The sequence below is a fragment of the Roseovarius sp. MS2 genome (genome assembly GCF_051447875.1).
GTDB classification, from domain to species: domain Bacteria; phylum Pseudomonadota; class Alphaproteobacteria; order Rhodobacterales; family Rhodobacteraceae; genus Roseovarius; species Roseovarius mucosus_A.
On the sequence record NZ_JBKHVF010000001.1, the window covers coordinates 1,010,837 to 1,916,491 of the forward strand.

At 60.3% G+C, this 905,655-nt stretch carries 861 protein-coding genes, 8 tRNA genes, 3 rRNA genes, 9 pseudogenes and 2 riboswitches (2 of these 883 only partly in view); of the genes and pseudogenes, 505 read left to right on the top strand and 376 right to left on the bottom strand.

From position 1 onward, the window contains the following. From ACLGGT_RS05055 to ACLGGT_RS05090, 8 genes are all read right to left on the bottom strand, one after another. Positions 1-559: the 5' portion of a 3-hydroxyacyl-CoA dehydrogenase NAD-binding domain-containing protein gene (locus tag ACLGGT_RS05055; protein ID WP_375554672.1), read on the bottom strand. It extends 1,640 nt beyond the left edge of the window; 559 of the gene's 2,199 nt are visible here — the first part of the coding sequence; it begins with the start codon at positions 557-559; the stop codon falls past the left edge of the window. Between the two features lie 15 nt (positions 560-574). After that, on the bottom strand, positions 575-1,786 hold the full coding sequence (locus tag ACLGGT_RS05060; protein WP_437195182.1) for an acetyl-CoA C-acetyltransferase: 1,212 nt from the start codon (positions 1,784-1,786) through the stop codon (positions 575-577). A 15-nt stretch (positions 1,787-1,801) separates the two neighbouring features. Then, positions 1,802-2,437, bottom strand: coding sequence for a glutathione S-transferase family protein (locus tag ACLGGT_RS05065; protein ID WP_375554671.1), 636 nt, complete (start codon positions 2,435-2,437; stop codon positions 1,802-1,804). Positions 2,438-2,600: 163 nt separating this feature from the next. Then, positions 2,601-3,734 (bottom strand): acyl-CoA dehydrogenase family protein, encoded by a 1,134-nt coding sequence (locus tag ACLGGT_RS05070; RefSeq protein WP_437195183.1) that lies wholly within the window; start codon positions 3,732-3,734, stop codon positions 2,601-2,603. A gap of 27 nt (positions 3,735-3,761) precedes the next feature. Then, positions 3,762-3,974 (bottom strand): hypothetical protein, encoded by a 213-nt coding sequence (locus tag ACLGGT_RS05075; protein WP_037270221.1) that lies wholly within the window; start codon positions 3,972-3,974, stop codon positions 3,762-3,764. Between the two features lie 28 nt (positions 3,975-4,002). After that, entirely contained in the window at positions 4,003-5,781 is a 1,779-nt protein-coding gene (locus ACLGGT_RS05080) for an acyl-CoA dehydrogenase C-terminal domain-containing protein (protein WP_008279614.1), read from the bottom strand. A gap of 34 nt (positions 5,782-5,815) precedes the next feature. After that, positions 5,816-6,217: a MerR family transcriptional regulator gene (locus ACLGGT_RS05085; RefSeq protein ID WP_037296838.1), complete on the bottom strand. Its 402-nt coding sequence runs from the start codon at positions 6,215-6,217 to the stop codon at positions 5,816-5,818. Between the two features lie 171 nt (positions 6,218-6,388). Then, on the bottom strand, positions 6,389-6,757 hold the full coding sequence (locus tag ACLGGT_RS05090) for a MerR family transcriptional regulator (RefSeq protein ID WP_008279617.1): 369 nt from the start codon (positions 6,755-6,757) through the stop codon (positions 6,389-6,391). A gap of 118 nt (positions 6,758-6,875) precedes the next feature. On the opposite strand from ACLGGT_RS05090, the gene ACLGGT_RS05095 reads away from it, so the two are divergent. The 6 genes and pseudogenes from ACLGGT_RS05095 to ACLGGT_RS05120 all read left to right on the top strand — a co-directional run bounded on the left by ACLGGT_RS05095 (position 6,876) and on the right by ACLGGT_RS05120 (position 11,426). Further along, on the top strand, positions 6,876-7,298 hold the full coding sequence (locus ACLGGT_RS05095) for a PaaI family thioesterase (RefSeq protein WP_008279618.1): 423 nt from the start codon (positions 6,876-6,878) through the stop codon (positions 7,296-7,298). Beyond that, a complete protein-coding gene (locus tag ACLGGT_RS05100; protein WP_037296845.1) occupies positions 7,298-7,807 on the top strand; it encodes a PaaI family thioesterase in 510 nt (169 codons plus the stop codon). The genes ACLGGT_RS05095 and ACLGGT_RS05100 overlap by 1 nt, the downstream gene beginning before the upstream one ends. Then, positions 7,800-9,152: an MATE family efflux transporter gene (locus tag ACLGGT_RS05105; RefSeq protein WP_219435769.1), complete on the top strand. Its 1,353-nt coding sequence runs from the start codon at positions 7,800-7,802 to the stop codon at positions 9,150-9,152. Before ACLGGT_RS05100 ends, ACLGGT_RS05105 begins: the two co-directional genes overlap by 8 nt. Positions 9,153-9,207: 55 nt before the next feature. After that, a pseudogene (gene arfB, locus ACLGGT_RS05110) lies at positions 9,208-9,629 on the top strand (alternative ribosome rescue aminoacyl-tRNA hydrolase ArfB). A gap of 105 nt (positions 9,630-9,734) precedes the next feature. Beyond that, a complete protein-coding gene (locus ACLGGT_RS05115; RefSeq protein WP_437195184.1) occupies positions 9,735-10,856 on the top strand; it encodes a beta-ketoacyl-ACP synthase III in 1,122 nt (373 codons plus the stop codon). A 111-nt stretch (positions 10,857-10,967) separates the two neighbouring features. Further along, entirely contained in the window at positions 10,968-11,426 is a 459-nt protein-coding gene (locus ACLGGT_RS05120) for a phage regulatory CII family protein (protein ID WP_008279623.1), read from the top strand. A gap of 16 nt (positions 11,427-11,442) precedes the next feature. Here the strand turns inward: ACLGGT_RS05120 and ACLGGT_RS05125 are convergent, their stop codons facing one another. Together ACLGGT_RS05125 and ACLGGT_RS05130 are read right to left on the bottom strand one after the other, a co-directional pair. After that, positions 11,443-12,018 (bottom strand): HupE/UreJ family protein, encoded by a 576-nt coding sequence (locus ACLGGT_RS05125; RefSeq protein WP_008279624.1) that lies wholly within the window; start codon positions 12,016-12,018, stop codon positions 11,443-11,445. 139 nt (positions 12,019-12,157) lie between these two features. Beyond that, positions 12,158-13,555, bottom strand: a complete 1,398-nt coding sequence (locus tag ACLGGT_RS05130; RefSeq protein ID WP_008279625.1) for an aminotransferase family protein — start codon at positions 13,553-13,555, stop codon at positions 12,158-12,160. 427 nt (positions 13,556-13,982) lie between these two features. Here ACLGGT_RS05130 and ACLGGT_RS05135 point away from each other — a divergent pair, with 427 nt between their 5' ends. From ACLGGT_RS05135 to ACLGGT_RS05145, 3 genes are all read left to right on the top strand, one after another. Next, positions 13,983-14,981, top strand: coding sequence for a taurine ABC transporter substrate-binding protein (locus ACLGGT_RS05135; RefSeq protein ID WP_037296853.1), 999 nt, complete (start codon positions 13,983-13,985; stop codon positions 14,979-14,981). Between the two features lie 88 nt (positions 14,982-15,069). Beyond that, positions 15,070-15,879, top strand: a complete 810-nt coding sequence (locus ACLGGT_RS05140) for a taurine ABC transporter ATP-binding protein (protein WP_008279627.1) — start codon at positions 15,070-15,072, stop codon at positions 15,877-15,879. Continuing rightward, positions 15,876-17,141, top strand: coding sequence for an ABC transporter permease (locus ACLGGT_RS05145; RefSeq protein WP_219435770.1), 1,266 nt, complete (start codon positions 15,876-15,878; stop codon positions 17,139-17,141). The genes ACLGGT_RS05140 and ACLGGT_RS05145 overlap by 4 nt, the downstream gene beginning before the upstream one ends. Before the next feature lie 42 nt (positions 17,142-17,183). On the opposite strand, the gene ACLGGT_RS05150 is transcribed toward ACLGGT_RS05145, so the two are convergent. From ACLGGT_RS05150 to ACLGGT_RS05160, 3 genes are read right to left on the bottom strand one after another with little or no spacing between them, the layout of a single operon-like run. Further along, positions 17,184-18,029 (bottom strand): urea carboxylase-associated family protein, encoded by an 846-nt coding sequence (locus ACLGGT_RS05150; RefSeq protein WP_437195185.1) that lies wholly within the window; start codon positions 18,027-18,029, stop codon positions 17,184-17,186. Position 18,030: 1 nt separating this feature from the next. Continuing rightward, positions 18,031-18,246: a hypothetical protein gene (locus ACLGGT_RS05155; protein ID WP_008279630.1), complete on the bottom strand. Its 216-nt coding sequence runs from the start codon at positions 18,244-18,246 to the stop codon at positions 18,031-18,033. Between the two features lie 4 nt (positions 18,247-18,250). Continuing rightward, on the bottom strand, positions 18,251-18,850 hold the full coding sequence (locus ACLGGT_RS05160) for a DNA-3-methyladenine glycosylase I (RefSeq protein ID WP_437195186.1): 600 nt from the start codon (positions 18,848-18,850) through the stop codon (positions 18,251-18,253). A gap of 108 nt (positions 18,851-18,958) precedes the next feature. On the opposite strand from ACLGGT_RS05160, the gene ACLGGT_RS05165 reads away from it, so the two are divergent. From ACLGGT_RS05165 to phbB, 3 genes are all read left to right on the top strand, one after another. Then, positions 18,959-19,795 carry an EAL domain-containing protein gene (locus ACLGGT_RS05165; protein ID WP_437195187.1) on the top strand — a complete coding sequence of 279 codons (837 nt, stop codon included), beginning with the start codon at positions 18,959-18,961 and terminating at the stop codon, positions 19,793-19,795. 141 nt (positions 19,796-19,936) lie between these two features. After that, entirely contained in the window at positions 19,937-21,112 is a 1,176-nt protein-coding gene (locus ACLGGT_RS05170; RefSeq protein WP_008279633.1) for an acetyl-CoA C-acetyltransferase, read from the top strand. 170 nt (positions 21,113-21,282) lie between these two features. Further along, positions 21,283-22,005, top strand: a complete 723-nt coding sequence (gene phbB / locus ACLGGT_RS05175; protein WP_008279634.1) for an acetoacetyl-CoA reductase — start codon at positions 21,283-21,285, stop codon at positions 22,003-22,005. Positions 22,006-22,057: 52 nt separating this feature from the next. Here the strand turns inward: phbB and ACLGGT_RS05180 are convergent, their stop codons facing one another. Further along, positions 22,058-23,095: a LacI family DNA-binding transcriptional regulator gene (locus tag ACLGGT_RS05180; RefSeq protein WP_437195188.1), complete on the bottom strand. Its 1,038-nt coding sequence runs from the start codon at positions 23,093-23,095 to the stop codon at positions 22,058-22,060. Positions 23,096-23,231: 136 nt separating this feature from the next. Here ACLGGT_RS05180 and ACLGGT_RS05185 point away from each other — a divergent pair, with 136 nt between their 5' ends. The 9 genes from ACLGGT_RS05185 to ACLGGT_RS05225 all read left to right on the top strand — a co-directional run bounded on the left by ACLGGT_RS05185 (position 23,232) and on the right by ACLGGT_RS05225 (position 31,127). Further along, the gene (locus ACLGGT_RS05185) at positions 23,232-23,411 is read left to right on the top strand and encodes a hypothetical protein (protein WP_008279636.1); all 180 of its coding nucleotides are present in this window, start codon (positions 23,232-23,234) and stop codon (positions 23,409-23,411) included. Between the two features lie 25 nt (positions 23,412-23,436). After that, complete coding sequence (locus tag ACLGGT_RS05190; RefSeq protein ID WP_437195189.1) at positions 23,437-24,585, top strand: TRAP transporter substrate-binding protein; 1,149 nt, start codon at positions 23,437-23,439, stop codon at positions 24,583-24,585. A gap of 108 nt (positions 24,586-24,693) precedes the next feature. Continuing rightward, a complete protein-coding gene (locus ACLGGT_RS05195; protein ID WP_375554663.1) occupies positions 24,694-25,200 on the top strand; it encodes a TRAP transporter small permease in 507 nt (168 codons plus the stop codon). 12 nt (positions 25,201-25,212) lie between these two features. Continuing rightward, positions 25,213-26,538 carry a TRAP transporter large permease gene (locus ACLGGT_RS05200; protein ID WP_008279639.1) on the top strand — a complete coding sequence of 442 codons (1,326 nt, stop codon included), beginning with the start codon at positions 25,213-25,215 and terminating at the stop codon, positions 26,536-26,538. 9 nt (positions 26,539-26,547) lie between these two features. Next, positions 26,548-27,855, top strand: a complete 1,308-nt coding sequence (gene hisD, locus ACLGGT_RS05205; RefSeq protein WP_081507417.1) for a histidinol dehydrogenase — start codon at positions 26,548-26,550, stop codon at positions 27,853-27,855. Next, positions 27,848-28,606 (top strand): SDR family NAD(P)-dependent oxidoreductase, encoded by a 759-nt coding sequence (locus tag ACLGGT_RS05210; RefSeq protein WP_437195190.1) that lies wholly within the window; start codon positions 27,848-27,850, stop codon positions 28,604-28,606. Before hisD ends, ACLGGT_RS05210 begins: the two co-directional genes overlap by 8 nt. After that, positions 28,603-29,586 (top strand): zinc-dependent alcohol dehydrogenase, encoded by a 984-nt coding sequence (locus ACLGGT_RS05215; protein ID WP_008279642.1) that lies wholly within the window; start codon positions 28,603-28,605, stop codon positions 29,584-29,586. Before ACLGGT_RS05210 ends, ACLGGT_RS05215 begins: the two co-directional genes overlap by 4 nt. Before the next feature lie 15 nt (positions 29,587-29,601). After that, positions 29,602-30,006, top strand: coding sequence for a universal stress protein (locus ACLGGT_RS05220; RefSeq protein ID WP_008279643.1), 405 nt, complete (start codon positions 29,602-29,604; stop codon positions 30,004-30,006). A gap of 8 nt (positions 30,007-30,014) precedes the next feature. Further along, entirely contained in the window at positions 30,015-31,127 is a 1,113-nt protein-coding gene (locus ACLGGT_RS05225) for an alpha-hydroxy acid oxidase (protein ID WP_421999606.1), read from the top strand. A 141-nt stretch (positions 31,128-31,268) separates the two neighbouring features. Here ACLGGT_RS05225 and ACLGGT_RS05230 read toward each other — a convergent pair whose 3' ends face one another. Then, the gene (locus tag ACLGGT_RS05230) at positions 31,269-32,393 is read right to left on the bottom strand and encodes a transporter (RefSeq protein ID WP_437195191.1); all 1,125 of its coding nucleotides are present in this window, start codon (positions 32,391-32,393) and stop codon (positions 31,269-31,271) included. A gap of 236 nt (positions 32,394-32,629) precedes the next feature. Beyond that, the gene (locus ACLGGT_RS05235; protein WP_437195192.1) at positions 32,630-33,058 is read right to left on the bottom strand and encodes a hypothetical protein; all 429 of its coding nucleotides are present in this window, start codon (positions 33,056-33,058) and stop codon (positions 32,630-32,632) included. A gap of 399 nt (positions 33,059-33,457) precedes the next feature. On the opposite strand from ACLGGT_RS05235, the gene ACLGGT_RS05240 reads away from it, so the two are divergent. Further along, positions 33,458-34,222, top strand: coding sequence for a Hint domain-containing protein (locus ACLGGT_RS05240; protein WP_437195193.1), 765 nt, complete (start codon positions 33,458-33,460; stop codon positions 34,220-34,222). Between the two features lie 2 nt (positions 34,223-34,224). On the opposite strand, the gene ACLGGT_RS05245 is transcribed toward ACLGGT_RS05240, so the two are convergent. Further along, positions 34,225-34,725 (bottom strand): Lrp/AsnC family transcriptional regulator, encoded by a 501-nt coding sequence (locus ACLGGT_RS05245; RefSeq protein WP_008279648.1) that lies wholly within the window; start codon positions 34,723-34,725, stop codon positions 34,225-34,227. A 197-nt stretch (positions 34,726-34,922) separates the two neighbouring features. On the opposite strand from ACLGGT_RS05245, the gene trxB reads away from it, so the two are divergent. Continuing rightward, complete coding sequence (trxB, locus tag ACLGGT_RS05250; RefSeq protein ID WP_219435782.1) at positions 34,923-35,867, top strand: thioredoxin-disulfide reductase; 945 nt, start codon at positions 34,923-34,925, stop codon at positions 35,865-35,867. A 60-nt stretch (positions 35,868-35,927) separates the two neighbouring features. Here the strand turns inward: trxB and yghU are convergent, their stop codons facing one another. Together yghU and ACLGGT_RS05260 are read right to left on the bottom strand one after the other, a co-directional pair. After that, a complete protein-coding gene (yghU, locus tag ACLGGT_RS05255) occupies positions 35,928-36,788 on the bottom strand; it encodes a glutathione-dependent disulfide-bond oxidoreductase (RefSeq protein ID WP_375554655.1) in 861 nt (286 codons plus the stop codon). A gap of 112 nt (positions 36,789-36,900) precedes the next feature. Continuing rightward, entirely contained in the window at positions 36,901-38,013 is a 1,113-nt protein-coding gene (locus ACLGGT_RS05260; protein ID WP_437195194.1) for an S-(hydroxymethyl)glutathione dehydrogenase/class III alcohol dehydrogenase, read from the bottom strand. A gap of 130 nt (positions 38,014-38,143) precedes the next feature. On the opposite strand from ACLGGT_RS05260, the gene ACLGGT_RS05265 reads away from it, so the two are divergent. The 3 genes from ACLGGT_RS05265 to ACLGGT_RS05275 all read left to right on the top strand — a co-directional run bounded on the left by ACLGGT_RS05265 (position 38,144) and on the right by ACLGGT_RS05275 (position 40,761). Continuing rightward, complete coding sequence (locus ACLGGT_RS05265) at positions 38,144-38,410, top strand: I78 family peptidase inhibitor (protein ID WP_219434995.1); 267 nt, start codon at positions 38,144-38,146, stop codon at positions 38,408-38,410. A 303-nt stretch (positions 38,411-38,713) separates the two neighbouring features. Further along, positions 38,714-40,360: a Y-family DNA polymerase gene (locus tag ACLGGT_RS05270; protein ID WP_437195195.1), complete on the top strand. Its 1,647-nt coding sequence runs from the start codon at positions 38,714-38,716 to the stop codon at positions 40,358-40,360. Positions 40,361-40,413: 53 nt separating this feature from the next. Beyond that, a complete protein-coding gene (locus ACLGGT_RS05275) occupies positions 40,414-40,761 on the top strand; it encodes a DUF2794 domain-containing protein (protein WP_008279654.1) in 348 nt (115 codons plus the stop codon). Between the two features lie 51 nt (positions 40,762-40,812). On the opposite strand, the gene ACLGGT_RS05280 is transcribed toward ACLGGT_RS05275, so the two are convergent. The 14 genes from ACLGGT_RS05280 to ACLGGT_RS05345 all read right to left on the bottom strand — a co-directional run bounded on the left by ACLGGT_RS05280 (position 40,813) and on the right by ACLGGT_RS05345 (position 49,531). Beyond that, positions 40,813-40,974 (bottom strand): hypothetical protein, encoded by a 162-nt coding sequence (locus ACLGGT_RS05280; protein WP_437195196.1) that lies wholly within the window; start codon positions 40,972-40,974, stop codon positions 40,813-40,815. A 103-nt stretch (positions 40,975-41,077) separates the two neighbouring features. Beyond that, a complete protein-coding gene (locus tag ACLGGT_RS05285; protein WP_081507407.1) occupies positions 41,078-41,791 on the bottom strand; it encodes a ZIP family metal transporter in 714 nt (237 codons plus the stop codon). A gap of 15 nt (positions 41,792-41,806) precedes the next feature. After that, on the bottom strand, positions 41,807-42,586 hold the full coding sequence (locus ACLGGT_RS05290) for a succinate dehydrogenase iron-sulfur subunit (RefSeq protein WP_008279657.1): 780 nt from the start codon (positions 42,584-42,586) through the stop codon (positions 41,807-41,809). Between the two features lie 14 nt (positions 42,587-42,600). Then, positions 42,601-42,924 (bottom strand): succinate dehydrogenase, encoded by a 324-nt coding sequence (locus ACLGGT_RS05295; RefSeq protein ID WP_437195197.1) that lies wholly within the window; start codon positions 42,922-42,924, stop codon positions 42,601-42,603. 4 nt (positions 42,925-42,928) lie between these two features. Continuing rightward, positions 42,929-43,342: a hypothetical protein gene (locus tag ACLGGT_RS05300; RefSeq protein WP_421999591.1), complete on the bottom strand. Its 414-nt coding sequence runs from the start codon at positions 43,340-43,342 to the stop codon at positions 42,929-42,931. An 11-nt stretch (positions 43,343-43,353) separates the two neighbouring features. Beyond that, the gene (gene sdhA / locus ACLGGT_RS05305; RefSeq protein ID WP_008279659.1) at positions 43,354-45,156 is read right to left on the bottom strand and encodes a succinate dehydrogenase flavoprotein subunit; all 1,803 of its coding nucleotides are present in this window, start codon (positions 45,154-45,156) and stop codon (positions 43,354-43,356) included. Between the two features lie 12 nt (positions 45,157-45,168). After that, on the bottom strand, positions 45,169-45,540 hold the full coding sequence (sdhD, locus tag ACLGGT_RS05310; RefSeq protein ID WP_008279660.1) for a succinate dehydrogenase, hydrophobic membrane anchor protein: 372 nt from the start codon (positions 45,538-45,540) through the stop codon (positions 45,169-45,171). 10 nt (positions 45,541-45,550) lie between these two features. Further along, positions 45,551-45,934, bottom strand: coding sequence for a succinate dehydrogenase, cytochrome b556 subunit (gene sdhC, locus ACLGGT_RS05315; RefSeq protein WP_008279661.1), 384 nt, complete (start codon positions 45,932-45,934; stop codon positions 45,551-45,553). Between the two features lie 348 nt (positions 45,935-46,282). Further along, complete coding sequence (locus tag ACLGGT_RS05320; RefSeq protein WP_421999586.1) at positions 46,283-46,843, bottom strand: F0F1 ATP synthase subunit B; 561 nt, start codon at positions 46,841-46,843, stop codon at positions 46,283-46,285. Positions 46,844-46,848: 5 nt separating this feature from the next. Next, positions 46,849-47,382 carry a F0F1 ATP synthase subunit B' gene (locus ACLGGT_RS05325; RefSeq protein ID WP_008279664.1) on the bottom strand — a complete coding sequence of 178 codons (534 nt, stop codon included), beginning with the start codon at positions 47,380-47,382 and terminating at the stop codon, positions 46,849-46,851. 85 nt (positions 47,383-47,467) lie between these two features. Beyond that, positions 47,468-47,704 carry a F0F1 ATP synthase subunit C gene (locus ACLGGT_RS05330; RefSeq protein WP_008279665.1) on the bottom strand — a complete coding sequence of 79 codons (237 nt, stop codon included), beginning with the start codon at positions 47,702-47,704 and terminating at the stop codon, positions 47,468-47,470. 100 nt (positions 47,705-47,804) lie between these two features. Continuing rightward, a complete protein-coding gene (locus ACLGGT_RS05335) occupies positions 47,805-48,587 on the bottom strand; it encodes a F0F1 ATP synthase subunit A (protein ID WP_037296858.1) in 783 nt (260 codons plus the stop codon). After that, the gene (locus tag ACLGGT_RS05340) at positions 48,577-48,918 is read right to left on the bottom strand and encodes an AtpZ/AtpI family protein (RefSeq protein WP_008279667.1); all 342 of its coding nucleotides are present in this window, start codon (positions 48,916-48,918) and stop codon (positions 48,577-48,579) included. The genes ACLGGT_RS05335 and ACLGGT_RS05340 overlap by 11 nt, the downstream gene beginning before the upstream one ends. Before the next feature lie 199 nt (positions 48,919-49,117). After that, positions 49,118-49,531: a universal stress protein gene (locus tag ACLGGT_RS05345; RefSeq protein WP_008279668.1), complete on the bottom strand. Its 414-nt coding sequence runs from the start codon at positions 49,529-49,531 to the stop codon at positions 49,118-49,120. Positions 49,532-49,669: 138 nt separating this feature from the next. On the opposite strand from ACLGGT_RS05345, the gene ACLGGT_RS05350 reads away from it, so the two are divergent. After that, entirely contained in the window at positions 49,670-50,014 is a 345-nt protein-coding gene (locus ACLGGT_RS05350; protein ID WP_375554773.1) for an ArsR/SmtB family transcription factor, read from the top strand. A 124-nt stretch (positions 50,015-50,138) separates the two neighbouring features. On the opposite strand, the gene ACLGGT_RS05355 is transcribed toward ACLGGT_RS05350, so the two are convergent. The 3 genes from ACLGGT_RS05355 to ACLGGT_RS05365 form a co-directional block, all read right to left on the bottom strand. Then, complete coding sequence (locus ACLGGT_RS05355; protein WP_375554650.1) at positions 50,139-50,777, bottom strand: hypothetical protein; 639 nt, start codon at positions 50,775-50,777, stop codon at positions 50,139-50,141. Positions 50,778-50,884: 107 nt separating this feature from the next. After that, positions 50,885-51,775, bottom strand: a complete 891-nt coding sequence (locus tag ACLGGT_RS05360; protein ID WP_437197397.1) for a DMT family transporter — start codon at positions 51,773-51,775, stop codon at positions 50,885-50,887. A gap of 8 nt (positions 51,776-51,783) precedes the next feature. Beyond that, positions 51,784-52,665, bottom strand: coding sequence for a LysR family transcriptional regulator (locus ACLGGT_RS05365; RefSeq protein ID WP_008279671.1), 882 nt, complete (start codon positions 52,663-52,665; stop codon positions 51,784-51,786). 121 nt (positions 52,666-52,786) lie between these two features. Between ACLGGT_RS05365 and ACLGGT_RS05370 the strand changes: the two genes are divergently transcribed. From ACLGGT_RS05370 to ACLGGT_RS05435, 14 genes are all read left to right on the top strand, one after another. Then, on the top strand, positions 52,787-53,335 hold the full coding sequence (locus ACLGGT_RS05370) for a hypothetical protein (protein WP_008279672.1): 549 nt from the start codon (positions 52,787-52,789) through the stop codon (positions 53,333-53,335). A gap of 154 nt (positions 53,336-53,489) precedes the next feature. Next, positions 53,490-54,995, top strand: coding sequence for a signal recognition particle protein (gene ffh / locus ACLGGT_RS05375; RefSeq protein ID WP_081507401.1), 1,506 nt, complete (start codon positions 53,490-53,492; stop codon positions 54,993-54,995). 73 nt (positions 54,996-55,068) lie between these two features. After that, entirely contained in the window at positions 55,069-55,632 is a 564-nt protein-coding gene (locus ACLGGT_RS05380; RefSeq protein ID WP_437195198.1) for a GNAT family N-acetyltransferase, read from the top strand. A 34-nt stretch (positions 55,633-55,666) separates the two neighbouring features. Beyond that, complete coding sequence (locus ACLGGT_RS05385; protein WP_008279676.1) at positions 55,667-55,963, top strand: chorismate mutase; 297 nt, start codon at positions 55,667-55,669, stop codon at positions 55,961-55,963. A gap of 49 nt (positions 55,964-56,012) precedes the next feature. Next, positions 56,013-56,390 (top strand): 30S ribosomal protein S16, encoded by a 378-nt coding sequence (rpsP, locus tag ACLGGT_RS05390; RefSeq protein WP_008279677.1) that lies wholly within the window; start codon positions 56,013-56,015, stop codon positions 56,388-56,390. A gap of 18 nt (positions 56,391-56,408) precedes the next feature. After that, positions 56,409-57,038 (top strand): 5,6-dimethylbenzimidazole synthase, encoded by a 630-nt coding sequence (gene bluB, locus ACLGGT_RS05395; protein WP_437195199.1) that lies wholly within the window; start codon positions 56,409-56,411, stop codon positions 57,036-57,038. 70 nt (positions 57,039-57,108) lie between these two features. Next, the gene (rimM, locus tag ACLGGT_RS05400) at positions 57,109-57,618 is read left to right on the top strand and encodes a ribosome maturation factor RimM (RefSeq protein ID WP_219434987.1); all 510 of its coding nucleotides are present in this window, start codon (positions 57,109-57,111) and stop codon (positions 57,616-57,618) included. Next, on the top strand, positions 57,615-58,418 hold the full coding sequence (gene trmD / locus ACLGGT_RS05405; protein ID WP_081507397.1) for a tRNA (guanosine(37)-N1)-methyltransferase TrmD: 804 nt from the start codon (positions 57,615-57,617) through the stop codon (positions 58,416-58,418). The genes rimM and trmD overlap by 4 nt, the downstream gene beginning before the upstream one ends. A 247-nt stretch (positions 58,419-58,665) precedes the next feature. Further along, complete coding sequence (gene rplS / locus ACLGGT_RS05410) at positions 58,666-59,049, top strand: 50S ribosomal protein L19 (RefSeq protein WP_008279681.1); 384 nt, start codon at positions 58,666-58,668, stop codon at positions 59,047-59,049. Between the two features lie 11 nt (positions 59,050-59,060). Further along, positions 59,061-59,282 (top strand): 50S ribosomal protein L31, encoded by a 222-nt coding sequence (gene rpmE / locus ACLGGT_RS05415; protein WP_008279682.1) that lies wholly within the window; start codon positions 59,061-59,063, stop codon positions 59,280-59,282. Positions 59,283-59,736: 454 nt separating this feature from the next. Next, the gene (glmU, locus tag ACLGGT_RS05420; RefSeq protein WP_437195200.1) at positions 59,737-61,092 is read left to right on the top strand and encodes a bifunctional UDP-N-acetylglucosamine diphosphorylase/glucosamine-1-phosphate N-acetyltransferase GlmU; all 1,356 of its coding nucleotides are present in this window, start codon (positions 59,737-59,739) and stop codon (positions 61,090-61,092) included. Further along, a complete protein-coding gene (gene glmS, locus ACLGGT_RS05425) occupies positions 61,092-62,915 on the top strand; it encodes a glutamine--fructose-6-phosphate transaminase (isomerizing) (RefSeq protein WP_437195201.1) in 1,824 nt (607 codons plus the stop codon). Before glmU ends, glmS begins: the two co-directional genes overlap by 1 nt. A gap of 103 nt (positions 62,916-63,018) precedes the next feature. After that, complete coding sequence (locus tag ACLGGT_RS05430) at positions 63,019-65,334, top strand: rhamnosyltransferase WsaF family glycosyltransferase (RefSeq protein ID WP_437195202.1); 2,316 nt, start codon at positions 63,019-63,021, stop codon at positions 65,332-65,334. Between the two features lie 11 nt (positions 65,335-65,345). After that, complete coding sequence (locus ACLGGT_RS05435; protein ID WP_008279687.1) at positions 65,346-66,185, top strand: hypothetical protein; 840 nt, start codon at positions 65,346-65,348, stop codon at positions 66,183-66,185. A 43-nt stretch (positions 66,186-66,228) separates the two neighbouring features. Here the strand turns inward: ACLGGT_RS05435 and ACLGGT_RS05440 are convergent, their stop codons facing one another. After that, positions 66,229-66,903, bottom strand: coding sequence for an ABC transporter ATP-binding protein (locus tag ACLGGT_RS05440; RefSeq protein WP_008279688.1), 675 nt, complete (start codon positions 66,901-66,903; stop codon positions 66,229-66,231). A 13-nt stretch (positions 66,904-66,916) separates the two neighbouring features. Next, positions 66,917-68,155, bottom strand: coding sequence for a sugar transporter (locus ACLGGT_RS05445; protein ID WP_375554642.1), 1,239 nt, complete (start codon positions 68,153-68,155; stop codon positions 66,917-66,919). Positions 68,156-68,243: 88 nt separating this feature from the next. Between ACLGGT_RS05445 and ACLGGT_RS05450 the strand changes: the two genes are divergently transcribed. Next, on the top strand, positions 68,244-69,044 hold the full coding sequence (locus tag ACLGGT_RS05450; RefSeq protein ID WP_437195203.1) for an ABC transporter permease: 801 nt from the start codon (positions 68,244-68,246) through the stop codon (positions 69,042-69,044). Here the strand turns inward: ACLGGT_RS05450 and ACLGGT_RS05455 are convergent. Continuing rightward, positions 69,034-70,086 (bottom strand): hypothetical protein, encoded by a 1,053-nt coding sequence (locus tag ACLGGT_RS05455; RefSeq protein ID WP_437195204.1) that lies wholly within the window; start codon positions 70,084-70,086, stop codon positions 69,034-69,036. The genes ACLGGT_RS05450 and ACLGGT_RS05455 overlap by 11 nt on opposite strands. 145 nt (positions 70,087-70,231) lie before the next feature. Here ACLGGT_RS05455 and ACLGGT_RS05460 point away from each other — a divergent pair, with 145 nt between their 5' ends. Beyond that, positions 70,232-71,065, top strand: a complete 834-nt coding sequence (locus ACLGGT_RS05460; protein ID WP_437195205.1) for a sulfotransferase family 2 domain-containing protein — start codon at positions 70,232-70,234, stop codon at positions 71,063-71,065. Here the strand turns inward: ACLGGT_RS05460 and ACLGGT_RS05465 are convergent. The 6 genes from ACLGGT_RS05465 to smc form a co-directional block, all read right to left on the bottom strand. Next, the gene (locus ACLGGT_RS05465; RefSeq protein WP_437195206.1) at positions 71,052-71,999 is read right to left on the bottom strand and encodes a calcium-binding protein; all 948 of its coding nucleotides are present in this window, start codon (positions 71,997-71,999) and stop codon (positions 71,052-71,054) included. The genes ACLGGT_RS05460 and ACLGGT_RS05465 overlap by 14 nt on opposite strands. After that, the gene (locus ACLGGT_RS05470; protein ID WP_437195207.1) at positions 71,972-73,438 is read right to left on the bottom strand and encodes a calcium-binding protein; all 1,467 of its coding nucleotides are present in this window, start codon (positions 73,436-73,438) and stop codon (positions 71,972-71,974) included. Before ACLGGT_RS05470 ends, ACLGGT_RS05465 begins: the two co-directional genes overlap by 28 nt. A gap of 143 nt (positions 73,439-73,581) precedes the next feature. Beyond that, a complete protein-coding gene (locus ACLGGT_RS05475; RefSeq protein ID WP_437195209.1) occupies positions 73,582-75,417 on the bottom strand; it encodes a matrixin family metalloprotease in 1,836 nt (611 codons plus the stop codon). A 237-nt stretch (positions 75,418-75,654) separates the two neighbouring features. Further along, a complete protein-coding gene (locus tag ACLGGT_RS05480) occupies positions 75,655-77,721 on the bottom strand; it encodes a calcium-binding protein (RefSeq protein ID WP_437195210.1) in 2,067 nt (688 codons plus the stop codon). Positions 77,722-77,934: 213 nt separating this feature from the next. After that, a complete protein-coding gene (locus tag ACLGGT_RS05485; protein ID WP_437195211.1) occupies positions 77,935-80,130 on the bottom strand; it encodes a mechanosensitive ion channel domain-containing protein in 2,196 nt (731 codons plus the stop codon). A gap of 192 nt (positions 80,131-80,322) precedes the next feature. After that, positions 80,323-83,778 carry a chromosome segregation protein SMC gene (smc, locus tag ACLGGT_RS05490; protein WP_437195212.1) on the bottom strand — a complete coding sequence of 1,152 codons (3,456 nt, stop codon included), beginning with the start codon at positions 83,776-83,778 and terminating at the stop codon, positions 80,323-80,325. A 213-nt stretch (positions 83,779-83,991) separates the two neighbouring features. Next, a riboswitch (cobalamin riboswitch) is annotated at positions 83,992-84,215 on the top strand. Positions 84,216-84,248: 33 nt separating this feature from the next. Here smc and ACLGGT_RS05495 point away from each other — a divergent pair. The 3 genes from ACLGGT_RS05495 to ACLGGT_RS05505 are packed head-to-tail and all read left to right on the top strand — an operon-like array spanning position 84,249 to position 85,644. After that, entirely contained in the window at positions 84,249-84,413 is a 165-nt protein-coding gene (locus ACLGGT_RS05495; RefSeq protein WP_437195213.1) for a CbtB domain-containing protein, read from the top strand. 3 nt (positions 84,414-84,416) lie between these two features. Continuing rightward, positions 84,417-85,097: a CbtA family protein gene (locus ACLGGT_RS05500; protein WP_008279702.1), complete on the top strand. Its 681-nt coding sequence runs from the start codon at positions 84,417-84,419 to the stop codon at positions 85,095-85,097. 55 nt (positions 85,098-85,152) lie between these two features. Continuing rightward, positions 85,153-85,644 carry a hypothetical protein gene (locus ACLGGT_RS05505; RefSeq protein ID WP_037297028.1) on the top strand — a complete coding sequence of 164 codons (492 nt, stop codon included), beginning with the start codon at positions 85,153-85,155 and terminating at the stop codon, positions 85,642-85,644. 4 nt (positions 85,645-85,648) lie between these two features. Here the strand turns inward: ACLGGT_RS05505 and ACLGGT_RS05510 are convergent, their stop codons facing one another. Beyond that, complete coding sequence (locus ACLGGT_RS05510) at positions 85,649-85,978, bottom strand: DUF1636 family protein (protein ID WP_008279704.1); 330 nt, start codon at positions 85,976-85,978, stop codon at positions 85,649-85,651. 71 nt (positions 85,979-86,049) lie between these two features. On the opposite strand from ACLGGT_RS05510, the gene cobW reads away from it, so the two are divergent. Together cobW and ACLGGT_RS05520 are read left to right on the top strand one after the other, a co-directional pair. Beyond that, positions 86,050-87,138: a cobalamin biosynthesis protein CobW gene (gene cobW, locus ACLGGT_RS05515; RefSeq protein ID WP_437195214.1), complete on the top strand. Its 1,089-nt coding sequence runs from the start codon at positions 86,050-86,052 to the stop codon at positions 87,136-87,138. Further along, positions 87,135-87,584 (top strand): GNAT family N-acetyltransferase, encoded by a 450-nt coding sequence (locus ACLGGT_RS05520; protein ID WP_437195216.1) that lies wholly within the window; start codon positions 87,135-87,137, stop codon positions 87,582-87,584. The genes cobW and ACLGGT_RS05520 overlap by 4 nt, the downstream gene beginning before the upstream one ends. 2 nt (positions 87,585-87,586) lie before the next feature. Here ACLGGT_RS05520 and ACLGGT_RS05525 read toward each other — a convergent pair whose 3' ends face one another. After that, on the bottom strand, positions 87,587-87,748 hold the full coding sequence (locus tag ACLGGT_RS05525) for a hypothetical protein (RefSeq protein ID WP_008279707.1): 162 nt from the start codon (positions 87,746-87,748) through the stop codon (positions 87,587-87,589). 92 nt (positions 87,749-87,840) lie between these two features. Here ACLGGT_RS05525 and cobN point away from each other — a divergent pair, with 92 nt between their 5' ends. Further along, positions 87,841-91,557: a cobaltochelatase subunit CobN gene (gene cobN, locus ACLGGT_RS05530; RefSeq protein WP_437195217.1), complete on the top strand. Its 3,717-nt coding sequence runs from the start codon at positions 87,841-87,843 to the stop codon at positions 91,555-91,557. A 175-nt stretch (positions 91,558-91,732) separates the two neighbouring features. On the opposite strand, the pseudogene ACLGGT_RS05535 reads toward cobN, so the two are convergent. Beyond that, a pseudogene (locus tag ACLGGT_RS05535) lies at positions 91,733-92,194 on the bottom strand (NYN domain-containing protein); the annotation flags it as partial. A 180-nt stretch (positions 92,195-92,374) separates the two neighbouring features. Here ACLGGT_RS05535 and ACLGGT_RS05540 point away from each other — a divergent pair. Continuing rightward, positions 92,375-94,165, top strand: a complete 1,791-nt coding sequence (locus ACLGGT_RS05540) for an ATP-dependent nuclease (protein ID WP_437195218.1) — start codon at positions 92,375-92,377, stop codon at positions 94,163-94,165. Positions 94,166-94,217: 52 nt separating this feature from the next. On the opposite strand, the gene hslU is transcribed toward ACLGGT_RS05540, so the two are convergent. Both hslU and hslV read right to left on the bottom strand, forming a co-directional pair. Then, positions 94,218-95,534, bottom strand: coding sequence for an ATP-dependent protease ATPase subunit HslU (gene hslU / locus ACLGGT_RS05545; protein WP_437195220.1), 1,317 nt, complete (start codon positions 95,532-95,534; stop codon positions 94,218-94,220). Then, the gene (hslV, locus tag ACLGGT_RS05550; protein ID WP_437195222.1) at positions 95,531-96,091 is read right to left on the bottom strand and encodes an ATP-dependent protease subunit HslV; all 561 of its coding nucleotides are present in this window, start codon (positions 96,089-96,091) and stop codon (positions 95,531-95,533) included. Before hslV ends, hslU begins: the two co-directional genes overlap by 4 nt. Before the next feature lie 114 nt (positions 96,092-96,205). Between hslV and ACLGGT_RS05555 the strand changes: the two genes are divergently transcribed. Then, complete coding sequence (locus ACLGGT_RS05555; protein WP_437195223.1) at positions 96,206-97,126, top strand: hypothetical protein; 921 nt, start codon at positions 96,206-96,208, stop codon at positions 97,124-97,126. Between the two features lie 90 nt (positions 97,127-97,216). Here the strand turns inward: ACLGGT_RS05555 and trxA are convergent, their stop codons facing one another. From trxA to regB, 8 genes are all read right to left on the bottom strand, one after another. Beyond that, a complete protein-coding gene (gene trxA, locus ACLGGT_RS05560; protein ID WP_008279716.1) occupies positions 97,217-97,537 on the bottom strand; it encodes a thioredoxin in 321 nt (106 codons plus the stop codon). Positions 97,538-97,596: 59 nt separating this feature from the next. Continuing rightward, on the bottom strand, positions 97,597-100,968 hold the full coding sequence (gene addA / locus ACLGGT_RS05565; protein ID WP_437195224.1) for a double-strand break repair helicase AddA: 3,372 nt from the start codon (positions 100,966-100,968) through the stop codon (positions 97,597-97,599). After that, entirely contained in the window at positions 100,965-103,904 is a 2,940-nt protein-coding gene (addB, locus tag ACLGGT_RS05570; RefSeq protein WP_437195226.1) for a double-strand break repair protein AddB, read from the bottom strand. Before addB ends, addA begins: the two co-directional genes overlap by 4 nt. After that, positions 103,897-104,580, bottom strand: coding sequence for a nucleotidyltransferase family protein (locus tag ACLGGT_RS05575; RefSeq protein WP_437195228.1), 684 nt, complete (start codon positions 104,578-104,580; stop codon positions 103,897-103,899). Before ACLGGT_RS05575 ends, addB begins: the two co-directional genes overlap by 8 nt. After that, a complete protein-coding gene (locus ACLGGT_RS05580) occupies positions 104,577-105,590 on the bottom strand; it encodes an aminoglycoside phosphotransferase family protein (RefSeq protein ID WP_437195229.1) in 1,014 nt (337 codons plus the stop codon). The genes ACLGGT_RS05575 and ACLGGT_RS05580 overlap by 4 nt, the downstream gene beginning before the upstream one ends. Then, on the bottom strand, positions 105,583-106,068 hold the full coding sequence (gene tsaE, locus ACLGGT_RS05585) for a tRNA (adenosine(37)-N6)-threonylcarbamoyltransferase complex ATPase subunit type 1 TsaE (protein WP_008279721.1): 486 nt from the start codon (positions 106,066-106,068) through the stop codon (positions 105,583-105,585). The genes ACLGGT_RS05580 and tsaE overlap by 8 nt, the downstream gene beginning before the upstream one ends. Positions 106,069-106,108: 40 nt before the next feature. Next, entirely contained in the window at positions 106,109-107,635 is a 1,527-nt protein-coding gene (locus ACLGGT_RS05590; RefSeq protein WP_437195231.1) for a PAS-domain containing protein, read from the bottom strand. 75 nt (positions 107,636-107,710) lie between these two features. Continuing rightward, complete coding sequence (gene regB, locus ACLGGT_RS05595) at positions 107,711-109,099, bottom strand: sensor histidine kinase RegB (protein WP_037297032.1); 1,389 nt, start codon at positions 109,097-109,099, stop codon at positions 107,711-107,713. A gap of 87 nt (positions 109,100-109,186) precedes the next feature. On the opposite strand from regB, the gene ACLGGT_RS05600 reads away from it, so the two are divergent. The 6 genes from ACLGGT_RS05600 (at position 109,187) to ACLGGT_RS05625 (ending at position 115,696) form a co-directional block, all read left to right on the top strand. Further along, a complete protein-coding gene (locus ACLGGT_RS05600; RefSeq protein ID WP_437195232.1) occupies positions 109,187-109,816 on the top strand; it encodes an SCO family protein in 630 nt (209 codons plus the stop codon). Positions 109,817-109,891: 75 nt separating this feature from the next. Next, positions 109,892-110,443 carry an ActR/PrrA/RegA family redox response regulator transcription factor gene (locus ACLGGT_RS05605; protein ID WP_008279725.1) on the top strand — a complete coding sequence of 184 codons (552 nt, stop codon included), beginning with the start codon at positions 109,892-109,894 and terminating at the stop codon, positions 110,441-110,443. Between the two features lie 165 nt (positions 110,444-110,608). After that, entirely contained in the window at positions 110,609-111,595 is a 987-nt protein-coding gene (locus ACLGGT_RS05610) for a glycosyltransferase family 2 protein (RefSeq protein WP_008279726.1), read from the top strand. Positions 111,596-111,620: 25 nt separating this feature from the next. Then, complete coding sequence (locus ACLGGT_RS05615) at positions 111,621-113,321, top strand: DUF5927 domain-containing protein (protein WP_008279727.1); 1,701 nt, start codon at positions 111,621-111,623, stop codon at positions 113,319-113,321. 6 nt (positions 113,322-113,327) lie between these two features. Continuing rightward, positions 113,328-114,755 (top strand): sulfotransferase family 2 domain-containing protein, encoded by a 1,428-nt coding sequence (locus tag ACLGGT_RS05620; RefSeq protein WP_437195235.1) that lies wholly within the window; start codon positions 113,328-113,330, stop codon positions 114,753-114,755. A gap of 98 nt (positions 114,756-114,853) precedes the next feature. Continuing rightward, positions 114,854-115,696 (top strand): alpha/beta hydrolase family esterase, encoded by an 843-nt coding sequence (locus ACLGGT_RS05625; RefSeq protein ID WP_437195237.1) that lies wholly within the window; start codon positions 114,854-114,856, stop codon positions 115,694-115,696. 7 nt (positions 115,697-115,703) lie between these two features. Here the strand turns inward: ACLGGT_RS05625 and mdoH are convergent, their stop codons facing one another. The 6 genes from mdoH to ACLGGT_RS05655 all read right to left on the bottom strand — a co-directional run bounded on the left by mdoH (position 115,704) and on the right by ACLGGT_RS05655 (position 124,937). Further along, positions 115,704-117,587: a glucans biosynthesis glucosyltransferase MdoH gene (gene mdoH, locus ACLGGT_RS05630; RefSeq protein WP_375554620.1), complete on the bottom strand. Its 1,884-nt coding sequence runs from the start codon at positions 117,585-117,587 to the stop codon at positions 115,704-115,706. After that, a complete protein-coding gene (locus ACLGGT_RS05635) occupies positions 117,575-119,080 on the bottom strand; it encodes a glucan biosynthesis protein (RefSeq protein ID WP_037296864.1) in 1,506 nt (501 codons plus the stop codon). Before ACLGGT_RS05635 ends, mdoH begins: the two co-directional genes overlap by 13 nt. Beyond that, a complete protein-coding gene (locus ACLGGT_RS05640; protein ID WP_037296867.1) occupies positions 119,077-120,309 on the bottom strand; it encodes an OpgC family protein in 1,233 nt (410 codons plus the stop codon). Before ACLGGT_RS05640 ends, ACLGGT_RS05635 begins: the two co-directional genes overlap by 4 nt. 36 nt (positions 120,310-120,345) lie before the next feature. After that, positions 120,346-121,722 (bottom strand): tetratricopeptide repeat protein, encoded by a 1,377-nt coding sequence (locus ACLGGT_RS05645; protein WP_375554617.1) that lies wholly within the window; start codon positions 121,720-121,722, stop codon positions 120,346-120,348. A gap of 406 nt (positions 121,723-122,128) precedes the next feature. Further along, complete coding sequence (locus tag ACLGGT_RS05650) at positions 122,129-123,304, bottom strand: CaiB/BaiF CoA transferase family protein (RefSeq protein ID WP_437195240.1); 1,176 nt, start codon at positions 123,302-123,304, stop codon at positions 122,129-122,131. Between the two features lie 10 nt (positions 123,305-123,314). Continuing rightward, positions 123,315-124,937, bottom strand: a complete 1,623-nt coding sequence (locus tag ACLGGT_RS05655) for a thiamine pyrophosphate-binding protein (protein WP_437195242.1) — start codon at positions 124,935-124,937, stop codon at positions 123,315-123,317. A gap of 208 nt (positions 124,938-125,145) precedes the next feature. Between ACLGGT_RS05655 and ACLGGT_RS05660 the strand changes: the two genes are divergently transcribed. The 6 genes from ACLGGT_RS05660 to ACLGGT_RS05685 all read left to right on the top strand — a co-directional run bounded on the left by ACLGGT_RS05660 (position 125,146) and on the right by ACLGGT_RS05685 (position 128,945). Then, complete coding sequence (locus ACLGGT_RS05660; protein WP_008279737.1) at positions 125,146-125,757, top strand: ribonuclease D; 612 nt, start codon at positions 125,146-125,148, stop codon at positions 125,755-125,757. A gap of 3 nt (positions 125,758-125,760) precedes the next feature. Beyond that, complete coding sequence (gene lptC, locus ACLGGT_RS05665) at positions 125,761-126,375, top strand: LPS export ABC transporter periplasmic protein LptC (RefSeq protein WP_437195244.1); 615 nt, start codon at positions 125,761-125,763, stop codon at positions 126,373-126,375. Then, on the top strand, positions 126,372-126,875 hold the full coding sequence (lptA, locus tag ACLGGT_RS05670; RefSeq protein WP_037296870.1) for a lipopolysaccharide transport periplasmic protein LptA: 504 nt from the start codon (positions 126,372-126,374) through the stop codon (positions 126,873-126,875). Before lptC ends, lptA begins: the two co-directional genes overlap by 4 nt. Next, positions 126,872-127,630: an LPS export ABC transporter ATP-binding protein gene (gene lptB, locus ACLGGT_RS05675; protein ID WP_008279740.1), complete on the top strand. Its 759-nt coding sequence runs from the start codon at positions 126,872-126,874 to the stop codon at positions 127,628-127,630. Before lptA ends, lptB begins: the two co-directional genes overlap by 4 nt. A gap of 240 nt (positions 127,631-127,870) precedes the next feature. Beyond that, positions 127,871-128,434: a ribosome hibernation-promoting factor, HPF/YfiA family gene (gene hpf / locus ACLGGT_RS05680; RefSeq protein WP_037297038.1), complete on the top strand. Its 564-nt coding sequence runs from the start codon at positions 127,871-127,873 to the stop codon at positions 128,432-128,434. A gap of 46 nt (positions 128,435-128,480) precedes the next feature. Next, positions 128,481-128,945: a PTS sugar transporter subunit IIA gene (locus tag ACLGGT_RS05685; protein ID WP_037296874.1), complete on the top strand. Its 465-nt coding sequence runs from the start codon at positions 128,481-128,483 to the stop codon at positions 128,943-128,945. Positions 128,946-128,969: 24 nt separating this feature from the next. Here the strand turns inward: ACLGGT_RS05685 and ACLGGT_RS05690 are convergent, their stop codons facing one another. From ACLGGT_RS05690 to ACLGGT_RS05715, 6 genes are all read right to left on the bottom strand, one after another. Further along, entirely contained in the window at positions 128,970-129,935 is a 966-nt protein-coding gene (locus ACLGGT_RS05690; protein ID WP_219434956.1) for a 2-hydroxyacid dehydrogenase, read from the bottom strand. A 1-nt stretch (position 129,936) separates the two neighbouring features. Continuing rightward, positions 129,937-130,095 (bottom strand): hypothetical protein, encoded by a 159-nt coding sequence (locus ACLGGT_RS05695; RefSeq protein WP_198385513.1) that lies wholly within the window; start codon positions 130,093-130,095, stop codon positions 129,937-129,939. A gap of 15 nt (positions 130,096-130,110) precedes the next feature. Continuing rightward, positions 130,111-131,454, bottom strand: a complete 1,344-nt coding sequence (locus ACLGGT_RS05700) for an amidase (RefSeq protein WP_421999503.1) — start codon at positions 131,452-131,454, stop codon at positions 130,111-130,113. Further along, on the bottom strand, positions 131,444-132,862 hold the full coding sequence (locus ACLGGT_RS05705) for a TRAP transporter large permease (protein ID WP_008279746.1): 1,419 nt from the start codon (positions 132,860-132,862) through the stop codon (positions 131,444-131,446). The genes ACLGGT_RS05700 and ACLGGT_RS05705 overlap by 11 nt, the downstream gene beginning before the upstream one ends. Then, positions 132,859-133,443 carry a TRAP transporter small permease subunit gene (locus ACLGGT_RS05710; protein WP_008279747.1) on the bottom strand — a complete coding sequence of 195 codons (585 nt, stop codon included), beginning with the start codon at positions 133,441-133,443 and terminating at the stop codon, positions 132,859-132,861. Before ACLGGT_RS05710 ends, ACLGGT_RS05705 begins: the two co-directional genes overlap by 4 nt. 79 nt (positions 133,444-133,522) lie before the next feature. Then, a complete protein-coding gene (locus ACLGGT_RS05715; RefSeq protein WP_008279748.1) occupies positions 133,523-134,653 on the bottom strand; it encodes a TRAP transporter substrate-binding protein in 1,131 nt (376 codons plus the stop codon). A 284-nt stretch (positions 134,654-134,937) separates the two neighbouring features. Between ACLGGT_RS05715 and pncB the strand changes: the two genes are divergently transcribed. From pncB to ACLGGT_RS05730, 3 genes are all read left to right on the top strand, one after another. Next, positions 134,938-136,230 (top strand): nicotinate phosphoribosyltransferase, encoded by a 1,293-nt coding sequence (gene pncB / locus ACLGGT_RS05720; RefSeq protein ID WP_375554612.1) that lies wholly within the window; start codon positions 134,938-134,940, stop codon positions 136,228-136,230. Positions 136,231-136,265: 35 nt separating this feature from the next. Then, positions 136,266-136,823 carry a lysozyme inhibitor LprI family protein gene (locus tag ACLGGT_RS05725; protein ID WP_437195250.1) on the top strand — a complete coding sequence of 186 codons (558 nt, stop codon included), beginning with the start codon at positions 136,266-136,268 and terminating at the stop codon, positions 136,821-136,823. Between the two features lie 224 nt (positions 136,824-137,047). Beyond that, the gene (locus ACLGGT_RS05730; protein ID WP_437195251.1) at positions 137,048-138,388 is read left to right on the top strand and encodes a flavin monoamine oxidase family protein; all 1,341 of its coding nucleotides are present in this window, start codon (positions 137,048-137,050) and stop codon (positions 138,386-138,388) included. 26 nt (positions 138,389-138,414) lie between these two features. Here ACLGGT_RS05730 and ugpC read toward each other — a convergent pair whose 3' ends face one another. From ugpC to bhcA, 8 genes are all read right to left on the bottom strand, one after another. Continuing rightward, positions 138,415-139,461 carry a sn-glycerol-3-phosphate ABC transporter ATP-binding protein UgpC gene (gene ugpC, locus ACLGGT_RS05735; RefSeq protein WP_437195252.1) on the bottom strand — a complete coding sequence of 349 codons (1,047 nt, stop codon included), beginning with the start codon at positions 139,459-139,461 and terminating at the stop codon, positions 138,415-138,417. A gap of 5 nt (positions 139,462-139,466) precedes the next feature. Continuing rightward, positions 139,467-140,303: a sn-glycerol-3-phosphate ABC transporter permease UgpE gene (gene ugpE, locus ACLGGT_RS05740; protein WP_437197398.1), complete on the bottom strand. Its 837-nt coding sequence runs from the start codon at positions 140,301-140,303 to the stop codon at positions 139,467-139,469. A 20-nt stretch (positions 140,304-140,323) separates the two neighbouring features. Further along, entirely contained in the window at positions 140,324-141,205 is an 882-nt protein-coding gene (gene ugpA, locus ACLGGT_RS05745; RefSeq protein WP_008279754.1) for a sn-glycerol-3-phosphate ABC transporter permease UgpA, read from the bottom strand. Positions 141,206-141,242: 37 nt separating this feature from the next. After that, the gene (gene ugpB, locus ACLGGT_RS05750; RefSeq protein ID WP_437195253.1) at positions 141,243-142,556 is read right to left on the bottom strand and encodes a sn-glycerol-3-phosphate ABC transporter substrate-binding protein UgpB; all 1,314 of its coding nucleotides are present in this window, start codon (positions 142,554-142,556) and stop codon (positions 141,243-141,245) included. 138 nt (positions 142,557-142,694) lie between these two features. Continuing rightward, positions 142,695-143,696: an iminosuccinate reductase BhcD gene (gene bhcD / locus ACLGGT_RS05755; RefSeq protein WP_375554608.1), complete on the bottom strand. Its 1,002-nt coding sequence runs from the start codon at positions 143,694-143,696 to the stop codon at positions 142,695-142,697. A gap of 11 nt (positions 143,697-143,707) precedes the next feature. Beyond that, positions 143,708-144,871: a 3-hydroxy-D-aspartate aldolase BhcC gene (gene bhcC, locus ACLGGT_RS05760; protein ID WP_008279757.1), complete on the bottom strand. Its 1,164-nt coding sequence runs from the start codon at positions 144,869-144,871 to the stop codon at positions 143,708-143,710. 68 nt (positions 144,872-144,939) lie between these two features. Then, positions 144,940-145,908 carry a beta-hydroxyaspartate dehydratase BhcB gene (gene bhcB, locus ACLGGT_RS05765; RefSeq protein WP_151977358.1) on the bottom strand — a complete coding sequence of 323 codons (969 nt, stop codon included), beginning with the start codon at positions 145,906-145,908 and terminating at the stop codon, positions 144,940-144,942. Between the two features lie 12 nt (positions 145,909-145,920). Then, positions 145,921-147,114 (bottom strand): L-aspartate--glyoxylate aminotransferase BhcA, encoded by a 1,194-nt coding sequence (gene bhcA, locus ACLGGT_RS05770; RefSeq protein ID WP_151977360.1) that lies wholly within the window; start codon positions 147,112-147,114, stop codon positions 145,921-145,923. Positions 147,115-147,328: 214 nt separating this feature from the next. Here bhcA and bhcR point away from each other — a divergent pair, with 214 nt between their 5' ends. After that, complete coding sequence (bhcR, locus tag ACLGGT_RS05775) at positions 147,329-148,171, top strand: HTH-type transcriptional regulator BhcR (RefSeq protein WP_008279761.1); 843 nt, start codon at positions 147,329-147,331, stop codon at positions 148,169-148,171. Here bhcR and ACLGGT_RS05780 read toward each other — a convergent pair. Further along, entirely contained in the window at positions 148,143-149,009 is an 867-nt protein-coding gene (locus ACLGGT_RS05780; protein ID WP_037296881.1) for a MurR/RpiR family transcriptional regulator, read from the bottom strand. The two genes, bhcR and ACLGGT_RS05780, sit on opposite strands and share 29 nt — an antisense overlap. A 128-nt stretch (positions 149,010-149,137) precedes the next feature. Between ACLGGT_RS05780 and ACLGGT_RS05785 the strand changes: the two genes are divergently transcribed. The 7 genes from ACLGGT_RS05785 to ACLGGT_RS05815 all read left to right on the top strand — a co-directional run bounded on the left by ACLGGT_RS05785 (position 149,138) and on the right by ACLGGT_RS05815 (position 156,974). Then, positions 149,138-149,929: an N-formylglutamate amidohydrolase gene (locus ACLGGT_RS05785; protein WP_437195257.1), complete on the top strand. Its 792-nt coding sequence runs from the start codon at positions 149,138-149,140 to the stop codon at positions 149,927-149,929. Further along, positions 149,922-150,518: a TRAP transporter small permease subunit gene (locus tag ACLGGT_RS05790; RefSeq protein ID WP_081507355.1), complete on the top strand. Its 597-nt coding sequence runs from the start codon at positions 149,922-149,924 to the stop codon at positions 150,516-150,518. The genes ACLGGT_RS05785 and ACLGGT_RS05790 overlap by 8 nt, the downstream gene beginning before the upstream one ends. Beyond that, the gene (locus tag ACLGGT_RS05795; RefSeq protein ID WP_008279765.1) at positions 150,518-151,840 is read left to right on the top strand and encodes a TRAP transporter large permease; all 1,323 of its coding nucleotides are present in this window, start codon (positions 150,518-150,520) and stop codon (positions 151,838-151,840) included. The genes ACLGGT_RS05790 and ACLGGT_RS05795 overlap by 1 nt, the downstream gene beginning before the upstream one ends. Before the next feature lie 53 nt (positions 151,841-151,893). Further along, positions 151,894-152,928, top strand: coding sequence for a TRAP transporter substrate-binding protein (locus tag ACLGGT_RS05800; RefSeq protein ID WP_008279766.1), 1,035 nt, complete (start codon positions 151,894-151,896; stop codon positions 152,926-152,928). Positions 152,929-153,020: 92 nt separating this feature from the next. After that, complete coding sequence (locus ACLGGT_RS05805; protein ID WP_437195259.1) at positions 153,021-154,376, top strand: glutamine synthetase family protein; 1,356 nt, start codon at positions 153,021-153,023, stop codon at positions 154,374-154,376. A gap of 52 nt (positions 154,377-154,428) precedes the next feature. Beyond that, positions 154,429-155,832 (top strand): aldehyde dehydrogenase family protein, encoded by a 1,404-nt coding sequence (locus ACLGGT_RS05810; protein ID WP_420541221.1) that lies wholly within the window; start codon positions 154,429-154,431, stop codon positions 155,830-155,832. After that, positions 155,829-156,974, top strand: coding sequence for an iron-containing alcohol dehydrogenase (locus ACLGGT_RS05815; RefSeq protein ID WP_151977370.1), 1,146 nt, complete (start codon positions 155,829-155,831; stop codon positions 156,972-156,974). The genes ACLGGT_RS05810 and ACLGGT_RS05815 overlap by 4 nt, the downstream gene beginning before the upstream one ends. Positions 156,975-157,012: 38 nt before the next feature. Here the strand turns inward: ACLGGT_RS05815 and ACLGGT_RS05820 are convergent, their stop codons facing one another. Next, the gene (locus tag ACLGGT_RS05820) at positions 157,013-158,173 is read right to left on the bottom strand and encodes a geranylgeranyl reductase family protein (protein ID WP_437195261.1); all 1,161 of its coding nucleotides are present in this window, start codon (positions 158,171-158,173) and stop codon (positions 157,013-157,015) included. Positions 158,174-158,176: 3 nt separating this feature from the next. Then, on the bottom strand, positions 158,177-158,632 hold the full coding sequence (locus tag ACLGGT_RS05825) for an Lrp/AsnC family transcriptional regulator (protein WP_437195263.1): 456 nt from the start codon (positions 158,630-158,632) through the stop codon (positions 158,177-158,179). A gap of 119 nt (positions 158,633-158,751) precedes the next feature. Here ACLGGT_RS05825 and ACLGGT_RS05830 point away from each other — a divergent pair, with 119 nt between their 5' ends. From ACLGGT_RS05830 to ACLGGT_RS05840, 3 genes are all read left to right on the top strand, one after another. Beyond that, positions 158,752-159,798 (top strand): Glu/Leu/Phe/Val family dehydrogenase, encoded by a 1,047-nt coding sequence (locus ACLGGT_RS05830; RefSeq protein ID WP_437195264.1) that lies wholly within the window; start codon positions 158,752-158,754, stop codon positions 159,796-159,798. 87 nt (positions 159,799-159,885) lie between these two features. Next, the gene (locus tag ACLGGT_RS05835; protein ID WP_437195265.1) at positions 159,886-160,809 is read left to right on the top strand and encodes an orotidine 5-phosphate decarboxylase; all 924 of its coding nucleotides are present in this window, start codon (positions 159,886-159,888) and stop codon (positions 160,807-160,809) included. 88 nt (positions 160,810-160,897) lie between these two features. After that, a tRNA-Gly gene (locus tag ACLGGT_RS05840) sits at positions 160,898-160,971 on the top strand. Positions 160,972-160,987: 16 nt separating this feature from the next. Here ACLGGT_RS05840 and pyrF read toward each other — a convergent pair. The 3 genes from pyrF to ACLGGT_RS05855 form a co-directional block, all read right to left on the bottom strand. Next, positions 160,988-161,680 carry an orotidine-5'-phosphate decarboxylase gene (pyrF, locus tag ACLGGT_RS05845; RefSeq protein WP_008279775.1) on the bottom strand — a complete coding sequence of 231 codons (693 nt, stop codon included), beginning with the start codon at positions 161,678-161,680 and terminating at the stop codon, positions 160,988-160,990. 56 nt (positions 161,681-161,736) lie between these two features. Continuing rightward, positions 161,737-161,991, bottom strand: coding sequence for a hypothetical protein (locus tag ACLGGT_RS05850; RefSeq protein WP_008279776.1), 255 nt, complete (start codon positions 161,989-161,991; stop codon positions 161,737-161,739). A 135-nt stretch (positions 161,992-162,126) separates the two neighbouring features. Then, positions 162,127-162,381 (bottom strand): hypothetical protein, encoded by a 255-nt coding sequence (locus ACLGGT_RS05855; protein WP_008279777.1) that lies wholly within the window; start codon positions 162,379-162,381, stop codon positions 162,127-162,129. Positions 162,382-162,616: 235 nt separating this feature from the next. Between ACLGGT_RS05855 and clpB the strand changes: the two genes are divergently transcribed. Next, a complete protein-coding gene (gene clpB / locus ACLGGT_RS05860) occupies positions 162,617-165,235 on the top strand; it encodes an ATP-dependent chaperone ClpB (protein WP_008279778.1) in 2,619 nt (872 codons plus the stop codon). Positions 165,236-165,289: 54 nt separating this feature from the next. Here the strand turns inward: clpB and sthA are convergent, their stop codons facing one another. The 4 genes and pseudogenes from sthA to mbfA all read right to left on the bottom strand — a co-directional run bounded on the left by sthA (position 165,290) and on the right by mbfA (position 169,581). Further along, a complete protein-coding gene (gene sthA / locus ACLGGT_RS05865; protein WP_008279779.1) occupies positions 165,290-166,726 on the bottom strand; it encodes a Si-specific NAD(P)(+) transhydrogenase in 1,437 nt (478 codons plus the stop codon). A 3-nt stretch (positions 166,727-166,729) separates the two neighbouring features. Then, on the bottom strand, positions 166,730-167,563 hold the full coding sequence (fghA, locus tag ACLGGT_RS05870; RefSeq protein ID WP_437195268.1) for an S-formylglutathione hydrolase: 834 nt from the start codon (positions 167,561-167,563) through the stop codon (positions 166,730-166,732). 30 nt (positions 167,564-167,593) lie between these two features. Then, positions 167,594-168,525, bottom strand: a pseudogene (locus tag ACLGGT_RS05875) (AEC family transporter). A 78-nt stretch (positions 168,526-168,603) separates the two neighbouring features. Beyond that, complete coding sequence (gene mbfA, locus ACLGGT_RS05880; protein WP_008279782.1) at positions 168,604-169,581, bottom strand: iron exporter MbfA; 978 nt, start codon at positions 169,579-169,581, stop codon at positions 168,604-168,606. Between the two features lie 168 nt (positions 169,582-169,749). On the opposite strand from mbfA, the gene ACLGGT_RS05885 reads away from it, so the two are divergent. Together ACLGGT_RS05885 and ACLGGT_RS05890 are read left to right on the top strand one after the other, a co-directional pair. Continuing rightward, a complete protein-coding gene (locus ACLGGT_RS05885; protein WP_162655199.1) occupies positions 169,750-169,908 on the top strand; it encodes a hypothetical protein in 159 nt (52 codons plus the stop codon). Between the two features lie 97 nt (positions 169,909-170,005). Next, a complete protein-coding gene (locus ACLGGT_RS05890; RefSeq protein WP_008279784.1) occupies positions 170,006-170,623 on the top strand; it encodes a TetR/AcrR family transcriptional regulator in 618 nt (205 codons plus the stop codon). Here the strand turns inward: ACLGGT_RS05890 and ACLGGT_RS05895 are convergent. The 10 genes from ACLGGT_RS05895 to eutB all read right to left on the bottom strand — a co-directional run bounded on the left by ACLGGT_RS05895 (position 170,620) and on the right by eutB (position 183,308). After that, positions 170,620-172,233, bottom strand: a complete 1,614-nt coding sequence (locus tag ACLGGT_RS05895) for a GMC family oxidoreductase (protein ID WP_437195271.1) — start codon at positions 172,231-172,233, stop codon at positions 170,620-170,622. The two genes, ACLGGT_RS05890 and ACLGGT_RS05895, sit on opposite strands and share 4 nt — an antisense overlap. A gap of 80 nt (positions 172,234-172,313) precedes the next feature. Next, positions 172,314-173,504: an ABC transporter permease gene (locus ACLGGT_RS05900; RefSeq protein ID WP_081507343.1), complete on the bottom strand. Its 1,191-nt coding sequence runs from the start codon at positions 173,502-173,504 to the stop codon at positions 172,314-172,316. A 5-nt stretch (positions 173,505-173,509) separates the two neighbouring features. Continuing rightward, positions 173,510-175,174 (bottom strand): ABC transporter permease, encoded by a 1,665-nt coding sequence (locus ACLGGT_RS05905; protein WP_375554595.1) that lies wholly within the window; start codon positions 175,172-175,174, stop codon positions 173,510-173,512. Positions 175,175-175,274: 100 nt separating this feature from the next. Next, on the bottom strand, positions 175,275-176,390 hold the full coding sequence (locus ACLGGT_RS05910; RefSeq protein ID WP_037298680.1) for an extracellular solute-binding protein: 1,116 nt from the start codon (positions 176,388-176,390) through the stop codon (positions 175,275-175,277). Positions 176,391-176,500: 110 nt separating this feature from the next. Beyond that, positions 176,501-177,610: an ABC transporter ATP-binding protein gene (locus ACLGGT_RS05915; protein ID WP_437195274.1), complete on the bottom strand. Its 1,110-nt coding sequence runs from the start codon at positions 177,608-177,610 to the stop codon at positions 176,501-176,503. 225 nt (positions 177,611-177,835) lie between these two features. After that, the gene (locus tag ACLGGT_RS05920; RefSeq protein WP_437195276.1) at positions 177,836-179,206 is read right to left on the bottom strand and encodes an aspartate aminotransferase family protein; all 1,371 of its coding nucleotides are present in this window, start codon (positions 179,204-179,206) and stop codon (positions 177,836-177,838) included. Positions 179,207-179,272: 66 nt separating this feature from the next. Further along, positions 179,273-180,748, bottom strand: a complete 1,476-nt coding sequence (locus ACLGGT_RS05925; RefSeq protein WP_437195277.1) for an NAD-dependent succinate-semialdehyde dehydrogenase — start codon at positions 180,746-180,748, stop codon at positions 179,273-179,275. Positions 180,749-180,857: 109 nt separating this feature from the next. Next, entirely contained in the window at positions 180,858-181,331 is a 474-nt protein-coding gene (locus ACLGGT_RS05930; protein WP_437195278.1) for an Lrp/AsnC family transcriptional regulator, read from the bottom strand. Further along, positions 181,328-182,317 carry a cyclodeaminase gene (locus tag ACLGGT_RS05935; protein ID WP_437195279.1) on the bottom strand — a complete coding sequence of 330 codons (990 nt, stop codon included), beginning with the start codon at positions 182,315-182,317 and terminating at the stop codon, positions 181,328-181,330. The genes ACLGGT_RS05930 and ACLGGT_RS05935 overlap by 4 nt, the downstream gene beginning before the upstream one ends. After that, complete coding sequence (gene eutB, locus ACLGGT_RS05940) at positions 182,307-183,308, bottom strand: hydroxyectoine utilization dehydratase EutB (protein ID WP_437195280.1); 1,002 nt, start codon at positions 183,306-183,308, stop codon at positions 182,307-182,309. The genes ACLGGT_RS05935 and eutB overlap by 11 nt, the downstream gene beginning before the upstream one ends. Before the next feature lie 167 nt (positions 183,309-183,475). Between eutB and doeA the strand changes: the two genes are divergently transcribed. Further along, positions 183,476-184,660, top strand: a complete 1,185-nt coding sequence (doeA, locus tag ACLGGT_RS05945; protein ID WP_008282601.1) for an ectoine hydrolase DoeA — start codon at positions 183,476-183,478, stop codon at positions 184,658-184,660. Between the two features lie 48 nt (positions 184,661-184,708). On the opposite strand, the gene ACLGGT_RS05950 is transcribed toward doeA, so the two are convergent. Beyond that, entirely contained in the window at positions 184,709-185,659 is a 951-nt protein-coding gene (locus ACLGGT_RS05950) for an MBL fold metallo-hydrolase (RefSeq protein WP_437195283.1), read from the bottom strand. A gap of 1 nt (position 185,660) precedes the next feature. Beyond that, positions 185,661-186,575 (bottom strand): MBL fold metallo-hydrolase, encoded by a 915-nt coding sequence (locus ACLGGT_RS05955; RefSeq protein ID WP_437195284.1) that lies wholly within the window; start codon positions 186,573-186,575, stop codon positions 185,661-185,663. 157 nt (positions 186,576-186,732) lie between these two features. On the opposite strand from ACLGGT_RS05955, the gene ACLGGT_RS05960 reads away from it, so the two are divergent. Further along, the gene (locus tag ACLGGT_RS05960; protein ID WP_437195285.1) at positions 186,733-187,602 is read left to right on the top strand and encodes a substrate-binding domain-containing protein; all 870 of its coding nucleotides are present in this window, start codon (positions 186,733-186,735) and stop codon (positions 187,600-187,602) included. 84 nt (positions 187,603-187,686) lie between these two features. Here ACLGGT_RS05960 and ACLGGT_RS05965 read toward each other — a convergent pair whose 3' ends face one another. The 5 genes from ACLGGT_RS05965 to ACLGGT_RS05985 all read right to left on the bottom strand — a co-directional run bounded on the left by ACLGGT_RS05965 (position 187,687) and on the right by ACLGGT_RS05985 (position 191,893). Next, complete coding sequence (locus ACLGGT_RS05965; RefSeq protein ID WP_437195286.1) at positions 187,687-188,514, bottom strand: substrate-binding domain-containing protein; 828 nt, start codon at positions 188,512-188,514, stop codon at positions 187,687-187,689. Positions 188,515-188,539: 25 nt separating this feature from the next. Then, complete coding sequence (locus ACLGGT_RS05970) at positions 188,540-189,289, bottom strand: ATP-binding cassette domain-containing protein (protein ID WP_437195288.1); 750 nt, start codon at positions 189,287-189,289, stop codon at positions 188,540-188,542. A gap of 13 nt (positions 189,290-189,302) precedes the next feature. Next, positions 189,303-190,010, bottom strand: coding sequence for an ABC transporter permease (locus ACLGGT_RS05975; protein ID WP_008282608.1), 708 nt, complete (start codon positions 190,008-190,010; stop codon positions 189,303-189,305). A 73-nt stretch (positions 190,011-190,083) separates the two neighbouring features. Further along, positions 190,084-190,773 carry a class I SAM-dependent methyltransferase gene (locus tag ACLGGT_RS05980; RefSeq protein ID WP_437195289.1) on the bottom strand — a complete coding sequence of 230 codons (690 nt, stop codon included), beginning with the start codon at positions 190,771-190,773 and terminating at the stop codon, positions 190,084-190,086. Beyond that, entirely contained in the window at positions 190,766-191,893 is a 1,128-nt protein-coding gene (locus tag ACLGGT_RS05985; protein WP_437195291.1) for a CaiB/BaiF CoA transferase family protein, read from the bottom strand. The genes ACLGGT_RS05980 and ACLGGT_RS05985 overlap by 8 nt, the downstream gene beginning before the upstream one ends. Before the next feature lie 153 nt (positions 191,894-192,046). Between ACLGGT_RS05985 and ACLGGT_RS05990 the strand changes: the two genes are divergently transcribed. From ACLGGT_RS05990 to ACLGGT_RS06045, 12 genes are all read left to right on the top strand, one after another. Further along, positions 192,047-192,982: a LysR family transcriptional regulator gene (locus ACLGGT_RS05990; protein WP_437195292.1), complete on the top strand. Its 936-nt coding sequence runs from the start codon at positions 192,047-192,049 to the stop codon at positions 192,980-192,982. A gap of 88 nt (positions 192,983-193,070) precedes the next feature. After that, a complete protein-coding gene (locus ACLGGT_RS05995) occupies positions 193,071-194,255 on the top strand; it encodes an acyl-CoA dehydrogenase family protein (RefSeq protein ID WP_437195294.1) in 1,185 nt (394 codons plus the stop codon). A 9-nt stretch (positions 194,256-194,264) separates the two neighbouring features. Beyond that, the gene (locus ACLGGT_RS06000) at positions 194,265-195,083 is read left to right on the top strand and encodes an FAS1-like dehydratase domain-containing protein (RefSeq protein WP_437195295.1); all 819 of its coding nucleotides are present in this window, start codon (positions 194,265-194,267) and stop codon (positions 195,081-195,083) included. Positions 195,084-195,123: 40 nt separating this feature from the next. Then, the gene (locus ACLGGT_RS06005) at positions 195,124-195,447 is read left to right on the top strand and encodes an ArsR/SmtB family transcription factor (protein WP_008282615.1); all 324 of its coding nucleotides are present in this window, start codon (positions 195,124-195,126) and stop codon (positions 195,445-195,447) included. Between the two features lie 47 nt (positions 195,448-195,494). Then, positions 195,495-196,544 carry a permease gene (locus tag ACLGGT_RS06010; RefSeq protein WP_437195296.1) on the top strand — a complete coding sequence of 350 codons (1,050 nt, stop codon included), beginning with the start codon at positions 195,495-195,497 and terminating at the stop codon, positions 196,542-196,544. Next, positions 196,541-197,374, top strand: coding sequence for a transglutaminase domain-containing protein (locus tag ACLGGT_RS06015; RefSeq protein WP_437195298.1), 834 nt, complete (start codon positions 196,541-196,543; stop codon positions 197,372-197,374). The genes ACLGGT_RS06010 and ACLGGT_RS06015 overlap by 4 nt, the downstream gene beginning before the upstream one ends. A gap of 161 nt (positions 197,375-197,535) precedes the next feature. Then, the gene (locus ACLGGT_RS06020) at positions 197,536-198,552 is read left to right on the top strand and encodes a BMP family protein (protein WP_437195300.1); all 1,017 of its coding nucleotides are present in this window, start codon (positions 197,536-197,538) and stop codon (positions 198,550-198,552) included. Between the two features lies 1 nt (position 198,553). Further along, positions 198,554-200,101, top strand: coding sequence for an ABC transporter ATP-binding protein (locus ACLGGT_RS06025; protein WP_437195302.1), 1,548 nt, complete (start codon positions 198,554-198,556; stop codon positions 200,099-200,101). Further along, positions 200,091-201,140 carry an ABC transporter permease gene (locus tag ACLGGT_RS06030; protein ID WP_437195304.1) on the top strand — a complete coding sequence of 350 codons (1,050 nt, stop codon included), beginning with the start codon at positions 200,091-200,093 and terminating at the stop codon, positions 201,138-201,140. The genes ACLGGT_RS06025 and ACLGGT_RS06030 overlap by 11 nt, the downstream gene beginning before the upstream one ends. Before the next feature lie 3 nt (positions 201,141-201,143). Next, positions 201,144-202,088 (top strand): ABC transporter permease, encoded by a 945-nt coding sequence (locus ACLGGT_RS06035; protein ID WP_081507322.1) that lies wholly within the window; start codon positions 201,144-201,146, stop codon positions 202,086-202,088. Then, positions 202,088-203,365: an amidohydrolase family protein gene (locus ACLGGT_RS06040; RefSeq protein WP_437195306.1), complete on the top strand. Its 1,278-nt coding sequence runs from the start codon at positions 202,088-202,090 to the stop codon at positions 203,363-203,365. The genes ACLGGT_RS06035 and ACLGGT_RS06040 overlap by 1 nt, the downstream gene beginning before the upstream one ends. 98 nt (positions 203,366-203,463) lie before the next feature. Then, positions 203,464-205,083 (top strand): DUF4139 domain-containing protein, encoded by a 1,620-nt coding sequence (locus ACLGGT_RS06045; protein ID WP_437195307.1) that lies wholly within the window; start codon positions 203,464-203,466, stop codon positions 205,081-205,083. An 8-nt stretch (positions 205,084-205,091) separates the two neighbouring features. On the opposite strand, the gene ACLGGT_RS06050 is transcribed toward ACLGGT_RS06045, so the two are convergent. Further along, positions 205,092-205,913 (bottom strand): ABC transporter permease, encoded by an 822-nt coding sequence (locus ACLGGT_RS06050; protein WP_008282624.1) that lies wholly within the window; start codon positions 205,911-205,913, stop codon positions 205,092-205,094. Positions 205,914-206,047: 134 nt separating this feature from the next. On the opposite strand from ACLGGT_RS06050, the gene cysQ reads away from it, so the two are divergent. The 5 genes from cysQ to ACLGGT_RS06075 all read left to right on the top strand — a co-directional run bounded on the left by cysQ (position 206,048) and on the right by ACLGGT_RS06075 (position 210,727). Next, positions 206,048-206,845 (top strand): 3'(2'),5'-bisphosphate nucleotidase CysQ, encoded by a 798-nt coding sequence (cysQ, locus tag ACLGGT_RS06055; RefSeq protein ID WP_437195309.1) that lies wholly within the window; start codon positions 206,048-206,050, stop codon positions 206,843-206,845. Between the two features lies 1 nt (position 206,846). Continuing rightward, positions 206,847-207,647: a 3-deoxy-manno-octulosonate cytidylyltransferase gene (locus tag ACLGGT_RS06060; RefSeq protein ID WP_437195311.1), complete on the top strand. Its 801-nt coding sequence runs from the start codon at positions 206,847-206,849 to the stop codon at positions 207,645-207,647. Positions 207,648-207,760: 113 nt separating this feature from the next. Then, positions 207,761-208,654, top strand: a complete 894-nt coding sequence (locus ACLGGT_RS06065; RefSeq protein WP_008282627.1) for a UTP--glucose-1-phosphate uridylyltransferase — start codon at positions 207,761-207,763, stop codon at positions 208,652-208,654. A 21-nt stretch (positions 208,655-208,675) separates the two neighbouring features. Then, the gene (gene galE, locus ACLGGT_RS06070; RefSeq protein WP_008282628.1) at positions 208,676-209,659 is read left to right on the top strand and encodes a UDP-glucose 4-epimerase GalE; all 984 of its coding nucleotides are present in this window, start codon (positions 208,676-208,678) and stop codon (positions 209,657-209,659) included. 36 nt (positions 209,660-209,695) lie between these two features. Next, a complete protein-coding gene (locus ACLGGT_RS06075) occupies positions 209,696-210,727 on the top strand; it encodes a glycosyltransferase family 2 protein (protein WP_437195313.1) in 1,032 nt (343 codons plus the stop codon). On the opposite strand, the gene ACLGGT_RS06080 is transcribed toward ACLGGT_RS06075, so the two are convergent. Both ACLGGT_RS06080 and ACLGGT_RS06085 read right to left on the bottom strand, forming a co-directional pair. After that, positions 210,724-211,317, bottom strand: a complete 594-nt coding sequence (locus tag ACLGGT_RS06080) for an HD domain-containing protein (RefSeq protein ID WP_375554573.1) — start codon at positions 211,315-211,317, stop codon at positions 210,724-210,726. The two genes, ACLGGT_RS06075 and ACLGGT_RS06080, sit on opposite strands and share 4 nt — an antisense overlap. A gap of 30 nt (positions 211,318-211,347) precedes the next feature. Beyond that, on the bottom strand, positions 211,348-212,205 hold the full coding sequence (locus tag ACLGGT_RS06085) for an FkbM family methyltransferase (protein ID WP_437195314.1): 858 nt from the start codon (positions 212,203-212,205) through the stop codon (positions 211,348-211,350). Positions 212,206-212,439: 234 nt separating this feature from the next. On the opposite strand from ACLGGT_RS06085, the gene ahcY reads away from it, so the two are divergent. The 3 genes from ahcY to ACLGGT_RS06100 all read left to right on the top strand — a co-directional run bounded on the left by ahcY (position 212,440) and on the right by ACLGGT_RS06100 (position 214,861). Next, entirely contained in the window at positions 212,440-213,828 is a 1,389-nt protein-coding gene (gene ahcY, locus ACLGGT_RS06090; RefSeq protein ID WP_008282632.1) for an adenosylhomocysteinase, read from the top strand. 30 nt (positions 213,829-213,858) lie between these two features. Further along, positions 213,859-214,350, top strand: a complete 492-nt coding sequence (locus tag ACLGGT_RS06095; protein ID WP_008282634.1) for a DUF922 domain-containing protein — start codon at positions 213,859-213,861, stop codon at positions 214,348-214,350. A gap of 169 nt (positions 214,351-214,519) precedes the next feature. After that, complete coding sequence (locus tag ACLGGT_RS06100; RefSeq protein ID WP_219434918.1) at positions 214,520-214,861, top strand: DUF2853 family protein; 342 nt, start codon at positions 214,520-214,522, stop codon at positions 214,859-214,861. 60 nt (positions 214,862-214,921) lie between these two features. On the opposite strand, the gene ACLGGT_RS06105 is transcribed toward ACLGGT_RS06100, so the two are convergent. Next, positions 214,922-215,458, bottom strand: coding sequence for a MarR family winged helix-turn-helix transcriptional regulator (locus ACLGGT_RS06105; RefSeq protein WP_008282636.1), 537 nt, complete (start codon positions 215,456-215,458; stop codon positions 214,922-214,924). Between the two features lie 186 nt (positions 215,459-215,644). Here ACLGGT_RS06105 and ectA point away from each other — a divergent pair, with 186 nt between their 5' ends. The 4 genes from ectA to ACLGGT_RS06125 are packed head-to-tail and all read left to right on the top strand — an operon-like array spanning position 215,645 to position 219,375. Further along, a complete protein-coding gene (gene ectA, locus ACLGGT_RS06110) occupies positions 215,645-216,163 on the top strand; it encodes a diaminobutyrate acetyltransferase (protein ID WP_008282637.1) in 519 nt (172 codons plus the stop codon). A 49-nt stretch (positions 216,164-216,212) separates the two neighbouring features. After that, complete coding sequence (gene ectB, locus ACLGGT_RS06115) at positions 216,213-217,505, top strand: diaminobutyrate--2-oxoglutarate transaminase (RefSeq protein ID WP_008282638.1); 1,293 nt, start codon at positions 216,213-216,215, stop codon at positions 217,503-217,505. 5 nt (positions 217,506-217,510) lie between these two features. Continuing rightward, complete coding sequence (locus ACLGGT_RS06120; RefSeq protein WP_008282639.1) at positions 217,511-217,903, top strand: ectoine synthase; 393 nt, start codon at positions 217,511-217,513, stop codon at positions 217,901-217,903. A 35-nt stretch (positions 217,904-217,938) separates the two neighbouring features. After that, entirely contained in the window at positions 217,939-219,375 is a 1,437-nt protein-coding gene (locus ACLGGT_RS06125; RefSeq protein WP_008282640.1) for an aspartate kinase, read from the top strand. Between the two features lie 212 nt (positions 219,376-219,587). On the opposite strand, the gene ACLGGT_RS06130 is transcribed toward ACLGGT_RS06125, so the two are convergent. Further along, positions 219,588-220,517 carry an ABC transporter ATP-binding protein gene (locus ACLGGT_RS06130; protein WP_037298623.1) on the bottom strand — a complete coding sequence of 310 codons (930 nt, stop codon included), beginning with the start codon at positions 220,515-220,517 and terminating at the stop codon, positions 219,588-219,590. Positions 220,518-220,591: 74 nt separating this feature from the next. On the opposite strand from ACLGGT_RS06130, the gene ACLGGT_RS06135 reads away from it, so the two are divergent. Beyond that, entirely contained in the window at positions 220,592-220,771 is a 180-nt protein-coding gene (locus tag ACLGGT_RS06135; protein WP_037276823.1) for a zinc-finger domain-containing protein, read from the top strand. Positions 220,772-220,850: 79 nt separating this feature from the next. Beyond that, a complete protein-coding gene (gene polA, locus ACLGGT_RS06140) occupies positions 220,851-223,655 on the top strand; it encodes a DNA polymerase I (RefSeq protein WP_437195319.1) in 2,805 nt (934 codons plus the stop codon). A gap of 62 nt (positions 223,656-223,717) precedes the next feature. Here the strand turns inward: polA and ACLGGT_RS06145 are convergent. After that, positions 223,718-223,803, bottom strand: a tRNA-Leu gene (locus ACLGGT_RS06145). A 146-nt stretch (positions 223,804-223,949) separates the two neighbouring features. Here ACLGGT_RS06145 and ACLGGT_RS06150 point away from each other — a divergent pair. Continuing rightward, the gene (locus ACLGGT_RS06150) at positions 223,950-224,933 is read left to right on the top strand and encodes a complex I NDUFA9 subunit family protein (protein ID WP_437195321.1); all 984 of its coding nucleotides are present in this window, start codon (positions 223,950-223,952) and stop codon (positions 224,931-224,933) included. A gap of 3 nt (positions 224,934-224,936) precedes the next feature. On the opposite strand, the gene ACLGGT_RS06155 is transcribed toward ACLGGT_RS06150, so the two are convergent. Next, on the bottom strand, positions 224,937-225,740 hold the full coding sequence (locus tag ACLGGT_RS06155) for an undecaprenyl-diphosphate phosphatase (RefSeq protein WP_437195323.1): 804 nt from the start codon (positions 225,738-225,740) through the stop codon (positions 224,937-224,939). 217 nt (positions 225,741-225,957) lie between these two features. Here ACLGGT_RS06155 and ACLGGT_RS06160 point away from each other — a divergent pair, with 217 nt between their 5' ends. The 8 genes from ACLGGT_RS06160 (at position 225,958) to tdh (ending at position 239,015) form a co-directional block, all read left to right on the top strand. Beyond that, positions 225,958-227,391: an NAD(P)-dependent oxidoreductase gene (locus ACLGGT_RS06160; protein ID WP_198133613.1), complete on the top strand. Its 1,434-nt coding sequence runs from the start codon at positions 225,958-225,960 to the stop codon at positions 227,389-227,391. Positions 227,392-227,489: 98 nt separating this feature from the next. Next, positions 227,490-232,022, top strand: a complete 4,533-nt coding sequence (gene gltB, locus ACLGGT_RS06165; protein WP_008282647.1) for a glutamate synthase large subunit — start codon at positions 227,490-227,492, stop codon at positions 232,020-232,022. 111 nt (positions 232,023-232,133) lie between these two features. Continuing rightward, positions 232,134-232,841, top strand: a complete 708-nt coding sequence (mtgA, locus tag ACLGGT_RS06170) for a monofunctional biosynthetic peptidoglycan transglycosylase (RefSeq protein WP_081507307.1) — start codon at positions 232,134-232,136, stop codon at positions 232,839-232,841. Between the two features lie 57 nt (positions 232,842-232,898). Continuing rightward, positions 232,899-233,564, top strand: a complete 666-nt coding sequence (gene fzlA / locus ACLGGT_RS06175) for an FtsZ-binding protein FzlA (protein WP_008282649.1) — start codon at positions 232,899-232,901, stop codon at positions 233,562-233,564. Between the two features lie 59 nt (positions 233,565-233,623). Beyond that, complete coding sequence (queG, locus tag ACLGGT_RS06180; RefSeq protein ID WP_437195324.1) at positions 233,624-234,676, top strand: tRNA epoxyqueuosine(34) reductase QueG; 1,053 nt, start codon at positions 233,624-233,626, stop codon at positions 234,674-234,676. A 50-nt stretch (positions 234,677-234,726) separates the two neighbouring features. Continuing rightward, complete coding sequence (locus ACLGGT_RS06185; protein WP_437195325.1) at positions 234,727-236,727, top strand: hydantoinase/oxoprolinase N-terminal domain-containing protein; 2,001 nt, start codon at positions 234,727-234,729, stop codon at positions 236,725-236,727. Positions 236,728-236,787: 60 nt separating this feature from the next. After that, entirely contained in the window at positions 236,788-237,981 is a 1,194-nt protein-coding gene (locus ACLGGT_RS06190) for a glycine C-acetyltransferase (RefSeq protein WP_437195326.1), read from the top strand. Between the two features lie 11 nt (positions 237,982-237,992). Beyond that, complete coding sequence (tdh, locus tag ACLGGT_RS06195; RefSeq protein WP_198133616.1) at positions 237,993-239,015, top strand: L-threonine 3-dehydrogenase; 1,023 nt, start codon at positions 237,993-237,995, stop codon at positions 239,013-239,015. Between the two features lie 4 nt (positions 239,016-239,019). Here the strand turns inward: tdh and ACLGGT_RS06200 are convergent, their stop codons facing one another. After that, positions 239,020-239,478: an Lrp/AsnC family transcriptional regulator gene (locus ACLGGT_RS06200; RefSeq protein ID WP_008282654.1), complete on the bottom strand. Its 459-nt coding sequence runs from the start codon at positions 239,476-239,478 to the stop codon at positions 239,020-239,022. Between the two features lie 139 nt (positions 239,479-239,617). On the opposite strand from ACLGGT_RS06200, the gene ald reads away from it, so the two are divergent. From ald to ACLGGT_RS06220, 4 genes are all read left to right on the top strand, one after another. Further along, on the top strand, positions 239,618-240,730 hold the full coding sequence (gene ald / locus ACLGGT_RS06205) for an alanine dehydrogenase (RefSeq protein WP_437195327.1): 1,113 nt from the start codon (positions 239,618-239,620) through the stop codon (positions 240,728-240,730). Between the two features lie 122 nt (positions 240,731-240,852). Further along, entirely contained in the window at positions 240,853-241,899 is a 1,047-nt protein-coding gene (locus ACLGGT_RS06210) for an ABC transporter permease (protein ID WP_008282656.1), read from the top strand. 14 nt (positions 241,900-241,913) lie between these two features. Next, entirely contained in the window at positions 241,914-243,098 is a 1,185-nt protein-coding gene (locus ACLGGT_RS06215; protein ID WP_437195328.1) for an ABC transporter permease, read from the top strand. Positions 243,099-243,160: 62 nt separating this feature from the next. Then, complete coding sequence (locus tag ACLGGT_RS06220; protein WP_037298692.1) at positions 243,161-245,248, top strand: dipeptide ABC transporter ATP-binding protein; 2,088 nt, start codon at positions 243,161-243,163, stop codon at positions 245,246-245,248. A 14-nt stretch (positions 245,249-245,262) separates the two neighbouring features. Here ACLGGT_RS06220 and ACLGGT_RS06225 read toward each other — a convergent pair whose 3' ends face one another. After that, positions 245,263-246,480, bottom strand: a complete 1,218-nt coding sequence (locus tag ACLGGT_RS06225) for an MFS transporter (RefSeq protein ID WP_437195329.1) — start codon at positions 246,478-246,480, stop codon at positions 245,263-245,265. Positions 246,481-246,612: 132 nt separating this feature from the next. On the opposite strand from ACLGGT_RS06225, the pseudogene gyrB reads away from it, so the two are divergent. Beyond that, a pseudogene (gyrB, locus tag ACLGGT_RS06230) lies at positions 246,613-249,029 on the top strand (DNA topoisomerase (ATP-hydrolyzing) subunit B). A gap of 30 nt (positions 249,030-249,059) precedes the next feature. On the opposite strand, the gene ACLGGT_RS06235 reads toward gyrB, so the two are convergent. The 5 genes from ACLGGT_RS06235 to dgcN form a co-directional block, all read right to left on the bottom strand. Further along, positions 249,060-249,923 (bottom strand): branched-chain amino acid aminotransferase, encoded by an 864-nt coding sequence (locus tag ACLGGT_RS06235; RefSeq protein ID WP_437195330.1) that lies wholly within the window; start codon positions 249,921-249,923, stop codon positions 249,060-249,062. Positions 249,924-249,978: 55 nt separating this feature from the next. After that, the gene (locus ACLGGT_RS06240; protein ID WP_081507297.1) at positions 249,979-250,470 is read right to left on the bottom strand and encodes a VOC family protein; all 492 of its coding nucleotides are present in this window, start codon (positions 250,468-250,470) and stop codon (positions 249,979-249,981) included. A gap of 96 nt (positions 250,471-250,566) precedes the next feature. Further along, on the bottom strand, positions 250,567-251,427 hold the full coding sequence (locus ACLGGT_RS06245; protein ID WP_437195331.1) for a D-amino-acid transaminase: 861 nt from the start codon (positions 251,425-251,427) through the stop codon (positions 250,567-250,569). A 4-nt stretch (positions 251,428-251,431) separates the two neighbouring features. Further along, positions 251,432-252,397 (bottom strand): N-acetyl-D-Glu racemase DgcA, encoded by a 966-nt coding sequence (gene dgcA, locus ACLGGT_RS06250; RefSeq protein ID WP_437195332.1) that lies wholly within the window; start codon positions 252,395-252,397, stop codon positions 251,432-251,434. Between the two features lie 30 nt (positions 252,398-252,427). After that, positions 252,428-253,429, bottom strand: a complete 1,002-nt coding sequence (gene dgcN, locus ACLGGT_RS06255) for an N-acetyltransferase DgcN (protein WP_219434906.1) — start codon at positions 253,427-253,429, stop codon at positions 252,428-252,430. Positions 253,430-253,681: 252 nt separating this feature from the next. On the opposite strand from dgcN, the gene ACLGGT_RS06260 reads away from it, so the two are divergent. After that, a complete protein-coding gene (locus ACLGGT_RS06260) occupies positions 253,682-254,641 on the top strand; it encodes an L-malyl-CoA/beta-methylmalyl-CoA lyase (RefSeq protein ID WP_008282666.1) in 960 nt (319 codons plus the stop codon). Positions 254,642-254,674: 33 nt separating this feature from the next. Here the strand turns inward: ACLGGT_RS06260 and ACLGGT_RS06265 are convergent, their stop codons facing one another. The 3 genes from ACLGGT_RS06265 to ACLGGT_RS06275 are packed head-to-tail and all read right to left on the bottom strand — an operon-like array spanning position 254,675 to position 256,964. Further along, positions 254,675-255,271 carry a Smr/MutS family protein gene (locus ACLGGT_RS06265; RefSeq protein WP_437195333.1) on the bottom strand — a complete coding sequence of 199 codons (597 nt, stop codon included), beginning with the start codon at positions 255,269-255,271 and terminating at the stop codon, positions 254,675-254,677. Next, complete coding sequence (gene mltA, locus ACLGGT_RS06270) at positions 255,268-256,308, bottom strand: murein transglycosylase A (protein WP_081507295.1); 1,041 nt, start codon at positions 256,306-256,308, stop codon at positions 255,268-255,270. Before mltA ends, ACLGGT_RS06265 begins: the two co-directional genes overlap by 4 nt. After that, complete coding sequence (locus ACLGGT_RS06275) at positions 256,305-256,964, bottom strand: Tim44/TimA family putative adaptor protein (RefSeq protein ID WP_081507294.1); 660 nt, start codon at positions 256,962-256,964, stop codon at positions 256,305-256,307. Before ACLGGT_RS06275 ends, mltA begins: the two co-directional genes overlap by 4 nt. Positions 256,965-257,073: 109 nt before the next feature. Between ACLGGT_RS06275 and ACLGGT_RS06280 the strand changes: the two genes are divergently transcribed. Further along, positions 257,074-257,538 carry an FxsA family protein gene (locus ACLGGT_RS06280; protein ID WP_437195334.1) on the top strand — a complete coding sequence of 155 codons (465 nt, stop codon included), beginning with the start codon at positions 257,074-257,076 and terminating at the stop codon, positions 257,536-257,538. A gap of 216 nt (positions 257,539-257,754) precedes the next feature. Continuing rightward, the gene (locus ACLGGT_RS06285; protein WP_437195335.1) at positions 257,755-258,870 is read left to right on the top strand and encodes an alpha/beta hydrolase; all 1,116 of its coding nucleotides are present in this window, start codon (positions 257,755-257,757) and stop codon (positions 258,868-258,870) included. A 134-nt stretch (positions 258,871-259,004) separates the two neighbouring features. On the opposite strand, the gene ACLGGT_RS06290 is transcribed toward ACLGGT_RS06285, so the two are convergent. After that, positions 259,005-259,904, bottom strand: coding sequence for a LysR substrate-binding domain-containing protein (locus ACLGGT_RS06290; RefSeq protein WP_081507291.1), 900 nt, complete (start codon positions 259,902-259,904; stop codon positions 259,005-259,007). A 107-nt stretch (positions 259,905-260,011) separates the two neighbouring features. Between ACLGGT_RS06290 and ACLGGT_RS06295 the strand changes: the two genes are divergently transcribed. Continuing rightward, positions 260,012-261,112 (top strand): D-cysteine desulfhydrase, encoded by a 1,101-nt coding sequence (locus ACLGGT_RS06295; RefSeq protein WP_437195337.1) that lies wholly within the window; start codon positions 260,012-260,014, stop codon positions 261,110-261,112. Between the two features lie 29 nt (positions 261,113-261,141). Further along, positions 261,142-261,813: an amino acid ABC transporter substrate-binding protein gene (locus tag ACLGGT_RS06300; RefSeq protein ID WP_437195339.1), complete on the top strand. Its 672-nt coding sequence runs from the start codon at positions 261,142-261,144 to the stop codon at positions 261,811-261,813. Here ACLGGT_RS06300 and ACLGGT_RS06305 read toward each other — a convergent pair. Then, positions 261,801-262,739: pseudogene (locus tag ACLGGT_RS06305) on the bottom strand (IS3 family transposase); the annotation flags it as partial. The gene ACLGGT_RS06300 and the pseudogene ACLGGT_RS06305 overlap by 13 nt on opposite strands. After that, on the bottom strand, positions 262,724-262,990 hold the full coding sequence (locus tag ACLGGT_RS06310; RefSeq protein WP_437195341.1) for a transposase: 267 nt from the start codon (positions 262,988-262,990) through the stop codon (positions 262,724-262,726). The pseudogene ACLGGT_RS06305 and the gene ACLGGT_RS06310, both read right to left, overlap by 16 nt. A gap of 15 nt (positions 262,991-263,005) precedes the next feature. Here ACLGGT_RS06310 and ACLGGT_RS06315 point away from each other — a divergent pair, with 15 nt between their 5' ends. Genes ACLGGT_RS06315 through ACLGGT_RS06330 form a run of 4 tightly spaced genes read left to right on the top strand, consistent with a single transcriptional unit; the run spans position 263,006 to position 265,457 of the window. Continuing rightward, positions 263,006-263,293, top strand: coding sequence for a hypothetical protein (locus tag ACLGGT_RS06315; protein ID WP_437195343.1), 288 nt, complete (start codon positions 263,006-263,008; stop codon positions 263,291-263,293). 58 nt (positions 263,294-263,351) lie between these two features. Then, positions 263,352-264,071 (top strand): amino acid ABC transporter permease, encoded by a 720-nt coding sequence (locus ACLGGT_RS06320; protein ID WP_437195345.1) that lies wholly within the window; start codon positions 263,352-263,354, stop codon positions 264,069-264,071. Position 264,072: 1 nt separating this feature from the next. Further along, complete coding sequence (locus ACLGGT_RS06325; protein WP_008282676.1) at positions 264,073-264,729, top strand: amino acid ABC transporter permease; 657 nt, start codon at positions 264,073-264,075, stop codon at positions 264,727-264,729. Continuing rightward, the gene (locus ACLGGT_RS06330; protein ID WP_437195347.1) at positions 264,726-265,457 is read left to right on the top strand and encodes an amino acid ABC transporter ATP-binding protein; all 732 of its coding nucleotides are present in this window, start codon (positions 264,726-264,728) and stop codon (positions 265,455-265,457) included. Before ACLGGT_RS06325 ends, ACLGGT_RS06330 begins: the two co-directional genes overlap by 4 nt. Positions 265,458-265,704: 247 nt before the next feature. Here the strand turns inward: ACLGGT_RS06330 and hpxZ are convergent, their stop codons facing one another. The 6 genes from hpxZ to ACLGGT_RS06360 form a co-directional block, all read right to left on the bottom strand. Continuing rightward, on the bottom strand, positions 265,705-266,106 hold the full coding sequence (hpxZ, locus tag ACLGGT_RS06335; protein ID WP_008282678.1) for an oxalurate catabolism protein HpxZ: 402 nt from the start codon (positions 266,104-266,106) through the stop codon (positions 265,705-265,707). Next, complete coding sequence (locus ACLGGT_RS06340; RefSeq protein WP_437195349.1) at positions 266,103-267,278, bottom strand: amidase; 1,176 nt, start codon at positions 267,276-267,278, stop codon at positions 266,103-266,105. Before ACLGGT_RS06340 ends, hpxZ begins: the two co-directional genes overlap by 4 nt. An 11-nt stretch (positions 267,279-267,289) precedes the next feature. After that, a complete protein-coding gene (locus ACLGGT_RS06345; RefSeq protein WP_375554555.1) occupies positions 267,290-268,582 on the bottom strand; it encodes a TRAP transporter large permease in 1,293 nt (430 codons plus the stop codon). A gap of 10 nt (positions 268,583-268,592) precedes the next feature. After that, positions 268,593-269,105, bottom strand: coding sequence for a TRAP transporter small permease (locus ACLGGT_RS06350; protein ID WP_081507288.1), 513 nt, complete (start codon positions 269,103-269,105; stop codon positions 268,593-268,595). A 129-nt stretch (positions 269,106-269,234) separates the two neighbouring features. Next, positions 269,235-270,236 carry a TRAP transporter substrate-binding protein gene (locus ACLGGT_RS06355; protein WP_237183430.1) on the bottom strand — a complete coding sequence of 334 codons (1,002 nt, stop codon included), beginning with the start codon at positions 270,234-270,236 and terminating at the stop codon, positions 269,235-269,237. A 165-nt stretch (positions 270,237-270,401) separates the two neighbouring features. After that, on the bottom strand, positions 270,402-271,988 hold the full coding sequence (locus ACLGGT_RS06360; protein ID WP_437195351.1) for a gamma-glutamyltransferase family protein: 1,587 nt from the start codon (positions 271,986-271,988) through the stop codon (positions 270,402-270,404). 129 nt (positions 271,989-272,117) lie between these two features. Here ACLGGT_RS06360 and ACLGGT_RS06365 point away from each other — a divergent pair, with 129 nt between their 5' ends. The 7 genes from ACLGGT_RS06365 (at position 272,118) to ACLGGT_RS06395 (ending at position 280,044) form a co-directional block, all read left to right on the top strand. Beyond that, positions 272,118-272,792 carry a TetR/AcrR family transcriptional regulator gene (locus ACLGGT_RS06365; protein ID WP_037298635.1) on the top strand — a complete coding sequence of 225 codons (675 nt, stop codon included), beginning with the start codon at positions 272,118-272,120 and terminating at the stop codon, positions 272,790-272,792. A gap of 394 nt (positions 272,793-273,186) precedes the next feature. Next, complete coding sequence (locus tag ACLGGT_RS06370; RefSeq protein WP_437195353.1) at positions 273,187-273,456, top strand: AtzH-like domain-containing protein; 270 nt, start codon at positions 273,187-273,189, stop codon at positions 273,454-273,456. A gap of 80 nt (positions 273,457-273,536) precedes the next feature. Then, positions 273,537-274,721: an ABC transporter substrate-binding protein gene (locus ACLGGT_RS06375; protein ID WP_008282686.1), complete on the top strand. Its 1,185-nt coding sequence runs from the start codon at positions 273,537-273,539 to the stop codon at positions 274,719-274,721. A 62-nt stretch (positions 274,722-274,783) separates the two neighbouring features. Beyond that, positions 274,784-275,653 (top strand): branched-chain amino acid ABC transporter permease, encoded by an 870-nt coding sequence (locus tag ACLGGT_RS06380; RefSeq protein WP_437195355.1) that lies wholly within the window; start codon positions 274,784-274,786, stop codon positions 275,651-275,653. A gap of 3 nt (positions 275,654-275,656) precedes the next feature. Then, positions 275,657-278,197 (top strand): branched-chain amino acid ABC transporter ATP-binding protein/permease, encoded by a 2,541-nt coding sequence (locus tag ACLGGT_RS06385; RefSeq protein ID WP_437195356.1) that lies wholly within the window; start codon positions 275,657-275,659, stop codon positions 278,195-278,197. A gap of 16 nt (positions 278,198-278,213) precedes the next feature. Next, a complete protein-coding gene (locus ACLGGT_RS06390; protein WP_437195357.1) occupies positions 278,214-279,446 on the top strand; it encodes an amidohydrolase family protein in 1,233 nt (410 codons plus the stop codon). Between the two features lie 181 nt (positions 279,447-279,627). Continuing rightward, positions 279,628-280,044: a nuclear transport factor 2 family protein gene (locus ACLGGT_RS06395; protein ID WP_081507282.1), complete on the top strand. Its 417-nt coding sequence runs from the start codon at positions 279,628-279,630 to the stop codon at positions 280,042-280,044. Positions 280,045-280,124: 80 nt separating this feature from the next. On the opposite strand, the gene ACLGGT_RS06400 is transcribed toward ACLGGT_RS06395, so the two are convergent. Beyond that, positions 280,125-280,200: transfer RNA gene (locus tag ACLGGT_RS06400), tRNA-Thr, on the bottom strand. Positions 280,201-280,861: 661 nt separating this feature from the next. Between ACLGGT_RS06400 and ACLGGT_RS06405 the strand changes: the two genes are divergently transcribed. The 10 genes from ACLGGT_RS06405 (at position 280,862) to ACLGGT_RS06450 (ending at position 301,310) form a co-directional block, all read left to right on the top strand. Next, positions 280,862-282,427 (top strand): radical SAM protein, encoded by a 1,566-nt coding sequence (locus ACLGGT_RS06405; protein WP_437195358.1) that lies wholly within the window; start codon positions 280,862-280,864, stop codon positions 282,425-282,427. A 1-nt stretch (position 282,428) separates the two neighbouring features. Then, positions 282,429-284,120, top strand: a complete 1,692-nt coding sequence (locus ACLGGT_RS06410) for an AMP-binding protein (RefSeq protein ID WP_437195359.1) — start codon at positions 282,429-282,431, stop codon at positions 284,118-284,120. Positions 284,121-284,125: 5 nt separating this feature from the next. Next, positions 284,126-286,279, top strand: a complete 2,154-nt coding sequence (locus ACLGGT_RS06415) for a hypothetical protein (protein WP_437195360.1) — start codon at positions 284,126-284,128, stop codon at positions 286,277-286,279. Between the two features lie 11 nt (positions 286,280-286,290). Further along, positions 286,291-286,542, top strand: a complete 252-nt coding sequence (locus ACLGGT_RS06420; RefSeq protein ID WP_008282696.1) for an acyl carrier protein — start codon at positions 286,291-286,293, stop codon at positions 286,540-286,542. Then, the gene (locus ACLGGT_RS06425; protein ID WP_437195361.1) at positions 286,542-288,218 is read left to right on the top strand and encodes a carbamoyltransferase family protein; all 1,677 of its coding nucleotides are present in this window, start codon (positions 286,542-286,544) and stop codon (positions 288,216-288,218) included. Before ACLGGT_RS06420 ends, ACLGGT_RS06425 begins: the two co-directional genes overlap by 1 nt. Positions 288,219-288,435: 217 nt before the next feature. Next, positions 288,436-289,215 carry a hypothetical protein gene (locus ACLGGT_RS06430; protein WP_219434892.1) on the top strand — a complete coding sequence of 260 codons (780 nt, stop codon included), beginning with the start codon at positions 288,436-288,438 and terminating at the stop codon, positions 289,213-289,215. 425 nt (positions 289,216-289,640) lie between these two features. After that, positions 289,641-297,734, top strand: a complete 8,094-nt coding sequence (locus ACLGGT_RS06435) for a hypothetical protein (RefSeq protein ID WP_437195362.1) — start codon at positions 289,641-289,643, stop codon at positions 297,732-297,734. Further along, the gene (locus ACLGGT_RS06440; protein WP_437195363.1) at positions 297,716-299,542 is read left to right on the top strand and encodes a hypothetical protein; all 1,827 of its coding nucleotides are present in this window, start codon (positions 297,716-297,718) and stop codon (positions 299,540-299,542) included. The genes ACLGGT_RS06435 and ACLGGT_RS06440 overlap by 19 nt, the downstream gene beginning before the upstream one ends. Beyond that, positions 299,539-300,090, top strand: coding sequence for an SCO family protein (locus ACLGGT_RS06445; protein WP_437195364.1), 552 nt, complete (start codon positions 299,539-299,541; stop codon positions 300,088-300,090). The genes ACLGGT_RS06440 and ACLGGT_RS06445 overlap by 4 nt, the downstream gene beginning before the upstream one ends. Continuing rightward, positions 300,087-301,310 carry a hypothetical protein gene (locus ACLGGT_RS06450; RefSeq protein ID WP_437195365.1) on the top strand — a complete coding sequence of 408 codons (1,224 nt, stop codon included), beginning with the start codon at positions 300,087-300,089 and terminating at the stop codon, positions 301,308-301,310. Before ACLGGT_RS06445 ends, ACLGGT_RS06450 begins: the two co-directional genes overlap by 4 nt. A gap of 75 nt (positions 301,311-301,385) precedes the next feature. Here the strand turns inward: ACLGGT_RS06450 and ACLGGT_RS06455 are convergent, their stop codons facing one another. The 4 genes from ACLGGT_RS06455 to ACLGGT_RS06470 all read right to left on the bottom strand — a co-directional run bounded on the left by ACLGGT_RS06455 (position 301,386) and on the right by ACLGGT_RS06470 (position 305,895). After that, the gene (locus ACLGGT_RS06455) at positions 301,386-302,324 is read right to left on the bottom strand and encodes a c-type cytochrome domain-containing protein (RefSeq protein ID WP_437195366.1); all 939 of its coding nucleotides are present in this window, start codon (positions 302,322-302,324) and stop codon (positions 301,386-301,388) included. Positions 302,325-302,429: 105 nt separating this feature from the next. Then, positions 302,430-303,902, bottom strand: coding sequence for a heme biosynthesis protein HemY (locus ACLGGT_RS06460; protein WP_437195367.1), 1,473 nt, complete (start codon positions 303,900-303,902; stop codon positions 302,430-302,432). Between the two features lie 19 nt (positions 303,903-303,921). Next, entirely contained in the window at positions 303,922-305,115 is a 1,194-nt protein-coding gene (locus tag ACLGGT_RS06465; protein WP_437195368.1) for a COG4223 family protein, read from the bottom strand. A 48-nt stretch (positions 305,116-305,163) separates the two neighbouring features. Beyond that, positions 305,164-305,895 (bottom strand): uroporphyrinogen-III synthase, encoded by a 732-nt coding sequence (locus tag ACLGGT_RS06470; protein WP_008282706.1) that lies wholly within the window; start codon positions 305,893-305,895, stop codon positions 305,164-305,166. Between the two features lie 73 nt (positions 305,896-305,968). On the opposite strand from ACLGGT_RS06470, the gene tsaD reads away from it, so the two are divergent. From tsaD to ACLGGT_RS06490, 4 genes are read left to right on the top strand one after another with little or no spacing between them, the layout of a single operon-like run. Then, a complete protein-coding gene (tsaD, locus tag ACLGGT_RS06475; protein ID WP_437197399.1) occupies positions 305,969-307,066 on the top strand; it encodes a tRNA (adenosine(37)-N6)-threonylcarbamoyltransferase complex transferase subunit TsaD in 1,098 nt (365 codons plus the stop codon). Next, positions 307,063-308,019 (top strand): NAD(P)H-dependent glycerol-3-phosphate dehydrogenase, encoded by a 957-nt coding sequence (locus tag ACLGGT_RS06480; protein WP_437195369.1) that lies wholly within the window; start codon positions 307,063-307,065, stop codon positions 308,017-308,019. Before tsaD ends, ACLGGT_RS06480 begins: the two co-directional genes overlap by 4 nt. After that, entirely contained in the window at positions 308,019-308,288 is a 270-nt protein-coding gene (locus ACLGGT_RS06485; protein WP_037298645.1) for a YciI family protein, read from the top strand. Before ACLGGT_RS06480 ends, ACLGGT_RS06485 begins: the two co-directional genes overlap by 1 nt. After that, the gene (locus ACLGGT_RS06490; RefSeq protein WP_081507268.1) at positions 308,288-308,707 is read left to right on the top strand and encodes an EVE domain-containing protein; all 420 of its coding nucleotides are present in this window, start codon (positions 308,288-308,290) and stop codon (positions 308,705-308,707) included. The genes ACLGGT_RS06485 and ACLGGT_RS06490 overlap by 1 nt, the downstream gene beginning before the upstream one ends. Before the next feature lie 108 nt (positions 308,708-308,815). Here ACLGGT_RS06490 and zapE read toward each other — a convergent pair whose 3' ends face one another. Beyond that, complete coding sequence (gene zapE / locus ACLGGT_RS06495; protein ID WP_081507267.1) at positions 308,816-309,877, bottom strand: cell division protein ZapE; 1,062 nt, start codon at positions 309,875-309,877, stop codon at positions 308,816-308,818. A gap of 4 nt (positions 309,878-309,881) precedes the next feature. Continuing rightward, complete coding sequence (gene pip, locus ACLGGT_RS06500) at positions 309,882-310,859, bottom strand: prolyl aminopeptidase (protein ID WP_437195371.1); 978 nt, start codon at positions 310,857-310,859, stop codon at positions 309,882-309,884. Positions 310,860-310,907: 48 nt separating this feature from the next. Between pip and ubiG the strand changes: the two genes are divergently transcribed. After that, complete coding sequence (ubiG, locus tag ACLGGT_RS06505) at positions 310,908-311,651, top strand: bifunctional 2-polyprenyl-6-hydroxyphenol methylase/3-demethylubiquinol 3-O-methyltransferase UbiG (protein WP_037298647.1); 744 nt, start codon at positions 310,908-310,910, stop codon at positions 311,649-311,651. Between the two features lie 179 nt (positions 311,652-311,830). On the opposite strand, the gene ACLGGT_RS06510 is transcribed toward ubiG, so the two are convergent. Genes ACLGGT_RS06510 through ACLGGT_RS06525 form a run of 4 tightly spaced genes read right to left on the bottom strand, consistent with a single transcriptional unit; the run spans position 311,831 to position 314,102 of the window. Beyond that, positions 311,831-312,277 carry a MarR family winged helix-turn-helix transcriptional regulator gene (locus tag ACLGGT_RS06510; RefSeq protein WP_008282714.1) on the bottom strand — a complete coding sequence of 149 codons (447 nt, stop codon included), beginning with the start codon at positions 312,275-312,277 and terminating at the stop codon, positions 311,831-311,833. Continuing rightward, positions 312,278-313,108 carry a carbon-nitrogen hydrolase family protein gene (locus ACLGGT_RS06515; protein WP_437195372.1) on the bottom strand — a complete coding sequence of 277 codons (831 nt, stop codon included), beginning with the start codon at positions 313,106-313,108 and terminating at the stop codon, positions 312,278-312,280. Positions 313,109-313,113: 5 nt separating this feature from the next. Continuing rightward, a complete protein-coding gene (gene grxC / locus ACLGGT_RS06520; RefSeq protein ID WP_008282716.1) occupies positions 313,114-313,371 on the bottom strand; it encodes a glutaredoxin 3 in 258 nt (85 codons plus the stop codon). Between the two features lie 32 nt (positions 313,372-313,403). Next, entirely contained in the window at positions 313,404-314,102 is a 699-nt protein-coding gene (locus tag ACLGGT_RS06525; protein WP_437195373.1) for a ComF family protein, read from the bottom strand. 47 nt (positions 314,103-314,149) lie between these two features. On the opposite strand from ACLGGT_RS06525, the gene ACLGGT_RS06530 reads away from it, so the two are divergent. The 4 genes from ACLGGT_RS06530 (at position 314,150) to ACLGGT_RS06545 (ending at position 318,388) form a co-directional block, all read left to right on the top strand. Then, the gene (locus tag ACLGGT_RS06530; RefSeq protein ID WP_437195374.1) at positions 314,150-314,968 is read left to right on the top strand and encodes a methyltransferase domain-containing protein; all 819 of its coding nucleotides are present in this window, start codon (positions 314,150-314,152) and stop codon (positions 314,966-314,968) included. Positions 314,969-315,027: 59 nt separating this feature from the next. Then, complete coding sequence (gene hemH, locus ACLGGT_RS06535; RefSeq protein ID WP_008282720.1) at positions 315,028-316,092, top strand: ferrochelatase; 1,065 nt, start codon at positions 315,028-315,030, stop codon at positions 316,090-316,092. 83 nt (positions 316,093-316,175) lie between these two features. Beyond that, entirely contained in the window at positions 316,176-317,411 is a 1,236-nt protein-coding gene (locus ACLGGT_RS06540; protein WP_437195375.1) for an FAD-dependent oxidoreductase, read from the top strand. Next, the gene (locus ACLGGT_RS06545) at positions 317,408-318,388 is read left to right on the top strand and encodes a glycosyltransferase family 2 protein (RefSeq protein WP_437195376.1); all 981 of its coding nucleotides are present in this window, start codon (positions 317,408-317,410) and stop codon (positions 318,386-318,388) included. The genes ACLGGT_RS06540 and ACLGGT_RS06545 overlap by 4 nt, the downstream gene beginning before the upstream one ends. Before the next feature lie 86 nt (positions 318,389-318,474). On the opposite strand, the gene ACLGGT_RS06550 is transcribed toward ACLGGT_RS06545, so the two are convergent. Then, on the bottom strand, positions 318,475-318,663 hold the full coding sequence (locus ACLGGT_RS06550; protein WP_008282723.1) for a hypothetical protein: 189 nt from the start codon (positions 318,661-318,663) through the stop codon (positions 318,475-318,477). Between the two features lie 144 nt (positions 318,664-318,807). After that, on the bottom strand, positions 318,808-319,413 hold the full coding sequence (locus ACLGGT_RS06555) for a L,D-transpeptidase (protein WP_008282724.1): 606 nt from the start codon (positions 319,411-319,413) through the stop codon (positions 318,808-318,810). A gap of 170 nt (positions 319,414-319,583) precedes the next feature. On the opposite strand from ACLGGT_RS06555, the gene ACLGGT_RS06560 reads away from it, so the two are divergent. After that, complete coding sequence (locus tag ACLGGT_RS06560) at positions 319,584-320,096, top strand: CAP domain-containing protein (RefSeq protein ID WP_008282725.1); 513 nt, start codon at positions 319,584-319,586, stop codon at positions 320,094-320,096. Here the strand turns inward: ACLGGT_RS06560 and ACLGGT_RS06565 are convergent, their stop codons facing one another. From ACLGGT_RS06565 to ACLGGT_RS06585, 5 genes are all read right to left on the bottom strand, one after another. Beyond that, a complete protein-coding gene (locus ACLGGT_RS06565; protein WP_421999323.1) occupies positions 320,097-320,600 on the bottom strand; it encodes a L,D-transpeptidase family protein in 504 nt (167 codons plus the stop codon). 73 nt (positions 320,601-320,673) lie between these two features. After that, positions 320,674-321,897 (bottom strand): class I SAM-dependent RNA methyltransferase, encoded by a 1,224-nt coding sequence (locus tag ACLGGT_RS06570; protein ID WP_437195377.1) that lies wholly within the window; start codon positions 321,895-321,897, stop codon positions 320,674-320,676. 42 nt (positions 321,898-321,939) lie between these two features. Continuing rightward, positions 321,940-323,085 (bottom strand): CCA tRNA nucleotidyltransferase, encoded by a 1,146-nt coding sequence (locus ACLGGT_RS06575; protein ID WP_437195378.1) that lies wholly within the window; start codon positions 323,083-323,085, stop codon positions 321,940-321,942. Continuing rightward, the gene (locus tag ACLGGT_RS06580; RefSeq protein ID WP_437195379.1) at positions 323,082-323,687 is read right to left on the bottom strand and encodes a CoA pyrophosphatase; all 606 of its coding nucleotides are present in this window, start codon (positions 323,685-323,687) and stop codon (positions 323,082-323,084) included. The genes ACLGGT_RS06575 and ACLGGT_RS06580 overlap by 4 nt, the downstream gene beginning before the upstream one ends. Next, positions 323,662-324,660, bottom strand: coding sequence for an Hsp33 family molecular chaperone HslO (locus ACLGGT_RS06585; protein WP_008282730.1), 999 nt, complete (start codon positions 324,658-324,660; stop codon positions 323,662-323,664). The genes ACLGGT_RS06580 and ACLGGT_RS06585 overlap by 26 nt, the downstream gene beginning before the upstream one ends. 76 nt (positions 324,661-324,736) lie before the next feature. Here ACLGGT_RS06585 and ACLGGT_RS06590 point away from each other — a divergent pair, with 76 nt between their 5' ends. Next, positions 324,737-325,180, top strand: a complete 444-nt coding sequence (locus tag ACLGGT_RS06590; RefSeq protein ID WP_037298651.1) for an NUDIX hydrolase — start codon at positions 324,737-324,739, stop codon at positions 325,178-325,180. On the opposite strand, the gene ACLGGT_RS06595 is transcribed toward ACLGGT_RS06590, so the two are convergent. Continuing rightward, a complete protein-coding gene (locus ACLGGT_RS06595) occupies positions 325,155-326,441 on the bottom strand; it encodes a PP2C family protein-serine/threonine phosphatase (protein WP_081507256.1) in 1,287 nt (428 codons plus the stop codon). The two genes, ACLGGT_RS06590 and ACLGGT_RS06595, sit on opposite strands and share 26 nt — an antisense overlap. Before the next feature lie 138 nt (positions 326,442-326,579). On the opposite strand from ACLGGT_RS06595, the gene ACLGGT_RS06600 reads away from it, so the two are divergent. Next, complete coding sequence (locus tag ACLGGT_RS06600; RefSeq protein ID WP_008282733.1) at positions 326,580-326,915, top strand: Hpt domain-containing protein; 336 nt, start codon at positions 326,580-326,582, stop codon at positions 326,913-326,915. A gap of 3 nt (positions 326,916-326,918) precedes the next feature. Here ACLGGT_RS06600 and ilvA read toward each other — a convergent pair whose 3' ends face one another. Both ilvA and ACLGGT_RS06610 read right to left on the bottom strand, forming a co-directional pair. After that, positions 326,919-328,157: a threonine ammonia-lyase IlvA gene (gene ilvA, locus ACLGGT_RS06605; protein WP_081507255.1), complete on the bottom strand. Its 1,239-nt coding sequence runs from the start codon at positions 328,155-328,157 to the stop codon at positions 326,919-326,921. A 39-nt stretch (positions 328,158-328,196) separates the two neighbouring features. Continuing rightward, complete coding sequence (locus ACLGGT_RS06610) at positions 328,197-328,934, bottom strand: threonine dehydratase (RefSeq protein ID WP_437195380.1); 738 nt, start codon at positions 328,932-328,934, stop codon at positions 328,197-328,199. A 125-nt stretch (positions 328,935-329,059) separates the two neighbouring features. Between ACLGGT_RS06610 and ACLGGT_RS06615 the strand changes: the two genes are divergently transcribed. The 3 genes from ACLGGT_RS06615 to msrA (ACLGGT_RS06625) all read left to right on the top strand — a co-directional run bounded on the left by ACLGGT_RS06615 (position 329,060) and on the right by msrA (ACLGGT_RS06625) (position 331,728). Beyond that, positions 329,060-330,286: an argininosuccinate synthase gene (locus ACLGGT_RS06615; RefSeq protein ID WP_151977530.1), complete on the top strand. Its 1,227-nt coding sequence runs from the start codon at positions 329,060-329,062 to the stop codon at positions 330,284-330,286. 5 nt (positions 330,287-330,291) lie between these two features. Further along, on the top strand, positions 330,292-330,930 hold the full coding sequence (gene tmpT / locus ACLGGT_RS06620) for a thiopurine S-methyltransferase (RefSeq protein WP_437195381.1): 639 nt from the start codon (positions 330,292-330,294) through the stop codon (positions 330,928-330,930). Between the two features lie 129 nt (positions 330,931-331,059). Then, on the top strand, positions 331,060-331,728 hold the full coding sequence (msrA, locus tag ACLGGT_RS06625) for a peptide-methionine (S)-S-oxide reductase MsrA (RefSeq protein ID WP_437195382.1): 669 nt from the start codon (positions 331,060-331,062) through the stop codon (positions 331,726-331,728). Here msrA (ACLGGT_RS06625) and ACLGGT_RS06630 read toward each other — a convergent pair. Continuing rightward, positions 331,719-332,582 (bottom strand): ribokinase, encoded by an 864-nt coding sequence (locus ACLGGT_RS06630; protein ID WP_437195383.1) that lies wholly within the window; start codon positions 332,580-332,582, stop codon positions 331,719-331,721. The two genes, msrA (ACLGGT_RS06625) and ACLGGT_RS06630, sit on opposite strands and share 10 nt — an antisense overlap. A 168-nt stretch (positions 332,583-332,750) precedes the next feature. On the opposite strand from ACLGGT_RS06630, the pseudogene mutS reads away from it, so the two are divergent. After that, positions 332,751-335,385 (top strand): annotated as a pseudogene (mutS, locus tag ACLGGT_RS06635) (DNA mismatch repair protein MutS). Between the two features lie 18 nt (positions 335,386-335,403). On the opposite strand, the gene ACLGGT_RS06640 reads toward mutS, so the two are convergent. Both ACLGGT_RS06640 and hrcA read right to left on the bottom strand, forming a co-directional pair. After that, complete coding sequence (locus ACLGGT_RS06640) at positions 335,404-335,964, bottom strand: nucleotide exchange factor GrpE (protein WP_008282741.1); 561 nt, start codon at positions 335,962-335,964, stop codon at positions 335,404-335,406. A 9-nt stretch (positions 335,965-335,973) separates the two neighbouring features. Further along, on the bottom strand, positions 335,974-337,038 hold the full coding sequence (hrcA, locus tag ACLGGT_RS06645) for a heat-inducible transcriptional repressor HrcA (RefSeq protein ID WP_008282742.1): 1,065 nt from the start codon (positions 337,036-337,038) through the stop codon (positions 335,974-335,976). A gap of 116 nt (positions 337,039-337,154) precedes the next feature. Here hrcA and rph point away from each other — a divergent pair, with 116 nt between their 5' ends. The 3 genes from rph to hemW are packed head-to-tail and all read left to right on the top strand — an operon-like array spanning position 337,155 to position 339,622. Next, positions 337,155-337,871, top strand: a complete 717-nt coding sequence (gene rph / locus ACLGGT_RS06650; protein ID WP_008282743.1) for a ribonuclease PH — start codon at positions 337,155-337,157, stop codon at positions 337,869-337,871. Beyond that, on the top strand, positions 337,864-338,472 hold the full coding sequence (rdgB, locus tag ACLGGT_RS06655; RefSeq protein WP_008282744.1) for an RdgB/HAM1 family non-canonical purine NTP pyrophosphatase: 609 nt from the start codon (positions 337,864-337,866) through the stop codon (positions 338,470-338,472). The genes rph and rdgB overlap by 8 nt, the downstream gene beginning before the upstream one ends. Beyond that, positions 338,435-339,622 carry a radical SAM family heme chaperone HemW gene (gene hemW / locus ACLGGT_RS06660; RefSeq protein ID WP_437195384.1) on the top strand — a complete coding sequence of 396 codons (1,188 nt, stop codon included), beginning with the start codon at positions 338,435-338,437 and terminating at the stop codon, positions 339,620-339,622. Before rdgB ends, hemW begins: the two co-directional genes overlap by 38 nt. Here hemW and ACLGGT_RS06665 read toward each other — a convergent pair. The 7 genes from ACLGGT_RS06665 to hemJ all read right to left on the bottom strand — a co-directional run bounded on the left by ACLGGT_RS06665 (position 339,619) and on the right by hemJ (position 346,977). Further along, positions 339,619-340,524: a ParB/RepB/Spo0J family partition protein gene (locus tag ACLGGT_RS06665; protein ID WP_081507247.1), complete on the bottom strand. Its 906-nt coding sequence runs from the start codon at positions 340,522-340,524 to the stop codon at positions 339,619-339,621. The genes hemW and ACLGGT_RS06665 overlap by 4 nt on opposite strands. Before the next feature lie 16 nt (positions 340,525-340,540). Continuing rightward, on the bottom strand, positions 340,541-341,350 hold the full coding sequence (locus ACLGGT_RS06670) for a ParA family protein (protein WP_151979674.1): 810 nt from the start codon (positions 341,348-341,350) through the stop codon (positions 340,541-340,543). Next, positions 341,343-341,948 carry a 16S rRNA (guanine(527)-N(7))-methyltransferase RsmG gene (gene rsmG, locus ACLGGT_RS06675; protein WP_421999294.1) on the bottom strand — a complete coding sequence of 202 codons (606 nt, stop codon included), beginning with the start codon at positions 341,946-341,948 and terminating at the stop codon, positions 341,343-341,345. Before rsmG ends, ACLGGT_RS06670 begins: the two co-directional genes overlap by 8 nt. Beyond that, positions 341,945-343,807 (bottom strand): tRNA uridine-5-carboxymethylaminomethyl(34) synthesis enzyme MnmG, encoded by a 1,863-nt coding sequence (gene mnmG / locus ACLGGT_RS06680; RefSeq protein WP_437195385.1) that lies wholly within the window; start codon positions 343,805-343,807, stop codon positions 341,945-341,947. The genes rsmG and mnmG overlap by 4 nt, the downstream gene beginning before the upstream one ends. Before the next feature lie 12 nt (positions 343,808-343,819). Continuing rightward, positions 343,820-345,106, bottom strand: a complete 1,287-nt coding sequence (gene mnmE, locus ACLGGT_RS06685) for a tRNA uridine-5-carboxymethylaminomethyl(34) synthesis GTPase MnmE (protein ID WP_437195386.1) — start codon at positions 345,104-345,106, stop codon at positions 343,820-343,822. 26 nt (positions 345,107-345,132) lie between these two features. Continuing rightward, the gene (rho, locus tag ACLGGT_RS06690) at positions 345,133-346,404 is read right to left on the bottom strand and encodes a transcription termination factor Rho (RefSeq protein ID WP_037298660.1); all 1,272 of its coding nucleotides are present in this window, start codon (positions 346,402-346,404) and stop codon (positions 345,133-345,135) included. A 123-nt stretch (positions 346,405-346,527) separates the two neighbouring features. After that, a complete protein-coding gene (gene hemJ / locus ACLGGT_RS06695; protein WP_437195387.1) occupies positions 346,528-346,977 on the bottom strand; it encodes a protoporphyrinogen oxidase HemJ in 450 nt (149 codons plus the stop codon). Between the two features lie 419 nt (positions 346,978-347,396). Here hemJ and ACLGGT_RS06700 point away from each other — a divergent pair, with 419 nt between their 5' ends. The 4 genes and pseudogenes from ACLGGT_RS06700 (at position 347,397) to dnaQ (ending at position 350,145) form a co-directional block, all read left to right on the top strand. Then, the gene (locus tag ACLGGT_RS06700; RefSeq protein ID WP_437195388.1) at positions 347,397-347,996 is read left to right on the top strand and encodes a Maf family protein; all 600 of its coding nucleotides are present in this window, start codon (positions 347,397-347,399) and stop codon (positions 347,994-347,996) included. Continuing rightward, on the top strand, positions 347,993-348,841 hold the full coding sequence (locus ACLGGT_RS06705) for a shikimate dehydrogenase (protein ID WP_437195389.1): 849 nt from the start codon (positions 347,993-347,995) through the stop codon (positions 348,839-348,841). Before ACLGGT_RS06700 ends, ACLGGT_RS06705 begins: the two co-directional genes overlap by 4 nt. Further along, a pseudogene (coaE, locus tag ACLGGT_RS06710) lies at positions 348,838-349,457 on the top strand (dephospho-CoA kinase). The gene ACLGGT_RS06705 and the pseudogene coaE overlap by 4 nt, the downstream one beginning before the upstream one ends. After that, positions 349,450-350,145 carry a DNA polymerase III subunit epsilon gene (gene dnaQ / locus ACLGGT_RS06715; RefSeq protein ID WP_437195390.1) on the top strand — a complete coding sequence of 232 codons (696 nt, stop codon included), beginning with the start codon at positions 349,450-349,452 and terminating at the stop codon, positions 350,143-350,145. Before coaE ends, dnaQ begins: the two are co-directional and overlap by 8 nt. Here dnaQ and secB read toward each other — a convergent pair. The 7 genes from secB to ACLGGT_RS06750 all read right to left on the bottom strand — a co-directional run bounded on the left by secB (position 350,142) and on the right by ACLGGT_RS06750 (position 356,053). Further along, positions 350,142-350,636 (bottom strand): protein-export chaperone SecB, encoded by a 495-nt coding sequence (gene secB, locus ACLGGT_RS06720; RefSeq protein ID WP_008282757.1) that lies wholly within the window; start codon positions 350,634-350,636, stop codon positions 350,142-350,144. The two genes, dnaQ and secB, sit on opposite strands and share 4 nt — an antisense overlap. Positions 350,637-350,692: 56 nt before the next feature. Continuing rightward, complete coding sequence (locus ACLGGT_RS06725) at positions 350,693-351,394, bottom strand: hypothetical protein (protein ID WP_237183429.1); 702 nt, start codon at positions 351,392-351,394, stop codon at positions 350,693-350,695. A 327-nt stretch (positions 351,395-351,721) separates the two neighbouring features. Further along, positions 351,722-352,630 carry a hypothetical protein gene (locus tag ACLGGT_RS06730; protein WP_437195391.1) on the bottom strand — a complete coding sequence of 303 codons (909 nt, stop codon included), beginning with the start codon at positions 352,628-352,630 and terminating at the stop codon, positions 351,722-351,724. A 38-nt stretch (positions 352,631-352,668) separates the two neighbouring features. After that, positions 352,669-353,109, bottom strand: a complete 441-nt coding sequence (locus tag ACLGGT_RS06735; RefSeq protein WP_008282760.1) for a winged helix DNA-binding protein — start codon at positions 353,107-353,109, stop codon at positions 352,669-352,671. A 56-nt stretch (positions 353,110-353,165) separates the two neighbouring features. Then, entirely contained in the window at positions 353,166-354,470 is a 1,305-nt protein-coding gene (locus ACLGGT_RS06740; protein WP_008282761.1) for a TRAP transporter large permease, read from the bottom strand. After that, entirely contained in the window at positions 354,460-355,020 is a 561-nt protein-coding gene (locus ACLGGT_RS06745; protein WP_437195393.1) for a TRAP transporter small permease, read from the bottom strand. Before ACLGGT_RS06745 ends, ACLGGT_RS06740 begins: the two co-directional genes overlap by 11 nt. Before the next feature lie 58 nt (positions 355,021-355,078). After that, the gene (locus ACLGGT_RS06750; protein WP_237183428.1) at positions 355,079-356,053 is read right to left on the bottom strand and encodes a TRAP transporter substrate-binding protein; all 975 of its coding nucleotides are present in this window, start codon (positions 356,051-356,053) and stop codon (positions 355,079-355,081) included. A gap of 116 nt (positions 356,054-356,169) precedes the next feature. Here ACLGGT_RS06750 and ACLGGT_RS06755 point away from each other — a divergent pair, with 116 nt between their 5' ends. Continuing rightward, positions 356,170-359,775 (top strand): hydantoinase B/oxoprolinase family protein, encoded by a 3,606-nt coding sequence (locus tag ACLGGT_RS06755; RefSeq protein WP_437195396.1) that lies wholly within the window; start codon positions 356,170-356,172, stop codon positions 359,773-359,775. 13 nt (positions 359,776-359,788) lie between these two features. On the opposite strand, the gene ACLGGT_RS06760 is transcribed toward ACLGGT_RS06755, so the two are convergent. The 4 genes from ACLGGT_RS06760 to ACLGGT_RS06775 are packed head-to-tail and all read right to left on the bottom strand — an operon-like array spanning position 359,789 to position 363,700. After that, on the bottom strand, positions 359,789-360,520 hold the full coding sequence (locus ACLGGT_RS06760) for a peptidase (protein WP_437195398.1): 732 nt from the start codon (positions 360,518-360,520) through the stop codon (positions 359,789-359,791). A 15-nt stretch (positions 360,521-360,535) separates the two neighbouring features. Then, a complete protein-coding gene (locus ACLGGT_RS06765; RefSeq protein ID WP_008282767.1) occupies positions 360,536-361,336 on the bottom strand; it encodes a transglutaminase family protein in 801 nt (266 codons plus the stop codon). A gap of 3 nt (positions 361,337-361,339) precedes the next feature. Next, entirely contained in the window at positions 361,340-362,281 is a 942-nt protein-coding gene (locus ACLGGT_RS06770; RefSeq protein WP_437195400.1) for an alpha-E domain-containing protein, read from the bottom strand. A 3-nt stretch (positions 362,282-362,284) separates the two neighbouring features. Next, entirely contained in the window at positions 362,285-363,700 is a 1,416-nt protein-coding gene (locus ACLGGT_RS06775) for a circularly permuted type 2 ATP-grasp protein (protein WP_008282769.1), read from the bottom strand. 280 nt (positions 363,701-363,980) lie between these two features. On the opposite strand from ACLGGT_RS06775, the gene ACLGGT_RS06780 reads away from it, so the two are divergent. Genes ACLGGT_RS06780 through ACLGGT_RS06805 form a run of 6 tightly spaced genes read left to right on the top strand, consistent with a single transcriptional unit; the run spans position 363,981 to position 368,738 of the window. Then, entirely contained in the window at positions 363,981-364,697 is a 717-nt protein-coding gene (locus ACLGGT_RS06780; RefSeq protein ID WP_437197400.1) for a succinate dehydrogenase/fumarate reductase iron-sulfur subunit, read from the top strand. Then, complete coding sequence (locus ACLGGT_RS06785) at positions 364,690-365,022, top strand: succinate dehydrogenase (RefSeq protein WP_151977574.1); 333 nt, start codon at positions 364,690-364,692, stop codon at positions 365,020-365,022. Before ACLGGT_RS06780 ends, ACLGGT_RS06785 begins: the two co-directional genes overlap by 8 nt. Next, positions 365,019-365,360, top strand: coding sequence for a succinate dehydrogenase, cytochrome b556 subunit (gene sdhC / locus ACLGGT_RS06790; RefSeq protein WP_437195402.1), 342 nt, complete (start codon positions 365,019-365,021; stop codon positions 365,358-365,360). Before ACLGGT_RS06785 ends, sdhC (ACLGGT_RS06790) begins: the two co-directional genes overlap by 4 nt. Then, the gene (locus tag ACLGGT_RS06795) at positions 365,360-367,114 is read left to right on the top strand and encodes an L-aspartate oxidase (protein ID WP_437195404.1); all 1,755 of its coding nucleotides are present in this window, start codon (positions 365,360-365,362) and stop codon (positions 367,112-367,114) included. The genes sdhC (ACLGGT_RS06790) and ACLGGT_RS06795 overlap by 1 nt, the downstream gene beginning before the upstream one ends. Then, positions 367,111-368,070 carry a fumarate hydratase gene (locus ACLGGT_RS06800; RefSeq protein WP_151977578.1) on the top strand — a complete coding sequence of 320 codons (960 nt, stop codon included), beginning with the start codon at positions 367,111-367,113 and terminating at the stop codon, positions 368,068-368,070. The genes ACLGGT_RS06795 and ACLGGT_RS06800 overlap by 4 nt, the downstream gene beginning before the upstream one ends. Beyond that, the gene (locus ACLGGT_RS06805) at positions 368,067-368,738 is read left to right on the top strand and encodes a fumarate hydratase C-terminal domain-containing protein (RefSeq protein WP_008282775.1); all 672 of its coding nucleotides are present in this window, start codon (positions 368,067-368,069) and stop codon (positions 368,736-368,738) included. The genes ACLGGT_RS06800 and ACLGGT_RS06805 overlap by 4 nt, the downstream gene beginning before the upstream one ends. Here ACLGGT_RS06805 and ACLGGT_RS06810 read toward each other — a convergent pair. Together ACLGGT_RS06810 and ACLGGT_RS06815 are read right to left on the bottom strand one after the other, a co-directional pair. Next, on the bottom strand, positions 368,735-369,478 hold the full coding sequence (locus ACLGGT_RS06810; RefSeq protein WP_437195406.1) for a sulfite exporter TauE/SafE family protein: 744 nt from the start codon (positions 369,476-369,478) through the stop codon (positions 368,735-368,737). The genes ACLGGT_RS06805 and ACLGGT_RS06810 overlap by 4 nt on opposite strands. Continuing rightward, positions 369,475-370,383 carry a LysR family transcriptional regulator gene (locus tag ACLGGT_RS06815; RefSeq protein WP_437195407.1) on the bottom strand — a complete coding sequence of 303 codons (909 nt, stop codon included), beginning with the start codon at positions 370,381-370,383 and terminating at the stop codon, positions 369,475-369,477. Before ACLGGT_RS06815 ends, ACLGGT_RS06810 begins: the two co-directional genes overlap by 4 nt. 148 nt (positions 370,384-370,531) lie before the next feature. Between ACLGGT_RS06815 and ACLGGT_RS06820 the strand changes: the two genes are divergently transcribed. From ACLGGT_RS06820 to ACLGGT_RS06845, 6 genes are all read left to right on the top strand, one after another. Further along, the gene (locus ACLGGT_RS06820; protein ID WP_437195409.1) at positions 370,532-371,509 is read left to right on the top strand and encodes a Bug family tripartite tricarboxylate transporter substrate binding protein; all 978 of its coding nucleotides are present in this window, start codon (positions 370,532-370,534) and stop codon (positions 371,507-371,509) included. A 76-nt stretch (positions 371,510-371,585) separates the two neighbouring features. Further along, positions 371,586-372,077: a tripartite tricarboxylate transporter TctB family protein gene (locus tag ACLGGT_RS06825; RefSeq protein WP_008282779.1), complete on the top strand. Its 492-nt coding sequence runs from the start codon at positions 371,586-371,588 to the stop codon at positions 372,075-372,077. Beyond that, complete coding sequence (locus tag ACLGGT_RS06830) at positions 372,074-373,564, top strand: tripartite tricarboxylate transporter permease (protein ID WP_437195410.1); 1,491 nt, start codon at positions 372,074-372,076, stop codon at positions 373,562-373,564. The genes ACLGGT_RS06825 and ACLGGT_RS06830 overlap by 4 nt, the downstream gene beginning before the upstream one ends. Positions 373,565-373,704: 140 nt before the next feature. Further along, positions 373,705-374,145, top strand: coding sequence for a YeeE/YedE family protein (locus ACLGGT_RS06835; RefSeq protein WP_219434854.1), 441 nt, complete (start codon positions 373,705-373,707; stop codon positions 374,143-374,145). Positions 374,146-374,148: 3 nt separating this feature from the next. Beyond that, the gene (locus ACLGGT_RS06840; protein WP_081507225.1) at positions 374,149-374,583 is read left to right on the top strand and encodes a DUF6691 family protein; all 435 of its coding nucleotides are present in this window, start codon (positions 374,149-374,151) and stop codon (positions 374,581-374,583) included. Beyond that, positions 374,580-375,464: an MBL fold metallo-hydrolase gene (locus ACLGGT_RS06845; protein WP_008282783.1), complete on the top strand. Its 885-nt coding sequence runs from the start codon at positions 374,580-374,582 to the stop codon at positions 375,462-375,464. Before ACLGGT_RS06840 ends, ACLGGT_RS06845 begins: the two co-directional genes overlap by 4 nt. Positions 375,465-375,629: 165 nt before the next feature. Here the strand turns inward: ACLGGT_RS06845 and ACLGGT_RS06850 are convergent, their stop codons facing one another. The 3 genes from ACLGGT_RS06850 to ACLGGT_RS06860 all read right to left on the bottom strand — a co-directional run bounded on the left by ACLGGT_RS06850 (position 375,630) and on the right by ACLGGT_RS06860 (position 377,434). Then, positions 375,630-376,676: a YeeE/YedE family protein gene (locus ACLGGT_RS06850; RefSeq protein ID WP_151977586.1), complete on the bottom strand. Its 1,047-nt coding sequence runs from the start codon at positions 376,674-376,676 to the stop codon at positions 375,630-375,632. A gap of 42 nt (positions 376,677-376,718) precedes the next feature. Further along, positions 376,719-377,003: an ArsR/SmtB family transcription factor gene (locus ACLGGT_RS06855; protein WP_375554764.1), complete on the bottom strand. Its 285-nt coding sequence runs from the start codon at positions 377,001-377,003 to the stop codon at positions 376,719-376,721. A gap of 62 nt (positions 377,004-377,065) precedes the next feature. Beyond that, a complete protein-coding gene (locus ACLGGT_RS06860; RefSeq protein ID WP_437195411.1) occupies positions 377,066-377,434 on the bottom strand; it encodes a hypothetical protein in 369 nt (122 codons plus the stop codon). Between the two features lie 79 nt (positions 377,435-377,513). Between ACLGGT_RS06860 and ACLGGT_RS06865 the strand changes: the two genes are divergently transcribed. From ACLGGT_RS06865 to ACLGGT_RS06925, 13 genes are all read left to right on the top strand, one after another. Further along, the gene (locus tag ACLGGT_RS06865; protein ID WP_437195412.1) at positions 377,514-378,251 is read left to right on the top strand and encodes a cytochrome c biogenesis CcdA family protein; all 738 of its coding nucleotides are present in this window, start codon (positions 377,514-377,516) and stop codon (positions 378,249-378,251) included. A gap of 15 nt (positions 378,252-378,266) precedes the next feature. After that, positions 378,267-378,845, top strand: coding sequence for a thioredoxin family protein (locus tag ACLGGT_RS06870; protein WP_151977590.1), 579 nt, complete (start codon positions 378,267-378,269; stop codon positions 378,843-378,845). A 107-nt stretch (positions 378,846-378,952) separates the two neighbouring features. Beyond that, on the top strand, positions 378,953-379,423 hold the full coding sequence (gene soxX, locus ACLGGT_RS06875) for a sulfur oxidation c-type cytochrome SoxX (RefSeq protein ID WP_037298674.1): 471 nt from the start codon (positions 378,953-378,955) through the stop codon (positions 379,421-379,423). A gap of 40 nt (positions 379,424-379,463) precedes the next feature. Then, positions 379,464-379,880 (top strand): thiosulfate oxidation carrier protein SoxY, encoded by a 417-nt coding sequence (gene soxY / locus ACLGGT_RS06880; RefSeq protein ID WP_008282790.1) that lies wholly within the window; start codon positions 379,464-379,466, stop codon positions 379,878-379,880. Between the two features lie 22 nt (positions 379,881-379,902). Then, the gene (soxZ, locus tag ACLGGT_RS06885; RefSeq protein WP_008282791.1) at positions 379,903-380,232 is read left to right on the top strand and encodes a thiosulfate oxidation carrier complex protein SoxZ; all 330 of its coding nucleotides are present in this window, start codon (positions 379,903-379,905) and stop codon (positions 380,230-380,232) included. 27 nt (positions 380,233-380,259) lie between these two features. Further along, positions 380,260-381,117, top strand: a complete 858-nt coding sequence (gene soxA / locus ACLGGT_RS06890; RefSeq protein WP_081507220.1) for a sulfur oxidation c-type cytochrome SoxA — start codon at positions 380,260-380,262, stop codon at positions 381,115-381,117. Between the two features lie 99 nt (positions 381,118-381,216). After that, the gene (gene soxB, locus ACLGGT_RS06895) at positions 381,217-382,914 is read left to right on the top strand and encodes a thiosulfohydrolase SoxB (protein ID WP_437195413.1); all 1,698 of its coding nucleotides are present in this window, start codon (positions 381,217-381,219) and stop codon (positions 382,912-382,914) included. Between the two features lie 26 nt (positions 382,915-382,940). Continuing rightward, positions 382,941-384,224: a sulfite dehydrogenase gene (soxC, locus tag ACLGGT_RS06900; protein WP_008282794.1), complete on the top strand. Its 1,284-nt coding sequence runs from the start codon at positions 382,941-382,943 to the stop codon at positions 384,222-384,224. Next, positions 384,208-385,266, top strand: coding sequence for a c-type cytochrome (locus ACLGGT_RS06905; protein WP_437195414.1), 1,059 nt, complete (start codon positions 384,208-384,210; stop codon positions 385,264-385,266). Before soxC ends, ACLGGT_RS06905 begins: the two co-directional genes overlap by 17 nt. 9 nt (positions 385,267-385,275) lie before the next feature. After that, entirely contained in the window at positions 385,276-385,980 is a 705-nt protein-coding gene (locus tag ACLGGT_RS06910; RefSeq protein WP_008282796.1) for a c-type cytochrome, read from the top strand. Positions 385,981-386,008: 28 nt separating this feature from the next. Further along, on the top strand, positions 386,009-387,277 hold the full coding sequence (locus ACLGGT_RS06915) for an FCSD flavin-binding domain-containing protein (protein WP_421999245.1): 1,269 nt from the start codon (positions 386,009-386,011) through the stop codon (positions 387,275-387,277). 37 nt (positions 387,278-387,314) lie between these two features. Beyond that, positions 387,315-387,746, top strand: a complete 432-nt coding sequence (locus tag ACLGGT_RS06920) for a DUF302 domain-containing protein (protein ID WP_437195416.1) — start codon at positions 387,315-387,317, stop codon at positions 387,744-387,746. 101 nt (positions 387,747-387,847) lie between these two features. Further along, on the top strand, positions 387,848-388,912 hold the full coding sequence (locus ACLGGT_RS06925) for a YeeE/YedE family protein (protein WP_437195417.1): 1,065 nt from the start codon (positions 387,848-387,850) through the stop codon (positions 388,910-388,912). A 7-nt stretch (positions 388,913-388,919) separates the two neighbouring features. Here the strand turns inward: ACLGGT_RS06925 and ACLGGT_RS06930 are convergent, their stop codons facing one another. Next, entirely contained in the window at positions 388,920-390,317 is a 1,398-nt protein-coding gene (locus ACLGGT_RS06930; RefSeq protein WP_008282800.1) for an aspartate aminotransferase family protein, read from the bottom strand. An 85-nt stretch (positions 390,318-390,402) separates the two neighbouring features. After that, positions 390,403-391,098 (bottom strand): GntR family transcriptional regulator, encoded by a 696-nt coding sequence (locus ACLGGT_RS06935; RefSeq protein WP_037298730.1) that lies wholly within the window; start codon positions 391,096-391,098, stop codon positions 390,403-390,405. 141 nt (positions 391,099-391,239) lie between these two features. On the opposite strand from ACLGGT_RS06935, the gene ACLGGT_RS06940 reads away from it, so the two are divergent. From ACLGGT_RS06940 to ACLGGT_RS06960, 5 genes are all read left to right on the top strand, one after another. Continuing rightward, complete coding sequence (locus tag ACLGGT_RS06940; RefSeq protein WP_008282802.1) at positions 391,240-392,328, top strand: polyamine ABC transporter substrate-binding protein; 1,089 nt, start codon at positions 391,240-391,242, stop codon at positions 392,326-392,328. Between the two features lie 69 nt (positions 392,329-392,397). Continuing rightward, a complete protein-coding gene (locus tag ACLGGT_RS06945; RefSeq protein WP_151977604.1) occupies positions 392,398-393,522 on the top strand; it encodes an ABC transporter ATP-binding protein in 1,125 nt (374 codons plus the stop codon). A gap of 4 nt (positions 393,523-393,526) precedes the next feature. Further along, the gene (locus ACLGGT_RS06950) at positions 393,527-394,417 is read left to right on the top strand and encodes an ABC transporter permease subunit (RefSeq protein WP_008282804.1); all 891 of its coding nucleotides are present in this window, start codon (positions 393,527-393,529) and stop codon (positions 394,415-394,417) included. Beyond that, complete coding sequence (locus ACLGGT_RS06955) at positions 394,414-395,229, top strand: ABC transporter permease (protein ID WP_008282805.1); 816 nt, start codon at positions 394,414-394,416, stop codon at positions 395,227-395,229. The genes ACLGGT_RS06950 and ACLGGT_RS06955 overlap by 4 nt, the downstream gene beginning before the upstream one ends. After that, positions 395,226-396,551 carry an NAD(P)/FAD-dependent oxidoreductase gene (locus ACLGGT_RS06960; RefSeq protein WP_437195418.1) on the top strand — a complete coding sequence of 442 codons (1,326 nt, stop codon included), beginning with the start codon at positions 395,226-395,228 and terminating at the stop codon, positions 396,549-396,551. Before ACLGGT_RS06955 ends, ACLGGT_RS06960 begins: the two co-directional genes overlap by 4 nt. 1 nt (position 396,552) lies before the next feature. Here ACLGGT_RS06960 and ACLGGT_RS06965 read toward each other — a convergent pair whose 3' ends face one another. The 3 genes from ACLGGT_RS06965 to msrB are packed head-to-tail and all read right to left on the bottom strand — an operon-like array spanning position 396,553 to position 398,462. Beyond that, positions 396,553-397,473 carry a DMT family transporter gene (locus ACLGGT_RS06965; protein ID WP_081507213.1) on the bottom strand — a complete coding sequence of 307 codons (921 nt, stop codon included), beginning with the start codon at positions 397,471-397,473 and terminating at the stop codon, positions 396,553-396,555. 30 nt (positions 397,474-397,503) lie between these two features. Further along, on the bottom strand, positions 397,504-398,016 hold the full coding sequence (gene msrA, locus ACLGGT_RS06970; RefSeq protein WP_008282808.1) for a peptide-methionine (S)-S-oxide reductase MsrA: 513 nt from the start codon (positions 398,014-398,016) through the stop codon (positions 397,504-397,506). Beyond that, entirely contained in the window at positions 398,013-398,462 is a 450-nt protein-coding gene (gene msrB / locus ACLGGT_RS06975; protein ID WP_008282809.1) for a peptide-methionine (R)-S-oxide reductase MsrB, read from the bottom strand. The genes msrA (ACLGGT_RS06970) and msrB overlap by 4 nt, the downstream gene beginning before the upstream one ends. Before the next feature lie 121 nt (positions 398,463-398,583). On the opposite strand from msrB, the gene ACLGGT_RS06980 reads away from it, so the two are divergent. Beyond that, complete coding sequence (locus tag ACLGGT_RS06980) at positions 398,584-399,102, top strand: glutathione peroxidase (protein ID WP_037298677.1); 519 nt, start codon at positions 398,584-398,586, stop codon at positions 399,100-399,102. 314 nt (positions 399,103-399,416) lie between these two features. Here ACLGGT_RS06980 and pnp read toward each other — a convergent pair whose 3' ends face one another. The 5 genes from pnp to ACLGGT_RS07005 form a co-directional block, all read right to left on the bottom strand. Next, positions 399,417-401,558, bottom strand: a complete 2,142-nt coding sequence (gene pnp, locus ACLGGT_RS06985; protein ID WP_008282811.1) for a polyribonucleotide nucleotidyltransferase — start codon at positions 401,556-401,558, stop codon at positions 399,417-399,419. A gap of 171 nt (positions 401,559-401,729) precedes the next feature. Then, positions 401,730-401,999: a 30S ribosomal protein S15 gene (gene rpsO, locus ACLGGT_RS06990; RefSeq protein WP_008282812.1), complete on the bottom strand. Its 270-nt coding sequence runs from the start codon at positions 401,997-401,999 to the stop codon at positions 401,730-401,732. A gap of 155 nt (positions 402,000-402,154) precedes the next feature. Beyond that, positions 402,155-403,147: a calcium-binding protein gene (locus tag ACLGGT_RS06995; protein WP_437195419.1), complete on the bottom strand. Its 993-nt coding sequence runs from the start codon at positions 403,145-403,147 to the stop codon at positions 402,155-402,157. A gap of 83 nt (positions 403,148-403,230) precedes the next feature. Then, positions 403,231-404,178 (bottom strand): NAD(P)-dependent oxidoreductase, encoded by a 948-nt coding sequence (locus ACLGGT_RS07000; RefSeq protein ID WP_008282814.1) that lies wholly within the window; start codon positions 404,176-404,178, stop codon positions 403,231-403,233. A 107-nt stretch (positions 404,179-404,285) separates the two neighbouring features. Continuing rightward, complete coding sequence (locus tag ACLGGT_RS07005; protein WP_008282815.1) at positions 404,286-405,311, bottom strand: LacI family DNA-binding transcriptional regulator; 1,026 nt, start codon at positions 405,309-405,311, stop codon at positions 404,286-404,288. A 147-nt stretch (positions 405,312-405,458) separates the two neighbouring features. On the opposite strand from ACLGGT_RS07005, the gene ACLGGT_RS07010 reads away from it, so the two are divergent. After that, a tRNA-Arg gene (locus ACLGGT_RS07010) sits at positions 405,459-405,535 on the top strand. Between the two features lie 82 nt (positions 405,536-405,617). On the opposite strand, the gene ACLGGT_RS07015 is transcribed toward ACLGGT_RS07010, so the two are convergent. Then, positions 405,618-406,622 carry a tyrosine-type recombinase/integrase gene (locus ACLGGT_RS07015; protein ID WP_437195420.1) on the bottom strand — a complete coding sequence of 335 codons (1,005 nt, stop codon included), beginning with the start codon at positions 406,620-406,622 and terminating at the stop codon, positions 405,618-405,620. 191 nt (positions 406,623-406,813) lie between these two features. Continuing rightward, complete coding sequence (locus tag ACLGGT_RS07020; protein WP_437195421.1) at positions 406,814-406,945, bottom strand: hypothetical protein; 132 nt, start codon at positions 406,943-406,945, stop codon at positions 406,814-406,816. A 472-nt stretch (positions 406,946-407,417) separates the two neighbouring features. Here ACLGGT_RS07020 and ACLGGT_RS07025 point away from each other — a divergent pair, with 472 nt between their 5' ends. Both ACLGGT_RS07025 and ACLGGT_RS07030 read left to right on the top strand, forming a co-directional pair. Further along, on the top strand, positions 407,418-408,299 hold the full coding sequence (locus ACLGGT_RS07025; protein ID WP_437195422.1) for an ArdC family protein: 882 nt from the start codon (positions 407,418-407,420) through the stop codon (positions 408,297-408,299). 28 nt (positions 408,300-408,327) lie between these two features. Beyond that, positions 408,328-408,774, top strand: coding sequence for a hypothetical protein (locus ACLGGT_RS07030; RefSeq protein WP_437195423.1), 447 nt, complete (start codon positions 408,328-408,330; stop codon positions 408,772-408,774). Positions 408,775-409,073: 299 nt separating this feature from the next. On the opposite strand, the gene ACLGGT_RS07035 is transcribed toward ACLGGT_RS07030, so the two are convergent. Both ACLGGT_RS07035 and ACLGGT_RS07040 read right to left on the bottom strand, forming a co-directional pair. Continuing rightward, positions 409,074-409,931, bottom strand: a complete 858-nt coding sequence (locus tag ACLGGT_RS07035) for a hypothetical protein (RefSeq protein ID WP_437195425.1) — start codon at positions 409,929-409,931, stop codon at positions 409,074-409,076. Then, positions 409,928-411,076, bottom strand: coding sequence for a DNA cytosine methyltransferase (locus tag ACLGGT_RS07040; protein WP_437195427.1), 1,149 nt, complete (start codon positions 411,074-411,076; stop codon positions 409,928-409,930). Before ACLGGT_RS07040 ends, ACLGGT_RS07035 begins: the two co-directional genes overlap by 4 nt. A gap of 891 nt (positions 411,077-411,967) precedes the next feature. On the opposite strand from ACLGGT_RS07040, the gene ACLGGT_RS07045 reads away from it, so the two are divergent. Genes ACLGGT_RS07045 through ACLGGT_RS07065 form a run of 5 tightly spaced genes read left to right on the top strand, consistent with a single transcriptional unit; the run spans position 411,968 to position 414,137 of the window. Further along, positions 411,968-412,279, top strand: a complete 312-nt coding sequence (locus ACLGGT_RS07045; protein WP_437195429.1) for a plasmid mobilization protein — start codon at positions 411,968-411,970, stop codon at positions 412,277-412,279. Positions 412,280-412,281: 2 nt separating this feature from the next. Further along, complete coding sequence (locus ACLGGT_RS07050; RefSeq protein WP_437195430.1) at positions 412,282-412,443, top strand: hypothetical protein; 162 nt, start codon at positions 412,282-412,284, stop codon at positions 412,441-412,443. Next, positions 412,440-413,336 (top strand): relaxase/mobilization nuclease domain-containing protein, encoded by an 897-nt coding sequence (locus tag ACLGGT_RS07055; protein WP_437195431.1) that lies wholly within the window; start codon positions 412,440-412,442, stop codon positions 413,334-413,336. Before ACLGGT_RS07050 ends, ACLGGT_RS07055 begins: the two co-directional genes overlap by 4 nt. A 12-nt stretch (positions 413,337-413,348) precedes the next feature. Beyond that, a complete protein-coding gene (locus ACLGGT_RS07060; RefSeq protein WP_437195432.1) occupies positions 413,349-413,747 on the top strand; it encodes a hypothetical protein in 399 nt (132 codons plus the stop codon). A gap of 12 nt (positions 413,748-413,759) precedes the next feature. Beyond that, positions 413,760-414,137 (top strand): hypothetical protein, encoded by a 378-nt coding sequence (locus ACLGGT_RS07065; protein ID WP_437195434.1) that lies wholly within the window; start codon positions 413,760-413,762, stop codon positions 414,135-414,137. Positions 414,138-414,398: 261 nt separating this feature from the next. Here ACLGGT_RS07065 and ACLGGT_RS07070 read toward each other — a convergent pair whose 3' ends face one another. The 5 genes from ACLGGT_RS07070 to ACLGGT_RS07090 form a co-directional block, all read right to left on the bottom strand. Then, complete coding sequence (locus tag ACLGGT_RS07070; RefSeq protein WP_437195435.1) at positions 414,399-414,893, bottom strand: hypothetical protein; 495 nt, start codon at positions 414,891-414,893, stop codon at positions 414,399-414,401. Between the two features lie 224 nt (positions 414,894-415,117). After that, a complete protein-coding gene (locus ACLGGT_RS07075; RefSeq protein ID WP_437195437.1) occupies positions 415,118-415,294 on the bottom strand; it encodes a hypothetical protein in 177 nt (58 codons plus the stop codon). A 54-nt stretch (positions 415,295-415,348) separates the two neighbouring features. Beyond that, complete coding sequence (locus ACLGGT_RS07080) at positions 415,349-417,682, bottom strand: DotA/TraY family protein (protein WP_437195438.1); 2,334 nt, start codon at positions 417,680-417,682, stop codon at positions 415,349-415,351. Between the two features lie 14 nt (positions 417,683-417,696). Continuing rightward, positions 417,697-418,947, bottom strand: coding sequence for a hypothetical protein (locus ACLGGT_RS07085; RefSeq protein WP_437195440.1), 1,251 nt, complete (start codon positions 418,945-418,947; stop codon positions 417,697-417,699). Beyond that, positions 418,908-419,168 (bottom strand): hypothetical protein, encoded by a 261-nt coding sequence (locus ACLGGT_RS07090; RefSeq protein WP_437195442.1) that lies wholly within the window; start codon positions 419,166-419,168, stop codon positions 418,908-418,910. The genes ACLGGT_RS07085 and ACLGGT_RS07090 overlap by 40 nt, the downstream gene beginning before the upstream one ends. Before the next feature lie 544 nt (positions 419,169-419,712). Here ACLGGT_RS07090 and ACLGGT_RS07095 point away from each other — a divergent pair. From ACLGGT_RS07095 to ACLGGT_RS07105, 3 genes are read left to right on the top strand one after another with little or no spacing between them, the layout of a single operon-like run. After that, a complete protein-coding gene (locus ACLGGT_RS07095; protein WP_437195444.1) occupies positions 419,713-420,636 on the top strand; it encodes an SGNH/GDSL hydrolase family protein in 924 nt (307 codons plus the stop codon). Then, a complete protein-coding gene (locus ACLGGT_RS07100) occupies positions 420,633-422,474 on the top strand; it encodes a carbamoyltransferase family protein (protein ID WP_437195445.1) in 1,842 nt (613 codons plus the stop codon). Before ACLGGT_RS07095 ends, ACLGGT_RS07100 begins: the two co-directional genes overlap by 4 nt. Beyond that, a complete protein-coding gene (locus ACLGGT_RS07105; protein ID WP_437195447.1) occupies positions 422,461-422,781 on the top strand; it encodes a hypothetical protein in 321 nt (106 codons plus the stop codon). The genes ACLGGT_RS07100 and ACLGGT_RS07105 overlap by 14 nt, the downstream gene beginning before the upstream one ends. 57 nt (positions 422,782-422,838) lie before the next feature. Here the strand turns inward: ACLGGT_RS07105 and ACLGGT_RS07110 are convergent, their stop codons facing one another. The 3 genes from ACLGGT_RS07110 to ACLGGT_RS07120 all read right to left on the bottom strand — a co-directional run bounded on the left by ACLGGT_RS07110 (position 422,839) and on the right by ACLGGT_RS07120 (position 424,851). Continuing rightward, entirely contained in the window at positions 422,839-423,465 is a 627-nt protein-coding gene (locus ACLGGT_RS07110; protein WP_437195449.1) for a phage tail protein, read from the bottom strand. A 57-nt stretch (positions 423,466-423,522) separates the two neighbouring features. After that, the gene (locus ACLGGT_RS07115) at positions 423,523-424,146 is read right to left on the bottom strand and encodes a phage tail protein (protein WP_151977616.1); all 624 of its coding nucleotides are present in this window, start codon (positions 424,144-424,146) and stop codon (positions 423,523-423,525) included. An 81-nt stretch (positions 424,147-424,227) separates the two neighbouring features. Beyond that, positions 424,228-424,851 (bottom strand): phage tail protein, encoded by a 624-nt coding sequence (locus ACLGGT_RS07120; protein WP_237183574.1) that lies wholly within the window; start codon positions 424,849-424,851, stop codon positions 424,228-424,230. A 165-nt stretch (positions 424,852-425,016) separates the two neighbouring features. Here ACLGGT_RS07120 and ACLGGT_RS07125 point away from each other — a divergent pair, with 165 nt between their 5' ends. Further along, entirely contained in the window at positions 425,017-425,940 is a 924-nt protein-coding gene (locus ACLGGT_RS07125; RefSeq protein ID WP_437195451.1) for a sulfotransferase family protein, read from the top strand. Between the two features lie 97 nt (positions 425,941-426,037). On the opposite strand, the gene ACLGGT_RS07130 is transcribed toward ACLGGT_RS07125, so the two are convergent. The 6 genes from ACLGGT_RS07130 to ACLGGT_RS07155 are packed head-to-tail and all read right to left on the bottom strand — an operon-like array spanning position 426,038 to position 431,960. Next, the gene (locus tag ACLGGT_RS07130) at positions 426,038-426,433 is read right to left on the bottom strand and encodes a Na+/H+ antiporter subunit G (RefSeq protein WP_008281175.1); all 396 of its coding nucleotides are present in this window, start codon (positions 426,431-426,433) and stop codon (positions 426,038-426,040) included. Between the two features lie 10 nt (positions 426,434-426,443). Next, positions 426,444-426,713, bottom strand: a complete 270-nt coding sequence (locus ACLGGT_RS07135) for a K+/H+ antiporter subunit F (protein ID WP_008281177.1) — start codon at positions 426,711-426,713, stop codon at positions 426,444-426,446. After that, positions 426,710-427,201: a Na+/H+ antiporter subunit E gene (locus tag ACLGGT_RS07140; protein ID WP_008281179.1), complete on the bottom strand. Its 492-nt coding sequence runs from the start codon at positions 427,199-427,201 to the stop codon at positions 426,710-426,712. The genes ACLGGT_RS07135 and ACLGGT_RS07140 overlap by 4 nt, the downstream gene beginning before the upstream one ends. A 13-nt stretch (positions 427,202-427,214) precedes the next feature. Beyond that, positions 427,215-428,726, bottom strand: a complete 1,512-nt coding sequence (locus ACLGGT_RS07145; RefSeq protein WP_437195454.1) for a monovalent cation/H+ antiporter subunit D — start codon at positions 428,724-428,726, stop codon at positions 427,215-427,217. Beyond that, complete coding sequence (locus ACLGGT_RS07150) at positions 428,723-429,085, bottom strand: Na+/H+ antiporter subunit C (RefSeq protein WP_008281181.1); 363 nt, start codon at positions 429,083-429,085, stop codon at positions 428,723-428,725. Before ACLGGT_RS07150 ends, ACLGGT_RS07145 begins: the two co-directional genes overlap by 4 nt. Before the next feature lies 1 nt (position 429,086). After that, a complete protein-coding gene (locus ACLGGT_RS07155; RefSeq protein ID WP_008281182.1) occupies positions 429,087-431,960 on the bottom strand; it encodes a monovalent cation/H+ antiporter subunit A in 2,874 nt (957 codons plus the stop codon). A 215-nt stretch (positions 431,961-432,175) separates the two neighbouring features. Here ACLGGT_RS07155 and ybgC point away from each other — a divergent pair, with 215 nt between their 5' ends. Continuing rightward, positions 432,176-432,571, top strand: coding sequence for a tol-pal system-associated acyl-CoA thioesterase (ybgC, locus tag ACLGGT_RS07160; RefSeq protein WP_081507203.1), 396 nt, complete (start codon positions 432,176-432,178; stop codon positions 432,569-432,571). 18 nt (positions 432,572-432,589) lie between these two features. On the opposite strand, the gene ACLGGT_RS07165 is transcribed toward ybgC, so the two are convergent. Then, positions 432,590-433,303: a redoxin domain-containing protein gene (locus tag ACLGGT_RS07165; protein ID WP_008281184.1), complete on the bottom strand. Its 714-nt coding sequence runs from the start codon at positions 433,301-433,303 to the stop codon at positions 432,590-432,592. Positions 433,304-433,602: 299 nt separating this feature from the next. Between ACLGGT_RS07165 and ACLGGT_RS07170 the strand changes: the two genes are divergently transcribed. The 13 genes from ACLGGT_RS07170 (at position 433,603) to folD (ending at position 447,085) form a co-directional block, all read left to right on the top strand. Next, positions 433,603-434,316 (top strand): response regulator transcription factor, encoded by a 714-nt coding sequence (locus tag ACLGGT_RS07170; RefSeq protein WP_151977624.1) that lies wholly within the window; start codon positions 433,603-433,605, stop codon positions 434,314-434,316. 159 nt (positions 434,317-434,475) lie between these two features. Beyond that, entirely contained in the window at positions 434,476-435,171 is a 696-nt protein-coding gene (tolQ, locus tag ACLGGT_RS07175) for a protein TolQ (protein ID WP_008281186.1), read from the top strand. 3 nt (positions 435,172-435,174) lie between these two features. Beyond that, on the top strand, positions 435,175-435,648 hold the full coding sequence (tolR, locus tag ACLGGT_RS07180) for a protein TolR (protein ID WP_008281187.1): 474 nt from the start codon (positions 435,175-435,177) through the stop codon (positions 435,646-435,648). A gap of 11 nt (positions 435,649-435,659) precedes the next feature. Beyond that, a complete protein-coding gene (locus tag ACLGGT_RS07185; RefSeq protein ID WP_437195458.1) occupies positions 435,660-436,799 on the top strand; it encodes an energy transducer TonB in 1,140 nt (379 codons plus the stop codon). Positions 436,800-436,807: 8 nt separating this feature from the next. Next, entirely contained in the window at positions 436,808-438,121 is a 1,314-nt protein-coding gene (gene tolB, locus ACLGGT_RS07190; RefSeq protein ID WP_420541231.1) for a Tol-Pal system beta propeller repeat protein TolB, read from the top strand. Between the two features lie 74 nt (positions 438,122-438,195). Beyond that, positions 438,196-438,714, top strand: a complete 519-nt coding sequence (gene pal, locus ACLGGT_RS07195; RefSeq protein ID WP_008281190.1) for a peptidoglycan-associated lipoprotein Pal — start codon at positions 438,196-438,198, stop codon at positions 438,712-438,714. A 20-nt stretch (positions 438,715-438,734) separates the two neighbouring features. Next, complete coding sequence (gene ybgF, locus ACLGGT_RS07200) at positions 438,735-439,577, top strand: tol-pal system protein YbgF (protein WP_151977630.1); 843 nt, start codon at positions 438,735-438,737, stop codon at positions 439,575-439,577. Then, complete coding sequence (gene tilS, locus ACLGGT_RS07205; protein WP_437195461.1) at positions 439,574-440,830, top strand: tRNA lysidine(34) synthetase TilS; 1,257 nt, start codon at positions 439,574-439,576, stop codon at positions 440,828-440,830. The genes ybgF and tilS overlap by 4 nt, the downstream gene beginning before the upstream one ends. A 79-nt stretch (positions 440,831-440,909) precedes the next feature. After that, positions 440,910-442,826 (top strand): ATP-dependent zinc metalloprotease FtsH, encoded by a 1,917-nt coding sequence (gene ftsH, locus ACLGGT_RS07210; protein WP_437195463.1) that lies wholly within the window; start codon positions 440,910-440,912, stop codon positions 442,824-442,826. 62 nt (positions 442,827-442,888) lie between these two features. Then, complete coding sequence (locus ACLGGT_RS07215; protein ID WP_232279207.1) at positions 442,889-443,605, top strand: methyltransferase domain-containing protein; 717 nt, start codon at positions 442,889-442,891, stop codon at positions 443,603-443,605. 65 nt (positions 443,606-443,670) lie between these two features. Further along, on the top strand, positions 443,671-444,276 hold the full coding sequence (locus tag ACLGGT_RS07220; protein WP_008281197.1) for an MOSC domain-containing protein: 606 nt from the start codon (positions 443,671-443,673) through the stop codon (positions 444,274-444,276). 150 nt (positions 444,277-444,426) lie between these two features. Further along, a complete protein-coding gene (locus ACLGGT_RS07225) occupies positions 444,427-446,103 on the top strand; it encodes a formate--tetrahydrofolate ligase (protein WP_008281198.1) in 1,677 nt (558 codons plus the stop codon). A gap of 91 nt (positions 446,104-446,194) precedes the next feature. Beyond that, positions 446,195-447,085, top strand: a complete 891-nt coding sequence (gene folD, locus ACLGGT_RS07230) for a bifunctional methylenetetrahydrofolate dehydrogenase/methenyltetrahydrofolate cyclohydrolase FolD (RefSeq protein WP_037297817.1) — start codon at positions 446,195-446,197, stop codon at positions 447,083-447,085. Between the two features lie 4 nt (positions 447,086-447,089). Here the strand turns inward: folD and ACLGGT_RS07235 are convergent, their stop codons facing one another. Beyond that, on the bottom strand, positions 447,090-447,812 hold the full coding sequence (locus ACLGGT_RS07235; protein ID WP_198385600.1) for a vWA domain-containing protein: 723 nt from the start codon (positions 447,810-447,812) through the stop codon (positions 447,090-447,092). Positions 447,813-447,923: 111 nt separating this feature from the next. Further along, the gene (locus ACLGGT_RS07240) at positions 447,924-448,562 is read right to left on the bottom strand and encodes a hypothetical protein (protein ID WP_437195467.1); all 639 of its coding nucleotides are present in this window, start codon (positions 448,560-448,562) and stop codon (positions 447,924-447,926) included. A gap of 379 nt (positions 448,563-448,941) precedes the next feature. On the opposite strand from ACLGGT_RS07240, the gene rplO reads away from it, so the two are divergent. The 13 genes from rplO to ACLGGT_RS07305 all read left to right on the top strand — a co-directional run bounded on the left by rplO (position 448,942) and on the right by ACLGGT_RS07305 (position 462,995). Beyond that, the gene (rplO, locus tag ACLGGT_RS07245) at positions 448,942-449,415 is read left to right on the top strand and encodes a 50S ribosomal protein L15 (protein WP_008281202.1); all 474 of its coding nucleotides are present in this window, start codon (positions 448,942-448,944) and stop codon (positions 449,413-449,415) included. A gap of 111 nt (positions 449,416-449,526) precedes the next feature. Further along, positions 449,527-450,891 carry a preprotein translocase subunit SecY gene (secY, locus tag ACLGGT_RS07250; protein WP_037297822.1) on the top strand — a complete coding sequence of 455 codons (1,365 nt, stop codon included), beginning with the start codon at positions 449,527-449,529 and terminating at the stop codon, positions 450,889-450,891. Further along, complete coding sequence (locus tag ACLGGT_RS07255) at positions 450,888-451,532, top strand: adenylate kinase (protein ID WP_081507195.1); 645 nt, start codon at positions 450,888-450,890, stop codon at positions 451,530-451,532. Before secY ends, ACLGGT_RS07255 begins: the two co-directional genes overlap by 4 nt. Before the next feature lie 211 nt (positions 451,533-451,743). Then, positions 451,744-452,112 carry a 30S ribosomal protein S13 gene (rpsM, locus tag ACLGGT_RS07260; protein ID WP_008281205.1) on the top strand — a complete coding sequence of 123 codons (369 nt, stop codon included), beginning with the start codon at positions 451,744-451,746 and terminating at the stop codon, positions 452,110-452,112. 15 nt (positions 452,113-452,127) lie between these two features. Further along, positions 452,128-452,517, top strand: coding sequence for a 30S ribosomal protein S11 (gene rpsK, locus ACLGGT_RS07265; RefSeq protein ID WP_008281206.1), 390 nt, complete (start codon positions 452,128-452,130; stop codon positions 452,515-452,517). Between the two features lie 114 nt (positions 452,518-452,631). Next, on the top strand, positions 452,632-453,648 hold the full coding sequence (locus ACLGGT_RS07270) for a DNA-directed RNA polymerase subunit alpha (protein WP_008281207.1): 1,017 nt from the start codon (positions 452,632-452,634) through the stop codon (positions 453,646-453,648). Between the two features lie 151 nt (positions 453,649-453,799). Next, a complete protein-coding gene (gene rplQ / locus ACLGGT_RS07275) occupies positions 453,800-454,222 on the top strand; it encodes a 50S ribosomal protein L17 (protein ID WP_008281208.1) in 423 nt (140 codons plus the stop codon). A gap of 166 nt (positions 454,223-454,388) precedes the next feature. Then, on the top strand, positions 454,389-455,765 hold the full coding sequence (locus ACLGGT_RS07280; protein WP_437195471.1) for a trypsin-like peptidase domain-containing protein: 1,377 nt from the start codon (positions 454,389-454,391) through the stop codon (positions 455,763-455,765). 3 nt (positions 455,766-455,768) lie between these two features. Beyond that, on the top strand, positions 455,769-457,076 hold the full coding sequence (locus ACLGGT_RS07285) for a replication-associated recombination protein A (protein ID WP_437195473.1): 1,308 nt from the start codon (positions 455,769-455,771) through the stop codon (positions 457,074-457,076). Positions 457,077-457,281: 205 nt separating this feature from the next. Continuing rightward, complete coding sequence (locus ACLGGT_RS07290; protein ID WP_437195475.1) at positions 457,282-458,892, top strand: ABC transporter substrate-binding protein; 1,611 nt, start codon at positions 457,282-457,284, stop codon at positions 458,890-458,892. Positions 458,893-459,091: 199 nt separating this feature from the next. After that, on the top strand, positions 459,092-460,048 hold the full coding sequence (locus ACLGGT_RS07295; RefSeq protein ID WP_008281212.1) for an ABC transporter permease: 957 nt from the start codon (positions 459,092-459,094) through the stop codon (positions 460,046-460,048). 12 nt (positions 460,049-460,060) lie between these two features. Further along, positions 460,061-461,299, top strand: a complete 1,239-nt coding sequence (locus tag ACLGGT_RS07300; protein WP_437195478.1) for an ABC transporter permease — start codon at positions 460,061-460,063, stop codon at positions 461,297-461,299. 4 nt (positions 461,300-461,303) lie between these two features. After that, the gene (locus ACLGGT_RS07305; protein WP_151977644.1) at positions 461,304-462,995 is read left to right on the top strand and encodes an ABC transporter ATP-binding protein; all 1,692 of its coding nucleotides are present in this window, start codon (positions 461,304-461,306) and stop codon (positions 462,993-462,995) included. A gap of 413 nt (positions 462,996-463,408) precedes the next feature. Here the strand turns inward: ACLGGT_RS07305 and ACLGGT_RS07310 are convergent, their stop codons facing one another. Beyond that, the gene (locus ACLGGT_RS07310) at positions 463,409-463,813 is read right to left on the bottom strand and encodes a hypothetical protein (protein WP_151977646.1); all 405 of its coding nucleotides are present in this window, start codon (positions 463,811-463,813) and stop codon (positions 463,409-463,411) included. Positions 463,814-463,866: 53 nt separating this feature from the next. Further along, complete coding sequence (locus ACLGGT_RS07315; protein WP_008281218.1) at positions 463,867-464,433, bottom strand: TlpA family protein disulfide reductase; 567 nt, start codon at positions 464,431-464,433, stop codon at positions 463,867-463,869. A 24-nt stretch (positions 464,434-464,457) separates the two neighbouring features. Between ACLGGT_RS07315 and argH the strand changes: the two genes are divergently transcribed. From argH to mscL, 6 genes are all read left to right on the top strand, one after another. Beyond that, positions 464,458-465,849: an argininosuccinate lyase gene (gene argH, locus ACLGGT_RS07320; RefSeq protein WP_437195481.1), complete on the top strand. Its 1,392-nt coding sequence runs from the start codon at positions 464,458-464,460 to the stop codon at positions 465,847-465,849. Next, positions 465,846-466,028, top strand: a complete 183-nt coding sequence (locus ACLGGT_RS07325; RefSeq protein ID WP_037297825.1) for a hypothetical protein — start codon at positions 465,846-465,848, stop codon at positions 466,026-466,028. The genes argH and ACLGGT_RS07325 overlap by 4 nt, the downstream gene beginning before the upstream one ends. After that, the gene (locus ACLGGT_RS07330) at positions 466,025-466,345 is read left to right on the top strand and encodes a DUF2834 domain-containing protein (protein WP_037297828.1); all 321 of its coding nucleotides are present in this window, start codon (positions 466,025-466,027) and stop codon (positions 466,343-466,345) included. Before ACLGGT_RS07325 ends, ACLGGT_RS07330 begins: the two co-directional genes overlap by 4 nt. A gap of 36 nt (positions 466,346-466,381) precedes the next feature. Further along, the gene (gene lysA, locus ACLGGT_RS07335; RefSeq protein ID WP_081507189.1) at positions 466,382-467,647 is read left to right on the top strand and encodes a diaminopimelate decarboxylase; all 1,266 of its coding nucleotides are present in this window, start codon (positions 466,382-466,384) and stop codon (positions 467,645-467,647) included. A 37-nt stretch (positions 467,648-467,684) separates the two neighbouring features. Next, positions 467,685-470,285, top strand: coding sequence for a TIGR02302 family protein (locus ACLGGT_RS07340; RefSeq protein WP_437195483.1), 2,601 nt, complete (start codon positions 467,685-467,687; stop codon positions 470,283-470,285). A gap of 158 nt (positions 470,286-470,443) precedes the next feature. Then, complete coding sequence (gene mscL, locus ACLGGT_RS07345; RefSeq protein ID WP_008281224.1) at positions 470,444-470,866, top strand: large conductance mechanosensitive channel protein MscL; 423 nt, start codon at positions 470,444-470,446, stop codon at positions 470,864-470,866. A gap of 39 nt (positions 470,867-470,905) precedes the next feature. Here mscL and rlmH read toward each other — a convergent pair whose 3' ends face one another. Together rlmH and rsfS are read right to left on the bottom strand one after the other, a co-directional pair. Further along, positions 470,906-471,376 carry a 23S rRNA (pseudouridine(1915)-N(3))-methyltransferase RlmH gene (rlmH, locus tag ACLGGT_RS07350; RefSeq protein WP_219434823.1) on the bottom strand — a complete coding sequence of 157 codons (471 nt, stop codon included), beginning with the start codon at positions 471,374-471,376 and terminating at the stop codon, positions 470,906-470,908. Then, positions 471,377-471,742, bottom strand: coding sequence for a ribosome silencing factor (gene rsfS, locus ACLGGT_RS07355; protein ID WP_008281226.1), 366 nt, complete (start codon positions 471,740-471,742; stop codon positions 471,377-471,379). Positions 471,743-472,012: 270 nt separating this feature from the next. On the opposite strand from rsfS, the gene ACLGGT_RS07360 reads away from it, so the two are divergent. The 3 genes from ACLGGT_RS07360 (at position 472,013) to ACLGGT_RS07370 (ending at position 475,235) form a co-directional block, all read left to right on the top strand. Further along, positions 472,013-472,942 carry a histone deacetylase family protein gene (locus ACLGGT_RS07360; RefSeq protein WP_008281227.1) on the top strand — a complete coding sequence of 310 codons (930 nt, stop codon included), beginning with the start codon at positions 472,013-472,015 and terminating at the stop codon, positions 472,940-472,942. A gap of 23 nt (positions 472,943-472,965) precedes the next feature. Beyond that, positions 472,966-474,138, top strand: coding sequence for an MFS transporter (locus ACLGGT_RS07365; protein ID WP_437195484.1), 1,173 nt, complete (start codon positions 472,966-472,968; stop codon positions 474,136-474,138). A gap of 74 nt (positions 474,139-474,212) precedes the next feature. Then, positions 474,213-475,235, top strand: a complete 1,023-nt coding sequence (locus tag ACLGGT_RS07370; RefSeq protein ID WP_008281229.1) for an aspartate-semialdehyde dehydrogenase — start codon at positions 474,213-474,215, stop codon at positions 475,233-475,235. Positions 475,236-475,299: 64 nt separating this feature from the next. On the opposite strand, the gene ACLGGT_RS07375 is transcribed toward ACLGGT_RS07370, so the two are convergent. The 9 genes from ACLGGT_RS07375 to ACLGGT_RS07415 form a co-directional block, all read right to left on the bottom strand. Next, a complete protein-coding gene (locus ACLGGT_RS07375) occupies positions 475,300-475,884 on the bottom strand; it encodes a c-type cytochrome (RefSeq protein WP_151977659.1) in 585 nt (194 codons plus the stop codon). Further along, a complete protein-coding gene (locus tag ACLGGT_RS07380; RefSeq protein WP_375554474.1) occupies positions 475,884-477,140 on the bottom strand; it encodes a PQQ-dependent sugar dehydrogenase in 1,257 nt (418 codons plus the stop codon). The genes ACLGGT_RS07375 and ACLGGT_RS07380 overlap by 1 nt, the downstream gene beginning before the upstream one ends. A 220-nt stretch (positions 477,141-477,360) precedes the next feature. After that, entirely contained in the window at positions 477,361-478,095 is a 735-nt protein-coding gene (locus ACLGGT_RS07385) for a 2-keto-4-pentenoate hydratase (protein WP_008281232.1), read from the bottom strand. Beyond that, positions 478,092-479,294, bottom strand: a complete 1,203-nt coding sequence (locus tag ACLGGT_RS07390) for a CaiB/BaiF CoA transferase family protein (RefSeq protein ID WP_219434820.1) — start codon at positions 479,292-479,294, stop codon at positions 478,092-478,094. The genes ACLGGT_RS07385 and ACLGGT_RS07390 overlap by 4 nt, the downstream gene beginning before the upstream one ends. Continuing rightward, entirely contained in the window at positions 479,291-480,064 is a 774-nt protein-coding gene (locus ACLGGT_RS07395; RefSeq protein ID WP_437195485.1) for an enoyl-CoA hydratase/isomerase family protein, read from the bottom strand. The genes ACLGGT_RS07390 and ACLGGT_RS07395 overlap by 4 nt, the downstream gene beginning before the upstream one ends. A 10-nt stretch (positions 480,065-480,074) precedes the next feature. Further along, a complete protein-coding gene (locus ACLGGT_RS07400; RefSeq protein ID WP_151977666.1) occupies positions 480,075-481,355 on the bottom strand; it encodes a TRAP transporter large permease in 1,281 nt (426 codons plus the stop codon). After that, positions 481,355-481,909 carry a TRAP transporter small permease gene (locus ACLGGT_RS07405; RefSeq protein ID WP_008281236.1) on the bottom strand — a complete coding sequence of 185 codons (555 nt, stop codon included), beginning with the start codon at positions 481,907-481,909 and terminating at the stop codon, positions 481,355-481,357. Before ACLGGT_RS07405 ends, ACLGGT_RS07400 begins: the two co-directional genes overlap by 1 nt. Before the next feature lie 118 nt (positions 481,910-482,027). Next, positions 482,028-483,002: a TRAP transporter substrate-binding protein gene (locus ACLGGT_RS07410; protein WP_037297832.1), complete on the bottom strand. Its 975-nt coding sequence runs from the start codon at positions 483,000-483,002 to the stop codon at positions 482,028-482,030. 118 nt (positions 483,003-483,120) lie between these two features. After that, positions 483,121-484,305, bottom strand: coding sequence for a pyridoxal-phosphate-dependent aminotransferase family protein (locus ACLGGT_RS07415; protein WP_437195487.1), 1,185 nt, complete (start codon positions 484,303-484,305; stop codon positions 483,121-483,123). Positions 484,306-484,445: 140 nt separating this feature from the next. On the opposite strand from ACLGGT_RS07415, the gene ACLGGT_RS07420 reads away from it, so the two are divergent. Both ACLGGT_RS07420 and ACLGGT_RS07425 read left to right on the top strand, forming a co-directional pair. Beyond that, positions 484,446-487,379, top strand: a complete 2,934-nt coding sequence (locus ACLGGT_RS07420; RefSeq protein WP_437195489.1) for an FAD-binding and (Fe-S)-binding domain-containing protein — start codon at positions 484,446-484,448, stop codon at positions 487,377-487,379. Positions 487,380-487,398: 19 nt separating this feature from the next. Next, positions 487,399-488,064, top strand: coding sequence for a GntR family transcriptional regulator (locus tag ACLGGT_RS07425; RefSeq protein ID WP_037297925.1), 666 nt, complete (start codon positions 487,399-487,401; stop codon positions 488,062-488,064). Between the two features lie 35 nt (positions 488,065-488,099). Here ACLGGT_RS07425 and ACLGGT_RS07430 read toward each other — a convergent pair whose 3' ends face one another. The 8 genes from ACLGGT_RS07430 to ACLGGT_RS07465 all read right to left on the bottom strand — a co-directional run bounded on the left by ACLGGT_RS07430 (position 488,100) and on the right by ACLGGT_RS07465 (position 496,091). Beyond that, positions 488,100-489,200: an NAD(P)/FAD-dependent oxidoreductase gene (locus tag ACLGGT_RS07430; RefSeq protein WP_151977673.1), complete on the bottom strand. Its 1,101-nt coding sequence runs from the start codon at positions 489,198-489,200 to the stop codon at positions 488,100-488,102. A 2-nt stretch (positions 489,201-489,202) separates the two neighbouring features. Further along, positions 489,203-490,225 carry a histone deacetylase family protein gene (locus ACLGGT_RS07435; RefSeq protein WP_151977675.1) on the bottom strand — a complete coding sequence of 341 codons (1,023 nt, stop codon included), beginning with the start codon at positions 490,223-490,225 and terminating at the stop codon, positions 489,203-489,205. Continuing rightward, positions 490,222-490,665: a GNAT family N-acetyltransferase gene (locus ACLGGT_RS07440; protein WP_254700041.1), complete on the bottom strand. Its 444-nt coding sequence runs from the start codon at positions 490,663-490,665 to the stop codon at positions 490,222-490,224. The genes ACLGGT_RS07435 and ACLGGT_RS07440 overlap by 4 nt, the downstream gene beginning before the upstream one ends. A gap of 39 nt (positions 490,666-490,704) precedes the next feature. After that, the gene (locus ACLGGT_RS07445; RefSeq protein ID WP_437195490.1) at positions 490,705-491,631 is read right to left on the bottom strand and encodes a 3-keto-5-aminohexanoate cleavage protein; all 927 of its coding nucleotides are present in this window, start codon (positions 491,629-491,631) and stop codon (positions 490,705-490,707) included. Continuing rightward, positions 491,631-492,983, bottom strand: coding sequence for an aminotransferase family protein (locus ACLGGT_RS07450; RefSeq protein WP_081507177.1), 1,353 nt, complete (start codon positions 492,981-492,983; stop codon positions 491,631-491,633). Before ACLGGT_RS07450 ends, ACLGGT_RS07445 begins: the two co-directional genes overlap by 1 nt. 4 nt (positions 492,984-492,987) lie before the next feature. Further along, positions 492,988-494,058: an ABC transporter ATP-binding protein gene (locus tag ACLGGT_RS07455; RefSeq protein WP_437195492.1), complete on the bottom strand. Its 1,071-nt coding sequence runs from the start codon at positions 494,056-494,058 to the stop codon at positions 492,988-492,990. 53 nt (positions 494,059-494,111) lie between these two features. Next, positions 494,112-494,900 carry an extracellular solute-binding protein gene (locus ACLGGT_RS07460; RefSeq protein WP_437197401.1) on the bottom strand — a complete coding sequence of 263 codons (789 nt, stop codon included), beginning with the start codon at positions 494,898-494,900 and terminating at the stop codon, positions 494,112-494,114. A 534-nt stretch (positions 494,901-495,434) separates the two neighbouring features. Continuing rightward, positions 495,435-496,091 carry a S24 family peptidase gene (locus ACLGGT_RS07465; RefSeq protein WP_081508162.1) on the bottom strand — a complete coding sequence of 219 codons (657 nt, stop codon included), beginning with the start codon at positions 496,089-496,091 and terminating at the stop codon, positions 495,435-495,437. A gap of 105 nt (positions 496,092-496,196) precedes the next feature. On the opposite strand from ACLGGT_RS07465, the gene ACLGGT_RS07470 reads away from it, so the two are divergent. The 55 genes from ACLGGT_RS07470 (at position 496,197) to ACLGGT_RS07740 (ending at position 533,442) form a co-directional block, all read left to right on the top strand. Then, the gene (locus ACLGGT_RS07470) at positions 496,197-496,442 is read left to right on the top strand and encodes a hypothetical protein (RefSeq protein WP_437195494.1); all 246 of its coding nucleotides are present in this window, start codon (positions 496,197-496,199) and stop codon (positions 496,440-496,442) included. Further along, the gene (locus ACLGGT_RS07475) at positions 496,439-497,263 is read left to right on the top strand and encodes a ParB N-terminal domain-containing protein (protein ID WP_437195496.1); all 825 of its coding nucleotides are present in this window, start codon (positions 496,439-496,441) and stop codon (positions 497,261-497,263) included. The genes ACLGGT_RS07470 and ACLGGT_RS07475 overlap by 4 nt, the downstream gene beginning before the upstream one ends. Further along, positions 497,260-497,430, top strand: a complete 171-nt coding sequence (locus ACLGGT_RS07480) for a hypothetical protein (protein ID WP_437195497.1) — start codon at positions 497,260-497,262, stop codon at positions 497,428-497,430. The genes ACLGGT_RS07475 and ACLGGT_RS07480 overlap by 4 nt, the downstream gene beginning before the upstream one ends. Next, on the top strand, positions 497,430-497,642 hold the full coding sequence (locus ACLGGT_RS07485) for a hypothetical protein (RefSeq protein WP_437195499.1): 213 nt from the start codon (positions 497,430-497,432) through the stop codon (positions 497,640-497,642). Before ACLGGT_RS07480 ends, ACLGGT_RS07485 begins: the two co-directional genes overlap by 1 nt. Then, the gene (locus ACLGGT_RS07490) at positions 497,639-497,827 is read left to right on the top strand and encodes a hypothetical protein (RefSeq protein ID WP_437195501.1); all 189 of its coding nucleotides are present in this window, start codon (positions 497,639-497,641) and stop codon (positions 497,825-497,827) included. Before ACLGGT_RS07485 ends, ACLGGT_RS07490 begins: the two co-directional genes overlap by 4 nt. A 5-nt stretch (positions 497,828-497,832) precedes the next feature. Continuing rightward, positions 497,833-498,093 carry a hypothetical protein gene (locus tag ACLGGT_RS07495; RefSeq protein ID WP_037268623.1) on the top strand — a complete coding sequence of 87 codons (261 nt, stop codon included), beginning with the start codon at positions 497,833-497,835 and terminating at the stop codon, positions 498,091-498,093. Further along, positions 498,093-498,317, top strand: coding sequence for a helix-turn-helix domain-containing protein (locus ACLGGT_RS07500; RefSeq protein WP_037268626.1), 225 nt, complete (start codon positions 498,093-498,095; stop codon positions 498,315-498,317). The genes ACLGGT_RS07495 and ACLGGT_RS07500 overlap by 1 nt, the downstream gene beginning before the upstream one ends. Next, positions 498,314-499,153, top strand: coding sequence for a ParB N-terminal domain-containing protein (locus ACLGGT_RS07505; RefSeq protein ID WP_437195502.1), 840 nt, complete (start codon positions 498,314-498,316; stop codon positions 499,151-499,153). The genes ACLGGT_RS07500 and ACLGGT_RS07505 overlap by 4 nt, the downstream gene beginning before the upstream one ends. After that, on the top strand, positions 499,150-501,276 hold the full coding sequence (locus ACLGGT_RS07510) for a transposase domain-containing protein (protein WP_437195504.1): 2,127 nt from the start codon (positions 499,150-499,152) through the stop codon (positions 501,274-501,276). Before ACLGGT_RS07505 ends, ACLGGT_RS07510 begins: the two co-directional genes overlap by 4 nt. 18 nt (positions 501,277-501,294) lie before the next feature. Continuing rightward, the gene (locus ACLGGT_RS07515; RefSeq protein WP_437195505.1) at positions 501,295-502,098 is read left to right on the top strand and encodes an AAA family ATPase; all 804 of its coding nucleotides are present in this window, start codon (positions 501,295-501,297) and stop codon (positions 502,096-502,098) included. Next, the gene (locus ACLGGT_RS07520; protein ID WP_437195507.1) at positions 502,095-502,643 is read left to right on the top strand and encodes a hypothetical protein; all 549 of its coding nucleotides are present in this window, start codon (positions 502,095-502,097) and stop codon (positions 502,641-502,643) included. The genes ACLGGT_RS07515 and ACLGGT_RS07520 overlap by 4 nt, the downstream gene beginning before the upstream one ends. After that, a complete protein-coding gene (locus ACLGGT_RS07525) occupies positions 502,640-503,014 on the top strand; it encodes a hypothetical protein (RefSeq protein WP_437195509.1) in 375 nt (124 codons plus the stop codon). Before ACLGGT_RS07520 ends, ACLGGT_RS07525 begins: the two co-directional genes overlap by 4 nt. Continuing rightward, positions 503,001-503,351, top strand: a complete 351-nt coding sequence (locus ACLGGT_RS07530) for a hypothetical protein (protein WP_437195511.1) — start codon at positions 503,001-503,003, stop codon at positions 503,349-503,351. The genes ACLGGT_RS07525 and ACLGGT_RS07530 overlap by 14 nt, the downstream gene beginning before the upstream one ends. After that, positions 503,348-503,548: a hypothetical protein gene (locus ACLGGT_RS07535; protein WP_437194774.1), complete on the top strand. Its 201-nt coding sequence runs from the start codon at positions 503,348-503,350 to the stop codon at positions 503,546-503,548. Before ACLGGT_RS07530 ends, ACLGGT_RS07535 begins: the two co-directional genes overlap by 4 nt. A gap of 2 nt (positions 503,549-503,550) precedes the next feature. Further along, a complete protein-coding gene (locus ACLGGT_RS07540; RefSeq protein ID WP_437194773.1) occupies positions 503,551-503,721 on the top strand; it encodes a hypothetical protein in 171 nt (56 codons plus the stop codon). Position 503,722: 1 nt separating this feature from the next. Next, positions 503,723-504,373, top strand: a complete 651-nt coding sequence (locus tag ACLGGT_RS07545; RefSeq protein WP_437195512.1) for a DUF3164 family protein — start codon at positions 503,723-503,725, stop codon at positions 504,371-504,373. 4 nt (positions 504,374-504,377) lie between these two features. Next, positions 504,378-504,617: a hypothetical protein gene (locus ACLGGT_RS07550; protein WP_437195513.1), complete on the top strand. Its 240-nt coding sequence runs from the start codon at positions 504,378-504,380 to the stop codon at positions 504,615-504,617. A 77-nt stretch (positions 504,618-504,694) separates the two neighbouring features. Continuing rightward, on the top strand, positions 504,695-504,934 hold the full coding sequence (locus ACLGGT_RS07555) for a hypothetical protein (RefSeq protein WP_437195514.1): 240 nt from the start codon (positions 504,695-504,697) through the stop codon (positions 504,932-504,934). 3 nt (positions 504,935-504,937) lie between these two features. Continuing rightward, positions 504,938-505,198: a DUF2312 domain-containing protein gene (locus ACLGGT_RS07560; RefSeq protein ID WP_437195516.1), complete on the top strand. Its 261-nt coding sequence runs from the start codon at positions 504,938-504,940 to the stop codon at positions 505,196-505,198. Continuing rightward, positions 505,195-505,647, top strand: a complete 453-nt coding sequence (locus tag ACLGGT_RS07565; protein ID WP_437195518.1) for a gp16 family protein — start codon at positions 505,195-505,197, stop codon at positions 505,645-505,647. The genes ACLGGT_RS07560 and ACLGGT_RS07565 overlap by 4 nt, the downstream gene beginning before the upstream one ends. Further along, on the top strand, positions 505,644-505,889 hold the full coding sequence (locus ACLGGT_RS07570) for a hypothetical protein (protein ID WP_437195520.1): 246 nt from the start codon (positions 505,644-505,646) through the stop codon (positions 505,887-505,889). The genes ACLGGT_RS07565 and ACLGGT_RS07570 overlap by 4 nt, the downstream gene beginning before the upstream one ends. Next, complete coding sequence (locus tag ACLGGT_RS07575) at positions 505,886-506,263, top strand: helix-turn-helix domain-containing protein (protein WP_437195522.1); 378 nt, start codon at positions 505,886-505,888, stop codon at positions 506,261-506,263. Before ACLGGT_RS07570 ends, ACLGGT_RS07575 begins: the two co-directional genes overlap by 4 nt. Before the next feature lie 86 nt (positions 506,264-506,349). Next, a complete protein-coding gene (locus tag ACLGGT_RS07580; RefSeq protein ID WP_437195523.1) occupies positions 506,350-507,228 on the top strand; it encodes an N-acetylmuramoyl-L-alanine amidase in 879 nt (292 codons plus the stop codon). Then, positions 507,225-507,752: a hypothetical protein gene (locus ACLGGT_RS07585; protein ID WP_437195525.1), complete on the top strand. Its 528-nt coding sequence runs from the start codon at positions 507,225-507,227 to the stop codon at positions 507,750-507,752. Before ACLGGT_RS07580 ends, ACLGGT_RS07585 begins: the two co-directional genes overlap by 4 nt. Further along, a complete protein-coding gene (locus ACLGGT_RS07590) occupies positions 507,749-508,039 on the top strand; it encodes a hypothetical protein (protein ID WP_437195526.1) in 291 nt (96 codons plus the stop codon). Before ACLGGT_RS07585 ends, ACLGGT_RS07590 begins: the two co-directional genes overlap by 4 nt. Continuing rightward, positions 508,036-508,383 (top strand): DUF2730 family protein, encoded by a 348-nt coding sequence (locus ACLGGT_RS07595; protein WP_437195527.1) that lies wholly within the window; start codon positions 508,036-508,038, stop codon positions 508,381-508,383. The genes ACLGGT_RS07590 and ACLGGT_RS07595 overlap by 4 nt, the downstream gene beginning before the upstream one ends. Continuing rightward, positions 508,380-508,682, top strand: a complete 303-nt coding sequence (locus tag ACLGGT_RS07600; RefSeq protein ID WP_437195529.1) for a VpaChn25_0724 family phage protein — start codon at positions 508,380-508,382, stop codon at positions 508,680-508,682. Before ACLGGT_RS07595 ends, ACLGGT_RS07600 begins: the two co-directional genes overlap by 4 nt. A 1-nt stretch (position 508,683) precedes the next feature. Then, on the top strand, positions 508,684-509,256 hold the full coding sequence (locus ACLGGT_RS07605; protein ID WP_437195531.1) for a phage protein Gp27 family protein: 573 nt from the start codon (positions 508,684-508,686) through the stop codon (positions 509,254-509,256). Next, positions 509,249-509,488 (top strand): hypothetical protein, encoded by a 240-nt coding sequence (locus tag ACLGGT_RS07610; RefSeq protein ID WP_437195533.1) that lies wholly within the window; start codon positions 509,249-509,251, stop codon positions 509,486-509,488. The genes ACLGGT_RS07605 and ACLGGT_RS07610 overlap by 8 nt, the downstream gene beginning before the upstream one ends. Beyond that, entirely contained in the window at positions 509,485-509,781 is a 297-nt protein-coding gene (locus tag ACLGGT_RS07615) for a DUF6527 family protein (RefSeq protein ID WP_437195534.1), read from the top strand. The genes ACLGGT_RS07610 and ACLGGT_RS07615 overlap by 4 nt, the downstream gene beginning before the upstream one ends. Then, on the top strand, positions 509,781-510,065 hold the full coding sequence (locus ACLGGT_RS07620; RefSeq protein WP_437195535.1) for a hypothetical protein: 285 nt from the start codon (positions 509,781-509,783) through the stop codon (positions 510,063-510,065). The genes ACLGGT_RS07615 and ACLGGT_RS07620 overlap by 1 nt, the downstream gene beginning before the upstream one ends. Beyond that, entirely contained in the window at positions 510,062-511,723 is a 1,662-nt protein-coding gene (locus tag ACLGGT_RS07625) for a hypothetical protein (RefSeq protein WP_437195537.1), read from the top strand. Before ACLGGT_RS07620 ends, ACLGGT_RS07625 begins: the two co-directional genes overlap by 4 nt. Further along, positions 511,723-512,001, top strand: a complete 279-nt coding sequence (locus tag ACLGGT_RS07630) for an Acb2/Tad1 domain-containing protein (RefSeq protein ID WP_437195539.1) — start codon at positions 511,723-511,725, stop codon at positions 511,999-512,001. Before ACLGGT_RS07625 ends, ACLGGT_RS07630 begins: the two co-directional genes overlap by 1 nt. Before the next feature lie 8 nt (positions 512,002-512,009). Further along, complete coding sequence (locus ACLGGT_RS07635) at positions 512,010-513,647, top strand: DUF935 domain-containing protein (protein WP_437195541.1); 1,638 nt, start codon at positions 512,010-512,012, stop codon at positions 513,645-513,647. After that, positions 513,640-514,899, top strand: coding sequence for a phage minor head protein (locus ACLGGT_RS07640; RefSeq protein ID WP_437195543.1), 1,260 nt, complete (start codon positions 513,640-513,642; stop codon positions 514,897-514,899). Before ACLGGT_RS07635 ends, ACLGGT_RS07640 begins: the two co-directional genes overlap by 8 nt. Positions 514,900-514,977: 78 nt before the next feature. Next, positions 514,978-515,493 carry a phage virion morphogenesis protein gene (locus ACLGGT_RS07645; RefSeq protein ID WP_437195544.1) on the top strand — a complete coding sequence of 172 codons (516 nt, stop codon included), beginning with the start codon at positions 514,978-514,980 and terminating at the stop codon, positions 515,491-515,493. A gap of 109 nt (positions 515,494-515,602) precedes the next feature. Continuing rightward, positions 515,603-516,904, top strand: coding sequence for a phage protease (locus ACLGGT_RS07650; protein ID WP_437195545.1), 1,302 nt, complete (start codon positions 515,603-515,605; stop codon positions 516,902-516,904). Next, positions 516,901-517,338: a hypothetical protein gene (locus ACLGGT_RS07655; protein ID WP_437195546.1), complete on the top strand. Its 438-nt coding sequence runs from the start codon at positions 516,901-516,903 to the stop codon at positions 517,336-517,338. The genes ACLGGT_RS07650 and ACLGGT_RS07655 overlap by 4 nt, the downstream gene beginning before the upstream one ends. 14 nt (positions 517,339-517,352) lie before the next feature. After that, the gene (locus ACLGGT_RS07660) at positions 517,353-518,246 is read left to right on the top strand and encodes a Mu-like prophage major head subunit gpT family protein (protein WP_437195547.1); all 894 of its coding nucleotides are present in this window, start codon (positions 517,353-517,355) and stop codon (positions 518,244-518,246) included. A gap of 12 nt (positions 518,247-518,258) precedes the next feature. Continuing rightward, positions 518,259-518,648, top strand: coding sequence for a hypothetical protein (locus tag ACLGGT_RS07665; protein ID WP_437195549.1), 390 nt, complete (start codon positions 518,259-518,261; stop codon positions 518,646-518,648). A gap of 81 nt (positions 518,649-518,729) precedes the next feature. Further along, positions 518,730-519,158: a gp436 family protein gene (locus ACLGGT_RS07670; protein WP_437195551.1), complete on the top strand. Its 429-nt coding sequence runs from the start codon at positions 518,730-518,732 to the stop codon at positions 519,156-519,158. Continuing rightward, positions 519,158-519,589: a phage tail terminator protein gene (locus ACLGGT_RS07675; protein WP_437195552.1), complete on the top strand. Its 432-nt coding sequence runs from the start codon at positions 519,158-519,160 to the stop codon at positions 519,587-519,589. The genes ACLGGT_RS07670 and ACLGGT_RS07675 overlap by 1 nt, the downstream gene beginning before the upstream one ends. 112 nt (positions 519,590-519,701) lie before the next feature. Continuing rightward, positions 519,702-520,637: a phage tail tube protein gene (locus ACLGGT_RS07680; RefSeq protein WP_437195553.1), complete on the top strand. Its 936-nt coding sequence runs from the start codon at positions 519,702-519,704 to the stop codon at positions 520,635-520,637. 49 nt (positions 520,638-520,686) lie between these two features. Continuing rightward, positions 520,687-521,016: a hypothetical protein gene (locus ACLGGT_RS07685; RefSeq protein WP_437195555.1), complete on the top strand. Its 330-nt coding sequence runs from the start codon at positions 520,687-520,689 to the stop codon at positions 521,014-521,016. 86 nt (positions 521,017-521,102) lie between these two features. Beyond that, positions 521,103-521,369: a DUF1799 domain-containing protein gene (locus ACLGGT_RS07690; protein ID WP_437197402.1), complete on the top strand. Its 267-nt coding sequence runs from the start codon at positions 521,103-521,105 to the stop codon at positions 521,367-521,369. A gap of 1 nt (position 521,370) precedes the next feature. Further along, entirely contained in the window at positions 521,371-523,974 is a 2,604-nt protein-coding gene (locus ACLGGT_RS07695; protein ID WP_437195557.1) for a phage tail length tape measure family protein, read from the top strand. Continuing rightward, a complete protein-coding gene (locus ACLGGT_RS07700; RefSeq protein ID WP_437195559.1) occupies positions 523,974-524,645 on the top strand; it encodes a hypothetical protein in 672 nt (223 codons plus the stop codon). The genes ACLGGT_RS07695 and ACLGGT_RS07700 overlap by 1 nt, the downstream gene beginning before the upstream one ends. Beyond that, positions 524,642-525,298 carry a hypothetical protein gene (locus tag ACLGGT_RS07705; RefSeq protein WP_437195561.1) on the top strand — a complete coding sequence of 219 codons (657 nt, stop codon included), beginning with the start codon at positions 524,642-524,644 and terminating at the stop codon, positions 525,296-525,298. Before ACLGGT_RS07700 ends, ACLGGT_RS07705 begins: the two co-directional genes overlap by 4 nt. Further along, complete coding sequence (locus tag ACLGGT_RS07710) at positions 525,295-525,696, top strand: DUF6950 family protein (protein ID WP_437195563.1); 402 nt, start codon at positions 525,295-525,297, stop codon at positions 525,694-525,696. The genes ACLGGT_RS07705 and ACLGGT_RS07710 overlap by 4 nt, the downstream gene beginning before the upstream one ends. After that, positions 525,693-531,071, top strand: coding sequence for a phage tail protein (locus ACLGGT_RS07715; protein WP_437195564.1), 5,379 nt, complete (start codon positions 525,693-525,695; stop codon positions 531,069-531,071). Before ACLGGT_RS07710 ends, ACLGGT_RS07715 begins: the two co-directional genes overlap by 4 nt. Positions 531,072-531,074: 3 nt before the next feature. Beyond that, positions 531,075-531,482 (top strand): hypothetical protein, encoded by a 408-nt coding sequence (locus ACLGGT_RS07720; protein ID WP_437195566.1) that lies wholly within the window; start codon positions 531,075-531,077, stop codon positions 531,480-531,482. Continuing rightward, the gene (locus tag ACLGGT_RS07725) at positions 531,475-531,834 is read left to right on the top strand and encodes a hypothetical protein (RefSeq protein WP_437195568.1); all 360 of its coding nucleotides are present in this window, start codon (positions 531,475-531,477) and stop codon (positions 531,832-531,834) included. Before ACLGGT_RS07720 ends, ACLGGT_RS07725 begins: the two co-directional genes overlap by 8 nt. 132 nt (positions 531,835-531,966) lie before the next feature. Further along, on the top strand, positions 531,967-532,185 hold the full coding sequence (locus tag ACLGGT_RS07730; RefSeq protein WP_437195570.1) for a Com family DNA-binding transcriptional regulator: 219 nt from the start codon (positions 531,967-531,969) through the stop codon (positions 532,183-532,185). Continuing rightward, complete coding sequence (locus tag ACLGGT_RS07735) at positions 532,154-532,336, top strand: hypothetical protein (RefSeq protein WP_081508111.1); 183 nt, start codon at positions 532,154-532,156, stop codon at positions 532,334-532,336. The genes ACLGGT_RS07730 and ACLGGT_RS07735 overlap by 32 nt, the downstream gene beginning before the upstream one ends. Next, positions 532,333-533,442, top strand: a complete 1,110-nt coding sequence (locus ACLGGT_RS07740) for an ABC transporter ATP-binding protein (protein WP_437195571.1) — start codon at positions 532,333-532,335, stop codon at positions 533,440-533,442. Before ACLGGT_RS07735 ends, ACLGGT_RS07740 begins: the two co-directional genes overlap by 4 nt. 110 nt (positions 533,443-533,552) lie before the next feature. On the opposite strand, the gene ACLGGT_RS07745 is transcribed toward ACLGGT_RS07740, so the two are convergent. Genes ACLGGT_RS07745 through ACLGGT_RS07755 form a run of 3 tightly spaced genes read right to left on the bottom strand, consistent with a single transcriptional unit; the run spans position 533,553 to position 535,844 of the window. Continuing rightward, the gene (locus ACLGGT_RS07745) at positions 533,553-534,143 is read right to left on the bottom strand and encodes a hypothetical protein (RefSeq protein ID WP_437195573.1); all 591 of its coding nucleotides are present in this window, start codon (positions 534,141-534,143) and stop codon (positions 533,553-533,555) included. 34 nt (positions 534,144-534,177) lie between these two features. After that, on the bottom strand, positions 534,178-534,963 hold the full coding sequence (locus ACLGGT_RS07750; RefSeq protein WP_151977685.1) for an ABC transporter permease: 786 nt from the start codon (positions 534,961-534,963) through the stop codon (positions 534,178-534,180). Further along, positions 534,963-535,844 (bottom strand): ABC transporter permease, encoded by an 882-nt coding sequence (locus tag ACLGGT_RS07755; RefSeq protein ID WP_232279201.1) that lies wholly within the window; start codon positions 535,842-535,844, stop codon positions 534,963-534,965. Before ACLGGT_RS07755 ends, ACLGGT_RS07750 begins: the two co-directional genes overlap by 1 nt. A 94-nt stretch (positions 535,845-535,938) precedes the next feature. Between ACLGGT_RS07755 and ACLGGT_RS07760 the strand changes: the two genes are divergently transcribed. The 4 genes from ACLGGT_RS07760 to ACLGGT_RS07775 all read left to right on the top strand — a co-directional run bounded on the left by ACLGGT_RS07760 (position 535,939) and on the right by ACLGGT_RS07775 (position 540,901). Continuing rightward, positions 535,939-536,898, top strand: coding sequence for a LysR family transcriptional regulator (locus ACLGGT_RS07760; protein WP_008281250.1), 960 nt, complete (start codon positions 535,939-535,941; stop codon positions 536,896-536,898). Between the two features lie 119 nt (positions 536,899-537,017). Beyond that, the gene (locus ACLGGT_RS07765) at positions 537,018-538,571 is read left to right on the top strand and encodes an NAD(P)-binding protein (protein ID WP_151977687.1); all 1,554 of its coding nucleotides are present in this window, start codon (positions 537,018-537,020) and stop codon (positions 538,569-538,571) included. Positions 538,572-538,594: 23 nt separating this feature from the next. Then, a complete protein-coding gene (locus ACLGGT_RS07770; protein ID WP_437195574.1) occupies positions 538,595-540,391 on the top strand; it encodes an adenylate/guanylate cyclase domain-containing protein in 1,797 nt (598 codons plus the stop codon). Between the two features lie 126 nt (positions 540,392-540,517). Further along, entirely contained in the window at positions 540,518-540,901 is a 384-nt protein-coding gene (locus ACLGGT_RS07775) for a DUF3307 domain-containing protein (RefSeq protein ID WP_375554461.1), read from the top strand. Positions 540,902-540,906: 5 nt separating this feature from the next. Here the strand turns inward: ACLGGT_RS07775 and tenA are convergent, their stop codons facing one another. Genes tenA through thiD form a run of 8 tightly spaced genes read right to left on the bottom strand, consistent with a single transcriptional unit; the run spans position 540,907 to position 546,822 of the window. Then, entirely contained in the window at positions 540,907-541,590 is a 684-nt protein-coding gene (tenA, locus tag ACLGGT_RS07780; RefSeq protein WP_008281254.1) for a thiaminase II, read from the bottom strand. Further along, on the bottom strand, positions 541,587-542,519 hold the full coding sequence (locus tag ACLGGT_RS07785; protein ID WP_081507172.1) for an ABC transporter substrate-binding protein: 933 nt from the start codon (positions 542,517-542,519) through the stop codon (positions 541,587-541,589). The genes tenA and ACLGGT_RS07785 overlap by 4 nt, the downstream gene beginning before the upstream one ends. Then, the gene (locus tag ACLGGT_RS07790) at positions 542,516-543,499 is read right to left on the bottom strand and encodes a ThiF family adenylyltransferase (RefSeq protein WP_437195577.1); all 984 of its coding nucleotides are present in this window, start codon (positions 543,497-543,499) and stop codon (positions 542,516-542,518) included. The genes ACLGGT_RS07785 and ACLGGT_RS07790 overlap by 4 nt, the downstream gene beginning before the upstream one ends. Further along, positions 543,496-544,092 carry a thiamine phosphate synthase gene (locus tag ACLGGT_RS07795; protein ID WP_437195579.1) on the bottom strand — a complete coding sequence of 199 codons (597 nt, stop codon included), beginning with the start codon at positions 544,090-544,092 and terminating at the stop codon, positions 543,496-543,498. Before ACLGGT_RS07795 ends, ACLGGT_RS07790 begins: the two co-directional genes overlap by 4 nt. Next, positions 544,092-544,862 (bottom strand): thiazole synthase, encoded by a 771-nt coding sequence (locus ACLGGT_RS07800; protein ID WP_008281258.1) that lies wholly within the window; start codon positions 544,860-544,862, stop codon positions 544,092-544,094. The genes ACLGGT_RS07795 and ACLGGT_RS07800 overlap by 1 nt, the downstream gene beginning before the upstream one ends. Before the next feature lies 1 nt (position 544,863). Beyond that, positions 544,864-545,061 (bottom strand): sulfur carrier protein ThiS, encoded by a 198-nt coding sequence (gene thiS, locus ACLGGT_RS07805; RefSeq protein WP_081507168.1) that lies wholly within the window; start codon positions 545,059-545,061, stop codon positions 544,864-544,866. After that, a complete protein-coding gene (locus ACLGGT_RS07810; RefSeq protein WP_375554458.1) occupies positions 545,045-546,031 on the bottom strand; it encodes an FAD-dependent oxidoreductase in 987 nt (328 codons plus the stop codon). Before ACLGGT_RS07810 ends, thiS begins: the two co-directional genes overlap by 17 nt. Next, on the bottom strand, positions 546,028-546,822 hold the full coding sequence (gene thiD, locus ACLGGT_RS07815) for a bifunctional hydroxymethylpyrimidine kinase/phosphomethylpyrimidine kinase (protein ID WP_375554457.1): 795 nt from the start codon (positions 546,820-546,822) through the stop codon (positions 546,028-546,030). Before thiD ends, ACLGGT_RS07810 begins: the two co-directional genes overlap by 4 nt. Before the next feature lie 46 nt (positions 546,823-546,868). Beyond that, positions 546,869-546,971, bottom strand: a riboswitch (TPP riboswitch). A gap of 129 nt (positions 546,972-547,100) precedes the next feature. Between thiD and ACLGGT_RS07820 the strand changes: the two genes are divergently transcribed. After that, positions 547,101-548,465 carry an MmgE/PrpD family protein gene (locus ACLGGT_RS07820; protein ID WP_375554456.1) on the top strand — a complete coding sequence of 455 codons (1,365 nt, stop codon included), beginning with the start codon at positions 547,101-547,103 and terminating at the stop codon, positions 548,463-548,465. Positions 548,466-548,548: 83 nt separating this feature from the next. Here the strand turns inward: ACLGGT_RS07820 and ACLGGT_RS07825 are convergent, their stop codons facing one another. From ACLGGT_RS07825 to ACLGGT_RS07840, 4 genes are all read right to left on the bottom strand, one after another. Beyond that, on the bottom strand, positions 548,549-549,661 hold the full coding sequence (locus tag ACLGGT_RS07825) for a site-specific DNA-methyltransferase (RefSeq protein ID WP_437195582.1): 1,113 nt from the start codon (positions 549,659-549,661) through the stop codon (positions 548,549-548,551). 96 nt (positions 549,662-549,757) lie between these two features. Then, a complete protein-coding gene (locus tag ACLGGT_RS07830; protein WP_437197403.1) occupies positions 549,758-550,381 on the bottom strand; it encodes a ribonuclease HII in 624 nt (207 codons plus the stop codon). Positions 550,382-550,457: 76 nt separating this feature from the next. Continuing rightward, entirely contained in the window at positions 550,458-550,958 is a 501-nt protein-coding gene (locus ACLGGT_RS07835) for a hypothetical protein (protein WP_437195584.1), read from the bottom strand. A gap of 27 nt (positions 550,959-550,985) precedes the next feature. Next, a complete protein-coding gene (locus tag ACLGGT_RS07840; RefSeq protein WP_437195586.1) occupies positions 550,986-551,387 on the bottom strand; it encodes a hypothetical protein in 402 nt (133 codons plus the stop codon). Between the two features lie 193 nt (positions 551,388-551,580). Between ACLGGT_RS07840 and ACLGGT_RS07845 the strand changes: the two genes are divergently transcribed. Continuing rightward, on the top strand, positions 551,581-551,814 hold the full coding sequence (locus ACLGGT_RS07845) for a hypothetical protein (RefSeq protein WP_037297840.1): 234 nt from the start codon (positions 551,581-551,583) through the stop codon (positions 551,812-551,814). 24 nt (positions 551,815-551,838) lie between these two features. Then, positions 551,839-552,543, top strand: a complete 705-nt coding sequence (locus ACLGGT_RS07850; RefSeq protein ID WP_437195588.1) for a winged helix-turn-helix domain-containing protein — start codon at positions 551,839-551,841, stop codon at positions 552,541-552,543. A gap of 6 nt (positions 552,544-552,549) precedes the next feature. On the opposite strand, the gene ACLGGT_RS07855 is transcribed toward ACLGGT_RS07850, so the two are convergent. Further along, entirely contained in the window at positions 552,550-553,422 is an 873-nt protein-coding gene (locus ACLGGT_RS07855; protein ID WP_081507161.1) for a LysR family transcriptional regulator, read from the bottom strand. Between the two features lie 97 nt (positions 553,423-553,519). On the opposite strand from ACLGGT_RS07855, the gene ACLGGT_RS07860 reads away from it, so the two are divergent. The 3 genes from ACLGGT_RS07860 (at position 553,520) to ACLGGT_RS07870 (ending at position 557,510) form a co-directional block, all read left to right on the top strand. Continuing rightward, entirely contained in the window at positions 553,520-554,536 is a 1,017-nt protein-coding gene (locus ACLGGT_RS07860; protein WP_008281270.1) for a D-cysteine desulfhydrase, read from the top strand. A 111-nt stretch (positions 554,537-554,647) separates the two neighbouring features. After that, on the top strand, positions 554,648-557,047 hold the full coding sequence (pheT, locus tag ACLGGT_RS07865) for a phenylalanine--tRNA ligase subunit beta (RefSeq protein WP_437195591.1): 2,400 nt from the start codon (positions 554,648-554,650) through the stop codon (positions 557,045-557,047). Between the two features lie 16 nt (positions 557,048-557,063). Continuing rightward, positions 557,064-557,510 carry a YtoQ family protein gene (locus ACLGGT_RS07870; protein WP_437195593.1) on the top strand — a complete coding sequence of 149 codons (447 nt, stop codon included), beginning with the start codon at positions 557,064-557,066 and terminating at the stop codon, positions 557,508-557,510. Positions 557,511-557,587: 77 nt separating this feature from the next. Here the strand turns inward: ACLGGT_RS07870 and ACLGGT_RS07875 are convergent, their stop codons facing one another. From ACLGGT_RS07875 to ACLGGT_RS07905, 7 genes are all read right to left on the bottom strand, one after another. Continuing rightward, positions 557,588-558,208 (bottom strand): LysE family translocator, encoded by a 621-nt coding sequence (locus ACLGGT_RS07875; RefSeq protein WP_081507158.1) that lies wholly within the window; start codon positions 558,206-558,208, stop codon positions 557,588-557,590. Beyond that, a complete protein-coding gene (locus ACLGGT_RS07880; RefSeq protein ID WP_437195594.1) occupies positions 558,205-558,636 on the bottom strand; it encodes a VOC family protein in 432 nt (143 codons plus the stop codon). The genes ACLGGT_RS07875 and ACLGGT_RS07880 overlap by 4 nt, the downstream gene beginning before the upstream one ends. Then, entirely contained in the window at positions 558,633-559,742 is a 1,110-nt protein-coding gene (recF, locus tag ACLGGT_RS07885) for a DNA replication/repair protein RecF (RefSeq protein WP_437195596.1), read from the bottom strand. The genes ACLGGT_RS07880 and recF overlap by 4 nt, the downstream gene beginning before the upstream one ends. 53 nt (positions 559,743-559,795) lie before the next feature. Continuing rightward, positions 559,796-560,914 (bottom strand): DNA polymerase III subunit beta, encoded by a 1,119-nt coding sequence (dnaN, locus tag ACLGGT_RS07890; protein ID WP_008281276.1) that lies wholly within the window; start codon positions 560,912-560,914, stop codon positions 559,796-559,798. Between the two features lie 124 nt (positions 560,915-561,038). Continuing rightward, a complete protein-coding gene (dnaA, locus tag ACLGGT_RS07895; RefSeq protein WP_008281277.1) occupies positions 561,039-562,385 on the bottom strand; it encodes a chromosomal replication initiator protein DnaA in 1,347 nt (448 codons plus the stop codon). A 482-nt stretch (positions 562,386-562,867) separates the two neighbouring features. Further along, the gene (gene rpsT, locus ACLGGT_RS07900) at positions 562,868-563,137 is read right to left on the bottom strand and encodes a 30S ribosomal protein S20 (RefSeq protein WP_008281278.1); all 270 of its coding nucleotides are present in this window, start codon (positions 563,135-563,137) and stop codon (positions 562,868-562,870) included. Positions 563,138-563,295: 158 nt separating this feature from the next. Next, entirely contained in the window at positions 563,296-564,114 is an 819-nt protein-coding gene (locus tag ACLGGT_RS07905; protein WP_037297933.1) for a sulfotransferase family protein, read from the bottom strand. 150 nt (positions 564,115-564,264) lie between these two features. Between ACLGGT_RS07905 and ACLGGT_RS07910 the strand changes: the two genes are divergently transcribed. The 6 genes from ACLGGT_RS07910 (at position 564,265) to ACLGGT_RS07935 (ending at position 569,516) form a co-directional block, all read left to right on the top strand. Further along, complete coding sequence (locus ACLGGT_RS07910; RefSeq protein WP_008281280.1) at positions 564,265-565,842, top strand: DUF5928 domain-containing protein; 1,578 nt, start codon at positions 564,265-564,267, stop codon at positions 565,840-565,842. A gap of 9 nt (positions 565,843-565,851) precedes the next feature. Next, positions 565,852-566,238 (top strand): HIT domain-containing protein, encoded by a 387-nt coding sequence (locus ACLGGT_RS07915; protein WP_008281281.1) that lies wholly within the window; start codon positions 565,852-565,854, stop codon positions 566,236-566,238. 79 nt (positions 566,239-566,317) lie between these two features. Next, positions 566,318-567,112 (top strand): ion transporter, encoded by a 795-nt coding sequence (locus ACLGGT_RS07920; protein WP_151977711.1) that lies wholly within the window; start codon positions 566,318-566,320, stop codon positions 567,110-567,112. Positions 567,113-567,193: 81 nt separating this feature from the next. Then, positions 567,194-567,658 carry a DUF1203 domain-containing protein gene (locus tag ACLGGT_RS07925; protein ID WP_437195598.1) on the top strand — a complete coding sequence of 155 codons (465 nt, stop codon included), beginning with the start codon at positions 567,194-567,196 and terminating at the stop codon, positions 567,656-567,658. Positions 567,659-567,727: 69 nt separating this feature from the next. Further along, the gene (gene pheS / locus ACLGGT_RS07930; protein ID WP_422003403.1) at positions 567,728-568,801 is read left to right on the top strand and encodes a phenylalanine--tRNA ligase subunit alpha; all 1,074 of its coding nucleotides are present in this window, start codon (positions 567,728-567,730) and stop codon (positions 568,799-568,801) included. Between the two features lie 301 nt (positions 568,802-569,102). Then, positions 569,103-569,516: a BLUF domain-containing protein gene (locus ACLGGT_RS07935; protein ID WP_008281285.1), complete on the top strand. Its 414-nt coding sequence runs from the start codon at positions 569,103-569,105 to the stop codon at positions 569,514-569,516. A 21-nt stretch (positions 569,517-569,537) separates the two neighbouring features. Here ACLGGT_RS07935 and ACLGGT_RS07940 read toward each other — a convergent pair whose 3' ends face one another. After that, positions 569,538-570,746 carry an aminopeptidase P family protein gene (locus ACLGGT_RS07940; protein WP_437195600.1) on the bottom strand — a complete coding sequence of 403 codons (1,209 nt, stop codon included), beginning with the start codon at positions 570,744-570,746 and terminating at the stop codon, positions 569,538-569,540. 156 nt (positions 570,747-570,902) lie between these two features. Here ACLGGT_RS07940 and ACLGGT_RS07945 point away from each other — a divergent pair, with 156 nt between their 5' ends. The 5 genes from ACLGGT_RS07945 to infB all read left to right on the top strand — a co-directional run bounded on the left by ACLGGT_RS07945 (position 570,903) and on the right by infB (position 577,380). After that, positions 570,903-571,889, top strand: coding sequence for a P1 family peptidase (locus ACLGGT_RS07945; RefSeq protein ID WP_437197404.1), 987 nt, complete (start codon positions 570,903-570,905; stop codon positions 571,887-571,889). Between the two features lie 130 nt (positions 571,890-572,019). Then, complete coding sequence (gene rimP / locus ACLGGT_RS07950) at positions 572,020-572,595, top strand: ribosome maturation factor RimP (RefSeq protein WP_008281288.1); 576 nt, start codon at positions 572,020-572,022, stop codon at positions 572,593-572,595. A gap of 4 nt (positions 572,596-572,599) precedes the next feature. Further along, positions 572,600-574,222 (top strand): transcription termination factor NusA, encoded by a 1,623-nt coding sequence (nusA, locus tag ACLGGT_RS07955; RefSeq protein ID WP_081507153.1) that lies wholly within the window; start codon positions 572,600-572,602, stop codon positions 574,220-574,222. Between the two features lie 23 nt (positions 574,223-574,245). After that, on the top strand, positions 574,246-574,869 hold the full coding sequence (locus ACLGGT_RS07960; protein WP_008281290.1) for an RNA-binding protein: 624 nt from the start codon (positions 574,246-574,248) through the stop codon (positions 574,867-574,869). Between the two features lie 6 nt (positions 574,870-574,875). Beyond that, the gene (infB, locus tag ACLGGT_RS07965; RefSeq protein ID WP_437195601.1) at positions 574,876-577,380 is read left to right on the top strand and encodes a translation initiation factor IF-2; all 2,505 of its coding nucleotides are present in this window, start codon (positions 574,876-574,878) and stop codon (positions 577,378-577,380) included. Positions 577,381-577,789: 409 nt separating this feature from the next. Here infB and mutT read toward each other — a convergent pair whose 3' ends face one another. Genes mutT through ACLGGT_RS07980 form a run of 3 tightly spaced genes read right to left on the bottom strand, consistent with a single transcriptional unit; the run spans position 577,790 to position 580,269 of the window. Beyond that, complete coding sequence (gene mutT, locus ACLGGT_RS07970; protein WP_081507152.1) at positions 577,790-578,188, bottom strand: 8-oxo-dGTP diphosphatase MutT; 399 nt, start codon at positions 578,186-578,188, stop codon at positions 577,790-577,792. After that, positions 578,185-579,414, bottom strand: coding sequence for a bifunctional glutamate N-acetyltransferase/amino-acid acetyltransferase ArgJ (gene argJ, locus ACLGGT_RS07975; RefSeq protein WP_437195603.1), 1,230 nt, complete (start codon positions 579,412-579,414; stop codon positions 578,185-578,187). The genes mutT and argJ overlap by 4 nt, the downstream gene beginning before the upstream one ends. Positions 579,415-579,417: 3 nt before the next feature. After that, positions 579,418-580,269 carry a peptidylprolyl isomerase gene (locus ACLGGT_RS07980; protein WP_151977719.1) on the bottom strand — a complete coding sequence of 284 codons (852 nt, stop codon included), beginning with the start codon at positions 580,267-580,269 and terminating at the stop codon, positions 579,418-579,420. 192 nt (positions 580,270-580,461) lie between these two features. Here ACLGGT_RS07980 and secA point away from each other — a divergent pair, with 192 nt between their 5' ends. From secA to ACLGGT_RS07995, 3 genes are all read left to right on the top strand, one after another. Next, a complete protein-coding gene (secA, locus tag ACLGGT_RS07985; RefSeq protein ID WP_008281295.1) occupies positions 580,462-583,158 on the top strand; it encodes a preprotein translocase subunit SecA in 2,697 nt (898 codons plus the stop codon). 95 nt (positions 583,159-583,253) lie between these two features. Then, positions 583,254-584,228 carry a hypothetical protein gene (locus ACLGGT_RS07990; protein ID WP_422003394.1) on the top strand — a complete coding sequence of 325 codons (975 nt, stop codon included), beginning with the start codon at positions 583,254-583,256 and terminating at the stop codon, positions 584,226-584,228. Positions 584,229-584,253: 25 nt separating this feature from the next. Next, a complete protein-coding gene (locus tag ACLGGT_RS07995; protein WP_081507147.1) occupies positions 584,254-585,810 on the top strand; it encodes a substrate-binding domain-containing protein in 1,557 nt (518 codons plus the stop codon). Positions 585,811-585,816: 6 nt separating this feature from the next. Here ACLGGT_RS07995 and radC read toward each other — a convergent pair whose 3' ends face one another. The 3 genes from radC to dnaK form a co-directional block, all read right to left on the bottom strand. Then, on the bottom strand, positions 585,817-586,572 hold the full coding sequence (gene radC, locus ACLGGT_RS08000) for a RadC family protein (protein ID WP_008281300.1): 756 nt from the start codon (positions 586,570-586,572) through the stop codon (positions 585,817-585,819). A gap of 87 nt (positions 586,573-586,659) precedes the next feature. Continuing rightward, positions 586,660-587,820 carry a molecular chaperone DnaJ gene (gene dnaJ, locus ACLGGT_RS08005; RefSeq protein ID WP_437195607.1) on the bottom strand — a complete coding sequence of 387 codons (1,161 nt, stop codon included), beginning with the start codon at positions 587,818-587,820 and terminating at the stop codon, positions 586,660-586,662. A gap of 78 nt (positions 587,821-587,898) precedes the next feature. Beyond that, positions 587,899-589,806 (bottom strand): molecular chaperone DnaK, encoded by a 1,908-nt coding sequence (gene dnaK / locus ACLGGT_RS08010; protein ID WP_081507145.1) that lies wholly within the window; start codon positions 589,804-589,806, stop codon positions 587,899-587,901. 210 nt (positions 589,807-590,016) lie between these two features. On the opposite strand from dnaK, the gene ACLGGT_RS08015 reads away from it, so the two are divergent. Next, entirely contained in the window at positions 590,017-590,625 is a 609-nt protein-coding gene (locus tag ACLGGT_RS08015; RefSeq protein ID WP_437195609.1) for an alpha-ketoglutarate-dependent dioxygenase AlkB family protein, read from the top strand. Positions 590,626-590,703: 78 nt separating this feature from the next. Here the strand turns inward: ACLGGT_RS08015 and ACLGGT_RS08020 are convergent, their stop codons facing one another. The 3 genes from ACLGGT_RS08020 to ACLGGT_RS08030 form a co-directional block, all read right to left on the bottom strand. After that, positions 590,704-590,874 carry a YdcH family protein gene (locus tag ACLGGT_RS08020; protein ID WP_008281304.1) on the bottom strand — a complete coding sequence of 57 codons (171 nt, stop codon included), beginning with the start codon at positions 590,872-590,874 and terminating at the stop codon, positions 590,704-590,706. A gap of 122 nt (positions 590,875-590,996) precedes the next feature. After that, positions 590,997-591,770, bottom strand: coding sequence for a tRNA1(Val) (adenine(37)-N6)-methyltransferase (locus tag ACLGGT_RS08025; RefSeq protein ID WP_437195612.1), 774 nt, complete (start codon positions 591,768-591,770; stop codon positions 590,997-590,999). After that, the gene (locus tag ACLGGT_RS08030; RefSeq protein WP_008281306.1) at positions 591,760-591,975 is read right to left on the bottom strand and encodes a putative signal transducing protein; all 216 of its coding nucleotides are present in this window, start codon (positions 591,973-591,975) and stop codon (positions 591,760-591,762) included. The genes ACLGGT_RS08025 and ACLGGT_RS08030 overlap by 11 nt, the downstream gene beginning before the upstream one ends. Before the next feature lie 56 nt (positions 591,976-592,031). On the opposite strand from ACLGGT_RS08030, the gene ACLGGT_RS08035 reads away from it, so the two are divergent. Beyond that, a complete protein-coding gene (locus ACLGGT_RS08035) occupies positions 592,032-593,033 on the top strand; it encodes a polyprenyl synthetase family protein (protein WP_437197405.1) in 1,002 nt (333 codons plus the stop codon). Here ACLGGT_RS08035 and ACLGGT_RS08040 read toward each other — a convergent pair. The 3 genes from ACLGGT_RS08040 to ACLGGT_RS08050 are packed head-to-tail and all read right to left on the bottom strand — an operon-like array spanning position 593,026 to position 597,312. Next, entirely contained in the window at positions 593,026-593,850 is an 825-nt protein-coding gene (locus tag ACLGGT_RS08040; RefSeq protein ID WP_437197406.1) for a 4-(cytidine 5'-diphospho)-2-C-methyl-D-erythritol kinase, read from the bottom strand. The genes ACLGGT_RS08035 and ACLGGT_RS08040 overlap by 8 nt on opposite strands. Then, on the bottom strand, positions 593,840-595,627 hold the full coding sequence (locus tag ACLGGT_RS08045) for a tetratricopeptide repeat protein (RefSeq protein WP_219434791.1): 1,788 nt from the start codon (positions 595,625-595,627) through the stop codon (positions 593,840-593,842). Before ACLGGT_RS08045 ends, ACLGGT_RS08040 begins: the two co-directional genes overlap by 11 nt. Before the next feature lie 35 nt (positions 595,628-595,662). Beyond that, positions 595,663-597,312: an electron transfer flavoprotein-ubiquinone oxidoreductase gene (locus ACLGGT_RS08050; protein WP_081507141.1), complete on the bottom strand. Its 1,650-nt coding sequence runs from the start codon at positions 597,310-597,312 to the stop codon at positions 595,663-595,665. Positions 597,313-597,589: 277 nt separating this feature from the next. On the opposite strand from ACLGGT_RS08050, the gene greA reads away from it, so the two are divergent. From greA to ACLGGT_RS08095, 9 genes are all read left to right on the top strand, one after another. Beyond that, positions 597,590-598,060, top strand: coding sequence for a transcription elongation factor GreA (greA, locus tag ACLGGT_RS08055; RefSeq protein ID WP_008281312.1), 471 nt, complete (start codon positions 597,590-597,592; stop codon positions 598,058-598,060). Between the two features lie 14 nt (positions 598,061-598,074). After that, positions 598,075-599,091: a hypothetical protein gene (locus tag ACLGGT_RS08060; protein WP_375554439.1), complete on the top strand. Its 1,017-nt coding sequence runs from the start codon at positions 598,075-598,077 to the stop codon at positions 599,089-599,091. Between the two features lie 121 nt (positions 599,092-599,212). Continuing rightward, positions 599,213-599,668 carry a universal stress protein gene (locus ACLGGT_RS08065; RefSeq protein ID WP_008281314.1) on the top strand — a complete coding sequence of 152 codons (456 nt, stop codon included), beginning with the start codon at positions 599,213-599,215 and terminating at the stop codon, positions 599,666-599,668. 88 nt (positions 599,669-599,756) lie between these two features. Next, on the top strand, positions 599,757-600,320 hold the full coding sequence (locus ACLGGT_RS08070) for a NifU family protein (RefSeq protein WP_008281315.1): 564 nt from the start codon (positions 599,757-599,759) through the stop codon (positions 600,318-600,320). Further along, positions 600,310-600,888 carry a tRNA (adenosine(37)-N6)-threonylcarbamoyltransferase complex dimerization subunit type 1 TsaB gene (gene tsaB, locus ACLGGT_RS08075; protein WP_437195614.1) on the top strand — a complete coding sequence of 193 codons (579 nt, stop codon included), beginning with the start codon at positions 600,310-600,312 and terminating at the stop codon, positions 600,886-600,888. Before ACLGGT_RS08070 ends, tsaB begins: the two co-directional genes overlap by 11 nt. Next, a complete protein-coding gene (locus ACLGGT_RS08080) occupies positions 600,878-601,294 on the top strand; it encodes a GNAT family N-acetyltransferase (protein WP_437195615.1) in 417 nt (138 codons plus the stop codon). Before tsaB ends, ACLGGT_RS08080 begins: the two co-directional genes overlap by 11 nt. 107 nt (positions 601,295-601,401) lie before the next feature. Further along, positions 601,402-602,316: a sulfite exporter TauE/SafE family protein gene (locus ACLGGT_RS08085; RefSeq protein WP_008281318.1), complete on the top strand. Its 915-nt coding sequence runs from the start codon at positions 601,402-601,404 to the stop codon at positions 602,314-602,316. Further along, entirely contained in the window at positions 602,316-603,074 is a 759-nt protein-coding gene (locus tag ACLGGT_RS08090) for a TIGR02186 family protein (protein WP_437195616.1), read from the top strand. Before ACLGGT_RS08085 ends, ACLGGT_RS08090 begins: the two co-directional genes overlap by 1 nt. 63 nt (positions 603,075-603,137) lie before the next feature. Beyond that, positions 603,138-603,914, top strand: coding sequence for a transglutaminase-like domain-containing protein (locus ACLGGT_RS08095; RefSeq protein WP_437195617.1), 777 nt, complete (start codon positions 603,138-603,140; stop codon positions 603,912-603,914). Between the two features lie 10 nt (positions 603,915-603,924). Here ACLGGT_RS08095 and ACLGGT_RS08100 read toward each other — a convergent pair whose 3' ends face one another. Continuing rightward, on the bottom strand, positions 603,925-604,644 hold the full coding sequence (locus tag ACLGGT_RS08100) for an SDR family oxidoreductase (RefSeq protein ID WP_081507137.1): 720 nt from the start codon (positions 604,642-604,644) through the stop codon (positions 603,925-603,927). Then, positions 604,641-606,170 (bottom strand): AAA family ATPase, encoded by a 1,530-nt coding sequence (locus tag ACLGGT_RS08105; RefSeq protein ID WP_081507136.1) that lies wholly within the window; start codon positions 606,168-606,170, stop codon positions 604,641-604,643. Before ACLGGT_RS08105 ends, ACLGGT_RS08100 begins: the two co-directional genes overlap by 4 nt. Positions 606,171-606,324: 154 nt before the next feature. On the opposite strand from ACLGGT_RS08105, the gene ACLGGT_RS08110 reads away from it, so the two are divergent. Beyond that, positions 606,325-607,134 carry a division plane positioning ATPase MipZ gene (locus tag ACLGGT_RS08110; protein ID WP_008281324.1) on the top strand — a complete coding sequence of 270 codons (810 nt, stop codon included), beginning with the start codon at positions 606,325-606,327 and terminating at the stop codon, positions 607,132-607,134. 15 nt (positions 607,135-607,149) lie between these two features. Here ACLGGT_RS08110 and serB read toward each other — a convergent pair whose 3' ends face one another. Next, on the bottom strand, positions 607,150-608,019 hold the full coding sequence (gene serB, locus ACLGGT_RS08115; protein ID WP_437195618.1) for a phosphoserine phosphatase SerB: 870 nt from the start codon (positions 608,017-608,019) through the stop codon (positions 607,150-607,152). Between the two features lie 158 nt (positions 608,020-608,177). Between serB and ACLGGT_RS08120 the strand changes: the two genes are divergently transcribed. From ACLGGT_RS08120 to ACLGGT_RS08145, 6 genes are all read left to right on the top strand, one after another. Next, positions 608,178-609,332, top strand: coding sequence for a phosphoserine transaminase (locus ACLGGT_RS08120; protein ID WP_437195619.1), 1,155 nt, complete (start codon positions 608,178-608,180; stop codon positions 609,330-609,332). An 86-nt stretch (positions 609,333-609,418) separates the two neighbouring features. Then, positions 609,419-611,014 (top strand): phosphoglycerate dehydrogenase, encoded by a 1,596-nt coding sequence (gene serA / locus ACLGGT_RS08125; protein WP_008281327.1) that lies wholly within the window; start codon positions 609,419-609,421, stop codon positions 611,012-611,014. A 233-nt stretch (positions 611,015-611,247) separates the two neighbouring features. Then, positions 611,248-612,108: a LysR family transcriptional regulator gene (locus tag ACLGGT_RS08130; protein WP_162655204.1), complete on the top strand. Its 861-nt coding sequence runs from the start codon at positions 611,248-611,250 to the stop codon at positions 612,106-612,108. Between the two features lie 51 nt (positions 612,109-612,159). After that, positions 612,160-612,873 carry a metallophosphoesterase family protein gene (locus tag ACLGGT_RS08135; protein WP_437195620.1) on the top strand — a complete coding sequence of 238 codons (714 nt, stop codon included), beginning with the start codon at positions 612,160-612,162 and terminating at the stop codon, positions 612,871-612,873. 97 nt (positions 612,874-612,970) lie between these two features. Then, entirely contained in the window at positions 612,971-614,146 is a 1,176-nt protein-coding gene (locus ACLGGT_RS08140) for an acetyl-CoA C-acyltransferase family protein (protein WP_437195621.1), read from the top strand. An 86-nt stretch (positions 614,147-614,232) separates the two neighbouring features. Further along, positions 614,233-616,395 (top strand): response regulator, encoded by a 2,163-nt coding sequence (locus ACLGGT_RS08145; RefSeq protein ID WP_151977748.1) that lies wholly within the window; start codon positions 614,233-614,235, stop codon positions 616,393-616,395. Here ACLGGT_RS08145 and yaaA read toward each other — a convergent pair. The 4 genes from yaaA to ACLGGT_RS08165 all read right to left on the bottom strand — a co-directional run bounded on the left by yaaA (position 616,380) and on the right by ACLGGT_RS08165 (position 620,600). After that, complete coding sequence (yaaA, locus tag ACLGGT_RS08150) at positions 616,380-617,144, bottom strand: peroxide stress protein YaaA (protein ID WP_219434784.1); 765 nt, start codon at positions 617,142-617,144, stop codon at positions 616,380-616,382. The two genes, ACLGGT_RS08145 and yaaA, sit on opposite strands and share 16 nt — an antisense overlap. A gap of 88 nt (positions 617,145-617,232) precedes the next feature. Further along, a complete protein-coding gene (locus ACLGGT_RS08155) occupies positions 617,233-618,099 on the bottom strand; it encodes a class I SAM-dependent methyltransferase (protein WP_437195622.1) in 867 nt (288 codons plus the stop codon). A gap of 97 nt (positions 618,100-618,196) precedes the next feature. Then, the gene (recQ, locus tag ACLGGT_RS08160; protein ID WP_437195624.1) at positions 618,197-620,233 is read right to left on the bottom strand and encodes a DNA helicase RecQ; all 2,037 of its coding nucleotides are present in this window, start codon (positions 620,231-620,233) and stop codon (positions 618,197-618,199) included. Between the two features lie 79 nt (positions 620,234-620,312). Beyond that, the gene (locus ACLGGT_RS08165) at positions 620,313-620,600 is read right to left on the bottom strand and encodes a YggT family protein (RefSeq protein WP_008281335.1); all 288 of its coding nucleotides are present in this window, start codon (positions 620,598-620,600) and stop codon (positions 620,313-620,315) included. Positions 620,601-620,729: 129 nt separating this feature from the next. Between ACLGGT_RS08165 and ACLGGT_RS08170 the strand changes: the two genes are divergently transcribed. The 3 genes from ACLGGT_RS08170 to mepA are packed head-to-tail and all read left to right on the top strand — an operon-like array spanning position 620,730 to position 623,619. Next, the gene (locus tag ACLGGT_RS08170; protein ID WP_151977754.1) at positions 620,730-621,275 is read left to right on the top strand and encodes an acyl-CoA thioesterase; all 546 of its coding nucleotides are present in this window, start codon (positions 620,730-620,732) and stop codon (positions 621,273-621,275) included. 56 nt (positions 621,276-621,331) lie between these two features. Continuing rightward, the gene (locus tag ACLGGT_RS08175) at positions 621,332-622,711 is read left to right on the top strand and encodes an MFS transporter (RefSeq protein WP_422003359.1); all 1,380 of its coding nucleotides are present in this window, start codon (positions 621,332-621,334) and stop codon (positions 622,709-622,711) included. Next, the gene (mepA, locus tag ACLGGT_RS08180) at positions 622,696-623,619 is read left to right on the top strand and encodes a penicillin-insensitive murein endopeptidase (RefSeq protein ID WP_081507125.1); all 924 of its coding nucleotides are present in this window, start codon (positions 622,696-622,698) and stop codon (positions 623,617-623,619) included. The genes ACLGGT_RS08175 and mepA overlap by 16 nt, the downstream gene beginning before the upstream one ends. A gap of 470 nt (positions 623,620-624,089) precedes the next feature. Here mepA and ACLGGT_RS08185 read toward each other — a convergent pair whose 3' ends face one another. The 3 genes from ACLGGT_RS08185 to ACLGGT_RS08195 all read right to left on the bottom strand — a co-directional run bounded on the left by ACLGGT_RS08185 (position 624,090) and on the right by ACLGGT_RS08195 (position 627,889). Continuing rightward, positions 624,090-625,352, bottom strand: a complete 1,263-nt coding sequence (locus ACLGGT_RS08185; RefSeq protein ID WP_437195626.1) for a sensor histidine kinase — start codon at positions 625,350-625,352, stop codon at positions 624,090-624,092. Positions 625,353-625,466: 114 nt separating this feature from the next. Next, positions 625,467-625,913, bottom strand: coding sequence for an N-acetyltransferase family protein (locus ACLGGT_RS08190; protein ID WP_437195628.1), 447 nt, complete (start codon positions 625,911-625,913; stop codon positions 625,467-625,469). Further along, positions 625,910-627,889 carry a methylmalonyl-CoA mutase family protein gene (locus tag ACLGGT_RS08195; protein WP_437195629.1) on the bottom strand — a complete coding sequence of 660 codons (1,980 nt, stop codon included), beginning with the start codon at positions 627,887-627,889 and terminating at the stop codon, positions 625,910-625,912. The genes ACLGGT_RS08190 and ACLGGT_RS08195 overlap by 4 nt, the downstream gene beginning before the upstream one ends. 187 nt (positions 627,890-628,076) lie before the next feature. On the opposite strand from ACLGGT_RS08195, the gene ACLGGT_RS08200 reads away from it, so the two are divergent. After that, entirely contained in the window at positions 628,077-629,450 is a 1,374-nt protein-coding gene (locus tag ACLGGT_RS08200) for a 1-acyl-sn-glycerol-3-phosphate acyltransferase (protein WP_219434778.1), read from the top strand. A 135-nt stretch (positions 629,451-629,585) separates the two neighbouring features. Further along, positions 629,586-630,872, top strand: coding sequence for a crotonyl-CoA carboxylase/reductase (gene ccrA / locus ACLGGT_RS08205; RefSeq protein ID WP_151977766.1), 1,287 nt, complete (start codon positions 629,586-629,588; stop codon positions 630,870-630,872). A gap of 134 nt (positions 630,873-631,006) precedes the next feature. Here ccrA and yihA read toward each other — a convergent pair whose 3' ends face one another. From yihA to ACLGGT_RS08235, 6 genes are all read right to left on the bottom strand, one after another. Continuing rightward, positions 631,007-631,657: a ribosome biogenesis GTP-binding protein YihA/YsxC gene (gene yihA, locus ACLGGT_RS08210; RefSeq protein ID WP_008281345.1), complete on the bottom strand. Its 651-nt coding sequence runs from the start codon at positions 631,655-631,657 to the stop codon at positions 631,007-631,009. Continuing rightward, positions 631,657-632,400, bottom strand: coding sequence for an MOSC domain-containing protein (locus tag ACLGGT_RS08215; RefSeq protein ID WP_437195633.1), 744 nt, complete (start codon positions 632,398-632,400; stop codon positions 631,657-631,659). The genes yihA and ACLGGT_RS08215 overlap by 1 nt, the downstream gene beginning before the upstream one ends. Continuing rightward, complete coding sequence (yidC, locus tag ACLGGT_RS08220) at positions 632,397-634,232, bottom strand: membrane protein insertase YidC (RefSeq protein ID WP_008281347.1); 1,836 nt, start codon at positions 634,230-634,232, stop codon at positions 632,397-632,399. Before yidC ends, ACLGGT_RS08215 begins: the two co-directional genes overlap by 4 nt. A gap of 112 nt (positions 634,233-634,344) precedes the next feature. After that, on the bottom strand, positions 634,345-635,862 hold the full coding sequence (locus ACLGGT_RS08225; protein ID WP_437195635.1) for a putative bifunctional diguanylate cyclase/phosphodiesterase: 1,518 nt from the start codon (positions 635,860-635,862) through the stop codon (positions 634,345-634,347). A gap of 45 nt (positions 635,863-635,907) precedes the next feature. Then, positions 635,908-636,777 carry a tRNA 2-thiocytidine(32) synthetase TtcA gene (gene ttcA / locus ACLGGT_RS08230; protein ID WP_437195637.1) on the bottom strand — a complete coding sequence of 290 codons (870 nt, stop codon included), beginning with the start codon at positions 636,775-636,777 and terminating at the stop codon, positions 635,908-635,910. A gap of 117 nt (positions 636,778-636,894) precedes the next feature. After that, positions 636,895-637,770 (bottom strand): LysR family transcriptional regulator, encoded by an 876-nt coding sequence (locus tag ACLGGT_RS08235; protein ID WP_437195639.1) that lies wholly within the window; start codon positions 637,768-637,770, stop codon positions 636,895-636,897. A 99-nt stretch (positions 637,771-637,869) separates the two neighbouring features. Between ACLGGT_RS08235 and ACLGGT_RS08240 the strand changes: the two genes are divergently transcribed. The 6 genes from ACLGGT_RS08240 to ACLGGT_RS08265 all read left to right on the top strand — a co-directional run bounded on the left by ACLGGT_RS08240 (position 637,870) and on the right by ACLGGT_RS08265 (position 645,420). Then, a complete protein-coding gene (locus ACLGGT_RS08240; RefSeq protein WP_437195641.1) occupies positions 637,870-639,456 on the top strand; it encodes an NADH-quinone oxidoreductase subunit L in 1,587 nt (528 codons plus the stop codon). Beyond that, complete coding sequence (locus ACLGGT_RS08245) at positions 639,453-641,858, top strand: YbcC family protein (RefSeq protein WP_437195642.1); 2,406 nt, start codon at positions 639,453-639,455, stop codon at positions 641,856-641,858. The genes ACLGGT_RS08240 and ACLGGT_RS08245 overlap by 4 nt, the downstream gene beginning before the upstream one ends. A 132-nt stretch (positions 641,859-641,990) precedes the next feature. Then, positions 641,991-642,506, top strand: coding sequence for a hypothetical protein (locus ACLGGT_RS08250; protein ID WP_437195643.1), 516 nt, complete (start codon positions 641,991-641,993; stop codon positions 642,504-642,506). Continuing rightward, entirely contained in the window at positions 642,470-643,294 is an 825-nt protein-coding gene (locus ACLGGT_RS08255; RefSeq protein ID WP_437195645.1) for a glycosyltransferase family 2 protein, read from the top strand. Before ACLGGT_RS08250 ends, ACLGGT_RS08255 begins: the two co-directional genes overlap by 37 nt. Further along, positions 643,291-643,506: a hypothetical protein gene (locus tag ACLGGT_RS08260; protein ID WP_437195647.1), complete on the top strand. Its 216-nt coding sequence runs from the start codon at positions 643,291-643,293 to the stop codon at positions 643,504-643,506. The genes ACLGGT_RS08255 and ACLGGT_RS08260 overlap by 4 nt, the downstream gene beginning before the upstream one ends. Positions 643,507-643,509: 3 nt before the next feature. Continuing rightward, positions 643,510-645,420 (top strand): glycosyltransferase family 2 protein, encoded by a 1,911-nt coding sequence (locus ACLGGT_RS08265; protein WP_437195648.1) that lies wholly within the window; start codon positions 643,510-643,512, stop codon positions 645,418-645,420. Positions 645,421-645,441: 21 nt separating this feature from the next. On the opposite strand, the gene ACLGGT_RS08270 is transcribed toward ACLGGT_RS08265, so the two are convergent. The 8 genes from ACLGGT_RS08270 to ACLGGT_RS08305 all read right to left on the bottom strand — a co-directional run bounded on the left by ACLGGT_RS08270 (position 645,442) and on the right by ACLGGT_RS08305 (position 654,960). Beyond that, entirely contained in the window at positions 645,442-647,976 is a 2,535-nt protein-coding gene (locus ACLGGT_RS08270) for a calcium-binding protein (protein WP_437195649.1), read from the bottom strand. Positions 647,977-648,133: 157 nt separating this feature from the next. Then, a complete protein-coding gene (locus ACLGGT_RS08275) occupies positions 648,134-651,085 on the bottom strand; it encodes a choice-of-anchor L domain-containing protein (protein ID WP_437195650.1) in 2,952 nt (983 codons plus the stop codon). A 196-nt stretch (positions 651,086-651,281) separates the two neighbouring features. Next, positions 651,282-651,644 carry a hypothetical protein gene (locus tag ACLGGT_RS08280; RefSeq protein WP_437195652.1) on the bottom strand — a complete coding sequence of 121 codons (363 nt, stop codon included), beginning with the start codon at positions 651,642-651,644 and terminating at the stop codon, positions 651,282-651,284. After that, positions 651,634-651,951, bottom strand: coding sequence for a hypothetical protein (locus ACLGGT_RS08285; protein ID WP_437195654.1), 318 nt, complete (start codon positions 651,949-651,951; stop codon positions 651,634-651,636). The genes ACLGGT_RS08280 and ACLGGT_RS08285 overlap by 11 nt, the downstream gene beginning before the upstream one ends. 11 nt (positions 651,952-651,962) lie before the next feature. Then, the gene (locus tag ACLGGT_RS08290; protein WP_081507110.1) at positions 651,963-653,027 is read right to left on the bottom strand and encodes a DUF2793 domain-containing protein; all 1,065 of its coding nucleotides are present in this window, start codon (positions 653,025-653,027) and stop codon (positions 651,963-651,965) included. Positions 653,028-653,312: 285 nt separating this feature from the next. Beyond that, complete coding sequence (locus tag ACLGGT_RS08295; protein WP_437195655.1) at positions 653,313-653,927, bottom strand: SCO family protein; 615 nt, start codon at positions 653,925-653,927, stop codon at positions 653,313-653,315. After that, entirely contained in the window at positions 653,924-654,496 is a 573-nt protein-coding gene (locus tag ACLGGT_RS08300; RefSeq protein ID WP_081507108.1) for a hypothetical protein, read from the bottom strand. Before ACLGGT_RS08300 ends, ACLGGT_RS08295 begins: the two co-directional genes overlap by 4 nt. Positions 654,497-654,507: 11 nt before the next feature. Then, a complete protein-coding gene (locus tag ACLGGT_RS08305; RefSeq protein WP_437195657.1) occupies positions 654,508-654,960 on the bottom strand; it encodes a hypothetical protein in 453 nt (150 codons plus the stop codon). Between the two features lie 422 nt (positions 654,961-655,382). Here ACLGGT_RS08305 and ACLGGT_RS08310 point away from each other — a divergent pair, with 422 nt between their 5' ends. The 5 genes from ACLGGT_RS08310 to ACLGGT_RS08330 all read left to right on the top strand — a co-directional run bounded on the left by ACLGGT_RS08310 (position 655,383) and on the right by ACLGGT_RS08330 (position 673,490). Further along, a complete protein-coding gene (locus tag ACLGGT_RS08310) occupies positions 655,383-655,694 on the top strand; it encodes a hypothetical protein (RefSeq protein WP_437195658.1) in 312 nt (103 codons plus the stop codon). After that, positions 655,694-656,473 (top strand): aspartate dehydrogenase, encoded by a 780-nt coding sequence (locus ACLGGT_RS08315; RefSeq protein ID WP_437195660.1) that lies wholly within the window; start codon positions 655,694-655,696, stop codon positions 656,471-656,473. The genes ACLGGT_RS08310 and ACLGGT_RS08315 overlap by 1 nt, the downstream gene beginning before the upstream one ends. Before the next feature lie 1,593 nt (positions 656,474-658,066). Continuing rightward, on the top strand, positions 658,067-665,710 hold the full coding sequence (locus ACLGGT_RS08320; protein ID WP_437195662.1) for a VCBS domain-containing protein: 7,644 nt from the start codon (positions 658,067-658,069) through the stop codon (positions 665,708-665,710). After that, positions 665,626-666,444, top strand: a complete 819-nt coding sequence (locus ACLGGT_RS08325; RefSeq protein WP_437195664.1) for a VCBS domain-containing protein — start codon at positions 665,626-665,628, stop codon at positions 666,442-666,444. Before ACLGGT_RS08320 ends, ACLGGT_RS08325 begins: the two co-directional genes overlap by 85 nt. Then, the gene (locus ACLGGT_RS08330) at positions 666,378-673,490 is read left to right on the top strand and encodes a beta strand repeat-containing protein (RefSeq protein ID WP_437195666.1); all 7,113 of its coding nucleotides are present in this window, start codon (positions 666,378-666,380) and stop codon (positions 673,488-673,490) included. The genes ACLGGT_RS08325 and ACLGGT_RS08330 overlap by 67 nt, the downstream gene beginning before the upstream one ends. A 167-nt stretch (positions 673,491-673,657) precedes the next feature. Here ACLGGT_RS08330 and ACLGGT_RS08335 read toward each other — a convergent pair whose 3' ends face one another. From ACLGGT_RS08335 to ACLGGT_RS08370, 8 genes are all read right to left on the bottom strand, one after another. Continuing rightward, positions 673,658-674,353 carry an ABC transporter ATP-binding protein gene (locus ACLGGT_RS08335; RefSeq protein ID WP_375554410.1) on the bottom strand — a complete coding sequence of 232 codons (696 nt, stop codon included), beginning with the start codon at positions 674,351-674,353 and terminating at the stop codon, positions 673,658-673,660. Further along, the gene (locus ACLGGT_RS08340; protein WP_437195667.1) at positions 674,337-675,059 is read right to left on the bottom strand and encodes an ABC transporter ATP-binding protein; all 723 of its coding nucleotides are present in this window, start codon (positions 675,057-675,059) and stop codon (positions 674,337-674,339) included. Before ACLGGT_RS08340 ends, ACLGGT_RS08335 begins: the two co-directional genes overlap by 17 nt. Further along, positions 675,059-675,991: a branched-chain amino acid ABC transporter permease gene (locus tag ACLGGT_RS08345; RefSeq protein WP_375554409.1), complete on the bottom strand. Its 933-nt coding sequence runs from the start codon at positions 675,989-675,991 to the stop codon at positions 675,059-675,061. The genes ACLGGT_RS08340 and ACLGGT_RS08345 overlap by 1 nt, the downstream gene beginning before the upstream one ends. Continuing rightward, positions 675,988-676,914, bottom strand: a complete 927-nt coding sequence (locus ACLGGT_RS08350) for a branched-chain amino acid ABC transporter permease (protein ID WP_437195669.1) — start codon at positions 676,912-676,914, stop codon at positions 675,988-675,990. Before ACLGGT_RS08350 ends, ACLGGT_RS08345 begins: the two co-directional genes overlap by 4 nt. A 24-nt stretch (positions 676,915-676,938) precedes the next feature. Beyond that, complete coding sequence (locus ACLGGT_RS08355; protein WP_437195671.1) at positions 676,939-677,550, bottom strand: hypothetical protein; 612 nt, start codon at positions 677,548-677,550, stop codon at positions 676,939-676,941. 27 nt (positions 677,551-677,577) lie between these two features. Then, positions 677,578-678,876 carry an ABC transporter substrate-binding protein gene (locus ACLGGT_RS08360; RefSeq protein WP_008281374.1) on the bottom strand — a complete coding sequence of 433 codons (1,299 nt, stop codon included), beginning with the start codon at positions 678,874-678,876 and terminating at the stop codon, positions 677,578-677,580. A 94-nt stretch (positions 678,877-678,970) separates the two neighbouring features. Then, positions 678,971-680,341 carry a hypothetical protein gene (locus tag ACLGGT_RS08365; RefSeq protein ID WP_437195674.1) on the bottom strand — a complete coding sequence of 457 codons (1,371 nt, stop codon included), beginning with the start codon at positions 680,339-680,341 and terminating at the stop codon, positions 678,971-678,973. Positions 680,342-680,479: 138 nt separating this feature from the next. After that, positions 680,480-682,504, bottom strand: a complete 2,025-nt coding sequence (locus ACLGGT_RS08370; protein WP_437195675.1) for a hypothetical protein — start codon at positions 682,502-682,504, stop codon at positions 680,480-680,482. Positions 682,505-682,652: 148 nt separating this feature from the next. On the opposite strand from ACLGGT_RS08370, the gene ACLGGT_RS08375 reads away from it, so the two are divergent. Both ACLGGT_RS08375 and ACLGGT_RS08380 read left to right on the top strand, forming a co-directional pair. Further along, the gene (locus tag ACLGGT_RS08375; RefSeq protein WP_437195676.1) at positions 682,653-683,348 is read left to right on the top strand and encodes a thiamine diphosphokinase; all 696 of its coding nucleotides are present in this window, start codon (positions 682,653-682,655) and stop codon (positions 683,346-683,348) included. Then, a complete protein-coding gene (locus ACLGGT_RS08380; protein WP_437195678.1) occupies positions 683,345-684,979 on the top strand; it encodes a hypothetical protein in 1,635 nt (544 codons plus the stop codon). The genes ACLGGT_RS08375 and ACLGGT_RS08380 overlap by 4 nt, the downstream gene beginning before the upstream one ends. Here ACLGGT_RS08380 and ACLGGT_RS08385 read toward each other — a convergent pair. Continuing rightward, on the bottom strand, positions 684,976-685,557 hold the full coding sequence (locus tag ACLGGT_RS08385) for a DUF1285 domain-containing protein (RefSeq protein WP_422003306.1): 582 nt from the start codon (positions 685,555-685,557) through the stop codon (positions 684,976-684,978). The genes ACLGGT_RS08380 and ACLGGT_RS08385 overlap by 4 nt on opposite strands. A gap of 69 nt (positions 685,558-685,626) precedes the next feature. Here ACLGGT_RS08385 and ACLGGT_RS08390 point away from each other — a divergent pair, with 69 nt between their 5' ends. From ACLGGT_RS08390 to ACLGGT_RS08405, 4 genes are read left to right on the top strand one after another with little or no spacing between them, the layout of a single operon-like run. Next, a complete protein-coding gene (locus ACLGGT_RS08390) occupies positions 685,627-686,634 on the top strand; it encodes an AAA family ATPase (protein ID WP_437195680.1) in 1,008 nt (335 codons plus the stop codon). A gap of 1 nt (position 686,635) precedes the next feature. After that, on the top strand, positions 686,636-687,520 hold the full coding sequence (locus ACLGGT_RS08395) for a DUF58 domain-containing protein (protein ID WP_008281381.1): 885 nt from the start codon (positions 686,636-686,638) through the stop codon (positions 687,518-687,520). Continuing rightward, entirely contained in the window at positions 687,517-690,273 is a 2,757-nt protein-coding gene (locus ACLGGT_RS08400; protein ID WP_437195682.1) for a DUF4159 domain-containing protein, read from the top strand. Before ACLGGT_RS08395 ends, ACLGGT_RS08400 begins: the two co-directional genes overlap by 4 nt. Further along, positions 690,270-692,318 (top strand): membrane protein, encoded by a 2,049-nt coding sequence (locus tag ACLGGT_RS08405; protein ID WP_008281383.1) that lies wholly within the window; start codon positions 690,270-690,272, stop codon positions 692,316-692,318. The genes ACLGGT_RS08400 and ACLGGT_RS08405 overlap by 4 nt, the downstream gene beginning before the upstream one ends. A gap of 9 nt (positions 692,319-692,327) precedes the next feature. On the opposite strand, the gene ACLGGT_RS08410 is transcribed toward ACLGGT_RS08405, so the two are convergent. Both ACLGGT_RS08410 and ACLGGT_RS08415 read right to left on the bottom strand, forming a co-directional pair. Continuing rightward, positions 692,328-692,681 (bottom strand): hypothetical protein, encoded by a 354-nt coding sequence (locus tag ACLGGT_RS08410; protein WP_437195685.1) that lies wholly within the window; start codon positions 692,679-692,681, stop codon positions 692,328-692,330. Positions 692,682-692,716: 35 nt separating this feature from the next. Then, complete coding sequence (locus ACLGGT_RS08415) at positions 692,717-693,436, bottom strand: DUF599 domain-containing protein (protein ID WP_008281385.1); 720 nt, start codon at positions 693,434-693,436, stop codon at positions 692,717-692,719. Positions 693,437-693,517: 81 nt separating this feature from the next. Here ACLGGT_RS08415 and ACLGGT_RS08420 point away from each other — a divergent pair, with 81 nt between their 5' ends. The 6 genes from ACLGGT_RS08420 to ACLGGT_RS08445 all read left to right on the top strand — a co-directional run bounded on the left by ACLGGT_RS08420 (position 693,518) and on the right by ACLGGT_RS08445 (position 699,793). Continuing rightward, a complete protein-coding gene (locus ACLGGT_RS08420; RefSeq protein ID WP_008281386.1) occupies positions 693,518-694,951 on the top strand; it encodes an FAD-linked oxidase C-terminal domain-containing protein in 1,434 nt (477 codons plus the stop codon). Positions 694,952-695,010: 59 nt separating this feature from the next. Continuing rightward, positions 695,011-696,156 carry a glycolate oxidase subunit GlcE gene (glcE, locus tag ACLGGT_RS08425; protein ID WP_437195687.1) on the top strand — a complete coding sequence of 382 codons (1,146 nt, stop codon included), beginning with the start codon at positions 695,011-695,013 and terminating at the stop codon, positions 696,154-696,156. A 21-nt stretch (positions 696,157-696,177) separates the two neighbouring features. After that, complete coding sequence (gene glcF, locus ACLGGT_RS08430; RefSeq protein ID WP_008281388.1) at positions 696,178-697,500, top strand: glycolate oxidase subunit GlcF; 1,323 nt, start codon at positions 696,178-696,180, stop codon at positions 697,498-697,500. 65 nt (positions 697,501-697,565) lie between these two features. Then, the gene (locus ACLGGT_RS08435; RefSeq protein WP_008281389.1) at positions 697,566-698,369 is read left to right on the top strand and encodes a trypsin-like serine peptidase; all 804 of its coding nucleotides are present in this window, start codon (positions 697,566-697,568) and stop codon (positions 698,367-698,369) included. Next, complete coding sequence (locus ACLGGT_RS08440; RefSeq protein WP_437195689.1) at positions 698,366-699,187, top strand: trypsin-like serine peptidase; 822 nt, start codon at positions 698,366-698,368, stop codon at positions 699,185-699,187. Before ACLGGT_RS08435 ends, ACLGGT_RS08440 begins: the two co-directional genes overlap by 4 nt. A 138-nt stretch (positions 699,188-699,325) precedes the next feature. Next, on the top strand, positions 699,326-699,793 hold the full coding sequence (locus ACLGGT_RS08445) for an Hsp20 family protein (RefSeq protein ID WP_008281391.1): 468 nt from the start codon (positions 699,326-699,328) through the stop codon (positions 699,791-699,793). A 52-nt stretch (positions 699,794-699,845) separates the two neighbouring features. On the opposite strand, the gene ACLGGT_RS08450 is transcribed toward ACLGGT_RS08445, so the two are convergent. Both ACLGGT_RS08450 and ACLGGT_RS08455 read right to left on the bottom strand, forming a co-directional pair. After that, positions 699,846-701,087, bottom strand: coding sequence for an META domain-containing protein (locus tag ACLGGT_RS08450; RefSeq protein WP_437195691.1), 1,242 nt, complete (start codon positions 701,085-701,087; stop codon positions 699,846-699,848). Positions 701,088-701,160: 73 nt separating this feature from the next. Next, on the bottom strand, positions 701,161-702,633 hold the full coding sequence (locus ACLGGT_RS08455) for an NAD-dependent succinate-semialdehyde dehydrogenase (protein ID WP_008281393.1): 1,473 nt from the start codon (positions 702,631-702,633) through the stop codon (positions 701,161-701,163). 89 nt (positions 702,634-702,722) lie between these two features. Here ACLGGT_RS08455 and ACLGGT_RS08460 point away from each other — a divergent pair, with 89 nt between their 5' ends. Further along, the gene (locus ACLGGT_RS08460) at positions 702,723-703,511 is read left to right on the top strand and encodes an alpha/beta hydrolase (RefSeq protein WP_437195693.1); all 789 of its coding nucleotides are present in this window, start codon (positions 702,723-702,725) and stop codon (positions 703,509-703,511) included. Between the two features lie 87 nt (positions 703,512-703,598). Continuing rightward, entirely contained in the window at positions 703,599-704,831 is a 1,233-nt protein-coding gene (locus tag ACLGGT_RS08465; RefSeq protein ID WP_008281395.1) for an MFS transporter, read from the top strand. Here ACLGGT_RS08465 and ACLGGT_RS08470 read toward each other — a convergent pair. The 5 genes from ACLGGT_RS08470 to ACLGGT_RS08490 are packed head-to-tail and all read right to left on the bottom strand — an operon-like array spanning position 704,828 to position 709,223. Beyond that, positions 704,828-705,751 (bottom strand): alpha/beta fold hydrolase, encoded by a 924-nt coding sequence (locus ACLGGT_RS08470; RefSeq protein WP_219435623.1) that lies wholly within the window; start codon positions 705,749-705,751, stop codon positions 704,828-704,830. The two genes, ACLGGT_RS08465 and ACLGGT_RS08470, sit on opposite strands and share 4 nt — an antisense overlap. Beyond that, entirely contained in the window at positions 705,748-706,665 is a 918-nt protein-coding gene (locus ACLGGT_RS08475; protein WP_437195695.1) for an ornithine cyclodeaminase family protein, read from the bottom strand. Before ACLGGT_RS08475 ends, ACLGGT_RS08470 begins: the two co-directional genes overlap by 4 nt. 15 nt (positions 706,666-706,680) lie before the next feature. After that, entirely contained in the window at positions 706,681-707,652 is a 972-nt protein-coding gene (locus tag ACLGGT_RS08480) for a DMT family transporter (protein WP_008281398.1), read from the bottom strand. Positions 707,653-707,662: 10 nt separating this feature from the next. Next, complete coding sequence (locus tag ACLGGT_RS08485; protein ID WP_008281399.1) at positions 707,663-708,115, bottom strand: YaiI/YqxD family protein; 453 nt, start codon at positions 708,113-708,115, stop codon at positions 707,663-707,665. A 22-nt stretch (positions 708,116-708,137) separates the two neighbouring features. Next, positions 708,138-709,223, bottom strand: a complete 1,086-nt coding sequence (locus ACLGGT_RS08490; protein ID WP_437195698.1) for a CaiB/BaiF CoA transferase family protein — start codon at positions 709,221-709,223, stop codon at positions 708,138-708,140. Between the two features lie 147 nt (positions 709,224-709,370). On the opposite strand from ACLGGT_RS08490, the gene ACLGGT_RS08495 reads away from it, so the two are divergent. Then, a complete protein-coding gene (locus ACLGGT_RS08495; RefSeq protein ID WP_008281401.1) occupies positions 709,371-709,874 on the top strand; it encodes a CoxG family protein in 504 nt (167 codons plus the stop codon). Positions 709,875-709,880: 6 nt separating this feature from the next. Here the strand turns inward: ACLGGT_RS08495 and ACLGGT_RS08500 are convergent, their stop codons facing one another. Further along, positions 709,881-710,597 carry an SGNH/GDSL hydrolase family protein gene (locus ACLGGT_RS08500; protein ID WP_437195700.1) on the bottom strand — a complete coding sequence of 239 codons (717 nt, stop codon included), beginning with the start codon at positions 710,595-710,597 and terminating at the stop codon, positions 709,881-709,883. Between the two features lie 200 nt (positions 710,598-710,797). Here ACLGGT_RS08500 and ACLGGT_RS08505 point away from each other — a divergent pair, with 200 nt between their 5' ends. The 14 genes from ACLGGT_RS08505 (at position 710,798) to ACLGGT_RS08570 (ending at position 722,063) form a co-directional block, all read left to right on the top strand. Beyond that, a complete protein-coding gene (locus tag ACLGGT_RS08505; protein WP_081507077.1) occupies positions 710,798-711,727 on the top strand; it encodes an ABC transporter ATP-binding protein in 930 nt (309 codons plus the stop codon). Continuing rightward, positions 711,724-712,485 (top strand): ABC transporter permease, encoded by a 762-nt coding sequence (locus tag ACLGGT_RS08510; protein ID WP_081507076.1) that lies wholly within the window; start codon positions 711,724-711,726, stop codon positions 712,483-712,485. The genes ACLGGT_RS08505 and ACLGGT_RS08510 overlap by 4 nt, the downstream gene beginning before the upstream one ends. Before the next feature lie 109 nt (positions 712,486-712,594). Further along, positions 712,595-713,392 (top strand): S49 family peptidase, encoded by a 798-nt coding sequence (locus tag ACLGGT_RS08515; protein ID WP_199861228.1) that lies wholly within the window; start codon positions 712,595-712,597, stop codon positions 713,390-713,392. Continuing rightward, complete coding sequence (locus ACLGGT_RS08520; RefSeq protein ID WP_008281406.1) at positions 713,373-713,564, top strand: hypothetical protein; 192 nt, start codon at positions 713,373-713,375, stop codon at positions 713,562-713,564. Before ACLGGT_RS08515 ends, ACLGGT_RS08520 begins: the two co-directional genes overlap by 20 nt. Further along, a complete protein-coding gene (locus ACLGGT_RS08525) occupies positions 713,561-714,526 on the top strand; it encodes a calcium/sodium antiporter (protein ID WP_199861229.1) in 966 nt (321 codons plus the stop codon). Before ACLGGT_RS08520 ends, ACLGGT_RS08525 begins: the two co-directional genes overlap by 4 nt. A gap of 13 nt (positions 714,527-714,539) precedes the next feature. Continuing rightward, a complete protein-coding gene (locus tag ACLGGT_RS08530; RefSeq protein WP_081507074.1) occupies positions 714,540-715,319 on the top strand; it encodes an SDR family oxidoreductase in 780 nt (259 codons plus the stop codon). 296 nt (positions 715,320-715,615) lie between these two features. Continuing rightward, positions 715,616-717,484, top strand: a complete 1,869-nt coding sequence (gene uvrC / locus ACLGGT_RS08535; protein WP_437195704.1) for an excinuclease ABC subunit UvrC — start codon at positions 715,616-715,618, stop codon at positions 717,482-717,484. A 75-nt stretch (positions 717,485-717,559) separates the two neighbouring features. Then, positions 717,560-718,216 carry a TetR/AcrR family transcriptional regulator gene (locus ACLGGT_RS08540; RefSeq protein WP_437195706.1) on the top strand — a complete coding sequence of 219 codons (657 nt, stop codon included), beginning with the start codon at positions 717,560-717,562 and terminating at the stop codon, positions 718,214-718,216. Then, positions 718,213-719,517: a phenylacetate--CoA ligase family protein gene (locus tag ACLGGT_RS08545; RefSeq protein ID WP_008281411.1), complete on the top strand. Its 1,305-nt coding sequence runs from the start codon at positions 718,213-718,215 to the stop codon at positions 719,515-719,517. Before ACLGGT_RS08540 ends, ACLGGT_RS08545 begins: the two co-directional genes overlap by 4 nt. Continuing rightward, positions 719,514-720,275 (top strand): enoyl-CoA hydratase/isomerase family protein, encoded by a 762-nt coding sequence (locus ACLGGT_RS08550; protein WP_437195708.1) that lies wholly within the window; start codon positions 719,514-719,516, stop codon positions 720,273-720,275. Before ACLGGT_RS08545 ends, ACLGGT_RS08550 begins: the two co-directional genes overlap by 4 nt. 49 nt (positions 720,276-720,324) lie before the next feature. Then, positions 720,325-720,990 carry a CDP-diacylglycerol--glycerol-3-phosphate 3-phosphatidyltransferase gene (gene pgsA / locus ACLGGT_RS08555; protein WP_008281413.1) on the top strand — a complete coding sequence of 222 codons (666 nt, stop codon included), beginning with the start codon at positions 720,325-720,327 and terminating at the stop codon, positions 720,988-720,990. After that, a complete protein-coding gene (gene moaD, locus ACLGGT_RS08560; protein ID WP_422003265.1) occupies positions 720,987-721,235 on the top strand; it encodes a molybdopterin converting factor subunit 1 in 249 nt (82 codons plus the stop codon). The genes pgsA and moaD overlap by 4 nt, the downstream gene beginning before the upstream one ends. 3 nt (positions 721,236-721,238) lie before the next feature. Continuing rightward, entirely contained in the window at positions 721,239-721,682 is a 444-nt protein-coding gene (locus tag ACLGGT_RS08565; RefSeq protein ID WP_008281415.1) for a molybdenum cofactor biosynthesis protein MoaE, read from the top strand. A gap of 84 nt (positions 721,683-721,766) precedes the next feature. Beyond that, positions 721,767-722,063 (top strand): SCP2 sterol-binding domain-containing protein, encoded by a 297-nt coding sequence (locus tag ACLGGT_RS08570; protein WP_437195711.1) that lies wholly within the window; start codon positions 721,767-721,769, stop codon positions 722,061-722,063. An 80-nt stretch (positions 722,064-722,143) separates the two neighbouring features. On the opposite strand, the gene ACLGGT_RS08575 is transcribed toward ACLGGT_RS08570, so the two are convergent. Then, positions 722,144-722,647, bottom strand: coding sequence for a hypothetical protein (locus tag ACLGGT_RS08575; RefSeq protein ID WP_008281417.1), 504 nt, complete (start codon positions 722,645-722,647; stop codon positions 722,144-722,146). Positions 722,648-722,861: 214 nt separating this feature from the next. Here ACLGGT_RS08575 and ACLGGT_RS08580 point away from each other — a divergent pair, with 214 nt between their 5' ends. From ACLGGT_RS08580 to ACLGGT_RS08590, 3 genes are all read left to right on the top strand, one after another. Further along, positions 722,862-723,857 carry an asparaginase gene (locus ACLGGT_RS08580; protein ID WP_437195713.1) on the top strand — a complete coding sequence of 332 codons (996 nt, stop codon included), beginning with the start codon at positions 722,862-722,864 and terminating at the stop codon, positions 723,855-723,857. A gap of 269 nt (positions 723,858-724,126) precedes the next feature. Continuing rightward, positions 724,127-724,378, top strand: coding sequence for a hypothetical protein (locus tag ACLGGT_RS08585; protein WP_008281419.1), 252 nt, complete (start codon positions 724,127-724,129; stop codon positions 724,376-724,378). 153 nt (positions 724,379-724,531) lie between these two features. Then, on the top strand, positions 724,532-725,242 hold the full coding sequence (locus ACLGGT_RS08590; RefSeq protein WP_437195715.1) for a GNAT family N-acetyltransferase: 711 nt from the start codon (positions 724,532-724,534) through the stop codon (positions 725,240-725,242). 3 nt (positions 725,243-725,245) lie between these two features. Here the strand turns inward: ACLGGT_RS08590 and ACLGGT_RS08595 are convergent, their stop codons facing one another. Next, positions 725,246-726,145 carry a DMT family transporter gene (locus ACLGGT_RS08595; protein WP_008281421.1) on the bottom strand — a complete coding sequence of 300 codons (900 nt, stop codon included), beginning with the start codon at positions 726,143-726,145 and terminating at the stop codon, positions 725,246-725,248. Between the two features lie 107 nt (positions 726,146-726,252). On the opposite strand from ACLGGT_RS08595, the gene ACLGGT_RS08600 reads away from it, so the two are divergent. The 5 genes from ACLGGT_RS08600 (at position 726,253) to parE (ending at position 730,651) form a co-directional block, all read left to right on the top strand. Continuing rightward, positions 726,253-727,023, top strand: a complete 771-nt coding sequence (locus tag ACLGGT_RS08600; RefSeq protein WP_437195716.1) for an aldolase/citrate lyase family protein — start codon at positions 726,253-726,255, stop codon at positions 727,021-727,023. Further along, entirely contained in the window at positions 727,016-727,948 is a 933-nt protein-coding gene (locus ACLGGT_RS08605; protein ID WP_437195717.1) for a glucokinase, read from the top strand. The genes ACLGGT_RS08600 and ACLGGT_RS08605 overlap by 8 nt, the downstream gene beginning before the upstream one ends. Before the next feature lie 46 nt (positions 727,949-727,994). Then, entirely contained in the window at positions 727,995-728,243 is a 249-nt protein-coding gene (locus ACLGGT_RS08610) for a hypothetical protein (RefSeq protein WP_008281424.1), read from the top strand. Beyond that, entirely contained in the window at positions 728,240-728,620 is a 381-nt protein-coding gene (locus ACLGGT_RS08615; protein WP_437195718.1) for a type II toxin-antitoxin system death-on-curing family toxin, read from the top strand. Before ACLGGT_RS08610 ends, ACLGGT_RS08615 begins: the two co-directional genes overlap by 4 nt. Before the next feature lie 75 nt (positions 728,621-728,695). Further along, the gene (gene parE / locus ACLGGT_RS08620) at positions 728,696-730,651 is read left to right on the top strand and encodes a DNA topoisomerase IV subunit B (protein WP_151978033.1); all 1,956 of its coding nucleotides are present in this window, start codon (positions 728,696-728,698) and stop codon (positions 730,649-730,651) included. On the opposite strand, the gene ACLGGT_RS08625 is transcribed toward parE, so the two are convergent. Further along, positions 730,652-731,287: a hypothetical protein gene (locus ACLGGT_RS08625; protein WP_422003249.1), complete on the bottom strand. Its 636-nt coding sequence runs from the start codon at positions 731,285-731,287 to the stop codon at positions 730,652-730,654. It abuts the gene before it with no gap. 8 nt (positions 731,288-731,295) lie between these two features. Then, positions 731,296-731,550 carry a DUF2188 domain-containing protein gene (locus ACLGGT_RS08630; RefSeq protein ID WP_437197407.1) on the bottom strand — a complete coding sequence of 85 codons (255 nt, stop codon included), beginning with the start codon at positions 731,548-731,550 and terminating at the stop codon, positions 731,296-731,298. A 538-nt stretch (positions 731,551-732,088) separates the two neighbouring features. Between ACLGGT_RS08630 and ACLGGT_RS08635 the strand changes: the two genes are divergently transcribed. After that, positions 732,089-732,220 carry a hypothetical protein gene (locus ACLGGT_RS08635; RefSeq protein WP_008281428.1) on the top strand — a complete coding sequence of 44 codons (132 nt, stop codon included), beginning with the start codon at positions 732,089-732,091 and terminating at the stop codon, positions 732,218-732,220. A gap of 46 nt (positions 732,221-732,266) precedes the next feature. Here ACLGGT_RS08635 and ACLGGT_RS08640 read toward each other — a convergent pair whose 3' ends face one another. After that, on the bottom strand, positions 732,267-732,752 hold the full coding sequence (locus ACLGGT_RS08640; protein WP_008281429.1) for a lytic transglycosylase domain-containing protein: 486 nt from the start codon (positions 732,750-732,752) through the stop codon (positions 732,267-732,269). Positions 732,753-732,877: 125 nt separating this feature from the next. On the opposite strand from ACLGGT_RS08640, the gene ACLGGT_RS08645 reads away from it, so the two are divergent. Then, positions 732,878-733,732, top strand: coding sequence for an SDR family oxidoreductase (locus ACLGGT_RS08645; protein ID WP_437195720.1), 855 nt, complete (start codon positions 732,878-732,880; stop codon positions 733,730-733,732). A gap of 74 nt (positions 733,733-733,806) precedes the next feature. Here ACLGGT_RS08645 and ACLGGT_RS08650 read toward each other — a convergent pair whose 3' ends face one another. Genes ACLGGT_RS08650 through ACLGGT_RS08660 form a run of 3 tightly spaced genes read right to left on the bottom strand, consistent with a single transcriptional unit; the run spans position 733,807 to position 735,632 of the window. Beyond that, on the bottom strand, positions 733,807-734,880 hold the full coding sequence (locus ACLGGT_RS08650) for a 5-(carboxyamino)imidazole ribonucleotide synthase (RefSeq protein WP_437195722.1): 1,074 nt from the start codon (positions 734,878-734,880) through the stop codon (positions 733,807-733,809). Beyond that, entirely contained in the window at positions 734,873-735,361 is a 489-nt protein-coding gene (purE, locus tag ACLGGT_RS08655; RefSeq protein WP_008281432.1) for a 5-(carboxyamino)imidazole ribonucleotide mutase, read from the bottom strand. Before purE ends, ACLGGT_RS08650 begins: the two co-directional genes overlap by 8 nt. Before the next feature lie 46 nt (positions 735,362-735,407). Further along, a complete protein-coding gene (locus ACLGGT_RS08660; protein WP_008281433.1) occupies positions 735,408-735,632 on the bottom strand; it encodes a YdcH family protein in 225 nt (74 codons plus the stop codon). A 159-nt stretch (positions 735,633-735,791) separates the two neighbouring features. Here ACLGGT_RS08660 and ACLGGT_RS08665 point away from each other — a divergent pair, with 159 nt between their 5' ends. Next, entirely contained in the window at positions 735,792-736,205 is a 414-nt protein-coding gene (locus ACLGGT_RS08665; RefSeq protein WP_037297884.1) for an Hsp20 family protein, read from the top strand. Positions 736,206-736,211: 6 nt separating this feature from the next. Then, positions 736,212-736,439 carry a DUF1150 family protein gene (locus tag ACLGGT_RS08670; RefSeq protein ID WP_008281435.1) on the top strand — a complete coding sequence of 76 codons (228 nt, stop codon included), beginning with the start codon at positions 736,212-736,214 and terminating at the stop codon, positions 736,437-736,439. 77 nt (positions 736,440-736,516) lie between these two features. Here the strand turns inward: ACLGGT_RS08670 and ACLGGT_RS08675 are convergent, their stop codons facing one another. Next, positions 736,517-738,223, bottom strand: a complete 1,707-nt coding sequence (locus ACLGGT_RS08675; protein WP_437195724.1) for a bifunctional sulfate adenylyltransferase/adenylylsulfate kinase — start codon at positions 738,221-738,223, stop codon at positions 736,517-736,519. Positions 738,224-738,512: 289 nt separating this feature from the next. On the opposite strand from ACLGGT_RS08675, the gene ACLGGT_RS08680 reads away from it, so the two are divergent. Beyond that, positions 738,513-739,559 carry a cytochrome-c peroxidase gene (locus ACLGGT_RS08680; RefSeq protein ID WP_037297886.1) on the top strand — a complete coding sequence of 349 codons (1,047 nt, stop codon included), beginning with the start codon at positions 738,513-738,515 and terminating at the stop codon, positions 739,557-739,559. A 49-nt stretch (positions 739,560-739,608) separates the two neighbouring features. Here the strand turns inward: ACLGGT_RS08680 and dapA are convergent, their stop codons facing one another. Next, a complete protein-coding gene (gene dapA / locus ACLGGT_RS08685) occupies positions 739,609-740,484 on the bottom strand; it encodes a 4-hydroxy-tetrahydrodipicolinate synthase (protein ID WP_037297888.1) in 876 nt (291 codons plus the stop codon). A gap of 149 nt (positions 740,485-740,633) precedes the next feature. Between dapA and ACLGGT_RS08690 the strand changes: the two genes are divergently transcribed. Beyond that, positions 740,634-742,586, top strand: coding sequence for a lytic transglycosylase domain-containing protein (locus tag ACLGGT_RS08690; protein WP_437195727.1), 1,953 nt, complete (start codon positions 740,634-740,636; stop codon positions 742,584-742,586). 36 nt (positions 742,587-742,622) lie between these two features. Here the strand turns inward: ACLGGT_RS08690 and ACLGGT_RS08695 are convergent. Both ACLGGT_RS08695 and ACLGGT_RS08700 read right to left on the bottom strand, forming a co-directional pair. Then, positions 742,623-744,826 (bottom strand): annotated as a pseudogene (locus ACLGGT_RS08695) (NADP-dependent isocitrate dehydrogenase). 136 nt (positions 744,827-744,962) lie between these two features. Further along, positions 744,963-746,186 (bottom strand): MFS transporter, encoded by a 1,224-nt coding sequence (locus tag ACLGGT_RS08700; RefSeq protein WP_199861230.1) that lies wholly within the window; start codon positions 746,184-746,186, stop codon positions 744,963-744,965. A 572-nt stretch (positions 746,187-746,758) separates the two neighbouring features. On the opposite strand from ACLGGT_RS08700, the gene ACLGGT_RS08705 reads away from it, so the two are divergent. The 8 genes from ACLGGT_RS08705 (at position 746,759) to ACLGGT_RS08740 (ending at position 755,852) form a co-directional block, all read left to right on the top strand. Next, positions 746,759-747,778: a C4-dicarboxylate TRAP transporter substrate-binding protein gene (locus tag ACLGGT_RS08705; RefSeq protein WP_008281443.1), complete on the top strand. Its 1,020-nt coding sequence runs from the start codon at positions 746,759-746,761 to the stop codon at positions 747,776-747,778. A 74-nt stretch (positions 747,779-747,852) separates the two neighbouring features. Next, positions 747,853-748,485, top strand: a complete 633-nt coding sequence (locus tag ACLGGT_RS08710) for a TRAP transporter small permease subunit (protein WP_008281444.1) — start codon at positions 747,853-747,855, stop codon at positions 748,483-748,485. A 12-nt stretch (positions 748,486-748,497) separates the two neighbouring features. Next, positions 748,498-749,898, top strand: coding sequence for a TRAP transporter large permease (locus ACLGGT_RS08715; protein WP_008281445.1), 1,401 nt, complete (start codon positions 748,498-748,500; stop codon positions 749,896-749,898). 91 nt (positions 749,899-749,989) lie between these two features. Further along, positions 749,990-750,853 carry an OmpA/MotB family protein gene (locus ACLGGT_RS08720; protein ID WP_437195729.1) on the top strand — a complete coding sequence of 288 codons (864 nt, stop codon included), beginning with the start codon at positions 749,990-749,992 and terminating at the stop codon, positions 750,851-750,853. Between the two features lie 87 nt (positions 750,854-750,940). Further along, positions 750,941-752,242 (top strand): flagellar hook protein FlgE, encoded by a 1,302-nt coding sequence (locus tag ACLGGT_RS08725; RefSeq protein ID WP_008281447.1) that lies wholly within the window; start codon positions 750,941-750,943, stop codon positions 752,240-752,242. A gap of 33 nt (positions 752,243-752,275) precedes the next feature. Further along, positions 752,276-753,724 carry a flagellar hook-associated protein FlgK gene (flgK, locus tag ACLGGT_RS08730; protein ID WP_437195732.1) on the top strand — a complete coding sequence of 483 codons (1,449 nt, stop codon included), beginning with the start codon at positions 752,276-752,278 and terminating at the stop codon, positions 753,722-753,724. A gap of 2 nt (positions 753,725-753,726) precedes the next feature. After that, positions 753,727-754,737 carry a flagellin gene (locus ACLGGT_RS08735; protein WP_437195733.1) on the top strand — a complete coding sequence of 337 codons (1,011 nt, stop codon included), beginning with the start codon at positions 753,727-753,729 and terminating at the stop codon, positions 754,735-754,737. Between the two features lie 29 nt (positions 754,738-754,766). Next, entirely contained in the window at positions 754,767-755,852 is a 1,086-nt protein-coding gene (locus tag ACLGGT_RS08740) for a flagellar basal body P-ring protein FlgI (protein ID WP_232279211.1), read from the top strand. A gap of 2 nt (positions 755,853-755,854) precedes the next feature. Here ACLGGT_RS08740 and ACLGGT_RS08745 read toward each other — a convergent pair whose 3' ends face one another. Together ACLGGT_RS08745 and ACLGGT_RS08750 are read right to left on the bottom strand one after the other, a co-directional pair. Beyond that, complete coding sequence (locus tag ACLGGT_RS08745; protein ID WP_437195734.1) at positions 755,855-756,214, bottom strand: hypothetical protein; 360 nt, start codon at positions 756,212-756,214, stop codon at positions 755,855-755,857. 17 nt (positions 756,215-756,231) lie between these two features. Then, a complete protein-coding gene (locus tag ACLGGT_RS08750) occupies positions 756,232-758,070 on the bottom strand; it encodes a hypothetical protein (protein WP_437195735.1) in 1,839 nt (612 codons plus the stop codon). A gap of 214 nt (positions 758,071-758,284) precedes the next feature. On the opposite strand from ACLGGT_RS08750, the gene ACLGGT_RS08755 reads away from it, so the two are divergent. Beyond that, a complete protein-coding gene (locus tag ACLGGT_RS08755; RefSeq protein WP_008281452.1) occupies positions 758,285-759,256 on the top strand; it encodes a glycosyltransferase family 2 protein in 972 nt (323 codons plus the stop codon). Here ACLGGT_RS08755 and ACLGGT_RS08760 read toward each other — a convergent pair. The 6 genes from ACLGGT_RS08760 to fliF all read right to left on the bottom strand — a co-directional run bounded on the left by ACLGGT_RS08760 (position 759,253) and on the right by fliF (position 765,938). Beyond that, on the bottom strand, positions 759,253-761,499 hold the full coding sequence (locus ACLGGT_RS08760; protein WP_437195737.1) for a glycosyltransferase family 2 protein: 2,247 nt from the start codon (positions 761,497-761,499) through the stop codon (positions 759,253-759,255). The two genes, ACLGGT_RS08755 and ACLGGT_RS08760, sit on opposite strands and share 4 nt — an antisense overlap. Then, the gene (locus ACLGGT_RS08765; protein WP_437195739.1) at positions 761,496-762,542 is read right to left on the bottom strand and encodes a glycosyltransferase family 2 protein; all 1,047 of its coding nucleotides are present in this window, start codon (positions 762,540-762,542) and stop codon (positions 761,496-761,498) included. The genes ACLGGT_RS08760 and ACLGGT_RS08765 overlap by 4 nt, the downstream gene beginning before the upstream one ends. 168 nt (positions 762,543-762,710) lie before the next feature. Beyond that, positions 762,711-763,448: a flagellar type III secretion system pore protein FliP gene (gene fliP, locus ACLGGT_RS08770; protein WP_008281455.1), complete on the bottom strand. Its 738-nt coding sequence runs from the start codon at positions 763,446-763,448 to the stop codon at positions 762,711-762,713. Further along, positions 763,448-763,744 (bottom strand): FliM/FliN family flagellar motor switch protein, encoded by a 297-nt coding sequence (locus ACLGGT_RS08775; RefSeq protein ID WP_008281456.1) that lies wholly within the window; start codon positions 763,742-763,744, stop codon positions 763,448-763,450. Before ACLGGT_RS08775 ends, fliP begins: the two co-directional genes overlap by 1 nt. Further along, positions 763,744-764,331: a flagellar biosynthesis protein gene (locus tag ACLGGT_RS08780; RefSeq protein ID WP_081507051.1), complete on the bottom strand. Its 588-nt coding sequence runs from the start codon at positions 764,329-764,331 to the stop codon at positions 763,744-763,746. Before ACLGGT_RS08780 ends, ACLGGT_RS08775 begins: the two co-directional genes overlap by 1 nt. Next, positions 764,331-765,938 carry a flagellar basal-body MS-ring/collar protein FliF gene (gene fliF / locus ACLGGT_RS08785; protein WP_437195740.1) on the bottom strand — a complete coding sequence of 536 codons (1,608 nt, stop codon included), beginning with the start codon at positions 765,936-765,938 and terminating at the stop codon, positions 764,331-764,333. The genes ACLGGT_RS08780 and fliF overlap by 1 nt, the downstream gene beginning before the upstream one ends. A 121-nt stretch (positions 765,939-766,059) precedes the next feature. Here fliF and ACLGGT_RS08790 point away from each other — a divergent pair, with 121 nt between their 5' ends. The 10 genes from ACLGGT_RS08790 (at position 766,060) to ACLGGT_RS08835 (ending at position 776,147) form a co-directional block, all read left to right on the top strand. Next, positions 766,060-766,563 (top strand): flagellar basal body-associated FliL family protein, encoded by a 504-nt coding sequence (locus ACLGGT_RS08790; RefSeq protein WP_437195741.1) that lies wholly within the window; start codon positions 766,060-766,062, stop codon positions 766,561-766,563. An 11-nt stretch (positions 766,564-766,574) separates the two neighbouring features. Continuing rightward, positions 766,575-766,970 carry a DUF6468 domain-containing protein gene (locus ACLGGT_RS08795; protein WP_008281460.1) on the top strand — a complete coding sequence of 132 codons (396 nt, stop codon included), beginning with the start codon at positions 766,575-766,577 and terminating at the stop codon, positions 766,968-766,970. Between the two features lie 56 nt (positions 766,971-767,026). Next, on the top strand, positions 767,027-767,569 hold the full coding sequence (locus ACLGGT_RS08800; RefSeq protein WP_422003207.1) for a MotE family protein: 543 nt from the start codon (positions 767,027-767,029) through the stop codon (positions 767,567-767,569). Between the two features lie 70 nt (positions 767,570-767,639). Next, positions 767,640-768,509, top strand: a complete 870-nt coding sequence (gene motA / locus ACLGGT_RS08805; RefSeq protein ID WP_008281462.1) for a flagellar motor stator protein MotA — start codon at positions 767,640-767,642, stop codon at positions 768,507-768,509. Then, positions 768,506-770,788 (top strand): hypothetical protein, encoded by a 2,283-nt coding sequence (locus tag ACLGGT_RS08810; RefSeq protein WP_437195742.1) that lies wholly within the window; start codon positions 768,506-768,508, stop codon positions 770,786-770,788. The genes motA and ACLGGT_RS08810 overlap by 4 nt, the downstream gene beginning before the upstream one ends. 133 nt (positions 770,789-770,921) lie before the next feature. Continuing rightward, positions 770,922-771,782: a transglycosylase SLT domain-containing protein gene (locus tag ACLGGT_RS08815; RefSeq protein WP_437195743.1), complete on the top strand. Its 861-nt coding sequence runs from the start codon at positions 770,922-770,924 to the stop codon at positions 771,780-771,782. A gap of 3 nt (positions 771,783-771,785) precedes the next feature. Beyond that, positions 771,786-773,870, top strand: coding sequence for a flagellar biosynthesis protein FlhA (gene flhA / locus ACLGGT_RS08820; protein ID WP_437195744.1), 2,085 nt, complete (start codon positions 771,786-771,788; stop codon positions 773,868-773,870). After that, positions 773,867-774,631, top strand: a complete 765-nt coding sequence (locus ACLGGT_RS08825; RefSeq protein WP_219435584.1) for a flagellar biosynthetic protein FliR — start codon at positions 773,867-773,869, stop codon at positions 774,629-774,631. Before flhA ends, ACLGGT_RS08825 begins: the two co-directional genes overlap by 4 nt. 2 nt (positions 774,632-774,633) lie before the next feature. Beyond that, positions 774,634-775,722, top strand: a complete 1,089-nt coding sequence (locus tag ACLGGT_RS08830) for an EscU/YscU/HrcU family type III secretion system export apparatus switch protein (protein WP_081507044.1) — start codon at positions 774,634-774,636, stop codon at positions 775,720-775,722. Continuing rightward, positions 775,719-776,147, top strand: coding sequence for a hypothetical protein (locus ACLGGT_RS08835; RefSeq protein WP_254700074.1), 429 nt, complete (start codon positions 775,719-775,721; stop codon positions 776,145-776,147). The genes ACLGGT_RS08830 and ACLGGT_RS08835 overlap by 4 nt, the downstream gene beginning before the upstream one ends. A gap of 10 nt (positions 776,148-776,157) precedes the next feature. Here the strand turns inward: ACLGGT_RS08835 and ACLGGT_RS08840 are convergent, their stop codons facing one another. From ACLGGT_RS08840 to ACLGGT_RS08880, 9 genes are read right to left on the bottom strand one after another with little or no spacing between them, the layout of a single operon-like run. Then, positions 776,158-776,640 carry a flagellar basal body-associated protein FliL gene (locus tag ACLGGT_RS08840; protein WP_437195745.1) on the bottom strand — a complete coding sequence of 161 codons (483 nt, stop codon included), beginning with the start codon at positions 776,638-776,640 and terminating at the stop codon, positions 776,158-776,160. Positions 776,641-776,664: 24 nt separating this feature from the next. Beyond that, positions 776,665-777,399, bottom strand: coding sequence for a flagellar basal body L-ring protein FlgH (gene flgH / locus ACLGGT_RS08845; protein ID WP_008281470.1), 735 nt, complete (start codon positions 777,397-777,399; stop codon positions 776,665-776,667). Between the two features lie 8 nt (positions 777,400-777,407). After that, positions 777,408-777,824, bottom strand: a complete 417-nt coding sequence (gene flgA / locus ACLGGT_RS08850) for a flagellar basal body P-ring formation chaperone FlgA (RefSeq protein WP_081507042.1) — start codon at positions 777,822-777,824, stop codon at positions 777,408-777,410. Beyond that, a complete protein-coding gene (gene flgG / locus ACLGGT_RS08855) occupies positions 777,824-778,609 on the bottom strand; it encodes a flagellar basal-body rod protein FlgG (RefSeq protein ID WP_008281472.1) in 786 nt (261 codons plus the stop codon). The genes flgA and flgG overlap by 1 nt, the downstream gene beginning before the upstream one ends. Positions 778,610-778,623: 14 nt before the next feature. Beyond that, positions 778,624-779,337: a flagellar hook-basal body complex protein gene (locus ACLGGT_RS08860; RefSeq protein WP_008281473.1), complete on the bottom strand. Its 714-nt coding sequence runs from the start codon at positions 779,335-779,337 to the stop codon at positions 778,624-778,626. 1 nt (position 779,338) lies between these two features. Beyond that, the gene (locus ACLGGT_RS08865) at positions 779,339-779,608 is read right to left on the bottom strand and encodes a flagellar biosynthetic protein FliQ (protein WP_437195748.1); all 270 of its coding nucleotides are present in this window, start codon (positions 779,606-779,608) and stop codon (positions 779,339-779,341) included. A gap of 4 nt (positions 779,609-779,612) precedes the next feature. Continuing rightward, positions 779,613-779,903, bottom strand: a complete 291-nt coding sequence (gene fliE / locus ACLGGT_RS08870) for a flagellar hook-basal body complex protein FliE (protein ID WP_437195750.1) — start codon at positions 779,901-779,903, stop codon at positions 779,613-779,615. Positions 779,904-779,915: 12 nt separating this feature from the next. Continuing rightward, positions 779,916-780,308, bottom strand: coding sequence for a flagellar basal body rod protein FlgC (gene flgC, locus ACLGGT_RS08875; RefSeq protein WP_437195751.1), 393 nt, complete (start codon positions 780,306-780,308; stop codon positions 779,916-779,918). 9 nt (positions 780,309-780,317) lie between these two features. Further along, positions 780,318-780,707, bottom strand: coding sequence for a FlgB family protein (locus tag ACLGGT_RS08880; protein WP_081507039.1), 390 nt, complete (start codon positions 780,705-780,707; stop codon positions 780,318-780,320). An 86-nt stretch (positions 780,708-780,793) separates the two neighbouring features. Here ACLGGT_RS08880 and ACLGGT_RS08885 point away from each other — a divergent pair, with 86 nt between their 5' ends. Then, on the top strand, positions 780,794-782,143 hold the full coding sequence (locus ACLGGT_RS08885; RefSeq protein ID WP_037297897.1) for a FliI/YscN family ATPase: 1,350 nt from the start codon (positions 780,794-780,796) through the stop codon (positions 782,141-782,143). A gap of 6 nt (positions 782,144-782,149) precedes the next feature. On the opposite strand, the gene ACLGGT_RS08890 is transcribed toward ACLGGT_RS08885, so the two are convergent. Next, on the bottom strand, positions 782,150-782,575 hold the full coding sequence (locus tag ACLGGT_RS08890) for a tellurite resistance TerB family protein (protein ID WP_008281479.1): 426 nt from the start codon (positions 782,573-782,575) through the stop codon (positions 782,150-782,152). 121 nt (positions 782,576-782,696) lie between these two features. Here ACLGGT_RS08890 and ACLGGT_RS08895 point away from each other — a divergent pair, with 121 nt between their 5' ends. Both ACLGGT_RS08895 and ACLGGT_RS08900 read left to right on the top strand, forming a co-directional pair. Continuing rightward, positions 782,697-784,271, top strand: coding sequence for a lysine--tRNA ligase (locus ACLGGT_RS08895; protein ID WP_375554354.1), 1,575 nt, complete (start codon positions 782,697-782,699; stop codon positions 784,269-784,271). A 61-nt stretch (positions 784,272-784,332) separates the two neighbouring features. Next, positions 784,333-784,731 carry a c-type cytochrome gene (locus ACLGGT_RS08900; RefSeq protein WP_219435579.1) on the top strand — a complete coding sequence of 133 codons (399 nt, stop codon included), beginning with the start codon at positions 784,333-784,335 and terminating at the stop codon, positions 784,729-784,731. Between the two features lie 52 nt (positions 784,732-784,783). On the opposite strand, the gene ACLGGT_RS08905 is transcribed toward ACLGGT_RS08900, so the two are convergent. After that, entirely contained in the window at positions 784,784-785,443 is a 660-nt protein-coding gene (locus ACLGGT_RS08905) for an OmpA family protein (protein ID WP_081507036.1), read from the bottom strand. A 123-nt stretch (positions 785,444-785,566) separates the two neighbouring features. Beyond that, positions 785,567-786,403 (bottom strand): methylated-DNA--[protein]-cysteine S-methyltransferase, encoded by an 837-nt coding sequence (locus ACLGGT_RS08910; protein WP_008281483.1) that lies wholly within the window; start codon positions 786,401-786,403, stop codon positions 785,567-785,569. Between the two features lie 98 nt (positions 786,404-786,501). On the opposite strand from ACLGGT_RS08910, the gene nth reads away from it, so the two are divergent. Beyond that, the gene (nth, locus tag ACLGGT_RS08915) at positions 786,502-787,146 is read left to right on the top strand and encodes an endonuclease III (protein ID WP_151978088.1); all 645 of its coding nucleotides are present in this window, start codon (positions 786,502-786,504) and stop codon (positions 787,144-787,146) included. Continuing rightward, positions 787,143-788,129, top strand: coding sequence for an adenosine kinase (locus tag ACLGGT_RS08920; protein WP_081507034.1), 987 nt, complete (start codon positions 787,143-787,145; stop codon positions 788,127-788,129). The genes nth and ACLGGT_RS08920 overlap by 4 nt, the downstream gene beginning before the upstream one ends. Positions 788,130-788,385: 256 nt before the next feature. Here the strand turns inward: ACLGGT_RS08920 and ACLGGT_RS08925 are convergent, their stop codons facing one another. Next, positions 788,386-789,162 carry an enoyl-CoA hydratase gene (locus ACLGGT_RS08925; protein WP_008281486.1) on the bottom strand — a complete coding sequence of 259 codons (777 nt, stop codon included), beginning with the start codon at positions 789,160-789,162 and terminating at the stop codon, positions 788,386-788,388. Between the two features lie 64 nt (positions 789,163-789,226). Continuing rightward, positions 789,227-790,078, bottom strand: a complete 852-nt coding sequence (mutM, locus tag ACLGGT_RS08930; protein WP_437195755.1) for a bifunctional DNA-formamidopyrimidine glycosylase/DNA-(apurinic or apyrimidinic site) lyase — start codon at positions 790,076-790,078, stop codon at positions 789,227-789,229. An 86-nt stretch (positions 790,079-790,164) separates the two neighbouring features. Here mutM and ubiE point away from each other — a divergent pair, with 86 nt between their 5' ends. From ubiE to ade, 10 genes are all read left to right on the top strand, one after another. Further along, the gene (gene ubiE / locus ACLGGT_RS08935) at positions 790,165-790,908 is read left to right on the top strand and encodes a bifunctional demethylmenaquinone methyltransferase/2-methoxy-6-polyprenyl-1,4-benzoquinol methylase UbiE (protein ID WP_008281490.1); all 744 of its coding nucleotides are present in this window, start codon (positions 790,165-790,167) and stop codon (positions 790,906-790,908) included. 3 nt (positions 790,909-790,911) lie between these two features. After that, on the top strand, positions 790,912-792,450 hold the full coding sequence (gene ubiB, locus ACLGGT_RS08940) for a 2-polyprenylphenol 6-hydroxylase (RefSeq protein WP_008281491.1): 1,539 nt from the start codon (positions 790,912-790,914) through the stop codon (positions 792,448-792,450). Positions 792,451-792,573: 123 nt separating this feature from the next. Next, on the top strand, positions 792,574-794,694 hold the full coding sequence (locus ACLGGT_RS08945; RefSeq protein WP_112303068.1) for a YjbH domain-containing protein: 2,121 nt from the start codon (positions 792,574-792,576) through the stop codon (positions 794,692-794,694). Continuing rightward, the gene (locus ACLGGT_RS08950; protein ID WP_437195757.1) at positions 794,691-795,374 is read left to right on the top strand and encodes a YjbF family lipoprotein; all 684 of its coding nucleotides are present in this window, start codon (positions 794,691-794,693) and stop codon (positions 795,372-795,374) included. Before ACLGGT_RS08945 ends, ACLGGT_RS08950 begins: the two co-directional genes overlap by 4 nt. 111 nt (positions 795,375-795,485) lie before the next feature. Continuing rightward, positions 795,486-796,010, top strand: coding sequence for a UTRA domain-containing protein (locus ACLGGT_RS08955; protein WP_437195759.1), 525 nt, complete (start codon positions 795,486-795,488; stop codon positions 796,008-796,010). Between the two features lie 80 nt (positions 796,011-796,090). Further along, positions 796,091-797,437 (top strand): 3-phosphoshikimate 1-carboxyvinyltransferase, encoded by a 1,347-nt coding sequence (gene aroA / locus ACLGGT_RS08960; protein WP_437195761.1) that lies wholly within the window; start codon positions 796,091-796,093, stop codon positions 797,435-797,437. 86 nt (positions 797,438-797,523) lie between these two features. After that, a complete protein-coding gene (locus ACLGGT_RS08965; protein WP_437195762.1) occupies positions 797,524-798,198 on the top strand; it encodes a hypothetical protein in 675 nt (224 codons plus the stop codon). A gap of 121 nt (positions 798,199-798,319) precedes the next feature. Then, complete coding sequence (locus ACLGGT_RS08970; RefSeq protein WP_037297904.1) at positions 798,320-800,362, top strand: ASKHA domain-containing protein; 2,043 nt, start codon at positions 798,320-798,322, stop codon at positions 800,360-800,362. 71 nt (positions 800,363-800,433) lie between these two features. Continuing rightward, entirely contained in the window at positions 800,434-800,829 is a 396-nt protein-coding gene (locus ACLGGT_RS08975) for a hypothetical protein (protein ID WP_232279205.1), read from the top strand. Positions 800,830-800,930: 101 nt separating this feature from the next. Then, positions 800,931-802,625: an adenine deaminase gene (gene ade, locus ACLGGT_RS08980; protein WP_437195764.1), complete on the top strand. Its 1,695-nt coding sequence runs from the start codon at positions 800,931-800,933 to the stop codon at positions 802,623-802,625. Here ade and ACLGGT_RS08985 read toward each other — a convergent pair. The 7 genes from ACLGGT_RS08985 to ACLGGT_RS09015 form a co-directional block, all read right to left on the bottom strand. Further along, positions 802,622-802,858, bottom strand: coding sequence for an Lrp/AsnC ligand binding domain-containing protein (locus ACLGGT_RS08985; RefSeq protein WP_008281500.1), 237 nt, complete (start codon positions 802,856-802,858; stop codon positions 802,622-802,624). The genes ade and ACLGGT_RS08985 overlap by 4 nt on opposite strands. A gap of 111 nt (positions 802,859-802,969) precedes the next feature. Then, positions 802,970-803,773, bottom strand: a complete 804-nt coding sequence (locus ACLGGT_RS08990) for a DUF1217 domain-containing protein (protein WP_008281501.1) — start codon at positions 803,771-803,773, stop codon at positions 802,970-802,972. Beyond that, the gene (flbT, locus tag ACLGGT_RS08995) at positions 803,770-804,174 is read right to left on the bottom strand and encodes a flagellar biosynthesis repressor FlbT (protein WP_008281502.1); all 405 of its coding nucleotides are present in this window, start codon (positions 804,172-804,174) and stop codon (positions 803,770-803,772) included. The genes ACLGGT_RS08990 and flbT overlap by 4 nt, the downstream gene beginning before the upstream one ends. Next, complete coding sequence (flaF, locus tag ACLGGT_RS09000) at positions 804,171-804,548, bottom strand: flagellar biosynthesis regulator FlaF (RefSeq protein ID WP_375554350.1); 378 nt, start codon at positions 804,546-804,548, stop codon at positions 804,171-804,173. The genes flbT and flaF overlap by 4 nt, the downstream gene beginning before the upstream one ends. Positions 804,549-804,620: 72 nt before the next feature. Beyond that, positions 804,621-805,451 carry a flagellin gene (locus ACLGGT_RS09005; protein WP_008281504.1) on the bottom strand — a complete coding sequence of 277 codons (831 nt, stop codon included), beginning with the start codon at positions 805,449-805,451 and terminating at the stop codon, positions 804,621-804,623. 209 nt (positions 805,452-805,660) lie between these two features. Then, entirely contained in the window at positions 805,661-806,020 is a 360-nt protein-coding gene (locus tag ACLGGT_RS09010; RefSeq protein WP_008281505.1) for a flagellar protein FlgN, read from the bottom strand. Next, entirely contained in the window at positions 806,010-806,294 is a 285-nt protein-coding gene (locus ACLGGT_RS09015) for a rod-binding protein (protein WP_257898209.1), read from the bottom strand. The genes ACLGGT_RS09010 and ACLGGT_RS09015 overlap by 11 nt, the downstream gene beginning before the upstream one ends. A 1,113-nt stretch (positions 806,295-807,407) precedes the next feature. Here ACLGGT_RS09015 and ACLGGT_RS09020 point away from each other — a divergent pair. Together ACLGGT_RS09020 and ACLGGT_RS09025 are read left to right on the top strand one after the other, a co-directional pair. After that, positions 807,408-807,905, top strand: a complete 498-nt coding sequence (locus tag ACLGGT_RS09020) for a flagellar hook-length control protein FliK (protein ID WP_217521288.1) — start codon at positions 807,408-807,410, stop codon at positions 807,903-807,905. Positions 807,906-807,921: 16 nt separating this feature from the next. Then, on the top strand, positions 807,922-808,608 hold the full coding sequence (locus ACLGGT_RS09025; RefSeq protein ID WP_437195768.1) for a flagellar hook capping FlgD N-terminal domain-containing protein: 687 nt from the start codon (positions 807,922-807,924) through the stop codon (positions 808,606-808,608). A gap of 52 nt (positions 808,609-808,660) precedes the next feature. Here the strand turns inward: ACLGGT_RS09025 and ACLGGT_RS09030 are convergent, their stop codons facing one another. The 4 genes and pseudogenes from ACLGGT_RS09030 to ACLGGT_RS09045 form a co-directional block, all read right to left on the bottom strand. Further along, positions 808,661-809,449 carry a heme ABC transporter ATP-binding protein gene (locus ACLGGT_RS09030; protein ID WP_437195770.1) on the bottom strand — a complete coding sequence of 263 codons (789 nt, stop codon included), beginning with the start codon at positions 809,447-809,449 and terminating at the stop codon, positions 808,661-808,663. Further along, positions 809,449-810,516: a FecCD family ABC transporter permease gene (locus ACLGGT_RS09035; protein WP_437195772.1), complete on the bottom strand. Its 1,068-nt coding sequence runs from the start codon at positions 810,514-810,516 to the stop codon at positions 809,449-809,451. Before ACLGGT_RS09035 ends, ACLGGT_RS09030 begins: the two co-directional genes overlap by 1 nt. Next, positions 810,497-811,392: pseudogene (locus tag ACLGGT_RS09040) on the bottom strand (heme/hemin ABC transporter substrate-binding protein). Before ACLGGT_RS09040 ends, ACLGGT_RS09035 begins: the two are co-directional and overlap by 20 nt. Continuing rightward, positions 811,389-812,453 carry a hemin-degrading factor gene (locus ACLGGT_RS09045; protein ID WP_037297912.1) on the bottom strand — a complete coding sequence of 355 codons (1,065 nt, stop codon included), beginning with the start codon at positions 812,451-812,453 and terminating at the stop codon, positions 811,389-811,391. Before ACLGGT_RS09045 ends, ACLGGT_RS09040 begins: the two are co-directional and overlap by 4 nt. Before the next feature lie 291 nt (positions 812,454-812,744). On the opposite strand from ACLGGT_RS09045, the gene ACLGGT_RS09050 reads away from it, so the two are divergent. From ACLGGT_RS09050 to ACLGGT_RS09080, 7 genes are all read left to right on the top strand, one after another. Beyond that, a complete protein-coding gene (locus tag ACLGGT_RS09050; RefSeq protein WP_437197408.1) occupies positions 812,745-814,721 on the top strand; it encodes a TonB-dependent receptor domain-containing protein in 1,977 nt (658 codons plus the stop codon). A gap of 212 nt (positions 814,722-814,933) precedes the next feature. Beyond that, positions 814,934-816,400 carry an aldehyde dehydrogenase family protein gene (locus ACLGGT_RS09055; RefSeq protein ID WP_151978109.1) on the top strand — a complete coding sequence of 489 codons (1,467 nt, stop codon included), beginning with the start codon at positions 814,934-814,936 and terminating at the stop codon, positions 816,398-816,400. A gap of 41 nt (positions 816,401-816,441) precedes the next feature. Beyond that, on the top strand, positions 816,442-817,191 hold the full coding sequence (locus ACLGGT_RS09060) for an SDR family oxidoreductase (RefSeq protein WP_437195774.1): 750 nt from the start codon (positions 816,442-816,444) through the stop codon (positions 817,189-817,191). Positions 817,192-817,312: 121 nt separating this feature from the next. Then, the gene (locus ACLGGT_RS09065) at positions 817,313-818,428 is read left to right on the top strand and encodes a metallophosphoesterase family protein (protein WP_437195776.1); all 1,116 of its coding nucleotides are present in this window, start codon (positions 817,313-817,315) and stop codon (positions 818,426-818,428) included. Beyond that, positions 818,425-821,055: an AAA family ATPase gene (locus ACLGGT_RS09070; RefSeq protein ID WP_437195778.1), complete on the top strand. Its 2,631-nt coding sequence runs from the start codon at positions 818,425-818,427 to the stop codon at positions 821,053-821,055. Before ACLGGT_RS09065 ends, ACLGGT_RS09070 begins: the two co-directional genes overlap by 4 nt. Positions 821,056-821,486: 431 nt before the next feature. Then, complete coding sequence (locus ACLGGT_RS09075; protein WP_151978115.1) at positions 821,487-821,927, top strand: hypothetical protein; 441 nt, start codon at positions 821,487-821,489, stop codon at positions 821,925-821,927. 70 nt (positions 821,928-821,997) lie between these two features. After that, the gene (locus tag ACLGGT_RS09080; RefSeq protein ID WP_199861233.1) at positions 821,998-822,150 is read left to right on the top strand and encodes a hypothetical protein; all 153 of its coding nucleotides are present in this window, start codon (positions 821,998-822,000) and stop codon (positions 822,148-822,150) included. A gap of 135 nt (positions 822,151-822,285) precedes the next feature. Here ACLGGT_RS09080 and ACLGGT_RS09085 read toward each other — a convergent pair. Both ACLGGT_RS09085 and ACLGGT_RS09090 read right to left on the bottom strand, forming a co-directional pair. After that, positions 822,286-822,360: transfer RNA gene (locus tag ACLGGT_RS09085), tRNA-Gln, on the bottom strand. A 128-nt stretch (positions 822,361-822,488) separates the two neighbouring features. Further along, a complete protein-coding gene (locus tag ACLGGT_RS09090; protein WP_219436556.1) occupies positions 822,489-822,992 on the bottom strand; it encodes an SH3 domain-containing protein in 504 nt (167 codons plus the stop codon). A gap of 102 nt (positions 822,993-823,094) precedes the next feature. Here ACLGGT_RS09090 and ACLGGT_RS09095 point away from each other — a divergent pair, with 102 nt between their 5' ends. The 3 genes from ACLGGT_RS09095 to ggt are packed head-to-tail and all read left to right on the top strand — an operon-like array spanning position 823,095 to position 827,015. Continuing rightward, entirely contained in the window at positions 823,095-824,081 is a 987-nt protein-coding gene (locus ACLGGT_RS09095) for a 2-hydroxyacid dehydrogenase (RefSeq protein WP_081507014.1), read from the top strand. Between the two features lie 39 nt (positions 824,082-824,120). Further along, complete coding sequence (locus tag ACLGGT_RS09100) at positions 824,121-825,233, top strand: THUMP domain-containing class I SAM-dependent RNA methyltransferase (RefSeq protein WP_437195781.1); 1,113 nt, start codon at positions 824,121-824,123, stop codon at positions 825,231-825,233. 9 nt (positions 825,234-825,242) lie between these two features. Continuing rightward, positions 825,243-827,015: a gamma-glutamyltransferase gene (gene ggt / locus ACLGGT_RS09105; protein WP_437195783.1), complete on the top strand. Its 1,773-nt coding sequence runs from the start codon at positions 825,243-825,245 to the stop codon at positions 827,013-827,015. 93 nt (positions 827,016-827,108) lie between these two features. On the opposite strand, the gene cueR is transcribed toward ggt, so the two are convergent. Both cueR and ACLGGT_RS09115 read right to left on the bottom strand, forming a co-directional pair. Next, positions 827,109-827,495, bottom strand: a complete 387-nt coding sequence (cueR, locus tag ACLGGT_RS09110; RefSeq protein WP_081507011.1) for a Cu(I)-responsive transcriptional regulator — start codon at positions 827,493-827,495, stop codon at positions 827,109-827,111. Further along, complete coding sequence (locus ACLGGT_RS09115; RefSeq protein ID WP_437195786.1) at positions 827,492-829,951, bottom strand: heavy metal translocating P-type ATPase; 2,460 nt, start codon at positions 829,949-829,951, stop codon at positions 827,492-827,494. Before ACLGGT_RS09115 ends, cueR begins: the two co-directional genes overlap by 4 nt. A gap of 637 nt (positions 829,952-830,588) precedes the next feature. Here ACLGGT_RS09115 and ACLGGT_RS09120 point away from each other — a divergent pair. From ACLGGT_RS09120 to ACLGGT_RS09145, 6 genes are all read left to right on the top strand, one after another. After that, a 16S ribosomal RNA gene (locus ACLGGT_RS09120) occupies positions 830,589-832,056 on the top strand. A gap of 140 nt (positions 832,057-832,196) precedes the next feature. Further along, positions 832,197-832,273, top strand: a tRNA-Ile gene (locus ACLGGT_RS09125). Positions 832,274-832,485: 212 nt separating this feature from the next. Beyond that, positions 832,486-832,561 (top strand) — tRNA-Ala (locus ACLGGT_RS09130). Between the two features lie 436 nt (positions 832,562-832,997). Then, positions 832,998-835,826, top strand: a 23S ribosomal RNA gene (locus ACLGGT_RS09135). A 199-nt stretch (positions 835,827-836,025) separates the two neighbouring features. Continuing rightward, positions 836,026-836,140, top strand: a 5S ribosomal RNA gene (gene rrf / locus ACLGGT_RS09140). Together the 16S, 23S and 5S rRNA genes with 3 tRNA genes alongside form the textbook arrangement of a ribosomal RNA operon. Before the next feature lie 140 nt (positions 836,141-836,280). Beyond that, a tRNA-Met gene (locus ACLGGT_RS09145) sits at positions 836,281-836,357 on the top strand. A gap of 7 nt (positions 836,358-836,364) precedes the next feature. Here ACLGGT_RS09145 and ACLGGT_RS09150 read toward each other — a convergent pair. Further along, positions 836,365-836,550, bottom strand: coding sequence for a hypothetical protein (locus tag ACLGGT_RS09150; protein ID WP_219435355.1), 186 nt, complete (start codon positions 836,548-836,550; stop codon positions 836,365-836,367). Positions 836,551-836,664: 114 nt separating this feature from the next. Here ACLGGT_RS09150 and ACLGGT_RS09155 point away from each other — a divergent pair, with 114 nt between their 5' ends. Continuing rightward, entirely contained in the window at positions 836,665-837,303 is a 639-nt protein-coding gene (locus ACLGGT_RS09155) for a hypothetical protein (RefSeq protein WP_437195788.1), read from the top strand. An 89-nt stretch (positions 837,304-837,392) separates the two neighbouring features. Here the strand turns inward: ACLGGT_RS09155 and ACLGGT_RS09160 are convergent, their stop codons facing one another. The 4 genes from ACLGGT_RS09160 to ACLGGT_RS09175 all read right to left on the bottom strand — a co-directional run bounded on the left by ACLGGT_RS09160 (position 837,393) and on the right by ACLGGT_RS09175 (position 842,362). Continuing rightward, positions 837,393-840,041 (bottom strand): hypothetical protein, encoded by a 2,649-nt coding sequence (locus ACLGGT_RS09160; protein WP_437195790.1) that lies wholly within the window; start codon positions 840,039-840,041, stop codon positions 837,393-837,395. A 63-nt stretch (positions 840,042-840,104) separates the two neighbouring features. After that, positions 840,105-841,277, bottom strand: coding sequence for a hypothetical protein (locus ACLGGT_RS09165; RefSeq protein WP_151976884.1), 1,173 nt, complete (start codon positions 841,275-841,277; stop codon positions 840,105-840,107). A 30-nt stretch (positions 841,278-841,307) separates the two neighbouring features. Beyond that, positions 841,308-842,144 carry a hypothetical protein gene (locus ACLGGT_RS09170; protein WP_081506996.1) on the bottom strand — a complete coding sequence of 279 codons (837 nt, stop codon included), beginning with the start codon at positions 842,142-842,144 and terminating at the stop codon, positions 841,308-841,310. A gap of 77 nt (positions 842,145-842,221) precedes the next feature. Continuing rightward, on the bottom strand, positions 842,222-842,362 hold the full coding sequence (locus ACLGGT_RS09175) for a hypothetical protein (protein ID WP_437195793.1): 141 nt from the start codon (positions 842,360-842,362) through the stop codon (positions 842,222-842,224). Between the two features lie 444 nt (positions 842,363-842,806). On the opposite strand from ACLGGT_RS09175, the gene ACLGGT_RS09180 reads away from it, so the two are divergent. From ACLGGT_RS09180 to ACLGGT_RS09210, 7 genes are all read left to right on the top strand, one after another. Beyond that, positions 842,807-844,192, top strand: a complete 1,386-nt coding sequence (locus ACLGGT_RS09180) for a DUF3179 domain-containing (seleno)protein (protein ID WP_437195795.1) — start codon at positions 842,807-842,809, stop codon at positions 844,190-844,192. A gap of 506 nt (positions 844,193-844,698) precedes the next feature. Beyond that, positions 844,699-845,376 carry a response regulator gene (locus ACLGGT_RS09185; RefSeq protein WP_422003048.1) on the top strand — a complete coding sequence of 226 codons (678 nt, stop codon included), beginning with the start codon at positions 844,699-844,701 and terminating at the stop codon, positions 845,374-845,376. Beyond that, positions 845,373-846,710, top strand: a complete 1,338-nt coding sequence (locus tag ACLGGT_RS09190; RefSeq protein ID WP_437195797.1) for a sensor histidine kinase — start codon at positions 845,373-845,375, stop codon at positions 846,708-846,710. Before ACLGGT_RS09185 ends, ACLGGT_RS09190 begins: the two co-directional genes overlap by 4 nt. An 84-nt stretch (positions 846,711-846,794) precedes the next feature. Further along, positions 846,795-846,941, top strand: coding sequence for a hypothetical protein (locus ACLGGT_RS09195; protein ID WP_437195799.1), 147 nt, complete (start codon positions 846,795-846,797; stop codon positions 846,939-846,941). Between the two features lie 37 nt (positions 846,942-846,978). Then, a complete protein-coding gene (locus ACLGGT_RS09200) occupies positions 846,979-847,317 on the top strand; it encodes a hypothetical protein (RefSeq protein ID WP_008283075.1) in 339 nt (112 codons plus the stop codon). A gap of 111 nt (positions 847,318-847,428) precedes the next feature. Next, entirely contained in the window at positions 847,429-848,055 is a 627-nt protein-coding gene (locus tag ACLGGT_RS09205) for an exopolysaccharide biosynthesis protein (protein ID WP_437195801.1), read from the top strand. A 161-nt stretch (positions 848,056-848,216) separates the two neighbouring features. Continuing rightward, positions 848,217-848,798 carry a rhomboid family intramembrane serine protease gene (locus ACLGGT_RS09210; protein ID WP_375554325.1) on the top strand — a complete coding sequence of 194 codons (582 nt, stop codon included), beginning with the start codon at positions 848,217-848,219 and terminating at the stop codon, positions 848,796-848,798. A 537-nt stretch (positions 848,799-849,335) separates the two neighbouring features. On the opposite strand, the gene ACLGGT_RS09215 is transcribed toward ACLGGT_RS09210, so the two are convergent. Genes ACLGGT_RS09215 through ACLGGT_RS09225 form a run of 3 tightly spaced genes read right to left on the bottom strand, consistent with a single transcriptional unit; the run spans position 849,336 to position 851,586 of the window. Next, positions 849,336-850,625, bottom strand: a complete 1,290-nt coding sequence (locus ACLGGT_RS09215; protein WP_437195802.1) for a sensor histidine kinase — start codon at positions 850,623-850,625, stop codon at positions 849,336-849,338. Further along, a complete protein-coding gene (locus ACLGGT_RS09220) occupies positions 850,622-851,290 on the bottom strand; it encodes a response regulator transcription factor (RefSeq protein WP_008283079.1) in 669 nt (222 codons plus the stop codon). The genes ACLGGT_RS09215 and ACLGGT_RS09220 overlap by 4 nt, the downstream gene beginning before the upstream one ends. Beyond that, entirely contained in the window at positions 851,287-851,586 is a 300-nt protein-coding gene (locus tag ACLGGT_RS09225) for a Cys/Met metabolism pyridoxal-phosphate-dependent enzyme (protein ID WP_437195803.1), read from the bottom strand. Before ACLGGT_RS09225 ends, ACLGGT_RS09220 begins: the two co-directional genes overlap by 4 nt. A 110-nt stretch (positions 851,587-851,696) precedes the next feature. On the opposite strand from ACLGGT_RS09225, the gene ACLGGT_RS09230 reads away from it, so the two are divergent. The 5 genes from ACLGGT_RS09230 (at position 851,697) to ACLGGT_RS09250 (ending at position 857,500) form a co-directional block, all read left to right on the top strand. Continuing rightward, a complete protein-coding gene (locus ACLGGT_RS09230) occupies positions 851,697-852,515 on the top strand; it encodes a prevent-host-death protein (RefSeq protein WP_437195804.1) in 819 nt (272 codons plus the stop codon). 424 nt (positions 852,516-852,939) lie between these two features. After that, positions 852,940-853,878, top strand: a complete 939-nt coding sequence (locus tag ACLGGT_RS09235) for an ABC transporter substrate-binding protein (protein ID WP_081506988.1) — start codon at positions 852,940-852,942, stop codon at positions 853,876-853,878. A gap of 79 nt (positions 853,879-853,957) precedes the next feature. After that, a complete protein-coding gene (locus ACLGGT_RS09240) occupies positions 853,958-854,989 on the top strand; it encodes a quaternary amine ABC transporter ATP-binding protein (protein WP_219435369.1) in 1,032 nt (343 codons plus the stop codon). Further along, on the top strand, positions 854,989-856,473 hold the full coding sequence (locus ACLGGT_RS09245; RefSeq protein ID WP_437195805.1) for an ABC transporter permease: 1,485 nt from the start codon (positions 854,989-854,991) through the stop codon (positions 856,471-856,473). The genes ACLGGT_RS09240 and ACLGGT_RS09245 overlap by 1 nt, the downstream gene beginning before the upstream one ends. A gap of 28 nt (positions 856,474-856,501) precedes the next feature. Then, on the top strand, positions 856,502-857,500 hold the full coding sequence (locus ACLGGT_RS09250; RefSeq protein ID WP_081506985.1) for a LysR family transcriptional regulator: 999 nt from the start codon (positions 856,502-856,504) through the stop codon (positions 857,498-857,500). A gap of 177 nt (positions 857,501-857,677) precedes the next feature. Here the strand turns inward: ACLGGT_RS09250 and ACLGGT_RS09255 are convergent, their stop codons facing one another. Beyond that, positions 857,678-859,216 carry a trimethylamine methyltransferase family protein gene (locus ACLGGT_RS09255; RefSeq protein ID WP_437195806.1) on the bottom strand — a complete coding sequence of 513 codons (1,539 nt, stop codon included), beginning with the start codon at positions 859,214-859,216 and terminating at the stop codon, positions 857,678-857,680. Between the two features lie 177 nt (positions 859,217-859,393). Here ACLGGT_RS09255 and ACLGGT_RS09260 point away from each other — a divergent pair, with 177 nt between their 5' ends. From ACLGGT_RS09260 to ACLGGT_RS09280, 5 genes are all read left to right on the top strand, one after another. Then, positions 859,394-861,814, top strand: a complete 2,421-nt coding sequence (locus ACLGGT_RS09260) for a GcvT family protein (RefSeq protein WP_437195807.1) — start codon at positions 859,394-859,396, stop codon at positions 861,812-861,814. Next, on the top strand, positions 861,783-862,766 hold the full coding sequence (locus ACLGGT_RS09265; RefSeq protein ID WP_437195808.1) for a GlxA family transcriptional regulator: 984 nt from the start codon (positions 861,783-861,785) through the stop codon (positions 862,764-862,766). The genes ACLGGT_RS09260 and ACLGGT_RS09265 overlap by 32 nt, the downstream gene beginning before the upstream one ends. A 355-nt stretch (positions 862,767-863,121) precedes the next feature. Beyond that, positions 863,122-864,192: a flavin monoamine oxidase family protein gene (locus ACLGGT_RS09270; RefSeq protein ID WP_437195809.1), complete on the top strand. Its 1,071-nt coding sequence runs from the start codon at positions 863,122-863,124 to the stop codon at positions 864,190-864,192. Between the two features lie 121 nt (positions 864,193-864,313). Then, complete coding sequence (locus ACLGGT_RS09275; protein WP_008283092.1) at positions 864,314-864,703, top strand: hypothetical protein; 390 nt, start codon at positions 864,314-864,316, stop codon at positions 864,701-864,703. A 4-nt stretch (positions 864,704-864,707) separates the two neighbouring features. After that, a complete protein-coding gene (locus ACLGGT_RS09280; RefSeq protein ID WP_437195810.1) occupies positions 864,708-865,013 on the top strand; it encodes a helix-turn-helix transcriptional regulator in 306 nt (101 codons plus the stop codon). Here ACLGGT_RS09280 and ACLGGT_RS09285 read toward each other — a convergent pair. Further along, positions 865,010-865,555, bottom strand: coding sequence for a peroxiredoxin-like family protein (locus ACLGGT_RS09285; protein WP_151976917.1), 546 nt, complete (start codon positions 865,553-865,555; stop codon positions 865,010-865,012). The two genes, ACLGGT_RS09280 and ACLGGT_RS09285, sit on opposite strands and share 4 nt — an antisense overlap. A gap of 238 nt (positions 865,556-865,793) precedes the next feature. Here ACLGGT_RS09285 and ACLGGT_RS09290 point away from each other — a divergent pair, with 238 nt between their 5' ends. From ACLGGT_RS09290 to ACLGGT_RS09340, 11 genes are all read left to right on the top strand, one after another. Continuing rightward, positions 865,794-866,381: a helix-turn-helix domain-containing protein gene (locus ACLGGT_RS09290; RefSeq protein WP_437195811.1), complete on the top strand. Its 588-nt coding sequence runs from the start codon at positions 865,794-865,796 to the stop codon at positions 866,379-866,381. A 245-nt stretch (positions 866,382-866,626) separates the two neighbouring features. Further along, on the top strand, positions 866,627-867,250 hold the full coding sequence (locus tag ACLGGT_RS09295) for a glutathione S-transferase family protein (RefSeq protein ID WP_008283096.1): 624 nt from the start codon (positions 866,627-866,629) through the stop codon (positions 867,248-867,250). Between the two features lie 35 nt (positions 867,251-867,285). Continuing rightward, the gene (locus ACLGGT_RS09300) at positions 867,286-867,954 is read left to right on the top strand and encodes a cupin domain-containing protein (RefSeq protein WP_437195812.1); all 669 of its coding nucleotides are present in this window, start codon (positions 867,286-867,288) and stop codon (positions 867,952-867,954) included. Positions 867,955-868,490: 536 nt separating this feature from the next. Continuing rightward, on the top strand, positions 868,491-869,036 hold the full coding sequence (locus ACLGGT_RS09305; RefSeq protein WP_008283099.1) for a TetR/AcrR family transcriptional regulator: 546 nt from the start codon (positions 868,491-868,493) through the stop codon (positions 869,034-869,036). Between the two features lie 460 nt (positions 869,037-869,496). Beyond that, positions 869,497-870,867 carry an aminotransferase class III-fold pyridoxal phosphate-dependent enzyme gene (locus ACLGGT_RS09310; RefSeq protein WP_437195813.1) on the top strand — a complete coding sequence of 457 codons (1,371 nt, stop codon included), beginning with the start codon at positions 869,497-869,499 and terminating at the stop codon, positions 870,865-870,867. 612 nt (positions 870,868-871,479) lie between these two features. After that, positions 871,480-871,812: a hypothetical protein gene (locus ACLGGT_RS09315; RefSeq protein WP_437195814.1), complete on the top strand. Its 333-nt coding sequence runs from the start codon at positions 871,480-871,482 to the stop codon at positions 871,810-871,812. Continuing rightward, entirely contained in the window at positions 871,809-873,449 is a 1,641-nt protein-coding gene (locus tag ACLGGT_RS09320; RefSeq protein ID WP_437195815.1) for a sodium:solute symporter family protein, read from the top strand. Before ACLGGT_RS09315 ends, ACLGGT_RS09320 begins: the two co-directional genes overlap by 4 nt. Then, positions 873,410-873,946: a hypothetical protein gene (locus ACLGGT_RS09325; protein WP_217521289.1), complete on the top strand. Its 537-nt coding sequence runs from the start codon at positions 873,410-873,412 to the stop codon at positions 873,944-873,946. The genes ACLGGT_RS09320 and ACLGGT_RS09325 overlap by 40 nt, the downstream gene beginning before the upstream one ends. A gap of 31 nt (positions 873,947-873,977) precedes the next feature. Beyond that, entirely contained in the window at positions 873,978-874,751 is a 774-nt protein-coding gene (locus ACLGGT_RS09330; protein WP_437195818.1) for a haloacid dehalogenase type II, read from the top strand. 260 nt (positions 874,752-875,011) lie between these two features. Continuing rightward, positions 875,012-875,593: a TetR/AcrR family transcriptional regulator gene (locus ACLGGT_RS09335; RefSeq protein ID WP_437195820.1), complete on the top strand. Its 582-nt coding sequence runs from the start codon at positions 875,012-875,014 to the stop codon at positions 875,591-875,593. 259 nt (positions 875,594-875,852) lie between these two features. After that, complete coding sequence (locus tag ACLGGT_RS09340) at positions 875,853-876,440, top strand: HutD/Ves family protein (RefSeq protein WP_437195822.1); 588 nt, start codon at positions 875,853-875,855, stop codon at positions 876,438-876,440. Here the strand turns inward: ACLGGT_RS09340 and ACLGGT_RS09345 are convergent. After that, positions 876,401-877,759, bottom strand: coding sequence for a formimidoylglutamate deiminase (locus ACLGGT_RS09345; protein WP_437195824.1), 1,359 nt, complete (start codon positions 877,757-877,759; stop codon positions 876,401-876,403). The two genes, ACLGGT_RS09340 and ACLGGT_RS09345, sit on opposite strands and share 40 nt — an antisense overlap. A gap of 84 nt (positions 877,760-877,843) precedes the next feature. On the opposite strand from ACLGGT_RS09345, the gene hutI reads away from it, so the two are divergent. The 4 genes from hutI to hutU all read left to right on the top strand — a co-directional run bounded on the left by hutI (position 877,844) and on the right by hutU (position 882,641). Next, the gene (gene hutI, locus ACLGGT_RS09350; protein WP_437195825.1) at positions 877,844-879,055 is read left to right on the top strand and encodes an imidazolonepropionase; all 1,212 of its coding nucleotides are present in this window, start codon (positions 877,844-877,846) and stop codon (positions 879,053-879,055) included. Then, entirely contained in the window at positions 879,052-880,590 is a 1,539-nt protein-coding gene (gene hutH / locus ACLGGT_RS09355) for a histidine ammonia-lyase (RefSeq protein ID WP_437195826.1), read from the top strand. Before hutI ends, hutH begins: the two co-directional genes overlap by 4 nt. After that, positions 880,587-880,898 carry an N-formylglutamate amidohydrolase gene (locus ACLGGT_RS09360; RefSeq protein ID WP_157667274.1) on the top strand — a complete coding sequence of 104 codons (312 nt, stop codon included), beginning with the start codon at positions 880,587-880,589 and terminating at the stop codon, positions 880,896-880,898. The genes hutH and ACLGGT_RS09360 overlap by 4 nt, the downstream gene beginning before the upstream one ends. Positions 880,899-880,973: 75 nt before the next feature. Further along, positions 880,974-882,641, top strand: a complete 1,668-nt coding sequence (gene hutU, locus ACLGGT_RS09365) for a urocanate hydratase (protein WP_008283110.1) — start codon at positions 880,974-880,976, stop codon at positions 882,639-882,641. Between the two features lie 44 nt (positions 882,642-882,685). Here the strand turns inward: hutU and ACLGGT_RS09370 are convergent, their stop codons facing one another. Further along, the gene (locus ACLGGT_RS09370) at positions 882,686-883,375 is read right to left on the bottom strand and encodes a UTRA domain-containing protein (RefSeq protein WP_008283111.1); all 690 of its coding nucleotides are present in this window, start codon (positions 883,373-883,375) and stop codon (positions 882,686-882,688) included. A gap of 519 nt (positions 883,376-883,894) precedes the next feature. On the opposite strand from ACLGGT_RS09370, the gene ACLGGT_RS09375 reads away from it, so the two are divergent. From ACLGGT_RS09375 to ACLGGT_RS09385, 3 genes are all read left to right on the top strand, one after another. Beyond that, positions 883,895-884,923: a YeiH family protein gene (locus ACLGGT_RS09375; RefSeq protein WP_422002996.1), complete on the top strand. Its 1,029-nt coding sequence runs from the start codon at positions 883,895-883,897 to the stop codon at positions 884,921-884,923. 9 nt (positions 884,924-884,932) lie between these two features. Beyond that, the gene (locus ACLGGT_RS09380) at positions 884,933-885,820 is read left to right on the top strand and encodes a LysR substrate-binding domain-containing protein (RefSeq protein WP_422002994.1); all 888 of its coding nucleotides are present in this window, start codon (positions 884,933-884,935) and stop codon (positions 885,818-885,820) included. Positions 885,821-885,909: 89 nt separating this feature from the next. Continuing rightward, positions 885,910-886,722: a phosphate/phosphite/phosphonate ABC transporter substrate-binding protein gene (locus ACLGGT_RS09385; protein ID WP_437195827.1), complete on the top strand. Its 813-nt coding sequence runs from the start codon at positions 885,910-885,912 to the stop codon at positions 886,720-886,722. 61 nt (positions 886,723-886,783) lie between these two features. On the opposite strand, the gene ACLGGT_RS09390 is transcribed toward ACLGGT_RS09385, so the two are convergent. From ACLGGT_RS09390 to ACLGGT_RS09415, 6 genes are read right to left on the bottom strand one after another with little or no spacing between them, the layout of a single operon-like run. Continuing rightward, complete coding sequence (locus ACLGGT_RS09390) at positions 886,784-887,788, bottom strand: ornithine cyclodeaminase family protein (protein WP_008283115.1); 1,005 nt, start codon at positions 887,786-887,788, stop codon at positions 886,784-886,786. Between the two features lie 37 nt (positions 887,789-887,825). Further along, positions 887,826-888,770 (bottom strand): ABC transporter ATP-binding protein, encoded by a 945-nt coding sequence (locus tag ACLGGT_RS09395; RefSeq protein WP_037298920.1) that lies wholly within the window; start codon positions 888,768-888,770, stop codon positions 887,826-887,828. Continuing rightward, entirely contained in the window at positions 888,770-889,426 is a 657-nt protein-coding gene (locus ACLGGT_RS09400; RefSeq protein WP_008283117.1) for an ABC transporter permease, read from the bottom strand. The genes ACLGGT_RS09395 and ACLGGT_RS09400 overlap by 1 nt, the downstream gene beginning before the upstream one ends. Next, a complete protein-coding gene (locus ACLGGT_RS09405) occupies positions 889,426-890,055 on the bottom strand; it encodes an ABC transporter permease (protein ID WP_375554298.1) in 630 nt (209 codons plus the stop codon). Before ACLGGT_RS09405 ends, ACLGGT_RS09400 begins: the two co-directional genes overlap by 1 nt. After that, positions 890,052-891,572, bottom strand: a complete 1,521-nt coding sequence (locus ACLGGT_RS09410) for an HAL/PAL/TAL family ammonia-lyase (RefSeq protein WP_437195828.1) — start codon at positions 891,570-891,572, stop codon at positions 890,052-890,054. The genes ACLGGT_RS09405 and ACLGGT_RS09410 overlap by 4 nt, the downstream gene beginning before the upstream one ends. Before the next feature lie 58 nt (positions 891,573-891,630). Beyond that, positions 891,631-892,509 carry a glycine betaine ABC transporter substrate-binding protein gene (locus ACLGGT_RS09415; RefSeq protein ID WP_008283120.1) on the bottom strand — a complete coding sequence of 293 codons (879 nt, stop codon included), beginning with the start codon at positions 892,507-892,509 and terminating at the stop codon, positions 891,631-891,633. A gap of 330 nt (positions 892,510-892,839) precedes the next feature. Between ACLGGT_RS09415 and ACLGGT_RS09420 the strand changes: the two genes are divergently transcribed. From ACLGGT_RS09420 to ACLGGT_RS09455, 8 genes are all read left to right on the top strand, one after another. Further along, positions 892,840-893,355: a MarR family winged helix-turn-helix transcriptional regulator gene (locus ACLGGT_RS09420; protein ID WP_422002981.1), complete on the top strand. Its 516-nt coding sequence runs from the start codon at positions 892,840-892,842 to the stop codon at positions 893,353-893,355. Then, positions 893,352-894,263, top strand: a complete 912-nt coding sequence (locus ACLGGT_RS09425) for a DMT family transporter (RefSeq protein ID WP_008283122.1) — start codon at positions 893,352-893,354, stop codon at positions 894,261-894,263. The genes ACLGGT_RS09420 and ACLGGT_RS09425 overlap by 4 nt, the downstream gene beginning before the upstream one ends. Before the next feature lie 825 nt (positions 894,264-895,088). Continuing rightward, entirely contained in the window at positions 895,089-896,171 is a 1,083-nt protein-coding gene (locus ACLGGT_RS09430) for a hypothetical protein (protein ID WP_375554293.1), read from the top strand. After that, the gene (locus ACLGGT_RS09435) at positions 896,168-897,472 is read left to right on the top strand and encodes a hypothetical protein (protein WP_157667272.1); all 1,305 of its coding nucleotides are present in this window, start codon (positions 896,168-896,170) and stop codon (positions 897,470-897,472) included. Before ACLGGT_RS09430 ends, ACLGGT_RS09435 begins: the two co-directional genes overlap by 4 nt. Then, on the top strand, positions 897,469-901,302 hold the full coding sequence (locus tag ACLGGT_RS09440; RefSeq protein WP_437195829.1) for a hypothetical protein: 3,834 nt from the start codon (positions 897,469-897,471) through the stop codon (positions 901,300-901,302). Before ACLGGT_RS09435 ends, ACLGGT_RS09440 begins: the two co-directional genes overlap by 4 nt. After that, positions 901,299-902,639 (top strand): hypothetical protein, encoded by a 1,341-nt coding sequence (locus ACLGGT_RS09445; protein WP_437195830.1) that lies wholly within the window; start codon positions 901,299-901,301, stop codon positions 902,637-902,639. Before ACLGGT_RS09440 ends, ACLGGT_RS09445 begins: the two co-directional genes overlap by 4 nt. Positions 902,640-902,647: 8 nt before the next feature. Beyond that, positions 902,648-904,675: a hypothetical protein gene (locus ACLGGT_RS09450; RefSeq protein WP_437195832.1), complete on the top strand. Its 2,028-nt coding sequence runs from the start codon at positions 902,648-902,650 to the stop codon at positions 904,673-904,675. Between the two features lie 18 nt (positions 904,676-904,693). Then, positions 904,694-905,655: the beginning of a leucine-rich repeat domain-containing protein gene (locus tag ACLGGT_RS09455; protein ID WP_437195833.1), read on the top strand. 1,834 nt of this gene lie beyond the right edge of the window; the window shows 962 of its 2,796 coding nt (coding positions 1-962); its start codon is at positions 904,694-904,696; its stop codon lies beyond the right edge, outside the window.

A 905,655-nucleotide genomic window follows, 5' to 3' on the forward strand; every position in this document is an offset into this window, starting at 1 on the left:
CGTTGAGCTTGCCCTCGAGCAGGAGCGGCGAGGCGGCCATCGCGCCCAGCTTGCGCACAAGCCGCGTAGTGCCACCCGCCCCGGGAAAAATCCCCACCATGATCTCGGGCAGGCCAATCTTGGCAGACGGATTGTCAGCGGCAAAGATCCGGTGGCAGGCGAGCGGAATCTCAAGCCCGATGCCAAGTGCCGTGCCAGGCAGCGCCGCCGCAATCGGCTTGCCACCCTTGTTGGTCTTGGGGTCCATGCCCGCGCGCTCGATCTTGCGCAGGATGGCGTGCATCCCCATCACCCCGTCAAAAAGCCCCTTTGCAGGGTTGTCGCCCGCGTCATCGCGCATCTTGGCGATAATATTGAGGTCCATACCGCCCGCAAACGAGCCCGGCTTGCCCGAGGTGAGGATCACGCCCTTGACGGCATCATCGGCCAGCGCGTCGTCAATCAGCGCCTCAAGGTCGAGAAACCCTTGCGCGTTCATCACGTTCATCGACTTGCCCTGCGTGTCCCAGGTGATGATCGCGACGCCATCGGCGTGTTTTTGAATTGTGAAATCAGTCATCTTGGTCAGCTCCTCTTACACGCGTTCGATGATGGTGGCGGCACCCATGCCAGAGGCGATGCAAAGCGTGGCAAGGCCGGTGCCCTTGCCCGTGCGCTCCAACTCATCCAGCAGCGTGCCGATGATGATCGCGCCCGTGGCCCCCAGCGGATGGCCCATGGCGATGGATCCACCGTTTACGTTCACAAGGTTTGGGTCGACATTGAACGCCTGCTGAAAACGCAGAACCACCGATGCAAAGGCCTCGTTCACCTCGAAAAGCTCGATGTCGGAAATCGACATGCCGCTGTCGGCAAGAATTTTCTGCGTGGCCGGTACGGGGCCGGTCAGCATGATCGTTGGGTCCGTGCCGATCTTGCAGGTCTGCACGATCCGCGCGCGCGGCTTAAGGCCCCATTTCTCGCCAAATTCCTTGGACCCGATCAGCACCCCTGCCGCACCATCGACGATGCCGGATGAATTGCCCGCGTGGTGAATATGATTGATCCGCTCCAGATGGGGATATTTCATCTTGGCGATCGTATCAAAGCCCGGCATCACCTCGCCCATTGCCTGAAAGGCCGGGGTGAGCGCGCCCAGTGTCTGCATATCGGTGCCCGGGCGCATATACTCATCATGGTCAAGAATGGTCAGGCCGTTCTGATCCTGCACCTCGATGATGGAGTTCGAGAAACGCTTGTCATCCCAGGCCGCCTTGGCCCGGCGCTGCGATTCCACGGCGAGGGCGTCCGCCTCATCGCGGCTAAAACCGTATTCGGTGGCGATGATATCTGCCGAAATGCCTTGCGGCACGAAATAGGTGTCCATCGCAATCGACGGGTCCACGGCAATCGCCGCCCCGTCGCTGCCCATGGCAACGCGGCCCATCATCTCCACCCCGCCCGCGATATAGGCCTCACCGGCCCCGCCCTTGATCTGGTTGGCGGCAAGGTTCACCGCCTCCATGCCAGAGGCGCAAAAGCGGTTGATGGCAAGGCCGGGGATGCTCTCGTCCAGATCAGAGGCGAGAACGGCAGTCCGCGCAAGGCAACCACCCTGCTCCATCACCTGCGTGACATTGCCCCAGATCACATCCTCGACAGCGTGACCATCAAGACCGTTGCGGGATTTCAGCGCATTGAGCACCTGTGCGCTTAGGCGCGCAGCCGTCACCTCGTGCAGCGCGCCATCCTTGCGGCCCTTGCCTCGTGGGGTACGCAGGGTGTCGTAGATATAGGCGTCAGACATATCGGTCTCCTTCTTTCAGGCGCGGTCAGCGGGGCTGCCGGGCATCAGGTCATAGGGGTGTTTCCAGCCGGGCGTGGCGCTGATGTTATCCAGCCACCGGTCGATATTGGGCCAATCCTTGCGGTCAAAACCGAAGGGCTCTGGATAGTAAAGGTAGCTGCAACAGCTCAAATCCGCATTGCTCAGCGCCTCCCCAACGATCCAGTCGCGCCCCGCAAGGTGCGTGTCGAGCGTTGTATAGGCCGCCTTGAGACGACCTTGGGCAAAGGGGATCACCGCCTCCGGGCGCTTGTCCTCGGGCAGAAAGTTAATCAGGAACCGCGTCATGCCCGCCTGAGAGCTGAGCTTGTGATTGTCCCAGAACATCCAGCGCATCACCTCACGCGCCTCTTCCGGTGTGGTGCCGCCAAATTTTCCGGTCTTCTCGGTGATATACATCTGCATGACGCCCGATTGGCTCAGGGTCACGTCGCCATCGACCAGCACAGGTGCCTCGCCCATGACGTTGATCTCACGGAAGGCGGGCTGCCGCGTCTCGCCGCCGAAGAAATCGACATAGACCGGCGTCCAGTCGAGACCGGAAAGCTCAAGCGCCAGCGCCGCCTTGTAGGCATTGCCGCTCTCGCCAAAGCAGTAGAGGTTGATGGTCATATGTGCCCTCCCGGCGTTTCGCCCATGTCGGGCGTTGGATTTGAATATTCTGGGAACAGTGAAAGCGCGGCCCGTGGTTCATCATGGCTGAAATACTCCACGGGGGTCCGGGGGTGTGAAACCCCCGGCTGCGACTGTGCCATGCTGACCGCCGCCCCAATCCTCACAGCGCCCTCGCGATCAGTTCTTTCATGATCTCGTTGGTGCCGCCGTAGATGCGTTGTACGCGGGCATCTGCCCACATTTCGGCGATGTCATATTCCTGCATATAGCCATAGCCGCCATGCAGTTGCAGGCACTCATCCAGCACCTCGCCTTGGCTGTCGGTCAGCCAGTATTTCGCCATCGCAGCCTTTTCAACGCTAAGGTCGCCGCGCATGTGTTCCGTGATGCAGGCATCTAAGAAAGCACGGCAGACGGCGGTTTTGGTCTGGCATTCCGCCAATTTGAAGCGGGTGTTCTGGAATTGCAGGATCGGGCCGCCAAAGGCCTCGCGTTCCTTGCAATAGGTGATGGTGCGTTCCACTGCACCCTCCATCGCCCCCTGCGCGCCACAGGCGATAATCAGACGTTCCTGCGGCAGTTGCTGCATCATCTGATAAAACCCGCGCCCTTCTTCGCCGCCAAGGATGTTCTCCGGCGGGATTTCGACATTGTCGAAAAACAACTCGGACGTATCCCCCGCATGCATCCCGACCTTTTCGAGATTGCGCCCGCGCGCAAAGCCCTGCGCGCCTTCGGTTTCCACAACCACCAAGGAGATGCCCTTGGCCCCTTCCTTGGGGTCGGTCTTGGCCGCAACGATGATCAGTTCGGCATGCTGGCCGTTGGTGATAAAGGTCTTTTGCCCCGAAAGCCGATAAGCGTTGCCGTCCTGAATGGCGCGGGTCTTGATGCCCTGCACATCCGATCCGGCACCCGGCTCTGTCATGGCGAGCGCACCGACCATCTCGCCCGACACCATTTTGGGCAGCCATTTCTGCTTTTGCGCCTCCGAACCATAGGCGAGGATATAATGCGCGACGATGCCGGAATGGATGGGATTGCCCCAGCTTGCCAGATTGGCGCGGCCCTGTTCCATGCAGATCACCGCTTCATGGCCGAAATCACCGCCAGCCCCACCGTATTCCTCGGGGATAGAGGGGCAGAGCAGGCCCAAAGCCCCCGCCTCGAGCCAGCAGTCGCGGTCCATGATCCCCGCCTTGCGCCAACGGGCAAAATGCGGCCGCCATGCATCGGTGATGAATTTGGCCGTCATTTCGGAGAGCATCTGATGCTCGTCTGTCATCCACGTCATGGCCGGGCCTCCCTTCCCTTTGCCGCCTTAGCGTTTGCGCGCCTCAAGCTCGGAATTGAAGAGCCTGAGGCGATGCGCAAAGGTTTCTTCATTGATCACGCTATCGAAATTCTCAAAGAGAAAGGACAGCGCCTCGCCCTCATCCAGCCCCGAGTCCTGCGCAAATCGGCGCAGGCGGCGGTAGCCATCCTCAGTCATCGCCGCGTTGAAGCGGCGCGTGAGGCGAAAGCGTTTCGGCATCTGTCCCTCCTCCCCTAGCGGTTTCTCCTCAGAACGCTTCGGCCTCGAGCGCCATGACCGTATCAGCACCGCTCTGGATGCGTGCCAGATGCAGGGCCGTCGCAGGCAGGCGGCGCTTCATGTAGAAGCGGCCGGTCGCCAGCTTGGTCTTGTAAAACGCCTCGTCCGACGTTCCCGCCTCTAGCGCAGCATGGGCCGATTTCGCCATCCTTGCCCACATCAGGCCAAGGCAGACATGGCCAAAGAGGTGCATGAAGTCATAAGAGCCGGACAGCGCCGCGTTGGGGTTCTTCATCCCATTCTGCATGAAGAACATGGCCGAAGCTTGCAGGTCCTTAGAGGCCGCCTTGAGTGGATCGAGGAAATCAGCCTTCAGCGCCTCATTGCCTTCGTTTTCCTTGAGGAAGGTTTTGACCAGTTCGAAGAAGGCCATGACATGCTTGCCGCCATCCTGCGCGAGCTTTCGCCCCACCAGATCAAGCGCCTGAACGCCATTGGCACCTTCGTAAATCATGGCGATGCGGGCGTCGCGGGTGAATTGCGACATGCCCCATTCCTCGATATAGCCGTGGCCGCCGTAAATCTGCTGCGCGAGCACGGTCATGTCATAGCCTTCGTCGGTGAGAAAGCCCTTGATCACCGGCGTCATCAACGAAATCAGACCTTCCGCGGCGGCGTCATTGCCGCGATGCGAGCGGTCGATCAGCTCCGCACCCCAGAGCATGAAAGCGCGCGCGCCCTCGATAAAGCTCTTTTGATCCATCAGCGAGCGACGGATGTCAGGATGCACGATCAGCGGATCGGCGGGGCCATTGGGGTTTTCGGTGCCGGTCACGGCGCGGCCCTGAAGCCGGTCCTTGGCATAGGCGAGCGCGTTCTGATAAGCGACCTCGGCCTGTGCAAGACCCTGCATGCCCACACCGATCCGCGCCTCGTTCATCATGGTGAACATGGCGCGCATGCCCTTGTGCTCTTCCCCCAAGAGCCAGCCGGTCGCCCCGTCATAGTTCATCACGCAGGTGGAATTGCCATGAATCCCCATTTTTTCTTCGATCTTGCCGCAAGTCACGCCATTGCGGTCGCCAAGGCTACCGTCTTCTTTGACAATGAATTTCGGCACGATGAAAAGCGACACGCCTTTGATCCCCTCGGGGCCGCCAGGGATTTTGGCAAGCACCAGATGGATGATGTTGTCGGCCATGTCATGCTCGCCCGACGAGATAAAGATCTTCTGTCCGGTGAGCTTGTAGCTGCCATCGCCCTGCGGCTCGGCCTTGGTGCGCATCAGGCCCAGATCGGTGCCGCAATGCGGCTCGGTCAGGTTCATGGTGCCGGTCCACTCGCAATTGGCCATTTTCGGCAGGTAGGTGGCCTTTTGATCCTCGGACCCATGCACAAGGATCGCAGAGGCCGCGCCGTGGGTCAGACCTTGATACATGGTAAAGGCCTGATTGGCGGCCGAGAACATCTCGCCCACTGCTGTGCCAAGGATATAGGGCATGTATTGCCCACCGAATTCCTCGGGCAGGTCGAGCGCGGTCCAGCCGCCCTCTTTCATCTGCTCAAACGCCTCTTTGAACCCTTTGGGCGTGCGCACCACACCGTTTTCTAACACGCAACCCTCGGTATCGCCCACGGCGTTGAGCGGCATCAGCACCTCAGAGGCAATCTTGCCCGCCTCTTCCAACACAGCCTTGGTAAAGTCGGGCTCAAGCTCGGCATAGCCGGGCGTGGTCTGCTCAGACACGTTCAGCACCTCGTGCAACACGAATTGCATGTCGCGGGTGGGGGCGGTGTAGCTTGGCATATGTCTCTCTCCCTAAAACAGGTGCCGGACCGGATTACTCGGCGGCTTTTTGGCTAGTCTTGAGCGAGGCCAGCATACGCTCGCCCCATGTCATCTGTTCGCGCAGCTCAGAGATTGCAGCCTCCAGCTCGTCGCGCTGTTTCTCCATTTCGGCCAGACGCATCCGTGCCACATCATAGGCGCGGGCAATCTGGCTGTGTTGCTGATCCCCTTTGTCGTAGAGGTCGAGCAACTGGCGCAGGTCCTCGAGGCTGAACCCGAAACGCTTGCCGCGTTGGATCAGTTTCAGCCGCGCCCGGTCGCGCCGGGTAAAGAGCCGTTTCTGCCCAACCCGGCGGGGCGAGAGCAGTTCTTTGGCCTCGTAGAAGCGTAGAGTGCGGGGCGTTACATCGAACGCTTCGCACATCTGGCGAATGGTCATCATATCGTCGGTCATCAGTTTACCCATGTCACAGCACATTTGCCGACAATCTGCGGATCATGGAGTATGGTTACAACAGCCGGATGGCTTTACGTAACCACTACGTCGCGTCACTTTCAAGTTGACGTAAGATAAGGCAAGGTAAGCGGGGCAAAGTGGAAATATTCTTGCCCCGACGTCACCCGCTCAGCCAAGGCTCGCGGCGGTGTCGTCGCGCAATTTCTTCAATTCGGCCATCGCTTCGTCAATCTGACGACGTTGTTCGGCTAGTCCCGCAAGCTGACGATCGGCCAATTCAATCCAGCTGCGCATCTGCGCATCAGTGCCTTCTTTCTCGTAGATCAAAAGCCATTGCCGAATCTCTTCCAAGGCAAATCCGAATTTGCGGCCGCGCAGGATCAGCGTCATGCGCGCGCATTCACGCGGGCCGTAATATCGTGCGCGCCCATCGCGCTCTGGCTCCAAAAGCTCGATGTATTCGTAATATCGCAGGGTGCGCGGTGTAACATCATAGGTCGCACACATCTCCTTGAAGGATAGTTTCTTATCCGACATGGCAAGCCCTCCTGTTGCTCAGACGTTAGGACCAAGACGCAGCCCTTGCAACCGGTGCTCTTGCAGCTTGTGTGGATTAGGGATCATAAAGACGACAGCACGATCCGTGAGGGATACCATGACCGACGCCAAAACCAAAATCGCACAGCAATTCATGCAGGCCCTGCCGCATGCGCGTGCGCTTGGCATGCGGCTCGTGTCCATGGGTGACGGACAGGCCGAGATCGAGATGGACTATGATCCGCGCTTTGTCGGCGATCCCGAGACGGGGGTAATCCATGGTGGGGCGGTTTCGGCCCTGATGGACACCTGTTGCGGGGCGGCGGCGATGAGCCATCCAGCATCGCCCGGCGGCACGGCGACAATTGATCTGCGCATTGACTATATGCGCCCGGCAACACCGGGGCAGCGCATTCGCGCGCATGCGGAATGCTACCATATCACGCGTTCTGTGGCGTTTGTGCGGGCGCGTGCGATGGATGAGGATGAGGCGCGCCCGGTGGCGACGGCCACTGGCACCTTTACCGTGGAGGGCAAATGATGGCCCGTGCCCGTCCTGAACCTGTGCAGGTTGTCAAACAGCGGCGTGATGCGGCGCTGAAAGCCTTGGTTGCGGGGGTTCCCTATATCGGATTTCTTGGGGTGCAGTTTGATCGGCGGGGGGATGAGTTGACCGCCGTGATGCCGTTTGAGGAAAAGTTGATTGGCAACCCCCTTTTGCCCGCGCTGCATGGTGGCGCGACAGCGGCGTTTCTAGAGATCACGGCGATTATCGGATTGAGCTGGGGGATGCTGTGGGAAGAGATCGAAAGTGGTGCGTTCGATCCCGAGGCGATTGTCGGCGGCAAGCTGCCCCGACTGCCAAAAACCATTGATTTCACAGTGGATTACCTAAGATCTGGCCTGCCGCGTGATGCCTATGCACGGGCACAGGTCAATCGCTCTGGCCGTCGCTATGCCAGCGTCCACGTCGAAGCGTGGCAGGACAATCGCAGCCGTCCCTTTGCCCAAGCCACCGGGCATTTCTTGATGCCGCGCCGCGATGGCTGAGGTCGCGCGGGCGGTCACGCATGCCCGTGTTCTGAAAATCGCCCTACCCATTGTGATTTCCAATGCCACGGTGCCCATCCTTGGTGCGGTGGATACTGGCGTTGTCGGGCAGATGGGCGCGGCAGCACCGATTGGCGCAGTGGGCATTGGTGCGGTCATAATTACCGGAATTTATTGGCTTTTCGGCTTTTTGCGGATGGGCACCACGGGGCTGACCAGTCAGGCCCAAGGGGCAGGACAGGTGGGCGAGGTGGCAGCCCTGCTGACGCGGGCGCTGATGATCGGCTTTGCCGGGGGTATCGCGCTCATTGCGCTGCAAGTCCCTGTTTTCTGGGCCGCTTTTCAGATTTCACCAGCCAGCGAAGAGGTCGAATCCCTTGCCCGGCAGTACATGGCGATCCGGGTCTGGAGCGCGCCGGCGATGATTGCGCTGTTCGGCATGACCGGATGGCTGATCGCGCAGGAACGCACGCGGGCGGTTTTGCTGCTGCAAGTTGCCATGAACGGCATAAATATCCTTTTGGATCTGTGGTTTGTGCTGGGGCTCGACTGGGGGGTTGCGGGCGTGGCGCGGGCAACGGTGATTGCAGAATGGGGCGGCCTGGCGCTGGGGTTCTGGTTTTGCCGCGATGCCTTTGCAGTACCCGCGTGGTGCGACTGGCCGCGGGTGTTTGATCGTGAGCGGCTGAAAAACATGGCGTCGGTGAACGGCGACATTCTTCTTAGATCATTGATGTTGCAGATTATTTTCATCTCATTCCTGTTTTGGGGCAGCGATTTTGGCGATGTCACGCTGGCGGCAAATCAGGTGCTGTTGCAGTTCCTGAGCATCACCGCGCATGCCTTGGATGGGTTTGCCTTTGCCGCCGAGGCGCTGGTGGGGCAGGCGTTTGGGGCGCGGTCCGTGGCCCATTTGCGGCGCGGGGCGCTGTTGACGAGCGTCTGGGGTGTGGTGGTCTGTGTGGCCCTCGCAGTCATCTTTGCCAGCTTTGGCGGGGCGTTGATCGACCTGATGGCCAAGGCACCAGAGGTGCAGCTAGAGGCACGTAAATATTTGATATATATGGCGCTTGCGCCCGTTCTTGGGCTGGCGGCCTATATGCTTGATGGGGTTTTCATTGGGGCTACACGCACCCGCGACATGCGCAACATGATGGCGTTGAGCCTTTTGGTCTATATCGTTGCGGCGCTAGTGTTGGCCCCGTCGATGGGCAATCACGGCCTGTGGCTGGCGTTGTTGATCAGTTTTGTGGCGCGCGGCATCACGTTGGGGCTGCGCTATCCGGCATTGGAACGGGCCGCGAGCCCCCTTACAGACCTTACAAAACCCCCCTCGATTTTGTAAGGTCGTGGCACCGGTTTGCAGCGCCTGCCGGATGCTGAATCACGGAGCAGGGATCATGCTGCATATCACCGATCAGATCGCCATCGAAGACTGGGAATTGACCGAGCAGTTCATGCGCGCCTCGGGGCCGGGGGGCAGAATGTCAACAAGGTGTCGAGCGCTGTCGAATTGCGGTTCGAGGCCGAGCGGTCGCCCAACCTGCCCTTGCCGGTCAAGACACGGCTGCGGCGATTGGCCGGGCGACGCTGGACCAAGGAGGGGGCGGTCGTGCTGCAATGCGACGAGACCCGCAGCCAGACCCGCAACCGCGAAATTGTGCGGGACCGTTTGGCCGATTTGATCCGCCAAGCCTTGATCGCGCCCAAGCGGCGGGTGGCGACCAAGCCGACGCTCGGATCGAAGAAACGCCGCCTTGCCGCCAAAAAGCAGCGCGGAGAGGTCAAGGCGCTGCGCGGTCAGGTGGAGGGCGAGGACTGAGCCGTAGCGCGATCACGCCAAAACCGGCAAGACGGTGGCGCGACGTTGGGCTTGACCCGGCGGCGGGACTGAGGTGATCTGATCAAATCTTTGAGGAGAATGAGAATGGGTTTGCCCGCAATCACGGGAACGGGGGTGTTCACGCCGTCCGAGGTGATCACCAATGAGGAACTGGTCCTAGCCTTTAACGCCTATGCAGAGGCGTTCAACGCGCGCCATGCGTCTGAGATTGCGGCGGGAGAGATCGAAGCCAAGGGGCCATCCTCGCCCGAGTTCATCGTGAGTGCCTCTGGCATCGAGCAGCGGCATGTGATGGACAAGACCGGTGTGTTAAATCCCGAGGTAATGCACCCGCTGTTGCGGCAGCGTCGGGATGACGAACCGGGGATCATGGCCGAAATGGCGATGGACGCCTGCGCGCAGGCGCTTGCACAAGCGGGGCGGGCGGCGCCTGAGGTCGATCTGATCATTTGCGCTGCCTCGAACCACGAGCGGCCCTATCCCGCGATTGCCATCGAGATTCAGCAGCTTTTGGGCGCGGGCGGCTTTGCCTTTGACATGAATGTCGCCTGTTCCTCGGCGACGTTCGGGATTCAGGCCGCCGCTGACATGATCCGGGGGGGATCGGCGCGCCGCGCGCTGGTGGTCAGCCCTGAAATCTGCTCGGGGCATCTGGAATGGCGCGACCGCGACTGTCATTTCATTTTTGGCGATGTCTGCACCGCCGTTCTGATCGAGGCGGCGGACGAGGCCAAGGGCCCGCATTTCGTGATCCGTTCGACCCGCTGTGCGACGCAGTTTTCCAACAATATCCGCAATAACAACGGGTTTCTGCGCCGAACGCGCCCCGATGGTGTGGCCGACCGCCGGGATATGCAATTTGTGCAGGAGGGGCGAAAAGTGTTCAAGGAGGTGTTGCCGATGGTCTCGGCGCATATTCTGGGGCATCTTGCGGAGGAAGGTGTTGCACCGGATGACCTGCGGCGGTTGTGGCTGCATCAGGCGAACAAGGCGATGAATGATTTTATCGGGCGCAAGGTGCTGGGCCGGGTGCCAGAGGCACATGAGCAACCGAATATCCTGCAAGATTATGCCAATACGTCCTCTGCCGGATCAATCATCGCCTTTTCCAAATATTCCGAGGATCTGATGCCCGGCGACCAAGGGCTGATCTGTTCGTTCGGCGCGGGCTATTCGGTGGGATCGGTTCTGGTGGAACGCGGCTAAGGGCGGCGCAAACCCTTGGATCAGTTTGGAAATGACATCGGGCGGCAAAGTCAGTAAGGGAAAATTGAGCAAGGGTAGCCCTCGGGACAAGGGCTCTATTGGGGAAAGCGTATGTCGACGACGGGAAGTTACCTGAAAAAGCACACCGAAGCCTTGGTCAAGGATGTAGGAATCGAGGCCGCCTGTCAGTTGACGGGCAAGTCCAAGGCGACGCTTGGCCGCTATTATTCAGACCATGAGGAACACGCCGACAGGTTCATGCCGGTGGACACTGTTGCAGCACTTGAGGCGGCCGCGAGCTATCCGCATGTGACGAGCGCCTTGGCAGAGTTGGGCGGCGTCAGTCTGAGCCTGATCGCAGAGCGGCGCAACGCGCAGGAGCGGGCAAATGTGAACAGCGACGTGATCGCGCTGTCGCAGCGGTTCGCGATGCTCATGGCCGAGTATCAGCAGAGCATCGCGGATGGGCGTATCACCGTGAACGAAGCCAAGCGGCTATTGCGCGAAACGACGCAATTGCAGCAGGTTTTGATCGAAATGAAGCTGCATCTTGAGGAAGAAGTGACCTGACGCCAGTGTCAGGGCGTCAGATGAAGGCGATATAGGCCCCGGCGAGTGCGGTGGCCCCGCCCATCAAGCGGAGCGGCACGGCGCTGGCGTGGCGGGTTTCGCGCGCCGCGGTGAAGGCGATAACGAGACCCGCAGCGTGCAGAAGGGCCGTTGCGATGGCAAAGCCCGCGCCAAATTGCAGCGCCTGCGCCTGCCCCAATTCGCCGCCATGGGCGTGACCGTGAAAGAGTGCAAAGACCGCCACCAGCACCATCGCCAGCCCCGGCGCGGGGCGCAGGGCGAGCGCCACGACAAGGCCAAGGGCCATGATGGAGGCCAAGATCATCGGCTCAACCATCGGCAGGGGCAGACCGATGATGGCCGCCAGAAACCCCACGATCATCGCCAGAACAAAGGCGCTTGGCACAGTCCAGAGCGCGCGACCGCCGATTTGCGCAGCCCAGAGGCCGACGGCGATCATCGCCAGCACATGATCAAGGCCAAAGAGCGGATGCGTCACACCCGCGAGGAAAGAGCCATATTCGCCCTCAGGCAGATGCGCCGCAGCGGGGCTGGCGGCGAGAATTAGGAGCGGGGCGAGAAGGTGTTTCATCAAGGGTTCCTTATGGGGTCAACCGGCGCCTCGGGGTGAGTCGCGCCTGAGCCGCAGCATGGGGAAGGCAAAGGCGGGACGCAACAAAAAACCCGGCACGCGGGTGCGTGCCGGGTCAGGTGGGGAAATCCGTTTTGGATCAGCCAAACACGCGGGTCAGGGCCGCATCGGTGGCAGCGATCAGGTGGTTGATATCGTCCTTGGTGGCGATCAACGCGGGCGAATAGCACAGCGTGTTGTTGAAGCCGGGAATCGAGCGGTTGGTGGCCCCGATGATGACGCCCTGCGCCATGCAATCGGCGACGACAGCCTGAACCCGCTTTTCATCCATCGGTTCCTTGGTGGCGCGGTCAGCAACCAGTTCGGCCCCAAGAAACAGCCCCTTGCCGCGCACATCGCCGATGACGGCGTGCTTGTCCTTGAGGGCCGCCAGTTGATCGAGCATGTAATCGCCCATGGCGACGGTATTGCCCAAGAGGTCTTCTTCCTCGATGATCGCCATGTTTTCCAGCGCCGCTGCCGGACCGGCGGTGCAGCCCCCAAAGGTCGAGATATCGCGGAAATAGTTCATCGGATCGGTGGTATCGTCCTTGAACATATCGAACACACGCTCGTTGGTGACGCAGCAGGCGATCGCTGCATAACCCGAGGCCACGCCCTTGGCCATGGTCACGAAATCGGGTTCGACCCCGTAATGCTGATAGCCAAACCAAGTGCCGGTGCGGCCGATGCCGCAGACAACCTCGTCGATATGCAGGAGGATGTCGTATTTGCGGCAAATCTCTTGCACGCGGGGCCAGTAGCCGACGGGCGGGACAATCACACCCCCACCGGCAGTCACGGGTTCTAGGCAGAGCGCGCCGATGGTGTCGGGGCCTTCGGCCAAGATCACCTCTTCAATCGCGTTGGCGGCGGCGATGCCGTATTCTTCGCCCTCCAGATCCCATTGCGCGCGGTATTCAAGGCAATGCGGCACGCGCACGAAACCGGGGGTATAGGGGCCATATTGCGCGTTGCGCTGATCCTGACCGCCCGCCGAGAGACAGGCAATCGTGGTGCCGTGATAATCGCGGTCACGGTAGAGGATCTTGTGCTTTTTGCCGCCGTAACGCTTGTGCGCGATCTGGCGGACCATTTTGAAGGCTTTCTCATTCGCCTCGGAACCGGAGTTGGTGTAATACACGCGGCTCATTCCGGGCATTTTCGAGATCAGTTTCTCGGAAAACAGCGCGCCGGGGATCGAGCCTGCGGAACCTGCGAAATAGGGCAGTTTGATGAGCTGGTCGCGCACGGCATTGGCGATGCGTTCACGCCCGTAACCCACGTTCACGGTCCAGACGCCGCCCGACACGCCGTCGAGATGCTCTTTGCCCTTTTGGTCCCAGACGCGCATGCCGCGCCCCTCGACGATAATGCGGGGATCCGCCTTGGGGTCTGTGCCGCTCCAGGGCGCGTGCTGAATCAGGTGATGCCAGACATGCGCGCGGTCGGCCTCGACCACGTGGGAAATGTCGTTGTCGCGAAGTTTGCCGTCCATGGGGATGCTCCATCAGGTTGAGGCCCGGCGCGGGGCTCAGGCCGTCTTTATATATCATGGGTTGTTCTGTCCGCATATCAGCCGAGAATCCGGGCAGATCGTTAGGGCCAGAGTATACCATTAAATAGGTCCAGAATGGCCCGCCACCTTCTGAGTCTGGCTGTAACTCTCTGGCAAATTTCGGTTTTTCACCCAAAGGAGCGGAAGGGGCGGCTGTCTAAGGCTATCCGAAAACCCCTTTTCGGAAATACTGAAATGATCTTAGCTCTGCTATAATTGCGTTGATCAGTGCCTGTGGATCGGGTTCACTCTTGGCTGTTGCCTGTTTCGGAGTGCGTATGATCCACAAGACACTGACGCAGGAGAAACCCGCCGATACGTGCGGTGTAAGACAGAAAAACGACTGTAACCAACGGGAGAAGACAAGATGAGTATGAAAAGCAAACTGATGTCGGCAGTGGCTGGCGCGGCGTTTCTGGCGGGGGCCGGAGCGGCCAGCGCAGAGGAAATCACCGTTGCCTATTTCCTCGAATGGCCGATGCCGTTCCAGTATGCCAAGGAAATGGGCACCTATGACAAGGAAATGGGCGTCAAGGTTAACTGGCGCGCGTTCGACACCGGCACCGCGATGAGTGCTGCGATGGCATCCGGCGATGTGCATCTGTCGGTCAGCCAAGGTGTTCCGCCCTTCGTTGTGGCGACAAGCGCCGGGCAGGATTTGCAGACGCTCGACGTGGCCGTCAGCTATGCTGACAACGACAACTGTGTCGTCGCCTCGGCGCTGGAGATCGACAAGACCAATGCGGGCGAATTGGCCGGCAAGAAGGTTGCCGTTCCGCTGGGCACCGCTGCGCATTACGGGTTCCTCAAGCAGATGAACCATTTCGGCGTGGATATTTCCAGCATGGACGTGGTCAACATGGCCCCGCCAGAAGGGGCCGCCGCCATCGCGCAGGGCGCGGTTGATATGTTCTGCGGCTGGGGCGGTTCGCTGCGTCGCGCGCTGGAACATGGCAATGTGCTGTTGACCGGTGCGGAAAAGGAAGAGTTGGGCATTCTGGTGTTTGACGTGACATCCGGCCCGGCTGCTTTTGTCGCGGAAAACCCCGATCTGGTTGCCAAGTTCCTGAAAGTGACGGCTGATGCCAATGCGATGTGGGCCGATCCGGCCAATCGCGACACGATGCTGCCGGTCATTGCCAAGGATAGCGGCATGGATGTCGAGGCCACGGCAGCAACGATCGACACCTTTGTGTTCCCCTCTGCCGAGGAGCAGTTGACCGCCAAATGGCTGGGCGGCGGCGCGCAGGAATTCATGAAGGGCGTGGCTGAGGTGTTCGTCGAGGCAGGCAGCATCGATTCGGCGCTGGCCACCTATGAGAACAACGTCAACACCGGACCGCTGGCCGCTGCCAACGGCATGTAAGCCCGGCTGACGGACTGAAACGAGGCCCGCCCCGCACAAACGGGCGGGCCTTTGCCCAACAATCCCAAAAAAACAACAGGGGGTGGGGATGTCGACACTTACCATTGATAACATCTCGATGCGGTTCGATCTGCCGAATGGCAGCCATGTGCAGGCGCTTAAAAATGTCTCGCTAGAGATCAAGACCGGCGAGTTGATGAGCGTGCTGGGGCCGTCGGGCTGTGGCAAGACCACGCTTTTGAACATCCTTGCCGGATTTCTGGCCCCAAGTGAGGGGCAGATCACGCTGAACGGGCACCGTGTCACGGGCCCGGATGCCGAGCGCGGCATGGTGTTTCAGCAAGGCGCGCTGTTTGAATGGATGAGCGTGCGCGACAACGTGAGTTTTGGCCCCCGTATGGCGGGCAAGCGGGAAAAGGAATGGGCGGGCACGGTCGATCATTTGCTCGATGTCGTGGGCCTGCGCGATTTCAAGGAAAAGGCGGTTTATGAGCTGTCAGGCGGGATGCAGCAGCGCGTGGCGCTGGCGCGGTGCCTTGCGAATGACCCCGATGTGATTCTGATGGACGAGCCACTTGGGGCGCTGGATGCGCTGACGCGTGAAAAGATGCAGGGTCTGGTGCTGAAGCTGTGGAAAGAAACCGGCAAGACCATCATCCTGATCACCCATTCGGTGGAAGAGGCGCTGCTTTTGGGCGAGCGGCTCTTGGTGATGGCCCCACGACCGGGGCGGGTACACAAGGAATACCGCCTGCCCTTTGCCGAGATGGGCGCGGGCCGCGATCTGCGCGAGGTCAAGAAAGTTCCTGATTTCGCCGCCAAGCGAGAGGAAATCCTGACGATGATCTGGGACATGGAAGAAGAGATCATGGGCCGGGCAGAGGAGGCGGGCGCATGATCATCCTGATTATCTATGTGGCGATTTTCGCGGCATCGTTCTTCGTCGTGCGCTTTGGCGTGCGCAAGTTTCGGCAGATGAACGATTTTACCTCGCTCAAGACGGTGACATTCGGGGATGAAAGCGCTGTGCGCCCGGATCGCTGGGCGAGCGTGATTTCAATCGTGACGATCTTTTTGATCTGGGGCGCATTTACCGGCAGCAAATGGGTGCCGATCCATGCGCCGGGGCCGTTCATGGGCGATACCGAATTCACCTATACGCTAGAGGCCCCCGACGGCACGCGCGACGATGCGACGGTGACGGTGCGGGTGTTTACCGTGGGCGAGACGGTTGAAGAGCCGGTGATCGAGCCGGGCGATGGGATTGCCAAGAATGACGTGCTGACAGTGGGCGCGTGGCGGTCGCAGCTGTTGTTGATGGACAAGAACGACGAGGTGACGCGCGATCAGGGCGCGCGGGTTGTCGCGATTGATGGCAAGCCGGTGAGCGAAGGGCAGACGATCAAGGTGGCCGATGGCACCGTGGCGGTGACCGCCAAGGGATCGCTGAACTTCGCCCCCGCCAAGGGCATGCAGATGGAGCCTATCTGGCTTCCGGCGCCTGAGGCGGTGGTGTCGCGACTGATCGAAGTTTCAAAGCAGGGGTATCAGAATTTCACCCTGTGGGAGCATCTTTATTGGTCGCTGTTCCGGGTGATCGTGGGCTTTGCCCTTGGTGCGCTGGTGGGGATTCCGCTGGGCTATGCCATGGGGCTGAGTGATTGGTTTCGCGGCTGGTTCGATCCGATTGTCGAATTCATGCGCCCGGTGCCGCCCTTGGCGCTGATCCCCTTGGTGATCATCTGGGCGGGCATTGGCGAGAGCGGCAAGATCATCCTGCTGTTTTTGGCCGCGCTCTGGATCATGACGATTTCGGCGCGCGCAGGTGTGTCGGGCGTGGCGATTTCCAAGGTGCATGCCGCCTATTCGCTGGGGGCAAGTAAATGGCAGTTGATGCGCCATGTCATTGTGCCCAACAGCCTGCCCGAGATTTTCACCGGCGCCCGCGTTGCGATGGGGGTCTGTTGGGGCACGGTGGTGGCCGCCGAACTGGTCGCGGCGGAAAAGGGGGCAGGCATGATGATCATGGTCGCAAGCCGCTTTCAGCTTACCGATATCGTGCTGATGGGGATCATCCTGATCGGGATCATCGGCTATGGCATCGACATCCTGATGCGCAAGGCCGAAAACTGGCTGGTGCCGTGGAAGGGCCGGGTTTGAGATAGGGTGCGGGCAGGGCCAATGCGCCCTGCCCTGCTCTGTTTACCGCCCGTGGCTGCCGTTATAGCCATTGCGCGCGGGGCTTTGCCAACCATTGAGCGCGCCGGGCGCGGGTGCAAAAACCTCGACCAGCATCGGGTAACAGGCGGCTGTGTCGCTGGTATGCTCAGAGGAGCAATCGCCGCCGGGGCAGGCGCTGAGACATCCCAGAATGTCGATCTCGGCAAAGAACTCCAGATAGTCGCCGGGGCGCACGGGGCTGGCTTTCATGAAATACTGGCCGGTGTCGCGGGTGAAGCCGGTGCACATGAAGACGTTGAGCACATCATGAATATGGGGTTCTGCCTCGGCCAGTGTCACGCCCAATTCATCCGCCAAAGCGCGCGTGAGGTTGGAGTGGCAGCAATGGTGATACTGCACACCTGACAAGAGGTTGCCGGTATAGGGATCGCAGCGCGTGCCGATCACGTCATGCACCGAGCCGCCGAAGGCGTCGATGCCATACCAGCCCAAGCTGTCGCCGGTGATCGTGGCCATCGGGCGCAGGTGCGGGAAGGACGACCAGAGCCGTTCACCGGTGGTCACATGGGTGCCGTGGAGCGCGCGGGTCTTGCCGGAATAGAAGCGCTCTGTGAGGTCATGCGCGTTCCAAAGGTTGAGGTCGCCCACTTGCGGGCCATCCACGCTGGTGATGCGAAAGAATTGCCCCGCCTCGGCGCGAAAGCAGGCCGCCTCGCGCGCAGGCACGAGGACCTCTGACACTTTGGTCGCACTGGCGCGCGCGGCGGCATAGAGCGCCAGATCCGGCACCGGCAGCGTATCATTGGGGTAGCAGATCACAGGCGGCACGGCGCGACGGGCGGCGGCATCGGCGGGGGGATGGGTCATCTTAGTCCTCTTGGGTGTCGCGGGGATTTACCGCGCAATCCAAAGGCGGTTTGCCGTTGGATGTAAAGACCTGCGCGCCGCAAGCCATGCAGCGGTAATAGGATTGCCCATCGCGGTCTTGTCGCCGGTCCGCGCGCCAGCGGCAGGAGCGTGTCCGCCGGTTGGACAGGATCAACACCAGCACGAAGGCGATGACCAACCCCGCGACGACGAGCATGAAGCTATCCCTTGGCCATGGTGCCAAGGCGGCGGTCAGGGGCGGCCTGTCGCACCGGCGCATGACAGGGGCAGGTGACGAGGTGATCGTTGACCATCCCCACCGCCTGCATGAAGGCATAGGTGATGGTGGGACCGCAGAACTTGAAGCCGCGCTTTTTCAAATCCTTGGAAAGTTTTACAGAAATATCGGTTTGCGCTGGCACCTCTGCAAGCGTCTGCCATTCGTTCTGAATGGGCTGCCCGCCGACGAAATCCCAGAGGTAGCGATCAAAGCCCTCGTTGGCCTCAATCACCGCCCAAGCGCGGGCGTTACCGATGGTTGCCTCGATCTTGCCGCGGTGGCGAATGATGCCGGGATTGGCCAAGAGGCGCGTGACCTCAGCCTCGCCCCAAGTAGCGATGACATGGGGATCAAACCCTTGGAATGCCGCGCGAAAACTCTCGCGTTTGCGCAGGATGGTGATCCAGCTCAGCCCCGCCTGAAACCCGTCGAGAATGAGCTTTTCCCAGAGGGCGCGGCTGTCATAGTCGGGCACGCCCCATTCGGTATCGTGGTAGGACAGGTAAAGCGGATCGTCACTGACCCAGCCACAACGCTCCATGCAATTTCCCCTCTAGCCCGGCGCGCAGGCGGTTTCGTTCAAATGCGCGCTTTAAGCCATCCTTAAGCCATCTGCCCCAGTTTGAGAACAGGCGTTCCGGAGGGGCAAATGGGACAGAAACACAAATGGGCCGATATTCCAGCGGGATTCGATACTCCGCTGTCCTATGCCGTTTCGGCGCGGGACCGATCCGTGCTCGATATGGTCAATCAGGCGGTGCATCACAAACAGGTGCTGTTGGCCTATCAGGCGGTGGTGCCTGCGCGCCAGCAGGATCGGCCTGCGTTCTACGAAGGGCTGATTCGTGTGCTCGATGCCGCCGGACGGGTGATCCCCGCCAAGGATTTCATCACCCAGATTGAGGTGACGGAAACCGGGCGGATCATCGACTGTCTGGCGTTGGAAAAGGGGCTGCGCACGCTGATCAACTATCCTGATCTGCGGCTGGCCATCAATATGTCGGCGCGCTCGATCGGCTATTCCCGCTGGATGCGCACGCTGAAAAAGGGGCTGAGCGATGATCCCACCATTGGCGAGCGGCTGATTCTGGAGATCACGGAAAGCTCGGCGATGCTGGTGCCCGAACTGGTGACAGGCTTTATGAAAGAGTTGCAGGCGAAGGGAATCAGCTTTGCGCTTGATGATTTCGGGGCGGGCTATACCTCGTTCCGGTTTCTCAAGGAGTTCTATTTCGACATCCTCAAGATCGACGGGCAATTCGTGCGCGGCATCGCTACGGACCCGGATAATCAGGTGCTGACCGCCGCCTTGGCCAGCATCGGCCAGCAATTTGACATGGTGACAGTGGCCGAAAGCGTCGAGAAGCCAGAGGATGCCGCCTATCTTGCGGCGCTGGGGATCGACTGTTTGCAAGGGTATTACTTTGGGGCCCCCACGGTGCGGCCACCTTGGATTGACAGCGCCCTTGACCGCGCCACCGCTTGAATGTGACACTCCGTCCGTTGCCGCAGTGCGGCATCTACGATATGACGCCGCGTAACGGCGGAGGTGACAGACAGGGTGTGCATGAAAATGTGACACTGTCGTGCCATGCTCTGGCCCGGCAAATCCTGGTGGAGGACATAGATGACCAATGTAGTAATCGCATCCGCAGCGCGCACCGCTGTCGGATCTTTTGGCGGCGCTTTCGCCAATACGCCGGCGCATGATCTGGGCGCAGCCGTGCTTGAGGCAGTGGTTGCCCGTGCAGGCATCGAAAAGGGCGAAGTGTCCGAGACGATCCTCGGTCAGGTGCTGACCGCGGCGCAGGGCCAAAACCCCGCGCGTCAGGCGCATATCAACGCCGGTTTGCCGATTGAATCCGCCGCCTGGAGCATCAATCAGGTTTGCGGCTCTGGTTTGCGGGCCGTGGCGCTGGGCGCGCAGCACATCCAGTTGGGCGATGCCGCCATCGTCTGCGCCGGGGGTCAGGAAAACATGACACTGAGCCCCCATGCCGCCTATTTGCGCGCCGGGCACAAGATGGGCGATATGACCTATATCGACACGATGATTCGTGATGGTCTGTGGGATGCGTTCAACGGCTATCACATGGGGCAGACCGCCGAGAACGTCGCCGACCAGTGGCAGATCACCCGCGACGTGCAGGACGAATTCGCCGTGGCCAGCCAGAACAAGGCCGAAGCCGCGCAGAAGGCGGGCAAGTTTGACGAAGAAGTGATCGCCTTTGCCGTCAAGACGCGCAAGGGCGACATCATCGTCGACAAGGATGAATACATCCGCCACGGCGCGACAATTGACGCCATGCAGAAACTGCGCCCCGCCTTTACCAAGGATGGCTCGGTCACGGCGGCCAATGCGAGCGGTCTGAATGACGGTGCTGCCGCGACATTGCTGATGAGCGCCGATGAGGCCGAGCGGCGCGGGATCGAACCGCTGGCGCGCATTGCGTCCTATGCAACCGCTGGGCTGGACCCGTCGATCATGGGCGTGGGTCCGATCCATGCCAGCCGCAAGGCGCTGGCCAAGGCCGGTTGGACTGTTGCCGATCTGGATCTGGTCGAAGCGAATGAGGCCTTTGCCGCGCAGGCCTGTGCGGTCAACAAGGAAATGGGCTGGGATCCGGCCATCGTCAACGTGAACGGCGGCGCGATTGCCATTGGCCACCCGATTGGGGCCTCGGGCTGTCGCGTGCTCAACACGCTGTTGTTCGAGATGAAGCGCCGCGGTGCCAAGCGTGGTCTGGCCACGCTCTGCATCGGTGGCGGCATGGGCGTTGCGCTCTGCGTCGAGCGTCCGTGAGGCGCGCTGGCGCGGTCTGAGACAGGATCAAGGGCACCTCAGACGGTGCCCTTTTTCTTGATCCCTTCGGCGCAAGCTGCATCGCAGAAAATTTATTGCGCAACAATATTGCGCAATTCAATTCAAACCGATAACCAAGTTTCAACGCACCAGCCAGATTGGAGGATATCATGGCAAGAACCGCACTCGTGACCGGGGGCTCTCGTGGAATCGGCGCCGCCATTTCCAGGGCGCTCAAGGAGGAGGGCTATACTGTCGCCGCGACCTATGCCGGCAATGATGAGGCCGCCGCCAAGTTCACCGAGGAAACCGGCATCAAGACCTACAAATGGAACGTGGCGGACTATGACAGCTCCAAGGACGGCATCGCGCAGGTCGAAGCGGAATTGGGCCCGATTGACATCGTGATCGCCAACGCGGGCATCACCCGCGATGCACCGTTCCACAAGATGACGCCGCAGCAGTGGAAAGAGGTGATCGACACCAACCTTACCGGCGTGTTCAACACGGTTCACCCGGTCTGGTCGGGCATGCGCGACCGTGGCTTTGGCCGGATTGTGGTGATTTCCTCGATCAACGGGCAAAAGGGCCAATTTGGTCAGGTCAACTATGCCGCGACCAAGGCGGGCGATCTGGGCATCATCAAATCGCTGGCGCAAGAGGGTGCCGCCAAGGGCATCACCGCGAATGCGATCTGCCCCGGCTATATCGCCACGGAAATGGTCATGGCCGTGCCGGAAGCGGTGCGTGAAAAGATCATCGGCATGATTCCGGCGGGCCGTCTGGGCGAGCCAGAGGAAATCGCGCGCTGCGTGACCTTCCTCGTGTCCGAGGATGCCAGCTTTATCAACGGGTCGACGATTTCGGCCAATGGTGCGCAGTTCTTTGTCTAACTGACTTGTGTGATGTTCAAGGCCCGCCCCGGTGATCCGGTGGCGGGCTTTGTCATGTCTTGGGGGCGGCGAGCGTGCCCCGAAAACAAAGGTTCGTGTCAAGGCAGACGGGGGTGGGGGCCATACCATCGCCAACCATTTCGACCAAGAGGCGCGCCGCGGCGCGGCCCATGTCGCGGTGCGGGACATGCACGGTGGTGAGCGCCGGATCAACCACGGTTGCCAGTTCGATATCGTCAAAGCCGGTGATCGAGACATCCTGCGGTACGCTGAGGCCAAGCTGACGCGCCATTTGCAAGGCACCGACCGCGAGCACATCATTGCCGCAGACCACGGCAGTGGGCGGGGTTGGCAATGCCATAAGCTGCGCCATTCCCTCGGCCCCGTTGGCGATGCTGTAGGGCGTTTCGATCAGGTGCAACGTGGCGGGGTCTAATCCATGGTCGCGCAAGGCATCGTGAACCCCGGCAATCCGGTCGCGAGCACGGTCATTGCCCGCCGCGAGCGCGGAAATCATGCCGATATGCCGATGTCCGAGGCGCAGCACCTCATCAGCCAAACCTGCCATGGCGCGGCGGTTGTCAAAGCCTATCGAGGCGCGCGCCTGTGTGGGATCATAGGCCCAAGCGATCAACACGGGCACGCCGCGCTGCGCGAGAAAGTCATAAATTCCGGGATCGCGGTCATGGCCGATGAGCAAGAGCGCATCCGCCCCACGCGCCACCAAGGTACGAATCTGATCCGCCTCGATTTCAGGGCTGTAAGAGGACGAGGCCACCAGAAGGGTCAGGCCGCTGAGATGCAATTCTTCTTGAAAGGCCTGAATGGCGCGGGCAAAGATCGCGTTTTCCATCGTCGGAATGATTGCGCCGATGATGCCGGTCCGCCGTGCGGCAAGGGCGCGGGCGCCGAAATTGGGGGAATAACCAAGCGTTGCGACCGCGCTCAGCACCCGGTCGCGCGTGGCGGTCTGCACCTGCGCGGGCGAATTCAGGCAGCGGGAAACGGTGGCGGTCGAAACCCCCGCCACGCGGGCGACATCCGCCAGCGTGGGCAGGTTGGGAGCGGTGTCGGAGAGGCGTCGGTTCATCCTGTGGCCCGGTGTCTGCGTGATGGAATCTATCCGTCTGTAAGGACATTGGAGAAATATAACAGCTTGCGTGAAAATATGTAAGCGCTTACATTTCTCTCGAATCGTCGGCAATTCCGGCGAGAGGGAGGGCCGCATGTTCCTGATCGCAGCACTGATCCTGTTCGGCGCCTTTGGCGTGAATGTGGCGTTGGGGGCCTTTGCTAATGCCGCGTTTCTGACAGGTGTGGGGGAAATGCTGCTGCTTTTGGCGGCGGTTGTGACCTTTGTCGTTGCCACGTTGAGGAGCGAGGCGGCGCGCAAGCGCGGAAAATAAATCAGATCTCAGGGAGGAGACAAGAATGACTGAAGAAGCAAAAGAACTTGCGTCCGAAGAGCGGCGCAATTTTCTGAAACTGGCCACCACCGGCAGCTTTACTGCGGCGGTTGTCGCGGCGGCGGCGGGCACGCTCTGGTCATCCGAAGCAAGCGCACAGACCGCCAATGAAGAGCGTGAGCGCGAAGCGGCGGCCGAGCATGTGATGACGCTGGCCACGGAATATGTGATCGGCACCACCCGCAGCTATCCGATGATGCAGCTCGATGTGAAAGAGAACCTGCAAAACGCCTCGAACGGCAAGATCTATGTCAAACTCGCGCCCGGCGGGCAGTTGGGTGTGGGGTCGGCGCTGGCGCAAAAGGTGCAGGGCGGCACGATCAATGCGGGGCAATTCTCGCTTTCGAATTTTGCCCCCTTCGCCCCGGCGGTCGATCTGATCAACATGCCCTATTTCTGCGGGGCCAATCAGCGGTTCGTCAATCTTGTGACCTCGGACATCTGGAAGACCGAGGTGAATGCGCTGGTTGAGGCGCGGGGCTTTAAGCCGATGTTCTATTTCTGCATCGACCCGCGTGTGATGGCCGTGCGTAAGGGCGGCGGTGGCCCGATCATGACGCCTGCGGATTTGCAGGGGGTCAAGTTCCGGGTGCCCGGTTCGCAGATGCTGCAACAGTTCTATCGCATGGGCGGGGCCAATCCGACGCCGGTTGCATGGGGTGAAACGCCTTCGGCGATCAAACAGGGTGTGGCCGATGCGCTCGACCCGGCGGTGGGCGCGCTCTATGCCTTTGGCTTCAAGGATATTCTGAGCCACGTCACCTTTACTCAAGCGGTGCCGGACAGCCAAACCTATGCCTGCAACCTCGAATGGTACAACACCCTGTCCAGCGATGTGCAGGAGGCGATTGAATGGGCCTCTGAAATGAGCTTCCATCAGAACCTTGCCAAGGTGCCGTCGTCGCGGACCTTTGCCATGGCTGAAATGGCCAAGTCGGGTGTGGAATTCCATTCGCTGAGCGCCGATCAACTGGCGGAGTGGCAGGAAACCGTGGGCTATCAGCGCTCTGAGTGGGACAGCTTCAAGACCGAGCTGGCCGGGTCGATGGAGACCTTTGACAAGCTGGTCGAAGCCGCTGGCACGCAGGGCAAATTCTACGTCCACGACGCCTGAGCCGTGACCGACCGGGCGCGCGCGTGACCGCCGCGCCCGGCCTTTGCAACGACGCTAACGATAGGGACAGGGCCGCAACCTGCGTGCGCTGAACCGGAGAGGTTTGACATGCTCAGCACACTGGACCGCAATCTGGAGCGATGGGCGCTTCTGATCTTTTACATGATGCTTGTCGTCACCATGGCGATCGAGGTGATCCGACGCGAGGTATTCGCCTATTCCTCGGTCTGGGGCGAAGAGATCGTGCGCTATGCCTTTATCTATCTCGCGTGGATCGGGGCGGCGGCGGCGGTGCGCGAGCGCGCGCATATCCGCATCGACGTGATCATGCATTACGTGGGGCCGCGCCTGAAGGCGGCGCTGTATATCTTGGGCGATCTGGTGATGGCAGCAGTGGCAGTTGTCGCGCTTTACTGGTCGTGGGAGACGGTGCTGGTTTCGGCCAAGTTCGGCTCGGTCAGTGCCGGGTTGCGGGTGTCGATGGTGTGGTTCCTCTTGGCGGTGCCGGTGGGCTTTGGCCTGATGCTTTTGCGGCTCGTGCAATCCTTCTTGCGCGATCTGCGCGCCCTTCGTGACGGAACACCCGTTCACGAAGGCAATCAGCTGTTTGATTGAGGGGCGCGCGTCATGTGGAATACATTCTCGCAAACCGTCGATCTGGGCTGGGATTTTTACGGGCCGGTGATCCTATTCGTGGTGCTGGTGGCGCTGGCTGTGCCGGTCTGGGCGGCGATTGGATCGGCGGCGATTGTCATGCTGATGTGGTCGGGCGCGCTTCCGCTCAGCCTTGTGGGGGAGAGCCTGTTTGACGGGATCGACGCCTTTGCGCTGACGGCGGTGCCGCTCTTTATCCTGACGGGTGATGTGCTGGTGCGAACCGGGCTCAGCCGCAAGTTTCTGAACGTGGCGGAGGCGCTGACGCAGTTTGCCAAGGGCGGTTTCGGCTCTGCCACGGTGCTTGTCTGCGGCATGTTCTCGGCCATCTCGGGATCGGATGCGGCGGGCGCTGCGGCGGTGGGGCGGATGACCATCGACCGGCTGGTGGAATCGGGCTATCCGCGCCCCTATGCCTGTGCGCTGGTGGCAGCGGGGGCCTGTACCGGCATCCTTATCCCACCGTCGATTGCCTATATCATCATCGGTCTGGTCTTGGGCATCTCGGCCTCGACGCTCTTTATGGCGGCGCTTATTCCGGGGATGCTGATCCTTGTGTCGATCCTGATCACCAATATCGTGGTCAATCGTATCTATGGCTATGAGGGCGGCGGCAATGTCGGGTTTGGCGAGTATTTCGCCAATCTGGGCCGTGCGTTGGCGTCGGGCTGGTATGCCTTTATCGTGCCGGGGATCATCTTTTACGGCATCTTTTCGGGGCGGCTGACGCCGACCGAGGCGGGCGCGACTGCGGTCATTGTCACTGTGATCCTTGGCTTTATTCTTGGCACGCTCAAGCTGGCGGATTTTCCGGCCATGCTGATCAGTTCGGCCAAGGTCAACGGGGTGATCCTGCCCATCATTGCCTTTTCCCTGCCCTTGGCGCAGGCATTGGCGATCATGGGCGTGCCGCAGGGGTTTGTAACGGCGGTGACGGGATTGACCGATGATCCGGCCACGCTCATTCTTTTGATGATCCTGATCCTGATCGCGGCGGGCTGCGTGATGGAGACGACTCCCAATATCGTCATCCTCGCGCCCATTCTGAAGCCGCTGGCCGACAATATCGGCATGAACGAGATTCAGTTCTGCATCATGATGATCACCGCCTTGGGTGTGGGCTTTATCACGCCGCCGCTTGGCCTCAACCTCTTTGTCGTGTCGGGCATTACCGGCGAATCCATCCTGCGGATTGCATGGCGTGCCGTGCCGTTCGTGTTCTTCATGCTCATCGTGGTGCTGCTGATCGCCTATGTCCCGGCGATTTCGACCACGATGCTCCCTGATGTCTACAAATAGGACCCTACCATGACCCGTGAATACCTGAAGAAAGCAACCCTGACCTCAACCTCGCACGCCAGTGACGTGCATGAGACTGTGCAAGGGATTCTGGCCGATATCGAAGCGGGCGGTGACAAGGTCGCGATGGACTATGCCGCCAAATTTGACCGCTATGAGGGCAATATCATCCTGACACCGGAAGAGATTGCCGCTGCGACAGCGCTCGTGCCGGACAAGCTCAAGCGGGATATCGAGTTTGCCCATGCCAATGTGCGCCGCTTTGCAGAGGCCCAGCGCGAAACCTTGCGTGACATCGAGATCGAAGTGGTGCCGGGGCTGATTGCCGGGCAAAAGAGCATTCCGGTCCATGCGGCAGGCTGTTACGTGCCGGGCGGGCGCTATAGCCATATCGCGAGCGCGATCATGACCGTGACCACCGCCAAGGTGGCAGGGTGCCAGCATATCGTGGCCTGTTCCCCGCCCCGTCCCGGTGTGGGCGTGGCCCCGGCCATTATCTATGCGGCGCATGTCTGCGGCGCGGATGTGATCATGGCCATGGGCGGCGTGCAGGGTGTTGCGGCGATGACATTCGGCCTCTTTGGGCTTCCTAAGGCGAACATCCTTGTCGGCCCCGGCAATCAGTTCGTGGCCGAGGCCAAGCGCATCCTCTTTGGCCGCGTTGGCATCGACATGATCGCTGGGCCGACCGACAGCCTTGTTCTGGCGGATGCGACGGCTGATGCGATGGTGGTGGCGACCGACCTCGTGGGACAGGCCGAGCATGGCTATAACTCGCCCGTCTGGCTGGTGACGGATCATCGCCCGCTGGCGGAGGAGGTCATGCGCCTTGTGCCAGACCTGATCGCCGATCTGCCCGAGGTCAATCGCGATAATGCCGCCGCCGCGTGGCGTGACTATGCCGAGGTGATCCTCTGCGCGGATCGCGAGGAAATGGCGGCCACCTCGGACGATTACGCGCCCGAGCATCTGACGGTGCAGGCCGAGGATCTGGATTGGTGGCTGGGGCGGTTGACCTGTTATGGGTCTTTGTTCCTTGGCGAAGAAACCACGGTCGCCTTTGGCGACAAGGCATCGGGCACCAATCACGTGCTGCCCACCTCTGGTGCGGCCAGCTATACCGGCGGTCTGAGCGTGCATAAATACATGAAGATCGTCACTTGGCAGCGCGCCACCCGCGAGGGGGCCAAGCCCGTGGCCGAGGCCACCGCGCGCATTTCGCGGCTGGAAGGGATGGAGGGGCATGCCCGCACCGCCGATATTCGCCTGCGCAAGTATTTCCCCGATGAAACCTTTGATCTGACCGCCAATGGCTGAACGGGGGCTATTTGACGTCGCGGGGCGCGTGGCGCTGGTGACCGGGGCGAGTGCTGGCCTTGGGCGGCGCGCGGCGACGGTGCTGGCGATGCGCGGCGCGCGGGTGGTGGGTGTGGCCCGCCGTGCCGATGCGCTGGCGGGATGGCAGGCAGAGGTGGGCGCGCAGGGCGCGGTCATCGCGCATGATCTGGCGGATCGCGACGGTCTGGCCGATCTGGTGCGGCGCGCATCAGAACCGTTTGGCGCGCCCGACATTGTGATCCACGCGGCGGGCATCAACACGCGGCAGGTGGCAGATGACGTGACGCCCGAAGGCTGGGATGTGACATTGGCACTTAACCTCACCGCGCCGTTTTTCCTGAGCCAGCACCTTGTGCCCGCGATGCGCGCGCGTGGCTGGGGAAGGATTGTCAATTTCGCGTCGCTGCAATCGTTCCGCGCCTTTCCGGGGGGCATCGCCTATGGGGCCAGCAAGGGCGGCGTGGCGCAGATGACTCGCGCCATGGCCGAGGCATGGTCGCCGGGGGGCATCAACGTCAACGCGCTGGCCCCCGGCTTTGTGCGCACAGAGCTGACCGCGCCGGTGTTCAATGACCCAGAGCGCGCCGCGCGCAACGCGGCGCAGACCTGCATCGGGCGCAATGGCGAGCCGGAGGATATGGATGGGCCGCTGCTGTTCCTGTGCTCGGATGCATCGAATTATGTCACCGGCCAAATCCTGATGCTGGACGGAGGATTCACCGCAAAATGAAGGCTTTAGTCTATACCGGGCCAGAGGCGCTCGACTATCGCGAGATGGCGGACCCGGCGCCGCAGGAGGGTGAGGCGCTGATCCGGGTTGAGAGCGTGGGCATTTGCGGATCAGATATGCACGCCTATCTGGGCCATGATGACCGCCGCCCCGCGCCGCTGGTGCTGGGGCATGAGGCGGCGGGTGTGGTGCTGAGCGGGGCCATGACGGGCGCGCGCGTGACAGTCAATCCGCTGGTGACATGCGGCACCTGCCCTGCCTGCCGGTCGGGGCGCGATAACCTGTGCAGCACACGCCAGATCATTTCCATGCCACCGCGCGAGGGGGCGTTTGCCGGGCTTTTGGCGATGCCAGAGCGCAATCTTGTGGCGGTGCCCGAGCATATGACCACGCATCAAGCGGCGCTGGCCGAACCGATTGCCTGCGGCTGGCATGGCGTGCGGCTGGGCCGTGCAGTTTTGGGTGAGGGTGCGCAGCGCGCGTTGGTGCTGGGCGGTGGTGCGATTGGTCTGGGTGCCGCGCTGAGCCTTGCGGCGCAGGGCATTGCGGATGTCACGATGGTTGAGCCGCATGCCGCACGGCGGGCGTTTCTGGACCTGCGGTGCGACCAAAAGGCGATTGCGCCCGATGCGCTGGACCCGTCCGAGCAGTTCGACATCGTGGTCGATGGCGTGGGCTATGAGGCCACGCGCGCGCAGGCCTCTGCCCATGCGCGGCCCGGTGGGGTGATCGTGCATATCGGTTTGGGGCAATCCACCGGCGGCCTCGATATCCGGCGCATGACGCTGCAAGAGATCACCTTTATCGGCACCTATACCTATACCGCGCAGGATTTCCGCGATTGTGCGCAGGCGATGTTCGACGGGCGTCTGGGCGCGCTCGACTGGGTGGAGGAGCGTGCGCTGAGCGATGGTGCGCGCGCCTTTGCCGATATTCGTGGTGGGCGCGTGACCAGCCCCAAGATCATCCTTGTCCCCTGAAGAGGAGTGAGCGTCATGTATCGCAAAATCATTGTCGGCCTGTCGCTGGAACACGGGATCAGCGAAAGCGCGTTGGAGGTTGCCCGCGCGCTGCGTGCTGACGGGGGCGAGATCATCGCCCTGCACGCCTATGAGCCGGTCCAAGGCTCGGTGCGGGCCTATCTGGATGAAGAGGTGGTCGAAGGGGCCTATAAGCGCGCGCAGGCGCAATTGGCCGAGCGGGTGGCGGGGGCGCCCGACGTGACGCCTGTGATGCTGCGCGGTCATTCGGGACGGGCGATTACGGATTATGCCGAAAAGCACGGTGCGGATTGCATCATCGTCGGGTCGCACAAACCGGGGCTGAGCGACTTTCTCTTGGGCTCGACGGCGGCGCGGGTGGTGCGGCATGCGCCCTGCGCCGTGCATGTGCTGCGCTAGGTAAGGCGATGGGGGCCGATGCCATTCATTCCGCCGAGGATGCGCGCCGTTTGGCGCGGCGACGTCTGCCGTGGATGGTGTTCGATTATATCGACGGCGCTGCGGGGGAAGAACATGGCGAGGCGCTCAATCGTGCGGCGTTGCGGGATTTGCGGCTGAAGCCGCGTGTTCTGTGCAATGTGGCCAAACGGGATTTGTCGCTGAATGTGTTCGGGCACGCGGCGCGCGTGCCCTTTGGCATCACGCCGATGGGGATGTGCAACCTGAGCACGCCGGGGGCCGATCTTATGCTGGCGCGGCTGGCGGCGCGGGATCGCGTGCCTTTGGGTGTTTCAACCGTCGCCTCGACCCCGCTGGAGCAGATGATCGAGGTAGCCGAGGGGCATGCGTGGTTTCAGCTCTATTTCAGTGGTGATGGTAGCGGCACCATGGCGCTGGTCGAGCGGGCGCGGGCGGCGGGCTATCAAACCCTTGTCGTCACGCTGGATGTGCCTGAAGTAGGCCGCCGCCCGCGCGAATTGCGCCACGGGTTCAAGATGCCGTTCAAGATCGGACCACGGCAATTCGTTGATTTCGCGCTGCATCCGCGCTGGTCGCTGGGCACGCTGCTGCATGGCAAGCCAGAGATGGCGAATTTCCGGCAGGGTGGTTTTGACCGCACCGCCAGCCGGGCGGCGGCGGATTGGTCCTATCTTGACCGGCTGCGCGCGGCCTGGCCCGGCAAGCTGGTGATCAAGGGCGTGCTGGACGTGGAGGATGCCGTGCGGCTGCGTGCGGCTGGGGTGGATGCGATACAGGTTTCCAGCCATGGCGGGCGGCAGTTGGATGGCGCACCGGAGCCTATTTTGATGCTGGCAGAGATGCGCGCGGCGCTTGGGCCGGAATTTCCGCTGTTTTTCGATTCCGGGCTGCGGTCGGGCGAGGATATCGTCAAGGCACATGCCATGGGGGCGAATTTTGCCTTTCTCGGGCGGCCCCTGCTTTTTGCCATGGCGGCGGGGGGCGAGCGGGGGCTGCACCGGCTCTGGGAGGTGATGACCGAAGAGGTGAGCCTGACGCTGGCGCAACTGGGGCGCAAGAGCATGTCAGGCCTGCAAGAGTGTGTGCGGCGCGCGGCCTGAACCGCGCACCGCGTTGCTTGGAACTGGAGCGTCTGATCGGGCTCACATCGCCTCGGGCCTGACTAGGGGCCTCTACGCAGGATCGACGAGGTCCCGGGTCAAGCCCGGGACGGGTGTCGTTTCGATGACAGGCAACACAGCTTAGAAAGCGTATTGCCAGCCCAGTGTCGTGGTCCAATCCGTCTCAAGCTGAAGCCCGTTCAGATCCTGATAGACCGGCGCGCCGACCTCGAGCGCCAGACGATGCCCGCGCAGCGCGCCCTTTTGCGCCACAAGGTTGACGCCCGCATAGAGCGTTACCGTTTCGCCGCCGTAGTTATCGGGATTGAGAGTGGGCGACGGGCCGACCATGCGCGAATCGCGCCCGCTGATGTCACCCACGCTCTTGGCCTCGATGCGGCCCGACAGGCTGATCCACGGCTTGGGCTGATAGCTGGCCCATGTGGTCATCGCCATCTCGTTGCCCAGATGGTAGCCGTTGTTCTTGCCGGTGCGGATCACACCAGTCAGTTGCGCGCCCCAGCCGGTATTGCCCGACCGCGCGCTATAGGTGATGCCGGGCAAGAGATCGAAGGTGCCAGAACCCAACTGCATCCCGTAGGGCATGCGCATTGTCGCGAGCGCCCCTGTTGGGGTGAGGACCGTTGCCTGCTCCGTGGTAGAGCCAGTGGGCAGGCTGGCACCGAAATTCAGGTGCAGCTTGTGATTGCCCCAAGTCCCAAGCCCGTAGAGCGCGGAGACCTTGAGATCGCCCCAACCTTCGGATTGGCTCTTGAATGTGCCCAGACGGGTGGTGCCGGCGGGGCCTGCAAAGGTGATGTGGTTCATCTGCTTGGTGATATAGGGCAGCATGGTCATCAGAGTCAGTCGATCATTCGGCGCATACATCGCGCCAAACATATGCATATCCATGGTCATGCTGGTGGGCGCGACGCGGATGTTGGGCGGCTGGCCCGGCAGACCGAAAAACGTATTGGGCGTCATGGCCACCTGTTCGGGGCTAAGCCGGTTGGTGCCACTGCGATAGCCCTCCATGTCCATATGCATGAAGCGGTAGGACAGCATCACTTCGCCGGTCTTGTGGCGGTGTTCGCCCATCACACCAACGGGGGCGTGGCCATCGGCGCGCAACGGCGGCAGATCGGTCACGCTGACGCGCAGCCCGTCCTTGGGGGCTGTGGTGCCGTCATGCGCCATAGCGGGCGCAGTCAGCCATAGGGCAAGCGCGGCGCAAAGAGCACCGGCCGTCAGAGAAGTCTGTGTCATGGTCTTTCAGTCTCTTGTTCTTGGGGATGCACGTCGGACCGGGCGCAAAAGAGCCCGCAACAGTCGCGACGGCGATCAATTGAAAATCAGGGTTTCATTCCGATGTCAGTTTGAGCCAAAGGGGGCTGGCATGGGTCACGCGGGCGCGATGCAATGTGCTTAGCCTGTCATCTGGCCCGCTCGAGCGGACCGCTTGCCACGCAACGGCGGGGCGTGCCGGGTGGCACCTATACCAACTATCCCAAGGCAACCACGGGCGGCGCGCGCGGGCTATAGGCGATGGGCAGATCGCCCACTGCTGCGCGCATGTCATCGTAAACGCGCACAACCCGCGAAAAGCTATGCTCTCGCGCAATGAGCGCGATGGTCACATCCGTCAGCACCACCGGCGACTTGAAGAAGGGACAGGGTGTATTCAGATGCGGGCTGTCATGCTTGGCCTCGGCGGGGGGTGCAACAAGCGCGCCGGGATTCTCTTCGACCAGACACAGCGCACCGCCAAGCGCGATGGCCTCGATCTTGAGGAGGTCTTGGGCGTGGTGATGGGCCTGCGCGGCATCGGCCAATTCGTGTTGGCAATCGACGGCGGCGGCTGTGGCGACCCGAACGCTGAGCAACAAGACGAGCAGCGCCGGCGCAAAGCCAACCCTCTTTCGTCTGCGCATCCAGCGTCCAAAAATCATGATCATCAATCCCACAAGCTCAGGGCCTGCGCCACGTTATCTGATGCGTTGCGGGTCTGGTCGATCCGCAATCCCGAGGGGGGTTTAAACATTCCAAATTCAGAATACATCCCGAATGATCACTGCGTCAAGCAGGACAGGCAGGGGTTAGGTGATTCGCGGATATGGCTTTGAATTGTGGCAAGCCGATTGAGCGAAGCAGGGACAATCGCGCCGGATTGCCGCCACTTGTCACGGGCTGCGAACAATTACCCTGAAAGTTTGACTTAAAGCCCGCAACGCCCGCATATTGGCCCCACTATACAAACAGATTTGTCCATCTGTCGTTGTCGGTGGGGGCCGACGCGGTTGTGACATCCTTGAATTCGAGGTGACACAGCAATGAGTATCCCCCGCCTGACGGCAAACGCCGCCTATGCGACGCCTGTGCGCCGCATTCTTGCGCATCCTGAAACACCCCGCCTGCCGATGCGGCATTATACCAACCTCTGGCTAAAGGCCGATGGTGGCATTGAGGAACGCGAGCATATGGCCCCGGCCCTGCCGCTGTTTGATGCAGCACATTCTGCCTTCGCGCGCGGCACGCTGATCACCACCACGCGCGGGCCGATTGCAATCGAAGACCTGCTGCCCGGTGATCTCTTGCAGACCTCGGCGCATGGCCCACTGCCGGTGCTCTGGATTGGTCGCATGACCCTGCGCCCCGAGGATATTGCCAGCCGTTCGGTGAAGCTGACGCGCATCATGGCCGATGCCTTTGGCATTGCGCGGCCAATGGCCGATTTGCTGGCCGGTCCCGGCGCGCGCATTCTGACGCGCCCACGCAACATGCGCGCAAGCATTGGATCGGATCACGTGTTGAGCCCAGCGCATGTGCTGGCGGATGGGCTACATGCCTTTGGTGTCACACCGCCGCGTGCGGTGACATTCTATCACCTCTGGCTGCGGCGACATGCGCTGATCACGGCCAACGGGCTTGAGGTCGAGAGCTTTCACCCCGGTGCCGGGTTCGAGCGCGACGTGGGGCCGAGCATGCTGTCGCTCTTCCTATCCCTTTTTCCGCAGATTCAAGAGCCGCATCAATTTGGCCCGCTGGCCCATCTGCGTCTGCCGCTTGATGCGCCTGATACGCTGAGCGTTGCCTGACCTCAGGCCGACTGGCTGAGCCGCGCCTCAAGGATCTCGAACGGCACGCCGGGTTCGTCCTTGGCCCCACGAATGACCAGCGATGTCTTGACGCTGGCGACATTGTCGGCGGCTGTCAGTTCCTCGGTCAAAAAGCGCTGAAAGGTGCTGAGATCGGGGGCCACGCATTTGAGGATGAAATCCACCTCGCCGTTGAGCATGTGGCATTCACGCACCAAGGGCCAAGCGCGGCAGCGCGCCTCAAAGGCGCTCAGATCTGCCTCGGCCTGACTTTGCAGCCCGACCATGGCGAACACCTGCACCTCGAACCCGAGTTCGCGGGGGTCCACATCGGCGTGATAGCCGCGAATATAGCCCTGCTCTTCGAGCGTGCGGACCCGGCGCAGGCAAGGCGGGGCCGAAATACCCACGCGCTTGGCCAGTTCCACGTTGGTCATCCGGCCATCGGCCTGCAACTCCGCCAGAATCTTGCGATCTATGGGATCAAGACGGGACGCGGCCATGGGGGACTCCTTATTGAATTTCGCAATTGTTATAGCATCATGGGTCACATGCGCAATTATGTTTCGCTATTGCGCAAGATCATTTCCCGAATAGACCCCCCAGCGCCCTGTGCATATCCGCCCTGCAAGGGGTTACATGCCCCGCGCCAGAGGGCTATATCATGCGCCAAATCCGCAGATCACATGAGAGAGCCCCCATGCCCGACACCCGTCACACCAAATGCCTGATCATCGGTTCTGGCCCTGCTGGCTATACCGCAGGCGTCTATGCCAGCCGTGCCATGCTCTCGCCCATTCTGGTGCAAGGGATCGAGCCGGGCGGCCAGTTGACCACCACGACCGAGGTCGAGAACTGGCCCGGCGATACCGAAGTGCAGGGGCCAGACCTCATGGTTCGGATGGAGGCGCATGCCAAGGCGATGGGCTGTGACATCGTGGGCGATATCATCTCTTCGCTTGATCTGGATGTCCGTCCGTTTGTGGCAAAGGGCGACAGCGGCACCACCTATACCGCCGATGCGGTGATCCTCGCCACCGGGGCGCGGGCCAAATGGCTGGGCCTGCCGTCGGAAGAGGCGTTCAAGGGGTTTGGCGTATCGGCCTGTGCCACCTGCGACGGGTTTTTCTATCGCGGTCAGGAAATCGTGGTGATCGGCGGGGGCAATACGGCGGTGGAAGAGGCGCTGTTCCTGACCAATTTCGCCTCAAAGGTCACGCTTATTCACCGCCGCGACACCCTGCGCGCCGAAAAGATCCTGCAAGACCGGCTGATGAAGAACCCCAAGATCGAAACCCTGTGGTTTCACACGCTGGACGAGGTCTTTGGCAGCGACAATCCCAAAGGTGTCGAGGGCGTGCGAGTGCGTCATGTCGAAACCGGTGCTATCACGGAAATCCCGTGCAAGGGCGTGTTCATCGCCATCGGTCACGCCCCTGCCAGCGAATTGGTCAAGGACCGGCTGGAGCTGCATAATGGCGGGTATGTCAAGGTTGTGCCGGGCAGCACCCGCACATCTGTTCCCGGCGTCTTTGCCGCAGGTGATCTGACCGACCATGTCTATCGTCAGGCGGTCACATCGGCGGGCATGGGCTGTATGGCGGCACTTGATGCCGAGCGCTGGCTGGCGGAACACGAGGGCTGAGGCCAGTTCAGAAGAAATGCGCCACGACCGCGCCTATGCGGGGCCGTGGCACCATCCGAATTAGCCGATCTTGTCTTGGGTCCGCGTGTCGAAATCCGTGGCCGCGTGGCGCTCGCGCAGTTGCTCCTGCGGCTCGCCAAAGCTGCGGTTGACCATGCGGCCCCGCTTCACCGCGGGGCGCGCGTCAATCTTTTCCGCCCAGGCCATGACGTGTTTATAGCTGGCAACATCCAGAAACGTCGCCGCATTATAAAGCCGCCCAAGGCAAAGCTGGCCATACCACGGCCAGATCGCCATATCGGCAATGGTATACTCATCGCCTGCAATAAAGGGCCGCTTGGCCAATTGACGGTCGAGCACGTCAAGTTGGCGCTTCACCTCCATCGCGAAACGGTCGATCGGATATTGCCATTTCTCGGGCGCATAGGCGTAGAAATGGCCAAAGCCACCCCCCAGATAGGGTGCGCTGCCCATCTGCCAGAAAAGCCAATTCAGGGTTTCGGTGCGCGCAGGGCCACTCTTGGGCAAGAAGGCGCCAAATTTCTCGGCCAGATGCATCAGGATCGACGCGCTTTCGAACACGCGCAGGGGCGTGTCGCCGGTGTGGTCCAGCAGCGCCGGGATCTTGGAATTGGGATTGACCGCGACAAAGCCAGAGCCGAATTGATCGCCCTCGCTGATATTGATGAGCCAGGCGTCATACTCGGCGTCATGGCCTGCGGCGAGCAACTCTTCGAACATCACCGTGACCTTGACCCCATTGGGCGTGGCCAGTGAATAGAGTTGAAAGGGATGCGCGCCCTTGGGGAGTTCCTTGTCATGGGTCGCGCCCGAGATGGGGCGGTTGATCGAGGCGAATTGCCCGCCAGAGGGGGCCTCCCATGTCCAGACATCGGGCGGGGTATAGGTCGTGTCGCTCATCTTGTGATCCTCCATCGGGTTTGGCGGCAAATCTAATCGCTGGCGTGCCGCCCGCAATGCAAAACGCCGCACAGGGGGCTGTGCGGCGTTGCATGGGGTCTTGGGATAGCGCTTAGTAAATCACCACGCTGCGGATGCTTTCGCCGGCGTGCATGAGCTCGAACCCTTTGTTGATATCCTCGAGCGGCATGGTGTGGGTGATCATCGGGTCGATCTCGATCTTGCCCTGCATGTACCAATCGACAATCTTGGGCACATCCGTGCGCCCGCGCGCGCCGCCAAAGGCCGTGCCGCGCCACGACCGCCCCGTGACCAGTTGGAACGGCCGCGTGCTGATTTCTGCGCCCGCAGGCGCCACGCCGATGATGATGCTCTCGCCCCAGCCCTTGTGCGCCGCCTCGAGCGCCGTGCGCATCACGCCCACATTGCCGGTGGCATCGAATGTGTAATCCGCCCCCCCGCCGGTCAGCGCCACAAGATGCGCCACCAGATCGCCCGTGACCTCTTTGGGGTTGACGAAATCGGTCATGCCAAAGCGCATCGCCATCTCGATCCGGCCCGGATTGATATCGACGCCGACGATCTGATCCGCCCCCGCCAGCCGCAAGCCTTGCAGCACGTTGAGGCCGATGCCGCCCAGACCGAACACAATCGCCCGGCTGCCGATCTCGACCTTGGCGGTGTTGATCACCGCCCCCACACCCGTGGTGACACCGCAGCCGATGTAGCAAATCTTGTCAAAGGGCGCATCCTTGCGCACCTTCGCGAGCGCAATCTCGGGCAGGACCGTGTGATTGGCAAAGGTCGAGCAGCCCATGTAATGCAGGATCGGCGTGCCATCCAGCATCGAAAACCGGCTGGTGCCATCGGGCATCACGCCCTGGCCTTGGGTCGAGCGGATTTTCTGGCACAGGTTGGTTTTCGGGTTGAGGCAGTATTCGCATTCACGGCATTCGGGCGTGTAAAGCGGAATGACGTGATCGCCCGGTTGCAGGCTGGTGACACCGGGGCCCACCTCGAGCACGACGCCCGCGCCCTCATGCCCCAGAATGGCCGGAAACGCCCCCTCTGGATCGGCCCCCGACAGGGTGAAATCATCGGTGTGGCACAGGCCCGTCGCCTTGATCTCCACCAGAACCTCGCCCGCCTTCGGGCCCTCAAGGTTCACCTCCATGATCTCCATCGGGCGGCCTGCCTCAACCGCAACCGCAGCACGTGTGCGCATGTGTTATCCTTTCCTTTGCAATTTGCCGCAGTCTTGCGTCATGCGGCGCGGTGATTCAATATCGAGAGCGTCACGCAGACCCCGGACTGCGGCACTTTTTGCGGCAATTTCCGGCAAGAGAGGCGAAACCATGAAGAAAATCCTTAGCACAGCCCTGATGATCGGGGCATTGGCGGGGTGTCTTGGCCCGCAGGACGAGGCGCCGGAGGGCGATGCCTGCGGTGCGGCGCAGATGCAGGCGCTGATCGGCACGCCGGTTGCGGCGCAGGATTTCAGCGGGCGCGCTGCGGTGCGGATTCTGCCACCGGGGGCGATGGTAACGATGGATTACCGCCCCGATCGGCTGAATGTCGAGCATGACGCGGACGGGGTGATCACACGGATCGCCTGTGGGTGAGGGGGCACCACGTCGAAATTCGATGTGACGGCTTTGAACAGCGCGGTACGGCAGTGTCGGCTATCCCCCGCGCGGAACAAGGCGCGGCACGCGCCGCCGCGCGGATCGCTGGGCCGTCCCGCGGCCTAGCGATTTGGAGAGGGAGCGCTATGCTGTGGGATCACACGAACTTTGCGTGCATAAAGTGCCAGACGGTGCCGCTGCTTCGCTAGTCCCCGGCCCAGCAATCCGCGCGGCGGCTGACTCGACTCCGCCCAGCCCTCGCTCTATTTGATATGGAACAAATAGAGAACGAAACCCGCCATGCCCACCCGCCGCATCCTGTCGATCTGGTTTCCCCGGCTTGGGGCCGAGCGCCTGTTGCGGCGGGTGACGGACCCGGACACGCGGCTTTTTGCGGTGGTCAGTGCCGAGGCGCAGGATCAGGTGCTGACCTCTGTGTCACTGCGCGCCGAGGCGCTGGGGCTGAAACCGGGGCAGCCGCTGCGCACCGCGCAGGCGCTCTGCCCGGACCTGATCACCCGCCCCCGCAACCGTGCGGCGGAGGCGGCGTTTCTGGCCGCATTGGGGCGTTGGGCCGGGCGGTTCTCGCCTTTGGTGGGGATCGAGGGCACGGCGGGCCTGCTCTTGGATGTCACGGGCTGTGCGCATCTCTTTGGCGGCGAAGCGGGGCTGATCGCCACGCTGCGCGCCGAAGCCGGGGATCTGGGCCTCAGCCTGCGCTGTGGGCTGGCGGATACGGTGGGGGGCGCATGGGCATTGGCGCGCTATGCCGGGCAAGGGGTGGCGGCGCAGCGTTCGGGCGATGCCATCGACCAAGAGGCCCGCGCCACCCGGTCGCGTGCCGCCAAGCGGCGGCATTGGGAGCGCGGCGGCGCGGCCCCTGTGGTGCCGGTGGGCGCTGAGGCGGATGAGATTGCCCCGCCGGGGCATCTGCCAGACAGGCTGGCACCTTTGCCAGTCGCGGCGCTGCGGCTGCCCCCTGTGGTGGTGGCGGATCTGGCGCGGCTGGGGCTGCGGCGGATCGGGGACTTGGCGGCGCAACCGCGCGCCAGCCTTGCCCGCCGCTTTGGCCCCGAGGTGATGTTGCGGCTGGATCAGGCCTTGGGCCATGTACCAGAGCCGATGTCGCCCTCGGCCCCGGCCCCGCGCTTTGCCACCCGGCTGAGCCTGCCGGACCCGATCGGATTGCGCGGTGATCTGGAGGCCGCAGTGTGCCGATTGACCGAGCGGCTTTGCCTTCTGTTGCAGGGCAAGGGACAGGGCGCGCGGCATCTGCGGCTCGAGGCCTATCGTGCCGATGGTGGGCTGCAAGCGGTCGAGGTGCGGCTGGCACGTGCGGTGGACCAGCCAGAGGCGATGCGCCCACTTCTGGAGATGCAGCTTGACAGGATCGACGCCGGGTTTGGGATCGACATGCTGCGGCTAGAGACGATTGTGACCGCGCGAATGGAAACCCGGCAGGGCGAAAGCGGTTTGGGCCGTGGGCGAGGGCCCGGTGCGCAAGAAGCGGCGCTGGCTGATCTGATCACCCGGCTGGGCGGGCGTATCGGGCTGGAGGCGATCACCCGCCGCCATCCCGCCGAGAGCCATATTCCCGAGAAATCGGCGCTGACCCTTGCCGCCGCCTGGTCAGAGCCTGCCACCGCGCCTTGGCCCACACCCGAGGCGCGCCGCCCGCTGCTGATCTGGTCGCCCGAGGCAGTAACGCGGCCCGAGACGGGGGACATCACGCTGCCGTTTCGCTGGCGCGGGCGGGTGCATGAGGTGGCCGGGGCCAGCGGACCAGAGCGGATTGCGCCGGAATGGTGGCTGGAGGACCCGGCGTGGCGCAGCGGGGTGCGCGACTACTGGCAGGTGGTGACGACGCGCGGCGAGCGGCTGTGGCTGTTTCGTGCCCATGGCGGGCAAATCTCGGGCGGGTGGTTCTGTCAGGGGCGGTTTGCCTGAGGCCGGTCAGGAAAGCGCTTGATTTGGCGCAGGATTGGCGCAACTCTGGAGGCATGAGTTTGCAAAGCCTCGGCCCGATTGCGGGCGCGCATCCCTCAACCACTCAGGTGGCGTTCCAACGCACTGAACTGGGCGTGATTCTGTCGCTCTATGGGCGCATGGTCGCGGCGGGAGAGTGGCGCGACTACGGTATTTCCTGTCTGCGCGAGGTGGCGGTGTTTTCGATCTTTCGCCGCACCGCGGAACATCCGCTCTACCGGATTGAAAAGCGGCCAAAATTGCAGGGCAAACAGGGGCAATATGCGGTGATTGGCATGGATGGTCAGGTGCTCAAGCGCGGCCATGACCTGAAGACCGTGCTGCGGGTGCTAGAGCGCAAACTGATCCGGGCGGTAGAGTGAGGCAAGGCTGGGGCAAGGCATAAGGCCCTGCCCCGATTTGTGCCGGGGCGTTCAAGCCTCGTAATAGGCATACATCTGATCGAGTGCATCAAGACCGGGCGCTTGCGGCAGGTTTGCGGGGGCCTCGGGCGTGTAATAGACGGCGACCCAATCCGGGGTGATTGGGGCCGATTTTACAGCCGGGGCGACAGGGGTTTTGACCGGGTAAGCCATGGGTTCATCTCCATATTTCCATGGCACTTACATAATCTTCTGCGCTGCGGCATAAACCGCCAAGCGCGCAGTCTTGCCATGCGTCTGATGCAAGGCACGGATTTTAGCCGATCAGCATATCCCCGGCCAAACCCAGCGTGAAGCCAAAGACCGCCCCCAGAGGCGGTAACCAACTGTGGCGCGCACGGGCGGCGGGGGCGATATCCTGAAAAATCAGGTAGAGAATGCCGCCCGCCGCAAACATCATGATAACCCCCAGAACCTGCGGCATCTCGGAGAGAAAAGAAAAGCCGATGGCTGCGCAGACCGGCCCAAGCAGGGCAAGCCCGGCAAAGAGCAAGACGATCCGATGCCCCCGGACCGCCCCACCACGCATGATGTCGCGAAAGGCGGCAAAGCCCTCGGGCAGATTTTGCAGGAAAATGAGCCCGGCCAGCAAGAGCGCGCGTTCGGCCTGCGCGGTCAGCATGGCCCCGATGGCCATGGCCTCGGGCAGGAAATCGAGCAGCATCGCCATAAGCTGCGCACCGCGCCCGCCGTGCGATTCAAGAAAGCGGTCGATGGCAAAAAAGGCGATCCCGCCGCCAGCAAAGGCAGCAAGCGCCACGGGCGCGGAAAGCGTATCGCGCGCATGGGGCACCAGCACCAGCGCAATCGCCGCCAAAAGCGCGCCACCGCCAAAGGCAACGATGCCATGGGTCGCAGGCGCAGGCAGCCGCCTAAAGGTTGCGGAGAGCGCGAGCGCCGCCCCAAGGGGCATGGCCGCGCCCGCGATCAGGGCCAAGAGCAGCGCAAACCATAAGCCCTCGCTTGCCATTGTCCCTGTGTCCGATCAGACGTGCCGCTCGACCATCATCTTTTTGATCTCAGCGATGGCCTTGGCGGGGTTGAGGCCCTTGGGGCAGGTTTTCGTGCAGTTCATGATGGTATGGCACCGATAAAGCTTGAACGGGTCTTCAAGATCATCAAGCCGCTCGCCTGTTGCCTCGTCCCGGCTGTCGATGATCCAACGATAGGCATGCAAAAGTGCGGCCGGTCCAAGGTATTTGTCGCCATTCCACCAGTAGGACGGGCAAGAGGTAGAGCAGGACGCGCACATCACGCATTCATAAAGCCCATCGAGTTTCTCGCGGTCCTCGATGCTCTGCCGCCACTCTTTTGCGGGACGGTTGGTTTTGGTTTCCAGCCACGGCATGATGCTGGCATGCTGCGCGTAGAAATGCGTAAGGTCGGGGATCAGATCCTTGACCACCGGCATATGCGGCAGCGGGTAGATTTTCACATCGCCCTTGATTTCATCCATACCGTAGATGCAGGCCAGCGTGTTGATCCCGTCGATATTCATCGCGCAAGAGCCGCAAATCCCCTCGCGGCAAGAGCGGCGGAAGGTGAGCGTGGGATCAATCTCGTTCTTGATCTTGATCAGCGCATCCAGAACCATCGGGCCGCAGGTGTCCATATCCACGAAATAGGTGTCCACCCGCGGGTTTTTGCCATCATCCGGGTTCCAGCGGTAAATCTGGAACTTGCGCACGGTCTTGGCACCCTCGGGCTTGGGCCATGTCTTGCCCGTGGTCATGCGCGAATTCTTGGGGAGTGTGAGTTGAACCATCTTGCTACTCCTTGTCAGCCGCCCAAGAGGGTCAGGCTATTTTGGGCAATACATTGCACGGCCTCGGGGCGCTGTGCGATTGCGATCACTTGCTGCGTGGTTTCAGGTGTTACGCCTGACACGCTGGCGCTTGCGATCTGAATGATCTCTCCGGCAGAGGCGGCATCAATCACGCAATCGGTGATCGGGGCAGCGTTGAGGCCCGGAAAGCGCTGTGCGACGACTGTGTTGACCACGCTCTTGGCCCGCTCGCGCGCGACGGTATCGGCGACCTGATTGGTCGCCTCGCAGGCGGTAAGGGCGATTATTGCGGTGAAAGCCAATACAGGTCGGGTCATCAGGTCAGTTACCCCTGAGACAGTATGTTGAGCCACCGAACATCACAGGCGCATGGGCTGGGCAAGTCCGACGCACGCGCACGCTCTTCTCCTGTGCTTCGGACGCAAAACGCGGGGTTGATGCTCGCCCCAGCCTTTGATCGGCACATTCGTTGATCCGGTCCGCCTGCGCCGGGCTTAGGTTTGTTCCGGGGACGATCCAGCTCACGGTGCTGCCACCGGGCGGCAGTTCTGACCATGTCGCGCCAAAACGAGCAGGTCCGCGAATGCCCATTTCGTAGCGACAATCAAGGATCGCCTTGCGCTGTTCCTGCACCGGTATGCGTGGACCCGGATTGGCAAACGCGGGCGTCGAAATAAACGCCACCATCAGCACGGCGAAAACCCCTTTGCTTAACGACGATGAAAGCTGTGACATGCTTCTCTCCCTTAGAACGTCCGTTCCTTTGGCGCGATCTTTTTGAGGCTGATGCCGCCCTGATCCTCGTCTGTCAGAGGCGTTGTGATGATCGGGCGATAGCTGAGATCGACGGAATTGCCGTCGACCCGCGCAATCGTGTGAACGCGCCATTTCTCGTCGTCGCGGGTGCTGAAATCTTCATGCGCATGCGCGCCGCGGCTTTCTTGCCGGGCCTCGGCCCCAAAGATCGTGGCGAGCGCATTGGGCATGAGATTGGTCAGTTCCAGCGTTTCCATCAGGTCGCTGTTCCACACAAGGCTACGGTCCGTGACCTTGATGTCATCCATCTTGGCCGCGACGGTCTTCATCTTCTCGACGCCTTCGGCCAGCGTTTTCGAGGTGCGGAACACGGCGGCATCTGCCTGCATCGTGCGCTGCATTTCGAGCCGCAATTCGGCGGTGGGCACAGCGCCGGTGGCATGGCGCAGCCCGTCAAAGCGGCTGAGCGCCTTGTCCACCTCGGCCTTGTTGGTGGCGGGCACCGCCGAGTCGCGATCCACCACCTTGCCTGCGCGAATGGCAGCAGCGCGGCCAAAGACCACAAGGTCAATGAGCGAGTTGGAGCCAAGCCGGTTCGCGCCATGCACAGAGGCGCAGCCCGCCTCGCCCACAGCCATGAGGCCGGGCACGACGGCATGGGGATTGTCCTGAGTGGGATTGACCACCTCGCCCCAGTAATTCGTCGGCACGCCGCCCATGTTGTAATGCACGGTGGGCAAAACCGGGATCGGTTCCTTTGTCACGTCAACGCCGGCAAAGATGCGCGCAGACTCGGAAATACCGGGCAGGCGCAGATGCAGCGCCTCGGGTGGCAGGTGGCTGAGGTTGAGGTGGATGTGATCGCCATCCGCGCCCACGCCGCGCCCTTCGCGGATTTCCATCGTCATGCAGCGGCTGACATAGTCGCGGGGGGCGAGATCCTTGTAATTGGGCGCGTAGCGTTCCATGAAACGCTCGCCCTCGGAATTGGTGAGGTATCCGCCCTCGCCACGCGCGCCCTCGGTAATCAGGCAGCCAGCGCCGAAAATGCCGGTGGGGTGGAATTGCACGAATTCCATGTCTTGCAGCGGCAGACCGGCGCGCGCCACCATGCCGCCACCGTCGCCGGTGCAGGTATGGGCAGAGGTCGCCGAAAAATAGGCGCGGCCATAGCCGCCGGTGGCCAGTACGACCATCTTGGCGTTGAAGACGTGGATGGTGCCATCGTCGAGTTTCCAGCAAACGACGCCGGTGCAGGCCCCATCGGTCATCACCAGATCAATGGCGAAATATTCGATGTAGAACTCGGCCTTTTGCTTGAGGCTTTGACCATAGAGCGTGTGAAGGATGGCATGGCCGGTGCGGTCAGCGGCGGCACAGGTGCGCTGCACGGGCGGGCCTTCTCCAAATTCGGTGGTATGGCCGCCAAAGGGGCGCTGATAGATCTTGCCCTCTTCGGTGCGCGAGAACGGTACGCCGTAATGTTCCAGCTCATAGACCGCTTTGGGCGCCTCGCGCGCGAGATATTCCATTGCGTCGGTATCGCCCAGCCAATCCGAACCCTTGACCGTGTCATACATATGCCACTGCCAGCTATCGGGGCCCATATTGCCAAGCGATGCGGCAATGCCGCCCTGTGCCGCAACGGTGTGCGAGCGGGTCGGGAAAACCTTGGTCACGCAGGCCGTACGGAGGCCCTGTTCGGCCATGCCGAGTGTCGCCCGCAGGCCCGCGCCGCCCGCGCCGACAACCACGACGTCATAATCATGCGTCTCGTATTCATAAGCAGCCATTTGTTCAGGTCCTCACAGCGCGATCTTGGCAAGGGCGAAAAGCCCGGTGGCGATCAGCCCGTAACTTAGAACGGTCACGGCAATAATCAGGCCCCGGCGCGTGCTGCCGTGGCTGTAATCCTCGATCATGGTCTGCGCGCCGCTTGCGTAGTGGCGCAGGCCAAAGAAAATCACGAGGCCGGTGAGAATGGCCATGGCCGGATGCGAAAAGGCGGCCAGCACCTCGGCGCGGTCACCGCCAAGGGCGCGGCCAAAGGCCACCAGAAACACCGGGATGATCAGGGCAAGGCCAACACCCGAAAGTTTCATATACCAGAAATGTTCGGTCCCGGTGCCAGCGGCCCCTTTGCCCTCGGCGCGTTTGCGTGCGGTCAGATAACGCATGATGCTCTCCTCAGACCAGAAGCAGGGTGATGACGGTCAGCACGACCGAGCCGATGATGCAGCCCCAACCGAGTTTCTCGGCGGTGGGAATGTCCATTCCCTTGCCCGCGTCAAAATAGAGATGCCGCAGCCCCGCGAGGTAGTGATACCACACCGCCCAAGCCGAGAGGGACAGAACCAGATCGCCAAACCAAGAGGTCAGCACCGCATCGGCCATGGCAAAATAGGCGTCAGAGGTAGAGGCCGCCAAAAGCCACCACACGATCAGAAGCGCCGCCACGATCAGGGCATTGCCGGTGATCCGGGTCAGGATCGAGGTGATCGAGGTCAGTTGCGGGCGATAAATTTGCAGGTGGGGCGAAAGCGGGCGTTCAACCGGTTTGGTTTCAGCCATGGAGCAACTCCTTTGCAGATGGCGGGCGGCGCGACAGCCGTCTTTTGCTGGTTTCTTGTTATACTTTTTCTCGGCGCTGTCACCTGTCCCGCGCGCCAAAACCCCTGTTTTGAGGCAATTGGCCGCAAAAATATTGCTTTTGTGATCACGTAAATAATCGTGTGATCACAAATTAGGCCAATGGGAATCAGGTTTTCCCTGATGGTTTCCCTGAGTCTCTGGGCTGGTGCGGGAAACTCTCTCAGGACTCGCCCGGACAGCGCATGGTTTTGTGATCACAAAATTCAAGCAGACAAGAAAAAGCCCGGGGCGCTTACGACCCGGGCCTATTCTGTGCCATGGCGCTGTTTAGTGCAGCTTGGCTTCTACATCCGCGATGGCCGCGTCGATCAATGCATTTCCATCAGCGGCGGTCATCTGCTTGGCGATCACGTCACGCGCGGCGGCAACCGCCACGACGACAGCCTGATCGCGTACGTCGCGGATGGCCCGTGCCTCGGCGCTGGCGATCTGTTCTTCGGCAGCCTGCATGCGGCGGGCAATCGAAGCCTTGATCTCTTCCTTAGCCTCTTCGGCGGCGGCGTTCGCCTCTTCCTTGGCTTGCGCCACGATCCGGTCGGCTTGTGCCTGCACGTCTTTTTGCTTGCGCTCGTAGCTGGCCAGCAAGGTCTGTGCCTCTTCGCGCAGGGCGCGCGCCTCGTCGAGTTCGCCCTTGATATTGGCGGCACGCTCGTCGAGTTTTTTGCCCAAGAGTGTCGGCACCTTGACGTAAATCAGGAAGCCAACAAAGAGCAGGAAGGCGAGCAGGACCACGAAATTCGTGTTGGAGAGCGAAAAGAACGGACCCGAAGCCGCCAGCGCGGGGCTGGCGAAGACGGCGACAACCATGGTCAAAAGCATCTTTTGCATGGCGATTATCCTTTCATCCGGTCGGCAACAGCGGCCCCGACGGTTTTCTCGTCGGCCTTGCCACCCATGACGGCAACGATCTCGGCAGCGGCTGCAACGGCCACTTCTTTGACGCTGTCCATCGCAGTGGCCCGGATATCGGCAATCTTCTTTTCGCCTTCTGCCGCGCGCGCGGCAATCTCGGCATCCGCCTTGGCGGTTGCGGCGTCCAGCTCTGCCTTGATCTCGGCCTTGGCCTGACCCACGATGGTCTGTGCCTCGGTGCGGGCATCGGCCAGCGCCTTGAGATAGGCTTGTTCGGCCTCGACAGCCTTGACCTTGAGATCTTCGGCAGCGGCGAGGTCGTTGGTAATGGCCCCCTGACGCTCTGCCAGCACGGCCGCAATGCGCGGCAGCGCAATGCGCGACAGGACAAAGTAAATCACGACCAGCGTGACGAGGAGCCAGAAAATCTGGTTGCCAAAGGTCGTAAAATCCAGCTGGGGCAAGCCCGGCGTGGATGCGGCTTGACCAGCGGCGTCATGCGTTTCGCTTGCCATGTCGTCCTCCTAGGGGAAAGTTCCGTGTCACCGAGGGGCGGCGTTGCGCCACCCCCCAGCCGTAAGGATCAGCTACCCGAGAGACTTAGACAGCGAACATCAGCAGAAGGGCGACGAGGAACGAGAAAATCCCCAGCGCTTCTGCGAAGGCGATGCCGATGAACAGCGTCGCGGTCTGGCCAGCAGCGGCCGAAGGGTTGCGCAGCGCGCCAGCGAGGAAGTTGCCGGCAACATTGCCCACACCCATCGCAGCCCCGCCCATGCCCATGCAGGCCAGGCCAGCGCCGATATATGCACCCATTTGAACGATATCGCCTTCCATAGTGATGTCTCCTTACGTTGGAATTGGCATTGATCGGTTGGTCGTGGGGCGGGCGAACCCGCCGTCGTTTCGTAGGGTGGGGGAAACCCACCACATCCTGTTAGTGGCTCGGGTGCAGAGCATCCTTGAGATACACACAGGTCAGGATGGTAAAGACATAGGCCTGAATGAAGGCCACCAGCACCTCGAGCGCATAGATGGTCGAGATGGCAAGGATAGAGAGCGGCGTCACCACGATGCCGATCCCGGTCGAGATCAGGATCATCGGCGCGAAGGCGGCGAACACTTTGACCACGGCGTGACCGGCCATCATGTTACCGGCAAGACGGATGGAGTGGCTGACGGGACGCACGAAGTAGGAAATCACCTCGATCAGCGCCAGCACTGGGCGCAGCGCGAGCGGCGCGGAACTGACCCAGAAGAGCCCCAGAAAACCCACACCATGCTTGACGAAGCCAACAACGGTCACGGTCAGAAAGACCATCATCGCCATCACTGCCGTCACCGCGATATGGCTGGTGGTGGTAAAGGCCATCGGCAAGAGGCCCAAGAAGTTGGCGAAGAGGATGAAGAGAAACAGCGTCATGATATAGGGGAAGAACACCAGCGCATCCTTGCCCGCCACATCCTCGACCATCTTGCGGATGAAATCATAGAGCAGCTCGACCACGGATTGCGTGCGGCTTGGGATCGTTGCCCGGCGCGATGTGCCCATGACCATGAGCGCAATGATCGCGAGCACTGTCAGCGCCATCCACAAGGTGACGTTGGTCAGCGTGAACACGCCCACGGCCCCCTCGCCAAAGAGCGGCTTGACCATGAACTGATCCATCGGGTGGAAAACCAGACCGGGTTCCCCGGCACCGTGCGCTTCAGTCGCCATTCTTTGCCCTCTCATCCCCGCCTTGCGCGGGCTTGTCCATGCCTTGCTGGATTTCGGCGGCGCTGCGCATCATCGTTTTGACGCCCGCGGCCACCCCCAGCAACGTGAAGATGACAAGGAACACCGGCATCGTCCCCAAGAGAACATCAAGCCCGTATCCCATGCCGAAACCGATCAAAAGACCGGCCACCAGCTCGATCACCATTCGCCAAGCCATCTGGGCCTGAGAATAATGCTCTTCCTGATGGGGCCGTGGTGCGTCCTTGGCCTTGAGCCTCGCTATCTTCGCTTCCAGCTCTGCCAGTTGCGCGCGCTGCTCGGGATCGGTCACGGGAGCCCCCTCAGGATGTTGCGCATGTGCTACGTCCTGAGCACGCCTGAGTCAAGCGCCAGAGACCCCTGCGTGGCGCTAGGTTAAAGCGTTGTTTTATTGAGTATTTTTACCAAGAAGATGCAGGGCGGTCATTCCGTCGCAACCGCCCCAAAGGCGATCTGGGGCGGTTTGGTATATTCAACCGTTTGGTTGAGTTTCAGCGCACGACAAAGACCGAGACCTTGGCGTGTTGCGCGATATAGCCCCCATGCGAGGCAAAGATATGCTCGAGAAAGCCGGGCACATGGCTGGCCACGACAACCAGATCGGCACCGCTACGCTCGATTGCCTGCATCAGCGCCGAGGTTGTTTCGACCTCGGGGTCATGGCTGATGATCGGCTCGGCCTCGACCGTGACGGCGTATTTGTTGCGCAGGTTTTCGGCAAAGCTGTGGAGGGTCTGCGTGAATTCGGCAGCGTTATGGCCAAGCTCATTGGGCAGTTCACCGCCCACGCCCGCCACGATGATACGCGCCCCATGCCGCTTGGCGAGATCCCCCGCCACGTCGAGCGCTTTGGCCAATGTGTCCTTGTGGAGCAGATCGACCGGAACCAGGATTGTCGAGAACATCGTCTTTCCTTTCGTGTTTCCGTTTTGCGTCCGCCCAGCCTAATGGCTGGTGCGCCGCCCGACCCTGTCACAGATCAAGAGCGGTTTCAGCCCACCCGGCATGGATCAGCCGTTGACGCGGGGCGCGCGCTTGGGCTTATGAAGGGCATGCAGAATGCGCTCGCCCTTGATATGGTCTTTGCCGCCCTCGCCGACCCCACCCGGCGCGCGATCCTGTCGATGCTGCTGGAGGATGACATGGCGGTCACGGATGTGGCGGAGCCATTCGAGATGAGCCTTGCCGCGATTTCCAAACATCTGGGCATTCTGGGCCGTGCCGGGCTGATCACTCAGGAACGCCGGGGCCGCGTGACATGGTGCAAGCTGGAACCGGACGCGCTGCGCGATGCCTCGATCTGGATGCAGAGCTTTGGGCAGTTCGAGGCGGTCAATCTTGATGCGTTCGAGCGGTTTCTCAAGGCGGAACTGCCGGATGAGGGCTGACGCCTGCCCCCTGCCGGACGACGGACCGCGCCCGCCGGAAATGCTCCGGTTGCGCGGCGATCTTCAGGGGGCCAGTTTTCTCTGAGGTACAAGCCAAATTTTCGCGTAGCGCTTCTCTTTCGGATCAGCGCGGTCGAAAGGTCATGCTCAATTTGCTAGGATCAATCTTCTGGCCCAATTGGCAAAGTTCCCAGCTTGCTTCACACGCTACCTTCGCTGCCTGTACCGGCTCGAACGCAAGCACGCCCAGACGATGCCCAAATCTTTCATCCTCGGACAGAACCTTTTTCGCGGTGGCGATTGCGACCTCTTTTGACATCCCATCGGAATAAAGAACATAAATCGTGCCTGGCCGCGCCTCAAAAAAGAAACCAAAGTCATTTTTCGAGGGGGTCACCCCTCTGAATGTGGCGGCCGATGCCGCGTAGCGTCCCTGCCAGACGAATTCATGTGAAAACAGGTTCCAGTGCAGGCTTTTCGCGTTCCCGGAATTGTCCATCAGCGACAGATCTTTCAAATTCACCCTAAAGGTTAGATTCCGCTTGCCTCGCCACTTTCTCCCGCAATCTAGCTGGCCGTTCGGCTCAACCGGACAGAATGTGGCCGATTCGAAACGAACACTGCTGGCCGAATTGGCAACCACCATCAGAAAGACTTTCTTTCTGAATGGATCGTCCGCGCCCTGCGCGGCAACATGAATTGGCTGCACCACTGCAAGCAGCGCAACTACCACCAGGCTGATCCAGAATTTCGACTTGGACATGCTCAACATCACCTCACCTCACTCACATTTGAAAAGTTCCAGTCATCCGTAACCCTTGGTTGAACGTGAAGCAAGATCATGTCGCCAAGCATGTATTCAGCCGGACTTCAGACCCGACACTCCTCATCCTTTAGCAACAGCACCAACGCAACCACCGTCAGCCCCACCCCCATGAGCACCACCGACTGTGGCAAGGGATGCCCCAACGCCGTCTGCCAGAGCGTGACCCAAGTGGGGGTGAGATAGGTATAGGCCATCACCTTGGCACTGGGCAGGTTGAGGCTGGCGTATTGCAGGCAGACAAAGGTTATCGCCGTGGCAAAGACCGCCGTGTAGACAATGGTGATCCAGACGATGGCAGGCAAGCTTGACCAATCGGTCGCGCGCAGGTCGCCCCAACCTGCGGCTGTCACCAAGAGCGCCGCCCCAAGCATCGTTCCAAAGGAAAACACCACCGGACGCTCGCCGCGATTGAGGCGGCGCACCAGCGGCGTATAGATGGCATGGGCCGCGCAGCCGAAGAAATAGATAGCCTCGCCGCGCCCGACCTCGAACGCCATGAGCGCCGAGACATCAGCGCGAAAGATGACCCAAAGCGCGCCCATCGCCCCGACGCCCAAGGCAACCGCCATGCGCGGCGTTGTGATCTGGCGCAAGAGCAGATAGCCGGCGATCCCCGCCATGATCGGCGTAAGCGTAAAGACCGCCGCTGCCGAAACTGGCGCCGCAGTCTTGAGCCCCTCGAACATCATCACGAAATACAGGCCCATCGCGCCACCCAGCAGGAGGTAGCGCCATGGGGCAGACCATGTGGTGCGCGGAATGCCTCGGCCCAGCATCGCCCCTGTGCCAAGGATCACGGCGGCCAGCAAGAAACGCGGCGCATTGAGGGCGGCGGGGGCGATATGCTGCGCCGCCATGGACCCAAGCGCGAATGATCCCGCCACCAGCCCAGAGAAACAGAGCATCGCCAGATGCCCCTTGAGCGCAGGCGTCATGCCCGCGCTCACGTCACTGGCCATGCCGCCGCGCGCTCTTTGAGATGGTTCAGGAACGCTTGCACCTTGGTAGTGCGGTGCAGGTCCATATGAGTGACCAGCCAAAGGGGGGCCGCCCATTCGGGACGGGGCGGCGTCACCTGGATAAGCCCCGGCATCTCTGCGGCCTGCAAGACCGAGGTGAACCCGATCCCGGCCCCGGCTAGGATGGCGTTGCGTTGTGCATGCACATCGCCCGAGCGAAACACGATGGCCTCGCCCGGCACATTGTCCTGCAACCAGCGCAGGAACGGCGCGCGTGTTTTTGGATCATCCGCGCCGACAAAGCGGTGATGCGGCAGATCCTCGGGCCCTTTGGGCAGGCCATGGCGCGCGACGTAGCTTTCACTGGCATAAAGCGTGAACTGTTGCTGAAAGAACGGCTGTACCACGTTATCGGGCTGATCCGGCACAGCGCCTGCCCGGATCGCAACATGCGCCTCGCCGTATTCGAGCCGAAACAGGCGGTCGCCGGTCAAATAACGCACCACCAATGCCGGATACATCTCTTGAAACGCGGCCAGCACCGGCACAAGCAGATGGCTGAGCCCGCCAACCGAAGTCACGACCAACTCGCCCGAGACATCGTTGCCTTGCCCCTTGATCCGCCCGGCCAACTGATTGAACTGGTCATCGGTTGCCTGCGCCACGCGCAACAGGTCTTCGCCCGCCTCGGTCGGGGTATAGCCCCGCGCATGGCGCTGAAAGAGCTTGACGCCCAGCCTCTCTTCGAGCGCGTCGATGTGGCGGATAACGGTGGCATGATGCACGCCCAGCACCTCGGCCGCGCCGCTCACGGTGCCAATCCGCGCCACATTATAGGCGGTCCGCACCTCGTCCCAATTCTCCATCACGCCGATCACCCTGCCCAGCTATCCCGTTCGCCTAGCAACTATGCGGCGGCGACGCGGCGGTTGCAATCACCCGTAATGCGCGTAGCCTGTACGCGTCTCTCACAGCAGCGGCCAACCGATGAAAGTCACGCATAGCAGCCCAGATCTTTTGATGATCGAGGACATGCCTTGGTTCATGGCGATCATGCTGGGCCTGTTCACAGTTTTGTTTGCAGGTGTCGGCCTTTTGGTTATGCCGCAGACCCTTGTTGGCGGGCTGGTCTTTTTGATCGGCGGCGGCGGGTTGGGCTTTGCAGGTGTGTGTATTTTTGTTGAACGTCTGCAAGTGATCTTGGATGCGCGCGCGGGCACCGCGATTTTGCGCAGCCGAACCATCCTGCGTCACCGCGAGACGGTCCTTGACCTCTCGGACGTGATCCGCGCCACGGGCGAGAGCACGCTATCGGGCGGCGAGACAAGCACCGATCCGTCGCGCGTGCGCCGCCCCGTGCATCGCCCCACCCTTGTTCTGCGGGATGGGGCGGGCGGCGCGCCGCTCTTGCATCCGATCACCGAGATCTATGACAGCAGCCGCGCCTCGGCGGAGGTGGTGCGCGCGATCAATCACTGGTTGGCCGAGTTGCGCGGTCCTGACCCCATGCTTGACTCTGCCCCACCCGCGCGCTAAACGCCCACGCAATCCCGGAGGCCCATGCTTCCGGTCCCGGCCCTGTGTCGGGATCGCCCCCCGTCAGCGCGTTGCGCCCACGGGGGCGTTTATCGTTTGAACCGTTGCCCCTATATGGGGTGACATGGCAGCAACCGGCATAGGAGCCTGAGCGATGTTTGAAAATCTATCCGAACGCCTCTCCGGTGTCTTTGACCGGCTGACCAAACAGGGGTCGCTGTCTGAAGAGGATGTGAAAACCGCCCTGCGCGAGGTGCGTGTCGCCCTGCTGGAGGCCGACGTTTCCCTGCCCGTCGCGCGTGATTTCATCAAGACGGTTGAGAGCCGCGCCACTGGGCAGGCTGTCACCAAATCCGTGACACCCGGCCAGCAGGTCGTAAAGATCGTGCATGACGCGCTGGTCGAGACATTGCGCGGCGAAGGCGATCCCGGCGCGCTCAAGATCGACAACCCGCCTGCGCCGATTCTGATGGTCGGTCTGCAAGGCTCGGGGAAGACCACCACCACCGCCAAACTGGCCAAGCGGCTGAAGGACCGCGAGGGCAAACGGGTGCTGATGGCCTCGCTTGATACCAACCGCCCGGCGGCGATGGAACAACTGGCCATTCTGGGCAAACAGATTGGCGTCGATACCCTGCCCATCGTCAAGGGCGAAGACCCGGTTCAGATCGCCAAACGCGCCAAGACGCAAGCGGCGCTTGGCGGCTATGACGTCTACATGCTCGACACCGCAGGGCGGCTGCATATCGACGCAGAGCTGATCGCGCAGGCGGCGGCGGTGCGGGATGTGGCCAACCCCCGCGAAACCCTGCTCGTGGTCGATGGCCTGACTGGTCAGGATGCCGTTAACGTCGCCACCGAGTTTGACGACAAGATCGGCGTGACCGGCGTTGTTCTTACCCGGATGGACGGGGACGGGCGCGGCGGTGCGGCGCTCTCGATGCGCGCGATTACCGGTAAGCCCATTCGCTTTGTCGGCCTTGGCGAAAAGATGGATGCGCTCGAAACCTTTGAGCCGGACCGTATCGCAGGCCGCATTCTGGGCATGGGCGATATCGTGGCCCTTGTGGAAAAGGCACAGGAGACCATCGAGGCGGCTGAGGCCGAAAAGATGATGCGCCGCATGGCCAAGGGTCAGTTCAACATGAACGACCTCAAGGGTCAGCTTGAGCAGATGCAAAAGATGGGTGGCATGCAGGGGCTGATGGGCATGATGCCCGGCATGGGCAAGATGGCCAAACAGGTCGAAGATGCCGGGTTTGACGACAAGATGCTCACCCGCCAGATCGCGATGATCCAGTCGATGACCAAGAAAGAGCGCGCCAACCCCGCGCTGCTTCAGGCCAGCCGCAAAAAACGGATCGCTGCCGGATCGGGCATGGATGTGTCTGACCTCAACAAGCTGCTCAAGATGCACCGCCAGATGGCGGATATGATGAAGAAAATGGGCAAGATGGGCAAAGGCGGCATGCTGAAACAGGCGATGAAAGGCATGTTTGGCAAGGGCGGCATGCCCGATATGAACGACCCGCAGGCCATGGAAGAAGCGGCCAAGGCATTGGGCGGCAAGCTGCCCGGCGGCATGGGCGGCAAATTGCCGGGCCTCGGCGGCGGCATGGGCCTGCCCCCCGGCCTCTCTGGCTTTGGCAAGAAGAAGTGACCATGGCTTCTTCTTGGCATAAATACTCATATCCGACCCCGCAACCGGCACCCCACCAGAGGGGGGCCCGGCCATGACCCTCACCCAAGCGCCCACACTGGAAACGCCGCGCCTTGTCCTGCGTGGACCAGAGCAACGGGATATTGAGCCCACAATCGCCTTTCTGCTCGACCGCGACCGGTCCGAGGGCTTTGGGTCATCACCCAACCGGGGCGAGGCGTGGCGGTGGTTCGCGCTCAACGTCGGGCATTGGCATATCCACGGCTATGGGTATTTCACCATCGAGATGAAGGACACCGGCGAGACCGCAGGGATCGCGGGCATCTGGAACCCCGAAGGCTGGCCCGAACCGGAATTGGGCTGGGCGCTCTATGCCGGGTTCGAGGGGCGCGGCATCGCCTATGAGGCGGCCGCGCGCGCGCGCCGCTATGCCTATGAAGATCTGGGCTTTGATACGCTGACCTCGAATATCGTGCCGGGCAATACGCGCTCTGTCGCGCTGGCCGAACGGCTGGGCGCGTGGTTCGAGCGGGAATATGACAACATCCACATGGGCCGCGACCTGCTTTATCGCCACCCCGGCCCCGATGCCGCCTCTGGCCGCGATGATGACGGCTCGGTTGAGGCCTACGCATGACCCACGCTTTTTCTTTCAGCCGCCGGAGTCTCGCATGACTGACGCAACCGCCCTTGCCGCGCAGCTTCTCAAGGAGCATCGCCAGAGCATTGATCGGCTCGACGCGATCCTCGTCTTTACGCTGGCCGAGCGTTTCAAGCACACGCAGGCCGTGGGGAAACTCAAGGCTGAATACGACCTTCCCCCGTCCGATCCCGCGCGCGAGGCGCAACAGATCGAACGGCTCGAAGAATTGGCAAAAGCGGCTGATCTCGACCCCGCCTTTGCCAAGGAGTTTCTGAACTTCATCATCGCCGAGGTGATCCGACATCACCAAAAGCACCAATCGTAAGGTGGGCCTGAGCCCCGCCAAACCCACGCCATTATAAGGAGAATATCAAATGGCCATGAAAATCCGTCTCGCCCGTGGTGGCAGCAAAAAGCGTCCTTTCTACCGCATCGTCGCGGCCGACAGCCGTATGCCGCGCGATGGCCGCTTTATCGAGAAGCTGGGCACCTATAACCCGCTCCTGCCGAAAGACAGCGAAGATCGCGTCAAGATGGACATCGAGCGCGTTCAGCACTGGCTGGCACAGGGCGCACAGCCGACCGACCGCATCAGCCGCATGCTGGAAGCCGCAGGTATCGTTGCCAAGAAAGAGCGTGCCAACCTGAAAAAGGCCGTTCCGGGCAAGAAAGCGCAAGAGCGCGCTGCAGAGAAAGCCGCCAAGGCCGAGGCCGCCAACGCCCCTGCCGAAGAGGCAGCCGCCGAGGAATAAGACTGGAAAGGCGCTGGAATGTCGCAATTTTCCAAGGACTTCCAGACCGGTCTGCGCGATCTCATGCGATGGCGGCGCGATGTGCGCCGCTTTCGCCGGGACGCGGTGGATGAGGCTGTCTTGCAAGACTGCCTCGACACCTTTCTTCTATCGCCCTCTGTGGGGCTGAGCGAACCATGGCGCGTGATCCGGGTGCAATCGCCCGGCGCGCGCGCTGCGGCGCTGGAGAATTTCACCACAGCCAATGCGCAGGCGTTGGCGGGCTATGAGAGCGACAAGGCGCGCGTTTACGCGGGCTTGAAGCTATCGGGGATGCAAGACGCCCCCGTGCAACTGGCGATTTATTGCGACGAGGCAACCGACAAGGGCGCGGGTCTGGGGGCCGCCACCATGCCAGAGATGCGCCGCTATTCGGTGGTGGGCGCGATCACGCATTTCTGGCTGGCGGCGCGCGCGCAGGGCCTGGGCGTGGGTTGGGTGTCGATCCTCGATCCTGAGCAGTTGTCGCGCGATCTTGAAGTGCCCGCTGACTGGGCGCTGGTGGCCTATCTGTGCGTCGGCTGGCCCGAGACCGCGAGCGACACACCCGAATTAGAGCTGGCCGGATGGGAAACCCGCCGTCCAACCCTGCCAACCGAGGTGCGCTGAGCATGACCCTGTTGCGCATCAAGGGAATTGAGCGGATCATCTCCCTATCCGCACAACCGGAGACAACCCCATGAGCGACAGTGACCGCATTTGCGTAGGCGCCATCGGCGGCGCATTCGGCGTGCGTGGCGAGGTGCGGCTCAAGAGCTTTACCGCCATGCCCGAAGACATCGCGGCCTATAGCCCGCTGAGCACCGAGGATGGCGCACGCGCCTTTGACGTGACCCTGACGGGCCAGACCACCAACGGTTTGACCGCGCAACTCTCTGGCATCAGCACCAAAGAGGCCGCCGATGCGCTGCGCGGCATGCGGCTCTATGCGCTGCGCGCGCAATTGCCCAATCTGCCGGATGATGAATTCTATCACGCTGATCTAATCGGGCTTGAGGTGTATGACACCGGCGGCGCGGTATTGGGGCGGGTCAAGGCCGTGCTCAACCACGGCGCGTCCGATATTCTGGAAATCCATGCGCCGGGGATGTCTGCGACCATCCTGTTGCCCTTTACCACCGAAGCTGTGCCGACCGTCGATCTGGCCGCAGGGCGCATCATCGCCGATCCGCCCGAAGGCCTGATATGAGCGGCACACCCCGCTCGCACGGGCGCAAATCCATCCGTGCCACCATGACCCCGCGTGAATTGATCACGCCCACGCCGGAGCTGGCGGGGGTTTGGACAGCGCGGGTGATTACCCTTGTCCCACAAGCCTTTCCCGGTGTGTTGGGCGAGAGCCTGACAGGACGCGCGCTGCAAAACGGTCTCTGGGCGCTCGATGCCATTGACTTGCGCCCCTATGGCGAGGGCAAACATCGCAATGTCGATGATACGCCCGCCGGGGGTGGCGCGGGCATGGTGATCCGCGCCGATGTGATGGGGCGTGCGATTGACGAGGTGATGGCGGGCACCCCGCCCGGCTGGCCGCTGATTTACCTGAGCCCGCGTGGTCGTAGGTTTGATCAGGCCATGGCACAAGACCTGTCGCAACGCCCCGGTGTAACGCTCATCTGTGGCCGGTTCGAGGGGCTGGATGAGCGCGTGATCGAGCATTATGGCATCCAAGAGGTGTCCTTGGGCGATTTCGTAATGACCGGCGGTGAAATAGCCGCACAGGCGATGATCGACGCCTGTGTGCGCCTGTTGCCCGGTGTTCTGGGCAATGCCGAGAGCACGGAAGAAGAAAGTCATTCCAACGGGTTACTGGAGCATCCGCACTATACCCGCCCCGCCGAATGGATGGGCCGGGTCATCCCTGAGGTGTTGACCTCTGGCGATCACGCCAAGGTGGCGGAATGGCGGCGCGCGATGTCCGAGCGGCTGACCGCCGAACGACGCCCCGATCTGTGGGAAAAACACCGCAGAACCCATCCTGACAAGGCTTGATCCAGCTTACGCTTGCGCCTATACACCGCCTTGCTTGGAATCGGTTGCGGCTCCGGGTGCGTTTGTTATTGGCTAAATCTCCCGCCAGACTTTCTTCGGTCGCCTGCGGCAGCCCCGGCAAACGGATCACAGACAAGGACGACCTGAACTCTGGCGGGCGCATCTGCGGACCCGGAAGAAGACCAAGAGCTCTGAGGACGCGAGACATCTTTGCGGGAAAAACCGCAAGCAAATCAGGAGAGAAGCGATGGATATTATCGCTCAGTTGGAGGCGGAACAGATTGCCGCCCTCGGGAAGACCATTCCCGATTTCAAAGCCGGCGACACGATCCGCGTCGGTTACAAAGTGACCGAAGGCACCCGTAGCCGCGTTCAGAACTTTGAAGGCGTCTGCATCAGCCGGAAGAATGGCAAGGGCATCGCCGGTTCTTTCACGGTCCGCAAGATTTCCTTTGGCGAAGGTGTGGAACGTATGTTCCCGCTCTATTCAACCAACATCGACAACATCGAGGTTGTTCGCCGTGGTCGCGTACGTCGCGCCAAGCTGTATTACCTGCGCTCGCGTCGCGGCAAGTCTGCGCGTATTGCAGAGGATTCCAACTACAAGGCCCAATCGGGCGCTTCCGCGTAAGGATTGGTACGATGAAAAAAGACATCCACCCCGATTATCACGTCATCGACGTCAAGATGACCGACGGCACCATCGTTCAGATGCGCTCGACCTATGGCAAAGAGGGCGACACGCTGTCGCTTGACATCGACCCCACGGTGCACCCCGCCTGGACCGGTGGCAGCTCGCGTCTGATGGATGCCGGTGGCCGTGTGTCCAAGTTCAAGAACAAATACGCTGGTCTCGGGTTCTAAACCCTGTTTCCACCCGGATACGACAAACGCCGCCCTTTGGGGCGGCGTTTTGCATGGGGCACCGGCGCAGCTTTACTTTTTGGTAAGGATTGGGGTATAAGCAGGACATCCGAAAATCGGTTTTCAGTGTCCTCACCGAAAACGTGACCCTGTGGAGCTGCTACTCCGCAGGGTCTTTTCTTTCAGGGGTTAGATCCCCATCAAGAGCCGGATGATCCCAACGAGCAGCGTGCCCGCTGCAAGTAAAACCATCCATTTCCGAAAGTCGGGTTCTCTCAGTTTCCTCACCTCCTTGCGCTGCAATGGGTTGCAGCAGGACTACAGCACCCGGTTGGCGTGAAGGAGAGGTTAAAATTGTCGATAATCTGGGCGATTTTTAGCTGAACCAGCCCCCACCCTTGCACCTGTGCCGCAACCGGATAAAACGGACAGGCATACGGGCAAAGGGCGCAGAATGGCGACGGCACTGATCATATTGGCAGCAGGTCAGGGGACGCGGATGAATTCCGACCTTCCCAAAGTACTGCATCCTATCGGCGGCGCGCCGATGCTAGGGCATGCCATGCAGGCAGGCGCGACATTGGAGCCAGATCAGGTGATCGTGGTGGCCGGGCACGGGGCCGAGGCGGTGCGTGCAGCGGCCCATGACTTTGACGAGACCGCAGAGATCGTAATCCAGTCCGAGCAACTGGGAACCGCGCATGCGGTGGCGCAAGCCGCGCCGCGTCTGGTGGATTATCCGGGCGATGCGCTGGTGCTTTATGGCGACACACCCTTTGTTCAGCCTGAAACGCTGGAACGGATGCAAGCGGCGCGCAGCGCCCATGACATTGTTGTGCTGGGGTTCAAGGCGGCTGATCCGGGCCGCTATGGCCGGTTGGTGATGCAGGGACAAGACCTTGTTAAAATTGTCGAATTCAAGGATGCGGCCGAGGCCGAGCGCGCGATCACGCTCTGCAATAGCGGCGTGGTTCTGGCACCGGCAGCGCTACTATTCGATCTGATTTCAGAGGTGGGCAATGCGAATGCGGCAGGTGAATATTACCTGACCGACATCGTGGGTCTGGCGCGGGCGCGGGGGTTATCGGCAACCGCTGTTACTTGCGACGAGGCCGAGACGATGGGCATCAATTCCCGCGCCGAACTCGCACGGGCAGAAGCCGCGTTTCAGACGCGCAAACGGGCCGAGGCGCTGGAAACTGGCGTGACGCTTGTCGCGCCTGATACGGTGCAGTTTGCCTATGACACGTGGTTGGGCCGCGATAGTCTGATCGAGCCTTATGTGGTCTTTGGCCCCGGCGTCACGGTCGAGACTGGCGCGCATATCCGCGCCTTTTCCCATCTTGAGGGCTGTCATGTGGCGCGTGGCGCGGTGGTGGGCCCCTATGCCCGCCTGCGCCCCGGCACTGAATTGGCGGAACATGCCCGCATTGGCAATTTCGTTGAGGTGAAGAATGCGCTGATCGGCGAGGGGGCCAAGGTCAATCACCTGAGCTACATCGGCGATGCGCGTGTAGGCGACGAGAGCAATATCGGCGCGGGCACCATCACCTGCAATTACGACGGTGTGAGCAAGCATGAAACGGTGATCGGTGCGCGGGTTTTCGTGGGCTCGAACACGATGCTGGTGGCCCCGGTGACACTGGGGGACGGGGCGATGACCGGCTCGGGATCGGTGATTACGCGCGATGTGGCCCCGGACGCGCTGGCCATTGCACGCGCACCGCAGGTGGACATGCCGGGGCGCGCGCGCAAGCTGTTCGATATGTTGAAAGCACGCGCCGGAAAACGCGACAAAGGATCAAACTGATGTGTGGGATTGTCGGAGTTCTGGGGGATCACGAGGCGGCACCGCTGCTGGTTGAAGCGCTCAAGCGGCTGGAATATCGCGGCTATGACAGCGCCGGGATCGCCACGATCAACGACGGGCGCCTAGATCGCCGCCGCGCGGTGGGCAAGCTGGTGAATCTGGCCGATCTGCTGGTCCATCATCCCTTGGCGGGCAAGGCGGGGATTGGCCATACCCGCTGGGCCACACATGGCGCACCCACCGAGGCCAATGCGCATCCGCACCGTTCTGGCCCGGTGGCCGTGGTGCATAATGGCATTATCGAGAATTTCCGGGCGCTGCGGGCAGAACTGGCCTCGCATGGTATCGCCCATGAGACTGAAACCGACACCGAGACCGTGGCCCTTCTTGCGCATCATTTCATGCAGCAGGGCATGGGCCCGGTCGAAGCGGCACGCGCCACAATCGCGAGGCTAGAGGGGGCCTATGCGCTTTGTTTTCTGTTTGAAGGCGAGGCTGATCTTTTGGTCGCGGCGCGACGCGGCAGCCCGTTGGCCGTGGGCCATGGCGACGGTGAGATGTTCGTGGGCTCAGACGCCATCGCCCTGGCCCCGATGACCGACCGGATCACCTATCTGGAAGAGGGTGACATTGCCGTCGTAACGCGCAACAGCCTTGTGATCACAGACGTCAATGGCCATCTGGCCAACCGCCCGATCAAGATCATCGAGATCGAGGCCGCCCGCGTTGATAAGGCCGGGCACAGGCATTTCATGGCCAAGGAAATCGCCGAACAACCTTCGGTGATCGGCGCGGCGCTTGGGCATTACCTGAGCAGCGATGGAACCCGCCTGACCCTGCCAGAAGGCGTGCCGGACTTTGCAAAAGTGGAGCGGCTGACTCTGGTGGCCTGTGGCACCGCCTATTACGCCTGTCTCACTGCGAAATACTGGTTCGAACAATTGGCACGCCTGCCGGTCGAAGTCGATATCGCCTCTGAGTTCCGCTATCGTGAGCCGCCCGTGAGCCCAGGCACAACCGCGCTCTTTGTCAGCCAATCCGGCGAGACCGCCGATACGCTGGCAGCACTGCGCTATATGCAGGGGCGCGCGGCAAAAATCGTGTCCGTGGTCAATGTGCCCGAGAGTTCCATCGCCCGCGAAAGCGATCTGGCGCTATCGATTCATGCCGGGGCCGAGATTGGCGTGGCCTCGACCAAGGCCTTTACCTGTCAGTTGACCGTGCTCCTGCTTTTGGCGCTCAAGGCGGCCCAGGACCGGGGCCATGTCGGGGCGGAACGTCTGGCGGATCTCTTGTCCGGGCTGCGCGCCTTGCCCGCCACGTTCAATACCGCGATGGAACGCAACGAACAGATCAGAGCCATCGCGCGCCAGCTTGCGACTGCACCTAGTGCGCTGTTTCTCGGGCGTGGATTGATGTATCCACTGGCGCTGGAGGGTGCGCTGAAGCTCAAGGAAATCAGTTATATTCATGCCGAGGCCTATGCCTCGGGCGAGTTGAAGCATGGACCAATTGCGCTGATCGACGAGACGATGCCGGTGGTTGTTATGGCACCCTGCGATGCGCTGTTCGACAAGACCGTTTCCAACATGCAAGAGGTTATGGCGCGCGGCGGTCGTATCCTTTTGGTGTCAGATGCGCGGGGTGTGACGCAGGCAGGCGATTGCGTGTGGCAGACCATCACCCTGCCCGATACCGATCCCATTCTGGCACCCATCCTCTATGCCCTGCCCGCACAGTTGATCGCCTATCACACCGCCGTGGCCAAAGGGACCGATGTGGATCAGCCCAGAAACCTTGCAAAATCTGTTACGGTCGAATGACAAGAGAGGTAACGCAGGCCGAACCCCCCATGTCGGACGTGCGTGGCTTGCATTGGCAGGAGGGCTCGGTTAGAGCGCAGAGACTATTTCGATCACTCAGGACATGATGACGCCGCGCATTTTCATCATAATGGCTGTATTTCAGCCGGAGCCTGAGTATCTGGCGGCGCAGATCCGGTCGCTTGCGGAGCAGTCTCATGCCAACTGTCATTTGGTGGCCGTTATCGCGGACACAAGTTCCGAAATGGTGGTCATACAGACGGCGAAGGCCATGGCACCGGACCTGCCTCTCACGATTGTTCCCAGCGACGTGCCGCTTGACGCCGTGCGCGCCTTTGAGGCGGGGCTGAGCGAGGCGCTACGCCTGATCGACGCCGAGGGGCTGGGCGAAGACGCAGCGCTCATCGCCCTTTGCGATCAGGATGACATCTGGCATGCGGATCGTCTGGAGCGCGGCGTTGCGGCCCTGGTCAAAAGCGGTGCCGATCTTGTGCATAGCGATGCGCGCCTCGTCGGGCCGGATGGCACAACCGTGCTGCACCGCTCGATGTTCGCCTTTGAGCGGCGCAAGAAAAACCCCGGCCTGCGCGGCCTGCTCTATCGCAATAACATCACCGGCATGACCACGCTGATGCGGCCCCGGCTGGTGCGGCTGGCGCTACCCTTTCCGCCGCAAAGCGGGGTGCATTTTTACCATGACCTCTGGCTTGGCCTGTTGGCTGCGGCAACGGGCGGCGTGCATCTGATCGACACGCCCTTGGTTGATTACCGCCAGCATCAGAGCAATGTGATGGGCGCGATTGACCGCACCCAGCCCCGAGGACCGCGCTGGAAGCGCCCCGATGCCATGTGGATGCGCAAGGAGGCGACTGCCTATGCGCTGGCGCGATACCTTGGGCAATCGACCTATAACCGGCTGAGCGATGCCGTCACCGATGGCAGCCTGAGCCATGGCGAGGCCAAAACCGCGCCGCTGCGCCCCTATCTGCGGCGGATGCGCGGCATGGGGACACATTTGCGCGATGCGGTTGTGTTGGGCCTGCAGGGGCATGCGGGGTTAGCACGGATCGCAGCGGGATTTGCCGTGGTCAGTATCGGCCGTGCCGTCTGGACGCTGCGGGAAGCGTTTGGGCCAGGCCTCAAGAGCGCGATCGACGGATTTGACACACGGCTTTATTCGCTCTCGCCGGGGATGTCACCGCGTCCGCCGCGCAACCTGACAGCACCGGCAAAGCCACCGGTCAAGCACGAGAACATTGTTGATCTGCGCAAGGAACCGCGCTTTGTGCCAGAGTTCACCGCCCCCCATGCCGCGCTGAATATTCTGGTGCCAACGCTTAACCCGACTGAGATTTTTGCCGGCATCGCCACAGCGTTGGACATCGGGCTGGGTCTTGCGGTGCGGGGTTATCCTGTGCGCTTCATTGCCACCGATCTCCCGATGTCCTCTCCGGGCACCTCACGCAGCTTTGTGTTGGGGCGCCTTGGGCAGGGGCAGGACCGGGAAGCGACAGCCGCGCGCATCAGCCTGCTCTGCGGCGTGCAGAACGAAACCCTACCGCTCCATTCCGGGGATATGTTCATGGCCACGGCATGGTGGAGCGCGCATGTCGCCGAAAGGTTGATCCGGCGGCATGAGATGGCGCAAACCCGGTTTCTCTATCTCATTCAGGATTACGAGCCGCATTTCTATGCCTGGGGCCCGGAATTCGCCGATGCCATGGCCAGCTATCACTTTGATTTCGAGCCGGTGTTCAACACGACCCTGTTGCGCGATTGGTTCGCTAATCAGGGGTTCGGCTTTGCCACCGGGGATGTTCTGGCGTTTCACCCCTCAATCGACATTGAACGCTATAGTCATGTCACGCGCCGGGCAGCGGGCAAGGAGCCGCGCCGTCTGGCGCTCTATGGGCGGCCAGATGTGCCGCGCAATATGTATGCCACCGCAATCGAGGCGCTTGCGCGGTTTGTCAGCAAAGAGAATTTGGGCCCTGAGGATATCGAGCTTGTATCCATCGGCCAGCATCACAGTGATGTCGCCCTGCCGGGCGGGCATGTTTTGCGGAGCCTCGGTAAGTTGCCTTGGGAAGATTATCCCGACTATTTAGGTACAGTCGATTTGGGATTGTCGCTGATGTATTCGCCTCATCCCAGTCATCCACCGCTGGAAATGGCTGCGGCCGGGGTACGGGTTGTGACCAATGGATTTGGCCCAAAGGACCTGAGCCGGTTGAGCCCCGCCATCCTGTCGGTGCCTGCCACGGCACCGGATTTGGCCGACGCACTTGGCCTCGCATGGCACGCAGCACCCGTGAGCCAATCTGAACGCGAGATTGATCTGCGCGATCTAGGCAGTCATCCCGAAGACATGATCGACGATCTTGCCAATCGGCTTGCCACACAGCTTGCACGAATCTAGATATCTGCACCATGGCACAAAAGATCATTCTGCACATCGGCTCGCCCAAATGTGGCTCGACCTACCTCCAGCGCGTGATGGTGCAGAATTCTGAGACGCTCTTGCGGCAGGGCATTCACTATCCTGCGCCTGAGGGCTCGCATCCGGGCAATGCTGCGCATCTGGCAGAGATCAGCCAAGCCGAGATCGACGCCATGTTCGCAGAGGGGGCGCATACGGTGGTGCTGAGTCATGAGGATCTCTATTCGCTGTCAAAGCGGGGCATTGCGCTTGCCGAGATCACCAAAAAGGCCGGGATTGCTGTGCAACTGCTGGTCTTCCTGCGCCCATTCAGTGATTTCGTGTTTGGTGACTATTCGCAATTCATGAAGCAGTTTTTCGATACCTTTCTGGCAGAGCGCAAACCTTATGGGGGCCGCGATTTCGAGACCTTTGCCAAACGTCGGATCGACACGATGAAGCCCGCCGCCTATCTGACGAATTGGAGCAAGCTGTTTCCCGAGCTACCGATCATTCTGGACAGCCATCGCAACATCAAATCTGTTCTCGATACCGTTCTGGGCCAGCCTCAAGATATGGTCTGGGACGTTCCGCATCACGAGACCAACCCCTCTTTAAGGATGCAGGACTGCGATATCATTGCGGCATCCATGCTGGATCCGGCCTGTGCTGATGACGACATTAAGCAAATGTTTCTTAATGCGTTTCACCACACGCAAGAACCGGATATGGGCCGTAATCCAGAACGGGTCGCATGGCTGGAAGAGCAGTTTAGACCGCATAACGAGGCTCTTCTGGCGCAATTCGGCTTTGACAACCGCGCCCCCGTACCCCGTGACACGGACGCCTGAAAAACGCCGGTGTAACAGAAGCGTTTGCGCCGTCAGGGCATAATCAGCCCGAAGCCGCCTTGTCGCTTTTCATCAATTCCTGATGGTGCGCGATGGCCGCGTCGACATCGTCATAAAGGCTGAGATGCCCATCCTCGAGCACACCGGCAAGCGAGCAGAGGCGTTTAACCTGCCCCATGTTATGCGTCACCATGATCGCCCCGCTCTGCGTGATCCGCTCAGCAAAAAGCAATTCGGATTTTTCACGAAAGGCAGCATCGCCGACCGCTGTCACCTCGTCCACGAGATAGGTTTCAAAGTGGATGCCCATCGACACCCCAAACGCGAGGCGCGAGCGCATGCCCGAGGAATAGGTGCGCACCGGCAAGTTGAAATGCTGGCCCAGCCCCGCGAAATCAGCGACGAAATCGACAAGTTCCGCAGTATCGACGCCATATACCCGGGCAATGAAGCGGACATTCTGTAGCCCGGTCATCTCAGGATGGAAGCTACCGGCAAAGCCCACTGGCCAAGAAATCGTGCCGGTGCTGATCACCTCTCCGCTGTCGGGATCCATGGACCCCGACAACATCTTGAGCAGGCTCGACTTGCCCGCACCATTGCGACCGAGAATGGCCACCGCCGTGCGATCCGGGAAAACCGCGGAAATGTTATCAGCAACCACCTTGCGCCGCCCGTTGAGCACGAAGGTCTTGCACAGGTTGCGTATCTCGATCATCGGACGTGTCCGCTCAGCGCCTGTCGCGCAGGGAGTAATAGACCATCACCAGGACCGACCAGGACAAGAGCAGGAAGCCTGAGATCATCAGCAACAGCAATTCGCGCTGTGGATACTCGGCGGTTTCGGCCAAGGTCGGGGAAATATGGGTGGCCAGATAGCGCGATTGCCGCTGCGCTTCGGCCAAGGCAACGTCGCGCGCGGCAAGCGCAGAAAGATAGCTTTTTTCGGCGAATTGCCGCTCGAGTTCGAGAGCCTGATACTCTTCGATCAATTCGGAATACTGCTGAACCCCGGACACACCAGAAGCGCCACCGAAAGCCGACCGCTCTTCGTTGATCAATTTCTGGATCGCCGCAATCTTGCGGTTGGCCTGATTGACGCGCGGGTCGCTTTCGTTGGCATTATCGAGCAAAAGCTCAAGCTCGATCTGTGCCTCAGCCATCTGTGCGCTGAGCGAATTCAACAGACCCATTTGCCCCTGAACATCGGCCGCCGGATCGACGATCTGTGTCCGGTTGCGGAAACTGGTGAGCGACCGGTTGGATACTTTGAGCCGATCCTCGGCGCGCGCCAGTTCTTCTTCGGCGTAGCGCATGGCGTCGGCGCGGGCGATGGCCGACAGCTGGTTGATCATGTTGCTGCTCTCGGCAAACACAACCTCTGCCACGGCTCTGGCGTCTTGCGGCTCAAAGGCGAGCACGCGGATTTCCACAAGACCACTGCTGCGATCATAGAAAATCTTGACCATGCGCTGCCAATAGGACAGCAACGCCTCGATCCTTGTATCTTCGCCGAGCGTGAAAACCGGATCGCCGGAGCGCTGATAAATCCGTGCCATATCAAGTTGATCGTGGACGGCGCGCACGATTTGCGGGCTCTGGATGAATTCGTAGAGAATATCCGTGTCCGAAGAGCTGGACCCCGACAATTCGGTGATGCCGCCCAAGAGCTCGATGGCAGAACCGATTTCCTCTGTGCGCACCGAAAAGCCGACATGGCTTGCGTATTGATCACGTGCGACTGTGTAGAGATACCCGCCCGACACCACGACTGGCAGAATCACCCAAATCACAAAGCTGAGGGCAATGAGAACATGCCGCGTGCGAATACCCGCCGGCCTTGCAGGCGGACGCAAGGACGTCTTGGCGGATGGGGCCTGAACCACGTTCGGACCCGGCCCAGTCTTGGGGGCGGCACCCTGTTCAGAGGGTTGAGCCGCTTTTTCCGCAGGAGAATTGGACTGGTTCAAATCTTGCTCTTTGGTCTGTTGTTGTCCGATCACATCTGTCGGATGGGGATTTTCTATCAAAGGACAGGGTGATACACCATCCGTCAAGATGACAAATGTAACCTTTGCCCCGGCCCTGCCGCGCAAGCGCACGGGCACAGTTCAGACCGTGATTGCGTTGATGCTGCGCGAGATGTCGGCGACCTATGGGCGTTCGGCGCTTGGATACCTATGGGCGGTGCTTGAGCCGGTGGCAGGAATTTTCCTTCTGACCTTCATCTTTTCCCTAGGATTCAAAAGCCCAAGTCTCGGCACCAATTTTCCCTTGTTCTTTGCAACCGGCATTCTGCCATTCATGGCCTATATGGACATCAGCAATAAAATGTCGGTCTCGCTGCGCTTTTCCAAGCAGTTGTTGTTCTATCCCGGTGTGACCTACACCGATGCCCTGATTGCGCGGTTCATTCTGAACGTCATAACCAGCATCATGATCGCGGTGATCCTGTTGCCTCTGATTATCATCATTTATGATCTCAATGTTATCGTCGACATGAGGGCTATTGCGTGGGGCTATACGCTTACCTTTGCGCTTGGGGCCGGCGTTGGCACGCTCAACTGCTTTTTGTTGTCGGTGTTTCCAATCTGGGAACGGGCTTGGGCCGTGTTGAACCGCCCCCTTTTGATCATTTCCGGTGTGATTTTTCTCTTCGATACCGTCCCGCTGCCCTATCGGGATTGGATGTGGTGGAATCCGCTGATCCATCCTATCGGGCTGGTGCGCAAGGGCATCTACAGCACCTATGACGCCACCTATGTCTCTTCGGTGTTCGTGATGGCCGTATCGGGCATAACACTGGCGCTTGGGCTACTGCTGCTCCGCCGGTATCACCGGGATATCATCAATTTCTGACGCGCAGTGCCGTCACAGAGCGCTTGAGCAGACCCAATCCACGCTCGATGGTCCCGCGCGCGAACAGGTTATTTTGGCTGTCCACGTGATAGGCTGCAAGGATGCCGGCCGCCTCTGCGCCTAGCGGAATTTCGCTTGGCGCGTCCTCCTCTGGCACCATGTCAAAGGCTGGTATGCCCCCGAGAAAATTGCGTGCGAGCGCGGCATTCGAGGTCTCGCAATTTCGCAACAAGCGTTGCCGACGAATATGGGTCAACAGGAACCGGCGCTGCGGCACGCGGACCAGCCGTGGGGCCACGTCAAAGAAGCGATCAACCTCTTGTTTGACGAGCGACATTGATATGCCCCGATCCAGCATCGCTCGTTTGAGATAGCGCGCAGGCTCTATCAGACCGGTCGGAGGGCTGACATTGTGATGCTTTGGACCGGCAGACCCCTGCGGCAGCATATCCGCAACATCGAGCGCTTCAAGAAAGCGGCGCACCGCATAGTCAGGCCCCTGCTCTGGTCGCAAGGGCACCGCGAGCACATTGTCATGCCCCACGAAGCGCGCCCAGTTCATCAGCATCGCGTTGTAGTTGAGCACCTGTTTTTCGACCCGCTCGTTCAGAAGGGCCACGATTCCCCGACGCCAGTCTGCACCGCTTTTGACATGCTGCTTGTAGTCGGATTCGATCCACAGATCTTGTCGGCGGAAATAACAGATCACGCAGACGTCGAAACCGGCCTGACGGATGCGCGTAATCAACTCTTCCGCGACGGCCCCGCGAGAGACCCCAAAAAGATACTCGGAACTGAGGATCACATTGCCCTCGGGCCGCAGAAAGTAATCCAGCAGTTCCCAGCCGCGCCGCGTGTCGCCCGTGATGAGGGCATTGGCCAGATGGCTGGCATTACCCTGCTCTGGAATTTGCTCTCCGGGTGCGAATGTATAATTCAGACCGCGCGCGGCCAGATCGTCTGCATGAGCCGCGAGATAGGCCTGAATCGACGTCGTCGCACATTTTGGCATCCCGACATGCAGAAAAAGGCGCTTGGCCATGATGAACGAAGCCCTCCAATCGGTCTGGCGCAACCTAGTGACCCATGCCACGCGAGACAAGGCGCAAAAACCCCACCCGCGCGTTGCCAAGGCAGGCCCCGCGCATTAAGCCATGGGGGACGACCCTTGGCCAAAGGCGGAGCGCATGGGCTGGCGCGGCTATATTCATGATGACAGCAAAACGGTGTTCTTTTGGTCGCAAAAGGCGGCCTGTACCACGCTGTTCAACTTTTTGGCCGATAACATGCCGTCACGCCCGGCCCGCAAGCAGTATTTCCACACCAACAGCGCCCCTTTTCGTGGCTGCGCCGAGGCGCTATCGGCGCGCAACTATCGCTCGGTGATTCTGGTTCGGCATCCAGTGACACGGATCATCAGCGCCTATTTCAACAAATTCTGCATCTATCGCGGCCGGCAATTGCTCTGTCGTGCGGATCTGGAGCCTTTTGCTAAGGAGTTGCATGACCTCTACTGCGCGCGCACCGGTGCCGACCCCCACGATAACAGTATGTCCTTTGAGGCGTTTCTGGACACGGTCGCGCATCTGCATGCAAGCCGACCGCGCCCTGAGAACCTGATCAACGGGCATTGGGAAACGCAGGTGCCTGCGTTCTACAAAGAGGTCGGCATCCATTATGATTTTGTCGTACATGTCGAGCGGTTGGACGTGGAATTGCCCCGGGTCGCGCGAAAGCTGGGGCTGAACTATACACCGCGCGTGCTGAACCGCACCCGCATGCCCGAAAGCCCGGTCGCGGGGTATCTGGGCAATCTGCCTGCCCGCGCGCTGAGCGAGATGAATTTTAACTATGACAATTTCATTACCCCCGAAACGCTGGCGACGATTCAAAGCATTTATGACATTGATTTCAGAACCCTCGACTATCCGCTAGATCCGAGGGATGGCTTTCATGGCAGCGGATGGGTGGGTGTTTTAAACCGCACTTTCCCAGCCTTGGGCCGCCTTACAGGAAGATGAAATCGTCACGTGAAAGGCTGGATGCCGCCACGTCTTCGAGCAATATTTCATGGCCCGCATAGCGCAGGACAGCGCCTGCGTCGGTGTCTTGAATGTCGAGCGCGAGAAAGCGGCCTGTTGGCCCCTGCCCCTCGATGCCGGTCAGACGGATGCGATCCTCTCCGAATTGAAAATCAACAATCACGTCGCGCTCGCCAGCCGTGAAATCGTTGAAGACAAAGATATCGGCCCCCTCGCCACCGATCAGCCGGTCATGGCCTGCGCCCGCGTTCAGCGTATCGTTGCCGGTGCCGCCATCAAGCAGGTCGTTCCGGCCACCACCGGCCAGAAAATCATCCCCGGCACCGCCCAACACGGTATCGTCGGCCTCGCCACCGCCAAGCTCATCATTGCCCTCGCCGCCGTCGAGCAGGTCGCGCCCCGGACCGCCGCCGATGCGGTCATCGCCAAGACCGCCGCGCACCGTGTCGTGATCAAAGCTACCGGCAAGGCGGTCATTGCCCGCCCCGCCCTCAAGCAGGTCATTGCCCGGCCCGCCACTCAGGATATCGGCACCGTTGCCGCCAAAGAGCATATCGTCCCCCGCGCCGCCGCCGATCGTGTCATCCCCCGCCTGCCCGTAAAGCCGGTCTGCCCCCAGACCACCCCCGATATTGTCATGGCCTGCGCCACCGTCGATCTGATCACGCCCATCACCCCCGGCCAGACGGTCGTTGCCCGCTTTACCGCGCAACGTGTCATTGCCCGCATTGCCTGCAAGCGTGTCGTCCTCGGGTCCGCCCTCAAGCAGGTCATCGCCCGCGCCCCCCACCCGCAGGAGGGCGGCGACCTCGGGCAGAACAGGCGGGGGCAGCGGCAAGGGAGGCAGGCGCACCGAAGGGGGTGCCACCTGCAGCGGCCCCAGAACTACGTCGAAATGCGAGACCAATGGCAAAAGCAGACCGGGCAGATCCGTGGCAACAAAGGCCCGCCTGCGGCATTGCGCAAGTCCACCTCTTCAAGCCCAAAGCGCAAAAGGGCCCCCGTAGCTGTCGGAGTAAACGCCAACTGCCCAAGATTGCGCAGCATTGGCCAGAGCGAGAGGTCGAGCCGATCCTCACCCAAGGTGAAATCGGCAATGACATCGCGTTGCCCATCGGCCCGCAGGACAAAGACATCGGCCCCCGTGCCGCCCACAAGCGTATCCGCGCCGGGACCATCGCTGAGCGTATCGTCCCCCTCTGCGCCGTCAAGCACACCGTTGCCGCCGCTGCGCGACAAGAGGTCATCGCGCATGCCGCCTTCGATCCGTGCGGCATTGCCGTGCAGGACCAGCCCCAAAGGACCAAGATCGACCCGAAAGAGGCTTAGCCCCGCCTCGCCCGCCGCAGTGACCAGAATGTCGATCCCGCCCGCCCGGACCTGTGCCGCAAGGCCTGAGACACCGTTGAGGGCAAAGGCCACCTCATCCGCGAGCGTATCAATATGCAAGAGCCGCCCCTCGGCGGTCAGGCGCAAAAGGCTAAGCCCCGCATCCCGGCCTGCGACCAGCAGGAAAACATGCCCGTCTACGGACACAACTTCGAGATGCGATACCCCGGCGAACCGGGTCGCAAGCCCATCGATAAGGTGATCCGCGACATCAAGCGTGCCCGCGTCACCGACGCGAAGCACGGTCAGGCTGGAACTGTCCGCCGCAGCGACGATCAGAAACGCACGCCCGGCGATGTCTGCCGGGGCAAGCGCCGTGATCGTCTGGATCGGCAGGCTGTCATTGCGCCCAAGGCTGGCAACAGGCTCTAGCCCGCCCTCTTCCAAGAGGCGCAGGACCGTTATGCCATGCTCTTGCGCAGAGGCGGTAAAGACAAGCACTTCACCGGGCCGCTCGATGACCGCGATATCGGAAATGGCGCGCAGATAGTGGCTGTCGCTGTCCATCATGGTCGTCACCGCCGCGATGCTTTGATCCGGACCAAGCGACAGGACGGACAAACCCTGACCATCAGCGGCGGCAGCAATCAGAACATCGCGCCCCGCAAGCCGCGCAGCAAGCAGGGTTGCGGCCTGCGGCTGCACCCCGCCTTGGCCCAGAAACCCCGGCACAGCGCTGCGCAATCCGGCATCCCAAGCCGCGCGCAGATCGGACAAGAGCAGCGGTGGCAGCGCGCCTTGCATATCGCCGACCGTCACGGCGATGCGTGGCGTTGCCTCGTGAAACCACGGCGCTTCAAGCAGTGGACCGGCGGCGGTGGCGCGCACCACGCGGCTTTGACCGGCGGCGAAGTCGGCCAGTATAAACCCCCCGTCCGGCAGGGGCGTGATTGCCACCACCGCACGCGCGACCTCGAAATTTGCCGCACGATTCGTCCCGACATGCGTCAGCCTGACTGCCATGTATATCCACCCGTTTCCCGCGTCCCCACGCAAGACCCAAGGTGGCAAAGCAAGGCTGCCATGCGCTTAACAAATCATGGCAGCCTTGCGGCATTTACCGAAAGTTAAAGGGAAATCGGTGATGCCCAAAGTCGGGTCATCACTCAGATAAAGGTGAAATCATCCACTGTGAGTTGCGCGGCGGAGATGCCTTCGACGAGGATGGTGTTACCGCCCACCGTCATTTGCGCGCCCAAGGCGGTGTCAACGATATTCATCGCAGCAACAAAGCCCGCCAGACCATTGCCGCCGTTGTTGATGTTTTCAACGCCGGTATCGGGATCAAAGCGGCGGATCAGGAAGCTGTCGATGCCGTCTTCGAAATCGGTGATGACATCCGCCTCGCCATCGAAGAAGGACGAAAAGACAAACAGATCAGCATCCACGCCACCGGTGATCGTGTCATTTCCAGCGCCCGCGTTGATCGTGTCATTGCCCGCGCCACCGTCGATGGTATCGTTACGCCCACCGCCAGCGAGGAAGTCGTTGCCGTCACCGCCCGAGATACTGTCATCGCCTTCGCCACCGCCCACGCGATCATCCCCTGCACCTGCGTCAATCGTATCCCGCCCGGTGCCGCCGCCGATATCATCCGCGCCCCCGTTGCCAAAAATCAGATCGTTGCCAAAGCTGCCCGACACGCTGTCATTGCCATCGCCGCCAGACAGGGTGTCATTGTCCGCCCCGCCCGCGATCACGTCATTGCCAGCGCCGCCCGTGATGCTATCCGCACCAAAGCCACCGCCGATGATGTCATCACCGGCCCCGCCATCGATAGTGTCATTGCCAAGGCCGCCGCCGATACTGTCGTTGCCAAGGCCGCCAAACACGATGTCATTGCCATCGGAGGCAGAAATCCGATCATTGCCATCGCCCCCGTCAAGCGAGTCATTCCCCAGACCGCCTGCGAGCACATCATCGCCAGCACCCCCACTGAGGGTGTCATTGTCATCAGTGCCCATCAGGCTGTCCGAGAGACCGCTGCCAATCAGTTGAAGCCCAATCGGACCGCTGATCGCTGTGATCACCTCGGCCACGCGGATCGACTCGTCCAGAAATTGGATCCATTCGATGTCAATCAGCGTGTCAGTGCCAAGAGACGAGACCACCTGTAGCCCGTTCTCAACGACACTAAACGCAGCCGCAGAGCGGGCGATTGTGCTGAACTCGGCCCAGTCGTTTCCGACACCGCCAATCAGCAGGTCGTCGCCCGCGCCACCATCAAGGGTGTCATTGCCCACGAGCCCATTCAGGGTCTCATCCGCATCGGTTCCGGTAATGCGGTTTCCAAAGTTGTTTCCCAGAACGGTCAAATCTTCGGGATTGTGCAGCAAGGTCAGATCCCGAAGCCCCGTCGGCATGGTATAGACCACCGCTGCACCATCCTGCGCCCCATAGATTTGGCGGATACCGGAGATGTCATCGGCGAGAATATCAGGCTGAGTCAGGATCGGGTTCATGATCGCAGCGACGGTTTCGATATGCTCAAGCCCGAGCGAATGGCCGATTTCGTGGATTGCCAGCCCCTCGAAGAGCGGCACATCGAAATTCAGTGATGCATCCACATCAAGAAGGATGTCTCCGGCGATGGGCAACTCTAGGGGAGAGGGAAAGAACGCAAACCCCAATGTATTGCCGGGAATCGGGGCAAAGAAGATACGAATATCGGGGTCTATCTGACCTCCGGCGGCACCACCGGGATCTTGGACCTGCAAAAACTCGATATCGCCATAGCGCGACCACTCGGCAAAGGCCAAGCGCAGCGACGCCTCGAAATCGAAGGTATAGACCGTGGCTGGATCGACCGAAAAGCTGGTGCCGGGCGGTTGCCGCCAGAACTCGGACACGTCTTCTTGACTGGGCGAGATGCTCCAGGTCACAACGCCACCCGGCGTTCCTGTCAGGTGCGAACCCCATTTTGTGCCGTGAAGTTCCGGCATGGCATTGTTCTCCGATTCCTAGTCTCGGTTGTGTTGAAAGGCGCAAGATACACGCCAGAGGCATCTCGCGAAAAGATATCCTTTCGAGACTAAAGATTAGTGTAAAATGAGATGCTCAGAGAAGCCAAAAGCGCCAGCTGCGCAGGGCTGCGACAGCATGTATCAGAATAGGCGGGGCGGGGTTTGGCCCAAAATGCAATGGCCCGCCCGGTTCTGGGCGAGCCATGCCTTTTCGTGTTAAAGGAACGTGAAATCATCCACTGTGAGTTGCGCGGCGGTGACCCCCTCAACGAGGATGGTGTTACCATTCACCGTCATCTGCGCGCCGCCCGCCACATCGACGATGTTCATCGCAGCAACAAAGCCCGCCAGACCATTGCCGCCGTTGTTGATATTCTCAACGCCGGTATCGGGATCAAAGCGGCGGATCAGGAAGCTGTCTGAACCATCCTCGAAATCGGTGATGATATCGGCCTCGCCGTCAAAGAAGGACGAAAAGACGAACAAATCGGCGTCCGCACCGCCAGTGATCGTGTCATTTCCAGCGCCCGCATTGATCGTGTCACTGCCTGCGCCGCCGTTGATCACATCGTTACGCCCGCCACCAGCAAGGAAGTCATCGCCGTCGCCGCCAAGGATGCTGTCATCGCCTTCGCCACCGCCCACGCGATCATCCCCCGCACCGGCATCAATCGTATCGCGCCCGGTGCCGCCGCCGATATCATCCGCGCCCTCACCGCCATCAATGCTGTCATTGCCGAAGCTGCCCGACATGCTGTCATTGCCGTCGCCGCCGGACAGGGTGTCATTGTCCGCCCCGCCTGCAACAACGTCATTGCCCGTGCCGCCCATGATGCTATCCGCACCAAAGCCGCCGCCGATGATGTCGTCACCAGCTCCGCCGTCGATGGTGTCATCGCCCTGGCCACCGCCGATATTGTCGTTGCCAGCACCGCCAATGGCCTGATCGTTGCCATCGGAGGACGAGATCGAGTCATTTCCCGCCCCACCGTCAATACTGTCATTGCCTGCCCCTGCGGCGATCTGATCGTCGCCATCCGTGCCCGCGAGCGTGTCATCGCCATCGGTGCCGGTGATCACATCGGTGGGTTCCGGCTCTACAACGGTGCCGACTGCCAGTTGACCGAGCAAGGCCGCATCGCCGGAGACACCAAAGAACAGAATATCGCCATTGGGATTGACATGCAGTTCCACGATATCGGGATCAAAGCCACCCACAATGCCGCCGTCCACCACCACGATCTCTTCTTGAAACACACCATTTGCGCTGAAGCGGCGCACATGCAAATCAATGCTGCTCACAAATTCATTGCCTGTCTGATAGGCCAATGCGAAGCCGCCATCCGACAACAGGAACAATTCCGGCTCAAATTGACGCGCCGCGCGTTCACCGCCGCCGTTGGCCCTGAAGGCGGGCGTGTTCACCGTGCCATCCGGGTTGAGGATCAGCAGCGTCATCTCACTGACACGGCTGAGCGCATTGGCGGAATCGTAGGTGTTGACGGCAATGACGATCCGCCCGTCAGGTTGACGGAGAATAGCATAATCATCCAGCTCGTTAAAGATCGCCTCGGGGAAGAATGTATCATCCAAGAGGGCAATCGGATCGCCAACGGCGGCAAGATCCGCATCGACAAAGCTGCCATAAAGGAAATTGCCGGTGCTGGCACGGGCCGACGGATCGGTGTAGCCGATGGCAAAGAAGCCACCATCGGGCAAGGCTACGGCCCCGGTGTTGAAGATCGTGCCAGTGGTCATCTCTGCTGGGTCGATCCGAAAGAAGACATCCCCCACGGCGCCATCCGCGGAGATTTTCGCCAGGACATTGTGGACGATAAGGCCCGAGCCATCCGATAAGGAAATGACCGTGCCAGGATCAGGAAAAAAGCCGCGTAGCGTCAGGCTTTCCGACAGGGGCTCGATACTGGAAATCACACCCTGTGAATCAAGCCTGACAATAAAGTCTTGGAATGTATCAAAGACAACGAGATTGCCAGTATTGGGATCGCGAATCCCATCCGTGGTCTCGTTCAGATAGATCACCGCACCGCCATCCGGCTGGGCAATCGAGAATTCGACGCTGTTGCGATAGAGCCCTGCCTCAGCCTCTGGCAGCTCACCGACACGCAGGCGCAGCGGCTCTCCGATGCGAGCACCAGACGAATCGTGGAGTGTAACAGTCTGGAAATTCTCTGTCGTCCCGGCGGGAAAACTGGATTCGAAGAAATTCTCAAAGCTAAGGAAGTTTCCGTTCGACAGGCGCAGGACTTCGGTGGAATTCATTTTTGCTCCAATTTTATTCAATCAAAGAAGTCGCTGCGAAACAGCCGCCGCAACCATAGGTTTCAACATTGTTTTCAACAATGCCACAGGTCTGCATTGCATCACGCGGCGGGATCCCGCCGCGTGTCCTGTTTGGAATTTCTCTGGTCTGCGCGATAAGTCAACAGAGATTAACACGCTTTCGTGATCGGCGTGTGATCCATGGCAAGCCGATCACGCCTTGGCACGCTCTGCATCCATATCGACCCTCAGGCTTTGTGTGCGGCCTGTCTTGCTTTCGCCGAAATAGATCGTCTGATGCGGAAAGGGGATTTCGATGTTGCGAGCGTCGAACACCTTTTTCAACACGCCATTATAGGCGCGTCCAATGCCCCATTGCCGACCCGGCACGCATTTGATCCGGGCGCGCAGCATCACGGCATTGTCGCCAAAGCTGTTGACGCCGAACCATTCCAATTCATCCAGAATGCCATCTGCCTGATCGGGATCCCCCATCAGTTCGGCGAAGGCATCGAGCATCGCTTGCTTCACCTCATCCACATTCTCGCGATAGGCCACGCCCATGTCGCAGACGAAATAGCCATAATCACGCACATAGTTTGACACCATATCGACCGAAGAAAACGGAATGATGTGATAGACGCCCTGCACATCACGCAGGCTGACCGAGCGGATCGTCAGCCGCTCGACGGTGCCGGTGACACCGCCCACTGTCACCACATCGCCGACATTCATCGCGTTCTCGAACTGAATGAAAATACCGGTGATAATGTCCTGCACCATCTTTTGCGCACCGAAACCGATGGCAAGACCCAGAACCCCGGCAGAGGCCAGAAGCGGCGCGATATCAAGGCCGATTTCGGCCAGAACGAACATCAGCGTCACGACGACAAGCGCAATCGTGGCGGCATTGCGCAAGAGCGTCAGAAGCGTCTGTTCCCGCGCGGTGGCCACTTTGCCAAACTCAGGGTTCAGCCGGTAATCGACCCAAGAGGTCAAGGCCAGCCAGAGACCAAAGGCCACCAGCAGCACCAGCGACACCGACAGGATCATACCGGTAAGGCGGAGGCCAAACTGGCTGACCATCCAGCCGCGCAGGTCAATAAGGCCAATCGCGTTCAGGGCCAAAAGCACGACCAGAACAAAGATCACCGCGCGCAGGACGAAAAGTGTCTTGGGCACAAAGGCATTGAGCCGCCCCTGCAAAAGCGGCACCCGTGCCGAAATGCCCGGCGGCAGCGCCACACCGCGCACCATCATGCGGCTGAGAAATGTCGCAACAGAAAATCCGACAAGCCCCACAACAAGCACCTGACCAGAGGCCAGAAAGGTCTGAAAGACCGCATTGCCGGGCCGCACAAGCACGACCACGAACATCGCCAAAAGATAGGTCAACGCGGGCCAGTGCCAGTGACGCGCCAGATAGGCCAATGCGCCCTTGGGCGGCGTTGCACTGTCCACTTGCGCGCCCAAAAGCCACTCGGACACCGCCCGCCGGTTGCGCAGCACCAGCCCAATCGCCAGCGCCAGAACCGCCACGGCAATCAGCGTCGAAACCGCCCGACCGGCGGCAAAGGACACATTGCCGTTGATGATCGGCACGACCAGAAGTTGCCCATATCCCACAATCCCGACAATGAGGTTGATGCGAGAGCACAGATAGGCCGACGCGCGATCACTGATCGGCAGCGGGCGCAGCGCAGTCGCCGAAGGCGAGAGCACCAGCCTGACCGCGACTTTGGCCATTTCCACCAGCAGAAAGGCGTTGAGATAGAGGGTTTGGCGAATACCAATCTGGCCAAACTCGCCCAAGGCAAGGATTGCCAGCGCATAGCCCGCCGCCCAAGCAATAAGCACGATCACCCCATCCGTGACGGCAGAGGCGAGAAAGAGCAGGACGGTCCGCGCGAGACCGCCATCGCGGGCAGAGGCGCTCATGCGGGCGTAGAGCGTTTTGCCAAGCCCGCGCAGAACCAGAAAGGCCACAACAGTGCCCACGATCACCACAGCAAGATCCGCCAAAGCCGTAAGCAGCACGGCGACCTCTCCGCCGCTGAGCCCGTCAAGCACATTGGGCGCGCGGGTGATCTGGCGGGCGACATGCGTAACCCAATCAGCGACATCTTCGGCGGCGGCCTGCGTGATCTCGGCCACCCTACGGCCAAAGGACACGTCCGAGGGCGGTGGAGCGGCGGGAACCACCGCCTCGACCGCCTCAGGCAGACCGGCGGAGCGCAGCCGCTCGACCAGTTCCGCGCGCGCGGCCTCATCCTCAATCACCTCGATCAGCACATCGACGCTGGAACGCGCGGTATCGGGATCAACCGCAGGCTCTTGTGGGGTTTGAGCTGTGGCGGTGGTGATGGTCAAAAAAAGGGCGGCAAGAAACTGCACAAAAAATCGTAGCATGACAAAGGCTCTCCATGTCCCGTTTGAATTTTGGGCACATGGACGCGCCCGTGATGGCGCGCAGGGATGTGAAAAGCGCGCCGCGCCATTCGGCGTCAGGGGCGTAAAACCTATTGGAATATCCCCTGGGGTCAAGCCCGGGGTTGGATGACGCGACGCAAAGGCGCGCATGCATCCGCCGTCTTACGTCGCTCAGGCGACCATTGCTTCCGCCTTCTTGAGATCGACCGAAACCAGTTGGCTTACGCCTTGTTCGGCCATGGTAACGCCAAAAAGCCGATCCATCCGGCTCATGGTCACGGCGTGATGGGTGATGATGAGAAAGCGGGTTTCAGTGCGGCGGCACATCTCGTCCAAGAGATCACAGAAGCGGGTGACATTGGCATCGTCAAGGGGCGCGTCCACCTCATCCAGCACACAGATTGGCGCGGGATTGGCGAGAAACACGGCAAAGATCAGCGCCAGCGCGGTCAGGGTCTGTTCTCCGCCCGACAAGAGGCTGAGTGTCGAGAGCTTCTTGCCCGGCGGTTGGCACATGATTTCAAGCCCCGCCTCCAATGGGTCTTCGCTCTCGACCAGCACAAGACTGGCTTCGCCACCGCCAAAAAGGTGACGAAAGAGCAGGCTAAAGTTGGAATTGACCGTCTCGAACGCGGTCAAAAGCCGCTCGCGCCCTTCGCGGTTGAGGCTGGCAATACCACTGCGCAGGGTCTTGATCGCCTCTTCAAGATCGGTCTTTTCCTTGATCAGACTGTCATGCTCGGCCTCGACCTCTTTGGCGTCTTCTTCGGCGCGCAGGTTCACGGCCCCCAGTGCGTCGCGCTGTCGTTTAAGGCGGTTCACATCAGCCTCGATTGCATCAGAGGCGGGCATGGTGTCGGGATCGACCGCGAGGCTCTGCAAGAGGGCCTCGGGGGTTTGCTCCAGCGTCTCGTTGATCCGCTCGGCGGCGTAGTCTCGGGTCTCGCGCGCGGCATCCAGCCGGGCCTCGGCCCGAGCACGCATTTCACGAGCCTCTGAGGCCAGGCGTTCGGAGTCGCGCTCGTCCAGCGCGGCTTGGCGCGCGGCCCCTTCAGCAGTCGAGAGCGCATCGGCGGCGGCGGCGCGACGGGCCTCGCTGCGGGTGATTTCCTCGCCCAGTTCGGCGCGCTTGGCAGCAAGAAGTTCGGGTGCAGCACTGGCATCAGCGAGGGCCTCTTCGGACTCTTCCTTGCGCTCTGCCAGTTCCGCGATCCGACGCTCGGCAGTGTCGAGCCGGTGCCGCCAGCCGCTGACTTCCTTGGTGATTTCCTGACTGCGGCGCGTCCGGCGCTCGCCCTCGCGGCGCAGTTCGTCGGCCCCTGACCGTTTGGTCATCATGGTCATGCGCGCGGCCTCGACGGCCATCTTGATATCTTCGAGATCGGCGCGGGTGGCATCCAGATCGCCAAGTCCCGCCAGACCCTTTTCCGCCTCAGACAGGCTCTGACGGGCGGTCATCGCCTCTTCGTCATGGCGGGTGACGGCGAGACCCAATGATTCCAGCCGCGATCCGGCAAGGTTGCGATCCGCCTCAGCGCGGCTGAGGGCGCGATTGGTCTCGTTGACGGCGGCATCGGCAGAGCGGCGGGCCTCACGGGCGGCGCGGTCCTCTTCGGTGCGACGGATCAGCGCCTCGCGCAGCGCCTCGTGGCCGCGCACGGCCCCCTCTGCGCGCGCTGTGGTGTGTTCAAGCTGTTGCTTGAGCTCCTCAAGCCGGTTGAGCTGTTGCAGACGCAGGGCGGCGGCAGAGGGGGCATCCTCGGCCCATGCGCGAAATCCGTCCCAGCGCCATAGATCCCCCTCGGTGCTGACCAGACGCTGACCGGGTTTCAAAAGGGGTTGCAGACGGGCGGCATCCTCGGGATCGATCAACCCGATCTGCGACATGCGCCGGGCCAGCACCTCGGGAACCGAGACATGGCGGCTGAGCGCGGTCACCCCCCCGGGCAGGGGTTGCGGCGTGTGATAGGCAGGCAGCACGGTCCAGCCAGAGGGGCCATCGGCCTCGACTTCGGGGGCGCGCAGATCATCGGCAAGGGCAGCGCCCAGTGCCTTCTCAAAGCCCTGTTGCACCTGAAGGCGGTCCATCACCTGCCCGCCCTCGGCCGTGTCGCGCTGCACCAGCTTGGCCAAGGCCGTGACCTCGGCGCGCAAGGCCCCCAATTCGCCCTCGGCCTCAGAGCGCGCGGCACGCGCCTCGGCCTCTTGGGCCTGAGCCTCGGCGCGCGCCTCGTCAGCGGCGAACAGGGCGGATTCCGCCGCCTCTGCGCGGGCGACCGCCTCGGCCTCGGCCTCTTGTGCGGCGGTGTGGTCGGCCTCGGCGCGCGTTAGGGCCGCGCGCAAGTCGGCTTGTGCGGCGCGGGCACGTTCGGCCTCGGCCTCGCTCTTGATCAAGGTCTTGCGGCTATCCTCTAGAAGGCGCTGTGCAGATTGGTGGCGGGCGGCAAGGCGCGCCATATCCTCGGTCATCTGGCTGAGATCATTTTCCCGCTGTTGCAGGATTTGCGCAGCCTCGCGCGCCTCGGTTTGGGCCGCTTCAAGCCGGGCATCGTGGCCCTCGGCCCCTTTGGCAAGTTCGCCGGCCTCCCATTCCAGACGCGCGATGGTCTCGCCTGCGTCTCGGTTCAACCCCGCCTCGCGCTCCATGTCGCGGGCGAGTTGCTCGATCCGGCTGCGCAGCGTGGCAATGCGGTCGCGGGCGGACGCCTCTTGTTCGGTCAGGGTGTCACGCTGCACGCTCAGGCGTTGCAGGATTGCCGCCGCGATGGCCTCTTCTTCGCGCAGCTTGGGCAGGGCATCTTCGGCGCGGGCGCGCACCTTGGCCGCCTCGCGTGCAGCCAACTCTGCGCGAGCGGCGACTGTGGTGCGCTCGCGCAAGTCATCCTCGGCACGAGCACGGGCCAAATCGGCCTCTTTCCAGCGGCGATAGAGCAACAGACCCTCAGCCAAGCGCAGTTCTTCACCAATTTGGCGATAGCGTGCCGCCTGCTTGGCCTGTCGTGCCAATTGCGCCAGTTGGTTTGCCAGTTGCTCGACCACGTCATCGACACGGGTCAAATTGGCCTCGGCCCCGCGCAGCTTCAATTCGGCCTCGTGGCGGCGCTGATAGAGGCCGGAAATGCCAGCGGCCTCTTCCAGGATCCGCCGCCGCGATTTCGGCTTGGCGTTGATCAGCTCCGAGATTTGCCCCTGACGCACCAAAGCGGGCGAATGCGCGCCGGTTGAGGCATCGGCAAAGAGCATCTGCACGTCGCGGGCGCGCACGTCCTTGCCATTCACCTTATAGGCAGAGCCCACATCGCGGGTGATGCGGCGGGTGATCTCAAGCTGATCGGCCTCGTTGAACCCGGCGGGCGCCAGACGGTCGGAATTGTCGAGGTGAATCACCACCTCGGCAAAGTTGCGGGCAGACCGGGTTGCGGCCCCGGCAAAGATCACATCCTCCATACCGTCGCCGCGCATTGCAGTGGGACGGTTTTCACCCATCACCCAGCGCAGCGCCTCAAGCAGGTTGGATTTGCCACAGCCATTGGGACCAACAACACCGGTAAGACCGCGCGCGATGATCAGATCGGTCGGGTCGACAAAGCTTTTGAAGCCGGTCAATCTGAGTTTCGAGAACTGCACCTGCGCGCGCGCCCTTCGTGTCCGGTGATTCCGTTGTCGTAGAATTGTGATGTCTGAGGGGCGGGCCTGTCAACGACCAACCACATGATATGGGGCGGTCACAGCATTTATCCACATGATATTGGGCGAACCGCCGCCAAGCCCCGCAGAAAGAATGCCGCGGATTGCCAAAAAGCGGTCGCAATCCTCCTTGACGGGTCGCAGAACAGCCTGCATACCGGACGGGCAAGGTTCCTCGTTTGGGTGCAAAGCGCCTCGGGGATGAAATGGGAATGACGTGCCGGTGGACCCAATTAGGGCGCCTATGCGTCAGCCGCCCCCGCGACTGTAAGCGGCGAGCCCCTGCCAGATGCCACTGAGGTGCCTATCACCTTGGGAAGGCGGCAGACAGGCGACGACCCGCGAGCCAGGAGACCAGCCCTGCGTTCGTCAATCCCGCCTCGGGTGAGAGGCGCAAAGGAGATATCGCCATGACCACATTGGTTCAAACTGCTGCAAAATCTACCGTCCTGCCGTTCATTGCCGCGCTCTTTCTGGGCTTGGGCATCGTGACCGTCGCAGGCCATGTGCAAGCCTCGGCACTGCATGACGCAGCGCACGATGTGCGCCACGCAACCGGCTTTCCCTGCCACTAACCTATGTTCTCAAAAATTGCGACCAGCGCGTTGTTCGCTGGTTTCTGTGCAGGGCTGATAGCCGCCCTGTTGCAGATGGTGTTCATTCAGCCCGTGCTTTTGCATGCCGAGTTGTATGAAGGGGGCACTCTTGTGCATTTCGGGGCAGAGGCGATCAGCGCCACGCCCGAATTGCCGGGGTTTGACGTGATGCGCGACGGGCTAAGCATCCTGTTTGCGGCGCTGATCTACGTGGGCTACGGGCTGGTTCTGGTGGCCTGTATGGGGATGGCGGCGGAATATGGCGTGCGCATCGACGCGCGCCGCGGTGTGATGTGGGGTTTGGCGGGATTTGTCGCGCTGCATTTCGCACCCGCTGTGTCGCTGCCGCCGGAAGTGCCGGGCGTGGCCTATACCGACATCACCGCACGACAAATCTGGTGGTGGGGCACAGTGATTGCCACGGCGGTGGGGCTTGGCTTGATGGCCTTTGGCAAAGGGCCGGTGATGCTGGCGGTTGCGATCGCGCTGTTGGCGGCACCGCATCTGATCGGCGCGCCTGAACCCGAAAGCTTTACCGGGCCTGTGCCACCGGAACTGGCCGCGCTCTTTGCTGCGCGTGCGCTTGGCGTCGGGATGGCGGCTTGGGTCTGTCTTGGCGCGCTTGCCGGGTATTTCTGGCAACGTGAAAGCGCCACCGCCTGACATGACATCACCCCGGCATCACGGTGCCGGGGCCATCCGCAAGGAGAGCGATATTATGGCAAAACCATTTGCCTTTCTCGGCATCGGCCTTTTTTTCGGAACAGGTCTGGGGTTTTTGATTGCCGCTACATCGGGCGCGCAGCTTGAGGGGCATGACCACGACCACGGCGCGGCAGTGCACGACCACAGCGCGCATGATCATGGCGGCAGCGCTCATGCCACACTGACCGAAGCGGGCACGCCTGCCCCGATGCTGGACCTGACGTTGCACGCCGATGGAGCGCAGAGCCGCAACCTGCATATCGGGGTAGAGAACTTTACCTTTGATCCCGAGGGGGTGAATGGCCCGCATATGCCGGGGCATGGGCATGCGCATCTTTATCTCAACGGGATCAAGATCGCGCGTGCTTACGGCCCATGGATGCAGCTGGATGCGTTGCCTGTCGGCAGCCATGAGCTACGCGTGACTTTGAATGCCAATGACCATACGCAACTGGCCGTGGGCGGCGTACCCATAGAGGCCACGATTGCGGTGGTGATCGAATGATCCCTCAGCCCGGCACGCGCCCGATCAGGCAATGCCGGAGCCGTCCGGCAGGACGTGCATCCTCGATCCAGCCATCGGCGCACTCGGCATATAGCGCAGCAAAGGCCAGCGTATCCTCAAGATCGCCTGCGGGGTCTATGTCGCCAAAGAGATACGTGGCCTTGCCCGGCGCGGAAAAGGCCACGCTGAGCGGACGGGCGCAATTGGACATGCAGTCATGGTCCTGCACCGTGAACTCCATACCCCGTTCGCTGAAAGCCGCGCGCAACCGGGCCGCAAAGCCCTTGCCATCCGTGCCCTCGCACGTAGAACAGACCACAATCCGGTGCATCATGCCCGATCCCCTTTTCCACCGGGCTTAGGCCAGCCGCCCCGCCCGATGCAAGCCCCTGAAGGAGCAAAGACATGCAAGCCAAGATTCCCGCCACCGTCGTCACAGGATTTCTCGGGGCCGGCAAGACTACGTTGATCCGGCATATGCTCGAGAATGCGGGCGGCAAGCGCATTGCACTCATCATCAACGAATTCGGCGATCTGGGCGTAGATGGCGACATCCTCAAAGGCTGTGGAATCGAGACCTGTTCAGACGAGGATGTGATGGAATTGTCGAACGGTTGCATCTGCTGCACCGTGGCAGAGGATTTCATTCCCACGCTGCAAAAACTTTTGGACCGCGAGCGCGCGCCCGATCACATTGTGATCGAAACCTCTGGTCTGGCGCTGCCGCAGCCGCTGGTGCGGGCCTTTAACTGGCCCGAGATTTCCACGCGGGTGACCGTTGATGGCGTGGTGACAGTGGTCGATGGCAAGGCCGTCACCGAAGGACGCTTTGCGCATGATGTGGCGGCGGTCGATGCCCAGCGCAAGCTTGATGAAAACCTTGACCACGAAACGCCGCTATCGGAACTCTTCGAGGATCAGATGGCCTGTGCCGATATGATCGTGATCAACAAATCCGATCTGCTGACCGAGGAGGAGCGCATCGCGCTTACAACGCGGCTGCGCGCAGACTCGCGTGATGGCGTGCAAGTCGTGACCGCGACGATGGGCGCGCTGCCGGTCGAGGTGCTGCTTGGTCAGGGTATCGGTGCCGAGGCGGATATGGAGGCGCGGCATGAACTGCACCATCATCACCATGACCATGACGACGATGATGATGATCATCACGACGACGATGATGATGACCATGATCACCATCATGACCATGGCCATGACGCCTTTGAGAGCTTTGTGGTGACGCGGCCCGAGCTCACTGATCCGGCCAGCTTTGCCCGTCAGGTCACAGAGGTGATCCGCGCGCATGATATCCTGAGGCTCAAGGGCTTTGCCGCCGTGGCGGGCAAGCCGATGCGCCTGACGATTCAGGCGGTTGGGCCGCGTGTCGACAGCTATTTCGACCAACCCTTTGGGTCCGGTCCGCGCCAAACGCGGCTGGTGGTGATCGGTCAGGCCGGGATGGACCGGGCGGCGATCACCTCCGCGCTCTTGGCATGATCATCGTCGAGGCGGCAGACCCAAGGCATCCAGAGGCCAGCGCGCTTTTGCGCGCAAGCCATGCCCTGATGGAATTGCTGTTTCCGCCCGAGGATAACTTCTTTCTCGATATCGACGCGCTCTGCGCGCCCGATATCCGCTTTTTTGCTGCGCGCATCGGCACCACAATCCTTGGCACCGGCGCGCTTGCATTGCGCGATGGCTATGGCGAGGTGAAATCCATGTTCGTGGCTGAAACAGCGCGTGGACAGGGCGTAGCAGACGCCCTGTTGCGCCAGATCGAGGACGAGGCGCGCACCCACGCCCTGCCCTGCCTGCGACTGGAAACCGGCAATTTGCTAACCGCAGCCCACAAGCTCTATGCCCGGCACGGTTTTATGCCGAGGGGCCCGTTCGGCGATTATCCCAACGCGCCCTCGTCCATTTTCATGGAAAAGCGGCTATGAGCCTATTTCGACGACTTCTCGGCCTTGGCCTTGAGGCGCGCGATCAGCTCTTCCTTGGAGGGGCGCTTGCCAAACGGGTTCTTGTCCGTACCCGGTGCGTTATGCTCCTTGTGGCGGGGAATCTTGCCGCCTTTCTTGGAGGCGCCCAATGCGTTGTAATCCATGTCGTTGCCCTTTCGGCCCGGCCCCCCAGATGGGGCCGCTCTGACGCCGCTATTGCCGCAAATTACCGCCCCGTTCAAGCTGGAACCGTCTGATGCATCTTCTCGCCGCCACCCCCGGGGCCATCGAAGATGGCAAGGAACCCGTCGATCTGGGCCAAACCCCCGCCGATGTGGTCTTTGTCTCGGCCGCCGATACCGAGCTTGCGGCACTAAGCGAGGCGCGCGGCGAAATGGCAGGCCCACCCAGTCTTCGGCTGGCCAATCTCAGCCATTTGCAGCACCCGATGTCCGTCGACTTGCATCTCGATCACTGCGCCACGAAATCGCGGCTGGTGATCGCGCGGGTTCTGGGCGGTGTGGGCTATTGGAAATACGGGGCCGAACAATATGCCGCGCGTCTGCATGAGGCCCGCGTGCCATTGGCGCTCTTGCCCGGCGATGACAAGCCAGACGCAGAATTGCGCGGCCTGTCCACGGTATCGGATGCGGATTACGATGCGCTTTGGTCCTATCTTGTGGAAGGTGGGCCGGAAAATGCCGGGAATTTCCTGCGCTATGCGCAGACCATGCTGGAGGGCGGCGACCCCCCTGCCACCGCCAGCCCGCTGCTGCGCGCGGGCGTCTATTGGCCGGGTGCGGGTGTCGCAGGCCTAAGCGCCGCGCAAGAGGCTTGGGGTGCCGGCCAGCCGGTGGTGCCCGTTATCTTTTACCGTGCGCTGGTGCAGGGGGCCGGGCTTCATCCGATCAACCGGCTGGTGAAATCGCTGTTGCGCGCCGGGCTTAATCCGCTGCCGGTCTTTGTCGCATCGCTCAAAGATCCGGTGTCGGTAGCAACGCTGGAGCATCTTTTCAGCGTGGCACCACCTGCAGTGATCCTGAACTGCACCGCTTTTGCCGTAGGTTCGCCGCATGCGGGCGACGAAAGCCCAGAGAATCCACTGGCCATGCCCGCCGCCAATAGCGCCCCGGTGTTTCAGGTGGTCTTGGCAGGATCGACCGAAGAGGCATGGGCCAAGGGGCTCACGGGCCTTTCAGGCCGCGACATAGCCATGAACGTGGCCCTGCCCGAGGTCGATGGCCGCATTCTTGCCCGTGCCATCAGTTTCAAGGGCGAGGCGTTTTTCGACGCAGCCACAGAATGCGCCATCGCCACGTATCGCGCGGTTGGCGACCGGGTAGATTTTGTGGCGCAGCTGGCCGCCAATTGGGCCAAACTGCGCCAGACGCCTGCGCCCAAGCGGCGGGTGGCGCTGATCCTTGCCAATTACCCAAACAAGGATGGACGGCTGGCCAATGGTGTGGGTCTTGATACGCCTGCGGCCACGGTGCACACGCTGCGCCTGATGGCCGAGGCGGGCTATACCGTCGCCAATCCGCCAGAAGATAGCGACGCCCTGATGCGCGCGGTGATGGCGGGGCCGACCAACTGGCTCACGGATCGCGCATCGCGCGACGGCGGTGAAACCCTGCCGCTGGATATCTATCTGGAGCATTTCAACGCCCTGCCGTGGGATCTGCGCGAGGCGATGACGACCCGTTGGGGCGCGCCTGAGACGGACCCTTTCATTGTTCCCCAAATTCTCAAATCCGACGGCAGCACCGGTGCAGGCTTTGCCCTGTCAATCCTGACCTTTGGGCATGTCGTGGTCGGGCTACAGCCCGCACGGGGCTATAACATCGACCCGACCGAGACCTATCATTCCCCCGATCTGGTGCCGCCGCACAATTACCTCGCCTTCTACATCTGGCTGCGCCACCATTTCGGCGCACACGCGATCGTGCATATGGGCAAGCATGGCAATCTTGAATGGTTGCCGGGCAAGGCGCTGGCGCTGAGCGCCGAATGCTGGCCTGAAGCGGTGCTAGGGCCGATGCCGCATGTCTACCCGTTCATCGTCAACGATCCCGGCGAGGGCACGCAGGCCAAACGCCGCGCGCAGGCGGTGATCATCGACCACCTTACTCCGCCTCTGACCCGCGCCGAAACCTATGGCCCGCTGCGCGATCTCGAGGCGCTGGTGGATGAGTATTACGAGGCCGCCGGGGTCGATCCACGCCGCATCGCCCATCTGCGGCGCGAGATCCTGACACTGAGTTCTGCCACCGGGCTCGATAAGGATGTCGGCATGTCCGGGGCGGATGAAGAGTCTGATCTGGCGCAGCTTGATGCCTATCTCTGCGAGTTGAAAGAGGCGCAGATCCGCGATGGGCTGCATGTATTCGGTCAATCGCCCACAGGGCAGCAAGAAATTGATCTGGCCATTGCCTTGGCCCGGGTGCCGCGCGGCGATGGTCAGGGTGGAGACGCCTCGCTGATCCGGGCGCTGGCGCGTGATTTCGGGCTGGGCATTGATCCGCTTGATTGCGATATGGCCGGGGCCGCCACTGAAAAGCCGCAGGACCTGGGCGGTCTCTGCGCCGATCCATGGCGCAGCAATGGCGACACGGTGGAACGCTTGGAGCTTATGGCGCAGCGCCTCTTGAGGGAGGGCAGCCAAGAGATCGGACCGCATACGTCGGCGGTTTTGGCAGAGATTGCGGCGCGCATTCGCCCCGCCATTGCCGCCTGTGGGCCGGACGAGGGCGCGGGGCTGTTGCGCGCGCTGAACGGGCGGGCGATTGTCCCCGGACCCTCGGGCGCCCCCACGCGCGGGCGGCTTGATACCCTGCCAACGGGGCGCAATTTCTACAGTGTAGACAGCCGCGCCGTGCCCACGCCGACCGCTTGGGCCTTGGGCTGGAAATCTGCCAACCTCTTGATTGAGAAGCATTTGCAAACCCATGGTGATTGGCCGCGCGCCTTGCTGATCACCGCCTGGGGCACGGCCAATATGCGCACCGGCGGCGATGACATCGCGCAGGCGCTGGCGCTGATGGGGGTCAAGCCAAAATGGGATGCCGCCAACCGGCGCGTGACCGGGTTCGAGATTCTGCCCGAGGGCGTGCTGGGGCGGCCGCGGGTGGATGTGACCCTGCGCATCTCGGGATTTTTCCGTGATGCGTTTCCACAGCTTATCGCGCTGTTTGACAGTGCGGCGCGGGCTGTGCAGGGGCTGGACGAGGCCGAAGACAGCAATTCCGCCGCCGCGAGGGCGCGGAGTGAGGGTATTGGCCCGCGTATTTATGGCGCAAAACCCGGGGCTTATGGCGCAGGCCTGCAAGCGATGATCGACGAGCGGCTCTGGGCGGACAAGGCCGATCTGGCAGAGGCGTACCTGACTTGGGGCAGCTATGCCTATGGGGCCAAAGAGGCGGGAACGCCGGACCGGGCGGGGTTTGAAACCCGGCTGCGGCAGACTGAGGCGATTGTGCAGAACCAAGACAACCGCGAGCATGATCTTCTTGATTCTGATGACTATTATCAGTTCGAGGGGGGCGCTGCGGCGGCGGTCAGCACCTTGCAGGGACGCGACCGGCCCGTTTACCACAATGACCATTCACGCCCCGAACGCCCGGTTATCCGCACGCTCGAGGATGAGATCGGGCGGGTGGTGCGATCCCGCGTGGTCAATCCGAAATGGATCGAAGGGGTCAAGCGGCACGGCTATAAAGGCGCGTTCGAGATTGCCGCGACGGTGGACTATCTCTTTGCTTTTGCTGCCACAACTGGCGCTGTGCGGGGGCATCACTTTGATCTGGTAGAGGCCGCGTTCCTAGAGGATGAGGATACGCGGGCCTTCATCGCGGCGCATAACCCATCGGCCCTGCGCGAGTTGGCGGAGCGGCTGGCAGAGGCCATTGACCGGGGGCTGTGGATGCCGCGCTCCAATTCCGCGCGGGCGCGGATCGACGGGGCGCGGGGGCGGTAGCGCGCTGAAAACAGGGGGAAATCCGCGCCGGTATCGTGTCGGTCTTACGTCGGTATATCCATGCCTTCGAACCAAAGCGCCCCGTCACGATAGCCCCCCGGATCAGACGCCCCGACTGTTTGATTTCGGGATAGTCAGCGGCCCAATCGCGGTAGCGGTCATTGGTGACGATGGGCGCGCCGACATCGCGCGCAACGGTCAGAAGGTAGCGATCGGCAACGGTGCCCTTGGGCACGACCATCACCCAATCCTCGGCCAGCCCCAGATAGCCGGCCATGGCATCATCATGTTTGTATTTGCCGGTCAGCAGATAGCCCGCATTGGCATCAAACACGACCCCCGGCGCAAAGCCGATGCGGCGCAGCTGCCCGATGACCTCGCGCAGCGTTTCGATCCTCGGGGTGTTGTCGCGCCAATACATGACGTTGGAACCGTCGATCAGGATGCGGTTCGGCTCTGTCTCGGGCTCGGGCGCGGCCGGGGCCGTGATCCGCAGAAAAAGGGCGCGCCAAAGCAGGATCAAAGCCGCGATGGTGCAAGGCCCCGCCAGCAGGATCAGATCGCCATAGCCGGGCAACAAAAGCGCCACGGCAACGCCGATGAGAGAGAGGGCAAGAAGGAGAACCGGAACAACCATAAGGTGTGTTTAGCGCGGGGGATGGGGAGGGGGAAGTGGGGGCATGAATAGCCACGTCACAATTGCTTGACGCAAGACTTTGGCGTAGAAAAAGGCCCGTTTAGCTCATATCACCCGTTGTTGGCGGTTTGTTCTTAAGCTACCCTTTGAAACATCGGTTGGGTAGGGTCATTGGCTGATATGACAGAAGAAACAATTCGTTTCACGGAAGTCGAGTTTCACCGGTTCAAAGCATTTCGGCATTACCGGATACAATTGAAACAATTCAATATTCTGGTCGGTCCAAACAACGCTGGTAAGTCTACAATTTTGACCGCTTTTCGTATCCTTGCATCATCAATTAGGCGAGGGAATGCAAAAAAGGCCACGATAGTTTCATCCCCTGAAGGGCAAGCTTATGGCTATCATGTAGATCTCAAGAATATTTCTGTCGCTGATGAGAATATATTTCACAACTATGACGACACAGTGGACGCGTACGTACGGTTTTACCTTTCAAATGGTAATTCTCTTATGCTCTTTTTTCCAAAGGATGGGGGATGCTCTCTGATTCCTTATTCATCAGGAAAAGCAGCTCTTACACCGACATCCTTTAGAAAGGCGTTCAACTGCCCGATTGGATTTGTTCCAATACTTGGGCCGGTCGAACATCGTGAAGAATTGTTTGGGCCAGAAGCCGCACGCCTTGCCCTATTTAATTATCGCGCGGCAAGGAACTTCAGAAATATTTGGCACCACTACCCTGAAGATTTCGACGAGTTTCGAGAGTCCTTGATACGTTCCTGGCCTGGCATGGATATACAACGTCCTGAGATAAGCCACGAACCTCCCAAATCTTATCTGCATATGTTTTGCCCAGAAGATAGGATACCGCGAGAAATTTTTTGGGCAGGCTTCGGGTTTCAAGTCTGGTGCCAAATGCTTACGCATCTAATTAAAAACAAAAATGCCTCAATATTCTTGATTGATGAACCCGACATTTACCTTCACTCAAGTCTGCAAAGACAATTGCTGGGAATATTACGCGAATTGGGTCCCGACATTCTTTTGGCAACGCATTCGACTGAGATCATTACAGAAGCGGAAACCGACGAAATTGTTGTTGTAAACAAGGCAAATAAATCGTCACGCAGGTTACGAAACCCAGCACAATTGGGAGGAGTTTTTCAAACACTGGGCTCCAATACGAATCCGGTACTTACCCAGTTGGCGCGTACGCGCCGTGCGCTTTTTGTTGAAGGTAAAGATTTTCGTATCCTTGGTAGATTCGCACGAAAACTTGGAAGGGCTGATGTTGCAAACAGCAAGGATTTCGCGGTCGTTGCCGCACAAGGATTCAACCCCGAAAGAATTCGCAACATGATTGATGGAATGGAGGCAACACTTGGTTTCAAGATTGTCTCAGCTGCAGTGCTTGATCGCGACTTTCGAAGTATCGATGAGTGCGAGGCCATTCGAAATGACTGTCTAAAACACTGCAAGTTTGTCTCAATCCACAAACGAAAAGAGATTGAAAACTTCCTTCTCATTCCTGATGCTATCGCTCGGTCGGCCACAAAGAGGATGGAGAAAAGTCATAACGGCACTGCACGAAGCAACGTAACCGGTAGTGACATAAAAAAGATTCTTGAAGAATATAGTAACGAGAAGAAGAGTTATTTGGCAGCGCAGTTGACTGAGAGTTACAAAGCATTTTTCCGAAACACACACAGTGGAAGACACGCGACTGAATTAGCAGCCATCGCATTCAATGAGTTTGACAAGTCTTGGAGTGACCCAGAAACGCGTATTGCTATGCTTCCAGGAAAGGACGCTTTATCAAAAATAAACTTGCATCTGCAAGATAAATTTGGTGTCAGCGTTAGCCCTAGTGCGATTATTGATGCAATGTATGTTACTGAGGTCCCGGACGAAATGACAAAACTTGTCTCATTGTTAAGTGACTTTTCTAGTGTGCTTACTCCTGCCTAACGAATGAGAAATTGGCTCCAGTTCAGCGTTAGTTATAGTTACTAATCCCCCCTCACAAAACATACCTGCTCAAATCCGCTGACCTCATCAGCTCCCCCAAATTCGCCTCCACGAACCCCGCATCCACCGTCACGGTCTCTCCGGCGCGGTCGGGGGCGGTGAAGGACAGTTCTTCGAACACCCGTTCCATGACGGTGTAGAGCCGCCGCGCGCCGATGTTTTCGACCGATTGATTGACCTCTGCCGCGATATGGGCGAGGGCGGCGATACCATCCTCAGTAAAGCTGACCGTCACCTCTTCGGTGCCCATGAGGGCGGTGTATTGCAGGGTGAGGGCATTGTCCGTCTCGGTCAGGATGCGGACGAAATCACCTTCGGTCAGCGCGCGCAGCTCAACCCGGATGGGCAGGCGGCCTTGCAATTCCGGCAAGAGGTCTGACGGTTTGGCGATGTGAAAGGCCCCAGACGCGATGAAGAGGATATGGTCGGTCTTGACCGCGCCATATTTGGTCGAAACGGTTGTGCCCTCGATCAGCGGCAAGAGATCACGCTGCACGCCTTCACGGCTGACATCGGCGCCGCGCGCATCAGAGCGGGCGCAGACCTTGTCGATCTCATCAAGGAAAACGATGCCGTTCTGCTCGACCGCCTCGAGCGCTGTGCGGTGGACGGTTTCATCATCAAGAAGTTTGTCGGCCTCTTCGCCAATCAGAAGCGCGTAGCTGTCGGCGACGCTGACACGCTTGGTTGTGGTGCGCTGGCCGAACGCTTTGCCAAAGATATCACCAAGGTTCATCATGCCCATCTGGCTGCCGGGCTGGCCGGGCTGGCCGGGAATATCCATCATGCCCAAGGGGCTAGAGGTATCGGCCACCTCGATGTCGATCATGGTGTCGTCAAGCAGCCCCTCGCGCAGCTTCTTGCGGAACATATCGCGGGTGCCTTGGCGGGCATCCTCGCCAGCGATGGCGGTGATCACGCGCTCTTCGGCGGCCTGTTCGGCGCGGGTTTTGACGTCGTCGCGCATCCAATCGCGGGTCTGGGCAATGGCACTGTCGACAAGATCGCGGATGATCTGTTCGACGTCACGGCCGACATAGCCGACTTCGGTGAATTTGGTCGCCTCGACCTTGATAAAGGGCGCGCGGGCGAGTTTGGCGAGACGGCGGGAGATTTCGGTTTTGCCAACGCCGGTGGGGCCGATCATGAGGATATTCTTGGGATACACCTCGTCGCGCAGGTCATCGGAGAGCTGCTTGCGCCGCCAACGGTTGCGCAGGGCGACGGCAACGGCGCGCTTGGCCTCTTTCTGGCCGATGATGTAGCGGTCAAGCTCCGAGACAATCTCGCGCGGGGTCAGGTCGGTCATTTGGAAATCCTTTCCACCGTCAGCTTGCCATTGGTGTAGACGCAGATATCGGCGGCGATGGCCATGGCGCGGCGGGCGATATCCTCGGCACTCAGGTCGGGATTTTCGGCCAGACCGCGCGCCGCAGCGAGAGCGAAGTTGCCGCCCGAGCCGATGGCGGCCACGTCATGCTCTGGCTCGAGCACGTCGCCCGCGCCGGTGATGACATAGAGCTGATCGCCATCGGTGACGATGAGCATCGCCTCGAGCTTTTGCAGGTACTTATCCGTGCGCCAATCCTTGGCCAATTCCACGCAGGCGCGTTGCAATTGGCCCGGTGTCGCCTCAAGTTTGGTTTCCAGCCGTTCGAGCAGGGTAAAGGCATCCGCCGTAGACCCGGCAAAACCCGCGACCACCGGATGCCCCCCGGGCGACAGGCGGCGCACCTTGCGAGCTGTGCCCTTGATCACCGTCTGTCCAAGGCTGACCTGCCCATCCCCGGCAACGACAACCTCGCCGCCGCGCCGCACACCGATGATGGTGGTGCCGTGCCACCCGGGAAATTTGGTTTCGGACATAAGAAATTCCTTCCGTTTCGCGGCTCTATATGACTGTCGCATCGAGTGTTTACAACCTTTGCCCGGCTTTCAAGCCGCTTGAGCAAAGGGGCGGTGTGGATTAGGTTTAGCACCATGATGCATGGTAATCGCGCGCGGTTGTATTTCCCAAATCCGATGGATAAGCGCGCCCGCGCGGGCGACCATAATTTCGTGAACATGCTGCAACGGGCCCTGGCGCTGTCGGATTGGACGCTTGATATCTGCACGGCAGGGCCGGTGGATACGCTGGCCGCCGCGGACGCAGACGCATACGCCCTCTTCTTGATGCAGGAACCGGCCCATGCCAAGGGGCTCAGCCTGCGGATTGCCTATCTCATGCCATTCTGGCGGATCGAGCGGACGGCGGAGCGGTGGAATTTCGACGTCGCCCGCACGGAGTTTGACCCCAGCCAGATTGATCCGGCTGAGGCCACGCGTTTTGCCAAATACTGGGCCAAGCGGAAGTTTGACATTGGCCCCGACGACACCCGTCGCGACGGGACAATTTATGTGGCTCTGCAAGGGTATATTGACAAGCGACGCTCGTTTCAGATGGCGTCCCCGCTGACGATGTTGCGCGAAACGCTGCAGAGGGCAGAAGGCAGGCGGGTGATTGCGGGGCTGCATCCCAAAGAGCAGTATTCGGACTCGGATATGCGAGAACTGGAGGAGCTGCGCCGCGCCTTTCCTCTGTTGGACGTGACAATAGGCGGGATGGAGACGCATCTGCGCAGTTGTGATTTCGTGGTTACTGAAAATTCATCTGTTGCGCTGATGGCAATGTTTTTCCGCAAGCCCGCAATCGTTTTTGCCAGAATAGATTTTCACCATACAATGCTGAACGTGGCAGAGATTGGCGTGGACAGGGCCTTTGATCGGGTCGCGCACCACGCCCCGGAATGGGACAAATACCTGCTGTGGTTTCTCAAGCTGACGTCCGTGAATGCCGGTGCGCCAGAGGCATCGGACCAGATCGCCACGCGGTTGAAGGTGCTTGGCTGGCCATTGGCGTAATGAAGTTGCATAAATGGTCAACATGCTATTCGGACAAAGAAAAGGGGCCGCGACCGGCGCGACCCCCTTTGATCTTGTGGCGTTGCAGGCTCAGATGCTGTCTTCGATCCAGCTCTGGAGGGCGGCCTTGGGGGCAGCACCAGCGCGGTTCGACACAACCTGCCCGTCCTTGAAGATGAAGAGCGCCGGGATGCCGCGCACGCCCATGGCGACGGCGGAATTCGGGTTGCTATCCACATCGACCTTAACGATCTTGACGCGGCCGGACATCTCGCTTGACAGTTCTTCCAGAACCGGGCCGATCTGTTTGCAGGGGCCGCACCATTCGGCCCAGAAATCCACGACGACGGGAATGTCGGAATTCTTGACTTCGGCGTCGAATGTGGCGTCGGTGACGGCAACGGTGGCCATGATCTGTCTCCTAGTGGTCAGGGTTTCGGTCGTGAACCTATGGAGCCGGGCGCGGCGCGTCAAGCGATGGTGGTGGATTCCAGCGCCGCAGTCACAAGATCGTGGGGTAAGGGCATGAGCGTGGCGGTGCGGGTCCAGAGGATCGCGGTGTCAATGCGATGATCCGGGCAGAGCTGCCCGAGCGCGTGGGCATAGGCCCCCATCTGCCGCAGCAGGGCATCAGGGCAGTCGGCGGGCGTGGCGGGCACCAGCGCGTTGGTCTTGAAATCCACGGCGAGGATGCGGGTATCTTCGATAATCAGGCGGTCAATCACACCATGGATGCGCCGCCCCTGAAGCGGGTCGAGGGTGGCGGTGATCGCCACCTCTGTCAGCGCAGCGGGCGTGAAAAGGGCCAGAAGGCTAGGCCGTGTCAGCACCTTGTCGGCCTCGGCGAGAAGAAGGGCGAGTTCTTCGCCTGTCGCGGCATCACCCCCATTGGACAGAAGCCGCGCAGCGGTGGCGGGCCAGTCATGGGCAGGCACAGTGGGCAGGAATTCAAGCAGACGGTGGATCTGACGACCGCGCCGTTTGGCTGCCTCTTCATCCAGCCCGCGTTCGCCGGGCAGCGCCTTGGCCCCGCCCAACTCTGACGGGCTGAGCGTTTTGAGGCGCGCAGGGAGCGGGGCGGGGCGCTGAAAGAGCGGATCGAGGGTGATTGTTTGAGGGGGCGCAGAGGGCGCAGAATTAGTCTCTGTTTCGGCCCAAATGCCGTGATCAAGACGCAGGCCAGGGCCATGGGCAAAGCTGTGGGGTTGCGCGCCTGCGGCCAGCATCCCGCGCTGCACCTTTTCATACCAAGTGTCGCCTTGTTTACCCAGATCGCCATGGGCGGCAACGATCAACCACGTCTCGGCCCGCGTCATGGCGACATAGAGCAGGCGGTCACGTTCCGCCAAAAGCGCGCGGCGTTCAGTATCGAGCGCTGCGGCCAAGCTGGGCGGCATGTCATCGGCGCGCCCGGTCCAAAGGGCATGGCCCGCTTGCGTCACGATCTGTGGCGCAGGGGGCGTGCGCCAAACGCCACATTCAGGCAAGATCACGACGGGCGCCTCAAGCCCCTTGGCCCCATGCACGGTCATGACGCGGATACGGTTGCCAGCGCTGTCGAGTTGGCGCTTGATCTCGAGATCGTCGGTTTCCATCCAGACGAGAAAGCCCGTGAGGCTATCCACCGCGCGACGTTCATAGGCCATGGCCTGCGCCAGAAGGGCGTCAATGCCATCCTCCGCCTCGGTCCCCAGACGGGCGAGCAGACGGCGGCGGCCATCGTGGCGGGTCAGAACACGCTCGATCAGGTCATAGGGGCGCAGGAAATCGGCGTGATCAAGCAGGTCACGCAGGATTGTGATGGTGTCGGGATGCTCGGCGGCGCGGGCGCGCAATTCCTCCCAGAGATAGGGACGATTGCGGCCCTGCGCGAGGGTGTAGAGCTGGTGTTCGGACCAGCCAAAGAGCGGCGAGCGCAGGGCAGTGGCCAGCGCCAGACTATCCTCGGGCGTGGCGAGAAAGGACAAGAGCGCCTCAAGATCGCGCACGGCAAGTTCCGCCCCCACCTTGAGCCGGTCAGCCCCGGCGATGGGCAGGCCCTGCGCCTTGCATTCGCGGATGATCTCGTGAAAGAGCGCGGACCGGCGGCGCACAAGGATGAGGAAATCACCGGGTTGCACGGCGCGAAAACCGCTGGGCGATTTGGGATCGGGGATGGCCTGCCGTGCGGTGATCATATCGCGCATGGCCGCCGCAACCTGCCGCGCCAAAAGGATTGCCGGATCGTTGGTGGCGCGGATGTCTACAGGCATGTGCCAGGCGGGCGGCTCGTCCTCATCCGGTTTCTCGACCAGAGGCCAGAGATCGACGCGACCGGGGAGGGTATCAAAGAAGGCTTTGTGACCCTCTTCCGGCGTAAAACCGCTCTCGCTGCTTTGATCAAAGCAGCAATCAACGGTGGTCAGGATCGCCCGCGACGAGCGAAAGGAATAAGCCAGAACGCGCGATTGCAGCGGGGTGTTGGTGGCGCTCAGACGCAGGCCAAATTCCTGCTGCATGCGGTCGAATTCTCGCGGGTCGGCCCCCTGAAAGGAATAGATCGACTGTTTCTTGTCGCCCACGACAAAGATCGTACGCGCCACATCGGCACGCGCGCCCTCGCCGCTGGTGAATTCCTGCGCCAGACGTTCGATGACCTGCCATTGCACGGGGCTGGTGTCTTGCGCCTCGTCTACAAGAATATGGTCGATGCCACCATCCAGCCTGTAGAGCACCCAAGCCGCGACCGCTGGATCGGTCAAAAGATCGCGGGCGCGCAGGATCAGATCGTCGAAATCAAGAAGGCCGCGCAATTGCTTGGCGCGTTCATAGGCGGGCAGGAAAGCGCGGGCGAAGTCATGCAAGGCGCGGGTTTTCTGCATCGCAAGGAGGGCAAGGCGCGCAGGGCGCGCCTCTTCGACGCGTAGCATCCATTGTTCGATCTGCGGCAGGACAGAGGCAAGGACACCTTGGGTCGTCTTGGTCGGAAAAGAGCCTAACTTGGCGGAAAAGGGCGATTTGGCCCCTTTGCCAGTGAGAAAGACATCCTCGAGCACGGGCAGCGCGCGCAGGTCCAACGCGCTCAATTGCGCCAGCTTGGCGGCGGCCTTGACGTCATTGGCAGACCCGGCCTGAAGCGCAGGCATGAGGTGGCCGAGAAGCGCCTGTTCACTGCCCAGAAACACCCCGTCACGGATCATCTGGGCGCTAAGCCCCTCGGGCTGATCAAAGAGGGCGGCCAGATCGGCATTGCTGAGCGGTTGTGCAAATCCACTGCGGTTGCGGACAATTTCGGCGGTCAGTTTTTCCAGAGTTTCGCCCGAATAGTGTCTGGCAAGGGCGTAAAACGTGGCGGCCTGCGGCCCGGCAGCCAAGTCTTCGACAATCTCGGCGCGCAAGAGGGTGGCAGTGCGATCCTCCATCTCGGTGAACTGCGGCGTGACGCCCGCCTCGAGCGGAAAACGACGCAGAAGTGAGGCGCAGAAGGAGTGGATCGTCTGGATTTTCAGCCCACCCGGCGTCTCGATCGCGCGGGCAAAGAGGCGGCGGGCGTCGCGCAGGGTCTGTTCGGTGATCGCGCCCTCATGGCCCAAAAGATCAAGCTCTTGCATGAGCGCGGCATCGGCCAGCATCGCCCAAGCGCCAAGGCGGCGAAAAAGACGGTTCTGCATCTCGCTTGCCGCGGCCTTGGTATAGGTGAGGCAGAGGATATGCTGAGGATCGACCCCATCGAGCAAAAGCCGCGCCACACGGTCTGTAAGCACCCGCGTTTTGCCCGATCCGGCATTGGCCGACAGCCATGTCGAGAGGTCGGGGCGCGCGGCCTCGACCTGTGCCTGAGTGGCGGCATCACGCGCAGTCATTGGCCCACCTTGGTCACGTCGGGTGTATCGGTCTGGTCCCATTCGCCGTAGCGCGCCAGCTGGTCGTAATCCCCATCCTCATCGGCATTGCGCGGCGCACGGCGCGCGGTATAGCCCATATCAGGGTCGAAATAGGCCGAAATCAGCGCATGAAATTCGGCCCAGATCTTCTCAGGTGGTTCTGTGTCCAGCGGCGCGTCCAATTCTTTGGGTTCGCTACCCAGCCCGATAAAGACCGCGCGGGCGACACGGGTTGGGCCCATCCCCTCAAAGCCGGAGCGGGTGGCAATCGCGGCCTCAAGCAGCAATTGCTTGTCGAAACTGGTTTGTTCCTTGGTCGAAGGGGGCGCGCCGGTTTTATAGTCATAGATATGCACCTGCCCCAGATCATCGAGATCGAGCCGGTCGGCCTTGGCCGAAAGGGTAAAGCCCAGATCTGGCAGGCTGGCGCGGCCTCTAGCCTCGAAATACACGGGTCGGGCCAGCGTTCGACGCCGCGCCTCAGTGTCGATGAACCAGTCGGCAACACGGTCCAGCCGCGCAAGCCACAACGCGCGCGCCTCGGCCCAAGGGACATTTTCGGCCAGAACAGTCTCTGCATGGTGCATCAATGTGGCGTGGTCGCACTGCTCCGGGTGATCCAGTGTTTCGCGAATGAACCCCTCAAGAATTTCATGCAGCACGGTGCCGCGCAAAAGCGCATCGGGCGCGCGCATCAGCGGATCAAGCGGGCGCAGTTTGAGGATATGGCGGGCATAGATGGCGTAGGGATCGCGAATGAGCCGCTTGATCTCGGTTACGGTCAGATGGTCGGGGCGTACGGCAACGGGCGGCGCGGGCGCAGGCCGGGTGGCACGCGGCACCTCGCCCGGGTCCTCTAGCGCCGTGGCGCGGTCGAGCCATAGGCGGCCACGGTTGCGCATATCCTCAATCGCCGCCTGCCCCCCCTGATCCGGCAGTCCAGAGAGCAGGTTCAAAATGCGGTTGAGCCAGCGCGAAACCACGGTTTCGGCATCGGCAGAGCGGACGGACCGGGTAAGCCAGACCTCGGGCGCGGCGATTGCCTGTTGGAAATCATGCGCCGAGAGGCCGATGCGCCGCTCGGGCAGCAAAAGCCCCACCTGATGGCGCAGCGCGCGGTTGAGCCAAGGATCGGGTTTGGGGGATTCGGGCCAGCTCCCTTCATTCAGCCCGGCGAGAATCAAGAGATCGGCCCCCTGAACGCGCGCCTCCAGCGTGCCCCAGATGAGGATATGGGGGTGCGGATCGACAGGATTGCGCACCTCGCGCGCGCTCAGAATCTTGTGAAACAGGCTGGAATAGTCACTGGCGCTGAGCGCACCCGCATGATGGGCCTCGGCCCGAAGTTCGGTCACGGCCTTTTGCGCCTCTTGCCCAGCATCCTTCAGCCAGAGCGTGCCAGAGCCTGTGCCATGGCAGCCTTGGGCGATCTTTTCCGCGAGGTCGAGATGCGTGGCCACGCTATGATCAAGAGGGATTTCGCCGGAATAGTCTCTGTTCACAAAGCAAGCGCAAAGCCAGCTCACCCATTCAGGGGCAAGGGGATCTTTTTGCGCAGCACCCCAAGCGCGCAGGCTGTCTTCGGTCGGATAGGGGGGGCCGTGGCGGCGCAGATGCAATTCCAGCTCGCGGGTGAGGCGCAGATGTGGGCCACGCTCGGCCCCCTGATGTGCCAGCGGATGTTTGAGCAGAGTGAGCAGAGATTCGGCGCTGAGCCGGGTGCGAAACAGATCGGCGACATGGCGCAGAAAGCGCCCCGGTGGTGACAGATGCAGCGGCAGACCGGCACTGTCATCAGGCAGAATATCCCAACGGTCGAGGGCTCCGGTCACTTGGCGGGTGAGCGTGCGGTCTGGCGTGATGAGGGCGGCGGTGCGCCCGTCCTCTGCCGCTTGGCGCAGGCGCAGAGCGATGGCGAGCGCCTCTTGGCGTTGCGACGGGGCCTCGACCAGCGTGACATTGGCCATGGCCCCGGCGATGTCGCGCAGATGCGGGCCGTCGCGCAGCCATTGATCGGTGACAGGGGCGGGGCGTAGGGCCAGCGACACCAGCGCGTTGCGCGCCGGGTTGGCGGGGGAGATATCAGACCATGGGCGAATGTCCGCAGGCGTGATCCCAGCCCCGGCGGCAACCCGGCAAAAACGGTATTGCGGGTGATCCTCAGAGAGCATGGCATCACCCAGCGCATCCCAGACGGGGGCGGGCATCTCAAAATCAAAGCCGGGCAGCACGACCGCCCCCTGTGGCAGGCGCGCTACCGCCTGCATAAGGTGCTGTGTCGCCCCCCGTGAGCCGGTGGACCCCGCGAGGATGACGGGATGCGCGGGCGGGGTATCGGCCCAGAGGGCGGCCAGCCGTTCGATCACAAGGCGCTGGCGGGTTTCCACATCGGGCGCGGCGCCGCCGGTCTCGAAATAGTGGCGGACGATGCCGAGAAAGGATTTGATCCGCGCCCAATGACCGGATTGATCGGTGATATCGAGCGTCTCGATCGCCTGCGGTGCGACACCTTCGCCGTGCATTTCATCCATCAGCCCCGCAAGACTATCCGACAGGTCGTAAATCGCGCTGCGGGGGGCAAGATCAGGAGCGTTGTCGAGAAGTGTCGCGATAAGCTGCACCAATTCCAGCCTGCGGCGCAGGGGCGGCACCGGATCGGGGATATGGGCCAGATCCCACAACTCTCCGAGATCAGTCAGGAGGCTGATGCGCGGTAAAAGGCAGGGGGGGCCTGCGTCGAAGAGCTCGCGGATGCGGCGGGCCATGCGGCGGGTGTTGACGATAAGTTGCACGCGCGCGAGGGCCTCGGGCGGTTTTCCTGATTGGTGCGCGCGCAGGCCTTCGACCAGAGCACGGGGGAAATCCACACCGGGCGGCACGCCATAAAGGCGGGGGGTGTCTGAAGGATCAAACATCGGGGGCCGCGAGCAGGGATTCGGCAAGGGCAATCCCCTCTGGGTGGCCGACATCGCACCAATGGCCGGGGTAATCGGCTGCAAAGAGCCGGCCCTCGGACAACATCACATCCCAAAGGCGGTTGAGGGAAAAGACGCGCTCGGGGATGGTGTGCAGCAGGTCGGGCTTCACGATCTGAAGCCCGGAATAGACCGAACCGGGGCCGCGCGTGGCGCGCCCGTCGGCATCAATCTGGAAATCGCCCGTGCCGGAATGGCCGACGGTTTGCGCGCGCGGGATGCAGAGCAGCAGCGCGTCCATCTCTGCGGGACGCCAGAGGCCAGCCAGTTGGTCAAGCGGATTGGGGCCACGCCAGACGGCATCGGTATTCATGGTAAAGACCGGGCCAGTGCCAAGCAAAGGCAGCGCGGCGCGAAGCCCGCCGCCGGTTTCCAGAATCTCAGGCATTTCAAGAGAGAGGCGGATGTCACGCCCCGCCAGATGCTGCGCCAGTTGGTCGGGCAGGTAGTGCAGGTTGGCCACCACCGGGGCCGCGCCATGCGCCGTGGCAAGATCGAGCGCGTGGTCGATGAGCGGGCGGCCCGCCACCTCGATCAGCGGCTTGGGGCGGGTCACGGTCAGCGCCCCCATGCGCGTGCCGAACCCGGCGGCAAAGAGCATCAAAGGCAGGCTCATGACGCGCGTTGTGCGCGCAAGCGCTCTAAGATCGCAGAGGTCGGCGCAGGCAGCGCCGCACGCAGGAGATCTGCAACCGGGGCCAGCGCCGGGTGATCGAGATCCCGCTGCAAATGGTCCCAGACACGGGGGATAAGATCAATGTAATGCGCCTTGCCATCACGCAGGCAGAGGCGGGCAAAGACGCCCAGAATGCGCAGATTGCGTTGTGCGCCAAGGCAGTAATAGGCCCCCTCAAAAAGGGACTGATCCGTCTCGGTCGCGCGGCAATAGCGGGCGATCATCGCTGTCTCGATAGCCCGGGGCACATCGCGGCGGGCGTCTTGCAGCACCGAAACCAGATCATAGGCGCGATGCCCGGTCATGGCGTCCTGAAAATCGAGCAGGCCCACCCGCGCCGACCCTCTGCGCCCCGGCAACCAAAGCAGGTTTTCGGCGTGATAGTCTCGCAGCACGATCACATCAGTGGTCGCGGCGTGCTGACGCAAGAGGCGGTTGAGCGCGGCGAGGGCTTCGGCACGTTGGGGGCTCACCTCTCCTGTCGCCCCGGTGAGATACCAGTCAAAGGCAAGGGCTGCCATGTCTGTCATGGTGTCGGGGCCATAAGGCTTGAGACCTTGAGGGGGTGCCGCACGGTGCAGGTCGATCAGGACGTCGGTCGCGGCGGCGTAAAGCTGATCCTCCATCTGAGGGGCAACCGGAATGACACGCGCAAAGAGCGCATCGCCCAGATCCTCGAGGATGAGAAAGCCGCGCGCCTCGTCCTGCGCCAGAATATGCGGGGCGCTGAGGCCAAGGCCGGTCAGGTAGCGGGCGATTTGCAGAAAGGGGCGCACATCCTCGCCACGCTCGGGCGGGGCGTCCATAAGCACGGCGGTTGTGCCGGTTTTGGGATGGGTGAGGCGCAGGTAGCGCCGGTTGGAGGCATCGCCCGCCAAGGGCGCAATGGCCGCGCCTGCCCAATCGGTTTTGGCGACAAAATCCTGCATCAATGCGCTGCGGTCACTCATTCAACACCCCCTTCAATCGCTGCCCCCACCTGTCACCCTGCCACATGATCCGCAAGAGGCGGTGATCCTCTGCGCCGGGTCGTGGCACAGTGTCAAAGTCCAGCAAAAGCGCATCGGGCGGGGTCAGGTCACCCAGCCGGTCAGGCCATTCTATCAGGCAGATGGCGTCTGTGAATGCGTCGGTCAGGCCAAGTTCGACCAGGTCCATCGCATCGCCCAAACGGTAAAGATCGGCATGCCAGATTTCACCGCTTTGGCCCTGATAGGTCTGCACCAGCGTATAGGTTGGCGAGGGCACATCCTCGGGCGATAGAAGCAGGGATTGTATCAGGCAGCGGGCGAAATGGGTCTTGCCCGCGCCGACACCACCCGAAAGCAGAAGCGTATCGCCGGGGCAAAGGCAGGATGCCAAGCTGCGCGCCAAGGCGCAGGTCGCCTCGGGGCTGGCAAGGAGGATTTGGGCGCGGGCATCGGACATGCCCCGACACTACACGCGCCGCGTCCGCCCGCAACCCGGTTCAGCGCAGGGGCAGATCCACGCGGTCTGCCGCGATGGGGGCGCGATCCTTGAGGCAGAGCATGGATTGACCCCGCCCCAAGGGCACAACCCGAAGATCCGCCCCCGGCTGCCCCGGCGATATGGCGCGATCATGGAGGGTCGCAACCAGACGCCGGGAGGCAATGCGATCCTCTACTTCGGGCCAGAGGCCGGGATCAGGGTAGCGCGCGGCGCAGGCCGCGATCACGTCATGCAGGCCCATATCGGCAAAGCTCGAATCCGGGTCGATGCCCAGCATCTCGCCAAAAGCGGTATTGCAAAAGAGCAGGCGGCCATCCTGTGCCAGCACGGCGATCCCCTCTTGCAGGCAGTCGATAACGGATTGACGCAAGTCCATCTGGAGCCGGTGGCGGCGGGTGGTCGACACCTCAAGCGAGATATCCTCGAACAGAAAGGCAACAGCACCATCGGGATGGGGCCGTCCGGTAACGCGGTAGGTCTGGCCCGAAGGCAGTGTCCAAACCTCGTGATACAGACCACCCGTGGCGCTTTTGACCATATCGGTGATCTGGCTGCGCCAGCTTGCGTAGTTTTTGGGTTCCGGCATCACCATCCGGTCGCGCAGAGCATCGAAAAATCCAAATAGGCTAGGCCGCGCGCTGAGGAATTCAGCAGGCAACCCCGTAAGATCGGTCAGCGCCGGATTAAAGATTGCGAGCGTCTTGGCCCGATCAAAGACCACAAGGCCGGTCGTGAGATCGGCAAATGTTTTGCTCAGCGTCTGGACAAACTCGCGTTGCAGCGTTTCGGCGCGAATGAGGCGGGTGATGTCCTGTGCGTGATGGATGCAGCCCAGCGCGGTGCGGGTCACATGCAGGTCATAGATATGATCCGGCTGCCCCGTATCCCCGGCAAGGTCGAGCCGGACGCAAGAGGTCTCGCCCAGCTCTGGCGGGATGTCGGGCTGTGCGGTCAGGAGCGAGACATGGGCGGGCGGCACTGCGCGGGCACTGTCATTGTGCCAGATCACGGTGCCGGCCGCATCCATGATCCAGACCGGCATCGGCGCATGCTCAGCGGCGAGGGCGCGCGCCAGCAGATCATAACGCTCCTGCGCTGCGGCATGGCGGATGATGGCGTCGGCGGGGGCCGTGTCACGCAGCACGGCGCGCAGGCTGTGTTCCTGCCGGGTCAGGGTGAGGCTTGCGCCATCCTCGGCCTGCAAGCACAGGCTTTGGCCTAGGCGCATATTCTCCTGATCTTGCGGCAGATCGCCAAAGCGAAATCCCATCCATAGGCGGAAACGGGACCAATCGCTGTCCTCGGGCGATCCATCGGGCAGAGCATCGGGCAGAGACAGGCTGCTGGCGTCGTGATCCAGCAGTGCACCATAGCGAAAAAGAAAGGCCGCATCCCGTATGCCCGGCGCCGGTTGCGCGCGCTGGGCTGGCAGGCTGAGGCCACCGATCAGCCAAAGAACCGCCAACGACAAGAGAAGGGCCAGCGGCACGAGCACGGCGATATCCGAAACGGTCATCTCAGGCATCTGCATCCCCCGCTGGCTGTTATCGGGGGTAAGTTTGGCGCAGAGTGGTTAAGGGGGCATTAACGCCGACCGGGATCACCCACGCAAAGGCTGATTGAGACCCAAGGCGGGGGCGAGCGGACCGGATGGGGCCTCGAGCGCGTCGCGGGGCCATGACACCTCGACCAGTGCGCCGGTGCGCGCGGCATGGCTGACCTGCGTGCGAAAAGAATCCGAGCCATTGGCAAAGGTGAGATCGGCACCCGACCGCTCGAGCAGGGTCTTGGCGATGAAGAGACCCAATCCCATGCCCTCATAGGCCGGACGCTCTGGATCGCTGGCGGGGGCGCGGCGGCGGATAAAAGGATCACCGATGCGCCCCAGCATGTCGGGCGGGTAACCGCGCCCGTCATCCATGATCCGTAGGGTAATGGCATCTTCGGTCCAGCCGCTCTCGACCCAGACATTATCGCGGGCGAAATCCACGGCGTTCTGGATCAGGTTGCGCAGCCCGTGGATCACCTCGGGGCGGCGCAGCACGGTGGGTTGCGTGATCAGATCCCCAACGCCATGGTCGAAATGAATCCGTTTGCCACGATCGACATGCGGCTCTGCCGCCTCTTCGATGAGGGCGGTCAGGGGGGCGGTGCGCAGGTGCAGGTCATCCTTGCCCACGCGGCCCATAGAGCGCAGGATGTCGCGGCAGCGGTCAGTTTGCTGCACGATCAAGAGCGCATCTTCGCGCAGGTCCGGGTGATCGGTCAGCTCTTCGGCCAATTCGGCACTGGCCAGTTTGATCGTCGCCAGTGGCGTTCCCAGCTCATGCGCGGCGGCCGCCACCACCCCCCCTAGATCGGTCAGTTTCTGTTCACGCGCCAAGGCCATTTGCGTGGCTTGCAAAGCGTCGGACATGGCGTGCATTTCCTGCACGATCCAGCGCGAATAAACCCCGAGAAAGAGCACCGCGATGACAATGGCCACCCAGTTTCCAAAGCGGAACACATCCGGCATTGCCAAAACGAACCCATCCTGAAGCCGCAGCGGCAAGTAGAACTGCATGAGCAAGGTCACGATCATGATCGCCATCGCACCGAGAAAGGCGGTTGAACGGCCCGAAAGCGCAGATGCCGAAACCGTGACCGGCCCCACGATCAAGATTGAAAAGGGATTGTGCAGCCCCCCTGTGAGATAGAGCAAAAGCCCGAGTTGCAGCATGTCAAAAAGCACGACCAGAAAGGTGTCTTGCTCGGAAAGACGCTTGTTCTCGGCAAAAACGAAGGCGGCGACAAGATTGCTTGCGATTGAGACGCCAATCACCAGAAAGCAAAGGCCAATCTCCAGATCAAGGCGGTAAACCCGCTCGGCGATGATCAGGGCCGTGGCCTGCCCCACGATGGCCCACCACCGCAACAGGACCAGCGTGCGCAGGCGAATCCAGTTACCACGCTGGCGGGATTTCAAGGGTTCGGGCGAAAGATGGACCATGTGTGCGCCTGCGTCCCATTGCATGCGAGAGGTGGGATGATACATAAGCAAAATCGCACTCTGCCCCTACGAACGCAAGGACATCCCATGACCCGCCTGATCGCCATTGCCGCTGCACTCGCTGTTGTCGCCGGGCTGGGGCTAACCTTTGCCCTGACCATGATGGGGGGCGAAGAAGACCAGTTCGCGCAATGCCGGACCTCAAGCGTTGCCGGGGGCGCGGCGCAGATCGGCGGGGAATTCACCCTTGTCAGCGAGACCGGAGAGACCGTGACCGACAAGGAGGTGATCGACCAGCCGTCGCTGATCTATTTTGGCTATACGTTCTGTCCAGATGTCTGCCCGCTCGACAATACGCGCAATGCCGAGGCGGTTGATCTGCTGGAGGAGCGGGGCCAGATGGTCAAGCCGGTGTTCATCTCGGTCGATCCCAACCGCGATACGCCCGAGGTGATGGCCGAATACACAGATTATGTGCATCCCCGCCTCTTGGGTCTAACCGGTAGCGAAGAACAGGTGCGCGCCGCCTCGAAGGCCTATCGCACGTTTTTTCAGGCGCATCAGCCGACCGAGGGCGAGGAAGATTTCTATCTCGTGGACCATTCCACGATGACCTATCTGACACTGCCCGAACATGGCTTTGTCGAGTTTTTCCGTCGAGACGCGACCGCAGAGCAAATAGCTGATCGTGTTCAGTGTTTTCTTGACGCTCGTTAGAATAGCGCGTTTGTTTGACGGAGGTCAGGCTGCGGGCTAGAACCTGTGTCAGGACGGCAGAGCGGGAGGAACGGCATGACTGACGAGGTTCAGGATATCGGCGAAGACAGGTCGCTTCTGCTTGTCGATGATGACGAAGCGTTTCTGAAACGTTTGGCCAAGGCGATGGAAAAGCGCGGGTTCGAGGTTGAAACCGCCGGATCGGTCGCAGCCGGGCGCGCGATTGCCACGGCACGCCCCCCTGCCTATGCCGTGTGCGACCTGAGGCTAGAGGATGGCAACGGGCTCGACGTGGTCGAGGTGATCCGGGAAAAACGGCCCGATAGCCGGATCGTTGTGCTGACGGGATACGGCGCGATTGCCACCGCTGTGGCGGCAGTCAAGATCGGAGCCACGGATTACCTGTCCAAGCCTGCGGATGCCACCGACATCACCAATGCCCTCTTGGCCACTGGTGCAGACCTGCCGCCACCGCCCGAAAACCCGATGAGCGCAGATCGGGTGCGGTGGGAACATATCCAGCGTGTATATGAGCTGTGTGATCGTAACGTGAGCGAGACGGCGCGCCGCCTCAACATGCATCGCCGCACCTTGCAACGTATCCTCGCCAAGCGGTCGCCCAAGTAAGTTTGCGCCCGTGAGGGGCGCAATTTGATCATTTTTGCGTCAACAAATTATATTTTTAGCTAAGATTGTTTCTCAAAAGCTCGTATTAAATCTTGGAGAATAGTTTGACGCCACTTCGGGCAGGCAACAGGACGTGATTTTTTGGGGGCATGGCAATCATATCGGATGCGACTGCGGCGCAAACGGGCGAAGATTCGCGCGTTTCGCAAGCATTTCTCGCTCACTCCGGTCATCAACCGCACCGACCGGATCAAACCGGGCGATGTGCTGTTGTTCTCGACCATGCGCGACGAGCATATCCGCCTACCCTATTTCCTACGGTATTACCGCGAGTTGGGGATTTCGCATTTCCTGATCGTCGATAATGACAGCACCGACGGCGGCGCAGAGTATCTGGCCGCGCAAGAGGATGTGTCACTTTGGTCCACCAAGTCAAGCTACAAGCGCGCCCGGTTCGGGGTGGATTGGCTTAACTGGCTGCAAGGAAAATATGGCCATGGCCATTGGACGCTTGTGGTCGATCCGGACGAATTCTTTATCTACCCGTTCTGCGACACGCGGCCCATTCGCGCGCTGACCGACTGGTTGGACACCTCTCAGGTGAAATCCTTTGGCGCGATGCTGCTGGATATGTATCCCAAGGGCAGGATTGATGCGGTGCCCTATCAGCCGGGGCAAAACCCGATGGAAATTGCCGCGTGGTTCGATCCGGGCAATTATATCATCGAGAAGAACAAGTTTTATGGCAATCTCTGGATTCAGGGTGGGCCACGGGCGCGGGTATTTTTCCCGGACAACCCCAAAAAAGCACCAGCGCTGAACAAGACGCCGCTGGTACGATGGGACCGGCGCTATGCCTATGAAAGCTCGACCCATATGATCCTGCCGCGCGGTTTGAACCTGACCTATGACGAGTGGGGCGGAGAAAAGGCGAGCGGCATCCTGCTTCATGCCAAGTTTCTGGATACCTTTACCGTCAAGGCCGCAGAGGAACTGACCCGCCGCCAGCATTATTCCGGCAGCGTCGAATACAAAGCCTATGCAGAGATCGTGAAGGACAATCCCGAACTTTGGTGCAAATGGTCAGAAAAATATATAAACTGGCGGCAATTAGAAATTCTCGGGTTAATGTCCAAAGGGAACTGGGCATGAGCGCGAGGAAAGATACAGGGACAGAATGAGCGTCGGCATCATCATGCTGGTTCACACGGCCTTTGGTCGCGCCGAACAGGTGGCGCGCCATTGGGCGGCGTCTGGCTGTCCGCTGGTGATCCATGTCGACAAGGCAGTGCCGCGCAAGACCTATAACGCCTTTGTGCAGGCGCTGTCAGACATGAGCGATGTGCGCTTTGCGCCGCGCCATCGCTGTGAATGGGGCACATGGGGGCTAGTGGCCGCCACCCAAGGGGCGTCTGAGATCATGCTTCGCGATTTCAAGGACGTGCGGCATGTCTATCTGGCCTCTGGCTCATGTCTGCCGCTGCGCCCGGTGCAGGAGTTGATCGACTATCTGGGCAAGCGGCCACATACCGATTTCATCGAAAGCGCGACGACGGCAGATGTGCCCTGGACCATCGGCGGGCTGGATCAGGAACGGTTCACGCTGCGGTTTCCGTTCTCTTGGCGCAAGAACCGCTATCTCTTTGATAAATACGTGGCCCTGCAACGGCTGGTGCGGTTCAAGCGGCGCATCCCCAACGGGATCGTGCCCCATATGGGCAGCCAGTGGTGGTGCCTGACACGGCAAACGCTCTCGGCCATTCTGGAAGACCCCGAGCGCAGCGTCTATGACCGCTATTTTTCCAAAGTCTGGATACCTGACGAAAGCTATTTTCAGACGCTGGCACGACAATATTCCCGCCAGATCGAGAGCCGGTCGCTGACGCTGTCGAAATTCGACTATCAGGGCAAGCCGCATATTTTCTATGATGATCACCTGCAACTCTTGCGGCGCTCTGACTGTTTCGTGGCGCGCAAAATCTGGCCCTTTGCCGATCGTCTTTATGAGGCGTTCTTGACCGATCAGGCCAGTGCGATGAAGCGCACGGAACCGAACCCCGGCAAGATTGACCGCATTTTCGCCAAGGCGGTGGAGCGGCGCACGCGCGGCCGTCCGGGCCTCTATATGCAAAGCCGGTTTCCGGTGGAGGGTCGCGAAAACGGGCTGACCTGCGCACCCTATTCGGTGTTCGAGGGCTTCAGCGATCTCTTTGAGAATTTCGAGCCTTGGCTGGCGCGGATGACGGGCATGCGGGTGCATGGCCATCTCTTTGCGCCCGAGCGGGCCGAGTTTTCGGATGGGCAAACGGTGATGAATGGGGCGCTGTCGGACAGTGCTGCGCTGCGCGATTACAACCCCCGCGCCTTTCTGGCCAATCTGATCTGGAACACGCGCGGTGAGCGGCAGTGTTTTCAGATGGGGCCGCGCGACGTGCTGACAGATATCGAGTGGGATATTGTCCGCGATCCCAATGCACAGGTTTCTGTGATTTCAGGAGCTTGGGCCGTACCGCTCTTTAAATCCAATGCCAATTTCTCGGATATCCGGCGCGAAGCGGCGCAGTTGCAGCGGGTCGAAAGCAAGCATCTGGAGGTTCTACGCTCGCAATGGATCAAGGCGCGGGTGCGCATCTGGACCATGGCCGAATTCATCGAGGCCCCGATGGAGCCGTTGCAGACCATCATCGACGAAATCGGCCAGCAGAACCTGCGCGGTTTGGCCGAAGTGCCGCGTATGGCCGATTTGACCGGCTTTGGCCAGTTCCTGCAGAACCTTAAGAACCAAGGGATGCATCCCTATGTGATGGGAGATTTCCCGGTAGAGCAGGGTATGAACGAACCACAGAGCAGTCCCCGCAAACCCTATCTTGTGCGATAAGGCCGAATGACAGGCAATTTTGATTACTTCGTGGTGTTCGCGGAAATGCGCACCGGCTCCAATTTTCTGGAAACCAACCTGAATGCCTTTGACGGAATTGAATGCCATGGCGAGGCGTTCAACCCACATTTCATAGGCTATCCCAACAAGACCGAGATGCTAGGGCTGACACAGGCCGAGCGCGACGAGGTGCCAGAGCGTCTGATCGGGGCGGTCAAGGGGCAGTCACGCGGGATCGGCGGGTTTCGCTATTTCCATGATCACGACCCGCGCATTCTGGACCTGATGCTGGATGATCCGCGCTGTGCCAAGATCATCCTGACGCGCAATCCGGTCGAGAGCTATGTATCGTGGAAAATCGCGCAGGCGACGGGGCAATGGAAGCTGACCAATGTCAAACGGCGTCGCGACAGCAAGATCACCTTTGATCCGGCTGAGTTCGAGCTGCATGTCGGGCGGTTGCAGGCGTTTCAGGTCTTCTTGCTCAACCGGTTACAAGCGGCGGGCCAGACGGGGTTTTACCTCGCTTATGAGGATTTGCAGAGCCTTGAGGTGATGAACGGGCTGGCGCGCTATCTGGGCTGCGACGCGCGGCTCGAGGCGCTGGATGCTTCGCTCAAGAAGCAGAACCCAGAGCCGCTGGAAAGCAAGGTCGAGAATTTCACCGAGATGGAGCGGGCGCTTGCCGGTCTTGATCCCTTCAACCTGACGCGCACGCCCAATTTCGAGCCGCGACGCGGGGCGGCGGTGCCCGGTTTCGTGAGCGGGGCGCGTGCGCCCCTGCTCTACATGCCGGTGCGGTCCGGTCCCGAGGCCGAAGTCTGCGCATGGCTGGCAGCGCTTGACGCTGTGCCGGTCGAGACATTGCCCACGAAGCTCAATCAAAAGGCATTGCGGCAATGGATGCGGCGCAAGGGCGGGCATCGGCGTTTTACCGTGCTGCGGCATCCGGTGGCGCGGGCACATGCCGCCTTTTGCGACAAAATCCTGATCAAAGGGCCGGGATGTTATCGCGACATCCGCCGCACATTGCGCAATTTCCACAAACTGCCGATCCCCCAAGGGGAATTGGACGAAAGCTATGATCGCGACGCGCACAGGCAGGCTTTTGCCGCCTTTCTGCGGTTCCTCAAGGCCAATCTGGCGGGGCAGACAGGGATCAGGATGGATGCGCATTGGGCGACGCAAGCCGCTGTGCTGGAAGGGTTGGCCGACTTCGCCCCGCCCGACATGGTGGTACGGGAAAATGAAATGGCGGGGTATTTGACCGCGCTTGCACGGCAGGTGGGCTATTCCAAGGCCCCCGCGCCCTTGCCCGCGCCGGAAACCGGGCCATTCCCGCTGGCCGAGATTTACGATGCCGAGATCGAGGCGCTAACGCGCGACGCCTATCTGCGCGACTACTTGACCTTTGGCTTTGGCGATTGGGCGTGATGCGGCTGGACCTCACGCAAGGGTGACGCAGGTGCCCTGTGCAAGAGCGCCAGATTGTGGGAAGCTTGGTGGCTTTTAACCCCTGATCGGAGCCTTTGATGCGCCTCGCTTCTGCTCTTGTGCTCTGCCTGTGTTTTGCCGGGCCGCTTCAGGCCGCCCCTGTTTGCGGCGATCCAGACACGCCCTGCAAGACAGCGACGGGCAGCTATCACATTGCTTTGCCCGAGGGGCCGGGACCGTATCCGGTGCTGGTTTTTCTGCACGGGCATGGTGGGCGCGGTGGGCCGATGGTCGAAGGCGAGACAGCGCGGGAAGCGACCGCGCGAGGCTATGCCTATATCGCGCCCAATGGGCTGGTCAGACCGGGGCGGGATCGACCAAGTTGGAATTTCCACCCAGATTTTCCGGGGCAACGGGATGAGGCCGCGTTTCTGCACGAGGTGATGCAGGATGCCGCCGCCCGGTTTGACGTTGACCCAAAGCGCAGCCTCTTGGCGGGGTTCTCTATCGGTGGATCGCTGGCGAGCTATATCGCCTGCGCCACGCCAGAGGCATTCAGCGCCTATGCCCCGGTGTCTGGCAGCTTTTGGCGGCCACATCCCACGGGCTGCGCCGGACCTGTTCGGCTTTTGCATTCGCATGGCTGGCGGGATGAGGTGGTGCCGCTCGAAGGGCGCGTGATCCGTCAGGTTGCTGGGCGCGATTTTGCGCAAGGCGATGTGTTTCACGCCATGAGCCTGTGGCGCGCGGCCAATGGTTGCGAGGCTCACCGCGCCGACTGGTTCGAGACAGCAAACGGCTTTATGCGCCGCGCCTGGACACGATGCGCCCCCGGCGCAGCGCTGCAATTCGCGCTATTCGACGGGGGGCATGGCGTACCAAAGGGTTGGAGCACGCTGGCGCTTGACTGGTTCGAGGCGCTGGCGGGGCCCAACCAATAGCGCAGCGTTATTCTGCTGCGATTGGCGGGCTTTCGGGCAGGCGAAACATCATGCGATGATTGCGCGCAAGTTGCAGGATGGGCGGTGTGTCTACCATCTCGGGCGTTGCCATGAGCGAGGCAAGGCCGCGCCGCTGATCCAGCCGCAGACCCGAAATCATCGAAAGCGGCACCGCCGCGACCAAGCTGATCGCAATCGGCAAAAGCCAGAGAGACACCACCCCAGCCATCATGCCCAGCGCCAAGAGCGCACCGCTGACGGTTTCCAGCCCGTGGAACTTGAGCACGGTGCGGGGGCTGTAATCGCCGCCTTTGCGCGCCTGTGGCGACCAAGTCGGGCGAATTCCGATGGCTGTCCGCAACACGGCAACCACCTGTTGCACCATCATGATCGGCGAGAAGAGGATCGACAGCAGCACCTCAACCACAAGCGAGACCGCAAAGCGCGCGCCCCCGCCATAGCGGTGCATATGCCGGTCCTCAAGGCCAAGCGCCAGCGCGCCCAACAGTTTGGGGGCAAGCAACATGCCATACATGAAAAGCAGGATCAGCACAGAGCTGACGCGGCTCATTTCTGGCCACACCGGATAGAGCGGGTTTTCCATTGAGAAATAGGTGATGACGCTGTCCTGCCCATTGCCCAGGATCGCCCAGATCACCAGCAGTCCAAACCAAGCTGGCGACAGGAGATAGCTCATCGCGCCATGAAACAGGTGGAAGCGGGACACCGGATGCAGGCCGCGCGTGGCCAAAAGGCTGAGGTGTTGCAGATTGCCATGGCACCAGCGGCGGTCGCGCAACGCATAGTCGATCAGGGTGGCGGGCGGCTCTTCAAAGCTGCCGGGGATGGTGGGAATGAACCGCACCGCCCACCCGGCGCGGCGCAAAAGGCCGGCCTCGACGAAATCGTGGCTGAGGATCAGCCCGCCCTTGCCCCGGAGCGACGGCATACGTGGCAGGCCCGCGCAATCGGCAAAGGCGCGGGTGCGCAGGATGGCGTTATGGCCCCAGTAGTTCCCCTCGGACCCGGTCCACCCCGCCAGCCCCTGAGACAGGAGCGTGCCATAGACCGAGGCCGAGAATTGCTGCATCCGGCCAAAGAGCGTATCCGAGCCCACCACCAGCGGTGCCGATTGAATGAGGCCCGCCGTGGGATCAAGAGACATCTCGTCGGAAAGTGCGATCACCGCCTCGGGGCTCATCAGGCTGTCGGCATCGAGCACGAGCATGGCCTCATAGGCGCCACCCCAGTTTTCCAGCCATTGCGCAATATTGCCGACCTTGCGTTCCGTGTTTTGCACCCGCCGACGATACCAGACGGGCGCATCGGGCGGCATGGTCGCGCGCAGCGTGGCATAGGCGCGCTGTTCGGCCATGGCGATGTCACTGTCCTGTGTATCGGACAGGATAAACAGCTCGAACCGATGGGCACTGCGCGCCACGCGCAGGGCGCTCATCATGGCACTGGCATTGCCGAAAACCTCGGCGGTATCCTCGTTGTAGATCGGCACGAGCAGCGCCACGCGCATCGGCTCTGGCATAACCCCCGCGCGCGCACGTTTCTGTTTGCGGTGGACAGCAAGGCCAAGCGTGGCCGTACCCATCGCCAGAGCGATCCAAAAGAAGGTGGCAACCACAAAGGCCAGCAGCACCCATTCCAGCCACCAAATTCCGTTGGTGGACAACCAATCGCCAAACGCCCAAGCCAGAACGCCCGTGGTGATCACGGCAGGCAGAAAGGCCGCCAAACGCCGCCACTGGAACACGGCGGAGGGCTGCCAGAGCGGCGCGTTGGGATCGCGATAGGGGTGGCGCAGGCTTTGGACCGGATGGGCCAGAGGCGCGGGCGCGGGCATCAGCCCAGAACCGGGAAAGGGTGTCAAACGGTCCATCGGTAGAGCCAGACTTCGGACACAGCTTGTCCTTGGTGATAGAGTTGCGCGCGCATTTCGGACGCCATCACCTCAGCGGGATCAAAAGAAAACACAAGCCGGGGACCGCCGGTTTCGGGATTGCGCTGAATTTGCGGCACCGAGGTTTCGAACGTGCTGGCATGCACATAGGCCACCAGCTCTTCGTAATCCTCAGGCAAGGCGGGGTGCGGGGCAAAGTCGATGACAACGACCTTGTGTTCATTCTGAGCAAAGCCCTTGCCCAGACGGGTGTTGAGCACAGGCGTCACCGGCTTGGCCGATTCAATCTGGTCAGTCCAGGTCATGCGGTAAGAGAACGCATGTTCGGACCCTTCGGCAAGCGGCGTGCGGGGTCGCCAGTACACGACGATGTTATCGTAGATTTCCTTGTCCGTGGGAATTTCAACAAGCGTCACCGCGCCCTGCCCCCAATGCTCTCCGGGTGTGATCCAGAGACTGGGACGTTCGTGGTAATGCGCTTCGAGATCCTCGAAGTTGGAAAAGGCCCGTTCGCGCTGAGCCAATCCAAAGCCGCGCGGGTTTTCATCCCCAAAACTGGAAATCTGGATAAAGGTCGGGTTGGCCAAAGGCCGCCAGATCAATTCGCCATTGCCGTTATGGATGCTAAGCCCATCACTGTCATGCACGGCGGGGCGGAAATCATCGAAACGGCCACGGTTGGTTTCATCGAAGTAGAACATCGAGGTCAGCGGCGCGATGCCGACATTCGCAAGCTCCGTGCGCGGCCAAAGGGTGCACCGCACATCGACCTCGGTCTTGGTGCCGCTGGGGCGCAGGGTAAAGTGGTAGATGCCGGTGACAGAGGGACTCTCGAGCAGGGCGTGGACCTTGTGCTCGGTGACGCCGGGTGCTGGTTTCTCGATCCAGAAGCGGGTGAAATCCGGGAATTCCTCGCCATCGGGCGAGGCGGTGTTGAGCGCCAGACCGCGCGCCGAAAGACCGTAAGCCAAATCGCGCGCAATCACGCGGAAATAGCTGGCGCCTTGGAACACGGCATATTCCTGAAAAAAGCCCGGCTTTTCGATCTCTGCACGCAGGCGAATACCCGAATAGCCCAGTGCGTCATCGACTGGCAGTTCCGGCACGATTTCATGCAGGTCATAGAGTGCGAAATCGAACGGCAGTTTGCGGGCGACGCCATTCTCGACCATGTTCACTTCGACCGCATGCGGGAAATAGAGGCCCGGCGGAAACATGTCGAATTCAAGCGTGGTGTCGGTGCCCGCCCAGATTGCCCTATCGGTGTTGTACCGGATTCCGCGATACTGGTCATAGGTCAGGTCACGCCAGGCATCGGGCACAAAGGGCCGCTCTGCATAGGGATTGGCCGCGATCTGCCGCGCCAGTTCGTGCAGCGCCTCTTCGGAAAAGGCCACGCCATCCTCGGCACGGACCATGCCGGGCCAGAGCGCGAGCGCTGCCATGGATTTGAGAACATCACGCCGGATCATTTCGCGACCCGCCATGGATGAGATTTAAACCAGCCCGCGATGTAAGCCACCGCGATCAACGCCGCGAATCCTACGAAATTCGCAACCGTCATGTTCCAGGTATTGCGTCCGATCTGGTCCATGACAAAGCCCGAAAACCGAGCAAACACCATGGAGAAGACGAAGACCGCCAGCGATTGCTGCCCGACCTTCAGAATCATTTTGAGCAGAACTCCCCACACATATGAGATGATGCCAGTGCCAGTGGCGCGCAGGCGCATACCACCTTCTCCGGCCGCTGCCCAGCACAGATATGCAAGCGCCAGAAAATGAATGTAGCGCAGGATACCGAAATCGGATTTGTTGAAGAGCCAGCTATTGGCGCCGCGCCAGTCGCGGGCCCAGTCAAAGCCAAATTCGCGCACGCCAATGTTGGAAAGTGGGATATTCGCGATCACAAGCGCCGCTGCGATACCGATCAAAACCCGGTTGACCGGCGGCTTGGGCAGCCAGCCGCGCATAAAGGCAAAGCCGGTGAAAAAGATCAACTGCCAGCCGAACGGGTTAAAGAACCACTCGCGGTTGGACCACGGCTCTGCCGAAAAGGCCACATGCCATTGACCCAAGCCCAATGAGTCGAGCAGGAATTCCTGCGCCATGAGCCAGGTCAGGCCCATCGCCGCTGCCACCGCCCAGAGACTGATGCGGCTGAGTGCCATGATGATGGGCATCATTGCGAGGATCACCAGATACATCGGCAGGATATCGAAATAGTTGGGCACATAGCTAAGCGTAAGCAGCCCCACCAATTGCGGTGCTGGGTTCTCGAAGAAATGCTGCAAGTTCAGCGAACTGATGTAGCTTTTTCCAAAGTCGCCCCACACATCAAAGGCCGCCAGCATGGTTGCGATGACAACAAACATGCCGATATGCGCCCAGTAGACCTGCCAGACGCGGTAGCCTACGCGCCCGGTGCCCAAGGTCCATCCCGCTCGGTCAAAGGTGCGGCCAAAGGCGATGGCCGAGGCCATGCCGGAGCAGAACACAAAGATCTCGGTCGCATCCGAAAAGCCCCAGCGCGCGGGAATCCAGCTTGTGAAAAAGTTACTTGGGGTATGGGCACACAGGATGATGAACATCGCAATGCCGCGAAAGAAATCCAGCCGGATGTCGCGCGTGCTTGCGACCGGCTTGGCGGCCGCATTTGTAACGCGCCCATGCGTCATAGACGGATCTGCAACACTCGTCATACCGGTGCCGACTCCTTTTCGTGAATTTGTCCGCGCCTATTCCGCTGGCAAACGGTCAGCGTCAGTCCAGTCAACGCGCGACCGTGAGATAAGTTCCAATCGGGTGTTGGCATAGGAATCAAGACGGCCTGCGCGCTGCGTGGTGCGCTCTTGCAATATATTTTCGGCCTCGTCTAGGAAGCCGCTGCGAATAGCGGCGTCAATCGTCAGGCGCTCGAACACATCGCGTTGGGCGTGGCTGCCACCGGCCAGTTGCATAGAGCGCCGCGCCCGGCCAAGGTTAAGAAACGCTGTCTTGTAATCCCCTTCACCAAAAGCCTCGAGCCCGGTGGCCGCCGAAAGGCCGGGATTGGCCACACGCGCCATGAGTTCGCCCGCGTTTGTCTGTTTGGCATCGCGGTGCATCCGCCCAAGCATGCGTTTGGCGGCCATGTCCCGGTTGTCACCAATCAGCGCCAAAAGATAATGCAGGTCGGCAAAGAGCAGGCAGCCATCTTCGCTGCGCCGCTCAGAGATATCGGCCAATTCTTCCCAGCGGTTCGCCACGTCATGCCCCTCAAGCTCCAATCGCATCAAGAGCGAGGTCGCGTTGGAAATGTCACGGAAATCATCGGTCTTGTCGCGGCGAATTTCTGTTTCATACAGGTCAAACACAGCGTCGATCTCGCCTTGGTCGAGATGCATCAGCGCCTTGTGCCACCACACATGATAGCGGAAATTGTTGCAATGCGCCCAAGCGTGTTCGCGCCCCTCAAGCCAGCTAAGCCCGGCGCGCGAATTGGCCGTCATGTCGAACACATGCGCCACTGCATGCAGACCCCAAGCATCATCGGGCGAGAGACTGAGGCCGAGCCGACCAGCCGTCTCGGCACGGGCATAATCGCCGGTTTCCTCAAGCGAGAAAGCGTGACAGCCAAAGAGATAGCCGCGTGCCGGGTTCTTGGCGTCATAGGTCGGCAAGAGCGCCTCGATCGAGGCGCGCATGCCTTTACCATCGCCAAGGATGAACCGTGTGGCATGGCTGATCTTCATCGCCAGCGCATCTTCGGGCCAGCGGGTAAGAATCGCCTCCATCTCGCGCACGGTTTCAGAAAGATGCCCATCAAGCCACGCGCCCAAAGCGCGGACATAACCCGCCTCACGCGCCGTGGGCGCAGTGCGCAGGGCGGCATCCGTGGCGATGCTATGCGCCTGTTGCGCCGTCTCATTAAATTCGCGCCGCCCAAGCATCAGGAAAAACAGCCCCTTGGTGGCATGGGCCATGGCAAAATCCGGCTCTTGGCTAAGGACTGTGCCTAGGTGGTCTGGGGTCTTCGCGGAATGGGCGAGAAAGGCCAATACCATCTTGTCCCACGCCTCGGCGACGGTGGGGGAGGATATGGTCAACTCATACCCGAATTGATCTGCACGCATGACCCGAAATCCTTTTCCTAGCTTTTATCACAGCTATCCCGGCAAATATGAAAGCAGCAACACATGCACCGCCTTACTCACCAACTCGTTATCTTCAGTTTAACGATTGTGACAGGTGAGTGGCAGGGCGCAGGGTGTAATACACCGGAAAATAGGCGCAATTTCGCTTAGGCGTAGATTGCGAGCGGCCGCGTCGCCTCAAAATCATTCAGCGATGGCGGATTCGGCGACATTTTTGAAAACGCCGTCCAATTCGGTTGCAAGCGCGCCAGGATCACACCCGATTTTGTTGACTAAAATGAAAGACCGCCGTGGGTGCAAGCGGCGAAGTGCCGCCTGCATTCTTGGTTGTGTAAAGGTGTATCGGGCCACGAGTCCTGCCGCGACACGGGCGGCGAAAATGCGATTACAATCCCTTTTTGAGCGGCCCCAGCACCGCCTCGGTATCGGCCCCGGTGGTGGGCGGCGCGCTGCGATAGCTGACCGGCGTACGCGAGAATTTGAGCGGGTTGCCGATGAGGCGCACATCGCCCTTGGCGGTATCAGGCGCAGGCATGGTGATGGTCATGCCGCGCGCCTGCGCCTGTTCGGTTTCCAGCGCCTGACCGATGGTGTTGACCGGCCCCACTGGCACCTTGCGCGCCTCTAGCCCCGCGATCACATGCGCAGTGGTGCGGGTTGCCAACACCTCGGCGATCATCGGCACGAGGGTGTCGCGCTGCGCAAGGCGGGCGGTATTCGTGGCATAGAGCGGATCAGTGGCCCAATCCGGTTGCCCCAAATAATCACAAAACCGGGCATATTGGCTGTCATTGCCCACGGCCACGATCACATGGCCATCAGCGGTGGCAAAGACCTGATAGGGCACGATATTGGGATGCGCATTCCCCGCGCGCGTAGGCGAGACTCCGGACGTGAGATAATTGAGCCCCTGATTGACCAGCCACGCCATCGTGGCATCGACCAGCGCGATGTCGATATGCTGCCCCTCGCCCGTCGCATCGCGGTGGCGCAGCGCCGCCAGAATGCCGGTTGCGGCATAAAGCCCGCACACCACATCGGCGACGCCCACGCCCACTTTCATAGGCTCGCCTGCCGCCTCGCCGGTGATTGACATGATGCCGCCATAGCCCTGCGCCATAAGGTCATAACCGGGCTTGTCGCGGTTGGGGCCAGTCTGGCCAAAGCCGGAAATCGAGCAATAGACAAGGCCCGGATAGGCGGCACAAAGCGTTTCGTGGTCGAGACCGTATTTGCGCAGGCCACCGGGTTTGAAATTCTCGATCACCACATCGGCGCGGGCGGCCAGAGCATGCAAAAGGCGCTGCACCTCTGGATCGGTCAGATCCACCGCCACGGATTTCTTGTTTCGGTTGGACGACATGAAATAGGCCGAAAGATCGGTGGGAGTGCCATCGGCATCCAAGGCAAAGGGCGGGCCCCATTGGCGGGTATCGTCGCCCTCAAGACTCTCGATCTTGATCACCTCGGCCCCCAGATCCCCCAAAAGCTGCGTGCAAGTGGGACCTGCCAGAATACGGCTGAGGTCGAGGACAACGAGACCATCCAATGGGCCGGGCATGGGCAGCTCCTTAGATACGGTTATCATACGAGCCGCGGTCGATTTCGGCGGCGATGACGGTAAAGGTGTCAGCCTCTTGCGCAGCCAAGAGGGCGGCGCGCAGTTCGGCGCGGTTGGTCACGCGCACGCCATGGCCGCCAAAGGCGCGCCCGATGGCGGCGAAATCGTGATGGCCGAAATCCACGGCAAGATTGACCATCTGCCGCTCGCGCTGTTTCTTTTCAATCAGCGCAAGGCTCGCATCGACAAAGACGACAAAGATCACCGGCAGCTTGAGTTCGGCAACAGTCGAGAGTTCGCCCGCGACCATGAGAAACCCGGCATCGCCGGAAAAGCTGACGACGGGGACATCGGGCGTGGCGAGTTTCGCACCCATCGCCAGCGGCACGGCACAGCCCATGGTGCAAAGCGCGGTGGATTGCAGCAGCGCGCGGGGGATGTAGCTTGTCCACATCTGCGAGAGGAGGATGCGATGCGCGCCGCTATCGACGGTGGCGATGGTATCCTGCGGCAGAACGGCGCGCGCCTCGGCGATGACACCGGCGGCCCCCCATTCGTCATCCGTTGGAAAGGCACCCGCCAGCGCCGCGCGGGCCGCGACCACCTGCCCCCCCGTCCACGTCGCACGGGGGCTGACGCCCTCGGTGATGGCCGCAAGAGAGGGCGCGCAGGCCCCGACGATATTCATTGTCGCCTGATGCATATATTGGTCATTGGGGACGGCGGCGATGTCGATCACCTTGACCTCGGCAGGGTCCCAGATCTCGCGCCAGCCTGGGCGCATCTCAATAGGGTCGTAGCCCACACAGAGGATCAGATCGGCCTCTTGCACGATCGGCACGAGGATACCATCGGCCAGCGGTGAAAGGCCCGCACCACCCAAGCAAAGCGGGTGGGTTTCGGGGATGATCCCCTTGGCCTTGTACGTGGTGATGACGGGGATATTCAGACGTTCGGCGGCCTCACGTATTGCCGCGCTTGCCCCCTCATTGACCGCATCGAGGCCCACGATCATCACCGGACGCTCTGCCGCCGCCAGCCAATCGCGCGCCGCTTCAGGGGCTGCGGGCTGCATCAGCACGGCATCGGGGCGGCGGCGCAGGCGCGGCGGGGTCACGCGCATATCCGCCACCGAAATCGGCACGTCGATATGCACCGGGCCGGGCCGGCCTTCGGTGGCGATGCCAATGGCCTTGTCGGCGATGATATCGGCCCCCTGCGCAGTCATGCGAAAAGTGGCCTTGGTGATCGGCGCCAGCACCGCCTCATGATCAAGAATCTGATGGGTATAGGTCAGCGCCTCATCGGCATCGACACAGCCGGAAATCACAATCAGCGGCACACGGTCCTGATGCGCGTTGGCTATGGCATTGACGCCGTTCAAAACCCCCGGCCCCAGCGTGGCAATCAGGATGCCGGGCGCACCAGTGCGGTGCCAGACACCTTCGGCCATGAAGGCGGCGGCGTTTTCGTGCCGCGCCAGCGTTACCTCGATACCCGCACGCGCCAGTGCATCCATCACGGTCAGAACCTCTCCGCCCGGCATGCCAAAGGCGTGGCGGCATCCTGCCTCGTAAAGACGGCGCGCAAGGTAATCAGCGGCGCGATTCTGGCTTTGTTGGGTAACGGTCACGGGCGGGCTCCTCTTTCGTTTTGCCGACTTTGTGGCCGAGCGCAGAAGCGACCGCAAGCCCGGTTCGCAGCGCAAAGACCGGGGCGATACTGGTTTTCCTGTGGTCGCAGACCTAAATCTGGGTTGAGAGACCGAACGAAAGCGCCTAATCAAAACGCAATTCGCCCAATTTCACGGCCCCGGATCGCACCGGCCACAAGGATTTCCAATGGCAAACCATCTCTATCAGAACGACCTGCCCGATGGGCTGGATCTTGGCCCTGTGGTGGCGATTGATTGCGAGACCATGGGACTGCACCCGCATCGGGACCGGCTCTGTGTCGTGCAGCTCTCAGGCGGGGATGGCCATGCGCATCTGGTGCAGGTTTCCAAGGGGCAGACAACCGCACCCAATCTGGCGCGGTTGCTGGAAAATCCCGATGTCCTCAAGCTTTTTCATTTCGGACGGTTTGACATTGCTGCCATGCAGAACGCCTTTGGCGCGTTGGCGGCCCCCGTCTATTGCACCAAGATCGCCTCGAAATTGATCCGGACCTATACGGATCGGCATGGCCTTAAATATCTGTTGCAGGAGTTGTTGAACATCGACATCTCCAAGCAGCAGCAAAGCTCTGACTGGGGCGCCGATAGCCTGAGTGCCGCTCAGCTCGACTATGCCGCCTCGGACGTCCTCTATCTGCACCGCCTGCGCGACGAGCTGAACGCGCGGCTGATCCGCGAGGGCCGGATGGAACTGGCACAGGCCTGTTTCGATTTTCTGCCGCAGCGGGCGCTGCTCGATCTGGCGGGTTGGCCCGAGATCGACATTTTCGCGCATTGACGGATGGCGCGCGCGCAGAACACCTATTCGCGAATTGTGGCCTGGATCAAGATCATCCTGCCACTCAGCGCGCTTGGGCTGCTCTCGACGCTGTTCCTTTTCTCGCGCACGGTTGATCCCACATTGTCCGTCCCCTCGTCACAGATTGATCTGGAGCAGCGCGCGCAAGATCTGGGGGCCACCAACCCGCGCTTTGCCGGGGTGACGCAAGAGGGCGACGAAATCCGTTTTGCTGCTGAATTCGCGCGCCCCAATCGGGACACGCCCGAGAATCTGATCGCAGACGGGGTGACCGCGCAGCTTCGCTTGAACGCCGGGACGGTGATCGACATCACTGCGGGTCAGGCCGACATGCAGCAGGGGCAGATGACGGCCAGCCTGATGGGACAGGTCCATATCACCACCTCGACCGGCTATGTCATCGACACCGAGCGCCTGAATTCCCGGCTGGACGAGGTCTATGCCGAAACGCCTGGACAGGTCACGGCAACCGGGCCGATTGGCGCGCTGACTGCTGGGCGGATGCTATTGCATAACAATGCCGAGAGCGGTGAACCGGAATTGCTTTTCACCGAGGGCGTCAAGCTGATATACCAGCCGGGGGAAACGGGGGAATGAGACCAGTGCCAAGAGTTTCCGGATTGATCGCGGCCATCGCAATGGCTCTTCTGCCTGTTGGCGCATGGGCGCAGGCCGGGCAAGTGGCCTTTGGCAAGACCCAAGCAGATCGCGGCTTGCCGGTCGAAGTGACCTCAGACAACCTTAGCGTCAATCAGGCCGACAATACCGCCACCTTTACCGGCAATGTGGTGATCGGTCAGGGCGAGATGCGGTTGGCGGCACCACGAGTGCTGGTAGTCTACCTGCCCGACCGAAGCGGGATCGAGAGCCTAGAGGCCACGGGCGGCGTAACGCTGGTCAGCGGCGAAGATGCCGCCGAGGCCGAGCGCGCCGATTACAACATCTCAACCGGCTTGATCGAACTGCGCGGCAATGTGCTTTTGGTGCAGGGAACCAGCGCCATCGCTGGCGAGACCGTGTTGGTCGATACCGCCGCAGGGACCGCACAGGTCAGCGGGCGGGTCAAGACCATCTTGCAACCGGGGACCACCCCATGAACCAACCGACGCTGACATTGGCCCATGAGAGCACCGGTCTGGTGGTCGAGAACCTGCGCAAGAGCTATCGCAAGCGGCTGGTCATTCGTGACGTCACGCTCACGCTGCGTCAGGGTGAGGTGGTGGCGCTGCTTGGCCCGAATGGATCGGGCAAGACCACGACATTCTATGCCATTGCCGGGCTGATATATCCTGAGGGCGGGCATATTCGGATCGACGGGCGCGATGTGACCGGACTGCCGATGTATCGCCGGGCCAAGCTGGGTATCGGCTATCTGCCGCAAGAGATGTCGATTTTTCGTGGTCTTTCGGTCGAGGACAATATCCTCGCGATTCTCGATATCGCCGAAAAAGATCGGCACAAGCGGCGCGAGCGGCTGGAAGAACTCTTGTCGGATTTCTCGATCGAGCATCTGCGGCGCGCGCCGGCCCTCGCCCTGTCGGGGGGCGAGCGGCGTCGAGTCGAAATTGCGCGCTGCCTTGCAGCCAATCCGCGTTACCTTTTGCTAGATGAGCCCTTTGCCGGGGTGGACCCAATTTCGGTGGGCGATATCCGGCATCTGGTGGCCGACCTCAAGAAACGCGGGATCGGCGTGCTGATCACCGACCACAATGTGCGTGAAACGCTCGAAATTGTGGACCGCGCCTATATCCTGCATGATGGCAAGGTGCTCATGTCCGGCAGCCCGCGTGATGTGGTGGAAAACGAGAACGTGCGCCGTGTTTATCTGGGCGACAGTTTTCGCATTTCCTAATGTCGCTACGGGCGGCAAATCCGCGCTCCTCTCCTTCAAATCAGATTGACAAGACGCGCGGAAAGCGCGTCAATTGAGCTATGACATGTGGTGATCTCGCGCTGTTCCCTGAATGGCCCCCGCGACAAGGGCCTGTCTTGGGACAATTTCGCCACCGGTCAGTTTTCAGCATCCGGGATTAACCAAACCCGCGGCGCATACGCCGCGTATGGCCCCGGTTTGTCAATCGAAGGAGATGAGATGCGGTATCAAATCAGTGGAAAGCAGATCGACATTGGCGAGGCCCTGCAAACGCATGTGAAAGAAGAATTGGGCACGGCTGTTGCGAAATACGCCGAACGCCCGACCGATGCGATGGTCGTCTTCTCCAAGAGCGCCAGCGAATTTGCCTGCGAAGCCATCGTGCATCTGTCGACCGGCCTGACGGCGCAGGCCAGCGCCAAGGCGCATGAAATCTACGCCGCCTTTGATGCCTGCTGCGAGAAGATGGAAAAACAATTGCGCCGCTACAAGCGGCGGCTCAAGGACCATCACCGCGACCGGGCGGAACCGGTTGAACTCTTTGGAGCGTCCACTTATATCCTCGCCGGAGATAGCGCGGAACCGGAATCAGAGCCCGACAGCCTGCAACCGATCATCGTGGCCGAGATGGAAACCAAAATTCCGTCGCTCTCGGTTGGCGAGGCGGTCATGCAGATGGAGTTGGCAGGGGCACCTGTTCTTGTTTTCCGCAAACAAGGCAAGGATACGGTCAATGTGGTCTATCGTCGTGAAGACGGCAATATCGGCTGGATTGACCCATAACGAGAGGGTGGCAGGCGGTGATACGCTTGTCTGAGCGGCTCAACTCATGGAACTTCCTATGATCCTCAAGCCAGAGGCCGTACGCGTGCTGTCCGGTGCAACCAGCAAGAAGCGCCTGATGCATGAACTCGGCAACATTGCCGAGGCGGCCTATGGCGTGTCTCATTCTGCTGCGGTCGAAGCTTTGCTGGAACGCGAGAGCCTTGGCCCGACAGGTGTGGGCCATGGCGTCGCCTTGCCGCATGCGCGGCTGGATGGGTTGGATCAGGTCGTTGGGGTGCTGGCGCTGCTGGAGAAACCGATCGACTTTGATTCTGTGGATCGGCAGCCGGTGGATCTGGCCTTTGCGCTCTTTGCACCGATTGATGCGGGGGTTGAACATCTCAAGGCGCTGGCGTTGGTGTCTCGCACGCTGCGGGACGCAGGGCTGCGCGCCAAGCTACGCTCGAATACCGATCCCTTGACGCTTTATACCATCGTTACAGAGGCGCAGGCGGTACAAGCCGCCTGACGCCCTATCGGGCGGCTGGTGGTCTTAGACCAGCCTGTCGCCCGGCTCTTGCCCCGCAAAATAAGCATCGAGATTATCGAGCGCGCGAAAGCCCATGGCATCGCGGGTTGCCCGCGTGGCGCTGCCGATATGGGGCAACATGAAGACGTTTTCATGCGCCGCAAAGGCGGCATTTCCACCCGGCTCTACCTTGAAGCAATCAAGACCAGCGGCAGCAACATGGCCGGACTTCAAAGCGGCCAAAAGCGCATCCTCATCAATCAGCGCGCCGCGCGCCGTGTTGACGACCACAGCCCCCTCAGGCAACCGCGCAAGGCGCATCGCGTTGAGCAGGTTGACCGTGTCGGGTGTGGCCGGACAATGCAGCGAGAGAAAATCCGCCACTTCGAGCAGGCTTTCGACATCGGCGTGAAAAACCGCGCCATGTTCCTCATCCGGCGCAAGACGTGTGCGGTTGTGATAATGGATTTCCATATCAAAACCGCGCGCTTTGGCGGCAAAGGCACGGCCCACGCGCCCCATGCCGACGATACCCAACCGGGCACCCGTCATCTGTTTGCCCACCATGAACGACGGCGACCAGCTATCCCATTGTCCCTGACGCACGATGCGGTCACCTGCAACCGCGTGCCGCGCGGCCCCCAGCATCAGCAGCATCGCAATCTCGGCAGTGGCATCCGACAGCACATCGGGCGTGTTCGTGACAACGATCCCAGCGGCCTTGAGCGCCGCGAGATCGCAGTGATCAACCCCAACCGAATGGTTGGCGACGATTTTGAGGCGTGGGTTGAGGTTCGCCACCACCTCGGCCGAAAAATGCTCAGAATGACAGGGGATCATTCCGTCGACCTTGGCGCTCATCGCGATGATTTCCTCGGCGGTGCCGGGAGTATCCGCCTCGTTCACGATCACATCGTAATCGCGACGGGCACGCGCAAGGGTGGCGTCGGACAGGCGGCGCGGAATCCAGAGGACTTTCTTATCAGGCATGTCAGCTTTTGTTCTTGCTCGAGCTCAGAAAATCATAGCCCGCCAGTGCCACTGTCAGGCCCACCACGACCCAAAGGTCGAGCGTGCCAACCTTGCGCACAAGGATGTAGAGAAAGGCGGCCAAGACCGCGAAGGCGAAAAGCGCCAGAAATCTGTTCATATCGTCATCCTTTTCTCATGCGGCGGCTTCGGAAAGCCAGCCTGTGAACCAGTTTGCGTTGCGCAAGAGGCGCGCGTCATTGCCGCGTGCGGCGACGAATTGCACCCCCATCGGCAGGCCATTTTCCGCCGTGAACGCGGGCACTGTGACCGCCGGTGTGCCGGTCAGCGTCCAGAGCCCGTTGAAAATCGCATCGCCCGTATACTCTAGCCCCTCAGGTGCGGGGCCGGTGGCAGCGGGACAGAGGATCGCATCACACCGCTCAAAAATCTCGCCCAGGCCGGCATAAAGCACGTCAGCCCAGTCGAGTGCCGCGAGATAGTCACGCGCGAGCGTGGCATTGCCGGTGTTCAGCGCCTCTTGGGTGCGTGGCCCAAGCGCGTCGAGGGATTTGCCATAGCGGTAATAGTATTTCGCCATTTCGGCGAAATTGATACGCGCCCGGATTTCCGCCGCCTCGTTAAAGGCATTGGGGAGCGGCACCTCGAACACCTGATCGCCCAAAGCCTCGATCAGCTCGGCAAAGGCCGCATGAAGCTGCGGATCGGCCTTGTCCCAACCCGGCGGGCGGAGAAAGGCAAAAACCGGCTTGAGCGGTGGTTCTGATGTGGCCACCGACAAGAGCGGCGGCACTGGGGCAGGCGTTGTCGCCGGATCGCCCGCGTCATACCCCATCAAGACCTCAGTCAAAAGCGCCGCGTCGGCGGGGGTGCGGGCAAAAACCCCAAGCGTATCGAGCGTGGGCGACTGCATCAGAACACCCGTACGGGGGATCGCACCAAAGCTGGGCTTGAAGCCGGTCACGCCGCAATAGGACGCAGGCCGGATCACCGATCCGCCGGTTTGCGTACCAATGGCGAGAGGCACCATCCCATCCGCCACCGCCGCCGCAGAGCCCGAGGACGAGCCACCGGGCGTATGTGCGGTGTTGAGTGGATTACGGGTGGCACCCGCGTGCATATAGGCCAGTTCGGTCGTGACCGTCTTGCCCATGATCACGGCACCCGCCGCCTTGAGACGGGCGACGATGGCCGCATCCTTAAAGGGAATGCGGCCCGCGTCCAGCGGACAGCCGTTCTCTGTCGGAATCTTGGCGGTGTCGATGATGTCCTTGAGGGCAACCGGCAGACCGTGAAGCGCCCCGATGGGGCGCCCGGCCTGACGTTGTGCATCCAGCGCCTTGGCTTGCTGACGCGCAAAATCGGCATCGAACCAAGCCCAAGCGTGTATTTCAGGCTCTCGCGCCTCGATCCGGTCTATGCACGCTTCGACCAGATCGAGGGCGCTCAGCGCCCCCGAAGCCAGCCGCGTGCGCAACTCGCACGCGGATAGCATCAGGATATCGGCCTTATTTGCCATACATAAGCTCCGGCAGATAATAGACGATCTGCGGGAAATTATACATCATGGCCATGGCGATAAACACGCAGAAGAGGAACGGCATGACGCCCGAGAAAATCTGCGTAAGCTTGATCTCTGGCGGGGCGATCCCCTTGAGGTAATAGGCCGACATGGCCATTGGTGGCGTTAAGAAACTGGTTTGCAGGTTGAGTGCCACCAGAATGCCAAAGAACAGCGGATCGATCTCGAAGAAAGCCAGAAGCGGCAGAAAGATCGGAACGAAGATGATGATGATTTCAGACCACTCCAGCGGCCAGCCCAAAAGGAAGATGATGAGCTGTGCCAACAGCAGGAACATCAGCGGGGTGAGGTTCATGCTCTGGACGAATTCGGAAATCACATGTTCGCCACCGAGGTAAGAGAACACCGCCGAGAAGGTGTAGGACCCAACAAAGAGCCAGCAAACCATCGCTGTGGTACGCACCGTCAGATACACGCTTTCGCGCATACGCTGCCATGTCATCGCACGGTAGGCGAAGGCCAAGAAGATGCCGCCCAGTGCGCCAATTGACGCCGCTTCGGTCGGGGTGGCCAGACCGAACAGGATGGAACCAAGCACTGCGAGGATGAGAAAGGCCAAGGGCACCAGCGATGTCAGGATCATGACAAAGAGCTGGGTCTTGGGAATCTCGGGGATTTCCTCTTTGGTCGGCTTGGGGGCCACAGACGGTTGCAGGATCGAGCGACCGATCACGTAGATGAGATAGAGACCAACCAGCGTCAGACCCGGCAAAAGTGCCGCCGCGTAGAGGCGCACGATAGAGACGCTCGACGCCGCTGCGTAAACGATCAGCATGATCGACGGCGGAATGAGAATGCCCAACGTGCCGCCAGCGCAGATGATGCCAGACGCAAAGGACGGATCATACCGCGCCTTGAGCATGGCAGGCAGCGCCAGAAGGCCCATCAGTGTCACGACCGCGCCGACGATGCCGGTGGCGGTAGCAAAAAGCGCGCAGGTAATCAGCGCCGCCACACCCATAGAGCCCGGCATGTTGCGCGCCGCGATGTTGAGCGTGCCAAACAGCCGGTCGACGATATTCGCGCGCTCGACGATGTAACCCATGAACAAAAACAGCGGCACGGCGGTCAGAACTTCGTTCGACATCACCGTATAGGTCTGGTTCACGAACAAATCGAATATTCGATTGTTAAAGAACCCCTCCAGCCAGAGAGTCCATTGGTCCCACGCCCCGGCATCCTCGGCCAGCCTGTCAAAGCTGCGCCACATGCGGCCGGCATCGAAATAGGCGTAGTAGCCAAAGCCGATACCCATAGCCATGAGGGTAAATGCGATGGGAAAGCCTAGAAAGACGAAGATAAGGAAAAGGCCCAGCATCATCAGGGCGATTTGCGGATCGGTCATGGATGTGCGTCCTTTTCGGCCTCAGCGGCCTTTTGCATCAGCAGGTCTTCGGTTTCGAAGACATCTTCATCGGCTTTGAGCCATTCATTGGTACGCATGCAGTGGATGCAACGAAATACCTGAGCGACACCTTGGATCAAGAGAAGGATTCCGGCGGCGACGATCACAGTCTTGAACTGATAGATCGGGATACCTGCCGGGCTGTTCACGGAAACCTCGGCATAGGACCAAGAGCGCGCAGCATATTTCCATCCGGCAATGATCAGCGCCAGAATACCCGGAAAGAAGAAGAGGATATACAGCACCAAATCGACTTTGGCCTGATTACGCGGCTGCCAGAGGCGATAGAGAAAGTCACCCCGCACATGCCCGCCACGTGACAGCGTGTAGGCGCCACCCATCATGAAGAGCGTGCCATACATAATGAAGGACACATCAAGTGCCCAAGCCGTCGGATTGTTGAAGAGATAGCGCACCACCACCTCATAGCCGGTGCCAAAGGCCATCAGGACGATCAGCCAGGCGAACGCCTTGCCGAACCAGGCCGACAGGTTGTCGGCGAAACGTATGAAACCGATCACACGGAGCCCCCTCTATTTTGAAAGCGGCCCCGGCGTTTCCTGCGCCGGGGCCCTGGATTTTCCGGTTTTTACACCGTGATTACATCTTGAGCTTGCCCGGGAAGTAGTGATCGAAGGCAAGCGCATAGTCAGGCGCGTTCATCAGTTCGTAATAGGTGACTTGCTCCACCCATGCGCGCTGGCTGTCGAGACACTTCTTCATGAAGGGGTCTTCTTCGAGAACCGGGATCAACTTGTCCCATGCTTCGATCTGACCATTCAGAATGTCCGTGGAGGTGCGGTGGATGGTAACACCGGCCTCTTCTTGCAGCCACTTGAGGTCTGCAGAATAGCGACGCATCGCCTTGGCGGTGTTCGCGGTGGAAGCCGCTTCAACCGCGTACTTCAGGATCGCGCGCATATCAGGATCGAGATCTTCCATGGTCAGCTTGTTGAACAGGAATTCAAAGCTCTCGGAGGCCTGGTGATACGAGGACAGATAGTAGTTCTTGGCCACGTCATGCGCACCAAAGTTACGGTCCGACGACGGGTTGTTGAACTCGAACGCGTCGATCACGCCACGCTCCATCGCGGGCACAATTTCGCCACCCGGAAGCTGGGCGACAGACATGCCCATCGACTGCAGCAGGTCAGCAGCAAGACCCACGGTGCGGTATTTGAAGCCCTGCAGGTCAGCGACAGTGTTCACCTCGCCCTTGAACCAGCCGAAGGGCTGCGCGAACATCGGGAAGCCCATGTAACCATCGACTTCGAGGCCCATGATATCCTGGGTCAGCTCGTCATAGAGCGCCTTGCCGCCGCCTTCGTAGAACCAGCTGAGCATCGTGGTTGCCGAGCCGCCGAACACGGGGCCAGTCCCAAAGAGCGAGGCCGCTTTGTTCTTGCCATACCAGTAGACCGGCACCGAGTGCGCAATGTCGAGAACACCGTCATTCACGGCGTCGAGCACCTGGAATGCGCCCACGACAGCGCCGGCAGGCAGCACGTCGATCTTCAGACGGCCGCCGGACATTTCCTCAACGCGGGTTGCATAATCCTGCGCCATTTCCTGCCAGATGTCGCCAGCGGGCCAAGATGTCTGCATCTTGAGCACCAGCGGCGCCTGTGCCAACACCGCCGGAGCCGCGAGCGCGCCCGCAGCAACCGCCGGCGCCCCAACCGCCGCGCGGCGCAGGAACGAGCGCCGATCCATCTTCGACTTGTTTGTCATGGTAGTCCTCCCATAAATCTGTTGCGTCTATTCGCATCGGATGGCGGGCAAAGCATATCCCCCACGGGCGATTCGAGGCCCTGTTTCCGCCACACGCGGGCAATCGTAACGGTTATGTGGGCAAAGGCAAGCATTCTGGTAAGATTAATTTACCAAATTGGCCTGATTTCTTGTGTCTAGCCACGCAACAGCGGCCTTGCGTCGGGGCCAAGCCCACCAATGCGCCTTGCACGTGCCCGTCCGCTTTGATTTAACCGCTGCAATTGTCCCGCCGGAGGCCACCAATGGTCGATATCGCCACACGTGTGCATAATCACAAATGGAAAATCGACCCGATTGTCCGATCCCTGATCGACACTGATTTCTACAAGCTTTTGATGTGCCAATCGGTGTTTCGCAAACGTCGCGACACCACCGTTACCTTTTCGCTTATCAATCGCAGCAACGCGATCCGATTGGCCGATCTGGTGGACGAGGGCGAGCTACGGGAACAGCTGGATCATATCCGGTCATTGTCGCTGTCGCGGGGCGAAAGCACATGGATGCGCGGCAACATGTTCTACGGCAAGCGGAGCATGTTCACGTCAGAGTTCATGGATTGGTTCGAGACGCTGCGCCTCCCGCCCTATCATCTGGAGAAGCGGGACGGACAATACGAGCTGACCTTCGAGGGCAAATGGCCCGAGGTGATGCTGTGGGAAATCCCGGCTTTGGCGGTTCTTATGGAGTTGCGATCCCGCGCCGTGCTGCACCACCTCAAGAAATTCGAGCTTCAGGTGCTCTATGCCCGCGCCATGACCAAGCTGTGGGAAAAGGTCGAGCATCTGCGCCCGATCGAGGGGCTGCGCATTGCCGATTTCGGCACGCGGCGGCGGCATTCGTTCCTGTGGCAGGACTGGTGCGTGCAGGCCATGAGCGAGCGTTTGGGCAACCGCTTTGTCGGCACATCGAATTGCCTGATCGCCAAGAACCGCGATCTTGAGGCGATTGGCACCAACGCCCATGAACTGCCAATGGTCTATGCCGCACTGGCCGAGGATGACGCAGGCTTGGCGCGCGCGCCCTACGAGGTGCTGTCGGACTGGCATGAAGAGCATGATGGGAACCTGCGTATCATCCTGCCCGATACCTATGGCACGCGTGGGTTTCTCGACAATGCCCCCGACTGGTTAGCGGGATGGACCGGTATCCGCATCGATTCTGGTGCGCCCGAGGAAGGGGCAGAAACAGCGATCAAATGGTGGACATCGCGCGGCGAGGACCCACGGCAGAAAATGGTGATCTTTTCCGACGGTCTGGATGTGGAGAGGATCATCGCGCTGCATCAGCGGTTCTCGGGGCGTGTCCGGTGCTCCTTTGGGTGGGGTACGCTCTTGACCAATGATTTTCGCGGGCTCACGCCCGATGATGCCTTGGCGCCGTTCTCGTTGGTGTGCAAGGCGGTGGCGGCCAACGGGCGGCCCACGGTCAAGCTGTCGGACAACCCGCGCAAGGCGATGGGACCAGACCAAGAGATTGCAAGGTATCGGCGCGTCTTTGGCGTGGGCGCACAAGAAGAGTTCGACGTGGTCGTCTGACGCGTGTCATATCCGGGCGTAGGAGTGATGAACACATGAACGGCATTCCAGGCACTAGCATCATTCGGCCTTTGGGACACTGGGCGGGGCAACTGGTGTTCGCTCTGCTTTTGGCCAGCAGTGGGGCGGCACAGGCCGAGCCGGTTTTCCTGCCCGATGCGACCCTTGCCTGTACCCGCGAGGCCGAGCGCCTTGCGCCCAACCTCTCGGGGCATGCGGTGCTTGATTGCGTCGGGCGCTCGGCGCAGGCCTGCATGACGACAGACGGAGGAGAGACGACTATCGGCATGATTGACTGTCTCGACGCTGAATTGAAGCTGTGGGATGGACGGCTGAACGCGGCCTATGCCGCAAAGATGGATGCGGCCCGGGCGAGCGATGGCGAAATGGCCAGCATCGGCGCCAGCGTACCATCCCTAGAGAACAGCCTGCGCGAAATGCAGCGCGCGTGGATGGCATTTCGCGATGCGGCCTGTCTCTATGAACAGGCGCAATGGATGGGCGGTACAGGCGGCGGGCCTGCGACCATGGCCTGCCACATGCAGGAAACCGCCCGCCAAGCACTTAGGCTAGAGGGTTGGTGGGCCCAATGAGGCGCTGATCGGCCAAGCTATCAGACCGTAGTGTCAAGATGGGGATTTTATCCCGGTTCGCCGAATGCCCAAAATACTGTATCGTCAAATAAGGCACATCAGAGCGAGATATCTGTGACAGGACGGTTTGAGAAGCATGCGGTGATGATCCAAGTTCTTGCGCGAAAGACTAACTTTTTGCAGACCGAGTGTAATCGGGGCGCTGTCGCTGCGGGAGTGGTCCTATGAGCGCCCGGCTGGGACGTCGCACGGTACTGGCGGGTTTGAGCGCGGTCGCCTGTGCGGCAGGCCGCGCATCTGCACAAGACGGCACGCGAACGGTTGTCATCGGTGCCGGTTTGGCGGGCCTCTCGGCCGCGCGGGCCCTGCATGATGCCGGACATTCGGTCACAGTCCTAGAAGCCGGAGCAAAGGTTGGGGGGCGCATTCGCACATCGCGGCTATGGCCCGATATGCCGGTGGACCTTGGCGCAAGCTGGATACATGGGCAGCGCGGTAATCCCCTGACGGATCTGGCGCGTCAGAGCGGCGCGCGCGTGGTCGCGACAAGCTACAATGCGGCGATCCTCTTGGCGACAGACGGCGCAGAGATCGACCCGGACATGCGCCCCGCCAAAACCCTGTTGCGCCGCGCCCTTGCCGCAACCGAGAGCCGCACGCGCGACATTTCAGTGATGCAAGCGCTGGAGGCATCGCCCGAGTGGCAGAGTGCCGATGCAATGCTGCGGCGTCTGGTGCTCTATCTGGTCAACAGCACGTTGGAGCAGGAATACGGCAGCCCCGCGCGTCTTTTGTCGGCGTGGTACGGGGACGAGGGCGCGGAATTCGGCGGGGCAGATGTGCTCTTTCCGCAAGGGTTTGACCAGATCACTACAACGCTTGCGCAGGGGCTGGATATCCGGCTGTCCGCCCCAGTGCGCGAAGTGGCTCCGGGGATGGTGCAGCTGGCCGATGGCAGCCGGATTGTGGCGGATCGGGTGATCTGCACCCTGCCGCTTGGTGTGCTGCAATCCGGGCGGGTGCGCTTTGCCACTGATTTGACGCGCGCGCGTCAGGCGGCCATCGACGGCCTGCGCATGGGTCTTTTGAACAAATGCGTTCTGCGGTTTGACCGAATTCACTGGCCTCAGGACGTGGATTGGATCGGCTGGCTGGGCCCGCGTCCGGGGTTCTGGGGGGAATGGGTCTCGCTTGCGCGATCAATGGCGATGCCGGTGCTGATCGGGTTCAACGCCGCAGACCCGGCGACCGAGCTTGAAGGGTTCAGTGATCGTGACACCCGGGCCGCCGCGCATGACGCGCTGCGCGGGATGTTCGGCACGGGGTTTCCCGCCCCACTGGATGCGCAGATAACGCGGTGGGGGCAAGAACCACTGAGCTATGGCAGCTATAGTTTCAATGCCGTCGGCACCACGCCTGCGACGCGGCGCGCTCTGGCCGGTCCAGACTGGGACGGACAGCTTTGGTTTGCGGGCGAGGCCTGTTCGGCGGACCATTTCGGCACAGCACATGGGGCCGTTTTGTCAGGACAGGACGTGGCGCGGCGCATTCTCAAGGACATCTGAGACCCCAAGGCGTTAGTGGCGGGTTTTCAAAGCCGCGCGCCTGTTTTGTGGTCAAACAGATGCATGTTTGCAGGCGCGATACCAAGGCGCAATTGCGCACCGCCTTGGGCCACCTGATGCACCCCCGGCAAGCTGGCAGTAAAGTTTTGCCCCCCCTCAAGTTTGCCGTGCAAAAGTGTGTTGGCGCCCAAAGGTTCGGCCAGCAAGACCTGCATGGCGATTGGCCCCTCGGGATCAGGCGTCAGATGTTCGGGGCGCATCCCAAGCATGACGGGGCCGCTATGGCCTCTGGGGTTGGGCAAGCCCGCATCACCAAGCCAGAGCGCGCCATCGCGCCCCTCGACCTCGAGCACATTCATCGACGGGCTGCCGATGAACTGCGCAGCAAAAAGCGTGGCGGGGCGTTCATAGACATCCAAAGGTGTGCCGATTTGTTCGGCCAGCCCTGCGTTCATCACAATCATGCGGTCAGCCATGGTCATCGCCTCGACCTGATCATGGGTGACATAAAGCGATGTGATCCCAAGCTTGGCCTGTAGTTCGCGGATTTCGAGCCGCATCTGAACGCGCAGCTTGGCATCAAGATTTGAGAGCGGTTCGTCAAACAGGAACACCGAAGGCGCGCGCACGATGGCGCGGCCCATGGCAACGCGCTGGCGCTGACCGCCTGAAAGCTGCCGGGGCTTGCGATCAAGGAGTTCGGTCAGTTGCAAGAGCTTGGCTGCATCCTGAACCTTGGCGGCAATCTCGGATTTGGGCAGGCCCGCGATCTTGAGGCCATAGCCCATGTTCTGCGCCACGCTCATATGCGGATAGAGCGCGTAATTCTGAAACACCATGGCGATGTCGCGGTCCATCGGTTCAAGATCATTCGCGCGGCGGTCGCCGATGCGCAATTCCCCCTCGGTGATCGTCTCAAGCCCCGCGACCATACGCAGGAGTGTGGATTTTCCACAGCCAGAGGGCCCGACGATGACGATGAATTCCCCATCCGCCACATCTAGGCTTACGCCTTGAATGACCTCGGTCGGACCAAAGCGTTTCTTGATAGCGTCGAGGGTTACGGTTGCCATGTCGTTTATTTCTCGCTGTCCACAAGGCCGCGGATAAAGAGTTTCTGCATCGAGATGACCACCACCACCGGCGGGATCATCGCAAGGATTGAGGTGGCCATGATCACCGGCCAATCGGCCACGTCATCGCCCGAGGGAAACATCTGGCGGATGCCCATCACGATGGTGTTCATCGAGGGGTCCGTGGTGATCAGAAGCGGCCAGAGATATTGGTTCCAGCCATAGATGAAGAGGATCACAAAAAGCGCCGCGATATTGGTGCGGCTCATCGGCAAGAGGATATCCCAGAAAAACTGCACCGGGCTGGCCCCGTCGACGCGCGCGGCCTCGGCCAATTCATCAGGGATGGTCAGAAAGAACTGCCGAAAGAGAAAGGTCGCAGTGGCAGAGGCGATGAGCGGAAAGATCAGCCCCTGATAACTGTTGAGCATGCCAAAGCCTGCGATCACCTCATAGGTGGGCACGATGCGCACCTCAACAGGCAGCATGAGTGTGAGAAAGATCAACCAGAAGAACAGATTGCGCCCCGGGAAACGAAAATAGACAATGGCAAAGGCCGAGGTGAGCGAGATGATGATCTTGCCCACGGCGATGCCCACAGCCATGATCAGCGAATTGCCAAGCATGCTCAGCACCGGCACATTCACGCCGGAAAAGAGGGCTGCGGTGTAATTCTCGATCAGTTGGTCGCCAGGCCAGAGCGGCATCGGCGGGCGCACGATTTCGGGCTGCGTGACGGTCGAGGCCACGAAAGCCAGCCAGATCGGGAAAAAGATCACCAAGACGCCCGCAATCATCGCCAGATGCGTGAGCCAGAGGCCAAGGCCGCGCCGCTCTACCATGCCTGTGATTTCGCGGGCCATCAGTAATGCACCCGTTTTTCGATGTATTTGAATTGCAGCACGGTGAGCAGACCGACGACCAACAAAAGGATCACCGATTGCGCCGCGCTGGAGCCGAGATCCTGACTGACGAACCCGTCTGAAAACACCTTGTAGACGAGGATGGTGGTGGATTGTTGCGGGCCACCGGCGGTGATGGTGTGGATCACGCCGAAGGTCTCGAAGAACGCATAGACGATATTGACCACGAGCAGGAAAAACGTGGTCGGCGACAAGAGCGGCAGCACGATGGTGAAGAACCGCCGCCAAAAGCGCGCACCGTCAATGGCAGCGGCCTCGATGATCGAGCGGGGCACGGCCTGAAGGGCGGCAAAGAAGAACAGGAAATTATAGCTGATCCGCCCCCAAGCAGAGGCGGCGACAACCAATCCCATCGCCTCGGTCCCGTTCAGCACATGGTTCCAGTCATAGCCCAACTGCCCGAGATACCACGACACGACGCCCACGCGGGTGTTGAACATGAACATCCAGAGCACCCCGGCGATGGCCGGGGCCACGGCATAGGGCCAGATCAGCAACGTCCGGTAAGTGCCCGCCGATTTCACCAGCCGATCGGCCATGACCGCGAGAAAGAGCGCCGGGATCATCGACGCCAAAGTGACCAGCGTGGAAAAGACCGCCGTGGTCACAAAGGACGCGCGATAATAGGGATCGCCAAGCAGGTATTCGAAATTTCCAAGCCCCACGAATTGCGACGAAAGGCCGAAGGGATCAGGAATAAAGAGCGACTGCCACACCGCCTGCCCTGCCGGATAGAAGAAGAACACCGCAGAGATGAACACCTGCGGGGCAATGAGGCAGAGCGGTAGCAACCAGCCCTTGAAGGTGACACGTTTTTCCATCTGCGGTCAGGGGCCGGTTGCCCGGCCCCGCCCTGACTTAGCGGTTGGCTTGTTCAAACCGGCGCAAGAGCTGGTTGCCGCGCTCCACCGCCGTATCAAGTGCTGCCTGCGCGTCCTTGTCACCGGACCAGACCGCCTCTAGCTCTTCGTCGATGATGGCGCGGATTTGGTCGAAAGACCCAAGCCGCAGGCCCTTGGAATTCTCGGTCGGTTCCTTGGTGGTCATCTGCGTCACGGCAATATCCGTGCCGGGATTGGCCTCATAAAAGCCTGCGGCGCGCGTCACCTCGGCTGCGGCAGAGGTGATGGGTAGGTAGCCGGTGTTCTGATGCCATTGCGCCTGCACCTCGGGCGAGGAGAGGAAATTGAGAAAGGCAGCCACGGCCGTGTATTCTTCGGCCTCATGCCCCTGCATCACCCAGAGAGAGGCCCCGCCGATGATGGTGTTCTGCGGCGCGCCCTCGACCCCGTCCCAATAGGGCAGCGGGCGGATCTGAAAGTCAAACTGCGCCTCGGCTTTGACGCCTGCATAGCCAGCCGAGCTTTCGGGAAAGAGCGCGCAATCGCCACCACGGAAATTGGCACCCGCCTCGTTGCGGCGACCGGCGTAGATGAATTTGCCGTCCTTGGCCCATTCCCCCAGCTTGGCGATATGCTGCACCTGAAGCGGGCCGTTGAACACGAGTTCTGTATCAAGCCCACCAAACCCATTGGCCTGCGTGGCAAAGGGCACATTGTGATAGGCCGAGAAGCTCTCGAGATGCACCCAGCTCTGCCAAGAGGTGGTATAGGGGCAGGCATGGCCCGCCTCTTTGAGTTGGCCCAGCACCGTATCAACGTTCTGCCAAGTGCTGAGATCGGTATCAGGGTCGATGCCCGCACCCGACAGCGCATCGCGGTTCACATAGAGAACCTGCGTGGAAGAGTTATAGGGAAAAGACAGCATCTGCCCTTCGGGAGTGGTGTAATAGCCCGTGACGGCGGCGAGATAGGCGTTGGGATCAAACGGTAGGCCCGATTGCTCCAGCACCTCATAGACCGGTTTGATCGCGCCCTTGGCGGCCATCATGCTGGCGGTGCCAACCTCAAAGACCTGAAGGATATGCGGCTGTTCGCCCGCACGGAATGCCGCAATGCCAGCGTTGAGCGCCTCGGAATAATTGCCCTTGGGGGTGGCCGTGACCTTGTAGTCACTTTGATCGGCGTTGAAGCCTGCCACTTGTTCATCCAGCAATTCGGCCAGCCGACCGGTGAACGCGTGCCAGAACTGGATTTCGGTCTGTGCGGCAGCGGCAAGCGGCGCAAGCGCCGTGGTGGCGGCAAGCATGGCGCCAAAAGCGAATTTAGACATCTGATCCTCCCTGTGGAACGCAGGCCTGGATCGCACCACCCGGCCGCGTCATGCGCGATCAAGCTACACGTAAAAAGAGAACAGGCAACCGTGGTGACGGCTGCCTGTGCAAATTTCGTCAAACTGTTATAAAGCGGATCAGCCCAAGGTTATGGGCGTTACAAGCCCTTGCTCGCGCGCCAGCTTGGCCGCGACCGACGCCACGGCGAGATCTTGAAGGCCAACGCCGGTGCCATCAAAGAGGGTGATTTCCTCGGCATTGCTGCGCCCCGCGTGGGTGCCGTTGATGACTGCCCCGATGGGGGTGATGTCACCCTCGGCAATCAGCCCTTTGCCCACGGCATGCTGCGCTTCACCGATGGTGATCGACTGTGCGATTTCATCGGCAAAGACCGTGGCACGGGTAAAGAGCGCCGGATCCACCTCTTGCTTGCCTTTGGTGTCTGTCCCCATGCAGGCGATATGCGTGCCGGGTTTGACCCAATCTGCCATCATCAGCGGCTCGAACGCAGAGGTGATCGTGATGATCACATCGGCCTGCGCGCCCAGCTCTTCTTGGGTGACCGCCTCAAACTCCAGCCCCAGCTCCTTGGCGACTGCGCCAAGACGCGGCAACATGTCGGGATGCGGGTTCCACGCCACGACCTTTTCAAAGGCACGCTGCTCGACGGCGGCGCGCAATTGAAAGGCGGATTGGTGGCCCGCACCGACCATACCCAGCACCTTCGCATCCTTGCGCGCGAGATGCGCGATCGAGACCGAAGACGAGGCGGCGGTACGAATGGCAGTCAGGTAGTTGCCACCCACCAGCGCAGAGAGCCGCCCGGTATCCGGATCGAACAGGAACACGGTGGACTGATGGTTGGTCAGCCCCTTGTCCATATTGCCCGGCCAATAGCCCCCCGCCTTGAGGCCCAGCGACAGGCCAGAGCGGTCAAACCCCCCTTTGAAGCCGTAAAGCGCATCGGCATGGCCGATGGCTTCACGGACCACGGGGAAGTTATAGGCATCACCGCGCGCCATGGCGGCAAAGACCGCTTCGACCGCACCAAAGGCATCAGCCCGGCTGATAATCTTCTGGCAGATTTCCTCGCCGACGATCACGAAGCCGTCGGCGGCCACTTCTTTGTGGGTATTCATCCTGCCAGCCCTTAGTAGGCCCGGCCGCGTGCCGATACCGGCCACACGGTTTCGACCTTACCGTTCCGCACGCCGACATACCAATCATGCACGTTGCAGGTCGGATCGCAGTGACCCGGCACAAGGCGCAGTTTCTCATTCACCTTGAGCACGCCATCGGGGTCGGCAACAACGCCATGCTCGTCCGAGCATTTGACATATTGCACATCCGTGCGCCCAAAGATCACCGGCAGGCCAGAGTCGACCGACTGCGCCTTGAGGCCCGCGTCAACGATGGCTTTGTCGGCCTTGGCGTGGCTCATGACAGAGGTCAGGATAAACAGTGCGTTTTCCCATTCGCCTTGGTCGATACGCTTGCCGTCCTTATCAAGGATACGGCCATAGTCAGCATCCATGAACGCGTAAGAGCCGCACTGAAGCTCGTTATACACGCCCGAGTTGCCTTCGAAATAATAGCTGCCGGTGCCGCCGCCGCCGACGATGTCGCACTCCAGCCCTTCGGCCTTGAGCGTGTCGACAGCATCCTTGACCTGCGCCACAGCAAGGTCGATCTTGGCCTTGCGGTCTTCGTATTTGTCCATGTGCTGCATCGCGCCTTGATAGGCTTGAATGCCCGCGAACTTGAGGCCCGGTGCAGCATCAATTGCCTTGGCGATTTCCACCACGGCAGGGGTGGTGGTCACACCACAGCGGCCTGCGCCACAGTCGATTTCCACCAGACATTCGATCTGGGTGCCGTGCTTTTGCGCAGCGGCCGACAGGTCCGCCACATTTGTCAGATCATCGACGCAGCAGATGGTCCGCGCGCCCAGTTTCGGCATGCGCGCCAGACGGTCGATCTTGGCGGGGTCACGCACTTGGTTCGACACCAGCACGTCTTTGATGCCGCCACGGGCAAACACTTCGGCTTCGCTGACCTTTTGACAGCACACGCCGCAGGCACCACCAAGGCTTTCTTGAAGGAGCGCCACATCAACGGATTTGTGCATCTTGCCATGAACGCGGTGACGCATGCCATGATCACGTGCCCAATCGCCCATCTTCTTGATGTTGCGCTCTAGCGCATCAAGATCAAGAACAAGGCAAGGGGTCTGAATGTCGGCCTCGTCCATGCCCGGCAGGGCGGGGATGTCATAGCCCACTTCGTAGGCGTCGAGATTGATCGTGTCTTTCATCGGATATCCTCCCAGAATTCGGGTTGTTCAGTTGCGGCGCGCGAGGATCGCGCGCCGAAGGGAATTGGTCACTTGATCCAAGGCAGCGTATCAAGATCGACGTTGCCACCCGTGATGATCACCCCCACGCGCTTGCCCGCAAAAACCTCACGGTTTTTGAGGATGGTGGCAAGGGGCACAGCACAGCTTGCCTCGATCACGATCTTCATCCGCTTCCACGTGAGCTTCATCGCCTCGACGATTTCCTCTTCGCTGGCGGTCAGGATGTCGGTGACATTATGGCTTACGAAATGCCACGTATTCTCTTTGAGCGGCACTTTGAGGCCATCCGCGACGGTGTTTGGGGCGTCATCGGCGATGATGTGACCCGCCTTGAAGCTGCGATAGGCGTCATCCGCCTGCTCTGGCTCGGCTGCGTAGATTTCGACATGCGGCGCGAGGTTCGACAGCGTAAGGCATGTGCCCGACACCATGCCGCCGCCACCGATAGGCGCGATCACGGCATCAAGCGCGTCAACCTGATCAAGCAATTCCAGCGAACAGGTGGCCTGCCCGGTGATGACGCGCAGGTCATTATAGGGATGCACGAATTCTGCACCTGTCTCTGCCTGCACCTTGGCGAACACTTCTTCGCGGCTGCTGGTCGAGGGTTCGCATTCGGTGATGATTCCGCCATAACCGCGCACCGCGTCTTTTTTCGCCTGCGGGGCGGTGCGGGGCATGACCACATGACACGGGATGCCCCGGCGCCCAGCAGCATAGCTGAGCGACAGTGCGTGATTGCCGGAGCTATGTGTTGCCACGCCCATCTTGGCCATTTCATCGCTGAGGCCAAAGACCGCGTTCGAGGCGCCGCGCACCTTGAAAGCCCCCGCCTTTTGGAAGTTCTCGCATTTAAAGAACAGCTCTGCCCCGGTCAGATCGTTGAGATAAGACGAGGTCAGCACCGGGGTGCGGTGGATATAGGGTTTGATCCGCTCATGCGCGGCGCGCACGTCGTCGATCGTGAGGTCGCTCGGACTATGTTGATCCAGCATTTAGTCTTCCTTTCACGCGGCCTTTTCGGCCAAAACAGGCTTGGCGGTTGCGCGATAGTATTCCTGCGCAGCGATCACGCCAGACCCCATTTTAACGGGGTAATTCAGATCCGCCATGGCCATTTCAAGCGTCGCCAGACCAGAAAGCATCATCGACTCGGTCAGGCTCCCGAGATGGCCGATGCGGAAAGCGCGGCCATTCATCTCGCCCAAACCCACACCAAAGCTCATGCCATAGGTGCCAAACACACGCTCTGTCAGACGGTTGCTGTCAAAGCCCTCGGGCACGAAAACCGCACTGACAGTGTCAGAGTACAGATCTGGCGTCTGTGCCACCAGTTTCAAGCCCCAAGCAGCAACCGCACGGCGCACACCTTCGGCAATCCGGGTGTGACGGGCATAGACATTGTCCAGCCCTTCCTCGAACAGCATGTTCAGGCTCTCGGCCATGCCGTAGATCAGCTGGAGCGGCGGGGTATACGGAAAGCCGCCCTTGGCATTTGCGCCCATCATATCACGGAAATCAAAAAACGTGCGCGGCAATTTCGCGGTTTCCATCATTGCCAGCGCCTTGGGGCTGACCGCAAGGATCGCCATCCCGGTGTTGAGCATGAAGCCCTTTTGCGAACCGGAGACCGCGATATCAACGCCCCATGTATCCATCTCGAAGGGCATCGAGCCCAGCGAGCTGACGCAATCGACCATCAAAAGCGCAGGATGATTGGACGCCTTCATCGCGCCACGAACGGCAGCGATATCAGAGCGGACGCCGGTAGCGGTCTCGTTATGGGTGACGAGAACGGCCTTGATGCGGTGATCCTTGTCAGCGCTCAGCGCCTCTTGGAAACGGTCGGCAGGCGCGCCGCTGCCCCATGGGCATTCGATGATCTGAACATCCAACCCATGACGTTGGCACATGTCGATCCAACGGTGGCTAAACATGCCATACCGCGCCACCAGAACCTTGTCGCCGGGGCTGAGGGTGTTGGTGATTGCAGCTTCCCAACCGCCGGTGCCGGAGGCGGGGAATGTGATGATCTCGCCCTTGGCAGTGCCAAAGACGGTCTTGCAGCCCTTAAGAACCGGGGCGAGCGTATTAACGAACGCGGGCGAGCGGTGATCCTGTGTCTGCACCTGCATGGCACGACGCAGCCGGTCGGGGATATTCGTTGGGCCGGGGATGAAAACCGGGTTTTGATCTGACATTGCACCATCCTCCTCTGAGATAGCGGTAATATGACGTGAGGCGCGTCGCTTTGCAATTTTCTTGAAAAGCATTTTCATTTTATTAATTAAATATCCAAATGCATGATTTTATTTGATTTTCATTTTTCCATATCTAATTCAAAGAATAACATGAAAATATTTTTTATTCTGCATACAATTGCCCACCAAGACCTCCAACAAGGGAATCGCCACCATGACTCAGACCAAACGCGCGCGCGGCCGCCCGAAATCGCAATTCGCCGATAGCAGCGCCGGCACCATGCAGGCGTTAGACCGGGCGCTGTCCGTGCTGACCGCCGTGGCGCGGCAAGAAGGGGTGAACTTGACGGATCTTTCGCTCAGCCTCGGCATTCCCACCGCCACGACGCATCGCATTCTGACGACCCTGCAAAAGCGCGATTTTGTGCGGTTCGACGAAGAGCGGCAGGATTGGACCATCGGGATCGAAGCCTATCGCACAGGGGTTGCCTATCTCAAGCGGACCAATCTGGCGGATGCGGGCCGCCCGGTGATGCGGCGCTTGATGGAACAGACCGGCGAGACCGCCAATCTGGCAGTACCGGATGGGGCAGAGGTGGTTTTCATCGGTCAGGTCGAGACGCAAAATCCGATCCGCGCCTTCTTTCCCCCCGGATCGCGCACGCCAATGCATGCCTCGGGAACCGGCAAGGCAATTTTGGCAGCCCTACCCGAGGATCGGCTGATGGCGCTTCTCAAGGGCGCGGGCCTCAAGGGATTCACCGAAGAGACATTGATCACGCCGCGTGCCCTTTTTGATGATCTGGCCGAGACCCGCACGCGCGGCTGGTCGTTTGATCGCAACGAGAGGTATGACGGCATGTCCTGCATCGGCGCCGCGATTTTCAACGATCGTGGAGAGCCATGTGCCGGCGTGTCGATCTCTGGCCCCAGCAGCCGTTTTCGTGATGCCCAGATTTCAGAGTTTGGTGCGGCAGTGGCGCAGGCGGCGGTGCAGATCACCCATCTTATCGCTGGCAAGGGCGTGCTTATTTCTGAAACAACCGGGTCGCGTTAAACAGGGCATCCAGCTCTTCATACCGCTCGCGGGTGGCGGGCCAGCGTTCTTCTTGCACGGCGGCAATCAACGCCTCAAGGAGCATCATGGTCGAGATATTGGAATCCCAAGCCGAGGGGATTTCGACCCAGCAGTTAAAGGTATGGGTGGCTAGATCTGAAATCGGACTCATCCATTGATCCGTGATCAACACCACGCGGACACCGCGCGCCGTGGCAATCTCGGCCAGCCGCATCAGGCTGGTTTCATAGCGGCGGATGTCGAACATCAAAAGGGTATCGCCCTTGGCCATATCCAGCACGTAATGCGGCCATGTGGCGGAGGACGAGGTCATGTGCGTGACCCGTCCGCGCACGGCCTGAAAATGGGTAAAGGCGTAATCGGCCAGCGCCCGCGTGATACGTCCGCCAACCAGATAGAGCCGCCCGTCGGTATCGGCCAAAAGGCGCGCCGCCGCATCGAACCGGGCGCTGTCGATATTGGCAAAGGTTTGTTCGATGTTCTGCGTGACCGCCTGCGCAAATCGGTTCAGCGAATGGGTGGCGGGCGCCTCTGACGCCCAATTGGCGCGGCGTTGGGTTGGGCCGGATACCTTGGCCTCCAACTCTCGAAGCAGCGCCTGATGGAATTGCGGATAGCCTTTGAACCCCAGTTTCTGCACCATGCGGGCAATGGTGGGTGTTGACACGCCCGCATTCGCCGCGACGATCGTGATCGAGGCCAGACCCGCCGCCGGATAGCTGTCCAACAGCGCCTGCGCGAATTTGCGTTCGGATTGAGTGAGAGCGCTGTAATGCGCGCGGATCAGGTCGCGCACGGTTGGCGGGGGCTTGGTCACATCGCGGCTCCTGAACGGGTGCTGTCGAAACAGGCAGGCCGGATGGCAATCCGACAAAGCCTTCTGGAAATATATTGACACAAATTTCCCCATGTGGAAACATTTTTACAAATGCCGCAGGGGGGCGCATGACACGCAATCTGAACTGGGATGATTCTGACGTGGTCGAGGGGATCGGTGCGCAGGCCAATGGCCCGGTTCTGATCCTGTGCGAGCATGCCTCGAATGTCATCCCCGCGCAGTATGGCGGGCTTGGGCTGAGTGCAGAGGCGCGCAGCAGCCATGCGGCCTGGGATCCCGGCGCACGCGCGGTAGCGGTACAACTGGCGGAGGCGCTTTGCTCACCAATGGTGGCCGCCACCGTGTCGCGCCTCGTCTATGATTGCAACCGCCCGCCCGAGGCGACAAGTGCGATGCCAGACCGCTCTGAGGTAATCGAGGTGCCGGGCAATCGTGGGCTGAGCGCCGCGGAACGCGCCCAACGGGTGGCGCAGGTCTATACGCCGTTTTGCAGCGCGGTTCGCCAAGTGATCTGCGCACGCAAAGCGGCTGGGCTGGCGACAGCGCTGGTTACCATCCACAGCTTTTCGCCAGTATGGTTCGGGGCGCAGCGTGACTGCGAGATCGGCATTTTGCATGACAGTGACACGCGATTGGCCGATGCCATGCTGGCTGAAGCGCACCGCCTGCCCCACCGCGTGATCCGCCGCAATGATCCCTATGGGCCAGAGGATGGCGTCACCCATTCGCTACAACTGCACGGGCTGGCGCACGATCTGCCCAATGTGATGATCGAAATCCGAAATGACCTGTTGCAAGGTGCGGAAAGCCAAGCCCGCCTCGCGAATGAGGTTTTGACCCTGCTGCGTCCGGCGTTGAACGTTCTTGGTGAGACCGTCAAAGGGGGCGCCCATGCCTAGGATCGTTTGGGCCTATATTCGCGCCATTGACGCCATGAACCGCTTTATCGGGCGGGTCGCGATGTATCTGATTTTCGTGCTGATCGGCGTGCTACTGTGGTCGTCAGTGTCCAAGACATTCTTCAACCCCTCGCTCTGGACGCTGGAAACCGCGCAATTCGTGATGGTGGCCTATTACGTTCTGGGCGGGCCCTATTCGATCCAACTGGGCAGCAATGTGCGCATGGACCTGTTTTACGGGGCTTGGTCCGTCCGCACAAAGGCGTGGGTGGATGCCTTTACGGTCTTCTTCCTGCTGTTTTATCTGGGGGTGCTGCTCTATGGCGCTGTAGGCTCTACCGCCTATTCGCTGGGGTATTTCGGGACAGAGCCGTTTTCGTGGTTCTGGCAGGTGTTCAAGACGCTCGTGACCCAAGGGCCAACGGCGGCGGGCGAGATGTTCGGCTTCATGGAACGGTCTTCGACCGCGTGGCGGCCTCTGATCTGGCCGATCAAGGCCGTTCTGTGCCTTGGCGTATTCCTGATGCTGTTGCAGGCACTTGCAGAGCTTTGCCGCGACATCCTTAGGCTAAAAGGCGAGGCGGTCTGATGCCCTATGAAATGATCGCCCTCTTGATGTTTTCTTCGATGATGCTGATGCTCATGACCGGGCAGCGGGTATTTGGTGCCATCGGATTTGTGGGCGCGGCGGCGGCAATGCTGCTCTGGGGTGTGGGCGGGGTGGATGTGCCCTTTGCCAGCGCGATGAAGCTGATGAAGTGGTATCCGCTGCTGACGCTGCCGATGTTCATTTTCATGGGCTACGTTCTGTCGGAATCCAAGATCGCAGATGATCTCTACAAGATGTTCCATGTCTGGATGGGGCCGGTACGGGGCGGTTTGGCGATTGGTACGATTGGCTTGATGGTGCTGATTTCCGCGATGAACGGCCTATCCGTGGCGGGCATGGCGATTGGGGCCACCATAGCCCTGCCAGAGCTGTTGCGGCGCGGCTATGACAAGATCATGGTGACCGGGGTCATTCAGGCGGGCTCGTCCCTTGGCATCCTTGTGCCACCGTCGGTGGTGCTGGTGCTTTATGCAATGATCGCACGGCAACCGGTGGGGCAATTGTGGCTGGCGGGGGTTCTGCCGGGGCTGATGATGGCCACAATGTTCATCATCTACATCTATGTGCGCTGCCGGATTCAGCCCGAGCTTGGTCCGGTGCTGCCAGAGGAAGAGCGCAATGTGCCCTTGGCGGAAAAGCTGCGGTTGTTGCGCGCGGGCCTGCTGCCACTGGTGATCTTTGCCACGATGATGATCCCCTTTGTGAAAGGTTGGACAAGCCTTGTGGAAAGCTCGGCAATTGGCGCGATGGCAGCCTTTGTGGCGGCGGTGCTCAAGCGACGGATGACGCGAGAGGTGTTCGAGACCTCGGTGCGCAACACGCTGGCGATTTCGTGCATGTTCATGTGGATCATTCTGGCCGCCTTGGGCTTTGGTGCGGTGTTCGACGGATTGGGCGCGGTCAAGGCGATTGAATATCTCTTTACCGAGCAATTGAATCTCAGCCCGTGGATGATCCTGATCCTGATGCAACTCTCGTTCATCTTGATGGGCACGTTTTTGGATGACACCGCGATGCTGGTGATTGTCGCACCGCTTTACGTGCCACTGGTGGGCGCGCTTGGCTTTGATTTGATCTGGTATGGCGTGCTTTATACAATCACCACGCAAATTGCCTACATGACACCGCCCTTTGGCTATAACCTCTTTCTCATGCGGGCCATGGCACCACCGGAAATCAGCCTGCGCGACATCTATCGCTCGATTGTGCCATTTGTCGGCGTGATGGTGCTGGCGCTGGTTCTGGTGATGGTGTTCCCGCAAATCGCCCTCTGGCTGCCAGAGTATGTTTACGGAAAATAACCCCGAGAAGAGCCCTGGACAGGGGCCGGATTTCACAACAAGGAGAGAAGACGATGACCACAAGACGCAAGTTTCTGACCGCTGCTGGAGCGGGCGCGCTGGCCGCTCCGCTCGCCACACCCGCGTTGGCGCAATCCAAGATCACTTGGCGGATGCAGACCTATGCCGGGGCCGCGCTGGCCGAGCATGTGGTGAAACCCGCCATCGACATGTTCAACAAGATCGCAGGCGACCGGATGCAGATCGAGCTTTTCTTTGCCGATCAGCTGGTGCCGACAGGCGAGTTGTTCCGCGCCATGCAACGCGGCACGATTGATGCGGTACAGTCCGACGATGACAGCATGGCAAGCCCAACCGAAGTGACGGTCTTTGGCGGCTACTTCCCCTTTGCAAGCCGCTACAGCCTGGATGTGCCCGTACTTTTCAACCAATACGGGCTGAATGAAATCTGGGATGAGGAATATTCCAAGGTCGGCGTCAAGCATATCAGCGCGGGCGCATGGGACCCCTGCCATTTCGCCACCAAAGAGCCGATCAACAGCCTCAAGGATCTGGAAGGCAAGCGCGTCTTTACCTTCCCGACGGCGGGGCGGTTCCTGACGCAGTTCGGCGTCGTCCCCGTAACCTTGCCGTGGGAAGACATCGAGGTTGCGGTGCAGACCGGCGAGTTGGACGGAATCGCATGGTCGGGGATCACCGAAGATTACACGGTGGGCTGGGCCGATGTGACCGACTATTTCCTGACCAACAACATCTCGGGCGCTTGGGCCGGGTCGTTCTTTGCCAATATGGACCGCTGGAACGAACTGCCCGAGGATCTGCAAACCCTGTTCCGGGTCTGCTGTGACCAGTCGCATTACTATCGCCAGTGGTGGTATTGGGGCGGCGAGGCCAGCCTGCGCGTCAATGGTGACAAGATGAAGCTGACCACGATTCCCGATGCCGAATGGCAGCAAGTCGAGGATGCAGCCCTTGTGTTCTGGGATGAAATCGCCGCCGAAAGCCCGACCAAGGCCAAGGTTGTCGAAATCTTCAAGAAATATAACGCCGACATGCAAAAGGCCGGTCGGCCCTATCGCTATACCTGATAACACCGCCCCCCGGCATCACACCGGGGGGCGCTTTTACCCGCAACCCGAAACCATTAAAGACGTTCAGATACGGAAAGACGGAGCACATCATGGGGCTGACATTCGAAACCCTCAAGGCAGAGGTCGCGGCGGGCAAGGTGGATACCGTGCTTGTGTGCCTTGTGGACATGCAGGGCCGCCTTATGGGCAAACGCTTTCACGCTGGCCATTTCGTCAACAGCGCGTGGGAAGAGACCCATTGCTGCAACTACCTGCTGGCCACCGATCTGGAAATGACCACACCCGAAGGCTTTGCCGCCACAAGCTGGGAACGTGGCTATGGCGACTATGTGATGAAACCCGACCTGAGCACGCTGCGCCCGATGCCATGGCTCGAAGGCACGGTGATGGTGCTCTGCGATGTCTTGGATCACCACACCCATGCACCGGTGCCGCACAGCCCCCGCGCCATGCTCAAGGGGCAAATGGCGCGGCTCAATGCCATGGGCTTTGACGCGATGATGGCAACGGAACTGGAATTCTTCCTGTTTGAGAAAAGCTATGACGACATCCGCAAATCCGGCTATCGCGAGTTGACGCCGCTCTCGGGCTATAACGAGGATTACAATATCTTCCAGACCACCAAGGAAGAGCATGTGATGCGGCCCATCCGCAATCATCTCTATGCCGCCGGTCTGCCCATCGAGAACACCAAAGGCGAGGCGGAAGCAGGGCAAGAAGAGCTGAACATCAAATATGCCCCCGCTCTTGATACGGCCGATTACCACACCATCGCCAAACATGCGATCAAGGAAATTGCATGGCAGCAGGGGCATGCCGCCAGCTTCTTGCCGAAATGGGATCACCGGCGCGTGGGATCTTCCAGCCATGTGCATCAATCGCTGTGGCAGGATGGAAAACCCGCGTTCTTTGATCCCCAAGACAGCCTTGGGATGTCGCAACTGATGAAGCATTACATGGCGGGCCTGCTGAAATACGCGCCCGACTACACCTATTTTCTCGCCCCCTATATCAACAGCTACAAGCGGTTCCAAAAGGGCACCTTTGCCCCCACCCGCATCTTGTGGTCGGTGGACAATCGCACAGCGGGCTTTCGCCTCTGTGGCGAGGGGTCCAAGGCGGTTCGCGTCGAATGCCGCGTGGGCGGATCGGATCTCAACCCCTATCTCGCCATGGCGGCGATGCTCGCAGCAGGGATCAAGGGCATCGAGGACAAGCTGGAACTGGCCCCGCCCGCGACGGGCGATGCCTATAGCGGCCAGACGGGGCGCATCCCGGAAACGCTGCGCGATGCCTATCACACCCTCAAGCAGTCTCAATTTCTGCGCGAAACCTTTGGCGACGAGGTCATAGATCACTATGCCCGTGCCGCTGAGGTCGAGATCGAGGATTTCGACCGCGTGGTCACGGATTACGAGGTGGCGCGCGGATTCGAGCGGGCCTGAGTGCCGCACGCGCGGATTTGAGTATTTTTGGAACGACGAAAGGACGGGCACCATGCCCGCGATCAAGGATGCGATCATGCAAATGTTGAAATGTATCTCTCCCATTGACGGAACGGTCTATGCCGAGCGCCCCGTCCTGACGCTGGAGGCGGCGCAAGCGGTGGCGGCCCGCGCGCGGGCAGCACAGGCGGCATGGGCCGCGCGCCCCCTGCAAGAGCGTATTGATCTGGTGATGGCCGGTGTCGCCGCCATAGGCGCGATGAACGACGAGATCGTGCCGGAACTGGCGCATATGATGGGCCGCCCGGTGCGCTATGGCGGCGAATTCCGCGGCTTCAACGAGCGTGCAAGCCATATGGCAACGATTGCCGAGAGCGCGCTGGCGGATATCGCGGTGGGCGAAGATGCCACGTTTCTGCGCTATATCAAGCGCGTGCCGCATGGGGTGGTTTTCGTCGTGGCCCCGTGGAATTACCCCTATATGACCGCGATCAACACCGTGGCGCCCGCGCTCATCGCGGGCAATACCGTGGTGCTGAAACATGCCACGCAAACGCTTTTGGTGGGCGAACGCATGGCGCGTGCGTTTCATGCTGCGGGCGTGCCGGAGGATGTGTTCCAAAACGTGTTTCTGGATCATGACACCACATCGGCGCTGATTGCGGGCGGAGCGTTCAATTTCATCAACTTCACCGGCTCGGTGGGCGGCGGGCGCGCGATGGAGCGCGCGGCGGCGGGCACCTTTACGGGGCTTGGGCTGGAACTGGGCGGCAAAGACCCCGGTTATGTGATGGAAGACGCCGATCTTGACGCCGCCGTCGAGACGCTGATCGACGGGGCGATGTTCAATTCGGGTCAATGCTGTTGCGGGATCGAGCGGATTTATGTGCATCAGAGCCTGTTCGATGCCTTTGTCGAGAAATCCGTGGCGCTGGTGAATTCCTACAAACTGGGCAACCCGATGAACGCTGAAACCACTATCGGGCCGATGGCCAATGTGCGCTTTGCCGCAGAGGTGCGTGCACAGGTGGCCGAAGCGCTGGAAATGGGGGCAAAGGCGCATATCGCCACGATGCCCGAGGACGACGGTGCCGCGTATCTGACGCCCCAAATCCTGACCAATGTCAGCCACAAGATGCGCGTCATGCGCGACGAAAGTTTTGGCCCCGTGGTGGGCATCATGCCGGTGTCCTCGGACGAAGAGGCGATTGCGCTGATGAATGACAGCGAATTCGGCCTGACCGCCAGCCTCTGGACCGCCGATGTCGACCGTGCGCAGGCGGTGGGCGACCGCATCGAGACCGGCACGGTTTTCCTCAACCGCGCCGATTACCTCGATCCCGGCCTCTGCTGGACCGGCTGCAAGAACACCGGGCGCGGCGGTGGTCTGTCGGTGATCGGCTATCACAACCTCACGCGCCCCAAATCCTACCATCTCAAGAAGGTGACGAAATGACCCTGACTGCCAACTGGTCCTATCCGACCGCGATCAAATTCGGCGCTGGCCGGATTGCTGAACTGCCCGCCGCCTGCGCACAGGCCGGGATCAAGCGCCCGCTTCTTGTCACGGACAAGGGGCTGGCGGGCCTGCCCGTCACGGCGGGGGCGCTCGATATCCTCGAGGCCGCAGGCCTTGGCCGGGCGATGTTTTCCGAAGTTGATCCCAACCCCAATGAGATCAACCTTGCCGCCGGTGTTGCCGCCTATCAGGCAGGCGGGCATGACGGGGTGATCGCCTTTGGCGGTGGCTCGGGTCTTGATCTGGGTAAATGCGTGGCCTTCATGGCGGGGCAGACGCGGCCCGTGTGGGATTTCGAGGATGTGGGCGATTGGTGGACACGCGCCGATGCAGATGCCATCGCGCCGATCATCGCCGTGCCCACCACCGCCGGAACCGGCTCGGAAGTGGGGCGCGCCAGCGTGATCACCAATTCCGTAACCCATGCGAAAAAGATCATCTTTCACCCCAAATTCCTGCCCACGGTCGTGATCTGCGATCCCGAACTGACCGTCGGCATGCCAAAATTCATCACCGCTGGCACCGGGCTTGACGCCTTTGCGCATTGCGTCGAGGCGTTCTCTAGCCCGCATTACCACCCGATGTCGCAGGGCATCGCGCTAGAGGGCATGCGCCTTGTGATCGACTACCTGCCGCGCGCCTATGCCGATGGCACGGATATCGAAGCGCGCGCGCAGATGATGAGTGCGGCCGCGATGGGGGCCACCGCGTTTCAAAAGGGTCTGGGCGCGATCCACGCCATGAGCCATCCGATTGGCGCGCATTTCAACACACATCACGGCACCACCAATGCGGTCTGTATGCCAGCAGTGCTGGATCTGAACGCCGACGTGATCCGCGACCGGTTCGACCGGGCGGCGGGATATCTCGGCATCACCGGCGGCTACGACGGCTTCCGCGCCTTTGTGCAGGACTTCAACGACAGTCTCGGGATTCCGCGCAGCCTGCGTGATCTCGGTGTGACCGAGGCGGCGATTCCCGACCTCGTGCGCGATGCGCTGACCGACCCAAGCTGCGGCGGCAACCCGGTAACGCTGACCGAGGCCAATCTGACGGCGCTGTTCAAAGCGGCACTCTGAAGGTTTGGGGGACAGCGTCCCCCATCCTTCCATCCCTGTCAGAAACGGGCGCGCAGGGCCAGTAGCCCAAGGCGGGGCAGGCGGAGCACGAGACGGGTCAGTATTTGACCATACTCGACCTCGCCCGCCATCAGGCGCAAATACTCATGGCGCAAGGTGGAGGAGCGTCGAAAGGCGCGGGCAAACCCAGGCTCGAGCGCAGGCAGAAAGATCACTGGACGGATCAGCCGCGCCATTCGCAGGGCGCGATGCATGGGACGCAGCGCGCGGCGATAATGACTGAGTGCAGTCTGGGGCCGCCCCGCGTTCAGCGCCGCAAGGGCCGCCTTTGCCGCCAATTGCCCGCTCTGCATGGCATAGCCGATGCCTTCGCCAGTGATCGGATCAACCAGCCCCGCCGCATCGCCTGCAAGCAGAACGGCGCCCTGCCCCGGCATTTTGCGGAAATCACCAAAAGGCAGGAATTGGCCTTTGACGTGCAGGTCTGCGGCGTCAATGCCCAACATCTCGCAATAGGCTGACATGGCCTGTTTCATATCCGCGTTCTCCGACAAGAGACCGCCCACCCCAACCGTGGTCGAGCACCGTTTGGGAAAGACCCAGCCATAGCCCCATTGCGCCGCCGCCAGATCAATCCGGATTGGCCCCGCGGGATTGAGATGCGCGCCGCGCGCCTCAATCTCAAGCCCAAACCCAATGCGCTGCCGGTCAAATGGCTGACCAAAGAGCGCACGCGCCACTTGGGAATTGACACCATCCGCGCCAATCAGAACCTCATACTGCAGCATAGCGCCGTCTTTGAGCGTCACTCTCCGCGCGTCACAGTCGATCTCGGCCACTGCCTGCCCGGTAAAATCCTGCGCCCCAGCCGCCATCGCATGCCCGCAGAGCATCGCATCCATATCCCAGCGCATTGTGGCGCAGAGGGCTGGCGCGTCCTCGATCAGCCCCACCGGCTGACCACGATAGCGGAAATCCACCGTAGTCTTGCGGTCCTGTGGATCAAATGGCATTTCATGCCCGAAAATCTCGGCGTAATGCCGCCGCGCGCGTCCGGTGATGAGGCCACCACAAAGTTTTTCGCGTGGAAAGGTCTTGCGGTCGATCAGGGCCACGCGCAGCCCGGCACGCGCCGCCACATAAGCAGCCGAGGCACCGGCAGGCCCGGCCCCTATGACGATCACATCGAACCGCTGCACCGCTCAGACCTCTGGCAGCGCGTCGCGCCGGATCATGGTACGCAACGCGAAACTTGACCGCATGGAGCGGATACCGGGTGTCTGCATCAACCCATCCTCAAGAAACCGGTCAAAATCTTTCAGGTCTGCGGCCACCACCCGCAAGAGGACATCGCGTGTGCCGGTCATCAGGTAGCATTCCATCACCTCATCAAACCGCCGAAGTCGGTTTTCAAACGCGGTTATCGCGTCGCGGGTGTGATGCTCCAACTCGACAAAGATGAAGGCGTTGAGCGGCAGGCCAAGTTTCTCTTGGTTCACCCGCGCGGCATAGCCGGTGATGACGCCATCGCTTTCAAGCCGGGCAATCCGCCGCGCCAAAGGCGTGGGCGACAGGCCCACTGCCGTCGACAAATCGGCCAATCGCTGACGTCCATCGCGCTGCAGGGCGGCGATGATCTGGCGGTCAATGCGATCCATTTTTCCTGTTTTGCCCCCTGTTGTTAGAGATATAACCCAAAAGTCACACGCGATTGACATGAGTTTGCTGTTTTATCGCGCCTGACCGCTCTTACCTTGCGGGCAAGGAGGAGTCCAACATGCTCACACGTCTTGCCAGCCCAACCCATGAGGAAGTTTACCGCGTCGAGGATCACGCCAGCGGATTGCGCGGATTTATCGCGCTACATTCCACACGGCTTGGCCCGGCTGCGGGCGGATTGCGCATGCGCGTATACGAGGGTGACGACGCCGCCCTTGAGGATGTGCTCAACCTGTCGCGCGGCATGAGTTACAAGAACGCCGCCGCCGGTCTGCCGTTGGGCGGGGGCAAGGCGGTCATCCTTGGGGACCCCGCGCGCGACAAGACACCCGCGTTGCTGCGCGCCATGGGCCGTGCGATCAACATGCTGCAAGGACGCTATTGGACCGCCGAGGATATGGGCATGTCTCCCGAGGATATGGCCGAGCTTGCCCGCGAAACGCGGTTTGTCGCGGGGCTGGATTGCGGGGCGCATGCCAGTGGCGATCCCTCGCCAGTGACGGCGCGCGGTGTCTTGGGCGCGATGCGCGCTGGCGCGGCGCAGCTTTGGGGCACAGACACCCTCAGCGGTCGGCATGTGGCGGTGCAGGGGCTGGGCCATGTCGGCTGGCATCTCTGCCACTTGCTCCACGAGGCGGGCGCAAAGCTGAGCGTGGCGGATATGAACCCGGCCCATGCAGACAGCACGGTACGCGAATTCGGCGCAACCATGGTCGATCCGCGCACCATCCATGCCGTTGACGCGGATATCTTTGCGCCCTGTGCCATTGGTGGCGTGCTCAATAGTCGGAGCATCCCCGAGATCGGGGCAAAGATGATCTGTGGTGCTGCCAATAACCAACTGGCTACGCCCGAGGCTGCAGAGCGCCTGCGCGCGCGCGGCATTCTCTATCTGCCCGATTACGTCGCCAATGGTGGCGGGATCATCAATGTCGCTGCCGAAATCCTGCGGATCAGCCCACGCGCGCCTTGGGTCGAAGAGCGGCTGGGCGCGATGCAGGCGCGCATGGCACATATCCTGACGCGCGCAACGGGCGAAGACCTGAGCCCTGCAACCCTCGCGGATCGGATGGTTGAGGAACAATTGCTGCAAGTGGCGGTCTGACGCCGACATCATCCTGTCCAAGGATGACGGCAATTGAGCCGGTGCGCGTGCGCTGTTAGGTTGGCATAAACCGCACCGGAGAACCTCATGCCGCAGATCGCCATCACTTTTGCCCTGATCCTCGGACTGGTTGGGGGGGCAGAGGCGCAAACCGCGCTCAGTGAGCGAGTGAGCCTCGCGCATGGCACCTTCAGCAACGGTGGCGGCCTGACCATTGCGACCGAGTTGCGCCCCACAACCGATGGGCGCACCGCCCTGTGCGGAGTATGGTCCGAGAGCGAGAGCCAATCGAGCTATACCAAAGGTGCCGCCCGCGAGATCGTGCGCTTGGCTACGGTGTATGTGGATGGCCAGCGCATTGCGCAGAATCTGGGGGACCTGCCCCAGATCGCCCCACGACTTGATTACGCGGGTGCGCCAGCGGGGTGCATCCTGACCACTCTGTCATGGCAGCCGGGCCGCGTGCCCGAAGTATTCATGCCGCGCAAGCAGATCAGCCGCAGCAGTGGCGGCGGCAGTGGTCCGCAGATCGACTTTGCCCAGACCGGCACCGGCGCGATGAGTGCGGCGCTGGAGGTTATCCCGCTTTTGGTCCGTAACAGCCGCACCCTGCCGCTTTCGAGTGCATCGCAGGTTATCGAGGGGCGCTATAGCAGCGGTGGGGGCCTGCGCCTTGCCGCCGAACTGCGGCCGATCAATGGGCGTGCGCATCTTTGCGGGGTCTGGTCCGACCTGCCGGGTCAGGACGCTCAAACCGAGGGGCTGGGGCGCGAGATTTTGCGCCGCAGTCACGTGATGCAATCAGGCCAAGAAATAGCACGGGATCTGGGCAATCTGCGCCGCGTTTCAGCGCGCGGTGACTACACCGGCGCCGAGGCCAGTTGCCTTGACCTTAAACAGCCGTGGCGTGCCGAACAGGCTGAGGTGCCGCTGACGCTGCACCTGCCCGATACGGTGGTCTATCGCAGCACCACCCCCAAGGGGCAAACCGTAATCCGCTTTGGCGCGTGAACCAAACCCGACATTCCGTTTGCACAGGCCTGACCCACAAGTTTTCGCTTGAAGCTGGCCAAGTGACAGTGCTATCCATAGCGCCGCGGCGGGTATGGTGAAAAGGTATCACGAAAGCTTCCCAAGCTTCAGTTACGGGTTCGATTCCCGTTACCCGCTCCAAAACTCCGTGCCAGTATCAGCCGCGCAATTGTGACAGGATCGCCTCTGCCGCCGCGCGTGGATCTTGTGCCGCCCAAATGGGCCGGCCGACGACAATGTGGTCGGCCCCGTCAGCGATGGCCTGTGCCGGGGTTGCCACCCGCTTTTGGTCACCCAAAGCGCTGCCTTCAGGGCGCACACCCGGTGTGACGATCAGGCGACCCTTAGCTTCGGGCAGGGCACGGATCATCGCCGCCTCTTGCGGGCTGGCAATGACCCCATCGGCCCCGGCGTCAAAGGCACGGCCCGCGCGTTCGGCCACCAGATCAGGCAGGTCGCCCGATTTGATCATCCCAGCATCGAGATCGGCGCGATCAAGCGAGGTGAGGATCGTAACCGCAAGGATTTTCATCGGCTTGCCCGAGGCCCCCTCTTTGGCGGCGCGCACCACATGCGGATCACCATGTACGGTCAGGAAATCCAGATCGAACTGGGCCAGTCCCCGCACCGCCGCCTCGATCGTGGCGCCGATGTCAAAGAGCTTCATGTCGAGGAAAATTCGCTTGCCTTGCTCGGTTTTCAACTCGTTAGCGAGGGCCAATCCGCCCCCCGTCAGCATTCCAAGGCCAATCTTGTAAAAGCCGACCGAGGCACCCAATTGCTCTGCCAATTGGAGACCCTCCAGCGCATTGGGCACATCAAGGGCTACGATCAGGCGGTCATCAGTCATGGGGCGCGGTCCTCTGCTGTCGGATAGCGCCCTTGTCGCGGCGGCGATGCGCGGCGTCAAGCCTCTGCGCACATCCCGTCAAAAGCGGTATCAGCCAAGGTGATCTGACGCCCGTTGCGCCGAAACTCAGGCAAGCGCTGCAATTGGCGCAAGGCATCCAGCCACAATGCGTTATGGCTCGCCTCTTTTGCTGGCACCGTGACATTCAGGCTGATTTGGCCGGTTTCCGTTTCCAGCAACAACACGCCACTGACGCAGGCAGCGTGACTATCACGGCGCATCTCGCGCGCGCGAACCTTGATGATATGCATCTTACGAACCTTATTACTCTTTACAGGGCAAACGGCGCATGACGCCGGTTGTTTACAGGCTTGATACTAAAGATAGCCTTACGCGATTTCACGGTGAAATCACGACGATTTTGCATCTTTTTTCGGGATGCGGAGTCAGGCGGCAATTGGTGGCACAGGGCGGACAGTCGCCCGGCGCAGCCGAAGGTCGGACCGGCCAGAGCGATGCAGATACCGGGCATGCTCCATCAAACCGTGAGTCACCCTTGCGAATTCTGCAGTCAGAGGAGCCCGGAAAAGCACGGGATAAACCAACCGTTCCTGCCCGTCGACCACTTCGGCCCGCGCGAAAAAGGCGGACCATTCGGGATTGTATCCGATCGCTTCCAGTCTCACTGCCTGCTCTGTCATGGCTTCTATCCTCTTTATAGGGCGACATAGCCCTGTGGATAACTCTGCGACAGATCGGTATTGCAGCAGGTCCTGCCAAGTCCCTCTCACGAAAAAGTGCCGCTCACGCGATTCCAGCGCGATCCGTCTTGAACCTCACGGCACTGTTACCCATTTATGGTGAGAGGTCCCCGACCGCCGCATGCCTAATGCTGGGTGCGCCACCGGGGGAACGCTTGTCAAAAGGAGAAAGCCCATGGACTTCAACAAGTTCACGGAACGGTCGCGTGGTTTCATTCAGGCCGCCCAGACCATCGCGATGCGCGAAAGCCATCAGAAACTATCCCCAGAACATATCCTGAAAGCCTTGCTTGACGACCCCGAGGGGCTGGCCAGCAACCTGATCAAACGCGCCGGTGGCGCGCCCGAACGCGTGACGCAAGCGAATGACATCGCTCTGGCCAAAATCCCACGCGTGTCTGGCGATGCTGGGCAAACCTATATGGATCAGCAGACCGGCAAGGTTCTGGCCGAGGCCGAGAAACTGGCACAAAAGGCGGGCGACAGCTTTGTTCCCGTGGAACGCATCCTGACCGCGCTGGCCCTGGTGAAATCCCCAGCCAAGGATGCGCTAGAGGCAGGGGCTGTCTCGGCGCAAAAGCTCAACGAAGCGATCAATGATATCCGCAAGGGGCGCACGGCAGATTCCGCATCGGCAGAGGACACCTACGAGGCGCTCGAGAAATACGCCCGTGACCTGACCAAAGCAGCACGTGAGGGCAAGATTGACCCTATCATCGGTCGCGACGATGAAATCCGCCGCGCCATGCAGGTGCTCAGCCGTCGCACCAAGAACAACCCGGTTTTGATCGGGGAGCCGGGGGTGGGTAAAACCGCCATCGCCGAGGGCCTTGCCCTGCGCATCGTCAATGGCGACGTGCCGGAATCTCTGCGCAACAAGCGGCTCTTGTCGCTTGATATGGGCGCGCTGATTGCCGGGGCGAAATATCGCGGCGAGTTCGAAGAGCGGCTCAAGGGCGTGCTGAACGAGGTGACGCAGGCCGCAGGCGAAATCATCCTATTCATCGACGAGATGCACACGCTGGTCGGTGCCGGCAAGGCCGATGGCGCGATGGATGCCGCAAACCTGATCAAGCCCGCCCTCGCGCGTGGTGAATTGCACTGTATCGGGGCAACGACGCTCGATGAATATCGAAAGCATGTAGAAAAGGATGCGGCCCTTGCCCGCCGGTTCCAACCGCTGGTGGTCGAGGAGCCAACGGTCGAGGATACGATTTCGATCCTGCGCGGCATCAAGGAAAAGTATGAGTTGCACCACGGTGTGCGCATCTCTGACTCGGCGCTTGTCGCCGCCGCCACGCTCTCGCATCGCTACATTACCGACCGGTTCTTGCCCGACAAGGCCATCGACCTGATGGACGAGGCCGCAAGTCGGCTGCGTATGGAAGTGGACAGCAAGCCCGAAGAGTTGGACGCGCTTGACCGCGAAATCCTGCAAAAGCAGATCGAGGCCGAAGCGCTCAAGAAAGAGGACGACGCCGCCAGCAAGGATCGGCTGGAAAAGCTGGAAAGAGAGCTGGGCGATCTGCAACAGCGCTCATCCGAGATGACCGCCAAGTGGCAGGCTGAGCGCGACAAGCTGGCCGGTGCGCGCGACCTCAAAGAACAGCTTGACCGCGCGCGCGCCGAGCTGGACATCGCCAAGCGCGAGGGCAATCTCGCGCGTGCCGGTGAGCTGAGCTATGGTGTCATTCCGGGGCTGGAGAAAAAGCTGGCCGAGGCTGAAACCCAAGGCGATGATGGCGTCATGGTCGAAGAGGCCGTGCGCCCCGAGCAAATCGCGCAGGTGGTGGAACGCTGGACCGGCATTCCCACAGCCAAGATGCTGGAGGGCGAGCGCGACAAGCTGCTCGGGATGGAAGCCAACCTGCATCGCCGCGTGATCGGGCAGAACACCGCCGTCAAGGCCGTGGCCAATGCCGTGCGCCGCGCGCGCGCCGGGCTGAACGACGAGGGGCGCCCCTTGGGCAGTTTCCTCTTTCTCGGGCCAACCGGCGTGGGCAAGACCGAATTGACCAAGGCCGTGGCAGAATTCCTATTTGACGACGACAGTGCCATGGTCCGGATCGACATGAGCGAGTTCATGGAGAAACATTCGGTCTCGCGTCTGATCGGTGCGCCTCCGGGCTATGTCGGCTATGACGAGGGCGGTGTCTTGACCGAGGCCGTGCGCCGCAGGCCCTACCAGGTGGTCCTGTTCGACGAGGTCGAAAAGGCGCATCCAGAGGTGTTCAACGTGCTTTTGCAGGTGCTTGATGATGGTGTGCTGACCGATGGTCAGGGCCGCACCGTGGATTTCAAGCAAACGCTGATCATCCTTACGTCGAACCTTGGGAGCCAAGCTCTGAGCCAATTGCCAGAAGGGGCCGATGCTGCCACCGCCAAGCGCGATGTGATGGACGCGGTGCGGTCGCATTTCCGGCCCGAGTTCCTGAACCGGCTGGATGAGATCGTGGTGTTTGACCGCCTCACGCGGCCACAGATGGATGGCATCGTCGATATCCAGATGTCGCGGCTGCTGAAACGTCTGGCCGCCCGCAAGATCACGCTGGCGCTGGATGACGCGGCCCATAAATGGCTGGCGGATGAAGGCTATGATCCGGTCTACGGCGCGCGTCCGCTCAAGCGGGTGATCCAGCGCGCGTTGCAAGACCCTCTGGCAGAGGCGCTCTTGTCCGGGGAAATCCTCGATGGGGCGGTGGTGCCGGTTACAGCAGGCCCCGAAGGGTTGATCATCGGAAACCGGGTTGGCAGCACTACACAAGAGCCCCCGCAGGACGCTGTGGTTCATTGATCGTGAAAACGCCCCTCTGATTGCTCAGGGGGGCGTTTTTAATCGTATACACCGTCAGGAAGCCTCTGGGTTGGCTGCCTCGCGCTTTACCTTGTATTCCTCGGGAATGGGCATCCGGTTGAAGGCATCAAGCCCCGCGATTTTATAGGCCTCGGCCAAGGTGGGATAATTGAAGGTGTTCTGCACGAAATAATCCACCGTGCCTTTGAGGTTCAAAACCGCCTGCGCAATGTGGATGAGTTCCGTTGCCCCCTCGCCTACAATCTGCACGCCCAGAACCCGACGCGTCTTGAGCGAAAACAGCATTTTCAGCATGCCATGTTCCAGCCCCATGATATGCCCGCGGCTGGTTTCGCGGAACCGTGCAACGCCCACCTCATAGGGGATGCCGCGCGTCTGCATTTCCTCTTCCGACATGCCGCAGGTGGAAATTTCTGGCACAGAATAGATGCCGTACGGAAACCACGGGCTTTCAGGCAGGGTCGGGATGTCGAGCGCATGACAGGCCGCAACGCGCCCTTGTTGCACAGAGGTCGAGGCAAGGCTTGGATGCCCGATCACATCACCCGCAGCATAGATATGCGGCACAGCCGTTTGATAGGTCTTGCGATTAACCTCAATACGGTTGCGATGATCCGTCGTCAGCCCCGCCGCCGCCAGATTGAGCGCCGAAGTGGCCCCCATCCGCCCCGCAGCAAAGAGCAGCATTTCGGCGCGCACGTGGCGACCATTGGCAAGGCTCACCTCGATATGCTCGCCCGCGTCCTCGATCCGCTCGATCGCGGACCCCAGCCGCAGATCAACGCCATTCTCGCGGATCTGATGGGTGAAATCCTGAATGAGCATCCGGTCGATGAAATCGAGAAATGTATCGCGTGGCTCGATCAAGGTCACACGCACGTCGAGTGCGGAAAACATCGTGGCATATTCCACCCCGATCACGCCCGCGCCCACCACGATCAGACTGCGCGGAATCCGGGCAAGCTCCAGAAACTCATCGCTGTCCACCACGGTGCGCCCGTTAAAGGGCACAGTGTCGGGGCGATGGGTCTTGGTCCCGGTCGAGATCAGAAAGCGGTCAGCAGTCAGGCGCGTGACATCGCCCGCCTCGGTTGCAACCTCGATGGTATAGGCATCAACAAAGCGCGCCATTCCATGCAGCGTATCCACGTGGTTGCGGTTGAACTGATGTTCCAGAACATCAACCTCGTGATCCAAGGTCATGTGCAACCGCGCCTTGAGATCCTCGGCACCGATGTTGTCCTTGACCCGGTAAGCGCGGCCATAAAAGCTGCGCTCACGCCAACCCGACAGGTTGAGCACCGTCTCGCGCAGCGTCTTGGACGGGATCGTGCCGGTATGCACCGACACGCCGCCCAACCGGTCCTTGCGGTCAATCACCAACACGCGACGCTTGAGCTTGCCCGCCTGAATGGCGGCGGCGCGCCCCGCAGGACCCGAGCCAACGATGATCAGATCATAATGGCTCATGTCTTAATCCGCATAGAGCGCCTCGGCATGGAAGGTCACGTGATCCTCCATGAAGGTCGAGATGAAGAAATAGCTGTGGTCATAGCCCCTTTGCATCCGGAACGTGCCCTCTTGGCGGCGGGCGGTCATGGCATGGGCCAGCGTTTCGGGGCGCAGCAGGTCAAGGAATTGGTCCTTGGTGCCGGTATCCACCAGAACCGGCCCGTCAAATCCACGCTCTGCCATCAGCAGGCTGGCATCATGCGCTGCCCAGGCGGCTTCGTCTGCGCCCAGATAGGCCGTGAATTGCTTGCGGCCCCAATCGCTGTTGGTGGGATTGCAAATGGGGGAAAAGGCCGACACTGACCGGAACCGCCCCGGCAGTGACATCGCCAGCGTCAACGCGCCATGCCCCCCCATCGAATGCCCGGTAATGGCCTGACGGTCCATGTCCACGGCAAAATTCTCACCAATGAGCGCAGGCAATTCCGTGGCGATATAATCCCACATCCGGAAATGCGGCGCCCAAGGGGATTGCGTGGCATTCACATAGAACCCGGCCCCCTGCCCCAGATCATAGGCGTCATCATTGGCCACACCCTCGCCGCGCGGGCTTGTATCCGGAAACACCAGTGCGATGCCCTGCTCTGCCGCCCAACCCTGTGCGCCGGCCTTGACCATGGCATTCTCATGGGTGCAGGTCAGGCCCGAGAGATACCACAGCACCGGCACCGGCCCATCCTGCGCCTCAGCCGGCAGGAAGAGGCCAAAGGTCATGTCAACGCCACACACCTCGGAGGCGTGGGTATAGACGCCCTGCGTGCCACCAAAACAGGTATTTTCCGAAACCGTTTTCATCATGTTCTCCTCTCACGTCCGTAGGACTGTTCAGTAAAGTTGGTTCACCCAACCGATCACAAGCGACACCGTGACTATGGCAGCGCCAGTTGAAATCAGGATCGAGGACGACACACGCTTGGGTGCCACGCCATAATGCTGGGCGAGCATAAAGACATTTCCCGCCACGGGCAGACTTGCCGCCGCAATCATCACCGCCCCGGCGTAGGGATCAACCTCGAACAGGACGAGCACGGCAAAGGCCACGAAAACCGGGTGCAGCACAAGTTTGCAAAAGAAAGCCACCCCGCGATATGAGGTCGCTCAGCCGATTTCGACGCGAGCGATGCGCCGATGGCAAAGAGCGCACCGGGGGTGGCCGCCCCGCCCAGAATGCGCACGAAATCGTTGATCGGATCTGGAATAGGCAGGCGCAGGCCGGACCATGTGAGGCCCAGCACGATCGAGACGATCATCGGGTTCTTCAAAAGACCCATTCCGACGGTGCGCAAGATACCAAGGCTGAGCCGACCATCCCGCGTGCCGGTAATCAGGATCACCACAAGCGAGCCAAATACGATAAGGTCCACCGCCAAGACGATCATCACCCAGCCAATCGCCGCTTCCCCCATCAGCATGGCCAGCATCGGCACACCCAGAAAACCAACGTTGCCGATGACCGCGCATTGGGCCTCGATAGCGACCTCTTGAATATTCACGCGGCGCACCAGCGCTACTGCCGTGGCGATGCCATAGACAAAGGCCGTGGCCCAGAGGTAGGCGAGAATGAAATTCCAATCCAACACATCCGCCAGCGTGAGATTGGCCGAAAAGCGGAACAGCATCGCCGAAAGAGCAAAGTAAAAGACGAACTTCGTCAACCACGCCGTCGCCTCCTCGGGAAAGAACCCGGTGCGCCCGGCGCCATACCCTAGCCCGATGATCATGAAGAAAGGTAGGGTCTGGAGAAAGATACTTAGCATGCGTTGTGTGGTAGCAGGTTGAGGGGCAGGGTCAATCGCCGCCATTCATCCTTTCGTCGCAACACTTGCTATGGCCCGTCAGCCACTGCCGATCAGCACGCCAGCGGCAAAGACCAGCGCACCGCCCAGAACAACCTGAAACGCCGCGCGAAAGAACGGCGTTTCCATATATTTGTTCTGAATCCAGGCAATCGCCCAAAGCTCGATGAACACCACCACAAAGGCGATGATTGTGGCAGTCCAGAAATCCGGAATGAGATAAGGCAACGCATGGCCCAACCCGCCAACGGTGGTCATGATCCCAGAGGCAAAACCGCGCTTGATCGGGCTGCCGCGCCCAGAGAGTTCGCCATCGTCGCTGGCAGCCTCGGTAAAGCCCATGGAAATGCCTGCGCCGACACTGGCCGCAAGACCAACAAGAAACGTGGTCCAGGTGTCCTGCGTGGCAAAGGCCGTGGCAAAGATCGGGGCGAGCGTGGACACGGAGCCATCCATCAATCCGGCAAGCCCCGGCTGCACCCATGTCAATACAAACTGGCGTTTGGCGGTGCGATCCTCGGCGTCGCGCGCATCGGCATCAAGGTGCTCAGCCTCAAGCTCTTCGGCGCGGGTTTGATGACCAGCCTCGGCGGCGGCGAGATCCCCAAGCAACTTGCGGGTGTCGGCATCGGTGGTGCGCTGTGCCGCCTTGAGATAAAACGCACCAGCATCGCGCTCCATCGCCTCGGCCTCGTCGCGGATACGCTCGATCCCGAGGTTTTCAATCAGCCAGACAGGACGTCGCGCATAGAACCCGGCAACATGCTCGCGCCGGATCAGGGGGATCACCTCGCCAAACCGGCTGCGGTGCAGTTCGATCAGGCGGTGACGGTGGCCATCTTCTTCGGTCGCCATCCCATCAAAGATGGCAGCGGTATCCGGAAAATCTTGCCGCAACATCTCTGCATAAGAACGATAGATGCGCGCGTCATCCTCTTCCGAGGAGATCGCCAATGCGAGAATTTCTTGCTCGCTGAGATCGCGAAAACGGCGGCGGGACGTCATACCGGGAATCATCGGACACCTCAGTTAGAATTATTCTAAATCAGTTTAGCGCTACATTCTACGAAGGCAAAGGGGGATGTATGGGCAAAAGTGAACTACTCGGTTCATTTTTATCTTGATTTCTAAACCGATCTGTTTAGTTATATATCTGAACGCAACAGTTCAGTTATGGAGTTCGATATGAAAAGCGCCTTGATCGTTCTTACCCTCTCGCTCAGCCTCATCGCGGCCCCTGTCTTGGCTTTCAGCTTTGACACCAACAGCCTGACACCGACACTGACCTACCCTGCGCCCGCGCCTGCCCCCGTGACACAAGGTAATGCAGGAATCGACCGATAATCTGCGTCAGAAACAGCCTCCCGTGACCGCGCGCAGACGGGCTTGCGGTTACGGGCATGCGCCGACTACACTGTTCCGACCTGTGGGGAGGGATTGGATGTCGGCACCCGCCGTTGAAATCAAGAAGGGCCGCAAGTTCGACCAGGTGCTCGAAGGGGCGCGTCGCGTCTTTATGCGCGATGGATTCGAAGGCGCCAGCGTCGACGAAATTGCGCGTGAGGCGCAGGTGTCCAAGGCCACCCTCTATAGCTATTTCCCGGATAAACGGCTGCTTTTTTCCGAAGTCGCGCGGCTTGAATGCAACCGGCAGGCCGAAGAGGCGATGGAAGTGATCGCTAAGGGCGCGACCATTGATCATGTCTTGCACGAGGCAGCCACCCGGATCGTTCGGTTCTTTTTGTCAGACTTCGGACAACAAATGTTTCGCATCTGCGTATCGGAGGCGCATCGGTTTCCCGAATTGGGACGTCGATTTTATGCCTCTGGACCAGACCTTGTGCGCGAACGGCTAAGCAAAGTCTTGCGCCCCTACGTCGACGCCGGGATTCTCAAAATCGACGACATGGATCTCGCCGCCAACCAGTTTGGTGAGCTATGCAAGAGCGATCTCTTTATGCGCAGCTTGTGCGGCATGTGCAAAGAAGTAGAGCCAGCGGATATAGAGCGTGTGGTCAATGGCGCGGTTGAGATGTTTCTCGCGCGTTATCGCGCCTAATCCGGGGCAGAACGCCCCATCATCGCCGCCGCAATCTTTTCTGCCATCATGATCGTGGGCGCGTTGGTATTGCCCCCCACGAGGCGGGGCATAATCGAGGCATCGACCACGCGCAGCCCCTCAAGCCCATGAACACGCGCCTGCGGATCAACAACCGCCATAGCGCCCTGCCCCATCGCGCAGGTGCCGACCGGGTGATAGATCGTGTCGGCGCGGGCGCGAATATCGGCCTCAAGTGCCGCATCGGTCCAGTCGTGGGGGTGCAACCGCTCTTTGCGCCAAGGTGCCAAAGCAGGCGCGCGCAGCACCGCATCCATCTGCCGCGCACCTTGCATCATCAGGGTCAGATCACGGCTGTCGCTAAGGAACGCGGGGTCAATCAAAGGCGCATCCTGAGGGCGGGCAGAGCGTAGCGTAACCCGACCCCTGCTATGGGGCCGCAGCACGCAGACATGACACGAATAGCCGGGGCGAAAATGCAGGGTTCGCATGTGATCTTCGACAATGCCGATCACAAAATGCAGTTGCAGATCGGGCCGAGACACTGTGCGCTCAGAGCGCAGAAAGGCTCCGGCCTCAGCATAGGGTGTGGTGAACGGGCCCTTCCCCGTCTTGCGCCATTCAAGCGCCGCCTTTCCCAGACGCCAGAGGCCCTTGGGATCAAGGCTGATGACATCATCGCGCCTCGAGGTTTCGGCAAGGATATAGTCCAGATGATCTTGCAAGTTCTCACCCACTCCGGGCAGGTCATGCACCGGGCTTATACCATGCGCCTGCAAAGCCTCGGCCGGGCCGATACCCGAAAGCATCAAGAGATGCGGAGAGCCAAAAGCGCCGCTGCTCAGGATCACGTCCCGCTGCGCGCGCGCCTCGTACACCCGCCCTTTGTGGCGATAGCGTAGGCCGGTGGCGCGCTTGCCGTCAAAGATCACCCGCTCAGCCATGGCCTGCGTGATCACCGTCAGATTGGGCCGTGTCAGGACCGGGAAAAGATAGGCAGCAGCAGCAGAGCACCGTTGACCGCGCTGGGGGCCGTCAAAGAACTGCGTCACCTGATAATGCCCCGCGCCCTCTTGGGTCGCGCCGTTGAAATCGGGATTGCGGGGGATTTGCAGGCTCTCACACGCGGTTACGAAAGCCTCAGAAATGGCACGGGGCGCATTTTGGTTGGTGACTTGTAGTGGTCCGGATTGGCCATGCAGGGCGTCACCGTGCTGCGCGTTCCGCTCTGCCGTGCGAAACCATGGCAGCACGCTCTGCCAGTCCCAGCCATCACAGCCCAGATCGGCCCATTCATCATAATCACCGGGATGACCGCGTGCATAGAGCATTGCGTTGATCGCGCTAGAGCCGCCAAGCGCACGCCCGCGCGGCTGAAACCCTTGCCGACCGTTCAACTCTGGCTGTGGCACAGTTTTGAGCGCCCAGTTGTTGATCTTGGGTCGCCCAGACACCATCGCTGCCACCAAGCCCGGCGCACGAATGAAGATATCGCGCCCAGACCCGCCCGCCTCAATCAGGCAGACGGATAGGCCGGGGTCCTCGCTTAGCCGCGCCGCAAGCACGCAGCCCGCCGATCCACCCCCCACGATGATGTAGTCATAGATCATGGCCCGCCTCCCTCTGCCCCGTTACGCTATGCCGGAGACCTCCCCCGACCAAAGCGCGACGTGGCGTCAGGGATGCGCGACTAGCTTGGGCTCATGCCGCGCAACCGCTCAGACCGGCGTCGCAAATATTCCATGGTTGTCAAAAGCGCGATTGAGATCACGACAAGAAGCGTCGCCACCGCCAGAATGGTCGGGCTGATCTGTTCACGCAAGCCAGTGAACATGCGCCAGGGCAGGGTTTGCTGATTGGCCGAACCGACAAAGAGCACCACGACCACCTCATCGAACGAGGTGATAAATGCGAAGAGCCCGCCCGAAATCACCCCCGGCAGGATGAGCGGCATCTGCACCCGAAAGAAGGTGGTCACGGGGTCTGCGCCCATATTCGCCGCCGCGCGCGTGAGTGAGCGGTCAAAGCCCACAAGCGTGGCCGTCACCGTGATGATCACAAAAGGAATGCCCAGCGCCGCGTGCGCCAGAACCACGCCGAAATAGGTGCCTTGCAAGCCAATGCGGCTATAAAAGAAATACATCCCTGCCGCAGAAATGATGAGCGGCACGATCATCGGTGAGATCAGAATCGCCATGATCGCGCGGCGGAACGGCACATGCTCTGAGCTGAGGCCAATCGCCGCCAAGGTGCCAAAACTGACCGACAATAGGGTCGCAACCGGCGCAATCGCCAACGAATTGCGCAACGCCTGCTGCCAGCCGCTGGAGGTAAAGAAATCCTGATAATGCTTGAGGCTGTATCCGGCGGGATCAAACCGCAGCATTTCCGGTGTGAAGGTAAAGAAGTTTTGCGCGTTGAAGCTGAGCGGCATCACCACAAGAATGGGCGTGATCAGAAATACAAAGATCGCCCCACAGATCACCCGGAACGTATAGTGCCAAAGCACCTGCCCACTGGTCAGATAGGGTGCCAGATTGGCACGATAGCGTCCTTCGCCGATCCAAAAGATGAACCACGAGAAAAACCAGCCAGACAGAACCCCCAGCACAAACCCCGGCAAGCCAGCCAGAAGCACGCCCGCAATGATAAAGAGCGCGATAAGGCCCCAGCGCGTGGTCTTCTCCTGCCCCAGTCCAAAGACTGCCAGCGCAAGATAGGCAAGGACCATAAGCGCCACGGCCCCAATCGCGATTCCCATCAAGCCCGAGCCATGCGCCGTGCCGACAAACAGCCCAACAAAGGCCCCTGCAGCGCCGATCACCGGCAGTGAGAAAGAAAGTGGCTTGGTTTCGACAGGTGTCAGTGTGAATCCGTTCATGTCTCTTACCCCAGCTTCACGTTGTCGATGCCGACGATCTTGTCATAGGCCCAGTAGAGAATGAGGACCACGGCAAGCAGGATCGTGCCAAGCGCCGCCGCCAAGCCCCAATTGAGCGAGGACGAGATGTGATAGGCGATCCGGTTCGAAATGAACGTGCCGGTGGTGCCGCCCACAATCTCAGGCGTGATGTAATACCCGATGGCAAGGATGAAGACGAGGATCGAGCCCGCGCCGATGCCCGGCACCGATTGCGGAAAGTAGACCCGCCAGAACGCCGTCCAATTGTTCGCCCCCAGCGATTTGGCGGCGCGCAGATAGGTCGGCGGAATGGTCTGCATCACCGAATACATCGGCAGGATCATGAAGGGCAGCAGAATATGGGTCATCGCTACGATGGTGCCGAATTGATTGTTGATCATAACCAATCGGCTCTCATCTGCGACCAGCCCCAGCCAGACCAGAACGTCGTTGATAACCCCTTGTTGCTGCAACATCACCTTCCACGCGCTGGTGCGCACCAAAAGCGACGTCCAGAATGGCAGCAGGACAAGGATCATCAGAAGGTTCGCGGTGCGTGACGGCAGATTTGCCAGAATCCACGCCACGGGATAGCCCAAAGCAACACAGGAAAAGGTAATCATCAGCGACATGAACATCGTGCGCTGGAAGAGGATGCCATAAATACGCTCATCTTCGCTGCGCAAGGCGATACCTTGGGGCGTCTTTTCCATATCAACAGCGTTGAGGAAATAGCCGGTGGTATAGGGCGGCGAATAGGTCTTGATGGTTTCCCAGAATGTCACATTTGCCCATTCCTTGTTCGACTCGAAAAAGGCTTCGCGCATCGCAACAGGCGGCAACTGCGCCGCTGCCGCAGCACGCAAGAGATCGCCACCGGGTCCGGCATAGGTCTCTATGGCCGTTTTCGTAGCCGGGTCTTCAAGGTCCAGCGCCAAGGCGGCATGAACTGCCTCCCATGGCTCTTCCTTGGTTACGCTCTTGCCATCGACAAACTGGGTAAAGGCCGCAAAGGCCGAATAGGCACGTGCCGTATTGGGTAGAATGTCGGAAATCGCAGCACCGGGCTGAAATTCGGCATCTCCACTAAATTCTGTGGCTTCCAGCGCTTCTAGGCGGGCAATCTGATTGGACATCAGCCGTTCATTGGGCTCTGCCCCAGCCCCACCCGACATCATCTCGACCCATGTCGCGGCCTCGTCAAAGGCGGGATCAACCTCGAGCAATGCGTCTTGGAACACCTCTCCAACGTCGCTCATGTCACGCCCAGACGTGCGGAAGAGCGAGGAAATGCCGCTTTTCTCGTAGTTCAGACGGCTGCCCAGCTTGGTGTGTTCCTTGGCCTCGGCAGCAAGGAAAAGGTCAAAGAACAAGGCGCGGAACACCTGCTCGTCGGGGGCATCGCCGGAATCCCAATCCCGCAACTCCTCGACAGTCATTGGCAGTGTATTGCCCACGATCTGGTTCTCGACAGAACGGAACAGCATATCAATGATCGGCGCGATGAAGGTGAGCAGAACAAAGAGCAACAGGGGGGCGATCAGCGCCAGCGCTCGCATCTTCTGAGCGCGCAAAGCGCGGCGCAGGCTGCGTTTCAGAGGCGTGCCATCGGCGGCAAGCATCGGGCCGGTGTTGGTGCTATCGCTCATGTCTTCCCCGTCGAAATGGTCCGATTATTCAGGCCGGGTCTTGTGCCCGGTCAAAGAAGCGGTGGGGCCGCGTACGGCCCCACCTCTATTGGTCGCCAGATTACTGGGCCAGCCACGACTGGAACTTGGCGTCCAGATCGTCACGGTTGTCAGCCCACCATTCGTAGTCATAGATGTGAACGTTGGAGGCATTTGCCGGATCGGTCGGCATATGCGGCGCCATGTCGATGCCAAGCTCGGCGTGCTTGCCTACCAACGGTGCCGAAGACGCACGCGCCGGACCGTAGGAGATATACGCCGCCTGATCAGCAAGACGCTGGGTGTCGGTGCCGAACTTGAGGAAGTCCATCACGCGCGCCAGACGGTCTGCGGGCAGACCGGCGGGAACAATCCAGCCATCAAGGTCAAACGACTGCATGTCCCACAGCATTGCGATGGGCTGGTTCTGTTCAGCAATGGCCGAGAACAGGCGACCGTTGAATGTCGAACCCATGAACACTTCGCCATCCGCCAGAAGCTGCGGGGTTTCCGCACCGGCAGACCACCAGACGACTTGGTCCTTGATGGTGCCCAGTTTGGCCAGCGCGCGCTCTACACCCTCGTCGGTGCCCAGAACGTCGTAAATCTCGTCCTTGGCAACGCCGTCGCAATAAAGCGCCCATTCCATGTTGTCGATCGGGCGCTTTTGCAGCGACCGCTTGCCCGGATACTTGGCAAGGTCGAACACGTCGCAAACGCTGGTCGGCGGCTCGGTGCCGGCAGGCACAAGATCAGTGCGATAGCCGAAGGTGGTCGAGTAAACGATCTGCGGAATGAAGCAGTCGCTGACAATCAGATCACCAAAGTCATCGCTGGCAGAGGTGCCATCGGGGGCCGCGGCCAACATGGTGTCGTGGTCGATTTCCATCGCCAGACCTTCGTCGCAGAGGCGCATCGAGTCGGACGCCACCACATCGACCAGATCCCAAGTGATGTTGCCTGCCTCGTTCATGGCGCGCAGCTTGGCCACGGCCTCGGCCGAGCTTTCGTCCCAAGTCGCGGTCACGCCGGGGTTAGCAGCAAGGTAGGGCTGCACATAAGCCTTGTCTTGGCTCGCCTGATAGGCGCCGCCCCAGCTGACGATCGTCATGCTGTTGGCCATTTCCTGTGCGGTGACGGCGGTGCCCGCAGCAACGGTCAGAGCCGTGGTCGCGAGCAGGGTTTTCGTCAGTTTCATAAACATACTCCCAGTTTATCCCGTTTTTCGATGGTTGGGCCCTGCGCTACGGGCAGAACGTCGAGGGCCTTGCTCAACCCGCACCGGTTCCGTGACCGGCGCGCGTATTCTTATACTTGGGGCGCATCCAGCGCGCGGCAATCCTCTGGCAACCAGCCGATCTCGATCTGCTCGCCCGGTTGAAGGCGGCGCTGATCGGGGGCGTTGCGGGTCTTGATGATAAAATCATCGGACCCAGCCACCCGGAGCCGTGTGCGGAAAATGTCACCCATATAGATGAACTCCAGCACTTCGGCCTTGAGCGTATGCGCATCCGGCTTCAGCCGGTCACGATTGAATTCGACCCGCTCAGGCCGAATGGAAATCAGCGTGCGGTCGCCCGGCTTTTCGACATTGACGGGCTTGGCATCAATCAGGTCGCCGTTGTCTGGCTGCACGACGGCAATACCGTTCTTGATCTCTTTGACCCGCCCCTCAAGTGTGTTGTTCTCACCAATGAACTGCGCGACAAAGCTGTTCTTGGGGCTTTCATACAATTCATCTGGCGGCGCGATCTGCTGGATGCGGCCATCGTTGAACACCGCCACACGGTCAGACATTGTCAGCGCCTCGGTCTGATCGTGGGTCACATAAACTGTGGTAATCCCAAGATTGTGCGCAAGATGGGTGATTTCGAATTGCATTTTTTCGCGCAATTGCTTGTCCAGCGCGCCGAGCGGTTCATCCATCAACACCAGCTCAGGCTCGAACACCAGCGCTCGGGCGAGAGCCACACGCTGTTGTTGGCCCCCAGACAGCTGCGACGGACGACGCCCGCCAAAGGCACCCATTTCCACCATTTCCAGCGCCCGCTTAACCTTGGCTTCGCGGTCGGACTTGCCGATTTTGCGCACCTCAAGCGGAAAGCTGAGGTTTTCGGCAATCGTCATATGTGGAAAGAGCGCGTAATTCTGGAACACCATGCCAATGCCGCGTTTGTGCGGCGGGATGTTGTTGATGCTCACACCGTCCAATTTGATCTCGCCATGGGTGGCGGTTTCAAACCCTGCAAGCATCATCAGACAGGTCGTTTTGCCCGACCCCGACGGTCCTAGCATCGTCAGAAATTCGCCCTTGGGCAAGGTCAGGTTCAGATCCTTGACGACCAGTGTTTCGCCGTCATAGCTCTTTTGGACACGTTCAAACGCAACGAACGCATCGTTGTTCCCGGTATCTGCCAAGTTCGGCTCCCTATTATTCATCGCAAGCGTTTGCCTCGCGTTCGGAAGAAACTAAAACAAGATGGACCCTCACATGCAAGCGGATTGCGGCGCTTTTTTCCCGAAACCGACCTGCGCAGGTCAAATCGCCTGCAAGTGAAGCAAGATAAGTCAAATTTCCTGCAAATGACCGAGGCACGCTCCGCTTTAACGCGAGCCTCGGCAGTGTTTTCACCGGAAACCGACCTATCCCAGCACGGATTGCACGGCTTTTGTGGTTTTGTGAATCACCTCATCCGCCTCTGATTTTGTCAGGCAGAAAGGCGGCGCAAAGCCCAGAATGTCCCCCTGCGGCATGGCCCGCGCGATAACACCGGTAGCTGCCAGCGCGGCGGAAATCTGTGGGCCCACCTTGTCGGCAGCATCAAAGAATATCCGATTTTGCCGATCCTTGACGAATTCGACGGCACAGAGCATCCCCTCGCCCCGCACCTCGCCTACATGGGCATGCGCGCCCAGTGCCTCGGCCATGCCCCGATTGAGGTAGCCGCCTACATCGCGGTTATTGGCAATCAGGTTCAGATCATCGAGCAACTTGAGATTTGCCACACCCGCCGCCGCCCCGATGGGATGCGCCGAATAGGTCCAGCCGTGGCCGATGGGGCCATTCTCATCCGTGCCTTGCTCCAGCACCTTCCACATGCGGTCGCTGACGATGCTACCCGATAGCGGCGCATAGGCGCTTGTCAGGCCTTTGGCGATGGTGATGAGGTCTGGCGTCATTCCATAGTGGTCCGAGCCGAACATCGTGCCCAGACGACCAAAGCCCGTCACCACCTCATCGGCCACAAGCAGGATGTCATGCTTGCGCAGCACCTCTTGAATGGCGGCCCAATAGCCTGCAGGCGGCGGCACAATGCCTCCGGTGCCCAGCACCGGCTCGCCGATAAAGGCGGCGATGGTATCGGCCCCCTCGCGCGCGATGAGTGCCTCAAGCTCGGCCACACAATGCGCGACAAACTGCGCCTCGGTCTGATCCAGATTGGCGCGACGGAAATAATAGGGCGCTTCGGTATGAACGACCTGCGCCAACGGCAGATCGAACTTCTTGTGGAACAGTTCAAGCCCCGTAAGCGAGCCGGTCATCAGCCCAGAGCCATGATAGCCGCGCCAACGCGAGATGATCTTTTTCTTTTCGGGCCGCCCGAGGATGTTGTTGTAATACCAAATCAATTTGACATTGGTTTCATTGGCGTCAGAGCCCGACATGCCAAAATAGACCTTGCTCATGCCCTTGGGGGCGCGGTCCATAATCATTTTGGACAGGGTGATCGACGCCTCGGTGCCATGCCCGACATAGGCATGATAATAAGCCAGTTCGCGCGCCTGCGCGGCAATCGCCTCGGCAATCTCTTGGCGACCATAGCCGACGTTGACGCAGTAAAGCCCGGCAAAGGCATCGAGAAAGCGATTGCCATCACGATCCTCGATATGACAGCCCTGCCCGCCTTTGATCACCCGGTTCGGCGCCTCGCCACGGGCGAATTGCCCAAGATGTGTCGAGGGGTGAAAGAAATTCTCGCGGTCCCATTGATCAAGTTGGTCGTTGCGCAGCATCGTGTTTCCTTTCCTCGGGGGCGCACCCCCAGCTTCATCGTTCCAAAAATACTCGAATCCCGATCGTCACGCCCAATCGCGGCAGACGTATTTGATTTCCATGAATTCCTCCATGCCGCGCCGCGCCCCTTCGCGGCCCAGCCCCGATTGCTTGACCCCACCAAAGGGGATCGGCGCGCCCGTGACCTTGGTGCGGTTCACCGCCACCATGCCGAATTGTAGCGCTCGCGTCATCCGGTAGATGCGGCGGGGATCATGGCAGTGCAGATAGGCAATGAGGCCATATTCCGTGGCATTGGCGCGGGCGACCACCTCTTCCTCGGTGTCAAAGGGCGTGATCGCCGCCACCGGGCCAAAGGTCTCATCGCGCATGATCGCGGCGCCGTCGGGCACATCCATGAGCACCGTCGGCTGAAAGAAGAGAGGGCCGAGCGGGTCGCGCTTGCCGCCACAGGCAAGCGTTGCACCATGCGCCAGCGCATCCGCCACATGCTCTTCTTGCTTGCGGACCGCACGCTCATTCATCAGCGGGCCGATGTCGGGATCGTCCATGCCGCGCCCGATTTTGAGCGTCTGTATGGCGTCGGTAAAACGTCGGCAAAAGGCGTCATAGATTGGCCGCTCTACGTAAATCCGGTTAGCCCCCAAACAGTCTTGCCCCGACGTCGCAAACTTGGCCTTGATCGACTCGGTCACCGCAGTTTCCAGATCGGCATTCTTGAACACGATCACCGGAGCATGGCCGCCCAGTTCCAGCACCAGTTTCTTGACCGTGCCCGCGCATTGGCGATAGAGCAACTGCCCGATGTCGGTAGAGCCGGTAAAGCTGAGAACGCGGACGCGGGCGTCTTGGGTCCAAGGCTCAACCACTGTTGCCGCGTGGCCTGTCACCACGTTGAACACACCCGCCGGGATGCCTGCGCGCTCGGCCAGTTCTGCAAGGGCCAGTGCCGAATAGGGTGTCTCGGCTGAAGGATGAGAAACCACGCTGCAGCCCGCCGCCAAGGCCGCCGCCGCCTTGCGCGTGAGCATCGCTGCGGGGAAATTCCACGGCGTGATAAGGGCGGCCACGCCCACCGGCTCTAGCCACAATTCCACCTCGGCATCGGGCAGGTGGCTTGTGACCCCTTCGATGTTGGGGCGCTTGGCCTCTTCGGCGTAATATTCCACGAAACTTGCGGCATAGTCGATCTCGCCGCGCGCTTCACTAAGGGGTTTGCCCTGCTCCAGCACCATGATCCGCGCGAGGTCTTCGCGATGCGCAAGGATGAGATCGAACCAGCGGCGCAAGAGCGCGGCGCGATCTTGCGGCAGGGTCATTGCCCAGCCATCGAATGCGCCCTGCGCCGCATCCACCGCCTTGCGTGCCTGATCGGCACTGAGGCTGGCCACAGCACCCAAGGCACTGCCATCGGCGGGGTTGGTGACGGCAAAGGTCGCGGCCTCGTCTCCGCCCACCCATTTGCCGCCCACATAGGCAAAGCTGCGCACCAGGCGCGTGTCGGTGATCCCGTTGCGGGTCCAGATGGCTGAGTCGGACATTGTGGCACTCCCTTTGCGCCAGAGAATGTCTGGTTCACGCAGAGGGTGACGCTAAAGTTTTTGGAGTTTGCAGATTATTCTTCTGCAAGGCCGCAGAAATACGGATGTTTCATTCAAAGAAGATCTCAAACGGTGGCAGGCGCGGGGATTTGACGGGCTTGGTCACGATATAGGTGAAATAGCGCGCCAATCCGATCCGCGCCTCTAGCATCTGATCAATCAGTCGTTGATAGCTGTCGATGTCCCGGGTGACGATCTGCATCAGATAGTCAAATCCGCCGCCCAACGCCCAACAGGCCGTCACCTCTTCATAACGGTGCATACTGTCCTCAAAGGCGCGGAAACTGGCGGGGGTGTGATCCGCAAGCTCCACCGCGACAAAGACGGTCACATGCGAGCCCAGCTTCTTGAGGTTGATGCGCGCATGATAGCCCTCGATCAGCCCCGCCTCCTCCAGCCGCTTGAGCCGCTCCCAGCAGGGGCTGGCAGACAGGCCCACACGCGCGGCCAAATCGGCCTTGGTGATGCGGCCTTCCTCGGCCAGCACCCTCAGGATATCGAGATCGCGTGCGTCAAGTTTCATGCAGCGATGACCGTACCCACGTCACGCCCCGCAAGCCGCGCCATCACATGGGTGGCAATCGCCGTATCCTGAACGCCGGTGCCGGTCAGATCGCAAATGGTGATTTCGGCATCGTTCTTGCGCCCACGCGCGCGGCCCTGGATTACGTCGCCCAATTCGGCTGGCGCGCCCTTGGTCCATATCCCGGCCTCGATCGCGCTGCGCAATTCACCCAACTGTTCCACCTGCGCGGCGCGGTCGGCAACATAGAGATCGGCCCGGACCAGCGCCTGCGGATCAATCTCGTTCTTGCCGGCCTGATCGGATCCCATGGCCGTGATGTGCAGTTCAGGATGCAGCCATTTCGCCTCGATTACGGGCGTCTTTGCCGGGGTTGTGGAGATCACCAACTGGCTGGCCATCACCAGATCTGCGGGGGTGTCCACCACATGAATATCACATTCGAGATCGGCCAGATCGGCCGCGCAGGTGCGCGCGCGGTCGGCATCGCGCCCCCAGATCAGCAGACGGTCATAGGGGCGCACCAGCCGCGCCGCTCGCGCCTGAAGCCGCGCCTGAACGCCGGTGCCGATAATGCCCGCCGTCTGCACCACCTTGGGGGCCAGATGCTGCGCCGCCACCGCGCCAGCCGCCGCCGTGCGCAGATCAGTCAGATAGCCATTGTCGAGAAACACCGCCTCGACCAGACCGGTCTTGGCGGAAAAGAGGATCATCAGACCGTTCAGGCTGGGCAGGCCCAATTTGGGATTGTCAAAGAAACCGGGGCTGACCTTGATCGCGAAACCGTCAAAGCCGGGGATATAGGCGGTTTTCACATCCACCTCGCCATGCACGGCAGCCAAATCCATCGACATCACCGGCGGCATGACCACCCCGCCATCCGACAGCGCGGCAAAGGCCTGCTCGATCACCTTGACCGTCTCAAGGTCGAGCGTGATCGCGCGGCGCAATTCTGTCTCTGTCACGATCCTTATATCATGTGCCATATTTCCGACCTTCAATCACCTTGTCGCCTAAAATCACGGTTTGCCCGGTCATCACCTTAGTAAAGAGCGCCATATCAAGGTTACGGCCCGTGATGATGGTGGCGGTTGGCCCTTGGGGCGCAAGTTTGCCACTCAGCACCGCCGCAAGACCCACGACGCAGGCCCCCTCTGCCACGATCCGATCCTCGTAATAGAGCACCTGCATGGCATGATAAATCTCTTCTTCGGTCACAAGGATCACATCGTCCAAAAGATCGCGGCACATGGCATAGCTGAGACGGTTCTGCATCCCAACGCCACCGCCCAGACTATCGGCAAGGCTTGGCACTTCTTCGACCTCGACAGGATGCCCGGCGCGGATGCTTTCATACATCGCGGCACCTCGGTCCATGCTGATCCCGATCACGCGCAGGGACGGCTTGATCGTCTTGGCGGCCAGCGCCACCCCCGCCGCCAGCCCCCCGCCCGACAACGGCACGAGCAGCGTCTGGGTATCCGGGCGCGCCGCCATGATTTCCAATCCGATGGTCCCCTGCCCGGCAATGACCAGCGGATCATCAAAGGGCGAAATCTCGGTTAACCCGTCCTCGGCAACCAGCCGTTCCACCTCGGTCTGTGCCGCGTCCTGAGAGCGCCCGATGATCCTGACCTCTGCGCCCAGCGCGCGGATGCCCTCCACCTTGGCCTGCGGCACCAGGTCCGACATACAGATCACCGCCCGCAATCCGCGTGCCCGCGCGGCATAGGCCACGCCGCGCCCGTGATTCCCGGTCGAGCAACAGGTGACGCCCGCCGCATCCTGCGCCCCGGCCACCGCGTTGAGCGCGCCGCGCAGCTTGAAGGCACCGATGGGTTGCATATTCTCGAGCTTGAGCAAGAAGTCCTCGCCTGTTACCGCGCTCATGTAGGGCGAGGGAACGAGAGGCGTGCGGTCAGCGACCCCAGAAATCACCTGTGCCGCAGCATAGACATCGGCCAGAACAGGGCGCATGAGGGTCTTCCTTGTTTAGGGTGCGGGCAGAGTGCGCTGGAGCGAGCCTAGCGTCAACTCTGCGGCGCAGGATGGTCTGAAAACGACAAAACGGGGCGTTTTTCTTGGGGCAGGCCTGTTCCAAAGCCACAAGTATGGCGGGGATATTTCAACGACGGACCCCCGACATGATTGAAAAAGACCTGCCCTTCTCGGCTCAGGAATACCAGCGCCGGTTGGACAAGACCCGCACTGCCATGGCCCGCCTTGACCTTGACGCGCTCTTTGTGACCGACCCTTCAAATCAGCATTGGCTGACCGGCTATGATGGCTGGTCGTTCTATGTGCATCAGGGCGTTTTGGTCTTTCCCGAGGCCGATCCAATCTGGTGGGGCCGCAATCAGGATGCCAATGGCGGTGTGCGCACGGTCTGGATGACGGACGATCGCGTGATCGGCTATGCCGACAATTACGTGCAGTCGACCGAACGCCACCCGATGCAGGATCTGGCAGAGCGACTTAAGGGTATGGGCCTTGCCGATAAACGCATCGGCGTGGAAATGGACAACTACTATTTCTCGGCCAAGGCGATGCAGACCCTGCGCGAGGAACTGCCCGAGGCAACATTCCTTGACGCCACCGCGCTGGTCAACTGGCAGCGCACGGTGAAATCCGAGGAAGAGCTTGGCTTTATGCGCAAGGCCGCGCTGATTTCGGAGAAGATCACCGACGGGTTGATGGAACGGGTCGAGCCGGGCATTCCCAAGAACGAAATCGTGGCCGAGATTTTCCGTGATGCCATCCGAGGGGTAGAGGGCGCGTGGGGCGACTATCCCGCAATCGTGCCGCTTTTGCCGTCAGGTTCGGATGCCGCAGCGCCGCATCTGACATGGAACGGGCGCGAGTTTGCGACGGGGGAAGCGACCTTCTTTGAAATTTCCGGCTGTTACCGCCGCTATCACACGCCGTTCTGCCGCACGCTGTTTCTGGGCAAGCCGCCGCAATTCCTGCTTGATGCGGAAAAGGCGCTGGTCGAGGGGCTGGAAGCGGGGCTAGAGGCCGCAAAGGCAGGCAACCGCGCCTGTGACATCGCCAACGCGTTGGCCGCCCCGCTGGAGCGTGCGGGCATCGAACGCGGCGCGCGCTGTGGCTATCCCATCGGTCTGAGCTATCCGCCCGACTGGGGCGAACGCACGATTTCGCTGCGCTCCGAGGATGAAACCGTGCTGGAACCGGGAATGACATTCCATTTCATGCCCGGTCTCTGGATGTCGGACTGGGGTTTGGAAATCACCGAGTCGATCCTGATCAAGGAAAGCGGCCCGGCGGAAACCTTCTGCAACCGCCCGCGCAAGATGTTCGTCAAGGACTGACCCAATAAGGCCCCCACATCGACCGTGGGGGCCTTTTGCAATCCCGCTCTATTCCCATTCCATCTGTTCATAGACCCGGCCCGCATTCTTGGTGGCCAGTTCTTCGAACGTATCAAGGTGGGTATAGGCGGATTGGTCGACGTAATAGGCCCCGGCCAAGTCACCGCCGGCGTCGATATGCGCGCGGATTTGGGCGCGCAGATGTTCCAAGTAGCCTTTGGTGTAGCGGCGTACCTGATCCATGTTGGTCGGGTGGCCATGACCGGGGATCACATAGGTGGCACCCAGCGGCTCGAATTCAGCATCCCAAGTTTCCAGCCAATCCGCCGTGATCGTATCGGCAAAGATTGGCAGCATCCGTTCGTGAAACGCCATGTCGCCGGAAATCACAAGGCCTTGGTCGGGCAGCCAGATGACAATGTCTCCGGGGCTGTGAGCGGGGCCAAGATAGCGCGCCTCGATCCGGAAATCGCCCATCTCGACAGTATACTCATCAGTGAAGGTTTCGGTCGGCAGCACCACGCTGGTGCTTTCGGCGCGCTCTTTGGTCACGCGCTGCGCCGCGTCCAGATCACCGCCGCCGTGGTTCTCGAACTCGGCCGCCGCATCCACATGCGCCACAATCGGCACGCCCTGTTCGGCCCAATAGGAATTGCCCAGCATGGCGTGGCCTTGGCCATTCTCGTTGAACACCAGCTTGACCGGCTGATCGGTGATCGCCTTGATCTCTGCGTGCAGCGCCTTGGCCAATCCATAGGACGCGCCACCGTTGATCACCACCACCCCATCGCCAGTCACGATAAAGCTGAGGTTGTTGTTATGTCCGGCATTGTCATAGGTGGGCGGCGCGGTGGCACCGATGGCAGACCAGACATGCGGGATCACTTCGAAAGGCTTGGAATAGAGCAGCGACGCAGGATATTGGTCAGCAATATCCTCACTCGCCAGTGCAGCACTGCCAGACCAAAGCAGAAGAGCGGATAGCATCGCGCGCAACATCTTACACCTCCGTGACGAAACGATAGGCATCGCCATCGCGCTCTACCCGGCCCAGCCCGCCCTCGGGCAGGTGAAAGCCGACCATCGCCATCTGATCGGTCGCCAATTGATCCAAGAGCCGCAGGCGCGTGGCAATCCCGGTCTCGGCATCCTGATCCGATCCGCTGGCCCAATCGGGGCGCGCAAAGGCTAGATGCCCGTTGCCGATGGCATCGCCCACCACCAGCGCCGCCTCGGTGCCGTGACGAACCTCAAACGCGATATGGCCGGGCGTGTGACCGGGTGTATCATGCGCGAGGATACCCGGCAGCACCTCTTGCCCGCCGCTGATGAATTCGATCTGATCCTCGATGGCCGCAAGCCGCCGTGCCGCGCCCACGGCGAAGCTGGCACGCTCTGCGCCGATGCTGTCAACCGTGGCGGGATCGGTCCAGTAATCCCATTCCGCCTGCCCGATCATATAGCTGGCATTGGCAAACACCGGATCGTCGAAATCATCCAACACGCCCCAGAGGTGATCGGGGTGCGCATGGGTAAACAGAACATGGGTGATATCATCGGCACCAAGCCCAATGGCGCCAAGCGCATCTAGAATTTTGCCCGCTGTGGGCATGAAACCAGACCCGGACCCAGCATCAAACAGCACTGTGTTCGTGCCATCCTGTAACAGTGTCAGATTGCAGGGCGGCTCGACCGTGTCGCCGGTGATGCCGTACTGCGCCAGAACAGGGGCGGCATCGGCAGCGGGCAGGTTGCCCAACAAAAACTCCATGGGCAGCACAAGATTGCCATCGCTGAGTGTGGTGATCTTGGCATCGCCCAAGGTCAGCTCTATCGCGGCAAAGCTGGGGCGCGGCAGGCCGACAAGCGTGCTGGCCCCCATAGCCGCCAGAACTTGACGTCGGTTGAATCGCATGGCTTCCCTCTCCCTCATTTATTCGCATTTGTGAATATGATGATCTGGCACGCCTCAAAATACAAGTCAAAACAAGGCTGCGTTTCATGCTGATTTCCGCGCAGAGATGCGGTAGGAACGCAGCATCAATCCTCCTTTTGCGTGATCGTCAAAGCCCATGGACAGTGAACTTCCTGCCTACCTGACAACGAAAGAGGTCGCAGACCTGCTTCGGGTGAAGGAGCGTAAGGTTTACGACATGGTCGCCACCGGCGAGATCCCGCATCGCAAGATCACCGGCAAGCTCTTGTTTCCCCATAACGAGTTGATGTGCTGGATCGAGGGAACGGGCGTCACCCTGCCCTCTGAGCGCCCCGCGCTTGTGACCGGCTCTCACGATCCGCTGCTGGATTGGGCCCTGCGCGAAAGCGGCGCGGGTTTGGCAACGCTGTGGAACGGAAGCTGTGATGGGCTGGAGGTCTTTGCCGAGGGGCGTGCCGTTTTGGCGGGGCTGCATATTCCGGGCGATGCCGATTGGAATATTCCAGCGCTCGAGGCACGCGGGCTGCGCGACGCCGTGCTGATCGGCTGGGCAGCGCGTGCGCGCGGCCTGATCCTGACCCCTGCTGTTGCAGATATGGTGCAGGGGTTTGGTGATCTACGCGGGCGGCGCGTGATCCTGCGGCAAGAGGGTGCCGGCACGACCGCGCTCTTTGACAGGATGATGGCCGAGGCGGGGCTGTCACAGGGGGATATCCTGACACCGACAAGCCCGGCCCATACCGAAAGCGATGCCGCCGCCGCTGTGGCCGCAGGCGAGGCCGAGGCCACCCTTGGGATCGAATCCATGGCGCGGCAATTTCGGCTGGTGTTCCGCCCCTTGGTGCAAGAGCGCTTTGACCTGCTCATCGACCGCCGCGCCTATTTTACTGAACCGGTGCAACGCCTTGTTGCCTTCATGCGGTCTGAGACGATGATCGCCAAGGCCGAGGCGCTTGGCGGCTATGATCTGGACGGGCTTGGGACGGTGCGCTGGATTTCCGCCTGAGGCCGTGCTGTTCGATTACGGCGTAAATTTTTGGGCGGGGTTAGTGAAAACCCCGCCCATTTCAAAGCTCTGTTCAGCCTTGGCTTAGCCTTCTGCGTTCGGGAAGAACAATTGCTGACCGTCAATCTTGTAATCAGCTATGGCCTGCTGCCCCTCGGTCGACAGAATCCAATCAATGAACATCTGCCCGGCTTCGGCCTTAACATTCGCATGCTTTTCCGGGTTCACAAGGATGATGCCATATTGGTTGAAGAGGCGATTATCACCCTCGACTGCAATTTGATACTCACCCTTGTTGCCAAAGGAAATCCACGTGGCACGGTCGGTCAGCACATACGCGCCCATGGCCGTGCCAGTATTCAGCGTGGCGCCCATGCCGGACCCAGTTTCACGATACCACCCGCCGGACGCGGCAGCAGCATCAACGCCCGCCTCTTTCCAGAGCTTCAATTCCGCCTTGTGGGTGCCGCTATCATCCCCACGCGACGCAAAGGGGGCACCGACCTCTGCGATCTTGGTCAAAGCCGCCGCAATATCCTTGGTCCCGGCGATACCCGCCGGATCGGCAGAGGGGCCAACAAGGATGAAATCGTTATACATCACGTCCGAGCGTTGTAGCCCATGGCCTTCGGCCACGAATTTCTCTTCAGAAGCCTTGGCATGGACAAAGAGCACGTCGCCGTCGCCATTCATCGCATTATTTATGGCCTGCCCGGTGCCTACGGCCACGACACGCACCTCGATGCCGGTTTTGTCCTGAAAAATCGGCAGAAGGTGATCGAATAGCCCAGAATTCTGGGTGGAGGTGGTGGATTGCACCACGATGAACTGATCCTGCGCCTGTACATTGCCAGAAAGGCCCAAAGCAACCGCCGCACCGGCGGCAAGCGAAAAGAGGTGACGTCTGAGCATGAAAAACTCCCGTTTCGTTTGGATTTCAAAAGGTTGAACTTGTGTAGAGCCGACCTTGGGTCCAAGCGCGCGCGGCCTCAGACTTGGGGTGGCCAAGAACTTGGTCAATCGGGCCGCTTTCAGCCACTTGGCCGGCATGCAGGAAAAGCACCTCGTCGCCCATGCGCCGCGCTTGGCCCATGTCATGTGTGATCATGACGATGGTCACACCGCGCCCATGGGCGGCGTTGATCAGATCCTCGATTCTCTGGGTTGATGCGGGATCGAGGCTGCTGGTGGGCTCATCTAGAAACAGAAGACGCGGTTGACAGATCAACGCCCGTGCCAAGGCAAGACGCTGTTGCTCGCCGCCCGACAGCACCCGCGCTGGATGCCGCGCCAGATCGTTCAGCCCTGCCATATCAAGGGCACGCGCCGCTTGCTCTGCGCGCTCTGCCCCACGGACACCATGCACCGAAAGGGCGAAATTTAGGTTGGCCAGCACGGAGCGGCGCAGCATTACGGGGCGCTGAAAGACCATCGCCTGCGTGCGCCGCGCCCGATCATCAGGGTCCGCACCCTGCCATAGAATCTGCCCGGACGTGGCGGGCAAAAGCCCATGCAAAAGGCGCAATAGCAGGCTCTTGCCTGCGCCATTGGCCCCCATGACAAGCGTGCGCCGACCTTCGGGAATTGCCACTGACACCTTGTCAATCAAACGCTTGCCACCCGCGTGAAAGCACAGATCGCGCGCCGCGAGCAGACTATCTTGCGTGGCAACTTTGGCCGGGTTCATATCCATCACCGTGTCACGCATAGGCCGCACGCACCGCAGAGGCCCGAAGCGCCATGACCACCGCATTCACCAGCAAGGCTATCACTAGCAGCAACACGCCCAGCGCCAGCGCCAGTTCCAGATTGCCCTTGGATGTCTCAAGCGCGATGGTGGTGGTCATCACACGGGTCACGTGATTGATGTTGCCGCCCACGATCAGCACCGCGCCAACCTCGGCCACGGCGCGGCCAAAACCCGCCAATGCCACGGTCATCAAGCTATAGCGCGCATCCCACAAAAGCGCTGTGACCCGCTGATAGGCGCGCAGGCCCATCGAGGCGAATTGCTCTGCATATTCGCCATGCAGATCTTCGACCACCTGTTTGGTGAGCGCGGCAACGATGGGCGTTACCAAAATGGTCTGCGCGATGATCATCGCCGCAGGCGTGTAGAGCAATTGAAGCGGACCAAAGGGCCCAGAGGCCGACAGCATGAGATAGACGAACAGCCCTACCACCACCGGCGGCAGGCCCATCAACGCATTGAGCACCACCGTGACAACCGCGCGCCCCGGAAAGCGGAACGCGCCCACCAATGCCCCAAGCGGGAGCCCGATAAGACAGGACAAAAGAACCGCAGTCAGCGTCACGCGCAACGATAGAACGACAATCTCGCTTAGGTTTCGATCCCAATTGAGGATCAGCGCCAGCGCCTCTGCCATGATGTCGCCAAAGCTGAACACGTGCGATTTCTCCCCTCTGCGGGAAAAAAAGCACAAAAAAACATAAGATGCCAGCCCCTAACGCGACAGGCCCTTAGGGTTTTGCGGCGCGCAACCGCCAGAGTCGTAGCGGTTGGATCAACCCTGGGCCCTTTGGCCCGACGCTGACATGTGCCGCAAAAAGCCGTCCGAGTGTTTCACGCTGCGCCTCGGCCAGCGCGCGGCGTGCAGGATCGACACGGGCAAGGGAGGCGATAAAAGCCTCTAGATCGGCTATCGGTGTCGGCCGTTCATAGGTGACGGGCGCAGGGCCGATGGCCACGCGAGCCGCCAACAGCGCGTCTATTGCCCGAATCGCCGCGTGCCGTATCTCTGTCTCGTCCTCAACCGGGCGCATCACCTCGAAAAACGCACCCTCTGCCACGGGCTCGACAATCATCAATTCGCCACCGGGGCGCAGCATGCGCAAGGCCTCGCGCAACGCGGCCTGCATCAGCGGTTCGGGCACGTGATGCAGCGAATTGAGGAAGATACAGGCGTCAAAGGATGCCGTCGCAAAGGGCAATGCCTCGGCCCCGCCTTGCACAAAGCGCCCCTCGGGCACAGCCATGCGCGCGGCGGCCACTGCCTCGGGCGCGGGGTCTATTCCGGTCACAGTATAGCCTGCGCGCCGCAGGGTGCGCGCCAATGCCCCGTGGCCACAGCCGATGTCGAGCACATCACGCGCGCCGATGTCGGCAAGGATCGTCAAAAGGCGCGCGGATGTATCCAGCGCCTCAGTCATCGCCAAACTCTTGGCGCAAGGTATCGGTATGCGCGCCAAGGGCGGGCACGGCACCCAGAGTGGCATCACACCCATCCATCTGCGCGCCGGGGGCCAGCATCTGCACCGGGCCAGAGGGGGTCTCGACGGTGACGTGACGATTTTGCGGATGGGTGACGAGATCCTCCATCTCACTGACGCGGCCATAGGCGATACGCGCGGCACGCAGGCGGTCTGCCATGGCATCGCGAGGGAGCGCCGCAAAGACAGGCCGCAGGATCGCATCCAACGCTGCCCGATTGGCAACACGGGCTGAATTGCTGTCAAACCTCGGATCACGGGCCAGCGCGGCATCGCCCAATATCGCCTCGCAGAACACCGCCCATTCGCGCTCGTTCTGGATTGAAATCAGCACCGCCTTGCCATCGCGGCCCTGATACACGCCATAGGGCGCGATGGTGGGATGGTTGAGGCCCGCACGCGGCGGCACCTTGCCGCCATAGGCATATTGCAGATAGGGCACATTCATCCAGTCGCCCAACGCATGAAAGAGCGACACCGCGATATGCCGCCCCACGCCGGTTGTCGCGCGCCCGATCAGTGCCTCTAGAATGGCCTGATAGGCGGTCATTCCCGCCGCAATGTCACAAACCGAAACGCCGGTGCGTGCCGGGCCATGCTCATTGCCGGTGATCGACGAGAGGCCGGTTTCGGCCTGCACCAAAAGGTCATACGCCTTTAGGTCTGCGAGCGGGCCGTCTTCGCCATAGCCTGAAATCGAGACGGTGATAAGACGCGGGTAATCGGCACGCAGTCGGTCGGGGGCAAATCCCAGTCGGTCAATCGCCCCCGGTGCAAGGTTCTGAATGAAGATATCCGCCCGCGCCAGCATGCGCTCCATCAGCGCGCGGTCTGCCTCTTGTCTCAGGTCGAGACAGAGTGATTCCTTGCCCCGGTTGAGCCAGACGAAATAGGCGCTCTCGCCATGAACCAGCGCATCATAGCCGCGCGCGAAATCACCTTCGGGCCGCTCGACCTTGATCACGCGCGCCCCAGCCTCTGCCAAACGACCAGAGGCATAGGGGGCGGCGACGGCCTGTTCGACGGAAACAACCAATAGTCCGGCTAGGTCTGTGCGCATCGGGGCCTCTTCTCTTTTAGGTGCGGTTTGGCAGGAACATGCCCTATTGCACCGGGTCTGGGAAATACCCGTGTAATTGAACGGGTATAGCGCCCGACTATGGGGTGCCATAGCCTTGCCCCTTGGTAGGGCGGCTTGGTAGAGCTTTCTCTTATGGATATTCGCCAACTTCGTTATTTCATCGCCATCGCCGAGGCACCCTCGCTGTCGGCGGCGGCGCATCGGTTGGGTGTGGCGCAGCCCTCACTCTCGCAGCATGTGGCGCGGATGGAAACCGAACTGGGCGTGCGTTTGATCGACCGGTGGCCGCGCGGCTCGATTCTGACTGCCGAAGGTCAGGTGCTTTTGCGCCATGCCCGCGAGATCAGCGCCGCGATGGCACGGTGCGAGGATGAGATGCGCGATGCCTCGGGCGCGCCACGTGGCAAGGTGGGGTTTGGACTGCCGCCGTCAGTGTCTATGGTCTTGTCCGTGCCTCTGGCCGAGACCGTGCGGGTGGAACTGCCCGATATCCGTCTGCGCGTGGTCGAGGCGATGAGCGGGTATATCAAGGCATGGGTGGCCGATGGAACGGTCGATATGGGGCTGATCTATGATCTTCAGGACGCGGATCATTTCCGCATCACCCATGTTCTGGATGAGCGCCTGCATGTCTATTCCGCCCCGGACAACTGGCCGTTTGAAACACCCCCCGGCACAGCCGTGCCCCTGCGCGCCCTGGAACCGCTCGACATGATCCTGCCGGAGGCAGCACATGGCCTGCGCAAAACAATCGAGAGCTATGCCACTCCGCTTGGCCTGCGCCTCAACGTGCCCATCGAGATGGACGCGATGACGCAGATCAAGGAACTGGTGGCGCGCGGATCGGGACACGCGATCTTTTCGCCCTCAGCGGTCCATGACGCGGTGGCGCGCGGCGAGCTTGTGGGCGCGCCCATCACAGATCCCGATATGGTGCGGCCCGTCTATCTTGTTTCAAACCCCGCCTTTCCCACCAGCCGCGCCAGCCGTGCGGTTGAGGCGATCACACTGGACGTGCTGCGCGATCTGGTGCGGCGGGGCATCTGGCAAGGTGAGCTGCGGCTATAGGCGCGCCCAATGGCGGCAAGCGGGCATTGATATTTCCGCAGGGATCGAAAACCTGTCACCTAGGGGCCAAGTAGTGTGAGGGGCTGACATGACATCCTTTGATCCAACCGCAGATTACGCCGACATCCGCGCAGGTGTGGCCCGCGTCTGCGCCGAATTTCCCGGTGCCTATTGGCGCGATCTGGACGCGCGCCGCGCCTATCCCAAGGATTTCGTCGATGCGCTGATCCGCGAGGGGTATCTGGCCGCGATGATCCCCGAGCAATACGGCGGATCGGGGCTCAACCTGACCGCTGCCGCCGTCATTCTTGAGGAAATCCACCGCTCTGGCTGCAACGCTGCCGCCTGTCACGCGCAGATGTATACGATGGGCAACGTTCTGCGCCACGGGTCCGAGGCGCAAAAGGCGGCCTACCTGCCCGGCATCGCCGATGGATCTTTGCGGCTTCAGGCCTTTGGGGTGACGGAACCGACCAGTGGCACCGATACATTGGCGCTGAAAACCACCGCGCGTCGGGATGGCGATGCCTATGTAATCAACGGCCAGAAAATCTGGACTTCGCGGGTCGAACACTCTGATTTGATGGTTCTCTTGGCCCGCACCACCCCGCGCGAAGAGGCGACATCGAAAACTGACGGTCTGTCGGTATTCCTGATCGACCTGCGCGGCAAAGTGGGGCACGGCATAGACATCCGCCCCATCCGAACCATGATCAACCATGCCACAACCGAGGTCTTTTTTGACAACCTGCGTATTCCGGCGGACTGCCTGATTGGCGACGAGGGCAAAGGATTTCGCTATATCCTGTCAGGGATGAATTCCGAGCGCATTCTGATTGCCGCCGAATGTATCGGCGATGCCAAATGGTTCCTCAGGACCGGGTCGGATTATGCCCGCGAGCGCGTTGTCTTTGGCGCGCCCATCGGGGTCAACCAAGGGGTGCAATTTCCGCTGGCGCGCGCGCAGGCGCACATGATGGCCGCTGAGGCGATCGTGTATCGCGCGGCGGCAATGTATGACGCAGGCCACAATCCCGGCGTCGAGGCGAACACCGCCAAGCTCTTGGCCTCTGAGGCGAGTTGGGAGGCGGCAGAGGCCTGCATGCAGACTCATGGCGGTTTTGCCTTTGCCGAGGAATATGATGTTGAGCGCAAGTTCCGCGAAGCGCGGCTGTATCAGATTGCGCCGATTTCGACCAATCTGATCCTGTGCCATATTGCCGAACAGGTGCTGGGCCTGCCAAAGTCTTATGGGCCGGGACGCGGGCAATAGGGGAAGCGAATGAACGACTACGCGGATTGGATCGGGCGCAGCTATAGCCGGTCAGAGCCGATTTCAGAACGCTTGGTGCGCGAATACCGCGCCACGCTGGCCGGCACATTGGCCGAGGCGGAAATGCCCGTTGGGCTGCATTGGTGTCTGGTTCCCGATACGGTAACGCCCGACCAACTGGGGCGTGATTGCCACCCCAAGACAGGGCTGTTCCTGCCTGCCTTACCCTTGCCGCGCCGCATGTGGGCGGGGGGAGAGATCGAATTTCACGCGCCCTTTGCGCCCGGTGATCTGGTCACGCGGGAAACGACGATTGACGATGTAACCTTCAAGGAGGGGCGCAGCGGCAAGCTGGGCTTTGTCACGCAACGGCATCTTTATAGCGTGGGCGGAGTGGCGCGTCTGACCGAACGGCAGGACATCGTGTATCGCGAAGACCCCAAGCCGGGACAAGCCAAGACGCCAGAGGCTGCTGAAGAGTGGCCCGATGCAACCGCATGGCAGATCACGCCGAATTCGACCCTGCTTTTCCGGTTCTCGTCGCTTACCTTCAACGGTCACCGCATCCATTATGATCACCCCTACGCGACCGGGGTTGAGGGATATGAGGGGCTGGTGGTGCATGGTCCGATGCAGGCGGTCTGGATGATGAATCTGGCCACGCATATTCTAGGCCATCTGCCTGCGCGGTTCTCTTATCGCGGGCTGACGCCGCTCATCTGCAACCTGCCCGTGGCGATTGAGGCCCGTCAGCATGAAGGCGGCATTGATCTGCGGGTGCGGCGTATGGGCGATGGGGTGGCGACCATGGCAGCACAAGCGGAATGAGATAGATTGACATAACTAGATTTATCGTTATATTTGCCCCATGAGTATCACAAGCCCCACCGCCCGCGCCCTTGCTGCCCTTGGCCATGACACGCGCCTTGCGATCTTTCGTCTGTTGGTGCGGGCGGGCGACGACGGGTTGAACGTGGGCGACATCGGCCAGCACCTGGATCAGGCGCCCTCGACACTTGCACATCATCTTTCGGCATTGGTCGATGCCGGGTTGGTGGTGCAAGAGAGACAGGGGCGCACGGTGATCAACCGCGTGGATTACGCCGCTATGCGCCGGACCTTGGATTTCCTGACCTCGGAATGCTGCACAGGGGTGAAACTGGCCAAAACAGAGACAGAAACAGCTGCCTGAACGCCCTTTTCTGGGCTTAATTAAACGATATTTCTAGGGATATGGACATGACAGACTCAAGCCTGCCTCAACCGCGCGCCACCGCCCTGCTGCGGCGCCTATGGAAGGATCACCGCATCTGGATGGTGTCAGCCATGATCCTGATCGTGCTTGCAGTTTTCGACGCGACGCAGGCGCGTGCCACGCTTTTGTTTACCAGCTACGCCCTCCTCAGCACTGCACCGTTTCTATTGCTGTCCATCGGCATCGCGGCGTGGGCCACGGCGACAGGCGCAGACAATATGATCGCGCGCGCCTTTACCGGCGCTCCGGCCTTGATGATCCTGCTTGCAGCCCTCGCGGGCGGCCTCTCGCCCTTTTGCTCTTGCGGGGTGATACCTCTTATCGCCGCCCTTTTGGCGATGGGGGTGCCGCTGTCGGCGGTGATGGCCTTTTGGCTGGCCTCGCCGGTGATGGACCCCTCGATGTTTATCCTCACGACCGGGGTCTTGGGTTTGGAATTCGCGATTGCCAAGACACTTGCTGCCGTGGGTTTGGGTCTGATGGGGGGCTGGGTTGTGCATCTGATGGGCCGTGCCGGGGGGCTGAGCGATCCGTTGCGCGACGGTATCGGCAACGGAGGCTGTGGTGGCAGCAAACTGCGCGCGCCCAAGCCGGTGGTCTGGCGCTTTTGGTCCGAGCCAGAGCGCCGGGCCAAGTTTGGCCGTGAGGCACGGAATGTGACCCTATTTCTGCTGAAATGGCTTACTCTGGCGTTTATTCTAGAAAGCCTGATGCTCGCCCTTATCCCGGCAGAGACCATCACGCAGGCGCTTGGGGGCACTGGCATCGGGCCGATCCTGCTGGGCACTCTGGTGGGCGTGCCTGCCTATCTGAATGGTTACGCCGCCCTGCCATTGGTCGGCGGCTTGATCGGCCAGGGCATGGCCCCCGGTGCTGGTCTGGCCTTTCTCGTGGCTGGGGGCGTCACCTCCTTGCCGGCCGCAATCGCAGTCTGGGCCTTGGTCAAGCCACGGGTCTTTGCGCTGTATATCGCGCTGTCGCTCTCGGGGGCCTTTGCCGCTGGCCTGCTTTTTCAGCTTTGGAACATGGCATGAGACAGTTGCATATTGAGGTGAGCGGCCTGAAACCCGGCACGCGCCTGCTGGCCCCGGCGGGGATGTGCAGCCCGCAAGAGACAGTCACGCGGGCAAGCGTGACCGGCGGGCAGATCATCGACGTGGTGTTAGAGGCCGAGTTGGGCCTTGCTGCGCTCTGGATCGAATCGACGGGCGAGAGCCTCACGCTTACGCATCGCATCGCCCCCGCGCCCAAGGGCATAGACTATCCCGAGGCGGTCTATGTGCCGCGCATCACCCGCTATACCCGCGCCGCCGATGATCTGGCCGAGGCCAGCCGCGCCCTTGCCGCCAAGGCGGGTGGGGCGCGCGCGGGCATCGACGCGTTGGTGGCCGAAGCGGAGGCACGTTTCATCTACGCCCATCCCGACGCGCGGTTCAATGATGGCACCGATGCGGTGCCCTATCTCTCTTGTGGCACGACGCCCGGCTCTTGTGTGGATATCAACACCTATCTCGTGGCCAGCCTGCGCGCGGCGGGCTATCAGGCGGGTTACGTTTATGGCTACTTCTTTCCAGCGGAAAAGGGGGGCGTTACCCATGACATGCATTGCTGGGTCGTTACCCGCCATGCGGGCGAAGTGCTGGACTGGGACATCGCGCATCACATGAAGGCAGGGCTTGGCCCAACGCGCCCCGGCCTTAATCCGCGTCCCGGTTGGCGGGTCGCACTTGGGCACTCCATGGGCCACGGCTATGATATGGGTGAAACAATGGCCCAACTGAAGCTCTTGGCCGAGCCAATGCAGGCGGGGCCGGGGGGCGCATGGCAGAAACTACCCATCATCGCGCGCCTGCCCGCAGCCTGACCCTTGCGGACCTGCCCGCAATTTGAGCATAAACCGCTGGGACTCGACCCACCGGCGGTTTAGTTTCGTCCATCGGTAAATTTCTGTAGAAAACCGGCCGGATAAATTTTACCAATTGGTAAAACCAAAAAGACTGCCCACCTGCCAACATGGAGAACCACATGACACGCCTGCCACTTTCCCGCCGCCGCTTTATGGCCACCTCGGCCGGGGCAGCGCTTATCGCCGGGGCCTCCGGCCTTGCATCGCCGCTGCGCGCCGCCGAACCGATCAAGACCGCCGGTATCTATACCGTGCCCGTTGAACAACAATGGGTCAGCCGTATTCACAAGGCCGCCCTGACCGCGCAAGAGCGTGGCGATGTCGAATACGTCTATTCCGAGAATGTCTCGAACACAGATTACGCCCGCGTGATGCGTGAATATGCCGAACAGGGCTACAAGCTCATTATTGGCGAGGTGTTCGCAGTCGAACAGGAAGCCCGTGAAGTGGCCGCTGATTATCCCGATATCGCCTTTTTGATGGGGTCGAGTTTCAAACAGGATGAGGCGCTCGCGAATTTCGCGGTGTTCGACAACTACATTCAGGACGCCTCTTACCTTTCGGGGATCATTGCGGGCGCGATGACCAAGACCGCCAATATCGGCATGGTCGGCGGCTTCCCGATCCCCGAGGTCAACCGCCTGATGCATGCCTTCATGGCCGGTGCCCGCGAGATGAACCCCGAGATCAAGTTTCAAGTAAGCTTTATCGGGTCTTGGTTCGATCCGCCCAAGGCCAAGGAAACTGCCTTTGCCATGATCGAAGGCGGTGCTGACATGCTCTATGCTGAGCGCTTTGGCGTCTCGGATGCGGCAAAGGAAAAGGGCGTGCTGGCCATCGGCAACGTCATCGACACCCAAGCCGACTATCCCGAAACGGTCGTGGCCTCGGCCATCTGGCATTTCGAGCCGACACTGGATGCCGCGATTGCTGCGGTCAATGCGGGCACGTTCACCGCAGCCGATTACGGCGTCTATTCGTTTATGAAAGAGGGCGGATCGTCCTTGGCGCCGCTTGGGACGTTCGAGGGCAAAGTGCCCGAGGCCGCCATGGCGCTGGTGGCGGAACGTGAAGCGGCGATCAAGGCGGGCACTTTCTCTGTCGAGATCAACGACGAAGAGCCGAAATCCTCTTGATATGACAGGCGCAGACACGGCGCAGGTCGTTCTGCGCCTCGATCGCATCACCAAGCGTTTCGGCGCGCTCACCGCGAATGACGCGGTGAGCCTTGATCTGCGACGGGGCGAGGTTGTTGCCCTTTTGGGCGAGAACGGTGCGGGTAAAACCACGCTGATGAACATCCTCTTTGGCCAATACACCGCCGATGAGGGACAGGTGATGGTGATGGGCCGGGCGCTGCCCCCCGGCAATCCGCGCGCCGCACTCGAGGCGGGCGTGGGCATGGTGCATCAGCATTTCACGCTGGCCGACAATCTGACTGTGCTGGAGAACGTGACACTCGGCACCGAGCCGCTTTGGCGTTGGCGGTCTGATCGTGCCGCCGCGCGCGACAAGATTGCCAAGCTCTCAGCCGATTTTCATCTGTCGGTCGATCCTGACGCCCGTGTTGGTAGCCTGACGGTTGGCGAACGGCAGCGCGTTGAAATCCTCAAGGCGCTCTACCGCGAGGCGCGCATTCTTATTCTGGATGAACCAACCGCCGTCTTGACCCCGCAGGAAACCGACGATCTTTTTACGACCCTGCGCGAGGCTGTAACCAAGGGCCTGTCGATTGTGTTCATCAGCCACAAACTGCATGAGGTGATGGATATCGCCCATCGGGTCGTGATCCTGCGCCACGGCAAGGTGGTGGCAGAAATGGCCACGACAGATACCGACCGCCACGCGCTTGCCGCCGCTATGGTTGGCAGCACGGTTAGCGCGCCACGGGTTGCCCCCGGCGTACCCGGCAAGGCGCTGTTGCATCTCGACGCGGTCGGAACACCTGACCGGGGCAGCGCACCGGGGTTGAAATCGGTGACTGTCAGCTTGCGCGCAGGCCAAATCACCGGGCTTGCCGGGGTCTCTGGAAACGGGCAGGCAGCGCTGGCCGATTTGATTGCCGGCCTAAGCACACCTGCGATGGGGCAGATCAACCTGGATGGGCACACACTGGCCGCATGGTCGCCACGTGCCGCTGTCGAGCATGGCATCGCCCGCATCCCGGAAGATCGGCACAAAACCGGCACGATTGCTGATTTTTCCCTAACCGAGAATGCCATTCTGGAAAGCTATCACAAGCCGCCCATGAGCCGCGCGGGTTGGATGAGCTGGTCGCAAGCCGAGGCTGAAACACAGGCGATCATCAAAGGCTATGACGTGCGCTGTCCCGGGCCGGATACCCGCATCCGCCTGCTTTCGGGTGGCAATATGCAGAAACTGATCCTTGGCCGCGTGCTCGAGGCCAATCCGCGCATCATCCTTGCCAATCAACCCGTGCGCGGCTTGGACATCGGCGCAGTGAACTATGTGCATGAACAATTGCTCAAGGCGCGCGACCGGGGAGCGGCGGTCTTGCTCATTTCCGAGGATCTGGATGAGATCATGGCGCTGTCGGATGTGATCCATGTGATGTCCGAGGGGCGGCTTTCACCGGAATTTGCGCGCGGCACCATGACGCCTGCCGAACTTGGCGTGTGGATGGCGGGCCACGGCTTTGACGAGGGGTTGGCGCATGCGTCTTGAACCCATCGCCAATCCGAGCCTCGCCCGCAGCACCCTGCCGCCTGCGCTAGCGATTGCTGCGACGGTTGTTGTCGCGTCTCTGTTGGCGATGCTCGCGGGGGCCAATCCCTTTGCCGTGCTGGGGCTGATCCTCAAGGGGGCGGCGGGATCGCAATTCGCCATGTTAGAGACACTTAACCGCGCCACGCCGCTGATTTTCACCGGGCTTGCTGTCGCGGTCGCCTTTCGTGCCCGGCTTTGGAATATCGGTGCCGAAGCACAACTTTACGCAGGCGCGTTGATGACCGTGGTTCTGGGCACTGGCGCGTTGCAATGGCCCGCCGCAGCGCTCTTGCCCATGCTGGTTCTTGTGGCGATGCTGGCGGGGGCGGTCGTTCTGCTTGTTCCGGCGCTGCTCAAAGTGAGGTTTGGCGTTGATGAGGTGGTCACAACGCTGCTCTTCAACTTCATCTTTCTGCTGTTCATATCGCTTCTGCTTGAGGGGCCGCTCAAAGATCCGATGGGTATGGGATGGCCCAAATCCGAACGACTGATCGCAGAGGCGCGCCTGCCGCGCATCGTCGAGGGGCTGCGCCTGCATTGGGGCTTTGCGCTCGCGCTGATTGCCGCCGCGCTTGTCTGGGTTATTCAACGCCGCACCACCTTGGGCTATGAGATGCGCGCCGTTGGCCTGAACCGCGAGGCGGCGCGCTTTGCGGGTATTCCGGTCAATGCGGTGCTGATCAAGACGGCGCTTCTCTCTGGTGGCCTTGCTGCGCTTGCGGGTTTCTCAGAGGTGGCGGGGGTCAAAGGGAGCCTGACGCTCGATCTCAGCCCCGGCTTTGGCTATACCGGGATCATTGTGGCGATGCTCGCGCTGCTCAATCCGTTGGGTGTCATCGCCGCCGCGCTATTCGTGGCGGGCATCTTTGTTGGTGCCGACAGCATGAGCCGCGCGGTGGGCGTGCCGACCTATCTGGCCGATATCATGCTGGCCACGGCGCTCTTGCTGATGGTGCTGGCGATCCTGCTCACGCGGTTCCGGGCGGTGAGGGAATAGCGCATGGAAATCCTTGATATCCTCCTCTCCGCCAGCTTCTGGGCCGCCGCGATCCGCATCGCGAGCCCCCTGATCTTTGCCACTCTGGGCGAATTGATCTGCGAGCGCGCGGGTGTTCTCAACCTCGGGATTGAGGGGATCATGGTGGCAGGGGCCTTTGCCGGGTGGATGGCGGTTTATTCCGGTCTGGGCCTTTGGCCAGGTGTTGCGGTGGCGATGGTGGTGGGCATGGGATTTGGCGCGGTGCATAGCCTTCTGACAGTGCCCTTTGGCCTTTCTCAGCACGTCGTGGGGCTGGGTGTGACGCTTCTCGCCACCTCGTCTACCTACTATGCCTATCGTCTGGCCCTGCCAGAGGTGACAAGCCCGCCCAAGATCACGGCGTTTCAACCTTGGGAAATCCCGCTGCTGTCCGATATTCCCCTGATTGGCCCAGCGCTTTTCTCGCAGACGCCACTGACCTATCTGGCCTTCATCCTTGTGGGCGTTGTCAGCCTTGTGCTCTATCGCACGCCACTGGGCCTTGCCCTGCGCGCGGCGGGTGAAAACCCGGCGGCCGTGGCGGCACAGGGCCTGTCTGTCACGGGTCTTCGCATGGGGGCGGTGATCGTTGGATCGGGGCTGATGGCGGTGGGGGGCGCGTTTCTGACCATGTCGGCGTTTGATTCCTTTTTCTTCGAAATGGTCAACGGGCGCGGCTGGATCTGCATCGCGCTCGTGGTTTTTGGCGCATGGAAGCCGGGCAAGGCGCTGTTGGGCGCCGTGCTCTTTGCTGCGTTTGACGCGCTGCAAATCCGGGTGCAACAGACACCGCTTGGGGCAGATATTCCCTATCAGATCTTCCTGATGACGCCCTATGTTCTCTCGATCCTCGCTCTTATCGTCATGTCGCGCCGCGCCGAGGTGCCCGCCGCCCTGATGGTGGCCTTCAACAAGGGAGAACGCTGATGTTCGATCTGATCGTCAAGGGGGGCACCCTGCCTGATGGCACCGTGGCCGATATCGGCATTACCGGCGACCGGATCACGGCGATTGGGCGGCTTGAAGGGGCCGAGGCAGGCCAAGTGATCGACGCCACCGGCGATCTTGTAAGCCAGCCCTTTGTCGATCCGCATTTTCACCTTGATGCAACGCTGAGCTATGGTCTGCCACGCATCAACGCCTCTGGCACGCTGCTGGAGGGGATCGGTCTCTGGGGCGAACTCAAGCAGATCGTCACGCAAGAGGAAATGGTCGCCCGCGCGCTCGATTATTGCGATTGGGCCGCCTCGATGGGTCTTTTGGCGATCCGCAGTCATGTGGATACCTGTGACGACAGCCTCAAGGGCGTGGCGGCGATGCTAGAGGTGCGCGACAAGGTCAAAGGCTATATCGACCTGCAACTCGTGGCCTTTCCACAGGACGGTTTTTACCGCGATCCGACGGCGCGCGCCAATACGGTCCGCGCGCTCGACATGGGCGTCGATGTGGTGGGCGGCATCCCGCATTTTGAGCGCACGATGGCAGATGGCGCGGGATCTGTCCGCGAACTCTGCGAGATTGCGGCGGAACGCGGTCTGCGCGTGGACATGCATTGCGACGAAAGCGATGATCCCCTCAGCCGCCACATCGAAACGCTGGCCTATGAGGCGCAACGCCTCGGGCTTCAGGGGCGGGTGGCCGGCAGCCACCTCACCTCGATGCACTCGATGGACAATTACTATGTTTCGAAACTTCTGCCGCTGATGGCCGAAGCAGGCGTGGCGGCGATTCCCAATCCGCTGATCAACATCATGTTGCAGGGGCGGCATGACACATTCCCGAAACGCCGCGGCCTGACACGGGTCAAGGAAATGCAGGCACAGGGCATCACCGTCGGCTGGGGTCAGGATTGCGTGCGCGATCCGTGGTATAGCCTTGGCACCGCCGATATGCTGGATGTCGCCTTCATGGGGCTGCATGTGGCGCAGATGTCGAGCCCCGACGAGATGCGCCGCTGCTTCGACATGGTAACGGTCGAGAACGCCCGGATTCTGGGGCTGGAGGGCTATGGGCTGCATGTCGGTGCCGTGGCCTCGCTTGTGGTGCTTGATGCGGGCGATCCGATTGAGGCGGTGCGCCTGCGGGCCGCACGCCTTGCCGTCGTGTCAAAAGGGCGGGTTATAGCGCGCACGCCGCGTGGCGATGCCATGCTAGATATCTCGGGGCGGCCCGGTTCGGTGCGGCGGCGGCACCCGGTGGCATAGGCGCATCCCGGCCTATCACAGGGCATGACCACGCGGCAGGCTTGCACCTTGGGCAACAAGGCGGGAACATCGTGCCGAACCGTTCAGGAGTGTTGCCCATGCGTGCCCTTTTCCTTGCTCTGCCTCTCGCCTCGCTTGCCCTGCCCGCCGTGGCCGAGGATATCGCGCTCTCCAGCCGCGTCAGCGCCGTGATCCTCTATCCGCAAGGTGCGACCGTGACCCGTGAAGTGGCGTTTTCGGCCCCAGCCGGACAGCATGACCTTATCCTTGCCGACCTGCCACAAGGGACGCCGCTGGCCTCGGTTCGGGTTGTGGTCGAGGGCGTACGCATGGGGGGTGTTACCACCCGCAACGATTACGTGCCGCCACGCGACGCCCCCGAAAGCGCCGCGCTGATCGACGCCCGCGCCACGCTGACACAGATAGAAGACGCGCTGCGCCTTGCGCGCAACGACATTGCCGATATCGAGCTTGAGGCCGAGGCCGCCCGTGCGCGCATCGCCTTTCTCGCGCAGATTGGTCAGGGCGATGGTGCAGCAACCCTTACGCCAGACCAGCTTCGCGCTCTGAGCGCTGTGATCGGCAGCGAGACCCTAGAGGCCCGTCAGGCAGAAGCCGCCGCCACCCGGCGCGCTGACACAGCAAAACGTGCCCTGAAGGACCAGATCAAGGCGCGCGATGCGGCGCGTCAAGCGCTCGAGGCGCTGGTGCCCGAGGATGAAGCCCGCGCCATGCTTGCCGTGGGAATCACCGCTGACGCCGAGACCCAAGGTACGCTGACCGTGACCTACACCATCCCTGATGCCGGTTGGCAGCCGCTCTATGATCTGCATCTGGCGCGCGACAGCGGCGCGGTCAGGATCGAGCGGGGCGCATTCGTGCAGCAATCCACTGGCGAGAATTGGCAGGATATCGCGCTTACCCTGTCGACCCTGCGCCCATCGGAACAGACCGAGCCGGGCCAGATCTGGCCTTGGATTGCGCGGATTGAAGATCCACAAGCGATCCAACCCATGGCGCGTGGCAAGGCCGAAACCGTGCTTATGGCCGCGCCAATGGCAGAGGCCGCCGCGTCTGACATGGCCGTGGCCAGCTTTGACGGGCTATCTGTCACCTATAGCTATCCCGCCCCTGTCAGCGTTACCACCGGCGCCGATAATGTCCGCCTGATGCTGACCCCGTTGGAAACCAAGGCAGAGGTCGTGGCCCAAGCCGTGCCGATGCTGGATCAGACCGCCTATCTGATGGCGCGACTGACCAATGACACCGGCGAGATGCTCTTGCCCACCTCTGAGGCGCGGTTTTATCTTGATGGGCGCTATGTTGGGCAACGCTGGCTGAACCTGATCGCGGATGGGGACAAGGCCGACATGTCCTTTGGCCCGATCGAGGGTCTGCGCCTGACCCGTCTGGTGCGCGACCGAAACGAGGGCGACCGGGGGATTCTGACGAAATCCAACGAACAGACCGAGACGGTCGAGATCACCGTCGAAAACCTGACCGGCGAGGCATGGCCGCTGCGCCTGATCGACCGCGTGCCGGTCTCCGAGCAAGAGGATCTGGAGATCACATGGACCGCAGAACCGATGCCCACCGAGCGTGACATCGACGGCGAACGGGGCATTCTGGCGTGGACCTTTGATCTGCCTGCCAAAGAGACACAGGCCATCACAGTGAAGACACGGCTGACATGGCCCGAGGGTAAGGTGCTGCACTGACGGGCGGTTTAGCGCCGCGCCTCCCAACTGCTTGACGCATATTGGCGAGTGTAGAATTCGGCCATGAGCCCGATCATCAAGAGCGCAAGCCCGACATATAGCGGATATTCGAGCGAGGTTCGGTGCGGAAAATAGTTGATGAACACAAAACCGCGCGTCTGGTCGATGATGTGAAACAGCGGGTTCCAGTCAAACATGTTCATCATGAAGGTGGGCAAGGTGTTGACCACGAACATCTTGCCCGAGGCAATCATATTGGCCCGCTGATAAATCATGGCAAAGATCGACACGAAGCCGGGTGCCCACGGCTTGATCGCCAAAAGAACGAGTCCCACGGCAATCCCTGTGAACCACGCCGCAAGGATCATCCCAAAGGCCTGAATGGGCTGGTGGATGCTGATCGGAACAAAGCCCACGTGATAGACAAAAAGAACCACAAAGAGCGACAGAACCTGAATATAGAGCGAGCTGAGCGCGGCAGAACAGATCGCGATGACCGTGTTCATCGGCGCATGCTGCATCATCGGCGAAGCCGGTCCTTCGGCCCCGATAACAGCGCTCATCGCCTTGATATGAGTGATGTAGACGAAAATGCCGGACATCATGAACAGCAGGAAATCGCCCCGCAGCGCATTGCCCTTGAGGCCCAGAACACTGAACATCAGGTAGAATGCCATCACCATGATGATCACGGTCATGATATTCTTGAGCAGCGCCATGATTGCATTGCCATCGCTCTTGCGCACATCCCGCACGGCGGCATGGTAGATCAGTTCGGCAATATTGATTGCCGAGTGCAGGCTCGATCTTGGGCGCGTGGTCTTGAACATGGCGCGGTGCCGATGGCCTCTTATTTTATGGTTCGGGTTTCTTGCTGTCCTTGCGAGAGCGTATCATAAGGGCGCAGATATAATCCATCGGTTAACGGCGCAAAGTGGCGTCTTGGCGGCAAAGGAGCGGCGATTTGGAGTATGACAAGCTGATTTCGGTGATCCGCGCATTGGCGCTCGATGCCGGGGCAAAGATCATGGAGATCTACGAGGCCGATGATTTCGCGGTCAAGGTAAAGTCCGACGCAAGCCCCGTAACCGAGGCGGACGAGGCAGCGGATGCGATCATCTCTGCCGGGCTGCGCGCCGCATTCCCCGAAATTGCGCTTGTCACCGAAGAACAGGCGACGTCGCATGGCGAGACCGCCCAAACCTTTTTGATCGTCGATCCGCTGGACGGAACCAAGGAATTCATCAACCGGCGCGGTGATTTCACGGTCAACATCGCCTATGTCGAAGCAGGCGTGCCAACCCGTGGTGTGGTTTATGCCCCGGCCAAAGGGCGCATGTTCTACACATTGGCTGATGGAACATCCGTCGAGGAAGAAGGCCCGTTTTCCATGGATGCGCCCGGCACTTTGCACCCCGTCCGGGTGGCGCAGCCAGACAACACCGCGCTGATGGTTGTGGCGAGCAAATCGCACCGGGATCAGGCCACCGATGACTATATCGGCAAATACGCGGTCAAAGACATGACAAGCGCGGGCTCCTCGCTCAAGTTCTGCCTTGTTGCGACCGGCGAGGCCGATCTTTATCCGCGTCTGGGGCGTACCATGGAATGGGATACCGCCGCTGGACATGCCGTGCTGGCCGGGGCCGGTGGCCAGGTGGTACAATTCGAAGATCATAAGCCACTCAGCTATGGCAAAGCGGGCTTTGCCAATCCGTTCTTTATCGCCCTTGCCCCCGGCGTGGTTCTGAAAGGAGCCTGAGATGAGCGTCGTTATCGTCATACCCGCACGCTATGCCTCAACCCGTTATCCCGGCAAACCGCTGGTGGCCCTGACCGGTGCCACGGGTGAAGCCAAAAGCCTGATCCAACGTTCTTGGGAAGCCGCCAGTCAAGTACAGGGGGTCGACCGGGTGGTTGTGGCCACCGATGACGACCGTATCCGTGCCGCCTCCGAGGCGTTCGGTGCCGAGGTGGTGATGACCTCGGAGAGCTGCGGCAATGGCACCGAGCGCTGCGCCGAGGCGTTAGATGTCTTGGGCGGTGGCTATGACATCATCGTCAACCTGCAAGGCGACGCGCCCCTCACACCGCATTGGTTTGTTGAGGACTTGATCGCCGGCCTGCGCGCCGATACCGGGGCAGAGGTGGCAACGCCGGTGCTGCGCTGTGATGGGCGCGCGCTCAACGGGTTTCTCGACGACCGCGCCAATGGCCGTGTCGGTGGCACAACGGCGGTATTTGGAGAGGGGGCGCGCGCCCTCTATTTCTCCAAGGAAGTGATCCCCTACACCCCTCGTCGCTATGAGGCGGAAGAGGCGACACCGGTTTTCCACCATGTCGGTGTTTACGCCTATCGCCCGCAAGCCTTGCGTGATTACGCCACGTGGCCGATGGGGCCGCTTGAGCAGCTAGAGGGGCTCGAGCAGTTGCGGTTTCTTGAACGTGGACGCGCCGTGCTCTGCGTCGAGGTCGCAGCACAGGGGCGGCAATTTTGGGAATTGAACAACCCCGAGGATGTCCCCCGAATAGAGGCGATGATGCGGGAAATGGGCATAGCCTGAAAACTACAGGCAAAACCCTGCCAATTCGCAACATTTCGCGAAATTTCCCCTTAACACGATGCAAATGGCAGCGCTGTTGTGTAAGGTGAAAAAAAGTATCTTAGGAGCAGTCCATGCGTAGCAAAGTTACCAAGGCAATCTTTCCGGTCGCCGGTCTGGGAACACGATTCCTGCCAGCCACGAAATCGGTGCCCAAGGAAATCATGACGCTGGTCGATCGCCCTTTGGTGCAATACGCCATAGACGAGGCGCGCGCCGCTGGGATCAAGGAATTCATCTTCATCACCTCGCGCGGCAAAGGTGCGCTTGAGGATTATTTCGACTACGCGCCGCAGCTTGAGGCCGAATTGCGCCGCAAGGGTAAGGACGACCTGCTCGAAATCCTCAAATCCACCAATATGGACAGTGGCGAAGTGGCCTATATGCGCCAGCACAAGCCGCTTGGTCTGGGCCATGCTGTCTGGTGCGCGCGGCGGCTGATCTCGAACGAGCCTTTTGCCGTGATCCTGCCCGATGACGTGATCGCGGCTGAAAAGCCGTGTCTTGCGCAGATGGTCGAGGCCTTTGAAGAAACGCAGGGCAATATCGTGGCGGCCATGGAGGTTCCGGATGCCATGACAAAATCCTACGGTATCCTTGATATCAAAGAGGATATGGGAAGCATCGTATCGACCAAGGGCATGGTGGAAAAACCTGCGGCGGGCACGGCCCCGTCAAATCTTGCGGTAATTGGGCGCTACATCCTGACCCCCACCGTATTGCAGAAGCTGAATCGCAAACAGGCCGGGGCCGGAGGAGAAATCCAACTGACCGATGCGATTGACGCCGCGCGTGAAGACGGTGAAGAAGTCTATGGCTTCCGCTTTCAGGGGCAGCGGTTTGATTGTGGCTCTAAAGCAGGGTTTTTGCAGGCAACCGTTGCCTTTGCTCTGGCGCGCGATGATCTGCGGGATGAGCTTTGGAATTACATCTCGGACGTGGTTCACTCTGAAAAAGCAGCTCAGTAAGACACCACGAAAGGGCCTGCGGTGACGCATATTCTGGTAACGGGCGGGGCGGGATATATCGGCAGCCACGCCTGCAAGACATTGGCAGCGGCAGGCTATACGCCGGTCACCTACGACAATCTGTGTACCGGCTGGCAGGACGCCGTGAAATTCGGCCCCTTCGAGCAAGGCGACCTGACCGACCGCGCGCGGCTCGATCAGGTGTTTGCCACCTATCGGCCCGCCGCCGTGATGCATTTTGCGGCCCTCAGCCAAGTGGGCGAGAGCATGCGCGATCCGGGCCTCTATTGGCACAACAACGTTGCCGGATCGCTTTGTTTGATTCAGGCCGCCGTGGCGGCAGGCTGTCTCGATTTCGTGTTCTCCTCGACCTGCGCCACCTATGGCGATCAGGACAACGTCTTGCTTGACGAAGGATGTGTGCAAGCGCCGATCAATGCCTATGGCGCCTCGAAACGCGCTATAGAGGATATGTTGTGCGATTTCGGGGCCGCATTTGGCCTGCGCCATGTGATTTTCCGGTATTTCAACGTCGCCGGTGCCGACCCCGAAGGTGAAATTGGCGAATTTCACCAACCCGAAACCCATCTCATCCCGCTGATGTTGGATGCGATTGCGGGCAAACGCGATGCGCTGACGATCTTTGGCACTGACTATGACACGCCTGACGGCACCTGTATCCGCGATTACGTGCATGTCAGTGATCTGGTTGACGCGCATGTTCTGGGCCTCAAATGGCTGGAGGCTGGCAAGGAAAGCCGCATTTTCAACCTTGGGACCGGCTCGGGGTTTTCGGTGCGCGAAGTGATTGACCAATCCGCCGCCGTCACCAATCGTGCCGTGCCGGTCGTGGAAGGGCAAAGGCGGCCCGGTGATTGCACGCGGCTTGTTTCAGGCTCGACTCGTGCCGCGGCAGAACTGGGCTGGACGCCAAAACGCTCGACCCTCGCGCAGATGATCGGGGACGCGTGGCGCTGGCATCAGACTGGACATTACGACAAATAGCACTGACCTTGCCGATTGGGGGATCACGGGGACCGCATGGGCAGAGGCGACAGTATCAGCGATCTGGCGATGGCCTATCGCCTGCGGTGGAAGCGAAGGCGCCTGCTCTGGCGCAGCTTTCGCAAAAGGCGGCAATTGCGCTGTGTTCGTGACGAAACCGCCCAGATCAGGCCCGGCGATATCCTGTGTTTCAGCACGGTGCGCAACGAGGCGCTGCGCCTGCCCTATTTCCTGGACCATCACCGACGGTTGGGGGTGCGGCATTTCCTTATTGTCGAAAATGCCAGTGACGATGGCACGCGCGACTATCTGGCCGCACAACCCGATGTCTCGCTCTGGAGCACGCAGCACAGCTACAAGCTGTCACGCTTTGGGGTAGATTGGCTGACATGGCTACAAATGAAATATGGCCATGGCCATTGGTGCCTGACCCTCGATGCCGATGAATGCCTGATCTATCCCTATCACGACACGCGCCCGCTTCCCGCGCTCTGTGAATGGCTGGATGGGCAAAAGCGCCGCTCATTCGGTGCGATGATGTTGGATATGTATCCCAAGGGTCGCCTGTCAGAATACCCTTATCAGGCTGGAATAGACCCGTTTCAGGCGCTGTGCTGGTTCGATGGCGGCAATTATGGGATGCGGCGCAAGGTAGATTTGCACAGCCTCTGGATTCAGGGGGGCCCGCGTGCCCGGATGTTTTTTGCCAGCGATCCACGCCGCGCGCCGACCATGGGCAAGGTGCCGTTGGTGAAATGGAACCGGCGCTATGCCTATGTGAGTTCCGCGCATTCGCTTTTGCCGCGACGCCTCAACCATGTCTATGACACAGCCGGGGGCGAGCTGACCTCGGGTATCCTGCTGCACAGCAAGTTTCTCAACACTGTGATCGAACGCTCTGTCGAAGAACAGGCGCGGCAAGAGCATTTTGCCAATAGCAGTCTCTATGACGGCTATTACGAAGCGTTGCAGAGCGATCCGGATCTGTGGAGTGAGGCATCCACACGCCTGACCGGATGGCGACAGCTAGAGGCCATGGGCCTCATGTCACGCGGCGGCTGGATTTAGGCCATCTCGGCCATGAGCACCTGATAGCGCGCAGTATAGTCCTGCCGCGTCTCGACAGGGGGGCGAAGGGTGATGCTAAGACCCTGCATGAGCGCCGGATCAGGCTTGCCAAAGAAACGGTCTGCTTCTGCCACTGAAAACCCTGCGATTTCCGTGGCCTCCATCCATGCGCTGATCTTATCTGCCTGCTTGATCTGTTTCTTGATCGCGGGTGGGATGGCCGCAGGAAGGCCAAAGCGAATGTGAATGGCCGCCGCAAGCCGTTTGTCGAGCTCATCATAGCCCGGCCCGACCGCATTCTTGACCGGCGAGATCATATCACCGATGACGTATTCCGGCGCGTCGTGCAACAGCGCGGCCAGCCGCCACTTGGCAGGTGAGGCGGGCGTCAGGCGGGAATAGAGCCTTTCCACGAGCAAGGAATGCTCTGCCACGGAATAAGCAAAATCACCCAATGTCTGTCCATTCCAGCGGGCGACAAAGCTGAGACCATGGGCAATATCCTCAATCTCGATATCAACGGGCGTGGGATCAAGCAGATCGAGCCGCCGACCCGAGAGCATCTTTTGCCAGGCGCGGGGTTTGGGCATTGGGCCTCCGAAAATGTTGGACGATCCTGCCTAGCGCGGCTTGGCCGATTTTGCAAAGCTCTGAATGATCTGCGCCAGCAAGGGCGATTCCATGTGCGCCGCAACAAAGTTATACCCTTTGAACGGGTCCCTCTTGAGCGCCCGTATCGTGGCAACATCGGGCATTGCAATCAGGCCATTTTCGCTGGAGTAGACACTAAGACCCGGCTGCGCCAGCAGATGCGCGCTGACCGTGCAGGCGGAATCGTTGCCATGATCCTCGTAGATCAAAACCGATCCTTCGGCGATGGCGCGGGCGGCACCCGAAATGGCCGCAATTTCTGCTCCTTCTACGTCCAGCTTGATCAGTGCGGCAGTGCCGGGCGGAACAAGATCGTCGATGGCAAGCGTTGTGACTGTTTCGGTTTGGTCCTGCGCGTTTGCTGGCAGGTCGCCCATCAGCCGGGCAGAGGCATGGCTGAGATGCGTGTTGACAAAGGTCAGCACCTGACCTGAGCTTGCATGGATCGCCGCGCGATGGAGCGTGACATTGGAAAGCGTGCCTGCATTACCACGCAACCGCTCGAATGTGCGCGCCGACGCCTCGACCGCGATCACACGCTCAAAAAGCGGTGCCGCGCGGGTGGTCCAATAGCCCATGTTTGCGCCAAGGTCGCAAAACAGCGGCGTGGCCCCAGAGGCGGCGCGCAACACCGAATCGACCTCGGGCTCGTAGGGCGCAAGATAAAGCGCGAAGCGGGTCCAATAGCCATCATTGAGCAGGATACGATAAGGGGCAGCACCGGCCTCATGCAGGATCACCGCGTTCTCGGGATCAAAAACCTTTCCAAGGCCACGTGCAAAGCGTCCATAGAGCCCGCGCGTCACGGCGCAACGGAACAGGCCCATCAACAGAGCATATTGTACCCGCGCGGCCGGGCTGGAGAAGGTGAGATGTCTCGGTGCAGTCATGGGGACAGAGGTAGGCAAAGCGTACGCGCGGCGCAAACCCTAAAACAATCAGCGCAGGCAGATCTGTGCCAGGGCCTATCCAGCAGGGCTGGCGGGCGAATCGCGCATTGCCCAAAGGGGGAGTGAGTGCTATCTGCCTAGCAAAATTCTCATGCAAGGAACCACCCCAACATGACAAAAGATTACATCGTAAAGGACATCAACCTCGCCGCATACGGGCGCAAGGAATTGGACATTGCGGAAACCGAGATGCCGGGGCTGATGGCCCTGCGCAAGGAATATGGCGAGGCCAAACCTCTCAAGGGCGCGCGGATCGTGGGCTCTTTGCATATGACAATCCAGACCGCTGTGCTGATCGAAACGCTGGTGGACTTGGGCGCAGATGTGCGTTGGGCCTCCTGCAACATCTTCTCGACGCAGGATCACGCAGCAGCGGCGATTGCCGCAGGCGGCACGCCGGTCTTTGCTATCAAGGGTCAATCCCTTGAAGAGCATTGGGATTACCTCGACAAATCCTTTATGTTCGCAGATGGCCCGAACATGATCCTCGACGACGGCGGCGATGCAACGCTTTACGTTCTGTTGGGCGCACGCGCAGAGGCTGGCGAAGACATCATCCCGGTTCCTGCTTCGGAAGAAGAAGAAGTGATCAAGGCGCAAATCGCCAAGCGGATGAAGGCGAGCCCCGGTTGGTTCACAAAGGTGCGCGACCAGATCAAAGGCGTGTCCGAGGAAACCACCACCGGCGTTCATCGTCTGTATGATCTGCACAAGAAAGGGCAACTGCCCTTTCCCGCGATCAATGTGAACGACTCTGTCACCAAGTCGAAATTCGACAACAAATATGGCTGCAAAGAAAGCCTTGTGGACGGTATCCGCCGCGCCACCGACACGATGATGGCAGGCAAAGTGGCTGTCGTCTGTGGGTATGGCGATGTGGGCAAAGGCTCTGCCGCGTCGTTGAGTGGGGCCGGAGCGCGGGTGAAAGTCACCGAAGTGGACCCGATTTGCGCGCTTCAGGCGGCGATGGACGGGTTCGAAGTGGTCGTGCTGGAAGACGTGATCGACACCGCCGACATTTTCATCACCACCACCGGCAACAAGGACGTGATCCGCATCGAGCATATGCGCGCGATGAAGGACATGGCGATCGTCGGCAATATTGGCCATTTCGACAATGAGATCCAAGTTGCTGCGCTCAAGAACCACAAGTGGACCAACATCAAGGATCAGGTCGATATGATCGAGATGCCCTCGGGCCATCGGATCATCCTGCTCTCCGAAGGGCGGCTCTTGAACCTTGGCAATGCCACGGGCCACCCGTCTTTTGTGATGTCTGCCTCGTTCACCAATCAGGTGTTGGCGCAGATCGAGCTTTGGACCAAGGGCGACGCATACGGCAACGAGGTTTATGTCCTGCCGAAACATCTTGACGAGAAAGTCGCGCGTTTGCATCTTGACCGCATTGGCGTGAAGCTAACGCAGCTTCGGCAGGATCAGGCGGATTATATCGGTGTTGGCACCGATGGCCCGTTCAAGCCAGAGCACTACCGGTATTGATCTAATCAGCCATTGGACAGGAGACCGATATTGAAGAAGAATTTTTTCGATATCGGTGTCTTGGCCCTTGGCCTTGCACTCGGGTTTGGCGGCCTATCGACAGCGCACGCCAAACCCAAAGTCACCGAAACCATCAAGACCTACGCGGTTTCTGCCACGTCAGTTGCAGGGTTGGTGCAGGAGATGAACGAAAAAGGTCCGAAAGGATTCTGGGCCTTTACAGATTGGTACGTACGCTGGACCGGCGATTGCAAGCTGAGCGTTACAGTCGATATCACGCTGCCAAAGCACAAAAACCCCGCTAAAATGCCCGCCGAAGTGCGGACGAAATTCGATGCCATGCTGGCCGCGCTTACAGAGCATGAACGCCAGCACGGGCGTCACGGCATTGCAGCCGCCCAAGAAATTGAGGCTGCCGGGTGCGCAGGCGGCGATGCGATCCTCAAGAAGTATAACGCCATCGACGTCAAATTTGACAAGACCACAGACCACGGACGCAAAAAAGGTGTGGTGCTGAGATAGGTTCGGCACCGCCAGAAGCGGTATTGGTCCGAAGACTCGCCCAAGGGGAGCGTTCTGGAAAATTTCCCTTTGTCCGGAAAAAATCCCCGGCTATCGTGCCCGGAGCGTCATTTGTGGGGCTTGGTGAAACGATGGGCCGGCCGTTTGCCGGAAAAATGGGAGAGAATTGATGGGAAAGCGTGACGACCTGATCGTGAAATACGCGGATGATCTGCGTAATAAATGCGGGATGGAACCGGATATGGACCTGCTGACGAAGGTAACCATTGGATGTGGTCCTGCAATTTACAACGCAGATGCCTCGACAATTGCGGGCAGCCAACCGGCAGAGCTTGAAACCGTCAAGACGAATTTTCTCGTCAAGAAACTGGGCCTCGCCGATAGCCCGGCGCTGATGGACGCGATCAATCAGGTGATCGAGACCTATGGCAAATCCGAGCGTAACAAGTATCGCGCTGTGGTCTATTACATGCTGACCAAGCATTTCGGCAAGGAAGCCGTCTATCGCTGAGGCGATGATCCCACCGAATGTCAGAGCGCCCGCCCCTTGGTGGGTGTTCTTTTTTATGGCTCAGGAATGTGTGCGAAAGTCGCTTGTATCGAGCACTGGAGCCGCATCTATATCCTCGGCATCGAGCAGGGTGGCAACCCGCTCGAGCGATGCCACAAGCTGTGCCTGTTCCCAATCCGCGAGCGCCTCGAACTTGCGCACATAGCGCTGTTGCAGCGCGTCAGGGGCACGACGAATGGTCTCGTGGCCCGCATCGGTGATGACGATGTTCGTCTGCCGACGATCGGTCTGGGATTTTTCCCGCGTCACCACGCCATGTTTCACCAATTTGTCCACCAAAGCGGTGATGGTCGCCTGAGACACCCGCATCTGTTGGGCGATATGGGTTGCGGTGCAATTGCCCCGCTCCGCCACAATTTGAAGAACGCGGAATTGAACCGCTGTCAGCCCGGCAGCGGAAGCGAGCTTGCGCCCATAAATCTCGGTTGCGCGCAGGATGCGACGCAGGGCGATCAAGCTTTGGTCTGTGCGGTCCATACGAGCCCCTTTGGTGATGGCTGTAATGGTCGCAAAGCTGTCGCTCAATTGCAATTTCATTCCTCCTGAGAAACTAATTTAGTTCGCTAATTAAATATATAGGGTATTTTATCCGAAAAAATAAGGTATTTTGGCAATAAATGGCGAATTTTATAAATTCACACGCGCATGGTTGATTTATAGGCCTGTTTAATATATTTAGTTCTACGAAGCAAATAGAGAGGTCACACAGCGATGCGACATGCGATGGAAATGTTTCGGAAGGCCCTACCAACCCTGCGTAAGCCCTCATCAGAGGACGGCGCGGCGATCTGGGAGCTGATTCAGGCGTGCAAGCCGCTCGATGAAAATTCGATGTATTGCAACCTGATCCAATGCGATCATTTCCGCGACACCTGCATCGTAGCTGAGATGGGTGGTGAAGTTGTCGGCTGGGTTTCGGGCTACCTCTTGCCTGACGATCCTGAAACGCTCTTTGTGTGGCAGGTTGCCGTATCGGAAAAGGCACGCGGCACGGGTCTGGGCACGCTGATGCTTCGCGGGCTTCTGTCGCGTGACGTCTGCAAGGATGTAACCCGCGTGCAAACCACGATCACGCGCGACAATGCTGGCAGCTGGGCCTTGTTCCGCAAGTTCAGCGATCTGAACGACGGCGCCCTGTCGAGCACGCCGTACTTCTCGAAATCGCTGCATTTCAACGATCTGCACGACACCGAATACATGGTCACAATTGCCATGAAAGAGCGGATGAAAAAGGCGGCCTGATCCTCAGGCCCCTGCCCGCCCATTCCCCAATCACATGAAGGAATACGTTATGACGACTGACAAGTCAGCCGATCTGGAAATTTTTGCCCGTCGCGAAAGCGAAGCGCGCAGCTATTGCCGCAGCTTTCCCACCGCTTTTGTCAAGGCGCAGGGGTCTGAGATGACCGATGCGTCGGGCAACACCTATATCGACTTTCTCGCCGGGTGCTCGTCGCTCAACTATGGGCACAACGACCCAGACATGAAGGCGGCGTTGATCGACCATATCACGGCTGATGGGGTCACCCATGGCCTTGATATGCACACGGATGCCAAGGCTGATTTCCTGCGCGCATTCGAGGATATCATCCTAAAGCCGCGCGGCATGGATTATAAGGTGATGATGACCGGCCCGACCGGCACGAACGCGGTCGAAGCGGCCATGAAGCTGGCGCGCAAAGTGACGGGTCGGCGCAACATCATCGCGTTTACCAACGGGTTTCATGGCATGACCATGGGCGCGCTGAGCTGCACCGGCAACGCGGGCAAGCGCGCGGGCGCGGGCGGTGGATCGCTCTGTGGCACCACACATATGCCCTATGAAGGGGCGTTCGGGCCGGATGTAGACAGCCTCAGGATCATCGAGGAAATGCTGGGCAATCCGTCCAGCGGCGTCGATGCCCCGGCAGCCTTTATTCTAGAGCCGGTACAGGGCGAGGGTGGGCTCAATGCCGCGTCCACCGCCTTTATGCAGGGCGTGGCCCGCTTGGCCAAGGAACACGGGGCGCTGCTGATTGTAGATGACATTCAGGCAGGCTGCGGGCGCACGGGCACCTTCTTTAGCTTTGAGGAGATGGGGATCGAACCTGATCTCATCCCGATGGCCAAGAGCTTTTCGGGGATGGGCCTGCCCTTTGCCGCGCTCTTGATCAAGCCCGAGCATGATATCTGGGGCCCGGCCGAGCATAACGGCACATTCCGGGGCAACACGCATGCCTTTGTCACCGCGCGTGTCGCGATCGAAAAATTCTGGAAGGACGATGCGTTCCAGAAATCCATCGCTACAAAATCCGAAATTCTGCGTGACGCGCTGATTCGGATCGCGGACGGCATCCCCGGTGCCCGTCTCAAAGGACGCGGCATGATGCAGGGGGTCGATGTGGGTGACGGCACACTCGCAGCGGCGATCTGTGCCCGAGCCTTTGAAAAAGGGCTTATCATCGAGACATCGGGTGCCCATGATGAGGTGGTCAAGGTGCTTGCCGCCCTGACAACGCCCGAAGCGACCCTGAAATCGGGGCTGAGCATCCTCGAAGAAGCAGCGCGCGACGTGACACAGACACATAAACTTGCAGCGGAGTAACGGAAATGATTGTGAGAGACTTTAACAAAATCATCGAGCAAGAGCGCGAGCGCGTGGTCTCTGATGCGCAATGGTCGAGCGTGCGGATGCTGCTGGCAGATGACGGGATGGGATTTTCATTTCACATCACGTTCCTGGAGCCGGGTTCGGAACATACGTTCGAATACAAGAACCACTTTGAGAGCGTCTATTGCATGCAGGGCAAAGGCTCGATCACGGACATCGCCACCGGCGAGACGCATGAGATCAAGCCGGGCGTGATGTATGCGCTCGACAAGCATGATCGCCACATCCTGCGCGCAGACGAAGAGCTTGTCATGGCCTGCTGCTTTAACCCGCCGGTGACGGGCAAAGAGGTGCATCAGGCCGATGGCTCTTACGCGCTGGAAAGCGCCTGACAAAAGGGTCCGGGTTTAAACCCGGATAGAGGGATATGACATTTCCAGACCATACCGTCGAAAAAATTGGCGGCACATCCATGAGCCGCGTGAACGAGTTGCTTGGCACGCTCTTTATCGGAGAGCGGACAGGTGCCGCGCTTTACCATCGCATCTTTGTGGTCTCGGCCTTTGGCGGGATCACCAACAAGCTGTTGGAGCACAAGAAATCCGGCACGCCAGGTGTCTATGCGCGATTTGCCAACGGGGATGATGATCACGGTTGGCTTGATGCGCTGACCGAGGTGGGCCGCGCGATGCGCGAGGCACATGGGGATATTCTGGAACATCCGGGTGATCGCAGCATGGCGGACGAGTTCGTGCGCGAGCGGATCGAGGGGGCGCGGTCGTGCCTCTTTGATCTGCAGCGGCTATGTTCCTATGGCCATTTCCGCCTGAGCGACCACATGCTGGTCATCCGTGAACTGCTCTCGGGTCTGGGGGAATCGCATTCTGCCTTTGTCACCACGCTTTTGTTGCAGCGGGCCGGCGTCAACGCGCGATTCATCGACCTGAGCGGTTGGCGCGACGAGACAGAGCATGACCTGTCAGAACGGATCGCCGCAGGCTTGCGTGACGTGGATCTATCCAGCGAAATGCCGATTGTCACGGGCTATGCGCAATGCACCGAAGGGCTGATGCGCGAGTTTGACCGGGGCTATTCCGAGGTCACATTCGCCACTATTGCCGCATGGACAGGGGCGAAAGAGGCGATCATCCACAAGGAATTTCACCTCTCGTCCGCGGATCCAAACCTTGTGGGGGCGGACGCTGTGCGCAAGCTGGGCCACACCAATTACGACGTGGCCGATCAGCTCTCGAACTTGGGGATGGAGGCGATTCACCCCAAGGCGGCCAAGACCCTGCGACAGGCCGATGTGGCGCTGCGGGTAACGAATGCCTTTGATCCGGGCGATCCGGGGACGCTGATCGACGATCAGCCGACCGATACGCCAAGCGTCGAGATCGTGACCGGCCTCAAGGTCGTGGCATTGGAATTGTTCGAACAGGATATGGTCGGCGTTAAAGGCTATGACGCGGCCATTCTGGAGGCGCTTAAGCGGCACAATGTCTGGATCGTATCCAAGACATCGAACGCCAATACGATCACGCACTATGTGCAGGCGTCGCTCAAGGTTGTCAGGCGCGTGGCGCGTGATCTGGAAGAGATTTACCCCTCGGCCAAGGTCTCTGCGCGCACCTTGTCTCTGGTGTCGCCCATCGGGCGTGATCTGAGTGGGCTCAGGGTGCTCAGCCGCGGTCTGGCAGCGCTAGAAGATGCCGGGATCGAGGTGATCGCAGCGCATCAGACACCGCGCAGCGTGGATGTTCAATTCGTCCTCGGGGCCAAGGAGATGGAGGCGGGAATCGCCGCCTTGCATCGCGCTCTGATCGAAAGCGAGGTGACCCACCTCCCTAGAAAGGCCGCCTGAGCGCGGCCATCCCCAGAGTGCGCTGAGCACAATTTGAAACGAATGCGCGGCAGTCTCTGATTGGAGCTGCCGCGCGTTTGGCGTAAGGTGGTTTTATTCGGGCCAGTATGGCCGAGACCTGATCAAGTTACACGTGTGGTGCGTAGGGAGCACGTGGGGAACGGAGGGTGTCGGCATCTGCTGGCATCCTCCGTTTGGGTCTTGTGCAGGCGTCACCGGCTCCGGGTCAGCTCCAGGAACACATCCTGCAAATCCGCCTGTTCTGTTTTCACATCGCGAATGGTGATTCCGGCGGCATGAACGGCAGCAAGCACCTCTTCGGCAGAGGTGGCACCGGATTTATAGGTGATGACCAGCGCCCCATCGCCACGCTTGGTCACGCTCAGCCCCTCCGCCTGCGGCAGGGTTGCGGCGGGCTTGTCGGGCTGAATGATCATCGTCTTGTGGTCAAGACGCCCCAAGAGATTGGCGGTGCTGTCGCGCGCCACCACTTCACCCAGATTGATAATGGCGATTTCGTCGCACATTTCCTCGGCCTCTTCGAGGTAGTGGGTGGTGAGAATGATGGTCATGCCCTGCTCGTTCAGCCGCCGCACATTCTCCCACAGCATCTGGCGCAGCTCGATATCCACGCCTGCGGTCGGCTCATCCAGAACAAGGATATGCGGATGATGCACCAAGGCCTTGCCCAGAAGCAGACGCCGCCGCATGCCCCCTGATAGGGTGCGCGCATAGGCCTCGGCCTTGTCCTCTAGCCCTATGAGGCGCAATATCTCGTCGCTGCGCCGTTCGCGCCGGGGCACGCCGTAGAGCCCCGCCTGCACCTCAAGCGCGCCGCGCGGGGTAAAGAACGGGTCAAGATTCAATTCCTGCGGCATCACCCCGATTGAGGCGCGGCTCTGACGCGGGTTGCGATCCTGATCGAAGCCCCAGATCGTAACCTGCCCCGCAGTCTTGACCACCAAGCCCGCCAGAATATTGATCAGTGTCGATTTACCCGCCCCGTTCGGCCCCAACAGGCCAAAAACAGACCCTTGCGGTACGTCGAGGTTGATCCCTTTGAGCGCCTGTTTGGCCGGGCTGTTGCGCCCCGCGCCATAAGTCTTGGTCAATCCGCGGATTTCAATGGCATTGGACGCCATGCTGCTCTTGCCCCTCGGCTTGTGTTCACTCATATTCGCACCTAGTGGAAAGCACGGCAAAAGGAAACGCCCCGATGGTAACGCAGGCACCGGAAACCCGCATTGTGGACAGCTATCGCGTCGCCTGCGACGGGGGCGAGGGTGCTTTGGGCCATCCCCGCGTCTGGCTGCAAATCCCGCATGAAACAGGGTTTGTCGAATGCCCCTATTGCGATGCCAAACTGGTTCACAAGGATTTTGAGGGCAAGGTCTGAGCCATCGGCCGGGTGCCCTGTTCGGGCCCGGGAATTTGAGTATTTTCGCCAAGAAGACGCCTGATCGGGAGGGCAACCCATGTCATTCGGAAAAGGCTGTCACTTGCATCTGATCGACGGATCGTCGTTCATTTTCCGCGCCTATCACGCGCTGCCGCCGCTGACACGCAAATCCGACGGGCTGCCCATCGGGGCTGTGTCGGGGTTTTGCAACATGCTGCAACGCTATGTTGAGGGCAACAACGGCCACGACGCGCCCACGCATGTCGCCGTCATCTTTGACAAGGGCAGCCATACGTTTCGCAACGATCTTTATCCCGAATACAAGGCCAACCGCGAAGCGATGCCAGAGGACCTGCGCCCGCAGATCCCGCTGACGCGCGAGGCCACGCGCGCCTTCAACATCGCCTGCGAAGAGAAAGAGGGCTACGAGGCCGATGACATCATCGCCACGCTCGCCTGTCAGGCGCGCGATCTGGGCGGACGGGTGACGATCATCAGCTCCGACAAGGACCTGATGCAGCTTGTCGGCGATGGGGTCGAAATGCTGGATGCGATGAAAAACCGCCTGATTGATGTGGAGGGCGTGCGCGAGAAATTCGGCGTCAGCCCGGACCGGGTGGTCGATGTGCAGGCGCTGGCCGGCGATAGTGTCGATAACGTGCCCGGTGCGCCGGGGATCGGGATCAAGACGGCGGCGCTTTTGATCAACGAATTCGGCTCACTCGAGGCGCTTTTGGACCGCGCCGAAGAGATCAAGCAGCCCAAGCGCCGCGATACGTTGATCGAAAAGCGCGCACAGATCGAGATGTCGAAGCGGCTGGTGCAACTGGATTGCAACACGCCGCTCGACTTTACGCTCGACGATCTGGAAGTGCGGGATCCTGATCCCGAGATGTTGTTGGGGTTTCTGGCGCAAATGGAGTTTCGCACCCTCTCGAAGCGCATCGCCGAGGCCTTGGGCGCAGTGGCGCCGACCATTCCGGAACCTGCCGCGCAAAGCGCTGCCACGGCACCCGATCAAACCCCCGATTGGCCAGCGATAGAGCCTGAGACCTATGTCCATGTCTCGGACCGCGCGACGCTGGACGCCTGGATCGCCACCATCCACGCCCAAGGCTATGTCGCCTTTGATACCGAGACCACCTCGCTCAACGAAATGCAGGCCGATCTGGTGGGGATTTCGCTGGCTACGGCACCGGGCCGCGCCTGTTACATCCCGGTGGCGCACAAAGACGGGGCGGCGGATGATCTCTTTGGGTCGGACGCGCGGGCCGAGGGGCAATTGCAACTGGACGAGGTATTGAACGCCCTCAAACCCGTGCTTGAGGATGACGCCATCCTCAAGATCGGTCAGAATATGAAGTACGACGCCAAGATTCTGGCCGCCCATGGCATAACCGTGGCCCCCATCGACGATACGATGCTGATGTCCTATGCGCTGCATGCCGGGCTGCACGGGCATGGGATGGACACGCTGTCAGAGCGCTATCTGAACCATAGCCCGATCCCGATCAGATCCCTGCTGGGTAGTGGCAAAGCCGCTGTCACCTTTGACCGCGTGCCAGTGGCCGAGGCGGTGAAATATGCCGCAGAGGATGCCGACATCACGCTGCGCCTCTGGCTCACGCTCAAGCCGCAGCTGCACCGTGCCCAGGTCACCACGGTCTACGAGACGCTGGAGCGCCCGTTGGTGCCCTTGCTGGCGCGCATGGAGCGGGATGGCGTGCTGGTCGACCGTGACACGCTGCGTGCCATGTCGGGCAAGTTCGCCCAGAAGATGGCCGGCTTGGAATCAGAAATTCACGCGCTTGCCGGGCGCAGTTTCAATGTCGGTTCGCCCAAGCAATTGGGAGAGATCCTGTTTGACGAATTGGGCCTGCCGGGCGGCGAAAAGGGCAAAACCGGTGCCTATGCCACCGGGGCCGACGTGCTCGAGGATCTGGCGACAGAGCATGATCTGCCTGCGCGCGTTCTGGATTGGCGGCAATTGAGCAAGCTCAAATCCACCTATACTGACGCGCTTCAGGATCACATCGATCCGGATACGGGGCGGGTCCACACCTCCTATCTGCAAACCGGGGCCAGCACAGGGCGGTTTTCCTCGTCTGACCCCAATCTGCAAAACATTCCCGTGCGCAGCGAAGAAGGGCGACGCATCCGAGAGGCCTTTGTTGCGGCCCCCGGCAATCGTCTGGTCAGTCTCGATTACAGCCAGATCGAGTTGCGCATTTTGGCGCATGTGGCCGGGATAGAGACGCTCAAGCAGGCGTTTCGCGATGGCCATGACATTCACGCCATGACCGCGTCAGAGATGTTCAACGTGCCGCTGGCCGAGATGACGCCCGAGATCAGGCGTCAGGCCAAGGCGATCAATTTCGGGGTGATCTATGGCATCTCGGGCTTTGGTCTTGCACGCAATCTGCGCATTCCAAGAGGCGAGGCGCAGGGATTCATCGACCGCTATTTCGAGCGGTTTCCGGGCATCAAGGATTACATGGACGCCACCACCGCCTTTGCCAAGGAACATGGCTATGTCCAGACCCTGTTCGGGCGCAAGATCCACACGCCCGAGATTGCCGCCAAAGGCCCGCGCGCCGGATTCGCCCGGCGTGCAGCGATCAACGCGCCAATTCAAGGCACGGCGGCGGACATCATCCGCCGCGCCATGATCCGTATGCCCGAGGCGATCGCGGGGCTGCCCTGCAAGATGCTGTTGCAGGTCCATGACGAATTGATCTTTGAAGTGGCCGAGGACAGCGTAGACCGCTTGATCGACGTTGCGCGCGCTGTGATGCAGGGGGCCGCAGACCCGGCAGTGCGTCTAGACGTGCCCCTGGTGGTGGATGCGGGCCAAGGCCGCAATTGGGCCGAAGCGCATTAAACGCCCGCTCTAACTCCCGGAATTGAGTGGTTTAGCGACAAAAACACCCCGCAAAGGGAAAGTGGTGCCCAGGAGAGGACTCGAACCTCCACGGCCTTGCGGCCACTGGCACCTGAAGCCAGCGCGTCTACCATTCCGCCACCTGGGCAGGTGTCGTGAGGCAGGCGTTTATCGCTCGCCCCGGATGGTGTCAACGGCGATTTTGTCGCTTGGCTGCAATTGCCTTATCGTCTTGTCCAAATCGCGCAGGGGCGATAGGAAAGTGAGGATACGCGCATAGCCTCGGAGGCCCGAATGTCAAAGCTTGTCACCATTTACGGCGGATCAGGGTTCGTGGGCCGCTATATTGCGCGGCGCATGGCGCAGGCCGGTTGGCGGGTACGGGTGGCGGTGCGGCGCCCCAATGAGGCGATGCATGTCAAACCCTATGGCGTTGTCGGTCAGGTCGAGCCGGTATTTTGCAATATCCGCGATGATGCATCTGTGCGCGCGGTGATGCAGGGCGCTGATGCGGTGGTGAACTGCGTTGGCACCTTTGACCGCAAGGGCAAAAACAGCTTTGACGCTTTGCAGGACAAGGGGGCCACACGGATCGCGCGGATCGCCGCAGAGGAAGGCGTGGCGCATCTGGTGCATTTGTCGGCAATTGGGGCCGATGCCACCTCGGACAGCCACTATGCTCGTTCCAAGGCAGCGGGCGAGGCGGGTATCCTACAGCATTTCCCGAACGCCGTGATCCTGCGCCCCTCGGTCATCTTTGGTCCCGAAGATCAGTTTTTCAACCGCTTTGCCGGGATGACGCGGCTTGGTCCGGTACTGCCTGTGGTCGGTGCCGACACGCGATTCCAGCCGGTCTATGTAGATGACGTGGCGCAGGCCGCGGTGATGGGGGCCATGGGCCGGGCAGTGCCGGGCATTTACGAGCTTGGCGGGCCAGAGGCGATCAGCTTTCGTGGTCTGATGCAGCAGATGCTGCAGGTGATCCGGCGGCGGCGTCTGATCGCCAATATTCCCTTTGGAGTGGCCGCGCTTATGGCTGGGGCGATGGAGCTTGTTCAGACGGTCACGCTTGGCCTTGTGCCGCCGCAGATCACCCGGGATCAGGTGCGCAGCCTGCGGCGGGATAATGTTGTCGGAGACGGGGCCAAGGGCTTTGACGCGCTTGGCATCACCCCTGTTGCGGTAGGCGCGGTACTGCCGGATTATCTCTGGCGGTTCCGTCCGGCTGGGCAATATGCGGCGATCAAGGAATCGGCCAAGAACCTGCGCGCGCGCTGACCGTCAGCTATAGGCGATGGCCAACAAGGCCACGCCCAGCACCATGCGATAGATCACATAGGGCGTAAAGCTGACGCTGCGCAGCAGGCGCATCATAAGGCTGAGCGCCAAGAGGGCCGCGACAAAGGCCAAGGCGGCGGCAATCGCCCCGTCACGGATCAGACCCATATCCGCCGTCATCGCGGCCTCTGCACCCAGCAAGACGCCGCTGGCGATGATCGTGGGCACAGACATCAGCATCGAAAGGCGCGCGGCATCCTCACGCGCAAAACCCATGACGCGCGCACCCGTGATGGTGATACCAGAGCGCGAGGTGCCGGGAATAAGGGCAATGACCTGCCACATCCCCAAGAGGATGGCATCGCGCAGGGTCCAACCTTCGCTGGTTCTGACGGTTTTGCCAGTTTGATCCGCCCAATAGAGCAGGACGCCAAAGATGAGCGTGGCCCAGCCGATGACAGTAATCGAGCGCAGCGCGTCATTTAGCCCGGTGATCTTGAGCAGCAGGCCCGCGACCATCACCGGAACCGCCGAGACGATCAACAGCAACGCAAGCCGTGCGCCGGGCGTGTCGGCACGCCCCATGAACAGGCGAGGCAGGCCAAAGATGGCCCCCCGCAGGTCAGACCAGAAGTAGAGAATGACCGCAAAGAGCGTGCCCACATGCACCGCCACATCAATGATCTGTCCCTGATCGGGAATATGCAGGAGATTCGGCAAAAGGATCAGATGGCCAGACGAGGAAATCGGCAAAAACTCGGTTATCCCCTGCACGATGGCGACAAGGAAAATGTGAAAGAGCGCCATGGTGCCTGTCCCGATCCGATTTTTGAAATCGTATAAAGCATTGTCTTAAAAAGGCAAAGTTGATTGTAGGTCCGAATCGGAATTAATTTGTGAAAAAATCAATAAGGATGTACGCGCAGCGACTATAATTAATTCATAATAGGTCATAGTTTATGACTTTTAATCCAAAGAGGAGTGCTGTAAACCTTCGCAACCAGTTGACTCGGGAGGAAAAGCCGTGGCCAAGCAACCCATGCTGAAATTTGTGAGCGTTGAGCGGGATATGCCCGAGAAACGTGGCGCAGATGATCGGCGGCAAGATTTCCATGAAATCTATGCCGAATTCGCCGATGCCAAAGCCAAGGAGCAGGCCGGACGGTGTAGCCAGTGTGGCGTGCCCTATTGCCAAAGCCATTGTCCGCTGCACAACAATATTCCGGACTGGTTGCGCCTGACAGCCGAAGGTCGGCTGAAAGAGGCTTATGAAATCAGCCAGTTGACCAACACCTTCCCCGAGATTTGCGGGCGCATCTGCCCGCAGGACCGGCTGTGCGAGGGCAATTGCGTGATCGAGCAATCGGGGCATGGCACGGTCACGATTGGGGCGGTTGAAAAATACATAACCGATACCGCCTGGGAAGAGGGCTGGGTTGAGGTGATCAAGCCAAGTGTGGAGCGCGTTGAATCTGTCGGCATTATTGGTGCTGGCCCCGGTGGGCTTGCGGCGGCGGATGTGCTGCGGCGGGCGGGGGTGCAGGTTACGGTCTATGACCGCTATGATCGCGGCGGCGGGTTGCTGACCTATGGGATTCCCGGTTTCAAGTTGGAAAAGGACGTGGTCATGCGCCGCGTCGAACAACTGGAGCAGGGTGGCGTTAAATTCGTGCTCAATTGTGATGTGGGAACAGACATCAGTTTCGATGAAATCCGCAGCAAACACAATGCGTTGATGATTGCCACCGGAGTTTACAAGAGCCGCGATTTGGACGGCCCGGGGGCCGGTGCAGACGGGATCGTGCGAGCGATTGACTATCTGACCGCCAGCAATCGTGTGTGCTTTGGCGACAGCGTGCCAGAGTATGAAAGCGGCGAGTTGAACGCAGAAGGCAAGCGCATTGTTGTGGTAGGCGGCGGCGATACCGCGATGGATTGCGTGCGCACGGCCATTCGGCAAGGGGCCAAATCGGTTACATGCCTATACCGTCGCGACCGCGAGAATATGCCCGGCAGCCAGCGTGAGGTGGCCAATGCCGAAGAGGAAGGTGTTAAGTTTGAATGGCTGAGCGCCCCTGTTGGCTTTGTTGGCGACCCGGTAACAGCGGTGAAGGTACAGAAGATGCGCCTTGGTGCGCCCGATGCCACAGGGCGGCAGAGCCCAGAGCCGATTGAGGGCGCGATCGAGGATGCGCCCGCCGATCTGGTGATCAAGGCGCTCGGGTTCGAGCCCGAAGACCTGCCAAGCCTTTGGGGGCAAAAGGAATTGGAAGTCACCCGTTGGGGGACGATCAAGGCCGAGTTCACCACTGGGCAAACCGCGATGGACGGGGTTTTTGCCGTGGGCGATATTGTGCGCGGCGCATCCCTTGTGGTTTGGGCGATCCGCGACGGGCGCGACTCGGCGGCGGCAATCCTGAACTATCTGGACCAAGCGCAAGCCGTTGCTGCGGAGTAGCGGTAACCCGTCGGTATTCCAACGATGATCCGACAGCCACGCGACGAGACAACGTGACAGACACACTGACCCACCAGATTAAGGAAGGGTAAAGACCGATGACGACATTTGATCTTAACTGGGCCGAAGAACAGCAAGCCAAGCGCGAGTGGTTGGCAGCCAATGGCATGTATGCCGAAGAAGAGGAGCATTCCTCTTGTGGTGTGGGCCTTGTCGTGTCGATTGACGGCAAACCGTCGCGCCGCGTGGTCGAGGCAGGGATCAACGCGCTCAAGGCGATCTGGCACCGGGGTGCCGTTGATGCCGATGGCAAGACCGGCGATGGCGCCGGCATTCATCTGCAAATCCCGGTGTCGTTCTTTTACGATCAAATCCGCCGCACTGGCCACGAGCCGAACGAGAGCCGGTTGGTTGCCGTGGGTCAGGTGTTCTTGCCGCGCACCAATTTTGGCGCGCAAGAACAGTGCCGGACCATCGTGGAAACCGAAGTGCTCCGCATGGGGCACACGATCTATGGCTGGCGGCATGTGCCGGTGGATATTTCCTGTCTTGGCGAAAAGGCCAACGCAACCCGGCCCGAGATCGAACAGATCCTGATTTCCGATGCCAAGGGATTGGATGAGGAAACATTCGAGCGGGAACTTTATGTGATCCGTCGCCGGATCGAAAAGGCGGTGCAGGCTGCCGGGATCATGGGATTCTACATGGCAAGCCTGAGCTGCCGCAGCATCATCTACAAAGGGATGATGCTGGCCGAGCAGGTGGCGGTGTTCTACCCCGATCTGATGGACGAACGGTTCAAGAGCGCCTTTGCCATTTATCATCAGCGCTATTCGACCAACACCTTCCCGCAATGGTGGCTGGCGCAGCCGTTCCGCATGCTGGCGCATAACGGCGAGATCAACACGCTCAAGGGCAATACCAATTGGATGAAAAGCCATGAGATCCGCATGGCAAGCGGGGCCTTTGGCGATCTGGCCGAAGATATCAAGCCGATCATCCCGCAAGGATCAAGCGATAGTGCCGCGCTGGATGCCGTGTTCGAGGTGCTGGTGCGCGCCGGACGTTCCGCGCCGATGGCCAAGACGATGCTGGTGCCTGAATCCTGGTCCAAGCAGGCCGAAGAGCTGCCGCAGTCGTGGCGCGATATGTATTCCTATTGCAATTCGGTGATGGAGCCGTGGGATGGCCCCGCCGCGCTGGCGATGACCGATGGCCGCTGGGTATGCGCCGGGCTTGACCGCAACGGGCTGCGGCCGATGCGGTATGTGGTTACAGGTGACGGCATGGTGATTGCCGGGTCAGAGGCCGGGATGGTCCCGATTGACGAGCGCACGGTCAAGGAAAAGGGCGCACTTGGGCCGGGCCAGATGCTGGCCGTGGATATGACCCAAGGCAAGCTCTATCACGATGCGGAAATCAAGAACCGCTTGGCGGACGCGCAGCCCTTTGGCGAATGGGTCGGCAAGATCAACGAGCTGGATGAGGCGCTTTCGGGGGCAACAGAGGCCCCGCTTTATTCCGGTTCGGACCTGCGCAAGCGGCAGATCGCAGCGGGCTATAGCATCGAGGAGCTGGAGCAGGTTTTGGCCCCCATGGCCGAGGATGGCAAAGAGGCGGTGGCTAGCATGGGCGACGACACGCCAAGTGCCGTTCTTTCCAAGCAGTATCGCCCCCTGAGCCATTTCTTCCGTCAGAATTTCAGTCAGGTGACCAATCCGCCGATTGACAGCCTGCGCGAATACCGGGTGATGAGCCTGAAGACGCGGTTCGGCAACCTCAAGAACGTGCTGGATGAATCGAGCGCGCAAACCGAGATTCTGGTCCTCGAAAGCCCGTTCGTGGGCAATGCCCAATGGGCCGAGATGATCAAACAGTTCAACGCCGATGTGACCGAGATCGACTGCACCTTTGCGCCCGGCAAGAACGCGCTGCAAGACGGGCTGGAGCGTATCCGCGCCGAGGCAGAGGATGCGATCCGCTCGGGCACCGGGCATCTCATCCTGACGGATCAACACCAGAACGAGGCCCGCGTCGGCATGCCAATGATTTTGGCGACCAGTGCGGTGCATAGCCATCTGACACGCAAGGGGCTGCGCACATTCTCGAGCCTCAACGTGCGCTCTGCCGAATGTATCGACCCGCATTATTTCGCGGTGCTGATTGGCGCGGGTGCCACGGTGGTCAACGCCTATCTGGCCGAGGACAGCATCGCCGACCGGATCGCGCGCGGATTGATCGAGGGGAGCCTGACCGAAGCAGTGGCCCGCTACCGGACAGCGATTGATCAGGGTCTGCTCAAAATCATGTCGAAGATGGGGATTTCGGTGATCTCCTCTTATCGTGGTGGTTTGAACTTTGAAGCGGTCGGGCTGAGCCGTGCGATGTGCGCAGAGTATTTCCCCGGTCTGACCAGCCGGATCAGTGGCATCGGCGTGTCGGGGATTCAGGCCAAGCTGGAAGAGGTGCATGGCCGCGCCTATGCCGGCGGGCAGGATATTCTGCCGATCGGCGGCTTTTACAAGGCGCGGAAATCGGGCGAAACCCATGCTTGGGGTGCGCAGACCATGCATATCCTGCAAACCGCCTGTAACAAGGCAAGCTATGAGCTCTGGAAGCGCTACAGCGCGGCTATGCAGGCCAATCCGCCCATTCATCTGCGCGACCTGATGGCGATCAAGCCACTGGGAAAGGCGATCCCGATTGAAGAGGTCGAGAGCGTAACCGCGATCCGCAAGCGGTTCGTGACACCGGGCATGTCGCTTGGGGCGCTGAGCCCCGAGGCGCACAAGACGCTGAACGTGGCAATGAACCGGATCGGCGCGCGCTCGGACAGTGGCGAAGGCGGCGAAGACCCGGCGCATTTCACGCCAGAGGCCAATGGCGACAACCCATCGGCCAAGATCAAGCAGGTGGCATCTGGCCGCTTTGGCGTGACGGCGGAATATCTCAACCATTGCGAAGAGTTGGAAATCAAGGTCGCGCAAGGGGCCAAGCCCGGCGAGGGCGGGCAGTTGCCGGGCATGAAAGTGACCAAGCTGATTGCACGGCTGCGCCATTCGACCGAAGGCGTGACGCTGATTTCGCCGCCGCCGCATCACGATATCTACAGTATCGAGGATCTGGCGCAGCTCATCTATGACCTCAAGCAGATCAATCCGGGCGTCAAAGTATGCGTCAAGCTGGTGGCGCAATCCGGTGTGGGCACGATTGCCGCCGGTGTGGCCAAGGCCAAGGCGGATGTGATCCTGATCTCCGGGCATAATGGTGGCACCGGCGCATCCCCCGCAACGAGCATCAAATATGCCGGCCTGCCGTGGGAAATGGGCCTGACCGAGGCGCATCAGGTGCTGAGCATGAACAATCTGCGCGAGCGGATCACGCTGCGCACCGATGGCGGGCTGCGTACCGGGCGCGATATCGTCATGGCGGCGATGATGGGGGCCGAGGAATATGGCATCGGCACCGCAGCGCTGATCGCGATGGGCTGTATCATGGTGCGTCAGTGCCAGTCGAACACCTGTCCCGTGGGCGTTTGCACGCAGGACGAGGCGCTGCGCGCCAAGTTCACCGGCAATGCCGACAAAGTGGTGAACCTCATCACTTTCTACGCGCAGGAGGTGCGGGAAATCCTTGCCTCTATCGGTGCGCGCAGCCTTGATGAGGTGATCGGGCGGGCGGATCTGCTGACGCAGGTGTCGCGCGGGTCGGCGCATCTGGATGATCTTGACCTCAACCCGATGCTGATCACCGTCGATGGGGCACAACACCAGCGCTATGACCGGCTCAAGCCGCGCAACGAGGTGCCCGATACGCTGGACGCCGAAATCGTGCGCGATGCCGCGCGGTTCCTGAACGATGGTGAGAAGATGCAGCTGCATTATGCGGTGCAGAACACGCATCGCACCGTGGGCACGCGGGTATCCAGCCATATCGTGCGCAAGTTCGGAATGCGCAATAGCCTTCAGCCCGATCACCTGACGGTCAAGCTGACGGGAAGTGCGGGGCAGAGCCTTGGGGCCTTTGCCGCGCCGGGCCTCAAGATCGAGGTCTCGGGCGACGCCAATGACTATGTGGGCAAGGGCCTTTCGGGGGCAACCATCGTGGTACGCCCACCAATGGCCAGCCCGCTGGTTGCCGCCGAAAACACGATCATCGGCAATACCGTGCTCTATGGCGCGACCGATGGCTATCTCTTTGCCGCGGGCCGTGCTGGCGAACGCTTTGCCGTGCGCAATTCGGGTGCAAAGGTGGTGATCGAGGGCTGCGGCAGCAATGGCTGTGAATACATGACCGGCGGCGTTGCGGTGATCCTTGGCGATATCGGGGCCAATTTTGGCGCCGGCATGACCGGCGGCATGGCCTATCTCTATGATCCGCAGGGCCGCGCGCCGACACTGGTCAATGGCGAAACCCTGGTCAGTTGTGCCGTAACAGAGCCGCATTGGGAGGCCGAGCTGAAAGGGCTGATCGAGCGGCATGTCGCGGAAACCGGCAGCCGCCGGGGGCAGGACATCCTGCAATACTGGGATCAAGAGCGGGCACATTTCATCCAGCTTTGCCCCAAGGAGATGCTCAACAAGCTGAGCCATCCGCTTGGCATGGTGCCAGAGGCTATTCCGGCAGAATAGAGACGAAATCCGGGGGCTCTGCCCCCGGACCCCCGGAGTATTTTCGCCAAGAAGAACCCGACCCGCGCCAAAGGTGTTTTGCGTGCCCGCGCAGGGCGTTATAGCTGTTACATGGCACGCGCGCGCAAATCCCCACCCTTACGGGCGAAATCCCGATGGACGCCGACCACATGGCTGGTGCGCTGGTCGCTTGTGGCCGTGCTGATCGTGATCGGAGTGATCGCAACCCATCGTGAGATCGCACCGCCCAAGACCTATTACATGGGTCAGGAAGAGCGGCGACTGGGCCGCATCGCCCAGGACTGGGTGCCAATGGCGCAAATTGCGCCAGTGATGGCGCGGTCCCTGGTGGCGGCAGAGGATGCCAATTTTTGCCAGCACTGGGGGTTTGATATGGCGGCCATTCGCACGGCGATCGCCGAGGGATCAGGGCGCGGGGCCTCGACGCTCAGTCAGCAAGTCGTCAAGAATGTCTATCTCTGGCATGGGCGCAATTGGGCGCGCAAGGCGCTGGAGGCCAGCATTACTCCGGTGGTCGAAACGCTTTGGTCGAAACGACGGATCATCGAGGTCTATCTTAACGTTGCAGAGTTTGATGAGGGGGTTTTCGGGGTTGAGGCCGCCGCGCGGCACTATTTCGGCGTGAGCGCCGCCGACCTGAGCGCCACGCAAGCGGCACGGCTGGCGGCGGTGCTGCCTGATCCCAAGGGACGCTCCGCGTCAAAACCATCGCAGGCATTGCGCAACCGGGCCGCTGGTATCCTTGATGGGGCGGCAACGATTGACCGAGATGGGCGCGCCACCTGTTTCGAGGATTGAAAACCGCAGCCAAAGGGGGCATTGAGGGGCGACCCCCGAGACCACAGGTAATCGTTCATGGCCAAGCTCTATCATGTCCCGCTCTCGCCCTTTTGCCGCAAGGTTCGGCTGAGTCTGGCGGAAAAGCGGATCGAATGTGAGCTGGTGGAAGAGCGCTATTGGGAGCAGGATCCGGATTTTCTGCGCCGCAACCCGGCCGGCAAAGTGCCCGTGCTGCGGATCGACGGCAAGACCATGTCGGAGAGTGCCGCGATCTGCGAATATCTCGAAGAGAAGTATCCCGAACCGTCCCTGATGCCCAAAGGCACCGATGCGCGCTATGAGGTGCGGCGGCTGGTGGGGTGGTTTGACGACAAGTTTCATAGCGAAGTGACCAGCAAGTTGGTCTATGAGCGGGTGAACAAGAAGGTGATGAAGCTAGGCTTTCCCGACAGTCGCAATGTCAAGGACGGCGCCAAGGCGATCAAATATCATCTGGATTACATGGCGTGGCTGTTGGATCACCGGCGCTGGCTGGCGGGCGATGTGATGACGCTGGCGGATTTTGCGGCGGCCGCGCATCTTAGCGCGCTGGATTACATCAGCGATGTAGACTGGACGCGCAGCGAGGCGGTCAAGGATTGGTATGCCAAGATCAAGTCGCGCCCGGCGTTCCGCGGGATTCTGGCGGATCAAGTGTCGGGATTTCCGCCGCCTGCGCATTATGCTGATCTCGACTTTTAGGTTGGGGGCGCTGCCCCCGTCGCCGCAAGCGGCGACTCCCCCGAGGTATTTTGCGCCAGATGAATGTTGGGCTGAAACAGAGACTGATTGATCAAGCGCTAGCCGAAGGGTTTGACGCCTGTCGGCTGTGTCGCCCATGGGATGTGGGGCATGTGCCCGAGCGTTTGGCCGCATTTCTTGGGCAGGGCTATCACGGGCAGATGGGCTGGCTGGCAGAGCGCAGCGAGTGGCGCGGCGCGCCTGAGGCGCTCTGGCCCGAGGCGCGCACCGTCATCATGTTGGGCGAAAGCTATACCCCCGAGGAAGACCCCTTGGCCGGGTTGAAGCGGCCCGATTGCGGCAACATCTCGGTTTATGCACGTAACAGAGACTATCACGACACGGTCAAGAAGCGGTTGAAGCGCTTGGCGCGCTGGCTGATCGACGCGGGCGGCGGGGAGGTGAAGGTGTTTGTTGATACGGCCCCCGTGCCGGAAAAGCCGCTTGGACAAGCGGCGGGGCTGGGATGGCAGGGCAAGCACACCAATCTGGTGAGCCGTGAGTTGGGAAGCTGGTTTTTTCTTGGGTCCGTTTTTACGACACTGGATCTAGAGACGGATCCGGCAGAAATCGATCATTGTGGGTCTTGCCGCGCCTGTCTTGACATCTGTCCCACCGATGCTTTTCCCGCGCCCTATCAGTTGGACGCGCGGCGCTGTATTTCCTATCTGACGATCGAGCATAAGGGGCCCGTGGATGAAGCCCTGCGCCCCGGTCTGGGCAACCGGATTTACGGCTGCGACGATTGTCTGGCGGTCTGCCCATGGAACAAGTTTGCGGTTACGGCGCGTGAAGTGAAGTATCACGCGCGCGAGGATCTGGTGGCGCCACGGCTGGCGGAGCTGGCAATGCTGGACGATACCGCGTTCCGTGCGCGATTTTCCGGCAGCCCGATCAAGCGCATCGGGCGGGATCGGTTTTTGCGCAATGTGCTCTATGCGATTGGCAATTCCGCAGATCCAAGCTTGCGCGCGGTGGCGCAATCGCAGTGCGAGGATGCGGATGCGGCCGTCGCGGATGCGGCGCGGTGGGCGGTCAAACGACTGGATCGTGACGCAAACGGGCTGGCATAGCGCGAGAAACCCGCTACACCCCTAGCCTGACAGTCAAAGAGGGCAGGCAGATGGCGTTGTTGTTGGGCGTGGACACCGGGGGCACTTATACCGATGCCGTTCTGATCCGGGATGAGCGCGAGGTGATTGCGAGCGCCAAGGCGCTGACGACACGGGCCGATCTGGCCGTGGGAATTGGTGCTGCGGTCGAGGCCGTGCTGCGCGAAAGCGGCGCGAATGTGGGCGATATCGGCCTTGCCTCCCTCTCGACGACCTTGGCGACCAACGCGCTTGTCGAGGGGCAAGGCGGGCGCGCGGGCCTAGTTTATATCGGGTTTCGGGCGGCAGATTTGCAGGCACATGGGCTGGCCGAGGCGCTGGGCGGTGACCCGGCGATTGTGCTGAATGGTGGCCATAACCACGCCGGAGGCGAGGCAATGCCGCTGGATAAAGAGGCGCTTTTGGCCTGGTTAGAGACTGGAACAGGGGCAGAGGCCTATGCGGTGGCATCGCTCTTTGCCACCAGAAACCCCGCGCATGAATTGGCGGCGGCAGAGACGATCCGCGCGGTAACGGGACGGCCTGTGAGCCTGTCGCATCATCTGTCGGCCAAGCTCAACGGGCCGAAACGGGCGCTGACCGCGCTGCTGAACGCGCGGCTCATCGGGATGATTGCGCGGCTGATCGACCGAGCCGAGGGCAAGCTGGGCGAGTTGGGGATACACGCGCCGCTGATGGTGGTGCGGGGAGACGGGGCGTTGATCAGTGCCGATCAAGCGCGGGAACGCCCCATCGAGACCATTCTGAGCGGGCCTGCGGCAAGCATCGTGGGCGCGCGCTGGCTGACCGGGGCGGCGCATGCGCTGGTGTCGGATATTGGCGGAACAACGACCGATGTGGCGGTCCTGCGCGAGGGGAGACCGGCGATTGATCCCGAAGGCGCGCGTGTGGGCCCATGGCGCACCATGGTCGAAGCGGTCGCGATGCGAACCTTTGGGCTGGGTGGTGACAGTGAGGTTCATGTGCGCGACGAAGGGCTGGAGGGCGGCGTGATCCTCGGCCCGCGGCGCGTGGTGCCGGTGAGCCTGATGGCGGCAGAGGCACGCGAGGCGGTGCATGGCGTGTTGGAGGAACAATTGCGGGCAGTGGCACCCGGCGAGCATGACGCGCGGTTCGTGCGCGCGGTACCGGGGATCGAGGCCGGGGGATTAGGCGAGCGCGAAGAAGCTCTGTTGGGCCGGATTGGTGTCGATGTGCGCCCCGTCGGCAAGGTGCTTAAGACGCGCATGGATGGCGCGGCGCTGACACGCTTGGTGCGCCGGGGGCTGGTGCAGGTGGCGGGTATCACGCCGTCGGATGCAAGCCATGTGCTGGGCGGGCTGGACAGTTGGGATGCAGAGGCCGCGCGCATGGCGTTGGAACTGGTGGCGCGCAAGCGAACCGGGTCGGGCAACCGGCTGGCAGAGGGGCCAGAGCATTTGGCGCGCATGATCGTGGATCGCCTGACGCATCAGACAAGTCTGGCCTTGTTAGAGACTGCTTTTGCCGAAGAAGACATGGACTTTGGCCTGTCTCCTACGGCGCTGGCCGAGCATGTGCTGATGCAAAAAGGGTTGGATGGGCATCGCGGTTTGGTGCGAATCGAGAGCGGGCTGGCGGTGCCGGTGATTGGTCTCGGTGCGTCGGCGGCGAGCTATTATGGCGCGGTGGGCGCGCGGCTGGGCTGCGAGATGATCCTGCCTGCGCATGGCGGCGTGGCCAATGCGATTGGCGCGGTGGTGGGCCGTGTGACAATCCGGCGGGGCGGCACGGTGACATCACCCTCTGAGGGCAAATACCGCGTGCATCTTGAAAGCGGGCCAGAGGATTATGCCGCGTCCGATGCCGCGATGGCGGCGCTAGAGGCGGTTTTGCGGGCCGAAGCACAAGCCGAAGCCGAGGCGGCCGGGGCAGTGGATATTCATGTTACCGCGCGCCGTGCCGTAAAAGAAGCGCAGGCCGAGGCGCGACGGGTGTTTTTGGAAGCTGAAATCGTGGTAGAGGCGAGTGGACGGCCTCGTATCGCCGTCTGAGGTGTGGGGGCGCTGCCCCCGGTCCCGGAGCAGTTCGGGAACACTGAACGGGAGGGCGACATGACAGCAGCAGATCGGTTTGACGCGGATATTGCAGGGCGACTGGACGGGTTGCGCGATGAGGGGCTCTATAAGGGCGAGCGGGTGATCGCCTCGATGCAGGCGGGCGAGGTGCGGCTGGCGGATGGGCGCGCGGTGGTGAACCTCTGCGCCAACAATTACCTGGGTCTGGCAGATCATCCCGAAGTGATCGCGGCGGCGCATACGGCGCTGGACCGTTACGGGTTTGGCATGGCGAGCGTGCGGTTTATTTGCGGAACGCAGGAAGAGCACAAAGAGCTGGAGGCCCGGATCGCCGGGTTTTTAGGGTGTGAGGATGCGATCCTTTATGCGGCGGCGTTTGACGCGAATACCGGTTTGTTCGAGACGATCTTGGGGCCAGAGGATGCGATTATCAGCGATGCGCTCAACCATGCGAGCATCATCGACGGTATCCGGCTCTGCAAGGCGGAGCGCTATCGCTACGCCAATCGCGACATGGCCGATCTGGAGCGGTGTTTGCGCGAGGCGAAGGACGCGCGGCATCGGCTGATTGCAACGGATGGCGTGTTCTCGATGGATGGAACTTATGCGCCCTTGGATGAAATTTGCGATTTGGCCGCGCGCTATGATGCAATGGTGATGGTGGATGATTGCCATGCCACCGGCTTTGTCGGCGAGACCGGGCGCGGCACACCCGAGCGGTTCGGGGTGATGGACCGCGTGGATATCCTGACCGGCACGCTGGGCAAGGCGCTGGGCGGGGCCTCGGGCGGGTATACGGCGGCAAGTGCGCAGGTGGTGGATTGGCTGCGGCAACGCTCGCGCCCGTATCTTTTTTCCAACACGCTGGCGCCGGTGATTGCGGGGGCCTCGCTCAAAGTCTTTGATATGCTGGAGGACGGCGCGGAGCGGCGTGCGCGGCTCTGGGACAATGCAGCGTATTTCCGCGAGAGGATGGGCGCGCTGGGGTTTGAAATGCTGCCCGGCGAACATGCGATCATCCCGGTCATGTTGCGCGATCAGAAGCTGGCGCAAGAAATGGCAGCGCGGCTGAATGATCGCGGCGTTTATGTGACCGCCTTCAGCTTTCCGGTGGTGCCCAAGGGGCAGGATCGGATCAGAACGCAAATGAGTGCCGGGCTTACGCGCGATATGCTGGACCGGGCGATTGACGCTTTTGCGGTCGTGGGCCGCGACCTAGGAGTGATCTGATGCAGAACGAGATGAAGGCGCTGGTCAAAGCCAAGGCCGAGCCGGGGCTCTGGATGGAATACGTGCCGGTGCCCGAGGTTGGGCCATCGGATGTGCTGATCAAGGTGCGCAAATCGGCGATTTGCGGCACCGATGTGCATATCTGGAAATGGGATGAATTCTCGGCCCGGACCGTGCCGGTGCCGATGGTTGTGGGCCATGAATTCGTCGGCGAGATTGTCGATACCGGACCTGCGGCGGTGAAATACCGGATTGGTCAGCGGGTGAGCGGCGAGGGGCATATCGTCTGCGGCACCTGTCGGAACTGTCGCGCGGGGCGAGGGCATCTGTGCCGCAATACCAAAGGGGTGGGCGTGCATCGCCCCGGTTCCTTTGCCGAATATCTCTGTATCCCCGAAAGCAATGTGGTGCCAATTCCAGAGGATATTCCCGACGAGATTGCAGCAATCTTTGATCCCTTTGGCAATGCGGTGCATACCGCGCTCAGTTTCGATCTGGTGGGTGAAGATGTGCTTGTCACAGGCGCGGGGCCGATTGGCATCATGGGGGCGCTGGTCGCGCAAAAGGTGGGCGCGCGCAAGGTGGTGATCACCGATATCAACCCCTACCGTCTTGATCTGGCGCAGCGGATGGGGGTGCAGCATGTGGTTGATGTGGGCAAAGAGCACCTGCGCGATGTGATGGCCGACATCGGCATGACCGAAGGCTTTGACGTGGGGCTTGAGATGTCTGGTGCGGCCCCGGCGATGCAGCAGATGATCGCGCGGATGAACAATGGCGGCAAGCTGGCGCTGTTGGGGATTGCGCCCACGGAATTTGCGGTGGATTGGAACGCGGTGATTTTCAAGATGCTGCATATCAAGGGCATCTATGGCCGCGAGATGTATGAGACTTGGTACAAGATGATCGCGCTGGTGCAATCGGGGCTGGATGTGTCGGGCCTTATCACCCACCGGATCGGAATTGATGATTTCGAGCAGGGCTTTGCCGCGATGATTTCGGGCAATTCGGGCAAGGTGGTGATGGACTGGTAGGGGATCAGAGCGGCAGCGCGGTGGTCTTGAACACGGTGCGCAGGGCAAAGCTTGATTGCATTTTCGCCACGCCGGGCAGCCGGGTCAGGTATTGGCGGTGGATACGCGCGAAATCCTCGGTATCCTCTGCGACGACCTTGAGGATATAGTCTGCAGTGCCGGCGGTGAGGTGACATTCCAGCACATCGGGCACCCGCGCCACCGCCTTTTCAAAGGCGTCGAGCACCTCGTCTGCCTGCGTGGTAAGCGTAATCTCGACAAAAATCGTGGCGGGCACGCCCATCTTGCGCGGGTCAAGCAGAGCGACATAGCCCTTGATATACCCATCGGATTCAAGGCGCTGAACGCGGCGGTGACAGGCAGAGGCGGAGAGATTGACCTCTTCTGCGAGGTCGGCGTTGGAAATGCGCCCGCGCCGCTGAAGGACATGCAACAAGCGACGATCTGTCGGATCGAGGGACATTTGCGCAAGACCTTTCCCACTAATCACGTAATTTCCGAAGGATATTCACAAAATCCCGTAAAAGGCGAGCGAAATTTCAATCTCCTTGCGCGCATTCTGTTGCAGACTCCGCGCAAAACAACACAGGGAGGAGTATAATATGAAAATAGGTTGTCCGACGGAAATCAAGCCACAAGAATTCCGCGTAGGCATGACGCCCAATGCCGCAAAAGAGGCGGTGGGTCATGGCCATGAGGTGCTGATCCAATCCGGCGCAGGCCTTGGAGCAGGGTTTGACGATGCCGCTTATGAGGCGGCAGGCGCCAAGATTGTTGGCACCGCCACAGAGATTTTCGCACAGTCCGACATGGTGGTGAAGGTCAAGGAACCGCAGGCCGCCGAGCGCAAGATGCTGCGCGAGGGGCAGGTTCTGTTCACCTATCTGCATCTGGCACCGGACCCCGAACAAACCAAGGATTTGTTGGCCTCGGGTGCGACCTGCATCGCCTATGAAACGGTGACGGATCGCGCGGGCGGTCTGCCGCTCCTTGCGCCGATGTCGGAAGTTGCCGGGCGCTTGGCGCCCCAAGTGGGCGCGTGGACGCTGCAAAAGGCCAACGGCGGGCGCGGCGTACTGATGGGCGGCGTGCCCGGTGTGGGCCCGGCGCGGGTGATCGTGATCGGCGGCGGTGTCGTGGGCACGCATGCCGCCAAGATCGCCGCAGGCATGGGCGCGGATGTGACCGTGCTCGATCGCTCCTTGCCGCGTCTGCGCTATCTCGATGACGTGTTTGGCGGGTCGTTCAAGACCGGCTATTCCTCGGCTGGGTTGCTGGCAGAGTTGCTGCCGCAGGCGGATATGGTGATTGGCGCGGTGCTGATCCCCGGTGCCGCCGCCCCCAAGCTGGTGCGCCGCGATCAGTTTCCGATGATGAAGCCGGGATCGGTGCTGGTGGATGTGGCAATTGACCAAGGCGGGTGCTTTGAAACCTCGCGCGCCACGACGCACCAAGACCCCATCTATGAGGTCGACGGGATCATGCATTACTGCGTGGCGAACATGCCGGGCGCGGTAGCGCGCACCTCGACGCTGGCGCTGGGCAATGCCACGATGCCCTTCATGCTGGCGCTGGCCGACAAGGGCTGGAAACGCGCCTGTGCCGAGGATGTGCATCTGCTGAACGGTCTGAATGTGCATGCCGGTCAGTTGACCTATGCCGCTGTCGGCGAGGCGCTGGGGATAGCCACGGTTGATCCCAAATCGCTGATCTAACGGACAGCGCCCCCAGTCCGAAAAGGCTGGGGGCGTTTTCTGACAAGACCACGTCGCAAATGATGCTGGACCGCCTGCCCCCCGTCGACTAGCGTCATTGAAAACGCCAACAGGGGGCGATTATGGCCATGTTCATCCTGCGCCGTGTTGGGGTCATGATCCTGACGGCGCTCTGTCTGACATTTATCGTCTTTTTCCTGACCAATCTTTATCCCAACCTCGAAAAGCTGGCCAAGACCCAAGGCGACTTTCGCATGAGCGATGAGGAAGTGGCCAGTTATCTGGGCCGCAATGGCTATTTGCAGCCGATGGCGGTGAAATATGGGCAATGGCTGGGCGTGGTTCCGGGTTTCGTGATCCTTGATCGCGACGGGGTGACGCGCGGGCAGTGCATCGAACCGGGCACCGCCCCTGAGGATGCGCCAAGGTTCTGCGGCATTCTGCAAGGCGACTGGGGCTATTCGACCGTGTTCCGCGAGGATGTGGGCAAGATCCTTGGCGACAAGCTGGCGCTGACAGGCAGGCTGATGTTCTGGGTGATGGTGTTGATGGTGCCCTCGGCCCTGATCCTTGGCATCTTGGCGGGGATGCGTGAGGGGTCGCGCACCGACCGCACGCTGTCGACTTTTGCCATCACCACCACGGCCACACCGGAATATGTGTCGGGCGTGCTCTTTATCGCGGTGTTTGCCAGCACGGCGGTGGGCCTCAAATGGTTCAAGGGCACGGCAACGGCGGCGATGGATAACCCGACGTTCGAGAATTTCTTTTTGCCGGTTCTGACCATCGCGCTCTATGGTATGGGCTATATCGCGCGGATGACGCGGGCCTCTATGGCCGAGGTGATGACCGCGCAATATATCCGCACCGCGCGCCTCAAAGGCGTGAGTTTCCCGAATGTCGTGATGAAACACGCGCTGCGCAACGCGCTTATCGCGCCCTTTACGGTGATCATGCTGCAATTCCCATGGCTTTTGAACGGGGTCGTGATTGTTGAAACCCTGTTCAACTACAAGGGCTTTGGCTGGACGCTGGTGCAGGCGGCGGGCAACAATGACATCGAATTGCTGCTGGGGGTTTCCGTGATCTCTGTGGTGGTGGTGCTGGTGACGCAGCTGATTTCAGACATCGGCTATGTCTTTCTCAATCCGCGCATCAGCGTGCGCTAGGGGGTATCGGGACCATGGAACCATTAAGCTGGAGCGAGATTGCCCTGCGGATGCTGGGGCTGTTCCTGCCGGTCTGGATCGCGCTGATTGTGACCTTTGCGCTGTCGATCACCTTCAAGCGGCGTTTGGGTCTCTATGGCAAGCTGTTTGACAGCCCCATCGGGATGGTCGGCTTTGCCATGGTGATGTTCTGGGTGTTCACCGGCATCTTTGGCGGTGCCTTTGACATGATCCTGACGCATGATGTGCTGTCACAATCCGCCACGATGAAGAACAAAGGGCCGGGCACGCCCTTTACCCAGATGATGGGCACGCCCGATCCGGGGGCCTATCCCTATTACCTTTTGGGCGGGGATAATCTGGGCCGGGATGTCTTTAGCCGAATGATCGCGGGCGCGTGGGAGGTCATCAAGATCGCGCCCTTTGCCAGCATGTTCTCCTTCATGGTGGGCATCACGCTGGGCCTGCCTGCGGGCTATTATGGTGGGCGACTGGACACGCTTTTGTCGTTCATGGCCAACCTGATCCTCGCCTTTCCGGTGATCCTGCTGTTTTACCTGCTGGTCACGCCGGAAATCGTGCAGACAGGGATACCCGTCTATATGGCGGCGGTGCTGTTTCTTTTTCCGATCATATTTCTGCTGCTGTTGTGGAATTCGCGCTATCACACGCAACCGTCGCGGCGGAACGTCTATTTGGGGGTCACGTTGGTGATCGGTCTCTGGCTCTATTCCGGGATTGCCTGGGATGCCGATCCGCTGGGGCTGGTCAGCTTTCCGCCCAACCTCTTGGTGGTGTTCGTGGCGGTTGTGTTCGTCAATTCACCCACGGTGTTCCGGATCGTGCGCGGCCTGACCATGGATATCAAAACGCGCGATTACGTGGCGGCGGCGCAGACACGGGGCGAGCGGCCTTGGTACATCATGCTGTGGGAAATCCTGCCCAATGCGCGCGGGCCGCTCTTGGTCGATTTCTGCCTGAGGATTGGCTATACGACGATCCTTTTGGGCACGCTCGGGTTCTTTGGTCTGGGGCTCAGCCCCGAGAGCCCGGATTGGGGCAGCACCATCAACGACGGGCGTAAATTGCTGACGATGTATCTGCATCCCGCACTTCCGCCGGCCTTTGCGCTCTTGTCTTTGGTGCTGGGCCTCAACCTCTTGGCGGATGGTCTGCGCGAAGAAAGCCTGCGTGATTGAAGATGAGTATTTGAAGAACGCTGAAAGAGCGCGGCAGCGCCCCGGTGACAAGGGAGATGGACATGGCCAAGCTGGACTATGACGGGCCGATCCTCGAGATCGAGAACCTGTCGATTTCCTTTTTCACCCGGTTGCGCGAAATTCCGGCGGTGATGGATTTTTCCGTGACGGTGCAACCCGGCGAGGCGGTGGGGCTGGTGGGCGAATCCGGCTGCGGCAAATCCACCGTGGCGTTGGGCGTGATGCAGGATCTGGGCGTGAATGGCCGCATCGTGGGCGGGTCGGTGCGGTTCAAAGGCCGCGATCTGGCCAAGATGAGCGCCGCCGAATTGCGCGATATTCGCGGCAATGAAATCGCGATGATCTATCAGGAACCGATGGCGAGCCTGAACCCGGCGATGCGGATCGGCAAGCAACTGATCGAAGTGCCCATGATCCATGAGGGCATTTCCGAATCCGAGGCTTGGGCGCGGGCGCTAGAGGTGGTGCGCGATGTGAAACTGCCCGATCCCGAACGCATCATGCGCAGCTATCCCCATCAGTTGAGCGGCGGACAGCAACAGCGCATCGTCATTGCCATGGCGCTGATGTCAAAACCGTCGCTCTTGATCCTCGACGAGCCGACGACCGCGCTTGATGTGACGGTCGAGGCGGCAGTGGTGGAGCTGGTCAAGGATCTGGGCAAGAAATACGGCACCTCGATGCTCTTCATCAGTCACAACCTTGGTCTGGTGCTGGAAACCTGCGACCGGATTTGCGTGATGTATTCCGGCGAGGCGGTTGAAACCGGCAGCATCAAGGATGTGTTCGACAAGATGCAGCATCCCTATACGCAGGCGCTATTCCGGTCGATCCCCCTGCCCGGCGCGGACAAGAACACGCGACCGCTCAAGGCTATTCCGGGCAATTTCCCCCTGCCGCATGAACGCCCAGAGGGCTGCAATTTCGGGCCACGCTGCGATTATTTTCAGGCGGGCCTGTGCGATGGCGGCGATATTCCCATGGCGGGGATCAGGGGCGATGACCGGCATTTCACCCGCTGTCTGCGGTTTGCCGACATTGATTGGAACGCCCCGATCGAGGCCATGGCGCAACATGAGGCGACCGCGCCGGGCAAGGTCGTGCTCAAGATGGAGAACCTCAAGAAATATTACGAGGTGGCAGCCAATGCGCTGTTTGGTGGGAGCAGCGGCAAAAAGGTGGTCAAGGCCAATGAAACTCTGAGTTTCGAGGCCCGCGAGAGCGAGACGCTGGCGATTGTGGGCGAGTCGGGCTGTGGCAAATCCACATTCGCCAAGGTCTTGATGGGGCTAGAGACCGCGACCGAGGGGCAAATCCTGCTGGATAACCGCAATATCGAGCAGATCCCGATTGAGAAGCGCGATACGCAAACCGTGGCCGATGTGCAGATGGTGTTTCAAAACCCGTTCGATACGCTCAACCCGTCGATGACGGTGGGCCGCCAGATCATCCGCGCGCTCGAGGTGTTTGGCATCGGCGACACGGATCAGGCGCGCCGCGACGAGATGCTGCGCCTGCTTGATCTGGTGAAACTGCCGAGGGAATTTGCCGAACGTATGCCGCGTCAACTGTCGGGCGGGCAGAAACAGCGCGTGGGCATCGCCCGCGCCTTTGCCGGCGGTGCGCGCATCGTGGTGGCGGATGAACCGGTGTCGGCGCTGGATGTGAGCGTGCAGGCGGCGGTGACAGATCTGCTGATGGAGATTCAGCGCAAGCAAAAGACAACCCTTCTCTTCATCAGCCACGACCTTAGCATCGTGCGTTATCTGAGTGATCGGGTGATGGTGATGTATCTTGGGCATGTCGTGGAACTGGGCACCACCGATCAGGTGTTCGCCCCCCCCTATCACCCCTATACCGAGGCGTTGCTTTCGGCCGTGCCGATTGCCGATACGCGGATCACCAAGAAACATATCGTGCTTGAGGGTGATGTGCCTTCGGCCATGAACCCGCCGCCCGGCTGCCCGTTCCAGACGCGGTGCCGATGGAAATCAGAGGTGCCGGGGGGCCTGTGCGAACGCGAGGTGCCGCCGGTGCGTGAACTGGTGCCGGGGCATCAGGTGAAATGCCACCTGTCGCAAGAGATGTTCAACCAGATGGAGCCGGTGATCACGGTGGCGGCGGAATAGGGTCTGCAAGCCTGTTAGACCGTCAGCGCCCCACGTGCGCGCAAGATCCCGATGGTCATCATCCCGCTGGCAAAGACGAAATAACCCGCGATGAGCACGAATTGCGTCTCGATCCCAAGGCCCAGGTCAATCCCTAGCCCAGTCACCCCCGGCCCAATGGCCGATCCCAGAACCATCACGGCGGCGGCCATGGCCTTGATGCTTCCCAGATGGGCGGTGCCATAGAATTCCGCCCAAAAGGCATTGGGCAAGGTGCTATTGGCCCCCGTGGTCAGCGCCAGACACACGAACCCCAACAGCAAGAGGCCCGGCCCCCCCGAGACGGCAAAGAGCAGGAACGCCGCGACCATTGGAAGTTGCATGAAGGGCAAAAGCCGTGCTGTGCCCAGCCGGTCCAGCGCCCAGCCCGACAGGATCATCGCGCCAATGCCCACCGCCGTATAGGCCGGGAACATCGCCACCAGTGCCACATGGCTTAGGCCTTTGACCTCAGCGATATGCACCTGATGGAAAAAGAACGCGGTATTAAAGGCGGAAGGGCCCAAGAGCGCCGGCACCATGAACCAAAAAAGAGAGTGCCGCAGCGTCTGGCGGCGGGTCCAGTGGCGCGCATCCATACCCAGCGACTGGCTGCTTTCAGCCCAGCTTTGCGGGGTGCGTTCCTTGGCCAAGAGCACCAGCAAGAGCGGGATGCCCAATGCCGCCACCAACGCCGCGCCAACCCAAAGCACGCGCCAATCATAAATCGCCAAGAGTGACACGAAGATAAGCGGCAAAAACGCCTCGCCCAGCGCAAAGCCCAAGGTCGCGACAGAGAGCGCCTTGCCGCGCGCGGCCACGAACCAGCGCGCCATGGCGACCACGGCCAGATGGCTCAGCATGCCCTGTCCGGTAAAGCGCAGCGCAAAGATCACCAGCGGCAACAGCCACCAGACCGGATTGGCCGCCATAAAGAGACAGGCCCCGACCATGAGAAGCAGAACCAGCGGCGCTAGCCTGCGCACACGAAAAAGATCCGTCAGCCCCCCGGCCCAAACCATCACCAGCGCCGATGCCGTGGTGCCAAGCATATAGATGCCACCCCATTGCCCATGGCTGAGGCCAAAACTCTCGCGGATTTCACCGGCAAAAATCGAGATGAAATAGGTCTGCCCGAAACTGCTCAGGAAGGTCAGCAAGACCCCGGCGGTGAGCCAGGGCGCATTGTAACGGAGAAAGGCGAGAATCGGCATGTGCCTTGTTCGCGCGAAACGCCGCTGAAGGAAAGAGGAGCGCACCAGAGGTGGCGCAAAATATGGGGGAATGGCGTGACATTCCCCCCCAGACTTCGTATAAAATGGCAAAACTTCCGAAGGAAAAACCGCATGTCCGAACCCGCCGCCGCACCCGAAGAATATGGTGCTGATTCCATCAAGGTTCTCAAGGGGTTAGAGGCAGTCCGCAAGCGTCCGGGGATGTATATCGGGGATACCGATGATGGCTCTGGTCTGCACCATATGGTTTATGAGGTCGTGGACAACGGCATCGACGAGGCCTTGGCCGGTCATGCCGATGCCGTCAACGTCACGATCCATGCCGACTCTTCGGTTTCAGTCAGCGACAATGGCCGTGGCATTCCGGTAGATATTCACGAAGGCGAGGGCGTATCTGCGGCAGAGGTCATCATGACCCAACTGCACGCAGGCGGCAAATTCGACAGCAATTCCTACAAGGTGTCGGGTGGTCTGCACGGCGTGGGCGTGTCGGTTGTGAATGCCCTGTCTGAATGGCTGGAATTGCGCATCTGGCGCAACGGCAAGGAACACTATGCCCGGTTCGAGGGGGCTTTACCGTTGAATCCCTGCGTGTGGTGGGCGATGCCAATGGGCGCAAGGGCACCGAGGTACGCTTTCTCGCCTCAACAGAAACCTTCTCTAATCTCGAATACATCTTTGAGACACTGGAAAAGCGTCTGCGTGAACTGGCCTTTCTCAATTCCGGGGTGCGGATCATCCTGACGGATGAGCGCCCGACAGAACCGCTCCGCTCGGAGTTGTTCTATGAAGGCGGCGTCAAGGAATTCGTCAAATACCTCGACCGTCACAAATCCCCCGCTATGCCTGACCCGATCTTTATCACCGGCGAGCGGGACGATATCGGCATCGAAGTGGCGATGTGGTGGAATGACAGCTATCACGAAACGGTTCTGCCCTTTACCAACAACATCCCGCAGCGCGATGGCGGCACCCATTTGGCGGGCTTTCGTGGTGCGCTGACCCGCACCATCAACACCTATGCCCAGACCAGCGGCATCGCCAAAAAGGAAAAAGTCACCTTTACCGGCGATGACGCCCGCGAGGGGCTGACCTGTGTTCTCTCGGTCAAGGTGCCTGATCCGAAATTCTCGTCCCAGACCAAGGATAAACTTGTCAGCTCCGAGGTGCGACCGGCGGTCGAGGGGTTGGTGGGCGAGAAACTTGCCGAATGGTTCGAGGAAAACCCACAGGTGGCCCGCGTCATCGTGGGCAAGATCATCGAGGCGGCCCATGCCCGCGAGGCTGCGCGCAAGGCGCGCGAACTCACGCGGCGCAAGAATCCGATGGATGTCAATTTCCTTGCGGGGAAACTCAAAGATTGCTCGTCCAAGGACCCTTCCAAGACCGAGCTTTTCCTCGTCGAGGGTGACAGCGCCGGTGGCTCTGCTCAGACTGGGCGTGATCGGGGCACGCAGGCGGTTTTGCCCCTGCGCGGCAAGATCCTCAATGTCGAGCGTGCCCGCTTTGACCGGATGCTGGGCAGTCAGGAAATCGGCAATCTGGTGATGGCTTTGGGCACCGGCATTGGCAGGGACGAATTCGACATCAAGAAACTGCGTTACCACAAGATCGTCATCATGACCGATGCCGATGTGGACGGCGCGCATATCCGCACCTTGCTGCTTACCTTCTTTTACCGACAGATGCCGGAGCTGATCGAAGGCGGATACCTCTATATCGCGCAACCGCCGCTCTACAAGGTGATGCGCGGCAAGTCCGAAGTGTATCTCAAGGATCAGGGCGGGCTGGAGGATTATCTGATTGCCCAAGGCACCACCGATGCCGCCCTGCGCCTTGGCTCGGGCGAGGAGATCGCCGGCCCCGACCTCGTGCGCGTGGTCGAAGAAGCGCGGCAGGCGCGCCGTATCCTAGAGGCCTTCCCAACCCACTATCCCCGCCACATCCTTGAACAGGCCGCGATTGCCGAGGCGTTCTTGCCCGGTCGCGTGGACAGTGACCTGCAAGGCGTGGCGGATACCGTGGCGGCCCGGCTCGACATGATTTCCAACGAATACGAACGCGGCTGGCAGGGGCGCCCGACCCAGGACAAGGGCCTGCGCCTGTCGCGCACCGTCCGCGGAGTCGAGGAAATGCGCACGCTCGACGGCCCCGTTCTGCGCGGCGGCGAGGCGCGCAAGCTGGCACAATTGACTGCGCCGCTGCGCGATATCTACCGCGAGCGCGCCACGCTCATCCGCAAGGACCGGGCGCAGGCCATATATGGCCCTCTCGACCTCTTGGATGCGATCCTGAAAGAGGGCGAAAAGGGCCTGAGCCTGCAACGCTACAAAGGCTTGGGCGAAATGAACCCCAATCAGCTTTGGGAAACCACGCTTGATCCCGAGGCGCGCACGCTTCTTCAGGTCAAGATCGACGATGTGGCCGAGGCCGACGATCTCTTTACCAAGCTGATGGGCGACGTCGTCGAACCGCGTCGCGAGTTCATCCAAGATAACGCGCTCAACGTCGCAAATCTGGATTTCTGAACCGGGTTGGGGGGCACTGCCCCCCAACTCTCAATTCGCGGAATGCGCCCAATCCCAATACATCTGGCGTACCTTTTCGGTAACCGGCCCAAGGGTATACTGTGTCTCTTCAAAGGCCGAGACCGGCGTCACCTTCATCAGGTTGCCGGACAGGAACACCTCATCTGCCGCGTGAAAATCGTCGAAACTCATCACCGTTTCATGGACCTCGATCCCCTCGCGGCGCATATTTTCGATATGGCGCGCGCGGGTGATCCCGGCCAGAAACGTGCCGTTGGGAATGGGGGTGAACACCGCACCATCCTTGACGGCAAACACATTTGCGGTTGCGGTTTCGGCCACATTGCCCAGCGCATCCGCCACCAGCGCATTGCCAAAACCACGCCCGCGCGCCTCTTTCAGCATCCGCGCGTTGTTGGGATAAAGACAGCCCGCCTTGGCATTCACCACCGCGTCCTCTAGCACCGGACGCCGGAACCGCGTGCGCCCAAGTGTTGTGCTGAACCCCTGCGGCGGCATCGGGATTTCCTCAAGACTGATGGCAAAGCCCGTAGCACCCTCTTTGGGCACAATCCCCAGATCGCCCCCCTCTAGGGCCCAATACATCGGCCGGATATAAACCGCCGCCTCCTTGGGATAGGCGCGCAACCCCTCCCACACCCTCTCGACCATGTCTGCCGCCTCGACCGTTGGCGTGATCATCAGGGCACGAGCCGAGGCATTGACGCGGGCGCAATGCCGATCAAGATCGGGGGCAATTCCATCGACATAGCGGGCGCCATCAAACACCGTCGTTCCAAGCCAGGCCCCGTGATCCGCCGCCCGGATCACTGCCGGATCGCCCTCGTGCCAGGCCCCGTTGAAATAGGTGCGAATATTCGTGCCCGTCGCCATCTGCTCTGCCCTCCCTTGCGGTCAGGCAGAGCCTAGGCCTTGCTTTGCGCCGCGTCTAGCCCTCTGCAGGAGCGTGTGACAAAAGCTCTGTCAAATCAATGGGATCATTCACCATCGCCAGATTGCCCGCCGCATCGCGGGGCCATTCGGATTCAGGGCGGTCGCGGTATAGTTCCACCCCGTTGCCATCCGGGTCACTCACATAAATCGCCTCGCTCACCCCGTGATCTGCCGCGCCTTCGATCGTGATCCCGGCCCGGATCACCCGCCGCAGGGCATCTGCCAATTGCGCCCGGTCCGGATAGAGAAACGCGGTGTGATAGAGGCCCGTGTGCCCCTTGGGCGCAGGCGTGCCGCCAAGGCTCTCCCATGTGTTCAGGCCAAGGTGATGATGATAGCCCCCCGCCGACAGAAACGCCGCGCGGGTGCCGAATTTCTGTTGCAGTTCAAAGCCAAGAACACCGGAATAAAATGCGATGGCGCGGTCCAGATCGGCCACTTTCAGATGTACATGGCCGATGCGGGCCTCAGGGTGAACAGGGGTCATTTGCGGCTCCAATCTTGGGTTTCCCCTAAAATGGCCGCAACCGCCCCCGTGCTCAATTCCCCGATTCTGCCCAGCTCCTGTGCGCGAATGCGTGTCTCAGACTGCGGCTTTCAGGCTCTCTTCCAGATAGATTTCGCGCAGCCGCGCAGCCACCCGGCCCGGTGTGCCATCGCCCAAGGCCGCGCCGTCAATCTCGACCACCGGCATGACAAAGGCACTGGCCGAAGTCACAAACGCCTCATCGGCATCCTTGGCCTCGTCAATCGTAAAGGCGCGTTCCTCAACCTCCATCTGCGCCTCGCGGGCAAAGCGCAGCACAGCGGCGCGCGTGATCCCGTGCAGGATGTCGTTGGACAATTGCCGCGTGATGATCCGGTTGCCCTTGACGATATAGGCGTTGTTGCTGGTGCCTTCGGTCACATGACCATCCTCAACCATCCAGGCGTCATCGCATCCGGCCTTTTTGGCCATCATCTTGCCCATGGAAGGGTAGAGAAGCTGCACCGTCTTGATATCCCGCCGACCCCAGCGAATATCCTCAATGCTGATCACCTTGATGCCTTTTAGGGCAACAGGGTTTTGCGCCAGACCCGGCTTGGACTGGGTAAAGAGCACGAGCGTCGGCTCGGTTGTCTCAACATTGGGGAACACGAAATCGCGGTCGCCATCGCTGCCGCGCGTCACCTGCAGATAGACCAGACCATCGGTAATGTCATTCGCCCGCACCAATTCGCGGTGAATTTCCAACAGATCATCAAAGGCTGCTGGCTTTTTCATGTCGAGTTCATTCAAAGACCGTTCCAGCCGCGCCAGATGCCCGCCGAAATCGATCAGCTTGCCGCCCAGCACGCTTGTCACCTCGTAAACGCCATCGGCCATCAGAAACCCCCGGTCGAAAATCGAAACGGTGGCTTCGGTTTCCGGCAGATACTCGCCGTTTACATAGACAGTGCGCATGGTCTTATCCCCATAACTCTGGCCGCGGCGGATGCACGCCTGCAGCATCGAAAATCAAAGCATCCTCGCGGTCTTCGGCCAGAAGCAGCGGGCCGTCAAGGTCTGTCACCATCGCGCCTTGGGCGACAAGCACCGCAGGCGCCATCGCAAGCGAGCTTCCGATCATACAACCCACCATGATTCCATACCCTTGGGCGCGTGCCGCTTCGCGCAAGGCCAGCGCCTCGGTCAGACCGCCGGTCTTATCCAGCTTGATATTGACCACGTCATATTTGCCCTTGAGCTTGGGCAGGCTGGCGCGGTCATGGCAGCTTTCATCCGCACAGACGGGCACCGGGCGCGCCATGCCGATAAGCGCCTCGTCCGCGCCAGCGGGCAACGGTTGCTCGACCAGCGCCACGCCAAGCCGCACCAGATGCGGGGCGAGATCAGCATAGACCGCCGCGCTCCAGCCTTCATTGGCATCGACGATGATCTTGGCCTGTGGCGCGCCACGGCGCACCGCTTCTAACCTTGGCATGTCGTCTGGCGTGCCCAGCTTGATCTTGAGCAAGGGCCGATGCGCATGTTTCGCGGCCTGCGCCTGCATCGCCTCGGGCGTATCAAGCGAGAGCGTATAGGCCGTGATTTCCGGCCCCGGCACGGGCAAACCCGCCAGTTCCCAAACGCGGCGTCCCGCGCGCTCGGCCTCCAGATCCCAGATCGCGCAATCCAGCGCATTCCGCGCTGCCCCGGCAGGCAACAGATCATAGAGCGCGGCGCGCGATAAATCCCCCGACAGACCCTCAATCTGCGCGGTCACACTCTCCAATGTCTCGTCATAGCGGGCGTAGGGCACACATTCGCCCCAGCCGGTCACGCCCCCATCGGTCACACGCACGGTCAGCACTTTGGCTTCGGTCCGCGATCCCCGGCTGATGGTAAACACCTGCGCCAGCCGGAAGACATCCCGCGTTACATCAATCTGCACACGCGCCCCCTTTCATCGTTCCAAACATGCTCAAACCGCCGCCAAGGCAGCCACCAGCGGCGCTGCTCCAAATCGGTAAGGATCGGTTGCAGGCAGGCCCATTTCGGCCTCGACACGTGCCAGATAGGCGCGCGCGCCCTCCTCGGTCATATGCTGCGTATTCACCGAAACGCCCACGATCTGACAGGCCGGATTGGCAATCCGCGCGATGGGCAGAACCATGTCGCGCAGCGCCTCGAGTGTTGGCGGCGTGTAATCGGGCAGACCACGCATATGCGTGCGCGTCGGCTCGTGGCAGAGGATCAGCGCATCGGGCTGACCGCCATGAATAAGCGCCATCGTAACCCCGGAAAAAGAGACGTGGAACAGGCTGCCTTGCCCTTCGATCAAGTCCCAATGATCCGGGTCATTGTCAGGTGTCAGCCATTCCACCGATCCGGCCATGAAATCCGCGATGACCGCATCCAGCGGCACGCCATCGCCGGTGATGAGAATCCCCGTTTGTCCGGTCGCCCGGAACGTGGCCTTCATCCCAGCGGCGATCATCTCGCGCTCCATCGCCATGGCGGTATACATCTTGCCCACCGAGCAATCCGTGCCCACCGCCAAACAGCGCTTGCCGGTCCGTTTCTTGCCATCCGCGATGGGGTATTTGACCGACGGCACCCGCACATCATGCAGGGTGCGCCCCGTCGCCTCGGCCACCGCGCGCAGATCCGCCTCGTCGCGCAAAAGGTTATGGAGGCCTGCCGCCAGATCAAACCCTTCTTCCAGCGCCGCCACCAACACCTTTTTCCAGTCTTGGCTGATGACACCGCCCCGGTTGGCCACGCCAATCACCACGGTCTTGACGCCCGCCGCCTTGGCCTCGGCCAATGTCATGTCGGGCAGGCCCAGATCGGCCCCGCAGCCGGGCAGGCGCAATTGACCCAGCGCATTCTCGGGCCGCCAGTCACGAATGCCAATGGCAACCTTGGCTGCCAGCATGTCGGGCGCGTCGCCCAAGAACAACAGATAGGGGGTCTCGATCATGGCGCATCCTTTCGCTATAGCTTGGCGGCAGTTTCCAACGATTTACTTGCGATTTTCTGTTTGATTTCATGTAAATTTCTTAAGTGACACATGTTCCTTCGACAAATGAGTGAAATCATCGAATTTTCTTTCCTCTACCCGCGAACCCCCAAATCCCTGCGCCGGGAAAAGCGCCTTGCAGAGCCTTGCGCAATTTCATAACCACAGCCGCGACAATCCCGCAATTTCCTTATGTAACGGAGCCACCCGCCCATGAGCTTTCGCCTGCAACCGCCCGCCCCTGCCCGCCCCAACCGCTGCCAATTGTTTGGCCCCGGTTCCAATACCAAACTGTTCGAAAAAATGGCGGCCTCGGCGGCGGATGTGGTGAATATCGACCTTGAGGATTCGGTTGCCCCGACTGACAAGGATATCGCCCGCAAGAACACGATTGAGGCGATCAATTCGGTTGATTGGGGCAAGAAAACCCTGTCGGTGCGGATCAACAGCCTCGATTCCCCGTTCTGGTATCGCGATGTGGTGGATTTGCTTGAACAGGCGGGCGACCGGCTGGATCAGATCATGATTCCCAAGGTGGGTTGCGGCGGGGATATCTATGCGGTGGACGCGCTTGTTACCGCGATTGAGGCCGCCAAAGGCCGGAAAAAGCGGATCGCTTTCGAGGTCATCATCGAATCTGCTGCTGGCATCGCCCATGTCGAAGAGATTGCCGCCGCCTCGCCCCGGCTCGAGGCGATGAGCCTGGGTGCCGCAGATTTCGCGGCCTCGATGGGGATGCAAACCACCGGCATCGGCGGCACGCAAGAGGATTACTATATGCTGCGCGAGGGCCAGCGCTATTGGTCTGACCCGTGGCATTGGGCACAGACCGCCATCGTGGCCGCCTGTCGCACCCACGGCCTCTTGCCGGTCGATGGCCCGTTTGGCGATTTCTCGGATGATGAGGGATTTCGCGCGCAGGCGCGGCGCTCGGCCACGCTTGGTATGGTTGGCAAATGGGCGATTCACCCCAAACAGATCGCGCTCGCCAATGAGATTTTCACGCCTTCTGAGGCCGCCGTGCAAGAGGCCCGCGAGATCCTGAAGGCAATGGAAGAGGCCAAGGCGCGCGGCGAGGGCGCGACCACCTACAAAGGCCGCCTTGTCGATATCGCCTCGATCAAACAGGCCGAGGTGATCGTCAAACAGTCTGAGATGATCGTGGGACAGTGACACAACAAGGAGCGGTCCAATGGGCCGCCCTTCTTATTTCTGCCGCCGCAAATAGACGTAATAGGCCCCGCCACCGCCGTGTTTCAGATGCGCCTCGGTGATCTGCAACACCAGCGGTGCCAGCGGCGGCATCCGCAGCCATTGTGGCACATTGTGCCGCAAGACCCCGTGCCGCACCGGGATCGGCCCGCCGGTATCGCGATCCTTGCCCTTGCCCGTGACCACCAGAACCAGCCGCAGCCCCGCCGCATGTGAGCGCAGGATGAACCCGGTCAGCGCCGGATGCGCGCGATCCATCGTCATGCCGTGCAAGTCGATCTTGGCCTCGGGCAAAAGCTTGCCGCGCTTCATCCGCTGAAACGCTTTTTTATCCATCTGCACCGGCACAGTGGCCACACGCTCCGAAAGACCGGGCAGAAGATCATGCGCCGGGGGCGCACCCAGAGCCCTCTGGCCGATCTGAAAATCCTCCAATCGCGGCGTAGGCGGCGCGCTGCGCGGATTGCGGATCATCGGCTCGGGCGGCAAGGGCGAAACGCGGCCGGGCGTCTCAGGCCGAAGGCGCTGCGCGGTCCGGGCGACCTGTTGCCAAAGCTCCAACTCCTCAGGCTTGATGCGCCTGCGACTCACGGTTCCTGCTCCGGCAGCATGGCATAGGCGCGCTGAATGGGCATAAGCACAACCATTCGCCCCGGATCGCGCAACCGTCCCGCCGCCTGCCCCGCCGCATCACCAGTGCCAAAGAAAATATCGGCGCGCTGCGCGCCCTTGATCGCCGAGCCGGTATCCTGGGCCATCATCAGGCGGCGGATCGGGCCATCGCCATCCTTTTCCACCCAGACCGGCGCCCCCAAGGGCACAAAGGCCGGGTCAACCGCCACCGTGCGCAGGGTCGTGACCGAGCGGTTCATTGCGCCGAGCGGCCCCCGCTCTGCGGGCACATTATCCAACCGGCGAAAGAACACATAAGACGGGTTATGAAAGAGCAGTTCGCGCCCAGCCTCGGGATTGCGCCGCACCCAGTTCTTGATCACCTCGGCAGAGACCTGATGCACAGAATAAATGCCGCGCTGCACCAGTTCGACCCCGATCGAGCGATAAGGATGGCCGTTGGCCCCGGCATAGCCCACACGGATCACCTGCCCATTCTCAAGCCTGATCCGCCCAGAGCCTTGGATTTGCAGAAAAAACAACTCGACCGGATCATCGACCCACGCAATCTCAAGCCCGCGACCGCGCATGACATCCGTTGTCTCAATCTCGCGCCGGGTAAGCCAAGGGTTGGATAGCCGTGCCTCGGGCGGCTCGCGGTAAACCGGATAGCGATAGCGCCCATCGGGGCGCGTCGCGCCATGCAATTCCGGTTCGAAATAGCCGGTAAAAAGCGCGGGCTTGCCCTCAGACATCATCACGGGGCGAAAGAACAGCTCGAAAAATCCTCGTGCGTCGGGGCGTTGCTGCGCCAAGGCACAGAGCGACCGCCAATCGAGGTCTTTCATATCTGGGCAGGTGTTGAGGAAAACAGAAAGGGCCGCGGCATGATCATCCTCGGCCCATCCATCCAGATCGTCAAAGCTCAGGATCTCGTGGGTCACGTCCTGCGCCTTGGCTGGTGCGACACACACCAGCCACAAGCTCAGCCCCAATCGCCACAGCCCCCGGATCATTCGCCCGTTGCGACAAGCCGCCAGTTGGGATCATCCGCACCCATGACACGCTCATAGGTCCAGACGTCTTTTTGACGCTTCGACTGGCCCGGCACCCCTTCGACGATCTCGCCCGCGCTATCGCGCACAACCGAAATCAACTCGCCCACGTACCGCACAGAGATTTCCGCGCGCCGCGTGTCGGCATCAAAGCGGGCATCCGCCAGTGTCAATTCGCGCACACCGATGAATTCGGCCTCAATCGTCAGCCCCTGCTGTTCGCGGGCATCGACCACCTGCGCAAAGGTCTCGTAGACATCGCGATCCAGAAACGGCGTCACTTCATCCAGCTTGCCGCGCTCAAACGCCATCAGGATCATCTCATAAGCACCGCGCGCCCCTTGCAAAAAGGTCGTGACGCTGAAATCCGGCTCAATGCGCTTCATTTCAGCCAAGGCCGCTGCGGCATCAGAATCTTCGGGCACATGATCAACGATGTCATGATCTGGACCGCCCTCGATCACCTCGAACTCTCTGCGGCGGCGGGTCTCGGGCGCGGGCGCGCTGCGCGTCGGACCCTCGAATCCGTCACGGGTGCCCAAAACACTCTTGAGCCGCAAAATCAGAAAAATGGCGATACCGGCGAGTACCAGTAACTGCAAGATGGGCGAATTCATGGACACCTCTTGTTGTGCGGGGCATGGTAAGCGTCAGCGCTCAGTCCTATGTAGGGGCTGGACAGGGTCAAGTCCACCGTAAGGGGCATAAAACAAAGGGGGGCCGCTCATGTGGCTTTTTCTGGCATTCCTCGCCGTTCCGCTGATCGAGATCGCATTGTTCATTCAGGTGGGCGGGCTGATCGGTCTATGGCCCACCTTGGCGATCGTGGTCCTGACCGCTGTGATCGGCACATCGCTCTTGCGCAAGCAGGGGGCGGTTGCAATGTCGAACCTGCGCCGCTCGTTCTCGGATCTTGATGATCCGTCGGAACCGCTGGCGCATGGGGCGATGATCCTCTTTGCGGGTGCGCTGCTACTGACCCCCGGCTTTTTTACCGATGGTTTGGGCTTTGCGCTTTTGATGCCGCCGGTGCGCCGTTCGGTTTTCCGGCAAATCCGGCAGCGCGTGCATGTCCAGCACTTTGAGATGGGCGGCCGACCGCCGCCCGCGCGCGATGATGTGGTTGAGACCGAGTATGAAGACGTGACACCAGACCGCAACACTCAAAACCCAAATCGTCGGTTGCACTGACACCGCCCCTTAAGCCTGCGAGACCTTGTGCGCGGGAACACCCCCGCCGCACGCACACCCAACGCCCTAAACTGCGCCCAGAGCAAAGTGGTCTGCGGCTCTCAAATCTGTTGATCCAAGTGGGAACCAAGGGCATGCTGAAATAACGAGTTTTGACTCACAAAACGCTGCCCCTGTCCGGCCTCTGCGCGCGAGACGCCCCATTTGAGAGAAGTCATGAAACGTCATTTTGGCACCCGATCCCTGATTTCCACGTTGGTCTTGCTGGTATTGGTCGGATGTTCGGCAGCGCCGGAAATCATTGGCATCAGAAACGCGAATGTCCCCGTTGAATCCGTCGAAGACCTCACAAAGCATCGTATTTTCATCATGTCGACGCGCGGCTCATCCGAGGTGGCTGGGGCCTTTTACTCCTCTGTTCGGGCACCAGAACTTGGCATGGCCTCGGTTGATGCCACTGTGCCCCCAACCCATGTTGTCGGCGTGCTGGAGCGGCCAAAGCGCCTGCCTCCTGATCCACGCACCGAATTCACCGTCGTTAACCCAATCGTCTACAGCACCGATGCGGCCTTTATCTCGGGCATAAATCGTGAGCTGGCCAAACGCGCCCCCGGCGACCGCAAACTTCTGATTTTTGTGCATGGCTTTAATAACACCGCAAGCGACGCCGTCCTGCGCCTATCGCAATTTGTAGAGGACACCGACTTTCAAGGCGTGCCTGTGCTGTTCACCTGGGCCTCGGCGGCGAAGGGAACGCGCTATGTCTACGACCTCAACAGCGCGCTCATCGCCCGCCCCGAAGTAAGGAATCTGGCCGCCATCCTGAACCGGACCAAGGCCGAAAGTGTGGATGTTTTTGCGCATTCGATGGGCACCTTCCTGACGATGGAGGGGCTTGTCCATCAGCAGCAAACCGGCAGACTTGGCAAGGGAATTCCGATTGATCACATTATTCTGGCCTCTCCTGACATCGACATAGATCTGTTTCGCACTCAGATTTCGGCTCTGCACCCGTCGATCAAGCAGCGGATGTTCCTTTTGATTTCCAAGGATGACGCGGCACTGCGGCTGTCACGCCGGATTGCGGGGGGCGTGCCGCGTGTCGGCGCAGCAGACGCGCTCGAGTTGGAAAAACTCGGTGTGACCGTGATTGACCTGTCCAAAATCGAGGATTCCAATTCCGGCAGCCATTCCAAGTTCGCCGGCTCTCCGGAGGTGGTGCAACTGATCGGCGCGGGGCTGAATGCGAACGAACGTTTCGGCAGAACCGGAAGCAGCACGACATTTCAGGAGCTTCTTGCCAACACGCCCATCATGATTCTGCGAAATTAGACCACGGTCAGGCCACCCGCTTGTCGTTTACCCGGCGCTAGGCGCATCAACCGGGCGAATATTTCAAGGGCAACGGGATAGCCTAGCCATAAAGGCCCCATTTAAATGGTACGGCCTTGCTACGCGGTGCTGTTCTAAATCCGCGATGGTTCCACACTGTCATGTCGCAGGCTACAAAGGCGCATTGCAACTGGATCAGTTGGTCGGGCAAAGAGCGAGATACGCAGCGGTAGGGTTTCGGTATCTCCATTGCACACGATCAGCGCGCCACTTTGGACCTCGCTGTAAACGAGGCTCATCGGTAACCAAGCGAGGGCAAATCCCATCAGGGCCATTTCCTTGACCCCAACGGTGAATGCACTCTCAGCAAAGGTGCTGCCAGAGTGGTTGGAATAGGAGGTACTCGCCCCCGCAAGCATATCCGCGAAAAAGCTGCCGGATGGATAGCGGATCATAGGTGTATCCTCGGGTGGGGCCCCCTTGCGATCAAGCGTGAAGCGCAGCGCGCCGCCGATCACCGGGACAAGCCGGTCGCGGCCCCAAGTTGCACGAACGATACGGTCATCGAATGGCATCGGCTCTCCGCCATCGCGCTCATAGCACATGAGCAGCGAGGCTTCGCCGCTCAGGAAAAGCGAGATGCAGTCATTGTGGTTTGCCGCCCTTAGGCGAAAATCGACCTCCGGCTGCGCGTCCCGTGCGCCCGCAGCGAAATCAGGGAAAATCGAGACGATCAGCGAATGCTGCGCCGCGACTGTTACGGTCGATCTTGCGGCATTGTATTTGGCGATCCGCTGTCTGAGGGCCTCAACATGCCGGATCAGCGCCTGAAGCTCGACGATGTTTTCAGACAACGCCGGTTCAATCTCGACGCGGTTGGCTGCACGTTTGACGATCGGGCGACCAAGCCAATTCTCAAAGCTTTGGATGCGTCGGGAAAAAGCTGGTTGCGTGACATTTCGGCGTCGTGCGGCACGGCTCATATTGCCCTCTTCCAAAAGAACAAGCACGTCATCGAAGATGTTGAGATCCATTTTTCATCCCTTACCCATACTTTTGATATGAGTAGTCCAAGAAAATAGCATTTTCCACCGCTGTAAAGGGGGGTTAGCCTGTTTCCAATATTGGGTGAGGGTCATTCATGGGCGAAGGGCATATTTCGGGGGCTGCTCGGCATATCCGACAAAGTGCGTGGCCGTCGGCCGCGCGCCGAAAGGATCTGGCAAGCGCGCTTGCGGCATTTCCCAGAGTGCGTCTGGGGCATTTTCCCACACCGCTGGAACCCATGGATCGGCTAACCGAGCATTTGGGTGGACCCCGTTTTTGGGTAAAGCGTGATGACTGCACAGGGTTATCCTCTGGCGGCAACAAGACCCGCAAGCTCGAATTCCTGATGGCCGATGCATTGGGAGAGGGTGCGGATACGATCATTACCCAAGGTGCCACCCAATCCAATCACGCGCGCCAGACAGCGGCCGCAGCGGCACGACTGGGCATGGCCTGCCATATCCTGCTCGAAGATCGGACCGGCTCTGCCGACCCAGAATATACGCTGGGCGGCAATGTGTTTCTTGACCGGCTGCATGGCGCAACAGTGGCCAAGCGGCGGGGCGGCGCCGACATGACGGCAGAGATGGAGCTTCTGGCGGTAGAGCTTCGCGCCGCCGGGCGGAAGCCCTATGTCATTCCAGGAGGTGGCTCGAACAGCACCGGCGCGCTTGGGTATGTGAATTGCGCCTTGGAACTTTGCGAACAGTCCGCGACCATGGGGTTAAAGATCGACGCATTGATCCACGCCACGGGCAGCGCGGGCACCCAAGCGGGCTTGGTGGCTGGCCTTGCGGCGCTGGAAAGTGACATCGCGCTCCTTGGTATTGGCGTTCGGGCCCCTCGGGACAAGCAGGAAAGCATGGTCTTTGAGCTTGCGAAACGCACCGGTGCGCGCATCGGCTGTGAAGAGGCCATCCGTCGTGAAGACGTAAGGGCCAACTGCGATTACGTGGGGGCGGGATATGGCATTCCCACGCAAGGCATGGTCGAAAGCGTCAGGCTTCTGGCAGAGCTTGAAGGCCTGCTGTTCGATCCGGTCTATTCCGGCAAAGGGCTTGACGGTCTGATTGACCTGACCCGCAAGGGCGCCTTTGGCGACATGGAGAATGTCGTCTTTCTGCATACTGGCGGATCAGCCGCGCTGTTCGGATACACCGGCGCGTTTCACCTGCCAGGCTATCAGGCAAACTAACCACCAATGAGAAGAGGGAGAACTTGACCATGGACTTTAAACTTGCCCGCCGCGTGCTTGCCGTCGCGGCTTTGACAACGGGGCTGGCGCCTGCCGCGCTCTGGGCTCAGGATCTGACGGGAACTCTCGCCAAGATAAATGACAGCGGAGAAATCGTGATCGGCCATCGCGAAAGCTCGGTGCCATTTTCCTATCTGAATGATCAGCAGCAGCCCGAGGGCTATTCGATCGACCTGTGCATGAAGGTGGTCGAGGAAGTGGAAAAGACGCTCGGAAAGGATATCGAAGTCCGCTATGTGCCCGTCAATCCCAAGACCCGCATCGCGCTTATGGCGAACGGGACAATTGATCTGGAATGTGGGTCCACCACCAACAACCTGACGCGCCAGCAGCAGGTTGAATATCTGCCCGTGACCTTTGTGACCGGCACCAAGATCCTGACCCGAAAGGATTCGGGCATTTCCTCGGTTGCCGATCTCGACGGTAAATCCATCGCGCTGGCACAGGGCACAACCAACGAACGCGCCGTCAAGGCAGCGGTCGAGGCCCAGGGGCTAGAGGTGAAAATCCTGCCGGTACGTGACCATGCCGAAGGCATGCTCTCGCTAGAGACCGACCGGGTTGATGCCTACTCCACAGACCACATTTTGCTGTTCGGTTTGATTGCCAATGACGTTGCCCCCAACTTTTATCCAGCGTGAGCGAGACTCCGGGTTTGAGTTTTGCCGTTTTCGGCGGATTGGGCAACGGGGTCTGGCGCGGAGCTTTGCGTATTGCGCAGCGTCAGGCCCCGTTGCGGGGTGAAGGTCTGTGCGAACTCGGCGGGCGTTTGCCAGCCGAGGCGGGAATGGGGGCGTTCGGTGTTGTAGTCCTTGCGCCAGGCGGCCAGCGTGACGCGAGCATGGTTCAGGGACGGAAACAGGGTCTCGTTCAACAGCTCATCGCGTAGTCGACCGTTGAAGCTTTCGATGAAGGCATTCTGGGTCGGCTTGCCTGGCGCGATGTAATGCCAGTCGATCTTGCGGTCATCGGCGAACGTCAGGATCGCGTTCGAGGTGAACTCGGTCCCATTGTCGCTGACCACTGTTCCGGGCTTTCCACGGGCCTCGAACAGCGTCGCCAGTTCACGCGCCACTCTGGCCCCGGACAGCGAAGTGTCGGCGATGAGCGCGAGGCATTCGCGGGTGCAGTCATCGACCACGGTTAGGATTCTGAACCGGCGGCCATCCGTCAGTTGATCGGATACGAAGTCCAACGACCAGCGCTGGTTCGGCATCAACGGCAACACCATCGGGGCCCGTGTTCCCATGGCACGTTTGCGCCCACCGCGACGGCGCACATGCAGCCGCTCTTCGCGGTAGATGCGGAACAGCCGCTTGTGATTGACCTCATGGCCCTCACGCCGCAAAAACACATGCAGACGCCGATAGCCGAACCTGCGGCGAACTCGTGCCAGTTCCTTCAGCCTCTCCCGCAGCGCGGGATCATCCTGCCGGATCGCCTCATAGCGCATCGTCATCCTGCAGCAGCCGATGACCCGACACGCCCGCCGTTCGCTCATCCCGTGGCCTTCCACAAGATGTGCGACCGCTTGCCGCTTCGCGGCGGGCGTCACCATTTTTTTCCGAGCAAGTCTTTCAGAGCCGAGTTGTCCAACATGGCGTCGGCGAGCAGCTTCTTCAGCTTCCCGTTCTCATCCTCAAGCGCCTTCAGACGCTTCGCCTCACTGACATCCATGCCGCCATACTTGGCTTTCCATTTATAGACAGTTGCATCGCTGACACCGTGCTTGCGGCACAGATCGGCCACGGAAATACCCGCCTCATGCTCTTTCAGGATGCCAATGATCTGATCTTCGGTAAATCTGCTGCGCTTCATCTCTGGTCCTTTCGGTTGGGCCAGAGTCTATCTCAAACTGGATTAGATGCAGGGGGCAACGTCACCAAGTCCAAGACACCGGATGAATTTGCCGTTGTCGGTGATTTTTTGTCCTTCGATCCCTATGCGCTGATGGTCCGTCGTGACGACAGTGCCTTTGAACTGGTGGGCAAGACCGCGCTGGCCAACGTGTTCCGCTCGGGCGAGATCAACGAGATCTATTCAAAGTGGTTCGACCCGATGGGCGTGCCTGCCGACCCGCTCCTGCAGGCCGCATTCCAGCTTGGTGCCCTGCCTGAGTAAAAGACCTGTGGCCCGCTCGTGACCGGGCGGGCCGCGCAAGATCGGGGGACCGGCCAAGATGAACTATAACTGGAACTGGAGCGTTCTTTGGGAACCGGAATACTTCGGCTGGCTCCTGAGTGGCCTTGGCTGGACCGTGTCCGTAGCGCTCTGCGCTTGGGTGATCGCGATAGTCGTGGGATCGCTGGTGGGCGTAGGCCGAACCCTGCCCAATAAAGTGATAAGCACACTCTGCACCACCTATGTCGAACTGTTTCGCAACGTTCCGCTGCTGGTGCAGATGTTCATCTGGTATTTCGCCGTCCCCGAGATGTTGCCCGAGGATGCCGGGCGCTGGATGAAGCGCGACATGCCACAACCCGAGTTTGTCACGGCAGTTGTGGCCTTGGGCCTCTATACCGCAAGCCGCGTGGCAGAACAGGTGCGTGCCGGGATTGAGGCGGTGCCATCGGGCCTCAAGTCAGCGGCAACCGCACAGGGTATGGGCGTGGCGCAGGTGTACCGATACGTTCTTTTGCCGATTTCTTTCCGCCTGATCGTGCCGCCAATGACATCGGAATTCCTGACCGTCTTCAAGAACTCATCGCTCGCGCTGACCATCGGGCTGCTCGAACTGACGGCGCAAAGCCAGCAGATCGCAGAATACACATTCCAGAGTTTCGAGGCCTATACGGCAGCCACCGTCATCTACGTGTTCATCGCGCTCTGCGCCACAATCGTCATGACTGTCCTGGAACGTTACACGCGCATTCCGGGCTATGTTGGCAAGGGGAACTGAGATGGGCGATTTTGATTTCGACGTCATCCTGAACAACCTGCCGTTCCTCTGGCAGGGGTTGCAACTCAGCTTATGGCTTACCTTTCTTGCGGTTTTGGGCGGTATCGCTTTGGGCACCTTGCTCGCGCTGGCGCGGCTCTCGGGGATCAAGCCGTTGGCGATATTCGCTGCGGCCTATGTAAACCTGATCCGGTCCGTGCCCTTGATCCTTGTGATTTTCTGGTTCTACTTCCTTGTGCCTTTGGCGCTTGGCCGGCCCATCGGCGGCTTCTATTCGGCGCTCATCGCCTTTGTGATGTTCGAGGCCGCCTATTATTCCGAGATCATGCGCGCCGGTATTCAAAGCGTTCGGACGGGTCAGGTGCACGCGGGACAGGCCACCGGTCTCGGCTACTGGCAGATTCAGCGTTACATCGTGCTGCCGCAGGCATTCCGCAACATGATCCCAATCCTTGTGACACAGGGAATCATCCTGTTTCAGGATACCTCATTGGTCTTTGTCGTATCGCTTCGCGACCTGATGACCGCCTCTTCCATCGTGGCCCGAACCGAGGGCCGCCTCGTTGAAATGTATCTCTTTGCCGCGCTCGTTTACTTCGTGATCTGTTTTTCAGGTTCGCTGTTCGTGCGTCGGCTTCAAGCGCGGATGACGACATGATCGAAATGAAAAATGTGAGCAAGTGGTACGGGGACTTCAAGGTTCTCACCGATTGCACGACAAAAGTTGCAAAGGGTGAGGTCGTTGTGGTCTGTGGGCCCTCTGGCTCGGGAAAATCCACCCTGATCAAATGTGTGAACGGGCTTGAGCCGGTTCAGGAGGGGCGGATCGTCGTAGATGGTGCCGAAGTGACAGGCAGTGGAGCAAAACTGACCAAGCTGCGCGCCAAGATTGGCATGGTGTTTCAGCATTTCGAGCTTTATCCCCATATGAGCGTGCGCGATAATCTGTGCCTTGCGCAGGAAAAGGTGTTGGGCCGGACCCGCAAAGAGGCAGAGGCGAGATCCGAGACGCTCTTGACGCGCGTGGGAATGATTGACCACGTCGCCAAATATCCCGGTCAGTTGTCGGGCGGTCAGCAACAGCGCGTCGCCATTGCACGTGCCCTTGCCATGGACCCGATCGCGATGCTCTTTGATGAACCGACATCCGCACTTGATCCCGAGATGATCAAAGAGGTTCTCGACGTTATGGTAGGGCTGGCCCGTGACGACGGCATGACCATGATGGTGGTCACCCATGAGATGGGCTTTGCGCGCAAGGTCGCGGACCGTGTCGTCTTCATGGATGCGGGGGCCATCGTAGAGGATCGCCCAACGAAAGAATTCTTTGACGCGCCCCAAAGTGAACGCGCACAGGACTTTCTGTCAAAAATCCTGCAAAACTGAGGTTCCCCCGCGCTCGGCTCGTCCACGATGCCAAGGTGCCACCTTGGTGAAGTCGGAGGATAAAGGCTATTGTCTCGGGTGCTGGGGTTCGCGCCTGCGCCTTATGGCGTGAGCCTAAAGCCCGTTCTGCAAACCTTGGCCTGCCATCCCAGTCGTTCTCGCGGGTTGCCACGTCTTCGCGACACAGGCTGAGGCTGACCCCAACGATAGGCTGCGCGACAATGAGAGTAAGGCGTTCCAAAGCTGACTACTCAAGATCGACGATGGACACATGGGCTGAGACAATTTGCCAGCCCACTTCAGGAAGCTTGATCAGAGTCTGGCTCTGCCGTCCCGTTCGGGACGCAGGCCATCCCGCGCGGGTGAATATCGCGTTCGTTGTGGCACAATCATCGCCAAAGGTTGTGACGACCACGCGCAGAAGACTGCGCGCAAGGCCCACACCCGGCCGCGCCTTTCGGAATGCAAGAATTTCATCCTGCCCGAACAGATTTTCAGAGGCACCCAGCCGGATCGTGTGATCACTGGACCAAAACAAGGCATCAAGCGTCTCTACATCATTTGTGACAAGGGCCGTCTCGTAGCGATAGAAAACCTCTGTCACCTCGGCGTGCACCTCTGGGCGGTTGATATAGCTCAGCTCGGTCATGCGCGATCCTGTGGCTTTGGTTCAAAGATCTGCGCTGTCTTGATGAGAAGATGATCCGCCCCCCTCGCCCCTGCCAAAGACAGCCCAACCGGCGCCCCGGTATAGGTCGCGAGCGGGATGCTGATCTGTGGCAAACCCGCATGCCCTGCAACGCAGAGCATGGTCAAAGCGGCATTGCGGAACAATTCCAGATCGCTCTGTTGGGTTGATCGCAGCGGGGCAGCACCCGGCGAGGTTGGGAAAACAAGGATCGTTGCGGGATCAATCGCCTTTTCCAGATGTTCACGGATGGCGCAACGCTTTTCAACCGCGCGATCAAAGTCTTGGCGTGTGATCCGGCTCGCGGTTTCAAACCGCTCCCGTATCCCCGGACCAAAATCAGGTTGGTTTTGCGTGATCCAAGGGCCAAGCGTTTGCCAGATTTCATAGCCTTGATGGATACGGAACGCCCCTAACCAGTCGCTCAGATTCCCGTCTGGCAAAATTGGGTCTGAGCGATGATCAACCACGGGAAGTGCATCGCGCAGGGCCGCAGAAACGCCGCTCTCAGCCAAGGACCACAGGTCTGAGGGCAACCAAAACTTGATCGGCTTCACCGTCGCAGGCGCATCCTGAAAAACAGAAGCGACAGTCGCCATGGTCATCAGATCACGCGTAAAAAAGCCGGGTGTATCGTAGCTGGGTGCCAATGGCACAAGACTGTCCCCCGACATAAGCCCATGGGTTGGCCGCCAGCCGTAAACGCCACAAAAGGATGCAGGCAAACGAACGGAACCGCCGGTGTCACTTCCAAGGCCGATATCCACCAACCCGGCAGCCACACTGGCCGCAGAGCCAGAGGAAGACCCCCCCGGTACGCGGTCCTGAGCAGCGGGATTCAGGGGCGTGCCGTAGCGCGCATTCACCCCCATCAGACTATAGGCCAGCTCATCCATCTGGGTTTTGCCGATAATCTCTGCGCCCGCATCCAGCAAAACCTGCACGACAGTAGAGGTCGTGGTCGCTGCGCCGTGGAACTGGCCCCACTCTGGGCATCCAGCCCCGGTTACATGCCCTGCAATGTCAAACCCGTCTTTGACGCCAACGCGCAAGCCTGCAAGTGCGCCAGAAGGGCTTTTTCCTTTCAGCGGGCTGTCAAATCTCGCTATGAATGGGTCGCATGTCGGCAACATCTTGTGCCTCCTTAGAAGGTTGTTGAGATATTCGGGTAGAATTGCGCAGGCAGCCAGAGCGACGTGATCGGTACATAGGTGATCACGAACAGGGCGATCAATCCGACCAGAATGAAAGGCAACGCGCCCTTTATGGCTTCGTTGAAACTCACGCCAAGCGCCCCCGAAACAAAGAGGTTCAGCCCAAAGGGCGGCGTGAACATGCCGATTGCCGCGTTGACCGCAAGAACGATGCCCAGATGAATGGGATCAATACCCGCCGCTACGGCCACGGGTACGATGAACGGCACAAGGATGATGATGATCGAATTCGGATCAAGGACCATGCCAGCCAAAAGAATGAGGCAGTTGATCGTCAATAGAACGTAAATCGGGTTATTGCCGATACCCGCCAGCAAGCCTGTCAGTCCGCTGGCGACGCCCGAGGTCGTCAGATACCAAGCAAAGGCTGAGGCCGCAGCGATAATGATCATGACTTGCGCCGTCGTGATGGCACTGTCGACTGCTGAATCAAGAATGTCGGACAGGGTCATTTCGCGGTAGATCAAGGCCGAAACCAAGACGGCATAGATCACCGCGACTGCCGCCGCTTCTGTCGGGGTGAATATGCCCCCATAGATGCCCCCGAGAATGATGAACGGCGTGGCAAGGCCCCAGAAACATCCACGCGCCGCAGTGAGTATCTCGGTCGTGTCCCAGCGCGCCTCGCGGGCCATGCCAGTGGCCCTTGCGTACAAAACGCAAACTCCGATGAACGCCACACCATAGACCAATCCTGCGCCTACGCCCGCCAGAAACAGTGCCCCGATCGACACACCCGTGACCGCGCCATAGACGATCATGAAAATCGACGGCGGGATAATGATGCCCATGGATCCGGAGCTCATCAGCAGGCCGATGGAAAACCAGCGTTTGTATCCTTCCTTTTCCATGGCAGGCAGCATGATTTTGCCCACCGCGATCACGGTTGCGGGGCTAGAGCCCGAGATCGCGGAAAAGAACATCGAACTTGTAACAGTTGTGATCCCCAATCCGCCCAGCAACGGGCGCACCAAGGCATTTGCCAATCTTATCAGACGCTTGGAAATTCCACCCTGGGCCATGATATTGCCCGCAAAGATGAAAAACGGGATCGCCATCAGCGGAAACTTGTCAATGCCAGAAAACAATCGCTGAATGATGAGCACAGGCGGAGTCGAAGTCGTGGTTTCCAGTGCCACCATCACAGGCAACAGCAACACGACAAAGACGGGAACACCCACAAGAAGCAGAGCAACGAGGGATCCAAAGAAAATGGCGTGCATCTACGTATCCTTAGGCTGTACTTTGAGCAGCCGTCAGACGGCGCGCATCTTTTGACAGTAACAAGGCGTTCTGGACAAACCGCACCGACATGAGCGTGCACCCCGTCGGAATGGCGAGGTAGACAACCCACATGGGCCATTCGAGCGACGCGGATGTTTGGCCAAACTGTTTCATCTGGCTGACAAGCGTCCAGCCATACCAGGCCAGCATCGCCGTGGTGCCAGCGGCAATCAGGGCAGCGATCTGTGCCAAACGATGCGCCATGCCGGGCGGCAAGATAGCCCCCAGCACATCAATCGAGATATGCGCCCCAGAGCGGGCCCCAATCGCCCCGCCGATAAACACAAGCCAGACGATGGAATAACGGGTCAACTCAGCCGCCCAAGCGAGCGCGACACCAAAGAACGCACGCAATGCAACGTCTGCGACCAAGATTATAACGGCAACCAGCAACAGAAGTGCGACTGAAGTACGTTCCAGAAATGTCAGCGTGGCGTCGATCCGTGTCAGCCATTTCAGCATCGGCAAAGTCCTTGTTGACGGGGCAAAAAGCCAGGGCTCAGCCCAAGCACGTGGATCGGCCCGCAAAGCCCAGCGTGCCGAGGGCCGATCCCAAGGCCCCGTCATACCGACAGGGCCCTTTGTATCAGATCACTTGGAGAAGGAGTTGATCTCGGCATAAGCCGCCTCGAGTAGATCACTGCCGATGCGGTCTGCGAATTTCTCGTGTACCGGCTGCATGGCCTCTGCGAAGAGGGCCAATTGTTCCGGTGTCATTTCGACCACTTCGGTGGTGCCCGCATCAATGATTTCCTGAAGCAGGCGCCCATTGTCCTCTGCCGAAACCTGGCGTTGGTAATCGCCGGCCTCGCGCGCGGCCGTCATCAGTATGTCTTGCATTTCGGGGGCCTGCGCATCGAACCACACCTTGGAAAAGATAAACGCGGTCCCGATATAGCCGTGGTTCGACAACATCATGTAGTCCTGCACTTCGTAGAACTTCATCGAGTTGATTGATACGATCGGATTCTCTTGGCACTCTACCACGCCCTGCTGAAGCGCCGTGTAGGTTTCGGAAAAGGCCACGGGTATGGCCGTTGCACCCAAGGCTTCAAACTGAGCAATCAGAAGCGGGCTTTCCATCACGCGGACGTTGCGCCCAACATAGTCTTCGGGTTTGCTGACGAGATGGTTGCAGGTCAGCTGTTTAAATCCCGATTCCCAGAATTTTGCGCCCACGAAACCCGACTCTTCAAGCGATTTGAGCATCGCGCCGCCAACCTCTTCTGAATCGAGCAGCGCATAGGTCGCCTCGACTGACGGAAAGAGGAAAGGCAGGTCGATCAACTGCAATGACGGGCTAAAGTTCGCAAGCTTGGCAGTGGGAATGGGCGCAGCTTGTACCGCACCAAATTGCATTTGCTGCGCAACCTCAACATCGTCGCCAAGGGCGTTGTTGGCGTAGATTTCAACCTCATAGGCCCCGTTCGATGCGGCCTCTACAAGCTCTTTGAATTTTACAGCACCTTTGTGCTGTGCCGAGGTGTCTGGCAGGTCATGGTGAAACTTGATGACCTCTGCGAGAGCGACAGTCGATGTCATACTCAGCACAAGTGCAGTAAGGCAACCAATTGTAATCTTTCTCTTATTCATTTCGTTCTCCTGTAGGACAAGTTTCTGTCTGACGCGCGAATCTGTGAGCGACACTTGGTAAGGGCACAATTACTTTGCAATTCTGGTGTCCTTTTGGCTGCGGGCTAAAAGACTATTGCCCCGGAAAACGGCACGGTGATTGCTTTTTGGGCACTCGCTGAACCTCTAGAACGCAAGGGCCGCACCATCAGCGCGCGGATCGCTCGCGGCCTCCATCAGCCCTGTGCAATGCTGCACCACGGCCCCTGCGTGCCCAGCAAGATCGGACCATGGGGCAATCATCTCGATTTCATGACCGACCGCACGCAGACCCGCGACAAGAGAGGGATCAAAGCGGTCCTCAAGTTTGAGCGTTGTGGTTGTTTCCCCCCAGGTCTTGCCCAAGAGCCAGCGCGGCGCGCTGACCGCCTGCTGTAGGTCTTGACCGAAAACTGCGTAGCGCGTGAAGACTGCCGCTTGCGTCTGTGGCTGCCCTTCGCCCCCCATCGTGCCATAGGCCATGATGCGGCCATCGTTCAGCGCGGCAAGTGCAGGATTGAGGGTGTGAAACGGGCGCGCGCGAGGGCGCAATTGATTTGGACCAGCGTCCAACGAGAAACCCGCGCCTCGGTTCTGAAAGAAAACACCCGTATCGGTGCAAGTCAGCCCAGAGCCAAATTCCCAGAACACGGATTGAATGAAGCTGACAATCGTTCCCTCTGAATCGGCCGCCCCCATCCAGATTGTATCGCCCGGCTTTGCCGGGTGCGGCCAAGGCAAGGCCCGCGCAGGATCAATTCGGCCCGCAAGGTCGGCTATATGATCCGGGTGCAGCCAGTCTTGGGCTGGGCGCTCCATAAAGTCAGGGTCGCCAAGCTCTGCATTGCGCTGAATGAAGGCCTGCTTTGTGGCCTCGACCAATCCATGCAGATGTTCAAGACCGTCTGCCTTGGTCACGCCAAGCCGGTCAAATATCGCAAGGATCATCAACGATGAAATCCCCTGCGTGGGTGGCGTCATATTCCAGAGTTGCCCCGCGCCAATCTGCGTTGTGAGCGGTGTCACCAGCTCTGCCGAGAAGGCGTTGAAATCCTCCAGTCGCAGCGGGCTACCTTTCGCGTCGAGAAAGGCGGCATGGGTCTGTGCAATCTCGCCACGGTAATAGTCGTCCAGCCCGGTCTCTGCCAAGCGGGCGAGCGTATCCCCGAGAGCTGACTGTCGCAGTCTGTGCCCCGGCGCAGGCGGCCTGCCCCCGACCAGATAGGTTTCGGCAAAGCCCGGCACATCCCTGAGCCCATCCAGCTTTTCCAACGTCGTACGAGATTGATTGCCGGTGACTGCGATTCCGTCACGAGCCTGCGAAATCGCGGCACCAAGCAGATCCTTTAGCGGCATCCGGCGTCGGTCCGGCACCAGTGCCAGCGCCTTGGCCCAGCCATCAATCGTGCCCGGCACTGTCAGAGCGGCCAAGGCACCCCGCGCAGGGATTGCACCTGTTACGCCCTGCGCGGCATACCAGCCGGGCGTAGCCAAAGAGGCGGCCCGACCGCAGGCCGATATTCCGACAGGCGCCATTCCCGGCCGATGAATGAGCCAGAACCCGTCACCTCCGATGCCGTTCATATGGGGGTATGTGACCGCAATGCTTGCAGCCGCGGCAACCATTGCCTCAATCGCAGTGCCGCCTGCATTCAGCACATCCCGCCCCGCCAAGGCTGCCGCTCGGTGGGGGGCACTGAATGCGCCGTTAAATCCCAATGCTGTGCTTAGCAATCTCTTCACCTCTAAGTGAGCACTTGGAAATATGAGGCATGGGTTAAAATAGTAAGTCAACTATTACTTATAGTTCCCTGCAAACAAAATCTGTTTATGATGGGCTGGGCCAATCACCGAGGAACGCTCATGAGCAATAGAATTTCAGCAGTCCCAGAGGTCGCGCCCAGAAGTGAAGGTCGAAGCGCATCGCAAACCAAAGAGAAGATATTGCTCGCAGCGATCGAAGAGTTCTGCGAGCACGGATATGCTGGCGCGAGCACAACGAATATTGTCCGTGCAGCCGGCTGCAATATCCGGATGCTGTACCATTATTTCGAAAGCAAAGATGGCCTCTACCTTGCCGCTCTGACACGCGTCTACCAACATCTGCGCAGCAGCGAAGCCTCTGCGAATTTCTGGAATCTGCCCCCGAAACAAGCAATCATCGCCCTGACGCATTTCACCTTTGACTACATGCTAAGAAACCAGAGTTTCCCGCGCATGATCATCAATGAGAACCTCAACAAGGGGCGCGCAGCGGTCAATATTGCCGACTCGATCAGAACAGCATCAGCACCCTTCATAGCCAAGATAGATAAGCTGATTTCGCAAGGTCATGCATCGGGCGAGTTTCCGTATCGGCCAGATGCGCTGAATCTCTACCTCACAATTCTGGGCCTCAGTTTCATTCACATCACCAACAGATTCACTCTCACGGCAACCTTTGGCGTGGATATGTCATCACCGGAATTTTTAGCAGAGCGAAAAAGGCACGTGACACAAGCAGTACTCGCTTTGCTTTCAAGTGATATCAGCACTTGAACCCTGCGCCCCGTTTCGTTGTCGGCAGAGCGTCTCTGCAGTTTGTGGAGTGGTAGCGTATTGAGCAAAGGCCATGCAGCCCAAAATCACCCGCACGGCGACGGTGTCTCTCTAAGGTTTTTTCAAAGAAGATCGCCTAATCTCGGCCAAAGCCGCATGTGATTAAACTCTGAAGGTCGAATTCCACCCCAATCGCCGCCCCCAAAATCGAGCAATATTTAGGCACTTGCATAGTAAGTAAGCAATTACTCACCACCCCTTGCGGAATTGCCAGAGCTGAACCTGCAAACAAGTTGCAACGACGCGCCTTTTGCGTGGACCTCAAAACAGACGCGCGCTCGGACCTGTCTAGAGCACGCGCGTTCTGACGTTTCGTCCGGGGGCTCAATAAGGCATGAAAGTTAACATCACAGAGACTGGTGAAGAGGTAACAACGTCTTTTGATGACGATGCGGCAGCTCTCATGGGCAGTGATGGCAGCGCATTGGACAGGCTCTTTTGGACGAGCACTCAGATCATCCGGTTCAGTGCCGCCCAGAAACTTCTCGGCGGCGCGCACATCGCTGAATTCACCAGAGCTTCTACCCATAGGATCGGTCGCCAAAGTCATCCTTGGGCGCACCCGCCGGATCGGCGCAACATCGTCGCGTCCCTGTGTCCGTGATGGATGACTGAGCGCGCGACGATCCGCGCGCATCAATGGCGACTGACCTAACCCTTCAACCAGACCCGAAAGGAAACCACATGAAGACCATTCTGAACCAAAAGTTCACGCGCCGCTCCTTTGCCGGGCTTGCGCTCGCCACGGTCACAGCGTTTGCTACACCCGGCCTGGCGCAGGATACCATCAAGATCGGGCTGATCGCCTCTCTCTCCGGCCCCTCTGCCAAGTCCGGCGAAGCAATCACCCGAGGTATGGCGCTGGCGATTGATGAGATCAACGCAGCCGGCGGGCTGTTGGGCAAACAGGTCGAGATGATCCGCCGCGATGACGAGGACAACCCCGGCAAAGGTCTGACCGCAGCGCGCGAACTGGTCCAGCGCGAAGGGGTCGTGGTGTTGTTTGGCGGCCTGCAAACGCCTGTCTCACTCGCCTTGGTGCCTTACATGAACCAAGCCAAAGTTCCGTTCATGGGGCCATGGGCCGCTGGCACCCCAATCACCCAAAACGGTGCCGAAGAGAACTATGTCTTCCGGGTGTCTGCCGTGGATGAAATGGTGGACGTCGCTCTCGTCGAACGCGCAGTGACAGTTCATGGGTCAAAAAACCCCGGCATGATGCTGATCAACAACCCTTGGGGCGAGTCAAACGAGAAAGGATTGACCGCCGCCCTTGAGGCAAAGGGAATGCCCACAGCCGGGATTGAGCGGGTTGAAGCAAACGATATCGACGTCGTTCCACAGTTGACCCGACTAAAAGAGGCCGGTGCCGATGCGATCTTTATGGTCGCCAATGTGGGCCCGTCTGCGCAGGTCATGAAATCACTGGAGCGCATGGGCTGGGACGTTCCGGTCATATCCCATTGGGGACCAGCCGGAGGCCGCTTCTCTGAACTGGCCGGGCCGCGTGCCAAAGACGTGGAAATGATCCAAACCTTCACCTTCTCAGGCAACGACTCGCCCAAAGCTGCGGCAACTCTGGACGCGCTAATGGCCAAGTTTCCCGAAATCAAAGGTCCGGCGGATGTCACCCCGGCAGTGGGCATCGCGAATGCCTATGACGCGATGCATCTTACGGCTCTTGCCATTCAGAACGCAGGTTCAACGGACGGTCCGGCAATTCGCCAAGGGTTCTATGACATCGACAGCTATGACGGGTTGATCAAAACCTATTCCACCCCCTTCACGCCAGAGCAGCACGACGCGCTGGGAGCAGAAGACTACGTGTTCACGCGATTTATTGACGGCGAGATCATCCCCATCAAGTAGCGCCCCCGAAACAAAACGTCGGAAGGCCAAAGGGCCTTCCGTATCACTTGCGGGAGAGGATCATGATCGCGTCCACACTCATTACCGGACTGGCGCTTGGCTCGATGTACGGGCTGATGGCTCTGGGCTTTCACATTACCTATGCGGTGTCAAAAACAGTCAACTTCAGTCAGGGTTCATCCATGATGTTCGGCGCTGTCATGGGGTATACTTTCATGGTGACGCTGGGTTGGCCGTTCTGGATTGGAATTCCGGCGGCTTTGGCCTGTTGTGCGATACTGGGTCTCGCGGTGGAACGCTTCTTGGTTCGCCCTTTCGCCGCGCGCGGCTCTGACGCTTGGCTCATGGCGACGGTTGCAGGCGGGATTGTCCTTGATAACATCATTCTGTTCACCTTCGGCAAAGAACCCCGCAGCCTGCCGTCACCGTTTGTTGAAAATGCGATCGATATCTTTGGCGCTGGCGCCTATCCGTTGCAGCTGATCATTCCGGTCGTCGGTCTTGCGATTGCAATGGCCTTGACGATTGTGACGACCAAAACCCGACTTGGCAAAGCCATGCTGGCCTCTGTGCAACGACCAGAGGCGGCACGTCTGACAGGCGTGAATACACAAGCGGTTATCGCAGCATCCTTTGCAATTTCGGCAATTTTTGCCGGTGTCGCGGGATTGCTGATCGCTCCGCTTTTCAACGTGTCGGCCGGCATGGGTGTCGTCTTTGGTATCAAGGCGTTTGCGGCTGCTATTCTCGGCGGGATCAGCAGCGCTTGGGGCGTCATGATTGCTGGCGTGCTTTATGGCTGCGTCGAGGCCCTGACCACCGCTTACATTGGTTCGAGCTATACGCAGATCGTCTCATTCAGTGTTGTCATACTGGTGCTGGTGACGGTGCCGAACGGCCTGTTTGGTCGCGCAGAACTCAAGAAAGTCTGATCCATGGCTGAACAAGAATACGTATCCGCACGGCTGCGCTTGACCCGGCTTTTGGCCCATCCGGGCACGTCAATCTTGGGAATAGTGGCTCTGACCGCCATCACGATCATGCTGGCACTCAATGCCAATGGTTACCTTGTCTTCATCCTCGCCCTTTTTGCGCTGAATGTCGTCGTTGGTGTCGGTCTCAATATTCTGTTGGGGCTTTCCGGACAGATTTCCTTTGGTCATGTCGGGTTCTTCGCGATCGGTGCCTACACGACGGCGATCATGGTGATCGCAGGCTTTGATTATTGGCTGGCTTTCATCGTGTCTGGCATCATAAGCAGCTTTGCGGGCATGTTGCTGGCGATGCCAGCCCTGCGGGTCGCGGGCCCCTATCTTGCGATGATGACAATCGCCTTCGCCTTTATCGTCGAACATGCTGCGATCGAATTACGGGATCTTACCGGTGGGCATAATGGCCTGATGGGCTTCCGGTCGCCTGAATTTGCTGGGCGCATATTCTTTGAAACCGAGGTGGCGATTGCTGCGGTGCTCCTTGCCGGAGTGTCCCTGCTGTTGTTTCTACAACTGTCACGGGGCCGGTGGGGTATGGCAATGCGCGCAGTGGCCTCCAGCGACGTGGCGGCGCAGTCCATCGGTCTTAACCCCTTTGCGATCAAGACCACGGCCTTTGTTCTTTCTGCACTTTTGGCCGGGCTCGCAGGGGCGCTTTTTACACCGCTACAACTCTTCATCAGCCCAGGTTCCTTCCCTTTCTTCCAGTCAATTCTGTTTCTTCTGGCTGTGATTGTCGGCGGAACCGGGCGTCTTTTGGGGCCAGTCATAGGCAGCCTGATCGTGGTTCTGTTGCCCGAGGTCTTATCAGGCCTCGCGGAATACCGGTTGCTCATCTTTGGCGGTATCATGATGGGCGTGCTTCTGCTGGCACCAAAAGGGATCATCGGTGGGCTGATGGGATACCTAAGCGCCGAAGATCCAACCACAGCAAAGGCATCCGGCAAAGCCCTTGGTGACTTTCTCTCAGGCCTGAACGAAAACACCGGCGGATTAAAGGTCACTGACCTCGGGATCAAGTTTGGTGGGGTTCAGGCGGCAAAGGATGTGTCATTCACCGCCCCCTCAGGGCGCATAACCAGTGTGATCGGGCCAAATGGCGCGGGCAAGACAACCGTGCTGAACATGATCAGCGGGTTTTACAAACCTGACAGCGGCCGCATCGAAATGTCAGAGGATATCGCAGGCCGCCCGGCTTGGCGCACAGCGCGCGCTGGCATTGCACGCACCTACCAGACCACACAGCTTTTTGAAGACTTGAGTGTGCGTGAGAATATCCTGATCGCCCTTGGCACCGGGCACCTTGGCTGGTTGCTGGGACGCCCGCCTCGCGATGCTCAGATCGCCCTCGCCGACGACCTACTTGCCTTTGTGGGATACAAAGGCCCCGTGGCGCGCCGATCCGGCGATTTGCCCCATGTTGACAAGCGTCTGGTGGAAATCGCCCGCGCATTGGCCACGAAACCTTCTGTTCTTCTTTTGGACGAGCCTGCGGCTGGCTTGATGCATAGCGACAAAGAGGCACTAAGCCTGCTGATCCGCAAGATTGCAGAGGCTGGCGTTGCCGTTGTTCTGGTCGAACATGATATGTCGATGATCATGCGCATTTCAGACGAGATTATCGTTCTGGATGCCGGTGTTCCGATCAAAACCGGAGCGCCGAGTGATGTTCAAAATGATCCCGCCGTGCGCCGGGCGTATCTTGGCGACAGCGCCTATCAAGGCCGCGAACGCAGCAAACCTTGGATACGTGGCGGCAAAAAGGACGTGCTCAGCACACGCAGTTTGACCGCGGGATATGGGGCCGCCGCAGCGCTCGACTCTTTGGACATGGATGTTCAGCCCGGCGAGATGGTCGCCGTGTTGGGGGCAAACGGTGCCGGAAAATCAACGATGATGCGATCCCTTGCAGGGCTGCACAGGCCTGTCTCGGGGGCGATCCTGCTTGATATGGTGCCCATTGAAGAGCGGCCAGCCCACCAGATCGCACGCGCGGGCTTGTCGCTTGTTCCGGAAGGACGGCAGGTCTTTCCACTGATGAGCGTACGCGACAATATTCTGATGGGCGCTTATAACCGGACCGATCTTGACGCCGAGGCAGAGATCGACAGACTGCTTCAGCGCTTTCCGCGGCTGTGCGATCGGATCGACGCGCCCGCTGGCGTTCTCTCGGGTGGGGAACAGCAGATGCTCGCGATTGCCCGCGGCCTGATCGCAAACCCACGCATTCTTTTGCTGGACGAGCCATCGCTGGGTTTGGCGCCGTCTATCATAGCAGAGCTCTACGATGTGCTCGCCGATCTGCGTGACGAAGGGGTCACTGTCTTGCTTGTGGACCAAATGGCAACGCTGGCGCTGGCCATTGCCGACCGCGCCTATGTGTTGGAAAGCGGACAAGTCGTGAAATCGGGGACATCGGTGGATTTGCAAAAGGATGCATCAATCGAACAAGCCTACCTCGGTGCCGAGGTGGCTGCGCAATGAGAAGAAAGGGAGCCTCATGGATCTGACATTTCATAACATCACCCTGCCCTCAGAGCCAGGTCAGGCGTTTGATCTGGGTGTGCACGGTGGCAAGATTGTCGAGATGAAAGCGGCGGGCACGCTGGAGCAAGGCGACAAAGCCCTCCACCTGAACGGTCGGATCGTTCTCCCCGGCTTTGTCGAGACGCATATCCATCTCGACAAATCATGCATTCTTGACCGGTGTCAGATGAAAGGCGGCCTGCAGGAAGCCATAGCCGAGGTCGTTGGCCTGAAAGCCGCTTTTACCGAAGAAGATGTTGCTTTCCGCGCGGCCAAGACGCTGCGAAAATGTGTGCTCAAGGGCACCACGCAGATGCGCACCCATGTCGAGGTCGATCCTGTCGTTGGTCTGCGGGGATTTGAGGGCGTGAAACATACAATCGCGGAATTCGCATGGGCCATTGATGTGGAAATCTGCGTTTTTCCACAGGATGGGCTGCTCAATAACCCCGGCACGGATGAATTGATGGTCGCAGCCCTAAAGGACGGTGCAGGCTCGGTAGGGGCAGCACCCTACACAGACACGAACCCACATGGCCAGATTGACCGCGTTTTCGAGATGGCACGCGACTTCGACGTAGACATCGACATGCATCTCGATTTCGGCTCCGATGCCACGTCCCTCGACGTGGACTACGTCTGCCGAAAGGCGGATGAATATGGCTGGGGCGGCAGGGTTGCGGTGGGCCATGTCACCAAATTCGCAAATATGTCTGCCCATCGGCTTACCGCGCTTTCACGGCGCCTTGCGGATGCAGGTGTCGCCGTCACGGTTCTTCCGTCCACCGATCTTTTCCTGATGCATCGCGACCACACAGAAAATCTGAGCGTGCCGCGTGGCGTAACGCCAATACATCTGATGGCCGCCGAAGGGGTAAATTGCTCTTTGTCCACAAACAATGTGCTCAACCCATTCACTCCGTTTGGCGATTGCTCCCTGATCCGAATGGCCAATCTCTACGCCAATATCGCACAGATCGGACGACGCGAAGATATGGCCGGATGCCTTGATATGGTGTCCTCTCGCTCCGCCAAACTTCTGAACCTGAAAGACTACGGGATCCAGAAAGGCGCACCCGCAGATCTGGTCATAATTGATGCCCGGGATGCGACAATGGCCGTGGCCGAGCTTGCTCAGCCAATGTACGGGTTCAAACGCGGCAAGCCCGTGTTTACCCATGCATTGCCTGAATTGCACAGCCATTAAGCGTTGAGGATGGAGGATCGCCCAAGCGCCTTTAGAGACAGGCCCAGATTGGGCGGACAGGCGAACGGCCCTCTCAATCGGCTGATATTTGGCGCAAAAGACCTCTGTCAGATCAAAGGCTGCGTCGCCCCCTGATCGCGCCCTCACAAATTACCGAACCAAGCCCACCTGGAGATACCCCATGTCAAACCCCGTTACCGCCGCCAAAGAAATCGTTGAGGCCTACCTAGAACGCTCCATGGTGCCAGACCCTATCGGGGCCGCCGCCTATGTCGCTGATGATTTCGAGGTCATCTTTACCGGCGGGCGTCAGTTTACCGGCCCGGCGGATACAACTGCGTTTAACGCCAAACGCTACAAATGGGTGAAAAAGCGCTTTTTGCGAACAGATGCCGCCTACGACGCCGAAACAGGGTCCGTATACGTCTACAACACTGGGTTTCTATACGGCGAATGGCCGGATGGCACGCCGTTCGAAACCAACCGTTACATGGATATGTTCGTGGTGCGGGATGGCAAAATAACGTCAACGAATGTTTGGAACGACAGTGCGGAAATTCTGTTGCACCGCGCCGGCCTGGCCGAAGCCCCGCTTTGATCCCGAGAACCCGAACTGGACCCGAAGAGGCAACTATCAGCCGATTTTTGGTTAGAATTTAGCGCATTGCCCGAGAGAACTGGTGCCCCATGACGGACTCGAACCGCCGACCTTGTCCTTACGAAGGACCTGCTCTACCAGCTGAGCTAATGGGGCTTTGCGGGCGCTACTATGGCCCTACTGGTTCTTCTCATTTGCCTTGAACCCTATGGTTTTGCAAGTCATTCGCGAGCGGACCCGCAAATTTCGAACGACATGCTCCACCCACAAATCAATCGAGGCAACGCGAAGCGGCGTTTAAACGACTGAACTGCGGCGCGCAAGGTGGAATCAGTGCAGGGGTGGCCCCTGCTGTTTTAGCGCGCCATGCCCGCTTGAGGGATGACATTTGTCGCCAAGACCGCTACGCTGGGTCATCCGCAGATGAGAGATGCTGTGGGGACTGCGATCACAAGTCGACCTTGAAGATCGTGAAAAACCAAGCCCCACGCGTCAAGATGTACAGTCGCTTGAGTTGACCACTGAGTATGGAGCTTAAACCGATCTTCCGGAGGATGTTACTACCTCTCATGGATGGGTTGGTGGGATTGTGGCAGCTATATATGCTGAGCGTGCGCGACCATCGTCGCACTATAGCTTTGCTAGTTATCTTGTAAGTACCCGTAATTTCTTAGGTTCTGGTTGGTGCTGATCGTCCGATTAAAGCCACGATACCTCGTGGCCACATGTCGCTGAAGCATCCCACAAACCCAAGGCTACGAGCCCTGCCGTTAGGGTCAACAACGACATCGAGCCCTGTCGGGCGACACGCCACCGTTTGCTGGGTGGTCTGTTAAAATGGGGTTCTTCTGAAATGGACGTTTACCTTATTGCTCCAACACCGGAATTTGGACGCGACACGCTTATTTCCGACGCATCCCTCAATCTGGACGAGCGGTTCACACTTATGGCTGCTGCGGGCATTGTGACCGTCGCCGCGTTCTTTGACCCGGATGTAAATTTAACGCTGTGTGATGAACTGATTGAAGATGTGGATTTCACCAATCCCGCACAGATCGTTTGCATCAGCATGAATGTTTCCCAAGCAAGGCGCGGCATCGAAATCGCTCAGGAATTCAAGAAAATGGGGCGAACTGTCGTCATGGGGGGCGCACATGTTTCACTGGCCCCAGAGGTTTTCGAAGCCGACGCTGATTGCCTCGTGATCGGAGAGTTCGAAACTTCGGCAGAGGAATTCATGCGCGATCTGCGGAATGGCGCGCTCAAGCCGCGATATGTAGGTGGCAAGGCGGATATGGCGCTTTCTCCTTTGCCGCGCTGGGATCTTTATCGAAATGAGCGTGTCGTCACCGGAGTTATTCAAACCAGTCGCGGCTGCCCGTTTGAATGCCATTTTTGCGATGTGATCCAGTATCTGGGGCGAACCCAGCGACACAAACCGCCCGAAAAAGTCATCGAAGAATGCCAATTGCTCTATGACCACGGCTATAGAAACATCAGCCTTTCGGATGACAACTTTACGGTCTATCGCAAAAGAACGCGAGAGTTGCTGGAGGTGCTGGCAGCTTGGAATGGGCGTGACGGTCGGGAGCCTGTCCAATTCTCAACACAGGCATCCATAGATATCGCACGCGACCAGGGCATCATGGATTTGTGCAACGAAGCTGGCGTACGAGACATCTTCATTGGCATCGAAACCAACAGCGACGAGGCACTACAAGAGTCAAAAAAGCGTCAGAACCTGAAGCAGGATCTCGTCAAGCAAACCCAGACTGTGGTGGAATCCGGCATCGTGGTGTCCTCTGGGATGATGATCGGTTTTGACAGCGATGATCTTAGCTGCTTTGAACGCCAGTTCGAATTTGGCATGGCCCTTCCGGTTGTGACGATCAGGGTAACTGTTTTGGTCGCGCCGGTTGCAACACCTCTTTACGCAACAATGGAGGCCGAAGGACGTCTTGTTCAGAACGGCAATGAAATCAGCTTTGCTGGCACGGATTGCTGGACCAATATCATCCCCAAGAACATGACCCGCAAGCAATTGGCCGAGGGCGCAATCTGGCTTGTGGACGCGCTTTTTGAGCCAGACAATGTGATCAAGCGGTTCAAGCATGTCGCTAAACTTTTGAAGCCCGCGCCCGAACATTTGCGACGCCAGTCAAAGGCAAAGATTGCCGGTTCCGGTGTCATGCTGAAACTCATGCGATCTGGGGCCAAGGACCCCAACGCAAGACGCGTCATTGATGCAGTGAACGAAATGACACGTGCGCGCCCCGAAATCGCATGGGATCTCTCGCCAATCCTGGTCAAATATCTGAATACCTATTTCGCCATCAAGCGATCCTCCATGATACGCTCATCTCAGCTTGATCGCGTCTCCTGATATGGAACGTGCGACGCAGGGCGGCCGTCTTGCGAGACGGGAGTCCACCCATGGAACGACCGTCAGTCTGCGGCAGGATATTCTGGATGTTCTGACTGCGCGTGCAGATACGCGCCAGATCAGTGTGCTGGGGCGTGGGGATCGCGCAACCCACTACACCGGATCCCAGTTGCTGGAAGAAGCAGAAAACTGCTTGAAAGACTGGGCCACCTGTCTGGGGAACGGGCCGCAGGTGATGATCGCCGCGCTCCCTTTTGGCGAGGCGTTTTTATTCCCGCTGCTTGCGTCGCTGATCGGCGAAGGCTGTCTGGTGCCCATCGCGCCACCGCGACCATCAGATGCACCGGGCCGGATGCGCCATATTGTGGAAACCTGCGGCGCGACGGTGGTTTTATGTACAAGCGCCCATCAAGCGGCTGTTACTGCCCAGCTGTGTGATGATGAGGGCAATCAGATTTGTCCGGTCTATGTGGTGGACGGCCCGAATGTGCCGCTGGCAACGTTCAATAGCGCACCCAAGATAGTGGCTCCGATCATACAGCACACGTCTGGCTCAACCCGTTTTCCAAAGGCCGTTCCGATCACTGCTCAACAGATCCGCGCCAACTGCGCGATGATTCAACGGCTTTGGGGCGTGAACGCGGAAACTGTTACAGTCAACTGGCTGCCGCATTATCACGACATGGGGCTGATGGGGGGTATTCTCTACACCCTTCTCAGCGGCGGGCAGTCACTGCAGATGAGCCCGTTTGAAATGATCCGCAGCCCGCTCTCCTGGCTCAAGGCGATTTCAACCTATCGTGCAACCTTCAGTGGCGGGCCTGCGTTTGCGTTTCAGGAATGCCTGAATCGTGTTCCTGAAAGCGCCTGTGATACTCTTGACCTATCAAGCTGGAAACGCGCGTTTTGCGGCGCAGAACCCATCCCCGCAGACCTTTTGGGGCGCTTCTCGACCCGGTTCGCAAAGCAAGGACTTGATCCAAAAGCCGCCTTTGCCTGCTATGGCATGGCGGAATACACGCTCTTCATCGCCGGAGAGCCGGGTATCCCGGCAACCGAGGCCACGCTTTCCAACTCCACCGTCGCGCCTTGTCTGTTATCTGCGGAAACGCGCGCGAACATCCGGATTTGCGATCCAAATAGTGGCCATGTCCTGCCCGAGGGTGCGACAGGAGAGTTGTGGTTGCGCGGGGGATCCGCCGCTGCGGAATATATTGGCCAGACTAAGGACACATCGCAAACCTTCGTGCAAACGGCGGATGGCGAATCGTGGCTGCGCACGGGGGATCTCGGACGGGTCTCGGGGCAGTTTCTTCTTATCAGCGGGCGTCTGAAAGACATCATCATCACGAACGGCCAGAATGTCGCCGCAGCAGAGATTGAATGGTTGGCGGCAAAAGAGGATACCGCGCTTAATCCAATGGGGGCCGCCGTCTTTGTGCCGCCCGGTGCGCCAAATGGCCATGCAGCTTTGTTTATCGAGGTTCGGCAAGGCATGACGCCGCAGCGCGACCACCGTCAGCTTGTGTCGGCTATCCGCCGCTCGGTTACTGGCACGTACAGCATAAAACTTGATGATATTCGTATTCTGCCACGGGGCGAGCTACCTCGGACAAGCAGTGGAAAGATACGCCGTCAAGTTTTGGCAGACACCTATGTCGCCAGCCCCAACGATGTTCTCAGGCGGGAATAACGGCCATGCGCGGCAACATCTGGGCAGATCCTACCTCGTTTTTCAGCACCCCATCGGACGCGGCAGCAGTGCTTCGGGACCTGGAGCTGCCTCGGATCGACCAATATCTTGCAGCCCTGTCAGACAACAGCGATATCAAGCTCGAAAACCTCAACCGCCTGTCAGTAAATACGCTTGTTGCCATGACGGGTGACGATCATCTTAAGACACGCCGCGTCATTGCGCCCTTTTTCAGCAAAGACGGGCTGAAGCACTGGGCAGATATTCTGGACGCTGGGGTTTCCCATGCGCTTGCACAGCTTTCAGCAGCGCCCAAGCCCGATCTGGTCGCCAATTTCACGATCCCGTTGTTTTTGCGGGTCATGCCGCAGATGTTTGGTCTCAAGATCGACGAAAGTGAGGCACATTTCAGAGCCATCGAGACGGTTCAGCGGCTGACCGAACCTTATCTTTCCGTGCCCACTCTGCGTAAACTCGAACATGCGGTGGGTCTGTTGATCAGCACCTTTCCCGATCCCTCAGCGCATCAAAGCCCCGACCAGCCCGAAACGCTGATCGAGTATCTCTATCGGCGGCGCTCCGATCTGCCTGCGTGGCTTGACGCAAGGTATCTGGTTCTGGGAATTCTAGTGGGCTCGAACTCGGCCACGCAGTCTGTTGCTTTTGCACTATACGGTCTGCTGACCGGACCACCCCGCAACTGGCAAGACGCGGCGCGCCCTGGCTGGGCCGAGCGCGAGTTGCCGCGGCTTCTTAGCCTTTATCAATCAACGCGCACCCTTGTACGGGTCGCACCCGAGGCGACCACCATCGCCGGGCGCCCGTTCCACAAAGGGCAAGCGGCGGTTGTGGACATCGTCAAAACCAACAGCTGCCTGCGCAGTGATACCAAATCAGGCGTGCGGCACATGAGCTTTGGCAGCGGCGCGCATAAATGCCCCGGATCGTTCCTAAGCGAGATGGTCTTTGCGCAGTCGATCCCTGCATTGGCTCGTCGTTTCCCGAGCATTGTGCTGAGCAAAGAGCAATGCAGTTTTGTTCAAACCCCCATGATGCAGGCCCCTACTGCGCTGCCCTGCGAAACGGCGCAAGGATCGCATCGGGCCACCTCGCGGCTGTGCGACATCCGTGATACCGCGCTGGCCCATGAGGTGGTGCGCGACAATGATCGTTTCTCGCCGCCGCAGATGACAAATTACCTATCGACGTTAGCCCAGCACAGTGGGCGCGATCTGACAATAGCGGTTAAAATATCTCAGAATGCCCTGTTCTTCATGGATGGCCCGCGCCATGAAGCCCTGCGCACCGCAATTGGCAGACGCCTCGGAGCAACGCGGCTGCAAGACTGGACAGATCTAGCGGACACGGCCATCGCCGACGCGCTCGACAACCTGACGCGCATGCCCAATCCGGATCTGGTCACCGGCTTCACCGATCTATTGCGCCAGACTGTGATTGCGCCAATCCTTGGCGTGTTCCCGTCCGACCCGTTGCAGTTTGAGCGTCTGGCGCCAGAGCTTCAGGCTGTTCTCGAGCCATGGCTGTCGATGCGGGATCTTTTGGCCGTTCAGGAAAAGTTCAACGAAGCGATGGCGCTGATGACGGTGCCCGCTACCGCAAACTGCTCACTTCTCAGCGATCTTTTGGCAGAGCCCCCCGAGGGGTTTTCAACCGATGATCTCAAAGCGGTTGTCTTGGTGCTTTACGGGGCCAGCTTCAATCTGTCCCACACCCTTGCAAATATTTTGCATCTGATTTTGTCGGGCCCGGTCGAAGAGCGCGCCAACATCGAGACGCCAGACTGGATTTCTACCCGCCTTGAAGAGCTGATAGCCCTGTGCGCAAGCCCCAAGTATATCTACCGCATGGCTCGCGCTGATCTTGAGCTGGCCGGCATGGCGATGAAAGCCGGAGATACAGCGCGCCTCACACTTCAGGCTATCAACCGTGACCGCAACCCGGGGGCCTTGCATCTGTCGTTTGGGCAGGGCATGCACCGATGTGTTGGTGCAGCCTTATCGCGATTGATCATCCGACGCGCGATTCCCGCCGTGTTCGAGCGGTTTCCCAACCTATCCCTTGTAAACCAAGGACAGCGCTATTTCCCGATATCACAAACCGTAGCACTCTCGGCGTTGCCCTGCGTGCTCTCCTCATGAAAGAAAGAAGAATGCCTCAGTCTATTGAAGAGCAGGTGCTTGCATTCGCTGTTGAACAAATAAAGGTTCGCACGAAGGCTGCCGATATGGAAATTACGGCAGACTCTGTCCTTACGGATCTTGGCCTGCAATCAATCGAGGCCGTTCTGCTCAGCGGTGAAATCGAGGATCAGTTTCAAGTGGAAATTGATCCTGCGGACATCTTTGCGCATGACACGTTGGGCGCCTTTGTACGAGAGATCGCGGGGCGTATAGAAGCCTGATGGGACAGTACCATCTTGGCCTTTCGACCTCGGGGCACGATCCTGCCCTTGCAATCGTTGATGAAATGGGCCGCGTTGTTTTTGCCGAAGCGACCGAGCGATTTATGCAAGACAAGCGCGCCTGGGGCATCGCCCCGGATCATGTGACGCATCTTCAATCGGCATTGTCGTCCATCGGCTTTGACCCAGAAACCGACAGCTTACAGGTTGCCACAAGCTGGAAAAACGTCAAGGCTGACGTGCCTGTCACATTATCCAACGTTCTACTGCCCGCTACAGACGGGTTATGGCTGCGAGAGCTGCAATCAGCAGCCCAGCGTGGGGCCGGTGCCACGCTATTGCGTCTGCGCCTTGCCTCTACGATGCCAAAGATACGCCGGTTTGATCATCATTTGTGTCACGCCGTATCCGCCACTGTGTTCGCCACGGCCAGCGATGCCGCATGCCTTGTGATCGACGGCGAGGGTGAGGTGGGGGCAGTCTCCTTGTTTGATCTGCGCGACCGACAGCTCAAGCGCCGGTGGCGGTCTTGGGGGCCCGGAAGCCTTGGGACATTTTATGCGTGGTTGACCACCCTATGCGGATTTGACTGGCGCTTGGGCGAAGAATGGAAAGTCATGGGGCTGGCAGCTTTTGGTACTCCCAAGGCCGAGCTGCAGCAGGTTCTGGCCTCGGTCTTGAGCGTGGAACAGGGGCGTCTGCGATTTGCCGATCACACCATTCTTGTGAAGGCGCATGAAACGCTGTCTCAGTTTGGCCGAAGCGATACAGCACCCGTGTTGCAGGCTGCTGATCTGGCAGCAAGCGGTCAGGCGGTTTTTGCGGATCTCACCGACCAGATCTTGGCTTCTTGCCTTGAGGGGTCTGATGAAACCCTGATCCTCAGCGGTGGATGCGCGTTAAACTCGTCTTACAACGGAACCATCGTTGGGCGCACCGGCTTTGAGCGTGTCTTTGTGCCGCCCGCACCTGCGGATGATGGCAACGCGATTGGTGCGGCAATGCTCAGTTGGATGCAAACAACGGGTGAAACCCGCATCCCTGTCTCGAACGGTTCGGCCTACTTGGGCAGCTCCTCGGCACCAAAGGCCGTGGGGCGCCTGTCTCATTTACAAGGGTTGGGCCATGTCAGCGATATCTCGGGCGATAGCGCGGGACAGATTGCCAAGCATTTGGCTCAAGGCAAGATCATCGGCGTGATGCGCGGGCGGGCAGAGTTTGGCCCGCGCGCCCTGGGCAACCGATCCATCCTTGCTGATCCAAGATCGCCAGATATGAAGGATCGTATTAATCGCTGCGTCAAGGGACGTGAGCCGTATCGCCCTTTTGCCCCAGTGATTGCAGAGAACCGGGTGCCAGAGTGGTTCGAGCGCTCGCAACCTTCTCCGTATATGTCAGTGACATTGCCGTGGCGTGCCGCTGGAATGGCGCGTGTTCCTGCCGTCGTTCACGAGGATGGAACCGGACGGTTGCAAACCGTGTCACCAACAAACGCAGCGTGGATGCATGATTTGACGCAAGCCTTTGGCGCGCTGACAGGCGTGCCCATCGTTCTGAACACAAGTTTCAATATCATGGGCAAGCCCATCATTCATTCAGTAGAAGACGCTCTCGCCGTTTTTGCGACGTCAGGTTTGGATGCTGTGCTGATAGATGATTATCTGATCGAGAAATAGAATGAGCGACACGCATAGGTGTGAACACTGGCTTAAGGTCATTGGCAATTTTGTGGAACCATGGGCGGGCCGAAAGTTCGGGGCCTTTAACCACATCGTAATCACAAACGAGGCTGGCAGCAAACCGCCACTCTTGTGGGTTTTCAATAGCGCGATCGAATTCCCGGCACTGGCAGAGGCCCTTGGGCCAGATCAGCCCCTGATCGGCATGCGGTCCTTGAATACGGTGATCCGAAGAGAATCCCTGACCACTTGGCACAACCGAACGCTTGCAGCATCCTATGCCAACGACCTGGCATCCTATCTGCGCGACAGGCCGTGCACAGTGGGCGGCAATTGCCAAGGGGCAGCAATCGCAGGGGAATTGGCCCGCAACTTGGTTCTCAACGCTATAGATGTGCAGGGCTTCATAGCAATGGAATGGATAGAGGTTCCGGCTTTGCCCCTGCAGGCCACGTTGCTCTTTGGTGCCGAAAGCAAGGACTATAATCCCTTTCTGAGAAATATTGATCCATGGCCCGCCTGGAATCGGCTTTTTGTGAATCCCACCTGCCGGATATTGCCAGGGGGGCACGGCACCTATTTTCGTCCGGATACGATATCCGCGCTTGCAGGCGAGGTGCGTCACGCTCTTGCCCTACCAAAAGCTCCAGCAGTTTCAGATCGGTCGGCCTTGGCACCCGAAACGGTCCCGCAGACGGTTGCGACAAGGCAGCGTATCACGATCTCGATCAAATGCGCCGAACTTCAGGCCGGCGATGACGTTCTGGCCGTTTGGGAATGCGATGCCAGCGTGCTGCCGCATTTAGAGGTGATCGCCATTGCCGAGACAGCGACGAGCGGCCAGCTACTTGAATTCCGCGCACCTGCCATCGCTGGCAGGTGGACACTTCAGCTTTTCCTGACCAACCCGTTGCACGGGCCATTGACGTGGAACGTCGATACTCTGCGTGAGTACAGGATTACCGTCGTGGATGAGCAAGACACTACAGCTTAGCGACCATCGCAAAGCGGTCAGCCTATCAGATGTCAGTGGTCAGTCTGCGCGACACTGATGGGCTGGTTCGCTTGTCTTCACGGAAAGTGGCGATTCATCCGCGATTACAGGTGGTTGACCGATTCTGTTTGCAGCCCCTCAGGCGTCATAACGAGAATGAAAACGCCACACCCGCCGCAAAGTTCAGAGGTTCTGAGGAGAGCAGCCGCCTCTTGAACAAGCCGCTCGGCATTGCTTTCCGGGCCATGGTTCTACGGTCAGGTCAGCGCAGGACATAAGCAGGAATTTCAGAACATTCTCAAGACTCTACCGCAAGAGCGCTTGCCCAAACTGAAGTCGGGCGGGTCCAAACACGCAATGCGGGTTTTTGCAATCAAGTTTATGTGATAGGTTGCAGAATATTTTCAGTTTATCAGGAGATTCCGGTGGACCGAATTTTTAGTAATTTTAATCGCGTCGCTTGTATTTCGCTCTCGGTTGCGATGCTGCTGAATTTTCCAAGTAAAGTATTGGCGCAACAGGGAAATTTAGAAAAACCTATTGAGTGCAGCAATATCCACGACACCGTCAATCAAGCGGAAGGCGCTGCTCGATTCGCTCGCACGCTCTGTGCGGATATCGTCGCGCTTGACCAGATGATGGTTTACAACCGCTTTGGCAGCTTCAACCCGTACGGGATGATCTATGCGCTCCGGCGGGACGTGGTCAGCACTGCAACCCCGGTCAAGGCGCTGACAGCCGATCAATGCGACATGGGCCTCGGCATCGAAAGCCACGGCACTGACCTTGCCCCCGGCAAGGTCCGCCTGCGCGATTGCAAGCGACCCAGACCATTGACGCTGCGCGCCAATGTCGGTGACATTCTTCATATCAGATTAGGCAATGCGCTGCGCGCAGAGGCACCGGGATTTTCCGAGACATTCTGCAAGACCCGTGCAGATGAGCCGGGCATGCCCTATGGCGCAGAGCTGCATGGCCTGCGCGCCGCAGTGTCAGAAGAGACCGTTTCCGGGCAGCTTGATCATGATGAGGCGTCTTGCCGACCGGCAAACGGCTCTCCACGACCCAGCGCTGATGGCAATTGGCCAATGACGCGCGGCGCAAATTTGGCCATTCAGGGACTGACATCTTTTGGGTTACGGGACGGCCAGATGATCGAGGCCCCTGATGCCTGCAAGGGTCTTGCCGCGATCAAACCGGGCGCGGCCATCGATTGCTTTTACATGATCGAGCGTGAGGGCCCGTTCTTTATGGCAAGCACCGGCGCGCCTTCGGGCGGACAGGGCGATGGCGGCAGCTTGACGCACGGGCTTTTTGGGGCTGTCATGGCCGAACCATCCGCATCACGCTGGTATCGCAGCCAGGTGACGCAAGGCGCGTTCCGGGCAGTATGGCGGGCTGCGGAAAACGCCGTGCGCCATGCGATCCGCGCCGCTGATATTGATGATCCATCTCGCTACGAGGTGGTGGAGCGCGATCCCATCTCGGGCCGCCCATTGCCTTTGTTGAACATGCTGGCACGTGTGGATCGCGCCGACGAGGCACTCCGCGACGAAGACCCGACTGCGTATTTCGCCAAAGGCGTGTTCGAGGTGGTCCATTCCGATCTCAACGCCATCGTGTATCGCGAAGATCGCGAAGCGGGCCGCCCGCTCGCCTTCCGAGAATTCTCGGTTTTCTTCCATGACGAGCTGAAAACCTTTTATCCGCGCAACTTCGAGGAACTGGGCGCCTTTGGTGCGGGCCAGCTTTCCGGGGTCCGCGACGGGTTCGCCATCAATTACGGGGCCAGCGGGATGGGGGACATGCTGCTTGCCAACCGCAAAGGCATCGGCCCCGCCGCCAATTGCCAGGAATGCCTCTATGAGGAGTTCTTCTTGACCTCTTGGGCCAATGGCGATCCCGCTCTTCTCGAGCATTACAGCGACGATCCGTCAAACGTGCATCATTCCTATCTCAACGATCCGGTGGTTTTCCGCAATTTCCATGCCGGACCAAAGGAGACGCATGTCTTCCATCTTCACGCGCATCAATGGTTTGCGGGCAATGACGGCAATCGTGGCGCGTATCTGGACAGCCAGACCGTCGCACCGCAGCAGGGCTTTTCCTACGACATCTACGGCGGCGGGATGGAGGTTTATCATCGCGGCACGCAGGGCGAGCAAGGTTGGTACGAGACGCTGGGGTCAGGCAACCGCAACCGGACGGTGGGGGATTCGATCTTTCATTGCCATCTCTATCCGCACTTTGCCCAAGGGATGTGGGAACTCTGGCGCGTTCATGACGTGCTCGAGGATGGCTCTCGCAAACTTCCAGACGGGCAATGGGAACCGGTCCTGTCGCTGGCCGAGATGGGTGAAAAGATCAAGGCGCGCAAACGGCCAGGATCGGTTGATCAGGCGACCGGCCGCTGGATAGAGCCGTCAGCTGGGCTTGGCCCACAGAACGTCGGCACACCAGTGCCAGCGATTGTACCGTTGCCGGGACAGGCCTGGCCAGTGTTGCCGAGCTATCCCATGGATGTGGCGAAACTTGACGAAGAGGGCGGCGTATCTGCCGATCCAGTAAGCGAGATCACCACGTTCGCAGGCTATCCGTTCTACATCGCAGGCCAACCGGGCCACCGCCCACCACAGGCACCGATGGACATCGCCCGCGCCTTGGATGGCGATATGGTGACGGGTGACTATCTCGACGGCGGCATGCCGCGCCATGTGGTCACCGATGACAGCACCCGCGCCTTGCCCTTTACCGTGCCGCAAAGCGTGGCAGACCGTCTTGCGGCTGATCCCGGCACGAGCAATCTTGCCTCGGCGTTGGCAGATCCTGCGCTGCGACAGCGCGAGGCGCTGCAATCGCAGATCCTTGCCACAGCGCTATCGCTTGGCGACATGACCATGAAGCTCAAGGCCCTCACGATCGACCTGCTGGAATACGATGGCGAGCCGATCGAACGCTCGGCCATGGCTTTTCACCACAACGGTGTTCTGCCGGATGGCACGGCGCTTACGGTGCTGGCACCGGACGGCAGCAGCTCGCTGTTCGAGCCCTCGGATGGCGGATATCCGACACAGGGCGGAGCCAAGCGATTTACCGTCAACGGCGCGCCCGCCAAACCTGGCGCGCCATTCGCTGATCCGTGTGGCGCACCTTCGGCTTTTGGCCAGATCACGCGGGTTGACGCGGACAACTACAGCTTTGTTTCCGGCGGGGCCAGCTTTCCAATCCTGACCGTTTCGGCAGGTCAACCGCTGGTTGGCGGCGCAGATGCAGGCGACGCCGAAGTCTCGAATTGGGTCGAGCACGAACGCACCGACCGTTTTCCGAACGGCCCTCCCACGCTCTACTACATGGATGGTGCGACAGCGCGGGTGATCGAACGCGGTGCCCATGTGTTTGAAAGTGATCCGTTTCTCAAGGGCCTCAAGTCTGTGGAGTTTACGCCCGATCCAGCGGTCATCGGATACCGCCGCTACGAGGGCTCGGCGGTGCAGGTGGATATGATCACCAACCGCGCAGGCTGGCATGACCCGCAGGCGCGGATCAACGTTCTGACCCATCCGGCGGATGGCTATCCCGGCTCGGACAGCTACAAAAAGGGCGGCGGTCGCATTTCACCCAAGGTGACAGCCAGTGAAGAGCCATTCTTCTTTCGCGCACTCTCGGGCGAATGCATCGAATTTCGCCACACCAACGAGTTGCCCAAAGAGCTGGAACTCGACGAGTTTCAGGTCAAAACCCCGACCGACACCATCGGCCAGCACATCCATCTGGTAAAGTTTGACGTCACCGCCTCGGACGGGTCGAGCAACGGCTTCAACTACGAGGACGGTACTTTTGCGCCGGGCGAAATCGCAGCGCGCATCTGTGCGGCCAAAAACACCGCGTCCATTGCAGATGTCAGTTTCAGCCGTAGTCCGGGTGAGCTGTTGATGCGGGAATATTCCGGCGACAAGGGCGACCTATGTTCAAAGGACCCAAAGACCGGGCTTTGGAAGGTAAGCGAGGCCTATGATCACAAGATCTGGACACTGCCCTTGTCGGGGTATCGTGAGTTGTTTCAGACCACGACGCAACGGTGGTTCGCCGATCCGATCCTGTCGGACACGCGCGCGCCGGATGACGGCAGTGGCATAGGCAAGGCTGATCGCACCCTTCGCACGGTGTTCAGCCACGACCATTTCGGTCCATCCTCTATCCAGCAACACGGGTTTTACACCGCGCTGGTGATTGAGCCGCAGATCGCCCAGATTTGCGATCCGGGCAAGGTCTCTTGCACCGCTCCACGCGTCGACCGCGAGCTGGTTACAGCAGGGCCGCAGGATGTCGGGGCACGCAAGGTGATCGTAGACCTGCTTCCGGTCGATACCGATGTGCTGACCTACCGTGAATTCGCGGTATCCATCGCTGATTTCGCGCTGCTCTACGATCCGCGCAATAACGTGCCCGTCGAGGCTGTTGAAAAAGCGCTTCAGGGCGGTGACACGATGGCGATGAAGGGCATGCTGACCCTCGCCTGTGAGGCGCGCCATGGTGCCCGCGCCGCCGCGCTCGAGGCCAGCGGCGCGCCCTCGGTGCAGGTTGATGCGCGGCTTCAGGACATGTCTGATATCTGCGATTCCGCCTTGGCCAAGGATGGAACCGGCTGGTTTGGTGCCATGGGCGATCTGCCACCGGCCTGGCTTGCGGCGGGCCGTCCGGGTGATCCGGCGCATCAGGCTGGCCTTGCGCCCGCGCTTCTTGATCAGGTTACTGTCAACTATCACGGCACAGACTATTCGGCACCGGATTTCCTCCAGCTTTACATGACCGATTACCGCGCCAAGGCGGCGGGCCATGCCCCCGGTCCAGAGGCGCTGCTGGCCAGCCCCGTCTCGCCACCCGCCCGGCCCGAGAGCATTTCGGTCGACCACCACGATCCATATCTGGTGAATTATCGCGGAGAGCCCTTTCCCCTGCGATTGGGCGAGGATTCCCGTGCGGGATCATCTTGTGCACTTACACCGCGTGTCGAGGACTGGGTGACCCCCCTGCTCAACGGCGTGACAGACCGCTGCGAGATCAGTCGCCAAAAGACAGGTGAACCCGGTGATCCGGCGAATGTCATGCTGAGCGCGCTGCACCAAGACCCGGCAACTCCGATCTTTCAGGCGCTCGATAACGAACCCTTGCAGTTCCGATTGATCCAGGGCGCGCAAGAGGTGCAGCACACCTTTACGGTTGAGGGCATGACACTGCCCCGCAATATCGACCAGATGTTCCCAAGCGCAACCTCGGAACGCGAGCCGATCACCCCGCGCGAGACCTTGGTGCGAACCTGCGAAACCAATGAGGGCGCAGCCAGCGGCGTGCGCATGGCTCGGGCTGGTCGACCCGACGAATATCGCCAATGGGCTGCCTATGGGGCCAACCATTGGCCTGCGGGTTCCTCGCAACGGCAGTTTTGGGCGGATATCGAGGCGCAGCTTGCGCAATGCTTCAACGCCGATGGGCGCATCGCCGCACAGGAAATCGGCATATCAGAGCATTTCGAGTTCCGCGCCGCCTTTCTCTATGACAACAATTTCAGTGGTCTGGGCGAAGAGGTGAGCCGCAACCGCTTTGCGCCCGGGCGCATTACCTCGGTGCAAACGCTGCTGGATTTGCTGCGCGAGCGGCGCGAGCAATTGGTGCTTCGCACGCGCGTGTCCGACACCCCGTATCACTTCGGATCGCAGGATGCGCTTTGGAATGGGGCCTGGGGGCTGATCCGGGTTGCGGCGGACAATCGCAATTACCTTGCGTATGTCACGCTGTTGGAACAGGTCGACCGGTTCATCGCCGAGGTCGAGCCGCTGGTACGCGACAATCCCGATGCGCCGCCGCCACCTGCCCTGTTGCGTGACAGCACGCGCCTCCTCTTGGCTCCACTCGACGAAGCGGTCAAGCGCTTGCCAGAGCTGTCGACCGATCCGCAACTGCGGGCGCTGCCGCGTAATCTCGGCACCCTTGATGCCGCACCGGATCAAGACACCGCCGCCACGCCAGAGCCGCTGATCGTTCCGCTAGAGCGGTTTCAGGATGAGGCGCAACGCACCTTGCGAGCGCTGCCAGAGCTGCGCCAAGATCGGGCGCTCAAACGGCTTCAGCTTCCGGTGCCCGAGCGCAGCCCGATTTTGCGGCCCGAGTTGAACCAGCTTGAGCTGTTCTTTCGTGGCAAGACCGAGGTGCCCGATTACCAGCCAGTCGCCGAGTGCCCGCGCAACGCCCCCAACGTCTATACTGCCATCGTCGCCATCGAAGCCGAGACGGTGTTTCCGGGGCAGGCGGGCACCAACTACAGCACAAGCTTGAACGATCCTGACGGTCTGCTCTTTGCGCTTGTCGATCCGCGAGTTCTGATCAATCCCGATATGCCGCAAAGCGTGTCCGACCTTGATCTCGAACTGCGCACGAACTGGGAAGCGATCCCGCTCTCTCGGGTGATCGACGCCGTCCGCCGCTTTTATGACAAGCCAGAGCCGCTGGTGATCAACGTGAACGCCGGTGACTGCGTTTTCGTGACCTTGCTCAATGCGCTGCGCTACCAAGACGGGCGCATTCCGGGTCTTGCGGACGGAACAGGCGATGCGCGCATGCCCGGCATTACCTCGCTCAACGTCGAGCGGCCATGGGAGGCTGCTTCGGAAGAAGAGAACACACCGCACGAGATGAACGCCGACAGCGACCGCAGCACAGACGTGGTGCCCTCCGCACGGCTCGCGGTGACGCTGCCCTTGCCGATCCTGACGCGGCAGAGCAGCTATGGCCGGCCCTTTGGGAACAATGCGATCTGGGCGCTCAGTGGTATTCCCGCCGATCAGCGCGACCCAACCCTGTCGATCCGCGACCGCACCGATCGGCTAAAACGGCCACGCATTGCCGAGATTGAGCAGTTCCAGTTCTACGCTGGTCTTGCCTATGCCGATTATCGCTACACGCTGCCCACGCCGCTTGTCGCAAGCCTGTCCGAAACATTGGCCCCTCAAACCGCCGATTTCCTTGGTGATCTGGGCCGTGGCATCACGATCCCCGAGGGCATAGCCGCGCTTCCTCTGGCAGCCCCTTCGGGCAGCGCGCCGACCCTTCTTGGCAATCAGTTGCTACAATTACGTGACCAGCGCGACGGGGCCATCTCGCGCCTGCGCACAACTCTTGAGGAGGTCCCGCAACAACCCACACCCGAGGTTGCCCCCCCAATCCGCGTGCCCGCGATCGACGGGCAACTCCGCGATATCGGGCGTCTCCCGCAGGGAACCTTGCGTCAACTCGAAGGCCGTGTCCCGCAAATGTCGGGCGAGGCCCGCGTGGTTCTGCCGGGGGATACCCTGCTCCGAGACTCGGTCGGGCAGTTGAACCGCATCCCCAATCTGCGACCAGCTGACCTTGACCGTCGCTTGGCAGACATAATCGACGGGTTCGAGATCGACCGAGAGCGCCTTGTGCCCGGCCCGGACAGTCTTGGGATTATCAAGCGTCAACTTGTCACGCATTTCATTCCCTATGCCTATGGCGCACTGCCGCTCAAATCGTTCGGCGATGTGATCGGGCATCCGACGCATGGGTTGATCGGGGCCATTACCGTGGTGCCACAAAACGCCTCTATCGGCGATGTCCGTGGCCGCAAAATACGCTTCGAGGCTTGTGAAAACAGGCTCGTGGCACCGGGCACCAGCATCGCGCCGCAGCTCCGCCTTTATGATCTGGGCGAGCTTCAGGCGCGCCGCTGGCTCGAGCTTGAGCGCCTGCCGAACCGCACGATCCGCCTCCTGTGTGAGAATTACGTGATCGTGCCGCCAGCCGGCGCACGCAGCGCTTGGCCACCAATGTGGCACGCGACACTGCGCGCCCGAGGTCCGGATGGTGCAGGCAGCCACCCGATCCGGCAATTCACCTTGTTCTGGCAGGACGGGTTGAACCAGCGCGACCGTGACACCGCCGATATCTGGGCGCTCGGGGGCTCGAATGAGCAGCTGGTCAAGGATTGCGCGATCTGTGATGACAGCTACGATTGGGGCGACAAGGGCGTGAGCTATCTTAGCGAGCCATTCCATGTGCGGCTTCGGGATACCAATCTTGGGCCTGTCGAATCCCACTATAACCTCAATGAAAAAGACTTTGGCACAGCCTTCTGGAAACTGACACCAACTGAAATCCCAACCGCGACCAAGGCACAGATGCCGGTTCTCAGGGCTGTGGCGGGCGAAGAGGTGGTGGTGCACGTGGTCCATCCGGGCGGCCGCGCGCGCCAGCGTGCCTTTGCCACCATCGCGCAGGATTACAGCGATCTGTTCCCGGGCTTTGGTTTCCCCCGTGCCGCGTTGCTCGCTCCGGGCAAGGCGATCACGGCGTCGCTGACCAAAGTGGTCGAGCCGGGCTGCTACCTGTGGTTTGACGGCCCGCTACACCTGCGTGCAGGTGGGGTTTGGGGGCTGCTCGACGTGCTGACACCGGCGCAGGCCCACGACCCCAAGGCGACATCATGCAGCGCGCGCCGCTGATCGCCCTTCTGCTGGCCGTACTGGCCACGACGGGGCAAGGCAGGGCGCAGGCCAGCCTTACTGCGGCACTAACCCTGCACGACCCTATCACCGGCGCGCCCACCACCGCAGATGACAGGAAACCCGTGCGCCTGCGCGTCCAACTTACGGATCCTGTAACTGGCCTGCCACCGCGCGGCGTGGATTTGTTGGGCTGGGTGCGCGGCGTGGCTGCGGATAATCCCGGCTGCGAAAGGGCTGCACAAAACTACCGCGCGACCCGTCGAACACCGCTTGGGTCTGTAGACTTGAACGGAATCCTGCTGGCCACCTACAACAGCGGTGCAAGCCTCAGCGTGGTTGATCCCAAGCTGAACTTCTATTCCTCGAACTTGGTCGCCGCGCATCGCCTTGATGGCGCACCCACCTCTGTCGCCACCAGCGCACGACAAATGCGGGCTTACGTGGCCTATCCCGATGACGGGATCATTCTCGCCGCCAGCCTGACCGGCCCGGATCGGCATGTGCTGGCCGACGGGCTGCCCGGTGTTACCTCGCTGGTCACGGCGCGCACGGGTGATCTCTGGGCTGGGGATCGTGCAGGGCAGGTGATGCGCCTGTCACCAGACGGCACCCTGCGCGAGACGCGGCGCTTGGGTGTTGACGCGGTTACGCTGACCCGTCCGCGCGATCCTGAAACCGACAGTATCGCCGCCTATACACCAGCGGGCGCAGCGTTTCTGCTTGACGGGGCAACCGGGCGAGACATCCTGAACACCACCTTTTCCAGCCCCGTGGCAGACCTGAGCATCGTCGGCGATACCGGCCTGTTGGCCGTTCTGCGCGACGCCCCGCAGGCCGAGATGCGCTATGCCGATGCCCCCGATGCGCCGCTGACGATCCCACTTGGCAAGACATTCGCCCGAATCGAAACCGGGCCCGATGCGCGTATCGCTCTGGCTTATACCCCCGGCGATAGCATTGTGGCGCTGATCGACCTTGCACTTGGCCGCGTGGTGCAATCCGTGGAACTGGCGGATGCCAGCGTCAGCGAAGTCACCTTTACCGATAACGCCGCCTTCATCCTCAGCCATGATGGCGGCTTTCTTGGTGCGATTGATCTCGCCACTGTCGCACTGGGCAAGGCGGCCGTGCTGCGCAAAATCGACCTTGGGGCCAAAACCGAGCGACCCGAGGGCACAGATGGGCTGCTGGTGCCGCTCTTTCCCTCGCCACAGGTCATCGCGGTCGAGCCGCGGTTTCAGACCGGCTGGCTGGTAGGCGAGTTGGCCTCGACCGTCGAGATGCCGCCGATGGACTCGATCCGCTTGCGCGGTGGTATTCCGCAATCGCTTCAGGTGATCGACCGCAGCTTTCAAGAGGTGGAAACCGGCGTCTTCGAAACAGTATGGGCCTTTGATGCGGGCGCGCGCGAACTGATTCTAACAACCTTCGCGGGCCAACTCTCAACCTGCGTGCCCTTTCATGTTCGCGGCTTCGTCGAACAGCATGCCCTAACCCCGGTACGGCTTGTGCGCGAGGGTGCCCAAGTCCCGGTCGCCGGGGAACCCTTTGACCTCGTATTCCAAGTGACGGGCCCCGACGACCGCCCGCTACCCCTGCCCGGCCTGCACCTGATGGTGCCAAGCATGCTCTCGGGCACGATGGTCGAGGCGACGGCAACCGCCGACGCCGCCGGTCTCTTGCGGGCGCGCCTGACCTTGCCGCATGAAGGGCCATTCGTGGTACAGCCCCGCGACTTGCCGCAAGGCTTGGCGCTGCGCTCTGCTCTCATCCTCAAGGCACGCTCCGAGAAGGAAACTCCATGATCCGCACAGTGCTTCTTACGCTTTTTCTGGCCGCTGCCCCCGCTCTGGCCGATGGGCCTGCAACGGCGGATTTTGCCCGTGAACGTCTGGCGATGCCGCAGGTGACGCTGATTGACCAATATGCCCGAGAGCAGGCGTTCCACGGCCCGTTGACCGATGGGCAGATGCTTGTGATCAACTTCAACTACACAACCTGCGAGTCGATCTGCCCAATCGGCAATGACGTGATGGCCGAACTGGACGATATGCTGCCGACCGATGCGCCGGTGCGTCTGCTGTCAATCACCATCGATCCGGGTCGCGACACGCCCGCCCATATGCGCAAGGCGGCAGACACCTTTGGCGCAAGTGATCGCTGGTCATGGCTGACCGGCACGCCGGGCGAGGTGTCGCGCCTTCTGGCAGCGTTCGATGCAGATTTCGCCAATATCGTCCTTCATGACCCGGTCTTTATTGTCGGGGATTTGCAGTCGGAACGCTTTTACAGGTCACAATCCATACCCGAGGCGCAAGAATTGGCAGATCTGGTCGCATCGCTGATCCGGTGAGGGGGCTTTTTCTGGCAGCGCTGCTGTTTCTTGGCACGGCCAGCATGGCGCAAGACGGGCACGAGATGTTCACCGGCCAAGCCGCTGTCGCCGATCCGGCTGGCGAACGCAGTCTTATCCGTTTTCCGTGCCACACCTGCCACGGGCGCGACGGGCAGGGGGGAATCGAGGGCGACGTACCGCAAATCGAATGGTCGCGTCTTTCGGTGGCCTCCGCTGACAGGCCGGGATACGGTGCCGATACGTTCCACCGTGCGGTAACAGAAGGTATCGCAGTCGACGGCAGGCCGCTCAGCCGCCTCATGCCGCGTTACGCGCTCAACCGCGCCGAGACAGACACCCTGCGTGCCTATCTGGGCCGACTGCACGAAATCCAGAGGCGCGGCGTGCTATCCGACAGGCTGCGGATCGGGGTTGCCACCATTCCGGGTGCCACTGAAATTTCCGATGGCTACAGGGCTGCGCTGGCGAAATCGCTGTCAGAGCGACTGGGCGGCGACCGCGTTTACGGGCGGCAGATAGAATTGGTGCCCGTTGATGCAACACAGCCCGGCGAGGCGCACGATCTGCTCGCCGTGATCGGCCTGCCAGTTGCGGCGGTGAACCCCTTCACACAGCTTGGCCTGCCTGTTCTGGCACCTGTCGGCGCGCTTTCGGGTAACGAGGATTCCAGCATCCTGCGCGGCATCACGCCCTCGCGGGATGCGCTGCACGCAGCGCTCGCAGCGGAAGTCGCGATCAAGGGGCAAGGGCCGATCTTGGTCGTATCGCAAGACCCGGCGCAACGCAGCGCCTTTGCACTGGCGCTATCACTGGCCGCACCAGACCGCGCGCAGACCGATCATGCAAAAGAGGCCGAGGATATCGTCGTGCTCGATGCCTCCCCGCTGCCACAGAACAGCGCAGCAAGGATCTGGATCACGTGGCAAAGCCTTGCAGCGCGAAGCACCACAGCCGCACCCGACCAAACGATCATGGTCGCCATCGAAACCCCACGCATTGTCTCGGATGCCATCACGGCGCAGACGCATCCGATCCAGATCCATGCACAAGAGGCGGGCGCCGTTCTCGCAGAGGCGCTAAAGGCGGCTGGGCGCGATGTCACCCGGGCGGGGCTGCTCAAGGCGCTTGGGGATACAGTGCTTGTAGATATCGGACTGGACTACGCGCGTTTTCCACTGACCGGCACCGAAGAAATCGCCGTTGTCCCGATGCCCTAGAGCATGTTGCCCAAAAGTCGGAACCGGCACGGGTTTTTTGAGCACAATATCCAAGCCCTTGGGGCAGATTGCGCGCTAACGCGCCCGCAAGCGTTCTGCCACCAAAGTGCCGTCGGCTGCAATCCTGGCACGCAGTTCAACACGGTCTCCTTGCTGCACCGCGTCGCGAATTTCAGTTCCGGCATGGGTGGCAAATACTGCGCCGTCCACCGCATTCGGGGCACTCAGGGTGCCGCGCAGCCGCACGCGCCCGCCCACCGGCATAGGGGCTGGCGCGCCCTCAGCATCCCGCGCGCCACCCTCGATCCACGCCTCAAGCAAGGCGATATCGGTCTCTTCCAACCACGGCGGCCCATCCAAGGGCATCCGCGGATCAGACAATCCGCGCACCCGGCGGATAAGTTCTGAGGCAACCGGATTGCCGGGTATAACGGCAATCCGGTCCCCGCCGCGCAGAATATCCGCAAGCGTGTCAAGCCGGAGCGCTTCGGGCGGGGTTTCGTATTTCCCGTTGTCAGAATGGCACTCGATACAGCGCTGGCCAAAGATGCGCCGAACCTCGGGATAGGTTACGATACCGTCCGCCAGCGGGTCTTCTGTAGTGAGCGGCGGTTCCGTTGGTTTCGAGGGGCCAGGTGCCCCGGCATCAACCCAGCCGCGAAGCAGGGCGATTTGCGCCTCGTCGAGAAAAGGCGGCCCGTCCAGCGGCATCCGGGGTTCTGCACGGCCTTCCACGCGAGCGATCAGCGGGCTGCCCGCAGCATCACTTGGAAGGACCACAGGGCCGTTTTCGGATCCGCTCATCAGGAACTCGTAGGTCTCAAGGCGCAGGGCAAGCGGAGCAAATTCGCCACTGTGGCAGGCGACACACCGCTCCTCGAAGATGGGCAAGACCACATCCCAAGTCTCGGCTTGCGCAGCCGAGCCGAGACCTATCAATACCATGGCCCAGCCAATCGCGTTCGACGCGACAACGCAAATGCCTACCTTGGCGCGTTTGATCTGCAGGGCCATTGTGCGGGTCTCCTTCTCAGATCAAGCCAAAACCACCCGCGATCAACAACCATGCTACAACGCCAAGAGTAGCACGACGGCATCGTAAGGCACTGGAGGGAAGCCTTATTTTTCGGCCCTGTCCATGTGCTCTTCCTCTACGATTTCAGCGTCGGGAACGGTGTCATCCTCTGTCTTCACAGGTTCGGAATTGGGCTCGTCCAGCGCGCCCACGATAAGCGGCAGCATCTCAAGCCCCGTGGGCGTGGCAATCGGACTATTGGGGGGCGCGCGCCAGCTAAGCGTGTCGAAGGAATTGCAATTCTCGCAGGCAGGTGCCCATTCGGCGTGAATATGCTGGCATTTATCGCAGACCCATTGCGGCCCACGCGGTGCCGACAGCGCCCGCGCCAGCCAGCCCTTGACCACCGCGTCGGATGCCCCTTCGCCCCGCTCAATCGCCGCCATGATGGTTAGCGCGCGCGCATCCGGCTCGACCTCGGCCAGCGTGCCCAGCGCACGGCGCGCCGCCGGGAAATCCTCTGCGGCCAGATTCAGTTCCGCCTCCAACAGCCGGGTTTCACGGTTCTCAGGATGAACCTTGAGCAGCTTGGCAAAGCGTTTCAAACGCTGGCGTGGCGACTCATTCGGCTCAATCGCGGCAAAGGCCGCCGCAAGATCGGGATGCGGCCGAACCAGCCACGCCTTGTTGATCACGCGCAGCGCATTGCGTGTATTGCCTTGGTCAATGTAGCCGCGCGCTGCCAGCACTGCCGCCGGAATAAGATCGGGCGACAGGCGATTGGCCTCGATCGCCGCCTCGCGCGCCTCGATGGTCTTGCCCTCATCCAGCACATCACGCGCCTCTGACAGCGCAAGCACCGCATCCCGGCGCTTGTGCACATCGCGCGGCAGGCTGCCGTATTTCAGCTTGGCGTTCAGCGTCTCGCGCGCGCCTTTCCAGTCCGAGGTTTTGGCCTGCAAATCAAGCAGCGTATCCTGAACCTCGGCATGTCGCGGTTTAAGGGCAAAGGCTGTCTTGGCCAGTTTCAGCGCGGTTTCGGTATCCCCCTCCGCCAGCTTTTGCCGCAGAATTCCACGCACGCCAACAAAGCGGGTTTTCTCATTGGTCAAAAGCTGTTTGTAAACCTCTTCGGCCTTGCGCCGATTGCCTGCCATCTCAGCCGCCTGCGCCGTGATGAGATTGGTCAGCGCCGGTTTGCGCAGGTATTTTTCAGCTTTCGCAGCCTGTGCCATCGCCGCCTCGCCCTCACCAGACGCCAGCGCCAGCATCCCCTCGGACAGCGCGCGATAGCCCTTGTCTTGACGGCTGCGATCGAAATAGCGCGACAGCGCGGTTTCATCACCGTTGATGAACTTGAGAGATGCCACCAAAAGCCCGGTCAACTTCATCAAAAGCCAGATGATGAACACCAGCACGCCCAGCGCAATCACCGCCTTGATCGGGGTCAGGTTGATCTCGACCCCCGCCATGACAATCCGCACACCGCCATCGAGTTCGAGCAGGAAACTCGCGCCCAGCGTCACGCCCGCCACCAGGGCAATGAAAACCGCTATCTTGATAATCGACCAAAGCATGGCGCTCGCCTTTTCTCGTTCAATTCACTGTTTCGGCCAGCGCCTCTGCGGCGGCCAGCGCCTCTTGGCGGCGCGTGGCCTCGGCGACCCACCCATCAAGGGGCGCGCGCGCTGCCTCGGAAAGCGTTGCAATCTCGGTCAAGGCATCGCTTAGGCGGCCCTCGGCCAAGGCGGCCTCTGCCCGAGACAGGACCGCATCGGGATCATCCCCCTCCTGAGGGCTAAGCGAGCGGATACCAAGCTGACTCTTGAGAAAGCCGCCCACGCCGGCCACAGCATCGCCACTTTCGGCTCGTGCAGCGGCAAGGGCGGCGCGCGCCGCCTCGGGGAAACTCTCGATCAGAGCGGCCTGTGTCGGCACGCCGGTTTCCGCCTGATCGGCCAACACGTCAGGCACTTCGGCACCGGTCTCCCGCAGATCGCTTAGCGCCGGGGCGAAATCACTGCCAGTGTCGAGCGCGGTCAAAACCTGCGTCAGCGCGGCGCGGCGCAGCGTGGCCACAGCGCTATCGCGTGCCGCCGCCTCCTGCGCATCTGCCGCCGACCGTAGCGCCTCAACCTCAGCCGCTTGCGCCGCGAGGGATGCGCGCAAATCCTCGATCTCGGCCGCCGGCACGCCGCCGCCCTGCGTCGCCGGACGGGATTCTAGCGCCGCGATACGCCCCTCCAGATCGGCGATTTGCCCGGTAAGCGCGGTCAGTGTCTCGCTCAGGCCCTGCATCTCGCCGCTCAAATCCGGCGGGCTTTGTACCCCATCCAAATCAGCGCGCAGGGCCGTCAGCCGCGCGTCCTGTTCCGCAAGCGCCGCCTCAACGCCGCTCTCTTCGGGGGCAAACCACGAAGGGGGCAGCACATAAGGCGCCGCCGCAACACCCACACCCGCCGCCACGACACCGCCCAGCAACATCGGCCAGAACCCGCCTTGGCGCACGATCACCGGTTCGGGTTTGTCTTGGGCAAGCGGCTCAGGCTCGGGCGTGTCGCCCCCGACATAAATCGCGCCGGGCGCGCCGTCTTGACTGATTTCAGGCTCTTGGCTCTCCGTGGCAGGCGTATCCATATTCGGCTCTGACGCATCTGAAGCGTCCTGCACTGTGCTCTCGGGCTGCTCTGGCTCTGACATTTCGGGCGCTGTCTCCGCGACCGGCTCCACAGCATCCGACACGATGTCTGCCTCACCCGGTTCCTTCGGAGCTTGCTTCTTGTCAGCCACCTTGTGCCATCCTTTCGAATCTCACCACACGTCCCTGTCAATCTGACCTTACTGCGGTCGTTTTCCACCCTCAAGCCGCTTGGCCATCTGCACGAGGTCTTGCACTACGGCCAAGACGCCCGGCAAATCCGGCATTTCCGCAATTCGCACGCACGCCGCCACATCCTCTGGCAGCGCATCCGCCGCATTGCGGCTTATGGCCGCGATCAAGAGCGGCGCGCTGACGCCCTCGGCCTGCGCCAAAAAAATCCGCGCCGTGCGGGGGGACATTAGCGGCAGGATCACCGGCTCCGCACCCCGCAAGAGCGCCCGCGCCTCGGCGCTCAGCGTTGCCTCAACCTGATCATAAACCACCGCATCGCGCGCCGTATGCCCCGCAGCGCGCAAGGCCCCGGCCACGTCCGCCGCTACATGCGCCCCGCGCAGATGCAGGAACGGCCCACATGCGCCATCCTCTGCGATCCGCGCCAACAACGCCCCGGCATCACCCCCGGCGGAAATGGCACGCAACCCCTGGGCCTCTGCCGCCTCTGCCGTGGCATCGCCCACCGCATAGCAGGGGGAATCCCGCCGCGCGCTCAGGCGGCAAAATCCCTCCACCCCGTGTCGCGAGGTGAAAATCAGCGTCTCATCCCCGGTAAGATCGGGCAGCGCCCCACCATAAGCGATCTGCATCACCGGCGAGACCACCACAGCAACATCACCGCAGAGCGCTTTCACCTCTGCGGCCATGCGGCTGGCCTCCGGCTCGGGCCGGGTGATCAGGATCGTGACGGTCATGGCCCATCCAGAGTTGTTGCCTGTCTCATTCGGTGTTACCTGCCTTGGACCTTTCACGCAACGCATGGCCGCGATGACAGAGCCTTTGATCCTCTTGGGACTTGAGAGCAGCTGCGATGATACCGCCGCTGCGGTGTTGCGCATTGACGCAGATGGCCGGCCCAAAATCCTCTCCTCGGTGGTGCATGGTCAAACCGCGCTGCACGCCGATTTCGGCGGGGTCGTGCCGGAAATCGCGGCGCGCGCCCATACGGAAAAGCTGGATATCTGCGTGCGCGAAGCGCTGACCGCAGCGCATCTGACACTGCGCGATGTGGGGGCCGTCGCCGTCACCTCTGGTCCGGGGCTCATTGGCGGGGTGATCGCTGGGGTGATGTGTGCCAAGGGGATCGCTGCGGGCGCAGGCCTCCCGCTTATTGGCGTCAACCATCTTGCGGGCCATGCCCTGACCCCGCGCCTCACCCATGATGTGGCTTACCCCTATCTCATGCTGCTGGTCTCGGGCGGGCATTGCCAGTTCCTGATCGTGCGCGGCGCGGATGATTTCACCCGGCTAGGCGGCACCATCGACGACGCCCCCGGCGAGGCGTTTGACAAAACCGCGCGCCTCATGGGCCTACCACAGCCCGGCGGCCCCAATGTGGAACGCGAGGCGCTAAAGGGCGATCCCACCCGCTTTCGCTTTCCCCGGCCCCTGCTGGATCGTCCTGGCTGCGATATGTCCTTTTCCGGGCTGAAAACCGCCCTTCTGCGCGCCCGCGATGAAATAGTGACCGCGAAATCCGGGCTGACACGGCAGGACCGCGCCGATCTCTGCGCCGGGTTTCAGGCCGCCGTGCGTGATGTTCTGGCTGAAAAAACCCGCCGCGCCCTGACCGCCTATCTGGCAGAGGCACCCGCCACCCCGGTCATCGCCGTCGCTGGCGGTGTCGCCGCAAATACTGCCATTCGCGCCGGGTTAGAGACTGTTGCCGCAGAAATGGGCGCAGCTTTTGTCGCGCCCCCGCTTGCGCTCTGCACTGATAATGCCGCGATGATCGCCTATGCCGGGGCCGAACTCTTTGCGCTTGGCCACCGCGATGACATGACCCTTGCCGCCCGCCCCCGTTGGCCCTTGGATCACGCCAGCCCTGCCATGCTCGGCAGCGGCAAGAAAGGGGCCAAGGCATGATCCTCATCTGTGGCGCGGGCGCATTCGGCACGGCCCTTGCCGTGACATTGGCGCAAAACGGCCCCGTCACCCTCTGGGCGCGCGACCCGGCCCACGCCGCCGAGATGCAGCAGACACGCGAGAATACGCGCCGCTTGCCCGGCATCTCCCTGCCGGACAGCGTGACCCTAACCACCGGCCCCGTGCCCAAGGGCGATATCCCCTGCCTGCTTGCCATGCCGATGCAGACGCTGGGCGGCTTCCTTTTGGAACATGCCGCATCCCTCGCCCGCCGCCCGCTGGTTGCCTGTTGCAAGGGCATGGACCTGACCACGGGCCTCGGCCCCACCGGCCTCATCGCGCAATCCTGTCCTTCGGCAACCCCTGCAATCCTCACCGGCCCCAGCTTTGCCCGTGACATCGCCCTTGGCCTGCCAACGGCGCTGACGCTCGCCTGCGGCGACGACCACACCGGCCAAATGCTGCAGCGCTGCCTTACAACGCCCACCCTGCGCCTCTATCGCAGCACCGATACGCTGGGTGCGGAACTGGGCGGCGCGCTCAAAAACGTGATCGCCATCGCCTGCGGTGCCGTCATCGGGGCCGGTCTGGGCGAGAGCGCGCGCGCCGCCCTGATGACCCGTGGCTTTGCCGAAATGAACCGTCTTGCCCATGCGCTGGGCGCGCACCCCCAGACGCTTGCGGGCCTCTCGGGCTTTGGCGATCTGGCGCTCACCTGCACCTCTGACCAGTCGCGCAACTACCGCTACGGTCTGAGCATCGGCAAAGGCGCAGGGTTTGATCCCTCCCTTACCGTCGAAGGTTCCGCCACCGCCCGCGCCGTCTTGGCCCGCGCACAGGCGCTCTCTCTCGATATGCCCATCACCCATGCCGTCACCGCGCTTGTCACAGGCGAATTGCACGTGGCGCAGGCGATGGATATGCTGCTGTCACGCCCATTAAAGGAAGAATGATGCTCATTGCCCTGATCGCCCGCGACAAACCCGGTGCTCTGCAAACCCGCCTCGACACCCGCGAGGCCCATGTCGCCTATCTCAAGGACACCGGCGTCGTGTCTCAGGCCGGTCCGCTGCTCGATGACGCAGGCCAGATGATCGGCTCACTTGTCATCCTCGACGTGGCCGATATGCAGGCAGCACAGGATTGGGCCGCCGCTGATCCCTACGCCAAGGCGGGGCTTTTCGCCAATGTCGAGCTGATCCCGTGGAAAAAGGTCATCTGATGCGCTATTGGCTGTTCAAATCCGAACCCTCAACCTGGGGCTGGCAGGATCAGCTGGCCAAGGGCGACGCGGGCGAGGAATGGGACGGCGTGCGCAACTATCAGGCCCGCAATTTCATGCGCGAGATGGCCGTGGGCGACCGTGGCTTTTTCTACCATTCCCAGAGCGAAAAAGCCGTGGTTGGCACCGTCGAGGTCATCGCCACCGCACATCCCGACAGCAAATCCGACGATCCACGCTGGGAATGCGTGGATATCAAGGCCGTCGCCTCCGCCAAGACACCTGTCACGCTCGACACGATCAAATCCGATCCGCGTCTGGCCGATATGGTGCTGGTGAAAAACTCTCGCCTCTCAGTGCAGCCCGTCACGGCCGACGAATGGCGCATCATCTGCGATATGGCAGGCCTTTCGGGCTAGGGCGTGTTGCGCCCCATGGAAAACACACCCGTCCCGGGCCTGACCCGGGACCTCGCCGAGACAACATGGGCCCCGGGGCGATGTGACCCCGATCAGACGCAAGGCGCTCTAATCCTCTTTGCCCCAGCCTTCGGATTGCATTTCGCGCATGCGGCTGGCGGTGCGCTCAAACTCGAACGATCCCTCGCCTTCGATATAGAGGTATTCCGGAACCGCCGCCGCCGAACAAATCAGCCGCACGCGCGCCTCATAAAGCGCATCAATGAGCGTCACAAACCGCTTGGCCTCGTTGAAATTGCTGCGCCCCATCTGTGGGATGTTTTCTAGGATCAGCACCCGCGCCGCTTCGGCCAAGGCCAGATAATCCGCCGGTCCAAGGGGATTGCCGCAAAGATCATAAAACGTGGCCCGCGCCACGCCATTGTGAAACGCCGGTATTTCCACCGCCCGCTTGTTCACGATAATCGTATGCGGCCCGCCGCGACCCTCGGTCAAACTGTGCCAAATCGTCTCTATCTCGGCCCGACTCTCGGCATTGATCGGGGTGAAATAGCTCGGGCTGCCCGTCAGACGATCCTGCCGGTAATCGGTCGGGCTGACCATTTCATGCAGGACCATCCGCTCTTTCAAAAGCTCGATGAAAGGCAGAAACAGCTGCCGGTTTAACCCATTCTTATACAGGTCATCCGGCACTCGGTTCGAGGTTGTGACCACAACCACCCCCGCCGCAAACAGCGCCTCGAATAGCCGCCCCACGATCATTGCATCCGTGATGTCTGTGATCTGCATCTCATCAAAGGCCAATAGCCGCACCGATTTGGCCACCTCCGCCGCCACCGGGGCCAGCGCATCCGCCTCGTTGCGCGCTCGTGCGGCATGCAGCCCGGCATGGATTTCCTGCATGAAGGCATGGAAATGCACCCGTCGGCTGGGCACGGCCAACGTGCTTACAAACAGGTCCATCAGCATGGATTTTCCGCGCCCGACCCCGCCCCAGATATAGAGGCCCTTGGGCGGCTCTGGCGCGCGGCGAAACCAGCCCTTGCGCGGGGCCTCGTCGAGGCCTGCACGAATCCGCTCGAACTCGGGCAAAAGCGCCTCTTGCGCCGGATCGCGGGTCAATTTGCCATCGGCCACAAGGCGGGCATAAAGATCAGGCAGGGTTTCCATCGGCCTAGCGCGCGCCGCGGGCCAGCTTCTGCATGACGCCCACCAAGTCGGCGCTGATCCCCGGCTCTGACAGGGCATGCCCCGCCACGGGGATCATCCGCAGATCGGCACCCGGCCACCGCTCGGCCAGCCGATGCGCCGTCACCGGCGGGCAGATCATGTCATAGCGCCCCTGCACGATCGTGCCCGGAATATGCGCGATGCGCGGCATGTCATCCAGAATCTGCCCATCATGATCCAGAAATCCACGATGGGTGAAATAGTGATTCTCAAGCCGGGCAAAGGCGCGGGCGTAATCGGCGGGGCTATCACCACCCACCCCGGTGGAATGCACTGTGGCCAGTGCATTTTCCCAGGCTGACCATGCCTTGGCATGGGTCACTTCCTCGCTCAGGTTGCCCGAGAAAAGTCGGCGGTGATAGGCGGCAATCAGATCGTCGCGCTCACCTTCGGGGATTAACTCCACGAATCGCGCCCATGTTTCCGGCCAAAACGCCCCGGCACCGCCCCCATAGAACCAATGCAATTCCGCCTCGGTCATGGTGAAAACCCCGCGCAGCACCAGATGCTGCACCGGCGCAGGGTGCGCCTGCGCATAGATCAGCGCCAGCGTCGCCCCCCAACTGCCGCCGAACACGATCCAGCGGTCGATGCCCAAGGTCCGGCGAATCAACTCGATATCCGCCACCAGATGCCATGTCGTATTCGCCTCGACACTGGCATGCGGGCGCGACCGGCCACAGCCGCGCTGATCAAACAGGATGATCCGGTAAACCGCCGGATCAAAATAGCGCCGCATCGCCGGGCTGCATCCACCCCCCGGTCCGCCATGCAGCACAATCACCGGCAGGCCATCGGGGTGGCCCGATTGCTCCATATAAACGCTGTGCCCATCGCCCACATCCAGCATACGCCGGTCAAAGGGCTCGACCGGAGGATGGAGATATTGCACTGCGCTCTTTTGGCCTGAGAATTTGTCCATGAATGTCCTATATATGCCGCAAGACCAAAAGAGCATATGGAGAGCAGAATGCAAGCCGCTCAGAGCACGATTGATCCCACCGAGGTCGCCAAGTTCGAGGCGATGGCCGCTGAATGGTGGGACCCGAACGGAAAATTCAAGCCCCTGCACATGCTCAACCCCTGTCGGCTGGATTACATCACAACCCAGATCGCGGCAGAGTTCGACCGTGATTTGCGCGATCAGACCCCCTTTGCCGGGCTGCGCCTGCTTGATATCGGCTGCGGTGGCGGTCTTTTGAGCGAACCGATGGCGCGTCTGGGTGCAACCGTGGTCGGGGCCGATGCCGCCCCCCGCAACATTCCCGTGGCCCAGGTCCATGCCGCGCAATCCGGGCTCGACATCGACTATCGCCACACCACCGCCGAGGATCTGGCCGCAGCAGGCGAACAGTTCGACGTCGTGCTCAACATGGAAGTGGTCGAGCATGTGGCCGATCCGCTGACCTATCTCACGGCCTGCCAGCAGCTTTTGAAACCGGGCGGGCTCCACATCTGCTCGACCATCAACCGCAACCCAAAAAGCTATGCGATGGCCATTGTGGGCGCGGAATATGTCATGCGCTGGTTGCCCAAAGGTACGCATGACTGGGCCAAATTCATCACGCCAGACGAGCTATACGATCTCTTGCGCAACGCCGCGCTCGAACCTGTGGATCGCAAAGGCTTTGTCTTTAACCCGATCACATGGGGCTGGCGCCTGTCAGACCGGGACCTGAGCGTAAATTACGTGACGGCAAGCGTGAAGCGCTGAGGCGCGGGTTGCTGGGCCGGGGACTAGCGAAGCAACGGCCATGGATGCCACTTAATGCCAGTCAAGTCCGTATGACTTCACGGTGAAGCGCTCCCTCTCGAAATCGCTAGGCCGCGGGACGGCCCAGCGATCCGCGCGGCGGCGCTACGCGCCTTGTTCCGCGCGGGTAGCAGACGAATTCACGTCCCCGGCTCCAGCCGCGCCCGTAATTCCCGCAGAACCGGAAGGCTGGCGCGCACGCGGTCTTCGCCCAGATCGCGGATCAGGTCCGAAACCATCGGCGTGATCGCCGCCATTGCGGCATCGCGCGCCTGACGGCCTGAGGGGCTGATCGCCACCATTTTGCGCCGCGCATCATCCCAATCGGGGCGGATATGCACATATCCCGCCCACTCCAGCTTGGACAGGGTATTGGTCATCGCCCCGCGTGTGACGTGAAAACTTTTCGCCAATTGTGCCGGGCTCCGCTCATCCCCGATCCGCGCCAGATGGTTGAGCACCGAAAAATGCGAGATTTCCATCCCCTTCGGCAACACCCGTGTCAGACGGCTGCGGATCAACTGCTCATTCGTAAGGATCTCGCTAAACAGCGCCACGGCAAGGGAATTGCTGGTCGTATCGGTCATTCAGGGCCCGTCAAACGCTCTATCATGGCGCAGCGAAGGCACGCGCCTGCGCGCTTGTGCCACCGCATCGGGGTCAAGATCAACCATCACGATGCCCGGCTCAACGCCACCATCGGCAAGAACCTCTCCCCATGGTGCCACAACCATACTGTGCCCATGGGTTTGACGGGTGCGTCCAGTTGTCGCGGCATGGATGCCGGTCTGTGCCGGAGCCAGCACAAAACACCCGGTTTCAATGGCACGGGCGCGCAACAGCACCTCCCAATGCGCGGCCCCGGTCACATGCGAAAACGCCGCCGGAACGGTCAGCACAGTGGCCCCCGCCTGCGCCAGACGCCGGTGCAAATGCGGGAAACGCACGTCGTAACACACCGTCATCCCCAGCTTGCCCAGTGGCATATCGGCCAGAACTGCCCGATCACCGGGGCGAAACCCATCCGATTCGCGATAGGTTTCTTCGGGGGTGACATCCACATCGAACATATGAATCTTGTCATAGCGCGCGACAATCTCGCCATCCGGGCCAATCAGAAACGACCGGTTGGCAAAGCGCCCATCGGGATCATCGGTTTTCAGCGCGAGCGACCCGATCAAAAGCCAGACACCGGCCTCTGCCGCGCGCGCGCGCAGGCCCGCCAGTGTCGGATCGCTCTCTTCGGGGTGCAGGACGGCGTTTTGATGCGTGCGGCTGCCCGAGACACAATTGGTAACCTCAGGCGTCAGGATAAACTTGGCCCCATCCGCAATCGCCGCATCCATCATAGACAGCGTGACCGCCAGATTGGCCTCGGGGTCATCGCTGCTACTCAGCTGCAAAAGCGCCGCGCGCATCGCCGTCACCCGCGCAACAGCGCGTCAAGCTTGCCCGCCTGTTCCAGCGCATAAAGATCATCACAGCCACCCACATGGGTGGTGCCTATGAAAATCTGCGGCACTGTATGGCGGCCATTGGCGCGCTTCATCATCTCAGACTTGCGCGCGGGCTGTGCCAGCACGTTGATTTCTGAAAAATTAACGCCTTTCTTCTGCAACAGGCGTTTGGCCGAATGGCAAAACCCGCAGAGCGGTGAGGTGTAGATTTCGACTGGTTTCATGATTGGGATCCCCGGTTCGCTGTCGCGCGAACTTAGGCATCCTTGACGGCGCGCGCCAGTGTCACAACGCTCACTTCCCCGCTACCGGCTGAAAAACAGGCCTGCGTCGCCACCGACAGCGTCGCCCCCGAGGTCATGACATCGTCAACAATCAGAACCGAACGCCCGGCAATCAATCCCCTATGCCGCGCCGTTACTCGAATCGCATCGGTCAGCATGGCGTGTCGCGCCTCGACACTCAGCCCCTTCAGGCTCTGCGTGCGTTTGAACCGCGTCAGCAGGTCAGGGCAGCATGGCAAACCGGTCTCGCGCGCCAATCCCTGTGCCAAAAGCGCCGATTGGTTGAACCGCCGCGACAGCATCCGCCCCCAATGAAGCGGAATGGGCGCAATCAGCGTATCGGGCCGCAACAGGGGCTGCGCCGCCCGCGCCATCCACTTTGCCGCCGGGCGCACCACATCGTGCCGGTCGCCATGCTTGAGCATGAGGATCAGTTCGCGCCCATTCTCATGATAGCGAATCGCCGCGCGCCCCTGCGACCACGGCCGCGCCATGCGCAGGCAGTCATCGCAATGCGCGGCCTCCGCATGCCCCTCACCGGGCAGAGGCACGCCGCAGGTCTCGCAGACCAGCCCCGAGATGAACGGCGTATCCCGCCAGCACGGGCCACAAAGACCGAAATCGCTATCCACCACCGCGCCGCAAAGCGTGCAGCGGGCGGGATAAACCATGCGAACCGCCGTTTGAAAAGCTGCTGCCAGCACTCTATCCTTGCCCCATGACCCAAACGCTCCTGACAGATCGCGCCGCCCTCACTCGCAACCGCCTGCGCGCCCAGCGCGCACCGGCGCTCTTTCTGCACGAGATAGCGGCGGATGAGGTCGAGGATCGCCTGACCTTGGTTAACAAATCCTTTACCGCACCCGCCGTTGTGACGGGTTTTCCGCATTTCTGGAAATCCCGGCTACCAGAGGCGCGCATCGTCGCGGATGATGAGGTGCTGATGCTGGAACCCGGCGCGCATGATCTGGTCATCCTCGCCCTCTGCCTGCATTGGGCCAACGATCCTGTGGGTCAGCTTATTCAGGCCCGCCGCGCGCTGCGCCCCGATGGCCTGCTGCTCGCCGCGCTCTTTGGCGGTGGCACGCTGCACGAATTGCGCAGCGCCTTGGCTCAGGCCGAAGCAGAGGTCAGCGGCGGCCTCTCGCCCCGCGTCCTGCCCATGGCCGAAATCCGCGATCTGGGCGCGCTGATGCAACGCGCGGGCCTTACCCTGCCGGTGGCCGATACTTTGCCGCTTCGCACCAGCTATGCCGATCCTCTGGCGCTGATGCGCGACCTGCGCGCGATGGGCGAATCCAATGCGATGAGCGCGCGCCATCGCGCACTAACCCCGCGCCGCATGCTCTACCGCGCCTGCGACATATATTCACAAGCCTTTGGTATGGATGACGGACGCATCCCCGCCACATTCGAGATGATCTTCCTCACCGGCTGGGCCCCTGACGCCAGCCAGCCCCAGCCGCTGCGCCCCGGATCAGCCAGCGCGCGCCTTGCCGATGCGCTTGGCGCGGTGGAAACCCCGTTGAAAGATTGACCTTTCAGGCACAGCCTATATGTCACCCCTGTCCCGGAACACACAGGAATGACCAAGCCATGCTTGATGCCAGCCATGATGCCGCCCGCCCAGAACACGCCGCCGCCGATCACCCCAAGGTGCCGCGCGCGAAAACCGGTGTGCTCTTGGCCAATCTCGGGACACCGGATCACTACACCTACTGGCCCATGCGCCGCTATCTCAACGAGTTCCTGTCGGACCGCCGGGTGATCGACTACAGCCCGTGGAAATGGCAGCCGCTCTTGCAGCTCATCATCCTGACCAAGCGGCCCTTTACCAGCGGGCATGCCTATAAATCCATCTGGAACGAGGATAAGGGCGAAAGCCCCCTGATGACCATCACCCGCGACCAGACCACCAAAATGGCCGCCGCGATGCAGGAGCGCTATGGCGATCAGGTCATGGTGGATTTCTGTATGCGCTATGGCAATCCCTCAACCAAATCCAAAGTGCGCCAGATGGTCGAGGCGGGCTGCACCCGCATTCTCTTCTTTCCGCTCTATCCGCATTACGCCGGTGCCACCTCGGCCACCGCGAATGATCAGTTCTTTCGCGCCCTGATGGATGAGACATGGCAGCCCATTGCCCGCGTGGTCGAACCCTATTTCCAGAACCCGCTCTATATCGAGGCGCTCGCGCAATCAGTCGAACGCGCCTACGCAGAGGTTGAAAAGCGGCCAGAGATCCTCGTGGTCTCCTATCACGGCATGCCGAAACGCTACCTGATGCAGGGCGACCCCTATCATTGCCAATGCCAGAAAACGACCCGCCTGCTCAAAGAGCGGCTGGGTTGGGAAAATACCGAGATCACCACAACGTTTCAGTCGGTCTTTGGCCCCGAAGAATGGCTCAAGCCCTATACCGTAGACGAAGTGGCCCGCTTGGCCCGCGAAGATGGCAAAAAGCGCATCGCGGTGATGGCCCCCGCCTTTTCCGCCGATTGCATCGAAACGCTGGAAGAGATCAACGAGGAAATCCGCGAAAGTTTCGAAGAGGCCGGCGGTGAAGAATTCACCTATATCCCCTGCCTCAACGACGATGACGCCCATATCAAGGCGCTCTCCTCCATTGTAGAAACCAATCTCAAAGGCTGGCTCGATTAAAGCTAGCCCGCGCCTTGGCAGTGCCCGGATGCGGTGATCTTGGTGGTCCCACCTGAACTGCCTCTTTTATGGCGAGGGTAAAGATGTCGTATCGCAGCGCGACGATCACGGGCGGCCCGGTTGCAGTGATCGGAAGCGGGCTTGCAGGCATAACAGCAGCGATGCGCCTTGCGGATGCCGGGCTCCGGGTGGTGCTGTTCGAGCGCAATGAAACGCTCTTTTCCGGTGCAAGTGCCGTGTGCGAGGGCAAAATCCACCTAGGATATACCTATGTGCTCGATTCCAGCCATACGACAACGCGGCGGCTTCTGTCAGGGGCGGTGCGCTTTCGGCCAATCTTGACCCGCTGGATACCCGAGGCCGGTCTCGGACTGTCAGAAAAACCGTTTCTCTACGCCTGCCCCCGTGACAGCATGGTGCCCAAGGACGGGGTCGCAGCCCATCTTGCCCAGACTCAGGAGGAAGCCGATTCTTGCGGCACAGACCTGATATGCAAACGCGACCTGCGCTTGCGCCCTCTTAACGCCAGCGAATTGGGCGCCCTCTTCGACACGACCGAAATTTCAGCGGCATGGGAAACCAACGAGCTTGCAAGCTCTCCAAGGACGAAACGGCCCTTTTTGTTATCTGCCCTTGGCGCGCAGCCTCTGGTGGAAGCGCGGACAAAGGCCGAAGTCACGGGGATCACCCGCGAAGATGATCACTTGGTGATAACATGGGGGGCCGATGGCCTGCGCGAGAAATTCGGCGCAGTCATCAACGCAAGCTGGGAACAGCGGCTGCGGCTTGACCGGTATCTAAACCTGTCGCCACCGCGCCAAGCCTTGCATCGCTTCAAATGTGGCTTGCATCTTCAGAGCAAAGACCTTGCAGAGCGCACACCCAACGTGACCTTTGTCATTGGCGAATACGGCGACACGGTCGCATACGGAGACAGGGTTTACGCAAGCTGGTATCCGGCAGGCATGTTGAAAAGCGAAGTCGCGCTGGCACCTGATCCGGCACCGGTCTGCATTACGCCCAGCACAGCTCGGCACATCACCGAACAAAGTATCGCGGCCCTCGCGCGCTATATGCCCGGCTACGGTAACGCGCTTGCGGAGTATACAAACGATTTCGAGGTGCGGGGCGGATACATTTCAGCCTGGGGCACCTCTGGCATCACCGATCCCAACAGCGGATTGCACAGCCGGGCAGAAATAGGTGTGACAAGCCTGCCAAGGTATCACTCGATCAACACCGGCAAATACGTTATGGCACCGAAATACGGAGAAGAGGCAGCTTTGCGCGTGTTGTCTGAGATGGGGCTTGATGCGTGATCACCGTATGTATTCCCGCCTATCAGGCCGGTGCCTTCATCGGCGAAACGGTATCCTCCGTCTTGGCGCAAAGTTTCGATGATTTTCGTATCGAGATCGCGATCGACCCATCCGAAGGGGATAAAGACAGCACAGAGGCGGCGCTAGAGCCGTTTCGCGACGATCCGCGCGTGAATATCTCTACCAATCCCCGACGTCTGGGATGGGCCGGAAACTTCAACGCGCTGCTGCAACGGGTAGAAACCCCGTTCTATGCCCCGCTCCCCCATGACGACATTTGGGCGCCCGACTATCTCGCAACGTTCTTTCCTTTGGTCTCTGAACACCCAAAGGCATCGGTTGCTTATGGCGATATGACGATGTTTGACGCCAATGGGATAACCGGATTTAGATCGGTGGCCTTGCCGCAGGGCGAGGATCGGATGACACATCTGATCCGCTTTATGGTGCAAGGGGCCCATGCCATGCCGTGGCGCGGCGTGACGCGCCAAAGCGCCATCGCAGTGACCCAAGGCTTCCCAACAGATTTATGGGGCGGATTTGCAGTCGAGGCGGAATACGCCCTCGGTCTTCTAGAGGCCGGGCCAGTAATTCATGTTCCAAAAGCGCTCTATCGCAAACGGGTCTTTCAGCCACAAGAACGCATGTCTGCCTCAAAGGCCCGAACCATAGATTGGGCGGTAGAAGACCGTTTGAACGCTTGGAAGAGACATTGCCACGCGCTTGAGGTTCGGATGCGGCGGATGATGTCGACATTCAAACCCACCAGCCATGAGGTTTTTCTGGCTGAGTTGGCGTTTCGCGCCGCGATGCTTATGCGACGCCATTCCTTTGTGACACCGGGGCTGGACAAGGCCGAACTCGCATCACTGGCATCGCTGCGCTCTTACCTGCCCTCGATAGATCACCCGCTAACCCCATGCGTGGCTGAGCAACTTAGGTGGTTTGACCGCGCTGCGCAAAGTCGGACAGAGTAACTGCCCATGTCTGGGACCAATCCCAATCAGGCACAAAAAAAGGCAGTGGTTTCCCACTGCCTTTTCTTTTGGTGCCGTTGCCGGACTTAGTCAGCAGCGATAACAGCCGCGACGATTGCCAGCAGAACCAGCGGAACCCAAACGCCAGCGGCGGACGAGCTTGCAGCGGTTTCTTCAACAACGACCGGTGCCTCGATAACGGGCTCCGACAGGTTGCCTGCAAAAGCGGTCGAAGCAGCGGCGCTCAGGGCAGCAGCGAGAACGAGTTTCTTCATGATTATCCTCCAGATTTTGGCATGACGTTGCAATATACAACGCCAAGCACCCAAGACTTAACCTCGTAAGATTTTCTAATCAGCAATCCAAAGCGATTGCAATTCTATCTTGGGTCCGCCACCCAACAAATCGCCTCTTTTTCGTCAAATTAGCAACACCTGCGTGCCAACCTTGGTCAAAGAGAACAATTCCGCGATGTGCTCGTTGTAAAGTCCGACACAGCCATTCGACGACCGCCGCCCAATTTTGCGCGTGTCATGGGTGCCGTGAATGCGGTAATAGGTCCAACTCAGATAAAGCGCGTGGGTGCCCAGCGGATTATCCGGCCCCGGCGGCACAAAGGCCGGCCATTCCGGATTGCGCTTGAGCATCGAGGGCGTCGGGCGCCAGCTTGGCCCCTCCACCTTTTGCACCACCGATGTGCGGCCACGCCGCGTCAAATCGTCGGTCAGCGGCACCGAGGATGGGTAAAGTTTATAAACCGACTGATCCGCGCTCCAGAAATGCACCGCGCGCGAGTCGATATCGACCAGAATAGCCCCGTTGTTCAGGTTCGAAAAATAGGGCCGCCAATCCAGCATCCGGAACCCGGAAATATTGCGCCGCACCGTTTCTTCTTCTAGGCCACGCTCCAGTTCGACGGTATCCGCACCGTCCACACCTTGCGCAAGTGCCGGGGCACCCAGCAACGCCGCTGCTCCGGTCAGAAACGTGCGCCGGTTCCACGAAATCCGAGAGTCATGGGTCATGTGAGAAACTCCAGTCAGGCAAGCCGATGATCCGTAAGGTATAGGGTGCCAAGATTTCCGCCGCAAATCAAGAAAGTCACAACGCGCGATGTTCTGCGCATGTGGGTTTGAATCGCAACGCAAGCCGGGCTAAAGCAGAGGTCTAAACAATTTTCGGGTGGTTCTGCATCATGGCGCGTCTCTACATCCTGTTGGTCTCGGCTCTTTTGGCTCTTTCCGCCTGCGCCGCACCGCCCCCACCACAATTGGGCTCGGATGGCAAACCGCTGCCGCGTGTCTACCGAATCGCAGCGGGCCAGACCTCCGAGGTGCAATTCCGCATGCTCGATTCGGTCAATTCTCTGCGTCAGGCCGCCGGTCAGCCGCCGCTCACACTTGATTCTGCCCTCACCGCCGCCGCCGCAACCCATTCGCGCGATATGTCGGTGCAGAATCGCCCCTGGCACTTTGGCTCAGATGGCTCCTCACCGCTCGACCGCGTGCGTCGCGTTGGATATTCCGGCTCCCTCGTCGGCGAAACCATCTCGGAAACCTACGAGACAGAGCTTCAAACCCTCGCCGCTTGGATGGAACAAGAGGGCACGCGCCGCGTGATCCTCTCTCCCGAGGCGCGCAAAATGGGCTTTTCCTGGCTTCAAGAGGATGGCGGCAAGATCTGGTGGACAATGATCCTCGGCACCTGATCACGCATTGATGGTGATCGGCGTCCCGTCGCGGACCATGGCATAGACATCCTCCATCTCGCGATTCTTGACCGAGATACAGCCAGCCGTCCAATCTGGGCTTAAAAAGGCCAGTGCGTTCGGCTCGCCATGGATGAAGATATCTCCACCCGGTGATTTGCCCAAGGCCTTGGCATAGGCAATATCCGCCTCATTGGGATAGGAAATCCCAAGCGACAGATGAAACGAACTGTTGGGATTGCGCCGGTCGATGTGATACTCGCCCTCGGGCGTGCGCCCATCCCCCTCGAATTGCTTATGCCCCGAAGGCGAAAAGCCAAGATCAACCTTGTACCGCTCCAGCGTGCGATTGTGATGCAAGAGAAACATCTCTCGCTCACCCTTGTTGACAATCACCCGCGTCACATCGGGGCCACGATAGGTGCGAAATTTAGAATCCTGTCTGCCACACGCTGCCAAGGCGCTCAGCCCCGCCAGCAACACGAACCGTCTGTTAGATTTCATTGTTTTTATCCGCTCACTGCTCGTGATTCTAATACCAAAAAAAATGCGGGGCTTGGTAGAAAAATTGCTCCGTTCACGCCTTATTCAGTGTGAATCCGGCCACCAATTCCACATGCGCCGACCAACGGAATTGATCCACCACCCGCACCGGACCCATCGCATAGCCCGCCGCAATCAGGGTCTTGGCGTCTCGGGCAAATGTCACCGGATTGCAGGACACATAGGCCAGCCGGGGCAAGCGCGCGCGGGCAATCTCGGCAATCTGCGCCTCGGCCCCGGCACGCGGCGGATCAATCACCGCCCCGTCAAAGCGCGCCAACTCATCCGCCAAGAGCGGTCGACGGAAAAGATCACGCGCCTCTGTGCTCAGCGGATAGAGCCCCGCAGCCCCACGCCGTCCGGCATCCAGCGCCGCCAGCATCTCGGCCTCCCCCTCAACCGCATGTACTTGCGCCCGCTGCGCCAAAGGCAGGGCAAAGGTGCCGCAGCCAGCAAAAAGATCAACGATCCGCCGCGCCCCCGCCAAAATAGTCTCTGTTTGAGCCAAAAGCGCCGCTTCACCCTCTGCAGTGGCTTGCAGGAATGCGCCCGGCGGCGGCACCACCCGTGCCCCGCCAAACACCTGCACCGGCGCGCGCCGCGTCACCACAACCTCGTCCTCCCAGGCCAGCCGCGCCAGATCATGCCGCTCAGCCAACGCCGCCAGCGCAACACGCAATGGTCCATCCAGCGGCTTGCCATCCGTAGCCGCCACATCCAACCCAACCAAAGACCGCGTGACGCTGACCGCCAGCGCCGCCTTCCGGCTCGTGCCTGTCTCGGCCAGATCACAGGCCACGCTAAGGCCGCGCATCACCTCGGGATGCAGCAGATGGCAATCAGGGACCTCAATGATCACATCGCTGCCACGGGCATGAAACCCGGCCATCGCCCCCTTTTTCGTGCGTTTTGCAGCAAATGTTGCCCGCCGACGGGATCGCGGTGGCGAAATATGGATCGGCTGAAATTCAGCCACGATGCCATGCGCTGCCAGCGCCGCGCGCACCACCTCTTGCTTCCACGACGCAACAAACCCGTCTGACGCATGTTGCACCTGACATCCGCCACAGGATCGGAAATGCCGACAAGGCGCGCTCACCCGATCCGAGGATGGCAAAAGAATGCGCACATCGGTCAGGGTTTGACCGTTCAAAGTGCCCGAAACCCGCTCACCGGGCAGGGCCAGAGGTGCGTACACCGGCCCCTCGGCAATGCCGTCGCCCTGATGCCCCAACCGTATGATGTCATGCTCGCTCATGCCTGCGCCTTTACCCCGCGCCGCGCCGCTATAAAAGCCCGCTCACAGCAGATCGTCGCGTGTCAGCGCAAACCCCGACTCGATCCAGCGCCGCTCCAACGCGTGCAACCGTTCACCCAACGTGGGGCCGGTATACTCTGGCATCAGGTCCGCCGCTGTCACCGGAAACCTTGCCTTGGCCCCTTTGGCCAAATCCTCGGCATCGCGCGCCTGCCAGGTGTTTTCCAGCAGCGCCGCGCGCAACAGCAAGATCGCGCGCCCCTCCGCGATCCCGTGGCGATAGCCCAACTCTGCCGCGTGCATCATGTCTGCCGCCGCGCCCCTCAAACTATCCAGCCGCCGCGCCTCTGCCCGCGACAGGCGCAACCGCTCCGCAACCGTCTCTCCACCCAGCGCGGCCAACCGTAGAATCGCATCTGGGGCTGTGTTTGTCTCTGATTCCAGATGCACCAACAGCGGCAAGGCGCGCGCATCGCTTCCGGGCAGAACCACAGCCAACACTCCCGTCGCCTGCATCGCGGCCACAGACGGTGCCGGGTCAGGTGCGGCGAGCAGCTTCCGCATTTCCGCCCCCACACGCTCGCGCGACAGCCCGACAATCCCTTCGACATTGCCAGCACAGGCCGCCAACCCCTCGGCGTCAAGCCCGCCTTCGGGATCACCATACCAGGCATGAAACCTGAAAAACCGCAGAATACGCAAATAGTCCTCGCGAATCCGTTGATCGGCATCCTCGATAAACCGCACCCGCCGCGCGCGCAAATCCTCCAACCCGCCCAAAGGATCGACCACGGCACCATCAGTCTGGGCATAAAGCGCATTCATCGTAAAATCGCGCCGCCGCGCATCGGTGCGCAGATCGTTGGCAAAGGCCACCACCGCATGACGACCAAAGGTCTGCACATCCTCGCGAAAGGTCGTAACCTCATGGCCGATGTGACCCGAAACCACCGTAATCGTGCCATGTTCAAGGCCCGTCGGCACCGGCCTTAGCCCCGCCGCATGGGCCAGCTCCATCACCATCTCGGGCCGGGCATCCGTGGCAATATCAATATCCCCCACCGGCATCTCCAAGAGCGCGTTGCGCACACAGCCGCCGACAAACAGCGCCTGATACCCCGCCTCGGTCAGCATGGCACAGACCGCCTGCGTCGCCTTATCCTCGATCCATGCGCCAGAAACCTTCATTCCGGCTCCGCCAGATCCGCCAGGTTACGCAGAATGCGCGCCGTCGCCCCCCAGATGTAATAGGGGCCATAGGGCACCGCATAATAGCGCCGCCAATCCCCCCGCCAGCGGCGCATTTCGACCCTATATCGGCCCAACTCTAGCAAATGCGCCAAAGGCACGTCGAACACCTCATCGACTTCGCCCTGCTCGGCCCGCGGCTCGAACGCTCCATGCACCCGCGCCAGAACCGGCGTCACGTCAAAGCCGGTCACGGTCTCGTGCCGGGGCAAGAACCCCAGCACCTCGACGCTGCGCCGGTCTAGCCCGATCTCCTCCTCCGCCTCCCGCAGCGCGGTGGCCGTGATATCAGGATCACCCGCATCCTGCTTGCCGCCCGGAAACGCAATCTGCCCCGGATGATGCCGCAACTTCGAGGACCGTTTGGTCAGAATCACGCGCCCCTCGCGCACCGGCACCAATACCGCCGCCGCCCGCAATCTGCGCCCTTCGGGCAAAACAACACCGGGATTTAGATCATAATCCGACGAAGGCGCGCGCGCCGCCCGCAATGCGCGCAGCGCTCGCTCCAGCGGATCAGTCACTGCCCCCCGCCCCGTCATCCTTGGCCTCAAACCCGACAGTGGCCGGGTCCAGCCGGTAATGCGCCCCGCAAAACTGGCAATCGGCGGTCACAATCCCCTCTTCGGTGGTCATGGTCGCAATATCGCGCGCAGAATAGATCGACAGGCTGCTGCGCACCCGCTCTTCCGAACAGGTGCACCCAAACCGCACCGCCTGCATATCGAAAACGCGCGGCCCCTCTTCGTGAAACAGCCGCACCAAAAGATCCGTTGGCGCAATCGACGGGCCGATCAGCTCCAGATCCTCGACCGTATCCAGCAAGACATTGGCGCGGTTCCAGTTTTCGGCATCGTCGCCGTCCAGAATATCCTGCGGCTGCAACAGCCCGCCATCGCCCGATCCGCCGTCATTGGCAAAGGGCGACGCCTTGGGCATATGCTGCAACATGACACCACCCGCGCGCCAATGCTCCACACCACCTGCCTCTGTCGATTTCCCGAAACTCAGCGCAAAACGCGTGGGCAACTGCTCGGACTGGGCAAAATACGCCTCGGCACAGTGGCGCAGCGCCTCTCCGGCAATCGGCGTAATCCCCTGATAGGGCGTGGTGCCCTGCCCCTGATCCAGCATCACGGCGAAATACCCCTCGCCCAACTGATCGAACGGGCGCGCATGGCTCAGCCGCTCTGCGTCGAAACTGGCATAGGCGCGCATCCGCGCAGGCTCGTCCGGCTCGCTTGGCCCATAGTAATCGGTGGCAATCATCCGCACCGCACCGCGCGTCTGCACCTGCAACGACAGCTTCCACCGCAGCTTGATCGTCTGCCCGATCAACGCCGTCAAAAGCGCCATTTCCGCAATCAGCGCTTCAACCTGTGGCGGGTAATCATGCTGTTTCAGAATCCCGTCCAGCACCCCATCAAGGCGCACCACCCGCCCTCGAATATCCGCGCGGTCAAGTTGGAATGGCAGGATCGTATCATCCCAAGCGATTTTCTGTCCAAGTGTCATGGGCTTTCCTTTGGGTCTCGACTTGGCATATCGCGCCTGTACCGTCAGGACAAGCCAACCCCAAGAGAGGTGCCACGTGATCAGACGATTCGGAGACAGCCCCCGGCCCGATGTGGCCTATCGCCTGCGCCCCGGTGCCTATGCCATCCTACCGCATCGCGGGCGGCTGCTTGTGACCCATCAGGCAGAACCGCTGCCAGAATTGCAATTGCCCGGCGGCGGCATTGATCCCGGCGAATCACCCGTGCAGGCGCTCTATCGCGAGGTGTTCGAAGAAACCGGCTGGCTCATCGCCCGGCCCCGACGGCTCGGGGCCTTTCGCCGGTTCACCTATATGCCGGAATACGGATTCTGGGCGGAAAAGCTCTGCATCATCTACCGCGCCCATCCGGTCCGGCGCTTGGGCCCACCCACCGAGCCGGGCCATCGCGCGGTCTGGATCACACCGGAACAGGCGGCACGTGACCTCGGGAACGCTGGCGACCGGCATTTCGTCAGCCGGGAAACGCACTGCCTTTGAATTCCAGCAGTACCCCGGAAATATCATCATCAAAATCAGCATCCCCGGCAAAATCCGACAGTTTCCAGATCAATGATTCGAGCAGCGCCATGCCCCGCGTCTGCCGCAGATCCCGCAGGATATGCGCCAACCCCTCTTCTTGCAGCAGCGCCCCGGTTTGGCCCGCACATTCAATCACCCCATCGGAATGGATCAAAAGGCGATCACCCGGCCCCATCTGCACCTCGAATTGCTCAAACTCGGCCCCGTCGATCAACCCCACCGGCAAACCGCCCGCGCCCACAAATTCCACTGTGCCATCCGCGCGCTGCAACGCCGGATGCGGATGCCCCGCCTGCGACAGGATCACCCGCCCGCTCTCCAGATCGACATCCGCCAGAACAAGGGTGAAATAATGCTCGGTTTCCATCTCTGACATGATCAGCCGGTTCAGCATCGCAATCGCCTGCGCAGGCGGCCGTGCCACGAACCTTCCATCGCGGGTCTTGCGCAGGGCCAGGTTCTGCTCCGGCACAGAGGCCGACAGATACCCCGCCAGCCGCGCCGTCATCAGCGCCGAACTGATCCCATGGCCCGACACATCGATCCCGTATAGCCCGATGCGCGTGGCCCCAATCGGGAACATCCCCACCAGATCGCCGCCCACATGCCCCGCCGATTGCAGCATCAAGGACACCTCGGCCGCGCCGAAATCGCGATAGCGCTCGCTCACCAGCGATTGCTGCAGCTTCTTGGCCTCGACCAAATCGCTATCGAGCGAATCATAAAGCGTCTGCAACTCGTCCAGCGTCGATTTGATCAGCCGGTTCTTCTCGGTCAACTCGCGCTGCATCCGCAGGATACGCGCCCCCGCCGAAATCCGCGCGCGCAGTTCGGCGGCATTGACCGGCTTGGTCAGAAAATCATCCGCCCCCGCATCAAGGCCCAGCGCCACCTCATCCTTGTCACTCTTAGAGGTCAAAAGGATGAAATACCCATAGCTCTCTTGTTGCAAGTCTCTGAATTTACGACAGAATTCAAGCCCACTTAACCCCGGCATCATCCAGTCGCTCATCACCAGATCAGGCGGTTGATCCCGGCAAAGTCGCAGCGCCTCCTCGCCCGACTCGGCCTCCTGCACCTCGAATCCCCAGCGCTGCAAAGAGGCGGTCAGGATACGCCGCTGCAATCGGCTGTCATCCACCACCAGCACGCGCTGGATCACCCCGCCGCCCGCATCCGTCCCTGTCACCTGTTCCGCTCGTGATCGCACCGGGGCCACCTTTTACACTGTCCGCCCCCTTCCTAGGCTCACAGGATTTAACGGGATATGAATGTTAAAATTCGCACGAATTTCCAGCCCAGCTTAACCCTTTATCAGCCCTTGGCGCCCAGTCTGATCCCATGTGTCGGAGGGTAGATGATGATCGACTGGGGCCGCGTGCAGGACCTGCGCGATGAAATCGGGGCAGACGCCTTTGCCGAGGTGGTAGAGCTTTTCCTTGACGAGGTGGATACCGAGATCGGGAAACTACGCCTGCCAAACGCGGGCCAGAACCTTGAGGCGCTGTTGCATTTCCTCAAGGGCAGCGCGCTCAATCTCGGCTTTACCGCCTTTGCCGATCTCTGTCACAGCGGCGAACGCGCCGCCGCCATGGGCGCGGGTGCCAGCGTTGATCTGACCGCCGTGCTCGATTGTTACGCGCACTCGAAATCCGAATTCGTGGCCGGTCTTGATCGGGTCATCGCCGCCTGAGGCTCAGATCAGGAACTCGGCCAGCACCTCATCGCGCGTGATATCGCGATATTCAAACCCGGCAGCATCCAGCCGCGTCAGGATCGGTGCAAAATTCTCGGGCCGCGTCGTCTCGATCCCGATCAGCACAGAGCCAAAGTTGCGCGCCGATTTCTTGAGGTATTCAAACCGGGCAATATCGTCCTCCGGTCCTAATATCTCCAGAAACTCGCGCAGCGCGCCGGGCCGCTGCGGCATCCGCAGGATAAAATACTTCTTCACCCCCGAAAACCGCTGCGCCCGCTCCTTCACCTCCGGCAACCGTTCAAAATCGAAATTCCCGCCAGAGGTCACACAAACAACCGTCTTGCCCCGGATCACATCCGCCATGTCCTTGAGCGCATCAACCGCCAGCGCCCCCGCAGGCTCGAGCACGATCCCCTCGATATTCAGCATCTCCAGCATCGTGGTGCAAAGCCGATCCTCTTCGATCACCATCGCTGCACTTGGCTCCATATCCGCCAGCCGCGCGAATGTGCGTGCCCCGATCTGCGCCACAGCCGCTCCATCGGCAAAGGTGTTCACATGCCGCAAGCGCACAGGTTCCCCCGCCGCCAGCGCCGCACCCAGACAGGCACCCCCCGCCGGTTCCACCAGCGTCAGCGCGGCACGTGCGCCCACATAGCTGCGCACCCCCGCCGATAACCCGCCACCGCCCACCGGCAGGATTAAACGATCCGGCATGCCACCCAACTGCGCCTCGATCTCGACCGCAACGGATGCCTGCCCCTCGATCACATCCTCGTCGTCAAACGGCGACAGGAAATGCCCACCGACCTGCGCGCAATAGGCCTGCGCCGCCGCCAGCGTGTCGTCGAAATAATCGCCCGTCAGCCGGATCGCCACGGCATCGCCGCCAAACTTCTCGGTCTTGCCGATCTTTTGCTGCGGCGTCGTCACGGGCATGAAAATCACGCCTTTGACCCCAAAATGCCGGCACATATAGGCCACGCCCTGCGCGTGATTGCCCGCACTGGCACAGACAAACGTCGCCGTATCTGGCCGCGCCGCCAGCACCTTGCGCATCGCATTGAACGCGCCGCGCAGCTTGTAGGACCGCACCGGGCTCAGATCCTCGCGCTTAAGCAGGATTTCAGCGCCATAACGCTCGGACAGGTGATCATTGCGTTGGAGCGGTGTCGGCTCGAACACGGCGCGCATCGCCGCCTCTGCGGCGCGGGCATTTTCCTGAAACTCGGTCATGCCCGCCTCAGTGCCCCAATCACACCCTTCTGACAAGGCTCAGAGCGCGCGCTTTTCGATATAATAGCCGTAAAGCGTGGTCAGAATGCTGATATTGACCAGACCCGACACCACCGTGCCCAGCACCATCAACACGGCCCCGATCACCGGCGTCAAAAGCAGCAACCCAAGCAAAAGCTGCAGCGCGAATTGCGCCACCCCCAGAATAAGAACAAGGATCAGAATCGTGGCGCTGCTGCCTTCGGTCGCGGTCCACGCCTCTTTCAACGTGAGCGGCTTGCCAATCGCCGCCGCAGGCAGCATCGTCGAAAGCCGAAAGAACACCACATTGGCCGCGACGATCACCACGACACTCACAATCGTGACAATCAGTGGCACCACGCCGCCGACAACCCCAACCACCAGAAAGAGGGGCAGCATCAGGCCCATCATCACAAGGCCAAGCCAGAGCGAATGTCCGATATAAGACAGCATGCGATCCGTGCGCAGCATCGGCACCCAGCCTTGGGGGTATTCCGCCAAGAGGATAAAGCGGTGCCACGCCACAATGACCCAGAGCGCCAGACCGATCAGCACAAGCGCCAACAAGATTAGCCCCGCGATCTGTCCGCCCGTCGCACCCTCGGAATCCGTCCCGTCCATCGAGACACCCAGAACCGCAAAGAGGACCAACGTCGCAATCCCGATCCCCAAGGGCACCAGCACAATCCGGACCACCTGAGGCAGATTGTTGAAAATCATCTGCACTGAATGGATAAAAATACGCCACGCCGCCATAATCGCACCTTTTGACAATTGCCCGCTGTCGCTAGCACAACCAAAGGCGCAGTCAACCGCGTCCACTTGCCCATCACCGCAAAAGCCGCTACTCCGCCAGCCAGATTTGACGCAAGGGGAATGACATGTCCGCGCCCAAGAAAGTTGTTCTGGCCTATTCCGGGGGCCTCGATACCTCGATCATCCTGAAATGGCTCCAGACCGAATATGGCTGCGAGGTTGTGACCTTCACCGCTGATCTCGGTCAGGGCGAGGAGCTAGACCCAGCTCGGCAAAAGGCCGAGATGCTGGGGATCAAGCCCGAGAATATCTATATCGAGGATGTGCGCGAAGAATTCGTGCGCGATTTCGTCTTTCCGATGTTCCGCGCCAATGCGCTTTACGAGGGGCTCTATCTCTTGGGCACCTCCATCGCCCGCCCACTGATTTCCAAACGTCTGGTCGAGATTGCCGCCATGACCGGTGCCGATGCCGTGGCCCATGGTGCCACCGGCAAGGGCAACGATCAGGTCCGGTTCGAGCTGGCCGCTTACGCGCTCAATCCCGATATCAAGGTGATCGCCCCTTGGCGTCTCTGGGATCTGACCAGCCGGACCAAGCTGATCGCCTTTGCCGAAGAAAACCAAATCCCGATCGCGAAAAACAAGCGTGGCGAGGCTCCCTTTTCCGTCGATGCCAACCTGCTGCACACCTCCTCCGAAGGCCGCGTGCTTGAGGACCCCGCCGAAATGGCCCCCGATTACGTGTATCAGCGCACCGTCAGCCCCGAAGACGCGCCCGATACGCCTGAGTTCATCGAAGTCAGCTTCGAGCGCGGCGATGCCGTGGCCATCAACGGCACCCCCCTCAGCCCTGCAACCATCCTGACCGACCTCAATGAATTTGGCCGCAAACACGGCATCGGGCGGCTCGATTTCGTCGAAAACCGCTTTGTCGGCATGAAGTCGCGCGGCATCTACGAAACACCCGGCGGCACCATCCTGCTCGAGGCCCATCGTGGCATCGAACAGATCACCCTTGATAGCGGCGCGGGCCATCTCAAGGATTCGCTCATGCCGCGCTATGCCGAACTGATCTACAACGGCTTCTGGTTCTCGCCCGAACGCTACATGCTTCAGGCCGCCATCGACAAAAGCCAGGAACATGTCACAGGCACCGTCCGCCTCAAACTCTACAAAGGCTCGGTGTCCTGTGTTGGCCGCTGGTCCGATCACAGCCTCTATTCCGAGGCCCACGTCACCTTTGAAGATGACGCTGGCGCCTATGATCAAAAAGACGCGGCCGGCTTCATCCAACTCAACGCGCTGCGCCTGAAACTCCTTGCAGCGCGCGACCGCAGGCTCAAAGGCTAAGGATCGTGGAGGCCGATTTCTGGCATACCCGTTGGGAAAACATGCAGATCGGCTTTCATGAAGGCGACGTAAACCGCATGCTTGCGGCCCATATCGGCGCGCTTGGTCTCAAGCCAGGCGCGCGGTTTTTTCTGCCCCTCTGTGGCAAAACCCGCGATATCGCCTGGCTCTTGGCCCAAGGCTACCGCGTCGCAGGCGCGGAACTCAGTAACATCGCCGTGCGCCAGCTTTTCGAGGAGCTGGGCACCGTGCCGGAAATCACCGATCACGGCACCCTTCGCGCCTATGCCGCCCCCGGCGTCACTGTGTTTGCGGGCGACATTTTCGCGCTCACCCCCGATCTGCTCGGCTCTGTCGATGCAATCTATGACCGCGCCGCGCTCGTGGCGTTGCCGCCCGATATGCGCACCCGCTACACCGCGCATATTGTGGCCCTTACGGCCACCGCCCCACAATTGCTCATAACCTTCGAATACGACCCCACGATCATGGCGGGCCCACCGTTTTGCGTCACCTTCGATGAGGTGAGCCGCCACTACGCCACTCAGTACCGGATCACCACGCTCGCCAATCTCGACGTGCCCGGCGGGCTCAAGGGCGTCTGCCCCGCACGTGAAATGGCGCTACATCTCACACCGCGCTAGGCCATCTATTGCCGAACGGCCCCATAAAAAGCGAAACATTGCTCAACACCGCGTGACCTCACGACGTCGTTGTTTGGCCTCTCCCTGCAATTGCGCCATGTTGCTGGCAATAGCAGGAGGGTTAAAACCATGCTGAGCAATGTTCGGAAACTCAAGGCAGCGCTGCTCGCAGGGCTTATCATCCTTGGCCTGTGCGTCCACGGTGGCCGTGCCCATGCGGCAGAAACAGAAACGCTCATCGTCGCAGGCGGCTGTTTCTGGTGTGTCGAATCAGATTTTGAACAGGTCCGGGGCGTCATCGCGGCAGAGTCGGGCTTTACCGGCGGCACGGTCAAGAACCCCAGCTACAAACAGGTCACATCCGGCGGCACCGGTCATTACGAGGCCGTGCGCCTTACCTTCGACCCCGCCCAAGTCACCCGCGCACAACTCCTGCACCTGTTCCTGCGCTCGGTCGATCCAACTGACGCAGGCGGTCAGTTCTGCGACCGGGGTGACAACTATCGCACCGCGATTTTCGTCTCTGATCCCGCAGAAAAACAGATTGCAGAGGGTGCCATCGCTGAGGCAAAATCAGCCTTGGGCCAGAAAATAGTGACCCCCATTCTCAATGCTCAGCCCTTCTATGCCGCCGAAGCCTATCATCAGGATTATTACAAAAGCAGCGAAATCATCCTCACGCGCTTTGGCCCCCGAACCAAAGCCAGCGCCTACAAGCTCTATCGCGACGCCTGCGGCAGAGATACCCGCGTCAAAGAGCTTTGGGGCAAGGATGCGCCCTTCGCCGGTCACTCCTGACCAAGAAACGCGGCCACCTCGGCCGCCAGGGGGATCGCTCCTGATGCTCCGGGGCGCGTAACCGCAAGGGCGGCAGCACCAACCGCCCCTTGCAACGCCCGCTCTGGGTTCAGGCCCGCAGCCAACCCAGCCACCAAATACCCGGCCAGGGCGTCACCGGCGCCAGTCGTATCCACCGGAACAACCTTTCGCGCCGGAATAGTGACTGCATCTCGGCACCCCGCCTCTGTCCAGAGAACACCGCGCGCCCCCCGCGTAACACACAGCATGGGCACCTGAACCGCGCCCATGGCCTGCGTCATCCGCGCCGCCTCCCCCTCGTTCACCATCAAAAGGGTGACATGGGGCAGAACCGCCCGCAGCGCCGCCTCATCAAAAGGCGCAGCAGAATAGGCGACACGCATCCCCCTGTCTTGGGCCATGCGCGCCGCCTCAACCTGCACATTCGTCTCATTCTGTAGCATGAGCCAGTCGCCCAGCCCCGCCTCCGCCAACGCGGCCTCAACATCCTGCATCCGCAAGGCCCGATTGGCCCCGGCATGGATCAAAATCGCATTCTCGCCGCTCTGCTCAACTGTAACCACCGCATGGCCCGACGCCCCTTGGTCCCGGCGCACATGCCGCACATCCACGCCATCCGCAGACAAAAGCTCTACCATCCAATCGCCATCCGCGCCCACCGCGCCGATATGCACCACTTGCCCCCCGGCCCGAGCCACGGCAATCGATTGGTTCGCCCCTTTCCCACCCAGCAACCGCGCATAGCCCTGCGCCGTGACAGTCTCACCCGCATGCGGCAACTGCGCCACGCGATAGACGTGATCGGCATTGATCGACCCGAGATTGAAAATCATACCGCCCGCTTCTTTTTGGCCCAAATACTCAACTTTCTTTTCCAAGGATAACAGCCAGGCACCCGCCCGCAATCGCGCTTTGGTCTTTCACCCCGCAGCATGGATTTGTAAGGTCGCTCAAGCAACAAGGGGGCGCAGGTGAGCACCACGGGATCAACCGTCACGCCGATGATGGCACAATACCTAGAGATCAAGGCGCAATATCCCGAGGCGCTGCTTTTCTATCGCATGGGCGACTTTTACGAACTGTTCTTTGACGATGCCGCCGCCGCCGCCGAGGCGCTCGATATCGCGCTGACAAAGCGCGGCAAGCATCTCGAGCAGGATATTCCCATGTGCGGCGTGCCTGTCCATGCCGCCGAAGGCTATCTTTTGACCCTCATTCGCAAAGGGTTTCGCGTCGCCGTCTGCGAACAGATGGAGGATCCCGCCGAAGCCAAGAAGCGCGGGGCGAAATCCGTGGTTCGGCGCGAGGTGGTGCGCCTTGTAACCCCCGGCACCCTAACCGAGGAAAGCCTGCTTGAGGCACGCCGCCACAATTACCTTGTCAGTTTTGCAACCGTGCGTGGCGCGGGCGCGCTGGCTTGGGTCGATATTTCCACCGGCGCTTTTCATGTCATGCCCTTGACCCCCGCGCGGCTCGGCCCCGAATTGGCCCGCCTCGCCCCGCGCGAAGTGCTGCTGACCGAGGCGGATATTGCAAATCTCGGCGAATTAGTCTCTGAATCTGGCGCTTCTCTCACCGGTCTGGGGCAGGCCGCGTTTGACAGCACAGCAGGCGAGCGACGGCTTTGCCTGCTCTATGGCGTTGACACGCTCGACGCCTATTGGGTCTTTCACGCGCCCCGAAATCGCTGCGATGGGCGCGATCGTGGACTGGCTCGACATCACACAAAAGGGCAAATTGCCCCTGTTACAGCCCCCGACCCGCGAAAACGAGGCGCGTGTCATGCAGATCGACGCCGCCACCCGGCGCAATCTGGAATTAACCCGCAGCCTGAATGGCGGCCGCGCCGGCTCGCTTCTTGCGACCATCGACCGAACCGTGACAGCAGGCGGCGGACGGCTCCTCGAACGTCGCCTCTCCAGCCCCAGCCGCGCGCTCGACACCGTGCAATCCCGCCTTGAATCAGTGCATTTCGCGGTGGAACAGAGCCGCATTTGCGCAGACCTGCGCGAATCCCTGCGCAAGGTGCCCGATCTTGACCGTGCTCTGTCACGCCTGGGCCTTGATCGTGGCGGTCCGCGCGATTTGGCGGCGGTGCGCAACGGGCTGGCACAGGCCATGGAAATTGCCCAGCGCCTCGCCAATACGGACCTTCCCCCGCTTCTGCACCAAGCAGCTCTGAGTCTGACCGGTCATGACACCCTTCTTGACCTCCTCGATCAGGCCCTGGTCGCAGAGCCACCGCTTCTGGCGCGCGATGGCGGCTTTATCGCGCCGGGCTATGACAGAGACCTCGACGAAGCACGCCAATTGCGCGACGAAGGGCGCGGTGTGATCGCCCGAATGCAGGGCGACTATATCACCCAAACCGGCATTCCCTCGCTCAAGATCAAACATAACAACGTGCTGGGTTATTTCATCGAAGTGACCAGCACCCATGCCGACCGCATGCTGAGCGCGCCGTTGAACGAAACCTTCAAACACCGCCAAACCACGGCCAATCAGCTCCGGTTCACCACCGTGCCCCTGAGCGAGATGGAAACCCGGATTCTGAACGCAGGCGGTCGTGCGCTCGAGATCGAAAAGCGGCTCTATGATGCCCTGAAGACCGAGATTCTTGACCGCGCCGCCGAAATTGCACACTGCGCCCGCGCGCTCGCCGAACTAGACCTGACCACCGCTCTCGCCGATCTCGCGCGGGCTGAAAACTGGTGCCGCCCGAACGTAGACCAGAGCCGCGCGCTCAACATCATAGGTGGGCGGCATCCCGTTGTGGAACGTGCCCTGCGCGCCCAGGGCGGCGCACCCTTCATTGCCAATGATTGTGATCTGGGCGGCAAGAGCGATATTTGGCTACTGACCGGCCCGAATATGGCGGGTAAATCCACCTTTCTGCGCCAGAACGCACTCATTGCCCTTATGGCCCAAATCGGCAGCTATGTGCCTGCGACATCCGCCCATATCGGCTTGGTCAGCCAACTCTTTAGCCGCGTCGGCGCGTCAGACGATTTGGCGCGCGGGCGCTCGACCTTTATGGTCGAAATGGTCGAAACCGCTGCGATCCTGAATCAGGCAGACGATCATGCGCTGGTGATTCTTGATGAAATCGGGCGCGGCACAGCCACGTGGGACGGGCTCAGCATCGCATGGGCCACGCTGGAACATCTGCACGATGTCAACGCCTGCCGCGCGCTCTTTGCCACGCATTACCATGAACTGACCCATCTTAGTGACAAACTCGACCGCGTCGAGAACGCCACCGTAAGCGTCAAAGAGCACGACGGCGATGTCATTTTCCTGCACGAGGTGCGGCGGGGCGTTGCGGATCGTAGCTATGGCGTGCAGGTCGCCAAATTGGCCGGTCTCCCTGCCTCGGTGGTGGCGCGGGCACGGGTGGTGCTCGATGCGCTGGAAAAAGGCGACCGCGAAGGCCACCGCGCACAAAAAACGCTGATCGACGATCTACCGCTCTTTGCGGCACTCGCGCCGCCCCCAGCCCCCAAACCACCCCGCGAGTCGGTGGTGGAAAAGCGCCTGAGCGCGATCCTGCCCGATGCTCTTACGCCCCGCGAAGCGCTTGAACTGATCTATGAACTGAAGTCGCTTAGTCAGGAACAGGCCGACAAGGCGGGGTAACCCCCGCCCCATCGCACATCATCCACGATTCGAGGATACGCCCACCTGCGCCGGGCGCAAAATGCGATCATGCAGCATGAAGCCCTGAGTCGAGACCTGAATGATCTCTCCTGCCTTGGTGCCGGGCAACGGCGCCTCGAACATCGCCTCGTGATGCTGCGGATCGAATCGGTCTCCGACCTGCGGATCAATCACGGTGATGCCATGCTTGGTAAAGACATTGAGCAATTCGCGCAAAGTCAGCTCGATCCCCTCAAACAGGGCCGCTGACGCAGCACGTTGCTCTTCATTCACGGTTTCAAGCGCCCGCTTCAGATTGTCATGCACCGGCAGCATATCGCGCGCCAGCTTGGATCCGCCATAATTCTCGGCCTCGCGCCGATCCTTCTCGGACCGCTTGCGCGCATTCTCGGCATCAGCCAGCGCGCGCATGAACTTGTCGCGCAGGGCGTCCCGCTCGGCGCGCAGCGCGTCAAGCTCCACCGCTTCATCACTCATATCGTCATCCATACGCTCGCGCTCTTGCGCGGCGGCCTCTTCGATATCATCGAGAAAGCTGTCTTCTTTCGGCTCTGCCATTCTTCACCTCTAGCTCCGGTCGGAGATCAGTTTACCCACGAGCTGCGCCGTGTAATCCACAATCGGCACAATCCGCCCGTAATTGAGGCGCGTGGGGCCGATAACCCCTACCGCACCGATGATCTTACGGTCAGCGTTCATATATGGAGAGACCACCAAAGAGGAACCCGAAAGTGAGAAAAGTTTGTTCTCGGAGCCAATAAAAATGCGTACTCCGGCCCCCTCATCGGCCAATTCAAGGAATTCAGCGATATCGCGCTTGCGTTCGAGATCGTCAAACAGGATGCGAATCCGTTCCAGATCCTTTTCCTCAGAGGTCGCATTGAGCAGATTGGCGCGACCTCGCACAATCAGCCGCTCGTATTTGTCGCCCTCGCCTTCCCACACTGCAAGCCCGCTATCAATCAGATCGCGGGCAAGCTGATCAATCTCCTGCCGCCGCGCGGCAATCTGACGTGAGATCACAGTCTGCAAATCCGAGAGCGTTTTGCCCTCGATCAGCGCGTTAAGAAAATTCGCGGCCTCGCGCATGGAACTTGGCGTTTGGCCCGGTGGCGGGGTGAATATCCGGTTCTCGACATGCCCATCGGAAAACACCAGCACCACAAGAGCGCGGTCATGGCCAAGACTGACGAATTCGATATGTTTGATCGGCGCCTCATGCTTGGGCGCAAGAACCAGCGATGCGCCCCGCGTAACACCAGAGAGCGCAGCCCCGATGCGATCAAGCACACCGCCCACATCCTGCGAATTGCTGCCGACCGTCGCATCAATCGCCTGCCGGTCCGTGGCCTCTAGATTGCTGACCTCAAGCAGACCATCGACAAACATCCGCAGGCCTTCTTGCGTGGGAATGCGCCCCGCGCTGATATGCGGACTGCCCAACAGGCCCATATATTCCAGATCCTGCATCACGTTGCGGATCGTGGCGGCACTAACCTTTTCGCTGAAGTCACGGGTCAGGGTGCGCGACCCAACCGGATCGCCATTGGCCAGATAGCTCTCGACCACGCGGCGAAACACTTCGCGCGAGCGATCGTTGAGCTGTTCGAGGATCGAGGCGGCGTCTGTCATCGGCTGTGCTTCCTGTCTCTTGGGCTATTAAGGACCGCAGAGGCCAAAGGTCAATCGGGGTTGCCATAGGAGGGCTTGCCCATATATCTCGGGGCAATCAAGGAAAAGGACATGCCATGCGGCCGTCAGGTAGAAATCTAAGCGAAATGCGCTCCGTTTCAATCGAAACAGGGGTGCTCAAACATGCAGAGGGCTCTTGCCTGATCAAGATTGGTGATACGCATGTCTTGTGCACCGCCACTATCGAAGAGCGCGTCCCGCCTTTTGTCAAAGGTTCTGGGCTGGGCTGGGTCACGGCAGAATATGGCATGCTGCCCCGCTCTACCGGCAGCCGCATGCGCCGCGAGGCGACGGCAGGCAAACAGGGCGGGCGCACCGTTGAAATCCAACGCCTGATCGGCCGCAGCCTGCGCGCCGGCGTCGACCGCGTGGCCCTTGGCGAACGCCAGATCACGGTGGATTGCGATGTGATTCAGGCCGATGGCGGCACCCGCTGCGCCTCGATCACCGGCGGCTGGGTTGCCCTGAAACTGGCGGTGCAAAAGCTGATGAAAGCGGGCGATGTGCTTAGCGATCCGCTGATCGACCCTGTCGCAGCCGTATCCTGTGGCATCTATGCTGGCCAACCCGTGCTCGATCTCGACTATCCCGAGGATAGCGAGGCCGGAGTGGATGGCAACTTCATCATGACCGGCACAAAACGCCTTATTGAAGTGCAGATGAGCGCGGAAGGCGCAACCTATAGCCGCGATCAGATGAACGCGCTGCTTGATCTGGCCGAACTCGGCGTTGACCAGCTGGTGGCGAAACAACGCGAGGCGACGGGTGCGTAAATTCACCGACGACCGGTTGCTCGTTGCCACCCACAACGCCGGAAAACTTGACGAAATTCGGGCGCTTTTGGCGCCCTACGGCGTTGATGTGGTTGGTGCCGCCGCGATGGGGTTGCAGGAGCCTGCAGAGACAGAAACAAGTTTTGTCGGCAATGCGCGGATCAAGGCCCATGCCGCGGCGCAGGCCACAGGCCTGCCCGCACTCTCGGACGACTCCGGGATAGCGATTGACGCACTTGACGGCGCACCGGGCGTCTATACGGCAGATTGGGCCGAAACAGAGACGGGCCGCGATTTTGGCAAAGCGATGTCTCGGGCACATGAGGCGCTGTTGGCCAGCAAAGAACCACAGCCCTGGACAGCACGGTTCTGTTGCACATTGGTCTTGGCCTGGCCCGATGGGCACGACGAGGTCTTTGAAGGTACGGTCGAGGGCTGGGTGGTCTGGCCCATACGTGGCGCAGAAGGGCACGGTTACGATCCGATGTTCCAGCCGCTCGGTCACGATCTGACCTTTGCCGAAATGTCGCCCGCAAAGAAGAACAGGATCAGCCACCGCGCAGATGCGTTTGGTAAATTGGTCGCAGGCTGTTTTGGCTGAGGATTGGCAACAGGGCGGCTTTGGTCTCTATCTGCATTGGCCCTTTTGCGAGGCCAAATGCCCCTATTGCGATTTCAACAGCCATGTCGCGCGCCACATCGACCAGAGCCGCTGGTGCGCGGCCTATCTCACCGAGATTGATCGCTACGCCGCGCTTTTACCCGGACGTGTGCTCAATACTGTGTTCTTTGGTGGCGGCACACCCAGCCTGATGGCTCCGGAAAAGGTGGCAGCGATTATTGAGCGGATCAAACACCATTGGCCTATGGCGAATGACCCTGAAATCACGCTCGAAGCGAACCCCGGCTCGGTCGAGGCCGGGCGCTTTCGCGCCTTCGCACAGGCGGGCATCTCGCGTATTTCTATGGGTATTCAGGCCCTGAATGACGCCGATCTCAAACGGCTGGGCCGTATCCACAGCGTTTCCGAGGCAAGGCAAGCTTTTGATATCGCGAGAGAAACCTTTGAGCGTGTCAGTTTTGATCTGATCTATGCCCGACAAGATCAAACTCTCGACTCTTGGAAAACGGAACTGCGCAGCGCGCTCTCTATGGCGGTGGATCACCTGTCGCTCTACCAGCTTACCATCGAATCCGGCACAGCCTTTGGCGATCGCTACGCAGCGGGCAAGCTGCGCGGGTTGCCAGAGGATGATATCGCCGCAGAAATGTATGAGACGACACAAGAGATCTGCGCATCTGCTGGCCTGCCAGCCTATGAAGTGTCGAACCATGCGCGCGCCGGTGCGGAATCGCGGCACAATCTGATCTACTGGCGCTATGGTGACTATATCGGCATCGGGCCGGGCGCGCATGGGCGGATCACGCACAATGGCCAGAAATACGCCACCGAGGCCCATCGGGCACCGGGCAAATGGCTGGAATCTGTGGAAAACAGCGGTGTGATTGAGACACGCGAGCGCCTGTCTGGTCCGGATCAGGCCGTAGAATACTTGTTAATGGGCCTGCGCATCACCGATGGAATTGATCCGGCGCGTTTCGAAAGGCTCGCAGGCAAACCTCTTGACCCCGCCGCTGTCGATCATTTGGTGTCCATCGGGATGATCGAAACGCACGACAACCGCCTTCGCGCCACCCGTTCAGGACGGGCGGTGCTCAATGCTGTGATTCGCGATCTCTTGCCGGATTAAATGCTGAGCATGCCAATCAGGCGATCCAATTGATCAAGCGAGGCGTAATGGATCGTAATTCTCCCGTTCTCCTGACCGGGAACATGCTCAATCTCGACCTTCATGGTTAAACTGGCCGAAAGATCGTCCTCCAGCGCCCGAGTATCAGCATCCTTGAGGATCTCTTTGCGCGGCTTCGCTGAACGGCCGGTGTCGCTAAAGATGTTACCGATTCCAGCCTTAGCCAATTTCTCTGTCTCACGCACCGACAGCGATTTCTGGATAACCTGACGCGCGATAGCCGCAGGATCGTCCAATGTAATCAACGCTCGCGCATGACCCGAGGACAGCTTGCCTTCACGCAGAAACGTCAAAACCTCATCGGGCAAAGACAAAAGGCGCACTGAATTCGCAATATGGCTCCGGCTTTTACCCAGCGCGTCAGCCAGCCGCTCTTGCGTATGACCAAACTTTTGCATCAATTGCTGATAGCCAAAGGCCTCTTCCACCGGATTGAGATCGGCGCGTTGAATATTCTCGATGATGGCAACTTCGAGCACTTCGGTATCGTTGAAATCACGCACCAAAACCGGAATCTGATGCAACTTGGCCATCTGAGCCGCACGCCACCGGCGCTCGCCGGCCACGATTTCATATTCCCCATCCCGGTCCGGGGCGGGCCGCACGATCAGGGGCTGCAAGATTCCCTTTTCAGAAATCGACCGCGCCAGATCCTCGAGAAGCGCACCATCAAAATCCCGACGCGGCTGGTTCGGGTTAGGCCGGACCTTTTCCACCGGCACCATCAGATCCGGACGCCGCGGCGCATCAGTGGGGCGTTCCGGGCTCTCTGTCGTGACATCCGCCATCAATGCTGACAGCCCACGGCCAAGACCACGTGGTTGAGATTTCTTGCTGGTCATTGCCGATCCCCTTTGATCAGGCGGCGATTCGCGCCGTATTTTCAATCAGTTCCTGCGCCAACTCGCGATACGCTTGCGCCCCCTTGGACAGCGGATCATAGCTTAGCACGGACATGGCATAAGACGGCGCCTCGCTTACACGAACATTTCGGGGAATCCGCGTACGAAAGACCAGCTCCCCAAGATTGTCACGTGCGTCCTGTTCAACCTGGGTAGAGAGGTTGTTGCGCGAATCAAACATTGTCAGCACAACTCCCTCGATCCGCAGCGCCGGATTCGCTGTCTGACGAATCTCTCTAATGGTCAACATAAGCTGCGACAGGCCCTCAAGCGCAAAAAACTCGCTCTGCAGGGGCACAAGAACCGAATGCGCCGCGACCATTGCATTCACCGTCAAAAGATTGAGCGACGGCGGGCAATCAATCAACACATAATCAAACCCATAAGCATCCATCGCAGGCTGTCGCAGGGCGTCATGCAGCAGGAAACTGCGTTTCTCGTTTGCAATCAGCTCGATATCAGCAGAGGAGAGATCGACCGTCGATGGAATGATCGAAAGCCCATCTTGCGCAGTCGGCTGAATAACATCCCCCAGCGGCGCCTCATCCAACAAAAGATCATAGACTGTAAATTTCCGCGCCGCCACATCCAGCCCAAGACCAGTCGAGGCGTTGCCCTGCGGATCAAGATCAACGATCAGCACCCGCACGCCGGTTTCTGCCAGCGCGGCCGCCAGATTAATGGTTGTCGTGGTCTTGCCTACCCCACCCTTTTGGTTGGCAATCGCAATGATCTTCGGTCCTTCGGGGCGCGTCGGATCAGGCACGGGACACTCCTGTGATGGCAAAAATGACAGATCCATCTTCTGTTGCACTTTTAACAAGCCGGTGGGTGAATGACCACGTCCTTTCGGCTGCGGCCATTTCATTCTCCCAGCGGGCCCCCTTGAGGAAAAGTGCAACACCATCCTGTGCTAAATGGCGCTCGGAAAACTCCAAAAGCCCACTTAACTCCGTCAGCGCGCGCGCTGAGAGCACATCCGCTTCTTGCGGTCTGACCTTTTCAATCCGGTCATTGAGAACCATCGCGTTAAGCCCTGTCTCTCGAATCACAACCCGTAGAAACGCCGCCTTACGGGCATCCGATTCAATCAACGTCACCCGTCGGGGCGAACCACCATCCTGAGCCAAAATCGCAACCACCAAGCCTGGAAAGCCGCCCCCTGATCCCAGATCAACCCAATGATCCACCGAAGGCGGAGCAAGTGCATGAATTTGCGCAGAATCGGCGAAATGCCGTGTCCACATCTCATCAAGGCTTTTTCTTGAGACCAGGTTGATGCGCGGGTTCCACTTGACCAACAAATCTGCATAAATTTCAAGCCGAGCCTGTGTTTCACGTGAAACATCCGGCAAGCCGGTCACGCGATCTTCTCCCGCGCCGCTTGGCGCAGTTTTGCAAGAATCAGGCTTAGCGCCGCGGGTGTCATCCCCTCGATCCGTGCCGCCTGAGCAAGATTCTCTGGCTGCACCTGCGCCAGCTTACCCTTGAGCTCATTCGATAGACCCTCAATGCCATGATAAGCAAAATTCTCTGGAATAACATGCGCTTCATCACGCTTCATCATCGCCACATCACGCGCCTGCCGTTCAATATAGCTGGCGTAAAGAGCGTCACGCGCAAGCTGCTGCTGACACTCCAGATCAATCTCCGAATAGCCCTGATCCAGCCGCAGAAGATCCGAGAAATCAACATCGGGAAAGGATAGGATCTGAAATGCGCTGCGCCGTGCACCATCCTGGTTCACTTTGAAACCGCTCTCAGACAATTGGCGCGGAGTAAAAGTTGTCGCCTCCAACCGCTGTCTTCCTTGAACCAAACGCTCCATCTTGTCGCCAAAGACCGCCCGGCGTTCATCTCCAACACAGCCAAGATCGAGGCCCAGAGGCGTAAGGCGCTGATCCGCATTATCCGCACGCAACGAAAGACGGAACTCTGCGCGCGAGGTGAACATGCGATAGGGCTCACTCACACCCCGTGTGGTCAGATCATCGATCATCACCCCAATATAACTATCGGTGCGGCTAAACTGAACCGGCTCGCGTCCTTTCGCCTCTAGCGCCGCATTCAGCCCTGCAACCAGGCCTTGCGCTGCGGCCTCCTCATATCCAGTTGTCCCATTGATTTGTCCCGCCAAAAACAGGCCCGGAACAGCCTTGACAGCAAGACGGCTGTCAAGCGCGCGAGGGTCGACATAGTCATATTCAATCGCATAACCAGGCTGAAGTATCTCGACCCGCTCCAGCCCAACAATGGACCGCACATAGGCCTCCTGAACGACCGCCGGTAGCGATGTCGAAATCCCGTTGGGATAGATCACGTGATCCGACAAGCTTTCTGGCTCCAAGAACACCTGATGCGAGGTTTTGTCAGAAAACCGTACGATCTTATCCTCGATCGACGGGCAATAGCGGGGCCCAATCCCATCTATATGGCCGCCATACATCGCCGAGCGATCCAGGTTTTTCCTAATTATATCATGGGTCTGTGCATTCGTATGCGTGATCCCACAGCACACCTGCCGGGCCGTTGGGCGCTTGGACAGAAACGAAAACAGCACCGGGTCATCATCCCCCGGTTGCTCCTCCAGTCGCGACCAGTCAATCGTCTTCCCATCTAACCGGGGCGGCGTGCCAGTCTTTAGCCGGCCCATCGGCAGTCCAAACCCATCCATACGCTCTGCCAACATCACTGCGGGGCGGTCTCCCATACGGCCCCCCGGATAGGACTCATCCCCAATGTGAATCACACCACGCAAAAAGGTCCCGGTTGTTAGCACCACTGCGGATGTCGAAATTTCGCTTCCATCCGCCAAACGCACACCGGCGACGCGCTCGCCTTGCATCACAAAATCGGCCGCCTCACCCTCAACAATTTCCAAGGTTGGGCAGGACTCAAGTTCTCGCAGCATCTCTTCGCGGTAAATCTTGCGATCGGCCTGTGCCCGCGGCCCCTGCACTGCGGGCCCTTTGCGCCGGTTCAACAACCGAAACTGAATGCCCGCACGGTCCGCAACTCGGCCCATGACCCCATCCAAAGCGTCAATCTCACGCACGAGGTGGCCCTTGCCAAGCCCCCCAATCGCTGGATTGCAAGACATCACCCCGATACCAGCCCGGTTCAACGTCACCAGCGCGGTTCTCACACCCATGCGCGCGGCCGCATGCGCGGCCTCCGCGCCAGCATGCCCACCACCAATAACAATGACGTCAAAATGTTTCACGTGAAACACCTCTCATTTACCCAAGCAGAAGCTGGCGAAAATTTCATCGAGCACCATCTCGACATCAATACGTCCTACCAGAGAATCAAGCGCTCGGATAGCCGCACGTAGCTCCTCCGCCGCAACCTCCGCCGATGCCTCCCCATACGGAAGAAGCTCCAAAGCAGCCTGTAGCGCACCCAATCCGCGCTCCATGGCTTGCCGATGCCGCGCCCGCGTTGCAATCCCCGCACCAGCGACACGTTTACTTAACACCTGCCCAATCCGCGCTACCAACTCCGACACACCAGCACCCGTTTTGCCAGAAATGGCGTTCTCAACACGTCCCAACAAATCTGCCTTAGCCCAAAGGATGATATCATCCTCACGGGGGTCCATCTCCGGCTTCTCCCCAGCCTCAACAAGAAACACCCGCAAGTCAGCGGCATCCGCCCGCGCCCGCGCCCGCGCAATGCCAATGGACTCCACGGCATCCACCGTCTCACGCAGGCCCGCCGTATCGAGCAATGTCACCGGCAACCCGGCCAGATCCATGCGAACCTCAATCACATCCCGCGTCGTCCCGGCATATTCCGAGGTAATCGCCGCCTCCCGACCTGCCAAACTGTTGAGAAGAGTGGATTTTCCCACATTCGGTGCCCCGATAATCGCAACTTCGAATCCACTACGGATCCGCTCCCCAACCCAGCTGCCAGCGATCTCCCGCTCGAGAGCCTCGGCTACCTCTCTCACCAGCGCCGTCACCTCAAACGAAACGTCTACCGGCACTTCCTCATCGGCAAAATCAATCGTGGCTTCCAAAAGCGCCACCGCCCGCAGCAAAAGACCCCGCCACGCCTCGCATTTCCCGCCCAATGCACCAGAAAACACCCGCAGCGCCTGCTTGCGCTGTGCTTCAGTCTCCGCATCGATAAGATCAGCCAGCCCCTCAACCCGCGCCAGATCAAGTCGGCTATTTTCCAAGGCCCGGCGGGTAAACTCGCCCGGTTCCGCCAACCGAAGACCGTCAATTCCCCCAAGCACGTCCAGCACTGCCGCTACAACGGCCACGCTGCCATGAAGATGAAATTCCACTGTCTCTTCGCCGGTAAAACTCTGCTTTTCAGCAAACGTCAGCACCAGCGCTTGATCCAACTGCGCGCCCTGCCCATCCCGCAACACCCTCAAGACAGAGTTGCGCGGCTCCGGCACGTCACCACAGATGTGCAGACAGGCGTCAAACGCGCGCGGCCCGCTAACCCGGACAACCGCAACACCCGCCTTCCCCTGTGCTGTCGCCAAGGCATAAACCGTGTCCATCCGGACACCTCCGCTTTCGCTCCGCCTCAGGTGTTCATCGAGTCAAAGAACTCGGAATTCGTCTTGGTCTGCTTGAGCTTCGACAACAGAAACTCGACCGCATCGGTCGTGCCCATCGGATTCAGGATCCGCCGCAGAACAAATGTCTTCTGCAAATCGCCCTTGTCGATCAGCAGATCCTCTTTCCGCGTCCCAGACTTGAGAATATCAATCGCCGGGAACACCCGCTTATCCGCAACCTTGCGATCCAACACGATCTCAGAGTTGCCGGTGCCCTTGAATTCTTCAAAGATCACCTCGTCCATCCGGCTGCCCGTATCAATCAAGGCCGTCGCGATAATCGTCAGCGATCCACCCTCTTCGATATTCCGCGCCGCGCCAAAGAACCGCTTGGGCCGCTGCAACGCATTGGCATCCACACCCCCGGTCAGCACCTTCCCCGAGGACGGCACTACCGTGTTATAGGCCCGCCCCAACCGCGTGATCGAATCAAGCAGGATCACAACATCCCGCTTATGCTCCACCAGCCGTTTCGCCTTCTCGATCACCATCTCCGACACCGCCACATGCCGCGTCGCAGGCTCGTCAAAGGTCGAACTCACAACCTCGCCCTTGACCGAGCGCTGCATATCCGTCACCTCTTCCGGCCGCTCATCGATCAAGAGGACGATCAGATAGCATTCCGGATGATTTTTCTCGATACTATGCGCGATATTCTGCAACAGCACCGTTTTACCCGTGCGCGGCGGCGCCACAATCAAAGACCGCTGCCCCTTCCCGATGGGCGCAACAAGGTCGATGATCCGCGCCGACCGATCCTTGATGGTCGGATCTTCGATTTCCATCTTGAACCGCTCGTCAGGATAGAGCGGCGTCAGGTTATCAAACGCAATCTTGTGCCGCGCCCGCTCAGGGTCCTCAAAGTTGATCTGTGTAACAGAGGTTAGCGCAAAATACCGCTCCGTCTCATCAGGCTGCTTCATCTGCCCTTCGATCGTATCACCAGTGCGCAACGAATACTGTCGGATCATGTCAGGCGAGACATAAATATCGTCCGGACCGGGCAGATAATTGGCCTCCGGTGACCGCAGGAATCCAAACCCGTCCTGCAGAACCTCCAGCACACCATCGCCGTAAACCGTCCAATCCTCCTCGGCCCGCTCCTTGAGGATCGAGAACATCATCTCGCCCTTGCGCATGGTCGAGGCATTCTCGATTTCCAGCTCTTCGGCGATCGTCAACAACTCCTTGGCGCTCAGCGCTTTGAGGTCGGACAGGTTCAAACGGTCTTCGGACATGGGAAATCCTCTGGTGACACCCGATTTCGGATGCGGCCTATGGTCAGATACGGGAATTTGACAGCCACCAGAACAGCGGCCCAGCGCTTACATAAGCAAGAGGGCCCGCCGCGTCAATCCGGCTCAGAACTTGACCACGACAGCAAGCACGATCACCACCATCGCCAGTGTCGGCACCTCATTCATAATCCGATGCTGTCTGCCGGTGCGCGTATTGGCCCCTCGGGCAAATTCCTTGCGCCGTGCACTCAGCCACATGTGAAACCACGTCATCACGACGACGCCCGCCAATTTTGCATAGGGCCAAGCAGATCCCCAATCGACAATACCCGGTGTCATCACCAACAACAGGCCAAAACCCCAGGTCGCGATCATCGACGGCTTCATGATATACCGCAAAAGTTTGTATTCCATGACTTGAAAAACACTGTCCCGGCTATCCCCCGGCTCGGACTGTTCCGTGTGATAGACAAACAGCCGCGGCAGATAGAACAACCCCGCCATCCAGGCGATCACAGACATAATATGCAGCGCCTTGATCCAAGGATAAGCCACACTCAAGACGTCACTCATGCAATTCTCCGATCCAACCCTGTTCTTCTTAAATATTAAGAAAGAGATAAGAAAGGATGTTGTGTGAAGTAGGGCACGCCGAAACTGTGGATTAAATCGCTACCCACAGGATCATCCCCATGGGGACAACACTGTTGACGGTTTTTCAAGCCTCTGTTGTTTTCACGAAGTGACCGTCAAAATATATCATAACCACAATAGGTTACATTAAACTCCCCCAAGTTGTGGTATCGCTGTGTCCTTGGGATAATTCGGCCAATCAAACATTGTCCTCACACCAAAGTTGTTCTTTCCCACAGAGGATGACTCACCTCAGATCAATCCTGAAATTCAGAGTTGTCCCCGCTCTGCTGCATGGGATGGATTTCTCCCGGGATTATTCCTAAACAGTCCTGCATGTTGTTCCGCAGGTTATCCACATGAACGCCCCCATCATTCTCGCCTCCGGCTCTTCTATCCGCCAGAGCCTCTTGCGAAACGCCAGTCTTACCTTTGAGGCGGTCACACCCCGCGTCGACGAAGAAAGCGTGCGCGCCGCCCTTCTGGCCGAGGACGCCAAGCCGCGCGACATCGCCGATGCTTTGGCAGAGCTCAAGGCCACCAAGATCAGCGCCCGCCATCCCGCAGCGCTTGTCATTGGCTGCGATCAAGTCCTCGATCTTGAAGGAGAGCTTTTATCCAAGCCAGAAACCATGGATCAGGCCCGCGCACAGCTTTCCGCCATGCGTGGCAAACGCCATGATCTTCTCTCAGCGGTGGTGATCTGTCAGGGGGGTCGTCCGCTCTGGCGTCATATCGGTATGGCGCGCATGACGGTCCGCCCCTTTTCTGACGACTGGCTCGAGGGGTATCTTGCCCGAAACTGGCCTGACATTTCCGTGAGCGTCGGGGCTTACAAGCTCGAAGCGGAAGGCGTGCGCTTGTTCTCTCGCGTGGATGGTGATTATTTTACGGTGCTCGGCTTGCCGCTGCTCGATCTTTTGTCCTTTCTCACCCTCCGAGGAGACCTGCAACAATGAGCGATGACAAACAGCCCCTTGCCAGAATCCCACTGGCGGGCGTCATTGGATCGCCTATCGCGCATTCGAAATCGCCGCAATTGCATGGGCACTGGCTCAAGACCAACGGTATTGCAGGCCATTATATTCCTATGGATGTCAGCGCTGATAATCTGGCTGAAGTTTTACAAACCTTGCCAAAAATGGGCTTCGTTGGCGTCAATATCACCGTCCCGCACAAGGAACGCGCATTGGCCTTGGCCGATCTTGTAACAGATCGCGCCACTCTGATTGGCGCAGCCAATACGCTCATTTTCCGCAAGGATGGCAAACTGCATGCCGATAACACCGATGGCTATGGGTTCATTCAGAACCTCCGCCAAAACGCCCCCACGTGGCAGCCAGAGTTGGGCCCCGCTGCTGTCCTCGGTGCCGGCGGTGCTGCGCGTGCGGTGGTGGCGTCACTTCTCGATGTTGGCGTGCCGGAAATCTTCATTTCCAACCGCACCCGCATCCGCGCCGAAGCGTTGCAATCTGAATTTGGCAAGCGTCTGACCGTGGTCGATTGGGTGCAGGCCGGCAATATGCTGGAAGAGGCGACGACAGTCGTCAACACCACGTCCCTTGGTATGTTGGGCAAGCCGCCCCTGCGCGTGCCGCTTGATGGCTTGCGGCGCGGCGCGTTGGTCACAGATCTCGTCTACGCACCCCTCAAGACCCAGTTCCTGATCGAGGCCGAAAAAATGGGCTGCGTCACCGTTGACGGTTTGGGCATGCTTCTGCATCAGGCGGTTCCCGCATTCGAGCGTTGGTTTGGCGTCCGCCCCAATGTGGATAGCGCCACCCGCGCCGCAGTCTTGCGATGACCATTCTGATTGGCCTGACCGGTTCCATCGGAATGGGCAAATCAACCACCGCCCGCCTCTTTAACGAAGAGGGGTGTCCTGTCTGGGATGCCGACGCCGCTGTGCATCGTCTCTACGCTCCCGGTGGTGCCGCCGTGGCACTCATGGCGGCCACCTTCCCCGAGGCGATCGAGGACGGGGCCATCTCCCGCGCCCGGCTCAAGGCGATCATGTCCCGCGATCCCTCTGCCCTCGCTCAGATCGAATCCATCGTGCATCCGCTGGTCGCGCGCGACCGTGCGGATTTTGTACATAATCACCGTAAGAACCTTACAGAGCTTACAAATCCCGCGCCCGTCCTCGTCCTCGATATTCCCCTGCTTTTTGAAACCGGCGCGGATCGTGGCATGGATTACACCGTCGTGGTCAGCGCCCCCCCGAAGTGCAGCGCGCCCGCGTCCTTGAGCGTGGCACCATGACCCCAGAGCAGTTTGAGAATATTCTTGAAAAACAGATACCTGATGCCGAAAAACGCGCCCGCGCCGATTATGTGATCGAGACCGAAACCCTTGAATCCGCCCGCCAACAGGTCCAATCTATCCTTCGCGACATAAGACAAAGGGCAGACCATGCGTGAAATCGTTCTCGACACGGAAACCACTGGTTTTGAACCAGAATCCGGCGACCGCATCGTCGAGATTGGCGCTATAGAGCTCTACAACCACATGCCCACAGGCCGAACCTTTCACAAATACATCAACCCGCAGCGCGCCATGCCCGAGGCCGCCTTTGCGGTTCATGGCCTTGGCGATGATTTCCTGCGCGACAAGCCCTTATTCGCTGAAATTGCTCAGGAATTTCTTGATTTCGTGCAGGATGCGCGGCTTGTCATCCACAACGCGGCGTTTGATATGAAATTCCTCAACGCCGAACTCGGCTGGCTCAAACTGCCACAACTGCCATGGGATCAGGCGGTTGATACCCTCGCCATCGCACGCAAGAAATTTCCCGGCTCTCCGGCCTCGCTTGATGCGCTATGTCGCAGATTTCAAATAGATAATTCCGCCCGCACCCTGCATGGTGCCCTGCTTGACTCCGAGATTTTGGCAGAGGTTTATCTGGAATTGATCGGTGGTCGCCAACCCGATTTCGTGTTGGCCACGGGGCCAACCGCAAAATCTGGTGGCTCGACCGACACAGCTCACTGGCGGCCACAGCCCAGACCGACGCCGCTCGCCTCTCGTCTGACAGCCACAGAGAATGACGCCCATCAGGCCTTTGTGGCCAAGATGGGCGACGCCGCACTCTGGCGGAAATTTTCTTAGGCGTCAGCCTTGGGCGCAGACACTTGCGCCTGACGGCGCGCAATTTCGTTGCGATAAAGCTGAACGAAATCAATGTTTTCAAGGTTCAACGGCGGGAAGCCACCATCATGCGTAATGTCGCTGACGATACGCCGGATGAACGGGAAAACCATCCGCGGACATTCGATCAACAGGAACGGATGCAGCTGCTCTTCCGGCACGCCTTCGATGTGGAAAACGCCCACATATTCCAGCTCCAGAACGAACAAAACTTCATTTGCGGCCTTGTTGCGCGAGTTGATGGTCAGTTTGACCACCACTTCATATTGATGCTCCACGCTGCGCTTCTTGGCATCGAGATTGACCGACACCTGCACATCCGGCTGCACCTCACCCCCAGTGCCCCGCTGTGCAAGCACATTCTCAAAGGACATATCGCGAATGAATTGCGATAGGATGTTCATTTTCATTTGTGGCCCGGCTTGTGCGGTGCCATTTTCATGTTCGGCCATGAAAACCTCCTGAAGGGATAATCTTCTCATTCCCTTAGCAGGACGCGGGCCTTGCCTCAATGCCCATCCTGTGCCGTGGATGGGTTCAGCCTTTCAACAGCCGAAAACAAACACTTGCGAAAGAAAGGCTTAGCCAACACCATATTTTGCTTGCGAGGCACCAACACATCCAACCTTGCCTTCGCGGCCCGGCTGCTCATCAGGATCACGGGCACCTGTGCAAGACCGCTGCGGATATACTCCAACTCGCGTGGAACAGCGTCTGACCCGCCAATGTGGTCGACATCGAGCACAAGCAAGGACCACCGCTCTGGCCTTGCAATCAAGTCTCCAATCAATGTGTCATGGTCGGAACACAAATGCACCTCGCAATCATACTCCGCCAGCCATTCACAACATTTTCGGCTATTTCGATCGCTTGCCGCGCTCACCGCGACCCGCCGCACACGGTTCAAACCCTCCATTTTCGGCTGATATGACAGCCAAACGGGCGGTTCTGTATCAATGAGCCTATCGTTGATCCCGTCCCACCGCTCTGCATCATAGGGGCTCTGCGGTTCTTGCGCGGCGTTGCGCATGTAATACGCGCCAAACATCACCAGAATAAAACTGACCTGCGTTGCATACGCCGCAAGAACAGCCCACCAAAGCGACGGGAGGATAAAAACCGTCGTTGCAAACACCACAGTCGCAACCCCGAGACTCAGCAAGATCGTTGTAATCGCAAACCCCGGTTTGGCACGCGTATTGGTCCGCAAAGGATCATTGCCCTTCGCAGCTCCGAAGTCTGGCGTCGCGTCGAAACGCGGTTTGATATCCGTTTTTATCAATGTACTCTCAGTCGGTGGGTTCACTCAGATAAAGAAGAACACAACCATATGATGAAACGATACCGGCATGCAGCGTCCTTTTTTCAGGACCGTCTTGCGGCCCGAAATCTGTTTTCATCAAGGGAATGGTAGATTTACCAACAAAACGGCACTTTGGTCGACCGTTGAAAGATACCAGACCATAGGCCCAAGTTAAAGGCGCAATTGAAAGAGCCCAAAGGTCTAATCACGCTAGAGTTGTATTAAATCAGACATCTAAGAGGGCATATCCGACATGCGCCTTTTCAAAAGCCGCATCAATGGAGCCATAACCAATGGGGTAACGTACATCGGCACCTGATAGCAGCCGATGAAAAGCAACAAGTCAGAGGCCGTATTCGCAGGCAGCGCGCCCAGAAAGAGCGCTAAATTGCGGTTCCCTCCAATAACGGCAAGTGCTGGTGCGGCCTCTGCGCGGCCAAACCGGGTCACCCCCAAGAAAATGGTGATCTGCGCCCCGAAATTCAGACCAAAAACAACTGCCAATGTGCGCCAAAGCTCAGGGCTTGCTGTCAGCAATGCTGGGCCTACTGCGGACATCAACCCAACGACAACCACGGCCATTACCACGGTTATCAGGCCTTCAACCGCTCTTTCCCCTTGGAATGATTGGAAAAAACTAAAGCACCGGCGCAAAATCAGGCCAAGCCCGCCCGCAACAGCAATCACACCAAGCAGCTTTGCCGCTGCAATGGCCACCACTGCAGGGCTACCGAACACCGGCATCACCCAAAACACCGGCAAGACGGTGAGCGGCAAAAGCATCGTACCAATGATCAACTGTCGCAAGGCCGGTGCCGGATCGCCCCCCACCATCAGGGTAAGGCCAGGGCTGCCCGTCAGCGGGGCGGCGGCCAGCACCAACACCATCCCGATCCCAAGGATAGAAGTCAGCGCGCCCATCACCGCCAATAGCCCGATGGCACCCATCGGCAAAGCGACCTGCATCATCAGCGTAATTCCCAGATAGCCGGGAACATCGGCCCAAGCAGGAAAGGCGCGCAGAACGTCAACCCGAAGGGTGCTGAGAAACAAAAGGAAAACAATCATCGGAAAGATGAACGGTGCCAATTCCTTGGCTAATCTGGGTGCCAAAATGCCCACGACCAACCCTAGAGCAAGCATCAAGCGCCCATGACGCGCCAAACCATGCAGAAGCGCAATCAAATCGCTGCCGCCCCACGTGCCGCTTGGTCATACCCACCCGACAGCGCCCTAAGCAGCGCTGCAAGCCGCGACACCTCTGCCGGGTCAACCCCCATCTGTTGCACGGAACGAACAAGCAGCGCCTCGCGCACCCGTCCATATTGCGCGCAATAGTCTTGCCCTGCCTCGGTGATGGTGATCGTCTTTTCCTTGCCGCTGCGGCCAGAGCGCACAAGCCCCTGCTTTTCCAGCTTTTTCACAGCGTAATTGACCAGATGTGTATCCTCGATATTCAGCACGAGGCAGATATCGGCAAGGCTTTTGGCGCGCTCCCGGTGATGCACCAGATGCACGATCAAAACCTCTAGCGGGGTCAGTCCCGGCATCCCTGCCGCCGTCATGCAGCGCACCATCCAGCGCTGGAATGCGTGGTTCGCCATGGTCAGGGCAAACTCCATCTCTGACAGTTCCGGTAATCCCGAATTGGCCAGATGTGCCGATGAGACAACAGGCCCTAACGCGCCAGCATTGTTTGGGGTATCCATAGGGCAATCTCCGGAAATAGCGTCAGAATGGCGGTGGCCAGCACCAAGAGCAGGAAAAACGGAAAGGCATAGCGCGCAATCTCGAAAATACTGCGCCCGGTGATGGATTGCAGCACAAACAGGTTGAACCCCACAGGGGGTGTGATCTGGCTCATCTCTACAACAAGGACAAGGAAGATCCCGAACCAGATCGGATCAATGCCGGCGGCAAGCACCATGGGCAGGATCACCGAGGTGGTCAGCACAACGATGGATATTCCGTCCAGGAACATGCCGAGAATGACAAAAAACACCACAAGTGCCGCGAGCAGCAGATTGGGCGAATACCCCTGCTCTCCGATCCACGCCGCCAGGGCGCGCGGAATGCCGGTATAACCCATGGCAACAGTCAAAAAGGCTGCGCCTGCCAGAATAAAGGCAATCATGCAGGTGGTGATCGTCGCACCGCGCAGTGCCTCCCACGTGCTCTGCCAATCCAGCGAACCACCAATGGCCGACAGGATCAGCGCACCTAACACGCCCACGACAGCGGCCTCTGTCGGCGATGCCAATCCAGCATAGATCGACCCGATTACCGCGACGATCAACAGGATCGTTGGCCCCAAGAGTGTGAGAGCCCGGAGTTTTTCACCCCATGATGTTGCTGGTTCCCGCTCGGGCATGCGCTCTCGGTTCATCAGCGCCCAGATCATTGTGTAACCGGAAAAAAGCACAGCAAGCAGAATCCCTGGACCGATCCCCGCCAGAAACAGCCGCGCGATGCTTTGTTCTGTTGCAGCGCCATAGACGATCAGGATGATAGAAGGCGGAATGAGAAACCCAAATGTGCCCGATCCGGCCAGTGTGCCGATGATCATCCGGTCGTCATAACCGCGCTTCGTGAGTTCTGGCACAGACATCCGCCCAACGGTTGCTGTTGTCGCAGCGGACGACCCAGAGACAGCGGCAAAGAGCGCGCAGCCAAATATATTGGCATGGAGCAGGCGCCCCGGCAGTCGTCCGGTCAGGGGGGCAAGGCCCGAAAACATGTCAGACGACAGGCGCGAGCGGAACAGGATCTCACCCATCCAAATGAACATCGGCAGCGCCGTAAGATCCCAGATGTTCAGCGCGCCCCAAACTTTGGTGCCAAACACAAGCTCGGCCGGTGCGGTGCTGGCCAGCATCATTGCCACCAGCCCGACTGCGATCAGGCCAAACCCAACCCACAGGCCAAGCGCCAACACCCCAAAAAGGACGACAATCAAGAGAAGAGAGAGGATTTCAATGCCCATCCTGAACCCCTTTGCCATCCTCGGCCCGCTGAAATGACGGAACGGACCCGCGCAAGAGCGTGACAAACTCGTCGAGCAAGGCCACCCAGAATAGGCACAGCCCCACCACCATCACCGTTTGCGGCAGCCAGAGCGGGAACTTCGCCATGCCGAAAGAGACTGCGTTGAAGGCCCATGAATCCCATGCCTGCACCCCCGCGCTGTAGAGCGCAAAGCTGCATAAGCCAAGCGCCAGCAAAAGAGCGACGCCAGAGAGCATCCGCGCAGCCGACGGCGGCACTGAATGGATCAGCAGCGTCACTCGCACATGGCCACCCGACCGAAGCGTACCCGCAAGTGCCAGAAAAACCGCACCAACGAACAGGAACCCGCCCAATTCCGATAAGGATGTGATGGCGATACCCACCGGTTCTTGGCCAATGGCGAGCAAGGTTTTGTCGATTACCCGCCCCAGCACTTGCACCAGAACCAGCCCGGCAATTGTAACAAGCGCGAGGGCGGCCAAAACAAACCCCGCTGCATAAAGACGATCAAGCAGCCCGCGCAGCATCCGCAGCCTCCCTTATGTCAGAGAAATGTGGCGCGGGTTTGCCCCCGCGCCGAAGGGGTCAGCGTGCCGTGTAGGCGGACAGGATCGCCACGCCTACGTCACCGGCGCTGGCTTTCCATTCGTTGGCCATCGTCTCGCCAATCTCGCGCAGGCCATTGGCCAAATCCTCAGAAGGGGTAGAAACCTGCATGCCATTCTCTTTGAGGATCGCGATCTTTTCCTCGGTTTCTGCCATCGACATTTGCCAGCCGCGCGCCTCTGCCGTGACAGAGGCCTCGAACAGCGCCTGTTGCTGCGCTTCGCTCAGGGCCTCGAAGGCGCTTGTATTCACAAACACCATGTTCTTCGGCAGCCACGCCTGCGTGTCGATATAGTGGCTCACAAAATCCCACGCCTGCGACGAGACACCCGTCGAGGGAGAGGTAATCATCGCCGCGACGCGCGATGTCGAGAAAGCGGTCGGAATATCCCCGGCCTCGACCGTCGTTGGAACAGCGCCCATCAATTGCGCCAGACGTTCGGTTGCAGTGTTGTAGGCGCGGAAACTGACACCTTTCATCTGGTCAAGCGCGGTCACTTCCTCTGTCAGATAGAGGCTCTGACCCGGCCATGGCACAGCAAAGAGCAGGGTCAGCCCCTGCTCTGCCAAACGTGCTGTAACCTCATCGCGTGAGGCATCCCAAAGCTTCTTGGCATCGTCATAGCTTGCCGCAAGGAAGGGGACTGAGTCGACACCAAAGACCGCATCCTCATTTGCCAGCTGCGACATGAGGATTTCCCCAATGGGGGCCAGCCCGCGGCGCACGGAATCGCGAATTTCAGGATGCGCATAGAGCGAACCTGCTGAATGCACGGTGATGGTGAGCTCGCCATTCGTCGCCGCCGCGACATCCTCGGCAAACTGCACGATATTCTGTGTGTGAAAGACAGAGTCGCCATAAGGCGTGGGCATATCCCAAGCCGTTTGCGCCTGTGCAGTACCGAAGCTGAGGGCAAAGGCTCCTGAGAGGGCGAGGGTGGTGAAGTGTTTCATGGTCGTCTCCCTGATTGAGCGAAGTGACCGGTTGTATCCCCGGTTCAAGGAAAGCTTGACGGATCATTTATAATTTGTCAACAAAATGTAAATGAAGCATAGCGGGGATGAACAAGATGACCAAAGTATGGGATTTCTGGATTGATCGTGGTGGCACCTTTACCGATGTGATCGGACGCAACCCCGAGGGCAGCATTGAACCGCTCAAGCTTTTGTCCGAAAACCCCGAGGCTTATGAGGATGCCGCCATTGAAGGCATCCGGCGTCTTTTGGGCGGAGCCATTGATGCAGACCGCATCGGCACAGTGCGTATGGGGACGACCGTGGCAACCAACGCGCTTTTGGAACGCAAAGGGGATGCCACGGTTCTCTTGATCACAAGCGGGTTTCGCGACGCTTTGCGCATCGCCTATCAGGCGCGACCAGATATTTTTGCCAAGGAAATTCTGCTCCCCGAACAGCTCTACTCCCGCGTGATCGAAGTACCTGAGCGCTTGCGCGCCGATGGAACACTAGAAGCCCCCCTTGATCTGACGGTCATTGCCAAGGATCTTGCCGAGGCGCGCGCCGTAGGGATAGATGCCGCCGCCATTGTTCTTATGCATTCCTGGAAAAACCCCGCGCACGAACTGGCCCTTGCCGAAGCAGTGCGCGATGCAGGATTTACACAGGTCTCGGTCAGTCACGAAGTGTCGCCGTTGATCAAGCTGGTGGGGCGCGGCGATACGACCGTGGTTGATGCTTATCTCTCGCCCATTCTGCGCCGCTATGTGGCGCGGGTGGCCTCCGCGCTTGGTGCGACCCCGCCGGGCGAACCCGGCCCCACGCTACAATTCATGATGTCCTCGGGGGGCTTGACCGCCGCAGAGCGGTTTCAGGGCAAGGACGCAATCCTTTCAGGGCCAGCAGGTGGTGTCGTTGGCATGGCACAGACGGCTGCGATTGCTGGCTTTGACAAGGTGATCGGCTTTGATATGGGCGGCACCTCGACCGACGTCGCGCATTTTGCGGGCGAATACGAGCGCGCCTTTGACACCGAGGTGGCGGGCGTGCGCATTCGTGCGCCCATGATGCGGGTGCATACGGTGGCGGCAGGTGGCGGTTCTATCCTGCATGCCGAACCGGGGCGGTTTCGTGTTGGCCCCGACAGCGCCGGCGCCTATCCCGGCCCTGCCTGCTATCGCAACGGCGGGCCGCTCACGGTGACTGATGCCAATGTCATGCTGGGTAAACTCAACCCAGATTTCTTTCCGCCCATCTTTGGCCCCGGTCAGGATCAACCGCTCGATCGTGATATGGTTTCAGCCCGCTTTGCACAGATCGCCACAGAGGCAGGCGACGGCAAATCACCCGAAGAGGTGGCCGAAGGATTTGTGCGTATCGCGGTGGAAAATATGGCCAACGCGGTCAAGAAAATCTCGGTACAGCGCGGCTATGACGTGACCCGCTACCTGCTTAACTCCTTTGGTGGCGCAGGTGGGCAACATGCCTGCCTTGTGGCCGATGCCTTGGGCATGGAAAAGGTTCTGATCCACCCGCTTTCTGGCCTTCTGTCAGCCTATGGCATCGGTCTGGCCCGCGTTAGCGCGTCACGGCAACAAATGGTGGTGGAGCCGCTGGAGGACGGCAGCGACAACGTCATCACAGGTGTGCTGGACGATCTGACTGCGCAGGTCATGCAGGAAATGCAGGCGCAGGGCGTGACCGGGGCAGACACTCGCCCCCGCCTCTATCTGCGCTACGACGGCACCGATACCGCTCTGCCGGTGACCTATGATACCCCGTCGCAAGCGCGTGCGGAATTCGAGACGGCGCATCTGGCGCAATTCGGCTTCACCACGCCCGACAAGCGCGTGATCATCGACAGCGCCGAGGTTGAGGCCACAGATACCGTCCTTCCTGACACCCCCGAGAGCGAGGCCGCCCGCAACGTGGCTGAGGCGCAGACCGACACGCGCACACGGCTGTTTTGTAATGGTGACTGGACCCCTGCGAGCGTGTTCCGCCGCGCGGGCCTGACACCCGGCAATACCATCACCGGGCCTGCCCTGATCATCGAAGAGAACCAGACCATCGTGGTCGAGCCCGGCTGGCGCGCAGAGATTACGGCACATGACCATGTGCTCTTATCCCGCCACGAGCGGATGGCCCGCGACATGGCGATTGGCACGACCGAGGCGGATCCGATCCTTCTTGAGGTGTTTAACAACCTCTTCATGTCGATCGCGGAACAGATGGGCGTGACCCTGCAAAACACCGCGCAGTCCGTCAACATCAAGGAGCGATTGGATTTTTCCTGCGCGGTCTTTGACGCCACGGGTGCCTTGGTCGCCAATGCCCCGCATATGCCGGTGCACCTTGGTTCTATGGATCGCAGCGTCGAGACGATTATTCGCCTCAATGAAGGCGACATTCACCCCGGCGATGTCTTCGCCCTCAACGCGCCCTATAACGGCGGCACGCATTTGCCCGACATTACTGTTGTCACGCCGGTTTTTGATGAGGCTGGGCAAGCCATCCTCTTCTGGGTCGCGTCGCGCGGTCATCATGCCGATGTCGGCGGCACCGCTCCCGGTTCGATGACACCGCTTGCGACCACCGTGGATGAAGAGGGTGTGTTGATCGACAATCTTCGACTGGTAGACCGGGGACAATTCCGCGAGGATGCTTTGCGCTCAATCCTCAGTGACCACCCCTATCCCTGCCGCAACATCGACATGAATGTGGCCGACCTCAAGGCGCAGATCGCCGCCAATGCGCGCGGCATCAATGAGCTGCGCAAGATGGTGAGCAATTTTGGTCTCGATGTGGTGCAGGCCTATATGGGCCACGTTCAGGACAACGCCGCCGAGGCGGTGGCGCGGGTGCTGGAGAAATTGTCGGATGGCGCGTATGAATACGAGACCGACACCGGTCAGGTGATCCGGGTCAAGATCACGGTAGACCGCGCCGCACGCGAAGCGACGGTTGATTTCACCGGCACCTCCGAGGTCCGCAAAAACAACTTCAACGCGCCAGAGCCGGTGACGCGCGCCGCCGTCCTTTATGTGTTCCGGGTCATGGTCGAGGCCCCAATTCCCATGAATGCAGGCTGCCTGCGCCCCATTCGGATCATCGTGCCCGAAGGCTCTATGCTTTCGCCACGCTATCCGGCGGCGGTGGTTGCGGGCAATGTCGAAACATCGCAGCATGTGACCAACGCGCTGTTTGGCGCGATGGGGGCGATGGCCAATAGTCAGGGCACGATGAACAATCTGACCTTCGGCAATGACGAGTTTCAGTATTATGAAACCATCTGCTCCGGCTCTCCTGCCGGGCAGTTCAACGACGGGCGGAAGTTTCCCGGCACTTCGGGCGTGCATGTGCATATGACCAATTCGCGCCTGACCGATCCGGAAATTCTCGAATTGCGCTTCCCCGTGTTGCTAGAGAATTTCGCCCTGCGTCCGGGGTCTGGCGGCAAAGGGGCTGTCAATGCCGGGGATGGCACAAGCCGTACATTGCGGTTTCTCACCCAGATGGATTGCGCGATCCTGTCGTCGCACCGTAACCGCGCACCGCAAGGCGGCTCGGGCGGCGGCGCGGGCGAGGCCGGTCGGACCGAAGTCCGCCGTCTTTCGGGCAAGATCGAGGTGCTGAACGCCTGTGACCAGACGGTGCTTGAGGCAGGCGAAGCCGTGACCGTCATCACACCGACTGCGGGGGGGTTTGGCCGGGCTTGACCCCGGCCGCCCTTCAAATCTCGGGGTTTGGCAGGCTCTCGAACGCGAGTTTGAGGGCGTCGCCCCAGCTATCAGAGATCGTGCGAAAATAAGGATCGTCTGCCTCGATCCGATGGATCGACGGCAGCCGCATGCTATCGGCCTCGTAAATGCACATGTCGAGCGGCAAGCCAACGGATAGATTGGCCTTGATGGTCGAGTCAAAGCTCACGAGCAACAGCTTCATTGCATCGGCAAAGCGCATGCTTGGCTCATATGCGCGCACCAGAATTGGGCGGCCATATTTGGTTTCACCGATCTGGAAGAACGGCGTCTCGCGGCTGGCTTCGATAAAATTGCCCTCGGGGTATATCAAAAACAGGCGTGGCGGCCCGCCCTTGATCTGACCGCCAAGGATCATCGTCGCGTTAAAGGTACTGTCAGCGCGCTGTCCGGTGCTGGCGTGGGTTTCGATCACATCGCGCAGCGTACCCGCAACAAGACGCGCGGCCTGGAACATCGACGGGACCGACAGGATGGTTGGATCACGCTCGTCATGCGCCTTGGTGCGTTCTTCCAGCAGGCTGACAACCGCTTGGGTGGTGGCCAGATTACCAGCTGTCAACAGCACCATCGCGCGTTCACCGGGCAATTGCCACGTGTGCAACTTGCGGAAGGTCGAGATATTATCAAGCCCAGCATTGGTGCGCGTGTCGGACATAAAGACGATGCCACGATCAAGGCACAGGCCCACGCAATAGGTCACGTCTTAAACCCTCTGTCACTGTTGCTGCGTCACCTGCAGCGTCACATCCATATTCTCGGTCGCCGCCCCGTAACGATGCCCGGATATCGGCGCGGCCTCGGTATAGTCTAGCCCAGTCGCCACCCGCACATAGCGTGTATCGGGCGAGATGGCGTTGGATACGTCAAACCCGACCCATCCAAGACCCTCTACATGGGCCTCTGCCCAAGCATGGGTCGCGCTCTGTTCGTCTTGACCGTCCATCCGCAGATACCCTGAAACATACCGCGCCGGAAGACCCATTGCACGCGCGCAGGCGATGAACACATGCGCGTGGTCCTGACAGACGCCGTGCCCTGCGGCAAGCGCATCCTCAGCCGTCCAAGCAATCTCGGATTTTCCGGTTTCATAGGCTATTGCCGAATGCACCCGTGTGGACAGATCATGCAGTCGCGCCAAGTCTCCCTCACCCTCGATATGACGCAGAATTTCCCGACATCCTTTGCCGGCTCGGGTGTGTTCAGTGGGGCGCTGGAATAGCCACAGAGGTGCCATGCCCTCATGTGGGCCGACAATTCCGGCGGTGTCAGTCATCTCTACCACGCCCTCGGAGCGGATGGTCAACTCGGTCACATCGGACTCAAAAGTGAACATCACCACGTGATTGCGGTGGTGATCAATGAATTCCGCCTGCTGCGTGGCGCCCTCTACGGTAACGGACCAATTCACCAGCCGCTGTCCGCGCGTTGGTTTGGGATAGAGCCGCACCTGTTGCACGCCATATGGGACTGGCGCGGAATATGAATAGTGGGTGAGGTGTTTGATGGCGAGGTGCATGGGCTATCCGTAAAACCTGTAGTCGATTTCGATTTGTTTGCTCAGCCTGCCCAGATGGCCAAGCACCTCCTGCACATATTCATGCAAGCCGTAATCAAAGATCGCGGCGACATCATGGCTCATGAACCGTCGGCAGAGTGTGTCGGCCTGGTGGTGGCATGACAGGCGCAGGTCGTAATCCGTTGCCAGATAGTTGAGGTTATCGCGCAGCTTGCCACAACAGAAATTCAGGCTGCGTGGCATACGTTTGTCAAGAATCAGAAACTGCGCGATGCCCATTGGCGTCACATCCGGGCCGATGGTCAGGCGATAGCCACCTTCACCACTGACCGAGCGCAGGATCGTGTCCCATTGCACATTGTCGAGCCGCGAACCGACCGCCGCCGCTGAGGGCAGCAGCACATAGTATTTCACGTCGAGAATGCGCGCGGTATTGTCAGCGCGTTCAATGAAGGTGCCGATCCGAATGAAATCATAGATTTCATTGCGCAGCATGGTCCCAAGGATGCCCCCACGCACCAGCGCGTTGCGTTCGCGGATCAGCGATAGAACTTTGGGTAGATCGCGGGTTGCCACTTTGCGGGCAAGCGCCTCTTTGAGCAGCATCCAAAAGGAATTGACCGCCTCCCATGCTTCATATGTCAGCGCCGTACGTACGAGCCGTGCATTGTGCCGCGCCTGCGTGACCACCGCCATCACAGAAGAGGGATTGTCGGGATCGCGCAACATCCAGTCGATTGCTAATTCTGGCAACACTTCGGTGTGTTTCTGTTGATAGCCATAGGCCACTGCCGCAGCTTGCAAAACTGACAGCCAATCGTCAGCCCCGCTGCCCGCGCGCGTCAGCGCGATGCGTTGGCCGGTCTCGATCATCCGTGATGTATTCTCGGCGCGCTCCAGCAGACGCGCCATCCAAAAGAGCCCTCCGGCTGTTTTCCCCAACATGGCTCAGTCCTCCAACACCCAAGTGTCCTTGGTGCCGCCACCTTGGGACGAATTCACAACCAGCGAGCCCTTTTTCATCGCAACCCGCGTCAGCCCACCGGGAGTCACGTTTATCCCCTCGGGCGACATCAGCACAAAGGGCCGCAAATCCACATGCCTCGGGGCCAACCCGGATTTGGTAAAGACCGGCACGGTCGAGAGGCTGAGCGTAGGTTGCGCGATGTAATTGCCCGGTCTCGCCCGCAGCTTGCGCTCAAACTCTTTTAATTCCTTCTTGCTCGCTGCGGGGCCGATCAGCATGCCATAGCCGCCCGATCCATGCACCTCTTTGACCACCAGTTCTGACAAATGCGCCAGAACGTAATCAAGGCTCTCTTTTTCGTTGCAGCGCCATGTTGGCACGTTCTGCAAGATGGGGCGCTCGCCTGTATAGAATTCTACGATCTCGGGCATGTAGCTATAGATCGCTTTGTCATCGGAAATGCCGGTGCCGGGGGCATTTGCGATGGTGATCCCGCCTGCGCGGTAGACATCCATGATCCCCGGCACGCCAAGCGCGCTCTCGGGATTGAAGTTGAGAGGGTCGAGGAAGTCGTCATCCACCCGGCGGTAAAGCACATCAATCGGTTGATATCCGCGTGTTGTGCGCATGGCGACGCGCCCGTCGACGATCCGCAAGTCATGCCCCTCGACCAGTTCGACGCCCATTTTGTCGGCTAGAAAGGCATGTTCGTAATAGGCCGAGTTGAAAATGCCGGGGGTCAGAACCGCCACCGTCGGTGTGCCTTCACAGGCCGCCGGAGCAGATGCCGCAAGCGAGCGCCGCAGGTTGCGCGGATAATCCGATACCGGGCGCACCTGATTGCGAGAGAACAGCTCTGGAAACATCCGCAACATGGTTTCGCGGTTTTCCAGCATATAGCTCACACCTGACGGCGTGCGCGCATTGTCCTCAAGCACAAAGAACTCATCCGGTCCGGTGCGCACAAGGTCGATGCCGGTGATATGGGTATAGACACCCCCCGGCGGCATCATCCCGATCATTTGGGGAAGAAACGCCACGTTGTTCGAGATCATCTCTTGCGGCAAACGCCCGGCCCGGAGGATTTCCTGTCGGTGGTAGATGTCATGCAAAAAGGCGTTGATCGCGCGCACCCGCTGCTCGATGCCGCGCTCCAGCCGCTGCCATTCCCGCCCCGAAATGATGCGTGGAATGATGTCGAAGGGGATCAGACGCTCTTCGGCCTCTGACCGCCCATAGACGTTGAACGTGATCCCGGTAAGGCGAAAAAGATCCTCCGCCTCACGACTTTTGGCACGCAGGCGAGCGGCATCTTCCTCGCTCAGCCAGGCATCAAACTTGGCATAGGGGCCACGAATCTGCCCATTCTGCCCCTGCATTTCATCGAACATATCCATAGGATCATGCTTTCCCTGTCTGGGGCCTGTGCAATCGAAATTGTTGCGACAGACGGGTCCCAATGCGGTTTCATGCCCGCTTATCCCTCAATCATGCACAAATTTTAAGCTTTGGCAAAGAGTTGTCGCCGCGCCCAGAGGATTACCTGAGATCATGTGTGTAAGTCTTTATTACGACAAACATTAGATTTTATTCCTTTTTGTTAGCAAAACTCATAATTATAAAAGAACCCATAGCCCCAAAGATCAGCCAGAGGTTACCGTGACCCGAACGCCCGAGATGTTGCACGTCACCGTTCAGCGCGGCACGGCAAACGATACCAGAACAGAGCACTTTGAGGTCCCGGCGCGGGAGAATCAGACGGTGCTTGATGCGGTGAGCTGGATTCAGCAAGAGGCTGACCCAACGCTCAGCTATCGTTTTGCTTGCCGTGTTGGAATGTGCGGATCTTGTGCCATGATGGTCAACGGAGTGCCGCGTTGGACCTGCCGCACCCATGTCAGCCGCGTTGCCAGCGGCGGGCAGCTGGATATTGCGCCGTTGCGCAATCTTCCGGTGATCAAGGATTTGGCGACAGACATGGACCCGTTCTTTGACAAATGGGTGGCCGCAGAGGCGCGGCATCACCCGACACGCGGACGACTGGAAGAGTTTGACCCGATCAAGCCTGACGCCCCCGAACGAGCCGAGGCCAATCTTGGCATTGAATGCATCAATTGCGGCATCTGCTACGCCGCCTGTGACACCGTGGCAGGCAACCCCGATTATCTGGGACCCGCCGCATTGCAACGCGCTTGGACACTTCTCAACGACAGCCGTGATGCAGACCGGCCGGGTATTCTGGCGGCGGTCTCGGGCAAGGGCGGCTGTCACAACTGTCACTCCATGGGCAGTTGCGCGCAGTATTGCCCCAACGGGCTGAACCCGATGCGCGCGATTGCGGGATTAAAGCGGGAAACGGTCAAGGCGGCCTTGCGGGGCAAGCGCGATGCTTGATCTGCGGCTCTACATGGCGCAACGCCTGAGCGCTTTGGTGATGGCCCCCTTGGTTCTGGGCCATATCGCCGTGATGATCTATGCCATTCAGGGCGGCCTCAGTACGGCCGAAATTCTGGGCCGCACCCAAGGGAGCCTCCTGTGGTTCCTGTTTTACGGCACCTTTGTCATTGCGGTCTCCGTCCATGCCGCGATTGGTGTGCGTGTCATTGCGCACGAATGGCTGCGCCTGCGCGGCATCGCGCTCGGGATGCTGACATGGGGCATCTGTGCGGCCCTTCTTGCCCTTGGCCTGAGCGCGGTATTTGCGGTGACGCTGCCATGAAGCAACCGCCCCGCTCGCATCCACTCTGGTTTGCCTTTGTGCTGCACCGCATCTCTGGTCTGGCGCTTGCGCTCTTTCTGCCCGCACATTTCTGGCTATTGTCACAGGCGATTACCGCCCCTGCGCGACTTGATGGCTTTCTCGCCTTTGCCGAAAATCCCTTGGTCAAGATCGCCGAATTCGGTCTCGTCTTTCTGCTTGCCGTCCATATGTTCGGCGGTTTGCGCCTGATGGCGCTCGAATTCCTGCCATGGTCTGACCGCCATAAAACGCTGGCCGCGGGGGCGGTTGGCGCGGCACTCTTTCTGTCTGGCACGTTTTTCCTGAGGGCGATCTGATGACCCAAATCGACCGACATGATACCGATATTCTGATTATCGGCACCGGCGGTGCGGGGCTTTTTGCGGCGCTGCATGCGCAGCAATCGGCGCCTGCAGGCACGCGGATCACCATTGCCGTCAAGGGCCTCATTGGCAAATGTGGCTGCACGCGCATGGTGCAGGGTGGCTATAACGTGGCGCTGGGTGGCGGCGACAGCGTGGAGCGGCATTTCATGGACACCGTAAAGGGCGGTAAATGGCTGCCCAATCAGGATATGGCCTGGAAACTTTGCGAACAGGCGGTGGTGCGCATTCACGAGCTGGAAAATGAAATCGGTTGCTTCTTTGACCGCAACGCCGATGGCACGCTGCACCAAAAAGCCTTTGCCGGGCAAACCGCCGACCGCACGGTCCACAAGGGCGACCTGACCGGCATCGAGATCATCAGCCGGTTGATGGAGCAGGTTCTGGCGCGCCCCGTGGAAAAGCTGCAGGAACATCGCGCCATTGGTCTTATCCCTACGCGCGACGGTAGCGCCTTGGCGGGTGTGCTCTTTATCGACATGCGCACGGGCGGCTTTCGTCTGGTGCGCGCCAAGACGGTCCTTATGGCCACGGGTGGCGGGCCGACGATGTACAAGTACAACACCCCTTCAGGCGACAAGACGATGGATGGTCTCGCCATGGCGCTGCGTGCAGGATTGGAACTGCGCGATATGGAGATGGTGCAGTTTCATCCGACCGGCCTCTTGGCGGGGGATCACACGCGGATGACCGGCACCGTGCTGGAAGAGGGGTTGCGCGGCGCGGGCGGTCAGCTTCTGAACGGTGCCGAAAACCGCTTTATGTTTGACTATGACCCCAAGGGAGAGCGCGCGACCCGCGATGTCGTCAGCCGCGCCATCTATGCCGAAATGCGCAAGAACAATACGTCTGCGAATGGTGGCGTCTTTATCTCTATGGCGCATCTTGGCCCCGACAACGTGCGCGCCAAATTCCCCGGTATGGTCAAACGCTGCGCTGACAGCGGCTTTGATCTGGCAGGTGGTTTGGTCGAGGTCGTGCCAACCGCGCATTACTTCATGGGCGGCGTGGTGGTCGATCCCGATACCCGGACCGCGATGGAAGGGCTCTATGTGGCGGGCGAGGACGCCGGCGGCGCGCATGGCTCGAACCGTTTGGGGGGCAATGGCGTGGCCAATTCCACCGTTTATGGCGGTGTCGCGGGTGATGTGATGGGCGCGGATATTCGCACCATGGGCGCGCTGCGCGATCCCTGCCCCAACGCGCTGCAGGCCGAGATTGACCGCGCCTTGCATCCCCTCAGCCGTCAGCCCGCGCCGGTTCATCCCCTGCGTCACGCGCTGCAAGAGGCGATGTGGGAAGACGTTGGCGTGATGCGCACAGCGGCGGGCATGGAGCGTGGTTTGACCCGCGTTGCCGAGATTTCCAATGCGCTGATGGATGTCGGCGTCGGAGGCGATAATCTTGCCTTCAACCTCACATGGCACGATTGGCTAAACCTGCGCTCACTCTGTGACGTGTCCGAGGCGATTACACTGGCGGGCCTTGCGCGCGAAAACTCGCGCGGCGCGCATTACCGAGAGGATTTCCCGGACGAGGGTGATCTTGATGCGTCCTATTTCACCGTGATCACCCAGAAGGGCAGCGATCTGACGGTCCGCCGTGATGCGGTGCAGTTCACGATCATTCGCCCCGGCGAAACAATCCTGCCCGAGACCGAACCCGAAACATTGGTGGCCGCGCAATGATCCCAATCGACCTTATCCAGAACACCGCCGAGCGCCTGATGGACAAGGCTGCGATTGAAATTCCAGACGATTACTTGACTGGCCTTCAAGCAGCAGCCGAGACCGAGGACGGTGATCTGTCGTCTTTCGTCCTTCAAGCGATGCTTGAGAATTACAAAGCCGCCAAAGAGGACCGCCGCGCGATGTGCGGCGATACGGGGTGCCCGCGCTGGTATGTGAAGATGGGCAACGAGGCTCGGATTGAGGGGGGGCCGGTCGCGCTCGAATCCGCGCTGCGCCGCGCGACAGCCAAGGCCACCTATGACGTGCCCCTGCGCCCCAATCGCGTGCATCCCCTCTGGCGCACGGATCACAACAATAATGTTGGCATCGGTGCGCCTGAGATCGAGTATGCGTACGAGCCGGATGGCGACTGGATTGATCTTATAACGGTGCACAAAGGCGGTCTCTTTGGCACGGATTACCGCATGCTCTTTCCGTCTGACGGGATCGAAGGGATCAAGCGGTTTTATCTCGACAGTCTTGTTGCCTTTGGCAAACGGGGGCTGGCCTGTCAGCCTGCGATCATCGGCATCGGGTTGGGTGGGTCCAAGGATACCTGCATGGTGTTGGGCAAGCGCGCCGCCTGCCTGCGCGTCGTGGGCAGTGAGAACCCGGACCCGAAGATCGCCGCGTTAGAGCGCGAGTTCAAGGATTTGGGCAACTCCATCGGCATGGGCGCGATGGGGTTTGTCGGCAAGAACATGGTGATCAATTGCAACATCGAGGTGGGCTACTGCCATACCGGAGGCATGCAGATGTCGGTGCATGCCTTTTGCCTCTCGTCCCGCCGGGCCGTCGCGCGCCTCTATCCTGATGGGCGGGTCCACTACCGCACCGATCCCGAATGGTTTACCCCCTATCAGCGCCGCGAAACCGTGGATTGGCCGGGCAGTGCACAGGAGGCGGCAGAATGACCAAGCCCCGCGAAATCCGCCTGAGCACCACCCCAACGCCCGAGGCGCTGGCCGAGCTGCGCCTCGGTGATATCGTTTATCTTGATGGGTTGCTGTATACGGCCCGTGAAGGCGTCTACATGCGCGCATTGGAGCAAAAGGCGAATATTCCGCTGGAACTGCCCAGCCAGAGTGCAGCGAATTTCCACTGCTCTCCTGCCGCCGCCATTCGCCCCGATGGATCTTTCAACATGGGGGCGGTGACGGCCACCGCCTCTTTCCGCTTTGCCAAATGGTTGCCGGAATGGATGGCCAAGACAGGGGCCAAGCTGATCATCGGCAAAGGCGGCATGTCGTCGAAGGATTACAAATCCTATTTCGTACCCAATGGTGCGATTTACCTTTCAACCGTGGGCTATGGCACCGGGGCGCTGTTAGGTCGTGGCATCGAAAAGGTCGAGGCCGTGCACTGGCAGGATGAATTGGGATTGGCGCAGGCGATGTGGGTCATTCGCTGCAACAAGATGGGGCCGTTCATTGTGGCGTCTGATTTGGACGGTAACTGCCTTTTTGAACGCGAGAACGCCAAGATCGCCAAGAACCTTGAACGGGTCTACGAAGGCACGCGCCCCGCGACGCTCAAGCGCTATGGCGAGACGGATGATCGCTCTGACGAGGTGATTGGCTAGATCAGCTCGCGCAAAAGCAAAACCACGCCCGAAACAAAGGTCATCACGATCAGCAATCGCCGAAAGGCCGTGTCGCTTAGTCGTTTGAAGACGCTTATCCCAATCTGCGCCGCCAAAAGCGCCGCCGGGATTGCAATCGCAAGATAGATCAAGGTCTCGCGCGTGTAGGCACCTTTGAGTGCCAGCGTCCCTGTCGCTACCGCGAGAACACCCACGTTGAACGGTTGAAGAACGGCGCGTGTCTCATGCCGTGGCCAAGGGCGCAGCGTACACCACATCATCGGCAGCGCCCCCGAGAGCGAGGCTGCACCGCCTAGAATGCCGCCCAAGAACCCCACCAGCATATCCCAGAATGGCGTGGCGCGTTCGAACGTTGGAAGGTTTGCACGCAGAGTGAAATACCCACCGTAAAGCAGCAGCATCGCCGCCACGACGGTCTTGAGCGTGCTGGCGTCAATCACGCTGAGGATCGTCACACCAATCGGGATGCCCGCCAATCCTGGTAGGAGAAAACGCGCCAGCCGCCGCTTGTTCTGTCCGATGGCCGCGCGCACGACCCAAAGCCCTTGCAGGCCCGTGACCACGGATAACACGACCAACATGGCCACCGCTTGAACGGGCGGCAGAACGGCGAGAAAGAAGCCAAGCGCAAACAGGGCTGTGCCAAACCCGGCAAGACCGTTGATGGAGCCGCCTGCCATTGCGCCCGCAATGACATAGGGCAGGGCGTCGGCGTTCATCCCGTGGGTCCGCCTGTGGAGGGAGTGAAAATGCCGATCTCGACCGCACCCAACAGGGCTTTGTGGATTTCCTGAATGATGCGGATACGTGGATTGTCGCGCCGATAGGCCAGTGTCAGTTGGCGCACGGGCGCGCCCTCGGGCAGTGGCACGCGGCGCAGCGGTAGCGGTTGCACCCCCCGCACACAGCGCGCAGGAACGATAGAAACGCCAAGACCCGCAAGCACCATGCTCGAAATCGCTTCGAGTCCCTGTAACTCCATCGTGACCGACACGGGAATCCCGTGCTCGCGCAGCCAACCGTCGATCAGCCCACCGACAACAGCGTCGCGGCTGAACCGGATAAACGGATACCGGAGCAAAAGATCTCGCACATCGTCGCCCTCGGCCTCTTGTGGGGCGAGCAGTTCCATTGGCTCTTGCGCAATGTCGGCATGGTCGATTTCCGGGGGTAACGGGCCCTGCCGTGACAGCACCGCCGCATCAAGCGCGCCGCGTTCAACCTCTGCGATGAGCGAGGTGGTCATCCCGGGTACGATACGCACATGCAGGTCTGGATAGCTTTCCTTGAGCAAGCGCACTGACAGCGGGGTCAGGCCCGTCAGGGTCATAGGAACGGCCCCCAACGAGATTTCGCCACGAAACCCTTCGTCGCCCAAGACCGACGGCACGATGGCATCGTAGGCACGCACGATATCGCGCGCCCGCGCCACCAATGCACGCCCCGTCGGGGTCAGTTCCGGCGACCGGCGTGAGCGGTCAAAAAGCACAACCCCCCATTCTTCCTCGAGGCTGCGCATTTGTTGGCTGACGGCGGCGTGGGTCACAAAAACCGCTTCGGCAGCAGCGCTAAAGGTCTTGTGGTCATCCACCGCAATCAGGGTGCGCAAGCGCCGGATTGACATGTCCCGCCTCTTTCGTAAGTTTAGTTAACGCATCCTGTAACGGAATATTGCTTATATTAAGCGTGTCTTAAAGTTACACCTAAAGACGACGGCGTTGCAATCAGCGAACAAGCCTGCCGCCGACACGACAGAGGAGGAGGAGGAAAACATGAAGCTGAGACAGTTGGGCGCGGTGTGCGCTATGGGGCTTGGGCTGACGGCGACTGCCGCGTTGGCCGAATATCCCGAACGCCCCATCAACATGGTCATTCCCTATGGCGCAGGCGGCGCGACCGATATTTCGGCCCGCACCATCGCAGAGCCCTTGGGCACCGTGGTCGGCAAGCCGCTGGTCATGTCGAATATTACGGGGGCAGGGGGTGCCACCGGATCGGTTGCGGTGCAAAACGCCAAGGCAGACGGCTATACCATGCTTTTTGCCCGCGTCGGCTCGCACACGGTCAATCCGGCGATGAAGGCCACGCTGCCCTATACGCTCGATGATTTCCGCTTTGTGACGGTGTATGAAATCAACCCCGTCGCCTGTGCCGTGCGCCCTGATTCCGGCATCGAAACCATCGAGGATCTCATTGCTCTGACGGAATCCGAGGGCACCAGCTATAGCTCTTCTGGCGTCGGTTCGATGCTGCATCTCGCGGCGGTGATGGTGCTGGATGAATTCGGTGTCGAGAACCCGCTGGATAAGGCGATTCACATTCCCCAAGGCGGCGGTGGTGAGGCGGCCACGGCTGTTCTCAACGGCACTGTGACCTTTATCTGCACCAACACATCGGCGCTTGCCAATTTTGTGGCCAATGGGCAACTGAAGCCGATCCTCGTGACCACGGCCGAACCTGTCGAGGGGTTTGATGCGCCGACGGCTGTCGATCTGGGCAAGCCTGATCTGACACAGCTTGTGGGGTGGACCGGTATCGCTGGGCCGGATGACTTGCCAGACGAGGTTGCCGCAAAATGGGGTGAATGGATGGCCGCAGCAGCCGGAGACGCGAAATTCGTGGACCAGATGAGCGCGATGGGTTCGGTCATCAATGTTATGAGTCCCGAAGAAGCCAACGCTTTCATTCAGGCGCAGTATGAAACCTTTCGTGCGCTGGTCGACAAGCTCGGCATGCGGATCGAGGGCTAAAGCATAGCGCACGCATAGGTCGGGCACAGAGATGCCCGGCCTTTCAGTGCTAGCAAACTGATCGGGGAGGATCAGGGTGAACAAACGCGCAATTCAGGTGCAACTGGGCATTGGTGCCTGTGTGGCCTGTGTTTTTCTGATCCTCTATGCAATTCCCTATTGGATCTCTGCCCCGAGCAATATTCGCAACATCGTTCTGTCGCCCCGGTTTTGGCCCTACGCCATCGCCGGTCTGACAGGACTGGTTGGGCTGGGCATGCTTTTTGCTGGTCGCAAGGAAGATGTTGACGGCACGCCGGCCAATGACCCGATCGAAGACCCGCGCGCTGGGCTGATGCGGTTGGCGGGCATGGCAGTTTTGATGGCTGTCACCTTCTGGCTTTTGCCGCGCATCGGTATGGTCTGGGCGTCGATGCTGGCCTTTGCATCGCTCGCCTTTTTGGTGAAGACACGGCATCCGAAAACGGCGTTGATTTGCGCTGTGGCGGTGCCACTTCTGCTCTATGGGTTCTTCGCCCATGTCGCCGGTGTCGCGATCCCGCAGGGTGAATTTGTGAGGCTGCCATGAGCGTGATCGACAATTTAATGGCCGGCCTCGCATTGGTCGGAAATGTAGACGCGCTTGTGTCCTTGGCGATCGGGATCGTTATCGGGGTCATCGGTGGGGCGATTCCGGGGATTTCTGCGACTATGGCGGTGGCGCTCACCTTGCCCTTTACCTTTCCGATGCAGCCTATCAATGGCATCCTTTTGCTTTTGGGTGTTTACAAGGGCGGTATCTTTGGCGGTTCAATCCCTGCCATCCTGATCAAGACACCCGGCACGCCTGCATCTTCGGCCACGGTGCTCGACGGGCATCCGATGGCGGCACGTGGCGAAGCGGGGCGCGCGCTGGGCATGGCGCTTTGGGCATCCTGCACGGCAGACGTGATCTCGAACCTGGCCTTGATCCTTTTTGCGGGTTGGCTTGCGTCTTTTGCGCTCAGCTTTGGTCCGCCAGAGTTCTTTGCACTCATCCTCTTCTCGCTCACAATTATCGCAGGTGTGTCGGGCGAGAGCCTGTTGCGTGGCGCGCTCTCTGCGCTCTTGGGCCTGCTTTTGGCCACCATTGGGCTTGACCTCGTTTATGGCACCAATCGCTTTACCTTCGGCGATCCCAACCTCATGGGCGGTCTGAACTTTATCGCCGTGCTGATCGGTCTCTTCGCCATTCCAGAAGTCATCAACATGGTTTGGCACCCCACTGGCCATATGGGCAAGGTACAGACACTGGGCAGTAAATGGGTTACATTCGCCGAGTATCGGCGGTGTTTCCGCTCTATCGTGCGGGGCAGTTTTATCGGTGTGTTTCTCGGCGCGATCCCCGGTATCGGCGCGGCCCCTGCGGCCTTTCTCAGCTATTCAGAGGCGCGCCGCAAATCCCCCAACAAGGCCAATTTTGGAAAAGGCGAAATAGAGGGTGTCGCCGCCTCTGAGGCGGGCAACAATGGTGTCGCTGGCGCCACACTGATTCCGCTTCTGGCCTTGGGTGTGCCCGGCGATGTCATCACCGCCATCATCATCGGTGCCTTTATGGTGCATGGCTTGCAGCCGGGGCCCATGATGTTCGTGATGAACGTGGATATCATCTATGGCCTTTTCATCGGCCTCATCTTTTCCTCAGGCTTCCTTTTGATCGTCGGAGGTTTGGCAATTCGTGGGTTCAAACCCGTGGCCGACATCCCCAAGCGTATCCTGATGCCCATCGTCCTTGTGCTTTGCATCTACGGGGTCTTTGCGGTTAACAACAACATCTTCGATGTCGGCGTCATGTTCGTGATGGGTTGGGTTGGCTTTGTCTTGTCCCGGTACCACATACCCGCCGCTCCGTTCTTGATCGCCTTCATCCTTGGCCCGCTTCTCGAGGATAATTTCCGCAAAGCGATGCTGATGTCGGGCGGTTCGCCAGATGTGTTTTTGCGTGGGCCGATTACCTGGTTCTTCTGGACTTTGACCCTGATCGCGGTCGTGGCGATTGCACGCGGCACGCTTGACAAGGCACGAGACAAAGGCTGAGCGCGGAGTAAGGTGAAATTTTCGTGACCAGCTCCTTTGGGGCTGCGAAACCGTGACTTCCTTTATTATATTCAAAAAATCTTATATAATCGTCACAGGCACCCTGGCGGGTGTTTTGCCGTGACCAGAGAGGAAAAGAGATGACAGGCACCGAAACTGAATTTACCCCGCTAATGTCATTCGCGGGCGGTGTGTTGATCGGCTTGTCAGCCGTGTTGCTGATGTTTTTTCAAGGTCGGATCATGGGGGCCACTGGCATTCTGTCGGGATTGATTGCCGGCGGGGTGCCGGGCGATAAAATCTGGCGCGCGGCGATGGTTGTAGGCATGATCGCCGGACCGCTTTTGGTGCTGGGGCTGACCGGGCAGATGCCCGCAGTCGAGGTGCCGATTAGTTTGCCGATGATCTTGATTGGGGGCTTCATCGTGGGCATCGGCGTGACCTTTGGGTCTGGCTGCACCTCGGGTCATGGGGTTTGCGGCCTTGCGCGGCTTTCGCCTCGGTCATTCGTAGCCACGCTGACCTTTATGGTCGTGGCCTTTGCGACTGTCTATGTCCTGCGTCACGTGATTGGAGCCTGAGCCATGCGCATTCTGTCAGCCTTGTTTGTCGGTCTTGTTTTTGGCGTGGGAATTGCCATCTCTGGTATGATCAATCCGGCTAAGGTGCTCAACTTCTTTGACATCGCCGGGACATGGGACCCAAGCTTGATCTTTGTGATGGGTGGTGCGCTGCTTACCACCTTTGTCGGTTACCGCGTGGTGCTCGGACGCCCCAAGCCGATCCTCGAGCCAAAGTTCAAGCTGCCCACCAAGACGGTCATTGATACCCGTCTGATTGGGGGATCAGCGGTCTTTGGCCTTGGCTGGGGCATCGCCGGATTTTGCCCCGGCGCGGCTATTCCGGCGCTTGGCTCTGGCAAATACGAGGTGCTGGCCTTTGTAGCCGCGCTCTTGTCCGGGATCTGGGTGGCGAATATGATTCAAACGAAACAGTCAGACAAAAGGATAACGGCATGACCGACTATCCCGTGAACATGGGCGTCAAGCCAGAGGTCAAAGCATTCTTTGACGAGGCCACGAATACGATCAGCTATGTGGTTAAGGACCCCGAATCGCGCGCCTGTGCCGTGATTGATAGCGTGATGGATATCGACATGGCAGCAGGGCGGATCACCTATGCCCATGCCGATGCAATGATTGCCCATGTTATGGATCACGGCCTGACGCTTGAATGGATCATCGAGACCCATGTCCACGCCGATCATCTCTCGGCAGCGCCGTATATTCAGCAGAAGCTGGGCGGCAAGATTGGAATTGGTGAAAAGATTCTGGTGGTTCAAGACACTTTTGGCAAAATATTCAACGAAGGCACCGAGTTTCAGCGTGATGGCAGCCAGTTCGATGCTTTGTTCAAAGATGGTGATACCTATAAAGTAGGCCAAATGAACTGCCTTGCGATCCACACGCCCGGCCACACGCCCGCCTGCATGGTGCATGTGATGGGCGATGCCGCCTTTGTTGGCGACACGCTCTTCATGCCTGATGGTGGGTCTGCGCGGGCGGATTTCCCCGGCGGTGATGCGGGTGAGCTCTATGACAGCATCCAAAGGGTTCTACGCCTGCCCGACGACATGCGTCTTTTCATGTGCCACGACTACGGCCCAAACGGCCGCGATATTCAGTGGGAAACCACCGTCGGGGCGGAAAGGGCGCATAACATCCATGTAGGCGGCGGCAAGACCCGTGAAGACTTCGTGAAGTTCCGCACAGAGCGCGACGCACAGCTTGCCATGCCCCGGCTGATATTGCCGTCCTTGCAGGTCAACATGCGCGCGGGCGAATTGCCCCGTGATAGCGCGGGCAACCCGATGTTGAAGCTCCCTGTTAACCGTCTCTAAGCCAACGCCAAGGCAGGGCAGGGGGCGCTATGCTCGGATCATGCTTATCCCACAATCTCTGGCCTAGGCGCATCTTGCGAGGCTGTATGCCTCGATCCGTCCCTGTGGGGTATTTGGCACCAGCCGCGCCTTTCACTCTCGTGTGCCCTATTCCGTGGCGAGTGATTAGGCAAAGCCGGTGATGAGCTGGCGCAAGCCAATCGCCGCACCCACAAATATCGCGGCAAAGGTGATCGGCGCGCTAAAGGACAGCACCGAAAAGGCGGAAATCCCCTGCCCGACCGTGCAACCAAAGGCCAGCACTGCGCCAAAGCCCATGCAGACCGCGCCCAGCATCTGCCGCCGCAATTCCCTCGGGTCCTCACAGGCTTCCCACCGGAAATGGCCTTTGATCAGGCTGCCGCAAAACGCGCCGGCCAGCACGCCAAAGACCGACGCCACGCCAAAGCTGAGGCCACCACCGCTGGCGGTCATCAGAAAGATGATAGTCTCGCCGAGGGGCGCAGAGAATGTATGCGTTTGCACTGGCTGCGGCATGAATCCATGCGTGGCCACCCAAGAGGTGCCAAACCAGCCCGATGTGACCGCAATCCCAACCATCGCCCCCCAAAAGAGCGCCCGACGGTTCTGTAAAAAGTCGCGCGAGGCAAGCGCCGCTAGGCATATCAGCGCTGAAATCGCCAATCCGACCCAGATCATCGGGAGCCCAGTGAGCGCGCCCAGAATCTGCGCATAGGACTGGTTTTCAAACGCAGGGCTTGTCGCCTCTGTCGCCATGATCCGTAGCCGGGCAAAGGGGCCTGACATCATCACATAGGCTGAAATCCCCATCACGAGCACGATCACAAAGGCCCGCAGATCACCCCCGCCAAATCGCGCAAGCGCACCAAAGCCGCAGTTCCCAGCCAGCGACATACCATAGCCAAAGAGCAGCCCACCCAAAACACTGGCCAGCGGCGACCAAGGCGTGATCCAATAGGCATTGGCTGAAATGTCAAAGAGGCCCAGACCAGCCAGCCCAAAGGCCGTGATCCCCGCCACCCCAATCGCCAGCCCCCACATGCGCAGACGCGTATCGCTCTGCTGATAGAGCAGATCCTCAATCGCGCCCAAGGTGCAGAATCGTCCGATGCGCGCCGCAAGCCCAAGTATCATGCCGCCCGCAAAGCCGAATATCAGGATCATCAGGGGTTCAGAAATGCCACCGGGCATGATGCTCCTCCGTTTGACGCTGGCAAGGCCGCGGTGCGTGAATCACGGCTGCTTGCAAAACAGATCGTAGACAGTTTCGAGCATCTGTATCGCGCGCCGGTCTGTCAAACGGTAATAGATGGCTTTGCCTTCACGTCGTGGTGTAACCAGCCCTTCCAAGCGCAAGCGTGAGAGTTGTTGTGACACGGCCGCCTGTCGCGCCGAGAGCAGATCTTCAAGTTCGGTTACTGTCTTTTCACCGGTTGCGAGATGACAGAGGATCATCAACCGCCCCTCATGGCTGATTGCCTTGAGAAACTCTGCCGCCGTATGCGCCAGATCGAGCATCGCATCGACGCTTTCGTTCGACACATCCAGTTGCGGAGGAGGAGCACGGCGTAGCATCGGAATCACGGCGCTTTGGTTGCGCCGGGATGCGCATCCAAAAGCTGTGTCAGCAGAAACCAAAAGAATTCATCGCCCGCATAGCCCTCGATCCGGCCCAGTTCCTGACCGTCCTCGACCAGAACAAAAGTTGGGGTAAAAATGGGGCGACTGGAAAAGGCGATATCTTCGGGCAGCGCGTTGATCTGTACCCGACGCAAGGGCGCGCGTGTGCCCTCGATGGTTTTGGGATAGGCCGGGCCAATCTCGGCATTCCACCGCTCGCACCAATGGCAGCCATGCCGCTCGACCATGACCAGTTCTGCCGCCAAGAGCGGACCCATCAGGCCGAATGTCAGAAAAAGGCTGACGAGAAAGGTAGCAAGCATACGCATCGGTGTTCCGATTGACGGACAGACTAAAACATATGATAGTTTGAATATGTTTGCGGATCAACCCGTCTAAGGATTCCCCATGTTCGATGTCTCTCTGCTCAGCGCCTTTGTCGGGGGATTGATCGTCTTTTTCTCGCCCTGTGTGCTGCCCATCGTCCCATTTTACCTCAGCTACATGGCCGGAGCGTCGATGTCAGAGATCAGCGCCGAGGGCCGTCTTGCCCCGGGCGTGCGCCGCCGTGCCTTTGCCGCATCGGTAATGTTCTCGGCGGGAATCATCACTGTCTTTGTTTTGCTAGGGGCAGCCGCCTTTGGCCTCAGCCAGGCGTTCCGCGGCTTTCAGACCGAGTTTCGCCTCTTTGCTGCGCTCGTCGTGCTGATCCTCGGGCTGCATTTTTTGGGTGTGCTGCGCATCGGCTTTCTTAACCGGGTGTTTCAGATGGATGCGGGCGATACCCGGAACATGTCGGTGCTTGGCGCCTATGTGGTTGGCTTTGCCTTTGCCGCAGGTTGGACGCCATGTGTGGGCGGTGTGCTGACAGCCGTGGTTTTCACTGCAAGCACCGAGGCCACGGCGATGAAAGGGCTGGTGCTGCTCTTGGTGTTTGGTCTGGCCATGACCACGCCCTTCATGGTGGCCTCGCTTTTTATCGGGCCGTTTCTGCGCTTTGCTTCGAAATTCCGCCGCCACCTGCCCAAGGTCGAAAAGGCGATGGGGCTGCTACTGATCGTCTTCGCCGCACTCATTGCCACCGACAGCGTCAATTACATCGCCCAATGGATGCTGGAGACATTCCCAGCCTTCCAAAACATCTAATCGAGGAGGACCAAGATGAACCGAGTTTTGACCCTGCTGGCCGCCGTCCTGTTTTCTCTGCCGGTCGCTGCGGCGGAATTGGGCGATGATGGCCTGCACAAGACCGACTGGATGCGTGACACCTTCAAGGACCTGCGCGAGGATTTGGAGGATGCCAACGCCGAGGGCAAAAGGCTGATGGTGATGATCGAGCAGCGCGGCTGCATTTACTGCACCAAGATGCACGAAGAGGTGTTTCCCCGCCCCGAGATTGCCGATTTCATTCGCGAGAACTTCTTTGTCGTGCAGCTCAATCTGCATGGTGATCTGGAAGTGATCGATTTCGATGGCGAGTCGCTGAGCGAGAAACAGGCGGCGCGTAAATGGGGCCTGCTCTTTACGCCGTCGATTCTGTTCCTGCCAGAAGAGGTGGCAGAGGATCAGACAGCGGCACAGGCGGCGGTGGCAATGATGCCCGGCGCCTTTGGTCCGGGCACCACGTTGGATCTGCTCACTTGGGTGCAAGAAAAGCGCTATGCGCTTGATACTGAGGAAGATTTCCAACGCTATCATGCACGCCGCATCGCCGAACGGGAGGCTGAGAAATCGCAGTGAGAACACGCGCGGGAACACATTAAATTCAAGAATACGAATTTATTGTTGTGTGAGCGCGCGATTGTGTTCTATGATATACAAAAATCTGAATGTGTTAGGGAGGACGCATGAAACGATCAATTCTCACGGTGTCGCTGATATGCGCGACAATGAGCGCGTCAGCGGCCGAAGTTGCGCCGACGGATGTCAAGTTTACCGATGGGGCCATAACAGACTCATTAAGCGGCACGGTCGGTGACCCGGTGGCAGGCCGTGAGGTGTTGGCCAACCGAGCGTTGGGCAATTGCGTTGCCTGTCATCAGATCACCGAGATGAGTGACGTTCCGTTTCATGGTGAAATCGGGCCCATGCTGGATGGTACGGGTTCCCGGTGGAGCGAAGCCGAACTGCGTGGCATCGTGGCCAACGCCAAGATGATGTTCCCTGACTCGCTGATGCCGTCTTTCTATCGGACGGACGGGTATACGCGACCGGGCAACGCCTTTACCGGCGAAGCGGCTGACAGCACATTCGGCCCCCTCCTCACCGCACAGCAAGTTGAAGATGTGGTCGCTTATCTGGTGACCCTCAAAGAGTAATCGCGCCAGACAGCGTGACCAAGATCAGGAGTTTGAAAACATGACACTGACACGACGCAACGTGATGATCATGGGGGCAGGCGCCTTTGTCGCCTTTGGCTTGCCCATGCGCGCCACCGCAGCAGGCGAGGATCGCATCGCCGAATTCACCGGAGGTGCCGCTATTGCCGATAGCGGGATCACCTTGACCGCCCCCGAAATCGCCGAGAATGGCAATACCGTGCCGATCGAGGTTGCGGCCCCAGGTGCCGTTGAAATCCTTGTGCTGGCTATGGGCAACCCGACCCCCGGTGTTGCGACCTTCAAATTCGGCCCCTTGGCCGCATCGCAAACCGCATCCACGCGCATTCGTCTTGCAGGCACGCAGGACGTGGTGGCGATTGCCAAGATGAGCGACGGCTCTTTTGCCAAGGCATCGAGCAACGTCAAGGTTACAATCGGCGGCTGCGGCGGCTGAGGCATAGGTAGGAGAAACCAGAATGGCACAAGACGTCACACCCCGCGTCAAGGTTCCGAAATCCGCAGCCGCTGGCGAAGCGATTGCGATCAAGACCTTGATCAGCCACCCGATGGAATCCGGTCAGCGCAAGGATAAAGAAGGCAATATCATTCCGCGCTCTATCATCAATCGGTTCACCTGCGAGTTCAACGGACAGAGCATCGTCGACGTGACGATGGAACCCGCAATCTCGACCAACCCTTACATCGAATTCGCGGCCATCGTGCCCGAAGCCGGTGAATTCAAGTTCACTTGGTACGACGACGACGGCTCGGTTTACGAGGACATCAAGCCAATCGAGTTGAAGTAAGGGTCAATCGTCAAGGGAGGGACGAGAATGAAAAGAACAGGACGGATTACCGGTCTGATCGGCGCAACGGCGCTCTTGGCAGGGGCGGCCTTTGCCGAAGCTGTGGATGACACGCTGATCGTGAACGAAGAAATCGAGATTATCACCCGCACCGCAGCCCCTGCGCATCTTGCAGACAGTGTTGATGAAGTCTTGTCAGGGTGGCATTTCCGCGAAGCGGAAACCCGCGCCATGCAAGCCGATGATTTCGACAATCCCGGCATGATCTTTGTTGAGAATGCGATGACAGCGTGGGAAACCGCCGAAGGCACCGAAGGCAAATCTTGCGCAAGCTGTCATGGTGATGCCGCCGAGAGCATGAAGGGCGTACGCGCCGTCTATCCCAAGTGGAACGAGACCGCTGGCGAAGTGCGCACGCTTGAAATGCAGGTCAACGGCTGCCGGACCGAGCGTATGGGCGCAGAACAGTGGAAATACAGCGGGACCGAGATGATCAACATGACCGCGCTGCTCGCCTCTGTCTCGCGCGGATTGCCGGTTAACGTTGCAATTGATGGCCCGGCTCAGGCGACTTGGGAGCTGGGCAAGGAAATGTACTATACCCGTTACGGTCAGCTCGAACTGTCTTGCGCCAATTGTCACGAGCAGAATTATGGCAACATGATCCGGGCCGATCACCTGAGTCAGGGTCAGATCAACGCCTTCCCCGCCTACCGCCTCAAGGATGCTGCGTTGGTCGGCGTTCAAAACCGCTTCCGAGGCTGTATCCGCGACACGCGCGGCGAAACCTTTGCTGTTGGCAGCCCCGAGTTCATCGCGCTCGAGCTCTATGTCGCGTCGCGCGGCAACGGTCTGTCGGTCGAAGGCCCGTCGATCCGAAACTAACCGGAATACCCCGCCTGACTTTCAGTCGGCGGGGTTTTCTATATCCAAAAACATTCAAGAATCCGCATGTGATAAGTGCGGGAGTTGGAAAGGTCCACCATGATCTCGCGGCGTGATTTTCTTCAGACAAGCATGGCGGCGTCAGCCATTCTTGGGGCGTCTTCCTTTGGCAATTGGGCGAAACTGGCGGCTCAACAGGCGCTCACTCAGGACCAACTGTTGCAATTCGACACCTTTGGTAATGTCAGCCTGATCCACATCACCGACATTCACGCCCAACTCAAACCGATCTACTTCCGAGAGCCGTCGATCAATATCGGCGTGGGTGGAAACAAGGGGGCCGTGCCGCATGTTACAGGCGCAGACTTCCGCAAGCTCTATGGCATCGACGATGGCAGCGCCTCGCATTATGCCCTGTCCGCTGGCGATTTCAGCGCGCTTGCGCAGACCTATGGCAAGGTTGGCGGGCTGGACCGGATGGCGACGGTGATCAATGCCATTCGTGCCGACCGCCCTGATGCCATTCTACTCGATGGTGGCGACACATGGCATGGGTCATACACCTGCTACCACACAGCAGGCCAAGACATGGTCAATGTCATGAACGCGCTCAAGCCCGACGCGATGACCTTTCACTGGGAATTCACCCTTGGGTCCGCCCGCGTTCAGGAAATCGTCGAAAGCCTGCCCTTTGCTGCGCTTGGACAGAACATCTTTGACGCGGAATGGGACGAGCCGGTCGAGATCTTCCCACCCTACAAGTTCTTCGAGCGGGGCGGCGTCAAGATCGCCGTTATTGGTCAGGCCTTTCCTTATATGCCCATTGCCAACCCCGGCTGGATGTTCCCGGAATACAGCTTTGGTATCCGCGATGAGAATATGCAGGCCATGGTGGACGAGGTGCGCGGCCAAGGTGCTGAACTCGTAGTTTGCCTTAGCCACAATGGTTTTGACGTGGACAAGAAGATGGCAAGCCGTGTAACCGGCATCGACGTGATCCTGTCAGGCCACACCCATGACGCCCTGCCAGAGCCCGTTCTGGTTGGTGAGACGATCATCGTCGCCTCTGGTTCCAACGGCAAATTCGTGAGCCGCGTTGATCTTGATGTTCGCGATGGCCGGATGATGGGCTTTCGCCACAAGCTGATCCCGATCTTCTCGGATGTGATCGAGCCTGACAAAGAGGTGGCCGCCCTCATCGAGGAACAACGTGCGCCCTATCTCGATCAATTGACCGAGGTGATTGGCAAGACCGACAGCCTGCTCTACCGGCGCGGCAATTTCAACGGCACGTGGGATGATCTGATCTGTGACGCGCTTTTGTCCGAGCGTGAGGCCGATATCGCCATGTCCCCCGGTGTTCGCTGGGGGCCAAGCCTGATCCCCGGTCAGGACATCACCCGCGAGGATATCTTCAATGTCACCTCAATGACCTATGGCAAAGCCTATCGCTCTGAAATGACAGGCGAATTCATCAAGGTCATTCTCGAAGACGTGGCCGACAACATCTTTAACCCCGACCCCTATTACCAGCAGGGCGGCGATATGGTGCGCATCGGTGGCATGGGATACCGGATCGACATCAACCAGCCGCAGGGCAGCCGGATCAGCGATATGACCTTGCTCAAGACCGGCGAGGCGATTGATCCGGCGAAATCCTATGTCGTCGCCGGTTGGGCTTCGGTCAATGAAAACACCGAAGGCCCAGAAATCTGGGACGTGGTCGAAAATCACATTCGCAAACTCGGCACGGTCAGTGTCGCCCCCAATAACAGCGTCCAAGTGATTGGCGCGTAACGACTTGCTGAAAGGAGGCATTTGAGATGTCAGGGACATTCAAAGGCAAACCCACCTCCCGGCGCGCCTTTTTGCGCGGTGGCGTGGCAGCGGCGGCTGGGGCCGTCGCGGCGGGTGCGGCACAGGCCGCCACCCCAGATCCACTGATTACCGAAGTGCAGGATTGGGCTATCAGCCTTGGCGATGGGGTTGATGCCACCCCCTATGGCCTGCCCATTGAATATGAGGCGGACGTGGTGCGGCGCAATGTGCCGTGGCTCACCGCCGATCCGATCAGCTCGATCAATTTTACCCCCATTCACGCGCTCGACGGAACGATCACACCGCAGGGCTGCGCGTTCGAGCGGCACCATTCCGGCGCAATCGACCTCAAGAAAGAGGACTATCGCCTGATGATCAACGGCCTTGTTGATACGCCGCTGGTCTTTACCTACGAGGATCTTGAGCGTTTCCCACGCGAGAACCACGTTTACTTCTGCGAATGTGCGGCCAACACCGGCATGGAATGGGCGGGCGCACAACTGAACGGCGCACAGTTCACCCATGGCATGATCCACAACATGGAATACACCGGCGTCTCCCTGCGCACCTTGCTGGAAGAGGCCGGATTGGACGCGGCGGGTGATCTCAAGGATAAATGGGTTTATGTCGAGGGCGCGGATGCGTCTTCCAATGGCCGTTCGATCCCCATGGCCAAAGCGCTTGGCGACTGCCTTGTTGCGTTCAAGGCCAATGGCGAGGCGCTGCGCAAAGAACATGGATACCCCGTTCGCCTTGTCGTACCCGGTTGGGAAGGCAATATGTGGGTCAAGTGGTTGCGTCGCATCGAAGTGACCGACGCCGCTGTCGAAAGCCGCGAAGAAACCAGCAAATACACCGACACGCTCGAGGATGGCACAAGCCGCAAGTGGACTTGGGTGATGGATGCCAAATCGGTCATCACCTCGCCCAGTCCGCAATCGCCGATCAAGCATGGCAAAGGCCCGCTCGTGATCACTGGTCTTGCTTGGTCCGGTCATGGTGCGATCACGCGCGTGGACGTGTCCAAGGATGGTGGCAAGACCTGGGAAACTGCCCGTCTCGCCAAACCGGGCGAGGCCAAGGCGCTGACCCGTTTCTACCTCGACACAACATGGGACGGCGAAGAAATGCTGCTCCAGAGCCGTGCGATGGACGAGACCGGATATATCCAGCCGACCAAGGCGCAACTGCGCGAGGTGCGCGGTCTTAACTCGGTCTATCACAACAACTGTATTCAGACATGGTGGGTGCGGCCCAATGGGGAGGCAGAAAATGTCGAAGTTTCTTAAGTTTACGTTGGTCACAGGGTTTGCTCTCAGCGCCACGGCAACTGCTCTCTGGGCGGGTGAATACGGCCTAGGGCGGCCCGCCCTACCCGAAGAGATCGCGGCTTGGGATGTTAAGGTCATGCCAGACGGGCGCGGTCTTCCCGAAGGATCGGGCGACGTCTGGACCGGCGACGAGGTTTTTGGCGAGCATTGCGCGGTCTGCCATGGCGATTTCGCTGAAGGTATTGGCAACTGGCCCAAACTGGCTGGTGGTGCCGATACGCTTGACCGTGACGACCCGCTCAAGACGGTGGGCTCCTACTGGCCCTATCTCTCGACCGTGTTTGACTATGTCAACCGCTCCATGCCCTTTGGCAACGCGCAGAGCCTGACACCGGATGAGGTCTATGCCATCGTTGCCTATATCCTCTACTCCAACAACCTCGTGGAGGATGACTTTGAGCTGAGCCACGAGAATTTCTTGGATGTGGAATTGCCCAACGCGGGCGGCTTCATCGTCGATGACCGCGCCGAGACTGAATATGCGATCTGGCACGGCGATCCTTGCATGGAGAACTGCAAGGAAAGTGTCGAAATCACGATGCACGCCACCGTTCTGGATGTGACGCCAGACGAACAGTCCGTCCCAGACGAGGCGAGCGCAGCAGAGCCTGTCGACGTGGCCGAGGCCACCACGGAGCAGGAGGCGACCACGGCCGCTGCCGAGGTGGATGAAATTGATCCGGCCCTTATCGCTGCCGGCGAAAAGGTCTTCAAGAAATGTAGCGCTTGTCATCAGGTTGGCGAAGGTGCCAGCAACCGCGTTGGCCCGATGCTAAACGGGGTTATGGGGCGTGCGGCGGGGTCGGTGGAAGGGTTCAAATACTCTGACGTGCTGCAAACCATGGCGGCGGATGGCCTGATCTGGACAGATGAAACGCTGATCGCGTTTCTCGCCAATCCACGTGGCTTTATGAAAGGCACCAAAATGAGCTTTGCAGGCCTCAAAAAGGATGAGGACCTCACGGCAATTTCAGCTTATCTTTCAAGTTTCAGTAAGTAGACTGAGGCCATGATAGCGCGCCGCCTCTTGCTCATTGCCCTGACCGCTGTTTTCGCGGCAGGCGCAGCGCAGGCCGAATTGGTGGGTGACGCAGAGGCTGGTGAGACGCTCTATGGGCAGTGCAAAGGCTGTCATGAAATCGGGAAGGGGGCCGAGGACCGGATCGGCCCCCATCTCAATGGCCTCTTCGGGCGGCGTGTCGCGTCGCACGAAGGCTTTGCTTATTCCGCCTCAATGCAGCGCGCTGGGGTTGATGGGCTGATATGGGGCTTTGACACGCTCGACGCCTATATCGAAAATCCCCGCGCGCTCGTGTCTAAAACCCGCATGAGCTATCGCGGCATGAAGGACGCGCAGGACCGTGCGGATCTTATGGCCTATCTGCGCCGCTTTTCTGCAAGCCCCGCAAATATCCCCGAGGCCGCTCCAACCGCGCGGGGCACGGATCATACCGTTGATCCCGCAATTCTGGCGATTCAGGGCGACCCCGAATATGGCGAATACCTGTCTAGCGAATGCGTAAGCTGTCATCAGGCCGATGGCTCTAGCGACGGGATCCCATCCATTACCCGCTGGCCCGAAGAGGATTTCGTGGTCGCCATGCACGCCTACAAAGACAAACTGCGTCCCCACCCGGTGATGCAGATGATGGCCGGACGCCTGTCGAACGAGGAGATCGCGGCATTGGCGGCCTATTTCAAGGACCTCGACTGAACCGAGGTCCATTCAGGGAGGACTGAAAATGACCTTTAACCGACGCAAGTTTATTGCCGTTGGCGCGGCAACCGCTGCGACCCTTTCGGCACCGCATGTCCTTGCCGATACCCACGGCAAGCCCCGTGTCGTGGTGATAGGTGGCGGATCAGGCGGGGCCACCGCCGCGCGCTATATCGCCAAGGACAGCAAGGGCGCGATTGATGTGACCCTGGTCGAGCCCTCGCGCAGTTATTTCACCTGCTACTTTTCCAACCTTTATATCGCCGGTTTCACCGAGCTAGACGAGATTTCCCACACCTATGGCACACTTGCAGCCAAATACGGGATCAACGTCGTGCATGACTGGGCCGTTGATGTGGACCGGGATGCCAAAACCGTCAGCCTCGCGGGGGGCGCGGTTCTGTCCTATGACAAACTGATCCTCAGCCCCGGCATTGATTTCGTCGAGGGCGCCGTGCCCGGTTGGTCCGTTGCCGCGCAGAACAAGATGCCTCACGCCTACAAGGCCGGATCGCAGAGCGAACTTCTCAAGACGCAGATCATGGCGATGCCGCAGGGCGGACGCTTTGCCATGGTCGCCCCGCCCGACCCGTTCCGCTGCCCTCCGGGGCCCTATGAGCGGATTTCCATGGTGGCGCATGTGCTCAAGCAAACCAACCCAACCGCCAAGATTCTGCTGGTCGATCCAAAAGAGACATTTTCGAAACAGGCGCTGTTCGAGGAAGGCTGGGAACGCCACTACAGCGGCATGATCGAGCGGGTCGGCCCGGATTTCGGCGCAACAAACGTGACCGTCGATCCCGAGGCGATGACCGTGGACATCGACGGATCGGTCGAAAAGGTGGACGTTTGCAATGTCATCCCGGCGCAAAAGGCCGGACGTATTGCCGATATGGCGGGCGTCACCGATGGCAATTGGGCGCCTGTCAATGCCGCGGATATGTCCTCCAAGGCGGACCCGGACGTGCATGTTCTGGGCGATGCGGCCCAACAGGGCGATATGCCAAAATCAGGCTTTGCCGCCAATTCTCAGGCCAAGGTCTGCGCCATGGCGGTGCGCGGTGCGCTGACCGGCTCCAAGGTCTTTCCAGCCAAGTTCACCAACACCTGCTGGTCGCTCATCGCCCCTGATGATGGCGTCAAGGTTGGCGCTACATACGAGGCAACACCGGAAAAGATCGCCAAGGTCGACGGTTTCGTTTCGCAGACTGGCGAGGATGCTGTGACCCGCAAGGCAACCTATGAGGAATCTGTCGGCTGGTATGCCGGGATCACCACGGACATGTTCAACTGAATACGCGCGATCGCCACTCTGAAAGAGGAGATTTCCATTGAAACGCACAGTTCTGGCTGGTGCTCTGGCCCTGATTTCGCTGCCCGCCGCGGCAGCAGAGCAGGCCACCACCTATCCCTTTGACGGCAGCTTTGACGATGCAACCTTTGCCGTCGAAAGCGCCATTGTCGGTCGCGGGCTGGTCATTGACCTGCAAAGCCACGTGGGTGACATGTTGAACCGCACCGGCGCAGATGTGGGCAGCGATGTCAAAATCTTCGACGCAGCGGATATCTTTCTGTTCTGTTCCGCCACTCTCTCGCGCGAGGTGATGGAGGCAGACCCCATGAACATCGCCCACTGCCCCTATGGTATCTTTGTCGCCGATCAGGGCGGCGAGGTCTTGATCGGCTATCGCAACTACCCAGAGGGCGAGATGCAAAAGGTGCAGGCGATGCTGGACGATATTGTTCAAGAGGCGCTGCAATAAGCGAGTGCAATCGGGCTGCTTCGGCGGTCCGATTGACGCATATCAAGGCGTGTAGACCCCTGACTTAATATCTGGTCACATCTTTCATCGCAGGGCGGCATATGCTTGAATCCTTGATAGACAGATTTGGCGACGGGGCGGTTCTGGCCATGGCGGGCGCTTTGGTCGGCGTTCTCTTTGGTGCCGCCGCCCAACATTCCCGGTTTTGTCTGCGTGCCGCCTCAATCGAGGTGGCAGAACGCAGGTTCGGGCCACGCCTCTCGATCTGGCTTATCGCGTTTTCGGCTGGTGTCGCCTCGGTGCAAGGGGCAATTGCGCTTGGCCTGCTTGACGTTTCAGAGGCGCGACCACTGGCAGCCACGGGCAGTATGTCGGGGGCCATTATCGGTGGCCTGATGTTCGGGGCGGGCATGATCCTTGCGCGCGGCTGTGCCAGCCGTTTGCTTGTGCTCTCTGCCACCGGCAACTTGCGCGCCATTATAACCGGCCTTGTTCTGACACTCGTGGCGCAATCGGCGCTGCGGGGTATTCTGGCCCCCTCGCGTGAGGCATTGGCAAGCCTTTGGCTGATGCCAGGGGGTGAGCCGCGCAATATTCTGTCACTCCTCGGTATGAGCCCGGGCATGGCGGCACTGATCGCGGCACTGGTTCTGGCGGCGGGGTGTTTTCTAGCGTTTCAGCGCGACGTGCGTTTCAGCCACGCCCTTGCCGCCGCTCTGGTTGGCTGTGCGGTGGGTCTTGGCTGGCTGCTGACCTATGCCATTGCCCAGACCTCGTTCGAGGTGGTCGAAATCTCTTCTGTTACCTTTACGGGCCCGTCCACAGATACGCTGATGGGATTGGTCAACAGCACCAGCCTGCCGCTTGGTTTTGGTGTGGGCCTTGTGCCGGGGGTGTTTACCGGTGCCGCCACCATGGCCATCCTAACCCGCGAATGGAAGATCGAGCGGTTTGGTCCCGACACCCCGATGGAGCGTTATCTGATCGGGGCTGCGCTGATGGGTTTTGGCAGCATGCTTGCGGGCGGCTGTGCGGTGGGTGCGGGCATGTCGGGTGGGGCGATATTCGCTCTGACTGCATGGGTGGCCGTGACCTGCATGTGGATCGGTGCAATGGCCACGCATCTCATGCTGACCGGGCGCGTGTTGCGCCCGGCCACATCGTAATTCCGCCTCAGGCGGCGGCCTTCATCAAGCCTTCATCGCGGATTTGCTTTTCCGCTTGATCGAGCGATATCCACGCCCGTTCGATCAGCGTGTCGATTTCGGACTTCGAGATCACAAGTGGCGGCGATATGATCATACGGTCGCCTACATGGCGCATCACCAGATTATTGGCAAAACACCGCTCGCGACAGATATAGCCTGCGGTGCCCGGCTCGGACGCAAACTTGGCGCGGCTCGCTTTGTGCGGGGTCAGCGCCAGCGACCCCATCATGCCGATAATCCGGGTTTCACCAACCATCGGGTGCTCTGCCAGAGAGTTCCACTTTTCTTGGAGATACGGCCCGGTGTCATGCGCCACGCGCTCGATGATCTTTTCCTCTTCGAGAATGCGCAGGTTCTCTAATGCAACGGCACAGGACACCGGGTGCCCCGAATAGGTGTAGCCGTGGTTGAATTCGCAGGCGTTGATCACCTTGGCCACCCGATCCGACACAAGAGAGCCGCCAATCGGCGCATACCCAGAACTCAGACCCTTGGCGATGGTCATGATATCGGGACGGATGTCATAGGTCTGGCTACCGAACCAGTTGCCGGTGCGGCCAAACCCACAGATCACTTCGTCGGCAATCAGGAGGATGCCGTATTTATCGCAAATCCGCTGAATCTCGGGCCAATAGCTGTCGGGCGGAATGATCACGCCACCCGCGCCCTGCACTGGCTCTGCGATGAATGCGGCGACGCGGTGCGCGCCCAATTCCTCGATCTTGGCCTCCAACTGTCGGGCGCGTTCCAGGCCGAATGCTTCGGGGTCGCTATCGCCGCCCTCGGCATACCAATGCGGCTGGTCGATATGGTAGATGTTGGGAATAGGTAGGCCGCCCTGTGCGTGAATGCCGGACATGCCCCCAAGACTACCGCTGCCCACGCTAGAGCCGTGATAGGCATTCTTGCGGCTGATGACCACGTTGCGCTCGGGCTCGCCCAACTGGGCCCAATAGGTACGGACCATGCGCAGGTTGGTATCATTCGCCTCAGATCCGGACCCGGCATAGAACACATGGTTGAACCCCTCCGGTGCCAGCTCTGCCAGCTTGGCCGAGAGCGCAATGGCGGGCACATGGCTCGTCTGGAAAAACGTGTTGTAGAACGGCAATTCCATCATCTGCCGCGCTGCGACATCTGCCAGCTCTTTGCGCCCATAGCCGATATTCACGCACCAAAGCCCGCCCATACCGTCGAGGATCTCATGCCCCTCGCTGTCGGTCAGGGTCACGCCTTTGGCTCGGGTGATGATCCGTGCGCCTTTGGCGCTCAGTTGATTGCCATGGGTAAAGGGGTGCATGTGGTGTGCGGCGTCCAGCGCCTGCAACTCTGCGGTCGGCATATGGTTGGTGATCATCGTCATGGCATTCCCTTTCCCGAATCGGTTCGGCCACGCATGCGCGACCCTCACTTCAAAAATATGATCAAATTATCCAGTGTCAATCGAATCAGTAGAGCGCGCCCGATCGCTCTAGGGAATGGCGAACTTGTTCCATTCCTTGGATCACGTCCTCGCGAATGGCGCGGGCGGCGGCCTCTGCATCGCGGGCATGCATCGCGGCGAGCATATCCTTGTGCTTGTCTGGCAGGTTCTGCGTGCCCATGCGCCCGCAAACCACGCGGAGCGATGGCCCAAACCGAAGCCAGAGCCCATCGGCCACATCAGCCAAAATAGGCGCCTGTGCGATTTCATACAGCCGTTTGTGGAAGCGATAGTTCAGTTCTAGGTAAGCGCGCAAATCACCGCGTAGAATCGCGCGATCCAGCTCGTCGTCCAGACCCGCAAGCCAATCCAGATCCTCTAGGCTCGCCCGCTCGGTCGCGCGCAGCGTCAGATAGGGATCAAGCCATTGTCGCGCATAAATCAATTCGCTGATGTTATCGGCCGTCAACAGCGGCACAGAGACCCGGCGATTGCCTTGAAATTCTAGCGCGCCCTCCGCAATCAGGCGGCGTATGGCCTCGCGCACGGGGGTCATCCCTGCGCCCAAACGTTCCGAGAGTCCTTGGATAGTTACGGCCTCTCCCGGTGCCAAATCACCAAACAAGACCAGATCGCGCAATTGCCGATAGATCAACTCATGCGCCGGAAGGCGCGTTAAATCCCCGTCGATCGTGCTGAATTTCTGTGCGGCGGTGGTCATCGGCAAGGCAATCCAATCAGGCATCTCAATGTCCGGCCTTGCGAGTTTAGCCTGTGCATGAAAACATTACCATATTGCCATGAGCGGAAATTTTTGATCAAATCCGCACTAAGGCAGACACATGCCGACCAACGGGAGAACATGATGAGAAATCTGATACTGACCACAACAGCCGCTGTCGCGCTTGGCGCTTTTGCCGCGCAGGCCCAAGAAGTAAGGGTGTATAACTGGTCTGATTACATCGACGAAGAGTTGCTGACAAAGTTCGAGGCAGATACGGGCCTCAAGTTGATCTATGACGTCTTCGACAGCAACGAGGTTTTGGAAACCAAAATGCTCGCAGGTGGTTCGGGCTATGACGTTGTTGTGCCCTCTGGCACCTTTCTGCAGCGTCAGATTCAGGCTGGTGCGTTCCAGAAACTGGACCTCTCCAAGCTTCCGAACCATGCCAACATGTGGGACGTGGTGAGCAGCCGCACGGCTCAGTACGACCCTGATAACGCCTATTCCATCAACTACATGTGGGGCACCACCGGCATCGGCGCGAATGTCGGAAAGGTCAAGGAATTGCTTGGTGAGGATGCACCGCTCGATAGCCTCGAACTGGTGTTGAACCCCGACAACATGGCCAAGCTGGCAGAATGCGGCGTGCACTTCCTTGATGCGCCCGCCGAGATGATCCCGATGGCCCTGAAATACATCGGTGAAGACCCCAACAGCCATGATCCCGATGTGATTGGCAAGGTCGAGGACGTGTTGATGGCTGTGCGTCCGCATATCCAGAAATTCAACAGCTCAGAATATATCAACGCGCTCGCCAATGGCGATATCTGTGTGGCTGTTGGTTGGTCCGGCGATATTCTTCAGGCGCGTGACCGCGCGGCAGAGGCCGACAATGGCGTCGAGATCGTCTACAACGCACCCAAAGAAGGGGCGCAGATGTGGTTTGACCAAATGGCGATCCCGGTCGATGCCCCCAATCCCGAAGGCGCGCATGTGTTCCTGAATTTCATCATGGACGCACAGAACATGGCCGCCGCGTCGAACTATGTCTATTACGCGAATGGTAACAAGGCGAGCCAAGAGTTTCTGATCGAAGATGTGATCGGCGACCCGGCGATCTATCCGTCGGAAGAGGCGTTGAACAACCTCTTCACAACCACGCCTTATGACGCCGGCGTGCAGCGGACCGTGACCCGCCTCTGGACCAAGATCAAGTCTGGCACCTGACCCGAACAGGATCATCGCCCGCGCAGGACTAGGCCCTGCGCGGGCACTCTCAAACAGTCGGGGGCAGGTATGGCACAAGTTGTTTTCGAGCCTTGGAATGATCCCAAGGCAAAGCCGCTTATCCAATTCAAGGGCGTGACCAAGCGGTTTGGTGATTTTACCGCGATCGACAACCAGACATTCGACATCTACGAACGCGAGTTCTTTGCATTGCTTGGCCCTTCGGGCTGCGGCAAGACGACGATGATGCGCATGTTAGCGGGATTTGAAAAGCCGACCGAAGGCAAGATTATCCTAGCCGGTCAAGACCTTGCGCCGATCCCCCCAAACAAGCGCTCTGTGAACATGATGTTTCAGTCCTATGCGCTGTTTCCGCATTTGTCGGTCTGGGAAAACATCGCCTTTGGTCTCAAGCGCGATGGCAAGCCAAAGGACGAAATCGCCGCCCGTGTTGACGAAATGCTCAAGCTGACGCGCCTGCAACAATTCGCCAAGCGCAAGCCGCATCAGATTTCTGGCGGTCAGCGTCAGCGCGTGGCCCTTGCGCGCAGCCTTGCCAAGGCACCCAAACTACTTTTGCTCGATGAACCGCTTGGCGCCCTTGATGCGAAACTGCGTCAGGCGACCCAGTTCGAGCTGATGGACATCCAAGAAAAAACTGGCACCACATTCGTTATCGTGACCCACGATCAAGAAGAGGCGATGACTGTAGCTAGCCGCGTGGCGGTGATGGACAATGGCCGTATCATTCAGGCCGACACGCCCGCGCGCATCTATGAGCTGCCGAATTCCGTTTACGTGGCCGATTTTATCGGCGAGGTCACGATCATCCCCGGCACCGCCCGCAAATCTGGGGAAGGGTATGAAATCGCCTATGCCGAAGGCATGACGCCGCTTTATGCCGAAACAGAGACCGCCTTTGACAATGGCGAGACCTGTCACATCGCACTTCGCCCTGAAAAAGTGGCAATCAGCGCCGAACAACCGGCTGACCGCCGCAATGCCGTGCAGGGCAAGATCATCGACATCGCCTATCTTGGCAATCTCTCGACCTATCACGTGGCCCTGCCCAATGGTCAGATGATCAAGGCGCAAACCGCCAATACGCGCCGCCTGTCCCGGCGTGGCTTTACTTGGGAAGACACCGTCTGGCTGTCGTGGACCGACACCGCCGCCGTGCTCTTGAAAGGGTAGGGGGATGCGCCGCTTTGCCCTGATATTCCTGCCATATATCTGGCTTCTGGCGCTGTTTCTGGTGCCGTTCCTGATCGTATTCAAGATCAGCCTGAGCGATATCGCCACAGCCATTCCGCCCTATACCCCAACCTTGGAGTTCTCGCAGGGTTGGGAAAGCATCAAGACGTTTTTCAGCGCGCTTGATTTTGACAATTTCCTCTTTTTGACGACCGATGATCTTTATTGGAAGGCGTATATTTCTTCACTCCAGATCGCCTTTTTTGCTACTCTTCTCACGCTGTTGGTTGGGTATCCGATAGCCTATGGCATGGCCAACGCACCCGATCACTGGCGCCCGACCTTGATGATGCTCGTGATCCTGCCGTTTTGGACCAGTTTTCTCATCCGGGTTTACTCTTGGATGGGTATTCTTTCGACGGAAGGTTATCTCAATCAGGTGCTCTTGAAGCTCGGCGTTATCTCTGAGCCGTTGATCATCCTCAACACGCCCACGGCGGTTTACATCGGCATTGTCTACACCTACCTGCCGTTCATGATCCTTCCGATTTATTCCGCGCTCGAGCGGATGGATGGTTCCCTGCTTGAAGCGGCCGAGGATCTTGGCTGTTCGAGAATGAAGGCGTTTTGGCTGATCACGGTGCCGCTGTCGAAGACCGGTATCATTGCGGGTTGCTTTCTTGTGTTCATCCCAGTCATTGGCGAGTTCGTTATTCCCTCCCTCTTGGGCGGATCGCAGACCCTGATGATCGGCAAGGTCCTGTGGGAGGAGTTCTTTAATAACCGTGACTGGCCTGTGGCCAGTGCCGTGGCAGTTGTTCTTTTGCTGATCCTGATCATCCCTATCGTGCTCTTTCAACGTAACGAGCAAAAACAGCGGGAGGCCGAAGAATGAGACGGCTCACATGGTTCAACGCCACCTCGCTGACGCTTGGTTTTGCCTTTCTCTACCTGCCGATGATCATCCTGATCACCTATAGCTTCAACGAGTCCAAGTTGGTCACGGTCTGGGCCGGGTTCTCGACCAAATGGTACGGTGAATTGCTCAGCAACCAGTCTTTCCTTGATGCCGCTTGGGTGACGGTCAAGGTGGCGGTGGCCTCTTCTACCATCGCAACGATCTTGGGCACTATGGCGGCCCTCGTTTTGGTCCGCGCTGGGCGCTTTTATGGGCGCACACTGTTTTCCGGTATGATCTATGCCCCATTGGTCATGCCAGAGGTGATCACTGGCCTGTCGTTGCTGCTTCTATTCATCGGGATTGGTCTTGATCGCGGAATTTTTACCATCATCCTCGCGCATACTACCTTTTCGATGTGTTTCGTTTCTGTCGTTGTCTCGTCGCGGCTTGTGACCTTTGATCGCTCTCTGGAAGAAGCGGCGCTTGATCTGGGTTGCTCGCATTTTGACGCCTTCCGCCTTGTCACGCTGCCGATCATCGCGCCTGCGGTTATCTCGGGCTGGCTTTTGGCATTTACCCTGTCGCTTGATGACCTCGTGATCGCCAGCTTTACTGCTGGTCCTTCGGCAACCACCCTTCCGATCAAGATTTGGTCGGCGGTGCGCCTTGGGGTGTCGCCCGAGATCAATGCGCTCTCGACCATCATGATTGGCATTGTCGCTGTCGGCGTGATTTCTGCCTCGCTGATTACCAAACGTGCCTCCCTGCGCCAGCAGGCTGACGAACGCGCCGCCGTGCGCGCATGAGTCGGGTATTTCCGGCCCATACCTATGGTGAAGGGCCAAGAGAGCGTGGCTATTGGCAAACCACGGCAGACCGGCCTGATTACCCTACCGCAGAGGGAACGATCACCTGCGATGTTGCAGTGATTGGCGCAGGGTTCACTGGGCTTTCCGCTGCTTTGCATCTTGCTGAGGCGGGGCAAGATGTGCGTGTGTTCGAGGCGCAGACGCCCGCATGGGGTGCTTCTGGGCGAAATGGCGGCTTCTGCTGCCTTGGTGGCTCTGCGGCGTCGGATGCCATGCTCCGCAAGATGCACGGCGAATCCGCGCGCCGCGAATACCGCCAGAGCGAGGTTGAAGCGGTGCGCTTGACCCGCTCCTTGATCGACACCCACGGGATTAGGCCGGATGTTCATTCCGACGGTGAAACGGTGCTTGCTCACACCGTCAAAGCCGCCGCAGGCTTTGCTGACCGCGCCGCCCGGATCAAAGCCGATTATGGGGTTACACCCACGCTGATCCCCGGCTCTGAGTTGACCCAAATGGGAATGAAAGGCCCGTTCTACGCGGCGCTTACGACTCCTCTTGGCGTGGCCCTCAACCCGTTTAAATACACAATCGGTCTTGCCGGTGCCGCAAGCCGGGCAGGCGCACGGATTTACGCCCACTCACCTGTGACCGGCATTCGACAGACCAACAGCTTTACTCTCACAACCCCAAAGGCACAGATCACCGCCCGCCGTCTGATCGTCGCCACCAATGGGTATTCATCGGACGATCTGCCGGGTTGGATGCGTGGGCGCTATATCCCCACACAGTCCAACGTCATCGTCACCCGCCCCCTGACCGAGGCAGAGCTGGCTGACCAAGGCTGGACCACGCGGCAAATGTGCTATGATGACCGTTTTTTTCTGCATTATTTTCGCCTGATGCCTGACAACCGCATGCTCTTTGGTATGCGCGGGGGCCTTTTCAGTTCGCCGGGATTCGATGTCCGCATGCATCGCACGATCCGGCGGCATTTCGAGGCGATGTTTCCGGCGTGGCGCCACGTCGAGACACCATATAGCTGGAATGGGCTGCTCTCATTGGCCCCGGATTTAACGCCCTACGCCGGGCCGATTCCGGATATGCCGGGTGCCTTCACCGGCCTGAGCTATCACGGCAATGGTGTGGCAATGGCAAGCTATGCTGGCGCGATCCTGGCCGATCTGGCGATGAACCGCACCACCCGCACCCTCTATCCCGAAATCATGGCCAAACCGCCGGGCAAATGGCCCTTGGGCCGTTTTCGCCGCGCGATGCTGTGGCCACCTTATGCGCTGGCGACACTCACCGGAGGCTGATCTATTCTGGAGTACGGGCAGAGCGCGCTTTGTTGCGCCTTATGCCCAATTGCCGCTCGCGCCAGATGATGAGAATTCCCGCCAGAATAACCAGTGATGCGCCTGTCAGCATGGCGCGCGTTGGCACTTCGTCAAAGATGAAATAGCCAATGCCAAGTGCAAACAGGATCGAGGCATAGTCGAACGGAGCCACTACGCTGGCGTCGGCAAAGCGATACGAGGAGGTCAGAAAGATCTGGCCCAACCCGCCAAGCAACCCCGCCAGAACAAGCAGCCCAAGCTCCGGTCCGGTCGGCATGACCCAGCCGAACGGAATAGTCAGAAAGGACAGCACCGTCGACGTGACCGAGAAATAGAACACAATCGCGCTGGTTTCTTCGGTCTGGACCAGTTTGCGCACATAAATCTGCGCAAGCGCCGCACAGATTGCCCCCGTCAGGGCCAGCATCGCGCCGACCGCTTGCACGGTCTCTACTGTTGGCCCGCTCAGTGCCGTCAGGCGTGGTGCCAAAACGATCAGCACCCCCCCAAGACCAAGCGCTACCGCGCCAATCCGGACAACGCCGACCTGCTCGTTGAGAAACATCGCTGCAAAAACCACAACCAAAAGCGGCGCGGCATACCCAAGCGCCGTCACCTCGGGTAGCGGCAGCATGCCCAAGGCGGCGAAACTAAGCCCCATTGCGGCTGTGCCTACAAAGCCCCGCCAAAAATGATTGAGTGGTGAAGTGGCCTTGAGCCCTGTGCGCAGATCCCCTCTCAGCGTCAACCACACGAGAATCACTGGGATGGCAAAGAAAGAGCGAAAAAACACGGCTTCGCCCGGCGGCACATGCGCCGCCGTGGCCTTGATCAGCGATGACATGGTGATGAAGAGCATCACCGAAATAAGTTTGAGCGATATTCCCGTCAGAGGGCGCATGGTCTTGGCTCCAACACCCTCTGTCCGGTGTTAAGCGTCGGTTTCTGCGGCCTTTCGGGGCAGCACCCAATCCGCGCGTGGGAAGTGACAAGTATAGCCCTGAGGGAAGCGTTTGAGATAATCCTGATGCTCTGGCTCCGCCTCCCAGAACTCTCCAACTGGCTCCACCTCTGTCACCACCTTGCCCGGCCAAATGCCGCTGGCCTCGACATCGGCAATCGTGCGCAGCGCTTCGGCCTTTTGCGCATCATTGCAATAGTAGATAGCAGACCGATAGCTGAGCCCGATATCATTGCCCTGCCGGTTCATCGTGGTCGGATCATGGATCTGAAAGAAGAACTCGAGCAACCGGCGATAGCTGATGCGCGCCGGATCAAAGAAAATCTCGATCCCTTCTGCATGGGTTCCGTGATTGCGATAGGTCGCATTCGCCACATCCCCGCCCGTATACCCCACGCTGGTTGAGATTACGCCGGGCAGCTTGCGGATCAGATCCTGCATGCCCCAGAAACAACCCCCCGCCAAAACAGCGCGTTCGCTCATGTCACATCCTCCACCTGATCGAGATACGCCCCGTATCCCTCTGCTTCCATGTCGTCACGATGTATGAATCGCAGGCTCGCTGAGTTGATGCAATAGCGCAAGCCCCCGCGGTCGCGCGGACCGTCTGGAAAAACATGACCAAGATGGCTGTCGCCATGAGCGCTGCGCACTTCGGTCCGGATCATACCAAGGGTGAAATCATGCAACTCCTTGACATGTGCAGGCTCCAGCGGCTTGGTAAAGCTAGGCCAGCCGCAACCGGACTCGTATTTATCCGAACTGGCAAAAAGCGGCTCCCCGCTTACGACATCCACGTAAATCCCCGGCTCTTTGTTGTGCAGGTATTTGCCGGTTCCGGGATGCTCCGTTCCGTTCTTTTGTGTTATCCGGAATTGCTCGGGGCTGAGGGCCGCGATTTTTTCCGACGTCTTGAGATATTGGGTCAAGTCTGCGCCTCCTGTGATAGATCCATGGTAACAGATGGATCTTCGCCGCGAAAATCAAATACCTGTCGTGGTGATCCGAAGCCGAGCGTGTCGCGTACTCTTACCAAAGCAGGAGGATACCATGCGTGTCATCGCGATCATACTTGCGTCCCTTATTTCGGTACCAGCCATGGCGCTCGATCTAGACGCGCCTTTTGGCAATATTGACGGCGGTGAAATTCGCCTCTCTGAGTGGGCGGGGCAACCTGTTCTTGTGGTCAACACCGCCTCGCGCTGTGGCTTTACCCCTCAATACGACGGGCTTCAGGCCCTCTATGATCAGTACCGTGACCGTGGCCTTGTTGTGCTTGCGGTGCCGTCGGATGACTTTAGGCAAGAGCTGTCGAGCGAGGCAGAGGTCAAGGAATTTTGCGAGGTAAACTTTGGCCTCGACATCCCAATGACGACGATCACCTCGGTGCGCGGCGAGGCGGTGCACCCCTTCTATGCGTCGGTTCTGGCCGAGACCGGTTTTGCGCCAACGTGGAACTTCAACAAGGTATTGATAGCCCCTGATGGCCGTGTTGCTGGCACGTGGGGCTCTACCACGCGCCCAACCTCGGGCCAGATCACGGAAAAGATTGAGGCGATGCTCAACTAACTGCGCCGTAAATCACGCGCAACTGATGCCGATTGCCCTGAAATGCAAAACCCCGGTGTTTCCACCGGGGCGCGCATTGGCGTGCAAGAACGTGAGTGATGGCACAGCCAATTACAAAACAACAGAGACCAGAGCACAAGTATACCTATCCACATGGATACATATCGCAGAAACCACGCCTTCATTCATGGGGAATAAATCAGGTTAAAGGCCCGTATGGAAAACCTTACCTTTGCGCCGCCGTTGGCCAGATTGAAAAAAGAGAGGCCCCAGTGTTTCCACCGGGGCCTCCTTTCACGTCTTGAGATGCCTTCTTACTCGGCTTCTTTTTCACCCTTCTCAGGCACGATTTCTTCGCCAGTGACTTGATCGACAACTTTCATCGACAGACGCACCTTGCCGCGATCGTCAAAGCCCAAGAGTTTGACCTTTACGTCCTGCCCTTCCTTGAGCACATCGCTCGGATGGTTCAGGCGTCGGTTCTCGATCTGGCTGACATGCACCAGACCGTCCCGCTTGCCAAAGAAATTGACGAAAGCGCCAAAATCCACAAGTTTGACGACCTTGCCGTCATAGACCTTGCCCTCTTCCGGCTCGGCCACGATCGACCAGATCATGTCATAGGCTTTCTTGATCGATTCCCCGTTCGGCGATGCGATCTTAATGATGCCTTCGTCGTTGATATCGACCTTGGCGCCAGACACCTCGACGATCTCGCGGATCACCTTGCCGCCCGACCCGATGACTTCACGGATCTTGTCGGTGGGAATCTGCATGGTCTCGATACGCGGTGCGTGTACGCTGAACTCTGCCGCGCCCGAGAGTGCCTTGTTCATTTCACCAAGGATGTGCAAACGCCCGGCTTTCGCCTGTTCCAGCGCCTTTTTCATGATCTCAGGTGTAATGCCTGCGACCTTGATATCCATCTGAAGCGAGGTGATACCGTCTGCGGTGCCAGCCACCTTGAAATCCATATCGCCCAGGTGATCTTCATCCCCCAGAATATCCGACAGGATCGCAAAAGAGCCGTCTTCTTCCAGAACCAGACCCATGGCCACGCCGGCCACGGATGTCTTGAGCGGCACGCCCGCATCCATCATCGACAGCGACCCGCCACAGACTGACGCCATGGACGAAGAACCGTTCGATTCCGTGATCTCGGACACCAGACGCACGGTATAGGGGAAATCCGTCGCCGGCGGCAGAACCGCCTGAAGCGCGCGCCACGCGAGTTTGCCGTGACCGATTTCACGACGTCCCGGTGCCCCGACCCGCCCAGCTTCGCCCACCGAATAGGGGGGGAAGTTGTAATGCAGCAGGAAGTTGGATTTGAAATTGCCGTGCAGCGCGTCGATGAACTGTTCATCATCGCCGGTGCCAAGGGTGGTCACAACCAGTGCCTGCGTTTCGCCACGCGTGAACAGCGACGAGCCATGGGTCCGCGGCAAGAGGCCGGTTTCGCATACGATGGGACGGATTTCATCCAAACGACGCCCGTCGATCCGGTTGCCATTCTTGACAACGTCACCGCGCAGAACCGTCGATTCCAGCTTCTTGAACGCCGAACCAAGGTTCTGATCCTCAAGCTGCTCATCGCTTAGCTTGGCCTTGATCGCCTCGCGGGCAGCGGAAATCGCATGGGTGCGCTCCTGCTTGTCGCGAATGGCAAAGGCGGCGCGCATCTGCTCTTCACCGGCTGCTTTCACAGCCGCATAAAGATCAGAGTAATCCGGCGGGGTGAAATTGAACGGCTCTTTGGCACAGTCTTCGGCCAACGAGATGATCAGATCGCAAACCGGCTTGAGCTGTTCATGCGCAAAGGTGACCGCGCCCAGCATTTCCTCTTCGGTCAGCTCATAGGCCTCGGATTCCACCATCATCACGGCATCTTTGGTGCCTGCGACAACCAGATCGAGACGCTGCTCGGGGTTGTTGCGCAGATCGTGCATGTCGTCGATTTCGGGGTTGAGGATATATTCCCCGTCCACAAAACCCACGCGGCACCCTGCAATCGGACCCATAAAGGGCGCGCCCGAAATCGTCAGCGCCGCAGAGGTTGCGATCAAGGCCACGATATCGGGATCATTCACCAGATCGTGGCTCAGCACGGTGCACATTACCAACGTTTCATGTTTGAAACCCGGCACAAACAGCGGGCGGATCGGACGGTCGATCAAGCGTGCGGTCAGCGTCTCTTTCTCAGAGGGGCGCGCTTCGCGCTTGAAAAAGCCGCCGGGCACCTTGCCTGCGGCATAGTATTTCTCTTGATAATGCACGGTCAGCGGAAAGAAATCCTGACCGGGTTTTGCCTCTTTGGCAAAGGTCACATTGGCCATGACCGAGGTCTCGCCAAGCGTGGCAATCACAGTCCCATCCGCCTGACGGGCGATTTTGCCAGTTTCCAGAGTGAGGGTTTCCTCCCCCCACTGCATCGATTTTTTCGTCTCTTTGAACATCACGTTTCCTAAGTTGGCCGGTCCGGGCGTATCCCGTCGGGCCCATTTGCATCCGGGGCCGCATTGCCCCGCGGCTTTTGGTTCTTCATCCTGCTCTCTCGGCAAAGCCAAACCGGGACAGCAATCGGATCATACGAAAACCGCGCCCTATTGGGGGCGCGGTATTTTGTCTTAGCGGCGGATGCCGAGGCGCTTGATGAGGTCCTGATAGCGGGCCTCATTCTTGCCCTTGAGGTAATCCAGCAGCTTGCGGCGCTGTGCCACCATCATCAAGAGACCACGACGACCATGGTTGTCTTTCTTGTGGGTCTTGAAATGCTCAGTCAGCGTGGTGATCCGCGAGGTCAGGATTGCAATCTGCACTTCGGGCGAACCTGTGTCGCCTTCTTTGGTTGCGAATTCCTTGATAACGCGGTCTTTTTCTGCGGCAGTAATCGACATCGGGGTCTCCTTGCATAAAAGTGTCGGGCACAAGCCGGGATGTCGTCCAGCAAGGTCCATGGAACACCCTTGGGACCGTGCCCAAAGGATACGCGCGTATAGGGGAAAATGCCTGAAATGGAAAGCGTGAATCGCGATGTGCCGTTTGTCTGCGGCTAGAGACCGCGGATCACTGGCAGAGCCTCGCGTGGCAAGAGCGCGATGTGATCAAGGGTCAGGCCCGTGGCATTGCCAATCGTCGCGATCTGGACCCCGTTCAGCAACACGGCTTGCGATGTCCCTCCCTCTGGCTCCGGTTCAAGGCTCAGGCTTGGTTCGTCGCCAGCCTGCACATCGTAAAATACGATCAGCCGGTCCTCTTCGGGTTGAAAATCAACGATTTCGACCGCCTGACCTTCTTCGATCCAATCCCCCAGCAGCACCGTATCGGCACCTGCCCCGGTGGTAACCAGATCGCCGTGACCAGCAAGGATAAGATCGTTACCGGAGCCGCCATTCAGAAAGTCGCGCGCGTCGCTGTCATCAAGCGTGGGCGTTGCGATGTCATCGACCAGCCCGACCAGCACATCATCGCCCCAACCGCCAAACAGCGTGTCCTGCCCGAGCCCCCCCTGCAACGTGTCATCGCCGATATCGCCATGCAGCGCATCGTGGCCCGCATCCCCGCGCAACAGATCATTCCCGGCGCTACCGACCAGACTGTCATCGCCATCGCCGCCAGAGAGTTCATCCGCGTCATTGTGGCCATAGAGAGTATCTGCGCCCTCTCCGCCAAAGAGGGAATCCATCCCGTCCCCACCATGGAGCGTGTCATCGCCGGCATCTCCGGAAATCCGATCATTGCCGAAGCCACCAAGCAGGCTGTCATCCCCTATGCCGCCGAAAATCGTATCGTCCGACCCCTGCCCGTGGAGCTGATCGCCACCCTCGGTTCCAGTCAGCGTCTCTGCCTCGGGCGTCCCGTTGATAATCTCGCCCATGCCGATAGGCGCATCGTGCCCAAAGATACCATCAAGCAGACGAGGCCCCTCGTTGTCACTCTCCGACTGGTCGCCCTCGTCCTCAGGCTCGTCGGTCGCAGGCTGAAGGCCGACGAACGCCGCCGCCCCAACCGCGACCATCCCCAAAAGACTCGCAAACATCAACATTGCACGCCACTCACTAGACCCGCAACGATTAGACGCCCGGCGTGCCCGTCTGGCAAATCTTTCCTGTAACCGTGGTTAACCGTCTACCGCCCCGGTGGCACCACCTCATAGCCCTGTTCCTCGGGCTCGTCGTCGACCATCTCGGCCGGAAAGCCGGGCGCACGAATGTCGAGGCCGGTCGCCTCTTCAAGTCGCCGAATGATGTCATCTGACTGCGCACGTGCGCCATAACGCCGGATACCGTCATCAAAGATCGAGATCATCAGGGGGGAAATTTCCAGCGGCACGCCTGCGTCATCGGCAATCTTTTGAAACAGGCCGATGTCTTTCTTCACCAGGTCCATGGTAAAGCTGATGTCGCGGCTGCCGTTCAGGATCACCTGACTTTCGGTCTCATGCACAAAGGACGTGCCGGAACTGATCTTGATGGCTTCATAAGTGGTCGCAAGGTCCAGCCCCGCGCCCTTCATCGTCACCATCGCCTCACACAGCGTCAGCAGATTGGCGGTCGCCAGATAATTCGTCATCACCTTGAGCAAAGAGGCGCTGCCGATCTCACCCGTGTGCAAGAGCCGCCGACCCAAGGTTTTCAAGAGCGGCAGAATCCGTTCAAACGTGGCGCGGTCGCAGCCCGCAAAGATCGAGATATTGCCGGTATCGGCCCGGTGGCACCCACCTGAAACCGGACAATCCACCGCCGCCCCGCCTGCCGCGATCACAAGCCCGCCCAAACGGCGGATTTCATCGGCATCGGTGGTGGACATTTCCATCCAGATCTTGCCAGGCCCGACCTCTGGCAGCATCTGCTGCATTACCGCATCCGACGCCGCAGGCGACGGCAGACAGGTGATCACCACCTCGCAGTCGCGCATCATCTGTGCCGGGCTTGTGGCTGCCTTGGCCCCGCGCGCGACAAAATCACTGACCAGATCCGCGTTCAGATCATGCACTGTCAGATCATGGCCATTGCGCAGCAGACTGCCCGACAGTTTGCCGCCCACATTGCCCAGCCCGATGAAACCGATCTTCATGTTTTTTTATCCTCTCCCTGCGCCGCTCTTTGGACGACTCCGCGCAGCCTTTTGCGATTCGGTTCCGAATTGCAAAGCCATTTGCGACAGTTTCAGGCAAAAGATGATCAGCGCCGCCGCAATGTATCGCCAAGGCTCAGCGTCGGCTCGAGCGTGATGCGCACCGGGGCACTATCCTCGGGGTTTGACGCGCGGGCCGCGATGATCTCGGCGGCACGCCGCCCGATCTCCAGCCGGCAGGCGTCCATCGTTGCAAGTGCCCGCGGCAACCCTTCCAACAGTTCGACGCCATTAAAGCCAGCGAGCCCCATATCATTGGGAATGTCGATCCCCTGCTCTAACAGATAGAGCAGCCCGCCCGCCCCAATCATGTCGTTGGAATAATAGAGGAAATCCAGATCCGGTGTACGCCGTAGCATCTCAGCGGTCATTTCCCGCCCCTTGAGAAGCGCTGATCCACCAGAGTAAAACTCGTGATCCGCCATCTCGATCCCAGCCTTGGCCAGAGCTTCGGTAAATCCCTCAAAGCGTTTGCGCGCTCTGTGGTCGAGTGGCATCTTGGTGCCCATGAACCCGATCCGCCGATAGCCTGCCTTGATGATAGCTTGCGCCATCTGCTGCCCGGCGCGCCGGTGCGAAATCCCCACGACCGAGTCAATCGGTGTGCCGTCCACATCCATGATCTCGACCACGGGAATCCCGCTTGCCCGCAACATGGCGCGGCTTGCATCCGAATGCTCCAGCCCTGCGATGATCACGCCAGACGGGCGCCAGGACAGCATTTCGTAGAGGACTTTTTCCTCTTTCTCAGGCCGGTATCCTGTCAGCCCGACCACGGGTTGCAACTCGGTTTCCTCAAGAACTCGGCTAATTCCGGTCATCACCTCGGGAAAAACCATGTTCGACATCGACGGAATGATAACCGCAACAAGATTGACGCGCTGACTGGCCAAAGCCCCCGCAATCTTGTTGGGCACGTATCCTAACCGCTTGGCCGCTTCGAGCACCCGTTGCCGCGTGCCCTCCGAAACATCGCCCTTATTGCGCAGAACGCGGCTTACCGTCATTTCAGACACGCCCGCGGCCTCGGACACGTCGCGAAGGGTCAGGGGATGTCTGTCATGCTGGGTCACGGAGGGATGTCCACAAGGTCCTACGCCTTTGTTACCGCGAACACCCTGACAGGATCAAGCTGCCTGCGTGAATCCACGGCAAAACACGCTGACAGGGAAATCGGACGATGACAAAGGCCCTCGCTCGCGCTAATCAGTTCCCCGCGTGGCCCCGTGGCTCAACAGGATAGAGCAGCCCCCTCCTAAGGGGCAGGTTGCAGGTTCGAATCCTGCCGGGGTCGCCATTTCCCATTTTCATGATATTTTTCCATGCAATTACAAGTGTTTGCGTGGGCGTGTCCCAATTCTGAATTTGTGTGTCCCATTCTAAGCACCCACAACCAACAATCTTACAATGCGGGCGCGATCCGCCGCGCGGGTATACCGTTCCACTTCTTTCAAGCTGATATGACCCGCCATAGCCGCGATCTGGTGGACAGTTTTACCCTGTTCCGCCCAGTAAATGCAAAATGCTTTCCGAAGGCCGTGGAGCCGCGCTTGCATACCTGCTTCTACCGCAGCATCGCCGAAAAGAGCCCCCAGACTTTCAGGTGTGTACGGTTTACCGCGCGTTGAAGTAATGAATGCTGGCGAAATATCTGGAGTACGACTGATGACAGCACGGAGTTCTGGTGTGACCGGAACATAGGCCGTCACTCCACTTTTCTGTCGCGTATACTCAATGAGACCATCCTTGATGTTCTTGCGCCCTAGTTTAGCCAGATCGACACGCGCCGCCCCGGTGTACAGAGCAAGATCAAAGATGAGCCGTTCACGCGTTCCCACTGCCCATGCTTTCATAAACGCAGCAATGTCGTCAGCATCTGCAACCAAGAACCCCTCAGATTTCGGTTTGTTCAGTTCAATCCCGGTGAATGGATTCTTCTTGATGAATCCGAGGCGGCGCAGGTGTTCAAAAACCGGCTTGAGGGCTTTGTATTCATTCACCGCACCGTGACCGCCTTTCGCATATAGAGATTGCTCAACCAAATCGGAGGTGATTGTCTTAACTGGTCGCGTTCCCTGTGCTGCACGATAACGTGCAAAGATTGCAGCGCGTGATTTACGTGTCCCTACAGAATACTTCGACCACCCCTCGTTACTGGACGTGTAGAGGTCCATTGCCCACGCAAACGTTCCCGTGTCCGGCGTCTCTGTATCTGGCGGCATGTCCTGCCATCGTGCCTGTTCTGCCCAATATGCCGCTTTCACCCTTGGGTCAGTTGGTTCAAGACCATGAACCCCCAGCGATTGCTCATTGCCGTTGCGGCGGTAGTAGTGGAACCACCGCCCCCGGCGTTTTCTTGAGCGTAGATAACTTTCTTTCTTCATGCTGCCCCCGAAAATGGCTTTCCGTCCCATTCAGATTTTACCGAGGAATCCTCGGGATATTCAAAAGTCACCCCGTCCGGCCCAACACCCCGAATGCGAACACCTGGGCAAAGCTCACGGGCGACTTGAAACGCCTCTTCAATCTGGCGCTTCGTCGGCATTGAGGGGGAGCGAGGGGACGGCACGTGGAGTTACCCCGCCGCGCCTGCTGGCATTGGCTTCCTCAGGATCATGGTCCCGTCTGCCTTGATCTCCACAATCGGCGGCTCACCATAGACAGCGAGCCATGCCGCCAGTTTGCGAGAAATTTGCGCTTTTGTCATGTCTTAATCCTTTTCCAGTTGCATTTCCCATTTTCGCGCAAAACCGTCACGAATCAACAGTCATGAACCAATGAAACAAGGCGCAGCGCACATGAATTGTGGATAACCTGCAATTCTGGCCAAATTTCACGTTTCCATACATAGGACCCTGTTTTGGGCCTTTACAAATCCCCGAACCGTTTTTTTTCTGAAACAACTCGGGGATTGGCTTTTTATTGGCCGCGCAGGCGCGGCGTCAGGGGACCACCGGTCCCCCACCGCAACCAGAAAACCTGCGGCGTTCTGCGGGCCGTGTCCTCACCTTCGGTTGCGGGCCGCACCACCCCTTGAACGTCTTGATTTTCAAGTTGCGGCGGTTCCCCCCCCAGCTCTCGGCGAGGGCCAGTCCGGCAAGAGAGACACGCGCGATGCGCGGCTCACTTGCCAGCCCGTCCAATTCTGGAAGGGAGCAAGAGACCGAGGGAGGCCACAAATGGCTAAACAATTCGATATTCAACAACATGTCACGGATTCAATCATTGAAGCGATTGAGGCAGGGACACCCCCTTGGCGTCAGCCATGGACAGGGAGCAAGGCAGCAGCCGGATTCCCCTTGCGTTCAAGCGGTGAACCTTATCGCGGGATCAACACGCTGATGCTGTGGCTGATCGCAGGGAAGGAAGGATATGCAAGCCCATACTGGTTCACATTCAAGCAGGCGAAAGCGGCGGGCGGAATGGTCCGCCGTGGGGAGAAATCCGCTTCCGTTGTCTATTACAACACCATTGAGAGAGAGGACGAGGCCACAGGGGAAGAGGTCAAAATTCCGTACATGCGGGGGTATAGGGTTTTCAACGCAGATCAGATCGACGGACTACCCGAGGAATTCTATCGTCCCGCCGTAGTGGAATCCCGCGATCTTGGCACCAGCGCCGATCCAATCCTTGATGCCTTCTTTGCAGAGACAGGGGCGCAGATCGAGACGACCGAAAAAGCGGAGGCGTTTTATCATCCAGCGCGTGACGTGATCCACATGCCGCCGGTCAGCACGTTTCATGATGCGGGCGGCTATTACGCGACTCTTGCGCATGAAACGATCCATTGGACCGGCCATGAGACCCGCCTAGACCGGCTGACCAAGGGCCGGAACCGGCAAGCCTATGCACATGAAGAATTGGTTGCCGAAATCGGGGCTTGCATGGCCTGCATCATCCTTGGGTTGACCCCGGATTTTGGGCAGAGCGGGGCATATGTTGAGGGTTGGCTCGAAGCCCTAAAAGGCGACAAGAGGTTCATTTTCACCGCCGCAAGCGCAGCACAGAAAGCGGTGGACTACATCACCGCTCATCAAATTCAGCAAAGTGCAGCCGCATAAGCGGCCCCCAAATCACAGGAGACATGGAATGACATATCAATTTGCGACGAGAGAAGAAGTGTTCACACGCGGAGACGCCGCGCTGGCAGCGGTGCGCGACATTTTCAATGGCGTCGAAGACGCAATCCCTGATCCGATCACGGCGGTTCAGGATCACTTCGGAGACGCAACGGAGATCGACGGGCAGTTCGCAGATATTTTTGCAGCAGCCATCGCAGAGAATGTCAGACTGAAAGCGGCGGCGCTGGATGCAATTGCAGCATGTGGCGACACGATGAAGCGCATCCTTACAGGTCAAGCAGAAGGGAAGGACATGCCGTTTTTCGCGCAGATCGAACAGGAATTTGAGCGCGCCACCGAAGGTGAGACCGCATATCATGAAGACATCGTGCGCTTGGGCGTTGAGATGATGATTGAGCGGCTAAGCTATCCACCCAAGGGTCGAGCGATGTACACACTGCATTTGGTGGAGTGAGCCTACCAAAGCCCGCCGCATAAACAACTTGCGGCGGGCTTTATGAGGTATGTCTCTAGGTGTTTCGATCCGTCGTGACAGAACCCGTGACGCGCTGCGCTGGCGTCACAGAACCCGTCACCGCCGGTCGACAATCTGCCAGATTGACCGGCCAGCGCCGCGCTGGACCCGTGTCGCTTGTGGCGACAGGAGGGCTAAGGCCCCCAAATGAGCATTGAAAAAAGAGAGAAGGGAAGAAAGGAAGGAAGGAAGCATCCGGGCAATTTCAAGATATCCACACGATCATTCCCCAAAGGATGTCAAGAACGACGTATTGGCGTTTGATTGGTAGTCTTTTGAACTGTACCGTTACGGCTGATTGTCGTGGTCCGGACGGTTTCAACACCACGGTGAGCTACCTCAATCCCAACAGAATTTACTTCTCCTTCTCGGCCACCAAAGCACCGATTTATAGCGTCAAGAATTCCAACATCTTCAAGTCTATTAATCCGAGGTGATGGATTGTTTCGAACACTTGGAACAGTACCGGGAAACAAATAAATACAAGGGGGTGGCAAGCGATACTGACCAATATCCGTCAACCTATCAGGGTCGCCCAAAAGTTTTGGACACGGCCTTGCTGTAGTGCCGCAAATCCAATCCCATACAATCAATCCGTCAATTCTCTGATTGCGGTCAATCATTTCGGCACTAAGGCGGGTATGTATACCAGACCATACGTTGTGGCGCGGATCAGCACCCGGGTTGCTGCATACCGACCAAATAATAAACTCGTCAGCATGTGGTGGACGCTCAAAAATATTGGTGTTGTTGCCATCAAGGCAGCCCTTTAATTCAATGATAGCAGTTCGACCATTGTTCAGTTCAACAAAGTAATCATGCCTATTTGCCTCCCCTGCTGAGCCCCAATCTGCAATATAATCTCCATCTTGCAAATGGCTTAGCACCAAAGAAACAAAATCCCGTTTCTCTTTCATCGAGGCTGAAAACTGTCCCCTTATTCGCTCAATTGTGCCGCGAAATAGTCCTGATTGATAAAAATCCTGCTCGTCTAATCCGTGATTGCCAAGTTTATGGGCCTCTGTTTTCAGAACCTCAGCGAATTCGAGAATTTTCTCTCTTAGCTCCGCGTTCTTTTTGCACGGAATCTCACTCATGCTTGCTCTCGATTTTTCGCTGGTTCTATTTCATTGATTAGCTTCTCGAACAAGTGCTGAGCAATGTATCGAACAACCGGCACCGCGACGCCATCCCCTGTGAGGTGGTAGGCTTCGTTGTAGCGGTCAGGTAATTCATATGTATCTGGTAGCCCCATTAATCTCGCCGTTTCTCTGGTCGAAATTAGGCGTGAACGAATCTTGCTGCCTTCAACAACCATTATAAGTTGTCGAGATGAGCCTCCCGCAGGCGTCCTAAGACACCCCGCAATTTCATCGAACCTGACTTCAGCCCTCTGAACCTTGATGCCGTGCTCGTGTCGCGTCCGCTTATAGATAGTACCTACCATCTTAGAACCGGAAGCCTTGGCGGTCTCTACTTTTGCGAGATTTACTTCGCTCATCATTGATAACAACAGAGTAGTCTCAGCCGGTTTGTGCCATGGAGTGGATGCCGGATTATCTTCAACGAGATCGGCAAACTTTGAAGTTCGCTTCTTTGGTTTTGGCAACTTCCACCATTGCCAGTTCTTCTGTAGATCATGTGGGAGCCGATTGTACGCATTTTTCAAACCATTCGTATGCCAAGGCGCTTTTGGCTCATCTGTTGTCGTAAGTGGCGCAATGCTCATGTCATTCCGGACGCCAATAACGAAGAGTCTTGGGCGGGATTGAGGAACAAAGTGTGCCGCATCTGCGACGATTGCACCATATGTGTAACCAAGGTCCGTCAGCGCTTGGCAGATCGCTGTGAAATCGGCTCCACCATGAGATGTTAATGTTCCCAGCACGTTCTCGAGCGCGATTATCGCTGGGGCGCGGCTCTCGTCTCGGAGCGCTTGAATGTGAGAAATAAATGGCCAAAAGGTCCCTGAACGGTCGCCTTTTAGTCCGGCTCCACCACCTGCGAGCGAAAGGTCTTGGCATGGGAAAGAGCCCCAGACGAGGTCGGGCCTGCCAGGCATTTCTTCAGGTGAAATGTTGCGGATGTCATCTACGATAAGGTGGTCTTGACCCCAGTTCCGTTTGTATGTTTCGCCCTTCTTTCGGTCGAAATCATTTGCGAAAAGGCAAACCCAATTTTCGCCCAACCCGGCACGAACCATACCTCCGCCTGCGAAAAATTCATAGAATGTTCTTGGCATGTTCTTCCCCTGTATCTAAGCGATGTAGACCAGACTGCGTGTCAAGACTCAACATTTTATTGACAGAAACTGGGTCTCGTGGCAGCCGAAGCTCCTGACCCGGTCAAACAACCGTGAGGCTTGAGACACCTTTTGACAGACAGCGTGGCTGCAAGAGGGGAATGCTGGACTTGAGCTTACGCCAGTCTTGTGGGTAGAGGCAGAAATCCTGCCGCTCCGGTTATGATTCTGGAACAACGTTGCTTGACGCAAGCCCACGATATGCACTCAGCGCAACATGGAAAGGCAAGATAAACAGGAACGCCAATGCAGAAGCCAGTAAGTTTTCACTGGTCATATTTGCCTGTCCAAGCGCAATAGTATCACGTGACCTTTCAGGGCTTCTTGAGAGCGCCAGAAACACTACGGCTTCAATTTCGGATATGCGAAGCCACCTCGCGCGAGTGTTCCCATCGAGAAACCGTTCAGCCTCATTCCAGACAGCCCGTTTCCGTATGGCAGGCAGATTATGATACGCAATAAGGACACAGCCTCTGCGCGTAGGTCCCCAAGCGGAAAAACCCCCCTGTGCGTCGTCAGCATTGATCGCAATCACGCGTGAAGAAACGCGAACATCGCAAGGTTCTATGTCCCTGCACGCCTCAACGTAAACGCGCTGTCCGGTATAGTAGAACGCGACAACACTCATCCCTAAACAGATAAAAAATTGTCTCATTGAAACTGGCCTCTCCATGTTTCTGTTGCAATGTAAATTAGATTAACATACTGTGAACAGAAAGTGAACAACAGCAGCAAGCAATGTTTTGTCTAAACAAAACGCTAACGCAGTCGCCTACGGCTCCGATGGTCGCCTGCGGCTCCAAAGTTCGGACAAGTCCGGGGAGGTAGAATATGCGCGAAAACGTCCTGGCTATCCGCCTTGATGATGATGAATGGAACCGGATATCGGATATGGCCGGATCAGTCAGCCTGCCTATGAGCAGTTATGTCCGGTCATTTGTCCTGACACAAAAGCCCCCAAAACCGAAGGCGACAGGTGTGACCGTGGAAGCCGTGGCGGCGCTAAACCGCATCGGTGCATTGCTCAATCAGATTGCCCGTGTTGGCAATTCATCGAAGTCGATACCGGCGGCTGAAGTCATGCGGGTGACAGCCGCGCGAGAGCGCATTCTTGAGATTGCAACAAAACTGACAGGAGATTGAACATGACCGACGAAACCGCAATGGTCCGCACTATCAACATCGTTTTCACATCTATCATGATGCTCATGATCACCGGCTTTGTCCGGGTTTTGATCTTTGCCGCAGATGCACCGCGCCGCCGCCGGTTGGCGCGGAAAGCCGCAAACCGAGGCGATCACAGATGATCGGCAAAACCCGGAAAGGGGACAGTTTCGGCAGCCTCATTCGATACCTGACAAAGGAAGATCGGGGACGGCTTCTGGCACTCTACAATCTCGCGTCAGACAGCCCAGAGGCGGCAGCATCTGAAATGACCGTTGCCGCAGCGCAGAGCACCCGCACAACGCAGCCCGTCATGCATATCTCGATCAGCTATGCACAAGGAGAGCAGCCAACCCCCGCGCAGATGCGGGCGGATGCGCGGCGCGTCCTTAATTCTCTCGGGTTGTCCGAAAATCAGGCCGTGGTCATCGCGCACGATGACAAAGACCACCCGCATTTTCACATCGCTGTAAACAGAGTTGGGGCGGACGGAAAGGCGGTTTCCGACAGCAACAGCTATGCTCGGATAGAGAGTGCATTGCGCAGGATCGAAGCGGAACGTGGTTGGGCAGCGGTAGAAGGTCGAAACGCGCCATCCCCAACCACAGGGGAGCGTATGCGCGGCCATCGGCGCAGCCGTGAGCCTTACCAAGCTGAAGTCCCGGAACGCGTCCGGCGGGCGCTTCTACACGCCACAAGCTGGAAGTCGCTACACAGGGAAATCAGGGCCGCAGGATGGAAGTTGGACATTGTTCAAAAAGGCAAAGGTTCCGGCGCACTTTTGACTGGGCCGGACGGGCAGAAAGTGGGTGCGGGCCGGATCGACCGCGCGGCGTCTCTGACGCAACTGCGGCGGCGGCTTGGACGTGATCCAGACAGCTTGCGGAAAGCGCGTATCAGGAACCTTGGTCGAGAACTGCGGCGCGGTGCAGGCATTGCGGCCAGCGCCGCGATAGCGCCATTCCTGTCCCCCGGCTTTCAATCCCAATACCGCCCGCGCCGGAGGCCGCGCGGCCACCGCGCACCCGGTCTTTAATGGAGGTGAAACATGGCACGAATTAAGAAGCCGGAACCGACCGAGGATACAGGGACAGACTTACCTCATTCCGACGACATCCGGCGCTTCATCGTCCACGCGCGGGATTTGATTGATGAACAGCGGGCAGTCAAGGATGACCTGACAGCCGCGCGGGAAGCGCTGGCCTCCGTTTCTACAGCATATCAGAGAACCACACGAGCGCTTGAAAAGCGCGCGGCGGATGGCGTCACAGTTCACATCGGCGCAGATGTAGAGACAGCGCGGAAACGCATCGCCCATGCGCTGACAGAGCCACTATCACGGGCAGAGAATGTCGCGAGGGAAACCCGCCTTGTTGGGTTTTTATCTGGACTCACAGGAGCGATCATCGGCGCAGGCGGCGTCATGATCGTTTTGATTTTCAATTGAAAGGATCAATCCATGAAAAACAGCACAGCACTTGCGGCATTCCTGACAGCCGCAGACAAAACCCATGACATGCTTGATGCCACTGCTTGCCGCCGTGCGGCGGTTTGGCTGCGGTGGTCAGACGCATTTGGTGCAACATTGACCGAGGATGAAAGTATCCGCATCTCCCAGGGCGGAGCCTTGGGCGATTGCGCGAGACAGCTTATCCGCCGTCTGTCTGATGAATTCCCAGCACCGCCCGAGGATGGAAATCTACGGTATCTGGACGACGATGAAACCACGGCGTGGATGCAAAACATCCTGACTGGGCCGGACAGGAAAAAGACGGCGGCGGCAGATGATCCGGGTAAAGTCGAGAGTCCATTTGCAGATATCGCACCCGGATATTGAAAAGGAAAAACCGGGTCATTTGACCCGGCTTTTCCAAACCACCTTTGTCTTTATCTTTAAGCTGCCTATCCGGCAGGAAGGACACCGCCTGTCCGGCGGGAAGGTAGTAGAGGCGCACCACACCGCCTATTCGGCGGGAAGGTTGAGTAGTGGTTTGCCTCATTCGCCTATTCGGCGGAGGGGGTAGATCAGTCCATTTGTCGCCTTCACTGTGATACATGTATGTGGTGAAAATGCACATACAAGAAAAAACTCTACGATTTAGAAACTTTCTTCGTCCATCTCGTCGCGAAGTTCCTGACGGCGGTACTGCATGATTGACTTTACAACACTATTCAATGTGTAACCTTCGCTGTTGACGTCTGCCTCGTACTTGGCCACAAGCTCATCAATTCGCTCATCTGTTGTATCAGCATTAATGTCGAACTGGATGGCACTATCAACCCAATTAGAGGTCGCTTCGATACTCATAAGAGTGTAATTGCCCGGCTTGTAAAGTTCAACAATGGCTTCGTCGTGAGACGAAAAGCTTTCATCGTACGGATTACATTTCCGCACATCACCAAATTCTTCGACAATATAAGCGCGGGCTTCCTCGACGGTGGCGTACTCGCCATGGGCGAAGATCGCCCAGTCCTCCTGACTCCTGTTTGAAATCGTGGGTTGTGAGGTGCTAATCTGAATCTTATCCGCATCAACATATTTATCTTGGGTTTGGTTCGGGCCGATGTAGTTGGTTTCGATGACGTAATACACGATGTTTCTCCAGTCATTGTTGAGGCGATTTATGCGGCAGAAAGCATCCCTACGCGCGGTGGATATGGCACATCAAAGATGACCCAGAGCGACGGCACAGGACAAAACTTTGGCGTGATCATCTGTGCCGATTGAAGTATCAGGGTTTCCATCCCAGCACTCCGCGCCATCTGATCGGATATTAATCTCACGGGCATCAATTCTTTCGTTAATCGAACCAATTGTCATTTCCAATCCTCCGGCCATGGCGTACCGTCGTTGAACTTACGCGCCCGCGCCATGCGGGCCGTGTGTTCGAGGTCTGCAATCGTCTTTCTGCACTCCAATGTAAATTTACGAAGCTGATCCGCCTCTGCCTGCGGCAGAGTACTCAAAATTCTCTCTTCCTCTTCTGTAATCATGTGCTTGTCCTTTCACTCTGTCAGTCATTTATGAGCAATTTTCAGAGCCGCAAGCTATTTATGCTTTCCTATACTTGATTCACCCGCAGGCGGCTTATCAGGCAATTTTGACGTTCCACCACCGCCCTTCGGCCTACCCGTGGGAAGCCCAGAACCGGGCCGCACAGGGGCAATTGCATAGGTGCTGGAAACGACCTGATCCCGATCCCCGATCCAGCGCAGAACGCGTGTGGGGAGTTCTGTAATCAGTGAAAATGACCGCTCAAGAAGGACAACATAAATCAGCGCCATCAAAACCGCGTAGCCGATGATTGCAATGAAACCGAATGTAAAATCACCGCCAATAACCCCTTCAACCGCATAGAAAAAACCGGCGGACATGAGCGCATCGGACACGCGGAATATCACCATGCCTGCGATGAATCCAAAAATCATAAGAAGCGGGGTAAAGGCGAGCGTCAGCATGAGCAACCAGCCGTTCCGGCCCGCTTCACCGCTGATCCCTTCACCGTCCATTCGCATATGGGACAATGCAAAAAGATTCACGGCGATCACCGCTTCTATGACAGTCAAAAAATATCCGGTCACGCCGAGGAGCCAAAATGTAAACGGCATGATTGGCAGGATGAATGACAAAATTACACCTGCACCAATCATCGCAGTGACGATGGGTCCGAGGGACACCGCCAGCGCACCGCCCGTCGCAAGTCCGGCAAGCGTGTTAATCGCGATCAGTGCGAATGCGAATGTGATCAAATATTTGCCAATCGACGTGAGTCCGATCATAGGATCATCTGCGAAATTTCCCGGTTCCAACGCCGACAGAAAAATTCCATGGAGTTCTGTGAGCATGGCTTGCGCACCCGGTACGCGATCCCATATCGAATCCGCCGCATCTGAGTTGATCTCTGCAACGCTCGCAGCATCAAGGGGATACCCAAGCGCAGCCAGCTTCGCACCACTTTCCGCAAATTGCCTGTCATAGCTTTCCAGTGTGCGGAACATTTCATCAGCGGTCGACAGGCCGGTTACATCATCTTCTGACACATAGGAGCCAAGCCCCAACCATGAGCGGCCTGTGGCACGGCCCCCGGCCTCTTCAAAAAGATCCTCTGGGCTTGCCGAAAGTTGCGGTCCCGATGTTTCTGGACGCGCTTCAATCACGGATGAAAGCCGATTGTTGAGGCGGGCCAGTGTTATGTACCATGTTCCCGCGCCAAGCCACCCTTCACCAAGACAGTCAGGGCCGGTGCAGTCGGCATCGCCTCGGATGCGATCTAGCAGCAGGTCACGGCCATCGTCCGATCCTGACGCAGCTATCGCGGCGGCGCGGAGCGCGGTCATAGATTCTGTCATTGCCGCGTTGGCATCGCGCGTGATCCGAGCGATTTCACCTGATATGTCCGGCATATCACGCCCATACCGCGCATCTTCAAAATGCGCGGCGGTCAGGGTGGACATTTCTGACGCCACGTTGTCGATCAGAACAGCATGACCCGTGCTGAATGCATCGCGCACATCTTGCCCTGCATCGCCAAGATCAGAAAGATACACCGGCATATCTGGAGTCTGCCAACTGCCGCAAATGCCCATCATCCGCGCGGCGTCTGGGTTGACTGGACCCCCGGTGATGGCCGTTGTCGCGGATATCCGATCAGATGGCGCGGAGTGCGAGACGGTATTCCCCCGGCTGTCAATCACAGTCACAGCAGAATTTGCGGCGGCGGGACTGATGGTTTCAGTCAGATGATACCCAATCACCGGGCGCGGTTCGGAATTGTCGTCAGCGTAACCGCTGGCGACGTCCAGTTGGTATTGCACGACCCGCATGCATCCAGCATTCGCATAGAGATCACGAACAAGACCGGGCGAAACGCGAGGGGCGCTGGCCGCGATTGGAATGTCGTCTGTAATCACCGTCTCCGCAGCCGCAGTCCAGACGAGAGAAGCAGTGGAAGTTGCGCCACGCACGATATATGCAATGCCCGCTTGACCGAGATTGTACCCTCCGAGTCCAGGGAGCGGGATCAGGAGGCCGACGCCGAACACAATGCGCAACGGTGCCCATAGAGACGACCAGCGTTCACCCAAAATTTTCCCTTCATGGGCAGTTTGCAGGACGCCCACCGTCACGTTGTAGAAAAACAACAGCCCTCCGACGGCAACACAGGTAAAATTCAGATACCCGATGATGGTCGAAAACACGGTTGGACCCGACCCGCCCGCAGCAGATGGGAAAAGAGGGCCGAAGATTTCATGCAGAATGACGCTGGAATATGCGTCACCAAACTCTGTCCCGAACCCGGACCAGATGGTTTCGGCGGAGGGGTCAGATGCGAAAGCCGGAGAAGCCAGAAGCAGTGCGATCAGTAGTAAAATATGTCTCATGGGATGGTCCTCTCTCAGGCTGCGGCTTTGATATTATCTGCGGACATGGCGAAATCTTCGCGGGCTTTTTCAGCCGATTTCCGAAGCTGATCCTGCGCGAGGTCTTTGAGGTCCGCGTCACGCTCAAGCCAAAGGGAGAGCATATGGCTCTGCCGATGCGATTCCTCTTCATGACGCTGCACCGCGTTCAGCCCATGGAAATCGCAAAGTTCACCGGCGCGGGACAAAAGGATCGGGCGGAGAATCGCAAGGGCACGATCAGTAACAACCTCGGGCGTCGTCGTTGCAGATTGCCAATCTCCATCAAACTCGTCATCGACGATCCCGACGATAGCCGCGTTGCAGAACGTCCTGGAGTACTGCCGCCCGGCCTCTTTCGCTTTGACGATACAGGGGCGTGATACTGGCATTTTGTTAATGCGACCGACACCAAGTTGCGCGGCGTCTGGTGGAACATCTTTTGTCAGAACCGCGAGATTTTCGACAAATTCCCGCACCCATGCATAATTTTTCAAGAGGTTGCCCGGATGGTTCAACAGTTCGCCATCATCGTCTTGCTCTTGCAAATATCGACCCACGGCGGCTTTCCCGTCGGGCTGTTGTTCATGAATAGAAAACTCGATCCGGACAAGGTTCGGATCAATGTCCTTCTTCGCAATTTGCTCTTTGGCGAAGCGCTCGAAATCCTTTTCATAAACCTTCACAGAGACATTGCCGGAGCCAAAATACATCGTCCGTCCAGACTCTTCGGTCCCTCTGTACGTGGGGTTCTTCATCTTTTTCCGGGTCGCCGCCATTTTCACCGCCATGGCGTCAATGTCGTCCCAAAGGCCCGGCGCAGAGATATCGAATGAGACATCAACGCGGGCGACATTGACCGGGCCGAGACGCTTCAAAATCTTGGGCGCAAGGATTGCGCACTCTCCAGATGATCCCGGCAATTCCATCGACGGCATATTCGTTGCATGCCCCGCACGAATTGTGGCAACCCGCCCTTTAACAGTGGGATCAAAAGCGAGGTGCGATGCACCATGGAAACCATCAGTGCCGCGCCCCACGCGGCACGGGCGCAAGCATTCCGAAGCAGCCACGGCGAACAGGTGATCGCGGGCGATGGCCTCTTCATACTCACCTTGCTCTACATCCTTCGCAGTAATCGCATCCTCGGTCTCGAACGTCCCGATCCGCCGTCCGGTACCATCGCGGCTATTCGGAACAGAGACAGTCAGCCAGTCGATGAAGGCGCGATGGAGAAATGCTTGCATCTCCTGTTGAGTTGTTTTTTTCCGAGATGCGCGCCGTTGGGGGGGTACTTTGCGGCAGAGTTCGCTTTCTGCCGCTTTTCCTCGGCGGTGTTTTTCTCTTTGTTTTTAGAGGTTTGCCTCGAAGTATAACCCGTATTACCACACGGGTTATTTTTGGAGGCGGGGGTAGGTCCCGCTTCGTTAGCCTTATTGAAGGATTTCTGGATATTTTGAACGGTCATGAGCAGTCATTCCTTGACTGTTCGCCCCGCATCACATATGTTTTTGAACGTAATATGTGTGATGGAAGCGAACGTTACACCACGTCGGACGGCAATCCGACGACGATCAAAACCCGGCGCGAAAGCGGCGGGTTTTTTCGTTCATGGTGGCTGGGGAAACGCGGCTACATGCCCGCATTCTGATTGCGAATTGTGTCCCGGTCGATCTACTAACCCATTGATCCGATTAGGGGCGAAAACGCCCCCTGTGTCCCGCTGGATTGTTTGATTTTGTTGACAAAAATGTGAAGCTTGGCGGTTCTGCCGGGGTCACCACAAAACCAATGAAATATTGTTCTCTCCGGAGGTATTGCAGGAGTGCATAAAGCGCTTCATGATTTTTTGCGTCGAATTCAGCTAAAAGCGGTGGACTGTGGTACATAACTTGTAAAAGTTGAGCCGTCACAAGGATCAGCAGCGTTGCGAACGAATGCGCTAAAGGCTGCGTTCGGGATATGGGGATCTGGCCGATTAACTTTGGAAAGCCTGAAATTTGACCTAATGATTGGCGACACAAGACGAGCAGCGATACAATCACATCATGCCATTTTCCCATCTTGAAACACGCAAAATCGTGAGCAAGCCCCGGCTCATGTTTCGCCCGGATCCCGTTTTGGGTTGGCGGCTGTCGCCCGAACATACGGTCCGTGTGGCGTTTCGCAGTGGCATTTTTCAGAACATTGCGGCTGATGGCTGGCGTTATGTCCCTGGATCCCAGACCGCGCAGGGACCGCGTGTCGCAATTTATGGCTGCTCGTTTACCTATGGCACCGGTTTGTCGGATGATGAAACCTTTACCGCCCTCCTCCAGCGCGACATGCCAGATGTCCAGATTTTGAACCGGGGCATTGGCGGGCACGGTACTGTGCAGAACCTTCTGCAGCTACGTCGTGACATTGCCGCAGGAACAATGGATGCCGCCGTTCTCGCCATGATCAGCGATCATCGGTTTCGCAACATCGCCCATCCACAACGCATGCGGCAGTATCTCAGCGAAGATTGGTATAAATTGAGGGTCGAACATATGCCCGTTGCGCGATTTGATGGAAAGGGCCAGATTCAGATCGTGTATCGCGAGATTTGGCAACCGGCGCTGCGTGACGTTGAATTCGGAGTTTTTCTACCGGATGACCATATGATCAACCTTGCCACATGTGCAGTGCTCGGCATGGTCTGCGAGACGGCCGAGGCGGCAAGCATCCCTTTGCAGATTGTCCTGCTGGATGCGCTGGACCCCGATTTTAACTCCGCTGTTTTCAGCCGGTTTCCAGAAGCTACCGATATTTCAAATCCTCACGACCGGGATCACACATTTCTGCCACGGGATATTCACCCAAACGCCAGAGCCAACAGCCTGTTTGCTGATCGGCTGCAGCCGCTCATCAGGCGGCTGATTGGCACGGATCTCCGCCGTCGGAGCGACCCGTGACCGCCCCCCGTTACACGCTTGGCATCTCGTCGCATTTCCACGATTCTGCGGCGGCGCTCGTGCAGGGCACACACATCCTTGCCGCCGCGCAGGAAGAGCGTTTCACCCGGCGAAAGGCTGATTGGCAGTTTCCTATGAACGCAATCACCTATTGTTTGTCGCAGCTTCCGGAAGGCGCGTCGCTTGATCGCGTCGCCTATTATGAGGATCCCGGACTCAAACTGCGGCGCATTCTGCAAACCGCGCAAACCCGGCTTCCGACCGGTGCGCGGCTCTGGCCGCGGATGGTGGAAACCCTGCGAAGCCTTGCAGAAGAGCTGCCGATGCAATTGAGGAAGATCGCCGAGGATACAGACCGAATAGTCTTTGTCCCGCATCACCGATCACATGCTGCGTCGGCGTTCTATCCTGCGCCCTTTGCCGAGGCGGCAGTGCTGGTGTTGGATGGGGTCGGTGAATATTCCACCACGACACTTTGGTCAGGCAAGGCCACAGGGTTAAAGGCCGAGGCAGAAATCAGCTTTCCGCACTCACTCGGTCTCTTTTATAGCGCGTTTACGCAATACTGCGGCTTCAAGGTAAATTCTGGCGAATATAAACTGATGGGCCTCGCCCCCTTTGGCACGCCCGAATTCCGCCAAAAAATCCTTGATGAGCTGATCGAGCTGCAACCTGACGGTGGCTTTGCCCTCAACATGGCATATTTCGACTTTGACCGGGGGCTGAGTACCACATCGCCGCTTTTTGAAATGCTGTTTGGTCAACCGCAGCGCAAAGAGTCTGATCCGATGACACAGATCCACATGAACCTCGCCGCCTCTGCCCAAGCGGTGCTGGAAGAGGCGGTGTTGGCCCTTGCCAAAACCGCTTTGGACCGTGCGCAAAGCATGAACCTCTGCCTTGCGGGGGGTGTTGCGCTGAATTGTGTGGCCAATAGTCGGCTGATCCGCGACCTGCCCGGCCTTCGCAATCTCTGGATTCAGCCTGCATCCGGTGACGCGGGCGGTGCCTTGGGCGCGGCGCTAGAAGTGGCGCGCGATGACGCTGCAACCGAGGCGCAGCCAATTCCAAACGATACCATGGCAGGCGGCTTTCTTGGGCCACAGTTCACCGATGCTGACATCTGCGCGGCGTTAGAGACTGCGGGATTGGTCTATCAGCAGGTGCCCGACCCAACGACCTATGCCGATACGGTCGCACGGGCGCTGGCCGAGGGGCAGATTGCCGGTCATTTTCATGGGCGGATGGAATTCGGACCGCGTGCTTTGGGGAACCGCTCGATCCTTGCCGATCCGCGCGGCAAGGACACGTTAAGCCGCGTCAATAAATCAATTAAATTCCGTGAAGACTGGCGTCCCTTCGCCCCTATCGTGCTGGCCGATCAGGCGCCCCTCTATTTTGAGGACCCAACCGATAGCCCCTATATGTTGCTTGTCGCGCAACTCAGGCCGGAATTTTGCGGAAATACTACCTTGTCAGACGCACGTGGGCGCGGCTTGCACAGCCCGATGCAATTGCAGAACGCTGTTGTCAGCGATTTTGCCGCCGTCACCCATGTGGATTTCAGCGCGAGGTTGCAGACCGTAACACCCGGTATTGGCACACGGGCAGGTGCGATCCTCGCTGCGTTCCATGCGATGACTGGTTGTCCGATGCTGCTCAACACCTCGTTCAACGTACGTGGGGAACCGATCATTTGTAGCCCCAAGGACGCTATTGACTGTTTTCTCAACACCCATCTGGACCTTCTTGCCATCGGCGGGGTGATCGTTCGAAAATCTGCCCAGCCGGATTGGGTTCACAAGAAAATAGGGAGGATGCACTTTGCCGCAGATTGACCACCCTGAGTTTCTAGAGCGGATGATGATCCTTCTTGGTGCGCATCCGGTAGAGGGCCCTGTCGAAACAGCGGGCCTTGTACCGCCAATGGCAGAGCTAAATGCCGCCCCGCGCCCTTTTGCAGAGGTTTACGGTGCTGAGGGCCTTCTTGCGCAGACAGGCATCCGTGCCATGGAGGACGGCGAGCAGAGCATGGCGGCCTTGCTCAGCGCCCTGCAGGTCGCGCTTGAGAATGGTCGGCTTGATCTCGCGCCCCCTGATAAACCTGCGCCCCGTTTGGGCGGGTTTGTCTATCCGGTCGTCTAAGGACATTCTTGCCCCCTGCGGCGGATATCTCCCGCCGCAAGAGGTGTATTAGTGCGCCTAACTGCGCGATGGAAATACGCCCTCAAGGGCGATGCAATAGCGAATGACCTGCGTTGGGTCCTGCACAGCAACTGGCTGGTTTCCCCCTGAGGGCACGATCATCTGCGGCGACATTTGCACATTGGCGGGTTGGTCCGAATAGATCGTCTCCTGTCCGGAACCACCATCCGGTGCCGCCGCTAGAATCTTGTCCCCCGGTCCGGGGAAATTGCCATCGCTGTTGGTCGCGTTCACCGCGTGGCTATGCGCGGCCAACTGATTGGTGGTCAGTGTCACTGTCTGTTGTCCGCTGCTTTGCCCCCAAGACCGCGGGCTCAGACCGGTGCCGGTGCCTTGGCCAACCGGAATACGACCACGCAAATCCGGCAGGCCAAAGGATACGTTCCCATCGCCACCAAACGTCGTTCCAATCAGGGCAAAGAGTGCACTATTTTCACTGATTGCAAGAAGTTGGCCGTTGGTTTCTGCCCAGCCAGTCGGACAAAAATTGACGATACCCATCGGTGCGATCTCGCCAACATAGGGGTCTGCGTCTGCCAGTGCTGCTTGCGGCGCTGCACATGCGGCAATGCCAAGCCCAATCGCCATCAGCGCGTCACGGGATTTCGTTTTCAAATGTGTCATCAAAGTCTCCAAAGTCTTGATACGGAACGGCAACCTGTCGCTCGTCCAAAGGTGGGATCAATTACGTGATGGGAACGCACCCACTGTTGCAATGCAGTGGTAGAGTGCCAAGGTCGGATCCAGAGTGCTGATCGGGGTGCTTGCCCCGGCGGGGGCGATCATCGCCGCGCTCATCGTGACATTCGGGTTGGCCTGAGAATAAATTGTCTCGTTGCCGCTGCCGCCGGTCGGTGCCGCCGCCAACAGCTTATTCCCCGGACCAGGCAAATCGCCGTCCAGATTGTTCGCCTGCACCGTATGGCTATGCTGCGGCATCGTTGCCTCTGTCATGACCTTGGTCTCAGAGCCAAACCTTTGCCCCGCCAGCCGTGGTGTCAGGCCGTTCCCGGTCCCTTGGCCCACCGTAATCCGGCCGCGCAGATCCGGCAGGGCAAATGTCGTGATCCCGTCTCCGCCAAATTGCGTGCCGAGTAGGGAAAACAGTGCTTGGTTTTGTGCAATCGGCAACAATTGACCTGCCGCTTCGGACCAACCGCGTGGGCAAAAGTTAAAGCCGACGATCATGATGTCCCCAAGAAAGGGCTCTAATCCAGCCTTTGCTTGGTTCGGCGTAGCGCCAAGGCTCAAAGTCAGGCTCAGGGCTCCCACTGCCGCAAGCATGCTCTTCTTCAAATTCTTCATTGCTGACTCCAAATATTAAAGTTGTGTCTGATATCCGCAAAAAATCGCGCCCGCAGCGTCAGCCGGGGCCTTGGGTTATGCTCAGGGTCGCGACGGAAATACCCCTTGGGTAGCAATGCAATACTGCATCACGAGCGCCGGATCTTCGACATTGAATGGCTGGCTTTGGCCGGAAACGCCGATCATCGTCGGCGCCATCGTGACCGTGGGCCCCTGATCAGAATAGATCGTCTCAGAGCCCACCCCGCTTGGCGGTGCTGCCGCCAAGAGCTTGTTACCCGGTCCCGGTAGATCTCCATCGAGGTTGTTTGCATTCACCGCATGACTATGCAGCGGCATTTGAGCAGCGCTTAGCGTGACAGACTCTGCTCCGGTCATTTCACCTTGGCTGCGCGGTGACAGGCCAAGTCCGGTTCCTTCTCCCATTGCACCCCGACCCCGCAAGTCGGGCAAGCCAAAGGTGCTTGTGCCGTTGCCGCCATAGGTTGTTCCAATCAAAGAAAAAAGTGCCGTGTTGCTGGAAATCGCAAGAATTTGTCCTTCCGCACTCATCCAGCCACGCGGACAAAAATTGTAGCCAACAGCAATGATATCCCCAATAAATGGGTTAAGACCGGCCTCCGCCCGATGTGGCACTAGGCTTCCCCCCGCTAGGAGTCCAAGTCCTAGTACCAAAATAGCAGTCGATTTTTTAAGACAATTCATACGACATCTCCAAATATATGTTAAACTCAAAGTTGAGTATTTAGTGTCTTACGATTCCCAATAAAACGCAAAAACTATTCTTAAGGTTCGGGGCCAAAAGAGCACCGTTTCAGGCCAAAGGCCTGGTCCGAGATCCGATCGGATTTGGTGCGTGACAAGGTTTTGATGACTGACCAAAAATACAGGGTTTCGCACCCACATCTAAGCATCCGTGTCGCAACCCCGCCCGTCACAAATCCGCATGTCGCGATTGGTGGCCTTGGCGGTTCAGGAACGCGGGTATTTGCAGCCACACTCTCCGAAGCGGGTATCCGGCTTGGGGCGCAGCTCAACGTGCCGCTTGATAACCTCTGGTTCACCGTGCTTTTCAAGCGTGCGGATTGGATTCAGCATGGCGCGCCAGCGGCAGAGGTCGAGATAGCCGCAAAGCTTCTGCGACGCGCCATGACAACCGGGCTGTGCGGCACCCTAAGCGTTGAGGAACACGCGCTTCTAATGTGCCTGCGCGATCTGCTTCCGCCAAATGGCTCTTGGCAAAACGGCGCACGCGCAGCGGATGCCGAGAGCCTGATCAATAGTGGTCCACCGCAAGTGGGCAGCGATCAGCCTTGGGGCTGGAAAGAGCCAAACACCCATGTGTTTCTTCCGCATCTCGCCCAAGTCTTCCCTGAATGCCGCTATATTCACGTCGTGCGGGACGGGCTCGACATGGCGTTCAGCAAGAACACATGGCAAGCTCGGCATTGGAGCCATTTGTTCGGTCTGCCACAGGACCCGGATACCTCACTTGCGTTGCATCAGTTGCGCTATTGGATAGCTGCAAACAGCGCAGCAATAGATTTTGGCAGGGCTAACATGCCCGGACGGTTTCTTGTTATGTCATACGAGGCCTATTGCGCTGATCCGGAAAGACACTGGCCACGCCTTCGCCGCTTCTTGGACTTACCAGATCACACGTCACTGCCTGCCAACCTCTTGCAGCCCACCACGATTGGGCGAAGCAAAGAGCATGATATTTCACAGTTTCCGTCTGACGTGTTCACGCGCGCGCGTGACCTACAAGCAGAGATAGATGCGCATCATTTCTAAATGCCGCTGACTGCCTGTAGCTGGGCGTTCTGTGATCTGATCGACGTCGAGAGGAATTCAACAGAGCGCATCGCGGCACGGCCTAAGTGAACGCGCTTTAGCCGTTTTGCGGCCCTGTTGCCTCTGCTTCGATCCGCGCCCGTTCGGCATCGCTCTCATAGCTGGCCCAGGGGCGATCTGTGCCTGTGGGCGGCAGATCACTGGGTTTATGCACCAGATGCAGATGCGTCTTGGCGATGAAATGCCCGGTGATTGGCGCGGTCAGCAATAGAAACAGCGTGATCATCAGTTCATGAAATGAGAACTGCCCCACGACAAAGTAAAAATACATCATCGAGGCAATCAGCGCTCCGCCCACCCCAAGCGTCGTGGCTTTGGTCGGCGCATGCAGGCGCATCATCGGGTCCGGCAGCTTGATTAGCCCAAAAGACCCCACCAAGCCAAACACGCCGCTGATCACCAGACAGGCCGAAATGAGAATGTCCACAACCATGTTCCGCCCCCTATTCGATGATATCGCCGCGCAAGAGAAAGCGCGTGTAAGAAACGGTCGAGATAAAGCCAGTCATGGCAATGATCATCGACACCTCAAAATACATCATTGTGCCTTTGAGAATACCAAACAGCGCCAAGAGCGCGATCATATTCACCACCATTGTATCCAGCGCCAGAATCCGGTCGCCCACGGTGGGTGAACTGATCACCCGATAGATATTGAGCAGCAATCCCAGACCAAAACAGCCAAAGGCAAAAAACAGCGCATAGTCGATCATTCGAAAATCTCCTTGAGCCGGCGTTCGTAGCGCGCCTTGATGTCATCGCGCACCGCGTCCGGATCGGGCGCATCGAGGCAATGCACGAGCAGGCTGCGACCATCCGCTGACAGGTCGCTTGAGACCGTGCCGGGCGTCATGGTGATCGTGCCTGCCAGCACTGTGATCGCCTCTGGTGTACGCAGATCTAATGGGATCGTGATCCAGGCAGGCTTGGTGTTGGCATTGGCCTTGAACAGAATGATCATGGCCACCTGCACATTGGCCACGCAGATATCCCACAGAACCACCAGCACGAATTCCACAATCCGGGGCAGGCTCGACAGGCGCGGGCGGTTGGGCCAATAAGGCGAGGTTATGATCGGGATGATCAGCCCGAGGATCGTCCCCAAGAGAAGGTTACCAAAGGTCAGCTTGTTCACCATCATCTGCCAGACCACAATCAGGGTCAGCGTCAGGAACGGATGGGGCAGGATCTTGCGCAGCATCGTCTTTCCTCCCTCAACCACCGTTCAGCACGGCGGCGATATAGCCTTCTGGCGCATGCAATTGCTGCGCCGTGGCCTCGATATACCCCATCACCGGCCCCGCCAGCACCGACAGCGCCACAATGCCGCCCAGCATTGCGAAACATACGACCAATGGTAGGGCGGGTTGTGCCGCGGGGGCGGGTTCCTCGCCCGTCTCAGGTGCCAGCTTCCAGAAAATCGCACTGCCCGCCTGACCCAGACCAAGGATCGCAACCAGCGACGTGGCCAGGATCACTGCCCAGATAAGCCAGACTTGCTCCATTCCGCGCACGGCGTCGAGAATGAGCAGCTTGCCAACAAATCCCGAGAGCGGCGGCATACCAGCCGTGGCAATCGCCGACCCAAAGAAGAGCGCGGCAATCATCCCGTGCTGCGCCATGCGCGGTCCGGGTAGCATAGCGCCTGCCAAAGACCCGCGCCGCTCGCGTACCAGATCGACCACAAGGAACAAGAGCGCTCCGGCCAGCGTGGAATGGATCATGTAATAGAGCGCCGCAGCCGTAGTTTCGGGCCGAAACCCGGCCAGTGCAATCAGCAGCGTGCCCATAGAGCCGATTGCGGCGAAGGCAGCCAGCCGCCCAAGCCGCTTGGCCCCCAGAATACCCACCATCCCGGCCACAAGCGTGATCAGCGCGGCATAGATCAGCATTTGGTCGATCAGCGCCGCAGTCGCCCCAAGATCGGGGCCGAAGACCAAGGTGTATGTGCGCAGAATCGCATAGGCCCCGACCTTGGTCATGATGGCAAACAGCGCCGCCACCGGGGCAGGGGCCTCGGCATAGGTTTCTGGCAGCCAGAAATGCAGCGGCAAAAGTGCAGCCTTGATGGCGAAGACAAGGAAGAGCAACATCGCGCCAACCCGAAGCAGCGCACTGTCCTCAACCGGAATCTCTGCTGCCCGCACCGCCAGATCGGCCATGTTGAGCGTGCCTGTCACCGCATAGAGCGTGCCAAGCGCAAAGAGAAACAGGGTCGAGCCAAGCAAGTTGTAGATGACATATTGCACACCCGCCTTGAGCCTGCGCCGACCCCCACCGTGGATCATCAGACCGTAAGAGGCGATCAGCAGCACCTCGAAGAACACAAAGAGGTTGAAGGCGTCGCCTGTCAGGAAGGCACCGAAAATGCCCATAAGCTGAAACTGATAGAGGGCGTGAAAATTATTGCCGCGCTGGTCCCAGCCGGTGCCCACGGCATAGAGCAGCACCAGCAGTGCCAGAACCGCTGTGACCAGAACCATCAGCGCCGACAGCCGGTCGAGAACCAGAACGATACCAAAGGGGGCTTGCCAGTTGCCCAGCTCATACACTTCAATCGCGCCGCTTGACGCCTTCACGGTAAGGCCAATGGCAATCGCCAGAACCGCAACAACGCCTGCAATGGAAAAAACCCGCTGCAACGATGGATGGTGCCGCATCGACAGCGTAAGGATCGCGGCCAGCACTGCCGGCAGGATGACCGGGGCAATAATCCAGTGGCTCATGCCTCATTCTCCTGCGCGGGCTGCTCTGGCGGTGTCTCGGATCCGATATTCACGGTGTCATCGCGCGATGAGAGGAACGACCCCAGCGCCAGCATAACCACCACCGCCGTCATGCCAAAAGAAATCACGATGGCTGTCAAAACCAAGGCCTGCGGCAGCGGATCCGTATAGCTTTCTACACCGTCCTGTAAGATGGGCGGCATATTCACCACCAGCCGCCCTGTGCCAAACAGGAACACGTTCACCGCGTAGCTGAGCAGCGAGATGCCGATGATCACCGGGAAACTGCGCAGCCGCAGAACCAGATACAGCCCACCAGCGGTCAAGAGGCCTATTGCACTTGCAAACAGAAGCTCCATCTTACGCCTCCTTCTCGCCCGGCGCGGTGCTGAGGGCCGGGTTGATGTCCATGGGCGCGACGTTCACCGTCTCACCCGACCGCCGCGCCATGCTTGACAGGCTGTTGAGTGCCAGCATCACCGCGCCTACCACGGTCAGGAACACGCCGGTGTCAAACGCCATGGCCGTAGCCCATTCGAATTCCTCGATCGGCGGGAAATGCAGATAGCCGTAATCGGATGTAAGGAACGGTCGCCCTGCCAGCCATGCCCCGATCCCTGTCACGCTGGCGATCAGCACACCCACACCGATTGTGGCATGGTAGGTCACGCGCTGCCGTGCTTCGGCCCAAGCAAAACCAGAGGCCATATACTGCATGAGAAACGCAATCGCTACGATCAGACCGGCGATAAATCCGCCGCCCGGTTGATTGTGACCACGCAGGAAAATATAGGCCCCGACCATCAGCGCGATGGGCATCATCACGCGGGTGGCTACAACCATCATCAGCGGGTGGCGATCCCCCGCTTCCGGATAGCGATCCGCCTTCCATTGCGAAAGCCAGCGCCCGCCCGGTCCCTTGAGCACGGTTTCTGTCAGCGCGTAGATGACAAGCGCGGCGATGCCCAGAACGATGATCTCTCCATAGGTATCAAAGCCCCGGAAATCGACGAGGATCACGTTGACCACATTGGTGCCGCCGCCGCCCTTGTAGGAATTCGCGAGGTGAAAGACCGAGATGCTCTCTGACGCGAAATCGCGCAGAAGAATGGCATAGGTCAGACCCGCTACTGCAATACCGCCAACGGCAGCAATGCCAGCATCGCGCATCCGCCGGGCAACACTGCTTTCGGCCGGGGTTTCGCGCGGTAGGAAATTCAGCGCCAGAAGCAACAGGATGATCGTCACCACCTCGACCGAGATTTGAGTCAACGCAAGGTCTGGCGCAGAGAAATAGACAAAGCCCATCGACACAATCAGGCCCACAATCCCCATCAGGACCAGCGCCAAAAAGCGGTTGCGATGGAACGCGACCAAACAGATTGTCGCCAACACCAGCAAGAGCCACCCAATCGCAGGCACCAACGTTACGGGCAACATCTCGCGCGTGGGCGCAGCCATGCCGCCGCCCATATAACCAAGCACACCCGCGCCGATCACCGTGACCGCGAAAATCGCGCCGTTGCGGGTGAGCGCGCCATTATGCACACCATCTGTCAGCGCCGTGCTCAGGGCCGTGGCAGCCCGCGTCACCGCGTCGAACATCACCTTCGCCTCGGGCCGTGGCGTTGCGTTCCACATCGCCATCAGTGGCGCATGCAGGCGTAGCAGGATTGCGCCGCCAACCACCGCGATCACCGACATCCAGAATGCAGGCACCAGCCCATGGATGTGATAGATTTTCACGTAAGGATCAGACTGTGTCACAGCGTGTGCCGCGACCCGCACCAGATCGCCGGCAAAGGTCATTGGCATAATCCCAATCAGGATCACCAGAAGCGTCAGGAATGCAGGCGCGGCCCACATGCCGAAACCCGGGTCATGCGGCTTGGCCGGATAATCGTCGCGCTTGGGGCCAAGGAACACATGAGCGATATATCGGAACGAATAGGCCACCGAGAAAAGCGCGCCCAAAGTTGCCAACGCGCCCATCATCCAATGTGGGCCGATCCAATGGGTCTCGGCCACTTCTGCCAGCATCATTTCTTTGGACAGGAACCCGTTGAAGGGCGGAATCCCGGCCATCGACAGTGCTGCAATAGTGGCAATCGTAAAGGTGATTGGCATCAGATGCCGCAAACCGCCAAGGCGCTTGATATCTCGCGTATGCGCCTCGTGATCTACAATGCCCGCTGTCATAAACAGCGCGGCCTTGAATGTGGCGTGATTGATGATGTGAAACACCGCGACAACCGCCGCCGCCTTGGTGCCAAGCCCCAAAAGCATGGTGATCAGGCCCAGATGCGACACTGTCGAAAAGGCCAAGAGCGCCTTGAGATCATCCTTGAAGAGCGCGATCTTGGCGGCCATCACCATGGTAATGAGGCCCGTCGAGGATACGATCCAGAACCATTCCGGTGTGCCCGCCAGAACCGGCCACATGCGCGCCATCAAGAATAGCCCAGCTTTTACCATCGTGGCCGAATGCAGATAAGCCGAGACCGGTGTCGGCGCGGCCATCGCGTGGGGCAGCCAGAAATGGAACGGAAACTGCGCAGATTTTGTGAAACACCCAAGCAAAATCAGGATAAGGGCCGGCAGGTACATCGGGCTCGCCTGAATCGCGTCTTTCTGCGTCAGGATCACGCTGAGATCATAGCTTCCGGCGATATTCCCAAGGATCAACATGCCCGCGATCATGGCAAGACCGCCAAGGCCCGTCACCGTCAGCGCCATTCGCGCGCCTTGCCGCCCTTCGGGCAGGTGTTTCCAATATCCGATCAAAAGGAAGGATGACAGCGACGTCAGTTCCCAGAAAATCAACAATAACAAAATGTTGTCGCTCAGGACAATTCCCACCATCGCGCCCTGAAACAGCAGCAGATAGGTATAAAACTGCCCCATCGGATCTTCGCGTGACAGGTAAAACCGCGCGTAGAGGATGATCAAAAGGCCGATGCCAAGTATCATCCCGGCAAAGAGCAGCCCCAGACCATCCAGCATGAAATTGACGTTAAGACCAAGCGACGGCAACCACTCGATGCCAAAGGTCAGCACTTCGCCCCGCATCACCGCAGGCGCGCAAAGCAGCAGCAATATGAGCGCAAGGATCGTGGGCGCTGCGGTAAAGGCGGCGCAGGTGTTGCGCCCGGCTTGGATCATCAGGCCGGGAAACAAAGCTCCCAAAAACGGCAACGCCGCGATGATCGGCAAAAATCCTGCGGCATTGTCCATCCGTCTCCCGCCCCTCTCCCTGTTCTCTGCCTCGGCCTTGGCACCACGTCGCGGGTGCATTTTACGTGCCGTTTCAGTTGATCCAGCGTAATATACGGCGGCATTGCCGCGCCACAACCCAGCTTGTGACGATTTTCCACCTCGTGAAACCGCGACGCTTGAACGCAGGTCCTTGGGATGCTCTGCTGCAAGCGTACCCAACACAGGATCCGACAGTGACCAGCCCCCTACATAGCTTTCCTATTACCGTATATTACGAAGACACCGATATGGGCGGGATCGTTTATCACGCAAATTATCTGAAATACATAGAACGCGCCCGCAGCGCTTGGGTGCGCGACAAGGGCATTGATCAGAACGCCATGCGCGATTGCGACGGCCTCATATTTGCTGTGCGCCGGGTCGAGGCTGATTATCTTGGTCCCGCGCGGCTTGATGATCGGCTTACGGTTGAAACGCGCGCCGTTGCCGGAACTGGCGCGCGGTTGGTGATAGAGCAATCTGTGCTACGCGGCACCGATGTCATCTTTACCGCGCAGGTCACGATCGCTTGCCTGACCCTTGCGGGAAAGCCGGTCAAACTGCCTGCGCCTCTGCGTACGACCGGCTGAGCGCGCCCGCTCGACGCGTCACGGGCATTGTCCGACTACCCGTAAATACGGGCGTAACTGCGTTGAACCCACACCAAACTCGCGGATCACATCTGCCTCTGGTCGGTTGTCAGAGATAATCGCTATATCCCCATCATACCAATCCGCAGGGGTGGCCGCGCCGGTCCTGTCGCGCAGTTGCAGCGCCTTGGCCACACGCAGAACCTCGTCGGTATTCCGGCCAACAAATACAGGATACTCGAAAATCATCCGTATCCGTTGCGCCGGATCAATCAGAAAACTCTTGCGAATGGGCCATTCCGAGGATTCCTTTTCGTGGACCATGCCGAATATCCGCGCAAGTCGCATGCCGTGATCACAGGCACAGGGGAAATCGACTTTCACGTCGAACATATCCTCGATCTCTGCATGCCACGCTTGCTGTTCTGCGATCGAAGAGGCAGTCAGGGCTAGGTTCTTGATCCCACACGCAGTCCAGGATCTTGAATAGCTGGCCAGTGACGCGATCTCGGTGGTACAGACCGGCGTAAATGCGGCGGGATGGCTGAACAGATGCACCCAACTGCCCTCAGCCCAATCCCAAAAGCGCAAAGTCCCCTGTGTGGTCTCGACAGCAAAATCGGGAAACAGGTCTCCGATCTGCGGCAGCCACTTTACCGTTTTGCGCAACGAGCTGGGCAGTTTCAAAACCTCGTTTCCCGGCCCGCGTGGAGTAAAGAATTGTATGGTCATGCCAGCGCCCCATCGTCCTATGATTGAAAGTTGTTGATGCCTGCAACAGTGAGAGGATTGAAACCAAATGTGTTTAAAATCGGGCAAAGGCATTTAACGTTATGTCTTAACACAAAAATCGCCCATCGGTCGTAGATGCTTGTGTCTAAAAGGTGACTTTGATAGTACTCTTCTAAATGTCCTGAGTGCATGGGATTTTTGGTTCGGTCCCAATTCACCCCGCGCAGACGTCCTTGGTTTTCGCCTCGCGATATATTCATCTCCAGACATCGATGCGAGACAATATGCCACTAAGGGCCATGGTTCTTGAAGAGGACCGCGCAACCAAGCTTCTTGTGACAGAGCGCCTTGCCGAAGAGGGTTACGAAACGGTGCTGTGTCCGGATATTTCTGCTGTTTTGGACGCGGTAGAGCGCAACAACGTACACATCTGCGTGGTGGGGGCCCGTTATCGTGGCGTAGATGGCTATGATATCGTGCGCCAGTTACGCCACAAATCCGGTGCCGGGCTAATCTTGTTGGGCAATTCCGAAGACGAGATCGACGCCGTTCTTGCGCTGGAAATGGGGGCAGATGACTATATGGTCAAACCCGTGCGCCCCCGCGAACTTTGCGCCCGTGTGCGGGCTGTGGTGCGACGGATAGCGGCTGCGGCACCCGATGCCGATGGGGCCCGCCCAATGCCAAGCCCGTCGTTGCGTCGGGTAGGAAATGTGGAAATCTGCGGCGTGCGTCGCTCTGTTCGAATTGGCGGGCAGCCAATTGAATTGACCACATTCGAATTTGACGTGCTGATGGTGTTGGTGGCCCATACCAATGCGATCTTGTCGCGCGACCAGATTATCAAATCGGTACGCGGAGATCAGTGGTCGATCAGCGACCGTTCCGTGGATGGCATCATCAGCCGCTTGCGTCGCAAGTTGTTCGCGGGCGAGGAAGGAAACCGCCGCATCAAGACCGTTCATGGTCGAGGTTATATGCTCCTCGAAGCGCAAATGCTGGACGAAGTCTGACCCCGCCGCCACGTTCCGGCAAATATCCGCCCGATCCTGAGGCGAATTCCGCTGTAAACCAGCGCTGGCTTGCGGATGGTGTTGGCTTTCCCGTTTCAAATAGGATAGTTTGCTCTGCAATAAGGCCGGAGAACGGCCAGACACACAAAGAGCAGGCAAATGGAAGCAGAAACCCTGGCATTGGCACAGGAGATAGATTTCTCCATGTGGGCGCTTTTCGCACGCGCCACTCTCACCGTTAAACTGGTGATGTTCATGTTGATCGTGTCCTCGTTTTGGGCCTGGTCGATCATCATTCAAAAGATCATCATCTATCGCAAGGCACAGCTTGAGGCGGAAATCTTTGATCGCCGCTTTTGGTCCGGTGAGCCGCTCGATGGGTTGTTCGACGAAATCGGGCCAGAACCTGCGGGTCAATCCGAGCGGATTTTTGCCGCCGGCATGACAGAATGGCGGCGCAGCCATCGCAATGACGGCAATCTCATCGCCGGCGCTACGGCGCGGATCGACCGCAGTATGGACGTGGCCATCGCCAAAGAATCCGAGGGCCTTCAGAGTGGGCTTCAGGTGCTGGCGACAGTCGGCTCTACCGCGCCCTTCATTGGGCTTTTTGGCACCGTCTGGGGCATCATGCATGCCTTCGTCGAAATTGCCGAGCAGCAGAATACCAACCTTGCCGTTGTGGCACCCGGCATCGCCGAGGCGCTCTTGGCCACCGGCCTTGGCCTCATCGCGGCCATTCCGGCGGTTATCTTCTACAATAAGCTCAGCGCTGATGCCGACCGGATTGTAGCGGGATACGAGGCCTTTGCCGACGAGTTCGCGACCATTCTCAGCCGACAGTTGGACAGCTAGACCATGGGCGCGGGTGTCGTTCAGAAATCAGGCGATTCAGGGCGTCGGAGACGCGGGCGTGGCCGCTCGCGCCCGATGTCTGAGATCAACGTCACGCCCTTTGTGGACGTGATGTTGGTGCTTTTGATCATTTTCATGGTGGCCGCCCCCCTTATGGTGGTGGGCGTGCCGGTGGAATTGCCCAAAACCGCCGCCAATTCCCTTCCCAGCGAAGAAGAAGAGCCGCTGACCGTCACTGTCACCGCCGAGGGTATCGTGATGATCCAGACCTCTGAGGTGCCGCGCGAAGAACTGGTCGCCCGTCTGCGCGCCATTGCGACAGAACGCGAGAGTACCCGCGTGTTCCTGCGCGCCGATGGGTCAGTGCCTTATCAAGACGTGATGCAGGTCATGGGCGCACTCAACAACGGCGGCTTTGCGAATATTGGGCTGGTGACAGATGCTGGCGGTCCAGCACTTGACGGGCAGGGCGGCTAGGGGCGCATCTGGTGAACACCGGACAGATCATATCGGGCGCGGGCCATCTGGCATTTATCGGCTGGGCCCTGCTTGGGGGCGTCTTCCGCTCTGATCCACCCCCCTTCGAGGCGGTGGAGGCCACAACTATTTCCTCTGAGGAATTCGCGGCCCTGCTCGCACGCCAGAGCGCCCCCGAGGCTGTCGCCAATGTCGACACACCAGAGCCGCCCGCGCCCGGCGATTCTGCGCCGCCGCTTGCCTCTATCCCCGATACCCCGCCTGAGAGCACGCCGCCCCGGGCACAGGAAACCGCGCCCCCTGATCCCGCGCCAGATGTCTCGGAAATTACCCCGCCTGCGCCCGCCGAGGTGACGGATACTGCGCCGGTGCTTGAAACCCCGCAAGAGGATGTGGCGGTCGTGGTTCCGCAGGTTTCGCCCCGGCCCAAGCCGCGCCCCGCGCCCCGCGTTGCCCCCGAGGCCGTGGCACCGCCGGAACCGGATGTGCGCATTGATGAGGTGGCCCAGCCCGAGGTCGCGCCCGAGGAAGGTGCCGAAGTGCCGCAAGAGCCCGCCGAGGCTACGGCACAGGAAGAGGCGGCAACCGAGATCGTGACCGAGGCGGAAGAGTCGAAAGACGCCGCGCCCACGTCCTCTCTGCGACCCAAACCGCGCCCCGCGCGCCCGGTTGCTCAGGCCGAAGCACCAACGCCCACCGAAACTCCGGCGCCAGCTACCACCGAAACACCCAGACCCGCTGCGCCCGCGACCGATCAGAGCGCCGTCAACGATGCACTGGCCGCCGCCCTTGGTACCGGTCAGCAGACCGACACCGCCCCCAGCGGCCCGCCGCTCACGTCTGGCGAAAAGGATGCGCTGCGTGTCGCTGTGCAGCAATGCTGGAACGTAGGCTCGCTCAGCACCGAGGCGCTGGGCACTACGGTTGTGGTTTCGGTGCGCATGGGCGAGGATGGCAGGCCGGACAATGGTTCGATCCGCATGGACAGCTTTTCCGGCGGGGGCGATGCGGCAGCGCGTCAGGCTTTCGAGGCAGCACGCCGGGCGATCATCCGCTGCGGCGCCAATGGTTTCAACTTGCCGCCGGAAAAATACGACCAGTGGCGTGACATCGAAATGACATTCAATCCGGAGAGTATGAGGATCAAATGATGCGCTTTATGATGACCCTCCTTGCGGCCCTCACACTCTGGGCCATGCCCGTTCTGGCGCAGGGCAATGGCCCGCTTCGGATCGAGATCACTGAAGGTGTGATCGAACCGTTGCCCTTTGCCGTGCCCGATTTCGTCTCGGATAGTGCGGCGGGTCAGGAACTTGGCCGCAACATCGCCAGCGTGATCGCCGCCGATCTCAATGGCACAGGGCTCTTTCGCCAGATCCCAAGTTCCGCCCACATCAGCCGGATCACCAGCTTTGAAAGCCCGGTGCAATATGCCGACTGGCGCGCTATCAATGCACAGGCCCTGATTACAGGCGCGGTCAGCACGGATGGTGCCGGGCGCATCATCGCCAAATTCCGCATCTATGACGTGTTTTCCGGTCAGGAACTGGGCGCAGGTCAACAGCTTGTCGGAACACAGGACGGCTGGCGGCGTATTGCCCACAAGGTTGCCGATCAGGTCTATAGCCGTATCACCGGCGAAGGCGGCTATTTCGACAGCCGCGTTGTCTTTGTTGCCGAGAGCGGCCCCAAGGATCAGCGCGCCAAGCGGTTGGGCATCATGGACTATGATGGTGCCAATGTGCAGTATCTGACCGACAGCACCAGCATTGTTTTGGCACCCCGCTTTTCCCCCACCGGCGACCGGGTGCTTTACACCAGCTATGAAACTGGCTTTCCGCGCATCTATGTGCTCGACGTGGCCAATGTGGGGCGTCGCGAATTGCCCACACAGGACGCCACCATGAGCTTTGCGCCCCGCTTTGCCCCCAATGGGCGCACCGTGGTCTATTCGCTGACCCAAGGCGGCAATACCGATCTTTATACGATGGACATCGGCAGTGGTGCCAGTACCCGGCTAACCACCGCCCCCTCTATCGAAACCGCACCCAGCTATAGCCCCGATGGCAGCCAGATCGTGTTCGAGAGCGACCGCTCCGGAACACCGCAGCTTTACATCATGTCCGCAGGTGGCGGCGAGGCCCGGCGCATCAGCTTTGGCGAGGGGCGCTACGGCACGCCCGTCTGGTCGCCGCGCGGCGATCTTGTGGCCTTTACCAAACAGTCCAAGGGGCGCTTTCACATCGGCGTCATGCGCACCGATGGCAGCGAAGAGCGTCTCTTGACCGCCTCCTTCCTCGATGAAGGCCCAACATGGGCCCCCAATGGCCGCGTGATCATGTTCACCCGCGAAACCCAAGGCGAACAGGGTCAGGCCAGCCTCTATTCGGTGGACATCACCGGGCGTAATCTAAAACAGGTCCCGACCAATACCGGGGCCAGCGATCCTTCGTGGTCACCGCTTCAGAATTGAACCCACAAGGCCCGCGTTTCCTTGGGACGCGGGCTGTGATATGACAGGCCAAGGCAGAAACGAATGGGGCTAAAATGACCTATCTGAGCAAGACACTGATCCTCTGTGCAGGGCTGGCACTGGCCGCTTGTACCAATCCCAACCGATTTGACGACGGCAGCGCTGTCGATCTCAACAATGGCGCGAACTCCGGTGCGGGCTTTGCCGGCTCGGCGCAAGATCCCACCTCGCCGGCCTATTTCCAGCAGACGGTGGGGGATCGCGTGCTTTTTGCCGTCGATCAATCCACGCTCGGCTCAGACGCACAAGCCACGCTTGACGGTCAAGCCAACTGGCTGACCACCAACCGTGATTTCACTGCCGTGATCGAAGGCCACGCCGACGAACAAGGCACCCGCGAATACAACCTTGCCCTTGGTGCACGTCGCGCCAACGCGGTTCAGGAATATCTGATTGGTCGCGGTGTTTCCCCGAACCGCTTGCGCGTGGTCAGCTACGGCAAGGAACGCCCGATCGAGATTTGCAGCAACGAGGCGTGCTATGCCAAGAACCGGCGCGCGGTGACTGTGCTGGCCGCCGGTCTAGGCAGCTAACCTAGGAAGAGGGCCGCACCATGCGTCGTTTCGCGTTCATTCTGGCAGCAGGTCTTTTTGTTGCGCCGCAAACTGCTCCGGCGCAGACGGATCAGACGCTGGCCGACATCCGTCAGGAACTGTCGGTGCTTTTCGTCACTTTGCAGCATCTCAAGCGTGAACTCAGCACCACCGGTGCTGCGGGCCAACTGAGTGGCGGCGGGTCTCTGGTGGACCGCGTGAATGCGATTGAAAGCGAAGTGCAGCGCCTCACCTCCAAGACTGAAGAGCTGGAATTTCGCATTGATCGCGTGGTGTCCGATGGCACCAATCGCGTCGGCGATCTAGAATTCCGCCTCTGCGAACTGGAACCCAGCTGTGACATTGCCACGCTGGAACCCGGCAGCACGCTAGGCGGGGTCGATCCTGTGACGGCGGGTGGCGGGGCGGTTCCACTTCCGACCACCCCAGAGGTCAGCACCGGCGACAATCCGCAGCTTGCCATCGGTGAGCGAGACGATTTCGACCGCGCCGAAGCCGCCTTGCAGGCAGGCAATAACAGCGAGGCGGCGGCAGGTTTCGCCGCCTTCCTGTCGACCTATCCGGGCAGCCCGTTGTCTGGCCGCGCAGGTCTTTTGCGCGGTGAGGCGCTCGAGGCGGCTGGCCAACAGAGCGAGGCCGCGCGCGCCTATCTTGACAGTTTCAGCGCAGCCCCCGACGGGGCAGAGGCCCCAGAGGCGCTCTTTCGTCTTGGTCGTGCGCTGGGTCGTCTGGGCCAAACCCAAGAGGCCTGCGTGACTTTGGGCCAGGTCGAGGCCCGCTATCCCACTGCGGCGGCGGTCTCTTCGGCGCAATCCGAGATGGGCCGTCTGGGCTGTTCGTGATCCCGCCAGACGCGCCGTTACAAAGCAGCCTCGCGGCGCATTTCGCGGGGCATATCCCTACCCGGCTGGGCGTTGCCGTGTCCGGTGGCAGCGACTCGCTGGCGCTTTTGCACCTTCTTCACGGCTGGTCCCGGGCGGGTGGCCCCACGCCCGCCGCTGTCACCGTTGATCACGGGCTGCGCCCCTCCTCTGCGCAAGAAGCCGCGGACGTGGCACAGATCTGCGCCCGTCTGGCGATCCCGCACGACACCGTGCGTTGGCAAGGTTGGGATGGCTCCGGAAATCTTCCTGACCACGCCCGCCGGGCGCGCTATGCGCTCCTCACTGACTGGGCACGCGCCAATGACCTGCGTGATATTGCCATTGGCCATACCCAAGACGACGTCGCCGAAACATTTTTGATGCGTCTTGCACGCGGCGCGGGTGTGGATGGGCTTGCGGCGATGCGCCCGCGTTGGACGCAGTCGGGGGTGACCTTTCACCGCCCGCTACTCGACCTCTCCCGCGAGGCCCTTCGCGATCATCTGCGCACACTTGGTCAATCATGGATCGATGATCCAACCAACGATGATACCACCTACCTGCGCCCCCGCGCACGTCAGAGTCTAACGGCCCTCGCGCCCATGGGGCTTGGTGCCGCGACGCTGGCCGATGTGGCGCGCACCCTGTCCGGGGTTCGCACGGCGCTGGATCATGCCACTCTGACCGCCGCCCGCGCACTTCTTCAGGTGCAGTCTGGGGATATTCTCATCGACCACCCCGGATTTAATGATCTCCCTGAGGAAATCGCGCGCCGTCTCATGCAGGCGATGCTGCAATGGCTTGCGGGGGAGGAGTATCCGCCGCGCGGCACCGCTCTCGCGAGTTTTATCAAAGCCGCCCGTGATGGCCACACAATGCCCCTGCACGGCTGCCTTCTTCTGCCGCCCAAGAACGGCCAGCTTCGCCTCACGCGGGAATATGCCGCGGTCAAGGGACTGCGCGCGCCCGTAAACACCCTCTGGGACAATCGCTGGCAGGCGACCGGCCCCGCATCCCCCGGTGTCGAGATAGCCGCGCTTGGACCCAACGGACTGCAGGCTTGCCCGGATTGGCGCCTGAGTGGCCTGCCGCATGCCTCTGCGCTCTGCGCCCCTGGCCTCTGGCAAGGGGATACTCTGATCGCCGCCCCGCTCATGGGTCACCCGAATGGCTGGGCGCTGATCCTCAAGCCTGAGCAGGACAATCTGCTGATGTCCATATTATGTCATTGAAGATAGGGCCGTGATCTCTATTTATGATCCATGCGCCCTGTGCTAGACGCACGGGGATACGAATTTTGGGAGAGAACCCTTGGGTAACGCAAGAAATATCGCCTTCTGGCTGGTGCTGTTCCTTTTGATCCTCGCGCTGTTCAACCTGTTCAGCGGGTCGGGCAACACCCTCCAGAGCCGCGCAGTGCCATATTCCGAGTTTGTGGCGGCAGTGGACAGTGGCGGTGTGAGCCAGGTAACGCTGGATGGCGAGACTGTGCGCTATCGCGGCGCTGATGGGCAGGATTATGCAACGATCAAGCCCGAGGATGCAGAAATCACCCAACGTCTGATTGATGCGGGTATTCCGGTCAAGGCCGAGAGCCAGCAGCAATCCGGCTTTCAGACCTTCATTGTCTCGCTTCTGCCTTTCCTTCTGTTGATCGGCGTGTGGATCTATTTCATGAACCGCATGCAGGGCGGCGGCAAAGGTGGCGCGATGGGTTTTGGCAAGTCCAAAGCCAAAATGCTGACCGAAAAGCACGGCCGCGTCACATTTGACGATGTGGCAGGCATCGACGAGGCCAAGGAAGAGCTCGAGGAAATCGTGGAATTCCTGCGCAACCCGCAGAAATTCTCGCGGCTTGGCGGTAAAATCCCCAAGGGCGCGCTGCTTGTCGGCCCTCCGGGTACCGGTAAGACGCTGCTAGCCCGCGCCATTGCGGGTGAGGCGGGCGTTCCTTTCTTCACCATCTCTGGTTCTGACTTTGTGGAAATGTTCGTGGGTGTGGGTGCTTCCCGCGTGCGCGATATGTTTGAGCAAGCGAAGAAAAACGCGCCCTGTATCGTGTTTATCGACGAGATTGACGCGGTCGGCCGCCACCGTGGGGCGGGCTATGGCGGCGGCAATGACGAGCGCGAGCAGACGCTGAACCAACTGCTTGTTGAGATGGACGGGTTCGAGGCCAACGAAGGCGTGATCATCATCGCGGCTACCAACCGCAAGGATGTTCTTGACCCCGCACTTCTGCGCCCCGGTCGGTTTGACCGTCAGGTGACCGTGCCCAATCCCGATATCAAGGGCCGCGAGAAAATCCTTAACGTTCACGCCCGCAAGACACCGCCTGGCCCCGATGTGGACCTGCGCCTGATTGCGCGCGGCACGCCCGGTTTCTCTGGCGCGGACCTTGCCAACCTCGTCAACGAGGCGGCGCTGATGGCTGCGCGTGTCGGTCGACGTTTTGTGACTATGGTCGACTTCGAGAACGCCAAAGACAAGGTGATGATGGGGGCCGAGCGCCGTTCGATGGTGCTGACCGACGATCAAAAGGAAAAGACCGCCTATCACGAGGCCGGGCATGCGGTGGTGGGTCTTGCCCTGCCCAAATGTGACCCTGTCTACAAGGCTACGATCATTCCGCGCGGTGGTGCCCTCGGTATGGTTGTGAGCTTGCCCGAGATTGACCGGCTCAATTGGCACCGCTCTGAGTGCGAGGAAAAGCTGGCCATGACCATGGCGGGGAAAGCCGCCGAAATCCTCAAGTACGGCGAGGATAACGTGTCGAACGGCCCTGCTGGCGATATTCAACAGGCCAGTGGCCTTGCGCGCGCCATGGTGATGCGCTGGGGCATGTCCGACAAGGTTGGCAATATCGACTATGAGCAGGCGCACGAAGGCTATATGGGCAATGGTGCCGGTGGCTTCTCGATTTCCGCACATACCAAAGAGCTGATCGAGGAAGAGGTCAAACGCCTGATCGACGAGGCTTATATTCGGGCCAAGAAAATCCTGACTGATCGTCAGGAAGATTGGGAACGTCTGGCGCAGGGTCTCTTGGAATACGAGACACTGACCGGAGACGAGATCAAGCGCGTGATGCGGGGCGAACTTCCCTCGGCGAATGACGATGACGACGGCAGTGCCGAAGCCAGCAAGCCCTCTGTAACCGCAATCCCGAAAACCAAGCCCAAATCCACGCCCGGCGACGGCGGGCTGGAGCCAGAGCCCTCAACGTGAGCACGAATGCCGCGAAACAGGATTGGAATCCCGGAGCCTATGCAAGGTTCCGGGATCAACGCTTGCGGCCTGCCCTCGATCTTTTGAACGCCGTCGGTCAGATGGGCGCGGGCGATGTGGTGGACTTGGGATGCGGCAACGGCGTGATGATCGAAACCCTGCGTGCCCGCGCGGGCAATCGCGCGGTTGTGGGGGTCGATGCCAGCCCCGCCATGCTCGAAAAGGCACAAGGGACGGGTTATGACGCCCTCCAACAGGCCGATATCGCCGAGTGGCACCCGCGCCGCGCGCCGGGCCTGATCTATTCCAACGCGGCCCTGCATTGGGTTGGTAATCACGAAGCACTTATGCCCCGGCTCGTCCGCATGCTGGGCAAGGGCGGGACGCTGGCTGTGCAGATGCCGCACCAGAACAAGGCCCCCTCGCACCGTGTCTGGCTCTCGCTGGCAGAGGAACTCTTTGCCGGGCGGATCGAAAAGATGGGCACCCCCGGTGTGATGTCTCCGATCAAATACGAGGAACTTCTGGCGCCGCTCGGTCAATTCCGCCTCTGGGAAACGGATTATTATCAAAGGCTGACCGCCGAACCCGGGAGCCACCCGGTGCGCCGCTATACCGAAAGCACCTATGCCCGCCCGGTTCTGGCCGCGCTCGAGCCGGATGAAAAGGCCGATCTCATTCGTCGTTACGAAGAGGTGATGCATAGCGCCTACCCGGTTCGTGCCGATGGTACTGTGCTGTTCCCGTTCCGCCGCATGTTCTTTACCCTGACCGTCTGACTTGAATTTGAACGGCCCTGCGGGGCGAGTATTTTCCACCAAGAAGAAACGGGGCGCAAAGATCAATGCCCGCATTGATGCCAACCGAGTATGAGGGCCGAATCACTTGGCTGGGCCGAGTGGCGCAGCGCGATGCGTCTCTGGCAGCCGAACCGCTCGACGCGGTCGACGTGACCTTTGCCGGTGTCGCGGGCGAAGAGCACGCGGGCCTGACCCGCCCTTCATGTAGCCGCGTCATTTCCCAGCACCCCAGAGGCACCGAAATCCGCAATGCGCGGCAATTTTCCGTCCTTTCAGACGAAGAGCTGACAGCCATCGCCGCCACCATGGGCGTTGCACGGCTTGAACCAAGCTGGCTGGGTGCCTCGCTGGTGATCAGTGGCATTCCCGACCTCAGCCATTTACCTCCCTCATCGCGCCTGCAAGGGCCGGATGGGGTGACGCTGGTGATTGATATGGAAAATCGCCCCTGTCACCTGCCTGCCAAGGTGATCGAGACCCACGCCCCGGGCTTTGGTGCACGGTTCAAGCGCGCGGCTCTCGGGCGGCGCGGTGTCACCGCTTGGGTCGAACGTGAGGGGCGGCTGGCCTTGGGGCAAATGCTGCGCCTGCATATTCCCGATCAGCCGGTCTGGTCCGAACTCTCGCGTGTGCGCGCCACGTTGCTCTGACCCCCCCTTTCTCGGTTTCCGATCCGACACCGTCTGCGGTGATCCGCCGCAAGCACAGGCCCATGTGTCGGATTCGCATGCTGTGGGATGCCGAGAATTGGCTATCACCGTGGTCAGATCAAGCCCAACAGACGAGGGAAGGAAACGACTATGGGTTACAAGAGCGACATCGAGATTGCACGGGAGGCCAAGAAGCGACCGATCCAAGAGATCGGCGAAAAGCGGGGCATCTCGAACGACGATCTTCTGCCCTATGGCCATGACAAGGCAAAAGTCAGCCAGAAATTCATCGACTCCGTTCAGGGCAACAAGAACGGTAAGCTGATCCTCGTGACTGCGATCAACCCCACCCCTGCAGGCGAAGGCAAGACCACGACCACTGTTGGTCTTGGTGACGGCCTGAATCGCATCGGCAAGAAGGCCACCGTTTGCATCCGCGAGGCCAGCCTTGGGCCAAACTTTGGCATGAAGGGCGGCGCAGCCGGCGGCGGCTATGCACAGGTTGTCCCGATGGAGGACATGAACCTGCACTTCACCGGCGATTTCCACGCCATCACCAGCGCACACAGCCTGCTCAGCGCCATGCTCGACAACCACATCTATTGGGGTAACGAGCAGAACATCGACACCCGCCGCGTAGTGTGGCGTCGCGTGGTCGACATGAACGACCGCTCGCTGCGCCAGATCACCTCGTCGCTGGGCGGTGTTTCCAACGGCTTTGCGCGCGAAGATGGCTTTGACATCACTGTCGCGTCCGAGGTCATGGCAATCCTCTGCCTCTCCAAGAACCTTAAGGATCTTGAGGAGCGTCTGGGGTCTATGATCGTGGCCTATCGCCGCGACCGCAGCCCCGTCTTCTGCCGCGATATCAAGGCCGAAGGCGCGATGACTGTGCTTCTCAAAGATGCGATGCAGCCCAACCTTGTGCAAACGCTGGAAAACAACCCTGCCTTCGTGCATGGCGGACCCTTCGCCAATATCGCGCATGGCTGTAACTCGGTCATCGCGACCACGACCGCGCTCAAGATCAGCGACTATGTTGTGACCGAAGCGGGCTTTGGCGCTGACCTTGGTGCAGAAAAGTTCATGAATATCAAATGCCGCAAGGCGGGTCTTGCCCCCGATTGCGTGGTCATCGTGGCCACCGTGCGTGCGATGAAGATGAACGGCGGCGTCGCCAAGGCAGATTTGGGTGCCGAGAACGTTGATGCGGTCAAGGCGGGTTGCCCGAACCTTGGACGCCACATCGAGAACGTCAAATCCTTTGGCGTGCCGGTGGTTGTGGCGATCAACCATTTCGTCACCGATACGGAAGCAGAAATCGAAGCCGTCAAAACCTTTGTTGCCAATCATGGTGCCGAAGCCGTGCTGTCGCGCCATTGGGAACTGGGCTCCGAAGGCTCTGAGCCTCTGGCGCGCAAAGTGGTCGAAGTGGCCGAGGCCGGGAATGCCAATTTCGCGCCCCTCTATCCCGATGACATGCCGCTGTTCCAAAAGATCGAAACCATCGCCAAGCGCATCTATCGCGCTGACGAGGTGTTGGCCGATCAAAAGATCCGCAGCCAGCTCAAGGAATGGGAAGCGCAGGGTTATGGCCATCTGCCAGTTTGCATGGCCAAGACGCAGTATAGCTTTACCACCGATCCGAACCGTCGCGGTGCGCCCACCGGCCATTCCGTACCGGTCCGCGAAGTGCGTCTTTCGGCCGGTGCTGGCTTTGTCGTCGTCGTCTGTGGCGAGATCATGACAATGCCGGGTCTGCCCAGCAAACCTGCTGCCGAGACGATCCGTCTCAACGACGACGGCCAGATCGAAGGCCTGTTCTAAACCTTACCAAATAAGGCCGCCCAGAGTATCGCGCTCTGGGCGGCCTTGCGCGTTGCGCAGAACGATTTAAAGCACGATGAAAGGGCTGGGAATGACGGCTAAAGTGATCGACGGCAAAGCCTTTGCCGCAGAGGTGCGGACCAAGGTGGCCTCGCATGTGACGCGCCTGAAAGAGGAAAACGGCATCACGCCGGGCCTCGCGGTGGTGCTTGTGGGCGAAGACCCGGCCAGTCAGGTCTATGTCCGCTCCAAGGGCAAGCAGACCGTCGAAGTGGGCATGAATTCCTACGAGCACAAGCTGGATGTTGACACGTCAGAGGCTGATCTTCTGGCACTGATCGACCGTCTCAACAAAGACGCCACCGTGCACGGCATCCTCGTGCAATTGCCGCTGCCAAAGCATCTCGATTCCGATCTGGTGATCAACTCTATTGATCCGGCCAAGGATGTGGACGGTTTTCATATTTCCAACGTCGGCCTCTTGGGCACTGGCCAGAAATCCATGGTGCCGTGCACGCCCTTGGGCTGCCTGATGATGCTGCGCGACCATCACGGCTCGTTGGCGGGCATGGATGCTGTGGTGCTTGGCCGCTCGAACATCGTGGGCAAGCCAATGGCACAGCTTCTTTTGGGCGATAGCTGCACTGTCACGATTGCTCATAGCCGGACCAAGGATATCGCCGATGTCTGCCGTCGCGCCGATATCGTCGTGGCTGCCGTCGGTCGCCCTGAAATGGTGCCGGGCGACTGGATCAAGCCGGGGGCTACCGTGATCGACGTGGGCATCAACCGGATCGAACGGGACGGCAAGACTGTGTTGGTCGGCGACGTCGATTACGCCTCGGCCGCCGCTGTTGCCGGGGCGATCACCCCAGTGCCGGGCGGCGTCGGCCCGATGACCATCGCTTGCCTCTTGGCCAATACCCTCACCGCCTGCTGCCGCGCCAATGGTCTGGCCGAGCCAGAGGGCCTGACGGCCTGAACGATCAGCCCCGCCCACGTGGCGGGGCGCCTGCCCCAAGCCCACCAATCAGCGGGCAACCAAGTGTCTCGCGCAGGGCATCGACCAGTTCGTCGACTGTTTCGGTCGATACAAACACTCCCCCCGTCGCATCGGCCAGACATTTTGCGACGGTCTGCCCGTCATAGCCCTGCGCCTCGGGGCTGTTCCACGAGAACGGGTCATGCACAACGCGAAATCCGATCACATGTACCGTCAAATCGCGCGCCTCTGCGGTTAAGGCTGCCCCAAGCGCACAGGGCGTACCGCCGCAGGTCTCGTTGCCATCCGTAACCAAGACCACGATCCCGGGTTGTGTGCGATACTCTAACACCTCTGCCGCCGCCGCCACCGAGGCGGCAATCGGGGTCAGGCCGCCGGGCATCAGCGCGTCGACCGCCACCACCACCGCAGCCGCCGCATCCGGCATAGGGGCAAAGTGCCGGGTGATCCCCGAACAGGGATGACTACCCCCAGCCCCATAGGACAAGAGGCCAATCCGCCGATAGGGTGCAACGTCGGGCATCACGCGCCGCAGTGCCGCGCGCGCCTCGATGATCCGGGTTGCGGCAGTTGGATCATGTCCCACCTCGGCCATGGACCCAGACCCGTCAAATACCAGCATCGCATCAGCAGCACAGCCCGTGGCCGCCTGTGGCGTTGGGCCCGGCAGAACAGCGAGGGCTAGGCAGAGAGCAATCGCGCGCATCAGGGGCCTCCGGTCTCAGGATCGCGCCCTTAGCCTATCGCGGTCTCAGCATATGTCCAGAGAACTGACCCTGCCAAACTTGCGCAGCATGCACGGGCTTTCTCCGACCGGTCACACGACTTTCAGGCAGAAATGAAATTCGTTCATCGGTCGAAAGGTTTCGACCATTTTGTGAAGAGTAAGGTTGATGCCAAGTTCTGGAAACGTCTCGGTCAGTTCAACAAACTCTTGATCCGTCAGAATGTTGCAATGCACGTCGACATAGCTGGTGCGGGCCGTGTTCATCATCTTACGCGCATGTGCCAACGAGAACTGGCGCGCGACACCATGATTGGCGCCGTGCTGCCAGACCTGTCCTGCTTTGAACGGCCTGAAATGATAAAAATGGTCAAAAACCGTCTGTGCGTCCGGGCCGGCGATATCACGCGTCTCGCGGTCGATGAACTGGCCAAGTGTCGTTCTGGGGCGATCAATGTCATAAGTATAACGACTGTCGGGAAACGCCCCGGTGATGGCACCGCCCGGACCCATCTCAGCCGCAAGCTGACGGAAAAACCCAGGCAGATTGGCTATATGCTCATAAACATGGGACGCAAAGACAAAGCGCACCCCTGCGCCCGGAATTGCCTGCGGCAGGGTGATGTTCGTGAGCACATAATCGGCCTCAACCACCCGATCTGCGCGCCTCAGCGGGCTGCTTCTGTTAAGGCGTCTCAGCTCGTTTGTGGTGCTGACATCGGCGTAGCGCACATTCCAATCCGGTCTGGTCAGGAGGGGGCGACCAACTGGTCCGGTTTCGACCCCAAGCTCTGTCGAGCGAACACAGCCCGCGACAAAATCGAGGAGTCTGGTATTCCGCTGATCAAGCTACCCGGGCGACCGCCGACTGGCTCAGTGGCTTGTCTTTTCCTGCCTGCGCTGCGCTCAACGGATAGCGCAAAGTCTGGGTTATCGCGAGAATTTCCAGCGAGGCTATCGTGGTTTCGGGCGCGATGCGCCGCTCTTGTCAAGGACCTCGGCACCGTCTATACGCCCCCGGTGGCCTCGTAATGGGGTCCGACTTAACCCACACACGCCGCGTTCGGCCGCTCCCGTCGCTGGGGGCCGCATCCGGCAAGGAGATAGCGACATGAAACTGCATGAACTGCACGACAATCCCGGTGCCACCAAGCGCAAAAAGCGCGTTGGCCGTGGTCCGGGTTCCGGCATGGGTAAAACCGCTGGCCGGGGTATCAAGGGTCAGAAATCCCGTTCGGGTGTTTCGATCGGTGGCTACGAGGGTGGCCAGATGCCGCTCTATCAGCGTCTCCCCAAGCGCGGCTTCAACAAGCCGAACCGCAAATCTTTTGCTGTCATTAACCTTGGCCTGATCCAGAAATTCGTTGAGGCTGGCAAGATTGACGGCTCTGCGCCGATCACCGAAGAAACACTGGTGTCCTCGGGTCTCGTCCGTCGCAAACTTGATGGTATCCGCGTCCTGAACAAGGGTGACGTGACCGCCAAGTTGACCATTCAGGTCACAGGTGCCTCGCGCGCTGCGATTGAAGCGGTCGAAAAGGCCGGCGGCTCCCTCTCGGTCACAACCGCGCAAGCGGCTGAATAAGAGGTTGTGAGCGGCATCTGTGCCGCTTACATATAGCCCAAGTTTTCCTTTGACGCCGCCTGAGCTGGAAAACAGCCCAAGGCGGCGTTGTCAAATGAAAGAGACCCGCGAATGGTATCTGCAGCAGAGCAAATGGCGGCCAACACCAGCTGGTCCGCGCTGGGCAAAGCCACCGAACTGCGCAAACGAATCCTGTTCACCCTCGGCCTGCTGATCGTCTACCGGCTGGGTACCTTCATCCCGGTTCCGGGTATCGACGGTGTGGCGCTGCGCGAATTCATGGAGGGCGCGCAGGCCTCAATCGGTGGCATGCTCAGCATGTTTACCGGCGGCGCGCTCGGACGGATGGGCATCTTTGCTCTGGGCATCATGCCTTATATCTCTGCGTCGATCATTGTTCAGCTGATGACCGCAATGGTGCCTGCTCTTGAGCAACTCAAGAAAGAAGGCGAGCAGGGTCGCAAGAAGATCAACCAATATACCCGCTACGGTACGGTTGCGCTTGCAACGCTGCAATCCTACGGGCTTGCCGTATCGCTGCAGTCGGGCGATATGGTCTCCAATCCCGGCATGTTCTTTATCGCGTCCTGCATGATCACGCTGATCGGGGGTACCATGTTCCTGATGTGGCTGGGCGAGCAGATTACCGCGCGCGGCGTGGGCAACGGCATCTCGCTGATCATCTTTGTCGGTATCATCGCCGAAGTTCCCGCGGCCCTGGCACAGTTTTTCGCATCGGGCCGGTCTGGTGCGGTCAGCCCTGCGGTGATCGTGGGTGTCATGCTGATGGTCGTGGCCGTGATCGCCTTTGTGGTCTTCATGGAACGCTCTTTGCGCAAGATCCACATTCAATATCCCCGCCGTCAGGTCGGTATGAAGATCTATGATGGCGGCTCGTCGCACCTGCCGGTCAAGGTCAACCCGGCGGGCGTGATTCCGGCGATCTTTGCCTCGTCTCTTCTTCTTCTTCCGGCCACGATCACGACGTTCTCCGGAAATACCACCAATCCGGTTCTCTCGACCGTGATGGCCTATTTCGGCCCCGGACAGCCGCTCTATCTGCTGTTCTTCACGATCATGATCGTGTTCTTTGCCTATTTCTACACCTTCAACGTTGCGTTCAAAACCGATGACGTGGCCGAGAACCTCAAGAACCAGAATGGCTTTATTCCCGGTATTCGTCCGGGCAAACGGACGGCGGAATATCTTGATTTCGTTGTGAACCGTGTGCTGGTCATCGGCTCTGCCTATCTCGCTGCGGTTTGCCTTCTGCCAGAGATCCTGCGCAACCAGTTCGCCATTCCCTTCTACTTTGGCGGCACCTCGGTTCTGATCGTCGTATCCGTGACGATGGATACTATTCAGCAGGTTCAGTCGCATCTTCTGGCCCATCAATACGAGGGCTTGATTGAGAAATCCCAACTGAGCGGCAAGGGCAAGAAACGCAGCCGCAGAAAGGCACCGGCGCGGCGATGAATATCATCCTTCTCGGACCGCCGGGCGCAGGCAAGGGCACGCAAGCGCATTATCTTGTCGAAAGCCGGGATATGATCCAGCTCTCCACCGGCGACATGTTGCGCGCCGCCAAGGACAGCGGCTCTGAGATGGGGCGCATCGTCGCAGATGTCATGGCGCGCGGCGATCTTGTGACCGATGAAATCGTGATCGGCCTGATACGCGAGCAGTTGCAAGGCGCGCGCAAAGGCGGCTTCATCTTTGACGGCTTCCCACGCACTCTGGCGCAGGCGGATGCCTTGGCCGATCTGCTCGAAGAAACCGGCGAGACCTTGGAGGCCGTGATCGAATTGCGCGTCGATGACGAAGCGCTCGTTCAGCGCATCACGGCCCGTTCAACCTGTGGTGGGTGCGGCGAGGTCTATAACGATATCACCAAGCCGTGGCCTGCGGATGGCAAATGCGCAAAGTGTGGCTCTACAGATGTCAAACGCCGTGCGGATGACAACGAAGACGCGCTGCGGAATCGTCTGATGGAATATTACAAGAAAACCTCGCCGCTGCTTGGCTATTACTATGCCCATGGTCAACTGACCTCGGTCGATGGTCTGGCTGAGATTGACGCGGTGCAGGCTGAGATTGCAGAAGCGCTTGACAAATAGCGATTGATAGGGGTTCGGGGCCTTGACGCCCCGACCATTTCCCCATAACCAGCCCTATCTCGAACACGAGATTGATTCTGGTTCCGGGTCGCACCCGGTATGCGAATCACTCATTTGGAATCAGCCGCGGCCCGGTGCGTGATCGCTTCGGGCTTACGTTGTGAAAAAAGGTTCTGGTGCTACGGAACCGCAACGAAAAAGGAAGCTACACTTGGCACGTATCGCCGGCGTCAACATCCCGACCAACAAACGGGTTCCCATCGCCCTTACCTACATCACCGGAATCGGCCATGCCTCGGCCAAATCCATCTGCGAAGCGCTCAGCATCGACGTTTCGCGTCGCGTAAACGAGCTTTCGGATGCCGAGGCTCTGGCCCTGCGCGAACATATCGACGCGAATTACACTGTCGAAGGCGACCTGCGCCGCGACACCCAGATGAACATCAAGCGTTTGATGGATCTTGGCTGCTACCGCGGCCTGCGTCACCGTCGCAATCTGCCGGTGCGTGGTCAGCGGACCCACACCAACGCCCGCACCCGCAAGGGCCCGGCAAAAGCCATTGCCGGCAAGAAGAAATAAGGGAGGGCAGCAGATATGGCACGCGATACCAAACGCACCAAGAAAAAGGTTTCCAAGAACATCGCCACGGGCGTTGCTCACGTGAACTCTTCCTTCAACAATACCAAGATCCTGATCTCGGACGTGCAGGGCAATGCCATCGCATGGTCCTCGGCTGGGACCATGGGCTTCAAAGGCTCGCGCAAATCCACGCCCTACGCGGCGCAGATGGCCGCTGAGGATGCTGGCCGCAAGGCACAGGAACACGGCATGCGCTCGCTTGACGTCGAAGTTCAGGGGCCGGGTTCGGGCCGTGAATCGGCGCTGCGCGCTTTGGCGGCTGTCGGCTTTAACATCACGTCGATCCGTGATGTGACACCGATGGCGCACAACGGCTGCCGCCCACCGAAGCGCCGCCGGGTCTGATCCGATACATCTCTTGGTGTGGCCGCGCCTTGGCGCGGTCCCGCTTTCGTCATTTTACATCCTCGGGCGCTCTGAACCTTTGGACATGGGAACAGGGCAAGAATGGAGGGACGCATGATCCACAAGAATTGGGCTGAATTGATCAAGCCGACACAGCTTGAAGTAAAACCCGGCAATGACCCGCTGCGTCAGGCGGTTCTGATCGCCGAGCCGCTCGAGCGCGGCTTTGGTCTCACGCTGGGTAACGCGCTGCGCCGCGTTCTTCTGTCTTCGCTGCAAGGGGCGGCCATCACCGCCGTGCAGATCGACAATGTGCTGCACGAGTTCTCCTCGGTGGCCGGTGTCCGCGAAGACGTGACCGACATCGTTCTCAACCTCAAGGGTGTTGCGATCCGCATGGAAGTCGAAGGGCCCAAGCGTCTTTCGGTCAATGCCAAGGGTCCGGGCGTTGTCACTGCCGGTGACATCTCTGACAGCGCGGGTATCGAGATTCTCAACAAGGATCATGTGATCTGCCACCTCGACGAAGGCGCTGACCTCTTCATGGAACTGACCGTGAATCAGGGTAAGGGCTATGTGTCGGCTGACAAGAATAAGCCTGAAGATGCGCCTATCGGCCTTATTCCGATCGACGCCATCTATTCGCCGATCTCGCGCGTCAGCTACGAGGTTCAACCGACCCGCGAAGGTCAGGTTCTGGACTATGATAAGCTGACGATGAAAATCGAAACTGACGGATCGATCACCCCGGATGATGCCGTGGCCTATGCCGCGCGCATCCTGCAGGATCAACTGTCGATCTTCGTGAACTTCGACGAACCCGAGTCGGCCAGCCGTCAGGATGACGATGACGGTCTCGAATTCAACCCGCTCCTGCTCAAGAAAGTGGACGAGTTGGAATTGTCGGTCCGTTCTGCCAACTGCCTCAAGAACGACAACATCGTTTACATCGGCGATCTGATCCAAAAGACCGAAGCCGAGATGCTGCGCACGCCGAACTTTGGCCGCAAGTCGCTCAACGAGATCAAGGAAGTGCTCTCGGGCATGGGCCTGCACCTTGGCATGGATGTCGAGGATTGGCCGCCAGACAATATCGAGGACCTCGCCAAGAAGTTCGAAGACGCGTTCTGATATACGCGTGCGATACACCCACCCTACGGAGAGCTTCGTAGGGTGGGGTAATGCCCGGAATGCCGGGGAAAATACGGGCCAATGCCCCAAGGAGAGCGGCTGACACGCATCAGACCGCCGGACAAAGCAAAACACGCTAAGGAGATAGAAAATGCGTCACGCAAGAGGCTACCGCCGCCTGAACCGCACCCATGAGCACCGCAAGGCGCTGTGGGCGAATATGGCTGGCTCGCTCATCGAACATGAGCAGATCAAGACCACCCTGCCCAAGGCCAAGGAACTGCGCCCGATCATCGAAAAGCTGATCACTTTGGGCAAGCGTGGCGACCTGCACGCCCGCCGTCAGGCCGCAAGCCAACTCAAGCAAGACGCTTATGTGGCCAAGCTGTTCGACATTCTCGGACCCCGCTACAAGGACCGTCAGGGCGGTTACGTCCGTGTGCTCAAGGCCGGCTTCCGTTATGGTGACATGGCACCGATGGCGATCATCGAATTCGTGGACCGTGACGTTGATGCCAAAGGTGCATCGGACAAGGCCCGCAATGCGGCCTTTGAGATGGCAGACGACGAATAAGATCATAACCATTTCAGATGGTTACAGATTAACCCCCGCCCTCACCGGCGGGGGTTTTGCATGTTTGGCATCGGGAACATACCACCACTAGGCGCCGCAAAGCCTTGCATTGCCGCGTCACTCCCAGCATATCTCAAAGGCCAAGAAAATCCTTGGGGAGCCTGTCATGTTCCGCTTTCTCTGCCTTGTTCTGTTGGCCCTTCCCGGCCTGCCGCGCGCCGAAACCCGCGTGCCAACCTCGCAGGTTGAAATCCAGCTCGGCTTTGCTCCGGTGGTGCAAGAGGCCGCTCCGGCGGTGGTAAATATCTATGCCAGTCGCATCGTCGAGGCACGCCGCAGCCCATTTCGTGGAGATCCGTTTTTTGAGCGCTTCTTCAACGATTTCGGCAGCACCCGCCCACGTGTGCAAAATTCCTTGGGCTCTGGCGTGATCCTCTCGGCGGATGGTATCGTCGTATCAAACTATCATGTTGTGGGTGAGGCTACGGATATCCGCGTGGTATTGAACGACCGCCGTGAATATGCCGCCCGCGTCCTTTTGGCCGATGAAGAGGCGGATTTGGCGCTATTGCAGGTCGAGAATGCCCCAAGTCTGCCTGCCCTGACCCTGCGCGACAGTGACACCGTTCAAGTGGGCGAATTGGTATTGGCCATCGGCAACCCGTTTGGTGTGGGCCAGACCGTTTCAAGCGGCATAGTCTCGGGTCTTGCGCGGTCGGGCACGGCTACGGGCAATGCGCGCGGCTACTTCATCCAGACTGACGCGCCGATCAATCCGGGTAATTCCGGCGGGGCGCTGGTCGATGTGAACGGCGACCTTATCGGCATCAACACGGCGATCCTGTCGCGCTCAGGCGGTTCGAACGGCATCGGCTTCGCAATCCCCGCCGGCCTTGTGGCGCAATTCGTGGCACAGGCACGCGCGGGCAAAACGGAATTCGAGCGGCCTTGGGCCGGTCTGGGGGGCCAGCCCGTGACGCCCGACATGGCCGAGGGGCTGGGTATCGCCCGCCCCGATGGTGTCGTGATTTCCGAGGTACATCCCCAAAGCAGCTTTGCCGCTGATATTCGCCCCGGCGATGTCATCACCCGTGTCGGTGGCCAACCCGTCAACAGTCCGGCCGAGGTGATCTATCGCATGTCAGTCGCTGGTATTGGGTCAACGACCAGTATTACTCGCCTGCGTGGGGGGACAGAGCAGGAAATCGAGATTGCGATGATCGCCGCGCCCGACAGCCCGCCGCGCGACCCTTTGGAAACTGGTCCGCGCGCCGCAATCCCGCAACTGACCCTTGTGACAATCAATCCGGTCGTGATTGATCAATATCGGCTGCTGCTGATGTCAGAGGGCGCATTGGTGGAAGATCCTGGCCCATTTGGTGCGCGGGCCGGATTGCGGCCAGGCGACATTCTCCGCGCGGTCAACGGCGTGCCCATCGGCACCAGCCGTGCCGCAAAGGACGCGCTGGAAGAGGTGATGACCACCCTTAGCCTCGATGTCTTGCGGGATGGGCGGCGCATGGCGCTGCGGTTTAGGATCTAAGTGGTGGCAGATCTTTTCGATAGCGGCGCTACGCCTTGCCCGGATACTGGCCCCCGTCCGCTGGCAGACAGGCTCCGGCCGCGCCGTCTGATGGATGTGATCGGACAGGAACAGGTGCTTGGCCCTGAGGCCCCGCTTGGGGTGATGCTCGCCTCGGGAAGCCTTTCGTCGCTGGTGTTCTGGGGCCCACCCGGTGTGGGCAAGACCACCATTGCCCGGCTCTTGGCGGATGAGACGGACCTGCATTTTGTTCAGATCAGCGCCATTTTCACCGGCGTTCCAGACCTGCGCAAAGTGTTCGACGAGGCAAAGCATCGCCGCACTCAGGGCCGTGGTACGCTGCTTTTCGTCGATGAAATTCACCGCTTCAACAAGGCGCAGCAGGACGGGTTCCTTCCGCATATGGAGGATGGCACGATCCTATTGGTTGGCGCCACGACGGAGAACCCGAGTTTCGAGTTGAACGCCGCCCTGCTCAGCCGCGCGCAAGTTCTGGTGCTCACGCGCCTCACTCTGGCAGATCTGGAGCGCCTCGCACAGCGCGCCGAACAAGAGTTGGGCCGCGCCTTGCCGCTCGACGGTCCGGCGCGAGAGGCGCTGCTTGACATGGCCGATGGGGATGGGCGCGCGCTTCTCAATCTGATTGAACAAGTCGCCGCGTGGAAAGTCGAAGGCAAGCTGGACAGCGCCGCTCTGGCCACGCGCTTGATGAAGCGCGCCGCCAAATATGACAAGTCGGGAGATGAACATTACAACCTCATCTCTGCGCTGCATAAATCCGTGCGTGGATCGGACCCGGATGCAGCGCTCTACTGGCTGGCGCGCATGCTGACAGGGGGTGAGGACCCGCGCTATCTTGCACGGCGCATCCTGCGCATGGCGATCGAGGATATTGGCCTCGCCGACCCGCAGGCGCAATCCATCTGCCTGCATGCTTGGGAAACCTATGAGCGGATCGGCAGCCCCGAAGGCGAATTAGCATTGGGTCAGGCGGTGGCCTATCTCGCGCTCGCACCCAAATCGAACGCAGGTTACGCAGCCTACAAGGCCGCGCTGCGCGAGGCGAAAAAGACCGGGAGCGCGCCGCCGCCAAAGCATATTCTCAACGCTCCCACCCGGTTGATGAAGGAACAGGGCTACGGAGAGGGCTATGCCTACGACCATGACGCCGAGGATGGTTTCTCTGGCCAGAACTACTTTCCGGATGGCATGAAACGCCCGGTTCTCTATCAACCGGTCGAGCGCGGTTACGAACGCGAGCTCAAAAAACGACTCGAGTATTTCGCCAAGCTCCGTCTGCGTCGCACCTGAGGAAACCAATAAAACCTCAGAATTTATGACCTTTTTATCTATAGGCAGGGTGCGATTAAGGTCTGGAAACGCGCCGCGTTTCGTGTTTTGTTATAAGAATGTCGCTTTTGTGCATCCTTGTTGACCCTCCGAAACCCAAGGTTTCTGGATGGGCTGATGTCGCGTCTTCGCAAATCCAAGAAACAAAACAAGACAGGGAAACCCTATGAAAAAGAATATTGATCAAGTCCTTCTGGACCAGCTTGCGCAGGCTGCTTGCACCGGCGCAATCTCTCGCCGGTCGTTCCTGCATTTTGCCTCTGCTGCGGGTCTGACCGCCTCTGCCGCGACCGGCCTTTGGGGAACATCCGCCGCCGCCAACCCGACACCGGGCGGCACATTCCGCTGGGGCATTCACGATGGCAACACCTCGGACACCCATGATCCGGGGACGTATGTGACCCGTCAGATGATCTTTTTGGCCCACACACATCGCAGCTATCTGACCCTGATTGAGCCGGACAACTCCCTTGGTAGCGATTTGGCCACCGGATGGGAGGCGACGCCAGACGCCATGCAGTGGACCTTCACGCTTAACCCAGATGCTGCCTTTCATAGCGGCAAGCCGGTCACGGCGCAGGATGTGATCGACAGCCTCAATCATCACCGGGGCGATGCCTCTACCTCGGCCGCTAAGGCGCTTTTGACGGATGTGACCGACATCACCGCTGATGGCGACCACACGGTTACAATCAGCCTTGCCCGTGGCAATGCCGATTTGCCTTGGCTCATGACCGACTATCACTTTGCGATCTGCCCCTCGAATGGCGATGGTACTATTGACTGGCAGTCGGGTGACGGCTCTGGCCCCTACAAGATCGACTCTGGCGAATTCGGCATTCGCTGGGAATTGACGCGCCACGATGGCTGGCACGGGACCGGTGCCTATTTTGACAAGGTAACGATGATCGTCCTCAACGATCCCAATGCACGCCAAACTGCGCTGGTGACGGGGGATGTGGATTGCGTGTCGCTGATCGAGCTTAAGACGCTGGCGCTCTTGCAGCGCAATCCCGACATATCGGTCGACAACATCCCCTCTGGCGGCGCAATCACGATGCCGATGTTCTGCGACACGGCACCCTTTAGCGATGTGCGCGTGCGCACCGCGCTGAAACTTGCGATGAACCGGGATGAAATTATCGAAAAGATTGCTTTTGGCGCCGCGACCAAAGGCAATGATTTCCATCTTTCGCCGGTCCAGCCCTATTGGCCCGAGGACATCCCGCAGCGGGAATATGATCCGGATCAGGCCAAATCGCTGCTCAAAGAGGCAGGGCAAGAGGGGCTTTCCGTCAATCTCTCGGTGGCCGAGAGCGTCTATACGGGCGCGGTTGATATGTGCGTGCTCTATGCCGAACAGGCCAAGGCGGCAGGGATCGACATCAAGGTCGTGCGCGAGCCAAGCGATGGCTATTATTCTGATGTCTGGCTGAAAAAGCCGTTCAGCGCCGTGTCTTGGGGCGCACGCCCGACGCCCGACGTTATGTTTACGCTGGCCTACAAGAACGATGCCGCCTGGAACGAAAGCCGTTGGCAGAACGAGCGCTTCAACGAATTGCTGCTCAAGGCCAAGGCCGAACTGGATCAGACCCTGCGCGCCGAGATGTATCGTGAGATGTGCCTTTTGATGCGCGACGACGGTGGCACCCTTCTTCCGTTCTTCAACAACTGGGTCTATGCGCGCGGCAAGGGCGTCAAGCGCCCGGAACAGGTTGCGGCAAGCTGGGGCTGTGATGGCGCACGCGCCGCAAGCCGCTGGTGGTTTGAGGCCTGACGCCACTTTCAAGACCCGGCACCATAGGGTGCCGGGTTTTCAACCACCGAAGCCTGGGCAAGCCCGCTTCGGCATTTTGCGTCACTGCGATGGGTCTGATGCGGAAATATTTTCCGCCGAGACCCAAAACACTGTTAGCCTAAGCCATAAAGGCCGCGCCACGTGACAAGGCGAAAGGCAAAAACAGCAGGAGGGAAAGATGGGGGATATCCTTGGGCTCGTCGCAAAACGGCTCGGATTGGGATTGATCATTCTACTGGTCATATCCGTGATCATATTTTTTATGGTCGAGCTTTTGCCCGGCGACATTGCGCAGGCGGTGCTGGGACAGGGCGCAACGCCCGAGAATCTGGCGGCACTGCGCAAGGAAATGGGCCTCGATCAGCCCGCAATCATTCGCTATCTGCATTGGCTCTCTGGGGCGGTGATGCTCGATTTCGGCAATTCCATCGTGACGGGGGCCAGCGTGGCCGAAACGATTGGCGAGCGCTTTGCCAATACGCTTTTTCTCGCCGCCTACGCCGCCGCGATTGCCGTGCCGATTTCCATCGTGCTGGGTGTCCTTGTGGCGCTTCTGCGCAACTCGATCTTTGACCGGGTGGCGAATGTTGCGACGCTCACCTCGATTTCAAGCCCAGAGTTCTTTTTGGGCTACATTCTTATTCTTTATCTCGCGGTCAAGACGGGCATGTTTCCCGCCATCGCCAGCCTCAGCAATGACATGAGCTTTGGTGACCTGCTCTACCGCACATTCCTGCCGGCGCTGACCCTCGTTCTGGTTGTGACTGCGCATATGATGCGGATGACCCGCGCGGCGATCATTAACCTTTTGGCGTCGCCCTATATCGAAATGGCCCGCCTCAAGGGTGCGCCCCCCTGGAAGGTCATTGTCAAACATGCCCTGCCCAATGCTTGGGCTCCGATCATCAACGTGGTGGCGCTCAACCTGGCTTATCTCATCACCGGCGTGGTGCTGGTTGAGGTTGTCTTTGTCTATCCGGGCATTGGTCAGGCGCTGGTCGATGCGGTCAGCAAACGGGATTTCCCCGTGGTTCAGGCGTGTTGTCTGATCTTTGCCGCGACCTTCATCCTTCTCAACCTCGCAGCGGATGTGGGCTCAATCCTGACCAATCCGCGCCTGCGGCATCCGAAGTAAGGGTCTAGAGATATGAGTGTATTCGTCATCGCCTACTATACCCTGTTGCTCGGTGCATCCTGCCTTGCAGCCTATTTCAACAAGCGGTCCGCCTTTTTGCTGCTCTTTTCCCTGACGTTGGTCTCCTTTGTTCTGGGCATCATCGGCGGCGTTTCGGCTCTTCGCATCGTGGCCATTCTCGCGGGGCTCTTGGCCCTTTCGGCCATGGTTTCCTATGCCTTCCGCGAGTTTCTGGTCGCGATGGCGTCCAAGAACCTTGCCAAGGAATTGCGCACGGCGCCGCTCACGGCGGCTTTTGGCATGTTTGTGATCTTTACCGTTGCCGTCGCGGGGATCTTTGCTCCGCTCATCGCACCCCATGGCGAGGCAGTGGTTATCACCTCGGCCTTTGCCCCGGCGGACGCAAATATGCTGCTTGGCGCGGATCAACTGGGCCGCGACATCTTTAGCCGGCTGGTCTATGGCGCGCGCAACACAGTGGCACTGGCACTGGCGGGCACGGTCATGGCGTTTCTTCTGGGGGCGCTCGCCGGTCTCATGGCCGCAACCTCGGGTGGTTGGTTCGACCAATTCCTAGCCCGGACCTCGGATGTGATCATGTCGATTCCGTCGCTGATCTTTGCCCTGCTGATGCTGTCGATCTTTGGTGGCGACCTTGCGAACGATACCACCAGCTTTTGGCTGCTTTCGACGTTCACCGGGATCACGGGCCTTTTGCTCGTCTCGGCAATTGCAGAGCGCAGCCTGATGGGCTGGGTCATTGGTCTTGCGATCCTTGCGGGGGTCGCGGCACTGTTTGGCGGCTTTATGCTGGCGATCTTCAACCCGTCCGAGATCATCCTTATTCTGGTGGTTGCGGTCATCTATAGCCCGCGCGTTTTCCGCCTGACGCGGGCGGTGGCGGGCAACGTGGTTGTGATGGATTACATCGAGGCCGCGAAACTGCGCGGCGAACGCAGATGGTATCTCATCCGCCGCGAGATTCTGCCCAATTCCACAGCCCCTTTGATCGCGGAATTCGGTCTTGAATTCTGCTTCGTGTTCTTGCTTATCGCGGGGCTTTCTTTCCTAGGGCTTGGCATTCAGCCGCCCACCGCCGACTGGGGCTCTATGGTGCGTGAGAACGCAACGCTGATCTCGTTTGGCGATATCACCCCGCTCATCCCCGCAGCGGCCATCGCGCTTCTGACCGTTGCGGTTAACTTCGTGGTGGACTGGATGCTCTACCGTTCCTCCGGCCTGAAGGTGTGACCCCATGATCAAGAGCAAAGACGTACTTCTGAAAATCCGCGACCTGAAAATTCAGGGCTATTCCGACGAAACCTGGGTGGACATCATCAAGGGCGTGGACCTTACCCTCCATCGTGGCGAGGTGATGGGCCTGATCGGTGAATCGGGTGCGGGTAAATCGACCATCGGCGCGGCCTGCATGGGCTATGCCCGCGATGGCACGCGCATTTCCAACGGTTCGATCGAGTTCGACGGGATGGAACTGACCACCGCCTCCGAGGGTGAGCGGCGTATGCTGCGCGGCTCGCGCATTGCCTATGTGGCGCAATCGGCGGCGGCCTCCTTTAATCCGGCGCACAAGATCATCGACCAGCACACCGAAGCGCCGCTGCAATACCGTCTGAAAAAGCGGCTAGAGGCGCAAGAGGATGCCATGGACCTCTATGAGAGGTTGCGCCTGCCCAACCCCAAGGAAATCGGATTTCGCTATCCGCATCAGGTTTCTGGCGGGCAGTTGCAGCGTGCAATGACCGCGATGGCCATGTCCTGTCGGCCTGATCTGATCATCTTTGATGAACCCACAACCGCGCTCGACGTGACCACGCAGATCGAGGTTTTGGCCGCGATTCGCGACATCGTCGATCAATTCAACACCGCCGCGATCTACATCACCCATGACCTTGCCGTGGTGGCGCAGATGGCCGACACGATCAAGGTGCTACTCAAAGGGCGCGAGGTCGAAGAAGCGCCCACCAAGCAGATGCTCGACAATCCGCAGGAAGAATATACCAAATCCCTCTGGGCTGTGCGCAGCTTTCAAAGCCCGCAACGCCATCGCCCCAAGGATGGCGTGCCCCTGATTTCAGTGCGCAATGTCGACGCCTCCTACACCGGCGGGGCCAAGGTTCTGGATGATGTCAGTTTCGACATTTATGAAGGAATGACCGTTGCGGTGGTGGGTGAATCCGGCTCGGGTAAATCTACAACAGCGCGGGTGATCACAGGTCTTTTGCCGCCCTCCAAGGGCGAAGTGTTGTTCAAGGGCAAACCCTTTCCACCCAGCTACAAGGACCGCACCAAGGATCAATTGCGCCAGTGCCAGATGATCTATCAGATGGCGGATACCGCGCTCAATCCCAAGGTCCGGATTTCCGAGATCATCGGGCGTCCGGCCGCCTTTTATTCGGGGCTCAAAGGGGTCGCGCTTAAGAACCGGGTGGACGAATTGCTCGATCTGATCGAGTTGGAACCCTCGCAATATTACAACCGTTATCCGCCTGAATTGTCTGGCGGCCAAAAGCAGCGGATCGGTATTGCCCGCGCCCTTGCGGCGGAACCAACCTTTATCGTCTGCGACGAGGTGACATCAGCCCTTGATCAGCTGGTGGCCGAAGGTATCCTGCGCCTGCTCGACCGGCTGCAGAACGAGTTGGGGCTGGCCTATATGTTCATTACCCATGATCTCGCAACGGTGCGTTCCATCGCCGATGAGGTGGTGGTGATGCAGCATGGCAAAGTGGTTGAGCAGGGCCCCAAGGACGAGATGTTTACACCGCCACACCACCCCTACACTGATCTGCTGCTCAGCTCGGTGCCAGAGATGGACCCCAATTGGCTAACCACGTTGCTCGAAGAGCGCGGGATAGACAATGTCGGCGATGCCGCCGCAGCGCGAATCGATCCAAACGATCCCAAGGTCTCGGGTGCGAACCTTTGATATTACATCGGGTGCGGAGGGGGCTCTCCCTCCGCGCCACTATGCGCTGATTTATGGATGATGCGGCGTTACAGGATCGCCATGGCAGAGAAAACGAACGTGCCGATGATCGCGCCATAGACGATCACCACTGCCTGCCAAGAGGCACTATGCGCGCGCAGTTCGCGGTTCAATTCGTCGCGGGTCATCGGCTTGCCTCCGTTATAGCGTTGCGTCCCCGGATCGCTTTCACGATCACAGGGCGCACATAATAGATTTCTGCGTTTGCACAATGGGTATTTTGGCGAAAATCCATGCGTTTACGGCATGCCACCTGCCCGATTTCGGCATATCGCGCGATTGCGAAGGCTCAGTGTCTGAAACCGACCTTTGCAGAGCACAGGGCCTTTCAGCACAATGCAGCACTCGGGCTTTTATTCTTCAGGGAATTGCGCCACGCATTGCTGGACCTGAACCTGCGCCTGCTTTCTCAGTTGCGGGAGGATTTTCTGGTAATCCGCCAATTTGCGGCGCTCCTCAGATACGTCAATTGCGACTGGCGTGGTCTGGGTGCGGTACTGCGTTGTGGGGCAGGGGTAGGGGATCACGATGTTCCGGTACGGATCGTTACGATAGCAGGTCGACGGCACCGTGTAGGGCACCGTTTGCGTGTGTAGCGCATAGCCGCGCGCGATATTTCCCTGGGCGGTTGCGATAGCGGCCTCAACGCTGCGATATTGCTCGGTTGCACCAGAGATGCATTGCTCTCGCGGCGTGGCACAGGCGGCAAGCAGTCCCAGAGAGGCCACCTTGATCAATGATGCTATGCGGGTGTTCATCGGAGAGTTACCTTTCTGCAATCCCCGATTCTAGCCACACTTCCGGCCTAAGCTCAACTGCCGCTATCGCCTTCCACCAAGGCCGCAATGATCGCCTTGGCGCTTTCCGAGTCCCAATGCGCATCCCCTTGCAGGCGCGCGATCTCATGGCCTTCCGGATCAATGATAACCGTGATGGGCAGGCCAAAGACGCCCATGGCGCGGGCGAGCGCGCTCTTGGGGTCGGTGTGCAGTGGCAGATTGTCGACGCCGATCTCATCAAAGAATTTGGCCATGGCGGTGGGGGCATTGCGGCCCGTGGCAATGGTCACAACCTCGAAATCCTCGCTTCCCATTTCAGTTTGCAGATTCGAGAGCGTGGGCATTTCGGCGCGGCAGGGGGCGCACCACGTGGCCCAGAAATTCAGCAAGACATGACGCCCTTGAAAATCGGCGAGCGTTCCGATGGTGCCATCAGCGCGGGTGTATTCTGTCTCAGGAACGGGCGCGGGCGAAGAGTGGAAATTCAGTTTTTTCATGTCGCCGTCTCGCAGCGCCTCAAGCGTGGCAATATCGGCCATGGCAGCATTTGCACCAAGGGCCACGGCCATATAAAGGACGATCTGACGAATGCGTTTCATAATTCCCTCCGAAGGGCCAAAGACATGACTGACAAGACCTCGAACCAGATGTGGGGCGGCCGCTTTGCCGCTGGGCCGGATGCGATCATGGAGGCAATTAATGCCTCGATCTCATTCGACAAGCGGATGGCGGCACAGGATATTGCCGGCTCGAGGGCCCATGCCGCGATGTTGGCGGCAACAGGTATCGTCAGTGATAGTGATGCCGCCGCGATGAGGGAAGGCCTCCTCACGGTCTTGTCAGAAATCGAGGCGGGGGAATTCACCTTTTCCACAGCGCTTGAGGATATTCACATGAATGTCGAGGCGCGGCTCAAGGATTTGATCGGCGCGCCTGCTGGGCGGCTGCACACCGGCCGGTCGCGCAACGATCAGGTGGCCACCGATTTCCGGCTCTGGGTGCGGGATCAACTGGATGCGGTGGATCAGGCGTTGCAGGCGTTGATGCATGCCCTTCTGGTGCAGGCAGAGGCAGGATCAGACTGGGTGATGCCGGGGTTCACCCATTTGCAGACCGCACAACCGGTGACATGGGGGCATCATATGATGGCCTATGTCGAGATGTTTGGCCGCGATCTAAGCCGTGTGCGCGATGCACGGGCGCGGATGAATGAATGCCCCTTGGGCGCGGCGGCGCTGGCGGGCACGTCCTTTCCGATTGACCGCGAGATGACAGCCAAGGCGCTGGGCTTTGACCGCCCCTGCGCCAATAGCCTGGATGCTGTCAGCGACCGCGATTTCGCACTGGAATTTCTGGGCGCGGCCAGCATCTGTGCCATGCATCTAAGCCGCTTTGCCGAGGAGTTGGTGATCTGGTCGTCGGCGCAGTTTCGGTTTGTGGCGCTGAGCGATCGGTTTTCCACCGGGTCAAGCATCATGCCGCAAAAGAAGAACCCCGATGCAGCAGAGTTGATCCGCGCCAAAGTGGGGCGGATTTTCGGGGCCAATGTGGCACTGATGATGGTCATGAAGGGCCTGCCGCTGGCCTATTCCAAGGATATGCAGGAAGACAAGGAACAGGTCTTTGACGCCGCCGACAACCTGATGCTGGCGCTGGCCGCGATGGAAGGCATGGTGCGCGACATGGCGGCGCGGACGGATAATCTAGAGGCCGCAGCCGGGTCTGGCTTTTCGACCGCAACCGATCTTGCGGATTGGTTGGTGCGGGTACTCGATATGCCATTTCGCGAGGCGCATCACGTGACAGGGGCCTTGGTGGCCAAGGCAGAGGCCAAGGGGTGCGATTTGCCAGACCTGAGCCTGACCGAGATGCAAGAGGTGCATGGCGAAATCACCGCGTCGATCTATGATGTCTTGGGCGTGCATAATTCGGTTGCCTCACGCGTGAGCTATGGGGGTACGGCACCGTCACAGGTGCGCGCGCAAGTGGCGCGGTGGAAGGAACGGTTGGGATGAAACGACTTGGATTTGCTTTGCTCGGCCTAGCGATTCTGTCAGGTTGCGGCGTCGATGGAGAGCCGGTGCGCCCCTCGGCGGGGGTGAACGTTGGTGTTGGCACCAATGGGGTCAATGTCGGTGTCGGCGGTGGTGTTCGCGTCGGTGGCGTTAATCTTGGCGTGGGGTTGGGCCTGTGAGATGGGTTTTTGCGGCGCTGGCCATTTGGGGCGCTATTCATCCGATGTACTGGTTCCTGCAATGGTTCGGGCAAAACGGATATGATCTCATGGGTATGGTCGATGCCTGGCACGCCAACGCCGCAAGCTCGGGTCTGGTCTGGGATCTGACGATTGCTGCCGTGGCGCTTACCGTTTGGGTGATTGCTGAGGCCGTAAAGCACCGGCACTGGCTGGGCCTGATCGCCATTCCGGCGACGTTCTGCATTGGGGTGAGTTGCGGTTTGCCGCTCTATCTGTTCTTGCGGGCATCGCGGGGCGGCCTACGCGACATTTGAGTATTTTTGGAACGATGAAACGGGGCAGGATGGCGCGTGGATCACTTTCTCTATCATAATGGCGTGTTGCACGCCGAAGATGTGCCGCTTTCAGAGATCGCTGAAGCGGTTGGCACGCCGTTTTACTGCTATTCCACGGCTACCCTGTCTCGGCATTTCCGCCTGTTTGACGAGGCGCTGGCAGGTATGGATCATCTGGTTTGCTACGCCATGAAGGCGGCGAGCAATCAAGCGATCCTCAAGACGCTGGCGGGTTTGGGCGCTGGCATGGATGTGGTCTCGGGCGGTGAGTATGCGCGCGCGCGTGCCGCAGGCGTGCCGGGCGAGCGCATCGTGTTCTCGGGTGTGGGCAAGACGCGGGATGAAATGCGCATGGCCCTTATCGGCGGCATCCGGCAATTCAACGTCGAGAGCGAGCCGGAAATGGCGGTGCTCAATGCCGTGGCGCTGGAATTGGGCCTTCGTGCGCCGATCACAATTCGTGTCAATCCCGATGTGGATGCCAAGACCCATGCCAAGATTGCTACCGGCAAGAGCGAGAATAAATTTGGTATTCCGATTGCCCGAGCGCGCGAGGTCTATGCGCAGGCTGCGGCCCTGCCGGGGCTCGAGGTGATCGGGATCGACGTTCATATCGGCAGCCAACTGACCGAGTTGGCACCGTTCCGCCTTGCCTATGAAAAGGTCGCCGAACTCACGCAGGTTCTGCGCGCCGATGGGCATGATATCCGTCGTCTCGATCTGGGTGGCGGTCTGGGTATACCCTACACCCGCTCGAACGAGGCCCCGCCGTTGCCCACGGAATATGGCGCGCTGATCCGCGAGGTGCTGGGGCATCTGGGCTGCGAGATCGAGATCGAGCCGGGCCGCTTGATCGCTGGCAATGCTGGGATTCTGGTTGCCCGCGTGATCTATGTAAAATCCGGCGAAGGGCGGGATTTCCTGATCCTCGATGCTGCGATGAATGACCTGATCCGTCCGGCAATGTATGATGCGCATCATGATATCGTGCCCCTGCACGAGGCGACACCGGGGGTCGAGCAACGCCCCTATGATGTGGTGGGGCCGGTCTGCGAATCGGGCGATACTTTTGCCAAAGGGCGCATGCTGCCGCCATTGGCCGAAGGTGATCTGGTGGCGTTCCGCAGTGCTGGTGCCTATGGCGCGGTGATGTCGAGCGAGTATAACACGCGGCCTCTGGTGCCCGAAGTTCTGGTGCATGGGCGTGACTTTGCCGTGATCCGGGGCAGACCGACCTTTGACGAAATGATAAATCGCGATACCATCCCTGAATGGCTCTGACGCGATGGGCGCGCGGGGCCAAGATGAGGTGCCGCGCATGGCTGCGACCGAAAACCCCTTGAAGGTGATGACCGCGCGGTTGCGGCGACCGCTCATGCTGACATGGGCGGGGTTGATCGCCGAGCGGTTGGTGCGCGCCTTTTGGCCGGTCTGGAGCGTGATCGCGTTGAGCGCAGCGGCGCTGATGCTGGGCCTTCAGGATATGGCCGCATTCGAGGTGGTCTGGGGTGCGGCTATGCTGGCCGCTTTGGCCGTACTCGCCTTTGGCGTGCTGGGCATGGCCCGGTTTCGGTTCCCGCGTCGGGCCGAGGCCCTGGCGCGGCTGGATGAAGCGATGCCCGGCAGGCCGTTGGCAGCACTTGGCGATGTGCAGGCGATTGGCGCGGGCGATGCCGGGTCGGCAGCACTCTGGCAGGCGCATCAGGCGCGCATGGCAGCACGCGCGGCGCAGGCGCGCGCGGTCGAGCCGGATTTGCGTTTGTCACGACAAGACCCCTTTGGCGTCCGCTACATTGCGCTTTTGGGTCTTATCGTGGCCCTCCTTTTTGGTTCGGTCTGGCGCGCGGGATCTGTCGTTCAAATGGTGCCAGGTGGGGGTGCGGCGGCGCTGGCCTCTGGTCCGACATGGGAAGGCTGGATAGAGCCGCCAGCCTACACCGGGCTTCCTAGCCTCTATCTGGCTGATCAGGGCGCGGTGATCGAAGTGCCCGAGGGCAGCCGCATCACCTTGCGGTTCTATGGCGAGGTGGGGGCGCTCAGCCTGTTTGAGACAGTGTCAGGCGGCAGCACCGAGGCTGCAATTACCGATCCAGAGCAGAACTTTGACGTTACCCGCACTGGCGACTTGCGCATTGACGGGCCGGGCGGTCGGAGTTGGGCCGTCCAAGCGCTCGCCGATGCGGCACCGACGGTCGAGGTCATCGAGCGCGACGCCCGCACTGCCTTTGACGGGCAAATGAGCCAGCCCTTTGGCGCGCGCGATGATTACGGTGTGGTCAGCGGCGGCGCGGTCTTTACGCTCGATTTAGCGCAAGTGGATCGGCGGCATGGTCTGGCGGTAGAGCCTGACGCGCGTGACCCCATCAGCCTTGATCTACCGATGCCTTTGGCCGGGGATCGGACCGAGTTTACCGAGACATTGGTCGAGAACCTGTCCGAGCATCCTTGGGCGCATTTGCCCGTCACCCTGCGCTTGCAGGTTGCGGATGCGGCGGGGCAAGAGGGGCAATCCGAGCCGTTCCAGATGGCCCTGCCTGCGCGGCGGTTTTTCGATCCAATGGCTGCAGCCGTGATCGAGCAGCGCCGCGATCTTTTGTGGTCGCGTCAGAACGCGCCCCGTGTCGCGCAGGTGTTGCGGGCGGTGTCATACAAGCCAGAAGGCCGGCTTTTTCGCTCAGAGAAAGCGTATTTGCGCCTGCGGATCATCATCCGGCAGCTTGAGGCAATGACGCAGAGCGATGGGCTGGACGCGGCCGAGCGTGATGAGATTGCGCAGGCGCTGTGGGATCTTGGCGTCTTGCTTGAGGATGGGGATCTGGGCGATGCGCTGGAGCGGATGCGTGCTGCACAAGAGCGCCTGAGCGAGGCGATGAAGAACGGCGCCAGCGAAGAAGAGATTGCGCGCCTCATGCAGGATTTGCGCGATGCCACGCAAGATTATCTGCGCCAAAAGATGCAGCAGGCAGAGCGTGAAAACCCGGAAGAAAGCGATCAGCGCAGCGCCGAGAACATGATGCAGATGAACCAACAGGATCTGCAAGACATGATGGACCGCATCCAAGAGTTGATGGAGCAGGGCCGCTATGCCGAGGCACAGCAGGCACTCGAAGAGTTCCAGCAGATGATGGAGAACATGCAGGTCACGCAGGGGCAGGGCCAGCAGGGTCAATCCCCCGGCGAACAGGCGATGGAGGGGTTGGCAGAAACGCTGCGCGAACAGCAGGGCCTGTCGGATCAGGCGTTCCGCGATTTGCAGGAACAGTTCAATCCAGGTGCGCAATCCGGCCAGTCGCAGAACAATGAGGGCCGCAGCGGCGGCGAGGGTCGCGGCGAGAGCCATGATGGTCAGCAAGGCCAAGGTGGCCAAGGCGGCGAGCAACAGGGCCAAGGTGGTGAAGGTCGCGAACAGGCCGAGGGTGGCGAAGGTGCCGAGGGGTCGCTGGCTGAGCGGCAAGAGGCGCTGAGACAGGAATTGGAGCGGCAGCGGCAGGGTTTGCCGCAACTGGGTGGCGAGGCAGGCGAGGCCGCGCGCGATGCGCTGGAGCGTGCTGGCCGCGCCATGGAAGGGGCCGAAGACGCGCTGCGCACTGACGATCTGGCGGGGGCCATCGATAATCAGGCCGAGGCAATGGAGGCCCTGCGCGAAGGGATGCGCAACATGGGCGAGGCCATGGCGGAACAACAGAATCCCGGTGGTCAGGGCGAGGCCGAAGGCCAGCCCGGTCAGGCTCAGGCTGATCCCTTGGGGCGCGAGGCCGGGCAGGGCCGACAGGTGGGCACGCAAGACAGTCTTTTGCAGGGTGAGGATGTCTATCGCCGCGCGCGAGAATTGCTTGATGAGATCCGCAAGCGGTCAGGCGAAGGCGCTCGGCCGGATGTGGAACTGGACTATCTCAAGCGGTTGCTGGAGCGGTTCTAGGTCTTTTTGACCGATCCAAACGCCGCTCTTGCGGGGAGAGGCAACAGGTATTTCCCCAGGCAGTTTTTCGAATTTATCGCAAATTGTTGCAAGTATATGGTAAATCCCGACGCGGGCGCGCGAACACGCCCCTGTGTGTCAGTAAAAAAGGGACGGAAATGATTCAGGAATTCAAGGACTTCATCGCTAAGGGCAATGTCATGGACATGGCCGTTGGTATCATCATCGGGGCGGCCTTTACGGCGATTGTCGGCTCGCTTGTTGCCGATCTGATCAACCCGATCATCAGCCTGTTCTTGGGCGGCATTGACTTTTCGGGCCTCTATATCGTGCTGGGCTCGGGCGACTATGCCTCGATCGCTGCCGCAGAAGAGGCGGGCGCCGCGGTGTTCGCTTATGGCCGGTTCGTCATGGCCGTTATCAACTTTTTGATCATCGCTTGGGTGGTGTTCATTCTGGTCAAGCTGGTAAACCGCGCCAAGGATGCCACATCCAAGCCCAAACCAGAGGCAGCCGCCGCTGATCCCGGCCCGTCCGAACTGGATATTCTGATGGAAATCCGCGACGCGCTGAAAAAGTAAGCACGGCAAGGGCGAGGAGCAATTACGCTTCTCGTCCTCTCAAACCCGGTGATAGGGGCTACCGGCGAGGATTGATGCCGCGCGATAGAGCTGTTCCGCCAGCATCACCCGCACCAGCATATGTGGCCAGACCATGCGGCCAAAGGACAGCGCGAAATCGGCACGGGCGCGCAATTCAGGCGCGATGCCATCGGCCCCACCGATCACCAAAGCCAGATCGCTGCGCCCGGCATCGCGCCAGCCCGCCAGCGTATCGGCAAATTCGGGAGAGGTGATCTCTTTGCCGCGCTCATCAAGCACCGCAAGCACGGCACCTTGGGGAATCACCCGATCAAGCAAGGTGGCCTCGGCGGACATGCCCCCACCCTTCTTATCTTCGACCTCAATCAGCGTCGCAGGGCCAAGGCCATGCGCGCGCCCCGTTCGGTCGAACCGGGTGAGATAATCGTCGAACAACACACGTTCCGGGCCGGTCCGCAACCGGCCCACCGCGCAGATATGAACCCGCATTCAGACTTGAGATGCCGCCGTCTGCCCGGAAGGCAGCCACATTTTCTCAAGCTGATAGAAATCGCGAACCTCGGGGCGGAACACATGAACGACGACATCGCCTGTGTCGATCAGCACCCAATCGCCGGTTTCCTTGCCCTCTGTGCGGGACACGATCCCCATATCCTGCTTGAGACGGTCCATCAGTTTCTCGGCGATGGCTGACACCTGCCGCGAGGAACGCCCCGAACAGATCACCATATAGTCGCACATGGCTGTTTTGCCGCGCAGGTCGATCTGCACAACATCTTCGGCCTTGTCATCGTCAAGAGAGGTCAGGATCGCCGCAAGCTGCGCTTCGCTGTCTGCGGTCATGGTGGGCATCATTGCGATGGCCCCCTGGTCAGCGGCCTTCGCCGCATATGTCGTAAAAGACAGGACATCGTCCTCCTTTGCTGCGCACCGCAGGACCCCGGTGCAAGGTATAAGGCTAAAGTAGCAAGAGTTGCGTGACTTTTCAATAAACCCTGTTCCAGATCGCGCCGAAATGCAGGTAATGTCACATAATCGTGGTGACGCCTGATAAGCCGGGCCAAAGGCCAGTCTGGACAAGGCGCGAAATTCAGGCTCTTTTCACCTCAATGACGGAGGAGCGCCATGACCACAGCCCTGATCACCCATCCCGATTGTCTGGGCCATGTGACGCCCGAAGGTCATCCCGAACAGGTTGCGCGGCTTGAGCGTATTCTGGAGGCGTTGGAGGGCAAAGACGTGATCCTCGTCAAGGCACCCTTGGTGGCCGAGGATGACCTCTTGCGCGTGCATCCCAAAAGCCATGTCGAGGCGATCCGGGCGGCCTCTCCTGCTTCGGGCAAGGTGCAACTGGATGCCGATACCTGGATGTCGCCGGGAACGCTGGCGGCGGCGCATCGCGCGGCGGGCGGTGCTGTGCGCGCCGTAGATCTGGTGTTGTCGGGCGAGGCCGACAATGTCTTTGTCGCCACCCGCCCGCCGGGCCATCATGCCGAGCGCGAAACGACGATGGGATTTTGTCTCTTTGGGAATGTGGCCGTTGCCGCAAAATATGCGCTGGATCATCACGGGCTGAAACGGGTGGCGGTCGTCGATTTCGACGTGCATCATGGCAATGGCACGCAGGATTTGTTGGAGGATGAGCCGCGCGCCTTTTTCGCCTCGTCGCATCAATACCCGCTTTGGCCCGGCACCGGCGCCGCACATGAGACAGGGCCGCACGATACGATCCTCAACGTGCCGCTGCCGCCGCGCTCGGGCGGGGCGGTGTTTCGTCGAGAGTATGAGGAAAAGGTGTTTCCGCGCGTGCGGGCGTTCAAGCCGGATCTGATCCTTGTTTCTGCTGGGTTTGACGCGCATCGCGATGATCCGCTGGCCGATCTGATGCTGGAAACGGAAGATTTCGCTTGGGTTACAGAGCGGCTCTGTGATCTGGCGGATGAGCTTTGTGGTGGGAAACTGGTCAGTTGTCTTGAGGGCGGCTATAACCTCTATGCGCTGGCCGAAAGTGTGGCTGCGCATGTCGATGTGCTGATTGCGCGCGGCGCAGCCTGATCCCTGACCAACAAGGAAACCTGATGCGCGCCGGACTGATCCTGCTGTGCTTTGCCTATGTGCTCAGCCAGTTTTTTCGCGCCTTTCTGGCGGTGCTGAGCGGTCCCTTGGCGCGCGATGTCGGGGCCACACCGGATGATCTGGCGACGGCCTCGGGTCTGATGTTCGTGACCTTCGCGGCGATGCAATTGCCGGTGGGCTGGGCGCTCGACCGGATTGGGCCACGGCGCACGGCGTCGGCTTTGCTGCTGTTGGGTGGCGGTGGTGGTGCGGCGCTTTTTGCAATGGCCGTCAGCCCGCTGCATATCAACCTTGCGATGGTGTTGATCGGCGCAGGCTGCGCGCCGGTCCTGATGTCTTCTTATTACATCTTTGCGCGGCAATTCTCGGTGGCGCGGTTTGCCACGCTGGCGGCGGTCATGCTGGGGGTGGGATCATTCGGCAATCTGGTGGCCTCTTATCCGATGGCATGGGCGGCAGAAACAATCGGATGGCGCGCGGCGCTTTGGGGATTGGCGGCGGTTTCGGTCGCGGCGGCATTGGGTATTCTGGCACTGGTGCGCGACCCAGAGGCAGTCGCAGGGGATACGCGCGGCTCGCTTCTTGATCTGCTCCGGATGCCCGTGGTTTGGGCCATTCTGCCGCTGATGTTTGTGGCCTATGCGCCTGCGGCAGGGCTGCGGGGCCTTTGGGCCGGTCCCTATCTGCGCGATATCTTTGGGCTTGATACGGTGCAGGTCGGACAGGCGACGCTGGTCATGGGGATGGCGATGATCGCGGGCACCTTTGCGTATGGCCCCCTCGACCGGGTGTTCAAGTCGCGCAAATGGGTGATTTTTACCGGAAATGTCATCTGCGCAGTCGCCCTCATGACTTTGATGCTCTGGCCGGAACGCAGCCTTGGGCTGTCGATTGCCCTCTTGGCGGTTATCGGCCTTGCTGGGTCCACATACCCGGTGCTGATCGCGCATGGGAGGGCGTTCTTTCCGGCCCATTTGGCAGGGCGGGGTGTGACGCTGCTCAATCTCTTTGGCATTGGCGGTGCGGGCGTGGCGCAATTTGCCTCGGGGCCGCTTTTTGCGTCCGCCGCGACCGGGAGCGCAGTCGCGGGCTACAAAGCGCTTTTTGCGCTGTTCGCATTTGCCCTTGTCATCGGATTGGTGATCTATCTCTTCAGTCGCGACAGCATGGAGTGAGTGCGGCCCCTTTCACATTGGCCGTAATCCCTGTATGACCCGCACCGCAACCCCCGCTATGGAGGCAGACACACATGGGTTACAAGATCGTCGTCGCAGGTGCCACGGGCAACGTGGGCCGCGAAATGCTGAACATCCTCGCCGAGCGCGAGTTTCCGGTCGATGAGATCGCGGTACTTGCGTCCCGCCGTTCTCTGGGCACCGAAGTCAGCTTTGGCGACCGAACTCTCAAGACCCAAGATCTTGATACGTTCGACTTCTCAGGTTGGGACATGGCGCTGTTCGCCATCGGGTCGGACGCAACCAAGGTCTACGCCCCCAAGGCGGCCAAGGCGGGCTGTGTCGTGATCGACAACTCGTCGCTCTATCGCTATGACCCCGACGTGCCGCTGGTCGTTCCGGAAGTGAACGCCGATGCGGTCATGGGCTATGCCAAGAAGAACATCATCGCCAACCCCAACTGTTCCACCGCGCAGATGGTTGTGGCACTCAAGCCGCTGCACGACCGCGCACGCATCAAGCGCGTTGTCGTCTCGACCTATCAGTCGGTATCGGGCGCTGGCAAAGAGGGCATGGATGAGCTGTGGGACCAGACCAAAGCGGTCTACAACCCGACCGATGACAAGCCTGCCAAGAAATTCACCAAGCAGATCGCGTTCAACGTGATCCCGCATATCGACGTATTTCTTGAGGATGGGCAAACCAAGGAAGAGTGGAAGATGGTCGCTGAGACCAAGAAGATCCTCGATTCCAAGATCAAGGTTACAGCCACCTGCGTGCGGGTTCCGGTCTTTGTCGGCCATTCCGAGGCCATCAATATCGAGTTCGAGGATCATCTAGACGAGGCCGAAGCGCGCGACATCCTGCGCGAATCCCCCGGGATCATGGTGATCGACAAGCGTGAGAACGGTGGCTACGTGACGCCGATCGAATGCGTCGGTGACTACGCCACCTTCATCAGCCGTATTCGGCAGGACCCGACGATTGATAATGGCATTAACCTGTGGTGCGTCAGCGACAACCTGCGCAAGGGCGCGGCGCTGAACGCTGTGCAGATCGCTGAAGTGCTGGGTCAACGGGTGCTGAAAAAGGGCTGAGTTACCTCAGGCAGATTAAAGACGGGCGCGCTATCAGGCGCGCCCGTTTGCATTTTCGGGGCAATTACTGCACCGGCGCGACCTTGAACTGAACGGAAGAATACCATTCAGCCACCGCGCGGATCTCGTCATTCGACATCTCAGCGGCGATGCCGCTCATGATGTCGTGCTGACGTTTGCCGGTGCGGAATGCCTTGAGCTGTGTGTCGATATACATCACCGTCTCACCCGCCAGATTGGGCGCATCGTCGATCAGCGCGATCCCATCTGCGCCATGACAGGCGGTGCAGGTCTCGGGCGCATTCTCGGCCGTCTGGCTTGGGGCCAGAGTGGCGACCGGCGTCTGGCTGCTATACCAGGCCGCCAGATCGGCAATCGCCTGATCGCTGAGGCTTGCCGCGACCACGCTCATCATTTCATGCACCCGCCGCCCCTCGCGGAACGCGGTCAGTTGATGCTCGATATAGGCCGGGTTCTCGCCGCCGATATGGGGCACGATGGGCATTTTGGCCATGCCTTCGATACCGTGACAGGTGCGGCATTGACCGGCCAGTTTGCGCCCCGCCTCTGGGTCGCCGGTCAGTCCCTCTGCCATGGCGATCTGGGCGAGGAAAACCCCGCCCAGACCCAAGATACATGCCTTAAGCATCAATTGCCCTCATACCAGATGCGATAGATCGCCCCGGCAAGGTCATCAGACACAAGGATCGAACCATCGCGCAACTGCGCCACATCGACCGGGCGGCCAAGGTATTCGCCGTTCTCGTCGATCCAACCCTCGGCAAAGGGCTCCATCGTGGCATTGCCCTCTGCGTCGATGAACGTAACCATCACGCGGGCACCAACCGGTTCAGTGCGGTTCCAAGAGCCATGCTGCGCCGAGAAGATGGCGTTCTTGTATTTGGCAGGGAACATCTTGCCGGTATAGAATGCCATGCCAAGGTCGGCCGCATGGGCAACAGTTTCGACGGCAGGCATCACCACGTCTACAGGGACTTCTTCACCCTTGTACTCGTTGGTGCGCACGGATCCACCACCATACCACGGATGGCCGAAATGCTGGCCCGCCTCGGTTTGACGGTTCAACTCGCCCGGCGGAATGTCATCGCCCATGCCGTCGACCTGATTGTCTGTCCACCACAACTCGCCGGTTTCGGGATGGAAATCCTGACCAACCGAATTGCGCACGCCATAGGTAAAGACCTCGCGCCCCGTGCCATCGGTGTTCATGCGGATGATGCCACCAATGCCCACCTCGCTATATTTCTCAAGCCGATCCTTGGGGGCCACGTTGAAGGGCTGACCAAGCGAAATGTAAATCTTGCCATCTGGCCCGATGTCACAAACCCGCGCGGTATGGTTAAAGCTTTCTTCGTCCTCTGGGATCAGATCACCCTTGGCCACAAGGTTGAAGGCTGCCACATCCGGGCTTTCGTAAAAGAACTCGGCGGCGGGAAAGAGCAGCACGCGGTTCTGTTCAGCGATATAGAGAAAACCGTCCTTGGAAAAGCAGGGGCCATTGGGGATCGAGAATTGGAGCGAAGGGGCGAAATCCTTGACCTCGTCGGCGACGCGGTCCTTGTTGCGGTCGGTAACGGACCACACCTTGTCCTTGCGGGTGCCCACGAAGGTCACGATGCCTTGCGGACCTACAGCCATGTGGCGCGCATCGGGCACAACCGCGTAAAGGCCGATCTTGAACCCGTCGGGCAGGCTGATCTGCTCGAGCGTTTTCTTGATCCCCTCGGCATAGTCGCCGCCCTGTTCGATGAACGTGAAATCAGTGACGCCGGTGGACTGAAAATTTGAAAGTTTTTCCAGATTGTCCGGCACGTTGGCAGCTTGCGCATGGGCAAGCCCGGCGCTGAGCGCCAGAGTGGCGATGGATGACAGCAGATGCTTCATTTGGTTCCTCCCGTTTGAAAATCCGTTCGACCTGTCTGACTTGCCAAGCCCAGACAGGGCCGTGATCCTAGACTTCTTCAAGCTGACCCAACGCGCTCTCCCCTTCGCGCGGCCCCTGCGAATACCGTTTACGTTGCATTCGCACATGCAGACCCTATCGCAGTTTTTGGGCGGAACAAGGGTTTGCTGCCTGAATTTTCTACGACCAAAGTCTTAGGTCTCATTCCAGTGTCATGGTGACGCTGCCGAGGCCTGCGATTTCGCCTTGGGCGGTGATCGGCGGCGTCACCCAAGGCAGCCCGTTGAGCGATCCGGTGATCACTATATGCCCCGGCTGCAAGCCGCCGCAATGATCCCCCAAGGCGCGCACAAGAGCGCAGAGCGTGGCAAAGGCACCCTCGCCGGGCACTTTGGCCACGCCATCAAGCAGGGTGGCATCGCCAAGGGTCAGATGTGCCTGGGCACTGGTGACGTCAATCCCTTGCCAGTCGCGACAAGCCTCACCCAGAACCACCGCGCCGTTGAGTTGATTGTCCAACATCTTGAGCGCTGCACCGGCGCCCTTGGGATTGGCAAGGCGGCTCTGGACCAACTCAAACGCAGGCAGCAGTTCTACCGAGTCTCGCAAGCGCGCCTCGAAATCAAACGCAGCGGTATCCGGCACTGGGGCAATCAGGCGAAAGGCGTATTCAAGTTCGACTCCCGCTTCTTCGCCCTCTGAGAGGGAAATTTTCGCGGGGCTCTCGTAAATGTCGTGGGCCATGATAGGGGCGATGATGATGGGCGAGCCGGGCGGGCAAGCAACCTTGAATCCCCCCACAGAACCAAGCGCAGAGGCGACTTCTGTTTGGACCGCAAAGATGCGCTCGCGCGTTAACCCCTCGCCATAGGTATCGGGCAGTTTGGGGCCGCCGTTCCGCGCCTCCAGCAGTGCCTTCGTCAGGGGATCGGTCATGCTGCGATCACCGCGCCCGAGGCGATCATCGCCGCGATCTGCTGCGTGTCATAACCAGCCTCGCGCAGCACCTCGCGGCTGTGCTGGCCAAGAACGGGCGCGGCACAGCGGATGTTTGCCGGGGTCTCGCCGAACTTGACTGGATGTCCAAGGGTCTTGACCGGACCAGCCACAGGATGCTGCACTTCAACAATCATATCGCGGGCTTGTGCCTGTGGGTCGGCCTGCATTTGCAGGATATCCAGCACGGGGCCGGCAGGCAGACCGGCCTCTTCCATCCGTGCCAGCCAAATCTCGGACGTTTCGTGCCGAAGATAGCCGTTGAGGATATCTTCGAGTTCCCTGAGGTGCTGCATGCGGTCATGGTTTGAGGCAAAGCGCGGGTCATCGTTCAATTCGGGGGCCTCGATCACATCGAGAAACCGCAGCCAATTGCGTTGGTTGGCGGCCCCCACGTTGATCCAGCCATCGGCGGTCTGGAACGCCTGATAGGGACCGTTCAAAGGATGCGCAGACCCCATCGGGCCGGGTGCCACGCCAGTGGCAAAGGCAATCGCCGATTGCCAATAGGTCTGGGTGATCGCGGCCTCAAACAGTGAGGTATCCACCTTTTGGCCTTGTCCAGTTTGCAACATCCGAGCGTAGGCAGCAGAAACACCCATCGCCGCCACGATCCCGGCCGTAATATCGGAAACCGGCGCACCAGTCTTGACCGGGGGCCGCCCCGGCCCCTCGCCAGTGATCGACATAAGGCCCGACATGCCTTGGGCGATCAGGTCGAAGCCACCACGCTCTGCATACGGTCCCGTACGGCCAAAGCCCGAGATTTCGCAATAGATAAGGCGCGGGTTGATGGCGCGCAGATCGTCATAGCCCAACCCCAGACGCTCCATCGTGCCCATGCGGTAATTCTCGATCACCACATCAGCCTCTTCCAGCAAACGGTGCAGCACTTGGACCGCCTCCGGGTCCTTGAGGTTCAGTGCCACACCCCGCTTGTTGCGGTTCATCATCATATAGGCAGCAGATTCGCCGTTGATCGCAGGGGGAACAAAGCGCCGGCTGTCATCGCCGTCCGGCTTTTCCACCTTGATCACATCCGCGCCCATATCCGCCAGCATCAGGCCACAGACCGGACCAGCCATGATATGGGCCAGTTCGATCACCTTCATCCCCACAAGGGGGCCAGTGGCGTTCATGTCCCGCTCCACTCTGGTTTTTGCTTGGCAAGGAAGGCCTCGAGCCCGTGGTGGAAATCGCGGCTCATGTAGCACATTTCGATAAGGTCGGCGTCCTCGACACGGGTGGCTGCGCTTACGCGGCGCATCGCCTCTTTGGTCGCCCTCAGCGTGAGAGGGGCCATTTCGGCAAGCGTGTCGGCCAATGCCCCGGCACGGGACATCAGCGCGGCTTCATCCTCCAACACTTCCGAGATCAGGCCGCATCCCTGCGCCTCTTCTGCGCCAATTAGGCGGGCGGTAAAGATCATCTCGCGCACGCGCCCGGCCCCCATCAAGGATGAGAGGCGCGCCAGATTGGCGGCGGCCAGGCAGTTTCCAAGGGTGCGGGCTATGGGAAAGCCGAACTTCAGATTGGCCGCGGCAATGCGGATGTCACAAACTCCGGCAATTGCCGCGCCGCCGCCGGTACAGGCGCCGTTGATCGCAGCGACGGTTGGCAGGGGACAGCGCTCGACCGCTTCTAGGACACGCTCAATCCGGGCCTCGTAGTCAAGCGCATCCTGCGGTTTGTCAAAGGCCCGAAACTGCGTCATGTCGGTGCCCGCGGCAAACGCCTTGCCGCCTGCACCGTGGATCACCACCGCGCGGATGCTGCCATCTGTCGGCACCTCGCGGCATAGGCTGGCCAGCCCCTCATACATCGCAAAGGTCAGTGCATTGCGCGCATCAGGCCGGTTGAATGTGATCCAGAGGGTCTGCCCCCGGACCTGCGACAAAATCTCGGTCATCGCCGCCCCCTCAGCGGTAGAAGTATTCAACAAGGAAGAGCGGCACCGAGGGCACATAGGTGCAGAGCATCAGCACCGCCAACAGGACCAAGATGAACCAGATGTTGACCTTGGATACCTCCCAGATATTGGCCCTTGCCACCGCGCAGGCGGTAATTAGCACCGACGCAACCGGCGGTGTCTGCTGACCAATCGCAAGGTTCAGCGTAACCACAAGGCCGAAATGCACCGGGTCGATACCCGCCGCCGTGATCAGCGGCATTACGATTGGAATCACAAGGATGATCGCTGCTGCGGAATGCAGGAAAAAGCCAATGATCAGAAAGAAGAAGTTGAGGATGAGCAAGATTGCCCATTGCTGATCGGTGATGTTGAGAATGCCCTGCGCCAGATGCTGCGGGATCTGTGCGCGGGTCAAGAACCCACCCATCAAAACTGAGGCCGCGACCAGCAACATCACAACAGCCGTTTGCATGCCCCCATCCAGCATCGCGCGGCGCAGATGTTTGATATCCACTTGGCGATACCAAGCTGACACGACGATGGCTGCGATCACGGCAAGACCAGCCGCCTCGGTTGCGGTCACATAGCCGCCAAAAATACCGCCAAGGATAATTACCGGCAGCAAGAAGGCGGGCAGTGCATCAACAAAAGTCTCGCGCAGGCGGGGAATGTTGAATGCCTCTTCCGTCGGCAGATTGTAGCGGCGGGCAAAGACATAGGCCACGAACATCAGGCCTGCCGCCCCCAAAAGACCCGGCACCACGCCCGCAACAAAGAGCTGTTCGACCGACGTATTAGAAGAGGCCGCATAAAGAATCATCGGGATCGACGGCGGGATGATGATCGCCAACGAGGCCGAGGACGAGGTAACAGCCGCCGACAGTTCCTTGGAATACCCGCGTTTCTTCATCTGCGGGATCAGGATCGACCCCATGGCGGCGACATCCGCCACCGCAGAGCCAGAGATTTCGGCAAAGAAAAGCGACACACCGATGTTCACCATGGCCAGCCCGCCACGAACAAAGCCGATGATGGCGGTGACGAAATTGATCAGCCGGTCCGTGATACCGCCCGCATTCATGATGGCCCCTGCCAGCACGAACATCGGGATGGCAATCAGCGAAAACTTGGTGGACCCGCTATACATATCGAGTGCAATGGTCACCAGACTGCTCGGCCCCTCGGTAAGCAAGAGACCCAAAACCCCGGCAAGAGCCAAGCCGATGGCAATCGGAATGTTGATACAGATCATCGCCACAAGGGCCGCGAAAATACCCAGCATAAGCATCACACGCGCTCCTTGTTCTTGGCCAGTTCGGTCTCGACTTCTTCTTCGATCTCAGCATGTTCCAGAGAGATGCCGCGCGATGTCTGAACCCAGTAATGCGGCAGGCTGAGCAATTGGCAGATGATAAAGAGGATGGCACCGATCGGGATCACCGATTGTGTCAATTGCACCGGCACCCATGTAAGCGAGGTCAGCGTATCGCCTTCCAGCACTTCAAGCACCTGAAACCCGGCGCGCGCCATGAGCACGAAAAAGAGCAGCACCAGCGCTTCGCCTACCAGAACCGCAATCATCCGGTACCGGGTGGGTAGGGCGAGAAGGACCGAGTCAAAGCCGATATGACGCCGATGCAGCGCCGCGAGAGCGGAGCCATAATAGGTGATCCAAGCCAGCATGATCGCGGCAACCTCATCGTACCAAGAGAAACTCTGGCCCATGAGGCGGGCGATAACGGCAACGATCACGACGATCGTCAAGCCGACCATCAGCAGAACCGTGATCCATTCAAGCAGGCGGCTTGCGATCCGATTGGTTTGGGTAAGCAGAGGGGTCATGTTGTGCAACGTTCCGGTGCAAAAGGTTGCCCGGCATGCGCATGCCGGTTCAAGTTCGCGAAATCTTGTAGACAAACGCCTGTGACGGCCCCCGAACAGGGACCGTCACAGAGTAAGATCAGCTTGCGTTACCAAGTGCGAGCACGGCGTCGATCAGCTCTTGCCCACCTTCGACCTGCTCTGCAAAAGCGTCATAGACCGGCTTGGACGCCGCGATGAACGCGTCCTTGTCGGCCTCGTTCACCTCGACCCCGGCAGCCTTGATCACGTCGAGCAGTTCGGTTTCCATCCGTGCAGCCGTCTCATAGGTAAAGGTCTGCGTGTCTGTGGCACATTCCGCGAGCACTGCGCGAACATCCTCTGCCTGCCCGTCAAACCCCTTTTTCGACGACAGAATATACGCTGGCGTATAGACATGGCCCGTGACCGAAAGGTACTTTTGCACCTCTTGGAACTTGGCCGTCGCGATCTGTGTATAGGGGTTTTCCTGCCCGTCCATCACACCCGTCTGCAACGCAGTAAACACATCCGAAAAGGCCATCGGGGTGGGGTTGGCGCCGTATTCTTGGAACATCTTGACGCGCCATTCGCCATTGGGCGTGCGCAGTTTGATCCCCTTCAGGTCCTCGGGCAAATTGATTGGCCGGATGTTGTTGGTGATATGCCGGAACCCATTTTCCGCAAGCCCGACGATGTGATACCCGTTGTTGTTTGCAGCAGTCTGGAACGTGTCCATCATGGCATCCTGAACGCGGCGCATATGGTCGCGGTCTTTGATGATGTAGGGCATTTCAAAAACACCGAACAGCCCATCAACCGAGGACATCACCGACGAGGGCAACGCAAAGTCGACCTGACCCAGCTTGAGCTTTTGCAGCAATTCCTTGTCATTGCCCAACTGCGACGAGCCAAAGGTCTGAACCTCTGCCTTGCCACCGGATTTTTCGCCCACGCAGGCGGCGAAATGGTTTGCTGTCGCCTCAAACAGCGAGCCCGGTTCGCCCACATGGCCAAACCGCATGGTGACATCTGCCGCCATCGCGGGCACCGCCACAAACGACGCCACCACGGATGCAATTATTGCTTTTTTCATTGTCTTCCTCCCTTGGTTTTCGTGTCTGCGCGGGCTGTGCCGCGCCTTGGTCTTTCCTTATTGTGCAATCATTACAGTTGGTCCGGGAAGGCCCCTCTTCCGTCCCGGACCGATAACGTTAGGCTGCGGCGCGGGCGCTTTCGAACTTCTGGCCCAAAAAATCCATCGCCGCCTGTACGCCCCCGGCCCGGTGCGGCACACCCGCATCGCGCAGGCCCATTTCCACGCCCGCAAGGGTGCCGATCAGCATCAGATCATTGAAATCCCCCAAGTGACCGATGCGAAATACCTTGTCCGCCACTTTGGACAGACCATTCCCCAGAGACATATCATAGTTACGCAGGGTCACGGCACGGAAATTATCGGCTGAATGCCCCTCGGGAACCATCACGGCGGTGAGCACTGGCGAGCGGTCAGACGCTTTCTTGCAGAGCACCTCTAGGCCCCATGCCTCAACCGCCGCGCGCGCCGCCGCGCCATGGCGCTTGTGCCGGGCAAAGACAGTGTCGAGCCCTTCCTCGTGCAACATGTCGATTGCCTCGTTCAAACCGTAGAGCAGGTTTGTCGCGGGGGTATAGGGGAAGTAGCCCGTATCATTTGGGCCCGCCATTTCTGCCCAACTCCAATACGAACGCTTCAGCGCGGCAGATTCGGAAACTTGCATCGCCTTGGCGCTGACCGCGTTAAACGACAAGCCCGGCGGCAGCATCAGCCCCTTTTGCGAACCGGATATGGTCACGTCCACACCCCAGTCATCGTGTCGGTAGTCCACTGAGGCGAGCGAGGAAATCGTATCGACCATCAAGAGCGCCGGGTGATTGGCGGCGTCCATCGCGCGACGCACTGCTGCCACGTCGGTCACAGAGCCGGTAGAGGTCTCGTTATGCACAACGCAGACGGCTTTGATCTCATGCGCCTTGTCCGCGCGCAGATGCTCTTCGATCCGTGTGGCATCGGCCCCAGCGCGCCAGTCGCTGTCGATAAAGACCGGGTTCAGGCCCAGTTTGAGTGCCAGTTTCTGCCACAGCGCCGCGAAGTGACCAGTTTCATACATCAGAACTGTGTCACCGGGTGAGAGCGTGTTGACCAAGGCCGCTTCCCAAGCGCCAGTGCCAGATGAGGGATAGATGACCACTCGGGCTTCGGTCTTGAAGATGCTTTTCATCCCCTCAAGCGCCTTGCGGCCGACATCGGCAAAGGCCGGGCCGCGATGATCCATGGTCGGATAATCCATCGCCCGCAGAATGCGATCCGGCACGTTCGAGGGCCCCGGGATTTGCAGAAAGTGGCGGCCAGCGGTCATTGTCATTCCTCCCATAGACAGCATCCTTGCCCACCGTCGGTAAGATCTGAACCGGGGCAAAGGTGAATTCTGTTGAATTGAATTCTGAATTCAATATTCTGTCAAGACCAAACTCTGACCATCGACCGGATCGGGACCCTATGCTGGACAGCACGATACAAAGCCGCCTCAGCCGCGAGGTGCAGGGCGAAACGCGCTTTGATACCTTTTCGCGTGGGCGTTACGCGACGGATGCCTCAATCTATCAGATTATGCCGGCAGGAGTGATTCTGGCCAAGGCACCTCAGGATGTTCTGGCCGCGCTCGACGCTGCACGTGCTGCCGGTTTGCCGCTCACGATGCGGGGCGGTGGCACCTCGCAATGTGGGCAAACGGTGAACTCCGGGTTGATTGTCGACTGCTCGAAATACCTCAATCGCATTCTGGAACTGGATGTGGAAGGGCGGCGCGCGGTGGTCGAGCCGGGGATTGTTCTGGACGATCTGAACCGCGCATTAAAGCCGCACGGCCTGTGGTTTCCTGTCGATGTCTCGACCGCGTCGCGCGCCACGATCGGTGGCATGGTTGGCAACAATTCCTGCGGTTCGCGGTCGCTGCGCTATGGCACGACACGGGATAATGTAACCCGGATTGAGGGATTTCTGGCTGATGGCACCCCCTTCGATTTCGGCCCCGGCTCTGGCAACCGCGTGCCCGAACCTCTGCTGCGGCAAATGCTTGATCTGGGTGCGCGAGAAGCTGGCGAAATCGCGTTGCGTTTCCCCAAGGTGCAACGCCGCGTGGGCGGCTACAACATCGACGCGCTGGTCCCCGGTGACGCGCCCATCAACCTCGCCCATCTGCTGATCGGGTCCGAGGGGACGCTGGCCACGTCGACCGCGATAGAGATCAAGCTGTCACCGCTGCCATCGAAAACCCGCGTGCTGGGTGTCTGCCATTTCCCCACTTTCCGCGCCGCGATGGAGGCCGCCAAGCCGCTGGTCGCGCTTGGCCCGACCTCGGTCGAGTTGGTCGATAGCACCATGATTGATCTTGCCCGCGCGATTCCCATTTACGCCAAGACACTTGAGCAATTCGTGCGCGGCGCGCCTGCTGCCATGCTGCTGGTGGAATTCGCCGATAGCCCACCCGAAAATGAAGAGAACATGCGCCGTCTGGCCGATACGATGGCGGACCTTGGCTATGGGTTTGGGCGCGGCGGTGCCGCCCATGAGGGTGGCGTGGTCGAGGTCTGGGATATGTCCCTCGCCACCGAGATTGGTGAATTGCGCAAGGCAGGTCTCAACATCATGATGTCGATGAAGGAGGCGGGCAAACCCGTGTCCTTTGTCGAAGATTGTGCCGTGCCGCTGGAACATCTGGCGGATTATACAGATCGTCTGACCGAGGTGTTTCATAGTCACGGCACCACCGGCACGTGGTACGCGCACGCGTCCGAAGGATGCCTGCATGTGCGCCCTGTCCTCAATCTCAAACTGGAACAGGACGTGCGTAAAATGCGCGAAATCGCCGAGGCGGCCTTTGCCATGGTGCGGGAATACAAGGGATCGCATTCGGGCGAACATGGCGACGGGATTGTGCGCTCTGAATTCCATGGGGCGATGTTCGGTCCGCAAATCCTCAGGGCATTCGAAGAGGTCAAGGCGGCGTTCGATCCCGACACCCGCCTCAACCCTGGCAAGATCGTACATGCGCCGAAAATGGACGACCGCAGCCTTATGCGCTATCCGCCGGGCTATGATTTCGCCGATCTGAAAACCGGCAACGACTGGTCTGCCTGGACAGGCAAGGGTGGCGGATTTCAAGGCGCGGTCGAGATGTGTAACAACAACGGCGCCTGTCGCAAGCTGGCAGGCGGGGCGATGTGCCCGAGTTACCGCGTGACCCGAGATGAGCGCGACGCAACACGAGGCCGTGCCAACACGCTGCGCCTTGCGCTTTCGGGGCGGCTTGGCCAGAACGCGCTTTTCTCGGATGAGATGGCCGAAACGCTGAAGCTTTGTGTCGGGTGCAAGGCCTGCAAGCGCGAATGCCCAACCGGTGTCGACATGGCCAAGATGAAGACCGAGGTGCTCTATCAGCGGGGTCAAAAGCTGGGGTTCGGTCTGCGCGCGCGGCTGATTGCAGAGATGCCACGCTATGCTCGACTTGCGGTGGCGCTGCGGGGCCTGATCGCCTTGCGCAACCGGGTGCCGTTTCTCGCCAGGCTTGGCGAGCGGATTACCGGTCTGGCACATGCGCGGTCTCTGCCCATGTTTCGAGGGGATTTTTTCAAGGACTCTGAGGTCAAGCGCGCCCACTCGTCGACCAAGGCAGGCAAGATCATTCTCTTTACTGACACGTTCAACCGCTGGATGGAGCCAGCGATTCCACGTGCCGCTTTGCGCGTTCTGACCCGTGCAGGCTATGAGGTGATCACCGCACATGCGCCCGGTCGCCCGCTTTGCTGTGGGCGGACATATCTGGCGGCGGGGATGATCGACAAGGCGCGCGCCGAGGCGCGGCGGACCTTGGATGCGCTCTTGCCGCATGTGCGCGCTGGCGTGCCGGTGGTGGGGCTGGAGCCGTCTTGCCTGCTCACGTTGCGGGATGAGTTTCTCACGCTCTTGCCGGGGGATGAGGCGCAGCTCTTGTCAAAGAATGCCTATCTCTTCGAAGAGTTCATCGCGCGCGAGGCGCGCGCCGGGCGGCTTGATCTGCCGCTGGGCCCTTTGGGGCACACTGCCCATGTCCACGGCCATTGCCATCAAAAGGCGGCGGGCGTGATGGGCGATATGGGACAGGCGCTGGCGCTGATCCCCGATCTTGATCCAAAGACTATCGAGAGCAGCTGCTGCGGCATGGCGGGGGCCTTTGGCTATCAGGCTGAAACCATCGACGTATCCCTGAAAATGGGCGAGCTGTCCCTGCTTCCAGCCGTGCGCGCCGCAGCATCCGATGATCTCTTGATCGCGAACGGCACCTCATGCCGCCACCAGATCGCAGATGGCACCGACCGCCGCGCGCTGCATATCGCGGAAATCTTCGACAGGGCATCGCAAAATGCTGTAAGGGAGGGCCGCAAAGATGGATAACCCCGGCCCGGAGGCCCCCATGACCGCCCTCAAACCCGATCCGATTGGCCGCACCGCGCTCGCCGTTGAGATCACAAATCGACTGCGTCAGATGATCCTTGAGGGGCAATTGCAGCCCGGTGAGAAGATCAACGAAAAGGCCCTGACCGAGCAATTCGGCGTGTCGCGCACACCGCTACGCGAGGCGCTCAAGGTTTTGGCGGCAGAGGGATTGCTTGACCTTATCCCGCATCGCGGCGCTGTCATCACCCGTCAGAGCGAGGCGGAATTGGCAGAGGTGTTCTGCGTGCTTGCCGCACTTGAGGGCTTGGCCGGCGAATTGGCCACGATGCAGGCAAGCGCAGAGACCGTGCAGGACATCGCAGAGATGACAACGGCCCTGCGACGGACCTATGACGAGGCGGATCGCCCGACGTATTTCCGCATCAATCAAGCCATTCACAAAGCGGTTCTGGCCGCAGCTGAAAATGAGACTTTGCTGCGCGCGCATGAGCTTTTGGCCTTTCGGGTGCAGCGGGCACGCTATCAGGCCAACCTGACCCCCGAACGCTGGCGCGCGGCAGTAGAAGAGCATGAGGCCATTCTGGACGCGCTGCGCACGCGGGATGCGGAGCGTTGCGGTAAACTGATGAAAGATCACCTGCTGCGCAAGTTCGCATCGATCAAGGCCAAAACGCAGGCCTGAGCGCAGGGCTGCAGACCTTGTGCAGCGGGATGCTGTTAGTCCAACCCGAACCGCCCCGGCTTCATAGCCGCCAACACCTCCGACGAGACGTCTGGTGCCACCCCCGCAATCAGCGCCGCTGTCAGGCGTGACAATGCGGGGGCGGTCTGCACCCCGTAGCCGCCTTGCCCGGCCAGCCAGAAAAAGCCTGTCGCGCGCGGATCAAATCCCACTACGGGCGTTCGGTCAGGGGCAAAGGTGCGGAGGCCTGCCCAGCTATGCTCTACCCGTGTCACCGGCACGCTGACTGCCTGCTCGAACCGATGCAGCCCCTCGGCCAGCACCATGTCATCGGCCCAGGCATCATGCGGTTCTACCGGGTCTTCATCGGCGGGGGAAACCATCAGCTTGCCTGCCTCGGGCTTGGCATACCATGTCTCTGCGATAGAGCCAAAGATCGGCCAATGCTCTGTTTCATAGCCCTGGGGTGTTGGAATGATCGCGGCCGAGCGCCGGTAGGGCTGCAATCCTGCGCGCGGCACTCCGGCCAAGGCGGACACGTCATCCGCCCAGCCACCTGCCGCGTTGATGATGATCGGGGCGCTATGCTGTTCCTGTGCGGTCTTGACCTGCCAGAGCCCGGCGCGATGCGACAGGCCGGTCACCACAGCACCTGTAACGATTCGTCCCCCTCTTGCGCGTAGCATCCGCGCATAGCCTTGTAGCAAACGGTCCACGTCGATGCCGCGCGCGCCGCGTTCGATCATCGCCCCGGCAATACGGTCGGCGCGCAGGATCGGCACAATCTCGGCGGCCTCCTTGCCGGTCAGCCGGTCAATGCCGGTCGAGCCGTCGAGATAGGCGTCGAGGATTGGCAATTCTTCCTCGGAGGCAACCATAAGTTCGCCGCGCGGGCTAAGCAGCGGTTGGTCGCTGATTTCGCCCGGCTGCTCAAAGATCGGTTCTGCCACGGCATTGAGTGCGCGCAGCGTGGCATTGCCGTAGTTGCGGATAAAGATAGCGGCTGAGCGGCCTGTGGCGTGATAGCCAATCTGCCCCTCCATTTCGAGCACCAATACATCAGCCCCGCCGCGCGCCAGTTCCGCAGCAGCGCTGATCCCGGCGATACCGCCGCCGATCACGATCACATCGGCCATGATCAAGCCCCCTCATACCCTGTCAAAACCGATGTAAGGTTCTGGCCTAATTCCTGACAGAGATACCCACCCTCTTGCACAAAGAGTGTCTGTATCCCCAGCCCGGCAATCGCGGCCCCGATGCGCGCAAACCCGGGTGTGGTGATCGCCAGACCCTGAAACGGGTCGCCCTCATAGGCATCAAGACCGAGGGCCACGACCACGACATCAGCCCCGAAATTCGCCACCCGCTCTAACGCGGTGTCGAGTGTTTTCAGATAGGCGTCATCCCCGGTGCCGCGCTCAAGCGGTAGATTGAGGTTATAGCCGGTGCCGCGCCCGGTGCCGCGCTCATCGGCATGGCCCCAGAAGAACGGATAGAACCGCGCCGGATCGGCATGGATCGAGACAGTCAGCACATCGTCGCGGTCATAGAATATCCCTTGGGTTCCGTTGCCGTGATGCACATCAACATCAAGGATCGCGGGGCGCAGGCCGCTTGTGCGCAGCCGCTCTGCCGCAATCCCGGCGTTGTTGAAAAAGCAGAACCCACCCGCCAGATCGCCAAAGGCATGATGCCCCGGCGGGCGGCAGAGGGCATAGGCGGCACGCTCGCCAGCGGCGAGCATATCGGCCCCAGTAATGGCGGTCTGTGCTGACCAATAGGCCGCTTCCCATGTGCCCGCCCCGATGGGACAGGCGGTATCCGCCTGATGATAGCCCGCTTGGCCTACGGCGGATTTGGGATAACTGTCGCTGCGATTGGCGGGGTGAACATTTGGGATCACCTCATCCCCTGCGCCGTCGATGCGTTGCCATCGGGTGTAAATGTTGCGCAGGAAGGTCACATATTCTGGTGAATGAAGCGCCGCGATGGGCCCAAGACCGGCATCCTTTGGCGCAACAAAGTCACAACCGGCTGCTTTGGCCCCGTCCGTCAGGCGCGCGATACGCTCAGGCTGCTCGGGGCAGGGTTTGATCACCCCGTTCGCCATGAAATGTTTGGGGTCGTGTCGCCATTGCCGATCGTCGAAAATCGCCTTCATCCGTCTTCTCCCTTCAGTCGCCGCATCGCAGGCTGCGGCAGGCGCATCTGCGTGGCCTGCGGTTGCGCCTCGAATCCAAGGCGCTCATAAAACCGCCGCGAGGCGGGTGTATGCGCATAAACCGCCAGCATCATCCATTCCGCCTGCCACAGCCTACCTGCGCGGCGCGCTACCTCGGACAAAAGCGTGCGGCCAAGTCCCTGACCGCGCGCTGCTTTTGTGACCCAAAGGTCGGAGACATAAACGCCTGCCGCCCCGCGCACAGTGGAAAAAAGCGGGCCAAAGAGGGCCGCACCGATCAGATCGCCCTCAAGCGCGAGCAGGCCGTATGCCGCCGGTATCTTGCCTGTCAGCCCGGCGCGCAACGCGTCAAGACCGGCGCTATGCGCATCGCCCAAATCCGCACTCAGCTGGCGCAGGGCCGCGTCTAGCAACGCCATGTCGTCCTCTGTTTCGACTGCGCGAAAATCTACCATCGGTCAGATCGCCACCCGGTCAGCACCCTTGAGGCCCAGCAGAGTGCGGGCCTCGTCGGGGCTGGCCACGACGCGCCCCAACGCCTCGACAATGCCGCGCACTTTGATGACTTGCTCCGCGTTAGAGCGGGCAAGCGTGCCGCGTCCGATGGTCAGACTATCCTCAAGCCCGACGCGCACATGGCCGCCCATCGCCGCCGCCTGCGCCGCCATCGGCATCTGATGCCGTCCCGCGGCCAGAACGGAAAACATATAGTCCTGACCAAAAAGCTTGTCTGCGATGCGCACAAGATGCGTGAGGTTCTCGGGGTCCGCGCCCATTCCGCCCAAGACGCCAAAAACAAACTGAATGAAATAAGGGGCGCGGATCAGCCCGCGATCCGCGAAATGTCGGAGCATATAGAGGTGGCTCAGGTCGTAGCACTCAAACTCGAACCGCGCGCCGCGCTCTTGGCCCAGTTGCGTCAGAATGCGGGCGATGTCGCGGGGCGTGTTCTTGAACACCAGATCGTCGGACCCTTCGAGAAAGGGTTTTTCCCAGTCGTGCTGCCAGTCGGCGATCCGCTCTGCCATTGGATAGAGCGCAAAATTCATTGTGCCCATGTTGAGTGAGGCCATTTCCGGCGCGGCCTCTTTCGGCGCGGCGAGGCGTTCATCCAGCGTCATCGTGGCGCTGCCCCCGGTCGAGAGGTTCAGGACCGCATCACAGCCTTCTTTCAGGCGTGGTAGAAAGGCCTGGAAATGCTCTGGTTTTGCAGAGGGCCGCCCGGTCTTTGGATCACGGGCGTGCAGGTGAAGAATAGCCGCGCCCGCCACGGCCGCCTCGATCCCTGCGCGGGCGATGTCATCGCCGGTGATGGGCAGGTGCGGCGACATGGACGGCGTATGGATCGAGCCTGTAAGTGCGCAAGTAATTATGATTTCGCGCATTATAAAGCTCGCTCCAGTGCCGGGCGAATTTCATCGGTAAACTCTGCCAGCGATGCATCCAGCATTTCGGTGATCTCGTCCAGATGCGTCTCGGTCACGATCATCGGGGGGGCGACGATGATATGGTCCCCCTCAACCCCGTCACGGGTGCGGCGGGCGTAGACGATCAGACCTTTCTCATAGGCGATCTGCACAAATCGGTCGAAGGCGCGCAAACCCTTGGGCAGCGGGGCCTTGGTGCCGCGATCCGCCATGAATTCGAACGCGGTCAGCAGCCCCTTGCCGCGCACATCACCGATGATGGCATAGCGCTGCATCAAGCCACGCAAACGCTCTTGCAGGCGGTCACCCATGCGGGCGGCATTGCCCACCAAATCCATCCGCTCAATCTCGTCGATCACGGCGAGACCGGCGGCGCAGGCCAGTGGGTTGCCTGCGTAAGTAAAGCCGTGGAGAAAGCCGCCAGCGTCCAAAACCGGCTCGACCAACCGCTCATGCGCAACCATCGCACCCAGTGGCACGTATCCAGCGGCAAAGCCCTTTGACATGACGATAATGTCAGGAGCGAGGTTCCAATGCTCAGAGGCGAGGAATTTGCCGGTCCGTCCTGCGCCGGTCATTACCTCGTCCAAAATGAAAAGCACGCCGTATTTGCGGCAAATCTCCTGCACCCTCTCCATATAGCCGCGCGGTGGCACCAGCGCGCCCGTTGATGCGCCGCCGATAGGCTCAACCACAAAGGCAAGCACGCTCTCGGGGCCTTCCTCGATGATCTTGGCCTCGAGCATGTCGGCATAGTGATGCCCGGTCGCCTCTTTATCGGCGTCCAGCCCATCGAGATAGGCGCGCGGTGCGGGAATTTTCGGCATTGCCTGCATCATCGGCGCAAAGGGATCGGTGAGCGGCGCATAAGAGGTGATGGCAAGCGCGCCTAGCGTACAGCCATGGTAGGATGGTGCGCGGCTTATGATCTTCCAACGGCTGCCCTCTCCGATGGCCAGCGCATATTGGCGCGCCAGCTTCAGTGCGGATTCCACGGCCTCGGACCCGCCCGAGACAAAGAACACCCGGTTCAGCCCCTCAGGGCAGAGGGCGGCGGTTTTGGCGGCGAGTTTCTCTGATGCCTCGGTCTCGAAATGCAAGCGATAGCCAAAGGTGGATTTCTCCATCTGGCGGCGCATCGCGTCGAGCACGTTTTCGTTTGAATGGCCGATATTGCAGACCATCGCGCCAGATGAGCCATCAAGATAGCGCTTGCCATCCACGTCCCACATATAGACGCCGCGCGCCTGATCTAGGACCGGCTTGCGCTCGCGTCCCTGATAGAAAAGGTGAGAGGGTTTTACGTTCATTGTCTTATCCCGGTAACGCCGCACAATCTTGCGGGCGCAAGTGCAGATGCACCGCAGCGCCCACCGCAAATGGGTGGTCGTCGATCATGTTGATGGCTTGTAACTGCGCCTCACCTGCACGCACGAAATACCGCACGGCCTGCCCTTGATAATCCACTGTTTCCACGGTCGCGGGAACAGAAATCACACCCTCGGGCGCGGGATCGCGCGCGAGCCTCAGCTTTTCGGCGCGCACCACCAGCTTGGCTGGGCCGGTGCCGCACAGATTAGGCGCCTTGGCGGCGGGCACGCTCACTCGGCCGAATATGGCATCCTCCACGACGACCGCTGCGCCATGTTCGACGCAGCGCGCCTCAGAGATATTGGACGCACCGAGAAAGTTCGCGACAAATTCGCTGGCCGGCGTGTTATAAACTTCTTCGGGTTTGCCCACTTGCTCTACCCGCCCCTCGGACATGACAACGATCAAATCGGACATGGCCAGCGCCTCGGATTGGTCATGCGTGACAAAGACCGTGGTTACGCCGATCCGTTCTTGGATACGTTTGAGTTCAACGCGCATATCTTCGCGCAGATTGGCATCAAGTGCCGAGAGCGGTTCATCAAGGAGAAGCACATCTGGTTCGATCACGATGGCACGGGCAAGGGCGATGCGCTGTTGTTGCCCGCCAGACAGTTCCTTGGGATAGCGTTCCCCGACATTGGGCAATTGCACAAGATCAAGCGCAGCCTGCACCTTGGCTGGAATTTCGGATTTTGGGACGTTGCGGTATTTCAGGCCAAACGCCACATTTTCTGCCACAGTCTTGTGCGGGAAAAGCGCGTAATTCTGAAAGACGAGACCAAGATTGCGCTTGTGAATGGGCACGTCGTTGACGCGCTTGCCGCCAATGAGGATTTCGCCCTCGGTGGGATCGAGAAGCCCCGCGATCATTCGCAGATTGGTCGTCTTGCCACAGCCCGACGGACCAAGCAGCGTGACAAAAGCCCCCTCGGGAATTTCCAGTGTGGTGCGATGAACGGCGGTAAAGGTGCCGAACCGCTTGACGATGTTCTTCAGGGTAACGGCGCTCATTCGCGGGGTCCTCTCGGGGTGGACCGCGCCCCATATCGGGACGCGGTTCTGGCTCAATACCCGCGCTGCACGCGGCTGAAGGTTTCGGACCATTCGGCCTCATTGCCGTTCCAGTACGTCGGGTTGGCAAAGGTCAGCGATTCAAGCGTGCCGGTTGGGTCGTAGGCGGGCAGGGTTGGGATCTTGGACCCCAGATCCACCTTGGTCCCATCCAGAGCGGGCGGATAATTCTGCCCCTCGGCCACAGCGATTGAGGTTTCAGGCGCGAGCATAAAGTTCAGCAACTCCTCACATGCCTCAACCGGGCTGCCCTTGAGCACGTGCAGACATTCCTGCCAAGCAAAGCTGCCGGGCGCGTCGTAATAGCCGATGTCGTGGCCCTGCTGTTGAAGGGCGGCGATGCGGCCAGACCAGCCTTCGGTGACGTAGATCTCTTCTTCGGCCAGAAGGCTCATCAGCTCTGCGCCCGAGGACCAATATTTCAGCGCCAGATCTCGATGGCTGCGGATCGCATCCCAGACCGCTTCCATATCCTGAATGTTGTTCGGGTCCTGCCCGGTCTGCAACGCGCCATACCAGACCCGCGTGCGCCAATCTGACCAACCGCCGATCTTGCCCTTTGTAGGGTTACACCTTAGTTTACAGTGATGCCGGAAGAACCGAACTGACGCCGGACTTTGCCGGATGGGCCAATGAAATAAGGGCTTTTGCGGAATAATTGGGCGGACAACTCGGCGGTACGCGAAGTTTGCAGTGGAAGGGCAAAATAGGGCCGATAGGGCAAAAATGGCGCTGACGAGGGGCGCGGGCGAGGGAAGCGCCAGAAAGCGGCCAAACCCTATTAAAACAGGGTTTAAACGGCTATTTCACGGGTGTTCAGGGGGCCATATCGAGGCGCTTGAGGGGCCCGGAACTCGGAAGTGGCGCGCCGAGTTCCAATCTCGCTTCCGAGATCGGGAATATCGCTTTAAAAACAAAGGGTATGGTGAAAACACCATACCCTTTTCTATCAGGTGAAGTAGGAAGTGATTTTTTAGGTCGGATTGCGTTTGCGCATAGCATCAAGTCTGCTCGACAAGTCTTGAAGACCCTGAGAAATGTCTGCCCCTATCGCCGTCTCTGTGGCCGCCGGAACGGCTACCGGCGAGGAGCTCTCGGAGGTTACAAGGGCGTCCCTGATGTCGGATAGAAGAAGCAAGGCACGGTCAAACGCGAGGAACAATATGCCGACCAGTCCGACTGAAATCGCGGGCACTGCGAAGTAGATATCCTCCGCTGCCAAGGCGGCTATTACGCAAAGAGCGGCCACGCCGAAGCACCCATATGAAGCAATGCGCAAGTAAATCATCTTTGGCTCCTTGATCGCGCAGAGTTTCCTACCACGCATGCGCCGACCAGACAATCTCGCCGAGGATGCGCAAGCGGTTCATGTCCGGGCCGGTTCGGGTTTCGGTCGGGTGGGCGGCATTGTCAGATGTCAGGATGATCAGCTGGTCGGGTACCAATTCGACGCGCTTGACGCGGGCGCTGCCGTCGACGTCGACGAAGGCGTAGACGTGGCGATTTCGAACTGTGGTGCGGCGCTCGTCGATCATGACGAGGTCGCCGTCGTGCAGAGTGGGCGACATGCTGTCACCGGCAACGGTAAGAAGACAAGCTTGTGCCGGGGAGATGCCCCGCTCGCGCAGCCAGTCCTGGCGAAACGCAAGTGCGCCCTGAAGGCTGACTTCTCCGTTTAAAGCCCCGGCCCCTGCCGCAAGCCGCGCATCGACGCGCGGGATCGCCGCAAAATCTTCGTGGTCGATCTGGGTGGTGTAGACCGTTCCGGTCTCCCGCTTTGGCCCAATGTAGAAGTCGAGGTCGAGCGCCTCGGCGATCTCCTTAGCCCGCTCCAGATTGGGCCTTGTTCGCTTCTCGTCGTTTCTGACAACAGCCCGGAGGTAGCCTTGAGGCCAGCCGCACTTGGCCTCAAAGCTATTCACATTTTCTCCCAGCTCCTCGAGCCGTGCAAGCACTAGAGATCCAAAGTCCATAACGCTCCCTTAATCCATTTTGGGCAAATGCCCTAATAAAAAAATGCTTGCAATTTGGCATTTCCCTAAATTATAGTTGGGCAAATGCCAAATAAGGGCGCGAGCATGAATTCCGAACAAATCCAGGCACTGGCCAGTAGCTATTCGAGCCACACTGGCCTCAAGGTTTCGACGCTAGGCGTTTACGCAGTGAACGACGGCAAGTTCTTCTTGCGGCTAATCGGGGGCTACGACTGCCGCACAAAGACCGCCCAAAAAGTCGCGGAATGGTTCTCTGACAACTGGCCCACCGACCTTGAATGGCCCCGCGACATCCCCCGCCCATCCGCAAAACAGGAGGACGCCGCATGAGCCTCGACCCTATCGACACGTCCGGCTTCAAACCCGCAACGCTGGCGGATCAACCGCAGCCGATGCTGATCTGGGCCGACCTATCTGACCTAGTGATCGACCGGCGCTATCAGCGCACCGTCACCGCAAAGGGCCGCTGCGCGATCCAGCGCATCGCCGACGGCTTTGACTGGCGCAAATATCAGCCAATCCTTGTTGCCCCGACCGAGGGCGGAAAACTCGCCGTGGTGGACGGCCAGCACCGCGCGCATGCGGCGGCGCTCTGCGGGATCGAGAAACTGCCCGCCATGACGGTGCCGATGACCCCGACCGAACAGGCCGCAGGATTTGCCGCGATCAACCGAGACCGCATTTCGATGGATGCCCCCACGATATACCGCGCAGAACTGGCGGCGGGCACGCCGTGGGCTGTGGCCTGCAAGGACGCGGTCGAGGCGGCAGGGTGTAAACTGGCGACGTCGAACGCCACCGCGTCCAGAAAGCCCCCACGGACCGTCTACGCCACCAACCTCATTCGCCGGATGGTTCAGAACGGCGAGGCGGCCGCCGTCACGTCCGGGCTGCGCGCAATCAGCGAAAGCCCGGCCGGTGAGGACGTCGAAAGCTACGTCGGGCCTGTTCTCTCGGTCTGGCTCCCCGCGCTCGCTACAAATCAGCGATTTCTGTTGCTCGACCTGCCCGCGATCTTCGACAGCGTCGACATTCTGACGATGTTCGACGAGGCGCGCGCCAAGAGCCGCATTAGCGGCGCGTCGGCCAAGTCAATTGTCCTTGGCCAAGTTGTCTGTGCCCTGAACATTGCAAAGGGGGATGCCGCATGAGCCCGCGCCCCGCACCCGAACGTCGCCTGCCTCCGGGTAGCGGCCTCGCCATAGCCTTCCTCTTTGCCCTCGCCTTCTGGGCCATGGTCGCCGCAGGCCTTTCTGTCGCGGTGCTGAGCCGAGGCGTGGCCCATGAAACTCCCCCTTCAACACAGGATTTAATGTGATGCGGTTATCCGATCTCATTCCCGACGCTGGGCAGTTGCAGTCCGAAATCGCGGCCATTCCCCAAGTGCAGCGCGTGGCGCTGGCCCTGCAGTTGGTGCGCGATATCGACGAGCCGTGCTGCGCGCTGCCGCTGATGCGTCTGAGCCGCTTGGCCGAGGATCATCATCTGTCGATCCGCAGGGAAGCGTTCGTGCGGGAGCGTGCCCGATGATCCGCCGTCTTGCCCATAAGTTTCGTCTCCGCGTGCGTGCTGGCCTGTGCGCTGCGCGGTCCCTGCGCCCCGGCTGTGCCCAGTCTGCTTGCTCCGGCCGGGGCGTCTTTTCTGTCATCGGTGACGTGGTGGGGGCTTTGGCGCTGTTCGCCCTGCTCTTTGCCCTTGCCAGTTTCGGAGGGTGAACGGGATGGACCTGCATGTTCAAAGATGGGGCCACGGCTACGCCGTTTTCGACGGAAAGGCGCGGGTCTCCGGCGCGTTCAGCAACCGCGACATCGCGTTGCGCGCCCAAGACCGGATGCAGGACGAGGCCCTCAAAGCCAAGCACGCCCGCAACCGCCCCTGCCTGACCTGCGGCACCGAGTTTTGGTCAACGGGACCGGGACACCGCATGTGCGGCAACTGCCGCACCAATTGTGCCGGGCTCGACGCCCAGATGGTGGGCTGATGCACCATGCGCCGCTCACCTCGCCCCGCCTGCAACGGGTGCTTGCCGTCCTCAAGGATGGCCGCCCGCATACCACGCGCGAGATCGTGCGGCGGGCGCATGTGGTGGCGGTGAACAGCTGCATTTCCGAATTGCGCGCCAACGGGGCGGAGATCCTCTGCACCCGCGAGCGCAAAGCCGACCGGCTGATCTGCCGGTACACAATGACGAAGGCCCCAGAATGATTGAACGTCTCACCACGATAACCGAATTGCCCGTCACTGAAATCGGGATCGAAGGCCGCCTTCGGGACGTTTCGCCAAGTGGCGTTGCTACCTTGGTCGAGGCGATCCGCGAAAACGGGTTTGTTGGCCGGATCACGGTGCGCCGCAAGAAGGACGGCGACTATGTTCTCGACGGCGCACACCGGCTGACGGCGATGCGTGAATTGGGTGCCGAGACGATCCCCTGCGACGTGGTGCGCTGCTCTGATGCCGAGGCGGCGATGTTCGAGATCGACGGCAACCTTGCCGGGGCCGATATGAACACGCTCGACGAGGCCTATTTCCTCGCACGGCGGCGTGAGGCGATCCAGAAGCTGCATCCGGAGATGAAACAGGGGATGGCCGGGGCGGCGGCGCGTTGGTTCGAACTGAACTTTAGTTCACTGGCACAGAGTATCGCCGAGAAGCGCGGCATCACCACACGCCAAGTCTACAAGATCATGGCCGCCGGGTCAAAGCTGGACCCACGGGATTATCAGTTGCTGCGCAGTGCGCCCAAGCCCATCGCGCTCTCTGATCTGATCGAGATCGGCAAGATCGAGGAGACAGTTGAGCGCTACGACGTGGTCGAGGCTCTGGCTGCAGGCGCGGCAAAGAGCGCCAAGGCTGCCCGCAAAGCCTATCGCGCGGCGCGCGGAGACGCACCGGCCCCGGCCAGCCCCAAAGACGCCACCCTCGCGCGCCTCATGGACGCATGGGACCGCGCGGGCAAGCGGGAGCGCATGGCGTTTCTCGAGGAGCGCGGCGCAGAGGTTGCGGCGCTGTTCGGCGAGATTGACCAAGGGGACGCGGCATGACTGGACCCGCCCCCGCGCAAGAGTGGTGGTCTGCGGCCGAGTTGGCCGAGGCCGGACTCCCCGACCTGCCGGAAACCGACCGGGCAGTCCGGTTGATGGCGGAGCGCGAGGCATGGGCGCGCCTACCCGGCAAGGCGCGGCGGCGCAAGGGACAGGGCGGCGGGCTTGAATATCACTGGAGCATCTTGCCGCTGCGCGCCCGGATGCGGCTCAGCGCCGGTCTGGTCGCGGCTCCGGCGGATAAGCCGGGGACCGGCGAGGCATGGGAGCGCTATGCGGCGGCGGGCGACAAGGCGCGCGCCGAGGCCGAGGCGCGGCTTGGGGCTATTGCCGAGGTCGAGCTTTTGGAAGGGGCCGGTCTGACCCGCTCGGCGGCCGTGCGCGAGGTCGCGCGCAAGCTGGGGAGGTCTGACAAATCCCTCTGGAATTACCTCGGGCAGGTCGAGGGCGTGGCCCGGGCCGACCGGCTGGCTTACCTCATCGACGGGCGCGCGCTGCGGCGTGCCCCCGCCCGGCGGGACGACATAGACCCTGCGTTTCTGTCACTTGTGCGCAGCGACTGGTTGCGTCTGTCACAGCCGAGCCTGACCAGTTGCTATGACCGCGCCGTGCGCGTCTGGACTGCCGAGCGGCGCAACAGCGCCGTGCCGCCTCTCCATCAGGTGCGCCGTTGGCTCAAGGCCAGCGTCTCGGTCCCCACGGAGATTTTCATGCGCAAGGGCGAGGAGGCACTGCGCCGCCTCTACCCCGCGCAGGTCCGCAGCAAGGCCTTCATGGCCCCGCTGGAATGCGTCCAGGGCGACTATCACAAGTTCGACGTCTTTGTGTCGTGGCCGGGCTACGACAAGCCCGTGAGACCGCAGATGATGGTCTGGTCGGACGTCTATTCCGGCAAGCTCTTGGCTTGGCGCCTGTCGCCGACGGCGAACAGCCACACGGTGCAGCTGGTCACCGGCGACCTGATCCGGACCTATGGCATCCCACAGTCGGTTCTGATCGACAACGGCCGGGAGTTCGCGGCCAAGGCGATGACAGGCGGCACGCCGACCCGGTTCCGCTTCAAGATCACCGACGAGGATATTCCCGGCCTCCTGCCGCTCTTGGGCGTCGAAATCCACTGGGCCACGCCCTATTCGGGGCAATCCAAGCCCATCGAGCGGGCGTTTCGAGATCTCTGCGACCGGGTGGCGAAGCATCCCGCCTTTGACGGAGCCTATACGGGCAACAAACCGGAAGCCAAGCCTGAGGATTACGGCACCCGCGCCGTCCCGCTCGACGAGTTCCGCCTCGTTCTCGAGGACGAACTGGCGCATCACAACGCCCGCCCCGGGCGGCGCAGTGAAGTGGCCATGGGACGGTCGTTCAACGAGGTGTTCAACGAGGGCTACGCCAAGGCGACAATCAAACGCGCGACCGACGAGCAGTTGCGCCTCTGGCTCCTGCGGGCCGAGGGCGTTCGCGCCAAGGCGGGCAATGGCGCGCTGAAGCTCTACGACACGGAATACTGGTCCGAGTGGATGTACCGGATCGCAGGGGAAAAGGTGGTTGCACGCTTCGACGCGGATGATCTGACAGCCGGGCTGGAAGTCTATGATCTGGCGGGCCGCTATCTGGGCCACGCGGCCTGTACCGAAGCGGCGAAGTTCTTCGACGTCGAGGCAGCGCGCGACCACGCCCGCAAACGCGGGGCATGGGCCAAAGCGCAGAAGGCCGAGGCCAAGGCCGCGCGCGAGCTGTCTGCGGCAGAGGTCGCGGCCCGGGTGCGCGCAGCCTCGGGGCTGGCGGCAGACGAACCGCTGCCTGAGGCGCAGGTGCATCAACTCGCCACGCCGCACAAGGCCGCGCCCAAGCGGCAACGGCGCGCCCAAAGCGCCGAAGAGATCGAGCATCTGGCCGAGATCGAGGCCCGGGTGCTGCGGCTTGAAGAACACCGCACCAATCCCGTCGATCCGGTCGACGAAGATCCAGCCGCCGTCTTTGCCCGCGCCTGCGCCTTGGAGCGTGCGCGAGATGAGGGCGAGGCGCTGACACAGGCGCAAGCCGACTGGCTGGCCGACTATCAGCAGAGTTCCGACTACCGCGCCCAGCTGCGCATGGCGCGCCGCTTCGGTGCCCCAGAGTAACAAGAAAAGGAGAGCAGAATGACACCTTCCATTGCGCCCCTGCGAAACGTCGCGGCCCTGATTGGCCTTGTCGAACGTGTGCAGACCCGCGCCTTTGGCCTGCCCGGCATGGCCACGTTCTACGGCCCCTCCGGCTGGGGCAAGACCACCGCCGTGACGGTCGCGGCCAACGAGTATCAGGCCCATGTCGTCCAGGTCAAAGACTGCTGGACGCCGACCTATCTGGCGCAGGCGATCCTGCGTGAAATCGGCCTGCCGCCCCAGCGTGGTGTGGCCGCCATGGTCGACGCCATCGGCGCGCAGCTTGCCCGCAGCGACCGTCCGCTCATCATCGACGACGCGCAATACCTTCTGCGCAAGCGGATGGTCGAGCTGGCCCGCGACATCTACGAGAGCAGTCAGGCCCCGGTCATTCTGGTGGGCGAGGAAAAGCTGCCGCAGGACCTGACCCGCTGGGAGAACATCCACAACCGCCAGCTCGCATGGGAGCCTGCGCTCGCCTGCAACCTCTCGGACGCGGAAAAGCTCGCGCCGATCTACGCGGCGGGTGTCGACGTTGCCCCGGACCTCCTTGCGGCCATCGTGGCCGCCTCGGGCGGGTCGATCCGCCGGGTCTCCACCAACCTTGCGCGCGCCAAGGAGCTGGCCATGGGCCGGGGGCGGCGACTGGCCGATCTCGAGCTTTGGGGCAACCGGGTCTTTGACACTGGCCAGCCCCCGGCCGTGCGGCGGGTCGATGATTTCCGCCCGGTGGCCCGGCCGGAGAAAAGAGAGGACACGGTCGTGCCGCTTACCAAGGTCGCAAAGGAGCCGCGTGAATGAAGCCTTTCCGCAGCACAATGGAACGCCACGCTTGGGATCGCGTCAAAGGCATGCAGGAGTTTCACTGGAGCGACCTCGCGACCCTTGGCGTGCATGGCGACACTGCGCAGACGTTCGTGCGTCGCTGGGAGCGTGCAGGCCTCGTGAAATGCATCCGCAAGGACATGCACCGCAAGATATTCCGGAGCGTTGAGTTGGACGCGGCAAACCTGACAGCGATTGAAGCGCCCGACGGCGTCCCGACCCCCGAGGGCAATATGTGGCGGGCGATGCGGCGGCTGGTGCAGTTCGGGCCAACTGACTTGGCCGCGCATGCGAACGCCGGAGGTGTCGAGGTCACCGTCGAGAAGGCCCGCGCCTATTGTCGCCAGTTGCTGGGGTCCGGCCATCTCAAGGTGCGTCAGACGGCGATCATCGGACGCCGTGAGGCGATCTATCAGCTGATCGATGACAGCGGGCCTTTTCCTCCGAAAGCCGTGCGGCTCGCGGGCATTCTCGATCCCAACACCGGGGCGTTTTCCCCCGCGAAAGGCGGTGCGGCATGAGCGCGCTCGACACCGCCCGCACCTTCTGGGGCGAGGATATGCCTGATTGGGTCGCCGCCTTGGCCCGCGCCTGCGACGAGACCAGCCAGAGCAAGGTCGCGTCCAAGATGGAGCGCAGCCCGACGCTGGTGTCCAACGTCCTGCGCAATCGCTATCCCGCAGATACCAGCATCGTTGAGGACATCGTGCGCGGGCATTTCATGCGCGCGGTGGTCGATTGTCCGGCACTGGGCGAGATCGGCAAACAGGTCTGCCGTAAGTGGCGCGGCAAGGCAGCGAATTTCGAGAATGTGAACTCGCAGACCGTCACCATGTACCGCGCCTGCAACCGTTGCCCCATCCACAAGGGGGCCGACGATGACGCGGCGTGACGACAGCCTCGATGCGTCAGTGTCGGGGCTTGCGACGCAGGCCGTGCCCGCCCGCGAGATCGCGCGCCGTCTCGGTGTCACGGCGCAGCGCGTCCACTCCGTGCTGCACTACCTGCGCCGCCATGGGGCCGTGTTTCCGCCCGTGCGGCTGGGGAAACCTTGCGGGCCTCAGGGCGCGCAGCTGACCCGCGTCAACGCCGAGACCCGCGCCGCGCTCGAGCCGCATGCCATCGCGCGCGGGATGGAAACCAAGGCGCTCGCCGTCCGCATCCTCGACGTCGTGATCCGCGACGGTTTGATCGACGCCATTCTCGATGACAAGGAGACCGAAGTATGAACGCCCCCGAAATCGCCCGCTGGAGTCCCGACGAGATGCTGCGCCTTGCGGCCTCGGGCGTGGCCAAGGTGGATCTCCTTGGCCCGCGCGGTAGCACGCTTTGCTCGATGGACGAGATCGCCGCCATGGCCGCCGTCTGCGCGCTCCATGGCGTGGGTCCAAGCCTCCTTTCAACACCCCCTTCAACAGGAGAGTAGCGGTGCTGGATTTCTACCTCCTTGCCCGGTTCAAACTCGGATCATGGATGCTGCATCGGTCTTTGGACGTGATGCCGCGTTGCAGCCTTCGAGACACGCTGCGGATGGCCGTCGTGCAGGCCTATGCCTTCGAGCGCGAGCAATTCGAAACACCCCCTTCAACAGGAGAGTAAAATGTCTGAATTCACCCCCCATCCGGTGCCGTCAGGCATCATCGAGGAGAACGGCCGCCGCAAAATGGTCGACGCCAAGGGCCGCGAAGTGCCGCTTGATCTCGTCCGTCCGCAGGACCAGTTGCAAGACGAACAGGTGCGCAAGATCGCTGGGTATGCGCTGGCGCTCAGCGACCAGCTCCGCCGGTTCAAGGAACACACTTTCGACGACATCTCGGATTTCGAGGCCATCCTCGCGCAGGAGTATGGGACCAGCGTCGGCGGGGCCAAGGGCAACAAGACGCTGACCACCTATGACGGGCTCTTTCAGGTGCAGGTCCAAGTGCAGGACCGGGTGGACTTCGGCCCCGAGTTGCAGATCGCCAAGGGCCTGATCGACGAGTGCCTCAATGAATGGTCCGCCGACAGCCGCCCGGAAATTCAGGCCATCGTGACGCGCGCCTTCAACACCGACAAGGAAGGTCAAATCAACCGCGCCGAGATCTTCATGCTCCTGCGGCTCGACATCGCCGACGCGCGGTGGAACCGGGCGATGGATGCCATCCGCGACGCCATGCGCGTGGTCGGCAAGGCGACTTACGTCCGTGTCAAGCACCGCACGAACACCGAGGCCCCATGGCAGACCGTGGTTCTCGATCTGGCGAAGGTGTGAGGTGATGGACGACATCGTCAGCAAGCTGCTTGCCGCAGCGGAACACACCTCCAGCACCACCTTCGATTTGATCGAGGCCGCGCGGGAGGGCGGGCCGTTCCCCCATGGTGACATTGTGACAGGCGGCACGCTCTCGATCTTGGCCGACGCTGTGCGGCTCCTGATCGAGGTCATGCCGGGCGAGGACGAGGACCGCACCCAGCTTCACGGTGCGGTTATCCGCTATCTGGAGAGCGCGCTATGAGCCACGACAACACAATCCATCCCAGCGGCACGCATCGGCCTTACCGACCAAGCAACGGGACCGAGGGAGAAATCTTCATGGCCGAGTGGTGCGCGAACTGCGACTTGGCCAATTTTGATGACCCCGAACATTGCTGCGCGATCAACCTGCGCGCCATGATGCATCGGATTACAGACCCCGAGTATCCCGCAGAGTGGCAATATTCTAACGGCGGCGTGCCGCAATGCTCCGCGTTCGTTCGCGACGGGGCACCCGAGCCGCGCTGCGACCGCACCTTGGATATGTTCGACATGTCAGATGCAGAAGAGGAGGAGTGACCCATGACGACCAATGACCAGAATTACCGCGTCACGGCAGAAGAGCTGCGCCAGTTCATCGAGCGGTTCGAGCGGCTTGAGGCGGAAAAGAAGGACCTCGCGGAGGAGCAAAAGGAGCTGATGGCAGAGGCCAAAGGGCGCGGTTACGACACCGCCGTGATGCGCAAGATCATCGCCCTGCGCAAGCGCGACATCAACGACGTCGCCGAGGAACAGGCGGTTCTCGAGATGTACGCGCAAGCGCTCGGGATGACGCTGGCATGAACCGCGCGCTGCAACAACTGATCTTCGCAGCCTGCCGCCAGCTGGGCCTCGACGAGGACGCGCGCCGCGATCTGCAGGCCAGCGTCACCGGCAAGACGTCGTTGCGCGACATGAACGACGGCGAGTTGCGGCTGATCGTTAACCGCCTGAAGCAGGCCGGGTTCGAGGACAAACCCCGCAACCCGCGCCACAAACCTGCACCGCGCGCCGATCTGCGCATGATCCATGTGCTTTGGCGCAAGCTCGGCCAGTCGGGCGCGCTGCGCGATCCCTCCCGCGCCGGGCTCAACAAGTTCATTCGCGCCCGGTTCGGAGGCGTCTGGGGATCGGTCCCGGCCGACGTCGACATGCTGCGCGAGTGGCAGCAGATCGACGCCGTCATTCAGGCCCTCAAAACGTGGGGCCAGCGCCAGAACATCGACTTCGATTGGGAGGATCACCGCCGGTGAAAAAGCCGCGCCACCCCGCCTCTGACCATGCCGTGATCCGCTATCTCGAGCGGGTCAAGGGCGTGGATATCGACGCGGTGCGCCGCGAGATCGGGCGCGTGGTGGAGGAGGGTCTCGAGGCCGGAGCCTGCGGCGTGATCAGCGGCGGATTCGTCTACAGGATCGAGGGCGGATGCGTTGTGACCGTCACCCGGCGTCATACGCAGCCCCCGGGGCGGCGACGCAAGAAGACCCAACCATGACAGAGGGCGAGGTTTTTACCCCGGTCCAGATCCGCCCCTACGTCGAGGCCCTCGGCGAGGCAGACGCGGTCGAGTTCCTCCTCGAGTTTGGCGGTGCCGAGCTTTACCTCGGGCGCAACCCGCGCCGCAGCCGTGTCGCCAAGCGCTTTGGCCGCGAGAAAGCCGCGCTCTTGGCCCGCACGGCCGAGCATCTTCCGGCCCGCGTGCCGCTTGCCCGCCGATGGATTGCGCAGGTCCTCTACAAACAAAACTTGCCCATTTCGGAAATTGCACGCAAAGTGCGGGTGTCCGACGTGACGGTGCGCGCCTACCTCAAGGGCATGGGCGCGGCACCGACGTCCCAACCGGACCTATTCAACTGGAAAACCGACTGATCTGACCCGCAAGGACTTGCGGGTGTCTCGGATGCTGCCTTGCGCGGCATTCTGATCCTGTTTTCAGCAGGACAGAGAGGCCCCCAATGTCCTTTATCGACGGCTTGCATCCGCGCATCCCATTCAATCAGGCAAAGTGGTCGGGCGGGGCTATTACTCCCCGCATCGTCGTGTTGCACGACACCGCCGGGCCGTTGGACGCGGGCTCTTCCCGCGATTACCTGCGCGACAATGATCAAAAGGTTTCGGTGCATTTTGTCTTGGAACGGGACGGGGGCATCGAACAACAGGTCCGGGTGGGGCACCGGGCCAATCACGCCGGGCGGTCCAACTATCATGGGCGGTCCGGCGTGAACGATTTTTCGGTGGGCATCGAGATCGTGAACCCCGGGCGCATGACGCGGTTCTCGGCCACCGAGGCGCAGGCGTGGTACGGTCGGCGTTTCGACATTGGGGAGCACGGCATTCAGGAGATCGAGACGCCGCAGCACGGGCGCGGCCTCTGGATGCCCTACACCGAGGTGCAGCTGACGTCTTTGAGGCATCTCTTGCGCAACCTCTTTGAGGGCATCCCGACGCTCACTGACATCACGACGCATTGGTATATCTCGCCGGGCCGCAAGGTGGACACCAACCCGCTTTTCCCGCTGGAGCATATGCGCTCTTTGATCTTTGGTCGGGAGGACCCGCTCGACGCGGCCGAGGACGAAGTCGCCGTCGACGTCCCCGGCGAAGAGTTTGTCCAGATCGAGGTACCCGACGACGCGCTCAACATGCGCCGGTGGCCGAGCTTCAATCCAAACGTCCTCGCGCGCATTCCCGACGGGGCCGTGGTGCCGGTTATCCGGTGCGGCGAATTCGGCGGGCGCGCTTGGCTCAAAGTTATCTACGGCGGCCATGAAGGCTGGATCGTGGGGCGCTACGCCGCGCCGATTGTTCACTCGAAGGGGAGGGCCGCATCATGAAGCGCCAACTCAAGGAAATCATCGGCGCGGTCGCGCCAACCATCGCCACAGCTTTGGGCGGGCCGCTGGCGGGTGTTGCGACCCGCGCCATTGCGGGCAAACTGCTCGGCAATGAGGCGGCCGACCCGCTTGCGGTCGAGCGGGCCATCGCGGAGGCGACCGGCACGGACCTTGCCAAGCTCAAGGAACTGGAATTCGAGTTTCGCGCCCAGATGGAGGAGGCCGGGATCGAGTTGGAGCGCGTGGCCGCAGGCGACCGCGACAGCGCCCGCAACCGTCAAGCCGCAATGAAGGACTGGACGCCCTCCGCCTTGGGCCTTGTCGTGATCGTCGGGTTCTTCGGGGTGTTGGCCTACATCTTTGCCTACGGCCTGCCCGCGCAGGGGGGCGAAGTGCTACTGATCATGGTTGGCTCGCTCGGGGCGATGACGACGCAGGTCGGCAACTACTTCTTCGGGTCTTCGGTTGGCTCGAAAACCAAGGAAGGCATCATCGCCGACCTCAAGAGAGGCGGTGCGGTATGATCCGGATCACGCTCTTGGGTGTTCTGGCAGCGATCCTGTTGGCCGTACAACCGGCGCAGGCGCAGACCTGCATGGCGCGCGCTGAACTTCTGCGCGCCTTGTCTGAGCGGTATGGCGAGGTTCTGGCGATGCAGGGCGTGATTTCGACCGGCCCGCTCCTTGAAATATTCATCGCCCCTTCGGGCAGCTGGACGATTGTCTTGACCCGTCCCGAGGGCGTGTCCTGCGCGCTGATGGCCGGGGAGGGCGCGGCGATCCTCACGCCGCCAGCAGGCGACCCGGCATGATGGTTGACTGGGACCTGTTCTGGAAGGGCCTCAGCGTCGTGTTCTCGATGCTGGTGGCCTTCTACACCTTCGTGGCTACCCGCCGCAAAGATTTGGACGCGAAGCTCGAGGCGGGCCACGAGCGCATGGACCGGCACGAGGCGCGTATCTCGCGACTTGAGCAGGCAGTGCAGATCATGCCGGGAAAGGATGACATGCACGCGCTCCAGCTCGAACTGGTCAAACAGACCGGCGCGATGGAGAAGATGGCCGCCGTCATGGAGGGCAATGCCAAGATCACCGCGCGCCTCGAGGTCATCGTGTCCCGTCACGAACAACACCTGCTCGACGGAGGCAAGAAGTGAGCGATTATCAGACAACCCTGCGCAAGCACCGCCGCCTCGCAATCCTGCGGCATCTCGAACAGGTCTCTGGCTACACCGCCAACGCCTCGATCCTGCGTGACGTGCTCAATGGCGTGGGCGTCGGCTCCACCTTTGACCAGGTGACCACCGAATTGGCATGGCTGCAGGAGGTGGGCATGGTGACGGTGGCCGACCATGGCGACTTTGTCATTGCCGAGGCCACCCGGCGCGGCATCGAGGTCGCGCGCGGCGAGGCCGTTCATCCGGATATCCAGCGTCCAAGCGCACGGAGGCTCTGACATGCCCCCGCCCCGCAAGGTCGAGCTATTGCCGCCCGAGCTGCGCCAGTGGCTGCATGACTGGTGGAAAGCCAAGGGTTTTCACGGCTACGAGGAACTGGCCGAAGAACTGAATTTCCGCCTTGCAGAAGACGGGCTCGAGCTGCGCATCGGCAAGAGCGCACTGCATGCCTACGGTCAGGAATACGAGCAGTTCGTCAAGCTGCAGGACGAGGCCGGGGCATGGGCCAGCCAATGGCTGGCCGACAATGACCTCTCGGAGGAGGCCGACCGGCACCGCGTCCTGTTCCAGATGATGACAAGCGTGGCCTTCAAGGTTCTGAAATCGCAGATGACCAAGGAGGGCGAGGATATCGACCCGCGCGAGCTGCATTTCTTGGGCAAGATGATGAAGGACATCATGTCGAGCGCAGGCATTCGCGAGCAGCTGATGGTCAAGGAACGCGCCCGCATAGCCGCCGAAGAACGCGCCAATGCGGTCGAGGCGCTCGAGGCGCAGAGCGAAGAGCTGGGCCTGAGCAGCGCGGTCATTGGCAAGCTCAAGCGCGAGTTTCTGGGGGTGCGCGGTGGATGAATTGATACCGACAGCAATGGATGACCTCGCGGGAATACCGTCCAAGGACCTCTCGACCGGAGGGAAAGTGATGGTTGGTGACCACAACTGGCGTCGCGCGCCCTTGTCCCGCCGCGTGCGGATATTCCTGTTCGGACGCAGGGAGCGCATCACGCATCTGGGCATGCGCTGCACGGTCGCGTGGTGGCGGGAGCAGCCCTATCTGATCTGGATTGCCGAGGCGCGCCCATGATCCGCGCCATCGAATTCCCCAACCCGGCCGAGTTCCGGCGGCAAAAGCTGCCCGGGAGTTTCCACATCGACCTGACCCAAGGTGGCCCCGACTGTGCGGCCTTCTGGTTTTACTGCCCCTGCGGCTGCGAAGGTCCAAACCGGATCATCATCGGCTTGCGCGTCAAGCCCGCGTCTACCCCAAGCTGGGAGTGGAACGGGTCCCTGTCCGAGCCGACGCTCACGCCGTCGGTCAATCAACTGCGTTGCGGCTGGCACGGCTGGCTGCGCGATGGCTACTGGGAGGCAGTGTGATGGCTACGCCTGCCCAAATCGCAAACGACATGGCCGCGCATGCCCAATACTGGGCGAAGCGCGACAAGAACATCGAGCGCGCCTGCCGGGACGCCGCGCGGGTAATCCGGGCCCTTCTCGCGGGCGAAGAGGTTGACGGGCGCACCTATTACGGCGTGCAAAAACGTCTGATGGACCGGGCCAGAGGGCAGGGGGACTACGCCGTGGCCATTGGCGGCTATCCCGACTTTGACCGCGCCCGGATCTGCATGGAGCGGCTTCGCGCGGAGGCTGCGCAGTCATGACCGCCCCCGTCCTCACCCGCGACCCCGACGCGCTCCCCGAGGAACTGCCGCGCGGCTCGGAGATCCCCGAGAGCCTCGATCCGCTCGCCGACGGCATTCTGATGGCGCATCAACGCTCCTGGCTGGCTGACGAGAGCGACCTCAAGGTTTGCGAAAAGGGCCGCCGCACCGGCATCACCTTTGCCGAAATGCTGGGCTGCGCGCTCATTGCCGCCGCCGCGCGCGGCGCGGGCGGGCAAAACTGCTTTTACATCGGCGACACCAAGGACAAGGGCCGCGAGGCCATTGGCTATGTCGCGCATTTCGCGCGGGTGATTGCGGGGGCAGCCCATCCCATCGAGGAGTTTCTCTTCGAGGATCAGCAGCCCGACGGCACTACCAAGTTCATCTCAGCCTACCGGGTGCGCTTTGCCTCCGGGTTCCGGGTCGAGGCGCTGAGTTCCAACCCTGCCAATATCCGGGGCCTTCAGGGCACCGTGGTGATCGACGAGGCCGCATTCCACAAGGACGTGCGCGAGGTGATCGACGCCGTGAACGCGATGCTGATCTGGGGCGGCAAGGTCCGGATCATCTCGACCCATAACGGCTATCTCAATGCCTTCAACGAGCTGATCCGAGAGGCGCGCGCGGGCAAGAACGGCTTTGCGGTGCATCGCTACACCTTCGGCGACGCGGTCGCCAACGGGCTTTTTAAGCGCGTCTGCATGATGCAGGGCAAGACCTGGACGCCAGAGGCCGAGGCTGCGTGGGAGGCCACCGTGCGCCGGGCCTATGGCTCGCGCGAAGCCGCGATGCGCCAAGAGCTTGATGCCGAACCCGCCGAGATGGAAGGCGCGGCCCTCACCCGCGTGCAGATCGAGGCCTGCATGGCCAAGGGCATCCCGTTCCATCGCTGGACGCAGCCCGACAGCTTCAAGAATGCCGACGAACCCGTCCGCAAGGCCGCCGCTGAAGCCTGGTGTAAAACCCACCTTGAACCGGTGCTTAAAACCCTCGACCGAACGCGCCCGCATTTCATGGGCGAGGACTTTGCGCGCTCGGGTGACGCGACCGACATCATTATTCTCGAACAGGGCGTCGACCTCACCCGGCGCACCAAGCTCATTGTCGAGCTGCGCAACATCCCCTTTGACCAGCAGCGCGACGTGCTCTTCTGGCTGCTCGACCGGCTGCCCAACTTCTACAAGGGCGCGATGGACCGCACCGGCAACGGGGCCTATCTCGCCGAAGTCGCGGCCCAACGCTACGGCGAGCGGATCGTCGAAGTCTCCTTCACGCGCCAATGGTACGAGCTCGAGATGCCCCCCTATATCGAGGCCTTCTCGGACCGCACCATCGTTCTGCCCGCCCATGAGGACGTGCTGCGCGACCACCAGGCGCTGCAATACACAAACGGCATCATCCGCGTGCCGGAGAATTTCCGCTTCAAAGGATCGGACGGGCTCGACCGGCACGGCGACAGCGCCATAGCGGGTGCACTTGCCTGGTATGCGAGCAATCAGGAGGTCGAGGCCTACGGATATCGTGGCGTGCGCCGGGATCAGCCTGCGGAGGCCACAGGGCGCATGCAGCGCCGCCCCGATCACAGCGACGATGACCGGCCGCGACGCGGTTGGTGGCAGCCCCCGGCAGGGGCACGGATCAGAGGAGGCTTGTGATGCCAGAAGAGAACACCAACGCGTGCGCAACGTTTCCCAGTTCAAGCGACACACGCGCGGCGAACAACAGCACGCGGCAGACTTGGCGTGTCCTTTCGGAAGCCGAGAAGGCCCGGGTCGACGCGGTAAAGGAACTGGGTGCCACGTTTATCGGCCTCTGCCATGAAATCGGCGGCACCGATCCCGACGGCGAGCGCTTGGCCTCCCGCCACCTGAGCCTCGCGGTCACCCATGTCGAGGACGCCGTCATGCGCGCGGTCCGGCATATCACAAAATAGGAGCGACCATGGCCAAACTGCCCCAGATCCTCGACCAGTTCGGGCGGCCCGTCCAGCGGGCCGAGCTGAAGCGCGAGATCTCTGCGCCCACCTTCGGCGGGGTGCGCTCGCCTCTGGGCGGATACCCCAGTCAGGGTCTCGATCCGGTGCGCCTTGCAAACATCCTGCGTGCGGCCGACATCGGCGACCCGGTGCGCTATCTGGAGCTTGCCGAGGAGATTGAGGAAAAGGACCTGCATTATCTGGGCGTGTTGGGCACACGCAAACGCTCGATCAGCCAGATCGAGATCACGGTGGAACCGGGCGGCGACACCCAGTTCGATCTCGACGCCGCCAAGGCGGTCGAGGACTGGCTCAAGCGCGACGAGCTGCGCGACGAGGTGTTCGATATTCTCGACGCCGTCGGCAAGGGCTACAGCCACACCGAGATCATTTGGGACACGTCGATGGGCGATTGGGTGCCCGAGCGTCTGGAGTGGCGCGATCCGCGTTGGTTCCGGTTTGACCGGGTCGATCATCGCACGCCGGTGCGGCTCAACGATCAAGGGCAGGAGGAGCCCTATCCGGGCTTCAAGTACATCTTTGCCAACATGAAGGCCAAAAGCGGCTTGCCGATCCGGTCGGGTCTGGCGCGCGCCGCCGTCTGGGCCTTCATGTTCAAGAAATTCACCGAGCGCGACTGGGCTATCTTCACCCAGACTTACGGACAGCCTCTGCGCGTCGGCAAATACGGCAGCGGGGCCAGTGAGCGCGACCGCGATACGCTCTTTGCGGCCGTCGCCAATATCGCGGGCGACTGCGCGGCGATCATCCCGCGCGAAATGGAAATCGAATTCGTCGAGAGCGCCAATGTCGGGTCGAGCACCGACCATTACGAGCGCCGTGCCGATTGGTACGACAAGCAGATTTCCAAGGCGGTCCTTGGCCAGACCTCAACCACCGACGCTCAGGTGGGCGGGCTTGGGTCCGGCAAGGAACACCGCGAGGTACAGGAGGACATCGAGAAAGCCGACTGCAGCCAGCTGCAGGCGATCCTCAACCGGTGGCTCATCCGGCCTTGGCATGCGTTGCAATACGGCGAGAACGCACCGCCCGCGCCGCGTCTCAAAATCGGCAGACCCGAAGAGGAGGACCTCAAGGCGTTCACGGAAGCCGTGGGACCTCTGATCGACCGGGGGCTTGAGGTTGACGCCGCCCAGGTCTACTCGCGTTTCGGGCTGAGCAAACCGGCGGCGGGGGCGCAAGTTCTGCGTCCGATGGGCGGTTCTGCCCCTCCGGCGGGTGTTGTGATCGACCCCACAATGCAGGCTTCGCTGACTAAACGGTTTTTAGCCTCGATTAAACGGCCTCTGGGGTCCACGGCGGGCACAGTGGCCCTCAACGCGGAGGAGCACTCAGCGGCCCTCTCAGGGCCTCTGGGCGATGCAGCGGATCGGCTGGCGAATGAGGCCTCCGGGCCGACGCTGGCCATGCTCGAACAGATCGAGGCGATGCTGGAGACGTCAACCAGCCTCGCCGAATTCCGCGAGCGGCTGCTGGCCGGGTTTCCGGACCTCGACGATGCCGCACTGCGCGACGTGATCGCAGCGGCGCTCACCGCCGCCCATGCCGGAGGCCGGGCCGCGCTGGAGGAAGACAGTGGCTGACCTCAGCACCACGTTCCGGCGTCCGTTCCGCGAGCAGATCGCTGCCTTTCGCCTGCGCCTGGGCGACCTTGTGCCGACGGCGCGGTGGGATGACATCACCCGCGCCCAGCACGACCGCGCCTTCATGGTGGCCGGGGCGCAAAAGGCGGACCTGCTGGCCGATCTGGCGGCTGCCGTCGACAAGGCCATCTCGCAAGGCACCTCACTCGAGGAATTCCGGCGCGACTTTCGCGCCACCGTCACCCGGCGCGGCTGGCACGGTTGGACCGGCGAAGGCACCAAGCGCGGCGAGGCATGGCGCACCCGGGTGATCTACCGCACCAACATCGCCACCAGCTACGCGGCCGGGCGCATGGCGCAGCTCATCGAGGGCAATTTTGCGTTCTGGGTCTATCGGCACGGAGGATCGAGCGAACCGCGCGTGATCCATCTGGGCTGGGACGGGCTGGTCTTGCCGCCCGATCACCCGTTCTGGATCACGCATGGCCCGCCCAACGGCTGGGGCTGCAGTTGCTACGTGATCGGCGCGCGAACCGAGGCGGGCGCACGCCGTCGCGGCGGCGACCCGGACAAGCGCCTGCCCGACGATTGGCAGTCGCGAGATCCGCGCACCGGTGCGCCGAAAGGGATCGACAAGGGCTGGGATTACACGCCCGGGGCCAGCACTGTGGACGAAATTCGAACGATGGCGGCCAAGGTCGTCGACTGGCGGTATAATCTCGCAGTGGCCTACATGACCAGCCTGCCGGACCGGACCCGCGATCTTCTGGTGGAAGGATACCGAGGCCTGCCGTCCCTGGCTGACAGCCTCGCCCGATATGCAACCCGCGTCAGCGCGGCCAAGACTGACGCCGCCCGCAAGGCCCTCTCAGAGCGCGAACCAATCCAGTCTCTTGGCTTGGTGACCTCCGTGCAGGCCCGTGCCTATCGAGAGGGCGCGGGGCGCGACCTCGATCTCTACGACATAGCCGTCGACGCCGATGCCATCCGCCATGTGTTCGTCCGGCATGGAGACCCGGCGCGGGAGGCCGCGCGGGGGCAGATTGCCGTCCGCCCGGAAGATTTTGGACTGTTGCCAGAGATTTTCCAATTTCCGGACAGCTTCGAATGGTCTGACGCGCGTAGCCTGCAGTCACGCGTGTTAAGGCTGACCAAGGTGGTTGGCGCACGCCGTTACGTTGCGCACTTCGTTCTAAGGCCGCGCCGTCGCCGCCTCGTGCTCTTGACCTATTGGGTGGAAAATATCGGCTGACCCCTCCCGTACGCCCTTACGCGTTCCCGCAACCTGAATGCGGTGGGTGGATGCACAGCCGACAAAAGGAACATAGCCATGATCACCGTCAAAATCAATGAAGAGGAAATCACCCAAGCGCTCGCCCGGGTGTCTGCTGCCCTGACCGACATGACCCCTTTGATGCAGGACATCGGCGAACTGATGGTCAACAGCACGCGGGAAAACTTCACGGACGGCACCGATCCGGATGGCAATCCTTGGGCACCCAAGAGCCCGGCCACGCTCGAAGCCTACCGGCGGCGCGGTGACGGCCAACCCACCCGCCCCCTGATCGGCCCCTCGCGGACCCTCTCTACCACGATCAATGCGGAGCCTTCGGCGGACCGGGTCGCGTGGGGCTCGAACGTCATTCAGGCGGCCGTGATGCAGTTCGGGGCCGAGGCCGGGGAGTTCGGCGCGCGCATCGGCCGGGACAAGAACGGGCGCGATTTCGTGATGTCGATCCCGTGGGGGGCCATTCCCGCACGTCCCTATCTCGGGGTCGGCGACGAGGACACCGACGCCATCGTCGCCACCATCGAGGAGTATCTGGACAGTGCCTTCGGACAGTAGTTGACTGACAGCGCGGCGTCGGGCAACCTGAGGCCCGGCAGCATAGCGCCACCGCCCCGCAAACAGTTGCGGGTGTTTCGGGGCCCCTGCGTTGGCGATGATCGCCAACATGAAACAGTCCCTCGCCTCCCTTTTGAACGCGCGCATCAGCGCCCTTGCCCCTTCCTCTGAGGAAGAGGCGGCGCTCGTTGCCAAAATGGCCGCCGCAGCCGGTATCGAGACCGGCACGGTGCGGCAAATCCTGCGCGGCGATATCGAAACCCCGCCTGAAGAGCGGCTGCGCGGTTTCGCGCAAGCCTTGGACGTCTCCTTTGAGAGCCTGCGCGACGCGGTTGCCGCGTCTGCCCCAGAGGTGCAATCCGACCGTGTCATGATGGCGGCGCGAGAGATGGTGGCGGCAGACGGCACCGAAGCCCCCGAGTGGGTGCATTTGCTGCCCGTTGGGAGCGCTGAGACCTTCGACGGGCGCGGTCCCTACGAGATTGCCGACATGCAGGCCGTCATCGAGCAAAGCATGTCACAGCGCGGCGATCTGGAGATCGACGTCAACCACGCCTCTTTCCTTGCAGCCCCCAAAGGCGGCGATGCCCGCGCCGTGGGCTGGATCACGGAAATGCAGGCGCGCGCGGACGGTATCTGGGGCCGGGTCAAATGGACTGAAGAGGGCCGCCAGCTTGTGGGCGGGCGCGCCTATCGCCGGATTTCGCCGGTGCTCAATTACATCGAGCGCGGCGGCAAGAAAATCGTGGCCAGCATTTTGAATGCCAGCCTCGTCAATCGCCAGAACCTGCGCGGCCTGGTCGCGCTCAACAACGAGGAGACTGACATGTCGTTCATCCAACGACTGGCAAAAGCGCTTGGGCTTCCCGAGGACGCGGACGAAGAGGCGGTTCTCGCCAAGATCACGTCAATGTCCACAGCGGCCGCGCAGAGCGCAACCATCGGCAAGATCGGCGTGGCGCTTGGCCTGCCCGAGGGGGCCGACGCCAATGCGGTGCTCAATGCCGCGCGCGAGCGTGCCACCACCGGTCAGGACGGCGATCTGATCACCGCCTTGCAGGCTGATTTGACCAAGGTCACGAGCGAACTCACGACGCTCAAGACTGACCGGCAGCGCGAGCGCGCGCAGGGTGTGGTCGATGCGGCCATGGCCGAGCGCCGCGCGGGCATCAATGCGACGTCGCGCGAGCGGATCGTGTCGATGCACATGAGCGATCCCGAGGGCACCGAGGCGTTTATCGCCGGGCTGCCCAAGCTGGAGGCCTCCGGCATGCATGTCGTGCCGCCTGCCTCAAAGGACGGCTCCGTGGCCCTCAACGCCGAACAGGCGCAGGTCGCGGCGCAGCTGGGCATTGCGCCCGAGGAATTCGCCAAGGCGCTTGCCGCTGAGCAGAAGGAGCTGACCCAATGACCGCACTGACCGCAGACCGCAACACCCCCCAGTCGATGGGTCCCCGCCGCGTGGGGCTGGTCGCCGCCGCGACCACGATCTTTGCCGGGGCGATGCTGATGCGCAACGCCACAGGCTTCCTCGTGGAAGGCCAGACCGCGACCGGCCTGATCGGCGTGGGCCGCGCGCAGGAATATGTCGACAACGCGGCCGGGGCGAATGGCGACATCCGGGTCGAGTTCGAGCCGGGCATCTTCCGGTACGAGAATTCGGCCGCCGCAGATGAAATCACCGAGGCCGACCTGGGCAAGGTGTGTTTCGCGGTCGATGACCAGACCGTCGCCAAGACGAGCGCCACAAACACCCGCTCCCCCGCCGGGGTGGTGGATCACGTCGATGAGCTCGGCGTCTGGGTTCGTTTCGACGAAGCCCTCACCCGCGCCGCTGCAGCCTGACAGGAGACTCTGACATGATTATCAACACCGCCACGCTGAATGCGCTGCGCACCGGGTTCCGGCGCGAGTTCATGGGCGCTCTCGAGCAGGCCCCGACCCAACGGGAGCGCATCGCCACCACCGTGCCCTCGACCACACGCTCCAACACCTACGGCTGGCTGGGCAAGCTTCCCAACATGCGCGAATGGATGGGCGACCGCGTCGTGCATGGTCTCGCCGAGCACAACTACACCATCGTCAACAAGGATTACGAACTGACGGTCGGGGTCGACCGCAACGACATTCTTGACGACAATCTCGGCGTCTACGCGCCCATCATGCAGGAATTTGGCGACAGCGTTGCCGCCAAGCCGGACATGCTGGTCTTCGAGGCACTCAAGGCTGGCTTCGTCAACACTTGCTACGACGGCCAGAACTTTTTCGATACCGACCACCCGGTCCTCGACGAGGATGGCAAGGAAGTTTCGGTCGCCAATACCGACGGCGGCTCTGGCACGCCGTGGTTCCTGATCGCGTCGGGCCGCCGCATCCGCCCGATCATCTTCCAGGAGCGCCAGCGCCCTGAGTTCGTCGCCATGGACAACGCCACCGACCCGGCAGTGTTCTCCAAGAAGGAATTCCAGTACGGCACCGACGCGCGCTGGAATGTGGGGTACGGCCTCTGGCAGATGGCGTGGGGCTCCAAGCAGACCCTCGACAAGGCCCACTACAAGACCGCCCGCGAGGCGCTGATGGGCATGAAGGGCGATTACGGCCGCCCGCTGGGCCTCACGCCCAACCTCCTTGTCGTGCCGCCCACGCTGGAGGGGCAGGCGCTCGAGCTGCTCAACGCAGAGCGGGACGCGGCCGGGGCCACCAACGTCTACCGCAACACGGCCGAACTGCTGGTCGTGCCGTGGCTGGCATAAGGGGTTTCTGAGATGACCGGCACCCCGCAGACCCGCGAAGAGATGGAGACCCGGGCGCAGGCGCTCGGGCTCCAATACCCGGCAAATATCAAGGACGCGACCTTGGCGAAGAAGATCGCCGAGGCCGAGGCTAAAAAGCCGGGCACCGGGGAGAGTGTCGAAGGCGTCGTCACTCCGCCTCCGGCGGAGGGCGCTCCGGCCCCGGAAATCCAAAGCGAGAGCGGCCCGCTCGTGCTCGAGGTGACCGGTCCCGCGCAGGGCCGCCGCCGGATCGGGCGGCGCTTCACCCGCGAGCCGCAGGTCATACTCGCCGACGATCTGAGCGAGGCCGAGGCGGCCGCGCTGACCGGCGACGAGACGCTGACCATCCGCGCGTACCATTTGGCGCAGGACGAGGGCTGACCCGCGCACGCTCTGCCTGCCAGAGCCACCCCGGCGGCGGCCTTCCGCCGTCGGGACCCGCAAGGACAGGAGAGCTGAGACGTGCCCTACACCACCCTTGAAGAGCTTACGGATCGCTTTGGCACGCCGATGCTGGTGTCGTTGACCGACCGCGCCGAGGCCGCCACAGGCCTGATCGACGCGGACGTGGTGGCCTCTGCGCTGGCCGATACCGACGCGCTGATCGACGGCTATCTCAAGGCCCGCTACGTTCTGCCGCTGTCCGACGCGCAGCCCCTTGTCGCCGCAATTGCCCGCGATATCGCGATCTACAAGCTGCACACCTATGAGCCCGACGCCAAGATCACGGCCGACTACAAGCAGGCCCTCGCCAGTCTGAAGGATATTGCGGCAGGCACGGTGCAACTCAGCGCCGCAGGTGTTGTGCCGGCATCATCCGGCGGGGGTGAGGCCCGGGTAACGGACCGGCCGCGCCCGATGACCGGTGAAAATCTGAAAGGCTTCATCTGATGATCGACGATGTGATCACCCGGATCGAGGCTGAGGTGCCCGAGTTGGCAGGCCGGGTCGACGGCGGGCGCGCCTTTGTCGATCTGATCCGCTCGAAAAAGCTGCCCGCGCACTCGGTCGCGGCCTACGTCTTTCCCTCCGGCATTCAGGGCGGGCGCGCCGATGCCGCCTCGGGCGTCTACAGCCAGATGCTGACCTATCGCACAAGCGTGGTGATCTTCGTCCAGTCCTTTGATCGCACCGGGGCCACAGCCCTCGACAAGATCGACCAGTTCCTGATGCGTGTGGTGCGCGCCTTGGCGGGCTGGGCACCGGGCGACGAGGTCGGCGTGCACCGGTTCGAGCGCGGCCAGCTTATTGAGAGCGGGGCCGGTCGCCTCGCCTATCAGCTCGATTTCTCCATCGATGACCAACTGAGGATCCTCTCATGACCAATCTCCCCACCTCCGGCGGGTCTTACACCCGCGACGACAAGGGCGCGCTGAAGCCTGCCGGGTCTACCCCCAAGCCCGCGCCGAAACCCGAGAAGAAGGACGCTGAAAAATGAGCCGCCTCTGGAGACGCAAAGTACTGCTCGCCAAGCTCGAGACCACCTATGGCACCGACGCCGCCCCCACGGGTGGCGACGCAATCCTCGCCACCGATGTGCGCCTGTCGCCGATGCAGGGTCAGGACCTCGACCGCAATCTCGACACGCCGCATGGCGGCCCCACGGGCACGATCCCGGTCGATCTGCACCGCACGATCTCGTTCAAGGTCGAGCTGGCAGGCTCCGGCACCGCCGGAACAGCCCCCCGCTGGGGCCGCCTCCTGCGCGCCTGTGGCTGCGCCGAGACCGTGACGGTGGCCACCTCCGTGGTCTACAACCGGGTCTATTCGAACCTCGAGAGCGTCACGCTGCACCTCAATATCGACGGCACGCTCTATGCCATGGTGGGCGTGCGCGGCACCGCCGCCTTTGACATCTCGGCCTCGGGCATTCCCTATATCGAGTTCGAGTTCACCGCGCTCTATGTGGCCCCGGCAGACGTGGCGGTGCCCACGGCGGATTTCACCGGCATTCCCGATCCGCTCGCAGCCTCGGATGCCAACACGCCCGTCTTCACGATTGATGCGACCCCGCTCGTGATGCGCAATTTCAAGCTCACCCTCGCCAACCGCATCGAGGCGCAGTTCCTGATCGGCGAGGAGGAGGTGCTGCTCGACGGGCATGAAAACACCATCGAGGCGCGGGTGCGCGCGGTGGCGCTCTCCACCTTCAACCCGTTCACCATGGCCGCCGCCCAGGAGAAGGTCGCGGTTGAGATCGAGCACGGCAAGACGGCCGGAAACATCGTCAATATCGCGGCCCCGCGCGCCCAGATGCAGCGCCCCGAGGGGCTTGAGGACGGGCAAGGCCGCAAGGAATGGCCGCTGCGCCTTGTGCCGCTGCCCTCCACCGCCACCGCCGCCGACCAGTGGGTGATGACCCTCACCTGAGCCGGTTCAACGCCCCCTTCAACGCCCCTTTGAAAGAGAGTTCACCCCCATGTTCAAGATCGACCAGACTCCGACCTTCACCCACCGCGTCGAGATCAAGGTGCCCGCCAACGGCGGCCACGAGCTGCAGGATATGCAGGTCACGTTCCGCGTGCTGCCCGACGACGAAATTGAGGCTTTCGACATGCGCACCTCGCGCGGCGAGCGGGAGTTTCTGGCGGCGGCCGTGGTGGGCTTTGACGACGTCGAGGACGAGAAAGGTGCAAAGCTGCCCTATAGCGACGCCCTGCGCGACCGGCTGGTGGGCCTCGCCTATGTCCGCGTGGCGATGATCAACGCCTATTACGCGGCGCTGATGGGGAAACGGGTAAAAAACTGAAATGGGCCGGGCGGGCATGGGCGCGCGGCGACCTGATCGAGGATGCGACAGGCAACGACCATGACGACGAGGCGGCGTTCTGGGGGATCGACCCGGGCCAGCTCAATCGTGATCCGTCCGGCTCCGGCTCTGGTGTCTGGCCGCAGAATGTCCCGGCGCTGCGCGCCTTTCTCGCGGTCTGCAATCAATGGCGCACCGTCTCGGCCGGGCTCGCGGGCTTCCGCGTGGTGGGCCTCGACTACACTGCCGCGCGTGCGGGCCTGCGCATGAGCGGGATCAAGGTGACGCCTCAGCTTTGGGCCGAGGTGCAGGTGATCGAAGGCGCGGCCGTGGCCGCGATGCGGGAGAGCTGACATGACATTGGTCGCACGGGCCGAGATCCTCATGGACGCCGACCAGGCGAAGGCGGAACTGCAGGCCACCGGCACCGCCGCCAAAGGAGCCGCCCAGGACATTCGTGGCGTGGGCACGCAAGGCGCCAATGCGTCACGTGGCGTGAAACAGCTCGAAACCGCCGCGCGGACCTCGGCGACGGGCCTGACCGCCGCCAGCAGCGCCGCCGAGGTGAACGCGGCCGCGACCCAGAAAGTGGCCTCGGCCAATCGCCTCGCCGCAGGCTCGATGGGCAATCTGGTGGCGCAGGGCAATGACGTGTTCGTCATGCTGGCGGCGGGGCAAAACCCGCTGACGCTGGCCATTCAACAGGGCACGCAGATCACCCAAGTTATCGGCCCGCTCGGAGCGGCGGGCGCGTTCCGGGCCTTGGGGGGCGCGGTGCTGTCGATGTTGAGCCCGATCAACCTGATCACCATCGCCGCATTGGCGGCGACGGCGACCGTGGTCAACTGGTTCACCTCTGCCTCGGAGGAAGGCGAGAGCTTTGCCGATACGGTCGAGGCGCTGGAGACCCGGATCGACAGCCTGAAGGACAAGATCGCCGAAGCCTCCGCCACCCGCCTCGAGCTGGCCGACCGGTTCGGCGAGGGCTTCGTGGAACGGGCGCAAAACATCCTAGACCGGATCGTCGAGGCCGAGAAGCGGACGGCACAGCGCGAGGCGGCGGCCGGGATCACCAGCTTCCTTGACGAGGGGAACATCAACCTGCCACGCCCGGACAGCGGCGACCAGGTGCGGCTCGCCCAAGAGTTCGACCTCGGCAACATCTTCTTCGGCAAGGCGCGCCGTGAGAGCCGGAGCCTGATCAACGACGTGTTGACCGACCTTGTGCAGCTGCAAGAGGCGGCCCAAGGTACCGTCGAAGAACAAGCCGCCGCCGTCGACGCGCTGATCGAAAGCTACACCGCCGCCGCACAGGCCTCTGGGGAAATCTCAGAGGCGGAACAGGCGCGGCTCGACACGCTCGACCAGATGCGCCTTCGACTGGCCGAGGTCGCCCAGCTTCGAGCCCAGGACCCCGCACAAAACCGCCAGACCGAGGAAATGCTGACCTTCCTCGACCTGGTGACCAAGAGCACCGGCGAGCAGCTCAAGGCCGAGGCGGCGGCGCAGGCCATGCTCTCGACGATGACCGAGCAGAATGCGGTTGCCCAAGCCATCGCGCAGCATGGCGCGGACAGCGCCGAGGTGACGCGGCTGCGCGCCCAATTCGCCCTCGACGCCAAGCTCGAAGAGATCGAAGCCTCCGCCGCGAGTGAGACGACAAAGCAGGCCCTGCGCGATGCGGCACAAGCCGCTTTTGATCTCGCCACGGCTGATATGTCGGGGGCACTGGCTGCCGCCGCTAATGAGGCGGCACGCCTCTCTGACGAGGTGCGCCGCGCCGTGGACGGCATGTTCGATCTGGCAACCCAAGGCGAGCTTGATCTGGAGATCGCGCGCCTGCGCGTCCGGTTCAAAGACGATCCCGCGCGCATGGCAGAGGAAATCGCGGCCGAGCGTGCAGCGCGCCGGTTTGACGCGGAAACCGAGGCGCTGCGCAAGGATTTTGCCAATCCGGGCGAAGAGTCATTCCTGAATGTTCAAAGGCAGGCAGCCATTGACCGCGCAAGGGAGGCTGCACGTCTTAATGAACTGGCACGCCCCGCGCGCGGCGGATCGGGCGGTGGCGCGACCAATGCCACCTTGCGCGAACAGCAGGCGCTCGACCGCCTGATCGAGAGCAAGCGGCGCGAAATCGAGGCGCTGCGCGAAAGCGACCCGGTGCAACGCGAGATGATCCGCCTGCGCGAGCGCCTGACCGCCGCGACCCCCAAGCAGCGCGCTGAGATAGAGGCCCTTGTCGAGGCCCATGAGAACGAGCGCGTGGCGATGGAGCGCAAGGAGGAGTTTCGCGACGCGGTGGGCGACGTCCTGCTCGAAGCCGAAAGCCTGCGCGACGTCTGGAGCGGGATCGGCGACATGATCATCCGCGCGGCCAAGGAGGCGCTGATCCTTGGCTCCGGGCCTCTGGGCGGCCTCTTTGGCGGCAGCGGCATCTTGGGCGGCCTGGTCAGCGGCATTGGCGGCGGGCTTGGCGACCTCTTTGGTCTGTTCTCGGGCGGCTCGCTCCTGTCCTTCGCGGACGGAGGCCTGCCCGGCTTTGCCAGCGGCGGCGATCCGCGCGTGACACGCCCCGGCCTCCTTTTGGGCACGGGCACCGGCCGAGGCGACAAGATCCCGGCTTTCGTGAGTGCCGGGGAATTCATCATGACGGCCGAGGCCACAGCCCGCAACCGCGCGGTGCTCGAGGCCATGAACGCAGGCGCCATCATTCCCGGATTTGCCGGAGGCGGCCTGCCTTTGCCTGCGCAAGGGGCCGGTGCGGCGCAGGCCTCGGGTCGCGCGGGGGCGTCGGGCGACGGTATCACGCGCCTGCGGATTGAGCCTTCGGAGCTTTTCCGCGTCGTGGCCGAAGAGCGCGCGCGCTCCGTGGCGGTCGAAGTGGTCGACGGCTTTGCAAATGAAGAACTGCCGGGCCGGGTCGAGGCGATCCGGCGCGACCCATTGAGGAGAGGATAATGGCGGTCCAGGTCTGGCCCATTCCGACGTCGGAATTCTTCGACCAATTGGGGATCGAGGAAGCCACCTTCTTTCTGCCTGGCGAAAGCACAAGCTCTGTCACCGCCGGGGGCGAGGTCATCACGCACCGGCGTGGCGCGCGGCTCTGGCAAGGCGAGGTTGTTCTGGGTCGGTCGGAGCCTGAGGTGATCGCCGCGCAGGACGCCCTCATTGAGCATCTGCTCGAGCCGGGTGCCTCCTTCATGATCTACGACCGCCGCCAGTTCGCCCCTGAGGACCCCGCCTATCCGGCAGGCATCAATTGGGCCACCCAGCCGGTCACGATCAAGAGCCTGATCCCGGGCAATCGGGAACTGAGCCTGCAAGGCCTGCCGCCCAACTTCACCCTGCGCCGGGGCCAGAAGATCGGCTTTCAATATCTTGCGAGCCCCGTGCGCTACGCCGTCCACCGTATCCTCAATGCGACCGTCACAGCGGACGGCACTGGGGCAACGGCCCGCTTCGAGGTCTCGCCCTTCCTGCGCCCCGGTGTCGTGGTCGGGGCCTCCGTGATCCTTGAGCGCCCGCAGCTGCGCGCAAAGCTGCTCACCTTCAAACCGGGTGCGGGGCGGTCAAAGCGCACCGAAGGCGGCAGCTTCACCTGGCAGCAAACCTTGGGAGGCGGGGTATGAGCTTTGATCTTGCCCAAATGGACCAGCTGGCCGAGCGCAGCGGCACCGACGCCCATATCCTCGTTTTGATCGAGCCGCGCGACCGGGTGACGGGCGAGATCGTGCCCATGGGCCTCTGGACCGGAGACGACCACCAGACCTTCACCGTCGACGGCGAGACGCATCTGTTCCTCGGTGCAGGCAATGTGATCGAGGTCCCGCCGATCCGGGCAGGCATCGGCCTCGAGGTGCGCCGCCACCGCGTGATCCTGCCGCCGATGACCGATGCGGCCAAGCTGGCACTTCAGGTCTATCAGGGCGCGCAGGCAAAGGTGCGGGTCTGGTCGCAACCGCTCGACATCTACACCGGCGCGCCGCTCGGGGTCCCGCAGCGCGTGATCAAGGGACGGCTCGAGACCGCGCCCGAGACGCTGGGCAAGCTCGGGGACCAGTCGCGCACGGAGCTGGTGATTTCCTCGGCCACCCGGCCGCTCACCTTTCGCCAGCCGCTCTTCAAGTCCGACGCGGCACAACGGCTGCGCGACCCGTCCGACAAATTCCGCGAATACGGCGGCAGTATCGCCGACCGCCCGATCCCGTGGGGTCAAGAGACGGTCGTGACCGAGCGGCCGCCGCCGCCCATACCCAATAACGACCCGAGCGACCGCAAATGAAGACTCGCGAACGCCTCCTGCGGCAATTCCTCGACGCGCGGCGCGCAGAGCCGTTCCGGCCCGGGCGGAACGATTGCGCGCTATTCGCAGCCGACTGGATTGCAGCGCTGACCGGCACCGATCCGGCCGCGCCTTGGCGCGGGTGGTATGAAACCCTTGATGAAGGCCGCGCGCTGCTGGTCGAAGACGGCTTTGCCTCCCCGGCCGAGGTTCTGCACCCGATCCTGTTGAGGGAGGCGGGCTGGATGCAGGCGCAGGCGGGCGACATCGCGGTCTTGATCGAGGCGGGCGAGGAAGCCATGGGCCTTGTCGGCGGCGGGCATATCCATGTGCTGCGGCCCCGGCGGGGCTTGGGCGCGGTGCCGCTCGACCGCGCTATCCGGATTTACCGGCCATGAGGCTGCTTCTCTGGATCACGGCGCTTGTGCTCGCCTCGGCCGCCCCCGCCTCGGCCGGGCCGGTGGCAGGACTTGTCGCTGCCGTCTTTGCCGGGGTCACGGTCAAGGCCGTTGCCCTCTTTGCCCTGCGCCTCTTTGCAGGCGTGGGCCTCTCGATCCTGCAACAGCGCCGCGCCCGGCGCGGGCGCAACGCCGCCTTCGGGCTTCAGGTCACGGCCACAACGCGTGGCGAGCTGGAGAGCGAGACCTCGATCATCGGCCTCTATGCCACCAAGGGGCATCTCATCTATCACAACAGCCACGGCCCCAATAACAAGTATTACCAGACCGTGATCGAACTGGGCGGCCTGCCCGGGGCCGGGTTCAACCGCGTCATGGTGGACGGCGTCTATTCCGAACTGGGCGAGGAAGAGCATCCCGACTACGGCTTCCCGCTCATCGCCAAGCGTGACCAGAGCATCGATTACGCCTGGATCAAGGTCTATGACGGCACCCAGACCGCCGCCGATCCGACGCTGGTCGCCAAATATGCCGAGGACCCCGAGACGCCCTGGACAGAGGCCCATATCGGGCGCGGCATCCCTTACGCGATCCTCACGATGGAGGTCAGCTCCAAGGTCTGGCCCAACGGCGCGCCGGAGCAGCGTTACGAGGCGCGCGGCATCCCTTTTTACGACCTGCGTCGCGATAGCACGGCCGGGGGCACGGGGCCGCATCGCTGGGACGATCCCACCACGTGGGAGCCGACGCGCAACCCGGTGGTCAAGATCTACAACATCCTGCGCGGCCTCCGGCTCTATGACGGGTCCGTCTGGGGCGGCGAGGCCGAGGCCGAAGACCTGCCCGGCTGGAACTGGGTGCCCGCCATGAACGCCTGCGACGCGGATCTGGGCGGGCGGCCCAAATACGAGGCGGGCTATGAAATCCGCTTCGCCGAGGACACGCCGCATGACGTGATCGGCGAGCTTCAGGCCGCCTGCAACGCGCAGATGACCGAGTTCGGCGGCTTCTTCTACATTCAGGTCGACGCGCCCGATATTCCCGTGGCTGTGATCACCGACGACGATCTTCTGGTGACCGACGCCGCCACCAAGGACCCGTTCCCCGAGCTGCTCGAGATCTACAATCGCGTGACCGCCAAATATGTCTCGCCGGGCGCGCTCTGGAACGGCGTGCCGCTCGATCAGATCCGCAACGCCGCGTGGGAGGCCGAGGACGGCATCGCGCGGAATTTCGAGATGGACCTGCCTGCGGTGTTCAACCCCGGACAGGCCGGGCAGCTGGCGCAATCGGCGCTCAAGGATCATCGCCGGTGGCGGCGTCACACATGGCCGCTTCCGCCCGATTACGCCGGGCTGCGCCCGCTCAACACCGTGGCCGTCACTTCTGCCTGGAACGACTACACGGACAAGCTCTTTGAAGTCACCGAGATCGTGCTCGATCTGCACCGGTTGACCGTCGTCGCCTCCCTGCGCGAGCGTGAGCCAGAGGATTTCGAGCCAGACACGACGCTCGAGATCCCCGACCGCAGCTCGATCCTGCCTCGTCCCGTGCCGACCGATGCAGGCCTGCCGTTCTTCAATGCCGCCGCGCGCACCGTCACCAACGCCGAAGGCACCCGCGCCCATGCGGCCGTCGACGTCACTTGGGACGCCTCCGGCATCGCCGAGACCATCAAGGGCATCGCCATCGAGTGCCAAAAGCGCGAGACCGAAGAAGAGGTCTGGAGTGGCACCGTGCTCGATGTCGAGCGAGGGCTGGCCACAATCCAGCCTGTGCCGCCGCTCACCGACCTGCGCGTCCGCGCCAAGGCCCTGTCCGACAATCGCCGGGGCACCTGGTCGGCTTGGATTTGGGTGACCACGGATGATGTGCGGGTGGCCGCGGCCGATCTGGCCGATACGCTCACCGCCGTGGTCGTGCCTTCGGGTCTGGCGGTTTCGTCTACTCTGGTGACGGATGGCGTGGCACGGGTGTCAGCCAATTGGGCGGCCGTGGCGAATGCCGTGGGATATGAGGTGGGTATCACCGAGGGCGGGAATGAAATCGTCCTCTCCGTCGGCAATCCGGGCTGGTCGGCGCAGGTCGTGCCCGGCGCGGCCCTGTCGGTCCGGGTGCGCGCGGTCAGCGCCGTTGGCAACAAATCCGGCTGGACGGCGGCCCGAGCCGTCACGGCCCCCGTCGATACCATAGCCCCGGCAACACCCTCTGGCCTCGCGGCAACGGGCGTATTCGAGGGCATCTGGCTCAGATGGACGGCGAACACCGAAGGCGACCTCGCGCGCTACGAGATCGTCGAACGTGTTTCAACCTCCGGCCCCGGTGCCAGCACCGTGCCGACCTATGTCACCACGTCGCCACAGTTCATTTCCGAGGGATTGATCAACGGCGAGACGCTGAATTACTGGGTGCGCGCCGTCGATACCTCTGGCAACAAATCCGGATGGACAGCTCGCGCCTCAGCCACGGCGCGCAAGACCGGAGACGTGATCACCAACGAAGCCTTGCGGGGCCTGATCGACGCCACGTCCTTTGCCGCCGGGATCGAGCCGGTGACGATTGTCACGGCTCTGCCCGCCACCAAACTGACAGAAACCGTGGTCTTTGCGGGCAAGCTCTACCGCTGGTCCGGGACGGCGTATGTCGCCACCGTGCCCGCCGGAGACTTGACCGGACAGTTGACTGACGCGCAGATCGCAGCCGTAAGCGCTGCCAAACTGACGGGGCAGATACAAACTCCTCAAATCGCGACAGGCGCAATTACCGACGCGAAGATCGCAGGGTTGGCCGCGTCCAAAGTGACCGGGCAATTGGCCGATGTTCAGATTGCAGCCCTGAGTGCCGCTAAGCTGACGGGCGCGATTGCGTCGCCTCAGATCGCGAACGGTGCTGTCACCGATGCCAAGATCGCAGGAATAGCGGCGTCAAAAGTGACGGGGCAGCTTACTGACGGCCAAGTGAGTTCGATATCGGCGGCAAAGCTGACGGGCCAGATCACGGGAACCCAGATCACAGATAGTTCAATCACGACCCCTAAGATCGCGACCGGGGCTGTCACGGCGTCTCAAATAGCGGCAGCGACCATTACTGGGGACAAGATCGCAGCGAACACAATCTCGGCTGAAAAAATCACGTCTGGGACGATCACCTCTGCTCAAATTGCGGCGGGAACCATTCAGGCCTCAAACATCGCTGCAGACACGATCACCGGAGACAAGATCGCCGCAGCGACAATCACCTCCTCTGAACTCGCAACCGGCTCAGTAACGGCAGTCAAGATCGCCGCTGCCACGATCACTGGCGACAAAATCGCAGGCACCACGATCACAGGTGACAAGATCGCCGCGAATACGATCACAGCGGCAAAGATTGCCTCAGGCACGATTACTTCGGCTCAAATTGCGGCGGGAACCATTCAGGCCTCAAATATCGCTGCGGACACGATCACCGGCGACAAAATAGCCGCGAGCGCGATCACCTCTTCAGAGATCGCAACAGGTGCAATAACCGCCGTAAAAATTGCCTCGGCCACCATCACCGGGGACAAGATCGCGGCAGGCACTATCACCGCCAATAATATCGCAGCTGCCACCGTCACCGCCGCTAAAATCGCCGCCGGGACCATCACTGGCGACAAGATTTCCGTCAACACGATCACCTCTGCGCTGATCGCCACAGGTGCCGTTCAAGCCGCACAGGTCGCGTCTGGTGCAATTACTGCAGGTAAACTGGCGATTGGCTCTTTTACAAACCTCAACCAGGACGAGGATTTTACCGACCCTTCCGCTTGGACAAACCCTACCGGACTGACATGGCAGGCCAGCGGCAACTCAGTGGCTTGGGGATCAACAAATCTTGCCCGTCTCGAGGGCGATGCAGGCAGCTATGTGGTACCCGTAAGCAAATTTTATTTTGAACTCGATCCCGAGGGCGAGAGCCTCTTTTTTGAGTTCTTCGCGAGGATCATCTCCGGCACAGGAATGGTTTACGCTGATCTGCAGCTTGCCAACAACCCAAGCTTCTCCGGAGTAAGCGGCACCGACTATACTTTCAGGAATGTGGGCAACGTCACGTCCACGAGCATCACAAAAAAACAGGGCGTGATCTCCGTCCCTCCCGGGTTCCGATATGCGCGCATCCGGCTGATCAAGGGCAACAACGGCACGACAAGTTGTTTCATCGGCGGCGTTTCCGCGCGCCGGATGAACACTGGCAAGCTGATCGTGGACGGAACGGTGCAGGCCCGGCATATCGACGTAAACGATCTGGTCGTGGCGGGGCTCGCGACCATCAACGCAGCCTATGTCAAAGATGCCAACATCTCCGGCACCCTGAGCGCCGCGAAGCTGACTGCAGGGTCGGCCCTCGCGGCCACGATCACGGTCAACGGCACGGCGCTGAGCACAACCACCACCCGCGCGGCGGACCCGGCAGCGCGCATCAACGCGGCCACCACCCAGATTGATCCGGGTAAGATCGTCATTTCGGGCGCGACGACCCTTGCCGACTGGCGAAAGGGTGGGGACGAGACACGCATCGACGGCGGCTCGATCAGCGCGAACACGATCTCAGCCAACAAGATCGCCATTGGAAGCCGCAATGTGACGCCGATTGGCATCACCTTCAGCACCAACGGCAATGTGCTGTCCTGGACCTCTGGATTTATCAGATACGTGGGTGACGACGGCGCGCTCGCCACTCAGGCCATTACCGGCGGGTCGACGACCTACAGTTCCAGTTGGCTGTATATCTACTGGACCCAAGGCAGTCCGGCTTTGTCGGTTACGGGCTCGCCAACCACAGCCTTCACCAGTGAGAAGGTCGTGCTCGCGCAATACCGGGGCGGCACAAATCTCGACCAGAACTACGGCCGGACGATCATTGACGGCGACTTCATCAAAACCGGCGCTATCGACGCCAGCCACATCGCAGCCAATACGATCACGGCCACCGAAGTGGCGGCCAATGCGATCACCACGGCCAAGATCAACGGACGCGCGGTCACTGATCCCCAGACCTTCTTTGAAAACTATGGCGGCGGCACCAAGACCCCAGCGACCTCGCCCAACTGGAACAACGCCACGTCCTTCTCCATCGTCGTGCCGGATAGCGGCTCGATCTTGTTGATCGACTGCCACGTCAACTGGCTTTTGAATGGCGGAACCTTGGGCGCAAGTTGGGGTCTCCGCTTCCTGCTGAACGGCGTTGCTTTCGACTCGATGGGTGGCTCGTATTTTCAGGAGTTGGCCCCGTTTCGCCGCGCAATCTCGGTTGGCGCGGGAACGCATACCGTCGTGCTGCAATGCCAGCGCAGTTCGACCGCCTCCTTCCTCATCCAGAACGTCCACACCGTCGCCACGATCCTGAAGAGGTAACCCATGACGATCCGCGCCAATATCTACGACACGGCCACGGGCCAGATCATGGGCCATATCGAGGCATCTGCCGAAACCGCCATGGCCAACGTCACACCAGAGCGGGGGTTGTTCGTGGCCCCGTTAGCGGAAACGGCAACCCATTATATCGCGTTCAACCCGCTACGCCTTGCCGCGCGGCCTCAAATCACGCCACCGGACACGGCCCAGCAGACCGGCTGGGCCTATGACCTCTCGGCCCTCCCCGAGGGCAGCGTGGTCACCGTGCTTAACGAGGCGGGCGATGAGCTGACCCTTTCGGACCTGTCGGAGCCTCTCACGCTGCTCGACCCTGGCCTTTATCGCCTGACGGTCGCACCGCCCCTCCCATGGGTCGGGTTTGATATTGAAGTGGAGCTGCATGATGCCTGAGTTCGGTCAAAACACGCCTGCCGCCCGCGCCCTTCGCACGGCAGGCGTGCGCGCCGAGGCCGCGCGGCGGATGTCCGCTTTAGCAGCGGCCTACACGCCAGAAGAACGCGAAACATGGCCCCTGCAAATCGCCGAGGCGGAGGCGGTCTTGGCGGGGTATCCCGATCAGGCCCCCATGCTGACGGCCTTGGCCGCGCCGCGCGGCCTGAGCGTAATCCAGATGGCCGAAACCGTGCTGCGCCTGCGTGACCAACTCAAGCTCGCCAGCGCCGCGATTCTCGCCGCGCAGGCCGCGCTGCTGGCCATGGACCCGATCCCGGCGGATTACTCCGCCGGGCGCTGGTGGCCCTGACAGGCCCCGCTACAGGAGGCCCCGAGCGCGCTGGAGAGCACGCCCGGGGACGCGGGGCCAGTCGCCAAACATACCCCCGCCGACCAGCAAACGCCTTATGGCCGCTCCCTGCCCCAAAGGGGCGGCGACTTTATGAGGCGATTCGATTTGGAAGGTCTAGAACTGCGTTGCTGCGCCTGCAGCCGTCTGCTATTTAAATATGAGAGAGGCGCGCAGATATCCGGCGTCTCGATCAAATGCCCGCGCTGCCGGGCGATGAATATCCTGAGGCCAAGAGCCCTTCCCCCAAAGCGCGATGCGCAGAGAGAAGGAGCCGAACTTGGCCAGATCGACCACACTCCCGAAACCTGACCTGCCGCCCGGTGCGCCGGGCCTGCCCAAGGGCACCCGCTACCGGCGGCAATATGGCGTCATTGTCCTCCTTGAGGACGAGGCCGCCCAAGTCGACGCCTTTGGCCGCCTGCGCCGCCAAGGCTTCAAATGCCGCGTGGTGGTGACATGAAACTCGCCATCCACCACGCGAGCCCGATCCCCGACACCTACCGCGCCGCCCGGGTCTCGAGCCTCTTCAACGTCGAGGGCGACGCCGATTTCCGCCTCGAGATCGAGGCCGATCTCTTGGCCCGCCCGTGGCAGATCGGCCTCATCGTCGGCCCCTCGGGCAGCGGCAAATCCTCGCTCGCCCGCGCGGCTTTTGGCGCGCAGCTTGATCCGCGCCCGTGGCCCGAGGGCGCGCTGATCGACGCGATTGATCCCGAGGGGGAATTCGATGCCGTTGCGGCCGCCCTCTCCGCCGTGGGCCTTGGCACCGTCCCAAGCTGGCTGCGCCCCTATCCCCACCTCTCGACCGGCGAGCAGTTCCGGGCTGAGCTCGCGCGCATTCTGGCCGAGCGGCCGAGCTTTGCCATTCTCGACGAGTTCACCTCGACCATCGACCGGCGCGTGGCCCAGATCGGGGCGGCCGCCTTTGCCAAGGCCTGGCGGCGCGGCAAAGGCCAGTTCGTCGCCGTCACCTGTCACGAGGACGTGGTGTCCTGGTTGCAGCCCGATTGGGTGATCGACACTCGCCGGGCCGAGTTCCGCTGGAGGCGTCTTCGACGGGCACCGCGCATTGCCATGGACATTCACCAGACAGACGGCTCCTTCTGGCCCGCCTTTGAGCCGCATCACTACCTGAAGCTGCCCCGCATGATCGCGGCCAATTACTACGTGGGCTTCGTCGACGGCGCGCCCGTGGCGCATCTCGCAGTCTCGACCCGGCCGGGGCTGGTCGAGGGCCGCGCCTGCCGCCTTGTCGTCATGCCCGAGTGGCAGGGCGCAGGGCTGGGCCTGCGCTTTCTCAACGAGGTCTGCGCCCTCTGGCGGCGCGGCGTGAACCGCTACGACAAACCGATGCCGATGCTCTTTCATACCTCGCACCCCGGCCTTGCCGCAGCCCTGCGCCGCGATCCCCTCTGGGCGCAGGTCTCGGCCATCCTCTACGCCGAGTCCAAAGAGCGCAGCATGAAGACCCTCGCCGCCGCCCGGGCACGCAAAGGTCTCAAGCCCGCCGGGACCGGCTACGGCGGGCACTTTCGCGCCGTGCAGGGGTTTCGGTATGTGGAGTGAGAGGGGTGTTTAGGGGGGTGTTAAATGCCCCCTTCAAATGCGCGTGGCAGGGCCGTCCGCTAAAAACGCGTTGCTGTAAACTTCACTGTAATTCACTGCAAACTTCGCTGTCACGCTACACCCTTGTAAGCGGCGTCAATGAGGATCGAGGCACCTTTTTCTTTCATCTCCTCATCTGAGATGTACTTGCGATTATAGGCCAGCCCCGTGGTTCCATAGTCATAAGGCACAGCCGAGAGGTAATCCGGGGTCACCCGGCGGAAGGCATTGGTCAGCGCATCCATCACCAGCGCCATGTTGGGGATGTTGTCGAGGTTCAACTCGACTGTCAGGCCAAAGTTCACATAGCGCGCATAGTCGAACACGCCGGACAGATGCGCGATGTTATATTCACCCTCTTGGCTAGAGCGGACCTGTGCCAGATATTCATCGCCGCCCGCAAAGGTGCCATCGACCACGGTAATCCCGGTTTCTGCTGTGTAAGGGTCAAACGCATGTTTGCGGAACGCTTCGGACACCACCCCGCCCCAGCCATCAAACCGTACCTGTTTCACATCCTGGGCCTGGGCGAACTTGGCAAAGGGTGTCTGCACACCATATGCGAGGCCCGCAGCGCCGATCAGGCCCAGAAAATTGCGCCGGTCCAGATCGCCGTTGCGATAGCGGTCGAGCAGTCTTTCGTATCGTTTGGTATTGTCCATTTTTAATTCTCCTTGTTGAGGGTTAATGCGGTTCTTAAGCGCCGCCTTTCATGGCGAGTTTGCGGGCCACCGCCGCTCCGAGCAGCGGAAGGCCCACGGTCATAACGATCATCACGGTGCCAAGAGCGTTGATTTCCGGACTGATCGAATTGCGCAGCATCGAGAAGATCTGCGTCGGCACGGTCTCGACCCCGCCGGGTTTCCAAAAGAGCGTGCCGGTGATGTCGTCAAAGCTGATGGTGAAAGCAAAGAGCGCCCCCGCCGCGACGGCGGGCAGCATCAACGGCAGGGTCACGGAAAAGAAGGTCTGCACCGGCGAGGCGCCGAGGCTGAGTGCGGCCTCTTCTACATCGCGCTTGATGCTGACAAGGCGCGCCTGTACCACAAGGATCACGAAGGGCAGGGTAAAGATCACATGCCCTGCCAGAAGCAGTGCGAAACTCTTGCCGATGCCCAGCCAGTTGAGAAACAGCAAGAGCGCCACCGCCAGCACCACCTCTGGCACAAGGATAGGCGCAATCAGCAGCGTGGTGATCGCGTTGCGACCGGGGATGTTGTAGCGCACCAAGGCAAGGCTTGCCAAAATCCCCAAGGTCGTCGAGATCACCGCGGTCATCAGACCAAGCACAAGCGACGTGCGAAAGGCGCGCATCACGGCGTCGTTATTCCACAGCTCCTGAAACCAATGCAGCGATACGCCAGTCATCGGAAAACTGCCGAATTGGTTGGCGTTAAATGACAAGAGCACCACCACCGCCACCGGCAAAAACATGAAAGCATAGACCATAACGGTCCAAGCGCGGATGATCTGCCACCCCATCAGCCCAGCCCCTTGGCCAGTTGCGCCATGCCGAGATAGCGGTTGTAGATGGCGACCAGCAGCCCCAATACGATCAACAGCAAGAGCGACAGCGCCGATCCAAGTGGCCAGTTCAACTGGGTGATGATCGCCTCAAACACCAGATTTGCGAACATCGCATCGCGTGGCCCGCCAAGAATCACCGGGGTAATATAGGTGCCAGCGCCCAGCACAAAGCAGAGCAAGCCGCCCGCCGCGAGGCCGGGAAGCGAGAGCGGCAAGGTGACTTGGGTAAACGCCTGCCACCGGGTTGCCCCCAGCGAATTGGCAGCATCCTCCAGATTTGTGTCGATGCCCTCAAGGCTCACGTAGACATTGAGCACCATGAAGGGCAGCAAGAAATGCACAAGCCCGAGGATCACCGTGGCCTCGTTATACAGCATCTGGATCGGTTCGTTGATGATGCCAAGCGACAAGAGCAGGGAATTGAGCGCGCCGGATGTGCCCAGAATGTTGATCCAGCTCATCGTGCGGATGATATAGCTGATCCAGAACGGCAGCATAAGCAAGAGCAGCAGCACCATCTTGTTGCCGCGCGAACGGGCGATGAAATAGGCCGCCGGATACCCCATCAGGGCACAGATTGCCGTGGTGATTGCCGCGATTTTCAACGTGTTGAGCAGGATGTCGCGGTAAAACCGATCCGTGAGGGTTTTTTGCCAGTTGTCGAGGTAGAAGCCGACCGTATCCGCGCCCATCGCCGAGCGCAGCCAGAACGAATAGACGACGATGAACATGAGCGGCACAAGCAAAAGAAGCGTCACCGCCCCCAAGGCGGGTGACAACAGAATCCACGGCTGCCTCGCTTCGCGGGCCTCAACCGACATGCGTCTCCCTTTCATGCGCGACCCGTCAAATGCGGGCTTGCGATGAGGGTGCAAAGCAGGCCATCATTAATCAAATAGATAATGGGAATTGTGACAATAGATGTAGCCTATGGATGATCGTAACAGCCCCGAACGCATCATGCGCGAGATGGATTGGAACCTCTTGCGCACCTTTGTCACGCTGGCGCAGTCCAGCTCTGTTACGGATGCTGCACATCGGTTGCGGCTGACGCAGCCGTCTGTGTCTACAGCGTTGAAACGGTTAGAGGAACGGGTTGGCAAACGTCTTATTCACCGCACACCGGGGCATTTCGCACTGACCGAGGCGGGCGAGGTTCTGTATCGCGAGGCGCTGGATATCCAAGGCTCTATTCTGCGCCTCTCGACCCTCATGCGCGATATGACGGATGAGGTGACGGGTCATGTGCGCCTGTCTTTGGCCTCTCACGTGATCTGCCCGCTTTTTGATCAGGTTCTGGCAGAGTTCCATGCTGAAAACCCCCGCGCGACGTTGGCAATCGAGGTGCATTCTTCTGCGCAGGCGATTGAAACGGTGTCGGCGCGCTCGGCCTCCTTTGCCATCTGCCTTGTGCATCAGCGCAACCCCAAGCTAGAGTATATGCGCCTTTATCGAGAGTTCTTTGGCCTGTTTTGCGGGCCGCGCCATGCGCTGTTTGGGCAACGTGATCTCACGCGGGCGGACCTTGCTGGGCGCTCTGCCGTCAGCTTTGAAACCGACCGATTGCAAGACGCTCTCAAACCCGTAACCTTGATGCGGGCACAGGCGGAATTGGGGGATCAGATCATCGCCACCTCCAGCCATCTGGAAGAGGTGCGGCGCATGATCATCGCGGGAATTGGCGTGGGTCCGCTGCCGTTGCATGTGGCGGAGCGCGATGTGCGAGACGGGCTTTTGTGGCAGTTACCCCCCTATGATCAGACGGCGGCGGTTGATGTGCACGTTGTCTGGAATCCGCGCGCCGTGCTCAATCGGGCGGAACAAAGCCTGCTTGATCGGCTATTGGCCCGGATTGACGAAACCCCGATTGAAGAGCGCACCTATCGCTAGAGTTCTGCGCGCAAGGCTTGTGCCCCGCATAAAAGATTCAACCGTTTCGCAAATCAGTGTAGCGTCAAAATTGCCCCGTTTCGGGCCAGTTTTTCATCACTGATTCCAGGAGACCTGTTTTGACGCCCACAACGACCTCCCCAGCCGTCACGCTGACCGTTGCCATTGATGGGGCTGCCCCAGTCACCAAAACTTGCGATCTTTTGGTCGTCGCCTGCGAGCCACGCAATCTGAGCAGTATTTGTGACTATACCGCAGCAGAAACAGCGGTCTTTGATCAGCTGACCAACTTTACCTTTCACACCACTTTGGTGAGGGTAAAAGTGCCCAATCCTGCGCCGCAATATGGCATCATTCTAGCGCCGACAGAGATTTCGGCCATGGCGGGCCATGTCAGTGGGTATCGCAACGAAACAGCCAAGCAATTCTCGTTAGAGACCGCCAATTCCATGACCGAGAACCTTGTTACCGTGTATCAGCTACAGGGTCCGGCCAATCCGCCAATGACCGAGGCGGAGTTTCTCGCCAATCTGGAACAGACGCTGCCGACGCTCGATTGGTGGCCTTATCCGGATTATGAGATTGTGACCGACAGCACCGGCGCGCCGGTCGATCTGCGGACGCCCTATTTCGACCATTTCGATAATACGGGTCTTCGCGGTGGCGGACCGTGGAATTATCTGGGCCTGCAGGGCAAGAACAACACGGTTTTTGTGCATGGCTCGACCTGCTTTGAATCCGTGCTGCAGTGCTGGCAATATGGCGGGATGCTGCTGGATCAGCAGGCGGCGCTGGGCTGGTCGCTACCTGCCGACAAGGGGGCGCCTATCATTGTGCTGGGGGCTGGGCCTTCGGGCATGATGTTCGCGCATCGGCTGCAAGGTTTGGGCTATACCAATGTCGAAATCCTCGAATCCACAGACCGTTTCGGAGGCAAGACGCATACCGTCACCTACGATACACCATCGCCCAATGGGCAACCCACACCCTGTGAATTGGGCACCTGCTATCTCTCACCCGCGTATGACAAGATGGCCGCGCATTTTGCCGCCTGCGGGTTCATGGACGGGAATATCCGCGAGGGCATGTTTCTGACCGCCGATCACCAGGACCCCGCAGGCCATTCAATCCGCGCCATGGTGACGACAGGGCAGTTTCCCGGCGTGCCTGCCCCGGCCACCTTGATGGATTATGACGACTACACCCTGCTCAAAGGTTACTACGAGGCCAACCAGCCCTTTGCCGATCCGGAAAACTGGATGGCCGGGTTCAATGAGGATAAGGTCAAGGCCGAAATCTTTGTGCGTCTTGCAGAGTATGACGTGCTCTTGGCGATCTACCGTGGGCTGACCCTGCCGATGCCGCTGAGTGCGCCGAAGGAGTTGCTGCAATATGACAGCTTCTACGATTTTCTCGCCAAGAATGATCTGCTGATCCTGACCGGAATGCTGGAATATGCCTATTCGGTGCAGGGATATGGCCCGCTGAAACAAATCCCAGCCTATTATGGCATGATCTGGATTTCATTGCCCCTGACCCTTGGTCTGATTTTCAGCGACAAGCCAGCAGTTACCGTTTTGTCAAAAGGTTGGCTTGATATCTGGAAACAAATGGCCCCGACGCTAAGTATCACTCAAAATGCTCAGGTGACAAAGATCACCCGCTTACCTTAAACTTTGGGGGCGGAACGGGCGCCGTGACGAAGGGGACAGAGGTGAAAGCGCTGGAGCGCAGGGCGACAACTATCGCCGCCGCGGATGTGGTGGGGTTTTCTCGCCTCGTCGCAATGGACGAGGAGGGGGTGTTTGAGCGGCTGCGCATCTTGCGGCACGCCATTATTGACCCGGCGATTGCAGATCATGGTGGACGGGTCGTCAAATCCATGGGCGACGGGCTTTTGGTGGAATTCCCCGGCCCTGCCGCAGCGGTCCATGCCTCTTTGAGCGCGCAACGCGCTATTGCCGCGCATCAGCTTCAGGAACCCGACGACCTGCGTATCTGGCTGCGCGTGGGGATAAACCATGGCAGTGTCCTGATCGACGGAAGCGATGTTCTGGGCGATGTCGTCAATATTGCGGCGCGGCTTGAAACCCTATCGGCACCCGGCGGCATTTGCGTGTCACGCACGGTGCGCGACATGCTGGCGCGGGAACCGGGCCTGACGATCACCGGGCAAGGCATGCAATTTGTCCGAAACATCCCCACGCCGGTTGAGGTTTGGCATGTTACAACCGGGGTCGAAGCCGAGAACCGCAGCACCGTAACCCAGAGCGCAGATCGTCCCTCTGTCATCGTGCTGCCCTTCGATAACTTGTCCTCTTCGGTCGAGGATGGGTTTCTGGCGGATGGGATCGCCGAAGATCTGATCAACGAGTTGTCGCGGTTTCGCTCGCTTTTTGTCATCGCACGCGGCTCCTCCTTTGCGTATAAAGACCGCGCGCAAGACATGCGCCAGATCGCGCAGGACATGCGTGTGCGCTATGTGGTCAAAGGTGCTGTGCGCCGTGCGGGTGCCCGTCTGCGTGTCACCGCACAACTGATCGAGGCTGAGACAGGTCGTCAGATCTGGTCTGATCGCTATGATCGCGACATGGCTGATCTCTTTGCGCTGCAAGATGACATCACGCGCTGTATCGTGACTGGGCTGACACCGGAGATTGGCGCGCATGAGCGTGCCATGTCGCGCGCCAAACCCACCGAGAGCCTGTCAGCTTGGGAAATGTGCCAGCGTGGCCTGACCGAGATCGACATGCGCACCTCTGGCGGCGTCCGTAACGCAACCGCCCTCTTTCATGCCGCCGCCGAGGCAGATCCGACCTATGCTTTGCCCCATGCGCTGATAGGACGTGTTCATGCGGTGCGGATTTACTCGGGCCGGAGCCGCAATCCCCGCGAGGATGTGGTGAAGGGCATGTTTCACGCCAATCGCGCCATCGAATTGGATGACAGACTCGAGCTTGGGCATATCACGCTTGCGCAACTTTTGACGCTGCAAGGGCAAGAGAACGATGCCCGAGAGGCGTTGGCCCGCGCGCGGGCGCTCAATCACAACGATGCGCTGATCTATAACGCGCAGACCTTTATCAACCTCTTCCAAAAGAACCCCAACACCGAAGAGATGGAGGCGGCCGGGCTAGAGGCCATTCGCCTCAGCCCTCAGGATCCGATGCTGTGGTCCTTTTACTGGATGCTCGCCGTTGCCATCTGGATGCGCGACATGAGCTTGGGTGAGAATATGCGCCAGTATCTCGAACCTGCGGCGCGCAATCCTGGGGCGGAGGCCTTTGTGCATTCCGCCTATGCTGTTCTATCCCTGCGCGCCGGGGATCAGACCACGGCAGAGCGTGCCTTGGCGCAGGCCTTGACCGTGCGGCCTGATTTCTCGTTGGATGTAATCAAATACGGGTTTCACTTTCCAAAATGGCCCGCGCTGGTGGCGGGGATCAAGGATGACCTGGAAACGCTCGTCTCGATGGGTTTGCCGCGCCGGTGATGCAAATGCCCGCGAGATGTGATAGACTAAGGAAATTACCGCTAGACCCAAATTGTATCAAACCACGTTTCCGACGGAGTGTTCGTTCAGAGCCCAGCATTCATGGCAATTGCCGAGGTTTTCACGATGAGTATTTTTGATCTGTGCCTTCTTTTGATCCTGTTTCAGATCAAGCATTACCTTGGCGATTTTCAGTTCCAGACGGCATGGATCGCACGGAACAAAGGAAGGTATGGGCATCTGTCGGGTATCGTGCACGCCGGAGTGCATGGGATACTCAGCCTGCCTATTCTGCTCTGGTTTGCTCTACCTTGGAATTTTGCTCTTGGTCTCGTGCTGGCAGAGGTGGCGCTGCATTATCACATAGACTGGTCCAAGGCGCGTCTCGTGCGCATAGAGGATCTGACCGAGACCGACCCGAGGTTTTGGTATTACCTCGGGCTCGATCAGGCCGCGCACCAGCTTACGTATATCGCGCTTTTCGCAGTGGTGGTCAGCCGCGCGACCTGAGCGTTTCACGCCCCAAACGACAGGCCCATATCCCAAAAGCTTACCTCTAACCGCGTCGCCGTAGTAAAACGCTGGCAAAGCCGCCCCCAGGCCGGGGTTGTCTCGGCACCTGCTCCCAGCCGCAGAAGGACGGCACCGTCAAAGAGCGTGCCAGCATCGCGACAAACCTGTTGATAGGCGTCGCCTGCGTAGGTGTTGATCCAATCCGCATAGGGGTGATCCGCAGGTACCGGCCCTAGCCGCGCGCCAATCTCGCCATAGCCCATGACGCATGGGGTAAGGGCTGCCAGAAGGTCAAGAAAATTGCCAGAATGGCCCGCGTCAAGCACGTAGCGCGTATAGGCAAGGTTGGCGGGATGCTCTTCTGCGGTGTAGAGATCCGCCTCGCTTAGCCCCGCCTCGGCGCAGGTTTTTACATGCAGGCTAAGTTCGTGATTGACCAGCGCATCAACGGTGGCGGCACAGGCGCGCATTTCCTCGAGCGCATCGGCTTTGGTCACAGCGAGCGCCCAAGCCCGCGCAAAATGGATCAGGAATACGTAATCCTGCACGAGATAGCCAAGGAAGGCCTTGCGCGGCAACGTGCCGTTACCCAATCCTTCCACAAAGGCGTGATGCGTATAGTCCTGCCAGACCGTGCCCGCCGCATCGCGCAAGCGGGGAAAGGTCGTTCCGTAATCGCGCGTCATTCTGCGTTCAGGTCCATGGCAAGCCCGGAAACCGGGGTCGCGTCACTGATCATTCCTGCGTCGAGCAGGAATTGTTCAAACCGCTTGTAGCGCGCGTGATCCAAGGCGGCGGGCCGGGTTGCAAAGCGCGGAAAAGTGTCAACCCAAGCCTTTTCATTCAGCTCATCCTGCAACTCGGGCGAAGTGCCTGCGAAAATCTCCCAGCTGTCTTGCGGATGGTTCATGATGTACTGCGTTGCGCGCTCAGTGGCGTGCAGAAAGCGGCGGATCATCTCGGCATCCATCGAGTCGGGATTGGCGACATAGATCAGCTCGTCATAGGCGGGCACACCTTCTTCCTCGATATAGAAACAGCGGCCCGGCACGCCTTCGATCTCCATCTGATTAAGCTCGAAGTTACGATAGGCGCCGATCACCGCATCGACCTGACCGGACATGAGCGAGGGCGACAGCGACCAGTTGACGCTGACCAGTTCGATATCGCTCAGGCTGTGGCCATGCTGCGCAAGAATTGTGGAAAGCAGCACTTCTTCGACGCCAGCCACCGAAAAACCAACCTTGCGGCCCTTAAGGTCAGCCGTGGATTTGATCGGCCCATCCTCTAACACCAAGAGACAATTGAGCGGCGTGGCAACGAGCGTGCCAACGCGGCGCAGCGGAAGGCCATTCTCGATCTGCATGTGCAATTGCGGCTGATAGGAAATCGCAAGATCGGCTTGCCCGGCGGCGACCATCTTGGGCGGATCACTTGGGTCGGCGGGGGCAATGACCTCTACCTCGAGTCCGGCTTCTTTGAAATATCCCAATTCCTCGGCCAGAATGATGGGCCCGTGATCGGGGTTTATGAACCAATCGAGGATCAGGGTCATCTTGTCCTGCGCCATGGCCGGGCTGGCCAAAAGGGCAAAGATCAGGGTGAGGTGTTTCATGTATCTGTCTCCTGTTGAACGTCGCCAAGGGCGATCAGGGCAATTTCGCCGTCCCAGTGGCCGCGCAGCCGTGTTGCGGCTTGCCATGACCGCAAACCAGAGCGGCACGCGAGCACCGCGCGCGGCCCCTGCGGATGCGTGGTGGGGTGATCGAAATCCGAAACGCGACGGCGGATGGCGTTTGGCAAAGCGGGCCCGCTCTCTGCCTCGGCGCGCAGGTCGATCAGCCAATCGGAGGGCGTGATCTGAGCGGGGGCAATAAAATGAAATCCATCCTTTGGCTCTGGTGCTTTGTCAAAGCGGAAGCCGCCGAAACGGGAACCGATCGCCTCAAAGGTCACAAGCTGCCCCAATGGATCAGGCTCTATTCCGGCTAAATTTGCGATTGCCATCTGCGCCTGAAGACTGCCCATAACGCCGACAGCGGGACCAAACACGCCATCAGCATCGCAACTGCCTAATCGGTCTGGCAGGTCCGGAAACAGCGCACGCAACGAGGGCGCGCCGCCGCAAAAGCCACCGACGTAGCCAGAGGTGCCAACAATGGACGCGCTGATGAGCGGCTTGCCCAAGCCATGGCAGGTGTCGGACAATATGTAACTTGCCGCGAAACTGTCAGCGCAGTCGAGCACAAGATCAACGACCACGACATGGCCCGGTGCATTGACCGGATCAAGCGGCTCTAATACGGCTGAAATCTTGCAATCTGGATTTAGCAAGGTCATGTGTGCCGCGGCAACCTGCGCCTTTGGTTGGCCGATATCCGCCATGCGAAACAGCGTTTGACGGTGCAAGTTGCTGAGACTGACCCGGTCGCCATCCATCAGCGTGATGCGCCCCACACCTGCGCCCACGAGGTATTGCAGCACCGGGGCGGCCAAGCCGCCCGCACCCACCACCAGCACATGCGCCGCCGCAAGCCGATCCTGACCAGCAACCCCAAACGCGGGCAGGGCGATCTGACGTGCATAACGGGTCATCGCGTGACCTCAATCCAGTGCTGCACCCGCGCCTCGGGGTCGGGATTGAGCGTGATATCCGTCACGGCAGACACGATATCTGCCCCGGCTGCATAGGCCCCACCCGCCCGCTCAACCGACATGCCGCCGATGGCGACCAAGGGAACGTCGCCAATCAGGCGCTTCCACTCGGTCAACTTGTCCAGACCCTGTTCGTGCCACTTCATCTTTTTCAGGATGGTAGGATAGACCGGACCAAGCGCCACGTAATCGGGATCGTACGAGAGAGCCCGGTCAAGCTCCGCATGGTCATGGGTGCTAAGCCCCAGCTTCAGCCCGGCACGGCGCATGGCGGGAATGTCGGCGGTGTCGAGATCCTCCTGCCCCAGATGCACCCAAGTCGCGCCTGTATCAATCGCGGCTTGCCAATGATCGTTGACCACGAGAGTGGCACCATGGGTCCGACATAGGCTCTGTGCCTGCGTAATTTGCGCGTTCAAGGCCTCGCCCGTAAGATCCTTGATGCGCAACTGCACGAGCTTAACACCAAGTGGCAGCACGCGGCGAAGCCAGTCCGTGTGATCGAAAATCGGATAGAAACGCGGCAGAGACATCAGGTAAAGGCCCTTCCTAACACGGGGGTCGAGGGGGCGGCCATATCGCGCGGCTCCATCGGGTCGGCCTCATAGGCAAGGCGCCCTGCCTCCAATGCGCGGGCGAACCCGTCGGCCATCGCCGCCGGATCGCCTGCCTTGGCCACGGCTGTGTTAAGCAGCACTGCGTCATAGCCTAGTTCCATCGCATGCGCCGCTTGGCTTGGCAGGCCTAGGCCTGCGTCGATCACCAGCGGCAGATCGGGGAAATGCGCACGCAAAGAGCGAAGGCCGTAGATGTTATTGAGGCCAAGCCCCGTACCAATCGGGGCGCCCCAAGGCATCAACACCTGGCATCCCGCCTCTACCAGGCGCTCGCAGAGCACAAGGTCTTCGGTGCAATAAGGAAACACCTGAAATCCGTCCTCGGTCAGGATGCGCGCCGCTTCGACCAGACCAAAGGGGTCTGGCTGCAGGGTGTCGGCGTGGCCGATCACCTCAAGCTTGATCCAGCGCGTGTCAAACAGTTCCCGCGCCATCTGAGCCGTTGTTACAGCCTCCCGGACCGAATGGCAGCCGGCGGTATTGGGCAGTACGCGCACATCAAGGTCGCGGATCATATCCCAGAACGCCTGGCCCGCGCGGTCGCCCCCTGCCTCACGCCGCACAGAGACGGTGGCGATGCCCGCGCCAGAGCGTTTGAAGGCATCGGCGAGGATCGCGGGCGAGGGATATTGCGCAGTGCCCAGCATCAGCCGCGAGGTGATCTCGGTCTCGTAGAAAACAGGCATGTCAGCCCCCTTGCCGTGGTGCGACGATCTCGATCCGGTCGCCGTCATTCAGTCTCTGTTCTGGTCTCATTGCAGCAGGAACAAAACTTTCGTTCACTGCAGTCGCCACCTTGGCCGCGCCATAACCCAGCTCGATCAGCAGCGCATCAAGCGATGGTGCAGCGGTGTCCTGCACAGTGCCGTTAACCGTGATCTTCATGATAAAACTCCGGTTTCTGAGTATCGCCCGAGACCATCTCTGCTGCCATACGCGCCACCGCAGGCGACAAGAGGAAGCCGTGGCGAAAGAGGCCGTTGACATAAACTGTGCCTCCCTTGCGGGAAACGCGCGGAAGGTTGTCGGGGAAAGCAGGGCGTGCATCAGCGCCAATTTCCAGCACCTCCGCCTCGCCAAAAGCGGGGTGCAGAGCATAGGCAGCCGACAGCAGCTCCATCACGGACCGAGCCGAGGCACGGCCGCGCTCCGTGCTCTCGATCTGTGTCGCACCCAGCATGAATACACCATCGCCCCGTGGCACGATGTAGAGTGGAAACCGCGGGTGCAACAGGCGAATGGGCCTTGTCAGGGTCACATCACGGCTGCGCAGCACCAGCATCTCTCCCTTGACCCCCCGCAGATCGGGCAAACTGTCCTGCGCGGCGAGGCCGCGACAGTCGATCACCGAACCATGAGGCTCTGCCGCATCTTGTTCGAATCGCACGCCTGCGTCCACCAGGCGCTTGTGCAGGTGATGCAGTGCCGCGCGAGGATTGATATGCGCCTCATCAGGAAAGAAAAGTGCGCGGTCGTGGCGCTCAACCAAATGCGGCTCTAACACGGCCAATTCTTCGCCTGTTACAAATCGATGCCCCATGGTTCGGCGGGCGAACTGATCCAGTTCGCGGCGGTCGCGCTGCAAGGTGACAACGAGCGAGCCCCGTCGGATTACCTCAACTCCCTGTGCCGCCCACCAATCGGCGGCCGCTTGACCCAATCGCACCACTGGCTCTTCTGCGGAAAAGCCCTCGCAAAATGGGGCCAGCATGCCGCCCGCCCACCAAGAGCAGGCATGCGCGCCGGGTGATGGTGCGGGATCGCGTAAAATAACGTCAATGCCACGCGCGACAAGTTCGGTTGCCACGCAGAGGCCAACGATGCCCGCGCCCCGGATGGTGACAGGCCCTGTCATGTCCAAACCTCGTGAAAGTGGTGCACCGGGCCATGGCCCTTGCCAATTTCCAGCGCATCTGCGGCGAGAATGGCGCGATGCAACCAGCCATGCGCAGCCTCAACCGCTTTTGGCAAGGTTAGTCCCTTTGCGAGATGTGCCGCAATGGCCGATGATAGCGTGCAGCCAGTGCCGTGGGTGTTGCGCGTGGCGATGCGGGGGGCGTCGAGGCGGTATCTTGCGTCAGCAATCAGCCAATCGGTGCAAGTCTCGCCTTGCGCGTGCCCGCCCTTCATCAAGACGGCCACGGCACCCATGTCCCGAAGAAGCGCGCCCTGCGCCTGCATTTCTGTACTGTCGCGCGCCTCTGACATGCCCAAAAGTGCTGCCGCCTCTGGCAGGTTCGGGGTGAGGAGATCGGCACGTGGCACAAGGTGCTCCACGAGGGCGGCACGCGCAGCGTCCGGCAAAAGACGCGCGCCGGATTTTGCGACCATCACGGGATCAAGGACGATGGGGCCATGATATTCGGCCAGAGCCCGCGCCACTGTTTCGATGAGACCTGCGTCGCCCAGCATGCCGATCTTGATGCAATCGACCCTGATATCGCCTAAAACAGCTAAAATTTGTGCTTCAACAGTCGCGTTAGGGATGGGATGCACATCGGTCACCGCACAGGTGTTTTGGGCTGTCACGGCGGTAATCACGCTCGTTCCATAGACGCCCAGTGCCGAAAACGTCTTGAGATCTGCCTGAATACCCGCGCCGCCGCCGCTGTCGGAGCCCGCGATTGTCAAAGCTGTGGCAATCATCTGCCGTTCCTCTCATCTTGCGGGGAAACGGACGGAGTGCGCACCGGGCGTGCTGAGGTCCGTTCCCTACGCCGGCATCACCCGGATCAGGTTCGATGGGTTGGCTTTGCACCTCTCAGCCCTGAACACGGGCACCCCAACGGATATGCCTGATTGCTAACAGCCGGTTCTGCGCGCTGCAAGAGGAGAATGCGAGACAGGAAATGTCGCAAACAGCCGTCAAACCGGCGTGTAAACACGCCACTTTGGGGCAGTCCCTCTTGCAGAAAGTTGCTCAGATGTCCTGTGTTCTAGACCGCCCTCAATTCGACCGCGTCGCGAAATTCGTGCTCGATCCCGCGCTTGAGGTTCCGCAAGAGGTGCTGGAGCGTATTGCTCTCCTGCTGGTTGATACGCTCGGCGTGGCTGCGGGGGGCGCGACACTGGAGGTGGGTCAGATTGCACGCGATTTCGCGGTAGAGTTTCATGCGGCTTCTAGTGACAAACACAGCGCAACTTTGCTATTTGACGGGCGAACCTGTGCCATGCCTGGGGCGGCTTGGGCGCTTGCTACGCAGATCGACAATCTTGATGGGCATGACGGCTACAACCCGACCAAAGGGCATATCGGCTGCGCGTTGGTGCCGGCGCTCTTTGCCTATGCTGGGCAGCATCCACAGTTGACCGGGCGGCAGGCGCTCACTGCGCTTGCGATGGGCTATGAGGTGGCGGCACGGGCCGGTGTGGCGCTTCATGCCACGGTCAGCGATTACCATACCTCGGGCGCTTGGAATGCGCTGGGTGTTGCGGCCCTTGGGGCGCATCTGCGTGGGCAGCCCTCGGATGTGTTGCGCGAGGCTATGGGGATCGCGGAATATCATGGGCCGCGCAGCCAGATGATGCGCGAAATTGCCAATCCGACCATGTTGCATGACGGATCGGGAATGGGGGCTCTTGTAGGAATTTCGTCACTGTTTCTTGCAGAACGCGGCTTTACCGGCGCGCCCGCGATTACGGTCGAGAGAGAAGACGTGGCGCATATTTGGGAAGATTTGGGACAGGATTGGACCATCCTGCGCAACTACATCAAACCCTATCCGATTTGCCGTTGGGCGCATGGCGCGCTGGAAGGGGTGCGTGTTCTGATGGTCGAGCAAGGGCTGCGCGCCGCAGAGATTGAGCGGCTTGAAGTGGCGACATTTGCCCAATCCGCCGCGCTTTTTCCGGGCCTTCCCAAGACGACGAGCGAGGCGCAATATTCTCTGGGTTTTGCGCTTGCCACGCTGCTGGTGCATGGGCGCATCGGGCCAGAGCACATCACCGGTTCGGGCCTGAATGATCCGGAGGTCGCCCGCCTGCACGCGCGGATCACGGTGCGTGAAGAACCGCGCCATTCTGCCCGCTTTCCCGGCGGGCGCTGGTCTGATGTGACGGCGATCCTGCAGGACGGGCGGCGACTGACCTCAGGCGATGTCAACGCGCGCGGCGGCCCAGAGGCCCCCATGCCCGAAGCGGACGTGCGCGCCAAGCTGGGTGCGATGGCCGGGCATGTGCTGTCGGAGGGGCGCATTGCGGCGCTTTGGGATATGAAACAGAGACTGTTGCAGCCAGATATGCTTTTTTCCGAGATGGCTGATCTGGTCACGCCTGCACCGGACCGATGACAAAAAAAGCCCCGCCATGAGGGCGGGGCAAGTCAATGGTGCCCGAGAAAGTCAGGCCTTGGGCACCGGCGGTGTCTGGGTAATCAGTTGGGTCGCTCTTCCATTTCCGAGCGAATTTGCTGGCGTAGCGCGTCGATGGGCACCACCTTGCCCTCGCGCTTGAAGCACCAATAGGTCCAGCCGTTGCACGAGGGTGCGCCTTCGAGATGCGCACCGATCTGATGGATCGAGCCGTTGACGCCATCGGCCACCAACGTGCCATCGGCACGCACCTTGGCCGCTTTGCCGTTGATCGAGGTCAGAACCTCACCGGGGCGCAACATGCCACGTTCGATGAGTTGTCCAAAGGGCACACGGGGCTCTGCCCGTTTGGATGTTGAAACCTGAAGCGCGTCGCGGTCGAATTTACGGATATTCGCAAGCCGCTTTTCCGCAACACTGCGATAGGCTGCCTCACGTTCAATCCCGATGTAATCGCGGCCTAGCATCTTGGCCACGGCACCCGTGGTGCCCGTGCCAAAAAACGGGTCCAGTACGACATCGCCGGGATTGGTCGATCCGACAAGAACGCGGTGCAACAGGCTCTCGGGTTTTTGCGTCGGATGCGCCTTGTCGCCGTTGTCATCCTTGAGCCGCTCATGCCCGGTGCAGAGCGGAAGCACCCAATCCGAGCGCATCTGCACCCCGTCGTTGAGCGATTTCAGCGCCTCGTAATTGAAGGTGTACTTCGCACCCTCGGATTTCGACGCCCAGATCATCGTTTCGTGGGCGTTGGTCAGGCGCTTGCCGCGAAAATTCGGCATCGGGTTAGATTTGCGCCAGATCACATCGTTCAGGATCCAATAGCCCGCATCCTGCAGCGCCGCACCGACCCGAAAGATGTTGTGATAAGAGCCGATGACCCAGATTGCCCCATGAGGTTTGAGCAAGCGGCGCGCCGCCTTGAGCCAGTCTTGGGTGAACTTGTCGTAGGCGGCGAAACTTGCAAATTGGTCCCAAGCATCATCGACCGCATCCACTTGGCTATTGTCGGGTCGATGCAGGTCGCCCTTGAGCTGTAGATTATAAGGCGGATCAGCAAAGATGAGATCAACGCTTGCCTCTGGCAAGCTGTTCATCACCTCGATGCAATCCCCGGCGATAATCGTATTGAGAGGGAGCGCAGGCGCGCCCTTGGCTTTGGTCATTGTCGTCATCTTCTGCCTCTGTCCCGGCGCTTCTGCGCTCTGGTCGTTGGAGACCAAGATGAGTCAAACCCGATTCGCCGTCAAATTCTTTTTTGAATCAGAGGGTTAGTTATTTTCTTGATACAATATGTTGTGCACCGGCTTGAACGAACGTCTATGATGTGGGGTCACACCAAGATTTAGGAGCGCCTCTCTGTGGCTTTTCGATGGGTATCCGGCGTTCCGTTCCCAGCCATAGCCGGGGAACTGTTGCGCTAAATCCCACATGATCTGATCGCGCCTGATTTTCGCCACAATTGAGGCCGCCGCAATCGAAACCGAGACCGCATCGCCGCGCACAATGGCACGGGCGGGCAGGGTCAGGCCACGCGGGATCAGGTTACCGTCAATCAGGACAAGATCGGGCGGAGGATCGAGTGCTGCAATCGCCCTCTCCATCGCCAGATGCGCGGCGCGCAGAATGTTGAGCTGATCAATCTCTGCGACGCTGGCATGGGCCACGCTGACCTCGGCAGAGGCATGGATAGCCTCACAAAGTGTGGCACGTCGCGCCGCGCTGAGTTTCTTTGAGTCGTTCAACCCCTCGGGAATATTGCCCGGATCAAGGATCACGGCGGCGGCCGTCACCGGACCAGCCAATGGCCCGCGCCCAACCTCATCCACCCCGGCAATGCGGAGATACCCCTCTGACAGGGCGGCGCGTTCATGGGTGAAATCAGGGCCAAGCATAATCCCACGTCGCATGATCCGAGCGCAAATGCAAAGGGAGGGGCGTGCCCCTCCCTTGCGCGCGCGCGCGATGTTTTCAGTAGAAGCCGTATTGGTTCAGACAGTGATCCCGGTAGATCACCTGATGATGCCCGCCCACCCGCACGGCGCAGGCCGACGGCAAGGCAGTGTAAGAGCCGTAGCGCTGGTTCAGGCAGCGGCCAGAGTATCCAGCCCGGTTGCCTGCATAGACCCTGCAAGCCCCCGGCAAATTGACGCGCTGTGCCTTGCCATAATTTTTGCCATAGCCCCCACGGCCGTTGTCATAGCGGTGATCGTTATAGGCTTTGTCATGCCGACGGTCACGGGAGCTGTAATTACGACCATCGTAGTCGCGATACGAGCCATTGTCCCGATAGCCGTCGTTGTTCTTCTGCTTGCTGTTGCTGGCAATCGCCGCGCCTACAATTGCGCCCAAGGCAATCCCCACGGCAAGATTGCGGTTGTCACTGCGGTCGCGGGCAAGCGCGGGGGTGGCGGTGGCGGTTGTCAGCGCAACGGCACCAATAATAAGGGCTGTGGTAATTTTCCTGAACATTGGATGATCCTTTCACAAGCGAGTGGTCTAGTTGCGATGGTTGTCGCGGTGATAGGGGACATGGTTGCCATAGCCCCGCTGATAGACCGGGCGCCCTTGATGCTGGCGGCCATAGCCGCGCTGCGGTTCGTAAGAGCGGTGCTGGTTGTAGTGGTGGCGGTGATGATTGGGTTTGTAGACCTGTTTGTGGTGCCGTTTCGGGGTGTAATAGTGCTGCTGATAGCCATGACCGCGCGTGGCATAGTCATTGCGACGATCGCGGTCGCGATTGCGATCATCCGCAATTGCGGCCCCAACGATGGCCAGCGCCGCAACCCCGGCGATGATGGCCGCGGTTTCGCCGCGGTTCTGGGCTTGGGCTGGGGCTGCGGTAAGGCTGGACACGGTCAGAGCCGCGCCGATGATGAGAGCGATGAACTTGCGGTGCATGGTCATTCCTTTCAGGATGCTGACGGTCGTTTTCTTGCGTCGGTCCGCATGACCGAACGCTGTAATCCGAGGATGGGATCAGCCCGCCCAGACAGGCAATAACGCCCCAATGATATCAGATAACACGCCGTTTTCCGGCCAGTCCGTCGCACAAGTTATTGAATAGCCGCAGGCCTTGGCGCATCTTGGCGGCATGGAACAGATAACACGCCCCTTTATCCTTGCCTTTGGCCTGATGCTTGCCGCAACCACGGCACAGGCGGCCTGTCAGGTAGAATACAAGGCCAAGCGCGACAAACCGCTTGAGCTGTATTACGACGTCACCGTCGTAAACGCGCCCTGCGCCTCAGCAGAGGCCGCGCTCCGGGCGCAATTGGCACAGCAAGGTCTGACCTTGCTCAAGGTGCTGTCAAAGAAGGAAACCTAAGGTGATAGGTCAACGGGTGCGCGGATGCGCGGGATAACCACCACCGCCGCTGATGCACGCCGATCCGGCAATCGTGTAGTGATTGTCGGGGTCGGGGCCATCGTGGCAATTCTGACCAGTGCCGCGGTGTTCCTGTTTCTCAGCCTGCCAGATGCCAACGCCTTCAACGCCAAGGTTGAACGGATCTTTGTTGAGAATGACGCGCTGACCGGTGAAGGCGAAATCAAACTGCTGGAAATCCTTGCCCTTTCAGGTACGGCATTCTCAGAAACACTGGTCAGCTACCGGATGGTGATCTTTGTGTTGCTGGTTTTTGCCACCGCGCTCTTGGTCGCCTCATTGGTGTTTCTGGTGATGCTGATCACCCTCAACCGCCGCATGGCGCAGATCGAGCGCTCGGGGATTCAGGTCAGTTCCCTGCTCATCAGCCGCGATGAAAAGACAGTGTATCTCAACGATATGGGGTTCAAGCTGACTGATGCCGCCATGGAAACGTTGAGTGTACTGGCAGAGGCCCGGATGGATGACGATGTGATGACCGGGGCCGAAATTGAAGCCGTGATTTCGGGGCGCAAACCCGAGGATTGCGAAGAGGCCGCCGGCGCAACGCGCATTAAGCGCCTGCGCGATACGTTGGGCAATCAGTTGGTGAGCGAGCTATTGGTCAAGAATATTGCGCGGCGCGGGTATATGCTGGCCATCGACAAGGCCGTGATCCGGGTGATCTGAGCAGTCTCAGACGCCCAAGGCCGCGACCAGCCGCGACCAGTCATGCGCCCAGCCGTCATCATTGCGCTCACTCAGCCGGATCATCCAAAGCTCCATGTCTTGCCCCGGCAGCGCCTGATCAAGCGGCACCAAACGCCCTTCGTCCAAATCGCGTTGCACCATGCCTTCAGGCAGCCAGGCCACGCCGATTCCTCGGCGCGCGTATTCATGGGCGGCGAGCGTCAGCGCGGTTTCGGCGCGGCGGCGCAGGATACGGTTTGCGGGGATACGCGGCAGAATCGCGCGCGCCATGATCTGTCCCAGAAACACGTCTGCCGGATAGCCGATAAATGGCAGATCACTGCCCTGCGCCAGACGCGGGGCCGCCACTGGCCTCAGTCGCTCTCGCCCCAACAGAACCTGTTCGAAACTTCGGCTGAGCGTGAGTGGCGCAATCTCGGGCACGGCATAAACGACGGCCAGATCGGCCTCGCCGGAGAGCAGGCGCAACAGACATTCCTCGCGGTTGTCGGATCGCACCCGTACCGGTCGTCCTCCTTGGGCGGTCAGAATGCTGACGATCGCCGGGGAATGGGTGGTGGTAATCGCGTGCTGACAGGCGAGCGTGAGGCCCCGCGTCCCGGTGCGCTGTATCAGGCTTTCGCGCAGGTGGCGCAATTGCGTGGCCAACGCCCGCATCTCGCCCGCCTGCGCCTCGATCTCGGGCAAGAGCACAACGGGTTTGCGCCGCCGATCAAAGAGTGGCACGCCAAGCGCGTCCTCAATCGCGCGTAGGCGGCGGGTAAACGCGGATTGGCTCACATGCCGTGTCTCGGCGGCGCGCGCCAATGACCCAGCATCAGCAACTGCCAGAATATCGTCTAGCCACTCTAGCCGCATATTGCATTCCTTGCATTATATACGACAATAATAGCATTGGACGGGCGTATTGTCCCGCTTTAGCCTGCAAAAAACGCATGTTAAATGGAGGACACCCATGCATCTTGCCCGCTATCCCCGTCGTTTTCTCGCCCATCTGCCGACTCCGCTGGAACGGCTGGACCGTTTGACCAAGGAATTGAACGGTCCTGAAATCTGGATCAAGCGGGATGATTGCACCGGCCTTAGCACCGGCGGCAACAAGACCCGCAAGCTGGAATTCCTGATGGCAGAGGCAGAATTGCAGGGCGCGGATATGGTGATGACCCAAGGGGCCACGCAATCCAACCATGCGCGTCAAACGGCGGCCTTTGCCGCCAAACTGGGAATGGATTGCCACCTGCTGCTTGAGGATCGCACGGGTTCGAACAACGCCAATTACAACAATGGCGGCAACGTTCTGTTGGATCACATGCACGGGGCGACCACGGAAAAGCGCCCCGGTGGCGGCGACATGAATGCCGAGATGGAAAAGGTCGCGGACAAGTTCCGTGCCGATGGGCGCAATGTCTATACCATTCCCGGTGGTGGCTCGAACCCGACAGGCGCGCTTGGCTATGTTAACTGCGCCTTCGAGATGCTGGCGCAGTTCAATGATCGGGCGCTCAAGGTGGATCACATTGTTCATGCCACCGGCAGTGCTGGCACGCAGGCGGGGCTGATCACCGGTCTCAAGGCGATGAACGCGCAAATTCCGCTCTTGGGCATTGGCGTCCGCGCGCCCAAGGCCAAGCAAGAAGAGAACGTCTATAACCTCGCCTGCGCGACCGCTGAAAAGCTGGGCTGCGCCGGAGTGGTCAAGCGTGAGGATGTGGTTGCCAATACCGATTATGTTGGCGAAGGCTATGGCATTCCCACGGAATCCGGCATCGAAGCCATTCACATGTTTGCCGAATTGGAGGCAATCCTGCTCGATCCGGTGTATTCGGCCAAAGGGGCTGCGGGCTTTATCGACCTGATCCGCAAGGGTCATTTCAAGAAAGGTGAGCGCGTCGTCTTTCTTCACACCGGGGGGTCTGTCGCGCTGTTTGGCTATGACAGCGCCTTTGATTTCTCGGGCCGCTGGAAAAAGTAACCCATCCCAAAGGGCGAACAAGACAAAGCCCCGCAGCAATGCGGGGTTTTCCATGCCTGACATATCCGGTAAAGCGCTCTGTAACCTATATTTGCAGGCGGAAAAGCACGCATGAAATTCACATTGTCCTGGCTGAAAGAGCATCTGGAAACCACGGCCTCGGTTACCGAGATCGCCGAGACCCTGACCGATCTTGGGCTAGAGGTCGAAGGCATCACCGACCCCGCCGCGCGGCTGCGTGACTTTACCATCGGCAAGGTGCTCAAGGCAGAACCGCATCCCGATGCGGACCGGCTGCGTGTCTGTCAGGTCGCGACAGCGGATGGAGAGACCCAGATTATCTGCGGCGCGCCCAATGCGCGGGAAGGGATCACCGTCGTGATCGCCAAGCCGGGCGTCTATGTGCCAGGCATCGACACCACCATCGGCGTTGGTAAGATCCGGGGCATCGAGAGCCACGGCATGATGTGTTCCGAGCGCGAGATGGAGCTTAGCGAAGAGCATGACGGCATCATCGAACTGCCTTCGGGCGAGGTAGGCCAGCGGTTTACCGATTGGCTGGCCGCCCATGATCCGGCCAAGGTTGACCCCGTGATCGAGATTGCCATCACCCCCAATCGTCCCGATGCGCTTGGCGTGCGCGGCATTGCTCTTGATCTGGCAGCGCGGGGAATGGGCAAGATGAAACCGGCGCAAACTGTCGACATCGAGGGGCAGTTCGCCTGCCCCATCGGTGTGACGATTGACGCGGATACGGCAACCGGCGGCTGTGAGGTTTTTGCTGGGCGGTTGATCCGGGGGGTCAAGAACGGCCCTTCTCCCGAATGGTTGCAACAGCGGCTGCGCGCCATCGGACTGCGCCCGATCTCGGCGCTGGTCGATATCACCAACTTCTTCACCTATGATCGCAATCGCCCCCTGCATGTCTTTGACGCGGACAAGGTGAAGGGTGACCTTCGTATACACCGCACGACAGGCGGCGAGACATTGATTGGACTGGATGAAAAGGAATACACCTTTGGCCTCGGTCAGGTGGTGATTTCTGATGAGTCCGGCATTGAGAGCATTGGCGGTATCATGGGTGGTCTCGCAACCGGCTGCACTGACGAAACCGTAAATGTCTTTCTGGAAGCGGCGGTATGGGACACCGTGCAGATCGCCACAACGGGCCGCGCTCTGCGGATCAACTCAGACGCGCGCTATCGCAACGAGCGCGGTATTGATCCTGCGTTCAACATGGAAGCACTGGATCTGGCGACGCAAATGATCCTCGACCTATGTGGTGGTGCGCCTTCGAACCGCGTCGTCGCGGGCAAGGTGCCGGATGTGAGCCGCGCCTACCGGCTTGATCCTGCGCGGGTGCAATCGCTGGTGGGAATGGAAATTCCTGAAAGCGAGCAGCGTCAGAGTTTAACTGCACTCGGCTTCAAGCTCGAGGGTAACATGGCCTATGTCCCAAGCTGGCGGCCTGATATTCTTGGCGAGGCGGATCTGGTGGAAGAGGTGGCGCGGATTGCATCTCTGACCAAGTTGCAAGGCCGCCCTATGGCACGCGCCCTGCCTGGCGTGCCCAAGCCGATCCTCAGCCCGATGCAAAAGCGCGAACAGATCGCGCGCCGCACCTGTGCGGCGCTTGGCTATAACGAATGTGTCACCTACAGCTTTATTGACCATGCCGCAGCCACGCTCTTTGGCGGAGGCGATGACGCGACGATGCTGGCCAATCCGATCAGCGCAGACCTTAGCCACATGCGTCCGGACCTGCTTCCGGGTCTGTTGCGGGCTGCGGCCCGCAATCAGGCGCGGGGGATCATGGATCTGGCGTTGTTCGAAGTGGGGCACGCCTTTCATGGTGGCGAGCCGGGTGAACAGCATTTGCAGGTTGCGGGACTTCTTGTAGGGCGCTCGGGGCCCAAAGAGGTACATGGCGCAGCGCGGGCGGTTGATGTCTTCGACGCCAAGGCCGATGTCGAAGCGATCCTTGCCGCAATTGGCGCGCCTGCCAAGGCGCAGATCCTGCGCGACGGGCCGGCATGGTTCCATCCGGGTCGGCATGGGCGGATCTGTCTGGGACCCAAAAAGGTACTGGGTATCTTTGGCGAAGTGCATCCGCGCATTTTGCAGGCGCTGGATGTCAAAGGGCCTGCCGTGGCCTTTACTCTTTATCCGGCGGAAATTCCGTTGCCGCGCAAGACATCTGCCAGCAGGGGCGCATTGGACATCAGCGATCTGCAGGCGGTCGAGCGCGATTTCGCCTTTGTGGTAGACGTCCAAACCGAGGCGCTGACCCTTATCAACGCGGCGGCTGGGGCCGACAAGGCGCTGATCGAGGATGTTCGCGTGTTTGATGCCTTCAGCGGCGGCAATCTGGGTGAGGGCAAGAAATCCCTCGCTCTGACCGTACGCCTTCAACCCCGCGACAAGACACTGACCGAGGCTGAGATTGAAGCGGTATCGGGCAAGATCATCGAAAAGGTAACAAAGGCGACCGGCGGAGTGCTGCGTGGCTGAACAAAAGGAGAAAACCATGCTCAAGGTCTATCTTTCAGGCGAAATCCACACTGATTGGCGCGATCAGATTGTTGAAGGGTCCAAAGGGCTTGATGTGGTGTTCTCAGGCCCGGTCACGGATCACGCGGCGAGCGATGATTGCGGCGTGGCGATCCTTGGGGAAGAGCCGAACAAATATTGGCACGACCACAAGGGCGCGATGGTCAACGCCATTCGCACGCGCAAGGGGATTGCCGAGGCGGATGTTGTCGTGGTGCGCTTTGGTGAGCAGTACAAGCAATGGAACGCTGCCTTTGACGCAGGTTATGCAGCGGCACTTGGCAAGTCCTTGATTATCTTGCAACGCCCCGAACATGACCATGCGCTCAAAGAAGTAGATGCCGCCGCTCTTGCCGTGGCCCGAGAACCGGCGCAGGTTGTGGAACTGTTGCGCTATGTGCTCAATGGTACCTTGCCGGGCTAGGGGCGGCTGCGCTATCCTTGATCAAGAACGGGCTTGCTCCTGGGGCATGCTCAGTCTGACGAAGCGTTCAAGGTCGGTCACGTAAAAGGGATCACAAGCCCCACGAGAATCAGGAGCACGCCTGAACTGATGTTCATGCGGCGCAGTGCTGCCGGGCTCTGCAAGAGGCGACGCGCGCGGTCGAGAAAAAGCGCCAGTGCCAGATTGCCAAGCATGGGCACGATCGCCGAAATCGCAAGAATCGCGGCGATGTCGAGCACGGTAACCTGCGCCAGATCGAAGAAACCCGGCAGAAAACCCATGTAGAAGAGGATCGCCTTGGGGTTGCCAATGACCGCCGCCACGCCAACCGAAAACCCGGCCCAGATGCCGGGGCGGGTCATGCGACTATCGGCACCCGGGACGCGCGCAGGCGCACGGATCAGCAATAGGCCCATACCGATGAATACGCCCGCTGCGATCCAGCGCAGCAGGTTCAGCGCATCACCATAGATCGACAGAACCCAGGCAAGGCCGAGAATGGCGCAGAGCGGCCAGATCAGATCGCCCAAGGCCACGCCCACAGCCAACGGCCATGCCCCGCGCATACCGCCCGAGAGGGCGCGCGCCGTCAATGCCACCCAGACCGGGCCCGGCACAGCCCAGAGGCCTGCCATGGCTGCGGCATAGAGCATCAGATCGAAAGGCGCGATGGTCATGGGGCTTCTGGCAAGGTCAGGCTGCCATCCTCGGCGAGTGGCCAAAAGGGGTTCATCGCCACTTCCCAAACATGACCGTCGGGATCGGCATAATAGCCGGAATAGCCGCCCCAGAATACCTTTTCAGGATGTTTGAGCGCGGTAGCCCCGGCGGCGAGCGCGGTGGAAAAGGCGGCGTCCACCTCTGCCTCGGTTACAAAGTTCTGGGCCAGCGTGATTGCCCCGGTCCCGAGGGCGGCATCCGGGCGGCCCTGATCGGCGGCGAGATGCGCCTTGCCGAAGAGACCAAGCACCAAACCGTTCATCTGGTAGAACACCACCTCTGGAAGTGCCTGGGCCGGGGTCCAGCCAAGCGCTTCATAGAAGGTACGCGACCGGTCAAGATCCTCGACGCCTAGGGTAATGAGAGTGACGCGTTGCGGGGTCATGGGGCCTCTGGTGTGATCTGGCTGATGCCAGCGGTGTCTGTGACGTGGATATGTTGTGCGCGGTTGCCCAGTTCGGAGAATAGCTCTGGCCCGGTGCCGGTCATCCATGCCTGAGCGCCGAGTGCGCAGATTTCGTCATAGAGGGCCGCGCGGCGGGTGGCGTCAAGATGGGCTGCGACCTCATCCAGCAACAAGAGCGGCGGTGCCCCGAAATCGCGCGCAAGGGCGCGGGCATTCGCAAGGATGAGCGAGACCAGAAGCGCCTTTTGCTCGCCGGTGGAGCAGTCGGCGGCGGGCACGCCCTTGGCGGCATAGACACCGTAGAGATCGGCGCGGTGCGGCCCGATCAGTGTGCGACCCGCCATCAGATCGCGAAAACGGCTCTCGGCCAATGCTTGACGCAGATCGTCGGCACTGTCCGGCATCTCCCCTTCGGTTTGCGTCAGCTCCAGTTCTGCAGTGGGAAAGGCGGTTTCGGCTTGCATCTGCGCCCCCATGATCAGGGCGAGCGCGTGCTGGCGGTTGGTATGGATTTCGGCGCCCGCGTCGGCCATTTGCCGTTCGAGCGCAAGATACCACTGCGCATCGCGCACCTGATCCTTGAGCAGACGGTTGCGTTCGCGCATCGCCTTGTCATAAGCGAGCGTAACCTCGGCATGGGCGGGAATAAAGCTCATGGTCATGCGGTCGAGAAAGCGGCGGCGGCCGTCTGCCCCTTCGATCCAAAGGCGGTCCATGGCTGGGACGAGCCAGAGAAGGCGCGCGACGCGCCCGAGCGCAATCTGCGTGGCGGACTTGCCATCGATCCGGACCTGGCGGGCGGCCATGCCCTCGGCGAAGGTCTCGACTTCGTGGACTTGGTGCAGGGAATGCAGAATCGTGGTGATCTTCCAGCCGAGCGCCTCTGGCCGTCGCGCCATGTCCTGTGCGGCGGCGCGCCGCAGGCCACGACCGGGCGACAAAAGTGAGACTGCCTCGATCAGGTTGGTCTTGCCCGCCCCATTCGGCCCATAAATCGCTACAGGCCGCGCATCCAGCGACAGCCGACCGAATTTATGCGAGCGGAAATGCGAGAGGGTCAATTCCGAGAGGTAAAGGCCGGGCATTCACGGCCCTTTCATCGTTCCGAAAATACTCCCGCCGGAGGCTCCGACAGGCGTCACACCCGCATTGGCATGACGACATAGACCGCTGTCGTGTCATTGCCTTCGCGCATCAAGGTGGGATCGCCCGAAGAGTTGAACAGGAAAACGGCGTTCTCCCGGTCGACCTGACTGGCGATTTCCAGAAGGTATTTAGCGTTGAAGCCAATCTCGAGCCGCTCATCGCCATAGGCCACGGCCAATTCTTCTTCGGCGGCACCGCTATCTGGGGCGTTGACCGAGAGGATCAGGCGATCTTCGTCAAGCGAGAGCTTCACCGCGCGCGAGCGCTCTGAGCTCACGGTTGCCACACGGTCTACCGCCTGCGCAAATTCTGCGGCATCCACCTCCATTCGGCGGGTGTTGCCCTGCGGAATGACGCGGGTGTAATCGGGGAAGGTGCCATCAATCACCTTGGAGGTGAGGGTAATGTCGGGCGTGGCAAAACGGATCTTGGTTTCTGAAACCGAGACCGCGATCTTCATGTCATCGTCTTCGAGCAGTTTACGCAGTTCGCCCACGGTCTTGCGCGGAACGATCACGCCGGGCATGTCCGAGGCTCCATCAGGCAGGTCAGCATCAATACGCGCAAGGCGGTGACCATCCGTTGCCACACATCGCAGAACCTTGCCGCCATCGGCGTCCGAGACGTGCAGATAGACGCCGTTGAGGTAATAGCGGGTTTCCTCGGTGGAAATGGCAAATTTCGATTTGTCGAAGAGGCGGCGCAGCACTGGCGCGGGGGCCGAGAAATTGCTGGCATATTCCGAGGAGGCCATCACCGGAAAGTCTTCTTTCGGCAAGGTGGCGAGATTGAAATTTGACCGTCCGGCCTGCACCGTAAGACGGCCCGAGGCCCCGTCGTCGCTGAGCGTGACCAGCGAGCCATCGGGCAGTTTGCGCACGATTTCATGGAGCATCACTGCCGATACAGTTGTGGCACCGGCGCGCTCGACCTGAGCAGGAGCCTTGTCCACCACTTCGATATCAAGATCGGTGGCGCGGAATTGTACGCTGTTACCTTCGGCCTCGATCAGGACATTGGCGAGGATCGGGATCGTATTGCGCCGTTCGACCACCGATTGGGCCTGAGACACGGCTTTAAGCAATGCGCCGCGTTCGATGCTGAGTTTCATTCCCTCGCTCCTGTCAGGTGCCGGATCAATGCCGGGAGGGGCAAGGTAGCAACTCCACCCCGCACCTCAAGTGTTTTTTGGAGTTTTCGGCTGGAAAACCGACAGCGTCAAGGGCTGGCGCCACTTACCCTTCCAGCGTGCGACGCAGAAGCTCCAGATCCTCGGCAATCTGTGCATCTTGAATGCGCAACTCGTCGATACGCTTGACGCCATGCATGATCGTTGTGTGGTCGCGCCCACCAAAACGCCGACCGATTTCCGGCAAGGATCGCGATGTCATCTGTTTGCAAAGATACATCGCCACCTGTCGCGGGCGGGCGTAGCAGCGGGTTCGCTTTGGGCCGATCATATCGCTGAGCCGGATATTGTAATGATCCGAGACCTTGCGCTGAATTTCCTCAATAGACACTTTGCGCTCGGATGCGCGCAGCACATCCGCAAGGCAATCTTGGGTCAGTTCCAGTGTGATCGGCTTGCGCACCAGCGAGGCGAAGGCGAAAAGCCGGGTCATCGCACCCTCGAGCACGCGCACATTTGTGCTGATCCGGTGCGCGAGGAATTCAAGCACGCCGTCGCTAAGGGCAAGGTCGGGATATTGCGCGCGGTAGCGGTCGACCTTGGATTGCAGGATGCCAAGACGCAATTCATAATCAGTCGGGTGAAGGTCAACCACGAGGCCACATTGCAGGCGCGACTTGATGCGTTCCTCAAGATTGGCAATCTCTCCGGGGGCGCGGTCGGCGGAAATTACGATCTGCTTGTTCTGGTCCACAAGCGCATTGAAGGTGTGAAAGAACTCTTCTTGCGTGCTGTCCTTGCCGGCGATGAACTGCACGTCGTCGACCATCAGAACATCGACGGAACGGAACACCGATTTGAAATCCATCATCTTGCGGTCGCGCAGCGCTTGCACAAAGCGATACATGAACTGTTCCGCCGAGAGATAGACAACGTTGAGATCGGGGCGGGTGATCTTCAATTCCCAAGCGATCGCATGCATCAGGTGGGTTTTGCCAAGGCCGACGCCGCCATAAAGAAACAGTGGATTGAATGTAACGGGGCCGCATTCGGCCACCCGGCGCGCTGCGGCATGGGCAAGTTCATTGGGCTTGCCGACCACGAAACTATCAAACGTGAACCTCTCGTCCAGCGGCGCAGACGGAACGATGCTGTCGGCGATAGGTTCCACCGAGGCTACGGTAGCAGGCCGTGAGGGGCGCGCGCCACTATTGGCGGCAACACGGAATTGCAGGCGCCTGACATCAGGAGACAGATTGCTCATCTGATAGAGAATCAATTCGCCAAAATGTTGCGATACATAATTGCCAAGAAATGTCGTGGGGACATGAAAGGTCGCGACACCATCATCGACGCGAGCAAATTCCAGCGGCTCTATCCAGTTCTTGAAATTGCTCTGCCCGACGGATTGCTGAAGTTTTTGCTTCAACTGGCCCCATTGCTCTTGTGTCATTCTGTCCCCGTTCCGCGACTCTACCGTTCTTCTCAAGCCGGATCCGACAGCAGTTGTTCGATCCGGCGCGACACAGTTTTGAGTCGGCAAAGCAACTTGCGTTCCGATGCTAGGTGCAACGGATGCATGTCCCCTCGTCAACAAGCGCGTACTCTGAAATCAATCACCGTATATGCGCGGCCCGTCCCAAAGCCACGCGGTTCCTGACCGCAAAGTACATTCGCATTGGACATGACTAGAGCAGAGTGCTCAGTAGCGGTGCCATAGCTGAGGGTTTCCCTCTTCTGCTTGACCCCGATACAGCCTGTCCCCCCAAGCGTGAATCGCAGGTCTGAAATTAGCAACCTCCGGCCTGTTGCGGCAACTACTCTATGCGCTTGACAGAGGCTTTGACCGAAAAGAATCTCTGACCGCAGCCGGACCCGCAGACATGCAAAAGGCAGCGTCGACGACGCTGCCTTTTAGTTTCAAAGGGTTGCTTCTCAGCTTTGCGCGATTGCTTTTACGCGCGACGAGAGGCGCGAAATTTTGCGGGATGCGGTGTTCTTGTGCACCACACCTTTTGTTACGCCGCGCATCAATTCGGGCTGAGCATTGCGCAGGGCGGTCACGGCCGCGTCCTTATCGCCAGAAGCGATGGCCTCTTCGACTTTGCGAAGGAAGGTGCGGATGCGCGAGCGGCGGGATTTGTTGATGGCAAAACGCTTTTCGTTCTGGCGGGCGCGTTTCTTGGACTGCGGCGTATTGGCCATGTAAGTGACCCTTTCTCGGTTCGATATGTGTAAACGCACGTCATACCCAACCGGGACCCCCGCCGAACGGGGTGATTCTTGCCTAAGCGGGCATCACGCGCATGTCTGGCGTGCCGTATACGCCAGTTGGCCCGGAATGCAAGCCCTCGTGGGGCAGATCAGTCGCCCAGCTTGGCATGCACCTCGTCAAGGTCGATCTCACCTATTGGCATCTTGTTGGCTGGATTTTCGAAATCATATTTGAAGAGGTCAAAATCGCGTTTGTATATTTCGTAGATCAGATGCATCGAGAGGTCGTCGAAATACTCTTCGACAGGATGCGCGCGTTTGGGCCCGTGGCCTTCGGATTCGTTGAACCGAGGAATGGTTTTGAGGTCGATCGTATGCTTGGTGTTGATCGCCCCCAGCACCTCGCCCATGCCGTCATCGAATTTCTCTGTCCAGAAAATCTTGTTGTAGCGGCCACCGTTGACGATAAAGGTCGAGATATGGCCCGACATCGCGGACCAGTGAATATCTGGCTCCATCGGTCGTTTCCAGCGGATGGTGTCCCGAGCAAAGAGCAAAAACCGGCGAAAGCTTTTGATCTGGTCAAACTCTTGCTTGCCGTCGTCGCCGCCCACTTCAATTCCGTATTTCTGGATGATGGTCGGCACCAGCTTGCCGCGATAGCGGCTGCCGTTGCGCTGAATGCCGCAAATCTTGTCGAAAAAAGACGACAGGATGCGGGTATATGGGTTGCGCACGCAGGAAAACGCATAGGAGGTATGGGTTTTCACATTGGCGTTGATCAGCTTCTGACTGTCTTCGCGCGCCCATTTATGAAGGCCTTCCGTTGCGTCGTGAATGTCGCCATCAAAGAACACGCCATGGTCGGAATAATAGAGAATTTGCCCGATGGTCGAGCAGGCACACTTGGGGACCACGCGGTAGACCACGCTCTCGCTTTCGGTCATCCAGGTTCCGGGAAATCCCATGATCACTGCCTCCGCCAATACTTTCCCGCTTGATGCAGGCTTGATCCTGTCTAACCTGTTCAAAAAACCAAAGAAAGTCTGTTTATTCAGGCGCTGTTCACCGTTAATGCTATAAACAGTCGGTAAATCGAAGGTTAAACCGTTTCCGTAATGGCAAAGATCGCATTCATCCTGCTGTGTCACAAGGACCCTGAGGCGATCATCCGTCAGGCTGAGATGCTGACGGCTGCGGGCGACTATATGGCGATCCATTTTGACGCACGCGCCAAGCCCGAGGCTTTTAACCGGATCAAGACAGCCCTGGCGGATAATCCCAGTGTGACCTTCGCGAGAAAACGCATCAAATGCGGTTGGGGCGCCTGGTCTTTGGTGCAAGCCACGCTTTACGCGGTTGAGGCGGCGGTTGACGAATTTCCGCGTGCCACGCATTTTTACATGCTCTCGGGCGATTGCGCGCCGATCAAGTCGGCCCGTTTTGCGCATCAATTTTTGGACAATCGCGATGTCGATTATGTCGAAAGTTTCGACTACTTCGAGAGTGACTGGATCAAAACCGGGATGAAGGAAGAGCGGCTGATTTATCGCCACTTCTTCAACGAACGCACACAGCCCAAGCGGTTCTACGCGTCATACAACCTCCAGCGCAAACTGGGTCTGACGCGCCCCATTCCGCCTGACATCCAAATCCAGATCGGAAGCCAGTGGTGGTGCCTGCGGCGGCGCACAGTCGAGTGGATTTTGGAATTCACCCGCAAACGGCGCGATGTGATGCGGTTTTTTCGCACCACATGGATTCCCGATGAAACGTTCTTTCAAACGCTTGTGCGGCATCTGGTGCCTGAGAGTGAGATTGAGACGCGCACACTGACATTTCTCATGTTCACAGACTATGGGATGCCGGTCACGTTCTACAACGACCACTACGACCTCTTGCTCAGTCAGGATTATCTCTTTGCCCGCAAGATCAGCCCCGAGGCATTGGAGCTGAAGCGGCGTTTGGGCACGCTCTATTCTGACGAGCGCGCGCAGTTCCAGATTTCGAACGAGGGGCGCGGCCTGTTTCAGTTTTTGACTGCGCGGGGCCGGGAAGGCCGACGATTTGCTCAGCGGTTCTGGGAAACCGAAAGCACACTGGGGCGTGAGCGCGAGCTGATGATCGTTGTGTGCAAGAAATGGCATGTGGCCAAGCGTTTGCTGGAGCGCATCCGACAGGTCACAAACCTGCCTGCAATCGAATATCTTTTCAACGAAGAGGGCACAGCTCTGCCTGATCTGGGGGGTATTCAGGGTACTTTGGCCAAGCGAACCCGGCATCGGCGGGCCCTGATGCGGATGCTGTTCGATTACTATGAGACGGATCGCCTGCTTGTCTGCATGGACCCCGGCAGCATTGATCTGTTGCAGGATTTCTGCGGTGATCGCGCTGTGACCAAGCTTTTGGAGGTTCAGTGTCATTTTACCGATGCGTATCTGATTGGTCATGCCATGCGTGTTGGACTGGCGGGCGAACAGACCCCGCCCGAGACATTAGAGCGGCTGTTGCCCACAATCCGAGGCGACATGACCTATGAGAGCGACCGCATACGCGATTCCGAATTCGAGAATCACATGATACTGCGGCAATCGGATGATCGGGGCCAACGCGCCGATCTATTGGCGCGCTTCCTTGATATTCCGCGCGAAAAAGCGCAGGAAATCGCAGAGCCCGACCACCTGTTTGCAGATTGAGGACGCCCCATGCCCTATGCCTATGATCCCCAGAATATCTTTGCCCGAATCCTGCGCGGTGAGATCCCGAACAAAACGGTGCTGGAGACGGCGCATACCCTTGCATTTCACGATATCCAGCCGCAGGCCCCGGTGCATGTGCTGGTGATCCCCAAAGGGGCCTATGTCAGCTACGATCACTTTGCGTCAGAGGCGAGTGATGCTGAGATCGTCGATTTCAACCGCGCCGTAGCCGAGGTGTGCCGCCAGACGGGCGTTGATCTGGGCGCAGATGGTCAGGGTTTTCGCGCGATTACCAACGCCGGTGCCCATGGTGTGCAGGAGGTGCCGCATTACCATCTGCATATCCTCGGCGGTCGAATGCTGGGCCGCATGCTGGCGCGCGCCGAAACCTGAGTCAGCCCCGCTTGTGCCGCAGATGAGATGCGCCCATATGGGGCGCATTGGTCAGACATAGGACTTGGCAGGCATCTTCATGAATTTTCGCACCCGCGTCGGCGCATTCATCGACACCTCTCTGTTTCAAAACGCGATTCTGGGCGTGATCCTGTTCAATGCCGTGATCCTCGGCATGGAAACCTCTGATCCGATCATGGAGCGGGCGGGTGATCTGATCCTTTTGCTCGACAAGCTCTGTCTTGCGGTTTTCGTGGTCGAGATCGCCGCCAAACTTTTTGCGCGCGGAATCGGGGGATTTTTCCGGAACGGTTGGAATATCTTTGATTTCGTTATCGTGGGAATTTCTTTGGTTCCGGCCACTCAGGGCCTGTCGGTGTTGCGGGCACTTCGTATCCTGCGTCTGTTGCGCGTCGTGTCTGTTGCGCCCTCACTGCGTCGGGTGGTCGAGGGGTTGGTGACGGCCCTACCCGGCATGGGGTCGGTGTTCCTTTTGATGGGTATGCTGTTCTATATCGGGTCCGTGATGGCGACCAAATTGTTTGGCGCGGCGTACCCGGAGTGGTTCGGTGATCTGGGTCGCTCGGCCTATTCGCTTTTCCAGATCATGACGCTCGAATCTTGGTCGATGGGCATCGTGCGGCCGGTGATGGAGGAATTCCCCTATGCTTGGGCGTTTTTTGTGCCCTTCATCATGGTCACGACCTTTGCGGTGGTGAACTTGCTGGTCGGTCTGATCGTCAACTCGATGCAGGATGCGCATCACGCTGAGGACGTAGAAAAGACCGACAATTACCGCGATGAAGTGTTGACGCGACTCACACAGCTCGAGGCGCTGCTCCGGGACGTTCAGGACAAGAAACCGAAAGGGTGAGCGCAAATTGCGCAAGAAGCGGGTCGTCTTATGACGCAGCCTTGGGGCAGATTTGGGGAAACCCGAACCGGAGGCCCGAGAATGATTGCTATCACCGCCTTGCCCACAGAGACTGTCCGCGCCTTGCAAGCTGGCGCGCCCGATGCCTATGGAACCCCGCCTGAACATCATGTGGCGCAGGGATCTGGCAATCCTTGCCGCCATTGTCTGCGCCTCATACCCGAGGGGGCGGCGATGCTGATCCTCGCCTATCGGCCCTTTGCCGGGTTGCATCCCTATGCGGAGACCGGGCCGATTTTCCTCTGTGCGGATGCCTGTGCGCGGCATGACGGCACAGCGATTCCCGAAGTCTTGCGCGACAGCCCCGACTATCTGCTCAAGGGTTACAACAGCCGGGACCGCATAGTTTACGGCACCGGTCGTGTTGTGGCAGCGGTCGAGATCCCTGCCTATGCCGAACAGGTGTTCGAGCAGAGGAATGTGGCCTATATCCATGTTCGCTCGGCGCGCAACAATTGCTATCAGGCGCGGATCGACCGGGCTTGACCGGCGCAATTGCTTGCACGCCGCGCCGATGCGCGGTAACTCGCCGGAGAGACCAGCGGGATGGATGCAATGAGTGATCTGCGGGAAAAATATCTGACGGCGATTGCCCATGCGGGCGACGAGACCACGCTTGAGGATCTGCGTGTGCAGGCCATTGGCAAGAAGGGCGAAATCAGCCTTGCGATGCGCGAATTGGGGCGGATGAGCCCGGAAGAGCGGCAAGAGGCCGGACCACGCCTGAACGCGCTGAAAGACGAGATCACAAGCGCACTTGCCGCCAAGAAACAAGCCTTGGGCGATGCCGCGCTGGATGAACGCTTGCGGGGCGAGTGGCTGGATGTGACGCTGCCTGCGCGCGGGCGCAGGGCGGGCACGATCCACCCGGTCAGCCAAGTGACAGAGGAAGTCACCGCAATCTTTGCCGACATGGGCTTTGCCGTGGCTGAAGGGCCGCAAATAGAATCCGACTGGTTCAATTTCGACGCACTGAACATTCCCGGCCATCACCCGGCACGTGCCGAAATGGATACGTTTTACACGCATCGGGCGGACGGGGACGAACGGCCGCCGCATGTCCTGCGCACCCACACCAGCCCGGTGCAGATCCGTAGCATGCAGGCCAATGGCGCGCCCATCCGGATCATTGCGCCGGGCCGCGTCTATCGTGCCGATTACGATCAGACCCATACCCCCATGTTCCATCAGGTCGAAGGTCTGGCGATTGACCGTGCCATTTCCATGGCCAACCTCAAATGGGTGCTGGAAGAGTTCGTCAAAGCGTTCTTTGAAGTGGACAATGTCGATCTGCGTTTTCGCGCGTCGCATTTCCCCTTCACCGAGCCATCGGCCGAGGTGGATATCCGCTGTTCTTGGGAAGGTGGCACGCTCAAGGTGGGCGAGGGCAATGACTGGCTTGAAATTCTCGGGTCCGGAATGGTCCATCCCAAGGTGTTGCAGGCTGGGAATATCGACCCGAATGAGTGGCAAGGCTTTGCCTTTGGCATGGGGATCGACCGGATCGCGATGCTGAAATACGGGATTCCTGATCTGCGGGCGTTCTTTGATTCTGATTTACGCTGGCTGCGGCATTACGGGTTTGCGAGCCTTGATCAGCCGACGTTGCATGGCGGGTTGTCGCGGTAGGGGGGCAGACCCATAGCGCTAAGCAGAGCGGAAGGATCGCGCAGGCTTCTGGCCAAGCGATTCCTTCCTATGAATATCGCCATTTAACGCTATTCTAACGTATCGCGTATACCTGTGGGTGGGTTGATACGGGACAATAGGATACGTATCTGGGTGGCATGTAAAGTGCTGCAAATGATCCATGGTTGTGCGCCTGCCTATCGCTTTTGGCACGGGAATGGCGCATGTTGACTGGATGTGTGAAGACCCCGTCGACGGCGCAGTCTGCGTCGTATATCTTTTCGGCTTTAGGAGCCATGACATGCCGCTGACCCAGTTGATCTACGCCTCTCAGCCTTTTGGCTTTGACCCGGCGATGCTGGCGGGCATCCTGCTGGATGCGCGGCGCTATAACGCCCGTGACGACATTACCGGTGCTTTGATTGTGCGCGGCGATATGTATCTTCAACTTTTGGAAGGTCCGAAGCCCAAGGTCGAGGCGACCTATGATCGGATCATTCAGGATGACCGGCATGTCAATCCGGTGCGCCTGATGCACCGCGAAGTGCAAGAGCGGATGTTTCCCAAATGGTCGATGCTGGACGATCCGGCGCAAAGCTGGGTCTGGAGCATCGCCGAAGTGCGCGGCGGCGCGTTGGAGCGGTTTTCGGCTGGGCAGGAGGCGCTAAAGTTCTTTCAGCGGCTGGCCGCATCGCGGTGTGATACGGCGGGGTGATCCCCCGCCGCAGTCATTGATTTAGCCAACCACGTTGAAACCGGGTCCATAAGGATAGCCAGTGATATTCTCATTCCCGTCTTCGGTAATGACCAGAATATCATGCTCGCGGTAGCCCCCGGCACCGGGTTGATCCGCCGCCAGCGTCAGCATCGGCTCCATCGAGATGACCATGCCCGGCTCGAGCACCGTGTCGATATCCTCGCGCAGTTCCAGACCTGCCTCGCGGCCATAATAATGGCTGAGGATGCCAAAGCTGTGGCCATAGCCAAAGGTGCGATATTGCAGCAATTGGCGCTCTTCAAAGAAGGTGTTGATCTTGTGCGTGACCTCGGCGCAGCTGACGCCGGGTTTCAGCAGAGACATGCCGTATTCATGGGCGGCGACGTTGGCCTCCCAGATTTTCAGGCTGGCGTCGTCTACTTCGCCGGCAAACATGGTGCGTTCCAGCGCCACGTAATAGCCTGACACCATCGGAAACGTGTTGAGTGACAGGATATCGCCGCGTTCAATCGCGCGGGCAGTCACAGGGTTATGCGCCCCGTCCGTGTTGAGGCCCGATTGGAACCACACCCAAGTGTCGCGATACTCTGCATCCGGGAAGCGTTTGGCAATCTCAGCTTCCATCGCATCGCGGCCTGCCATGGCCACGTCAATCTCGCGGGTGCCAATCTGAACCGCATCGCGGATGGCATAGCCGCCCACGTCCGCCACCTGCGCGCAGGACCGGATGAGGCTAATCTCTGCCGCCGATTTACGCATGCGTTGCCGCATCGTCGCAGGGGCAAGATCGACCATCGCAGCAGGCTTTAGGAAAGTTTCCAGTTTGTCGCGTTGCAGCAGCGTCAGGTGGTCACCCTCATAGCCCACGACACGCCCTTCGCCCGTGACCGACAGGATTGCGCGCCAGTAATTGTCGCGCTGCCAGTCGGTATAGGTGATGTTGTCACAGAAACAGCGACGCCACGGCTGACCGGCGTCAATCCCCGCCGATATGGTCACACAATCGGTGTCGGTGACGACAAGACCATAAGGGCGGCCGAACGAGCAGTAGAGAAAGCCCGAGTAATAGGCGATGTTGTGCATGGATGTGAGAACAACCGCCACCGTGCCATGCTCGACCATGAGCGCGCGCAGCCCCTTGATCCGGGCCTCATATTCAGATGTGGCAAAGGCCAGCGGTGCCTTTTCGCCGTTGTGGAAACGATAGAATTCAGGACGTGCAGTCATAGTGACCCTCCTTGCAAAAGAAGGTCCCGGCGTTCAGGACTGTGGGGAAAGGCCATTTTGGGGCGACGCCATCGCCCGGGCCTATGGCGTTTTTGCCGATTAGCTCGGGTCTGGCAAGCGGGTTTGCGACAGGGATATAGGGATTGCGGCATGGGAATGAAAATCGGCGCACGAAATCTGATCACCGATGTGCCTGGGTTGTGCGTGGGCAATGCGCAGGACATGCGGCTCCGCTCGGGTGTGACAGTGCTGGTGGGCGATGCGCCTTTTACCGCAGGTGTGCATGTGATGGGCGGTGCGCCGGGCACGCGCGAGACGGATCTGCTTAGCCCCGACCGGGTCGTTGAACAGGTCGATGCTTTGGTTCTGTCGGGTGGCTCGGCCTTTGGGCTTGATGCTGCGTCGGGTGTGGCCGACGCGCTGCGCGATGAAGGGCGCGGGTTTGCCGTGGGCGATGTGCGGGTGCCCATCGTGCCGGGGGCGATTCTTTTCGATCTGCTGAACGGTGGCGACAAGGCATGGCGTGAGAATCCCTACAAGGGACTGGGCCGAAAGGCATTGGCGGGCAGGTCTGAGGACTTCGAGATCGGCAGCACGGGGGCCGGAACCGGGGCGACCACGGCAAACCTGCGTGGAGGGCTAGGTTCCGCCTCGGTTGTTTTGCCCTCTGGCGTGACGGTGGGGGCCTTGGTTGCGGTAAATGCGCTTGGGTCCGCCACGGTGGGGGACGGGCCCGAGTTTTGGGCGGCCCCGTTCGAGAGGGGGGCAGAATTTGGTGGGCGCGGCGTGGCGCGGGCCTATCCCGATCCTCTGCAGGCTCCGACCAAGATGGCGCAGCACGGCAATACCACGATTGGGATCATCGCAACCGACGCGGCGCTAACCCAGGCACAATGCACCCGATTGGCGGTGGCGGCGCACGACGGCTTTGCGCGGGCGCTTGTGCCGTCGCATACGCTTATGGATGGTGACGCTATCTTTGCCTTGGCCACAGGCGCGCATCCCCCGCCTGATCTCGCGGCACAGGTGATGCTTGGCCACGCAGCCGCTTGCGTGATGGCGCGGGCTATTGCACGCGGCGTGCACGCAGCGCGGTCTGTCGCGGGCGATACCCTGCCCGCGTGGCAAGACAGATTCGGCTAAGGTGGAATCCTCTTGCAGACTCAGGGCGAGGGGCGTATATGCCCCTCAACAGCGGCGCTTTCGGGTCCACTCGAATGCACCACCGGAGAGTGTAACGGGCCGCGCGCCCGTTTTTTTGTGCTTGGGAACCATGACGAACGACTTGATTGCAAAGGCAGCGATTGATCGCAGACTGGCCGAGATCATTACACCCGTGATCGAGGATCTGGGCTACGAATTGGTGCGCGTCCGGCTTATGGGCGGGCAATATCACACGCTTCAGATCATGGCGGACAAACCCGAAGGCGGGATCGAGGTGGATGATTGCGCCGCGATCAGCACAGCGGTCAGCGCTGTACTGGATGTCGAGGATCCATTGGTCGAGGCGTATACGCTCGAAGTATCAAGCCCCGGAATTGACCGGCCTTTGACCCGTCTCAAGGATTTCGAGATGTTCGAGGGCTATGAGGCCAAGATCGAGACCACCGAGCTGATCGACGGACGCCGTCGCTTCAAGGGCGTTCTTGCGGGTGTTGAAGGCAGCGAAGTGCTGATCAATGTCGAGGAAGGCACGATCGGGCTGGAATTCGACTGGCTCTCTGATGCCAAGCTGGTTCTGACGGATGAGTTGATCAAGGAAATGCTGCGGCAGCGCAAAGCGGCGGGCGTGATCAACGAAGAGCAATTTGACGAGATCGAAACCGAGAACGGTTCTGAGGAGGACTGACACCATGGCAATCACATCCGCCAACCAGCTGGAGCTGTTGCAGACCGCAGAAGCGGTCGCGCGCGAAAAGATGATCGACCCAGCACTGGTGGTCGAAGCGATGGAAGAAAGCCTCGCCCGTGCTGCCAAGAGCAGGTACGGCAGCGAGATGGATATTCGCGTGAATATCGACCGCAAGACCGGGCGCGCCAAATTTACCCGTGTCCGCACTGTTGTCGAGGATGAGGCGGTCGAGAACTATCAGGCAGAGATGACCGTCGCGCAAGCCAAGCAGTATCTCGACGACCCCAAGGTCGGTGACACCTATGTCGAAGAAGTGCCGCCCGTCGAAATGGGCCGGATCGCCGCGCAGAGCGCCAAGCAGGTCATTCTGCAAAAAGTGCGCGAGGCCGAGCGGGATCGGCAGTTCGAGGAATTCAAGGATCGTTTGGGCACCATTATCAACGGTGTGGTCAAGCGCGAGGAATATGGCAACGTCATCGTCGACGTGGGCCGTGGCGAAGCGATTCTGCGCCGCAATGAAAAGATCGGGCGCGAGGCCTATCGGCCCAATGATCGCGTGCGCTGCTACATCAAGGATGTGCGCCGCGAACAGCGCGGACCGCAGATTTTCCTGAGCCGCACCGATCCGCAGTTCATGGCAGAGCTGTTCAAGATGGAAGTGCCCGAAATCTATGACGGCATCATCGAGATCAAGGCCGTGGCGCGCGATCCGGGTAGCCGGGCCAAGATCGCCGTGATCAGCTATGACAATTCGATTGATCCTGTTGGCGCCTGCGTTGGTATGCGCGGCAGCCGGGTTCAGGCGGTTGTGAACGAGCTGCAGGGTGAAAAGATCGACATCATCCCGTGGAACGAAGATCAGGCGACCTTCCTGGTGAACGCGCTCCAGCCTGCCGAGGTCAGCAAGGTGGTGATCGACGAGGATGCGCAGCGTATCGAAGTCGTGGTGCCAGAAGAGCAGTTGAGCCTTGCCATTGGCCGTCGTGGTCAGAACGTGCGACTGGCCAGCCAGTTGACCGGGCTGGATATCGACATCATGACCGAGGCCGAGGATAGCGAGCGCCGCCAGAAGGAATTCGAAGAGCGCACCAAGCTCTTTGTTGATGCACTTGATCTGGATGAATTCTTTGCGCAATTGCTGGTTTCCGAAGGCTTCACCAACCTCGAAGAAGTGGCCTATGTCGATGTCGACGAATTGCTCGTGATCGACGGGGTTGACGAGGATACCGCCGCAGAACTTCAGGCGCGTGCCCGCGACGTGATCGAGGCTCAGGCCAAGGCCGCTCTGGACAAGGCCCGCGAATTGGGTGTCGAGGATAGCCTGATCGCCTTTGAGGGTCTGACCCCGCAGATGGTGCTGGCATTGGCCGAAGATGATGTGAAATCGCTTGAGGATTTCGCCACCTGCGCCGATTGGGAGCTTGCCGGTGGATGGACCACAGTCAAGGGCGAGCGCGTCAAAGACGAAGGTATTCTGGAGAAATTTGACGTCTCGCTCGAAGAGGCGCAGAATATGGTCATGACCGCCCGCGTGATGCTGGGCTGGGTCGACCCGACCGAACTTGAGGCCGATGCTGACGAGGCCGATATCGACGGCGATGATGACGAGGAGGCCGAGGCCTGATCGCTCAGGCCTTGGAGCACATCATGGGGCGCGGTGGTGAACCCAAAGACCGGAGTGACGGTCCCGAGCGTAAATGCATCGCCACGGGTGAGGTGCAGCCGAAGCATGGGCTTATTCGCTTTGTGATCGGCCCCGAAGGCCAGATTGCGCCAGATCTGGCTGAAAAGCTACCGGGGCGTGGTATCTGGGTCGCGGCGGATCGTGCCGCCCTCGAAAAGGCTGCAAATAAGGGGCTTTTTGCGCGTGCAGCCAAGCAGACTGTCCAAGTGCCTGAGGGGTTGGTTGACCAGGTCGAGGCGCTTTTGGTGCGGCGGGTGATCGACCTCATCAGCCTTGCCCGAAAAGGTGGGCGCGCCGTGTCGGGTTATGAAAAGGTCAAGGACATGCTCATGCGCGAGGATGCGCGTGTTCTCATTCAGGCCAGCGATGGCTCTGAGCGCGGAAAATCTAAACTGAGCACGCCCTATGGCGGCTCTTTCATTGGCTGGCTTACGGCGGACGAGCTGGGTCAGGCCTTTGGCCGACAAACCACAATCCACGCGGCACTGGGTGCTGGAGGTTTGTTGCAACGTGTTGTAGAGGAGGCGGCAAGACTGAAAGGTCTGCGCGTCTCGGACGGCGAGACAGCGCGCCGGAAAGGAAAGTAGAAGACTATGAGCGACAACGACGGAAAGAAACCTTTGGGGGTGCGTGGCGCAGGTTCCCGGCCGGGGAACGTGAAGCAGAGCTTTAGCCATGGCAGAACCAAGAACGTCGTGGTGGAAACCAAGCGCAAGCGTGTCGTCGTGCCCAAACCTGCGGCGGCGGCCACTGGGGCTGCGGGCTCTGGAACGTCTTCGGGTATCACAGCGGCGTCCAAGCGTCCGGCAGGTATTTCTGATGCAGAGCTGGAGCGCCGGATGAAGGCGCTCGCCGCAGCCAGAGCGCGCGAAGCCGATGATGCAGCCCAACGCGAGGCGGATGAAAAGGCCCGCGAAGAGGAGCGCAATCGCCGTCGCGAAGAGGCTGAGGCCAAGGAACGCGAACAACGCGAAGCCGAGGAAAAGGCGCGTGCCAAACTAGAGGAAGAGGAGCGCCAGAAGCGCGCCACCGAACAAGCTGCGCTCAAGGCTGCGGCTTCGGCGGCAGAGCCGGATGCTGCGCCCGTAGCCGCGCCCACTCGTGTGCCAGCCTCCAAGGCAGCCCCTGTCGCGCGCAAGCGCGAAGAAGACGATCAGGTTTCGCGTCGTGGCAAGGCGCGTGGTGGCGAAGATGCCCGCCGCGCGGGCAAGCTCACGCTCAATCAAGCCCTGGCCGGGGGCGAAGGTGGGCGCCCGAAATCTATGGCTGCGATGAAGCGCAAGCAAGAACGCGCGCGCCAAAAGGCCATGGGCGGCTTGCAAGAGCGTGAAAAGATCGTGCGTGACGTGCAACTACCTGAGACTATTGTCGTATCGGAATTGGCCAACCGCATGGCTGAGCGTGTCGGTGATATTGTCAAAGCGTTGATGCAGAATGGCATGATGGTCACGCAGAACCAGTCGATTGATGCTGACACCGCCGAACTTATCATCGAGGAATTCGGGCACCGCGTGGTTCGCGTGAGCGACTCGGATGTCGAAGATGTGATTGATCAAGTCGATGACAAGCCCGAGGATCTCGCCTCGCGGCCGCCTGTGATCACCATCATGGGCCATGTCGACCACGGCAAGACTTCGCTTCTGGATGCGATCCGCGATGCCAAGGTTGTGGCTGGCGAGGCTGGAGGCATCACACAGCATATCGGTGCTTATCAGGTCAAGACCGACAGCGGTGCATTGCTCACATTCCTTGATACGCCCGGTCACGCGGCCTTTACCAGCATGCGCGCCCGTGGCGCACAAGTGACGGATATCGTGGTTCTGGTTGTTGCGGCTGATGACGCAGTCATGCCTCAGACCATCGAGGCGATTAACCATGCCAAGGCGGCCAAGGTTCCGATGATCGTGGCGATCAACAAGATCGACAAATACGAGGCCAACCCGCAAAAGGTGCGCACCGATCTCTTGCAACACGAGGTGATCGTCGAACAGATGTCAGGCGATGTGCAGGATGTCGAAGTGTCGGCTGTGACCGGGCAGGGTCTGGATGAACTGCTGGAAGCTATCGCGCTTCAGGCAGAGATCCTTGAACTCAAGGCCAATCCCAACCGTGCCGCTGAAGGCGCTGTGATCGAGGCGCAGCTTGATGTGGGCCGTGGCCCTGTCGCCACCGTTCTGGTCAAGAAAGGGACGCTGCGCCAAGGCGATGTCTTTGTTGTGGGCGAGCAATATGGCCGCGTGCGCGCGTTGATCAATGATCGCGGCGAGCGGATCAAAGAAGCTGGCCCGTCGGTACCGGTCGAGGTTCTTGGCCTCAACGGCACGCCCGAGGCCGGTGACGTGCTGAACGTCGTCGAGACCGAAGCGCAAGCGCGCGAGATCGCCGAATACCGCGCCAACGCCTCTAAGGAAAAGCGTGCGGCGGTGGGTGCTGGCACCACGCTCGAACAGCTTTTGGCCAAGGCCAAGGAAGACGAGAACGTCAAAGAACTGCCAATCGTCGTCAAGGCGGATGTGCAGGGCTCTGCCGAGGCTATCGTTCAGGCGATGGAAAAGATCGGCAACAACGAAGTGCGCGTGCGCGTGTTGCACTCTGGTGTGGGTGCCATCACCGAATCCGACATTGGCTTGGCCGAAGCGTCAGGTGCGCCGGTCTTCGGCTTTAACGTTCGCGCCAATGCGCCTGCGCGTAACACCGCCAACCAGAAAGGTGTGGAGATCCGGTATTACTCGGTCATCTACGATCTGGTTGACGATGTGAAGGCGGCGGCGAGCGGTCTGTTGGGCAATGAAATTCGCGAGAAGTTCATTGGTTATGCCAAGATCAAGGAAGTGTTCAAGGTTACGGGCATTGGTCGCGTGGCAGGTTGCCTTGTGACCGAGGGTGTCGCGCGGCGGTCTGCCGGTGTGCGTCTCTTGCGCGATGATGTTGTGGTCCATGAGGGCACGCTCAAGACGCTTAAGCGCTTCAAGGATGACGTCAACGAGGTTCAATCCGGTCAAGAATGCGGTATGGCCTTTGAGAATTATGACGATATCCGTCCTGACGACGTGATCGAGATTTTCGAGCGCGAGGAAGTGACGCGGACACTGGCCTAAGCTAAAGGACAGAGACAAAATAATGGGGGCGGCCAGCTAGGCTGCCCCTTTTGCATGATTGAGGTTGAGAAGATCGAATAAAGCGAAATCAGGCGGTGCGCTGTTCGACTGGACGACCGGAATAAAGACGGCTCCCTACCCTGACCTGCATCAAGCCATTGCTGAGAAGCCGCACAAAAATACCCTGAATGGAAACACAAGACCCTAGTTGAACAGTGCGCAGCATGTCATCCCCCCGAATGTAACAAGGCTGTGAAGATTGAGTGAGTATTTCCATAAATGGTGAAAAAGATACTAACTTTTTCGCATAGCGTTCAATTTTCTTGCGACGCGCCCAATATCACGAGAAATCCGTGTGAAAACCATTGACATGAGGAATTTTTAGGCGGGGCAAAAGCCGACAAAAGGCTCAAAGCCAGTCGCGCAGAATGGGAATCAGGGGAATATCGGCTGGGGGCATGGGGTAGGATCGCAAGTCTGCCGCGCGCACCCATTTGAGCGCTTGGCCCTCTCGCCCCTGCACGATCCCCTCCCATTTGCGGCAGGCAAAGAGCGGCATCAGCAGGTGAAAATCGGGATAGGAGTGGCTGGCAAAGGTCAAAGGGGCCAGACAACTGGCCCAGGTGTTGATGCCCAACTCCTCTTCCAATTCGCGGATCAACGCCGCCTCTGGTGTCTCGCCCGGCTCTACCTTGCCGCCGGGAAATTCCCACAGACCGGCCATTGATTTCCCCTCCGGTCTTTGGGTCAACAGAATGCGGCCGTCCACGTCAATGAGGGCGACCGCCGAAACCAGAACAGTTTTCAAGACCGGTAATCCGCGTTGATGTCGATATAGCCATGGGTCAGATCACAGGTCCAGACCCGTGCCGTACCACCACCTAGGCCCAGGTCGACATGAATCACGATCTCCTGTTGCTTCATATAGGCGGCGGCGCTGGCTTCGTTATAACTGGGGCTGACAAACCCGTCTTTGGCCACCTGCATATCGCCAAACCAGATCGCCAAAAGGTCACGATCCGCCCGCGCCCCGGATTTACCGATGGCCATCACCACACGGCCCCAATTGGGGTCTTCACCGGCGATGGCTGTCTTGATCAGCGGTGAGTTCGCAATCGCCTTGGCGTGGATATGCGCCTCGGCATCCGAGGCGGCACCAGTGACCGATATTTCGACAAATTTCGTCGCCCCCTCGCCATCGCGCACCACCTGATGCGCCAGATCGAGCATGACACGGCGCAGCCCCTCCATAAAGCCCATGCTATTCTCGGTCATCCGAAGGCCAGAGGCGCCGGTGGCGGCCACGAGCAGAGTGTCTGAGGTTGAGGTGTCGCTATCCACGGTGATGCAGTTGAACGTCGTGCGATTCAGCGCGCTGACCATATCTTGAAGGATGACCTGATCTATCGCAGCATCGGTGAATATATAGACAAGCATCGTCGCCATATCCGGGGCGATCATGCCCGACCCTTTGGCAATCCCCGCGATATGCACTGCCTGCCCATCAACCATCACCACCTCTGAGGCCCCTTTGGGAAAGGTATCAGTGGTCATAATCGCACGGGCAGCCGTTTCAATCGCATGGGGCGAAAGGGCAGAGGCCAGATCCTCTAGCTTGTCGATGATACGCTCATGCGGCAGCGGCTCACCAATCACCCCGGTCGAGGAGGAAAAGACGCGATTCGCTGGAATGCCCAGCGCACTAGCCGTCGCTTCGGTGATGGCTTGCACAGAGGTAGCCCCCCGCCGCCCGGTGAATGCGTTGGCATTGCCCGAGTTGACCACGATGGCTGCACCGGCCACCGGATCGCACCCGATCTTGTCCTGACAATCGAGCACTGCGGCCGAGCGGGTGGCCGAGCGTGTAAAGGCCCCTGCCACGGCCGTGCCGGGCGCGAGGCTCACCAAAAGCACGTCGGTGCGGTTTTGATAGCGCACTCCGGCCTCTGTTGTGGCAAAGCTCACGCCGCCGATCACGGGCAGCTTGGGAAAGCCTTCCGGGGCAAGCGGGGAAAGCGGCGGTTTGGCGCCCATGGCTCAGTTCTCCAGCAGGTCGGTTTGGTTGATGACAACAGGGTCCATTGCGGTCGTGTCGGTCCGGATCACTTCGGTCGCCGCCTCGCGTGCAGCGATAAAGGCATCAAAGGCCTCTTGCCGCAGGGTGTTGGTCAGCTCGTCGCGCACACCGTCCAGCGTCGGGCGTTCCTTGATCCGCGTCTCGTTGAGTTGGATAACATGCCAACCGAATTGTGTTTGGATTGGCGCAGAGACAGCCCCCACGTCGAGGGCTGCCACAGCGGCAAAGAACTCTGGAACCATCACGCCATCACCAAACCAGCCCAAATCCCCGCCTGACGGGCCGGACGGGCCGATGGAATGCTCCTGCGCCAGCGCTGCAAAATTTGCCCCGCCCTCCAATTCGATCACAAGGTTTTGAGCGGCCTCTTCGGTCTCGACCAGAATATGCGCGGCCTTGTATTCGGTTTCGTCCTCTGCCCCGGCATATTGTGCGTCATAGGCGGCTTGCAGGCGCTCTTCGGTCAAGTCGGCGTTGACAACGTCCTCTGCCACATCGGCGGCCAAAACGGCGCGGCGCTCGTTCTCGAGTTGTAGTGCAGCCGCACGAGACAAATCGCCCTCATGCGCTTGGCTCAACAATTCCTGCTGGATCAGTTGATCCAGAACGCCCTTGAACAGAGCCTCTGGGGGCACCTGATCATATTGCGCGGGCAGGGCTGCGCGAACCGCGAGCATATGCCCAAGGGTAATATCGGTGCCGCCAACGGTGGCCATCACCGTTTCGGCACTTGGGGTGTCCTGCGCAAAGGCCTGAGCGCCAATGGCAAGGCCAGAGACAAGGGCCGCGGTCGAAAGCAAGTGGCGGTACATGAAATCATCCTTTGGTGGGGCCCGCAGAGCGGGGGTGCGCGGGTGCGCAGCGTTGACACTCAACCGGCTGGCCCTTACATCGCCCTGAGACCAAGGCAGAACCGCCGTCTTGCGCCCCGTTTTAGGGGGACGCGGCAAGAGGGGCAAGCGGTTGCCTGCCAAGGATAGGCAAAACACCGGAACGGATAAAACATGTTGGGTATTGGAACGGTCGCCAAAAAGATCTTCGGCACCCCGAATGACCGCAAGATCAAGGCGACGCGCCCGTTGATCGCAAAGATCAATGCGCTTGAATCCGAGTATCAAGGCCTGAGCGATCAGGCGCTCATCGACAAGACCAACGAATTCCGGGCTCGGATCGCCGGGGGCGAAAGCCTAGAGGCCCTCTTGCCCGAGGCTTTTGCCAATTGTCGCGAAGGGGCTCGCAGGGCCTTGGGTCTTCGGGCCTTCGACGTACAGTTGATGGGGGGGATATTTCTGCATCAGGGCAATATCGCCGAGATGAAGACAGGCGAAGGCAAAACCCTCGTTGCGACATTCCCCGCTTATCTCAACGCTCTCTCGGGCAAGGGCGTGCACATCGTCACCGTCAATGACTACTTGGCCAAGCGGGATGCCGAATGGATGGGCAAAGTGTTTGGTGCGCTCGGAATGACGACGGGTGTAGTCTATCCCCAACAGCCCGAGTCCGAGAAAAAGACGGCCTATGCCGCTGATGTGACCTACGCCACGAATAACGAGCTTGGGTTCGATTACCTGCGCGACAACATGAAATCGTCGCTCGAGGATATGAACCAGCGCGGCCATAACTTCGCGGTGGTCGACGAGGTGGACAGCATCCTGATCGACGAGGCGCGCACGCCCCTGATTATCTCTGGGCCAAGTCAGGACCGCAGCAGTCTTTATCAGTCGATCAATACGCTGATCCCTGAATTGCAAGACGAACACTATAAGCTGGACGAAAAGACCCGAAATGTCACATTCACGGAAGAGGGTAACGAGTTTCTCGAAAACCTGCTTGTGACACGTGGTGTGCTGCCCGAGGGGCAATCTCTCTATGATCCCGAGAGCACGACCATCGTGCATCACGTCAATCAGGGTCTGCGCGCGCACAAACTCTTTACCAAGGACAAGGACTATATCGTGCGCGGTGGCGATGTGGTGTTGATCGACGAATTTACCGGCCGGATGATGGCGGGCCGGCGCCTGTCGGACGGTTTGCATCAGGCGATTGAGGCCAAAGAGGGCTGCACGATCCAGCCAGAGAATGTGACGCTGGCCTCTGTGACGTTTCAGAACTACTTTCGCCTCTATGACCGGCTGTCGGGTATGACCGGCACCGCCCTGACAGAAGCCGAGGAATTTGGCGAAATCTACGGTCTTGGCGTGGTCGAGGTGCCAACCAACAGGCCCATCGCGCGCATCGACAAGGATGATGCCGTCTATCGCACCGCCCGCGAGAAATATGAGGCGATTGCCTCGGCCATTCGCACCGCGAGCGAAAAGGGTCAGCCGACGCTGGTGGGCACCACCTCTATCGAAAAATCCGAAATGCTGAGCAAGCTGCTGACCGAAGCGGGCATTGCTCATAACGTGCTCAACGCGCGCCAGCATGAAAAAGAGGCGCAGATCGTTGCCGATGCGGGCAGGTTGGGCGCGGTGACCATCGCCACCAACATGGCCGGACGCGGCACCGACATCAAATTGGGCGGCAACGTCGACTTCAAAGTTATGGAGGCCATCGCCGCCGATCCAGAAGCAGATCCCGAAGAAATTCGCAAACGGATCGAGGCCGAACATGCCGCCGATGAAGAGGCGGTGAAGGCCGCAGGTGGCCTCTTTGTGCTGGCGACCGAACGACACGAGAGTCGTCGGATCGACAATCAGCTGCGCGGTCGCTCGGGCCGTCAAGGCGATCCGGGTAAATCCGCCTTCTTCCTCAGTCTCGAAGACGATCTTATGCGCATCTTCGGCTCTGAGCGGCTGGAAAAGGTGCTGGCAACGCTTGGCATGAAAGAGGGCGAGGCGATCATTCACCCTTGGGTCAACAAATCCCTGGAACGCGCGCAAGCCAAGGTCGAAGGGCGCAACTTTGACATCCGCAAGCAATTGCTGAAATTCGACGATGTGATGAACGAGCAGCGCAAGGTGATCTTCAAGCAGCGTCTCGACATCATGCGCGCCGAAGATCTGAGTGAGATCATCAAGGACATGCGCGGCGAGGTGATCGACGATCTGGTCGATCAATACATGCCACCCAAGACCTATGCCGATCAGTGGGACACCCAAGGTCTCTATGCGGCGGTGATCGAAAAGCTCAACATGGACCTTCCGGTGATCGACTGGGCCGCAGAAGACGGCGTGGACGACGAGGATATTGTCGCCCGGCTGGACAAGGCCGCCGATGAGATGATGGCGGCCAAGGCAGCACAATTCGGCCCCGATACCATGCGGATGATTGAAAAGCAGATTCTGTTGCAGACCATCGACGGAAAATGGCGCGAACATTTGCTGACGCTCGAGCATCTGCGCAGCGTCGTTGGGTTCCGTGGCTATGCACAGCGCGACCCGCTCAACGAATATAAAAATGAAGCGTTCCAATTGTTCGAAAACATGCTCGATAGCCTGCGCATGGATGTAACGCAGAAACTGGCTCAGATTCGCCCCATGAATGAGGCCGAGCAGCAGCAGCTGATGCAGGAAATGGCAGCGCAGCGCGCAGCGATGATGGCGGCTGCTGACACCAGCGAACCAGCTGAAGTGAATGAGAATGCAGCCCCCGGTTTTGATGAAAACGATCCTGCAACTTGGGGCAATCCGGGGCGCAACGATCCATGCCCTTGTGGATCCGGCAAGAAATTCAAGCATTGCCACGGGCGTCTGGCCTGACACCAGCGCCCGATTGACACCCATTCCGCGCCATACCGGGGCCATTTTTGTGCATTAGGCCTTTCCCTGACAATTGATGTGTCAGGGAGAGTCTTATGTCCAAGGCCAGACGTTACATCACTGCAGGCGGCACGCTCGCCTGTGCTTTGGGGATCGGGTATTTCATGCAGGCCGGGGCTCAGAGCCCGGCGCAGAATGCCACTGCAATCCCCGGCCCGGCCCTAGAAGCGCCGGTTGAGATTACCCAGATCGAGCTGACCTCTGCAGGGGCGGTGCCGCCGATGACAGCGCCAGAGCCTGTTGCCTTGCCTGCAACACCCGTGACGCTGGCCGTGGCTGAGGATGTGCCTTTGACTGACACCCTGCCCGAAGAAGAGATCGCACCCAGTTTTGCCTGTGATTACATAATGGAGGCCCGCGCGCAGGCCGCCGCGATGGTCGAGGTGACACTCAGTGCGCCCTGTCAGCCCAACACAAATTTCACGTTGCACCACAACGGCATGATGTTCACAGCCGTCACCGATGATCAGGGTGAGAGCACGTTGACCATCCCCGCATTGGCCGAAGCGGCGGTGTTCATTGCTGCGTTCGAAGATGGCGAAGGTGCCATTTCTACTGCAACAATGGACACGCTGGCGCTTTATGACCGCTTTGTCGTGCAATGGCGCGGAGGCGAGGTGCTGCATCTGCATGCGTTCGAATATGGTGCTGAATTCGGTGGCTCTGGTCATGTCTGGGCCAATGCCAGTGAAGATATGACACGCGCGCTCAAGGGCGAGGGTGGGTTCCTGACATCTCTTGGTGAGCCGAATCTCGATCAGGGGCTGAGGGCCGAGGTCTATACCTTTCCCACTGGTGCCATGCTGCAAGATGGCGTTGTGCATTTTCAGGTCGAGGCTGAGGTAACAGACGCCAATTGCAGCCGGGATTTCGAAGCGCAGTCTATCGCGACGGGCGCAGAGGGACTCGTGGTGCAAGATATTGTGCTGGCAATGCCCGACTGCGAGGGGATTGGTGACTTTCTTGTGTTGAAAAACCTGTTCAATGACCTGAAGATCGCGTCGAACTAAAGCGCGGTGTTGCAGGGGGCAAGCTATGACAATTGTGCGTGCGGCGTTCTTCGCCGCACTTTCGTTTCTGATATTACCTGGCTTTGCCCGAGCGCAGGATGTCACGCTACGCTCGCACGACGGCGCTGTGGAGATTTCTGGCAATCTTTTGGGCTTTGATGGCGAGTTTTACCGCGTCGACACGATTTATGGCGAGCTGACGGTAGATGGCTCTGGCGTGGCCTGTGAGGGGCCGGGTTGTCCTGACCTGGAACATTACGTGGCACGTCTGGTGTTTTCCGGGGCGCCCACGATTGGCCGGGTGTTGATGCCCGCTCTGATCGAGGCATTCGCCATTCGCGGTAATTACGACGTGACCCGCGAAGATCTGAGCCCGCAAGAGCTGCGGTTTGCGCTGAATCAGGGCGACGGCACTTTAGTTGGCGAATTTGTGTTTCGCCTGACCAATACCGACGAAGGTTTTGCCGATCTTTTGGCTAATGAGGCCGATATTGCCATGACCCTGCGCGAGGCGCGGCAGGACGAGATCACGCGCGCGCGCGAGGCGGGATTGGGCAATCTGATGGCCCCGGGGCAGGTGCGCGTGCTGGCACTTGATGCACTCATTCCCGTGGTCGCACCAAGCAATCCGGTTCAGGATATCAGCCTGCGCGAATTGGCGCAGGTGCTGTCGGGCGACGTCACCAATTGGGCCGCTTTGGGGGGGCCCGATGCGCCGATTGATGTGCACCTCTGGGATGCGGCGACCGGCATTGGTCAGGCCAGCGTCGATCAGGTGCTGCGACCAGAGGGGCGGGACGTACTGGAACGCGTGCAACGTCACCCCGACGGCGCGACCTTTGCCGAGACGGTAGCCAGCGATCCATTTGCCATTGGTCTCACGACACGTTCTGAACAGGGTAACACTTGGGAACTGGCGCTGAGCGGGGACTGTGGTTTTGCCCTCAGCGCCACCCGTCGCGCCGTCAAGACCGAGGATTATCCGCTGACCGCCCCCCTCTTTATTTATTTGCCCGCACGGCGGCTTCCGAAACTGGGGCGCGAGTTCATGACCTATCTGAGGGATCCGTCGGCGCAGTTGGTCATTCGACGCGCCGGGTTTGTGGATCAAACCCCAGAGGAAATCGAGATTAACGCCCAAGGCGACCGATTTGCCAATGCCATCGCGCAGGCAGGCACAGAGGTAGGATTGGAAGAACTGCAACGGATGGTGAAGGTTCTGGGGCCGCTCAAACGTCTGACCACAACCTTTCGGTTCGAGGCTGGATCGGTGCGGCTTGATGCGCAATCCCGCTCTAACGCCGAGCAGTTGGCGCGAGCGATGGAACTGGGCCATTACGATGCGCGGCGATTGGTCTTTGTCGGCTTTTCCGATGGCGATGGTCCGGCGGGCACCAATCGCGACATTGCCCTGCGCCGGGCCGAGACGGTACAGCGTGCCGTGATGCGTGCCGCCGAGACTGCAAATCTAGAGCGAATCGGCCTAGAGTTGGATGCCTTTGGCGAGGCGATGCCGATGGCCTGCGATGACACAGCCTGGGGGCGGCAAGTGAACCGTCGCGTCGAAGTCTGGGTGCGTTGACAGCCGTCAGAGAAAGCCTGACGACCGAAAGCTGACCTCAGAGGATTTACCGATCACGATATGGTCGTGCAGCGTCAGGCCGAGCGCCTCTGCGGCGGTTTGAACCTGTCGCGTCATGCTGATATCAGCGGCGGAGGGCGTAGGATCACCCGAGGGGTGGTTATGCACCAAGATAAGCGCGCTTGCATTGAGATGTAGCGCACGCTTGACCACTTCACGCGGATAGACAGGGACATGATCAATGGTGCCACGCGCCTGTTCCTCATCTGCGATGAGGATATTCTTGCGGTCCAGATAAAACACGCGGAACTGTTCGATCTCGGCATGGGCCATTGTGGTGTGGCAATAATCGAGCAGGGCATCCCAAGAGGAAATGACCTGACGCCGGAGCACACGGGCGCGGGCCAGACGATGCGCTGCGGCCTCCACGATCTTAAGCTCTGTTGCCACCGCTTCGCCCACGCCGGGCAGCGCGATAAGCCGGTCCAGCGGGGCAGAGATGACCCCGTTGAAATCCCCGAATTGTGCCAAAAGCGCATGCGCCAACGGTTTCACATCGCGCCGGGGAATGGCGCGAAAAAGCACGAGTTCCAAAAGCTCGTAATCTGGTATCGCTGCGGCCCCTCCTTCAAGAAAGCGACTGCGCAGCCGGGTGCGGTGATCGCGAATATAGGAAGGCTGTGACGCACTTCGTTGTCCCTCTGCTACATCATTGGCAAAGAGGGGAAGCGGCATATCGGAAAAGGCGCGGGGTTTGCTCATGCGCCCACATTGCCGCAAGAGCCTTAGCAAGAGGTTAACGACTGCGCGGCGCATGAAAAAACCCGGCCGTGTCTGGCCGGGTTTGGTTTAGCTTTTCATCGAGTCCCAGAAACTTCGGACCGATGAGAAAAAGCTCTTGCTCTCGGGGCTATTGTCCTCGCTCAGCGCTTCGAACTCACGCAACAACTCGGTTTGCCGCGAGGTAAGGTTCACCGGAGTTTCAACCGCCATTTCGATGAACATGTCGCCATGCGCACCACCGCGCAGCGCGGGCATCCCCTTGCCACGCAGGCGCATCTGGCGGCCTGATTGCGAACCGGGTGGTATCTTGACCCGGCTGCGCCCGCCGTCGATTGTGGGCACCTCGATATCGCCACCCAGAGCGGCCTTGGTCATCGACACTGGCACGCGGCAAAAGAGGTTGGTTTCCTCGCGCTCAAACAGCTCATGCTTGGCCACCTCGATGAAGATGTAAAGGTCGCCTGCCGGACCGCCACGCATGCCAGCCTCGCCCTCACCAGCAAGCCGAATGCGGGTGCCGGTTTCCACCCCGGCTGGGATGTTGACCGAGAGCGCGCGATCTTTCTGCACGCGGCCTTGACCCTGACAGCTTTTGCAGGGGTTCTTGATGATCTGCCCCAGGCCTCCGCAGGTGGGACAAGTCCGCTCAACGGTAAAGAAACCCTGCTGCGCGCGCACCTTGCCCATGCCTGAACAGGTGGGGCAGGTGCTGGGCTGCGCACCGCCTTCGGCCCCAGAACCCTCGCAGGCATCGCAGGGCACGGCAGAGGGCACCTTGACCGTCTTTTGCAGGCCAGAATAGGCCTCTTCCAGCGTTATGCGTAGGTTATAGCGCAGGTCAGCGCCACGTGCGGCACGCTGCCGCCCGGTGCCGCCACGCGCACCGCCCATGAAATCGCCGAAAAGGTCATCGAACACATCAGAGAAGGCAGAGGCAAAGTCGCCTTGGCCGGCACCACCGCCAAATCCACCCGGACGCGCGCCGCCACCGCCCATGCCACCTTCAAAGGCCGCATGACCAAAGCGATCATAAGCCGCTTTTTTTTCCGGGTCCTTGAGCACGTCATACGCCTCTCCTGCCTCTTTGAACTGGCGTTCAGAGTCGGGGTTGTCGGCGTTGCGGTCGGGGTGCAGTTCCTTGGCCTTCTTGCGATAGGCCTTTTTTATATCATCGGCCGAGGCGCCCTTGGACAGCCCGAGCACTTCGTAATAGTCACGTTTGGCCATCGGGGATCTCCTTGGTGTGACCCTGATGGGACCGATCCGGCGCGATGCCGAACCGGCCCCGATGGGTCAAGACGGGCCTCAGGCGCGCTTGTTGTCGTCGAGATCCTCGAAATCGGCGTCAAGGATATCATCCTCATCGCCGCCGCGATCGGCTGCACGCGGTTCGTCGTCTGGGTCGCTCTGGCTGGACTTGTAGATCGCCTCGCCCAGCTTCATCGAGGCTTCGGCCACGTTTTGGATGCCAGATTTGATCTTGCCAACATTGTCGGTCTCAAGCTCGTCCTTGAGCGCGGCAATGGCCAGTTCGATCGCCTCAACTGTGGTTGGATCAACCTTGTCGCCATGTTCCTCAATCGACTTTTCGGTCGAGTTGATAAGGCTTTCGGCCTGATTGCGGGCTTCGACCAGTTCGCGACGGGCCTTGTCGGCCTCGGCATTCTCTTCGGCGTCCTTGATCATCTTCTCGATGTCTTCGTCCGAGAGACCGCCCGACGCTTGGATCGTGATCTTCTGTTCCTTGTTGGTGCCTTTGTCTTTGGCCGAAACAGACACGATACCGTTGGCGTCGATGTCGAATGTTACTTCGATCTGCGGCATGCCACGCGGTGCGGGTGGGATGTGTTCCAGATTGAACTGGCCCAGCATCTTGTTGTCCGCTGCCATCTCACGCTCGCCTTGGAAGACGCGGATCGTGACGGCAGACTGGTTGTCTTCGGCAGTCGAGAAGATTTGGCTTTTGTTCGTCGGAATGGTTGTGTTGCGGTCAATGAGGCGGGTGAACACGCCACCCAAGGTCTCAATCCCGAGCGACAGCGGCGTCACGTCGAGCAGCACCACATCCTTGACGTCGCCCTGAAGCACGCCCGCCTGAATGGCAGCGCCCATGGCGACAACCTCATCGGGGTTCACGCCCTTGTGCGGCTCTTTGCCAAAGAACTTGGTCACTTCCTCGACCACGCGGGGCATGCGGGTCATACCACCCACAAGAACCACCTCGTCGATGTCGGCGGCGGTAAGCCCCGCATCCTTGAGCGCGGCTTTACAGGGCTTGAGCGACGCGGTGATGAGATCGCCCACAAGGCTTTCGAGCTTGGCACGGGTCAGTTTTACGACCATGTGCAGCGGCTGGCCATTCGACCCCATCGAAATGAATGGCTGGTTGATCTCGGTCTGGGACGAGCTCGACAGCTCGATCTTGGCCTTTTCTGCCGCTTCCTTGAGGCGCTGAAGCGCCATCTTGTCCTTGGTCAGATCAACGCCATGCTCTTTTTTGAACTCATCGGCAAGGTAGTTGACGATGCGCATGTCAAAGTCTTCACCGCCAAGGAACGTATCGCCATTGGTGGATTTCACCTCGAAGAGGCCATCGTCAATCTCGAGAATGGTGACATCGAAGGTGCCGCCGCCAAGGTCATAAACCGCGATGGTATGCGTATCTTTCTTGTCCAGACCATAGGCGAGTGCCGCTGCCGTCGGCTCGTTAATGATACGCAGCACCTCAAGACCGGCAATCTTGCCTGCGTCCTTGGTGGCCTGACGCTGAGCGTCGTTGAAATAGGCGGGCACGGTGATAACGGCCTGCGTCACCTCTTCGCCAAGATAGCTTTCGGCGGTTTCCTTCATCTTGCCGAGGATGAAGGCAGAAATCTGTGAGGGGCTGTATTTCTCGCCACGTGCCTGAACCCAGGCATCGCCATTGCCACCGTCAATAACGGTGAACGGCATGTTCTTTTTGTCTTTGGCGAGATACGAATCGTCCGCGCGGCGGCCAATCAGACGTTTCACACCAAAGATGGTGTTTTCTGGATTGGTCACGGCCTGCCGCTTGGCGGGCTGGCCGACGAGACGCTCGGTCTCGGTAAATGCGACGATGGACGGGGTGGTGCGCGCGCCTTCGGAGTTTTCGATCACGCGGGCCTGAGAGCCGTCCATGATCGCGACGCAGCTGTTGGTGGTGCCGAGGTCAATACCAATAACTTTGGCCATGTTGTTCGATCCCTTCTAACTTAGGCGATGTGACAGAGGCCTGACCCGTTACGGCATCCGGCCCCCGGTGAATGACAGGTCAGCCCGTGGCATGACCAGTGGTTCCGGGCGTATATAGGCAGGGGATTGTGCCCCTGCAAGCGGTGGCTGCTGGGCAATTCCTCGAATTTGGTCCGAATTGGCGCTGTCCGGCGCAAAAGGAGGCACAGGATGCCAGAGCCAACGCTGATCCTGCGGGATGTCGTAATCTACAAAGGGTGGCTCGACCCTCTGGAACAAGAGGCGTTGATCGCGTCCCTGCGCGATGTGGTGGCTCAGGCACCGCTTTTTCAGCCGGTGACACCCTCGGGCCGCGCGATGAGTGTGCGCATGACTTCGGCGGGGCGCTGTGGTTGGATCAGTGACCGAAATGGCTATCGTTACGCGGGCCATCATCCTGATGGAATGGGTTGGCCCCCGATTCCCGAAACTGTTCTGGCAATCTGGCGCGCCTTGGTCAGCGAAACACGGCTGCCAGATTGCTGCTTGATCAACCACTACACGGGGCAGGCGCGCATGGGCCTGCATCAAGATCGGGATGAGGCTGATTTTACTTGGCCGGTGCTGTCGATTTCTTTGGGGGATGATGCGCTCTTTCGCATCGGCAATGTGACACGCGGAGGCAAGACCGACTCGCTCTGGATTGCGTCTGGCGACGTGGTGGTCATGGGGGGCGCGGCACGGCTGGTCTATCATGGGATCGACCGGATCAGACCCGGCACCTCAAGCCTATTGCGCGGGGGTGGGCGGATCAATCTGACCTGTCGGGTGGTGATGTGAGGCGCCACGCCGTAGCGCATTAAAAAGGCCTTGTCCGCGCACTGGCGGACAAGACCCGTAATAAAAGAACCGGCGCTGTCAGGCGTTGACAGAAAGGCGCTCGATTTCTTCTTTGATCTTGAGTTTCTGCTTTTTCAGTTCCGCGATTTCCAGCGTGCTGCTGCCCGGCGCGCGCTGCGCCCGTTCCACTTGTTCCGAGAGCGCGTGATGTTTCTTCTTCAGTTCTTCAATATGCGAACTCAAGCTCATGGGCAGTCTCCTCTGTGGTGTGGATGTGTCTTTTCGACATGGGAAGTGCACCACATTTTTACAATACTGTCACGCTGCACCTGCAAACTGCGCGGCGCTTTGCCTGCGGCATTTTAGAAAAATCAATCCGGAAAAGGCAGCGCTGCTGCGTTCCTGAGCACATCCGAGGTTGCAGTGGTGTAATCTGCCCCATCCTGCCCATGATTTTCACCCGCGTGAAGCAGCCAGCCATCGTGCAATCGCAGTGCGGCGCGCCCCCCTTTGCGCCCTCGCAGCAGAATCAGCCGTGCCGCACGGCCCCGGCGTGGGATCAGCGGCAAAATCTCGATACTGCCCAGATGTGTCGCCATTGCCGCCAGAAGATCCGGTAATCGTTCTACCCTCTGAATGAAGGTCACGGTGCCGCCAACGCCCGTACGCCGAGCGGCGGCATGCACCCAATCCGCCAAGGGCAACGCCTCGCCCATCGCCTTTTCGCGCCCGGTGTCGCTGGCTGGGGTGCTTCGGTCACGCTCGAAATAGGGTGGGTTGGCGATCACGTGATCGAACTGACGCCTCCGCAAGCTGGCTGGCATGTCTGCAATATCGCCCTCGAAAACCTCAAGTGCGATACCATTGGAGGCGCTATTCTGGCGGGCCAACGCCGCATAGGCGGCCTGAATCTCTAGTCCAGCCAGAGTGACGCCCGGCACCCGTGACGCGACGCAAAGCGCAGCAATTCCCGACCCGCACCCCAGATCAAGCAGGCTCTGACCCGCCCGCGCCGGAACGCTTGCCGCCAAAAGCACCGGATCGACCCCGGCGCGATAGCCCGTCTTGGGTTGCGCCATGCGCAGACGCCCCCCCAAAAACGCATCGTGGCTCAGGTCTTCCTCGGCAAATGGCTCAGTCCTCAAGCGAGAAACCATTGTCAATCAACGTGATCCGTGCGTCTTCGTAATCTTCATTGGCGACCATCAAACGGCGCGGGAAAATGCCGATCGAGCCCTCAAGGATGCTCATGTTTACGTCCATTTCAAAGCAGTCTATACCCTCGCCCTGAAGAAGAGCCTGAGCAAAGGCGATGGACGCGATGTCATTGGTTCGCAAAAGTTGTTTCATAGGCCATAGATAAGGGCAGGGCGCGCTCTATGTCGAGCCATGTTGACGGGGGAAGTATGGGATTGGACGAAATCGCCACAAAACCGCATGAACAACTTGCTGCGCATCTTGCAGCCAAGATGGAGGCGGTCAATCTCTTGATCCGCGAGCGGATGGCCTCGCGTCATGCGCCGCGCATCCCCCAAGTCACCGCGCATCTGGTTGAGGCGGGCGGCAAGCGTCTGCGCCCCATGCTTGTGCTGGCGACAGCAGACCTCTGTGGTTACGACGGACCGTTTGATGTGCATCTGGCTGCGACGGTTGAGTTTATCCATACTGCCACCCTCTTGCATGATGACGTCGTGGACGAGAGCGCGCAGCGGCGGGGCCGCCCCACCGCCAACTTGCTTTGGGACAACAAATCAAGTGTTCTCGTGGGCGATTACCTTTTTGCACGCGCCTTTCAATTGATGGTCGAGCCGGGATCGCTTCGCGTGCTCGATATCCTGTCCAACGCCTCGGCGACGATTGCCGAGGGCGAGGTGTTGCAACTGAGCGCGGCGCAGGATCTCGCGACGACCGAGGATATCTACCTCCAAGTGGTGCGTGGTAAAACGGCAGCGCTCTTTTCCGCCGCAACCGAGGTGGGCGGCGTGATTGCAGGTGCGCCCGAGACGCAGATCAAGGCGCTGTTCGAGTATGGCGATGCGCTTGGTATCGCGTTCCAGATCGTCGATGACCTGCTCGACTATCAGGGCGACGCCAAATCCACCGGCAAGAATGTCGGCGATGATTTTCGCGAGCGGAAATTGACCCTGCCGGTGATCAAGGCGGTTTCAGCGGCCAATGCCGAAGAGCGTGCGTTTTGGAAACGCACCATCGAAAAAGGCGATCAGCGCGATGGCGATCTGGAGCATGCCTTGGCGCTGATGCAGGCACATGGTGCCTTGGAACAGACCCGCGCCGAAGCATTGGATTGGGCCGCCCGCGCACGCGCGGCGATTGCCGTGCTGCCGGATCATCCGGTGCGTGGGATGCTCGATCGCCTTGCGGGATTCGTGGTGGCGCGGATCAGCTAAGGCGCGTGGCCTGCACCCACCAGCCAGGGTGTGCAGCACTCAGCGCTTGGGCAGCACGCGTGGCAGTCGCGGTATCGGGATAGAGCCCGAAACAGGTGGCTCCTGATCCCGACATCCGCGTTAGGGCACAGTGCTGCGTCGCGGAAATCGCGTGCAGCACATCGGCCACCACCGGCTCTAAGGTGATTGCCGCATCTTGCAGGTCGTTGCGTTGTGCGCGCAGCCAGTCGATCAGAGCGGCGGCATCAGGCCATTCGGGCATTTGCGCAGGCATCGCTGGATTTTCACGTTGTGTCAGCCTGCGGAAAATCGCAGGCGTCGAGACCGGCACGCCGGGATTGACCAGCACGGCATCAAGCGTGGGCAAGCCTGCCACGGGCACCACATCCTCGCCAATTCCGCGCATCCGCGCGGCGCGCGCCAGCAGGCAAACCGGCACATCGGCGCCAAGAGCCAGGACATCGTTTGGCACAGGCTGACCGCGCAATTCTGACAGCGCCCTAAGGCAGGCGGCCGCATCGCTTGACCCGCCGCCAATGCCAGCCGCTGCGGGCAGATGCTTGTCCAAGCTAATCTCGGCGGTGATCCCCATCAATGCCGAAGCGCGCAGCACGAGGTTGTCTGGGCCGCCCGGCACACCCACGGCCATGGGGCCGGTCACTGTTAGCCGCGCCTCGGGCGCAGGCCGCACGCGCAGTCGGTCTCCCACATCGGCAAACACCACCAGCGAATCGAGCAAATGATACCCATCTGCCCGTTGGCCGGTGACATGTAGCGAGAGGTTGATCTTGGCGGGGGCGAACCCGTCAATTACCATCTTTGACAAGTTTTAGCGGCTCCGCGCCTTCGTCCTTCAGCACTTGATCTAGACCGACTTCGAGCTTGCGGCGCACGCGCTCAGGTTCCAGATCGGGCGACGGCTCGCTCTCGTTCAGGGACAATGCGCGTTTCCATTGAAACCGCGCTTCGACCTTGCGGCCTACAGCCCAGAGAACGTCTCCCAGATGGTCATTCACCACCGGGTCAGTCGGCATCAATTCGGCGGCACGCTCCATCTGCACGATGGCCTCTTCATACCGGCCAAGACGATAGAGAACCCATCCCAGACTATCCACAATATAACCGCTATCGGGTTGCGCGGCGACGGCGCGCTCGATCATATTCAGTGCCTCATCGAGATTGATGTGCTTTTCCACCATCGTATACCCGAGATAGTTCAACACCTGTGGGTGATCCGGGTTCAACTCCAACGCACGACGAAAATCGGCTTCAGCCTCGGGCCAGTTGTCCAAGCGTTCGTGGCTGATGGCGCGGGCATAACGCACGAACCATTGATCGTTCCCCCGCGACTGATACAGCTCGAGCGCCCGGTCATAGGCTGGCACTGCGGCGGAAAAATCCTCTTGTGAGCGATGGAGATCGCCCACTGCAACATGAACCTCGGCAAGGTTGGGATAGTCTTTTGCCAATTGCTCCAGAACTTCGATCGCCGCGTCAGGCTTGCCAGCGCGACGCAGCACATCGCTGCGCCCCAGTTCCGCCAGATGGTAAGAGGGGTGATCGCGCGGTACTTTCTTAAACGCCTCGATTGCTAGATCGAAACGCTCCAGATCCTCTAGCAGGTCTGCCGCCATCAGCACGGCATCGACATGGGCAGGTTTGATCATCTCGGCCACGCGAGCATAGATCAAGACATACTCATCATTGGCCTCTTGCATCAGGGCGCGGCCAAGCGAAAAGAAGACTTCGGAAATTCCGTCCGATGCGCTGTTCACGAGATCAAAGGGGAGGCTCTCGCCTTCCGCGAGCCGTGCGCGCAGCGTTTCGATCTCGGGATCAAGATCTGTGCCAAATGTATCGTCGATGATCGTGACGGCGCGCTCGTGCTCTCCGAGTTGGCTCAGCACCTGCGACCAGCCGATGACGCCGCGCCTTGTCCGCTGGATTGGTCCATCATCTTCGCCGCTGAAGACTTTGTCTGCGCCTTCAAAGTCCCCGACCGAGGCCAGAGCCAGCGCTTTGTGATAGATGGCAAAGCTACGCAAGCCACGTTCCTTGGCCACATCATCAAACCGCGCCAACGCCGAAGTCATGTCGCCTTTGCCCAGATCGGCCCAGGCTGAAATCATTCCATCCGCCAGATCGCCAACCCCGCGCCCCTCTTCGATCCGCTTCAAAAGAGCATCCCACTGCCCTTGCCGCGTTTCGTCGGCCACCAGCGCCATCTGGCTGACCTGACTGCGTAGCCCGTCCGCCTCGATCTTGCGCGCGACGGCGACTGCAGGCTCCAGTTTGCCCAAGGCTAAATAGGCGACTGTCGCATTTTCCAAGAGGGCCGGATTTGACGGGTCGCGGGTCAGCGCCTGCGCATAATACTGTGCGGCAGCGGCGAAATCCCCACTGGCCCGCGCCTGCTGTGCCGCGAGATAGGCGCCAGAAGACACCTCTGACATCGCGGGCAGGGGCATGACCTGCAAAAGGGCGGTGAATGCAAGCGCTGCAAGGGGTCGATGAGTCACGCTGTCCTGCCTTTTATGGTCTGGGTTGTCGCAAAGGTAATATGCCCGCCCCCCCAAGGCAATGCGGCGCGGCATAATTGCCGCGCCACACCCCAAAGATCACGCAAACCTTACATATTGGGATAGTTCGGCCCATCCCCACCCTGCGGCGTGACCCAGTTGATGTTTTGGCTCGGGTCTTTGATGTCGCAGGTCTTGCAATGCACGCAGTTCTGAAAGTTGATCACGAACCGCGGGTCTTTGCCCTCTTCGCGCACCACCTCATACACGCCGGCCGGGCAATAGCGCTGCGCGGGCTCGTCATATTTCGGCAGGTTCACGCCAATCGGCACCGATGAATCCTTCAAGTGCAGATGCGCAGGCTGGCTTTCCTCGTGGTTGGTCATCGAGAAACTGACATTGGTCAGCCGGTCAAAACTCAGCTTTCCATCAGGCTTCGGATAGTCGATGGGCTTGTGTTTCGACGCGGGTTCGGTCGCGGCGGCATCGGTCTTGCCATGACTTAGCGTGCCCAACAGGCTGAAGCCCGCGGTATTGGTCCACATGTCGAACCCACCGAGACCAAGCGACGCCAAGAGGCCGTATTTCGACCAGAGCGGTTTGACATTGCGAACCTTTTTAAGATCCTTGCCGATTGCACCGCTGCGCACTTCGGTCTCGTAATCGGTCAACTCATCACTCGCGCGGCCCGCAGAGAGCGCGGCATGCGCTGCCTCTGCGGCGGCCTTGCCAGACAGCATGGCGTTGTGATTGCCCTTGATGCGCGGCACGTTGACCATGCCCACCGAACAACCCAACAGCGCCACGCCGGGTGCCACCATTTTCGGCATCGACTGATACCCGCCCTCGGAAATCGCGCGTGCGCCGTAAGCCACACGCTTTCCACCCTTCAGCAGCTCCGCCACCATCGGATGATGCTTGAATCGCTGAAATTCCATATAGGGAAAAAGATAGGGGTTCTTGTAGTTGAGATGCACCACAAAGCCCACATAAACCTGATTGTTCTCAAGATGATAGATGAACGATCCGCCGCCTGCATTGCTGCCTAGCGGCCATCCCATCGTATGCGTGACGGTGCCGGGGCGGTGCTTGGCGGGATCGACTTCCCAAATCTCTTTCATCCCAAGGCCGAATTTTTGCGGCTCCTTGCCCTTGGACAGGTCATATTTTGCGATCACTTCTTTGGCGAGCGATCCACGCACACCCTCTGAGAGAAATACGTATTTGCCGTGCAGCTCCATCCCCGGCTCATAATTCGGGCCGGGCGTGCCATCCTCATTCTTGCCAAACTCGCCAGCGACAACACCCTTGATCTCGCCAGACCCACCATAGACCAGCTCTGAACAGGACATGCCGGGGAAAATCTCAACGCCCAGCTCCTCGGCCTGCTCGGCCATCCAGCGACAGACATTGCCCATGCTGACGATGTAATTTCCGTGATTGTTCATCAGCGGAGGCATCGGGAAATTCGGCACGCGAATGCGTCCGGCCTCGCCCAGCATGTAAAAATTATCCTCGGTCACCGGGGTGTGAAGGGGCGCGCCCCGCTCTTTCCAATCCGGGATCAGCGCGTTGAGACCGCAAGGATCAAGCACCGCACCTGACAGGATATGCGCACCAACCTCGGATCCTTTTTCCAGAACCACAACGGCGCAATCAGGATCAAGCTGCTTCAGGCGTATCGCAGCCGACAGACCGGCTGGGCCTGCGCCCACGATTACAACGTCATACTCCATCGTTTCGCGTGTTATCTCGGTCATCGTGCTTATCCTTTTCTCGGGCGCGGCAACTAAGGCCTGACGCGCAACAAAGTTGCGAGTGTGACTAGCCTGCGCATGCGTCAAGCGTCAATTGAAACACGACGTAAAACCAGATGGAAAACGGCATTTCGTCACGTGCCAGCGGCCTAATCTCATGGTGTCTGCGATCCGCTCTTGCAATCGGGCGCGCGCTTCGGGCAAGCTGCGCTGAAATCTTGGGCATGTTATCACGGGGCCAGCTATCCAGCGGCCCCGCTTCTGACAATGGACGGTTGAAATGGAAAAGATCCCGATGACGGCTGGCGGCCATGCCGCGCTTGAGGTCGAGTTGAAGCAGCTGAAATCGGTCGAGCGGCCGGCGATCATCCGTGCCATTGCCGAGGCGCGCGAACATGGTGATCTCAGCGAGAATGCCGAGTATCACTCCGCCAAAGAGAAACAGTCCTTTATCGAAGGGCGGATCAAGGAACTCGAGGGCATCCTCAGCCTGGCTGAGGTGATCGACCCGGCCAAGCTGTCGGGCCCGATCAAATTTGGCGCGACTGTTACGCTCGTGGATGAAGATTCGGGCGAGGAACGCACCTATCAGATCGTGGGCGAACACGAGGCCAGCATCGAAAAAGGGCTTCTGAACATAAAATCGCCGATTGCCCGGGCGCTCATCGGCAAAGAAGAGGGCGATAGCGTCGAAGTGCGCACGCCCGGTGGTGATCGCGGCTATGAGGTGATAAAAGTCGCCTATATCTGATCAGGCACCCCATCATGCGCCCAGCCCGCACCGAAAATGGCCCTTCCAAGGGGTTTGATACGAAATCTGAAACCGAAGCCGTCACCGCGATCGAATGGATCGCGGTGGTGCTTTCGGCGCTATGGCTCTTGGGCTCGGCTGTGTTCTTTCTGGTGCTCACTCCGCAGTTGGAAACTGGTGGCAGTGCGCTGCAATTTGTCATCGTTTTGATTGCCGTCTTCATGCCAGTGGCGATGATTTGGGTCGGTGCCACGGCCGCCCGCACCAGTCGGGTGATGCGCGAGGAAAGCCGCCGCTTGCGCGCGGCCATCGACGCCATCCGCGCCGCCTATGTCGCTCAGAGCCAAACGCTTGGTCAGACCGTCGACAAGACCGTCAGCCAGAAACTTGACGAAATCGCCGCCGCTCAGCGCAAGACCGAAACGGCATTGGCGACGTTTTCCTCGATCCGTGTGGGTCTGCCAGAACCCCGCCCGGTGCTTGCCCCGGCACCCTCGCCAAATGATCCCGGCGATCAGGTGTCGTTGCCGCTTGGAACCTCTGCTGAGGATATTCAGGCCCCACTCGAGCGGTCTGATTTCATCCGCGCCCTGAATTTCCCCGACAACCCCGAGGACAAGATCGGCTTTGCCGCGCTGCGCCGCGCACTCAAGGACCGGCCGACCGCCCAATTGATCCGCGCCTCGCAGGATATCCTGACGCTGATGTCCCATGATGGCATCTATATGGACGACCTGCGCCCCGATATGGCCCGCCCCGAGGTTTGGCGCCGCTTTGCCGGGGGCGAGCGTGGCCGCACCATCGCCGCCTTGGGCGGTATCAGGGACCGGTCGTCTTTGGCGTTGACAGCGGCCCGGATGAAGCAGGACACGATCTTTCGGGATGCTGCACACCATTTTCTGCGCCGCTTTGACAAGATGTTCACACAGTTTGCCGAGACCGCCAGTGATGCCGAAATTTCGGAACTCTCCGAAACCCGCACGGCCCGCGCCTTCATGCTCTTGGGGCGTGTCGCGGGCACCTTCGACTGATCCGCGCCTCGGTTTCATCTGGCCTTAAATACCTCGGGGGCCGGGGGGCAGCGCCCCCCGACTCTGCGATTGCCCCCGCGAAAAATCCACGGCATGATGCGCGCCTGAGGAGATAGAACCGATGCGCAAGTTTCTTGTCGTGCTGGATGATAGCCGCGAATGTCTCAATGCCATGCGATTTGCTGCCATGCGCGCCGCCCATACCGGGGCTGGGGTGGAAATCCTCGCTGTGATCCCGCCCGAAGAATTCAACCATTGGATCGGCGTGGGTGATCTAATGCGTGAGGAACAGCGTGAGCGGATCGAGGCGCATTTCGAAGTCTTTGCCAAATGGATGCGTGACAAGCAGGGGATTAATCCAGAGCTGGTGATCCGCGAAGGCGATCCCGCAGTCGAGATCATCGCGCAGGTGCAGGATGATCCCGCCATCGGCGTGCTGGTTCTGGGGGCTGCCACTGGCAAGAAGGGGCCTGGCCCACTGGTCACGCAACTGACCAAGACCGCTGGCACCCTGCCCATTCCCATCACCATTGTGCCCGGCGATCTGACCAAAGAACGGCTCGAGGCCATTACCTGAGCAGGGTAGTTCTAGTTTAGAATCGTTCCAATCCTTGACACCAGAGGGCGTCGGGCGCATATCTTTGGCAACCACGAAAGGGCGCGCCATGTTCATCCAGACCGAATCCACCCCCAATCCCGCGACACTGAAATTCCTGCCCGGTCAAACCGTGCTTGAAGCTGGCACCGCTGATTTTCCAAGCGCCGAAAAGTCCGGAAGTTCTCCGTTGGCCGAGCGTATTTTCCGTGTGCCCGGGGTGTCTGGTGTGTTTTTTGGTAATGATTTCGTGACCGTCACCAAGGGCGAGGCGATTGAGTGGGATCATATCAAGCCCGCGATCTTGGGGGCGATCATGGAGCATTACCAATCTGGCCAGCCAGTCATGTTGGGCGAAAGTGCTGTGGCCTCTGGCCATGCCGAGCATACTGGCGAGGATTCGGCGATCGTGAACCAGATCAAGGAATTGCTGGATACCCGCGTACGTCCCGCCGTGGCGCAGGATGGCGGCGATATTACCTTCCACGGCTTTGACCGTGGCGTGGTCTATTTGCATATGCAGGGTGCTTGCGCCGGCTGCCCGTCTTCGACCATCACGCTCAAGATGGGCATTGAAAACCTGCTGCGCCACTACATCCCCGAGGTGACAGAGGTGCGCCCTGTTGGTCTCTGAACCACTGATACTGGCGTTTGACACATCGGCCGCGCATTGCGCGGCCGCTTTGTTGCGGGGAGACCGCGTTTTGTCTGCACGAGCCGAAGAGATGGGGCGCGGACAGGCAGAGCGTCTTATGCCCTTGCTGCAAGAGGTGCTGGATCAGGCCGGTGTCACATGGATCGACCTTAACCGAATCGGTGTCGGCATCGGGCCCGGCAATTTTACCGGTATTCGCATTTCTGTAGCGGCCGCGCGGGGGCTGGCCCTCAGCCTTGGAATTCCGACAGTCGGGATCAGCACGCTTGACGCGATCCGCGCGCAGGCTGGCGCAGGGACGCCCTGCGTGCCCGCACCCCGCGACATGGCCTATGTCCAGACCCGCAACGCCGCGCCCGAATTGGTTGCGCTTGCCTCTGTCGCAGATCCTGTCTTGCCGCCTGATCCGGTGCGACTGGCCGAACTGATTGCGCGGCTGGCAGCTCTGGCACCCAACAACAGCCCGCCGCCCGCCCCGCTTTATGTGCGCCCCGCCGATGCCGCCCCCGCGCGGGATCGGCCACCGGTGATCCTCGATGACGCCTGAGGCTCTCGCGACCTGCCACGCGCGCGCTTTTGCCGGGGCGGGCAGGGCTTGGTCTGCTGAGGAATTCGCCACGCTTCTGGACAGCGCATTCGTTTTCATATCCGGCGATGCGCGGGCCTTTGTGCTGGGTCGGGTCATCGCCGATGAAGCCGAAGTGCTGACGCTTGCCACCGATCCTGATCATCGCCGCAACGGTCTTGCGCGGGCCTGCCTCAGCGCCTTTGAGGTGGTAGCGCGCGCGCGCGGCGCGACCATGGCCTTTCTCGAAGTCGCCGAGGACAATCCGCCGGCCCTCGCGCTTTATGATGCGGCTGGCTACCGGGAAAGCGCGCGCCGCACCGGATATTATACCCGCAGCCAAGGGCCCAAAGTGGACGCGCTGATCCTGCATAAAACGCTGGACTGATCCGAATAGCCTCGCGATAGGTCCAGTTACAAGAAATTCATCAGACCTGCACGGCTCTGCACGCCCGCGCCCTTGCAAAATGGCGGAACATGGGGCTAGGAATTGCCATGCAGATTTACCTCCCCATAGCCGAGGTGTCGGTCAACATCTTTCTCCTCTTGGGGTTGGGTGGGATCGTGGGCATTCTTTCGGGCATGTTCGGGGTTGGGGGCGGCTTTATTCTGACGCCGCTTTTGTTCTTTATCGGCATTCCGCCTGCGGTCGCCGTAGCGACCGGTGCCAATCAGATCATGGCTGCCTCCTTTTCCGCAGTTCTCGCGCATTTCAGGCGCAAGACTGTCGATCTCGAAATGGGCACGGTGCTGCTGATTGGCGGCCTCATTGGGGCCGCTCTTGGGGTGATGGTGTTCAACTATCTCAAGTCGTTGGGGCAGGTCGATCTTTTGGTCACGCTCTGCTATGTGGTTTTTCTGGGCGTCATCGGCGGCATGATGTTCATCGAAAGCCTGCGCGCCATCCGCAACACCCGGCGCGGCGTGCCCCCCAAGCGCAAGAAACACGGCTGGGTTCATGGCTTGCCGTTCAAGATGCGGTTTCGGACCAGTGGCCTTTATATTTCGGTGATCCCGCCGCTTCTGGTGGGAACCAGTGTTGGCATTCTCGCGGCGATCATGGGGGTCGGCGGCGGCTTTATCATGGTCCCCGCGATGATCTATCTTTTGGGCATGCCGACCAAGGTTGTGGTGGGCACTTCACTTTTTCAGATCATCTTCGTCACCGCGTTTACGACGCTCTTGCATGCAATGACAAATTACACGGTTGATATCGCCCTTGCCGTGTTCTTGCTGGTGGGGGGCGTGATCGGCGCACAGTTTGGCACGTCTATCGGCACAAGGATGAAGGCCGAGCAATTGCGCATCCTTCTTGCGATCATGGTGTTGGCGGTCTGTGGCAAGCTGGCGTTCGATCTCTTGGCCACGCCATCGGAACTCTACTCGCTTGGTACGGGCGGGGGGGCGTGATGTTCTGGCGTCTGTTGCTTTTGCTGGGCCTTGCCGCCCTGCCGCTGCGCGCCGAAAAGGTTGTATTGGGGCTGAGCAAAGACAAGGTGGCGATCACCGCGACCTTTGAAGGCTCGGAAATTTTGATCTTTGGCGCGGTCAAGCGCGAGTCCCCGATTCCTGATATTCCGCTGGATGTGGTCATCGCGGTTGCTGGTCCGTCAGAGCCGGTGACGGTACGCCGCAAGGATCGCCGCTTTGGCATCTGGGTGAATACGGAAATGGTCGTGCTTGATTCCGCCCCCAGCTTTTATGCCGTCGCCACGACAGGCCCGCTCGACAAGGTCATGTCCGATACCGAGGATTTGCGGCATCGCGTCTCGATCCCACGTGCAATCCGTTCTGTGGGCGCGGCCAGCATGGCCGAGGATGCAGAGCGCTTTACAGATGCCCTGATCCGTATTCGCCGGGATCAAGGGGCCTATGCCATGCGCGAAGGGGCAGTAGTGCTGGATCAGGAAACGCTCTTTCGTGGCGCGATTCAACTCCCGGCCAATCTGACCGAAGGGGAATATCTGACCCGGATATTCCTGACCCGAGAGGGGCGCGTGGTATCGCAACTTGAAACCGTGATTGACGTGCAGAAAGTAGGGCTGGAACGCTGGCTCTACACCCTGTCCCGCCAGCAACCGCTGGTCTATGGCCTGATGTCGCTGGCGATTGCCATCGCTGCGGGCTGGGGCGCGTCCGCAGCGTTTCAAGCGATGCGGCGTGGCTGATATCGCTGCGGGCGGCTTCGTTTAGGCACCGGCCCAAAACCCTGAGATCAAGATAGAGAGCTTATGCGCCTGAACATCGACGTGACCATGGATTACCAGCTGACAGGGCATGACACGGTGCTCCTGACACTTGAAGCGGCGGAGACCGATGGGCAAACCGTGATCGAGAGCACGCTTGACGTTGAGGGTGCCGACCTGCGTTGGATCGAGGTTGAGGGGATGCCGGGGCGCCGGGTCTGGGCGCATGTGACAAGTGATCGGATGAGATTGCAGTATCGTGCACGTGTTGAGGTGACACGCACATGTGCGGATTTGGAAAGGCTCGTGGGCACGGCGATGCGCGACCTGCCCGGCGAGGTTGTGAGCTACTTGCGCCCGTCACGGTTCTGCCAATCCGACCTTTTGACCGAATTCGCGACCCAACAGTTTCGCGGTCTCGAAGGAGGAGCGCGGATTGCGGCGATTGTAGACTGGGCCCGTTCCGAGATCAGCTATGTGTCCGGCTCATCCAGCGCCACAACCTCGGCAATAGACAGTTTCATAGCCCGCAAGGGCGTGTGCCGCGACTACGCCCATCTCGTATGCAGCCTGGCGCGCGCGGGCAATATCCCGGCGCGCTATACCTCGGTTTATGGTGCTGATGTGGACCCGCCCGATTTTCACGCTGTGGCCGAGGTTTGGCTAGAGGGGGCGTGGCACCTTGTCGATGCCACCGGTATGAGCAGCGCCGCCGACATGGTGGTGATCGGCTCTGGTCGGGACGCAAGCGATGTGGCCTTCATGGAAACCGAAGACTGGGCGCGCCCCCTCTGGCAAGCGGTCGATGTTCGGCGGGTGTGATCTTGGGTCTTTAGCCCCGCCCGATAAAGGGCATTTTCGTTGCCATCAGCGTCATGAACTGCACATTCGCCTCTAGCGGCAAATCCGCCATATGCAGCACCGATGCGCCCACGTGCTCTACGTCCATCGTGGGTGGCGGCGCGTCAGGATTGGCGGCGATGATCCCCTCCAGCAATTCGGTTCTGGCATTGCCGATGTCGATCTGACTGCACGCGATATCATAGGGGCGTCCATCAAGGCTGAGCGTCTTGGTCAAGCCGGTGATCGCATGTTTGGTGGTGGTATAGGCCACCGAACCGGGGCGCGGCGCATGCGCCGAAATCGAGCCATTATTGATGATCCGCCCCCCCATCGGGGATTGATTGCGCATTTGGGCAAAGGCCGCGCGCGCGCAAAGAAACATGCCATGCAGGTTCACATCCACGACTTGCCGCCACTCCTCATAGCTCAGCTCGTCGATCATCGCGGCGCGGCCAAAGCTGCCGGCGTTGTTAAAGAGCACATCAAGCCGCCCGGCGCGGGCGATGAAATCCTCGAACACCCGCACCACATCGCCGGGGTCCGTGACATCGCCGGGCAGGATCACGGCGTTGTCATGCCCCTTTGCCACAGCGTCCAGCGCCTCTGGCCGCCGCGCCATCAGCCCGACATGCCAGCCAGCCCCAAGAAAGGCGCGCGCGCAGGCGGCCCCGATACCGGCGCTTGCCCCGGTAATCAGAACGGTTTTCATGTCTCTTCCTCCTGTTCGAGTTGCAGGGGCGCAGGCCCGCCGCGCAAATCATCAACTGTGAGCGGTGCCGAGGGTTTGGATAGCCTGTTGCGCACGATCCAGTGCAACCGCTCTTCGGCGCGGGTAATTGCCACATAGGCCAGCCGCTTCCAGAGCGGTTGCCCCGCCTCTGAGCGGCCCATCTGTGCAGCGGCGTAAATGTCAGGGGCGAACACCTGCACATCTTGCCATTGGCTGCCTTGTGCCTTGTGGATCGTCACCGCCGCGCCATGCAGGAACGTTGCCCCCATATTGGCGGCAAAGGGGATGAACGGCTCTTCTTCATCCGGTTTTTCGATCTTGACGATGGACGCGGCAGAAATCTGCGGATCTTCCGCTCCGATCACATGCAGGCGGGAAAAGCCGGGCCTACGCCCTGGTCCAAGGTAAACCACCTGCGCGCCCTTGATCAGCCCGCGCGCCTCGAGATCGAGCCGCTTTTTGCGATGCTTGAGCGGTAGTTCGATCCCGTCGCAGATCAAAGGCTCACCTGCCAGAAGCTCGGTTTCGGGCGCGCCATGCACCGCGCGAAAGGCATTGATCAGGCGGATGCGCGTGGCATTGCGCCAGACCAGCACCGGCGAGCGCGCCATCAAATCAACCTCGACCCGCTCTGCCCATCTTACCCGTTCGTCCCGCTGCGCTGCATCTTCAATCATGCGCTCGAACTGGTGAAAGTCCAGTGCAGGATCGGCAAGGGCGTGGGCCAGGTCAAGGATCGGGTTGTCCGCGTCCTGCCGGTGAATACGGCTGAGTTCCAGACGCGCCGGCGCGGGCAGCGTTTCAAACACCATACCGCCGGTCGATTTCACAGGCGGCAATTGTGCGGGATCGCCAAAGAGCAGAAGGGTTGGGAAAATCTCTTGCAGATCCTCGAATTGCTGACCATCCAGCATGCTCGCCTCATCGACAAAGCCGATATCCAGTGGTTCTTCCCGACGCTTCCAGCCGGTGATGAAATCCGAGCCTCGCAGGCCAGCAGCGGCAAGCGCGCCGGGGATGGATTTGTTGCTCTGGTAAAACGCAAAGGCACGGTCCAGCGCCAGATCGGTCAAGCCCTCGATCTCGGGCCGCTCGCCCTGACCGGCCAGCCATTCGGCGATCTTCTCATACTCCGGGTGATAGACGGGGGTATAGAGGATGCGGTGAATGGTGGTGGCAGGCACCCCGCGCATCCGCAGCACGCTCGCGGCCTTGTTGGTGGGCGCAAGGATGGCCAGCGTGCGCTTGTCCCGGCGTTTGCGGCTCTCGTAATCGCCTGAAACGATCTCGACGCCTGCCTCTTCCAGCGCGCGGTAGAGCGCGGCCAAAAGCAATGTCTTGCCGGATCCCGCCTTGCCGGTGACCGCCATGACCGCAGTCTTGCCGTCGCGGGGTGGGGTCAATAGCCCTGTGTCAAGATCAACACCGACACTGCGCAGCGCCGCCGCGATACGGTCATGCGCCTCGGCCTGATCGGGCGAATATGTCAGTGCGGTTTGCGTCATGGCGCGACCCTATCCTTGGTGTGGGGCAGGTGCCAGAGCCAAAGGCGCTTGACCAGTCGGGGCGCACTTCCCTATTGCAGCGCAGCCGGGTACTGTCTGGCAAAAAGACCGGGGGCGGCAACGATCCGCACCTCGCGACCAAGGGGAATGGACAATGGCGCATATCATCGTCGTCGGCAATGAAAAGGGCGGCGCGGGCAAATCGACCGTGTCGATGCATGTGGCGACGGCCCTAGCCCGAATGGGCCACAAAACCAGCGCGCTTGATCTCGACCTGCGCCAGCGGACCTTTGGCCGCTACGCGGAGAACCGCGCCAAATTCTTGGCGACATCCGGCCTTGATCTGCCGAGCCCACGGTATCACGAACTGCCCGAAGTGGCGGCGGATCAGCTCAAGCCGGGCGAGAATGTCTATGATCGGCGGCTCTCGGCGGCGGTGGCGGAACTGGAGGCGGATAGCGATTTCATCGTGATCGACTGCCCCGGTTCGCACACCCGTCTGAGCCAAGTGGCCCATAGCCTCGCCGATACGCTGATTACGCCCCTCAACGACAGTTTTATCGACTTTGATCTGCTCGCCCGCATCGACAGCGACGGCAAGAAGATCCTCGGCCCGTCGGTCTATTCCGAGATGGTCTGGAGCGCGCGACAACTGCGGGCACAAGCCGGTCTGCGCGCGATTGACTGGGTGGTCGTGCGCAACCGTCTGGGCGCACAACAGATGGTCAACAAGAAGAAGATGGGCGATGCGGTCGACAACCTCGCAAAGCGCATCGGCTTTCGCGTGGCACCGGGCTTTAACGAGCGCGTGATCTTTCGGGAGTTGTTCCCGCGTGGTTTGACGCTGCTCGACCTCAAGGATATCGGGGTCAAGGGTCTCAACATCTCGAACATCGCCGCGCGTCAGGAATTGCGCGAATTGATCAAGGCGCTGAACCTGCCGGGCGTGACCGCCAATTTCTAACGCTCTGTCCGCGTCTCAGATCACGAACTGATCCCGCGCATAGCCTTGGATATAGAGCAACGCCGTCAAGTCTGCGTGCTGGATGCGGATGCCACATTGCGCGGCGACGCTTGGCTTGGCATGAAGCGCCACGCCTGCGCCCGCACGCCCCAACATGCCCAGATCATTGGCCCCATCCCCCACGGCGAGCACGTCAGTCTCTGAGATCCCAAGCCGTGCGCTGATCTCTTCCAGTGCCTGCACCTTGGCTGCGCGGCCCAATATGGGGCGCGCGACATCCCCAATCAGGCGATCCTTCGCGACCAAAAGCGTGTTGGCGCGATTCTCGTCAAAGCCTAGATGTGCGGCGACCGATTGCGTAAACGCGGTAAACCCGCCCGAGACCAGCGCGCAATAGGCCCCGTTGGCCCGCATCGTCGCGACCAATGCGGAACCTCCCGGCATATAGGTGATCCGGTTAGCGAGAACCTCGGCAATCACGGTTTCGGGCAAATCCTTGAGCAGCGCCACACGCTCGATCAGCGCGCCCTCGAAATCCAGCTCGCCGTTCATCGCCCGCGCAGTGATGGCGCGGACATGCGCGCCCACGCCTGCGACCTCTGCCAATTCGTCAATACATTCCTGCTGGATCATGGTGCTGTCCATATCGGCGAGCAGCATCTTTTTGCGCCGCCCCTCTGTGGGCTGAACCACCAGATCAACGGCTTGGTTTTGCAGTTCGGCCCAAACCTCCCATCGGTTGCCTGGCACCTCGGGCATGTCAAATTCCGCCGCCTCATCAGGGGCTAACCACTGCACCGCCCCGCCGCCCCAGGCATTGCGCAATGCCTCGGCAAGAGCGGGGTCAAGCGCACCGGGTGCTGCGATCAAGGTGGTGGTAAACATGGGGCAGGTTTCCGATCGTAGCCGTGCAGTGTCGTATTTTCTAGCTCAAGCGGCGTTCTAGCGTCATTTCTGCACTTGCGAAAGACCCTGCTTGGCCGTAATCCGATCCGTGGGACACCCCTCCCCAACGAGGGGCGCTTATCTGAGAGGGTAGCTATATGGCTATTGAAGCACCGGCAACGCGGCCGGAAAATCCGCGTTTTTCTTCTGGCCCTTGTGCCAAAATCCCCACATTCACGCTCGATATGCTGTCTGATGCCCCCTTGGGCCGCAGCCATCGTGCTGCCGGGGGCAAGGCCAAGCTAAAGGCCGCCATCGAGAACACCCGCGCCATTCTGGGCGTGCCTGCTGATTACAAGATCGGCATCGTTCCCGCCTCTGACACCGGGGCTGTGGAAATGGCGATGTGGAGCCTCTTGGGGGCGCGGCCCGTCGAGATGCTTGCGTGGGAGAGTTTTGGTGCAGGCTGGGTCTCGGACGTGGTCAAGCAACTCAAGCTCGATGCTGTGGTCAAGACCGCTGATTATGGTCAGATCGTTGATCTGGCCTCGGTCGATACCGACAAGGATGTTGTCTTTACCTGGAACGGCACCACTTCTGGCGTGCGCGTTCCGAATGGCGACTGGATCAAGGCGGATCGTCAGGGTCTGACAATCTGTGACGCGACAAGTGCGGCCTTTGCGCAGGACCTGCCGTGGGACAAGCTCGATGTGACGACCTTCTCTTGGCAAAAGGTGCTGGGGGGCGAGGCGGCGCATGGGATGCTGATCCTCAGCCCTCGCGCAGTGGAACGGCTGGAGAGCTATACGCCCGCATGGCCCCTTCCCAAGATTTTCCGCCTGACCAAGGGCGGCAAGCTGATTGACGGCATCTTTGTAGGCGAGACCATCAACACGCCCTCGATGCTGGCGGTCGAGGATTACCTTGTGGCGCTCGATTGGGCGTCGTCGATTGGCGGGCTGACCGGCCTGCAAGCGCGCGCCAATGCCAATCTTGCGGCGGTCGAGGAATTTGTGACGCAAAACGATTGGCTCGCATTTCTGGCGGCTGATCCTGAGATCCGCTCGAATACGTCTGTCTGCCTTACGTTTGAGGATGCGCGGATCAAAGATGGCGCAGCCTTTGCCAAGGCGGTGGCTAAGCGGCTGGAAACGGCGGGTGTCGCCTATGATATCGGGGCGTATCGCGATGCGCCTGCGGGCCTGCGGATCTGGTGTGGTGGCACGGTCGAAACCGCTGATGTCGTGGCACTGATGCCGTGGATCAAATGGGCGTTCGAGACCGAGATCGCAGCGCTGTCCGTATCAGCCTGATTCCGATTTCTTGAAAAGAAATCGGCCCGGAGTCTTTGAAAGACTCCGGGCCTCTCCCCCAAAGCTTTCATAAAAGGACCAGACAGATGGCCCCCAAGGTTCTCGTATCCGACAAACTCTCTGAAACCGCCGTCCAGATCTTTCGTGATCGGGGCATCGAGGTGGATTTCCGCCCTGAATTAGGCAAGGACAAGGATAAACTCGCCGAGGTGATCGGTGACTATGATGGCCTCGCCATCCGGTCCGCAACCAAGGTCACGGAGAAGATCCTTGCCAATGCGCACAAGCTCAAGGTGATCGCGCGGGCCGGCATCGGCACCGACAATATCGACAAGGAAGCCGCCTCTAAAAAAGGCGTGATCGTCATGAACACGCCCTTTGGCAATATGATCACCACCGCAGAACACGCGATTGCGATGATGTTCGCGGTGGCACGACAGCTGCCCGAGGCCTCTGCCTCGACCCATGCTGGCAAATGGGAGAAGAACGCCTTTATGGGGGTGGAGCTGTTCAACAAAACCCTCGGCGTGATTGGTGCGGGCAATATCGGTGGTATTGTCTGTGACCGGGCGCGCGGCCTCAAGATGAAGGTGATCGCTTATGATCCCTTCTTGGGTCAGGAAAAAGCTGACAAGATGGGGGTGGAAAAGGTCGACTTGGACGAGTTGCTGAAGCGGTCCGATTTCATCACGCTGCATGTGCCGCTGACCGATCAGACCCGCAATGTTCTAAGCCGTGAGAACCTTGAAAAGACCAAGAAGGGTGTACGCATCATCAATTGCGCGCGTGGCGGTCTGGTGGATGAACAGGCACTTGCTGACCTCCTGAAATCCGGCCATGTCGCCGGGGCTGGCTTTGACGTGTTTACCGAGGAGCCGGCAGTTGAGAATCCGCTATTCGGTCTGCCCAATGTCGTCTGCACGCCGCATCTGGGGGCGGCCACCACAGAGGCGCAGGAAAACGTGGCGCTGCAAGTGGCCGAACAGATGTCAGACTATCTTCTGACCGGCGCCGTCACCAACGCGCTCAACATGCCCTCGGTGACGGCGGAAGAGGCCAAGGTGATGGGGCCGTGGATCAAGCTGGCGGATCACCTTGGCAATTTCATCGGCCAGATGACCGACGAGCCAATCAAGGCGATCAACATCCTTTATGATGGTGTTGTGTCCGAGATGAACCTTGGTGCGCTCACCTCTGCGGCGGTGGCGGGGATCATGAAATCGGTCAACCCCGAGGTCAACATGGTCTCGGCCCCCGTGGTGGCCAAAGAGCGCGGTGTCAAGATCAGCACCACCAAGCAGGACAAATCCGGCGCTTTTGAGGGCTATATCAAAATCACCGTGGTCACGGACAAGCGTGAGCGGTCTATCGGGGGCACGGTATTCTCGGATGGCAAGCCGCGTTTCATCCAGATCAAGGGGATCAATATCGACGCTGAAATTGGTCGCCACATGCTCTATACCACCAACGAGGATGTGCCGGGCATCATCGGCACCTTGGGGATGACGATGGGTGATCACGGCGTCAACATCGCCAACTTCACACTTGGGCGGTCGGACGCAGGCGGCGAAGCGATTGCGCTCCTCTATGTGGATGCCCCCGTGCCCGAGGCCGCGATCAAGGCGTTGCATGCCACGGGCAAGTTTCAGCAGATCCGCGAATTGAGATTCGACGTGAGCTGACGCGCAACGCAAGCTCTGCCACTCAACGTGACTTGAACCAATGATCGCCGCCTGCATGCGCCGGGCGGCGGTTTTCTTTTTGGGGATGAACTATTGAACGGAAAAATCTTGAAAGCTGTTCTTGCCACCCTAAAACCACACGACGTTTGCCCGTATCCACGATGCAAACCGACTAATGCCCGAGAACCACTGTTGGACATATCGTCTAGAAGATGGATTTTTCAAAGTTTGACATGAATCTTTTGCGCGTCCTCGACGCGCTGCTCATCACCCGCTCTACCACCGTGGCGGGACAACAGGTGGGGCTTTCGCAATCCGCTGTCTCGTCGGCCCTTGGTCGTTTGCGGGTGGCACTGAATGATCCGCTTTTCTTGCGTGAAGGGCGTCATCTGGTGCCTACAGATTATGCGCAATCGCTGGCACAGCCTGTTCGTGCCATTCTGGCCGAGACTGAGGCGCTTTTGACGCGACCGACCAGTTTCGAGCCTGCCCGGTCCGAGCGGCATTTTCATATTCTGGGCGCAGAGTTTTGGGGTGCCCATCTCTTGCCCGAGTTGATGGCGCATCTGGCGTCTGTGGCACCCGGCGTCACTCTTTACTGTGCGACGATGTCCGGTCCTGACCCTTCTGAGGCTTTGCTGCTAAAACGCGCTGATCTGGCGCTTTGCCCGATGTGCGACTTGCCCGACTGGGCCGCGGCACAGCCACTCTATCGCGCGGGGCAGGTGCTTTTGGCGCGTCAAGATCACCCGCGCCTTGTGGCGGCGGGGCTTGCGCCCGGCGATACGGTGCCCTCCGACCTATTGGCAGAATTGCCGCGGGCGGATTGCGGCGCGAACCCCGGACAGAAAGCCGGGCGCACGGTCGTTACCCTGCCGGATGTGCATACCCTTGCGGCGATGTTGTCGCGCACACCACTGGTGTCGATTCTGCCCCGGCCCCTTGCAGTCCACCTGGTTACTGGGCAGGGCCTTGCGGTTTATGCCCTGCCAGAGCCGATTGCGGTGACCGATGTTGCTATGGTCTGGCATGTCAGGTCCCAAAACGATCCCGCCCATCGTTGGCTGCGCGAGCGTTTGGCCGATACGCTTTGACCAGCTTGGGAATCGCTGGACATCTGCCGCGTGCAGGGGTTCAACGGGGGCATGACTGATCCGATTTATGCCATTCCCGATATTCACGGGCAGGACGCCCTGCTAGAAGCTGCACTTGACCTTGTCGCGCGCGATGGCGGGACAGAGGCACAGATCATATTCCTTGGGGATCTGGTGGACCGGGGGCCAGATAGCCGCGCGGTGATCGACCGGCTTATGACAGGGCAGGCGCAGGGCTGTCCTTGGACCGTGTTACGCGGCAATCATGATCAGATGTTGATCGATTTCCTCGATACCGGCGTGATCCATTCGCCGCATATCGGATCTGGCCTCTCATGGTTGAATCACCGCTTGGGTGGGGTCGCGACGCTGGCCTCCTACGGGCTTGACGTGACCGAGAACGCGACGCAATGGCAAGCGGCCCGCTGCGCTGTGCCTCAGGCGCATCGCGACTGGCTGGCGGGTTTGCCGCTTTGGCAAGAGGTGAGGGATCTGCTTTTCGTTCATGCCGGTATCCGCCCCGGAGTTGCCTTGACCGCCCAAGACCCTGCGGACCTGATGTGGATCCGGGACGGCTTTCTCGACCATGAGGGGGCGCATCCTTGGCTTGTCGTCCATGGTCACACCGCGCTTGAGATGCCCACCCATTTTGGCAACCGCATAGATTTGGACGGTGGGGCCGCCTATGGCCGCCCGCTCTGGCCTGCGGTGTTTGAAGGGCGTGATGCGTGGCTCCTGACGGAAAGGGGCCGTATTCCGCTCTGACTAGGGCAGGCAAAGGTGTCTGACGACACGTCCCCGTTGCCAGATGTGCATCCCAGCCGCTAGGCTCCTGCCAAAGCAACCCGGGGGGAGGATACCCATGACCGACATCGTGATTCTGGACGGATGCCGCACGGCGATTGGCACTTTTGGTGGGGCGCTTGCCGCGACGCCGCCCACCGCTCTTGGGGCCATTGTGGCGCGCGAGGCGCTTGCCCGGTCTGGGGTTGAAGGAGGGCAGATTGGTCACGTGGTGTTTGGCCATGTCATCAACACCGAACCGCGCGATATGTATGTCAGCCGCGTGGCGGCGATGGAGGCGGGTATTCCCGACACCACGCCGGCGATGAACGTCAACCGCCTCTGCGGCTCTGGCGCGCAGGCGATTGTTTCGGTGGTGCAATCCCTGATGCTGGGCGATGCCGATTTCGGCCTTGCGGGTGGGTCCGAGAACATGAGCCGCTCGCCCTTTATCATCCCCGACCAACGGTGGGGGGCCAAGATGGGCGATGTCAAAACGCTCGATATGATGCTGGGTGCGCTCAACTGTCCCTTTGGCACCGGCCATATGGGTGTCACCGCCGAGAATGTCGCAGCGGAACATGGGATCAGCCGCGCGGATCAGGATTCCTTTGCGCTTGAGAGCCAGAAGCGTGCTGGTGTGGCGATCAGCGAGGGGCGATTTAAATCCCAGATCGTGCCGGTAGAGGTGCGTGTGAAACGCGACATGGTGGCCTTTGATACCGATGAGCATCCCAAGGCCACAACGCCCGAGGCGCTCGCCGGTCTTAAGACTGTGTTTCAAAAGGATGGCACCGTGACCGCCGGGAATGCCAGCGGCATCAACGACGGGGCTGCAGCCCTTGTTCTGGCGCGGGCCAGTGCGGCGGAGGCAGCCGGTCTTAAACCGCGCGCGCGTATACTTGGATATGCCCACGCCGGGGTGCGTCCGCAGGTGATGGGCATTGGCCCGGTCCCTGCTGTCGAGATGCTGCTCAAACGCATTGGGCTTGAGGCTTCGGATTTTGATGTGATCGAATCCAATGAGGCCTTTGCCGCGCAGGCGCTTGCGGTCAACAAGGGCCTTGGCCTTGATCCCGCCCGTGTCAATCCCAATGGGGGCGCGATTGCGCTTGGCCATCCCGTTGGGGCGACTGGCGCGATCCTCACGGTCAAGGCGCTCTATGAACTGGAGCGGACCGGAGGCAAGCGGGCCATCATCACAATGTGCATTGGTGGTGGTCAGGGGATTGCCTTGGCTATCGAGCGGCTTTGAGAGCATATTTTCAGTGGCTTTAACCGCTTGTTCACGACGATGCCGGATGGTGAGGTCATCACGATCCGGCATGTCGGAGGACAGGCATGAGCCTCGCCAACAAACTGGCAGATGAACGGCGGGCCAGATTGGCCGCCGAACGCCTGCTGGAACAGAAACAAGCCGAACTGCAGGCCGCCAATCGCAAATTGGGCAAGCATGCGCTTGCCCTCTCGCATGAGATTCATGAAACGCGGGCTGAGGTGCAAACCGTTCGTGACGAAAATCAGCGCGTCAAATCCGATCTTAATGACGCTTATCAAAAGGTGGAGATTGCCGAACGTCGTCTTTGGCACTCGATCGAGACGATTCAGGACGGTTTTGCCTTTTTTGACGCCGACAGCCGGATGATCGCGGCCAACAATGCCTATCTTGCGGTGTTTGACGGGCTTGAGGCGGTCAAACCTGGTGTCAGCTATATCGAGATCCTGCAATTCATCACCGAAGAGGGGATCGTCAATATCGGCGCGCTGAAACCACAGGAATGGCGCGAGAAAATGCTGGATCGCTGGCAGAGCACGCAACCTGAACCAGAGGTGATCCGCCTCTGGAACGGGCAGTATATCAAGCTGATTGACCAGCGGGGGCACGGTGGCGATGTCGTGAGCCTTGCACTCAATATCACCGATACGATCCGATATGAGAAGGAACTCAAGGAAGCCCGTCGCCGGGCCGAGGCGGCAAATAGGGCGAAATCATCCTTTCTTGCGAATATGAGCCACGAAATCCGCACGCCGATGAATGGGGTGGTGGGCATGGCAGAGCTGTTGATGGAAACTGAGCTGACCGAAGAGCAACGGCTCTTTACCTCGACCATCAAGAACTCTGGCGAGGCGCTGTTGGTGATCATCAACGATGTGCTCGATTACTCCAAGATCGAGGCGGAGAAACTGATCCTGCACGCTGAACCCTTTGATCTGGAGCGATGTATTCACGAGCTGGTGACGCTGATGCAGGTCAATGCCCGTGATAAGGGGCTGGATGTGCTGGTGGATTACGATCTGTTCCTGCCAACGCAATTTGTCGGTGATCCGGGGCGCATTCGGCAGATCATGACCAACCTTTTGGGCAATGCGGTAAAGTTCACCGAAAATGGGCATGTTCTGGTGCGAGTGACGGGCGTTTACTCCGATACCGAAGGGCGCGCGAGTATCCATGTGACGGTTGAGGATACCGGGATTGGAATTCCGCCGGACAAGATCGACCACATCTTTGGCGAGTTCAATCAGGTCGATGACGAACGCAACCGCAAGTTCGAGGGAACCGGCCTTGGCCTGGCCATCACGCAAAAGCTGATCCGGATGATGGGCGGAAAAATCTGGGTCGAGTCGGAGCCGGGCAACGGCTCGATCTTTGGCTTCTCGATATCCTTGCCGGTGGCGGAAGTTGGCGAGATCGCCTTTCCCAATCTAAGTGCGGGAACATACCGCGCCCTGATTGTCGAGCCGCAGGCGACCAGCCGCGCCATTCTGGAGCGGCAGTTGGGACAATTGGGGATCACCGCAGTTTCCTGTCAAAGCGCGGCAGAGGCCTTGACGCAGGCGGGTAACGGGTTCGACCTGATCGTGAGCGATCATAACATGAGCGGGATGGACGGGCTGGAACTGGCCGAGGCGCTGCGCGAAGCGGGGCACGACACGCCGTTTTTGCTGTTCAGTCCCAACACCGGCTATGCCGATCAGGACCCGGCGCGCATTCACGTGCAGGCTGTGCTGCAAAAGCCTGTGGCGCGGCGCGATCTCTTTGACGCCTTGGCTAGGGTGATGCCCCCATCTGATGCATCCAGCCGGGCGATGCGGGTGCTGGCGGCAGAGGATAATCGCACCAACCGCCTTGTCTTTTCGAACATGGTCAAGGGGTTGGATATTGAGCTGACCTTCGCTGAGAATGGTCAAGAGGCGGTTGATCTCTTTCAGTCACTCGCGCCAGATGTGATCTTTATGGATATCTCGATGCCTGAAATGGATGGCAAAGAGGCCACGCGCGCTATTCGAGCCATCGAGGCGCAGAGCGGGCGGCATGTGCCCATCGTTGCGATGACGGCCCATGCCATGACCGGGGATGACGCGGAAATTCTGGCAGCGGGCCTCGATCACTACCTGACCAAGCCGCTGCGCAAAGAGATGATCCACCAACATATCCGTGCCGCCTGTCCGAAGGGCGTGCGTTCGCCAGAGGGCGAGGCGACGCCGGATCAGGCCGCTGGATGATCGCGTAGGAATACCGGTTGATCGGGTTTTGAAAGGCTGGCCGTATACCGATAGCCGCCACTGTCGAAATCGAGAATGGCATCCGGATCGGTCAACCGATGCTGGATGATAAAGCGCGCCATGGCACCTCGCGCGCGTTTGGCGTAGAAGCTGACGATCTTTGGCGCGCCTGCCTTTTCCTCCATAAACACAGGTGTCACCACCCGCAGGCGCAGCGCGTTTCGATCAACCGCGCCGAAATACTCTTGGCTCGCACAGTTGATGAGCGTATCGGCCCCAAGCGTTTCTGCCTGCGTATTCAGGGCCGTGGAAATCTGTGCCCCCCAATAGTCGTAGAGTGTCTTGCCGCGCGCGGTCTTTAATCGGCTGCCCATCTCAAGGCGATAAGGCTCAATCGCGTCGAGTGGGCGCAGCACACCATAAAGCCCAGACAGGATGCGCAAGTGATCCTGCGCCCAGCCCATCTCGTCTGGGTCAAGCGATCCCGCCTCAAGCCCCTGATAGGTATCCCCGGCAAAGGCGAGCGCGGCGGGTTTCTGCGCCATTTGCCCAAAATCGGCGAAACGGTCGGCGTTTAGGCGGGCAAGGCTTTCGCTGATATGCATCAGCTTTTGCAGATCACCCACATTCAATCCCTGTGCCACATGTGCCAGTTCAGCGGCCTCCTGGGCGAACACGGGGCGGGTGGGTGTAATCCCCTCGACCGGGGTCATGTCCAATTTTTTGGCAGGGGATACGACGACGAGCATGGGATTTCCTGTGTTTGCGGTGCCTGTGTTATAGCCCTGCATATGGAAGGCTACAGGCGCTTTGCAAGCTGATTACCCGATGGGCGTGTTATGGTTTCCGCAAGGCGACATGAAACTCGTTGAACGGTGCCCGAGTTGGCACCATGCGATCCACACGCAGCGAGATATGACCCGCCGCGCCCAAAGTCTCAATCATGTCGGAAAACTCTGAATCCGAGAACACATTGCAATGCACATCAACATAAGAGCGCGTTGCCTGAAGGGCGAATTCCTGTGCTTGTTCCGCGGTGAACCGGCGCTCTCCAACCGCATCGTTGTGGTTCGCCCACACCTTTCCCGCGTCAACCTTTCGATTGAACGTGAAATGTTCCAGCACCGTGTCCGAGGCAGGGCGCGTGATCCGAAGTTGGTGGCGCGTTTCTAGCTGTGAGAGCGTCGTTGTGGGGCGGTCGATGTCATACGTAAACCTGCGATCCGGATAGAAACATAGAAACAGACCGCCGGGTTTGAGCACGCGTTCAATCCCCTTGAGTGACGATATCATATCAGGAACATGCTCAAGGACATGCGCACAAAAGACGAAATCCAGCGTTTCATGTGCGACAACGGCATCCAGATGCTGATTGCCAAGCACATAGTCCAGCGGAACGATATCTTCTTCTCTGTATATGTCGCCCTTTCTGACCAGTCGTTTCAGAAAATCTTCTGATTTGACATCGGCATAAAGCATGTTGGGATAGCTCTCGCGCCGAAAGACGGGGCGACAAAACGGGCCGATTTCCAAACCTCGACCATTTTCCAGCGTGTAGGACTCAAGGAATTTCTTGCGCAATGCGTCCTTGGGACGTCTTTTGGGTGGTGATGCATCAGGTCTCTTGTCAGAGTCAGGTTTTGTCTGGGGAGGCGAAGAATGAACCGACCACAAATTTGAAAAACGCTTAAACAGATGTCGCATCCAAAACCTATTCTGCGGCGTGTTACCAATGATCAGGATTTAGCACAGAAGCCGGTGAACAACAACGGAGCAGCAGGGCTTGGTCAGGCAGGTTCCATCACTCTTGCAGATGTAATGCCGCGAGAAACGCCGCGCCGAAGCGGTCGGCGTATTTCTCGCCCAGAAGACGTTGCATCTCTTGTGCGGTCCGGGGTCGCTGGCTGGCAACCTTGGCCAGGAGCGCGGAAGAGCAACTGAGCGGGCGGTCAATGCCCGTCTCTCCCCGGTTCAGATCGGCCTGCGCCTGCATCAGACGGTCGTAGACCTCGCCAGCGGTGCTGCCGGCCAGTTTGCGGCGGGTGGGATGCACAGGCTCTCGCGCGCCGGTGATGACTTCGAGGAATTCGGTGCCGAAACGCTCCAGCTTCTTGGCGCCGACGCCGCTGATCCGGGCCATTTGATCCAGCGTTTCTGGCCGGGTTTCGGCCATCTCTATCAGGGTTCGGTCGTTGAAGACGATATAGGCGGGCACGCCTGCTGCCTCTGCCAACGCACGGCGTTTGGCCTTGAGCGCCGAAAGGAGCGGCGCATCCTCGTCCGACACAAGCGCGCGCACAGCGGGGCGCGGGGTATGGTCGATCGTGTCGCGGCGCAGGGTCACGCCTTCTTCGCCACGCAGGATCGGGCGGGCGGTCTCTGTCATCACCAGCGCGCCATGCCGCTCACGGTCGGGCCGGATCAGGTCGTGGCCCATCATCTGGCGAAACACCCCCTGCCAACCGCGTTTGTCCATGTCGCGCCCGACACCAAAGGTTGGCAGCGCCTCGTGGCCGCGTTGACGCACCTTATCGGTGGCGGTGCCGGTGAGGATGTCGATCAGATGGCCAGAGCCAAAGCTCTCGCCGGTGCGCAGGATCGCCGAGAGCGCCTTGCGCACGGCCTCGGTGCCGTCAAACGTTTCGGGTGGGGTATCGCAGAGGTCACAATTGCCACAGGGTGTGGCCTGCTCGCCGAAATAGCGCAAGAGCGTGGCCCGGCGGCATTCCAGCGCCTCTGCCAAACCCAAAAGGGCATTGAGCCGCCCGTGATCGGCCATGCGCCGTTCCGGCGGGGCAAGCCCTTCGTCAATCTGGGTGCGGCGCAGGCGGATGTCATCGGGACCAAAGAGCGTGAGGGTCTCGGCCGGTGCGCCATCGCGCCCGGCGCGGCCAATTTCCTGATAATAACCTTCGATGGATTTGGGCAGGTCGGCATGTGCGACCCATCGGATATCTGGTTTGTCCACCCCCATGCCAAAGGCGACGGTGGCCACAACGATCAACCCATCCTCGCTGCTGAAGCGGCCTTCGACGATGCGCCGGGCCTCGGCCTCCATCCCGCCATGATAGGCGCAGGCAGAGTGCCCCGCATCCAATAGCGCGCGTGCGAGGGTTTCGGTCTTGGCGCGGGTGCCGCAATAGACGATGCCAGACTGTCCCTTGCGCGCGGCGGCAAAGGCCATGATCTGCGCGCGCGGATTGTCCTTGGCGGCAAAGGCCATATGGATATTGGGCCGGTCAAAGCCTTGCAAGAAGGTTTGTGGCGGCTGTCCATCAAACAGTTTTTCGACGATCTCGTCACGGGTTTCGGCATCGGCGGTGGCGGTGAACGCGGCAAGCGGCACATTGAGCGCGCGCCTGAGTTCCCCAATCCGCAAATAATCGGGGCGGAAATCATGGCCCCACTGGCTTACGCAATGGGCCTCGTCCACGGCGATGAGGCCCACGCCAATGCGGCGCAACATGCCAAGCGACGACCCCGCCGCCAGCCGTTCGGGCGCGATATAGAGCAGGCGCAAGCGCCCCGCCTCAAGTGCTTGCCAGACCTCGGCGGTTTCTTCCTCGGTATTCCCAGAGGTAAGCGCGCCCGCCTCGACACCCGCGGCGCGCAGGGCGCGGACCTGATCGCGCATCAGGGCGATGAGCGGTGAGATCACCACCGTCACCCCCTCGCGCATCAGCGCGGGGATTTGAAAGCAGAGCGATTTACCACTGCCCGTGGGCATGATTGCCAGCGTGTTGCAACCCGTGGCGACGGTGTGAATGATCTCTTCCTGCCCCGGACGAAAGGCATCGAATCCGAACACATCGCGCAATAGCGTGGCAGCGCCTGACATGAGACCCCTGTAAGTTTTGACTATATCTGCTCTTACAAGAGGTTTTTCACACTAAGATTAGGTGAACAAGCCCCGGCGATCAGTAAAACGCCGCCGCATTGTTGATCAGCACGATCCGCAGCGCGTAAACTGCGACCAGCACAACAAGCGGTGCAAGGTCGATGCCGGACATCGGCGGCAAAATCCGACGCACACGGCCATAAATCGGCTCTAACAGGCGATTGAGACCATACCAGACCTGCGCGACGAATTGCTGCCGCAGGTTCAAAACCTGAAAATTAATCAGCCAAGACATGATCACATGCGCGATGATAAAGAACCACAGGATGTCGAGAAGGAGCATCAAGATCTGGAAAAGCGATTGCATTTGGCGAATATCCTCTGGGTCTAGCCGCCTATGACCTATGCAAGCCTGCGCCAAAGCGCAAGCCTGACGCGCGGTCGCGGTTGACGCATGAATGTGGCAATGCCAAGCCAGCCGCGAAGGAGATTGCCGATGTACCCCGTTCTGCGCCTGATGTGGCAGCTTTTCCTGCACCGCAAATCCCCGCGCCTCGCGCTTACGGGGACGCATGTTTCGCACCATATCTGCATGCCCTGGGACATCGATCTGTGGCGCGAGCTGAACAATGGTCGGACGCTGACGATCTTTGATCTGGGGCGAATACCCCTGGCGGGGCGTGTGGGGCTGATTGGCGCGCTCAAGCGCAATCGCTGGGGTTTGGCGATTGCCGGGGCGAGTGTGCGGTATCGCCGCCGGATCACCATGTTGGAGCGGATCGAAATGCGCTCTCGCTTGCTGTCATGGGATGAGAAATTTGTCTATGTCGAGCAATCCATGTGGAAAGCATCGGGCGAATGTGCCAACCACATCTTGTTACGCGCGGCGATTACGGGGCGTGAGGGGATCATCGCCCCAGATCGCGTGGTGGCCGAATTAGGGCAAGACATAGCGGCGCCAGCATTGCCGGACTGGGCACAAGCGTGGATTGCTGCGGATGCCACACGTCCTTGGCCACCGATGCAGGATGCGCAGGAATAGCTTGCGCAAAGCCTGTGAGGGTTGTCATATCCCTTTGAAACCAAAGGGGTTGGGGCATGACAGGCGTATCGCCACGCAAGCGGATCTGGGGTTGGTATTTCTTTGACTGGGCCAGCCAACCCTATCACACGCTGCTCGTCACCTTTATCTTTGGCCCCTATTTCGCCTCGGTCGCGTCGGAATATTTCATCGGCACGGGCCTGCCCGAAGAAGTGGCCGATGCGCAAGCACAGGCGATGTGGTCTTGGTGTCTGACGGCGACGGGGCTGATCATCGGGTTGGGGGCACCGTTTATGGGGGCCTTTGCCGATACCACCGGGCGGCGATTGCCATGGATCATTGTGTTTTCAATGATTTACGTGGTTGGTGCCACGGCGATTTGGGGCATGTTGCCGGATGGATCAAACCTTTGGTGGGGGCTTATTGCCTTTGGGTTCGGCTTTGTCGGGGCGGAATACGCGCTGATTTTCATCAATTCGCAACTGCCCTCGCTCGGCAAGCCGGAGGAGGTGGGGGATATCTCGGGGTCGGGTTTTGCCTTTGGGTATCTGGGCGGGGTTCTGTCGCTCTTGATCGTGCTGGCGCTGTTTGTTGAGCAAGGAAGCGGCAAGACCCTGATCGGGCTTGATCCGATCCTTGGGCTGGATGCCACGCTGCGCGAAGGGACGCGGGCCGTGGGGCCATTCACGGCGCTCTGGTTTGTGGTCTTCATGGTGCCCTATTTCCTATGGGTGAGGGACACGGGCCCAAGGGGGCATGGCGGTGGCGTGGCGGTGGCGCTTGGAACATTAATGAAGACAATCAAGAGCTTGCGGCATCGGTTGAGCCTGAGCACCTATTTGGGATCTTCGATGTTCTACCGGGACGCGCTTAACGGATTGTACGGGTTTGGCGGCACCTATGCCATTCTGGTGCTGAACTGGTCGATCACCTCTGTCGGGGTGTTTGGGATCATCGGGGCGATTGCCGGGGCGGTGTTTAGCTGGTTGGGCGGCAAGGCGGACAAGCGGTTTGGGCCCAAGCCAGTGATCAAGGTCGCCATCTGGGCCTTGATCGGCGTCTGCGTCATTGTAGTGGGTATGGATCGCAGCCAGATTTTCGGGGTGCCCTTGGCGGAGGGATCCACGCTGCCGGATATGATCTTTTTCGGCTGTGGCGTATTGATCGGCGGCTTTGGCGGGGTGCTGCAAGCGTCTAGCCGGTCACTGATGGTGCGGCATACTGATCCGGCCTTACCCACTGAAAACTTTGGACTTTATGGGCTTTCGGGGCGGGCGACGGCGTTCATGGCACCGGCACTTATTGGCCTTGTGACCACACTCAGCGGGTCGGCGCGCATCGGGGTGTCGCCTGTGATTTTGCTTTTTGTAATCGGCCTTGTTCTGCTACGCTGGGTCAAAGCGGAAGGGGACAAGGAAACATGGGTCGGATCGTAGCCGTCACGGCGCTTTTGCTTGGGCTTGCGGGCTGTATGCAGTCTAAACCGGAACCCGAAGCAACCGGCGTTTTGTCCAGCCAAAGCATCCCTGCGTCGATGCAAGGTATTCAAGCCAAACAACTTTTTGGTGCACAGCGGGGTGCGTCCGAGCATAGCCCGGCGGCCTATGGCAGCTATGCCAAGGGCTGTTTGGCAGGGGGCGTGGCCCTGCCTGAGAGCGGGCCTACGTGGCAGGCCATGCGCCTGAGCCGCAACCGCAACTGGGGGCACCCGGAAACCATTGATCTGGTTCAGAAATTGTCGCTCGTTGCGGCGCAGCAGCCGGGGTGGAGCGGCCTCTATGTGGGGGATATCAGTCAACCACGGGGTGGGCCGATGCTGACGGGACATGCCAGCCATCAGATGGGTTTGGATGCCGATATCTGGCTAAGACCGGCGGATAATCTAAACCTCAGCGTGGCGCAGAGAGAAAATATCTCTTCTATTTCAATGCAGAAGGCGAACGGGGCCTATACCAACAGCCAGTGGACCCGCGCCCATCACGAGATCGTCAAAGCCGCTGCCAAGGACCCGCGCACAGCCCGGATTTTCATTTTCGCCGGGGCCAAGGCGCAGATGTGCAAGGATGAACAGGGCAGTGATCGGGAGTGGCTGCGTAAGGTGCGGCCGTGGTATGGGCATCATTATCATTTTCATGTCAGGCTGAATTGTCCAAGCGGAGCAACGGGTTGCGTGACGCAGGAGGCGATGCCGCCGGGGGATGGCTGTGCAGAGGCGGAACAGTGGGTGCGCAATATCCTCAATCCGCCGCCACCTGATCCCAATGCGCCTGCGCCCAAGCCCAAGCGCGAATTGACAATGGCGGATCTGCCGGGGCAGTGCGTCGCCGTTTTACAAGCCGAATAAATCAGCATGATGCGAGAAATTTTGCGGGCACCACATGATTTTGTTTTGACAAGCGCAAAATCTGTGGCAACCTGTGGGTAAGTTCAACAAGCGAGAGGAGGTGGTCCAGTGTCTATAGAGGGATTGGAGCGAGGTGTCGGAACAGTTTGGGAGGTGATCGCCTAGGGCAGCCCCGAGGTGAAAACGACCTGAATTGGTGCGCCTAACCGGCCCACCTCCGCGACTTCTAGAGGGCCGTTCCCGGTTGGGACGGCCCTTTTGATTTGGATGGCGCAGCGTGTAAGCTTCGTAAGGTGTGTAAGGGGATTATGTAAGGTCGTGCGGCATTTTGGGGCGTGTTGCGTTCGACCGGGTCCACATCGCCCCGGCCCCTGAGCCGGGGCCTCCATCCCGCCTTGGCGAGGTCCCGGGTCAAGCCCGGGACGGGTGTGGTTTCGATGGGGAGCGCATTGCCGGGGGAATGTCCCGTTTCAGACCAGTGGCAGGATCAGCGCGACCTGTAGCCCGTGAGAGGGGTGATTGCGCAACTCAAGCCGCCCGCCGGATTGTTCAGCAAAGCCCTTGACCATCGAAAGCCCGAGACCTGAGCCCTCGCCCACCTGCTTGGTGGTAAAGAAAGGCTCTGTGATGCGGTCGATCATGGCGGGGGGCACGCCGGGGCCGGTATCCTCGATCAGGATTGCCACCTCGTGCGCGGCTGTGTCGACCACGGCCGAGAGCCGCAAAATTCCGCCTTCGGGGTGCATCGCATCGCGCGCGTTGATGGCGCAGTTCAAGAGCGCGGTTTCCAACAGCTGACGATCCGCGCGCAGGCTGAGGTCTGGCAGCGTGCCAGAGAGGGCGATGCGCACCGTTTCGGGCAAAAGGCGGCGCAGCGAAACCGCGAAGTCTTCGAGAAAGGGGCCAAGAGCGATATCGCTTCGCATCATTTGGGATTTGCGCGAGAAGGCCAGCAACTGTCGAACAAGATGGGCGGCGCGGTCTGTGCCGGCGCGGGCCTCGTCCAGCATGAGTTCACGCTCTGCCAGATTGGGCAGTTCTGACGCAAGATCGAGATTGCCCCGGATCACGGTCAGGATGTTGTTGAAGTCATGGGCGATGCCGCTGGTCAGTTGACCGACCGCGCGCATCTTTTGCGATTGCACCTCGGCCTCTTGGGCGCTGCGCAGGGTCGCGCGGGTGCGCATCATCGAGAGATAGGTCATCATGTAATAGGCATTGATGCCGAACCCGGCAAAGACGATGGCGACCTGATGGCTTTGGGTCTCGGTCTTGGCGACAAAGGCCAGAACGATGCCTATGACACAGAGCGTGAGCAAGAGCGTATCCCACAGCGCCAGAAAAGTCAGATCGGTGTGGCGGCTGAGATTGTAGAGGCCAAGGCCGATCAGCCCGCAAATGCCGATGAATTCATAAGCCCGGCTGTCGAGGGTGGTGAGATAGATGGTCATTGCCGCATACCACGTGGAAATGATCATACTCGCTAGAAAAAGCGCGCAATAGGCCCCGCGCGTCTTGGGCAAATTGGGTGCGCGCAGCACGAAGATATAGACCCCGTTGAGCACGGTATAGACAAACCCCCAGATCAGCATGAGGGTTTGCCCCGTGCTGATCCACAAAAGGAGCGCCGCGCCGATGACGATCGCGTAGCGCGTGAGAATTTCCGTCACGGAGGTGGCATCCGCGTGTCGGAGGATCTCGATCTGGCGACGGTATTTAGCCGGGTCGGTCATGGCGGGCCTATGGGCGGACCTATGGGGATGAAACGAAAGGCACGTCCTGCGAGCATAGGCGAGATGCCCCGGACCGCGCCACCGAAAGGTTGCAGGGCCGGAGCGGATCAGCGGTTAACGGCTATACTTGATGAATGGGGTCACGGTGCCGATGCGATCGTAAAGTTGGCGCGCGGTGGTGTTGAACTCTTGCGTCATCCAGTAAACCGTTGGGCGGCCGTCTGCATCGGCGCGGGCATAGACCGCCTCGATCAGGGCGCGGCCCACGCCAAGGCCGCGCGCTTCGGGGGCGGCGTAGAGATCCTGAAGGTAGCAGACCTGTTCCACACGCCAATTATGCGCGTGGTAGATATAATGCACGAGCCCGACCGGGCGACCGGCCAGAAGCGCAATCAGACCGTTCTGATCGGGGTGATCCGGCGAAAGGAGGCGTGCAAAGGTGGTGTCATAAACCTGCTCTGGCAGGGTGGTTTCGTAGAAATCGAGATAGGCGCGCCAGAGATCGCCCCAAGCGGGACGATCGGCGGGTTCTACCTGGCGGATGGTGAGGGCCGCGGTCATTCCGCTGCCACGGCCTGCGGATCGACCAGCGTGACGATATCCATCATAATGTTGTTCAACTCGAAATCCTTGGGTGTGTAGACCCGTGCCACGCCCATTTCGCGCAGGCGACGGGCGTCATCCTCGGGGATTATGCCGCCGACGATCACGGGCACGTCGCCCAGATCAGCCGCGCGCATACGGTCCATCAGATCCTCGACCAGCGGCATATGGCTGCCTGAGAGGATCGAGAGGCCGACGACATGGGCGCGGTCCTCGAGCGCGGCATTGACGATTTGTTCGGGGGTGAGGCGGATGCCCTCGTATCCGATATCCATGCCGCAATCGCGGGCGCGGCAGGCGATTTGTTCCGCCCCGTTGGAATGGCCATCAAGACCGGGTTTGCCCACAAGAAACTTGAGGCGTCGGCCAAGCCGGTCGGAAACCGCGCTGACGGCAGCGCGAATGTCATCCAACCCTTCGGTCCGGTTCGAGGGGCTGGCAGACACGCCGGTTGGTCCGCGATATTCGCCAAAGACGGCGCGCATCTGTGCGGCCCATTCGCCAGTGGTGACGCCGGCGCGGGCGCAGGCAATTGACGGCTCCATCACATTGCGCCCCTCTGCGGCGGCGGCACGCAACGCGGCAAGTGCGGAGGTTACGGCGGCAGTGTCGCGCGCGGCGCGCCAGTCATTGAGCCGCGCGACCTGTTCGGCCTCGACCGCTGGATCAACGGTCATGATGCCGCCATCCTCGGTTTGCAATGGCGAGGGTTCGCCCGCCTGCCAGCGGTTGACGCCGACAACGATGGTCTCATTCCGCTCGATCCGGCCAAGGCGGTCTGCGTTCGACTCGACCAGACGGGACTTCATGTATTCGATGGCCGACACCGCGCCGCCCATGGACTCGAGATTGGCCAATTCGTGCCGTGCGCCATCCTTGAGCGCCTCGACCTTGGCATCCACAGCGGGGTTGCCATCGAAGAGGTCATCGAATTCCAAGAGGTCGGTTTCATAGGCAAGGATCTGTTGCATCCGCATCGACCATTGCTGATCCCAAGGGCGGGGCAGGCCCAATGCCTCGTTCCAGGCGGGCAGTTGCACCGCGCGGGCGCGGGCGCGTTTCGAGAGGGTGACGGCCAGCATCTCGATCAGGATGCGGTAGACGTTATTCTCGGGCTGCTGCTCGGTCAGGCCAAGGGAGTTGACCTGCACGCCGTAGCGGAAGCGGCGGTGTTTGGGATCGTCCACGCCGTAGCGGTCGCGCAGGATTTCATCCCAGAGATCAACGAAGGCGCGCATCTTGCACATTTCGGTCACGAACCGGATGCCCGCGTTGACAAAGAAGGAAATCCGCGACGCGAGCGCCGGGAAATCAGAGGCGGGCACGCGGGGGCGCAATTCGTCGAGCACGGCGATGGCGGTGGCGAGGGCAAAGGCCAGTTCCTGCTCGGGCGTGGCACCTGCCTCTTGCAAATGGTAGGAACAGACGTTCATCGGGTTCCATTTGGGCACATTGGTGTAGCAGTATTCGGCCACATCGCCGATCATCCGCAGGCTGGGTGCGGGCGGGCAGATATAGGTGCCCCGGCTGAGATATTCCTTGATCAGATCGTTCTGCACCGTGCCTTGCAGGGCGGTGACATCGGCGCCCTGTTCCTCGGCCACGGCGATATAGAGTGCCAGAAGCCACGGCGCGGTGGCGTTGATTGTCATCGAGGTGTTCATCTGGTCGAGCGGGATATCCGCGAAGAGCGCGCGCATGTCGCCCAAGTGGCAGACGGGCACGCCGACCTTGCCCACCTCGCCTTTGCTGAGGATATGATCGCTGTCATAGCCCGTTTGCGTGGGCAGATCGAAGGCCACCGACAGGCCGGTCTGCCCCTTGGCAAGATTGGCGCGGTAGAGAGCGTTGGATTTTGCGGCGGTGGAATGGCCCGCATAGGTGCGGATGAGCCAAGGCTTGTCCTTGGGGCGGTCTTGCTGCGGCTGCGACATACGGGGCCTCGTGAATCAGGGTGCGCAATTTTGTTACGTTTCGAGGGAGGGTATAGGCAAGAAGGTTGCGCTGTCAATTCGCTGCGTTGCGGCATGTGGGTGGGAGGTTTTTTGGGGAGGTCCTCGGGTCGAGCCCGAGGATGATGTTGCCATTTACCAAAACCAAAAACCCTGATTTGGTGGCGCTATGGGACAGACCGTGGACATGCCGCTCTGGGCGTTAGTGTTGTTGGTGGGGTTTGCGGCCGTCACCTTTGCCAGTCATTTTCTTTTTCCGTCGGTGCGATGGTTTCTGCGGCGCAGGCTGGAGCGGGCGGTGGCGCGGCTGAACACGCGGTTGCAGCGCCCGATTGAGCCATTCAAGCTGGCACGGCGTTATGACATGATCCAGCGGTTGATCTATGATCCCGAAGTGAGCCGGGCGATTGCCGCCCATGCACAGGCCGAGGGCATCCCCGAAAACGTGGCGTTTGAGCAGGCCAAGCGCTATGCGCGTGAAATCGTTCCAAGCTTTTCCGCCACTGCCTATTTCGGCATTGCGATCAAGCTGGCGAAATGGCTGAGCCGGTCGCTGTATCGGGTGCGGTTGGGGCATTTCGACGAAGAGGCGCTGGCGGCGGTAGACCGCGAAGCGACGGTGGTTTTTGTGATGAACCACCGCAGCAATATGGATTATGTGCTGGTGACATGGCTGGCGGCAGAGCGGTCGGCGCTGAGCTATGCGGTGGGGGAATGGGCGCGGGTCTGGCCGCTGAGCCGGCTTATCAAGGCGATGGGGGCCTATTTCATCCGGCGCAAATCGCGCGGTGATCTTTATCGCCGGGTGCTGGCGCGCTATGTCGGGATGGCGACGGATGGGGGCGTGACACAGGCGATGTTTCCTGAGGGCGGGCTGAGCCTGACGGGGGGATTGCAGCCGCCCAAGCTGGGCCTCTTGAAATATATGGTGGAAGAGCGCAGCCCCGATGGGCGCGACGTGGTGTTTGTGCCGGTGGCGATCAATTATGACCGGGTCTTCGAGGATCGGTTGTTGGTGGCCGCAGCGGAAGCGGGCGGGCGGCGGTTTCCGGCGCGGATTTCTGTCGTGGCGGGATTCGTGCTCCGGCAGGTGTGGCTGCGGCTGCGGCGGCGCTATCACCGGCATGGCTATGCGGCGGTGAGTTTTGGTGCGCCGATGTCTTTGGCGGAGTTTGAGCGCGACCATCCGGAGGCAGGGCTAAGGGGGTTGGCGCGGGCCCTGATGGCGCGGATCGGGGCGGAAGTGCCGGTGTTGCCGGTGCCCTTGGTGGCGCGGGCATTGATGCAGGCTGAGGGGCCACTGACGCGAGACGCTCTTGATGCGGCGGTGGCGGAGATGCTGGGCGCGGTGCCGCGCGCGCATGTGCATCTGCCGCGCAAGGATTTGGGATATGCGGCCCGGTTCGGGATTCAGGTGCTGCGCAAGCGCGGGATGATTGAAGAACGGCAGGGTGCCTTTGTGATCACCGAGGCAGAGCGGCCGGTGGTGGCCTATTATGCCGCCTCGATCGACCATCTATTTTGCGGGCGCAGCAGGGGATAGGCGGATTTTCTGCATCCGCTCGGTTATAAAATTACAAAAAATCACCAAATGCTATTGCATTATTACTTAGCCGTTTGTATTTCAGGGCAAGACGGACGATTCTGCATTGCGGCATTCTGAGACAGGAGGTTGACCATGGCCCTGGATACCAAGACGGGCATCGCGCCCTACGACGCCCCCGAAAAGGACCTGTATGAGGTAGGGGAAATGCCGCCCTTGGGCTATGTGCCCAAGAAGATGTACGCCTGGGCCATTCGCCGTGAGCGGCATGGCGAACCCGACGTGTCGTTTCAAAAAGAGGTGGTCGATGTCTGGGATATCGACAGCCAAGAGGTTCTGGTTCTGGTGATGGCGGCGGGCGTCAATTACAACGGTGTCTGGGCCGGTCTGGGCCAGCCGATCAGCCCCTTTGACGTGCACGGGCAGGATTATCACATCGCGGGGTCTGACGCCTCTGGGATCGTGTGGAAGGTGGGCGACAAGGTCAAGCGCTGGAAGGTCGGCGATGAGGTGGTGATCCACTGCAATCAGGACGACGGCGACGATGAGGATTGCAACGGTGGCGATCCGATGTTTTCGCCCACGCAGCGCATCTGGGGCTATGAGACCGGAGACGGGTCATTCGCGCAGTTCACCCGCGTGCAGGCGCAGCAATTGATGCCGCGGCCCAAGCATCTGACATGGGAAGAGAGTGCCTGCTATACGCTGACGCTGGCCACCGCCTATCGGATGCTGTTCGGCCATGCGCCGCATGATCTCAAGCCCGGTCAGAATGTTCTGGTCTGGGGCGCGTCGGGCGGTCTGGGCTCTTATGCGATCCAGCTGGCGAATACCGCCGGGGCCAATGCGATTGGCGTCATCTCGGACGAGAGCAAGCGGCAATTCGTGCTGGATCAGGGGGCCAAGGGCGTTATCAACCGCAAGGATTTCAAATGCTGGGGGCAATTGCCCAAGGTGAATTCGCCGGAGTATAACGAGTGGCTGAAAGAGGCGCGCAAGTTTGGCAAGGCGATCTGGGACATCACCGGCAAGGGTGTAAGCGTCGATATGGTGTTCGAGCATCCCGGCGAGGCGACATTCCCGGTGTCATCGCTGGTGTGTAAAAAGGGCGGCATGGTGGTGATCTGCGCCGGGACGAGCGGTTTCAACTGTACCTTTGACGTGCGCTATATGTGGATGCATCAAAAGCGTTTGCAGGGCAGCCACTTTGCGCATCTCAAGCAGGCGGCGGCGGCCAATAAGCTGATGGTCGAGCGGCGGCTTGATCCCTGCATGTCCGAGGTGTTCCCATGGGAAGAGATTCCGCAGGCGCATATCAAGATGCTGCGCAACGAGCATAAGCCGGGCAATATGGCGGTGTTGGTGCAGGCGCCACGCACCGGCCTGCGCACGGTGGAGGATGTGCTGGACGCCGGCCGGTAAGGCGCGTCTGGCAAAGGGAGGAGCGGCTCGCGGATCAGGAGGGGTTCGCGGGCCGATCTATTTTGAAGGGGTTGGGTGTGGCGCGGGAGAGGCCCCGGGTCAGGCCCGGGGCGTGACCGAGTTAGGGGCGCGCCTTATTCCAGCGTGGCGATGGTGGCGCGCAGGGTGGCCAGCCCCTCGGATTTCTCACTGGAGGTGAGGATCAGCTCGGGATAGGCCGCCGGATGCGGGGCAAGTTTGGCGCGCACCTGATCCAGCACGCGGTCGCGGTCGGCGGCGTTGATCTTATCCGTCTTGGTCAGAACGCATTGAAAGGTCACGGCGGAGGCGTCGAGGAGCGACATGATCTCTTCATCCACGGTTTTGATGCCGTGGCGCGCATCGACCAGCACAAAGGCGCGGCGCAGGGTTTGGCGACCTGACAGGTATTGCTTCAAGAGCGCCTGCCATTTTTGCACCACGGCGAGCGGCGCATTGGCATAGCCATAACCGGGAAGGTCGACGAGATAGTGGCTCTCGCCCAATGCGAAGAAGTTGATTTCCTGCGTGCGGCCGGGGGTGTTGGAGGCGCGTGCAAGCGCCTTGCGGCCTGTGAGCGCGTTGATCAGGCTGGATTTCCCGACATTGGAGCGCCCGGCAAAGCACACCTCGAGCCTGTCGGCGGGCGGCAGGCCTGACATGGCGACGACGCCTTTGACGAAATCAACCGGCCCGGCAAAGAGCTTGCGGCCTTGTTCGGAAATCTCGTGCTCAGGCTCTGGCGCGATGGGAAAACGCAGTTGCATCACAGCACCTCAAGCTGGTCGCCAAGGGCGATGGTGCCGCCGGTGATCACCTCGGCGTAAATGCCGAAATCCTGATGATCCCAGGTCTTGTTGAGGGCGGACAGCGTGTCGAGGTCGCGCGCGCCGGTCGCGGGGTTGGCGGTGGTGGCCAAGCAGCGGCGGATCGGTTCACGCACGATCATTTCGGCGGTCCCGAGGCGCAGAGTTTTACCGATGAGGTCGAATTCGGCCCAAGGGGCAAGCCCGTCGAGATGGATGTTACAGCGCCAGCGTAGGGGTGACACATCGGCCCCCATCTTGTCTGCGAGGTCTGCGTTTGAGGCGAGGTTGAGCAGGCTCACCGACGGGTAGTCGGTATCGGTATAGCCGCGCCCATCAAGCCGGTAGAGGCGCAGGGGCTGCGTGCCTTCGGGCGGCATCAGGGGGCGAACCCAATCGAGAAACGCCTGCCCGTCGTGATCGGGATGAAAGGTCATATCGGGGCGGTCGGGATGGGTGAGGGTGACGGTCTCAGCCGCCTCATCCAACTGCGCATTGATCGCCATGAGTGCGCCGGTCTTGGACCCGCGCGAAAAGTTGACGCAAGGCCCCCATTCGCCGTCCGTCAGCCGGGCGATTTCGAGGGCGACTGCCCAAAGACGGTCGCCGGGCATGGCCTGCCCGGCGGTCAGCGTGACGGTGCTCAGCGCTTCGCGCCCGTGGCTCTTGATCGGATGCCGCCAGAGGGCGCGAACCTCTGTCATTTTTTCTTGGGTGTTGTTTTGGGCGTGGATTCGGCCGCGGGTTTCTCTCGTTTGAAGCCCGAGGTGATATTGCCGAACACATCCGGTTTATAGCCTTGGCTGCGCATGATCATATATTGCTGCGAGAAGGTGATCACGTTGTTGGCGATCCAGTAGATCACGAGGCCAGAGGCAAAGCTGCCCAGCATGAACATGAAGACCCAAGGCATCCAGGCAAAGATCATCTTTTGCGTGGGGTCGGTGGGTGACGGGTTCAGTTTCTGCTGCAACCACATCGAGATGCCCAAAGCCAAGGGCAGGATGCCGATGAAGATCAGCGCCATGATCGAGCCCGGTTCCGGCGCGGCCCAAGGCAGCACGCCCCAGAGGTTGAAGAGCGACGAAGGATCGGGAGCCGAGAGATCCTTGATCCAGCCCACCCAAGGCGCATGGCGCAATTCGAGCGTGACGAAGATCACCTTGTAGAGCGAGAAGAAGATCGGAATTTGCAGCAGGATCGGCAGACAGCCCGCCGCCGGATTGACCTTTTCCCGCTTGTAAAGCTCCATCATTTCTTTCTGGAGTTTCTGGCGGTCATCGCCAGCGGTCTCTTTGATCTTCTCCATCTGCGGCTGGAGGTCTTTCATCTTGGCCATGGAGACGTAGGATTTATAGGCCAACGGCAGCACCAGCGCCTTGATCAGCAGCGTCAGCGCGATGATCGCCCAGCCCATGTTGCCAATCAGGGCATTGAGCCAGTGCAGCACCGCAAAGATCGGTTTGGTCAGGAAGAAGAACCAGCCCCAGTCAATGGAATCGAGAAAGCGGTCAACGCCCTGTTCGTTCTGATAGTGCCGGATCGTCGCCCATTCCTTGGCCCCGGCAAAGAGGCGGGTTTCGGCGCTTGCGGTCTGGCCCGGCTCGACCGTTTGGGTTGGTTGCACGGCTTCGGTCTGATAGATGCCGCGTTGCGGGTCGAACTTGGCCACCGCCTTGAACGAGCTGCCCGCTGCGGGGATGAGGGTGGTCATCCAGTAGTGATCCGTAAAGCCGATCCAGCCATTCTCTGTCACTTGGGTGACTTCGGCGGGCGCACCTTCGCGGGCGTTGAACGGGTATTCCTCGACATCGTCATAGTCGATTTCCGACAGGGTGCCATCCGCCATCATGATCAACCCCTCGTGGAGGATGAAGAAGTTCTTGAGGTCGGCGGGGCGGCCATGACGGGCAAGGATACCGTAAGGGGCAAGGCTGACGGCGGTTGCCCCGGTATTCTCGACGGACTGGCGGACGGAGAACATGAAATCCTCGTCGACGCTGAGTTCGCGGCGGAAGATGAGGCCTGCGCCATTGTCCCACGAGAGGGTGACGGGCGTGCTTGTCGTCAGTTTTTCGCCGCTCTCGACCTGCCAGAGCGTGTTCGCGCCGGGCACTTGATCGGGGGTCAGGCCAGCGCCGGGCGCCCAGCCATAAAGGGCGTAATAGGGTGTTTCGTTGCCGACAGGGGCCATCAGGCGCACGATCTCTGACGCGGGGTCGATGGTTTCGCGGTAATTCTTGAGGAAGATGTCGTCGATCCGGCCCCCTTGCAGGGAAATCGTGCCCTTCAGGCTGGGCGTGTCGATGGTAAGGCGCGGCGCGTCCGGCTCTGCCACGGGGGCTGCGGTTGTGGCGGTGGTCGCCTCGGCGCCGCCCGTGGCCGAGGGGGTGGGCAGGCTCTCGGTTGCCGTGGGTACGGCGGCGTTGGGATCGACCGGGGCGGGTTCGGGTGGTGGGAACATCACGAACCACACTAGAATCACGACGAAACTAAGTGCTGTTGCCAAGATAAGGTTCTTGTTCTGATCATCCATCGCCGATGGCCATCCCTGTATTACATGTCAGGGCGGTTCAACAGAGTGCGGCGGCAAAGGTCAAGGGGATTCCGGGGATTTTACCCCAAGGCGCGGGGATTCATCGCAGGGTTCAGCCCTTGGCGCGGGCGATCCGGGGCAAGGGGCCGAGTTTGGCGCGATGCGCCGCGATCCAGTCGGGCGTTGCCGCGAGGGGCATGGGGCGGGCGATGCCAAAGCCCTGCACATGGGCGCAGCCCGGTTGCGCGAGCATGGCAAGTTCGCCCGCTGTTTCGACTCCTTCGGCAAGTGTGGCGAGGCCGAGACGGTCAGCCATCGACAGGATGGCCCCCACCATGCGCTGTTGGTCCGGGTCGCGGTCAATGGCGGTGACATAGGACCGGTCGATCTTGAGCCGGTGGACGGCAAAGCGGCGGATCGTGGCGAGCGAGGCGTGGCCGGTGCCGTAATCGTCAAGGTCAATGGGGCAGCCCATGCGCGCCAGTGCCGCGATATTGCGGGTGATGACATCGTCGGCAGAGGTGGCGACCACGGTTTCCAGCACTTCGATCACCAGCCGATGGGCGGGCAGGTCGCAGCGATCCAGCTCCCAGGCGAATTTCTCGGGCAGGGTGGGATTGCGCAATTCCTCGGGAGAGAGGTTGAGGCCGACGCAGGGAATATCGAGGCCGAGGTGATCCCATGTTTGCAGGGCGCGGAGCGCATTGGCGAGCATGGCATCGCCCAGCACCTCCATCCGGCCCGAGGCGGCGAGCAGCGGCAGGAATTCCGCTGGCGCGATCAAGCCTGCTGTGGGGTGCTGCCAACGTGCAAGCGCCTCGAACCCGGTGATTTGGCCGGTATCGGTGCAAATCTGCGGCTGGAACCATGTGACTAGCCGCCCCTCTTGCAGGGCTGTTGTTACCTCTTGTGCAAGGGCGCGCGGCGGAGGCGTAGGTGCGGCCATGCCGCGGCCATAGGCGCGGATCGCCGCAGGCCCGTGGCGCTGCGCCTCATGCAGGGCGGTTTGGCAGGCGTCGTAAAGGGCTGTGGCGGTGCGCGCGGGGGCCTGTGCATCAAGACAAAGGCCCAGCGAGGCAGAGATATGCAGCGTGGTGGCATCGAGCGCGATAGGCTCTGCCAGTGCCGTGCGCAGCCGCTCGGCCAAGGCCAGAAGCGGGCCCAGCGTGAGGCCGGGCTTGGGCGCCAAGAGCACCCCAAGCCGCCCGTCGCCAAGATCGAAAAGCTGATCCGCGGGCCGCAGCATGCGCGCGAGGCGTTCAAGGCTTTGAAGGATCACACGGTCGGCGGCGGCAAGGCCGTGGCGATGCGTCAGCGTCTCGAATTCGTCGATCTGAAGAAGCAGGCAGGCGGTGCGTGTGCCCCCCTGCCGCGTGTTGGAGAGGCTATCGGCGATAGCGGCGCGCAGGGGCGCGCTGCGCGCGGCCTCATCCGTCAGGGGCGGGGTTTGGCGGCGGTCCGATAGGGCAAGCGCCAGAAGGGTGAGCGGTAGCGCCAAGAGCAGGGCCGCAAGCCCGAACCAGTGGGTTGCCAGACCCGCCGCCGCGATCAGCGCCAGCGATTGCGGCCAATGGCGCGCGCGCAGCCGTGCCGCAATCCCTGCAATCCGTTCTTGCCCTGCTGTGACCATCAACCCTTGTCCCGCAATCTGGCGATGAGCCTAGCGCGGTGGGGGTTAACGGAGTTTGGGCAAGCCTTCGGGATTTGCGTCGGATTTTATCGATTCGGTGGTCAGGCCCGCGAAATCGAACAATTTCGGATCAAGCAGATGCGAGGGCCGCGCGTTCATCAGCGCGCGGAACATGACCTGACGGCGGCCGGGGCTGCGCGCTTCCCAGCTGTCGAGGATTTGTTTGACCTGCTGGCGTTGCAGCCCGTCCTGAGACCCGCAAAGGTCACAGGGGATGATCGGGTAATTCATGGCGCGGGCGAACCGCTCGCAATCCTCTTCGGCGACATGCGCAAGCGGGCGGTAGAGGAACAAATCGCCCTCTTCGTTCACCAGCTTGGGCGGCATGGTGGCAAGCCGCCCACCGTGAAAGAGGTTCATGAAGAAGGTTTCGAGAATGTCATCGCGGTGATGGCCGAGCACGACCGCTGTGCAGCCCTCTTCGCGGGCGATGCGGTAGAGATTGCCCCGGCGCAGGCGTGAACAGAGCGCGCAATAGGTGCGCCCGGCAGGCACCTTGTCCATGACGATGGAATAGGTGTCCTGATATTCGATGCGGTGGGGCACCTGCATACGGCTGAGAAAATCCGGCAGGACGGTGGCCGGGAAACCGGGCTGGCCCTGATCGAGATTGCAGGCCAACAGCTCTATCGGCAAAAGGCCGCGCCATTTGAGTTCGTAGAGCACGGCGAGCAGGGTGTAGCTATCCTTGCCACCCGAGAGGCACACGAGCCATTTGCCGCCCGGCGCGATCATGCCATATTGCTCGATCGCTTCGCGGGTATGGCGCACGATCCGTTTGCGCAGCTTTTTGAATTCGGTGCTGCTGGGCGCGCCGTGGAATAGCGGATGGATCTCTTCGGACTCGTCTAGCATGGGCTGGCTTTAGGGGTTTTGTGGGGGGCAGGCAAGGGTTTGGGTGGGGGATTGCCGCCGGACCCTTTAAAAGGGTCCGGTTCGTTTTCTTTTCAAGAAAACAGGTAAGCACCGCCCTCAAAGCGCGCGGTCGAAGAGTTGCGCGAGGAGGGGGTTGGGGAATCTGCGTTTGGCGGTGACGGCGTGGAAATGTTCGGTGAGGCCGACGCTATGGGCGGCCTCTTGCAGGAGGCCTGATTCCAGTTCGTTCTTGACCACGATGGGGGGCAGCACCGCAAGGCCGATATCCTCGCGCGCGAGGAGGCGCATCATGGCCATGTCATCGACTTCGGCGGCGAGCACCGGGCGGATCGAGAGCCGCGCGCAGAGCGCGTCAAACCCGGCGCGCACCGGAGATTCGAGCGTGGGCACGATGATCGGATTGGCGCTTAGCAAAGCGCCAAGGCTGTCTGCGGCCTTGATCCGGGCGGGGGTGCCGATCACGCTGACGGGCTGCTGCGCCACGGGATGCACGATGAAGCTGGTGAGCGCATCGGCGCTGGGGGCCACATTCGTGAGCACGACATCGAGGCTGAGCGCCTCTAGCCCCTGGAGCAATTCGATAGAGGTGCCGGAGCGCAGGACAAGTTCGATCTGAGGCTGGCCCAAGAGCGGGCGCAGGAATTCGATCTGGAAATTGCGCGACAGTGTGGCGAGTGCCCCCACGCGCAGCACTTGTTGCGCATGACCGGTCTGGCGCAGCGTCGCGATCAGCTCTTGCCCTGCGCCAAAGATGGTTTCGGCATAGTCGAGCGTGATGCGCCCCGCCTCGGTCAGGTGCAATTGGCGATTGCGCCGCTCGAACACAGGCTGGCCCAGACGATCCTCGAGCTTGCGGATCTGCACCGAGAGGGCAGATTGCGAGAGGTTGAGCCGGGCCGCGGTGCGGGTGAGGTTGCCGTCGCGGGCGACCTCCCAGAAATAGCGCAGGTGGTTGTAGTTCATTTCGGTCATATCGTTCTGTTTAGAAGAATGATTTGTTTGGAACAATGAATTTTTATTATGATCGGGTTTTGCCTATCACCGGGAGAGCCATTTGCCCCCGGAGGTTACATGCCGATCCATCTTTTGCCCCTGCTTGCGCCTGTCGTTCTGATCGTTGCCGCAGTGCTGATCCCTGCACAGCGGACTATTACCCCGCGCCGCGCCGCGTGGCTGGCGGAAGGGGCTGGCCTTGTGGCGCTACTAGTGGCGCTGACGATGCCGGTGATCCTGATGGTCACAGGGGCGGGCGATGGGGCCGCGCCCGGCGTGCTGGGCCATGTGATCGCGGTGCGGGTGGATGTGGTCAGCGCCGTGATGCTGATGCTGGTGGCCTTTATCGGCTGGGTCGTTGCGCGGTATGCGCGCACCTATCTGGATGGCGAGGCGGGGCAGGCCCGCTTTGCCTTGTGGCTTTTGGCGACGCTGGCCGCGGTGCAGATCCTTGTGCTGTCGGGCACGGTGGTGCAGTTCGTGGGGGCGTGGGTTGCCACCAGCCTCTGTCTGCATCGTTTGCTGCTGTTTTACCCCGATCGGATCGGGGCGCAGCGCGCGGCCTATAAGAAATTCGTGACTGCGCGGCTTGGGGATGCGGCGCTGATCGGTGCGGCGCTGCTGCTGGTTGCGGCCTACGGAACCACGCAGATCGCGGGCATCCTGAGCGCCGCGCGGTTGGGTGAAGGCGGCGCGCTGGCAGCGGCGGCGGCGGGGTTCTTGGCGCTGGCGGCGCTGCTGAAATCGGCGCAATTCCCGAGCCACGGCTGGCTGACCGAGGTGATGGAGGCGCCCACGCCGGTTTCGGCCCTGCTGCATGCCGGGGTGGTGAATGGCGGCGGGTTTTTGTTGATCCGGTTTGCCGATGTCCTGCTGTTGTCGCCGCTGGTGCTGGCGGTGCTGGTGGGGATCGGCGGGTTTACCGCGCTTTTTGGCGGGGTGGTGATGCTGACGCAACCGACGGTCAAGGTCTCGTTGGCGTGGTCCACGGTGTCGCAGATGGGGTTCATGATCCTGCAATGTGGTCTGGCGCTCTTTCCGCTCGCCCTGCTGCATATCGTGGCGCATTCGCTGTATAAGGCGCATGCGTTCCTGTCGGCGGGCGGCGCTATTGAGCGGGTGGCGGCGCAGCGGCGGCCGGGGCCGGTGGCGGTGCCGGGGCTGCGCTCTGTCGCGCGGGCCTTTGGGTTGGCGATCACGATTTATGGGCTGGTTTATCTTGCCTCGGGCGCGCTGATCGGGTTTGGCGCGAAATCGCCGCAGGCGGTGGCGCTGGGCGCGATCCTGATCTTTGGTGTGGCCTATCTTTTGGCGCAGGGGTTGGCGGATGCGGCCCCGCGCGCGCTGACACGGCGCACGGCGCAGATGTCGGTGCTGGCGACGGTGGCGTATCTTGCGCTGCAACGGGGTGCGGAATGGCTGACCGCTGGTGTCTTGCCGCCTGCGCCTGTGGCGGGGCCGCTGGAATGGGCGCTGATCCTGTTGGCGCTGGTCAGTTTCGGCGCGGTGGCGGTGGCGCAATCGACCCTGCCGCTCTGGGCGCATCATCCGGCGGCGCAGGGGCTGCGGGTGCATATCACCAACGGATTTTACATCAATGCCGTCGAGGACCGCCTTTTGCGGGTCTGGTCGCGGCCACGGGCGCGCAAGGGAGCGGCATCATGAAGAGCGAGACGCATGCCGGGTTTACCGGCCCCCATCTGGAACTGATTGCCCTGTCGGAGAAGGTGAGCCGCGTTATTCCGCCGCTCTGGCCGCTGGAGGCGACCGTTGCGGTCAATCCCTTCCTTGGGCACACGGGGCAGAGTTTGGCGCAGGTATCGGCCAAGCTGGGCCGGATCGCGGGCCTGCGGGTGACGATGCCGAATGCCTGGTATCGCGCGCGGATTGCCGAGGGGCGGATCACTGCGGCTGACCTTGAGGCGGCGCTGGCGGAGGCCCCTGCGGGTGCGCCCGCGACGGTGGCTGCGTTGAAGGCGGCGGCGGAGGCGGAGGAAGAGATGCCCGAGGCATTGCCCACCCTCGCGCATCTGGCGCAGGAGGTGTCGGGCGTGGACTGGCCGGGCCTGATCGAGGCGCGCATTGGCGCGTGGGCGGCAGGTTATTTCGATGCGGGTCAAGCGCTCTGGCAGGTGACGGCGGGGCGCGGGGCCTATGAAAGCTGGCAGATTTTTGCCAGCCGGGACCTGACGCCGGAAATCTCGGGTTTGACTGGGTTTGCGGCGCGCGTTGCAGCACAGCCGGGACGCGCGCGGGTGGCGCTGTCACTGGCCTGCGACGCCTTGGGTTTGGAGGCGGGCGCGGCGAAGAGCTATTTTCACCAGCTTTTGCTGGGGCTTGGGGGCTGGTCGCAACTGGCGCGGCAACGGTTGTGGCAAGCCGAGATGGACGGGCAGGCAGAGCCGATCACGACGGACCTTTTGACGATCCGTCTGGTTTGGGAAGCAGCGCTTTTCGCGCAATATGGCGATCAGATTGCGGCGCGCTGGGCGGACATACGCGCCACCCATGCGACGCCGGCATGCGCGACACCGGCGCAGCTGGCCGCGTGTGTGTTGCAAGAGGCCGCAGAGCGGGCGGCGCAGCGCGATTTGGCCGAGGTGCTGGAGGCGGAGGTGCCCGAGAAGGTGCAGGCGCGCCCCACGCTTCAGGCGGCGTTCTGTATCGACGTGCGGTCCGAGGTGTTTCGGCGCGCGCTGGAAAGCCTGGATCCCGGCATTCAAACCCTTGGTTTTCCCGGGTTCTTTGGCTTGGCGCATGGGCATCGCAATTTTGCTTCGGATGTGATCGAGGCGCGGTTGCCGGTGTTGCTGGCACCGAAACTGTCGAGCACGGCCACAGCCCCGAGCGCGGCGGGTGCCGATCAGGCCGCACGGTTCGGAGCGCGGGCGGCGCGGGCCTGGGGGCGGTTCAAGCTGGCGGCGGTGTCGTCCTTTGCCTTTGTCGAGGCGACCGGGCCGGTCTATCTGGGCAAACTCTTGCGGGATGCTTTGGGACAGGCCCCGCGCCACAACATCCCCCCTGCGCCGCAGTTCAGTGCCGAATTTACCCTGACCGAGCGGATTGCCACGGCTGCGGCCATTCTGCGGGCGATGTCGCTGACCGGGGATTTCGCGCCTCTGGTGCTGTTGGTGGGGCATGGGGCGCGTGTGGTGAACAACCCGCATGCCAGCGCGTTGCACTGTGGGGCCTGTGGTGGTTATCCCGGCGATGCCAATGCGCGGCTATTGGCGGGGCTGCTGAATGAGGCGGAGGTGCGTGCCGGGCTGATCGCGGAAGGGATCGACATTCCCCATGATACGGTTTTTGTCGCGGGGATGCATGATACGACCACGGATGCGGTGACGCTCTATGCGCAAGACCCCGGTTGTGCCGTGATCCCGGCCCTGTTGGAGCGCGCGCAGATGGTTTTGCAAGAGGCGGGGGCACTGGCGCGGACGGAGCGTGCGCTGCGCCTGCCGCGTGCGGGCAAGGGGGGCGATATTGGCGCACGTAGCGCCGATTGGGCCGAAACCCGGCCCGAATGGGGGCTGGCGGGGTGCAACGCCTTTGTTGCGGCACCGCGCGACCGGACGCGGGGCAAGCCGTTGGGGGGGCGGGCGTTTCTGCACGACTATGACTGGCGGCAAGACGACGGCTTTGGCGTGCTGGAGTTGATCCTGACCGCGCCGGTCGTTGTCGCAAGCTGGATCAGCTTGCAATATTATGGATCGGTGGTCGCGCCCGAGGTGTTCGGCGCGGGCAACAAGCTGTTGCATAATGTGACCGGCGGGGTTGGCGTGGTCGAGGGCAATGGTGGCACCCTGCGGGTGGGGCTGCCGTGGCAGTCAGTGCATGACGGGGCGGAGTTCATGCATGAACCGCTGCGCCTGGCGGTGTGTGTTGCGGCCCCGGCGGAGGCGGTGACGGGTATTCTGGCGCGGCATCCCGATCTGCGTGCGCTGTTTGACAATCGGTGGCTGCATCTGATGTTGCTGGATGATGCGGGACGGATCGTGCAGCGCTATCGGAGCGGGTTGGAGTGGCAGGGCTGCCGCGAGGAACGGGGCATTCGCGCGGCGGCCTGAGGCCAGCCGGGGGAAAAGATTGCAGCGCAGGAAGGGGCGCATTAAACCTTGGACAGGATTGCGCCCGCTTTGGGCCGTGGTCCTGACCCGCAATCCCCGGACTGATGTCCGACCGGAAAGAAGGCTTGTGTCATGCCCGTGCCGCCCCCTGACATGCCAGAGATGTTGGCGGACCTCAGCCGGTTTCTGGAGCGGCCCCAGACCGATGAGACCGGGGCAGCTTCGGTAGCACTTGGGCCGCAGCTTCAGGCGGCGCAGGCATGGGTGCAGGCGCAGGAGGGGGCGACACCCCTAGCGGATTTTCTGGGGGCGCTGCTGATGCGCATGGCGCAGGATGGGTTGAAAGGCCGGATTGCGGCGCAGGCCGCGCAATTCGAGCTATTGACCCTGCGCGCGGCGCAAAAAGCGGAAGAGGCCGACAGGCTGTCGGGCAGGGCGCGGGCGCTGGGCCTGCTTTTGGCGCAGGTGCTGCCTGATCTGCCGGAGGCGCAGCGCGCCACGCTTTTTTCGCCGGAGGAGTACCTGGCGAGTAATCCGGATGTGGCTTTGGCCGGGGTTGATCCGCTCGCGCATTACCTCTCAAGCGGGGCGGCGGAGGGGCGCGCGCCGCGATGGTTGGATCAAGGGGGGAAACTCTTGGGGCGCTGATCGAGACCTGCCCCGCGCCCCGGTCTTGTCGCGACCTGCAAGAGGTGGCGCGCGCCGAGGCGCTGGCGCTTTTGGGGCAGCAGAGACCGGAGGTTAGCGTGATCCTGCCAACTTGGAACCGAGCGCATACGGTTGTGACGGCGGTGGCATCCGCCCTCTTGCAATCCTACGCGCCCAAAGAGGTGATCGTGATCGACGACGGCAGCCGCGATGCCACGTTGGAGCTGTTGCAACAGCGGTTTCCCGAGCCTGTGGCGGCGGGGCGGCTTGTCCTGCTTGGGCAGGAGAATGCGGGGGTGTCGGCGGCGCGCAATGCTGGGCTGGCGCGGGCGCAGGGCGACGTGATCGCCTATCTCGACAGTGACAATTACTGGGAGGCGGATCACCTGCTCTATGCGGTGGGCGGATTGCTGGCGGTGCCGGGGGCGCAGAGTGCCTATACCGCGATTTGTCGGCACAACCTTTCGCAGGGGTGGAGCGATGTGCTGTTTCAGAGTTTTGACCGGGTGGCACTGACCGAAGAGAATTTCATCGACCTCAACAGTTTTGTGCATCGGCGTGCGCTGGTCGAAACGCTGGGTGGGTTTGATACGGCCCTGACGCGGCTGGTGGATTGGGATCTGATCCTGCGGTATACCGCCCTGTCGGACCCGGTCACGCTGCCGGTCATTACCGGGCATCATGTGGTGGACAGTCTTGGCCTTGATAATATCTCGACGCGCGAGGCGTTGGGGCCGAACCTTGCCCATATTCGCGCCAAGCAGGGCAGTATTCCGGAGGGGCCGTGACCGATCCAGAGGATGATATTGCGCGGGGCATGGCCGCGTTGCGCGCCCAGAACCGGCTGTTGCTGGAACAGGTCGAGACGCTGCGTGGAACGCTGGCCGCGCGCGAGGATGAGATCACGCGGCTGAGTGCGCGGCTTTTGGAGTTGGAGGCGCTTCGTGCTTCCCCCGAGCCCTCTGGTCTTTTGGCGCGGTTGCGCGCGCGGCGGCGCTGATCCATGCGGCCCGATGTTGATCCCGAAGCGGTCGCGCGGTTGCGCCGGTCGGCATGGTTTGATGCGGGTTGGTATGGGCGGGTCTATCCGGATGTCGCGCGTCTGCCGCTTGATCCCGCCACGCATTATGCGTGGATCGGTGCCTTTTTGGCGCGTGATCCGGGGCCGCAGTTCGCGGCGCGTGCCTATCTTGCGGCCAATCCCGATGTCGCGGCGGCGGGGCTTGATCCGTTCACGCATTTTCTGACCACTGGGCAGGCTGAAGGGCGCAAGGCACATCCCGGTGCGGGGCCTGCGCGCGTGCCCGCACCCCTGCGGCGGCTCAAGCATTTGCGCGATTTGCTGGAAACCGGCGGGCTTGAGGCTGGGCCGCGGGCGGCGCTGGCGGACATGGCCAAGGGGCAGATGGGGCCGGAGGCCGCTGCCGGGGCGGCAGAGACGCTGGGCCTTATGGCCTTGCAGCGTGGAGAGAGCGCGGAGGCGCGTGCCTGGCTGGCACGTCGCCAAGAGATTTCGGGCGGGGCGCTGGCGCGGCTGGCCCCGGTGATGGCGATTGCGGCGGCGCGAGATGGGGATCGCGCGGCGGCAGAGGCCATGGCAGAGGATGCGCCGAAATCCCCGGCTCTGCACCTCGCGCGGATCTGGTGGGCGGGGTCCGAGGCCGAGGCGCTGGCCTGTCTCAATGCGGCGCTGGATTTGGCCGGTCATGCGCCGGTGGCCTTGGCAGAGGGCGCGGCGGCGCTGCTTGACCGGCTGATCCCAGCGACATCGGGCGCTGCGGGGGCAGAGGAGGGGCCGCTTGTCAGCGTGCTGATGGCGGCACATGACAGTGCGGCGACGATTGAAACGGCGCTGCGGGCGATGCAGGCGCAAAGTTGGCGGGCGTTCGAGCTTTTGGTGATCGACGATGCCAGCAGCGATGATACGGCGGCGATTGTGGCGGCCTATGCGGCGCGTGATCCGCGCATCCGCCTGATCCGGTTGGACCAGAACCGGGGCGCTTATGGTGCGCGCAATGCCGGGTTGGCCGAGGCGCGGGGGCGGTTTCTGACGTTGCACGATGCCGATGACTGGTCGCATCCTGACCGGCTGCGGCTTCAGGTGGAATTCCTGCTTGGCAATCCCGGATTTGTCGGCTGTCTGAGCCAGCAGGCGCGGTCCATGCCCGATTTGCGCCCCTGTCGCTGGACTGGCACAGGCGCCTTGATTTTCGAGAATATGACCTCGCTGATGCTGCCCACCGATCTGGTGCGCGACTGTCTGGGGGGATGGGACGCGGTGCGCGTGTCCGCCGATAGTGAATTGCTGCGCCGGGTGCTGCATCTTTTTGGCACGCGGGCGGTTGCCTCGCCCGACACCGGCCCGCTGGCCCTGCAACGGGCCAGCGAGGGCAGCGCGACGGGGGACGGGGCAACCGGCATGGATTGGTTCTATTACGGCGCGCGGCGCGAGTATTATGAGGCGCAGATGCACCACCATGCGCGTGCCCCGCATCTGTGGTATCGGCCCGGTGGCGCGCGCCCCTTTCCCACGCCTGCCCGGCTGTGCACCGGGAGGGCAGAGGTTGAATGTGACCGGGTGTATGCGGGGCTGATGACGGTGCGGGATGCCGGGGTGGAGACGCTGCTTGGTTGGTTGGCCGAGGATCGTGCGGCGGGGCGCAGCGTGGGTCTGGTGCCGCTCTATGATCTGTCGATGCCGGAGGAGGCGGGGCTATTGCTGCATCCTGCCCTGCGTGATCTGGTGGACGGAGAGGCGGTACGGGTGCTTTGCCATGGTGAGGTGGTGCGCTCTGCCCGGTACCGTCGCCTGCCCGGACAGGCCGTGACCGAGCCGCATCGCTATCTGCCGGTTGTATGGGAAGACGGACAAAAAATGCTGGCACCCGGAGAGGTGCCAGCAGAGACAGTGTAGGGGCGCTGACCAGACGCCCGATCAGAGGAACGTGAAATCGTCCACGGTGAGTTGCGCCGCCGTGATGCCTTCGACGAGGATGGTGTTGCCATTCACCGTCATTTGCGCGCCGCCCTCGACATCGACGATGTTCATCGCCGCGACGAACCCCGCCAGACCATTGCCGCCATTGGTGATATTGGTCTCGCCGGTATCCGGGTCCACGCGGCGGATGAAGAAGCTGTCCAAACCGTCCTCGAAATCGGTGATCACATCGGCCTCGCCGTCGAAGAAGGACGAAAAGACGAATTGATCTGCGCCGGTTCCGCCGGTGATCGTGTCATTTCCAGCGCCCGCATTGATCGTGTCATTTCCAGCGCCGCCGTCGATTATATCGTTCCGCCCGCCACCAGCGAGAAAGTCGTTGCCGTCACCGCCCGAGATGCTGTCGTCGCCTTCACCGCCGCCAACGCTGTCATTGCCTGCACCGGCATCGATCGTATCGCGCCCGGTGCCGCCGCCGATATCATCCGCGCCGCCATTGCCAAAGATCAGATCGTTGCCAAAGCTGCCCGACATGCTGTCGTTGCCTTCGCCGCCTTCGAGCGTGTCATCGCCAGCGCCGCCCGCGACCACGTCATTGCCGTTGCCACCGGACACGAAATCATTGCCAAAGCCTGCGCCCAGCACATCGTTGCCGCCGTTGCCAAAGATGGTGTCATCGCCAAGGCCGCCACCGATGCTGTCATCCCCCGGCCCGCCAAAGAGCGTGTCATTGCCATCCGAGCCGGAAATGTTGTTGTTGCCGCCCCCGCCCGAGTCGATGTTGTCATTCCCGTCGCCACCCGCGAGCGTGTCATCATTGACCGTACCAATCAGCGAGTCGTCACCATCGGTGCCCACGATCACCTCGCCTGTGATCCCCGTCCCGTTGATCAGATCAGCCGCGCTGATGAGGGTATCGTCGAATTGGAAGAATTCGACCGAGGTGAAGAAATCCGTGCCCTCGCTTGAGATGATCCGGATGCCGCCGTTGATCACGGAGACCTGCGTATCGGCGCGGGCCACGGCGAGCACGGCGGTATCTGTGCCGCCCTCGCCGTCGATCGTGTCATCCCCGAGACCGCCCACAAGACGGTCATCGCCGTCCCGCCCTTGAAGCCGGTTGGCCGTGGCGTCACCGATGAGGATATCGTTGCCAGTGCTGCCACGCAGCCATTCGATATTGGAGATCGTATCGGTAAAGGCCACACCATTGGCTGTGCCCGTCACGATGCCGGTGGCGAGGTTGGCGTTGACCGCCGTCACGCCAAAATCGTCATAGCGCAGCCGGTCAAACCCGGCGCCGCCATCGACAGTGTCATTGCCGCCGCCGACGCGGAAGGATTCATCTGCCGTGCCGCCGGTGACCGAGTCGGCCTCGTTGCCCGTCCGAAGCTCGAACACGGTGCCGTTGACGGTGCTGGTGTTGCCGCCTTGGGTGATCGATCCAGCCACGAGATCGGCCGTGACCGCCGTTCCCCGGAAATCGAGTTGGACAAGGCCTGCGCCGGTCAGGTTGTAGGTGTCGCTTCCGCCAAAGCCACGGGCGCTGATCCATTGGTTGGATGCGGTGTTGAAGTTGAACACGTCATCGCCAGAGGTGCCCCGGATACGCAGCCCGCCATTGGCGAAGCCGGAGAGCATCGGGTTTTCGACGTCAAGCAGGGTGTCGAAGCCCTGTGCGCCCTTATCAACGGTGCCGGTATTGGCTGCCCCGTCGATGGTTGCGGTGATCGCAGATGCAAGATTGCCGTAGCTGACCTCGGCAAAACCATCAACCAGACCACCGAAGTCGACCGTGTCATTGCCGCTGCCGCCCACGACAAAGTCGCCGAAGTCGGGGTTGTTCTCGCCCGTGCGGATCAAGTCAGAGCCTGCACCGCCGATGAGTTGGTCATTGCCTGCGCCGCCGTCCAGCGTGTCATTGCCCCCTGCGCCGTCGAGCACATCGTCACCCGCCAACCCGTTCAGCGTATCGTTGCCGGTGCCGCCAAGAAGGGTGTCGTTGCCATTGGTGCCGGTGAACAGCTCGCCATCGGGCAAGAGTTCGCTGGTGGTGTTTTCAAAACTGGTGAGCTGGATGTTCTGGTTCGGGGCAAAGGGGCCAAACGTAACTTGCCCGCCATTCGTGATCGAGGCGTCGAGCGCATTGAAGCCGGCGACCGACGTCGGCAAAATCACCGTGTCATCGCCGCCAATCCGGAAGACATAATCCGTATTTGAGGAGTTATCGAAGAAGGCGATGATGATCGCTGTGCCCTGCGGCGTAGTGATAAAGCCCAAAGAAAGATCGACGGTATCCGCAGCAGGCCCCGTAAGATCAATACCGTCGATCCGTGCGATCGTCACATCGTCTTCGTTGTTCAATTCGATCAGTGGCAAAATCTCTTCGGGGTCGGATACCCCCAGACTGCGGTAGTTGAAAACATCGCCGGTGATGGACAGCTCAAGTTCTATGGCCCGGACTTCAATGACGTTGTCGTCGGGCGAGCCATCTCTGCGTACGGCGATGCCGCTGGTTGTAAACAAATTCATTGTGTTTCCTTCTTAGGCTAGTTCCAAAATGCTCCGGGGACTGTAGCAATCACGAACCCGTGTATCCAACGTTTTTCCCAATGTTTCCAATATTGCACCCTAGGGTTGAATAAGTGAGGGGCGCCGATGGCGCCCCTCTCGTTGATTTGATGACTGCTTAAAGGAACGTGAAATCATCCACGGTGAGCTGCGCGGCGGTGACCCCTTCGACGAGGATCGTGTTGCCATTCACCGTCATCTGCGCGCCGCCCGCCACGTCGACGATATTCATCGCCGTGACGAAACCCGCCAGACCGTTGCCGCCGTTGTTGATGTTTTCAACGCCAGTATCGGGATCGAAACGGCGGATGAAGAAACTGTCCAAACCGTCCTCGAAATCGGTAATCACATCCGCCTCGCCGTCGAAGAAGGCGCTGAAGACGAACTGATCGGCCCCGGTTCCACCGGTGATCACGTCATTGCCAGCGCCCGCATTGATCGTGTCATTGCCCGCGCCGCCGTCGATGGTGTCGTTGCGCCCGCCGCCAGCGAGGAAATCATTGCCGTCGCCGCCAAGGATGCTGTCGTCGCCTTCACCGCCGCCCACGCTGTCATTGCCCGCACCGGCATCAATGGTGTCCTGTCCGGTGCCACCGCCGATGTCATCCGCGCCCTCGCCACCGTCGATGAGGTCATTGCCAAAGCTGCCCGACATGCTGTCGTTGCCATCGCCGCCCGAGAGCGTATCATCGCCCGCGCCGCCTGCGACCACGTCATTGCCAGCCCCGCCGGTCACGGAGTCGTCTCCGAACCCGGCCCCGATGATGTCATCGCCCTCACCGCCATCAATGGTATCATTGCCAAGGCCACCGCCGATGTTGTCGTTGCCAAGGCCGCCAAACACGATGTCATTGCCATCGGAGGCGGGAATCGAGTCATTGCCGTCGCCGCCCGTGATGCTGTCATTATCCAGCGTTCCCGGCAGGAACTCGGACCCGGCGGTGCCGTTCACGATGTTGAACTCGGGCTGCGCCCCGGTGCTGCTGATCGTGGTATTGCCGCCCGAGTTCTCGACATTGAAGGTGGCATTGCTGAAATCGCCCTCGAGCGTGATGGTCGTATCGGCCACCCCGTCGCCATCGGTGTCGACGTCCAGAATGGCAGAGCCAAGGGTCACGACGATGTCATCGAGTCCGAACACGCTTCCGAGGATTTCCAGAAGGTCGTCATCCTGCCAGTTGTCGATGATGTCGCCATCAAGTTGTTGGGCTGTGCCGCTGACCGTGTCTTCGCCACCGCCAAGCATGATGAGTTCCGGCGCGCCGGTCGCGTTGATCTGATCCGACCCTGTCGAGCCGGGGACATTCACAAAGCTGCCACTGGAGTTGAAGTTGGAGGCCTGCATGTTGCCAATGAAAAGGCCGGAATCAAAGACGAAGTCACCGGTATCGGCGATCCCGATCTTGATCTCGTTCAGCCCCGCTTGAACGGGGGCAATCACGGTGATCAGCCGCGAAAATCCGTCATACTCAGTGTCGAACTGCCCGGTAAAGAGGTTTGTGGAGTCGTTGACGCCGTTGTTGTTAAAGAAGTTGCCCGGTGTATTGATGCTCTCTCCGACGATCGAGAGGGGCTGACCGGGGTCATTGTTGAAGAGCGCAAAATTCTGTCCGTTCACGAAAACGGCTGCGATATCGACAAACTGGCTGTTGACGAATTCCGGGAATTCATCCGAGCCAAAGAAGAGGTCGAACGAGACTGCCGGGGCATCGCCGATGTCTGTCGCGTCAAAGGTGAATGTGATGACGGAGGCGTCATTGGTGCGCCCTGCCCCAGAGAAGGCATCGCGCGCCGCCTCGTCGAGATCGGCATCGCCGGGTTCATCGAGGACCTCGGAAAAGGAGGCGGAGGTATTGCCAGAGCCCGGCCCGCTGCCGGTTGTCAGGAACACGCCGCGCTCGAGGTTGACCACGGGAGTTACCGTCTCGAACTGAAAGTCGCCGTCCAGATCCTCGAGCCGGTTGATGGCAAAGCCATCGGGCAAGAGCGCGATGCCCTCGATTGCGCCGGTGAACGCGACATTGGTCAGGGTCAGATTGGGGTCAGAGACCAGAACGTCTGCGATCTGATCGAACCCCGACGGCCCGATGATGGGCAGGCCAATGCCTGCGGTGGGTGCGTCGGAGAAGCGCAGAGTGGTCGTGCCCTCTTCAACCGATTGCACGAGGGTCGCGCCGAATTCGAAGGGCGATACAGAGAAGGCCGCGTCTTCTGTGCCGTCGCCATCGATATCAATCGACACAGTCAGGCTATCTGCGCTGATGCTGACGATGGAACTGCTTGTAAGCCCGGTGATGCGAATCTCGTCCCCAAAGGCGAGCGTCACGCTATCGCCGTCAAGTTCGGCCGCTGACCCTTGGATCACATCCAGCCCAAAGCCGCCGTCGAGGATATCAGCCCCCAGCCCACCATTCAGAAGATCATTGCCGTCATTGCCAAACAGGCTGTCGTTGCCGCCATCGCCAAGCAGGGTGTCCTGCCCCTCTTGCCCGTTGATGAAATCGTCGCCATCGAGACCCGAAATCGCATCATCCGTGCCAAAGCCGATCAGCGTATCGTTGCCATTGGTGGCCGGAAACAGCTCGACCTCGGCGGTTGCAACGCCGGAAATCGCATTGGGCGAGAAGGCAACACCGGGAGAGAAGGGGCCGCCGGGTGGAATATCAGCAAACCCGGCAGCCGCCACGACCGCCGCAAGTTCCGTCTCGGTGGGAACGGGGCCTGCAAAGAGCGGCACGCTATCCAGTTGGAACAGGAAGGTTTCGCCGGACAGGTCATTGGTGAAGCCGATGAACTGCGCCATCGCGCCATCAAAGGAGACCTCGGCCATAATCGTCTCGAACTGGCTCTCGAAGAAATCGGGATCAAGATCCTCCAGGCGCGTCTCGAAGAGGTCGCCTTGTGTCACAACAAGATCGCCCTCAGGCTCTGTTGGATCAACGGTGGTCGACGTATAGGTGAATTGCAGATCATCACTTCCCAGCAACTCCAGTGTCGCTGGTTGAAGGCCAACGATACTGTCCCCGGCCGTAATGAACTGAAACCCCGTTAAGGTGAAAAGCGTTGCCATGTCTAAGCCCCCAAGACTATGGAAATAAAGATTAAAAAGTGGGCTTTCGGATGGATATCACAAAAACGTGAACCGATTCCCACAGCCAGAGTTTAGACGGGAAGACGTGATTTTCAATGTTATACGCCGGGTTTGTTGCCGCGAGAGGGGGCGCGCAGCAACAGGCCGGTGTTGAACAGCCATCTTGGCGGGTGGCTCAGAACCTTGCGGCGAGGTCTGCGACGCCCTTGGGCAGGTCGGGCCAGACCGGGCCTTCGCCGCTGTCAATCGCGCGGCGGCATTCGGTCTGCATCGCCGCGACCCATGCTTTCCAGCCCTGCGCCAACGTCAGATCGCCGTCACGCAAGCCAGAGGCGGCAAGGGCAACGGTACGCGGTGCACCGTCCAGCACGGCGGCGGTGAACACGATCCCGGCTTGGGCGATGTTCATCTGCGTGGCCTCGGAGCCGACGGCAAGGATGCGCGTGCGGCAGTCGGTCTTGATCGACGTGGCGCGCGCCAGAGCGGCGGCTTGGGCCTTGGCCTCGGCGGTGACGGCTTGGGCGAAATCAATCTGCATCGGGGGTCTCCAACTCATAGGGCGGCAGGGTCACGGGGCCGTTGCCCGTAAGGGTGAGGGGCGCGGGAAAGAGCGTTTCTTGCGGCGCGTTGGCCCCGTGCGGCAGTACGAGCGTGAGGCGCAGCGTGCCGCCCACACGCTCGACCGGGCCTGCGAACCAGTCGCTTGCGATGGCCTCGGGCGGCAGGGTCGCGCCCTCGGGCAGTGGCGAGAAATCGAACACCTCGCCATTGAGCGTGAGGGTGTCGTCAGCGCGGCTTAGCATAAGGGGCGTGTCGCGGCGGGTGGGTGATAGGGTGATCTGCATGCGTGTCTCCTTTAGGACCAGCGGCCAAGGGCAAACAACCGTGTTGAAACCGATGATCGAATGCCCCCAACTGTCCAGGTGTTGAACGTCAGGGAGGCGTTGCTCACCCCGATCGTCGTCGGGTTTCCGAACCGCGGCGCGCCTATTGTCGGGGTGATTGCAAGGCCATCGACCCCGGCGAAGACCGCCGGATAGGTCCAGACCGTTTCCGCGGCACCGTCTGATGTGAGAGTGCCAGTGCAAATCTGTGTGCCATCCGCAAATCGAATATACCGCCCGTTGGCGTTGCTGCCGCGCTCGATCACAGCCCCTGTCGGCAAGGTGCCAGACATCGACACGGTGCCAAGGATATTCGCCTTGCGATAGACATCCGCGCCGAGTGCCGCCCCTTGGGCCCCAACGGTCAAAACCCGCCCCGGCGTGGCATCATTGGCCGAGGTTTGCACCGCAGCGCCGCTGAGACGCCCGGTCTGGGCATTGACGCGCAGCGCCTCGGTCCAGTTGACGCCATCGGCGGTGACTTTGATGGAAAAATCATCCTGCCCGGCGATGCCCATTTCCGCGCGCCCGGCAAAGCCGGTTTGAAACAAGAGGCTTGCGGTGGCACCCGCTTCGGCCTTGTTGATCTTGAGCTGATGCCCTGCGCCTGCATGGGTGAGCAAGGTCGCCTCTGCCGCCACGCTCAGACGGTTGAGCGCATCGGCATCGGTGGCGATGCCAAGCCTCTCAAGCCGCTCTGGAATGCTGCGCCACGTGCCATCCCGATAGAGGCGCAGATCACCAGTTCCGCGCGCGGTTGCGATCCAGCCTTCTTGCGGCGCAACAAAGCCCCAGGCTTCGCCGAGAAAGACGGCGATTTGGCCATCCTGCCCGGCCCAGGCCCCCATCGCCCCTTGGCCAAGGGCATAGCGCGCGCCGGTCTCGGGGGCGGCGGGCGGTTCGGTGGCGTCGAACCCGTCCAGCGCCATCTGGACCAGAAGATCCAGCCGCTGCACAGCCTCATTATAGGTCACATGCTTTTGCGCCTGTGACGGGGCGATAAATGGCAGGTCTAGGCGGGCTGATACATCCGACATCGGTCTCTCCAGAACGGTTGCGCAGACGAGAGACTCGGGAAACGGGATTACCAACCCCTTAACAAATGGGGCGATGGTGGACTATCTATCTGATTATAAGTTAAAAAATGTCCGGCTGGACGGCCGTAGCATTGCCGCAACCAGCACCGATCAGATGGCAAGACCGCACCTGCGGCACACCAATGAGGTCGGCGTTGGCAGCGGCAACGTCGAGATGAGCCCCTCACCGATTTTGCCCAAGAGCGCCCCGGAGAGTGCGTGGGCCTTTTATGCTTTGAACAGGCTTCAGCTTCCGGCGTATTTCATCACGATGTCTGCGAACTGCTCTGCTGGCAGAACCGGCGGAATGAGGGTCAATACCTTTCCGTTCGCGTCGAGCAGAAAGATATGGCTGCTATGGGCATAGATGGGCCCATATTCTGGATGATCCATGACCTTTTCAAAGGTGATCTGAAACGCACGATAGGCCTTGCTCAACGCCTCGGGATTGCCGGTCAGGCCAATAAGATCCGTCGAGATTTCAGCCAAGGCGGGCCCGATCGTCTTGGGCGTGTCCAACTCCGGGTCTATGGTGATCATGATCGGGCTGACTGGAATGCCACGCTGTTTCACAAGCTCTGCGGCATCCACCATCATTGGCAGGGCCGCACTGCAGATGCCGGGGCAATTGGCATAGCCGAAGAATACAAGCTGCATCCGACCGTCCGGATCAGTCTGGGTGCGGGTTTTGCCGGTATGGTCGACAAGCTCGAACGCGCCGCCCAGTTTCCATGGCAGTGCCGTCACTTGATCCGATGGCGCAAGGACGGGCGGCGCTGCGTGCTTTTCCGGGCCATGCGCCAATGCGCCAGATGCCAAGCCGCTACATGCCACGGCCAGCAGCAGAGTTCGGAGTTTCATTCAAACAATTCCTTGATGAATTGCTGTTCTTCTTCAACGCCGATGCCGGTGTAGCCATGTGCGGCAATCTCTGCGTTGACGCGCGGGTCGCGGCGGAACCATGGCCCCTTGCCATCCGCCTCGGGATGGTTTTCTGCCCATACGTCCGTCCAGCGGTTGGCGGCGGTCCATTCGGCATCGCCCAGAGCGCGGATCTTTTGCACCAGATAGATGTTCGTCGCCTTAAGATCGGGATCTTCGATCAACAGGCCGTCAACCTCGACCTGCTTGCCGCAGAATGGCAATATGTCAACCGCCGCCCCTGAGAACGCAGCCTGCGCGTTCTTGTTGGGATAGACCAGAACGTTGTCGGCGTTGCGCAGCAAACCCAGTTGGCGCACCCCGCCACCGCAATCTGTCGGGCAATCGCCGGTCAGTTCGCACAGAATATCCACCACCTTGGCCTCAAACCGCGCGGGTTGCTCGGCATAGAGGTTCCATGTTTTCGCCTCGGACCCTTGTGAAAAATCCTGCGCGCCAGCAGGAAGCGCCATGCCGGTGAACGCGAGCATCATCAGAACATGTTTCATTGTGCGTCCCCTCACTGAGCTGGCTTTGGAATGGCGAACGGCGGAACTGCCCCGTAATCCTCGTGGTTGAGTTTTGTGATCCCGTGATCGGTGACCACTTCCTCTACCACCAGATAATTCAGCCCGTCGCGATGATAGAGCAGGCCATCCGCCGTAATCTCGTGGCTGGCAAGGCGCAGCTGCGTATCGCCCCCGGCAGAGCCGTCGTCGCCCGCGATCTTGAGCACCATGTAGACCTGACCGTCATCGCCCAGCAGGCCCACAGGGATGCCCCCAGCCGAACACCAGAGCGCACAGGTGTGATGCGCCGAGCCGGTCACCGCGTCCGGGCCGCCCATCACGCCAGAGTAATAGCACCAGGTATCAATGATCTCGCCCCGGACCTGAACGCGTTCACCCTCGGCCGCAAGTGCGGCCAGAGGCATAGGCAGCATCATTGCCGCCAAAAATAGTTGCTTGCGCATGGTTCTACCTCTCAGGCTACGCAGTCTTGTCTGCGAAGCTAACCACTCATTGCTTGCAACAGCCAAATAAAGTTTCTGTCAGGTTTGGTGAGGAATGGCCCAAGCGAGCCAGTCCGCGCCGACGGAAACGTCGAATATCTCGCGCCAAAGGGGGGGCTGTGTATGATGTAGCGCGGTCAAGCCGAGTGGTTCTGGACGCCAGCATATCGCGCGGCTGCTGGCGGGGATGTCATGGAAAGGTATATATTTTATCTGGAGTGCCAGTCTTGGAAACATTCGACCCGCCCAAGCAGATCCCAGTCAGTTTAGCCGTGTGATCGGCCGCCTGTTTTGGAAGCGGAATTTCAAATTTCGTTAGTCTATATGTCATGACATTCGATTTGGCGGCTTGGCCGGTGGCGGGCCTGCAAACTGCGCATAGGATGCCGTTGAGCGAGATATGCTGTGAAAATGGCCGCCCCATTAGGGTTTTCTTTGCGGGAGGGCGGGGCGCGTTTTTGTCGATGACGCGGGCCTTCGTGCCGGTGTTCTTCTTTCCCTTCATTTCGCTAAAGACATATGGCGGCGAGGATGGTTTGATCGTGTGGCGCACCAAAGGCCAGCAAAGGCTGTACATGAAGGATCAAGCGACGTTGCATTGGGTGGTTTTGGACATTGCCGGTATCCGCAATAGCGACCGCCGGATGACTGCGACAGCGCCCCTGTGCCATCGACCGAACGGGGGGTTTATTTGATGAGACTGGTTCTGGTTGGTTGGGGGGCCATTGGATCGGAAGTTGCGCGCCTTTTGAAGGCGCGCGCTGCGCCGGTCGATCTGGTTGGGGTTGCTGTGCGTGATACTGCGCGTGACATTGGCGTACCGCTGATTGATGACCCCGCCGCGCTGGCCGCGCTGAGACCCGATCTGGTGGTTGAGGCGGCGGGCCAGGCGGCTGTGATGCCATGGGGCCTTGCATCCTTGAGTGCGGGGGCCGATTTCGTGCCTGCCTCAACCTCGGCCTTTGCCGATGAGGGAACGCTTGAGGCACTTGTGGACGTTGCGCGGCGCAACAGGCGGCAGGTGCTGATTCCGCCGGGGGCGCTGGGTGGCATTGACGCGCTGGCGGCGGCGGCGCGGTTGCCGCTGGCGTCAGTGGTTCACGAGATTGTCAAACCTGCCCCTGCCTGGCGCGGGACTGAGGCGGAACGCCTGTGTGACCTGTCTGGCCTGACCGCGCAGCACTGCTTTTTCGATGGCACAGCCCGTGAGGCGGCGCGGCGCTTTCCGCAAAATGCCAATGTGGCGCTGATCACTGCGCTGGCGGGGTTAGGCCCCGACCAAACCCGGCTTCGCCTGATCGCCGATCCCGATGCCACGGGCAACCGTCATCGCGTGACAGCACAGGGCGACTTTGGGCGGATGGAGATTGTGCTGGATAACCTGCCCCTTGCCAGCAATCCGAAATCGTCAGCGTTGACGGCGCTATCGCTGGTGCGGTTGATCGAGAACCGGGCCGGACCGCTGGTGATCTGATACCGTGAGCGGCTGTGCAAAACTCGGCCATGCTTGCAGCGCGATCAGCCTGCGGCGTGTGGCGTAATGGTCGCCCAGCTTGACCCTTTGGGGGGCAGGGGAGCGTGGATGTGTATCGGGCGGTTGGCCGCACCTTGCGATCCTATGCCAAGAATGGCTTTTTCATGCTTCATGCTCTGGCGCGATAGGGGGGCGAATAGATATGACCCAGCCGGACAGCAATTCGTGTTAATCATAATGCCAAAACGGTACTTGATCATGCGCCAAACAACCTGGGCGGACGTGTGGATTATTTCGGTTCACTGAACAATCATAGGTAGTTTCTTTTCTAACCTGATTAAGTATCTGATTTTTATATGTAAAGCCAAACTTTCAGCATGGCGCGGGCGCAGAGACAGCTCTGGCCTGACAGGTTCTGGGAGAGCTGACGGACCAAAGCACATCTCAGAGGGGTTTCTAATCCATTGAATCAAGGCGTGTTTTGGTGACTGAAAAAGCGATTGACCCGAAACGACAGGGGGGACGCCCCATCGGGTTCTCAGAAAAGATTTTCAGCCTATGCGGTATTAACAAATTTTTAACTTTCCTTAGAATTGAAAATTCGCAAGTTTTGGGTTTCAGAAAGCATTTTTTGTTTAAAAAACATAACAAATGCAAGTTTCATTCTTGTTTGCTGGGGCGCGAAATGGTTACGTTCGAGTGGAGTGAGCTATCTTTCGATCTTAACGAGTATCTTTCGTAGCGTTGAGCAATGTTCGAGTGTGAGTGACCGACTGTTTCAATCTCAAGATATGGATTTTCATCACTGTCCTAGAATTCATCAGCACCAAAACAAAACACTAAAAATTACACGGTAATAACCCGCATTTTCAGGTGCTTAGGCACTTTATGCGGATGGAAGACTGCGGCCGGAGTTCAGTCTGAACTTGGCGTCAGGTGGGGAGGCACGAAATTACTAGCTATCGATCAATGGCCCAAGGTTCAGGGCTATCTTCCGTAAGACCCAAGCTGCATGTGAATTTGTGCAGAGGGTTACGCGGTAGCCCGGGAGCAGCAGATGCCACTGGCGGGCCGAATTCGGTCCATGCCTTGGCATTATACAGTGACCCCAGCTCAGGCGCGCGCGACGGGCCAAGCCTTAGACATCACGCAGGCAAGACCACGGCAGACCTGTTGCCGGGCTAGTCCGGAAGCAGGCAGTCCAGCGTCCCTTGTCCTTCCATCACGCTTATCCCGGCCCTCCATCATGGTGCCGCCGGACCAGTTCCTTACTGACCGATCAGGAGAATTCCCAATGGCTAACGTTGACGATTGTGCGGGTTTCTTAGGCCAATTGGCAGATGTTGCCATCCGCGCGCGGGCAAAGCGCGACCCTCAATAATTTCAAATTTCATGGCGCAAGCGGGGCATCACCCACCGCTTGCGTAAGCACAGATCACGCCGCAGAGCGCGGCATCAAAAAATAAAGCAGGAGCATCACCAATGGCTTTTTCAGTTGAATACGCAACGTCCGCCGGCACCATCAATACGAACGAGCTCGCATTTGAGCTTTTGAATGGCACCACTACGTCCACTACGTCCGGGACCGTCAGCTTGTTCGATCCCAATTTGTCTGGATTGACGGGGGACGGTTTTGCTGTGCGCTTCAAAGGCGTTGTAGATTTCTTTGAAGGAGGTAACTGGACCTTTGGTCACGACGCTGATGATGGGTTTGTTCTGTTTATCGACGGTGTGATTGTTGCGCAGCGATTTTCGGGCACTGGTATCAATCCTGGTTGGTCGACATCTTCCGTCGTCAATCTCACCGCAGGCCTGCACAATGTCGAGGTGCTCTATTGGGAGAATACCGGCGGTCAGGACGTTTTCCTGACGGCCCGAGCACCATCGGGGGGGAGCGCTACCCAGATTGGTGCTTTCGGCGGTTTGCCCGTCACTGCAGGCAGCTTCGCGGATGGTGTGCTGCTTTCGGATACATCGGCCGATGCGGATAGCAACCTTGCGGTTGCTTTTGATCATGGCGATGCGTTCTTGAACGCTGCCGATACCGATGTCGATCAGACGCTGACCGTGACTGGTATTGATCCCGATGTGACAGCGGGTGAGGTGAGAGTATCGAATGGCACTACTACCATTATTCTACCCTTTGACCTTGGCACGATTGAAAATGGCATCGCCACGGTAACCCTGCCGGCGAACTCGCTTGACTTTCTGGACGACGGCACGCTGACGGCGACGGTGGAGGTGCAGGATCTAAACGGCAACGTTGCAACTGCAAGCGATACCATTGCTCTTGACACGACTGCCGATGCTGCGCCGAACCTCTCTGTCGCGTTTGAGGGCGCAGGGGTGGACGACTCGACCTTCAACGCAGGAGAGGCAATTCAGGTTGCATTCAGTGGTATTGATGCGGATGCGACAGGGACGTTGACAATCACATCCGCGGGCGGTGGTTCGGTTGTTTTTGAGGGGCTAGACATCGAGTCATTTAGCCCGATTTCGCTTGATCCCCTGCAAATGGCTGCGCTGAGCGACGGCATGCTTTCGGTTACATTGGAGGTGACCGATACGGCGGGCAATATGGCGCAGGCCCAGTCAAATGGCTTTGATCTGAACGCCGCCCCACCGATGATTACGACCGTGACCCTCGCGGGGGGCTCTGGCGTTGAAGGCACCGTGATTGACGGTGATGTCGATGGCTCTGTCACGCTGACGATTGCGTTCAACGAAGCGATGGATACGGCTGTTGATCCGACGGTCACTCTGGATACGGCGTCTGCCAGCAGCTTTACAGAAGCCGAGCGCGCATGGTCGATGGATGGCTTGAGCCTGACAATCACCTATACGGTTGTGGATCAGAATGTCGATCTGGCCGCGATCACAGTGGGTGTCTCGGGGGCGCAGGACGTGGCAGGCAATGTAATCTCTGCTGTGTCCGAAGTGGCGACCGGCACCGCGATTGACACCGAGAGCACAGCCTCTGAGACCGAGTCTGTCACGATTGCCGAAATCCCCGATCAGAATGCTGCGACCACTGGCACGCCCATCGTTCTGGCCAAGCTGTCGGGTGCTGATGGCACGACCTATGCCCTGACAGGGGAAGCGGCGGTTAACGCACATGTCGAGATTGTCAGCGATGGCGAGGACGGTTTCATGGTCCAGATCATCGACACCGAGGCCGCGCGCGGGTTCTTTGACCTCGAAGAGAACGGCCCGAGCTTTGATATTTCCGTGACCGGTACGGATAACGCGGGCAATACCACGGCGTCGGTCCTGTCGATCACGCTGACCGATCTGAACGATGCGCCGGAACTGGTGCCGGGTGAGAATGATCTGACCGGAACGGTGACCGAGCGCGAAGATGGGGTGCTTGGCGAGAATGCCACGCCCTTTGGCACCACCGGCACCTTTGGTGTGCATGACGACGATGTGGCCAATAGCCACTCGGTCACGGTGTCGAATATTTCCAGCACCAATGGCACCTTCCTTGGGGTGTTCCAGGCGGGGTTCTCTGATCCGATTCAGGGCGATGGCAATGGCACGGTGCAATGGACCTTTAACATCGGCGCACCGATCACCAATCCGACGACCCTGGCGGCCCAGATGGCGATTGTCGATGCGCTGGCAGATGGCGAGAGCATCACGCAGGTCTATGACGTGACGACGACCGAAACTGTTGGCGGCCTGAGCTTTGTCCAGCGGATCGTGGTTACCATTGAAGGCAGCAATGATGCGCCGGTGATTTCCGGCACGGCCGTTTCGGCGGATCTGACTGAGGTTGTCGATGACGGCAGCAGTGACCAATCGCTGACGGCGACGGGCACGTTGACCGTGGCAGATATCGACACCAGCGACACGGTGACGGTCGCAGTGTCCTCGGTGGCGACATCGGGCAGCTTTGCGGGCACGAACCCGCTCGACAATACCACCCTGCTGGCGATGCTAGAGGTCGTGGCGGGCGACGGCACTGTCGGCCTCCTCGGCTCCGAGACTGCCGCGATGGCGGCGGATGCGACTGCGGGCTCGGATTTCACCTGGCAGTTCAGCGCGGGCAACCCGGAAAGCTCGCCGTTTGATTTCCTGCCTGCGGGCGAAACGCTGATTTTGGAATATACGCTGACGGCGACGGACGATTCCGAGACCGCGAACGCGACCGATACGCAGGTTGTGACGATCACCATTACCGGCACGAATGACGTGCCGCAGATCGGAGCCAGCAGCACTGCCGCGACCACGGTGGTCGAAGCAGGCGGCGTCGAGAATGGTGGTGAAGGCACAGCAGAAGCCACAGGCAATCTGTCGGCGGATGGCAATTGGACCGATGCCGATGATGGCGAAGCCGCAGCCTTGGTTGTGAGCGAGATCGCCTTTGGCGAAACCAGCGTACCGGTTGCCGTCGAGGGTGAAACCGAGATCGCAGGCACCTATGGGTCGCTCTTTGTCAGTGCCGATGGCAGCTATCGTTACGTGCTGGATAACGCGCTGGTCGCGACACAGGCGCTGAATGCCGATCAAGCTGTAACCGAGGTTTTTGACTATACCATCGCCAACAATGGCGGTGGCCTGGGCAATGAGGCAAGCGCGACGCTGACCGTCAACATCACGGGCGCGAATGACACGCCGGTGATCAGCTTTGGCGAAGGGCAGGACGTTGGCACGGTCGAGGAGGCAGGCGTCAACGCCGAGAACGAAGCCATCAATACGCCACCGACCACCGCAACCGGCACGCTGAGCGCGGATGATGTGGATGCCGAGGATGCACCGGTCGATCTGATCTGGAGCGCTGGGGCTGATACCATGGCTGGCCAAGCACAGACAGATTCCCTCACAGTTGAAGGGGTTTACGGCAGTTTTGCGGTAGATGTTTCGGGCAATTGGACCTTCACGCTGGATAACACCGCCGAAGCGGTTCAGTCGCTTCACGACTCGGAATCCGTCTCGGAGACTTTCACGGTTACCGTGACCGATGACCGGGGTGCAACGAGCACACAAGATGTGGTGATCACCATCAACGGCACCAATGATGCGCCGGTGATCGTTGCGAATGAGGGGGCCGATACCTCGGTCACAGAGCAAGACGGCAGCGCGGATCCAAAACTTGAGCCCGAGGGGCCACTCTCCTCGGGTGATCCGGACGCCTCTGGCAGCTTCTCGGTGTCGGATGTTGACACCGGAGGTACGGATCAGGTGATCTGGTCGATCACCGGGGTGAACGGCGAGGCAATCGAGCATTCCGTGGCCAATGGTTCCGCCGCCGAGGCCGTTGGCACCTATGGTTTCCTTGTTTTGAACAGCGATGGTGAGTGGTCCTATCAGTTGGACGATCGCGACGAAGACACGCAGGCGCTCGCCGCGGGTGTCGTAGTTACCGACACCTTCACTGTGCGCGTGGCCGATGGGCTGGGTGGATATTCTGAGGATACCGTCACAGTTACTGTGACCGGCAGCAATGATGCCCCTGTGATTGAACTCTTCGGGGGTGAATTGTCGGGTCCGTTGGGTCCGGATTCAACCTTGGGCAACGTTTTGGAATCCGATGCTGCAAACCTGACTGCCAGCGGCACGCTGACCGTATCGGATGTGGATGCGAATGACTCGGTTGCAATATCTGTGACTGCCGTATCGGCTTCGGGCACATTGGGCGGCTTTGAAGAGGATGACGCGGCGCTTCAGGCCATGATGACCATCAGCGGCGGTACCCCGCTTGAGACGGATGCTGGCAATGCAAGCGGTCAGATCACCTGGAGCTTTGATAGCGGCAGCGAAACGTTCGACTATCTTGCTGCGGGCGAGAGCATCACGCTCAACTTTACCGTGACTGCCGATGACGGCGACGCGACCGACACCGAAACCGTGACCGTCAGGGTCAACGGCACCAATGACCGGCCCGAGATTGTGATCGGGGATGGGGATTCAGCCACAGGTGAGTTGACGGAATCAACCGGTCTGATGGGGGAAACCCTGGTTACCGCAGGCACGTTGAGCATCGCCGATGCCGATCTTTCGGATGCGCACAGCGTTTCTGCGAGCCGCGTGTCTGTGACATGGACGGATGTGAATGGGGCCGACAATCTTGGCACTGCGTCGGATGTGACGCCGCTGCGCGAGGGCCTAGAGGCGGCGCTGGATGCGGCCTTTGCTGCTGCCATCAACCTTGGTGATCCGCGGCAAGTCGACTGGAGCTTTAGCCTTGCTGATAGCCTTGCCGATTTCCTAGGGGCCGGTGAGACGCTGACGGTGGTTTATGATGTCACCGTGAATGATGGCGGGGCGTTTGACGGCACGGATGAGGACGGCAATGAAAATTCGGTCTCTGCCGTTCAAAAAGTCACGATCACGATCACCGGCACCAATGATGCGCCGGTTGTTCTGGCCGATGAGAGGAATGAGTTTGCCGAAGGTGACGCGCTGGTCATCGACGAGAACAGCGTTTTGGATCAGGTTGCACTGACACCTGAAGCGACCGTTACCGTCAACCTGCTGGGCACTGGTGACGATAGCGATGATGAAATCTGGGTAACCACGGTCACCGAACTGGACGCCAACGACACCCGCGCGATCACCGGGACAACCAGCGTGTCCGCCTCGGGCAATATCCCCACAGGATTTGTTGCGTCGGATGCCCAAGCGGCGTTTGACCTTAGCGACGCCTTGAACGGGGTTGTCATCTTTGACCGCAATGCCGCCGTGTTTGACGCTTTGGACACTGGTGAATTCATTGATGTGGCGCTGACCTATACGGTCACAACCACCTCGCCGGACGGCACCACCACGACCGATAACGAAGTGACAACGGTCATCCGTGTCACCGGTGCGAATGATGCGCCCTATATCGTGGAAGAGGATGATTTTGCAGCCTCTGTGACCGAGCTGCCGGATTTGGACGCAGGCGAGAATGCCGCGCGCCCGACTGTAAATGGCTCTATCACGTTCAATGACGTTGATCCGGGCGATCTTTCGGCGCTTCAGGTTACAGTTGAACCTGTGCAAGACGTTGGTGAGGGTGCCGCGCTTTTGGCGAATTATGTCGGCACATTCTCGGCGGGCTTTGTTGCGCCGACCGGCACATCGGTCGCTGAAGCTGGCGAGGTGTTCTATAGCTTCGACCTCGATGATCTTGTGCTCGACACTTTGACTGAAGGCGAGACCTTTACCCAATCCTACCAAGTGTCGATCTCGGATGGCACGGCCACCACGAGCCGCAATATCGTGCTGACCTTTACCGGCACGAATGACGCGCCAGTCATCACCGCGGCAACCGGCGACCTAGCCCTGACCGAAGATCAGGGTGATGTCGCCAGCGGGTCTGTGACTACGCAGACGCTGACCGGCACCATCAGCTTCGACGATGCCGATACCTCGACCTTGCCGGCCAGCGGGGGCGCGGGTGGTGCAGATACCCATACCGTTACGGCGGAAGTGACCTCGGTTGCATTGGATTCTGAGGTTGATGAAGCCTATGAAGGACCCACAGGTTCCCTGTCCTTCGATGCCACGGCGGCGAACGCCTCTGATGCGGTTGGCAACACGGTTGGTTGGTCGTTTGAAATCACCGATGGGCAGTTTGATTTCCTCGCTGCCGGAGAAGTTCTGAGCATCACCTATACGGTGACGGTTGAGGACAACAACGGCGGCACCGATACACAAGACATCACCTTTACCATCACTGGCACGAATGACCTGCCGGTTATCAATGTTGCTGAGTCTGACGTTGAGATCAGCGGCAATGAGGATGCGGTGGGAATTTCCGGCACGGTGCTGGCCACGGATGTGGACGGCGACGAGCTGAGCTTTGCGCTTGCGGATGGTGGTAGCCCGGAGAACGGGTCTGTCACCGTGAACACAGATGGCACCTACACCTATGTTCCGAATGCCGATTTCAACGGGACGGATGCCTTTACGGTCGCGGTTTCCGACGGCAATGGCGGCACCGATACAGTAGAGGTCAGCGTCACGGTCAACGCGGTCAACGATGCTCCGGTGAACACCGTGCCCGAGCCCCTGAGCACGGACGAGGATACCGCTGTGGCGCTGACCGGGTTGTCAGTGTCGGATGTAGACGCCGTTGAGGGTACGATTACCGTGACCCTTGCGGTCGCAGACGGCGCAGGCACGATTGCGGCGTTGGATGCTGGTTCGGTTACGGTTGCGGGGTCGGGGACGAATTCGATCACGCTGACCGGGACGTTGGCGGATATCAACGCTTATCTGGCGACTGAAACCACTCCGGTCTTTACGCCCGCGCAGGATGCGAATGGCGATGTGACCTTGACCATGAGCACGGATGATGGCGGCAGCACCGGCGAGGGTGGCGCACTGACCGACATCGACACGGTGACGATCACGGTGAACCCGGTTAACGATGCGCCGGTTGTGGAGGGGCCTGTATCGGCAGAGCAGACCGAGGATGCAGAGGGCTTTACCGTCAATCTCCTGAGCGGTGCGTCGGATGTCGACACGGGCGACGTGCTCACTGTGTCCGGCCTGACGCTTGACAGCGGTGACGACAGCGGCGTGACGGTGTCTATGGATGGCAACAGCCTGACGGTTGATCCCGATGCCTACACCGCACTGGCGGTGGGTGAGAGCGAAGTGATCACCTATAGCTACACGGTGACGGATGGAAATGGCGGCGAGGTCTCTCAGACCGCGACGATCACCATCACCGGGGCAAATGACGGCCCGGTTCTGGAGGACGTGACAACAGCACCGGCGATTGTCGATACGGCTGGCGATGACACGCTGTCTTCGGTTTCGGATACGCTGGTTGGGTCGGATGTCGATAATGGGGCGGTTCTGACCTATGCGATCAGCGGCCAAGAACCCGTAATGGGCGAGACTTCCCTAGAGGGTAAGTATGGGACGCTGACGGTCTTGTCTGATGGCAGCTATACTTACACGCCTGATGCGGCAAAGTTGCAGGGGCTGGCCGCAGATGCCGAACCGAATGAGACCTTCACGATTGTTGTGACGGATGAGCACGGTGCGTTCGATACCGCGACGTTGACGGTGGATATCACCCCGGCCAATGACACGCCGGAACTGGCCTCGGTCGATGCCATCAACATCACCGACACAGCCGCTGCGGATGATTTTGCAGCACAAGGGGGACTCTGTCTGCCACAGACCGCGACAGCGGGCATGTGGACGCGATGGTGTATTCGATTGCAGGGCAGGAAGTTGCAGAAGGTGCCACATCGCAAACCTTCTACTTTGATCGTGTCGGCAACGCGGTCGTGACCGAAGCCCCGCTGAATGGTGTGGAATTGGGCACGCTGACGGTGCAATCGAGTGGCGCTTACAGCTTTGAGCCGAATGATGCGGGTATCAACAGTCTGCGTGCTGATCAGAACCCCGTCATCACGACCACGCTGCGCGCGACAGACCCGCAAGGGGCCACGTCAGAGACCGGGCTGGTGATCAACATTGATGGTGTGAACGATAACCCGACCATTACCGGAACCGATCCTGAGGTTGACCAAGGTGTGGTGAATGTGGCCGCCAAGGAGCAGGCGGAGGCGGACGAGGGCGATCTGGTTGTCGTGTCTGGCACCATTTCGTTTGCCGATGTCGACAGTAATGGCATCCCCAGCTTTGGCTTTGCGGCACTTGCGCCGGGTTTTGTGGGAACGATCCAGTTTTCACCCTCGGGCGAAACCGTGGATGAGGGGACATTCACATGGACCTTCAGCATTCCCGATGCCACGCTCAATGCGCTGGCCGAAGGTGAAGCGCTCGGCACCAGCCCGCAGGTCTATGACATCACCGTCAACGATGGTGATGGGGGATCGGTTGTTCAGCGGGTTTCGATTGCAATTGTCGGAACCAATGATGCACCGGTGATTGCCGGGGCCTTGGGGGCGGTCTGGCGATTTCAGGTGCCGCAACTGAGGCTGCGGATGGGGCGATGGATGCTGCCATCACGACCTCTGGCACGCTGTCGGTTTCCGATGAAGATACGCGGGATGAGGTGACCGTTTCGGTGACCGGGGCGGTGGTATCTGGTGGGACCTTTGCGGGCACCGTGCCTTTGGACAGCGCGGCACTTGCCGCGATGATGCAACTGGCGGCGGGTACTGCGGCTGAATCCGGCTTTGGCGACACCGTGGTTTTGGGTGCGGATGGCACTGGCTCTGACTTTACCTGGGCCTTTGCATCGGGCGCCTCTGGCGATGCGGCGTTCGATTTCCTCGCTGCGGGTGAGACGCTGGTGGTCACCTATACACTGACCGCAGACGACCTGTCCGAGACTGACAGTGCAACCGACACTCAGACCGTGACGATCACGATCACCGGCACCAATGACAGCCCTGTCGCCTCGGCGGCGGATGGGGTCACGGTTGCAGAGGATCTTGATGCAGCCACGGTCATTGCGACCGCTTCGGGAACAGATGTCGATCTGAGCGATGTGCTGAGCTACAGCATTTCTGCAGGGAACGATGCTGGTCTCTTTGAGATTGATGCCACCACAGGCGACATCTCACTTGTGGCGGGTCAATCGCTGGATGCGGAAACGGAGGTTGAGCATGTTCTGACCGTGACGGTCAGCGACGGCAACGGTGGCACCGATACGCAAGAGATCACCGTCAACGTCACGGATGTGGACGATAACCTGACCACGGCTCCGGTGGATGCAGACGGTGTGGCGGGTGGGAGCGTTGATGAGAATGCCGCATTGGGGACGGTCGGAATTACCGCCGCCTCAACCGATGCGGATATTACATCTGGCGCAATAACCTATGCCATCGTCGGGGGCACTGGTGCCGCAGACTTTGTCATTGATGCCGAAACGGGCGTTGTGTCCGTCGCCTCGGGCGCAAACATCGACCGGGAGACAGGCAGCTCTCTGACCATCGACGTCGAGGCAACACCGGCCAATGGTGCGGCAAGTGTCACCTCGACGTTCACAATCACGATCAATGATGTGAATGAGTTCGACGTGAGCACGCCGGTGGATAGCAATGCCGCTGCGAATGAGGTTTCTGAAAACGCAGGCCCCGGTACTCTGGTCGGTATCGTGGCGTCCGCCTCTGATGCAGATGCAACCACCAATGGCGTTACCTATAGCTTGACCGATAGCGCCGGTGGGATTTTCGAGATTGATGCAGCGACAGGCGAAGTGCGTCTTTCGACAGCAGCCATGGCCCCGCGCCCGGATTTCGAAACCGCAGAAAGCCATACGATCACTGTGCAGGCGATGAGCGCGGACGGTTCCATTTCGACCGAAGACTTCACGATCACGATTTTGGATGCGAATGACACGGCACCTGTGTTTGCAATCAACGCCGCACAAAGCGTGGCGGAGAATGAAACCTCTGTCGTTCGGTTGTCTGCAACCGATGTAGACACCGATCAATCTGGTATCAGCTTTACCATCGTTGGTGGGGATGATCAGGCGGCGTTCCGCGTTGTTGAGGACGAGGGGGTTTATACGCTCGAATTTATCAGCGCACCTGATTTCGAGATGCCGACCGATATCGGTGGCAACAACATCTATAATGTTGTGGTTGAGGCCTTTGATGGCACCAACATGACGGAACAGGCGTTTGCAATCACAGTGACGGATGTGAACGAGGCCCCCACAGCGGTCAGCCTTGACAACACGACGGCGACCTTGGCTGAAAATTCGGTCATCGGGTCCGGCATCAAAGTGGCGGATATCACCATCACGGACGATGCTCTTGGGGTAAACGGTGTTACGTTGACTGGGGCGGATGCTGCCTTCTTCGCGGTGGTGAGCACGGATACCGGGCTTGAGCTGCATTACGTTGGGGAGGCTCCGAATTTCGAGGCTCCAGCCGATGCAGGGGCGGACAATAGCTTTAACGTTACTGTCGAGGTCGATGACGGGACGGTTGGCGATACGCCAGACGCAACCACAGACTTCACCCTGACGGTGACGGATGTGAACGAGGCACCTGTTGCCAATCAGGTTCCGGCAGAAACCTTCCCGGTTGTGATCGAGGACGAAGTCTTTAACGGCATCGTCGTTTCAGAGTTTGGCGAAGCCTTTGGTGAGATTCCGCTGTCGGTCTTTGCGTCCGATGTGGATGGCAACATTGATCCGTCCTCTCTGTCCATCGACGGTGTGACCGTCGAGGGCAATGTGGTCACGCAGGCCGAGGCAGGTATCTCCTATAGCGGCGAGACAGGGGCATTCAGTGTTAACGCGGCGACAGAGGTCTATCAGTCGCTGGATGTCGATGAAGAAATCTCGGTTGTGGTGAGCTTTACCGTCACTGACAGCGAGGGGCTGAGCGACAATACGGGCACGATCACCTTCACAGTGCGCGGCACCAATGATGCGCCAGTTATTGTGGTGGCCGAGTCGGACATCACCGGCACCGGGGCAGAAGATGAGGGTGCAATCACCGGCACGATTGTGGCGGATGATGTGGATGATGGGGCGACCCTCGGGTTCTCCATCGAGGATGGCGATAGCGCCGCAAACGGGAGCGTTACCGTAGACCCGAACACCGGCAGCTGGAGCTATACGCCCGATGCGAACTTCAACGGCGTGGACAGCTTTACTGTGACGGTCTCGGACGGTCTGGGTGGGTCTGTCACGCAGGTTGTCGATGTTACGGTTACAGCTGTGAACGATGCGACCGAGATTGATGTGTCGAGCCAACTTGCGGCGACCCATGTCGAAGCGGTCGATGCAGCCGCGCCTGTTGCGACACTGGTCGCGGCTCAGGCCAGTCTGACCGATGTGGATGGTCTGGATTATGACACCGGCACCTTCACGGCCTCTGTGGTGGACGGCGATGCGACCGACCTTCTTGATCTTGACACCTCTGGCAGCGTCAGCGTTGTGGATGGTGCGGTTTCGGTCGGCGGCACGCAGGTCGGCACGGTAACGGGCCAAGGCACTGCCACGCTTTCGGTCAGCTTCCTTGCCGCGGCCTTTGCGGCGGATGTGCAGGCGGTGATCAACGCGCTAAGCTATGCGACCACCGACGCCACGCCCGTTGCATCGCGCGAGATCACGCTCGATCTGACGGATGGTGATGGGGCTGCCGCCGAGCAGCAGACCATTTCGGTCTCTATCACGGCAACGAACGACAGCCCGATTGCCGTCAATGATGCCTTTGGTGTGACCGAGGGATCGTTCGCGTCTGCCTTCAACGTGTTGAGCATCGGCACGGCAGACAGCGATCCCGAAAATGACACGCTCAGCGTAACTGCGCTGGCGGATCTGGCGGATGGGGCGCAGCCTGTTGGTGGATCGGCAACCGTCGGCGCGTCTGCCGGTGTCATCACAACCGATTGGGGCGCTGAGGTGACGCTGCAGTCCAATGGGCAGCTGTTCTATAACCTCACCTCTTCCACCGCTCGGTTCAATGAACTGGCGGCGGGCGAGACTGCGGTCGACAGCTTTACCTACACGGTCAGTGATGGGAATGGTGGCACGGATACGGCCACGGTTTCGGTCACTATCACGGGTGTCAACGACGCGATCCTGGCTGCGCCTGACACAATCACCGCGACAGAAGATACGGCCGCCTCTGTGACGGGCAATCTTCTCGCGAATGATACGGATGTCGATATCAACGACATCCCGACCATTGTGGACGCCAGCAGCTCTGTCACAGCGACTGCGGTTGCAACGGCTGACGGGTTCCGGATCACGACGATTGACGGGGTCGTGGTGAACCTCAGCGCCAATGGCGATTACACGCTCACCGCGCCGGATAGTCTGGCTGCGGGTGTGACCTCGACAGCGACGTTCCAATATACCGTCCAAGACAGCGGTTCGGCACAATCGACAACAACCGTAACTGTGCAGGTGACCGGCGATAATGACGCGCCGACAGCCGTACAAGTCACGCTTCTTGCATCCAATGAAGACACGGTTCGGATCATCACCGAAGCGCAGCTTTTGTCAGGTGCCAGCGATGTCGATACGGGTGCCGTGCTCGAGATCACGGCTCTGGCTCTGACCAGCGGCAATGGATCTCTGGTCGACAATGAGGATGGCACTTGGACGTATACGCCTGACCTGAATGACAATGGGGATGTGACATTCTCCTACACAGTGTCGGACGGGCTGTTGACGGCCACAGCAAGCGCCACGCTGGATCTGTTGCCGGTGAACGATGCGCCGGTGGCGCAGGCGGATGCGGCGATCAGCACGGGTGAGGATCAGGCGATCTCTGGGACGGTGACGGCCACGGATGTGGACGGCGACAGCCTGAGCTTTGCGCTGGCCACGGGCGGTGCCCCGGCGAACGGATCGGTGACGGTCTCGGCCAATGGCGGCTACACCTATACGCCGGATGCCGATTTCAACGGGACGGATGCCTTTACGGTCTCGGTCACGGATGGCAACGGCGGCACGGATACGGTCGTGGTCAATGTGACGGTGAACGCGGTGAACGATGCGCCGGTGGCGCAGGCGGATGCGGCGATCAGCACGGGTGAGGATCAGGCGATCTCTGGGACGGTGACGGCCACGGATGTGGACGGCGACAGCCTGAGCTTTGCGCTGGCCACGGGCGGTGCCCCGGCGAACGGATCGGTGACGATCTCGGCCAATGGTGGCTATACCTACACGCCGGATGCCGATTTCAACGGGACGGATGCCTTCACGGTCTCGGTCACGGATGGCAACGGCGGCACCGATACGGTCGTGGTCAATGTGACGGTGAACGCGGTGAACGATGCGCCGGTGGCGCAGGCGGATGCGGCGATCAGCACGGGTGAGGATCAGGCGATCTCTGGGACGGTGACGGCCACGGATGTGGACGGCGACAGCCTGAGCTTTGCGCTGGCCACGGGCGGTGCCCCGGCGAACGGATCGGTGACGGTCTCGGCCAATGGCGGCTACACCTATACGCCGGATGCCGATTTCAACGGGACGGATGCCTTCACGGTCTCGGTCACGGATGGCAACGGCGGCACGGATACGGTTGTGGTTTCCGTGACGGTGAACGCGGTCAATGATGCGCCGGTGGCGCAGGCGGACGCGGCGATCAGCACGGGTGAGGATCAGGCGATCTCTGGGACGGTGACGGCCACGGATGTGGACGGCGACAGCCTGAGCTTTGCGCTGGCCTCGGGCGGTGCCCCGGCGAACGGATCGGTGACGGTCTCGGCCAATGGCGGCTACACCTATACGCCGGATGCCGATTTCAACGGGACGGATGCCTTCACGGTCTCGGTCACGGATGGGAACGGCGGTACGGATACGGTCGTGGTTTCCGTGACGGTGAACGCGGTCAATGATGCGCCGGTGGCGCAGGCGGACGCGGCGATCAGCACGGGTGAGGATCAGGCGATCTCTGGGACGGTGACGGCCACGGATGTGGACGGCGACAGCCTGAGCTTTGCGCTGGCCTCGGGCGGTGCCCCGGCGAACGGATCGGTGACGGTCTCGGCCAATGGCGGCTACACCTATACGCCGGATGCCGATTTCAACGGGACGGATGCCTTCACGGTCTCGGTCACGGATGGCAACGGCGGCACGGATACGGTTGTGGTTTCCGTGACGGTGAACGCGGTCAATGATGCGCCGGTGGCGCAGGCGGACGCGGCGATCAGCACGGGTGAGGATCAGGCGATCTCTGGGACGGTGACGGCCACGGATGTGGACGGCGACAGCCTGAGCTTTGCGCTGGCCTCGGGCGGTGCCCCGGCGAACGGATCGGTGACGGTCTCGGCCAATGGCGGCTACACCTATACGCCGGATGCCGATTTCAACGGTACGGATGCCTTCACGGTCTCGGTCACGGATGGCAACGGCGGCACGGATACGGTCGTGGTTTCCGTGACGGTGAACGCGGTGAACGATGCGCCGGTGGTAACGCTCGCAAATGTAACCACAGACGTAGACGAAGATGCTGACACCACGTCTCGGATCAAGGTTGCGGACATCGTCGTGTCGGATGATGAGCAGGGCATCAACACTCTGGCCTTGGTCGGTGCTGACGCGGCTCTGTTCGAGATCGTTGGAACGGCCTTGTTCCTGCGCGCTGGTGCGTCGCTTGACTTTGAAACCAAGGCGCAGCTCGATGTTTCCGTCACTGTGAACGATGCGAGTGTTGGTGGGACCCCTGATGGCACAGCGTCACTGAGCCTGACAGTCAATGACGTCGAAGAGGGGCCTGTATCCACCAATGAGAATGACACGCTGATCGGTAGCGATGGCGATGATCTGATTGGTGGCCTTGACGGAGACGATAGTATTTCCGGTGGGCTGGGCAGCGACTCGTTGTTTGGCGAAGCTGGCAATGACACCCTGTCCGGTGGTGACGGCAATGACACTGTTGCAGGCGGGGATGGCGATGACGTTGTGAACGGCGACGCTGGCAATGACTCTCTGGGGGGCGGTCTGGGCAATGACACGCTGAACGGTGGCGATGGCAACGACACCATGGGTGGTGGCTTTGGCGACGACTTACTGTCGGGCGGCACTGGCGCTGACGTGGTTGCTGGTGGTGCTGGCAACGACACACTGGACGGCGGCGACGGCAATGACTCGATCTCTGGTAGCTTTGGCAACGATGTGATTAATGGCGGGGTCGGAAACGATCAGATTGGCGGCGGTGCCGGGCGTGATACGATCGACGGCGGCGCTGGTAATGATCAGATCGGTGGCGGTGAAGGCGATGACGACATCAGCGGTGGGGCAGGCAATGACTTCCTCGCTGGGGGTGGGCGCAACGACGTGATTGATGGCGGCACCGGCAATGATACGATCAACGGCGGCGCTGGAAATGACATCATGACCGGTGGCGCAGATGCGGATATCTTTGTCTTCAGCGCCTTCGTTGACGGTGAGCTTGATGTTATTACCGATTTCGAGGATGGTACGGACCGCTTGTTGATCCGTATCGTCAATCCCGATACCGGCGAGGTGAACATCAGCAACGGGGGCAATGGTTTGCAGGGCTTTGTGGATGCGTTGGGTATTACCCAGGCAGATGAAGGCGCGCAGATCAATGTGAACGGTCAGATCATTCTGTTGGAGGGTGTTGATGCCTCTGTGCTGGGGGTCGACGACTTCCAGTTCCTCTAAAAAACATAAAAGGATGCGTGATCGTCGTTAAGATCGCGCATCCTTTTGAATCCAGAGACTTTTTGAAGCCAGAGGCAATGGCCGACAGGCTATCTGAGCGACAGACGCGCGGTGTCCCTGCGCCTCTGCGACAAGCGCACAGCCAAGTGCCTTTTGTGCAACCTGCGCTAAACCCCGACGTAACGATCCACGAGGCTGCGGTCGGCGCGCAGCGCCTGGGCGGTCATCACCGCCCCGCCCGTGCCATTCTCGAGAAACGCCACCCGGTCGGCCACATCGAGCACCGCATCGACCCGTTGTTCGACCAGCAGAACCGCAACGCCAGATGCCCGCAACCCCACAATCACCTCGCGAATGGCCGCGATCATCGAGGGCTGCAACCCTTCGGTTGGCTCGTCGAGCAATAGAACTTGGGGGCGCAGGCAGAGCGCGCGCGCCATGGCGAGCATCTGTTGCTCGCCGCCCGAGAGGGTTTGCGCCTTCTGCCCCAACCGCTCGCGCAGGCGGGGAAAAAGCGCCAGCACCTCTGCGCGCACCTCTGGCCCACTTTGCCGCGCCATGAGGCCAATTTCAAGGTTCTGCGCCACGGTCAGGTCTGTAAAGAGCCGCCGCCCCTGGGGCACATAGCCCACACCGGCGCGGGGCACCTGATGCGCGGGTAGCGTGCTCAACTGTTGCTGTCCCAGCCAGATTGACCCAGAGATAAGCGGCAAGAGCCCCATGATCGCGCGCATTGTCGTGCTTTTGCCCGCGCCGTTGCGCCCCAAAAGGCACAGGATTTCACCCGCCTGCACCTCTAGGCTCAGATCGCGCAGCACCTGCGCGCGGCCATATCCGGCGCTGACCCTATCCAGCCGCAGCATCGGACACGCCCCCCAGATAGGCGGCCTGCACCGCGCGGTTGGCATGGATTTCCGCAGGTGTCCCCTCGGCCAGCACCCGGCCACCATCCAGCACGGTGATCCGGTCCGCCAGATCCATCACCACCCGCATGTTATGCTCGATCAGCAGGATGGTCGCCTCTTGCGCCACCTCGCGGATCAGGCGCAGAAAGCTGTCGATCTCGCCCTCGGCAAGGCCTTGTGTCGGCTCGTCAAGGATCAAGAGGCGCGGGGATTGGGCAAGGCCCATCGCAATCTCCAAGAGGCGCTGATGCCCATAGGCCAGATCGCCCGCCTCTTGGCCGGCGCGCTCTGCCAGCCCGACCCGCGCCAGCGCCTGATCGACAGCGGTCTCTACCGCCGCGCCATGCAGATGCCGACGCGCGGCAAGGGCTACGTTTTCCCGCACACTGAGCCGGCCAAAAACCGAGGTGATCTGAAACGTATAGGCCATGCCCAACTGCATCCGCCGATGTGCGGGCAGGGCAGTTATGTCTTGCCCATCGAAGCTTACCCGCCCCGCAGTCGGGGGGATACGCCCGGAAATCATGCCCACCAGCGTTGTTTTGCCTGCGCCATTGGGGCCGATCAGGGCGCGAATCTCGCCCTTGAGCAGGTCGAAATCCACATCCTCGACCGCGCGCAACCCGGCAAAATTCTTGGATAGCCCCCGCGTGGATAGCAGCATCACGGCATCCCCCGCCAGAACCGTCGCCGCACGTCGCCCATCAATCCTTGCGGCGCAAAGAGCGTCAGCGCCACCAGCGCCACACCGGCGATGAGCATATAGGCCGTGGTCACACCGGAACTGAGGTCAATCAGGTAGAACATGAAGAGCGTGCCGATGAATGGCCCCAGCACCGTGCCCGCCCCGCCCAAAAGCACCCACAAGAGCGGAAAGATCGAATATTGCACCGAGGCGAATGTCGCCCCCACATAGCCAAACAAGAGGCCATACGCCGCCCCCGCCGCCGCTGCCATCGTCCCCGAAATCACCATGACCGCGAATTTATGGGCGAAGACGTCATAGCCCAGCATGCGTACCCGTTCTTCATTCTCGCGGATCGCCACCAGCACCCGGCCAAAGGGCGACCGCACCAGCCAGAGGCACAGCATCAGGCAAAGCCCGAACAAGAGCAGCGCCGCGAGATAGCGATTGCCCTCATCGCTCAGGTCGATGCCCCAGAGCATCCGCTGTGTCTGTTGGATCACGAACCCCTCATCGCCCCGCGTCAGCGCCCCGAAATAGAGCACGGTGAGGTAGCCCGCCTGTGCGAACATCAGCGTCACGATCATAAAGGCGACCCCGGCCGTGCGCAGCGCCAGCGCTGCCAGCACGCCCGCCACCACCGCCCCGGCCAACACCCCAAGGATCAGCGCCGGTGCCGGTGTCAGCCCCAGATGCTGCACGCCGAGGCCCATCCCATACATCCCCGCCGCGAAAAACAGCGCATGGCCCAAGCTGAGCAGCCCCGTGTAACCGAACATGAGGTTATAGCCCATCGCGTAACTCGCCAGCACCATCACCCGCGCCAGATTGCCGTGGTGATAGGCAGGCAGCACGAAATGCAGCGCCAAGAGCAGAGCCAGCAGCCCGACATGCAGGGCATAGACCCTCACGTGCTGCGCCCCCCGAATAAACCCTGTGGGCGGAATACCAGAACCAGACCTACAAGCAGCGTCGCCAATATCTTGGCCAGCGTGGGCGAGAAAAAGACCGAGATGATCCCGTCGCTGAGGCCGATCAGCACCGCTGCCAGCACTGTGCCGGGCAGGCTTCCTAGCCCGCCGATGATCACCACGATAAACGACAGCAAGAGCGGGTCCGCACCCATCAGGTAATGCGCCTGTTGTATCGGCACGATCAGCACGCCCGCCAGCGCCGCCAGCGCGGCCCCCAGACCAAAGACCAGCGCATAGACCCGCTCGACCGGGATGCCAAAGGCCAGCGCCATGTCGCGATCCGACTGCGTGGCCCGCATGACCAGCCCGATGCGGGTGCGGGTCATCAAGGCCCAGACGGCGCAGAGCAGCACCACCGCTGCACCGATCACCGCCAGTTTGTAAGTGGTCGTGCCCAGCCCCCAAGGCCAGATCATCGCCCAGCCCTCGGCCCCATGTTCAAACCACGGAAGTGCAATCCGCGTGTTGAACGGTGCCTCGACGGGGCGCGCATCCGGGCCGTAGCCCATCAGCGTGACCTGCTGAATGATATAGAGCAGGCCGATTGTGGCAACGATGGTGCGCTCTGGATCATACTCCAGCCGTTTGAGGATCGTCATATCGGCGGCCACCGCCAGCGCCCCCACGATCAGTGGCGCTGCCACCAGCGCCAGTGCAAAGCCGATGGCGGGATGCCCCACCACGCTCTGCGCGATCCACCACGCCAGCACCGCGCCCAGCATGAAAAACTCGCCATGCGCGATATTGACCACCCGCATCACGCCAAACACAAGGCTGAGCCCCACAGCCGTCAGTGCCAGCACCGCCGCAGTCACCGCGCCCTCGAGCGTGGCCAGAACGAGATAGGGGCCTAACTCCATGCTAGGGCCATGTGCGGTGCCACGTCATTGCGCGGCAAACTCCAACCCGCCCATCAGGATGCGGTCATCATCGGTCAGGGTCACGATCTGGCCATGCTTGCGCTCTAGCGCGCGGGCCACCACCTCGTTGCGCGGCTCCCATTGATAGGCGCGGTCCTCGGTGACGGGGGCCCAAGTCAGCCGACCGCCCCGACGCCACGGGTCCAGCACGATGCCCTTGCGAAAATCATCGCCTTTGGCGCTGACAATCGCGGTGCTGTGTTCCAACCGAAAGGCATTCTCGGCATTGGCCACCGCGCGGTGCAGATCAAGCGTCTGGAATTCCTCGAGCTTTAAGCGGTCCTCCATATCGCGCGCCCAATGCCAGCAAAGGCCGCGCGGTTTCAGCCCCATGTTGACCTTGGTGTTGTGCACAATGGGCGGATCGGTGATCTCGTATTCCAGCGCAAGGCGGTGGGTATGTTCATAGGCGATGCGCGCGGCGCGCGCGGCCTCTTCTGGGTCCACGTCTGGTCCAAGCCCACGGATCGCCGCCGCAAGCCGCGTCACCTCTTGCGCCTCGGGGGGCGGGGGCGGCGCGCCGCACCCCGCCAGAACCGACGCCGCCAGCCCTATCAGAACAAGCCTCCGCTTCACCCTATCGCCCCGCTTGCCAAACTCGCCTTAGAAGGGCTGAGCCGTGTAATCCACCTCATCGGGATAAAGCGTATCCTCGATAGAGGTGCGATGCACGCGCACCAGTTTTCCGCCCTCAACCCGGCTGATATTCTGATGGCCAAAGACCTGATGCGTCTTGCCGTTGAAAATCTTGTCGCCCTGCGGATGCGCAAGGCTCTCGGGCAGGGTTGTCATCGCCTCGACCGCCTCGATCAACGCGGCACGGTCCTGCGGCCCGGTATAGCCCGCCGCCTCCATCCCGGCCTTGATGACATGCAGCGTTTCCCAGCAGCCAAACATATGCGCATAGGTCGACACGTCCCGCGGGTCGCTGATCGACGACCCCCGCTCGTTGACCCCCACCGCGGCACGATAGGCAGTTTCATGCGCGCTTTCGTCCGGTTGCTGATCGCGGCACATGCCTTCCCAGAAATAGCTGTTTTCAAGGAATTCCAGACCGGGGCTGTCAATCGCCACCGCCTCTAGACTGTCGATAAAGCCGAAGAGTGCCGGACCCTGCCCACCAAAGAACTCGCCCAGCTCCTTGACGAAGGTCAGCACGGCAGGCCCGACCATGACGTGATAAAGCACTTCGGTGTCACGCGGGATCTTGGGGAAATACTTGGTGAATGAGGTTTCCGAGGGCGGGATTGCGATATGCGCCAGTACCTCGCCGCCCTGCGCCTCGATCGCTTGGGTAAAGAAATCGCGGTGATCGTGACCAAAGGCGAAGTCCGGGAAGACCATCGTAACCTTTTTGCCAAGGTTCGCCGCCACATAGGGCGCCATCGCCTGAACCTGGCTTTTGACATCTGTGATGCCCGGTTGCAGCGTGTAGCGGTTGAGCATCCCAGAGGCGACGTGATGCCCTTCGGAGACCACGAAATACGGCAGCTTCAATTCGCCCGCACGCGGCGCAGAGCCAATGACGACATGGCTGAACAGCGTGCCAAACCCGATGTCACAGCCATGCTGATTGGCGAATTTCTCGACCACTTCGGCCCCGCGCTTGGGGTCTGTGCCGTCATCCTCGGCGACAATCTCGACCATGCGGCCATTGATGCCGCCACCCTCGTTGATCAGCTTGACCGCCGCCTGCGTGGTGCGGTCATACCAGCGGCCATAGGCGGCACCGATGCCGGTGCGATGCACCTGAAAGCCGATTTTGATGGGGGCTGCGGTCTGCGCATGGCTGTAGCGCGCCCAGAGCGGCAGGCTTGCCGCCGCAACGCCACCGACAAGGGCCCCGCGCCGCGTGATGCCGGTTTTCGGCCCGGTTTGCTGGCCATGTTTCGGGGTGTTCATCGCGCATCCTCCAAAGATCAATCGCCCTTACAGGGCAAATGCCGCACCTGCATACCTTGCGCAAGCCCCTAGGGGTTGTCCAGCGGTTAACGTGTCACGCCCCCCGCGGCGTCGCCAATAGCCAGAGGCCAAAGACAGTATAGGCCACCATGAAAAGGGCGAGCGGCACCTGTCCCAGCACGGCGCGCCGCCGCCCTTCGCCTGCGCGCATTGCCAGCGCATGTGCCAGCAGAATGGCGATCACATGGCCTGCGACCACAGCGCCCGCCTGCGTCATCCAGATCAACTTGACCGGTCCGGGGGTGTTCAGGAATCCGGCGGAAATTGTAAGGTCTGAAAGGCCCAGCGCCCGTGCAATGGCGGCCAGAACATACTGTCCATCAAGCAGAAACGCGGTCAGGTAATGGGCAATGTGATAGGCCAGAGCGATCGGCAGCAGGGTGGGCGCATAGAGGCAAAAGAGCCCGCGCAAGGCGCGCGGTCGCCCCCCTGCCAGCCGCTCACCCAGCCAAAGGGCGGTGGCAAAGACCACAATAAGTGCGGTGTTGGCTAAAATTAACCCCAAGATGTTGGGGGAGATGACCGCAGAGCGGCCCGGAAATTCTAACGGGTTCAGGCCCAGAATGCCCAGCCAGAGGAATGTTTCATTGATCCCATCGAAACTGCCAGAGCCAAGCAGGATCAGACAGAAGCAAGCCAGCCCCAAGCTGGCGGTGCGGCCTTTTGCAATCTTCCAGCCGGGCAGCCCAATGGAAATGCAACCGTTTGAAAAACCTAGTAAACTCATCCGTCTATAGGCGCGCATCAACACTGTGAGTGCCTCGGCCCGCACCAGCCAGGCGGGGCCGAAAAGCATCAGCCCGGCCAGCATGGCATACCAGTAAAAGCCCACCACCACCGCCAGCCGCCCCGGATCGGCAGGGGCCGGATCGGCCAGAAGAAACCCGGAAAAGGCAAGGAAACCTAATACGCTAGGCCAGTGGCCCAAGGCGCGGGGATAGCGCAAGGGTGCGCGCATCCCGGTGAGGTGGCGCAGCAAGACACCCACCCCCACCCAAGGATTAAGCCAACGCCAGACATCCCCAACCATCCCCTGAACCGTGACCAGCACAATCCAGAACACCACCCAGATCGCCAGCGGCAAGGGATTGACGCCCGGATCACCCGGCCCGGTCAACCCCCGCCAGACCAGCCAACCCAGCAGGGCTGACACTGCAAGACTGGTGAAATAACGTGCAAAAACAGAGGGGCGCAGGCGGGCAATCCTGATGGGTCGGAACAACCGGTCGGCAAATTCCCCCGGCAGAATGGCCAAGAGCGCCACGGTCAGCGCCACGGTAAGGCCCCCGGCAGCGATGTAAACATCTGTAGGCAACAGCAGGACAAACCCCTGTTCGCCCGCATGCGCCCAGACGGCCCCCGCCGTTAGGCTAGCAAGTCCTCCGCTCAGCATGATCGCGCGCATATGCCTGCCCCGTTTTCCCGCCCAGCCGAGTCTGACCTGTCCCCAACCTGCGGGAAAGGGGGAAATCGCCCCAGACAAACGAAAACCCCCGCACCAGAGGCGCGGGGGCATACCGTTCACCACACAAACCTGTCGCGCTTACCCCGCGTGGCGGTGTCCTGTCGCGCGAAATTCTGTCACGTCCGTCACTGCAAACCGGCCACCGGCCAGCTTTTGCAGCTTGCCCTGACGCAACAGTTGCCCAAAGGAGCGCAAGCCATCCTCGCGCGAGAAGCGCTCTTGCTCGACTTCTTTGAGTTTCCCCATCAGCATCGGGCGCGAGAATTGCGGACGTCCTTCGACATCCGAGAGATAGGCCGCCGCCGCTTCGAGCAGGTCGGGCAAGCTGTTTGCGCCCACTTCTTCGGCGAAAGAGGTGAAGTTGCCCTCATTGGGGGATGTCGTGCTCTCCACTTCAAGATCGGCGGCAGAGATGCGGCGCGGGCGAATGGGCGCGCGCGGTGTGTCGATCCGCTGTTCCGCCACCAGCTTGAGCGGTGCGGGGCGGCTTTCTTCGGGGCGGGCAGACCGCTCTGTCGGGGAAGCGATCTGCGGACGGCGCGGGCGCACGACACTGGCCAAATCGCTGCGATAGGGGGTGTCATCGACATTCTCGCGCAGCGTTGATCCCGCGCTCTGCTCTGCGCGGGTGGCGGCCACGGCGGCGCGCAGATGCTGGATGGCGTTGCGCCGCTGGCTGGAGGCGGGTGCCTCAAGCTGGGTGTCGGTCTTGTCGAAGATGCGCGTAAGGTCGTTGGAGCCGGATGCGTCTTCAAAGCGCCGCATGCCCTGCTCTTGCGCAGGCGTCATCGCGCCCTCGTTCTGGTCGTCTTCGTCTTCGTCTTCGTCTTCGTCTTCGTCTTCGTCTTCGTCAGTGGCAAGCGGCGGGGTCTGCTCGGCCTCGGCGGCGATGTCCTCGATGTCCTCGATTGCGTCTATTTCGTCTGCCTCAGCGCCCTGCGTCGGGATGTCTGCCTCTGGTTCTGGGTCGGCTGTCGTGGCACTTTCGAGGGCCAATTCGGCCTCGACTTCGGCGAGTTCGCGCTGCAACTCGGCCTCTTCCTCTGGGCTGAGGATGCTGGTCTCGGCGTCAAAGAGATTGTCCTCGTCGTCGTCGAAATCGTCGTCGTCATCCTCTTCAAAGATACCTTTGGCGACGGCGGCCTCAAACTCGGTGCGTTTGACCTTGATCACGCGGGCGAGGGGGGGCGTTTCGGGCTTGGTCTCTGGGGTCTCGGTCGGTGTGGCATCCGCCATCAGCGCGGCCAGAGTATCCTCAAAGTCGTCGGCTTCGGCCACTTCGGCCTCTGTTTCCTCTTCGGTCAGTACCTCTTGCGGTTCGGGCGTGGGCACTGGCTCGGCGGATAGGACGGCGTCGAAATCCAGATCTTCGTCTTCGGCCTCTTCGACCGTGACGGTTTCGTTGCGATCATCCTCGGCCATGACGGCGCTTAGATCCTCGGCAACGGTATCGAGGAAATCCTGCGCGTGTTCATCTTCGGTGTATTCAGAGTCTGCGGTCTCTGCGTCTTGCGCCACGACCGAGCGGATACGGCTCAACTTGGCGGCGATGCTCTCGCTATCCGGGGCAGATGCCGTATGGATGATCTGCGGCTCTTGCTCTAGCCCCTCGGGCTGAATGGGGGCCTCTTGTGCTACGGGTTCTTGGGCGACAGCGGCGGGTGTGTCTGGCAGGCTTGCAAGCTCTTCTTCCGCCTCGTCGGTATCGACCATCTCCGGCGAAGCCTCGGCCATGGCCGGCGGCACAGGGGCGGTTTGGGGCATCTCGGGCGTGGTTTCGGGGTGTTCCGGTTCGGCGGCAACCTCTGGGGTGGGGGCCACCAAGGGCGCGCGCACCACCGCTTGCTCGCTCGCGGCGCGCAGAACGATTTTGCCTCGCTCTTCATGTGCCTCGACGCGCCGGGCGATTTCCCGCTCGGCGATTCGCGCCAGCATCTCGGCATCAGGGGTTGGCGGCTCTGCTCCGAAATACCGGTCATCCGCTGCCAGATCGCGAAAATACTCCGCAATCGCCTTCATCGTATCAAAGGAATCGTCAAAGCCTTCTAATGTGCACGAAAATGTGCCGTAGGAGACCGTAAGTATCTTGTTTGAACCAACCATAATATGCGCTCGCTTTGCTTGCCTGCAAAGACAGGGTTTACCATGACGCCATAGACCAAAGCGGCCCGATTCTTAGATTTTTACCGTATCATTTCGTGTTCAGAATGTGACATCAGGTACGTTAACGCAACGATAACAGGTAAAGTTGATGATTGTTCGCGAAACAGAACCTGTAATCCTGATCGGCGGGGCCTCTCTGCCCGAAGGTCAGGTTAACCATGTGCTCCGGCTTGCCCGGGTTGTGATTGCGGCGGATAGCGGGGCAGATAGTGCGCTGCAGCATGGCATCACACCGCAGGCTGTGATTGGTGATTTCGACAGTATTTCGCAATCGGCGCGTGCCGCGATCCCAGAAGCGGCGCAGTTTCCGGACCCCGATCAGGATACGACGGATTTCGAGAAATGCCTGAGGGCGATTGCGGCACCGCTTATCCTTGGACTGGGATTTTGTGGCGACCGGATGGATCACCAACTGGCGGCCTGCACCGCGCTGGCGCGCCATCCCTGGCAGCGCTGTATACTTTTGGGGGAGCGGGATCTGATGTTTCTTTGTCCGCCCTCGCTGAACCTGCCGCTGCCAGAGGGGGTGCGCGTCTCGCTTTTCCCGATGGGCGCGGTTGAGGGGGTGTCGCAGGGGCTGAAATGGCCGATTGGCGGGCTCAACCTTGCGCCGGACGGGCGTATCGCCACATCAAATGCGGCGCTTGGGCCGGTGCATCTTGCGGTGACCGCCCCCAAGCTGCTGGTCATCCTGCCGCTTGAAATGCTCGATATGACGGTGGAGGCGTTGCGTGCCACGCAGGCCTATTGGCCAAGCCCCGGCAAAGAGGGCGACCGCGCATGACCCTGACACAGCGCCTGATGACATGGGCCGATGCCGTCGTCTTTGATCTTGGGCGGCAGATGCGCTGGACGTTTCTGCCACCTTTGATGGTCTATTTCGCGGCTGGGTTTTCCGGGCTGACGATGATCGTCGGCACATTCTTTGTGAAAGAATACCTCGACCTTTCGGCGGCCTATCTGGCGGGTCTTGCATTCTGGGCGGGGTTGCCCTGGGCGCTCAAGATGCCGCTTGGGCATCTGGTGGATATCATCTGGCGGTGGAAATGGCTGTTGATCTATCTTGGTGCGGGGCTGATCGGGCTGTCGGTGCTGATCATGTATCTACTGCTGACCCGGACCGAGGCGATGGTGGCGATCATGCCGATGGGGGCGTGGTATGTGACCTCGTACCTTCTGGCCCCATGTGGGTTGGTCATTCAGGACGCGGTGGCTGATGCGATGTCGGTCGAGGCGGTGCCGCGATTTGATGCAGAGGGCCAAGCGATTGATCTGGACAGGTCGCGGGCGCTGCATACCACGATGCAGACGCTGGGGCGGTTTGCGCTGATTTCCGGCACACTGGCAGTGGCCGCGCTCAATATCTACATGTTCGCCGGAATCGAGGAGTTGGGGCCAGAGGCCAAACGCGCCACCTATGCGCTCATTTATCTATCAGCCCTGTCTATTCCGTTGGTGTCGGTGTCGGGTGTGCTGTTGGCGGCATGGCAGAAACATCGCCTGCGCCGTGGCCTGCGCCAAACCGGGCTGAGCGAGGCGGAGGCCGATACCCTCTTTGAGCGTCCCGGCGAAAAGACGCAGGCGAACCCGTGGTATTTCATTGGCGGGGCGGGATTTGTGGCGCTGTCGCTGACCATCGGCCTGAGCGACATCCCATTTGGGCAAGAGATCATCTTTGCGGGGTCCATGGCGATTGTGCTTTTGCTGATGCGGCAGCTTGTGGCGGTTCTGCCGGTGGCGCAGGCCCGCACATTGGTGGGCACGGCGATCATCATCTTCATGTTCCGCGCCACGCCGCGTCCGGGCGATGGCTATACGTGGTTCTCGATCGACCTTTTGGCGTTCGATCAACAGTTCCTGTCGGTGCTGTCCCTCATCACCTCTGTTTTGACGTTGGTGGGCATGGTGATCCTGCGCCCGCTAATGGCGCATCGCAGCATCGTCTATATCGTGGTGCTGCTCACGCTGGCGGGGGGCATTCTGTCCTTGCCCAACATCGGGCTTTATTATGGGGTGCAGGAGATCACGGCGGCCATGACAGGCGGCATCGTCGATGCCCGGTTCATCGCCATTCTAGATACGGCCATTGAATCGCCTCTGGGGCAGGTTGCCATGATCCCGATGCTGGCCTGGATCGCGCGCAATGCCCCGGATAATCTCAAGGCCACGTTCTTTGCCGTGATGGCATCCTTTACCAATCTGGCGCTGTCGGCGAGTTCGCTGCTGACCAAATATCTCAACGAGGTTTTCATCGTGACGCGCGAGGTGCGGGATGCGGCAACCGGGCAGATCACGACACCGGCGGATTACAGCGCCTTGGGGATGCTCTTGATCACCGTGACGCTGATCACGGTCGGCCTGCCGCTCTTGACGGTGTTCGTCATTCAGCGCTCACCGTTGCGCAGTAAGGATTAGGGCAATTCCGCCTCTGGGATGACCGGAAAGAACTCGCCGCCGGACCAAAGCCCGAACCAGCCGTCGTGTCGGTCGCCTATCTCGACAAGGCGGTAAAAGCTTTTGCGGTCGATCAGCGCCTCAAGATTGGCGCGCACCAGCACATAAGGTGACGGTTCGCCGGTTTCGGGGTCGCGCGTGACGCGGATGGGGGTATCGGGGCTGGCGGTCACGTGGTCGCCGACATTGGTTTCAAACCGCAGGGTTTGCGCGGCCCCCGTGCCTTCAGCTTCGAAATCCACTGCGACAAAGGGTGCGTCATCGACGGTGATTCCGACCTTTTCAACCGGAGTGACCAAAAAGTAATCATCGCCATCGCGGCGCAGGATGGTGGAGAAAAGCCGCACCAGTTCGGGCCGCCCGATGGGGGTCCCAAGGTAGAACCACGTGCCATCGCGCGCAATCCGCATGTCTAGATCGCCGCAAAACGGCGGATTCCACAAATGCACCGGCGGCAGCCCCTTGCCCTTGGCCCGCACCGCCCGCGCAGAGGCGGCGATGCCTTCGGCTGACGGGCTTGTGACGGAATCTTTGCTCATTGCTTTTGCCATTTCTGTCCCAAGCTATACACTCATACAGAATGATATAGGTCTGACGGGAGTTTTGCCATGACCGATGACACTGATCTCTTGGCCGGTCTGGAGGCGCTGGAGGGCAAATTGGCCCAAGCGCGGGCGTCGATCACCCGGCGGTTCATCGGGCAGGAGCAGGTTGTCGACCTGTCCCTGTCGGCGCTGCTGTGTGGTGGTCACGGTCTCTTGATCGGGCTGCCCGGTCTGGGCAAGACGCGACTGGTCGAGACATTGGGCACGGTCATGGGCCTGCACACCAACCGGGTGCAGTTCACGCCAGACCTGATGCCAGCCGACATTCTGGGTAGCGAGGTTCTGGAAACCGCCGAGGATGGCAAGCGCGCGTTCAAGTTCATCGAGGGGCCGGTGTTCTGTCAGCTTTTGATGGCTGATGAAATCAACCGCGCCAGCCCGCGGACCCAATCCGCCCTGTTGCAGGCGATGCAGGAACGCACCGTGACGGTGGCCGGTGTCAGCCGCCCGCTGGGCATGCCGTTTCATGTGCTGGCGACACAGAACCCGATTGAACAAGAAGGCACCTATCCTCTGCCCGAGGCGCAGTTGGACCGTTTTGTTGTTCAGATCGAAGTGCCCTATCCGGACCGTGATACCGAACGCGCGATCCTCTTGGCGACCACGGGCGCTACGGAAGAGGCGGCACATGGGGTCTTTACCCCGTCCGAATTGATTGCCGCGCAACAGATGCTGCGCCGGATGCCAGTGGGCGAAAAGGTGATGGAGGCGATTCTCGATCTGGTGCGTGCCTGCCGCCCCGAAGATGCCAGCGCCGCCGATGGGGTGCGCGCGAGCGTGGCTTGGGGGCCGGGGCCGCGCGCGGCGCAGGCGCTGATGCTGACCGTGCGGGCGCGGGCGATGTTGCAAGGGCGGCTTGCGCCCGATGCGAGCGACGTGGCCGCCATGGCGCAGCCGGTTCTGGGGCACCGGATGGCGCTGAATTTCGCGGCGCGCGCGCGGGGCGAGAGCCTGCCTGCGCTGATTGCCCGCACGGTCGAAGATGTGACTCGCGTGCAGGCCGCCGCCTGAGATGGCCGATCTCGCCCCCGCCCCCCTGCGCCCCCGCGCCGAGGCTGAAGCCGCCCGGTTTCCGCCGCTCTTGGCGCAGGCGGAATTTTTGGCGCGCACGGTGCTCTTGGGCGAGCATGGGCGGCGGCGCGCGGGTGCGGGCGATGATTTCTGGCAATACCGCCCGGTGCAGCCCGGTGATAGCCGCCGCATGATCGACTGGCGTCGTTCTGCGCGCTCTGATGTGCAATTCGTGCGGCAGCGGGAATGGCAAATCGCACAGAGCGTGATGCTCTGGGTCGATCCTGCCGCCTCCATGCGCTTTGCCAGCGACAAGAACCTACCCGACAAGGCTGATCGCGCGCGCCTGTTGGCGCTCGCGGTGGCGATCCTGCTGGTGCGCGGGGGGGAACGGGTGGGTCTTACGGGGAGCGCCTTGCCGCCCCGGCGCGGTGAGGTGCAGGTAGCGCGACTGGCTGAGGCGCTCTTGCAGGAGAGTGGGGCGGATTATGCCAGCCCTGATATGTCTGGCCTCATTCCGCATGGCCGGGCGCTGCTGATTTCTGATTTCATGGGTGATCTGGACCCGTTGCGCGAGGCGCTGACAGGGGCAGCGGATCGGGGGGTGCGCGGCCTGCTCTATCAGGTGCTGGACCCCGCAGAAGAGGCGTTTCCCTATACCGGGCGCACGATTTTTGAGAGCATGGGCGGCACCCTTGCCCATGAGACGTTGAAGGCAGGCGATCTGCGGGCGCGGTATCTGGAGCGTTTGGCCGAGCGTAAAGATGCGCTGGCCGCACTTTGCCATGCGACGGGCTGGCGCTATGGGTGTCACCACACCGGCGAAAGCGCGCAATCGGCGCTCTTGTGGCTGCATGGCGCGATGGCCGGGGGGGCGGGCGCATGATATTGGGCCCAATTGGCTTTGCGGTTCCTTGGCTCTTGTGGGCGCTGGTGGCTTTGCCGATCCTTTGGATCATCCTGCGCGCCGTGCCGCCCGCACCGATCCGGCGGCGCTTTCCCGGAGTGGCGTTGCTTTTGGGCCTCAAGGACGAGGACAGCGTCAGCGACCGCACGCCGTGGTGGCTCTTGCTGCTGAGGATGCTGGCGGTGGCGGCGGTGATCGTGGGGCTGGCGGGGCCAGTGCTCAATCCGCGCGACGAGGGCGAGGCGCGCGCGTCTGGCCCACTTTTGATCCTGATGGATGGCAGTTGGGCCAGTGCGCGGGACTGGGCAGCGCAAACGGCGGTAATCGACGCGATGCTGGCAGAGGCTGGGCGTGATGGGCGACCTGCGGCTTTGATGCAACTCAGCGATCCACAAGCGCCGGTGTTTCAGGCGGCGGACAGTCTGCGCGCGCGGGTGCCGGGGCTTATCCCCGCCCCTTGGGCTGTCACGTCAGAGGCGATGGCGCGGGCCGTCGATCTGTTGGGCGAGGCAGAGTTCGAGACGCGCTGGTTTTCGGACGGGTTGGACCGCGAGGGGCGCATGCCGGTGCTTGAGGCGCTTGAGGCGCGTGGCCCGGTCACCGTCCACGAAAGCCCACGCGCCGTGTTGGCGCTGACCCCGCCGACACTGGAAGACGGGCAGATCCAATTGCGCGCGTTGCGCGCCGTGCCGGGGCCGCTGCGCGAGATCGCGGTCAATGCCCACGGGCTTGATCCCGCCGGCGTGTCGCGCGTGCTGGCCACCCTGCCGATGACCTTTGACGAGGACGCCATCGAGGCGACAGGCGCGCTGGCGCTGCCGCCCGAACTTCGCGCCCGCGTCACGCGGTTCGAGATCGCCGGAGAAGCACAGGCGGGGGCGGTGACCCTGACCGATGATGGGCTGAAGCGGCGCGAAGTGGCGCTGATCGCGGGGCGCGAGGATCGCGAAGGGCTCGAACTCTTGTCGCCGCTGCATTACCTTGAACAGGCGTTAAGCCCTACCGCTGACCTCTTGGAAGGGGGGCTGATGGATGTGTTGCCCGCGAATCCTGATGTGATCGTGCTGGCGGATGTTGCGGTGCTGTCGGGCGCGGAACAGGCAGCCTTGCTGGACTGGGCGGACAAGGGCGGCCTGCTTTTGCGCTTTGCCGGGCCGCGCGTTGCGGCAAGCGATGTGTCGCGCAGCGACGAAGATCCGCTGATGCCGGTGCGCCTGCGCGCGGGTGGGCGCACAGTAGGCGGCGCGATGAGCTGGGGCGAGCCCAAGACGCTGGCCCCCTTCATTGAAGGCAGCCCGTTTCAGGGGCTGGCCATTCCGGGTGATGTGACAGTCAGCGCGCAGGTGATGGCGCAGCCTGATCCCACCTTGGCGGATCGGGTGATTGCGCAACTCAGTGATGGCACACCGCTTGTCACGCGCAAGCGAATCGGGGCGGGGCAGGTGGTGCTGTTCCATGTCACGGCCAATGCCGAATGGTCGAGCCTGCCGCTTTCGGGGCTGTTCGTGCAGATGCTGGAACGTCTGGCCGTTTCATCCGCGATGGCACCGCCCGATGCGGCGGAAATGGCCGGTACGACATGGCAGCCGCTGCAGGTTCTGGATGGGTTCGGTCGGCTCAATGAGGCGGACACGCGCCCCGGTGTGGCGGGCGAGCGGCTTTTGTCCGGCTCGCTTGGCCCCGATCTCTGGCCCGGTCTGTATGAGGGCCCGGAGCGCAGTGTGGCGCGCAACGTGATTGATGGCGAAACCCAACTTAGCCCGGTGGTATGGCCCGCGCGCGTCGCGGTCGAGGGGTTGGAGCGTGCGCCTGAGACGGCGCTTGGCGGTTGGTTGCTGGCGGCAGCCTTGATGCTGCTGACCGCTGATATTCTGGCATCCTTGGCGCTGTCCGGGCGGCTTTGGCCTGCGCGGGTCGCAGCGGTGCTTGCCCTCGCGCTTAGCCTTGGGGCGGTGCCCGAGGCGCGGGCGCAGGATGACGCGCGCGCGTTGCTGGCGACCGAGGAATTGGCCTTGGCCTATGTGATCACCGGCGATACGCGGCTCGATGATACGTCGCGCGCGGGTCTGCGCGGGTTGGGGCAAGTGCTCAATTTTCGCACCTCGGTAGAGCCGGCAGAACCGCTGGCCGTCGATCTGGAACGTGACGATCTCACGTTCTATCCGATCCTCTATTGGCCAATCAGCGCCGATCAGCCGACCCCCTCGGCAGAGGCCTATGTCAAGCTCAACGATTATTTGCGCAATGGCGGGCTTATCCTTTTTGACACGCGCGATGCCGATGTTGCCGGGTTTGGCGCGGCCACGCCCAACGGCGCGCGATTGCAACGGATTGCGGCCCCGCTGGATATTCCGCCGCTCGAACCCTTGCCCGAGGATCACGTTCTGACGCGGACCTTCTACCTGCTGACTGATTTTCCGGGGCGACATTCCGGTCGCGCGGTTTGGGTCGAGGCGGCCCCGCCCGATGCTGAACAGATCGAGGGCATGCCGTTTCGCAATCTCAACGACGGGGTGACGCCGGTGGTGATTGGGGGCAATGACTGGGCTGCGGCCTGGGCGGTGAACGAGCGGGGCGATCCGCTATTTCCGGTCGGTCGTGGCTATGCCGGTGAGAGGCAAAGGGAACTGGCCTATCGTTTTGGCGTCAATCTGGTGATGCATGTGCTGACCGGCAATTATAAATCCGATCAGGTGCATGTGCCCGCACTTCTGGACAGGTTGGGCCAATGACCGGCAGCGTGATATTTGACCCCCTTTTGCCGATCTGGCTGATCGCGGTTCTGGCGGCGCTGGTGGCGTCGGGCTTGGCTTTGGCGCTTTGGCGCGGGTTGGCGGGATGGCCGTTCCGGGCGCTGGCCGGGCTGGTGATCCTTGCCGCGCTGATGGGGCCAGCCTATCAGCAGGAGGAACGCACTGCCCTCAGTGACATTGTTCTGATTGTCGAGGATCAAAGCGCCAGCCAAGACTTGACGGATCGCGCCACGCGCACGGCCGAGGCCGCCGACACTCTGACAGCACGGTTGGAAGCGCGCGGCAATACCGAGGTGCGCCGCGTGCAGGTGCCGGATGCACCCGAGAATGGGGGCACGCAGGCCATGACGGCGCTGGCGCAGGCGATGGCCGAAGAGCCGCTGGGCCGTATCGCGGGCGTCATTCTTCTGTCGGATGGGCGTATCCATGATGTCGAGCGGGCACCAGACATTCCCGCCCCGCTGCATCTGTTGCACACAGGCCGCGAGGGGGATTGGGACCGGCGTTTGCGGATCGACAACGCCCCGGCCTTTGCCATTCTGGGCGAAGAGGTGCAAATGACCCTGACCGTAACCGATGAGGGCGCAGCCCCTACGGGCGTTATGTCTGTGCCGCTTGATATTTCGGTGGATGGGGCTGAGCCACGCCGCTTTGAGGTGCCCTTGGGCGAGGAAATTACCCTACCGCTGATGCTGCCGCATGGCGGGCGCAATGTCCTGCAATTCACCACCCCCGCCGCGCCGGGCGAATTGACGGATCGCAACAACACGGCGCTGGTGCAGATCAACGGTGTGCGCGACCGGCTGAGTGTTTTGCTGGTGTCGGGTCAGCCGCATCCCGGCACGCGGACATGGCGCAACCTGCTCAAATCCGACAGCGCGGTTGATCTGGTACATTTCACCATTCTGCGCCCGCCGGAAAAGCAAGACGGTGTGCCGGTGCGGGAATTGTCGCTGATCGCCTTTCCGACGCGCGAGCTGTTTCTGGAAAAGGTGGATGATTTCGACCTGATCATCTTTGACCGCTACCGGCGGCGGGGCATTCTGCCGAATGTTTATCTCGAGAATATCCGGCAATATGTCGAGAATGGCGGGGCGGTGCTGTTTGCCGCAGGTCCGGATTTTGCCGGGGCCGAGAGCATTTACCGTGGTCCGTTCGAGGCGATCATCCCCGCCCGCCCGACCGCGCGTGTGGTCGAGGATGGCTATCTGCCCAAGGTCACGGACTTGGGCGAGCGGCATCCGGTGACCGCGGGGCTTGACCGGGAATTTGCCGGGGATTGGGGCCGTTGGTTGCGACAGGTTGAGGTCACGCAAACGGCGGGTGATGTGGTCATGTCCGGGGCGGATGACCGGCCCTTGCTGTTGCTTGACCGTGTGGGCGAGGGGCGCGTGGCGCTCTTGGCCTCGGATCACGCCTGGCTCTGGGGGCGCGGGTTTGAGGGCGGTGGTCCGCAGCTCGAACTGTTGCGGCGTCTGGCGCATTGGATGATGAAAGAGCCTGAGTTAGAGGAAGAGGCGCTCTGGGCCGAGGCGACGGGCCAGCAGATGCGCGTCATCCGACGCTCGTTAACCGAGGATGTTGGCCCCGTGACGATCACCACACCGTCTGGCGAGGTGGTGGAACGCCCGTTGGAAGAGGTCTCACCGGGGCGGTTTGAGACATTGTTCGATGGGCCGGAAATTGGTCTCTATCGTTTGGAAAACGGAGATCAGAGCGCGGTCATCGGTCTGGGCCCAGCAGCGCCGGTTGAATTTGAGCGCACGATTGCCAGTGCCGAGGTGCTGCAACCCGAGATCGACGCGACCAATGGCGGAGTATGGGCGCTGGAAGACGGGGTGCCCGCGATCCGTGCCGTGCGCGAAGGGCGGCCCGCCGCCGGGCGCGGCTGGATCGGGATCACACCGCGCGGCGCCTATGAGACCCAGAGCCTGCGTCAGATGGCGATTATGCCGCCTTGGCTGGTGCTGCTCTTGGTGTCAGGCTTGATCCTTGGGGGATGGCTGCGCGAGGGGCGGCGATAGGGGCCGCGCTTAGCGCTGCAGTTCGACCCGGAAGGGCGCGGTACTCCAGCCATCGACCGAGCAATGCGCCCGCACGAACACCTCTTGTGTGCCCTCGGGCAGGGGCAGACCATTCAGCGAGCGCGTAAAGGGTTGTTCTTCGACATGTGGGTGATGCAGCAGGCGATAGCCCAGCCGATTGCCCGTCGCATCCAGAACCTCCCATCCATCAACATAGTGGTCCCAGCCGGTGTCAGGGTGCAGGACCGTGACCGCAATATTCCAGGCTGTCCCAACCTGTTTCAGTTGCACGCCAAGAATATCGGGGTGATCCGCTGCGGCGGAGCTGGCGACAAAGCCGAGGACGAGGCACAAACATCTCATGCTACAAGTCTAGCGCATTCCTGCGCAAAAAACACTCAAGTCTCTGTGTGTTGGTCTGGACCGTCCGGCAGAAGCAGCACCGCGCGCGACTGTGACGCGAATTCCCGGCGCAAGAGCATGAGGCAGGTGATGATCGTGGCCCCGATCAGCGCCGCCGGCCCCAAGAGCCATGCCGCCGCCGAGAGCGCAAAGTAGATCGCCCGCAGGCCCCGATTAAATCCCCGCGCGGCGGTGATGTTGATCTCGGCCGCTTTGCGGGCACGCGGCAAGGCGGCGGGATCGCTTGGGTCATTGGGCACGGCGGCCATGATCACAGCGCAATAGCCAAAAAGCCGATTGGACCAGACGAATTTGAGAAAGGCATTGGTGAGAAACACGAGGATCACAAGGATCTTCACCTCCCAGACAATCACCGGTACCGTGGACGGGGTCAGATCATCGGCAATGCCCATCACCCGTTCCAGATCGCCCAGCATGGCGAGCGCCCCGCCGATAGCGATGAGCGTGGCCGAGGCGAAAAACGCAGTACCCTGCCGAAGGCTGCCCAAGAGCTGCGCATCGAAGATGCGGGCGTCACGGGCAACCATTTGCACCATCCATTCGCGCCGATACTGCGCCATCAGTTTTGTCACCGAGGGCCGCGCCTGGGGTGGGTTTTCGATCAAGAGGCCAAGGCAGAGCCAGCTCAGCGCCAAGCCGCCCAAGGCAAGGGCGTCAAGCGTGCTGAAATGTGCCAGTTGATCCATCCAAATCATGCGCGCAAGCTATCGCTATGAGGTTTGACTTGCCAGATGCAAAAATTGGTTATATTTTATTACCAATCAGGAGGAGCTATCATGGAAATGCCCATCCCCCGGCCAGAGATTCTGGCGCGCAAGGCTGAATTGGTCGAACGTCTGCGCGAAGTTTTACCAGAAGATGCGGTGATTTCCGACCCCGCCGAGACGCGCGCCTATGAATGCGATGCGCTGACAGCTTATAAATGTGCGCCCTTGGTGGCAATCCTGCCGGGATCGACCAAAGAGGTCTCGGAGGCGCTGCGCATCTGTCACGACATGGGGGTGCCGGTGGTGCCGCGCGGCTCTGGCACGTCTCTTGCGGGTGGGGCTTTGCCCACGGCGGACAGTGTCATTCTGGGTGTGGCGCGGCTGAATGCGGTGCTTGAGACGGACTATGACAATCGTTTTATCCGGGTGCAGACAGGGCGTACCAATCTGAGCGTCACCGGCGCGGTTGAGGAACACGGGTTTTTCTATGCCCCCGATCCCTCAAGCCAATTGGCCTGCGCCATCGCGGGCAATATCGCGATGAATTCGGGCGGGGCGCATTGCCTGAAATATGGTGTCACGACCAACAACCTGATGGGTGTGACCATGGTGCTGATGGATGGCACCGTGCTGGAACTGGGCGGCGCACATCTGGAAGCCGAGGGGCTGGACCTCTTGGGGATCGTTTGCGGGTCTGAGGGGCAACTGGGCGTTGTGACCGAAGCGACGCTGCGCATCCTGCGCAAGCCAGAAGGCGCGCGCCCCGTGCTGATCGGGTTCGATTCCAATGAGGTCGCAGGGGCCTGTGTGAGTGACATCATCAAGGCTGGCGTGCTGCCGGTGGCCATTGAATTCATGGACCGCCCCTGCATCGAGGCGACCGAGGATTTCGCCAAGGCGGGCTATCCGATGTGCGAGGCGCTGCTGATCGTCGAGGTCGAGGGGTCGGATGCCGAGATTGACGAGCAACTGGGCCTGATCGAGGGGATTGCCCGGCGGCACAACCCGGTGGAATTCCGGCAGAGCCGGTCCCCCGAAGAAAGTGCCGCGATCTGGCTGGGCCGTAAATCGGCCTTTGGCGCGATGGGGCAGATCAACGATTACATGTGTCTGGATGGCACCATCCCGGTCAGCCAATTGCCGCATGTTCTAAAACGCATTGGTGAATTGTCGGAACAATTCGGGCTGGGTGTCGCCAATGTGTTTCACGCAGGCGACGGCAACATGCATCCGCTGATCCTGTTTGATGCCAATAAGCCGGGTGATCTGGAACTGTGCGAAGACCTTGGGGCCGAAATCCTCAAGCTTTGTGTTGAAGTGGGCGGGTGCCTGACCGGCGAGCATGGGGTGGGTATCGAAAAACGCGACCTCATGACCCATCAATATGCGCCAGAGGATTTGGAAGCGCAGATGGCCGTAAAAGATGTGTTTGATCCCAAATGGCTGCTGAACCCGGCCAAGGTCTTTCCGCTGGCGTCCTCTGACGCGCGGCGCGTGGCCTGAGCGATCCGACCGGGGGCCTTGCCCCCGGACCCATGAGTATTTTTCCAAGAAGAAGCAGCATGACACCCAAGACCGAAGCGGACCTGGCCGAGATCATCCGGGGTGCAGAAGGCCCATTGCGCATCGAGGGCGGTGGCACCCGACCGATTGGCGCGCTGTCCAATGGCGCAAGGCTGAGCACCGCCGGCCTGAGCGGGATCACGCTCTATGAACCCGGCGCGCTGACGCTGGTGGCGCAGGCGGGCACGCCGCTTGCTGACATCGAGGCCGCATTGGACGCCGAGGGACAGCGCCTGGCGTTTGAGCCGATGGATCACCGGGGATTGTTGGAAACCCAAGGAACACCCACAATCGGCGGTGTTGTCGCCGCCAATGTCAGCGGACCGCGCCGTATTCAGGCCGGGGCCTGCCGCGATTTCCTGCTTGGCGTGCGGTTTGTCGATGGGCGTGGGCAGATCGTCAAGAATGGGGGCCGCGTGATGAAAAACGTCACCGGCTATGATCTGGTTAAGCTGATGGCGGGCAGTTACGGCACGCTGGGTGTGCTGACCGAGGTGGCGCTCAAGGTCTTGCCGCGCCCGCGCAGCATGGGGATGCTGCGGATTGAGGGGCTGAGCGATGCCGTTGCTGTGACCGCGCTATGCCGGGCGCTGGCGTCACCCTATGAGGTGACAGGGGCCGTGCATCTGCAAGCCAGTCCAGAGGGGGGGCCCCTGACCATGATCCGGCTGGAAGGGTTCGAGAATTCGGTGGCCTATCGCGCTGAGGCGCTGACGCGGCTTTTGGCCGAGTTCGGCACGTGCAGCTTTGAGGCAGATCCCGAAAAGACCGCCGCGGCATGGGCACATATCCGCGATGTCGGCCCGTTTCAGGGGCGGGCGGGCGATGTCTGGCGGTTGTCGGTGAAGCCCACCGATGCGCCGGGGATCGTTGCGGATCTGAGCGGCGGCGAGGCGTTTTATGATTGGGGCGGCGGGTTGATCTGGCTGTTGGCTGCTCAAGGATCGGGGTTGAGTGCCGCGAAAATCCGCAGCGCGGTGGCCGCGCGCGGCGGCCATGCCACGCTGATCCGTGGCGACAGAAGCCAAGGCGCGTTTCACCCGTTGCCCGGCCCGGTGGCGGCCTTGCAGGCCGGGCTGCGGCAGAAATTCGATCCAAGACAGATTCTAAATCCGGGGCTGATGGCCACGGGTGCAGCCGCCTGAGTGGCGGGAAAGTAGAGATAGATGAAAACTGAATTCACCGCCGAACAGCTTGAAAATCCCAAGATTGCCCGCGCGAATGAGATTTTGCGCTCTTGCGTGCATTGCGGGTTTTGCACCGCCACGTGCCCGACCTATCAGGTTCTGGGCGATGAGTTGGACAGCCCGAGAGGGCGCATTTACCTTATCAAGGACATGCTGGAAAATGACCGCGTGCCGGATGCCAAGACGGTCAAGCATATTGATCGCTGCCTGTCCTGTCTGGCCTGCATGACCACCTGCCCCTCTGGCGTGCATTACATGCATCTGGTGGATCAGGCGCGCGAATATATCGAAGAGCGCTATAAGCGGCCCTTGGGGGATCGTGCGCTGCGCTGGATTTTGGCGCGTATCCTGCCCTATCCGATGCGATTTCGGGTGGCGCTGTTGGGGGCCAAGATCGGGCGGCCCTTTGCGCGGCTGATGCCTGATGCGCGGCTGCGCGCGATGCTGGAAATGGCCCCAAAGCAGGTGCCGCCCGTAAGCCGCAATGACGATCCGCAAACCTTTGCCGCGCAAGGCACGCGCAAAAAGCGGGTGGCGTTGATGACGGGCTGTGCGCAAAAGGCGCTCAACACCGATATCAACGATGCCACGATCCGGTTGCTCACGCGGCTGGGGTGCGAGGTGGTGGTGGCTGAGGGCGCCGGGTGTTGTGGGGCGCTGACGCATCATATGGGCAAAACCGACGAGAGCCACGCGACGGCAGCCAAGAACATCAAAGCTTGGGCGCGTGAGATGGATGGGGCTGGCCTTGACGCCATCGTCATCAACACCAGCGGTTGCGGCACCACGGTCAAGGATTACGGCCATATGTTCCGGCATGAGGCGCTGGCAGCAGACGCCGCGCGCGTGAGCGCGATTGCCATGGATGTGAGCGAAATCCTGATGAAGCTCGATCTGCCGCAAGGCGCGGATAAGGAGATGGTCATCGCCTATCACGCCGCCTGTTCGCTGCAACATGGCCAAAAGATCAAGACCTATCCCAAGGATCTGCTCAAGCGGGCCGGGTTCGCGGTTGTGGAACCGGCAGACAGTCATCTTTGCTGTGGGTCGGCGGGCACTTATAACCTGATGCAGCCCGAGATTTCCAAGCAACTCAAGGCGCGCAAGGTGCGCACGCTGGAGGCCAAGAACCCGGACGTAATCGCCGCAGGCAACATCGGTTGCATGATGCAAATCGGTTCAGGGACGGGTATTCCGGTGGTCCACACGGTCGAGTTGCTGGATTGGGCCACGGGGGGACCAAAGCCGCCCGCCATGAGCCGCGCGGCCCAAGGCATGACCGGGGTTCCGATCCTGCGCTGATCCGGTCATAATCTGGCCCAAAACCCGTGCTATTCGGCAAGGGAATTGAGCGGGACAAAGACCTTATGCTGCGTATCATCACCTTTCTTTTGTCGGTCTGTGCAGCGGGTGCGGCGCTATCGCAGGATAGCCGCCTGCAACGTCTGGATGTCGGCGACGAGGCCCGGGACTGGGAGGCCGTGGGGCGGCTGGAATTGGCCGGGCGCGGATTTTGCACCGGGGCACTGGTGGCACCCGATCTGGTGCTGACGGCGGCGCATTGCCTGTTTGACAAGGAAACTGGTGCGCGGATTGATCCCGCACGGATCGAATTCATGGCCGGGTGGCGCAATGGGCGCGCGGCGGCCTATCGCTCTGTTCGGCGCGCGGTGACGCATCCCGATTATGCACCGGCTGCTGATGTGACTGCAGAGCGCGTGCGCAATGACGTGGCGCTGCTCGAATTGCATCACCCGATCAACAACACGCGCGTCACCCCGTTCGAGACGGATGAGCGCCCGCGCAAGGGGCAGAAAATTGGCGTGGTCAGCTATGCCCGCGACCGATCAGAGGCCCCATCCCTGCAAAACATCTGCGAAGTTCTGGCGCGTCAGGATGGTGTTCTTGTGATGTCATGCGATGTCGATTTCGGATCGAGCGGCGCGCCGATCTTTAGCTTTGAGGGCGGTGTGCCGCGCATTGTTTCGGTTGTCTCAGCCATGGCCGAGGTAGAGGGGCGCAAGGTGTCGCTTGGCACGCAGTTGACCGATCCGCTTCGGGTGCTGCAAGACGCCCTTGATGGTGGCGCTGGCGTGTTTCAGGAAGCCGCGCCCAAGATGTTCACCTCGGGTATTCGCCGCGATACTGGCGCGAAATTCGCCAAGCCATGACAGGCTGGCGCACTGGCCTTGCGGCGCTGGTTGCCCTGATGCTGTGCCCGTCGGGTGCGATGGCGCAGACGAGTGGCCTTATTCGGTTGACGGACCGCGATGACCTGTTCGGCTGGGAGGCGGTGGGGCGTGTCGATCTTGGGCGGGATGGTTATTGCACGGGCGTTCTGATCGCCCCTGACCAAGTGCTGACGGCAGCGCATTGTGTCCATGATCGCGCCCAGCGTGCTATCGGCGCTGACGTCATTCAGTTTCGCGCCGGTCTGCGCGATGGTGTTGTGATCGCGGAGTCTGGCGTGGCCCGCTATGTGGTTGCCCCGGGATATGATCCGGCGGCGGGTATGCAGGCCGAGAACGTCCGGCGCGATGTCGCACTCTTGCAGTTATCCGCGCCCATTCCCGCAGCCCTAGCCGCGCCCTTTCACCTTGCGGGCACCCTCGCGCCCGGTCAGCGCGTGAGCATTGTCTCTTATGGCCGCGACCGCGACAAGGCCCCGTCATGGCAGCGTGAATGCGGTCTTTTGTGGCGGTCCCAGGGGGTGATGGGGTTTGACTGCGCGGTGATCAACGGTTCATCCGGTGCGCCGGTTTTTGCGCGGGATGGTGGGCGGGCGCGTATCCTGTCGTTGGTCAGCGGTGGCAATTGGGACGGGGGCGAAAGCCGCGCCTATGGTATGGACCTGCCCGAGATTGTGGCGCAGTTGAAACAGGATCTGCGTGCGGCGGCCTCGCGCCCCATCGCGGCGAATCCGGGGTTTCGGCGTGTGACGGTAGGCGGGGATGCGGCGGCGTCCGGGGCGAAATTCGCGCGGCCCTGAGGGCCGTAGCGGGGTCTTGACAGCCGCCGTAGCACTTCCCAAATCAAGAGCGTTCCGGTGCCGCAGGATGGGCCGGACAGATTGCCTGTCCCCAAAGGGGAAGGCGCCAACTTGGTATCGCTCAATGGAGGATGACCCATGCGTAATTTTGATCTAGCCCCGCTCTATCGCGCCACTGTCGGTTTCGACCAGATTGCCGACCTATTGGATCGTGTGATGTCCAGTGACGTGGCCCAGCCGACCTATCCGCCCTATAACATCGAAAAGACCGCTGATGATGCCTATCGCATCTCGATTGCCGTCGCGGGTTTTGCCGCTGATGATCTGGGTGTTGAGGTCAAGGAAGGCTCACTTGTCGTCTCGGCGCGCAAGAGCGATGAAGAAGAGGGCCGCACCTATCTGCATCGTGGTATTGCGACGCGGGCGTTTGAACGCCGGTTCCAACTCGCGGATCATGTGCGGGTGATCGGCGCCACCCACGCCGATGGGATGCTGCATATCGACCTGCGCCGCGAGGTTCCTGAGGCGCTCAAACCGCGCCGGATTGCGATTGCCAGCGGTGACGTCGTGACCAAGGATGTGGTCGATGTCGACAAAGTGAACTGAACCTGAAGCTATGCCTGCGCCCGGTCAGAGCAGTCTGGCCGGGCGTTGCTGCTCAGGGCCGCCGCGCCTCGATCAGCACGCCATCCGTTGCACCGCCGATCAGGCGCAGCGCGCCATCCTCGGCGATATCGAACCGCGTCACCTGTTCCAGCGCATCGAGCATGCGGCGTTCTTGCTCCATCAGAGGTTCGGGGCAGGCCATCATCGTGCTCCCCATGGCACCAAACTGTAGCCCCTCGCCCGTCAATGTATAGCCGCCCACCAGACGGTTACAGCCAGAGCTGCCCGCGACGCGCCCAGGTGTGATGAAGTTGAGGGTCAGGCGTTCCGGCTCGATCAGCGGGGTCTCACCCAGCACCGTCACCTGCCAAGAGGGCCCTGTCAGAAGGTCCTCGGGCGCGCCCCCACATCCGCTAAACTCTCGCTCGCCAAGGGTTAACTGTGCCGCATCGGGGTGGGGCATGCCGGTGGCATCGTCGCGGCAGATGCCTTCGCGGATGGTCAGCTGCGCCGCAATCTCGGGCATGTCAAACACGTAAGCGCCGGGCAAAACCTGCACATCCGGGCGCGGCAGGCTATGGGTGATCTCGCCGTAATCGGCGGTAATCTCTGCGTTTTCTGCGGTTAGCACAACAGACCACCCCGGTTCATTTCCGCCGGCACGATAGCTTTGTTGTTGTGGCGGCGGCACCTCTTGGCATTCGGGCAGGTCGCGCCCTTCCAGCCGGAGCATGGCCATATCGCCCTTGTTCCAGAACTCTGTTTCTGGCTCTTTGATACCTTCGAACCGGGCACCTGAGGCAGAGATGACCTGTTTCATCGGGATATCGCGCCCTTCGGCGCGCAGCACCGTTTCTTCGCCCAGGATTCCGAAAGAGACCGTGGTATCGCCACAGATGAAATCAACCGCAAAGGCGAGCGCCGTCACCGGCTCTAATATCAGCTCACCGAGATCAACCGGCTCCGTTCCATCAGCAAAGGGCAGATCCCTCAAAAGCCAGCGGGGTTGGTTGTTAACCCGGATCACCGCACTCAGCCGCCCGGACAGGTTGGCAGGCACCGTCATCTCAAAGGGCAGCGGCACCTGTTTGCCATCCGCGTCCAGCGTCACCTCGCCCAGCATGGCCCCAAACCGCCCCTCGGCCACAACCACGGCGCGGGCATCGGGGGGCAGGGCTATCCGTTGCAGATAGCCGACTGCGCCGGAGACAAGCCGGGCTTCGTCGTTCTGCGCCTGCACCGTGGAGGCGCAGACCACAGCCATCAGGCCGGCCAAAAGGAAAGAGCGGGGCATTGCCGGCCTCCTTTGCTTCAAGACTTGGTCACATCCTAGCGAGGGACCTGACTTTGGTCGAGTGCCGCTTTGGTCAGATGCTCATGCAAATGTATTTCATTTCGAGGAAGTCCTCGATCCCATGATGGCTGCCTTCTCGGCCAAGCCCGGATTGCTTGACCCCCCCAAAGGGCGCAACCTCGGTCGAGATGATGCCGGTGTTGACTCCGACGATCCCGTATTCCAGCGCCTCGGCCACTTTGTAGACGCGGCTGAGATCCTTAGCGTAGAAATAAGAGGCGAGACCAAAGATCGTGTCATTGGCCATGGCGATGACGTCATCCACGCTCTCGAACTTGAAGAGGGGGGCCAGCGGGCCGAATGTCTCGTCGGTGGCAAAGGCCATATCCTGTGTGCAGCCGGTGACGATGGTCGGGGGCAGGAAAAAGCCCGCGCCTTGCACCGGCTCGCCGCCTCCCAAAATGACCGAGGCGCCTTTTGCCTTGGCGTCGGCCACATGCTCTTGCACCTTGACGATCGCATCGGCGTTGATAAGCGGGCCTAGGGCCACACCGTCGTCCATCCCGTCGCCCATCTTGAGCTTTTCCACCGCAGCCTTGAGCTTGGCGGCAAAGGCGTCATAGACCCCGGCCTGCACATAGATGCGGTTGGCACAGACGCAGGTCTGACCGTTGTTGCGGAATTTGCACAGGATCGCGCCCTCGACCGCCGCATCAAGATCGGCATCGTCGAACACGATGAAGGGCGCGTTGCCACCCAATTCCATCGAGCATTTCATCACCTGATCAGCGGCTTGGCGCAACAGGATGCGCCCCACTTCGGTCGAGCCTGTAAAGGTGATCTTGCGCACGGCCGGGTTCTCGCAGAATTCCTTGCCAATTTCAGAGGCGCGTGAGGAGGTGACGATGTTGAACACGCCCGCCGGAAGGCCCGCGCGCTCGGCCAAAAGGCCCATCGCGGTGGCCGAAAGCGGGGTTTCCGCCGCCGGACGCCCGACAAAAGAACACCCCGCCGCAAGTGCCGGAGCAGCCTTGCGGGTGATCATCGCATTGGGAAAATTCCACGGTGTGATCGAAGCGACGACGCCGATGGGCTGCTTGATGACGGTGATGCGCTTGTCGCGCTGATGGCCGGGAATGGTCTCGCCATAGATGCGCTTGGCCTCTTCGCCAAAGAATTCAATGAAGGAGGCCCCATAGCCCACTTCGCCTTTGGCTTCGGTCAGGGGTTTGCCCTGTTCGGCGGTCAGGATCACGCCCAGATCATGCTGGTTTTCCATCATCAGATCAAAGAAACGGCGCAGGACGGCGGCGCGTTCTTTGCCGGTCCATTTCGCCCATTCCTTTTGCGCGGTCTCGGCGGCGGCAATGGCACGGGCCACCTGCGCACGGCTAAGATCGGCCACATGCGCGATGACGTCCCCGCGCGCGGGGTTCGTGACCTCGAAGGTGCCATTATCGCCATCCACCCACTCGCCATTGATATAGGCCCGCTCGCACAGCAGGCTGGGGTCCTTGAGCATGGATTTCAGGTCGGTCTTGGTCATTGCGTTTCCCTCTTGGCATGGCTTTTATCTCGCCATGACAGACCAGCTTGGGCTAGGAATGTCTAGGGCCAGATAGGGAGGAATACGCCGTGGAACTGGACGATGCCTATGCAAATGTGCCCTATATTCCGGGTGGGGCACAATATCCGGCACGCTGGACCGTGGCCGCCGAGGCGTTTCGTGCCAAGTTGAGCGCGGAGCGGCGCGCAGAGCTTGGACTGGCCTATGGCGAAGGTGCGCGGCAGGCATTTGACCTGTTTCACCCCAAAGGGGCGGCACGGGGGCTATGCGTCTTTGTGCATGGCGGCTATTGGCTGCGGTTTGATCGGTCGCTCTGGTCGCATCTGGCGGCAGGGCCGCTCGCACGCGGTTGGGCGGTGGCCATGCCCTCTTATGATCTCTGCCCCGAGGTGCGGATTGCGGACATCACCCGACAGATTGCCCGCGCGCTCTGCGTTCTGGCCGCACGCCATGAGGGGCCGCTGGCGCTGGTTGGGCATTCTGCGGGCGGGCATTTGGTGGCGCGGATGGCGGTGCCGGGGGTCTTGCCCGGTGATGTGGCTGCGCGGCTCAGCCATGTCATGCCCATTTCGCCGGTCTCGGATCTGCGCCCCTTGCTGGAAACCTCGATGAATGAACACTTCCGGCTGGACCGGGCGGCGGCAGAGGCCGAGAGCCCGGCGCTTATGCGGCCCTTGTCTGTGCCAGTCACGGTCTGGGTTGGCTCTGATGAGCGGCCCGTGTTTCTGGATCAGGCGCGATGGCTGGCAGAGGCGTGGAATGCGAGCCATGAGATTGCTGCCGGGCGTCACCATTTCGACGTGATCGAGGCCTTGACCGATGCGAATAGCCGCATGGTGTCACAACTCCTCGGGTGATGCAAAACGTGATGCGGCCCATCACAAAGCCTGAATTGACGCCTCTTACGATTAGCCTAGAGTGCCGGGATAGCGCGCGAGGATCCAATGCCGAAATCCGCCCCCCTGATTACCCCCGTTCTTGTGGCGGGTTGCACCATTATTCTGATTTCCTTTGCGATCCGCGCCTCGTTTGGCGTGTTTCAGATTCCGATTGCGACCGAGTTCAATTGGCCCCGCGCCGAGTTTTCGCTGGCCATCGCGATCCAGAATCTTGCGTGGGGCTTTGGCCAGCCGATTTTTGGCGCGCTGGCCGAAAAGATCGGCGACCAAAAGGCGATCATTCTGGGCGCGCTGACCTATGCGGCGGGTTTGGTGCTGTCGTCCTTTGCTGTCACGCCAGAGGCGCATCAACTCTATGAGATTCTCGTGGGTTTTGGCATCGCGGGCACCGGATTTGGCGTGATCCTCGCCGTGGTCGGGCGGGCAAGTTCGGACGAGAACCGCTCGATGAGCCTCGCCATTGCCACTGCTGCGGGATCGGCGGGGCAGGTGTTTGGCGCGCCTCTGGCAGAATTCATGCTCTCGCTGATGACATGGCAGAGCGTGTTCCTGATCTTTGCCGCCGTGATCATCGCGGTGCTGGCGATGCTGCCGCTGATGCGCGCGCCCGCCCCGGTGGACCGCACGGTGATCGAGGAATCGATGGGCACGATCCTGCGCCGCGCCTTTCGCGATCCGTCCTATACGCTGATCTTCCTCGGTTTTTTCAGTTGCGGTTATCAACTGGCCTTTGTCACCGCGCATTTCCCGGCCTTTGTCACCGAGATGTGTGGCCCTATCCTTCCCGGTGGGGCGCTGCATAATATTGGCATCACCACCACCTCTGCGCTGGGCGCTGTGGCGATTTCGATCATCGGTCTGGCCAATATCGCGGGCACGCTGACGGCAGGATGGCTGGGCAAGCGCTATTCCAAGAAGAACCTGCTGGCGGGTATCTATCTGGGCCGGACGCTGATTGCAGCGGCGTTCATCATGACGCCAATTACGCCTGCGACGGTATTGCTTTTTTCGGTCTCGATGGGGGCGCTGTGGTTGGCGACCGTGCCTCTGACATCCGGTCTCGTCGCGCATCTCTATGGGTTGCGCTACATGGGGACACTCTATGGGATCGTGTTCTTTTCCCACCAGCTTGGCAGCTTTATGGGCGTCTGGCTGGGTGGCAAGATGTATGATCTTTACGGGAATTATACGATGGTCTGGTGGATTGGTGTGGGTGTCGGCGCCTTCTCGGCCATCGTCCACCTGCCGATCAAGGAGCGGCGGTTGCAGGCAGCTTAATCGCGCATCAGATCACGCAGCGCGGTCAACACCGCGTCGCTGTGGGTATAGGTCAGGCCATGGCCCGCGCCCTCGATCACCTCTTGGCGGGCGTTTCGGTTGACCTCGGCCAGTCGCGCCATGCTGCGCAGCGGGATAACGGTATCTTCGCGCCCCCAGATCGCCAGCACGGGCAGGCGGCTTTCGGCGATATCCGCATGCTCTTCGGTCAGATCCTCTGAGACCATCCCACTGATGGAACGGGCGACCGCAGGCACAAAGCCGCGAGTGCGCAGTTGGGCCTGTTGCAGATCGACGATGCCCGGCACGCTGGAGGGCAGATGCCGCTCTGCTTCGCAGCCTTTGCGAAAGCTGCGCGGGAATCCGGCAAGCATCAGCCATTGCGCAAACCAGCCGCCGCGCGCCACCCGTTCTGCCAGCGGTCCCAGATCATGCCCAAAGCCCGCAGGCGCAATCAAAATGAGCGCGCGCAGGCGCTCGGGATGCAGGGCGGCAAAGGCCGTGGCAATCGCGCCGCCCATGGAATAGCCCAGAAGCGTAAAATCGCCTGTAATGCCCTGATCCTCGAGCAATTCCTCAAGCTGGTTGATGAAAAAGGCGCTGTCCTGCGGGCCATCTGGCCTATCGCTATAGCCGCGCCCATAAAGGTCATAGACCAGCACGCGGTAGCCAAGTTTGCCCAATCCCGCCGCGATGCCCTGCCAGACAAAAGAGGGCGTGGTCAGACCATGCACACAAACCGCCACCGGCCCGCGCGTGGCCCCCAGCCAGCGATAATGCGTGATCCCACGTGAGAGATGGGCAAAGTCGCCGGGGGCATGTTTGCGGAGCCTGTCATTCATTACAGGCTTCATCGCTTCGCGCAGAAACGGGGCGGCGATGAGCAGCCCCACTAGGATCAAAAGGCCAAGCCAGATCATGCCGCCGCCCTCCAGGCGTCGAGAATATAGCGGCTTGTCATCAGGTCGAGATGCGCGCCGCCACCGTTTTTGAACAAGGTGATATCTTTGGGCGATTGTCGCCGGAAGCGTTCAGGCTGGTAGAAATCTGCAATCAGGTGATCCCGGGTGATCGCCCCGGTGTCCAGTGGCGCCTTGATCTCGCCGATATGATCCACTGTGGTGTCGAAACTATCGACAAACACCCGCGCCCGGGCGATGGCGGCATCATCCGCTTCGCGCATATCGGGGCGATAGGCCCCGATCAGGTCAATGTGCTGACCGGGGCGCAGCCAGCCCCCCTTGATCAGCGGATCGCTGGACATGGTGGCAGAGGTGACGATATCCGCCGCGCGCACCGCTGTTTCCAGATCCTCGGCTACGCTCATCCCCTCACACTCTGCCGCCATCGCCTCGGCATTGGCGCAGGTGCGGTTCCAGATGCTGAACCGCGCCTGCGGAAAGACCGCGCGATAGGCCTGCCAAAGCGAGCGGCCCACGGTGCCCGCGCCGACAATCAGGATGGTTTCGCTATCGGGCCGCGCCAGCCGGGTGGCAGCATAGAGGCTATCACCGGCGGTTTTCCACTTGGTCACAAGGTGGAAATCAACCAGCGCCTCGAGCGTGCCATCGCTATCGGAATAAAGATTGACCGCCCCGTTAATCATGGGCTCGCCCCGCTCTGGATTGCCCGGAAAGATCGTGGCGGATTTCACCGCGAGCCCCATGCCGTCAATCCATGCCGCGCGATTGAGAAGTGTATCGCGGCCCCGGTAGAGCAGCGTATCGGCAATCTCGGCCTTGGGCAGGCGGTGCCCCGCCTCGAACGCAGCACAGAGACCGAGCCAGTCCAGATGCGCCTCGCCTTGGGCAAAAGGAATGATCGTCAGGCTCATGCGTCTCTCCTGTGTTTAGCGGCGATAGGTTGGCGCTTTGGCGGCCAGCGTCGCATCCTTGACCGACTCGCGCCACAAGAGATAGAGCCCAGAGCCCACAATCAGGGCAATTCCGATCCAAGCGGTCGCATCGGGCCAGGTGCCAAACACCGTCACCCCCCACATGATCGCCATCGGCATGGCGACATATTCAAAGGGCGCGGCAAAGGCGGCCTCGGACAGCCGGTAGGCCTGAGAGATGAAGAGGCCCCCCAACATGCCGGATATGCCAAGCATGATCAGGATCGGCCAATCCCCCGGCGCGGGCCAAACCCAAGCGCGGAACAGGAATTCAAGCGAGGGATGCCCCATCCCGGCAAAGCGCCCGTCGCCAAAGCTGAGGCCGATGATCGTGCTGGCGATGATAAAGGTAAGCTGGATGTAGAAGGCCATGGTTGGCGCGCTCTCGGTGCCGCCGATCTTGCGCGCGAGGATATGCATGACGGCGTAGAGAAACGCCGCCGCAATGGGCAAAAGCGAGGCCAGTTGAAACGCCGCTGTGCCCGGCTTGACGATCACCAAAACGCCCAGAAACCCCACGGCAATGGCCGCCCATCGCCGGGTGCCGACGCTCTCGCGCAGGAACAGCACCGAGAACACGGTGATCACCAGCGGTGAGACAAAGAACACCGCCACGGCATCGGCAATCGGCATTGCCGCCAGACCCAGAAAGAGACAGGTATTGGCGCTGACCACGCAGAGGCCGCGCAAAAGGTGCATTTTCGGGCGGCGCGTGCGTATAAGGGCCAGACCGCCCGCAAAAGGCATGACAAAGGCCACAAACGCCGCCATGCCCACCAGTGCCCGGATGAACACTACCTGATGCAGGGCATAGCTATCCGAGAGAAACTTGATCCCCACATCGTTGAGCGAAAAACACAGCACCGCCGCCAGCGCATAGCCAGCGCCGATCAGGTTGGAACGCTGAATGGTTGCGGCGGTGGTCATGGGACGTCCTTTAGATGTTACGGGCCGCAGCCCGCACCGCCCGTTCCAGAGCGTCCAGAAAACGCGAGCGGTCGGCCTTTGTAAACCCTTTGCCGCCGCCTTGGCGAAAGGGGTCTGCGGCGCGCAGGTCGGCCATGAGGTCGCGCGTGGCGAGCACGTTGCCGATGTTGGCCCCCGTCAGCGCCTCGCCGTTGTGTTTGAGCACCAGCGCGCCCGCTGCCACGCATTTCGCGGCCAAGGGGATATCCCCGGTAATGACTACATCGCCCGGCCCCGCGCGCTCGGCGATCCACATATCGGCCACGTCGGGGCCGTCGGGCACAATCACCATCTCGACAAGCGGATTGCGCGATGGGCGCAGACCGCCGTTCGAGACCACAAAGATCCGCAGCCCGTGCCGCGTGCCGACACGCTCGACCTCGTCCTTGACTGGGCAGGCATCAGCATCGACGTAAATGGGCATAGGGTGGTCCTTTTGCCTAGGGTCAGAGGGGCGCATCAAGCCAAGCGCGAATTTCGGCGCTGTGCTCTCCGCGTGTGGGTGGTGGGGCGACGCTGTGGCGTTGACCGTCAAACCGGGGGGCGGGGGCGGGGCTAAGGCCGCCGCCACCCTCCTGCCAGACGCCACGCGCTGCCATATGCGGATCTTGTGCGGCCTGATCGGGGCGCAAAACCGGCGCGACGCAGGCATCCGACCCGGCAAAGACCTCGGCCCAATGTGCCAGCGGCTGCGCGGCAAAGAGGGCAGCCAATCTGGCCCCCTGTTCGGGCCATTGCGCGCGGTCGTGCTGCGCCGCAAGATGAGGATCGTCCGACAGGCCAAGGCGGGAAAGGAACGCGGCGTAGAACTGTGGCTCAAGGCATTGCACCGTGAGCCAGCCGCCGCAGGCGCAGGCGTAGACGCGGCTCCAATGTGGGCCATCAAGCAGGCTTTGACCGCGCGTCATGCTGAGGTTGCCGGTGGGCATCATCGACATCAAAAGCGCCATCATATGCGCCGAGCCATCGACAATGGCCGCATCCACCACGGTGCCCTGTCCGGTGCGCGCGGCGCGGATCAGACCCGCCAGCATCCCGGCCAAAAGATAAAGCGCGCCGCCGCCCACATCGCCTACAAGGGTAGCGGGCGTCTGCGGCGGCGTGCCGGGCGCGCCCGCATACCAGAGCGCGCCGGAGGTGGCGATATAGTTGAGATCATGCCCCGCCTCATAGGCGCGCGGCCCGTCCTGCCCCCAGCCGGTCATGCGCCCATAGACAAGGCGCGGGTTGGCGGCCTGCATCGTCTCTGGCCCCAGACCCAGCCGCTCCATCACGCCGGGGCGAAATCCCTCGATCAGCGCATCCGCGCGTTCAATCAGGGCGCGGGCAATGGCGGTATCCGCTGTGGTTTTAAGATCCAGCACGATGGACCGCTTGCCACGGTCGAGCAAGTTCTTGGCGCCCGCCACGGGATTGCCTGCACCGGGGCGGTGGATCACGATCACCTCTGCGCCCATTTCGGCCAGCATCATCGCGGCAAAGGGCGCGGGCCCCAGCCCTTCGAATTCCACCACGCGCAGACCTGACAGCATCTTTGCCCCAATCTTGTTTGGGCGCAGGGTAAGGGCAGGCGCGCGCGAAGGCCAGATGCCTCGCGCCGCTCCGACTTTCTGCTCTCTTGGCGCGGCATTGGGGCTGCGCTAGGGTAGGGGTGTGGGGGAACGGGAGGGACCGAGCAGATGCAGATGAGTGACGCGCGCGACATCAAGGCGGATCGGGCGACGGTCTGGGCGGCCCTGCTTAGCCCCGAGGTGCTCAAGGAATGTGTGCCCGGCGCGCAGGAGGTGACGGGCACGCCCGAAGAGGGGTTCGAGGCGACCGTTGTGCAAAAGGTCGGGCCGGTGAAGGCGACGTTCAAGGGCATGGTCAAAGTGTCGAACATCGTGGAGTTGGAAAGTCTGACCCTGACCGGCGAGGGCAAAGGCGGGGCCGCAGGCTATGCCAAGGGCGGGGCCAATGTGCGACTGGAAGACAGTGAAACCGGCACGCGGCTGAGCTATGATGTCGAGGCGAGCGTCGGCGGCAAGCTGGCGCAGCTGGGAAGCCGGTTGGTGGACGGTTTTGCCAAAAAGATGGCGGATCAGTTCTTTACCCGCCTCGAAGAAGTGCTGGAAGGTCCGTCAGAGGACGATCCTGAACCCGAGGCGGAAAAGAAAGGCTGGCTTAAACGGTTGATCAGCTAGGTTGCATCACTCTGTCAGAAGTCGATTGCGGGATACGGTGCCGGGGTCATTTCCGGCGATGACATCCGCAATACGTTGGCCGATCATGCGGCTGGCCTTGAACGAGGGGTGAATGAGGTCGATCCCGTGATAGGTTCGGTCGCCATGCGGCACCATGTCTGCAAGGGGCAGAAAATGCACCCCCCGGTCAAGCCCCGCCAAGAGCGCCACGCGACGATCCATCTCGGCCCCTTCATCGGTGCAATGTTCCACAGGTGATGTGATGCCCGGCGTGCGCAGATAACCGACATAGATCACCTGCGCCCCGCTTTGACGGAGGCGCGAGACAAAGCCGGGGATCGCGCCGCGTCGCCCATCCCGGGAAATCAGGCGATCGAGCTTGCCCCCACAGCGCATGCAGCCGCAGCCAAGCCAGAGATCATTGCCGCCGCCATTCAGCACGGCCCAATCCCAATCGCCCTGCCGATATTGCTTGGTGATGTTCAGGCCAAGCGCGCCGGTGATCGGCAGGCGGTATAGAAACCGCGCTCCGGCAACCGACATATCGGTGACGCGCACGCCCAATTCCCGTTCCACCGACGAGGAAACAGAGCGCCCAGTCAGCTTGTGCATCGCCAAAAGCGAATCACCCATGACCAGAATGCGCGGTTCTGCCTGCGCTTGGCTGACCCCCGTCATCAGCGTACACGCCAGCAGAACAAGCCTGAATATATGCTTGATCATCCCGTTCCCCTTGCCGTCGTCAGGCCCGCCACCCCGTGTGGTCGGTACTCTAGCATCATGCAGGCAAACTATGAACAAACTCACAAAAACAGACTGTTCTTTGATCGGCGACACCGCGCATCGACGCACAGGGACCTATGCCGGGATGCGCGTTGCGTTAGGGTGTCGATGGATTAGGTTCCGCACAAAGGGGAATATCTATGACAGCTATCGTAACGGTCGAGGGTCTAAGCAAGACCTATAAGGGCGGCTTTGTCGCGCTCAACGCGGTGACACTCAGCATAGAAGAGGGCGAAATCCTTGCGCTGCTTGGTCCCAATGGGGCGGGCAAGACGACACTGATTTCGACACTCTGCGGCATTACCACGCCGACGGGTGGGCGGGCTTCGGTCGGGGGGCATGACATTGTGACCGGCTATCGTGCCGCGCGGGCGATGATCGGCCTTGTGCCACAGGAAATTGCGTTGGAACCCTTCGAAAAGGTCATCAACACCGTGCGCTTTTCAAGGGGGCTATTCGGGCGGTCGCCGGATGAGGCGCTGATAGAGCGTATTTTGCGACAACTCTCGCTTTGGGATAAGCGCAACAACCGGATTCGCGAGCTTTCGGGTGGGATGAAGCGCCGGGTTCTGATCGCCAAGGCGCTCTGTCACGAGCCGCGTGTTCTGTTTCTCGACGAGCCGACGGCGGGCGTCGATGTGGAGTTGCGCCGGGATATGTGGGAGGTGGTGCGCGGGTTGAAAGAAAGCGGCGTGACCATCATCCTGACCACGCATTATCTGGAAGAGGCCGAGGCCATGGCCGACCGGATCGCGGTCATCAACAAGGGAGAAATCCTGTTGATCGAGGACAAGGCCGCGCTGATGCGTCGGATGGGGCGCAAATCCTTGCGGATTGATCTGGTGTCGCCGCTTGAGCACGTGCCAGAGGCTCTCTCTGGCTATGATCTGGAACAGGCCCCGGATGGTCAGGCGTTGATCTATCATTATGACACACGCGGCGAGGGCACCGGCATCACCCGGCTTTTGCAGGCCTTGGCTGCCGAGGGGCTGTCGGTGCGAGACATCGAAACACGCCAGAGCAGTCTCGAAGAGATTTTCGTGGGCCTTGTGCGGGAGGACGCAGCATGAACCTGCACGCTATTCGCGCCATTTACATCTACGAGATGAAGCGGTTTTTCCGCACCATCCTTGAGAGTCTGCTGTCGCCGGTCATTTCGACCACGCTCTATTTCGTGGTCTTTGGTGCCGCCATTGGTGGGCGGATCCAAGAGGTGGAGGGTGTGAGCTATGCCGCCTTTATCGTGCCCGGCCTGATCATGCTCAGCGTGATGACGCAGGCAATTTCCAACGCCTCTTTCGGGATCTATTTCCCGAAATTCATCGGCACGATCTTTGAATTGCTCTCGGCTCCGGTCAATTTCCTAGAAATCGTGCTGGGTTACGTTGGCGCGGCGGCGACCAAGGCGTTGATGATCGGCTCGGTGATCCTGATCACGGCCAGCCTGTTTGTTGATCTCGATATTCAGCATCCTTGGATCATGGTGCTGTTTTTGGTGATGATCTGTCTGTCCTTTGCCCTTTTTGGCTTCATCATCGGCATTTGGGCCGAGAATTTTCAGCAATTGCAATTGATCCCGCTGTTGGTGATCACGCCGCTCGTGTTTCTTGGGGGGGCGTTCTATTCCATCTCGATGTTGCCGCCGGCGTGGCAGGTGGTGACGCTGTTCAACCCGGTTGTTTACCTCATCTCAGGGTTTCGCTGGGCGTTTTTCGGGGTGGCGGATGTGGGGATCGGATACAGTCTTTTGGCGGTTGCTGTGTTCTTTGGCCTCTGCCTTGCGGCGGTTTGGATGATCTTCAAGACCGGATACCGCATCAAATCATGACCCTCTCGCGTGATCTTTTTCGCGCGAGAACAGGGGAAACGCCGGGGAAGGGCGATCAGATGCACGGGCTGCCTTGTTTGTCATGCCCTCGCACTCTACATCGGGCGGCATGAGACATATGATCCCCTTCCTCAACCGCAGGCCCACCGTCGCGGTCATCCGCCTTGCGGGGATGATCGGCGGGGGTCCGCGCGCGGCCCTGAGTGACGAAGCCATCGGGCCGGTGATCGAAAAAGCATTTGCGCGCGGCAAGCCGGTGGCGGTGGCGCTGGTCATCAATTCTCCCGGTGGATCGCCGGTACAATCCTCGCTTATCGCGGCCCGTATCCGCCGGCTGGCGGAGGAAAAGAAAATCCCCGTGCATGCCTTTGTCGAGGATGTGGCGGCCTCGGGTGGCTATTGGCTGGCGGTTGCGGCGGATGACATCTGGGTCGATGCCTCTTCGGTGCTGGGCTCTATCGGGGTGATCTCGGCGGGCTTTGGCGCGAACGAGTTTCTGGCGCGGCAGGGGATTGAGCGACGCATTTATACGGCAGGCAAGTCCAAAAGCACGCTGGATCCGTTCATGCCCGAAAAGCCCGAGGATGTGACCCGCCTCAAGAGCATTCTGGAAGACATTCATGCCGCCTTTATCACCCATGTGAAATCCCGGCGCGGTGCGCGGTTGCGCGACGATCCAGATTTGTTCACGGGGGAATTCTGGCTGGGGTCGCGCAGCGTCGAATTGGGGCTGGCGGATGGCATCGCGCATCTGCTGCCGAAGCTCAAGGAACTTTACGGCGACAAGGTGCAGCTTGCCCGCTATGGCCGCAAACGCGGGATATTTCCGCGATTTGGGGCGGCTATCGCCGAAGACGCGCTGAGCGTCGTCGAAGAACGGGCCAGCCTTGCCCGGTTCGGCCTCTGATTTGTTGGTCAAGGTCGTCATATTCTTTCTTGTGGCGATGGGGGTCCTCGCCATGTTTGGCCGTCTCCGGTTTCCGGGGCAAAAGCGGCTCAGTCAGGCCAAATGCCAGAAATGCGGGCGCTACCGCATCGGCAAGGGGCCCTGTTCCTGCGAAAAGGGTAAATTGAAATGATGCCATGGCTCTTGTCGGCGCTGGGGCTGGTGATCCTGCTTCTGGCTGGGGATGCCTTGGTCAAAGGGGCTGTGAACCTAAGTTTGCGTGTGGGGATCCCGGCGCTGATCGTCAGCCTCACGGTGGTGGCCTTTGGCACCTCTGCACCGGAACTGCTGATCTCGGTCAATGCGATTTTGGATGACAAGCCGGGGCTGGCACTGGGCAATGTGGTGGGCTCGAATACCGCCAACATCCTCTTGGTGTTGGGTATTCCGGCTATTCTCGCGGTACTGCATACCAGCAGCTGCAGGTGCTCCAAATCGTATCTCCAGATGCTCGCCGCTTCGGTCCTGTTCATTCTGCTGGCCTTTCGCGGCACGTTTGACTGGATCTCGGGTCTGATCCTGCTTGCGGCTTTGGCGCTTATGCTGGCGGATGCATTTCGCGACACGATGGCGCATCGTCGCGAGGCGGCCATCACGGCCCTGTCCGAGGTGGATGGCATCGAGGATGTGGAAGGCGCAGACCCCAATATGCCGTGGTGGCAGATCATCACTTTCCTTGTGCTGGGCCTTGTGGGGCTACCGCTTGGTGCGGATATCCTTGTGGACAATGCCTCAATTCTCGCGCAGCGCTACGGCGTCAGCGAGGCGGTGATCGGCCTTACGCTGGTTGCGGTCGGCACCTCTTTGCCGGAACTCGCGACCACGGTGATGGCGGCATTGCGCAAACAGGCCGATGTGGCGCTGGGCAATGTCATTGGCTCCAACATGTTCAACCTGCTTGGCATCATCGGTGTTGCGGCGCTGGTTGGTGAAATTCCTGTTGATCCTCAATTCCTCAATTTCGATCTCTGGGTGATGCTGGGCACGTCCTTGCTGATCATTCCTTTCGTGTTCTTCAAGATCGACATCACGCGTGTGTGGGGCATCGCCTTGACCTCTGCTTATGTGGTCTATGTCTCGGTGATATTAATCTGAGGAGTAGCAGGGCATGACGCGGGCTTTGGTGACAGGCGCGGGTAAACGGCTGGGCCGGGCAATGGCGTTGGAGCTGGCACGGCAAGGGCATGATGTGGCCGTTCATTACGCCACCTCGCGCGAGGCAGCAGAATCCGTGGCCGATGAAATCCGCGCGTTGGGGCGAGAGGCGGTGACGCTTGAGGCGGACCTGCTGGACGAGGCGCAGGTGATACCGCTGGTGGCGCGCGCTGCCCAAGCACTGGGCGGTCCGCTGACCACGCTTATCAACAACGCCTCGATCTTTGACTATGACAACATCCAGACCGCCACGCGCCTGAGCTGGGATCGCCACATGGAAAGCAATCTGCGCGCGCCTTTCGTGCTGACGCAGCAGATGGCGGCGCAGGTGCCCGCACCGACCATGGACGACTATGACGAGCCGGTGGCGCAGGGGCTGGTGATCAATATGATTGACCAGCGCGTGCACAAGTTGACGCCCGAGTTCATGACATACACGATTGCCAAGATGGGTCTCTGGGCGCTGACCCGGACTGCGGCACAGGCGCTGGCCCCACGGGTGCGCGTCAATGCCATCGGACCGGGGCCGACATTGCAAGGGCATCGCCAGAGCGACAGCCATTTCCAGAACCAGCGCCGGGCGACCATTTTGCAACGTGGGGCCAATCCGCAGGATATCACAGCGGCGCTTGTCTACTTCCTGAATGCACCGGGTGTGACGGGCCAATTGCTCTGTGTGGATGGGGGCCAGCACCTGGGTTGGCAGACCCCTGATGTTCTGGGTGTGGAGTAAAACGCGCGTCCGACGAAAAAAGTTTTGCACTGGCCGTGGGTTCGTCACGCAAGCGTTACAAAATCGTTAGTGTTTTCAACATTTTGCCAAGGGCATATATTTTTGTTGATAGATATCAATGTGTTGGTAAACTGCCTAAAAATTAGGCATCTTAACGAACCCAGCCGAATCCAAGGAAAATTTCCACTTCCCGGAAACCTATCCGCAGAGTTATCCACAGAAACCGTGGACAGCTTCCCTCTTGCTCTCCGGGTCGGATCATTGCAGCACTCGGGGGGAATCATATCTGAGAGCCGATGACCGAAAACGCCCCCGAATCCCCACCCAAACCCGGCCATGATGTCATCCGGGACTATCTGCGCACGCTAGACGCGTCGCCGGGCGTCTACCGGATGCTCGATGCGCAGGCGAGGGTGCTTTATGTGGGCAAAGCGCGCAATCTGCGCGCGCGTGTGTCGAACTATGCCCGCCCCACCGGCCATACCGGGCGCATCGCGCGGATGATTTCAGAAACTGCGTCGATGATGTTTCTCACGACCGCGACCGAGACCGAGGCGCTGCTTTTGGAGCAGAACCTCATCAAACAGTTGAAGCCGCGCTACAACGTGCTGTTGCGCGACGACAAAAGCTTTCCCAACATCCTTGTCACCGGGCATGAGTTTCCGATGATCAAGAAACATCGCGGTGCCAAGCGTGAAAAGGGGGCTTATTACGGACCCTTCGCCAGTGCCGGTGCTGTCAACCGAACGCTGGCGCAGTTGCAGCGCGTGTTTCAGTTGCGCAATTGCACGGATGCCATGTTCGAGAGCCGGACGCGCCCCTGCTTGCAATATCAGATCAAGCGCTGCACCGCGCCCTGTGTGGGCAAGATTGATCGGGCAGAGTATGCAACGCAGGTCAGCGATGCAGAGCGTTATCTGTCGGGCCGCTCGACCGAGATTCAGGAAAAGCTGGCCGTGCAGATGGCCGAGGCCGCCGAGGCGATGGAATACGAGCGTGCTGCTGCCCTGCGGGATCGTATCAAGGCGATGACGCAGGTGCAGACCGCCCAAGGTATCAACCCCCGCACTGTGGACGAGGCCGATGTGATCGCGTTGCATCTGGAACAGGGCCAAGCCTGCGTGCAGGTGTTCTTTATTCGCGGCGGGCAGAACTGGGGCAATCAGGATTTCTATCCCCGTGTCGGTGTGGATGTTGAAGAGGCCGAGGCGCTCGAGGCCTTTATCGGTCAGTTCTATGACAGCAAGGAACCACCGCGCGCCTTGCTCTTGTCGCATCCGATTGAGAATGCCGATCTGATGCAGCAGGCGCTAAGCGACAAGCTGGGGCGCAAGGTGACGCTGAACGTGCCCCTGCGGGGGGAAAAGGCCGAGTTGGTCGACGCCGCGATGCGCAATGCCCGCGAAAGCCTTGCACGTAAAATGGCCGAGACAGCCACCACGGGCAAATTGCTGCGCGGCTTGGCCGAGGCGTTTGATCTGCCCGGCCCGCCGCAGCGGATCGAGGTTTATGACAACAGCCATATTCAGGGCACAGATGCCGTGGGCGCGATGATTGTCGCAGGCCCTGAGGGCATGATGAAAAACCACTATCGCAAGTTCAATATCCGGGGCGATGACATCACGCCGGGCGACGACTTCGGGATGATGAAAGAGGTGTTGACCCGCCGCTTCAAGCGGTTGCTGAAAGAAGACCCTGATCGCAGCCAAGGGCATTGGCCGGACCTGTTGTTGATCGACGGTGGGGCGGGGCAAGTCAGCGCCGTGGCCAGTATCATGCGCGAGATGGGGGTTGAGGATATCCCGATGGTCGGGGTCGCCAAAGGCGTGGACAGGGATGCCGGCAAGGAAGAGTTTCACCGCGTGGGCAAACATCCCATGGCGCTGCGCCATAACGATCCGGTGCTCTATTTCGTGCAGCGTCTGCGCGACGAGGCGCATCGTTTTGCCATCGGCACGCATCGCGCGAAACGCGCCAAGGCGGTGGGGGCCACGCCACTGGATGAGGTGCCGGGCATCGGGGCTGCGCGCAAACGTGCGCTTTTGGCCCATTTCGGCAGCGCCAAGGCCGTGAGCCGTGCCAATCTGGCCGATCTGCGTGCGGTCGAAGGGGTCTCAGACGCGATGGCTCAGAAGCTCTATGATTTTTTCCACGAACGCGGCTGAACGCTGTGCATCAGTCAGCTTGACAAAGCATACTCAAAAACTGAATATGAATTCATTTTCATTTTTGAGTCGCCCATGCCCGCGCCCACCGATCACACCAGCTATCCCGCGTTTCTCGCTGTGCAGGTTGAGGGCGAGGCAAAGGGTATCCGCACTGCGCAGGCGCTGCGTATCGCAGCATGCTCTCTTTTGGAAAGCGCGGCGCTTCAGGATCTGACCATCGGGGCCATCTGCAAAGAGGCGGGCGTCGCCAATGGCACCTTTTACCTCTACTTTCCCGATCAGGCGCATCTGCTCGACGATCTGCTGCAAGGCTTTGCCGCCTTTCTGCAAGCGGGCATGATCCGCGCCAGCCAGAGCAGCCCCGAGCGCAGCATGCGCCCCGCGACCGAGGCCTATGCCCGCCTATTCGAAGCCAATCGCGGGCTGATGAAATGCCTCATCCATCATCTTGATGCCTTTCCAGCGGCGCGTGCCGCGTTTCACCGGCTCAATCGGGAATGGATCGACACTGTTGTGGCCGCCACCCGCCGCAGGCTCGCCCGCGAGGGGCGGGGCACACTGAGCGAGGCCGAGTTGACCCGCCGGGCCTATGCCTTGGGTGGCATGACGGATCAGTATTTTTCCAGCCTCTATCTCTCGGGCGAGGCGGGGCTGGTCGATGTGTCTGCCGACCGGGCGGCGGTGATTGCCACGCTCACAACCATCTGGGAACGAGGATTGCAGCCATGAGCCTGCTTGACCAAGCCGAATTTGCCAGCCCTGACCGGCTGCGCGCGCATCAGGCCGCCGCTTGGGCGGTTCAAAGCGCCTATGTCGCGGCACAGTCGGAGTTTTACCGTGACCTATGGCAGGGGCGCACACCCCCTGCTGACCTGCGCGATCTGGCTGAATTGCCCCTGTCGGACAAGGCGCAATTGCGGATTTCGCAGGCGGAACATCAGCCGTTTGGCACCTATATGGCCGCCTCCCGGCGCGAGGCGGTGCGGTTGCACCGCACCTCTGGCACCACTGGGCAGGCGATGAATTTGGCCCTCTCAGCCCGCGATTGCGCGGTGACAGAGGCGGTGGGCGGGCGCTGTCAATCCGCCTCTGGCCTGACGCCCGACGATACCGTGGTGCATTGCCTGAACTATCAGATGTGGATGGGCGGGCTGACCGATCACATGACCTTGCAGGCGACGGGCGCGATGGTGGTGCCCTTTGGCGTTGGGTCAACAGAATTATTGGTACGCACCATTCAGGAGGTGGGGATCACCGCGATTTCCTGCACACCCTCTTATCCGTCAGTGCTGGAACGGGTGATCGCAGACAAGTTTCCGGGATTGAAACCGCGCGATCTGGGCCTGCGTTTGGGGCTCTTTGGCGGCGAGGCGGGGCTGGATGATCCGGCGTTTCGCGCACGCCTGCGGGATGTCTGGGGCATGGAGCCGCGCAATGCCAATTACGGCGTCTCGGATGTGTTCTGCAATTTCGCGGCGCAATGCGAACACGACACGCGCCTGCATTACATGGCGGCCGATGTGCTCTATCCCGAGCTGATAGACCCTGAGACGGGCGCATCGCTGCCGCTTGAGGCGGGGCAGACCGGGGAATTGGTGCTGACCCATCTGGCGCGCGATTGTCAGCCGCTCGTGCGGTTTCGCAGCGGCGACATCATCACCGTGGATGCAACCGATCCCTGCACCTGCGGGCGCAGCGGGTTCCGCTTTCGCGTGGTGGGGCGGTCGGATGATATGGTGGTGGTGCGCGGCCTCAATCTCTTTCCGACGATGGTCGCGGCAGTCATCAACGAGTTTGCGGCGCTCTCTGGCGACTACCGGATCATTCTCGATAGCCCGCCGCCTTATGATGCCCTGCCGGTCACGGTGGAACGGGCCAAGGGGCAGCCTGTGACAGATGGGCTGGCCGAAGAGGTTGCCACCGCGATCAAGACCAAGCTGGGCGCAACGGCGCGGGTGACAGTGGTGCCGCATGGCACCTTTCCCCTGACCGAGGGCAAGACAAAGCGTGTGCTGAGAGGCAACCAATGACCGATGTGACCTATGAAACCGTCTTGAGCGAGATCGTGGACGAGGGCGTGCGCTGTATCACGCTGAACCGGCCCGGCAGTCTGAATGCCATGAACCGCGCCCTGATCGACGATGTGGCGCGGGCGTTCGAGCGGGCGAATGCAGATGCACAAACCCGCGCGATCATTTTTACTGGGGCGGGTAAGGCGTTTTGCGCAGGCGACGACCGGCGCGAGCATGTGCATCCCTCCTCCGAGGAAGAGGCGCGTGATCTGGTGAAGGCGATCCAGCGTGCGACCGATGCCATCGTTCTGGGACACAAACCCGTGGTGGGCGCAATCAATGGATGGGCGGTGGGCGGCGGCTTTGAGTGGGCGATCAATTGCGACTTCCCGATTTGGGCCACATCGGCGCGGGGGTTCTTTCCAGAGGTGTCACTGAACCTCTTTGTCACCGGCGGGGTCAGTAGCCTGTTGCCTGCGCTTGTGGGGCTCAACAAAGCGCGCGAGATGCTGTTTTTCGGCGACCGTTACGGGGCGGCGGACCTGCACGCGATGGGGCTGGCGTGGAAATGCGTGCCCGACGCGGAACTGATGGACGAAGCCAAGGCAACTGCCCGCCGGTTGGCCGATCTGCCCCCCTTGGCTGTGCGTGCGATGAAGCGGGTTCTGAACGCCACTGCGATGACTGACCTGCGCCGCGCCATGGACCACGAGACCGAGGCCACGATTGCCGGGTTCATGGATCCTGAAACCACCCGGAGGCTGCGTGATTTCTAGCAATCAAGGGCGCTTTCCCTCGCGCCTGTGACAGGATAGAACAGAGGCCATGACGTGGACCTTGCCCAATATCCTGACCACGCTCCGCCTGCTGGCAGCCCCGGCAGTCGCGGTCATGTTCTTATATTTTACAAGACCTTATGCCGATTGGTTCGCGCTGATTCTGTTCGTCAGCGCGGCGATCACCGATTGGTTCGATGGGTATCTGGCGCGCAGCTGGAAACAAGTGACCAAGCTGGGCACGATGCTGGACCCGATTGCCGATAAGGCGATGGTGGTCATCGCCCTGATGGTGATCGTCGGCTATTCAAGCATGTCGCCCTGGTTGGTGCTGCCCGCCACGGTCATTCTGTTTCGAGAGGTGTTTGTCTCGGGCTTGCGCGAATTTCTGGGCGACACCGCAGGCACGCTCAAGGTCACGCAATTGGCCAAGTGGAAAACCACCGCGCAGATGGTGGCGATTGCCGTGCTGTTTGCCCAAGGTGTGTTCGAGCACTATTTTGGTATGTCGGTGTTCGGCATGGATGATCATCTGGTTTTGTCCATACTTGAGGGGCGCGAGGATGATTTGCACGGGTTGACGTGGAAATACACCGGCATGGTTTGGGCCGGCCACGTGGGCATCTGGCTTTTGTGGCTGGCGGCGGCGTTAACCCTGCTGACGGGGTTCGACTATTTCAACAAGTCGATCCCCTATCTGAAGGATGAGAGATGATGGATGTGCTCTATTTCGCCTGGGTGCGGGAACGGATCGGCCTTCCAAAGGAACGGATTGATACCACACCCGCCACGGTCATGGACTTGGTGAACCAACTGCGCGCGCGCGAAGAGCGGTATGAGGCTGCGTTTGCTGATCTGAACGCGCTGCGCGTGGCGGTGGATCAAGAGTTGAGCGATTTCGATGCGCCGCTGGCCGGTGCCCGAGAGGTGGCGTTCTTTCCGCCGATGACCGGGGGCTGAGCCATGGATATCCGGGTACAAGAGGCCGCGTTTGACCTTGGTGCCGAGGCAAATGCCTTTGTTGCGCGACAGTCCGGGATGGGCGCGGTTGTGACCTTTACCGGGATTGTGCGTGATCTCGATGGTGCGTCTCTTCGGGCGATGCAGATCGAACATTATCCTGGCATGACGCAAAAGGCGCTGGAAAAGATCGCGGAAGAGGCGCGCGAACGCTGGAGTCTTGGGGATGTTCTGGTCATCCACCGCTATGGCACCCTGCAGGCGGATGCGGTGATCATGATGGTCGCCACCGCCGCCCGGCACCGCGCCGATGCCTTTCACGCGGCGGAATTTCTGATGGATTTTCTAAAGTCGCGGGCGCCCTTCTGGAAGAAGGAAGTGACCGAGGCGGGGGCCGATTGGGTTGCCGCCAAAGATGCGGATGAGGATGCGCTGACGCGCTGGTAAATCATGTGACGCGCGGTTTTGCTTGCGCCCGGACGTGTTCCGGGGTGATCTATCGCGAACCCAATTCGCGACAGAGACCATCCCATGAGTGCCATCATCGACGACTATATCACCACGCTCACGCCCCGCGCCAAGGGCCATATCAGAGGCCTCGCCAAGCTTGTGATTACAGGCCACGGCAGCGTCATGCTCAGCGAGGCAGGCGCGCACGCCGGGGATGAACCGGCGGATGTGGTGCTAAGCGCAAGCGACGAGGTGTTTCGCAACATCCTGTCCGGCGCACAAAACCCGGTTATGGCTTATATGTCAGGCAAGCTGAAGGTTGAGGGCAACGTGCAACGCGCACTCAAAGTCAGTGCGATCCTGACGGCTCAGGGATAGCGCGACACTGTCACGAAAAGCGGCGGTGCCGATCTGGCCCGCCGCATTGAATTCATAGCGCCACAGGCACACGCACGCGGTTACTTGCAGCGTTTTTCGGCCTCTTCCACTGCCGCAGTATATCCCAGCAGAGAGAACGTATCCTTGGTCACTGTGCCACGCCCTGAGCGGGCGGTCAGAACCGCATCCGCGCCGCGTTTCATCGCTGCGAGAACTTGGGCGTCATCCTCGGTGCTTGCGGGCCAAGCCCATTCGCCTTCGGTGAACAACTCGAATTGTGTGCCGCCGATATTGAGGTTTACGGTCGAGCCCCCGGCAAACGGATAGCCACCGGTAAAGGTGATCTGGCCCTGCACGCCTGCACCCGGGCGGAAGAACGTCATCAACAGCACATCGCCGCGCCGCACCGCCACCACGCGCCCATCCTTGGTGTTGACAGATTCCGTGGGCGCAGAAACCGCCCAGCATTCGCGCGGATCACTGTCCTCGAACACGCTCCACGCCGTGCTGGTGGCCACCTGATTGGTGCTCGTGCTTTGCGCCTGTGCTGCGGGTGTGATCAGCATCGCCACCGCGATGGCCATACCGCCTGCAAATCTTGATATCATATGTCCAGCCTCCAAGCTGTCCTAAGCCTCAAATCCTTCGGTCGCCAGCTACCCTTTACGGGAATATTTTTATATGCGACCAGTTCTGTCTCGACATTGCAATATTAGCCTGAAACACGCGAGAAGTGAAAGACGCAATTGGCGGATTTCCGCATATCCCGCCTGTCCCCCGATCTGCCGGAGTATACCGATGACCAACGCTGTCCCCTTCACCGAAATCTGGCGCGGCCCCTCGCCTGAGAGCGTGCACCTTGGGCATGCGGTGATTTGCGACGCTGGGGGCGCGATTGTCGAGGCTTGGGGCAACCCTTCCGAGACGATCCTACCGCGTTCGTCGTGCAAGATGCTCCAAGCTTTGCCGCTGATCACCAGCGGGGCGGCGGATGCGCATGGGCTGACCTCGGAGCAACTGGCGCTCTCTTGCGCCTCTCATAATGGCGCGGCGATCCATACCGAGCGCGTCAATCGCTGGCTATCTGATCTGGGCCTGACGGATGATGACCTGCGCTGCGGTGCCCATGACCCGCAGGACAAGGCGGCGCATAAATCACTGCTGTGTTCCGGCACCTCGCCCTGTCAGGTGCATAACAACTGTTCCGGAAAACATGCGGGCTTTGTCACGCTCAACCGGCATCTGGGCGGCTCTGCCGACTACATTGATCCCAGTCACCCGGTGCAAAGGGCCGTGCTCGAGGCGTTCGAAGAGGCCACGGGGGAAACGTCGCCCTATTTCGGCATTGATGGGTGTTCCGCCCCCAATCACGCCAGTTCGCTGCATGGCATGGCCCGCGCGATGGCGTGGTTTGCGGGCGCGTCAGACAGCGGCGATGTGGCCGAGCGCGCCGCCGTTCGGCTTTGGCAGGCCATGGTTGCGCATCCTGAACTGGTGGCGGGTGAGGGGCGGGCCTGCACCGAACTCATGCGCGCCTGTTCCGAGCCTGTGGCGCTCAAGACAGGGGCGGAGGCGTTTTTCATTGCGATTCTGCCCCGGCGCAAGCTTGGTGTCGCGCTCAAGATCGTTGATGGGGGTACGCGCGGTGCGGAATGCGCGATTGCCTCAATCCTCGTGCGTCTCGGTGTGCTCGACCCAGAGCATCCTGCGGCGCGCAAATATCGCAACGCTCCCATCGTCAATTGGCGCGGCATCGAAACGGGCATGATCCGCCCGGCCGCAGCCCTCGCCTGACGCGACTCGGGCGTATCGGCGGCGCTCCTCTCATGCCTGAACCCGGCCCATATCGGCGCCGGGCTGCTCAATTCACCCCTGGCGATGCGCGGTCTCTCGCCCGCTGGCTGACACCGGCGTAGGTCCGCGTATCGGACCCCCGGCATCTGGCCGGTTTCCGCGCTTTTTGGCGCGAAATCAGCGCCCCCCGCGACAGGTGGATCAAGCCTGCGCATGCTCTGTCCATGGGAGCGCCTCTGCGCCCCTCAACCAGAGAAAGGACGACCCAAATGACCAAGGAATTCGGTGCCGCGACATTTGCACTCGCGCTGAGCCTGCCTGTGATGGCATTCGCGGGCGAGTTTTCCGCGATGGATGCGGATGGCGATGGCTATGTGACCATGTCCGAGTTTCAGCAGGTGATACCCGACGCCACCGCCGAGACCTTTACCACGGCAGATGCCAATTCCGATGGTGCACTGAGCGCCGAGGAAGTGGCCGCCGCCGTCGAAGCCGGTGTGCTGCCCGCATCGGACGGCTGATCCGGGTCTTAGACCTGTGCCATCACCAGCGACGGGGCGGAGGAGGATCTCCGCCCCGATTCGTGATCCTTCGGCCCATCTCTTGAACAACGCCTGCTCACCCCCATATCGGGCCAAACGACCATTTTTCGCCGCAGGCTTGGGGGGCGCGACGTGACTGATCGGACCAGAAAACCATTCCTGACGGAGCAGGCCCCTGCACCGTCGATGCAAAGCCGATGGGACGGCGTTCTGACACCCGAGCAAAAAGCGTGGTGTGATGCGCGCGACATCGCCCTTGCCTATGATCCGCTGCAAATTGGCTGGGTTATCGCCGACATAGACAGCACGTGCTTGCGGTCTACGCCTGCCACTCCATTGTCATGGAAGGTCAAAACGCCGGGCCTTTTGAATTTCCGGCGCTGGCAGCCGTCGGATGTGCCGGCCTATATGCGGCTTTTGTCCGACCCCGAAGTCTGGCAGCACATGTATGAGGCATGGCCCGGCACCCTGACACAGGCGCTGGCACGCGACCTGATCGACATCTCAGGTCTGAGCGATCATCACGATGTTCTGGCCGTCACACTTGATGCGCAGCCCATCGGGCAGATGCGGCTTGCCTTTGGCGCGGATGCCAGCAGCAGCGATACCGCCGAAATCAGCTATTGGCTGGGCCGTGACTATTGGGGCCGCGGTCTTGGGCGGGATCTGGTGCACCGCGCCACACGGCGTGCATTTGCGGATCATGCCTGGCTTTATCGTCTGGTTGCCTTTGTTCATCCCGACAATGTGGCATCGGCAAGATGTCTGCGCGCGGCCGGCTATCACGACCGGGGCCACCGCGATGACGGGTGGCAGTGTTTCGTGATCTATCGCGACACCTGAGGATCAGACCGGCGGGCCGGTGCGGGGCTGTGGCCTGTTGCGCAAGCGCCGGTTATGCGCCAGCGCCCACAGGTTTGACGCAAAGAGCGCGCCAATCACCACGACACCCCCGAGGATGGCCCAAGGCCCCGGGTCTTCGCCGATCACCGCCCAGACGAGCAGCGGTGCCAACACGGATTCGAGCAGGATGAGCAGCGCCACCTCTGCCGAGGCCAGATAGCGCGGGCCCAGCGTGAGCAGGCAGGTTGAGACGCTGATAAACGCCCCATGTGCCAGAATAAGGGGCCAGTTGGCGTGCCAGACGGTCATGGGCTGTGCCGCAGGCCAGATCGCGAGCGACGCCCCGAGAAAGGCCAGCGGAATAGCCGGGATCATCGACACCGCGCGCAACTGCCGCGCCGTGGTCATCGCCCCGGCAAAGCTGGCCGACACGCCAAGCGCGATCAGATCGCCATGCCAATGCGCGCCATGCGTCTCGCCCGAGCCCCAAGCGATCACGCCAAGCCCCGCAAACACCCCTGCCATGGTCAATACCATGCGTTTGCTGATGGACTCGCCCAGAAAAATCCGGCTGAAAATCGCAGCAAAGACCGGCATGGAGGCAAGGATAAAGACCACATTGGCGACGCTGGTCAGGCTTACGGCAAAGACAAAGCCGGGGGCGGTGATGGCAATCAGAAAGGTATAAAGCAAACCATGCTTGCCGGTTTTCGCAACCTCGCGGATGCCCCGAAACCCTTGAAACAGCAGCACGCCCGTCAGGATGACGGACCCCGCCGTGATGCCACGCCAAAAGGCGATGCTGGCGGCGTCGCCGTCGATCAGCCGCACAAAGAGCGAATCCGGCACGACGAACAGCACGCCGAGCGCGGTGATGATCAGACCTTTGAGATGCGTATTCATTGGGCAATCTCTGGGGGGAATGTCGGGCAAAGTAAACCCCGTCTTGGCTCTCGCCAAAGCGCGCGGGCGCGGTCTATGCTGCGCCGGACAGCCAGAGGAGTGCCGCGATGCCCGCCCCCGAAAACCGTTTCAAATCCGCCCTGTTGCGCGGTGAGCGTCTGATTGGATGCTGGGCTGGTTTTGCCGATCCTTACGCGACAGAGGTTCTCGCGAGTGCCGGGTTTGACTGGCTGGTGATCGACGGGGAACATGCGCCCAACGATTTACGCTCTATCTCGGCGCAACTGGCGATGCTGGCGGGGCGGCAAAGCCTGCCGGTGGTTCGACTGCCGATGGGTGAAGCATGGGCAATCAAGCAGGTGCTCGACGCAGGCGCGCAGAGCCTGATCATTCCGATGGTCGAGAGTGCGGATCAGGCCCGCGACCTTGTGCGCGCCACCCGCTATCCGCCAGACGGTATTCGCGGATCGGGCGCGGCGCTGGCGCGGGCGTCAGATTTCTCTCGGATCAAGGATTACATCCCCACAGCCAACGCCCAGATATGTCTGATCGTGCAGGTCGAGAGTATGGCCGGTATAGACGCGCTCGGGGAAATTCTGGCGGTCGAGGGCGTGGACGGCGTCTTTATCGGCCCCTCTGATCTGGCGGTCGATATGGGGTATGTGGGCGATAGCCACGCGCCTGAGGTGCAAGAGGTCATTCGCGGAGCCTTGGCCTTGATCGCGGCGTCAGACAAGGCGGCGGGGATTCTGGCGCTCGACCCCGACACAGCGCAGCGCTATGCCGATTGGGGCGCGCAGTTTCTGGCGGTGGGCATTGACGTGGTGATGCTGGCACAGGCAGCACGGGCGACCGTGGCGCGCTGGCGCGATGCGTGAGAGCCTCGTCGCCGATGTCGGGGCAAGCCATACAAGGGTGGCGCTGACAGCAGGCTCGGCGCTCAAACCGGGCAGCGTGCAGCGCTTTGAAAACGCAGCGTTTGCCGGGCTCTTGCCGATCTTGACGGCGTATCTTGCAGAGCACGGCACGCACCCGCGCGCAATCTGTGCCGGTGTGGCGGGGCCGGTGCGGGCGGGCACGGCGCAACTGACCAATCTCGATTGGTTCATCGACGGGGCCGAGATGGCCCATGCCACAGGCGCAACCGAGGTGCATCTGATCAATGACCTTCAGGCGCAGGGCTATGCGCTTGATGATCTTGACCCCGCATGGATCATGCCTGTGTTTGCAGGGCATCCTGATCCTAACGGCCCGCGCATGGTGCTGGGTCTGGGCACGGGCAGCAATATCGCGGTGGTGCACCGGGTTGGTGCCGACCTTTTGGTGCCGCCCGCCGAGGCCGGTCATTCCGGTTTGCCGCATCTGGGCGATGCGGCCAACGCGGTGATCGCGGCCTTGGGCGCAGAAGTAGCGCATAAACCCTATGAGGCGCTCTTGTCTGGCTCTGGGCTTGTGCGCCTGCACCGTCTGCGCATTGGCGTGACCCTTACCGCCCCGGACATCCTGACCAACGCATCACAGGGTCAGGGAGCATGCGCTGAGACACTCGCTTTGTTTCTGGAAATTCTGGGCGCTGTCATGGGCAATCTGGCACTCACCCATATGGCGACAGGAGGCGTGTTCCTGATCGGCGGACTGGCCCGCGCTATGGCGCCGCTGCTCAATAGGCCAGAGTTTCGTCAGATGTTTGTCGCCAAGGGCCCGTATCGACCCATTATGGAAGCCACGCCGATCCATCTGATCTCCGAGGATACCGCCGCACTCATTGGCTGCGCGCGCTACTTGCGGCAGAGGTTGAAATAATGGGCGTTTGAGTGTATATTTGAATATACATTCAAAGGATCACCCCATGAAGCGCCTGCATACCAATCAGATCTGCACCATCACCGAATTGCGCGAACCGCAAAAGGTGCTCGACGCGGCAGGTGGCAAGCCGGTGGCAATCATGAAGAACTCCAAATGCATCGGGTATCTGGTGCCCGAAGAGGCCACGCTGCAACAAGAGCCGCGTTATGCAACGATGGACGAGGTGATGGCCGCAGTTGAGGCAACGCATGCACAGGCACAGCCCGTGCTCGACTACCTTAAAGACAAATGAGCTTCTTGCTCTTGAGTGTGGAGCAGGTCGAGACACTCCATGATCTTGTTTTGAACCCCGGCGAATTACCCGGCAGGGCGTTGGATAAATCGCTGTCAGGGGCCTTGGCGCGCGTCGATAACCGGCTGGCTTATGGTATGATAGAGGATGTGTTCGATCTTGCCGCTGCCTATGCAGAGGCGATTGCGCAGGGACATTGCTTCAACGATGCCAACAAGCGCACAGCTTATCGGGTGATGATCGTCTGTCTCCGCCTGAATGGCATGACAATGACACATGACACCGAAGACGTCGGCCAGCGGATCATCCGCCTTGCGCAGCGCCTGGATGATGCCGGGGAAATGGCAGATTGGTTGCGCGCGCAGGCTGGCGCATAGGCCGCAGCCACTTCCCCCGCCGCGCCCGCTCTGCCATACTGTCGCCCAACCCAAAAAACATAAAAGAGCAGTGGCATGAACGATCTTCTCTCGCCCACCCCGAAATCCGATTATGACGCCTCCTCCATTCAGGTGCTCGAGGATATGGAGCATGTCCGGCTGCGCCCCGGCATGTATATCGGCGGCAAGGACGATCGCGCCCTGCATCACATGGTGGCCGAGATCATCGACAACTCGATGGATGAGGCGGTGGCAGGCCACGCCACATGGATCGAGGTGGAATTACACGCCAACGGCCATGTCAGCGTGCGCGACAACGGGCGCGGCATTCCGGTTGATCCACACCCCAAAGACCCCAAGAAATCGGCGCTCGAGATCATCTTTTGCACGCTGAACGCGGGCGGAAAATTTTCAGGTGATAGCTATCAGACGTCCGGTGGCCTGCACGGCGTTGGCTCGTCGGTGGTCAATGCGCTGTCGGATCATCTGCGGGTCGAGGTTGCGCGCAACCGCGAGCTTTACATGATGGAGTTCTCGCGCGGCACTCCACAAGCGCCCCTGGCCAAGATTGGTGCTGCCCCCAACCGACGCGGCACTTCGGTGACATTCCATCCCGATCCAGAGATATTCGGCTCTCTGACGCTCAAACCGGCGCGGCTCTTCAAGATGGCGCGCTCCAAGGCCTATCTCTTTTCCGGTGTCGAAATCCGCTGGAAAACCGAGATCAGCGATGGCGACACCCCGCAAGAGGCCACGTTCAAATTCCCCGGTGGCCTTGCCGATTATCTGGGTGAGGCCTTGGGCGGTGCCACCACCTATGCCGAGCGTCCCTTTGCCGGCACCGTCGATTTCCGCGACAAATACAACGTTCCGGGCAAGGTGGAATGGGCGATCAACTGGACGCCTGCGCGCGACGGGTTTATTCAATCCTACTGCAACACCGTGCCCACGCCCGAGGGTGGCACGCATGAGGCCGGGTTCTGGGCGGCGATCCTCAAGGGGATCAAGGCCTATGGCGAGTTGTCCAACAACCGCAAGGCCGCGCAGATCACGCGCGAAGACCTGCTCGCGGGTGGTTGTGCGCTCGTGTCCTGCTTTATCCGAGAGCCGGAATTCGTGGGCCAGACCAAGGACCGTCTTGCCACCACCGACGCCGCGCGCATGGTCGAGGGGGCGGTGCGCGACCATTTCGACAACTGGCTGGCTGCCGATACCAAATCGGCGGGCGCTATTCTCGATTTTCTGGTGCTGCGCGCCGAGGAACGGCTGCGGCGGCGTCAGGAAAAGGAAACCCAACGCAAGACCGCAACCAAAAAGCTGCGCCTGCCCGGAAAGCTGGTGGATTGCTCTTCCAGCACCCGCGACGGCACGGAGCTGTTCATCGTCGAGGGCGATAGCGCGGGGGGCTCGGCTAAGATGGCGCGGGATCGCAAGACCCAAGCTCTCTTGCCGCTGCGTGGCAAAATCCTGAACGTGCTGGGCGCGGCCTCGTCCAAACTGGGCAGCAATCAAGAGATCAGCGACCTGACGCAGGCCTTGGGCGTGAGCCTTGGCAGCAAGTTCAATCTTGATGATCTGCGCTATGACAAGATCATCATCATGACCGACGCTGATGTCGATGGCGCGCATATCGCGGCGCTGTTGATGACGTTCTTTTTCACGCAAATGCGCCCGATGATCGACGCGGGGCATCTCTATCTGGCCTGCCCGCCGCTCTACCGGCTGACCCAAGGGTCAAAACGGGTCTATTGCCTTGATGAAGCCGAGCGCGATCTGTGGCTGGAAAAGGGGCTGGGCGGCAAGGGCAAGATCGACGTCAGCCGCTTCAAGGGTCTGGGCGAGATGGACGCCAAGGATCTCAAAGAGACGACGATGGACCCCGGCTCGCGCAAACTCATCCGCGTGACCATCGACGAGGATGAACCGGGCCAGACCAGCGATCTGGTCGAACGCCTGATGGGGAAAAAGCCGGAACTGCGGTTCCAGTATATTTCCGAGAATGCGCGGTTCGTGGAGGAGTTGGATGTTTGATTACGGCCGAAACTCTGTTGGCCGTCCCTGAGCCATCCATGAGTGCATTTCGTCTAATCTTTCCTGAGTTGGAAGATCAAGCGCTTCCTTCTCTGTGTGACCCTCATGGATTTTTTTCTCTGTCATCCAACCTTGAAATATCGCGTATTCATCTTCCAAAGCCGTTGGCCCTGGTAGTTTGCAGTTGGCTTCTACTCTGAGAAAATCTCGAAGCTTTTTGATGATTAGCTGATAGTCTTCACGGTGAAACGCGACATCAACGCCGTTAAGGTCTGAGAGGCAACGCTTCAGTTCGTACGGTTCCTTTTCAAATATCAGGAACTTCTTGTCACTCGTGTCCAGATCAGGAGCCCGCCTTCTCCCCATGTCGAGACCCAGTTCAAATGGCATATTCATGCGGAAGTTTTCGTTCGCTGATTTGGACACAGCACGGCTCAAATCGTGGATCGAAAAGCGACATAGTCCAATTAGCTCAAGTATTTTCTCTAATCTGCTTTGCCCGGCTTCGAGACTCTCCGATGCAAGTCTAGGGATTAGACCTGAACGCACGATGCAAAACAGCATCGCCTCAAGAAGTGGCCCGAACTCTTCATCGAAGGGGCAGTTAATAAAAACTGACTTTTGATAGTCACTCAAAGTAGCAATCAGCCCTTAGGCGGATACGGATCTTTTCCGTAAGAATTGCGTTCGCGTATGCGCCCATTACGACCGTGAACGTAAAGCTCAACCCCAGATCGCTTTGCCTGCTCGCGCGCTATCTCTCTCGCTTCGTCCTGCGTGTTTACGATTTTAGATGCCTTTGCCGCACCTGAGGACCTTACAGCCCACTTACCACCACGCGGGACGACGTGTACACTCTTTTGGGACATCTTTTGCTCCGCTGCGTTTGCGCTAATCATACGTGTCCAACGCAAGCTTTTCAATTCACAACCGCTGGGTGTTCTTACAAATCCAGTTGAATGTTCGCCCGCGGAACAAACCGCAGCGTGATGCGCCGCCACGCGATCGCCGGGCCGCCCGTCGCACCGGAGGTGCGCCGATTTAAGGGGCACGCCATTGGCGTGACGGCCTGGCGATTTTGATGCGTGGCACTCCGTCTTTGGGTCGCACGGATTTTGCAGGGATAAAGTGGCAGCCACAACCGTTGCCTCGCCAGACCGCGGCCCGTCGACCGCGCGGCTGTCTCTCCCGAGGACAAGGCGCGACAGGCCGCTTGAGATCCCCGCCTTCGCGGGTATGACGGGAGAAGGGCAGCGGCTCAGCACCCCCCTTGTCGCCGCCCCTCTGCCCGCTTATCTTGCACTTTGCAGCACCGGCCCCGCGCCGTGCCTGCTGCGCCCGAGGGCTCATCGCGCTGACCCTGTCAGGCCCCCTGATCCCCTGAGCACGACCCGGCCCGGCACCCCGCCTGACCGGGATCAGTCAGGAGACGATCCCATGTCCAAAGGAAAAAGCCAGAGCAACCGTGAGGCCAAGAAACCCAAGAAGGAAAAGCCCAAGGTTCTTGCCACCGCGAATTCCAACAGTGGCAAGAACGCCACCGTGATCGCAGGCAAAGCGGTCAAGTAAACGCTGGGTCGACAGCCGCGCAATCGGCGCGGATGTGACCTGCCCCTCAGGCCGAGCGCAGACCGGTTTCCACCAGAAGCCCTTTGCGCTTGGCCTCGTAATAATAGCCCCGCGCATACCACATGATCGCCGCATCAGGATTGCCATCCGCCACGATATAGGCCCCGCGCAGGTATTTGACCCCGTATTTGAGATTGGTCTCGGCATCGAGCAACTCGGAGGCAGGCCCCCGATGCCCCATGCCGCGCGCCGTCTGGGGCAGGATTTGCAGCAGGCCATAATAGGGCCCGTTGCGCGCACCGGGGCGATGCGTGCTCTCTCGGATCGCCAGACGATGCACAAGGCTGCGCGGTACCTCGTAATGATCGGCATATTTGTTGATCAGACTACGCAACTCGGGCGTTTCATTGGGATAGAGGGGCGGATCAAAAGGGGCGTTGCGGCTGGACACTTCCGGCTCTGGCCGCGCACAGGCGGCCAGCGGGGCAACCGCGATGAAACCCAGAACAAGACGGCGACTGATCAAAGACATGGCGGCTCCTGAAAAACACTGGGTGCAAGATGCCTGTATCCGTCTTTTCGCGCCAGAGGGCTTGTATGGGGCAGGCGAAACCCCGCCGCCTTGCCAATCCCTGCCGCCCGCGCCATGTAAGGGCGATGACACAAACGCTTCTTTCCTTTGGCCACGGCTTTTCCGCCCGCGCCCTTACCGCTCGCCTGTTGCCGCAGGGCTGGCAGATCATTGGCACCACCCGCAGCGCTGACAAGGCCGAGGTTTTGCGCCGCGAGGGGGTGACGCCCGCGCTTTGGCCGGAGGATGATTTGCGGCCTGCTTTGGCATCGGCCACGCATCTGTTGATTTCTGCTGCACCCGATGCGGCGGGCGATCCGGTGTTGGCGCGATATCGCGATGCGATTGCCGAGGCCGCGCCCCGGCTGGCCTGGGTTGGCTATCTGTCGACCACCGGAGTTTACGGCGATCATGCAGGCGGTTGGGTAGATGAGGCAACGCCGCTTACCCCCTCGACCAGACGCGGCCAGATGCGGGTTGACGCCGAGGCGGACTGGCAGGCGATCCCCGGTTTGCCGCTTCACATCTTTCGCCTTGCGGGGATTTATGGCCCCGGTCGCGGACCGTTCGAGAAAGTGCGCCAAGGCACGGCGCGGCGGATTGTAAAGCCGGGGCAAGTGTTTAGCCGCATCCATGTAGAGGACATCGCGCAGGTGCTGGAAGCGTCGATCAACCGGCCCAATCCGGGCGCGGTCTATAACCTCTGCGATGATGATCCGGCCCCGCCGCAGGATGTGATCGGCCATGCCGCAGACTTGTTGGGCCTGCCACTGCCCGAAGAGGTGGCCTTTGACGAGGCCGAGATGACACCAATGGCGCGGTCATTCTATGCGGAGTCAAAGCGGGTTTCGAACCGACGGATTAAAGAGGAGTTGGGGATAAAGCTGATTTATCCTGACTACCGATCTGGGTTGCGCGCACTTTTAGCCGCCGGGGATTAAGAAGGGGGCGCTGCCCCCGTCCCGGACGTTGTCCGGGACTCCCCCGAGGTATTTTGGGCCAGATGAAGCCGGGGTCAGCATTTGGATACAATCTTGTTGGCATGGCCCATCTTGCGCCCCGGCTTGACCTCTGCCTTGCCGTAGAGATGTAGTGAGACGCCGGATGCCCGCGCCAAGGCCGGCACGCGGTCCATGTCATCGCCGATCAGGTTTTCCATCACCACATCGGCATAGCGGGTGCCATCGCCCAAAGGCCAGCCAGCCACCGCGCGGATATGTTGCTCGAACTGGTCGATGGCGCAGCCTGCCTGCGTCCAGTGGCCGGAGTTGTGCACACGTGGCGCGATTTCATTGACGATGAGGCCCTTGGGCGTCACGAAAAGCTCGACCCCCATCACCCCTACATATTTGAGACTGTTGAGGATTTTGGCCGCCAAAAGCACCGCATCAGTGCGCTGCGCCGCTGTCAGGCGCGCGGGCACAGTGGTGGTGCGCAGGATGCCGCCCTCATGCACATTCTCGCCGGGATCGTAGCAGGCCACATCGCCTGCCTGATTACGTGCGGCGATGACCGAGACTTCGTGGGAGAATTCGACAAAGCCTTCGTAGATCGCGGGTTGCCCGGCCATGTCAGCCAGCGCTTGTTCGGCATCGGTAGGGGACATGATCCGCGCCTGCCCTTTGCCGTCATACCCAAAGCGACGGGTCTTGAGGATCGCAGGTATGCCGATTTCGGCCATCGCTTCGGCCATGTCCTCGGGATCGTCCACGGCAGCAAAGGGGGCGGTCATCAGCCCCAGATCGCTCAGAAACGATTTTTCCAGAAGGCGGTCTTGACTGACCTTGAGGGCGCGGCGGTCTGGGCGCACTGGGCACGCACGCTCTAGCACATCGAGGGCTGCGGTGGGGATGTTCTCGAATTCATAGGTGATCACATCGACCATTCCGGCAAAGCGGCGCAGCGCGTCTTCATCTGTGTAGTCGGCCTGAATATGCTGATGCGCCACATGGCTGGCTGGGCAATCGCCACCCGGCTCAAAGATCACGGTCTTGAACCCCAACCGCGAGGCGGCAACCGAGAGCATGCGGCCCAATTGCCCGCCGCCGAGGATTCCGATCGTGGCACCCGTGGGAAGCATCTCACTCATCGCTGGGCTCATCCGGGATAGAGGCCGAAAGCGCCGCGCGCCAATCGTCCAGGCGCTGTGCAAGCGCGGCGTCAGAAATGGCAAGGATTGCCGCTGCCATCAGCCCGGCATTAGCCGCCCCCGCAGCCCCAATCGCCATCGTAGCCACCGGGAACCCCTTTGGCATCTGCACAATGGAGTAGAGGCTGTCGACGCCTGACAATGCCCGCGTCTGCACCGGCACGCCGATCACCGGCACGCGCGTCTTGGACGCCATCATCCCCGGCAGATGTGCCGCGCCGCCGGCCCCGGCGATGATCACCTGCAAGCCGCGCGCGACCGCCGATTTGCCGTAGTCCCAAAGCCGATCTGGCGTGCGATGTGCCGAGACGATGCGCGCCTCATAGGCCACGCCCAATTCATCCAGAATCTGCGCCGCTTCGCGCATGGTGGGCCAGTCGGATTGACTGCCCATGATGATGCCGATCTTTACGCCTGCCATGTAACGCCCCTCGTATCGAAGCGCGCACTATACTGATCACGTAGGCCTACGCAATGATGTCCGGGTAAAGCCGATCCTCGATCCTTGCGATCATGTCGCGCAGCCAGAGTTTTTTCTTCTTGAGCCGCTGGATCATCAACTGATCCGCCGTGCCCTTGTCTTGCAGCGCGCGAATGGCCTCATCCAAATCGCGATGCTCGCGACGGAATTCCTCCAACTCGACGCGCAACACATCCTCGGATTTCATCGACAGGTCGCTGAAGGCATTCATGGCATGCGATTCCTCTGGGCTCTTGAGCGTTTAAGATAGCGAATCGGAACCCGTTCGCAAAGCCCTTGCACGCCTGTGGACCAGCCCCCATATTCCTATCCATGGCCGCCGAAACGGGGCCTGAAAGATGGACGGTCGCTTAAGCTCAAGGACGTGTCGATGACAAAGCTTACTCTGGGGTCGCACCCCTATATGCTGGGGTTTGAACAGCTGGAGCGCATGCTGGAACGCAGCGCGAAATCTGGAAACGAGGGCTATCCGCCCTTCAATATCGAACAGACCTCGCAGAATTCCTATCGTATCACGCTGGCTGTGGCTGGCTTTGCCGAGGATAATCTGGCGATCACTGTCGAGGATCGGCAATTGGTGATCCGGGGCCGTCAGAGCGACGAGGCCGAAGACCGGCTCTATCTGCATCGCGGCATCGCGGCGCGCCAATTTCAACGCTCTTTCGTGCTGGCAGACGGGGTCGAGGTGGGTGAGGCGATTATGGAAAACGGTCTTTTGCACGTCGATCTGACACGGGCACAGCCCGAACCGGTGGTGCAGAGAATCAAGATCAACAAGGGGTAAGCGATCATGGATACGCGATATGATTTCGGACAGGATACAGATCGCCCCATCGTCTATGTGCGCGCGGTCAAAGTGGGTGATCTTCCCGCCGATATGCGTGAACAGGTGGGGGATTTGACCACGCTTTACGCGGTGCACACCGCCGAGGGTGAGCGTCTGGCATTGGTGCGAGACCGCAAGTTGGCGTTTTTGCTTGCGCGTCAGAACAATATGGAGCCGGTGACGGTGCATTGATGGCCCGTGCTTAGCCGGTCAGATGGCAAAAGGGCCGCCCCGCGGGGGACGGCCCTTTTTCGTTAAGTTAGCTGCGTTTAGCCGGCGATCAGGCCAAGGCTTTCGAGCTTGAGAATCACTTGATGCGCGCAGTTGTCGACATCGACATTCTCGGTCTCGACGCGCAATTCGGGGTTCTCGGGAACGTCATACGGATCGGAGATCCCCGTAAATTCCTTGATCTTGCCTTCGCGGGCCAGCTTGTAGAGGCCCTTGCGGTCACGGCGTTCGCATTCCTCGAGGCTGGTCGAGACATGCACCTCGATAAAGGCGCCGAACTGCTCGACATCCTCGCGCACCGCGCGGCGTGTCGTGGCATAGGGGGCGATAGGCGCGCAGATGGCGATGCCGCCGTTCTTGGTGATTTCAGAGGCCACATACCCGATGCGGCGAATGTTGAGATCCCGGTGTTCCTTGGAAAGGCCCAGCTCGGAGCTCAGGTTCTTGCGCACGATATCGCCGTCGAGCAGGGTTACGGGACGCCCGCCCATCTCCATCAGCTTGACCATCAGAGCGTTGGCAATGGTGGATTTGCCCGATCCTGAGAAGCCAGTGAAAAACACGGTAAAGCCCTGCTTGGACCGTGGCGGACGTGTGCGGCGCAATTCGCGCACCACTTCGGGGAACGAAAACCACTCGGGGATTTCCAGGCCTTCGGCCAAACGGCGGCGGAGTTCGGTGCCGGAAATATCAAGCACTGTTGCGCCTTCCGGCACTTCGGAAATCGGGTAATACTGGGCCTTCTCCTGCACATAGACCATATGTTTGAAATCGACCATCTCGATGCCGATTTCATCCTGATGCTGCTTGAACAACTCTTGCGCATCATAGGGGCCATAGAAATCCTGACCCTGACTGTTCTTGCCCGGGCCAGCGTGATCGCGACCCACGATGAAATGCGTGCAGCCGTGGTTTTTGCGGATCAGGCCGTGCCAGACCGCCTCGCGCGGGCCTGCCATCCGCATTGCCAGATTGAGCAGGCTCATCGTGGTGGTCGCGCTTGGGTATTTGTCGAGCACCGCCTCATAGCAGCGCACGCGGGTGAAGTGATCCACGTCGCCCGGTTTGGTCATGCCGACGACAGGGTGAATGAGCAGGTTCGCCTGCGCTTCTTTGGCGGCGCGGAATGTCAGTTCCTGATGCGCGCGGTGCAGCGGGTTGCGGGTTTGAAAGGCCACGACGCGGCGCCAGCCAAGTTTGCGGAAGAGGGCGCGCAATTCGTTGGGGGTATCGCGGCGGCCCCGAAAATCATAATGCACCGGCTGTTGAATGCCGGTCACAGGCCCGCCCAGATAGATTTTGCCAGCCGTGTGATGCAGATAGTTCACCGCCGGATGTGCCAGATCATCCGCGCCGAACACATGCTCGGCCTCGCGCGCCTTGTTGGGGGTCCAGCGGTCGGTGACGGTCATGGTTGCCAGGATCACACCCTCTTGGTCGCGCAGAGCGATGTCCTGACCGATTTCCAGACCGTCAGCGAATTTTTCGTTCACATCCAGCGTGATCGGCATCGGCCAGAGTGTGCCGTCGGCCAGACGCATGTGTTCGACAACACCGTCGTAATCGGCCTCGCTCAGAAACCCTTTGAGCGGGTTGAAGCCGCCGTTCATCAAGAGTTCAAGGTCGCAGATCTGGCGCGGGCTGAGATCCCAGCTGGTGAGGCTCGCGGCCTCGACTTTGAGCTTTTGCGCACTCTCGTAAGAGACATAAAGTTCGGGCACGGGGGCGAGATTAGGCAATTGCATCGGAATCCTCGGATAATGACGTTTTAAGAGGTGTTGCAAAGGCAACGTATTGCGGCGCGGCTTAGACCCGTAAGAGGTCTGAAATCAAGGCATAGCCGCATTGCGCGCGCATTTGAGGCTAAAATGATGCGAAAAGACACTGAGAGCGAACAACTGGATTTCTAACGCCTAATCCGGCGAACGTCTCGGGCAATTGCATGGGATATTGAGGCAGATCAATCCGCTCTGGCATTGGCTAGATTAGAATCGTTCCAAGCGCGCGACTCATCGAAGCTAAAGGAGCAATTCCGTGACCCCTCCTCTCAAACTTATCCTCGGCACCCTGTCTGCCTTGGCCTTGGCGCAAGGCGCTGCGGCGTCTGATCTGCGCGAGCGCGCGCAAGAGCTTTTTGCGCCGTTGCCGTCGACCATCCCGGCGTTGAATGACAACGTGATCACAGAGGACAAGATCGACCTTGGCAAGGCGCTCTTTTTTGATCCGCGCATGTCAGCCTCGGGTGTTTTCTCGTGCAACTCCTGCCACAACCTCGCCACGGGCGGCGATGACAATATGGAGACCTCCATTGGGCATGCCTGGCAAAAAGGGCCGCGTAATTCGCCCACCGTTCTGAATGCCGTGTTCAACGAGGCGCAATTCTGGGATGGCCGCGCGGCGGACCTTGCCGAGCAGGCCAAAGGCCCGGTTCAGGCAGGTGTCGAGATGGCCAATACCCCGGAAAACGTCGTCGCAACACTGATGTCGATGCCGCAGTATATTGATTGGTTTACCGCCTCTTTCCCTGAGGAGGAGAACCCTGTCAGTTTCGATAATTTCGCCAAGGCGATTGAAGCCTATGAAGCAACGCTGATCACGCCCTCGCCCTTTGATGCCTTTCTCAATGGGGACGACGCGGCATTGAGTGACGGCCAAAAGGCGGGGCTTCAGTTGTTTATCGACAAGGGCTGTTCGTCTTGCCACAACGGCATCAACCTTGGTGGCAATGGCTATTATCCCTTTGGTCTGATCGAGAAACCCGGTGCCGACGTGCTGCCGCCTGACGACCGTGGCCGCTTTGCCGTGACCGAAACGGCTGATGATTCCTATGTGTTCCGTGCCGCGCCCCTGCGCAATATCGACCAAACCGCGCCCTATTTCCACTCGGGCAAGGTCTGGGATCTCAAGGTCGCGGTTCAGATCATGGGGACGTCTCAATTGGGGGAAGAAATCAACGATGCTGAGGCTGATCAGATCGTGGCCTTCCTCGGGGCGCTGACCGGCAAGATGCCAGAAGTGACCTATCCGGTCCTGCCCGCCGAGACCCTTCTGACCCCGCGTCCCACGGGAGAAGTGCAATAAAAATGGCGGGCGGGGGGCGTTTTGCCCCCCGCCGCGCGCCAAGTATGGGTTAGTTGATCAATCCGGCGTGGCGCATGCCGTCTTCGACCAGCGCCTTGGTCGGATCGCTAAGGCCCACCAAAGGCGAACGCACCTCTTCGCTGCAAAGCCCCAGCCGCGACATGGCGTATTTGACGCCCACCAGCCCCGGTTCGACAAAGATCGCGCGATGCAGCGGCATCAGACGGTCCTGCAATTCCAGCGCTTTGGCATAGTCGCCCGCCAGCGTCGCCTCTTGGACCTGCGCCACTAGCTTGGGCGCGACATTGGCGGTGACGGAAATCACGCCAACCCCGCCCTGCGCGTTGAACCCATGGGCGGTCGCATCTTCGCCTGAAATCTGGATGAAATCCTTGCCACAGGATATGCGCTGGGCGCAGACCCGCGCCAGATCGCCTGTTGCGTCCTTGACCCCCACAATGCGTGGCAATTGCGCCAGTTTGCCCATGGTGTCAGGGGTCATGTCCACGACGGACCGACCCGGAATATTGTAGATGATGATTGGCAGATCGCAACAATCATGCAGCGCTGTGAAATGCGCAATCAACCCGGCTTGCGTTGGCTTGTTGTAATAGGGGGTCACGACCAGCGCGGCATTCGCCCCGACCTTGTGGGCGTGCTGCATCAACCGGATGCCTTCAAGCGTGTTGTTGCTGCCAGCGCCCGCAATAACCGGAATACGGCCCGCTGCGGCGCGCACCACCTCTTCGACGACCATCTCATGTTCCTGATGGGTCAATGTCGGGCTTTCGCCGGTGGTGCCTACGGGCACAAGCCCATGGCTACCCTCACCGATGTGCCACTCCACCAGTTTCTTGAGCGTTTCCACATCCACTGCGCCGTTCTTGAACGGCGTGACCAGGGCAGGAAAAGATCCTCTGAACATGACACGCTCCTCTTGCTGACTTTGTGGGCAGGACCCGCTAGTATTCCGGGCCATCGGCGGCAGACCGCACATCTGCACCGGCATCGTGCATGGACGCGGGCGCGCGGGCCGCTTAGGCTGGCGTTGTCTATCCTTCGCAAAAGCGGAAAATGCAAGAGATGTTGCGCGCGCTGATCATGGTTTTGGGGCTGAGCCTGTTGGTTTCGCCGGGGTATGCGTCTGATCTGCCACGGCAGGCACCACGCCCGCTGGCAACTGCGCTTGATGCCATGCAGGCCGGACGCTGGGAAGTGGCTGCTCGTCTGGCGCGGCGCGATGGAATCGCCGCTGCGGATCTGATCGAATGGCACCGTCTGCGTGCGGGTTTGGGCGAACCGGATGCGATCCTCGATTTTCTTGGCCGCAACGCCCATTGGCCCGGTCTAGACTACCTGCGTCAGCAGAGCGAAGAGCCGATGACCCATGCCGATTTCGACGATGTGTTGGCATTTTATAAGGGCTACACGCCCCAGACGGGCACTGGCGCGCTTAATCTTGCGCGCGCTTTACAGGCACGGGGGCGGCAAGGCGAGGCTGAGATCGGCCTTGTGTTGGCGTGGCGCACGCTGGACCTGACGGGTGCCGAACATCAGGATTTCCTGCGCGAGTTTGGCGCGCTCTTGGCCCCGCATCACGAGGCCCGGTTGGAAATGGCGCTTTGGCGGGGCTTGGCGGATGTCGCGGATATGCTGCCCCTGGTCCCGGAAGAAGCGCGCCGTCTGGCGAAGTTGCGCGAGACTGTGAAACGCGACGGCGGCAAGGGGCTGACCGAGGCTGAGGCGCGCAATCCCGGCATCGCGTTCGAACTGTTCACCCGCCACCTGAGCAACGCGCCCGAGGATGCTATTGCTGTTCTCTTGCGCCAGAGCCGGATCAAGGCGGGGCTAGGAGAGCCGGAGCGCTGGGCCAGCTGGCGGCGCACCTTGGCGCGGCAGAGTATGCGCGCGGGCGAGGCGCAATTGGCCTATGATATCGCGTCTGTGCATCAGCTGGTCGAGGGGGCAAATTTTGCGGATCTCGAATGGCTTTCGGGGTATCTCGCGCTGACGTATCTCGACGCGCCTGAACTTGCGCTTGATCATTTCCAGCGCTTTCGTGCCGCTGTCGCCACGCCGATTTCGCTGGGGCGGGCGGGCTATTGGATTGGTCGCACCCAAGAGGCGCTGGGAGATCCCGAGGCGGCGCAACTGGCCTATGCCGAGGGGGCCGAATATCAGACCAGTTTTTACGGGCTATTGGCCGCTGAGGCGGGGAAGGTGGCATTTGATCTACGTCTGGCCGGGACCGAGGGCACACCCGACTGGCGCGGTGCTGCGTTCGCGCAAACCGACCTGCATGAGATTGGAACGCTGGCCCTGCGCATGAACGATCTGAGCCTTGCGCGGCGGTTCTTCCTGCATCTGGCCGAAGCACAGGATCGCACCGGCCTTAGGCAAATGGGCCATATGCTCGAAGATCTCAAGCAGCCCCATCTTCAGGTGATGTTGGGTAAGACGGCGGCAGAGCGTGGGGTGATCGTGGAACGCCCCTATTATGCCCTGCATCCAATGGTGGACATGGACCTGCCAACGCCGATGGAACTGGCCCTTGCGATTGCCCGGCGAGAGAGCGAATTCAACCACGTTGTGGTCAGCGGCGCAGGCGCGCAGGGGCTGATGCAGCTTATGCCCGGCACGGCGCGGGATATGGCGCGTGATCTGGGCCTGCTCTATGTGCCCTCAGATGTGCTGAATGACTGGGTTTATAGCGCGCGGCTTGGATCGGCCTATCTTGCCGGGTTGGGTGCCCGGTTTGGTGGCAATATCGTGCTGGTCTCGGTCGGCTATAACGCTGGTCCGGGACGCGCGGCGCAATGGATCGAACAGTATGGCGATCCGCGGGGCCGCGATGCTCATGGGATCGTTGACTGGATCGAGCATATCCCATTCCGCGAAACCCAGAATTACGTGATGCGCGTGGCCGAAAGCCTGCCCGCTTACCGCGCCCGTCTGGGCAAAGACCCGCTGCCGCGCCCCTTCTCCGAGGAGCTGGCGGGGAATAGCGTGGCCCCGGTTGGAGAGTGAACCGCGCGACCCTATTGGCCGCGCGGTCAGTGCCTGTTAGCCGATAATCGCGTTCAACGTCGCACTTGGGCGCATCACCGCTGCCAGCTTGGCCGGATCAGCGTGGTAATAGCCGCCAATATCGGCGGGTTTGCCCTGGGCTGCGGCCAATTCCCCAACGATTTTGGCTTCATTCTCGGCCAAGGCCTGTGCGACTGGCGCGAATTCTGCAGCGAGGGCTGCATCCTCGGTCTGGGTCGCCAAGGCCTCGGCCCAATAGCGGGCAAACCAGTAGTGGCTGTCGCGGTTGTCGGGCTCTCCCACCTTGCGGCTTGGTGAGCGGTCATGATCCAGAATGCCCTGCGTGGCGGTTTCGACAGCCTCGCCCAAGACACGGGCGCGGTCATTGCCGTTGGTTTCGGCCAGAAACTTTAGGCTCTCGCCCAGCGCGCAGAACTCGCCCAAGGAATCCCACCGCAGGTGATTTTCCGACTGCAATTGCTGCACATGCTTGGGCGCAGAGCCGCCGGCCCCGGTTTCGAACATGCCACCGCCCTGCATCAGTTTGACGATGGACAGCATCTTGGCGCTGGTCGCCAATTCAAGGATCGGAAACAGGTCTGTCAGGTAGTCGCGCAGCACGTTGCCGGTGATGGCGATGCTGTTCTCGCCCTTTGTGATGGTTTCCAAAGAGGCGCGGGTTGCCTCACGCGGGGCCATGATCTCGAACTTGTCCTCGACGCCGCGTGCCTTGAGGATCGGTTTTACCATCGCGATCAGCTCTGCGTCATGGGCGCGCGCCGCATCCAGCCAAAAGATCGACCGATAGCCGGTGGCCTTTTGCCGCTCGATGGCCAGATTGACCCAATCCTCGATCGGGGCTTTGCGTGCCGAGGCCGAGCGCCAGATGTCGCCCGCTTCCACGCTATGCTGATGCAGCACGGTGCCATCTTCGAGCATCATCTTGACGGTGCCAGTCTGAGGGATTTCAAAGGTGGTGGGATGGCTGCCGTATTCCTCGGCCTTTTGCGCCATCAGGCCAATGTTCTGCACTGTGCCTGCGGTTGCCGGGTTCAGTTTGCCATGCTCTTTGAAGAAGTTGATGGTCTCGTCATAGACCGGCGCATAGGCGTTGTCTGGGATGACGCAGACGGCATCATGTTCTGCATTGTCCGGGCCCCAGCCCTTGCCGCCGGCGCGGATCAGCGCGGGCATGGAGGCGTCAATGATCACGTCGGACGGCACGTGCAGATTGGTGATCCCCTTGCCGGAATCCACCATGTAAAGCGGCGGGCGCGCGGCCATGCAGGCCTCAATCGCGGCCATGATTTCGGCCTCATCCTTTACCTTGGACAATAGGTCGCCCAGCCCGGAATTCGGATTCACGCCAAGGGCGGCCATTGCATCGCCAAACTGCTCGAACACCGGAGCAAGGAAGGCTTTGACCGCGTGACCGAAAATGATCGGGTCCGAGACCTTCATCATCGTGGCCTTGAGGTGGATGGAAAAGAGCACGCCTTCGGCCTTGGTGCGCGCGATTTCCTCGGCAAGAAAGGCGTCAAGTGCAGCGGCGCTCATGTAGGTGGCATCGACCACGGTGCCCGCCGGATAGCTCAGCCCATCCTTGAGCACGGTTTCGCCAGCGGCGGTTTCCAGAACAATCTTGGCCTTTGCGGCCTGTGGCAGGGTGGCGGATTTCTCGTTCGAGAAGAAATCCCCCCCGACATAGCGGCCACGCGCGTCTTGCTGTCGGCGGACCAATCGCCCATGCGGTGCGGATTGGCTTGGGCGTATTTCTTGACGGCGCTCGCGGCGCGGCGATCAGAATTGCCCTCGCGCAGAACCGGGTTCACGGCAGAACCCTTGAGCGCATCGTAGCGCGCGCGCGCGGTTTTCTCGTTTTCGGTCTGCGGGTCCTCGACGTAATCGGGGATGGCATAGCCTTGTCCTTGCAATTCGCGGATTGCTGCAAGGAGTTGCGGCACAGAGGCCGAGATGTTCGGCAGTTTGATGACATTAGCGGTGGGGGTTTTCACCAGTTCGCCCAGTTCCGCGAGATCGTCGGCGATACGCTGTTCTTCGGTCAGATGCTCGGGGAAAGAGGCAAGGATGCGGCCTGCCAGCGAAATATCCTTGGTGCCGACGGTCACATCGGCCGCCGCCGCAAAGCGTTGGATGATCGGCAAGAGCGAGGCGCTCGCCAGTTCGGGGGCCTCATCGACCTTGGTGTAGATGATATCGGGGGTATTGGACGTGGCCATCGGGGATCCTTTCCGATCAGGGGATGCGCGCGGCGGCCCTGCGGCGCAGGCGCGCGACTCGTTGGATTGAGCTTGTCTTAGCGGATTATTTGCGCGCGATAAAGATAGTATGCGACGGTATACAAAATAAAATGACTCAAACCATTTCCGCTGTGCGTGCCCGCAACCGTTGCATCAGGACAAAGCCGGTCAGCACCGCGCCCAACACCCCTAAATGCGCGGGCATCGGGGTGCCTGCGAAATGCTGCCCGATGGGCACGGCAATTGCCACGCTGCCGACAGTCGCCACAGCCCCGGTCACACTCGCCGCCATGCCCGCAATCGCGCCCATAGGGGCCATTGCGAGCGCGTTGAGATTGCCAAGCGTCAGCCCGGCCTGAAAGAAAACGCTGGTCTGCCAGATCAGAAAGACCGCGAATTGCGCATGAGGCGGAAGGCCGATTTGCCAGAGCGCAATCGCCACGATGGACAGCCCGATTTGTGACGCCAGAGCCGCGCTGACCATCCGTTCCACCCCAAGGCGCATGACAAGGCGGGAGTTGAGGAAGCTGCCACAACCCGCAATCAGCGCCATGAGGAAAAACCAGTAGGGGAAACTCTCTGCGCGGTGAAACGTCACGTCGAACACTGGCTGCACCATGCTCAGAGAGGTGAAAAGCGTGGCCATGCAAAGCATTTGCACGACGATGGCCACCCGCGTCACCGGATGCGCCAACACCTCGCGCAGTGCGGCCCAGAGAGGGGCCGCGCGAAATGGGCGGCGCGCCTGCGGCGCAAGCGGTTCCGGAAGTCGCAGCGCCATCCAGAGCGACAGGATCAGAGCAAAGAGCACAAAGGCTGCGAACACCCCGCGCCACCCTGCCAAGACAATCACACCCGCGCCCAAGAGTGGGGCCATTGCAGGCGTCAGAGCAAACACCATCATCACAAAGGACATGAGCCGCGCCATATCGCGCCCGGCATAAAGATCGCGGATAATGGCGATGGACACGATGCGAAACGCCGCCGCGCCCACGCCCTGAACCGCGCGGGCGGCCAGCAGGGTCTCAAGGCTTGGGGCAAGCATCGCAAGACCCGCCCCCGCCGCATAAATCGCCGCACCGATCAGGATCACCCGCTTGCGTCCGAAGCTGTCCGAAAGTGGGCCAGAGACGAAGGTGCCCAACCCCAGACCCAGCAAAAATGCTGTAATGATCAGTTGCGCCCGGTTGGGCGCCTCTGGCGTCAGCGCCTCGGCGATATGCGGCAAGCCGGGCAGCATCGCGTCGATTGAAAACGCCACCGTCGCAGCCATCATCGCCATCATGGCAATGAACTCTGGCCGGGAGAGGGCAGGTTTGGCAGGCGCACTGTCAGGCATGCGGAAACTTTCGTCGTGCGATCGGACCGCGTTTAGCACGCCATCTTTGGGCTGACCAGACAGGGCTTTGCGAATAGTTGATAAAAATAGTATGTGAAATCTCTTGGGTCCGATAACAGCAACAGGATAGCGATGCTGTCCCATTGTCGCAGGCTCAGCCTAGTCGGTCTCATTGGAGCGGTGGCGACCAAGGCCGATGCCCCCGCGAGGGATCGCGCGCATGTTTTCATAGGCATGACGGATGAAGTGAAGCCTTTGATAGCGGCCAAATCCAATGGTCTTGGCAACGGGGTGCTGCTGCTCCGAGGCGCGGGCTTTTTAAGGTCGAGGACCGGCGCGCCCCACGCTTGGCTCAGTCGTCTTTCAGCCCCGCGCTCCGGTATTGATGGCGCAGGATGCGGCCAACCCTTTGGCTTGGGCCAAGGTCAGCTAAGGCTGGACAAACCAGCCCGCCTGGTGTGTTGTAAGGCAATCCACTGGGTTGCCGTCGATATTCATTGTTTACAAAGAACAATGTTGACCCATTTCCGAATGGCAACCCCAATCAAACAAACGACACAGGGAGAAAAACCATGAAGAAATACCTTAGCTACACCGCTGTGGCCGCCCTAAGCCTTGCCTTTGCAGGCGAGGCTATGGCGACCGAATGGAACGTGTCTGTCTGGGGCAAACGCCGTGCCTTTACCGAACACGTCGAAAAGATCGCGGAGTTGGTGAGCGCAAAGACAAATGGCGAGTTCACCATGAACATCAGCTATGGCGGTCTTTCGAACGAGAAAGAGAACCTTGATGGCATCTCAATCGGTGCGTTCGAAATGGCGCAGTTCTGTGCCGGATATCACGCCGACAAGAACCCATCGCTGACAGTGATGGAATTGCCGTTCCTTGGCGTGGAGACGTTGGAACAGGAAACCGCCCTTGCGCAGGCCCTTTACGCTCATCCGGCGGTGCAGGCTGATCTGGCGCGATGGAATGCGACGCTTTTGATGCCCACGCCGATGCCTCAGTATAATTTTGTCGGTGCAGGTGACGTGCCTGATAGCCCCGAGGATTTCAAAGGTATGAGCGTGCGCGCGCTTGGCGGGATCGGTACTGCCATGCAGGCGATCGGCGCTGTGCCCACCTCGATGTCTGCGACGGAAGTGCGGCAATCAATGGATAGCGGCGTGGTCAAGGCCGTCAGCTTTGCGCCACATGCCCATATGTCCTTTGGGACCATCGAGAGCGCGACATGGTGGACGGCCAACCTCAATCCCGGCACGGTGAACTGTCCCGTCGTGGCCAATACCGATGCCCTCAACGCGCTGAGCGATGCAGAGCGCGAGGCCCTGCTTGGGTCGGTTGATGAGGCGCTGGCGCATTACATTGACTATTACGAGAACGAGACGATGAAGGCTTGGGGGCCTGCACTCGAAGAGCGCGGGATCACATCGGTCAGCTTTGATCAGGCCTCGCTCGATGCGTTCAAAGAGGCGGCCGCTGGCCCTGCCGCGCAGAGCTGGATCGAAGAGAATTCCGCGCGCGGCCTTCCCGCTCAGGAACTCTATGAATTCGTGACAAGCAAACTGACCGAAATCAAGGGCGGCTCCTGAGCCGATGAAACCGGCCCGCCGTGCAGAGCGCGCGGCGGGTCGTTTATCATCCTAAAACGACAGGGGGAAAACCCATGGCGGGTTCCGCATCCGTGCTGTCTGATAACAGCCTATTGAGCCAACTTGACCGGCGCCTTTATCGGTTGGAACGCGTGTTGGCCTTGCTGAGCGGTCTGGCGGTGTTCAGCATCATGATCCTTGCGGTGATCTCGGTCAGTGGCCGGAATTTTTTCAATCAACCTGTCCCCGGTTATGTCGACTGGATCGAGCAGATGATGCCGCTGATCGCGTTTATGGGCGTGGCCTACACGCAGCGCGATGGCGGGCATATCCGCATGGATATTGTTGTAAGCCTGCTCAAGGGCCGGGCGCTCTGGTTGGTTGAACTCATCACCACGCTGGCGGTTTTGGTCCTGATGCTGCTGTTGGTTTGGGGAAGCTGGGCACATTTTCAGCGCAGTTTCGACTTTGCTGCACCGATGTGGAGCCGCGACAGCACGATTGATATCGGCCTGCCGATCTGGCCTGCCAAGATACTGGCGCCCATCGCCTTTGCCGTGCTGTCCCTGCGTCTGACGCTGCAACTCTGGGCCTATGGACGGGCCTTTCTTTCGGGGTCAGAGCAGCCAGTGGCGGTGCCTTTGATAGAAGATGTGGCCACGCAGGCCGCGCGCGAAGCCGCGCAATTGACCGGCCATGACACGTAAGGAACGCATCTGATGGAGCCCATCGAGATTGGAATTGTCGTCACTGGACTGATGTTGGTTGTTGTGGTTCTGGGCATGCGGGTGGCTTTTGCCGCAGCTCTGGCCGGTGTCATCGGCCTGATCTGGATTTTCTGGTCCAAAAAGGGCTATGCGGGCGACGAATTTCTCTGGGCTGTGACCGTCGCAGTCAAGACCGCAGGGCAGGTGCCGCATTCCAAGGTCAGCTCGCAGGCGCTGAGCCTTATTCCCACCTTCATCTTGATCGGCTATCTCGCCTATTACGCGGGCCTCACACAGGCTCTTTTCGAGGCGGCTAAACGCTGGATTGCCTGGGTGCCGGGGGGCCTTGCGGTGTCGACCGTCTTTGCCACCGCAGGCTTTGCCGCCGTGTCGGGGGCCAGTGTGGCGACAGCGGCGGTTTTTGCCCGTATTGCCATCCCCGAGATGCTCAAGATCGGCTATGATAAACGCTTTGCTGCGGGTGTTGTGGCGGCTAGTGGCACCTTGGCCAGCCTCATTCCACCCTCGGCCCTTTTGGTGATCTACGCCATCATCGTCGAGCAGGACGTGGGCAAGCTCTTGTTGGCGGGGTTCGTGCCGGGGATGTTCTCGGCGATTGTCTATGTCCTTTTGATCATCGGTCTGGCCCTGACGATCAAGGGATTTGGCCCGCCGGTCACGGGATTTACATGGCGTCAGCGGCTTGTCTCTTTGCCGCCCGCGCTGCCCATCGTGTTTGTGGTCGTCACAATCGTGTTCTTTGTCTACAATCCGTTTGGCGGCGATGCTTGGGGCACACCCACTGAAGGCGGGGCCATCGGGGCGTTTCTGGTGTTTCTGGTCGCGCTCTATCGCGGCATGCGGTGGCGCGAGTTGAAAGATGCCCTGCTCGAGACTGCCAAGCTCAGTGTGATGATCTTCACGATTATTTGGGGCGTGCTGATCTATGTGCGGTTCCTCGGCTTTGCCGATCTTCCGCATGCCTTTGCCAATTGGATCACCTCTCTGACCATGTCACCAATGCTGATCCTGATCTGTATCCTGCTGGCCTATGCGGTGCTGGGCATGTTCATGGATGCAATCGGGATGCTGCTGCTGACCCTGCCGGTGGTCTATCCGGCGGTCATGGCGCTGAATGGCGGTGTCGCGGTCAGCGCGGCCGACAGCACCTTTGGCATGTCGGGACCGATGTGTGCGATCTGGTTCGGGATTCTTGTGGTCAAGATGGCCGAGTTTTGTTTGATAACGCCACCGATCGGGCTCAACTGCTTTGTTGTGGCGGGGGTGCGGGACGATATCAGCGTTCAGGATGTGTTCAAGGGCGTGGCACCGTTCTTTGTCGCCGATGCTGTGACCATCGCACTTTTGGTGGCCTTTCCGGCGATTGTCTTGTGGTTGCCAGGGCAGGTATGACGACGCGAAATCGCTAAAACTTGAGGTGTTAACAGCCCAGTAAGCTCTGTTGTGCTAATCCTTAACGTGGGTGAGTACAAAGGTGGTGAGAATGGGCGCGCAGAGCAATGCGAAGCCAGTCATCATCAAACGGAAAAAGGTTGTGGGCGGTGGCGGGCATCATGGGGGCGCCTGGAAGGTTGCCTATGCTGACTTTGTCACGGCTATGATGGCCTTTTTCCTGCTGATGTGGCTGCTGAACGCGACGACCGAACAACAACGCAAAGGGATCTCGGACTATTTTAGCCCGACGGTCCCGATCAGTCGAACCTCTGGCGGTGGCGACGGTGCCTTTGGGGGCGAGAGCGTCTTTTCCCAGGAGAGTCTGTTGCAGAGTGGCTCTGGAGCCTCTCAACCTCTGGCGACCTCCAGCCAACAGGTGCGGGGCGAGATGGGGCTGGTTGAAGGCGGCAATCTCTCGGCTGATCAAGAGGCTGACGCACAGGCGTTTTCCACCATCGAGGCGATGCTGACAGGGCGGAGCGGCGAGAGCATGGTGTCGGACGACCTTCTGCGACATATCGTGACCCGTGTCACCGATGAGGGTTTGGTAATCGAGATTTTCGAGCTGCCCGGTGCCTTGCTCTTTGAACCGGACCAAACAAGCCCGACGCGCCTGCTCCAAGACCTCTCGATGCTCTTGGCCTCTGCTGCCAATCTGGTGATCAACGATGCAGCCCTTGCGGGTCACACGCGCGCGCGACCTATTACGCTGGTACGAAACCCGGTCTGGGACCTGTCAACGGCGCGTGTTGATCAGTTTCGCCAAAGGCTTGAGGACGCAGGGCTTGCGGCCAAACGGATACGTCGAATCGCGGGCCATGCGGATCGTTCTCCGGCTGTGAGCGATCCGATGGACCTGCGCAACAACAGGCTCGAGTTGATCCTGCTGCGATCCGAGAGCGGCCAGAACTAGGGATAATTTTATCTATTAGCGGACTGTTAAAGTTACGCGCGTATGCCTGTGTCCCAAGGTTGGTCGACGCAGCAGAAGGGCGTATCCATGACAATTTCCTCCTCACTCAATGCCAGCGTTGCGGGGCTGAACGCGAATGCCACGCGGCTTGCCACCATATCGGATAATATCGCGAATTCGTCGACCTTTGGCTATCGTCGGGTCGAGGCGGATTTCGAATCCGTTGTGATCGCGGGTCGCGGCGGCAGCTATGCTGCGGGTGGGGTGCGTGCGGGCACGCAGCGCCTGATTGATCAGGGCGGTGCGATTGTCAGCTCTTCGAACCCGACCGATCTCGCGGTGCGCGACCGTGGGTTCTTGCCGGTGGCGCGTGTCACCGATCTGGTAGTTGGCAATGGCGACCCTCGGATGCTGTTGACCACGACCGGATCTTTTCGCGCCGACCCTCAGGGGCGGCTTGTAACGGAATCGGGTCTTGTTCTGCTTGGGTGGCCTGCCAACCCTGATGGCACGATCCCCGAATTTTCCCGCGATACCAGCACCGGGCTGGAGCCTGTTCAGATCAACGTCAACCAGCTGACCGGTGAGCCGACCACTGCCATCAATCTGGGTGTGAACCTGCCAGCCACAGATACGCGCTTTGACAGCTTGGGCGATCCCCGGCAGCTCTCGATCGAGTATTTCGACAATCTCGGTACGTCCGAGACAATCTCGATTCAGTTCACGCCCACCATTCCAGCCACGGGCCTCTCGAATGAATGGACCGTCACCCTCACCGACTCTGCGCAAGGCAATGCGCTGATCGGCGAATATGTTTTAACCTTTGATGATGCGCGCGAGACGGGCGGCACGTTGTTGAATGTTCAGAGTGTGACAGGTGGCACCTATGATCCGACCAGCGGCGCCATCATCGTTGATGTCGCGGGAGGCCCGATCGAGATCAATATCGGGCGTCCGGGCACCTCTGCTGGCATGAGCCAGCTCTCGGATAGCTTTGCGCCGCATTCTATCGCCAAGGATGGCTCTCCGGTAGGCAACATGACCTCGGCCAATGTGGACGCGAACGGATTTGTACGCGCCACTTTTGATACCGGGGTCAGCCGGATTGTGTATCAGGTGCCGCTCGTGGACCTGCCAAATCCGAATGGCATGGTCTCGATGGATCAACAGACCTACTTGCCCTCGACCGATAGCGGCTCGTTTTTCCTGTGGGATGCGGGGGCAGGGCCGACGGGCGATATTGTGGCCTTTGCCCGTCAGGAATCCGCCACCGATGTTGCGGGCGAATTGACGGATATGATCCAGACTCAGCGCGCCTATTCTTCGAATGCCAAGGTCATCCAGACCGTCGACGAGATGTTGCAGGAAACAACCAATATCATCCGCTGATCGCTTTTTTGAGGCAGAAGGAAAGGAAAAGTCATGAGCCTTGGTTCCGCCCTGTCCAGCGCCCTGAGTGGGCTTGCCGCCAATACGCGCGCAGTGGATGTTATTTCGGGCAACCTCGCCAATGCACTGACCGAGGGGTTCGCGCCGCGCGAGGTCACGCTCGCGGCAACGCGGGACGGTCGGGGCGTGCAGGTCACGGGTATCGTGCGTCAGGTCGATCTGGGTCTTTTGTCAGACAGACGCTTGGCTGATAGCGCGCGCGCCGCCTCTGAGGTGCAGGCCGCGTTCGCCCGCGCGGTGGAAAGTTCGGTTGGCACGCCCGACGCTCCAAACTCCCTCACAGGGCGTCTGGCCACGCTTGAAGTGGCGCTCGAGACGGCGGCCACCCGACCCGAGGATACAAACCGGCTTGACGCGCTCCTAAGCGCGGCACAGGACCTGACTGCGGGGATCAACGATGCGGCGGCAGACATCGCGCGGCTGCGCACGGCGGCAGATCGCGACATCGCAACAACGGTGCAGGAACTGAATGCAGGTCTTCAAGAGGTGGCCGCGCTCAATGTTCAGATCACCGCGGGGCAGTCGCGTGGGACTGACATCACAGCACTTGAGGACCAGCGCCAACGCACCATTGACACGCTGTCGCTGATCGTCCCGCTGCGCCAGGTGCCGCGTGGGGATGCCTCTGTTGCGCTTGTCACCACTGCCGGCGGGATGCTGCTGGATGGTCGAGCTGTCAAGCTGACCTTTGCTGCCACACCCCTTGTGACGCCGCAGATGACACACCAAGAAGGGCAACTCTCGGGCATCGCCATCGATGGGGCTGACGTGCCCATCGGTGCCGACCGGGGGCCTTTGCAAGGCGGTCGCCTTGGCGCCCTACTCGACATCCGGGATCGCGCGTCCGTTGAGGCCAATTCCAAGCTCGATGCGCTGGCGCGCGATCTGGTTGAGCGGTTTCAAGCCCCAGACCTCGACGCAACCCGCGCACCCGGTGCGCCGGGCCTTCTAACCGATGCAGGCGCTATTTTCGAGGCTGGAAACGCGCTTGGCCTTGCTGGACGGATCGCGGTTACCCGCCTTGTGGACCCCTCACAGGGGGGCGCACTCTTTCGACTTCGGGATGGGCTTCGGGCAACGGATGGCGGGCCGCCAGGGGCGGGGGCGCTGCTTGGGGCGTTGAGCCACGCCTTGACGCAGACCAGCGTCTTACCTTCTGGCCTCTTGGGGGGCGGGGCGCGTTCGGCTGCCAATCATGCCGCCACCCTGATCTCAAGCCTCTCCCAAGAGCGGGTCACAACCGAAGCGCGCCTGAGCTTTGCCACAGGTCAGGCCGCCGAATTTCGAGCGCAGGAATTGGCCACGGGCGTAGACAGCGATGCAGAGCTGCAGCGCCTTTTGCTGGTCGAGCAGGCGTTCGGGGCTAATGCCCGTATGATCCAGACGATTGATGACATGCTTGATACCCTGTTGAGGATATGACCATGAATTTTCAGACCATTGGTGATCTTGCGCAGTCCTTTGCGCTGCGCCGGCAGGGCGTGGACCTGCGCCAGCAATTGGACCGTCTTGGGCTAGAGTTGAGCAGTGGCCGGGCCGCAGACCTTGGGCGGCACCTGTCGGGAAACCTCCTGCCACTGGCCGACATCGAGCACGAACTGGTGCTCTTGGCGGGTCATCGCACGGCTGCCCGTGAGGCTACGACCGATACCGAGGTCATGCAAGCCGCTTTGGCCCGCGTGCAGGGCGTCACCACAGATCTTGCGACACAGGCGATCATCCTGGGCACAGCGGGTACGACACGCCAAGTGTCGGACCTTGCCGCAACCGCAACTCAGGCCCTTGGCTCCTTGATCGGGTCTCTCAACACCGAGGTGGCAGGGCGCGCCCTCTTTTCTGGCGCGCAGACAGACACAAGCCCGCTGGCCGCAGCTGAAACCGTCCTCTCCGAGGTCCGCGATGCGCTTATTGGGGCGACGACTGCCGCAGAGGTAAAAAGCCGATTGGATGTCTTCTTTGATAGTCCCACCGGCGGGTTTCTGGCCTCGATCTATCAGGGCGGGGATAGCGAGGTTGCCCCCTACCGGCTTGGCTCGGGCGAGTCTGTGGCCCTTGATATCCGGGCGGATCATGCGGGGTTGCGCGCGGCGCTCAAGCAGGTCGCCTTGATCGCCGTAAGCGATGATGCGGGTCTGGCTCTGGCATTAGGTGATCGGATCAGCCTTGCCTCTGGGGCCGGTGTTGCACTCTTGGCACATCAGGATGTGCTGACCGAAATGCGCGCAAGTCTCGGGCAGGCCGAGAACCGGATCGCGCAATCTGCCGTGCGTATCGCCGCTGAAATCACCAGTTTCGAGATCGCGCGCGGCGAACTGGTCTCTGTCGATGCGTTCGAGACGGCGGTCGAGTTGGAGCAGGTGCAATTCCAACTGGAATCCCTTTATACCGTAACGGCGCGGGCGTCGCGCCTCAGCCTCTTGAATTTCCTGTCATGACCCTCTGGTTGGGACTTGTCCGGGGGATCATGGCACTGGCGCTTGCGCTTGCGGGCGTTACGGCTGCGGCCAGTCCGATCCGGATCAAGGATCTGGTCGAGTTTGACGGGGTGCGCGGCAATGACCTTGTGGGCTACGGTCTTGTTGTGGGGCTGAATGGCACGGGTGACGGGTTGCGCAATGCGCCCTTCACCGAAGAGATCATGTCGAATATCCTCGAACGCCTCGGAATCAACGTCTCGGGCGAGCAATTTCGCCCCAAGAATGTTGCCGCCGTATTTGTCACGGCCGAGTTGCCGCCCTTTGCCCGTGCGGGCAGCCAGATCGACGTGACGATATCCGCCATCGGCGATGCCAAGAGCCTGTTGGGCGGCACGCTTGTAATGACCCCGCTCAATGCGGCGGATGGTCAGATTTATGCCGTGGCTCAGGGTACGATCATCGCTGGGGGCGTGGCGGCGCAAGGGGATGCGGGCGGGGTCGTGCAAGGGGTCCCGACGGCGGGTGTCATTCCCTCTGGTGCGCGGGTCGAGCGCGAGATCGACTTTGACTTTGCAGGCCTTGATACAATCCGGCTGGCCTTGCGAGAGCCGGATTTCACCACTGCCGGCCGGATAGAGACGGCGATCAATGGCCGTGTGGGCCGGGATGCCGCCATCATGCTGGACGCTGGCACCGTGCAATTGACGCTCTCGCGGATGCGTGCGGCCTCGCCTGCGCATGCCCTTGGCCAGATCGAGAATATTCTGGTCGAGCCCGAGCGCAAGGCCCGGGTTGTGGTCGATCAACGGTCAGGCACCATTGTGATGGGGCAGGATGTCCGTATATCGCGGGTCGCCGTTTCACAGGGTAACCTGACCCTACGCATTCAGGAAACGCCGCTTGTGGTGCAACCCAATCCCTTTGCCCAAGGCGAAACCGTTGTGGTGCCGCGCACACAGGCCGGGATCGAAGAAGAGCCCGGGATTGGATTGGCCGAGGTTTTACCGGGCACCTCACTCTCGGAGGTGATTGCCGGGTTGAATGCGTTGGGTGTGGCCCCGCGTGACATGATCGACATTCTCAAAAGCATCAAGGCGGCAGGCGCGCTGCATGCCGAGTTCGTCGTGCGATAGAATCATCCCGCCTTGAGCGCCTCAAGTCCGATGCGAACAGCACGGTTCGGGTTCTGTGCCAGTATGCGCGCCCCCAGCCTTTCGGCGAGTTTGGTGTGCCCTTTGGCAACGGCGCGGGTGAACAACTCGCGTTGATAGCGCGGCAAGTCGCGCCGGGCGCGCAGCAGGCGGTAATAGTCCTCAGCCGTGAGGGTTCCGTTCAGGGCCCCGAGAATGATCGGGCTAAGAATGCCCATCTGATTGAGCGCACTGCCCAAGCGATGCCCAAGAAGGGGCGCGCGCAAATGCTGCACATTCGGATGTTGGAACCGGGCGGCATGTTGGGCATCGAGCGGCTCGTAGGGATCATAGAGGATCGACACGCGATGGGCCGCGTGACTTACCTCTGCCGCATCTCCGTATTTTCCTGAAAAATCTCGATCCCAAACGGTTTTGTATCGCGTTTCCCAAGGCACGACGGACCTGTCGACCGTGCTCTGCGGCGAGATGGCAACCACGTCGCAGCCGGGTGCCGCCGGCGCAAAGGCGCAGGCGGCATAGCCCCCATCGAGGCGCCATAGAACACCACGCGGCGAAACTGTTTGAAGAACCCCTCTTGTTGGAGGGCGTCGAATTGCGCGCAGACCCATGGTTCGCGGTACCATGTCCAGCCACCAGCCAGAACGCCCAGCATCGACCACCCCTGATCTTGAATGAAACTATACCCCCAAGGCCGCCGATCTTCGCGCTTGGTCATGGCGATATCCAGATTGTCGAAGGTCACAACCAGTGTATCCGGATCGCGTGGCATGAAGAGAAAGCTGTGGCCCTCTGGGCCTGCGCGATACCAGCCATCCTTGCCCGCAAGGTGCTGCGCGATCTGGTCCCAATTGTCGTCGCTGGGTGCAACCTCTGGCGCTTTGGGCTGGAGGCGGATGCGAGTGATCGGATGTCCCTCTTCTTCGCGCGTCGAGAGCGGCGTATAGGTGCCAAAGGCCTTGAGAAAGGGAAAGGCCCCAGAACCCTTGCGCACATCCATAAACACGCGGCTGTCTGCATGCAGACAGCGTTCGAGAAACTTCCCGAGAAACGGCACGTTGTGACGGTCGCCAAACCCCGAGAGGTTGCAGAGCACATCCACGGAACGCAGCTCGTTCTCTGCCCGGATAACCCGGATACGGTCGGGGCTGACGTCATTCTCGACCAGAAAGGCGGTATATCCCGCCACCCAATCCTCTTCGCCGTCTTTGAATTTGCCGCGGCGGTTGCAGTTGATGAGCTGGATGTCGCAATCGAATTTATGATGCAACGCCAACATGAAACCGCGGGCCTGTCCGGTGAGATCCGCCGCAACGCTGACAGACTCTAGGTCTAGCTCGTCGATAAGCGCACCTTCGAATGTACTGTTGCCGCGCCCTTTGATCGGGGCGAGGGCGGGCGTGATCCCGGTTTCCTGGACCAGTTTCTCCAAATAGGATCCCTTGGGCGGAAGGCCATTGTGGATATTACCCAATTGCCGCTTGTTCGAGGCCCAGAGGTGGAGCGCGGTGGTCTCAGGGGTGATCAGCCCCTCGGCCAATTCAGCCCGGCGCAGGAATTTGAACCGTTCTGGAAAGGTGATCGGATAAAAAGCGTTGAGCGATTGCACATGCGCCTCTAGCCCCAAGGCATGCACATAATGCGTGACCATCATCGGCCCCCAGACGCCCCAAGGCTGTTGCGAGACATGCACCGGTTTGCCCTTTTGCGCCTGTTTTCGCATCATCTCTTGCCGCTTGCGGGGCAGAAAGGGCGCGATGGCATAGCGATCCGAGGTAAATTCCAGCATCTGTGCCAGAATTTCGCTGTCGGCGGGCAGGCCCAATACGGCGTTGTTGACACGATGCTCGCCCGGCAGCTCATACCCCAGCACATAGTCGCTGTCATAGTCCATCGGGCGATGGCAATAGACATCGGTATCCACCCAGATCATGCCGGGGCATTTGTGGATCATGTGCAGGCGGAACCAGTCGGCAAAAAGGGCGTAGCTGTTTTTCTGCTCGTATTTGATGAAATCATCGGTGTCGATAATCTCGCGCCCGTCGCGAAAGATGACGCCTGCGGGCATGTTCGGGATGGGTTCATAGGCGAATAGGGTGATTTTCTGGCCCTTGTCCACAAAGGACTTGAGGCAAATCTGTTCCAGCCAGCTGAGTGCGCCGCCAATCCAGAGCGTTCCAACCTCGCGTGTCCGTGCCACCAGAAACTCTCCTTTTGGCGCGCCATAGCGCTGGCAAATCGCAGTTGCGAGCAGGTTAGACGCTCTGACCGGGTTTGTGAATCGCCAGAATGGGGGGCGTAGGCGAAAGTGCGGGGCCGTGTCAGCCATGCCATGTGGCTTGTCTTGATGGGGATGCTCACATTAAGATGTAGGTAAAACAAAGCCGCCAGACGGCGCGCGCAAAGAGGCGAACATGAGCACAGAAACCTATACCGTCGTCTCGACGATGAAGAACGAGGCGCCCTATATCCTCGAATGGGTGGCGCATTACAAAACGCTCGGTTTCGATCATATTCTTGTCTGCACCAATGATTGCACCGATACGACGGTCGAGATCCTGCGGCGATTGCAAGAGATGGGCCATGTCACGCAACATGACACGGTCGTGCGCAAGGCGGGCATTCATCGGAGTGCCCTGCGGCAGGCCAGCCGCCGCTATGATATTGTGCTGAATGCCTCTTGGGTTTTTGTGTGCGATGTGGACGAATTCCTGAATATTCATCTTGGCGACGGCTCGGTTCGGGCGCTGGTCGCGGGGTCTGGCGCGGATGCGGATGTGATTTCAGTGCCGTGGCGCGTGTTTGGTCCCGATGGTGTCGAGCAGTTCGCGGATAAACCCGTCACTGAACAATTCACCAAGGGTGAATATGAATGGGACGCCGAGGCGCGGCCCAACACCGGTAAGTTTGTCAAATCGCTCTACACCAACCAGCACAAGTTTCAACGGATGGGCCTGCATGCGCCGGTGTCGCGTGACGAGCATGTTGCGACCACGCGGCGCGTCCTGCCCGGCGGGATTGATTATGTTGTGAACGGGCTTCGCACCGACAATCCGCCTCTTTTTACGCATGCGCAGGTTAACCACTATGCGTTGCGCTCGATGGAGAGTTTCTTGGTCAAGCGCGCACGCGGGCGGGCCAATCATTCGCATCACGTTCTGGGCAAAGAGTATTGGGACAAGTTCAATCTGAACGATGAAACCGATACGTCGATTACGCGCTACAGCGAACAGACCTCTGAATGGCTGGAGCGTTTCAAGCGTGATCCTCAATTGGCTGACTTGCACGCCAAAGGGGTCGAGTGGCACCGGCGCAAGGCGGCGTCATTGCGGATGGACCCGGATATGGACGAGCTTGTCTCGGCGATTGAGGCTGACTTGGGTTAGTGCGCGGTATCGCCCTGCAAATCCACGGTAAAGAACCAGTCTGCCGCGGGGTCGCGTAGGGCGATTTCGTCAGGAATAACGCCCGGACCAGAGAGAAAGACATTCGATCCAAAGTGACCATGCAACCGCGACAGATGTTCCATGCGGGGGCTGGTCAATTCTGCGAAAAAATTGCTGTAATTCTCGGTGGCGCGCAATTCGTCTATCTTGGCCCTGTGACAGGCAACCGAATGGTGATGCGCGGCGGCAATCTCGGGGTCCTGCATGAGCCGGTCAAGTTCTGCCTGCATCTTGGCAAGGCGCGGTTGAATCGAGAGATCTTCTTCGAAGTTGTTGTTCATGCGAAACCAGTAGGCGAGGCCCTGATCGCGGTCCACATGGTTGACGCGGCCTCTGTCACGCTTGACCAGAAAACTCTCGGCAGATCGGACGGCGTAGTGATTGAGCTGCACGAGATCATAGCCATAGGTCTCGATCGTCGAGCGCCAGCCGTTGCGATACATTTCGCGAGGCAGGGGTTTGCCCGACCCATTGACCCAGTTGATCTCTTCCCAGAGTTGGGGGTTGAGTCCCTTGGGTCGATGCACACCTAGTTTCTTAAAAAGGCCGATGTTCTTGAAAAGGGCCTTAAACCCCCAGGCCTGATGCGGCTTGCGTGCAAATTCCGGGGCGCAGCGCAGGAACTGTTCGGTAATGGGGCGGTCGACATAGTCCCGCACATCGCCATTGCCAAAAAGCCGCCAGGTCATCGCGATCATATTGGCCTCTGGCACCGCCTCAAACAGCGCATCAAGCGTGCCGTCGCCTGTTTTGATGTTGATGTATTCATCCACGTCGATGCAGGTGATCCAGGTGGCGGATTTGATCAGCGGTTCGCTTTCGGCCGATTGCAACGCAGCGTGTTGCGGGGGCATGTCCATTTCGCGAAAGCGGTTGTCGCGGTGCTGCACGTAACCTTTGCGCTCCAACAGGTGCAGCATGGTGTCCGTGCCGTCGGTGCAGTCGTTCGTATAGACAAGGATATCGTCAAACCCGACAGCGCGATGATAGGCCAACCATTCGAGAATGAAGGGTCCCTCGTTCTTCATAGTGGTGACAATTGCGGCGCGACCGCGCCCGCCATGCACCGGATCAGGTGCGATTTCGGGCATGCGAACGGGAGTGTGCTCGAAATAGGATTGCGCGCGCTCTAGCAGGGGCGGATGCTCGATCAGCGAGGATTTCGGCACGATCCGTGAAATTGATCCCGTCGGATGGCGCAGTGCCATATGCCGATAGAACCCCTGCGTGCGCGCCGCATCGGGGCGTGCATTGCCCACTCGCAACAGGCGCCAGACCGCATCCTTGGGCAATTTCGACGGGGCAAGGCACCAGCGTTGTCGCCCACCGCCCGAGTCGAACTGAACGCAGCTATGATCGGCAAAGCGCGTCGGCTGACCACTGCGCACGCGCCAAGGATAGCAATGCCGCCCGATGAGGGTGATAAGCCCCCCCCGTGCGGCAACGGCGCTGTCAAAAATCGTCTCGGGCCCCGTTGCCACAAGATCGTGCACGTCGATATTGGCCACAGCACGGGCCTCGGCCAAAAAGCGGTGGCGGGCAATTTCGTAGTAACTGAGCGCGGCGAGGGGCGAATCCCAAGGGGAGGGTGGGGGGATTTCCATCCGGTCTTTGCCCGGTGCCTCTGGCACACAAAAGGGATGGGCCTCGGGTGGCGCGTCAGGATAACCGAGCGGCTGATCGCTTGTCAGCAGGATCACTATGATGTCGAGCCCGCTCTCTCGGAGACCGTCCCGAAGCGCGCGCGCAAACTCCGGATCTGTTCCGGGGCGCGCCCGGTCAAGGATCACCGCACCAGTCATGCGCTGCTGATCAGCATGGAACGAAAGCCAGGTCAGAACTGTGGCGGCATCCTCTCCGTTTCGCACGGCGGCGATGGTGTCTCGCCCCTCCATCAGCGTGAATTCGGCCTCGGCGGGCATCACATCTATCACGCCTTTGGGCGTCTGGAACGCCAGACGACCTTCGGGAGCGGAATAGACAAGGATGGGCGCACCGCCCACACTCATTTCCGCTTGCAACACGGCACCCTTTGGGGGCTGTATCTGGGCTGGTTCAACCTTGGGGGCAAAAAAGAGCGTGACCCGTCGCTCGCCCTCGTGGCGCGTTTCGACGGCATCGAGCAGGACAATCCCCTCACGCGTTTGGCCCGCCATACGACGTTCGATCACTTGCCCATTCATGTTTCGGCGTCACCTCTGGCCATTAGCATCTGTGCCGTTAAAAAGGCACGCCCTTCTTCGGCCGAAGGGGGGGTGCTATCGGTGAGAAACCCTACTCTGAATGCCAGCCGAACGGCGTCGATATCCAGCATCAGCGCTTGGTAGCGGCTAGTATGCGCCGAGAGGCAGGCCGCATGCGCCGCGGCGACACCCGGAAGGGCCATGAGCCTCTCGAATTCTTGCCTTGTATGGCTCATCATGGGCAAAATCTCTGGAGCGTCGACGGTATTCCAATTGCGTTCTGCCCAGTAAGCGATCCCGATTTCGCGGTCCATATGATTGGGCAATCCGCGGGCACGTTTGAGCATGAATTCTTCGACCGAGCGCAAAGAATAATGGTTGAGCCAAGCCACAGGTGGGCCGTTAACTGCACCATAAAGCGAGATGGCACTGTCATTGGCCGCGAACCCCTTGGTCAGGCGCTTGCCGTCTGGACCTATCCAGGATGGGACGTGACGCTGACGCACGCGCGGGCGGTGGACGCCGGGCTGCCGAAAGGCCGCAGGCCGGTGCAGTGTCTTGAAGAGATGAGCGAGCGGGAAATGCAAATCAAACGGTGCTGCGCGGGTGAAACGCTCTGGTGTCAGGCCTGCACTGCGCTGTTTGTGACCGCCATAGCCGAACAATCGCCATGGCAAGGCGAGGGCGTCGAATGGGCCTGCCTGCCTTTCGTAATCCGCAAGCAACTCGCGGAGGTTGTTGAAACGGCCGCAAAGAAATTCGTCACAATCAAAAAAGAGCGCCCAATCGGCATTCTTGTAGCTTTCGCTATCGCGCAATTGGCGCAACGCTTGCCATTGCACGGATTTGCCACCCTTCGGGGCAAAATCCAGATGCACGATCCGTGGGTCCTGGGCCAGTGCTTCCAGCAGTTCCGCGCTGCCATCGGTGCAGTCATGGCTGCAAACCAGCATGCGGTCAAAGCCGAGCATGAGATGGTGCGCAAGCCACTCTACGATATAGGGGCCGTCATCGCGTAGACAGGTCATTCCCAGAATATGCAATGTTGTCCCCTGCTGTCTGCCTCTTGTGGTCGGCGCGCTGGTGGACACTATAAACGGGCCTGCAGATCAAAGTCACCCAATGGGCGCTGCACAATTGAAAATTCTCTGTTCGTGTCGAGTGCAGGTGGCATGATGCATGCGCAGCGCGGCGCAAATCGCGCAAGCGCGCTACAGATAGCCGCGTACAAGGCTCTCGGCGATCAGCGTCCAGCCATCGGCGATAACAAAGAACGCAAGCTTGAAGGGCAAAGAGACGATGGCAGGCGGAACCATCATCATGCCCATCGACATCAGGATGGCCGCAACCACGAGATCAATGATCAGAAACGGTAGAAATACCAGAAATCCGATCTGAAAGGCGCGCGCGATTTCCGAGAGCATGAAGCTTGGAATGAGAATTGAAAGCGGCGCGTCCGGTCCTGCGGAGAGGGTGGTCGTCTCAGGGCGCAGGGCGGCTATGGTTGCCAAAGTGTCGGGGTCGACACGGCCCAACATGAACACGCGGAACGGTGCCAGCGTCCGTTCAATGGCCAGATCAGGGGACAAGCGTTCCTGTAACAGTGGTTCAATCCCAGTCTCCCAGGCTTGGGTAAAGACCGGCTCCATCACGAAGAAGGTAAGAAAGAGTGCGAGGCTGACGATCAGCATATTGGGCGGGGATTGTTGAAGACCGATCCCTTGCCTCAGGATCGATAGGACCGTGACGACAAAGGGGAAGCACGTGACCATAATGGCAATCCCAGGCGCGAGGCTGAGCACGGTGATCAAAGCGATCAGTTGCAATGTTCGTGCTGAGAGTGAGGCGTCATCGCCCAAAGACAGGGTCAGATCTTGTGCCGGAGCACCGGTGGCAAGCGCTCCTAGAAAGAGGGTGCTCAGTCCGATGAGGATCAGACCAGACTTCATCACAACCCGTCCTGCAAATTCGCAACTTCGGTCACGCGCACGGCAATCTGCCCCTGTTGATCGCCGGCCAGCTCTTCGAGTTGACCGCGCGCTATCAGGCGCTCGCCGACATAGAGTTCGACCGCATCGTCAACACGCCGGTCGAGAACCAGAACGGCGTTCTTGCCAAGTTTAAGAAGGTCTCTGATCAGCGGGCGTGCCTTGCCGACTGAAACCGTGATCTCGATCGGGACTGACGAGAACGGATTTTGCAGATCGTTGACGTGGGTTTCATTGCCGCCAGTTTTGTTATCCATCACGCCACTATCCTCTGATTTTGCTGAAAGAAACCGGATATCGCCTGCTCGATCCGAAGCAGGACATCCGGCATGTCAAGAGCGCGCTCGCTCTCGCCCAGGCGCACGCAGACCTGACCGCTTGCCAAGGTTGGATCCTCTGTCAGGGTGCAGGCAAGGTCGGGTATTTCGGCGCTGAGGCGGCGCAGGATTGCAAGATCTGCCGGACCGGCGGCAATCTGCAAAGGCTGACGCCCATTGGCTTCCAGCAAGTCGTGCAGAATTTCGGTCACATGCGGGATCAGCATCGCGTGGCTGATCGGTGGCAGAACCGTTTGGGTGATTTCCTGCAAAAGTTGCTGCATCGCGCCCATGATCGCGGCATGCACCTCTTCATAGGTAAAGCTGATGTCTTGCAGGTTTTGGACAAGATCGGCGGTGATCCTGCGCCCGTCGTCTACCTGCGATTTCACACAATCTTCCCAACCCGCCTGATACCCTTTCTCAAAGGCTTCTAGGCGTTCTTCCTCGAGCGAGACATCCGTGATCGCGATAGGCTTACCCTGAGTGAACGCGCCAAATTCGTTCAAAAGATGTGTGATCGACATCAGGCTCTCTCCTCTTCAGCTTCCAGCCAGTTGCGCAAGATCTCGACGGTTTCCTCTTGGCGTTGGCCGATCAGCGCGCGCAAGCGTGAGACCGGATCGTCTGTGCCCCCATCAAGACGCGGGCGCAGAGAAATCTGAGGTACCTCAGACACGTCGGACAGGCCTGCTACGTCGATGTCGCCATCCTCGATTACGCCGGAGAGGGGGGTGAGTGCGGGGTCTTGTACCGGGGCGCGCCGGATTGGGGCGCTCAGTTGTGGGGTGGCCAGAGGGACGGGGCGCGAGAGAATCGGACGCAGCACAAACAGGCCAAGCACAAGGGCCACGATGGCTAGAACCAGCGATTGCACCAAGGTCATTGTGTCGATCGCAAGGCGCTCAAGTAACCCCGCTTCGACCAGAGTGCCGATGGGCGCTGACGGTTCGAATTGCAAGGTGCGAATCGTGAGCGCGTCGCCGCGCGTTTCATCAAGACCCACCGCAGAGCCAACAAGATCGCCGAGCGCGGTCAGCTCCTCTTCGGGGCGCGGCGCAAAGATTGGCGTGCCGCTCGCGTCTGGAGTGGTGATCCCGTTGATCAGGATCGCAACGGTCATGCGCTTGATGGCACCGGGTTGCTGGATGACTTCGCGCTCTGTGCTGGACACCTCGTAATTCACCCGTTCGCGTGTCTCGGTGTTCTCGCTGGCTGACGTCGCCGCCGCTGCCGCATCCCCATCTGGTAGGTTCGAGGCAACCGTGACGCCATTGTCCGTGCCATTTGAGGTGTTCGCGCGCTCTTCGGTATCGGTGCTGATGGCAACACGCCCCTCGGGATCAAACCGTCTCTCGCGGGTTGATTCGGTTTGCGTCACCGTTTCCAGCGCAATCTCGACGACCGCATTTCCATGCCCGACACGCGCCTCGAGCAGACGTTGCGCGCGCAGGCGCAGCCCCTCTGCCCGTTCATCGGCGGTGTTGGTCTTGGCTTCTTCGGCACCGCTGAGCAATGTCCCCTCGGCATCAATAATGGACACATCATCAGGCGTAAGATCAGCCACAGCAGAGGCGACGAGGAATTGTAGCGCGCGCGCATGTTTGGCAGAAACTGCGGCCCCATTGGTACTGACCGAGACCGAAGCGGACCGATGCACATTGCGCTGAAACGGATTGGCACCGGTCGACGCGATATGAACCCGGGCCGCCACAATCGCAGGATGCGAGACGATGGTCCGGGCCAGTTCGCCTTCTTTGGCGCGCCAATAGGCGGCGTCGAACATCTGTGATGTGGTGCCAAAGCCAGACAATCCATCCAGAAGCTCATACCCGCTCGTGCCCGACCTCGGGAGCCCCTCGCCCGCGAGGATCATGCGCAGCTCATCCCGTCGTGTCGAGTCGACAAGAATCGCGTCGTTGCGCACTTCATATGTGACGCCTTGCTGCTCGAGGGCTGCGACAACCTCGCCCGCCGCGCTGCTTTCTAGGCCTGCGTAAAGCAAGGTCATGCTGGGCGTGGACGCCAAGCGCGCAAGGGCCAAAACCGCCCAGAACATCACAAATGCCGCGCCGATGACGATGATACGATTGCGCAGGGTCAGCGCCTGCCAGAGCCTTGTGATCTGCTGCATTGCATGTCCTCCGGTACTTTTGTTCGAGTAATGTTCCGAAGTCATCATTCCCGCATCAGGCTTAACAATCGGTTAGTTTCTTTGGGTTTATAAGAGTTTATCGACAACAGGATGGGTGAACATGCCAGAGACCGGAGACACAGAGACGGCACCCGAGGCGAAGCCGTCAAAGAGACCGCTGATGATTGGAATTGTCTTGGCGCTCTTGGGCGCGGCGGCGGGGTTTTACACCATGTGGTCTGGTTTGATTCCACTTGGCGGGGGACACGGATCTATTGCCCAAGGGCCCGCTGCGGGGGCTGCGGCGTCTGACGCACCGATGGGTGATCTGGTCTTTGTGCCGGTGGTGCCCGTGGTTGTCTCAGTCGGGCAGGGGGCTGCGCGATCACATCTCCGGTTCGCCGCTGAGCTGGAGGTGAAGGCCGCCCATAAATCCGACGTCGAAAACCTGATGCCGCGCATCGTCGATGTGACGAATACCTATCTGCGCGCGCTCAAACTTGCCGATATCGAAGACGCGCAGGCCTTGATCCGCCTGCGGGCGCAGCTCTTGCGCCGGATGCAGGTTGTAACAGGTGAGGGCCGCATCAACGATCTATTGATCATGGAATTCGTGTTGAACTGAGGAGCGCATATATGGAAATGATTGCGGATATCCTGCTTGTTGCGGGTGCGATTGGGGCTGGGGTCTATTGCTTTGTGCTGGCCCGGCGGCTCAACCACTTCAACGATCTCGAAACCGGAATGGGCGGTGCTGTGGCAGTGCTTTCGGCGCAGGTAGATGACCTGACGCGAACGCTTCAGGCCGCGCGGCAAACGGCGGACGGATCAACACGCTCTCTCATCAGTGTTACCGAGCGGGCTGAAGATGTGGCCCGGCGGCTCGAACTCTTGGTGGCGGCGATGCACGATCTGCCCAATCAGGAGGTGTCGGCCCCGCCCCACAGGAAAACACCCGTCAGCCCCCCAACGGCCGATCCTGGCCCGGTTTTCAAGCGCCATCACGATCTGACGCCGGGGGCGACACCATGATCTGGCGATCCCCAACACACAAACCATCCGCAAGGTCGAGGCGTACGCGCGGTGTCTTGCTAATTCTCTCTACCTTTTTGGTCGCATCGGCGCTTTTGCGTTTCGGAGAGGGTGTCGGCAGGGCTTTTGCCCGCGCGCCAGAGGCGACAGAAGAAAGCAGCACACCATCCACGCAGGCCTGTGAGACGCCCGAAGATATGAAGGCTTTGCTTGACGCGCTGCAAGAGCGTGGGCGCATGCTTGAGGAAAGAGAGACGGCCCTGCGCAATCGAGAGCAGGTGCTCAAACTGGTCGAGCAAGAGGCCGGACAAAAGATTGCGGCCCTGACAACTGCCGAAGAGGATCTGCGCCGCATGATCGCTCTGACGGAAAGTGCCGCAGAGAATGACGTGGCGCAGCTGACCAAGGTTTACGAGTCGATGAAGCCCAAGCAGGCGGCTGCGCTATTTGAGGAGATGGACCCGGTCTTTGCCGCCGGATTTCTTGCGCGCATGCGCCCTGATGCTGCGGCGGATGTCCTCGCAGGGCTTTCGCCCGGAGTGGCGCATGGCATCAGTGTGATCCTTGCGGGGCGCAATGCCACCGCGCCGCGGCAATGAGGGCGGATCGTCAGGGTTTGTTAATCGGTTGGTGGCAGTCTCGGATCAGTGACTGCCTGCGGGGAACGGAATGGTCGGAATCATCGGGATTGTCGTAATTTTCGTCATGGTGTTTGGCGGCTATGTGGCCGCCGGGGGTAAGCTGGGTCTTATTCTCAAGGCGCTGCCGTTTGAGTTCATGATGATTGGTGGGGCGGCTGTCGGGGCGTTTCTCATCAGTAATGACGCGCCTGCGATCAAACACACGCTCGGGGATATCGCCAAGGTCTTCAAGGGTCCGAAATGGAAGCCGCAGGATTACCGGGATCTGCTCTGCCTCTTGTTCGAATTGATCCGTTTGGGTCGGCAGAACCCCATTGCTGTCGAAGAGCATATCGAGTCACCAAACGACTCTGCGATCTTCTCGAAATACCCCAAGATTCTGGCCGATGCAGAGGCCGTGGCCCTGATCAGTGATACGTTGCGCTCGGCCTCCATGAATTATGATGATCCACATCAGGTGGAAGAGGTTCTCGAAAAGCGGATAGAGGCCAATCTTCACCATGCGTTGCACTCAAGCCATGCTTTGCAAACCATGGCGGATGGATTGCCTGCTTTGGGGATTGTCGCCGCTGTGCTGGGGGTCATCAAGACGATGGCGTCGATTGACCAGCCGCCGGAAATCCTCGGCAAGATGATCGGCGGCGCGCTGGTCGGGACCTTTTTAGGCGTCTTCCTCTCGTACGGGCTGGTCGGGCCCTTCGCGGCTAAGGTCAAGGACGTGGTCGAGGAGGATGGACATTTCTATCAACTGATCCGCGAAGTGCTTGTGGCCAATCTGCACAACCATGCCACCAATATCTGCATCGAAGTGGGGCGACAAAACACGCCTAATCACAAACGCCCAAGTTTCAACGAGTTGGAAGAAGCGCTGAAGTCTCTCAAACAGGACGCGGCATGATCCGGACTGTGACCATCTCGTTCATCCTGTCTTTATGGGCCGCCCCGATGCTTGCGCAAAACGTGGTGGTGCGCTCTGGCGAGCATGAAGGGTTCACGCGACTTGTGCTCGATTTTCCCGCGCGGCTCGACTGGCAGGATCAAACCCGAGAGGATGGTATCACGATCACCTTTCCCGGCGATCGCCCTACATTTGACCTGAGCCGAGTGTTTGATCGGCTCACCCAAGGCCGACTTGCCGGGATCGGCGCGCCAAAGGGGTCTGGGCAGCTGGATCTGACATTTGGCTGCGCCTGTACAACAAGAACGTTCTGGCATTCGCAATCCATGCTGGTGCTTGACATTCTCGCCCCTGGCACCGCCGAACCCTCTGCCGCGCGCCGTCCTCAGGCGCCTCTGGCAGAGCGCGCAACAGCTGATCTGCGAGAGCCTTGGAAAGCGCGGGCCGAGTCTTCGGCGGTCAGATTGGTAGCATCGCGCCTTGCCCCGTTATCAGCCACGAGCAAGACCGCTGCTCCGCTGGGGCCGGAGGATGTGCTGCCGGCGGTGCGCCGCACCCTTCTGGCGCAAATCGCTCAGTCGGCCAATCAGGGGCTGGTCCAGCCGCTGCGCACGCCCGCCTTGGGCAATATTACGCGGGCCCCCCAAAAGCCTTTGGCAACGGCGATCGAGATTGTGCCGTCTGGCGGCATGGCAACCGGTGCCAAGCCCCCATTGACCGAAGGCTTGCCGTTGGCCACCTCTGGCAATCTCAGAGTGACAGGCACAATCGACCAAGCGCCGGGGCTGGCCTTTTCATCCGCGCTGTCCGATGCGATCCAGACCGCCTGTTTGCCTGATTCCGTTCTGGACGTCGCAGCCTGGGGGACGCAAAAGCCGCTAGCAGATCAGATCGGCACGCTCTCCCCTAGGCTTTCCGGTGAATTCGATGTCGTCAATCCAGAGGTCGCGCTTCAGCTGGCCCGCCTCTACATTTACTTTGGCTTTGGGCTTGAGGCGCGGCACGTAGCATCGTTAATCCCGACCTATGCTGCGGAAGTATCGGTTCTGTTCGAATTGGCATCGCTGGTTGATGATCCGGATGCCGCGTCTGCAGCACCTCGGCTCACAGAGGATCTGGGATGCCATGGACGCAGCGCCCTTTGGGCCGCTTTGGCGCATGCGGAAATTCCCGAGGAAAAATTGCTGGATCATTCGGCAATCCTGCGTGGCTTCGCGGAATTGCCAGAGCATTTGCGCAGGCATCTTGGCCCGGCGCTTGCCCGCAAGTTGCTTGCGGCAAAGCATCGCGAAACATCGGACATGATCTTGCGAGGCCTTGGGCCGGCAGATCTGTCGGACACCGCAGGCGCAAAGATCGCAAGAGCCGAGCTTGCGCTGGCAGACGGTGATCTCAGCGCCGCCGACCAAAGCTTGCAAGGGTCCTTGTCAGGCAATGATGTGAACTCTGCGCCAGCCTTGGCAGCCTTGATCAACGCCCGGATATCAAGGGGGCAAGACATTGACTATGACACCGCACAACTTGCAGGCGCGCTCTACCAAGAGACCCGTGGCACGCCGATGGGTCAAGAGCTTGGGGGCGCCTATCTGCTGGCTTTGACCGCCTCGCGCTCTTACGCCGAGGCCTTTGCTGAATTCGAGCGCGTTTCGCCAGACTTGTCCCCCGAAAACGCCCAAAAAACGCGCCAAGAGATGCTGCGCCTGCTGGGCGCACAGGCCGATGATATAGAGTTTCTCCGGCAGATCTTGGGTGAGCCCAAGGAAAGTTTTGCAAGGATGCCCGCTGATTTAACCCGCGAGATCGCGCAGCGAGCCTTGACCTTGGGCTTTGCGGATGTGGCTGATGAGATTCTGAGTGTTGCATCGCGCTCGGTGACAGAGCCTGAACAACGGCTCTTAAGGGCGGAAATAGCTCTAGCTCAGGATCTCCCGCATCTTGCAGAGGCAGAAATCATCGGCCTTGCCTCGCCCGATGCTGACACCCTTCGCGCCCGCGCCCGGACTAGTCTTGGCGATTATGCCGGTGCAATGCGTTATGCCGAGGGCTTGCAAGATGAGGCCGCAAAGCAGCAGGCGGCTTGGCTTGCGCAGGATTGGCAAAGCCTTCTTTTGGCTGGTGATCCTTCAACACAGAATCTGGCGCAGGCCATGACACAAGCCGCGCCAGACCAAGCTGGCGGGCTTCTTCAATTCAATCAAGCGTTGATTGATCAAAGCATTGCAACCCGAAGCGCCCTGAGTGCGCTCTTGGCGATTACCGCTATTTCCGATCCCCCGTGACAATCGAATTTCTGGTTACCGAATCGCAAGAGTGATCGCGCAAGCTGGCGCGCAGATATTCTGAAAACCTGGGGATCCGTTGTGAGAGAAATTCGGCGATGAGCCCTTTGATACAACGTGAATGGGAGTGCTTATGAGAGACCTTCTGACCGTTCGCTGGTTGCTCTGTAGACGACGTGCGTTCGGAAGTTTGGCGCGGCGCGCTCAGATCCGAGGCGGGCTGGCACCGGCCGCTTGGCTCTTGACGTTCCTGTTTGTTCTTTATTTGAAGAAGCGTGAGGCGCGCTTGATCTGCCTTCTGCGCCAAGTGATCACCTCTGGCCTTCTCGGGGCAACACAGGCCTTTGCCGCGCCGGTTGATCTCTGCGATGACGCTGCCCGACACGCTGCGAGACATGCCGATGTTCCCACGAATGTGCTGCGCGCCATTGCCAAGGTTGAAACAGGTCGCTCGGTGGCGGGCACAGTAAAGGCCTGGCCCTGGACCGTGAACATAGAGGGCAAAGGCTATTGGTTCGAGAGCGAAGAGGAAGCGCAGACCTTTGTGCGCGCCGCCTATATGCGTGGTGCCCGCAGTTTCGATATTGGGTGCTTTCAGATCAACTTCAGATGGCATGGCGCAGCCTTCGAGTCGTTCGAAACCATGTTTGATCCGATGGAGAATGCGCTTTATGCCGCAAGATTCTTGCAGGAGCTGCGGCGTGAAATGGGCAGCTGGGCTAAAGCGGTTGGGGCCTATCATTCCAGGCAGCCGCAACGCGCCCAAGGTTATCGCGACCGGGTCGAAGATGTCTATGCCGGGCTGGATGTAGTGCGGTCCTCGGAGCCTGTGGCAACATCGCGCCAGAGACTTTCAGAGCCTGTTCTGTCCAGCAACGGCTATCCGCTGTTGCAACATGCGGATGGCGTCACGCGCTCGGGCTCTCTCGTGCCGATGGGGGAAACGCGGCGCTATGTAATCCGGCTCGATCAAACAGTTGCGGTGGGGTTCTAAGGCATGGGCGGTCTTTCCATCAAGTCGGTGTTTCAACCAACGGTCCTGCTGGCGCTCGCGCTTATGGCCGTGATCGTGATGATGATCCTGCCCGTTCCGGCATGGCTGCTTGATGTCGGGCTGGCGGCATCTTTTGCGCTCGCAATCCTGATTTTTACGATCACGCTCTTTATCGATCGGCCGCTCGATTTTTCCGCATTTCCAACCATCCTCCTTGCATCGCTGATGCTGCGCCTGGCGCTCAATGTTTCTTCGACCAAGCTGATCATCGGACAAGGCCATACCGGCACCGATGCCGCAGGACAGGTGATCGAGGGGTTTGCCGATTTCATCATCGGCGGCAATGTTCTTTTGGGTCTTGTCGTGTTTCTCGTGCTTTTGATCGTCAACTTTCTGGTGATCACCAAAGGTGCCGCGCGCATGGCAGAGGTTGGTGCACGCTTTGCCCTTGATGCAATGCCCGGCAAGCAGCTTGCCATTGACAGTGACATGTCGGCGGGTGCCATCAATCATCAGGAGGCCAAAGAGCGGCGAGAGCAGGAACAACAGGAAACCACTTTCTTTGGATCGCTCGATGGGGCCTCAAAATTCGTCAAAGGGGATGCGGTTGCGGGCCTTTTGATCACGCTTCTGAACTTTCTCGTCGGTCTTGTGATCGGCATCACGCTCCATGACATGCCGATCGGTAAAGCCTTTGAAACCTATACGATCCTGACAATCGGTGACGGGCTGGTTACCCAGATTCCGGCTGTCATCATCTCGATCGCTGCGGCGCTGCTACTGGCGCGGGGCGGCAATAAAGGCGCGGCGGATCTGGCGATTTCCGAGCAGATCGGGCGTCATCCGACGGCGCTGGCGACAGTCGCTGTCTTGATGGGGCTTTTTGCGCTCGTGCCGGGCCTGCCGTTTGTGCCGTTCCTCCTCGGTGGCGTCGGATTGGCCGCTCTGGCTTATGCCAGCCATCGCAGTCGGGGCGCGAACCCCGCCTCATCGCAAGAAGACACCCTTCCCGTGAGCGCGCCGATCAGGTCAATGGGCGACATTCTGGAACTGGATGACATTCACGTGGAATTTGCCCCGGACCTTGTCAACATGGTGCTTGATCCCGGTGCCGGCCTTGAGGCGCGCATCACCAACATGCGCCAGTATGTTGCGACAACATATGGGGTTATCCTCTCGGATATCCGATTGACCGACGATCCGGGTATGCCACCAGGCAGCTACGTTATACGCATTCAGGGGGTGGAACGCGCGCGGGCGTTTCTGAGGGACAATCACCTTCTTGCCCTCGACCCCGACCAGTATCCGGCCCTTGCCCCAGGTGAGACGGTCAAAGAGCCGGTGTATGGTGCCCCGGCACGTTGGATTCCGGCTTCGGAGCAGGATCGTGCGGCGCTGTCCGGGGCCACTCTGGTGGCACCCCCAGAGGTGCTTGCGACCCATCTTCTAGAGGTGATCCGCCGCAATCTGAGCCGGTTGCTGACAATGAAGGCCATGCGCCGCCTGCTCGACGAGATGGTCAATCTCTCTGACAGAGGCAGGTCTGAGGCCAACCGCAAACTGCTCGAGGACATGATCCCGGATCGTGTTGCACCGGATCTCTTGCATGCGGTCCTGCGTCTGTTGCTCGCGGAGCAAGTCTCGATCCGAAATCTGCCGTTGATCCTTGAGAGCATTGCTGAAAACCGGCAGTTTGGGCCGCAGCCTGAGGCCATTTGTGAGCATGTGCGCCAGAGGCTTGGGTTTCAGTTGGTGGCCGGCCTGCAACGCCCCGACGGCAGCTTGCCCCTGATCCAGCTTGCACCGGAGTGGGAGGATACATTCACCGCTTTTGAGATGAGCGGCGAGCGTGGTCGCTCCGACGTTGCCTTGCCGCCGGAGCAGTTCAGCACGCTCACGGCCGGGGTCGCCGAGCAGGTGCAACTGGCCGGAGAAAGGGGGCTCTCGCCCGCCCTGGTCACATCGTCTTTGCGGCGCCGATTTCTGCGCACACTTTTGATCGCAAGGAATGTCAACGTTCCCGTTCTCAGCTTTGAAGAAATAGGATTCGAGGCCAAGCCATCGCTAGTCGGCGTGGTGCGCGCATGACGCCTCTCGCTCAGGTCTTTGATCTGTCGATCGAGATGCTTTGGTTGCACGCAGCCGTATTTCTGCGGGTCGCACCGATCATCGGGCTCTTGCCAGGGTTCGGCGAATCCTCCGTCCCGATGCGGATCAAGCTGGTTCTTGTCATCGCCTTTACACTGATCGTGACACCGGTCCTATCGCCTGATCTGGCAGATCATGCTCGGGCACCGACGGTAGGTTTGATCCTGTCCGAGACGATTGTCGGCCTTGCCCTGGGCGTTGCTCTGCGGCTCTTTCTGATGGCTTTACAAATGGCGGGGTCGATTGCGGCGCAGTCGACCTCATTGGCGCAAATCCTCGGAAATGCCAGTCAGACGCCGCTTCCGGCCATTGGTCACCTTCTCGCAACTGGCGCGGTGGCCCTGATGATGATTATGGGCGTCCATGTGCGTTTGGCTGAGATGATTGTGCTCAGCTACGGGATATTTCCAGTCGCGGAGTTTCCAGACGTTGGCACCCTGTCGCAATGGGGAGTTGCCCGGATCGCGCAGGCGTTCTCTTTCGGCTTTTCTCTTGCTGCGCCCTTTGTGCTTGTTTCGGTGTTGTATAATCTGACGTTGGGCATAATCAATCGGGCGATGCCCCAGTTGATGGTTGTTCTCGTCGGCGCCCCGGCTGCCATGGCCCTTACCCTCTTTCTGTTGATGCTCGTGGTGCCCACGATGCTGGTGGTTTGGCTCGGAGCATTTCAAAGCTTTGTCACAAACCCGTTTGGAGGGTGACGATGGCCGAGCAAAACGACGACTCTGACAAGACGCTAGAGGCAACACAGCACAAGCTGGACGAGGCCCGCAAAAAGGGAGAGTTTGCGCGCTCTGCCGATCTCAACACTGTTGGAACCTACGCTGGGTTATTGCTGGCCCTCAGTCTTGCAAGTGGCACGCCTGTTGAGACAGTCGGAGCCAACCTCATGACTTTGGTCGAACACTCAGACCAGTTGGCCAAGCTCATATTTCAAGGCGGGCTGGGCGCCTCCGCGCTGGGTGGAATAGCGGCACAGATCGTATTCGGCCTGTCCCTCTTTTTACTTTTGCCAATGGTTATGGCACTTGCGGCCGTGATCGCACAGCGCGCTTTTGTCGTGGCTCCGACCAAGATCGAACCCAGGGTATCGCGCATCAATCCGGTTGAGAACGCAAAGAACAAGTTCGGGGCAACGGGGCTCTTCGAATTTGCCAAGAGCTTTGGGAAATTGTTTCTGTACAGCCTCTTGCTTGGGGGTTTTCTGACCTATCGGCTACCTGAAATGATGAGCACATTGCATGCAGAGGCCCCGATCATCGGGGCGGTGATGGGCAAATTGATCATCGAGTTCATGATTATTGTTTTACTCATCTCGCTCGCAATCGGCGGTCTTGATTATCTCTGGCAGTATTTCGATCATTTGCGGCGTCAGAGGATGTCTCACAAGGACCTTCGCGATGAGTTGAAGCAGAACGACGGCGATCCCGCGGTCAAACAGCAGCGCCGACGCCGCGCGATGGAGTTGGCATCTGGCAGGATGATGGCCGATGTGCCAACGGCGGATGTGGTCATCGTCAATCCCACTCATTTTGCAGTGGCCCTGAAATGGAGCCGCAAACCGGGGGCTGCGCCAACCTGTGTGGCCAAAGGCATGGATCATATAGCGCTCGCAATCCGCGATCTCGCCCGAGAAAGTGGTGTGCCCATCCTTGAGGATGCGCCAACAGCGCGCGCGCTGCATGCCACGACAGAAATCGGCCGTGAAATCGATCCAACGCATTATGCGGCTGTGGCCGTCGCCATCCGTTTTTCCGAAGACATGCGCCGCAAGGCAAGGAGTTTTGGGTGACCGCTCGAAGCCATGCAGATATGGTGGCCTTGACTGACGCGCTCTATCGTGCGGCCTCGGCCAAGATGCAGCGGATACTGTCAGAGGAGGCACGGTTGCGTGCAGACCTTAGCCAGCTTGAGACTATGCGCGGCGCTACGCAAGATATGCCCCAAGGCGATGCGAGCGGATACCGTGCGGTTGGCGCAGATCTTTTATGGCAGGGTTGGATCGGGCAAAGCAAGGCCCGCCTGCATTCCGACCTGGCACGCGTTCTGGGGAGCAAAGGACAACTAAGCCGAGAGCTGCGCCGCAGCTTTGGCAAGTACCAAGCGGCGGCGCAGCTCTCTCAAGAGGAAAGGCACCGCACCGTGCAAGCGCGCGCTAAGGCGCAAGCTGCGCTCTCGGAAAGCCTTGCGCGACTCCAACAGATGCCTCCGGACTGACCGCCGCCGCCTAGACGTCTTGTCGTGCGATTTCCGTGATCAGAACGCCCAGGATAGCATCCCCCAACACCTCTTGCGCCACGTCGCCGAGCGCTGCACGCAGTACATCCATGTTTCGAGCCTTGGTGAATTCCCCTTGAAAACCGCCTCTGTTGGCGTGATCGAAAAGTGCCTGCAACAGAACATCCCGCAGCTTTGGCTCTCGGTCATAGACCTCGGCTGTGCGACCTGCGGTGGTTTCTATGCTGAGTGACAGCACCACAAGTGCGTTTATCCTGTCTTTGGCAACCAGTGGGATGACGAACTGGTTGTTCAGCTTTACGATTTCACTGCCTTTGTGGGCCTCTGGTCGCGGTGTTGCGTGATCCGTGGTTGGTTCGGATGGGTGTTCCGCCTGCGCGCTCTCTGGCTCAGGCTTGAGCAAAACGCCTGCCCCGCCCCCCGCAGCCAAGCCAATCACAAGCAAGAACAGAGGAAGCATTTTCGCAAGCATTATGATAGGTCCTGATTTTGGTTTTCAGAAGGGAAGAAGGCCATCGAGCAACTGCTGACCGATCCTGGGTTGTTGAACATCGGTGATCTGGCCGCGCCCACCATAGGAAATCCGGGCGGCGGCGATTTTGTCATAGGTGATCTCGTTCTGGCGCGAGATGTCTTCGGGCCGCACGAATCCGGACACCAGCAATTCGCGCAACTCGAAATTGACCCGCACCTCTTGAGAGCCTTGGATTTCAAGTACCCCGTTCGGCAGAACCTGCATCACGGTTGCGGCCACGCGCAGGGTCAGCTCTTCACTCCGGCTGACCGAGCCTTCTCCGCCGGATTGGCTGGTTGAATTGAGACCCGCCGCGCGGTCAAGACTGGCCCCTTCAGGCAGGTTGCGGTTGATCCGTTGGGGGATGCCGAAGAGATCCGGGATCGCGAGGCTCTCGGACCCGTCCCGAGAGCGCGATGTGGAGTTCGAGATCTGCGCCTCTTCGTCAATTTCAATGACCACCGTCATGATATCGCCACGCTGCGCTGCGCGCCGGTCGCCCAAAAGGGATTGCTTGCCACCGCTCCAGAGCGAGGCTTGTTGAAACGGGGCGTTCTGCGCGGTGCTGCGCGGCAGGCCCGGATCAAGCATGGCAAGCTGTTCGGTGGAGTTCATGGTCGGGGTGAAACTTGGCGGTTTCCCGAGATGGTCGAGCCGCGCGCAGGAGGCGGCCAGCAGAACCACGACAAAGATTAAATTGAGACGCAAGGCAGTCATGGTGGCTCCTATTGCGACACGAGTATCTGGCCGTTTGCCGTCACGCGCCCCGAGACAGTGGCGCGCGACGCAAGGTTCATCACGCGGACATGATCACCAATCCCGGCTCGGTCGAGCGAGCGGCCTTCTGTCATGATCTCCAGGCCGCCACGCAGATAGATCAGTGGGACGACCTGATTGCGCTCGACTACGGTGGGGGGCCCGACATCGCCTTGGCGCACCGGACGACCCGGATAGAGGGCGACGCGCGCCTCTTGCCCAATCAGGTCCTCTAGCGCCACATCGCTGTGGCCCTCGCCCTGTTGCAACAAGAGATCGGCCGGACCAAGGATTTCTTGTGGGCGGATTGTGCGGGTGGCGAGGATGACATCTGCCAAAGCCGGTCCGCTGAGAAAAATGCCGAGCATAAAAGCCAGAGACCGCATCACCGCACCTGTGTTGTGGCGCTGAGCATCTGGTCAGCGGCGGTGATGACCTTGGCATTCAGCTCATACCCTCTTTGGGCCTCAATCAACTCGGTAATCTCACGCACCGGATCGACGGAACTGTCTTCCAGATAGCCTTGGCGCAGCGTGCCCAAACCATCTTGTCCGGCGGTGGTGACATTCGCGGGGCCAGAGGCCTCGGTTTCGACGAAAAGATTGCCGCCGATCGCCTCTAGCCCCTTGGGGTTGGTAAAGCCGACAAGGTCGATCTGCCCCAGTTGCTGCGCCTCGGCGGTGTCTTGGAAAAAGGCGAAAACCTCGCCTTCGGCGTTGATGGTGATGCTGCGGGCATCCTCGGGGATCGTAATCTCGGGGGCGATCGGAAAGCCCTCGGAATTGACGATGACCCCATCCGCCGAGCGTTTGAGCGCCCCGTCGCGGGTATAGCCGGACTGGCCAGAGGGCAATCGGACCTCCAGATAGCCGCCCCCGTCGATGGCGAGATCGAGATCGCCATTGGTCTGGGTCAGCGACCCTTGGGCCAGTTGTACGGAAATCGCCGATGGGCGCACACCAAGGCCCAGTTGCACGCCGGTGGGCAAAACCGTGCCATCGGCCGCATTGATGGTGCCAGCGCGCGCGAGTTGCTGATAGTGCAAATCCGCGAATTCTGCCCTGCGCGCATTGTAGCCGGTGGTCGACATGTTGGCGAGATTGTTCGAAATCGTTTCGACCCGCATTTGCTGGGCGGCCATTCCGGTGGCGGCGATCTTGAGGATATGCATGACGCGCTCCTGAGTTAACGGATGAGGGAATCGAGCGCGGAGGTCACGCGCTCATGTTCGGTATCGAGAAAGCTCTGGCCCATTTCATAGGCGCGCTGCACTTCGATCATGCGGGCGACCTGGCCGATGGGATCGACATTGGCCCCCTCCAGAAATCCCTGGTGAATGACCCCTTCTTCGACCGGTTCGAACCCGCCATCGGCATGGAACATCACGCCATCCTCGCGGATCATGCCAACCCTATCGATGGGGCGCACAAGGCCAATCTGGGCCAGCGGGCGGCCATTGTCGCTGAGCGTGCCGTCGGGAGAGAGACCGATACTGCTGGCGTCAGGGGGAATGAACACGGGCGCCCCGCCTGCATCCAGCACGCGAAAGCCATCCGGCGTGACCAGATCGCCTTGCGCCGAGAGTGTGAAGCTGCCCGCGCGCGTCAGCCGCTCGCCTGCCGGGGTCTCGATCAGGAAAAACCCGTCTCCCTCAATCGCTAGATCAAGCATGCCGCCCGTAGGGGTGAGCGGCCCTTGGAGCGTGGAGGTCATCCGCACATTACCCCGCGCCATCGAAAGAGAGGGGCCGCCTTCGGTGCGTTTGACGAATTCGGAAAAGATCAGCCCCTCTTGGCGATAGCCGGTGGTCGCGGCATTGGCGATGTTGTTGGCCACGACCTGCAATTCGCGCAAGAGCCCGGATTGCCGGGTGAGGGTTGTGTAGCCCGCGCTTTCCATCTCAGCCTCCTGTGATGATCGGGATGAGCCGGTCCTGAAAGAAGGTGACCAGCGTTTGCGTCATGAAGCCCATGGTGATCCAGAACACGACAATGATCGCGCCCAGTTTGGGAACAAAGGTCAGGGTCAGTTCCTGAATCGAGGTGAGCGCCTGAAAGAGCCCCACCACGAGGCCCGCCAGAAGCGCCACCGCAAGGATCGGAAAAGAGATAATCACCGAAATCCAAAGGGATTCGCGCAACGTGTCAAAGAACAGGAGCTCGTTGAGCATCGGATCAGACCGGCATGCGGAGGATTTCCTGATAGGCCTCCACCACACGGTCGCGCACCGTGACGGCGGCCTCAACCGCGAGTTCGGTCTGCGCAAGCGCCTGCACCAGAGAATGTGGATCAGCCTTGCCGATCATGCTCGCTTTGGCGAGGGTTTCGCCCTCTGAGAGGGTGGCGGCAAAATCCTTGGCCACGGTCTGAAAGGCGCTGCCCGCCGCATTGTGACTGGCGGCCGGTTCGGTCGCCATGCGGGCGGCAGAGTATTTCTGGGCGGTATTCAATCCGGTAATATCCATTCTGGATCTCCTTTATCGGCGTAACAGGTCCATCAGCCCGGCAGACATCTGCCGCACCTGATCAAACATCTTTAGATTGGCCTCGTAGCTGCGCTGCGCCTCGCGTGCGTCGGCGATTTCGATCATGAGATCGACCGTGGACCCTTGGTAATGCCCGGTTTCATCCGCAAGCGGGTGACTGGGATCGTAGATCCGCTGTGGGGCGCTCTGATCAAGGTGGACCCGGCTCACCGTGACGGCGCCAGCGGTCCCGGTCCCGGCGTGGGTCGTCTCGAACGATACGGTTTTGCGGCGATAGCCGGGCGTGTCGGCATTGGCGATATTCTCGGACACATGCTGCAGACGTTGCGCCTGAGCCTTGAGCCCGCTGGCTGAAACCGAAAGGGCGTTGGAAAAATCGCTCATCTTCCGCCCCTATCGCCGCCCGATCGCCGCGCGCAGCACGGTGAGCGAGGATTTGTAGATCGCGAGCGCGCGGTCGTGTTGGCGTTTCACATCCACCGCGCGCAGCATTTCGGTCTCAAGCGTGACCGAGTTGCCATTGGGGTCCGCGACGGCATCCCTGTCTTTGGCAACAGCAAAATCAAGGCGCGTTTCATGGCCGAGCATATGCCCGCTCCGTGTCGCGCGCGGCATCTGTCCCCCGTCATCAGAGGCGTAGACCACCGCAAAATCTGCGATGTCGCGCGCGGCATAGCCCGGCGTATCTGCATTGGCCATATTCTGCGACACCAGCGCCTGACGGGCACCCGCGTGCTGCGCCAACGCATGAGCCATGCGAAATACTTCCATCTTTTCAAACATCGGGGCTTCTCCCTCGAGTGGCTTCAACCAAGGCTTAACCCTGATTCCTTTAGAAATTGTTTGCGGGATCATGATTGGAGCAGGCGATGCAGAGACAGGACATGGCGGCGTTGCGGGCGGAACTTTCTTCGCTGCGTCTGTCGCGGGTGATAGGCCGGGTAAGCGCGGTGCAAGGAAATACCTTGCGGATCAGTGGCCTGTCTTCTGAGGCACGGCTAGGAGACAGGGTGGACATTCGCCGCCGGTCTGGTGCGCCGCTCTCTGGCGAGGTGATCCGGCTTGAGGCGGCTTCTGTGATGGTCTTGCCTGAGTCCAGCCCCGAGGGGGTTGCCCTTGGGGACCGTGTGATTCTGGGGCAGGCAGAGGCCATCGCGCCGTCACACGGCTGGTTGGGTCGGATCATTGATCCCTTTGGTGCACCGCTCGATGGTCGGCCTCTTTTGCGTGGGGCCGAGACACGGGCGTTGCGCGCAGAGCCCCCGGCCCCGGCGCGGCGGCGCGCGCTGGGCGCGCGGCTGGAAACTGGAATGGCGGCCTTTAACACGGTGCTGCCCATCGTGCGCGGACAGCGCGTGGGCCTTTTTGCCGGGTCAGGCGTTGGTAAAACCATGCTGCTGGGGCATCTGGCGCGGCACATGCAGGCCGATGTTGTTGTGATCGCTCTGATCGGCGAGCGCGGGCGCGAGTTGCGCGAATTCGTCGAGCATGTGCTGGGGCCTGAGGGTATGCGCCGCGCGGTGATCGTCGCCGCCACCTCGGACCGCTCGCCGCTTGTTCGCCGCCGTTGTGCCTGGACGGCAATGGCCGTGGCCGAGTTTTTCCGCGATCAGGGTCAGCAAGTGCTGTTCCTTGCCGATTCGATCACGCGCTTTGCCGAGGCGCATCGCGAGGTGGCGACGGCGGCGGGGGAAATGCCTGCGCTGCGCGGCTTTCCGGCCTCAACCTCGCATTTGATCATGTCGCTTTGCGAGCGGGCGGGCCCGGGCGAGGACGGGGCCGGCGATATCACCGCGCTTCTGACCGTTCTGGTCGCTGGCTCGGATATGGAGGAACCGATTGCCGACATTTTGCGCGGCGTGCTTGACGGGCATGTGGTGCTGGATCGTCAGATCGCGGAGCGCGGGCGCTATCCGGCGATCGATCTTTTGCGTTCCGTGTCGCGGAGCCTGCCGCGCGCCGCAACGGATGAAGAAAACACCCTGATTTCACGAACGCGCAGCCTTTTGGGCAATTATGCCCGGTCTGAGACCATGATAAAGGCAGGCCTCTATGCCGAGGGCAGCGATCCCGAACTCGATCAGGCGATACGGATCTGGCCCGAGCTTGACGGGTTTCTGGCCGAAAAAGAGGCGGTTTCCGCTAAGAACAGCTTTGCCCGTCTGGGTGTTATCCTGCGGCGGGCAGGAACGCCGCCACTTCGCGGCGCGGCACGTTGAACTGGCTTACGCGAGCATGTGCCGTGCCCGTGCGCCCCGTTCGATGGCGGCGGCATGCAGCCTGTCGATGGTCAGCTCGTAGCGGATTTCTTCGAGCAGGCGCAACTCGCGCTCGTTCAGTGTCCCATCTGCCGCAGCCACATCACAGGCAAGCGCATAGGCTGTCTCGAACAGCCGTTCGGGCAGGTTCGCACGCACAAGACCAAAGAGCGCATCCAGACCGTCTTCGACCGTAAAAAGGTCGAGCACGGTTTGCGACATCAACCTGAGCCGATCCAGATCATAGTCGGCAAAGATCGGCAGGTTATTCACCGTGCTTTCGATCTTGATGAGTTCAGCGGTGCGCATATCCTCATCCGAGGCCGAGACGGCGATCATCACCGCCACAAGGCAATCTTGCGGTGTAAGCGGGTGGGGCATCGGTTCTGACATGTGCGGGCCTTTCGCGCGGGGCTATGTTGCGGTGCAGAATATTGACTGTCACGCCCCCCGGCAATAGGAAGCGCAGATGCTTTGCCGGGATTTCGGCGGGCTGAAACCTGGAGTGTGACCGATGTCCGAATTGCGCGATGCCGCCATGAATTCGAAAGCCTGGCCTTTTGAAGAGGCGCGCCGCGTGCTCAAGCGCTATGAAAAGGCACCGCCGGAAAAGGGTTACGTGCTGTTCGAGACCGGTTATGGCCCCTCTGGCCTGCCGCATATCGGCACCTTTGGCGAGGTGCTGCGCACGACGATGATCCGCCGTGCCTTTGAGGTGATAAGCGACATTCCGACACGGTTGATCTGCTTTTCCGACGATCTTGATGGCATGCGCAAGGTGCCGGGCAATGTGCCTGACCGTGAAATGCTGATGGAGCATCTTCAAAAGCCTCTCACCTCTGTGCCAGACCCTTTTGGCACGCATGAGAGCTTTGGCCACCATAACAACGCCATGCTGCGGCGGTTCCTCGATACCTTTGGGTTCGACTATGAGTTCTATTCGGCCACGGAATTCTATCGCTCAGGTCAGTTTGACGACGTGCTGCGCCGCGCCGCAGAACGCTATGACGCGATCATGGCGATCATGCTGAAATCGCTGCGTGAAGAGCGGCAGCAGACCTATTCGATCTTTCTGCCCATTCACCCCGAAACGGGCCGTGTGCTCTATGTGCCGATGAAAGAGGTGAACGCCAAGGATGGCACCATCACCTTTGACGATGAGACGGGGCGCGAATGGACCCTGCCGGTGACGGGCGGCAATGTGAAACTGCAATGGAAGCCTGATTTTGGTGCCCGTTGGGCTGCTCTTGGCGTTGATTTCGAGATGTATGGCAAAGACCACTCGACCAACACGCCGATTTACGATGGCATCTGTCGTGCGCTCGGCGCACCCGCGCCAGAGCATTTCACCTATGAGCTTTTCCTTGACGAGAGCGGACAGAAGATTTCGAAATCCTCGGGCAATGGTGTGTCAATTGATGAGTGGCTGACCTATGCCGCCACCGAAAGCCTGTCGTATTTCATGTATCAAAAGCCCAAGACCGCCAAGCGGATGCATTTCGATGTCATCCCACGGGCCGTGGATGAGTATCATCAGCAATTGCGCGCCTATCCCGAACAGACGCTAGAGCAGCAGTTGGCCAATCCGGTTTGGCATATTCACGGCGGCAAGGTGCCCGAGAGCCGGATGGTTGTGCCCTTCTCGATGCTGCTCAACCTCGCCTCGGTCTCGGCTGCCGAAGACAAGGAAACGCTCTGGGGCTTTATCCGTCGCTATGCGCCCGACGCCCGCCCCGAGACCCATCCTGATCTCGACGCGGCAGCCGGCTATGCGGTGCGCTACTACAAGGATTTTGTGGCCCCAGCCAAGGTTTACCGTGCGCCCACTGATCTGGAACGTGAGGCCTTGGTGGACCTGCGCACGCAACTGTTGGCCTATGATGGCCCAGCCGAGGATGAGGCGCTGCAATCCATCGTCTATGCCGTGGGGCGTGACCGGTTCGATCCGTTGCGCGACTGGTTCAAGGCGCTCTACGAGGTGCTTTTGGGGGCGTCTCAGGGGCCACGCTTTGGCGGGTTCATAGCACTTTATGGCGTGACGGAAACTGTGGCACTGATCGACAAGGGGTTGTCGGGCGAGTTGTCCTGATCAGGGCCGTTGCGCAGCCTTGGTGCTCTTGCTACCTTTGGTGAAAACAAAGGGGCGAGCGATGCGTATCTTGGCAATCCTGACCGCCGCAGGCCTTGCGGCCTGTGCAGCGACGGTCTCCATGCCCGATGCGGGCGAGGGGGCGGGAATTTATAATGCCAACTGTGCCCAATGCCATGGGGCATCCGGGCAGGGGGACGGCCCTTGGGCGTCTGGTCTCACGCCGGCTCCGGCGGATCTGACGCAACTGTCGAAAGATGCGGTTTTCCCCCGCGCCCATGTTTTGTCGGTGATCGACGGCTATGACCGCACCGGACTTCCGGGTCAGGACATGCCCGAATTCGGTCTGCTGCTCGAGGGGGAAACCGTGCCGCTTGATGTGGGTGACGGCGTTCTCACACCCACACCGCGCCCGCTTGCAGCGTTGATGGCCTATCTCGAAAGCATCCAAGTCAAATGAATAAGGGGGCTGACCGGGATTCCGCCAGCCCCCTCTTTTCAGTCAAACACGATCAGGCGTTGGGCAGGATCACGATTTCGACCCGGCGGTTCTGCGCCTTGCCTTCGCTTGTGAGGTTTGAGGCGACGGGCTGATCCTCGCCCCGGCCAATGGCGCGGAGGCGACCATAAGGCACGCCGCCGCTGGCAAGCACATCCGCAACCGCATTCGCGCGACGCAACGACAGGCCCTGATTATATCCTGCATCGCCGTCGCTGTCGGTATGGCCTACGACCTGCACCGTGGTGTTGGGATAGGCTTGCAGGCTCTGCGAGACCTTGAAGAGATCATCACGCAGCGCGGGGGCCACTGTTGCCCCGTCCACCGGGAAAAGGATGTCTTGCGGCATGGTCAGGATCAGGCGGTCACCGGTGTTGACGATCCGCACATCGCCGTCGAGTTGCTGACGCAACTCGGCCTCTTGCCGGTCCAGCGCGTTTCCGATGGCCGCGCCACCCACGGCACCAAGTACGCCACCAAGCAGCGCGCCCTTCCCCTTGCTGTCGCTGACAATCGCTCCGGTCCCGGCACCGATGAGACCACCGATGATCGCCCCCTGCTGGGTTTTTTGGTTGGGGTTTGTGCCACCCACATAGCCCGGATCGGTGCAGGCGGTTGCCAGCAACAGGGATGCGCCGGAAAGCATCAATAAGGGTTTTTTCGCTCGTATCATGGAATTCGCCTCTTCGGTTCAACTGGCCCGATGGATCGGGTCTGCGCCGATGATATGCAATAACAACCCGTATCCCAAGGGTCATTCACGGGGAAAAACCTGGCATTGCCTGCAACTTTCCGCCTATCCGTCGGCGCGGGCACCCTCCCAGGCAAGAATAGCGCGCTTGACGGGCAAGCCCCAGTGATAGCCGCCAAGCGCGCCTGATTTGCGCAAGGCCCGGTGACAGGGGATAATGTAGCTGACCGGATTGCGCCCGACCGCAGTGCCCACAGCCCGCACCGCACGTGGATTACCGATGGCGCTTGCGATTTCGGAATAGGTGGTCACGTGGCCCGAAGGTATTTGCAAGAGCGCCTCCCAGACCTTGATCTGAAACGGTGCGCCGATCATGTGGACCGCCGCCTCGCCGCGCCCGCCAAAGGCTGCATCGACCCAGCCCGCGATTTTGTCGGGCGCCTCGGTATACGCGGCCTTGGGCCAGCGGGATCGCATATCGGCCATCGCGATCTCTCTCCCGAATTCTTCGGAAAAGGCCAGGCCACACAGCCCGCGATCGGTGCCCATGGCAAGCGCCTCACCAAAGGGGCTGTCGAACCAGCCGAAATGGATCGTCAGCCCGTCGCCCCCGCGGGCAAAATCGCCGGGGCTCATCGCCTCCCACCGCAGAAAAAGATCGTGGAGCCGCCCCGTGCCCGACAGGCCCGCCGCATCGGCAGCCTCCAGCGTCGTGAATCGCTCTGCCAATAGCGCCTTGGCATGGCCGAGGGTCAGGTACTGCTGATAGCGTTTCGGCGACACCCCCACCCATTGCGAAAAGAGCCGCTGGAAATGCGCAGCACTCATGCCCATCTCTCGCGCCAATTCCTCGAGCGTCAGCGCCGCGTCGTGGCCATCAATAAGGTCGATAGCACGGCGCATGACGTGGTAGTGATAGCCGGATTCGGGTTGGGCGTTCATCTTGGCGTTCCTGTGATTTCACAGGCAGGATAAGACGCCGGTTCAGGGCATGCGACCCGAATGTTGCGCATCCCGCCAAATCCCGGCATAGAACAGCCATGGCACGCCAACTTGACTATCATAAGGTCCGCGAGATTTTCGCCCGGTTCGAGGCTGCAGAGCCGGAACCCAAGGGCGAGTTGGAGCATGTCAACGCCTATACGCTTGTCGTCGCCGTCGCCCTTTCGGCGCAGGCCACCGATGTCGGCGTCAACAAGGCGACGCGCGACCTCTTCAAAGTCGCTGACACCCCGCAAAAGATGCTCGATCTGGGCGAAGAGGGGCTGATCCAACACATCAAGACCATCGGCCTCTATCGCAACAAGGCCAAGCATGTGATGAAACTCAGCCGGATCCTTGTCGAGGACTACGGCGGAGAGGTGCCCAACTCCCGCGCCGCGCTGCAATCCTTGCCCGGTGTCGGGCGCAAAACGGCGAATGTTGTGCTCAATATGTGGTGGCATTATCCGGCGCAGGCGGTGGATACGCATATCTTCCGCGTCGGCAACCGCAGCGGCATCTGCCCCGGCAAAACGGTGGACGCTGTCGAGCGCGCTATCGAAGACAACGTGCCGGTGGACTTTCAGCGCCACGCGCATCACTGGCTCATCCTGCATGGCCGCTACACCTGCAAGGCGCGCAAACCCGCCTGCGGCACCTGCCTTATTCGTGATCTCTGCTTATTCGAGGACAAGACCCTATGACAAAATATCAGGCCGTTGGCATCGGTAATGCCGTGGTGGACGTGATCAGCCAATGCGATGATGCCTTTCTGGCGCGCATGGCCATCGACAAGGGCGTGATGCAATTGATCGAAACCGAACGCGCCGAATTTCTCTATGAGAACATGACCGACCGTCGGCAGATGCCGGGGGGCTCGGTGGCCAATACCATCGCGGGACTGGGCGCGCTTGGCCTCTCGACAGGTTTTATCGGTCGGGTCAGCGATGACGATCTTGGGCGCTACTACGCTGCGGCGATGGCCGAGGTCGGTACTGATTTCGTCAATCCACCACGCGGCGATGGCGCGCTGCCCACCTCGCGGTCGATGATCTTTGTCTCGCCAGATGGCGAGCGGTCGATGAACACCTATCTGGGTATCTCGACCGAACTCGACGATGCAGATGTGCCCGAGGCCGTGGCCGGGCAGGCAGAACTTTTGTTTTTAGAGGGGTATCTCTTTGACAAGCCCAAGGGCAAGGCAGCGTTTCAGGCGGCAGCGCGCGCGGCGCGGGCCGGCGGCGGCAAAGCCGGGATCACCCTCTCCGACCCGTTCTGCGTCAATCGCCACCGGGACGACTTCCGGGGTCTCTTGCGCGAGTTGGACTATGTGATCGGCAACGAACACGAGTGGTGCGCGCTCTACGAGACCGAGGATCTGGGCTCTGCGTTGGAACAGGCGGCATCTGAAAGCGGCCTCATTGTCTGCACCCGTTCGGGGCATGATGTTGTGCTGGTTCAGGGGGATGAAACTGTCACTGTTCCCGTGCATCGCGTGACCCCGGTTGATACCACCGGCGCGGGCGATCAGTTTGCCGCTGGACTGCTCTACGGCCTGGCGACGGGCCAACCGCTGGCGGTGGCCGGGCGCATGGGCTGTATCGCGGCGGCCGAAGTGATTGGGCACTATGGCGCGCGCCCCGAGGCGGACGTGAAGGCGCTTTTTGCTGCCGAAGGATTGATCTGAGAGGTTGGCGTCTGGCGGCAGAGCGCAGAGTTTGAGTATTTTTGCCAAAAAGAAGGGCAAGGTTTTATTAACCCTGACGTGAGATGCTGGGTCTGCGGTACAGGCTGGAGAGCCGATGACCGCCCATGAAGAAGCCGCGCCCGGGTGTTGCGTGTGTCAAATCCGGGCGCGCATTTCGGTTTCTTTATGGTCCAAATACTCCGGGGTGAATTGGCCGTAGGCCAAGAGGGGCAGCGCCCCTTTTGGTGTAAAACGCTTACTTGTCGCGGAACTGCGCCTCGCGTTTCTCGGAAAACGCGGCCATCCCCTCTTTCTGATCCTCGGTAGCAAAGAGCGAATGGAACACGCGCCGCTCGAACAAGAGCCCCTCGCGCAATGTCGTCTCATAGGAGCGGTTGACCGCTTCCTTTGCTGCCATCACCGAAATTTGCGATTTCTCTGCAATTTTCTGCGCCGCTGCCATCGCCTCTTCCATCAGCTTCTTGGCTGGGACCACCCGGCTCACGAGGCCTGAACGCTCTGCTTCTTCGGCATCCATGAAGCGGCCCGTCAGGTTCATGTCCATCGCCTTGGACTTGCCCACCAGCCGTGTCAGGCGCTGCGTTCCGCCAAGGCCCGCGATCACGCCGAGATTTATTTCGGGCTGGCCGAATTTGGCGGTGTCCGAGCAGATGATGAAATCGCACATCATCGCCAGTTCGCAACCCCCGCCAAGCGCATAGCCCGACACCGCCGCGATGATCGGCTTGCGTACCCGGGCGATGGCGGCGCTATCGGCGGTAAAGAGGTCTTCGGTGAAGACATCGACAAAGCTCTTCTCGCTCATCATCTTGATATCGGCCCCGGCGGCGAAGGCTTTTTCCGAGCCGGTCAGCACGATACAGCGCACTTTTTCGTTCTGTTGCGCCTCTCCCAATGCCTCTGCAAGTTCCGACATCAACTGCGCATTGAGCGCATTGAGCGCGTCAGGCCGGTTGAGCTTGATGAGGGCGACGTGGTCTTCTATTTCGACGATGATCGTCTCATAGGCCATGAAATCAGCTTTCATTTGTTTCCATCAGGGCCGATTCATTACCACTGTTGGCCGCGCGTTCAACCTATCTTTGACATAGCGGGCAATAGAAGCTGGAGCGACTGGCCTGTACGACGCGGGCGATCTGGCCTTTACATCCGGGGCTGCGGCAGGGCTCGCCCTCGCGCCCGTAAACATCAAAACTATGCTGGAAATAGCCCAACTCCCCGTCAGCCTGACGAAAATCCCGCAACGAAGAGCCACCGGCAGAAATTGCATCGCTCAACACGTCGCGGATGATCGGCACAAGGGCGGCGGCGCGTTTGCCTGAGAGTGCTCCGGCCCGCTGCAAGGGCGAGAGGCGCGCGCGATACAGCGCCTCGCAGACATAGATATTGCCCAGACCTGCGACGATTCGTTGATCCAGCAGGGCGGATTTGATGGGGGTGTTGCGCCCCTTGAGGGCGGCAACCAAATAGGGTTCGCTGAATGCATTGCCCAAGGGTTCCGGCCCAATCCGGGCCAAGAGTGGATGCGTCTCTGCCGTGGCTGTGGGCAAAAGATCCATGGCGCCAAAGCGGCGCGGATCGTTGAAGGTGATGCGCGCGCCGTTTGCCATGTCAAAAACCACATGGTCATGCTTTTCCGGGGCCGGGTGATCGTGGACAAAGCGGCCCAAAGGGTCGCCTGAAACCAGCATGCGGCCCGACATGCCAAGATGAATGAGAAGGCTCTCGCCGGATGTCAGATCGGCGAGAATGTATTTCGAGCGTCGTCGCAGCGCTGTCACGGTCTGACCAGTCAGCCGTGCCGCCATATTGGGCGGAAATGGCCAACGCAAATCTGGACGGTTCACGGAGGCAGAGGCGATCACCTGCCCCTCCATCACCGGGGTAAGGCCGCGGCGGACTGTCTCAACCTCGGGCAATTCTGGCATATCGGACCTCTATGGGCACAAGGGGCGCATTGTAACCCCCTGTCATAGCCCTATAAGAAAGGCGAGACACAAGAGCGGCAAGGCCCATGAACGAGAAAACCACGCATTTTGGATTTCAGGATATCCCCGAGTCGGAAAAGGCCGGGCGTGTGCGCGGCGTGTTTGGCAGCGTGGCCAGTAAATACGACGTGATGAATGATGCCATGTCCCTTGGTATCCATCGAATCTGGAAAGATGCGATGATGGATTGGCTGGCCCCGCGCGCGGGCCAACGCCTTCTTGATGTGGCGGGGGGCACGGGAGATATCTCTTTTCGCTTTCTCAAGCGGGCCGGTCATGGTCATGCCACCGTGCTTGATTTGACAGAGCCGATGCTGGTCGAGGGGCGCAAGCGCGCCGAGGCCGAGAGTATGGCAGACAGCCTTGATTGGGTGGTGGGCGATGCGATGGCGCTGCCCTTTCCGGATGCGAGTTTCGACGTCTACACGATCAGTTTCGGCATCCGCAACGTGACCCGCCCCCAAGAGGCGCTGAACGAGGCGTTTCGCGTGCTCAAGCCCGGTGGGCGGCTGATGGTGCTGGAATTCAGCCAAATCCCCAATGAGTTGATGCAAAAGGTTTATGACCTCTACAGCTTCAACATCATCCCGCGTCTGGGGCAGATGATCGCCAATGATCGCGACAGTTATCAGTATCTTGTCGAATCCATCCGCCAATTTCCTGATCAAGAGACGTTTCTGGGGATGGTCCGGCAAGCCGGGTTCGAGAATGCCAAATACCGCAATCTGAGCATGGGCATTGCCTGTCTGCATTCCGGCTGGAAGATCTGAGCGATGCGTGGCCCGCACAATATCCTGCGCCTCATCCGAACCGGGGCGACGCTGGAACGCACGGGGGCGATGGGCCTCATCATGGATGCCTTCGAGGCCCCGCCCTTGGTGCGCGGCACGATGCGGTTTCTGGCTTGGCCGTTTCAATGGCTGGGGGACAAGGGCGATCTTGCCACTCCGCCCGCGCCGCGTGCGCTGACCGCTCTGGGGCCTGCCTATATCAAGTTTGGCCAGATCCTCAGCACCCGTCCCGATCTGGTGGGCGAGGAATTGGCAACGCATCTGCGGGTGTTGCAGGATAAATTACCGCCCTTTTCGGTAGATCTGGCCAAACGCAGTATCGCGCAGGAACTCGGCCGACCGGTCGAAGACATCTTTGATGATTTCAGCCCGCCCGTGGCCGCCGCCTCTATCGCGCAAGTCCACAAGGCGCGGCTGCGCGATACGGGCGAGGCGGTTGCCGTCAAGGTTCTGCGTCCTGGGATCGAACGGGCCTTTCGCCGCGACATCGACGCCTTTTATTTCGCCGCGCGCATGGTCGAGCTTTTGGCCCCCGGTGCGCGCCGATTGCGCCCAACCGATGTCATCGCCCATTTCGAGGGCGTGGTGATGGGTGAACTTGATTTGCGTCTTGAGGCGGCTTCGGCCTCGGAATTTGCGGCCAATACCGCCAAGGATGCCGGGTTTCAGTTGCCGACGGTGCAATGGCCGCTTTCTTCGCGCCGCGTGATGACCATGTCTTGGGCTGACGGTTTGCCGCTTGGGGATAATGCCGCGCTGGATGCCGCAGGACATGATCGCGCCGAATTGGGCGAACGGGTGTTGCAGCTCTTCCTCAGCCATGCGCTGCGTGATGGCTATTTCCACGCCGATATGCATCAGGGCAATCTCAAGGTTTCCGGGAATGGCGATATCATTGCCTATGATTTCGGTATCATGGGGCATATCGACGAATATACCCGCCGGGTTTATGCCGAGATCCTTTATGGATTTATCAAACGCGATTACCGCCGCGTCGCCGAGGTGCATTTTGAGGCGGGCTATGTGCCTGCGGACCGGGATGTCGATGCCTTTGCCCGTGCGCTGCGCGCGGTCGGCGAGCCGATTTTTGGCATGGATGCCAGCAAGATTTCCATGGGCAGCCTGCTTAGCTACCTCTTTGAGGTCACAGAGCGGTTCGGCATGGAAACGCGCACCGAACTGATCCTGTTGCAGCGCACGATGGTTGTGGTTGAAGGCGTGGCGCGCAGCCTCAACCCACAGATCAATATCTGGCAGGTCGCAAAACCTGTGGTCGAGGACTACATCAAAAAGACCATTGGACCGCGCGCCGCCCTGCGGGATCTGGGGCGCACGGCCATGGTGCTGTCGCGCTATGGTCCAAGGTTGCCGGGGCTGGTCGAGGCTGCGCTTATCCGGCAAACCGCAGCGCCGGTGCCGGTCAAACGCGCGGTCTGGCCCGAGCGCGCGCTTTGGGCCGGGCTTGGGTGCCTGGTCGGTGCGGTTGGCGTTACGCTCACGGTATTTCTGGTCGGGATGTGACGGATTTTTGCACAAATTAAGAGCAATCACAGCAACGGCTGAAACTCACATTGCCGTGCCGCGCTGTGATCGTTATGGTCGCCCGGGAGAAGTTGCAAGGCGCTCGGAACCGGTGAACAGTCGATGACAATCAGATTGCGAAACATCTTGGGCGCAGTGGCCGTTATGACAGGGGCTACCGGCGCATCAGCGAACGATCTGGTCACGACACTTACCAATAACTACGGCACCCCGGGCGGTCTTATTGACATGCCCACCGCCGAGATGGCGCCGGATGCGCAATTGTCGACGACCATCGCCTATTTCGACGGGTTTAGCAAAACGACCCTCAGTTTTCAGGTGGCCCCTTGGCTGACAGGCAGTTTTCGATATTCCGGCACCAAGGATCTGACGCCGCAATTCGATATTTTCTATGACCGCAGCTTTGACTTGCGGTTCCGGCTGTTCAAGGAAACCGAATACTCACCGGCCATCGCGGTCGGGCTTCAGGATTTTCTGGGGACAGGCGTGCTTGGCGCGGAATATATCGTTGCCACGAAATCTGTTGGCAGCCGTCTGCGTGTGACCGCAGGTCTGGGTTGGGGGCGGTTTGGATCCAACAACTCGATTGGTGGATTCGGGACGAGAACACCGTTCAACTTTGCAGGTGTGGGCACCGGCGGGGACGTGAGCATATCCAACTGGTTCAAGGGGGATATCGGCCTCTTTGGGGGGTTCAGCTATAACGTATCGGACAAGCTGACATTCGCACTGGAATATTCGTCCGACAGCTATGACACCGAACGTCGCGCCGGTATTTTTGAGCAGAGCACGGCGGTTAATGCGAGCCTGAATTACGAATTCGCACCCGATGCCAATCTCCGGGCCTATGTTCTGCATGGCGAAGAAATCGGCGTCAGCCTTGCCATCGCGATCAACCCGCGCGGGATGCCTGTTCCGGGCGGGTTGGAACCTGCGCCTCTGCCCGTTGCGGTGCGAGATCCCGATGCCGCCCGCGATCTTGGTTGGGCAGACCAGCCGGCGGCGCGTGCGCAAGTTGCGAAATCGCTCGAGGAAACGCTGGCTTTGGATCAGATTGACCTGATCCGCCTGCGACTTGAAGGGCGTGCGGCCTATGTCGGCATCCAGAATGAGACCTATGACCGCACATCGCAGGCCCTGGGGCGCACCGTGCGCGCAATGACCCGCGCGCTGCCTGCCTCGGTCGAGGATTTTCACGTCACGCTCTACGCCAAGGGTATCCCGGCCAGCACGGTCAGCTTTTCACGTACCGACATCGAGCGGTTAGAGCACAAAGCCTCGGATGAGGCGCTGGCGGCGGCAACCTTTCGTGACAGTCTGCGGTTCGGCAATCTTCCCGAGCCGGTTCTAGGCAAGTTTCCGCGCTACGGATGGAGTATTTTTCCCTTTACGCGGGTCAGCCTGTTTGACCCCGACGAGCCGCTGCGTTTTGACGTCGCGCTGCGTTTGCAGGGGCAGGCCGAATTGGGGCGGGGATGGGTTGCTCGGGCGGCAACCTCTGTCAAGCTGTTCGGCAATCTGGATCAATCCAACCGTTTCAGCAATTCACGCATTCCGCGCGTGCGGTCGGATGCGGCGCGATTCGCCCAATCCGATGCGCCTCGTGTCGATTGGCTGACACTCAGCAAATATCACCGGCTTGCCCCGGATTATTACGGGCGCATCACCTTGGGATACCTCGAACAGATGTATGCGGGTGTCTCGACCGAGGTGTTGTGGCGGCCCGTGGACAGCCGCATCGCCATCGGCGCGGAATTGAACTATGTCCGTCCACGCGACTTTGATGGTGATTTTGGCCTGCGCGACAGCAATACGGTCAGTGGCACCATTCCGGATTTCAACGGGCATGCCTCGGTCTATTACGATTTCGGCGGTGGATACCACGCGCAGGTCGACGCCGGCCGGTATCTGGCGGGGGATTGGGGCGTGACCATCGGTTTTGACCGGGAATTCGCCAACGGCTGGAAAGTTGGGGCCTTTGCCACCAAAACAGATGTCTCTGCGCAGGATTTCGGCGAAGGGTCATTTGACAAGGGCATTCGCATTACCGCCCCGATTTCGTGGCTGTTCGGCAAGCCCACACAGCAGGCGCCAACCGCCGTTATCCGCCCGCTGACCCGCGATGGGGGCGCGCGCGTCAATGTGACGGGCCGTCTTTATGAAACCGTGCGAAACTCGCACGAGCGCGACACCGTGGCAAGCTGGGGGAAATTCTGGAGATGATCGCTGCGTCCCTGCCTCGGCTGAGTCTGTTGGTCTGCGCCATGGTCCTTGCGGGCTGTACGAACCAGCGGAGTTCCGAGAATGTTTTTACCGTCACAAAGAGGTTGATTGAGCAGCGCCGCGCGCAGCCCGTCACCCCGGACCCAAAGATTGTGCAGGCAGTCGCCACGGATGCATTGTCAAGAACGACTGGCCCTGTCTTGCTTTATACTCTGGAGGACCGCAAAGCGGTCGCGGTTCTGCGGCCTATTGCAGAGAATGGTGCCTACCAGACTTGGGCCTCCTATGGCAGTTCCGAGCGGCTGAGCGCCACGACGTTGAACGGTGTTCTGGTCTCGACCCGGGGGCTTGGCAACGACCTGATGTCATCTCGCGTAGAGCCGCTGCTTGAGGTCGTATCGCGCCGTGAGGATGGCGTTGCCACGATCCAGCAACGCTATCTCGATGGTGAAAACCAGATCGTGAATCTGAAATCCGACTGCAAGATTACGCGCGGGGAAACAGAAGCCGTGACCAGTGTCGCTGGTTCGGTGCAAGGGGTGCGCATGACAGCGGAATGCTGGCAAGCCAACCGCAGCGTGGTGAATTCCTATCTGGTCGATGCAAATGGTGCCGTCGTGCAATCGCGCCATTGGGCGGGGCCGACCATGGGCTACAGTACCATTCAGCGGTTGCGTTGACCGCGAGCGTATGCGCCACCTCGACTGCGGGGCGCATGCTGTGGTCGAGAGTGACGGCAAGTTGCGTGCACCAGATGCGTTCCAATCGTTCCTGATCGGAAACCAGTCGCATTGTCTGGCCGTACAGCCAGCAATGGCCCGCACCCGGTCAGCCGCGCAACGGTCGACATTCCCGTAATCCGGCAAGAAGTGGGCGCGCTTGGCAAGACCTATGGCTATAGGCGTCTGACCCATGCAACGAGCCTTCCGCCGGAGGGCGTGGCGCGCCGCCTCTGCTCTTCTACGACCTGTCCCTGTCTGCATGTCACGGCGCTGCACCTTGCCTCTGGCAAACCTTTCGTGCTCGAGGATCGTTGGGTTAATTTGCAAACGGCCCCCGCTGCGGCTGCACAGGATTTCGAAACGACCAATGCCAATGAGTGGCTCTTGGCCCATGTTCCCTACACTCATGGGGAAATACCCCTGTCGGCTCAGGCCGCCACGGGCGACGAAGCCCGATTGCTAGAGACCGACCCCGGCTCGCCCCTTTTTGTCATCGAGCGGCTGACATGGGATCATGGGCGCGGCGTAACGCTTGCGCGCCTTTGCTCCGCGCCGGGGCACTTGATCGTGACCCAATTGGGCACCGCCCCTTAATCCAAGGCGGCGATGGTCATGGACGGGTCCGCCTGCTTGGGCTATCAGGCGGGCAATACAGACCAGTCAAGAGGCGCACCATGTCCGGCCACGGCACCCCCATTCCTATGACCTCTCACCGCTCCGGGCCGCTGTCCGGTGTCGCCGATGTGCCGGGGGATAAATCAATCTCGCACCGCTCTCTCATCCTTGGGGCTCTGAGCGTTGGGGAAACGGTGATCACCGGGCTGCTTGAAGGCGAAGATGTGCTGGATACGGCCAAGGCGATGCGCGCCTTTGGCGCCGAGGTGACACGCGATGCGGCGGGTGTGTGGCATGTGCATGGTGTGGGTGTCGGTGGCTTTGCCGAACCGGGCCACGTCATTGACTGCGGCAATTCGGGCACCGGCGTGCGGCTGATCATGGGCGCGATGGCGACCTCGCCTATCACGTCAACGTTTACGGGCGATGCAAGCCTTAACAAGCGCCCTATGGCACGGGTCACGGACCCTCTGGCCCTCTTTGGGGCGCAAGCGGTGGGCCGGTCGGGCGGGCGGTTGCCCATGACCATCGTGGGCGCAGCAGAGCCAGTACCGGTTCGCTATGTGGTGCCTGTACCCTCTGCGCAGGTCAAAAGCGCGGTGCTCCTAGCAGGCCTCAACGCGCCAGGGCAGACTGTGGTGATCGAGCGTGAAGCGACGCGCGACCATACAGAGCGGATGCTGGCCGGCTTTGGCGCAGAAATCACCACCGAAGACACCGATGAGGGGCGGGTGATTACCCTGACCGGGCAACCCGAACTTCGGGCGCAAGCCATCGTGGTGCCGCGTGATCCGTCTTCGGCGGCCTTTCCGGTCTGTGCTGCTTTGATCGTTCCCGGTTCTGACGTGCTTGTGCCCAATATCGGGCTAAACCCAACGCGCGCGGGCCTATTTGCGACGCTGCGCGAGATGGGGGCAGACCTGAGCTATGAGAACTTGCGCGAAGAAGGCGGCGAGCCGGTGGCCGACTTGCGCGCGCGCTTTTCGCCAGACCTCAAGGGGATCGAGGTGCCGCCCGAGCGCGCGGCCAGCATGATCGACGAATATCCGGTGCTGTCCGTTGTGGCCGCCTATGCCACCGGCGAAACCGTGATGCGCGGCGTCAAGGAATTGCGTGTCAAGGAAAGCGACCGGATCGAAGCCATGGCTGCCGGATTGCGCGCTGGCGGTGTCGAGGTCGAGGATGGGCCGGATTGGTGGATCGTACAGGGCAGGGGGCATGGGCATGTGCCGGGCGGCCAGACCTGCGCCAGCCATCTTGACCACCGGATCGCGATGTCCTTTCTCGTCATGGGCATGGCCAGCACTGCGCCGGTGCAGGTCGATGACGCAAGTCCCATCGCCACCTCTTTTCCGATTTTCGAGTCGTTGATGGCACAGCTTGGCGCGGATATCAGGCGTGATTGAACCCGCCGCGCGGGGCAGGCGGTGGGCAAGGCAAATGTGCGTGTGTCCCATTGCGCGCACCAGGGCAGAGGGCCTAATTTCGCCGCATGGATGACCCCGCCCACAACGCCCCGCCGCCTGTGAAAACCGGCCTGCTGCGCACGGTGATTCGCTTGGCTGCATTGGCGGTGTTGGCCTTGGCCATGCACCACGTCTTTGTGTGGGCCGAAGGCTATATCCTTGAAAATGAACAGGGTTGGGCGATGCCCGGGTTCCTCGTCATGGCCTTGTTGGTCTATGCGGTGCTGATCGCTATTCCCTTTGTGCCGGGGATCGAAATCGGGTTGATGGTACTCGCAGCGGGCGGCGGCGATATCGCGCCCTTGGTCTGGCTGGCCACGGCCTCTGGGCTGACGCTGGCCTATATGGTGGGCGGCAAGGTGCCCTATCGCTGGCTGCACCGGGTGTTGCTTGATTTGCACCTCCTGCGCGCCTGCCGCTTGCTGGAAGAGTTTCAGACCCTGTCGCCAGCAGAGCGTGCGACCTATATCTCGGCGCAACTGCGCGGACGCTATCTCGACTGGATTGTCCGCTATCGTTATCTGCATCTCGCGGCGCTGATTAATGTTCCGGGCAATTCGATCATTGGCGGTGGCGGTGGCATCGCGTTTGTCTCGGGCCTCTCTGGGATCTTTCGTGCGCCTCTGGCGATCCTCACGCTCTTTGTCGCGACGGCCCCGGTGCCCTTGGCGATCTGGCTATTTGGCTGGTCGCTGACCTGACAGGCCCTGCCAGAGCGGTGCATGCCGCGTGCCGACGATTTTCTGACGCTTGTGGGCTGTCGGACAAGCGCCTATGGCTTATGTTCCCCGCAAGCAACGCTTCAGAAGCAGGATTTCGCATATGTCGACCGACCCACTCGTCGTTTTCACGCCCTCCGGGAAGCGCGGGCGCTTTCCCAAGGGAACACCGGTTCTGACGGCGGCGCGCCAACTCGGCGTTGATCTTGACTCGGTGTGTGGCGGGCGGGGGATCTGCTCGAAATGCCAGATATCGCCGGGCTATGGCGAGTTTTCCAAACATGGCGTCACCGTTCATCAGGATGCGCTGTCCGAATGGAATGCGGTCGAGGAACGCTATGACCAGAAGCGTGGGCTGAAGCCGGGCCGCCGTTTGGGCTGTCAGGCTCAGATCATGGGCGATGTGGTGATCGACGTGCCCCCGGAAAGCCAGGTTCACAAGCAGGTGGTACGCAAGGCCGCCTCTGCCCGCGTGATCGAGATGGACCCGGCCACCCGCCTCTATTTCGTTGAGGTGGAAGAGGCCGATATGCATGAGCCCACCGGCGATTTCGAGCGTTTGCAACGTGCGCTCAAGGCTCAGTGGGAGATCGACAATATCCGCGCCGATCTGAGCCTTTTGGCCAAGCTGCAACCCGTGCTGCGCAAGGGCAAGTTTCAGGTCACGGTCGCCCTGCACAGAGGGCATGCGGAAACCCCGGCACAGGTGCTGGAGATTTGGCCGGGTCTGCACGAAGGGGGGCTGTTTGGTCTGGCCATTGACCTTGGGTCTACCACTGTTGCGGCCCATTTGACCGATTTGGAAACCGGCGAAGTCAAGGCATCCTCCGGTATCATGAACCCGCAGATCCGCTTTGGCGAGGATCTGATGAGCCGCGTCAGCTATGCGATGATGAACCCCGGCGGCGACCGTGAAATGACGGCAGCGGTACGAGACGCGATCAATACCTTGGCCGAAGAGATTGCCAAAGAGGCGGGGATTGACGCCAAGCTCATCGTCGAGACGGTGTTTGTCTGCAATCCGGTGATGCACCACCTCTTGTTGGGGATCGACCCGGTGGAATTGGGCCAGGCCCCCTTTGCACTGGCCACCTCGGGGAGCATGGCCCTGAACGCCCGCGAACTGGATTTGGTTGCGATCAATCCGCGCGCACAGATTTATGTGTTGCCCTGTATCGCAGGCCATGTGGGGGCCGACGCCGCCGCCGTGGCGCTGAGCGAAGAGCCGGGCAAATCCGAAGATCTGGCGCTGATCGTCGATGTGGGCACAAACGCAGAGATCCTTTTGGGCGACAAGACGCGGGTTTTGGCCTGTTCCTCGCCCACCGGCCCCGCCTTTGAGGGGGCGCAGATTTCCAGCGGCCAACGCGCCGCCCCCGGCGCGATCGAGGCTATTCGTATTGATCCCATGACCAAGGAACCCCGTTTCCGGGTGATCGGCTCTGACATTTGGTCGGATGAGGACGGTTTCGAGGCGGCGGTAGGCGACGGTGGCATTACCGGCATTTGTGGGTCTGGCATCATCGAGGCGGTGGCCGAGATGCGCATGGCTGGGCTATTGGATGAAAGCGGTCTGATTGGATCGTCCGAGGCCACTGGCACCACGCGTATGATCGAGGATGGGCGCACCCATTCTTATGTTATCCACGATGGCAGTGCCAAGGGTGGGCCGGTCATCACCGTGACCCAAGGCGATATTCGTGCCATCCAGCTTGCAAAATCGGCTCTCTATGCGGGCGCGCGTCTGCTCATGGACGAACGCGGCGTCGACAAGGTGGACCGCGTTGTTCTGGCAGGGGCCTTTGGTGCGCATATCTCGCCGTTGCATGCGATGGTGCTGGGCATGATCCCCGATGTGCCGCTCGACAAGGTGACATCGGCGGGCAATGCGGCGGGTACGGGCGCGCGCATCGCGCTGTGCAACGTGGCCGCCCGCCGCGAGATTGAGCGCGTGGTGGGTCAGATCACCAAGGTCGAAACCGCCATCGAGCCGAAATTCCAAGAGCATTTCGTGGCCGCCAACGCAATCCCGCACAAGACGGACCCTTTTCCGGAGCTGTCCAAAATCGTGACACTGCCCAATCCCAGCTTTAACACCCATGGCGATGGCAGCGACGGGGGGCGGCGCAAGCGTCGGCGGGGATAGTGCGAAATCGCGGCTTTTCATCATCTCAGGAGCGGGATACTGACGCGAACACTCTGTAAAAAGGCAATCAGATGAAACAGTTGTTCGTGCCGGCCCTCTTGTCCATTTCCCTCCTGAGCGCATGCGGTGGTCGTACCCCTGATCCCGTGGCCGAAGTGCAGCCCGGTGACAGCGCCCTTACCTGCGCGCAATTGCGCAGCGACATTACGGCCAATACCCGCGCCATCGAGGGCCTTGTCAAAGAACAGGAAACCAAAACCGCCCAGAACATTGTGGCCGGGACTGCCGGGGCCTTTTTGCTGGTGCCATGGTTCTTCATGGATATGAAGGGTGCCGCAGGCGACGAGGCACGCGCCTATCAGCGCCGCAATGAAGCCCTGGTCAGCCGCTACAACGGCATGGACTGTAAACCAGAGATGAAGCTCGCAAAACCAGCAGCGCAGAAACCTGCCGCGCAGACCGAGTGAGGACAGCCTGATAGCAAGCCCAGGGCCGACAGGTTTCGGCCATCGGGCTTGCTCTTGACCCTTCGACGCGCGACAGTTGCAAGATGTCGGAGGGTCAGCGCATGGCAAATCTCGAACAACGGATTGCTCAGGGCCGGGGGGATGAACCCGCCGATTTGGTGCTGCGCGGGGCGCAGGTGTTTGACCTTGTGACGGGGGAAATGATTCCCGGCGATGTGGCCATTTGCGGCGATACCATCGTAGGCATTGGCGACACCTATGACGGGCGCGAGGTGATCGACCTTACGGGGCTGATCCTTGTCCCCGGTTTCATCGACACCCATCTGCACATCGAAAGCTCTCTTGTCACACCCTTTGAATTCGACCGCTGCGTAACGCCGCGCGGCGTAACCACCGCGATTTGCGATCCCCACGAGATTGCCAATGTTCTGGGGCTGGACGGCATCCGCTATTTTCAGGCGGCCTCGGAGCAGACTTTGATGGACATCCGGGTGCAGCTCTCGTCTTGCGTGCCCTCGACCCATATGGAAACCTCGGGTGCCGAGATCGACGCCGAAGACTTGCGCGCGGTGATGGGGCATCCCTCGGGGATCGGTTTGGCCGAAGTGATGAATTTCCCCGGCGTGATCCACCGCGATTCGGGCATGATGGCCAAGCTGCGGCTTTTTGAGGGAGGCCATATCGACGGCCATTGCCCGCAACTCACGGGGCGCGATCTCAACGCCTATTGCGCGGCAGGCATCCGCACAGAGCATGAGGCGACCACCGTAGAGGAGGCGCGCGAGAAACTGCAGCGCGGCATGCGCGTGCTGATCCGCGAAGGCTCGGTTAGCAAGGATTTGCATGCGCTCGCCCCGCTGCTGTCGGAGATCACGGCACCCTATATGTGCCTCTGCACCGATGATCGAAACCCGCTCGATATCGCCGAAGAGGGCCATCTCGATCATATGATCCGGGTGCTGATCGCAGAAGGGGCGTCGCCTCTGGCGGCCTATCGCGCGGCGTCGCTCTCGGGGGCCGAGGCATTTGGCCTCAGAGATCGCGGATTGATCGCGCCGGGGCGGCGGGCGGATATCGTGGCGGTGGGCTCGCTCGCCGCCTGCGACGTGCGGCGCGTGTTTTGCGCCGGTCGTCTTGCGGATGCGGCGGCCTTTGCTGCGCGGGGCACGGTGCCCCCCATCGGGCGATGCTCCGTGCGGGCGCCTGCGGTTAGCCCACAGGACTTTCGCCACGCCGGCAACCGCGCCGAGACGGATGTGATCGGCATTCTCGAAGGCAAGATCCTGACCGCGCATCTGCGCGAACGGATCGAGCCGGTAGAAGGCGACAAACATCCCGATCCCACGCGCGATCTGGTAAGGATTGCGGTGATCGAGCGGCATGGCAAGAACGGCAATATCGCCACCGGCTTTGTTCGTGGTTTCGGGCTCAAATCCGGGGCTATCGCCTCGACCGTTTGCCATGATCACCACAATATCGCCTGTGTCGGGGTGGATTATGCGGATATGGCCCTTGCCGCCACACGGCTGGGTGAGATTGAGGGCGGCTTTGTCGTGGTGCAGGGCGGGCAGGTTTTGGCAGAACTGCCCTTACCTCTGGCAGGGTTGATGAGCCTTGAGCCCTTTGAGGAGGTGCACCATCGTCTTGTCGATCTGCGGGCAGCAGCACGGTCCTTGGGTGTCACCTTGCAGGAACCCTTCCTGCAACTTGCGTTTCTCGCGCTGCCGGTAATCCCGGCGCTCAAGATTACGGACCGGGGTATGGTTGATGTCAACCGGTTCGAAATCCTAGGCTAGAACGCCTTGAAGGTCAGGGTCGTTTCGGTGCGCTCGATCCCGGCGATGTCCAGAAGATTGTCGTTGATATATTTGCCGATATCCTCAGTCTCAGGGATGTAGAGCTTGAGCAGCAGGTCAAAGGGACCGGAGGTCGAGTAAAGCTCTGAATGGATTTCGCGCAGGGCTATGGCCTCTGCCACGCGATAGGAATGCCCCGGTTTGCAGCGGATGTTGATAAAGACGCAGCGCATGAATTCCTCCTGTGGCTCAGCCCCATAGGGCTTTTACTTGCAAGCAAATGCAACGGCAAACTCGGAATGGCCTGCTTGCCACGGCGCAAAACCCAGACGCAGCGCCCAGTATCAAGCCCGGCGCGGAACCGATTGCAACAGCGTCAGCGCGATTGCTTGCGAGGATTGAACATTGAAACTTGCCACCTGCTCGCGCAAGAGGAACCGTTGGATCAATTGCTCCCGCACGCTCTCCGCACTCAGATCCGACAGGGAGCCTATCTTCAATTGCTGCGCGCTGCGGGATTTGATCTCGTCCAACTGCCGATCAAGATCAGCTTGCCCGAAACTGTCTGGAAGACCAAGCGCCACTTCGAATACGCGCCGCAGGGGCGGGTTTCCCAAGATCCGGAACCAGCGCGTGTCCTCGGTCTCTGCATCGCCTGCGATGTCGCCCAATTCGCGTTGGACGTTCAGGGCCAGGCGCAAGGCCTGATTCTGATCCCCGACGGCAACCTCAAATTCCCGACGCCGGAATTTCTCGGTGATCTCGGTTCCAAAGGTCGATAATTGCGTGCGCGGGATCGGACGGTCGGCGAAGGCAAACGCCTCGGACAGCTGTTTGTACCGGTCATCGGCAAGACGGTTGGCAATTGCATCATCCCGAATGGTGCCCTCTTCCAGAATGGCGCGGATAAAGGCGCGGCTGTTGATATCTTCCTGAAGACCAAACGCCCCCAAGGCCACCCGCAAGAGGCGGCGATCTGAAACCAAACCTTCTGCCGTGGTGATCTTGGCAATATTCTGCTCGAAATATTCGGTATCACGCACGATCTGCGGGGACTTGTTGAACAGATCCGTCTGACGCTCAGACGTGCGCGACAAGAGCGCCCAGCCCGACAATCCACCCAGCGGCACTACAGGCGTAAAGTTCATGACGCACGATGCGCCAAAAGACGCTCTTCACGCGGCAGGAGGGCACGCAGGGCCTTGAGGCATTTGTAGTATTCCCCGTCCAGAAGCGCCCGCGTGGCGAGGGTCAACTGGATACGGCTGTCGGGATCGCGCAACGCCTGGCTCAGCTCTTCGATTCGGCGCAGGATCTGGCGGCGCGCGTCCTGCGGATCGCCATCGCCCGAGAGCAGAAGTTGCGTAGCAAAGCAGGCCCTGCGTACAGGCGTTGTTGCACTTTCGGGGTGAATGGCATCCCGAAGCCGCAGGATATGCGCATTCGGCGTCATGATGGACAGCCGTGAGCGGCGGTCGCCGTTCTCGATCACCGCCCCGTTGATAAGCACCCGCTCTTTGGGATTGAGTTTTAGGACGAGGCCGCTCATTGGGCTGCTCTCCTATCGCTCAGCCCGCGCATGATGGCTGTATTGATGTCGATCAAGGGTTGAAGCGATGCGTTTGCATTCAGCACCGCGCTGCTGTGATGATGGCAAAACTGCGCGAGATAGACGACTTGGGCCCGCAACGATTGCGGCAGTGGGTTTTGTGGGTCGGCGACGTCAGTCGCCAAGATTGTCCAGAGCCGCCGGTTGTCATGAAGGGCGGCCGCGAGATTGGCTATATCTCTTGGGTCCTGCCCTGCTGCGTGCACGAGGCGTTGGGTGATACGGGCAAAGGCATCATATTCCAGCCCACGGTCAGTCCGGACGGACCGGGATTGGTCGCGATAGGCGCTCTGCGCCAGACGGGTCGCATTCACGTCATGTCCTTTCAGGGTCAGTCTGTCACCGATCAGATGTCAGGGGCGCCCCGAAAGACGCCCCTGAATGGCTTAGTTCCTGAACAGCGACAGGATGGCCTGCGGGGCCTGATTGGCGATGGACAAAGACTGTGTCGCCAACTGTTGTTGCACCTGCAAGGCCTGGAGACGCGCAGAGGTCTCTTCCAAATCGGCATCGACCAATGCGCCGATCCCGGATTTGATCGCATCCGTCACCTTGCTGACGAATTCGTTTTGATCCGATATCCGTTTGGCCGACGCACCAAGCGCTGCCGCCCCGTCGACCGCCGTCTGGATATGGACTTCGATTGCGGCAAGCGAGGTGTCAGCGGCTGCAGAGTTCGTCACATCAATGTCGCTCAGATCAAGGTTGGCCTCGAAATCAACAGAAGCCACGCTGATGTTCGACGCTGTGACCGTTCCGGTTGCGTCCCGATCGAGGGACGACAGTACCGTTATCCCTGCGTTGCCCGCCGTGTTGAGCAGATTCGCGCCGTTGAATTGTGACGCGCCGATAATCGACGTGACCTGATTCACCAGCTCGTCGACATCGTTCTGGATCTTGCTGTGATCGACGTTTTCACCGGTCGCGGCGACGACCTTTTCCTTGATCTCGTTGAGCAAATTGGTGATCTGCTCTGCCCCGGCCGAGGCCACGGCGACCGTCGATTCGCCCAAAGACAGCGCGTCGGAAACGGCCTTGAAGCCGCTGACGTCGGATTCCATCACCTTGGAAATGGCAAAGATGGCCGAATTGTCCTTGGCCGTTGCGACAGCCTTGCCCGTCGAGATCATATCCTGCGTCTTGGCAAGGTTAGAGTTCACGGATTGCAAGGTCTGAAGAGCGACCATGGCGCTGTTATTGGTCAGAATACTGGACATATCAAGTTCCTTTCGGGTTTGGCGAATTTCGCCATTTCATGGTTCGTCTGCCCGGAGGAGACGGTTTGGACTGTCTTTCTGACGGTTGCAGGGTGCGGGATGGTCCCGGCTGCGCCATCCGTTTCGGGATGCAAGAGATAAAATGCCTTCAAGATGCTAACGGAGTGCTAAGTCCCTTCTCTGAAACGCCGCGAATTTTAGCCAATCCGTCAGGCACGCTTTTCAAGATGGTGCGCGATATCGCCGGGAATCGAGCGTTTGTGACCATTCTGGTCATAGGTGTCCAAGGAACGTCGAATGCGGCGGTGCGCTGCGAGGCGCGCTGCAACGGTGCGAATACCCTGCAAGGCCCCGTCAAGCAGGGCCTGATTGCGGCTCAACTTACCTTGAACCGCAATCAGATCGCCGCTTGCCGTCGCCGAAAGGGCATTGAGCGCGTCTACCAACTGTTCCTTTTTCAACATGAGCGCCACGATCTGCGATAGATCTCCGCGCAAAAGGGCGTCGCGCTCTTCCTCCAGAATAAGGTCGAGCTGTTGGATGATGCGGGTACTCTGATCAAGCGTCATGGGCACGCTCCATCATCGAGCGATAAAAGACATCTGCCAGCCCGATGCCACCCGCTTTGACCATCTCTTGTGCCAATGCCTCGCGGTGAAAGGATGCAAATTGCGATTCGCCCGTGCTCGCCACAAAGCTGTCGCTCTTGGGGTCCAGCCCCCCGAACTTGAGCATTTCAGCAAGAAAGCTTGCCTCTAGCCGTTCGGCCACATGCTTGGTGCGGGTTAAGCTGGTCGAGGGCCGGTCCACGGCTCTGGAGGAAAGTTGTACAGGGTCAGTCATGAGAATCCCTCAAATTGATCACACTAGACACAAGAAGAACCGAAACCGGTAAAGAAGCAGTAACTGGTTTCTGCAATCCTCCGGCTTATCGCCATGGCATCACGGAGGGCGCCTATGTCAGTAATCCCCGCCAAGGACCCTCTTAATCCCGTCCTTGGGCTTTCATCGGCACTGCCGCCCGGTTTGGGCGCGGCTGCTGCCGGTGGACCGTCGTCTGAAAGGGCGAAAACATTCGCCGACATTTTCCAAAGTGCGGAAGAGGCCGCCTTGGATCTGCAGCGCGAGAAAGACGATTTGTCAGACGCTGGGCTTGCCGCGTCTGTTGTGGATGTCGCGCGGACCCAAATCCGCAAGGAATTGGTGTCCGAGGGTGGATTGCCCAGCACCGATGCCGGGCCTCGGCCACATGCAGGACCGGTGCCTGGGTTATCTGAGGCTGAGGACCAGAACGTGCCGCCTGTCTCGATGGCGGTCGATGGTGCCTTGTCGCAAGCAGAGGAGGATGCCCCCATAGTCCCGATCAAGGGCTATGCCACAGCGCAGTTCGAGGGATCAGTTGCGGACGGGATGAGCCCCATAGAGCAGCGATCGGCACCGCATCGGTTTGCAGATCAGACGGCGTCAGCCTCTTTCGCTCATCCGGTGGGCCCGGGTCCAGAGATATCGCCAGAGGACTTCACCCAATTAGACCTAGGCCAAAGATCGTTGACAGGTTCCGCGACGGGCGGGGATGCAAAGCAGCAAGCGGCGTGGCGCGCCGATCCTTTTGTCTCTCAGCCCCGGATAAAGGCAGAACCCGACCTCTCCGCGCCGCCGGGTATGCGCCCAGAAGGTTCGAATGTTGGCCCGAACCTGCCCTATGCCTTAGGGCAATTCGAATTTGATCCAGAGTATGCTCTGGTCACAGAATCGAAGACAGGTTCGCCGCGGGAATTGATATCTGGGTCGTGGGGCGCGTATCCCGCACAGAAGGGTGGTGGATACGCGCCTCCTTCATCTCTGGCCATGCGGTCAGCAGGGCTCAATCTCCTCAGCGGAGGGGAGGCCGCAAAGGCAAATCCATTTGCAGATATCCCGAAGCTTGGTCTTGGAGACGAGCCGGGAATGCCAGCGGTGACCGAGGTTTCCGACTTGCGGTTTGCCGTGTCTACGGGGCCAAACGGGCAATACCAGCCGCTCCTGTCCTTGGCGCGGACCGACTTGCCGCAGGCCATTGCCCAGCAGATTGCGGTGGCGGTGCAGTCGCAGGGTGCTGGCAAATCCACCATCGACCTTCAGCTTGCGCCCGAGGAACTGGGCCGGGTGCGCCTCAGGTTGACAAGCCATGAAGGCGTCGTGGCCGTGACTGTATTGGCAGAGCGGCCAGAAACGCTCGATCTTCTTCGGCGGCACATAGAGACATTGGCGCGGGGGCTGCTGGATGTTGGCTATCAAGAGGCGCGTTTCGCCTTTTCTGGGCAAAACCCTGGCGGAAGCCCGGGCAAGACCCTGAACGCACAAGGCGCCACCCACCGCGAGGATGAGGGGCGCGGCGCGGTGCCAGACGTGTTTGTGCCCCCGGCTCTCAGTTCGCCTGCTTTGGCAGGCGCGCGCATCAATGTCTTGATTTGAAGGAAACAAGATGGACATGACGACGATTCCACCGGGCACCGGCCTGGACCGCAGCCAAGCAGCCCCCTCCGCAACCAACGCTGCTGCCCCTGCGCGTCCGGCAACCGGTTTCAGCTCTGACTTTGAAACATTTCTCAGGCTGCTAACGACCCAATTGCGCAATCAGGACCCACTCAATCCAATTGAATCTTCTGATTTCGCTGTGCAGTTGGCGACATTCTCGACGGTCGAACAACAGGTGCTGACCAATGATCTGCTCACAGATCTAGGCGCGCGGTTGGGCGCACAGGGCTTGTCGCAAGTATCCGGATGGATCGGAATGGAGGCGCTTGCAACCGGCCCCGTCGCGTTCTCTGGACAGCCGATTTCCCTGATCGCCACAGTCGAGTCGCAGGCGGATGCCGCCGAAATCGTTGCAAGCGATGCCCACGGCATCATAGTGAACCGCCAAACGATCCCGGCGCGCTCGGGTCCGGTGGTCTGGTCCGGTCTCGATTCGGCGGGGTTCCCGCTTGCAGAGGGGGAATATACGCTCTCTGTGCACTCCTTCGCGAATGAAGAAACGCTCGCACGCCACAGCGCCAGCTTTTATCGTCAAATCGCAGAAGCACAGTTCGAGGCGGGCGAGACCGTCTTGATCCTCAGGAATGGCGAACGGATCGCCCCTGCACAGGTTCTTGGCCTGCGCCCGGCACCGCAATAGGGCCCCCTCCATGACGCAGGTTTTGCGTATGGCATGGGGTGCAATGTCGACATCAGCCTGCAAACTCTTGCGCGGCTTGGGGCAGCAGATAGGGCACATCCTTTGTTGGCGGCGTACTTATCCTGAGCGCACAGCCGTAGACCGCCGAGAGTGTGCCAGAGGTCAGCACCTCTTGCGGCTTGCCCGCGCCTGCAATCCTGCCCTTCTGCACCATGATGACATGATCGGCGAACATCGCGGTCAGGTTCAGATCATGCATCACCGCGACCACGCCGCCCCCCGCCTCCGCATAGGTGCGGGCAATCTGCATGACGCTCAGCTGTTGGCCAATATCAAGGCTCGAGACGGGTTCGTCCAAAAACAGCCAGTTTGCCCCGCCCGGTCCGACAGGCTCCCAGACCTGCGCAAGAACGCGTGCCAATTGAACGCGCTGCTGCTCACCCCCCGACAGGTCTTGGTAGAAACGGTTGGCCATATGCGCCAATCCCACCCGAGCCAAGGCGCGTTCGGGAACATCAGGCCGCCCGGCATATTGCCCTGCGCTATGGCCTATGCGGACCAATTCGATCACCGTAAAGGGAAAGGCGATCCGCGTGGCCTGTGGCAGCACCCCGCGTCGTGCGGCAAGTGCTGCAGCCGCACGCGGAGTTACCTGCAATTGACCAAGCTGAACGCGGCCCGAACCGGCGCTCTCGCCTGTCAGCACGCGCAAGAGCGACGTCTTGCCCGATCCATTCGGGCCGACAATGGCCGTCACCGCACCTGCGCGGGCAGAAAGCGTGACGTCGCGCAGGATGGTCCGTCCCCCAAGGCCAAGCGTGATCCGCTCTGCAGCCAGCATCACATATCCCCCATCGGGCGCTGTCGGAGCAATATCCACAAGAACACCGGCGCGCCCAGAACCGCTGTGACGATACCGATGGGCAGTTCGGCTGGGGCAATGATCACGCGGCTGATGATGTCTGCCCCAAGCAGCAAGATTGCCCCGAGAAGCGCCGCATTCAGCAGCAGTGGCCCGTGATCCGGCCCGGTTGCCAGACGAAGCAGATGTGGCACGACAATGCCGATGAACCCAATCCCGCCAGACACCGCCACCGCACCGCCAGTCGCCGCCGCAACCGCGAGAATGGCCAGCGTTTTGGTCTGCTGCACCGGGATGCCAAGATGCAGTGCGGTTGCCTCGCCAAAAGCAAGACCATTCAACCCACGCCCCAGCCCCAGGGCCCCGACCATGGCCACAACAAGGATCGGCATGGCGGTGGCCACCTTGGTCCATGTCGCCCCAGCCAGAGAGCCGAGGCCCCAGAATGTCAGGTCTCGCAGCTGCTGATCATCCGCCGCATAGACCATCAGGCCCGACACTGCGCCCGACAGCGCGCCAAGCGCGATCCCCGCCAGCAGCATCGTCGCCACAGACGTGCGCCCACCGCGCGTGGCAACCCCGTAGAGCAAAAGAACAGAGGCCCAGCCGCCCAAGAACGCTGCCGCCGGCACAAGGAACGGGCCCAGACTGTCGCGCAGGGCGATGGGCAGCAGGCCGCCTAGCACAATCGCCGTCACGGCCCCAAGACCGGCCCCGGCGCTAACCCCCACGATGCCGGGATCGGCCAGCGGATTGCGAAAAAGCCCTTGCATCACCGTGCCGGAAACCGCCAGAGCCGCCCCAACCAGCGCGCCCAGTAAAACGCGCGGCAGGCGAACCTCCCAAAGGATGATGCTGTGGACGGGTGTATCCTGCCCCCCCGCACCGACCATCGACCAAAGCGAGACCCCGGATGCGCCGGTTTCAAGACTGAGGGCGCACGTCAGAAGCAGACCGAGACCCAGCCACAGATGCGCGCGCCGCGCCCGCGTGCGGCGATCCGTGAAACGGCTGGGCGTCAGCGCGTCAGCTTGGGTCACGGTCATTGTCGGTCTCTTGGGGCTGCGGATAAAGGGCTGAGTTCAAATCGAGGGCAGCCGATGCGGTGCGCGGCCCAAAGCCCAACAGATAGAGCCCGTTCATCCGCACAATTGCCTCATCGGCACCTGCCGGCGTGATGCGGATCGCGGGCATGGCAAAGAGTTGTTCGTCCAGGATGGCATGATCCCCAGTTCGGTCCATCATCAGGATCACATCGGGGGCGGCCTCTGCCACAGCTTCATCCGTCAACTGCTTGTAGCCTTCAAAGGCTGTAACCGCGTTGATGCCCCCCGCCATCTCGATGATGGCGGCAGCCTGCGTGTCGCGCCCGGACGCGAGGATGCGCCCGCCTTGCAGGCTGAGGATGAAGAGGACGCGCTTGCGCGCGGCCTCTGGCACTTGAGCAGTCCGCGTGGCCGCGGTTGCAAGCGCGGTGCGCGTCTCTGACGCCAAGGCTTCGGCGCGCTCAGGCACGCCCAAGGCTGCGCCAACAGCGGTAATCTTGGTGATGATTCCCTCGGCACTGTGCGCCTCTGGAATGGTGACAAAACCTACGCCTGATTGCCGCAGGACTTCGATCGTTTCGGGGGGCCAGCCCCATCGATAGCGAGGATGAGCGACGGGGCGACCGAGAGCACACCTTCGGGGCTGAGCGCGCGCGCATAGCCCACATCAGGTAATTTGGTCACGTTGGGCGGAAAGGTCGAGGTTGTATCGCGCGCGATCAACCGATCCTCTTGCCCCAAGGCATGCACGATCTCTGTCACCGATCCGCCGATGGACAGCACACGGTCGCCGTCTTGCGCAAGGCTTGTCCCCGCCAAGGCCAAGATCGCCACCTGCGCCAAGAGTGCGCGGCGCGTCAGGGAACTTCCACTCATGTCAGGGCCTCCGTGTCAGCGTTGTGCAGATCCGGAAGCGCCTTTACGACCCGACCAAAGGCAGCGCGGCTGTCACGCCCCTCCTTGCCCAATCCAAAGATTTGAAAAATCAGCGATCCCTGCGCGTCAAACGCTTCAACCGAAATTGCCGCACCGCGTTGCGTCGGTTTGTCTACGGCCCAAACCTCGGTCACATGATCCAACCGCAGATGCAGGTTGAACCCTGGATCCATCACATTCTGCCATGGTCCCATCGGTTTGAGGGTCACAACAGGGCCAGAATGAATCTGAATGCAGCCCCGATTGCCGACAAAGATCATCACTTCGGTGCCTGCCTGCGCCAGTTGGGTCAGAAGGGTGTTCACCGCCTCTGGTGCCAATGCCCGCACAAACGGTGCCCCCGCGATACGGTAGGCCCCAAGCCGGTTCATCCGCAGTTTGGACGTCAGGCGCAGGAATTGATGCGTATCGGTCATCCGCCGCCATTCCTCGCGCAGGACCTCGATTTTGTCGGGGTTTGATTTCGCAGCCTCCGGGGGCGTGCGCGCCGCAACCGTCAAGCTCTCGGACTGGTCTGGCAGAGCCAGCGAGAGGCGAAGCGCCTCCCATGCGGTCAGCGATGATCCATCGCGCAGGAAAATCTTGTGCACCGCGTCGCCTGCGGCGTCGAACACCTGCAGACTGCGCCGGGGCCCTGTCTCGCTCTCGGTTTCGACCATAAAGGCATGGTGCCAATGGCTTGGGAACATCCTGAGGTCGATATCCTCGGTCAGGACCATCGCCGCATGTTGTCCGCTGTGATAATTGTCATAGCGCCCCACTTTTTCATGCACGCAACTTTCATTGCGGGTGAGCGCCATCACTTCGCCAAGGCGTTGGGCGGCCCCCATCACCTGATCGGGGTGCGCGGCAATGGCCGTCACACCGCGTCCGATGTGGGCCGCGACCAGTTGCGCTTCGCTGATGCCAAGGCGGTTCGCCTGATCGCGGCTGCGCATCTTGGGGTTATCGGCCATAAAGGCACGGAGTGCGTCGGGGGTAAGGGGAGCAGAGTCTGTCATGCCGGCCTCATGTCTGGATGGATGGGCTGGCTGCATCGCACCTGCGGCGCGGACGTGGCTCTCGAAAACGATTTCTCAAAGTTGAATCGCAATCTTGACTCTTTTACTCATAAAAGACTAAGGAGCGCAAGACCGATCCCAGAAAGATCGTTCGCCCACTGAAATCAAACGAAAAAACCGTGCCAGCCTTTCGCAAGCACAACGGTGTGACAGCCATTGTCAAGGAAACGAAAGGGACACGTGATGACATCGCGCACGCGCTGCAGACTACTGACTACGACCTGCCTTTGCATGGGGCTCGGCTATGGCTCTGCCAGTCTGGCACAGGAAACACCCGGCCAAGAGGGGTTTCTTGGAACGCTGACGTTGGGAGAAAGCAAGCGTGCGGTGCAAACCGATACCGCCACCCCCACGACCGTGATCGACCAAGACGAAATCCGTGACCGACAGGCGGGTTCGGTGGCCGAATTGCTCGTGACAGTGCCGTCTGTGGCCCTGCTCAATGGCGACACGGCGCAGGGGTCGGGTATCTCGATCCGTGGTTTTGGGTCTAACGACACGTTTGGCACGGATCAAAAGGTGCTGATTCAGGTCGATGGCGCAACGCGCGGGTCCGAGGAGCTTTACCGCATTGGCACACAGCTTTTCACCGATCCTTTCCTCTTCAAGGAGGTTGAGGTGATCCGTGGAACGGTGGGATCGTTCCAATATGGCTCTGGCGTGGTTGGTGGGGTGGTTCGGCTTGAAACCATCGACCCTGAGGACGTCACCGGGGGCGAAACCGGCTTTGGACTGCGTCAGACACTGGAGTTTCAGACCAATGGCAATGGTGTGACATCCTCGACCATCGGGGCGTGGCAGCCCACCGAGGACTTTGGGGTGCTCTTCAACTATGTCAGCCGCAGACTTGGCTTTCCTGAGGATGGCAATGGCGCTGTTATCAACCCCCTGAGGGCGCGGATTGACGATCCGTCCTGGTTGATCAAGGCCAAGTATCGTTTTGGCGAAGACAAGGCCCATTCCATTGAAGCCAGCTATCAGGATACCCAAAGTTCGCAATTCGACGTGCCATTCGACAGCTTTGGCAACCTCACCTTTTTCGGGAATGTCGACCGAGAGGTCGAAAGCCAGACCAGCATTCTCAAATACAACTTCAACCCGCTCAATGATCTTGTTGATCTGACGCTGCAATATTCGCACGTTGACGAGTCGATCTTGCAGAACGCGGTGTCTTGTCCTGGCAGCCCGCCCGCGCCGATCACGATTTGCTCGGAGCTTCTCAACGCTGACCATGACTATGAAACCACGACGCTTACACTCAAAAACACGTCCTTGTTTGACACCGGCGCGTTGCGCCATGATCTGACGGCGGGGATTGAGTATATCAACCGCGAGCGCGTCAATGCCTTTGCCGCACCGGGGGGCGAAGACAACCGATGGGCGATCTTTGCGGTGGACGAAATCGACATCGGCCGCGCCTGGACCTTAACGCCTGCCATTCGGTATGAAACATCAAAGGTCGAGGGGGACACAGCGCCAAACGATGGCCGCTTTTCCGAGGATGCGCTGATGGGTGGGCTGTCGCTGCGCTATGCCTTTGACAACGGCTTTGCCCTGTTCGGCAGCGCCGCCTATACCGAGGTTTTGCCGATCATCGACGATCTGGAATTCCCGATCCGGGTAGGGCGGAGCGAAAAATCACGCACCTATGAACTTGGCTTTTCATATGACCGTCGCGGTCTCTGGCGTGACAATGATAACCTCGCGCTCAAGGTCACGTATTTTGACAGTGAGCTTTGGGACGTGAATTCCTTTGTCGATACGACGCCCGCGCAGAACCTGCTGGATGAAATCCAGACCCAAGGGCTAGAGTTCGAGGCGTCCTATGCCATGGAAAGCGGCTTTTACGTCGATTTCAACGCGACTGTCGCCGATGGCGAAGAGGTGGATCTATTGGGCGGCGTGCGCGACTGGCGCAATCTTGCGGCCAACAGCCTGCGTGCGACCGTGGGCAAGGTGTTTGACGATACCTATGACCTGAGCTGGGAGGTTGTCAGCGCCGACTCCATCACCGTCAACGGGGTGCGGGATGACGGCTACACGGTCCACAACTTGCGCGGCACCATCGCGCCCAAGCGCGGCGTGTGGGAAGGAACCGAGTTCCGTCTTGGGATCGAAAACCTGTTTGACGAACAGTATATGCCCAATCTCGCCACCCGCCCGGCGGTTGGGCGAAACTTCAAACTCACGCTGGCCAAAACCTTCTGAGACGGGCTTGGGGCGGTAGAAGGGGCGGGTTTACCCGGCCTGCCGCCCCGGCTTTACATCATGCCAAGACCTTTCAGAGCTTGCGCGCAAGGGATCGCTCGATCACGCTGGGCACGAGCGAATCCAACCCTTCGACGACATGTATCTTTTGTGGTCGCCACCATCCGGCCACATACCATCGCAAGGGGCATTGAACCGCAAGGAGCCAAGGCATGAAAGACACTGACCCCGATGCAAAGCTGGTCATCCCGCAACCGCTGAACCTGATTGGCAATGCTTGGGTTCCCGCGCGCTCGGGGAGGGTGATGGAGGTGCTTTCGCCCATTGACGGGCTGCCCTTTGCCCAGATCGCCGACAGCGATGCCGCCGATATCGACGCGGCCATCGCAGCGGCGCGCGCGGCCTTTGATGGTGGCGAATGGTCAAGGCTGACTGCGGCAGAACGCGGTCGCCTGATGATCCGCCTGTCAGAGCGTATTCTTGAGAATATCGAACCTCTGGCCCAGCTCGAGCGGCGCGACAACGGCAAGCCGATTGCACAGGCGCGCACTGACATGAAAGTCACCGCGCGCTATTTTGAATTCTACGGCGGTGGCGCCGACAAGGTGCATGGCGAGATTGTGCCCTTTCTCAACGGCTATAATGTCGAGGTGCACCGAGAGCCTTATGGCGTGACCGGCCATATCATCCCGTGGAACTATCCGGCGCAGATGTTTGGCCGCTCGGTCGCCCCGGCGCTGGCTATGGGCAATGCAACGGTCCTGAAACCCGCCGAGGATGCCTGCCTCAGCGCGCTTCGGATTGCGGAACTGGCGCTCGACGTGGGCTTTCCGCCCGGTGCCATCAATATCGTGACCGGGCGCGGTGCGGTGGCCGGTCAGGCTCTGGCGGATCATCGCGGGATAGATTTCATCTCCTTCACCGGATCGCCCGAAGTGGGCGTGATCGTTCAGACCGCAGCTGCCAAGAATTTCATCGGCTGCACGCTGGAACTGGGGGGCAAGTCGCCGCAGATCGTGTTCGACGACGCCGATCTTGACGCGGCCATGCCCGTTCTTGTCAACGCTGTGATCCAGAACGCCGGACAAACCTGTTCTGCGGGCACGCGCGTGTTGTTGCAACGCGGCATCTATGACCGCGCCGTTACCGAATTGACCGCGCGTTTCAGCGCGATTGCCGCCTCAGAGTCTGGCGAGGATGCGGTGCTTGGCCCGCTTATTTCGGCCAAGCAGAAAAAGCGGGTCGAGACCTATATCGCCGAGGCCGACGCGCCCTTGATGGCCCGTGGCAGCATCGATCCCAAGGCCCCAAAAGGCGGCTATTATGTGGCTCCGGCAGTATTTGGCCCCTGTGATCCCAAGGCGCGGATCGCGCAAGAAGAGGTTTTCGGCCCTGTGCTGTGCCTCATCCCGTTCGAGGATGAAGCAGAGGCCATTTCCATCGCCAACGCCACCGAATACGGTCTTGTCGCCGCGGTCTGGACCAAAGATGGCGGACGTCAGCAACGTGTCGCCAAGGCAATGCGCTGCGGTCAGGTGTTCATCAATGGCTATGGCGCGGGCGGCGGGGTGGAATTGCCGTTTGGCGGCATACGCAAATCTGGGCATGGCCGCGAAAAGGGCTTTGCGGCGCTGCTGGAATTCTCGCGCATCAAGACGATCATCAACAATCACGGCTAGGCCGCACGCAAGCGGAAAAGACCAGACCAAAGGAACGCAAGATGAGACTGGATGGAAAACGAGCCCTCGTGACCGGCGCGGCTTCGGGCTTTGGCAAGGGCATAGCCGAGACCTATATCCGCGAAGGTGCCAAGGTAGCAGTGGTCGATATGAACGCGGACGGTGCGCGCGCCGTGGCACGCGACCTTGGTGAGAACGCCATCGCCGTGACCTGTGATGTCTCCAAAGGCGATCAGGTGCGGGCCGCCGTTGACGCCACTGTTGCGGCCTTTGGCGGTCTTGATATCGTGGTCAACAACGCAGGCTGGACCAATCCCAACAGCCCGTTGATGGACACCGACGAGGCGACATTTCGCAATATCTATGAAATAAACGTGCTGTCGATCTTTCACATGACCAAGACCTGCGTGCCGCTTTGGCGTGCTGCTGGAGGCGGGGTGATGATCAACATCGGCTCTACCGCAGGTATCCGCCCGCGTCCCGGTCTGACGTGGTATAATTCGTCCAAGGGGGCCGTGAATCTGATGACGCGCTCGTTGGCAGCGGAACTGGCCCCCGACAAGATTCGCATCTGTTGTATCGCACCGGTGATGGGGGCGACCGGATTGCTGGAACAGTTCATGGGCATGCCCGACACGCCCGAAAACCGCGCGCGATTTATCTCGACCATCCCGATGGGCCGCTTGTCCGAGGCACGCGACATCGCCAACGCGGCGCTATATCTCGCCTCGGACGAGGCGGATTTCATCACCGGCGTGGTGCTCGAGGTTGATGGTGGCCGCACCATCTGAGCGATGCGTTGGCGGTGTCGTGAAACTGTCTGTTCGGCCTGATGACCATACGCCAGTGCTTGATCTCTGACGCATTCGCGGCAAGGCTGAAACAGAGCGCTTGGGCGCAACAAGGACCTCTATGACCCCCTTCCGCTTTCTTCATACCTCGGACCTGCATCTTGGGCGCGCTTATGGCGGCTATCCCGAGGGCATTCGGCACCGCTTGCGCGAGGCGCGGCATGGCGCGATATCCCGGCTGGCCAAGGCTGCGCGCGATGGTGGGGCAGGGGTGGTGCTGCTTGCGGGCGATACGTTCGATGCCGAAACGCCCGCCCCCGACACGTTGCGGCAAGCCCTCAGTGCGATGGGCGAGGAACGCGATTTGACTTGGGTGCTGCTGCCCGGCAACCACGACAGCCTTGCGGCCTCCGAACTTTGGCGGCGGATTGCACAAGACCCACCTGGCAATCTGATGGTCCTCACGTCTGAGGTGCCGGTTGCCCTTGCCCCTGACCATTGGCTCTTGCCTGCGCCTTGTACACAACGCCGCCCGGGGCGCGATCTGACCGAGGCGATGTCGGCCCCCACACCCCAAGGAGCGCGCCGTATCGGGCTTGGGCATGGGGCGATCACGGATTTCTCGGGCGAAGAGGGGGCCCTTGGCATCATTCCGCCCGACCGGGCCGCGCGCTCGGGTCTTGACTATCTCGCCCTTGGCGATTGGCACGGGCAGATGCAGGTGACGCCAACCACCTGGTATTCCGGCACCCCCGAACCAGACGGGTTCAAGCACGATGCGCCGGGTTCTGCGCTTCTTGTGACGCTCGGGGTGACGGCTGAAGTGACGCCGGTCGAAACCGCGCAGTTCCGTTGGCGTCGCCCGGCCCTCGACCTGCTGCCGGGCGAGGATCTGACCGCTCGCTTTGCTGATATCCTGCCACAAAGCCGTGCACGCGATCATCTGGTGCGGCTCACCGTGACGGGACGCCTGCCTTTGGCTGACCGCGCCGCGCTCGAGGCCGCGCTGGCCGCTCGTGCCCCGGATTTCGGCTGGTTCGCGGCGGACCTCTCTGCTTTGGGCGTCGAGGCGCTGCCCGAAGACCTTGACCAGATCGACCGCGCCGGAGCGCTGCGTCAGGCTGCCGAAGTGTTGCTGGCCGAGGCGGGGGATGCCACACTTTCGCAATCAGACCGCGATACGGCGTCTGCGGCGCTCGCGCGTCTCTATGCGCTCAGTCAGGAGGTGCAGGCGTGAAGCTTCGGGTGATCGAGGTGACCAACGTGCGCCGTTTCGCGGGTCAGCGCGCACGCCTTGGCCAGATTGGCGACGGCATCACTGTGCTCTCTCAACCGAATGAATTCGGCAAATCGACCTTTTTTGACGCGCTGCATGCGTTGTTTTTTGAACGCCACAACAGCCGGAATGCGGCCATCAAGGCGCTGCAACCGCATGCCGGGGGCGCGCCCGAGGTGGCGGCCGAGGTGGAGCTAGCGGAGGGGCGGTTTCGCATTGCAAAGCGGTGGCTCAACCGCCCGCAGGCGCAAGTGCACGACACCAACGGCCGCCTGATCGCTCAGGCAGATGAGGCGGAGGCGTGGATTGACCGGCTGATGGGCGGCGGCCTTGCTGGTCCTTCCGGCCTGCTCTGGGTGCGGCAGGGGCTGATGGGGTTGGAACCCGAGGGCAGCAGCGCAGATGACAAGCGCGAGCGCGAGCGCGGGTTGAATGCGCGGCGCGATCTTTTGTCTTCTGTCGCGGGCGAGATTGACATGATGACCGGCGGGCGGCGGATGGATGGCGTGATTGACCGCGTGACCGAGGCGCTGTCGAGATTGGCGACCGCAACCGGACGCCCCAAAGCCGGGGGAGAATGGGCGCGCGCGGTGGAAGAGGCCGCAACGCTTGCCACCGAAGAGGCCGAGTTGCGCCCGCGCGCCGAGCGGCTCTCGGATGACCTGATCCGCCGGGCGGAGGTGCAGCGTCACCTTGCCCGATTGACCGATCCTGCGGATACGGCGGCCCGCGCACAAACCTTGGCCGAGGCTGAAGCCGCGCATCAGGCGGCCCAGGCCCATCAGGCCGAGGTTGCACAGGCCGAAACCGCCCTACGCCTTGCCACACTGGATGCCGAGCATTTGCAGCGCGATGTGCTGGCCGCCGAAAGCCGCGCCGCCCGCCTTGAGGAGGCCCGCAGCGCAGTTGCCAAGGCCGAAGAAGCGGCAAAGAAGGCCCGCGCGCGCGCCACTGAGCTGACCGCACGCGATAGTGCCGCTGCGGTGAATGCCGAGGACCAAGGCACCAAGGCGCGTGATCTGCGCAACCGTCTGCATCAGGCCACCCGCGCCCAAGCGGCGCAGGCGGCGCAGATCAAGGCAAACGATCTCCAGCGCCGGCTTGACCGCGCCACCGAGCTTTGGGCGATGCTGAACAAGACCGAAGCGGCGCGCGCGCGCATCCGCGTCACGTCCAAACTGCTCGACGCCGCCGACAAGGCCCAAAGCGCGCTTGATTTAGCGCGGGCGCGGGCCGAGGCACAGGCCGTGACGATCGAGGTTCACCCTGACGGCTCTCCAGCGCTGCATGACGGTCAACCTCTTGGCACAGGCCCGACGCCGATCTTAGTGCCGACTGAGCTTGCCTTGCCGGGGTTTGGCAGGCTGCACATTGATCCGGGTTCTGCGCGCGGCACAGACAGCGCCGCCGAGGTTGCGCGTGCAGATCAGGCGCTTGCGCGTCTTTTGGCCGAGGCGCAGGTTGACACGCTGGCCGCCGCCCGCACGCAATGGGCTGAAGCCCAACAGCTTGAGGCAGAGGTGAAACAGGGTTTGGCCCTCTGCGCGGAAGTGGCCCCCGACGGTGTTGAGGCGTTGCGCGCGGCCCTTGCGCGGGCGCAGGCCGAGGTGGCCGATGCCCCGACAGAAGCCGAGGATGTTGCAGCCCTGACCAAGGCGCTGACCGCTGCAGAAACCGACGAGGCGACCGCCCGCGCCGCCGCAAAAGCGGCGCATGAACTGGCCGTGACCGCAGGTGAAGCCCGCGCCGCAGCCGAGGCCAATCGCAGCAGTGCGGCGCGGCAGTTTGACTCTGCCCTGTCCGAGGCCGGAGACCCAGAGGCTCTTGTTGCGCTAATCGCCGATCTCAAGGCCCGACAACCCACGCTCGCGAACATCTGCGTCAGGGCGCAAGAGGCCTGCGACCGTTTGCGCGCCACAGCGCCGGACCTTGCCACCACCGAGGCGCGGCTGACTCGCGCCAAGGGGGCGGTCGAGCAGGCTGCGCGTGATCTGGCCAAAAACCGCGAAGACCTTGCCAGCCTGAACGCCACCATCACCGCGCTCGCCGAGGAGGGGATTGAGGAACGCCTCTCCACTCTCGCCGGGGCCCGCGCCGAATCCGAGGCACGCGCGGCCCGGTATGAGGCCGAGGCGCGCGCCCTGACCCGCCTTCGGCGCGCGTTGGACGAGGCGCGAACCCTCGCCCGAGACGCCTATTTTGGCCCGGTTCTGCGTGAGTTGCAGCCGCTGCTCGCCATCCTTTATCCGGGGGCACTGCTAACGATTGACGACACCAGCCTTTTGCCCGCGACCCTGACCCGCAAAGGTCAGGCCGAGTCGCTCGAAATCCTCTCGGGCGGCACCCGCGAACAGGTGGCGATCCTGACACGACTGGCCTTTGCCCGGCTCTTTGCGGCCTCAGGGCGCCCCGTCCCTGTGATCTTGGACGATGCTCTTGTCCATTCGGATGATGACCGCATCGAGGCCATGTTTGACGCGCTCCATCGTTCGGCCCGTGACCAGCAAATTCTCGTGCTCACCTGTCGACAACGCGCCTTCGCAGCCTTGGGCGGCACGCGCGCAGAGGTGACGGTTGACCCAACCTGAGCGCCGCATCGGGCCCGTGCGCTGCGATGTCAGGGTAGAGACCAGAAGCGTCACTGGAGACACCAATACGCAAGACCCGTCCCGTGCTTTCCACTCCACCTGGAAATGGTTCATCCCCCAATGTGGCGGACGGGTGCCCCGGAGCATAGGACGTCTCTCGTCGCCCACAGAGCCGCGCGGTCGTAGAACGGGATCACCCAGGTGTTTGATCCCGGACATCTAGCCCTTCAACACGCGGGCAGCCGTCGCGGAGTAGGGCGGTGGTTTGTCTCGTGCGGGGGCGAACGATCTCGCCGCCAAATCGCAACGCGCCCCGGATCGTGACCCGTACTGGCACTGGTTGGCGGATTGCGTCGTGGCGCGTAAGCTGCCCAGAGACAAGCCCCGGTTGGTAAGCGCGGGCCGGGGTTCTAGAACGGTGGAGGCCAGTCGTGTCGAGGATCTTCGGTGTATTCAGGAGCGTGGTTTTCCTAGTTTGGCTCAGTGCGGCGCTCGCGTCCACGGCGATTGCGGCGAGCATCTGGGCGCTGCAGATGACGTCTGCGGTTGCGGCGATGAGCGCCAAGGCCGTGGCAACGGGGATTGCACATCGTCAGCAATTGGCGAAGGCCGTCGCGAAGACCAAGGCGAAGGCCCGGCTCAGGAGGGCAATCGTTGCCGTTCCTATCGCAGGCATCGGCGCAATCGCCTATTTCGAAGAGCAAGACTTTCGGGAATGGCTGGAGGAAAACCCGGAGGGCACGCGCCAAGCCTACGCCTGCGAAGTGGCGGCGTTGACGGCGGAGGTGATCGACGAGGTCCTGCAGGACCTGCCAGAGATCGCGCGCCCGGCGCCAGAGACGGTGCTGGATTACATGCCGGAGTGTGAGTAGTCGGGTAAATCAGGCATCAGAGATATGTCTGCTCACCTCTCGCTGAAAGTGCCACGCCCCGGCGCGACTCGTGCGAGGCGTATTCCGCTGTACCTTTCAGGCCATCCCCTCGCGGGCGGTCGTTGGCTTTAACCCCGAGCCTCTCGAGATCGGCTCACAGGCGGGCAACAAGCGCGACGACTGGGGCTATTGGGCCTACGGGCTCGATCCCGACTACCTCTGACATTCCGCGTGGGAGAGGCCCTCGCCGAGCAATCCGGGGCGTCACCCAAGCCACCCGCCAGCGGGGGCACAAATCGGGGCACTTTCGCGCTGAGAACAGCCCGCGCGCATCATCGGATCAAGGATCGGGAGAACTTGGCTGGGGTGGTAGGATTCGAACCTACGGTACACGGTACCAAAAACCGACGCCTTACCACTTGGCTACACCCCAACGTGACGCGCTAATTACTCTGGAGCATGGTGCGGTTCAAGGGTGCTTGGCAAAAAAAACGTGGTGCGATCCAAATACATGGTTAAGTATATAATATAATTCAGTAAATTAAAGGACGCAGCGAGCGGTTACTCGAATGTTTCGCCGTCCATAACGCCCCAGAGCGCCGATTTCGGGGCCCAGCCATCATAGCCACCGGCGGAAACCGCGCACCAGTCAAGCTGGCATTCCTCGAGTCGCGCGATCACGCCTTGCTCCAGCCGGGCCACGACCATGGCCTTCGCATCAGGCTTGGCCAGCAAGTCCAACATTTCAACTTCGACGCTGGCAGTGCGTACGCCGGACAGAAGAGTGTAATGGACCCATCCGCCCGCGCCGTCGCGATCCCGCACCCGGCGCCAATGGCCATGCTCTGCGGTGATCTCGAGCGGCATGTCGCGCCGTTTGAAAATCCAGTCGATACGATGCGTCAGGCTCGGGCCTCGGCGCACATTGCCTTCTGAGGCCTTCATCGACACAAAGCGCGGCAGTGGCAGGTTCGTGACCGGCCCGCGCTCTTGGCCCATGGCCGCAACGGGGCCCAGTCCCATCATTATGACAAGGGCGGCAAGCCCGGATTTCATCACCGTCATTCGAATTCTGCCCGTAATCTGCAAGGGGGTTCTTGTGCCCCGCTCTTTCCTGCGCCACTCTGGCAGCAACGCGCCTGAAAGGAAAGTTTCAAGGAGGGCTTCATGCCATCTGCACGCCTGAGTGTTGTTGTTACGCGACGCCTGCCCGAGCCGGTCGAGACGCGGATGCGCGAACTTTTCGATGTTCGCCTGCGCGAGACGGACGTGCCCATGACGCGAGAGGAACTGGCTCGCGCCGCCAAAGAGGCAGATGTGCTGGTTCCGACCTTGTCGGACCGGATCGACGCCAGCCTGATCGCGCAGGCTGGGGATCGGCTCAAACTGATCGCCAATTACGGGGCCGGGGTGGACCATATCGACGTGGGCACCGCGCGCCAGCATGGCATTCTTGTGTCGAACACGCCGGGCGTATCGGCTGATGACACCGCCGATATGACCATGGCCCTGATCCTGAGCGTGACGCGCCGCCTGCCCGAAGGGTTGGCGGTGATGCAATCGGGGCAATGGGGCGGTTGGTCGCCCACGGCCCTGTTGGGGGGGCGGATCGCCGGGCGCAGGCTGGGTATCCTTGGCATGGGTCGGATCGGTCAGGCGGTGGCGCGGCGTGCGGCGGCCTTTGGCATGCAGGTGCATTACCACAACCGCCGCCGCCTGCGCCCCGAAATCGAAGAGAGCCTTCAGGCGACCTATTGGGAAAGCCTGGATCAGATGGTGGCGCGTATGGATGTGCTCAGCATCAATTGCCCGCACACGCCCTCGACTTTCCATCTTATGAACGCGCGGCGGCTCAAGCTGATGAAGCCGGAGGCGGTGATCGTCAACACGTCACGCGGCGAGGTGATTGACGAAAATGCCCTCACCCGCATGTTGCGCGCCGGAGAGATCGCAGGCGCCGGTCTTGATGTTTATGAACATGGCGCGGACATCAACCCGCGCCTGCGCGAGTTGAAAAACGTTGTGCTCTTGCCGCATATGGGGTCGGCCACCGTGGAAGGGCGGATCGAAATGGGCGAAAAGGTGATCATCAATATCAAGACTTTTGACGATGGCCACCGCCCGCCCGATCAGGTCGTCCCCTCGATGCTGTGACGGCTCGCCTTTGGGGCCAGTCTGGCCTATGACGGCGCGATGACACAGCCTGAGCCTTTTGAAATCTTTCTCGCCGCCGCTCCGGGGCATGAAACTGCCCTAGCGGAAGAGGCGGTGCAACATGGCTTTGGCCCTGTCACGATCCTGCCCGGCGGTGTCAGCTTTCGGGGGCTTTGGCCTGATGTCTGGCGCGCCAATCTTGTGCTGCGCGGGGCAGGGCGGGTGCTGGCGCGGATTGGGGCGTTCCGCGCGATGCATCTTGCACAGTTGGACAAGCGGGCGCGTAAATTCGATTGGGCGGCGCATCTGCGCCCGGATGTGCCTCTGCGCGTCGAAGTCACCTGTCGCAAGTCCAAGATCTATCATGCGGGGGCCGCGACAGAGCGGATCGTCAAGGCCTTGACCGAAACCTTGGGCGTGGCCGTCACCGAGGATGCGCCGCTGCGCCTGATGGCACGGATTGAGGATGATCTGGTCACTTTCAGCCTGGATACCTCGGGCGAGCCGTTGCACCGGCGCGGGTATAAAGAGGCGGTGGGCAAGGCCCCCTTGCGCGAAACCTTGGCAGCGCTCTTTCTGCGGCAATGTGGCTATGACGGGCGCGAGCCGGTGCTTGATCCGATGTGTGGCTCTGGCACTTTTCCCATTGAGGCGGCAGAGATCGCGGCGGGGCTGATGCCGGGCCGGGCGCGTCACTTCGCTTTTGAGGATATGGCGGCCTTTGACCCTGCGGTCTGGACCGCGCTCAAATCGGCGCGTGCGCCGCACGCCACAGCGTTGCGATTCATGGGATTTGACCGTGACGCAGGTGCCGTGCGGATGGCAACTGAGAATGCGGAGCGGGCGGGCGTGGCGGGCAATACGCAGTTTGCTTGCCAACCGCTTTCGGCCTTGACCCGCCCCGAGGGGCCGCCGGGATTGGTGATGGTCAACCCGCCCTATGGCGCGCGCATCGGCAATCGCAAGTTGCTCTTCGGTCTCTATGCCAGCTTGGGTGAGGTGCTGCGTCGCGAGATGCACGGCTGGCGGGTGGGGATTGTCACCAGCGATGGGGGCTTGGCCAAAACCACCGGTCTGCCCTTCTTGCCACCGGGGCCGCCGGTGGCGCATGGTGGGCTCAAGGTGACGCTCTGGCGCACTGATCCGCTTTAGGGGGGGCTCATGCGCGGTCTGGTTCTGATCTTGTCGATCTTCGCAGGGGGTGCCGCTTTGGCGCAACAGGCCGCCGACACTGTCGCACCAGAGGGGGCAGGGGCCGGGGTATTGCAGGTGCCCGCGCGCCTTCTGTCGGCGCAGGCGGCCAAAGACGCAGGCCAGCCGGTTGAGGCACAAAACTGGATGATCGCCGCCGCCCATCCGCTTGCCGTTGACGCCGGCGCAAAGGTGCTGCGCGAGGGCGGCACAGCGGCGGATGCGATTATCGCCACGCAACTTGTGCTGGGGCTGGTGGAGCCGCAAAGCTCGGGGCTAGGCGGCGGAGCCTTTCTTGTCTGGCACGATGGCGCGAGCGGTGCGATCACCACGCTCGACGGGCGCGAGACAGCGCCTTTGGCGGCAACCCCCACACTCTTTCAAGATGCCAACGGGCAACCCCTTGCCTTCTTTGACGCGGTGGTGGGCGGGCGCTCGGTTGGCACGCCCGGCACCCCGGCGCTTTTGGCAGAGGCGCATGCCCGCTGGGGCCGCACGGCGTGGGCGGGGCTGTTTTCCGAGGCCATCGCCTTGGCCGAGACCGGCTTTCCCGTTAGCCCGCGCCTTGCCGGGCTTATTGCCGAGGATGCCGACCGCCTCAAGATATTCAAGGACACGCGCGAGTATTTCCTGCCCGGTGGCGCGCCGCTCGCGCCGGGGCACATCCTGCGCAATCCGGATTACGCCGATACCCTGCGTCTGCTTGCCGATAAGGGCGTATCGGCCTTTTACGCGGGTGAGATGGCGCTCGACATCGCGGAACGGGTGCAGCGGTCGGGTGGCAATCCGGGCGTTCTCAGCCCCTTGGACCTCGCCATCTACCGGGTCAAGGAACGGCCCGCGCTTTGCACGCCCTATCGCGGCTATGAGGTCTGTGGCATGGGCCCGCCGTCTTCGGGGGCAAGCACGGTGGGGCAGATACTTGGCCTGCTGGAACCTTTCGATCTTTCATCTCTTGGGCCTCAAAGCCCCGAGGCTTGGCGCCTGATCGGGGATGCCAGCCGATTGGCCTTTGCCGACCGGGGGCGTTACCTTGCGGATAGTGATTTCGTGGCCGTGCCGCTCAAGGGCCTGTTGGCCCCTGAGTACCTCAAACAGCGCTCTGATCTATTGCGCGGCGATGATGCCTTGCCGGAGGTGACGCCGGGCCGCCCCGACTTTGATCACGCCTATCTCTGGGCGGATGATCAATCGCTGGAACTGCCCTCGACCTCGCATATCTCGATTGTCGATGGCTATGGCAATGCCCTGTCGATGACGACGACGATTGAAAACGGGTTCGGGTCGCGGCTGATGGTGGGGGGCTTTCTGCTCAACAATGAGCTGACCGATTTCTCTTTTGCCACTCATGACGCAGGCCGGCCTATCGCCAATGCCTTGGCCCCCGGCAAGCGCCCGCGTTCCTCAATGGCGCCCACAATCCTGCGCCGCGACGGCGTGCCGGTCCTTGTGCTGGGCAGCCCGGGGGGAAGCAGCATAATTGGCTATGTTGCTAAAACCATCATCGCTTGGGTCGATTGGGGCCTTGATGTGCAAGAGGCGGTCAGCCTGCCGCATCTGGTCAACCGTTTTGGCCCCTATGACATTGAACCGGGCGCGCGCGCCTTGGTCCCACCTCTTACCGAGATGGGGTTCGAGATACGTGAGACGGCGCTTACCTCGGGCCTGCATGTCATCGCCATTGGCGCAGAGCTTGCAGGCGGTGCCGATCCCCGTCGTGAGGGTCTCGCCTTTGGGGAGTGACGGATTTTGAGTATTTGAGCCAAAAAGAAACAGCTTTGTTTTCATCTGGCCTTAAATACCGCGGGGGTTCGGGGGGCAGCGCCCCCCGCCTGTTCAGCCTTCGGCCAGATCGCGCAATATGGGGCAATCGGGCCGCGCATCCCCGGCGCATTCCCGCACCAAGTGGCGCAGCGTCGCCTGCATCGATTGCAACTGTGCGATTTTTTCGTCGATCTGCGCCAGATGCTCTTGCGCCAGTTGCTTGACATCGCTGCTGGCGCGATCCTGATCCTCATAGAGCGCCATCAGCTTGCGGCAATCCTCAATGGAGAACCCAAGCGCGCGGGCACGGCCCAGAAAGGCCAGCTTGTGACTGTCGCTTTGGCGAAACACGCGGTAGCCATTGGTATCGCGCAAAGGCCGGATGAGGCCGATTTCCTCATAATACCGGATCGTCTTAGGGGGCAGGCCGGTTTCGCGGGCCACATCCGAAATATTCATGCCGCAGCCCCCATCACCGGGCGCAGACGCTTAAGGCGCAGCGCGTTGGACAGCACAAAAACCGACGAGAGCGCCATCGCCCCCGCCGCCAGCATGGGCGACAAGAGGACACCGCTCACCGGATAGAGAACCCCCGCCGCCACGGGGATGAGTGCCGCGTTATAGGCAAAGGCCCAAAAGAGGTTTTGCCGGATGTTGCGCAGCGTGCGATGCGAGAGTGCCTGCGCCTCGACCACGCCGGTCAGGTCGCCTGACATCAGCACCACATCTGCCGCCTCGATCGCCACATCCGTGCCGGTGCCCACTGCGATTCCCACGTCGGCCTGCGCCAAAGCGGGCGCGTCATTGATCCCGTCCCCGACAAAGGCGAGCGTGCCAAAGCGCGCTTGCAAGGCGCGCACCGCTGCCACCTTGCCTTCGGGCAGGACTTCGGCCTCGACATGGTCGATGCAGAGGTCGCGGGCGATGGCATGGGCGGTGGCGGCACTGTCGCCTGTGATCATCGCGGTTCTGATCCCCTTGGCATGCAGGGCGGCGATCACCGCAGCACTGGTCGGTTTGACCTGATCGGCAATGCCCAGCACCGCCACAAGATGTCCGTCAACCGCGATGTGAATAGCGGTCTGCCCTGCGTCGGCCAAAGAGGCGGCCTCATTGGCCAAGGCATCGATCGCGATGCCCTCGCGCGTCATCAGCCGCGCCGCGCCGATCAGCACGCGGGCGCCTTCGACCTCGGCGCTTAGCCCGTGGCCAGCGATGGCGCGCACAGCATCAGCCGCCGGCACCTCCAGCCCGCGCCGCGCTGATTCGGCCTCGACCGCGCGGGCGATGGGATGTTCAGAGCGCGCCTGAGCCGCCGCTGCCAGCCGCAGCACGGTGTCCGCCTCTTGCCCCGCAACCACGGCAACCCGCGTCACCTCGGGCTTGCCACGTGTCAGCGTGCCGGTCTTGTCAAAGGCGATGGCGCGCACCTCATCCAGCCGCTGCAACGCTTCGCCCTTGCGAAAGAGCACGCCCAGGTCTGCCGCGCGCCCGGTTCCCACCATGATCGAGGTCGGCGTGGCCAGCCCCATCGCGCAGGGGCAGGCGATGATCAGCACCGAAACCCCCGCCACCAGCGCATGGGTTAGAACCGGGGCGGGGCCCAGCAGCAGCCAGACCGCCACCGTCAAAAGCGCAATCGCAATCACCACCGGCACAAAAATTCGCACCACCCGGTCGGCCAGCGCCTGCACCGGCAGCTTGGCCCCCTGCGCCGTCTCGACCATCGCCACGATGCGCGCGAGCACGGTATCCTGCCCCACCGCCGTCGCACGAAAGCTGAGTGCGCCCGCACCATTGACCGTGCCGCCGACGATACTGTCACCGGGCCCTTTGGCTACGGGCAGCGCCTCGCCGGTGATCATGGATTCGTCGATGTAAGACTGGCCTTCGATCACCTCGCCATCAAGTGCCACCCGCTCGCCGGGACGCAGATGGATCAGATCGCCAAGCGCCACCTCCTCGATGGGCAGATCGTTGACCTTGCCGTTGCGCGCGACACGGGCTGTCTTGGGCTGCAATCCGATCAGCCGCTGGATCGCTGCCCCCGTGCGCCCCTTGGCCCGCGCCTCCAGCCAGCGGCCTGTCAGGATCAACGTGACAATCACCGCCGCCGCTTCGAAATAGACAGCGCGCGTGCCCACGGGCAACACGGCAGGGGCAAAGAGCGCCACGGTGGAATAGGCCCAAGCCGCAGTTGCGCCCAGGGCGACGAGGCTGTTCATATCCGGCGCGCCTTTGAGCAGCGCAGGAACCCCCAGACGGTAGAATTGCCGCCCGGGCCAGATCAGCACCAGCGTGGTCAGTCCGAACTGAATCGACCATGACAGAGCCATGCCAAGCGTCGCCATGATCAAATCATGCAGCGCGGGGATCATGTGCCCCCCCATTTCAAGCACGAAGACCGGCAAGGTCAGCAGACCCGCGATCCACATCTGGCGTCGGGCTTGCGTGATCTCTGCCGCACGCCGCAGAGCGGGGTCCTCGCCATCCTGACTGCGCAGGCGCGCAGGATATCCCGCCTCGGTCAAGGCGCGCGCAAGGGTGCGCGCATCGGTGCTGCCCGGCAAATAGCGCACATGAGCAGTTTCCGCAGCAAGATTGACCTGCGCCTCAAGGACGGCGGGCAGCGCGTGCAAGGCGCGCTCGGCACGGTCCACACATGAGGCGCATGTCATGCCACTGACGGTAAGGATCACACTGTCTTCACGGGCCGGATAGTTAGCGGCACGTAAGGCGGCTGTAATCTCGGTGGCCTGCGCCCCATTGAGGGCCATCTGCGCCGTGCCATTGGCAAAATTGACCGAGATCTCCTTGAGCCCCTCTACTCCGCCAAGTGCCCGCTCGGCGCGACCCGCGCAGCCTGCACAGCTCAGCCCTTGGACTTCGATTCTCAGGTTTGTGGGCTTGGCCATCTCGATTCCTTTGGTCATTTGGCCCTGAAATAGGGGTTCCAGTGACTGTAAGGTCAAGGGGCCATGCCGGAAATGTAGTAAAACAAGGCGATTTGCGGGAAAATTAAGCGGCGTGAAGAAAATTTCATTTTTCTGTAAAAAAGCACTTGCGACTCTCCGGGCTCATCCGTAAATACCCCTTCACCGGCGCTGCTGAGGCGGTTGCTGGGACGCGGAACGGACTGGGGCGGATGTCTTGGGAAGGGAAGCGGCTAGAAATTCTGAGGTAGGATTGGCGGGTTGCGCTAGGTAGTTTGGCGCTCTCGGTTGATTTTGTCTCGACGCTCTTTGAAAATTTAGTAACTGAAGAGATATGTGGGCGGTTTGGTTCATTTCGATGGATCAACGTCTGTATATCAACGCTACTAGGGTTTTGGCCCGATGATGTAGTGTCAGCTTCACTGTCTTGTATGGACTTCGGTTTCTTTGGAAACTGATGTGCATCAGACAGATGACTTTCAATGCGGTCGTTTCCTTAGCCGGGTCGACCATGCTGCTGAGTGATTGTGTGTGGATTTATTCGCACTCAAGTAGCGCAGCGGTAGTGCATTGAAGATGTGCAGAGGTTCGAACGTCAAGGATAAGCAGCGATGCTTTTCAACTTGAGAGTTTGATCCTGGCTCAGAACGAACGCTGGCGGCAGGCCTAACACATGCAAGTCGAGCGAACCTTCGGGTTAGCGGCGGACGGGTGAGTAACGCGTGGGAACGTACCCTCTTCTGCGGGATAGCCACTGGAAACGGTGAGTAATACCGCATACGCCCTTTGGGGGAAAGATTTATCGGAGGAGGATCGGCCCGCGTTGGATTAGGTAGTTGGTGGGGTAATGGCCTACCAAGCCTACGATCCATAGCTGGTTTTAGAGGATGATCAGCCACACTGGGACTGAGACACGGCCCAGACTCCTACGGGAGGCAGCAGTGGGGAATCTTAGACAATGGGCGCAAGCCTGATCTAGCCATGCCGCGTGAGTGACGAAGGCCTTAGGGTCGTAAAGCTCTTTCGCCAGAGATGATAATGACAGTATCTGGTAAAGAAACCCCGGCTAACTCCGTGCCAGCAGCCGCGGTAATACGGAGGGGGTTAGCGTTGTTCGGAATTACTGGGCGTAAAGCGCACGTAGGCGGATTGGAAAGTTGGGGGTGAAATCCCAGGGCTCAACCCTGGAACGGCCTCCAAAACTCCCAGTCTAGAGTTCGAGAGAGGTGAGTGGAATTCCGAGTGTAGAGGTGAAATTCGTAGATATTCGGAGGAACACCAGTGGCGAAGGCGGCTCACTGGCTCGATACTGACGCTGAGGTGCGAAAGTGTGGGGAGCAAACAGGATTAGATACCCTGGTAGTCCACACCGTAAACGATGAATGCCAGTCGTCGGCAAGCATGCTTGTCGGTGACACACCTAACGGATTAAGCATTCCGCCTGGGGAGTACGGTCGCAAGATTAAAACTCAAAGGAATTGACGGGGGCCCGCACAAGCGGTGGAGCATGTGGTTTAATTCGAAGCAACGCGCAGAACCTTACCAACCCTTGACATGGATATCGTAGTTACCAGAGATGGTTTCGTCAGTTCGGCTGGATATCACACAGGTGCTGCATGGCTGTCGTCAGCTCGTGTCGTGAGATGTTCGGTTAAGTCCGGCAACGAGCGCAACCCACATCCCTAGTTGCCAGCAGGTTAAGCTGGGCACTCTATGGAAACTGCCCGTGATAAGCGGGAGGAAGGTGTGGATGACGTCAAGTCCTCATGGCCCTTACGGGTTGGGCTACACACGTGCTACAATGGTGGTGACAATGGGTTAATCCCAAAAAGCCATCTCAGTTCGGATTGGGGTCTGCAACTCGACCCCATGAAGTCGGAATCGCTAGTAATCGCGTAACAGCATGACGCGGTGAATACGTTCCCGGGCCTTGTACACACCGCCCGTCGCACCATGGGAGTTGGGTCTACCCGACGACGGTGCGCTAACCTCGCAAGAGGAGGCAGCCGGCCACGGTAGGCTCAGCGACTGGGGTGAAGTCGTAACAAGGTAGCCGTAGGGGAACCTGCGGCTGGATCACCTCCTTTCTAAGGATGTTTCTAGTCAGATCAGCGTGCTGATCTCGTGAAACACTTAGCATGATCGGCAAACAAAGCCGGTCAACATACGAACCGGACCGTCCTCATATCTCTTCAGGAACGTAATCACAGACCTACCGGTCTGTCTTGGGTCGGTAGCTCAGGTGGTTAGAGCGCACGCCTGATAAGCGTGAGGTCGGAGGTTCAAGTCCTCCTCGACCCACCACTCCCTTTGGTCGTGTTGGGGCTCGTCGGGAATTTGATTTGTGCGTCCTCGGGTCTTGCGACCCTGCGGGCGACACGGGCCTCGACCCACCATCGCACTTGGCCTCAAGTAGCCGAAAGGCGGTAGGCCGAACATCTGGCCTCAAGTAGCCGAAAGGCGGTAGGCCGAACATCTGGCCTCAAGTAGCCGAAAGGCGGTAGGCCGAACATCATGGGGCCTTAGCTCAGCTGGGAGAGCGCCTGATTTGCATTCAGGAGGTCAGGAGTTCGATCCTCCTAGGCTCCACCATGTGCCAGCCCTTTTGATTAGATCGCTAAGCGCTTTCGAGCGTTTAGCCGTCCAATCGGACGTTTGCCCCCCTGCGGGGCATGACATTGACATCGTATAGAGAGATACATATCAACACTGTTTGGTGTTCGCGCGTAAGCGATACACCTCAGTTTGGTGCTTGAGGCCCTCGGGCCGAGAGCGAGCATATGACGCGATTGCTTCCTCGATCGCCCCTATGTCTGCCAGCTGAAACGAACAGAGTTGTCCAAGTCAAGTACACTAACCCGAACAACGTGGTCTGCCTCCCGCACGGATGGCAGATCGGTTGCGTTGTTCATTGTCTGGTTCCAAGAACCAGGCGGGAAAAGTATGCTTTTGATACCGGAATTATGGCAACAGTTTCTTACCAGCTTCTGTTGTCGCGCAAGGCGCAAGTCTTGCTAGTTCTGGATCAAATCAAGCGCGAGAAGGGCGTTTGGTGGATGCCTTGGCAGTAAGAGGCGATGAAGGACGTGATACTCTGCGATAAGCCATGAGGAGCTGAGAATAAGCTGTGATCCATGGATTTCCGAATGGGGCAACCCACCTGACAGTTTGTTATAATTGCCTTTTGGCAGTTTATAACGGGCTGAAACAGGTACTTTTTGACTGAATACATAGGTCTTAAAGAGCAAACCCGGAGAACTGAAACATCTAAGTACCCGGAGGAAAGGACAGCAATAGCGACTCCCCTAGTAGCGGCGAGCGAACGGGGACCAGCCGAGCCCAATAAGTGACCAGAATGCGTTGGGAAGCGCAGCCATAGCGGGTGACAGCCCCGTATGGGAAGCTTTGAGGGACGTATCAAGTAGGGCGGAACACGTGAAATTCTGTCTGAAGATCGGAGGACCACCTTCGAAGGCTAAGTACTCCTTACTGACCGATAGCGAACCAGTACCGTGAGGGAAAGGTGAAAAGCACCCCGACGAGGGGAGTGAAACAGTACCTGAAACCGAACGCCTACAATCAGTCGGAGGGGCATAAGCCCTGACGGCGTACCTTTTGTATAATGGGTCATCGACTTGGTCTATCTAGCAAGCTTAAGCCGTTAGGTGTAGGCGCAGCGAAAGCGAGTCTTAATAGGGCGTTGAGTTAGATGGATCAGACCCGAAACCGAGTGATCTAGGCATGACCAGGATGAAGGTTGGGTAACACCAACTGGAGGTCCGAACCCACACCTGTTGAAAAAGGTCGGGATGAGTTGTGCCTAGGGGTGAAAGGCCAATCAAACTCGGAGATAGCTGGTTCTCTGCGAAATCTATTTAGGTAGAGCGTCATCCGAATACCCTCGGGGTAGAGCACTGGATGGGTAATGGGGCCCCACAGGCTTACTGATCCTAACCAAACTCCGAATACCGAGGAGTACTAGATGGCAGACAGACGGCGGATGCTAACGTCCGTCGTCGAGAGGGAAACAACCCTGACCTCCGGCTAAGGCCCCCAATTCATGGCTAAGTGGGAAAGCAGGTGGGACGACCAAAACAACCAGGAGGTTGGCTTAGAAGCAGCCATCCTTTAAAGATAGCGTAACAGCTCACTGGTCTAAATAAGTTGTCCTGCGGCGAAGATGTAACGGGGCTCAAGCCATGAGCCGAAGCCGAGGATGCCGTAAGGCATGGTAGCAGAGCGTAGTGTGACATGGTTTCTATCCTCTTTAGTGTCCTTCGGGACACCATGGAGGAGAAGAAATCTTCGATGAAGCGGGCCTGTGAGGGATCCCGTGGAGAGATCACTAGTGAGAATGATGACATGAGTAGCGATAAAGGGTGTGAGAGACACCCTCGCCGAAAGTCCAAGGGTTCCTGCTTAAAGCTAATCTGAGCAGGGTAAGCCGACCCCTAAGGCGAGGCCGAAAGGCGTAGTCGATGGGAACCAGGTTAATATTCCTGGGCCAGATGGAAGTGACGGATCTCAAAGGTTGTTCGTTCTTATCGGATTGAACGGGCCGCTCAGAGGTTCCTGGAAATAGCTCCATCGCTAGATCGTACCCGAAACCGACACAGGTGGACTGGTAGAGAATACCAAGGCGCTTGAGAGAACTATGTTGAAGGAACTCGGCAAAATACCTCCGTAAGTTCGCGAGAAGGAGGCCCGGTTTCTAGGCAACTAGAGGCTGGGGGCACAAACCAGGGGGTGGCGACTGTTTACTAAAAACACAGGGCTCTGCGAAGTCGCAAGACGACGTATAGGGTCTGACGCCTGCCCGGTGCCTGAAGGTTAAAAGGAGGGGTGAGAGCTCTGAATTGAAGCCCAGGTAAACGGCGGCCGTAACTATAACGGTCCTAAGGTAGCGAAATTCCTTGTCGGGTAAGTTCCGACCTGCACGAATGGCGTAACGACTTCCCCGCTGTCTCCAACATAGACTCAGCGAAATTGAATTGCCTGTCAAGATGCAGGCTTCCCGCGGTTAGACGGAAAGACCCCGTGCACCTTTACTATAGCTTCGCACTGGCATCAGGATTGTGATGTGCAGGATAGGTGGTAGGCTTTGAAGCAGGGACGCTAGTCCCTGTGGAGCCTCCCTTGAGATACCACCCTTCGCACTCTTGATGTCTAACCGCGGCCCGTTATCCGGGTCCGGGACCCTGCGTGGTGGGTAGTTTGACTGGGGCGGTCGCCTCCTAAAGCGTAACGGAGGCGCGCGAAGGTTGGCTCAGAGCGGTCGGAAATCGCTCGTTGAGTGCAATGGCAGAAGCCAGCCTGACTGCGAGACTGACAAGTCGAGCAGAGTCGAAAGACGGCCATAGTGATCCGGTGGTCCCAAGTGGGAGGGCCATCGCTCAACGGATAAAAGGTACGCCGGGGATAACAGGCTGATACTGCCCAAGAGTCCATATCGACGGCAGTGTTTGGCACCTCGATGTCGGCTCATCTCATCCTGGGGCTGGAGCAGGTCCCAAGGGTACGGCTGTTCGCCGTTTAAAGAGGTACGTGAGCTGGGTTTAGAACGTCGTGAGACAGTTCGGTCCCTATCTGCCGTGGGTGTAGGATACTTGAGAGGAGTTGCCCCTAGTACGAGAGGACCGGGGTGAACGAACCACTGGTGGACCTGTTGTGGCGCCAGCCGCAGTGCAGGGTAGCTATGTTCGGACAGGATAACCGCTGAAGGCATCTAAGCGGGAAGCCCCCCTCAAAACAAGGTATCCCTGAGGGCCGTGGTAGACCACCACGTCGATAGGCCGGAGATGTAAGCGCAGCAATGCGTTCAGTTGACCGGTACTAATGGCCCGATAGGCTTGATTTGATCCAGTAATAGCAAGACTGTTACAGAACAAATCAAAAGCATACACAAAACACAGAGTACTGACTTGGAAACCAATCCCCAACCGGAGCAAGACGGTTGGAGATACCCGTCCTCAAGTAGCCGATAGGCGATAGGACAAAAAAACGTCCTCAACTAGCCCTCCGGGCGGTAGGACAAACATAACGAGGCTTTTTCCCGGTTTGGTGGCCATAGCACAAGCGAAACACCCGGTCCCATCCCGAACCCGGCCGTTAAGCGCTGTCGCGCCAATGGTACTGCGTCTCAAGACGTGGGAGAGTAGGTCGCTGCCAAACCTGGTAAAAGCCTCGTAAAACTCATGTATCTCTCAAAAACGATCAAACCCTATTCCCATAAAATAGGCGTCAAAAAACAGCGCACAAACATGCGCCGCAAAATAGTCCGAAAACCAATACCAATCAGGACTATACACCGTCGCGGGATGGAGCAGCCCGGTAGCTCGTCAGGCTCATAACCTGAAGGTCGTAGGTTCAAATCCTACTCCCGCAACCATAAATAATTAGTCAACAATATCAATAGCGTGAGCTTTGCCGCTTGGGCCATTTTGCTGTTTGTGTCCCAAAGCCAGTGACGGCAGCGCCGCGAGAGCGCCCTGCAGGTGGACAGACATCCGCCCAGTGGTGGGGTCTGGATGCAGCACGATCTTCTCGATCAGGCCCCGCAGCGCCTCTTTAGCCTCCAGCATGCCGTCACTGTTCGGCTCTGACAGTATTTCCTTGCTTTACACGCTGTATGTAGCAACCCTTGATTGTCTAGGCAGAGGACGTCAGCTTTTTTGAGCGTTGTTTGGGAATGAGTGATGAAAACTGGTGTCTTTGCTCTCCCCGTTACAGCATTCCTGCTCCTGATCCCAGGCGGCGCAATGGCGGGCGCTTTAGAAAAAGACACTAGGGTGCAATGTCGATCCACGGGCAGTTGCACGATCAAGGACGACCATCTGGCCACAGAGAAATCTGATCCTTACAAGGTTTACGGCAAACCACCGATCAAACATGCTGACCGTTTGGCAGCAGCGCGGTTTGGTCATGTTCGGGATTGTCTGGTGCCTGCCGAGAAACGCAACGACGCTCCAGACCTGACGCAGATCGACTGGCGCAAGATGCGATCCGAAGCCGTCATCACGGTCTGCCTTTTCCGAATTTTCTCGAGCCTCGGAAACCCCATAGCTGCAAAACGTTGGTTTGAGGTGCAAGGGTTGCAAAGAATGAAACTCTACACCAGCTCGGGGCGGGCGGCACGTGAAGGCAGACAGGTTGAAGGTACCACAACCAGCGTTAAGGCAGGCAATCTTCTGAGCGAAACAGGAAAATGCTACCTCTCACGTAATTCTTCCAGCAATTTTCTGTGCTCTAAGGTCGTCCACGCAGAAACCTTCTCCGCAAGCTGGAACGAGGACGGGCAACTGTGGGGAACGGCATACGGGCAAACATCAAAGTAGTGGTTTTATTTTAGGGGGACATGGCAACAATTGCACCGGCAGGACACTTCATCGACGCAGCGGCTGGGTAGGGCGCGGAACGGCGCGGCTCATGACATGACGCTTCCCCTCAGGTTCAAGCGCAGCTTCGTCAAAGCGCGCAGATCGAGGTTTCGACCGTCCTGCCGGGAAATCGTGAAACGCCAGGTCGCAAAGGGTGTTGGCTTGAAGAAATCCTCGGCGAAGCGCCCGGTTGTTGCGCTGTCGCCAGTGGGCATCGCCGCCACGTCCAGCGGGTTGTAAACGAAGGCGCGCATAAAGGGCTGGGTCACAAATCGCGCCGTGCCACCGGAGGGCGTCTTGTCGAGGTAGGTGCCGTCTGTCTGGATGTCGATCCAGAGATCGCCGTCAGAGTGCACCCCGTCTGCATAGACCCGCACAGCGTCGAGCCGAACCCTGTACCAACGGTTGAACCGTGGGTGATCGGTTGGGATCGTTACACTGACAGAGCCATCAGCGCTTCGCATGATCGCCAACGCAGGGGGGCCGTCATCGCCGTCGGCCTGCGTCTCGTCCGTGGCTCTGGCATCGCTTTGCGCGATGACCATGTCCGGATCGTCGGCCGCACCGGCCGCCAAAGTCAAGTCGACGTCTAGCCAGACATCCATCGGCCTTGGCGACCGGCCAAGTGCAATGCTGGTGACCCAGGTTCCCGTATGGGTCATCACCGCTTCGGAGAACGCGTCGACGCTGTCGGTGATCCGGGGCAGAACAGACCGGTCGATCGGACGCAGCGTGAAGTAGCTGGCCGCCCGCATGAAGGCTTCCATTGCCAGGTAGACGCTGCGCTTGCTGTCGAGCACGCGCCCGAAGGCAAGTTGCCGCAGCGCCGTATCGCGCGCCCGCGACTGCGAAAGATCGCGCAGGTAGCCATCGTAGATCCGCCGCGAGGCCTGCGCCGCCCGCTCGCGCAGGATCGCGTCCGCGAGGTCGTTGTTGGCCTTGGCGAGCGCGAGGCGCGTCTGGCTCATCGTGCGGCCATGCAGCACCAGCCGCCTGAGCGCCAGCCGGTAGGCGCGTCCGCCGCCGAGCTTGTCCATCATGTCGCTGATCTTATCGAACATCTCCTCAAGGCCCAGCTCGGTCTGCGCCCAGCCGTCTTCACCCCCGGTCACAACGTCGAGTCCGATGGGCGCTATCGCCCCGAAGGACGTCTTCACTTGGGCTGCGGCCTTGACCAGAAAGTCCTCGCTTTGCTGCTCGAGCTTCTTCGCCTTCTCCGCAATGTCGACGATGCGCATGATGCCGTCGTAGATGCCCTTTACATCCTTGCCAGCCGAGATTCCGGCCTTCTTGAGATCGGCAGCCCCTTTCTTGATCTTGTCCTGGCGCGATTTCTCCTTCTGCGCCGCTTCCCGATCCGCTTTGCGTGTCTCGAAATACGAAATGACGTCTTCCTTGGCGTTCTCGGCCGTATATTCCGGGGGATCGCCATCGTCGTTGTCTTCGAACAGCCAACTGATATCGATGACGTCCTCGAACTTGTCACTTTTCGCCGCGCGCGTTGACAGGTCTACCGACATACCTGCCAACATCTTGATATTGTCGATGACGGGGATGGCCGCGAGCGTTCCGCCCGAGGCGACAATCGTCCCGACTTGTTGAACCAAATCCACCACACCGGTGAATATCTCGATCGACGCCTTGATCGTCTCGTCGCGCTGCCAGTTCTTGATGCCGCGCTGGAAGTCCACCATCAGATCGCTCAGATCGGTCTGGCATTCCAGAAGGTTCGCCGCCGCGATCTGGCGCGCTTTGCGCATCTGCTCGCAGGTTGCCTCGGTCTGCGCGCGTAGGTTCGCGGCGAGCTCGGCCTCGTTCTGCTTATCTGCGATAGTAATCGCCACCTGGTCGCGCCAGTGCTCGTCGGTCCTCGCCTTCTCGACCAGAGCGTCGTAGCGCTGCACGCGCTGGTGCAGCAGAGCAAGGCAGGCCTTCGATTTTTCGGCGTAGATCTCATGGTCAAGGTGCGGAACAAGAAGCGCGCCAGCACCGATGTCCATTAACTGAATCAACGTCTTGTAAAGCGCGTGACAATCCGATGACAGCATGTGCGAGGTTGGGTGGCGCGCCGTCAGGGCTGCAACCCACATGACTTGGTCCGCCGCAAGGCGCGGCTCTTCGGTCGAGAGCAGGCACGCGATCTGGAACGTCGTCGTCAGCATTACTGCCAGCGGCTCGCCGGGCGCAAGAAAGTCGAGCGCAGCCGCCGAGGCGGCGACCTTTGTCGCGCGTTCTTCACCGCGTTCCATCACATAGGCAGTTGTGCTGCCGTCGGCGACAATATGCGTCTCGGCCTCGACAAGATCGCCGCCAGCGTCGAGACTGACGGTCGCAAGCGTCAGCGTTGCGGGCTCGCCCGTGGCGGCATCGACGATGCGTTGCGCCGCGATGATGAAAGACAGCTTGGTGCCGTCGCTCAGGTCGAAGGTCAGGTCGGCCTTCGCCCCGATCTCGATCACACGCGCAAAGATGAAAGTCGGGCAGCGCAACGTCGGTGCCTTATCGAGGACCAGAACGTCGCAGCAGATCACCAGCATCGCCAGCTTGTCGGCGTCTTTAATGCTTGCGTCGATCTCGCTCCAACGCAGCAGCGGCGCGCGGAACTCTCCATAGTCCGGGTTGAGGTGCTGGTATTCAGGCAGGTGCCAACGCTGGATGGTCTTGGCGGAATAAAGCTCGGCCCAATTGTGTTTCATCGAAAAACTCTCTCCGCCTTGTGTGCTGGAAGGGGTGTGCGGGCCCGCGAGGGGCCCCACGCTTCAGCCGCCGAGCTTTTTGAACACCTCGGCAACGGTGGCTGTGCCGGGTGCGATGCTGACGTAGTTGTCAGTCATCAACTCGCTCAGGTCGGGCAGCATCGTCTGCCAGTTTTTCTCGACCTTGCGCAGGGCCACACCCAGCAAGCGCTTCGATTTCACCTCGTTCTCGCCATCGGGTGATTGTCTCGTGGTGTTCTCCAGGTATTTCGCCATCTCGGAGATATGCGACGCGATCCCCTTCCATGTCTCTTGAACCACGCCGCATTTAGCCGAGGCCGCCTCGGTATAGCTGATGACGTTCGTCAGGCCGTTTGAGCCTTGGCTAAAGACGCTGCGCGCCGCAAGAGCCTGTTTCAGATGCGCGCCCTCCTTCTGGATCGAATCCTCCAATTCTTCGATATCCTTCATCCGCTGGATCGCCTTGTCCGTGTAGATGCCCATCACGACGCCTGTTGCGATCAGGCCAAGGGGTGGCAGCACCCAGATGTAAGTGGGCGAGGTCGCTGCAGCTATTGTCGCCTCTGTATGCAGCCGCCGCGCCTCTTCCAGCATCTTGTGTTTGTAGGCAATTGAGCCCTCGGTGTTCGCATCCGCCGCGAGGATACCGAGCGTCTCCTCGTTCGTGCTGCTATCGCTGTCGAGGCTTGTGCGCGCGGTGTCGAGCTTTCCCAATGCCTTGCCAAGCTCCGTCCGGAACGCGTCGAGCGCAACTTTGACATTGCCCGCCCTCGTGCTGGCGGAATTGGCGTCCTTCTGAAGATCTGTCAGCAGCTCCAGTGCTGTTTCTGTATCGCCGTCCTCGACCGAGTCGAGGATGATTTGCAGCATCCCGTCCTCGCCCCCGGCTGTTGTCTCGGCATAGACCTTTAGGTCCATGCCCACCTGAATGACCTCAGAGAAGACGTTCTTGAGGAACGCCTCGCAGGCTTTCGAGATCAGCGAATTGCCGTCTTGCATTGGGGGAAGAAAATCGAACTTCAGAGCATCGGCACCCATGATCGCCTTGAAGTCCGTCTCCGACGTCGGCAAGCGAATACCCCAGTTCGCGTAGACCTGAAGAAAGTGCCAAGCCTGCCAAAGCTCTGACCGGTTTGACCCCTCGCGCCCAATGAGCGACATCAAGGGCTCGAACGGCTTGGTGAAGTCGATTGTTTCAATGCTGTCATCGGTCATGCTGGTTCCTTTCAGTTCAGGCTGGGCTACCTAAGTGATGGCGAGGGTCTGTATCCATCTCGACATCGCGTCCATCTTTGGACGTGCCCGCTCGAGGTGGATGTTTGCGACCTTCAGGTTTGACGTAGCCTCGGATTTCTCGATCTGCTGGTAGGCCGGAAGAAGCAGGGGGCCCAAGGCCACCAAGTCATTCTGGAACTGTGTCATTGTCTGGTCGACGGTCAGCACCCGCTCGACCCCATTGCGCAGCGCGACAAGCTCGGCCTTGTACACCCCAAGGAGTTCTCGATGCTGGCGTTGCGACGCGGCCTCGCCCTTGTGGATTGCAATCGAAGTGTTGAGCTTGTTGAGGTTGTCGCGGTTTTTATCGACCTGGCCAAAGGTAAAGATCGCCTCCAGACCGTGCAGGATGTAATCGCCCGCGTTCAGTTTGTCGCTCGCCTCCTTCGCGGCCTTCGCGGCAGCCTCCATCCGCTCTTCGGAGGTTTGGATCGCAGCCGTCATCTCTCTGATCTGCTTGCCGTGTGTCGCGATTTCGCGCTCAATCCTTCCGAAGACCTTGTTTCCGGCGACCTTGACGCTCATCGCCTGTTGCGTGGCATGCCGCGATTCCGCGACCGTGTCGCCGAGAAGCACGAGAAGCTGGCCGAGTGAGGCCTTCAGCATGTTGTCCCCGCCCATATCGCGCCATCTCGCGTCGATCCTGACAAGACTTTCCGATAGATTGTTGGCGAGGACGGCGAAAATTGACAGCGAAGCCAGCAGCTCGGACATAAAATTGGCAGGAAGCCCGGCGCGGACAACACCGCCAGAGGCAACCCAGGAGCGTAATTCGGAAACACCCTGAAACGGGCTGGAATCTGTCATATCTATGCCTTGTCTCATAATTCTGGTGAAAAGGCGGGTGTGAAAAGAGGCCTTGGAAATCTATCCTTCAGCTAACCCTAGGTAAAGTAAATTGCCTTGTCTACAACTTTGACGCATTCTTTGGCTGCGGGCAGCACGCCCGAGAAAAGCGCCGACAGCGCCTGATACCCGTCAAGCGGCGGCAAACTAACCGTGTGCTGCGCCGGTTGGGCGATCACCGAACTACCCTCGCTTGGTACGCGAGAAGCGCTTGAACTGTGCAACACCTCGGTCGCCCCTCTTGGCCATTGCAAGCAGAAGCCCGCCTGTGCCGCTGTCGACCGGACGCATACCCTCGGCGCGGAACAGGAGAGCAAGCGGCGTGCGCCTAACAGAGGCGGTTCGCGTGTTCTGCACAGGCTCTGGGCGTTTTCCAAGTGGTTCCGCCTTGGGTGCGCCACGGCCGCATCATGAATCGGCGCTGTCCCACGTGATCACCCAAATTTGATTCAATCTTGATTGGTGCAGATGCCAATTCCACGCGACAGTGCGACAACACTTGTGGCACGCACAGCATATTGCCCGACAATTCTGAACTGCGCATCGGGCATGTCGGACGGCAGATATGAGGCGTCCTGCTGCAGCAGCGATCTGTGTGAAGCCGGTAACCGGAAGGGCCCAGTATGATATCGAAATTGCGCAATCCATCATTTGTCTGGTTATTTGCCCCCTTGTTGGCGCTGTCGTTGTTATGGTCCAACGACGCCCCAGCCCAGACCACTGGCGCGCTTCCGGACTACGTGATCAAGGAATTCGGCACCCCGCCCAAGGTTCCGCTTGGCCCGCCCTCAAAGGCATTGCGGGCCGCGATGCAGATAGCCTTTGTCGATAGCTTCACACAATCGTCGTGGAAAGAGGCGCAATCCGACGCTCTGATCGAGATCGTGCGATCGGAGGACCCCCGCCTTGCGTGGCTGATCAGCGACATGATGCGCTTCGTCACCAATGGCAGTTTGAACATCACTCTCGCAGACGCCGCAGCCGACTTGCTAAAGGTCGATCCGCCGGCCGAGAACCACTGGGAAGTCATCACAAACACTCTGATCGCTTGGGATATCCCGGCGCCACCGGGCTATCTGGAGATCAAGCGCACGATCTTCACCTCTGCCGTGCCCGGCTGGGAGCGGATCTTTGTCGAGGGTGATATCGACTGGCGGATGGTGTCGTGGGGCGGCGTGTTGATCGACGACCGGGGCTTTGGGCAGACGGACGAGCCGTGCAACTGCATTCCCGCTGCCGATAACCCCAAAGTCAGCAGCGCCAAGGCCGCGACATGGCTCGACGATGATGACATCGTATTCGGGATCGAGGTGAATGGCGAAGCCCGGGCCTATCCCCGGCGCATCATGGAAGTGCGCGAGATGGTCAACGATACGCTGGGCGGTCGCAATCTCGGTATTCCCTATTGCACCTTATGCGGTGCCGCACAGGCCTATTTTACCGATGGGCTGCCCGCCGGGATCGAACGGCCAATCCTGCGCACCTCAGGGCTGCTGATCCGGTCGAACAAGGTTATGTACGATGTCCGGACATTTTCGATCTTCGATACCTTCCTCGGCCATGCCGTGACCGGACCCTTGGCGAAACGCGGCCTGAAATTGCAACAGGCCAGCGTGATCACCACCGACTGGGGGACATGGCGCGCCGCGCATCCCGAAACAACCGTGCTGGTCGAGGAGCTGGCGCTGGGCCGGGATTTCGATTTCCGAAACGGGCGTGATGCAAACGGCCCGATCTTTCCCGTGGGTGATGTCGACCCGCGCCTTCCGGTTCATGAGGATATCATCGGGGTCATCGCGGCCTCTGGAAAGCCGGTGGCGTTCCAGCGCAGCGCGGCCATGATCGCGCTGAAACGGGGCGAAAAGATTGAGTTCGAGAATGTCCGCCTTGTGCTTACGGCGGGCGGCATTCGCGCGGTCGATGCGCGCGGAGCCGATCAAGGCAGTCATCAGGCCTTTTGGTTTGCCTGGTCACAATTCCATCCCGGTACAGCCCTCTGGTCTGGCTGAAGCCCAAGCCGGGATGTCCGAGCAACAGTTTGCGCGGCTGCGAATAGCACTGTTGATGCGCCCAAAGGACGCCGCCGCGACAGGGTCGCGGTGGCCGTAAACTTGACCGTCCCGCTGCAGAGAAAGTGGAGAGATGGCACCGCGTGCTGTCCGGGAAAGGGGGCAGGCATGCCATGATCTGATCCGCCCACCATCAAAGCTCAACGGGTTCGATCCTCACCGGACAAGGTCTAAGGAAATCGAGTTTGACCAAAACGCCCAATTGGCGGGGTGGTCATTCGTCCGTGCCAGACGCCGCATTTAAGGGAAAAGGCCACTGATTGATCCCGTCGGGCGTTGCCCCGCGATCTTGTTTAGACAGTCGGCGCTGAAGGATAGTTTGTCAGACTGCCGTCAGCCTCGCCGCCTAACCACGGCAGTCATATTTCGCTATCACTCTGTTGGAAGTGCTCTATTTTCCAATCACACCCCGTTCGCCTTGGCTCTACTCTGAAAGCTGTCCCCGGATGCGCGTCCTGCTTGTCGAAGACCACCCCCCTTTGGCCGAGGCCGTTTGTGATGCGCTGCGACGGTCAGGTTTTGCCGTGGATCATGCGGCGACAGCTGCGGATGCGCGCGAATTGTCGGGCCTGTCGGATTATGGCTTGGTGCTGCTGGATCTGGGTCTGCCTGATGGTGACGGGCTGCGCCTGCTGCCGACCCTGCGGCAAGGGGGGCGGGTGCCGGTTATCGTGTTGACCGCGCGCGATCAGTTGGCCGACCGGCTGGCAGGGCTGGATGGCGGCGCAGATGATTATGTGGTGAAGCCGGTGGAGATGCCCGAGCTTGTCGCGCGCGCCCGTGCCGTATTGCGCCGCCCGGGCGATAGGTCAGACACCACTCTACGACTAGGCGCGCTTGCGCTGGATACTGCGGCACGCAGCGTCAGCGTGAATGATGCACCGATCATACTTGGGCGTCGCGAGCTGGGTGTACTGGAACATTTGATGCGCAATGCGGGCCGCGTCGCGTCGCGGAAGGTTCTGGAAGAGGCAATCTACACGATCGACGACGAGGTCACACCCAACGCATTGGAAGCAGCCGTGTCGCGCCTGCGCCGCGCGCTCGAAACGGCGGGCTGCCCGGTGCCAATTGTGAACGTGCGAGGTGTCGGCTGGATGCTGCCGCGCGAGGGCAGTGAATGACACGGCCGAACCGTCCGCTGGCACAGGTGCTGATACGGCGTCTGGTACTGATCACGGTCATCATTGTTGTCCTGAACATGATCGTGGTCGGGGCCTACTATGGCTCCGACCGCGCCGAGTTAGAGGCCGAAGTCGTCGCGGACGTGACGGAACGTTTAGGGGCACGCTTGGAGGATAGCGGCTTGCCCGCCGATGCCCCGGCGCGGGCAATGTTCGCGAAACATCCAACAGCCTATGCATTCGCGCTGGTGGATCGCACCGGAACGGTCGTTGACGCCATGAACCGCGCCCTCATTCCGTCATCCGCTCTCGATCTTTATGCCGACGACTGGGTGACAGCGGTCGATTTGCCTACGGGCCGATTGCTCTATGCAGGGCACGAATTCCGTGACAGGACCGATGGTTTGCGGATGGTCTTCGTCATGACGTCCGACCCAGAGAACCTGTTGCGCCATGCTTTCTTAAGCGAGCTGCGCCAGCATGTTTGGGGGCCGATCCTGCCCATGGCGCTGTTGCTGATCGGCGCCAGCGCGTTCGTGATCCGGCGCGAACTGGCACCGGTAGGCCGTGCTGCCGCTTGGGCACGAACGCTAAGTCCCGGAGCCGTGACATCCCCCCCGTCGGGTCCTGTTCCCTCAGAGGTGGCAGACCTGATTGATGGCACGCAACGCGCACTCGACCGGCTGGCATCAGCGCTTGCGGCAGAGACCCGGCACGCGGCTGAGGCTGCCCATGCTTTGCGCACGCCAGTGGCTGTGTTGACCGCCCGGCTGGACGCGCTGCCGCCGGGCGAAACAACCGACAAGCTGCGCTCTGATCTGGCGGCCCTCGCGCGGACCGTTCAGCAGGTTTTGGCGGCATCCAGAACCGAAGCACTGAGTGCGCCGACCGAGGGCGCGCTTGATCTGCGCAGACCGGCAGAGGCGGTGCTGTCGGCCCTTGCGCCCTTCGCCTATAGCAAGGGGGTGGAGCTGTCTCTGACGCTGCCGGATACGCCGGTTCTGGTGAGGGCAAATGACGAAGCGGTGCAGCTGGCGCTAACAAATCTGGTTGAGAACGCCGTACTGCATGGCGGACCGGGCGAGGTCGAGGTTACCCTTGGCCCAGGCCCGCGCCTTTCGGTGCGCGATCACGGGCTTGGGCTTCCGGCTGACGCAGGGGAGCGGATATTCCAACCCTTCTGGCGCGCGCCCGGCGCGGTTGCGGGCGGAACGGGGCTAGGACTGGCCATCGTGGACCGGTTGCAGCGCGCTCAGGGTGGCACAGTCGCGGTGCAAAAGCCCAAAGGCGCTGGCCTAGAAATCGTTTTGACGTTTGAAGCCCCAATATTCTGACAAGCCGTCAGTCAGCGGTCAGAATCAAGCTTCATTAAGCTCTCATTGGATCGATGTGCGATCCACATGCAGAGGAGCAAACAAATGAACGACGGCAATGACGTGAAGAAGATGGACCTGCGGGAAAGCCGCAAATGGTTGTCAGGCGAGGTGGAAATCCGTCTGCCCAAGGCCTGGCTGGCAATCGGTGGGGCTGCGATCGCGGTGCTGCTGATCGTGGCTCTCGACTGATCTCCGAACTCTTGACCCTTCAACAAGGAAGCTATCCATGAAATTCTTTGCCATTGCTGCACTTAGCGTGACCCTTGCGACCCAAGCGGCCTTCGCCAGTCAGATCACACCCATCGCCGATGTACAGCGCGGCACGATGGTCACCGTACAGGGGATTGTCGAACGGATCACCGACGAGGATGAGTTCCGCCTCACCGATGCCAGCGGCGATATCCGTATCTATGTCGGCCCCAACTGGGTTCCCGCCGAAGTCGGTGAGACCGTCATCGTCAACGGCTCGGTTGATGACGATCTGGTCTTCCCGCGCGAAATCTATGCGCGCAGCCTGACCCGCGCCGACGGCACAGTGATTACGTTCGACCGGCGCTACGACTGACGCCGCTGCGGTGCGCTGCGGGCCCATGAGGGCCCGCAGCTGTTTATGATTTCATCCTCGTGGCAGGCTATATGCCCGCTTTCTCTTGTCAGCAATGCCGGACGCCATTCCATGCCTCAATACGACTTTGGCACGCCACCCCAGTCCACTACTGAGTTGTTCGCGCAATTGTGCCACCGCTTCGAAGAAAGCGCCCCGACATTGGGAGACGTGGCCCGCTTTGCCGGACCCCGCACCTATGCGTTGATCCTGCTCATCTTTGCCCTGCCAGAGGCGCTTCCGCTGCCCGTGGCAGGTCTCAGCACTATTCTCGCCATCCCACTTATCCTTGTCTCTGTGCTGATGCTTTTGTTCGGCCCCGAACCGCGCCTGCCTGTCTGGCTGAGCGAACGCCGCGTCCCGCTACGACTTCTGAAAATGGGATCCACTCGGATCGGCCAGGCCCTGAATAGGCTGGAGCGCGTGTCGCGCCCGCGTTGGCCCAGGCTGATCGGCCAGACACGCGTGATCGGAGCGGTCTGTTTGGTTCTTGCCGTCGTCATTGCGCTGCCAATCCCATTTGGCAACATGCTGCCAGCACTTTGTATCCTTGGCATCGCCGTCGGCATGCTGCAACGCGACGGCGCACTTGTTGCCGGTTCGATGACCGCGGGCGGTCTTGTCGTAACTGGTCTGTCGACAGTTATCGCGCTCGCCGGTGAAGCCGTTCTTGCAGTTGTCAGAGAGGTCTTGGTCTAGACGGTCAACCGCAGTGTAAGGATAGGCGGGGCCAGAACCCACGCCAACACAGGGCGGGTCAGGCAGGAAAAGTCCAGAAGTGTCCCCCTGTGCCGCGCACGAAAGCCGTTGAAGGTGCTGCGAAGACAGCTACTGTTGCCGACATGAGGAAACGGGATCACATGGGCGCATTCTTTTGGCGCGCCAAGGCGCTTGCAGCCTTTGTCTTGCTGCTTTGGGTGGTTCAAGTCGTCAACTGGATCACAGGCTACGGCTTTAACCCGGCCTTCGGCCTGATCCCCCGGCACGTCAGCGGGTTGGATGGCATCATCGCAATGCCACTCCTGCACGGAAGCTTCTCGCATCTGATGGCCAATACACCGCCATTATTGGTGATGGGCGGGTTGCTGGTGGCCACTGCCACGCGGGCCTTGCTGGCTGTGAACGCCGTGGTGATCGGACTCGGCGGCGGTCTCGTCTGGCTATTTGGAAGCTCCGCCATCCATATCGGTGCGTCGGGGCTTGTCTTCGGTTGGTTCGGCTTCCTCGTGGCGCGTGGTTTGGTGGATCGCTCGCCGATCACGCTGGGCGCAGCACTCCTCGTCGGAGTTCTATACGGCTCCATTCTCTGGGGCGTTCTGCCGGGTCAACCCGGCGTCTCTTGGGAGGCTCACCTGTTTGGCGCAATTGCGGGCGCAGCCGCTGCCTTCCTTATAAGAACACAGGTCCATGCTCCGCGCTTGGGCGACGTCAATCTGGAATGAAGCGGCCCTACGCGGCGTGCGGCAGAATTATTCGCACTGACGAGCAGGTTGCGACAACCGTTCTTGTTATGCCTAATGGCACCAGATCAAAACAAAGTTTACGTCAATGGGCGAAGCTATAGTTTGCGACCGTGATTTGAGAGGCGTTCGATGATCAGAAAGGTGGCTGCCTTAGCTCTTCTTGGACTGTCATTGGTGTTTGGATATTTCTACTATGCCCAGTATTTCAAATGGCGCGGCTGTTTTAACGACCTAGGCCGGTGTTACGAAGCGGACTCGGGCGTCGTGTATTTGGAGCAATCCGGAGATGCATGGCTCTTGCTGGCTGCATTGGCATTTGGGGCATCCCTGTATCACGCTTGGCGTTTGAAGAAGCCAAATCGATAGTCATAGGCGCGTTCCCGTCTTTGGATGCGGCGCGGCATTTTCTAGGGGCTAGTTCAGCAGTGCGGCAAGGACGGGCCAGACTGGACCTTCGTATTCATCTGCATTGCACCCTGGCACAGGGATTGAAGGATACTTTAGAGCGGGACGGCATCAGCCCCGAGCGGGCAATGTCAGGGTCACCGCCAGCCCGCCACCTTCGGACTGTCCAATGTCCAGCCGCCCACCATAGGCCGCGACCCGGTCTGTCGCGATGGCAAGGCCGAGGCCGTGGCCCGGCACAGTTTCATCCAGCCGCGCGCCCCGGGCCAGCAGACGGGCGCGGTCGGGCTCGGGAATGCCGGGGCCGTCGTCTGTGATGCTGATCTGAACGCCATCGGGACAAGGCGCTGCCGCAAGCCGCACCGATGACCGCGCCCATTTCACTGCATTCTCGGTCAAGGCGCCGACGATCTCGGCCAGATCCTCGGCATCGCCGCGAAAATCTGGCACGCCTTTGGCCGCGATCTCTAGCTTGACGCCGCGCCGCCGCGCTTCGGGCGTCAGGACCAACGCCACATCCTCTAGCACTGGGGCTACGGCCGCATGCGCCGTAGGGTCCAGCCCCGCTGCTGCTGCGCGGGCGCATTTCAGGTGCCAGCGGATGATGCGGTCCATCCGGTCGATCAGGGCGGTATCCTCGGGGTCTGCCCGGTTGGCCAGAACGGCCAGTGGCGTCTTGAGCGCATGGGCCAGATCGCCCGCATGGGCACGGGCGCGCGCCACCTGTGCTGCATTGGCAGCGATCAGGCGGGTGAGTTCATCCGACAGCGGGCGCAGTTCGGCGGCCTGAGCAGGGGGCAAGGTCTCGCCTCGCCCGTCGCGGACAGCGGCGACCGCGCGGGCAAAGCGCGTCAGGTCCACCAACCCCGCCCGGACGGCCAGAACCTGTGCAGCCAGAAGCGCCGCCCCCAGAGCCGCCAGCGCCAGGGCGAGCGGGCGGCGGATGGCCGCCAGTTCCGCCACAACCTCTGCCGCAGGCAGGGTCACGGTAACGGTCAGACGCCGCCCGTCGCCCGGCGCAGTGAACCTTGCGACATGCGCCACCAGCGCCGCGCCATCGGGGCCGGTCCGCCCCGCGCCATCCGCCCCCAGATTGCCGGTGACAAGCGAGGGCGCGCGTGCCAGCACGGCTGTCCCGTCGCTGACCTGCCAGTACCAGCCCGACAGGGGCCGGTCAAAGCGTGGATCTGCAGGGGGCGGCAGCACGGCAAAGGCCCCCGCTGCATCCCAACCTGCGGCCGCCATCACGCCCCGCGCCGCCGCCGTCAGATCCGCGTTAAGGCGGCGGTTCACGAAATCCGCCAGCACTGCCGATACTGCAAACCACGCCACCACCAGCGCGCCCAGCGTCAGCCCGGCGGACCAGGCCAGCATCCGCGCGCGGATTGATCCCAGCGTCATTCTGGATCAACGGGCAGCAGGCGATATCCCTCGCCCCGCCGGGTTTCCACGCGCGCCTCGCCGATCTTGCGGCGCAACCGGCCGATCACCACTTCCATCGACCGGAAATCGCGGTCGGCGTCGCGGTCATACATATGTTCCGACAGTTCTGTCCGGCTGACGACTCGTCCTTTGTGCAGCATGAGGTAGCGCAACAACTTGCCCTCAAACGCCGTCAGGCGCAGGGGCATTCCGTCAAGCGTGGCAAGGCCAGTGGCCGTATCCAGCATCAGCGCTCCCGCCGCCAGTTCGGCGGTCGCATGTCCTGCGGCGCGGCGGATCAGGGTGGACAGGCGCAGCGTCACCTCCTCCATCCGGAAGGGCTTCAGAACGTAATCATCCGCCCCCGCGCGAAAGCCGGCCACCTTGTCAGACCAGGCATCCCGCGCGGTCAGGATCAAGACGGGAAAGGTCAGGCCCGCGCCACGCCAGCGTTTGAGCACTTCGATCCCATCAATCCCCGGCAGGCCAAGGTCCAGCACAGCGGCACCCACTGTCTCGGTCGCGCCTAGAAACTCTCCCGTCTCGCCGTCATGCGCGCTTTCGACCGTATAGCCTGCCTGCGTCAGCGCGGCGGCGATCTGGGCGGCAAGGTCGCGATCATCCTCGACCACGAGCACCTTCACCGGGGTTCCTCCGGCAGGATGCGGGCCTCGGACTGTCCCACGCCATCAACCTCTAGAAACCGGCAGCCGGGGCCGGTGATCTCGATCTCCAGCACGTTTCCGGCGGGGGTGAGCCAGCGGATTTCCTGCACGAGGCCATCCTCCTCGTCTTCGATCCGCAGCGCTTCGCCGCGATAGCGGTCGGCGACGCAGGCCAAAGCCGCCCCTGCATCAATGGGTACGGCGTCCCCGGGAGGGTCCGCAAAGGCTGGGGTAGCCGACAGGGCAAAGATCAAAGGGACAAGGGCATAGCGCATAGGCCCTTGTATACCGCACCAAAGCTCAACGGAAACCAAACCGCGCCGTTGCGGCGGCATTTGGGGCGAATCGCGCAAGATGGTGTCATGATGAACCGAAGGAGACACTGATGAAACGCACCCTTGCCGCCCTGATCCTGACAACGGCCCTTGCAACCCCGCTTGTGGCGCAAGAGACGCCGCTGTCGGGCACCGTGGCTGAAATCTTTGGCACCCAGATCGTGCTGACCACCCCGGAGGGCCGCCTGCTTGTGACCCTGCCTGAGGGCGCCACCGTGCCCACCCCCGGCACCCGGCTGGACCTGACCGGCACACGGACGGGCGACACCTTTGCCGCTGCCACCCTGACGGCAGGCCCCGCCGCTGATCCGGCAGAGGCGATGCTGCCCGCCGCGCTGCGCGGCCTTGGCCTGACCGATATCCGCAGCCGCCCCGATGACGATGGCGAAACCTACTTTTACGCCCGCAGTGGCACCGGCTGGCTGCGCGCCGAGGCGCGTGGCGCGCGATTGCTGGAGGTACAGGTCGATGGCGCAGGCCTGCCCCCGGCGCTCATTGATGCGATGCTGCCCGCTGCTGTCCGGGCCGAGCCGCGCCTGGCCGAAATTGCGCGTTTGACCGAGATTGACCTGGACGACGACGGTGAAATCTCGGTCGAGGGCTTCTCTGCCGACGGGATGCGGATCGAGATCGAGTTTTCCCGCAACGGCACCCTGCGCGAGTACGACCGCGAACTTGACGACCGCCGGTCACTGTCGGACGCGGCGGCACGGGACCGGCTGGCTGCACTTGGCTATACCGATGTCGGCTTCATCGAACGTGGTGGGCGGCATGTCACCGCGCTGGCGATCAACCCGTTCGGAGACACCGTCGAAGTGCGGCTGGACGATCAGGGCCGCGTTGCGCGCGAACGCCTTTGGCAGAACTGACGGGGGGCAAACGAGGACTGATACACCTCGTCCCGCCAACGACGCTACAGCCTTGCGCGGCAGCGTGGTGCGACGCCATGAAATTGTCCGGGTCTAGCCCTTGGCGGCAAGGGTTTGGGGGGCTTCCCTTCGACATGACCCGGACAAAGCCTGTTGGGCGTGACGTGCAGGGTGGTGCTTGGGCCACCGGAAACCCTCAGAGGATCAGGGCGGGCCTCATCCTTCAGTGACCTGAAGTGGCTCTACGCTGCACCTGAACAGGACACTTGTAAGAGCTTCATAAGATCGGAACGCGGGCTGCGTAATCCTTAAAGTCAAAGTCCCGAATCGACATCCGAGGCAATTTGCGAATGATCGGATTTAGAAGAGCGCGACAAGAAAAGCTCGTCTTAAAACATCCTTTCCGACTTGGAGGTCTGACCCAATGCAACTGAAGATTGCCACGGCATTAGCGACCACGCTTGCCTTTTCCACTGCGAGTTTTGCTCAAGACGTCGTCGTGGGCGTGCCGAACTGGCCGTCGGTCACGGTTACGGCCAACGTCATCAAGCAAGTCGTCGAAACCAACATGGGCCTCAAGGTCGAGCTTCAAACCGGCACCAACCCGGTGATCTTTGAGGCGTTGGACAAGGGCTCTATGCATATCCATCCAGAAGTCTGGTTGCCAAACCAGCAAGGGCTGGTTGATCAGTTCGCCGCAAAGATTGAACTCAACAGCAATTCGACATCGGCCGTTCAAGGGATTTGCGTGAATCAAGCGGCGCTGGATGCGGGCATTGTCGACATCAGCGATCTGACCGACCCGACCAAGGCCGCACTTCTCGACAGTGACGGCAATGGCAAGGGTGAGGTCTTCATCGGTGCCACTGGCTGGGCGTCGACCACGGTGGAAAAGGCCAAGGCCCATGGTTATGGGTATGATCTGGTGGTTGATCTTGTCGAGCTGGACGAGGGCGTGGCGTATAGCCAGCTTGATACGGCGATTGCGGGGGCCAAGCCTTGGGCCGGATTCTGCTACAAGCCACACCATTTGTTCACCGTCCATCCCGAGATGACCTTTTTGACCGAACCGGCCTATGACGCGGCCAAGTGGAATGCACTGACACCGGAAGAAGACGCGGACTATCTGGCGAATTCCAATGTTACCATGGCTTGGCCGCCAGCTTTCATTCAGCCGGTCTTTGCCAAAGATATAGAAGCCAATGCGCCGCAGGTGGCCGCCCTTATGCGCAATATAGACATCACGGCGGATGATCTGGGCGCATTTTCCTACTCGGTCGTGATTGATGGCAAAGATGCCGGGGCCGTGGCCGCCGAGTGGATTACCGCGAACCCTGATCGTGTGGCCGCTTGGCTGAAGTGACACCTTGAGGCTGGAAAACTCAGGGCATGGCGGCGCGCTGCCATGCCCTTCCTTCTTTGAGGCACGAGATGGACATGCAATGGCAGATCCTGTGATCGAACTTTCGGGTGTCTGGAAAATCTTCGGCACCGCCGAACAGGCTGCCCTTGCCGATGCCAAGGCCGGCGCGACAAAGGCCGAAGTTCTGGCCAAGCACAACTGCGTTGTGGGCATTGCCGATGCGTCGATTTCTGTCATGCCGGGCGAGATTTTTGTCATCATGGGGCTGTCGGGCAGCGGCAAGTCCACCTTGGTGCGCCATGTCAATCGCCTTATCGAGCCGACATCGGGCGATATCCGCGTGCTGGGGCAGGACGTGCGCGCACTGTCGCCTGCCGCCTTGCGGGCGCTGCGGGCCGAACGCATCGGAATGGTGTTCCAGCACATGGCGTTGATGCCTCACCGGTCGGTGCAGGATAACGTGGCCTATCCCTTGGAATTGCGCGGCTCTCCCAAGGGTACGCGCTGGCAAGTTTCGGCGGAAAAGCTGAGTCTGGTGGGGTTGCAAGGCTATGGCGACCGCCTGCCGCGCCAGCTGTCTGGGGGCATGCAGCAGCGCGTGGGTCTGGCCCGGGCTCTGGCCGCCGACCCCGAGATCCTGCTGATGGACGAGCCGTTTTCGGCGCTAGATCCATTGATCCGGCGACAATTGCAGGACCAATTCATGGAATTGTCGCACAAGCTGGGCAAGACCACACTTTTCATTACCCATGATCTGGATGAGGCAATCCGTGTCGGTAGCCGCATTGCCATCATGAAGGATGGCCGGATTGTTCAGACTGGCACGCCCGAGGAAATCGTGACCCGGCCTGCGGATGACTATGTCAGGACCTTCGTGCAGAATATCTCGAAGCTGGGATTGATCACCGCGCGCACCGTCATGGAGCCTTTGATCTCTTTTCCACATTTCGATGTCGCAAACGCCTCCTATGCTCCCACCACCGCCAATCTTGATGCGCTGATCGGGCTGTGTTCGGGATCGACTCTGCCAGTTATCATCCAAGATGGTGGCGTGCCGGTTGGGATCGTCACCAAAGACAGGCTTCTGACCGCCATCAGGGAGGGACGCTGATGGAGGCCAACTTGATCCCCCAATTTACCGGCCCGAGTGCTCCCTATTACACCCGCGCCTTTGCTGCGATCCAGTCGCGATCTGGCTTTGTCCTTAGCTTCAACCCCGCCGCCGCGATTCTTGGCCCGATCTGGGCCGGGATGCGGGGGATGTCGTTCCTGTTCTTGCTGCTTTGTTTTCTTGATCTACTGGCCCTGAACCAGATCGTCTCTGGCCTTGGCGGCAATACCAACAGTGCTGAGGCGGCCCGGATCAGCCAGTTGCAAGACACTATCGCCACGCGCCGCGCCGAGGCGACCGAAGCCATAGCGGCCGGCGACACCGATACCGCGACCCGCGCCACCAAACTGGCCGACAACCTTCAAAAGGCCGTTGATGCAGCAATGGCAGAAACGGCATCCCTGACAGACGGGGCGAGCACCCGTGTGGTGCAGGGTGTCATCCTGCTGCTAGTCATCCGGCTGGCAACCGGGTTCTTTGCCAATGCAATATACGAACGCCGCTACACCGCATGGCGGGGTGACCAGACCCTGCCACATGGCGCGCCGCCTCTGCGGGGGGCGGTCACCCTTGCCCTTGCCAGCTTGATCTATGGCGTCACGCTTTACGCAAGGATCGGTATGCCACCGGATTGGCTAACGACATTTCCCGCTGACAAGACGCTATTCTCTGACACGGCGGCCTGGTTTGACGCAGGATTTGAAGCCGCATATGCCTCGGGGCAGGGGTTCTTTGACGGGCTCCGAAATAGCATCCGCATTCTGGTCGAGGCGTTGGAGATCGTCCTTGTTGGCACCCCCTGGCCTGTGATCATGCTTGTGATCTGCACGCTGGCCTGGCAACTTGCCGGGCCCCGCATCGCAGTGTTCACGGCTGCCGCACTCGCCTATCTCGCGTTCTACGGCTTCTGGGAGTTGTCAATGCAGACGGTCGCTTTGCTGGGGGCGGCGTCAATTCTGTGCATCGTCATCGGCATCCCGCTGGGCATTTGGTTTGCCCGGTCAAAGACCGCGTTTGCCATCGCCCAGCCAATCCTTGACTTCATGCAGACCATGCCCGCCTTCGTCTATCTGATCCCTGTCATCGCGTTTTTCGGCACGGGAAAGCCGCCCGGCATCATTGCCACGCTGATCTTTGGCATGCCGCCGGTGATCCGGCTGACCACACTTGGCCTGACCGGCGTTGCCGAGGATGTAAAGGAAGCCGCCCGCGCCTATGGCGCGACCGAATGGCAGGTCTTGCGCGGTGTCGAACTGCCGTTGGCCAAGGCGTCTATCCTTGCAGGGATCAACCAGACAATCCTGATGTGCCTGTCGATGGTGGTGATTGCCAGCCTGATTGGCGCTCAGGGGTTAGGGTCGGTGGTGCTGACCTCGCTGCAATATGCGGCGAAGGGGCAAGGGCTGCTCGCCGGGTTGGCCATTCTACTCTGCGCCATGGTTATTGACCGCATCGTGCAAGGCAGTTTCCGCAAGCGCGAATGACGGCTAGTTTGTCGTAAAAGGAGCTGCCATGTCCGACGTTACCCGCCTGCCAGCCGAACTGACCTTACGCGGATTGCGCGTTTTCGTAGCGTTGGAGGAAGCAGGTTCCATCGCCGGGGCCGCTCAGAGGCTAGGTGGATCGTCCTCGGGCGTCAGCCAGCATATCACCGCGCTGGAAGCCGCCATCGGTGCGAAACTCTTTGACCGTCGCGCCAAGCCAGTCACCCTGACCCCCGCAGGTCAGGTGCTCCGCGCCCATGCTCACCGTATCCTGTCGGTCGTCTCCGAAGCGCAGGCCGAGTTGGCCGAGATCAGCCTGACCAGCTTACCGCAACTCAATCTCGCGATCATCGACGACCTCGATGCCTCGCTGACGCCCGTTCTTGTGTCTGCCCTGCAAAAGCGATTTCGCAAGTGCTTTGTCTATGCTTTCTCTGGCCGGTCCGACCAGATCATTGACCGGCTGCAAACACGAGAGGCCGATATTGGCGTAACCGCCCTGCTGCCTGCTGAAAGCACCACGTTTCAATCTGTCCCGATCCTGCGCGAAGCCTTCATCTTGTTGACCGCCAAAGGGGCGATCAAGCCCGGCACCGACCCACGCGAAGCGCTGGCCCGGCTGCCCTTCGTGCAGTATTCAGAGACGATGCCCATCGGCCAGAAGGTCGCCCAGCACCTGAAGCGCGTGAAACTGAACGTCCCCCGTCGCTATGCGTTCGAGGCGACACGGTCGGTTCTTGCAATGGTCGTGCAAACCGGCGGTTGGACACTGACGACCCCTTTAAACCTCCTGGATGCCGAACGTTTCATCCCGATGCTCGATGTCCTGCCGTTGCCCTTTGCAGGCGAAACGCGCCATATCCACCTTGTGGCCCGCGCCGAAGAACTGGGCCAGTTGCCCGAAGCACTGGCACGCGACTGCCGCCGCATCCTGCGAAACGTGCTTGTTCCCCGCTTCGAGGCGATTGTGCCGGGCTTCGAAGGCGCGATCGAGGTGGCAGAGGATGAACCCCAGACCGAAGCCTGAGACCACGCACAATCCTGATTGGCGCTGACCAGACATTCGAGACTGTTGGCATTCAGCCATGTCTTCGCGCCCTCTTTCCAGTTTTGCCGCATCTGCCGGTGCCACGGTTTGCCCGCGCGTGAGGTCGGTCAGGCTATGCGGCCCCACCTAGGCAACGCTTTTGCCAAACCTCTCCGTTCAGGGGTCCAGTTGGATCGGGAACTCGCCGCGCATCCGGGCCTCAGCCTCGGGCGCGAGATAGGAGGGATGATGCGTCTCCAGTACCCGGCGCGCAGCAAGCTTTGCACGGCCCCAAGCATCGGGGCGGCCCTTTTCTTCCCAGGTGACGGGCGCGTCACGGTCGGCGATGGTGGGGTAAAAGTAATCGCGTTGCATCGCCGCAATGGTATGCGTTCCGCCCAAGAAATGGCCCGGTCCCAGCACCGCCTCGCAGATCGCCTCATAACCCAGCGTTTCTTCGCTGACTTCGACCCCACGCAGGGTGCGGTAGATGAGCGAGTGCATCTCGTCATCCAGGATGAAGGCTTCGAAGCTGGCCCCCAGCAAAGACGCCATCATGCCGGATGACTCATAGATCAGGTTCCCTCCGCCGAGGGCCGCGGCAAGCGAGGATATCCCTTTTTCGGCCCCGTATTGCGCATCCGGCACCTTGGCGTCGGTCATGCTGGAGGCAACGCCCGAAGGTAGGCCAAGCCAGTTGGAAATCTGCGCCGAAGCCGCGTTCATGACGCTGATCTCGCCGCCGCCACCCACAAAGGAACCGGTGCGCAGGTCCACCACCAAAGGCCAGTTGGAAAAAACCATCGGATGACCAGGCTTGATGACGTTGACCATGATCAAGCTGGCCAGCGTCTCGGCAAGCGACTGGGCCAGAAATCCGGCCAGCGTCGCGGGTGCTGTTGCGCCAGACTGCGCTGCGGTGATGCAGGACAGGGGAATCCCATGCTCGATACAGGCCAGCGTCACCATCACCGCATCCTCGCCATAGCGCATCGGCGAGATCATCGGCGAGATATGCGTCTTTAGAAATGGAGTTGCGTGAAACAAGCCGGACGTGCCATCGCCGCCTAGGCCGATGTCGACCATCCGCATGATCGGCGCAACATGCTCGTGGATCGTGAACGACGTGGCGACAGGTTTCGTTGTGCCCTTCATCAGTGCAAAGACCGTGTTGACATCAAGGTCATAGATATCCGGCAGGTCGGTCGCGACACAGCAGCGGGTAAACCAGCTGACATTGGTCAACGTGTCCTGCAACCTTGTGAAATCGTAAAGATCGCGCAGGGTTGAGGGGCGGTAGCCGCCGCTGTCAATATCCAACGTCAGAACGGCCGCGCCGCCGGTGCCGAAATGCACGGCATCGCCGCCCACCTCGATTGACCGCGCGGGATCGCGGCCATGAAAGGTGAAGGTTTTCGCAGCCATGCCGATGGCCCGCTTGACCATGTCTTGCGGAAAGAACACCCGCCCGTCGCCAAAGGTGGCCCCGGCGGCCAGGAACGGCTTTACAAGAATTTCCGGCACCTCGCCCACGCCCAGATCAGACAGAAGCCGAAGTGCGGTCTGGTAGATGGCCACCATATCGGCTTCGGACAAGGGCCGGTATTGCCCGCCCCGCTGACCCGGTGGACAAGGATTGACCGCAGGCGGCAACGCCCTTTTGGCAACCCGGTCTGCCCGGCCACCACTGCGTCGCCCAGTTTGTCCTTCGTTCATCTCGCCCTCCGATTGCTGTTCTACTGAGGGCCTATGGTGCCGTCGCTGACAACGCTGAAGCTGCGACTTCAGGCTTTCTTACGGGACGCTTCGCATTTTATGAACGCACCTGACCTTGATTGACGAAACCTGGCCGCTTTGCCCTTGTCATAGCAATAAGCAGCAGGAGCGAATGATATGAAATCGACAACTCGCGTTGTGGTGATTGGCGGCGGCATTGCCGGCTGCTCCACCCTGTACCACTTGACGCAAGAGGGCTGGACCGATGTCGTCTTGCTGGAACGCAACGAGCTGACATCCGGAACCACTTGGCATTCAGCGGCGCAGGTCACCAATTTTGGAATGACCCAGACGATGGTGGGACTGAAAAGCCATTCGATTAGTCTCTACAAGGAATTGGCTGCAGATCCTGACTATCCGATCAATTACCATCACGGCGATGGCGGTATCCGCCTCGCCAATTCCGAAACCACAATGGATGGTTATCGCCACTTTGCCAGCCAAGCCAAGGTGATGGGGGTGGAGTTTGAAATCCTCGATGCCGCCGAATGCGCCCGCCGCCATCCGCTGATCACCACTGATCGTCTGGTGGGCGGGTTGTGGGACGGCGAGGATGGCGACATCGACCCCGCGCAGCTCTGTCAAGCGCTCGCAAGACGGGCTCGCAAGGCAGGGGCAGAGGTCTATCGCAACACGCCTGTCACAGGCCTCACACAATTGAAAGACGATAGCTGGATTGTCCATACCGACCAAGGCGATATCGCCTGCGAGATTGTGGTGAACGCCTGCGGCTATCGCGTGAACGAGGTTGGCGCGATGATGGGGGTGCATCACCCGGTCATGTCGATGGAGCATCAGTATTTCCTGACCGAACCGATCCAGGGGATAATCGACTATGGCAAACGCGTACCTCTTTTGCGCTGCCCGATCGACGATTTCTATTCGCGTCAGGAAAAACAGGGGCTGCTGGTCGGCTTCTACGAACAGGATTGTCGGACATGGGGCATGGACGGGGTGGATCCACATTTCGTCAACGCGCTTTGTCCATCGGACACTGACCGCGTGCTGCCCGTGCTAGAAAACGTCTTCAAACGGATGCCCGCGTTGGAGGAAGTGGGGATCCACACCATCGTTAATGGTCCGATCACCTATACCATTGATGGAGCACCTCTGGTCGGCCCGATTCCGGGCAAACGCAACGCATTCTGCATCATCGGCCTGCGCGCCGGGATTGGAGAGGGAGGCGGCCATGGCTGGCTTCTGGCGCAGCAGATCGTGCATGGCGAAGCGCAGTATGACACCTGGGTCATCGACCCGCGCCGCTTTACGACCCACGCGAATGTGGAACTTTGCGCCCTCAAGGCCATTGAGGATTACCAGAACGAATTTCGCTTTCACCTGCCGCACGAACACCGCCCGGCTGGCCGACCGATGAAAACCACGCCCCTGACACCGATCCTGGCGGCAGAAGGTGCCGAATTCGGCGTCGTGAACGGCTGGGAGCGTATGGCTTACATCAAGCCCTCGCCTGACTTCCACGAAACCCACGGCTTCCGATTCAATGAGGCGTTCGACGTGGTCGCAGCCGAGGTGCGCGCAGTGCAAACCGGCGTCGGGATGACCGAAGTCAACGGCTTCAACCGGTTCGAAATCACCGGGCCGGGTGCGCAGGACTGGCTGGACACGATGTTTTGCGGGCGGATGACGCGGAAGGTCGGCAAGGTTGGGCTTGGCTACCTTTTGAACCATCACGGTATGGTCAAGGGCGAGGCGACGCTTGCGAATATCGATGACGGCACGATCTGGTATGGTTCGGCGGCGGCGTCAGAATATCACGACATGGACTGGCTGACGGCGCATATGCCCAAGGATGGGTCGGTCAGCATCCGGTCGCTGACGAATGATCATACGATCCTTGTGCTGGCCGGTCCAAAATCACGTGATGTGCTGGCGGCCGCGTCGCGCGGGGATTGGTCGGCCACGGCCTTTCCTTGGCTCTCGGTGCGGCGGGCCTTTGTTGGCATCGCGCCTGCTGTGGTGATGTCGGTCAGTTTCTCGGGCGAGTTGGCCTATGAAATCCACGTCCCGAACGCGCAGCTTTACGCGGCCTATCTGGCGCTGCGAAAGGCGGGCGAGGCGCACGGATTGCGGCTGTTTGGGTCCTACGCTGTTGAATCTATGCGCATGGAAAAGGGATATCGCCATTGGAAGGCGGACCTCGTGACCGAGTTTACCCCGTTCGAATCCAGCCTCGGGCGCTTTGTAAAGATGGATAAACCCCATTTCATCGGCAAGGCGGCGCTGGAAAAGATGATCGCCGAAGGCCACCGCCGTGCCTTTGTTTCGATGGTCCTCGATGCCACGCATGCCACCGCGCATGGGGGCGATGCGATCCTGTGCGACGGTCGGGTTGTGGGATCGGTCACCTCCGTTGGGTGGGGGCACCGGGTAGGCAAGAATATCGCCATGGGGTTCGTTGAACCCGCTTTTGCCGCAGAAGGCACAGCGCTGATGGTGGAGGTGATAGGGGTCCCTACGCAGGCGACAGTGGTGCCCGAGTGTCTTTATGACCCAGAAAACCTGCGTGTCCGGGCCTAGCCCCAAGGAAAATGGTCCGAAATTGGTCGAAATCCTGCTTGCGCAGGGTTTCGTTGCGACAGAGCTTGCCATTGCCTTCGACAGCTTTCGCATTGCCAACCGTTTGGCGGGCCGCGAGTTGTTCCGGCTGCAGATCGTATCCGTCGACGCCGCGAACACGCTAACGTCACTTGGTGGAATGGAAATCACAGTCACACCGATGGACTCGACGACGAACCTGCCGGATCTTCTGATCGTGACCGGTGGGTCGGAAATGGCACGTGCACTGCGCCGGTTCCTGCCGCGCCTGCAGCGCGTGCGAAACGCGGGCGGGCTGGCCGTGGTCCTGTCAGATGCCGCACAAGCGCTTCTTACCGCAGGTGCAGCCGAAACCGCCGCCGTGCACTGGGAAGGGCGCCCGATGCTGGAGGAGGCAGGAATAGCTGAACGGGGCACCAACACTCTTTTCAACAGATCGGGCAATCTGGTGACAAGCGCGGGCATGGCCGCGACCGCTGATGTGGTTCTGGCGCTGATCGCTGAGATGACCTCATTGGTCCTGATGCGGGACGTGGGCCGCGTCTTGCTTTTGGAACGCCTGCGAATGGCCGAAAGCGAGCAACCGCAGGGCTTAAGCGATTTAGCCAGCTTACCGGACGGCCCCCTGCGCAAAGCTCTGAAGGCAATGGAAACCAACATTGAGTTTCCACAATCAATCGCCGAGATCGCCCAAAGCATTAACCTGTCGGCGCGGCAGCTTGAGCGTCTCTTCGCGCGCCACTTGGGCAAGAGCCCACAGGCCTATTCCCGCGATCTGCGCCTGCATCGCGCCCGCACCCTGATCGAGGGCAGCTCACTTTCGCTAACGGAAATTGCCCTTTCTTGCGGATTTGAAGGCTCGGCGCATTTCTCGCGATTGTTCAAACAACGCTACGGAATGACGCCAATAATGCTGAGATCCTATGGTCTGTGAACCTATCTGATGCCGCCGTCACTCGCCAACGCCCGGCGAAAGCCCGCCTTTCACACCCACATCAGTGGCCAGATCGCAAAAGCTGAAGTTGGTATAGCCCCCTTCTCGCATGCGGACCTGCGCCGCGTCAGGGATAGCTTCATTGGCGGCCTTCTTGATCAATTCAGTGAGGCTACCAACTGATAGATAGATATTGCGTGTGGGATCGGCACCCTCTATCAAATGTGTAACTGCGGATAGATCGTTGGGTGATTGGAATGTGCTTTGCGGGCAAGGTCGTGGCCATAACAGGCGGCGGCCAGCAGCGCGATGTGCCAGTAGTTCCGCCACCGCCCACGACCTCGGAGGGATGATTTTGCCAAAGGTTATTGTTATCGGTGGTGGTCTTTCGGGCGTGACAGCGGCCCGAGCGCTGCATCGGGCCGGGATCGACGTTCAATTGATCGAGGCGCGCGACCGTCTTGGCGGGCGCATCCTGTCGGTGGATGACTCTGGCAACAGCTCTGGCCCCTTCGACCTCGGCCCGTCCTGGTTCTGGCCCGGTATGCAACCCGACTTTGGGCACTTCGTGAACGGGGCGGGCGTGACGTCTTTTGCCCAGTCGGATACGGGCGATTTGCTGTTCCAGCGTGGTCAGGGCTCTGTACAACGGTATTCGGGTATGCAGCAGGAGCCAGCCACTATGCGGATGGGCGGGGGTACGGCTGCGCTGGTCTCGGCATTGGCGCGCGACCTGCCGGCAGATGCGATCCGCCTGAACACCTTCGCCACGCATTTGGCGCTGACCGCCACGGGTGTCGATGTGACGACCGATGGTGGCAGCCTGTCTGCCCCGCACGTGCTGCTGGCCGTGCCACCGCGCTTGCTGGCGGCGCAAATCGCCTTCGATCCGCCAATACCCGCGTCTGTCCTCCGCCTCTGGCAGGGCACGCCGACATGGATGGCACCGCATGCCAAGCTGGTTGTGGTCTATGACCGCGCCTTCTGGCACGACGCGGGACTGTCGGGCGCGGCGCGCAGCCAAAGCGGGCCTTTGGTTGAAATCCATGACGCCACGACGGCGACGGGGCAGGCGGCGCTGTTCGGCTTCGTCGGTGTTCCGGCCAAGGCCCGTGTGCAGTCGGGTGCGGCGGCTGTCATCGCCGCCTCTGTCCAGCAACTGGAACAGCTTTTCGGCCCGCATGCGGCCCGGCCCAAAGCCACGCTTTACAAGGACTGGGCCGCCGATCCGCTGACGGCCACGCCTGACGACCTGACAGCAGGTGACCACCCGTCACCCAATCCCGGCCCATGGGTCGAAGGCGCATGGCAACACCGGCTGACCCTGATCGGCTCTGAGACCAGCCGCACAGAACCCGGTTACCTAGCCGGAGCGCAGGAGGCAGCCGAAGCGGGCGCTGCGGCGCTTCTGGCGCGGCTTCTATGACCTGCCCCTGAATGGAAGGGCCATGCACCCGAAGGAAGATCTTGGAGGGCCGCAGATAACTGACAGACCGTGTCAGTTGGCCCGTGCTACCCCCTTGCGCCATGCGGCACAGGAGTAAGCAGTGAAAAAGATTATCCTCACCTCAATGGCGGCAGCGGTCGCGCTTTCCACGGGCGCGCGGGCTCAGGATTGTGACCCGTCGGCAGCGACGGCAGCCGGCGTTATCGAGATTGTACAGTTTCGTCTGGCCGAGAGTGTCGAGCGCGAGCACTTTGTGGCGGCGGCGGCAAACACAATGCTGGCTTTGTGCGCTATGGACGGGTTCATCGGCCGTGTCTTGTCAGAAGGCGAGGACGGAATGTGGATGGATCACGTCCGGTGGACCAACTCGGAAGCTGCAAAGACCGCGATGGCCGGTTCCATGGAGAACGAGGCGTTGACGCCGTTCATCATGAGCATCGATCCGAACAGTATGGTACTGTCCTATCATATCCCTCTCGTTTTGAAATGAGGCTATGAGGCGCGCCGATCGCCTGTTTGACATCAATCAGGTCTTTCGAGACGGGCAACTCCACACAGGCGAGCAAATCGCGGATCGGATGGGGGTCTCTCTCAGGACGATCTACCGCGATATCGAAACATTGGCCGGTGCCGGTGTTCCGATTGTTGGCGAGCGTGGGGTCGGATACATCATGAGCGATCCGGTGTTCCTGCCGCCATTGAACATCACACAAAACGAGCTTGAGGTCCTCGAGCTTGGGCTTGCCCTCGTCGCGGCGTCCTTTGGACACAAGATGCGCCCGGTCGGTTCAGGCGCTTAGGCTGTCCCAAGACTGCCTGTGTATTCGCCCCGCGCTGGGTAGTTCTTTTCGATCGCAAAATCGACCGCCCCAAGTAATTCGCGAAAGCTGGGACGCACAAAGGGCATCGACTGCACCGACAGGTAATAGATGGACTGGTCTGTGTTGACAATGAACAGCCCCGGTTCCGAGAACAGCGCAGGCTCTTCGATCCCGATAGAGGTCTTGCCCCGCGAGGTCGAGATGTAGAGGCCCCAGTCCCGCGCCACGGGCAAGGGCAGATCATGGCCAAAGCGCAGCGCGGTTGCGCCGATCTTGTCGGCCATCGCGCGGGCACGATCAGCGCCGTCAGCGCTGATGGCAATCGTCTCGATGCCGCGCTCGGCAAAGGCCGGGGTCTGTTTGTCCAGTTCAGTCAGATAGGTGGCGCAGATCGGGCAGTGCAGGCCCCGGTAAAAGCAGATGACCGTGCCGCGCTGCGGTGTAGCGGTTGCCAGATTGAAAGGGCCGTGATCAAGCGTAGGAACGGTCAGTGCGGGAGCGGTCTGGCGGGGAATGAGCATTGTATCTTCCATTGCAGGGGGATGTTGCATGATGCATTATGGGATTCATGACTGCTGATGTGCCCAATTTTGTTTCCGATCGTCCCATTCTGCGGCAGGATCGGCTATCTTCGCTGATGTCTGCATTGCGGCCCGTCGCCACGCCTTGCGCGGCGGATGATCCACGGGCGGCGCTGGTATTGACCCCGACTTTACTGGTGCTGTTCACCCGCCCCCCAACACGCCGGAACCCGGTGCCTTGGTCGCAACCCGCCTTGAGTGTGCCCTGCCTTTGGCGCAGGTGCTGCATGGCAGCCCCGCCCGTCTGGCAGTTGCCAGAGAAAACTGCCCCGGTCTTGCGGCCTTGGCCGATGTGCTGGTTGCCGAAGCGCAATCCGGGCGTTGCGGATCGCAACTTGCTATGGCCCGCCTGTTCGAGGCGATGCTGGTTCTGGTGCTGCGCCGTGCCATTGACGCAGGTCCGCCGGACCCTGGGTTGCTGGCTGGCCTGTCACACCCGCGCCTGCATCGCGCACTGATTGCCATCCACGCTGCCCCAGCCCGGCCTTGGACCGTCGAAATGCTATCGGCAGAGGCTGGCATGTCGCGATCCCGGTTCATGGCGGATTTCAGCGATTGTCTTGGGACCAGCCCGCTGGCCTATGTAACGCGGTGGCGGTTGGGCCTTGCCCATATCGCCCTGATCCAAGGCGCTTCGATTCCCGTGGCGGCGCGGAGTGTGGGCTATGGAACCACAGCGGGATTTCGCCGGGCATGGCTCCGCCACTTTGGGGATATTCCCTTGGCGGCAGTAGTTTCCGGGCCCGCAGAACACCCCATCTTATAACACGGGCCAGGCAGAATACCGACGGTCAAGCTGCCAAGAGGGCTGCGCAAAAAGCGCTCTCGGTCAAAGTCTAGACACGCCTTATGAGTCGGTTTCGCGCAAAAGCGCCTGATTGGCGATGATCCCAAGAGTTCCGATCACTAACGCGTGATCTCTTTCAAGATGAACGGAAAACCCTCTTCCTGCTTAGACTATCTACTGATAGATAGCTATCACGAAAACAAAACCCTTGGAAAGGATGTCCCATGAAGATCTATGATGTTGAAGGTTTCCCGAACCCCGCCCGCGTTCGGATCGCACTTGCCGAGAAAGGCGCTTTTGAAAATGTCTCATTCATCCCGGTCGACGTGATGGGCGGTGAACATCGCACCGAGGCATTCAAGAAGATCAACCCAGATGCGGCCGTACCTTGCCTCGAACTCGATGATGGCACGCGAATCTCACAGTGCAACGCGATTATCGAGTACATTGACGGCGAATTCGAAAATGGCCCCTCTCTGACAGGCGAAAACCACCGGGAACGCGCAGTTATCTCGATGATGAATATCCGCGCCGAAACCGGGCTGTTGAACGCCGTGGGGAACTACTTTCATCACGCTACCCCCGGCCTTGGTCCCAAACTGGAAGTCTACCAGAATAAAGATTGGGGCCTGAAGCAGCGCGACGTCGCGACGAACACCATGGCGTATCTAGACGAAGTCCTGAGCAAAAACGCCTATGTTGCCGGTGACAAGTTCTCGATGGCTGACATCACGGTTTTCGCTGGGCTGGCATTTGCCGACTTCGCCAAAATTGAGATCCCTGCTAACCTTACCAATCTCGCTGCGTGGCGCAAGAAGATGAACGCGCGGCCCAGTATCGCGGCGTAACTCCCTCTGCAACTCAAGCACAAAGGAACTCACAGATGGAACTGAATGCAGATTTCTCTAAACGCGTTGTTGTGCACTCCAATGCGCTTGAGTGGCAGGCCTCGCCCATGAAAGGCGTTGACCGGCGTATGCTCGACCGGATCGGTGGTGAAGTGGCACGCGCCACGACCATCGTTCGGTATGCGCCGGGCAGCAAGTTCTCTGCCCACACCCATACTGGTGGTGAAGAGTTCATCGTGCTCGATGGTGTTTTCCAGGATGAGCACGGCGACTTCCCCGCAGGGACCTATGTCCGCAATCCTCCTACAACGCAACATACCCCAGGGTCCGAACCGGGTTGCACAATCTTCGTCAAGCTCTGGCAATTCGACATGAATGACCGCAACCAGTTCCGGAAAAACATGGCGGATGAACTTGCCGCTCCGGTCGACGGGGTCGCCACCGCGATCCTGCACGAGGACGCGCGCGAAACAGTCACCTATCGTCATCTTGACGCGGGCGCGTCGCTTGCTCTCGATGCAGAGGGCGGGCTGGAATTGCTCGTGATTGGTGGGGAAATCACCGAAAACGGAAACGAGCTGCACACAGGGTCGTGGCTCCGGCTTCCTGACGGCGGGTCACTGCATGCGGTTGCAGGTGCGAACGGCGCAAAGCTTTGGATAAAGACAGGGCATCTTGTTTACGCACAGCCGCCAGCGGTCTGAGTAATGCCAACCGATCGACCCCTTGCCCTTGTGGCAGGGGCAGGGCTGGCCTTGGTCAGTCCCTGTTTTCCACTTTCGAAGGTGCGGGTCATGAAACGGTCGGAATGGGATGCAGCAGGCCTCTGTCGACCCCTTTGGCATGTCACGAGGTGGATCTTTCCGGCCCTGATCTGGCACAAGATCTAATCGCGCGCATTACTACAAAGCAGGGTCCGCCTATCATTGCCCCTGAGACGACGCTGGAGCGGTCTCAGTGCACAAGCCCTTCAATAGTTCAGAGCGCGGTGCTTTTGGCGCAGTCAATCCGGTGTCGAGATCTCTGCGATCAGCGGCGGTTCAGCCCCGCAGACATGGTGGGCAAATTGCTTGTCAGGCAATTCGCTGGGCATCACCTTTTTCCTAACTACCCTGTCGCTTCACGATGACGCGCATCCCTAAACCAAGGTGAGCCGCTATCTACTGATGGGTTTAATTGTAGTCTTGCACCAGCTTCTATGATCGCTATCTAGTGATAGGTACAAAAGGGACCCAAAGACATGTTTAAGAGTAGAGCCGAGCAAATCCTTGATTATGCTGAGCGCGAAATTCGCAAGAACGGCTTTGATGGGGTCAGCTTTCGCGACATTGCCGAGGCTATCGGGGTAAAGAGCGCTTCAATTCACTACCACTTCCCCACAAAAGCGGAGTTGGGCGCCGAAGTCACAAGCCGCTACGCCAACAGGTTCATAGACTCACTGGGCGCACCCGACGATCCGTCCGAGACCGCAAGCGACCGCTTGTTGCGCCTCGCTGATGGATACATTGAGGCGTATCGCGTAGAAAGCTCGACCTGCCTCTGTGCTGTTCTTGGTTCAATTGCCACGCACCTGCCAGAAGGAACCTCTGATGCGGTGCGAGCATTCTACAACCGGCTACGGGATTGGCTCAGCAAAGCCTTGGCCGGGAACAAGACCACACTTACCCCGAACCTCGTTGTCGCGCTTTTCCAGGGAGCCATGGTCCTGTCTCTGACGACGGGGGACGAGACGCCTTTGCTGGAAGCAAGGCAGCACGTGGTATCATGTGTGGCACAGATTGCTTGATCAGTTTCACGGTTGGAGACGCAAGAACGCTAGGGTTAGCTCAAGCCGGAAAACCGCCACTTAAAGGGACGGTTACAGTCAAGCACATGCCCTTGACGCAGATCTGAGCCCGCGTCTCTTTGCCAATTGTAAACGATATCCTTCCGCTCGGGGTGAGCGCACCGCGCCCTTCCGCAGGAAAGAACACCTGCGGGATCAGAAAGGAACGCTCAGTTTAACACCACAACATTGCCTCCTTCCCGCCGTTCGTGCGGGTGGAGAGTGGACGCCGATCATCACGGCACGCGGGCCCAGTTCTTGAGGGGGCGCAATCCGCATAGTTTGTCCCGGCTGCAACCCCGTTTCGACCAGACAGATGTGCGCCCATCGAGCAGTAAACCACCCCGTTCAACAGACAGTTGATGTTTGTCATGGCCACAGGCTAGATGCCCGAGAGATGCACGTCATACAGGAGCTGCGGATGCCAGGACGGCTGAATGAATCAAGGCTGGCCGAAATCCTCACACGGGAATCCGCGGCTTTCGCATCGCGTACGGCAGGCTCAGCTGCCCTACTTGAAACCGCTCGTGGCGTGATGCCGGATGGGGTTCCGATGGCATGGATGGCGGGGCTTTACCGACATCGACCGATCTTTGTTACCGAAGGATTTGGAAACTGCTTTCGCGATGTCGATGGCAACACCTATCTCGACTTCAATCACGCGGATCTTAGCAACACCGTCGGACATGGCGAAAACGCGGTCACCCGCAGGATTGCACGGCAAGCCGCGCGCGGCATGCAGTTTCTTCTGCCGACCGAAGATGCAATTGCCGTCTCGCAGTTGCTGCGCAACCGTGTCGGCCTGCCGATGTGGCAATACACGCTCAGCGCCTCGGCCGCCAATACCGAGGTTATCCGGATCGCGCGGGCCTTTACCGGCCGGCAAAAGATCGTGCTATTCGAAGGCAAGTATCACGGCCATATCGAGCCCACGATGGCCGAAGGCGGCGCGCCGGGCGCAAATACCGATGCTGCCCCCGATGGCATGGGCATCTCGGCAAGGGCGACGGCAGATACGGTCAACGTGCCGTTCAACGATATTCCGGCGCTGGCGCGGGCACTGCAGGACGGTGATGTCGCGCTTATTCTGACCGAGCCCGCCCTCACTAACTGTTCGCTCGTATTGCCAGAGCCCGGTTTTCTGGAAGAGGCTTACCGGCTGGCAAAAGCGGCGGGCGCGCTCTTTGCGTTGGATGAAACGCACAGTTGGCAATTTGCCTATGGGGGCCTTATCCGGGCGCATGGCCTATCTGCGGATTTTGTGACGCTTGGCAAGGGATTGGGCTCGGGGATGCCGCTTGGGGCCTATGGGATGACGGCAGAACTGGGCGGGTTTGTCGAACGGCACCGGGATGTGGACGTGGCCCAAGTGCGCGGCCTTGCCATTGGAGGTACGACCTATGGCAGTGCCATCACGCTGGCTGCGGCGCGCGCGGTGCTTGAGGATATCCTGACCGAAGCCGCCTATACACGTGTGGCGGTGCTCGGTGCACGGTTGGCGGACGGAATCGAACGCATCATTACCACGCATGGCCTGCCATGGCGGGCCTTCCGTTACGGCCCGCGCTCGGGCTTTTGCCTTGCGCCCGAGCTTCCGCGCAATCTGGACGAAGCTCTTCCATCGCTCGATCAGGCTTTCAGCGACGCTCGGCGCGTCTTCATGGCCAATCGAGGGATATGGGAGGCTATCGCAAGCGCGGGCCCCCAAGTGTCCTTTGTGCATACAGAGGCCGACATCGACCGCTACCTTGAAGTGGCAGAGGACTTCATTGCCGAGGTGTCGGCGGACTGAGTATCGCAGATCTGGTGTGCCCACGCCCGGCACCTCAGCTTTCTGCAGGACATGGGCGAACGCAACGATCCTTGGTCGCAATCTGCGTTCTGAACCGCTGGCCCCAAATCCAGATGCGTTCAGGCGACACGATTGCGGCCTGTTCCAAAAACAATTCCCAGACATTGCGTAAGCTCAGGGCAAACCGATGCTACGCCCAGACGGCATAGGCGGGCATGGGGCGAGGGAACCGGATGACTGCCCGTCAAGGCGACGCTCGACGAACTGCGCGGATCGCCCCTCTATCACAGTCGGTTCAGGCCGGGGACCAAGGCACTTTCGAGAGAATTCATGGTTTCGACACGCCGCCGCAGGCTTGTTCCCAGTCTTCCCAAGTGGGCACCCAATCCCCCGCCAATTGCAGGCGCGTTGATGGCCAGCGCAAAGATCAGATCACGCGTGTCGTTGGGGTCAAAACTGGCCGTAAAACACGGCTCTATTTTTCTTGAATTTAAATTCAAGAAAATCTAACGTTCCGAGTCATGGCGTTCTTGATGCGCTGTCTTCAAAGGAAATCGCGCTGTTGAGGAGATCAGGGCGGTTCCTGCAACCGGAAAGAGGGAGGAGCTTCTTTTGAACGCTTACAGGAAAGAAATACGATCTACCGTCGGGTTCGGCATCGTTTATGTCCTGCTCGGGCATACGGGTCTTTGGGCGGTCATGTTGGGCACGGATAACAGTATCCGGATACTCGGGCTGCCAATCCATTACTTCATCGCCATCACACTTGGTTCGCTTGGCGTGCTGCTGTGGTCGATGGTTTGGTGTCGCTATGCAAACCAGCTCGAGGACGAGATTGAAGCCGAAAACGCCGGATTTTTTCATAGCCGAGAAACAGTTCTCGAAGGATCTGGTGTGCAAGGTAAAGGTCCAGAGACGCTTGCCCTGACGGAGGGCACAAAATGACCCCGGCAGACTGGCAACTTCAAAATATATGGCTTGGTTTGGGGATCACGTCTGCCGTGTTCGGCCTGTATTATGCTGTCGCGCTCTTCAGCAAAAAGAAAACAGCCAACGCGACAGACCTTTACTTGGCAGGCCGTTCCATTGGCCCCTTCGTCAACTCACTTGCTGCGTCATCCACATGGATGAGCGTCGCCACATTTCTGGGCGTGGTGGCCCTGATCCAACAATTACATCTGCCCTTCGTTTACATGTGGGTGCAACTGATCCTGAGCGTTCCTCTACTTGTGATGCTATACGGCGCGTCGCTGTACCGGATGGAAGTGTTCACTTCAGTACACTTTGTCCAGACGCGATACGGGCGCAGCACTGCCTTTCTGGCCGCTGGCTGGATGCTGTTGATCATGCTGATGTATATGGTCGGTCAGTTCATCGGCATCGCCAAGGTGTTCGAGGTTCTGCTTGGGCTGCCATATACTCCGTCTTTGATCCTGTCGGCGCTGGTGATCACGGGCTACATCACAATCGGGGGAATGAAGGGCGCGACATATAACGATGCAATCCAGATGGTGATCATGATGATCGCCCTGCTCGTACCCCTTGCCGCGATCCTCAAGGCGATGGGCGTGCCCGGTTTCTGGTTTCCGCCATTGGGATACGGTAGCCTCACCGATACCTTGCTGGAACGCATCCCGACGTTCTTCGACCTCAAATTCGAGGCCCGTTTCTATGTGGCGTTGTTCGTTGCACTAACAATCGGAACGCTTGGACTTCCGCAGTTGGCACAGCGAGTGCTGACCTCGGAGAACATCAAGTCGGCCCGTCGGGTGGTCCCTTGGTTCTGTCTCTGGGTTGGATTGATGTTTCTGGGCACTTATGCCTTGGGCTTTGCAGGTGTGTATCACTTTGCATTGATTGGGCAGGAACTAACGCCTGAGGCGGCGGACAAGACCACGTTGCTGTTGAATCTGGCGTACAATCCCGATTGGGTTTCAGCCTTTGTCATCGCGGGTGTCTTAGCCGCCGGAGTTTCGACCATTGCTGGCCTGATGATTGGCGTGGCGACGGTGGTCGGCCATGACATCGTCGGCGTTCTGCGTCCACACCTCACTGAGGCAAAACAGCTACGATACGGTTACTTGGCCCTTGCAGGTACTGGAGTGGTGTCGCTTCTGGTGTCGCTCGATCCACCTGCGTTTTTGATTACCTCGATTTTCTGGGCCTTCGGGATGTGCGCCACGGCAATCACCCCAATGGTGGTCTTGGGTGTGTGGTCTACGCGCATCAACTCTTGGGGGGCTTTCACGGGCAGCCTGGTGTCTGGCGCCACCTATATCTTGCTGTCGCCTTACGTCCTGCCCGATTTCTCGGTTGGCACTGGTCTGGTCGCCAAGCTCGGCTTCGCAACCGCGCTGATTTCTGTTCCGGTCGGGTTCATTCTGACGATCTTGGTGTCGTTGGCCGCCGAAAAGTTGAAAGGCGAGGTGGCCGCACAAGAGAGGTATATGGCGCAGGAGCTAGTCGAAAAAATGCATGGCTGGGCACAGGTGACTCGTACCCGCTATGACAGCAGCGAATGGTTGTTTATCCTGGCCGCACTGTGGGCGCCCATTCTGCTGTGGGGCTTGGTGCCGTGGTAAACGCCACGATCTTTACAGAAAGCCGTTGGCAGGCCGTGTTGGGTCTGCCGACGGCGGGGCTCTTGTGGAGCTTTGCCACATTTCTTGCGCATAGCGAACAGGTCGAGGCGCTGGGCGTCGCAAAGATCGAGGCGCTGTTTTACGTCGCGCTGGGTGGCATGGCACAAACTCTGTTGCTCTGGTTGGGGTTCACCGTTGTCATATGGGCAATGACGCGGGCCTTTGGCGGGCGGGTGCCACTGTTGCGCCTGATGACCCTTGTGTCTGCGTCGTCGCTGGCACTCTGGGTCGGGGCGCCTGCCGCCGCCTTCTGGATCAACGGCGCCCCCGGCCACACCGCAATCGCTGCGACGATCTCTCTCATATCTATGGCTTTATTTCTGCATGCGCTGACACGGGGGCTGTCCGCAGATTTGCACTGGTCATTCCTACGCGCGGCCGGCGCAGTCTCGGCTGCATCAGTATTTCTTGCCAGCTTCGCCTTTCTGGCCCTCTAGAACAGCAATCCCAATATCAGGAGAAACGAACATGACTATCGACGCTTTTGTCTTTGACGCCTACGGAACACTCTTTGACGTTCAATCTGTCTCGCAGATCACCAATCAGGAATTCCCCGAGCACGGCGAACTGATCACCCAGGTCTGGCGGCTTAAGCAGTTGGAATACACATGGCTTCGCTCGATGATGGGCAGCTATCGCAGCTTTTGGGATATCACCGAAGAGTCGCTAAACTATACGCTCAACGCCATCAGTGTGACCGCCGAAAAGGCCGTGCGCGACCGGATAATGGACAAATACCTGCATCTTGATCCGCATGTCGATTGCCTGACGGCCCTTGATGCGCTGGAAGGCGTGCCGCTCGCTATCCTGTCGAACGGCAACCAAGAGATACTTGATGCTCTGGTCTCAAACTCTGGGCTCGATGCAAAACTGCAATCCGTCATCAGCATCGACAAGGCCGGTATCTTCAAGCCGCACAAAGATGCCTACGAGTTGGTGGAGGCTGTCCTGAAGGTTAAGCCGGAGAATACGATTTTCGTGTCATCCAACGCTTTTGATGCCTGCGCCGCCAAGAATTTCGGCTTTCGGGTTGCCTGGATTGAACGCGTAACCCCCGAGGCGTTGGCAGAGGAAATTTCTTCTGCCGCGGTGGTTGGCCCGACAACGATGTTCAAACTGCTGCGCATGCAGATGGAAAGCTTTGGGATGGAGCCTGATTACCGACTGAAATCGTTGAATGATCTGGCAGGACTTATCGACCGGGCGGACAAAGCTGCGGCACCCGCGTCGTTGAGGGCATAGGGGCAAAGTGATCAATGAGGGTGCCGCGCGTGGTTGCTGGGACGTTGCCAGTTGGCCATTCGCGGATAGGCGACTATGGCAAGGCCCAAGCTGTGACGGGTTGGAACATGCGCTATGGCCTTGCAGGGACCCGTCCTGTTTTACCGGCCCGCGAACCGCTCAGATCAAACCTTGGTAGGTCCGCCCTCTATACCATCCGCTCGCTTTGCCATAGATAGTGTATACATCTAAGCAAAAGCATTGGGAAATCTGGTATCGGAATGGGCCGTCATAGAGAGTTCGATGAAAAAAAAGTGCTTGATGGCGCGATCGAAGTTTTCTGGCGTCGTGGCTATTCTGGTGCGTCAATTCAGGACGTCTGTGATGCGATGGGGCTAAACCCCGGAAGTGTTTATGCGGCATTCGGCAGCAAGCATGGGCTGTTTCTGGCTGTCATCCGGCGGTACCTGGACAGTATGAACCGTCCGGGCCTTGAATTGCTGGAAACCAACCCATGCGGCCTAGACGGAATTCGCGCCTATTTCGACTTTATCGCGAACGGTATCGTCAACGGAAACCGGCGTTGGGGATGCTTGGGAACAAACGCCTTCGTTGAGCTGAAAGAGGTGGACGACGACGTTGCCCAGCTCATGTTGGATCATCTGACCCGCCTGGAAATCGCCTTTCGCGAGGCATTGCAGCGCGATTCCTTTGAACACCCCGAGAGCCAGGCAAAATATCTTCTGTGCATTGCACAGGGTCTGAACGTCTTTGCCAAGACCTCGCCGAACCGCGAGACGCTTCAAACAATCATCGACGCTTCCATATCTTCGTTGGTTTCACCACGTCTCGCCGCAAACTAGGGTGGTTCTCTGAAGAGGATGAGAATGTATCCGGGCCTTTGGCGCGCCGGTGTGGTCACCACGTGGTTTTGTGATTGCCGCTCGTATGGGCCAAAGTTTCTGACCCTTTCGCCATGTGATCGAATGCGCGCTTTTGTCAGGCCTCAAAAGGCGCGTATTGAGATTTAATGTCTAGACTTAATGAGAGGTGTCACATCATTGATAAAGAGGGCAGGGCGCGGTTATGCGTGCTGTTGAGTGACAGAGAGAGAGGTTTTTCATGCAAACTTTGAAATTCGGCGCTTTGATTGATGTCCCATGGAAGAACGGTGGCGGCGTCACGCGCAGCATCGCGAAGGGCCTGTATCTTGACCAGCCCGCATGGACACTCAGCCGCGCTGATGTTTCTCAGGACGGTCCATTTTCCGATTTCGCGGGTATGGTGCGCATTCTGACCGTGGTCTCTGGCGGGACTATGACACTGGATACACCGACCTCGTCTATCGAGGCCCGCACTTGGGAGCCGATCCGCTTTGACGGGGGGCTGAAAGTTTATGCCCGTTTGGCCAATGGGCCGCTTACCGACCTAAACCTCATGTTTGATCCGCGATCATGTGAAGGAGAGGTTTTGACGCGGCGTGGGCCGCTGATTGGTGATATCACCCGCCCCGATCACGGGCTCATGGTGCTCCATGTCCTTAGTGGAGCACCCGAGATTGATGGGGTGGCGGTTGCCACAGGCGACACCGTGTTTGTCACAACGCCAAACGTCGCGCTGACACTGACAGAAGACGCCGCGCTATTAGAAATCCGCCTGACCTATCCGGATCAAAGCAAGGCCATCAGGCTTTGCATCGCAGAGCGATAGGCGGCGGTGATCGCATCGCGGTGGATGTGTTTGCCCTGTTTGACCGCATGACGCCCCCCTGACCAGACATCTGTTACTATCTCGTCTTTGGCGGCAAAGACCAAGCCATCCAGCAATTGATGTTCCTTCAAGGCGCATAATGCAGGCGCTTCACTATCAACCGCCACCAAATCCGCCCATGCTCCGACCGAGATATCGCCGGTGCCACGCCCCAAAGCCTGCGCACCGCCTTTCGCAGCCCCGCAGTAGAGGGTTTCCCCAACCGAGCCTTCTCCCACAACCAAGACATTGCGCGCGATGTCGCGCAGGCGCTGGGAATATTCCAAGGTGCGCAACTCTTCGGTGAGCGAAATCAGCACATTTGAATCCGAGCCCACTCCAAACGCCCCGCCTGCATTCAGATAGGCTGGCCCGTTAAAGGGGCCATCGCCCAGATTTGCCTCTGTGATCGGGCAAAGCCCTGCGACAGCGCCAGACCTTGCCATGTTCACGGTCTCTGCATCCGTCATGTGGGTGGCGTGGATCAGGCACCAGTCCGCGTTGACCTCTGCATTCGCCAACAACCACTCAACAGGCCGTGCCCCAAGCACTGCTTGGATATCTGCCACTTCTTGGGGTTGTTCCGCGATGTGAATGTGAACCGGCCCCGCTTCATGGGCCGCAAGAACCGTCTTGAGATCATCAGGTGAGGTGGCCCGCAAGGAATGTGGCGCAATACCCACGCGACAATCCTTTGGCAGATCAGCAATGGCGCCTCTGGCCCGCGCGACAAGGTCGTTAAAGCGATCCACGGAGTTGCCAAAACGCGCCTGCCCCGCTGTCAGTGCCATCTGACCAGCCCCCCCGTATGTATAGAGCACTGGCAGGTGGGTCAGCCCGATCCCAGTAGCTGCGGCAGCCGCTGCAATGCGGGCCGAAAGTTCGCCGAGATCCTCGTAGGGCATGCCGCCGGGCTGATGATGTAGATAGTGAAACTCGCCGACGCTGGCGTAACCCGCTTCCTGCATTTCCAGAAAGACAAACGCCGCAATCGCCTCGACATGCTCTGGCGTCAGATGGGCAGTGAAACGGTACATCAGATCACGCCATGTCCAAAAGCTGTCTTTGCCCGCCATCCGGAATTCGGTCATCCCCGCCATCGCACGCTGGAAGCTGTGGCTGTGCAAGTTTGCCAGCGCGGGCAATAGCGTATCAACCGTGGTATCGCCTTGCTTGGTTTTTTGATCTGTTTCGAGCGCGGTGATCCGACCATGCGACACGTCCAAACGGACATTGCTGGCCCACCCCGTTGCAAGCATGGCTCGTCGTGCAAAAATCATTTCACGTCCCTCGGTTTTTATGTATAGACATAAAACATAACTATACATACCATTAAAGTGAAATTTCAGCAGCGGTGGCCCGAAATGACGGAGAATAGCAAAGTTTTTGTGAATTTGAATCTCGCAAGCCTTTGCGACTCAGGCCCTAAGTATGGCTGGATCGAGGATGCAGCAGTTGTCGTTGTCGATGGGTTGATTGACTGGCTCGGCTCACGTGAGGCCTTACCATCGCTTTATAACTCGTTTCCCCAGATTGACCTTGGTGGGCGCGTCGTGACACCGGGTTTGATTGATTGCCACACCCATATCGTCCACGGTGGCAACCGCGCTGTCGAGTTCGAGATGCGCCTCAACGGAGCGAGCTATAAAGATGTCGCGCGGGCGGGTGGCGGAATTGTATCGACGGTAAAGGCCACGCGTGCGGCCACCGACGAAGAATTGTTGACCACCGCACTTGCCCGTGTCGACGTTTTGATCGCCGAAGGTGTCACCTGCATCGAAATCAAATCCGGCTACGGTCTTGATATCGAAACCGAATTGCGGATGTTGCGCGTGGCCCGCGCGATCGGCCACAAGCGCCCCGTTCGGGTCAAAACTACGTTTCTCGGGGCGCATGCCACACCTGCGGACTACGCGGGTCGGGACGATGCTTATATAGATGAGGTCTGCATCCCTGCCTTGCGTGCAGCCCACGCCGAAGCACTGGTCGACGCTGTCGACGGTTTTTGTGAGGGGATCGCGTTCCAGCCTGCTCAGATTGCCCGGGTCTTTCATGTGGCGTGCAGCTTAGGCCTGCCTGTCAAGCTGCATGCAGAGCAACTTTCAAACATTGGCGGCGCGAAACTGGCGGCGGGCTATGGAGCGCTGTCAGCCGATCATATCGAATATCTGGATGAGGCCGGCGTAGAAGCACTGGCGCAAGCTGGGACGGTTGCCGTCATCCTGCCCGGTGCATTCTACACATTGCGAGAGACCCAAGCCCCGCCCATCGCCCTGTTGCGCAAACATGGGGTGCCTATGGCCTTGGCAACAGACATCAACCCCGGTTCCTCCCCATTAAATTCGTTGCTACTGACGCTCAACATGGGCTGCACCTTGTTTCGGATGACCCCCGAAGAAGCTCTGCGCGGCGTCACTCAAAACGCTGCGCGGGCTTTGGGGCTATCCGACGCGGGCACCCTCGCCGTCGGAATGCGCGCCGACATGGCAGTTTGGAACATCAAACACCCTGCCGAACTCTCGTATCGCATCGGCTTTAATCCCCTTCACGCCCGCATTTTCGGAGGGACGTTGTGACCACACTCACCCTCACCCCCGGCGCTGTTACTTTGGATCATCTCGCTGACATCTATTGGAACGAAGCCTCGGTCCGGCTTGATCCGGCCTGCCATCCAGCGATCGAGCGCGCTCATGCGCGGATCGCCAAGGCTGTTGCAGGGACAGATGCGGTATACGGTGTGAATACCGGGTTTGGCAAACTTGCCTCGGTCAAGATTGCGAGCAAAGATACCACAACCCTGCAGCGCAACCTGATCTTGTCCCATTGCTGCGGTGTTGGCCCTGCGATTTCACGACGCGAGACGCGCCTGTTGATGGCTCTCAAATTGCTCAGCTTGGGGCGCGGTGCCTCGGGGGTGCGGTTAGAGGTTGTGGCACAGATTGAGGAGATGCTGGCCAAGGGCGTGACGCCTGTGATCCCGGCGCAAGGCTCTGTTGGTGCCTCGGGGGATCTGGCTCCGCTTGCGCATATGGCGGCTGTCATGATGGGTCATGGCGAGGCCGAGTATCTGGGTAAGATATTGCCCGGTGCCGAAGCTTTGGCCGCAGCTGGTATTGCTCCTCTTGTGCTTGGCCCCAAAGAAGGGCTGGCCTTGATTAATGGCACCCAATTCTCGACGGCCTTTGCGCTTGCGGGCCTTTTCGGCGCATGGCGCGCGGCCCATTCGGCACTGGTCACATCCGCCTTGTCGACTGACGCCATCATGGGGTCTACCGCGCCATTGCAGCCGGAAATCCACGCCCTGCGAGGCCATCCCGGCCAGATACAGGCCGCAGAGACCATGCGCGCCTTGCTGGCCGGATCCGAAATCCGCGAGAGCCACATCGTGGGGGATGCCCGGGTTCAAGACCCCTATTGCATCCGCTGCCAGCCACAGGTGACGGGGGCGGCGATGGATGTGCTGCGCATGGCGGCCCGCACTCTGGGGATCGAGGCGAATGCCGCCACTGATAATCCGCTGGTTTTGATCGAGGCGGATTTGATCGTATCGGGGGGCAACTTTCACGCCGAACCTGTCGGATTTGCCGCCGATATGATCGCGCTCGCGATTGCCGAGATTGGGGCGATTGCGCAACGCCGCGTTGCTCTGATCGTGGACCCGGTGCTCAGTTTCAATCTACCACCGTTCCTCACGCCAAATCCGGGGCTGAACAGTGGCTATATGATTGCCGAGGTCACAACGGCCGCCCTGATGAGCGAAAACAAACATCTGGCAAATCCCTGCGTCACCGATAGCACACCCACCTCTGCCAATCAGGAAGATCACGTCAGCATGGCCGCCCATGGCGCACGCCGTCTGGGAGCAATGAACGAAAATCTCGCACGTATTCTTGGTGTGGAATTGCTCTGCGCCGCGCAAGGCATCGACTTCCGCGCACCGCTCGCTACAAGCGATACGTTGCAACGGGTGGTTGCTCGGGTGCGCCAAGACGTGGCCGCGCTGGGCGAGGACCGCTATCTCGCGCCCGATCTGGAACGCGCCGCCGTGATGATTGCCTCGGGTGACATCGTGAACGCTGCAGGCATCGACATGCCGGAACTCATCGCGTGACCGCCGTTGAAATCCATCAAGGCAAGACGCCGATGACGTTAGGCCTACCGCATACGGGCACCTTTGTGCCGTGGGAAATGTCTGTCGCTTCGATCGCCCGAAGCTGTGGGTTGGAAGATATGGACTGGCACCGTCACAGGTGCCATGACGGTTTGCTATCTGGCGCAAGCTCGGGGCGTGCGACCTTCCACCGGCCCGCTCTAGATACCATCCGTGATCCTTTGGGGGCCTTGCTCTCTCCCGCTCAGAACACCACCGGACTTGTGCCGCTGACCGATTTCGACGGGCATGACATCCGGACGCCTTAGCCGCGTCCACTCAAGCATTTTGACACAGCTGGCCGCCTTGGCCCCACCTCTAGAACCGACCCAGAAAGGCACATCATGACCGATCCGCGCAAGAACACCCGTGACATATACCCGGCAACTGGCACAAAACTGACGGCCAAAAGCTGGCTGACGGAAGCCCCCTTGCGGATGCTGATGAACAACTTGCACCCTGACGTCGCCGAAAACCCGCACGAATTGGTGGTTTACGGTGGCATCGGCCGTGCTGCGCGGACGTGGAAGGACTACGATATGATCGTCGCCTCCCTGCGCGAGTTGGAAGAAGACCAGACCCTGCTGGTGCAATCGGGTAAACCTGTCGGCGTCTTTCAAACCCACAAGGATGCGCCGCGGGTGCTGATCGCCAACTCCAACCTTGTGCCGCATTGGGCCACTTGGGACCACTTCAACGAGTTGGATAAAAAGGGTTTGGCGATGTACGGCCAGATGACCGCGGGATCGTGGATTTACATCGGGTCGCAAGGCATTGTTCAGGGCACCTACGAGACATTTGTCGAGGCTGGCCGCCAGCACTATAACGGCTCTCTCAAAGGCAAATGGATCTTGACTGGTGGTCTTGGCGGAATGGGCGGCGCCCAGCCTTTGGCGGCTGTGATGGCGGGGGCCTGCTGTCTTGCGGTCGAATGTAACCCCGACAGTATCGATTTCCGGCTGCGCACTAGATATGTCGACGAAAAGGCCGAAACCTTGGACGAAGCGCTGGCCATGATCCAGCGCTGGACCGCTGCGGGCGAGGCAAAATCGGTCGGTCTACTGGGCAATGCTGCGGATGTGTTTCCCGAGTTGGTGAAGCGCGGCATTCGACCCGACATCGTCACAGACCAGACATCCGCCCATGACCCGATCAACGGATACTTGCCCCAAGGCTGGACCATGGCGCAGTGGAAAGAGAAGCGTGAAAGCGCCCCGAAAGAAGTTGAAAAGGCCGCGCGCGCCAGCATGAAAGTGCAGGTTAAAGCCATGTGCGATTTTCATATATCAGGTGTCCCGACTGTCGATTACGGCAACAACATCCGCCAGATGGCGCAGGAAGAAGGTCTGGACAACGCGTTCGACTTCCCCGGCTTTGTTCCCGCCTATATCCGCCCGCTGTTTTGCCGCGGGGTCGGCCCGTTTCGTTGGGCGGCACTGTCTGGCGATCCCGAAGACATCTATAAAACAGATGCCAAGGTGAAGGAAATTCTGTCCGAGGACAAACATCTGCACAACTGGCTGGACATGGCCCGCGAACGGATCGCCTTTCAGGGCCTGCCTGCCCGCATTTGCTGGGTCGGTCTGGGGGTGCGTCACAAGCTGGGGCTGGCCTTTAACGAGATGGTGCGCAACGGCGAGCTTTCCGCTCCCATCGTCATCGGGCGTGACCATCTGGATTCAGGCTCGGTGGCATCGCCCAACCGCGAAACCGAGGCGATGAAAGACGGCTCGGACGCTGTGTCGGACTGGCCTTTGCTCAACGCTCTTTTGAACACCGCTTCAGGAGCAACGTGGGTATCCTTGCATCACGGTGGTGGCGTAGGCATGGGGTTCTCGCAACATTCCGGCATGGTGATCTGCTGTGATGGCACCGAGGATGCAGACCGCAGGATCGCGCGCGTGCTTTGGAACGATCCGGCGACTGGCGTTATGCGCCACGCCGATGCGGGATACGAAGACGCGCTCGACTGTGCCCGCGAAAATGGGCTGAACCTGCCCGGCATTCTTTGACGATCACCTGCGCTGCCGCGTCACGGCGGCAGCGCAGGCCCAGCCTAGTAGCGAGACGTCAGGCGATGGCCGGGGCGGTATGAGAAACGCACATAGGTCACCGCGTCGCTTTCCCACCATGTCGAGCGTTCGATATTGAACACCGGATCTCCTACCGAGCATGCCAGATAATCCGCCAAACTCTGATCTGCCGATCCGGCTGACAGGTTGATTTCGGCTTCAGAGAACGGGATCGTTGCGACCAACCATTCGCTTGGGCCGCATTCTGAGAAATCGACAAATTCCGCTGCTGGCAGAGCGGTCAGATTGATCCACCTGTCTTCGTGCTCATAAGGGATACAGTCAGCGTAATGCATGCACACAAGATGCAGCACTCTGCCTTCCTCCGGCAATTTGAGCCGCGCGCGTAACCAGTCTGGTGCCACTTCGACAACGCGGCTGGACAATGAATACCGATAGGACGCGCCCTTATCCTCAATCTCGTCGCGCACAAGTGGAATGTCAAAGCGGGCCTGCCGGATTGGTGACATGCGCACGCGCGTGCCGGCTTTGCGCCGTCGTTCGATGATCCCCTCGTCAGAGAGTTCGCGCATCGCCCTGTTCACTGTCGCGCGCGCACAGCCATAAGTCTCGGCAAGATCGACTTCGTTTGGCACCAAATTGCCTGGTGCCCAATCGCCCTTTATAATCTTGCCGAGAATGTCGGCTTTGACCTCTTTGTAAGTGACTTTCATAACTGAGTACTTCTCATGCCTTGCGACTATTTCATTTGCACCTTCGCAGATTTCTCGCCCGGGTACGGATTGACCCAGCCTGTGAAAACCGGTTGCAAAATAAAGACTAAGTGGTCTCACAGGTGTGCTGCGCTTACCGCCGGACACCTGTTCTCCTCATAGTGATGTTAATCCAGACATCTGACATTGCCAAGTTACCTGATCCAGGGTCCGAGCGCGTGGCTGGGCCTAGGTTTTGTGATCATCTGACCGGTGAAATCCGGCCAGCCTGCATTAAGCCACCTTGCTCAGTTCGGTCGATCCCCAAGGCGTTTTGCAGCAGAAAAAGCGGCATGGGCCGACAAACCACGCCAATACGACTGGTTTTCTAATCAGTTATCAAGAGATTGCCGACGCATCGCGTCTCAACTCAGGTTTCCATCAATCTACCATTTTTATAAATTAAAATCATAAAATTAATATGTTTTTATAATGAGTTTTGCCATGGTACCCCGCTCCTGATATCCAACGGAGCATCCCATGATCACCACAATATCCCCCCGCCAACAGGCCCTCGGGTTTGGGCATTTCATCACGCGCAACGCGTTTGGGGTGGTTATTGCCGTGGGGATTACGGGGCTTGCAGCCCTGCTGCACCATCTTGGGCTGGCCACGACAATCGGGCTTCCGATCTTGTCCATTTTGATCGCCATGGTGATCGGCAATGCGATCCCCGCCCCCAAAGCAAGCCTGCCCGGTTTGCAAATCGCGTCTCGCCCCCTGCTGCGCTTTGGGATTATCCTGCTCGGCTTGCAGGTCACGCTCGGCGATATGTTGGCCTTGGGCTTGTTGCCCTTGGCGGCGTTGGTGGCGCTGGTAATGGGGACAATGGGGTTTACCGTCTGGGTGGGCCGCCTTTTAGGTGTTGAAAAATCCCTAACCGTGCTGATCGCTTCGGGCACTTCAATCTGCGGGGCCTCTGCGGTGCTGGCAACCGCATCCACCATTTCCGCCAAAGACGAAGACGTGGCCTACGGCGTTGCAATGGTCACCTTGTTCGGCTCTGTCGCAATGACGCTTTTGCCGATGACCAGCGCCTATTTGAACTTTGGCCCGATGGTCCACGGCTTCTGGACGGGCGGTACGATCCACGAGGTCGCCCAAGCCGTTGCCGCTGCGTTTCAACACGACGAGGATGCCGGAGCCGTCGGAACGATGGTCAAGCTGGCACGCGTGCTGATGCTGGTGCCGGTCTTGCTGCTGGTGGGTGCGCTGTTTAACAAGGGCCACCAAGACGCCTCCAGCAAGCGCGCGCCCTTTCCCATGTTCGTGCTGGGTTTCATGGCCATGGTTGGGGTCAATTCTGTTCTGGATATCCCCGCTGATCTGCGGGCCCACTTTGCCACGCTGACCGCCTGTATCCTTGCCACATCGCTGGCGGCGATCGGCTTTCAAACCCGCTTCCCCGCCCTTTTGGCCCGTGGTCCGCGCCCATTGGTGTTGGCGGCTGTGTCCTGCTGTTTTGTTTCAGGCGCTGGCCTCTTGCTGGCCCTTGCCCTCTTCCCGTAAACCGCTGGCATGACACTTGAACAACTTCGCATCTTTGTTGCAGTGGCCACGGAGCTGAACATGACCCGCGCCGCCGAAGTGCTGCGCTTGTCGCAATCCGCTGTCAGCGCTGCGGTTTCCGCGCTGGAACGACGCCATGATGTGCAACTTTTTGACCGGGTGGGGCGCGGCATCGCCTTGACCCCCGCCGGAGCTGTGTTTCTGACCGAGGCCAAAGACATCCTGAACCGCAGCCAACAAGCCGAACGGGTTCTCGAAGACCTTAGCACTCTACGCCGAGGTTCAATCCAACTGGTCGCCAGTCAGACCGTGGGAAATTACTGGCTGCCTCGCCAATTGATGAGCTTCCATTCCAGCAATCCCGACATCGACCTCTCGGTCGAAATCACCAATTCGGATCGGGTGATGGACTGGATCACCTCAGGCAAAGCCGAATTGGGCTTTATCGAATCCCCCGTCACCATGGACGGGCTGGAGGCCACGCAAGTCGGAACTGACCAGATGGTTCTCATCGGCTCCCGCGAGATTGGCCTGCAGATCGACCGCGCCATGCTGATGAGCCTGCCTTGGGTGATCCGCGAAGAAGGCTCTGGCACCCGCGCCATGCTGCTGGAATTCCTGAGCCATTACAGGCTGACCCTGTCGGACATTCGCATCGCATTGGTGCTGCCCAGCAACGAGGCGATCGCGAGCGCTGTCTCTGACGGGCTGGGCGTTGCCTTAATGTCGCGTCTTGCGGCGGGGTTTCTAGGCCAATCCTCCGAGATCGCCATTCGACCATCCCCCCAGCCAGACCGCGCCTTGACGATGGTGCTATCCACACAGCGCCATCGCAGCAGTGCGGTGCAGGCCTTTGTCCGTCAAATCAAAGCTGGTTCCAATCCCGCTTTGATCTGACGGCACGCATGTAGAACTGTTCTGAATACTTGAAGCGCTAAGCCCCGGCCCCCCCAGAAGCCACCCGAAGGTGAACAAGAGAGCCCCAGATGATTGCCTGCTCGCGAATGTATAATCTGAATCCTGCCCTGAGCAGTCACTGGCGCAGTTTGTTTGAACACACAGCCGCTATCGCTGGGGTGCCATTGGATGTGATCGACTACGCAGCGCCCGCCCCGCTTGATCTGCTGTGGGCCCGCACGGATCTGGCCTGCGTGTTCATGTGCGGCTGGCCCTTTCAGCGTGCCACCCGCGCATTTCAGATCGTCGCGGCCCCAATTCCCGAATACCACGCAACGCTGCACCCGCTGACAGGGCCGCAGTATTGCACCAATCTGGTGGTGTCGGATGCAGCCCCTTTTAACCGCCTGCAAGACACGTTTGGCGGGCGGATTGCCTGGACAGATCGTGGCTCGCACTCGGGTTTCAACGCCCCGCGCAAACTGTTGCTGGATCACCTGAACGGGCAGGAACGCCTTTATTCTGAAAGCATCGGTCCGGTTGTCACCCCCCGCGCTTCGTTGAATAGCATTCTAGAGGGCCGCGCTGATGTTGCCCCGCTCGACAGTTATTTTCACAGCCTGCTGGCCCGCCATGAACCGGACACCGCGCGCCGTATTCGGGTCATTGCCCAGACGCCAGCCTCGCCCATACCGCTGCTGGTGGCCGCCCCAGAAATTGCCCCAGAAATCGTTGCCAAGTTAGGCGAGGCCTTTGCCCAAGCCGCCGATTCACCGCAACTGGCCCCTTACCTGAAAGACCTGTGCCTGAGCGGGTTTGCGATCCCAAGCCGCAAAGACTATGCCGTTACCGACCAGTGGCACGCCGAGGCAATGGCCGCAGGCTATCACGAGCCCTGCTGATCCAGACAGAAAAAGGGCACCAATGGTGCCCTTTCTTTACGCCAAGACGCTCTGCCAAAGTTTAGCGGAACCGAATTTTCTGGCCGATGTTATTGGCCTTAGCCTTGGCCACCAAAGCCGCCCCAAGTGCCACGTCGGTGCTGCTAAGACCACGATGCCAGAACAAGATCGTTTCGTCGTCGTTTTCACGGCCCGGTTTCAGTCCTGCGGCGACCTCGCCCAATTCGGCGTGCAGGGTTTCCTCGGACAGTTTCCCAGCATCCACATGGGCGCGCAGTGAACCGTAGGGACGCCCCGGACCACATTGACCCCAGTCATCCACCAACATCTTGTCCATGATATCGGTCAGATCAAATTCAACCGCGCTCATAGTGCCGTAAGGGATCACCAAGGCACCTTTTTTGATCCATTCGGTTTTGAACATGGGTGTAGGCTCTGGTAGCCGTGTCGCCTCGATCAGAATATCCGCGCCTTCAAGACAATCCTGCCAGTTGTCGGTGACGATGATCTTTTTACCCAGATCCTTTTCCAGTCTTTCGCCAAACGCATTGCGGCTTTCTGGCCGACGGGAGTGGATGCGGATTTCATCGAAATCATACAGATGGTTCAACAAACGCACGTTCCAATAGGATGTGCCACGCGATCCCACATGGCCCAGAATCTTGCTGTCCTTGCGCGCCAGATGTTTGGCCCCAAGCGCTGTCACAGCCCCGGTCCGCATGTCGGTGATCGCCGTGGCGTCAATAATAGCAAGGGGCACACCGGTTTCGGGACTGAACAGATTCAAAATCGCCAGTTCCGACGGCAAACCCACTTTGTAATTGTCAACAAAGTCGCCGACCACTTTGACGCCCGCCACCCCGAGCGATTTCACATAGCCGCGCAGGACATTGAAATGCCCTTTGTCCGAACTTTCAGGAACCAGATGCACACGCGGTTCGATGACAGTCTGTTTGTTGCCTTGTGCAATCAGCGCGGATTCAACCGCCGCCAGGATTTCATCGTCGGTCAGGGCAAGTTCTGCAATGTCCAGTGCGTTAAGATAGTCGACCCAGATCTCGGTCATGTTGAAGCCTTTCGGAAAGAGAGAAGTTGTAACGGCACTAAGAGGCAAGAGCCACTGGGCCCAGCACCGCAGCACGGTTGATAAAGCCAAGAACAGGGCCCCCATCTTCGCGGACAATCAGGCCCTCGACCTTTTGGGCGAGGATTTCTGACAGCGCAAAATGCAAGCTGGCACTTGGGGCGATGGTTGGAAAATCGGTGCTCGTCGCAGGGGTCATCCTGTCACGCACTGAAATCAGGTTCAGCTGTTTCAGCGCACGATCCGTACCAAGGAAATCCGCCACAAAAAGACTGTTGGGACGCGCCAGAATATCAATCGGCGCATCATATTGCAGCAATTTGCCATCCCGCATAATCGCAACGCGGTCGCCCATCTTAAGCGCCTCGTCCAGATCATGGGTGACCATCACCACTGTCTTGTTTGTCTTTTTCAGGATTTCCTTGAATTCTGTCTGAACCTTGCTGCGGGTGATCGGATCAATAGCGCCAAAAGGTTCATCCATTAGCATCACCTCGGGGTCCGCAGCCAGCGCACGGGCAAACCCGACCCGCTGACGTTGACCACCTGACAGCGCGTTTGGCAACCGCGGTCCCATTTCGTCAGGGTCCAGCCCGACAAGTTCCAACATCTCATTCACCCGCTTCCGGATCTTGGCTGGATCATGTTTCAATAGGCGTGGCACCGTCGCCACGTTCTCTGAGATCGTCATATGCGGGAACAGACCGACCTGTTGGATCACGTAACCAATAGAGCGCCGCAAGACCTGCGGATCAACCTTGGTCACGTCTTGCCCATTGACCAGAATTTGCCCTGATGTTGGCACTTGAAGACAATTGATCATCCGCATGGTCGTGGTCTTGCCGCAGCCCGACGGCCCGATCAGTGCCACCGTGGTGCCGGTTTCGATTTGCAGACTGACGTCGTCAACAGCGGGACGGCCGCCACTGTTATAGGTCTTGGTGACGTTCCTAAGCTCGATCATCACGGCTCTCCTGAAAGGTTGACGTTTCGGTACGACACGCGGCGTTCTAAAAAGCTAAACCCAACCTCAGCGGCAATCGCCAGGAGAGCGATAGGAACTGCGCCGACCAGCAACCGTGGCATATCCATGATCGCGATACCGGTGCTGATGAAATCACCCAGACCACCGCCCCCGACAAATGAGGCCAATGCTGCACCGCCAATAACCTGAATAGAAGCGATTTTGACGCCCGAGATGATCGGCCCCAAGGCCAATGGCAACTCGATATGCAGCGCAATCTGCAAACGGCTCATGCCCATGCCGGTTGCGGCATCGGTGACTGTTAGGTCAACCTCGGCCACGCCCACAACCGTGTTCAACAACATCGGAGGCACCGCAAGCACGATGAGTGCAACGACCGAAGGAAGAAAGCCAATCCCCAAAAGCGGCAACGCCGCCGACAGGATCGCAAGACTAGGGATCGACCGAATGGCGCCCACGATATTGATCGCAACGAAAGATGCGCGCCGTGAATGTGCCACCAAGAACCCCAACGGAATGGCTATCGCCGCCCCGATAGACATGGCCACAGCAGACATCCATAAATGCTGGTTCAGCGCGATCATAAAGGTGGATTTATGAGCAAGGAACCAAGTGAATGCGTCAAGCAGGTTCATTACATGGCCCCTCCGGTTGTTTTGCGCAGCTTACGTTCAATGGTCGAAAGGGAGAAATCTACTGACAAGGCCAAAGCCGAGGTGAGCGCCCCACCGACAAGAATCTTCTCGGGATAGCGTTGATCGAGGCCTTCGAAGATAATCGTGCCTAGCCCACCGGCATTGATATATGCCGCGATGGTGGCAATCCCGATCACGGTGACTGACGCAATCCGAAGCCCTGCAATGATGAATGGCAGTGCAAGAGGCAATTCGATCTCATAAATCCGCCGCCAACGCCCGTAGCCCATGCCATGTGCGGCATCGATAACTTCGGGCGGCAAATTCTGGAAGCCTGTCGCGATGTTTCGGATCATGATCATCAGCGAATAGGCCGCCAGCCCAATGATCGCAGGAATTGTGCCAATGCCGAAAATTGGAATGAAAAGCGCAAATAGGGCCAGACTGGGGATCGCAAAGAGAATGCCCGTCACGATCATGATGAAGCTGTAAAGCCTAGGTTTTTTGGCGCTGTAGATACCAACGGCCAAGGAAATCACAAAGGCGATCGTGATTGGCACAATCAAAAGGTACAAATGCTCTAGTAAAGCGATTCCGATCCGGTCGAGGTTGTAGGGCCACCAATTCACGAAAGCTGTTCCTCTAGTTCAGTGAGGATCGGGCCTAACCTTTGTTGCTGGATCGCCTCGGCCAGAGCGACAATATCAGGACTGGCTGCACGGTCTTGGGTCAATGGCGCAACAAGCGCCCTTACTGCTTGCTGGATCGCTGCCGTGCCTTGCCCCAAAGTTATGCCTGTTCGCAAATCAACCGCTTGCGCCGCAACCATCAATTCGATCCCGACAAGATAGCGCAGGTTCTCCACGATGGCCGAGAATTTCTCAACGCCGGGCATCAACAAAGATGCGTAATCCTCGACCCGATCCGCGACGGGGATCGCGGCAAATGGCATCGGCATGGCCTGTTGCCCGATCGTTGCGACCAGTGCGGAAACGGTTTTCTGCACTGTTGCGAAACCGTTGGAACCGCCCACGTCAGGTGCCATAAACCGCGGTAAATCAGACATTTCGGCGGACATCATCTTCATGATCCGCTCGCCCGTCATCGCGGCAAGACGCGCTAGGGCCAGTGCCATTGTATCAAAGGAAAGGGCCACATGGGTCGGATCAAAATTCCCGTTGGGCAACACGAGATCAAGCGCCGTATTGACCGCAGGATTGTCGTCGCTGGTCGCAAGTTCCAAGGCAACGGCGTCGCGGGCGTGACAAATTGTGGATTGCACCGCACCGAAAACCGAACTGACACAACGCAGCGATAAAGGGTCTTGCAGCCGCCGCTGTGCTGTGGGCTCCATCAGATTGCCGCCTTCGAGTAAGAACAATAGGCTTTCGGCAATTGTGCCCTGATACGGGGCTGGTCGCAGCGCCGTCGCTGCGGGTGCGAGTGGCGCGATACTGGCGCGAAACCCTTCATAGCTTAATGCCACTGCGGCCACTTGCGCGGCAAAGACACGCTGAACATCCGCGATGGCAAGCGCGGCAAGCCCAAGGGCGGCTGAATTCGATGACACCAGCGCAAGCCCGTCTTTGACACCAAATTTTGGCAGCTCTAGTCCGGCCTCAAGAAAAGCGGTACGCCCGTCTGTCAGGCTGCCATCAGCGCGGATAACAGTGCCTCTACCGGTCAGAACTTCTGCGATATGGGCCATCGGGGCCAAATCTGCCTCTCCGACAGACCCAAGCATCGGAACGCGGGGCACAATACGGTGATTGAGCATCCCTGCCAATGCAGCGGCCACAGCGTAGGACATTCCAGAATGACCAACGCAGACACGCGACAAACGCGTGGCGATCATGGCGCGGGTTTCGACCTCGGTGGCGATACGACCTACCCCAACGGCCCGCGCGCTTGGAATCAAATGCTGGTCATCGCCCGTGCGCACCTTCATGACCGTATCCACGGCCGCGCCAAGACCTGTACTCACGCCGTAAATCGCTTGGCCACTGGCCGCATGCTCTTGCAAGCATGAATAGCTTGCTGCGATTGCTTTGGCGGCATTGGGGGAAATACTTACCGGTGTGAAGCCATGAGCGATCTTGAAAATCGTGCGCGCCGACACTCCCCGAGAGTCGATATTGAGTATCATGAAAAGGGTCCGATCAGTTAGAAACGCAAGGCAGGATCATACCTGCCTTGCACGTTCCTTAGTCAATAATGCCAACGGATTTCAGGAAATCCTGTGCCACATCGCGCGCTTCTTCACGCCCGACCTCTACCCGCTTGTTCAGGGTCCGCATGATGTCATTGTCCAGCTGATCAGAGACGCGATTCAGCATCTCCTCGGCCCCCGGAAACTCTTCAAGCGCGTCTTTGCGAACGACGGGTGCCACGAAATACGGGGGGAAAAGCCCTTTGTCGTCTTCCATTACGACATAGTCTTCAGCTGCAATCTGCCAATCAGTCGCAAACCCGTTGTTCACGTCAATCTGACCCGCAGCCAAGGCATCGTACCGCAGCCCAAGTTTTGCAAACATGCGAAATTCACGAAACTCGGCCCCGTAGACGTTGCGCAGACCGACGAGCCCGTCAGCACGGTCAGGAAATTCCGGCCCTCCGCCAATGGACAGCTCTGGCGCTGCAACGCCTAGGTCGGACAGTGTTTTGAGGTTGTACTTCTCAGCGGTTTCCCGGCGCACCAACATGGCATAGCCGTTGTTGATATGGGCAGGCTCCAGCCACTTTAGATCCAATTCTGTATCATAGTAGCTTTTCACCGTATCATACACGACCTGTGCGTCAGAAGACATCTCGCCTTTGACAACCGCAGACAGGGCCGTGCCGGTGTACTCGGGATACATGTCGATATCCCCACCCGTGAGCGCCGCATGGGCAATCAGCGTACCCCCAAGATTGATCTTGCGCTCAACTGGAATATCAATGCTTTCCAGCGCAGCAGCATAGATTTCACCAAGAATGAATTGTTCGGTGAAGTTCTTGGTGCCAACGACAAAATTATCTGCTTGCGCCCCTTGCCCAATGAACAGCGCCGCGGATGTTGCCAGAGTTGTCACAAGATTTTTCATTGGAGATTTCCCTGTTCGGATCGAAGGCAAGCTCTTTGGCCCCTTCGAAGGTTACCTTTGGATCAAGAGTATGCGCCCACGCCCAGGCTGCTGGAATTTACAGCTAAGTCTTTCATGAAGGATCTGACTCTTGCTTTTATGTATGGACATAAATGTATTTAAGGCAAGCATAAAATGGCGCTGGCGATTTTACCTCATCGCCCAAGTGATGTCGCGAATGGTGCAAGGGGGCAGGCAAGACCGATGGCACCCGTAAGCCATGCAGGTCGCTTGACACACCGCTGTTTGATTATATATGCATGATGCATACATATAAAGCAGAGACTCACCATGGACAGACTAGCAAACCTGCTCAACGCAGCAGCCACGGCCATCTCGGATGCTCAGGCGATGTCGATGGCACGGCATGCGGATCTAAAACCATCAACCACAGGTGCGATTCTGACCTTGGGCCAGCATTCCGCACTTACTCTGTCGGAACTTGCGCGGATTATCGGGCTTAGCCATTCGGCGACAGTAAGGCTGATTGATGGCTTGGCGGACAAGGGACTGGCACGGCGCGGCGATGGGCAGGACCGGCGCGAAGTTGCGGTTTCGCTGACCATTAAAGGTCTTAGGCTTTATGCGGATCTGCGAAAGGCGCAGAGCGAGATACTGATTCCGTTGACCGAGGGACTTACGCCCATGGAACGGGCAACGCTGGAGGTCGCACTTTCCCGTATCCTCGCCGCCTTGACGAAAAGCCGCCAAAGTGCGGATCACATTTGCCGCTTCTGTGACGAAGGGGTCTGCGGGCAGGATGATTGCCCCGTCGAAATTCAGGCCGTCGCGCTGTCACGCGCATGACCGACGCCATAAGCCATCCTGTCCCGTCACGCTCGGTTGCCGTGGCGGCGATGCTCTGCTCAGCGGCGTGCTGGGGGGGCGCGACCGTCATGACCAAAGGGGCGCTTGATGCTTTCGATCCCTTCATCTTGCTGGTCATACAATTGGTGGCCAGTGTTGCCGCGCTTTGGACTGCTGTTCTTCTTTCTTCCACGTCTCTTTTGGCCTTTCGACCGATGGTGCGGGCTGGCTCCACGGGCGTTCTTGAACCCGGATTAGCCTATGCCGTCGGTGTTCCGGGCCTTGCCCTGACCACGGCGGGCAATGCCTCGGTCATCGCAGCCCTCGAGCCCGTGTTCATTTTTCTCGGCGCATGGCTTTTGTTCCGGACCCGGCCAACCCTCAGGGCGATCGTGGCGATCGTCACTGCAGTCATAGGCGTGACACTGGTATCCTTGACCGATCCTGCAGGTCTTGGGGGCGGGTCGGTTTTGGGCGATGGGTTGGTCCTCTTCGGGACAGCGCTTGCGGCTGCCTATGTTCTGGCGTCCAGCAAGCTTGCCGTGACGATGCCTGCGGTCCTTCTGACTGCGTTGCAGCAAACCGCTGGCCTTGGGTTGGTCGTAATCCTAAGCGCATTTGCCTTGTTTGCGGGTTGGCAGTCGCTTCCAGCGTCGGTGACTTTGCCCGCGTTGGGCCTCGCCATCCTTTCGGGCCTGATCCAGTACGCCCTCGCCTTCTGGCTTTACATTGTAGGACTGAAAGGGATTGCACCGGGGCTGGCGGGCATGTTCCTGACGACAACACCCATCTTCGGCGTCTTTGGCGGCATTGTCTTCCTGGGTGAACGCCTTGTGCTGAGCCAGTTGCTGGGCATGACGCTTGTAATTGTGTCGCTTGTTGCCTTGCTCAGATCCCGTGGTGGCTGATGATCACAACAGGTCCGTTCGCAGTTTTCGTCGTTCCGCTACGCCCCAGCGGGTTTCCTGCCGGACCTGAGGGTGCCCGCCCTCAGAACGGGATATCGCCGATACGGTCAACCAACTCGGGGTTTTCGGCCCACAAGCAAAGGTATAGAACCTCGGATACATGTGCATCCTGTCTTCGGTTTTGCAAAGTGAAGGGTAGCTTCAGACAACCTGCGCTGCCCCACATCCAACAGCGTCAGCATGATCAGGCACTGCACCTTTTCAGTGGGGCGCTCTAAGTTGCGCCTCAACACGACAGTCTGGGTAGATGCCTCTGGGTGCCAGACTGCCGGATACAACCCACCTCGGTATGCCGTCGCTTCACGCGCTTAAGCGAAACATCGTTTCCGGGTGAACAGGGCCTCTTTCGGTTCACGACGATCCCTCCTGAACTTTCCAGTTTCAGAATAGTCCCGACACACAAACTGAGGCGGAACAGATTAGGGGCAACGCGACGGATTTAAGCGTCTGAAAGATAACCGTGATTATCTCGTTTCGGCGTCACGCGCCCGATCCACGGGTACAGCTCGCGTTTGGTGCGAATCATCTCAGAGTGGAGCGTGCCCGCATAGAACACTTCTTTAGCTTGTGCGAATCGAGGTCAAATACTATCCTAGGTTGATACGATTTTTTTGATGACTTCCGGTTTTTTTGGGAAACTGCGCTTTCACAATGAACCTCTTACTTTGACAGTGTGAATTTTGCAGTCCCATGCCGGATGCGGGCACGGGGTCGATGTCACAAAAAATGATGCAGAGACTGACGGCCAGAAGGGCCGTTTGCGCGATGTTGGTGCTTCCCGCGATGATGCTGACCACAATGGGGCCAGAGCGGGTGGCGGCGCAGTCTTTTTGCGGGCCGACGATCACCGCATGTGATCTCCAGCAGGATCAACTCTGCCTCGAACGGGTGCTGGCCTGCGGAGAATACGACACTATCATCGCAACGCTCTTTGCCGAGGATGTGGCCCCGACGCTGGACCAGAAATTCGCGCTTGGTGCCGCGTATTTTGGCAATCACGTGCGGGCAAGGGCGACGGGGCTCCAATGTCGGGCCGTCGTGAAAGGGCGTGAATGGCTGCGCGATTACCTCGGTACGGTGGACACAGAGTTCCGGCAAAGCGCAAGTTTCGGGACCTTGGCGCAGATGCGCCAGATCTATCAGGCAACGCAGATGCTTGGCGAGCTAGACCAGGTGGGCGGCTGTCCGGAAAGCGCGCTGACCCGGGCAAGGGTGCAGGCCATCGCAGCGGCAGAGGCGACGCAGTTCGCGAGAGCTATTTTCCTGACGCCGCCCGATGCGGTGGCCGATGTGATGGGCACGCTCAACATCGCGCTGCGAACCTTCGTCTCCCAAGCCTCGGATCTTGAGACAGGGATCGCGCTGCGCCGGATCGAGATTGAGGCGGCGGGCCGGGTGCTGGGCAATGTGCGCGGCCTTTTCGATGAGGTGTTCGGCGGTGTGTCGGGCGAAGGTACGGCGCTGCGCGTCGATAGCGTGGTACTGGATCAGCTCCTGGCCGATGGCCGCGCAAGGCTGCGCCGCGTGGAAAATCGTGAGGATGCCTTTCGGGTGGCGCTTGGGGGTTTCGGGCCTGCAGATTACGCCGAGGTCAGGACCGAGACGGTCCGCAAGGCGCAGGGGTTCCTAAAGGAATCGGCCTTTCATATCAATATGATCGGCGTGCTTATGCCGACCGATCCGGCACGGCCGTTCCCGCAGCTTGAGGGCGTTTTGGGCGCGGACAGCCCGGCCAATGCGGCGCGCGAGGCGCTGTCGGATATTCGGCTGGATTGGCGGTCGCTGGGGGATGCGAATGGCAATTGCGCGCTGCCTAATGCCGCGGAACGCGTGTGGTACTGCCGATGAGACAGCTCTTGTGGATTACGCTCGTGATATGCCTGTCGGGGCCAGCAGAGGCGCAGAACGCGGTGCTGGACCGTGCCTATGGCATCAGCAAGCTCGACGGATTCTGGCGGGCAACGTTGGGTAGCGAAGCGCCTGACCTTGCCGCGTTCGAGATGTTCGAAAGTGTTGCAGCTGTGCCTGAGCCGGTGCGCGAGCCGGCAGTTGATTTCGGCGTGCCGATCATCGGCGAAGTGGTGGGAGAGACCGCCCCCGGCACGGATGGCCAAGGGGCCAGACTGGCCTTTCCGGTCATCCCCCTAACCGAGGAAGAGGCCGGGCCGCTGATGCGGCGGCTGGCCTGGGCAGAGCTTTACCTGACGCGTGTGGGTTACTACGCCGAGGATCAGGAAGACCCGTCAGAGATGGTCGCGGCGCTGGCCGCGAGGCAAAAGGCTGCGGCGCTCGAGGCCTATCTGATCACCGCGCGGCTTTACTTTGCAGCGCCGGACCTGACGGAGAAATGCACAAGGCTTACGCGCATGGCGGCGCTTGAGGACAGCGCGCTTGAGACGAGCGTGGAGATTACACCGGCTGAGGGCTGGGCCGCGCTGCAACCGTTGAAAGCAGCGGCCGCGGAGCGGCTGGGGGGATCGGCACTCTCCGATCTGGTCTGCGCGTTCGAGCCGGTGCGGGGGCGGGCCGAAACCGTGCGGCTGATCGAGGTCCGGGTAAGGGAGCGGATCGCGCTGGAGGCGCGGGCAAAGGTAGAGGACAGCCTGACACTGCTCAACGCGGCAGCGGAAGAATTCCAGAGCCTCGTCACCGCGATGGACGTAGAGATCCTGACAGCGGAGATCCTCGAATTGGAGCGCGTTTTCGGCAATGCGGCGGCGAATATCCGTTTGGTGCAGAACGACCAGCTGAAGGCCGAAAAGACCATTGCAGAGCTGGAAGCAGTGGATCTTTCCGCGTTGAACCAGCCGGGTGAGATGTCGGAATACCAAGCGGCACAGGGTCAGATGGTTGCGATGGTGGCACTCATGGACGGGGTGCTGACAGAGCTGGCGGCGCTGGCCGAACTGCTGCCAGATGACGGGCTGGCGGAATGCCGGGGGCTTGGGTCGGTCTATGACGGGCTGGATATGAACCGCGACTCCTTTGTCCTGTCGAGCGAAATCGAAGGACCCTACGTCGCCTGCCTCGCGCGCGCACGGGCGCTGGTAGAGGCGGGCACCTCCCCAAGTCTTGAGACAGAATTGATGGCCGAACTGGCCCGCCATGTCGGCCAGATCAGCGCCAATTTGCTGGAGGAATTGCAATGATCCGGCACTTTTCCTTGATCCTTGTGCTGGCTCTTGCCGCCGCCCTGCCGGGGCGGGTGGCAGAGGCGCAGCAATGCCTCGACGTGTCGGCGGAGGAGGCGCAGTTGCACGCGGCCGAGCTGGTCACGTTGCTCCAGATCGCCACGTTCCGGGGCGACCTGAAATACATGTCGGACGTAGCGCCAGAGTTGGAATCCTATCTTGATAGCTGCGGGTCCGATCCGGGCGGGCGGCTGGCGCAGGTCTGTGGCTTTGACTGCCACTTGCAACTGGCGCGCTACCGTCTGTTCCTCGCCTCTGACCTGCCATTTCTCTCCACCGCAGGTGTTCTGAGCCGCGACAGCACGCTGCTGTCGCCGCAGAGCGCGCAACAACATGCAGAAGACGGGATTGCGGTGGCCGAACGGGGGCTGAAACTGCTTGCCCGGCAACAAGGAAGCGCCGAGGCAGATGACGCGTTTCGCACCTATACACGGCAGCTTGTGGGGCTGAGCAGCGTCAAGATCAGGCTGCGCATGACTGTGGGCGACACTTGGTATCAGACGATGAGTGAGGCGCGCGTCAAATCGTTGGGTTTTGCCGTCAGCGAGGCGTTAGAGGTGATCCCGGGCGCCGCGCTGGAAGATCAGCCAAACCTGCACAAAGCGCACACGCAATATGAGTTCGCGCTCTGGACTCTGATCGAGACCAAGACCGACATCCCGGCAGAACAGACCTATGATGATCTGCGCGCCGATCTCACGATCCTCGAAGGCGAGTTGCAGGCAAGAATGGAGAGCCTGAGACGGGGGATGATCTTTCTCAATATCGATCCGGTGGCGTTCACCACGATCCCTTTTGAGGAGCTGCAACAGGCGCTTGACCGGACAAAACGCGATCTGGAGGCGGTCGAGGCGCGGATGGAGGCCATTGTGCGCGAATGGTCGGCGGCGTCCGAGGGGCAGGCGACACGCGCCATTGATGAGCGCCGCGTGGTGCGGGGGCAAAAGATCAATCTTCTCGCGCATCAGATCGGCAAACTGGAAACAGAGGCGCAGATCCTGACCGGCGAAGTGCAGCAAGAGATAAGTGCGCTGGACGCAGAGCTAGACACCTTCAGCCGACGGCAACAGATCAGAAACCTCGAGATCGCGCTGTCCACCAAGATCGCGGAATTCGAGAACCGCCGCCAGCAATTGCAGGAACGCCAGGCGCTCGACCTTATCGCGATTACCAAGGAAGCAGAGATCGAGCGGCGAGCGGAACTGCGTTGGCTGCTGAGTTTCGAGATGACGCGGATGAACCTTGATCTGCAGGTATCGTCGCTGGAAAGCCAGATAGGGGAATATGACCGGCAACTGGCGCGCAATCGGACGCAGTTGGAAACGCTGGTGCGGCAGCGGGCGATTCTGGAAACGCGGATTGTCGATGCACAGAGTTCCATCGAGGGCGCAAAGCAGCGGATCGACCGGATCGACGTAACACAGGTGGACGTGCACGCGCTGCGGCGGAATGTGATCCGAGAGGACATTTGCGGCGTTGAAAACCAGCTTGCCCTTATCGGCGAGACGCTGGACACGCCTTTTGCCCCCGCTCTGCCGGGCGAGGAACCCTGCGACGTGGTCAGCCCGTCTTTCACTCGTGTGGAATACCAAGACACGATGTGCGGCACTGACAGCGAGCCGGGACTGCGCGCCAAGCTGAACGATGCAAGAATCCTTGGCCGAGCCTTCATACTGAAATGTGTGATCGGCGACCCTGTGGAACTGGCCGAGCTTGAGCCGATGGCCGAAGCCTCGACCCTGATCGACAGCGGGCTGAGCCTTGAGGATGAACTGGGCGCCGTCTCTTGCAACGGCTTTTCGCAAACCGAGGTGGATTTTGCCAAGGGCATCTATGACGCGGAAAAGGCGCTGTTGGAGAAGCAGCGGGTCGGGCTGGAACAGCAGCGCGACAAGGTGAATGAGCAGCTTGATTTCGTGACGGGCTGGGCGAGTGATTTTCAGAACACAATTTTGGGTCTGCAGACTGGTTTGGCCGTCGTGCAAGGCGCCTATGCGGCACTGGCCGGGGTGCCGGAAACCACGGTTGCCGCTGCCGGCATGGCGAGCGGCGTCTACACCACGATCAAGGTGGACAAGCCCGCCTATGCGGTGATGGAAGCCGCGCGCGTGGCGCTCAATACCGCGCTGGCATTCGGCAAGATCAACATCCAGACCGAAAGTCAGGTCCGTGCCTTTGCCACGCAGCTGGCCAATATCCGCGAGGCCAATGAGCGGATTGATTTCGAGAAAGCGGTCAAGGCGCTGGCGCTTCATCGGGCGCATTTCCAGTTGGCCGGGAAACGGGCCGAGGGGCTGCAGGCGATTAAAGAGCTTGAGCTGCAGGGATCGATGGCCGCGGTGGATTGCGACAACGCGCAGCTTGGCATTGATGAACAGGTCGCAAGGCTCAAGGCGCAGCACACCCGGATGTTGGCGACGATGGAGTTGCAGGCAGAGGAAAACGCGCTTCTGGATTTTGATCGGTTGCAGCAAGAAGGGCTCATCGAGCGGTATTTCAACGAGATCGCTATCCTGCAGCTTGAGCTTGAAAAGCTGGCGCTGAACGAGGCGCAGCTGACCGAGGATAACGCGCAGCTGGGCGCGCTGGTGGGCGCTGCTCAGGGACGGATCGAGCGGATCGAGATGACCCGCGCAACGGTCGAAGGGTTGGCCGAGGAAAGCCAGCAGGTGACCACCGTAATTGACGAGCTGCGGCAAAGACAGGCCGATCAGCAGTTGGCGATTTCCAACTCGGAACTGGCCTTTGTCGAGGCGCGCATTCGTGGCGAAGAGGGCAATACCGAGCAATTGGTGAACGCGCTTGAAGGCTCCATCGAGCTGGTGGGCCAGCGGGCAGAGCTCAAGACGCAGATCGAGCAGGTGCAGGCGGATATGCTGGTGCAGGTGGCCGCGCAGCGCGAGGAGATGGTCAACCTTGCCAGTGAGATCGACGACCCGGACGAGCGGCGGCAGCTTTTCATCGCGAGTCAAGAAACACTAAGCGAGCTTTTGCGCGGGATCCCGGATTACATTTCGGCCAAGCGCACCAGCCTGACCACGGCGAACCGGCTGCTGCACCTGATGCGGCAACGGTATTCCCTGGTGTTGGGCATCACCGGCCGGCGCGAGGATTATCCGCTGACCTACGTCAAGGATGCGGCGCAATTGACGGCGCTGGTCTCGGAAATCGAGGGGCAGAGGTTCTTTGACGAAACCGAAATTCCAATCGAGGTGGCGCGCGTGGTGGTGCCGTCGCAATCGGGCTTCATCAAGAAACTGGCGCTCGACGAGGAAGTGACCTTTGAAATCTCGCCCTTCGCGGGCAGTGACGACGCGATGCGCGAGGCCGGGTTCTTTGTCATCTGGGACGAAAAGTTTCGCGAGCGCAAAACGATGACGCTGATAGATGTGCTGATCGGGGCGCAGTACACCTGCACTGGGGCCCAGTGGAATACCTACACGCTGAGCCATCTTGGGTCCGGCACGGTGTTCCGGCCGCTGGCCGAAGGATCGCCAGTGACGGTGCCGGAACGGATCATCGGGCCGAGCAGGGGTGGGCAGCACACTTTCTACAACATGGCCGCAAACGAGGCCGATCTGAACCGGGTACTTAGCTATTGGCAGTTCAACCGCTTTGCGGCGCGGAAATTCCCCCGCATGCCCGGGCCGCCCAACGATCAGGACGCGATTCTGCCATTCCTCGGCGCGCCGGTTTACGGAACCTACAAGCTGGCCGTGAACCCATCCGATTGCCCGTTTGAAGGCGCGGTTTTCACCCTTCTCTTCCTGTTTGCGAGCACGCCATGAGCCGATTTGTCTCTCTGACGGCGCTGGCCGTTTTGATCGGGGCCCCAGGTGCAGAGGCACGCGATACGGCGCGCAATTCTATCGAAGGTTACGTGATCGAACGCGCCGTCATCCGCGCGCCGAACTGCGAGGGCCCTGCGTTTGACGATGTGCGGATCGAGGCGTTTGAAAAAGGCGTCTGCCAGTTCCATCAGCCCGCCCGCTCGGCCGAACAGCTGGACCGTGTCTTGAAACTCCTCAACCGGGCGCAGGTGCAGGGGCTTCCGGTGGTGCATCAGCAACTGGCGGGGTTCCTGACCGGGCTGGGGCACTGCGCGACTGCAGAACGCCACCTCGACACCTTTCGTGGATCAGGCAATGCAGATCTGACCGCGCGGGACAATTTCTGCGCCGCGAGGATGCAGAGCCAGGCAGAGCTGAACGCCATCCGGTGGGACTTTGCCCTCTTTGACTATGCCGAGGATCTGGGCGTGCCGAATACGCTCGACACGCGGCTGGGCGAAATGGCTTCGTGTTATTCCGGTGTCCTTGCCCCCGGGTTCGACGCGGAATGTGGGCTGATCACCAATATCACCGAAACCGAGCTGAACGTTTTTGTCGACGAAGCCACCGACGCTGTCGTCCAGACCTATTTCACCGGCGTTGAAAGCCCCATCACGGCCATGTTCCAACGCAAGCGCGAGCGTGCAGAGGGCGTGCTCGCTATGGCGGGCGCGTCGATCCAGGGTCTCAAGGACGGCGCAGCCGCAGTGAACGCGGAATACACCGCCTACCACAGTGCCTACGAGACAGAGCGCGATGCCAAGATGACGCCGATTTACGAGAATTACCGCGAAAGCATCCTGCGGGCGACGGCCATCCTCGACGAGTTCAACCGCTGGAAAGAAGGGCTCTTCATGACCAGCGACAACGTCAACCTGTTGCCAAAGATCGTGGAACGGGGCGTGGAACTGACCGAGGAACTGGCCCGCGTCGAGACCGATGACTATGCGGCCCGGGCGGGCAAACTGGTGGATGATGTGCGCGCGGTGGTGCAGTCCGAGGCAGAGCACCGGGCGCTGATCGGCCAGCTTTGCCGGGTGTATTTCTGCGAACTTGCCAGCCGCCGTCGGATGATCGCGACGCAGCATGTCTGCCGCCAGCCCGCGCTGACCAATAACCCGATCTGCCTGAATGCGCAGGGGCAGATGAAGGGTGGCGATTTGCAGGTGAACTTTGGCGGCGAGCAAAGAATCGGAGTTGCCGATTTCTGCCGCGCTGCGGGGATTGATGATGTGTTCCTGACGGTGGGCCTTTCGCCCGCGACGGCGCTGACCTGTATGGGCCAGATGCCATGAGGAGGGGGGTGCTCATCTCGCTGATCTGCCTTGCGGCAGGTGCCGCGCGGGCAGAGGAACCCGCGCTGGCTCGGTATGTGACGGACGACAATGTGGATGTTTACGTGGCGCTTTTTGGCGGTCAGGCGGTGGAACTTGCAGGTTGCGCAAGCGAGGGCGCAGTGAGGGCGCTGATCGAGATGCCGAATGACCGGCCCATTTCAGACCGAACGCAGGTCGATCTGACGGACAGCGCGGCACTTGGCGCACATCCCGCTATTCCCTGCAACCCGCCACCTTTGGCCGAGGCCGCATGGCCCGGTAGCGTGCCGATTTGGGCCGATCTGACGGCAAACGGGCGGTATCTGCTGGCCGCGCCGAACGGGGCGGGGTTCTACGCGGTGGATGCGAAATGCGAGGCGATCAAGACCGCCTTGAGCATTCGCGAACGCGCGCAAGGTGCGGGGTTTCAGGGCTTTGGCCAGCCTGATCCGCTGGAGCTTCGTTTGACAATCAATTGCGGGCCCGGGGCGGAGGCGCAGGGCCCGGTGGTCCCCGATGCCGACAGCGGTGCAGAGGGCTGGACCTTGCATAGTGCAGAGCTTTTCATGAGCGAGGCGGGGCTGCCCGATACGCTCTTGGTTGCCAGCGCTCCGATGGGCGAGGGGCGGGGATATCTTCCGATCCGACGGCTCGACGGGGTCGAGATTGCGCCCCTGTTCCTTGAAGGTGGCGCAAGACTGGAGGCCGCAAAGGCCGCATTGCGTATGCTCTTTGCCGTACCCGAGGAGGACGTGGTGTCGCCCTTGGGTTTCGAGGAGCTGGAGGCGGTGCAATCGGCGCTCTTTGCTGACATCTGCACGCGGAATTGTGATGGATATGATCACAGCCATGGTTTCTTTGCCCTGCCGGGGATCGACGTTGCGCTGAGCTTTGAGGGCGTGGAACAGACGCCGGCCGCGCTCGATATTCTGGGGCGGGACCTGTCGGGTCTGCGTTTTGCTGACGGGCGGGCGCTCTGGCTACAGGGCTGTGCGGCGGTGGCCAGTGCCTTGGGCATCGTGCCGGGCGAGGGCGATTGGAAATCCATGGCTCGGGCGGCGCACTTGGGGGCCGGTCAAGCGGCGGCGATGCGTTGTAACGCGGCGCGTGCGGCGACCTGCATAAGGGTGATCGGGCCGGGCCTGCCGCTGGTGCCGGAAGTCTTCCATGCCAGCGGTTCCTGCGCTGGCAAGACGCGCCTCATCCTGCATCTGCCTGAGGCCGTGACAGCAACAGCGCCGCTCATGATCGACGCAGAGCGGGGCTTTGCTGAGGTCGAGATCGCCCCGATGCCCGGGCTTGAACGGGCCATCTTGACGGTTCCCGCAGGTGCCTCGGGCGCGGCGTCGCCCTGTCTTTTGTCCTCGCCCCGCGTGATGATCCATAGCCGCGGCGATCTCAGGCTGATGCTGCGCGACGTAACTCTCCGGCGGCGTCTGGAAGAGGTGCCGCAAGAGGCGATCGGGCTGCATTCCGATGGCGGCACTCTGGTCACCGATGGGGTGATTATGGTGGCCGATGGCGATGCCGGGCTGCCGCCGGAACGGGGCATTTCACTCTGTTCTGGCGCATATTATGCGCGGGCGACGCGGGTTCAGGCAGGCACCATCGCGGTGCAAGGGTCCAACAGTCGGCTGGCGATCAGTGGGGCACCGGGGGCACCCACAACGCTCGGATCGGCGCGGTATGCGATTTCAGCCTCTGCCGGGGCGGAAATGATCCTGAGCAATGTAACGCTGACTGGCCGGGTGGGCGCGTCGCTTTTCAACGCGACCCTCGACGCCACGAACCTGCGGCTGGTCAGCACCGATGCGCAAAGCGGGTCATCTACAGCGCTGCAGTTTCGCGGCGCTTCAGAGGCGCAGCTGATGCAATCGACAGCGCAGGGATTTGCCTGTGTTGGCACATTTTGGACTGCGGGCAGCGCCGCCATCTTCACCCTGCCCGGTAACAATCTGACTGCGGATAACACCCGGCCCTCCTGCGGAGCGGGAACCGTCCAGATACTTGAATAAAATGAAGGGATTAGACCCATGACGCTTCGCTTTCTTGCCCCTCTATTCATCGTGTTGGCGCTGGCCCTTTCCGCAAAGGCGCAAGAGGTCAGCGTGGTACTGGTCACCGACATTTTGGGCGACCGGCTGCACTACCCGGTGGTGATTTCTGAAGGCCGGGGATATCGGGTGCGCTGCGAAAGCCAGTCCGACGAAGAGACGATGATTGCCGCGTTGGGGTTCCTGATCCCGTCCAGTCAGATTATCGATCCGACCGATCAGAGCGTCGTTGATGCGGCCCCGGCGGAGAACCCGCTACTTTGCCCAAGCTCAGAGAATTACCCGATCACGGTCTTTGCCGCGAACACGTCGCAGGGGCTGATCCATTACCTGCAATTCAAGGCTGATATCGGCAGTGAGGCGGCCCACGATCGGATCTATATCCCCGGCTGTGCAGCCTTGGTAGAGGCACTGAACCTTGACCTCGCCAATGCCACGCCGGGCGACCCGACCCTGTTTTTCGCAGGCCGGATCCACGAGATTGCGTGCCGCCCGGGGGCCGCCCCCATCGAAACGGCGCCCCAGACCTTTGCCGCTTGGTGCACCAAAGGAGACCTGACGCCGGAAGAAGAAGCGACAATGCGCGCGATCCTCAATGGCACCCCGGGCGGGCCGGGCGCGCTGGGCAATACGGTGGCCTGCAGGCAGGCACAGGACTTCCTCACCGCGGTGACAAGCCGCAACCTCGACAATAGCGGAGCGCAGTCGCTGGCACCGCTGGCTACACTGTCGCATCTGAACTCGCTGTCGCTTGCGGGCAACCAGATTTCGGATGTCTCGCCACTGGCAGGGCTGACCGCGTTGCAGTTCCTGGATCTCAGCGACAACCGGATTGCCAATGTGGCCGCACTGGCCACCTTGGTGAACCTAACCTCGCTTGATCTGGGTGGAAACACTATCAGCGACTTGCGGCCGATTTCGTCGCTGCCGCTGCTGCAACA

Excerpts from the sequence above, each read along its gene's own strand:
- ACLGGT_RS05060 (WP_437195182.1), bottom strand. The coding sequence starts at position 1,786 with ATGTCTGACGCCTATATCTACGACACCCTGCGTACCCCACGAGGCAAG.
- ACLGGT_RS05065 (WP_375554671.1), bottom strand. The coding sequence starts at position 2,437 with ATGACCATCAACCTCTACTGCTTTGGCGAGAGCGGCAATGCCTACAAG.
- ACLGGT_RS05070 (WP_437195183.1), bottom strand. The coding sequence starts at position 3,734 with ATGACGTGGATGACAGACGAGCATCAGATGCTCTCCGAAATGACGGCC.
- ACLGGT_RS05075 (WP_037270221.1), bottom strand. The coding sequence starts at position 3,974 with ATGCCGAAACGCTTTCGCCTCACGCGCCGCTTCAACGCGGCGATGACT.
- ACLGGT_RS05080 (WP_008279614.1), bottom strand. The coding sequence starts at position 5,781 with ATGCCAAGCTACACCGCCCCCACCCGCGACATGCAATTCGTGTTGCAC.
- ACLGGT_RS05085 (WP_037296838.1), bottom strand. The coding sequence starts at position 6,217 with ATGACCGACGATATGATGACCATTCGCCAGATGTGCGAAGCGTTCGAT.
- ACLGGT_RS05090 (WP_008279617.1), bottom strand. The coding sequence starts at position 6,757 with ATGTCGGATAAGAAACTATCCTTCAAGGAGATGTGTGCGACCTATGAT.
- ACLGGT_RS05095 (WP_008279618.1), top strand. The coding sequence starts at position 6,876 with ATGACCGACGCCAAAACCAAAATCGCACAGCAATTCATGCAGGCCCTG.
- ACLGGT_RS05100 (WP_037296845.1), top strand. The coding sequence starts at position 7,298 with ATGGCCCGTGCCCGTCCTGAACCTGTGCAGGTTGTCAAACAGCGGCGT.
- ACLGGT_RS05105 (WP_219435769.1), top strand. The coding sequence starts at position 7,800 with ATGGCTGAGGTCGCGCGGGCGGTCACGCATGCCCGTGTTCTGAAAATC.
- ACLGGT_RS05115 (WP_437195184.1), top strand. The coding sequence starts at position 9,735 with ATGGGTTTGCCCGCAATCACGGGAACGGGGGTGTTCACGCCGTCCGAG.
- ACLGGT_RS05120 (WP_008279623.1), top strand. The coding sequence starts at position 10,968 with ATGTCGACGACGGGAAGTTACCTGAAAAAGCACACCGAAGCCTTGGTC.
- ACLGGT_RS05125 (WP_008279624.1), bottom strand. The coding sequence starts at position 12,018 with ATGAAACACCTTCTCGCCCCGCTCCTAATTCTCGCCGCCAGCCCCGCT.
- ACLGGT_RS05130 (WP_008279625.1), bottom strand. The coding sequence starts at position 13,555 with ATGGACGGCAAACTTCGCGACAACGACATTTCCCACGTGGTCGAGGCC.
- ACLGGT_RS05135 (WP_037296853.1), top strand. The coding sequence starts at position 13,983 with ATGAGTATGAAAAGCAAACTGATGTCGGCAGTGGCTGGCGCGGCGTTT.
- ACLGGT_RS05140 (WP_008279627.1), top strand. The coding sequence starts at position 15,070 with ATGTCGACACTTACCATTGATAACATCTCGATGCGGTTCGATCTGCCG.
- ACLGGT_RS05145 (WP_219435770.1), top strand. The coding sequence starts at position 15,876 with ATGATCATCCTGATTATCTATGTGGCGATTTTCGCGGCATCGTTCTTC.
- ACLGGT_RS05150 (WP_437195185.1), bottom strand. The coding sequence starts at position 18,029 with ATGACCCATCCCCCCGCCGATGCCGCCGCCCGTCGCGCCGTGCCGCCT.
- ACLGGT_RS05155 (WP_008279630.1), bottom strand. The coding sequence starts at position 18,246 with ATGCTCGTCGTCGCGGGGTTGGTCATCGCCTTCGTGCTGGTGTTGATC.
- ACLGGT_RS05160 (WP_437195186.1), bottom strand. The coding sequence starts at position 18,850 with ATGGAGCGTTGTGGCTGGGTCAGTGACGATCCGCTTTACCTGTCCTAC.
- ACLGGT_RS05165 (WP_437195187.1), top strand. The coding sequence starts at position 18,959 with ATGGGACAGAAACACAAATGGGCCGATATTCCAGCGGGATTCGATACT.
- ACLGGT_RS05170 (WP_008279633.1), top strand. The coding sequence starts at position 19,937 with ATGACCAATGTAGTAATCGCATCCGCAGCGCGCACCGCTGTCGGATCT.
- phbB (WP_008279634.1), top strand. The coding sequence starts at position 21,283 with ATGGCAAGAACCGCACTCGTGACCGGGGGCTCTCGTGGAATCGGCGCC.
- ACLGGT_RS05180 (WP_437195188.1), bottom strand. The coding sequence starts at position 23,095 with ATGAACCGACGCCTCTCCGACACCGCTCCCAACCTGCCCACGCTGGCG.
- ACLGGT_RS05185 (WP_008279636.1), top strand. The coding sequence starts at position 23,232 with ATGTTCCTGATCGCAGCACTGATCCTGTTCGGCGCCTTTGGCGTGAAT.
- ACLGGT_RS05190 (WP_437195189.1), top strand. The coding sequence starts at position 23,437 with ATGACTGAAGAAGCAAAAGAACTTGCGTCCGAAGAGCGGCGCAATTTT.
- ACLGGT_RS05195 (WP_375554663.1), top strand. The coding sequence starts at position 24,694 with ATGCTCAGCACACTGGACCGCAATCTGGAGCGATGGGCGCTTCTGATC.
- ACLGGT_RS05200 (WP_008279639.1), top strand. The coding sequence starts at position 25,213 with ATGTGGAATACATTCTCGCAAACCGTCGATCTGGGCTGGGATTTTTAC.
- hisD (WP_081507417.1), top strand. The coding sequence starts at position 26,548 with ATGACCCGTGAATACCTGAAGAAAGCAACCCTGACCTCAACCTCGCAC.
- ACLGGT_RS05210 (WP_437195190.1), top strand. The coding sequence starts at position 27,848 with ATGGCTGAACGGGGGCTATTTGACGTCGCGGGGCGCGTGGCGCTGGTG.
- ACLGGT_RS05215 (WP_008279642.1), top strand. The coding sequence starts at position 28,603 with ATGAAGGCTTTAGTCTATACCGGGCCAGAGGCGCTCGACTATCGCGAG.
- ACLGGT_RS05220 (WP_008279643.1), top strand. The coding sequence starts at position 29,602 with ATGTATCGCAAAATCATTGTCGGCCTGTCGCTGGAACACGGGATCAGC.
- ACLGGT_RS05225 (WP_421999606.1), top strand. The coding sequence starts at position 30,015 with ATGGGGGCCGATGCCATTCATTCCGCCGAGGATGCGCGCCGTTTGGCG.
- ACLGGT_RS05230 (WP_437195191.1), bottom strand. The coding sequence starts at position 32,393 with ATGACACAGACTTCTCTGACGGCCGGTGCTCTTTGCGCCGCGCTTGCC.
- ACLGGT_RS05235 (WP_437195192.1), bottom strand. The coding sequence starts at position 33,058 with ATGCGCAGACGAAAGAGGGTTGGCTTTGCGCCGGCGCTGCTCGTCTTG.
- ACLGGT_RS05240 (WP_437195193.1), top strand. The coding sequence starts at position 33,458 with ATGAGTATCCCCCGCCTGACGGCAAACGCCGCCTATGCGACGCCTGTG.
- ACLGGT_RS05245 (WP_008279648.1), bottom strand. The coding sequence starts at position 34,725 with ATGGCCGCGTCCCGTCTTGATCCCATAGATCGCAAGATTCTGGCGGAG.
- trxB (WP_219435782.1), top strand. The coding sequence starts at position 34,923 with ATGCCCGACACCCGTCACACCAAATGCCTGATCATCGGTTCTGGCCCT.
- yghU (WP_375554655.1), bottom strand. The coding sequence starts at position 36,788 with ATGAGCGACACGACCTATACCCCGCCCGATGTCTGGACATGGGAGGCC.
- ACLGGT_RS05260 (WP_437195194.1), bottom strand. The coding sequence starts at position 38,013 with ATGCGCACACGTGCTGCGGTTGCGGTTGAGGCAGGCCGCCCGATGGAG.
- ACLGGT_RS05265 (WP_219434995.1), top strand. The coding sequence starts at position 38,144 with ATGAAGAAAATCCTTAGCACAGCCCTGATGATCGGGGCATTGGCGGGG.
- ACLGGT_RS05270 (WP_437195195.1), top strand. The coding sequence starts at position 38,714 with ATGCCCACCCGCCGCATCCTGTCGATCTGGTTTCCCCGGCTTGGGGCC.
- ACLGGT_RS05275 (WP_008279654.1), top strand. The coding sequence starts at position 40,414 with ATGAGTTTGCAAAGCCTCGGCCCGATTGCGGGCGCGCATCCCTCAACC.
- ACLGGT_RS05280 (WP_437195196.1), bottom strand. The coding sequence starts at position 40,974 with ATGGCTTACCCGGTCAAAACCCCTGTCGCCCCGGCTGTAAAATCGGCC.
- ACLGGT_RS05285 (WP_081507407.1), bottom strand. The coding sequence starts at position 41,791 with ATGGCAAGCGAGGGCTTATGGTTTGCGCTGCTCTTGGCCCTGATCGCG.
- ACLGGT_RS05290 (WP_008279657.1), bottom strand. The coding sequence starts at position 42,586 with ATGGTTCAACTCACACTCCCCAAGAATTCGCGCATGACCACGGGCAAG.
- ACLGGT_RS05295 (WP_437195197.1), bottom strand. The coding sequence starts at position 42,924 with ATGACCCGACCTGTATTGGCTTTCACCGCAATAATCGCCCTTACCGCC.
- ACLGGT_RS05300 (WP_421999591.1), bottom strand. The coding sequence starts at position 43,342 with ATGTCACAGCTTTCATCGTCGTTAAGCAAAGGGGTTTTCGCCGTGCTG.
- sdhA (WP_008279659.1), bottom strand. The coding sequence starts at position 45,156 with ATGGCTGCTTATGAATACGAGACGCATGATTATGACGTCGTGGTTGTC.
- sdhD (WP_008279660.1), bottom strand. The coding sequence starts at position 45,540 with ATGCGTTATCTGACCGCACGCAAACGCGCCGAGGGCAAAGGGGCCGCT.
- sdhC (WP_008279661.1), bottom strand. The coding sequence starts at position 45,934 with ATGGCTGAAACCAAACCGGTTGAACGCCCGCTTTCGCCCCACCTGCAA.
- ACLGGT_RS05320 (WP_421999586.1), bottom strand. The coding sequence starts at position 46,843 with ATGCAAAAGATGCTTTTGACCATGGTTGTCGCCGTCTTCGCCAGCCCC.
- ACLGGT_RS05325 (WP_008279664.1), bottom strand. The coding sequence starts at position 47,382 with ATGGCAAGCGAAACGCATGACGCCGCTGGTCAAGCCGCATCCACGCCG.
- ACLGGT_RS05330 (WP_008279665.1), bottom strand. The coding sequence starts at position 47,704 with ATGGAAGGCGATATCGTTCAAATGGGTGCATATATCGGCGCTGGCCTG.
- ACLGGT_RS05335 (WP_037296858.1), bottom strand. The coding sequence starts at position 48,587 with ATGGCGACTGAAGCGCACGGTGCCGGGGAACCCGGTCTGGTTTTCCAC.
- ACLGGT_RS05345 (WP_008279668.1), bottom strand. The coding sequence starts at position 49,531 with ATGTTCTCGACAATCCTGGTTCCGGTCGATCTGCTCCACAAGGACACA.
- ACLGGT_RS05350 (WP_375554773.1), top strand. The coding sequence starts at position 49,670 with ATGAAGGGCATGCAGAATGCGCTCGCCCTTGATATGGTCTTTGCCGCC.
- ACLGGT_RS05355 (WP_375554650.1), bottom strand. The coding sequence starts at position 50,777 with ATGTCCAAGTCGAAATTCTGGATCAGCCTGGTGGTAGTTGCGCTGCTT.
- ACLGGT_RS05360 (WP_437197397.1), bottom strand. The coding sequence starts at position 51,775 with ATGACGCCTGCGCTCAAGGGGCATCTGGCGATGCTCTGTTTCTCTGGG.
- ACLGGT_RS05365 (WP_008279671.1), bottom strand. The coding sequence starts at position 52,665 with ATGGAGAATTGGGACGAGGTGCGGACCGCCTATAATGTGGCGCGGATT.
- ACLGGT_RS05370 (WP_008279672.1), top strand. The coding sequence starts at position 52,787 with ATGAAAGTCACGCATAGCAGCCCAGATCTTTTGATGATCGAGGACATG.
- ffh (WP_081507401.1), top strand. The coding sequence starts at position 53,490 with ATGTTTGAAAATCTATCCGAACGCCTCTCCGGTGTCTTTGACCGGCTG.
- ACLGGT_RS05380 (WP_437195198.1), top strand. The coding sequence starts at position 55,069 with ATGACCCTCACCCAAGCGCCCACACTGGAAACGCCGCGCCTTGTCCTG.
- ACLGGT_RS05385 (WP_008279676.1), top strand. The coding sequence starts at position 55,667 with ATGACTGACGCAACCGCCCTTGCCGCGCAGCTTCTCAAGGAGCATCGC.
- rpsP (WP_008279677.1), top strand. The coding sequence starts at position 56,013 with ATGGCCATGAAAATCCGTCTCGCCCGTGGTGGCAGCAAAAAGCGTCCT.
- bluB (WP_437195199.1), top strand. The coding sequence starts at position 56,409 with ATGTCGCAATTTTCCAAGGACTTCCAGACCGGTCTGCGCGATCTCATG.
- rimM (WP_219434987.1), top strand. The coding sequence starts at position 57,109 with ATGAGCGACAGTGACCGCATTTGCGTAGGCGCCATCGGCGGCGCATTC.
- trmD (WP_081507397.1), top strand. The coding sequence starts at position 57,615 with ATGAGCGGCACACCCCGCTCGCACGGGCGCAAATCCATCCGTGCCACC.
- rplS (WP_008279681.1), top strand. The coding sequence starts at position 58,666 with ATGGATATTATCGCTCAGTTGGAGGCGGAACAGATTGCCGCCCTCGGG.
- rpmE (WP_008279682.1), top strand. The coding sequence starts at position 59,061 with ATGAAAAAAGACATCCACCCCGATTATCACGTCATCGACGTCAAGATG.
- glmU (WP_437195200.1), top strand. The coding sequence starts at position 59,737 with ATGGCGACGGCACTGATCATATTGGCAGCAGGTCAGGGGACGCGGATG.
- glmS (WP_437195201.1), top strand. The coding sequence starts at position 61,092 with ATGTGTGGGATTGTCGGAGTTCTGGGGGATCACGAGGCGGCACCGCTG.
- ACLGGT_RS05430 (WP_437195202.1), top strand. The coding sequence starts at position 63,019 with ATGATGACGCCGCGCATTTTCATCATAATGGCTGTATTTCAGCCGGAG.
- ACLGGT_RS05435 (WP_008279687.1), top strand. The coding sequence starts at position 65,346 with ATGGCACAAAAGATCATTCTGCACATCGGCTCGCCCAAATGTGGCTCG.
- ACLGGT_RS05440 (WP_008279688.1), bottom strand. The coding sequence starts at position 66,903 with ATGATCGAGATACGCAACCTGTGCAAGACCTTCGTGCTCAACGGGCGG.
- ACLGGT_RS05450 (WP_437195203.1), top strand. The coding sequence starts at position 68,244 with ATGACAAATGTAACCTTTGCCCCGGCCCTGCCGCGCAAGCGCACGGGC.
- ACLGGT_RS05455 (WP_437195204.1), bottom strand. The coding sequence starts at position 70,086 with ATGGCCAAGCGCCTTTTTCTGCATGTCGGGATGCCAAAATGTGCGACG.
- ACLGGT_RS05460 (WP_437195205.1), top strand. The coding sequence starts at position 70,232 with ATGGGCTGGCGCGGCTATATTCATGATGACAGCAAAACGGTGTTCTTT.
- ACLGGT_RS05470 (WP_437195207.1), bottom strand. The coding sequence starts at position 73,438 with ATGGCAGTCAGGCTGACGCATGTCGGGACGAATCGTGCGGCAAATTTC.
- ACLGGT_RS05475 (WP_437195209.1), bottom strand. The coding sequence starts at position 75,417 with ATGCCGGAACTTCACGGCACAAAATGGGGTTCGCACCTGACAGGAACG.
- ACLGGT_RS05480 (WP_437195210.1), bottom strand. The coding sequence starts at position 77,721 with ATGAATTCCACCGAAGTCCTGCGCCTGTCGAACGGAAACTTCCTTAGC.
- ACLGGT_RS05485 (WP_437195211.1), bottom strand. The coding sequence starts at position 80,130 with ATGCTACGATTTTTTGTGCAGTTTCTTGCCGCCCTTTTTTTGACCATC.
- ACLGGT_RS05495 (WP_437195213.1), top strand. The coding sequence starts at position 84,249 with ATGACCACATTGGTTCAAACTGCTGCAAAATCTACCGTCCTGCCGTTC.
- ACLGGT_RS05500 (WP_008279702.1), top strand. The coding sequence starts at position 84,417 with ATGTTCTCAAAAATTGCGACCAGCGCGTTGTTCGCTGGTTTCTGTGCA.
- ACLGGT_RS05505 (WP_037297028.1), top strand. The coding sequence starts at position 85,153 with ATGGCAAAACCATTTGCCTTTCTCGGCATCGGCCTTTTTTTCGGAACA.
- ACLGGT_RS05510 (WP_008279704.1), bottom strand. The coding sequence starts at position 85,978 with ATGATGCACCGGATTGTGGTCTGTTCTACGTGCGAGGGCACGGATGGC.
- cobW (WP_437195214.1), top strand. The coding sequence starts at position 86,050 with ATGCAAGCCAAGATTCCCGCCACCGTCGTCACAGGATTTCTCGGGGCC.
- ACLGGT_RS05520 (WP_437195216.1), top strand. The coding sequence starts at position 87,135 with ATGATCATCGTCGAGGCGGCAGACCCAAGGCATCCAGAGGCCAGCGCG.
- ACLGGT_RS05525 (WP_008279707.1), bottom strand. The coding sequence starts at position 87,748 with ATGGATTACAACGCATTGGGCGCCTCCAAGAAAGGCGGCAAGATTCCC.
- cobN (WP_437195217.1), top strand. The coding sequence starts at position 87,841 with ATGCATCTTCTCGCCGCCACCCCCGGGGCCATCGAAGATGGCAAGGAA.
- ACLGGT_RS05540 (WP_437195218.1), top strand. The coding sequence starts at position 92,375 with ATGACAGAAGAAACAATTCGTTTCACGGAAGTCGAGTTTCACCGGTTC.
- hslU (WP_437195220.1), bottom strand. The coding sequence starts at position 95,534 with ATGACCGACCTGACCCCGCGCGAGATTGTCTCGGAGCTTGACCGCTAC.
- hslV (WP_437195222.1), bottom strand. The coding sequence starts at position 96,091 with ATGTCCGAAACCAAATTTCCCGGGTGGCACGGCACCACCATCATCGGT.
- ACLGGT_RS05555 (WP_437195223.1), top strand. The coding sequence starts at position 96,206 with ATGATGCATGGTAATCGCGCGCGGTTGTATTTCCCAAATCCGATGGAT.
- trxA (WP_008279716.1), bottom strand. The coding sequence starts at position 97,537 with ATGGCCACCGTTGCCGTCACCGACGCCACATTCGACGCCGAAGTCAAG.
- addA (WP_437195224.1), bottom strand. The coding sequence starts at position 100,968 with ATGACTGCGCGTGATGCCGCCACTCAGGCACAGGTCGAGGCCGCGCGC.
- addB (WP_437195226.1), bottom strand. The coding sequence starts at position 103,904 with ATGTTTGATCCTTCAGACACCCCCCGCCTTTATGGCGTGCCGCCCGGT.
- ACLGGT_RS05575 (WP_437195228.1), bottom strand. The coding sequence starts at position 104,580 with ATGAGCCTGCCTTTGATGCTCTTTGCCGCCGGGTTCGGCACGCGCATG.
- ACLGGT_RS05580 (WP_437195229.1), bottom strand. The coding sequence starts at position 105,590 with ATGAGTGACCGCAGCGCATTGATGCAGGATTTTGTCGCCAAAACCGAT.
- tsaE (WP_008279721.1), bottom strand. The coding sequence starts at position 106,068 with ATGTCCGATGCCCGCGCCCAAATCCTCCTTGCCAGCCCCGAGGCGACC.
- ACLGGT_RS05590 (WP_437195231.1), bottom strand. The coding sequence starts at position 107,635 with ATGCCTGAGATGACCGTTTCGGATATCGCCGTGCTCGTGCCGCTGGCC.
- regB (WP_037297032.1), bottom strand. The coding sequence starts at position 109,099 with ATGGTCCATCTTTCGCCCGAACCCTTGAAATCCCGCCAGCGTGGTAAC.
- ACLGGT_RS05600 (WP_437195232.1), top strand. The coding sequence starts at position 109,187 with ATGACCCGCCTGATCGCCATTGCCGCTGCACTCGCTGTTGTCGCCGGG.
- ACLGGT_RS05605 (WP_008279725.1), top strand. The coding sequence starts at position 109,892 with ATGACTGACGAGGTTCAGGATATCGGCGAAGACAGGTCGCTTCTGCTT.
- ACLGGT_RS05610 (WP_008279726.1), top strand. The coding sequence starts at position 110,609 with ATGCGACTGCGGCGCAAACGGGCGAAGATTCGCGCGTTTCGCAAGCAT.
- ACLGGT_RS05615 (WP_008279727.1), top strand. The coding sequence starts at position 111,621 with ATGAGCGTCGGCATCATCATGCTGGTTCACACGGCCTTTGGTCGCGCC.
- ACLGGT_RS05620 (WP_437195235.1), top strand. The coding sequence starts at position 113,328 with ATGACAGGCAATTTTGATTACTTCGTGGTGTTCGCGGAAATGCGCACC.
- ACLGGT_RS05625 (WP_437195237.1), top strand. The coding sequence starts at position 114,854 with ATGCGCCTCGCTTCTGCTCTTGTGCTCTGCCTGTGTTTTGCCGGGCCG.
- mdoH (WP_375554620.1), bottom strand. The coding sequence starts at position 117,587 with ATGGACCGTTTGACACCCTTTCCCGGTTCTGGGCTGATGCCCGCGCCC.
- ACLGGT_RS05635 (WP_037296864.1), bottom strand. The coding sequence starts at position 119,080 with ATGATCCGGCGTGATGTTCTCAAATCCATGGCAGCGCTCGCGCTCTGG.
- ACLGGT_RS05640 (WP_037296867.1), bottom strand. The coding sequence starts at position 120,309 with ATGACGAGTGTTGCAGATCCGTCTATGACGCATGGGCGCGTTACAAAT.
- ACLGGT_RS05645 (WP_375554617.1), bottom strand. The coding sequence starts at position 121,722 with ATGCGTGCAGATCAATTCGGGTATGAGTTGACCATATCCTCCCCCACC.
- ACLGGT_RS05650 (WP_437195240.1), bottom strand. The coding sequence starts at position 123,304 with ATGCCCGGCCCATTGGATGGTCTCGTTGTCCTCGACCTCAGCCGTATT.
- ACLGGT_RS05660 (WP_008279737.1), top strand. The coding sequence starts at position 125,146 with ATGGCAAACCATCTCTATCAGAACGACCTGCCCGATGGGCTGGATCTT.
- lptC (WP_437195244.1), top strand. The coding sequence starts at position 125,761 with ATGGCGCGCGCGCAGAACACCTATTCGCGAATTGTGGCCTGGATCAAG.
- lptA (WP_037296870.1), top strand. The coding sequence starts at position 126,372 with ATGAGACCAGTGCCAAGAGTTTCCGGATTGATCGCGGCCATCGCAATG.
- lptB (WP_008279740.1), top strand. The coding sequence starts at position 126,872 with ATGAACCAACCGACGCTGACATTGGCCCATGAGAGCACCGGTCTGGTG.
- hpf (WP_037297038.1), top strand. The coding sequence starts at position 127,871 with ATGCGGTATCAAATCAGTGGAAAGCAGATCGACATTGGCGAGGCCCTG.
- ACLGGT_RS05685 (WP_037296874.1), top strand. The coding sequence starts at position 128,481 with ATGGAACTTCCTATGATCCTCAAGCCAGAGGCCGTACGCGTGCTGTCC.
- ACLGGT_RS05690 (WP_219434956.1), bottom strand. The coding sequence starts at position 129,935 with ATGCCTGATAAGAAAGTCCTCTGGATTCCGCGCCGCCTGTCCGACGCC.
- ACLGGT_RS05695 (WP_198385513.1), bottom strand. The coding sequence starts at position 130,095 with ATGAACAGATTTCTGGCGCTTTTCGCCTTCGCGGTCTTGGCCGCCTTT.
- ACLGGT_RS05700 (WP_421999503.1), bottom strand. The coding sequence starts at position 131,454 with ATGGCAAATAAGGCCGATATCCTGATGCTATCCGCGTGCGAGTTGCGC.
- ACLGGT_RS05705 (WP_008279746.1), bottom strand. The coding sequence starts at position 132,862 with ATGACCGATCCGCAAATCGCCCTGATGATGCTGGGCCTTTTCCTTATC.
- ACLGGT_RS05715 (WP_008279748.1), bottom strand. The coding sequence starts at position 134,653 with ATGACAAACAAGTCGAAGATGGATCGGCGCTCGTTCCTGCGCCGCGCG.
- pncB (WP_375554612.1), top strand. The coding sequence starts at position 134,938 with ATGGTCGATATCGCCACACGTGTGCATAATCACAAATGGAAAATCGAC.
- ACLGGT_RS05725 (WP_437195250.1), top strand. The coding sequence starts at position 136,266 with ATGAACGGCATTCCAGGCACTAGCATCATTCGGCCTTTGGGACACTGG.
- ACLGGT_RS05730 (WP_437195251.1), top strand. The coding sequence starts at position 137,048 with ATGAGCGCCCGGCTGGGACGTCGCACGGTACTGGCGGGTTTGAGCGCG.
- ugpC (WP_437195252.1), bottom strand. The coding sequence starts at position 139,461 with ATGGCAACCGTAACCCTCGACGCTATCAAGAAACGCTTTGGTCCGACC.
- ugpE (WP_437197398.1), bottom strand. The coding sequence starts at position 140,303 with ATGGTAGAGCGGCGCGGCCTTGGCCTCTGGCTCACGCATCTGGCGATG.
- ugpA (WP_008279754.1), bottom strand. The coding sequence starts at position 141,205 with ATGGAAAAACGTGTCACCTTCAAGGGCTGGTTGCTACCGCTCTGCCTC.
- ugpB (WP_437195253.1), bottom strand. The coding sequence starts at position 142,556 with ATGTCTAAATTCGCTTTTGGCGCCATGCTTGCCGCCACCACGGCGCTT.
- bhcD (WP_375554608.1), bottom strand. The coding sequence starts at position 143,696 with ATGAATACCCACAAAGAAGTGGCCGCCGACGGCTTCGTGATCGTCGGC.
- bhcC (WP_008279757.1), bottom strand. The coding sequence starts at position 144,871 with ATGAAAGACACGATCAATCTCGACGCCTACGAAGTGGGCTATGACATC.
- bhcB (WP_151977358.1), bottom strand. The coding sequence starts at position 145,908 with ATGCTGGATCAACATAGTCCGAGCGACCTCACGATCGACGACGTGCGC.
- bhcA (WP_151977360.1), bottom strand. The coding sequence starts at position 147,114 with ATGTCAGATCAAAACCCGGTTTTCATCCCCGGCCCAACGAATATCCCC.
- bhcR (WP_008279761.1), top strand. The coding sequence starts at position 147,329 with ATGACTCAGACCAAACGCGCGCGCGGCCGCCCGAAATCGCAATTCGCC.
- ACLGGT_RS05785 (WP_437195257.1), top strand. The coding sequence starts at position 149,138 with ATGACACGCAATCTGAACTGGGATGATTCTGACGTGGTCGAGGGGATC.
- ACLGGT_RS05790 (WP_081507355.1), top strand. The coding sequence starts at position 149,922 with ATGCCTAGGATCGTTTGGGCCTATATTCGCGCCATTGACGCCATGAAC.
- ACLGGT_RS05795 (WP_008279765.1), top strand. The coding sequence starts at position 150,518 with ATGCCCTATGAAATGATCGCCCTCTTGATGTTTTCTTCGATGATGCTG.
- ACLGGT_RS05800 (WP_008279766.1), top strand. The coding sequence starts at position 151,894 with ATGACCACAAGACGCAAGTTTCTGACCGCTGCTGGAGCGGGCGCGCTG.
- ACLGGT_RS05805 (WP_437195259.1), top strand. The coding sequence starts at position 153,021 with ATGGGGCTGACATTCGAAACCCTCAAGGCAGAGGTCGCGGCGGGCAAG.
- ACLGGT_RS05810 (WP_420541221.1), top strand. The coding sequence starts at position 154,429 with ATGCCCGCGATCAAGGATGCGATCATGCAAATGTTGAAATGTATCTCT.
- ACLGGT_RS05815 (WP_151977370.1), top strand. The coding sequence starts at position 155,829 with ATGACCCTGACTGCCAACTGGTCCTATCCGACCGCGATCAAATTCGGC.
- ACLGGT_RS05825 (WP_437195263.1), bottom strand. The coding sequence starts at position 158,632 with ATGGATCGCATTGACCGCCAGATCATCGCCGCCCTGCAGCGCGATGGA.
- ACLGGT_RS05830 (WP_437195264.1), top strand. The coding sequence starts at position 158,752 with ATGCTCACACGTCTTGCCAGCCCAACCCATGAGGAAGTTTACCGCGTC.
- ACLGGT_RS05835 (WP_437195265.1), top strand. The coding sequence starts at position 159,886 with ATGCCGCAGATCGCCATCACTTTTGCCCTGATCCTCGGACTGGTTGGG.
- pyrF (WP_008279775.1), bottom strand. The coding sequence starts at position 161,680 with ATGACTGATGACCGCCTGATCGTAGCCCTTGATGTGCCCAATGCGCTG.
- ACLGGT_RS05850 (WP_008279776.1), bottom strand. The coding sequence starts at position 161,991 with ATGCATATCATCAAGGTTCGCGCGCGCGAGATGCGCCGTGATAGTCAC.
- ACLGGT_RS05855 (WP_008279777.1), bottom strand. The coding sequence starts at position 162,381 with ATGACAGAGCAGGCAGTGAGACTGGAAGCGATCGGATACAATCCCGAA.
- clpB (WP_008279778.1), top strand. The coding sequence starts at position 162,617 with ATGGACTTCAACAAGTTCACGGAACGGTCGCGTGGTTTCATTCAGGCC.
- sthA (WP_008279779.1), bottom strand. The coding sequence starts at position 166,726 with ATGAGCCATTATGATCTGATCATCGTTGGCTCGGGTCCTGCGGGGCGC.
- fghA (WP_437195268.1), bottom strand. The coding sequence starts at position 167,563 with ATGAAAACGGTTTCGGAAAATACCTGTTTTGGTGGCACGCAGGGCGTC.
- mbfA (WP_008279782.1), bottom strand. The coding sequence starts at position 169,581 with ATGATTCCCGGTATGACGTCCCGCCGCCGTTTTCGCGATCTCAGCGAG.
- ACLGGT_RS05885 (WP_162655199.1), top strand. The coding sequence starts at position 169,750 with ATGAAAAGCGCCTTGATCGTTCTTACCCTCTCGCTCAGCCTCATCGCG.
- ACLGGT_RS05890 (WP_008279784.1), top strand. The coding sequence starts at position 170,006 with ATGTCGGCACCCGCCGTTGAAATCAAGAAGGGCCGCAAGTTCGACCAG.
- ACLGGT_RS05895 (WP_437195271.1), bottom strand. The coding sequence starts at position 172,233 with ATGATCTATGACTACATCATCGTGGGGGGTGGATCGGCGGGCTGCGTG.
- ACLGGT_RS05900 (WP_081507343.1), bottom strand. The coding sequence starts at position 173,504 with ATGAACGGATTCACACTGACACCTGTCGAAACCAAGCCACTTTCTTTC.
- ACLGGT_RS05905 (WP_375554595.1), bottom strand. The coding sequence starts at position 175,174 with ATGAGCGATAGCACCAACACCGGCCCGATGCTTGCCGCCGATGGCACG.
- ACLGGT_RS05910 (WP_037298680.1), bottom strand. The coding sequence starts at position 176,390 with ATGAAACTGACGAAAACCCTGCTCGCGACCACGGCTCTGACCGTTGCT.
- ACLGGT_RS05920 (WP_437195276.1), bottom strand. The coding sequence starts at position 179,206 with ATGCTGCGCAACGACCAACTTGATCAATGGGACCGCGAGAATTTCTTT.
- ACLGGT_RS05925 (WP_437195277.1), bottom strand. The coding sequence starts at position 180,748 with ATGTCCGACTCAGCCATCTGGACCCGCAACGGGATCACCGACACGCGC.
- ACLGGT_RS05930 (WP_437195278.1), bottom strand. The coding sequence starts at position 181,331 with ATGAAACTTGACGCACGCGATCTCGATATCCTGAGGGTGCTGGCCGAG.
- ACLGGT_RS05935 (WP_437195279.1), bottom strand. The coding sequence starts at position 182,317 with ATGGCACATGATATAAGGATCGTGACAGAGACAGAATTGCGCCGCGCG.
- eutB (WP_437195280.1), bottom strand. The coding sequence starts at position 183,308 with ATGCGCCCTGTTCTGGCCGATGTCTATGCTGCGGCACAGGTGATTTCT.
- doeA (WP_008282601.1), top strand. The coding sequence starts at position 183,476 with ATGATTGAAAAAGACCTGCCCTTCTCGGCTCAGGAATACCAGCGCCGG.
- ACLGGT_RS05950 (WP_437195283.1), bottom strand. The coding sequence starts at position 185,659 with ATGTTGCGCGCGATGCTATCCGCTCTTCTGCTTTGGTCTGGCAGTGCT.
- ACLGGT_RS05955 (WP_437195284.1), bottom strand. The coding sequence starts at position 186,575 with ATGCGATTCAACCGACGTCAAGTTCTGGCGGCTATGGGGGCCAGCACG.
- ACLGGT_RS05960 (WP_437195285.1), top strand. The coding sequence starts at position 186,733 with ATGGACAGTGAACTTCCTGCCTACCTGACAACGAAAGAGGTCGCAGAC.
- ACLGGT_RS05965 (WP_437195286.1), bottom strand. The coding sequence starts at position 188,514 with ATGCTCAGACGTCACCTCTTTTCGCTTGCCGCCGGTGCGGCGGTTGCT.
- ACLGGT_RS05970 (WP_437195288.1), bottom strand. The coding sequence starts at position 189,289 with ATGAACCCGGCCAAAGTTGCCACGCAAGATAGTCTGCTCGCGGCGCGC.
- ACLGGT_RS05980 (WP_437195289.1), bottom strand. The coding sequence starts at position 190,773 with ATGACTGAGGCGCTGGATACATCCGCGCGCCTTTTGACGATCCTTGCC.
- ACLGGT_RS05985 (WP_437195291.1), bottom strand. The coding sequence starts at position 191,893 with ATGCGCACAGACCTAGCCGGACTATTGGTTGTTTCCGTCGAACAGGCC.
- ACLGGT_RS05990 (WP_437195292.1), top strand. The coding sequence starts at position 192,047 with ATGGATATTCGCCAACTTCGTTATTTCATCGCCATCGCCGAGGCACCC.
- ACLGGT_RS05995 (WP_437195294.1), top strand. The coding sequence starts at position 193,071 with ATGACATCCTTTGATCCAACCGCAGATTACGCCGACATCCGCGCAGGT.
- ACLGGT_RS06000 (WP_437195295.1), top strand. The coding sequence starts at position 194,265 with ATGAACGACTACGCGGATTGGATCGGGCGCAGCTATAGCCGGTCAGAG.
- ACLGGT_RS06005 (WP_008282615.1), top strand. The coding sequence starts at position 195,124 with ATGAGTATCACAAGCCCCACCGCCCGCGCCCTTGCTGCCCTTGGCCAT.
- ACLGGT_RS06010 (WP_437195296.1), top strand. The coding sequence starts at position 195,495 with ATGACAGACTCAAGCCTGCCTCAACCGCGCGCCACCGCCCTGCTGCGG.
- ACLGGT_RS06015 (WP_437195298.1), top strand. The coding sequence starts at position 196,541 with ATGAGACAGTTGCATATTGAGGTGAGCGGCCTGAAACCCGGCACGCGC.
- ACLGGT_RS06020 (WP_437195300.1), top strand. The coding sequence starts at position 197,536 with ATGACACGCCTGCCACTTTCCCGCCGCCGCTTTATGGCCACCTCGGCC.
- ACLGGT_RS06025 (WP_437195302.1), top strand. The coding sequence starts at position 198,554 with ATGACAGGCGCAGACACGGCGCAGGTCGTTCTGCGCCTCGATCGCATC.
- ACLGGT_RS06030 (WP_437195304.1), top strand. The coding sequence starts at position 200,091 with ATGCGTCTTGAACCCATCGCCAATCCGAGCCTCGCCCGCAGCACCCTG.
- ACLGGT_RS06035 (WP_081507322.1), top strand. The coding sequence starts at position 201,144 with ATGGAAATCCTTGATATCCTCCTCTCCGCCAGCTTCTGGGCCGCCGCG.
- ACLGGT_RS06040 (WP_437195306.1), top strand. The coding sequence starts at position 202,088 with ATGTTCGATCTGATCGTCAAGGGGGGCACCCTGCCTGATGGCACCGTG.
- ACLGGT_RS06045 (WP_437195307.1), top strand. The coding sequence starts at position 203,464 with ATGCGTGCCCTTTTCCTTGCTCTGCCTCTCGCCTCGCTTGCCCTGCCC.
- ACLGGT_RS06050 (WP_008282624.1), bottom strand. The coding sequence starts at position 205,913 with ATGTTCAAGACCACGCGCCCAAGATCGAGCCTGCACTCGGCAATCAAT.
- ACLGGT_RS06060 (WP_437195311.1), top strand. The coding sequence starts at position 206,847 with ATGAGCGTCGTTATCGTCATACCCGCACGCTATGCCTCAACCCGTTAT.
- ACLGGT_RS06065 (WP_008282627.1), top strand. The coding sequence starts at position 207,761 with ATGCGTAGCAAAGTTACCAAGGCAATCTTTCCGGTCGCCGGTCTGGGA.
- ACLGGT_RS06075 (WP_437195313.1), top strand. The coding sequence starts at position 209,696 with ATGGGCAGAGGCGACAGTATCAGCGATCTGGCGATGGCCTATCGCCTG.
- ACLGGT_RS06080 (WP_375554573.1), bottom strand. The coding sequence starts at position 211,317 with ATGCCCAAACCCCGCGCCTGGCAAAAGATGCTCTCGGGTCGGCGGCTC.
- ACLGGT_RS06085 (WP_437195314.1), bottom strand. The coding sequence starts at position 212,205 with ATGGGCCTGTTCCGTTGCGCCGTGACGCGCGGGCTCTATGGACGCTTT.
- ahcY (WP_008282632.1), top strand. The coding sequence starts at position 212,440 with ATGACAAAAGATTACATCGTAAAGGACATCAACCTCGCCGCATACGGG.
- ACLGGT_RS06100 (WP_219434918.1), top strand. The coding sequence starts at position 214,520 with ATGGGAAAGCGTGACGACCTGATCGTGAAATACGCGGATGATCTGCGT.
- ACLGGT_RS06105 (WP_008282636.1), bottom strand. The coding sequence starts at position 215,458 with ATGAAATTGCAATTGAGCGACAGCTTTGCGACCATTACAGCCATCACC.
- ectA (WP_008282637.1), top strand. The coding sequence starts at position 215,645 with ATGGAAATGTTTCGGAAGGCCCTACCAACCCTGCGTAAGCCCTCATCA.
- ectB (WP_008282638.1), top strand. The coding sequence starts at position 216,213 with ATGACGACTGACAAGTCAGCCGATCTGGAAATTTTTGCCCGTCGCGAA.
- ACLGGT_RS06120 (WP_008282639.1), top strand. The coding sequence starts at position 217,511 with ATGATTGTGAGAGACTTTAACAAAATCATCGAGCAAGAGCGCGAGCGC.
- ACLGGT_RS06125 (WP_008282640.1), top strand. The coding sequence starts at position 217,939 with ATGACATTTCCAGACCATACCGTCGAAAAAATTGGCGGCACATCCATG.
- ACLGGT_RS06130 (WP_037298623.1), bottom strand. The coding sequence starts at position 220,517 with ATGGCGTCCAATGCCATTGAAATCCGCGGATTGACCAAGACTTATGGC.
- ACLGGT_RS06135 (WP_037276823.1), top strand. The coding sequence starts at position 220,592 with ATGGTAACGCAGGCACCGGAAACCCGCATTGTGGACAGCTATCGCGTC.
- polA (WP_437195319.1), top strand. The coding sequence starts at position 220,851 with ATGTCATTCGGAAAAGGCTGTCACTTGCATCTGATCGACGGATCGTCG.
- ACLGGT_RS06150 (WP_437195321.1), top strand. The coding sequence starts at position 223,950 with ATGTCAAAGCTTGTCACCATTTACGGCGGATCAGGGTTCGTGGGCCGC.
- ACLGGT_RS06155 (WP_437195323.1), bottom strand. The coding sequence starts at position 225,740 with ATGGCGCTCTTTCACATTTTCCTTGTCGCCATCGTGCAGGGGATAACC.
- gltB (WP_008282647.1), top strand. The coding sequence starts at position 227,490 with ATGACGACATTTGATCTTAACTGGGCCGAAGAACAGCAAGCCAAGCGC.
- mtgA (WP_081507307.1), top strand. The coding sequence starts at position 232,134 with ATGGCACGCGCGCGCAAATCCCCACCCTTACGGGCGAAATCCCGATGG.
- fzlA (WP_008282649.1), top strand. The coding sequence starts at position 232,899 with ATGGCCAAGCTCTATCATGTCCCGCTCTCGCCCTTTTGCCGCAAGGTT.
- queG (WP_437195324.1), top strand. The coding sequence starts at position 233,624 with ATGAATGTTGGGCTGAAACAGAGACTGATTGATCAAGCGCTAGCCGAA.
- ACLGGT_RS06185 (WP_437195325.1), top strand. The coding sequence starts at position 234,727 with ATGGCGTTGTTGTTGGGCGTGGACACCGGGGGCACTTATACCGATGCC.
- ACLGGT_RS06190 (WP_437195326.1), top strand. The coding sequence starts at position 236,788 with ATGACAGCAGCAGATCGGTTTGACGCGGATATTGCAGGGCGACTGGAC.
- tdh (WP_198133616.1), top strand. The coding sequence starts at position 237,993 with ATGAAGGCGCTGGTCAAAGCCAAGGCCGAGCCGGGGCTCTGGATGGAA.
- ACLGGT_RS06200 (WP_008282654.1), bottom strand. The coding sequence starts at position 239,478 with ATGTCCCTCGATCCGACAGATCGTCGCTTGTTGCATGTCCTTCAGCGG.
- ald (WP_437195327.1), top strand. The coding sequence starts at position 239,618 with ATGAAAATAGGTTGTCCGACGGAAATCAAGCCACAAGAATTCCGCGTA.
- ACLGGT_RS06210 (WP_008282656.1), top strand. The coding sequence starts at position 240,853 with ATGGCCATGTTCATCCTGCGCCGTGTTGGGGTCATGATCCTGACGGCG.
- ACLGGT_RS06215 (WP_437195328.1), top strand. The coding sequence starts at position 241,914 with ATGGAACCATTAAGCTGGAGCGAGATTGCCCTGCGGATGCTGGGGCTG.
- ACLGGT_RS06220 (WP_037298692.1), top strand. The coding sequence starts at position 243,161 with ATGGCCAAGCTGGACTATGACGGGCCGATCCTCGAGATCGAGAACCTG.
- ACLGGT_RS06225 (WP_437195329.1), bottom strand. The coding sequence starts at position 246,480 with ATGCCGATTCTCGCCTTTCTCCGTTACAATGCGCCCTGGCTCACCGCC.
- ACLGGT_RS06235 (WP_437195330.1), bottom strand. The coding sequence starts at position 249,923 with ATGGCGACGGGCACGAATATTCGCACCTATTTCAACGGGGCCTGGCAC.
- ACLGGT_RS06240 (WP_081507297.1), bottom strand. The coding sequence starts at position 250,470 with ATGACCCCTGTTCACCCTGAGGCCCGCATCGGCCATGTACATCTGAAA.
- ACLGGT_RS06245 (WP_437195331.1), bottom strand. The coding sequence starts at position 251,427 with ATGCGCACTGTCTATGTAAACGGCGAGTATCTGCCGGAAACCGAAGCC.
- dgcN (WP_219434906.1), bottom strand. The coding sequence starts at position 253,429 with ATGATCGAGACCCCCTATCTGTTGTTCTTGGGCGACGCGCCCGACATG.
- ACLGGT_RS06260 (WP_008282666.1), top strand. The coding sequence starts at position 253,682 with ATGAGCTTTCGCCTGCAACCGCCCGCCCCTGCCCGCCCCAACCGCTGC.
- mltA (WP_081507295.1), bottom strand. The coding sequence starts at position 256,308 with ATGATCCGGGGGCTGTGGCGATTGGGGCTGAGCTTGTGGCTGGTGTGT.
- ACLGGT_RS06275 (WP_081507294.1), bottom strand. The coding sequence starts at position 256,964 with ATGAATTCGCCCATCTTGCAGTTACTGGTACTCGCCGGTATCGCCATT.
- ACLGGT_RS06280 (WP_437195334.1), top strand. The coding sequence starts at position 257,074 with ATGTGGCTTTTTCTGGCATTCCTCGCCGTTCCGCTGATCGAGATCGCA.
- ACLGGT_RS06285 (WP_437195335.1), top strand. The coding sequence starts at position 257,755 with ATGAAACGTCATTTTGGCACCCGATCCCTGATTTCCACGTTGGTCTTG.
- ACLGGT_RS06290 (WP_081507291.1), bottom strand. The coding sequence starts at position 259,904 with ATGGATCTCAACATCTTCGATGACGTGCTTGTTCTTTTGGAAGAGGGC.
- ACLGGT_RS06295 (WP_437195337.1), top strand. The coding sequence starts at position 260,012 with ATGGGCGAAGGGCATATTTCGGGGGCTGCTCGGCATATCCGACAAAGT.
- ACLGGT_RS06300 (WP_437195339.1), top strand. The coding sequence starts at position 261,142 with ATGGACTTTAAACTTGCCCGCCGCGTGCTTGCCGTCGCGGCTTTGACA.
- ACLGGT_RS06310 (WP_437195341.1), bottom strand. The coding sequence starts at position 262,990 with ATGAAGCGCAGCAGATTTACCGAAGATCAGATCATTGGCATCCTGAAA.
- ACLGGT_RS06320 (WP_437195345.1), top strand. The coding sequence starts at position 263,352 with ATGAACTATAACTGGAACTGGAGCGTTCTTTGGGAACCGGAATACTTC.
- ACLGGT_RS06325 (WP_008282676.1), top strand. The coding sequence starts at position 264,073 with ATGGGCGATTTTGATTTCGACGTCATCCTGAACAACCTGCCGTTCCTC.
- ACLGGT_RS06330 (WP_437195347.1), top strand. The coding sequence starts at position 264,726 with ATGATCGAAATGAAAAATGTGAGCAAGTGGTACGGGGACTTCAAGGTT.
- hpxZ (WP_008282678.1), bottom strand. The coding sequence starts at position 266,106 with ATGACCGAGCTGAGCTATATCAACCGCCCAGAGGTGCACGCCGAGGTG.
- ACLGGT_RS06340 (WP_437195349.1), bottom strand. The coding sequence starts at position 267,278 with ATGTTGCCGACATGCGACCCATTCATAGCGAGATTTGACAGCCCGCTG.
- ACLGGT_RS06345 (WP_375554555.1), bottom strand. The coding sequence starts at position 268,582 with ATGCACGCCATTTTCTTTGGATCCCTCGTTGCTCTGCTTCTTGTGGGT.
- ACLGGT_RS06350 (WP_081507288.1), bottom strand. The coding sequence starts at position 269,105 with ATGCTGAAATGGCTGACACGGATCGACGCCACGCTGACATTTCTGGAA.
- ACLGGT_RS06355 (WP_237183430.1), bottom strand. The coding sequence starts at position 270,236 with ATGAATAAGAGAAAGATTACAATTGGTTGCCTTACTGCACTTGTGCTG.
- ACLGGT_RS06365 (WP_037298635.1), top strand. The coding sequence starts at position 272,118 with ATGAGCAATAGAATTTCAGCAGTCCCAGAGGTCGCGCCCAGAAGTGAA.
- ACLGGT_RS06370 (WP_437195353.1), top strand. The coding sequence starts at position 273,187 with ATGAAAGTTAACATCACAGAGACTGGTGAAGAGGTAACAACGTCTTTT.
- ACLGGT_RS06375 (WP_008282686.1), top strand. The coding sequence starts at position 273,537 with ATGAAGACCATTCTGAACCAAAAGTTCACGCGCCGCTCCTTTGCCGGG.
- ACLGGT_RS06380 (WP_437195355.1), top strand. The coding sequence starts at position 274,784 with ATGATCGCGTCCACACTCATTACCGGACTGGCGCTTGGCTCGATGTAC.
- ACLGGT_RS06385 (WP_437195356.1), top strand. The coding sequence starts at position 275,657 with ATGGCTGAACAAGAATACGTATCCGCACGGCTGCGCTTGACCCGGCTT.
- ACLGGT_RS06390 (WP_437195357.1), top strand. The coding sequence starts at position 278,214 with ATGGATCTGACATTTCATAACATCACCCTGCCCTCAGAGCCAGGTCAG.
- ACLGGT_RS06395 (WP_081507282.1), top strand. The coding sequence starts at position 279,628 with ATGTCAAACCCCGTTACCGCCGCCAAAGAAATCGTTGAGGCCTACCTA.
- ACLGGT_RS06410 (WP_437195359.1), top strand. The coding sequence starts at position 282,429 with ATGGAACGTGCGACGCAGGGCGGCCGTCTTGCGAGACGGGAGTCCACC.
- ACLGGT_RS06415 (WP_437195360.1), top strand. The coding sequence starts at position 284,126 with ATGCGCGGCAACATCTGGGCAGATCCTACCTCGTTTTTCAGCACCCCA.
- ACLGGT_RS06420 (WP_008282696.1), top strand. The coding sequence starts at position 286,291 with ATGCCTCAGTCTATTGAAGAGCAGGTGCTTGCATTCGCTGTTGAACAA.
- ACLGGT_RS06425 (WP_437195361.1), top strand. The coding sequence starts at position 286,542 with ATGGGACAGTACCATCTTGGCCTTTCGACCTCGGGGCACGATCCTGCC.
- ACLGGT_RS06440 (WP_437195363.1), top strand. The coding sequence starts at position 297,716 with ATGCAGCGCGCGCCGCTGATCGCCCTTCTGCTGGCCGTACTGGCCACG.
- ACLGGT_RS06445 (WP_437195364.1), top strand. The coding sequence starts at position 299,539 with ATGATCCGCACAGTGCTTCTTACGCTTTTTCTGGCCGCTGCCCCCGCT.
- ACLGGT_RS06455 (WP_437195366.1), bottom strand. The coding sequence starts at position 302,324 with ATGGCCCTGCAGATCAAACGCGCCAAGGTAGGCATTTGCGTTGTCGCG.
- ACLGGT_RS06460 (WP_437195367.1), bottom strand. The coding sequence starts at position 303,902 with ATGCTTTGGTCGATTATCAAGATAGCGGTTTTCATTGCCCTGGTGGCG.
- ACLGGT_RS06470 (WP_008282706.1), bottom strand. The coding sequence starts at position 305,895 with ATGACCGTCACGATCCTGATCACCCGGCCCGAGCCGGAGGCCAGCCGC.
- tsaD (WP_437197399.1), top strand. The coding sequence starts at position 305,969 with ATGACAGAGCCTTTGATCCTCTTGGGACTTGAGAGCAGCTGCGATGAT.
- ACLGGT_RS06480 (WP_437195369.1), top strand. The coding sequence starts at position 307,063 with ATGATCCTCATCTGTGGCGCGGGCGCATTCGGCACGGCCCTTGCCGTG.
- ACLGGT_RS06485 (WP_037298645.1), top strand. The coding sequence starts at position 308,019 with ATGCTCATTGCCCTGATCGCCCGCGACAAACCCGGTGCTCTGCAAACC.
- ACLGGT_RS06490 (WP_081507268.1), top strand. The coding sequence starts at position 308,288 with ATGCGCTATTGGCTGTTCAAATCCGAACCCTCAACCTGGGGCTGGCAG.
- zapE (WP_081507267.1), bottom strand. The coding sequence starts at position 309,877 with ATGGAAACCCTGCCTGATCTTTATGCCCGCCTTGTGGCCGATGGCAAA.
- pip (WP_437195371.1), bottom strand. The coding sequence starts at position 310,859 with ATGGACAAATTCTCAGGCCAAAAGAGCGCAGTGCAATATCTCCATCCT.
- ubiG (WP_037298647.1), top strand. The coding sequence starts at position 310,908 with ATGCAAGCCGCTCAGAGCACGATTGATCCCACCGAGGTCGCCAAGTTC.
- ACLGGT_RS06510 (WP_008282714.1), bottom strand. The coding sequence starts at position 312,277 with ATGACCGATACGACCAGCAATTCCCTTGCCGTGGCGCTGTTTAGCGAG.
- ACLGGT_RS06515 (WP_437195372.1), bottom strand. The coding sequence starts at position 313,108 with ATGCGCGCGGCGCTTTTGCAGCTGAGTAGCAGCGATGACCCCGAGGCC.
- grxC (WP_008282716.1), bottom strand. The coding sequence starts at position 313,371 with ATGAAACCAGTCGAAATCTACACCTCACCGCTCTGCGGGTTTTGCCAT.
- ACLGGT_RS06525 (WP_437195373.1), bottom strand. The coding sequence starts at position 314,102 with ATGGTTTATCCCGCCCGCTGCACGCTTTGCGGCGCGGTGGTGGATAGC.
- ACLGGT_RS06530 (WP_437195374.1), top strand. The coding sequence starts at position 314,150 with ATGACCCAAACGCTCCTGACAGATCGCGCCGCCCTCACTCGCAACCGC.
- hemH (WP_008282720.1), top strand. The coding sequence starts at position 315,028 with ATGCTTGATGCCAGCCATGATGCCGCCCGCCCAGAACACGCCGCCGCC.
- ACLGGT_RS06540 (WP_437195375.1), top strand. The coding sequence starts at position 316,176 with ATGTCGTATCGCAGCGCGACGATCACGGGCGGCCCGGTTGCAGTGATC.
- ACLGGT_RS06550 (WP_008282723.1), bottom strand. The coding sequence starts at position 318,663 with ATGAAGAAACTCGTTCTCGCTGCTGCCCTGAGCGCCGCTGCTTCGACC.
- ACLGGT_RS06555 (WP_008282724.1), bottom strand. The coding sequence starts at position 319,413 with ATGACCCATGACTCTCGGATTTCGTGGAACCGGCGCACGTTTCTGACC.
- ACLGGT_RS06560 (WP_008282725.1), top strand. The coding sequence starts at position 319,584 with ATGGCGCGTCTCTACATCCTGTTGGTCTCGGCTCTTTTGGCTCTTTCC.
- ACLGGT_RS06565 (WP_421999323.1), bottom strand. The coding sequence starts at position 320,600 with ATGAAATCTAACAGACGGTTCGTGTTGCTGGCGGGGCTGAGCGCCTTG.
- ACLGGT_RS06570 (WP_437195377.1), bottom strand. The coding sequence starts at position 321,897 with ATGAGCGAGCATGACATCATACGGTTGGGGCATCAGGGCGACGGCATT.
- ACLGGT_RS06575 (WP_437195378.1), bottom strand. The coding sequence starts at position 323,085 with ATGAAGGTTTCTGGCGCATGGATCGAGGATAAGGCGACGCAGGCGGTC.
- ACLGGT_RS06580 (WP_437195379.1), bottom strand. The coding sequence starts at position 323,687 with ATGACGGGGCGGGGGGCAGTGACTGATCCGCTGGAGCGAGCGCTGCGC.
- ACLGGT_RS06585 (WP_008282730.1), bottom strand. The coding sequence starts at position 324,660 with ATGACACTTGGACAGAAAATCGCTTGGGATGATACGATCCTGCCATTC.
- ACLGGT_RS06600 (WP_008282733.1), top strand. The coding sequence starts at position 326,580 with ATGATGATCGACTGGGGCCGCGTGCAGGACCTGCGCGATGAAATCGGG.
- ilvA (WP_081507255.1), bottom strand. The coding sequence starts at position 328,157 with ATGACCGAGTTTCAGGAAAATGCCCGCGCCGCAGAGGCGGCGATGCGC.
- ACLGGT_RS06610 (WP_437195380.1), bottom strand. The coding sequence starts at position 328,934 with ATGGCGGCGTGGCGTATTTTTATCCATTCAGTGCAGATGATTTTCAAC.
- ACLGGT_RS06615 (WP_151977530.1), top strand. The coding sequence starts at position 329,060 with ATGTCCGCGCCCAAGAAAGTTGTTCTGGCCTATTCCGGGGGCCTCGAT.
- msrA (WP_437195382.1), top strand. The coding sequence starts at position 331,060 with ATGCTGAGCAATGTTCGGAAACTCAAGGCAGCGCTGCTCGCAGGGCTT.
- ACLGGT_RS06630 (WP_437195383.1), bottom strand. The coding sequence starts at position 332,582 with ATGATTTTCAATCTCGGGTCGATCAATGCCGATCACGTCTATCGCGTG.
- ACLGGT_RS06640 (WP_008282741.1), bottom strand. The coding sequence starts at position 335,964 with ATGGCAGAGCCGAAAGAAGACAGCTTTCTCGATGATATCGAAGAGGCC.
- hrcA (WP_008282742.1), bottom strand. The coding sequence starts at position 337,038 with ATGACAGACGCCGCCTCGATCCTCGAACAGCTCAACGATCGCTCGCGC.
- rph (WP_008282743.1), top strand. The coding sequence starts at position 337,155 with ATGCGGCCGTCAGGTAGAAATCTAAGCGAAATGCGCTCCGTTTCAATC.
- hemW (WP_437195384.1), top strand. The coding sequence starts at position 338,435 with ATGCGTTTGGTAAATTGGTCGCAGGCTGTTTTGGCTGAGGATTGGCAA.
- ACLGGT_RS06665 (WP_081507247.1), bottom strand. The coding sequence starts at position 340,524 with ATGACCAGCAAGAAATCTCAACCACGTGGTCTTGGCCGTGGGCTGTCA.
- mnmE (WP_437195386.1), bottom strand. The coding sequence starts at position 345,106 with ATGGACACGGTTTATGCCTTGGCGACAGCACAGGGGAAGGCGGGTGTT.
- rho (WP_037298660.1), bottom strand. The coding sequence starts at position 346,404 with ATGTCCGAAGACCGTTTGAACCTGTCCGACCTCAAAGCGCTGAGCGCC.
- hemJ (WP_437195387.1), bottom strand. The coding sequence starts at position 346,977 with ATGAGTGACGTCTTGAGTGTGGCTTATCCTTGGATCAAGGCGCTGCAT.
- ACLGGT_RS06700 (WP_437195388.1), top strand. The coding sequence starts at position 347,397 with ATGAACGCCCCCATCATTCTCGCCTCCGGCTCTTCTATCCGCCAGAGC.
- ACLGGT_RS06705 (WP_437195389.1), top strand. The coding sequence starts at position 347,993 with ATGAGCGATGACAAACAGCCCCTTGCCAGAATCCCACTGGCGGGCGTC.
- dnaQ (WP_437195390.1), top strand. The coding sequence starts at position 349,450 with ATGCGTGAAATCGTTCTCGACACGGAAACCACTGGTTTTGAACCAGAA.
- secB (WP_008282757.1), bottom strand. The coding sequence starts at position 350,636 with ATGGCCGAACATGAAAATGGCACCGCACAAGCCGGGCCACAAATGAAA.
- ACLGGT_RS06730 (WP_437195391.1), bottom strand. The coding sequence starts at position 352,630 with ATGCTTGCTCTAGGGTTGGTCGTGGGCATTTTGGCACCCAGATTAGCC.
- ACLGGT_RS06735 (WP_008282760.1), bottom strand. The coding sequence starts at position 353,109 with ATGGAGTTTGCCCTGACCATGGCGAACCACGCATTCCAGCGCTGGATG.
- ACLGGT_RS06740 (WP_008282761.1), bottom strand. The coding sequence starts at position 354,470 with ATGGGCATTGAAATCCTCTCTCTTCTCTTGATTGTCGTCCTTTTTGGG.
- ACLGGT_RS06745 (WP_437195393.1), bottom strand. The coding sequence starts at position 355,020 with ATGCTGCGCGGGCTGCTTGATCGTCTTTATGCAGCGGGGTTTGTTTTG.
- ACLGGT_RS06750 (WP_237183428.1), bottom strand. The coding sequence starts at position 356,053 with ATGAAACACTTCACCACCCTCGCCCTCTCAGGAGCCTTTGCCCTCAGC.
- ACLGGT_RS06755 (WP_437195396.1), top strand. The coding sequence starts at position 356,170 with ATGACCAAAGTATGGGATTTCTGGATTGATCGTGGTGGCACCTTTACC.
- ACLGGT_RS06765 (WP_008282767.1), bottom strand. The coding sequence starts at position 361,336 with ATGCACCTCGCCATCAAACACCTCACCCACTATTCATATTCCGCGCCA.
- ACLGGT_RS06770 (WP_437195400.1), bottom strand. The coding sequence starts at position 362,281 with ATGTTGGGGAAAACAGCCGGAGGGCTCTTTTGGATGGCGCGTCTGCTG.
- ACLGGT_RS06775 (WP_008282769.1), bottom strand. The coding sequence starts at position 363,700 with ATGGATATGTTCGATGAAATGCAGGGGCAGAATGGGCAGATTCGTGGC.
- ACLGGT_RS06780 (WP_437197400.1), top strand. The coding sequence starts at position 363,981 with ATGTTGCACGTCACCGTTCAGCGCGGCACGGCAAACGATACCAGAACA.
- ACLGGT_RS06785 (WP_151977574.1), top strand. The coding sequence starts at position 364,690 with ATGCTTGATCTGCGGCTCTACATGGCGCAACGCCTGAGCGCTTTGGTG.
- sdhC (WP_437195402.1), top strand. The coding sequence starts at position 365,019 with ATGAAGCAACCGCCCCGCTCGCATCCACTCTGGTTTGCCTTTGTGCTG.
- ACLGGT_RS06795 (WP_437195404.1), top strand. The coding sequence starts at position 365,360 with ATGACCCAAATCGACCGACATGATACCGATATTCTGATTATCGGCACC.
- ACLGGT_RS06800 (WP_151977578.1), top strand. The coding sequence starts at position 367,111 with ATGATCCCAATCGACCTTATCCAGAACACCGCCGAGCGCCTGATGGAC.
- ACLGGT_RS06805 (WP_008282775.1), top strand. The coding sequence starts at position 368,067 with ATGACCAAGCCCCGCGAAATCCGCCTGAGCACCACCCCAACGCCCGAG.
- ACLGGT_RS06810 (WP_437195406.1), bottom strand. The coding sequence starts at position 369,478 with ATGAACGCCGACGCCCTGCCCTATGTCATTGCGGGCGCAATGGCAGGC.
- ACLGGT_RS06815 (WP_437195407.1), bottom strand. The coding sequence starts at position 370,383 with ATGTCAATCCGGCGCTTGCGCACCCTGATTGCGGTGGATGACCACAAG.
- ACLGGT_RS06820 (WP_437195409.1), top strand. The coding sequence starts at position 370,532 with ATGAAGCTGAGACAGTTGGGCGCGGTGTGCGCTATGGGGCTTGGGCTG.
- ACLGGT_RS06830 (WP_437195410.1), top strand. The coding sequence starts at position 372,074 with ATGAGCGTGATCGACAATTTAATGGCCGGCCTCGCATTGGTCGGAAAT.
- ACLGGT_RS06835 (WP_219434854.1), top strand. The coding sequence starts at position 373,705 with ATGACAGGCACCGAAACTGAATTTACCCCGCTAATGTCATTCGCGGGC.
- ACLGGT_RS06840 (WP_081507225.1), top strand. The coding sequence starts at position 374,149 with ATGCGCATTCTGTCAGCCTTGTTTGTCGGTCTTGTTTTTGGCGTGGGA.
- ACLGGT_RS06845 (WP_008282783.1), top strand. The coding sequence starts at position 374,580 with ATGACCGACTATCCCGTGAACATGGGCGTCAAGCCAGAGGTCAAAGCA.
- ACLGGT_RS06850 (WP_151977586.1), bottom strand. The coding sequence starts at position 376,676 with ATGCCCGGTGGCATTTCTGAACCCCTGATGATCCTGATATTCGGCTTT.
- ACLGGT_RS06855 (WP_375554764.1), bottom strand. The coding sequence starts at position 377,003 with ATGCTCGATCTGGCGCATACGGCGGCAGAGTTTCTCAAGGCAATCAGC.
- ACLGGT_RS06860 (WP_437195411.1), bottom strand. The coding sequence starts at position 377,434 with ATGCGTATGCTTGCTACCTTTCTCGTCAGCCTTTTTCTGACATTCGGC.
- ACLGGT_RS06865 (WP_437195412.1), top strand. The coding sequence starts at position 377,514 with ATGTTCGATGTCTCTCTGCTCAGCGCCTTTGTCGGGGGATTGATCGTC.
- ACLGGT_RS06870 (WP_151977590.1), top strand. The coding sequence starts at position 378,267 with ATGAACCGAGTTTTGACCCTGCTGGCCGCCGTCCTGTTTTCTCTGCCG.
- soxX (WP_037298674.1), top strand. The coding sequence starts at position 378,953 with ATGAAACGATCAATTCTCACGGTGTCGCTGATATGCGCGACAATGAGC.
- soxY (WP_008282790.1), top strand. The coding sequence starts at position 379,464 with ATGACACTGACACGACGCAACGTGATGATCATGGGGGCAGGCGCCTTT.
- soxZ (WP_008282791.1), top strand. The coding sequence starts at position 379,903 with ATGGCACAAGACGTCACACCCCGCGTCAAGGTTCCGAAATCCGCAGCC.
- soxA (WP_081507220.1), top strand. The coding sequence starts at position 380,260 with ATGAAAAGAACAGGACGGATTACCGGTCTGATCGGCGCAACGGCGCTC.
- soxB (WP_437195413.1), top strand. The coding sequence starts at position 381,217 with ATGATCTCGCGGCGTGATTTTCTTCAGACAAGCATGGCGGCGTCAGCC.
- soxC (WP_008282794.1), top strand. The coding sequence starts at position 382,941 with ATGTCAGGGACATTCAAAGGCAAACCCACCTCCCGGCGCGCCTTTTTG.
- ACLGGT_RS06905 (WP_437195414.1), top strand. The coding sequence starts at position 384,208 with ATGTCGAAGTTTCTTAAGTTTACGTTGGTCACAGGGTTTGCTCTCAGC.
- ACLGGT_RS06910 (WP_008282796.1), top strand. The coding sequence starts at position 385,276 with ATGATAGCGCGCCGCCTCTTGCTCATTGCCCTGACCGCTGTTTTCGCG.
- ACLGGT_RS06915 (WP_421999245.1), top strand. The coding sequence starts at position 386,009 with ATGACCTTTAACCGACGCAAGTTTATTGCCGTTGGCGCGGCAACCGCT.
- ACLGGT_RS06925 (WP_437195417.1), top strand. The coding sequence starts at position 387,848 with ATGCTTGAATCCTTGATAGACAGATTTGGCGACGGGGCGGTTCTGGCC.
- ACLGGT_RS06930 (WP_008282800.1), bottom strand. The coding sequence starts at position 390,317 with ATGACGATGATCACCAACCATATGCCGACCGCAGAGTTGCAGGCGCTG.
- ACLGGT_RS06935 (WP_037298730.1), bottom strand. The coding sequence starts at position 391,098 with ATGACCACCGCCGCACAGAAATTCAGCACGATCGACGGGGATTTAACG.
- ACLGGT_RS06940 (WP_008282802.1), top strand. The coding sequence starts at position 391,240 with ATGATGAGAAATCTGATACTGACCACAACAGCCGCTGTCGCGCTTGGC.
- ACLGGT_RS06945 (WP_151977604.1), top strand. The coding sequence starts at position 392,398 with ATGGCACAAGTTGTTTTCGAGCCTTGGAATGATCCCAAGGCAAAGCCG.
- ACLGGT_RS06950 (WP_008282804.1), top strand. The coding sequence starts at position 393,527 with ATGCGCCGCTTTGCCCTGATATTCCTGCCATATATCTGGCTTCTGGCG.
- ACLGGT_RS06955 (WP_008282805.1), top strand. The coding sequence starts at position 394,414 with ATGAGACGGCTCACATGGTTCAACGCCACCTCGCTGACGCTTGGTTTT.
- ACLGGT_RS06960 (WP_437195418.1), top strand. The coding sequence starts at position 395,226 with ATGAGTCGGGTATTTCCGGCCCATACCTATGGTGAAGGGCCAAGAGAG.
- ACLGGT_RS06965 (WP_081507213.1), bottom strand. The coding sequence starts at position 397,473 with ATGCGCCCTCTGACGGGAATATCGCTCAAACTTATTTCGGTGATGCTC.
- msrA (WP_008282808.1), bottom strand. The coding sequence starts at position 398,016 with ATGAGCGAACGCGCTGTTTTGGCGGGGGGTTGTTTCTGGGGCATGCAG.
- ACLGGT_RS06980 (WP_037298677.1), top strand. The coding sequence starts at position 398,584 with ATGCGTGTCATCGCGATCATACTTGCGTCCCTTATTTCGGTACCAGCC.
- pnp (WP_008282811.1), bottom strand. The coding sequence starts at position 401,558 with ATGTTCAAAGAGACGAAAAAATCGATGCAGTGGGGGGAGGAAACCCTC.
- rpsO (WP_008282812.1), bottom strand. The coding sequence starts at position 401,999 with ATGTCGATTACTGCCGCAGAAAAAGACCGCGTTATCAAGGAATTCGCA.
- ACLGGT_RS06995 (WP_437195419.1), bottom strand. The coding sequence starts at position 403,147 with ATGTTGATGTTTGCGAGTCTTTTGGGGATGGTCGCGGTTGGGGCGGCG.
- ACLGGT_RS07000 (WP_008282814.1), bottom strand. The coding sequence starts at position 404,178 with ATGAAGATCGGTTTCATCGGGCTGGGCAATGTGGGCGGCAAACTGTCG.
- ACLGGT_RS07015 (WP_437195420.1), bottom strand. The coding sequence starts at position 406,622 with ATGAAGAAAGAAAGTTATCTACGCTCAAGAAAACGCCGGGGGCGGTGG.
- ACLGGT_RS07020 (WP_437195421.1), bottom strand. The coding sequence starts at position 406,945 with ATGACAAAAGCGCAAATTTCTCGCAAACTGGCGGCATGGCTCGCTGTC.
- ACLGGT_RS07025 (WP_437195422.1), top strand. The coding sequence starts at position 407,418 with ATGGCTAAACAATTCGATATTCAACAACATGTCACGGATTCAATCATT.
- ACLGGT_RS07030 (WP_437195423.1), top strand. The coding sequence starts at position 408,328 with ATGACATATCAATTTGCGACGAGAGAAGAAGTGTTCACACGCGGAGAC.
- ACLGGT_RS07035 (WP_437195425.1), bottom strand. The coding sequence starts at position 409,931 with ATGAGTGAGATTCCGTGCAAAAAGAACGCGGAGCTAAGAGAGAAAATT.
- ACLGGT_RS07040 (WP_437195427.1), bottom strand. The coding sequence starts at position 411,076 with ATGCCAAGAACATTCTATGAATTTTTCGCAGGCGGAGGTATGGTTCGT.
- ACLGGT_RS07045 (WP_437195429.1), top strand. The coding sequence starts at position 411,968 with ATGCGCGAAAACGTCCTGGCTATCCGCCTTGATGATGATGAATGGAAC.
- ACLGGT_RS07050 (WP_437195430.1), top strand. The coding sequence starts at position 412,282 with ATGACCGACGAAACCGCAATGGTCCGCACTATCAACATCGTTTTCACA.
- ACLGGT_RS07055 (WP_437195431.1), top strand. The coding sequence starts at position 412,440 with ATGATCGGCAAAACCCGGAAAGGGGACAGTTTCGGCAGCCTCATTCGA.
- ACLGGT_RS07060 (WP_437195432.1), top strand. The coding sequence starts at position 413,349 with ATGGCACGAATTAAGAAGCCGGAACCGACCGAGGATACAGGGACAGAC.
- ACLGGT_RS07065 (WP_437195434.1), top strand. The coding sequence starts at position 413,760 with ATGAAAAACAGCACAGCACTTGCGGCATTCCTGACAGCCGCAGACAAA.
- ACLGGT_RS07075 (WP_437195437.1), bottom strand. The coding sequence starts at position 415,294 with ATGATTACAGAAGAGGAAGAGAGAATTTTGAGTACTCTGCCGCAGGCA.
- ACLGGT_RS07080 (WP_437195438.1), bottom strand. The coding sequence starts at position 417,682 with ATGAGACATATTTTACTACTGATCGCACTGCTTCTGGCTTCTCCGGCT.
- ACLGGT_RS07085 (WP_437195440.1), bottom strand. The coding sequence starts at position 418,947 with ATGCAAGCATTTCTCCATCGCGCCTTCATCGACTGGCTGACTGTCTCT.
- ACLGGT_RS07090 (WP_437195442.1), bottom strand. The coding sequence starts at position 419,168 with ATGACCGTTCAAAATATCCAGAAATCCTTCAATAAGGCTAACGAAGCG.
- ACLGGT_RS07110 (WP_437195449.1), bottom strand. The coding sequence starts at position 423,465 with ATGACACATTTGAAAACGAAATCCCGTGACGCGCTGATGGCGATTGGG.
- ACLGGT_RS07115 (WP_151977616.1), bottom strand. The coding sequence starts at position 424,146 with ATGAAGAATTTGAAGAAGAGCATGCTTGCGGCAGTGGGAGCCCTGAGC.
- ACLGGT_RS07120 (WP_237183574.1), bottom strand. The coding sequence starts at position 424,851 with ATGAATTGTCTTAAAAAATCGACTGCTATTTTGGTACTAGGACTTGGA.
- ACLGGT_RS07125 (WP_437195451.1), top strand. The coding sequence starts at position 425,017 with ATGACTGACCAAAAATACAGGGTTTCGCACCCACATCTAAGCATCCGT.
- ACLGGT_RS07130 (WP_008281175.1), bottom strand. The coding sequence starts at position 426,433 with ATGGTTGTGGACATTCTCATTTCGGCCTGTCTGGTGATCAGCGGCGTG.
- ACLGGT_RS07135 (WP_008281177.1), bottom strand. The coding sequence starts at position 426,713 with ATGATCGACTATGCGCTGTTTTTTGCCTTTGGCTGTTTTGGTCTGGGA.
- ACLGGT_RS07140 (WP_008281179.1), bottom strand. The coding sequence starts at position 427,201 with ATGCTGCGCAAGATCCTGCCCCATCCGTTCCTGACGCTGACCCTGATT.
- ACLGGT_RS07145 (WP_437195454.1), bottom strand. The coding sequence starts at position 428,726 with ATGAGCCACTGGATTATTGCCCCGGTCATCCTGCCGGCAGTGCTGGCC.
- ACLGGT_RS07150 (WP_008281181.1), bottom strand. The coding sequence starts at position 429,085 with ATGGAGCTTCTGTTTGCAAGTGCAATAGGCCTCTTGACCGCTGGTGGG.
- ACLGGT_RS07155 (WP_008281182.1), bottom strand. The coding sequence starts at position 431,960 with ATGGACAATGCCGCAGGATTTTTGCCGATCATCGCGGCGTTGCCGTTT.
- ACLGGT_RS07165 (WP_008281184.1), bottom strand. The coding sequence starts at position 433,303 with ATGACCATACAATTCTTTACTCCACGCGGGCCGGGAAACGAGGTTTTG.
- ACLGGT_RS07170 (WP_151977624.1), top strand. The coding sequence starts at position 433,603 with ATGGTTCTTGAAGAGGACCGCGCAACCAAGCTTCTTGTGACAGAGCGC.
- tolQ (WP_008281186.1), top strand. The coding sequence starts at position 434,476 with ATGGAAGCAGAAACCCTGGCATTGGCACAGGAGATAGATTTCTCCATG.
- tolR (WP_008281187.1), top strand. The coding sequence starts at position 435,175 with ATGGGCGCGGGTGTCGTTCAGAAATCAGGCGATTCAGGGCGTCGGAGA.
- tolB (WP_420541231.1), top strand. The coding sequence starts at position 436,808 with ATGATGACCCTCCTTGCGGCCCTCACACTCTGGGCCATGCCCGTTCTG.
- pal (WP_008281190.1), top strand. The coding sequence starts at position 438,196 with ATGACCTATCTGAGCAAGACACTGATCCTCTGTGCAGGGCTGGCACTG.
- ybgF (WP_151977630.1), top strand. The coding sequence starts at position 438,735 with ATGCGTCGTTTCGCGTTCATTCTGGCAGCAGGTCTTTTTGTTGCGCCG.
- ACLGGT_RS07220 (WP_008281197.1), top strand. The coding sequence starts at position 443,671 with ATGCCCGCATTGATGCCAACCGAGTATGAGGGCCGAATCACTTGGCTG.
- ACLGGT_RS07225 (WP_008281198.1), top strand. The coding sequence starts at position 444,427 with ATGGGTTACAAGAGCGACATCGAGATTGCACGGGAGGCCAAGAAGCGA.
- folD (WP_037297817.1), top strand. The coding sequence starts at position 446,195 with ATGACGGCTAAAGTGATCGACGGCAAAGCCTTTGCCGCAGAGGTGCGG.
- ACLGGT_RS07235 (WP_198385600.1), bottom strand. The coding sequence starts at position 447,812 with ATGCGCGCGATTGCTCTCTGCCTAGCCCTCGCTGTTCTGCCGGGCCCA.
- rplO (WP_008281202.1), top strand. The coding sequence starts at position 448,942 with ATGAAACTGCATGAACTGCACGACAATCCCGGTGCCACCAAGCGCAAA.
- secY (WP_037297822.1), top strand. The coding sequence starts at position 449,527 with ATGGTATCTGCAGCAGAGCAAATGGCGGCCAACACCAGCTGGTCCGCG.
- ACLGGT_RS07255 (WP_081507195.1), top strand. The coding sequence starts at position 450,888 with ATGAATATCATCCTTCTCGGACCGCCGGGCGCAGGCAAGGGCACGCAA.
- rpsK (WP_008281206.1), top strand. The coding sequence starts at position 452,128 with ATGGCACGCGATACCAAACGCACCAAGAAAAAGGTTTCCAAGAACATC.
- ACLGGT_RS07270 (WP_008281207.1), top strand. The coding sequence starts at position 452,632 with ATGATCCACAAGAATTGGGCTGAATTGATCAAGCCGACACAGCTTGAA.
- rplQ (WP_008281208.1), top strand. The coding sequence starts at position 453,800 with ATGCGTCACGCAAGAGGCTACCGCCGCCTGAACCGCACCCATGAGCAC.
- ACLGGT_RS07280 (WP_437195471.1), top strand. The coding sequence starts at position 454,389 with ATGTTCCGCTTTCTCTGCCTTGTTCTGTTGGCCCTTCCCGGCCTGCCG.
- ACLGGT_RS07290 (WP_437195475.1), top strand. The coding sequence starts at position 457,282 with ATGAAAAAGAATATTGATCAAGTCCTTCTGGACCAGCTTGCGCAGGCT.
- ACLGGT_RS07295 (WP_008281212.1), top strand. The coding sequence starts at position 459,092 with ATGGGGGATATCCTTGGGCTCGTCGCAAAACGGCTCGGATTGGGATTG.
- ACLGGT_RS07300 (WP_437195478.1), top strand. The coding sequence starts at position 460,061 with ATGAGTGTATTCGTCATCGCCTACTATACCCTGTTGCTCGGTGCATCC.
- ACLGGT_RS07305 (WP_151977644.1), top strand. The coding sequence starts at position 461,304 with ATGATCAAGAGCAAAGACGTACTTCTGAAAATCCGCGACCTGAAAATT.
- ACLGGT_RS07310 (WP_151977646.1), bottom strand. The coding sequence starts at position 463,813 with ATGAACACCCGCATAGCATCATTGATCAAGGTGGCCTCTCTGGGACTG.
- ACLGGT_RS07315 (WP_008281218.1), bottom strand. The coding sequence starts at position 464,433 with ATGAAACGCATTCGTCAGATCGTCCTTTATATGGCCGTGGCCCTTGGT.
- argH (WP_437195481.1), top strand. The coding sequence starts at position 464,458 with ATGACTGACAAGACCTCGAACCAGATGTGGGGCGGCCGCTTTGCCGCT.
- ACLGGT_RS07325 (WP_037297825.1), top strand. The coding sequence starts at position 465,846 with ATGAAACGACTTGGATTTGCTTTGCTCGGCCTAGCGATTCTGTCAGGT.
- ACLGGT_RS07340 (WP_437195483.1), top strand. The coding sequence starts at position 467,685 with ATGGCTGCGACCGAAAACCCCTTGAAGGTGATGACCGCGCGGTTGCGG.
- mscL (WP_008281224.1), top strand. The coding sequence starts at position 470,444 with ATGATTCAGGAATTCAAGGACTTCATCGCTAAGGGCAATGTCATGGAC.
- rlmH (WP_219434823.1), bottom strand. The coding sequence starts at position 471,376 with ATGCGGGTTCATATCTGCGCGGTGGGCCGGTTGCGGACCGGCCCGGAA.
- rsfS (WP_008281226.1), bottom strand. The coding sequence starts at position 471,742 with ATGATGCCCACCATGACCGCAGACAGCGAAGCGCAGCTTGCGGCGATC.
- ACLGGT_RS07360 (WP_008281227.1), top strand. The coding sequence starts at position 472,013 with ATGACCACAGCCCTGATCACCCATCCCGATTGTCTGGGCCATGTGACG.
- ACLGGT_RS07365 (WP_437195484.1), top strand. The coding sequence starts at position 472,966 with ATGCGCGCCGGACTGATCCTGCTGTGCTTTGCCTATGTGCTCAGCCAG.
- ACLGGT_RS07370 (WP_008281229.1), top strand. The coding sequence starts at position 474,213 with ATGGGTTACAAGATCGTCGTCGCAGGTGCCACGGGCAACGTGGGCCGC.
- ACLGGT_RS07375 (WP_151977659.1), bottom strand. The coding sequence starts at position 475,884 with ATGCTTAAGGCATGTATCTTGGGTCTGGGCGGGGTTTTCCTCGCCCAG.
- ACLGGT_RS07380 (WP_375554474.1), bottom strand. The coding sequence starts at position 477,140 with ATGAAGCATCTGCTGTCATCCATCGCCACTCTGGCGCTCAGCGCCGGG.
- ACLGGT_RS07385 (WP_008281232.1), bottom strand. The coding sequence starts at position 478,095 with ATGACCGATCCCCTGACGAAGGCACTGCTGGAGGCGCGGAACGGCGGC.
- ACLGGT_RS07390 (WP_219434820.1), bottom strand. The coding sequence starts at position 479,294 with ATGAACGCCACTGGCCCCCTTGTGGGGATGAAGGTGATCGAACTGGCC.
- ACLGGT_RS07395 (WP_437195485.1), bottom strand. The coding sequence starts at position 480,064 with ATGACCGAGATTTTGTCGCAGGTCCGGGGGCAGACCCTCTGGATCACA.
- ACLGGT_RS07400 (WP_151977666.1), bottom strand. The coding sequence starts at position 481,355 with ATGCTTATGCTGGGTATTTTCGCGGCCCTTGTGGCGATGATCTGTATC.
- ACLGGT_RS07405 (WP_008281236.1), bottom strand. The coding sequence starts at position 481,909 with ATGACCCCTCTGCTTACCCAAACCAATCGGATCGCAAGCCGCCTGCTT.
- ACLGGT_RS07410 (WP_037297832.1), bottom strand. The coding sequence starts at position 483,002 with ATGAAAAAAGCAATAATTGCATCCGTGGTGGCGTCGTTTGTGGCGGTG.
- ACLGGT_RS07415 (WP_437195487.1), bottom strand. The coding sequence starts at position 484,305 with ATGACCGCTGGCCGCCACTTTCTGCAAATCCCGGGGCCCTCGAACGTG.
- ACLGGT_RS07420 (WP_437195489.1), top strand. The coding sequence starts at position 484,446 with ATGCTGGACAGCACGATACAAAGCCGCCTCAGCCGCGAGGTGCAGGGC.
- ACLGGT_RS07425 (WP_037297925.1), top strand. The coding sequence starts at position 487,399 with ATGACCGCCCTCAAACCCGATCCGATTGGCCGCACCGCGCTCGCCGTT.
- ACLGGT_RS07430 (WP_151977673.1), bottom strand. The coding sequence starts at position 489,200 with ATGGCCGATGTGATCGTGATCGGCGGCGGTATCGCCGGGATCAGCGCT.
- ACLGGT_RS07435 (WP_151977675.1), bottom strand. The coding sequence starts at position 490,225 with ATGAAGGCGATTTTCGACGATCGGCAATGGCGACACGACCCCAAACAT.
- ACLGGT_RS07440 (WP_254700041.1), bottom strand. The coding sequence starts at position 490,665 with ATGGCGTTGCTAGACGCGGCCCTGCGCCAGCTGAGTGCGGATTTGGGC.
- ACLGGT_RS07445 (WP_437195490.1), bottom strand. The coding sequence starts at position 491,631 with ATGCGCGAAATCATAATTACTTGCGCACTTACAGGCTCGATCCATACG.
- ACLGGT_RS07450 (WP_081507177.1), bottom strand. The coding sequence starts at position 492,983 with ATGAACGTAAAACCCTCTCACCTTTTCTATCAGGGACGCGAGCGCAAG.
- ACLGGT_RS07455 (WP_437195492.1), bottom strand. The coding sequence starts at position 494,058 with ATGAGCGCCGTTACCCTGAAGAACATCGTCAAGCGGTTCGGCACCTTT.
- ACLGGT_RS07465 (WP_081508162.1), bottom strand. The coding sequence starts at position 496,091 with ATGGACTTTGGATCTCTAGTGCTTGCACGGCTCGAGGAGCTGGGAGAA.
- ACLGGT_RS07470 (WP_437195494.1), top strand. The coding sequence starts at position 496,197 with ATGAATTCCGAACAAATCCAGGCACTGGCCAGTAGCTATTCGAGCCAC.
- ACLGGT_RS07475 (WP_437195496.1), top strand. The coding sequence starts at position 496,439 with ATGAGCCTCGACCCTATCGACACGTCCGGCTTCAAACCCGCAACGCTG.
- ACLGGT_RS07480 (WP_437195497.1), top strand. The coding sequence starts at position 497,260 with ATGAGCCCGCGCCCCGCACCCGAACGTCGCCTGCCTCCGGGTAGCGGC.
- ACLGGT_RS07485 (WP_437195499.1), top strand. The coding sequence starts at position 497,430 with ATGCGGTTATCCGATCTCATTCCCGACGCTGGGCAGTTGCAGTCCGAA.
- ACLGGT_RS07490 (WP_437195501.1), top strand. The coding sequence starts at position 497,639 with ATGATCCGCCGTCTTGCCCATAAGTTTCGTCTCCGCGTGCGTGCTGGC.
- ACLGGT_RS07495 (WP_037268623.1), top strand. The coding sequence starts at position 497,833 with ATGGACCTGCATGTTCAAAGATGGGGCCACGGCTACGCCGTTTTCGAC.
- ACLGGT_RS07500 (WP_037268626.1), top strand. The coding sequence starts at position 498,093 with ATGCACCATGCGCCGCTCACCTCGCCCCGCCTGCAACGGGTGCTTGCC.
- ACLGGT_RS07505 (WP_437195502.1), top strand. The coding sequence starts at position 498,314 with ATGATTGAACGTCTCACCACGATAACCGAATTGCCCGTCACTGAAATC.
- ACLGGT_RS07510 (WP_437195504.1), top strand. The coding sequence starts at position 499,150 with ATGACTGGACCCGCCCCCGCGCAAGAGTGGTGGTCTGCGGCCGAGTTG.
- ACLGGT_RS07515 (WP_437195505.1), top strand. The coding sequence starts at position 501,295 with ATGACACCTTCCATTGCGCCCCTGCGAAACGTCGCGGCCCTGATTGGC.
- ACLGGT_RS07520 (WP_437195507.1), top strand. The coding sequence starts at position 502,095 with ATGAAGCCTTTCCGCAGCACAATGGAACGCCACGCTTGGGATCGCGTC.
- ACLGGT_RS07525 (WP_437195509.1), top strand. The coding sequence starts at position 502,640 with ATGAGCGCGCTCGACACCGCCCGCACCTTCTGGGGCGAGGATATGCCT.
- ACLGGT_RS07530 (WP_437195511.1), top strand. The coding sequence starts at position 503,001 with ATGACGCGGCGTGACGACAGCCTCGATGCGTCAGTGTCGGGGCTTGCG.
- ACLGGT_RS07535 (WP_437194774.1), top strand. The coding sequence starts at position 503,348 with ATGAACGCCCCCGAAATCGCCCGCTGGAGTCCCGACGAGATGCTGCGC.
- ACLGGT_RS07545 (WP_437195512.1), top strand. The coding sequence starts at position 503,723 with ATGTCTGAATTCACCCCCCATCCGGTGCCGTCAGGCATCATCGAGGAG.
- ACLGGT_RS07550 (WP_437195513.1), top strand. The coding sequence starts at position 504,378 with ATGGACGACATCGTCAGCAAGCTGCTTGCCGCAGCGGAACACACCTCC.
- ACLGGT_RS07555 (WP_437195514.1), top strand. The coding sequence starts at position 504,695 with ATGGCCGAGTGGTGCGCGAACTGCGACTTGGCCAATTTTGATGACCCC.
- ACLGGT_RS07560 (WP_437195516.1), top strand. The coding sequence starts at position 504,938 with ATGACGACCAATGACCAGAATTACCGCGTCACGGCAGAAGAGCTGCGC.
- ACLGGT_RS07565 (WP_437195518.1), top strand. The coding sequence starts at position 505,195 with ATGAACCGCGCGCTGCAACAACTGATCTTCGCAGCCTGCCGCCAGCTG.
- ACLGGT_RS07575 (WP_437195522.1), top strand. The coding sequence starts at position 505,886 with ATGACAGAGGGCGAGGTTTTTACCCCGGTCCAGATCCGCCCCTACGTC.
- ACLGGT_RS07580 (WP_437195523.1), top strand. The coding sequence starts at position 506,350 with ATGTCCTTTATCGACGGCTTGCATCCGCGCATCCCATTCAATCAGGCA.
- ACLGGT_RS07585 (WP_437195525.1), top strand. The coding sequence starts at position 507,225 with ATGAAGCGCCAACTCAAGGAAATCATCGGCGCGGTCGCGCCAACCATC.
- ACLGGT_RS07590 (WP_437195526.1), top strand. The coding sequence starts at position 507,749 with ATGATCCGGATCACGCTCTTGGGTGTTCTGGCAGCGATCCTGTTGGCC.
- ACLGGT_RS07595 (WP_437195527.1), top strand. The coding sequence starts at position 508,036 with ATGATGGTTGACTGGGACCTGTTCTGGAAGGGCCTCAGCGTCGTGTTC.
- ACLGGT_RS07605 (WP_437195531.1), top strand. The coding sequence starts at position 508,684 with ATGCCCCCGCCCCGCAAGGTCGAGCTATTGCCGCCCGAGCTGCGCCAG.
- ACLGGT_RS07615 (WP_437195534.1), top strand. The coding sequence starts at position 509,485 with ATGATCCGCGCCATCGAATTCCCCAACCCGGCCGAGTTCCGGCGGCAA.
- ACLGGT_RS07620 (WP_437195535.1), top strand. The coding sequence starts at position 509,781 with ATGGCTACGCCTGCCCAAATCGCAAACGACATGGCCGCGCATGCCCAA.
- ACLGGT_RS07625 (WP_437195537.1), top strand. The coding sequence starts at position 510,062 with ATGACCGCCCCCGTCCTCACCCGCGACCCCGACGCGCTCCCCGAGGAA.
- ACLGGT_RS07630 (WP_437195539.1), top strand. The coding sequence starts at position 511,723 with ATGCCAGAAGAGAACACCAACGCGTGCGCAACGTTTCCCAGTTCAAGC.
- ACLGGT_RS07635 (WP_437195541.1), top strand. The coding sequence starts at position 512,010 with ATGGCCAAACTGCCCCAGATCCTCGACCAGTTCGGGCGGCCCGTCCAG.
- ACLGGT_RS07645 (WP_437195544.1), top strand. The coding sequence starts at position 514,978 with ATGATCACCGTCAAAATCAATGAAGAGGAAATCACCCAAGCGCTCGCC.
- ACLGGT_RS07650 (WP_437195545.1), top strand. The coding sequence starts at position 515,603 with ATGAAACAGTCCCTCGCCTCCCTTTTGAACGCGCGCATCAGCGCCCTT.
- ACLGGT_RS07655 (WP_437195546.1), top strand. The coding sequence starts at position 516,901 with ATGACCGCACTGACCGCAGACCGCAACACCCCCCAGTCGATGGGTCCC.
- ACLGGT_RS07660 (WP_437195547.1), top strand. The coding sequence starts at position 517,353 with ATGATTATCAACACCGCCACGCTGAATGCGCTGCGCACCGGGTTCCGG.
- ACLGGT_RS07665 (WP_437195549.1), top strand. The coding sequence starts at position 518,259 with ATGACCGGCACCCCGCAGACCCGCGAAGAGATGGAGACCCGGGCGCAG.
- ACLGGT_RS07675 (WP_437195552.1), top strand. The coding sequence starts at position 519,158 with ATGATCGACGATGTGATCACCCGGATCGAGGCTGAGGTGCCCGAGTTG.
- ACLGGT_RS07680 (WP_437195553.1), top strand. The coding sequence starts at position 519,702 with ATGAGCCGCCTCTGGAGACGCAAAGTACTGCTCGCCAAGCTCGAGACC.
- ACLGGT_RS07685 (WP_437195555.1), top strand. The coding sequence starts at position 520,687 with ATGTTCAAGATCGACCAGACTCCGACCTTCACCCACCGCGTCGAGATC.
- ACLGGT_RS07695 (WP_437195557.1), top strand. The coding sequence starts at position 521,371 with ATGACATTGGTCGCACGGGCCGAGATCCTCATGGACGCCGACCAGGCG.
- ACLGGT_RS07700 (WP_437195559.1), top strand. The coding sequence starts at position 523,974 with ATGGCGGTCCAGGTCTGGCCCATTCCGACGTCGGAATTCTTCGACCAA.
- ACLGGT_RS07705 (WP_437195561.1), top strand. The coding sequence starts at position 524,642 with ATGAGCTTTGATCTTGCCCAAATGGACCAGCTGGCCGAGCGCAGCGGC.
- ACLGGT_RS07710 (WP_437195563.1), top strand. The coding sequence starts at position 525,295 with ATGAAGACTCGCGAACGCCTCCTGCGGCAATTCCTCGACGCGCGGCGC.
- ACLGGT_RS07715 (WP_437195564.1), top strand. The coding sequence starts at position 525,693 with ATGAGGCTGCTTCTCTGGATCACGGCGCTTGTGCTCGCCTCGGCCGCC.
- ACLGGT_RS07720 (WP_437195566.1), top strand. The coding sequence starts at position 531,075 with ATGACGATCCGCGCCAATATCTACGACACGGCCACGGGCCAGATCATG.
- ACLGGT_RS07725 (WP_437195568.1), top strand. The coding sequence starts at position 531,475 with ATGCCTGAGTTCGGTCAAAACACGCCTGCCGCCCGCGCCCTTCGCACG.
- ACLGGT_RS07730 (WP_437195570.1), top strand. The coding sequence starts at position 531,967 with ATGAGGCGATTCGATTTGGAAGGTCTAGAACTGCGTTGCTGCGCCTGC.
- ACLGGT_RS07740 (WP_437195571.1), top strand. The coding sequence starts at position 532,333 with ATGAAACTCGCCATCCACCACGCGAGCCCGATCCCCGACACCTACCGC.
- ACLGGT_RS07745 (WP_437195573.1), bottom strand. The coding sequence starts at position 534,143 with ATGGACAATACCAAACGATACGAAAGACTGCTCGACCGCTATCGCAAC.
- ACLGGT_RS07750 (WP_151977685.1), bottom strand. The coding sequence starts at position 534,963 with ATGGGGTGGCAGATCATCCGCGCTTGGACCGTTATGGTCTATGCTTTC.
- ACLGGT_RS07755 (WP_232279201.1), bottom strand. The coding sequence starts at position 535,844 with ATGAAAGGGAGACGCATGTCGGTTGAGGCCCGCGAAGCGAGGCAGCCG.
- ACLGGT_RS07760 (WP_008281250.1), top strand. The coding sequence starts at position 535,939 with ATGGATGATCGTAACAGCCCCGAACGCATCATGCGCGAGATGGATTGG.
- ACLGGT_RS07775 (WP_375554461.1), top strand. The coding sequence starts at position 540,518 with ATGAGTATTTTTGATCTGTGCCTTCTTTTGATCCTGTTTCAGATCAAG.
- tenA (WP_008281254.1), bottom strand. The coding sequence starts at position 541,590 with ATGACGCGCGATTACGGAACGACCTTTCCCCGCTTGCGCGATGCGGCG.
- ACLGGT_RS07785 (WP_081507172.1), bottom strand. The coding sequence starts at position 542,519 with ATGAAACACCTCACCCTGATCTTTGCCCTTTTGGCCAGCCCGGCCATG.
- ACLGGT_RS07790 (WP_437195577.1), bottom strand. The coding sequence starts at position 543,499 with ATGACCCGTTATGCACGTCAGATCGCCCTGCCCGCGTTTGGGGTTGCT.
- ACLGGT_RS07795 (WP_437195579.1), bottom strand. The coding sequence starts at position 544,092 with ATGTCTCTGCCGCGTTTCTATCCGATTTTCGATCACACGGACTGGCTT.
- ACLGGT_RS07800 (WP_008281258.1), bottom strand. The coding sequence starts at position 544,862 with ATGCCTGTTTTCTACGAGACCGAGATCACCTCGCGGCTGATGCTGGGC.
- thiS (WP_081507168.1), bottom strand. The coding sequence starts at position 545,061 with ATGAAGATCACGGTTAACGGCACTGTGCAGGACACCGCTGCACCATCG.
- ACLGGT_RS07810 (WP_375554458.1), bottom strand. The coding sequence starts at position 546,031 with ATGACAGGGCCTGTCACCATCCGGGGCGCGGGCATCGTTGGCCTCTGC.
- thiD (WP_375554457.1), bottom strand. The coding sequence starts at position 546,822 with ATGATTGCCACAGCTTTGACAATCGCGGGCTCCGACAGCGGCGGCGGC.
- ACLGGT_RS07820 (WP_375554456.1), top strand. The coding sequence starts at position 547,101 with ATGTCCTGTGTTCTAGACCGCCCTCAATTCGACCGCGTCGCGAAATTC.
- ACLGGT_RS07825 (WP_437195582.1), bottom strand. The coding sequence starts at position 549,661 with ATGACGACAATGACCAAAGCCAAGGGCGCGCCTGCGCTCCCTCTCAAT.
- ACLGGT_RS07830 (WP_437197403.1), bottom strand. The coding sequence starts at position 550,381 with ATGCTTGGCCCTGATTTCACCCATGAACGCGCCGCCCTGTCAGAGGGG.
- ACLGGT_RS07835 (WP_437195584.1), bottom strand. The coding sequence starts at position 550,958 with ATGTTCAGGAAAATTACCACAGCCCTTATTATTGGTGCCGTTGCGCTG.
- ACLGGT_RS07840 (WP_437195586.1), bottom strand. The coding sequence starts at position 551,387 with ATGCACCGCAAGTTCATCGCTCTCATCATCGGCGCGGCTCTGACCGTG.
- ACLGGT_RS07845 (WP_037297840.1), top strand. The coding sequence starts at position 551,581 with ATGGAACAGATAACACGCCCCTTTATCCTTGCCTTTGGCCTGATGCTT.
- ACLGGT_RS07850 (WP_437195588.1), top strand. The coding sequence starts at position 551,839 with ATGCGCGGGATAACCACCACCGCCGCTGATGCACGCCGATCCGGCAAT.
- ACLGGT_RS07855 (WP_081507161.1), bottom strand. The coding sequence starts at position 553,422 with ATGCGGCTAGAGTGGCTAGACGATATTCTGGCAGTTGCTGATGCTGGG.
- ACLGGT_RS07860 (WP_008281270.1), top strand. The coding sequence starts at position 553,520 with ATGCATCTTGCCCGCTATCCCCGTCGTTTTCTCGCCCATCTGCCGACT.
- pheT (WP_437195591.1), top strand. The coding sequence starts at position 554,648 with ATGAAATTCACATTGTCCTGGCTGAAAGAGCATCTGGAAACCACGGCC.
- ACLGGT_RS07870 (WP_437195593.1), top strand. The coding sequence starts at position 557,064 with ATGCTCAAGGTCTATCTTTCAGGCGAAATCCACACTGATTGGCGCGAT.
- ACLGGT_RS07875 (WP_081507158.1), bottom strand. The coding sequence starts at position 558,208 with ATGACCATCGCGCCTTTCGATCTGATGCTCTATGCCGCAGCCATGGCA.
- ACLGGT_RS07880 (WP_437195594.1), bottom strand. The coding sequence starts at position 558,636 with ATGACCCCGCAACGCGTCACTCTCATTACCCTAGGCGTCGAGGATCTT.
- recF (WP_437195596.1), bottom strand. The coding sequence starts at position 559,742 with ATGCCCGGCCTTTACCTCTCGGAATTGACCCTCTCGCATTTCCGCTCG.
- dnaN (WP_008281276.1), bottom strand. The coding sequence starts at position 560,914 with ATGAAACTCAGCATCGAACGCGGCGCATTGCTTAAAGCCGTGTCTCAG.
- dnaA (WP_008281277.1), bottom strand. The coding sequence starts at position 562,385 with ATGACACAAGAGCAATGGGGCCAGTTGAAGCAAAAACTTCAGCAATCC.
- rpsT (WP_008281278.1), bottom strand. The coding sequence starts at position 563,137 with ATGGCCAATACGCCGCAGTCCAAGAAACGCGCCCGCCAGAACGAAAAG.
- ACLGGT_RS07905 (WP_037297933.1), bottom strand. The coding sequence starts at position 564,114 with ATGGGATTTCCCGGAACCTGGATGACCGAAAGCGAGAGCGTGGTCTAC.
- ACLGGT_RS07910 (WP_008281280.1), top strand. The coding sequence starts at position 564,265 with ATGGCAAAGATCGCATTCATCCTGCTGTGTCACAAGGACCCTGAGGCG.
- ACLGGT_RS07915 (WP_008281281.1), top strand. The coding sequence starts at position 565,852 with ATGCCCTATGCCTATGATCCCCAGAATATCTTTGCCCGAATCCTGCGC.
- ACLGGT_RS07920 (WP_151977711.1), top strand. The coding sequence starts at position 566,318 with ATGAATTTTCGCACCCGCGTCGGCGCATTCATCGACACCTCTCTGTTT.
- ACLGGT_RS07925 (WP_437195598.1), top strand. The coding sequence starts at position 567,194 with ATGATTGCTATCACCGCCTTGCCCACAGAGACTGTCCGCGCCTTGCAA.
- pheS (WP_422003403.1), top strand. The coding sequence starts at position 567,728 with ATGAGTGATCTGCGGGAAAAATATCTGACGGCGATTGCCCATGCGGGC.
- ACLGGT_RS07935 (WP_008281285.1), top strand. The coding sequence starts at position 569,103 with ATGCCGCTGACCCAGTTGATCTACGCCTCTCAGCCTTTTGGCTTTGAC.
- ACLGGT_RS07940 (WP_437195600.1), bottom strand. The coding sequence starts at position 570,746 with ATGACTGCACGTCCTGAATTCTATCGTTTCCACAACGGCGAAAAGGCA.
- ACLGGT_RS07945 (WP_437197404.1), top strand. The coding sequence starts at position 570,903 with ATGAAAATCGGCGCACGAAATCTGATCACCGATGTGCCTGGGTTGTGC.
- rimP (WP_008281288.1), top strand. The coding sequence starts at position 572,020 with ATGACGAACGACTTGATTGCAAAGGCAGCGATTGATCGCAGACTGGCC.
- nusA (WP_081507153.1), top strand. The coding sequence starts at position 572,600 with ATGGCAATCACATCCGCCAACCAGCTGGAGCTGTTGCAGACCGCAGAA.
- ACLGGT_RS07960 (WP_008281290.1), top strand. The coding sequence starts at position 574,246 with ATGGGGCGCGGTGGTGAACCCAAAGACCGGAGTGACGGTCCCGAGCGT.
- infB (WP_437195601.1), top strand. The coding sequence starts at position 574,876 with ATGAGCGACAACGACGGAAAGAAACCTTTGGGGGTGCGTGGCGCAGGT.
- argJ (WP_437195603.1), bottom strand. The coding sequence starts at position 579,414 with ATGGGCGCCAAACCGCCGCTTTCCCCGCTTGCCCCGGAAGGCTTTCCC.
- ACLGGT_RS07980 (WP_151977719.1), bottom strand. The coding sequence starts at position 580,269 with ATGTACCGCCACTTGCTTTCGACCGCGGCCCTTGTCTCTGGCCTTGCC.
- secA (WP_008281295.1), top strand. The coding sequence starts at position 580,462 with ATGTTGGGTATTGGAACGGTCGCCAAAAAGATCTTCGGCACCCCGAAT.
- ACLGGT_RS07990 (WP_422003394.1), top strand. The coding sequence starts at position 583,254 with ATGTCCAAGGCCAGACGTTACATCACTGCAGGCGGCACGCTCGCCTGT.
- ACLGGT_RS07995 (WP_081507147.1), top strand. The coding sequence starts at position 584,254 with ATGACAATTGTGCGTGCGGCGTTCTTCGCCGCACTTTCGTTTCTGATA.
- radC (WP_008281300.1), bottom strand. The coding sequence starts at position 586,572 with ATGAGCAAACCCCGCGCCTTTTCCGATATGCCGCTTCCCCTCTTTGCC.
- dnaJ (WP_437195607.1), bottom strand. The coding sequence starts at position 587,820 with ATGGCCAAACGTGACTATTACGAAGTGCTCGGGCTGTCCAAGGGCGCC.
- dnaK (WP_081507145.1), bottom strand. The coding sequence starts at position 589,806 with ATGGCCAAAGTTATTGGTATTGACCTCGGCACCACCAACAGCTGCGTC.
- ACLGGT_RS08015 (WP_437195609.1), top strand. The coding sequence starts at position 590,017 with ATGCCAGAGCCAACGCTGATCCTGCGGGATGTCGTAATCTACAAAGGG.
- ACLGGT_RS08020 (WP_008281304.1), bottom strand. The coding sequence starts at position 590,874 with ATGAGCTTGAGTTCGCATATTGAAGAACTGAAGAAGAAACATCACGCG.
- ACLGGT_RS08030 (WP_008281306.1), bottom strand. The coding sequence starts at position 591,975 with ATGAAACAACTTTTGCGAACCAATGACATCGCGTCCATCGCCTTTGCT.
- ACLGGT_RS08035 (WP_437197405.1), top strand. The coding sequence starts at position 592,032 with ATGGGATTGGACGAAATCGCCACAAAACCGCATGAACAACTTGCTGCG.
- ACLGGT_RS08040 (WP_437197406.1), bottom strand. The coding sequence starts at position 593,850 with ATGGTAATTGACGGGTTCGCCCCCGCCAAGATCAACCTCTCGCTACAT.
- ACLGGT_RS08045 (WP_219434791.1), bottom strand. The coding sequence starts at position 595,627 with ATGCCGCGCCGCATTGCCTTGGGGGGGCGGGCATATTACCTTTGCGAC.
- ACLGGT_RS08050 (WP_081507141.1), bottom strand. The coding sequence starts at position 597,312 with ATGACCGAGATAACACGCGAAACGATGGAGTATGACGTTGTAATCGTG.
- greA (WP_008281312.1), top strand. The coding sequence starts at position 597,590 with ATGGAAAAGATCCCGATGACGGCTGGCGGCCATGCCGCGCTTGAGGTC.
- ACLGGT_RS08060 (WP_375554439.1), top strand. The coding sequence starts at position 598,075 with ATGCGCCCAGCCCGCACCGAAAATGGCCCTTCCAAGGGGTTTGATACG.
- ACLGGT_RS08065 (WP_008281314.1), top strand. The coding sequence starts at position 599,213 with ATGCGCAAGTTTCTTGTCGTGCTGGATGATAGCCGCGAATGTCTCAAT.
- ACLGGT_RS08070 (WP_008281315.1), top strand. The coding sequence starts at position 599,757 with ATGTTCATCCAGACCGAATCCACCCCCAATCCCGCGACACTGAAATTC.
- ACLGGT_RS08080 (WP_437195615.1), top strand. The coding sequence starts at position 600,878 with ATGACGCCTGAGGCTCTCGCGACCTGCCACGCGCGCGCTTTTGCCGGG.
- ACLGGT_RS08085 (WP_008281318.1), top strand. The coding sequence starts at position 601,402 with ATGCAGATTTACCTCCCCATAGCCGAGGTGTCGGTCAACATCTTTCTC.
- ACLGGT_RS08090 (WP_437195616.1), top strand. The coding sequence starts at position 602,316 with ATGTTCTGGCGTCTGTTGCTTTTGCTGGGCCTTGCCGCCCTGCCGCTG.
- ACLGGT_RS08095 (WP_437195617.1), top strand. The coding sequence starts at position 603,138 with ATGCGCCTGAACATCGACGTGACCATGGATTACCAGCTGACAGGGCAT.
- ACLGGT_RS08100 (WP_081507137.1), bottom strand. The coding sequence starts at position 604,644 with ATGAAAACCGTTCTGATTACCGGGGCAAGCGCCGGTATCGGGGCCGCC.
- ACLGGT_RS08105 (WP_081507136.1), bottom strand. The coding sequence starts at position 606,170 with ATGACGCAAACCGCACTGACATATTCGCCCGATCAGGCCGAGGCGCAT.
- ACLGGT_RS08110 (WP_008281324.1), top strand. The coding sequence starts at position 606,325 with ATGGCGCATATCATCGTCGTCGGCAATGAAAAGGGCGGCGCGGGCAAA.
- serB (WP_437195618.1), bottom strand. The coding sequence starts at position 608,019 with ATGTTTACCACCACCTTGATCGCAGCACCCGGTGCGCTTGACCCCGCT.
- ACLGGT_RS08120 (WP_437195619.1), top strand. The coding sequence starts at position 608,178 with ATGGCTATTGAAGCACCGGCAACGCGGCCGGAAAATCCGCGTTTTTCT.
- serA (WP_008281327.1), top strand. The coding sequence starts at position 609,419 with ATGGCCCCCAAGGTTCTCGTATCCGACAAACTCTCTGAAACCGCCGTC.
- ACLGGT_RS08130 (WP_162655204.1), top strand. The coding sequence starts at position 611,248 with ATGAATCTTTTGCGCGTCCTCGACGCGCTGCTCATCACCCGCTCTACC.
- ACLGGT_RS08135 (WP_437195620.1), top strand. The coding sequence starts at position 612,160 with ATGACTGATCCGATTTATGCCATTCCCGATATTCACGGGCAGGACGCC.
- ACLGGT_RS08140 (WP_437195621.1), top strand. The coding sequence starts at position 612,971 with ATGACCGACATCGTGATTCTGGACGGATGCCGCACGGCGATTGGCACT.
- ACLGGT_RS08145 (WP_151977748.1), top strand. The coding sequence starts at position 614,233 with ATGAGCCTCGCCAACAAACTGGCAGATGAACGGCGGGCCAGATTGGCC.
- yaaA (WP_219434784.1), bottom strand. The coding sequence starts at position 617,144 with ATGCTCGTCGTCGTATCCCCTGCCAAAAAATTGGACATGACCCCGGTC.
- ACLGGT_RS08155 (WP_437195622.1), bottom strand. The coding sequence starts at position 618,099 with ATGCGACATCTGTTTAAGCGTTTTTCAAATTTGTGGTCGGTTCATTCT.
- recQ (WP_437195624.1), bottom strand. The coding sequence starts at position 620,233 with ATGTCAGGCGCTGCCACGCTATTGCGCGATGTGTTCGGATTCGATGCC.
- ACLGGT_RS08165 (WP_008281335.1), bottom strand. The coding sequence starts at position 620,600 with ATGCAATCGCTTTTCCAGATCTTGATGCTCCTTCTCGACATCCTGTGG.
- ACLGGT_RS08170 (WP_151977754.1), top strand. The coding sequence starts at position 620,730 with ATGTACCCCGTTCTGCGCCTGATGTGGCAGCTTTTCCTGCACCGCAAA.
- ACLGGT_RS08175 (WP_422003359.1), top strand. The coding sequence starts at position 621,332 with ATGACAGGCGTATCGCCACGCAAGCGGATCTGGGGTTGGTATTTCTTT.
- mepA (WP_081507125.1), top strand. The coding sequence starts at position 622,696 with ATGGGTCGGATCGTAGCCGTCACGGCGCTTTTGCTTGGGCTTGCGGGC.
- ACLGGT_RS08185 (WP_437195626.1), bottom strand. The coding sequence starts at position 625,352 with ATGACCGACCCGGCTAAATACCGTCGCCAGATCGAGATCCTCCGACAC.
- ACLGGT_RS08190 (WP_437195628.1), bottom strand. The coding sequence starts at position 625,913 with ATGACCGCGGCCCTCACCATCCGCCAGGTAGAACCCGCCGATCGTCCC.
- ACLGGT_RS08195 (WP_437195629.1), bottom strand. The coding sequence starts at position 627,889 with ATGTCGCAGCCGCAGCAAGACCGCCCCAAGGACAAGCCTTGGCTCATC.
- ACLGGT_RS08200 (WP_219434778.1), top strand. The coding sequence starts at position 628,077 with ATGGGACAGACCGTGGACATGCCGCTCTGGGCGTTAGTGTTGTTGGTG.
- ccrA (WP_151977766.1), top strand. The coding sequence starts at position 629,586 with ATGGCCCTGGATACCAAGACGGGCATCGCGCCCTACGACGCCCCCGAA.
- yihA (WP_008281345.1), bottom strand. The coding sequence starts at position 631,657 with ATGCAACTGCGTTTTCCCATCGCGCCAGAGCCTGAGCACGAGATTTCC.
- ACLGGT_RS08215 (WP_437195633.1), bottom strand. The coding sequence starts at position 632,400 with ATGACAGAGGTTCGCGCCCTCTGGCGGCATCCGATCAAGAGCCACGGG.
- yidC (WP_008281347.1), bottom strand. The coding sequence starts at position 634,232 with ATGGATGATCAGAACAAGAACCTTATCTTGGCAACAGCACTTAGTTTC.
- ACLGGT_RS08225 (WP_437195635.1), bottom strand. The coding sequence starts at position 635,862 with ATGGTCACAGCAGGGCAAGAACGGATTGCAGGGATTGCGGCACGGCTG.
- ttcA (WP_437195637.1), bottom strand. The coding sequence starts at position 636,777 with ATGCTAGACGAGTCCGAAGAGATCCATCCGCTATTCCACGGCGCGCCC.
- ACLGGT_RS08235 (WP_437195639.1), bottom strand. The coding sequence starts at position 637,770 with ATGACCGAAATGAACTACAACCACCTGCGCTATTTCTGGGAGGTCGCC.
- ACLGGT_RS08240 (WP_437195641.1), top strand. The coding sequence starts at position 637,870 with ATGCCGATCCATCTTTTGCCCCTGCTTGCGCCTGTCGTTCTGATCGTT.
- ACLGGT_RS08245 (WP_437195642.1), top strand. The coding sequence starts at position 639,453 with ATGAAGAGCGAGACGCATGCCGGGTTTACCGGCCCCCATCTGGAACTG.
- ACLGGT_RS08250 (WP_437195643.1), top strand. The coding sequence starts at position 641,991 with ATGCCCGTGCCGCCCCCTGACATGCCAGAGATGTTGGCGGACCTCAGC.
- ACLGGT_RS08255 (WP_437195645.1), top strand. The coding sequence starts at position 642,470 with ATGGTTGGATCAAGGGGGGAAACTCTTGGGGCGCTGATCGAGACCTGC.
- ACLGGT_RS08265 (WP_437195648.1), top strand. The coding sequence starts at position 643,510 with ATGCGGCCCGATGTTGATCCCGAAGCGGTCGCGCGGTTGCGCCGGTCG.
- ACLGGT_RS08270 (WP_437195649.1), bottom strand. The coding sequence starts at position 647,976 with ATGAATTTGTTTACAACCAGCGGCATCGCCGTACGCAGAGATGGCTCG.
- ACLGGT_RS08275 (WP_437195650.1), bottom strand. The coding sequence starts at position 651,085 with ATGGCAACGCTTTTCACCTTAACGGGGTTTCAGTTCATTACGGCCGGG.
- ACLGGT_RS08280 (WP_437195652.1), bottom strand. The coding sequence starts at position 651,644 with ATGCAGATTGATTTCGCCCAAGCCGTCACCGCCGAGGCCAAGGCCCAA.
- ACLGGT_RS08285 (WP_437195654.1), bottom strand. The coding sequence starts at position 651,951 with ATGCAGATCACCCTATCACCCACCCGCCGCGACACGCCCCTTATGCTA.
- ACLGGT_RS08290 (WP_081507110.1), bottom strand. The coding sequence starts at position 653,027 with ATGTCGGATGTATCAGCCCGCCTAGACCTGCCATTTATCGCCCCGTCA.
- ACLGGT_RS08295 (WP_437195655.1), bottom strand. The coding sequence starts at position 653,927 with ATGAAACTCCGAACTCTGCTGCTGGCCGTGGCATGTAGCGGCTTGGCA.
- ACLGGT_RS08300 (WP_081507108.1), bottom strand. The coding sequence starts at position 654,496 with ATGAAACATGTTCTGATGATGCTCGCGTTCACCGGCATGGCGCTTCCT.
- ACLGGT_RS08305 (WP_437195657.1), bottom strand. The coding sequence starts at position 654,960 with ATGCGCAAGCAACTATTTTTGGCGGCAATGATGCTGCCTATGCCTCTG.
- ACLGGT_RS08310 (WP_437195658.1), top strand. The coding sequence starts at position 655,383 with ATGCCGTTGAGCGAGATATGCTGTGAAAATGGCCGCCCCATTAGGGTT.
- ACLGGT_RS08315 (WP_437195660.1), top strand. The coding sequence starts at position 655,694 with ATGAGACTGGTTCTGGTTGGTTGGGGGGCCATTGGATCGGAAGTTGCG.
- ACLGGT_RS08330 (WP_437195666.1), top strand. The coding sequence starts at position 666,378 with ATGGATGCTGCCATCACGACCTCTGGCACGCTGTCGGTTTCCGATGAA.
- ACLGGT_RS08335 (WP_375554410.1), bottom strand. The coding sequence starts at position 674,353 with ATGCTGCGGCTGGATAGGGTCAGCGCCGGATATGGCCGCGCGCAGGTG.
- ACLGGT_RS08340 (WP_437195667.1), bottom strand. The coding sequence starts at position 675,059 with ATGCTGCTATCCACGCGGGGGCTATCCAAGAATTTTGCCGGGTTGCGC.
- ACLGGT_RS08350 (WP_437195669.1), bottom strand. The coding sequence starts at position 676,914 with ATGGAGTTAGGCCCCTATCTCGTTCTGGCCACGCTCGAGGGCGCGGTG.
- ACLGGT_RS08360 (WP_008281374.1), bottom strand. The coding sequence starts at position 678,876 with ATGAACACCCCGAAACATGGCCAGCAAACCGGGCCGAAAACCGGCATC.
- ACLGGT_RS08365 (WP_437195674.1), bottom strand. The coding sequence starts at position 680,341 with ATGCGCGCGATCATGCTGAGCGGAGGACTTGCTAGCCTAACGGCGGGG.
- ACLGGT_RS08370 (WP_437195675.1), bottom strand. The coding sequence starts at position 682,504 with ATGGTTGGTTCAAACAAGATACTTACGGTCTCCTACGGCACATTTTCG.
- ACLGGT_RS08375 (WP_437195676.1), top strand. The coding sequence starts at position 682,653 with ATGATTGTTCGCGAAACAGAACCTGTAATCCTGATCGGCGGGGCCTCT.
- ACLGGT_RS08380 (WP_437195678.1), top strand. The coding sequence starts at position 683,345 with ATGACCCTGACACAGCGCCTGATGACATGGGCCGATGCCGTCGTCTTT.
- ACLGGT_RS08385 (WP_422003306.1), bottom strand. The coding sequence starts at position 685,557 with ATGAGCAAAGATTCCGTCACAAGCCCGTCAGCCGAAGGCATCGCCGCC.
- ACLGGT_RS08390 (WP_437195680.1), top strand. The coding sequence starts at position 685,627 with ATGACCGATGACACTGATCTCTTGGCCGGTCTGGAGGCGCTGGAGGGC.
- ACLGGT_RS08395 (WP_008281381.1), top strand. The coding sequence starts at position 686,636 with ATGGCCGATCTCGCCCCCGCCCCCCTGCGCCCCCGCGCCGAGGCTGAA.
- ACLGGT_RS08400 (WP_437195682.1), top strand. The coding sequence starts at position 687,517 with ATGATATTGGGCCCAATTGGCTTTGCGGTTCCTTGGCTCTTGTGGGCG.
- ACLGGT_RS08405 (WP_008281383.1), top strand. The coding sequence starts at position 690,270 with ATGACCGGCAGCGTGATATTTGACCCCCTTTTGCCGATCTGGCTGATC.
- ACLGGT_RS08410 (WP_437195685.1), bottom strand. The coding sequence starts at position 692,681 with ATGAGATGTTTGTGCCTCGTCCTCGGCTTTGTCGCCAGCTCCGCCGCA.
- ACLGGT_RS08415 (WP_008281385.1), bottom strand. The coding sequence starts at position 693,436 with ATGATTTGGATGGATCAACTGGCACATTTCAGCACGCTTGACGCCCTT.
- ACLGGT_RS08420 (WP_008281386.1), top strand. The coding sequence starts at position 693,518 with ATGGAAATGCCCATCCCCCGGCCAGAGATTCTGGCGCGCAAGGCTGAA.
- glcE (WP_437195687.1), top strand. The coding sequence starts at position 695,011 with ATGACACCCAAGACCGAAGCGGACCTGGCCGAGATCATCCGGGGTGCA.
- glcF (WP_008281388.1), top strand. The coding sequence starts at position 696,178 with ATGAAAACTGAATTCACCGCCGAACAGCTTGAAAATCCCAAGATTGCC.
- ACLGGT_RS08435 (WP_008281389.1), top strand. The coding sequence starts at position 697,566 with ATGCTGCGTATCATCACCTTTCTTTTGTCGGTCTGTGCAGCGGGTGCG.
- ACLGGT_RS08440 (WP_437195689.1), top strand. The coding sequence starts at position 698,366 with ATGACAGGCTGGCGCACTGGCCTTGCGGCGCTGGTTGCCCTGATGCTG.
- ACLGGT_RS08445 (WP_008281391.1), top strand. The coding sequence starts at position 699,326 with ATGCGTAATTTTGATCTAGCCCCGCTCTATCGCGCCACTGTCGGTTTC.
- ACLGGT_RS08450 (WP_437195691.1), bottom strand. The coding sequence starts at position 701,087 with ATGCCCCGCTCTTTCCTTTTGGCCGGCCTGATGGCTGTGGTCTGCGCC.
- ACLGGT_RS08455 (WP_008281393.1), bottom strand. The coding sequence starts at position 702,633 with ATGACCAAGACCGACCTGAAATCCATGCTCAAGGACCCCAGCCTGCTG.
- ACLGGT_RS08465 (WP_008281395.1), top strand. The coding sequence starts at position 703,599 with ATGCCGAAATCCGCCCCCCTGATTACCCCCGTTCTTGTGGCGGGTTGC.
- ACLGGT_RS08470 (WP_219435623.1), bottom strand. The coding sequence starts at position 705,751 with ATGATCTGGCTTGGCCTTTTGATCCTAGTGGGGCTGCTCATCGCCGCC.
- ACLGGT_RS08475 (WP_437195695.1), bottom strand. The coding sequence starts at position 706,665 with ATGAGCCTGACGATCATTCCTTTTGCCCAAGGCGAGGCGCATCTGGAC.
- ACLGGT_RS08480 (WP_008281398.1), bottom strand. The coding sequence starts at position 707,652 with ATGACCACCGCCGCAACCATTCAGCGTTCCAACCTGATCGGCGCTGGC.
- ACLGGT_RS08485 (WP_008281399.1), bottom strand. The coding sequence starts at position 708,115 with ATGCCCATTTACGTCGATGCTGATGCCTGCCCAGTCAAGGACGAGGTC.
- ACLGGT_RS08490 (WP_437195698.1), bottom strand. The coding sequence starts at position 709,223 with ATGCTGTCAGGTCTGCGCGTGGTGGAATTCGAAGGGCTGGGGCCCGCG.
- ACLGGT_RS08495 (WP_008281401.1), top strand. The coding sequence starts at position 709,371 with ATGCAGATGAGTGACGCGCGCGACATCAAGGCGGATCGGGCGACGGTC.
- ACLGGT_RS08500 (WP_437195700.1), bottom strand. The coding sequence starts at position 710,597 with ATGATCAAGCATATATTCAGGCTTGTTCTGCTGGCGTGTACGCTGATG.
- ACLGGT_RS08505 (WP_081507077.1), top strand. The coding sequence starts at position 710,798 with ATGACAGCTATCGTAACGGTCGAGGGTCTAAGCAAGACCTATAAGGGC.
- ACLGGT_RS08510 (WP_081507076.1), top strand. The coding sequence starts at position 711,724 with ATGAACCTGCACGCTATTCGCGCCATTTACATCTACGAGATGAAGCGG.
- ACLGGT_RS08515 (WP_199861228.1), top strand. The coding sequence starts at position 712,595 with ATGAGACATATGATCCCCTTCCTCAACCGCAGGCCCACCGTCGCGGTC.
- ACLGGT_RS08525 (WP_199861229.1), top strand. The coding sequence starts at position 713,561 with ATGATGCCATGGCTCTTGTCGGCGCTGGGGCTGGTGATCCTGCTTCTG.
- ACLGGT_RS08530 (WP_081507074.1), top strand. The coding sequence starts at position 714,540 with ATGACGCGGGCTTTGGTGACAGGCGCGGGTAAACGGCTGGGCCGGGCA.
- uvrC (WP_437195704.1), top strand. The coding sequence starts at position 715,616 with ATGACCGAAAACGCCCCCGAATCCCCACCCAAACCCGGCCATGATGTC.
- ACLGGT_RS08540 (WP_437195706.1), top strand. The coding sequence starts at position 717,560 with ATGCCCGCGCCCACCGATCACACCAGCTATCCCGCGTTTCTCGCTGTG.
- ACLGGT_RS08545 (WP_008281411.1), top strand. The coding sequence starts at position 718,213 with ATGAGCCTGCTTGACCAAGCCGAATTTGCCAGCCCTGACCGGCTGCGC.
- ACLGGT_RS08550 (WP_437195708.1), top strand. The coding sequence starts at position 719,514 with ATGACCGATGTGACCTATGAAACCGTCTTGAGCGAGATCGTGGACGAG.
- pgsA (WP_008281413.1), top strand. The coding sequence starts at position 720,325 with ATGACGTGGACCTTGCCCAATATCCTGACCACGCTCCGCCTGCTGGCA.
- moaD (WP_422003265.1), top strand. The coding sequence starts at position 720,987 with ATGATGGATGTGCTCTATTTCGCCTGGGTGCGGGAACGGATCGGCCTT.
- ACLGGT_RS08565 (WP_008281415.1), top strand. The coding sequence starts at position 721,239 with ATGGATATCCGGGTACAAGAGGCCGCGTTTGACCTTGGTGCCGAGGCA.
- ACLGGT_RS08570 (WP_437195711.1), top strand. The coding sequence starts at position 721,767 with ATGAGTGCCATCATCGACGACTATATCACCACGCTCACGCCCCGCGCC.
- ACLGGT_RS08575 (WP_008281417.1), bottom strand. The coding sequence starts at position 722,647 with ATGGCCATCGCGGTGGCGATGCTGATCACACCCGCAGCACAGGCGCAA.
- ACLGGT_RS08580 (WP_437195713.1), top strand. The coding sequence starts at position 722,862 with ATGACCAACGCTGTCCCCTTCACCGAAATCTGGCGCGGCCCCTCGCCT.
- ACLGGT_RS08585 (WP_008281419.1), top strand. The coding sequence starts at position 724,127 with ATGACCAAGGAATTCGGTGCCGCGACATTTGCACTCGCGCTGAGCCTG.
- ACLGGT_RS08595 (WP_008281421.1), bottom strand. The coding sequence starts at position 726,145 with ATGAATACGCATCTCAAAGGTCTGATCATCACCGCGCTCGGCGTGCTG.
- ACLGGT_RS08600 (WP_437195716.1), top strand. The coding sequence starts at position 726,253 with ATGCCCGCCCCCGAAAACCGTTTCAAATCCGCCCTGTTGCGCGGTGAG.
- ACLGGT_RS08605 (WP_437195717.1), top strand. The coding sequence starts at position 727,016 with ATGCGTGAGAGCCTCGTCGCCGATGTCGGGGCAAGCCATACAAGGGTG.
- ACLGGT_RS08610 (WP_008281424.1), top strand. The coding sequence starts at position 727,995 with ATGAAGCGCCTGCATACCAATCAGATCTGCACCATCACCGAATTGCGC.
- ACLGGT_RS08615 (WP_437195718.1), top strand. The coding sequence starts at position 728,240 with ATGAGCTTCTTGCTCTTGAGTGTGGAGCAGGTCGAGACACTCCATGAT.
- parE (WP_151978033.1), top strand. The coding sequence starts at position 728,696 with ATGAACGATCTTCTCTCGCCCACCCCGAAATCCGATTATGACGCCTCC.
- ACLGGT_RS08630 (WP_437197407.1), bottom strand. The coding sequence starts at position 731,550 with ATGATTAGCGCAAACGCAGCGGAGCAAAAGATGTCCCAAAAGAGTGTA.
- ACLGGT_RS08635 (WP_008281428.1), top strand. The coding sequence starts at position 732,089 with ATGTCCAAAGGAAAAAGCCAGAGCAACCGTGAGGCCAAGAAACCCAAG.
- ACLGGT_RS08640 (WP_008281429.1), bottom strand. The coding sequence starts at position 732,752 with ATGTCTTTGATCAGTCGCCGTCTTGTTCTGGGTTTCATCGCGGTTGCC.
- ACLGGT_RS08645 (WP_437195720.1), top strand. The coding sequence starts at position 732,878 with ATGACACAAACGCTTCTTTCCTTTGGCCACGGCTTTTCCGCCCGCGCC.
- ACLGGT_RS08650 (WP_437195722.1), bottom strand. The coding sequence starts at position 734,880 with ATGAGTGAGATGCTTCCCACGGGTGCCACGATCGGAATCCTCGGCGGC.
- purE (WP_008281432.1), bottom strand. The coding sequence starts at position 735,361 with ATGGCAGGCGTAAAGATCGGCATCATCATGGGCAGTCAATCCGACTGG.
- ACLGGT_RS08660 (WP_008281433.1), bottom strand. The coding sequence starts at position 735,632 with ATGAATGCCTTCAGCGACCTGTCGATGAAATCCGAGGATGTGTTGCGC.
- ACLGGT_RS08665 (WP_037297884.1), top strand. The coding sequence starts at position 735,792 with ATGACAAAGCTTACTCTGGGGTCGCACCCCTATATGCTGGGGTTTGAA.
- ACLGGT_RS08670 (WP_008281435.1), top strand. The coding sequence starts at position 736,212 with ATGGATACGCGATATGATTTCGGACAGGATACAGATCGCCCCATCGTC.
- ACLGGT_RS08675 (WP_437195724.1), bottom strand. The coding sequence starts at position 738,223 with ATGCAATTGCCTAATCTCGCCCCCGTGCCCGAACTTTATGTCTCTTAC.
- dapA (WP_037297888.1), bottom strand. The coding sequence starts at position 740,484 with ATGTTCAGAGGATCTTTTCCTGCCCTGGTCACGCCGTTCAAGAACGGC.
- ACLGGT_RS08690 (WP_437195727.1), top strand. The coding sequence starts at position 740,634 with ATGCAAGAGATGTTGCGCGCGCTGATCATGGTTTTGGGGCTGAGCCTG.
- ACLGGT_RS08700 (WP_199861230.1), bottom strand. The coding sequence starts at position 746,186 with ATGCCTGACAGTGCGCCTGCCAAACCTGCCCTCTCCCGGCCAGAGTTC.
- ACLGGT_RS08705 (WP_008281443.1), top strand. The coding sequence starts at position 746,759 with ATGAAGAAATACCTTAGCTACACCGCTGTGGCCGCCCTAAGCCTTGCC.
- ACLGGT_RS08710 (WP_008281444.1), top strand. The coding sequence starts at position 747,853 with ATGGCGGGTTCCGCATCCGTGCTGTCTGATAACAGCCTATTGAGCCAA.
- ACLGGT_RS08715 (WP_008281445.1), top strand. The coding sequence starts at position 748,498 with ATGGAGCCCATCGAGATTGGAATTGTCGTCACTGGACTGATGTTGGTT.
- ACLGGT_RS08720 (WP_437195729.1), top strand. The coding sequence starts at position 749,990 with ATGGGCGCGCAGAGCAATGCGAAGCCAGTCATCATCAAACGGAAAAAG.
- ACLGGT_RS08725 (WP_008281447.1), top strand. The coding sequence starts at position 750,941 with ATGACAATTTCCTCCTCACTCAATGCCAGCGTTGCGGGGCTGAACGCG.
- flgK (WP_437195732.1), top strand. The coding sequence starts at position 752,276 with ATGAGCCTTGGTTCCGCCCTGTCCAGCGCCCTGAGTGGGCTTGCCGCC.
- ACLGGT_RS08735 (WP_437195733.1), top strand. The coding sequence starts at position 753,727 with ATGAATTTTCAGACCATTGGTGATCTTGCGCAGTCCTTTGCGCTGCGC.
- ACLGGT_RS08740 (WP_232279211.1), top strand. The coding sequence starts at position 754,767 with ATGGCACTGGCGCTTGCGCTTGCGGGCGTTACGGCTGCGGCCAGTCCG.
- ACLGGT_RS08755 (WP_008281452.1), top strand. The coding sequence starts at position 758,285 with ATGAGCACAGAAACCTATACCGTCGTCTCGACGATGAAGAACGAGGCG.
- ACLGGT_RS08760 (WP_437195737.1), bottom strand. The coding sequence starts at position 761,499 with ATGAATGGGCAAGTGATCGAACGTCGTATGGCGGGCCAAACGCGTGAG.
- fliP (WP_008281455.1), bottom strand. The coding sequence starts at position 763,448 with ATGAAGTCTGGTCTGATCCTCATCGGACTGAGCACCCTCTTTCTAGGA.
- ACLGGT_RS08775 (WP_008281456.1), bottom strand. The coding sequence starts at position 763,744 with ATGGATAACAAAACTGGCGGCAATGAAACCCACGTCAACGATCTGCAA.
- ACLGGT_RS08780 (WP_081507051.1), bottom strand. The coding sequence starts at position 764,331 with ATGTCGATCACACATCTTTTGAACGAATTTGGCGCGTTCACTCAGGGT.
- fliF (WP_437195740.1), bottom strand. The coding sequence starts at position 765,938 with ATGCAGCAGATCACAAGGCTCTGGCAGGCGCTGACCCTGCGCAATCGT.
- ACLGGT_RS08790 (WP_437195741.1), top strand. The coding sequence starts at position 766,060 with ATGCCAGAGACCGGAGACACAGAGACGGCACCCGAGGCGAAGCCGTCA.
- ACLGGT_RS08795 (WP_008281460.1), top strand. The coding sequence starts at position 766,575 with ATGGAAATGATTGCGGATATCCTGCTTGTTGCGGGTGCGATTGGGGCT.
- motA (WP_008281462.1), top strand. The coding sequence starts at position 767,640 with ATGGTCGGAATCATCGGGATTGTCGTAATTTTCGTCATGGTGTTTGGC.
- ACLGGT_RS08810 (WP_437195742.1), top strand. The coding sequence starts at position 768,506 with ATGATCCGGACTGTGACCATCTCGTTCATCCTGTCTTTATGGGCCGCC.
- ACLGGT_RS08815 (WP_437195743.1), top strand. The coding sequence starts at position 770,922 with ATGAGAGACCTTCTGACCGTTCGCTGGTTGCTCTGTAGACGACGTGCG.
- flhA (WP_437195744.1), top strand. The coding sequence starts at position 771,786 with ATGGGCGGTCTTTCCATCAAGTCGGTGTTTCAACCAACGGTCCTGCTG.
- ACLGGT_RS08825 (WP_219435584.1), top strand. The coding sequence starts at position 773,867 with ATGACGCCTCTCGCTCAGGTCTTTGATCTGTCGATCGAGATGCTTTGG.
- ACLGGT_RS08830 (WP_081507044.1), top strand. The coding sequence starts at position 774,634 with ATGGCCGAGCAAAACGACGACTCTGACAAGACGCTAGAGGCAACACAG.
- ACLGGT_RS08840 (WP_437195745.1), bottom strand. The coding sequence starts at position 776,640 with ATGCTTGCGAAAATGCTTCCTCTGTTCTTGCTTGTGATTGGCTTGGCT.
- flgH (WP_008281470.1), bottom strand. The coding sequence starts at position 777,399 with ATGACTGCCTTGCGTCTCAATTTAATCTTTGTCGTGGTTCTGCTGGCC.
- flgA (WP_081507042.1), bottom strand. The coding sequence starts at position 777,824 with ATGCGGTCTCTGGCTTTTATGCTCGGCATTTTTCTCAGCGGACCGGCT.
- flgG (WP_008281472.1), bottom strand. The coding sequence starts at position 778,609 with ATGCATATCCTCAAGATCGCCGCCACCGGAATGGCCGCCCAGCAAATG.
- ACLGGT_RS08860 (WP_008281473.1), bottom strand. The coding sequence starts at position 779,337 with ATGGAAAGCGCGGGCTACACAACCCTCACCCGGCAATCCGGGCTCTTG.
- ACLGGT_RS08865 (WP_437195748.1), bottom strand. The coding sequence starts at position 779,608 with ATGCTCAACGAGCTCCTGTTCTTTGACACGTTGCGCGAATCCCTTTGG.
- fliE (WP_437195750.1), bottom strand. The coding sequence starts at position 779,903 with ATGGATATTACCGGATTGAATACCGCCCAGAAATACTCTGCCGCCCGC.
- flgC (WP_437195751.1), bottom strand. The coding sequence starts at position 780,308 with ATGAGCGATTTTTCCAACGCCCTTTCGGTTTCAGCCAGCGGGCTCAAG.
- ACLGGT_RS08880 (WP_081507039.1), bottom strand. The coding sequence starts at position 780,707 with ATGTTTGAAAAGATGGAAGTATTTCGCATGGCTCATGCGTTGGCGCAG.
- ACLGGT_RS08885 (WP_037297897.1), top strand. The coding sequence starts at position 780,794 with ATGCAGAGACAGGACATGGCGGCGTTGCGGGCGGAACTTTCTTCGCTG.
- ACLGGT_RS08890 (WP_008281479.1), bottom strand. The coding sequence starts at position 782,575 with ATGTCAGAACCGATGCCCCACCCGCTTACACCGCAAGATTGCCTTGTG.
- ACLGGT_RS08895 (WP_375554354.1), top strand. The coding sequence starts at position 782,697 with ATGTCCGAATTGCGCGATGCCGCCATGAATTCGAAAGCCTGGCCTTTT.
- ACLGGT_RS08900 (WP_219435579.1), top strand. The coding sequence starts at position 784,333 with ATGCGTATCTTGGCAATCCTGACCGCCGCAGGCCTTGCGGCCTGTGCA.
- ACLGGT_RS08905 (WP_081507036.1), bottom strand. The coding sequence starts at position 785,443 with ATGATACGAGCGAAAAAACCCTTATTGATGCTTTCCGGCGCATCCCTG.
- ACLGGT_RS08910 (WP_008281483.1), bottom strand. The coding sequence starts at position 786,403 with ATGAACGCCCAACCCGAATCCGGCTATCACTACCACGTCATGCGCCGT.
- nth (WP_151978088.1), top strand. The coding sequence starts at position 786,502 with ATGGCACGCCAACTTGACTATCATAAGGTCCGCGAGATTTTCGCCCGG.
- ACLGGT_RS08920 (WP_081507034.1), top strand. The coding sequence starts at position 787,143 with ATGACAAAATATCAGGCCGTTGGCATCGGTAATGCCGTGGTGGACGTG.
- ACLGGT_RS08925 (WP_008281486.1), bottom strand. The coding sequence starts at position 789,162 with ATGGCCTATGAGACGATCATCGTCGAAATAGAAGACCACGTCGCCCTC.
- mutM (WP_437195755.1), bottom strand. The coding sequence starts at position 790,078 with ATGCCAGAATTGCCCGAGGTTGAGACAGTCCGCCGCGGCCTTACCCCG.
- ubiE (WP_008281490.1), top strand. The coding sequence starts at position 790,165 with ATGAACGAGAAAACCACGCATTTTGGATTTCAGGATATCCCCGAGTCG.
- ubiB (WP_008281491.1), top strand. The coding sequence starts at position 790,912 with ATGCGTGGCCCGCACAATATCCTGCGCCTCATCCGAACCGGGGCGACG.
- ACLGGT_RS08945 (WP_112303068.1), top strand. The coding sequence starts at position 792,574 with ATGACAATCAGATTGCGAAACATCTTGGGCGCAGTGGCCGTTATGACA.
- ACLGGT_RS08950 (WP_437195757.1), top strand. The coding sequence starts at position 794,691 with ATGATCGCTGCGTCCCTGCCTCGGCTGAGTCTGTTGGTCTGCGCCATG.
- aroA (WP_437195761.1), top strand. The coding sequence starts at position 796,091 with ATGTCCGGCCACGGCACCCCCATTCCTATGACCTCTCACCGCTCCGGG.
- ACLGGT_RS08965 (WP_437195762.1), top strand. The coding sequence starts at position 797,524 with ATGGATGACCCCGCCCACAACGCCCCGCCGCCTGTGAAAACCGGCCTG.
- ACLGGT_RS08970 (WP_037297904.1), top strand. The coding sequence starts at position 798,320 with ATGTCGACCGACCCACTCGTCGTTTTCACGCCCTCCGGGAAGCGCGGG.
- ACLGGT_RS08975 (WP_232279205.1), top strand. The coding sequence starts at position 800,434 with ATGAAACAGTTGTTCGTGCCGGCCCTCTTGTCCATTTCCCTCCTGAGC.
- ade (WP_437195764.1), top strand. The coding sequence starts at position 800,931 with ATGGCAAATCTCGAACAACGGATTGCTCAGGGCCGGGGGGATGAACCC.
- ACLGGT_RS08985 (WP_008281500.1), bottom strand. The coding sequence starts at position 802,858 with ATGCGCTGCGTCTTTATCAACATCCGCTGCAAACCGGGGCATTCCTAT.
- ACLGGT_RS08990 (WP_008281501.1), bottom strand. The coding sequence starts at position 803,773 with ATGAACTTTACGCCTGTAGTGCCGCTGGGTGGATTGTCGGGCTGGGCG.
- flbT (WP_008281502.1), bottom strand. The coding sequence starts at position 804,174 with ATGAGCGGCCTCGTCCTAAAACTCAATCCCAAAGAGCGGGTGCTTATC.
- ACLGGT_RS09005 (WP_008281504.1), bottom strand. The coding sequence starts at position 805,451 with ATGTCCAGTATTCTGACCAATAACAGCGCCATGGTCGCTCTTCAGACC.
- ACLGGT_RS09010 (WP_008281505.1), bottom strand. The coding sequence starts at position 806,020 with ATGACGCTTGATCAGAGTACCCGCATCATCCAACAGCTCGACCTTATT.
- ACLGGT_RS09015 (WP_257898209.1), bottom strand. The coding sequence starts at position 806,294 with ATGACTGACCCTGTACAACTTTCCTCCAGAGCCGTGGACCGGCCCTCG.
- ACLGGT_RS09025 (WP_437195768.1), top strand. The coding sequence starts at position 807,922 with ATGACGACGATTCCACCGGGCACCGGCCTGGACCGCAGCCAAGCAGCC.
- ACLGGT_RS09030 (WP_437195770.1), bottom strand. The coding sequence starts at position 809,449 with ATGCTGGCTGCAGAGCGGATCACGCTTGGCCTTGGGGGACGGACCATC.
- ACLGGT_RS09035 (WP_437195772.1), bottom strand. The coding sequence starts at position 810,516 with ATGACCGTGACCCAAGCTGACGCGCTGACGCCCAGCCGTTTCACGGAT.
- ACLGGT_RS09045 (WP_037297912.1), bottom strand. The coding sequence starts at position 812,453 with ATGACAGACTCTGCTCCCCTTACCCCCGACGCACTCCGTGCCTTTATG.
- ACLGGT_RS09050 (WP_437197408.1), top strand. The coding sequence starts at position 812,745 with ATGGGGCTCGGCTATGGCTCTGCCAGTCTGGCACAGGAAACACCCGGC.
- ACLGGT_RS09055 (WP_151978109.1), top strand. The coding sequence starts at position 814,934 with ATGAAAGACACTGACCCCGATGCAAAGCTGGTCATCCCGCAACCGCTG.
- ACLGGT_RS09060 (WP_437195774.1), top strand. The coding sequence starts at position 816,442 with ATGAGACTGGATGGAAAACGAGCCCTCGTGACCGGCGCGGCTTCGGGC.
- ACLGGT_RS09065 (WP_437195776.1), top strand. The coding sequence starts at position 817,313 with ATGACCCCCTTCCGCTTTCTTCATACCTCGGACCTGCATCTTGGGCGC.
- ACLGGT_RS09090 (WP_219436556.1), bottom strand. The coding sequence starts at position 822,992 with ATGACGGTGATGAAATCCGGGCTTGCCGCCCTTGTCATAATGATGGGA.
- ACLGGT_RS09095 (WP_081507014.1), top strand. The coding sequence starts at position 823,095 with ATGCCATCTGCACGCCTGAGTGTTGTTGTTACGCGACGCCTGCCCGAG.
- ACLGGT_RS09100 (WP_437195781.1), top strand. The coding sequence starts at position 824,121 with ATGACACAGCCTGAGCCTTTTGAAATCTTTCTCGCCGCCGCTCCGGGG.
- ggt (WP_437195783.1), top strand. The coding sequence starts at position 825,243 with ATGCGCGGTCTGGTTCTGATCTTGTCGATCTTCGCAGGGGGTGCCGCT.
- cueR (WP_081507011.1), bottom strand. The coding sequence starts at position 827,495 with ATGAATATTTCGGATGTGGCCCGCGAAACCGGCCTGCCCCCTAAGACG.
- ACLGGT_RS09115 (WP_437195786.1), bottom strand. The coding sequence starts at position 829,951 with ATGGCCAAGCCCACAAACCTGAGAATCGAAGTCCAAGGGCTGAGCTGT.
- ACLGGT_RS09150 (WP_219435355.1), bottom strand. The coding sequence starts at position 836,550 with ATGCTGGAGGCTAAAGAGGCGCTGCGGGGCCTGATCGAGAAGATCGTG.
- ACLGGT_RS09155 (WP_437195788.1), top strand. The coding sequence starts at position 836,665 with ATGAAAACTGGTGTCTTTGCTCTCCCCGTTACAGCATTCCTGCTCCTG.
- ACLGGT_RS09160 (WP_437195790.1), bottom strand. The coding sequence starts at position 840,041 with ATGAAACACAATTGGGCCGAGCTTTATTCCGCCAAGACCATCCAGCGT.
- ACLGGT_RS09165 (WP_151976884.1), bottom strand. The coding sequence starts at position 841,277 with ATGACCGATGACAGCATTGAAACAATCGACTTCACCAAGCCGTTCGAG.
- ACLGGT_RS09170 (WP_081506996.1), bottom strand. The coding sequence starts at position 842,144 with ATGACAGATTCCAGCCCGTTTCAGGGTGTTTCCGAATTACGCTCCTGG.
- ACLGGT_RS09180 (WP_437195795.1), top strand. The coding sequence starts at position 842,807 with ATGATATCGAAATTGCGCAATCCATCATTTGTCTGGTTATTTGCCCCC.
- ACLGGT_RS09185 (WP_422003048.1), top strand. The coding sequence starts at position 844,699 with ATGCGCGTCCTGCTTGTCGAAGACCACCCCCCTTTGGCCGAGGCCGTT.
- ACLGGT_RS09190 (WP_437195797.1), top strand. The coding sequence starts at position 845,373 with ATGACACGGCCGAACCGTCCGCTGGCACAGGTGCTGATACGGCGTCTG.
- ACLGGT_RS09195 (WP_437195799.1), top strand. The coding sequence starts at position 846,795 with ATGAACGACGGCAATGACGTGAAGAAGATGGACCTGCGGGAAAGCCGC.
- ACLGGT_RS09200 (WP_008283075.1), top strand. The coding sequence starts at position 846,979 with ATGAAATTCTTTGCCATTGCTGCACTTAGCGTGACCCTTGCGACCCAA.
- ACLGGT_RS09205 (WP_437195801.1), top strand. The coding sequence starts at position 847,429 with ATGCCTCAATACGACTTTGGCACGCCACCCCAGTCCACTACTGAGTTG.
- ACLGGT_RS09210 (WP_375554325.1), top strand. The coding sequence starts at position 848,217 with ATGGGCGCATTCTTTTGGCGCGCCAAGGCGCTTGCAGCCTTTGTCTTG.
- ACLGGT_RS09215 (WP_437195802.1), bottom strand. The coding sequence starts at position 850,625 with ATGACGCTGGGATCAATCCGCGCGCGGATGCTGGCCTGGTCCGCCGGG.
- ACLGGT_RS09225 (WP_437195803.1), bottom strand. The coding sequence starts at position 851,586 with ATGCGCTATGCCCTTGTCCCTTTGATCTTTGCCCTGTCGGCTACCCCA.
- ACLGGT_RS09230 (WP_437195804.1), top strand. The coding sequence starts at position 851,697 with ATGAAACGCACCCTTGCCGCCCTGATCCTGACAACGGCCCTTGCAACC.
- ACLGGT_RS09235 (WP_081506988.1), top strand. The coding sequence starts at position 852,940 with ATGCAACTGAAGATTGCCACGGCATTAGCGACCACGCTTGCCTTTTCC.
- ACLGGT_RS09240 (WP_219435369.1), top strand. The coding sequence starts at position 853,958 with ATGGCAGATCCTGTGATCGAACTTTCGGGTGTCTGGAAAATCTTCGGC.
- ACLGGT_RS09245 (WP_437195805.1), top strand. The coding sequence starts at position 854,989 with ATGGAGGCCAACTTGATCCCCCAATTTACCGGCCCGAGTGCTCCCTAT.
- ACLGGT_RS09250 (WP_081506985.1), top strand. The coding sequence starts at position 856,502 with ATGTCCGACGTTACCCGCCTGCCAGCCGAACTGACCTTACGCGGATTG.
- ACLGGT_RS09255 (WP_437195806.1), bottom strand. The coding sequence starts at position 859,216 with ATGAACGAAGGACAAACTGGGCGACGCAGTGGTGGCCGGGCAGACCGG.
- ACLGGT_RS09260 (WP_437195807.1), top strand. The coding sequence starts at position 859,394 with ATGAAATCGACAACTCGCGTTGTGGTGATTGGCGGCGGCATTGCCGGC.
- ACLGGT_RS09265 (WP_437195808.1), top strand. The coding sequence starts at position 861,783 with ATGACCCAGAAAACCTGCGTGTCCGGGCCTAGCCCCAAGGAAAATGGT.
- ACLGGT_RS09280 (WP_437195810.1), top strand. The coding sequence starts at position 864,708 with ATGAGGCGCGCCGATCGCCTGTTTGACATCAATCAGGTCTTTCGAGAC.
- ACLGGT_RS09285 (WP_151976917.1), bottom strand. The coding sequence starts at position 865,555 with ATGCTCATTCCCCGCCAGACCGCTCCCGCACTGACCGTTCCTACGCTT.
- ACLGGT_RS09295 (WP_008283096.1), top strand. The coding sequence starts at position 866,627 with ATGAAGATCTATGATGTTGAAGGTTTCCCGAACCCCGCCCGCGTTCGG.
- ACLGGT_RS09300 (WP_437195812.1), top strand. The coding sequence starts at position 867,286 with ATGGAACTGAATGCAGATTTCTCTAAACGCGTTGTTGTGCACTCCAAT.
- ACLGGT_RS09305 (WP_008283099.1), top strand. The coding sequence starts at position 868,491 with ATGTTTAAGAGTAGAGCCGAGCAAATCCTTGATTATGCTGAGCGCGAA.
- ACLGGT_RS09310 (WP_437195813.1), top strand. The coding sequence starts at position 869,497 with ATGCCAGGACGGCTGAATGAATCAAGGCTGGCCGAAATCCTCACACGG.
- ACLGGT_RS09320 (WP_437195815.1), top strand. The coding sequence starts at position 871,809 with ATGACCCCGGCAGACTGGCAACTTCAAAATATATGGCTTGGTTTGGGG.
- ACLGGT_RS09330 (WP_437195818.1), top strand. The coding sequence starts at position 873,978 with ATGACTATCGACGCTTTTGTCTTTGACGCCTACGGAACACTCTTTGAC.
- ACLGGT_RS09335 (WP_437195820.1), top strand. The coding sequence starts at position 875,012 with ATGGGCCGTCATAGAGAGTTCGATGAAAAAAAAGTGCTTGATGGCGCG.
- ACLGGT_RS09340 (WP_437195822.1), top strand. The coding sequence starts at position 875,853 with ATGCAAACTTTGAAATTCGGCGCTTTGATTGATGTCCCATGGAAGAAC.
- ACLGGT_RS09345 (WP_437195824.1), bottom strand. The coding sequence starts at position 877,759 with ATGATTTTTGCACGACGAGCCATGCTTGCAACGGGGTGGGCCAGCAAT.
- hutI (WP_437195825.1), top strand. The coding sequence starts at position 877,844 with ATGACGGAGAATAGCAAAGTTTTTGTGAATTTGAATCTCGCAAGCCTT.
- hutU (WP_008283110.1), top strand. The coding sequence starts at position 880,974 with ATGACCGATCCGCGCAAGAACACCCGTGACATATACCCGGCAACTGGC.
- ACLGGT_RS09370 (WP_008283111.1), bottom strand. The coding sequence starts at position 883,375 with ATGAAAGTCACTTACAAAGAGGTCAAAGCCGACATTCTCGGCAAGATT.
- ACLGGT_RS09375 (WP_422002996.1), top strand. The coding sequence starts at position 883,895 with ATGATCACCACAATATCCCCCCGCCAACAGGCCCTCGGGTTTGGGCAT.
- ACLGGT_RS09380 (WP_422002994.1), top strand. The coding sequence starts at position 884,933 with ATGACACTTGAACAACTTCGCATCTTTGTTGCAGTGGCCACGGAGCTG.
- ACLGGT_RS09385 (WP_437195827.1), top strand. The coding sequence starts at position 885,910 with ATGATTGCCTGCTCGCGAATGTATAATCTGAATCCTGCCCTGAGCAGT.
- ACLGGT_RS09390 (WP_008283115.1), bottom strand. The coding sequence starts at position 887,788 with ATGACCGAGATCTGGGTCGACTATCTTAACGCACTGGACATTGCAGAA.
- ACLGGT_RS09395 (WP_037298920.1), bottom strand. The coding sequence starts at position 888,770 with ATGATCGAGCTTAGGAACGTCACCAAGACCTATAACAGTGGCGGCCGT.
- ACLGGT_RS09400 (WP_008283117.1), bottom strand. The coding sequence starts at position 889,426 with ATGAACCTGCTTGACGCATTCACTTGGTTCCTTGCTCATAAATCCACC.
- ACLGGT_RS09410 (WP_437195828.1), bottom strand. The coding sequence starts at position 891,572 with ATGATACTCAATATCGACTCTCGGGGAGTGTCGGCGCGCACGATTTTC.
- ACLGGT_RS09415 (WP_008283120.1), bottom strand. The coding sequence starts at position 892,509 with ATGAAAAATCTTGTGACAACTCTGGCAACATCCGCGGCGCTGTTCATT.
- ACLGGT_RS09420 (WP_422002981.1), top strand. The coding sequence starts at position 892,840 with ATGGACAGACTAGCAAACCTGCTCAACGCAGCAGCCACGGCCATCTCG.
- ACLGGT_RS09425 (WP_008283122.1), top strand. The coding sequence starts at position 893,352 with ATGACCGACGCCATAAGCCATCCTGTCCCGTCACGCTCGGTTGCCGTG.
- ACLGGT_RS09430 (WP_375554293.1), top strand. The coding sequence starts at position 895,089 with ATGTTGGTGCTTCCCGCGATGATGCTGACCACAATGGGGCCAGAGCGG.
- ACLGGT_RS09435 (WP_157667272.1), top strand. The coding sequence starts at position 896,168 with ATGAGACAGCTCTTGTGGATTACGCTCGTGATATGCCTGTCGGGGCCA.
- ACLGGT_RS09440 (WP_437195829.1), top strand. The coding sequence starts at position 897,469 with ATGATCCGGCACTTTTCCTTGATCCTTGTGCTGGCTCTTGCCGCCGCC.
- ACLGGT_RS09445 (WP_437195830.1), top strand. The coding sequence starts at position 901,299 with ATGAGCCGATTTGTCTCTCTGACGGCGCTGGCCGTTTTGATCGGGGCC.